This window comes from Rhodococcus sp. WMMA185, assembly GCF_001767395.1.
Lineage (GTDB): Bacteria > Actinomycetota > Actinomycetes > Mycobacteriales > Mycobacteriaceae > Rhodococcus_F.
In genome coordinates this window covers 518,539-1,441,284 of the sequence record NZ_CP017014.1, presented here as the reverse complement: position 1 = coordinate 1,441,284, position 922,746 = coordinate 518,539, and the positions used below count along the sequence as shown (strand labels likewise).

866 protein-coding genes, 4 tRNA genes, 1 other RNA gene, 13 pseudogenes and 1 riboswitch (2 of these 885 cut by a window edge) are annotated in these 922,746 nt (G+C 64.4%); of the genes and pseudogenes, 316 read left to right on the top strand and 568 right to left on the bottom strand.

What is annotated here, in order from left to right:
- Together BFN03_RS06515 and dut are read right to left on the bottom strand one after the other, a co-directional pair.
- A protein-coding gene (locus tag BFN03_RS06515) for a DUF3710 domain-containing protein (protein WP_070378332.1) crosses the window boundary here: on the bottom strand, positions 1 to 418 show its 5' portion. It extends 446 nt beyond the left edge of the window; the window shows 418 of its 864 coding nt (coding positions 1–418); it begins with the start codon at positions 416 to 418; its stop codon lies off the left edge, out of view.
- Between the two features lie 2 nt (positions 419 to 420).
- Positions 421 to 939: a dUTP diphosphatase gene (gene dut / locus BFN03_RS06510; RefSeq protein WP_198163402.1), complete on the bottom strand. Its 519-nt coding sequence runs from the start codon at positions 937 to 939 to the stop codon at positions 421 to 423.
- 35 nt (positions 940 to 974) lie between these two features.
- On the opposite strand from dut, the gene BFN03_RS06505 reads away from it, so the two are divergent.
- A complete protein-coding gene (locus BFN03_RS06505; protein WP_070378330.1) occupies positions 975 to 1,481 on the top strand; it encodes a DUF3093 domain-containing protein in 507 nt (168 codons plus the stop codon).
- A 64-nt stretch (positions 1,482 to 1,545) separates the two neighbouring features.
- Here the strand turns inward: BFN03_RS06505 and BFN03_RS06500 are convergent, their stop codons facing one another.
- Positions 1,546 to 1,848, bottom strand: coding sequence for a DUF4193 domain-containing protein (locus BFN03_RS06500; protein WP_070380678.1), 303 nt, complete (start codon positions 1,846 to 1,848; stop codon positions 1,546 to 1,548).
- 470 nt (positions 1,849 to 2,318) lie between these two features.
- Between BFN03_RS06500 and cei the strand changes: the two genes are divergently transcribed.
- Positions 2,319 to 3,005, top strand: a complete 687-nt coding sequence (gene cei, locus BFN03_RS06495) for an envelope integrity protein Cei (RefSeq protein WP_070378329.1) — start codon at positions 2,319 to 2,321, stop codon at positions 3,003 to 3,005.
- Positions 3,006 to 3,012: 7 nt separating this feature from the next.
- Here cei and BFN03_RS06490 read toward each other — a convergent pair whose 3' ends face one another.
- A complete protein-coding gene (locus BFN03_RS06490; RefSeq protein ID WP_070378328.1) occupies positions 3,013 to 3,915 on the bottom strand; it encodes an inositol monophosphatase family protein in 903 nt (300 codons plus the stop codon).
- Positions 3,916 to 4,095: 180 nt separating this feature from the next.
- Here BFN03_RS06490 and ppgK point away from each other — a divergent pair, with 180 nt between their 5' ends.
- Together ppgK and BFN03_RS06480 are read left to right on the top strand one after the other, a co-directional pair.
- Positions 4,096 to 4,848, top strand: coding sequence for a polyphosphate--glucose phosphotransferase (ppgK, locus tag BFN03_RS06485; RefSeq protein ID WP_070378327.1), 753 nt, complete (start codon positions 4,096 to 4,098; stop codon positions 4,846 to 4,848).
- Positions 4,849 to 4,970: 122 nt separating this feature from the next.
- Entirely contained in the window at positions 4,971 to 6,347 is a 1,377-nt protein-coding gene (locus tag BFN03_RS06480) for an RNA polymerase sigma factor (RefSeq protein ID WP_070378326.1), read from the top strand.
- 89 nt (positions 6,348 to 6,436) lie between these two features.
- On the opposite strand, the gene BFN03_RS06475 is transcribed toward BFN03_RS06480, so the two are convergent.
- The gene (locus BFN03_RS06475; RefSeq protein ID WP_070378325.1) at positions 6,437 to 7,615 is read right to left on the bottom strand and encodes a cation:proton antiporter; all 1,179 of its coding nucleotides are present in this window, start codon (positions 7,613 to 7,615) and stop codon (positions 6,437 to 6,439) included.
- A 7-nt stretch (positions 7,616 to 7,622) separates the two neighbouring features.
- Positions 7,623 to 8,105 carry a cation:proton antiporter regulatory subunit gene (locus tag BFN03_RS06470; protein ID WP_070378324.1) on the bottom strand — a complete coding sequence of 161 codons (483 nt, stop codon included), beginning with the start codon at positions 8,103 to 8,105 and terminating at the stop codon, positions 7,623 to 7,625.
- A gap of 372 nt (positions 8,106 to 8,477) precedes the next feature.
- On the opposite strand from BFN03_RS06470, the gene BFN03_RS06465 reads away from it, so the two are divergent.
- On the top strand, positions 8,478 to 8,672 hold the full coding sequence (locus tag BFN03_RS06465; protein ID WP_070378323.1) for a DUF7455 domain-containing protein: 195 nt from the start codon (positions 8,478 to 8,480) through the stop codon (positions 8,670 to 8,672).
- Between the two features lie 165 nt (positions 8,673 to 8,837).
- On the opposite strand, the gene BFN03_RS06460 is transcribed toward BFN03_RS06465, so the two are convergent.
- Positions 8,838 to 10,595 carry a DEAD/DEAH box helicase gene (locus BFN03_RS06460; RefSeq protein WP_070380677.1) on the bottom strand — a complete coding sequence of 586 codons (1,758 nt, stop codon included), beginning with the start codon at positions 10,593 to 10,595 and terminating at the stop codon, positions 8,838 to 8,840.
- A gap of 278 nt (positions 10,596 to 10,873) precedes the next feature.
- Here BFN03_RS06460 and BFN03_RS06455 point away from each other — a divergent pair, with 278 nt between their 5' ends.
- Entirely contained in the window at positions 10,874 to 12,094 is a 1,221-nt protein-coding gene (locus BFN03_RS06455) for a YihY/virulence factor BrkB family protein (protein WP_070380676.1), read from the top strand.
- Here the strand turns inward: BFN03_RS06455 and BFN03_RS06450 are convergent.
- Positions 12,067 to 12,303, bottom strand: coding sequence for a DUF3039 domain-containing protein (locus tag BFN03_RS06450; RefSeq protein WP_070378322.1), 237 nt, complete (start codon positions 12,301 to 12,303; stop codon positions 12,067 to 12,069). The two genes, BFN03_RS06455 and BFN03_RS06450, sit on opposite strands and share 28 nt — an antisense overlap.
- A gap of 59 nt (positions 12,304 to 12,362) precedes the next feature.
- Between BFN03_RS06450 and BFN03_RS06445 the strand changes: the two genes are divergently transcribed.
- From BFN03_RS06445 to BFN03_RS06435, 3 genes are all read left to right on the top strand, one after another.
- Entirely contained in the window at positions 12,363 to 12,716 is a 354-nt protein-coding gene (locus BFN03_RS06445; protein WP_070378321.1) for a DUF3099 domain-containing protein, read from the top strand.
- A 30-nt stretch (positions 12,717 to 12,746) separates the two neighbouring features.
- Positions 12,747 to 14,234 (top strand): DUF7782 domain-containing protein, encoded by a 1,488-nt coding sequence (locus BFN03_RS06440; protein ID WP_070378320.1) that lies wholly within the window; start codon positions 12,747 to 12,749, stop codon positions 14,232 to 14,234.
- 234 nt (positions 14,235 to 14,468) lie between these two features.
- A complete protein-coding gene (locus BFN03_RS06435) occupies positions 14,469 to 15,440 on the top strand; it encodes a sigma-70 family RNA polymerase sigma factor (protein ID WP_070378319.1) in 972 nt (323 codons plus the stop codon).
- Between the two features lie 103 nt (positions 15,441 to 15,543).
- On the opposite strand, the gene BFN03_RS06430 is transcribed toward BFN03_RS06435, so the two are convergent.
- Positions 15,544 to 18,261, bottom strand: a complete 2,718-nt coding sequence (locus BFN03_RS06430) for a bifunctional GNAT family N-acetyltransferase/acetate--CoA ligase family protein (protein WP_084385519.1) — start codon at positions 18,259 to 18,261, stop codon at positions 15,544 to 15,546.
- The gene (locus BFN03_RS06425) at positions 18,254 to 19,525 is read right to left on the bottom strand and encodes an acetoin utilization protein AcuC (protein WP_070378318.1); all 1,272 of its coding nucleotides are present in this window, start codon (positions 19,523 to 19,525) and stop codon (positions 18,254 to 18,256) included. Before BFN03_RS06425 ends, BFN03_RS06430 begins: the two co-directional genes overlap by 8 nt.
- Positions 19,526 to 19,656: 131 nt before the next feature.
- Between BFN03_RS06425 and BFN03_RS06420 the strand changes: the two genes are divergently transcribed.
- Both BFN03_RS06420 and galE read left to right on the top strand, forming a co-directional pair.
- Positions 19,657 to 20,349, top strand: coding sequence for a metal-dependent transcriptional regulator (locus BFN03_RS06420; RefSeq protein ID WP_070378317.1), 693 nt, complete (start codon positions 19,657 to 19,659; stop codon positions 20,347 to 20,349).
- A 3-nt stretch (positions 20,350 to 20,352) separates the two neighbouring features.
- On the top strand, positions 20,353 to 21,345 hold the full coding sequence (gene galE, locus BFN03_RS06415) for a UDP-glucose 4-epimerase GalE (RefSeq protein WP_070378316.1): 993 nt from the start codon (positions 20,353 to 20,355) through the stop codon (positions 21,343 to 21,345).
- Here galE and BFN03_RS20910 read toward each other — a convergent pair.
- From BFN03_RS20910 to BFN03_RS06405, 3 genes are all read right to left on the bottom strand, one after another.
- A complete protein-coding gene (locus BFN03_RS20910) occupies positions 21,336 to 21,908 on the bottom strand; it encodes a DUF4192 domain-containing protein (RefSeq protein WP_269748461.1) in 573 nt (190 codons plus the stop codon). The two genes, galE and BFN03_RS20910, sit on opposite strands and share 10 nt — an antisense overlap.
- Positions 21,872 to 22,498 carry a DUF4192 domain-containing protein gene (locus BFN03_RS20905; protein WP_269748458.1) on the bottom strand — a complete coding sequence of 209 codons (627 nt, stop codon included), beginning with the start codon at positions 22,496 to 22,498 and terminating at the stop codon, positions 21,872 to 21,874. The genes BFN03_RS20910 and BFN03_RS20905 overlap by 37 nt, the downstream gene beginning before the upstream one ends.
- Before the next feature lie 162 nt (positions 22,499 to 22,660).
- Positions 22,661 to 23,386 (bottom strand): sensor domain-containing protein, encoded by a 726-nt coding sequence (locus BFN03_RS06405; protein WP_070378315.1) that lies wholly within the window; start codon positions 23,384 to 23,386, stop codon positions 22,661 to 22,663.
- A gap of 290 nt (positions 23,387 to 23,676) precedes the next feature.
- Between BFN03_RS06405 and BFN03_RS06400 the strand changes: the two genes are divergently transcribed.
- The 5 genes from BFN03_RS06400 to BFN03_RS06380 all read left to right on the top strand — a co-directional run bounded on the left by BFN03_RS06400 (position 23,677) and on the right by BFN03_RS06380 (position 31,046).
- The gene (locus tag BFN03_RS06400) at positions 23,677 to 24,633 is read left to right on the top strand and encodes a proteasome assembly chaperone family protein (protein ID WP_070378314.1); all 957 of its coding nucleotides are present in this window, start codon (positions 23,677 to 23,679) and stop codon (positions 24,631 to 24,633) included.
- A 160-nt stretch (positions 24,634 to 24,793) separates the two neighbouring features.
- Positions 24,794 to 25,831, top strand: coding sequence for an alpha/beta fold hydrolase (locus BFN03_RS06395; RefSeq protein ID WP_070380674.1), 1,038 nt, complete (start codon positions 24,794 to 24,796; stop codon positions 25,829 to 25,831).
- Between the two features lie 89 nt (positions 25,832 to 25,920).
- Positions 25,921 to 28,425, top strand: a complete 2,505-nt coding sequence (locus tag BFN03_RS06390; protein ID WP_070378313.1) for a DEAD/DEAH box helicase — start codon at positions 25,921 to 25,923, stop codon at positions 28,423 to 28,425.
- Between the two features lie 129 nt (positions 28,426 to 28,554).
- On the top strand, positions 28,555 to 30,135 hold the full coding sequence (locus tag BFN03_RS06385; protein ID WP_070378312.1) for an FAD-binding oxidoreductase: 1,581 nt from the start codon (positions 28,555 to 28,557) through the stop codon (positions 30,133 to 30,135).
- Positions 30,132 to 31,046, top strand: a complete 915-nt coding sequence (locus BFN03_RS06380; protein ID WP_070378311.1) for a diacylglycerol kinase — start codon at positions 30,132 to 30,134, stop codon at positions 31,044 to 31,046. Before BFN03_RS06385 ends, BFN03_RS06380 begins: the two co-directional genes overlap by 4 nt.
- A gap of 38 nt (positions 31,047 to 31,084) precedes the next feature.
- Here the strand turns inward: BFN03_RS06380 and BFN03_RS06375 are convergent, their stop codons facing one another.
- Positions 31,085 to 31,516, bottom strand: a complete 432-nt coding sequence (locus BFN03_RS06375; protein ID WP_070378310.1) for a DUF5997 family protein — start codon at positions 31,514 to 31,516, stop codon at positions 31,085 to 31,087.
- A gap of 65 nt (positions 31,517 to 31,581) precedes the next feature.
- Between BFN03_RS06375 and BFN03_RS06370 the strand changes: the two genes are divergently transcribed.
- Positions 31,582 to 32,337: a LysR substrate-binding domain-containing protein gene (locus BFN03_RS06370; RefSeq protein WP_070378309.1), complete on the top strand. Its 756-nt coding sequence runs from the start codon at positions 31,582 to 31,584 to the stop codon at positions 32,335 to 32,337.
- Between the two features lie 22 nt (positions 32,338 to 32,359).
- On the opposite strand, the gene BFN03_RS06365 is transcribed toward BFN03_RS06370, so the two are convergent.
- The gene (locus BFN03_RS06365; protein WP_070378308.1) at positions 32,360 to 33,292 is read right to left on the bottom strand and encodes a hydrogen peroxide-inducible genes activator; all 933 of its coding nucleotides are present in this window, start codon (positions 33,290 to 33,292) and stop codon (positions 32,360 to 32,362) included.
- A 115-nt stretch (positions 33,293 to 33,407) separates the two neighbouring features.
- Between BFN03_RS06365 and BFN03_RS06360 the strand changes: the two genes are divergently transcribed.
- From BFN03_RS06360 to BFN03_RS06350, 3 genes are all read left to right on the top strand, one after another.
- Positions 33,408 to 33,995 carry a peroxiredoxin gene (locus tag BFN03_RS06360; RefSeq protein ID WP_070378307.1) on the top strand — a complete coding sequence of 196 codons (588 nt, stop codon included), beginning with the start codon at positions 33,408 to 33,410 and terminating at the stop codon, positions 33,993 to 33,995.
- Positions 33,996 to 33,998: 3 nt separating this feature from the next.
- A complete protein-coding gene (locus BFN03_RS06355) occupies positions 33,999 to 34,538 on the top strand; it encodes a carboxymuconolactone decarboxylase family protein (protein ID WP_070378306.1) in 540 nt (179 codons plus the stop codon).
- Between the two features lie 89 nt (positions 34,539 to 34,627).
- A complete protein-coding gene (locus BFN03_RS06350) occupies positions 34,628 to 35,311 on the top strand; it encodes a PhzF family phenazine biosynthesis protein (protein ID WP_070378305.1) in 684 nt (227 codons plus the stop codon).
- On the opposite strand, the gene BFN03_RS06345 is transcribed toward BFN03_RS06350, so the two are convergent.
- Complete coding sequence (locus BFN03_RS06345) at positions 35,297 to 36,028, bottom strand: hypothetical protein (RefSeq protein WP_070378304.1); 732 nt, start codon at positions 36,026 to 36,028, stop codon at positions 35,297 to 35,299. The two genes, BFN03_RS06350 and BFN03_RS06345, sit on opposite strands and share 15 nt — an antisense overlap.
- Before the next feature lie 17 nt (positions 36,029 to 36,045).
- Between BFN03_RS06345 and BFN03_RS20095 the strand changes: the two genes are divergently transcribed.
- Complete coding sequence (locus tag BFN03_RS20095; RefSeq protein ID WP_084385517.1) at positions 36,046 to 36,345, top strand: hypothetical protein; 300 nt, start codon at positions 36,046 to 36,048, stop codon at positions 36,343 to 36,345.
- Here BFN03_RS20095 and BFN03_RS06340 read toward each other — a convergent pair.
- On the bottom strand, positions 36,309 to 37,535 hold the full coding sequence (locus BFN03_RS06340) for an aminotransferase family protein (RefSeq protein WP_070378303.1): 1,227 nt from the start codon (positions 37,533 to 37,535) through the stop codon (positions 36,309 to 36,311). The two genes, BFN03_RS20095 and BFN03_RS06340, sit on opposite strands and share 37 nt — an antisense overlap.
- 84 nt (positions 37,536 to 37,619) lie before the next feature.
- Positions 37,620 to 38,984: an MFS transporter gene (locus tag BFN03_RS06335; protein ID WP_070378302.1), complete on the bottom strand. Its 1,365-nt coding sequence runs from the start codon at positions 38,982 to 38,984 to the stop codon at positions 37,620 to 37,622.
- Positions 38,985 to 39,338: 354 nt separating this feature from the next.
- Between BFN03_RS06335 and BFN03_RS06330 the strand changes: the two genes are divergently transcribed.
- Both BFN03_RS06330 and hrpA read left to right on the top strand, forming a co-directional pair.
- Positions 39,339 to 40,172, top strand: coding sequence for a hypothetical protein (locus BFN03_RS06330; protein WP_157109567.1), 834 nt, complete (start codon positions 39,339 to 39,341; stop codon positions 40,170 to 40,172).
- Positions 40,173 to 40,328: 156 nt separating this feature from the next.
- Positions 40,329 to 44,216: an ATP-dependent RNA helicase HrpA gene (hrpA, locus tag BFN03_RS06325; RefSeq protein ID WP_070378300.1), complete on the top strand. Its 3,888-nt coding sequence runs from the start codon at positions 40,329 to 40,331 to the stop codon at positions 44,214 to 44,216.
- Positions 44,217 to 44,230: 14 nt separating this feature from the next.
- Here the strand turns inward: hrpA and nrdR are convergent, their stop codons facing one another.
- From nrdR to BFN03_RS06315, 3 genes are all read right to left on the bottom strand, one after another.
- The gene (gene nrdR, locus BFN03_RS06320; protein WP_070380673.1) at positions 44,231 to 44,695 is read right to left on the bottom strand and encodes a transcriptional regulator NrdR; all 465 of its coding nucleotides are present in this window, start codon (positions 44,693 to 44,695) and stop codon (positions 44,231 to 44,233) included.
- Positions 44,696 to 44,768: 73 nt separating this feature from the next.
- On the bottom strand, positions 44,769 to 44,921 hold the full coding sequence (locus tag BFN03_RS20395) for a hypothetical protein (protein ID WP_157109566.1): 153 nt from the start codon (positions 44,919 to 44,921) through the stop codon (positions 44,769 to 44,771).
- Positions 44,902 to 45,303 carry a hypothetical protein gene (locus BFN03_RS06315; protein WP_070378299.1) on the bottom strand — a complete coding sequence of 134 codons (402 nt, stop codon included), beginning with the start codon at positions 45,301 to 45,303 and terminating at the stop codon, positions 44,902 to 44,904. Before BFN03_RS06315 ends, BFN03_RS20395 begins: the two co-directional genes overlap by 20 nt.
- 268 nt (positions 45,304 to 45,571) lie before the next feature.
- Between BFN03_RS06315 and lexA the strand changes: the two genes are divergently transcribed.
- Positions 45,572 to 46,303: a transcriptional repressor LexA gene (lexA, locus tag BFN03_RS06310; RefSeq protein WP_070378298.1), complete on the top strand. Its 732-nt coding sequence runs from the start codon at positions 45,572 to 45,574 to the stop codon at positions 46,301 to 46,303.
- An 86-nt stretch (positions 46,304 to 46,389) separates the two neighbouring features.
- On the opposite strand, the gene BFN03_RS06305 is transcribed toward lexA, so the two are convergent.
- From BFN03_RS06305 to ptsP, 3 genes are all read right to left on the bottom strand, one after another.
- Positions 46,390 to 47,532 carry an acyl-CoA dehydrogenase family protein gene (locus BFN03_RS06305; RefSeq protein ID WP_070378297.1) on the bottom strand — a complete coding sequence of 381 codons (1,143 nt, stop codon included), beginning with the start codon at positions 47,530 to 47,532 and terminating at the stop codon, positions 46,390 to 46,392.
- 95 nt (positions 47,533 to 47,627) lie between these two features.
- Positions 47,628 to 48,962: a uracil-xanthine permease family protein gene (locus BFN03_RS06300; RefSeq protein WP_442971866.1), complete on the bottom strand. Its 1,335-nt coding sequence runs from the start codon at positions 48,960 to 48,962 to the stop codon at positions 47,628 to 47,630.
- Between the two features lie 59 nt (positions 48,963 to 49,021).
- Positions 49,022 to 50,692 carry a phosphoenolpyruvate--protein phosphotransferase gene (ptsP, locus tag BFN03_RS06295; protein ID WP_070378296.1) on the bottom strand — a complete coding sequence of 557 codons (1,671 nt, stop codon included), beginning with the start codon at positions 50,690 to 50,692 and terminating at the stop codon, positions 49,022 to 49,024.
- 167 nt (positions 50,693 to 50,859) lie between these two features.
- Here ptsP and BFN03_RS06290 point away from each other — a divergent pair, with 167 nt between their 5' ends.
- The 5 genes from BFN03_RS06290 (at position 50,860) to BFN03_RS06270 (ending at position 55,775) form a co-directional block, all read left to right on the top strand.
- On the top strand, positions 50,860 to 51,627 hold the full coding sequence (locus BFN03_RS06290) for a DeoR/GlpR family DNA-binding transcription regulator (RefSeq protein ID WP_070378295.1): 768 nt from the start codon (positions 50,860 to 50,862) through the stop codon (positions 51,625 to 51,627).
- Complete coding sequence (locus BFN03_RS06285; protein ID WP_070378294.1) at positions 51,624 to 52,604, top strand: 1-phosphofructokinase family hexose kinase; 981 nt, start codon at positions 51,624 to 51,626, stop codon at positions 52,602 to 52,604. Before BFN03_RS06290 ends, BFN03_RS06285 begins: the two co-directional genes overlap by 4 nt.
- Positions 52,605 to 52,620: 16 nt before the next feature.
- Positions 52,621 to 54,666: a PTS fructose transporter subunit IIABC gene (locus BFN03_RS06280; protein WP_070378293.1), complete on the top strand. Its 2,046-nt coding sequence runs from the start codon at positions 52,621 to 52,623 to the stop codon at positions 54,664 to 54,666.
- Between the two features lie 68 nt (positions 54,667 to 54,734).
- Positions 54,735 to 54,992 carry an HPr family phosphocarrier protein gene (locus BFN03_RS06275; protein WP_070378292.1) on the top strand — a complete coding sequence of 86 codons (258 nt, stop codon included), beginning with the start codon at positions 54,735 to 54,737 and terminating at the stop codon, positions 54,990 to 54,992.
- 108 nt (positions 54,993 to 55,100) lie between these two features.
- A complete protein-coding gene (locus BFN03_RS06270; RefSeq protein WP_070378291.1) occupies positions 55,101 to 55,775 on the top strand; it encodes a cyclase family protein in 675 nt (224 codons plus the stop codon).
- Here BFN03_RS06270 and BFN03_RS06265 read toward each other — a convergent pair.
- From BFN03_RS06265 to BFN03_RS06245, 5 genes are all read right to left on the bottom strand, one after another.
- Entirely contained in the window at positions 55,764 to 56,888 is a 1,125-nt protein-coding gene (locus BFN03_RS06265; protein ID WP_070378290.1) for a hypothetical protein, read from the bottom strand. The genes BFN03_RS06270 and BFN03_RS06265 overlap by 12 nt on opposite strands.
- Positions 56,881 to 58,335 carry a GTPase HflX gene (gene hflX / locus BFN03_RS06260; RefSeq protein ID WP_070378289.1) on the bottom strand — a complete coding sequence of 485 codons (1,455 nt, stop codon included), beginning with the start codon at positions 58,333 to 58,335 and terminating at the stop codon, positions 56,881 to 56,883. The genes BFN03_RS06265 and hflX overlap by 8 nt, the downstream gene beginning before the upstream one ends.
- 83 nt (positions 58,336 to 58,418) lie before the next feature.
- Positions 58,419 to 59,288 carry a diaminopimelate epimerase gene (gene dapF / locus BFN03_RS06255; RefSeq protein WP_070378288.1) on the bottom strand — a complete coding sequence of 290 codons (870 nt, stop codon included), beginning with the start codon at positions 59,286 to 59,288 and terminating at the stop codon, positions 58,419 to 58,421.
- A 72-nt stretch (positions 59,289 to 59,360) separates the two neighbouring features.
- The gene (gene miaA, locus BFN03_RS06250) at positions 59,361 to 60,290 is read right to left on the bottom strand and encodes a tRNA (adenosine(37)-N6)-dimethylallyltransferase MiaA (protein ID WP_198163400.1); all 930 of its coding nucleotides are present in this window, start codon (positions 60,288 to 60,290) and stop codon (positions 59,361 to 59,363) included.
- The gene (locus BFN03_RS06245; protein ID WP_070378286.1) at positions 60,287 to 61,003 is read right to left on the bottom strand and encodes a hypothetical protein; all 717 of its coding nucleotides are present in this window, start codon (positions 61,001 to 61,003) and stop codon (positions 60,287 to 60,289) included. The genes miaA and BFN03_RS06245 overlap by 4 nt, the downstream gene beginning before the upstream one ends.
- A gap of 206 nt (positions 61,004 to 61,209) precedes the next feature.
- Here BFN03_RS06245 and BFN03_RS06240 point away from each other — a divergent pair, with 206 nt between their 5' ends.
- On the top strand, positions 61,210 to 62,589 hold the full coding sequence (locus BFN03_RS06240; protein ID WP_070380671.1) for a DUF349 domain-containing protein: 1,380 nt from the start codon (positions 61,210 to 61,212) through the stop codon (positions 62,587 to 62,589).
- Positions 62,590 to 62,628: 39 nt separating this feature from the next.
- Here the strand turns inward: BFN03_RS06240 and BFN03_RS06235 are convergent, their stop codons facing one another.
- Positions 62,629 to 63,243, bottom strand: coding sequence for an Rv2732c family membrane protein (locus tag BFN03_RS06235; protein WP_198163398.1), 615 nt, complete (start codon positions 63,241 to 63,243; stop codon positions 62,629 to 62,631).
- Positions 63,231 to 64,772 carry a tRNA (N6-isopentenyl adenosine(37)-C2)-methylthiotransferase MiaB gene (gene miaB, locus BFN03_RS06230; RefSeq protein WP_070378285.1) on the bottom strand — a complete coding sequence of 514 codons (1,542 nt, stop codon included), beginning with the start codon at positions 64,770 to 64,772 and terminating at the stop codon, positions 63,231 to 63,233. Before miaB ends, BFN03_RS06235 begins: the two co-directional genes overlap by 13 nt.
- 281 nt (positions 64,773 to 65,053) lie before the next feature.
- Between miaB and BFN03_RS06225 the strand changes: the two genes are divergently transcribed.
- The 5 genes from BFN03_RS06225 (at position 65,054) to BFN03_RS06205 (ending at position 69,510) form a co-directional block, all read left to right on the top strand.
- Positions 65,054 to 65,890, top strand: coding sequence for a glutamate ABC transporter substrate-binding protein (locus BFN03_RS06225; protein ID WP_070378284.1), 837 nt, complete (start codon positions 65,054 to 65,056; stop codon positions 65,888 to 65,890).
- A gap of 296 nt (positions 65,891 to 66,186) precedes the next feature.
- Complete coding sequence (locus BFN03_RS06220) at positions 66,187 to 66,915, top strand: amino acid ABC transporter ATP-binding protein (protein WP_084385744.1); 729 nt, start codon at positions 66,187 to 66,189, stop codon at positions 66,913 to 66,915.
- Between the two features lie 99 nt (positions 66,916 to 67,014).
- Positions 67,015 to 67,848, top strand: a complete 834-nt coding sequence (locus tag BFN03_RS06215; RefSeq protein WP_070378282.1) for a glutamate ABC transporter substrate-binding protein — start codon at positions 67,015 to 67,017, stop codon at positions 67,846 to 67,848.
- 88 nt (positions 67,849 to 67,936) lie between these two features.
- Entirely contained in the window at positions 67,937 to 68,617 is a 681-nt protein-coding gene (locus tag BFN03_RS06210) for an amino acid ABC transporter permease (protein ID WP_070378281.1), read from the top strand.
- Positions 68,614 to 69,510: an amino acid ABC transporter permease gene (locus BFN03_RS06205; protein ID WP_070378280.1), complete on the top strand. Its 897-nt coding sequence runs from the start codon at positions 68,614 to 68,616 to the stop codon at positions 69,508 to 69,510. The genes BFN03_RS06210 and BFN03_RS06205 overlap by 4 nt, the downstream gene beginning before the upstream one ends.
- 50 nt (positions 69,511 to 69,560) lie before the next feature.
- Here the strand turns inward: BFN03_RS06205 and recX are convergent, their stop codons facing one another.
- From recX to BFN03_RS20580, 7 genes and pseudogenes are all read right to left on the bottom strand, one after another.
- Complete coding sequence (gene recX / locus BFN03_RS06200) at positions 69,561 to 70,076, bottom strand: recombination regulator RecX (protein ID WP_070378279.1); 516 nt, start codon at positions 70,074 to 70,076, stop codon at positions 69,561 to 69,563.
- A gap of 8 nt (positions 70,077 to 70,084) precedes the next feature.
- Positions 70,085 to 71,128, bottom strand: a complete 1,044-nt coding sequence (recA, locus tag BFN03_RS06195) for a recombinase RecA (protein WP_070378278.1) — start codon at positions 71,126 to 71,128, stop codon at positions 70,085 to 70,087.
- A 171-nt stretch (positions 71,129 to 71,299) separates the two neighbouring features.
- Positions 71,300 to 71,494: a DUF3046 domain-containing protein gene (locus BFN03_RS20090; protein WP_084385516.1), complete on the bottom strand. Its 195-nt coding sequence runs from the start codon at positions 71,492 to 71,494 to the stop codon at positions 71,300 to 71,302.
- A gap of 49 nt (positions 71,495 to 71,543) precedes the next feature.
- Complete coding sequence (locus tag BFN03_RS06185) at positions 71,544 to 72,692, bottom strand: glycosyltransferase (protein WP_070378276.1); 1,149 nt, start codon at positions 72,690 to 72,692, stop codon at positions 71,544 to 71,546.
- Positions 72,693 to 72,734: 42 nt separating this feature from the next.
- Positions 72,735 to 74,279, bottom strand: coding sequence for a glycerol-3-phosphate dehydrogenase/oxidase (locus BFN03_RS06180; RefSeq protein ID WP_070378275.1), 1,545 nt, complete (start codon positions 74,277 to 74,279; stop codon positions 72,735 to 72,737).
- Positions 74,276 to 74,900 (bottom strand): annotated as a pseudogene (locus tag BFN03_RS06175) (TetR/AcrR family transcriptional regulator). Before BFN03_RS06175 ends, BFN03_RS06180 begins: the two are co-directional and overlap by 4 nt.
- A 522-nt stretch (positions 74,901 to 75,422) precedes the next feature.
- Entirely contained in the window at positions 75,423 to 75,593 is a 171-nt protein-coding gene (locus tag BFN03_RS20580; protein WP_198163397.1) for a hypothetical protein, read from the bottom strand.
- A 244-nt stretch (positions 75,594 to 75,837) separates the two neighbouring features.
- Here BFN03_RS20580 and BFN03_RS06170 point away from each other — a divergent pair, with 244 nt between their 5' ends.
- The 3 genes from BFN03_RS06170 to BFN03_RS06160 all read left to right on the top strand — a co-directional run bounded on the left by BFN03_RS06170 (position 75,838) and on the right by BFN03_RS06160 (position 77,821).
- A complete protein-coding gene (locus BFN03_RS06170) occupies positions 75,838 to 76,437 on the top strand; it encodes a biotin transporter BioY (RefSeq protein ID WP_070378273.1) in 600 nt (199 codons plus the stop codon).
- Between the two features lie 101 nt (positions 76,438 to 76,538).
- Positions 76,539 to 77,219: an energy-coupling factor ABC transporter ATP-binding protein gene (locus BFN03_RS06165; RefSeq protein WP_070378272.1), complete on the top strand. Its 681-nt coding sequence runs from the start codon at positions 76,539 to 76,541 to the stop codon at positions 77,217 to 77,219.
- Positions 77,216 to 77,821 (top strand): energy-coupling factor transporter transmembrane component T family protein, encoded by a 606-nt coding sequence (locus tag BFN03_RS06160; RefSeq protein WP_070378271.1) that lies wholly within the window; start codon positions 77,216 to 77,218, stop codon positions 77,819 to 77,821. The genes BFN03_RS06165 and BFN03_RS06160 overlap by 4 nt, the downstream gene beginning before the upstream one ends.
- Before the next feature lie 2 nt (positions 77,822 to 77,823).
- On the opposite strand, the gene pspM is transcribed toward BFN03_RS06160, so the two are convergent.
- The 5 genes from pspM to pgsA all read right to left on the bottom strand — a co-directional run bounded on the left by pspM (position 77,824) and on the right by pgsA (position 81,337).
- Positions 77,824 to 78,702 carry a phage shock envelope stress response protein PspM gene (gene pspM / locus BFN03_RS06155; protein WP_070378270.1) on the bottom strand — a complete coding sequence of 293 codons (879 nt, stop codon included), beginning with the start codon at positions 78,700 to 78,702 and terminating at the stop codon, positions 77,824 to 77,826.
- 16 nt (positions 78,703 to 78,718) lie between these two features.
- The gene (locus BFN03_RS06150; RefSeq protein ID WP_070378269.1) at positions 78,719 to 79,573 is read right to left on the bottom strand and encodes a PspA/IM30 family protein; all 855 of its coding nucleotides are present in this window, start codon (positions 79,571 to 79,573) and stop codon (positions 78,719 to 78,721) included.
- 158 nt (positions 79,574 to 79,731) lie between these two features.
- Positions 79,732 to 80,106: a helix-turn-helix domain-containing protein gene (locus tag BFN03_RS06145; protein WP_070378268.1), complete on the bottom strand. Its 375-nt coding sequence runs from the start codon at positions 80,104 to 80,106 to the stop codon at positions 79,732 to 79,734.
- 71 nt (positions 80,107 to 80,177) lie between these two features.
- Positions 80,178 to 80,678 carry a CinA family protein gene (locus BFN03_RS06140; RefSeq protein WP_070378267.1) on the bottom strand — a complete coding sequence of 167 codons (501 nt, stop codon included), beginning with the start codon at positions 80,676 to 80,678 and terminating at the stop codon, positions 80,178 to 80,180.
- Positions 80,675 to 81,337 (bottom strand): CDP-diacylglycerol--glycerol-3-phosphate 3-phosphatidyltransferase, encoded by a 663-nt coding sequence (gene pgsA / locus BFN03_RS06135; RefSeq protein ID WP_070378266.1) that lies wholly within the window; start codon positions 81,335 to 81,337, stop codon positions 80,675 to 80,677. Before pgsA ends, BFN03_RS06140 begins: the two co-directional genes overlap by 4 nt.
- A gap of 117 nt (positions 81,338 to 81,454) precedes the next feature.
- On the opposite strand from pgsA, the gene BFN03_RS06130 reads away from it, so the two are divergent.
- Positions 81,455 to 81,979, top strand: a complete 525-nt coding sequence (locus tag BFN03_RS06130; protein ID WP_070380669.1) for an amino-acid N-acetyltransferase — start codon at positions 81,455 to 81,457, stop codon at positions 81,977 to 81,979.
- A 44-nt stretch (positions 81,980 to 82,023) separates the two neighbouring features.
- The gene (locus tag BFN03_RS06125) at positions 82,024 to 82,308 is read left to right on the top strand and encodes a YciI family protein (RefSeq protein WP_070378265.1); all 285 of its coding nucleotides are present in this window, start codon (positions 82,024 to 82,026) and stop codon (positions 82,306 to 82,308) included.
- A 46-nt stretch (positions 82,309 to 82,354) separates the two neighbouring features.
- On the opposite strand, the gene BFN03_RS06120 is transcribed toward BFN03_RS06125, so the two are convergent.
- From BFN03_RS06120 to thyX, 6 genes are all read right to left on the bottom strand, one after another.
- Entirely contained in the window at positions 82,355 to 83,338 is a 984-nt protein-coding gene (locus BFN03_RS06120) for a TerC family protein (RefSeq protein ID WP_070378264.1), read from the bottom strand.
- A 209-nt stretch (positions 83,339 to 83,547) separates the two neighbouring features.
- Positions 83,548 to 86,190 carry a DNA translocase FtsK gene (locus BFN03_RS06115; protein ID WP_084385515.1) on the bottom strand — a complete coding sequence of 881 codons (2,643 nt, stop codon included), beginning with the start codon at positions 86,188 to 86,190 and terminating at the stop codon, positions 83,548 to 83,550.
- Between the two features lie 80 nt (positions 86,191 to 86,270).
- Positions 86,271 to 86,894: a TIGR03085 family metal-binding protein gene (locus BFN03_RS06110; protein ID WP_070378262.1), complete on the bottom strand. Its 624-nt coding sequence runs from the start codon at positions 86,892 to 86,894 to the stop codon at positions 86,271 to 86,273.
- Positions 86,895 to 86,918: 24 nt separating this feature from the next.
- On the bottom strand, positions 86,919 to 88,856 hold the full coding sequence (locus BFN03_RS06105) for a ribonuclease J (RefSeq protein WP_084385514.1): 1,938 nt from the start codon (positions 88,854 to 88,856) through the stop codon (positions 86,919 to 86,921).
- A complete protein-coding gene (gene dapA / locus BFN03_RS06100) occupies positions 88,853 to 89,761 on the bottom strand; it encodes a 4-hydroxy-tetrahydrodipicolinate synthase (RefSeq protein WP_070378260.1) in 909 nt (302 codons plus the stop codon). Before dapA ends, BFN03_RS06105 begins: the two co-directional genes overlap by 4 nt.
- Positions 89,762 to 89,805: 44 nt before the next feature.
- Positions 89,806 to 90,558 (bottom strand): FAD-dependent thymidylate synthase, encoded by a 753-nt coding sequence (gene thyX, locus BFN03_RS06095; protein ID WP_070378259.1) that lies wholly within the window; start codon positions 90,556 to 90,558, stop codon positions 89,806 to 89,808.
- Between the two features lie 205 nt (positions 90,559 to 90,763).
- On the opposite strand from thyX, the gene BFN03_RS06090 reads away from it, so the two are divergent.
- Both BFN03_RS06090 and BFN03_RS06085 read left to right on the top strand, forming a co-directional pair.
- Positions 90,764 to 91,255: a toxin-antitoxin system HicB family antitoxin gene (locus BFN03_RS06090; protein ID WP_070378258.1), complete on the top strand. Its 492-nt coding sequence runs from the start codon at positions 90,764 to 90,766 to the stop codon at positions 91,253 to 91,255.
- Between the two features lie 100 nt (positions 91,256 to 91,355).
- Positions 91,356 to 91,790 (top strand): SRPBCC family protein, encoded by a 435-nt coding sequence (locus tag BFN03_RS06085; protein ID WP_070378257.1) that lies wholly within the window; start codon positions 91,356 to 91,358, stop codon positions 91,788 to 91,790.
- A gap of 60 nt (positions 91,791 to 91,850) precedes the next feature.
- Here the strand turns inward: BFN03_RS06085 and BFN03_RS06080 are convergent, their stop codons facing one another.
- The 10 genes from BFN03_RS06080 to BFN03_RS06035 form a co-directional block, all read right to left on the bottom strand.
- Entirely contained in the window at positions 91,851 to 93,074 is a 1,224-nt protein-coding gene (locus BFN03_RS06080; protein ID WP_070380668.1) for a winged helix-turn-helix domain-containing protein, read from the bottom strand.
- A gap of 131 nt (positions 93,075 to 93,205) precedes the next feature.
- Entirely contained in the window at positions 93,206 to 93,658 is a 453-nt protein-coding gene (locus BFN03_RS06075) for a flavodoxin family protein (RefSeq protein WP_198163395.1), read from the bottom strand.
- 66 nt (positions 93,659 to 93,724) lie between these two features.
- Positions 93,725 to 94,204, bottom strand: a complete 480-nt coding sequence (locus BFN03_RS06070; RefSeq protein WP_070378256.1) for a hypothetical protein — start codon at positions 94,202 to 94,204, stop codon at positions 93,725 to 93,727.
- The gene (gene dapB, locus BFN03_RS06065) at positions 94,201 to 94,959 is read right to left on the bottom strand and encodes a 4-hydroxy-tetrahydrodipicolinate reductase (protein ID WP_070378255.1); all 759 of its coding nucleotides are present in this window, start codon (positions 94,957 to 94,959) and stop codon (positions 94,201 to 94,203) included. The genes BFN03_RS06070 and dapB overlap by 4 nt, the downstream gene beginning before the upstream one ends.
- Before the next feature lie 102 nt (positions 94,960 to 95,061).
- Positions 95,062 to 96,168 carry an alcohol dehydrogenase catalytic domain-containing protein gene (locus BFN03_RS06060; protein ID WP_070378254.1) on the bottom strand — a complete coding sequence of 369 codons (1,107 nt, stop codon included), beginning with the start codon at positions 96,166 to 96,168 and terminating at the stop codon, positions 95,062 to 95,064.
- A gap of 33 nt (positions 96,169 to 96,201) precedes the next feature.
- On the bottom strand, positions 96,202 to 97,548 hold the full coding sequence (locus tag BFN03_RS06055; protein ID WP_070378253.1) for a M16 family metallopeptidase: 1,347 nt from the start codon (positions 97,546 to 97,548) through the stop codon (positions 96,202 to 96,204).
- Between the two features lie 151 nt (positions 97,549 to 97,699).
- The gene (locus tag BFN03_RS06050; protein ID WP_070378252.1) at positions 97,700 to 99,163 is read right to left on the bottom strand and encodes an LCP family protein; all 1,464 of its coding nucleotides are present in this window, start codon (positions 99,161 to 99,163) and stop codon (positions 97,700 to 97,702) included.
- A gap of 461 nt (positions 99,164 to 99,624) precedes the next feature.
- Positions 99,625 to 101,892, bottom strand: a complete 2,268-nt coding sequence (locus BFN03_RS06045; protein ID WP_070378251.1) for a polyribonucleotide nucleotidyltransferase — start codon at positions 101,890 to 101,892, stop codon at positions 99,625 to 99,627.
- A 314-nt stretch (positions 101,893 to 102,206) separates the two neighbouring features.
- A complete protein-coding gene (rpsO, locus tag BFN03_RS06040) occupies positions 102,207 to 102,476 on the bottom strand; it encodes a 30S ribosomal protein S15 (RefSeq protein ID WP_070380666.1) in 270 nt (89 codons plus the stop codon).
- Between the two features lie 110 nt (positions 102,477 to 102,586).
- Positions 102,587 to 103,561, bottom strand: a complete 975-nt coding sequence (locus tag BFN03_RS06035) for a bifunctional riboflavin kinase/FAD synthetase (RefSeq protein WP_070378250.1) — start codon at positions 103,559 to 103,561, stop codon at positions 102,587 to 102,589.
- Between the two features lie 176 nt (positions 103,562 to 103,737).
- Between BFN03_RS06035 and BFN03_RS06030 the strand changes: the two genes are divergently transcribed.
- A complete protein-coding gene (locus BFN03_RS06030; RefSeq protein WP_157109564.1) occupies positions 103,738 to 104,451 on the top strand; it encodes a metal-dependent transcriptional regulator in 714 nt (237 codons plus the stop codon).
- Between the two features lie 4 nt (positions 104,452 to 104,455).
- Here BFN03_RS06030 and truB read toward each other — a convergent pair whose 3' ends face one another.
- The 10 genes from truB to rimP all read right to left on the bottom strand — a co-directional run bounded on the left by truB (position 104,456) and on the right by rimP (position 114,264).
- Complete coding sequence (gene truB / locus BFN03_RS06025; protein WP_070380665.1) at positions 104,456 to 105,373, bottom strand: tRNA pseudouridine(55) synthase TruB; 918 nt, start codon at positions 105,371 to 105,373, stop codon at positions 104,456 to 104,458.
- A 65-nt stretch (positions 105,374 to 105,438) separates the two neighbouring features.
- Positions 105,439 to 106,122, bottom strand: a complete 684-nt coding sequence (gene npt, locus BFN03_RS06020) for a 4'-phosphopantetheinyl transferase Npt (RefSeq protein WP_070378248.1) — start codon at positions 106,120 to 106,122, stop codon at positions 105,439 to 105,441.
- Positions 106,119 to 107,048 carry a metallophosphoesterase family protein gene (locus tag BFN03_RS06015; RefSeq protein ID WP_070380664.1) on the bottom strand — a complete coding sequence of 310 codons (930 nt, stop codon included), beginning with the start codon at positions 107,046 to 107,048 and terminating at the stop codon, positions 106,119 to 106,121. Before BFN03_RS06015 ends, npt begins: the two co-directional genes overlap by 4 nt.
- Before the next feature lie 129 nt (positions 107,049 to 107,177).
- On the bottom strand, positions 107,178 to 108,179 hold the full coding sequence (locus BFN03_RS06010) for a DHH family phosphoesterase (protein ID WP_070378247.1): 1,002 nt from the start codon (positions 108,177 to 108,179) through the stop codon (positions 107,178 to 107,180).
- 11 nt (positions 108,180 to 108,190) lie between these two features.
- Positions 108,191 to 108,673, bottom strand: a complete 483-nt coding sequence (gene rbfA, locus BFN03_RS06005) for a 30S ribosome-binding factor RbfA (protein ID WP_070378246.1) — start codon at positions 108,671 to 108,673, stop codon at positions 108,191 to 108,193.
- A 115-nt stretch (positions 108,674 to 108,788) separates the two neighbouring features.
- On the bottom strand, positions 108,789 to 109,079 hold the full coding sequence (locus BFN03_RS06000; protein WP_070380663.1) for a DUF503 domain-containing protein: 291 nt from the start codon (positions 109,077 to 109,079) through the stop codon (positions 108,789 to 108,791).
- A gap of 113 nt (positions 109,080 to 109,192) precedes the next feature.
- The gene (gene infB / locus BFN03_RS20085) at positions 109,193 to 112,162 is read right to left on the bottom strand and encodes a translation initiation factor IF-2 (RefSeq protein WP_084385513.1); all 2,970 of its coding nucleotides are present in this window, start codon (positions 112,160 to 112,162) and stop codon (positions 109,193 to 109,195) included.
- Between the two features lie 106 nt (positions 112,163 to 112,268).
- Positions 112,269 to 112,622 carry a YlxR family protein gene (locus BFN03_RS20080; protein ID WP_084385512.1) on the bottom strand — a complete coding sequence of 118 codons (354 nt, stop codon included), beginning with the start codon at positions 112,620 to 112,622 and terminating at the stop codon, positions 112,269 to 112,271.
- 44 nt (positions 112,623 to 112,666) lie between these two features.
- The gene (gene nusA, locus BFN03_RS05985) at positions 112,667 to 113,698 is read right to left on the bottom strand and encodes a transcription termination factor NusA (RefSeq protein WP_070378243.1); all 1,032 of its coding nucleotides are present in this window, start codon (positions 113,696 to 113,698) and stop codon (positions 112,667 to 112,669) included.
- Positions 113,695 to 114,264, bottom strand: coding sequence for a ribosome maturation factor RimP (gene rimP / locus BFN03_RS05980; protein ID WP_070378242.1), 570 nt, complete (start codon positions 114,262 to 114,264; stop codon positions 113,695 to 113,697). Before rimP ends, nusA begins: the two co-directional genes overlap by 4 nt.
- 205 nt (positions 114,265 to 114,469) lie before the next feature.
- Here rimP and BFN03_RS05975 point away from each other — a divergent pair, with 205 nt between their 5' ends.
- The 3 genes from BFN03_RS05975 (at position 114,470) to BFN03_RS05965 (ending at position 116,201) form a co-directional block, all read left to right on the top strand.
- Positions 114,470 to 115,003 (top strand): hypothetical protein, encoded by a 534-nt coding sequence (locus BFN03_RS05975; protein ID WP_070378241.1) that lies wholly within the window; start codon positions 114,470 to 114,472, stop codon positions 115,001 to 115,003.
- Entirely contained in the window at positions 115,000 to 115,443 is a 444-nt protein-coding gene (locus BFN03_RS05970) for a ferritin-like domain-containing protein (protein WP_070378240.1), read from the top strand. Before BFN03_RS05975 ends, BFN03_RS05970 begins: the two co-directional genes overlap by 4 nt.
- Positions 115,444 to 115,580: 137 nt before the next feature.
- A complete protein-coding gene (locus BFN03_RS05965) occupies positions 115,581 to 116,201 on the top strand; it encodes an FHA domain-containing protein (protein WP_070378239.1) in 621 nt (206 codons plus the stop codon).
- Between the two features lie 15 nt (positions 116,202 to 116,216).
- Here the strand turns inward: BFN03_RS05965 and BFN03_RS05960 are convergent, their stop codons facing one another.
- From BFN03_RS05960 to BFN03_RS05945, 4 genes are all read right to left on the bottom strand, one after another.
- Entirely contained in the window at positions 116,217 to 117,272 is a 1,056-nt protein-coding gene (locus BFN03_RS05960; RefSeq protein WP_084385511.1) for an alpha/beta fold hydrolase, read from the bottom strand.
- 246 nt (positions 117,273 to 117,518) lie between these two features.
- Positions 117,519 to 117,974 (bottom strand): Hsp20/alpha crystallin family protein, encoded by a 456-nt coding sequence (locus BFN03_RS05955; protein WP_070378238.1) that lies wholly within the window; start codon positions 117,972 to 117,974, stop codon positions 117,519 to 117,521.
- A 167-nt stretch (positions 117,975 to 118,141) separates the two neighbouring features.
- Positions 118,142 to 119,872, bottom strand: coding sequence for an acyl-CoA dehydrogenase family protein (locus tag BFN03_RS05950; protein ID WP_070378237.1), 1,731 nt, complete (start codon positions 119,870 to 119,872; stop codon positions 118,142 to 118,144).
- Between the two features lie 66 nt (positions 119,873 to 119,938).
- Positions 119,939 to 121,684 carry a proline--tRNA ligase gene (locus BFN03_RS05945; protein ID WP_070378236.1) on the bottom strand — a complete coding sequence of 582 codons (1,746 nt, stop codon included), beginning with the start codon at positions 121,682 to 121,684 and terminating at the stop codon, positions 119,939 to 119,941.
- A 72-nt stretch (positions 121,685 to 121,756) separates the two neighbouring features.
- On the opposite strand from BFN03_RS05945, the gene yaaA reads away from it, so the two are divergent.
- A complete protein-coding gene (gene yaaA, locus BFN03_RS05940) occupies positions 121,757 to 122,500 on the top strand; it encodes a peroxide stress protein YaaA (RefSeq protein WP_070378235.1) in 744 nt (247 codons plus the stop codon).
- Between the two features lie 15 nt (positions 122,501 to 122,515).
- Here the strand turns inward: yaaA and BFN03_RS05935 are convergent, their stop codons facing one another.
- The 8 genes from BFN03_RS05935 to mqo form a co-directional block, all read right to left on the bottom strand.
- Positions 122,516 to 124,027, bottom strand: a complete 1,512-nt coding sequence (locus BFN03_RS05935; RefSeq protein WP_070378234.1) for an MFS transporter — start codon at positions 124,025 to 124,027, stop codon at positions 122,516 to 122,518.
- Positions 124,028 to 124,038: 11 nt separating this feature from the next.
- Positions 124,039 to 125,265 (bottom strand): uroporphyrinogen-III C-methyltransferase, encoded by a 1,227-nt coding sequence (gene cobA / locus BFN03_RS05930; RefSeq protein WP_070380662.1) that lies wholly within the window; start codon positions 125,263 to 125,265, stop codon positions 124,039 to 124,041.
- A gap of 115 nt (positions 125,266 to 125,380) precedes the next feature.
- Complete coding sequence (locus tag BFN03_RS05925; protein WP_070378233.1) at positions 125,381 to 125,761, bottom strand: cobalamin biosynthesis protein; 381 nt, start codon at positions 125,759 to 125,761, stop codon at positions 125,381 to 125,383.
- A complete protein-coding gene (locus tag BFN03_RS05920) occupies positions 125,754 to 127,208 on the bottom strand; it encodes a cobyrinate a,c-diamide synthase (protein WP_070378232.1) in 1,455 nt (484 codons plus the stop codon). Before BFN03_RS05920 ends, BFN03_RS05925 begins: the two co-directional genes overlap by 8 nt.
- On the bottom strand, positions 127,202 to 127,816 hold the full coding sequence (cobO, locus tag BFN03_RS05915; RefSeq protein WP_070378231.1) for a cob(I)yrinic acid a,c-diamide adenosyltransferase: 615 nt from the start codon (positions 127,814 to 127,816) through the stop codon (positions 127,202 to 127,204). The genes BFN03_RS05920 and cobO overlap by 7 nt, the downstream gene beginning before the upstream one ends.
- A 32-nt stretch (positions 127,817 to 127,848) precedes the next feature.
- Positions 127,849 to 129,789 carry a magnesium chelatase subunit D family protein gene (locus BFN03_RS05910; protein WP_070380661.1) on the bottom strand — a complete coding sequence of 647 codons (1,941 nt, stop codon included), beginning with the start codon at positions 129,787 to 129,789 and terminating at the stop codon, positions 127,849 to 127,851.
- A gap of 206 nt (positions 129,790 to 129,995) precedes the next feature.
- Positions 129,996 to 130,529, bottom strand: a complete 534-nt coding sequence (locus tag BFN03_RS05905; RefSeq protein ID WP_070378230.1) for a GNAT family N-acetyltransferase — start codon at positions 130,527 to 130,529, stop codon at positions 129,996 to 129,998.
- 161 nt (positions 130,530 to 130,690) lie between these two features.
- The gene (gene mqo / locus BFN03_RS05900; protein WP_070378229.1) at positions 130,691 to 132,235 is read right to left on the bottom strand and encodes a malate dehydrogenase (quinone); all 1,545 of its coding nucleotides are present in this window, start codon (positions 132,233 to 132,235) and stop codon (positions 130,691 to 130,693) included.
- Between the two features lie 122 nt (positions 132,236 to 132,357).
- On the opposite strand from mqo, the gene BFN03_RS05895 reads away from it, so the two are divergent.
- The 3 genes from BFN03_RS05895 to BFN03_RS05885 are packed head-to-tail and all read left to right on the top strand — an operon-like array spanning position 132,358 to position 135,076.
- On the top strand, positions 132,358 to 133,368 hold the full coding sequence (locus BFN03_RS05895) for an alpha/beta hydrolase (RefSeq protein WP_070378228.1): 1,011 nt from the start codon (positions 132,358 to 132,360) through the stop codon (positions 133,366 to 133,368).
- A complete protein-coding gene (gene mtr, locus BFN03_RS05890; RefSeq protein ID WP_070378227.1) occupies positions 133,365 to 134,750 on the top strand; it encodes a mycothione reductase in 1,386 nt (461 codons plus the stop codon). The genes BFN03_RS05895 and mtr overlap by 4 nt, the downstream gene beginning before the upstream one ends.
- Positions 134,747 to 135,076: a YnfA family protein gene (locus tag BFN03_RS05885; RefSeq protein WP_070378226.1), complete on the top strand. Its 330-nt coding sequence runs from the start codon at positions 134,747 to 134,749 to the stop codon at positions 135,074 to 135,076. Before mtr ends, BFN03_RS05885 begins: the two co-directional genes overlap by 4 nt.
- A 24-nt stretch (positions 135,077 to 135,100) precedes the next feature.
- Here the strand turns inward: BFN03_RS05885 and BFN03_RS05880 are convergent, their stop codons facing one another.
- From BFN03_RS05880 to map (BFN03_RS05870), 3 genes are all read right to left on the bottom strand, one after another.
- A complete protein-coding gene (locus tag BFN03_RS05880) occupies positions 135,101 to 135,667 on the bottom strand; it encodes an alpha/beta fold hydrolase (protein WP_070378225.1) in 567 nt (188 codons plus the stop codon).
- 533 nt (positions 135,668 to 136,200) lie between these two features.
- Positions 136,201 to 137,739, bottom strand: coding sequence for a cobyric acid synthase (locus tag BFN03_RS05875; RefSeq protein ID WP_070378224.1), 1,539 nt, complete (start codon positions 137,737 to 137,739; stop codon positions 136,201 to 136,203).
- Positions 137,736 to 138,593: a type I methionyl aminopeptidase gene (gene map / locus BFN03_RS05870; protein ID WP_070378223.1), complete on the bottom strand. Its 858-nt coding sequence runs from the start codon at positions 138,591 to 138,593 to the stop codon at positions 137,736 to 137,738. The genes BFN03_RS05875 and map (BFN03_RS05870) overlap by 4 nt, the downstream gene beginning before the upstream one ends.
- A 272-nt stretch (positions 138,594 to 138,865) precedes the next feature.
- Between map (BFN03_RS05870) and BFN03_RS05860 the strand changes: the two genes are divergently transcribed.
- Positions 138,866 to 139,501, top strand: coding sequence for a hypothetical protein (locus tag BFN03_RS05860; protein WP_157109563.1), 636 nt, complete (start codon positions 138,866 to 138,868; stop codon positions 139,499 to 139,501).
- 12 nt (positions 139,502 to 139,513) lie between these two features.
- Here BFN03_RS05860 and BFN03_RS05855 read toward each other — a convergent pair whose 3' ends face one another.
- From BFN03_RS05855 to dxr, 6 genes are all read right to left on the bottom strand, one after another.
- On the bottom strand, positions 139,514 to 140,821 hold the full coding sequence (locus tag BFN03_RS05855; protein WP_070378220.1) for an NAD(P)/FAD-dependent oxidoreductase: 1,308 nt from the start codon (positions 140,819 to 140,821) through the stop codon (positions 139,514 to 139,516).
- Between the two features lie 304 nt (positions 140,822 to 141,125).
- A complete protein-coding gene (locus tag BFN03_RS05850) occupies positions 141,126 to 142,940 on the bottom strand; it encodes a penicillin-binding transpeptidase domain-containing protein (RefSeq protein ID WP_070378219.1) in 1,815 nt (604 codons plus the stop codon).
- Positions 142,941 to 143,027: 87 nt separating this feature from the next.
- Positions 143,028 to 143,864: a GNAT family N-acetyltransferase gene (locus tag BFN03_RS05845; protein WP_070378218.1), complete on the bottom strand. Its 837-nt coding sequence runs from the start codon at positions 143,862 to 143,864 to the stop codon at positions 143,028 to 143,030.
- 93 nt (positions 143,865 to 143,957) lie between these two features.
- Positions 143,958 to 145,115, bottom strand: a complete 1,158-nt coding sequence (gene ispG, locus BFN03_RS05840; protein ID WP_070378217.1) for a flavodoxin-dependent (E)-4-hydroxy-3-methylbut-2-enyl-diphosphate synthase — start codon at positions 145,113 to 145,115, stop codon at positions 143,958 to 143,960.
- Between the two features lie 40 nt (positions 145,116 to 145,155).
- Positions 145,156 to 146,373 carry a M50 family metallopeptidase gene (locus BFN03_RS05835; RefSeq protein WP_070378216.1) on the bottom strand — a complete coding sequence of 406 codons (1,218 nt, stop codon included), beginning with the start codon at positions 146,371 to 146,373 and terminating at the stop codon, positions 145,156 to 145,158.
- A gap of 6 nt (positions 146,374 to 146,379) precedes the next feature.
- On the bottom strand, positions 146,380 to 147,537 hold the full coding sequence (gene dxr, locus BFN03_RS05830) for a 1-deoxy-D-xylulose-5-phosphate reductoisomerase (RefSeq protein WP_070378215.1): 1,158 nt from the start codon (positions 147,535 to 147,537) through the stop codon (positions 146,380 to 146,382).
- Between the two features lie 120 nt (positions 147,538 to 147,657).
- On the opposite strand from dxr, the gene BFN03_RS05825 reads away from it, so the two are divergent.
- Positions 147,658 to 147,927 (top strand): DUF2631 domain-containing protein, encoded by a 270-nt coding sequence (locus tag BFN03_RS05825; protein ID WP_070378214.1) that lies wholly within the window; start codon positions 147,658 to 147,660, stop codon positions 147,925 to 147,927.
- 95 nt (positions 147,928 to 148,022) lie between these two features.
- Here BFN03_RS05825 and rlmN read toward each other — a convergent pair whose 3' ends face one another.
- The gene (rlmN, locus tag BFN03_RS05820; protein WP_070380660.1) at positions 148,023 to 149,132 is read right to left on the bottom strand and encodes a 23S rRNA (adenine(2503)-C(2))-methyltransferase RlmN; all 1,110 of its coding nucleotides are present in this window, start codon (positions 149,130 to 149,132) and stop codon (positions 148,023 to 148,025) included.
- Positions 149,133 to 149,330: 198 nt separating this feature from the next.
- On the opposite strand from rlmN, the gene BFN03_RS05815 reads away from it, so the two are divergent.
- Positions 149,331 to 150,203 carry an HpcH/HpaI aldolase/citrate lyase family protein gene (locus BFN03_RS05815; RefSeq protein ID WP_070380659.1) on the top strand — a complete coding sequence of 291 codons (873 nt, stop codon included), beginning with the start codon at positions 149,331 to 149,333 and terminating at the stop codon, positions 150,201 to 150,203.
- 7 nt (positions 150,204 to 150,210) lie between these two features.
- On the opposite strand, the gene BFN03_RS05810 is transcribed toward BFN03_RS05815, so the two are convergent.
- The 6 genes from BFN03_RS05810 to rpsB form a co-directional block, all read right to left on the bottom strand.
- Positions 150,211 to 150,912: a class I SAM-dependent methyltransferase gene (locus BFN03_RS05810; protein WP_070378213.1), complete on the bottom strand. Its 702-nt coding sequence runs from the start codon at positions 150,910 to 150,912 to the stop codon at positions 150,211 to 150,213.
- A gap of 9 nt (positions 150,913 to 150,921) precedes the next feature.
- Positions 150,922 to 151,788: a phosphatidate cytidylyltransferase gene (locus BFN03_RS05805; RefSeq protein WP_084385509.1), complete on the bottom strand. Its 867-nt coding sequence runs from the start codon at positions 151,786 to 151,788 to the stop codon at positions 150,922 to 150,924.
- An 88-nt stretch (positions 151,789 to 151,876) separates the two neighbouring features.
- Entirely contained in the window at positions 151,877 to 152,434 is a 558-nt protein-coding gene (gene frr, locus BFN03_RS05800) for a ribosome recycling factor (protein WP_070378212.1), read from the bottom strand.
- 109 nt (positions 152,435 to 152,543) lie between these two features.
- Positions 152,544 to 153,272, bottom strand: coding sequence for a UMP kinase (pyrH, locus tag BFN03_RS05795; RefSeq protein WP_070380657.1), 729 nt, complete (start codon positions 153,270 to 153,272; stop codon positions 152,544 to 152,546).
- A 194-nt stretch (positions 153,273 to 153,466) separates the two neighbouring features.
- Positions 153,467 to 154,294, bottom strand: a complete 828-nt coding sequence (gene tsf / locus BFN03_RS05790; protein ID WP_070378211.1) for a translation elongation factor Ts — start codon at positions 154,292 to 154,294, stop codon at positions 153,467 to 153,469.
- A gap of 112 nt (positions 154,295 to 154,406) precedes the next feature.
- Positions 154,407 to 155,276, bottom strand: a complete 870-nt coding sequence (gene rpsB / locus BFN03_RS05785; protein WP_070380656.1) for a 30S ribosomal protein S2 — start codon at positions 155,274 to 155,276, stop codon at positions 154,407 to 154,409.
- 352 nt (positions 155,277 to 155,628) lie between these two features.
- Between rpsB and BFN03_RS05780 the strand changes: the two genes are divergently transcribed.
- Positions 155,629 to 156,165 (top strand): M23 family metallopeptidase, encoded by a 537-nt coding sequence (locus BFN03_RS05780; RefSeq protein ID WP_157109562.1) that lies wholly within the window; start codon positions 155,629 to 155,631, stop codon positions 156,163 to 156,165.
- Positions 156,166 to 156,202: 37 nt separating this feature from the next.
- On the opposite strand, the gene BFN03_RS05775 is transcribed toward BFN03_RS05780, so the two are convergent.
- Together BFN03_RS05775 and BFN03_RS21000 are read right to left on the bottom strand one after the other, a co-directional pair.
- Positions 156,203 to 157,129 (bottom strand): tyrosine recombinase XerC, encoded by a 927-nt coding sequence (locus tag BFN03_RS05775; protein ID WP_070378210.1) that lies wholly within the window; start codon positions 157,127 to 157,129, stop codon positions 156,203 to 156,205.
- A 101-nt stretch (positions 157,130 to 157,230) separates the two neighbouring features.
- Positions 157,231 to 157,387 (bottom strand): annotated as a pseudogene (locus BFN03_RS21000) (TA system antitoxin ParD family protein); the annotation flags it as partial.
- Positions 157,388 to 157,708: 321 nt separating this feature from the next.
- On the opposite strand from BFN03_RS21000, the gene BFN03_RS05765 reads away from it, so the two are divergent.
- Entirely contained in the window at positions 157,709 to 158,935 is a 1,227-nt protein-coding gene (locus tag BFN03_RS05765) for a hypothetical protein (protein ID WP_070380654.1), read from the top strand.
- Positions 158,935 to 161,820, top strand: a complete 2,886-nt coding sequence (locus BFN03_RS05760) for an FtsW/RodA/SpoVE family cell cycle protein (protein WP_084385508.1) — start codon at positions 158,935 to 158,937, stop codon at positions 161,818 to 161,820. Before BFN03_RS05765 ends, BFN03_RS05760 begins: the two co-directional genes overlap by 1 nt.
- Before the next feature lie 150 nt (positions 161,821 to 161,970).
- Here BFN03_RS05760 and BFN03_RS05755 read toward each other — a convergent pair whose 3' ends face one another.
- From BFN03_RS05755 to BFN03_RS05745, 3 genes are all read right to left on the bottom strand, one after another.
- On the bottom strand, positions 161,971 to 162,960 hold the full coding sequence (locus tag BFN03_RS05755; protein WP_070378208.1) for a rod shape-determining protein: 990 nt from the start codon (positions 162,958 to 162,960) through the stop codon (positions 161,971 to 161,973).
- Positions 162,961 to 163,195: 235 nt separating this feature from the next.
- Positions 163,196 to 164,344 (bottom strand): sensor histidine kinase, encoded by a 1,149-nt coding sequence (locus BFN03_RS05750; protein ID WP_070378207.1) that lies wholly within the window; start codon positions 164,342 to 164,344, stop codon positions 163,196 to 163,198.
- Positions 164,341 to 165,135, bottom strand: a complete 795-nt coding sequence (locus BFN03_RS05745; protein WP_070378206.1) for a response regulator transcription factor — start codon at positions 165,133 to 165,135, stop codon at positions 164,341 to 164,343. The genes BFN03_RS05750 and BFN03_RS05745 overlap by 4 nt, the downstream gene beginning before the upstream one ends.
- Before the next feature lie 165 nt (positions 165,136 to 165,300).
- Here BFN03_RS05745 and BFN03_RS05740 point away from each other — a divergent pair, with 165 nt between their 5' ends.
- On the top strand, positions 165,301 to 165,579 hold the full coding sequence (locus tag BFN03_RS05740; protein WP_070378205.1) for an SHOCT domain-containing protein: 279 nt from the start codon (positions 165,301 to 165,303) through the stop codon (positions 165,577 to 165,579).
- Positions 165,580 to 165,664: 85 nt separating this feature from the next.
- Positions 165,665 to 167,242: a multicopper oxidase family protein gene (locus BFN03_RS05735; protein WP_070378204.1), complete on the top strand. Its 1,578-nt coding sequence runs from the start codon at positions 165,665 to 165,667 to the stop codon at positions 167,240 to 167,242.
- A gap of 284 nt (positions 167,243 to 167,526) precedes the next feature.
- Here BFN03_RS05735 and BFN03_RS05730 read toward each other — a convergent pair whose 3' ends face one another.
- The gene (locus BFN03_RS05730) at positions 167,527 to 167,952 is read right to left on the bottom strand and encodes a hypothetical protein (RefSeq protein WP_070378203.1); all 426 of its coding nucleotides are present in this window, start codon (positions 167,950 to 167,952) and stop codon (positions 167,527 to 167,529) included.
- Positions 167,949 to 168,701, bottom strand: a complete 753-nt coding sequence (locus BFN03_RS05725; RefSeq protein ID WP_442971865.1) for a helix-turn-helix transcriptional regulator — start codon at positions 168,699 to 168,701, stop codon at positions 167,949 to 167,951. The genes BFN03_RS05730 and BFN03_RS05725 overlap by 4 nt, the downstream gene beginning before the upstream one ends.
- A gap of 124 nt (positions 168,702 to 168,825) precedes the next feature.
- Here BFN03_RS05725 and BFN03_RS20770 point away from each other — a divergent pair, with 124 nt between their 5' ends.
- The 3 genes from BFN03_RS20770 to BFN03_RS05710 all read left to right on the top strand — a co-directional run bounded on the left by BFN03_RS20770 (position 168,826) and on the right by BFN03_RS05710 (position 170,718).
- Positions 168,826 to 169,212, top strand: a complete 387-nt coding sequence (locus tag BFN03_RS20770; protein WP_232320444.1) for a cupin domain-containing protein — start codon at positions 168,826 to 168,828, stop codon at positions 169,210 to 169,212.
- Positions 169,213 to 169,258: 46 nt separating this feature from the next.
- Positions 169,259 to 169,693: a pyridoxamine 5'-phosphate oxidase family protein gene (locus BFN03_RS05715; RefSeq protein ID WP_070378202.1), complete on the top strand. Its 435-nt coding sequence runs from the start codon at positions 169,259 to 169,261 to the stop codon at positions 169,691 to 169,693.
- Between the two features lie 77 nt (positions 169,694 to 169,770).
- On the top strand, positions 169,771 to 170,718 hold the full coding sequence (locus tag BFN03_RS05710) for a tellurite resistance/C4-dicarboxylate transporter family protein (protein ID WP_232320442.1): 948 nt from the start codon (positions 169,771 to 169,773) through the stop codon (positions 170,716 to 170,718).
- A 29-nt stretch (positions 170,719 to 170,747) separates the two neighbouring features.
- On the opposite strand, the gene narI is transcribed toward BFN03_RS05710, so the two are convergent.
- The 6 genes from narI to BFN03_RS05680 form a co-directional block, all read right to left on the bottom strand.
- Positions 170,748 to 171,479, bottom strand: coding sequence for a respiratory nitrate reductase subunit gamma (narI, locus tag BFN03_RS05705; RefSeq protein WP_070378200.1), 732 nt, complete (start codon positions 171,477 to 171,479; stop codon positions 170,748 to 170,750).
- A gap of 1 nt (position 171,480) precedes the next feature.
- A complete protein-coding gene (gene narJ / locus BFN03_RS05700) occupies positions 171,481 to 172,155 on the bottom strand; it encodes a nitrate reductase molybdenum cofactor assembly chaperone (RefSeq protein WP_442971876.1) in 675 nt (224 codons plus the stop codon).
- A 5-nt stretch (positions 172,156 to 172,160) separates the two neighbouring features.
- Complete coding sequence (gene narH / locus BFN03_RS05695; RefSeq protein ID WP_070378199.1) at positions 172,161 to 173,819, bottom strand: nitrate reductase subunit beta; 1,659 nt, start codon at positions 173,817 to 173,819, stop codon at positions 172,161 to 172,163.
- On the bottom strand, positions 173,819 to 177,499 hold the full coding sequence (locus BFN03_RS05690; RefSeq protein WP_070378198.1) for a nitrate reductase subunit alpha: 3,681 nt from the start codon (positions 177,497 to 177,499) through the stop codon (positions 173,819 to 173,821). The genes narH and BFN03_RS05690 overlap by 1 nt, the downstream gene beginning before the upstream one ends.
- Positions 177,500 to 177,617: 118 nt before the next feature.
- Complete coding sequence (locus BFN03_RS05685) at positions 177,618 to 178,856, bottom strand: dienelactone hydrolase family protein (RefSeq protein WP_070378197.1); 1,239 nt, start codon at positions 178,854 to 178,856, stop codon at positions 177,618 to 177,620.
- 51 nt (positions 178,857 to 178,907) lie between these two features.
- Positions 178,908 to 179,708: a helix-turn-helix domain-containing protein gene (locus tag BFN03_RS05680; protein ID WP_070378196.1), complete on the bottom strand. Its 801-nt coding sequence runs from the start codon at positions 179,706 to 179,708 to the stop codon at positions 178,908 to 178,910.
- An 86-nt stretch (positions 179,709 to 179,794) separates the two neighbouring features.
- Here BFN03_RS05680 and BFN03_RS05675 point away from each other — a divergent pair, with 86 nt between their 5' ends.
- Positions 179,795 to 180,325, top strand: a complete 531-nt coding sequence (locus BFN03_RS05675) for an SRPBCC family protein (protein WP_198163393.1) — start codon at positions 179,795 to 179,797, stop codon at positions 180,323 to 180,325.
- Here BFN03_RS05675 and dprA read toward each other — a convergent pair.
- Genes dprA through BFN03_RS05660 form a run of 3 tightly spaced genes read right to left on the bottom strand, consistent with a single transcriptional unit; the run spans position 180,316 to position 183,346 of the window.
- The gene (gene dprA, locus BFN03_RS05670; protein ID WP_070378194.1) at positions 180,316 to 181,485 is read right to left on the bottom strand and encodes a DNA-processing protein DprA; all 1,170 of its coding nucleotides are present in this window, start codon (positions 181,483 to 181,485) and stop codon (positions 180,316 to 180,318) included. The genes BFN03_RS05675 and dprA overlap by 10 nt on opposite strands.
- Entirely contained in the window at positions 181,482 to 182,990 is a 1,509-nt protein-coding gene (locus BFN03_RS05665) for a YifB family Mg chelatase-like AAA ATPase (RefSeq protein ID WP_070378193.1), read from the bottom strand. Before BFN03_RS05665 ends, dprA begins: the two co-directional genes overlap by 4 nt.
- Positions 182,990 to 183,346, bottom strand: coding sequence for a YraN family protein (locus BFN03_RS05660; RefSeq protein ID WP_070380649.1), 357 nt, complete (start codon positions 183,344 to 183,346; stop codon positions 182,990 to 182,992). The genes BFN03_RS05665 and BFN03_RS05660 overlap by 1 nt, the downstream gene beginning before the upstream one ends.
- A 326-nt stretch (positions 183,347 to 183,672) precedes the next feature.
- Between BFN03_RS05660 and BFN03_RS05655 the strand changes: the two genes are divergently transcribed.
- Positions 183,673 to 184,188: a hypothetical protein gene (locus tag BFN03_RS05655; protein ID WP_070378192.1), complete on the top strand. Its 516-nt coding sequence runs from the start codon at positions 183,673 to 183,675 to the stop codon at positions 184,186 to 184,188.
- 172 nt (positions 184,189 to 184,360) lie between these two features.
- Entirely contained in the window at positions 184,361 to 184,879 is a 519-nt protein-coding gene (locus BFN03_RS05650; RefSeq protein ID WP_070378191.1) for a hypothetical protein, read from the top strand.
- A gap of 157 nt (positions 184,880 to 185,036) precedes the next feature.
- On the opposite strand, the gene BFN03_RS05645 is transcribed toward BFN03_RS05650, so the two are convergent.
- The 6 genes from BFN03_RS05645 to BFN03_RS05620 form a co-directional block, all read right to left on the bottom strand.
- Positions 185,037 to 185,354 carry a DUF2469 domain-containing protein gene (locus BFN03_RS05645; RefSeq protein WP_005240496.1) on the bottom strand — a complete coding sequence of 106 codons (318 nt, stop codon included), beginning with the start codon at positions 185,352 to 185,354 and terminating at the stop codon, positions 185,037 to 185,039.
- A gap of 60 nt (positions 185,355 to 185,414) precedes the next feature.
- Positions 185,415 to 186,074, bottom strand: a complete 660-nt coding sequence (locus BFN03_RS05640; RefSeq protein WP_084385506.1) for a ribonuclease HII — start codon at positions 186,072 to 186,074, stop codon at positions 185,415 to 185,417.
- Positions 186,071 to 186,853 (bottom strand): signal peptidase I, encoded by a 783-nt coding sequence (lepB, locus tag BFN03_RS05635; protein ID WP_070378189.1) that lies wholly within the window; start codon positions 186,851 to 186,853, stop codon positions 186,071 to 186,073. The genes BFN03_RS05640 and lepB overlap by 4 nt, the downstream gene beginning before the upstream one ends.
- Before the next feature lie 81 nt (positions 186,854 to 186,934).
- A complete protein-coding gene (gene rplS / locus BFN03_RS05630; protein ID WP_070378188.1) occupies positions 186,935 to 187,276 on the bottom strand; it encodes a 50S ribosomal protein L19 in 342 nt (113 codons plus the stop codon).
- A 94-nt stretch (positions 187,277 to 187,370) separates the two neighbouring features.
- Positions 187,371 to 188,276: a hypothetical protein gene (locus tag BFN03_RS05625; protein ID WP_070380648.1), complete on the bottom strand. Its 906-nt coding sequence runs from the start codon at positions 188,274 to 188,276 to the stop codon at positions 187,371 to 187,373.
- Positions 188,277 to 188,375: 99 nt separating this feature from the next.
- The gene (locus BFN03_RS05620) at positions 188,376 to 190,667 is read right to left on the bottom strand and encodes a Tex family protein (RefSeq protein ID WP_070378187.1); all 2,292 of its coding nucleotides are present in this window, start codon (positions 190,665 to 190,667) and stop codon (positions 188,376 to 188,378) included.
- Between the two features lie 76 nt (positions 190,668 to 190,743).
- Here BFN03_RS05620 and BFN03_RS05615 point away from each other — a divergent pair, with 76 nt between their 5' ends.
- On the top strand, positions 190,744 to 191,730 hold the full coding sequence (locus BFN03_RS05615) for a serine hydrolase (RefSeq protein WP_070378186.1): 987 nt from the start codon (positions 190,744 to 190,746) through the stop codon (positions 191,728 to 191,730).
- A 1-nt stretch (position 191,731) separates the two neighbouring features.
- Here the strand turns inward: BFN03_RS05615 and trmD are convergent, their stop codons facing one another.
- From trmD to BFN03_RS05540, 15 genes are all read right to left on the bottom strand, one after another.
- A complete protein-coding gene (trmD, locus tag BFN03_RS05610; protein ID WP_070380647.1) occupies positions 191,732 to 192,424 on the bottom strand; it encodes a tRNA (guanosine(37)-N1)-methyltransferase TrmD in 693 nt (230 codons plus the stop codon).
- A 10-nt stretch (positions 192,425 to 192,434) separates the two neighbouring features.
- Positions 192,435 to 193,007 (bottom strand): ribosome maturation factor RimM, encoded by a 573-nt coding sequence (gene rimM, locus BFN03_RS05605; RefSeq protein ID WP_070378185.1) that lies wholly within the window; start codon positions 193,005 to 193,007, stop codon positions 192,435 to 192,437.
- A 13-nt stretch (positions 193,008 to 193,020) separates the two neighbouring features.
- Positions 193,021 to 193,263: an RNA-binding protein gene (locus tag BFN03_RS05600; RefSeq protein WP_005240479.1), complete on the bottom strand. Its 243-nt coding sequence runs from the start codon at positions 193,261 to 193,263 to the stop codon at positions 193,021 to 193,023.
- Positions 193,260 to 193,721 (bottom strand): 30S ribosomal protein S16, encoded by a 462-nt coding sequence (gene rpsP / locus BFN03_RS05595; protein ID WP_070378184.1) that lies wholly within the window; start codon positions 193,719 to 193,721, stop codon positions 193,260 to 193,262. Before rpsP ends, BFN03_RS05600 begins: the two co-directional genes overlap by 4 nt.
- Before the next feature lie 180 nt (positions 193,722 to 193,901).
- Entirely contained in the window at positions 193,902 to 194,987 is a 1,086-nt protein-coding gene (locus BFN03_RS05590; protein ID WP_070378183.1) for an amidohydrolase family protein, read from the bottom strand.
- 3 nt (positions 194,988 to 194,990) lie between these two features.
- Entirely contained in the window at positions 194,991 to 196,577 is a 1,587-nt protein-coding gene (ffh, locus tag BFN03_RS05585; RefSeq protein WP_070378182.1) for a signal recognition particle protein, read from the bottom strand.
- Between the two features lie 76 nt (positions 196,578 to 196,653).
- Entirely contained in the window at positions 196,654 to 199,206 is a 2,553-nt protein-coding gene (locus tag BFN03_RS05580) for a [protein-PII] uridylyltransferase (RefSeq protein WP_070378181.1), read from the bottom strand.
- Positions 199,196 to 199,534, bottom strand: a complete 339-nt coding sequence (locus BFN03_RS05575) for a P-II family nitrogen regulator (protein WP_070378180.1) — start codon at positions 199,532 to 199,534, stop codon at positions 199,196 to 199,198. The genes BFN03_RS05580 and BFN03_RS05575 overlap by 11 nt, the downstream gene beginning before the upstream one ends.
- 50 nt (positions 199,535 to 199,584) lie before the next feature.
- On the bottom strand, positions 199,585 to 200,898 hold the full coding sequence (locus BFN03_RS05570) for an ammonium transporter (RefSeq protein WP_198163391.1): 1,314 nt from the start codon (positions 200,896 to 200,898) through the stop codon (positions 199,585 to 199,587).
- 170 nt (positions 200,899 to 201,068) lie between these two features.
- Complete coding sequence (gene ftsY, locus BFN03_RS05565; RefSeq protein ID WP_198163389.1) at positions 201,069 to 202,517, bottom strand: signal recognition particle-docking protein FtsY; 1,449 nt, start codon at positions 202,515 to 202,517, stop codon at positions 201,069 to 201,071.
- Positions 202,518 to 202,565: 48 nt separating this feature from the next.
- Positions 202,566 to 204,005 (bottom strand): alanine/glycine:cation symporter family protein, encoded by a 1,440-nt coding sequence (locus BFN03_RS05560; protein WP_070378179.1) that lies wholly within the window; start codon positions 204,003 to 204,005, stop codon positions 202,566 to 202,568.
- Positions 204,006 to 204,097: 92 nt separating this feature from the next.
- Positions 204,098 to 207,703 carry a chromosome segregation protein SMC gene (gene smc / locus BFN03_RS05555; protein WP_070378178.1) on the bottom strand — a complete coding sequence of 1,202 codons (3,606 nt, stop codon included), beginning with the start codon at positions 207,701 to 207,703 and terminating at the stop codon, positions 204,098 to 204,100.
- A 22-nt stretch (positions 207,704 to 207,725) separates the two neighbouring features.
- Positions 207,726 to 207,986 (bottom strand): acylphosphatase, encoded by a 261-nt coding sequence (locus BFN03_RS05550; protein WP_070378177.1) that lies wholly within the window; start codon positions 207,984 to 207,986, stop codon positions 207,726 to 207,728.
- Positions 207,987 to 208,000: 14 nt separating this feature from the next.
- A complete protein-coding gene (locus BFN03_RS05545) occupies positions 208,001 to 208,978 on the bottom strand; it encodes a hypothetical protein (RefSeq protein ID WP_070378176.1) in 978 nt (325 codons plus the stop codon).
- Positions 208,978 to 209,418 (bottom strand): OsmC family protein, encoded by a 441-nt coding sequence (locus tag BFN03_RS05540; RefSeq protein ID WP_070378175.1) that lies wholly within the window; start codon positions 209,416 to 209,418, stop codon positions 208,978 to 208,980. The genes BFN03_RS05545 and BFN03_RS05540 overlap by 1 nt, the downstream gene beginning before the upstream one ends.
- Positions 209,419 to 209,572: 154 nt before the next feature.
- On the opposite strand from BFN03_RS05540, the gene BFN03_RS05535 reads away from it, so the two are divergent.
- Positions 209,573 to 210,298 carry a pyridoxamine 5'-phosphate oxidase family protein gene (locus BFN03_RS05535; RefSeq protein WP_070378174.1) on the top strand — a complete coding sequence of 242 codons (726 nt, stop codon included), beginning with the start codon at positions 209,573 to 209,575 and terminating at the stop codon, positions 210,296 to 210,298.
- On the opposite strand, the gene mutM is transcribed toward BFN03_RS05535, so the two are convergent.
- The 10 genes from mutM to BFN03_RS05490 all read right to left on the bottom strand — a co-directional run bounded on the left by mutM (position 210,231) and on the right by BFN03_RS05490 (position 222,265).
- On the bottom strand, positions 210,231 to 211,100 hold the full coding sequence (mutM, locus tag BFN03_RS05530; protein ID WP_070378173.1) for a bifunctional DNA-formamidopyrimidine glycosylase/DNA-(apurinic or apyrimidinic site) lyase: 870 nt from the start codon (positions 211,098 to 211,100) through the stop codon (positions 210,231 to 210,233). The genes BFN03_RS05535 and mutM overlap by 68 nt on opposite strands.
- A gap of 11 nt (positions 211,101 to 211,111) precedes the next feature.
- Entirely contained in the window at positions 211,112 to 211,870 is a 759-nt protein-coding gene (gene rnc, locus BFN03_RS05525; protein ID WP_070378172.1) for a ribonuclease III, read from the bottom strand.
- A 19-nt stretch (positions 211,871 to 211,889) separates the two neighbouring features.
- Positions 211,890 to 212,072 (bottom strand): 50S ribosomal protein L32, encoded by a 183-nt coding sequence (gene rpmF / locus BFN03_RS20070; RefSeq protein WP_084385505.1) that lies wholly within the window; start codon positions 212,070 to 212,072, stop codon positions 211,890 to 211,892.
- Positions 212,073 to 212,074: 2 nt separating this feature from the next.
- The gene (locus tag BFN03_RS05520) at positions 212,075 to 212,635 is read right to left on the bottom strand and encodes a YceD family protein (protein WP_070378171.1); all 561 of its coding nucleotides are present in this window, start codon (positions 212,633 to 212,635) and stop codon (positions 212,075 to 212,077) included.
- Positions 212,636 to 212,824: 189 nt separating this feature from the next.
- Complete coding sequence (locus tag BFN03_RS05515) at positions 212,825 to 213,598, bottom strand: DivIVA domain-containing protein (RefSeq protein ID WP_070378170.1); 774 nt, start codon at positions 213,596 to 213,598, stop codon at positions 212,825 to 212,827.
- Positions 213,599 to 213,733: 135 nt separating this feature from the next.
- Positions 213,734 to 214,228: a pantetheine-phosphate adenylyltransferase gene (coaD, locus tag BFN03_RS05510; RefSeq protein WP_070378169.1), complete on the bottom strand. Its 495-nt coding sequence runs from the start codon at positions 214,226 to 214,228 to the stop codon at positions 213,734 to 213,736.
- Positions 214,225 to 214,791: a 16S rRNA (guanine(966)-N(2))-methyltransferase RsmD gene (gene rsmD / locus BFN03_RS05505; RefSeq protein ID WP_070378168.1), complete on the bottom strand. Its 567-nt coding sequence runs from the start codon at positions 214,789 to 214,791 to the stop codon at positions 214,225 to 214,227. The genes coaD and rsmD overlap by 4 nt, the downstream gene beginning before the upstream one ends.
- Positions 214,788 to 218,192, bottom strand: coding sequence for a pyruvate carboxylase (locus BFN03_RS05500; protein WP_070378167.1), 3,405 nt, complete (start codon positions 218,190 to 218,192; stop codon positions 214,788 to 214,790). Before BFN03_RS05500 ends, rsmD begins: the two co-directional genes overlap by 4 nt.
- Positions 218,193 to 218,309: 117 nt before the next feature.
- Positions 218,310 to 220,565: an ATP-dependent DNA helicase RecG gene (gene recG, locus BFN03_RS05495; RefSeq protein ID WP_070378166.1), complete on the bottom strand. Its 2,256-nt coding sequence runs from the start codon at positions 220,563 to 220,565 to the stop codon at positions 218,310 to 218,312.
- A gap of 14 nt (positions 220,566 to 220,579) precedes the next feature.
- Positions 220,580 to 222,265 (bottom strand): DAK2 domain-containing protein, encoded by a 1,686-nt coding sequence (locus BFN03_RS05490; RefSeq protein WP_070380644.1) that lies wholly within the window; start codon positions 222,263 to 222,265, stop codon positions 220,580 to 220,582.
- Positions 222,266 to 222,500: 235 nt separating this feature from the next.
- Here BFN03_RS05490 and rpmB (BFN03_RS20065) point away from each other — a divergent pair, with 235 nt between their 5' ends.
- Positions 222,501 to 222,692: a 50S ribosomal protein L28 gene (rpmB, locus tag BFN03_RS20065; RefSeq protein WP_084385504.1), complete on the top strand. Its 192-nt coding sequence runs from the start codon at positions 222,501 to 222,503 to the stop codon at positions 222,690 to 222,692.
- A 337-nt stretch (positions 222,693 to 223,029) separates the two neighbouring features.
- Here rpmB (BFN03_RS20065) and BFN03_RS05485 read toward each other — a convergent pair whose 3' ends face one another.
- Complete coding sequence (locus BFN03_RS05485) at positions 223,030 to 224,280, bottom strand: RNA-guided endonuclease InsQ/TnpB family protein (protein WP_070380643.1); 1,251 nt, start codon at positions 224,278 to 224,280, stop codon at positions 223,030 to 223,032.
- Between BFN03_RS05485 and tnpA the strand changes: the two are divergent.
- The 3 genes and pseudogenes from tnpA to BFN03_RS05480 all read left to right on the top strand — a co-directional run bounded on the left by tnpA (position 224,272) and on the right by BFN03_RS05480 (position 225,906).
- Positions 224,272 to 224,720 (top strand): annotated as a pseudogene (tnpA, locus tag BFN03_RS20060) (IS200/IS605 family transposase). The gene BFN03_RS05485 and the pseudogene tnpA sit on opposite strands and share 9 nt — an antisense overlap.
- A 134-nt stretch (positions 224,721 to 224,854) precedes the next feature.
- Entirely contained in the window at positions 224,855 to 225,010 is a 156-nt protein-coding gene (locus BFN03_RS20575; RefSeq protein WP_198163387.1) for a YncE family protein, read from the top strand.
- A gap of 86 nt (positions 225,011 to 225,096) precedes the next feature.
- Positions 225,097 to 225,906 (top strand): enoyl-CoA hydratase/isomerase family protein, encoded by an 810-nt coding sequence (locus tag BFN03_RS05480; protein WP_070378165.1) that lies wholly within the window; start codon positions 225,097 to 225,099, stop codon positions 225,904 to 225,906.
- 3 nt (positions 225,907 to 225,909) lie between these two features.
- Here the strand turns inward: BFN03_RS05480 and BFN03_RS05475 are convergent, their stop codons facing one another.
- From BFN03_RS05475 to BFN03_RS05465, 3 genes are read right to left on the bottom strand one after another with little or no spacing between them, the layout of a single operon-like run.
- On the bottom strand, positions 225,910 to 226,584 hold the full coding sequence (locus tag BFN03_RS05475) for a uracil-DNA glycosylase (protein ID WP_070378164.1): 675 nt from the start codon (positions 226,582 to 226,584) through the stop codon (positions 225,910 to 225,912).
- Complete coding sequence (locus BFN03_RS05470) at positions 226,584 to 227,105, bottom strand: gamma carbonic anhydrase family protein (RefSeq protein ID WP_070378163.1); 522 nt, start codon at positions 227,103 to 227,105, stop codon at positions 226,584 to 226,586. The genes BFN03_RS05475 and BFN03_RS05470 overlap by 1 nt, the downstream gene beginning before the upstream one ends.
- Positions 227,106 to 227,114: 9 nt before the next feature.
- Positions 227,115 to 228,026: a thiamine-phosphate kinase gene (locus tag BFN03_RS05465; RefSeq protein WP_070378162.1), complete on the bottom strand. Its 912-nt coding sequence runs from the start codon at positions 228,024 to 228,026 to the stop codon at positions 227,115 to 227,117.
- Positions 228,027 to 228,280: 254 nt separating this feature from the next.
- Here BFN03_RS05465 and BFN03_RS05460 point away from each other — a divergent pair, with 254 nt between their 5' ends.
- The gene (locus BFN03_RS05460; protein ID WP_070378161.1) at positions 228,281 to 228,514 is read left to right on the top strand and encodes an Lrp/AsnC ligand binding domain-containing protein; all 234 of its coding nucleotides are present in this window, start codon (positions 228,281 to 228,283) and stop codon (positions 228,512 to 228,514) included.
- 2 nt (positions 228,515 to 228,516) lie between these two features.
- Positions 228,517 to 229,113, top strand: coding sequence for a DUF3515 domain-containing protein (locus BFN03_RS05455; protein ID WP_070378160.1), 597 nt, complete (start codon positions 228,517 to 228,519; stop codon positions 229,111 to 229,113).
- 22 nt (positions 229,114 to 229,135) lie between these two features.
- On the opposite strand, the gene BFN03_RS05450 is transcribed toward BFN03_RS05455, so the two are convergent.
- From BFN03_RS05450 to BFN03_RS05440, 3 genes are all read right to left on the bottom strand, one after another.
- Positions 229,136 to 230,242 (bottom strand): D-alanine--D-alanine ligase family protein, encoded by a 1,107-nt coding sequence (locus BFN03_RS05450; protein ID WP_070380642.1) that lies wholly within the window; start codon positions 230,240 to 230,242, stop codon positions 229,136 to 229,138.
- Positions 230,243 to 230,361: 119 nt separating this feature from the next.
- On the bottom strand, positions 230,362 to 231,486 hold the full coding sequence (locus BFN03_RS05445; RefSeq protein WP_070378159.1) for a cystathionine gamma-lyase: 1,125 nt from the start codon (positions 231,484 to 231,486) through the stop codon (positions 230,362 to 230,364).
- A 4-nt stretch (positions 231,487 to 231,490) separates the two neighbouring features.
- The gene (locus tag BFN03_RS05440; RefSeq protein ID WP_070378158.1) at positions 231,491 to 232,489 is read right to left on the bottom strand and encodes an NAD(P)H-dependent glycerol-3-phosphate dehydrogenase; all 999 of its coding nucleotides are present in this window, start codon (positions 232,487 to 232,489) and stop codon (positions 231,491 to 231,493) included.
- Positions 232,490 to 232,687: 198 nt separating this feature from the next.
- Between BFN03_RS05440 and cofC the strand changes: the two genes are divergently transcribed.
- The 3 genes from cofC (at position 232,688) to BFN03_RS05425 (ending at position 236,674) form a co-directional block, all read left to right on the top strand.
- Complete coding sequence (gene cofC, locus BFN03_RS05435) at positions 232,688 to 233,410, top strand: 2-phospho-L-lactate guanylyltransferase (protein WP_070380641.1); 723 nt, start codon at positions 232,688 to 232,690, stop codon at positions 233,408 to 233,410.
- A 68-nt stretch (positions 233,411 to 233,478) separates the two neighbouring features.
- Positions 233,479 to 235,704 (top strand): RNA degradosome polyphosphate kinase, encoded by a 2,226-nt coding sequence (locus BFN03_RS05430; protein WP_070380640.1) that lies wholly within the window; start codon positions 233,479 to 233,481, stop codon positions 235,702 to 235,704.
- A gap of 34 nt (positions 235,705 to 235,738) precedes the next feature.
- A complete protein-coding gene (locus BFN03_RS05425; protein WP_070378157.1) occupies positions 235,739 to 236,674 on the top strand; it encodes an NUDIX hydrolase in 936 nt (311 codons plus the stop codon).
- Between the two features lie 99 nt (positions 236,675 to 236,773).
- On the opposite strand, the gene BFN03_RS05420 is transcribed toward BFN03_RS05425, so the two are convergent.
- The 3 genes from BFN03_RS05420 to leuC form a co-directional block, all read right to left on the bottom strand.
- Complete coding sequence (locus BFN03_RS05420; RefSeq protein ID WP_070378156.1) at positions 236,774 to 237,457, bottom strand: HU family DNA-binding protein; 684 nt, start codon at positions 237,455 to 237,457, stop codon at positions 236,774 to 236,776.
- 156 nt (positions 237,458 to 237,613) lie between these two features.
- Positions 237,614 to 238,222 (bottom strand): 3-isopropylmalate dehydratase small subunit, encoded by a 609-nt coding sequence (leuD, locus tag BFN03_RS05415; protein ID WP_070378155.1) that lies wholly within the window; start codon positions 238,220 to 238,222, stop codon positions 237,614 to 237,616.
- Between the two features lie 27 nt (positions 238,223 to 238,249).
- The gene (gene leuC, locus BFN03_RS05410; RefSeq protein ID WP_070378154.1) at positions 238,250 to 239,671 is read right to left on the bottom strand and encodes a 3-isopropylmalate dehydratase large subunit; all 1,422 of its coding nucleotides are present in this window, start codon (positions 239,669 to 239,671) and stop codon (positions 238,250 to 238,252) included.
- Between the two features lie 134 nt (positions 239,672 to 239,805).
- Here leuC and BFN03_RS05405 point away from each other — a divergent pair, with 134 nt between their 5' ends.
- Positions 239,806 to 240,507: an IclR family transcriptional regulator gene (locus BFN03_RS05405; protein WP_070378153.1), complete on the top strand. Its 702-nt coding sequence runs from the start codon at positions 239,806 to 239,808 to the stop codon at positions 240,505 to 240,507.
- Between the two features lie 35 nt (positions 240,508 to 240,542).
- The gene (locus tag BFN03_RS05400; protein ID WP_070378152.1) at positions 240,543 to 241,061 is read left to right on the top strand and encodes a PPOX class F420-dependent oxidoreductase; all 519 of its coding nucleotides are present in this window, start codon (positions 240,543 to 240,545) and stop codon (positions 241,059 to 241,061) included.
- 95 nt (positions 241,062 to 241,156) lie between these two features.
- Here the strand turns inward: BFN03_RS05400 and BFN03_RS05395 are convergent.
- The 9 genes from BFN03_RS05395 to BFN03_RS05355 all read right to left on the bottom strand — a co-directional run bounded on the left by BFN03_RS05395 (position 241,157) and on the right by BFN03_RS05355 (position 250,342).
- Positions 241,157 to 241,229, bottom strand: a tRNA-Glu gene (locus BFN03_RS05395).
- A 76-nt stretch (positions 241,230 to 241,305) separates the two neighbouring features.
- Positions 241,306 to 241,377 (bottom strand) — tRNA-Gln (locus BFN03_RS05390).
- A 144-nt stretch (positions 241,378 to 241,521) separates the two neighbouring features.
- Positions 241,522 to 242,997, bottom strand: a complete 1,476-nt coding sequence (gene gltX / locus BFN03_RS05385; RefSeq protein ID WP_070378151.1) for a glutamate--tRNA ligase — start codon at positions 242,995 to 242,997, stop codon at positions 241,522 to 241,524.
- Positions 242,998 to 243,072: 75 nt separating this feature from the next.
- On the bottom strand, positions 243,073 to 243,846 hold the full coding sequence (locus BFN03_RS05380) for a fumarylacetoacetate hydrolase family protein (RefSeq protein ID WP_070378150.1): 774 nt from the start codon (positions 243,844 to 243,846) through the stop codon (positions 243,073 to 243,075).
- 106 nt (positions 243,847 to 243,952) lie between these two features.
- Complete coding sequence (locus tag BFN03_RS05375) at positions 243,953 to 244,963, bottom strand: 3-isopropylmalate dehydrogenase (RefSeq protein ID WP_070378149.1); 1,011 nt, start codon at positions 244,961 to 244,963, stop codon at positions 243,953 to 243,955.
- A 70-nt stretch (positions 244,964 to 245,033) separates the two neighbouring features.
- Positions 245,034 to 246,629: a phosphoglycerate dehydrogenase gene (serA, locus tag BFN03_RS05370; RefSeq protein WP_070378148.1), complete on the bottom strand. Its 1,596-nt coding sequence runs from the start codon at positions 246,627 to 246,629 to the stop codon at positions 245,034 to 245,036.
- A 221-nt stretch (positions 246,630 to 246,850) separates the two neighbouring features.
- Complete coding sequence (ilvC, locus tag BFN03_RS05365) at positions 246,851 to 247,852, bottom strand: ketol-acid reductoisomerase (RefSeq protein ID WP_198163477.1); 1,002 nt, start codon at positions 247,850 to 247,852, stop codon at positions 246,851 to 246,853.
- Positions 247,853 to 247,901: 49 nt separating this feature from the next.
- On the bottom strand, positions 247,902 to 248,405 hold the full coding sequence (gene ilvN / locus BFN03_RS05360; RefSeq protein WP_070378146.1) for an acetolactate synthase small subunit: 504 nt from the start codon (positions 248,403 to 248,405) through the stop codon (positions 247,902 to 247,904).
- On the bottom strand, positions 248,402 to 250,342 hold the full coding sequence (locus BFN03_RS05355; protein WP_070378145.1) for an acetolactate synthase large subunit: 1,941 nt from the start codon (positions 250,340 to 250,342) through the stop codon (positions 248,402 to 248,404). Before BFN03_RS05355 ends, ilvN begins: the two co-directional genes overlap by 4 nt.
- 266 nt (positions 250,343 to 250,608) lie before the next feature.
- On the opposite strand from BFN03_RS05355, the gene BFN03_RS05350 reads away from it, so the two are divergent.
- The 3 genes from BFN03_RS05350 (at position 250,609) to BFN03_RS05340 (ending at position 254,920) form a co-directional block, all read left to right on the top strand.
- Positions 250,609 to 251,103 (top strand): PH domain-containing protein, encoded by a 495-nt coding sequence (locus BFN03_RS05350; protein ID WP_070378144.1) that lies wholly within the window; start codon positions 250,609 to 250,611, stop codon positions 251,101 to 251,103.
- Positions 251,104 to 251,157: 54 nt separating this feature from the next.
- A complete protein-coding gene (gene ilvD / locus BFN03_RS05345) occupies positions 251,158 to 253,002 on the top strand; it encodes a dihydroxy-acid dehydratase (protein WP_070378143.1) in 1,845 nt (614 codons plus the stop codon).
- 382 nt (positions 253,003 to 253,384) lie between these two features.
- A complete protein-coding gene (locus tag BFN03_RS05340) occupies positions 253,385 to 254,920 on the top strand; it encodes an amino acid permease (RefSeq protein ID WP_070378142.1) in 1,536 nt (511 codons plus the stop codon).
- A gap of 87 nt (positions 254,921 to 255,007) precedes the next feature.
- On the opposite strand, the gene BFN03_RS05335 is transcribed toward BFN03_RS05340, so the two are convergent.
- A complete protein-coding gene (locus tag BFN03_RS05335) occupies positions 255,008 to 255,883 on the bottom strand; it encodes a DoxX family protein (RefSeq protein ID WP_070378141.1) in 876 nt (291 codons plus the stop codon).
- 100 nt (positions 255,884 to 255,983) lie between these two features.
- Here BFN03_RS05335 and BFN03_RS05330 point away from each other — a divergent pair, with 100 nt between their 5' ends.
- Positions 255,984 to 257,135 carry a PQQ-dependent sugar dehydrogenase gene (locus BFN03_RS05330; RefSeq protein ID WP_070378140.1) on the top strand — a complete coding sequence of 384 codons (1,152 nt, stop codon included), beginning with the start codon at positions 255,984 to 255,986 and terminating at the stop codon, positions 257,133 to 257,135.
- Positions 257,136 to 257,210: 75 nt separating this feature from the next.
- Here BFN03_RS05330 and gatB read toward each other — a convergent pair whose 3' ends face one another.
- The 4 genes from gatB to BFN03_RS05310 form a co-directional block, all read right to left on the bottom strand.
- Positions 257,211 to 258,722 (bottom strand): Asp-tRNA(Asn)/Glu-tRNA(Gln) amidotransferase subunit GatB, encoded by a 1,512-nt coding sequence (gene gatB, locus BFN03_RS05325; protein WP_070378139.1) that lies wholly within the window; start codon positions 258,720 to 258,722, stop codon positions 257,211 to 257,213.
- Between the two features lie 42 nt (positions 258,723 to 258,764).
- Entirely contained in the window at positions 258,765 to 259,796 is a 1,032-nt protein-coding gene (locus tag BFN03_RS05320) for an ATP-dependent 6-phosphofructokinase (RefSeq protein ID WP_070378138.1), read from the bottom strand.
- 95 nt (positions 259,797 to 259,891) lie between these two features.
- Positions 259,892 to 260,554, bottom strand: coding sequence for a response regulator (locus tag BFN03_RS05315; RefSeq protein ID WP_070378137.1), 663 nt, complete (start codon positions 260,552 to 260,554; stop codon positions 259,892 to 259,894).
- A 148-nt stretch (positions 260,555 to 260,702) separates the two neighbouring features.
- Complete coding sequence (locus BFN03_RS05310; RefSeq protein ID WP_070380639.1) at positions 260,703 to 261,857, bottom strand: sensor histidine kinase; 1,155 nt, start codon at positions 261,855 to 261,857, stop codon at positions 260,703 to 260,705.
- Between the two features lie 172 nt (positions 261,858 to 262,029).
- On the opposite strand from BFN03_RS05310, the gene BFN03_RS05305 reads away from it, so the two are divergent.
- Complete coding sequence (locus tag BFN03_RS05305) at positions 262,030 to 262,713, top strand: hypothetical protein (RefSeq protein ID WP_232320437.1); 684 nt, start codon at positions 262,030 to 262,032, stop codon at positions 262,711 to 262,713.
- The gene (locus BFN03_RS05300) at positions 262,710 to 264,182 is read left to right on the top strand and encodes an alpha/beta-hydrolase family protein (protein WP_070378135.1); all 1,473 of its coding nucleotides are present in this window, start codon (positions 262,710 to 262,712) and stop codon (positions 264,180 to 264,182) included. The genes BFN03_RS05305 and BFN03_RS05300 overlap by 4 nt, the downstream gene beginning before the upstream one ends.
- Here BFN03_RS05300 and gatA read toward each other — a convergent pair.
- Both gatA and gatC read right to left on the bottom strand, forming a co-directional pair.
- Entirely contained in the window at positions 264,179 to 265,660 is a 1,482-nt protein-coding gene (gatA, locus tag BFN03_RS05295) for an Asp-tRNA(Asn)/Glu-tRNA(Gln) amidotransferase subunit GatA (RefSeq protein ID WP_070378134.1), read from the bottom strand. The two genes, BFN03_RS05300 and gatA, sit on opposite strands and share 4 nt — an antisense overlap.
- A complete protein-coding gene (gene gatC, locus BFN03_RS05290; RefSeq protein WP_070378133.1) occupies positions 265,657 to 265,956 on the bottom strand; it encodes an Asp-tRNA(Asn)/Glu-tRNA(Gln) amidotransferase subunit GatC in 300 nt (99 codons plus the stop codon). Before gatC ends, gatA begins: the two co-directional genes overlap by 4 nt.
- Before the next feature lie 209 nt (positions 265,957 to 266,165).
- On the opposite strand from gatC, the gene BFN03_RS05285 reads away from it, so the two are divergent.
- On the top strand, positions 266,166 to 266,816 hold the full coding sequence (locus tag BFN03_RS05285) for an amino acid-binding protein (protein WP_070378132.1): 651 nt from the start codon (positions 266,166 to 266,168) through the stop codon (positions 266,814 to 266,816).
- Between the two features lie 22 nt (positions 266,817 to 266,838).
- Here the strand turns inward: BFN03_RS05285 and BFN03_RS05280 are convergent, their stop codons facing one another.
- The 9 genes from BFN03_RS05280 to BFN03_RS05240 all read right to left on the bottom strand — a co-directional run bounded on the left by BFN03_RS05280 (position 266,839) and on the right by BFN03_RS05240 (position 276,576).
- Positions 266,839 to 267,327: a GNAT family N-acetyltransferase gene (locus BFN03_RS05280; protein ID WP_070378131.1), complete on the bottom strand. Its 489-nt coding sequence runs from the start codon at positions 267,325 to 267,327 to the stop codon at positions 266,839 to 266,841.
- Between the two features lie 57 nt (positions 267,328 to 267,384).
- A complete protein-coding gene (gene ligA / locus BFN03_RS05275) occupies positions 267,385 to 269,475 on the bottom strand; it encodes an NAD-dependent DNA ligase LigA (RefSeq protein WP_070378130.1) in 2,091 nt (696 codons plus the stop codon).
- Between the two features lie 41 nt (positions 269,476 to 269,516).
- The gene (locus BFN03_RS05270) at positions 269,517 to 270,539 is read right to left on the bottom strand and encodes a methionine synthase (RefSeq protein ID WP_084385502.1); all 1,023 of its coding nucleotides are present in this window, start codon (positions 270,537 to 270,539) and stop codon (positions 269,517 to 269,519) included.
- Positions 270,536 to 271,630: a tRNA 2-thiouridine(34) synthase MnmA gene (gene mnmA / locus BFN03_RS05265; RefSeq protein ID WP_070378128.1), complete on the bottom strand. Its 1,095-nt coding sequence runs from the start codon at positions 271,628 to 271,630 to the stop codon at positions 270,536 to 270,538. The genes BFN03_RS05270 and mnmA overlap by 4 nt, the downstream gene beginning before the upstream one ends.
- Positions 271,630 to 272,850, bottom strand: coding sequence for a cysteine desulfurase family protein (locus BFN03_RS05260; RefSeq protein WP_070378127.1), 1,221 nt, complete (start codon positions 272,848 to 272,850; stop codon positions 271,630 to 271,632). The genes mnmA and BFN03_RS05260 overlap by 1 nt, the downstream gene beginning before the upstream one ends.
- Positions 272,851 to 272,867: 17 nt before the next feature.
- The gene (locus BFN03_RS05255) at positions 272,868 to 273,803 is read right to left on the bottom strand and encodes a lysophospholipid acyltransferase family protein (protein WP_442971864.1); all 936 of its coding nucleotides are present in this window, start codon (positions 273,801 to 273,803) and stop codon (positions 272,868 to 272,870) included.
- Positions 273,800 to 274,633 carry a GNAT family N-acetyltransferase gene (locus tag BFN03_RS05250; protein ID WP_070378126.1) on the bottom strand — a complete coding sequence of 278 codons (834 nt, stop codon included), beginning with the start codon at positions 274,631 to 274,633 and terminating at the stop codon, positions 273,800 to 273,802. Before BFN03_RS05250 ends, BFN03_RS05255 begins: the two co-directional genes overlap by 4 nt.
- 139 nt (positions 274,634 to 274,772) lie before the next feature.
- Entirely contained in the window at positions 274,773 to 275,729 is a 957-nt protein-coding gene (locus BFN03_RS05245) for an electron transfer flavoprotein subunit alpha/FixB family protein (RefSeq protein WP_070378125.1), read from the bottom strand.
- Between the two features lie 46 nt (positions 275,730 to 275,775).
- The gene (locus BFN03_RS05240; RefSeq protein WP_070378124.1) at positions 275,776 to 276,576 is read right to left on the bottom strand and encodes an electron transfer flavoprotein subunit beta/FixA family protein; all 801 of its coding nucleotides are present in this window, start codon (positions 276,574 to 276,576) and stop codon (positions 275,776 to 275,778) included.
- 241 nt (positions 276,577 to 276,817) lie between these two features.
- Here BFN03_RS05240 and BFN03_RS05235 point away from each other — a divergent pair, with 241 nt between their 5' ends.
- Genes BFN03_RS05235 through BFN03_RS05225 form a run of 3 tightly spaced genes read left to right on the top strand, consistent with a single transcriptional unit; the run spans position 276,818 to position 280,457 of the window.
- Positions 276,818 to 277,621 carry a class I SAM-dependent methyltransferase gene (locus BFN03_RS05235; RefSeq protein ID WP_070380637.1) on the top strand — a complete coding sequence of 268 codons (804 nt, stop codon included), beginning with the start codon at positions 276,818 to 276,820 and terminating at the stop codon, positions 277,619 to 277,621.
- Between the two features lie 47 nt (positions 277,622 to 277,668).
- Positions 277,669 to 279,216, top strand: coding sequence for a 1,4-alpha-glucan branching protein domain-containing protein (locus BFN03_RS05230; protein WP_070380636.1), 1,548 nt, complete (start codon positions 277,669 to 277,671; stop codon positions 279,214 to 279,216).
- Entirely contained in the window at positions 279,213 to 280,457 is a 1,245-nt protein-coding gene (locus tag BFN03_RS05225; RefSeq protein ID WP_070378123.1) for a glycosyltransferase family 4 protein, read from the top strand. The genes BFN03_RS05230 and BFN03_RS05225 overlap by 4 nt, the downstream gene beginning before the upstream one ends.
- Before the next feature lie 35 nt (positions 280,458 to 280,492).
- Here the strand turns inward: BFN03_RS05225 and BFN03_RS05220 are convergent, their stop codons facing one another.
- Complete coding sequence (locus BFN03_RS05220; RefSeq protein WP_070378122.1) at positions 280,493 to 281,236, bottom strand: acyltransferase; 744 nt, start codon at positions 281,234 to 281,236, stop codon at positions 280,493 to 280,495.
- 139 nt (positions 281,237 to 281,375) lie between these two features.
- On the opposite strand from BFN03_RS05220, the gene BFN03_RS05215 reads away from it, so the two are divergent.
- Entirely contained in the window at positions 281,376 to 282,683 is a 1,308-nt protein-coding gene (locus BFN03_RS05215) for an outer membrane protein assembly factor BamB family protein (RefSeq protein ID WP_070378121.1), read from the top strand.
- A gap of 10 nt (positions 282,684 to 282,693) precedes the next feature.
- On the opposite strand, the gene BFN03_RS05210 is transcribed toward BFN03_RS05215, so the two are convergent.
- From BFN03_RS05210 to BFN03_RS05190, 5 genes are all read right to left on the bottom strand, one after another.
- Complete coding sequence (locus BFN03_RS05210; RefSeq protein WP_070378120.1) at positions 282,694 to 283,854, bottom strand: THUMP-like domain-containing protein; 1,161 nt, start codon at positions 283,852 to 283,854, stop codon at positions 282,694 to 282,696.
- Position 283,855: 1 nt separating this feature from the next.
- Positions 283,856 to 284,827: a class I SAM-dependent methyltransferase gene (locus BFN03_RS05205; RefSeq protein WP_070378119.1), complete on the bottom strand. Its 972-nt coding sequence runs from the start codon at positions 284,825 to 284,827 to the stop codon at positions 283,856 to 283,858.
- A gap of 58 nt (positions 284,828 to 284,885) precedes the next feature.
- Positions 284,886 to 285,665, bottom strand: coding sequence for an enoyl-CoA hydratase/isomerase family protein (locus BFN03_RS05200; RefSeq protein ID WP_070378118.1), 780 nt, complete (start codon positions 285,663 to 285,665; stop codon positions 284,886 to 284,888).
- A gap of 10 nt (positions 285,666 to 285,675) precedes the next feature.
- Positions 285,676 to 286,539, bottom strand: a complete 864-nt coding sequence (locus BFN03_RS05195) for an NUDIX hydrolase (RefSeq protein WP_070378117.1) — start codon at positions 286,537 to 286,539, stop codon at positions 285,676 to 285,678.
- 71 nt (positions 286,540 to 286,610) lie between these two features.
- Positions 286,611 to 287,441, bottom strand: a complete 831-nt coding sequence (locus tag BFN03_RS05190) for an ABC transporter ATP-binding protein (protein WP_070378116.1) — start codon at positions 287,439 to 287,441, stop codon at positions 286,611 to 286,613.
- Between the two features lie 42 nt (positions 287,442 to 287,483).
- On the opposite strand from BFN03_RS05190, the gene glgX reads away from it, so the two are divergent.
- Positions 287,484 to 289,631, top strand: coding sequence for a glycogen debranching protein GlgX (glgX, locus tag BFN03_RS05185; protein ID WP_442971863.1), 2,148 nt, complete (start codon positions 287,484 to 287,486; stop codon positions 289,629 to 289,631).
- 71 nt (positions 289,632 to 289,702) lie between these two features.
- On the opposite strand, the pseudogene yczE reads toward glgX, so the two are convergent.
- The 4 genes and pseudogenes from yczE to ctaD all read right to left on the bottom strand — a co-directional run.
- A pseudogene (gene yczE, locus BFN03_RS20995) lies at positions 289,703 to 290,134 on the bottom strand (membrane protein YczE); the annotation flags it as partial.
- Positions 290,135 to 290,315: 181 nt separating this feature from the next.
- Complete coding sequence (locus BFN03_RS05180) at positions 290,316 to 291,095, bottom strand: aminoacyl-tRNA hydrolase (RefSeq protein ID WP_070378115.1); 780 nt, start codon at positions 291,093 to 291,095, stop codon at positions 290,316 to 290,318.
- Positions 291,092 to 292,312 carry a phosphoserine phosphatase SerB gene (gene serB / locus BFN03_RS05175; RefSeq protein WP_070378114.1) on the bottom strand — a complete coding sequence of 407 codons (1,221 nt, stop codon included), beginning with the start codon at positions 292,310 to 292,312 and terminating at the stop codon, positions 291,092 to 291,094. Before serB ends, BFN03_RS05180 begins: the two co-directional genes overlap by 4 nt.
- Before the next feature lie 106 nt (positions 292,313 to 292,418).
- Complete coding sequence (ctaD, locus tag BFN03_RS05170; protein ID WP_084385501.1) at positions 292,419 to 294,209, bottom strand: aa3-type cytochrome oxidase subunit I; 1,791 nt, start codon at positions 294,207 to 294,209, stop codon at positions 292,419 to 292,421.
- 328 nt (positions 294,210 to 294,537) lie between these two features.
- Here ctaD and BFN03_RS05165 point away from each other — a divergent pair, with 328 nt between their 5' ends.
- The 5 genes from BFN03_RS05165 to BFN03_RS05140 all read left to right on the top strand — a co-directional run bounded on the left by BFN03_RS05165 (position 294,538) and on the right by BFN03_RS05140 (position 298,807).
- A complete protein-coding gene (locus BFN03_RS05165; RefSeq protein WP_070378112.1) occupies positions 294,538 to 295,596 on the top strand; it encodes an iron-siderophore ABC transporter substrate-binding protein in 1,059 nt (352 codons plus the stop codon).
- A gap of 109 nt (positions 295,597 to 295,705) precedes the next feature.
- On the top strand, positions 295,706 to 296,128 hold the full coding sequence (locus tag BFN03_RS05160) for a hypothetical protein (protein ID WP_070378111.1): 423 nt from the start codon (positions 295,706 to 295,708) through the stop codon (positions 296,126 to 296,128).
- A 2-nt stretch (positions 296,129 to 296,130) separates the two neighbouring features.
- Positions 296,131 to 297,405, top strand: coding sequence for a putative T7SS-secreted protein (locus BFN03_RS05155; RefSeq protein WP_070378110.1), 1,275 nt, complete (start codon positions 296,131 to 296,133; stop codon positions 297,403 to 297,405).
- Positions 297,402 to 298,055 (top strand): hypothetical protein, encoded by a 654-nt coding sequence (locus BFN03_RS05150; protein WP_070378109.1) that lies wholly within the window; start codon positions 297,402 to 297,404, stop codon positions 298,053 to 298,055. Before BFN03_RS05155 ends, BFN03_RS05150 begins: the two co-directional genes overlap by 4 nt.
- Positions 298,056 to 298,303: 248 nt before the next feature.
- Positions 298,304 to 298,807, top strand: a complete 504-nt coding sequence (locus BFN03_RS05140; protein ID WP_070378107.1) for a hypothetical protein — start codon at positions 298,304 to 298,306, stop codon at positions 298,805 to 298,807.
- A gap of 98 nt (positions 298,808 to 298,905) precedes the next feature.
- Here the strand turns inward: BFN03_RS05140 and BFN03_RS05135 are convergent, their stop codons facing one another.
- From BFN03_RS05135 to BFN03_RS05115, 5 genes are all read right to left on the bottom strand, one after another.
- Positions 298,906 to 299,541 (bottom strand): cysteine hydrolase family protein, encoded by a 636-nt coding sequence (locus BFN03_RS05135; protein WP_070378106.1) that lies wholly within the window; start codon positions 299,539 to 299,541, stop codon positions 298,906 to 298,908.
- Between the two features lie 109 nt (positions 299,542 to 299,650).
- Complete coding sequence (nrdF, locus tag BFN03_RS05130) at positions 299,651 to 300,616, bottom strand: class 1b ribonucleoside-diphosphate reductase subunit beta (RefSeq protein WP_070378105.1); 966 nt, start codon at positions 300,614 to 300,616, stop codon at positions 299,651 to 299,653.
- 46 nt (positions 300,617 to 300,662) lie between these two features.
- The gene (gene nrdE, locus BFN03_RS05125; RefSeq protein WP_232320500.1) at positions 300,663 to 302,744 is read right to left on the bottom strand and encodes a class 1b ribonucleoside-diphosphate reductase subunit alpha; all 2,082 of its coding nucleotides are present in this window, start codon (positions 302,742 to 302,744) and stop codon (positions 300,663 to 300,665) included.
- A 59-nt stretch (positions 302,745 to 302,803) separates the two neighbouring features.
- The gene (nrdI, locus tag BFN03_RS05120) at positions 302,804 to 303,274 is read right to left on the bottom strand and encodes a class Ib ribonucleoside-diphosphate reductase assembly flavoprotein NrdI (RefSeq protein ID WP_070378103.1); all 471 of its coding nucleotides are present in this window, start codon (positions 303,272 to 303,274) and stop codon (positions 302,804 to 302,806) included.
- A gap of 88 nt (positions 303,275 to 303,362) precedes the next feature.
- Positions 303,363 to 303,596, bottom strand: a complete 234-nt coding sequence (locus BFN03_RS05115; protein WP_070378102.1) for a redoxin NrdH — start codon at positions 303,594 to 303,596, stop codon at positions 303,363 to 303,365.
- A 429-nt stretch (positions 303,597 to 304,025) separates the two neighbouring features.
- Here BFN03_RS05115 and BFN03_RS05110 point away from each other — a divergent pair, with 429 nt between their 5' ends.
- Positions 304,026 to 304,859, top strand: a complete 834-nt coding sequence (locus tag BFN03_RS05110; protein ID WP_070378101.1) for a siderophore-interacting protein — start codon at positions 304,026 to 304,028, stop codon at positions 304,857 to 304,859.
- A gap of 31 nt (positions 304,860 to 304,890) precedes the next feature.
- Here BFN03_RS05110 and rpsR read toward each other — a convergent pair whose 3' ends face one another.
- From rpsR to rpmB (BFN03_RS05095), 4 genes are read right to left on the bottom strand one after another with little or no spacing between them, the layout of a single operon-like run.
- On the bottom strand, positions 304,891 to 305,145 hold the full coding sequence (gene rpsR, locus BFN03_RS05105) for a 30S ribosomal protein S18 (protein ID WP_070378100.1): 255 nt from the start codon (positions 305,143 to 305,145) through the stop codon (positions 304,891 to 304,893).
- A gap of 10 nt (positions 305,146 to 305,155) precedes the next feature.
- Positions 305,156 to 305,461 (bottom strand): 30S ribosomal protein S14, encoded by a 306-nt coding sequence (rpsN, locus tag BFN03_RS05100; RefSeq protein WP_070378099.1) that lies wholly within the window; start codon positions 305,459 to 305,461, stop codon positions 305,156 to 305,158.
- Between the two features lie 4 nt (positions 305,462 to 305,465).
- The gene (gene rpmG, locus BFN03_RS20050; RefSeq protein ID WP_084385500.1) at positions 305,466 to 305,630 is read right to left on the bottom strand and encodes a 50S ribosomal protein L33; all 165 of its coding nucleotides are present in this window, start codon (positions 305,628 to 305,630) and stop codon (positions 305,466 to 305,468) included.
- 5 nt (positions 305,631 to 305,635) lie between these two features.
- On the bottom strand, positions 305,636 to 305,872 hold the full coding sequence (rpmB, locus tag BFN03_RS05095; RefSeq protein WP_070378098.1) for a 50S ribosomal protein L28: 237 nt from the start codon (positions 305,870 to 305,872) through the stop codon (positions 305,636 to 305,638).
- Positions 305,873 to 305,985: 113 nt separating this feature from the next.
- Here rpmB (BFN03_RS05095) and mrf point away from each other — a divergent pair, with 113 nt between their 5' ends.
- From mrf to rpmF (BFN03_RS20045), 3 genes are read left to right on the top strand one after another with little or no spacing between them, the layout of a single operon-like run.
- Positions 305,986 to 307,218, top strand: a complete 1,233-nt coding sequence (gene mrf / locus BFN03_RS05090) for a ribosome hibernation factor-recruiting GTPase MRF (RefSeq protein ID WP_442971862.1) — start codon at positions 305,986 to 305,988, stop codon at positions 307,216 to 307,218.
- Positions 307,215 to 307,484 carry a type B 50S ribosomal protein L31 gene (locus tag BFN03_RS05085; RefSeq protein WP_070378096.1) on the top strand — a complete coding sequence of 90 codons (270 nt, stop codon included), beginning with the start codon at positions 307,215 to 307,217 and terminating at the stop codon, positions 307,482 to 307,484. The genes mrf and BFN03_RS05085 overlap by 4 nt, the downstream gene beginning before the upstream one ends.
- Before the next feature lie 3 nt (positions 307,485 to 307,487).
- Positions 307,488 to 307,661 carry a 50S ribosomal protein L32 gene (rpmF, locus tag BFN03_RS20045; RefSeq protein ID WP_084385499.1) on the top strand — a complete coding sequence of 58 codons (174 nt, stop codon included), beginning with the start codon at positions 307,488 to 307,490 and terminating at the stop codon, positions 307,659 to 307,661.
- Positions 307,662 to 307,729: 68 nt separating this feature from the next.
- Here the strand turns inward: rpmF (BFN03_RS20045) and BFN03_RS05080 are convergent, their stop codons facing one another.
- Positions 307,730 to 308,293 carry an NAD(P)H-dependent oxidoreductase gene (locus BFN03_RS05080; RefSeq protein ID WP_070378095.1) on the bottom strand — a complete coding sequence of 188 codons (564 nt, stop codon included), beginning with the start codon at positions 308,291 to 308,293 and terminating at the stop codon, positions 307,730 to 307,732.
- 102 nt (positions 308,294 to 308,395) lie between these two features.
- Between BFN03_RS05080 and BFN03_RS05075 the strand changes: the two genes are divergently transcribed.
- Positions 308,396 to 308,998 (top strand): TetR/AcrR family transcriptional regulator, encoded by a 603-nt coding sequence (locus tag BFN03_RS05075; protein WP_070378094.1) that lies wholly within the window; start codon positions 308,396 to 308,398, stop codon positions 308,996 to 308,998.
- A 46-nt stretch (positions 308,999 to 309,044) separates the two neighbouring features.
- Complete coding sequence (locus tag BFN03_RS05070) at positions 309,045 to 309,815, top strand: META domain-containing protein (protein ID WP_070378093.1); 771 nt, start codon at positions 309,045 to 309,047, stop codon at positions 309,813 to 309,815.
- A 26-nt stretch (positions 309,816 to 309,841) separates the two neighbouring features.
- Here BFN03_RS05070 and BFN03_RS05065 read toward each other — a convergent pair whose 3' ends face one another.
- Both BFN03_RS05065 and BFN03_RS05060 read right to left on the bottom strand, forming a co-directional pair.
- Positions 309,842 to 310,393: a nucleosidase gene (locus BFN03_RS05065; protein ID WP_070378092.1), complete on the bottom strand. Its 552-nt coding sequence runs from the start codon at positions 310,391 to 310,393 to the stop codon at positions 309,842 to 309,844.
- Positions 310,394 to 310,600: 207 nt separating this feature from the next.
- Positions 310,601 to 311,155, bottom strand: coding sequence for a nucleosidase (locus BFN03_RS05060; protein ID WP_070378091.1), 555 nt, complete (start codon positions 311,153 to 311,155; stop codon positions 310,601 to 310,603).
- 50 nt (positions 311,156 to 311,205) lie between these two features.
- On the opposite strand from BFN03_RS05060, the gene nadE reads away from it, so the two are divergent.
- A complete protein-coding gene (nadE, locus tag BFN03_RS05055) occupies positions 311,206 to 312,045 on the top strand; it encodes an ammonia-dependent NAD(+) synthetase (protein ID WP_070378090.1) in 840 nt (279 codons plus the stop codon).
- A 4-nt stretch (positions 312,046 to 312,049) separates the two neighbouring features.
- Positions 312,050 to 312,826 (top strand): SDR family oxidoreductase, encoded by a 777-nt coding sequence (locus BFN03_RS05050; RefSeq protein WP_070378089.1) that lies wholly within the window; start codon positions 312,050 to 312,052, stop codon positions 312,824 to 312,826.
- Positions 312,827 to 312,833: 7 nt separating this feature from the next.
- Here BFN03_RS05050 and BFN03_RS05045 read toward each other — a convergent pair whose 3' ends face one another.
- Positions 312,834 to 313,082: a MoaD/ThiS family protein gene (locus BFN03_RS05045; protein ID WP_070380633.1), complete on the bottom strand. Its 249-nt coding sequence runs from the start codon at positions 313,080 to 313,082 to the stop codon at positions 312,834 to 312,836.
- 7 nt (positions 313,083 to 313,089) lie between these two features.
- A complete protein-coding gene (gene moaA / locus BFN03_RS05040) occupies positions 313,090 to 314,145 on the bottom strand; it encodes a GTP 3',8-cyclase MoaA (protein WP_070380634.1) in 1,056 nt (351 codons plus the stop codon).
- Between the two features lie 97 nt (positions 314,146 to 314,242).
- Between moaA and BFN03_RS05035 the strand changes: the two genes are divergently transcribed.
- The 4 genes from BFN03_RS05035 (at position 314,243) to BFN03_RS05020 (ending at position 318,463) form a co-directional block, all read left to right on the top strand.
- The gene (locus tag BFN03_RS05035; RefSeq protein WP_070378088.1) at positions 314,243 to 315,427 is read left to right on the top strand and encodes a molybdopterin molybdotransferase MoeA; all 1,185 of its coding nucleotides are present in this window, start codon (positions 314,243 to 314,245) and stop codon (positions 315,425 to 315,427) included.
- The gene (gene moaCB, locus BFN03_RS05030; RefSeq protein WP_070378087.1) at positions 315,424 to 316,398 is read left to right on the top strand and encodes a bifunctional molybdenum cofactor biosynthesis protein MoaC/MoaB; all 975 of its coding nucleotides are present in this window, start codon (positions 315,424 to 315,426) and stop codon (positions 316,396 to 316,398) included. The genes BFN03_RS05035 and moaCB overlap by 4 nt, the downstream gene beginning before the upstream one ends.
- On the top strand, positions 316,391 to 316,804 hold the full coding sequence (locus BFN03_RS05025; protein ID WP_070380632.1) for a molybdenum cofactor biosynthesis protein MoaE: 414 nt from the start codon (positions 316,391 to 316,393) through the stop codon (positions 316,802 to 316,804). The genes moaCB and BFN03_RS05025 overlap by 8 nt, the downstream gene beginning before the upstream one ends.
- Before the next feature lie 252 nt (positions 316,805 to 317,056).
- Positions 317,057 to 318,463, top strand: coding sequence for a DEAD/DEAH box helicase (locus tag BFN03_RS05020; RefSeq protein WP_070378086.1), 1,407 nt, complete (start codon positions 317,057 to 317,059; stop codon positions 318,461 to 318,463).
- On the opposite strand, the gene bluB is transcribed toward BFN03_RS05020, so the two are convergent.
- The 3 genes from bluB to BFN03_RS05005 all read right to left on the bottom strand — a co-directional run bounded on the left by bluB (position 318,460) and on the right by BFN03_RS05005 (position 321,064).
- Positions 318,460 to 319,119 carry a 5,6-dimethylbenzimidazole synthase gene (bluB, locus tag BFN03_RS05015; protein ID WP_070378085.1) on the bottom strand — a complete coding sequence of 220 codons (660 nt, stop codon included), beginning with the start codon at positions 319,117 to 319,119 and terminating at the stop codon, positions 318,460 to 318,462. The genes BFN03_RS05020 and bluB overlap by 4 nt on opposite strands.
- Entirely contained in the window at positions 319,116 to 320,153 is a 1,038-nt protein-coding gene (locus BFN03_RS05010) for a CobW family GTP-binding protein (protein ID WP_070378084.1), read from the bottom strand. The genes bluB and BFN03_RS05010 overlap by 4 nt, the downstream gene beginning before the upstream one ends.
- A 68-nt stretch (positions 320,154 to 320,221) precedes the next feature.
- Positions 320,222 to 321,064, bottom strand: a complete 843-nt coding sequence (locus BFN03_RS05005) for an alpha/beta fold hydrolase (RefSeq protein WP_070380631.1) — start codon at positions 321,062 to 321,064, stop codon at positions 320,222 to 320,224.
- A gap of 91 nt (positions 321,065 to 321,155) precedes the next feature.
- On the opposite strand from BFN03_RS05005, the gene BFN03_RS05000 reads away from it, so the two are divergent.
- Positions 321,156 to 321,599, top strand: coding sequence for a MarR family winged helix-turn-helix transcriptional regulator (locus BFN03_RS05000; protein WP_070380630.1), 444 nt, complete (start codon positions 321,156 to 321,158; stop codon positions 321,597 to 321,599).
- A gap of 293 nt (positions 321,600 to 321,892) precedes the next feature.
- Here the strand turns inward: BFN03_RS05000 and BFN03_RS04995 are convergent, their stop codons facing one another.
- From BFN03_RS04995 to BFN03_RS04975, 5 genes are all read right to left on the bottom strand, one after another.
- Positions 321,893 to 322,102, bottom strand: coding sequence for a hypothetical protein (locus BFN03_RS04995; RefSeq protein ID WP_070380629.1), 210 nt, complete (start codon positions 322,100 to 322,102; stop codon positions 321,893 to 321,895).
- 108 nt (positions 322,103 to 322,210) lie between these two features.
- Entirely contained in the window at positions 322,211 to 322,978 is a 768-nt protein-coding gene (locus tag BFN03_RS04990; protein ID WP_070378083.1) for an alpha/beta fold hydrolase, read from the bottom strand.
- 373 nt (positions 322,979 to 323,351) lie between these two features.
- Complete coding sequence (locus BFN03_RS04985; RefSeq protein WP_084385498.1) at positions 323,352 to 324,692, bottom strand: YVTN family beta-propeller repeat protein; 1,341 nt, start codon at positions 324,690 to 324,692, stop codon at positions 323,352 to 323,354.
- 255 nt (positions 324,693 to 324,947) lie between these two features.
- Complete coding sequence (locus BFN03_RS04980; protein WP_084385497.1) at positions 324,948 to 326,747, bottom strand: GMC family oxidoreductase N-terminal domain-containing protein; 1,800 nt, start codon at positions 326,745 to 326,747, stop codon at positions 324,948 to 324,950.
- A gap of 187 nt (positions 326,748 to 326,934) precedes the next feature.
- Positions 326,935 to 329,550, bottom strand: a complete 2,616-nt coding sequence (locus tag BFN03_RS04975) for a cation-translocating P-type ATPase (RefSeq protein ID WP_070378081.1) — start codon at positions 329,548 to 329,550, stop codon at positions 326,935 to 326,937.
- Positions 329,551 to 329,998: 448 nt separating this feature from the next.
- On the opposite strand from BFN03_RS04975, the pseudogene BFN03_RS04970 reads away from it, so the two are divergent.
- The 3 genes and pseudogenes from BFN03_RS04970 to BFN03_RS04960 form a co-directional block, all read left to right on the top strand.
- A pseudogene (locus BFN03_RS04970) lies at positions 329,999 to 330,232 on the top strand (YncE family protein); the annotation flags it as partial.
- A gap of 250 nt (positions 330,233 to 330,482) precedes the next feature.
- Positions 330,483 to 331,823 (top strand): YncE family protein, encoded by a 1,341-nt coding sequence (locus BFN03_RS04965; protein WP_084385496.1) that lies wholly within the window; start codon positions 330,483 to 330,485, stop codon positions 331,821 to 331,823.
- 296 nt (positions 331,824 to 332,119) lie between these two features.
- Positions 332,120 to 332,323 (top strand): annotated as a pseudogene (locus BFN03_RS04960) (transposase); the annotation flags it as partial.
- Here the strand turns inward: BFN03_RS04960 and BFN03_RS04955 are convergent.
- From BFN03_RS04955 to prfB, 16 genes are all read right to left on the bottom strand, one after another.
- The gene (locus BFN03_RS04955) at positions 332,320 to 332,628 is read right to left on the bottom strand and encodes an alkylmercury lyase (RefSeq protein ID WP_070380626.1); all 309 of its coding nucleotides are present in this window, start codon (positions 332,626 to 332,628) and stop codon (positions 332,320 to 332,322) included. The pseudogene BFN03_RS04960 and the gene BFN03_RS04955 sit on opposite strands and share 4 nt — an antisense overlap.
- Before the next feature lie 291 nt (positions 332,629 to 332,919).
- A tRNA-Ala gene (locus BFN03_RS04950) sits at positions 332,920 to 332,992 on the bottom strand.
- 162 nt (positions 332,993 to 333,154) lie between these two features.
- Positions 333,155 to 333,886, bottom strand: a complete 732-nt coding sequence (locus tag BFN03_RS04945; protein ID WP_070378078.1) for a DsbA family protein — start codon at positions 333,884 to 333,886, stop codon at positions 333,155 to 333,157.
- Positions 333,887 to 333,941: 55 nt separating this feature from the next.
- Complete coding sequence (locus tag BFN03_RS04940; protein WP_070380625.1) at positions 333,942 to 334,430, bottom strand: MauE/DoxX family redox-associated membrane protein; 489 nt, start codon at positions 334,428 to 334,430, stop codon at positions 333,942 to 333,944.
- A gap of 32 nt (positions 334,431 to 334,462) precedes the next feature.
- On the bottom strand, positions 334,463 to 335,680 hold the full coding sequence (locus tag BFN03_RS04935) for an MFS transporter (protein ID WP_070378077.1): 1,218 nt from the start codon (positions 335,678 to 335,680) through the stop codon (positions 334,463 to 334,465).
- Between the two features lie 63 nt (positions 335,681 to 335,743).
- Positions 335,744 to 337,375 carry a phosphoglucomutase (alpha-D-glucose-1,6-bisphosphate-dependent) gene (gene pgm / locus BFN03_RS04930; RefSeq protein WP_070378076.1) on the bottom strand — a complete coding sequence of 544 codons (1,632 nt, stop codon included), beginning with the start codon at positions 337,373 to 337,375 and terminating at the stop codon, positions 335,744 to 335,746.
- Positions 337,376 to 337,499: 124 nt separating this feature from the next.
- Positions 337,500 to 337,844: a fluoride efflux transporter CrcB gene (gene crcB / locus BFN03_RS04925; RefSeq protein WP_070378075.1), complete on the bottom strand. Its 345-nt coding sequence runs from the start codon at positions 337,842 to 337,844 to the stop codon at positions 337,500 to 337,502.
- On the bottom strand, positions 337,841 to 338,257 hold the full coding sequence (locus BFN03_RS04920) for a fluoride efflux transporter FluC (protein WP_070380624.1): 417 nt from the start codon (positions 338,255 to 338,257) through the stop codon (positions 337,841 to 337,843). The genes crcB and BFN03_RS04920 overlap by 4 nt, the downstream gene beginning before the upstream one ends.
- Before the next feature lie 407 nt (positions 338,258 to 338,664).
- Positions 338,665 to 339,036, bottom strand: a transfer-messenger RNA (tmRNA) gene (gene ssrA, locus BFN03_RS04915).
- 95 nt (positions 339,037 to 339,131) lie between these two features.
- Positions 339,132 to 339,986, bottom strand: a complete 855-nt coding sequence (locus BFN03_RS04910) for a DMT family transporter (protein WP_084385495.1) — start codon at positions 339,984 to 339,986, stop codon at positions 339,132 to 339,134.
- 8 nt (positions 339,987 to 339,994) lie between these two features.
- A complete protein-coding gene (gene smpB / locus BFN03_RS04905; RefSeq protein ID WP_070378073.1) occupies positions 339,995 to 340,468 on the bottom strand; it encodes an SsrA-binding protein SmpB in 474 nt (157 codons plus the stop codon).
- Between the two features lie 87 nt (positions 340,469 to 340,555).
- Entirely contained in the window at positions 340,556 to 341,461 is a 906-nt protein-coding gene (gene ftsX / locus BFN03_RS04900) for a permease-like cell division protein FtsX (RefSeq protein ID WP_070378072.1), read from the bottom strand.
- 67 nt (positions 341,462 to 341,528) lie between these two features.
- Positions 341,529 to 342,218, bottom strand: a complete 690-nt coding sequence (ftsE, locus tag BFN03_RS04895) for a cell division ATP-binding protein FtsE (protein WP_070378071.1) — start codon at positions 342,216 to 342,218, stop codon at positions 341,529 to 341,531.
- 57 nt (positions 342,219 to 342,275) lie between these two features.
- A complete protein-coding gene (locus BFN03_RS04890; RefSeq protein WP_070378070.1) occupies positions 342,276 to 342,704 on the bottom strand; it encodes a hypothetical protein in 429 nt (142 codons plus the stop codon).
- Positions 342,701 to 343,579, bottom strand: a complete 879-nt coding sequence (locus BFN03_RS04885; protein WP_070378069.1) for a mechanosensitive ion channel family protein — start codon at positions 343,577 to 343,579, stop codon at positions 342,701 to 342,703. The genes BFN03_RS04890 and BFN03_RS04885 overlap by 4 nt, the downstream gene beginning before the upstream one ends.
- Before the next feature lie 22 nt (positions 343,580 to 343,601).
- The gene (gene prfB, locus BFN03_RS04880) at positions 343,602 to 344,708 is read right to left on the bottom strand and encodes a peptide chain release factor 2 (protein WP_070378068.1); all 1,107 of its coding nucleotides are present in this window, start codon (positions 344,706 to 344,708) and stop codon (positions 343,602 to 343,604) included.
- A gap of 179 nt (positions 344,709 to 344,887) precedes the next feature.
- Between prfB and BFN03_RS04875 the strand changes: the two genes are divergently transcribed.
- The 4 genes from BFN03_RS04875 (at position 344,888) to BFN03_RS04860 (ending at position 349,013) form a co-directional block, all read left to right on the top strand.
- A complete protein-coding gene (locus BFN03_RS04875) occupies positions 344,888 to 345,382 on the top strand; it encodes a beta-class carbonic anhydrase (RefSeq protein WP_070378067.1) in 495 nt (164 codons plus the stop codon).
- A 35-nt stretch (positions 345,383 to 345,417) separates the two neighbouring features.
- Positions 345,418 to 346,206 carry a histidinol-phosphatase gene (gene hisN / locus BFN03_RS04870; RefSeq protein ID WP_070378066.1) on the top strand — a complete coding sequence of 263 codons (789 nt, stop codon included), beginning with the start codon at positions 345,418 to 345,420 and terminating at the stop codon, positions 346,204 to 346,206.
- A gap of 160 nt (positions 346,207 to 346,366) precedes the next feature.
- Positions 346,367 to 347,779, top strand: coding sequence for an acyl-CoA dehydrogenase family protein (locus BFN03_RS04865; RefSeq protein ID WP_070378065.1), 1,413 nt, complete (start codon positions 346,367 to 346,369; stop codon positions 347,777 to 347,779).
- A 28-nt stretch (positions 347,780 to 347,807) separates the two neighbouring features.
- Positions 347,808 to 349,013: an acyl-CoA dehydrogenase family protein gene (locus tag BFN03_RS04860; RefSeq protein ID WP_070380623.1), complete on the top strand. Its 1,206-nt coding sequence runs from the start codon at positions 347,808 to 347,810 to the stop codon at positions 349,011 to 349,013.
- Positions 349,014 to 349,092: 79 nt separating this feature from the next.
- On the opposite strand, the gene yidC is transcribed toward BFN03_RS04860, so the two are convergent.
- The 4 genes from yidC to BFN03_RS04840 form a co-directional block, all read right to left on the bottom strand.
- On the bottom strand, positions 349,093 to 350,022 hold the full coding sequence (gene yidC / locus BFN03_RS04855) for a membrane protein insertase YidC (protein WP_084385494.1): 930 nt from the start codon (positions 350,020 to 350,022) through the stop codon (positions 349,093 to 349,095).
- A gap of 122 nt (positions 350,023 to 350,144) precedes the next feature.
- Positions 350,145 to 350,468 carry a DUF6412 domain-containing protein gene (locus tag BFN03_RS04850; protein WP_070378064.1) on the bottom strand — a complete coding sequence of 108 codons (324 nt, stop codon included), beginning with the start codon at positions 350,466 to 350,468 and terminating at the stop codon, positions 350,145 to 350,147.
- A gap of 75 nt (positions 350,469 to 350,543) precedes the next feature.
- Positions 350,544 to 351,134 (bottom strand): hypothetical protein, encoded by a 591-nt coding sequence (locus BFN03_RS04845; RefSeq protein ID WP_070378063.1) that lies wholly within the window; start codon positions 351,132 to 351,134, stop codon positions 350,544 to 350,546.
- 108 nt (positions 351,135 to 351,242) lie between these two features.
- Positions 351,243 to 351,319 (bottom strand) — tRNA-Met (locus BFN03_RS04840).
- Positions 351,320 to 351,769: 450 nt separating this feature from the next.
- Between BFN03_RS04840 and BFN03_RS04835 the strand changes: the two are divergent.
- Positions 351,770 to 352,099, top strand: a pseudogene (locus tag BFN03_RS04835) (transglycosylase family protein); the annotation flags it as partial.
- Positions 352,100 to 352,422: 323 nt separating this feature from the next.
- Here the strand turns inward: BFN03_RS04835 and BFN03_RS04830 are convergent.
- Positions 352,423 to 355,356, bottom strand: coding sequence for a UPF0182 family protein (locus tag BFN03_RS04830; RefSeq protein ID WP_070380622.1), 2,934 nt, complete (start codon positions 355,354 to 355,356; stop codon positions 352,423 to 352,425).
- A gap of 160 nt (positions 355,357 to 355,516) precedes the next feature.
- Here BFN03_RS04830 and BFN03_RS04825 point away from each other — a divergent pair, with 160 nt between their 5' ends.
- Positions 355,517 to 356,119: a PPA1309 family protein gene (locus tag BFN03_RS04825; RefSeq protein ID WP_070380621.1), complete on the top strand. Its 603-nt coding sequence runs from the start codon at positions 355,517 to 355,519 to the stop codon at positions 356,117 to 356,119.
- A 19-nt stretch (positions 356,120 to 356,138) separates the two neighbouring features.
- Here the strand turns inward: BFN03_RS04825 and BFN03_RS04820 are convergent, their stop codons facing one another.
- Positions 356,139 to 357,161 carry a YlbL family protein gene (locus BFN03_RS04820; protein WP_070380620.1) on the bottom strand — a complete coding sequence of 341 codons (1,023 nt, stop codon included), beginning with the start codon at positions 357,159 to 357,161 and terminating at the stop codon, positions 356,139 to 356,141.
- A 106-nt stretch (positions 357,162 to 357,267) separates the two neighbouring features.
- On the opposite strand from BFN03_RS04820, the gene BFN03_RS04815 reads away from it, so the two are divergent.
- The 3 genes from BFN03_RS04815 to BFN03_RS04805 all read left to right on the top strand — a co-directional run bounded on the left by BFN03_RS04815 (position 357,268) and on the right by BFN03_RS04805 (position 361,057).
- Complete coding sequence (locus tag BFN03_RS04815; protein ID WP_070378061.1) at positions 357,268 to 358,710, top strand: zinc-dependent metalloprotease; 1,443 nt, start codon at positions 357,268 to 357,270, stop codon at positions 358,708 to 358,710.
- A gap of 120 nt (positions 358,711 to 358,830) precedes the next feature.
- On the top strand, positions 358,831 to 359,724 hold the full coding sequence (locus BFN03_RS04810) for a hypothetical protein (RefSeq protein ID WP_070378060.1): 894 nt from the start codon (positions 358,831 to 358,833) through the stop codon (positions 359,722 to 359,724).
- 7 nt (positions 359,725 to 359,731) lie between these two features.
- A complete protein-coding gene (locus BFN03_RS04805) occupies positions 359,732 to 361,057 on the top strand; it encodes an ABC1 kinase family protein (protein ID WP_070380619.1) in 1,326 nt (441 codons plus the stop codon).
- Between the two features lie 101 nt (positions 361,058 to 361,158).
- Here the strand turns inward: BFN03_RS04805 and BFN03_RS04800 are convergent, their stop codons facing one another.
- On the bottom strand, positions 361,159 to 361,500 hold the full coding sequence (locus BFN03_RS04800) for a WhiB family transcriptional regulator (protein WP_070378059.1): 342 nt from the start codon (positions 361,498 to 361,500) through the stop codon (positions 361,159 to 361,161).
- A gap of 444 nt (positions 361,501 to 361,944) precedes the next feature.
- Positions 361,945 to 364,083 carry an ATP-dependent DNA helicase UvrD2 gene (locus BFN03_RS04795; RefSeq protein WP_070378058.1) on the bottom strand — a complete coding sequence of 713 codons (2,139 nt, stop codon included), beginning with the start codon at positions 364,081 to 364,083 and terminating at the stop codon, positions 361,945 to 361,947.
- A 115-nt stretch (positions 364,084 to 364,198) separates the two neighbouring features.
- Between BFN03_RS04795 and BFN03_RS04790 the strand changes: the two genes are divergently transcribed.
- Positions 364,199 to 364,453 (top strand): mycoredoxin, encoded by a 255-nt coding sequence (locus BFN03_RS04790; RefSeq protein WP_070378057.1) that lies wholly within the window; start codon positions 364,199 to 364,201, stop codon positions 364,451 to 364,453.
- A 46-nt stretch (positions 364,454 to 364,499) separates the two neighbouring features.
- Here BFN03_RS04790 and nudC read toward each other — a convergent pair whose 3' ends face one another.
- Both nudC and BFN03_RS04780 read right to left on the bottom strand, forming a co-directional pair.
- The gene (gene nudC, locus BFN03_RS04785) at positions 364,500 to 365,411 is read right to left on the bottom strand and encodes an NAD(+) diphosphatase (protein WP_070378056.1); all 912 of its coding nucleotides are present in this window, start codon (positions 365,409 to 365,411) and stop codon (positions 364,500 to 364,502) included.
- Between the two features lie 20 nt (positions 365,412 to 365,431).
- Positions 365,432 to 366,499: a potassium channel family protein gene (locus BFN03_RS04780; protein WP_070378055.1), complete on the bottom strand. Its 1,068-nt coding sequence runs from the start codon at positions 366,497 to 366,499 to the stop codon at positions 365,432 to 365,434.
- Positions 366,500 to 366,656: 157 nt separating this feature from the next.
- Here BFN03_RS04780 and BFN03_RS04775 point away from each other — a divergent pair, with 157 nt between their 5' ends.
- Positions 366,657 to 367,055, top strand: a complete 399-nt coding sequence (locus BFN03_RS04775) for a DoxX family protein (protein ID WP_070380618.1) — start codon at positions 366,657 to 366,659, stop codon at positions 367,053 to 367,055.
- A 45-nt stretch (positions 367,056 to 367,100) separates the two neighbouring features.
- On the opposite strand, the gene BFN03_RS04770 is transcribed toward BFN03_RS04775, so the two are convergent.
- A complete protein-coding gene (locus tag BFN03_RS04770) occupies positions 367,101 to 370,415 on the bottom strand; it encodes an ATP-dependent helicase (protein WP_070378054.1) in 3,315 nt (1,104 codons plus the stop codon).
- On the bottom strand, positions 370,412 to 373,732 hold the full coding sequence (locus BFN03_RS04765; protein WP_070378053.1) for an ATP-dependent helicase: 3,321 nt from the start codon (positions 373,730 to 373,732) through the stop codon (positions 370,412 to 370,414). Before BFN03_RS04765 ends, BFN03_RS04770 begins: the two co-directional genes overlap by 4 nt.
- 38 nt (positions 373,733 to 373,770) lie before the next feature.
- Between BFN03_RS04765 and BFN03_RS04760 the strand changes: the two genes are divergently transcribed.
- Positions 373,771 to 374,556, top strand: coding sequence for an alpha/beta fold hydrolase (locus BFN03_RS04760; protein ID WP_070378052.1), 786 nt, complete (start codon positions 373,771 to 373,773; stop codon positions 374,554 to 374,556).
- Positions 374,556 to 374,861, top strand: a complete 306-nt coding sequence (locus tag BFN03_RS04755; RefSeq protein ID WP_070378051.1) for an MGMT family protein — start codon at positions 374,556 to 374,558, stop codon at positions 374,859 to 374,861. The genes BFN03_RS04760 and BFN03_RS04755 overlap by 1 nt, the downstream gene beginning before the upstream one ends.
- A gap of 10 nt (positions 374,862 to 374,871) precedes the next feature.
- Here the strand turns inward: BFN03_RS04755 and BFN03_RS04750 are convergent, their stop codons facing one another.
- Positions 374,872 to 376,122 carry a lipase family protein gene (locus BFN03_RS04750; RefSeq protein WP_070378050.1) on the bottom strand — a complete coding sequence of 417 codons (1,251 nt, stop codon included), beginning with the start codon at positions 376,120 to 376,122 and terminating at the stop codon, positions 374,872 to 374,874.
- A gap of 155 nt (positions 376,123 to 376,277) precedes the next feature.
- Between BFN03_RS04750 and BFN03_RS04745 the strand changes: the two genes are divergently transcribed.
- Positions 376,278 to 378,026, top strand: a complete 1,749-nt coding sequence (locus BFN03_RS04745) for an NTP transferase domain-containing protein (protein ID WP_070378049.1) — start codon at positions 376,278 to 376,280, stop codon at positions 378,024 to 378,026.
- A 20-nt stretch (positions 378,027 to 378,046) separates the two neighbouring features.
- Here BFN03_RS04745 and BFN03_RS04740 read toward each other — a convergent pair whose 3' ends face one another.
- From BFN03_RS04740 to BFN03_RS04720, 5 genes are all read right to left on the bottom strand, one after another.
- On the bottom strand, positions 378,047 to 378,820 hold the full coding sequence (locus BFN03_RS04740; protein WP_070378048.1) for a sirohydrochlorin chelatase: 774 nt from the start codon (positions 378,818 to 378,820) through the stop codon (positions 378,047 to 378,049).
- Positions 378,820 to 379,959, bottom strand: coding sequence for a uroporphyrinogen-III synthase (locus tag BFN03_RS04735; protein ID WP_070378047.1), 1,140 nt, complete (start codon positions 379,957 to 379,959; stop codon positions 378,820 to 378,822). Before BFN03_RS04735 ends, BFN03_RS04740 begins: the two co-directional genes overlap by 1 nt.
- Positions 379,956 to 380,372 carry a nitrite reductase small subunit NirD gene (gene nirD, locus BFN03_RS04730; protein ID WP_070378046.1) on the bottom strand — a complete coding sequence of 139 codons (417 nt, stop codon included), beginning with the start codon at positions 380,370 to 380,372 and terminating at the stop codon, positions 379,956 to 379,958. The genes BFN03_RS04735 and nirD overlap by 4 nt, the downstream gene beginning before the upstream one ends.
- An 84-nt stretch (positions 380,373 to 380,456) precedes the next feature.
- Complete coding sequence (gene nirB, locus BFN03_RS04725; RefSeq protein ID WP_070378045.1) at positions 380,457 to 382,967, bottom strand: nitrite reductase large subunit NirB; 2,511 nt, start codon at positions 382,965 to 382,967, stop codon at positions 380,457 to 380,459.
- A gap of 210 nt (positions 382,968 to 383,177) precedes the next feature.
- Positions 383,178 to 384,374 carry an MFS transporter gene (locus BFN03_RS04720; RefSeq protein ID WP_232320498.1) on the bottom strand — a complete coding sequence of 399 codons (1,197 nt, stop codon included), beginning with the start codon at positions 384,372 to 384,374 and terminating at the stop codon, positions 383,178 to 383,180.
- A gap of 68 nt (positions 384,375 to 384,442) precedes the next feature.
- Between BFN03_RS04720 and BFN03_RS04715 the strand changes: the two genes are divergently transcribed.
- Positions 384,443 to 385,108, top strand: a complete 666-nt coding sequence (locus BFN03_RS04715; protein WP_070378043.1) for a FadR/GntR family transcriptional regulator — start codon at positions 384,443 to 384,445, stop codon at positions 385,106 to 385,108.
- Positions 385,109 to 385,163: 55 nt separating this feature from the next.
- Here BFN03_RS04715 and BFN03_RS04710 read toward each other — a convergent pair whose 3' ends face one another.
- The 3 genes from BFN03_RS04710 to BFN03_RS04700 all read right to left on the bottom strand — a co-directional run bounded on the left by BFN03_RS04710 (position 385,164) and on the right by BFN03_RS04700 (position 388,459).
- Entirely contained in the window at positions 385,164 to 386,018 is an 855-nt protein-coding gene (locus BFN03_RS04710) for a TIGR02569 family protein (RefSeq protein ID WP_070380617.1), read from the bottom strand.
- A gap of 122 nt (positions 386,019 to 386,140) precedes the next feature.
- The gene (gene moeZ / locus BFN03_RS04705; RefSeq protein ID WP_070380616.1) at positions 386,141 to 387,325 is read right to left on the bottom strand and encodes an adenylyltransferase/sulfurtransferase MoeZ; all 1,185 of its coding nucleotides are present in this window, start codon (positions 387,323 to 387,325) and stop codon (positions 386,141 to 386,143) included.
- A 159-nt stretch (positions 387,326 to 387,484) separates the two neighbouring features.
- The gene (locus BFN03_RS04700; protein WP_442971875.1) at positions 387,485 to 388,459 is read right to left on the bottom strand and encodes a DUF3152 domain-containing protein; all 975 of its coding nucleotides are present in this window, start codon (positions 388,457 to 388,459) and stop codon (positions 387,485 to 387,487) included.
- Between the two features lie 429 nt (positions 388,460 to 388,888).
- Here BFN03_RS04700 and BFN03_RS04695 point away from each other — a divergent pair, with 429 nt between their 5' ends.
- Entirely contained in the window at positions 388,889 to 389,560 is a 672-nt protein-coding gene (locus BFN03_RS04695) for a TetR/AcrR family transcriptional regulator (RefSeq protein ID WP_070378041.1), read from the top strand.
- Between the two features lie 75 nt (positions 389,561 to 389,635).
- Here BFN03_RS04695 and BFN03_RS04690 read toward each other — a convergent pair whose 3' ends face one another.
- Positions 389,636 to 389,866 carry a DUF3107 domain-containing protein gene (locus BFN03_RS04690; protein WP_070378040.1) on the bottom strand — a complete coding sequence of 77 codons (231 nt, stop codon included), beginning with the start codon at positions 389,864 to 389,866 and terminating at the stop codon, positions 389,636 to 389,638.
- Between the two features lie 140 nt (positions 389,867 to 390,006).
- Positions 390,007 to 390,687 carry a ferritin-like fold-containing protein gene (locus BFN03_RS04685; protein ID WP_070378039.1) on the bottom strand — a complete coding sequence of 227 codons (681 nt, stop codon included), beginning with the start codon at positions 390,685 to 390,687 and terminating at the stop codon, positions 390,007 to 390,009.
- A 325-nt stretch (positions 390,688 to 391,012) separates the two neighbouring features.
- Here BFN03_RS04685 and BFN03_RS04680 point away from each other — a divergent pair, with 325 nt between their 5' ends.
- Genes BFN03_RS04680 through BFN03_RS04670 form a run of 3 tightly spaced genes read left to right on the top strand, consistent with a single transcriptional unit; the run spans position 391,013 to position 394,744 of the window.
- Positions 391,013 to 392,659, top strand: a complete 1,647-nt coding sequence (locus BFN03_RS04680) for a DEAD/DEAH box helicase (RefSeq protein WP_070378038.1) — start codon at positions 391,013 to 391,015, stop codon at positions 392,657 to 392,659.
- Positions 392,646 to 393,860: an Rv3212 family protein gene (locus BFN03_RS04675; protein WP_070378037.1), complete on the top strand. Its 1,215-nt coding sequence runs from the start codon at positions 392,646 to 392,648 to the stop codon at positions 393,858 to 393,860. Before BFN03_RS04680 ends, BFN03_RS04675 begins: the two co-directional genes overlap by 14 nt.
- A gap of 53 nt (positions 393,861 to 393,913) precedes the next feature.
- On the top strand, positions 393,914 to 394,744 hold the full coding sequence (locus BFN03_RS04670) for an SDR family oxidoreductase (protein WP_070378036.1): 831 nt from the start codon (positions 393,914 to 393,916) through the stop codon (positions 394,742 to 394,744).
- Here BFN03_RS04670 and BFN03_RS04665 read toward each other — a convergent pair.
- Entirely contained in the window at positions 394,716 to 395,513 is a 798-nt protein-coding gene (locus BFN03_RS04665) for a ParA family protein (protein WP_070378035.1), read from the bottom strand. The two genes, BFN03_RS04670 and BFN03_RS04665, sit on opposite strands and share 29 nt — an antisense overlap.
- A 103-nt stretch (positions 395,514 to 395,616) precedes the next feature.
- On the opposite strand from BFN03_RS04665, the gene BFN03_RS04660 reads away from it, so the two are divergent.
- Positions 395,617 to 396,210 carry an acid phosphatase gene (locus BFN03_RS04660; RefSeq protein WP_070378034.1) on the top strand — a complete coding sequence of 198 codons (594 nt, stop codon included), beginning with the start codon at positions 395,617 to 395,619 and terminating at the stop codon, positions 396,208 to 396,210.
- 160 nt (positions 396,211 to 396,370) lie between these two features.
- Positions 396,371 to 396,850, top strand: a complete 480-nt coding sequence (locus BFN03_RS04655; RefSeq protein WP_070378033.1) for a GNAT family N-acetyltransferase — start codon at positions 396,371 to 396,373, stop codon at positions 396,848 to 396,850.
- Here BFN03_RS04655 and BFN03_RS04650 read toward each other — a convergent pair.
- Positions 396,847 to 397,284, bottom strand: a complete 438-nt coding sequence (locus BFN03_RS04650; RefSeq protein ID WP_070378032.1) for a hypothetical protein — start codon at positions 397,282 to 397,284, stop codon at positions 396,847 to 396,849. The two genes, BFN03_RS04655 and BFN03_RS04650, sit on opposite strands and share 4 nt — an antisense overlap.
- A gap of 75 nt (positions 397,285 to 397,359) precedes the next feature.
- Here BFN03_RS04650 and BFN03_RS04645 point away from each other — a divergent pair, with 75 nt between their 5' ends.
- Positions 397,360 to 398,316 (top strand): diacylglycerol/lipid kinase family protein, encoded by a 957-nt coding sequence (locus BFN03_RS04645; RefSeq protein WP_070378031.1) that lies wholly within the window; start codon positions 397,360 to 397,362, stop codon positions 398,314 to 398,316.
- Positions 398,317 to 398,596: 280 nt separating this feature from the next.
- Complete coding sequence (locus BFN03_RS04640) at positions 398,597 to 398,851, top strand: WhiB family transcriptional regulator (protein ID WP_070378030.1); 255 nt, start codon at positions 398,597 to 398,599, stop codon at positions 398,849 to 398,851.
- Positions 398,852 to 398,937: 86 nt separating this feature from the next.
- Here the strand turns inward: BFN03_RS04640 and BFN03_RS04635 are convergent, their stop codons facing one another.
- Together BFN03_RS04635 and BFN03_RS04630 are read right to left on the bottom strand one after the other, a co-directional pair.
- On the bottom strand, positions 398,938 to 400,449 hold the full coding sequence (locus BFN03_RS04635; RefSeq protein ID WP_070378029.1) for a sensor histidine kinase: 1,512 nt from the start codon (positions 400,447 to 400,449) through the stop codon (positions 398,938 to 398,940).
- Positions 400,450 to 400,469: 20 nt separating this feature from the next.
- On the bottom strand, positions 400,470 to 400,685 hold the full coding sequence (locus tag BFN03_RS04630; RefSeq protein ID WP_070378028.1) for a biotin/lipoyl-binding carrier protein: 216 nt from the start codon (positions 400,683 to 400,685) through the stop codon (positions 400,470 to 400,472).
- A gap of 108 nt (positions 400,686 to 400,793) precedes the next feature.
- Here BFN03_RS04630 and BFN03_RS20990 point away from each other — a divergent pair, with 108 nt between their 5' ends.
- Positions 400,794 to 400,868, top strand: coding sequence for a 50S ribosomal protein bL37 (locus BFN03_RS20990; protein WP_022597109.1), 75 nt, complete (start codon positions 400,794 to 400,796; stop codon positions 400,866 to 400,868).
- Between the two features lie 70 nt (positions 400,869 to 400,938).
- Here BFN03_RS20990 and rsrA read toward each other — a convergent pair whose 3' ends face one another.
- Together rsrA and BFN03_RS04620 are read right to left on the bottom strand one after the other, a co-directional pair.
- Positions 400,939 to 401,220 (bottom strand): mycothiol system anti-sigma-R factor, encoded by a 282-nt coding sequence (gene rsrA, locus BFN03_RS04625; RefSeq protein ID WP_070378027.1) that lies wholly within the window; start codon positions 401,218 to 401,220, stop codon positions 400,939 to 400,941.
- Positions 401,217 to 401,867, bottom strand: a complete 651-nt coding sequence (locus BFN03_RS04620; protein WP_232320497.1) for a sigma-70 family RNA polymerase sigma factor — start codon at positions 401,865 to 401,867, stop codon at positions 401,217 to 401,219. Before BFN03_RS04620 ends, rsrA begins: the two co-directional genes overlap by 4 nt.
- Positions 401,868 to 402,045: 178 nt before the next feature.
- Here BFN03_RS04620 and ybaK point away from each other — a divergent pair, with 178 nt between their 5' ends.
- On the top strand, positions 402,046 to 402,552 hold the full coding sequence (ybaK, locus tag BFN03_RS04615; protein WP_070378026.1) for a Cys-tRNA(Pro) deacylase: 507 nt from the start codon (positions 402,046 to 402,048) through the stop codon (positions 402,550 to 402,552).
- A gap of 43 nt (positions 402,553 to 402,595) precedes the next feature.
- Here the strand turns inward: ybaK and BFN03_RS20765 are convergent, their stop codons facing one another.
- The 3 genes from BFN03_RS20765 to BFN03_RS04605 form a co-directional block, all read right to left on the bottom strand.
- The gene (locus BFN03_RS20765; protein WP_232320495.1) at positions 402,596 to 402,796 is read right to left on the bottom strand and encodes a transposase; all 201 of its coding nucleotides are present in this window, start codon (positions 402,794 to 402,796) and stop codon (positions 402,596 to 402,598) included.
- On the bottom strand, positions 402,699 to 403,844 hold the full coding sequence (locus tag BFN03_RS04610; protein ID WP_232320435.1) for a transposase: 1,146 nt from the start codon (positions 403,842 to 403,844) through the stop codon (positions 402,699 to 402,701). The genes BFN03_RS20765 and BFN03_RS04610 overlap by 98 nt, the downstream gene beginning before the upstream one ends.
- 135 nt (positions 403,845 to 403,979) lie before the next feature.
- Complete coding sequence (locus tag BFN03_RS04605) at positions 403,980 to 404,795, bottom strand: SOS response-associated peptidase (protein ID WP_070378025.1); 816 nt, start codon at positions 404,793 to 404,795, stop codon at positions 403,980 to 403,982.
- Positions 404,796 to 404,874: 79 nt separating this feature from the next.
- Here BFN03_RS04605 and aroA point away from each other — a divergent pair, with 79 nt between their 5' ends.
- Positions 404,875 to 406,191 carry a 3-phosphoshikimate 1-carboxyvinyltransferase gene (gene aroA, locus BFN03_RS04600; protein WP_070378024.1) on the top strand — a complete coding sequence of 439 codons (1,317 nt, stop codon included), beginning with the start codon at positions 404,875 to 404,877 and terminating at the stop codon, positions 406,189 to 406,191.
- On the top strand, positions 406,137 to 407,177 hold the full coding sequence (gene rsgA, locus BFN03_RS04595) for a ribosome small subunit-dependent GTPase A (protein WP_084385493.1): 1,041 nt from the start codon (positions 406,137 to 406,139) through the stop codon (positions 407,175 to 407,177). Before aroA ends, rsgA begins: the two co-directional genes overlap by 55 nt.
- Positions 407,178 to 407,206: 29 nt before the next feature.
- Here rsgA and BFN03_RS04590 read toward each other — a convergent pair whose 3' ends face one another.
- From BFN03_RS04590 to BFN03_RS04570, 5 genes are all read right to left on the bottom strand, one after another.
- Positions 407,207 to 408,445: a fatty acid desaturase family protein gene (locus tag BFN03_RS04590; RefSeq protein WP_070378022.1), complete on the bottom strand. Its 1,239-nt coding sequence runs from the start codon at positions 408,443 to 408,445 to the stop codon at positions 407,207 to 407,209.
- Positions 408,446 to 408,553: 108 nt separating this feature from the next.
- Complete coding sequence (locus BFN03_RS04585; RefSeq protein WP_070378021.1) at positions 408,554 to 409,804, bottom strand: fatty acid desaturase family protein; 1,251 nt, start codon at positions 409,802 to 409,804, stop codon at positions 408,554 to 408,556.
- Between the two features lie 61 nt (positions 409,805 to 409,865).
- Entirely contained in the window at positions 409,866 to 410,981 is a 1,116-nt protein-coding gene (locus BFN03_RS04580) for a ferredoxin reductase (protein WP_070378020.1), read from the bottom strand.
- 93 nt (positions 410,982 to 411,074) lie between these two features.
- Complete coding sequence (locus tag BFN03_RS04575; protein WP_070378019.1) at positions 411,075 to 411,587, bottom strand: DUF6912 family protein; 513 nt, start codon at positions 411,585 to 411,587, stop codon at positions 411,075 to 411,077.
- A gap of 30 nt (positions 411,588 to 411,617) precedes the next feature.
- A complete protein-coding gene (locus BFN03_RS04570) occupies positions 411,618 to 413,042 on the bottom strand; it encodes a WS/DGAT/MGAT family O-acyltransferase (protein WP_070378018.1) in 1,425 nt (474 codons plus the stop codon).
- A gap of 216 nt (positions 413,043 to 413,258) precedes the next feature.
- Here BFN03_RS04570 and BFN03_RS04565 point away from each other — a divergent pair, with 216 nt between their 5' ends.
- A complete protein-coding gene (locus BFN03_RS04565; protein ID WP_070378017.1) occupies positions 413,259 to 413,780 on the top strand; it encodes an Rv3235 family protein in 522 nt (173 codons plus the stop codon).
- Between the two features lie 16 nt (positions 413,781 to 413,796).
- Here the strand turns inward: BFN03_RS04565 and secA are convergent, their stop codons facing one another.
- From secA to BFN03_RS20030, 17 genes are all read right to left on the bottom strand, one after another.
- Positions 413,797 to 416,655: a preprotein translocase subunit SecA gene (secA, locus tag BFN03_RS04560; RefSeq protein WP_070380614.1), complete on the bottom strand. Its 2,859-nt coding sequence runs from the start codon at positions 416,653 to 416,655 to the stop codon at positions 413,797 to 413,799.
- Positions 416,656 to 416,808: 153 nt separating this feature from the next.
- Positions 416,809 to 417,483, bottom strand: a complete 675-nt coding sequence (gene hpf / locus BFN03_RS04555) for a ribosome hibernation-promoting factor, HPF/YfiA family (RefSeq protein ID WP_070378016.1) — start codon at positions 417,481 to 417,483, stop codon at positions 416,809 to 416,811.
- Between the two features lie 172 nt (positions 417,484 to 417,655).
- The gene (locus BFN03_RS04550; RefSeq protein WP_070378015.1) at positions 417,656 to 418,354 is read right to left on the bottom strand and encodes a ComF family protein; all 699 of its coding nucleotides are present in this window, start codon (positions 418,352 to 418,354) and stop codon (positions 417,656 to 417,658) included.
- A gap of 49 nt (positions 418,355 to 418,403) precedes the next feature.
- Positions 418,404 to 420,197, bottom strand: a complete 1,794-nt coding sequence (lpqB, locus tag BFN03_RS04545; protein WP_070378014.1) for an MtrAB system accessory lipoprotein LpqB — start codon at positions 420,195 to 420,197, stop codon at positions 418,404 to 418,406.
- Complete coding sequence (gene mtrB, locus BFN03_RS04540; RefSeq protein ID WP_070378013.1) at positions 420,194 to 422,035, bottom strand: MtrAB system histidine kinase MtrB; 1,842 nt, start codon at positions 422,033 to 422,035, stop codon at positions 420,194 to 420,196. Before mtrB ends, lpqB begins: the two co-directional genes overlap by 4 nt.
- On the bottom strand, positions 422,032 to 422,718 hold the full coding sequence (gene mtrA / locus BFN03_RS04535) for an MtrAB system response regulator MtrA (protein ID WP_198163474.1): 687 nt from the start codon (positions 422,716 to 422,718) through the stop codon (positions 422,032 to 422,034). Before mtrA ends, mtrB begins: the two co-directional genes overlap by 4 nt.
- A 37-nt stretch (positions 422,719 to 422,755) precedes the next feature.
- Complete coding sequence (locus BFN03_RS04530; RefSeq protein ID WP_070378011.1) at positions 422,756 to 423,415, bottom strand: dTMP kinase; 660 nt, start codon at positions 423,413 to 423,415, stop codon at positions 422,756 to 422,758.
- 117 nt (positions 423,416 to 423,532) lie between these two features.
- Entirely contained in the window at positions 423,533 to 425,017 is a 1,485-nt protein-coding gene (gene ahcY / locus BFN03_RS04525) for an adenosylhomocysteinase (RefSeq protein WP_070380613.1), read from the bottom strand.
- Between the two features lie 89 nt (positions 425,018 to 425,106).
- On the bottom strand, positions 425,107 to 425,727 hold the full coding sequence (locus tag BFN03_RS04520; RefSeq protein ID WP_070380612.1) for a TetR/AcrR family transcriptional regulator: 621 nt from the start codon (positions 425,725 to 425,727) through the stop codon (positions 425,107 to 425,109).
- A 139-nt stretch (positions 425,728 to 425,866) separates the two neighbouring features.
- Positions 425,867 to 426,049 carry a rubredoxin gene (locus BFN03_RS04515; protein ID WP_070378010.1) on the bottom strand — a complete coding sequence of 61 codons (183 nt, stop codon included), beginning with the start codon at positions 426,047 to 426,049 and terminating at the stop codon, positions 425,867 to 425,869.
- Positions 426,046 to 426,231, bottom strand: coding sequence for a rubredoxin (locus tag BFN03_RS20035; RefSeq protein WP_084385492.1), 186 nt, complete (start codon positions 426,229 to 426,231; stop codon positions 426,046 to 426,048). The genes BFN03_RS04515 and BFN03_RS20035 overlap by 4 nt, the downstream gene beginning before the upstream one ends.
- A complete protein-coding gene (locus BFN03_RS04510) occupies positions 426,228 to 427,463 on the bottom strand; it encodes an alkane 1-monooxygenase (RefSeq protein ID WP_070378009.1) in 1,236 nt (411 codons plus the stop codon). Before BFN03_RS04510 ends, BFN03_RS20035 begins: the two co-directional genes overlap by 4 nt.
- A gap of 174 nt (positions 427,464 to 427,637) precedes the next feature.
- Positions 427,638 to 429,152, bottom strand: coding sequence for an amino acid permease (locus tag BFN03_RS04505; protein WP_070378008.1), 1,515 nt, complete (start codon positions 429,150 to 429,152; stop codon positions 427,638 to 427,640).
- 68 nt (positions 429,153 to 429,220) lie between these two features.
- Positions 429,221 to 430,453 carry a mannose-6-phosphate isomerase, class I gene (gene manA, locus BFN03_RS04500; RefSeq protein WP_070378007.1) on the bottom strand — a complete coding sequence of 411 codons (1,233 nt, stop codon included), beginning with the start codon at positions 430,451 to 430,453 and terminating at the stop codon, positions 429,221 to 429,223.
- On the bottom strand, positions 430,453 to 431,529 hold the full coding sequence (locus tag BFN03_RS04495; RefSeq protein ID WP_070378006.1) for a tobH protein: 1,077 nt from the start codon (positions 431,527 to 431,529) through the stop codon (positions 430,453 to 430,455). The genes manA and BFN03_RS04495 overlap by 1 nt, the downstream gene beginning before the upstream one ends.
- Positions 431,530 to 431,657: 128 nt before the next feature.
- A complete protein-coding gene (locus BFN03_RS04490) occupies positions 431,658 to 433,025 on the bottom strand; it encodes a phosphomannomutase/phosphoglucomutase (protein WP_070378005.1) in 1,368 nt (455 codons plus the stop codon).
- Positions 433,026 to 433,171: 146 nt separating this feature from the next.
- On the bottom strand, positions 433,172 to 433,564 hold the full coding sequence (locus BFN03_RS20030) for a DUF3499 domain-containing protein (RefSeq protein WP_084385491.1): 393 nt from the start codon (positions 433,562 to 433,564) through the stop codon (positions 433,172 to 433,174).
- Positions 433,565 to 433,643: 79 nt separating this feature from the next.
- On the opposite strand from BFN03_RS20030, the gene BFN03_RS04480 reads away from it, so the two are divergent.
- Positions 433,644 to 434,135 carry a metallopeptidase family protein gene (locus BFN03_RS04480; protein ID WP_198163385.1) on the top strand — a complete coding sequence of 164 codons (492 nt, stop codon included), beginning with the start codon at positions 433,644 to 433,646 and terminating at the stop codon, positions 434,133 to 434,135.
- On the opposite strand, the gene BFN03_RS04475 is transcribed toward BFN03_RS04480, so the two are convergent.
- Positions 434,136 to 434,399 carry a WhiB family transcriptional regulator gene (locus tag BFN03_RS04475; protein ID WP_198163473.1) on the bottom strand — a complete coding sequence of 88 codons (264 nt, stop codon included), beginning with the start codon at positions 434,397 to 434,399 and terminating at the stop codon, positions 434,136 to 434,138.
- A 480-nt stretch (positions 434,400 to 434,879) separates the two neighbouring features.
- On the opposite strand from BFN03_RS04475, the gene cofD reads away from it, so the two are divergent.
- The 3 genes from cofD to BFN03_RS04460 are packed head-to-tail and all read left to right on the top strand — an operon-like array spanning position 434,880 to position 437,765.
- Complete coding sequence (gene cofD, locus BFN03_RS04470; RefSeq protein ID WP_070378002.1) at positions 434,880 to 435,845, top strand: 2-phospho-L-lactate transferase; 966 nt, start codon at positions 434,880 to 434,882, stop codon at positions 435,843 to 435,845.
- On the top strand, positions 435,842 to 437,206 hold the full coding sequence (locus tag BFN03_RS04465; RefSeq protein WP_070378001.1) for a coenzyme F420-0:L-glutamate ligase: 1,365 nt from the start codon (positions 435,842 to 435,844) through the stop codon (positions 437,204 to 437,206). Before cofD ends, BFN03_RS04465 begins: the two co-directional genes overlap by 4 nt.
- Before the next feature lie 10 nt (positions 437,207 to 437,216).
- Positions 437,217 to 437,765 carry an NUDIX hydrolase gene (locus BFN03_RS04460; protein ID WP_070378000.1) on the top strand — a complete coding sequence of 183 codons (549 nt, stop codon included), beginning with the start codon at positions 437,217 to 437,219 and terminating at the stop codon, positions 437,763 to 437,765.
- A gap of 24 nt (positions 437,766 to 437,789) precedes the next feature.
- Here BFN03_RS04460 and BFN03_RS04455 read toward each other — a convergent pair whose 3' ends face one another.
- The 3 genes from BFN03_RS04455 to rfbD are packed head-to-tail and all read right to left on the bottom strand — an operon-like array spanning position 437,790 to position 440,676.
- Positions 437,790 to 438,872: a sugar phosphate nucleotidyltransferase gene (locus tag BFN03_RS04455; RefSeq protein WP_070380610.1), complete on the bottom strand. Its 1,083-nt coding sequence runs from the start codon at positions 438,870 to 438,872 to the stop codon at positions 437,790 to 437,792.
- A 22-nt stretch (positions 438,873 to 438,894) separates the two neighbouring features.
- Positions 438,895 to 439,794 (bottom strand): glycosyltransferase family 2 protein, encoded by a 900-nt coding sequence (locus BFN03_RS04450; protein WP_070377999.1) that lies wholly within the window; start codon positions 439,792 to 439,794, stop codon positions 438,895 to 438,897.
- A gap of 33 nt (positions 439,795 to 439,827) precedes the next feature.
- Positions 439,828 to 440,676, bottom strand: a complete 849-nt coding sequence (rfbD, locus tag BFN03_RS04445) for a dTDP-4-dehydrorhamnose reductase (protein WP_070377998.1) — start codon at positions 440,674 to 440,676, stop codon at positions 439,828 to 439,830.
- Positions 440,677 to 440,782: 106 nt separating this feature from the next.
- Between rfbD and BFN03_RS04440 the strand changes: the two genes are divergently transcribed.
- Both BFN03_RS04440 and BFN03_RS04435 read left to right on the top strand, forming a co-directional pair.
- Positions 440,783 to 442,270, top strand: a complete 1,488-nt coding sequence (locus BFN03_RS04440) for an LCP family protein (protein ID WP_070377997.1) — start codon at positions 440,783 to 440,785, stop codon at positions 442,268 to 442,270.
- Between the two features lie 22 nt (positions 442,271 to 442,292).
- Complete coding sequence (locus BFN03_RS04435) at positions 442,293 to 443,012, top strand: TIGR03089 family protein (RefSeq protein WP_070377996.1); 720 nt, start codon at positions 442,293 to 442,295, stop codon at positions 443,010 to 443,012.
- Here the strand turns inward: BFN03_RS04435 and BFN03_RS04430 are convergent.
- From BFN03_RS04430 to BFN03_RS04420, 3 genes are read right to left on the bottom strand one after another with little or no spacing between them, the layout of a single operon-like run.
- Positions 442,997 to 443,377 (bottom strand): hypothetical protein, encoded by a 381-nt coding sequence (locus tag BFN03_RS04430; protein ID WP_084385490.1) that lies wholly within the window; start codon positions 443,375 to 443,377, stop codon positions 442,997 to 442,999. The two genes, BFN03_RS04435 and BFN03_RS04430, sit on opposite strands and share 16 nt — an antisense overlap.
- A 16-nt stretch (positions 443,378 to 443,393) precedes the next feature.
- On the bottom strand, positions 443,394 to 443,921 hold the full coding sequence (gene purE, locus BFN03_RS04425; protein WP_070377995.1) for a 5-(carboxyamino)imidazole ribonucleotide mutase: 528 nt from the start codon (positions 443,919 to 443,921) through the stop codon (positions 443,394 to 443,396).
- Entirely contained in the window at positions 443,905 to 445,164 is a 1,260-nt protein-coding gene (locus BFN03_RS04420) for a 5-(carboxyamino)imidazole ribonucleotide synthase (protein ID WP_070377994.1), read from the bottom strand. The genes purE and BFN03_RS04420 overlap by 17 nt, the downstream gene beginning before the upstream one ends.
- A 132-nt stretch (positions 445,165 to 445,296) precedes the next feature.
- Between BFN03_RS04420 and BFN03_RS04415 the strand changes: the two genes are divergently transcribed.
- Complete coding sequence (locus tag BFN03_RS04415) at positions 445,297 to 445,857, top strand: GtrA family protein (protein WP_157109558.1); 561 nt, start codon at positions 445,297 to 445,299, stop codon at positions 445,855 to 445,857.
- Between the two features lie 4 nt (positions 445,858 to 445,861).
- On the opposite strand, the gene BFN03_RS04410 is transcribed toward BFN03_RS04415, so the two are convergent.
- The 5 genes from BFN03_RS04410 to BFN03_RS04390 are packed head-to-tail and all read right to left on the bottom strand — an operon-like array spanning position 445,862 to position 449,920.
- Positions 445,862 to 447,199 (bottom strand): sensor histidine kinase, encoded by a 1,338-nt coding sequence (locus tag BFN03_RS04410; RefSeq protein ID WP_070377993.1) that lies wholly within the window; start codon positions 447,197 to 447,199, stop codon positions 445,862 to 445,864.
- Between the two features lie 8 nt (positions 447,200 to 447,207).
- Entirely contained in the window at positions 447,208 to 447,888 is a 681-nt protein-coding gene (locus tag BFN03_RS04405) for a response regulator transcription factor (protein ID WP_070380607.1), read from the bottom strand.
- A 39-nt stretch (positions 447,889 to 447,927) separates the two neighbouring features.
- On the bottom strand, positions 447,928 to 448,485 hold the full coding sequence (locus BFN03_RS04400) for a PH domain-containing protein (protein ID WP_070377992.1): 558 nt from the start codon (positions 448,483 to 448,485) through the stop codon (positions 447,928 to 447,930).
- Between the two features lie 12 nt (positions 448,486 to 448,497).
- Complete coding sequence (locus tag BFN03_RS04395) at positions 448,498 to 449,055, bottom strand: HdeD family acid-resistance protein (protein WP_070377991.1); 558 nt, start codon at positions 449,053 to 449,055, stop codon at positions 448,498 to 448,500.
- 25 nt (positions 449,056 to 449,080) lie between these two features.
- Positions 449,081 to 449,920: a biotin--[acetyl-CoA-carboxylase] ligase gene (locus tag BFN03_RS04390; RefSeq protein ID WP_070380606.1), complete on the bottom strand. Its 840-nt coding sequence runs from the start codon at positions 449,918 to 449,920 to the stop codon at positions 449,081 to 449,083.
- Between the two features lie 116 nt (positions 449,921 to 450,036).
- Between BFN03_RS04390 and BFN03_RS04385 the strand changes: the two genes are divergently transcribed.
- From BFN03_RS04385 to BFN03_RS04375, 3 genes are read left to right on the top strand one after another with little or no spacing between them, the layout of a single operon-like run.
- Positions 450,037 to 451,677, top strand: coding sequence for an acyl-CoA carboxylase subunit beta (locus BFN03_RS04385; protein ID WP_070377990.1), 1,641 nt, complete (start codon positions 450,037 to 450,039; stop codon positions 451,675 to 451,677).
- Positions 451,674 to 452,045 carry an acyl-CoA carboxylase subunit epsilon gene (locus BFN03_RS04380; RefSeq protein ID WP_070377989.1) on the top strand — a complete coding sequence of 124 codons (372 nt, stop codon included), beginning with the start codon at positions 451,674 to 451,676 and terminating at the stop codon, positions 452,043 to 452,045. Before BFN03_RS04385 ends, BFN03_RS04380 begins: the two co-directional genes overlap by 4 nt.
- Positions 452,046 to 452,079: 34 nt before the next feature.
- Complete coding sequence (locus BFN03_RS04375) at positions 452,080 to 452,724, top strand: Maf family protein (protein WP_070377988.1); 645 nt, start codon at positions 452,080 to 452,082, stop codon at positions 452,722 to 452,724.
- On the opposite strand, the gene BFN03_RS04370 is transcribed toward BFN03_RS04375, so the two are convergent.
- Positions 452,650 to 454,440 (bottom strand): MFS transporter, encoded by a 1,791-nt coding sequence (locus BFN03_RS04370; RefSeq protein WP_084385489.1) that lies wholly within the window; start codon positions 454,438 to 454,440, stop codon positions 452,650 to 452,652. The genes BFN03_RS04375 and BFN03_RS04370 overlap by 75 nt on opposite strands.
- Before the next feature lie 260 nt (positions 454,441 to 454,700).
- Here BFN03_RS04370 and BFN03_RS04365 point away from each other — a divergent pair, with 260 nt between their 5' ends.
- The 9 genes from BFN03_RS04365 (at position 454,701) to BFN03_RS04325 (ending at position 463,572) form a co-directional block, all read left to right on the top strand.
- On the top strand, positions 454,701 to 456,218 hold the full coding sequence (locus BFN03_RS04365) for a condensation domain-containing protein (RefSeq protein ID WP_070377987.1): 1,518 nt from the start codon (positions 454,701 to 454,703) through the stop codon (positions 456,216 to 456,218).
- 3 nt (positions 456,219 to 456,221) lie between these two features.
- On the top strand, positions 456,222 to 457,664 hold the full coding sequence (locus BFN03_RS04360) for a condensation domain-containing protein (protein ID WP_070377986.1): 1,443 nt from the start codon (positions 456,222 to 456,224) through the stop codon (positions 457,662 to 457,664).
- 137 nt (positions 457,665 to 457,801) lie between these two features.
- On the top strand, positions 457,802 to 458,701 hold the full coding sequence (locus BFN03_RS04355; protein WP_070377985.1) for a sulfurtransferase: 900 nt from the start codon (positions 457,802 to 457,804) through the stop codon (positions 458,699 to 458,701).
- A complete protein-coding gene (locus BFN03_RS04350) occupies positions 458,698 to 459,114 on the top strand; it encodes a SufE family protein (protein ID WP_070377984.1) in 417 nt (138 codons plus the stop codon). The genes BFN03_RS04355 and BFN03_RS04350 overlap by 4 nt, the downstream gene beginning before the upstream one ends.
- A 21-nt stretch (positions 459,115 to 459,135) precedes the next feature.
- Positions 459,136 to 460,512 carry a condensation domain-containing protein gene (locus BFN03_RS04345; RefSeq protein ID WP_070377983.1) on the top strand — a complete coding sequence of 459 codons (1,377 nt, stop codon included), beginning with the start codon at positions 459,136 to 459,138 and terminating at the stop codon, positions 460,510 to 460,512.
- 129 nt (positions 460,513 to 460,641) lie between these two features.
- Positions 460,642 to 462,429, top strand: coding sequence for an acetyl/propionyl/methylcrotonyl-CoA carboxylase subunit alpha (locus BFN03_RS04340; protein ID WP_070380605.1), 1,788 nt, complete (start codon positions 460,642 to 460,644; stop codon positions 462,427 to 462,429).
- 81 nt (positions 462,430 to 462,510) lie between these two features.
- Positions 462,511 to 462,897, top strand: coding sequence for a DUF1707 SHOCT-like domain-containing protein (locus BFN03_RS04335; RefSeq protein WP_070377982.1), 387 nt, complete (start codon positions 462,511 to 462,513; stop codon positions 462,895 to 462,897).
- A 1-nt stretch (position 462,898) separates the two neighbouring features.
- Positions 462,899 to 463,237, top strand: a complete 339-nt coding sequence (locus BFN03_RS04330) for a hypothetical protein (RefSeq protein WP_070377981.1) — start codon at positions 462,899 to 462,901, stop codon at positions 463,235 to 463,237.
- The gene (locus BFN03_RS04325; protein ID WP_070377980.1) at positions 463,234 to 463,572 is read left to right on the top strand and encodes a hypothetical protein; all 339 of its coding nucleotides are present in this window, start codon (positions 463,234 to 463,236) and stop codon (positions 463,570 to 463,572) included. The genes BFN03_RS04330 and BFN03_RS04325 overlap by 4 nt, the downstream gene beginning before the upstream one ends.
- Here BFN03_RS04325 and BFN03_RS04320 read toward each other — a convergent pair.
- The 3 genes from BFN03_RS04320 to BFN03_RS04310 all read right to left on the bottom strand — a co-directional run bounded on the left by BFN03_RS04320 (position 463,536) and on the right by BFN03_RS04310 (position 466,193).
- A complete protein-coding gene (locus BFN03_RS04320) occupies positions 463,536 to 464,324 on the bottom strand; it encodes a tyrosine-protein phosphatase (RefSeq protein WP_070377979.1) in 789 nt (262 codons plus the stop codon). The two genes, BFN03_RS04325 and BFN03_RS04320, sit on opposite strands and share 37 nt — an antisense overlap.
- Positions 464,321 to 465,664 carry an L-lysine 6-transaminase gene (gene lat / locus BFN03_RS04315; protein ID WP_070377978.1) on the bottom strand — a complete coding sequence of 448 codons (1,344 nt, stop codon included), beginning with the start codon at positions 465,662 to 465,664 and terminating at the stop codon, positions 464,321 to 464,323. The genes BFN03_RS04320 and lat overlap by 4 nt, the downstream gene beginning before the upstream one ends.
- Before the next feature lie 64 nt (positions 465,665 to 465,728).
- Entirely contained in the window at positions 465,729 to 466,193 is a 465-nt protein-coding gene (locus BFN03_RS04310) for an Lrp/AsnC family transcriptional regulator (RefSeq protein ID WP_070377977.1), read from the bottom strand.
- 84 nt (positions 466,194 to 466,277) lie between these two features.
- Here BFN03_RS04310 and amaB point away from each other — a divergent pair, with 84 nt between their 5' ends.
- Together amaB and BFN03_RS04300 are read left to right on the top strand one after the other, a co-directional pair.
- The gene (gene amaB, locus BFN03_RS04305; RefSeq protein ID WP_070377976.1) at positions 466,278 to 467,801 is read left to right on the top strand and encodes an L-piperidine-6-carboxylate dehydrogenase; all 1,524 of its coding nucleotides are present in this window, start codon (positions 466,278 to 466,280) and stop codon (positions 467,799 to 467,801) included.
- A gap of 30 nt (positions 467,802 to 467,831) precedes the next feature.
- Positions 467,832 to 468,836: an acyl-CoA dehydrogenase family protein gene (locus BFN03_RS04300; protein WP_084385488.1), complete on the top strand. Its 1,005-nt coding sequence runs from the start codon at positions 467,832 to 467,834 to the stop codon at positions 468,834 to 468,836.
- On the opposite strand, the gene BFN03_RS04295 is transcribed toward BFN03_RS04300, so the two are convergent.
- Together BFN03_RS04295 and BFN03_RS04290 are read right to left on the bottom strand one after the other, a co-directional pair.
- A complete protein-coding gene (locus BFN03_RS04295; RefSeq protein WP_070377975.1) occupies positions 468,833 to 469,369 on the bottom strand; it encodes a DUF1707 and DUF2154 domain-containing protein in 537 nt (178 codons plus the stop codon). The genes BFN03_RS04300 and BFN03_RS04295 overlap by 4 nt on opposite strands.
- A gap of 38 nt (positions 469,370 to 469,407) precedes the next feature.
- A complete protein-coding gene (locus tag BFN03_RS04290; protein ID WP_070377974.1) occupies positions 469,408 to 470,019 on the bottom strand; it encodes a TetR/AcrR family transcriptional regulator in 612 nt (203 codons plus the stop codon).
- A 66-nt stretch (positions 470,020 to 470,085) separates the two neighbouring features.
- On the opposite strand from BFN03_RS04290, the gene BFN03_RS04285 reads away from it, so the two are divergent.
- Both BFN03_RS04285 and BFN03_RS04280 read left to right on the top strand, forming a co-directional pair.
- Positions 470,086 to 471,042, top strand: coding sequence for an NAD-dependent epimerase/dehydratase family protein (locus tag BFN03_RS04285; protein WP_070377973.1), 957 nt, complete (start codon positions 470,086 to 470,088; stop codon positions 471,040 to 471,042).
- Positions 471,043 to 471,273: 231 nt separating this feature from the next.
- Positions 471,274 to 472,209: an SDR family oxidoreductase gene (locus BFN03_RS04280; protein ID WP_070380603.1), complete on the top strand. Its 936-nt coding sequence runs from the start codon at positions 471,274 to 471,276 to the stop codon at positions 472,207 to 472,209.
- 70 nt (positions 472,210 to 472,279) lie between these two features.
- On the opposite strand, the gene BFN03_RS04275 is transcribed toward BFN03_RS04280, so the two are convergent.
- Entirely contained in the window at positions 472,280 to 473,029 is a 750-nt protein-coding gene (locus BFN03_RS04275; RefSeq protein ID WP_157109557.1) for a hypothetical protein, read from the bottom strand.
- A 173-nt stretch (positions 473,030 to 473,202) separates the two neighbouring features.
- Positions 473,203 to 473,958 (bottom strand): hypothetical protein, encoded by a 756-nt coding sequence (locus BFN03_RS04270; protein ID WP_070377971.1) that lies wholly within the window; start codon positions 473,956 to 473,958, stop codon positions 473,203 to 473,205.
- 202 nt (positions 473,959 to 474,160) lie between these two features.
- Here BFN03_RS04270 and BFN03_RS04265 point away from each other — a divergent pair, with 202 nt between their 5' ends.
- From BFN03_RS04265 to BFN03_RS04250, 4 genes are all read left to right on the top strand, one after another.
- The gene (locus BFN03_RS04265) at positions 474,161 to 478,669 is read left to right on the top strand and encodes an ATP-dependent helicase (RefSeq protein ID WP_084385487.1); all 4,509 of its coding nucleotides are present in this window, start codon (positions 474,161 to 474,163) and stop codon (positions 478,667 to 478,669) included.
- A 1-nt stretch (position 478,670) separates the two neighbouring features.
- On the top strand, positions 478,671 to 479,426 hold the full coding sequence (locus BFN03_RS04260; protein WP_070377969.1) for a DNA-formamidopyrimidine glycosylase family protein: 756 nt from the start codon (positions 478,671 to 478,673) through the stop codon (positions 479,424 to 479,426).
- A gap of 107 nt (positions 479,427 to 479,533) precedes the next feature.
- Positions 479,534 to 479,809 carry an acyl-CoA dehydrogenase family protein gene (locus BFN03_RS04255; protein WP_070377968.1) on the top strand — a complete coding sequence of 92 codons (276 nt, stop codon included), beginning with the start codon at positions 479,534 to 479,536 and terminating at the stop codon, positions 479,807 to 479,809.
- Between the two features lie 362 nt (positions 479,810 to 480,171).
- A complete protein-coding gene (locus BFN03_RS04250) occupies positions 480,172 to 480,708 on the top strand; it encodes a hypothetical protein (RefSeq protein WP_070377967.1) in 537 nt (178 codons plus the stop codon).
- On the opposite strand, the gene BFN03_RS04245 is transcribed toward BFN03_RS04250, so the two are convergent.
- Positions 480,686 to 482,428 (bottom strand): glycerol-3-phosphate dehydrogenase/oxidase, encoded by a 1,743-nt coding sequence (locus BFN03_RS04245; RefSeq protein ID WP_070377966.1) that lies wholly within the window; start codon positions 482,426 to 482,428, stop codon positions 480,686 to 480,688. The two genes, BFN03_RS04250 and BFN03_RS04245, sit on opposite strands and share 23 nt — an antisense overlap.
- Positions 482,429 to 482,784: 356 nt before the next feature.
- Here BFN03_RS04245 and BFN03_RS04240 point away from each other — a divergent pair, with 356 nt between their 5' ends.
- Positions 482,785 to 483,174: a hypothetical protein gene (locus BFN03_RS04240; RefSeq protein WP_157109556.1), complete on the top strand. Its 390-nt coding sequence runs from the start codon at positions 482,785 to 482,787 to the stop codon at positions 483,172 to 483,174.
- A gap of 206 nt (positions 483,175 to 483,380) precedes the next feature.
- A pseudogene (locus BFN03_RS04235) lies at positions 483,381 to 484,706 on the top strand (aldehyde dehydrogenase family protein).
- On the opposite strand, the gene BFN03_RS04230 reads toward BFN03_RS04235, so the two are convergent.
- A complete protein-coding gene (locus tag BFN03_RS04230) occupies positions 484,676 to 486,079 on the bottom strand; it encodes an NAD(P)H-quinone dehydrogenase (RefSeq protein ID WP_070377964.1) in 1,404 nt (467 codons plus the stop codon). The pseudogene BFN03_RS04235 and the gene BFN03_RS04230 overlap by 31 nt on opposite strands.
- 115 nt (positions 486,080 to 486,194) lie before the next feature.
- Between BFN03_RS04230 and BFN03_RS04225 the strand changes: the two genes are divergently transcribed.
- On the top strand, positions 486,195 to 486,656 hold the full coding sequence (locus BFN03_RS04225) for a gamma-glutamylcyclotransferase (RefSeq protein WP_070377963.1): 462 nt from the start codon (positions 486,195 to 486,197) through the stop codon (positions 486,654 to 486,656).
- On the opposite strand, the gene BFN03_RS04220 is transcribed toward BFN03_RS04225, so the two are convergent.
- From BFN03_RS04220 to BFN03_RS04210, 3 genes are read right to left on the bottom strand one after another with little or no spacing between them, the layout of a single operon-like run.
- On the bottom strand, positions 486,653 to 487,816 hold the full coding sequence (locus tag BFN03_RS04220) for a M20 family metallopeptidase (RefSeq protein WP_070377962.1): 1,164 nt from the start codon (positions 487,814 to 487,816) through the stop codon (positions 486,653 to 486,655). The two genes, BFN03_RS04225 and BFN03_RS04220, sit on opposite strands and share 4 nt — an antisense overlap.
- A complete protein-coding gene (locus BFN03_RS04215; protein ID WP_070377961.1) occupies positions 487,813 to 488,973 on the bottom strand; it encodes a M20 family metallopeptidase in 1,161 nt (386 codons plus the stop codon). Before BFN03_RS04215 ends, BFN03_RS04220 begins: the two co-directional genes overlap by 4 nt.
- 12 nt (positions 488,974 to 488,985) lie before the next feature.
- Positions 488,986 to 489,684, bottom strand: coding sequence for an enoyl-CoA hydratase-related protein (locus BFN03_RS04210; protein ID WP_070377960.1), 699 nt, complete (start codon positions 489,682 to 489,684; stop codon positions 488,986 to 488,988).
- A 20-nt stretch (positions 489,685 to 489,704) separates the two neighbouring features.
- Here BFN03_RS04210 and BFN03_RS04205 point away from each other — a divergent pair, with 20 nt between their 5' ends.
- From BFN03_RS04205 to BFN03_RS04170, 7 genes are all read left to right on the top strand, one after another.
- The gene (locus BFN03_RS04205) at positions 489,705 to 490,487 is read left to right on the top strand and encodes a purine-nucleoside phosphorylase (protein WP_070380602.1); all 783 of its coding nucleotides are present in this window, start codon (positions 489,705 to 489,707) and stop codon (positions 490,485 to 490,487) included.
- A complete protein-coding gene (locus tag BFN03_RS04200; protein WP_070377959.1) occupies positions 490,484 to 492,073 on the top strand; it encodes a phospho-sugar mutase in 1,590 nt (529 codons plus the stop codon). Before BFN03_RS04205 ends, BFN03_RS04200 begins: the two co-directional genes overlap by 4 nt.
- 348 nt (positions 492,074 to 492,421) lie before the next feature.
- A complete protein-coding gene (locus tag BFN03_RS04195; RefSeq protein WP_070377958.1) occupies positions 492,422 to 493,099 on the top strand; it encodes a hypothetical protein in 678 nt (225 codons plus the stop codon).
- A 552-nt stretch (positions 493,100 to 493,651) separates the two neighbouring features.
- Entirely contained in the window at positions 493,652 to 494,185 is a 534-nt protein-coding gene (locus BFN03_RS20900; RefSeq protein ID WP_070377957.1) for a hypothetical protein, read from the top strand.
- Positions 494,186 to 494,596: 411 nt separating this feature from the next.
- Entirely contained in the window at positions 494,597 to 495,115 is a 519-nt protein-coding gene (locus BFN03_RS04185; RefSeq protein ID WP_070377956.1) for a hypothetical protein, read from the top strand.
- Between the two features lie 447 nt (positions 495,116 to 495,562).
- Positions 495,563 to 496,009, top strand: a complete 447-nt coding sequence (locus tag BFN03_RS04180) for a hypothetical protein (RefSeq protein ID WP_070377955.1) — start codon at positions 495,563 to 495,565, stop codon at positions 496,007 to 496,009.
- A 349-nt stretch (positions 496,010 to 496,358) separates the two neighbouring features.
- Positions 496,359 to 496,805 (top strand): hypothetical protein, encoded by a 447-nt coding sequence (locus BFN03_RS04170; RefSeq protein ID WP_070377953.1) that lies wholly within the window; start codon positions 496,359 to 496,361, stop codon positions 496,803 to 496,805.
- Between the two features lie 95 nt (positions 496,806 to 496,900).
- Here BFN03_RS04170 and upp read toward each other — a convergent pair whose 3' ends face one another.
- Positions 496,901 to 497,524 carry a uracil phosphoribosyltransferase gene (gene upp / locus BFN03_RS04165; protein WP_070377952.1) on the bottom strand — a complete coding sequence of 208 codons (624 nt, stop codon included), beginning with the start codon at positions 497,522 to 497,524 and terminating at the stop codon, positions 496,901 to 496,903.
- 135 nt (positions 497,525 to 497,659) lie between these two features.
- Here upp and BFN03_RS04160 point away from each other — a divergent pair, with 135 nt between their 5' ends.
- Both BFN03_RS04160 and BFN03_RS04155 read left to right on the top strand, forming a co-directional pair.
- Positions 497,660 to 497,989 carry a type VII secretion target gene (locus BFN03_RS04160; protein ID WP_070380601.1) on the top strand — a complete coding sequence of 110 codons (330 nt, stop codon included), beginning with the start codon at positions 497,660 to 497,662 and terminating at the stop codon, positions 497,987 to 497,989.
- Positions 497,986 to 499,146, top strand: coding sequence for a C40 family peptidase (locus BFN03_RS04155; protein ID WP_070377951.1), 1,161 nt, complete (start codon positions 497,986 to 497,988; stop codon positions 499,144 to 499,146). Before BFN03_RS04160 ends, BFN03_RS04155 begins: the two co-directional genes overlap by 4 nt.
- Before the next feature lie 154 nt (positions 499,147 to 499,300).
- On the opposite strand, the gene BFN03_RS04150 is transcribed toward BFN03_RS04155, so the two are convergent.
- On the bottom strand, positions 499,301 to 499,915 hold the full coding sequence (locus BFN03_RS04150; protein ID WP_070380600.1) for a DUF2510 domain-containing protein: 615 nt from the start codon (positions 499,913 to 499,915) through the stop codon (positions 499,301 to 499,303).
- Positions 499,916 to 500,859: 944 nt separating this feature from the next.
- On the opposite strand from BFN03_RS04150, the gene BFN03_RS04145 reads away from it, so the two are divergent.
- Genes BFN03_RS04145 through BFN03_RS04135 form a run of 3 tightly spaced genes read left to right on the top strand, consistent with a single transcriptional unit; the run spans position 500,860 to position 502,807 of the window.
- Positions 500,860 to 501,204 (top strand): hypothetical protein, encoded by a 345-nt coding sequence (locus BFN03_RS04145; RefSeq protein ID WP_070377950.1) that lies wholly within the window; start codon positions 500,860 to 500,862, stop codon positions 501,202 to 501,204.
- On the top strand, positions 501,201 to 501,506 hold the full coding sequence (locus BFN03_RS04140; protein ID WP_070377949.1) for a YbaB/EbfC family nucleoid-associated protein: 306 nt from the start codon (positions 501,201 to 501,203) through the stop codon (positions 501,504 to 501,506). Before BFN03_RS04145 ends, BFN03_RS04140 begins: the two co-directional genes overlap by 4 nt.
- A 47-nt stretch (positions 501,507 to 501,553) precedes the next feature.
- A complete protein-coding gene (locus tag BFN03_RS04135) occupies positions 501,554 to 502,807 on the top strand; it encodes a primosomal protein (protein WP_070377948.1) in 1,254 nt (417 codons plus the stop codon).
- A gap of 76 nt (positions 502,808 to 502,883) precedes the next feature.
- On the opposite strand, the gene BFN03_RS04130 is transcribed toward BFN03_RS04135, so the two are convergent.
- Genes BFN03_RS04130 through BFN03_RS04120 form a run of 3 tightly spaced genes read right to left on the bottom strand, consistent with a single transcriptional unit; the run spans position 502,884 to position 505,671 of the window.
- Complete coding sequence (locus BFN03_RS04130) at positions 502,884 to 503,969, bottom strand: adenosine deaminase (protein ID WP_070377947.1); 1,086 nt, start codon at positions 503,967 to 503,969, stop codon at positions 502,884 to 502,886.
- A 9-nt stretch (positions 503,970 to 503,978) separates the two neighbouring features.
- Complete coding sequence (locus BFN03_RS04125) at positions 503,979 to 505,274, bottom strand: thymidine phosphorylase (protein ID WP_070377946.1); 1,296 nt, start codon at positions 505,272 to 505,274, stop codon at positions 503,979 to 503,981.
- Complete coding sequence (locus tag BFN03_RS04120; protein ID WP_070377945.1) at positions 505,267 to 505,671, bottom strand: cytidine deaminase; 405 nt, start codon at positions 505,669 to 505,671, stop codon at positions 505,267 to 505,269. The genes BFN03_RS04125 and BFN03_RS04120 overlap by 8 nt, the downstream gene beginning before the upstream one ends.
- A 319-nt stretch (positions 505,672 to 505,990) precedes the next feature.
- On the opposite strand from BFN03_RS04120, the gene sdhC reads away from it, so the two are divergent.
- From sdhC to BFN03_RS04100, 4 genes are read left to right on the top strand one after another with little or no spacing between them, the layout of a single operon-like run.
- Complete coding sequence (sdhC, locus tag BFN03_RS04115) at positions 505,991 to 506,326, top strand: succinate dehydrogenase, cytochrome b556 subunit (RefSeq protein ID WP_070380599.1); 336 nt, start codon at positions 505,991 to 505,993, stop codon at positions 506,324 to 506,326.
- 2 nt (positions 506,327 to 506,328) lie between these two features.
- Positions 506,329 to 506,787, top strand: coding sequence for a succinate dehydrogenase hydrophobic membrane anchor subunit (locus BFN03_RS04110; protein WP_070377944.1), 459 nt, complete (start codon positions 506,329 to 506,331; stop codon positions 506,785 to 506,787).
- A gap of 15 nt (positions 506,788 to 506,802) precedes the next feature.
- Entirely contained in the window at positions 506,803 to 508,554 is a 1,752-nt protein-coding gene (gene sdhA, locus BFN03_RS04105; protein ID WP_070377943.1) for a succinate dehydrogenase flavoprotein subunit, read from the top strand.
- On the top strand, positions 508,554 to 509,333 hold the full coding sequence (locus tag BFN03_RS04100) for a succinate dehydrogenase iron-sulfur subunit (RefSeq protein WP_070377942.1): 780 nt from the start codon (positions 508,554 to 508,556) through the stop codon (positions 509,331 to 509,333). Before sdhA ends, BFN03_RS04100 begins: the two co-directional genes overlap by 1 nt.
- A gap of 53 nt (positions 509,334 to 509,386) precedes the next feature.
- Here the strand turns inward: BFN03_RS04100 and BFN03_RS04095 are convergent, their stop codons facing one another.
- Positions 509,387 to 510,409 (bottom strand): LacI family DNA-binding transcriptional regulator, encoded by a 1,023-nt coding sequence (locus BFN03_RS04095; RefSeq protein WP_070377941.1) that lies wholly within the window; start codon positions 510,407 to 510,409, stop codon positions 509,387 to 509,389.
- A 118-nt stretch (positions 510,410 to 510,527) separates the two neighbouring features.
- Between BFN03_RS04095 and BFN03_RS04090 the strand changes: the two genes are divergently transcribed.
- From BFN03_RS04090 to BFN03_RS04080, 3 genes are read left to right on the top strand one after another with little or no spacing between them, the layout of a single operon-like run.
- The gene (locus tag BFN03_RS04090) at positions 510,528 to 511,568 is read left to right on the top strand and encodes a Gfo/Idh/MocA family protein (protein WP_070377940.1); all 1,041 of its coding nucleotides are present in this window, start codon (positions 510,528 to 510,530) and stop codon (positions 511,566 to 511,568) included.
- Entirely contained in the window at positions 511,565 to 512,431 is an 867-nt protein-coding gene (locus BFN03_RS04085) for a TIM barrel protein (RefSeq protein WP_070377939.1), read from the top strand. Before BFN03_RS04090 ends, BFN03_RS04085 begins: the two co-directional genes overlap by 4 nt.
- A complete protein-coding gene (locus tag BFN03_RS04080; protein ID WP_198163379.1) occupies positions 512,419 to 513,429 on the top strand; it encodes a Gfo/Idh/MocA family protein in 1,011 nt (336 codons plus the stop codon). The genes BFN03_RS04085 and BFN03_RS04080 overlap by 13 nt, the downstream gene beginning before the upstream one ends.
- A 13-nt stretch (positions 513,430 to 513,442) precedes the next feature.
- On the opposite strand, the gene BFN03_RS04075 is transcribed toward BFN03_RS04080, so the two are convergent.
- From BFN03_RS04075 to BFN03_RS04060, 4 genes are all read right to left on the bottom strand, one after another.
- On the bottom strand, positions 513,443 to 514,255 hold the full coding sequence (locus BFN03_RS04075; RefSeq protein ID WP_070377938.1) for an ATP-binding cassette domain-containing protein: 813 nt from the start codon (positions 514,253 to 514,255) through the stop codon (positions 513,443 to 513,445).
- A gap of 3 nt (positions 514,256 to 514,258) precedes the next feature.
- Complete coding sequence (locus BFN03_RS04070; RefSeq protein WP_070377937.1) at positions 514,259 to 515,317, bottom strand: ABC transporter permease; 1,059 nt, start codon at positions 515,315 to 515,317, stop codon at positions 514,259 to 514,261.
- Between the two features lie 64 nt (positions 515,318 to 515,381).
- Positions 515,382 to 516,383, bottom strand: coding sequence for a sugar ABC transporter substrate-binding protein (locus tag BFN03_RS04065; protein WP_070377936.1), 1,002 nt, complete (start codon positions 516,381 to 516,383; stop codon positions 515,382 to 515,384).
- Between the two features lie 277 nt (positions 516,384 to 516,660).
- Positions 516,661 to 517,398 carry a GntR family transcriptional regulator gene (locus BFN03_RS04060; protein WP_070377935.1) on the bottom strand — a complete coding sequence of 246 codons (738 nt, stop codon included), beginning with the start codon at positions 517,396 to 517,398 and terminating at the stop codon, positions 516,661 to 516,663.
- A gap of 238 nt (positions 517,399 to 517,636) precedes the next feature.
- On the opposite strand from BFN03_RS04060, the gene iolC reads away from it, so the two are divergent.
- The 7 genes from iolC to BFN03_RS04025 all read left to right on the top strand — a co-directional run bounded on the left by iolC (position 517,637) and on the right by BFN03_RS04025 (position 526,145).
- Positions 517,637 to 518,626, top strand: a complete 990-nt coding sequence (gene iolC / locus BFN03_RS04055) for a 5-dehydro-2-deoxygluconokinase (RefSeq protein ID WP_070377934.1) — start codon at positions 517,637 to 517,639, stop codon at positions 518,624 to 518,626.
- Positions 518,619 to 519,518 (top strand): Cgl0159 family (beta/alpha)8-fold protein, encoded by a 900-nt coding sequence (locus BFN03_RS04050; protein WP_070377933.1) that lies wholly within the window; start codon positions 518,619 to 518,621, stop codon positions 519,516 to 519,518. The genes iolC and BFN03_RS04050 overlap by 8 nt, the downstream gene beginning before the upstream one ends.
- A gap of 18 nt (positions 519,519 to 519,536) precedes the next feature.
- Complete coding sequence (iolB, locus tag BFN03_RS04045; protein WP_070380597.1) at positions 519,537 to 520,409, top strand: 5-deoxy-glucuronate isomerase; 873 nt, start codon at positions 519,537 to 519,539, stop codon at positions 520,407 to 520,409.
- 30 nt (positions 520,410 to 520,439) lie between these two features.
- The gene (gene iolD, locus BFN03_RS04040; RefSeq protein WP_070377932.1) at positions 520,440 to 522,392 is read left to right on the top strand and encodes a 3D-(3,5/4)-trihydroxycyclohexane-1,2-dione acylhydrolase (decyclizing); all 1,953 of its coding nucleotides are present in this window, start codon (positions 520,440 to 520,442) and stop codon (positions 522,390 to 522,392) included.
- A 29-nt stretch (positions 522,393 to 522,421) separates the two neighbouring features.
- Positions 522,422 to 523,861 carry an MFS transporter gene (locus tag BFN03_RS04035; RefSeq protein WP_070377931.1) on the top strand — a complete coding sequence of 480 codons (1,440 nt, stop codon included), beginning with the start codon at positions 522,422 to 522,424 and terminating at the stop codon, positions 523,859 to 523,861.
- A complete protein-coding gene (locus tag BFN03_RS04030) occupies positions 523,858 to 524,718 on the top strand; it encodes an LLM class F420-dependent oxidoreductase (RefSeq protein ID WP_070377930.1) in 861 nt (286 codons plus the stop codon). Before BFN03_RS04035 ends, BFN03_RS04030 begins: the two co-directional genes overlap by 4 nt.
- 101 nt (positions 524,719 to 524,819) lie before the next feature.
- A complete protein-coding gene (locus BFN03_RS04025; RefSeq protein ID WP_070377929.1) occupies positions 524,820 to 526,145 on the top strand; it encodes a D-alanyl-D-alanine carboxypeptidase family protein in 1,326 nt (441 codons plus the stop codon).
- A gap of 59 nt (positions 526,146 to 526,204) precedes the next feature.
- Here BFN03_RS04025 and yhjD read toward each other — a convergent pair whose 3' ends face one another.
- The 5 genes from yhjD to BFN03_RS04000 form a co-directional block, all read right to left on the bottom strand.
- A complete protein-coding gene (gene yhjD, locus BFN03_RS04020; RefSeq protein WP_070377928.1) occupies positions 526,205 to 527,254 on the bottom strand; it encodes an inner membrane protein YhjD in 1,050 nt (349 codons plus the stop codon).
- 72 nt (positions 527,255 to 527,326) lie between these two features.
- Positions 527,327 to 528,361: a tryptophan--tRNA ligase gene (trpS, locus tag BFN03_RS04015; protein ID WP_070377927.1), complete on the bottom strand. Its 1,035-nt coding sequence runs from the start codon at positions 528,359 to 528,361 to the stop codon at positions 527,327 to 527,329.
- A 60-nt stretch (positions 528,362 to 528,421) separates the two neighbouring features.
- Positions 528,422 to 529,228 (bottom strand): exodeoxyribonuclease III, encoded by an 807-nt coding sequence (locus BFN03_RS04010; protein WP_070380596.1) that lies wholly within the window; start codon positions 529,226 to 529,228, stop codon positions 528,422 to 528,424.
- A 34-nt stretch (positions 529,229 to 529,262) separates the two neighbouring features.
- A complete protein-coding gene (locus BFN03_RS04005; RefSeq protein ID WP_084385485.1) occupies positions 529,263 to 530,486 on the bottom strand; it encodes an MFS transporter in 1,224 nt (407 codons plus the stop codon).
- Positions 530,487 to 530,662: 176 nt separating this feature from the next.
- Positions 530,663 to 531,886: an NADP-dependent isocitrate dehydrogenase gene (locus tag BFN03_RS04000; protein ID WP_070377926.1), complete on the bottom strand. Its 1,224-nt coding sequence runs from the start codon at positions 531,884 to 531,886 to the stop codon at positions 530,663 to 530,665.
- A gap of 417 nt (positions 531,887 to 532,303) precedes the next feature.
- A riboswitch (SAM riboswitch) is annotated at positions 532,304 to 532,425 on the top strand.
- A 109-nt stretch (positions 532,426 to 532,534) separates the two neighbouring features.
- Between BFN03_RS04000 and BFN03_RS03995 the strand changes: the two are divergent.
- Together BFN03_RS03995 and metX are read left to right on the top strand one after the other, a co-directional pair.
- Positions 532,535 to 533,821 (top strand): annotated as a pseudogene (locus BFN03_RS03995) (bifunctional o-acetylhomoserine/o-acetylserine sulfhydrylase); the annotation flags it as partial.
- Positions 533,818 to 534,942, top strand: coding sequence for a homoserine O-acetyltransferase MetX (metX, locus tag BFN03_RS03990; protein ID WP_070377924.1), 1,125 nt, complete (start codon positions 533,818 to 533,820; stop codon positions 534,940 to 534,942). The pseudogene BFN03_RS03995 and the gene metX, both read left to right, overlap by 4 nt.
- A 32-nt stretch (positions 534,943 to 534,974) precedes the next feature.
- On the opposite strand, the gene BFN03_RS03985 is transcribed toward metX, so the two are convergent.
- From BFN03_RS03985 to BFN03_RS03975, 3 genes are read right to left on the bottom strand one after another with little or no spacing between them, the layout of a single operon-like run.
- Entirely contained in the window at positions 534,975 to 535,259 is a 285-nt protein-coding gene (locus tag BFN03_RS03985) for a DUF3017 domain-containing protein (RefSeq protein ID WP_070377923.1), read from the bottom strand.
- 1 nt (position 535,260) lies between these two features.
- Entirely contained in the window at positions 535,261 to 536,121 is an 861-nt protein-coding gene (locus BFN03_RS03980) for a bifunctional methylenetetrahydrofolate dehydrogenase/methenyltetrahydrofolate cyclohydrolase (protein WP_198163377.1), read from the bottom strand.
- A gap of 33 nt (positions 536,122 to 536,154) precedes the next feature.
- Entirely contained in the window at positions 536,155 to 536,760 is a 606-nt protein-coding gene (locus BFN03_RS03975) for a pentapeptide repeat-containing protein (RefSeq protein ID WP_070377921.1), read from the bottom strand.
- A 302-nt stretch (positions 536,761 to 537,062) separates the two neighbouring features.
- On the opposite strand from BFN03_RS03975, the gene BFN03_RS03970 reads away from it, so the two are divergent.
- Entirely contained in the window at positions 537,063 to 537,371 is a 309-nt protein-coding gene (locus tag BFN03_RS03970) for a hypothetical protein (RefSeq protein ID WP_070377920.1), read from the top strand.
- 140 nt (positions 537,372 to 537,511) lie between these two features.
- On the opposite strand, the gene BFN03_RS20755 is transcribed toward BFN03_RS03970, so the two are convergent.
- Both BFN03_RS20755 and BFN03_RS03965 read right to left on the bottom strand, forming a co-directional pair.
- Positions 537,512 to 537,559, bottom strand: coding sequence for a hypothetical protein (locus BFN03_RS20755; RefSeq protein ID WP_084385734.1), 48 nt, complete (start codon positions 537,557 to 537,559; stop codon positions 537,512 to 537,514).
- 34 nt (positions 537,560 to 537,593) lie between these two features.
- Positions 537,594 to 537,878 (bottom strand): annotated as a pseudogene (locus BFN03_RS03965) (hypothetical protein); the annotation flags it as partial.
- A gap of 451 nt (positions 537,879 to 538,329) precedes the next feature.
- Between BFN03_RS03965 and BFN03_RS03960 the strand changes: the two are divergent.
- The 3 genes from BFN03_RS03960 (at position 538,330) to BFN03_RS03950 (ending at position 541,160) form a co-directional block, all read left to right on the top strand.
- Positions 538,330 to 538,707, top strand: a complete 378-nt coding sequence (locus BFN03_RS03960; RefSeq protein ID WP_070377918.1) for a hypothetical protein — start codon at positions 538,330 to 538,332, stop codon at positions 538,705 to 538,707.
- Between the two features lie 548 nt (positions 538,708 to 539,255).
- Entirely contained in the window at positions 539,256 to 540,383 is a 1,128-nt protein-coding gene (locus tag BFN03_RS03955) for a hypothetical protein (protein ID WP_070377917.1), read from the top strand.
- Positions 540,384 to 540,692: 309 nt separating this feature from the next.
- Complete coding sequence (locus tag BFN03_RS03950) at positions 540,693 to 541,160, top strand: tRNA (cytidine(34)-2'-O)-methyltransferase (RefSeq protein WP_070377916.1); 468 nt, start codon at positions 540,693 to 540,695, stop codon at positions 541,158 to 541,160.
- 5 nt (positions 541,161 to 541,165) lie between these two features.
- On the opposite strand, the gene BFN03_RS03945 is transcribed toward BFN03_RS03950, so the two are convergent.
- Positions 541,166 to 542,089, bottom strand: a complete 924-nt coding sequence (locus BFN03_RS03945; protein WP_070377915.1) for a LysR family transcriptional regulator — start codon at positions 542,087 to 542,089, stop codon at positions 541,166 to 541,168.
- A gap of 90 nt (positions 542,090 to 542,179) precedes the next feature.
- Here BFN03_RS03945 and BFN03_RS03940 point away from each other — a divergent pair, with 90 nt between their 5' ends.
- The gene (locus tag BFN03_RS03940) at positions 542,180 to 543,238 is read left to right on the top strand and encodes a TDT family transporter (RefSeq protein ID WP_070377914.1); all 1,059 of its coding nucleotides are present in this window, start codon (positions 542,180 to 542,182) and stop codon (positions 543,236 to 543,238) included.
- Between the two features lie 43 nt (positions 543,239 to 543,281).
- Here BFN03_RS03940 and BFN03_RS03935 read toward each other — a convergent pair whose 3' ends face one another.
- Genes BFN03_RS03935 through BFN03_RS03925 form a run of 3 tightly spaced genes read right to left on the bottom strand, consistent with a single transcriptional unit; the run spans position 543,282 to position 547,823 of the window.
- The gene (locus tag BFN03_RS03935) at positions 543,282 to 543,590 is read right to left on the bottom strand and encodes a rhodanese-like domain-containing protein (protein WP_070377913.1); all 309 of its coding nucleotides are present in this window, start codon (positions 543,588 to 543,590) and stop codon (positions 543,282 to 543,284) included.
- Positions 543,587 to 544,480 (bottom strand): DUF4349 domain-containing protein, encoded by an 894-nt coding sequence (locus BFN03_RS03930; protein WP_070377912.1) that lies wholly within the window; start codon positions 544,478 to 544,480, stop codon positions 543,587 to 543,589. The genes BFN03_RS03935 and BFN03_RS03930 overlap by 4 nt, the downstream gene beginning before the upstream one ends.
- Before the next feature lie 22 nt (positions 544,481 to 544,502).
- Entirely contained in the window at positions 544,503 to 547,823 is a 3,321-nt protein-coding gene (locus BFN03_RS03925; protein WP_070377911.1) for an error-prone DNA polymerase, read from the bottom strand.
- A 236-nt stretch (positions 547,824 to 548,059) separates the two neighbouring features.
- Between BFN03_RS03925 and BFN03_RS03920 the strand changes: the two genes are divergently transcribed.
- Together BFN03_RS03920 and BFN03_RS03915 are read left to right on the top strand one after the other, a co-directional pair.
- Positions 548,060 to 550,180 (top strand): MMPL family transporter, encoded by a 2,121-nt coding sequence (locus BFN03_RS03920; protein ID WP_070377910.1) that lies wholly within the window; start codon positions 548,060 to 548,062, stop codon positions 550,178 to 550,180.
- Between the two features lie 33 nt (positions 550,181 to 550,213).
- Positions 550,214 to 552,220: an SDR family oxidoreductase gene (locus tag BFN03_RS03915; RefSeq protein ID WP_070377909.1), complete on the top strand. Its 2,007-nt coding sequence runs from the start codon at positions 550,214 to 550,216 to the stop codon at positions 552,218 to 552,220.
- 10 nt (positions 552,221 to 552,230) lie between these two features.
- Here the strand turns inward: BFN03_RS03915 and BFN03_RS03910 are convergent, their stop codons facing one another.
- Together BFN03_RS03910 and BFN03_RS03905 are read right to left on the bottom strand one after the other, a co-directional pair.
- A complete protein-coding gene (locus BFN03_RS03910; RefSeq protein ID WP_070377908.1) occupies positions 552,231 to 553,109 on the bottom strand; it encodes a sucrase ferredoxin in 879 nt (292 codons plus the stop codon).
- Positions 553,110 to 553,138: 29 nt separating this feature from the next.
- Positions 553,139 to 553,648: a hypothetical protein gene (locus tag BFN03_RS03905; RefSeq protein ID WP_070380594.1), complete on the bottom strand. Its 510-nt coding sequence runs from the start codon at positions 553,646 to 553,648 to the stop codon at positions 553,139 to 553,141.
- 118 nt (positions 553,649 to 553,766) lie between these two features.
- Between BFN03_RS03905 and BFN03_RS03900 the strand changes: the two genes are divergently transcribed.
- Positions 553,767 to 554,573, top strand: a complete 807-nt coding sequence (locus tag BFN03_RS03900) for an alpha/beta hydrolase (RefSeq protein WP_070377907.1) — start codon at positions 553,767 to 553,769, stop codon at positions 554,571 to 554,573.
- A gap of 16 nt (positions 554,574 to 554,589) precedes the next feature.
- On the opposite strand, the gene BFN03_RS03895 is transcribed toward BFN03_RS03900, so the two are convergent.
- The 5 genes from BFN03_RS03895 to BFN03_RS03875 all read right to left on the bottom strand — a co-directional run bounded on the left by BFN03_RS03895 (position 554,590) and on the right by BFN03_RS03875 (position 559,410).
- Positions 554,590 to 555,588, bottom strand: a complete 999-nt coding sequence (locus BFN03_RS03895) for a R2-like ligand-binding oxidase (protein WP_070377906.1) — start codon at positions 555,586 to 555,588, stop codon at positions 554,590 to 554,592.
- A 151-nt stretch (positions 555,589 to 555,739) separates the two neighbouring features.
- Entirely contained in the window at positions 555,740 to 556,525 is a 786-nt protein-coding gene (locus tag BFN03_RS03890; protein ID WP_070377905.1) for an alpha/beta fold hydrolase, read from the bottom strand.
- A 42-nt stretch (positions 556,526 to 556,567) separates the two neighbouring features.
- Positions 556,568 to 556,942: a VOC family protein gene (locus tag BFN03_RS03885; RefSeq protein ID WP_070377904.1), complete on the bottom strand. Its 375-nt coding sequence runs from the start codon at positions 556,940 to 556,942 to the stop codon at positions 556,568 to 556,570.
- 57 nt (positions 556,943 to 556,999) lie between these two features.
- Positions 557,000 to 558,553 carry a DNA polymerase Y family protein gene (locus BFN03_RS03880; RefSeq protein WP_070377903.1) on the bottom strand — a complete coding sequence of 518 codons (1,554 nt, stop codon included), beginning with the start codon at positions 558,551 to 558,553 and terminating at the stop codon, positions 557,000 to 557,002.
- Positions 558,550 to 559,410: a hypothetical protein gene (locus BFN03_RS03875; RefSeq protein WP_070377902.1), complete on the bottom strand. Its 861-nt coding sequence runs from the start codon at positions 559,408 to 559,410 to the stop codon at positions 558,550 to 558,552. Before BFN03_RS03875 ends, BFN03_RS03880 begins: the two co-directional genes overlap by 4 nt.
- A 229-nt stretch (positions 559,411 to 559,639) precedes the next feature.
- Here BFN03_RS03875 and BFN03_RS03870 point away from each other — a divergent pair, with 229 nt between their 5' ends.
- A complete protein-coding gene (locus tag BFN03_RS03870; RefSeq protein ID WP_070377901.1) occupies positions 559,640 to 560,848 on the top strand; it encodes a serine/threonine-protein kinase in 1,209 nt (402 codons plus the stop codon).
- Between the two features lie 71 nt (positions 560,849 to 560,919).
- On the opposite strand, the gene BFN03_RS03865 is transcribed toward BFN03_RS03870, so the two are convergent.
- A complete protein-coding gene (locus tag BFN03_RS03865) occupies positions 560,920 to 561,579 on the bottom strand; it encodes a response regulator (protein ID WP_070377900.1) in 660 nt (219 codons plus the stop codon).
- Between the two features lie 79 nt (positions 561,580 to 561,658).
- Complete coding sequence (locus BFN03_RS03860) at positions 561,659 to 563,005, bottom strand: ATP-binding protein (protein WP_084385733.1); 1,347 nt, start codon at positions 563,003 to 563,005, stop codon at positions 561,659 to 561,661.
- A gap of 68 nt (positions 563,006 to 563,073) precedes the next feature.
- Here BFN03_RS03860 and BFN03_RS20985 point away from each other — a divergent pair.
- A pseudogene (locus BFN03_RS20985) lies at positions 563,074 to 563,307 on the top strand (PspC domain-containing protein); the annotation flags it as partial.
- A gap of 33 nt (positions 563,308 to 563,340) precedes the next feature.
- Here the strand turns inward: BFN03_RS20985 and BFN03_RS20980 are convergent.
- Positions 563,341 to 563,697 (bottom strand): pentapeptide repeat-containing protein, encoded by a 357-nt coding sequence (locus BFN03_RS20980; RefSeq protein WP_442971899.1) that lies wholly within the window; start codon positions 563,695 to 563,697, stop codon positions 563,341 to 563,343.
- A gap of 874 nt (positions 563,698 to 564,571) precedes the next feature.
- On the opposite strand from BFN03_RS20980, the gene BFN03_RS03850 reads away from it, so the two are divergent.
- Positions 564,572 to 564,802: a hypothetical protein gene (locus tag BFN03_RS03850; protein WP_070377897.1), complete on the top strand. Its 231-nt coding sequence runs from the start codon at positions 564,572 to 564,574 to the stop codon at positions 564,800 to 564,802.
- Positions 564,803 to 565,025: 223 nt separating this feature from the next.
- Entirely contained in the window at positions 565,026 to 565,760 is a 735-nt protein-coding gene (locus tag BFN03_RS03845; protein ID WP_070377896.1) for an SDR family oxidoreductase, read from the top strand.
- A 174-nt stretch (positions 565,761 to 565,934) separates the two neighbouring features.
- Here BFN03_RS03845 and guaA read toward each other — a convergent pair whose 3' ends face one another.
- Positions 565,935 to 567,506 (bottom strand): glutamine-hydrolyzing GMP synthase, encoded by a 1,572-nt coding sequence (gene guaA, locus BFN03_RS03840; RefSeq protein ID WP_070377895.1) that lies wholly within the window; start codon positions 567,504 to 567,506, stop codon positions 565,935 to 565,937.
- Positions 567,507 to 567,570: 64 nt separating this feature from the next.
- Complete coding sequence (locus BFN03_RS03835; protein WP_070377894.1) at positions 567,571 to 569,313, bottom strand: FAD-dependent oxidoreductase; 1,743 nt, start codon at positions 569,311 to 569,313, stop codon at positions 567,571 to 567,573.
- A 534-nt stretch (positions 569,314 to 569,847) separates the two neighbouring features.
- Here BFN03_RS03835 and BFN03_RS03830 point away from each other — a divergent pair.
- From BFN03_RS03830 to BFN03_RS03820, 3 genes are read left to right on the top strand one after another with little or no spacing between them, the layout of a single operon-like run.
- A complete protein-coding gene (locus BFN03_RS03830) occupies positions 569,848 to 571,482 on the top strand; it encodes an alkaline phosphatase D family protein (protein WP_198163471.1) in 1,635 nt (544 codons plus the stop codon).
- On the top strand, positions 571,479 to 572,768 hold the full coding sequence (locus BFN03_RS03825; protein WP_070377893.1) for an alkaline phosphatase family protein: 1,290 nt from the start codon (positions 571,479 to 571,481) through the stop codon (positions 572,766 to 572,768). Before BFN03_RS03830 ends, BFN03_RS03825 begins: the two co-directional genes overlap by 4 nt.
- Before the next feature lie 52 nt (positions 572,769 to 572,820).
- Positions 572,821 to 573,414 carry a CHAP domain-containing protein gene (locus tag BFN03_RS03820; RefSeq protein WP_070377892.1) on the top strand — a complete coding sequence of 198 codons (594 nt, stop codon included), beginning with the start codon at positions 572,821 to 572,823 and terminating at the stop codon, positions 573,412 to 573,414.
- Between the two features lie 79 nt (positions 573,415 to 573,493).
- Here the strand turns inward: BFN03_RS03820 and BFN03_RS03815 are convergent, their stop codons facing one another.
- The 5 genes from BFN03_RS03815 to guaB all read right to left on the bottom strand — a co-directional run bounded on the left by BFN03_RS03815 (position 573,494) and on the right by guaB (position 577,822).
- A complete protein-coding gene (locus BFN03_RS03815; protein ID WP_084385732.1) occupies positions 573,494 to 574,099 on the bottom strand; it encodes a DUF3558 domain-containing protein in 606 nt (201 codons plus the stop codon).
- On the bottom strand, positions 574,099 to 574,710 hold the full coding sequence (locus tag BFN03_RS03810) for a DUF3558 family protein (RefSeq protein ID WP_232320432.1): 612 nt from the start codon (positions 574,708 to 574,710) through the stop codon (positions 574,099 to 574,101). The genes BFN03_RS03815 and BFN03_RS03810 overlap by 1 nt, the downstream gene beginning before the upstream one ends.
- On the bottom strand, positions 574,707 to 575,024 hold the full coding sequence (locus BFN03_RS03805; RefSeq protein ID WP_070377891.1) for a hypothetical protein: 318 nt from the start codon (positions 575,022 to 575,024) through the stop codon (positions 574,707 to 574,709). The genes BFN03_RS03810 and BFN03_RS03805 overlap by 4 nt, the downstream gene beginning before the upstream one ends.
- Before the next feature lie 106 nt (positions 575,025 to 575,130).
- On the bottom strand, positions 575,131 to 576,267 hold the full coding sequence (locus BFN03_RS03800) for a GuaB3 family IMP dehydrogenase-related protein (protein WP_070377890.1): 1,137 nt from the start codon (positions 576,265 to 576,267) through the stop codon (positions 575,131 to 575,133).
- Positions 576,268 to 576,298: 31 nt separating this feature from the next.
- On the bottom strand, positions 576,299 to 577,822 hold the full coding sequence (gene guaB / locus BFN03_RS03795) for an IMP dehydrogenase (protein ID WP_070380590.1): 1,524 nt from the start codon (positions 577,820 to 577,822) through the stop codon (positions 576,299 to 576,301).
- A 242-nt stretch (positions 577,823 to 578,064) separates the two neighbouring features.
- Here guaB and BFN03_RS03790 point away from each other — a divergent pair, with 242 nt between their 5' ends.
- On the top strand, positions 578,065 to 578,469 hold the full coding sequence (locus BFN03_RS03790; protein WP_070377889.1) for a DUF5319 domain-containing protein: 405 nt from the start codon (positions 578,065 to 578,067) through the stop codon (positions 578,467 to 578,469).
- A gap of 86 nt (positions 578,470 to 578,555) precedes the next feature.
- Here BFN03_RS03790 and BFN03_RS03785 read toward each other — a convergent pair whose 3' ends face one another.
- From BFN03_RS03785 to BFN03_RS03775, 3 genes are all read right to left on the bottom strand, one after another.
- Positions 578,556 to 579,572 (bottom strand): anti-sigma-D factor RsdA, encoded by a 1,017-nt coding sequence (locus tag BFN03_RS03785; RefSeq protein WP_070377888.1) that lies wholly within the window; start codon positions 579,570 to 579,572, stop codon positions 578,556 to 578,558.
- Entirely contained in the window at positions 579,556 to 580,134 is a 579-nt protein-coding gene (locus BFN03_RS03780; RefSeq protein ID WP_070377887.1) for a sigma-70 family RNA polymerase sigma factor, read from the bottom strand. The genes BFN03_RS03785 and BFN03_RS03780 overlap by 17 nt, the downstream gene beginning before the upstream one ends.
- Before the next feature lie 154 nt (positions 580,135 to 580,288).
- Positions 580,289 to 581,125, bottom strand: coding sequence for a hypothetical protein (locus tag BFN03_RS03775; RefSeq protein ID WP_084385730.1), 837 nt, complete (start codon positions 581,123 to 581,125; stop codon positions 580,289 to 580,291).
- A gap of 586 nt (positions 581,126 to 581,711) precedes the next feature.
- Here BFN03_RS03775 and BFN03_RS03770 point away from each other — a divergent pair.
- Entirely contained in the window at positions 581,712 to 582,005 is a 294-nt protein-coding gene (locus BFN03_RS03770) for a WhiB family transcriptional regulator (protein ID WP_070377886.1), read from the top strand.
- An 88-nt stretch (positions 582,006 to 582,093) separates the two neighbouring features.
- Here BFN03_RS03770 and groL read toward each other — a convergent pair whose 3' ends face one another.
- Together groL and groES are read right to left on the bottom strand one after the other, a co-directional pair.
- Positions 582,094 to 583,704 (bottom strand): chaperonin GroEL, encoded by a 1,611-nt coding sequence (gene groL / locus BFN03_RS03765; protein ID WP_070377885.1) that lies wholly within the window; start codon positions 583,702 to 583,704, stop codon positions 582,094 to 582,096.
- A gap of 94 nt (positions 583,705 to 583,798) precedes the next feature.
- Entirely contained in the window at positions 583,799 to 584,098 is a 300-nt protein-coding gene (groES, locus tag BFN03_RS03760; protein WP_070377884.1) for a co-chaperone GroES, read from the bottom strand.
- Between the two features lie 395 nt (positions 584,099 to 584,493).
- Between groES and BFN03_RS03755 the strand changes: the two genes are divergently transcribed.
- Together BFN03_RS03755 and BFN03_RS03750 are read left to right on the top strand one after the other, a co-directional pair.
- Positions 584,494 to 586,212 (top strand): TIGR03767 family metallophosphoesterase, encoded by a 1,719-nt coding sequence (locus tag BFN03_RS03755; RefSeq protein ID WP_070380588.1) that lies wholly within the window; start codon positions 584,494 to 584,496, stop codon positions 586,210 to 586,212.
- Between the two features lie 109 nt (positions 586,213 to 586,321).
- Entirely contained in the window at positions 586,322 to 588,049 is a 1,728-nt protein-coding gene (locus BFN03_RS03750; protein ID WP_070377883.1) for a TIGR03767 family metallophosphoesterase, read from the top strand.
- Positions 588,050 to 588,112: 63 nt separating this feature from the next.
- On the opposite strand, the gene BFN03_RS03745 is transcribed toward BFN03_RS03750, so the two are convergent.
- Positions 588,113 to 588,649, bottom strand: coding sequence for a potassium channel family protein (locus BFN03_RS03745; RefSeq protein WP_070377882.1), 537 nt, complete (start codon positions 588,647 to 588,649; stop codon positions 588,113 to 588,115).
- A gap of 203 nt (positions 588,650 to 588,852) precedes the next feature.
- Here BFN03_RS03745 and BFN03_RS03740 point away from each other — a divergent pair, with 203 nt between their 5' ends.
- Positions 588,853 to 590,289 carry an Hsp70 family protein gene (locus tag BFN03_RS03740; RefSeq protein WP_084385484.1) on the top strand — a complete coding sequence of 479 codons (1,437 nt, stop codon included), beginning with the start codon at positions 588,853 to 588,855 and terminating at the stop codon, positions 590,287 to 590,289.
- Between the two features lie 6 nt (positions 590,290 to 590,295).
- Here BFN03_RS03740 and tsaD read toward each other — a convergent pair whose 3' ends face one another.
- From tsaD to BFN03_RS03710, 6 genes are read right to left on the bottom strand one after another with little or no spacing between them, the layout of a single operon-like run.
- A complete protein-coding gene (gene tsaD, locus BFN03_RS03735) occupies positions 590,296 to 591,333 on the bottom strand; it encodes a tRNA (adenosine(37)-N6)-threonylcarbamoyltransferase complex transferase subunit TsaD (RefSeq protein WP_070377880.1) in 1,038 nt (345 codons plus the stop codon).
- Complete coding sequence (gene rimI / locus BFN03_RS03730; RefSeq protein ID WP_070377879.1) at positions 591,330 to 591,809, bottom strand: ribosomal protein S18-alanine N-acetyltransferase; 480 nt, start codon at positions 591,807 to 591,809, stop codon at positions 591,330 to 591,332. The genes tsaD and rimI overlap by 4 nt, the downstream gene beginning before the upstream one ends.
- On the bottom strand, positions 591,806 to 592,465 hold the full coding sequence (tsaB, locus tag BFN03_RS03725) for a tRNA (adenosine(37)-N6)-threonylcarbamoyltransferase complex dimerization subunit type 1 TsaB (RefSeq protein WP_070377878.1): 660 nt from the start codon (positions 592,463 to 592,465) through the stop codon (positions 591,806 to 591,808). Before tsaB ends, rimI begins: the two co-directional genes overlap by 4 nt.
- Before the next feature lie 49 nt (positions 592,466 to 592,514).
- Positions 592,515 to 592,976: a tRNA (adenosine(37)-N6)-threonylcarbamoyltransferase complex ATPase subunit type 1 TsaE gene (tsaE, locus tag BFN03_RS03720; RefSeq protein ID WP_070380587.1), complete on the bottom strand. Its 462-nt coding sequence runs from the start codon at positions 592,974 to 592,976 to the stop codon at positions 592,515 to 592,517.
- Between the two features lie 35 nt (positions 592,977 to 593,011).
- Positions 593,012 to 594,217, bottom strand: a complete 1,206-nt coding sequence (gene alr, locus BFN03_RS03715; protein ID WP_070380586.1) for an alanine racemase — start codon at positions 594,215 to 594,217, stop codon at positions 593,012 to 593,014.
- 17 nt (positions 594,218 to 594,234) lie between these two features.
- Positions 594,235 to 595,716, bottom strand: coding sequence for an NAD(P)H-hydrate dehydratase (locus BFN03_RS03710; protein WP_070377877.1), 1,482 nt, complete (start codon positions 595,714 to 595,716; stop codon positions 594,235 to 594,237).
- A 53-nt stretch (positions 595,717 to 595,769) separates the two neighbouring features.
- Here BFN03_RS03710 and BFN03_RS03705 point away from each other — a divergent pair, with 53 nt between their 5' ends.
- Positions 595,770 to 596,144 (top strand): cupredoxin domain-containing protein, encoded by a 375-nt coding sequence (locus tag BFN03_RS03705; RefSeq protein ID WP_070377876.1) that lies wholly within the window; start codon positions 595,770 to 595,772, stop codon positions 596,142 to 596,144.
- Positions 596,145 to 596,201: 57 nt separating this feature from the next.
- Here the strand turns inward: BFN03_RS03705 and glmS are convergent, their stop codons facing one another.
- Positions 596,202 to 598,064, bottom strand: a complete 1,863-nt coding sequence (glmS, locus tag BFN03_RS03700) for a glutamine--fructose-6-phosphate transaminase (isomerizing) (RefSeq protein ID WP_070377875.1) — start codon at positions 598,062 to 598,064, stop codon at positions 596,202 to 596,204.
- A 168-nt stretch (positions 598,065 to 598,232) separates the two neighbouring features.
- On the opposite strand from glmS, the gene BFN03_RS03695 reads away from it, so the two are divergent.
- Positions 598,233 to 599,048, top strand: a complete 816-nt coding sequence (locus BFN03_RS03695; protein ID WP_070377874.1) for a poly(ethylene terephthalate) hydrolase family protein — start codon at positions 598,233 to 598,235, stop codon at positions 599,046 to 599,048.
- A gap of 164 nt (positions 599,049 to 599,212) precedes the next feature.
- Here the strand turns inward: BFN03_RS03695 and BFN03_RS03690 are convergent, their stop codons facing one another.
- The 8 genes from BFN03_RS03690 to ddaH form a co-directional block, all read right to left on the bottom strand.
- Positions 599,213 to 599,449 (bottom strand): hypothetical protein, encoded by a 237-nt coding sequence (locus tag BFN03_RS03690; protein WP_232320430.1) that lies wholly within the window; start codon positions 599,447 to 599,449, stop codon positions 599,213 to 599,215.
- Positions 599,446 to 601,479, bottom strand: a complete 2,034-nt coding sequence (locus BFN03_RS03685; RefSeq protein ID WP_070377873.1) for a hypothetical protein — start codon at positions 601,477 to 601,479, stop codon at positions 599,446 to 599,448. Before BFN03_RS03685 ends, BFN03_RS03690 begins: the two co-directional genes overlap by 4 nt.
- On the bottom strand, positions 601,476 to 601,784 hold the full coding sequence (locus BFN03_RS03680) for a type VII secretion target (RefSeq protein WP_070377872.1): 309 nt from the start codon (positions 601,782 to 601,784) through the stop codon (positions 601,476 to 601,478). The genes BFN03_RS03685 and BFN03_RS03680 overlap by 4 nt, the downstream gene beginning before the upstream one ends.
- A 96-nt stretch (positions 601,785 to 601,880) precedes the next feature.
- Positions 601,881 to 603,212 carry a phosphoglucosamine mutase gene (gene glmM, locus BFN03_RS03675; RefSeq protein WP_070377871.1) on the bottom strand — a complete coding sequence of 444 codons (1,332 nt, stop codon included), beginning with the start codon at positions 603,210 to 603,212 and terminating at the stop codon, positions 601,881 to 601,883.
- Between the two features lie 135 nt (positions 603,213 to 603,347).
- Positions 603,348 to 603,866 (bottom strand): 30S ribosomal protein S9, encoded by a 519-nt coding sequence (gene rpsI, locus BFN03_RS03670; RefSeq protein WP_084385483.1) that lies wholly within the window; start codon positions 603,864 to 603,866, stop codon positions 603,348 to 603,350.
- Entirely contained in the window at positions 603,863 to 604,306 is a 444-nt protein-coding gene (gene rplM / locus BFN03_RS03665; RefSeq protein WP_070377870.1) for a 50S ribosomal protein L13, read from the bottom strand. Before rplM ends, rpsI begins: the two co-directional genes overlap by 4 nt.
- A gap of 168 nt (positions 604,307 to 604,474) precedes the next feature.
- Positions 604,475 to 605,701 carry an ornithine--oxo-acid transaminase gene (rocD, locus tag BFN03_RS03660; protein WP_070377869.1) on the bottom strand — a complete coding sequence of 409 codons (1,227 nt, stop codon included), beginning with the start codon at positions 605,699 to 605,701 and terminating at the stop codon, positions 604,475 to 604,477.
- On the bottom strand, positions 605,698 to 606,654 hold the full coding sequence (gene ddaH, locus BFN03_RS03655; RefSeq protein ID WP_070377868.1) for a dimethylargininase: 957 nt from the start codon (positions 606,652 to 606,654) through the stop codon (positions 605,698 to 605,700). The genes rocD and ddaH overlap by 4 nt, the downstream gene beginning before the upstream one ends.
- An 80-nt stretch (positions 606,655 to 606,734) precedes the next feature.
- Between ddaH and BFN03_RS03650 the strand changes: the two genes are divergently transcribed.
- On the top strand, positions 606,735 to 607,187 hold the full coding sequence (locus BFN03_RS03650) for an Lrp/AsnC family transcriptional regulator (RefSeq protein WP_070377867.1): 453 nt from the start codon (positions 606,735 to 606,737) through the stop codon (positions 607,185 to 607,187).
- Positions 607,188 to 607,264: 77 nt separating this feature from the next.
- Here the strand turns inward: BFN03_RS03650 and BFN03_RS03645 are convergent, their stop codons facing one another.
- The 4 genes from BFN03_RS03645 to eccCa all read right to left on the bottom strand — a co-directional run bounded on the left by BFN03_RS03645 (position 607,265) and on the right by eccCa (position 613,500).
- Positions 607,265 to 607,543 carry a WXG100 family type VII secretion target gene (locus BFN03_RS03645; protein WP_070377866.1) on the bottom strand — a complete coding sequence of 93 codons (279 nt, stop codon included), beginning with the start codon at positions 607,541 to 607,543 and terminating at the stop codon, positions 607,265 to 607,267.
- 45 nt (positions 607,544 to 607,588) lie between these two features.
- On the bottom strand, positions 607,589 to 607,906 hold the full coding sequence (locus tag BFN03_RS03640) for a WXG100 family type VII secretion target (protein WP_070377865.1): 318 nt from the start codon (positions 607,904 to 607,906) through the stop codon (positions 607,589 to 607,591).
- Between the two features lie 135 nt (positions 607,907 to 608,041).
- A complete protein-coding gene (locus tag BFN03_RS03635; RefSeq protein ID WP_232320428.1) occupies positions 608,042 to 609,502 on the bottom strand; it encodes a type VII secretion-associated protein in 1,461 nt (486 codons plus the stop codon).
- Positions 609,499 to 613,500: a type VII secretion protein EccCa gene (gene eccCa, locus BFN03_RS03630; protein WP_070377864.1), complete on the bottom strand. Its 4,002-nt coding sequence runs from the start codon at positions 613,498 to 613,500 to the stop codon at positions 609,499 to 609,501. Before eccCa ends, BFN03_RS03635 begins: the two co-directional genes overlap by 4 nt.
- A gap of 319 nt (positions 613,501 to 613,819) precedes the next feature.
- Here eccCa and eccD point away from each other — a divergent pair, with 319 nt between their 5' ends.
- On the top strand, positions 613,820 to 615,289 hold the full coding sequence (gene eccD, locus BFN03_RS03625) for a type VII secretion integral membrane protein EccD (protein WP_070377863.1): 1,470 nt from the start codon (positions 613,820 to 613,822) through the stop codon (positions 615,287 to 615,289).
- A complete protein-coding gene (mycP, locus tag BFN03_RS03620; RefSeq protein ID WP_070377862.1) occupies positions 615,286 to 616,680 on the top strand; it encodes a type VII secretion-associated serine protease mycosin in 1,395 nt (464 codons plus the stop codon). The genes eccD and mycP overlap by 4 nt, the downstream gene beginning before the upstream one ends.
- Positions 616,681 to 616,753: 73 nt before the next feature.
- Here the strand turns inward: mycP and eccB are convergent, their stop codons facing one another.
- Entirely contained in the window at positions 616,754 to 618,232 is a 1,479-nt protein-coding gene (eccB, locus tag BFN03_RS03615) for a type VII secretion protein EccB (RefSeq protein WP_070377861.1), read from the bottom strand.
- Positions 618,233 to 618,341: 109 nt separating this feature from the next.
- Between eccB and eccE the strand changes: the two genes are divergently transcribed.
- Positions 618,342 to 619,994 (top strand): type VII secretion protein EccE, encoded by a 1,653-nt coding sequence (eccE, locus tag BFN03_RS03610; RefSeq protein WP_070377860.1) that lies wholly within the window; start codon positions 618,342 to 618,344, stop codon positions 619,992 to 619,994.
- Here eccE and BFN03_RS03605 read toward each other — a convergent pair.
- The 9 genes from BFN03_RS03605 to infA all read right to left on the bottom strand — a co-directional run bounded on the left by BFN03_RS03605 (position 619,991) and on the right by infA (position 625,362).
- Positions 619,991 to 620,557 carry an NADPH-dependent FMN reductase gene (locus BFN03_RS03605; protein ID WP_070377859.1) on the bottom strand — a complete coding sequence of 189 codons (567 nt, stop codon included), beginning with the start codon at positions 620,555 to 620,557 and terminating at the stop codon, positions 619,991 to 619,993. The two genes, eccE and BFN03_RS03605, sit on opposite strands and share 4 nt — an antisense overlap.
- Positions 620,558 to 620,620: 63 nt before the next feature.
- Positions 620,621 to 621,433, bottom strand: a complete 813-nt coding sequence (gene truA, locus BFN03_RS03600) for a tRNA pseudouridine(38-40) synthase TruA (protein WP_070377858.1) — start codon at positions 621,431 to 621,433, stop codon at positions 620,621 to 620,623.
- A gap of 86 nt (positions 621,434 to 621,519) precedes the next feature.
- Positions 621,520 to 622,098: a 50S ribosomal protein L17 gene (gene rplQ, locus BFN03_RS03595; protein ID WP_070377857.1), complete on the bottom strand. Its 579-nt coding sequence runs from the start codon at positions 622,096 to 622,098 to the stop codon at positions 621,520 to 621,522.
- 27 nt (positions 622,099 to 622,125) lie between these two features.
- Positions 622,126 to 623,187, bottom strand: coding sequence for a DNA-directed RNA polymerase subunit alpha (locus BFN03_RS03590; RefSeq protein ID WP_070377856.1), 1,062 nt, complete (start codon positions 623,185 to 623,187; stop codon positions 622,126 to 622,128).
- Positions 623,188 to 623,302: 115 nt separating this feature from the next.
- On the bottom strand, positions 623,303 to 623,908 hold the full coding sequence (rpsD, locus tag BFN03_RS03585) for a 30S ribosomal protein S4 (RefSeq protein ID WP_070377855.1): 606 nt from the start codon (positions 623,906 to 623,908) through the stop codon (positions 623,303 to 623,305).
- A gap of 22 nt (positions 623,909 to 623,930) precedes the next feature.
- Complete coding sequence (rpsK, locus tag BFN03_RS03580; RefSeq protein WP_005239680.1) at positions 623,931 to 624,344, bottom strand: 30S ribosomal protein S11; 414 nt, start codon at positions 624,342 to 624,344, stop codon at positions 623,931 to 623,933.
- Positions 624,344 to 624,718 (bottom strand): 30S ribosomal protein S13, encoded by a 375-nt coding sequence (gene rpsM / locus BFN03_RS03575; protein WP_005239677.1) that lies wholly within the window; start codon positions 624,716 to 624,718, stop codon positions 624,344 to 624,346. The genes rpsK and rpsM overlap by 1 nt, the downstream gene beginning before the upstream one ends.
- A 222-nt stretch (positions 624,719 to 624,940) precedes the next feature.
- Positions 624,941 to 625,054, bottom strand: coding sequence for a 50S ribosomal protein L36 (rpmJ, locus tag BFN03_RS03570; RefSeq protein WP_003938068.1), 114 nt, complete (start codon positions 625,052 to 625,054; stop codon positions 624,941 to 624,943).
- Positions 625,055 to 625,140: 86 nt separating this feature from the next.
- On the bottom strand, positions 625,141 to 625,362 hold the full coding sequence (infA, locus tag BFN03_RS03565; protein WP_003418601.1) for a translation initiation factor IF-1: 222 nt from the start codon (positions 625,360 to 625,362) through the stop codon (positions 625,141 to 625,143).
- A gap of 279 nt (positions 625,363 to 625,641) precedes the next feature.
- Here infA and dtd point away from each other — a divergent pair, with 279 nt between their 5' ends.
- The gene (gene dtd, locus BFN03_RS03560) at positions 625,642 to 626,079 is read left to right on the top strand and encodes a D-aminoacyl-tRNA deacylase (RefSeq protein ID WP_070377854.1); all 438 of its coding nucleotides are present in this window, start codon (positions 625,642 to 625,644) and stop codon (positions 626,077 to 626,079) included.
- A gap of 53 nt (positions 626,080 to 626,132) precedes the next feature.
- On the opposite strand, the gene map (BFN03_RS03555) is transcribed toward dtd, so the two are convergent.
- The 24 genes from map (BFN03_RS03555) to rpsJ all read right to left on the bottom strand — a co-directional run bounded on the left by map (BFN03_RS03555) (position 626,133) and on the right by rpsJ (position 638,798).
- Positions 626,133 to 626,930 (bottom strand): type I methionyl aminopeptidase, encoded by a 798-nt coding sequence (map, locus tag BFN03_RS03555; protein ID WP_070377853.1) that lies wholly within the window; start codon positions 626,928 to 626,930, stop codon positions 626,133 to 626,135.
- Positions 626,930 to 627,475 (bottom strand): adenylate kinase, encoded by a 546-nt coding sequence (locus BFN03_RS03550; RefSeq protein ID WP_070377852.1) that lies wholly within the window; start codon positions 627,473 to 627,475, stop codon positions 626,930 to 626,932. The genes map (BFN03_RS03555) and BFN03_RS03550 overlap by 1 nt, the downstream gene beginning before the upstream one ends.
- Positions 627,472 to 628,785: a preprotein translocase subunit SecY gene (secY, locus tag BFN03_RS03545; RefSeq protein ID WP_070377851.1), complete on the bottom strand. Its 1,314-nt coding sequence runs from the start codon at positions 628,783 to 628,785 to the stop codon at positions 627,472 to 627,474. The genes BFN03_RS03550 and secY overlap by 4 nt, the downstream gene beginning before the upstream one ends.
- A gap of 189 nt (positions 628,786 to 628,974) precedes the next feature.
- Positions 628,975 to 629,415, bottom strand: a complete 441-nt coding sequence (gene rplO, locus BFN03_RS03540; protein WP_070377850.1) for a 50S ribosomal protein L15 — start codon at positions 629,413 to 629,415, stop codon at positions 628,975 to 628,977.
- Between the two features lie 2 nt (positions 629,416 to 629,417).
- A complete protein-coding gene (gene rpmD, locus BFN03_RS03535; RefSeq protein ID WP_070377849.1) occupies positions 629,418 to 629,597 on the bottom strand; it encodes a 50S ribosomal protein L30 in 180 nt (59 codons plus the stop codon).
- Positions 629,597 to 630,247 carry a 30S ribosomal protein S5 gene (gene rpsE, locus BFN03_RS03530; protein WP_070377848.1) on the bottom strand — a complete coding sequence of 217 codons (651 nt, stop codon included), beginning with the start codon at positions 630,245 to 630,247 and terminating at the stop codon, positions 629,597 to 629,599. Before rpsE ends, rpmD begins: the two co-directional genes overlap by 1 nt.
- A gap of 55 nt (positions 630,248 to 630,302) precedes the next feature.
- Positions 630,303 to 630,710 (bottom strand): 50S ribosomal protein L18, encoded by a 408-nt coding sequence (rplR, locus tag BFN03_RS03525; protein ID WP_070377847.1) that lies wholly within the window; start codon positions 630,708 to 630,710, stop codon positions 630,303 to 630,305.
- 1 nt (position 630,711) lies between these two features.
- Entirely contained in the window at positions 630,712 to 631,251 is a 540-nt protein-coding gene (gene rplF / locus BFN03_RS03520) for a 50S ribosomal protein L6 (RefSeq protein WP_070377846.1), read from the bottom strand.
- A 14-nt stretch (positions 631,252 to 631,265) separates the two neighbouring features.
- Positions 631,266 to 631,664 (bottom strand): 30S ribosomal protein S8, encoded by a 399-nt coding sequence (gene rpsH / locus BFN03_RS03515; protein ID WP_005239657.1) that lies wholly within the window; start codon positions 631,662 to 631,664, stop codon positions 631,266 to 631,268.
- Between the two features lie 153 nt (positions 631,665 to 631,817).
- Entirely contained in the window at positions 631,818 to 632,003 is a 186-nt protein-coding gene (locus BFN03_RS03510; RefSeq protein WP_005239644.1) for a type Z 30S ribosomal protein S14, read from the bottom strand.
- A gap of 4 nt (positions 632,004 to 632,007) precedes the next feature.
- Positions 632,008 to 632,574: a 50S ribosomal protein L5 gene (gene rplE, locus BFN03_RS03505; RefSeq protein WP_070377845.1), complete on the bottom strand. Its 567-nt coding sequence runs from the start codon at positions 632,572 to 632,574 to the stop codon at positions 632,008 to 632,010.
- Between the two features lies 1 nt (position 632,575).
- Positions 632,576 to 632,893 carry a 50S ribosomal protein L24 gene (rplX, locus tag BFN03_RS03500; protein ID WP_070377844.1) on the bottom strand — a complete coding sequence of 106 codons (318 nt, stop codon included), beginning with the start codon at positions 632,891 to 632,893 and terminating at the stop codon, positions 632,576 to 632,578.
- Positions 632,893 to 633,261 (bottom strand): 50S ribosomal protein L14, encoded by a 369-nt coding sequence (gene rplN, locus BFN03_RS03495; RefSeq protein WP_070377843.1) that lies wholly within the window; start codon positions 633,259 to 633,261, stop codon positions 632,893 to 632,895. Before rplN ends, rplX begins: the two co-directional genes overlap by 1 nt.
- 239 nt (positions 633,262 to 633,500) lie before the next feature.
- Positions 633,501 to 633,782 (bottom strand): 30S ribosomal protein S17, encoded by a 282-nt coding sequence (gene rpsQ, locus BFN03_RS03490; protein WP_070377842.1) that lies wholly within the window; start codon positions 633,780 to 633,782, stop codon positions 633,501 to 633,503.
- Positions 633,779 to 634,015 carry a 50S ribosomal protein L29 gene (gene rpmC / locus BFN03_RS03485; RefSeq protein ID WP_070377841.1) on the bottom strand — a complete coding sequence of 79 codons (237 nt, stop codon included), beginning with the start codon at positions 634,013 to 634,015 and terminating at the stop codon, positions 633,779 to 633,781. The genes rpsQ and rpmC overlap by 4 nt, the downstream gene beginning before the upstream one ends.
- Positions 634,015 to 634,431, bottom strand: coding sequence for a 50S ribosomal protein L16 (gene rplP, locus BFN03_RS03480; protein ID WP_070377840.1), 417 nt, complete (start codon positions 634,429 to 634,431; stop codon positions 634,015 to 634,017). Before rplP ends, rpmC begins: the two co-directional genes overlap by 1 nt.
- Positions 634,432 to 634,434: 3 nt before the next feature.
- Entirely contained in the window at positions 634,435 to 635,241 is an 807-nt protein-coding gene (rpsC, locus tag BFN03_RS03475; protein WP_070377839.1) for a 30S ribosomal protein S3, read from the bottom strand.
- Positions 635,241 to 635,663 carry a 50S ribosomal protein L22 gene (rplV, locus tag BFN03_RS03470; protein WP_070377838.1) on the bottom strand — a complete coding sequence of 141 codons (423 nt, stop codon included), beginning with the start codon at positions 635,661 to 635,663 and terminating at the stop codon, positions 635,241 to 635,243. The genes rpsC and rplV overlap by 1 nt, the downstream gene beginning before the upstream one ends.
- On the bottom strand, positions 635,660 to 635,941 hold the full coding sequence (gene rpsS / locus BFN03_RS03465) for a 30S ribosomal protein S19 (protein ID WP_003940820.1): 282 nt from the start codon (positions 635,939 to 635,941) through the stop codon (positions 635,660 to 635,662). Before rpsS ends, rplV begins: the two co-directional genes overlap by 4 nt.
- 13 nt (positions 635,942 to 635,954) lie before the next feature.
- A complete protein-coding gene (gene rplB / locus BFN03_RS03460) occupies positions 635,955 to 636,791 on the bottom strand; it encodes a 50S ribosomal protein L2 (protein WP_070377837.1) in 837 nt (278 codons plus the stop codon).
- Positions 636,792 to 636,830: 39 nt separating this feature from the next.
- Positions 636,831 to 637,136 (bottom strand): 50S ribosomal protein L23, encoded by a 306-nt coding sequence (gene rplW / locus BFN03_RS03455; RefSeq protein ID WP_070377836.1) that lies wholly within the window; start codon positions 637,134 to 637,136, stop codon positions 636,831 to 636,833.
- On the bottom strand, positions 637,133 to 637,819 hold the full coding sequence (gene rplD / locus BFN03_RS03450; protein WP_070377835.1) for a 50S ribosomal protein L4: 687 nt from the start codon (positions 637,817 to 637,819) through the stop codon (positions 637,133 to 637,135). The genes rplW and rplD overlap by 4 nt, the downstream gene beginning before the upstream one ends.
- Positions 637,816 to 638,472: a 50S ribosomal protein L3 gene (gene rplC, locus BFN03_RS03445; RefSeq protein ID WP_070380582.1), complete on the bottom strand. Its 657-nt coding sequence runs from the start codon at positions 638,470 to 638,472 to the stop codon at positions 637,816 to 637,818. Before rplC ends, rplD begins: the two co-directional genes overlap by 4 nt.
- 20 nt (positions 638,473 to 638,492) lie before the next feature.
- Entirely contained in the window at positions 638,493 to 638,798 is a 306-nt protein-coding gene (gene rpsJ, locus BFN03_RS03440) for a 30S ribosomal protein S10 (RefSeq protein ID WP_003938093.1), read from the bottom strand.
- A gap of 534 nt (positions 638,799 to 639,332) precedes the next feature.
- Between rpsJ and BFN03_RS03435 the strand changes: the two genes are divergently transcribed.
- The 8 genes from BFN03_RS03435 (at position 639,333) to BFN03_RS03400 (ending at position 648,111) form a co-directional block, all read left to right on the top strand.
- Positions 639,333 to 640,301, top strand: coding sequence for an ATP-binding cassette domain-containing protein (locus tag BFN03_RS03435; protein WP_070377834.1), 969 nt, complete (start codon positions 639,333 to 639,335; stop codon positions 640,299 to 640,301).
- Entirely contained in the window at positions 640,298 to 641,113 is an 816-nt protein-coding gene (locus BFN03_RS03430; protein ID WP_070377833.1) for an ABC transporter permease, read from the top strand. Before BFN03_RS03435 ends, BFN03_RS03430 begins: the two co-directional genes overlap by 4 nt.
- The gene (locus tag BFN03_RS03425) at positions 641,110 to 641,958 is read left to right on the top strand and encodes an ABC transporter permease (protein ID WP_070377832.1); all 849 of its coding nucleotides are present in this window, start codon (positions 641,110 to 641,112) and stop codon (positions 641,956 to 641,958) included. Before BFN03_RS03430 ends, BFN03_RS03425 begins: the two co-directional genes overlap by 4 nt.
- Positions 641,959 to 642,244: 286 nt before the next feature.
- Positions 642,245 to 643,468 carry a TetR/AcrR family transcriptional regulator gene (locus BFN03_RS03420; protein ID WP_070377831.1) on the top strand — a complete coding sequence of 408 codons (1,224 nt, stop codon included), beginning with the start codon at positions 642,245 to 642,247 and terminating at the stop codon, positions 643,466 to 643,468.
- A 254-nt stretch (positions 643,469 to 643,722) separates the two neighbouring features.
- Entirely contained in the window at positions 643,723 to 644,157 is a 435-nt protein-coding gene (locus tag BFN03_RS03415) for a chorismate mutase family protein (RefSeq protein ID WP_070380581.1), read from the top strand.
- Positions 644,154 to 646,226: an aminodeoxychorismate synthase component I gene (gene pabB / locus BFN03_RS03410; protein WP_070377830.1), complete on the top strand. Its 2,073-nt coding sequence runs from the start codon at positions 644,154 to 644,156 to the stop codon at positions 646,224 to 646,226. The genes BFN03_RS03415 and pabB overlap by 4 nt, the downstream gene beginning before the upstream one ends.
- Positions 646,223 to 647,161 carry a prephenate dehydrogenase gene (locus BFN03_RS03405; protein ID WP_070377829.1) on the top strand — a complete coding sequence of 313 codons (939 nt, stop codon included), beginning with the start codon at positions 646,223 to 646,225 and terminating at the stop codon, positions 647,159 to 647,161. The genes pabB and BFN03_RS03405 overlap by 4 nt, the downstream gene beginning before the upstream one ends.
- On the top strand, positions 647,158 to 648,111 hold the full coding sequence (locus BFN03_RS03400) for an AurF N-oxygenase family protein (RefSeq protein WP_070377828.1): 954 nt from the start codon (positions 647,158 to 647,160) through the stop codon (positions 648,109 to 648,111). The genes BFN03_RS03405 and BFN03_RS03400 overlap by 4 nt, the downstream gene beginning before the upstream one ends.
- A gap of 9 nt (positions 648,112 to 648,120) precedes the next feature.
- Here BFN03_RS03400 and BFN03_RS03395 read toward each other — a convergent pair whose 3' ends face one another.
- The 4 genes from BFN03_RS03395 to BFN03_RS03380 form a co-directional block, all read right to left on the bottom strand.
- Positions 648,121 to 649,557, bottom strand: a complete 1,437-nt coding sequence (locus BFN03_RS03395) for an amidase (protein WP_070377827.1) — start codon at positions 649,555 to 649,557, stop codon at positions 648,121 to 648,123.
- Between the two features lie 205 nt (positions 649,558 to 649,762).
- Positions 649,763 to 650,533 carry a class I SAM-dependent methyltransferase gene (locus BFN03_RS03390; protein ID WP_232320424.1) on the bottom strand — a complete coding sequence of 257 codons (771 nt, stop codon included), beginning with the start codon at positions 650,531 to 650,533 and terminating at the stop codon, positions 649,763 to 649,765.
- A 166-nt stretch (positions 650,534 to 650,699) separates the two neighbouring features.
- A complete protein-coding gene (locus BFN03_RS03385; RefSeq protein WP_070377826.1) occupies positions 650,700 to 652,676 on the bottom strand; it encodes an acetoacetate--CoA ligase in 1,977 nt (658 codons plus the stop codon).
- 51 nt (positions 652,677 to 652,727) lie between these two features.
- On the bottom strand, positions 652,728 to 653,930 hold the full coding sequence (locus BFN03_RS03380; RefSeq protein WP_070377825.1) for an acetyl-CoA C-acetyltransferase: 1,203 nt from the start codon (positions 653,928 to 653,930) through the stop codon (positions 652,728 to 652,730).
- A gap of 294 nt (positions 653,931 to 654,224) precedes the next feature.
- Between BFN03_RS03380 and BFN03_RS03375 the strand changes: the two genes are divergently transcribed.
- Positions 654,225 to 654,656 carry a pyridoxamine 5'-phosphate oxidase family protein gene (locus BFN03_RS03375; RefSeq protein ID WP_070380579.1) on the top strand — a complete coding sequence of 144 codons (432 nt, stop codon included), beginning with the start codon at positions 654,225 to 654,227 and terminating at the stop codon, positions 654,654 to 654,656.
- Between the two features lie 65 nt (positions 654,657 to 654,721).
- Here BFN03_RS03375 and BFN03_RS03370 read toward each other — a convergent pair whose 3' ends face one another.
- Genes BFN03_RS03370 through BFN03_RS03350 form a run of 5 tightly spaced genes read right to left on the bottom strand, consistent with a single transcriptional unit; the run spans position 654,722 to position 660,829 of the window.
- The gene (locus BFN03_RS03370) at positions 654,722 to 655,555 is read right to left on the bottom strand and encodes an HpcH/HpaI aldolase/citrate lyase family protein (protein ID WP_070377824.1); all 834 of its coding nucleotides are present in this window, start codon (positions 655,553 to 655,555) and stop codon (positions 654,722 to 654,724) included.
- Complete coding sequence (locus BFN03_RS03365; RefSeq protein ID WP_070380577.1) at positions 655,552 to 656,025, bottom strand: MaoC family dehydratase; 474 nt, start codon at positions 656,023 to 656,025, stop codon at positions 655,552 to 655,554. Before BFN03_RS03365 ends, BFN03_RS03370 begins: the two co-directional genes overlap by 4 nt.
- Positions 656,026 to 656,033: 8 nt before the next feature.
- A complete protein-coding gene (locus BFN03_RS03360) occupies positions 656,034 to 657,227 on the bottom strand; it encodes an acyl-CoA dehydrogenase family protein (protein ID WP_070377823.1) in 1,194 nt (397 codons plus the stop codon).
- The gene (locus tag BFN03_RS03355) at positions 657,224 to 659,224 is read right to left on the bottom strand and encodes an acetyl/propionyl/methylcrotonyl-CoA carboxylase subunit alpha (RefSeq protein WP_070380578.1); all 2,001 of its coding nucleotides are present in this window, start codon (positions 659,222 to 659,224) and stop codon (positions 657,224 to 657,226) included. The genes BFN03_RS03360 and BFN03_RS03355 overlap by 4 nt, the downstream gene beginning before the upstream one ends.
- Positions 659,225 to 659,239: 15 nt before the next feature.
- The gene (locus tag BFN03_RS03350) at positions 659,240 to 660,829 is read right to left on the bottom strand and encodes a carboxyl transferase domain-containing protein (RefSeq protein ID WP_070377822.1); all 1,590 of its coding nucleotides are present in this window, start codon (positions 660,827 to 660,829) and stop codon (positions 659,240 to 659,242) included.
- Between the two features lie 113 nt (positions 660,830 to 660,942).
- Here BFN03_RS03350 and BFN03_RS03345 point away from each other — a divergent pair, with 113 nt between their 5' ends.
- Positions 660,943 to 661,626 (top strand): SACE_7040 family transcriptional regulator, encoded by a 684-nt coding sequence (locus BFN03_RS03345; RefSeq protein WP_442971861.1) that lies wholly within the window; start codon positions 660,943 to 660,945, stop codon positions 661,624 to 661,626.
- A 14-nt stretch (positions 661,627 to 661,640) separates the two neighbouring features.
- On the opposite strand, the gene BFN03_RS03340 is transcribed toward BFN03_RS03345, so the two are convergent.
- Positions 661,641 to 662,369, bottom strand: coding sequence for a GntR family transcriptional regulator (locus BFN03_RS03340; protein WP_198163373.1), 729 nt, complete (start codon positions 662,367 to 662,369; stop codon positions 661,641 to 661,643).
- A gap of 96 nt (positions 662,370 to 662,465) precedes the next feature.
- Here BFN03_RS03340 and BFN03_RS03335 point away from each other — a divergent pair, with 96 nt between their 5' ends.
- The 6 genes from BFN03_RS03335 to lhgO are packed head-to-tail and all read left to right on the top strand — an operon-like array spanning position 662,466 to position 670,946.
- Complete coding sequence (locus BFN03_RS03335) at positions 662,466 to 664,082, top strand: M24 family metallopeptidase (protein WP_070377820.1); 1,617 nt, start codon at positions 662,466 to 662,468, stop codon at positions 664,080 to 664,082.
- A 42-nt stretch (positions 664,083 to 664,124) separates the two neighbouring features.
- Positions 664,125 to 665,777: a thiamine pyrophosphate-dependent enzyme gene (locus BFN03_RS03330; protein ID WP_070377819.1), complete on the top strand. Its 1,653-nt coding sequence runs from the start codon at positions 664,125 to 664,127 to the stop codon at positions 665,775 to 665,777.
- Positions 665,774 to 667,108 carry an MFS transporter gene (locus BFN03_RS03325; protein ID WP_070377818.1) on the top strand — a complete coding sequence of 445 codons (1,335 nt, stop codon included), beginning with the start codon at positions 665,774 to 665,776 and terminating at the stop codon, positions 667,106 to 667,108. Before BFN03_RS03330 ends, BFN03_RS03325 begins: the two co-directional genes overlap by 4 nt.
- Positions 667,108 to 668,259: a Glu/Leu/Phe/Val family dehydrogenase gene (locus BFN03_RS03320; RefSeq protein WP_070377817.1), complete on the top strand. Its 1,152-nt coding sequence runs from the start codon at positions 667,108 to 667,110 to the stop codon at positions 668,257 to 668,259. The genes BFN03_RS03325 and BFN03_RS03320 overlap by 1 nt, the downstream gene beginning before the upstream one ends.
- Complete coding sequence (locus tag BFN03_RS03315; RefSeq protein WP_070377816.1) at positions 668,256 to 669,710, top strand: NAD-dependent succinate-semialdehyde dehydrogenase; 1,455 nt, start codon at positions 668,256 to 668,258, stop codon at positions 669,708 to 669,710. The genes BFN03_RS03320 and BFN03_RS03315 overlap by 4 nt, the downstream gene beginning before the upstream one ends.
- Before the next feature lie 15 nt (positions 669,711 to 669,725).
- The gene (lhgO, locus tag BFN03_RS03310) at positions 669,726 to 670,946 is read left to right on the top strand and encodes an L-2-hydroxyglutarate oxidase (protein WP_070377815.1); all 1,221 of its coding nucleotides are present in this window, start codon (positions 669,726 to 669,728) and stop codon (positions 670,944 to 670,946) included.
- A 37-nt stretch (positions 670,947 to 670,983) separates the two neighbouring features.
- On the opposite strand, the gene BFN03_RS03305 is transcribed toward lhgO, so the two are convergent.
- The 15 genes from BFN03_RS03305 to BFN03_RS03235 form a co-directional block, all read right to left on the bottom strand.
- Positions 670,984 to 671,253, bottom strand: coding sequence for a GlsB/YeaQ/YmgE family stress response membrane protein (locus BFN03_RS03305; RefSeq protein ID WP_084385479.1), 270 nt, complete (start codon positions 671,251 to 671,253; stop codon positions 670,984 to 670,986).
- A 121-nt stretch (positions 671,254 to 671,374) separates the two neighbouring features.
- The gene (locus tag BFN03_RS03300; protein ID WP_070377814.1) at positions 671,375 to 673,024 is read right to left on the bottom strand and encodes an AMP-binding protein; all 1,650 of its coding nucleotides are present in this window, start codon (positions 673,022 to 673,024) and stop codon (positions 671,375 to 671,377) included.
- 29 nt (positions 673,025 to 673,053) lie between these two features.
- Positions 673,054 to 674,352, bottom strand: a complete 1,299-nt coding sequence (locus BFN03_RS03295; RefSeq protein WP_232320422.1) for a haloacid dehalogenase-like hydrolase — start codon at positions 674,350 to 674,352, stop codon at positions 673,054 to 673,056.
- 87 nt (positions 674,353 to 674,439) lie between these two features.
- Complete coding sequence (eutC, locus tag BFN03_RS03290) at positions 674,440 to 675,207, bottom strand: ethanolamine ammonia-lyase subunit EutC (RefSeq protein WP_070377813.1); 768 nt, start codon at positions 675,205 to 675,207, stop codon at positions 674,440 to 674,442.
- Positions 675,200 to 676,615: an ethanolamine ammonia-lyase subunit EutB gene (locus BFN03_RS03285; RefSeq protein ID WP_070377812.1), complete on the bottom strand. Its 1,416-nt coding sequence runs from the start codon at positions 676,613 to 676,615 to the stop codon at positions 675,200 to 675,202. The genes eutC and BFN03_RS03285 overlap by 8 nt, the downstream gene beginning before the upstream one ends.
- Positions 676,612 to 678,066 (bottom strand): ethanolamine permease, encoded by a 1,455-nt coding sequence (gene eat, locus BFN03_RS03280; protein WP_070377811.1) that lies wholly within the window; start codon positions 678,064 to 678,066, stop codon positions 676,612 to 676,614. Before eat ends, BFN03_RS03285 begins: the two co-directional genes overlap by 4 nt.
- 131 nt (positions 678,067 to 678,197) lie before the next feature.
- Complete coding sequence (locus tag BFN03_RS03275) at positions 678,198 to 678,740, bottom strand: DUF779 domain-containing protein (RefSeq protein WP_070377810.1); 543 nt, start codon at positions 678,738 to 678,740, stop codon at positions 678,198 to 678,200.
- Entirely contained in the window at positions 678,740 to 680,263 is a 1,524-nt protein-coding gene (gene adh / locus BFN03_RS03270) for an aldehyde dehydrogenase (protein ID WP_070377809.1), read from the bottom strand. The genes BFN03_RS03275 and adh overlap by 1 nt, the downstream gene beginning before the upstream one ends.
- Positions 680,264 to 680,330: 67 nt before the next feature.
- Positions 680,331 to 681,638: a helix-turn-helix domain-containing protein gene (locus BFN03_RS03265; RefSeq protein ID WP_070377808.1), complete on the bottom strand. Its 1,308-nt coding sequence runs from the start codon at positions 681,636 to 681,638 to the stop codon at positions 680,331 to 680,333.
- A 58-nt stretch (positions 681,639 to 681,696) separates the two neighbouring features.
- Positions 681,697 to 683,178 carry a mycofactocin dehydrogenase MftG gene (gene mftG / locus BFN03_RS03260; RefSeq protein ID WP_070377807.1) on the bottom strand — a complete coding sequence of 494 codons (1,482 nt, stop codon included), beginning with the start codon at positions 683,176 to 683,178 and terminating at the stop codon, positions 681,697 to 681,699.
- Complete coding sequence (gene mftF / locus BFN03_RS03255) at positions 683,178 to 684,578, bottom strand: mycofactocin biosynthesis glycosyltransferase MftF (protein WP_070380573.1); 1,401 nt, start codon at positions 684,576 to 684,578, stop codon at positions 683,178 to 683,180. The genes mftG and mftF overlap by 1 nt, the downstream gene beginning before the upstream one ends.
- 130 nt (positions 684,579 to 684,708) lie before the next feature.
- Positions 684,709 to 685,431, bottom strand: coding sequence for a mycofactocin biosynthesis peptidyl-dipeptidase MftE (mftE, locus tag BFN03_RS03250; protein WP_070377806.1), 723 nt, complete (start codon positions 685,429 to 685,431; stop codon positions 684,709 to 684,711).
- Between the two features lie 36 nt (positions 685,432 to 685,467).
- A complete protein-coding gene (locus BFN03_RS03245) occupies positions 685,468 to 685,866 on the bottom strand; it encodes a hypothetical protein (RefSeq protein WP_070377805.1) in 399 nt (132 codons plus the stop codon).
- 1 nt (position 685,867) lies between these two features.
- On the bottom strand, positions 685,868 to 686,599 hold the full coding sequence (locus tag BFN03_RS03240; RefSeq protein ID WP_070377804.1) for a hypothetical protein: 732 nt from the start codon (positions 686,597 to 686,599) through the stop codon (positions 685,868 to 685,870).
- On the bottom strand, positions 686,596 to 686,910 hold the full coding sequence (locus BFN03_RS03235; protein ID WP_070377803.1) for a type VII secretion target: 315 nt from the start codon (positions 686,908 to 686,910) through the stop codon (positions 686,596 to 686,598). The genes BFN03_RS03240 and BFN03_RS03235 overlap by 4 nt, the downstream gene beginning before the upstream one ends.
- A gap of 452 nt (positions 686,911 to 687,362) precedes the next feature.
- Between BFN03_RS03235 and BFN03_RS03230 the strand changes: the two genes are divergently transcribed.
- Positions 687,363 to 687,671, top strand: a complete 309-nt coding sequence (locus BFN03_RS03230) for a hypothetical protein (RefSeq protein ID WP_070377802.1) — start codon at positions 687,363 to 687,365, stop codon at positions 687,669 to 687,671.
- Positions 687,672 to 687,767: 96 nt separating this feature from the next.
- Here the strand turns inward: BFN03_RS03230 and BFN03_RS03225 are convergent, their stop codons facing one another.
- The 8 genes from BFN03_RS03225 to mftA form a co-directional block, all read right to left on the bottom strand.
- Entirely contained in the window at positions 687,768 to 688,301 is a 534-nt protein-coding gene (locus tag BFN03_RS03225; RefSeq protein ID WP_070377801.1) for a hypothetical protein, read from the bottom strand.
- 110 nt (positions 688,302 to 688,411) lie between these two features.
- The gene (locus tag BFN03_RS03220; RefSeq protein ID WP_070377800.1) at positions 688,412 to 690,373 is read right to left on the bottom strand and encodes a mycofactocin system FadH/OYE family oxidoreductase 2; all 1,962 of its coding nucleotides are present in this window, start codon (positions 690,371 to 690,373) and stop codon (positions 688,412 to 688,414) included.
- Positions 690,370 to 691,182, bottom strand: a complete 813-nt coding sequence (locus tag BFN03_RS03215; RefSeq protein WP_070377799.1) for a mycofactocin-coupled SDR family oxidoreductase — start codon at positions 691,180 to 691,182, stop codon at positions 690,370 to 690,372. Before BFN03_RS03215 ends, BFN03_RS03220 begins: the two co-directional genes overlap by 4 nt.
- An 8-nt stretch (positions 691,183 to 691,190) precedes the next feature.
- Positions 691,191 to 693,161 (bottom strand): mycofactocin system FadH/OYE family oxidoreductase 1, encoded by a 1,971-nt coding sequence (locus tag BFN03_RS03210; RefSeq protein WP_070377798.1) that lies wholly within the window; start codon positions 693,159 to 693,161, stop codon positions 691,191 to 691,193.
- Positions 693,162 to 693,184: 23 nt separating this feature from the next.
- Positions 693,185 to 694,360: a pre-mycofactocin synthase MftD gene (gene mftD, locus BFN03_RS03205; RefSeq protein ID WP_070377797.1), complete on the bottom strand. Its 1,176-nt coding sequence runs from the start codon at positions 694,358 to 694,360 to the stop codon at positions 693,185 to 693,187.
- 28 nt (positions 694,361 to 694,388) lie between these two features.
- On the bottom strand, positions 694,389 to 695,612 hold the full coding sequence (gene mftC, locus BFN03_RS03200) for a mycofactocin radical SAM maturase (RefSeq protein ID WP_070377796.1): 1,224 nt from the start codon (positions 695,610 to 695,612) through the stop codon (positions 694,389 to 694,391).
- Between the two features lie 50 nt (positions 695,613 to 695,662).
- The gene (gene mftB / locus BFN03_RS03195; RefSeq protein WP_070377795.1) at positions 695,663 to 695,965 is read right to left on the bottom strand and encodes a mycofactocin biosynthesis chaperone MftB; all 303 of its coding nucleotides are present in this window, start codon (positions 695,963 to 695,965) and stop codon (positions 695,663 to 695,665) included.
- A gap of 2 nt (positions 695,966 to 695,967) precedes the next feature.
- Positions 695,968 to 696,063 carry a mycofactocin precursor MftA gene (mftA, locus tag BFN03_RS03190; protein WP_070377794.1) on the bottom strand — a complete coding sequence of 32 codons (96 nt, stop codon included), beginning with the start codon at positions 696,061 to 696,063 and terminating at the stop codon, positions 695,968 to 695,970.
- Positions 696,064 to 696,196: 133 nt separating this feature from the next.
- Between mftA and mftR the strand changes: the two genes are divergently transcribed.
- A complete protein-coding gene (mftR, locus tag BFN03_RS03185) occupies positions 696,197 to 696,805 on the top strand; it encodes a mycofactocin system transcriptional regulator (protein ID WP_070377793.1) in 609 nt (202 codons plus the stop codon).
- A 67-nt stretch (positions 696,806 to 696,872) separates the two neighbouring features.
- On the opposite strand, the gene BFN03_RS03180 is transcribed toward mftR, so the two are convergent.
- The 3 genes and pseudogenes from BFN03_RS03180 to BFN03_RS20750 form a co-directional block, all read right to left on the bottom strand.
- On the bottom strand, positions 696,873 to 698,501 hold the full coding sequence (locus BFN03_RS03180; protein ID WP_070377792.1) for an ABC transporter permease: 1,629 nt from the start codon (positions 698,499 to 698,501) through the stop codon (positions 696,873 to 696,875).
- The gene (locus BFN03_RS03175; RefSeq protein WP_070377791.1) at positions 698,501 to 699,433 is read right to left on the bottom strand and encodes an ABC transporter ATP-binding protein; all 933 of its coding nucleotides are present in this window, start codon (positions 699,431 to 699,433) and stop codon (positions 698,501 to 698,503) included. Before BFN03_RS03175 ends, BFN03_RS03180 begins: the two co-directional genes overlap by 1 nt.
- A gap of 192 nt (positions 699,434 to 699,625) precedes the next feature.
- A pseudogene (locus tag BFN03_RS20750) lies at positions 699,626 to 700,051 on the bottom strand (alpha/beta hydrolase fold domain-containing protein); the annotation flags it as partial.
- Positions 700,052 to 700,239: 188 nt separating this feature from the next.
- Between BFN03_RS20750 and BFN03_RS03165 the strand changes: the two are divergent.
- The 3 genes from BFN03_RS03165 (at position 700,240) to BFN03_RS03155 (ending at position 702,571) form a co-directional block, all read left to right on the top strand.
- Positions 700,240 to 701,295 carry a ferredoxin--NADP reductase gene (locus BFN03_RS03165; RefSeq protein ID WP_070377790.1) on the top strand — a complete coding sequence of 352 codons (1,056 nt, stop codon included), beginning with the start codon at positions 700,240 to 700,242 and terminating at the stop codon, positions 701,293 to 701,295.
- A gap of 167 nt (positions 701,296 to 701,462) precedes the next feature.
- Positions 701,463 to 701,828, top strand: a complete 366-nt coding sequence (locus tag BFN03_RS03160; RefSeq protein WP_070377789.1) for an SPW repeat protein — start codon at positions 701,463 to 701,465, stop codon at positions 701,826 to 701,828.
- Positions 701,829 to 701,917: 89 nt separating this feature from the next.
- Positions 701,918 to 702,571, top strand: coding sequence for a TetR/AcrR family transcriptional regulator (locus BFN03_RS03155; protein WP_070377788.1), 654 nt, complete (start codon positions 701,918 to 701,920; stop codon positions 702,569 to 702,571).
- Here the strand turns inward: BFN03_RS03155 and BFN03_RS03150 are convergent.
- From BFN03_RS03150 to BFN03_RS03125, 6 genes are all read right to left on the bottom strand, one after another.
- Positions 702,559 to 703,332 carry a glutamate racemase gene (locus tag BFN03_RS03150; protein ID WP_070377787.1) on the bottom strand — a complete coding sequence of 258 codons (774 nt, stop codon included), beginning with the start codon at positions 703,330 to 703,332 and terminating at the stop codon, positions 702,559 to 702,561. The genes BFN03_RS03155 and BFN03_RS03150 overlap by 13 nt on opposite strands.
- A 32-nt stretch (positions 703,333 to 703,364) precedes the next feature.
- Positions 703,365 to 704,546, bottom strand: a complete 1,182-nt coding sequence (locus tag BFN03_RS03145; RefSeq protein WP_232320420.1) for an NAD(P)/FAD-dependent oxidoreductase — start codon at positions 704,544 to 704,546, stop codon at positions 703,365 to 703,367.
- A gap of 111 nt (positions 704,547 to 704,657) precedes the next feature.
- The gene (locus BFN03_RS03140) at positions 704,658 to 707,189 is read right to left on the bottom strand and encodes an ABC transporter permease (protein WP_070377785.1); all 2,532 of its coding nucleotides are present in this window, start codon (positions 707,187 to 707,189) and stop codon (positions 704,658 to 704,660) included.
- A 4-nt stretch (positions 707,190 to 707,193) separates the two neighbouring features.
- A complete protein-coding gene (locus BFN03_RS03135) occupies positions 707,194 to 708,012 on the bottom strand; it encodes an ABC transporter ATP-binding protein (RefSeq protein ID WP_070377784.1) in 819 nt (272 codons plus the stop codon).
- Positions 708,013 to 708,189: 177 nt separating this feature from the next.
- Positions 708,190 to 710,721, bottom strand: a complete 2,532-nt coding sequence (locus tag BFN03_RS03130; RefSeq protein WP_070377783.1) for an ABC transporter permease — start codon at positions 710,719 to 710,721, stop codon at positions 708,190 to 708,192.
- Positions 710,722 to 710,726: 5 nt separating this feature from the next.
- Entirely contained in the window at positions 710,727 to 711,485 is a 759-nt protein-coding gene (locus BFN03_RS03125) for an ABC transporter ATP-binding protein (RefSeq protein WP_070377782.1), read from the bottom strand.
- Between the two features lie 284 nt (positions 711,486 to 711,769).
- Between BFN03_RS03125 and BFN03_RS03120 the strand changes: the two genes are divergently transcribed.
- Genes BFN03_RS03120 through BFN03_RS03110 form a run of 3 tightly spaced genes read left to right on the top strand, consistent with a single transcriptional unit; the run spans position 711,770 to position 714,378 of the window.
- Positions 711,770 to 713,329 (top strand): long-chain-fatty-acid--CoA ligase, encoded by a 1,560-nt coding sequence (locus BFN03_RS03120; protein ID WP_070377781.1) that lies wholly within the window; start codon positions 711,770 to 711,772, stop codon positions 713,327 to 713,329.
- Positions 713,326 to 713,724: a YchJ family protein gene (locus BFN03_RS03115; protein WP_070377780.1), complete on the top strand. Its 399-nt coding sequence runs from the start codon at positions 713,326 to 713,328 to the stop codon at positions 713,722 to 713,724. Before BFN03_RS03120 ends, BFN03_RS03115 begins: the two co-directional genes overlap by 4 nt.
- Positions 713,725 to 713,781: 57 nt before the next feature.
- Positions 713,782 to 714,378 (top strand): AMIN-like domain-containing (lipo)protein, encoded by a 597-nt coding sequence (locus tag BFN03_RS03110; RefSeq protein ID WP_070377779.1) that lies wholly within the window; start codon positions 713,782 to 713,784, stop codon positions 714,376 to 714,378.
- 39 nt (positions 714,379 to 714,417) lie between these two features.
- Here BFN03_RS03110 and BFN03_RS03105 read toward each other — a convergent pair whose 3' ends face one another.
- A complete protein-coding gene (locus tag BFN03_RS03105) occupies positions 714,418 to 716,184 on the bottom strand; it encodes a DEAD/DEAH box helicase (RefSeq protein WP_070377778.1) in 1,767 nt (588 codons plus the stop codon).
- A 152-nt stretch (positions 716,185 to 716,336) separates the two neighbouring features.
- Here BFN03_RS03105 and BFN03_RS03100 point away from each other — a divergent pair, with 152 nt between their 5' ends.
- From BFN03_RS03100 to BFN03_RS03085, 4 genes are all read left to right on the top strand, one after another.
- On the top strand, positions 716,337 to 717,167 hold the full coding sequence (locus tag BFN03_RS03100) for a carbon-nitrogen hydrolase family protein (protein ID WP_070380572.1): 831 nt from the start codon (positions 716,337 to 716,339) through the stop codon (positions 717,165 to 717,167).
- Positions 717,168 to 717,207: 40 nt separating this feature from the next.
- Positions 717,208 to 717,837 carry a phosphoribosyltransferase gene (locus BFN03_RS03095; protein ID WP_070377777.1) on the top strand — a complete coding sequence of 210 codons (630 nt, stop codon included), beginning with the start codon at positions 717,208 to 717,210 and terminating at the stop codon, positions 717,835 to 717,837.
- 100 nt (positions 717,838 to 717,937) lie between these two features.
- A complete protein-coding gene (locus BFN03_RS03090; RefSeq protein WP_070380571.1) occupies positions 717,938 to 718,642 on the top strand; it encodes a heme peroxidase in 705 nt (234 codons plus the stop codon).
- Positions 718,643 to 718,782: 140 nt separating this feature from the next.
- On the top strand, positions 718,783 to 720,570 hold the full coding sequence (locus tag BFN03_RS03085; protein WP_070377776.1) for an AMP-dependent synthetase/ligase: 1,788 nt from the start codon (positions 718,783 to 718,785) through the stop codon (positions 720,568 to 720,570).
- A 75-nt stretch (positions 720,571 to 720,645) separates the two neighbouring features.
- Here the strand turns inward: BFN03_RS03085 and BFN03_RS03080 are convergent, their stop codons facing one another.
- Both BFN03_RS03080 and BFN03_RS03075 read right to left on the bottom strand, forming a co-directional pair.
- Positions 720,646 to 721,341, bottom strand: coding sequence for a type 1 glutamine amidotransferase domain-containing protein (locus BFN03_RS03080; protein WP_070377775.1), 696 nt, complete (start codon positions 721,339 to 721,341; stop codon positions 720,646 to 720,648).
- Between the two features lie 49 nt (positions 721,342 to 721,390).
- Positions 721,391 to 722,023 carry an alpha/beta hydrolase gene (locus BFN03_RS03075; protein ID WP_070377774.1) on the bottom strand — a complete coding sequence of 211 codons (633 nt, stop codon included), beginning with the start codon at positions 722,021 to 722,023 and terminating at the stop codon, positions 721,391 to 721,393.
- Between the two features lie 45 nt (positions 722,024 to 722,068).
- Between BFN03_RS03075 and BFN03_RS03070 the strand changes: the two genes are divergently transcribed.
- Positions 722,069 to 725,548: a TM0106 family RecB-like putative nuclease gene (locus tag BFN03_RS03070; RefSeq protein WP_070377773.1), complete on the top strand. Its 3,480-nt coding sequence runs from the start codon at positions 722,069 to 722,071 to the stop codon at positions 725,546 to 725,548.
- Here BFN03_RS03070 and BFN03_RS03065 read toward each other — a convergent pair.
- Together BFN03_RS03065 and BFN03_RS03060 are read right to left on the bottom strand one after the other, a co-directional pair.
- Positions 725,518 to 726,696 carry an amino acid deaminase/aldolase gene (locus BFN03_RS03065; protein WP_070380570.1) on the bottom strand — a complete coding sequence of 393 codons (1,179 nt, stop codon included), beginning with the start codon at positions 726,694 to 726,696 and terminating at the stop codon, positions 725,518 to 725,520. The two genes, BFN03_RS03070 and BFN03_RS03065, sit on opposite strands and share 31 nt — an antisense overlap.
- Before the next feature lie 86 nt (positions 726,697 to 726,782).
- Positions 726,783 to 727,427 carry a TetR/AcrR family transcriptional regulator gene (locus tag BFN03_RS03060; RefSeq protein WP_070377772.1) on the bottom strand — a complete coding sequence of 215 codons (645 nt, stop codon included), beginning with the start codon at positions 727,425 to 727,427 and terminating at the stop codon, positions 726,783 to 726,785.
- A gap of 101 nt (positions 727,428 to 727,528) precedes the next feature.
- Between BFN03_RS03060 and BFN03_RS03055 the strand changes: the two genes are divergently transcribed.
- A complete protein-coding gene (locus BFN03_RS03055; RefSeq protein WP_070377771.1) occupies positions 727,529 to 728,845 on the top strand; it encodes a D-arabinono-1,4-lactone oxidase in 1,317 nt (438 codons plus the stop codon).
- A gap of 113 nt (positions 728,846 to 728,958) precedes the next feature.
- On the opposite strand, the gene BFN03_RS03050 is transcribed toward BFN03_RS03055, so the two are convergent.
- From BFN03_RS03050 to BFN03_RS03040, 3 genes are all read right to left on the bottom strand, one after another.
- Complete coding sequence (locus BFN03_RS03050) at positions 728,959 to 729,924, bottom strand: adenosine deaminase (protein ID WP_070377770.1); 966 nt, start codon at positions 729,922 to 729,924, stop codon at positions 728,959 to 728,961.
- A 26-nt stretch (positions 729,925 to 729,950) separates the two neighbouring features.
- Complete coding sequence (locus BFN03_RS03045) at positions 729,951 to 731,147, bottom strand: class I adenylate-forming enzyme family protein (RefSeq protein ID WP_070380569.1); 1,197 nt, start codon at positions 731,145 to 731,147, stop codon at positions 729,951 to 729,953.
- A 94-nt stretch (positions 731,148 to 731,241) separates the two neighbouring features.
- Positions 731,242 to 732,045: an enoyl-CoA hydratase/isomerase family protein gene (locus tag BFN03_RS03040; RefSeq protein ID WP_070377769.1), complete on the bottom strand. Its 804-nt coding sequence runs from the start codon at positions 732,043 to 732,045 to the stop codon at positions 731,242 to 731,244.
- On the opposite strand from BFN03_RS03040, the gene BFN03_RS03035 reads away from it, so the two are divergent.
- Positions 732,044 to 733,450 carry an FAD-binding oxidoreductase gene (locus BFN03_RS03035; protein WP_070377768.1) on the top strand — a complete coding sequence of 469 codons (1,407 nt, stop codon included), beginning with the start codon at positions 732,044 to 732,046 and terminating at the stop codon, positions 733,448 to 733,450. The two genes, BFN03_RS03040 and BFN03_RS03035, sit on opposite strands and share 2 nt — an antisense overlap.
- Here the strand turns inward: BFN03_RS03035 and BFN03_RS03030 are convergent.
- Positions 733,404 to 734,915 carry an MFS transporter gene (locus BFN03_RS03030; RefSeq protein WP_070377767.1) on the bottom strand — a complete coding sequence of 504 codons (1,512 nt, stop codon included), beginning with the start codon at positions 734,913 to 734,915 and terminating at the stop codon, positions 733,404 to 733,406. The genes BFN03_RS03035 and BFN03_RS03030 overlap by 47 nt on opposite strands.
- Positions 734,916 to 734,917: 2 nt before the next feature.
- The gene (locus BFN03_RS03025) at positions 734,918 to 735,541 is read right to left on the bottom strand and encodes a PadR family transcriptional regulator (protein ID WP_070377766.1); all 624 of its coding nucleotides are present in this window, start codon (positions 735,539 to 735,541) and stop codon (positions 734,918 to 734,920) included.
- A 95-nt stretch (positions 735,542 to 735,636) separates the two neighbouring features.
- Between BFN03_RS03025 and BFN03_RS03020 the strand changes: the two genes are divergently transcribed.
- Both BFN03_RS03020 and BFN03_RS03015 read left to right on the top strand, forming a co-directional pair.
- On the top strand, positions 735,637 to 736,344 hold the full coding sequence (locus BFN03_RS03020) for a GNAT family N-acetyltransferase (RefSeq protein WP_070377765.1): 708 nt from the start codon (positions 735,637 to 735,639) through the stop codon (positions 736,342 to 736,344).
- A gap of 32 nt (positions 736,345 to 736,376) precedes the next feature.
- Complete coding sequence (locus tag BFN03_RS03015; protein ID WP_070377764.1) at positions 736,377 to 737,414, top strand: glutathione S-transferase family protein; 1,038 nt, start codon at positions 736,377 to 736,379, stop codon at positions 737,412 to 737,414.
- A 21-nt stretch (positions 737,415 to 737,435) separates the two neighbouring features.
- Here BFN03_RS03015 and BFN03_RS03010 read toward each other — a convergent pair whose 3' ends face one another.
- The 5 genes from BFN03_RS03010 to BFN03_RS02990 all read right to left on the bottom strand — a co-directional run bounded on the left by BFN03_RS03010 (position 737,436) and on the right by BFN03_RS02990 (position 742,590).
- Positions 737,436 to 738,911, bottom strand: a complete 1,476-nt coding sequence (locus BFN03_RS03010; protein WP_070377763.1) for a mannitol dehydrogenase family protein — start codon at positions 738,909 to 738,911, stop codon at positions 737,436 to 737,438.
- A 58-nt stretch (positions 738,912 to 738,969) separates the two neighbouring features.
- On the bottom strand, positions 738,970 to 739,938 hold the full coding sequence (locus tag BFN03_RS03005) for an ABC transporter substrate-binding protein (RefSeq protein WP_070377762.1): 969 nt from the start codon (positions 739,936 to 739,938) through the stop codon (positions 738,970 to 738,972).
- A gap of 62 nt (positions 739,939 to 740,000) precedes the next feature.
- The gene (locus tag BFN03_RS03000) at positions 740,001 to 741,104 is read right to left on the bottom strand and encodes an ABC transporter permease (protein ID WP_070377761.1); all 1,104 of its coding nucleotides are present in this window, start codon (positions 741,102 to 741,104) and stop codon (positions 740,001 to 740,003) included.
- A 2-nt stretch (positions 741,105 to 741,106) separates the two neighbouring features.
- Positions 741,107 to 741,955 carry an ATP-binding cassette domain-containing protein gene (locus tag BFN03_RS02995; RefSeq protein ID WP_442971860.1) on the bottom strand — a complete coding sequence of 283 codons (849 nt, stop codon included), beginning with the start codon at positions 741,953 to 741,955 and terminating at the stop codon, positions 741,107 to 741,109.
- On the bottom strand, positions 741,952 to 742,590 hold the full coding sequence (locus BFN03_RS02990; protein ID WP_070377760.1) for a nucleoside/nucleotide kinase family protein: 639 nt from the start codon (positions 742,588 to 742,590) through the stop codon (positions 741,952 to 741,954). Before BFN03_RS02990 ends, BFN03_RS02995 begins: the two co-directional genes overlap by 4 nt.
- A 368-nt stretch (positions 742,591 to 742,958) precedes the next feature.
- On the opposite strand from BFN03_RS02990, the gene BFN03_RS02985 reads away from it, so the two are divergent.
- The 3 genes from BFN03_RS02985 (at position 742,959) to BFN03_RS02975 (ending at position 745,622) form a co-directional block, all read left to right on the top strand.
- On the top strand, positions 742,959 to 743,687 hold the full coding sequence (locus BFN03_RS02985; protein ID WP_070380567.1) for an SDR family oxidoreductase: 729 nt from the start codon (positions 742,959 to 742,961) through the stop codon (positions 743,685 to 743,687).
- A gap of 139 nt (positions 743,688 to 743,826) precedes the next feature.
- Positions 743,827 to 744,828 carry a LacI family DNA-binding transcriptional regulator gene (locus tag BFN03_RS02980; RefSeq protein ID WP_070380566.1) on the top strand — a complete coding sequence of 334 codons (1,002 nt, stop codon included), beginning with the start codon at positions 743,827 to 743,829 and terminating at the stop codon, positions 744,826 to 744,828.
- Between the two features lie 107 nt (positions 744,829 to 744,935).
- Positions 744,936 to 745,622: a hypothetical protein gene (locus BFN03_RS02975; protein WP_070377759.1), complete on the top strand. Its 687-nt coding sequence runs from the start codon at positions 744,936 to 744,938 to the stop codon at positions 745,620 to 745,622.
- Positions 745,623 to 745,660: 38 nt separating this feature from the next.
- On the opposite strand, the gene BFN03_RS02970 is transcribed toward BFN03_RS02975, so the two are convergent.
- The 3 genes from BFN03_RS02970 to BFN03_RS02960 all read right to left on the bottom strand — a co-directional run bounded on the left by BFN03_RS02970 (position 745,661) and on the right by BFN03_RS02960 (position 748,505).
- Positions 745,661 to 746,077, bottom strand: coding sequence for an arsenate reductase ArsC (locus BFN03_RS02970; protein WP_070377758.1), 417 nt, complete (start codon positions 746,075 to 746,077; stop codon positions 745,661 to 745,663).
- Between the two features lie 34 nt (positions 746,078 to 746,111).
- Complete coding sequence (locus tag BFN03_RS02965; protein ID WP_070377757.1) at positions 746,112 to 746,795, bottom strand: arsenate reductase/protein-tyrosine-phosphatase family protein; 684 nt, start codon at positions 746,793 to 746,795, stop codon at positions 746,112 to 746,114.
- 102 nt (positions 746,796 to 746,897) lie between these two features.
- On the bottom strand, positions 746,898 to 748,505 hold the full coding sequence (locus BFN03_RS02960) for an alkaline phosphatase D family protein (protein ID WP_198163467.1): 1,608 nt from the start codon (positions 748,503 to 748,505) through the stop codon (positions 746,898 to 746,900).
- A gap of 305 nt (positions 748,506 to 748,810) precedes the next feature.
- Here BFN03_RS02960 and BFN03_RS02955 point away from each other — a divergent pair, with 305 nt between their 5' ends.
- Positions 748,811 to 750,355 (top strand): flavin-containing monooxygenase, encoded by a 1,545-nt coding sequence (locus tag BFN03_RS02955; RefSeq protein ID WP_070377755.1) that lies wholly within the window; start codon positions 748,811 to 748,813, stop codon positions 750,353 to 750,355.
- Positions 750,356 to 750,365: 10 nt separating this feature from the next.
- Here the strand turns inward: BFN03_RS02955 and BFN03_RS02950 are convergent, their stop codons facing one another.
- The gene (locus BFN03_RS02950) at positions 750,366 to 751,067 is read right to left on the bottom strand and encodes a TIGR00266 family protein (RefSeq protein ID WP_070377754.1); all 702 of its coding nucleotides are present in this window, start codon (positions 751,065 to 751,067) and stop codon (positions 750,366 to 750,368) included.
- A gap of 249 nt (positions 751,068 to 751,316) precedes the next feature.
- On the opposite strand from BFN03_RS02950, the gene BFN03_RS02945 reads away from it, so the two are divergent.
- Complete coding sequence (locus tag BFN03_RS02945) at positions 751,317 to 753,647, top strand: heavy metal translocating P-type ATPase (protein ID WP_070380565.1); 2,331 nt, start codon at positions 751,317 to 751,319, stop codon at positions 753,645 to 753,647.
- Between the two features lie 77 nt (positions 753,648 to 753,724).
- On the opposite strand, the gene BFN03_RS02940 is transcribed toward BFN03_RS02945, so the two are convergent.
- Entirely contained in the window at positions 753,725 to 755,119 is a 1,395-nt protein-coding gene (locus BFN03_RS02940; RefSeq protein WP_070377753.1) for a glutamate decarboxylase, read from the bottom strand.
- Between the two features lie 125 nt (positions 755,120 to 755,244).
- On the opposite strand from BFN03_RS02940, the gene BFN03_RS02935 reads away from it, so the two are divergent.
- Both BFN03_RS02935 and BFN03_RS02930 read left to right on the top strand, forming a co-directional pair.
- Positions 755,245 to 756,339 carry an ABC transporter ATP-binding protein gene (locus tag BFN03_RS02935; RefSeq protein WP_070377752.1) on the top strand — a complete coding sequence of 365 codons (1,095 nt, stop codon included), beginning with the start codon at positions 755,245 to 755,247 and terminating at the stop codon, positions 756,337 to 756,339.
- On the top strand, positions 756,336 to 757,115 hold the full coding sequence (locus tag BFN03_RS02930) for an ABC transporter permease (protein ID WP_070377751.1): 780 nt from the start codon (positions 756,336 to 756,338) through the stop codon (positions 757,113 to 757,115). The genes BFN03_RS02935 and BFN03_RS02930 overlap by 4 nt, the downstream gene beginning before the upstream one ends.
- Before the next feature lie 56 nt (positions 757,116 to 757,171).
- Here the strand turns inward: BFN03_RS02930 and BFN03_RS02925 are convergent, their stop codons facing one another.
- The gene (locus BFN03_RS02925) at positions 757,172 to 757,843 is read right to left on the bottom strand and encodes a hypothetical protein (protein WP_070377750.1); all 672 of its coding nucleotides are present in this window, start codon (positions 757,841 to 757,843) and stop codon (positions 757,172 to 757,174) included.
- Positions 757,844 to 758,061: 218 nt separating this feature from the next.
- On the opposite strand from BFN03_RS02925, the gene BFN03_RS02920 reads away from it, so the two are divergent.
- From BFN03_RS02920 to BFN03_RS02905, 4 genes are all read left to right on the top strand, one after another.
- Complete coding sequence (locus BFN03_RS02920; RefSeq protein ID WP_232320418.1) at positions 758,062 to 758,958, top strand: FAD binding domain-containing protein; 897 nt, start codon at positions 758,062 to 758,064, stop codon at positions 758,956 to 758,958.
- A 2-nt stretch (positions 758,959 to 758,960) separates the two neighbouring features.
- A complete protein-coding gene (locus BFN03_RS02915) occupies positions 758,961 to 759,461 on the top strand; it encodes a (2Fe-2S)-binding protein (RefSeq protein ID WP_070377748.1) in 501 nt (166 codons plus the stop codon).
- Positions 759,458 to 761,791 carry a xanthine dehydrogenase family protein molybdopterin-binding subunit gene (locus BFN03_RS02910; protein WP_232320416.1) on the top strand — a complete coding sequence of 778 codons (2,334 nt, stop codon included), beginning with the start codon at positions 759,458 to 759,460 and terminating at the stop codon, positions 761,789 to 761,791. The genes BFN03_RS02915 and BFN03_RS02910 overlap by 4 nt, the downstream gene beginning before the upstream one ends.
- 525 nt (positions 761,792 to 762,316) lie before the next feature.
- Positions 762,317 to 766,129: a multifunctional oxoglutarate decarboxylase/oxoglutarate dehydrogenase thiamine pyrophosphate-binding subunit/dihydrolipoyllysine-residue succinyltransferase subunit gene (locus BFN03_RS02905; RefSeq protein ID WP_070377747.1), complete on the top strand. Its 3,813-nt coding sequence runs from the start codon at positions 762,317 to 762,319 to the stop codon at positions 766,127 to 766,129.
- Positions 766,130 to 766,228: 99 nt separating this feature from the next.
- Here the strand turns inward: BFN03_RS02905 and BFN03_RS02900 are convergent, their stop codons facing one another.
- The gene (locus tag BFN03_RS02900; RefSeq protein ID WP_070377746.1) at positions 766,229 to 766,879 is read right to left on the bottom strand and encodes a TetR/AcrR family transcriptional regulator; all 651 of its coding nucleotides are present in this window, start codon (positions 766,877 to 766,879) and stop codon (positions 766,229 to 766,231) included.
- Positions 766,880 to 766,948: 69 nt separating this feature from the next.
- On the opposite strand from BFN03_RS02900, the gene BFN03_RS02895 reads away from it, so the two are divergent.
- From BFN03_RS02895 to BFN03_RS02885, 3 genes are read left to right on the top strand one after another with little or no spacing between them, the layout of a single operon-like run.
- Positions 766,949 to 768,586 carry a flavin-containing monooxygenase gene (locus BFN03_RS02895; RefSeq protein ID WP_084385728.1) on the top strand — a complete coding sequence of 546 codons (1,638 nt, stop codon included), beginning with the start codon at positions 766,949 to 766,951 and terminating at the stop codon, positions 768,584 to 768,586.
- Positions 768,583 to 769,413 (top strand): SDR family NAD(P)-dependent oxidoreductase, encoded by an 831-nt coding sequence (locus BFN03_RS02890; RefSeq protein WP_070377745.1) that lies wholly within the window; start codon positions 768,583 to 768,585, stop codon positions 769,411 to 769,413. The genes BFN03_RS02895 and BFN03_RS02890 overlap by 4 nt, the downstream gene beginning before the upstream one ends.
- Before the next feature lie 7 nt (positions 769,414 to 769,420).
- Positions 769,421 to 770,341, top strand: coding sequence for an alpha/beta hydrolase (locus tag BFN03_RS02885; RefSeq protein WP_070377744.1), 921 nt, complete (start codon positions 769,421 to 769,423; stop codon positions 770,339 to 770,341).
- On the opposite strand, the gene BFN03_RS02880 is transcribed toward BFN03_RS02885, so the two are convergent.
- A complete protein-coding gene (locus BFN03_RS02880) occupies positions 770,300 to 771,214 on the bottom strand; it encodes an ABC transporter substrate-binding protein (RefSeq protein ID WP_232320414.1) in 915 nt (304 codons plus the stop codon). The genes BFN03_RS02885 and BFN03_RS02880 overlap by 42 nt on opposite strands.
- Positions 771,215 to 771,390: 176 nt before the next feature.
- Between BFN03_RS02880 and BFN03_RS02875 the strand changes: the two genes are divergently transcribed.
- From BFN03_RS02875 to BFN03_RS02860, 4 genes are read left to right on the top strand one after another with little or no spacing between them, the layout of a single operon-like run.
- Positions 771,391 to 772,362 (top strand): ABC transporter substrate-binding protein, encoded by a 972-nt coding sequence (locus tag BFN03_RS02875; protein WP_070377742.1) that lies wholly within the window; start codon positions 771,391 to 771,393, stop codon positions 772,360 to 772,362.
- Between the two features lie 10 nt (positions 772,363 to 772,372).
- Complete coding sequence (locus BFN03_RS02870) at positions 772,373 to 773,530, top strand: ABC transporter ATP-binding protein (protein ID WP_070377741.1); 1,158 nt, start codon at positions 772,373 to 772,375, stop codon at positions 773,528 to 773,530.
- A 4-nt stretch (positions 773,531 to 773,534) separates the two neighbouring features.
- The gene (locus BFN03_RS02865; RefSeq protein ID WP_070377740.1) at positions 773,535 to 774,233 is read left to right on the top strand and encodes an ABC transporter permease; all 699 of its coding nucleotides are present in this window, start codon (positions 773,535 to 773,537) and stop codon (positions 774,231 to 774,233) included.
- A complete protein-coding gene (locus BFN03_RS02860) occupies positions 774,230 to 774,934 on the top strand; it encodes an ABC transporter permease (protein ID WP_070377739.1) in 705 nt (234 codons plus the stop codon). Before BFN03_RS02865 ends, BFN03_RS02860 begins: the two co-directional genes overlap by 4 nt.
- Positions 774,935 to 775,016: 82 nt before the next feature.
- Here BFN03_RS02860 and BFN03_RS02855 read toward each other — a convergent pair whose 3' ends face one another.
- The 4 genes from BFN03_RS02855 to BFN03_RS02840 all read right to left on the bottom strand — a co-directional run bounded on the left by BFN03_RS02855 (position 775,017) and on the right by BFN03_RS02840 (position 778,461).
- On the bottom strand, positions 775,017 to 776,210 hold the full coding sequence (locus BFN03_RS02855; RefSeq protein WP_070377738.1) for an NAD(P)-dependent malic enzyme: 1,194 nt from the start codon (positions 776,208 to 776,210) through the stop codon (positions 775,017 to 775,019).
- 375 nt (positions 776,211 to 776,585) lie between these two features.
- On the bottom strand, positions 776,586 to 776,942 hold the full coding sequence (locus BFN03_RS02850; protein WP_070377737.1) for a hypothetical protein: 357 nt from the start codon (positions 776,940 to 776,942) through the stop codon (positions 776,586 to 776,588).
- Positions 776,939 to 777,793, bottom strand: coding sequence for a PHP domain-containing protein (locus BFN03_RS02845; RefSeq protein WP_070377736.1), 855 nt, complete (start codon positions 777,791 to 777,793; stop codon positions 776,939 to 776,941). Before BFN03_RS02845 ends, BFN03_RS02850 begins: the two co-directional genes overlap by 4 nt.
- Before the next feature lie 80 nt (positions 777,794 to 777,873).
- Positions 777,874 to 778,461, bottom strand: coding sequence for a suppressor of fused domain protein (locus tag BFN03_RS02840; RefSeq protein WP_198163369.1), 588 nt, complete (start codon positions 778,459 to 778,461; stop codon positions 777,874 to 777,876).
- Between the two features lie 166 nt (positions 778,462 to 778,627).
- On the opposite strand from BFN03_RS02840, the gene BFN03_RS02835 reads away from it, so the two are divergent.
- Entirely contained in the window at positions 778,628 to 780,094 is a 1,467-nt protein-coding gene (locus tag BFN03_RS02835) for an MFS transporter (protein WP_070377735.1), read from the top strand.
- A gap of 33 nt (positions 780,095 to 780,127) precedes the next feature.
- Here BFN03_RS02835 and BFN03_RS02830 read toward each other — a convergent pair whose 3' ends face one another.
- Both BFN03_RS02830 and BFN03_RS02825 read right to left on the bottom strand, forming a co-directional pair.
- A complete protein-coding gene (locus tag BFN03_RS02830) occupies positions 780,128 to 780,619 on the bottom strand; it encodes a general stress protein (protein ID WP_070377734.1) in 492 nt (163 codons plus the stop codon).
- A gap of 65 nt (positions 780,620 to 780,684) precedes the next feature.
- On the bottom strand, positions 780,685 to 781,647 hold the full coding sequence (locus tag BFN03_RS02825; RefSeq protein ID WP_070380562.1) for an HpcH/HpaI aldolase/citrate lyase family protein: 963 nt from the start codon (positions 781,645 to 781,647) through the stop codon (positions 780,685 to 780,687).
- 71 nt (positions 781,648 to 781,718) lie between these two features.
- Between BFN03_RS02825 and BFN03_RS02820 the strand changes: the two genes are divergently transcribed.
- From BFN03_RS02820 to BFN03_RS02800, 5 genes are all read left to right on the top strand, one after another.
- Positions 781,719 to 782,990 (top strand): magnesium transporter MgtE N-terminal domain-containing protein, encoded by a 1,272-nt coding sequence (locus tag BFN03_RS02820; protein WP_070377733.1) that lies wholly within the window; start codon positions 781,719 to 781,721, stop codon positions 782,988 to 782,990.
- The gene (locus BFN03_RS02815; protein WP_070377732.1) at positions 782,987 to 783,508 is read left to right on the top strand and encodes a DUF1003 domain-containing protein; all 522 of its coding nucleotides are present in this window, start codon (positions 782,987 to 782,989) and stop codon (positions 783,506 to 783,508) included. The genes BFN03_RS02820 and BFN03_RS02815 overlap by 4 nt, the downstream gene beginning before the upstream one ends.
- A gap of 138 nt (positions 783,509 to 783,646) precedes the next feature.
- Positions 783,647 to 784,759 (top strand): lytic transglycosylase domain-containing protein, encoded by a 1,113-nt coding sequence (locus tag BFN03_RS02810; RefSeq protein WP_198163367.1) that lies wholly within the window; start codon positions 783,647 to 783,649, stop codon positions 784,757 to 784,759.
- Positions 784,760 to 784,945: 186 nt separating this feature from the next.
- Positions 784,946 to 785,812: a lytic transglycosylase domain-containing protein gene (locus BFN03_RS02805; RefSeq protein WP_070377731.1), complete on the top strand. Its 867-nt coding sequence runs from the start codon at positions 784,946 to 784,948 to the stop codon at positions 785,810 to 785,812.
- Positions 785,813 to 785,835: 23 nt separating this feature from the next.
- On the top strand, positions 785,836 to 786,972 hold the full coding sequence (locus BFN03_RS02800) for an Mrp/NBP35 family ATP-binding protein (protein WP_070377730.1): 1,137 nt from the start codon (positions 785,836 to 785,838) through the stop codon (positions 786,970 to 786,972).
- Between the two features lie 26 nt (positions 786,973 to 786,998).
- Here BFN03_RS02800 and tatB read toward each other — a convergent pair whose 3' ends face one another.
- The 4 genes from tatB to sigE form a co-directional block, all read right to left on the bottom strand.
- Positions 786,999 to 787,427, bottom strand: a complete 429-nt coding sequence (tatB, locus tag BFN03_RS02795) for a Sec-independent protein translocase protein TatB (RefSeq protein ID WP_070377729.1) — start codon at positions 787,425 to 787,427, stop codon at positions 786,999 to 787,001.
- 75 nt (positions 787,428 to 787,502) lie between these two features.
- Complete coding sequence (locus BFN03_RS02790) at positions 787,503 to 789,023, bottom strand: trypsin-like peptidase domain-containing protein (RefSeq protein ID WP_070377728.1); 1,521 nt, start codon at positions 789,021 to 789,023, stop codon at positions 787,503 to 787,505.
- Between the two features lie 94 nt (positions 789,024 to 789,117).
- Positions 789,118 to 789,480, bottom strand: a complete 363-nt coding sequence (locus tag BFN03_RS02785; protein ID WP_070377727.1) for an anti-sigma factor family protein — start codon at positions 789,478 to 789,480, stop codon at positions 789,118 to 789,120.
- A 16-nt stretch (positions 789,481 to 789,496) separates the two neighbouring features.
- Positions 789,497 to 790,129, bottom strand: coding sequence for an RNA polymerase sigma factor SigE (gene sigE, locus BFN03_RS02780; RefSeq protein WP_070377726.1), 633 nt, complete (start codon positions 790,127 to 790,129; stop codon positions 789,497 to 789,499).
- Between the two features lie 284 nt (positions 790,130 to 790,413).
- Between sigE and BFN03_RS02775 the strand changes: the two genes are divergently transcribed.
- On the top strand, positions 790,414 to 791,052 hold the full coding sequence (locus BFN03_RS02775; protein ID WP_070380560.1) for an O-methyltransferase: 639 nt from the start codon (positions 790,414 to 790,416) through the stop codon (positions 791,050 to 791,052).
- An 11-nt stretch (positions 791,053 to 791,063) separates the two neighbouring features.
- On the opposite strand, the gene glgC is transcribed toward BFN03_RS02775, so the two are convergent.
- Positions 791,064 to 792,278 (bottom strand): glucose-1-phosphate adenylyltransferase, encoded by a 1,215-nt coding sequence (gene glgC / locus BFN03_RS02770; protein WP_084385477.1) that lies wholly within the window; start codon positions 792,276 to 792,278, stop codon positions 791,064 to 791,066.
- Positions 792,279 to 792,400: 122 nt separating this feature from the next.
- Between glgC and glgA the strand changes: the two genes are divergently transcribed.
- On the top strand, positions 792,401 to 793,570 hold the full coding sequence (gene glgA, locus BFN03_RS02765) for a glycogen synthase (protein ID WP_070377724.1): 1,170 nt from the start codon (positions 792,401 to 792,403) through the stop codon (positions 793,568 to 793,570).
- 26 nt (positions 793,571 to 793,596) lie between these two features.
- Here glgA and BFN03_RS02760 read toward each other — a convergent pair whose 3' ends face one another.
- The 10 genes from BFN03_RS02760 to dapE form a co-directional block, all read right to left on the bottom strand.
- Positions 793,597 to 794,439, bottom strand: a complete 843-nt coding sequence (locus BFN03_RS02760; protein WP_070377723.1) for a putative RNA methyltransferase — start codon at positions 794,437 to 794,439, stop codon at positions 793,597 to 793,599.
- 88 nt (positions 794,440 to 794,527) lie between these two features.
- A complete protein-coding gene (locus BFN03_RS02755; protein WP_070377722.1) occupies positions 794,528 to 794,695 on the bottom strand; it encodes a DUF3117 domain-containing protein in 168 nt (55 codons plus the stop codon).
- Positions 794,696 to 794,843: 148 nt separating this feature from the next.
- Positions 794,844 to 795,419, bottom strand: coding sequence for a DNA-3-methyladenine glycosylase I (locus BFN03_RS02750; protein ID WP_070377721.1), 576 nt, complete (start codon positions 795,417 to 795,419; stop codon positions 794,844 to 794,846).
- A complete protein-coding gene (locus tag BFN03_RS02745) occupies positions 795,416 to 795,727 on the bottom strand; it encodes a DivIVA domain-containing protein (RefSeq protein WP_070377720.1) in 312 nt (103 codons plus the stop codon). The genes BFN03_RS02750 and BFN03_RS02745 overlap by 4 nt, the downstream gene beginning before the upstream one ends.
- 58 nt (positions 795,728 to 795,785) lie before the next feature.
- Positions 795,786 to 796,739 carry a glucosyl-3-phosphoglycerate synthase gene (locus tag BFN03_RS02740; RefSeq protein ID WP_070377719.1) on the bottom strand — a complete coding sequence of 318 codons (954 nt, stop codon included), beginning with the start codon at positions 796,737 to 796,739 and terminating at the stop codon, positions 795,786 to 795,788.
- Positions 796,736 to 797,635, bottom strand: a complete 900-nt coding sequence (folP, locus tag BFN03_RS02735; protein WP_070377718.1) for a dihydropteroate synthase — start codon at positions 797,633 to 797,635, stop codon at positions 796,736 to 796,738. The genes BFN03_RS02740 and folP overlap by 4 nt, the downstream gene beginning before the upstream one ends.
- A gap of 126 nt (positions 797,636 to 797,761) precedes the next feature.
- Positions 797,762 to 799,537, bottom strand: coding sequence for a long-chain-acyl-CoA synthetase (locus BFN03_RS02730; RefSeq protein ID WP_070380559.1), 1,776 nt, complete (start codon positions 799,535 to 799,537; stop codon positions 797,762 to 797,764).
- An 84-nt stretch (positions 799,538 to 799,621) separates the two neighbouring features.
- Positions 799,622 to 800,182, bottom strand: coding sequence for a TIGR00730 family Rossman fold protein (locus tag BFN03_RS02725; protein ID WP_442971859.1), 561 nt, complete (start codon positions 800,180 to 800,182; stop codon positions 799,622 to 799,624).
- Entirely contained in the window at positions 800,179 to 800,979 is an 801-nt protein-coding gene (locus tag BFN03_RS02720) for a TIGR00730 family Rossman fold protein (RefSeq protein WP_070377716.1), read from the bottom strand. Before BFN03_RS02720 ends, BFN03_RS02725 begins: the two co-directional genes overlap by 4 nt.
- 17 nt (positions 800,980 to 800,996) lie before the next feature.
- Positions 800,997 to 802,082, bottom strand: a complete 1,086-nt coding sequence (gene dapE, locus BFN03_RS02715; protein ID WP_070377715.1) for a succinyl-diaminopimelate desuccinylase — start codon at positions 802,080 to 802,082, stop codon at positions 800,997 to 800,999.
- A gap of 195 nt (positions 802,083 to 802,277) precedes the next feature.
- Between dapE and dapD the strand changes: the two genes are divergently transcribed.
- The gene (gene dapD / locus BFN03_RS02710; RefSeq protein WP_070377714.1) at positions 802,278 to 803,231 is read left to right on the top strand and encodes a 2,3,4,5-tetrahydropyridine-2,6-dicarboxylate N-succinyltransferase; all 954 of its coding nucleotides are present in this window, start codon (positions 802,278 to 802,280) and stop codon (positions 803,229 to 803,231) included.
- 40 nt (positions 803,232 to 803,271) lie between these two features.
- A complete protein-coding gene (locus BFN03_RS02705) occupies positions 803,272 to 804,648 on the top strand; it encodes an amino acid permease (RefSeq protein WP_070377713.1) in 1,377 nt (458 codons plus the stop codon).
- 45 nt (positions 804,649 to 804,693) lie between these two features.
- Here the strand turns inward: BFN03_RS02705 and BFN03_RS02700 are convergent, their stop codons facing one another.
- The 13 genes from BFN03_RS02700 to BFN03_RS02640 all read right to left on the bottom strand — a co-directional run bounded on the left by BFN03_RS02700 (position 804,694) and on the right by BFN03_RS02640 (position 820,621).
- Positions 804,694 to 805,107 (bottom strand): DUF1622 domain-containing protein, encoded by a 414-nt coding sequence (locus BFN03_RS02700; RefSeq protein ID WP_070377712.1) that lies wholly within the window; start codon positions 805,105 to 805,107, stop codon positions 804,694 to 804,696.
- An 85-nt stretch (positions 805,108 to 805,192) separates the two neighbouring features.
- Entirely contained in the window at positions 805,193 to 805,855 is a 663-nt protein-coding gene (locus tag BFN03_RS02695; RefSeq protein WP_070377711.1) for a hypothetical protein, read from the bottom strand.
- 73 nt (positions 805,856 to 805,928) lie between these two features.
- Entirely contained in the window at positions 805,929 to 808,313 is a 2,385-nt protein-coding gene (locus BFN03_RS02690; RefSeq protein WP_070377710.1) for an arylsulfatase, read from the bottom strand.
- Positions 808,314 to 808,550: 237 nt separating this feature from the next.
- Complete coding sequence (locus BFN03_RS02685; RefSeq protein WP_070377709.1) at positions 808,551 to 809,807, bottom strand: PucR family transcriptional regulator; 1,257 nt, start codon at positions 809,805 to 809,807, stop codon at positions 808,551 to 808,553.
- 337 nt (positions 809,808 to 810,144) lie between these two features.
- Entirely contained in the window at positions 810,145 to 811,182 is a 1,038-nt protein-coding gene (locus tag BFN03_RS02680; protein ID WP_070377708.1) for an NADP-dependent oxidoreductase, read from the bottom strand.
- Between the two features lie 52 nt (positions 811,183 to 811,234).
- Positions 811,235 to 812,635 (bottom strand): acyl-CoA synthetase, encoded by a 1,401-nt coding sequence (locus BFN03_RS02675; RefSeq protein WP_070380558.1) that lies wholly within the window; start codon positions 812,633 to 812,635, stop codon positions 811,235 to 811,237.
- A gap of 12 nt (positions 812,636 to 812,647) precedes the next feature.
- Positions 812,648 to 813,307, bottom strand: a complete 660-nt coding sequence (locus BFN03_RS02670) for a rhomboid family intramembrane serine protease (protein ID WP_070377707.1) — start codon at positions 813,305 to 813,307, stop codon at positions 812,648 to 812,650.
- A gap of 56 nt (positions 813,308 to 813,363) precedes the next feature.
- Positions 813,364 to 814,338, bottom strand: coding sequence for a proline dehydrogenase family protein (locus tag BFN03_RS02665; RefSeq protein WP_070377706.1), 975 nt, complete (start codon positions 814,336 to 814,338; stop codon positions 813,364 to 813,366).
- Positions 814,335 to 815,975: an L-glutamate gamma-semialdehyde dehydrogenase gene (gene pruA / locus BFN03_RS02660; RefSeq protein ID WP_070377705.1), complete on the bottom strand. Its 1,641-nt coding sequence runs from the start codon at positions 815,973 to 815,975 to the stop codon at positions 814,335 to 814,337. Before pruA ends, BFN03_RS02665 begins: the two co-directional genes overlap by 4 nt.
- 198 nt (positions 815,976 to 816,173) lie before the next feature.
- Positions 816,174 to 817,274 carry a succinyldiaminopimelate transaminase gene (gene dapC, locus BFN03_RS02655; RefSeq protein WP_070377704.1) on the bottom strand — a complete coding sequence of 367 codons (1,101 nt, stop codon included), beginning with the start codon at positions 817,272 to 817,274 and terminating at the stop codon, positions 816,174 to 816,176.
- Positions 817,275 to 817,276: 2 nt separating this feature from the next.
- Positions 817,277 to 817,600: a ferredoxin gene (gene fdxA, locus BFN03_RS02650; RefSeq protein ID WP_070377703.1), complete on the bottom strand. Its 324-nt coding sequence runs from the start codon at positions 817,598 to 817,600 to the stop codon at positions 817,277 to 817,279.
- A 161-nt stretch (positions 817,601 to 817,761) separates the two neighbouring features.
- Positions 817,762 to 820,389: a bifunctional FO biosynthesis protein CofGH gene (locus tag BFN03_RS02645; protein WP_070377702.1), complete on the bottom strand. Its 2,628-nt coding sequence runs from the start codon at positions 820,387 to 820,389 to the stop codon at positions 817,762 to 817,764.
- A 46-nt stretch (positions 820,390 to 820,435) separates the two neighbouring features.
- Positions 820,436 to 820,621 carry a hypothetical protein gene (locus BFN03_RS02640; RefSeq protein WP_070377701.1) on the bottom strand — a complete coding sequence of 62 codons (186 nt, stop codon included), beginning with the start codon at positions 820,619 to 820,621 and terminating at the stop codon, positions 820,436 to 820,438.
- 85 nt (positions 820,622 to 820,706) lie between these two features.
- On the opposite strand from BFN03_RS02640, the gene BFN03_RS02635 reads away from it, so the two are divergent.
- Genes BFN03_RS02635 through BFN03_RS02625 form a run of 3 tightly spaced genes read left to right on the top strand, consistent with a single transcriptional unit; the run spans position 820,707 to position 823,467 of the window.
- Positions 820,707 to 821,207, top strand: coding sequence for a PH domain-containing protein (locus tag BFN03_RS02635; protein ID WP_070377700.1), 501 nt, complete (start codon positions 820,707 to 820,709; stop codon positions 821,205 to 821,207).
- Positions 821,204 to 822,745, top strand: coding sequence for a PH domain-containing protein (locus tag BFN03_RS02630; protein WP_070377699.1), 1,542 nt, complete (start codon positions 821,204 to 821,206; stop codon positions 822,743 to 822,745). Before BFN03_RS02635 ends, BFN03_RS02630 begins: the two co-directional genes overlap by 4 nt.
- On the top strand, positions 822,730 to 823,467 hold the full coding sequence (locus BFN03_RS02625) for a uracil-DNA glycosylase (RefSeq protein WP_070377698.1): 738 nt from the start codon (positions 822,730 to 822,732) through the stop codon (positions 823,465 to 823,467). Before BFN03_RS02630 ends, BFN03_RS02625 begins: the two co-directional genes overlap by 16 nt.
- A 76-nt stretch (positions 823,468 to 823,543) precedes the next feature.
- Here BFN03_RS02625 and BFN03_RS02620 read toward each other — a convergent pair whose 3' ends face one another.
- A complete protein-coding gene (locus tag BFN03_RS02620; protein WP_070380557.1) occupies positions 823,544 to 824,173 on the bottom strand; it encodes a histidine phosphatase family protein in 630 nt (209 codons plus the stop codon).
- A gap of 857 nt (positions 824,174 to 825,030) precedes the next feature.
- On the opposite strand from BFN03_RS02620, the gene BFN03_RS02610 reads away from it, so the two are divergent.
- Together BFN03_RS02610 and BFN03_RS02605 are read left to right on the top strand one after the other, a co-directional pair.
- Positions 825,031 to 825,264, top strand: a complete 234-nt coding sequence (locus BFN03_RS02610; RefSeq protein WP_070377696.1) for a hypothetical protein — start codon at positions 825,031 to 825,033, stop codon at positions 825,262 to 825,264.
- A 12-nt stretch (positions 825,265 to 825,276) separates the two neighbouring features.
- Positions 825,277 to 826,437 carry a hypothetical protein gene (locus BFN03_RS02605; RefSeq protein ID WP_070377695.1) on the top strand — a complete coding sequence of 387 codons (1,161 nt, stop codon included), beginning with the start codon at positions 825,277 to 825,279 and terminating at the stop codon, positions 826,435 to 826,437.
- A gap of 307 nt (positions 826,438 to 826,744) precedes the next feature.
- Here the strand turns inward: BFN03_RS02605 and BFN03_RS02600 are convergent, their stop codons facing one another.
- From BFN03_RS02600 to typA, 5 genes are all read right to left on the bottom strand, one after another.
- Positions 826,745 to 827,578 carry a uroporphyrinogen-III synthase gene (locus tag BFN03_RS02600; RefSeq protein ID WP_070377694.1) on the bottom strand — a complete coding sequence of 278 codons (834 nt, stop codon included), beginning with the start codon at positions 827,576 to 827,578 and terminating at the stop codon, positions 826,745 to 826,747.
- Positions 827,579 to 827,597: 19 nt separating this feature from the next.
- Positions 827,598 to 828,035 carry a hypothetical protein gene (locus tag BFN03_RS02595; protein ID WP_070377693.1) on the bottom strand — a complete coding sequence of 146 codons (438 nt, stop codon included), beginning with the start codon at positions 828,033 to 828,035 and terminating at the stop codon, positions 827,598 to 827,600.
- 64 nt (positions 828,036 to 828,099) lie between these two features.
- Positions 828,100 to 828,987: an N-acetyl-1-D-myo-inositol-2-amino-2-deoxy-alpha-D-glucopyranoside deacetylase gene (gene mshB, locus BFN03_RS02590; protein WP_070377692.1), complete on the bottom strand. Its 888-nt coding sequence runs from the start codon at positions 828,985 to 828,987 to the stop codon at positions 828,100 to 828,102.
- On the bottom strand, positions 828,984 to 830,831 hold the full coding sequence (locus BFN03_RS02585) for an ABC transporter family substrate-binding protein (protein ID WP_442971858.1): 1,848 nt from the start codon (positions 830,829 to 830,831) through the stop codon (positions 828,984 to 828,986). The genes mshB and BFN03_RS02585 overlap by 4 nt, the downstream gene beginning before the upstream one ends.
- Before the next feature lie 27 nt (positions 830,832 to 830,858).
- The gene (gene typA / locus BFN03_RS02580; protein ID WP_070377690.1) at positions 830,859 to 832,766 is read right to left on the bottom strand and encodes a translational GTPase TypA; all 1,908 of its coding nucleotides are present in this window, start codon (positions 832,764 to 832,766) and stop codon (positions 830,859 to 830,861) included.
- Positions 832,767 to 833,101: 335 nt separating this feature from the next.
- Between typA and BFN03_RS20565 the strand changes: the two genes are divergently transcribed.
- Positions 833,102 to 833,278: a hypothetical protein gene (locus BFN03_RS20565; protein WP_198163364.1), complete on the top strand. Its 177-nt coding sequence runs from the start codon at positions 833,102 to 833,104 to the stop codon at positions 833,276 to 833,278.
- An 18-nt stretch (positions 833,279 to 833,296) separates the two neighbouring features.
- On the opposite strand, the gene BFN03_RS02575 is transcribed toward BFN03_RS20565, so the two are convergent.
- Positions 833,297 to 833,719: a (deoxy)nucleoside triphosphate pyrophosphohydrolase gene (locus BFN03_RS02575; RefSeq protein WP_070377689.1), complete on the bottom strand. Its 423-nt coding sequence runs from the start codon at positions 833,717 to 833,719 to the stop codon at positions 833,297 to 833,299.
- Positions 833,720 to 833,735: 16 nt separating this feature from the next.
- Here BFN03_RS02575 and BFN03_RS02570 point away from each other — a divergent pair, with 16 nt between their 5' ends.
- Positions 833,736 to 834,020, top strand: coding sequence for a 4a-hydroxytetrahydrobiopterin dehydratase (locus tag BFN03_RS02570; protein WP_070377688.1), 285 nt, complete (start codon positions 833,736 to 833,738; stop codon positions 834,018 to 834,020).
- On the opposite strand, the gene BFN03_RS02565 is transcribed toward BFN03_RS02570, so the two are convergent.
- Positions 833,968 to 835,284 (bottom strand): mannosyltransferase, encoded by a 1,317-nt coding sequence (locus tag BFN03_RS02565; protein WP_070377687.1) that lies wholly within the window; start codon positions 835,282 to 835,284, stop codon positions 833,968 to 833,970. The two genes, BFN03_RS02570 and BFN03_RS02565, sit on opposite strands and share 53 nt — an antisense overlap.
- A gap of 324 nt (positions 835,285 to 835,608) precedes the next feature.
- Here BFN03_RS02565 and BFN03_RS02560 point away from each other — a divergent pair, with 324 nt between their 5' ends.
- Entirely contained in the window at positions 835,609 to 836,352 is a 744-nt protein-coding gene (locus BFN03_RS02560; protein WP_070377686.1) for an Rv1157c family protein, read from the top strand.
- Between the two features lie 119 nt (positions 836,353 to 836,471).
- On the top strand, positions 836,472 to 836,825 hold the full coding sequence (locus BFN03_RS20745) for a hypothetical protein (RefSeq protein WP_070380556.1): 354 nt from the start codon (positions 836,472 to 836,474) through the stop codon (positions 836,823 to 836,825).
- On the opposite strand, the gene BFN03_RS02550 is transcribed toward BFN03_RS20745, so the two are convergent.
- Complete coding sequence (locus BFN03_RS02550; protein WP_070377685.1) at positions 836,820 to 837,305, bottom strand: MarR family winged helix-turn-helix transcriptional regulator; 486 nt, start codon at positions 837,303 to 837,305, stop codon at positions 836,820 to 836,822. The genes BFN03_RS20745 and BFN03_RS02550 overlap by 6 nt on opposite strands.
- A gap of 143 nt (positions 837,306 to 837,448) precedes the next feature.
- Between BFN03_RS02550 and BFN03_RS02545 the strand changes: the two genes are divergently transcribed.
- Entirely contained in the window at positions 837,449 to 838,939 is a 1,491-nt protein-coding gene (locus tag BFN03_RS02545; protein WP_070377684.1) for an MFS transporter, read from the top strand.
- 257 nt (positions 838,940 to 839,196) lie between these two features.
- Positions 839,197 to 840,609 carry an amino acid permease gene (locus BFN03_RS02540; RefSeq protein WP_070377683.1) on the top strand — a complete coding sequence of 471 codons (1,413 nt, stop codon included), beginning with the start codon at positions 839,197 to 839,199 and terminating at the stop codon, positions 840,607 to 840,609.
- Positions 840,610 to 840,638: 29 nt separating this feature from the next.
- Here the strand turns inward: BFN03_RS02540 and BFN03_RS02535 are convergent, their stop codons facing one another.
- From BFN03_RS02535 to BFN03_RS02430, 22 genes are all read right to left on the bottom strand, one after another.
- Complete coding sequence (locus BFN03_RS02535) at positions 840,639 to 841,361, bottom strand: DUF1906 domain-containing protein (protein ID WP_070377682.1); 723 nt, start codon at positions 841,359 to 841,361, stop codon at positions 840,639 to 840,641.
- A 177-nt stretch (positions 841,362 to 841,538) separates the two neighbouring features.
- The gene (nuoN, locus tag BFN03_RS02530; RefSeq protein WP_070377681.1) at positions 841,539 to 843,206 is read right to left on the bottom strand and encodes an NADH-quinone oxidoreductase subunit NuoN; all 1,668 of its coding nucleotides are present in this window, start codon (positions 843,204 to 843,206) and stop codon (positions 841,539 to 841,541) included.
- Positions 843,203 to 844,777: an NADH-quinone oxidoreductase subunit M gene (locus tag BFN03_RS02525; protein WP_070380555.1), complete on the bottom strand. Its 1,575-nt coding sequence runs from the start codon at positions 844,775 to 844,777 to the stop codon at positions 843,203 to 843,205. The genes nuoN and BFN03_RS02525 overlap by 4 nt, the downstream gene beginning before the upstream one ends.
- Positions 844,774 to 846,696, bottom strand: coding sequence for an NADH-quinone oxidoreductase subunit L (nuoL, locus tag BFN03_RS02520; RefSeq protein ID WP_070377680.1), 1,923 nt, complete (start codon positions 846,694 to 846,696; stop codon positions 844,774 to 844,776). The genes BFN03_RS02525 and nuoL overlap by 4 nt, the downstream gene beginning before the upstream one ends.
- Before the next feature lie 71 nt (positions 846,697 to 846,767).
- Positions 846,768 to 847,067, bottom strand: coding sequence for an NADH-quinone oxidoreductase subunit NuoK (gene nuoK / locus BFN03_RS02515; RefSeq protein ID WP_070377679.1), 300 nt, complete (start codon positions 847,065 to 847,067; stop codon positions 846,768 to 846,770).
- Positions 847,064 to 847,879: an NADH-quinone oxidoreductase subunit J gene (locus BFN03_RS02510; protein ID WP_070377678.1), complete on the bottom strand. Its 816-nt coding sequence runs from the start codon at positions 847,877 to 847,879 to the stop codon at positions 847,064 to 847,066. The genes nuoK and BFN03_RS02510 overlap by 4 nt, the downstream gene beginning before the upstream one ends.
- Positions 847,879 to 848,499: an NADH-quinone oxidoreductase subunit NuoI gene (nuoI, locus tag BFN03_RS02505; protein WP_084385474.1), complete on the bottom strand. Its 621-nt coding sequence runs from the start codon at positions 848,497 to 848,499 to the stop codon at positions 847,879 to 847,881. The genes BFN03_RS02510 and nuoI overlap by 1 nt, the downstream gene beginning before the upstream one ends.
- A complete protein-coding gene (gene nuoH, locus BFN03_RS02500) occupies positions 848,492 to 849,853 on the bottom strand; it encodes an NADH-quinone oxidoreductase subunit NuoH (protein WP_070377677.1) in 1,362 nt (453 codons plus the stop codon). Before nuoH ends, nuoI begins: the two co-directional genes overlap by 8 nt.
- Positions 849,850 to 852,264, bottom strand: coding sequence for an NADH-quinone oxidoreductase subunit G (locus tag BFN03_RS02495; protein WP_157109552.1), 2,415 nt, complete (start codon positions 852,262 to 852,264; stop codon positions 849,850 to 849,852). Before BFN03_RS02495 ends, nuoH begins: the two co-directional genes overlap by 4 nt.
- Positions 852,265 to 852,278: 14 nt before the next feature.
- Positions 852,279 to 853,577: an NADH-quinone oxidoreductase subunit NuoF gene (gene nuoF, locus BFN03_RS02490; protein ID WP_070377675.1), complete on the bottom strand. Its 1,299-nt coding sequence runs from the start codon at positions 853,575 to 853,577 to the stop codon at positions 852,279 to 852,281.
- Position 853,578: 1 nt separating this feature from the next.
- The gene (gene nuoE, locus BFN03_RS02485) at positions 853,579 to 854,400 is read right to left on the bottom strand and encodes an NADH-quinone oxidoreductase subunit NuoE (RefSeq protein ID WP_442971898.1); all 822 of its coding nucleotides are present in this window, start codon (positions 854,398 to 854,400) and stop codon (positions 853,579 to 853,581) included.
- Positions 854,401 to 854,491: 91 nt separating this feature from the next.
- Entirely contained in the window at positions 854,492 to 855,808 is a 1,317-nt protein-coding gene (nuoD, locus tag BFN03_RS02480; protein ID WP_070377674.1) for an NADH dehydrogenase (quinone) subunit D, read from the bottom strand.
- Positions 855,808 to 856,497, bottom strand: a complete 690-nt coding sequence (locus BFN03_RS02475) for an NADH-quinone oxidoreductase subunit C (protein ID WP_070377673.1) — start codon at positions 856,495 to 856,497, stop codon at positions 855,808 to 855,810. The genes nuoD and BFN03_RS02475 overlap by 1 nt, the downstream gene beginning before the upstream one ends.
- 38 nt (positions 856,498 to 856,535) lie before the next feature.
- On the bottom strand, positions 856,536 to 857,090 hold the full coding sequence (locus tag BFN03_RS02470; RefSeq protein WP_070377672.1) for a NuoB/complex I 20 kDa subunit family protein: 555 nt from the start codon (positions 857,088 to 857,090) through the stop codon (positions 856,536 to 856,538).
- A gap of 49 nt (positions 857,091 to 857,139) precedes the next feature.
- Positions 857,140 to 857,499: an NADH-quinone oxidoreductase subunit A gene (locus BFN03_RS02465; RefSeq protein ID WP_070377671.1), complete on the bottom strand. Its 360-nt coding sequence runs from the start codon at positions 857,497 to 857,499 to the stop codon at positions 857,140 to 857,142.
- Between the two features lie 216 nt (positions 857,500 to 857,715).
- A complete protein-coding gene (locus BFN03_RS02460) occupies positions 857,716 to 858,138 on the bottom strand; it encodes an Rv3143 family two-component system response regulator (RefSeq protein WP_070380552.1) in 423 nt (140 codons plus the stop codon).
- 99 nt (positions 858,139 to 858,237) lie between these two features.
- Complete coding sequence (locus BFN03_RS02455; RefSeq protein ID WP_070377670.1) at positions 858,238 to 859,446, bottom strand: serine hydrolase domain-containing protein; 1,209 nt, start codon at positions 859,444 to 859,446, stop codon at positions 858,238 to 858,240.
- A gap of 165 nt (positions 859,447 to 859,611) precedes the next feature.
- Complete coding sequence (locus BFN03_RS02450; protein WP_070377669.1) at positions 859,612 to 860,511, bottom strand: restriction endonuclease; 900 nt, start codon at positions 860,509 to 860,511, stop codon at positions 859,612 to 859,614.
- Positions 860,512 to 860,553: 42 nt separating this feature from the next.
- Entirely contained in the window at positions 860,554 to 861,921 is a 1,368-nt protein-coding gene (locus BFN03_RS02445) for a chloride channel protein (RefSeq protein WP_070380551.1), read from the bottom strand.
- Positions 861,922 to 861,963: 42 nt separating this feature from the next.
- Positions 861,964 to 863,595, bottom strand: coding sequence for an amidohydrolase (locus BFN03_RS02440; protein ID WP_070377668.1), 1,632 nt, complete (start codon positions 863,593 to 863,595; stop codon positions 861,964 to 861,966).
- A 143-nt stretch (positions 863,596 to 863,738) separates the two neighbouring features.
- Positions 863,739 to 864,257 carry an OmpA family protein gene (locus tag BFN03_RS02435; protein ID WP_232320409.1) on the bottom strand — a complete coding sequence of 173 codons (519 nt, stop codon included), beginning with the start codon at positions 864,255 to 864,257 and terminating at the stop codon, positions 863,739 to 863,741.
- A gap of 95 nt (positions 864,258 to 864,352) precedes the next feature.
- The gene (locus BFN03_RS02430; RefSeq protein WP_070377667.1) at positions 864,353 to 865,123 is read right to left on the bottom strand and encodes a CPBP family intramembrane glutamic endopeptidase; all 771 of its coding nucleotides are present in this window, start codon (positions 865,121 to 865,123) and stop codon (positions 864,353 to 864,355) included.
- A gap of 172 nt (positions 865,124 to 865,295) precedes the next feature.
- Between BFN03_RS02430 and BFN03_RS02425 the strand changes: the two genes are divergently transcribed.
- A complete protein-coding gene (locus tag BFN03_RS02425; protein ID WP_070377666.1) occupies positions 865,296 to 866,993 on the top strand; it encodes a fumarate hydratase in 1,698 nt (565 codons plus the stop codon).
- A 37-nt stretch (positions 866,994 to 867,030) separates the two neighbouring features.
- On the opposite strand, the gene BFN03_RS02420 is transcribed toward BFN03_RS02425, so the two are convergent.
- Positions 867,031 to 867,774, bottom strand: coding sequence for an MBL fold metallo-hydrolase (locus BFN03_RS02420; protein WP_070377665.1), 744 nt, complete (start codon positions 867,772 to 867,774; stop codon positions 867,031 to 867,033).
- Positions 867,775 to 867,801: 27 nt separating this feature from the next.
- Positions 867,802 to 868,398, bottom strand: coding sequence for a TetR/AcrR family transcriptional regulator (locus BFN03_RS02415; protein ID WP_070377664.1), 597 nt, complete (start codon positions 868,396 to 868,398; stop codon positions 867,802 to 867,804).
- 42 nt (positions 868,399 to 868,440) lie between these two features.
- Between BFN03_RS02415 and zapE the strand changes: the two genes are divergently transcribed.
- Positions 868,441 to 869,475 carry a cell division protein ZapE gene (gene zapE, locus BFN03_RS02410; protein ID WP_070377663.1) on the top strand — a complete coding sequence of 345 codons (1,035 nt, stop codon included), beginning with the start codon at positions 868,441 to 868,443 and terminating at the stop codon, positions 869,473 to 869,475.
- Positions 869,476 to 869,511: 36 nt separating this feature from the next.
- Here zapE and BFN03_RS02405 read toward each other — a convergent pair whose 3' ends face one another.
- Positions 869,512 to 870,321: a class I SAM-dependent methyltransferase gene (locus BFN03_RS02405; protein WP_070377662.1), complete on the bottom strand. Its 810-nt coding sequence runs from the start codon at positions 870,319 to 870,321 to the stop codon at positions 869,512 to 869,514.
- A 90-nt stretch (positions 870,322 to 870,411) separates the two neighbouring features.
- A complete protein-coding gene (locus BFN03_RS02400) occupies positions 870,412 to 870,762 on the bottom strand; it encodes a hypothetical protein (RefSeq protein ID WP_070377661.1) in 351 nt (116 codons plus the stop codon).
- Positions 870,763 to 870,953: 191 nt separating this feature from the next.
- Here BFN03_RS02400 and BFN03_RS02395 point away from each other — a divergent pair, with 191 nt between their 5' ends.
- Positions 870,954 to 871,400 carry an SRPBCC family protein gene (locus BFN03_RS02395; RefSeq protein WP_070377660.1) on the top strand — a complete coding sequence of 149 codons (447 nt, stop codon included), beginning with the start codon at positions 870,954 to 870,956 and terminating at the stop codon, positions 871,398 to 871,400.
- On the opposite strand, the gene BFN03_RS02390 is transcribed toward BFN03_RS02395, so the two are convergent.
- The gene (locus tag BFN03_RS02390) at positions 871,401 to 871,970 is read right to left on the bottom strand and encodes a mismatch-specific DNA-glycosylase (protein WP_070377659.1); all 570 of its coding nucleotides are present in this window, start codon (positions 871,968 to 871,970) and stop codon (positions 871,401 to 871,403) included.
- Between the two features lie 69 nt (positions 871,971 to 872,039).
- Positions 872,040 to 873,968 (bottom strand): molecular chaperone HtpG, encoded by a 1,929-nt coding sequence (htpG, locus tag BFN03_RS02385; protein ID WP_070377658.1) that lies wholly within the window; start codon positions 873,966 to 873,968, stop codon positions 872,040 to 872,042.
- A 342-nt stretch (positions 873,969 to 874,310) separates the two neighbouring features.
- On the opposite strand from htpG, the gene BFN03_RS02380 reads away from it, so the two are divergent.
- Together BFN03_RS02380 and BFN03_RS02375 are read left to right on the top strand one after the other, a co-directional pair.
- A complete protein-coding gene (locus BFN03_RS02380; protein WP_070380549.1) occupies positions 874,311 to 876,341 on the top strand; it encodes an elongation factor G in 2,031 nt (676 codons plus the stop codon).
- A 74-nt stretch (positions 876,342 to 876,415) separates the two neighbouring features.
- Positions 876,416 to 877,291 (top strand): PE-PPE domain-containing protein, encoded by an 876-nt coding sequence (locus BFN03_RS02375; protein WP_070380548.1) that lies wholly within the window; start codon positions 876,416 to 876,418, stop codon positions 877,289 to 877,291.
- Positions 877,292 to 877,342: 51 nt separating this feature from the next.
- Here the strand turns inward: BFN03_RS02375 and BFN03_RS02370 are convergent, their stop codons facing one another.
- The 3 genes from BFN03_RS02370 to BFN03_RS02360 all read right to left on the bottom strand — a co-directional run bounded on the left by BFN03_RS02370 (position 877,343) and on the right by BFN03_RS02360 (position 880,164).
- A complete protein-coding gene (locus tag BFN03_RS02370) occupies positions 877,343 to 878,071 on the bottom strand; it encodes a CHRD domain-containing protein (RefSeq protein WP_070377657.1) in 729 nt (242 codons plus the stop codon).
- 275 nt (positions 878,072 to 878,346) lie between these two features.
- On the bottom strand, positions 878,347 to 879,354 hold the full coding sequence (locus BFN03_RS02365) for a zinc-dependent alcohol dehydrogenase family protein (RefSeq protein WP_070377656.1): 1,008 nt from the start codon (positions 879,352 to 879,354) through the stop codon (positions 878,347 to 878,349).
- A gap of 39 nt (positions 879,355 to 879,393) precedes the next feature.
- Positions 879,394 to 880,164 (bottom strand): glucose 1-dehydrogenase, encoded by a 771-nt coding sequence (locus BFN03_RS02360; protein WP_070377655.1) that lies wholly within the window; start codon positions 880,162 to 880,164, stop codon positions 879,394 to 879,396.
- A gap of 266 nt (positions 880,165 to 880,430) precedes the next feature.
- Between BFN03_RS02360 and oxc the strand changes: the two genes are divergently transcribed.
- Together oxc and BFN03_RS02350 are read left to right on the top strand one after the other, a co-directional pair.
- Entirely contained in the window at positions 880,431 to 882,119 is a 1,689-nt protein-coding gene (gene oxc / locus BFN03_RS02355; RefSeq protein ID WP_070377654.1) for an oxalyl-CoA decarboxylase, read from the top strand.
- Positions 882,116 to 883,300 carry a CaiB/BaiF CoA transferase family protein gene (locus BFN03_RS02350; protein ID WP_070377653.1) on the top strand — a complete coding sequence of 395 codons (1,185 nt, stop codon included), beginning with the start codon at positions 882,116 to 882,118 and terminating at the stop codon, positions 883,298 to 883,300. The genes oxc and BFN03_RS02350 overlap by 4 nt, the downstream gene beginning before the upstream one ends.
- Before the next feature lie 49 nt (positions 883,301 to 883,349).
- Here BFN03_RS02350 and BFN03_RS02345 read toward each other — a convergent pair whose 3' ends face one another.
- The 8 genes from BFN03_RS02345 to BFN03_RS02305 all read right to left on the bottom strand — a co-directional run bounded on the left by BFN03_RS02345 (position 883,350) and on the right by BFN03_RS02305 (position 891,410).
- Entirely contained in the window at positions 883,350 to 883,634 is a 285-nt protein-coding gene (locus tag BFN03_RS02345; protein WP_070377652.1) for a hypothetical protein, read from the bottom strand.
- A gap of 214 nt (positions 883,635 to 883,848) precedes the next feature.
- Positions 883,849 to 884,139 (bottom strand): hypothetical protein, encoded by a 291-nt coding sequence (locus BFN03_RS02340; RefSeq protein ID WP_070377651.1) that lies wholly within the window; start codon positions 884,137 to 884,139, stop codon positions 883,849 to 883,851.
- 229 nt (positions 884,140 to 884,368) lie between these two features.
- Positions 884,369 to 885,097 carry a heme peroxidase gene (locus BFN03_RS02335; protein ID WP_232320407.1) on the bottom strand — a complete coding sequence of 243 codons (729 nt, stop codon included), beginning with the start codon at positions 885,095 to 885,097 and terminating at the stop codon, positions 884,369 to 884,371.
- Between the two features lie 528 nt (positions 885,098 to 885,625).
- On the bottom strand, positions 885,626 to 886,081 hold the full coding sequence (locus BFN03_RS02330; RefSeq protein WP_070377649.1) for a hypothetical protein: 456 nt from the start codon (positions 886,079 to 886,081) through the stop codon (positions 885,626 to 885,628).
- 35 nt (positions 886,082 to 886,116) lie between these two features.
- Positions 886,117 to 886,368, bottom strand: coding sequence for a hypothetical protein (locus BFN03_RS02325; RefSeq protein ID WP_157109551.1), 252 nt, complete (start codon positions 886,366 to 886,368; stop codon positions 886,117 to 886,119).
- Between the two features lie 584 nt (positions 886,369 to 886,952).
- Complete coding sequence (locus BFN03_RS02320; protein WP_157109669.1) at positions 886,953 to 888,482, bottom strand: serine hydrolase; 1,530 nt, start codon at positions 888,480 to 888,482, stop codon at positions 886,953 to 886,955.
- 1,377 nt (positions 888,483 to 889,859) lie between these two features.
- Positions 889,860 to 890,939, bottom strand: a complete 1,080-nt coding sequence (gene ychF / locus BFN03_RS02310; protein WP_070377645.1) for a redox-regulated ATPase YchF — start codon at positions 890,937 to 890,939, stop codon at positions 889,860 to 889,862.
- 48 nt (positions 890,940 to 890,987) lie between these two features.
- Entirely contained in the window at positions 890,988 to 891,410 is a 423-nt protein-coding gene (locus BFN03_RS02305) for a CD225/dispanin family protein (protein WP_070380547.1), read from the bottom strand.
- 120 nt (positions 891,411 to 891,530) lie between these two features.
- On the opposite strand from BFN03_RS02305, the gene BFN03_RS02300 reads away from it, so the two are divergent.
- Both BFN03_RS02300 and BFN03_RS02295 read left to right on the top strand, forming a co-directional pair.
- Positions 891,531 to 893,108, top strand: coding sequence for an FMN-binding glutamate synthase family protein (locus BFN03_RS02300; RefSeq protein WP_070377644.1), 1,578 nt, complete (start codon positions 891,531 to 891,533; stop codon positions 893,106 to 893,108).
- A 162-nt stretch (positions 893,109 to 893,270) separates the two neighbouring features.
- Complete coding sequence (locus BFN03_RS02295) at positions 893,271 to 894,455, top strand: AI-2E family transporter (protein ID WP_084385727.1); 1,185 nt, start codon at positions 893,271 to 893,273, stop codon at positions 894,453 to 894,455.
- On the opposite strand, the gene BFN03_RS02290 is transcribed toward BFN03_RS02295, so the two are convergent.
- On the bottom strand, positions 894,402 to 897,383 hold the full coding sequence (locus tag BFN03_RS02290) for an AAA family ATPase (protein WP_070377643.1): 2,982 nt from the start codon (positions 897,381 to 897,383) through the stop codon (positions 894,402 to 894,404). The two genes, BFN03_RS02295 and BFN03_RS02290, sit on opposite strands and share 54 nt — an antisense overlap.
- Positions 897,380 to 898,564, bottom strand: a complete 1,185-nt coding sequence (locus BFN03_RS02285) for an exonuclease SbcCD subunit D (RefSeq protein WP_070377642.1) — start codon at positions 898,562 to 898,564, stop codon at positions 897,380 to 897,382. The genes BFN03_RS02290 and BFN03_RS02285 overlap by 4 nt, the downstream gene beginning before the upstream one ends.
- A gap of 100 nt (positions 898,565 to 898,664) precedes the next feature.
- On the opposite strand from BFN03_RS02285, the gene BFN03_RS02280 reads away from it, so the two are divergent.
- Positions 898,665 to 899,828: a DNA recombination protein RmuC gene (locus tag BFN03_RS02280; protein ID WP_070380546.1), complete on the top strand. Its 1,164-nt coding sequence runs from the start codon at positions 898,665 to 898,667 to the stop codon at positions 899,826 to 899,828.
- Between the two features lie 23 nt (positions 899,829 to 899,851).
- Positions 899,852 to 900,220, top strand: a pseudogene (locus BFN03_RS20930) (DUF6542 domain-containing protein); the annotation flags it as partial.
- Between the two features lie 55 nt (positions 900,221 to 900,275).
- Here the strand turns inward: BFN03_RS20930 and BFN03_RS20375 are convergent.
- Positions 900,276 to 900,641, bottom strand: coding sequence for a hypothetical protein (locus BFN03_RS20375; protein WP_070377641.1), 366 nt, complete (start codon positions 900,639 to 900,641; stop codon positions 900,276 to 900,278).
- A 165-nt stretch (positions 900,642 to 900,806) separates the two neighbouring features.
- A complete protein-coding gene (locus BFN03_RS02270) occupies positions 900,807 to 901,817 on the bottom strand; it encodes a 4-hydroxy-3-methylbut-2-enyl diphosphate reductase (RefSeq protein WP_070377640.1) in 1,011 nt (336 codons plus the stop codon).
- Between the two features lie 164 nt (positions 901,818 to 901,981).
- On the opposite strand from BFN03_RS02270, the gene BFN03_RS02265 reads away from it, so the two are divergent.
- The 3 genes from BFN03_RS02265 to BFN03_RS02255 are packed head-to-tail and all read left to right on the top strand — an operon-like array spanning position 901,982 to position 904,115.
- A complete protein-coding gene (locus tag BFN03_RS02265; protein ID WP_070377639.1) occupies positions 901,982 to 902,620 on the top strand; it encodes a lipid droplet-associated protein in 639 nt (212 codons plus the stop codon).
- A complete protein-coding gene (gene xseA / locus BFN03_RS02260; protein WP_070377638.1) occupies positions 902,617 to 903,870 on the top strand; it encodes an exodeoxyribonuclease VII large subunit in 1,254 nt (417 codons plus the stop codon). Before BFN03_RS02265 ends, xseA begins: the two co-directional genes overlap by 4 nt.
- A 5-nt stretch (positions 903,871 to 903,875) precedes the next feature.
- Positions 903,876 to 904,115 carry an exodeoxyribonuclease VII small subunit gene (locus tag BFN03_RS02255; RefSeq protein ID WP_070377637.1) on the top strand — a complete coding sequence of 80 codons (240 nt, stop codon included), beginning with the start codon at positions 903,876 to 903,878 and terminating at the stop codon, positions 904,113 to 904,115.
- A gap of 43 nt (positions 904,116 to 904,158) precedes the next feature.
- Here BFN03_RS02255 and BFN03_RS02250 read toward each other — a convergent pair whose 3' ends face one another.
- Entirely contained in the window at positions 904,159 to 904,728 is a 570-nt protein-coding gene (locus tag BFN03_RS02250) for a DUF4245 domain-containing protein (protein ID WP_070380545.1), read from the bottom strand.
- 222 nt (positions 904,729 to 904,950) lie between these two features.
- Between BFN03_RS02250 and glpX the strand changes: the two genes are divergently transcribed.
- Together glpX and BFN03_RS02240 are read left to right on the top strand one after the other, a co-directional pair.
- Positions 904,951 to 905,991, top strand: coding sequence for a class II fructose-bisphosphatase (gene glpX / locus BFN03_RS02245; RefSeq protein WP_070377636.1), 1,041 nt, complete (start codon positions 904,951 to 904,953; stop codon positions 905,989 to 905,991).
- Positions 905,992 to 906,117: 126 nt separating this feature from the next.
- A complete protein-coding gene (locus tag BFN03_RS02240) occupies positions 906,118 to 907,521 on the top strand; it encodes a class II fumarate hydratase (RefSeq protein WP_070377635.1) in 1,404 nt (467 codons plus the stop codon).
- A gap of 56 nt (positions 907,522 to 907,577) precedes the next feature.
- Here BFN03_RS02240 and BFN03_RS02235 read toward each other — a convergent pair whose 3' ends face one another.
- Entirely contained in the window at positions 907,578 to 908,435 is an 858-nt protein-coding gene (locus tag BFN03_RS02235; protein WP_070380544.1) for an acyl-ACP desaturase, read from the bottom strand.
- Between the two features lie 154 nt (positions 908,436 to 908,589).
- Here BFN03_RS02235 and BFN03_RS02230 point away from each other — a divergent pair, with 154 nt between their 5' ends.
- Entirely contained in the window at positions 908,590 to 910,194 is a 1,605-nt protein-coding gene (locus BFN03_RS02230; RefSeq protein ID WP_070377634.1) for a serine hydrolase, read from the top strand.
- Between the two features lie 27 nt (positions 910,195 to 910,221).
- Positions 910,222 to 910,659, top strand: coding sequence for a limonene-1,2-epoxide hydrolase family protein (locus tag BFN03_RS02225; protein WP_084385469.1), 438 nt, complete (start codon positions 910,222 to 910,224; stop codon positions 910,657 to 910,659).
- A gap of 92 nt (positions 910,660 to 910,751) precedes the next feature.
- On the opposite strand, the gene BFN03_RS02220 is transcribed toward BFN03_RS02225, so the two are convergent.
- The 7 genes from BFN03_RS02220 to BFN03_RS02190 form a co-directional block, all read right to left on the bottom strand.
- Positions 910,752 to 912,119: a PhoH family protein gene (locus BFN03_RS02220; RefSeq protein WP_198163362.1), complete on the bottom strand. Its 1,368-nt coding sequence runs from the start codon at positions 912,117 to 912,119 to the stop codon at positions 910,752 to 910,754.
- A gap of 260 nt (positions 912,120 to 912,379) precedes the next feature.
- Positions 912,380 to 913,168 carry an ESX secretion-associated protein EspG gene (locus BFN03_RS02215; protein ID WP_070377632.1) on the bottom strand — a complete coding sequence of 263 codons (789 nt, stop codon included), beginning with the start codon at positions 913,166 to 913,168 and terminating at the stop codon, positions 912,380 to 912,382.
- Positions 913,165 to 914,394, bottom strand: coding sequence for a hypothetical protein (locus tag BFN03_RS02210; RefSeq protein ID WP_070377631.1), 1,230 nt, complete (start codon positions 914,392 to 914,394; stop codon positions 913,165 to 913,167). The genes BFN03_RS02215 and BFN03_RS02210 overlap by 4 nt, the downstream gene beginning before the upstream one ends.
- A gap of 2 nt (positions 914,395 to 914,396) precedes the next feature.
- Positions 914,397 to 914,981, bottom strand: a complete 585-nt coding sequence (locus BFN03_RS02205; protein ID WP_232320405.1) for a DUF3558 domain-containing protein — start codon at positions 914,979 to 914,981, stop codon at positions 914,397 to 914,399.
- Entirely contained in the window at positions 914,978 to 915,313 is a 336-nt protein-coding gene (locus tag BFN03_RS02200) for a hypothetical protein (protein ID WP_157109550.1), read from the bottom strand. The genes BFN03_RS02205 and BFN03_RS02200 overlap by 4 nt, the downstream gene beginning before the upstream one ends.
- Positions 915,314 to 915,470: 157 nt before the next feature.
- Positions 915,471 to 916,766 carry a serine hydroxymethyltransferase gene (glyA, locus tag BFN03_RS02195; RefSeq protein ID WP_070377629.1) on the bottom strand — a complete coding sequence of 432 codons (1,296 nt, stop codon included), beginning with the start codon at positions 916,764 to 916,766 and terminating at the stop codon, positions 915,471 to 915,473.
- Between the two features lie 42 nt (positions 916,767 to 916,808).
- Positions 916,809 to 918,053 (bottom strand): DUF885 domain-containing protein, encoded by a 1,245-nt coding sequence (locus BFN03_RS02190; protein WP_070377628.1) that lies wholly within the window; start codon positions 918,051 to 918,053, stop codon positions 916,809 to 916,811.
- 168 nt (positions 918,054 to 918,221) lie between these two features.
- Here BFN03_RS02190 and coaA point away from each other — a divergent pair, with 168 nt between their 5' ends.
- Positions 918,222 to 919,154 (top strand): type I pantothenate kinase, encoded by a 933-nt coding sequence (gene coaA, locus BFN03_RS02185; protein ID WP_070377627.1) that lies wholly within the window; start codon positions 918,222 to 918,224, stop codon positions 919,152 to 919,154.
- A gap of 6 nt (positions 919,155 to 919,160) precedes the next feature.
- Here the strand turns inward: coaA and BFN03_RS02180 are convergent, their stop codons facing one another.
- The gene (locus tag BFN03_RS02180; RefSeq protein ID WP_070377626.1) at positions 919,161 to 919,928 is read right to left on the bottom strand and encodes an isoprenyl transferase; all 768 of its coding nucleotides are present in this window, start codon (positions 919,926 to 919,928) and stop codon (positions 919,161 to 919,163) included.
- 160 nt (positions 919,929 to 920,088) lie between these two features.
- On the opposite strand from BFN03_RS02180, the gene trhA reads away from it, so the two are divergent.
- Both trhA and BFN03_RS02170 read left to right on the top strand, forming a co-directional pair.
- On the top strand, positions 920,089 to 920,757 hold the full coding sequence (gene trhA / locus BFN03_RS02175) for a PAQR family membrane homeostasis protein TrhA (protein ID WP_070377625.1): 669 nt from the start codon (positions 920,089 to 920,091) through the stop codon (positions 920,755 to 920,757).
- 145 nt (positions 920,758 to 920,902) lie between these two features.
- Positions 920,903 to 921,376, top strand: a complete 474-nt coding sequence (locus BFN03_RS02170) for a hypothetical protein (RefSeq protein WP_070377624.1) — start codon at positions 920,903 to 920,905, stop codon at positions 921,374 to 921,376.
- A gap of 66 nt (positions 921,377 to 921,442) precedes the next feature.
- Here BFN03_RS02170 and BFN03_RS02165 read toward each other — a convergent pair whose 3' ends face one another.
- A protein-coding gene (locus BFN03_RS02165) for a thioredoxin domain-containing protein (protein ID WP_070377623.1) crosses the window boundary here: on the bottom strand, positions 921,443 to 922,746 show its 3' portion. Its footprint extends 712 nt past the window's final position; 1,304 of the gene's 2,016 nt are visible here — the last part of the coding sequence; the start codon falls outside the window, past its right edge; its stop codon occupies positions 921,443 to 921,445.

Genomic DNA, 922,746 nt, shown 5'->3' with positions numbered 1-922,746 from the left:
CGCTCACCGCCGCATTGTCGCCTCGCAGCGATTCGGCCAGGTCGCCCGCGACTTCCCTCCACTGACCCGGGGATTTCGGAGCGGCGTATGCCGCGACGGTGATTCGCCCGTGCTGTGTGACGAGGTGGACGGCCTGTGGTGAACCGTTGGGCGCCATCTCGACCTGTAACTGGGTGCCGGGCGGCATGGGGACGAGGACCGAACCCAAATCGAGGCGAGTACCGATCTCGCCGACGTTGACATCGTCGTCCGGATCCAGGTCTTCTATGTCGTAGGGGCCTCCATCGGCCTCGCCGACCTCGTCGTAGGCATCGAGCCCCGCCTCGGATTCCGTTTCACCAGTCTCGATTTCCGCCTCGGGTGCCGGTGCGGACGCGTCGGAGTCGTCCCTGGATTTCTTCTTCCGTCGTCTGATCATGTTCAGGCTCCTTCTCTATGGCCGAAGAGGCTCGCGTGGCCTCCGCTCGACCCGTGACCGTCACTGCCGCGAGTGGTGTCATCCAGGAAGTCCACCTCGACGAACGACACCAATTCCACTCGCTGCACGACCAGCTGCGCGATCCGGTCGCCCCGGCGGATTTCGATCGGGACATCGAGGTCGTGATTGATCAAGCACACCTTGATCTCGCCTCGGTATCCGGCGTCGATGGTTCCCGGCGTGTTGACCACGGACAGACCCGACTTGGCAGCCAGCCCAGACCGTGGATGGACCAGACCGACAGTGCCCATGGGCAGCGCGATCGCTACCCCTGTCCCGACGAGAACACGCCGCCCCGGCTCGATCGTGACATCGGTGGTGCTACAGAGATCGACACCTGCGTCACCGTCGTGGGCTCGCTGTGGAATCGGAACACCTGGATCTAGCCGCTGTATGGCAACGGGCGGAAGGGCAGGGGCGGCGCCGGCAGGGAGGCCGGGAGATAGGTCGCTCACATGCACAGAGCCTACTCGTGCACTACGACTATCCTAGTCGGGTGTCAGAAACGTCCCGGCCCGAAGCCGTACCCACCGAGAACACCCATTCCACGCTGTACTCCGAGCGCCTGTGGGTGCCGGTGTGGTGGTGGGCTGTGGGCTTGTTCGTCGCCGGACTACTGGCCGCGGAGGTGCACATGGGGGCGCCGGGTCTGCGTGCGTGGTTGCCGTACGTCCTACTACTTCCGCTCCCGGTCTGGGCATTGATCTCACTGAGCCGACTCAGGGTCGAGGTCGTCGACGAACCGAACGGTGTCCACCTGAGGGTCGGGCAGGCACATCTGCCCGTGAGCGTCATCTCACGGGTGGCAGAGGTGCCCGGTTCAGCCAAGAGTGCAGCGCTCGGCCGCCAGCTCGACCCTTCCGCCTTCGTTCAGCACCGCGTGTGGGTCAAGTCGATGGTCCTCATCGTTCTCGATGACCCGGAGGATCCGACCCCCTACTGGCTGGTGAGTACTCGGCGGCCGGCCGAGTTGCTGGCCGCCATCAACCGCGCCCGCCAATAGACAGCGCAAAGGGGCGCGAACTGTGATCAACCCACCACCGTTCGCGACTTGTCACCGTCGTCGCTCAGGCCGCGCAGTCCCTGCAAACCAGTACCCCGTCGGCATCGCTGGCGAGTCGGCTTCGGTGATGCACCAGGAAACAACTCGAGCACGTGAACTCGTCGTCCCGCTTGGGCACGACCCGCACCGAGAGTTCTTCCCCCGACAGATCCGCGCCGGGCAATTCGAACGATTCCGCGGTATCGGCCTCGTCGATGTCGACCACTGCCGATTGCGCCTCGTTGCGGCGCGCTTTCAATTCCTCCAGCGAATCTTCCGAAACCTCGTCGGATTCTGTTCGCCGCGGTGCGTCGTAGTCAGTTGCCATGTCGTTTCCCCTCGTTTTCGTTCCCTGTATCCCGGCCTGCGTTCGAGGTTCACCGCAATGGTGATCGACCTCCCACGCGCCACCCGTTCCGACGCAGATCACACACCACCAGCAAGCGATGCTGCGAGGTTCGATCAGTGCCGGAAGCAGGTCCCAAATCGTGATTTCAGCCTCATTTACCCACCCTCGTTCGATGCTCTCCAAACGACTCGGGCCGCCAGACACTAGCCGAACAAAACCCGAAACGTGTAACCGACCCGACGGATCGTGCAAATTGTCTGCTAATCGTCATCAACGCCACAGCAACCTGTGACATTCCACAGCCGGGGCGGGTTCGAGATGTAGGGGTGCCATGGATCTACAGTGGGTGCCGAACCTGCGCCACGAATGGGTGGCCGGGCACAGTATCGGTGCGCTGTTCGGGCGACAAGTTACGACGCGCAGTTCCGTAGGAGAGGTCGGGGCACACTGTGGTTTCACTCATCACCGACGGCAGTCCGCTCGATGACAAGGGACGCCCGTTCCGGCGCCGGCGAGCGATGCCGATGCTCGTGGTGTTCGCGGTTCTTGCACTCCTCGGCGCCGCACTGTGGACAAGCATCCTCACCGAGGACGAGGATTCGGCCACTACAGTCGCGTGCAATCCGCCTCCCCCGCCCACACAGCCTGCCGATAGCGCATCGACGCGGCCCACACTAGGCGAACAGGTCGACCCCTCGACGGTGCTGGATGTTGAACCCGCCACCCTCGCTGATGCGAAGGTGCGCGTGTTCAACGCAAACGGCGAGGCCGGTCAGGCGACGCAGGTGGCCGCCCAGTTGAGTGACTACGGGTTCGCAAGCGCCCCCGACGTCCAGGTCGGCAACGACCCGATTTATGTCGACCAGAACATGCAGTGCCACGGGCAGCTGAGGTTCGGACCGAGCGGCATCGCTGCGGCAAGTGCCCTGTATCTCGTTGTACCGTGCGCCGAACTCATCGAGGATTCGCGCACGGACGACACCGTCGATCTCGCTCTGGGGACCTACTTCCGCAATATCTCACCGAACCCTGACGCCGAAGAGGTGCTGCGGTCTCTGAAGGAGCCACCGCCCGGAATGCAGGCCCCTCCTCTCGACATAGACCTGCTCAATGCAGCTCGCACGGCCCACTGCTGATCGCAGGTCAGGTCTCCCGGATCGGGTCGTCAGCCCCGACCTCGGTGAACAATGCGTCCAGTTCGTCGGCGATCCCGGGGGCAGCGGCCACCACCAGGTCACCGTCCGCACTCGATGAGCGCGGGGAGGGAATGCGCACGCGAGCGCCTGCCTCGGTGGCGATGAGCGATCCAGCGGCCCAGTCCCATGGGCCCAACCCGTGTTCGAAGTACGCGTCGGCCCGGCCGGACGCGACCATGCACAGGTCGAGGGAAGCCGAGCCGATCCGGCGAATGTCCCGTACCCGGGGGAGGATTTCGCCGATGAGTGCACCCTGCGCTTTGCGCCGCGCGGTCCCGTACCCGAATCCGGTTGCCAGCAGAGCCATCGACACATCCGTGACCGGGTTGCACCGCAGGCCCCCTATCCGGCCCTCGACAGTGGTGAGTGTTGCCCCGTAGCCTCGTGCCGCCGCATACGTCGCCTGGGCTGCCACGTCGACCACGGCCCCGGCAACCGACACTCCGTCGATCTGCGCAGCCACAGAGACCGCGTATGTGGGCACTCCGTACAGAAAGTTCACCGTTCCGTCGATCGGATCGACCACCCATCGGAGTCCGGCGACGGAATCCCCCGCTCCGCCGGTCTCCTCACCGAGGATCGCATCGCCAGGCCGAAGAGTCGCGAGACGGTCGCGGATGAGTTGTTCGCTCTCGGTGTCGACCACCGTAACCGGATCGGTGGGGGTGCTCTTCGACGCTACGGAACTGCCGTGTGCCACCACTTTCCCTACGGTTCCGAACACCTCGGGGCGCCTTGACCTGACGTGAGCGGCCGCCTCCTGCGCCACTGCAACGGCGACGTCGCGTAGTCGTTGCGCCTCAGTGTCTCCGAAGCCCTGCGTGGTGTCTCGACTCCCTGCTGCGTCCACCCCCCCATCGGAACACACTTTCACTGCCTCACACCACCGCGGGGGTCGGCTTGCGCGCACGGGCGACCGAAGCCACTTCGACCCACTATTGTGACGAGAAAACCAGTGGCGCACGGGCGACTTTCGTCAGTCCGACACGGCCCAGCTCGACACGTACTTCGACACGGAGGAGCAGACGCGATGACCAACAGCGGGTTCGGTGTCGATGTAGGAGGCAGCGGCGTCAAGGGTGGCACAGTCGATCTCGAGAGCGGTGAGTTGATCGGAGACCGAATCAAACTCCCGACTCCCCGACCGTCCACACCGCACGCGGTCGCAGCGACGGTCGCCGAGATCGTCCGGATGGCGAAGTGGGATGGGCCAGTCGGTATCACGCTGCCGAGTGTGGTCACCAGCGGAGTCGCACGCTCCGCTGCGAATATCGACGAGAAGTGGATCGGAACGGACGCGTACGCCCTGTTCTACGATGCCCTCGGCGGTCGCCGGATCACAGTCCTCAACGACGCCGATGCCGCGGGGATCGCGGAGAACACTTACGGCGCGGGCAAGGATGCGAAGGGGGTAGTCATCCTGCTTACCTTCGGCACCGGCATCGGCTCGGCAATCCTCCACAACGGCGTCCTGCTACCCAACACCGAGCTCGGTCACATGGAAGTGCTGGGCAAGGATGCCGAGCACATAGCGGCATCCTCGGTAAAGGACGCCAAGGATTTGTCCTACAAGGAATGGGCTGCGGAGGTGTCCTACGTGCTGAGCCGGTTCGAAGACCTACTGTGGCCGGATCTGTTCATCGCAGGCGGCGGCATCAGTCGCAAACACAACAAGTGGATTCCTCATCTGACCAACAGGACACCCGTTGTACCTGCTGCGCTTCTCAATACGGCCGGGATAGTAGGCGCAGCTATTGCAGTCGACACGGGCATCGCTCCCTAACTATTTCGAATAGGTCGTTACAATGAAAGAGCCCGGCTGCGCGCCAGGCGAAACCAGTAGACCTCTCCGCCGGATGATCACTCTGGCGTGACGCCGCACGACACCGTCACGAAAGGGCGTACGTGGCAGCCACCGATACACGTCAGACTACTGATTCGACTTCGGAGTCAGGACCGGGAGCGCCAGTCACAGCGACAGCCGCCGGCGCCGCTCCGGCAACCGACAATGTTCCCGCCAAGAAGGCCGCAGCAAAGAAAGCTCCCGCCAAGAAGGCCGCAGCAAAGAAAGCTCCCGCCAAGAAGGCCGCAGCAAAGAAGGCTTCCACCAAGAAGGCCGCGCCGAGCAAGTCTGCAGATGGCGAGGACGGCCAGGACGAAGACTCCGTTGGCATAGAAGACATCGACATCACCGAGGGTGACTTGGCCGACGTCGAATCGGATGTCGTCGAGGTGGTCGCGGTCGGCTCGGACGACGAAACCGAGGAGCCGTCCGAGAAGGACAAGGCCTCCGGGGACTTCGTCTGGGACGAGGAAGAATCCGAGGCGCTGCGCCAGGCCCGCAAGGACGCCGAACTCACCGCGTCTGCGGACTCGGTACGCGCATACCTCAAGCAGATCGGCAAAGTTGCACTCCTCAACGCCGAAGAGGAGGTCGAACTCGCCAAGCGCATCGAGGCCGGGCTCTACGCGACCCAGATCATGCAGGAAGTCGCAGCATCCGGTGAGAAACTCCCCGCTGCCCAGCGCCGGGATATGAGTTGGATCTGCCGTGACGGAAACCGTGCCAAGAATCACCTACTCGAAGCCAACCTCCGCCTCGTCGTGTCACTGGCCAAGCGCTATACCGGACGGGGCATGGCCTTCCTCGACTTGATCCAGGAAGGCAATCTGGGCCTCATCCGCGCCGTCGAGAAGTTCGACTACACCAAGGGTTACAAGTTCTCGACCTACGCCACGTGGTGGATCCGTCAGGCCATCACCCGCGCCATGGCCGACCAGGCCCGCACCATTCGCATTCCGGTGCACATGGTGGAGGTCATCAACAAGCTCGGACGCATCCAGCGCGAACTGTTGCAGGATCTGGGCCGTGAACCCACGCCCGAAGAGCTCGCCAAGGAAATGGATATCACGCCCGAGAAGGTGCTCGAGATCCAGCAGTACGCGCGCGAGCCGATCTCGCTGGACCAAACCATCGGCGACGAAGGCGACAGCCAACTCGGCGACTTCATCGAGGACTCCGAAGCAGTCGTCGCGGTCGACGCCGTGTCCTTCACTTTGTTGCAAGATCAGTTGCAATCGGTGCTCGATACGCTCTCCGAGCGTGAAGCCGGCGTGGTGCGACTGCGCTTCGGCCTGACCGATGGACAGCCGCGTACCTTGGATGAGATCGGTCAGGTCTACGGAGTGACGCGTGAGCGCATCCGTCAGATCGAATCCAAGACCATGTCGAAACTCCGCCACCCGTCCCGGTCGCAGGTGCTACGCGACTACCTGGACTGACGCTCGCGCACAGACAAGGTTCAATGCCCCCGGGACTTTCCCGGGGGCATTGAACTTTTCCAGATCGAGAACGGGAAGCGGAACGACCCCTACGCGCTGGTGCGAACCCGAACCCGAACCCACGCGTTGGCCATCGGTTCGACGACCCGGGCTGCCACCGGGCCGATGATGGCCATGAGAAGGACATAGGCGGTGGCTAGGGCCGCGAGCCGTCCCTCGACCGCGCCTGCCGCTACAGCCAGGCCGGCGATCACGATGGAAAACTCTCCGCGGGCGATCAGTGCGGCGCCCGCTCTGGCTCGACCCAGCCGAGCGACACCTTGCTGCTTCGCCGCCCACATGCCCGTGGCCATCTTGGTGAGTGTCGTCACCACCGCCAGCAATATCGCCCAACCGAGCACCGGCGGGATTTCACCAGGATCGGTGTTGAGTCCGAACACGACGAAGAACATCGCTGCGAACAGGTCACGGAGAGGCTCGAGGACACGGCTGGCATTGTGGGCAGTCGATCCGGAGATCGCGATACCCAGAAGGAATGCCCCGACCGCCGCCGAAACCTGCAAGGCTGAGGCGATGCCTGCCACAAGCAGCGCAGCACCCAGAAGCTTCAACAACAACGTCTCGCTGTCGGGGCTGTCCAGTAGTGCGGAGACATACCGCCCGTAGCGCAGCGCAACGACGAGAACCACCGAAACAGCGATCAGAGAGATGCCCAAAGCCGTAAGACCGCCCAGGAAACTCACACCGGCGAGCAAAGTGGTCAGGATCGGCAAGTACACAGCCATCGCAAGATCCTCGAATACGAGAATCGAGAGCACGACCGGGGTTTCGCGGTTGCCCAGGCGACCGAGGTCGCTCAGCACCTTTGCGATGATTCCCGAGGAGGATATGTAGGTGACACCCGCCAGAACGAAAGCGCCGGTTGCACCCCACCCCAGCACCAGTGCCACGATCGCACCTGGTGCTGCGTTGAGGACGATATCCACCACACCTGCCATCCACGACCGGCGTAGTCCGGTGACGAGTTCGGATGCCGTGTACTCGAGTCCGAGTAGGAGCAGGAGCAGCACCACCCCGATCTCACTCGCCAGATGGCTGAATTCGTCGATGTCACCGAGTTGTAGGAACCCACCATTGCCGAAGCACAGTCCGCCGACCAGGTAGAACGGTATCGGCGACATACCGATCCGAGCTGCCAGACGGCCGAGCAACCCGAGCGCGAAAAATACCGCGCCCAGTTCGATGAGCGCGAGCGTAGTCGTATTCACAGGATTGTCAGCCGCCGACCAGGAGCTTGGCTGCCGCGGCCAGTCCTTCCGCCGTTCCGACGGCGACCAGCAGATCGCCGGATGTGAGCAAGAAGTCGGGGTTCGGTGACGGATTCACCTGGCCCGCTCGCATGACAGCGACGATCGAGACCCCTGTCCGCGTGCGCATGGCTGTGTCCCCGAGCGTCCGGCCGTCGAACCGGGAATCTTCGGTGATGTACAACTGCTTGGTCTGGATGCCGGGCAGGTCCCGGTGTTCCTCTTCCAGTTGGGATACCAACTGCGGAGCCCCCAACAGGTTGCTCAGCACGGCCGCCTCCTCGGTGCTCAACGGCAAGGAAGCTTCGCAGGCGTCAGGGTCATCGGGCTTCGACACGATCAGGTCGGTTCGGCCGTCGCGATGACTGATGACGCCGATACGGCGACCGGAAGCCAGTACGAAGTCCTTCCGCACCCCAATGCCCGGCAATGCCGTCACTTCAACGTTCATCCCTCCACGGTAGTCCCGGCCGCATGCGGAGCGGCGCAGACTCGCGGGTCGAGGCGGGCGGATTCTCCCTGGTAGGCGAGGAACGGACCATCGGCGCGGTCGAGGCAGTGACACGGTGAGACCAACCTCACGTGTGAGATGTGACCAGCCGGCGGGGAACTACGACCGTTCGGTCTGCTTCCGAATTCACGCTCTTCGGCGCGAATTCACAAACTTCCGCAAACTTTCTGTGGGATGTGCCACTGAGAAACACCGCCGGGAACAACGCGGAATCCCCCAACGTCTGACAGAGTGGATCCACCGCGCCATCCCCGACGCGGCGGACCAGGCCCCAGGCATTGCGCGCAAGCGGAATGCCAGTACGGAGGAGTCATGCCCGGAACACTGACCAGCCCCTCATTGACCGCAGCCGACCGGTGCGACCGGTGCGGTGCCGGAGCACGCGTTCGCGCAGTGCTTCCGGCGGGAGGCGAACTGCTCTTCTGCGGTCACCACGCCAATGAGCACGCAGATCGACTTCGCGAAATGAACGCCACGATCGAAACCGAAGCCGAGACAGCAATCTGACTCGTCAGCCCGGGTGACCCGTCCAAGGCTCACCTCTAACGGACAAGAGACCGGCGCGCGCACCGCACGCGCCGGTCTCTTCTGTCGGAACGGCTGTGGGACTCTGTCGGATCGACTGTGGGACTCTGTCGGAACGACTGTGGGCCGGAATCGATCGGGTACCAGTCACCACCTCCGCAGCGTGGAAATTCTCTCGGTCAGCTGCTCGACCGTAGCGATCGCTGTGGGAGGTCCACCACACACACGACGCAGCTCAGCGTGGATGGTGCCGTGTGACTTGCCCGTCTTGTGGTGCTGCATTGCAACGAGACTGTTCAGTTCCCGACGCAGCTGCGCGAGCTGGCCTGCGGCCGCGACCCGCTCGGCCACCTGCGGGACCTCGGTCGGCTCCGCCTGCGTGGCCTTCTGCTTGGCAAGCTGTTCGGACTGACGTTGACGTAGCAGGGCACGCATCTGATCGGCGTCGAGCAAACCAGGCAGGCCCAGGTAGTCGGCCTCCTCGTCGGACCCCGAAAAGGTAGCCGTTCCGAAGGAAGAGCCGTCGTAGATCACCTGGTCGAGCTCGGCATCGGCGCCCAGCGAAGTGAACGCCTTCTCTTCCTCTCCGAGTTCGTCCTTCTGCTTGTTCGCGTCGGCGAGGAGGTCGTCGTCGAACCCGTCCTTTTCCCTGTGCGGTTTGCCCAGCACGTGGTCGCGCTGAGCCTCGAGCTGGCTGGCGAGGTCGAGCAGCACTGGCACGGACGGAAGGAACACGCTCGCGGTCTCGCCCTTGCTGCGTGAGCGGACGAACCGCCCGATCGCCTGGGCGAAGTACAGCGGGGTGGACGCGCTGGTGGCGTACACACCTACCGCCAGCCGCGGAACGTCGACACCTTCCGACACCATACGAACGGCGACCATCCACTTCTGCGTGCTCGCACTGAACTCCGCAATCCGTTTCGATGCTGTCGGATCGTCCGAGAGCACCACCGCCGGCTCTTCCCCGGTGACTTCTGTGAGCGTTCTCGCGTAGGAGCGGGCCACAGTCTGATCTGTCGCAATCACCAGCCCGCCCGCGTCCGGCATGCCACCGGCCCTCAACTGACCGAGTCGCGTGTCGGCGGCGTGCAGAACCGCCGGAATCCACTCTCCTGCCGGATCCAGCGCCGTTCGCCACGCCCGCGCGGTTTGCTCCGCACTGAGCGGTTCGCCGAGGCGCGCGGAGAACTCCTCGCCCGCATTGTTTCGCCAGCGAGCCTCGCCCGAATATGCGAGGAACACCACTGGCCGAACGACTCCGTCCGCAAGAGCGTCGGAGTAGCCGTACGCGTAATCGGCCTTCGACCGCATCAACCCTTCGCGGTCGGGTTCGTAGGCCACGAACGGGATCGCGCTGTCGTCGCTGCGGAACGGCGTTCCGGTCAGCGCAAGACGGCGGGTGGCGTCGCCGAACGCTTCGCGGATGGCCTCGCCCCAGCTCTTTGCGTCACCACCGTGGTGGATCTCGTCAAGGATGACCAGCGTGCGCTTGCTCTCCGTCCGGACTCGGTGTTTGAACGGATGGGACGCAACCTGCGCATACGTCACCACCACACCTTGATAGTCGCTCGATGTTTGCCCGGTCGAATTCGAGAAGTACGAATCGAGCGCGATACCGCTGCGAGCCGCAGATTCAGCCCACTGATGTTTGAGGTGCTCGGTGGGGGCGACCACGGTCACCTGATCGACGGTGCGGTCACGCAACAATTCCGACGCGACACGCAACGCGAAGGTGGTCTTGCCCGCACCTGGCGTCGCGACCGCCAAGAAGTCTCGAGGTCCGGTGGACAGATACTTCGTCAAAGCACGACGCTGCCACGCGCGAAGGGGTCCCGAGGGCTTGGCCGGTTCCGTCTGCGCCAGATAAGCCTCGGTTCCTACAATTTGCGCCGCCGCGGCTTCCATTGTCGGCGCCGCCTCGGCTTCCGTTCTCGTCGCCATGTGGGAGCCCACGGTCTCAGCGCTCAAGGGTTGCCCTCCGATGCCATGGCACTGTTTGTTCGCACTCCTCGGTATTCGATCGACACTGCCGGACCAGACCCGAAGGCGCTGTCCGTCAATGAGGGTAGCGTCCGCACCCGACGCGAACCGCATTCGCAAGGCCGCCGGGATGGCGGATTCCCCGCGACACGGGTGCACCAGCGGTGGGCACCGGGCGTGTCGTCGTGGATGCTGGAAAGATCATGAGCAAATCCCCAGCGAGTTCACCGAAGCGCGCCCGTGGCAGACGCCACTTCGAGTGGCACCCGCTTCGTCGCACGCTGGCCGTGATCGGTCACACCCTGAAGAAGGCGTGGGACGACTCGATCTTCGGCAAGTCGGCCACGGCGGCGTTCTGGCAGACGCTCTCCCTGCCTCCCCTCCTGCTGGGCCTGCTGGGAATGCTCGGGTATGTCGGCGGGTGGTTTGGACCGGACACCCTCGACATCATTCAGTCCAAGATCATCACCTTCAGTGGAACGATCTTCAGCGACAGCGTCGTCGACCAGATCATCCGCCCGACGCTCAGCGACGTACTGGAACGGGGGCGGCTTCAGATCGTGTCACTGAGTTTCTTGTTGTCCCTGTGGGCAGGCTCGTCGGCCATCTCCACCTTCGTGGACTCCATCGTCGAAGCCCATGGCCAGCAGGAGGCGCGGCATCCGGTCTGGCAGCGCTTGTTCGCACTGCTGCTCTACGTCATGTTTCTGGTTCTCGCGGTCTTCACTCTGCCGCTCGTCGCACTCGGGCCGACGCTTGTGATCAAGGTCTTCCCCGAGGCGTGGCGCACGGTCGGGTCCGAAATAGTCGCCACGTTCTACTACCCCGGTGTGGGGCTGTTATTGATCATCGGCCTGACGACGCTCTACAAGGTCGCGCTCCCCAGGTCACTGCCCTGGCACCGACTGCTCGGCGGAGCACTCGTCGCCGGAGCCTTCTTCCTCGGAGCCAGCATCGGCCTTCGCTGGTACCTCACGTGGGTGACCGGCACCGGGTACACATACGGCGCCCTTGCCGCGCCGATCGCATTCCTGCTGTTCACCTTCTTCCTGGGCTTCGCGGTGGTCCTCGGCGCGGAGTTCAACGCCACGATCCAGGAGTTCTGGCCCGCCCGTGCGACCCGAATGACGCAGATGCGGGAGTGGCTCTCGGCGCAGACCGCCGAGAGTTCCCCGTCTGCGGGGCCGGTGACCATCCTCACCCGACGCATCACCACCGGCCCGATCAAGATCACCGGCGACCAGACGCCCTCGGACCGCGCCGGTACCTCCAACCGAGACGACCCGCCATCCGACGGCTCGCCATCGGACAACCCCCGACCCGACGACCCACGACCCGGCGACTCGATGAGCGAACCTCTCGAGCCGCCGGATGAATTGGCACGCCCAACGACTCCTCAGTCGCCCTTGCGCAACCCTTCGTAGATCTTCTTGCAATCGGGGCAGACGGGCGATCCAGGCTTCGCAGACTTGGTCACCGGAAACACTTCGCCGCACAGTGCGACGACGTGAGTGCCCATCACTGCGCTCTCGGCGATCTTGTCCTTCTTGACGTAATGAAAGAACTTCGGAGAGTCGTCATCGGTGGACCTGTCGGAGGTGACGTCGGGCCGTTCCTTGGTATCAGTGCTCACACCTCAATGATGCCGCACCCGCGTGTGCATTTGATGTCCGACCGTGCAACAGTGGACTCATGGCACGAAGTGCGGGTTTCGGTGAGTCGAACGAGGGCTCACCAAGCAATCCGATTCTCATTACCGAAGCGGCGCCGTCCCTCGAGGAGCAGCAGCGCGCACGCGTGCGCAAGTACCTGATCATCATGTCTTTCCGTTTCCCAGCACTGATTCTCGCGGCCGTGGCATACGGTATCTGGGCCAACGCGCTGATCTCGGTGGCAATCATCTTCCTGTCGATCCCGCTGCCGTGGATCGCCGTACTCATCGCGAACGATCGACCGCCGCGCAGCAAAGACGAGCCCAGTCGCTACGACCACCGTGAGTCGCGGACAAGCCTGCCCGCACCACCCCACCCCACGATCGAAGGCTGACACTGGGCCGGCGACTGCAACAATGCAGGAGTGAACCGTGACAAACTGCTGTCGATCTGTCCGGCCCTGCGCGAGGCCTTCATTCGCAACCGGTTCGACACGGACACCTTGCTCGAGGCACTCGGCCCTGAGGTGCAGGCGGCACTGAGCCGAGGCGAACCGGTCCCGGTTCGCCGGGCCAGCGCACGCTGCGGCGAACTCGGCACCCTGATCCGCTTGTTCCTCCTCACCGACGACTGCCCGACCGATGATGTTGCTGCCGCGCTTGCTCCCCTCACGATCGAGCAGACGGTTGCCGCGGGCCTGCTCGTCGCCGATGGCGACGTCGTGCGGGCCGCGCTCGACCTCCGTCCCATGGATACCGGCGGCGGCAACCGCTGGGTGGTATCTGATCTCGACGGCACGTTCCGCCCCTGCGAGAATTCGGCCGATCATGTGATCGGCGTCGGGCACGCATCGCTGTCCTTGCTACAGGCCACCCCGACCGCACCGGTCGGAACCCTGCTCGACGTCGGGACCGGATGCGGAATCCAGGCTTTGCACGGCGCTTCCTACGCCACCGCCGTCACCGCCACCGACGTGAATGTCCGTGCCGTCGACCTCGCGGCCGTCACCGCGGCCCTCAACCAAGAAGAGGTGGAACTGCTCACCGGGTCGTGGTTCGACCCGATCGAGGGCCGCACATTCGATCAGATCGTGGCCAATCCGCCTTTCGTCGTCAGCCACCCTCGGGTCGGTCACACGTATCGCGACTCCGGTCTCGACCTCGACGGAGCAAGTGAACTGATGATCTCCCGCGCTGTGGAACATCTCGCACCGGGAGGCACCGCCGCCATGCTGGCGTCCTGGATTCACGTGGCAGGCGAGGACTGGCGTTCCCGGGTGGCTTCATGGCTTCCGGCACACGGGGTCGATGCGTGGGTGGTGCAACGTGACCTCGCCGACCCCGCTCTGTATGTCGGCACGTGGATGCGCGATGGCGGTCTCGACACACGGGATCCGGCATCGGCGACCGTAGCCGAGGACTGGCTCGACCACCTTGCGAGCGCAAACGTCGAGGGTGTCGGCTTCGGATTCGTCTACCTGCGGCGGACCGACGCGCCGACTGACCTGATGGCGGAGGACCTCACCCATGGATTCAGCGACCCGCTCGGCACGGAAGCCCTCGCCTACTTCGATCGAGTGGCCTGGCTGCGCGAGCATGACGTGCTCACCGCACGCTTTCGCGTCGAGGAGAGCACCGCACTCGAAAGGGTTTTCCTGCCCGGCGACGAGGGATGGAACCAGGTCGTCGCCCGGTTGCATCGCGGAAGTGGCCCGGCGTGGCAGCACGAGGTAGACGACGTGGTGGCCTCACTCGTCGCAGGCATGATCAGCGGCGGCCTCGAATTGGGCGAGCTGATCGGACTCCTAGCGGCAGCCCACGACGTGGACGCCGAGGAGTTGGCGCAGTCCGCCGTGCCGCTCGTTCATTCACTCGTGCGGCACGGACTCGTGCTACCCGCCTCGCCAGCCTGACCTCACGCCTGGGTCCAGGGGGACGGCCGACCTTTCGTTCACCTCGCTTCCGCATCATCTGACGAAGCGGCCCCGGTTCCGGAACCGCCGTCCTCGTCCCCGTTCTCAGCAACTTCTCAGGAGTGAGTCGGGAACTTCGCAGGTCAAAGCAGTTTTGCGAATTGCCGCCTGGGAACTTATCCGGACCGTCGATGCGTTGATCCATATGAGACACCACCGACGAGGAGGCAAGTCATGACAAGCCCCAGCACCACTAGTCGTATTCGCCCCAGCGCCGCCGATCTGGACGCGCAGAGCCCCGCAGCGGACTTGGTTCGCGTCTACTTGAACGGAATCGGCCGGACCGCTCTGCTGACGGCCGCAGACGAGGTGGAACTGTCCAAGCGAATCGAGGCTGGGCTTTATGCCGCGCACATCTTGGAGACCGGGAAGCGCCTGTCTCCCGCCAAGAAGCGTGATCTCGCGACGATCGTCCGAGAAGGGCAGTCCGCGCGTGCACACCTCCTCGAAGCCAACCTGCGCCTCGTCGTGTCGCTTGCGAAGCGCTACACGGGCCGTGGCATGCCGCTGCTCGACCTCATCCAGGAAGGCAATTTGGGACTCATCCGCGCGATGGAGAAGTTCGACTACGCGAAGGGATTCAAGTTCTCGACGTATGCCACCTGGTGGATTCGTCAGGCGATCACTCGCGGCATGGCCGACCAGAGCCGGACGATCCGGCTGCCAGTGCACCTCGTTGAGCAGGTAAACAAGCTTGCTCGTATCAAGCGCGAACTGCACCAGCAACTCGGCCGCGAAGCCTCCGACGACGAACTGGCCGAGGAGTCGGGCATCCCGGCGCACAAGATCGCGGACCTCCTCGACCACAGCCGCGACCCGGTAAGCCTCGACATGCCAGTCGGAAACGACGAGGAGGCCCCCTTGGGTGACTTCATCGAGGACTCCGAGGCAACATCAGCGGAGAACGCGGTCATCGCCGGACTCCTGCACTCGGACGTGCGCACCGTGCTGGCCACCCTGGACGAGCGTGAGCAGCAGGTGATTCGCCTGCGGTACGGTCTCGACGACGGCCAGCCCCGCACTCTCGACCAGATCGGCAAACTCTTCGGGCTCTCCCGGGAACGTGTGCGCCAGATCGAGCGCGAGGTCATGGGCAAGCTGCGTCAGGGCGACCGCGCCGAGCGGCTTCGCTCCTACGCCAGCTGACACCTCCGCCTGCTGACACTCCAACAGCGCCGGGGCCGGTAGGAATTGCCGGCCTCGGCGCTGTCTTGTGCCGTCTCGAACTCCGCGTTCGGGTCCGATGCCGTCAGCGCAGCCTGCGGGGCCCCAGGTCCACCGGACTCGGTTCAGGCCCGATCCGCATGCGGGAGTCGGTGATCTGGACGCCCTCCGCCGAAGCGAGCACAGGTTCGCAGGTCATCTCCCGGACCTCCGGCAGGTCGTCGGCAAGCGCAGAGATCCGCTGCACGAGGTCGACCAGCGCCCCCTTGTTCACGGGTACCGCGCTGCGGTACCCGGAAAGCAGCGGCGCCGCCTTCGGCGCGTCAATGAGTTCCGCCGCGGCATCCTCGGTCAGCGGCAACAGTCGGTAGGCGCGGTCGCCGAGCAGATCCGAGATCACCCCTGCGAGGCCGAACGAGATGAGCGACCCGAACGACGGATCCTCCTGTACCCCCACCACACAACCGATTCCCTTGGTGGCCATCCGTTGCACGTGCAGCAGCGGTTCACCGGACGCGGCGGCAAGGTCGCGGTAGGCCCACCGAACCGGATCCGCCCCGGCCAGGTCCAATCGCACCCCACCGAGATCCGGGCGGTGCCGCCACTGCTCCCCCGTCGCCTTCACCGCGACCGGGAAGCCCAGTTCTTCGGCGGCACTCACGGCCTCGTCTTCGTTTGCAACCGAACGGAACTCCACCACCTCCACCCCGTAGCACTCGAGAAGTTGAGCGGACTCGACGTCCGACAACCACCGCCCGGATGAGGCTGCGAGCCAATCCCGGACCATCCCCTTCGCTCGATCCGGGTCGATCCCGTTAGGGCGCAGCACCTTCGAAGCCGGCTTGTTCTTCCATGCCGAGTACCGCCACGCTCGCGCCAACGCCAATGCCGCACGTTCCGGGCCCGGGTACGACGGCACCGATCCGCGGGTCGGATACCCGTCCCGATCCCGCACCGCCAACACATCCGGCACTCCTTCTGCGGCAAGGAACGTGGTCAGCACCGGCTTGTCGGCATCGAGGACCGACTCGCCCAGGGCCTGAGCAAACGGTTCCGCAGGCACCGCGACGGGCGGAGCGAACACGGCTATCACAGAGTCGACGTCGGGGGACGACAGTGCCGTGCTCACCGCCCGCGCGAACTCCTCGGGCCCAGCCTGTGGCCCCAGGTCCACCGGGTCTCCGACCTGCAGGCCCTCACTACGGGCGGCATCCACCGCCAGCACACCGAGCGCGGTAGAGTTCCCGACAACCGCAAGCCTGGGGCCCGAGGGCAGCGGCTGGTAACCGAAGAGCAGCGCACAGTCGAAGAGTTGGGAGATCGACCCCACCTGCACCACGCCAGCCTGCTCGAAGAGCGTTCGGACGATCGAGTCGTCCATCTCGACACTCGCCGACGCCAATGCTGGCGGAACGGCATGCCGCCCGCTCTTCACTGCGACGATGGGCTTGTTCCGGGCCACACGGCGGGCGATCCGCGAGAACTTGCGCGGATTTCCGAAACTCTCCAGATACAGCAACACCACTTCCGTGGCGGGATCCGAATCCCAGTACTGCAGGAGATCGTTGCCGGACACGTCGGCTCGATTTCCGGCGGAGACGAAGGAGGACAGTCCGATACGGCTGCGAGCGGCTTCGTCGAGGATAGCGATTCCGAGAGCACCGGATTGGCAAAAGAATCCGACGTTGCCCGGGCTCGGCAAGACTGGAGCGAGCGTCGCATTCAAAGACACATCCCGGTCGTTGTTCGCCACCCCTAGTGCGTTGGGGCCGATCAGACGCATCCCGTGCGCGCGGGCGGCGTGAACGAGACGGCGCTCGGACTGCTCGCCGTCCAGGCCCGCTTCACTGAACCCCGAAGACACTACGACGAGGGCCTTTACACCCTTGATCAGGCAGTCGTCCAGCACGGCGCTGATCGACTCGGCGGGAACGGCGACCACAGCGAGATCGACCTCGTCGGGAATGTCACGGACAGTCGGATATGCACGCACTCCACGCACCGAACGATGCTCGGCGTTGACCGGGTATACCGGGCCGGAGAACCCGGCCCCCAATAAGTTGCTCAGCACCGCGTTGCCGACCTTCGCGGTGTCGGTCGATGCACCGATCACCGCGACTGACCGTGGGGTGAGCACGTTGCGCATGCTGCGAGCCTCGGCCGCCCGTTCCCGGGAGTTGCGCACGGAAACCAACGCTTCGGTCGGGTCTATCGCGAACTCGAGCCTGAGCACTCCGCCGTCGAAGCTTCGGCTCACCTGGTAGCCGGCCTCCCGGAAGACTGTCACCATGCGCCGGTTCTCCGCGAGAACCTCGGCCACGAACATGGTGATCCCGTTCTCCGCCGCCGCGCCGGCCAGGTGCTCGAGAAGGACGGGTCCGAGCCCGCGTCCTTGATGGGCATCGGCAACAACGAATGCGACTTCCGCGGATCTGCCGTCCCCCTCCCCGACGAGCCTCTCGTAACGGCCGACTGCGATGATCTCGTCTCCGAGCACCACGACGAACGCCACCCGGTCGTGGTGATCGACCGTGGTGAAATGGACGATGTCGCGTTCGGGCATGGTCGGGTACGGCCCGAAATACCGAAGGTAGCGTGTGCGTTCGGAAAGCTTGGAGTGGAACGCAACCAGCTTGTCCGCATCCTCGGGAACAATCGGTCGCAATGCCACGGCGCCACCGTCCGACGCCAGCACATCTGCCTCCCAGTCCCGCGGATAATTGTGCGCGGCGTCCGGTATCCCTCCTGTGGTCCCGACGCCGTCTTCGGCCCCGGCCGCACCCCTACCGTCCGACTCAGTCACGGGGGTCCTCGGGGTCGAGACCGAGCAGGGGGAAGCAGGCGCGACGCGTGGCGACGACCGCGGAATCGATACGGTGAAGTGCCCGGTCGACAGCGGGGACTCCCGTTTCCGGGGCGCCGCCCGGACCGTCCCAAGGCAGGTAGTCCACCTCGCCGCCGTCACTCATGGTGTCCGGCAGGTTCACGTCAGGCATGAGTGAACGTACGCGCTCGCGCCAGGACTCGGGTACTGCACGACCGGGAGGCAACTCGACATCGAGTGCTGCCGCAATGAGATGGGTCCAGGCCCGCGGCACCACCCGGACGAGTCCGTACCCGCCCCCGCCCACAGCGAGCCAGCGCCCCTCTGCGTAGCGGTCTGCTAGATCGCGCATCGCCAGGAACGCTGCCCGCTGCCCGTCGACGGTCAGCGCGAGGTCGGCGAGCGGATCCTCACGATGACTGTCGACACCACACTGGCTGACGACGATCTGGGGGCGGAAAGCAGCGATCGCGCCCGGGACGACGGCGTGGAACCCTCTGAGCCACAGGGCATCACTCGTCCCGGGCAGAATGGGGAGGTTGATTGCCGTACCTTCTCCAGCACCTCCACCGACTTCGCTCGACCACCCCGTGTTGGGAAAAAGGGTTGCCGGATGCTGGTGCAGCGAGATCGTCAGGACCCGTGGATCGTCCGCGAACGCGTGCTGAACGCCGTCACCATGGTGCGCATCGACGTCGATATAGGCGACCCGGTCGAAGCCGTTGTCCAGCAGCCACGAGATCGCAATCGCGACATCGTTGTACACGCAGAAGCCGGACGCCCAGTCGGGCATCGCATGATGCATGCCTCCACCGATACTCACCGCCCTGCGCGTGCGGCCCGATGCGATCTCACGCGCCGCCGTCAGCGATCCGCCGGCGAGGATCGAGCTCGCTTCGTGCATCTCAGGGAAGACGGGATTGTCCTCTGTGCCGAGTCCATGCGGAGTATCCTGCCCGAGCACACCCGGGGTAGCCGAATGCCCGGCATGCTTGACGGCCTCGATGTAGCCCGGGGTGTGGATCCTCAACAAGTCCGCGTCCGAAGCCGCCTCGGGCCGTACCAGTTCGGCACCCTCCAAGAGCCCCAAACTGCGGGCGAGCGACATGGTCAGCTCCAGCCGGGTCGGGCTCATCGGGTGGTCCGCACTCCACCGATAGCGGAGATACTCCGGACTCCACACGACTGCCCGGTTCGATACCACTGCAGCCGAATCCTTCCGAGCGCCGAAAGACCGTGTCATGAACTCACGCTACTGGTCCGCCGCAGACGGTGCTAGCAGACCCGCAGAACTGCCTCCGACGCTACGAGACGCCGAACGCATGTATGGCAAGGACCGACCGGTAGAATCAACCAAGACGAAGGGGAGTGAGTGTGAAGGATCTGGTTGACACCACGGAGATGTATCTCCGGACGATCTACGACTTGGAAGAAGAGGGCGTTGTCCCTCTTCGAGCGCGTATTGCCGAACGACTCGAGCAGAGCGGCCCGACGGTCAGCCAGACCGTCGCTCGGATGGAGCGCGACGGTCTCCTCCAGGTCGCTGGTGACCGCCATCTGGAACTGACCGAAAAGGGCCGCGAGCTCGCGGTGTCTGTGATGCGTAAGCATCGCCTGGCGGAACGACTTCTCGTCGACATCATCGGGCTGCGGTGGGAAGAGGTTCACGCGGAGGCCTGCCGTTGGGAACACGTGATGAGCGAGGAAGTCGAGCGGCGTCTGGTGGAGGTGCTCAACAACCCCACGACTTCCCCGTACGGCAACCCGATTCCCGGGCTTGCCCAACTCGGTCTAGACCGTCCGATGGATCCACGCGAGAACCTCATCCGCCTCACGGAGATCCCGGCAGGTAGGCCGACAGCGGTCGTGGTCCGTCGCCTCGCCGAGTACATACAGTCCGATGCGGACGTCATAGGACAGCTGCGTGAGGCCGGCGTCGTTCCGGACGCCCGCGTCACCGTCGAAACCAAGCCGGGCTCGGTCATGATCACGGTTCCTGGCCACAGCGGATTCGACCTGCCGGAGGAGATGGCGCACGCCGTCCAGGTGAAGCAGGTTCAGGGATAGTTCATGAAGCTCCTGGTTACCGGCGGGGCCGGCTATGTCGGCAGCGTATGCAGCACCGTCCTGCTCGAAAGAGGACACGAGGTCGTCATCATCGATGACCTGTCCACGGGAAATGCCGACGCGGTGCCACTCGGCGCCGAATTCGTCGAGGGCGATGTGGCGGATGTGGTGGCAGACGTTCTCGGCACCGGCGGTACACCACGTTTCGACGGAGTGCTGCATTTTGCCGCGCAATCGCTCGTCGGCGAGTCGGTCGAACACCCGGAGAAGTACTGGCGCGGCAACGTCGTCACCACGCTCGAACTTCTGGAGGCACTGCGTCATTCGGGGACTCGGAACTTGGTGTTCTCGTCCACCGCCGCCACCTACGGCGAGCCGGAGCACTCGCCGATCACGGAGGCGGACCCCACCCGCCCCACCAACCCCTACGGGGCAACCAAGCTCGCTATCGACCATGCCATTACCTCGTACTCGGTGGCGCATTCACTCGCCGCGACCAGCCTCCGGTACTTCAATGTTGCTGGAGCGTACAAGTCGGCCGGCGAGAACCGTGTCGTCGAGACGCATCTGATTCCTCTCGTACTCCAGGTAGCCCTCGGACAGCGAGACAAGATCTCCGTCTTCGGAACCGACTGGCCCACCCCCGACGGAACAGCGATCCGCGACTACATCCATGTGCTCGATCTCGCCGAGGCGCACATCCTGGCACTCGAATCCTCCGTCGAGGGCCGGCACCGCATCTACAACCTCGGAAGCGGCACGGGATTCAGTGTGCGCGAGGTTATCTCGGCGTGCTCGCGCGTAACCGGACTGCCCATCGCTGTCGAAGACGCTCCACGCAGGGCCGGCGATCCTGCAGTCCTCGTGGCGTCCAGCGCTCGCGCGATTGCGGAACTCGGGTGGCGGCCCGAGCACACCGATCTCGACGAGATCGTCACGGACGCATGGTCGTACCTGCAAGAACTCGGCGACAGGTCGCACGCGGCTCAGCGATAACCAGTGGCCTCGATCGGCGGAGGTAGCCTCACTCCGATCTTCTTCGCACACTCGTAGCCGGTTATCGCCAAGTCTCGTACCGCGGCCGGTCGGAGCCCGGATTGAAGCGCACCGTCGAGCAACGTGGCCAGTACGTGGTCGGGATCCGAATCGAGTGCAGCACCGAGTGCGATGCCGGCCAGAGGCCCATCTCCCCGGACGTAGGCGCTGTATCCGAGCAGTACCGCGGCATTCGCGCGTTCCGGGTCAGGGAGGTTGCGGGCGAGCAGGATCCACAGTTGCTCGGCGTCGTCGGCACAGGCGCTGACGGCGAGCGCGAGAGCGCTGTCTCGTACCTTGACGTTGTCCAGCGCGAGCGCCAGCTCTGCAGTCTCCGAGGCGAGAAGTCCCTCCCCCGAGGACACCCGGACAACAGCCGACAGAATCGATTCGAGTTCGCGGCGGTCACTGCATTCCGGGGCGGCCGCCCGCTGGGCCAGTCCCCACTTCAAGGCGGCCGCTTCTCGGGCGTCGTCGATGAGCGTGGCTATCTCCATCCTTTCCTGTGCCGGTCCCGTTTCGATCGTTGCTTCGAGATCGTTGCGTGTGGAGCGGATCGCTCGACCCCTAGAACCTGCGCGACCGCGACATGGGATGAGTAGGGGTCGGTCTGCGCACCGTGAGCACGGCCTGGAAGCAGGCTCGACCATTCACAACCGTTGGCGATCTCTTCGGTCACGAGCGCATCGATGAGTTCGATCGGCGTGGTATCGAGGAGCTCTTCGAATTCCGCGACGATGGCGGCGAGTTCGGCACCCGAAGTAGTTCGGTGATCAGCGAAGCGGTCGTCGATCAGCAGCAGGAGAACACCGGCAGCGTTCTCCCGCTTGCACACTTCACTGAATTGCTTCAGAACGGCGGACATCGGCTCGGTCGGAGCTCCGCCGCCATCGAGGATGAGATCGTGCCTCATAACGGCGCCCACCGTCGAAGTGGGCCTGCCGGATAGGCACACGGCGACGATCGAGCGCTCGGGACGGAATCCCAGTAATGCAGGAACCGCAGCGAACAGATCTCCCGGATCGGACAACCGCACAGCGAACTGGTCCGGGGACCGTCCATCGATGGAGTTGTCGGAGAAATCGGAGCTGGAGGGAAAGGCAGGTGTCGTCATGCACCAGACTCTGACGGGGATCGCTATCGGGCACGGATGTACCACCAGGGACGACGTGTCGGGCTGTGGATGATCGATCCGTTGTGCACAACATCTCACCACGTACTCGAGGATTCGAAAACCGATCCCCGATCAGTCGGGGCTCTGTGTTAGCGCGCTATTTCAACCGTTGTGCACCTTCTGAACCGCCGCAGTAAACACCTGATCGAGCGCCGCAGTATCGGCCTTCGTATCGCCGAAAGACATGAAGGTAGCCGAGACACGCACATCGCCGACCTGGGCAATCAGCGTAACCATCGACTGAGTGATCGTGGCTCTTTCATTGCCGGACTTGACGGTTCGACGAAGAGCCAGAGTGTCATCCGCTCGGATCGGAGGCGGGGGCGTTATCTCGGTGACGACAACCGACTCGACTCCGCTGTCGGTCACGGTGACCCCACCGCACCTCTCCGTTTGCCGGGCAAGTTCATCCAGAGGTGAATCGGTCCTGGCCAGTTCGACCGAGATCGTCGACCGGCTCTCGTTGTCCGTGCCCACTGCCATGACGGTTCCATCGGGCCCGTAATCTTGTTCCGGCGGTTCACAATCGGATGGATCTACCACCGCCGTCAGCGGCACACCCGTCAGGTCGGGTGCCGCCATCGCTACGGCCTGCGCGGGTAACACGATCGCGTCGTAGCGGTTCGGGAAGTCGGCCGGGTCGAGCAGGAGTGCCGATAGAGCCTTACCGGATGGCGGGCCGTCCATGGGGTCGGCCGCCGACATCGCACTCGGCTTCGCGGTACCCGATATGACCGAGGTGCATCCGGCGAGGAGCGACGACGTCGCGGCAACCGAGGCCACCGAAATGCCAACCGCAGTCCGTGCCGATCTTCGCCGAGTACTCACTGCACACCCCCTGTCGTACATGCGATGCTCCGCCGGGAGCCTGTCGGCAACTCTGCCACGCCGGGACACCGTTAGCGGGCAGGTTGCGGTTCGAGTTATCGGTAATCCGCTTTCGGCAAGTGCGCAGCGTCGTCACCGACCGCCCGCGCGACAACACTCTTCCGCGGGAATTATCGGTCACCGCAGCATGTTGTCTGAGGGGGCAGAACCTCCTGGAACAACGTCCGACGTACCGGTGCCGAAGACGATGAGGGACACTGGAGGTAGGCACGAAGGAGAAGAGGTCTGTAATGGACGAACAGTCGAAGATGTACGAGCTGGAATTCCCGTCACCGCAGTTGTCTTCCGCGGACGGGCAGGGACCCGTATTGATCCACGGACTCGAGGGCTTCTCCGACGCAGGCCACGCAGTGAAGATCGCAACCAAGCACCTCATGGAGAGCCTCGAAAGCGAGCTGGTCGCCTCGTTCGCGGTGGACGAGCTCGTCGACTACCGCTCCCGGCGGCCCACCATGACGTTCAAGACCGATCACTTCTCGGATTACGACCAGCCCCAATTGAATCTGTACGCGCTCAAGGATGTTGCCGGCACCCCGTTCCTGCTCCTCGCCGGCATGGAACCCGACTTCCGGTGGGAGCGGTTCACCACCGCGGTGCGCTTGCTGGCGGAACAACTCGGTGTACGCCGGACCGTCGGGATCAGCGCCATTCCCATGGCCATTCCCCATACCCGCCCACTCGGTGTGACCGCGCATTCAACCGAGAAGGAATTGATCAAGGACCACCAGCGCTGGTCGGGTGAGTTGCAGGTGCCAGGAAGCGCCTCCTCACTGATCGAGTTGCGGATGGCCCAGCACGGGCACGAATCGATCGGATTCTCGGTGCATGTTCCCCACTACCTAGCCCAAACGGACTATCCCGGAGCAGCCGAGACCCTCCTCGAGAATGTGAGTGAGGTCACTCAACTGGATCTTCCCTTGACGGCTCTCGGCGAGGCCGCAGCGCGGACCCGGGAGCAAGTCGACGAACACATTGCCGGCAACGATGAGGTGCAAACCGTCGTCCAGGCGCTCGAACGGCAATACGACGCCTACGTAACGGCCCAGGAGCAGCAGTCCACGCTTCTGGCCAGCGACGCGGACCTGCCGAGTGGCGACGAAATCGGCGCAGAATTCGAACGGTTCCTGGCCGAGCAGTCCCGTGGGGAAGGAGACGATTCCGGCGCCGGTCGCGGTCTCGGCTCCTGAGCGCAATCTCGATTCCGGCTCCGCGGAGTGCCGCTGCCACATCAGGACGACGCGGTGGCGGCGGTCACTTGTTAAGTTAACGCTCGTGCACTAGCTTCAAGGCCCTCCGAAGTTGACGAAGGTGTCAACTCTCACGAAGTGCACGACCGTAGGAGGCGACATGAGCGGGACTCACAGTCGGAAGCTCAGGCCTGTCCCCGATACCGAGACACGGATGGTGTTCCGCACCATCCATGGCTATCGGCGCGCTTTCCGCGTTGCCGGGCAAGGTCCGGTGATCCTGCTGCTGCACGGAATCGGTGACAACTCGTCGACGTGGGCGGAAATCATCCCCCACCTCGCGAAGAATTACACGGTCATTGCGCCCGACTTGCTCGGTCACGGTCGGTCCGACAAACCGCGCGCCGACTATTCGGTGGCGGCATATGCGAACGGCATGCGCGATCTGCTGTCCGCGCTCGGAATCGATCACGCCACCGTAATCGGCCACTCGCTCGGCGGTGGGGTCGCGATGCAGTTCGCGTACCAATTCCCGCAAATGGTGGACCGGCTAGTACTGGTGTCGGCGGGTGGGGTCACGAAGGACGTCCACCCCCTGCTTCGCCTCTCGGCAGTCCCTGTCGTCAACGAAGCCTTGAAGTTGCTGCGCATTCCGGGCGCTATGCCAACGGTCCGACTGATCGGCAACGCTCTGAGTGAACTGCACCACACCCGTCTCCGCCCGGGTGCGCTCCTGCACGACACCCCTGATCTCCTTCGGGTCCTGTCCGGGCTCCCCGACCCGGACGCCTCTGCTGCATTCCTGCGCACGTTGCGCGCAGTGGTCGACTGGCGCGGTCAGGTGGTGACCATGCTCGACCGGAGTTATCTGACCGCGGACGTGCCTGTTCAGCTCATCTGGGGCGATCAGGACACGGTCATTCCAGTCGATCACGCACATCTCGCGCACGCGGCGATGTCCGGGTCACATCTCGACGTCTTCCAGGGCGCCGGGCACTTTCCCTTCCGAGACGATCCGATCCGGTTCCTGCGTACCGTCGAGAACTTCCTCGCGACCACACGACCACACGTGTCCGACGAGAACCGGCGGCGTCAACTGCTCGTAGACGGAGTCGTCGAGGACGCCATCAGCGGCAGCGAGTCCACCAGGATGGCCGTTCTCGACGCCATGGCGTGCGACGAACGAAGCGCCACCTGAAGACTGGCCTGGGAAGTCGCCGTGGCCGAACGGCGGAGGCGACAACGCGGCATTGTCACCGGCGTGAGATCTGCCGCTAGCCTGTAGCGGTGCTTCTCTCCGACCTCGTCCCCGATACCGCGGACCCCGATTCCGTTTTCGACGCCTTCAGTTCGTGGACGGAAGACCGCGGCCTGACGCTGTATCCGGCGCAGGAAGAGTCCGTCATGGAACTCGTGTCGGGTGCCAACGTGATCCTGGCCACCCCCACCGGCTCAGGCAAGTCGATGGTGGCGATCGGCGCGCACTTCTACGCGATGGCCGCCGGTAAGCGCACGTTCTACACTGCCCCAATAAAAGCCCTGGTCAGCGAGAAGTTCTTTGCGCTGTGCGAGGTTTTCGGGGCGGAGAACGTCGGCATGATGACCGGTGACGCTGCGGTCAACTCACAAGCACCCATCATCTGTGCAACAGCCGAGATCGTCGCGAACCTGGCACTGCGTGAGGGTGCCGATTCCGACATCGGCCAGGTCGTGATGGATGAGTTCCACTTCTACTCCGAGCCCGACCGCGGGTGGGCCTGGCAAGTTCCCCTCATCGAACTCCCCCGCGCGCAGTTCCTTCTCATGTCAGCAACGCTCGGCAACGTCGACTTCTTCTCGAAGGACCTCACACGGCGCACAGGTCGGTCGACGATCGTGGTAGCCGGCACCGAACGCCCCGTGCCGCTGATGTTCTCCTACGCGACGACTCCCGTGAGCGAGACGATCGAGGAACTGGTGACAACCAACCAGGCTCCCGTCTATGTCGTGCACTTCACGCAGGCCGCCGCCCTCGAACGAGCGCAGGCGCTCACCAGCGTCAACTTCTCCTCCCGCGACGAGAAGGAAGCGATCGCAAAGGCGATAGGGGGCTTCCGCTTCACCACCGGCTTCGGCAAGACGCTATCCCGGCTGGTGCGCCACGGCATCGGCGTCCACCACGCGGGAATGTTGCCGAAATACCGGCGCCTCATCGAGAAGCTCGCTCAGGACGGACTCCTCAAGGTCATCTGCGGCACCGACACCCTCGGCGTGGGGATCAACGTGCCGATCCGCACGGTCCTGCTGACAGGCCTGACGAAGTTCGACGGCACCCGGACTCGGCACCTACGTGCCCGGGAGTTCCACCAGATCGCCGGACGCGCCGGCCGCGCGGGCTACGACACTCTCGGTACGGTTGTCGTCCAGGCCCCCGAGCACGAGGTCGAGAATCTCCGCGCGCTCGCCAAGGCCGGAGACGATCCCAAGAAGCGCCGCAAGGTACAGCGCAAGAAGGCTCCGGAGGGATTCGTGTCCTGGGGCCAGGCCACGTTCGACCGACTCGTGGCCGCGTCGCCGGAGCCACTCGTCTCACGATTCTCCGTGTCGAATTCCATGTTGCTCAACGTGATCGCACGCCCGGGCAGTGCCTTCGAGTCCATGCGCCACCTCCTCGAAGACAACCATGAATCGCGGCCCGCCCAGCGCAAGCACATTCTCAAGGCAATCTCGCTGTACCGCGGGTTGATCGACGCCGGGGTTGTCCAACGCCTCGACGAACCCGACGCTGACGGTCGCATTGCCAGGCTCACCATGGAACTCCAGCGGGATTTCGCGCTGAACCAGCCATTGTCACCCTTCGCCCTAGCCGCACTCGAGCTCCTCGACTCCGGATCGGACTCGTATGTTCTCGATGTGGTGTCGGTGATCGAATCGACACTCGACGACCCACGCCAGGTCCTCATGGCGCAGCAGCATCTCGCCCGAGGCGAAGCGGTCGCGCAGATGAAGGCCGACGGGATCGAATACGAGGAGCGGATGGAGCTGCTCGAGGAAGTCACATGGCCCCAGCCTCTGGCCGACCTGCTGTTTCCCGCATTCGAAATGTACCGCGGAGGACATCCTTGGATCTCAGAGTTCGCGTTGTCGCCCAAATCGGTGGTGCGCGACATGGTCGAGCGGGCGATGACGTTCGCCGAACTCGTCAGTCACTACGGGCTGGCACGCTCCGAGGGTCTGGTACTGCGTTACCTCGCCGACGCATACCGCGCTCTGCGGCAGACGGTTCCCACCGAGTTCCGCACTGAGGAACTCGACGACCTCATCGAATGGCTCGGTGAGCTGATCCGGCAAGTCGACTCGAGCCTCCTCGACGAGTGGGAGCAGTTGACCGATCCAGGCATTGAATCCGATGACCAGCAGGTCGCCTTCGGTGCCGACGAACCCCGACCGATCTCGTCCAACACGCGCGCGTTCAAGGTGATGGTGCGCAATGCGATGTTCCGCCGCATCGAACTCGCTGCCCGCAAACGGTGGGATGCGCTCGCCGAACTCGGGGACGGCCTCGATTCCGATGACTGGGCCGACCTCATGGAGCTGTACTTCGACGAATACGACGAGATCGGCACCGGCCCGTCGGCCCGAGGACCCCTGCTCTTCCAGGTAACCGTCGAGCCGAAGCTGTGGCGCGTGCGACAGGTCCTCGACGACCCCGAGGGCGACCACGGCTGGGCCCTGCTCGGTGAGGTCAACCTCGCCGAGTCTGACGCAGCCGGTGAGGTGGTCTTCGACGAGTTCGAGGTGGCCGAGGGCTGAGTCCCGCACCTCGGAACTCATTCCTCGAAACTGCGTTACATTCAAGCGCCATATGTAACACTGCACCGCATGAGCAATGAGCAACTGGAAGATCGAGCAGGCCTGACCACCTTCCCGACCACACCCCCGATGCAGTGGGATGGCTGGGGCGCACCGGAAAAGCGCAAGGATCTCTCGGACGGAATGAAGGCAGTGCTGGGGCAGGCCCTCGGGGTCACGATTCGTCAGGCACCGGACCGTGTGGCCGCAGATGTGATCCTGACTCCGAGCGCGGTGTCCGAAGGGCAACTCGCGGCGCTGGCCGGGATTGTCGGAGAGAAATTCTGCAGCACCGAACACGACGATCGACTGCTGAGGGCGGGCGGCAAGAGCATATTCGACTTGCTGCGCCGTCGCAGCACGGAACCGCAGAACGCCCCCGACGTCATCGTTACCCCGGGCACCGAGGCCGAGGTCGCCGAGATCCTCCGATACTGCGCCGACAATTCCATCGCCGTCGTGCCCTTCAGCGGTGGCAGCAGCGCCGTGGGCGGACTGGACCCGGTGCGTGACAAGTTCGACGCGGTCCTCTCCCTGGACCTGCGACGGTTCGACTCGTTGATCGACCTCGACACCGATTCCGGCACCGCAACGCTGGGAGTCGGGCTGCCCGGTCCCAGAGTCGAGGAACTGCTTGGTGCACACGGTTTCTCGCTCGGGCACTTCCCGCAGAGCTTCATGTTCGCGACCATCGGCGGATTCGCCGCGACCCGCTCCTCGGGGCAGGCCTCCGCAGGCTACGGCCGGTTTGAAGACATGGTGCAGGGTCTGCGGGTGGTGACCCCCGCCGGCACCCTCGACACCGGGCGTGCGCCGGCGTCCGCCGCGGGTCCGGATCTCGGCGAATTGTTCGTCGGCTCGGAGGGAACGCTCGGCGTCATCACCCAGGTCCGTGTGCAGGTACATCCGGTTCCGGAGACCACAGTCCGTGAGGGCTGGAGCTTCCCCGATTTCGAGACCGGCGCGGCAGCACTGCGTGCACTCCGGCAGGCAGGCGCGGTCCCGACCGTGCTGCGCCTGTCCGACGAGGCCGAGACCGCCGTCAACCTCGCAACCCACGACAAGATCGGCGAAGAGGCCGTCACCGGCGGCTGCCTGGTGATCACCACGTTCGAGGGCACCAAAGAGCACACCACGAAGCGGGTTGCCGAGGCCCGCGCGGTCCTGCAGGCTCACGGCGCAACCTCGCTGGGCGACGAACCCGGAAGTAATTGGGAGCACGGCCGCTTCGACGCCCCCTACCTGCGGGACGCGCTACTCGATGCGGGCGTACTGTGCGAGACCCTCGAGACGGCCACCACCTGGGGCAACCTCGCGAATCTGCGTGCCTCGGTCACCGCTGCGTTGACCGAGTCGTTGTCCGCGCAGGGAACGCCGCCGTTGGTGCTGTGCCACATCTCGCACACCTATGGGACGGGTGCGTCGCTGTACTTCACCATCGTGTGCGCGCAGAACGACGACCCAATCGATCAGTGGGGCAAGGCCAAGGCCGCCGCGGGTGATGCGATCATCGCCGCCGGCGGAACGATCACGCACCACCACGCTGTCGGGGTCGACCACCGCCCGTGGTTGCGGGACGAGATCGGCGATCTCGGTGTCACGGTGCTGCGTGCGGTCAAGAACGCCGTTGATCCGGCGGGAATCCTCAACCCGGGCAAGTTGATTCCGTGAGCACCCAGAGGTCGATCGAGAAGGTCACCGTCCTGATCAACCCGCTTTCCGGGCACGGCAACGGCCCGAGCGTCGGCCGCAAGGCTGTCGCACGCCTGCGTGAGCGGGGAGTGTCCGTCACCGAGATCATCGGGACGGACGCCGATCATGCCCGCGAGCTGGCCCAGCGGGCTGTGGACGGCGGCGCCGACGCGCTCGTCGTGGTCGGCGGTGACGGTGCGATCAGCATCGGGTTGCAGGCGGCCGCCCAATCCGGGACGCCGATCGGGCTGATCCCGGCGGGGACCGGCAACGATCTCGCACGTGAGTTCGGCATCCCCGTAGACGATCCGGTTGCTGCGGCGGACGTGATCGTCGACGGCGAGGTGCAGGAATCCGACCTCGCTCGGATCACGCTCGACGACGGTTCGATCGTGTGGGTGGGCACCATCATTGCCAGCGGGTTCGATTCTCTTGTCGCGGATCGGGCCAACCGCCTGTCGTGGCCCAAGGGGCCCATGCGGTACAACCTGGCGATGCTCATCGAACTCACCCGGCTCGAGCCCCTGCGCTACGAGATCGAGTTGGACGAGGAGACGGTCCAGGTCGACGCCACACTCGTCGCGGTTGCCAACAGCCGTTGGTATGGCGGTGGGATGCAGATCTGCCCGAAGGCCGACACGACCGATGGTCTGCTCGACGTGACGGTCGTCGAGCACGGTCGCCGATCGAGGTTCGTCCGGCTGTTCCCGAGGGTGTACAAGGGCACCCACGTGGACCTACCCGATGTGCAGACTTACCGTTCGTGCAAGGTGCGTATGCAGTGCGAGGGCATCACCGCCTACGCGGACGGCGACCGCGTCGGGCCGCTTCCGGTGACGATCGAGGCGGTACCGTCTGCGCTGCACATCCTCAGTCGACCAGCGGCCTGAGCCACCGAGGATTCTCGGCCGGCTTCGATGAGGGCACGCTAGGTCGACGGCTTGAACGGCCCCGCGTTGCGCTGCGTGCGGTTGGACTGTTCGCGCTTGGTGGCCTGCTGCTCGCGAATCCTCTTCTCCTCCTTGCGAACCTCGACCAGGCCGGCGCGCTCGGCGACGAGCCAGTCGGGCTGGTCGGCCAGGAGCGCGTCGATCTGTGCGGTGGTGAGCGCCTCGGTGACGCCGCCGCGGGCGAGACCGGAGATGGACACGCCGAGCTTGGCGGCGACGACGTTCTTCGGGTGCGGACCTTCCCGCCGCAGCGTGGTGAGCCACTCCGGCGGGTTGGCCTGCCATTCGTTCAGGTCGTCGCGCGAGACCACACCGGCCTGAAACTCGGTGGGGGTGGCCTGGAGATATACGCCCAGCTTCTTCGCGGCGGTGGCCGGCTTCATCGTCTGGGGGGTCTTCTGCGACGTCATGCGTCAAGGGTAACGAGCAGCACTCGCACCGGTGACTCCCGGGAACCGGCGGGTAGCCTGACCGGGTGACCGAGGCGACCGAATCCCGACCGTTCCGGCTCGCGTACGTCCCCGGTGTCACCCCGGCGAAGTGGGTCCGCATCTGGGGCGAGCGAATCACCGATACCCCTCTCGAACTGGTACCGGTCGACGCCGCAGACGCTGCCGTGGCACTGCGCGAGCGCCGCGCCGACGTCGCGCTCCTGCGCCTGCCCGTCGACCGCGACGGCCTCAGCGTCATTCCGCTCTACGGGGAAGTTCCGGTCGTCGTGGTACCGAAAGACCACGTGTTCACTGCGGCCGAGGAGATCGCGCTCGCCGATCTCGCCGATGAACTCGTCCTCGACCCGCTCGATACCCCGCTGGTGTGGGACGAACTCCCGGGAAGGTCCGCGCTGGATCGTCCCGCGTCGACCGGGGACGCGATCGAACTGGTCGCCGCCGGCGTCGGCGTGGTGGTGGTACCGATGTCGCTAGCGCGCCTGCATCACCGCAAGGACCTCACCCATCTCCCCGTCGACGGCGGACCCGAGTCCCGGATCGCTTTGTCGTGGCCGGAGGATGCAACTACCGATCTCGTCGAGGAGTTCATCGGAATCGTGCGCGGGCGAACTGTGAACAGCTCCCGCGGCCGAAACCCTCACGAGACCCCGAAAACCAAAAACCCGAAGCCTCGCAAGCAGACCGAGGACGCGTCTGCCAAGTCGCGAACACAAGACTCTCGACGCAGCGGGGGAAAATCGGGTGCCAGGACCAAATCAGTCCGACGAAGGCGTCGGTGACCACTACGCCGTGCCCGGACGATCAGCCCTCGACAGCCACGACACCCGCCGGCGCCGCACTCCGAAGCAAGGCGGCCAGCTGCCGATACCCTTCGGCGCGGCCACTCGACGCCCGAAAGACCAGGCCGATCGTCCGCCCCGGTGCGGGTTCGGCGAACCGCGCGGTGGAAAGATCGGCCCGCCGGGTCTCGACTCCGACGGCCGAATTCGGCACCAGGGTCACGCCCAGCCCTCCGGCCACACACTGCACGACAGTCGCGAGCGAGGTCGCGCGCGTGTCCCCGGACAGCGGGTGCGCATCGACCGACCGGCACAGGTCCAGCGTCTGATCACGCAGGCAGTGCCCCTCGTCGAGGAGCAACAGGGGCAGTTCACCGAGCACGTCGAGAGGTAGGTCGTTCCGGTCGGCAAGCACATGATGCTTCGGCAGAACTACCACGAAATCTTCCTCGTACAAGGGGATCTCGACGAGCCCGGGTGCCTCCGACGGCAGCGCCAGCACTGCGACATCGATCGCGCCGGCGCGCAAGGACTCGAGTAGGCGAGCCGTCTGATCCTCGACGATTCGAGGCGAGGCGGCGGGCATTTGCTCACGTAACGCCGGTAACAGGGCCGGAAGGACGTATGGAGCGACCGTGGGTATGAGGCCTATCCGCAGTGGTCCGGCCGGTTGGTCCCCCGCACCCGCCGCGGTTGCGACGAAAGAGACCGCGGCGTCGAGAATCCCCTTGGCGTGCCCGAGTAGCCGTTCCCCGGCCGGCGTGACGAGGACGCGCCTGGTGCTGCGCTCGATGAGCTGCACGCCGAGCCCGTTCTCCAAAGTGGCGAGCGACTGCGACAGTGTGGGTTGACTCACATTCAAATGCGATGCCGCCGTGCCGAAATGGCGGTATTCGGCCACCGCGACGAACGCACGCAGCTGTGACAGCGTGGGCTGATAACTCCGATCCGACATGCCTATCAGTATAGATGTTTCAATTGGCTTTGCCTTTTGAAAATGTTTGTGCAGAATATTCGACGGCGCTCGCAATGTTCACAAGATGTTCACAAGTCAAGTAGGAGAACGAGATATGGCTCTGCTCACCATCGGTGACCAGTTTCCCGCGTACAACCTGAAGGCAGTCATCGGTGGCGACCTCTCCAAGGTCGACGCCCAGCAGCCCGACGACTACTTCACCACGATCACCAGCGACGACTACGCAGGCAAGTGGCGCGTCGTCTTCTTCTGGCCCAAGGACTTCACCTTCGTGTGCCCCACCGAGATCGCGGCGTTCGGCAAGTTGAACGACGAGTTCGCCGACCGTGACACCCAGGTGCTCGGTGCATCGGTCGACAACGAGTTCGTGCACTTCCAGTGGCGCGCACAGCACGAGGACCTCAAGACCCTGCCCTTCCCGATGCTCTCCGACCTGGGGCGTGAGCTGGCCGAGGCTACCGGTGTCCTCAATGCAGACGGTGTCGCGGACCGTGCCACCTTCATCGTCGACCCGAACAACGAGATCCAGTTCGTCTCGGTCACGGCCGGCTCCGTGGGCCGCAACGTCGACGAGGTACTGCGCGTCCTCGACGCCCTGCAGTCCGACGAACTGTGCGCCTGCAACTGGAAGAAGGGCGACCCGACGATCGACGCCGGCGAACTCCTGACGGCGAGCGTCTGAGTCATGACCGTAGAGAACCTCAAGAACTCCCTGCCCGAGTACGCCAAGGACCTCAAGCTCAACCTGAGTTCCCTCTCTCGCAGCACCGTCCTGAACGAGCAGCAGTTGTGGGGCACCCTCCTCGCCACGGCCGCCGCCACCAAGTCGGCGACCACCCTGAGGCAGATCGCCGACGAGGCCGCGGACATCCTGTCCGCCGAGGCCTACAACGCCGCTCTCGGTGCCGCATCCATCATGGGTATGAACAACGTCTTCTACCGCACCAAGGGTTACCTGGGCGGCAAGTACGACGACCTGCGCGCGGGCCTGCGGATGAACATCATCGGCAACCCGGGTGTAGACAAGGCCGACTTCGAGTTGTGGTCGCTCGCGGTGTCCGCGATCAACGGTTGCAACCACTGCCTCGAGGCCCACGAGAACACCCTCCGCCAGGAGGGGGTCGACCGTGAGGTGATCTTCGAAGCAATCCGTGCCGGCTCCATCGTCGCGGGTGTCGCGCAGGCTGTGGAGGCGAGCGAGACCCTCGCCACCGCGGGAGTCTGACGGGCAGTACTCTTCACCGCCGAACGGCCCCGCGTGCAGGATTGTCCGCACGCGGGGCCGTTCGGTCACTGAGGCGATAAGCTGCGATAATGCCCATCCACGTAGACGTCGTCCGGGTGTTCACCGACGAGCGGGGACACCACGGGAACCCGCTCGGGATCGTCGACGCGACCACCGTCGCCGCGGAAGACCGGCAATCCGTCGCCGCGAAGCTGAAATACAGCGAGACGATCTTCGTCGAGCTCCCCACCCCCGGCTCCGAGTACGCACGCGCACAGGTCTTCACTCACGCCACCGAACTACGTTTCTTCGCCGGCCATCCCACAGTGGGGCTCTCCTGGTGGTTGCACGAGCGCGGCACCCCGGTTCGAACGCTGGAGGTTCCGGCGGGTTCCGTCGCCACCCGACGTTCGGGAGCCCTCACGTGGGTTCGCGCAAAGCCCGACTGGGCACCGGAATTCTCCCTGTACCCGATGAACAGTGTGCGTGAGGTGGAGGCAGCCGATCCGAAGAAATTCGGTCCCGGCCGTCACTACCTGTGGGCGTGGACCGACAGGGTCGAGCATTCCATTCGATCTCGCATGTTCGCTCCGGAAGTCGGAACCATGGAGGACGAGGCGACCGGGGCAGCTGCCGTCCACATCACCGAACACCTACGCCACGCCCTGCTCATCGAGCAGGGCCGGGGATCCATATTGCACACGACCTACGACCCGGCCGGGTGGGTCGAAGTCGGCGGACTCGTCCGGGCCGAGAAGTCACGCGTCCTGTGAAGATGGTCGCCGGTCCCGCCCCGCAGCGAGATCGGCCTCGCCTAGAGTCACTTCGATCTCGCGGCCGAGTATCACCCCGGGAGCCAGAGGCAGCTTGTCCCCGCTCCAGAACCTACCGGGGTCGAACCAGTTGACACGACGCCGGCCTGTGATCAGCCCCATCGCCTCATATGTCTGCGCGACCACCTCTGCGCAGTAGGCGCTCTCGAGACCTGCACTCCCGAGACCTTCAGCACGCGCCGGTCGGCGCCCGACGCGGGGCAGGCGCCCCCCGAACCAACGTGACGCAAGCTTCGCAGTAGATGGGAAGGGGGTGCCGTCGAGTCTCGCGATGGTGCGCATCAATGCGTCTTCCTGCTGCCGGGTGACCGACTCGGCAAGTTGTCGAAGCCACGCCCGCTGCCCGTAGCGCACGCCCCACACCCGGACCGCCGCACGAAGATCATGAAGTTGCACACCACGCTGGAATCGGCCGGTCCACATGTCCTGCAACGAATGCCCGAGTTCGGCATGCCACATCAACGGCGGCAGATCCTCGAGCACCACCGACATTCCCACGTGATTGACCGGACTGTTGGTCAGGGTCTGGATGGCTCTGTCGGCCGCAGAGCGTCCGCGGAAGATCCAGATGTCACCGGTTCTGGTGACTTCTACGGCGCGCTCGAGATCGATACGCGAACCGCTGTGTCGTCCGTCCGTGTGCCGCGGGCCCTCCATGCCTCTAGCGTAGAAGGATGCGACCGCGCGGCAGACAATGGTGGAAACTCGTCGGGCTGGCTGGGTTTGTAGGTGTCGCCGCGACCGGTGTCGTTGCCGTGCGCGCGGACCGGCAGCGGAAGGCGTACACCGCTGATGAGGTCCGGGCACGGCTCCACGAGCGATACACCCGCGCATCCGCGGCGGACGACGGGAAAATGACCGAGTCGCCGCCGCAGACCTGGCGCAGCAGGCTCACCGGTGGCCTGCGCCGACTCCTTCGGTACGACGCCGCGAAGAATCAGCCCAGCGCCCGGCGGAACCCATCGGCGAGTTGAGCTACCTGATCGTCCGTCATCACGAACGACGGTGAGACCTGCATAGCACCCTGCCCTGCGGCGCGACCCGAAATTCCATGTTCCCGTAGTGTGTTCACGAACGGAAGTGCTTCGGCCGGATCCGCCAGCTGCACCGCTGCGACGGCACCGAGACCGCTACGCACCTCCTCGACCCGCGGATGATCGGCGAGGGGCGCCAGGTGCTCGTGCAGCGAGGCCTCGAGTCGCTTCGACTCCGAGAGCAGATTCTCACGTTCGATGATGTCGAGGTTGGCCAGAGCGGCAGCCGCGGCACCCGCGTGCCCGCCGTAGGTGTACCCGTGCCGCCACCACACCCCGCCGGCAAAGAACGGTTCCGCGACGCGGGGAGCGATGAATACTGCACCCATCGGGACGTACCCGGACGTCAAGCCCTTCGCCGTCGTCATCAGGTCTGGCTGAAGGTCGAATCGCGTAGATGCGAACCACTCACCGCCGATTCGCCCGAACCCGGTCACCACCTCGTCGACGACGAACAGGATGTCGTGCTCGCGGCAGATGTCGCGCACCTCGGCCAAATACCCCTCCGGCGGCAGGTAGATGCCGCCGGCACCGATGACAGGCTCGCAGAAGAAAGCGGCGATCTTGTCTGCCCCGATCCGCTCGATGAGTTCGAGCAGGCTTTTGGCATCGTTCCAGGCGACCGTTGCGGCGTCTGCCATCAACTCGCCGTATCCCTCCCGGTTGACCGGGATACCGGCAAGGGCGGTGCCCGCCACGTGCATGCCGTGGTATGCCTTCTGACGACCGACCACGATCGTCTTGCCCGGCTTGCCCATCTCGTGCCAGTAGCGGCGCGCGAGCTTGGCCGCCGTGTCCACGGAGTCCGAACCGCCGGAGGTGAAGAAGACCTTGCTGCCCGGCACGGGCGCGAGAGCGGCTAGGCGCTCGGCGAGCCTCACGGTGGTCTCCGGTGCGAAGTCGCCGAAGTTCGAGAAGTGCGCGACGGTCCGCAGCTGTTCCGCAACAGCATCTGCGATCTCCGAACGCCCGTGCCCAACATTGGTGAACCACAGGCCCGCAGTCGCATCGAGGTAGCGGTTGCCGTGGTCGTCCCAGATGTATGCGCCCTCACCGCGGGACACCACGAACGGACCCTTCTGCTCCACCGCGCCCATATCCGCGAATCCGTGCCACAGTGCCGACGCCATTCTCGTTTTCCCTTCGTGAAACCAACCCGTACCGACTATGCCACTGACGACGCGCGCACCGGTTTCCGGGTTCTTCGGCGGACCCTACCTGTGGGCAAAGGCTGTCGGATGGGCCTCGGTATCCACCCCGGGAATTCCCTTTCCGCGGATCGACGCTCCCGCCGTCTCGACGACGAAGAACAGGGCGACGAGCCCGATGACACAAGCACCCATCATGTAGAACGCGGGCATGAGCGTGTTGTGCGTCCAGTCGATGAGGAGTTCGTTGACGGCGGGAGCGGTGCCGCCGAACAGCGATGTCGACACGTTGTACGCGATGGCGAACCCTGCGAAGCGGACGTGGGTGGGGAACATCGCCGGAAAGGTGGCCGAAATGGTCGACAGTTGCAGTACATAGAGGGATCCGAGGATCGCGAACGCCAGTACCGCCCATCCGAAGCCCTGACGCATCAGCAGATACATCGGAGTCGCGAACACGAAAAGGCCGACGAGCGATACATACCAGAGTGGTTTGCGGCCCACTCGATCCGACAATGCCCCGGCAAACGGGATTGCTGACATCATGATGAGCTGCCCGACGATGAACAGCGTCAACGAGGCCTGAGAAGAGAGACCGATCTGGGTCTCGAGGTACGTCGGCATATACCCGAGCAATGTGTAGTTGGTGACATTGAGCGCGATCACGAGCCCAGCCAGCAGCAGCAACGGCTTCCAGTACCTGGTGACCAGATCCTTGAACTCGGTCGTGACCGCATCCTCGGTGGCACCCTTGTCGTCGAGTTCCCGGAACACCGGTGTCTCCTCGAGCTTGGTCCGCAGATACAGGCCGATGATGCCGAGAGGACCCGCAATAAGGAATGGCAGACGCCAGCCCCACGACTGCATGAATGCGTCGGTCGACACCAGTTCGACACCCAGCACCACGATCGCGCCGAGTGCGTACCCACCGAGCGTGCCGAACTCGAGGAAACTTCCGCAGAAGCCGCGCCTGCGGTCCGGGGAGTACTCCGCCATGAACGTGGCGGCCCCGCCGTACTCGCCACCGGTCGAGAAGCCCTGAATCATGCGCAACAGCACGAGCAGCACGGGCGCCCAGATTCCGATGGTGTCGTATCCCGGCAGGAGGCCGACACAGAACGTGGCAGCAGCCATCAGGAGGATCGTGAGAGCGAGCACCTGGCGGCGTCCCAACCGGTCTCCAAGGGGCCCCCAAACCAGCCCGCCGAGCGGGCGGACCAAGAAGGACACCGCGAACACCAACAGCGCGTACAGCGTGCCTGTGGTGGCGTCACCGGGGAAAAACGCCGCGGAAATGTATGAAACGGTGAACGCGTAGACCCCGTAGTCGAACCATTCGGTGGCGTTGCCCATCGCAGATGCCGCGATCGCCCTACGCAAAACTCCAGGTGGAACCGATTCTCGTGCGTCTGACGACGTCGACGGCACCATGTTCGGCCTCCTCGGATTGTGACGCGGACCTCCCCATACTTGCCGCAGTTCGCACAATCCGCACCCCGGGCGGCCGAGAAAGCGACCCGGCGGGCACACGATCCACCCCGATGCGGGCGACTGTTCGCCCGACTACCCACGCACGCCAGTACACAGACGTCCTAACGTCCGTCCGCATACGCGGCGGCGAGAGCGACGCCCCCGCTCAGACGGAACGGCGTGCAGGAGGTTTCCGCGATGTGCCAACCGTCACAACCCGGTTGAATCCTCTAGACAGCGATCCACTAGCGTACTCCGAGCCTGACCCAATGTCCGGATTGTCCGGTTCCCTGTCTGCTTGGAAGGAGCGACACATTGCAACCACACTCGGGGGAAGCACCGAGCACCCCGCCCCCAGCCAACCCGATGATGCCCCCCATCGGACCGCAGGTTCCATCGAAAGAGAAGAACACGCTGGGGCTGATCGGCCTGATCGTCGGCATCGTCGGACTCATCCTCGTATGCATCCCGGTGGTGCTCATCCTCGGGTGGGTGTTGCTCCCGATCGCCTTCATCCTCGGAATCGTCGGGGTGGCCCAGTCCGGAAAGGCCAAGGGCACAAGTATTGCCGCGATCGTCGTCTCGATTGTCGGGGCACTCGCCGGCATGATCGCAGCCTTCGTCTTCTTCGCGAGCGCTGTCGATGAGGCCCTCGACGACGCTCTCAATGAACTGGAGCTTTCGGCACCTGCCCCGGCAGTCAGCGGCGACAACGAAGGCAAGAGCGGTTCCGAAGCCGGTAGCAGGCAGAACCCACTTCCGATTGGCGAGACGGTAGCCAACGAAGACTGGGAGATCACGCTCGGCACTCCCCGAGAGGCGTGGGCCGAGATCGCAGCCGAAAACCAGTTCAACGACCCGCCCGAGGCGGGTATGGAGTTCTGGATGGTTCCGCTCACAGCCACCTACACGGGAGAGGACACCACACTTCCCTGGCTCGATATCACCGCAGAGTTCGTCGGCACGGACAACCGGACCTACGGGGATGAATGCGGAGTCCTCCCCAACGACCTCTTCGATATCGACGAGCTGTACCCAGGCGGCACCATCGAAGCGAACGTGTGCGCTGCGGTCCCCGCGGGTGCCGATGGACTGTGGTCTGTGTCTACCGGCCTTCTCGGTGAGCCGGTCTTCTTCGCAGCTCCCTAGCGGATTCGGCTGAAGCATAGCCACTCCCGCCACACATACCGGGTCGAGACCGCATCGCTCGACCCGGTACGTGGGCACTACAGGTCGTACTGGACCGAACCACACTTGCAGCCACATCGAAGCGCGACGAGCGGGTTTGGCTACGCTGTTGCCAGCATGTCCACCACATCACCGCGCCGATCGGAACTGAAGAAGAGCCTCGGCGAACTCACCCTTCGAGACGAGCACCGGCTTCGCCGACGGCTCGATCGTGCGCGCACACCCGAGGCACTTGCCGCGCTGTCGGACGAGATCGTCTCGGCGCGCACACGCCTGGCCCGCAAGCTTGCTGCAGCACCGGCCATCGAGTACCCCGATTCCCTTCCGGTGAGCCTGCGGCGCGACGACATCGCAGACGCGATCTCCAAGCACCAGGTGGTCATCGTCGCGGGCGAGACAGGGTCCGGCAAGACGACGCAGATCCCGAAGATCTGCCTCGAGTTGGGCCGCGGCGTGCGTGGGCTGATCGGCCACACCCAGCCCCGACGCCTCGCCGCCAGAACCGTCGCCGAGCGTATCGCCGAGGAACTTCACGAGGAACTGGGCGAGACCGTCGGATACACGGTGCGATTTACCGACCAGGTATCGGACGGGACCAGGGTCAAACTGATGACCGACGGCATCCTGCTCGCCGAGATTCAGCGCGACAAGATGTTGCGCCAGTACGACACGCTCATCATCGACGAAGCGCACGAACGCAGCCTCAACATCGACTTCATCATCGGCTACCTGGGACAGCTGCTCCCCCGCAGACCTGATCTCAAGGTGATCATCACATCTGCCACCATCGATCCCGAGCGATTCGCGCAGCACTTCGCTCGCGATGGGGTTCCCGCACCGATAATCGAGGTCTCGGGGCGAACATTCCCCGTCGAGATCCGGTACCGCCCGCTCACGGTGGACACGGGTGAGCAAACGTTCGACCGGGACCCGGTCGACGCTGTGTGCGAGGCCGTCGAAGAATTGTTCGCCGAGGGCGATGGCGACATCCTGGTCTTCCTGTCCGGCGAACGAGAGATCCGTGACACCGCCGACGCCCTGCGCGACCGGAAACTGCGGGGAACCGAGATCGTCCCCCTGTATGCGCGTCTGTCCGCCGCTGAGCAGCACAAGGTTTTCACGCCTCACACCGGGCGCAGGGTGGTGCTGTCGACGAACGTCGCCGAGACGTCCCTGACCGTGCCTGGGATCAGGTACGTCGTCGACCCCGGAACTGCCCGCATCTCCCGGTATTCGGTACGCACGAAAGTGCAACGCCTACCGATCGAACCGATCTCGCAGGCTTCCGCCCGCCAGCGCTCCGGGCGTTGCGGCCGTGTTGCCGACGGGATCTGCATCAGGCTCTACTCGGAAGAGGACTTCGAGTCCAGACCCGCGTTCACAGAGCCGGAGATCTTGCGCACCAATCTCGCTTCCGTCATCCTTCAGATGACGGCACTCGGCCTCGGCGACATCGCCGCATTCCCATTCGTCGCGCCACCCGACCCGCGGGCGGTCCGCGACGGTGTCGGTCTACTCCAGGAACTCGGAGCGATCGAGCACAAGACCAAGAGCGGACTGCCCGTCCTCACCACCGTCGGTCGGGAACTTGCTCGGATACCGGTCGATCCACGGATGGCCCGGATGCTCGTCGAGGCGCACCGGAACGGATGTCTGTCCGAGGTGCTCGTGATCGTATCTGCACTGTCCATACAAGACGTGCGAGAACGTCCAGCCGAGTTCACGCAGGCCGCGGACGAGAAGCACGCCCGGTTCAATGTGGAGAACTCCGACTTCCTCGCTTTCCTCGAGCTATGGAAATACCTTCGAGAGCAGCGGAACTCGCTGTCGTCCAACCAATTCCGCAAGATGTGCCGTAACGAATTCCTGCACTGGCTGCGTATCCGCGAATGGCAGGACCTGCACGGGCAACTCCGCCAGATCACCCACAGACTAGGTTGGGAGCCCAACACCACCCCCGCGACTCCCGCCGCGATCCACCAGTCCTTATTGGCAGGACTGCTGTCACACATCGGGCTGCGCGAGGGAGAGAAACGAGACTTCCTCGGTGCCCGTGGATCTCGGTTCGCGATCTTCCCCGGGTCGAGCTTGTTCAAGAAGCCGCCGCGGTGGGTGATGGCCGCGGAACTCGTCGAGACCTCACGTCTGTGGGCGCGGATGTCCGCCCGAATCGAACCCGAATGGGCCGAGAAGCTCGCCCCTCATCTCGTCAAACGCACCTACTCTGAACCGCACTGGTCGTCCAAGCGGGGTTCTGCCGCCGCCTGGGAACGGGTGACGCTGTACGGGATCCCCCTCGTCGCCCGACGTGCGGTCAACTACAGCACCATCGATCCCGAGGTATCCCGGGAACTGTTCATCCGCCACGCGTTGGTCCAGGGTGAGTGGCAAACTCACCACAAGTTCTTCCACGCCAATCGGGCGCTCCTCGAGGACGTCGAAGAACTCGAGCACCGCGCACGTAGGCGCGACATCGTCGTCGACGACGACGTCCTCTACGACTTCTACGATCAACGTGTCGGCTCGGAAGCGGTGTCCGCCCGCCATTTCGACTCCTGGTGGAAGGTGGCGCGGCGCACCACACCCGACCTGCTCACGTTCACCCAATCGACCGTCGTGAATGCCGAGTCCGCGGCAGTCCTCGGCGGCGACTACCCCGATGCCTGGCGTCAAGGCGACATGCAGTTCCCGCTCACCTACCAGTTCGAGCCCGGAGGCGAAGATGACGGCGTCACAGCGCGCATCCCGATCGCCCTGCTGTCGGGCCTGCGGCCGATCGGTTTCGACTGGCTGGTCCCCGGCATGAGAACCGAACTGGTTGCCGCGCTCATCAAGACGCTGCCCAAGACCCTTCGGCGACAAGTGGTTCCAGCTCCCGATTTCGCAAACGCCGCTCTGGTCGCCGTCACTCCGCGATCCGAACCACTCGTCACGGCGATGGCACGCGAGTTGTCGCGACTCGGAGCATGCCGCATCGACCCTGCGAACTTCGATCCCACTGCGCTACCCGACCACCTCCGCATGACCTTCCTCGTAGTCGACGAGAACGGGGCGGTCCTCGATCGGAGCAAAGACCTCGCCGCGCTACAGAGGTCACTCGCGCCTCAGGCGCAGGCGGAAGTAGCCAAGGCCGCCTCGAATTCGGAGCGGCCACCGGCACTCACCTGGACACCCGATACCCTCGGCTCACTCGAAACCACCGTGACCCGGGAAGTCGGCGGACAGAAGGTCATCGGTTACCCCGCCCTGGTCCCCGAGGGTGGCGGCGTCGCCGTGCGGGTGCTCAGCACCGCTGCAGCTCAACGTGCCGCCATGCTCGCCGGAACGCGAAAGCTGCTCCTCACCGCAGTCCCCACGCAGACCAAGACCGTGACGTCCGGTCTGAGCAATGCACAGCGACTCGCGCTGGGGCAGAACCCCGACGGCAGCCTCGACGCTCTGATCGAGGACTGCCGCAACGCAGTGGCGAATAAGTTGATCGCAGCGCACGGTGCGACGATTCGTACACCGCAGGAATTCGACACCCTGGTGACCAGAGCACGATCGGAAATGGCCCGCGGAGTGACGGCGCTGCTGCGAGCAGTGGTACCGATACTCGAGGCTGATCACCGCCTTGCGGTGGTCTTGGACCGCGCCCGCGGCGAGGCCGCGGACGACGTTCGACAGCAGCGAGAGTCCCTCCTCTTCCCCGGCTTCGTTGCCGACCTGGGCGCGGCCCGGCTCCGCGAGCTACCCCGGTATCTCGCCGCCGCGACCGCGCGCCTCGAGTCCCTGCCGGGTAGCGCAACCCGTGACACGAAGGGAATGGACATTCTCGATCGTGTGTATGCCCGGTACGAACGCCTACTTTCGGCGTTGCCGGAGGAGCGCCTCCACTCTGCCGAGCTCGATACGATCCACTGGATGATAGAAGAACTGCGGGTCAGCCTCTTCGCTCAGGCTCTCGGAACCCCGATCCCTGTCTCGGAGAAGCGAATCCTGAGCGCTATCGAGAAGGTGCGCTGACACACGGAATCAGGTCACTCCTCCTCGCTGGATTCCCTTTGTACGCGCAGTTCTTTGATCTCGCGGGCGAAGTCCTCCGCAGAGCTGAACGAGCGGTACACCGATGCGAAACGCAGGTACGCCACTTCGTCCAAATCCCTGAGCGGCCCCAGAATCGCCAGGCCGACCTCATTGCTCGGGATCTCGGCCGACCCTGACGCGCGGACGGTGTCCTCCACCTGTTGGGCAAGAAGATTCAGCGCATCATCGTCGACCTGACGCCCCTGGCAGGCGCGGCGCACACCCCGCACGACCTTTTCCCGACTGAACGGCTCGGTGACACCACTACGCTTCACAACCGATAGGACCGCGGTCTCGACGGTCGTGAACCGGCGACCACACTCGGGACACGACCGGCGCCGCCGAATGGCCTGTCCTTCGTCTGCTTCTCGCGAATCGACCACACGTGAATCCGGGTGCCGACAGAACGGGCAGTGCATGGCGAATCCTTCGTCGTAGCCGTCGTGGCCGCAACAGTTCGCCTCCCCCGGTGGCGAACCAACGAGCACGGGTTCACTCAACGGATGCACGATCTCGAAGCGACCAGACGAAGTGGTGGAACTGTCCGCGTCCGAGACTACCCGTCCGCTCGATGACACCGTCATGCAGCGTCGCGGCGATCACGACGTGGTCGACGCCGGAACGATCAGCCTCCTGTCTGAACATGAACTACCTCCGTCACGACCGCGCCCCCTGTCGTGCCCGTGGTGGCGACGGCGTCCGTAGTGGCGACGAGAGCCACCCCGAAGAGGCCGCACAGCACCCCCGCCGTGATCGCTACGGTCGCGAGCACCATCCGCCACCCGACCTCTGCCTCTGGACGCACATGCGCGGCGCAGGAGACGCCGACCCGGCCCGACCCATACGAAACAGAACCGGAAGCCGGACGCCGAAGGTCACCATCGCCGGCACGTCGCCGAAGCTCGGTCCTCGACCTCCCGTACGCCGCAGCGGTCCTCGGGCGACCACCACCCCGCACGTGCGCCATCCTGTGGGGTTCTGACTGCCGGTCGAGAAATGACTGCCGGTCGAGAACTGCGTTGCTCATACGTACCTCCGCTGCTCGTTTCCCTCACCAACCAACTGGGCTGCGATCCCGCCGGGCACTTACCCCTTTCAGGCCTTCGCTCATGCGTTCGAAAGAACACATGTTCGATTCTTACCATGGCGACCCGACAAAATCACCACATCTCCCGACCCGTGTCGAACAGATGTTTGAAACTCGGGCGAAAGCGGGATAGATTCGAGTCACCCGGCACAGCAGTCACACGCGACCCACACCTCGATCACCCACAGAAAGACGGAGGCACCCAGCGATGAGGGGCGACAGCACGAAAGACGGCTCGAGTACACGTGTAAGCGGTGGCTCCGCCGCCGGATTGACCGACCGGCAGCGCCGCGTCCTCGAGGTGATCCGTACGTCCGTGAATGATCGTGGCTACCCCCCGAGCATCCGGGAGATCGGCGACGCCGTGGGCCTGACGTCCACCTCCTCGGTCGCCCATCAGCTCCGCACTCTCGAACGCAAGGGCTTCCTCCGCCGCGACCCCAATCGTCCGCGTGCAGTCGACGTACGCGGCCTCGACGAGTCGGCAGCGGGCGTCGGGTCCGACTCGACCGTCAGGATCGATCCGGCTGCCGTCGTATCTTCCGCGGACGACGAATCACACCCCGAACCCACGTTCGTCCCCGTTCTCGGCCGCATCGCCGCGGGCGGTCCCATCCTGGCCGAGGAGGCTGTCGAGGACGTCTTTCCCCTCCCGCGGGAACTCGTGGGCCAGGGCTCGCTGTTCCTCTTGAAAGTGGTGGGAGAGTCCATGATCGATGCTGCAATCTGTGACGGCGATTGGGTCGTGGTCCGTCAGCAGAACGTGGCAGAGAACGGCGACATCGTCGCCGCGATGATCGACGGCGAGGCCACGGTCAAGACGTTCAAGCGCACGGGAAACGAGGTCTGGCTGATGCCACACAACCCGCTGTTCGAGCCGATTCCCGGTAACGACGCCGCGATCCTCGGCAAGGTGGTAACGGTCATGCGCAAGATCTAGCGAGGGCCCGGGTAAATCGAAGAGCCCTGCGGCATCGCCGCGGGGCTCTCGTGGACGAACAGCGAATGCGCGCTTGTGCAGAGCCGTCAGAGATTCAGACCCCGACCGATGATCTCCTTCATGATCTCGGTCGTGCCGCCATAGATGGTTTGCACGCGAGAATCCAAATATGCCTTGGCAATCGGGTATTCCTTCATGTAGCCGTAACCACCGTGCAGTTGCAAGCACCGGTCGATCAGCCGGACCTGCGCCTCGGTCGTCCACCACTTCGCCATCGCAGCGTCTTGCACCGACAGTTTCCCATCGCCCAGCATCTCGATGAACTTGTCGACGAGGACACGGACCGCTGTGGTCTCGGTGGCAAGTTCGGCGAGTACGAACCGGGTGTTCTGAAAGCTGCCGATCGACTTACCGAACGCCTTCCGGTCCCGGCAGTACTGAATGGTCATGTCCAGCGCCGATTCCATCGCCGCCGCGGCCACAACCGCGATCGACAACCTCTCTTGCGGAAGATTCTTCATCAAGTAGAGAAATCCCATTCCCTCCTCACCGAGGAGGTTGGCGGCGGGAACCCGGACATCGGTGAAGCTCAACTCGGCCGTGTCCTGTGCCTTCATCCCGATCTTGTCGAGATTGCGGCCGCGCTCGAAACCCGGCATGCCCCGCTCGACCACGAGGAGGCTGAATCCTTGCGAACCCTTGTCCGGGTCGGTACACGCGACGACGATCACGAGGTCCGCGTTGATTCCGTTTGTGATGAAAGTCTTCGATCCGTTGAGAACCCAATCGTCGCCATCACGCACCGCACGAGTCTTGATTCCCTGCAGATCACTACCGGTGCCGGGTTCGGTCATCGCGATTGCCGTGATCAATTCACCTGAGGCGAAGCCGGGCAGCCAGCGCCGCTTCTGCTCCTCATCGCACAGATCGAGCAGGTAGGGCGCCACGACGTCGTTGTGCAGCGTGAACCCGATGCCGCTGTATCCGCCGCGGGTGTTCTCCTCGGTGACAATCGCGTTGTACCGGAAGTCCTGTACTCCGCCGCCACCGAATTCCTCCGGCACCGCCATACCGAGGAAGCCTTGCTTACCGGCCTCCACCCATAGGCTGCGGTCGACGATGTTCTGCTCTTCCCACCTCGCATGGTTCGGCTCGGCATACTGTGCAAGAAACTGCTTGTACGACTGTCGAAACAACTCGTGTTCCGGTTCGAACAGGGTGCGCTCCACGCCGACTCCTCACGTCAACTGCCAGGGTACGTCTCGTTCGACCGTAGAGACGGCAGCCGCTGCGGGGCATGACCCAGGTGATCGGGTTTCGTGACTCATGCGTTCTTCCGTCTGGCTCCCTTGAACTTTGTGAGCGAACGCATCACGGGGTATGCAACCAGAATGCCCACCGACCCCCAAGCGATCCCACCGAGTTCCACCGACCCAATGGTCAATGTCAGGTTGCCTATGCCCGCGACGAGCGCTGTCGCGACCACGGTCAAGTTCACCGGATCGGTGAAGTCCACCTTCGCATCCATCCAGATCCGCACACCCAGAACGCCGATCAGTCCGTACAGCACGAGAGTCGCACCGCCGATCACGCCACTGGGGACGGTGAACACCAGCGCGCCGAATTTCGGCGAGAATGCCAGCACCACCGCGGTCGCGGCGGCAACCCAGTAGGCGGCGGTGGAATAGACGCGTGTTGCGGCCATGACACCGATGTTCTCCGCGTAGGTGGTGGTGCCGGAGCCGCCGCCGAATCCAGCGAGTGAGGTAGCCAGCCCATCCGCGACGAGCGCATCGCCGGCAACGTCGTCGAGCGGACGCCCGGTCAGCGCGGCCACCGCCTTCACGTGACCGACGTTCTCCGCGATCAACACAATGACCACGGGAAGTGTCAGGGCGATCACCGACCACTCGAATGTCGGCCCCTGCAGTTCGGGCACCCCGAACCAGTCCGCCTGCCGCAGTGCCGCTACGCGCTCTTCGGCGAGTCCGCCGTTCAAAGCCGCGAACACCCACCCGATAACCACGCCGACCAGGATGCTCAGACGCCCGAGCAGTCCCGGACCGATGACCGTCACGAGCAGGATCGAAAGAAGCGTCACACCGGCTATCAACGGCTGCGATTGAAACGAGTCCACCGCCACAGGCGCGAGATTGAGCCCGATCAGTGCAACGACGGCACCCGTAACGACGGGGGGCATACAGGCATCGATAACCCGTGATCCGGCGCGCTTCACCACCACGCCGACCAAGAGCAACAGCACACCGGCCGCCACCACGCCACCGAGTTGCGCTGCGGCGCCCGACCCTTGCGAAGCCGTAAGCGGTGCGATGAACGCGAACGAGGACCCGAGGTAGCTGGGGATTCGGCCTCGGGTGATCAGTAGGAACAGCGCCGTTCCGATACCGGAAAACAGCAGCGTGGTCGTGACCGGGAAACCCGTGATGGTCGGGACGAGCAGGGTGGCGCCGAACATGGCGATGACATGTTGCATCCCGATCCCGACGGTGCGGGGCCATGTCAACCGTTCGTCCGGCGCGACGACCTCGCCGTCGATGATCCTCCGACCGTCACCGTGAACCGTCCATCCGAAGGTTCGCGAGAATACCGAGGGTTCGGGCGTGCGGGGGCCATCGTCGCGAGTGATTCTGTTGGTCACAAGTCGGCAATAGTAAGCAGGCTCCCCGAGTCTCCGTAATTCGGTGCAGGTTTCGCCGACTAGCCCTCGAAGATCAGGGTCGCGGCGGCTCGCGCTTCCACGGGGTCGCTCGTCGCGAGGACCGCCTCCGCAGCACGCCGACACGTGTCCAACGTCACGGTGCCTAGCTTCGCCCCGACACCCGGCACTGCGGCAGCGGCGCACGATAATGACGTCGCACCCAGACCGACGAGCACACACGCGAGGAGTGGGTCCGCTGCGGCCTCGCCGCAGATTCCCACCGGCTTACCGGTTGCGCCACCGGCGTCTGCGGTGCGAGCCACGAGCGCGAGCACCGCAGGCTGCCAAGGGTCGGTGAATGACGCCAGCTCAGGGGACATTCTGTCGGCGGCCATCGTGTACTGCGCGAGGTCGTTCGTGCCGATTGACAGGAAGTCAACGTGCTCGAGAAGCCTGTCTGCGAGCAGTGCTGCCGCCGGAACCTCGATCATCACACCCGGCACCAGCCCGCGGGCCCGAACCTCTGTGGCGAAAGACGCGGCCTCGGCAGCGGTGGCGATCATCGGTGCCATCACCCACGGCTGCGATCGAGTCCGATTGGCCGCCAAAGCAATTGCATCGAGCTGTCTACTGAGGATTCCCGGGTTGTCGGCCGCGATTCGGATACCCCGAACACCGAGTGCCGGATTTTCCTCGTCCACTTGACGGACGAAGCGAAGTGGCTTGTCCGAACCTGCATCGAGCGTCCGGATCACAACCTTGCGCTCCGCGAACGCCTCGAGCACTTCGGCATAGATCTCGGCCTGCTCGTCGATGCCTGGCTCGGAATCGCGGTCCAGGAAACACAACTCGGTACGAAAGAGGCCGACACCCTCGGCGGCAGTCGTACTGGCCGACCGCGCACCCGCACCATCTTGGACATTGGCCAAGATCGATACGGACACACCGTCACTCGTTCGGCCCGGACCCTTCCAACCCTGGATGCGTGCCCGGTCGGCCCGGCTCTGCTCCACCGCTGAGCGAGCCTCTCCTGGGTCCGGTTCCACCACAAGTTCCCCGGCCTCACCATCGAGAAGTACGGTCGTACCGGCGGTGACGGACTCGAGGCCGTCCGCCGCTACGACGCAGGGGATCCCGAGCTGCCGAGCGATGATGGCTGTGTGGCTGGTCGGTCCACCGAGGACGGTGACAAGACCGACGATCATTTCAGGATCGAGACCCGCCGTGTCGGCAGGAGCCAGGTCTCGCGCGCAGAGGATCGACGGAGTCTCGGGCGTCGAGATGCCGGGCTCCGGGAGACCCAGGAGTTCCGAGAGGACCCGATCCCGAACGTCGCGAAGATCCGTTACGCGCTCTGCCATCAGCCCTCCCATCTTGGTGAACAAGACGACGAACTGCTCGGTTGCCTGGGCCGCCGCCTCCTCGGCGGGGGTTCCGTCCGCAATCAGCTTTTGTGCCGCGCCCAGCCAGCCGCGGTCCACCGCCATGGCGGCATTGGCCAGCAGTACCTCGGTGGCCGCGCCGGAGGCCGTGGACGCACGATCACGTAGCCGCTGCGCGACCACAGCAGCCGCCTCTTCGAAACGGAGCTTCTCACCGTCCCGCGACGACGCATCGATGCGCGGCAGCCCAGGCTCGAGCTCGGGTCTCGGAGAAGGCCAGATCACCGGCGCGTACGCGACACCAGGAACTACCGGTGTTCCTCGCACGGCTTCGCGGGTTTCGGTCATCGGATCCTCCTGACTGGCTCGCTTCTGCCTACGTGATGGAGATTACCCTCGCCCTTGACGTGCCAACATAAGTGGGCGTAAAACAACATGAAGCAACATTGTGGTGCGCCCGCCTCAGCTGATCGCATCACCGAAGGATTCATCGACAAGAGTTGGAAGGGAGACGCGTGTATCCGGAAGAACGCCGGCAGGAAGTCGCCACCATGATCTCCCAACGGGGACGCGTGTCGGTGGCGGACTTGGCCGACACTTTCGGCGTCACCACCGAGACCGTCCGCCGCGACCTCGCTCTTCTCGAGCGCCTCGGGCACGTCCGCCGAGTGCACGGCGGCGCCGTGCCTGCAACCACCCTCACTGTTACCGAACCAGGTTTGGTGGAGCGCGAGCACACTCGGGCGGAACAAAAAGACCGGATCGCCAAGCTCGCAGGCTCCTACCTTCCAGCATCTGGGGGCAGTGTCCTGCTCGACGCGGGAACCACCACGGGACGCATCATCAACGGCTTCCCCCCCGATCTCGATCTTTCGGTGATCACCAACTCGGTTCCGATCGCGGCTCGCCTCGCGGGGTTCAGTTCGATCAATCTCCACATGCTGGGCGGCCGCGTCCGGGGAACCACGCAGGCCACGGTCGGAGATGAGGCCCTTCGCATCCTCGACCTCCTTCGAGTCGATGTAGCGTTCATCGGCACCAACGCGCTGAGCGTCGAACACGGTCTGTCCACGCCCGATACCGAAGAGGCGGCGGTAAAGCGCGCGATGGTGCGCTCTGCCAACTGCGTGGTCGTCGTCGCCGACGCATCGAAAGTGGGTCGCGAACACCTCGTCAGCTTCGCGCCCATCCACAGCGTGGACATCCTCATAACCGATGACGAGATCAGTCCGACAGACCGCGCCAGCTTCCAAGACCGAGAGATCGAGGTGGTGATCGCATGATCGTTACCCTGACCGCCAATCCGAGCATCGACCGCACGGTCGATCTGGGTGGACGCCTCGAACGAGGGACGGTCCTGCGCGCAAGAGCGACCCGCAGCGAACCCGGCGGCAAAGGCGTGAACGTTGCGCGGGCACTCACGTCGGCAGGCATCGCGGCTATCGCGGTCGTGCCCGGCAACGAGGAGGATCCGCTGTTGGCAGCTCTGTCCGATCACAAGATCGAGCACATCGGCGTGGCGATGCCCGGTGCAGCCCGCACCAACATCACGATCACCGAACCGGATGGCACCACCACCAAGATCAACGAACCTGGCATCACGATGTCCGAGATATCCCTCGCAGATCTGCAGACCGAGATCATCGAGCACGGGTCCCGCGCGGATTGGGTCGTGCTGTCCGGTTCGCTACCCCCCGGTGTTCCCACCGACTGGTACGCGGCGCTCGTAGAGGAGCTTCGCTCGTCGCCGTGCCGCGTCGCCGTCGACACGTCGGATGCCCCTCTCCTCGCCCTCGCCAACCGATTTCCCGCGGCTGCCCCCAACCTGCTCAAACCCAACAGCGAGGAACTCGCCCAGGTGACCGGCGCCGACGCGGCACTACTCGAAAAGTCTGCGCTACGCGGAGACTGGGCGGTCACCGCACACGCCGGCCGGCAACTCGTGGACCGCGGGGCCGGAACAGTCCTCGCCACACTCGGTGCCGCCGGCGCGGTACTCGTGACGGAGGCCGGCGCCTGGTCCGCAACCTCACCACCGATCGTCGCCCGCAACACCGTGGGTGCAGGCGATGCATCCCTGGCTGGATACCTCGCGGCGCATGTCGGCGGCGGCGCGCCCGCGGACTGTCTCCGTTCAGCCGTCGCATACGGCACAGCGGCCGCGGCACTCCCCGGCACCGCGTTGCCGACACCCGCGTACGTCGATTTCGACACCGTCACTGTCACCGATCTCCACTCCCCCATCTCCGACCCGGCCTGAAACAAGAGGAAACACCATGTCCGACAACTCGCTACCCGACCTTCAAGCGGGTTCACGGATTATCAGCGAAGACCTGGTCTCCCTGGATTCCGACCTCGGGGCCTCCAAAGCCGAGGTGATCTTCGCACTCGCCAATCGTCTCGCGGACGCCGGACGTGCCACCGATGCGGTTACGCTCCACGAAGCCGCAATGGAACGTGAATCCCACTCGGCGACAGGCCTTCCAGGTGGAATTGCCATCCCTCACTGCCGCTCGGTGAGCGTTCGGTCAGCTTCCCTCGGATTCGCTCGGCTCGATCGGCGTGTCGACTTCGGGGCCCCTGACGGGACAGCCGACCTCGTATTCCTCATCGCGGCCCCCGAGGGTGCCGGCACCGAGCACATGAAGTTGCTCTCCTCACTCGCACGGGCACTGGTGCGCCCCGAATTCGTCGGCGCACTACGTGCTGCGAACACAGCGACCGATATCGTCACCCTGGTCGAGGGCGTTCTCTCGACCCCAGCGACACAGACTGCCGCACCCCCTTCCGAACGCGAACCGGCGCCAGAAGCGAATTCCGGATCAGCGGCACCGAAGCACATCGTCGCCGTCACGGCATGTCCCACAGGTATCGCCCATACCTACATGGCTGCCGACTCGCTCGTCGCAGCCGGCAAGCGTGCGGGTGTCACCGTCCACGTGGAGACCCAGGGTTCGGGCGGTAGCGCCCCGCTGGCGCCGAGGTTGATCGCCGGTGCGACCGCCGTCATCTTTGCCACCGACGTTCAAGTCAGGGGCAAGCACCGGTTCGCAGGCAAACCCGTGGTCACATCCGGGGTGAAACGTGCGATCAACGAACCCGACAGGATGATCAGCGAAGCGCTGCACGCGGGTTCGGACCAGTCGGCCGCGACTGTGGACGTCGACCGTCGCACGCCCGACCCGGAAGTGTCGGTCGGCACGACCGGATGGGGCACCCACCTACGGCAGGTGCTGCTCACCGGTGTCAGCTACATGATCCCGTTCGTCGCCGCCGGCGGCCTTCTCATCGCGCTCGGCTTCCTGATCGGCGGATACGAGATCTCCGAGCCCGCAACGGATATTGTCCTCAACAACTCCCTGGGCAACCTACCGGACGGTGGGCTCGCAACATACCTGGGCGCAGTGCTGTTCCAACTTGGGTCGTTGGCCTTCGAATTCCTGATCCCCGCCCTGGCCGGCTACATCGCATTCGCGATCGCAGACAGACCGGGTCTCGCACCAGGCTTCACGGCGGGTGCTGTAGCCGCGTTCGTGGGCGCGGGTTTCATCGGCGGACTCGTCGGTGGTCTGATCGCCGGCGCGGTGGCGTTGTGGCTCACCCGGATCGCGGTTCCCAGATGGCTGCGCAGTCTGATGCCGGTGGTCGTCATCCCATTGTTCGCGACTCTGATCGTCGGTGCACTGATGTTCCTGGTTCTGGGCCGTCCGCTGGCCGCGATCACCTCAGGCCTGACCGACTGGCTCAACGGACTGTCGGGTAGTTCGATTCTGTTCCTGGGCGTCGTTCTCGGGCTGATGATGTGCTTCGACCTCGGTGGCCCGGTAAACAAGGCGGCGTACGCGTTTGCGGTGGCCGGACTGAACGTCAACGACCCTGCGTCGCTTCGCATCATGGCCGCTGTGATGGCGGCGGGAATGGTACCGCCACTGGCGATGGCAGTCGCCTCGACGATTCTGCGTCCCAGCTTGTTCAGCGAGGCCGAGCGCGAGAATGGCAAGGCTGCGTGGCTGCTGGGCTCGGCGTTCATTTCCGAAGGTGCCATTCCATTCGCCGCAGCCGACCCCTTGCGCGTCATTCCTTCGATGATGGTTGGCGGTGCGGTGACCGGGTCACTGATCATGATGTTCGACGTCAGCCTCAGCGCGCCGCACGGCGGTTTCTTGGTGTTCTTCGCCGTCGGAAATCTGCTGTGGTTCGTCGTCGCGCTGGCCCTCGGTGTCCTCGTGGCAGCGCTGTGCGTCGTCGGCGCCAAGGAATTCATCAGGCCCAGCACCCCTGATGCCGAACTCGACCAGGGCAGAGTGGCAGTCGCAGTATGACATCGGTTCATCCACTCGACCTAGTTGTTTCCACCCGAATTACCACTACCCGAACAAGGAGAAATTGCATGCCCAGCACCACAGTTGCAGTAGGTTCGTCCATCGGCCTGCACGCCCGCCCCGCCGCAGTCATCGCCGAAGCAGTCGCGACCGCCGGAGTGCCCGTCACGCTCGCAGTTGCGGACGGCGAACCGGTAGACGCAGGGTCTGCCCTGCTCATCATGACGCTCGGTGCCTCCAAGGGCACCGATGTCACCGTCACCAGCGAAGATGCCGATACGGTCGAGAAGGTTGCGCAACTGGTGGCGACAGACCTCGACGCATGACAATGTTCCGGCGTCAGCAAATGCGCCGGAACGGCGGGTCGACGTAGTGCACACTACGAACAACTTCACTCAGCACTGACGTGTCGTCCGGACGACAGGAACAACACCATGCCTGTTCGCATCATCGACCTCAGCCAGCCCCTGACGCCCGGGATGTCGGTTTTCCCAGGAGATCCGGCCTTTTCCTTCGAGACCGTGACGACGATTCGGGCCGATGGGTTCCGTGTGTCCGCACTACACATGGGAACTCATAGCGGCACCCACGTGGATGCACCCGCACACCGCATCGAGGATGCCGCCACGATCGACGAGGTCGACCTGACCTTGTTCCATGGCCGTTCGCGAATCATTCGAGTGCCCGAGACGCGGAGGCAGCAACGCATCGGCCTCGATCGCGTCATCACGCAGCTCGACGGTCTGGTGGCGGGAGAGATCGTGATCTTTCAGACCGGCTGGTCCGAGCGCTTCAACACACCGGCGTATTTCGAGCACCCCTTCCTGGATGTCGAAATTGCCGACTACCTCGCCTCCCACCAGATTCGATCGGTCGGTGTCGATCTACCGAGCCCGGACTTCTCACCCACCGAAGCCCAATCGCGGGGCGATCTCGGCGCCGCACACCTCCCCTTCCACGAAGTCATTCTCGGCGCCGAGGGAGTCATCTTCGAGAACCTGGCGAACCTCGCCGCTGTGACGACCCCGAGTCCCTTGTTCTCGGCGTTCCCGATTCGCCTGGCGGGCCTCGACGGTGCCCCCGTTCGCGCTGTTGCCCTAGAGGGCTGACGACCGAACTCGGCGAAGGGCGACGTAACCGAGAACTGCCGTCAGCGCGACCCCGAGAAGGGCGGCGACACCGATCTCCCACCGTGTTCCGGAGGACTCGGCCGATTCATCATCGACAACGGTCCCGGCAGGTTGCGTGCCCTGCACCAGCGACACAGCACCGGGAAGCACCTGAATCGCGGGAATCGGCCCCTCGCGGGCTTCGGACGCGATCAGCAGATCCCCGCTCTCGGTGAACGCGACCGATTCACCCTGCGGTTGCTGCGGCACCCGCGCACGCACGACGGGACCCGATGCGAAGGCCGACAGCAGGTCACCGTCCGGTGCCGAGTAGAGGAACACGTCGGAGTAGTTCCGCACGGCGGCGACGGTCCCGTCCGCAGACACCGCCCCACCGGTGAACATCGTCGGTCGCAGCGAGGGCGCGGCGTTGCCACTCCCTTCGACCCCCTTGCCGCTGGTCTCCGAGGGGTCCAGCACCGCCACCTTCTCGAGCGGCGTGGGACCGGGTGTGGCCAGTCCGCCCACTCCCACGTCACCGACCGGCCTGTACACACTGCCCACCCCGAGAATCTCCTTCGTGACGATCAGCGGGGTGCCGTCGCGTTGGATCAAGAGCGTCTCGGCGTCATGCGGACCGTCCGGATACGTCAAACGGTGCAACTCTCCAACACCGGTGTCACGGTCCATTGCAATGAGTGCCACGGTTTCACGTCTACGCCCGTTGTCGCCGACATCGGCCAACCACAGGCGCCCGTCCGGTCCGAGGGCCATGTCTTCGACATCGTATGGATCGACGGGTAGAGGAAGCCAGCGCTGCACCACGCAGTCCGCGTCCATGACCGCGACGGCACGATCGGAACCGCTGTCACCGACCGCATACAGCAGTCCGGCGGCCGAGACGAGCCCGGACAGTTCCTCGAGTGACGACTCCGCCGGTGCGCCGACGTCGGAGTCGTCGGGTGTGCAGATCGGGGTGAATTCCGCCGCATCGACCAAGATACGGTCACGTAGGACCGGCTCCGCTGACCCGGTCGTACCCGTCACCAGTGATGCGCAACCCACGAGCGCGGCAACGGCGGCCGCCGCGGCCCACCGCCGGCGGTCAGGCACTGCCGGCGTACTGAACCAAGGCCGAGGCCAACGACTCGGGCACCCGCGCATGAACGCGTGTGCCGTCCTCCCCGTGGGAGGAGTCGAGAATTTGCCCGTCCGCGTGAATTCGGGACATGAGGTCGCCCCGGGTATACGGAAGCAGGACGCTGATCTCGATCTCCGGTCGGACCAGAACTTCGGAGAGATGCCCCCGCAACTCCGCGATGCCTTCGCCGGTCCGGGCGGAGACGAACGACGCGCCGGGCAACAGTCCGCGCAATTGGGTCAATGTGACCGGGTCCGCCGCATCGACCTTGTTCACCACGATGAGTTCGGGTGGCGCCGGTGCATCATTCTCACTGAGCACCTCAGTGATCACCTCGCGCACCGCCTTGATCTGATCCGTGGGCAGTGGATCGGAACCGTCGACGACGTGCAGCAGCAGGTCCGCGTCTGTGACTTCCTCGAGCGTCGACCTGAAGGCCTCGACCAATTGCGTGGGCAGGTGCCGCACGAAACCGACGGTGTCCGTCAGGGTGTACTCGCGCCCGTCATCCAGCACGGCACGGCGCGTAGTCGGATCGAGGGTGGCGAAGAGCGCGTTCTGCACAAGTACGCCGGATCCGGTCAACGCGTTGAGCAGGCTCGACTTACCGGCGTTCGTGTATCCGACGATCGCGATGGATGGCGCCTCACTGCGGAGTCGGCGGGTGCGCTTCGTGTCGCGGGCGGCCTTCATTCCTTTGATCTCGCGGCGCAGTTTTGCCATCCGCTCACGGATACGACGCCGGTCCGTTTCGATCTTGGTCTCACCAGGACCGCGCAGACCCACGCCACCGTTGCTGCCGGCACGACCGCCCGCCTGCCGGGACATCGACTCACCCCAGCCGCGCAGTCGCGGCAGCATGTACTCCATTTGCGCCAGAGTCACCTGCGCCTTGCCCTCTCTGGACGTGGCGTGTTGGGCGAAGATGTCGAGGATCAGCGCTGTCCGATCGATGACCTTGACCCTGACGACCTTCTCCAGGGCAGTCAACTGCGCAGGTGTGAGCTCACCGTCGCAGATCACGGTGTCGGCGCCAGTCGCGAGCACGACCTCGCGAAGTTCCTCGGCCTTGCCGGAACCGATGTAGGTGGCCGCGTCAGGTTTGTCACGCCGCTGGACAAGACCCTCGAGGACCTCCGATCCCGCAGTTTCGGCGAGTGCCGCAAGTTCGGCCATGCTGGATTCGGCTTGCGCCACGGTCCCCTGCGTCCAGACGCCGACCAGCACCACGCGTTCGAGGCGCAACTGCCGGTACTCGACCTCGGTGATATCGGTGAGCTCGGTCGAAAGCCCGGCGACCCTGCGCAATGCGCTGCGGTCCTCGAGTTGCATCTCGCCGACCGAAGGACTCCCGTCGTCGTAGGCGAGCTCGGCGAAGTCGAAGATCGGCGTTTCTTCTGTGCGATGTGATTTCGTCATACACCCTCATAATCCCACAAAACGTCCGGGGCATGATGATCACACGGAACGCCCAGAGCGCGCACGCGCATTTTGCGAAGCGATCAGGCGACGGCGTTCCACCAGCTGTCGGCGAGATCTCCTGATGCCACGAGTGTGGAGGGACCACGAAGGGTTGCCTGCCCATCGGACAGCGCCACGGTTACCTGACCACCGGGAATGCGGACATTCACCTCACCGGAGTCGGACCCGTCGAAGCGCAGCGCGGCTGTCGCGGCGGCTACCGTACCGGTGCCGCACGATCTCGTCTCGCCGACCCCGCGCTCGTGCACACGCATGTCGACGGCGCCGGCTTCGATTCGGGTGAGGATCTCCACGTTCACCCCGTGCGGGAAGAAGCCGGGATCGAATCCCGGGGCGGCCGTCAGGTCGAGTGCCGCGAGTGAGTCCGCTGTCAGATGTGGATCCACGCAAGCCAGATGCGGATTACCGACGTCTATGCCGATTCCGCTCAAGACCTTGCCGTCGATGGTCGCGGTGCTGGTACCCAGATCCCGGACGGCACCCATGCCCACGGTCACATCTCCGTCGGCGCCGTCTGTGGAATGCACGATCACCGGCCTACCGCCCGCCCGGCTACCGACCACGAACTCTTCACGTGCCTCGAAGCCCGCCGACCGAAGGTAGTGGGCGAAGACTCGAACACCGTTGCCGCACATCTCGGCAATCGATCCGTCCGCGTTGCGGTAGTCCATGAACCAGTCGTCCTCGGACACACCGCCGGGAAGCTCGGCGAGCACACCGGCCGTCACGAGTGCACCGGCCTTGGCCACGCGCAGGACCCCGTCAGCTCCGATCCCCCGTCGACGATCACACAACGCGGTCACCCGCGCAGCAGACAAGTCGATGCGGACCTCGAGATCGGGCAGGACCACGAAGTCGTTCTCGGTGCCGTGCCCCTTACTGAAGTCCATAAGCACCACTCTATCGAACGGCACCGAACAAACAGTTCGTCCACGCCTCCTTGCTATTTCGTCGCATATGGTTCATCGCTCTCCGAGCATCCGGATGTCGTCGAGTCCTCTGATCACGGTGTTAGCAATGTCGGGGTCGTTTCCGTCCACCCAACGGATGCGGCGATCCCGACGGAACCACGACCGCTGCCGACGCACGTACCGGCGAGTGCCGATGAAGGTGCGCTCCTGCGCCTCGTCGAGATCGTATTCGCCGTCGAACCACGCCAGGACCTGTGCGTAGCCGATCGCCCGAGGGGCAGTCACACCTTCTCGCAAGCCCACGTCGATCAGTCCCCGCACTTCATCGACGAGACCTCGCTCGAACATCAGTCGCGTGCGGAGCCGGAGCCTCTCGTCCAGTTCGGTGCTCTCGCGGTCGACGCCGATGATCCGTGTTCCCCATCGCGGCTCGCCGATGCGCGGCGCGGACGCCGCAAACGGCCGGCCAGTGATCTCCACGACCTCGAGCGCTCTGACCAGGCGCCTCCCGTCGGTCGGGAGGATCGATGCCGCAGCCTCGGGGTCGACACGGCTCAATTCTTCATGCACGGCCGCGACACCCCGCTGCGCGAGAAACGCCTCCCATCGCGCCCGTACGTCCGCGTCGGTGGCGGGGAAACTCCACTCGTCGAGCAGCGACTGGACATACATCATCGATCCGCCGACGATGATTGGCACGGCGCCGCGCTCTGTGATCTCCTCGACATCATGGGCCGCCGCCTGCTGATAATTGGCGACGGTGGCAGTCTGGGTCACGTCGAGCACGTCGAGTTGATGGTGCGGTATCCCGCGCCGCTCTGCGGGGGCGAGTTTTGCAGTGCCGATGTCCATTCCCCGGTACAACTGCATCGCGTCGATATTGACGATCTCACCGCGAAGGCGTTCGGCCAGATCCAGGGCGAGATCAGATTTACCGGTACCGGTGGGGCCGACGACGGCAACAGGCGCAGGCCGCGTCACGGGCGCCACTCCCCGACGTGGTAGCCCACCCCGTACGGGGCCGCGCTGTAGAACGTCCGGCATGAGGATGGTGGAACGCCGAACACACCGGCCAACACCTGCCAGGGAACGCGCCCGCCGATACCGAGTGACGCGCATTCCGAGGGTTCGAGCGCGAGCAGCGTGTCGCGGTCACCGATGTCCAGGGCCGTCTCGATCCTCGCCTGCACACCCCCCGCACGTGGGTCGAACGCACCGGGGGCCCGTGCATCGAGCGTGTTCGCGCCGTCCGCGACGATCATGAGGCCGCGGGGCTTGTGATCGTGGTCGAGGTAAGAACGCAGTTCGGCACCGTACTCGGCGCATTGCTCCGCCGACAGGTCGAACGCCAGTATCCGTGCATCGACGACGGCCGTGGGCGCGCACGTGCCCCGGATCCATCCGGCCGTGAGCGCAGCCAATGGTAGGTCCGGGTCTGGCTCGCGGGCCGAGCCAGGGCGCAGCGCGACCCGCACATCGACGCCGTACCCGCGATAGGTGCCTCGGACATCCGGCTCGATGTCGGCCGCCTCCGACGCCGCCCCGATCGCTACCCAATCGGTTGTGAGCGCGTACAGCGCCTCGGCGGCCGCAGCGACCGCATCTCGTAGAGGAGTCGCCTCTACAGCCGCCGGCCCTGACAGTTCGGGAACCAGAAGCGGCGGCGAAGGCACGAGGATTGCGGCGTTGAACACACCGTCACGCTAGCCGACCGCGCACAAGCGTCCGGCATGCGAATCGGGCATAGCAGCCGATCGGTTGCAAACCAGAGACCCACCGACCTGATTCAATAGCTCATAGGGCCCGTACCGGGTTGAATGGAAACCAGCACCCGTACCGGGTCGTATGGAGTCGATAATGCGTTCAGGCAGCCGTGACGCGCGGCAGAGATGAGGTACCGATGACCGACAGCAGCGACGCGCAGCCCGGCGTGGAGCCTGCCGCTCAGCAGCACGACACGCCGAAGCCCAGCGTCCCGAAACCGAGTGGGCCCGCCAAACCCGGTGTACCCAAGCCCCACCCCACCCCGACGCACGCCCTCTCCGCTCCTCCTGTCCCCGCCGAGAGCGATCCGAGCAAGTTCGGTCGCGTCGACGAAGACGGCACGGCCTGGGTCAAGACCGCGGACGGAGAACGGCAGATCGGCTCGTGGCAGGCCGGCGATGCTGCGGAGGGACTGGCACACTTCGGTCGGCGTTTCGATGATCTCGCGACGGAGGTGGCTCTGCTCGAAGCAAGGCTGAGTTCGGGCGCCGGCGACGCGAAGAAGACGAAGGCGGCAGCGGTCGCGATCGCCGAGTCACTTCCGACCGCCGCGGTGATCGGCGACATCGACTCACTCGCGGCGCGCCTCGATGTCATCATCGTGGAATCGGACGAGGCGGCGGCCCATGCCAAGCATGAGAAGGAACTGTCTCGAAAGGCCCACATCGAACGCAAGGAAGAACTGGCCGCCGAGGCCGAGAAGATCGGCGCCGAGTCGACGCAGTGGAAAGCTGCGGGCGACCGTCTACGAGAGATCCTGGACGAGTGGAAGACCATCCGCGGAATCGATCGCAAAATCGACGATGCGCTGTGGAAGCGGTATTCCAAGGCGCGGGAGGCGTTCAACCGGCGGCGCGGCGCGCACTTTGCCGAACTCGACCGTGAGCGTGCGGCTGCCAAGGCGAGGAAGGAAGAACTTGTCGTCCAGGCCGAGGCGCTATCGAGTTCGACCGATTGGGGTCCCACCGCGGGAGCGTTTCGCGATCTCCTCACCGAGTGGAAGGCGGCCGGTCGCGCTCCACGCGACGCAGACGACGCACTGTGGAAACGGTTCAAGACCGCCCAGGACGTGTTCTTCTCTGCCCGCAATGCGGCCTCCTCCGAGCGTGATGCCGAGTTCGAGGAGAACGCCGTGGCCAAAGAGGCGCTGCTGAAGAGCGCCCAGAACATCGATCCGTCCAAGGACATCGCCGCCGCGAGGGCCGCACTGCGTGACCTCCAGGAGAAGTGGGACGCCATCGGCAAAGTGCCTCGCGAGCGGATGCACGACCTCGAAGGCAAGCTTCGGGCCGTCGAGAAGCGGGTTCACGACGCCGCCGACGAGCAGTGGCGTCGCACCGACCCGGAGGCCATGGCACGCGCTGCGCAGTTCCGGGAACGCGTCGCGCAGTTCGAGGAACAGGCCGCCAAGGCCACGGCGGCGGGTAAGACGAAGGATGCCGAGACTGCACTCGCACAGGCCAAGCAGTGGCGTGAATGGGCCGAGGCTGCGGAGGAGGCCATCAGCGGTCACTAGCGCCACGTACCACGGGCCCGCAGCGGGTCGGGCTCGGCGTCAGCCGACGTTCCAATCGCCGCGCCGCTCCGCTTCCGCGGCTGCGGCGCGGCGTTCTTCTTCGGCCGCCATCTGGAGCGCGGTTCGTCCCCAGACCACCTTCAGCCAGTGGAACGTGAGCACGATGACGACGAGCCAACCGATGATCAGCCCTATTCCGGGACCGGAGGCAACGACTCCCGGTGGCGGTGTCTGCCGCGACCAGATGGCAAGCATCCCGAGCACGATGGACACAGCAGTGCCCGCGAGAGCGATCCAGGCCAGAATCCAACGGCGGGTGACCAGGGCCAACATCGACACGATCACTCCGAACACCACCGCGAACCCGACGAACAGACGCGACGGAAGTGCGATCGACTCGGCGCGCGCCTCGTTGCTGTTCACCAGCACCTCCCACCCGTTCGCGATGCCGGAATGCGGCAACGTCAACGAGCCCAGCAAGATCACGATTGCGACCGCGACCACCAGCGCACGCACGCCCGGGTCGATCTCACCGGCCACTTTCTTCTCGGCGGCGTCGAAGTCTTTTCGGTAATCCTCGATCGGATCGCTCTCGTTACTCGACTTCTCGCCGGGGGTCCGATCGAAGTCGTCCGCGGAGGTCATGCGTTGCATCCAATCTGAGCAGGTAGTTGTGCCGGGGCGCCGATCTTCGGTAGACCGAGTCCTACGCCGATCGGCGGGGTCTTCGGAGTGACGCCCCTATCGAAGGAGTCACCCGCGCGGGTTCGTCGATGTGTCAAGACCGGGGTATCGGCGACGAGGTGGTGAGGCGCCGCAGCGCTGACGACGATCGTGACGACGTCGCCGGGTCGAATGATTCCGTCGAGGTTTCCCTCCGGCCGGAAGTGGACGAGCCTGCCGTCTCGTGCGCGGCCGCTCATTCGGGCTGTCTCTGCGTTCTTCCGGCCCTCGCCGGCGGCGACGAGTAGTTCCACCTCGGCCCCGACGAACTTCCGGTTCTCCTCGAGGGAAATCTCCTCCTGCAACGCAATGAGACGGTCGTACCGTTCTTGAACGACGGCCTTCGGGACCTGCTCGTCCATCTCAGCTGCCGGGGTACCGGGCCGCTTGGAGTACTGGAACGTGAAGGCACTGGTAAATCGCGCCCGGCGGACGACGTCGAGAGTTTCCTGGAAGTCTTCCTCGGTCTCGCCTGGAAAGCCCACGATGATGTCGGTAGTTATCGCCGCGTGCGGCATCGCGGTGCGTACCTTGTCGATGATCCCGAGGAACCGCGACTTCCGGTAGGAGCGGCGCATCGCCTTCAATACTCGGTCCGAACCGGACTGCAGGGGCATGTGCAACTGCGGACACACGTTGGGGGTCGCGGCCATCGCCTCGATGACGTCGTCGGTGAACTCGGCTGGGTGCGGTGACGTGAAACGGACCCGCTCGAGCCCTTCGATGTCCCCGCACGCACGAAGCAGTGCGGCGAACGCACCGCGGTCTCGGGGTTGCTCCGGGTCGGCGAAGGACACCCCGTACGCGTTTACGTTCTGCCCGAGAAGGGTGACCTCGAGGACACCTTCTTTCACCAGTGCCTGGACCTCCGCCAGGATGTCGCCGGGGCGCCGGTCGATTTCCTTGCCGCGCAGTGCGGGCACGATGCAGAACGTGCACGTGTTGTTGCATCCCACGGAAATGGACACCCAACCCGCGTAAGCCGACTCCCGTTTGGCGGGCAAGGTGGAAGGAAATGCCTCGAGCGTGTCGAGGATCTCAACCTCTGCCCGCCGATTGTGGCGTGCTCGATCGAGGAGCACAGGAAGCGACCCGATGTTGTGGGTACCGAACACCACGTCGACCCACGGCGCCTTTTCTACGACGATGTCGCGGTCCTTCTGAGCCAAACAACCACCCACTGCGATCTGCATGTCGGGATTGCGTTCCTTCGCCGGTGCGAGATGACTCAGGTTGCCGTAGAGCTTGTTGTCGGCGTTCTCCCGGACCGCGCACGTGTTGAAGACCACGAGGTCGGGCACCTGTCCTGCGCCTGCCTTCGTGTAGCCCGCGTCTTCGAGCAGACCGGACAGCCGCTCGGAATCGTGCACATTCATCTGGCAGCCGTAGGTACGCACCTCGTAGCTGCGCTGATCATCACCGCGGCTGCGCGGAAAGGGGTTTTCGTCGATCGTGTCCACCTATACAAGGGTACGGCTCGCAACCGACCCACCTCGTCGCGGGCGAGCCGACTTCATCGACATCACCGTGGGTGCACCGTCCGTCGAAACCGGTTTCTGCCTCCGGCCGCCGGAGCATCGCCTCCAGCGGCTCGCTTCCGAGGAACAAATGCGTTACCCAGGAAAGATTTTCAGCCTGCGAAATTCAAGGATTCACCATGTGAAGTTGATGGCAAACCTGTGTAATCGAGCAGCGACTGTGCTAGACACTCCACACCTGTTGTTTCAAATGGAGGATCTGCATGAAGATCAATCGCTCGATTCGTATGGGGATCGGCGTCATGGCGATCGCCGTCGTCGCATCCGCATGCGGCGGTGCTGGTGAGCAGCGCAGCGCTCTACAGAGCGCGTCCGATGGCTCACTTGTCGTCGGCATCAAGTACGACCAGCCCGGGCTCGGGTTGCGCAACCCCGACGGGTCCTTCAGCGGCTTCGACGTCGAGGTCGCCAAGTACGTGGCCGACAAGCTGGGGGTTGCACCCGAGAACATCACGTTCAAGGAGTCCCCGTCGGCTCAGCGCGAGACGCTGATCGAGAACGGTGAAGTCGACTTCGTCGCCGCCACCTACTCGATCACCGATGCACGCAAGGAATCGGTCGACTTCGCCGGACCGTACTTCGTCGCCGGGCAGTCACTCCTGGTGAAGTCCGACAATGCGGACATCACCGGCCCCGAGTCGCTCAACGACGGTAAGAAGCTGTGCTCGGTTTCCGGCTCCACGCCTGCGCAGACGGTCAAGGACAAGTACGCGCATGACGTCCAGCTCCAGGAGTTCGACACGTACTCCGCATGTGTCGAGGCGCTGCGCAACGGCGCAGTCGACGCCGTGACCACCGACGACATCATCCTCGCCGGGTACGCCGCCCAATACCCGGGCGAACTGAAAGTTGTCGGCGAACCCTTCACCGAGGAGCGATACGGGATCGGCGTCGCGAAGGGCGATGCAGAGGCCCGGAGCCAGATCAACGACGCCATCGACGAGATGATCGCGGACGGCTCATGGGAGCGTGCGTTCAACGACACCGTCGGTGCATCGGGCTACCAGCTCCCGACGCCCCCGACCGTCGATCGGTACTGAGACCGTCGATCGGTAGCGAGCCACTCACGTGTCCGGGCCGGACGGTTCCCCTCGAGGGCGCCGCCCGGCCCGGATCCACAGCGGAATCGCTGGTCAGGAGATCAGATCATGCAACTGGCGGCCTTCGATGAATCGCCTCGTCACGGACGACATGATCTGATTAGGACACAAGTCCCACACGTCTCGGCCACTTTACCGGTCCAGGTAGAACGTCCTGCTGTCTAGACATACAATCATCAACTATGACGCATGCCGACGACGCGACGCCGACCCTACTCAAAGGCGAGGCACCGTCGATGATCTCGATGAAATCCGTAAACAAACACTACGGTGCCCTACACGTGCTGCAGGAGATCGACCTCGAGGTTCCTGCCGGACAGGTAGTGATCGTTCTCGGACCATCCGGATCCGGCAAGTCGACACTCTGCCGGACGATCAACCGCCTCGAGCCCATCGATTCCGGCACCATCGCAGTCGACGGCAAGGTGTTGCCCGCGGAGGGTAAGGCTCTGGCAGCCCTACGAGCCGACGTGGGGATGGTATTTCAGTCGTTCAACCTCTTCGCGCACAAGACGATCCTCGAGAACGTGATGCTCGCACCCATGAAGGTGCGGAAGAAGAGCAGCGCGGACGCGAAAACGACGGCCCTCGAGTTGCTCGAACGTGTCGGCATCGCCAACCAGGCGGACAAGTACCCGGCGCAATTGTCGGGTGGGCAGCAGCAAAGAGTTGCAATCGCACGTGCCCTCGCCATGAACCCCAAGGTCATGTTGTTCGACGAGCCCACATCAGCACTCGACCCGGAAATGGTCAACGAGGTATTGGACGTCATGACCTCGCTTGCCAAGGAAGGAATGACAATGCTTGTGGTCACGCACGAAATGGGCTTCGCCCGGAAGGCCGGCGACCGCGTACTCTTCATGGCCGATGGCCAGGTCGTAGAGGATACCGATCCCAACACCTTCTTCACCGCCCCGACCTCCGAACGGGCCAAGGACTTCCTCGGCAAAATTCTCAGTCATTGATCGCCTGAGCATCGTCCGCTGCTCGTGCCAGTCGATATAGGTGCTCTTCGCTTCCACTGTGCCAGACACTGAAGACCGGCATTCAACCGAAGGAGCAGAATGCAGATCCATCGCTCAGTTCGATTAGGAATCGGGGTCATGGCACTCGCCGTTGTTGCATCCGCGTGCGGCGGGAGTGGACCGAAGAGTGCCGTCGAGAGCGCGGCCGACGGACACCTCACCATCGGCATCAAGTACGACCAGCCCGGGCTCGGGCTGCGAAATCCTGATGGCTCCTTCACCGGCTTCGACGTCGAGGTCGCCAAGTATGTGGCCGACAAACTGGGTGTGTCACCCGAGAACATCACGTTCAAGGAGGCCCCGTCGGCTCAGCGCGAGACGCTGATCGAGAACGGCGAGGTCGACTACGTAGCTGCGACCTATTCGATTACCGATTCCCGCAAGCAGAAGGTCGACTTCGCGGGACCGTACTTCATAGCCGGACAGTCACTCCTGGTGCAGTCCGACAACACCGACATCACCGGCCCCACCTCGCTCAACGATGGTAAGAAGCTGTGCTCGGTTACCGGCTCTGCACCTGCGCAGACGGTCAAGGATCGGTACGCCCGGGACGTCCAGCTCCAGGAGTTCGACACGTACTCCGCATGCGTCGAGGCGCTACGCAACGGTGCAGTCGACGCCGTCACCACCGACGACATCATCCTCGCCGGGTACGCCGCGCGCTACCCGGGCGAACTGAAAGTTGTCGGCGAGCCCTTCACCGAGGAGCCGTATGGGATCGGCCTCGCTAAGACCGACGACGAGTCCCGTGCCAAGATCAACGATGCCATCGACGAGATGATCGCGGACGGCTCATGGGAACGTGCGTTCAACGACACCGTCGGCGCATCGGGCTACCAGATCCCTACGCCGCCGACCGTCGATCGGTACTGAGCCACTCACACATCCGGCCGGACGGTTCCCTCGGGGCCGCCCGGCCCGGTTCGAGACGAACCACCACCAGAGACCTGGGAGACGGTAAGTGTACTTACTGAGCAAATACGGCGATCAACTGATCAGCGCGTTCTGGACGACGGTGCAACTCACCGTGTTCTCGGCCGTCGGCGCACTGATCATCGGCACCGTTCTGGCCGGCATGAGGGTGTCGCCGATCCCAATTGCACGCGGTATCGGAGCTGCGTATGTAACCATCTTCCGCAACACTCCGCTGACGCTGATCGTCATCTTCGCCTCCTTCGGCCTCTTCCAAACGTTGGGCGTCAAGCTCGCCCCTGAAGAGTCGCCCACCTTCTTCGCACAAAACAACTTCAGACTGGCCGTGCTCGGACTCAGTGTCTATACAGCGGCCTTCGTGTGCGAATCGCTCCGTGCCGGGATCAACACCGTGCATTTCGGTCAGGCAGAGGCGGGCCGGTCACTGGGACTCACGTTCACCCAGAATCTGCGACTGATCGTGTTACCGCAGGCTTTCCGCGCCGTCACCGCACCGCTCGGTAGTGTTCTGATCGCCCTGACCAAGAACACGACGATCGCCTCGGTGATCGGCGTCGCGGAGGCGTCGCTTTTGATGAAGGAAATGATCGAGAACGAGGCCGCCATCTTCGTCATCGGTGGAATCTTCGCGCTCGGGTTCGTAATCCTGACCCTGCCGATGGGTCTTCTGTTCGGGTACCTGAGCAAGCGATTCGAGGTTGCACGATGAGTAATTCAGCCACCGTCCTTTACGACGCACCTGGACCGAAGGCCAAGAGGCTCTACCACCTGACTTCCGTCGTCGTCGTCGCTCTCATGGTGGGCGCCGGCTACCTCGTGTACACGGCACTCGACGACAAGGGCCAGCTGACATCCGAGAAATGGAGTCCGTTCATCGAGTCCACGTCGTGGACCACCTATCTCCTTCCCGGTATCCGCGGCACGCTCATCGCTGCCGCCGCGTCGATTCTGCTCGCGCTCATCTTCGGTGTGATCCTCGGCATCGGACGATTGTCGGATCACCGGCCGATACGCTGGATCGCCGGAGTGATCGTCGAATTGTTCCGCGCCATCCCGGTGCTGATCCTGATGATTTTCTCCTACCAACTGTTCGCGGCGTACAACGTGTTCCAATCGGCGTACCTCGCGCTCGCGGCGGTCATCGTGAGCCTGACGCTGTACAACGGCGCGGTTATCGCGGAGATCGTGCGGTCGGGCATCAACTCGCTCCCGAAGGGGCAGAGTGAGGCCGCGATGGCGCTGGGTATGCGCAAGAGCCAGATCATGGCGACGATCTTGCTGCCACAGGCAATCACGGCGATGCTGCCCGCGATCATCTCGCAAATGGTGGTGGCACTGAAGGACTCCGCCCTCGGTTACCTCATCGGGTATGTAGAGGTGGTGCGGTCGGGACAGCAGATCGGCGCCTACTACGGCAACTACCTTCCGTCCCTCATCGTCGTGGCCATCATCATGATCATCATCAACTCGACACTGACCGTAGTGGCGACCCGGGTGGAGAAGCGCTTACGAGCGGGCAAGAGAACCGCAGAGGCGGAAGCAAACCTTCCCGATCTTGCCGACGTGTCGGTTCCGGGTATGGACATCACAGACAAGAAGTAGGCACGGACACAGCGATCGGCCGGTACCGAACGGGTACCGGCCGATCGTGGTCAGGGCTCGTCAAACATGCCGTCGGCTTCCGCACCGGCGCGGTCGAGTTGTTCCTTGACCACCTCGAACGCCACGCTCTGGGGAAACCCGCGGCGCGCCAGCATGGATACCAACCTTCTCGCCGCCCGGTCACGGTCATCCACCGACATCGTGCGCAGCTTCTTCGCGACCAACTCCGAAGCCCGCTGCCGCTCATCGTCGACGTCGATCTGAGCGAGCGCCTCGGTGGCATCTTCTCGACCGATACCCTTGCGGCGCAATTCCATTGCAAGCGCACGCTTCCCCTTGCCGGAGTACGTGTGCCGCGAGCGCACCCACTGCCGGGCAAAGTCCGCGTCGTCGATCAGTCCGACCTCGCTCAACCGGTCGAGAACACGCTCGGTGACGTCTGCCGAGTAACCCTTCTGGGCCAGACGCTCGGCCAATTCCGCTCTGGTTCGAGCGCGATCAGTCAACAAACGTAGGCACAAGTCCTTGGCCTGCGTCTCCGATCCGCCGCCCACCGAAGGACGCACGCTGCACCCTAGAATTCGGCGGAGGCTGCGTCGTCTGCGGCAGCAGTGACGTCAGCACCGATTCCGAGCTTCTCCTTGATCTTCTTCTCGATCTCGTCCCTGATGTCGGTGTTCTCCAACAGGAACTTGCGGGCATTCTCCTTGCCCTGCCCCAATTGGTCGCCTTCATAGGTGTACCAGGAACCGGACTTGCGGATGAACCCTTGCTCGACCCCCATGTCGATCAGCGACGCTTCCTTGCTGATCCCCTGACCGTAGAGAATGTCGAACTCCGCCTGCTTGAACGGCGGGGCGACCTTGTTCTTGACCACCTTCACGCGGGTACGGTTGCCCACCGCGTCGGTGCCGTCCTTCAAGGTCTCGATGCGCCGAACATCCAGGCGCACAGACGAGTAGAACTTCAACGCCTTACCACCCGTGGTGGTCTCGGGGGAACCGAACATGACGCCGATCTTCTCGCGTAGCTGGTTGATGAAGATAGCCGTGGTGCCGGAGTTACTGAGGGCACCGGTCATCTTACGCAGCGCCTGACTCATCAGTCGTGCCTGCAGACCCACGTGACTGTCGCCCATCTCGCCTTCGATCTCGGCGCGCGGGACGAGAGCGGCGACCGAGTCCACCACGAGGATGTCGAGGGCACCGGAGCGGATCAGCATATCGGCAATCTCGAGTGCCTGCTCACCGGTGTCAGGCTGCGACACAAGCAAGGCGTCGGTATCAACACCGAGTTTCTTGGCGTAGTCCGGGTCGAGGGCGTGTTCGGCATCGATGAAGGCCGCGATACCGCCGTTCGCCTGGGCGTTGGCGACCGCATGCAACGCCACGGTGGTCTTACCCGATGATTCCGGGCCGTAGATCTCGATGACGCGTCCGCGGGGTAGCCCTCCGATACCGAGAGCGACGTCCAACGCGATGGAGCCGGTCGGGATGACAGCGACGGGTTGACGCACACCTTCGCCCAAGCGCATCACCGAGCCCTTGCCGAAGTTCTTGTCGATCTGCGCCAGCGCGAGGTCCAGCGCCTTGTCACGATCGGGTGCCTGTGGTGCCATCGTCGTCCCCATTCTCGAGTCTCATCAGCGATCTTGCAGTCAGGTTAGATCCGGGTACCGACAAGAACCGTGACCGCCGAACATCTCCAGCATAGGGGAACATGTGTTCGATTTGCGTATCGGGCCGTTCGACACGCCGGATTGGTTCCTTCGCTGCCCCGCGGTGAACCTCTATCGGCGCTGAGCCGGGACGTCGAACTCATTGCAGAGTTCTCGCCAGACCTCGCGAGGCTCCTGACCATCCTCGATGGCTTGGGCTGCGGTTTTACCGCCCAGGCCGAGCAGCACATGGTCGACGAGAAGTGCATCGCCGCGGATCTGCCCGAACTCTTCGCGGACGAGTTGATGAAATAGGGTCAGTCGCACACGCCCACGCTAGCCGAAACCACGTCGGCGAAACTGCCCGGCCACACCCTCACCGCAGTGCATCGCGGCACACCTCCAACGGATCCGCGACGCCCTCCACGCTCCGCGCGGCCCGTTGCGCGGCCTCGGCGTAGGAACCGCCGGCGAGCACCCGTTGAACTGCTTCGCACAGCGCATCCGCAGTCAGGGGACGCACCACCACGGCACTCCCCTGCCTGGCAGCCCGGTTCGCTAGCTCCCACTGGTCACCGCCACCGGGAATCACAACGGCCGGAACGCCCGCCAGCAATGCCTTGGCCAGCATGCCGTGCCCACCACCGCAGACAACCACGGAGGCTTCGCGCAGCATCGCGTCCTGGCGCCCGAGACCCGCTCGTGCCCATGCCGGAACGGTCGCCGGCGCTCCGTCGAGAAGCGACGCGATCACCCGGACGCGAGCCCCTTCGAGCCCGGTCAGCACCGTCTCGAGCATGCCCTCCGCACCCGTGAACGCCGTCGAGGGTGCGACCATGACGAGCGGATCGTCGCCATCCGGGGGAGGCAGTACCTCATTCGTGGGCTCCCACAGCAAGGGCCCCACCAGATGCGCTTCGGCGGGCCAGTCGGGTCTGGGCACCTCGAGCGCCGGAAGGGTCGCGATCAAGCGGCGCACCGGCCCCGGATCCTTCGCCGGCAATCCGACCCCGATACGCGCTTCGGAGCGTTGTCGCTCCCCCTTGCGGATCGACCGTCCCGTCGCCGCACGCATCAGCGCGTCCCGGAGTCGGCCCCGAACGCCTTCCCCGGGCGCGAGTCCACTTCCGATGGGCGGCAATCCCTTCGACGCCGAATACAGCGGGTGAGGAGACAGTTCGACCCACGGAATCCCGAGCCGCTCAGCGGCCATCCCCCCGCCCGCAGTGATGACGTCGGAAACCACGAGGTCCGGTCTCAGCGCGCGGAGGTCGGGCAACATCTGGGTGGAGATGTGCGCCGCCCGCGCGTGAATACGAGCACCGGCGTCGAGGTCGTCATCCGTCGAGCGAGGGGCGAGACCCCGTAGCAACTCCGCGGAGACTCCGGCCGCCCGGGCGGCCTGGACCCAGCGGTCACCTGTGAACAGGACCGGATCATCTCCGGCCTCGTTGAACGCCAGGCACAACGCAATGGCCGGGAAGGCATGTCCGGGATCGGGCCCGGCGACGACGGCGACTCGCACGACCCTCAGGGTGTCACAGTCTCTCTGGCACCCCCATCTGTGTCACCCCATTTCGAACGCCGAGGCGGCAACGCTCGAGGCACGCTCACGATCGGCAGGGACGAGTCCGATCCGCGTACGCCGGTCGAGGATGTCGTCGACGTCGAGCGCACCTTCGTGTGTTGCCGCGAACTCGAGCTCGGCGCGGCTCACATCCAGCCCCTCGGCGATCGGCGCCAGCATGTCCGGGGCAGCGGCGGCGAGCAACGCTGCTTCCGTTCCGTAGCGAGCCAGCAGTGTCGGCGGCGCAGCGACCTTCCGCAACGCCTCGGGTGCCGCGGCGCCCACCAGTGGGAGCGTCTTCGTCCGGCACGGACCTGCTTCCAGCCCGGACACTTTCACGGCCGCGTCGACCGCGTCCTCCGCCATCTTTCGATAGGTGGTCAGTTTGCCACCGACCACGCTGACGAGATCGGTGCCGGAACGGAGAATCGCGTGGTTGCGAGACAGGTCTGCGGTGGATCCGTCACCGGTATCGAGCAAGGGGCGCAATCCTGCGAACGTACCGAGGATGTCCGAGCGCTCGAGCGGCACTTCGAGCGCGGTGTTGACCGTGGCGAGAAGGAAGTCGATCTCCTGGTCCGATGCGGTCGGGACGTCCGGAACGGGTCCCGGCGCCGCCTCGTCAGTGAGTCCCAGGTAAACGCGGCCCAACTGTGCGGGCAGCGCGAAGACGAAACGATTGGTCTCGCCCGGGATGGGTACCGTCAGGGCTGCGGTCGGGTTGCCGAGCTTCTCGGCAGGAAGTACGAGATGGGTGCCACGGCTCGGCCGGAGTGTGATCTCGGGATCGATCTCCCCCGACCACACACCTGCTGCATTGACCACGGCGCGTGCTTTGATCGCCATCTCCGATCCGGTCAGTTCGTCGCGAAGCGTTGCCGACGTTCCGGTGACGTTGTAGGCGCCGGTGCGGGTGAGGATCTTGGCGCCGTGCAATGCGGCGGTACGAGCGATAGCGACGACGAGCCTCGAATCATCGATCAACTGTCCGTCGAACGCCAACAGGCCACCGCGCAGACCCTGACGCCGGACTGCGGGGGCCAGTTCGACCACCCGATCTGCCCGGACCGTTCGAGACCTCGGCAAGACCGTCGACGAGGTCCGCGCGCTCGCACGAAGGAAATCACCGGCGAGGAAACCCGCACGGACGAGGGACTTGCTGAACAAAGTCGTGGACTCAAGGACAGGGACGAGTTGTGGCAGCGCGCGGACGAGGTGGGGGGCCGTACGGGTCATCAGGATTCCGCGTTCGACCGCGCTCTCCCGGGCGATACCGACGTTGCCGGTTGCCAGGTAGCGCAGACCGCCGTGGGCGAGCTTCGAACTCCACCGGCTGGTCCCGAAGGCGAGGTCGTGCTTTTCTGCGAGGACGACGTTCAATCCCCGGGACGCCGCATCGAGCGCAACGCCGACGCCGGTGATTCCACCACCGATCACCAGTAGGTCGACTGTATCGCCGCTCGACAACTCGTCGAGTTCGCGCGCTCTGCGGGCGGCGTTGAGCGCCGACGAACTGTTGACGGACGGAGTGTTGGAGTTGTTCACCGATCTCCCCTAAGTTTGCGGGTGGTTGTCGGGTGCCAGGTAGGCCCCGATGGCATTGCGGACTTGTCGTGTGAGCGATCGGCCGGGGATTTCCTCCGCCACCATCGCCCCGGACTGGACCGCGGATTGGGCGATGAGCAGGACCATAACGGCGATATGGCGCGAGTCACCGGATCGTATCGACCCCTGCTGCTGACCCGCCGACACCGCGTGCGCGACTCGTTCGATGATCACCTTCTGGCTGGTGCCGAGTCGCTCGAGGATGTAGGGGGTGAAGAGTTCTTGATCCGATTGGAGAATCTTCACGAAGAGCGCGTGCTCGCGCATCTTGGTGGACACTTCGACCACAGCCTCAACCAACTGGCGATGAAGGGATTCATCCGACGAAAATGCAGGAATCGCGGCGGCGATCTCGCGAGTCAAGAGGTCGGTGACAACCGCCCTCGTGTCTGCCCAGCGCCGGTACACGGTCGGCCGGCTGACGCCCGCTCGACGAGCAACCTCAGCCAGAGTGGTGCGACGGAGCCCGAAATCGAGAATGCATGAGCGCGCGGCATCGAGAATCGCGTCCTCGACGCTCGGCGAGCCACCTTCGCGTGACACAACATTACGAATAGACATTGTGTGTAACACCGTAATGCATAGCGCACCGGAGAGCGCCGGGCCGACGCGCGAATCACAGCGAGGCGCCGTTCGGCACCGCCAGCGTTCGTTCGAGGAGCCCAGCTGTTCGGAGATCCGGAGAGGCGATGCGCCGAGAAGGTGAGCAGGCGGGATGCCTGGATATTGTCGGCGACCAACCATGAGCGCGAAGAGGGGTTTCGGATATTTACGGCGTTCCGTCCGCGGCAGAGTTAATTGCCGGACAGAATGCCGTGGGACCGTTCCATCTGCGCTGCTCTGCGGACTGCTGACCTGCGGCGCTTACCTGGCCCTTCCCGATCGGGAAGGGCCTTCCGAACTTCGATCGATTCGACCGGGCCCACACCCCGAGCCAGATCACTGGGTGTTGGGAAGCTGCCGCAGGCAGCCCCTCGCCCGGCCTGGGCGCGTGCCACTCGGGGCCGATCACCGCCTGTGGACCTCGCTGCATCACGCCTGCTGTTCGGCTCCATGGAGCTGAGGAAGGCTCCATGAGTTGATTCAGCGCACGCTCGACTTGTTTCCGGATCCGGTCATCGCCTTGAACAGTAGGTACAGACCGAACACCACGGCACCGACCAGAAGGATCGAGAACAGTGCCTTGGTGAGTGCACCGACGACGGCGAGCGCGAACCAGATCACCACGATCGCCAGCAGAATCTTCCAAAGCACGACTGCCTCCTCCTCATCTCCCCGATCAGATCCTCGCCTGACACGTCGTCGGCTCGAGTTATCGGGTGCTCACACCAGCCTTCCACGCCGGCTCGCGCAAAGCACGAGGCCACGGCAAAAATCAGGAAAAGATCAGGGTTCTCCCCCAGACCGTTTGACCCAGATGACCAGCCCGTGAAGTGATGCTTGTCTCCTGACGTAAACTCGGCGGGTTCAGCCAAGCACGAAGAGGAGCACCCCAACCGTGTCGTCGACATCCCCGCTCTCTGCACGCGGCCTTGCCCACGTCGCGGTCTTCGCGGCGTTGATCGTGGCGCTGGGCTTGCCCGGAACAATCAACATCGGCAGTTCCGGTGTCCCGATCACCTTGCAGACGCTGGGCGTCATGCTCGCCGGCGCACTACTCGGCCCCCGAAAAGGAGTGCTTGCGGTAGTGACCGTTGTAGCGCTGGGGCTCGTGCTCCCGGTGCTCGCAGGCGGGCGCACCACACTCACGTCGCTGGCCGGGCCCACAGCGGGATTCCTCATCGGGTGGATACCCGCAGCCGCCGTCATCGGCTGGCTGACGTTCCGGCTCCTGCCCCGCTACCGGGTCGTCCCCGGGATCGCGATCAACATCTTCGGCGGAATCGTCATCCTGTACGCCTTCGGCCTGGTCGGGCTGATGATGCGGGCGGACCTCACGCTGTGGCAGGCCGTTACGGCGAACGCCACATTCGTTCCGGGAGATGTGATCAAGGCGGTCATCGCCGCACTCGTGGCTTCGCAGGTCCATCGGGCCTACCCCGCACTGTCGAGTGACACTGCCAGCGCCTTTCGCACGGCCAAGGCCGAGATTCGCTAGGAGGTCGGCGGCAATGAGCGACCAGCGGCAATGGGTAGCGGGCGACCAGCGGCAATGGGTAGCGGGCGACCAGCGGCAATGGGTAGCGGGCAACCAGCGCGATGAGTGACATCCAGTTCCGCGGCGTCCGGCACGCCTACGGCGAGCGAACAGTTCTCGAGGATATCGACCTGACCCTCGACGAGCATCGAATCGGAATCGTCGGAGCGAACGGCGGGGGCAAGTCGACGCTGGCCCGCATGATCAACGGGCTTGTCGTACCGTCGGAAGGCACGGTGACCGTCGACGGCCTCGACACCGCCCGACGCGGCCGACAGGTGCGAAATAAGGTGGGCTTCGTCTTCACCGACCCCAACCATCAGATCATCATGCCCACGGTGGCCGAGGACGTCGGATTCTCCCTTCGCCGGACCTCCCTGAACAAGGCCGCCCGCGCCGATCGTGTCACCCGGGTACTCGAACAGTTCGGGCTTGCCGACCACGCGGACCATCCGACCCACCTGCTCTCTGGCGGGCAGAAGCAACTCCTCGCCCTTGCCGCGGTAATGGTCACCGAACCAGAGGTGCTGGTCGCCGACGAGCCGACCACCCTGCTCGATCTCCGCAATGCCCGCATCGTCGCCGAGAGATTCGAACAGCTGCCCCAGCAAGCGATCGTCGTGACCCACCACCTCGAGTTTCTCGACTCGTTCGACCGGGTGCTCGTTGTAGACGAAGGACGGGTCGCGGCGGACGGAGCACCGAGCACGTCGATCGATTTCTACCGGAATCTGGTTCGATGAGCAGCCTCGGGCTCTACCACCCCGGCAACACGGCCTTGCACCGACTCGGCGCCGGTCCGAAGGTCGTCGCCCTCGTCGCGGGCATCGTCGCCCTGACCGTCCTCGTCCGCGAGCCCTGGCATCTCGTGCCCGCTGCGCTGATTCTGGTGGGCGCGTACGCCGCTGCGCGGATTCCGATCCGCGCGGCGGCATCGCAGCTGCGCCCACTGCTGTGGATGCTGATCGTGATCGGCGTGTTCCAGGTGGTGTTCAGTGGATGGGTGCGCGCCGTCATCGTGTGCGGCACGATCCTACTGTCGGTGGCAGCCGCGGCCCTGCTCAGCCTGACGACTCGGGTCACCGACATGCTCGACGCAATCACGACCGCCGCGAGGCCGCTGCGCCGGCTCGGCGTGAACCCGGACCGCGTCGCGCTGGTGCTGGCCATGACCATCCGCTGCATTCCCCTGATGTCCGGAATCGTCCGGCGCGTCGAGGAGGCGCGGAAATCACGGGGACTCGGATTTTCCCTGCGGGCACTGGCTGTACCCGTGGTCGTGAGCACGCTGATGACAGCCGACGCCATGGGTGAAGCACTCGCCGCCCGCGGCGTCGACGACTGACGTCAGCGGTATCTGCGGACTATGTCGTCGATCTCACCGAGTGCCGCAGCCAGTCCGGAGAGTTTCTCCGTGGCCGACACGAGTTCGGCTTGCACGTGGGCTAGCCCACCGATATCACCAGTGGCGAGCCCACCGACATCACCAGCGGCGAGCCCAGCGACATCGCCTGGCGCTCTCGGAGCGGCGACTTCGGCGGCTGCGGCAACGAACTTCTCGAACTGTCCTACACCGTCATCGAGTTGCCCTGCCGCGGACTCGATTGCACGACTCAAGGACTCGGATGCCGCCCTGCCACCGCTTGTGGCATTCTCCATCGCGGTGATATCGACGGCCACCGCCTCGAGAACCTGCGCGGCGGAGCGGGCCGTCGAATCGATGTCCTCGATGCTCTCGGCATCAACCGCTCCCGCGCGTGAGAGCACGCCGAGTACGCCGTAGAGAGCTCGCTCACTACGCACGAGTCGTTCCATCGGCTCCCGGGCAACCGATGCCGGATCCGGAAGCGCACGACGTGCCGGAAGACCCGGGGGCAACGTCACCGAGTCGAGTCTGCGCCAACTGCCGACGGCGATCACCGCGGGAACCGCGAAAACCACTGCGCCCCCACCTGCCATGAGCATCGACCACTCCGGTGCGGATAGCAGGGCGAGACCTATGAGTCCGATGACGGATAGCCCCGACAAGACACCGAAGCGACGGGCGCGCCGCCGCGCCCGTCGCTTCTTTCGCAGTAAACGTTCCCGCGGATCACGCCACCGCAGAGCCGCATCCGCGACGGACTCCCCGGCCTCGCGAAGCGTGTGCGCCGCGCCTAGCAGCCCGGACGCGAAAGTGGCCGACCGGACCGTGCGTCCGGGTCGGCCGCCTCGGGTGGAACTCATACGATCACGTGTTCGACTACTGACCCGAGGTGCCGGTCTGCTCCGCAGAGGGGGTGCCGGTCTGTTCCGCGGTAGGTGGCTGCTTGTCGAGGGAGGACTTCGCCGGCGTCGCCGCCGAATCAGCGGCGCCGCTGGACGGCAACGCTTCGCCCTTCATCGAGGCGCGGATCTGTTCGAGACGGCTGTGACCGGCCATTTGGACACTCGCCTGCTGGACCTCCATCATTCGACCCGAGACCGAGTTCTGCGCCAGTTCGGCCGAGCCGAGCGCGTCCGCGTAACGGCGTTCGATCTTGTCGCGCACGGCATCGAGGCTGGGCGTGTTGCCCGGCGCGGCCAGTGTGCTGTCCATCGTCCGAAGAGACTCGCTGACGCGTTCCTGCATCTTGGCCTGCTCGAGTTGGCTGAGCAGCTTCGTACGTTCGGCGACTTTCGACTGCAAGGCCATAGCATTCTGCTCGACAGCCTTCTTCGCCTGCGCGGCGGCCTGGAGCGATTGATCGTGCAGCGCCTTGAGGTCTTCAACGCCCTGCTCTGCGGTGACAAGTTGCGCGGCGAACGCCTCCGCCGCGTTGGTGTACTGGACGGCCTTCTCGGTATCGCCCGCGGCCTGCGCCTGATCCGCCAGGTTGACGGCCTGCCGTGCGTTGGCGTTGAGCTTCTCGACCTCGTCGAGTTGGCGGCTGAGCTTCATTTCGAGTTGACGCTGGTTACCGATAACCGACGCAGCCTGCTGAGACAGGGCCTGGTGCTGACGCTGCGCATCCTCGATCGCCTGCTGAATCTGAACCTTGGGGTCAGCCTTCTCATCGATCTTGGAATTGAAAAGCGCCATCAGGTACTTCCATCCCTTGACGAAAGGATTAGCCATTGGTGTGATCCTGCCTCCATCTGTTTCGCCGCGCTGTGCGCGACCCGGTGCGCGACCGTCACGCACCGAAACAGGGGCTACGGGCCCCCTAACCGTCTGACCACCTAGTGAAGCACTCGGCTGTTAACAAGAAATCTATCGGTTCAGCGCGCGTGGTGCTACGCGGCAGCCAATGCCTGGGCCGGAGGTGCGGGGATGACCACCCTCGTGTCTCGGGCAATGCTCGTCGAACTCGTTCCCACGCCGGTGGGAGCCTCTGTGGCCGCGGCACGCTCGGTGTCCCCACCCTTGACCGAAGACCCATCGGTCATCGATTCGCTGACGTCGACCAGCACGTCGGAGAGCGGAACCTCGAGCGCCTCGCAAATGGCCGCCAGAAGTTCGCTCGAGGCTTCCTTGCGCCCCCGCTCGATCTCGGACAGATATCCGAGGCTCACACGAGCGCTGCTGCTGACCTCACGCAGGGTCCGGCTCTGTGAAACGCGCGTGCGCCGCAGACTGTCACCTATTGCCTCCCGCAATAGCAGCGCCATCTCGCTCCTCCTTCATCCGTCACCTGTCTCGCTTATCTCAACGCGCGAACAGGACCGATTGGTTCCCGACCTTATCCTGCGGACGATTCCTGCACACGACCGAGGAGTTCCGACACGGCAACAGAAACCGCGGACTTGCGAATCGTCCACCTGTCGCCAGCCAACCCGAACTCCCTCACCCAGGTTCCCGAGACCCCCGAAAGGCCGAGGAACACCGTTCCCACCCGGTGCCCGTCCTGTGTGTCCGGGCCCGCGACACCGGTCAACCCGATACCCCAGTCTGCGCCGCATTGCTGCCGCGCTCCCTCGGCGAGTGCACGCGCAGTAGACATCGCCACCGGGCCGTCCTGCGCCAGCTGCCCACGGTCGACTCCGCCGAGAGTCGATTTGAGATCAGTAGCGTAGACCACAAGCCCACCGCGGAGTACGGCGCTGGCTCCGGGAATCCCGGCAATGGTCGCGGCAAGCAATCCTGCGGTCAGCGATTCCGCGGTGGCTACGGTCTCCCCGCGCTCCGCGAGCACGGCGACCAGTTCACCGGCCCGAGTTCCCTCCGCCAGCGGGTCGGTCACGCTGCCGTACTCGCGTTCGCCTCAACTTTGTGCACCCCGGCCCACAAGCGCACCGCCTGCACGACGTAATCCAGCCCGGTCACCACCGTCAGCAGCACCGCGGCACCCATCAGAATCCAGCCGACCGTTTCGAACCCGCCCGACAGCGGCAGTAGATAGAAACCGATCGCAACCGACTGAACGAGCGTCTTGAGCTTGCCGCCGCGTCCGGCGGGAATGACCGCATGCCTCAGGACCGCGAACCTGAGCAGCGTGATGCCCAGTTCGCGTGCCGCGATTACCGCAGTCACCCACCACGGCAGGTCACCGAGGATCGACAGTCCTACCAGTGCCGCACCGATCAGCGCCTTGTCTGCTATCGGATCGGCGAGCTTGCCGAAATTGGTAACCAGGCCGTACTTGCGGGCGAGTTGTCCGTCTATCCGATCGGTAATGGCCGCGACCGCGAATACGCCGGCTGCAACCAGGCGCCAGGTGGTCGTATGGCCGTCGCCAACGAACAGCACCACCAAGAAGACCGGGACCAAGACGATCCGGAGGATCGTGAGAATGTTCGCAATATTCAGGAGCGGTACGGTCGACTCGCCCATCGGCTCGATGGGGTGATCCGGGGTCGCTACATCGTCCGTGGCCGTCCAGTCCTCGCGTTGCGCGCTCATCGGCACACCCCGGCATCGAACTGCGTCCCTACGAGGAGCGGGGAGTGGGGTGAATTCGTACGTCGTACCGGCACGTGCCCAAGAATATCGGTAAGGCCGTTGGCTAATGTGCACGACATGACCCCTCGGACGCCGAATACCGCCGACAACCAGTTGATCGTGCGGCGAGCACGAACCTCCGACGTTCCCGGGATCAAGCGGTTGATAGACATCTACGCCGGAAGAATCCTTCTCGAAAAGAACCTCGTCACCCTCTACGAATCCGTGCAAGAGTTCTGGGTAGCCGAGCAGGGCGACGCCCTTATCGGTTGTGGCGCAATGCATGTGCTATGGGCCGACCTCGGTGAAGTGCGCACGATCGCAGTCGATCCCGCTGCCAAGGGCCGGGGCGTGGGCCACTCCCTGGTCGCAAAGCTGATCGAGGTCGCGAGGCAACTCGACCTCCAGCGCCTGTTCGTCCTTACCTTCGAGGTCGACTTCTTCGGCAGCCACGGATTCGTCGAAATCGACGGCACCCCGGTAACGGCAGAGGTGTATGCCGAAATGTGCCGTTCTTACGACACCGGTGTCGCCGAGTTCCTCGACCTGAGTTATGTCAAGCCGAACACGCTCGGCAACACCCGAATGCTCCTCACCCTCTGATCTTCCCTAGTGTTCGAAAAAACCCCTCACCAGAGAGCAGGACCATGTCCCTTTTCGTAGTGGAGTACACCTACTCGGCCGACACGGCGGACGGGCGGGACACGCACCGCCCCGCCCACCGCAAATGGCTCGGCGATCTTGCAGAGCGGCGGACCGTCGTGTCGTCCGGGCCGTTCGCCGACGGCAGCGGGGCGTTCATCATCGTCGATGCCGCCGATGCCAAGACCGTAGAGCTGCTCTTCAGCCACGACCCCTTTGCGCGTAACGATCTCATCGCGACCAAACGGATCGTCGAGTGGATTCCGGTAATAGGCGAACTCAGCTCCTGAGTCACCCCTGCACCAGACCCCGTCTTGGAGTACTTCCCGCGGTGTCCTACCGGGCCGGCTCCGTGTTCCGTGTCTTGACCAGGCTGGCGACCGTGGTCACCACCAGCACGCCGATGATGACGACGAGCGACATTGCTGTCGACAACTCCGGCACCGCGACGCTCTCGCCGCCGTTCACGAAGCCCAGTGTGTTCTCGTGCAAAGCGTGCAGGAGTAGCTTGACGCCGATGAACGCGAGGATGACCGACAGACCGTAAGACAGATACACCAGGCGCTCGAGCAATCCACCGATCAGGAAGTACAACTGCCGAAGACCCATCAGCGCGAACGCGTTGGCAGTGAAGACCAGATACGGCTCCTGGGTGAGCCCGTAGATCGCGGGAATCGAGTCGAGCGCGAAAATGAGGTCGGTGAATCCGATTGCGATGAGCGCGAGCAACAACGGGGTCACCATGCGCTTGCCGTCTACCCGTGTGACGAGTTTGTCACCGTCATAGGTCTCGGTGGTGGGAAGGATCTTCTTTGCGAAGGAGATTATCTTGGTGTCGCGTTCTACCTCCGCCTCCTTCTCACGGCCGTGGTTACGAATCAGCGTGTACGCGGTGTAGATGAGGAAGGCACCGAAAAGGTAGAACACCCAACTGTATGCACTGATCGCGGCGGCACCGATCGCAATGAAGATCCCGCGCATCACAAGCGCCATCACGATACCGATCAGCAGCACCTTCTGCTGATATTCACGGGGCACAGCGAACGTTCCCATGATGATGACGAAGACGAACAGGTTATCGACCGACAGCGCCTTCTCCGTGACGTACCCGGCGAAATACTCCCCGGCGTAATCAGCGCCCCAGATCCAGATCACGAGAAGGCCGAAGAAGATGGCGAGGGCGATATACACAGTCGACCAGAATGCGGACTCTCGGAACGAAGGGGCATGGGGCGTGCGCACATGCGCGAAGAAGTCGAACACGAATAGTCCGAGGATCACCACACAGGTGATGACCCAGACGAGCGGTGACAGGTGCATGAAATATGACCTCCGGCGGACCTTGTCGGTACCGGAGGTCTCTCCCGCCGTGCCGGAGCAACAGTCCGGACGACCGACAGCGCCGGATCGGCAACGGTGCTGATCGTGTTGACGATGCTGTCGCAGAGGTGGGGATACTCCCCTCCAATTTGCCCACTATTGAACCACAACAACCGCGATTCACACATTTCGCGCACCGACGCAACGGCTCAGTCCTGGTCGGGCGGCGCCTCGTTCGGATCGCCGCCGCGAATCGACCACAGCAGTCCGTCCAGTTCATCGGGCTTGATCAGCACCTCACGTGCCTTGGATCCCTCACTGGGCCCCACCACTCCCCTGGTCTCCATCAGGTCCATCAAACGACCAGCCTTCGCGAAGCCCACCCGAAGCTTTCGCTGCAGCATCGATGTCGATCCGAACTGACTGGAAACGACGAGTTCCACCGCTTGCAACAACACGTCCATGTCGTCACCGATGTCGGGGTCGACGTCCTTCTTCTCGCCAACCTTGGCCGCGGTTACACCTTCGGTGTATTCCGGTTCGGCCTGGTTCTTCGTGAAGTCGACGACGGCCGCGATCTCCTCATCGGTGATGAATGCACCCTGCATGCGAGTCGGCTTACCCGCTCCCATCGGCAGGAACAGCCCGTCACCCTTACCGATCAACTTCTCGGCGCCGGGTTGGTCGAGGATGACCCGAGAGTCGGTAAGCGAGGACGTCGCGAATGCAAGCCGCGACGGCACGTTGGTCTTGATCAGACCGGTCACCACGTCGACCGACGGCCTCTGCGTGGCCAGAACCAGGTGAATGCCGGCGGCACGCGCCTTCTGGGTGATTCGCACGATCGCGTCCTCGACATCGCGGGGCGCAGTCATCATGAGGTCCGCGAGTTCGTCGACGATGGCGAGGATGTACGGGTAGGGCCGATACACGCGTTCGCTACCGAGCGGCGCAGTGATCTCGCCGGACCTTACCTTCGAATTGAAATCGTCGATGTGGCGCACCCGGTTGACCTGCATGTCCTGGTAGCGCTGTTCCATCTCCTCCACCAGCCAGGCCAGGGCAGCAGCAGCCTTCTTCGGCTGCGTGATGATCGGGGTGATGAGGTGCGGAATGCCCTCGTAGGGAGTTAATTCCACCATCTTAGGGTCGATGAGGATCATTCGGACTTCCTCGGGAGTCGCGCGGGAGAGGAGCGACACCAGCATCGAGTTGACGAAGCTCGACTTACCGGAACCGGTCGAACCTGCAACGAGCAGGTGCGGCATCTTCGAGAGATTCGCGCTGACGAAATCGCCCTCAATACCCTTACCGAGGCCAATGACCAGCGGGTGGTGGTCCTTGCGAGTGGATGGCGCGGTGAGCACATCCGCGAGGCGGACCACTTCCCTGTCGGAATTCGGCACCTCGATACCGACTGCCGACTTGCCCGGAATCGGCGCGAGCAGGCGTACGTTGTCGGTCGCAACCGCGTACGCGATGTTTCGGGCGAGCGCCGTAATCTTCTCGACCTTCACACCCGGCCCGAGTTCGACCTCGTAGCGGGTGACCGTCGGGCCACGGGTGAATCCGGTGACCGCAGCGTCGATCTTGAACTGCTCGAGGACCTCGGTGATCGCCTCGATCATCGCGTCGTTGGCGGAACTGCGCTTCTTCGGCGGATCGCCCTCGATGAGCAGCGAGGCGGGCGGCAGGATGTAGTCGCCGTCCACGACTCGATCCGTGACGAACTTCTCCACGTCCGATGACGTTTCGGCTTCGGGCTCCTGCTTGGTGGCAGCCGCGGGTGCGGCCTTGGCACGCGCCCGTCGCTTGGACGGAGCAGGAGCCGGGGCGGGTTCGCCGCCAGGCTCGTCGCCGAACAGCGGTAGCACCTCCGTCTTCGCGGTGGAGCTGACTTCGTATTCGTCCGTGGGATAGTTGTCGGCCGGAGCCCCCCTGCCACTGGTCTGGTAGTCGTCGACCGGGTAACCGTCGGCGTCGAACAGTGTGGGGTCGCCGTCCCCATCTGCGTACGGTCGGTCGTCATGGTGTCCGCCGTCGTAGTCGGCGTAGTACTCCTTGCCGAACGACGTCCCGAAGTACTCCTGCAACTTGCCCGGCACCTCGCGGATCGTCGTCCCGGTCAGCAGCAGGACACCGAACAGTCCGGCCATCAGCAACAACGGTGTAGCGAGCCACACGGTCACACCGTCGGTCAGCGGACCACCGGCCGCATAGCCGACGAAACCCGCTCCGCGTGCGCGACTCGCCGCATCCGTCGAGGCCCCGGATGCAATGTGCCAGAGTCCGAGCGCGGGCAGAGCCACCAGCAGCGAGCCGAGGACGAGCCTCGGGCGGATCTCCGGTTTGGGCTCGGTTCGCATGAGGATCACCGCGACAGCTACGCCGATCAGAGGAAGCACACCCGTGGCCCCACCGACGACGGCAGACACACCGGTTTCGATCCACTCGCCGACCGGGCCGCCCGCAGAAAACCACACCCTTCCCGCGACGACCGCGCTGATCGCGATGAGTCCTAGCGCGATTCCATCGCGCCGATGCCCGTGCTCGATCTCGGTGGCCTTGCCGACCGTGCGCGTGGTCGCGCCGACGCCTCTGGCCATCAATGACCAACCGGCACCGATCCCGCGCCCAAGCGACTTCAGGGGGCCGGAAGTGGAAGACTTCTTCGCCGCCGGCCGCCTGACGCTCTTACGGGAGCTTCCGCGCGGTGACGCGGACTTCCTCGGCGTGCTGACCGTCCGAGTCGTGCGTGATCTCGGCTTGGAGGACGTCGACCCCTTTCGCACGCCCGTCCTCGCCCTGGACGTCGTCGTGCTTGTACCCCGGGTGCTCGACTTTCCTGCCATGCCCCTCAGGTTAGTCGCTACGGCACCATCCGGACCATCCGCAACACCTATAACAAGAGGTGACCTGGCCCGCAATAGCGTCAGATGCCGCGATCGAGGGACATCACGGCCTCCACGTCGGTGGCCGACCCTTCGGCCTCGACCTGCACCTGGTCTCGGCCGAAGGCGTGCAGGGCGAGTTCCGCGGGCTCACCCCGTAAGATCACCCGACGCTCACCGGCCTTGCGGACAATGGCTTGCTCGCCGGATGGCCGCTCGAGCACTACGGACACCGGTGAGCGGCGGTAGCCCAGCCGCCCGACCTTGCGTGCCAGACCCCACAGCGTGTCCTGGCGTTCCCCGGTAAGCACCCGCGGCGTCCATCCGTCATGGGCACGACGAACGTCCTCGTGGTGGACGAACATCTCACCCGTGTTCACCTGGCTGTCCACCCAGTAGATCGGCGACCACATCGGCGGCCCGGATCTGACCTCGTCCAGCAACCGACTCCACGGTCGCGTGGCTGTCTGCTTCCGAACCCGCTCCAGGTACCCGGCGAGTCCACCGATGAAGAGGCCGGGGGCAGCATCGGGGCGTCGTTCACGCACGATGAGGTGGGCAGCGAGATCCCGATTCGTCCATTCCCCGCAGAGGGTCGGTGCGTCGGAACCGAATTCAGCCATGTCGTCGACAAGAGCGAGGCGTTCGTCCCTGGCGAAGGTCATGCCGATGAATCTACCGCGCCGAAACTATTGTCCATCGGACGCCGGCACCGCGATTACGTTGGGCACGATCATCGGCCTGCGGCGGTACTTCTCCGCAACCCATCTGCCGACGATGCGCCGGATCGCCTGCGCGATGCGATGCGCGTCGTTGACGCCTTCGGCGGCCAGTTGCGCCAGCTCCGCCTCGACCAATTGCGCCGCATCTTTCAGTGCGGTCGGATCGTCGGAGAATCCCCGCCCGGACACCTCGGGGGTACTGACCGCACGGCCAGTGTGATCATCGATGACCACATAGATCGCGATGAACCCGCCCTCGCCGAGAACCAATCGATCCGACAGCGTGGAGTCACCCACGTCACCGACCGACAGTCCGTCGACGTAGACATGCCCGACGGACACCTTTCCCACGATCTCGGCGAGACCGTCGACCATGTCGACCACGACACCGTCCTCCGCGAGCACGATCCGGTCCTCCGGCACTCCGGTGGCCTTGGCGAGAGCTGCATTGGCGCGCAGGTGACGCCATTCGCCGTGCACCGGCATCGCATTGGTGGGCCGAACAGCGTTGTACAGGTACAACAGTTCGCCCGCGGACGCGTGACCGGAGACATGCACCTTCGCGTTCTGCTGGGTGACGACTGTGGCGCCGCGTTTGGCGAGCCCGTTGACAACGGCGAATACCGAGTTCTCGTTGCCCGGGATGAGTGAGGACGCGAGGACGACGAGGTCATTGGCTCGGATGTTGATCTGCCGATGCTCGCCCCGTGCCATCCTCGACAGCGCCGAGAGCGGCTCTCCCTGCGAACCTGTAGAGATGAGGACGAGCCGATCGTCGGGCAGATTGGCCGCGGTGTCGATGTCGACGACAAGGCCGTCGGGAACACTCAGATATCCGAGATCCTGTGCGATCTGCATGTTCCGGACCATCGAGCGGCCGACGAACGCGACGCGGCGGTTGTAGCGGTGTGCCACATCGACAACCTGCTGAATGCGGTGGACGTGGCTGGCGAAGGACGCCACGATCACGCGCTGCCTTGCCTTGCCGATGACGTTGTCGAGCACTCCACCGATCTCGCGTTCGGGCGTCACGAATCCCGGCACTTCTGCATTGGTGGAGTCCACCAGAAACAGGTCCACGCCCTCGTCGCCGAGGCGCGAGAAGCCACCCAGGTCGGTGAGCCGGCCGTCGAGCGGAAGTTGGTCGAGCTTGATGTCACCGGTGTGCAGCGCGACTCCGGCATCGGTGCGGATGGCAACTGCGAGGGCATCCGGGATCGAGTGGTTGACGGCGAAGTACTCGCACTCGAACGGCCCGTGCTCGGTGCGCTGACCCTCGATCACCTCGACGAGGTTGGGTCGCTGGCGGTGTTCGCGGCACTTCGCCGCAACAAGCGCGAGCGTGAACTTCGAACCCACGACGGGCAGATCCGGCCGTAGGCGCAGCAGGAACGGCACGGCACCGATGTGGTCCTCGTGGCCGTGCGTGAGGATGACAGCCTCGACATCGGCCATCCGGTCCTCGATGTGGCGGAAGTCCGGGAGGATCAGGTCGACTCCCGGCTGCTGATCCTCCGGGAACAACACCCCGCAGTCGATGATGAGCAGTTTGCCTTGGTGCTCGAACACGGTCATGTTGCGGCCGATCTCGCCGATGCCGCCGAGCGCCACCACGCGAAGACCCTTGAACGGCGCCTTCGGCGGCAGACCGAGGCGTGCGGTCGGATCCGAGACGGCCGCCCCGGCGTTCTGCCGCTTGCTGGTCCGCCTACCGGACCGTGAGGGAGATTTGTCAGTGGGGCCGCCCTTCGCGGACGGAGCCTTCACCGGCGCGGATTTGGCCTGCGCCGACCTCGGGGCCGTGGGCTTATCTGCCACGATCGGAGCAGCCTCCGGCTGCGTGGGCGCGGGAGACGGGGGCCCTGCCTGACGGCTGGCGCTGCGGCGACGGGGAGGACGGGTCATGCGAGCACCCCCGCGGCGTGGAGATCGGCGGCGAGTAGGTCGATCTGATCGTGCGTGGGCGCCACCTGCGGGAGCCTGGGCTCCCCTACGTCGAGGCCGATCAACCGCAGACCGGCCTTCGATGCGCTGACACCACCGAGCCGGGCCACCGACCGGATCACGGGGGTCAGACTCAGGTTGATAGCACGTGCGCGCGCGATGTCACCGGCTTCGAAGGCAGTGTGCAATTCACGCAACCGAGCCGGTACGAGGTGTCCGATGACACTGACGAATCCGATGGCGCCCACCGCGAGCCATGGAAGGTTGAGCGGATCGTCACCCGAATAGAACTGGAGATCGGTGGTGCCGATCAACTCGGCACCGGCATTGAGGTCTCCCTTGGCGTCCTTGACCGCGACGATGCGCGGATGTTCCGCGAGGAGCCGGATCGTTTCCGTTTCTATGGGAACCACAGAGCGCGGTGGAATGTCGTAGAGCATGACCGGGAGATCGGTGGCATCGGCAACCGCGGTGAAATGCGCGTACAGCCCCGCCTGCGGTGGTCTCGAATAGTAGGGGGTGACGACGAGGAGGCCGTGCGCCCCCGCCCTGGCGGCGTCGCGAGCGAGCGCAACGCTGTGTGCGGTGTCGTTGCTGCCCGCGCCGGCGATCACCTTCGCGCGGTTGCCTACCGCATCGATGACCTCCCTGAGTAACTCGAGCTTCTCGTTCTCGGTAGTTGTCGGCGACTCACCTGTCGTGCCGGCGAGAACGAGGGCGTCGCACCCGTTGTCGACGAGGTGAGCCGCAAGACGGACACCTGCATCGACATCGAGCTTTCCGTCCGGCGTGAACGGCGTCACCATCGCGGTTGACACAGTGCCGAACGGGCGCTCGACGGGAGAAGCGGAATCACCGTAGGTCATGGTCAGAAGGCTACCTGGTACCTGTAGGGACTTTCGCACACCAGTCACGCATCTGACGAGAATGTACTCCGTGCCACTTCCGTTCCGTCACCCGCGACCACTATCTCGAAGTCGCCGAAGACATTCGGAGCGGACGACTGCAACTGTCTCAGACACTCGACCGCGACCCGGCGGATCTCGACGTCGGCGTGCTCGGTGGCGCGCATCGACACGAAGTGCCGCCACGCCCGGTAGTTGCCCGTGACCACGACCCGGGTCTCGGTTGCGTTGGGTAGGACCGCCCTCGCCGCCTGCCTCGCCTGTTTGTTGCGCAACGGAACACTGGATGTACCCGACAGTTTCGATTCGAGGGCTGCGAGCAGTTCAGCGTAGGCCGATCGACTGGCGTCGGTGGCCTCGGTGAAGAGCCGCTCTAGGTCTGGATCGCCCGCGATCGCGGGCGGGACGACCACCTTCGAGTCGTTCTCCCGCACGAACCGTTGCGACAGTTGCGAGTAGGAAAAGTGCCGGTGCCGGATCAGTTCGTGAGTGCACGACCTGGAAATGCCAGTGATGTAGAAGCTGACACTCCCGTGTTCGAGAACCGATTCGTGCCCGACCTCGAGCAGGTGGCGCAGGTATCCGGCGTTGGTCGCGGTACGGGGGTTGGGTTTGGACCAACTCTGGTAGCACGCGCGGCCCGCGAACTCGGCCAGCGCTTCACCACCATCGGCGTCGGTCTCCCACGGGACGTCTGCCGGCGGCAAGAACTCCGTCTTCGCGACGAGTTGCACCCTGAGCGGAACGGTCTGCGACACTGCCTCTGCTCCTCCTGCCCGACTCCCGAATCGGAGCCAATTCCCATGGATCGACCCTAGCTTCCGCCCTGCCCACCGAGCGCGCGCCACGGCGTCACCGGCACCACGGCATCACCGAAGGCGGCGAGACCTCCAGGCTGCGGACACCGATTATCGATAGCCGAGATTCCTTGACTGACGTCACTTATGACGTCACACTGACGTCATGAACCTCGACAACTATGTCTCCAAGCTACGAGACGACCTGACCTCGGCAGCCGCGCTGGGCGACGAGCAGACCCGGGCGACGGCAACGGCTCTCGCAGCCGCCGTCGAGTCCGCGACCCGCATGCTCCTGCTGTCCGCACTGACCGAATTCGCCGGCGAAGTGTCGAACGAACTGGGCAATCGCACCGTTGGTGTGCGATTGGACGGGACTGAGGTCGCCGTCGAGGTACACCGCAAAGCCGCCGAACCCGAACCCGAGCCCGAGCCCAGGAGCGATCGGACCTCGACGACCGACGACCTGGGTGCCGTCTTCGATGACGCCACCGGTGACATCAGTCGCGTCACCCTGCGCCTGATGGATCAGATCAAATCGAAGGCGGAAGAAGCCGCGTCCCAGAACGGCGTGTCACTCAATTCCTGGGTCTCGCAGGCGGTCAAAGGCGCCCTCGAAGACCAGATTCGCCGGAGCCGCGACCGCGACGACAGCTGAACGTGAGTACTCACTCCGCGCGTCAAGCGCAACGGTGATGTAATTACGTCGCATCAGCCACACGGTGAGAGTCGCCACTGGCTCGAAGGAGCGAGAAAATATGGCCGTTTCCGGCACCAAGGAATTCGAAATCAAGGCAGATCCGGCCACGGTAATGGCTGCGATCGCTGCTGTGGATCGCCTGCCCGAGTGGTCCTCCCCGCACAAGTCGGTCACGATCGAGAGCACGCACGAAGACGGCCGCCCCAACCGCGTCCGGATGCAAGTCTCGATCCTCGGCATCAACGACGAGCAGGTGGTCGAGTACACCTTCGGCGGTAACGACACGGTGTCGTGGCGTCTGGTCGAAAGTACTCAGCAGAACACGCAGGACGGCTCGTACGTCCTCACCGGCTCCGGTGCGGGCACGAAGGTGACCTTCGAGTTGACAATCGATCCGAAGATCCCACTGCCCGGGTTCCTCGTGAAGAAGGCGCAAAAGACCGCACTCGAGACCGCCAGCAAGGGCCTGACGAAGTTCATCGAGAGCATGTAGCCCCTTACCCTCCTCGCGGTCGTGCCGAGCAGCGCCCGAGCGATCGTGCTGAGCAGGCCCTCACGGCCGCGTCGCCTCGGCCGCGAGGAGGGCGGCGAGGTCACCTCGGTCGTCCACCTTGACCTCGTCAAGTCCCAACCACGCTGCCATCCTTCGTAGTTCGGGGAGAAGGGCGTCCACCACGCGCTCCGGGCGTTGACCGGGTTCCACGAAGGCGGACCGCACCTCGAGCACCTTCGACGGCCGATTCGCCGCGAGATCGACCCTCGCCACCAACTCGCCATCCATCAGGAACGGGAAAACGTAGTATCCGTGAACTCGCTTGTGGGCAGGGGTGTAGATCTCCAGGCGATAGCGGAAATCGAAGACCCGCTCCGTTCTGGGGCGACAGAAGACCAGCGGATCGAACGGACTCAGCAATACGGCCGCGTCCACCCGCCGGGGAACGCGAACATCGCGGTGACGGAATGCCGGTGCGTCCCAGCCGCGTACCCTCACCCGCTCGAGCACGCCGTCCTCGACGAGATCCTCGATGGCCGGTGCCGTCTCCGCCCTGGACAGGCGGTAGTAGTCGCGCAAGTCCGATTCGGTGGCCACACCCAGAGCCCGTGCAGATCGCTGTACGAGGCCGCGTATCGCATCCTCCATCGGAACCTGCTCGGCACGAACCGATTCCGGCAGAACACGCTCGATGAGGTCGTAGTGTCGAGTGAACGCAACCCGCTTGTCCACGGCGAGAGCACCCGAGGCGAACAACTGCTCGCACACCATCTTGGTCTCGCTGCGATCCCACCACGACCCCTTACGGCCGACCTGATCGACCTCGAGGTGCCTCTCCACGTCGCGGGCGCTGCAAGCGCCCACCGCGCCGATCACGTCCAGCACATCTGCTGCGAGAGTCGGATTGCGGTCGAGCACACGAGCCTCTCCCGCATGCCGCCCGCGCTGATATCTTTCCATGCGCCAACGCATCAGTGGCCAGTCCTCGATCGGAATGAATGCGGCCTCGTGCGCCCAGTACTCGGTCAGTAGGCGCGGCGATCGGGTGGTGTGCGACCAGGCAGCCGAGTCGACCAACCCGCGGTCGTACTCGCCTACACGGCTGAACAGCGGCATGTAGTGCGCACGCACCGCCACCGAGACGGAATCGATCTGGAACAGCCGTATCCGGCCGAGGACCGACCGGACATGCCGTCGCGTCGGCGTCGTGGCGGGCTCCTTGTCGGCGAAGCCCTGGGCCAAGAGCGCCGCTCTCCGTGCCGCGGCAGCAGTCATCTCACGCATGTTCGCAGCATGCCATCCGACACCGACAATGCCAGACGTACGACGCATCCCCTCGGCCTGTATCCGCTCGCCGTACTGTTCGTCAGCGACGGCCTCTGCCGCGTCTGACGACCGGATTGCTCTCGTGCGGATCAGTCCATCAGCCGCGCCGCCACGGTCGCGCCGAGCTCCCAACACGCTTCGAGATCGCCTTTGGTCGGCTTGCCCGACACAACCACGTAGTCGGCGACCTTCTCCCAACCGAGCCCGGTGGTGATCGACGTGACGCCCCTCTCCGCACCTTCGGTGCCTTCGTTGCCGTGGACGTAGAGCCCGAACGGTCGCCCGCGCGTGGAGTCGAGGCATGGGTAGTAGACGACATCGAACGCGTGCTTCAGAGCGCCGCTCATATACCCGAGGTTGGCCGGAGTACCGAGCAGATAGCCATCGGCCTCCAGTACGTCGGTAGGCGTGACCGCCAGCGCCGCACGGCGCACGACCTCAACACCCTCGATCTCTGGGTCCGTAGCGCCGGACACCGCGGCTTCGAACATGGCCTGCATGAACGGCGACGGTGTGTGATGGATGATCAGGAGCCGTTTCACGGCGCTGATCCCGGCACACACTGGACGACGAGTAGTGACTTCACACCCGCTAGCGTACGACCGCACTCAACTCCGAGCGCCGCCTTCGCGCTCGGCGCGTTCGAGTTCGACAGCTCGGCGCATCGTCTCGCGTGCGCGCCCACGATCGCCGGCGTAGTCGTAGGCGCGGGCGAGTCGGTACGAGTGCCGCCAATTGTCGGGATCCTCTTCCCATTCGGACTTGACCTGTTGGAACAAGGCGTCCGCGGCGTCACGCTCGATGCGACCGGAGGGCCGCCTCGGCAGATCGGTGACGTCCAATTCCAGCGACTCCTCCGCGATGCGGCGGGACAGATACTGATGCTGGAATCCGGCACGGAGCGTGGCGTAGACGATCCATGCACCCAGGACCGGAAGGATCAAGACGCCGATGCCCAGACCTACGGCGGCACCGCCGCCGTCCTGGATCAGCTCGATCCCCCGCTGACCGAGGAGGACGAAGTAGAACACCAAGGCCGCGACCAGAAGCCCGATCGTGACCACGGTTTTGGTCGATCCTTCCCTCACAGGTCGAGGAGGGGGTCGATTCCGACAGTCAGGCCCGGCCGCGAGCCGATCTTCCGCACCCCGAGCAGGACGCCGGGCGCGAAGGAATTGCGGTCCATCGAATCGTGACGGATGGTCAGCGTCTCCCCCAGGGTGCCGAAAATTACCTCCTGATGGGCGACGAGCCCGGCCAGTCGCACCGAATGCACGCGCACCCCGTCCACGTCTGCGCCGCGCGCCCCCTCGAGTTCGGTGGTTGTGGCATCGGGACTTTCGCCGACACCTGCCTTGCGCCGAGCCTCCGAGATGAGCGCGGCCGTGCGGTACGCAGTCCCGGACGGTGCATCCGCCTTGTTGGGATGATGCAGTTCGATGACCTCGACGGAGTCGAAGAACCGTGCCGCCGCCTCCGCGAAGCGCATCGACAGGACCGCGCCGATCGCGAAGTTGGGGGCGATCAGCACGCCGACATCGGGCCGCGCCGACAGCCACTTCCGCACCGTGTCGAGTCGGGCCTTATCGAACCCCGTGGTCCCCACAACCGCATGAATGCCGTTGGAGACGAGGAAATTCACGTTGTCCATCACCACATCGGGATGGGTGAAGTCGACGACCACCTGGGTGCCGGTCTCGACGAACGACTCCAACCGGTCGCCGCGGTCCACCTCGTTCACGAGTTCGAGATCGGGTGCCTGCCCCACCGCCTCGCAGATCGCTCGGCCAACCTTGCCCTTGGCCCCGAGAACCCCGACCCTGATGGGTACTGCTGCGCTCACTTCTCCACGCTCCGTCCAGTCGCAACCATTCGCCCCAAAAGCCTACGCAATTGCCAGTTGGCGCCCACAGGGCGTCCGTCTATCGGATCCAGCACTTCAGGGTCAGTCGAAAGAGATGATCTGGCGGATCGCGTTGCCGTCGGCAAGTTCGTCCATGCCCCGGTTGATGTCGTCGAGGGCAATGCGTGAAGAGATGAGTTTCTCCACCGGGAGCTTTCCGGAGCGCCAGAGTTCCTCATAGATCGGAATGTCTCTCGACGGAACCGCAGACCCGAGATAGCTGCCGCTGATCGTGCGGGACTCGGCCACCAACGCCAGTGGCGAGATCGATGAGAGCGCATCCGGCGACGGCAATCCAACGGTGATCGTCTTGCCGCCGGGAGCGGTTGCGCGGACAGCGGATTCGAATGCTCGTACACTTCCCACAGCCTCGATCACGATGGGTGCCCGCAAGCCCGACTCCTCTAGCTCGGCGGGTGTGTAGACGGAAGTCGCACCGAGTTCGCGTGCGACTTCGAGTTTCTCGGGAACGGAGTCGACGCCGATCACCTCCCCGGCGCCGCGTGAAACCGCGGTGAGGATCGCTGCCATGCCCACACCGCCGAGGCCGATGACCATGACCGCTCGTCCTTGAACGGGACCTGCCTCGTTGAGGACCGCGCCGCCGCCGGTGACAACTGCGCATCCGAGGACCGCTGCGACGTCTGCGGGGACGTCGTCTCCGACCGGTACGACCGACCGCCTGCTGACGACCGCGTGCGTCGCGAATGCGGACACTCCGAGATGATGACGCACGAGATCGTCGCCACGCCGCAGCCGTGACCCTCCGCCGAGTAGCGTTCCCTCGTTGTTCGCCTTGCTGCCGGCCGCGCACGGGATCTTGCCTTCGGTGGCACAACCTTCACACTCTCCGCAGCGAGGAAGGAACGTCATGACGACCCGCTGGCCGATCGTGAGGTCGTCGACACCGTCGCCGAGTGCCGCGATCCGCCCCGCCGCTTCGTGCCCGAGCAGCATCGGGACCGGTCGAACCCTGTTGCCGTCGACAACGGACAGATCCGAGTGGCACAGGCCGGCGGCCTCGATCCGGACGAGGATCTCGTCCGCACGTGGTTCCTCGAGGTCGAGTTCTGCGATCGATATGGGCGCGGACGCAGCGTAGGGGCGTGGTCTGCCGATCTCCTCGAGTACCGCTCCACGAATCTTCATCTCGTGCTCTCCCCCTTGCTCGGCGAATTCGCGTTACCGGACAATGCCACGTACCGAGGCGGGAAGGTCTCGCTTGCGCCGATACGGTCCGACCACGGCGGCCCCGAACGAACGTTTCAGGAGCAGCCTCGCGACGTCGCGAACCTCTTCTGGCGTGACAGCATCGATCTTGGCCAGAGTCTCGGTGATGCTGCGATGACTGCCGTAATTCAGTTCACTCCGGCCGATGCGATGCATCCGAGAGCCCGAATCCTCGAGTCCTAGGACCAGGCCGCCCCGCAATGATCCCTTGGCGCGTGCACACTCTGCGTCCGAGATTCCCTCGGAAGCGACATTGGACAGCACCTCACGAATGACCGCAGCAACTTCCCCGAGGTTCTCCGGCTGGCACCCAGCGTAGATGGAGAATGCCCCGGTGTCGGCGAAGGTATCGATGCTCGAGTACACCGAATACGCCAACCCCCGGATCTCTCGAACTTCTTGGAAGAGCCTTGAACTGAGTCCGCCCCCTACCGCCGTGTTGAGCACTGACAGCGCCCACCGGTGCGGCTCGTGGCGTCCGAACGCGCGCACCCCGAGCGCGAGGTGCACCTGTTCGCTGTCCCGGTTGGTCAGGCTGAGGGTCGGCTGGGTCCGTAGACGCAGCGTTCCGGCGCGGCGCGGCGCGGGTTCGGTCGCCGACTCGATGTGCCCGGCGAATGCGCGTCGCACCAACTCGACCGTCGACTCGTGCTCGACGTTCCCCGCGACGGCGACCACCATGCGCTGCGGCCTGTAGCGGCGACCGTGGAAGGAGTGAAGCTGGCTTCTCGTCATCGATTCGATGGACCCGACACTGCCGATCACCGGTCGACCGACGGGATGGTCGCCGTAGAGCGCGGTCAGGAAGGCGTCGCCGAGCAGGTCTTCCGGATCGTCGTCGCGCATCGCGATCTCTTCCAGAACCACCTGACGTTCGACGTCGACATCAGCGGCTAGACAACGGCCGCGCAGGACCACGTCACTGACCAGATCGATGGCGAGTCCGAGGTCGTCATCGAGCACGTGCGCGTAGAAACACGTGTGTTCCTTTGACGTGAACGCGTTGAGCTCTCCCCCGACGCCGTCCATTACCTGCGCAATGTCGAGGGCACTGCGCGACGGGGTGGCCTTGAACAGCAGATGTTCGAGGAAATGCGCGGCGCCGGCGACCGTGGGTTGTTCGTCGCGAGATCCGACACCGACCCAGATGCCCACAGAAGCGGATCTGACGCCTGGGACGTATTCGGTGACTACCCGGAGCCCGCCGGGAAGCACAGTGCGCCTGACCCCGGTGTCGGGTTCAGCCAAGTTGGGTGCTTGTGCGAGCAACGCAGCGCGATTGCGATCAGTCTTCGCCATGAAAGTGGTTCAGCAGTCCTCGGAAGCTGGGCGTCTTGCGAACGCCAAAACTCTACACTCGGCGTCCGACCATCGCTCACCAGACTCGTGGGTGCACCCGTGCACGAATCTGCGGCCTGGTCTCGGCCAGGGTGCACAACGAACTCTTAGATCAGTCGACGCACGGCACACCGTATCCGGTGATAACACCGCCCTGGTCAGGTGGGGGCGGAACATCTGCATCTGACGAGGACGTGAGCGGACTCGGCGCCGCCCCGGACTCTTGCCCACCCCGTGACTGCGCGGAAGATTCCGGCATGGTGAAGTCGGATCCGAGGACGACCCGAATACGGCCGGGCGAGACGTCCGAGTCGGGGGTCGCGGCCAGATCCAGCAGCGTGCCCACGGCCTCGGCGTCGGATTCGGCGCCGGATCCGTACGAGATCGAGGAAATCAGGCTCGGCCCGTTCTCGTCGTTCCCGACCTCTCCACGGGTGTATCCGTGGCTCCCCAGAACCGAAGACACTCTGCTCGCGAGACCATCCTCGGTACCGGCGTTGAAGACGTCGACGGTGCTCGACGGTTTCGCCGTGGTGCTCTGAGGCGCCGGCTCTTCTCCGAAGGCGGTGCGCACAATCGATTTGATCTCGACGGGGTCGACGATGTTCACGTCCTGTCCGTCGATCACGTCGTATCGCACCACAGGGAGGGTCTGGAACTCGACATCCCCCGCGATCTTCCCGACTTGCTGGGCGAAGTCGACGAGATCCCAGCCCGATGAGAACACGATATTCTCCTGCGCCGCCTCGACGAGGGCTCGGAGCTTGCCGATATTGGTGAACGTCCCGGTCTTCTCGAGCTCGTGCGCCACAGACACCAGGAAGGCCTGCTGACGGTGTGTGCGATCGAGATCACCGTTCTCGAGGCCGTGACGTTGACGAACGAACGCCAATGCTTGTGCCGCGTCGAGTCTTTGTTCGCCCGCGGGGAAGTTGGCACCGGAAAAGCTGTCGTGCACCGCGTGGTTGAGGCACACGTCCACTCCTCCGAGCGCATTGGTGAAGTCGTAGAACCCTGCCAGATTGACCTCGGCGAACCGATCGATCGGAACGCCGACAAGGTTCCGCACTGTTGCGAGGGTGGATGCGCGGCCCGCCTCGCGGCCCCTGGTCTCGAGAGTGGCCTTGTCGGTCACACCCTGGGCTCGCAAATCCTCTTCGACAGCAGCCTTCTTCAGCCCATAGGCCTCTTTGATCTTGACGTGGTCATTGCCCGGGATCCCGCTGACGGCGACGTAGTCGTCACGCGGAATCGAGAAGGCCGTGGGCCTCCCGCCATCCCCGGGTATGTGCACGAGGATCAAGGTGTTGGTGTTGTAGCCGCCGACACTGCTGTCGCCGGCGTGGAGTTGGTCGAGCACTTGTTGCGGCAGATCGTTTCCCTGCTGGTCCTTACGGGAGTCGAGTCCCATCAACAAGATGTTCGTCGAACCCCCGCTCGAGCTCGGTGCATCTGCGCCGAGGGCGTCCGATGTGGCGAACCCGCTCGCAAGATTCGATTGGCCCCACCACCCGACTCCGGTTGTGATGAGCAGCGCCGCCGACAGGGTCGCTACCGGTGCGCGCAACGCGGCCAACCGACCACGTCTCGGTGTGCGGCGATCACCTGCTTGTTCGAGGCGGGCAGTCCGGGTGTCGTGGACCCCCCGGGCACCCCCTCCGCCAGGACTGCGATTCGACTCCGCCCGAGATCGGCCTCTCTGCGGGCGCACGCTACGGTGCCACCGGCTGTCGTAACGGGGCCTGTTCCCGCAGGTTCGCCACTGGACCGAGCCACACCACACCGTCTGAGATCACACCATCGAATGTAACACCGGATGAACAAGTCAGCCGGTGTGGAAATTGGCCAGCAGCGTTCCTACCAGCTCTTTTCCAGCCGCGTGCTTTTCGATCGCACGTCCGGATGCCCGATCGCGCGGATCGGCGAGCAGGTCCGCACATATCTGTGCACACCGATCTCGGCAGATGAGCGAAAGAGACCGACGGCCCCGCACGAGAATCGCGCGGGGCCGCCTGTTCGTTGTTGGGAGGGGAACTACTACTCAGCAGTCACTTCTTCGGCCTGCTCGGCCGGAGCCGCGCCCTCTTCCTCGACAGGGACCAGTGAGATCTTGCCGCGGTTGTCGATGTCGGCAATCTCGACACGCAGCTTCGAGCCGACGCTCACGACGTCCTCGACCTTGGCGATGCGCTTGCCGCTACCCAACTTCGAGATGTGCACCAACCCGTCCCGACCCGGAAGGAGCGAGACGAACGCACCAAAGGCAGTGGTCTTGACAACCGTGCCGAGGAACCGCTCGCCCACCTTGGGCAGCTGCGGGTTGGCGATGGCGTTGATCTTGTCGATCGCGGCCTGCGCGGAAGGGCCATCAGAGGCACCGACGTAGACCGTGCCGTCGTCCTCGATGGAGATGTTGGCGCCGGTCTCCTCGGTGATCGAGTTGATCATCTTGCCCTTGGGGCCGATGACCTCACCGATCTTGTCGACGGGGACCTTGATCGCCGTCACCCGCGGCGCGAAGGGACTCATCTCGTCCGGGCTGTCGATGGCCTCTGCCATGACCTCGAGGATCGTCGCCCGAGCATCCTTGGCCTGTGAGAGCGCGCCGGCGAGCACCTGCGACGGAATTCCATCGAGCTTGGTGTCGAGCTGCAGTGCGGTGACGAAGTCCTTTGTTCCCGCGACCTTGAAGTCCATGTCGCCGAATGCATCCTCGGCGCCGAGGATGTCGGTCAATGCGACATAGCGGGTCTCGCCGTCGACCTGATCGGACACCAGGCCCATCGCGATGCCGGCGACCGGAGCCTTCAGCGGTACCCCAGCGTTGAGCAGCGCGAGCGTAGAAGCGCACACAGAGCCCATCGACGTCGAGCCGTTGGAGCTGAGGGCCTCCGAGACCTGGCGGATCGCATACGGGAACTCCTCGACGCTGGGCAGCACCGGCATCAGTGCCCGCTCAGCCAGCGCTCCGTGACCGATCTCACGGCGCTTCGGCGAACCGACGCGGCCCGTCTCACCGGTGGAGTAGGGCGGGAAGTTGTAGTGATGCATGTAGCGCTTGCTGGTTTCAGGGCCCAGCGAATCGACCTGCTGCGCCATCTTGACCATGTCGAGGGTGGTGACACCCAGGATCTGGGTTTCGCCGCGCTCGAACAGTGCCGACCCGTGTGCTCGCGGAACGAGGGCAACCTCCGCCGACAGTGAGCGGATGTCCGCGATGCCACGGCCGTCGATGCGGAACTGGTCCCTCAGGATGCGCTGCCGCACCAACTTCTTGGTCAGCGACCGGAACGCCGCGCCGATCTCCTTCTCCCGGCCCTCGAAGTTCGAGGCAACCTCCTCGAGGACCTCGACCTTGACCTCGTCGGTCTTGTCGTCGCGCTCCTGCTTGCCCGCGATCGTCAGAGCAGCGCTCAGCTTCTCGGCCGCGGCGGCCTCGACAGCTGCGAAGACATCGTCCTGATATGCCGGGAATACGGGGAACTCACCGGTGGGCTTCGCTGCCTTGGCTGCGAGCTGCTGCTGAGCGGTGCACAGGCGAGCGATGAACGGCTTGGCCGCTTCGAGGCCTTCCGCCACGATCGCCTCGGTGGGCGCCTGCGCTCCGCCATCGATCATGGAGATCACGTTGTCGGTGGCCTCTGCCTCGACCATCATGATCGCAACGTCGGCGCCGTCACCGCTGCCGGAAACGATACGACCGGCGACGACCATGTCGAAGACGGCGTTCTCGAGCTGCGAGGTGGTGGGAAATGCGACCCACTGGCCCGCCTTGTTCTCCTCCGATGTGATGAGCGCTACCCGCACACCGCCGACGGGGCCGGAGAAGGGCAGTCCGGCGATCTGCGTGGAGGCGGACGCGGCATTGATAGCGACCACGTCGTACAGGTCCTGCGGGTTCAGGCTCATCACCGTGACGACGACCTGGATCTCGTTGCGCAGACCGTCGACGAACGACGGGCGCAGCGGACGGTCGATCAGTCGGCAGGTGAGGATGGCGTCCGTGGAGGGACGGCCCTCGCGACGGAAGAACGAGCCGGGAATCCGGCCCGCTGCGTACATCCGCTCCTCGACATCCACGGTCAGCGGGAAGAAGTCGAAGTGTTCCTTGGGGTGTTTGCTGGCGCTCGTGGCGGACAGCAGCATGGTCTCGTCGTCCAGGTACGCAACGACAGCTCCGGCGGCCTGCTGTGCGAGGCGCCCGGTCTCGAAACGAATGGTGCGGGTACCGAAGGACCCGTTGTCGATCACGGCGGTGGATTCGTACACGCCCTCATCGACCTCTACTGCGGAATCTTGTGTCATCTCTTCTCTTCACTTCCCTCTCGTCTTCGCCGTACCCGCGCGGGCGTTCTCGCCCTCCTGGCGAGAACTGCGCACCTCGAGGAACATCCCCCTCTCAATATTCGGGATGCCGCTCTGCGGAGGCGGTCGTCGATCGAAGTCCCCCGGACCGGGTCCGGAAAACCACTACCGAAGACCGACACCACAAGCTCAGGTGCGTACGGTAGCGCTGCCCTCTGCAGCTCTACGCCGATAGCCAGCGAGGCCCAGTTTAGGCAAGGCCTCGCTGGCTATCGGAGTGATCAGCGATCGAACGATCGCCGTGTCTTCTTTACTCAGCGACGCAGTCCGAGGCGCTCGATCAGCGAGCGGTAACGCTCGATGTCGACCTTCTGGACGTACTTGAGCAGGCGACGACGTCGTCCGACCAGCAGCAGCAGGCCGCGGCGGGAGTGGTGGTCGTGCTTGTGCGTCTTGAGGTGTTCGGTGAGATCGACGATGCGCTTGGTGAGCATGGCCACCTGCGCCTCCGGCGAACCGGTGTCGGTCTCGTGCAGGCCGTACTCGCTCAGAACCTGCTTCTTCTGTTCGGTGGTCAGTGCCACTTGTTCACTCCTGGTGATGACGTTCGCGCGCATGGGTCGAAACTCGGCGAGGCCACCACGAACCGCAGCACACGCCAGCACGCCACTTTACCAGCCGAAACGCGGCGACTTTACCGCGCGTCACCCGCCGAGGTCAGGATCTGTCTCACGCGCTCGGCGTCTCTACCCATGGCAGCGACGAGATCGTCGACGGAATCGAACTTTTCCATGCCCCGCAGGCGCTCCACGAGGTCGACGGCAACGTGCTGCCCGTACAGGTCGGCCTCTCGGTCGAGGACGAACGCTTCAACCGTGCGCGTGCGCCCGGAGAACGTGGGGTTGGTTCCCACCGAGACAGCGGCCATGTACCGCTCTCCGGATGTCACCGTCCCCAGATCGACACCGTGCCCGAGCACCGTGAACCACGCCGCGTACACACCGTCCGCGGGAATCGCGGCGAACATCGGCGGCGCGACGTTGGCGGTGGGATAACCGAGTTGTCGTCCTCGCCCGTCTCCGTGGACGACAACACCCTCGACTCTGTGTGGGCGCCCCAGTGCTTCGGTCGCAGCAACCATGTCACCTGCGTCGACGCACGAACGAATGTAGGTGGACGAGAATGTGACCGCATGCTCGGCAACCAGTGTCACGCCATCGACCGCGAACCCGAACCGGCTGCCGATCTGGCGAAGGAGGTCGACGTTGCCGGCCGCCTTCTTCCCGAACGTGAAGTTCTCTCCCACTACGACCTCTGCCACGTGCAGACGCTCGACCAGGACCTCGTGGGCGTAGCGCTCCGGTGTCAGCTTCATGAATTCGGGGGTGAACGGCATGACACAGAAAACGTCTATGCCCAACTCTTCCGCGAGCTCTGCGCGGCGGGCGAGCGTCGTGAGCTGGGCGGGATGACTACCCGGACGAACGACCTCCATCGGGTGTGGATCGAAAGTCATGAGCACGCTGGGTATTTCACGTTGCCGAGCAGCCGCCACCGCTCGACTGATCAACTGGGCGTGACCTCGGTGCACGCCGTCGAACACACCGATCGTGAGTACACAACGCCCCCAGTCGGCAGGAACATCGTCGAGACCACGCCATCTCAGCACAACTCGCAGCCTACGTCGCCGCACTCCGACGCCCGTCCCCGGACCTGTTGTCGGCCGCGGTCGCGGCCCTCGAGTGGGCTGCGACCTCACACTTCCGGCTGCCGAGTTCCGTCCCGGCATGACGCAGCATGTGTGTCGATGTGTCCGATGGGTAGGACTTGCCTAAGCTCGTGGACGTGGCAGTAAACAGTAATGACCAGCGTGTGCCCGAGCCCTCCACATCCGAGACCGGGGCGCTCTCGGCGGTGGCGCAGGACTATCTCAAGGTCATCTGGACCATTCAGGAGTGGTCGCAGGAACGGGTATCCACAAAACTCCTCGCCGAGAAGATCGGAGTGTCCGCATCGACTGTTTCCGAGGCTATCCGGAAACTCTCCGACCAGGGTCTCGTCGATCACGCCCGCTACGGGTCCATCGCCCTGACAGAAGCGGGCCGAGTCTCCGCGGTCGGTATGGTCCGCAGACACCGCCTGATCGAGTCGTACCTCGTTCAGGAACTCGGGTACGGCTGGGACGAGGTACACGACGAAGCAGAGGTGCTCGAACACGCCGTCTCGGATCTCATGATCTCCCGAATGGATGCCAAACTCGGTTATCCCGAGCGCGACCCGCACGGCGACCCGATTCCTTCCGTGGACGGCTCTGTGCCCGCACCTGCAGCCCGGCAGTTGAGCGATTTCGCGAACGGCGAGAGCGGTCGTATCGCCCGAATCTCGGACTCGGACCCAGCTATGCTGCGCTATTTCGACTCGGTCGGGGTAGCACTGGACGTCACCGTCACAATGTTGGAGCGACGCGACTACGCGGGCACCGTATGCGTCCGGCTCGGCGCCGAGGGCGAGGCCGTAGACCTCGGAAACCCTGCGGCCCAGGCCATCTGGCTCGTCTGAGCAGCTACCTCAAGGTCGCGGGCCGCACCACCATGACGGAGCTGGCGCGTTTTCCTCGCTCCTGGAGCAGGGCGATCGTGTGCCCACGCGGGTCGATGGCGGCATAGACGCCTTTGATTCCGATCGGTTCGAGCCACCGGCCCTGACTTATCGATTCGGCCTCGTCCGCATCGATCTGCCGGTGCGGGAACGCGGTCTGCGCGGCGGCGTCGATGTCGAGGCTCACCCTCGGCTCCTTCGCCAGTTGCTCGAGGGTGCATGCGTGCTCGAGCGTGAAAGGTCCGACACGAGTTCGACGCAGTGAGGTCAGATGTCCGCCGACGCCTATCAGCGCAATACCGAGATCGCGCGCCAGCGCCCGCACATATGTCCCGGAGGAGCACTCCACCTCGACGTCGAGGTCGACGAACGTTCCCTCCGTACGCCTGGAGACGACATCGAACCGCGACACCGTGACCGGCCGGGCGTCGAGTTCGACCGCCTCGCCCGCTCGGATCAGCGCATGCGCTCGCCTTCCGTCCACCTTTATCGCACTGACACTCGAGGGAATCTGGCGGATGTCCCCGGTTTGCGCATCCACCGCGGCGGCGATCTCCTCGTCGGTCACGCCGGAGGCATCGGCTTCGGCGACGGTCTCGCCTTCAGCGTCGTCGGTGGTGGTGGCCTGCCCCAATCGGATCGTGGCGGTGTACGCCTTCGTTGTCAACGCAAGAAGCCCGAGCATCTTCGTTGCCCGCTCCACTCCCAGGAGCAGAACTCCGGTGGCCATCGGGTCGAGAGTGCCGGCGTGGCCGACCTTTCGGGTATCGAGCAGCTTCCGACATCGGGCCACCACGTCGTGGCTGGTGATTCCCGCGTCCTTGTCGACGATGAGCAGTCCGGCACCGACGAGACCGGAAGAGGGCTTTTCACGCGCAGACACGAGCAGAGATTCTGCCAGTCGGCCCTCCCCGCCCCACTGCAAGGTGCCGACGAAATCAGCAACGACTATGTTTCGACGATCGCGGTGATGATCAACCCGTCGGTGACCAGCCACCGTCCGTCGAAAGACGCCAACGGCGGCCCGGTAACGGTCTCTCCCGAGATGAGAAGATCCGAGTGGAACGTGCCCGTGCCGTCCCCCGAGTATTCGAAGGTGATGTGCGCGTCCTCGAACCCGAGCCATCGCTGCGTGAGCGGGAACCACGCTTTGTATGTGGCCTCCTTCGCACAGAACAGCAGCCTGTCGCGGTGTAGCCGGCCGCCGCCATCCGCACGCCACCGGTCAGACGCGTCGGTGTCCGACAGCCATGCGCGTTCGACCTCGAGGCTGATCGCGCCCAATACGCCGTCGGGCAGCGCCTCGTGTGGTTCGGCGTCGATTCCCAGGGACCGTACCTGCATCGAGTGGCCGAGCGCAGCTCCGCGATAGCCGTCGCAGTGAGTGAGGCTTCCGACCACCCCCCGCGGCCATATCGGGGAACCCTTGTCACCGCGCAGAATAGGGCCCGGTTCGACCCCCAGCTTCGCCATGGCCAGGCGAGCGCAATGCCGGGCGCTGGTGAACTCTCGACGCCGTTTCTCCACTGCCCTCCCGATCAGGGCCTCCTCCTGCGGATGTGGACGTAGCCCCGGCGGGTCCTCGAACAGCTCCGAGGCCACGACACCGGGCGGCAGGATCCTCTCGATCACAGGTTCCTCCTCGCCCGCATCTTCTCCACCGCCGCTTCCTGCTCGGGGGTTACCTTGAAGTGCCCTCCCCACTTGTTCAATGTTCCAGGCGGATACTCGGGCACGGGCAAGATCTGCCGCAGCAGCCTGTCGGGAAGACCCCGCCTCTGCCACTCCCTCGGGTAGCCCAGCGAAACCTCTTCGAAGCGGACTCCGTCGTAGTAGGTGGTACGCGGGATGTGCAGGTGCCCGTACACGGCACAGACGGCACCGTAACGCGTGTGCCAGTCTGCGGTCAGTTCGGTGCCACACCACAGCGAGAATTCCGGATACCACAGCACCCGAGTCGGCTCACGCACCAATGGAAAATGGTTGATCAGGACCGTTCGCGTCCCAGCGGGCAGAGCATCCAATCGTGCCCGAGTCGCCTCGACCCGGGCGCGACACCACGCATCCCGGGTTCCATACGGTTCGCTCGAGAGCAAGAATTCGTCGGTAGCCACCACGTTCGCCTCGCGGGCGATCGACAGACCCTCCTCTTTCGTCAGGGCGCCATCGGGCAAGAACGTGTAGTCGTACAACAAGAACATCGGGACCAGCGTGATCGGACCGTCTTCCGCATGCCACACCGGGAACGGGTCCTCGGGAGTGATGACGCCGATCTCGCGGCACATAGTGACGAGGTAGTCGTAGCGGGCAACGCCGTAGATCTGCACCGGATCCTTCGCCGTCGTCCACAGCTCGTGGTTGCCCGGAACCCAGATGACCTGGGCGAAGCGGCTGCGTAGGAGTTTCAACGCCCAGCGAATGTCGTCCGTTTTCTCCGACACGTCGCCCGCGACGATCAACCAGTCTTCGGGCGAATCCGGGTAGATGTCCTCGGTGATCGGCCGGTTTCCACGATGCCCCACATGGATGTCACTCACCGCCATCAATTTGGGTGTCACGCCAACCGCCCTTCCGATCATGTTCTCCACCCGGCCATCTCGATCCGTGCCATGACTGCAGATCGGCCCCGGCCTGCAGCCCCGTGGACAACCCGGGCGTCACCGCGGGACATCTGCCGAGAAGTCTCTTCAGCCGAGCGAATCGACCAACGACGTCACTATCTCACTGGATGTTCCCGTTGAGGTGTAACCGGCGGCGAACCGATGACCGCCGCCACCGAGATACCTGGCTACGCGAGAGACGTCCACGTCCGACTTCGACCGCAGCGACACACTCCAACTACCATCTGTAGCTTCCTTGAGGACTGCGGCTACTTCGGCTTCCGAGGTGGTCCGGACGATATCTATGACACTCTCGACCTCCTCGGAGCGGAGGTCCCCGATGTCGGCCTGCCGAATGACCGCGAAAACCAGTCCGCGTCCCCCTGCCGCTTCGGGCATGAGAGTCGCCGACGCGAGCACCTCCGAAAGCATGGGCAACCAGCCGAAGGGATGGGTGTCGAGGAGGCGCCGGGCGATACGAGCACCGTCGATGCCGGTGTCGAGAAGCCTTTCGGCGAGAGTGTGCGTGCCGGGCTGTACCCAGCGGAACGAACCGGTGTCCGTTACCAAGCCGGCATACAGACAGTGCGCGAGATCGGCGTCGATGTCCACGCCCCACAAGTCGAACATCTGTGCCACGACAGCAGTGGTCGACTCGGCCGAGTCATCGATCAGGTTCATGTTTCCGAACCGCGTGTTGGATCGATGGTGGTCGATCACCAGCGTCTCACCCGCGTTCTCCAGACGATCGGCGAGCTTGCCGAGACGCCCCGCGCTGCCGCAGTCCATGGTGACCAGCAGATCGACGTTGCGGCGCACCTGACTTGCCGGAACCAGCAGGTGGGTACCCGGAAACTCACGCATCGACTCGGGCAACTCGTCCGGTGCACCGAACGCGACCTGCACCGGGATTCCCTTGCGCTCGAGCACCAGCGCCAGGGCGAGCCCGCTCCCGATCGTGTCGGCATCCGGTTGGACATGGCACAGAATCGTTGCCGACGTTGCGTTCTCGAGACGGGCGATCGCCTGCGGCAACTGCACCTCGCGGTGACTCAACTCGGACGCCGACGTCTCCTGGATATTGGTCATGTCGGTCGGTATCAGTCCGCTCGGCGGGAACCGGACGGCGCGTCGACGTCGTCTCCGTCCTCGACCCGAGGCTCCTTGTACGGGTCCGGGTCTCCCGCCGGAGTCGCTCCGGCTGCCGCCCGCGCGACTTCCTCATCGGCGGCCCGGGCACGAGCGAGGAGTTCCTCCATGTGACGGGCCGTGTCGGGGACCGTGTCGGCGACAAACTTCAACGTCGGTGTGAACCTGACACCTGTGCCTGCACCCACTTTGGAGCGCAGAACCCCCTTCGCCTTCTCCAAACCGGCCGCCGCAGTCACTAGATCCGGTTCGGTATCGAGATCGGCTCCCATGACGGTGTAGTACACCGTGGCGTCGTGAAGGTCGGCGGTCACCTTCGTATCGGTAATGGTGACGAACTCGAGTCTGGGGTCCTTGATTTCGTGATCGATCGCGGTCGCGACGATGGTGCCGATACGTTTGGCGAGTTTGCGTGCCCGGGCGGGATCCACCATGACAATCAGACTCCTCTCCCTGGCCACTCGATGAAATGTGAAGTTACGTGTCCGGCTGTGTAGTTCATTCTGCACGTCGCATCGCACGTGGGGCGCGGCGGGCAAGGTGACCGGGTTAATCCTCGGGGCCGAAAATCCTTCGACGGACGGCAAGGAGTTGCAGTTCCGGCAACTCGGCGACGTGCCGTTCACATGTGTCGAGCACCTCGTGGATGTGATCGACCGCCGAACTCACCATCGACACGCCGAGCATCGACCGTCGGAACCTGTCCTGCTCCCCAGTCTCGGCAGCCGCAACACCGTAACGGCGCAGCTCGGCCAGAACCGGTTTGACCATTGCACGCTTCTCTTTCAGAGATCGCACGTCACCGAGCAAAATGTCGAGCTCGAGCGCACCGACGTACAAAAGTTCCTCCTTCGGGAGGTGTGCGCTTCCCCGGCCGATCGATCGGCCGGGGAAGCGCACACTTCGACGACACTTCCGCCTGAGACTAGTGGGCCACCTCAGACTAGTGGCGACTAGTCACGCGGCTTTTCCCGAAGCTCGTAGACCTCGATGACGTCGCCGACCTTGATATCGGAGTAGGTGAGCGTCAAACCGCACTCGTAGCCCTCGCGCACCTCGACCGCGTCGTCCTTCTCCCGCTTGAGCGAGGAAATGGTGACGGTCTCGGCAACCACCGTGCTGTCACGGAGCAGCCTGGCCTTCGCGTTGCGACGGACGATCCCCGAAGTGACGAGGCAACCAGCGATGTTGCCGACCTTGGAGGAACGGAACATCGCACGGATCTCCGCCTTGCCCAATTCGACCTCTTCGTAGATCGGCTTGAGCATGCCTTTGAGGGCCTTCTCGACCTCGTCGATAGCCTGGTAGATCACCGAGTAGTACCGGATGTCGACGCCCTCGCGGTTCGCCAACTCGGTCGCCTTGCCCTCGGCACGGACGTTGAACCCGATGATGATCGCGTTCGACGCAGCGGCCAGGTTGACGTTGGTCTCGGTGACCCCACCGACACCGCGGTCGATGACGCGCAACTGCACCTCGTCGTCGATCTCGATGCCGTGCAGGGCCTCCTCCAAGGCCTCGACGGTTCCCGAGTTGTCGCCCTTGAGGATGAGGTTGAGCTGTGACGTCTCCTTGAGAGCCGAATCCAGATCCTCGAGGCTGATGCGCTTACGACTCCTCGCAGCCAGTGCGTTGCGCTTGCGCGCATTGCGCCGGTCGGCGATCTGACGGGCGATTCGGTCTTCGTCGACCACAAGCAGGTTGTCGCCTGCTCCGGGAACCGACGTGAAGCCGACCACCTGGACCGGGCGGGAAGGCAGCGCCTCGAGGACGTCGTCGCCGTGCTCGTCGACCATGCGACGCACACGACCGTATGCGTCGCCGGCGACGATCGAGTCGCCGACCCGTAGCGTTCCGCGCTGGATCAGCACGGTCGCGACGGGACCGCGGCCACGGTCGAGGTGCGCCTCGATGGCCACACCCTGAGCATCCATGTCGGGATTCGCTCGCAGGTCCAGGGCTGCATCCGCTGTCAGCAGAACAGCTTCGAGGAGTGCGTCGATGTTGGTGCCCTGCTTCGCCGAGATGTCGACGAACATGGTGTCTCCGCCGTACTCCTCGGTGACCAGCCCGTACTCGGTGAGCTGCTGCCGGATCTTGGCCGGGTTGGCGCCCTCCTTGTCGATCTTGTTGACCGCCACCACGATCGGCACGTCGGCCGCTTGGGCGTGGTTGATCGCTTCCACCGTCTGCGGCATGACGCCGTCGTCGGCGGCGACGACCAGGATCGCGAGGTCGGTGGCCTTGGCACCGCGGGCACGCATGGCCGTAAAGGCTTCGTGACCGGGGGTGTCGATGAACGTCACGAGACGCTCGCTGCCGTCGAGCTCCGTGAGCACCTGGTAGGCACCGATGTGCTGGGTGATACCGCCCGCCTCGGCCTCGCGGACGTTGGCCTTGCGGATCGTATCGAGCAGCCTGGTCTTACCGTGGTCGACGTGGCCCATGACGGTGACCACCGGCGGGCGGGACTCGAGGTCCTCTTCGCCGCCCACGTCCTCGCCGTAGGTGAGATCGAAGCTGTCGAGCAGTTCCCGGTCTTCGTCCTCGGGGCTCACCACCTGGACGACGTAGTTCATCTCACTGCCGAGCAGCTCGAGTGTCTCGTCGTTGACCGACTGCGTCGCCGTCACCATCTCGCCGAGGTTGAACAGCGCCTGCACCAATGCTGCCGGATTCGCGTCGATCTTCTCCGCGAAGTCGGACAGGGAAGCACCGCGAGCTAGGCGAATGGTCTCGCCGTTGCCACGGGGCAACCGCACACCGCCGACAGCGGGCGCCTGCATCGAATCGTATTCCTGACGCTTCTGCCGCTTCGACTTGCGACCGCGGCGCGGGGCGCCACCGGGACGGCCGAATGCTCCGGCCGCGGCACCACGCTGGCCGGGGCGTCCACCGCCACCGGGACGACCGCGGAATCCACCTGCGGGAGCGCCGCCACCAGGGGCTCCAGCACCCGCACCGGGGGCACCGCCGCCGCGGTATCCACCGCCGCCCGGACGACCGCCGGGAGCTCCACCTGGACGACCGGAACGGCCGCCAGGGGCCGGGCGCGCCGACCTGGCCGGCATCGCGCCCGGGTTGGGGCGGGGAGGCATCGAGCCCGGGCTCGGACGGGGACCACCCTGACCCGGAGTCGGACGAGGACCACCCTGACCCGGAGTCGGACGAGGACCACCCTGACCCGGAGTCGGACGGGGACCACCCTGACCCGGAGTCGGACGAGGACCACCCTGACCCGGAGTCGGACGAGGACCACCCTGACCCGGAGCGGGGCGAGGGGCCGGGCGTTCGGCCGGGGCCGAGGAATACGGGTTGTTCCCGATGCGCGGAGGCTTCGGTCCCGGGCGTGGGCCACCAGGCTTGGCGCCCGTGGACGGAGGAGCCGAAGCGGCAGGGGGTGCGGGTTTCGGCGCTGCCGAGGGCGTGGGTGCCGCCGGGGGCGCGGGTTTTGCCGCAGTCGGAGGCGTGGGCGCCGCCGGGGGTGCGGGTTTCGCAGGCGTGGGACGACCGGGCTTGGGGGCACTCGAAGCCGGTGCCGCCGGAGTTGCAGCGCTCGCTGCAGGCGCAGCCGGAGCTTGCGCCTCAGATGTAGCCGCAGGAGTCGCGGGGGCAGCCGGTGTCCGCGGTGCGGGCTTGGGACCGGGCCGGGGTGCACCCGGCTTCGCGGAGGTAGCCCGGGCGCTCGGCGCGGCCGCACCCGGCTTGGCCGCCGGAGCGGCCGCTGAATCCGTCGACGTCTTCGATGCATCCGTCGACGTCTCCGACGGGAACGACTCCCTCAGACGACGCGCGACGGGCGCCTCCACGGTGGAGGACGCCGACTTGACGAACTCGCCCTGCTCCTTGAGCGTTGCGAGTAGTTCTTTACTTGTGACACCGAGTTCTTTGGCCAACTCGTGCACGCGGGCCTTGCCTGCCACTGCTCTCCTCACTGATGAGGCCGAGCAGGAGGCTCCCCCGAAGGGGGGTCCGCACGACCTCGGGTTATCTCCGATGGACGTTCATCGCTGGTGCTTCACGGTGTGCTCATGAGTGCTTGTGCCTGTTCTGTTCGAGAGGTACTGCTCTGGGTGTGTGCCCTGCCAGTATCCAATGATCGACGACTGACGTGTCGAGACTGCCGGATACCCGTAGTGCTCTGCCGAAGGCTCGGCGTCGTTCCGCGAGACTCAAGCAAGCCTGGTCGGGGTGCAACCACGCACCTCGTCCGGGAAGCCTGCGCCTCGGGTCCGGGGTGAGTACGTGGCCTTTCGGCCCGCTTTCACCTACCACGACCCTGAGTAGATCGACAGCCAGCGCGCGCTCTCTACATCCTATGCAAGTACGCACCGGCGAACCGGGGCGCACGCGCGCAGGATCGGGAAGCTCATGCTGAACCATTGACCACTGTACCGCCGACTCGCCCCGATCTCCGCATTCCCGACTCAATGGCTGGTCGCTGCGGGTCCGTCAGCCGCATCCGGGCCCGGAGCGGCGTCACTGCGAATGTCGATTCGCCATCCCGTCAAGCGCGCAGCAAGACGGGCATTTTGCCCCTCTTTGCCGATTGCCAGCGACAACTGGAAGTCCGGGACGACCACACGCGCAGCCCGCGCCTGAGCGTCCACGACAGTGACGGAGACCACCTTGGACGGCGACAGCGCGTTGGCGACGAACTGGGCTGGGTCATCGTCGAAGTCGATGATGTCGATCTTCTCACCGGCGAGTTCACTCATCACGTTGCGCACGCGTTGCCCCATCGGGCCGATGCAGGCACCCTTCGCATTCAACCCCTGAACTCGGGACTGAACCGCGATCTTCGACCGGTGCCCGGCCTCGCGGGCGACGGCGACAATCTCCACGGAACCGTCTGCGATTTCCGGGACCTCGAGCGCGAACAGCTTCCTGACGAGGTTCGGGTGGGTACGCGACAACGTGATCTGCGGTCCACGTTGGCCGCGGGCTACACCGACTACGTAGCACTTGAGCCGCTCGCCGTGCTCGTAGTTCTCACCGGGGACTTGTTCCGCCGGCGGTATCAGCCCTTCTGCCCCGGCCGCCTCGCTGCCGATCCGCACCACGACCATCCCGCGGGAGTTGGCCCGCGAGTCGCGCTGCACGACGCCACCGACGATCTCACCTTCGTGCGTGACGTATTCACCGAAGCTGCGTTCGTGCTCGGCGTCGCGTAGACGCTGGAGGATGACCTGACGGGCGGTGGTCGCGGCGATCCGCCCGAATCCTTCCGGAGTGTCGTCCCACTCCTCCCCGATCATGTTCCCCTCGGAGTCGACATCGTGCGCCATCACACGCACGACGCCACTCTTGGTATCCACATCGATCCTCGCATGCGCCTGATGCCCTTCGGTGTGCCGATAGGCAGTCAGCAGGGCCGTCTGAAGGGTCGAGATGACCGTCTCGATCGAGATGCCTTTGTCCGCCTCGATGGCGCGCAACTCCTTGATGTCGATATTCACTTGTCCAACTCCTCTACTTCTCCATCGTCCGACGCCTCTGTATCCGCGGGCGCCACGCGGCCCTCGGGAATTCCCCCGGCCAGCTCCAACTCTCGTGGATCGGGTTTCGAGAACTCCACCTGCACAACAGCTTTGTGAACGTCACGGATCTGGACACGGCGAATGTCGAGGCCCGTACGCGAACCGACTACCACCGATACCGATCCACCGTCGACCGCGCCGATCCGGCCCACCACCGTCTCGTGCGCGAGGTCGATGCGCGCCTTCCGGCCACGGGCCCTGCGCCAGTGCCGCTCGTGAGTTAGTGGTCGGTCGATGCCGGGAGAGGTGACCTCGAGCGTGTACGGGGACTCGCCGAAATCGGAGACCGAATCGAAGACTTCGGAAATTTCGTGACTCAACTTCGCGACCGCGTCAAGTTGGAGTCCGGAGTCGCTGTCCACCATGATCCGAACCGCGCTGTGCCGTCCCGCCAAAGTGACGGCGACATCCTCCACGTCGTAGCCTTGGCCTTGAACTAGATCGGAGATGAGCTCCGTCACCCTCTCCTTGGATGGAACCGGCATCGGGAAAGCTCCTCGTTCAATTGTCATCGGTGGGACGTCTGTCATGGGTGGGCGTCCAGGTCGGGCGACGCCATGCTGCGCGCGCAGCACTGAACGCCCGACCCGACCGGCTCGCGCATCTAAGAGTAACGCCGATTCAGTCCGCCCGTGACCAGCCCTGGTCCTCGATTCCCGGGATCGGGACCCGACCTGGCACCATAGAACGGTGCTCAAGCCCACCTCGACCCGGCCGCCGACCCTTGGTCCCATCGTATCCCGGCGCGCCGCTATCCGGTTCGCAGCAGCCTCCACCCTCGGTGTCGCGAGTCTCCCACTGCTGACGGGGTGCGCCTTCGGCGAGGACTCCAACGCGGAAGCCGATTCCCTCGCCGCCCAATCCCGGTTGGCCCGCCGCGATGCCGCAGGCGCGGCTGCGGCGATTGCGTTGGCCCCGGACCGTGCAACGGCACTGGAACTCGTCCGCGTTCAGCGCACTGCACACGCTGATGCCCTGGACGCCGAAATCGCAAGAGTTGCTGGTGTTTACGCCGACGGAAGCGTAACCACCACGTCGCTTCCCCCATCGACGACACCGACGGTGCCCGCGCCACCACCGAGCCTGGATCAGCTGCGTGCCGACCTCGCCGAATCGCAGCGCAGTGCGGCCGATTCGGTGCGGATGCTCACCGCGTACCGCGCCGGACTGTGTGCATCGATCAGCGCCGCGTGTGCGACCTACTTGGCGGTGCTACTTCCATGACCATGCCTACGGCGGCCGAGGGCCCGAGCCTGGCCGACGCCCTAGCCACAGAACACGCAGCGGTGTTCGCCTACGGAGTGGTCGCGGCATTCTCCGATCCGACCCGAGCGACGCAGGTGGCCGCCGATGCCGCCGCGCACCGGGCCCGTCGTGACTCGTTGACCGACACACTGACCGCAGCCGGGTTGACCGCCCCCGCCGCAGCAGCGGGCTACACCCTGCCGTTCCCCGTTGTCGATCCGATCACCGCCGCCCAGCTGGCTGCCCAGACCGAAGCAGACATCGCAGTCGCCTGGCGAGCCGTGGTCGAGCACGGTGAGACGGAGGACACCCGCTCGCTCGGCGTCGCGGCACTCACCGACGCGGCAATCAGAGAAGCCAACTGGCGCGTTGCGCTCGGCACCGACCCTGTCACGGACCCTTTTCCCGGCCAGCCCTGAACACGCTCGGTGCCCCGACAGGGAACCTCGTGCCCACACGATCGTGACGTCCACCGATCCGTCCTCGACGGACCATCACTCGTGACCTTGATGATCGGACAGGTAGCGGGGCACGATTGACCCAAGGGGGTATCGCCGTGGACCGAAGTGCAGAGTCTCGACTGAGCTATTCCGACCGGGAGGGTCACCACCACAGCGTGAGCCTTTCGCCCGCCTCCGCGCGAGTCACGATTGGGCGCTCCGCGGGGTCCGACTTGCTCCTGACCGATGATGACGAGGTCTCACGACTCCATGCCGTGCTCGAGTGTGTCGGCACTCACTGGACCATCCTCGACGACGGACTCTCTCGCAACGGCACGTTCGTAAACGGCGAACGACTCTCCGGACGTCGTCGGCTTCGACAGGGCGACAACATCCGAATCGGCGGAACCGTGATTCGATACCTCGAGTTCGGCGCCACGGGCGACGAGGCCACCCGGATGGGCATGGAGATACCCGATGTTCGATCACTGACCGACACTCAACGTGCGATCCTCACGGCACTGTGCCGGCCCTACAAACACGGCGCGGCCTTTGCGAATCCCGCCTCGAATCAGCAGATCGCGCAAGAACTCTTCCTCAGCGTCGACGCGATCAAGACCCATCTTCGAGCATTGTTCGCCAAGTTCGGTGTCGGCGACCTTCCGCAGAATCAGAAGCGGGTCAGCCTCGCCGAGCGGGCCATGCGCAGCGGAATCATCAATCAACGCGATCTGTGATCAAGCGACCTCCGGTCAGCCGACCGCCATCAAGTCTCGAGAGTCTGGTTCCTCCGAATCGACGGGCCCCGAATCGACAGGCCCCGAATCGACTGGCCCAGCATCGACGGAGCCGGGGTCGACGGGCACAGGGCCGATCACACCCGCGTCGCCGTGCGTGATCCGGTCGATGAGACCGATGATCGCGAGCGCAACTTCGGTGGCGCGTTCGAAGATCACCGAGTGTCCCGCTCCGTCGACGCTGACGAGTTCCGAAGCCGGAAGCATCGAGGCCATCGCGGCGGAATGTTCGAACGGCGTGAGCATGTCCACCGAACCACACAGGATCAGTGACGGGATGTCGGCAAGGGCGGCCAGGGAGTGGCGTTCGTCGAACCCGAGCAGGGATTCGAGAAAGCTCGACATGGTGACCACAGACGTGGTGTTGGCCATCGCTGCCACCAGCACCGAGAGACGAGGGTCGATGACACGATCGCGGGCACCTACCGCCCGAGCGAGGGCCGCGCAGACCGCGCGGCCCAACCTCTTCGATCCGTGCATCATCCGGGGCGCTCGCCGTACCGCGGTGCGGAAGAGCGACACCGCGGGACTACGCAGATGGCGACCGAGACCCACCTCCCCCAGATCACATGAAGCTGTGGAGATCAGAGCCATGCCCACGACGCGTGAACCGATGACGCTCGGAGTCTGCCGCGCGTACGAGAGCGTGGCCATCCCGCCCATGGAGTGCCCGACAAGAATGATCGGACCGTGGGGTGCGACCGCGTTCAGAACCGTCCCCAGGTCGCGGCCGAGTTGATCGATCGTGTAGGTGGCGGCCGGGGCTTCCCCAGACGCACCGTGCCCTCGGTGATCGTAGAAGACCATGCGAACATCGCCTCGCCAGAATCGGACCAACTGCCTGCGCAAGGCCCACCAGCTTTCCGTGCGCAGGCAGTGACCGTGGACGAACACTACCGTGGTTGCTGCGTCGGGCGAACCGAAGTCGCGAACCGCCAGCGGCACTCCGTCATCTGTCCAGACCGTGAGGCGGCGGCCACCATCGCCATGTGCAACCGAGATGTTCGACATCTTGTCCTCCTCGGTTTCCTCGCTGGTGGCCGGTGAACGATTCCTCGTTGCTCGTCAACCACCTTGCCGCGGAGAGAATGAAGCAACCAGGATCCCCGGTGGTGAACCATCACCCCAAAGGTGTTGCTGTTTCCACACCAAGGGTTGGGCGCCCAGCGCGGGTCGGAACCGAGAGCGGATACGAACACGCGTAGGCCCCCTCGAAGGGGGCCTACGCGTGTCTCGTCTACCGAATCAGCTCAGGCGTCAGGTCTTGTCCGACGGACCCGCCTCGATCGTCTGGTGCTCAGCGGGGCCGAGGCTCGAGACTTCGATGCGGCGCGGCTTTGCCCGTTCGGCGAGCGGAATCGTCACACTCAGCACACCGTTCTCGTACGACGCCGAGATGCGTGCCGAATCGATGCCTTCACCGAGCGAGAGCTGCCGACGGAAGGTTCCGCTGAACCGCTCCGAGGCAAGCCATTGCACGTTCTCCTCGGACTGCGCACTGCGGTGAGCTGTCAGAGTGAGAGTGCCGGCGTCGACACTGACGTCGACAGACCCCGGGTCCACCCCGGGCAAGTCGGCGAGCAAAACGTAGTGGTCATCGACCTTGTAGAGATCCAATGGCATGAACCGGGGCTGGCGAGACGTACCCAGCTGGGTGTCGAAGAGACTCTTCGTCATGGATTCGAGATCACTGAAGGGGTCGAAGCGAAGCACAGCAACACACCTCCCATTTCGGACGAGATGCCCGCCACCGCGACGGGCAGCCAAGGTTCTGTGCATCAAACAATTTAGCACTCGACACCAGAGAGTGCCAGCAATGGGGATCTACGAAACCGTAGCTCTTCGAGTTCCGATCCCAAGATCCCCATCGCCGCTGCGACTTACGGTCGCATCTCGTAGGCTCCCTCGTAGCCTTCTACCTGAGCCCACACTCGTGCGAACCGCTCACCATCGACGACCGGGCGCCGAATAGCTCCGAGCGCCCACTTCTGCTGCTCCTCGGTTGCGGACGGCTTTCCGTGCAGCGCAACGGCATAGCCGGAGAAATCGCGGATCTGGAAGTCGAAGATCTGGCCGATCAGGTCGCGATCGAGACCGGTGATCTCCGCCTGCTCGAGAATGAGGTGGCCGTACACCACGAGCGAGAACAAGTGTCCGAGGTCGAGCAGGAAGTCGAGGTCCTTCTGCTGGTCCGTGCTCGGCGGAGCCGTCACGAGAAGTTCGCGCAGCGCTATCGCCTGCTCGTAGAACCGCGCCACGTTCGGGATGTCGGAGTACTTTTCGTAGATCCCGGTCCAGTCGTGGAACTGGATCTTGCCCGCGCCCCGGGTCGGACCCTGCGCCCAGAAGAACTCGTCGTCGGCGGCGTCGGTCCTGGTGCCGATCTCGGGGTACTCGGCGGGGTTGAGCATGTAGTTCGGCATGAACTTGAGAATCAGGCCGACATTGACGTGCACGGTGCCCTCTAGCTTCGGCAATGTGCCGATCAACTGGGACGCCACACGGAAGTAGGTGTTCTTCTCGTAGCCCTTCGCCGCGACCACGTCGTGCATCAGGGCCACGACCTTCTCGCCCTCCGAGGTGACCTTCGCCTTGGTCATCGGGTTGAACAGCAGATACCGGCGGTCTTCGAGGCTCGCGCTGCGGAAGTAGTCGACCGCGCGGTCACTGAACAGCTTCATCCCGACCATGCGGCTGTAGGCGTCGACGAAGTTCGCGCGTACGTGCCCGAAGTCGGTGACCGGGTTCCCGTACAGAATCCTGCGCCGTGCATGCGTGATCGCCTCGTAGAACGCGTGCTCGGAGATACCGATCGAACCCGTGCTGAGGTTGAACTTGCCGACGTTGACGGTGTTCAGTGCAGCCTCGAACGCCGCGACACCGGTGTGCAAGATGTCTTCCTCGCGGACCGGGTAGTCCTCGAGCCGGAACGCACTGACATACATCTGGCCGTGAACAACGTTGTCGAGCAGGTGGTATGCCGGATGGGAACTGTCGGCAACGAAGAAGACGTAGCCCTCACTACCGTCGACGTCGGTGCGCCGCCCGAACACCGAGACCATTCCCGCGACGTTGCCGTTGCCGATGTAGTACTTGTCACCGGTTGCGGTGAAAGCAACGCCCGAGTCCGCTTCGCCCGGAGTCAGCAGCATGTCCGTCGAGTAGACGTCGGCGCCGTGTTCCTTCTCCGACAGCCCGAACGCGAGAACTCCGCCCTCATCGAGCAGTTTCGCGGCTCGTTCCTTGGCGGCGCGGTTCTCACTCATCCAGATCGGACCGAGACCGAGGATGGTCACCTGCCACGCATACCAGTACCCGAGTCCGTAGAACCCGAGGATCTCACTGAGCGCCGCATTGCGCGCAGCATCCCAGCGCTTGTTGGGATCACCATCGGCGAACTCAGCGGGCGTCAGGAAGTTCGCGAACAGCTTCTCCTTCTTCGAGAACTCGAGGAAGTCGGCAGGCCACACTGCCCCGAGGTCGTCTGCGAGCAGCTTCTCCTTGCCCCGCGCCTCGAACCATTCGATCAGCGCACGTAGTTGCCTGCGCGTCTCCGGATCGAACTGCTCTGGATCGTAGGAGTTCGGATCGAACAGCAGAGAGTTTGCCACAGCATGCCTTTCGTCGAGATATGTCAAGCCACGCTAGCAGTTCGGGCGAAACGCCTGCGTTCGGGCTTACCGTCTCGCGGTCTTGACGATCTCATCACACGCTGCATCGACGGCCACCTCTCGGCTCGTTCCCGTGAAACGGTCACGTACCTCCACCATGCCCTCGCTCCAACCGCGGCCGACGACCACCACGAGCGGGATACCGAGCAGTTCGGAATCCTTGAACTTCACTCCGGGCGAGGCCTTGCGGTCATCGAGGATGACCTCGAGGCCCGCCTCGTCGAGTGCGCTCGCAAGTCCCTCCGCGCCCGCGCGGGCGTTATCGTCCTTGTTGGCAATGACGACGTGGACGTCGGCCGGTGAAACCTCCGACGGCCAGCGAAGACCCTTGTCGTCGTGGTGCTGTTCCGCGATGACCGCAACGAGTCGGGACACGCCGACTCCGTAGGACCCCATCGTGGGACGAACGGGCTTGCCGTTCTCACCGAGGACGTCGACGCTGAAGACGTCGGTGTACTTACGCCCGAGCTGAAAGACGTGACCGATCTCGATGCCACGTGCGGCAACGAGAGCACCGGCGCCGTCAGGCGACGGGTCGCCTTCTCGCACCTCGGCGGCCTCGATGGTTCCGTCCGGCGTGAAATCGCGCCCAGCAACAAGGCCGACCACGTGTTTGCCCATCTCGTCGGCACCGGTGATCCAGCTGGTTCCATCGACGACCCGGGGGTCGACGAGATAGCGAACCCCGTTTTCCTGCAGCGCCTTCGGCCCGATGTAGCCCTTCACGAGGAAGGGGTTGGCTTCGAAATCGGCCTCGGTGAGCAGTTCGAACTCCGCGGGTTCGAGAGAGGCGCCGAGCCGCTTGTCGTCCACCTCGCGGTCACCGGGGATACCGATCCCGAGCAGTTCCCACTTGCCGCCGGGTTGCCGAGTCTTGACGATGACGTTCTTGAGTGTGTCAGCAGCCGTGACGGTTCGGTCGAGACCGGCGTCGTTGGCCCAGTCGACCAGAGTCGCGATCGTGGGAGTGCCCGGTGTGTCGTACACCTGCGCCGCGGCCTGGCTGTCGAAGGGAATGGGCTCGGGAGCAGGGGTTTTCACCGCTTCGACATTCGCGGCATATCCGGACTCGAGGCATCGGACATAAGTGTCCTCACCGATCTCGCTTTCAGCCAGGAATTCCTCGGAAGCGCTGCCACCCATTGCTCCGGATGTGGCAGACACGATCACATAGTCGATGCCGAGTCGGGTGAAGATCTTCTCGTAGGCGTCGCGATGGGCCTGGTACGACGCGGACAGCCCCTCGTCGGTGAGGTCGAAGGAGTAGGAATCTTTCATCACGAACTCACGGCCGCGCAGGATCCCTGCCCGAGGACGCTCCTCGTCGCGGTACTTCGTCTGCACCTGGTAGAGCGTGACCGGGAAATCCTTGTACGAGTTGTACTCGCCCTTGACTGTGAGGGCGAACAGCTCCTCGTGTGTGGGGCCGAGCAGGTAGTCGCCGCCCTTGCGGTCCTTCAGCCGAAACAGTCCGTCTCCGTACTCGGTCCACCGGTTGGATGCCTCGTACGGTTCCCGGGGAAGAAGAGCGGGCAGAGAAATCTCCTGGGCACCGATCGCGTTCATCTCTTCGCGCACCACCCGCTCGACCTCGCGCAGCACGCGCAGACCCAAGGGCAACCACGAGTACACACCGGGTGCGACCCTGCGCACGTAGCCGGCGCGGACCAGCAGCTTGTGGCTGGGAACCTCAGCGTCGGCGGGGTCGTCGCGCAAAGTGCGGAGGAACAGGTGGGACAGGCGGGTAATCACGGAAAGTCAGAATAGTCGCCGGGGTCCGGCTCGGTCCGCACTGCCTCACCGAGCGACGGTAGGGTTTCGTGCGTGCTGGTGATACTCCCTCCGTCCGAAACCAAGTCCGACGGCGGTTCCGACGCGCCCCTCGATCTGGGTGAGTTGTCCATGCCGGAGCTCACCGAAACACGCGAGACGCTGGTTGACGCGCTGGTCACGCTGGCTGCTGATGTGGAAGCTTCCCAGAGCGCGCTCGGCCTCGGCCCCACCCAGATGGACGAGATCGAGCGGAACGCCAAGCTGTGGCTCTCCCCCACCCGGCCGGCACTCGACCGCTACACGGGTGTCCTGTTCGATGCCCTCGACGCGAAGTCGTTCACCAGGGCCCAGAAGGCGAAGGCACACTCGCGACTCGCGATCGGCTCGGCCTTGTTCGGCGCCGTCCGCGCGGGGGACCCCATTCCCGCCTACCGCCTGTCCGGCGGGTCCAAGATCCCCGGGCTCGGCACCCTCCGGTCACTGTGGAAGCCGGAACTGAGCAGGGCGATCGCCGGGGAGGCAGACGGACTCGTCGTCGATCTCCGGTCGAGCGCATACCAGCAACTCGGTCCGGTCCCAGAAGCCGTGATTGCGACAGTGCTCACCGAAAAGCCCGATGGCACCCGCAGCGTCGTCAGCCATTTCAACAAGCATCACAAGGGGCTGCTGGCCCGCGCCCTCGCCGTCTCGCGGGCGGAACCGACGGACGTCCACGGCGTTGCACGCGTCGCGTCGAAGGCGGGATTGCGCGTCGAGGTGGCGGCCGAGAATGAGCTGATCATTCTCACCGCCTGACCGAGGCGCGGGCTCTTACGTCTGCTGCGCAGCCTGAGCCTGGGCGACCTGCTGCGGGGTGAAGCGGATGAACAATGCGGCTGCACCTGCGATCAGAGCGCAGCCTGCGCTGCCTACGAGCGCGAAGGTATACCCCTCTCCGAGGGCTTCGAGCTGAGCCGGGGTCAACTCGGCCACCTTCCCCGAGATACCGCCGAGCGCCAGTGTGCGCGAGGTGGCCATCGCACCGACAACCGCGAGAGCAAGGGGCCCGCCGAGGGTCTGCGCGACCTGGGCGATGGCGGCGATCGGACCGATCTCCGTCTCCGGCACGCCTGCAATCGCGCACAGCGGGAGGGGAACGACGGCAAGTCCGACGCCGAAACCGATTCCGATGATGGGCGGGAACAGGTCTGCGAGGTAGGTGGCCGAGTCGTCGAGTGTGGAACCGTAGAGCAGTCCGACGACCATGATCAGTGCGCCCGTGATCACCAGCCACCGGGGTTGAATTCGCACTGCGAGCCTGGAAGCGAGCGCCGCAGCAGCCCCCAGTCCGAACGCGAACGGAATGAAGCCCAGACCCGCCTCCAGGGGGCTGTAACCGAGGATGTCTTGGACGAACAACGCGACAAACGCCGCGACGGTGAACATCACCGCGCCCGCGAAGAAGATCGCCACCAAGGTCGCGACCCGATTCTTGTCTGCGAACAACGAGAACGGCAGCAGCGGGTTGTCGGCGGTGCGCTCCACGTAGAGAAACAGACCGAACAACATCAGGCCGCCAACCAGGGAACCGATCACGTACGGACTGGTCCAACCGAGTTCCGGGCCTTCAGTGAGCGCGAACACCACGCCGGTCGCCGCGATCGTTGCCAGCACCGCGCCCCGCACGTCAAGGGCAAGGCGCTCTCGCACGGTCTCCTCGAGTGCGATGACCGCGCAGATCACGATGGCCGCACCTATAGGCACGTTGATCAGGAAGATCAGACGCCAGGACACCTCGGTGAGCGCGCCGCCGATGACCAGACCGGCGATCGATCCGATTCCTGTCATGGCTGCGAAGATTGCAATGGCCTGGTTGCGTGCGGGCCCCGCAGCGAAGGTGGTTGCGACCAGTGCCAACGCCGTCGGTGATGCGACCGCCGCTCCGGCACCCTGGAGGAATCGGGCAGCGACCAGCATGAGCTCACCCATTGCCAGGCCGCACAGCAGCGACGCGACAGTGAAGAGCGCGACACCGAAGATGAACATCTTCTTCCGGCCGAAGGCGTCCCCGAGTCGGCCACCGAGCAGCATGAGACCGCCGAACGCCAGTGCATACGACGTGAGCACCCAGTTGCGGCCGCTGTCGCTGAGGCCCAGATCCTCCTGCAGAGGTGCGAGCGCCAGGTTCGCGACGGTGCCGTCGAGCACCACCATCATCTGAAGTCCACTGAGCACGATGATGGCCAGACCCATCACGCGGGTAGCTGCGGTGGGGGTCACTGGAATCTTCGGCGAAGCAACATCCGACGCTGATTCGGTTTCAGGTACTCGGGAGTCAGACACGGTCGATCACGTTACCCAGCGTCCACAGAAAACCCGGCGACCGGTCCGATCACCACGATGGCAGGCGGACGGATTTGCTCTTCTTTGACCCGAGCCGCGACGGTCTCGAGATCGGCGCGCAGCGTACGTTGTGTTCGCAATGTGCCCTCCTGAACGACCGTGACCGGTGTAGCGGCAGCACGCCCGCCCCGCATCAACGCCGTCGCGAAGGCCTCGATGCGCTCGACGGCCATCAACAACACAATGGTGCCCTTCAACCGGGCGAGCGCGGACCAGTCGACGAGGGAATCAGGATGGTCAGGTGCTACGTGGCCGCTGACGACGACGAACTCGTGAGTGACGCCTCGATGTGTCACCGGAATGCCTGCCGCAGACGGGACCGAAATCGCGCTGGTGATTCCGGGAACGACAGTCACCGGAACACCCGCCGCGGCACACGCCTCGACCTCCTCGTACCCCCGCCCGAAGACGTACGGATCGCCGCCTTTGAGGCGAACGACGAACTTTCCGGCCCTCGCGTTCTCGATGAGTGTGGCGTTGATCGCTTCCTGTGCCATCGCGCGACCGTACGGGATCTTCGCGGCGTCGATCACCTCGACGTCCGGTCCCAGTTCGGCGAGCAACTCCGGCGGTGCCAGGCGGTCCGCTACCACGACGTCCGCACGGGCGAGGAGACGCCGGCCACGCACCGTGATCAGGTCGGGATCGCCCGGTCCTCCACCGACGAGTGCGACGCCGGCCGCCGGCGGCTCGGCGGTGTCGGCGACTGTGCCCGACTGCAGACCCTCCACCAACGCTGTTCGCACAGACGCGGACCGCCTGTGGTCGCCTCCAGCCAGGACGCCGATACTCATGCCGTCGTATCGAGCGCTCGCCGGTGTGACCGCCGTGCCACGACGGGCATTGTCGGCCCGGACACAGAAGATCCGATTGCGCTCGGCCTCGGCGACGATCGCCGCATTGGTCTCGGGTTCGTCGGTGCAGGCGATGGCATACCAAGCTCCGTCGAGGTCGCCGTCTCGGAATTCGCGCAGTTCCAGCGTGATCTGCCCAGCCGTGGCCATTCCCTCGACCGCCGGCGTGACCGCGCGACTGATCAGATGAACGCGTGCGCCCGAGGCAACGAGCGTTCCGAGCCTGCGCTGCGCCACCGTTCCGCCGCCAACTACGACCACTCGGCGACCGGCCAGGTTGAGTCCGACCAGGTAGTTGGTCTCGTCTCCGGTGGCAGCAGGCACGCGCACTCCCCGTTCTCCTGAAAATTGTGCAACTGTCTTCTTCGAACCCAGTGTCGTTTCGAACCCGGTGTCCATTCGAACCCGGTGTCGTTTCGAACCCGGCGTCGTTTCGAGCCTATGGAACTCTACGGGCAGCCGCGACGGCGACGCCATTCCCTGACGACTTGGTCACGATCAGGGGCCCACCCCGCGCACCGAGCACAGCCGCCGCTTCCGCCACACTCGGCGATCCTGTCTCCGCACGCACCCGGTTCGACGGATTCGGAACCGTGACCCGGGCGAGATCTCCGGCACCGAATCCCAGGACCGGAATCCCCCACACCGCCGCAGCGCCCAGCACCGCGGGTTCGCTCGCCTTGCGGTCCAAAGTGCAGAAGCAACGAAGAGATGCGTCCGAATCCAACTTGGCGGAGGCCAGCAGCTGCCGGACCGCGGCGACGATATCGTCGCCGCCGGCCCCGGCACGGAACCCGATGCCGACGCAGATGTCAGCCACGAGCGGAGAACGCGCGCGCGGCGGCGACGAATCGGGCGATTGCCAACGGGTGACCCGCAGGGTGCGTGTGCAAGTAGGACGCATGCACACCGTCGCCCACGAACCCCTCGATGGCGGCCGGACCATCCCAAGGTCTCCAACCCCAGGCAGGAGCGAATCTTGTGTCCCCCGAGTCTCCCCCGGTCACCGAGTCTCGACCAGACACCGAGTCTCGACCAGACACCGAGTCGGCGACGGAGGTGCGATGAAACTCGTGACCGACCACCCGCTGTCCCGCGGTGAAAAGTGACGAATCCGTCAGTGCGACCGCGTCGCGATAGCCCAACGTCAGGCGCGCCCCGAACGATGCATCGACCCCGATCACCGAAGCCATCGCCTGGCCGTCCAGGTTGCGCGCAAGGTACAGCAGACCCGCACACTCCGCGTGGATCGGCGCTCCCGCGGCCGCACACTCTCGTATCTGCGTCAACAGTGCGGTGTTCTCGGCAAGCGTGGTCGCGTATTCCTCGGGGAACCCACCGGGAAGGACCACGCCGCACGTGCCTACCGGCAACTCGTCGTGCAACGGGTCGAACGTGACCACCTCTGCGCCTGCCGCATCGAGGAGTTCTCGATGTTCGGCGTACCCGAACGTGAAGGCCCGACCACCCGCCATCGCCACGAGCGGCCGACCGCCGGATGGAATCAATCCGACCTCTGCAGCGGGATCCCACGACGGACCGTCGACAGTCGAGGACGCGAGCGCACAGATCGCGGACAGATCGAGGTGGCCCGCGGCGAGGCGGGTCATCGCGTCGACAGCGTTCACCGCAGCGGCACCGTGTTCGACCGCCGGGATCAGACCGAGGTGACGGGACGGAACCTCGAGTTCGGCCATGCGCGGCACCACACCGAGCACCGGCAGCCCGACGCGCTCGCACGCCTGCCTCAGCACCTGCTCGTGCCGCGCACTCCCGACCCTGTTGAGAATCACACCGCCGATTCGCACCCCGGAGTCGTAAGTAGAGAAGCCGTGCAGCACTGCCGCCAGGCTCTGGCTGTGCCCTCGCGCGTCGACCACGAGCACCACGGGCGCACCGAGCAGCGACGCCACTTGGGCTGTCGAGCCCTCGGCCGAGGGTTCGACAGACCCCGCGTCGATCTTGCCGTCGAACAGTCCCATGACACCCTCGACCACCGCGATGTCACAACCGGAACTACCGTGACGAAACAGCGGGGCGATCCGCGATGTGCCCACCAACACCGGATCGAGGTTACGGCCGGGCCGCCGTGCGGCAAGCCCGTGATAGCCGGGGTCTATGTAGTCGGGGCCGACCTTGAACGGTGCCACCGCCCGGCCCGACTCACGCAGCGCTCCAATCAATCCTGTTGCAACAGTAGTCTTTCCACTTCCCGATGCCGGCGCCGCGATGACCACCGCCGGAGTTGCGTCGAGCGTGGTCACCACTCGATGCCTCGCTGGCCTTTTCGGCCTGCGTCCATCGGGTGAGTGATCTTGGTCATCTCCGTCACCAGATCCGCCGCCTCGATCAGTGCCTTCGGCGCGTCCCGACCCGTGATCACCACGTGCTGGTGTCCGGGGCGGTCCCGCAGCACCTCGACCACCTCGTCGACATCCACCCACCCCCACTTCAGCGGGTACGTGAACTCGTCGAGCACGTAGAAGCGGTGTTCCTCGGAGGCCAGCCGGCGGGCGATCTCGCGCCACCCGTCGGCGGCCGCGGCAGCGTGATCTTCCTCGCTGCCCCGTTTGCGCGTCCACGACCAGCCTTCACCCATCTTGTGCCACTGCACTGCGCCACCGACGCCGGTGTCCTCGTGCAGTTGCCCTAGGGCACGGAAAGCGGCTTCCTCCCCCACCTTCCACTTGGCGCTCTTGACGAATTGGAACACCCCGATGTCGAAGCCCTGGTTCCACGCGCGCAATGCCATGCCGAACGCCGCCGTCGACTTACCCTTCCCAGCTCCGGTGTGAACTGCGAGCACGGGCATGTTGCGACGCTGCCGTGTCGTCAGGCCGTCGTTCGGAACGTTCTCGGGAACACCCTTGGGCATGTCTCGCCTTCTCCTACCGAATCGCGTGTGGGTTACGCCGCGGCGCGGACGACACCCGCGACCTGCTGGGCAGACAGTTCACCGAGGCGGACGTATCCACCTCGCAACAAGCGGGCCAACTCCGAGGCGAGTCCGAGCCGGACCATACCCGTCTCGCAATCGACGACCACCGAGGCGACATCGCTCTCGGCGATCAGCCCCGCAGCCACCTTGGCCCGGTGCAACGCATCCTTGCCACCCGTCGCCCGCCCATCCGTCAGGGCGACGACGAGAGCCCGCCGCTGTGGATCGCGCAGACGCTCCCGCAGCACGACCTCCCTGGCACGCAGAAAACCTTCCGCCAGAGGTGATTTTCCACCCGTCTTCATTCCGCGCAGGCGGCGAACCGCGATATCGACGGACGAAGTCGGCGGCAGGACGAGTTCTGTCGAACGTCCGCGCACCGTGATCACGGCGACCTTGTCCCGGCGCTGGTAGGCATCACGTAGAAGTGAGACGACGGCGCCGGTTACCGCCGACAGCCGATCACGGGCGGCCATCGACCCCGACGCATCCACGACGAACACCACGAGATTGCCCTCACGGCCCTCGCGGATCGCACCGCGCAGATCAGCGGAGTCCAGGATCATCCGACCGGTGGTTCGACCACGGGCGATCTGTTGACCGGCCGCCGCGAAGAGCGTGCCCACCAGGTGGAGTCCGTGACCTTGATCCGGTGTGGAACGCACCGAGCGCCCACGGGAGGAACGCGAGCGGGAACGCCGGCCCGGTGCTCCTTCACCGACTCCGGGAACCTCGAGCAACTTGGTGGTGAACTGGGTGCCGGTCGGCCCGGCCGGACGCTCCGGCGGCCTTGGAGGCGTCGACCCGCCTCCCGGTCCGTCCGGGTCATCGGGATCGTCCGGGGCGCCGTCAGCTCCTCTCGAACCGTTCCGCCCAGCTTCGTTCGGCCCAGCTTCGTTCGGCTCGGCTCCCAATTCCTGCTCAGAGGGTTGCTCGGCGCCTGCCGAAGCCTCCTCGTCGGCCTGACGCAGCGCATCGTCGAGTTGTTCCTGGTCCAGGCCCGGTTCGTCGAACGGGTCGCGGCGGCGGCGATGCGGCAGAGTCAGTTCCGCAGCTACCCGGACATCGTCCGCTGTGACCGCCGGGGCGCCCCGCCAGGCGGCATGTGCCGTTGCGGTCCGGGCCAGCACCAGATCGGCCCGCATCCCGTCCACGTCGAATGAAGCACAAACAGAAGCGATTCGACGTAACTCGATCTCGTCGAGTTCGACCGCGTCCAGCCGATCGCGAGCCTCGAGAATGGCGGCCGCGAAAGCGGCATCCTCGGCGGCGTACCGCTGCGCGAAACTTGCAGGGTCCCGCTCGAAGTCGAGGCGTCGCCGGATCACTTCCATGCGCACGTCCACCTCTCGCGACGCCGCGACGTCGACGGCCAGTCCGAACCGGTCGAGCAGTTGTGGCCTCAATTCACCCTCTTCGGGGTTCATGGTGCCGACAAGCACGAAACGGGCAGGATGCGAGTGCGAGATGCCGTCACGCTCGACGTGGACTCGACCCATCGCCGCCGCGTCGAGAATCACGTCGACCAGGTGGTCGTGCAGGAGGTTGACCTCGTCGACGTAAAGAACCCCTTGGTGCGCTGCCGACAGGAGACCGGGTTGAAAGGCATGCTCCCCGTCCCGCAGGACCTTCTCGAGGTCAAGGGAGCCGACGACTCGATCCTCGGTCGCCCCGATCGGCAATTCGATCAGCCGCGCCGGTCGCGGCCCACCCTCGTCCTCGACTGCGGGCAGCAATGCGGTGAGGGCGCGGACCACAGTCGACTTCGCCGTGCCCTTCTCACCTCGAACCAGGACGCCGCCGATTCCGGGATGAATCGCACAGAGGACGAGTGCAAGTCGCAACTGTTCCTGACCGACGATCGCACTGAACGGAAACCCCCACGAGAAATCCGTTCGGCCCTGGTCGATTTCATGATCCGCGCGCACGTTGCATCCCTTCACGTCCCGGTGTCCTCGCCGGAAGCTTGACTGGTACGAACGCCGCGGCAATCTGGCTGGGAAACCCGTCCAGCTGCCGAGAGGCGCCAGATCAGGGATCCGTCACAGTGGCGGGACCGCGCCTGATTCGAACAGGACTTCCCCGCGGACGTTCATTCGCCGACCCTAGTCCGCGGTCACCGGCCCGCAGCCGATGGGTCTGCCGCGACGAACTCGCCTGCCGCCCCGGCGGCACCGCCGCGGTCACCAAAGGCGGCACCGCCGCCGCGGCACATCGGGACGTGCAAGATCCCATCCTCGACGAACCATTCACCGTCCTGCTTGAAACCGTGCCGCGCATACATGTCCTCGAGGTGGTTCTGCGCGTCGATCCGGCACAGCGCATCACCTACCTCGGCCAGCGCGGCACTCAGCAGACGCGTGGCGTGCCCCTGCCCCCGGGCATCATTGGCAGTACACACCCGCCCGATTCGGAACCACGTCTTGCCGTCTTCGTGCTCCTCGAGCAGGCGGAGGCTGCAAACGACCCGGCCGTCCTGCTCGAGCCAAAAGTGGCGGGTCGGAGCTAGAAGATCGCGGCCGTCGAGTTCCGGATAGGGGCACGCTTGCTCGACAACGAAAACCTCCACTCGAAGCTCGAGCAACCGGTAGAGCGTCTCGGTATCGAGATCGAGCGCCCACGAACGCTTCAACGCTGCAACTGCCGCCATGACAGGCAACTATCGCACACTGTGGCGAAGCGCACACACTTGCACTGTGGCGAAGCGCACACACTTGCACTGTGGCGAAGCGCACACACTTGCACTGTGGCGAAGCGCACACGCTTACACCGTGGTGAAGCACGCGGGCGCACACCCGTCGGACGAGGTCGTCAGAGAGCGACAGGCACGTCCTCTACATGGCTGGAGTCGAGTTGCAGCACCTTCGACGTCCAATCCCACACCTGAGAGAACAGTTCGGCGTCATTGCTGAGCTTGACACCCAAGGAAGGCACCATCTCCTGCAGCTTCGGTTTCCACGACGCGAACCGCGTCGGGAAGCACCGCTCGAGCACGTCGAGCATCGCGGGTACGGCCGTCGACGCCCCAGGGGAGGCTCCGAGCAGTCCGGCCAGGGTTCCGTCACTTGCACTGACCACCGCGGTACCGAATTCGAGAACGCCGCCCTTGCCTTTGGCCCGGCGGATCACCTGGACGCGCTGACCCGCAGTGATCAGTTCCCAATCCTTGCCGAGCGCCTTCGGGACGAATTCTCGAAGGGTTTCGATGCGTCCGGCCTCGGACATTGCGAGCTCGCTGATCAGGTACTTGACGAGGCCGAGTTCGGTCACACCCACGCCGAGCATCGACAGCAGGTTGTCCGGCTTCACCGAGCTAGGCAGATCGGTGAAGCGACCTTCTTTGAGGAACTTGGGCGACCAGCCCGCGTAGGGCCCGAACAGCAGTCCTGGCTTGTTGCCGATGATGCGAGTGTCGAGGTGCGGCACAGACATCGGGGGCGCGCCTACTGCGGCCTTGCCGTAGACCTTCGCACGGTGCTCGTCGATGAGTTCAGGATTGGTGCAGCGCAGGAAAGCACCGCTGACGGGGAAACCACCAAAGCCCTTCGCCTCAGCGATCCCCGACTTCTGCAGCAGGTGCAGTGCGCCGCCACCGGCACCGATGAACACGAACTTCGACCGCACGACCTTCTTGGCGCCTGTGCGCCGGTTGGTGACCTTCACCACCCAGCTGCCGTCGGACTGCTTCGTGAGATCGGTGACCTCGTGTCCGAAGTGGAGGACTCCGCCGGAGGCTCCGAGGTAGCTGAGGAGTTGCTTGGTAAGTGCACCGAAATCGACGTCGGTGCCGTCCTTGCTCCAGTTGAGCGCGATCGGGTCGCTGAAGTCGCGGCCCTTTGCCATCAACGGTAGGCGGCGAGCGAATTCATCGGGATCGTCGACGAACTCCATTCCCGCGAACAGCGGGTGATCGACCAAAGCGTCGTAGCGGGCCCGCAAGTACTTCGCATTGGCCTCGCCGTGCACAAAACTCACGTGTGGGACGGGGTTGATGAAATCCTTGGGCTCGGTCAACACGCCGGTCTCGACGCCGTGCGCCCAGAACTGCCGCGAGACTTGGAACTGCTCGTTCACGTTGACGGCCTTCGCCACGTCCACGCTGCCGTCAGCATTCTGCGGGGTGTAGTTGAGCTCACACAGCGCGGAATGGCCGGTACCGGCGTTGTTCCACGGATCGCTGCTCTCGGCGGCCGCTGCGTCGAGCCGCTCAAATGTGGTGATCGACCAGTCGGGCTGCACCTGGCGCAGTATCGCTCCCAGTGTCGCGCTCATGATGCCCGCACCTACAAGCACTACATCCGTTTTCGTCTCTACCGCATTCTCATCTGACACTGGAATATCGACTTCCTTGTCCATAGCCGTACGCACATACGCCTGTCGTGTTCCGCCGAACAGGTTACCCGTGCGTAGATGCAGGAATTACCTCCCCTTATTGTGCGCCTTCACGTGCCGTCGACGCGCGCATTAGATTGTGATTTGTGACTACATGGGCACCCGATGTTCTCGGGGACGGATATCAACAGCTGACCATTCCACTCGGTAGCGACCCCGACGGCGAGGGCGATGTGAAGGCGACGTTGATCCGCTATCAACCCGCGCAGGTGACGAAAAGGACCGGCCGTGCCGTGCTCTACGTCCACGGATTCACGGACTACTTCTTCCAGGAGCATCTCGCCGAGCACTTCGCCAAGCAGGGTTACGCGTTCTTCGCACTCGATCTTCGCAAGTGCGGCCGTTCACTCGAACCGGGACAGACGGCACACTTCGTGTCCGATCTCACGCTCTACGACAAGGAACTGAACGAAGCGTTGCGCGTGGTCCGTGACCAGACGGGCGGCGGGGAGGTTCTGTTGGTAGCGCACTCGACCGGCGGCCTGGTTCTTCCGCTGTGGCTCGACCGTCTGCAGCGGAAGGCCGGCGGCACGGCCAACCTCGGTATCAGCGGGGTGATCCTCAACAGCCCATGGTTCGACCTTCACGGGCCCTCATACCTGCGAAGCGTAGGCACGGTGGCCGTCGGCGCGGTAGGACGGGTCAAGCAAAAATCCGTCATTCCGAAGACGGGCCTCGACACCTACGGTGTGAGCCTGCACGTCGAGGGCAATGGAATCTGGAACTACAACCTGGAGTGGAAGCCGCTCGGAGGCTTCCCGATCACGTTCGGCTGGCTGCGCGCGGTGCGACGCGGGCACGCGAAGCTACACCGCGGACTCGATATCGGCGTCCCCGCCCTGATCCTGCGTTCGAAGGCGTCATACTTCGCCCCCCGTTACGATCCTGCGGTCGACACCGCCGACGCGGTCCTCGATGTCCGGCAGATCGCCCGGTGGGCCGGTTGTCTGGGCGACCGCACCACCATCGTGCCCATTCCCGGTGCCCGCCACGACGTCTTCCTCTCATCCGACGAACCCCGGGCGAAAGCGTTCGCCGAAGTGGATCTGTGGCTGGACTGGCTGCACGGCCACAACTCCGCGGAGGCGAACCTGTGACGCATTTCGATCTGGCGATCATCGGTTCGGGTTCTGGGAACTCGCTGCCCGACAACAGGTTCTCAGGTCAGAAGATTGCGATCGTGGAGGAGAGCACGTTCGGCGGGACGTGCCTGAACGTGGGTTGCATTCCCACCAAGATGTTCGTGTACGCCGCCGAGGTCGCCCGCGCGGTCACCGACGCCGGGAAATACGGTGTGGATGCGCGATTCGAGGGTGCGCGCTGGCCCGACATCGTCGATCGAGTCTTCGGCCGTATCGACCCGATCTCCGCCGGGGGTGAGCGTTACCGCGCCGAGGACAGCCCGAACACGACGCTGTTCCGCGGCCACGCGAAGTTTGTCGGTGACCGCACGATCGACACCGGAACCGGTCAAGTCGTCAGCGCCGATCAGGTGGTGATCGCGGCCGGCTCGCGGCCGATAATCCCGGAGGTGGTGCGTGAGTCGGGTGTGCCGTACTACACGAACGACGACATCATGCGGCTACCCGAATTACCCGAACGCCTGGTGATCATCGGCGCGGGCTTCATCGCTGCCGAGTTCGCGCACGTGTTCTCCGCCCTGGGCACACGAGTTTCGATCATCGCGCGTGGCGCTCACCTACTCCGGCACCTCGACGACGAAGTGTCTCGGCGTTTCACCGATCTGGCCGAGAAGAAGTGGGACGTGCACCTCGACCGCGCCGTCTCGGCCGTGCGCGGCGACGGAGACGGCGTCGCCGTCGAACTCGAGGGCGGCACCGTGATCTCCGGTGACGCGCTCCTCGTCGCCACCGGACGCCGAGCCAATGGAGACGTACTCGGGGCGGCAGCCGGCGGGATCGCGGTCGGCGAAGACGGACGTGTGGTGGTCGACGAGTTCCAGCGGACCACCGCCGCGGGAGTTTTCGCACTCGGAGACGTCTCGTCTGAGTACCAGCTCAAGCATGTCGCCAACCATGAGGCACGGGTGGTCCAGCACAATCTCCTGCAAGATGCGTGGGCGGATGGCGCGACACTACGCCGGTCCGACCATCGGTTCGTTCCCGCCGCCGTGTTCACGGACCCGCAGATCGCGTATGTCGGTCTCACCGAGCTGCAGGCTCGCGATGCCGGGTGGGACGTGGCGGTGAAGGTGCAGTCGTACAGCGACGTCGCCTACGGGTGGGCGATGGAGGACGACGGGGGATTCTGCAAGATCGTTGCCGAACGCGGCACCGGGCGTTTGCTGGGTGCCCACGTGATCGGCGCGCAGGCACCCACCGTGATTCAGCCGCTGATCCAGGCGATGAGCTTCGGCCTCTCGGCTCAGCAAATGGCTCGGGGGCAGTATTGGATCCACCCGGCTCTCCCCGAGGTGGTCGAGAATGCCCTTCTCGGTCTCGACCTATCGCTCCCATGACGGTCACCCGATCCGCCGTGCTGTTCGTGGTCGCGGCGCTGTTCGAGATCGGCGGTGCTTGGCTGGTCTGGCAGGGTGTGCGCGAACACAGGGGCTGGATCTGGATCGGCGCCGGTGTGGCGGCGTTGGGAGCGTACGGCTTCGTCGCGACGATGCAACCGGACGCCAATTTCGGCCGAATCCTTGCCGCGTACGGTGGGGTCTTCGTCGCAGGATCGCTTGTCTGGGGCATGGTGGCCGACGGGTTCCGCCCGGATCGATGGGATGTTGCCGGTGCGCTCATCTGCCTGCTGGGCATGGCAGTGATCATGTACGCACCACGCTGAGCGCCCTGCCCGGCATCGCGACGCCTACCAGGGGCTGGTGCGCAGAACGATTTCGGTGGCCAACTCCGCGGGTGCGAACTCCGGAATATTGGTGACGCCGTCGAGTTCGACCACGCGGAAGTCGGAGAAGACGAAACGCCCGCTCGCCTCCGCCTCGGACCGCCGATCGGGGCTACCCACCATCACGGTCGTGGGGAGTTCGACCGGCGGGCAGCCCGATCCGCGCACGTCCCCTTCCGAGTCGGGTGCCGCGGGATGACCACGATCGGCCACCACCAGGCTGGCGAAACGCCCGAACTGACGGGCGGCCAACGACCAGGCCAACTCGGCCCCTTCCCTGCTGCCTGCGAGGTTGACCCACCCCAATCGCAGTTCGTCGAGCAGGGTCATCACCGATTGCTCGTCGAGACCGGTGATGTCCTCGGGCACGATCGTGCGCAGATCCGAATTGTGGAGGCGCTCACAAACGCCGTCGTAGACACCCGCGCTGTCACCGGCTCCCGGCAACAGGAGGACACTGTGTTTGCTCATCGGCCCATCTATCCGAACCGTGCAGTTGCCCTCTGCCAGCGCCACGTGAGTCAGTTCCATGGCTAAGAAACCTACGCGATCAGCGACGGGTTGCGGTCGCACGGCCATTTCTGACGATGTGATCACTTTTCTTGCGCGTTGGCAACAGTTGAACACCGCTGCCGCCAGAATGACTCGATGTGCGCGTCTCGATCATCTGAGTTCGTTACGGGTAGTAAACGCCGACGGGATGTTGACACCTCAATCACTTTGGCCACCAATGCGATAGAGCCAACATTCGGTTCAGACTTTTTCCGCCTGAGGGGTTACGGATCGGCGAAGGCATGCGTACATTGTGCGAGGCACGTGCACGACCAACGCAACATCAACACAGGAGAATTGAGAGTTCATATGGGAAGTATCGAAGAAATCGTGAACAAGATCTTGGAATCTCTCGGATCTTCAGGAGGGGACGCGCAGTAGAGTCCTGCTCGAGTGAGAGTGAAACGGGAGTCCGCCCGCGAAACGGCCGGGCTCCCGTCTCACGCTAGGCCGAACGGCTGCAGAACCATCCGCGTCAAGTGCACATCTGGTTCGAACAGGACGTGCAATCCCTAGAGCGCCAGTTGCGATCGGATCACGGGCAACTCCTTCGGCGCACCCTTCCCGATCAGCGCTTCCAGTAGGTCCAGGTCCAGATTCTGTTCGACCAAATCCGCCAGCACGTCCAGTTGCGTGCTCCTGATCGCGGCCACATCCGTGTCCGGGGCGCTGACAAAGCCGATTCTCCCCGCGTGCTCGGCGAACTCGTCGAGCAGTAGTCGGCGGAATGGATCGGTTTCGAGGAGGCCATGCCAGTGGGTCCCGTAGACGGATCCGCGGACGCTTCCTTCTGCAACACCGTCACTGGTATGCAGCAATGGCTCATCGCCGGTGTGCCGCACCCGACCGTGGTGGATTTCGTACCCGGACAACGGAACTCCGTACGCTTCGCCACGAACCTGTGCGAGCACCTTGTCCGCCTCGAACTCGACCTCCAAATCGAGCAGCCCGAGACCGGTCACCGTGCCGCGGGTTGATTCGACGTTGTCGACGATGGCGGACCCCAGCATCTGATAGCCCCCGCAGATGCCCAGCACCGGCCCACCTCGTTTCGCATGCGCGACAATCGCATCCGCAATGCCGTTGCGGCGCAACCATTCCAGATCGCTTACGGTCGACTTGCTGCCCGGTACCACGATCAGGTCGGCATCCTGCAGACGCGCAGAATCGGTGACCCATCGCACCGAGACACCGGGCTCGCATGCGAGTGCCTCGACATCGGTCGAGTTGGAGATGCGAGGCAGCCGAACGGCCGCCACGCGTAGCCAATCGTCGCCGATCGGAGGCGCGGGACGTCCGACGACCCCGTCCCCTACGATGCTCAGTGAATCCTCCGCGTCCAGCCACAGGTCATCGGCGAAGGGAATGACGCCGAGCGTCGGCCTGCCTGTCATGGCAGTCAGTTGCTCGAGTCCGGGTGTCAGCAAGGAGAGCTCGCCGCGGAACTTGTTGATCACGAACCCTGCTATGAGGGCCTGATCCTGCGGTGACAGGACCGCTACTGTGCCGAACAGATGAGCCAGCACTCCCCCGCGGTCGATGTCGCCGACGACGATCGCCGGAATCTCGGCGGCACGCGCGAGACCGAGGTTGGCCAGATCGGTTGCGCGCAGATTGATCTCGGCCGGCGAACCTGCTCCCTCGCAGATCACCACGTCGAAATCGGCTCGCAACGTGCTCAATTCCTCGGCCACGACCGAACGCAAATGTTCACGGTGTTCGATGTAGTCGCGGGCGCCGACGGATGTCACCGCCCGTCCACGCACCACAAGTTGGGAGGTGCGGTCGCTTCCCGGTTTCAGCAGAACGGGGTTGAACCGCACACTGGGCTCGAGACCACAGGCCGCCGCCTGGAGCGCCTGAGCGCGCCCGATCTCACCGCCGTCCAAGGTGACGACGGAGTTGTTCGACATGTTCTGGGCCTTGAAGGGCGCTACCCGAACCCCTCGCCGCGCCAGCATCCGACACAGCCCCGCGACAAGCACGCTCTTGCCCGCGTCCGACGTAGTGCCGGCCACGAGCAAGGCGCCGTTCCAACGACCCGAACTCAAGGCAGGGTGAGGATCTCGCTGCCGGTATCCGTGACGACGATGGTGTGCTCGAACTGAGCCGTCCACTTGCGGTCCTTGGTGACAACGGTCCAGTCGTCGTCCCAGATCTCCCAGCCGATGTCGCCGAGGTTGATCATCGGTTCGATCGTGAACACCATGCCCGGTTCGATGACGGTGTCGACGTTGGGCTGGTCGTAGTGCAGGATCACCAGGCCGTTGTGGAAGGTCTCGCCGATGCCGTGGCCGGTGAAATCTTGTACGACGCCGTAACCGAAACGGTTGGCGTACGACTCGATGACGCGGCCGATCACGTTGAGCTCGCGGCCCGGCTTGACCGCCTTGATCGCACGCATCGTGGCTTCGCGGGTTCGCTCGACCAGCAGGCGGTTCTCCTCCGCAACGTCACCTGCGAGGAACGTGGCATTGGTGTCGCCGTGCACTCCACCGATGTACGCGGTGACGTCGATGTTGACGATGTCCCCGTCCTCGATCACCGTCGAGTCCGGGATACCGTGGCAGATGACCTCGTTGAGCGACGTGCAGCACGACTTGGGGAAACCCTTGTAGCCGAGCGTTGACGGGTAGGCGCCATGGTCGATCATGTACTCATGGGCGATGCGGTCCAGTTCGTCGGTGGTGACACCGGGCGCCACCGCCTTGCCGGCCTCCTGCAGGGCCTGCGCAGCAATCTTGCCCGCTACCCGCATTGCCTCGATGGTCTCGGGTGTCTGCACCCAAGGTTCGTTGCCTTCGTTCGCCGTGGGCTTCCACGCATACTCGGGACGCTCGATGCTCGTCGGGACGGCGAGGACCGGAGACACGGTTCCAGGGCTCAGTGCAGTGCGGACAGACATGGCTACCAGGTTAGACCCGGTCGCGGCCCGATTGTTCCCGGACCCGCCGACCGCGGCTCGGCGTCACTCCGGCAAGTTGCCCAGAAGGCGATCGAGCGACGCGAGACGAGGATGATTTCCTCCCCTCGGGCCGCCCCCGAGGACACGCCGATATTCTCCCCGAATGCCGGGGTCATCTCGCAATCGAGTTCATCATTGGAACCGAGAAGGAGTGTTCCCCGCGAGGCGGGAGTGATTGCACCGGCGACACCGACGCGAAAGAGATCAGTAGGATGCGTACGCACCCCGACGAGTCCCCACCCGACTCCGAGATCGACGGCCACTCGAACAGCGACCACTCGAACATGTACCCGGACATCGATCCGGCAGAGCACGGGCCGGTCGGCGGGCCAGTCAATGGGCCCATGCGCCGGATCAAGGTCCGCGACGGTATCCGGGTCGTGGCATTCACCGGCACCCTGCTCGGGCACATCACCAGTGAGCGACCGGACTCGCTGCACTGGACGGAACTGAGCATCTACCGGAAAGAGGACGGCCTGTTCATCGCCCATCGGGTCGGTGTCTCCTGTGTCGCGCACCGAGCCGACTGCTCCGCCATCGAAGGAAAGAACCTGCCCGCCGTCGCCGACATGAAGAGCGACGAGTTCGCGACCGAGGACCGTCGGCCGTGCCCGGTCTGCCGCCCGGACATCGCGTCCGAGGCGGCCGCGGACCCGGCCTCGATCCGCGGGGAAACCGACCGGCACTGGGTCGGGATCTGCAAGGACGCGTTCTCTCTGATCAGTGCGCTACACACCAATCGGCACGGGGTGCGCTCGCTCTCCGGGCTGGCCAGTGCCGCTCTCAGCCAGGCCGCCGAGCACGACGCCCAGATCGCCGCCGCCCTGAACACCGAGCTCGAGGTCTGAGGTGCGAGGCGGTCAGCCGAGTACCGTTCCCGATGATTCGGCATTGAGCTGTCGCTTTCGCGAAAACGACCCGAGGTCGACGGTGAGCCTTGTCGTACGCCCGATGTACTGGACCGGGTCGCGGTCGTGGTCGTGACCCGCCTCGACAGCTGTGATGATCTCGGCGAGGAACTCGCCAGCGAGTGGAGCATTCTTGAACTGATTGCCGCTGGTTCCGATCGCTACGTAGAACCCGTCTCGATCTGTCTTGTCGTAGATCGGAGTCCAATCCGACGCGACATCGTAAACGCCGGCGATGCCGCGGGGTTGAGCAGGCACGGTCAGGTCGGGGAACCGCCGGGCAGCCCGCATCACTTGGGACTCGAAGCGGTCTGCGGTTCTGTTGAGATCGGCCGTATCGGGATCGTCGATCCATTCGAGCGGGTCGCATGCAGGTTCGGTTCCGCCGATGAGGAACCCACCCCGAGTATCGGGCCGCGCGTAGATCCCCACATCCAGGTCGGCGATACACGGACCTGGCCGTCCTCCCGTGTCGAATCCAGTCGGAGCGCTGACGTGGTGAACTTCCTGGCGCAGGGGCGCAACGGCTACCGTGAAATCGGCTCCGACGTCCGCCATCGTGTTCAGGGCCCCCGACCAGGGCCCGGCTGCGTTGACCACGACCGATGAGTCGATGATGGTGCCGTCGTCGAGATGTAGGTGCCACAGACCGTCGGGGCTCTGATCGATCTCGACGATGGTCGCCCGATACTTGAAGGCAGCTCCGTGATCGGCGGCCGCTTGCGCCAGATTGGCGGCCGCGAGCTGGGGGTCGTCGACGAATCCGGCGTCGGGGGTGTAGAGAGCGCCCAGAGTGGCGGTGGCCTCCGCGAAGAATTCTTCGGAATGGACCGGCTTGGGTGGAAAGTAACGGCCGGGGTCGATTCCGGGTATGCGCTGGACCAGCTCTGCGCTGTCCCACTCCTCGTAAGGGATGTTCACATCCTGGTACAGCTTGATGGTGTGGTCCCGGGGAACCGTGTCGACATCGAGAAAGACCATTCCGGTCCTGTGAAACCGGGCGACTGCGACATCCTGATCCAACCCGAGGTAGCTTCGCCAATCGGCCCAGCATCGACTCGACTCCCAAGCGGTCACGACGCCGTCGAAAGTGGAGTAATTGAATCGGATGATGGCGCTCGATGCGCTGGTCGATCCGTAGCCCGGGCCGCCCGCCTTGTCGACCACCAGGACGTTGTTTCCCCGTTTTGCCAGTTGCAAAGCGATCGAACTGCCGATCACGCCTGCACCGACAACCACTGCGTCTGGACGTTCGTGCATGTCTCTCAACACCTTTCGAGAAGATCAGAGGTTCGTTGCCGCTCCTCGCAGATCTGGGCGACATTGCGCGATGACCCTGAACCAGTCTGCCCCAGATGAGACAGATCCGCACAAGCACGTCACTGCGTCACAGGCGTCTTGCGGCCCACAGCGACGCCGACAACCTGGAGAACGGTATTCATCTCCGCAATACAATCGAACCGCACTGTCTCACAATGCATTTGGAATACGGATACTGCGGCAGCGCACGACTCTCCAGCGGACTGGAGACGGCGAGATTACTTGCAACGCTTGATCGAGCGTGTCAATACCCCTCCGGCAGCGCCGCGAACATGTCACGAGTCACGGCAACAGCGTTGTCGGAGCTTCCCCCGCGCACCACCAGCGTTGCGAAGGCGAGATCGCCGCGGTAGCCGACGAACCAGGCGTGCGACCCACCCTCGACCTCGGCTTCGCCCGTCTTGCCGTACACCTCGCCCTGATCCCCGATTCTCCCGGCCGTGCCACTCGTGACCACGAGGCGCATCATCTCGCGGAGTCCGTCGACCATCTCAGGGCTGATCGGCGGAGGGTCTTCGTCGATCGACGTTTCCCGTCCGGCGATCAGCGACGGAACCGGCGTCGAGCCATTCGCTACGGTCGCCGCTGCCAAAGCCATACCGAATGGGCTGACCACGACCCTGCCCTGCCCGAAGCCGTCCTCTGTTCGCTGGACCAGATCGTCTGCTTCGGGCACCGAGCCCGTGTAGGTGGGCAAGCCCACGACCTCATAGTCGGCCCCGACTCCGAACTGTGAGGCCGCGACGGTCAGCGCATCCGACTGCATCTCACTCGCCAGTTTCGCGAACGAGGTGTTGCACGAACGGGCGAACGCCGTGGCCATCGGGACCGTCCCGAGCGCGAATTCGTTGTAGTTCGGCACGCTCCGGTCGCCGATCACGATGAGGCCGGGGCACGGAACCAATGTGTGAGGTGTCGCGAGGTCCGACGAGATCGCCGCTCCCGCGGTCACGATCTTGAACGTCGAGCCCGGGGGGTAGAGGCCCGTCAGGGCCACGGGTCCGTCTCTGTCGGCGGCCTCGTTCTGCGCCACGGCGAGGATGTCACCGGTCGAGGGAGCAATGACCACCATCATGGCCTGCTCGGGTCGGGCGTTGACCGCATTCTGCGCGGCAACCTGAATGGGCCGATCCAGGCTGATCGAGAACGACGGGACAGGCTTCGGCGGTGTCTCGGTGAGCACGGCGGTGTCGACGCCGTTCTGATTGACGGTGACCACTCTCCATCCGGCCTCACCGTCGACCTCATCGATCACCGTCTGCTTGACCCGGCCGATGAGATCGGGGGCGAACGTCCGATCGGTAGCCACCAGGTCGGCCTCGTCTGACACGGTCACACCGGGGATCGCGCCGAGCACACCCTCGACTCGGTCGTAGTCCTCGGATCTCAGCCGGGTGACGAGGTAGTCACCTTTCACCGCGGTTGCGGACTCCGCGATCGACTGCGCGGTGAGGGTGTTGTCGAACTCCGCCAGCGCCGACGTCAGCGACTGCGCGCTGCGGATCACATCGTCCGATTCCCTCGCATCGAACTTGACGCGATACACGACACCGGGCACGAGAACGTCCGATCCGGCGCGCTCGTTGACGCGGGCCCTGGGCGCCGCAACGGACCGCAGCGACATCGTCTGACGATCCCCTAGCCGCGGATGGACGTTGGTCGCACTCCAGCGCACGGCCCAGTCGCCGCCACGTCGGCCCATCTGGAGTTCGCCTGAATATGTCCACACCCGGTCTTTCGGCAGTTGCCATTCATAGGTGTACCCCACGGTGGCGGTGTCGCCGGTTACTCGGACGTGGGTGGTCTCCGCCTCGAGGGACTCGGCCTGCAACGACTCCCACGTCGACTCGAGCGTCTGCATCGCGTTGTCAGGGCGGTCCGAGAGGGCGGCGGCCCGCTCGGAATCGCGTTCGGCAAAGGCCGCCAGAAACGCTCGAGCGGCGGGCTCGGGACCACCCGGTCGGGGTGTGCATGCCGCGACGCCAATCATCAGCACAGCGACCCCGCCGAAGGCGATCGACCTGACGACGCGTGCGTGGGGAAAGAGACGAGGGTTCATCGCCGCTCATGCTATGTCGGCGACGGTCGTCGACACGGTAGGTCGAGCGCCATGTCAGTCCGCGCTACATCAATTCAACAGGTTTCATCAATCCAACAGAATTGTGGCGAACGTCCCCACCTGGCTGAAGCCGATGCGTGAATACGTGCTGCGGGCAATCGTGTTGAAGCTGTTGACGTACAAGCTGGCGACTCGGCCCTCGGCAATGACTGCCTGAGCTACTGTCGCCGTACCGGCCGCGCCGTGTCCGCGCCCCCGGTACATCGGATGTACCCAGACGCCCTGAATCTGCCCGACCCGGGAGGACACCGACCCCACCTCGGCCTTGAAGACCACCTGACCGTCCTCGAACCGGGCCCACGCCCGGCCGGCTGCGATGAGGTTCGCGACGCGGCGGCGGTAGCCACGACCATCGTCGTTTGCGCGGGGATCGACGCCGACCTCCTCGATGAACATCGCGACAGCGGCCGGAAGGTACTGGTCGAGTTCACGCATCCGCACCTGACGCACCAGGGGGTCGGGTCGGCACAGCGGTTCGCTCGCCAGGGCCAGCAGCGGCTGATCAGCGCGGACCTCACGGGCAGGCCCCCAGTCGAGTTCGAGCATCTCCCAGAGCGGCAGGGTCAACTCGGCACGCCCGACCAGGGACGAACACATGCGCGGTGTCCGACATGCGCGGTCTGCAAACGCCCGCATATCGTCCGTGCTTCCCCGCAGCGGTACGAAGTTCGCGCCGGAGAAACACAACGACTCGAGCGGCCCGCCACGACTCCACAACTCTCCGTGGATCATCCGAGGGTCGGTTCCGCCTTGCTCTACTCGCGCGGCGACCATGCACGTAGCGACAGGGTCGGAGTCGAGGACACGAAGCGCGAGCGCCGTGTCTCGACTGCTCAACTGTTTTGCACCAAGGAGCTTGAGCATCTACCCAACCTTGTCAGTTTGTCGTCGTGCCCACCAGGTTGCCACGAACTCGCCGAAAACGGGAGTCGTTTCGACGGTCACCGCGCACGCCCGTCAGCTGACCGTCACCACGGGTGATCCGGACGTCGAATCGCTGTCCATCTCCTCCGCTATCCGCATCGCTTCTTCAATCAGAGTCTCCACGATCTGCGCCTCGGGCACGGTCTTGATGACTTTGCCTTTGACGAAGATCTGTCCCTTGCCGTTCCCGGAGGCAACACCCAAATCAGCCTCCCGAGCCTCGCCAGGACCATTGACGACACACCCCATCACGGCCACGCGCAGCGGGATCTCCATGCCCTCGAGTCCGGCTGTGACCTCGTCCGCCAACTTGTACACATCGACCTGTGCGCGACCGCACGAGGGACACGACACGATCTCGAGCTTCCGCGGACGCAGGTTCAGCGACTGCAGGATTTGGGTGCCGACCTTCACCTCCTCGGCCGGCGGCGCGGACAAAGACACCCGGATCGTGTCACCGATGCCCTCGGCCAGCAGTGCGCCGAACGCGACAGCAGATTTGATGGTGCCCTGGAACGCCGGGCCGGCCTCGGTCACACCGAGGTGCAGCGGGTAGTCACACTGGGCGGCCAGCTGGCGGTAAGCCTCGACCATGATGACCGGGTCGTTGTGCTTGACCGAGATCTTGATGTCGCCGAAGCCGTGTTCCTCGAACAGGCTCGCCTCCCACAGTGCCGACTCCACGAGGGCCTCGGGCGTCGCCTTGCCGTATTTGCGCATCAGGCGCGGATCGAGCGAGCCTGCATTGACACCGATCCGGATCGGGATGCCTGCATCCCCGGCCGCTTTCGCGACCTCCTTGACCCGTCCGTCGAACTCCTTGATGTTGCCGGGATTCACACGAACGGCCGCACAGCCGGCGTCGATCGCGGCGAAGATGTAGCGCGGCTGGAAGTGAATGTCGGCGATGACCGGGATCTGGCTCTTCTTGGCGATCGTCGCGAGCGCGTCGGCATCCTCTTGGCGCGGGCAGGCGACACGCACGATGTCGCAGCCGGATGCGGTGAGCTCGGCGATCTGCTGCAGGGTGGCGTTGACGTCGTGGGTCTTGGTGGTGCACATCGACTGCACGGACACCGGGAAGTCACTGCCTACACCAACCCCACCAACCTGGAGTTGGCGGGTCTTGCGCCGGGGCGCGAGAACCGCGGCCGGGCCTTCCGGCATTCCTAGTCCGACCGGGCTGGTCACGTGAGGGCCTTCTTTCGTAGCTCGAGATCGAGTCTAGCTATCACTGGAAGAGCTGGATCGGGTTGACGATGTCGGCGGTCAGAGTCAGGAGCATGTAAGCACCGCCGACGACGATGAAAACGTAGGTGACGGGCAGCAGTTTCATGTAGTCGACGGGCTCACCGCTCGGCAGTCCCCGACGGTTGCGGAAGAAATCCCGGAAACGCTCGTACACCGCCACGGCCATGTGCCCGCCGTCGAGCGGGAGCAAAGGCAAGACGTTGAACATTCCGAGGAAGAAGTTGAGGCTCGCCAGCAGGAGGATGAACACCTCCCACAATCCGCGCTCCGCCACCTCGCCACCGATGACGCTGGCACCGACGACACTGATCGGAGTGTCCATGTCACGCTCCCCACCGGTCACGGACTGCCACAGATCCACAACCTTGCCGGGCAGCTGAACGAGGCGCTCCGCTGTCATCGTGAACATGTCACCCGTGAACGCGACCGAAGCCGGGATCGCCGCCAACGCGTTGTACTGAGTCGGGAGATAGTAGTCGGGTCCGACGCCGATCGCGCTGACCGTCTTCGACGACTTCTCACCGGTCTCCGGATCGATCACATACCGCTGCACCTCCTGCGGTACCACAGTGAATGTGAGGGTCTCGCCCCCGCGCTCGACCGTGTAGTCGACGGGCCCGGTCAGCTTCTGCGTCTCGGACACAACCTGCGCCCACGTATCGACCGGGGTGCCGCCCACGGAGGTGACTACATCGCCCCGCTCTAGGCCGGCTTGCTGGGCAGGACCTTCACCCGTGCACGAGGCGACCCGACCGTCCTCGGACTGGGTCGCGGGTGCGCAACTCATGTCGCCGAGCGCCGTCGCAGGCGGAGTGTTGAGGTTGGGCAGCCCCCACCCGACGGCAAGCACGAAAATCAGAACCAGACCGAGCGCGAAGTTCATGACGATGCCGCCCGACATCACGGCGAGCCGCTTCCAGGTTGCCTTCTTGTACATGGCCCGGTCTTCTTCGTCGGGCGCCAGCTCGTCCATCGCCGTCATTCCGGCGATGTCGCAAAAGCCCCCGAGCGGAAGCGCTTTGAGACCGTACTCCGTTTCCCCGCGCCGGAACGAGAAGATCTTGGGCCCGAACCCGATGAAATATCTACGCACCTTCATGCCGGCGGCTTTCGCCACCCACATGTGACCCGCTTCGTGAAGCGCGATCGACAGGGCGATCCCGAGGGCGAAGAGAACAACGCCCACTACGAAAATCATGCAGCTCTAGCCTTCCTGCTTCACGAGTTGACGTGCCCGCTCACGCGCCCAGCCGTCGGCGGCTAGAACATCTTCCACGTTAGCCGGTGGAACCGACCATTCATCCGCCTCCGAAAGCACCATCCCGACGGTGCGAACGATCGCCGGGAATCGGATGAGGCCGTCCAAGAATGCATGAGCCGCGACCTCGTTGGCGGCATTGTAGACGGCGGTGAGGCATCCGCCACCCTTGCCCGCGTCCCGTGCCAGGTCGACAGCGGGAAAGACGTTCGCGTCGAGCGGCTCGAAATCCCACGTCGACGCCGTCGTGAAGTCGCACGCCGCCGCTACTCCCGCCACCCGGTCCGGCCAGCCCAGCGCAAGTGCGATCGGCAACTTCATGTCCGGTGGGCTGGCCTGCGCCAGCGTGGAGCCGTCGATGAACGTGACCATCGAGTGCACGATGGACTGCGGGTGGACGGTGACGTCGATCCGGTCGTAGTCGATACCGAACAGCAGGTGAGTCTCGATCAACTCGAGTCCCTTGTTGACGAGCGTCGCGGAGTTGAGCGTATTCATCGGACCCATTGACCAGGTGGGATGGGCCAGCGCCCGTGTCGGGTCCACACTCTCGAGGTCTTCGGCGCTCCAGCCTCGGAACGGCCCGCCGGACGCGGTCAGTACGATCCTGTCCACCTCGTCCGCGCGCCCCCCACGCAAGCATTGCGCCAGCGCGGAGTGTTCGGAGTCCACGGGAACGATCTGACCCGGCGCCGCGGCAGCCGTCACGAGTGGTCCGCCCGCGACGAGGGACTCCTTGTTCGCCAGCGCGAGACTCGCCCCCGTCTCCAGTGCTGCCAGGGTCGGCTCGAGCCCCAGGGATCCGACAAGCGCGTTGAGGACGACGTCCGCCTCGGTGGTCCGCACCAGTTCCGTTGCCGCGTCCGGTCCGCTCAGCACACCCGGCAACTCCAGCGCGGCAGCAGCCCGAGGATCTGCGACTGCAACGGACGACACACCCGTGTCCCGAATCTGTTGCGCGAGCAGATCGACGTTTCCCCCTCCCGCGGACAGGCCGACAACTTCGAACTTGTCCGGGTTGGCGGCCACCACCTCCAACGCTTGGGTACCGATCGAACCGGTGCTGCCGAGCAGTAGGACACGAGTGGGCCTGGTTTCATCCACCCGCCCATTGTTCCTGATGGAACCGCAGCTAACTGCAACGGATGGCCCCGCTACATACGACGCACAGTCGTATGCCACGATATGTCGAGTAGCGCAACCGAATCTGCAGGAGGATCGATCGTGGCCGGTACCCAGTTGGAGCCCTCATCCAGCGACCCCATGACGGCCGCGCACGTCGACACCGCGGAGGTTCCGTCGGCGGCCTGGGGCTGGAGTGGCGAGGCTCCCAAGACGTTCCGATTCTTCGGATGGTTCTTCGCGGCCTTCCTGTTGACCATGATCATCGGCAACCACACCGGCCGGGTCGAGGACTGGTGGCTGGTCGGCAGCGCAGCGCTGCTGGTAGTCATCCTCGTCCGCGACATCGTCATTCGCCGCAAGCCTCGGTAGCTCCGAAGGGCGAGCCGGTTCCCAGACGAGCTCAGAACTGAGCCCCTGGCCCCGAATAGTCGGGACCAGGGGCTCGGTTCGTGTATTTGGCGAGTTCAACTCTCGGCCGCGAGTTGACCGCAGGCTGCGGCGATCTCCTGGCCGCGGGTGTCGCGCACCGTGCAGGACACGCCTTGGGCGAGCACGCGCCGGACGAACTCCTTCTCCACCGGCTTCGGGCTCGCGTCCCATTGGCTACCCGGTGTGGGGTTGAGCGGAATCAGATTCACATGCACCAAAGCGCCCAGGGCTTTGCGCAACTTCTTTCCCAGCAGATCTGCCCGCCACGGCTGATCATTGACATCTCGTATCAATGCGTACTCGATCGAGACCCGCCTGCCTGTCTTGTCCGCGTAATACCGGGCGGCCTCGAGAACCTCGGCCACCGGCCACCGGTTGTTGACCGGAACCAGAGTGTCCCTCAGTTCGTCGTCGGGTGTGTGCAGTGACACCGCCAACGTAACGCTGAGACCCTCGTCGGCGAGCTTGCGGATGGCGGGAGCCAACCCGACCGTCGACACCGTCACAGACCGCTGCGACAACCCGAGTCCGTCCGGGGCCGGCGAGGTGATGCGCCTGACAGCCGCTACAACGCGCTTGTAGTTGGCTAGTGGCTCGCCCATCCCCATGAAGACCACGTTCGACAACCTGCCCGGGCCGCCGGCCACCTCGCCGTCCCGCAGCGCGGCCGCCGCAGCCCGCACCTGGTCGACGATCTCGGCTGTCGACAGGTTGCGCTGCAGTCCGGCCTGGCCGGTTGCGCAGAAGGGGCAGGCCATGCCGCACCCTGCCTGGCTGGATATACACAGCGTCGCGCGGTCGGGGTAGCGCATGAGGACGCTTTCGAGCAGTGTTCCGTCGCACGCCCGCCACAGCGTCTTGCGCGTTTCCCCCCGGTCGCAGTCCACATGCCTGATCGGAGTCAACAGCGTCGGGAAGAGTGCGGAGCCGACCTGCCCTCGGACTGCCGCCGGAAGATCGGTCATCTTCTCGGGATCTGCCTCGAGACGCGCGTAGTACTGGCGGGCCAGTTGGTCTGCGCGGAAACCAGGCAGACCCAGCGATTCAACCGCCTCTCGCCGCTCGGAGGAGTCGAGGTCCGCGAGATGTCGAGAGGGCATCCCCCGCCGGGGAGCGTTGAACACGAGAGGAAGAGAAGCAACCATAGTCTCGCCATTGTCCCATTGCTTCGGCGGCGAACCTCGCACGGAGGTGTGGTAAGCCGACAAATGCGTCCGCAGTCGAGCGCAGCCAAACCGCACCAACTGACCGAACAGTAGTTTCTCGAGTGGATAGCAGGGGTACTCGGCGAGCATGATTGGTGTCGTGGACATCATTGAAGGGATACGACTGTGAAGGCCGACATGGAGACAGCCGACCCCCGGACAGCCGACCCCCAGGCCTCGTTGGCACCGCGCATCGCGGCCGAACAGGCAAGGTCCTGGCTACTGGTTCCGGGCGGAAGACCCGAGAACTTCGAGGCGGCTCAGTCCAGCGCCGCGGACGCGGTCATCCTCGACCTCGAGGATGCGGTCACTCCTGGCCGCAAACCGCAGGCCCGCACCGACGTGGTCGAGTGGCTCAGTGAACACGGTCGAGCGTGGGTACGCATCAACGACGCCACCACCCCGTACTGGGCCGAGGACCTGGATGCGCTCAGCGGTGTTCCCGGCCTCGAGGGCGTCATGCTCGCCAAGACCGAGAGCGGCATGCAGGTCGACGCCACAGCGGAAAGGCTGCGCGAAGGCACGAGGATTCTCGCCCTCATCGAATCCGCGGTAGGCCTCGAGGCTGCACCCGAAATTGCACGCACTGAGGCCACGTTCCGACTCGCATTCGGCAGTGGTGACTTCCGCCGCGACACGGGCATGGACGACTCACCTCTGGCAATGGCGTACCCGCGATCGAGGCTGGCGATCGCCAGCCGAGCGGCGCGCATCTGCGCCCCAATCGATGGCCCCACCCTCGGCACCGACGTAGACGCCCTGAGCAGGGCCGCGGCCCTGACCCTGTCGATGGGCATGACCGGAAAGCTGTGCATGACGATCGCGCAGACGGGGCCGGTCAATGATGCGCTGAGCCCGTCTCCCGCTGAGGCCAAGTGGGCGTCCGAGGTCATCGCAGACCTGGGAGAAGACGGATCTCGCGTTCGAGACGGCAGCGATGTACCCAAGCTCGCGAAGGCGAAGAAGATCAACGCGCTCGCGCGAATATTCGATATTGCCCCACGGTCGTAGGCGCCGATCAGGGTATTTCGAGGAGGGCTGACTTTCGTCGGCTGTGTACGCGGTAGCGCACGTCGAGCGACAAGCCCGGTGTCTGTGCGAACGCCCTCGCCGCCGTCCGCTTCGTGAATTCGATGCCGAGCACCCCGCGCAGCGATTCGCGGTCGGGGAACATCCACCGCGTATCCACTCGCGCAAGGTCGAAGCCTTGCGCCGCGAAGAATGCTTCAACGGACGCCGGACGGTATTGCGGAAGGTCCGCACACATCCATGCGCCGTACGGATGGGCGGTGGCGTCGAGATCTACCACCACCAGCACTCCCCCAGGCCGTAGGACGCGTAATGCCTCGCCAATGCCGGGGCCACACCCAGGACCGAAAAAGTAGGCGGTGCGGGCGTGCACGAGATCCACGCTCGCATCGGCGAGGGGGATCCGCTCCGCGGAGCCGTCCACCACTTGCACGTTCCGCATTCCGGCCACCCGCTGCCGGGCCAGGCCCACCAGCGGCGGGTGCGGTTCGACACCGATCACGGCGTGGGCGGATTCCGCGAAGACGGGTAGATGGAACCCCGATCCGCAGCCGACGTCGACGACGGTGTTGCCGGTCCAGTCGAAGACCGCTCGCAGATGCCGGAAAATCGCTCCGTCGACGTCCTGAGCTCGGTTCTCGACCTCGTACATTCCCGGCCAGTGCCAGATGTTCGGACTCGGGATCGTCACGACCCGGAATTAGACGAGGGCCGTCAACACGAGCCACGTCACGAACGCCGACGGCAGCAGCGAGTCGAGACGGTCCATGATGCCGCCGTGCCCGGGCAGAAGCGTGCCCATGTCCTTGATACCCAGTTCTCGCTTGACCTGAGATTCGATGAGATCTCCGATCGTTGCGGTGATCACCAGAGCGACACCGAGGAGCACACCGATCATCAGGTTCGCGTCGAGGATCAAGGTGACCGAAAGGATGCTGCCGATCACGCAGAACAGCAGCGACCCGAAGAATCCCTCCCACGACTTCTTGGGGCTGATCGCGGGGACCATCGGATGTTTGCCGAAGAGGACGCCCGCCGCGTAGCCGCCCACGTCGGAACAGACCACGGCGATCATCAGGCAGAAGACCCGACCGGCACCGTCTTCCTGTAGCACCATCAAAACCGCAAACGACGCCAGCAGCGGGATCCACGAGGCCACGAATACAGTGACCGCGGTATCTCGGAGGAAGTTCTGCGGCGTCGCTTTCAGGCCGCTCTCGAATAGGCGCCAGATCATGCAGACCAGCACCGTCCCCGCGAAAGCGCCGAGTACACCGACCGGACCGAAGGGCCACCCAAGCCACAGAATCGCCTGACCGCCGAGGAGAAGCGGAATCCGGGGCGCGCTGATGTCGGTCTCTTCTCGGAGCCGTTTGGTGACCTCCCACGTAGCGACGGCCATCGCAGCCGCAACTACGGCTATCCACACCAGCGGAACGTAGATAAGAACCACGATCAGGGAGACTCCGAGCCCGACCCCGACCGCGATCGCCGCGGGCAGGTTTCGCCCTGCCTTCGACTTCGGGCCGGCATTCGACTCCCGCGAGGGCTCGCCCTCCGGCTTCATCGAGGACTCGCCCTCTGATATGGGTCCGCGTGGGGTCCCGTGTTCTGCTGGCACGGTCACTGTCCCCGATCCACTCCTCGTTTCATGCCTAAACTTCAAGCAACTCGGCTTCCTTGTGCTTGACAAGTTCTTCGATCTGCCCGACATAGCGGGCGGTCGTCTTGTCGAGTTCCTTCTCGGCGCGCCCGACCTCGTCCTCGCCTGCTTCGCCTTCCTTCTGGATCCGCGAGAGCTCGTCCATCGCCTTGCGGCGCACGCTGCGGATCGACACCTTGGCGTCCTCGCCCTTGGACTTGGCCTGTTTCACCAACTCGCGTCGACGCTCCTCGGTGAGCTGGGGAACGGAGATGCGAATCAAGTTTCCGTCGTTGGTGGGGTTCACACCCAAGTCGGAGTTACGAATGGCAGTCTCGATCGGACCCAACTGCGCGGCCTCGTAGGGCTTGACCACTACGAGGCGCGCTTCAGGCACATTGATGCTCGCCAACTGGCTGATCGGGGTGAATGACCCGTAATAGTCGACTCCGATGCGGTTGAACATGCCCGGGTTCGCGCGGCCGGTCCGGATCGAGCCCAGGTCGTCCTTGGCCACGTTGACGGCCTTCTCCATCTTTTCCTCGGCCTCGAAGAGAGCTTCGTCAATCACAGCTGTTCCTCCATGTCGTTCTGCATCGATTCGTCACTGCCTCTGTTTCGAGAAAACCCGTTCTCGAGAACCCTGCTTCGAGAAATTGCCGTGTTAGCCGTGTTGCGCGTCATGACTTGACGAGCGTCCCGATCTTGTCACCGGACACTGCCCGAGCGATATTCCCCTCGGTCAGCAGATTGAACACCATGATCGGCATTTCGTTGTCCATGCACAGGCTGAAAGCGGTCGCATCAGCCACCTTGAGTCCCCGCTCGATCACTTCCCGGTGCGTGATCTGGCTGTACATCGTGGCGTCCGGATCGACGTTCGGGTCCGCGGTGAACACCCCGTCGACCGCCTTGGCCATCAGGACCACCTCTGCGCCGATTTCGAGAGCACGCTGCGCTGCCGTCGTGTCAGTCGAGAAGTAGGGCATTCCCATACCGGCGCCGAAGATCACGACTCGGCCCTTCTCCAGATGCCGCTGGGCTCGCAGCGGAATGTACGGCTCAGCAACCTGACCCATCGTGATCGCCGTCTGAACACGGCTGTCGATACCTTCCTTCTCCAGGAAGTCCTGCAGAGCAAGGCAATTCATCACGGTCCCGAGCATTCCCATGTAGTCGGAGCGCGCACGATCGAGTCCTCGCTGCTGCAGTTCCGCTCCACGGAAGAAGTTCCCGCCGCCGATGACGACTGCCACTTGAACACCAGAGCGCACCACTCCGGCGATCTGCTGCGCCACCCTTGTCACCACGTCGGGGTCGAGGCCGACCTTCCCACCACCGAACATTTCTCCGCCGAGCTTGAGAAGGACTCGCTGGAATCCCATACGCTCGCTGACTGGTTCGGTCATTACTCTCCTCAGTTCCACCGCACTCGCCTCTACAGCACTCGTCGACTCCTCGACAGGAGATGAGCGCACCGACTCACTGTGCTCTACACCCATACGAAACCGCCGTCTTCATCCTGCCTCATCGAGGCCACGACGGTATACGTAAACCCCGCCGGGCGAGCGCACTCGTCTGGCGGGGTCTACGACTCACACGACTAGCTCGAAGCACCGACCTCGAAGCGAACGAAGCGCTTGATGGTGACGCCGGCCTCGTCGAGGACTGCCTTGACGGGCTTCTTGGAGTCCTGCACAGAAGACTGCTCGAGCAGCACGACGTCCTTGAAGTAACCGGTGACACGGCCTTCGATGATCTTCGGCAGGGCCTGCTCCGGCTTGCCCTCGGAGCGGGCCGTCTCCTCGGCGATACGGCGCTCACCCGCGACGATGTCCTCGGGGACCTCGTCACGCGTGACGTACTTCGCCTTGAGGGCAGCGACCTGCATGGCAGCACCACGGGCTGCCTCGGCGGCCGTCTCGCCCTCGCCGGTGTACTCGACCAGAACGCCGACGGCGGGCGGGAGGTCAGCACTGCGCTTGTGCAGGTAAACCGCGACCTGTCCGTCGAAGGAAGCAATCCTGCTCAGTTCGAGCTTCTCACCGATCTTCGCGGACCGCTCCTGGACCACCTCGTCGACGGTCTTGCCGTCGAGCTCGAGTGCCTTGAGCGTCTCGATGTCGGCGGGCTTCGCGGCCGCGGCGACCGCCACGATCGACTCGGCGAGCTTCAGGAAGTCTTCATTCTTCGCAACGAAGTCCGTCTCGCAGTTGATCTCGAGCAGGACGCCGTCCCTGGAGACGACCAGGCCCTCGGCCGTGGTGCGCTCGGCGCGCTTGCCTACGTCCTTGGCACCCTTGATGCGCAGCTGCTCGACGGCCTTGTCGAAGTCGCCCTCAGCCTCGGCGAGAGCGTTCTTGCAGGCCATCATTCCGGAGCCGGTGAGCTCGCGGAGCCGCTTGACGTCAGCGGCGGTGTAGTTCGCCATGGTGAGCGAGCCTCCTCATATGTCTGTTCGGACTTAAGTCAGGGTAGTACTCGGGGCAGACCGGCAAACGGCCCTGACCACAGGATCTCTGGTCAGGGCCGTGTACAACGAATCAGGCCTCGGTCGAGGGGGCCTCTGCTGCAGGAGCGTCGCCCTCCGCTGCGGGAGCCTGGGCATCCTCTGCGGAGGCTACCTCTGCCGCGGGAGCTGCCTGCGACAACAGTTCCTGCTCCCACTCGGCGAGGGGCTCGCCTGCGCCTGCCTCGGGCTTCGCGTCCTTGTCGGCGCTCAGTCCGGCACGTGCCTGCACACCCTCGGCTACCGCAGACGCAACCACCTTGGTGAGCAGCGCGGCGCTGCGAATGGCGTCGTCGTTGCCCGGGATCGGGTAGTCGACGAGGTCAGGGTCGCAGTTGGTGTCCAGGATCGCGATGACCGGGATGTTCAGCTTGCGCGCCTCGGCAACCGCAAGGTGCTCCTTGTTGGTGTCGACAACCCACACGGCGGAAGGAACCTTGGACATGTCGCGGATACCACCGAGGGTGCGATCCAGCTTGGTCATCTCACGCGTGAGCATGAGGATTTCCTTCTTGGTGCGACCCTCGAATCCACCGGTCTGCTCCATCGCCTCGAGTTCCTTGAGGCGGAGCAGGCGCTTGTGGACAGTGGTGAAGTTGGTGAGCATGCCGCCGAGCCAACGCTGGTTGACGAAGGGCATACCGACGCGGGTGGCCTCGGCAGCGATGGATTCCTGGGCCTGCTTCTTGGTGCCGACGAAGAGGACGGTGCCACCGTGGGCAACAGTTTCCTTGACGAACTCGTACGCCTTGTCGATGTACGTCAGCGTCTGCTGCAAGTCGATGATGTAGATGCCGTTACGGTCGGTGAAAATGAATCGCTTCATCTTCGGGTTCCAGCGACGAGTCTGGTGACCGAAGTGCGTGCCGCTGTCGAGCAGCTGCTTCATTGTTACGACAGCCATGGCTGTGTATCTCTCTTTCATTGCCAGTTGACGCAGAACGTCGGTGACGCTCCGCCCTAGCACCCCTGAACCACCGGAACTCACATCGTGATGTGAGACCAGCCGATGGTCGATAACCTGCACGGGTGCGCGAAGTCGGACTGTGCGAGCACAGACCGCCTGATCAGTGTACGGCCTGCGGTTCAATAGGCCCCAACCGCACTCCTTCTTCACTCCACCGTCGGCACCCCGGCCAACCCACACTCGCGCCGCCGACGCGATAGCTCTGCGCAATCTGTGGACGGATCGGGGTCCATCCACAACTTCTTCCACTGCCGGTATCGAAGTCGCCGAATGGGACATCGTCGACGTCATGACGATGTGGGAAACACTCACCCGATCACTCGCAGCGGCAGCCACCGCCGCCACCGCCCTCGTCGGCGCGGTCGTTCTCTCCCCACCCGCACACCCAGCATCGACCACTGCTTTCGACTGGCCACTACACCCGCGGCCGACGGTGGTGCGGACGTACGACAACCCCGAACACGACTGGCTACCCGGGCATCGCGGAGTGGACCTGGCCGGAGCGCCCGACCGGGCCGTACTCTCGGCCGGCACCGGTGTGGTGGTGTTCGCGGGCACGGTCGCGGGCAAACCGGTGGTTTCGGTCGACCACCCGGGCGGCCTTCGCACCACGTACGAGCCCGTCACTGCCCGCGTCACTGCTGGGATGCGGGTCGGCCGCGGCACCGTGCTCGGCTACCTCGAACCCGGCCACCCGGGCTGCATCGCGCAGGTGACCGCCTGCCTGCACTGGGGAGTGCGCCGAGGTCGTGAGTACCTGAACCCGCTCGCCCTCGTCCGGGCCGTGCCGGTGCGACTCGAACCTGTCCGCACGCGCGGAGGCTGACGGACCGTCCATCCGAAGAACGCCACCGAACGCCGGCTCAGGCCCGCGGATGCGCCTGGTCGTGGACCGCGCGCAGCCTCTCGACGGAAACATGCGTGTAGAGCTGAGTGGTCGCAAGGCTCGCGTGCCCCAGCAACTCCTGAACCACCCTCAGGTCGGCGCCCCCTTCGAGTAGATGTGTGGCAGAGGTATGACGAAGTCCGTGTGGGCTGAGATCTGGGGCACCGGGAACGGCGGAGAGGACGTCGTGCACAACGGTGCGCGCTTGCCGCTGGTCCAGCCGCTTTCCTCGTCTGCCCAGCAGGAGAGCCTGTCCAGCGGCAGCTGTGGCGATTGCCGGGCGGCCGACGTGCAGCCACAGATCGAGCGCTTCGGCGGCAGGCTTGCCGTAGGGCACCGACCGCTCCTTGTCTCCCTTGCCCATTACACGCAAGAGCCTGCGTTCGCGGTCCACCGATTCGAGGTCGAGGCCGCACAGTTCACCTACCCGAATTCCCGTGGCATACAACAGTTCCACGATCAGACGATCGCGCAGGGCGATCGGATCCTGCTGTTGCGCACCGGATTCGGCGGCATCCATCACATCTGTCGCCTGCGACTGGCGTAGGACCACCGGGAGTTTCCGGTGAGACTTCGCCGCACCCAAACGGACTCCGGGGTCGACGAAGATTCGGCGCGTTCGCAGCAGCCAGGCGGTGAAGTTGCGCACCGACGATGTTCGCCGCGCGAGTGTCGTCCGAGCCGCACCCGCCGCCGCCTGGCCGGCGAGCCATGCCCTGAGTACCTCGATGTCGAGCTCACCGAGGTGGGCTCCGGGAGTTGTCGACAACCAGTGCTGCAAAAGCGACTTTGCATCGGCGACGTATGCCTTCACCGTGTGCTGCGAGCGGCCGCGTTCGAGCTCGAGATGCCGCGCGTACTCGCCGAGTACCCGCTCCAGCGGGTCCGGAAGGTCCGTGCTCATGCTGGTAACAGTTGCGTTGGACGGAAAATAAATCAAGCAGCGACGCCCGTGTCGCGGCCCTGTTCATCGAGCAGGACCGTTGCGCAGCCGTGCCCACGCGGTCGGCGCGCGACCCGGCGCTGATTCGACATCTCGCGACCCACCCTGACCCAGTGCTCGAGCTGCCGGCGTGCCGGGCGGTGCTCGCGCTCCCCTCGGCTGCCGCATGGTCGACGAGTCCTACGAAATCCGGGTGACCTTGTCGGCGGCGTTCGTCATGGCTCCCCTTCGGGCGAAGCTACAGAGACTACCGATGCGATTTGCTACATCGGCTGCGGGTGCCGTGCACCGATTGCTGCGCGGCCAGATCCTGGTTCAGCGAAAGGTTTTTGGCGGCGATGCGCGTGTCGGCTAGACATTGCCACACTTTTGCCTTTGCGATTTCTCCTCGCGATTGACCGAATCGGAGTTTAATAGTTCGAGCAGGCGCAAGGGTTTCGACGCAAGGGTTTCGACAGGAGCAAGCAAAAGCCCAGTCCACCGCCCACCCGCTTCGGTTCGGTGTCACCCGCGGGAGGCATGTCGTTTCGGGGATGCGCGATGAACGAAGCAGCCTTGGGGGTCCACGCGAGCAACAGCGAGCCCGCTGCGGACCGACCTGATCCACCTGAACTGATCGATGACGACTCGGGTGGCAGCCTTGACGCTGTCAGCCTCACGGCGCTTCTCGAGGTCGCGCGGCTGACGCCGCCGCAAGCTGCGCAGCTGGTTAGCGACTTGGCTGGCCAGCTCGAACTGGCGGGCGGCGCCGGTGGCTGCCGAACCGCCCCACTTGATGACACCGTGATGGTGTCCGACGGCGGGCGGCTCACAATCGACCGCGTCGGGATCGACTCGTCGTGCGCCGAGATCAACGATACGATCACGGTCCTGCTCCGCCGTATCGCGACCAACTGCCGGGGGCCGGAGTTCGGCAATCTTGTAATCGAATCGGTACCAGATGCAACGGATCTCGAGGATTTGGTGCGTCGAGTTGGTCTGGTAATCGCTCCCGAACTCGACCCTGCCGAGGAGCCCAGACGGAGGAGCCAGATCGGCGAACTCGTCAGGGCGGCGATGGATCGGCCCATTCCGGATGGTCGTGCGATGGAAGATCGGACCAACGTGCCTGCGGGGTCCCTCACGCCATCCACCGGCTGGTATCCGCCGGTCCGAAGCGCCTGGCACACTCGGCGGAGAAGGCCCTCATGGCGTCAGGGAACGCTCACCGTGCTCACGCTCGTTGTAGTCGTCGGGGCAGTCGTTTCGGGTCCCCGCGTATGGACGGAGCTGAACAAAGGTTGGAACACCGTCGTCAACCCAGTGGACTTCTCTGAGGAGAACACTCTCCGGCCGGTGTCCCCGCCGCCGGTCGTCCCGCCGGACCCGTCCATATCCGCGACGAATACCGACGGAGTCGAGCCGGCACCCGTCCAGACCGGAGCCCCTGCCAGCGCAGGCCAGATCACTGGTGTCACCGCGAGTTTCGCGGACGGATCGTGTAGCGCGGGACAGCCGTGCGCCATACGAGTGGACGTTCGCCTGGATCCGGCTGCGACCACCGACACGGTCGCCTGGAAGCTGAACGTCTACGACCGATGCACCGGCGAAGTACAGGCAGGCGGAGACATCACCGTGCGCACCGAGCCAGGCCGGGACGACGTGTACGGGTTGAGCAAGACCTTCCTGCCGCCCGGTTACGCCCTGGCCGTCGCTGCGGTCACGAGCGCCCCTGCAGTTGCTGCTTCGGAGCCGCTGTACGTGCCTGCCGAGAAAGTGACCTGCTGATGAGTAGCGGCGGCGTTCCCGTGGACGACGCTCCCGTGGACGACGTCCCCGTGCGGGGACAAGATCGGGAGTCCGATCCCTGGATTGTCACGGCGGCGGTCGTTCTCACCGTCCTAGGGCTTCTCAACTTGGTGTCGATCGGACTGACGTCGCAAGCGGTGCGCCACGCGATCTTTGCCGTCGTCGGCATCGGAGTGATGTTGCTCCTGTCGCGGATGCGGGTGAGCAAGCTGCGACGATTCGGGTGGGTGACCCTCGGGGTATCGGTCGCGATGCTGATGGCGGTGCCGTTCGTCGGGGTATCGGTCAAAGGTGCACAACGCTGGCTGGATTTCGGCCTGTTTTCCATTCAGCCCGCCGAAATCGCCAAGCTCGGTCTGGTCCTGGTGGCGGCGTCCATCCTGTCCGGTGGCTACACGTTCGGTCGGCTGATGACGATGCTGTTGATCGCGAGCGGCGTGATTGCCCTGGTCGCTCTCCAACCCGACCTGTCGAGTGCCGTGGTGTTGGCAGCGGTAGCGGCGTTGATGCTTGTCCTCGGCAGGGTGCCGATGTTGCCCCTTCTGCCGCTGTTCGGACTGGGAATCGCCGCGTTGCCCATCCTCGGTCTCTTCCTCCGCCCGTACCAACTCGAACGGATCCAGGTGTTCCTGTCGAGCGATGCCGACCCCAGCGGGTCGGGCTGGGCATCGCTTCAAGCCGACATCGCAATAGGCAGCGGTGGGCTGTGGGGCCTGGCGCTAGACCCCATGTACGACCTGAGAGCGCAATACCTTCCCGAATCGGAGCACGACCTTGCGTTCGCATCCGTCGTATACGGGTGGGGGCTGTTCGCCGGCATTGCAGTCGTGGCAGCCAGCTTGGTGATCACGTGGCGTGCCGCACTAGCTGCACGACGGGCACGCACTAAAGAAGCCGCGCTCGTGGCCGCGGGCATCGGCGGCTTGTTCGGGATCCACGCGGTCCTGTCGATCGGTGCGAGCCTGTCGCTACTGCCCCACACCGGGATGCCGCTCCCGATGTTCAGCTACGGCGGCACAGTCGCACTCGTCGGATTCGTTGCAATCGGGCTGGTGCTCGCGGTGCGCCGAGACGGGGTCGCCCGCCCGCTGTGGGCCCAGCCGTCCACACGTCGGCGACGGCCTCGGGGCATGACGGTGGGTACCGCTGCGGTCACCGCACTCCTCGTCGCGATGTCGGTGTTCGCCTGGCAGTTGCAGGGCGAGCGCGGTTCGGAACTGCGCGCGTTGAGCGATGAACAGATGACGCGCTGTATCCGTCTGCCTGCCGAGCGCGGTCAGATCCTCGACCGGAACGGCGTACCGTTGGCGACCAACGTTGCCGAATACACCATTTCGGTGGTCACCCGAATGTTCGAAGAGAACGACCCCGCCACGCTCGGTGAGCTGGGCGCGTTGCTCGGGACTTCTCAGGACGAGCTGACAAACACCCTGGGGGAACGCGGCGTAGGGGAAATGGAGACTGTCGTCGGCAGGGTCGCGCCCGATCAGGCTCGACAAATCATCGATGCGCAGATCCCAGGAGTCCTCATCGTCCCCTCCGGACGTCGGCACTATCCGTACGGGGATTCACTCGCCTCCGTCCTCGGATACGTCGGCATCGGCGATCCGCAGGACATGGAACGCTGGCCGCAGCTCGCACTCGGATCGCGGGTCGGCAGTGCGGGACTCGAGAAGCAATACGACGCCCTGCTGCGCGGCACCGATGGCAAGCAGTGCCTATACGTCGACCCGACTGGAAATGTGGTCGGTCCGGGAGAACGCGTTGATCCAGTGCCGGGTCACGACCTGCGACTGCACTTGGACATCGGATTGCAGAATGTGGCGACCGACGCACTCGCCCAGGCAGTCCGCGGCAGCGGGGGCGACCTCGGCGCTGCGGTGGTGATGGACGCGCGCACCGGCGCCATCCTGGCGCTCGCCAGCGTCCCCGGGTACGACAACAACGTGTACGGTCCTCCCGTCGATGCCGTCGCACTGGCCGCCCAAACGGAGGGGCCGGGGCCCAGTCGGATGCTCAACCACGCGTTCCAGACCGCCGCGCCACCCGGCTCGACATTCAAGATCGTTGTCGCCTCGGCGAACGCGGAGGATCAGGTCCTGGATCCGGATGAGGCGATCCCGACCGGTGCCGCTTTCACCTACGGCGGGCACACATTCGCGAATTGGCAGCCGATGGGCCCGAACAACCTGCTGCAAGCGATCCAGTGGTCGGACAACGTGTACTTCTACAAGCTCGCCCTACTCCTCGGTCCCGAGCGGATCGCCACGGTCGCAGACCAATTGGGTGTGGGTCGGCGCTCAGGGATCGATCTACCCGGCGAGTCCGCAGGATTCCTGGGGACACCTGAGTCGGTCGGCGACATCGGGGCGATTTGGTATCCCGGCTCGACGGTGTTGATGGGCATCGGGCAGGGCACAGTAACGGCAACCCCACTGCAAGTGGCGGGGTGGACGTCTGGCATCGCTACCGGAGCGATGGTCACTCCACAACTTGCCGGCGCGTACGGACCCGGGGAGGGCACGTCGATTCCGACCGCTGAGCCTCATCGGCTTCCCTTCGACGATCGGCTCGACCCGGTCCGCGCCGGCATGCGGGCTTCGGCCGCTGCCGGTACGGGCGGGCAGCTCGCCAGTCTGCCGATCACAGCCGGCTCCAAGACCGGAACGGCTGAGGATCCGTCGGCACCGGGCGATGGTCTCGACGCTTGGTTCTCCGCGGTCGTGCCCTTCGAGTCTCCCGAAATCGTCGTCACGGTAATGGTCCGTGGCGGGGGATTCGGTTCGGCGACATCAGGCCCCGTGGCCATGTCGATCCTCGAGCGCTACCTCGCGGAACGTCCGGCCCCGGCACCACCCCGGTAACTTCAGCGAGGCACCACCCCGGTAACTTCAGCGAGGCACCACCCCGGCGACATCGGCACAGCGCCACCTCGGTGACTTCAGCGAGGGAGCGCTTCAGCGACATCAGTGCGGCACCGCCCCAGCAGCATCAGCTAGGCACCGCCTCGGTGATCAGCCGCTGAAGGCGGCAACGATCTCTGGGTGATCCAGACATGCAGTAGCGCCCTCGGCGACGCACGTCAGTGGCCGCTCGGCGGTCTTCACCGGGAGGCCAAACGACTCTTCGAACAGTTGAGACAGTCCGCGGAGCATTGAACCGCCCCCGATCACCAGCACCCCTTCGGACATCACGTCACTGATCGCCTGCGGGGGAAGGTCCTCCAGGCAGGCGGTCAACGTCTGCACGATTCCTGTCGTGGTCGGCCGCAGCGCTTCCACGATCTCCCCTACGTCGAGCGAGAGCAGTCGTGCGCGGCCCGTGACCGCGTCGAGTCCCTCGACGACGAGCGATTCCCCGTCGGCAGTGTCGGGTGTGCCCATTTTGGCGCGCTCGGCGGTCAGCTCGCCGACGATGGTCTGGTGCTCTTCGCGCAGGTATTGGTGCAACGCCTCGGTGAGTTCCTCCCCCGCCAGTGGGCAACTGCGGTGCGAGATCACGCCACCGAAACAGATGGCGGTGACCTCCGAGGTGCCGCCGCCGATGTTCAAGATGAGATGAGTGCGAGGCTCGAGCGGATTGACACCGCACCCGAGAGCACCCGCCACCGGTTCCGGGATCAGACCGACCTTCCGTAGGCCTGCCTCATGCCCGACCTCGAGCAGTGCGCGACGCTCGAGTGGGGTGGCCCCGGCCGGAGCCGAGATGACGGCCTTGCGGCGCCGGCCATACCATCTGCGTGGGGCGGCCTGCTCGATGACGGCCGCAAGAAATGCTCGGGCCAACTCCAGATCCACGATGACGCCGTCGCGCATGGGCCGCACTTGCCTGATCCCTGTGGGTGTACGACCGATGAGCCTCCGAGCCTCCTTGCCGATCGCAAGGGCGCGGTGCGGATCCTTGTTCCGAACCAGCATGAAAGACGGTTCGTTCAGGACTATCCCGTCTTCGAGGGTCCCCACGACGGTGTTCGTGGTTCCGAGATCGATGCCAAGTCCGCGCACGCCAGCCTCCCGATTGGAATCGAACGAGATGGTCTACACGAGATGGTCTAGATGCTACGCATATCGGGGACTTTCATGGCCAGTTTCGCGAGGAAGGGCTCGGTGCGTTAGTCGTGCCCGGGGTCATGCCGGGGATGCGCCTGAGCGGTGACTTCGCATCCGCGACATGAGCCTTCACGGTGTTCTGGGAACGCAACCGAGCCCACTTCAAGTGCTCGCGGTCGGAGGCACTTCCTCATCTCTGATCCCGGTGCAGAGGAAAGGTGATGGTGAAGGTACTTCCCAGGCCAGGGCCATCGCTAGTCGCAGTGATGTGACCCTGCTGCGCCTCGACGAGCGCCTTGGCGATCGCAAGACCGATCCCAGCTCCTCCATGCTCTCGGTCGCGAGCCGCATCGACCCGATAAAACCTCTCGAACACGTACGGGAGGTGTTCTGCGGGGATTCCGTCGCCGCGGTCGGTCACCTCGATCGTGAGCACTCGGTGCCGCTGCCGCGCGGACACACTCACTCGGCCGCCTTGCGGGGTGTGTCGCAACGCGTTGTCGAGCAGGTTTCCCAGCACCTGCCCGAGCCTTATCGGGTCGGCAAGCAGCTGCGGAAGGCCCGCGGGAACATGTGAGGTGAGCGCCACTTCCTTTGCTGCGTAACGGTCGGCTGCGATCGCGACCGCGGTGGATATCAGCGCCTCGGGGTCCACCCATGCGAGTTCGATCGACGTTCGGCTCCCTTCCGCTCGAGACAGCGCGCTGACGTCGTCCGAGAATCGGGCGAGTCTACGGGTCTGAGCACGAAGCATCGCGAGCGTATCGGCGTCCAGAGTCTCGATACCGTCCTCGAGCGCCTCCATGTACGCCTCGAGCACCGAAACCGGCGTGCGAATCTCGTGGGCGAGGTCACCGAGCAGCTGACGGCGGGTAGATTCTACCGATTCCAGCCGGAGCGCCATCCGGTTGAACGCTTCGGCGAGGGCATTGAAATCCTCACCCAGACGGGGTGGAGAGACACGGATGCCATAGCAACCGTCAGCCACTGCTCGAGCGGCGGACGACACCTCCGTCACCGAGCGCTGTAGGCGCCGACTGACATACCAGGTCACCAAGAACGCGGCGAGGACGGCCACACCGATAGCCACCGCCAGGGAAATCGCGGTGGCGGAGTGGTATGCCTGCTCGACATGTAGCTGCTCGTTGGACGAGTCCGGTACTCCGGCGCGCTGCAGGTGCTCACGGAACAACGGGGGGCCGACCAATCCCGCGACCACCCACGAGGTCGCACCACCTGCGACCAGCACCATTGACTGTGCCAACAGCAGACGCATGCCCAGCCCAGGGCCGCTCACCCGGCGCGGGGCGAGAGCGTGCACTGAATGGGGCGCCGTCATTGCCCCGTGCCCATCCGGTACCCGATCCCGCGAATGGTGTTGACGTACCGGGACGCGGCCGGGTCATCGCCGAGTTTTCGGCGCAGGTGCCCGACATGAACGTCGACGAGGTGCTCGTTACCGACCCAGGACTCCCCCCACACCGCCTCGATCAACTGGCGCCGACTGAAGGCCATACCCGGCCGGGACGACAGTGCCGCCAGCACATCGAATTCGGTGCGTGTCAGCATCACCGGACGCTCGCCGAGATGAACCTCCCGCCCTGCGACATCGATGTGCAGCGCCCCGAACACCCGCGGCGGAGCCTCACTCGCAGGCGGCCCGGGTGATCCCGGCCTGGATGATCCCGGCTCAGGTGGCCGCGACACGCCTGCCGAACCGTTCCGGGGCCGGCGCAACATTGCCCGGATACGGGCAACCAATTCCCGCGGGCTGAATGGCTTGGTGATGTAGTCATCGGCGCCGACGGACAGACCGATGATTGTGTCCATCTCCGAGTCTCGGGCGGTCAACATGACCACGTACGCGTCGGAGAACGTCCGTAGCCCACGGCACACCTCGATTCCATCCATACCTGGCAGCCCGAGATCGAGGATCACGACGTCCGGATCGAACTCCCGGGCGCGCGCGAGCGCGTCCCCACCGTCGTAACACACCGCTACCTCGAAGTTCTCCCGTTCGAGGTAGCTCACGACGACCGCGGCGAGCGGGCGCTCGTCGTCCACCACCAACGCCCGATACTCGCAAGAACCCCTACGTGAGAGGCCGGGCATGTCATCCATGCTCTCCATCGTCACCCTCCATCGTTGCTGGTGCCCACTCGATCCTGTGCCGGCCACACTGGACCGGCCATATCTTCAGCGAATCTTCACAGAACCCTCATCGATTCATGTGGACCCGAGATCCACTCTGGACGGCAAGAAGTTCGAACCGGCGACAAGGCAAGGTGAGCAACCATGATGTGGAACGACGGGATCGGCTACGGATTGAGCTGGGGCGGCTGGGTGCTGATGGTCCTGGCGATGGTCGCGTTCTGGACATTGGTCATCGTCGCGGTGATGGCACTCTTTCGAAGCATCCGTGCGGACCGCAACCCCCCCTACGGGACCAACGACACCAGCAAACGTAGTGCGGACGCCATCCTCGACGAGCGCTTCGCACGCGGGGAGATCGACGTCGACGAGTACCGCATCCGCCGAGACCATCTGCGTTCCGCGCAAGAACACGACAGGTGACACCGCACTGGGAAGTGCGGTGTCACCTTGCCGCACGAGCGCCTGCCGGCGATACGGCCGGTAAGGCAGTGCAGGAAAGAATCTCATGGCCAGCTCATCCGCCCCGGGGTTCGGGGTCAACCGGCGCACCTTCCTCACCGCGGCGGCAGCGGGGTTAGGCAGCCTCGCCCTGGCCGCATGCACCCGCGACGCTTCCTCCGTCGACGCGCATCGGGTCGACGAGAACGCGGTCTCCTTCGCTGAGGAAGCCCGGCCCCACACCGGCCGCACCGTCAACGCCGCCCTGACCCCACACCGCGTCGAAATCGACATCGGCGGACCGACGGTTCGCACATTGGCCTATGGAAACAGCATTCCCGGTGCCGCGATCCGGGCCAACGTCGGCGACGAGGTCGAGGTCGCCCTGACCAACAGCCTCGACCATGAGACCTCGGTGCACTGGCACGGCATCGCACTACGAAACGACATGGACGGGGCCGCACCCGCCACCCCCAACGTGGACCCGGACCGAAGCTTCACCTACCGATTCTCGGTGCCGCATTCAGGAACCTACTGGGCACATCCGCACGTCGGGCTCGACACCGACTACGGCCTCTACCTGCCCTTCATCGTCGACGACCCGAAGGAACCCGGCAACTACGATGCCGAGTGGATCGTCGTACTCGACGACTGGACCGACGGAATCGGCGCAAGCCCGCAAGAGATTCTGTCGAACCTGCAATCGGGCGGAATGTACATGGGGAACATGCACGGTATGGGTGGCTCGGGTCGTGCGCCCGACTCAGGTCACGGGCCCGATCCCGGCAGCGCCCCCGGTTCCGCCGCCACGGAACCGGACGCGGTCGCTAGCAGTACCCTCCTCGGCGGTAAGCCCGGCGATGTCGACTACCCCTGTTATCTCGTCAATGGACGAATCCCGGCCGCCCCGACGACCTTCACCGCCAGACCCGGTCAACGTATACGTATCCGCATCATCAACGCCGGTGCCGACACCGCTTTCCGCGTCGCCCTCACCGGGCACCCCATGACCGTCACTCACACCGACGGTTTCCCGGTGTTGCCGGTCGACGTCGATGCGCTCATACTCGGCATGGGCGAACGCTTCGACGTCATCGTCACCGCCCAGGACGGCGTCTTCCCGCTAGTCGCATCAGCCGAAGGCAAGAACGGGCAGGGCCGTGCTTTGCTGCGCACCGCTGCCGGGTCGGATCCGGATCCCGAATTTGTGCCCGTCGAGTCGAGCGGCCGCGTCGGTACCGTCGATACCTTCGTGGCGACCGACGATGTCCTGCTGCCCAGAGGCCGGACCGATGTGAATCTTGCGGCAGATCTAGGCGGGGGGATGATGCGCTACACGTGGACCATCAATGGCCGCACCTACGACCAGACCGAGCCGCTGACCATTCGCCAGGGCCAACGGGCCCGACTGACCTTCACGAACCGGACCATGATGTGGCATCCGATGCACTTGCACGGGCACACCTTCCAGATCGTCAAGCCCGACGGCACCCCCGGCCCCCGCAAGGACACCGTCATCGTGCTTCCCATGCGCTCGCTCGCGGTGGACCTGCTCGCCGACAATCCTGGAGACTGGATGTTGCACTGCCACAATGGTTATCACCAAGATTCAGGAATGATGACGCGTCTCGACTATCTCAGTTGACTCGATCAGTTCACCGAGAGGAGGTGAGGATGATGGGCATGGACATGGGCATGGACATGGGGAACATGGACATGATGGGCATGTGTCACATGATGATGATGCACATGCAGCAGATGGGAATGATGCCACCAATGTGAACATGAACTCGCCGTGGTACATGATCCGATGCCACTTGCGTTCACCGACCCTGGCCACTCGCGGGAAAGCGATCGTCGGTCGCACCTGAGGTGCCGGCGAACCTCGGGTGGGCAGAGCCGAAGCGTGGGGCTACAAACTCCACACTTTCAAGCAGCGAGGAGTGCGACGCCCGTGGCGAGGAGGGCGAGGACTTTCACCACTTCCAGTGCGATGTAGGCGAAGTGGGCGCGCGAACGGGGCGCGTCCTCGCCGGCGAGAATCCGATCCGAACGCCGGGTCAGGATGGGACGGACCGCGACGAGTTGGGCGGCCAGCGCCCCGACGGCGACCAGTGCGGCGATGACGACCCGGGCGGGGACGTCGGCGACGACAACCACGATGATCAGCACGATCGCAAGGACCGATTCGATGGCGTTGAGGGCTCGGAAAACTAGCCGGCCGATTCCGAGTCCGATGCGCACCGTGACATCGGGCGCGCGGAACTTGAGCGGGGCCTCGACGAACGAGATGGCCAGCACCATGCCCAGCCACAAGAATGCCATCGCAGTGCCCACTGCTGGTGCGGCGGTCATCGTGAATCCTCCTTCTCCTGAGCGTCGGACGGGACCTCACGGGCCGCGTCAGCCGTGGCAGGAGCCAGATGCGCGAGGCAGAGATCCGGTTCGGCGAACGGATCGAGCCGCGTGACAGCGACCGGTGATCCGAGAGCCGACATCGCACCTTGCATGAGCCCGAGATGCAGGGAGCACACGATCTGGGAGCGAGTCTTCACGAGGTCGAGGAACGGGCAGTTCCGCAGACCGACTCTCAGCTCGCCGTTCGCGGTTCGTTGTTCGGGCGCAAATCCGAGTTCGGCGAGAAGTTCGGACAACGCGTCGACCGCGTCGGTGGCGGCGACCTCCGTCGCGGCCAGTGAACCGAGGAGTCCGCGACCCCACTCCCGCCCTGCCTCCATCGCCCGGGTACGGCCGCCGCGGCGCACGGCGAGATCTTCGGTCAGGATTTCGGCTAGCAGCAAGTAATTTCGTGGCCCGCAAGGGTCCATTCCCGACCGATATCGGAATCGAAACGGCGGACGTCCCCTACCAGTCGGTGCGACGGGCAACTGTTCGACCTGTCCGGCGTCGATCAACACGTCGAGATGGAACCGAACCGTATTCGGATGCACCCCGAGCAGTCTCGCGATCTCGGCGATGCTCAACGGTCCTGAAGCGGCTCGCAGAACCGCGAGGACCTCGTCGCGGCGGCCGGGCGAGCGCCCTGATCGGCCGTCACCAAGTCCGCCTTCGCTTCGAATCGCGGCAGTTTTCCCAGGTTGCACAGTACTCTTCCTCACCTCAGCCAGGAGCGATGCAGGCACCACAGGACGTCCGGCTCCTTGTAGACTCTAGCTGATTTTACACAATCAGTAGTTGTATAAACTGAGCCTCGAACAGGAGGTTCCGATGACCGAACAGTCGACGCCGACAGGCACCACCGGCGATCACAGCTACTCCGACGCACCCGTGGCAGGGATGTGGTCGCACCGCGACCTGCGCACCGTCGCCCCGATCGACCCGGCCAGACCGCGCTCGCATCGTGCACTCGTCGCCGAGGGCGCCCGGGTGGTGATCTTCGCTTTCGACGCCGGCCAGGAGTTGCGCGAGCACTCCGCCGCCTTCCCGATTCTGCTGCAGGCACTGTCGGGGCACCTCCGTGTGACCGCGGACGATCAGACCATCGATCTACAACCAGGCGGCCTGGTGCACATGACGACACGACTTCGCCACGCCGTCATCGCCATGGAACCCTCGACGCTGATGCTGACCATGCTGGATCCGAACGCCCGATGAAACCCGGACCAGTGACAACCGCAACTCATAAGTGCCATCATCGAGCATGACCACATCCGCGAACGACAGTCCGGGCGACCCCGTCACCGTACTCACGGCCGAGGAGAGCTGGGATCTTCTCGGCACCGAACAGTTGGGCCGGCTGGTTGTCAGCGCCGCTGGCCGCGTCGACGTATTCCCTGTCAACTATGTGACGCACGCAGGCAAGATCCTCTTCCGCACAGCCCAGGGCACCAAGCTCGTCGAGATCACCATCAACCGTGAGGTTGCATTCGAAGCCGACCACGTGGGCCCGGAATCCGGTTGGAGTGTTGTCGTGCACGGGATGGCTCGGCAACTCCAGACGTCCCAGGAGATCGCTGCGGCAGAAGAACTACCGTTGCACTCGTGGGTTCCGACTCCCAAATACGACTACGTGGAGATCACGCCCACCGAGATCAGTGGCCGACAACTACTCTTCGGACCCGATCCCGTTCGCTGAGCGCGCCCTGCATCCGCAGCGCGCGTGACGGAGGGCGCGGGGTCGCGCATCATGGGCAAGTGTTTCGAGAACGTCCGGTGAAATCGCCCGTTGCCCCCACCCTCGAGATCATCCCACCAGCCGCCGGGGCTGCAGCGATGTCCACCGGCATCGTGTCGGTGGCTTTGCATCTGACCGGATTCGAGGTCTTGTCTCGGCTGTGGTTCCTCGTCGGCATTCTCATCTGGTCGGTACTCGTCCTGGTCTTCGTGTCACGACTAGCGAAGAACGCCTCCCGCTGGGTACACGAGGCGGACACCCCACCGGCGCTGACGGGTGTAGCGGCGACGAGCGTCCTCGGCACCCGGTGTGTGCTGTTCGGGTGGGAACCGGTCGGAGCGGCAGCTCTGGTAATCGCAGCAATCGCGTGGGTCGTGTTGATGCCGGCGGTGGTGCGGCACTGGACCACGCCAACTGTCGGGGCACATTTCCTGCTGTGCGTTGCCACCCAGGGGCTCGCCGTGCTCGGATCAGCCCTGGCCACCGGAACGAGCATGCATTGGCTCGGCGTTCCAGCGTTGGGGATGTTCGTGCTCGGTCTCGGCTTCTATGTGATCGTGATCACCCGCTTCTCGTTCGATCAGTTGCGGGTCGGTGCAGGTGACCAGTGGGTGTTCGCCGGGGCGTTGGCCATCAGCGCTCTGGCTGCAGGCAAACTTGCCGGAAGCGCAGATGTGCTGGGCTGGCCTACCTCACTACACCGATCGCTGCAGATCGCCGGCGTCGTGCTTATCGGGCTCGACCTGGCCTGCTATGCACTACTGGTGGCATCTGAGGTGCGCTGGCCGCGGCTTCACTACGACGTTCGGCGGTGGTCGACAGCGTTCCCGATGGGAATGACATCGGCGGCATCGCTCACTGTGGCGGCCTCATCGTCGGCATGGGTCGCGCCTGTCGGCTCGGTGTTGGTATGGCCGGCAGTCGTGCTGTGCCTAATCTTGTTGGTGGCAACCTGGAGGCAGCTGCGTGTTGCAGCCAAGACCTGACTGCACCGATCCCTCGAGTCCTTCGAGCTTCACCACCCTCGCCTGCGCGGAGACGACCCGACAACCTCGCCCTCGCGAGCCACTGCGCGGCTTCGATAGACGATGTAGGGCCGAAACAGATAGGCCACCGGTGCGCTGAACGCATGCACCAGGCGCGTGAACGGCCACAGCGCGAACAGGACCAGAGCTATCCCGACGTGAATATGGAACGCCAGTGGCGCCTGGGCCATGAGATCGCCGCGCGGCTGCAGTATCCAGATCGACCTGAACCACGGCGACACCGTCTCGCGGTAGTTGCTCACCTCGCCGACGACACCTGCCCCGAGGAGTGTGGTCGTCAATCCCGCGATGATCGCGGACAGCAGTACCGCGTACATCAGCTTGTCATTCCAGGTGGTGGCGGTGAACACTGGGCCACGGGTGCGCCGCCGATACACCAGCAGAAGCGCCCCCACGAGCGTCGCGACACCCGCGATGGCGCCGAGCACCAGCGCCTGGAAGTGATAGGCCTCCTCGCTTATCCCGACGGCGTCCGTCCACGACTGCGGAATCACGAGTCCGATGACGTGTCCGACGATCACGACGAGGATGCCGAAGTGGAAGAGCGGGCTGCCGATGCGCAGCAACCGATGTTCGTAGAGTTGGGAAGAGCGGGTGGTCCAGCCGAATTTGTCGTACCGATACCGCCACCACGTGCCGATAGCGAAGATCGCCAGAGTTACATACGGAACTACGTTCCAGAACAATTCACCTGCGGACATCTCAGGTCATTCCTTCTCGGCGGGGCGGAACCGACAGTGTGAAGGGCCCGAGCCCTACGGCCTCGGCGGGCGGGCCTTCGGCGGCGAGGTGCCGGGCCCGCGCTACATCCTTGGCGGTAGCAGTGGGCAACGTGGAGCACACAGCGGCCAAGACGCCCGCGTATGCCGAGCGTGATTCGGCGAGAGCCGAGTGCAGCAGTTCGAGGGGAGCCCGGTACCGCCTCAGCAGCGCCTCGCCGGCAACCGCATCCACGATTGCAGCGAAGTCGAGCACCACTGCAAGATGATCAGCCAACTCGTCCGCCGGGGGTTCGGCACCGGACGAGCGATACACATCGGCGAAGGCCAGGATCTCGCGTCCCCGGTTGCGGGTATCGCCGGCGGTCCAGTACGTCAGATACAGCGTCGTACGCCGCCGCAGATCGAAGGTTTCGACGTACTGGGCTGCCGCGCTGTAGATCTCCGTCTCCTCCAGGAATCGGTGCGTCTCGCCGAGCAGAGTCGCAGCCTCGGGTGGTAGATGCCCGAGGATGTCGGCGACGATCTCGAGGCGCTTCTCCTGGTCCCCGTCCGGGTAGGCCAACAGCAGCGCGGCCGCGTGCCAGACCAGCCGATCGTTCCCCCGACCCAGGCGGCGGTGGCTTGAACGCGCAGGTGACAAGATTCCGGGAAGGATGCGGGTCACGGTCGATCCCTCCGCTGGGGAAACATTCCGGTGGGTGTTCCCTTGCCATCCCAGTTCAGCAGGTTCACCCGGGACGGGTCGCTGGCACCGGCCGATATCGCGTCGGTGGTCTGCCTTTCGCGCAGGGCGTGGAAGGTCTCGACGGCGACCGGAACTGGGCCACCGCTGGCTTCGCCGAAGGGCCCCGACTCGTGCATGCCGGGCCCGCCCTCGAAGTCGAGAGCACACTCGGTGGCCGTCTCCTCGAGGCGGTGCCCATCCGTGGCGTATGCGGTGGGGATCACGTACCGCTCTTCGTATTTCGCCAGTGCCAGCAGTCGGTACATTCGGTAGATCTCTTCCTCTGTCATCCCCACGGCCTGCGGGATGTGCGCCTGCGGTTCCCGACCGAGGTTGATGTCGCGCATGTACGAGCGCATCGCGGCGAGACGGCGCAGCACCCCGTCCACCACATCGGTGTCGCCCGCGGTGAACAACCCTGCCAAGTACTCCACTGGGATTCGCAACGAATCGAGGGCGCCGAACAGGTTGCCTACGTCCTCCCCGTCATGGCCGCCCCGGCTCACGGCGTCGACGACCGGCGAGAGCGGTGGTACGTACCAGACCATGGGCATCGTCCGGTACTCCGGATGCAGGGGAAGAGCCACCCGGTATTCCTTGATCAGGGCGTGGATGGGCGAACGCGCAGCGCCGTCGATCCAGTCCTCGGCAATACCTTCCGCGCGCGCTCCGGCGATGACATCGGGATCGTGGGGATCGAGCAGGGCGTCGAGTTGCGCCGGGTAGAGATCGGTGTCCCTCTCCGCCGATGCCGCAGCGAGCACCTTGTCCACGTCGTAGAAGACCAGCCCGATGTAGCGCAGTCGCCCGACACACGTCTCTGCGCATACGGTCGGCAGTCCCACCTCGATGCGCGGGTAGCAGAACGTGCACTTCTCCGCCTTGCCTGTCTTGTGGTTGAAGTACACCTTCTTGTAGGGACACCCCGAGACGCACATTCGCCAGCCGCGACATCTGTCCTGGTCGACGAGCACGATCCCGTCTTCGGACCGCTTGTACATCGCCCCCGACGGGCACGACGCCACGCACGACGGATTGAGACAGTGCTCGCAGATGCGGGGTAGGTAGAACATGAACGTCTCTTCGAGCTGAAGCTTCACCTTCTCGCCGACCTGCTCGAGGATGGGATCGCCGGCCAGGATCTCGGGCGAGCCTCCCAGGTCGTCGTCCCAGTTGGCCGACCACTTCACCTTCATCGGCTTCCCACTGATCACGCTGCGCGGCGGCGCCACCGGCATGCTGTCACCCAGTGGTGCGTTCGTCAGGTTCTCGTAGTCGTAGGTCCACGGCTCGTAGTAGTCGTCGATCGAAGGCATCTTGGGGTTGGAGAAGATCCGAGAGAGCTTCTTCAGCCGTCCACCGTCGCGCAGGCGCAGATTGCCATTCTTGCCCCGTACCCAACCTCCGTTCCACTTCGTCTGATCTTCGTAGGTACGCGGATAGCCCTGCCCCGGTCGCGTTTCCACGTTGTTGAACCACACGTACTCGGTTCCGGCGCGGTTGGTCCACGCCTGTTTGCACGTCACCGAACAGGTGTGGCAGCCGATGCACTTGTCGAGATTCATCACCATCGCAAGTTGCGCCATGACCCGCATCAGTAGGACACCTCCTGTGATCGACGCCGAACGACGGTCACCTCGTCCCGTTGATTCCCGGTGGGACCGAGATAGTTGAAGGCAAAAGACAATTGGGCGTATCCACCGGCCAGGTGCGTCGGCTTGATCAGCACCCTGGTCAGGGAGTTGTGGATGCCACCGCGCTTGCCCGTCTTCTCGGTGAGGGGCACGTCGATCGTGCGCTCCTGCGCGTGATAGACGTACACCACGCCGTCGGGCATCCGGTGCGATACGACAGCACGGGCGACGACGACGCCGTTGCGGTTCACCGCCTCGATCCAATCATTGTCCCGCACATCGATCTTCGCGGCGTCGTTCGGGCTCATCCACATGGTCGGACCTCCGCGTGAGAGCGACAACATGAACAGGTTGTCCTGATACTCGGAGTGGATCGACCATTTCGAATGCGGCGTCAGATAGCGGACTGTCAGCCCGATGCCTGCCCGACTCGTCCCGATGGTGGACTCTCCGAACAGCCTGGTGAGGTCGAGCGGCGGACGGTAGATCGGCAGCTGCTCCCCCAGTTCCTCGATCCAGCCATGGTCGAGGAAGAAGTGCATTCGCCCAGTGAGCGTGTGGAAAGGCACGAGTTCCTCGATGTTCATCGTGAACGGGGCGTATCGGCGGCCGCCGGTCTCGCTGCCGGACCATTCCGGGCTACTGATCACCGGCACCGGACGGGACTGTGTGTCCGCATAGGTGATTCGACGTTCCTCGCTGCCTTCAGCCAAGTGCGCCAGGGGTCTTCCGGTTCGATTCTCGAGTTGCTCGAAACCCTCGACCGCCAACCTGCCGTTGGAGGCACCCGACAGGGCGAGCAGGGTGTCACACATCTTCTCCGGCGTGTCCAGGGCCGGCCTACCGGCGGCCGCCCCCGAACTCATGACTCCGTGTTTGGCGGCGAGTTCCGTAACCTCCTGATCGGGGAACGTGGTCACCCCCTTGGTTGTCAGGCCCGCAGTCTCCACCAGAGGTCCCAGAGCAGCCCATTTCTCAGCTGTCGCCGGGTAGTCCCGCTCGACGACCGCCAATGGTCCCATCGTCTTGCCTGGGACGGGAACCTGACCTGCCGTTCTCCAATCATGTTCGACGCCACCGGGGTAGGCCATCGCGCCCGGTGTGTCGTGTTGCAATGCACCAAGCACGACATCACGTCGAACACCGAGGTGGTCCTTCGCCAGTGCGGAGAAGGATCGCGCAATCGCGGCGAATGCATCGAAATCCGACCGCGTCTCCCATGGCGGATCGATCGCCGGCGAGAACGCATTGATGTACGGGTGCATATCGGTGCTCGACAGGTCGGACTTCTCGTACCATGTCGCGGCCGGCAGGACCACGTCCGACAACAGGGTCGTCGACGTCATCCGGAAATCGATCGACATCAGCATGTCGAGTTTTCCCTCGGGCACCTCATCGGTCCATGACACGTCGTGGGGTCGCAGATCCTCACCTGCTTGCTCGGACTGCAGATTCGAGTCCGTTCCCAGCAGGTGCCGCAGGAAGTACTCGTTACCCTTGCTCGACGAACCCATCAGATTCGATCGCCACACGGACAACACCCGTGGCCAGTTCCGCGGGTTGTCGGGGTCGGTGACCGCAAGCTTCAGGCCCCCGCTACCGAGTTGCTCGGCAACATAGCCGATCACCTCTTTTCCCTGCGCGGCTGCCTCGTCGGCCAACTGAAGACTCGAGCGGTCGAACTGAGGGTAGAAGGGCGTCCACCCCATCGCCACCGCCGACGCCATCACGTCCATGGTGTGCCGATCTCGAAAGTGTCCGCGTCCGGTGGGGCTCGAGAGGGCGTCCGCCCGGTATCCGTCGTAGCGCCACTGGTCGGTGTGCGTGTACCAGTAAGAGGTGCCCGGCATCTGTCTCGCGGGCCGAGACCAGTCGGTTCCCATGGCCAGGGCCGTCCACCCGGTGATCGGACGCACCTTCTCCTGACCGACATAGTGCGCCCAGCCACCGCCGTTGCGGCCCATCGCACCGGTCAGCAAGAGCAGGCTGAGCACCGCCCGGTACGTCGCGTCACCGTGGAACCACTGGCAGATCCCGGCTCCCATGATGATCATCGAGCGCCCACCGGAATCCACGGAATTCTGCGCGAACTCTCGGGCAATGCGAACCACCTGTGCGGCGCTGACGCCGGTGATCGACTCTTGCCACGCCGGCGTGTACGGTGCGCTCGCGTCGTCGAAGCCCGAGGGCCATTCACCCGCAAGCCCCGGCCGAGCGACACCGTATTGCGCGAGCATCAGATCGAACACCGTGCAGACCCGGAACTTGCCCACCCGCCGCACCGGAACGCCGCGCACCAGCAATTCGCCATGCCCGCTGGGTGTGTCGAAACGCGGCAGATGCAGCAGCGCCGTCTCACCACCCTCTCCAGCCACCGTCAGCGCAGGGACGATACCGCCGAGATCGAGGTTCCACTTCCCCACACCCTTGTCGCCGAATCGGAATCCGAGGGATCCGCCAGGTGCCACAATCTCATCGGTCGCGCCGTCCACCAGCACCGGTTTGAACGCCGCATTCTCGGAAGATTCGCCGAGGTCGGCCGCGGTGAGATTCTTCCCCGGCACCACCCGGCCGTCCCGATTCTCCAGCGTGACGAGAAACGGCAGATCGGTGAACTGCCGCACGTAGTCGACGAAGAACGGTTCCCGCCTCTCCACGAAAAACTCCGAGAGGATCACGTGACCCATAGCCATCGCCATCGCGCCGTCCGTGCCCGCTGCACACGGCATCCATTCGTCGGCGAACTTGGTGTTGTCCGCGTAGTCGGGGCTGACCGACACGACCTTTGTCCCGCGGTAGCGCACCTCCGCCATCCAGTGGGCATCCGGAGTACGGGTGACTGGAACGTTGGAACCCCACATCATCAGGTACGACGCGTCCCACCAGTCACCGGACTCGGGGACGTCGGTCTGATCGCCGAACACCTGCGGCGATGCGACCGGCAGGTCGGCGTACCAGTCGTAGAACGAGGTCATGACACCGCCGAGCAGTTCGATGAACCGAGACCCGGCGGCGAACGACACCATCGACATAGCGGGGATCGGCGAGAACCCGGCGACGCGGTCGGGTCCGTACTCCTTGATCGTGTGGACGTGCGCGGCGGCGATCATCTCGGTCGCTTCGGCCCACGTCACCCGTACCAGTCCGCCCTTACCGCGGGCCTGCTGGTACCTGCGCCGACGCTCGGGGTCGGACTGGATGTCGGCCCAAGCGTCCACAGGGTCACCGAGCCGGTCCTTCGCCTCCCGGTACATCTCGACGAGAACCCCGCGCGCGTACGGATACCGAACCCGCGTCGGCGAGTACGTGTACCAGGAGAACGCCGCGCCGCGCGGACAACCGCGGGGTTCGTACTCGGGACGGTCGGGCCCCACCGACGGATAGTCGGTTTCCTGGGTCTCCCAGGTAATGATTCCGTCCTTGACGTAGATCTTCCACGAACACGATCCGGTGCAGTTCACACCGTGCGTTGACCGCACTACCTTGTCGTGGCTCCATCGATTCCGGTAGAAGACATCACCCTCGCGCCCGCCCTCCCGCGTGAGGGTGCGCAGATCGTCGGAGAACGTTCCCCGCGTGAAGAACCGCCCTCCTTTCAGGAGTGCCTCTTCCAGTGGGCTACCGGTGTGCGGGATGTTCATGCCAACCGCCTCCTAGGAGAAAAGCGCTTTCAGCCTAAGACCGCCCAACAGAATCTTCGAGCCGAAGACGATCCGGCCCGTGGCGACACCCGAGGAAGGCAGCGGCACGCAACCGCGGCTAGGTGACGGGCTTCGTTTCGCTGGCGGGCCAACCCGGCATGAGTTCGTTCGATGGCAGCGACTCGTCCATCAACTTGTGCGCCTGCGTGGCGCCGGTGACCGGAAGACCCTCGGGATCGAGTAGGCCGATCTGTACCAGAAGGCTGGCCTGATCCCAGTAGATGTGCTCGTTGTGCAACTTGTCGCCGCGCAATGTCACCACGGCGACCAGTGGAATTTCGACGTAACGTCCGGTCGGCGCAACGCCCGGCAGCATCCACTCGATCTCGCGGTCGTGGGTGAAGCAGAAGAGCATCTCGTCGACGACCCGGTCGGCGCCGACCGTACGAGAAATCGGGATGGTCTTGGTGTCAGCGGGTATGCCGGGGATGAAGTGATGCGCATAGAAGCGGGCGACATCTTTCCGGCCAACGCCGCCAGTCATCGTCGGAATGTGGTTGACGTAGGGTTCGTCGACCATGGTCGACATCGTTCCGGGCACATCGCGGGCCTCGAACTCGTAGTACGTGTGACTGTCCCACAGCGCCGAGAGGTCGTAACGCGGACCTATCGTCTCCCGCAGGACCGCGAGCGTCCGTGAATAGGCCAACCCCGCCGCAAGAGGGTCGTACACGTCCCGACCGTGGGTGGCGAATGCATGATCCACACCGGAATAGTCGTAGATTCGGACCAACTCGTTGCCTTCGAAGGCCGCCCGGATAGCAACGCGAGCGGCGTCGGGGCAGTACCTGTCGAGTTCGGCGAGGTGGAAGACCATGGGCACTTTCAGCAGGCCCGCCTCGTCCAGGTGATCTTGAACCCCTACACCGTAATAGCTTACTGCGCAGTCGATCTCCAGATGCAGGGCCGACAAGTACGCGAGTAATCCGCCGAGGCAGTATCCGATGGCTCCCACGCCGCCGACGTGGTCACCGCGGGCGCGGAGGGCACGCACCGTATCACCGATGTCCTCCACGACGAGATCGTCCTCCAGCTCGTCCCGAAGTGCCAGGCCACGCTCGAATCCCTGCTGGTCGTAGCCCAATTCGAGCCGCGGACCGGAGCGCCAGAACAGATCGGGCACCATCACCACGTACCCCTCTTCGGCGTACCGATCGGCCATGTCGCGCATATAGTCGTTGATCCCGAAGATCTCCTGGAGTAGCACCAGCCCCGGTCCCGAGCCCCGCGCGGGTAGAGACAGGTAGGCAGCGAACGACTCGCCGGACTGCTTGGTTACATCCACGTACTGACCCATGGCACTCACTTCACTCTCTGTTCTCGCTCATTGACTATGTTGTGCCGGTTGTCATTCGCGCGTCGATTGAGCCGTCACCGACTCTCGAAAGAAGCGCTCGGCGTCGCTGTCGAGGGGATACAACAACTCGACCCGAAGCTCTTCCAGCGTCACCGCGACCGTGGTGTCGAACCGGGCGGCCATCCCGATCATCCGAATCACCTGCCCGCCTATCCGAAACCATGGGCATACCACCAGCCCCTCAGCAGGCGGAGACGGACGGGGCAGACCCACGGTGGCCCGCTCGGCGAGCGCGGCAAGCTCACGCAGCCTGTCATCGAAAGGTCGTAGTGCAAGCTGCTGGCGCAACCTGTCGATGCCGGCCCAGGCGACCTGCGGCCAGTTGACGATCGCCTCTGCGGAGGCCGGGTCGGCGAAGTAGCGATAGGCAAGGTTGCTACCGACCAGCTCGTCGCCGAACAAGACAGCGCACGCTCGATTGGCGAGCAACACGTTCCAGTGTTCATCGACGACGACGGCCGGATAGGGCATGTGTGCGGTCAGCAGCTGGTTGATCGCGGCGCGAAACGGCGCCAAATCGGCATCCTCGAGCGCCACGTCCGGGTAGGCCGCGGGCAGTCCGGCGGCCTCTAGGAGCCGGTTCTGCTCGCGCAGCGGGATTCCGAGCACTTCGCCGAGCCGCAGCACCATCTGCTCGCTGGGCCGCGACCGACCCGTCTCCAGGAACGACACATGTCGCGATGTGGAGCCCACTTCCGCCGCCAATGCGAGCTGGCTGAGTCCGCGGTTGTCTCGCCATCGACGCAGCAGAGCACCGAAAGGGCTGGTGGTCCCAGGCTGCGCACGAATCATGATGCCAGCACTCCAGGTCCATGCCGAAGCGCCGATTCCCTGTTGGGGAATCGACTCGCCAGCGACGCGAGGCCATGCTCGAAAGCATGAAACTGTCCAACGATATTGAGATCGTAGCGCCCGCCGATGCTGTCTGGGACGTCATCGGCCGTCGGTTCGACAAGATCGGCGACTGGGCTACCGCCGTTCCCTCCTCCGTCGCTCTTCCAGGTTCGACGACCGCGGACGAGGCGCCGGTTGCGGGCCGCGTGTGTCAAACCGGCATCAGGATGGTCCCGAACGTAACGGAAGCGATCGTTGCCTACGACGACTCCACGCGAAGTCTGACCTACGAGGCCACGCAGAAACCGCGGTTCCTGTCCGTCGCGCGGAACCACTGGACGGTCACGCCTGTCGACGAGCGACGCAGCATGGTCAGCTACGACGCCGAAGTCACCACCCGCGGTGTGCTCGGGTTGCTGGCAGGCTGGTGGATGCTGATCACGCTTCGCCGCGCCGGTCGGCAGGTGCTTGCCGACCTGACGCACTACGTAGAGCACGGCGTGCCGTCGCCGCGCAAGCAAGCCCAACTCGAACGGGCAGCCCGACGGGGAAGACACCCGACGATTCACCGGTGAATCGACCATCCCGTGTCATCCGAGTTCACGAAGCCTTCCATCTCCAACAATGGCAACGCGGCTCGAACCTGCTCGACCTCAACCCCGGACAACTCCGACAACTCCCTGACTCCCCTCGACCCGACCGCAGGCAGCGCCTCGTACACCAACAACGCATCGCCCGACAGCGCGTCGAGATCGCGTACGGCCCCGCCGTCCTCGACCTCCCTCAGCTCGATCGGACCGGCCTCCTCCACGACGTCTGCGGCATTCGCCACCAGCCGCGCCTCACCCTCTCTGATCATTCGGTGGCACCCGGTCGACGAAGCGGATGTCACCGGCCCCGGCACTGCCATCACCGGCCGGCCCAGCCTGCGCGCCCAACTCGCCGTGTTCCTGGCACCACTGCGCCAACCCGCCTCCACCACGACAACACCGTCGGACAGACTCGCCACCAATCGATTCCGCGCGAGGAAGCGATGCTTCGCCGGTGCCGTCCCCGGCGCATACTCACTGATCACCACACCGTTCTGGGCGATCTGCCGCAGCAATCGGGCATGTCCGGCCGGGTAGGCCCGATCCACCCCGCAGGCCAGCACCGCCACCGTGAGACCTCCGACTCCCAGCGCTGCACGATGGGCGGCACCGTCGACCCCGAACGCCGCACCCGACACAACAGTCCACCCGTCGACAGCGAGGTCACCCGAAATCTCCGCGGTCACATGCTCGCCGTAACCGCTCGCCGCCCTCGTCCCCACGATCGAGATCGCCCGATCGGTGAGTTCGGCCACCGAACGTGAACCGAGCACCCACAACGCCAGCGGTGGTCCGTCGTCCCGTGACCGCGACAGACCGTCGAAACCGAGTAGCCGCCACCGCGGCCACTCGTCGTCGTCCGGTGTCACGAGTCGGCCACCCATTCCCGTCACGAGATCGAGATCGTGCGCCGCCGTATCCACGTGCGATCGGGCTACGGTCCTCTCCCCCAACACCTCCGAGAGATCGCGCTCGCGTACCGCCCGCGCAGCCTCCTCCGGCCCCACATCCTCGACGAGCCTCGAGAGCACTGGGCAAGGGCCCTGCACAACCTTCGACAGATACGCCCACGCCAGCAGACGTGGATCGTGCCCAGCAGAGCGGGTGCAGCTACCGCCGGCGCCGTTCCGACTCTCCACCGTCATTGAAAGCTCCGATCACGAAATCCCAACGCAGTCATGACCTGATCCGGACCCGGCATGTCCAGCCCCGCCAAATCGCTCACCGTCCAGGCCACTCTCAGTGCGCGATCTGCACCCCTCGCCGTAATGAGTCCCTTACGCAATGCACGCTCCACCGGAGCCAACGCCGGCCGTGACAACCGGAACTTCTGTCTCAGCGCCGGACCGGGCACCTCGGCGTTGGTGCGCCACCCGTACTCGCACCAGCGCGCACTGGCGGCGGCCCGCGCCTCAGCCACTCGGTGCCGGACCTGTTCCGTACTCTCGCCCACCTCATCGATGAACGCATCGGTCGCCACCGCCTGCATCCGAACCCGCAAATCCACCCGATCCATCAGCGGGCCCGACAGCTTGCCGAGATAACGGCGCCGTGCGGTCGGGGCGCAGACGCAGTCCGCCTCCCGCGGCGGCGCGCACGGGCACGGGTTGGCCGCGAGAATCAACTGGAATCGCGCCGGGTAGCGGGCGACCCCGTCCCGTCGCGCGATCCGCACCTCGCCATCCTCGAGCGGGGTTCGGAGCGCTTCGAGTACTTTGGTTCCGACCTCCGCGCATTCGTCGAGAAACAACACCCCGCGATGAGCGCGACTGACCGCGCCCGGCTTCGCCACCCCACTCCCACCACCGACAAGCGCGCTCACCGACGCTGTGTGGTGGGGTGCGATAAAGGGCGGCACGTCGACGAGAGGCCGCTCGGGAGGCAGGAGCCCCGCCACCGAGTGGATTGCCGTCACCTCCAATGATTCGCTCTCGGTGAGAGTCGGCAAGACTCCTGGAAGCCGTTGCGCCAGCATCGTCTTCCCGACGCCCGGTGGGCCGGTCAGCATCAGGTGGTGCGCCCCCGCCGCCGCCACCTCGATCGCCCAGCGGGCCTCGGCTTGTCCCACCACCTCACTCAGATTCCCACGCGTCGGTTGCGCAGTCCGTTGCACGGGCTCTGGATGCTCGAGCTCGTGTTCTTCTCGAAGCCAGCCGATCACCGCCTTCAGGTCATGCGCGCCGAGCACTTCGATGCCACCGACGAGACCCGCCTCCGGCAACGACTGCACCGGGACCACCACAGTCGCCCATCCGGCACCCTTTGCGGCCAGCACGGCGGGCAATATGCCTCGGACCGAGCGGAGTCGCCCGTCGAGGGCCAGTTCCCCGAGCAAGACGGTTTCGCGTAACCTCTGGCGTTTGATCTGTTTCGCCGCATCCAGTACGGCCGCAACCAGTGCCAGATCGTAGACCGATCCGACTTTCGGCAGCGTTGCCGGCGACAGTGCGAGTATCACCTTCGAATCCGGCCACTCCTCACCAGAATTCGCTGTCGCGGCACGAATCCGATCTCGTGCCTCCTGCAGCGCCGTGTCCGGAAGCCCCACTAGATGGACGGCGGGCAAGCCACGCCCGATGTCGGCCTCGATCTCCACGAGTTGGCCGTCGACCCCCGTCACCGCCACCGAATGCGCACGTCCGAGCGCCATCAGAAGGCGTCCCGCACGTGCTCGATCTGCGGCCTGGGACCGTGTCCGACCACGATCGCGACCACATCGAACCGAACGCGAGACCAATGCCGACCGCAGTCGCGCAGCCACTCCACCGCCAGCAGACGTATTCTCCGCTGCTTGGAGAACGTCACCGCCTCTGCCGGAGTTCCGAATCGCAATCCGCGGCGAGTCTTGACCTCGATGAAGACCAGCCAGTCCCCCTCTACCGCAATGAGATCGACTTCGCCGTATCGGGACCGCCAATTGCGATCGATGATCTCCATACCCGCCTCGGTGAGATACCGGGCGGCCAGATCCTCACCATGCGCTCCGAGCGCGAGATTGTGTGCCACGGCAACCCCCACCCTGTCCGAGGCGATCCGCCGATGCGAACCGCGCCTCGCACCACCGTGCCCCACCGGAGTTTTGGAGAAACTGCGCCAACTGGGCGAACGGATCGGGTTGTGTATGGGTCACACGTTGTGGACAACACGCCACAGTGGGGCAACGGTGAACCGTGGACTGAATCGACCCGAGTTCGGCGGAGTCTCCGACAGTCCCGGTCGATTCAGGCTCGGTGGGTCAGGCCGCCGGTAGGAGGCGTGAGGTGCGGGAATGTCGGGCGTTGTGGTAGAACCAGCGTGGCTTCGCATGTACCGAGGTCAGAAGGCGGTGGAGCATGGTGTGGGGTGATGTCGCGACCTGGATCGGTGCGATCGCAGCAGTGGCGGCGGCGGTCGTGGCGATCGTGCAGACACGGAAGGCGAGTCAGGCTGCGCAGGCGGCCAGCGCCGCCGAGACGCGGGCTGTCGACGCTGCCGAGCGCTCGGCCACCGCGGCGGACCGCTCCGCCAAGGCGCAGAGCCGACTCGCCACACTTGCGGAAGTGGACGCCCAGAAGCCGCCTTGGGCGCTTCAACACCGTGCGGGCGACACGTACGAAGTCATCAACGATGGGCCCACGCCGAAGTTCGGAGTGCGGGTTGAGGGCGAGCCGATCGCGCGCCTCGCTAGCCGAAACTCAGCAACAGTAGTGGATCGATTGGAGGCCGGTTCCTCGCTCGGATTCTGGGCTCTGGTGACGATGGGAACTGGGTCAATGCAAATCACTGTCCGCTGGCGTGACACGGAAGAGGGGGTGGAACGTGAGTGGTCACGTGAGCTGCCCTCTCGGCCACCTCGAGGACGCTCATAGCTACTCCGGCTTGACTTTACGTAGGAGCGGCCTATCGGCCGGGTCTGGCGACTGGTCGCGTGGACGCGCCCCGAAATCCGAGTGTGCCGCGCCGCCGACGCGTACCAACGGCTCGTCCAGTCGGGGTTCCCCTCTAGAAACCGTTGAATATGGTCACCTCTACAGTTGCGTCATGGAATTCAACTGGGGTGGCGAGATCTGGGGACTGATGCTGACGAGGCGTCCCTCCGACACACATTTTTCGGAGTCGAGCACTCAGGGGTGGAAGAGCCCGCTGGTGCGGGATGACGACAACACGCTCGTTACGCACGCCGAACTGTTCGACGGGACCAAGACGACCCAGGTGATTGTCGCCGCGTGCGCCGTGTGCGTCGCGCTGGGGGCCGGCGCGACGAAGGCAGCGCCGCACGTCATGAGCGGGCTGGTCAACCTCAAGTCGAAGCTACGCCGCCGGGGGGAGGACGCTACCGACGTCGCGACCCCCGTTCCCCTCACGGTTGTTGCGGAGGCCGAGCCAGCGTCGACCTTGGACCTCTCGGCCAAGGTGTGGCCGATCGATCGCAAGAGCGACCCGGTCGAGACCGAAGCCGCCCCGAATTCCCGGAACCACCTCAATCCGGCTGTGACTGCCTGCCTCCGCCGGGATTTCGGCTCCAATGACGCTGCCACAGCACCGGGTCGGCTTGCGTAGGGAAGCGAGAGTGGCCCTGCGGCCACAGACAGGCACAACCAACCAACATTGAAGAACCAGCCTGGCGTGAATCCGCCGATACTCCGGCCGGCAAGTGGCATAGGCGAACCCAAACTCACTTGATGGGTAAACACCCTACGTATGGGCGGCCGGAACTCTACGACAGACCGTTGTCCGGCAGCCGGAGATCAGGCTTGTCTAGCTCCTCGATGTTCACGTCCTTGAACGTGATGACTCGGACATACTTCACGAATCGGGCGGGGCGGTACATGTCCCACACCCAGGCATCGGACATACGCAGTTCGAAGTAGATCTCCCCGTCGGCGTTGTGCGGCAGCAGTTCCACAGAGTTGGCCAGGTAGAACCGGCGCTCGGTTTCCACGACGTAGGAGAACTGGCCGACGATGTCCCGATACTCGCGGTAGAGCGACAGCTCCATCTCTGTTTCGTACTTCTCGAGATCCTCGGCACTCATCGGTATCGGAACCCTCCCGCTCTGGTGTGAGTCTTCATCATCTCGCACTTTCTGCAGATGTTATCCACTCGGCCGAAGCAACGCCGCGACATTTGACCATGAACGGCGGTGCTCCGGGCACGGACCCAATTCCGCGAGCGCCGTCATGTGAGCAGTGGTGCCGTATCCCTTGTGAACCGCGAATCCGTATCCCGGGTGCGTATCGTCCATCGTCACCATCGCCCGGTCGCGGGAGACCTTCGCCAGTACACTCGCGGCCGCGATGCACGCGGCTGCCCCGTCACCGCCGACTACCGGCAGCGACGGAACCGGCAGTCCTGGAACCCGGAAGCCGTCTGTGAGGACGTAACCGGGTGCGGTCGAGAGCCCCGCGACCGCTCGGCGCATCCCCTCGATGTTGGCTACGTGCACACCCATGCGGTCGACCTCCCGGGCGGGAAACGACACCACGCTCCACGCCAGCGCAAGCCGAGTGATGACGGGGAAGAGTTCTTCACGCGTGCGTTCGGTGAGCTTCTTCGAATCGTCCATCCTGGCGAGCGCGGGACTGGGCTTGGCGGCCAGCACGCATGCCGCGACCACGAGTGGGCCTGCACACGCCCCGCGGCCTGCCTCGTCGACACCGGCCACCGGGCCGAGGCCGCTGCGAATCAGCGCGGACTCCATCGTCCGCAGACCGGACGACCTGCGAATGGTTACGCGTGGAGGCCAGGACGTCACTGTTCCTGAGGGTTGGGCGAACTGATCGTGCCCATACGGGAGGGCGGCAACACTATGAATACAGCTTTCCCGATTACGTTGTCGATCGGAATGGTGCCCTGCAGTTCGTCGCCGACGTGATACCTCGAGTCCGCGGAATTGCTGCGATTGTCCCCCATCATCCACAGGTTCCCCTCCGGCACCGTGACGGGACCGAAGCAGCGCGCGGACTTCAAGGCTGTGTCACAGGTCTGGGAGCCAGGAACGAAGGGGAAATCCATGACGACATACGGTTCGTCGAGTGGTTGACCGTCGACGAGGACGTTGCCCTCGTCGTCGCAGCATTCGACGGTCTGACCGCCGGTGGCGATCACACGCTTGACGAGGTCGTTCTCGTCCGGTGGGACGAGACCGACGAGGGAGCCGAGTTCCTGCATGCCACGGATCACCGTGTTGGAGGAACGAGTGGAAACGAAGTCCTGCGACCAGGACTCGGGACCGCGGAACACGATGACATCACCCGGCTGCGGGTCACCGAACCGGTAGCCGATCTTCTCGACGACGATGCGGTCACCGGTGCAACCCGGACACCCGTGCAGCGTCGGTTCCATCGATTCCGACGGAATGAGATACACGCGGGCGATGAACGTTTGCAGAAAGAAACTCAGAACGAGTGCGACCAGAATCAGGATCGGCAGCTCGCGGAGAAAGGAGCGGTTCTTCTTCTCGGACTTCGCGGTACCGTCGTCACCGTTCGGGGCGGCGGCAGACTCGCCGGTGGTCTCGGATTCCGACGACAATGCGAACTCCTTCGAAGAATCTGGTTTTGAGACAGATTAGCCCGACACCGCGCGTACGCGATGCCGGGCTCATCGGATAGGTCAGCGCTTTTCCTTGATCTTGGCGGCCTTGCCACGCAGATCGCGGAGGTAGTACAGCTTGGCGCGACGAACGTCACCGCGGGTGGCGACCTCGATCTTCGCCAGGTTGGGGCTGTGCACGGGGAAGGTGCGCTCGACGCCTACACCGAAAGAGACCTTCCGGACGGTGAAGGTCTCGCGGATACCACCGCCCTGGCGGCGAATCACGACGCCCTTGAAGACCTGCACACGCTCCTTCGAGCCCTCGATCACCTTGACGTGTACGTTCAGGGTGTCGCCCGGGCGGAAATCGGGAATGTCGTCGCGCAGGGACTTCTTGTCCAGGAAATCGAGAGTGTTCATCGGTGTTCCATCCTTGCATTCTCGCAGGAGCAGAGGAACCGAGCGGCACGCAAGGACCCGAAGGAGCCCGCTGCTCGTCTGGTTCGTGCTCTGATCAAGTAGTGCTGCCTGGTGCAGGCAACCCGTCCATTGTGCCAGACGCCACCAAACTCGACGAACCCGGCGGTGGGGCGGGATGCACTACCTGGTCGAGTTCGGCTTCCGCCGCCGCCTTCGCGTGCTCCGCGGCCTTCCTCACCTGTTCCGCACTCGGCGGACCTGCGATGAAATCCTGCACGAAGATCTTGGCCCTGATCACCGGCCGACGCCACTTACGCTCTCGCTCGAGAGCCCGCAGCATCCGCTTGGGCTTGTCCGTGTAGCGCCAACGGGCCCAAGGCGCACCCGGCCTGCTCAACCGGATTGCACCGACCAGCAGTATCGGGAAGACGAACAGGCCCAACAGGCCCGTCCATATCTTCCCCTTCGACAGCACCACCGCCGCGATCAGCAGATTGACCACGGACAGCACGGCGATACCGACTCGGACCCCGATCTCCGGGGAGTCGCGGAAGCTGGTGACATCCATCAACTCGAGTGGTCGGAACCCGAGCAGCAACAGACCCGTCACGGCAACTGCGACGAACACGGCGTCGACCGAGGCCCGACCTTCAGCCGACCAGTAGACGTCTTGCAGATAAAAGATCAACGCGAACTCGTCGAGCACGAGGGCCGCGCCGCCCCCGAAGAACGCGGCGAGGACCGCACCGGTCATCTGGGTGCCGTCCTCGTACACCGCGATCAGGGAGACCCCCGACACGAGCATGGCAACCACACCGAACACCACGTGGTGGACGTGGTGTCCGCCCGGCGTCACGTTGCCGGGCCACCACGAGACCTCGGCACGAATCATCCGCACGCTCACCCGGATGAAGAGAAACGTCCCAAGGAATCCGAGCAGGAAGAACAGCAGCGGCAAGCGCCCCTGTCCGATGATTTCGGTCTCCAGCCATTCGTGCATCGACATCGCCCATTTCAGTGAGGAACCATCGGCTCCATCAAAACGAAAATGCCTCTACACCGTCGGCTGTTTCGGCACGAAAGCGGCCGCGGCGCCGAATTACTTGCCGAAGCCCGCCTTTCGCAGGGCGTCGGCCATCGAACCGCCGGGAGCCTGCCGTGATTCGCGTCGCCCCTGCTGCGGCTTTCCACCGCGGCGCTCCCGTTTCGGGCCGCCGGCGGGGGCCTCGCTCTTGCGACCGCCCGCCGCGACCTCGTCGTCAAGCCGTAGGGTCAGCGAGATCCGCTGTCGGGCCTCATCGACCTCGAGAACCTTCACCTTCACCACGTCACCCGACTTCACGACGTCACGAGGATCCTTGACGAAGTTGCGGGACATCGCCGAAACGTGGACGAGGCCATCCTGATGGACGCCGACGTCGACGAACGCACCGAATGCCGCCACGTTGGTGACGACCCCCTCGAGCGTCATTCCCGGCTTCAGATGCGACACCTTCTCGATGCCCGCCGCGAACGTGGCCGTCTTGAACTCCGGGCGCGGGTCACGCCCGGGCTTCTCGAGCTCTCCGATGATGTCCGTGACCGTGGGCAGACCGAACCGGTCGTCGACGAAATCTGCAGGATTCAGACGGCGCAGAACAGCCGTGTTGCCGATGACCTCACGAACATCGGTACCGCTCGCAGAGACGATCCTGCGCACCACGGGATACGCCTCCGGGTGGACGCTCGATGCGTCGAGGGGGTCGTCGCCGGCTGGAATGCGGAGGAAGCCCGCACACTGCTCGAAGGCTTTGGGACCGAGCCTCGTGACGTCCTTGAGCCCTTGCCGGTTCCGGAACGGGCCGCTGCGGTCGCGGTGCGCGACGATGCTCTCGGCCAGCGACCCAGAGATACCGGATACGCGCGCAAGCAGCGGCGCGGACGCTGTGTTCACATCGACTCCGACTGCGTTCACCGCGTCCTCGACGACGGCGCCCAGCGACCGCGCGAGCAGCGTCTCCGATACGTCGTGCTGGTACTGGCCGACGCCGATCGATTTCGGATCGATCTTCACCAATTCCGCGAGGGGATCCTGCAGACGTCGGGCGATGGAAACAGCACCGCGAATCGACACATCGAGATCGGGCAACTCGGCTGATGCATAGGCAGACGCCGAATACACCGACGCTCCGGCCTCGGACACCACGATCTTCGTCAGGTTGGTCCTGCCCAACTTTGCGATGAGTTCGGTTGCCAGCGCGTCCGTCTCACGGGAGGCTGTGCCGTTCCCGATCGCGATGAGCTCGACACCGTGCCGGGCGACGAGGCCTGCGAGAGTGGCCAGGGAGGCGTCCCAATTGTTCTGTGGCTGATGAGGGTAGATGGTCTCGTGGGCCACCACCTTGCCTGTGGCGTCCACGACGGCAACCTTGGTGCCGGTCCGGAACCCGGGGTCGAGGCCCATCGTAGCGCGGGTACCGGCGGGTGCGGCCAATAGCAGGTCGCGCAGATTGGCTGCGAAGACGTCGACCGCATCCTTCTCCGCCGACTGGCGCAGTCGCATCCTGGTGTCGATACCCAGCTTGACCAGCAGCTTGGTACGCCACGCCCAGCGCACCGTGTCCAGCAACCAACGGTCGGCGGGCCGACCCCGATCAGCGATGGCGAAGCGTTCCGCGATGTGGCCCTCGTAGATCGTCGGCTCGCCCGGGACCGGCTCCTGTGACTCGGGTGCCAGGGTGAGGGTGAGCACCTCTTCCTTCTCCCCGCGCAGCACCGCGAGAATCCGGTGGGACGGAAGTTTGGTGAACGGCTCGGAGAACTCGAAGTAGTCCGCGAACTTCGCTCCTTCGGTCTCCTTGCCCTTACGGACCGCGGACACCAGCTGCCCGCGGGTCCACATCAGCTCGCGAAGCTCGCCCACCAGATCGGCGTCTTCCGCGAAACGCTCGACCAGGATGGCGCGCGCCCCCTCGAGTTGTTCCGCCGTGTACGAAGCGGGATCGATCGAAGGATCGGTGATCAGTGCATCGGCGACCGGCTCGTGGCCGGCTTCGCGCGCGATTTGCGCCTTCGTGCGGACTTTCGGCTTGAAAGGAAGATAGATGTCTTCGAGGCGCGCCTTCGTGTCGGCGGCCATGATCTGCCCCCGCAACTGATCGTCGAGCTTGCCCTGTGAGTCGATCGACTCGAGTACCGCTACCCGGCGCTCGTCGAGTTCCCGCAGGTATCGGAGCCGTTCCTCGAGTTGGCGGAGCTGGGCGTCGTCGAGCGCCCCGGTGACCTCCTTGCGGTAGCGGGCGATGAAAGGCACGGTCGCTCCGCCGTCGAGAAGGTCCACGGCGGCCGCGACCTGTCCTTCCCGAACGTCGAGTTCCTCGGCAATGCGCTGGTTGACGGTCCTGAGAATCACGGGAATGGACCCTACCGCTAGGCTGAAACCATGGCGGCGGCGGTGATGCCGTCACGGAGTTTCTCAGGAGAAATCTATGCCCAGGCCGACTTGGTTCCTGGCAGTCCTCGTCCTGCTCCTGGGCGCGGCACTCATCGGCACGATTCCCACAGACACGAACACGGTCGTCGCCGCTCCGACCCCCGAAGTTCCGACACCCGCAAGTAGTGTCGAGCACCTTTCCGGCAGGAACGTTCCCGCAGTTCCACCGATCACCGAACGCATGACCGCCGCCGTGGCAACGGCCGCCGACCGCGGCGCCGACGTCTCCATCGCCGTCCTCGACCGCGCCACGGGGAGCTACCTGGAATCGGGGGGTGACCAGCCGATCGAATCGGCATCACTGTCCAAACTGTTCATTGCGGCCCAGTTGTTCCACCTCGACGCGACCGGCGGGCGACCGCTCTCCGTGCACGACCACCTGCTGCTCGAGCCGATGCTCGAGTCCTCCGACGACAACGCCGCCAGCACGCTCTGGGCCGATCTCGGCGGCGGCAACATCGTTCCCGACGTGGCACAGCGCTACGGCCTCGTCGCCACCACCGCGCCCCGCGACGGCTCATGGTGGAACACCGAGACCACGGCCTCCGACCTGGTGAACTTCTACGTCGGCCTCCTCCACGACAGGGACGGAATCGGGCCCGAGCGCAGCGCCGAGTTCCTCGGCTACCTTCACTCGGCGACTCCGCTGGGGACCGACGGCTATGACCAGCGGTTCGGCATTCCCGACGGACTACCGGGTGAACATGCCGTCGGGGTGAAGCAGGGCTGGATGTGCTGCGTGGCGAGCAGGTGGATCCACCTGTCCACCGGGGTGATCGGCGAGGACAACCGCTACGTTCTGGCCGTTGCATCCAGGGAGAACATCACCTACGGCAACGGCCAACAGGGTTATCCCGATACGTCATACACAGATGCGTCGGGGGACGCCAGCGCCATACACGCCCGCGATACGGTGACCGACGTGGTGCGGACGCTCTTCCCAACCGGCTCGATAGACGATTGGTCGAGGATCCAAAACTAGCTCAGGGCAACAGGTCCGGGCGCCGTTCGGCGGTGCGCCGCAGCGCCTGCTCGCGGCGCCAGGCTGCCACCCTGGCGTGATCCCCCGACAACAACACCGGCGGTACGTCGAGTCCGCGCCATGTGGCGGGACGGGTGTAGCTCGGACCCTCCAAGAGACCGTCCGAGAACGAATCCTCCTGGTGCGATTGCTGATTGCCCAGGACACCCGGGATCAGCCGGACGACGGCTTCCGTCATCACCAGTACGGCCGCCTCGCCTCCGATGAGCACGTAGTCGCCGATGCTCACCTCTTCGACCCGCACGCGGCGGGCGGCGTCGTCGAAGACGCGTTGGTCGATTCCTTCGTAACGCCCGCAGGCGAAGACGATGTGCTTCTCCCCTGTCCAACGCTCGGCAGTGGACTGCGTGAAGGGGACCCCAGCGGGAGTGGGAACGACGAGAAGGGTGTCCGATTCGTCGTCACCGTCAGCCAGAACGTCATCGAGGGCCGGCCCCCACACGGTAGGTTTCATGACCATTCCGGGACCGCCGCCGTACGGCGAATCGTCCACTGCCTTGTGCACGTCGTGCGCCCAGTTCCGTAGGTCGTGTACCTCTACGGACAGCAACCCCTTATCGATTGCCTTGCCCAGCAGCGCTGTTCGCAACGGTTCGAGGTACTCGGGAAAGATGGTGACCACGTCGAGACGCATGCCTACCCTCTCACTTCCCATGGGCGGAGTCACGGATCCCATCGGCCGAATCACCGAAATCGGGGTCGAGCAACCCTTCCGGCGGGTCGATCTCGATGACGCCGCCGGTCACCGACACCGACGTGACGATCGCGGCGACGAAAGGAACGAGGAGCTCGCCGGACTGTTCGCCCGCGCGTCGGATCGAAAGCAATTCTCCTGCAGCCGAATGCAATACCTCGACGACGGTGCCCACCTCGGTTCCGTCCACGAGACGCACGGACAGACCCTCGAGTTCGTGGTCGTAGAACTCGTCGGGATCGTCCGACGGCTCGAGGTCCGCGCTGTCGATGACGAACAGCATGCCCCGCAGGGCATCTGCTCCCGTGCGATCGGAGACACCCTCGAGGCACAACAGAAGCCGCCCGGAATGTTCCCGGGCGGCTTCCACCGTGTAGGTACTCAGATTCTGCTCGCGCGGCTTTCGACCCCGCAGCACCGCACCGACGGCGAACCGCTTCTCGGGTTCGTCGGTACGAACCTCGACCACGACCTCACCCCTGATGCCGTGCGACTTCGCGACCCGGCCCACGACGAGCTCCACCGGAGGACGACCCCTATTGATCCGTGTCGACGACGTCGACCCGGATCCCGCGGCCACCGATGCCGGAGACCAGCGTGCGCAGGGCGGTCGCAGTGCGACCACCCCGTCCGATGACCTTGCCGAGATCGTCAGGATTGACATGGACCTCGACAGTGCGCCCCCGACGCCCGGTGATCAGCTCGACACGAACGTCGTCGGGATTGGCGACGATGCCACGAACGAGGTGCTCTACGGCATCGGCGACGACGGCACTCACTTCTGCGCAGCCTCCGCGTCCTCAGCAGCCGCTTCTGCGGGAGCCTCGGCGTCATCCTTGGCTTCCGCCTTGGCCTTCTTCTTCTTGGGGGTGACGGCCTCGGCAGCGGGCTCGTTCTCGGCCTGCGCGAGTGCGGCCTGGAACAGTTCGAGCTTGGTGGGCTGGGCTTCCTTGACGCGCAGGGTGCCCTCGGCACCGGGGAGACCCTTGAACTTCTGCCAGTCACCGGTGATCTTGAGGATTGCCTCGACAGGCTCGGTGGGCTGGGCTCCGACGCCGAGCCAGTACTGAGCGCGATCGGAATCGACCTCGATCAGCGAGGGCTCTTCCTTGGGGTGGTACTTGCCGATGGTCTCGATCGCACGACCGTTGCGACGGGTGCGGGAATCAGCAACGACGATGCGGTACTGAGGGTTCCGGATCTTGCCGAGCCGGGTGAGCTTGATCTTGACAGCCACTGCTGTACTTCTCCTTCGGGGCGCACACGAGTGCACCCACGTGTCACGTGCAATTCTGCGACGCGCAGGAATAGCGCGCCCGGTTTTGCCTCTTTCCTGTGACCGCCGCTCGGTGCGTAACCGGATGCGACGAACAGCCCCTTATTCTGCCAGACGAACACCGAGAGAGAAAAACGAAGGTCATCTGGTCTTCACGACCTGCCCTCGCAACACGACGACATCGGGCGCGGAGAGAACGTCACTGCTCGCACGGGGGTCGTTCCGGAAGACCAGCAGGTCCGCGGGTGCGCCTGCCTCGAGTCCTCGATGGCCGAGCCACGAACGGGCATTCCAGCACGCGGCACCGAGCGCCTCCGTCGGCGACAGCCCGACCGACTTCAGTTCCTCCACCTCGTCGGCGATCCGCCCATGGGCGATCGATCCGCCTGCGTCGGTGCCCGCATAGATGGGGATGCCCGCGTCCCGAGCCGCACCGATCGTGTCCTTGACTCGCGAGTGCAGGTCACGCATGTGGGAGGCGTAGATCGGGAACCGCTCGGCGGAGTCGGCGATCTGCGGGAACGTCGCGATGTTGATCATGGTCGGGACGAGCGCGGCGCCGTGGGTAGCCATCAGTCCGATCGTCTCGTCGGTGAGCCCGGTCCCGTGCTCGATGCAGTCGATTCCCGCCTCGAGCAGGCCCGGGAGTGCATCCTCGGCGAAAACGTGCGCGGTAACGCGAGCGCCTTCTCGATGTGCCGCCGCGATCGCCTCGACGAGGATATCGTCGCTCCACAGCGGGGCCAGATCGCCTGAGGAACGGTCGATCCAGTCACCGACCAGCTTGACCCAACCGTCACCGGCTCTGGCCTGCCGAACCACCTCGTCCGGCAGTTGCGCTTCGTCCTCGAGATCGACAGGAAGCCCGCGTATATACCTCTTGGGGGCGGCGATGTGCTGTCCGGCCCGGACGATGCGCGGCAGGTCGAGACGGTCGTCGACACACCGGGTGTCGACCGGAGAACCGGCGTCACGGATCAGCAGGACTCCGGCGTCGCGCTCGGTCTTCGCCTGGGCGATCAGTCCGTCGATACTCTCGCCGCCACCGCCACCGAACCGGATGCCGACGTGACAGTGCGCATCGACCAGCCCGGGAACAATCCATCCCGACTCACATACGGTCTCGGCCCCGGGAATCGGCTCGGCAGCGATGACACCCTGATCGACCCAATACTCGACCGGGCACTCCTCCGGCAGGCCGATCCCCCGAAAGTGCAGGGCCCCCACCGATTACTTCTTCGGCAGCTTCAGCTTGGACAAGTCGATGTCTTCGAGCCCGGGAGGCAATTCGTCAAGACCCTTGGGCATCTTCGACAGGTCCGGCATGCCGGCGGGCAGGCCACCGGGGGGCATACCCGGGAACCCTGCCGGCATTCCGCCCGGAAATCCTCCCCGGACCTTCGGTGGCGTCGGCCCCTTGCCGCCCTTCTTGCCCTTCTTGCCCTTCTTGCTGCGCTGGGGCTTGCGCGAACCCGGCATACCCATGCGCCCCGCCATCGCAGCCATCATCTTGCGGGCCTCGTAGAAGCGGTCGACGAGTTGATTGACGTCGGACACCTTCACGCCTGAACCGTTCGCTATCCGCAGCCGGCGGGAGGCGTTGATGATCTTCGGGTTCTCGCGTTCGGCGGGTGTCATGCCCCGGATGATGGCCTGTACGCGATCGAGTTGTTTCTCGTCGACATTCGCGAGGGCGTCCTTCATCTGGCCGGCACCGGGGAGCATCCCCAGGAGGTTGCCGATGGGCCCCATCTTGCGGACGGCCATCATCTGCTCGAGGAAGTCCTCGAGGGTGAGCTCACCTGCGCCGATCTTCTGGGCCGTCGCCTCGGCCTGCTTCTGGTCGAAGACCTGCTCGGCCTGCTCGATGAGGCTGAGCACGTCGCCCATACCCAGGATGCGACTGGCCATCCGGTCGGGGTGGAAAACGTCGAAATCTTCGAGCTTCTCACCCGTGGAGGCGAACAGGATGGGTTGGCCGGTGACCTCACGCACACTGAGCGCGGCGCCGCCCCGCGCGTCGCCGTCGAGCTTGGTGAGCACGACACCGGTGAACCCGACTCCTTCGCGGAACGCCTCGGCGGTGCTGACCGCGTCCTGACCGATCATCGCGTCGAGAACGAAGATCGTCTCGTCCGGGTTCACGGCGTCGCGGATTCCCGCGGCCTGCGCCATCAGATCGGCGTCGATTCCGAGACGGCCGGCGGTGTCGACGACGACCACGTCGAACTGCTTGTTGCGAGCCTCCTCGACACCGGCGCGCGCGACCTCCACCGGATCGGCAGCGCTGATGCCCAACTCGTTGTCGCCGCCGCCTACGGACGTGCCGGGATGCGGGGCGAACACCGTGGCCCCCGCACGCTCACCGACGATCTGCAGCTGGCCGACCGCACCGGGGCGCTGCAGGTCGCAGGCCACCAGCAACGGAGTGTGCCCCTGGTCGCGCAACCACTTGGCGAGCTTGCCGGCCAGGGTCGTCTTACCCGAACCCTGCAGACCGGCGAGCATGATGACCGTCGGCGGCGTCTTGGCGAGGGCCAATCGACGTGTCTCGCCACCGAGGATCCCGACGAGTTCCTCGTTGACGATCTTGACCACCTGCTGCGCAGGGTTGAGCGCCGCCGAGACCTCGACCCCCTTGGCGCGCTCCTTGATCTTGGCGATGAACGCTCGGACCACAGGAAGCGCGACGTCTGCCTCGAGCAGAGCCAACCGGATCTCACGGCACGTAGCATCGATGTCGGCACCGGAGAGGCGACCCTTGCCGCGCAGATCCTTGAGGGCTCCGGTCAACCTGTCGGAAAGGGATTCGAACACCGATTAGGCTCCTGAAGTCGTACGAGTGTGCGATGGACATTCTCGGGCACCAGCGTAGCCGCTTGCGCCCGGCGGATCACTGCACCCCACTGTCCCTCTCAGTCTCGGGCATCTCGGGCGGAACCACACCCAGAACCGCACGTTCGATCTCTTCTCTCTTCCGCCGAGTGTCACCGTCGCGCAGGGCGAGGCAGAACGAGTCGATCACCGACGACCCCAGGGTGCTCACGCGAGCCCAGAGGACGTCGGCATCGCACTGGTCGAATGCGTCGGCCAGACGCGAGAGCAGACCCGGCCGGTCCTCGGCCCGCAGTTCGAGGATGCTCTCACCCGCGGATGTGGTGTCGAACCAGATGACCCGCGGTGGCGCCTGTGCATACTGCACCGGAACCGCGGCCTCGCCGCCCTCCTCCACCGCTGCCGCCCGGCGGATTTCCCTTGCCTCCTCTTCCCTGGCGGTGAGCATGTCGAGCAGGTCCAACTCCCCCTCCAGTGCACGGATCAGCTCCTGCCGTAGCAAACCCGCCTGTGGCGGCGCTCCGAACTTCGGCGACACGACGAACGAGTCCACCGCAGACCCTTCCGCGCTGCCCACCGACGCCGTGTGAACCCGCAGCGAATTCAACGCGAGAACAGCTGCAGCCTTCGACAGCAGACCCTGTTGGTCGGGTGCTATGACGGTCACTACATAGGTGTTCGGACTGTCCGCAGGAAGCAACGTGACGTGAATACCGCCCGTCGCCGCCAGAGCGAGATGTTCCGGATCGAGCGGATCGGGTACGGGAAGATCCTCACCCGCAATGAGCAATCGGCATCGCCGCACGAGTTCCCCGATCAGGGAGGACTTCCAGTCGCCCCACATGCCCGGACCGGTGGCCAGCGAATCGGCCTCCGCCAGCGCTTGCAACAACTCCAAGAGCACTCCGTCGCCACCGAGCGTCTCCACCACCCGCGCCACGGTCTCGGGGTCCTCGATGTCGCGACGAGTCGCGGTGTGCGGCAACAGCAGATGATGCCGCACGGTCGCCGCCAGCAGGGCGATATCTGACGGCCACAGTCCGAGTCGCTTACCGATCTGCCTGGCCAGTTCGGCACCGACCACGCTGTGATCTCCGCCGCGCCCCTTGCCGATGTCGTGCAACAGGGCGGCCAGCATCAACAAGTCCGGCCGCGAGACCCTGGTCGTGAAACCGCTTGCACGGGCGGCGGTCTCGACCAGATGCCGATCGACCGTCCACGTATGCACGGAGTCCCGCGGGGGCAGGTCCCGTACGGCACCCCACTCGGGCAGCAACCTTCCCCATAGTCCGGTCCGATCGAGCGCTTCGATCGCCGCGATGGCACCGCTACCCGAGCCGAGCATCACCAGCAGGTCGTTCAGAGCTTCTTTCGGCCACGGCTCGCGCAGTTCCGGGGCGTTGTCGGCCAGACGATTCAGCGTGGACGCAGACATCGGCATGCCCGTCGTCGCGGATGCCGCCGCCACCCGCAGGACCAGGCCGGGGTCCTTCGCAGGTCGTGCGTCACGCGCCAACACCACCTCGCCGGCGTGCTCGACCACACCCTCGTCGAGAGGGCGCCGCACCGGAGGTCGACGAAGCCGGTCCAACCCGCGCCGCGGTAGGGCGTTTGCTGCCGTACGCACACCCACGTCCACCGAGTAGCTGATGGTGCGCGCGGCGTCGCTGAGCATGCGTGCGAGGTCGAAACGATCCCCGATCCGCAGTGCCGCCCCGATCTCGTCGGCGTCCTGGGCGTGTAGTTGATCGCGGGTGCGGCCGGCCACTCTGTGCAACTCGGTGCGGACGTCGAGGAGCCGACGATGCGCGAGGGCCAAACCCCCACCAGGCAACTCGGGGCCGAGCCCGGGCATCCCGTCGGTCAGCTGTGCGATGGACAGGGCATTGAGCAGCTGTACGTCCCGCAGCCCCCCACGACCGCTCTTCAGGTCGGGCTCGGCACGGTGAGCGACCTCACCGCTGCGTTCCCACCGCGACTTCGTCTGCGCGATGAGCTCGTCGAAGCGGTTGCGGATATCGGTGCGCCACTGCCTGCGAACCCCGCTGATGAGTAGGTTGGTCAGCTCGATGTCGCCGACGATGTGGCGTGCCTCGAGCATCCCTTGGGCCGCAATGATATCCGTGTCCGCCACGTGCAGTGCCTGAGTGACCGTGCGGACGCTGTGGTCGAGTTTGACGTGTGCGTCCCACAACGGGTACCAGAGCTGATCGGCCACCTGCGAGACGACCGCCGGATCCATCTCCTCATGTAGCAGAAGGAGATCGAGATCCGAGAACGGCAGCAACTCCCGCCTACCGAGCCCACCGACGGCGACGAGCGCGAAGCCGCTGTCGTGTCTGATACCGATCTCTGCGCCCTTCGTCGCCAACCAGTACTCGTGCAGGTCGGCGAAAGCATCGCGCAAGGCGGAAGCACCGAGCGGGTGTCTCTTGCCTGCAGGATTCGGCGAGTCCTGACCGGACTCGGAAACGCCGGTGAGTAGTTGCCGACGCGCGCGGGCGAGGTACGCCGCCTCGTTGGAGCCGCCAGACACGTCCGGTCCTGGCCCAGCCGCCGAGACGGTTGGACCAGGACCGGACTTGCCGAACCCGTTGGGGTCAGAGTGCATCCGCACCGCGTTCTCCGGTGCGAACCCGGATGACCGACTCTACCGGCGAAACCCAGACCTTGCCGTCACCGATCTTCCCGGTACGGGCGGCCTCGACGATCACCTCGACCACCTTGTCGACCGCCGCATCGTCCACGACGACCTCGACCCTGACCTTGGGTACGAAATCGACCGAGTACTCCGCTCCCCGGTACACCTCGGTGTGGCCCTTCTGCCGGCCGTAACCCTGAACCTCGCTGACGGTCATGCCGAGCACGCCCGCCTGCTCGAGTCCCGACTTCACGTCCTCGAGCGTGAACGGCTTGACAATTGCCGTGATCAGCTTCATTTCGTTGTCCCTTCCCAGACTCTGCGGTTCCCGGTGTCCACTCTCATTATTTACCGGCTGACGAGGCCGTCGTACGCGGTCTCCGCATGTTCACCCTCGTCGATGCCATCGGCCTCCGTTTCGGCAGAGACCCTCCAGCCCATCGGCTTGAGAGCGAGAGCGATGATCGCGGTCAGGATTCCGGTGAAGACGAGCGCAAACACTGCGATGACGGTCTGAACGACCAACTGCTTGTAGTCACCACCGTAGAACAGACCGGTCGAGGTTCCGAAGAAGCCGATCGCCACGGTGCCCCACAGTCCGGACACCAGGTGCACGCCCACCACGTCGAGAGAATCGTCGTAGCCGAACTTGAACTTCAGTCCGACCGCGAGTGCCGAGAGAATACCCGCGATCACGCCGACTACGAGCGATCCGACAGGACTCAGCGAGCCCGCGGCGGGTGTAATGGCGACGAGACCGGCGACAGCACCCGAAGCGGCACCGAGGCTGGTGGCGCGACCATCGCGAATCCGCTCGGTCAGCAGCCAGCCCAGGATTGCGGCGGCGGTCGCTGCAGTCGTGTTGACCCAGGCCAAGCCTGCGTTACCGTCGGCGGCGAACGCCGAACCCGCGTTGAATCCGAACCAGCCGAACCACAGCAGCGCAGCACCGAGCATCACGAAGGGCAGGTTGTGCGGGCGGTACGCGGTCTTGCCGAACCCGAGGCGCTTTCCGACGATCAATGCGAGAACGAAGGCCGCGATACCGGCGTTGATGTGCACGACGGTGCCGCCGGCGAAGTCGATCGGAGCGACCGCGGCGGTCAATCCGCCCTCACCGTCGTCGGTGGTGCCGAACATCATCGCTGCCAGGCCATTCTCCGAGTGCGACAGCAGGCCGCCACCCCAGACCATGTGGGCGAGCGGGAAGTACACAATGGTGACCCAGATGCCGGTGAACACCATCCAAGTGCTGAACTTCACACGCTCGGCGAGCGCACCGCTGATAAGCGCGGTGGTGATGATCGCGAACGTCACCTGGAAGGCCACGTCGATCACATTGGGGTAACCGAAGGCGCCGGCGATGAAGTTGCCGTCCGCATCGGTAATGGTGTCCTTCAACCCGAAGAACTCGAACGGATTCGCGAAGATTCCGCCGATGTCCTCGGTGCCGTAGGACATCGACCAGCCCCACAGCACGTACACAATAGCAACGACTGCCATTGCGCCGAATGACATCATCATCATGTTCAACACGGACTTGGACCGGGACATGCCGCCGTAGAAGAACGCCAGGCCGGGCGTCATCAATAGGACTAGGGACGCTGACATCAGCATCCACGCGGCATTGCCAGAGTTTGCCAACAATTCGTCGGGACTCACCACTACCTCCTGTTGCGCGCTGGGCCGCGCGCGGTCAGGAGTAGTTTGGTTTCGCAGTGTTTCGGATTTGCCACCGAACTGTTGCACGCACGTGAACGCAGCGGCGGGTTATGTTGCGTGCAGGTTTCACCAGAGGTTCCGGGAGGTCGGTTTCCACCTGTCGCTGGCTGTCAGCCGAGCAGCGCGTCGACGAACGCCTCCGGCTCGAACGGTGCGAGGTCGTCCGCGCCCTCACCGAGGCCGACCAGTTTCACCGGCACACCCAGCTCGTGCTGGACCTGGAAGACGATGCCGCCCTTGGCCGTGCCGTCGAGTTTGGTGAGCACCACACCCGTGATGTCGACGACCTCGGCGAATACGCGCGCCTGGGCCAGGCCGTTCTGGCCGATCGTCGCGTCGAGGACCAGCAGGACGTCGTCGACGGAGGCCTTCTTCTCGACCACCCGCTTGACCTTGCCGAGTTCGTCCATCAACCCCGTCTTGGTGTGCAGGCGGCCCGCGGTGTCGATCAGCACGACGTCGACGCCGCTGTCGATTCCCTTGGACACGGAGTCGAACGCGACGGCCGCCGGGTCCGCTGCTTCCTTGCCCCGGACCACTTCGGCGCCCACGCGCTCGGCCCACGTCTGAAGTTGATCCGCAGCAGCGGCGCGGAACGTGTCGGCGGCGCCGAGCAGCACCCGCCTGCCGTCCGCGACGAGAACGCGCGCGAGCTTGCCGGTTGTGGTGGTCTTGCCGGTGCCGTTCACCCCGACGACGAGCAGGACCGCCGGGGAGTCGTCGTGTGGGAGGGCCCGAATTGAACGATCGAGTTCAGGGCGCAACTCTGTGATCAGGACCTCGCGCAGCAACGCGCGGGCTTCGGCTTCGGTACGGACACCCCGCGACACCATCTGCTCTCGCAGCGACGTGACGATCTTGGTGGTGGTCGCTGTACCGAGATCGGCGATGAGGAGAGTGTCTTCCACCTCTTCCCAGGAGTCTTCGTCGAGGTCGCCGCCGCCCAGGAGCCCCAGCAGACTCTTGCCGACCGCGGACTGTGAACGGGACAGCCGCCCACGCAGGCGGTCGAGGCGCCCCTCCGTGGGAGCAATCTCGTCCAGAGCGGGGACGGGAGGAGCCGGTTCGGGTTCGGCCTCGACCTCGGGAACCACCTCGGGTGCGACGACAGGTTCGTAGGTGACCGGTTCCGCGGGGGCGGCAGGCTCTGGGGCCTCGACCTCGGGCGCCACAAACTCGGGCGCCACAGCCTCGGGCGCTGTGACCTCCGGCTCCGCCCCGACAGATGGCTTCGGTTCGACCTCCGGCTCCGCTTCTACCGGTGGCTTCGCCTCGACCGGTGGCGCCGGCACGACTGGAGGCTCGGGCTCGACCGGCTTCGGCGGCGCCGGCTCACGCGGCGGAGCTGTGGCGGTGGGCCCTTGGCTGAAGTTGAACCCGCCGCCCGCCTGATAGCCGCCAGACCGGTCCTTCTCGGGAGCACCGAGCTCCGGCTTCTCGGGCGCTTTCAGCGAGATCTGCCGACGTCGGTACAACACCGACCCGACGACGAGGGCGACGAGCAGTACGGCCAATACGGCCGCGAGGGCGATCCAGGCTCCAGTAGTCACATTGCCCATTGTTTCAGGCCTACGGACTTGGTCACCTGTCAGGCTTCGGCGAGAAGGTCAGCCGACCTCCACCGCCCTGCCATGCGTGTCGGAATCCTCCCACACCTGCACGCCACGTACCTCCGGCAAATCGGATCGATGGAATATCGGATCGATTCCCTGCGCCTTCTGACGCGAATAGTGCGCAAACAACGCGAACGCCACACCCCCGAGCGGCATCAGCGCCAAGAGGTTGACCGTGGCCATCACGCCCATGAAAAGATCGGCCATTTCCCACACGAGAGGAAGCGATCCCATGGCGCCGGCGAACACGCACACCACGACCAAAGCCCGGAAGAACTGCAGTACGCGTCGAGACTCGGTGAGGAACTCGATGTTGGCCTCACCGTAGTAGTAGTTGCCGATGACCGAGGTAAAGGCCAGGAAGAAAATGGCGATCGCGAGGAAGTGCACGGTCCAGCCACCCAGTTGGGCGGCCAGCGCGTTCTGGGTGAGTGAGGCTCCGGCCTTGGTTCCGTAGTCGGGGTCCGACAGCAAGATGATGAACGCCGTCATCGAGCAGACCAGCAGGGTGTCGAAGTAGACGCCGAGGCTCTGCACCAACCCCTGCTTGACGGGATGTGAAACTGCTGCGGTGGCACCGGCATTCGGCGCGGAACCCATTCCGGCCTCATTGGAGAACAGGCCGCGGCGGATGCCCTGGATGAACGCAGCCGCAAAACCACCGCTCACGGCTTCCCTGAAACCGAACGCATTCCCGACGATCAACTCGAACATCCGCGGAACCTCACTGATGTTGAGTGCGACGACCACCAGCGCCAGGACGATATATGCACCGGCGACCAGGGGCACCACGACCTCCGTGACACCTGAGATCCGGCGCACCCCGCCGAAGATCACGGCCGCGGTCAGCACCGCGACCAGCACCCCGATCAACGCCTCCCAGCCAAGGCCCTCCGACCCGATCGATGTCGAGGCCGCGTCGACGATCGAGTTGGATTGCACCGCGTTGAAGACGAAGCCGTAGGTGAGCGTGATGACGACCGCGAAAATCATCCCCATCCAACGGCGTCCCAACCCGTGCTGCATGTAATAGGCTGGACCGCCACGGAATCCGTCACGGTCGCGCACTTTGTACAGCTGCGCGAGGGTCGACTCCACGAACGCGGTCGCCGCACCGATGATCGCCATCACCCACATCCAGAAGACAGCCCCCGGCCCACCCACGCTGATTGCGACGCTGACCCCGACAATGTTGCCGGTACCGACGCGGGACCCGGCCGAGATCGAGAACGCACGAAATGACGAGATCCCCTTGGTGCCGTCGGGGAGCGTCTCGGCGCGCTCGGTGATCGAGCGCAGCATGTCGGGTATCAATCGGATCTGCACGAACCGCGAATGAACGGTGAAATACAGGCCGAAGCCTACGATCAATATGATCACGCCGTACCAGTAGATGTCGTTGACGCTCGTGACCGCATCCACAGCCGCATCCATTTGTCGATCATGGACCAAATGTCGTCCAACGACCAGACAGTACGAGAAAGTTGAACAGTTTCGAGACCGGGCCCCTGGGATGTGCCGGCCCGTCAGGCCTGCGCGACCGCCATGTCCTGGCCACGCAACCGCTGCGAGATGACTGTCGTGATGCCGTCGCCGCGCATGCTCACGCCGTAGAGCGCGTCAGCGACCTCCATCGTCGGCTTCTGGTGGGTGATGACGATCAGCTGGGATTTCTCCCGTAACTGTTCGAACAGGCCGATGAGACGACGCAGATTCGTGTCGTCGAGTGCCGCTTCCACCTCGTCCATGACGTAGAAGGGCGAAGGCCTGGCCCGGAAGATCGCGACCAGCATCGCCACTGCTGTCAGCGATTTCTCTCCGCCGGACAGCAGCGACAGCCGCTTGACCTTCTTGCCTGGCGGACGTGCCTCGACCTCGATACCCGTCGTCAGCATGTCGGACGGATCGGTGAGCACCAGCCTTCCTTCACCGCCTGGGAACAGCTTCGCGAACACCTGCCCGAATTCGCGTTCGACATCGGCGTATGCCTCGGTGAACACCTGAAGGATGCGTGCATCGACGTCCGCAACGACGCCGAGGAGGTCCTTACGTGCTGTCTTCACGTCCTCGAGTTGCGTCGAGAGGAAGTTGTAGCGCTCCTCGAGTGCGGCGAACTCCTCGAGAGCGAGCGGGTTGACCTTGCCCAGCGTTGCCAAGTCCTTCTCAGCACGCTTGGCACGCCGTTCCTGGGTGGCGCGATCGTAGGGAATGGGCGCCGGCATCGTGACCAGCTCGCCGCGTTCCTTGGCCTGCTCGTACTCTTGAATCTCCAACGGAGACGGTGGCAGCGCCACGTCGGGGCCGTATTCGGCGATCAGGTCGTCCAAGCCGATTCCGTACTGCTCGAGAATCGCCTCTTCGAGTTGTTCGATCCGCAGCGCGGCCTGGGCTCGGGCCAGCTCGTCACGGTGCACGGCATCGGTGAGCGACGCAAGTTGTCCGGTCAGCTGACGCACCCGCTCCTTGACCTCCTCGACCAGGGCCGCGCGTTCGGTACGAATACGAGCGAGTTCGTCGCGGTGGGCCATCGCGGCATCGACGACCTCACCGAGGTGATCGGCGACCCGCTGGCCCGACTCCGCGACCGCCGCCGCGACCGCCGCCGCGTTCTGACGAGCCTTCATCGCGCGTTCCGCGCGGATACGGGCGTCGCGTTCCACCTGGGCGGCGCGTCTCAACGAGTCCGCCTTGCCGCGGACCGATTCAGCCCGTTCCTCAGCGGTGCGCAGGGTCAACCGTGCTTCCATCTCCACGGCTCGGACTTCCGCAAGCGCCGCGGCGGCCACTTCACGATCGATGCTCGTCGAATCTGATCCACCCGACTCTGCGCCGATCGACGCCCCGTCCTGTTCGGCGATGCGAAGGCGCTCTTCGAGCTCGGCGAGCGCGGTCAGGGTCTCTTCGCGACCGCTCTCGGCTTTGTCCCGTTGGGCGATGAGACGCTCCGACTCAGCGTGCGCGGCCCGTGCCGCCTGACCGAGGCGGCCCAGCCGCTCGTAGATCGCCGACATCGCGGCGTCCGACTCGTGCAGCGCGGCCAGTGCCTGCTCTGCGCTCTCCTGGCGGGCGGCCTGCTCCGAGATGGCGCCCGACAGGGCCGCCGACAACTCTTCGGCGCGACGTTCCGCGCGGGCCAGCTCCTGCACCGAATTGTCCACCACCGCCTGGATCTCGAGGGTGCTGGGTTGACGATCCGATCCGCCACTCATCCAGCCTGCCCCGAGAAGGTCTCCCGCGCGGGTGACGGCACGTACCTGGGGCCGGTTCCGGACAACCTGGACGGCGTCGTCGAGGGAATCGACCACGACAACACCGCTCAGCAGAGCCGACAGCCCGGTTCGTAGCTCGGCCGGGCAATCGATGACGTCGACAGCCCACCGGGCACCCGGCTCGAGGTGCCCGCCGGCAGGCGGGGGCTGATCTGTCCCGATGACCAGTGACGCCCGACCATTGTCGCTCTGCTTCAGTGCAGTGACAGCGCCGCGAGCGGCGTCGAAGGACTCGGCGACGACAGCGTCGGCTGCGGACCCCATGGCAGCCGCGACGGCGGCCTCGTAGCCCTTCTCGACCGTGATGAGTTCACTGATCGGCCCCAGGATCCCGTCGGAGCGACGATTCTCGACAAGCCACCCGGGGCCATCCTTGCGCTCCAGGCTCATCGACAGCGCGTCGATTCGAGCTCGTAGCGACGCCACCTCCTGTCCGGCTACCTTCTCCTCGGCCTGGAGTTCGGTCACCCGCTCGGTGATCAGGCGCAGCGCCTCGACAGCGTTCTCGTGGTGAGAATCGAGTCCGAGTTCTCCGGCGTCGAGCTCGCCGATCTCTTCCTGGACCACCTCGAATTCGGATTGGGCAACGTCGCCGCGATGGCGCGCCTCCTCGATCGCTGCGGTCAGCCGGGCGACCTCGGCGTCAACCGAATCGCTGCGGCTCCGCAAGGTGTCGACCTGCCCCGACAATCGAGCGAGGCCCTCCCTGCGGTCGGCAATCGCCCGAACGGCCTCCATGTGAGCCCGTTCCGCCTCTGCTGCCGCTTGCTCGCCGTGCGCAAGCTGTTCCTTGGCGGCGTCGAGTGCCGCGCGCGCCATCTCGACCGCTTCGACGAGTTCTCTTTCCTCTGCGGCGATCCGCTCGGCGCGAGCCTCCATCTCGTCGGGATCCTGCCCGCGGCTGACCGTGGGCTCGGAATCGAGATGCCGTGCCCTCTCGCGCGCGATTCGAATCGTCGCGTTGACACGTTCGGCGAGTGCCGACAGCTGGAACCATGTCTGCGCGGCGGCCTCAGCTCCTGGTGTGAGCCTCGACAGTTCCTGTTCGTGACGTCCGAGTTCGAGATTGGCCTCGTCGAGTGCCTCGGTAACCAGATCGTGTTGCTCGCGGGCCAGCTTCTCGTCCTGTGCCTGGTTCGCGAACTCCTCGCGCCGGGCAACCAGGTCGTCGGCGGCCAGGCGGAGTTTCGCATCGCGGAGATCGGCCTGCACCGTTTGTGCGCGTCGAGCGACCTCGGCCTGACGCCCCAGCGGCTTGAGTTGGCGTCGCAATTCGGCGGTCAGATCGTTCAAGCGCGCCAGGTTGGCCTGCATCGCGTCGAGTTTGCGGACTGCCTTTTCCTTGCGTTTGCGGTGCTTGAGGACACCGGCAGCCTCTTCGATGAACGTGCGGCGATCCTCAGGCCGCGATTCCAGAATGGCTGCCAACCGACCCTGTCCGACGATGACGTGCATCTCCCGACCGATGCCGGAATCGCTGAGCAGCTCCTGCACGTCCATCAGCCGACACGAACTGCCGTTGATCTCGTATTCGCCGGCGCCGTCGCGGAACATTCGCCGAGTGATGGACACCTCGGAATAGTCGATCGGCAGGGCGCCGTCGGAGTTGTCGATGGTCAACGTCACTTCAGCGCGACCGAGGGGTGACCGCCCCGCGGTGCCGGCGAAGATGACGTCTTCCATCTTGCCCCCGCGCAGCGCCTTCGCGCCCTGCTCCCCCATGACCCAGGTGAGCGCGTCGACCACGTTGGACTTGCCAGACCCGTTCGGCCCCACCACACAGGTGATTCCCGGCTCGAACCGCAGAGTCGTTGCCGACGCAAAAGATTTGAATCCCTTAAGCGTCAGACTCTTCAGATGCATGGAAAACGACTTTACCGTCGGTTCACCGCTCGACGAACCCGGAAAGGTCCCCGCGCGCCGGATCCCACTGCTCGACGACGAGATCCACCGTCCCCGGCGTGTCTCCGGAACGCAGAGATGTCAGCAGTGTCTCCAACTTGTCGCGCGGCCCCTCCGCGACCACCAGCACTCTGCCGTCTTTCTGGTTGGCCGCGTACCCGACGAGTCCGAGCTCGAGTGCACGCGCACGCGTCCACCACCGAAATCCCACACCCTGAACGAACCCGTGCACCCATGCGGTCATTCTCTCCACGCGCGTCACGGCCGTTCGATCTGATAGATCGCGCCGGTGAAACTCGTGGCATAGAGCGCGTCCGGGTTCCAGCCCGGACCGGCGCCGAACCTCACAGAAGACACCAGGGGCAGCCCCGAGGCGATGTCGCAGCTCTCCCCCGTCGCGGGGTCGACGCGCACCACCTTGCCACCGACGTTGTATGCGACGTAGACGATCCCGTCCGGGCCGACGGTGAGGTCGTCGGCACCGTTCAGGGGACCGGAACCGGGCAACTCGATCGACACGACCTGACCGCCGAGATCGTCCTCGCGGAGGATATGCAACGCGGTCCTCGCGTCGAAAGTCGTCACCGTGTAGACGTTGCCGTCGTGAGCGGCCAGCCCGTTTACCGTGCCTAGATCGGTGCGCAGAACCTCGGGGATGTGGGGTGCCTGCGCCGGGATTCTTGTGATCCCCGCCCCGGAACCCAGATTCCGGGAGATGAGGATGTCTCCGTTACTCAGCCGGGCGAGGCCGTTGGGCATCACCAGCCCTCCTGCCACGGTGCGCGTGTCGCCCGTATCGAGACTCAGTGTGTCCACCGTCCCGTTGTCCAGACCCATGATCCCGGCAGTGAACGAGTTGCCCGTGGTGAAGTAGACGTCGTCGCCGTCTACTGCGATTCCGCCGGGCGCATCGACCTCGGGAATGATCGGGGTCACGGTTCCGTCGGGGCTGACCCCGTCCAGCGCTCCACCCCCGAGCAGATCAGACCGGGAGACCATCATGGTGCCCTTGCCGTCGAAAGCCAGGTTCTCGAGAACGCCTTGCCCGGACGTCACCTCCGATACCGTCCAGGTACTGCAGGGCACCGCCACTGAAGACATGGTCGGCACCGCCGATGAGGACACGGTCGGCTCCGCCACTGAAGGCATGGTCGGCTCCGCCGACGCCGGCTCGGCAAGCAGCACACCAGCACCAAGAGCGGCGCTTCCGACGAGCGCGGCGAACTCGCGCCGCATCAGGTGTCCGCCTCGACGGTCAGTGTCACCTTCGTACCCGCCTTCAGAGTTCGTCCCACGGTGCATACCTTGTCCACCGACCGTTCCACCAGTGCAACCAGCCTTTCCTGGGCCCCCGCGTCCAGCTCGCTGAGATCCAGCGTCATTACCTCGTCCAACTGCGGGTATACCTCATCCTCACGATCGGCGGCACCCGAAACCCGGATCGTGACGTCATAGTTGTCACCCAGGCGCCGCGACAGCGGAAAATCCGAACTCATTCCACTGCAGGCTGCGAGTGCGATCTTCAGGAGCTCCCCAGGTGTGAACACGCCGGCTACCCCCTCGGAACCGATCAGGACCTCGGCACCTCGTGAACTTCGACCGGTGTAGAGCCGGGTTCCGGTTCGCTCGACCCATAGCTCGGTGGCTGCCGTCGTATCAGAAGCTTGTTGTGCCATGAGCGCAATCCTGCCACCGGGCGCGACAGCGCCGGGTGGGTGGGCAGTGTCGACTGCGGCACGCCGAATGGGCAAAGCCGGTTCTCGCCTCGCTTTCAGCCGGGCCGTAAGGTGAACCGACCAACGACGCCGAGACGTATCGGGGAAATGCCAGATGGGCCAGTTCGGTAGTGCTGGAGAACGCCAACTTCAAAACGAGTACGGCACTGCGGATCGTGCCGAGAAGTTCTATTCGGATCAGATGCTCGACCACCTGAATCCGGCTATGATCAAGTTCGTCGGTCTTCAGGAGATGGCTTTCATCGCCACCGCCGACTCGTCCGGCGAGTGCGACAACAGTTTGCGCGCGGGGGTACCCGGATTCATCCACGTCATCGACCCGAAGACGATCGCGTACCCGGAGTACCGCGGTAACGGAGTCATGGCGAGCCTCGGCAACATCCTCGAGAATCCGCACGTCGGAATCATTCTCGTGGATTTCGTCCAAGACCTCATCGGGCTGCACATCAATGGTTCCGCCCGGATCGTCGAGGATGACGCCATGCGCGCCGAAGTGCCGGATCTCCCGCCGAATCACTCGAAGGGGCGCACCCCGGAACGATGGGTGGTTGTCGAGGTCGAGGAGGCATACATCCACTGCCGCAAGCACATTCCGAGGATGGTGCCTGCGCCGCTCGACCGCGAGTGGGGCACAGACGACGTCAAGCGCAAGGGCGGCGACTACTTCGATGCCAAGAAGACTGCGCGCCGTACCGCGCCTGAGGGAGAACCGCTCGCCGAAAAGACAACCGCGAGAGGCAAGCACGCGCGGGTCAGTTCGCCCGACTTCGACGCGCAGCCGGTTGGCACTTCGGGCAACTATAGGACGACCGGTTCATGAACTTCTCCCGGCGGATCGCCGTGCCACACCGTGAGCACGGACGATCTTGCCGGCCGTAGGCGGACAGCGAACGGTCGAAGTAGCCCGATTCGCCGTTGACGTTCACGTACAACGCATCGAAGGACGTGCCGCCTTGGGTCAACGCGTCGCGCATGACATCCTGTGCAGAAGTGAGCAATTCACGGATCTTGGGGCCGCCGATCCGGTCCGTCTTGCGGTTGCCGTGCAGTCGTGCGCGCCACAACGCCTCGTCTGCGTAGATGTTGCCGATCCCGGAAACCACGGTCTGATCGAGGAGCGCACGTTTGATTTCAGTGTGCTTGCTGCGCACCACCTTGGCGGTGGCTGGGAGGTCGAAACGCGGATCCAGCGGATCAAGCGCGATGTGGGCCACAGAGTCCGGGACGAGCGAACCGTGGACGTCGACCAGCGGTGCCAACGCCCAACCGCCGAAGGTCCGCTGGTCCACGAACCGGAGGTCGAGCCCGGAATCGAGTCGGGCCCGGATGCGCAGGTGCTTTTCCGTCGGCAGTTCCGGTGGCTGAACCAGCATCTGGCCGCTCATTCCGAGATGCACGACGAGAGCCACCGCGCTGGGCTCGAGAACCAGCCACAGGTACTTCCCCCGACGGTCCGCTCTCGTGATGCGTTCGCCGGTGATCTGCCCGGTGAGATCAGCGGCGCCGGGTAAATGGCGCCGGATCGCCCGTGGGTGCAGAATCTCGACGGACTCGATCGACGCCCCCACAATGTGGCGTTCGAGTCCGCGACGGACCACCTCGACTTCCGGTAGTTCAGGCACCGGCGCCTAGTTCAAGCACTGACGTCATCGTCGGCCGCGTCTGGTCCGGAATCGGACAACGCGCCCCACGCCGTGCTCGCGGCCTTTTGCTCCGCGTCTTTCTTGGATCTTCCGACTCCGACGCCGAGAGGCTTACCACCCACCAGAACGGTGGCAGTGAACTCTTTGTCGTGGTCCGGCCCGGTCGCGGTGATCTGATACGACGGGACGCCGACGCCACGCTCGGCAGTCAGCTCCTGCAAGCTCGTCTTCCAGTCCAGACCTGCACCGAGCCTCGGTGCGCGTTGGAGAAGGTCACTGAAGAGATCGAGCACGACTCGACGCGCCGTCTCGATACCGTGCTCGACATGGATGGCGCCGAGAATCGACTCCATCCCGTCGGCGAGAATGCTCGGCTTGTCGCGACCACCGGTCATCTCCTCACCCTTGCCGAGCAGGAGATGGGCACCGAGACCACCCTCGCCCAGGGTGCGGGCGACCCCTGCGAGTGCGTGCATGTTGACGATGCTTGCCCGGATCTTTGCGAGGTCACCCTCCGGCTTGTCCGGATGCGCAAAGTAGAGGCTTTCGGTAATGGTGACCCCGAGCACCGAGTCGCCGAGGAACTCGAGGCGCTCGTTAGTCGGCAGACCACCGTTCTCGTACGCATACGAGCGGTGAGTCAGTGCCAGAGTGAGCAGCGAAGGCTCGATATCTACGCCGAGGGCGGCGAGGAGGGAAGTATGGTCCTCCCCGCCGCCGGCGGGTGTATTGCTGACGTCGCTCGTCACGATGCCTCTGTGTGGAGAATCAAATGGCGGCAGTGACCTGGCGGCCCTTGTACGTACCGCAGGACGGGCACGCGACATGGGGCAGCGTCTTCTCACCGCAGCCGCGGTTCGGGCAGGTCACGAGGGTAGGCGCAGTGGTCTTCCACTGGCTGCGACGCGACCTCGTGTTGGACCGCGACATTCTGCGCTTGGGGACAGCCACTTCTACTTCTCCTCGGCTTCGGTGTTCACAAGATTCTTGCTGGGTCCTGAATCCACGCCAAATTTGGCCGCAAGGCCGGCCCAGCGAGGATCAAGTATGTCATGCCCATGACCAGATTCGGCAATCGCCAGGCGAACGCCGCATTCTGAGCACAATCCTTGGCAGTCGTCACTACAGAGTGGCCGAAACGGTAGAGCAAGGCCAACCGCGTCGATGATGAAGGGTTCGAGGTCGATCTTGTCATCCTCGACGTGATACACCTCGCCCTCCTCGGTCGTCTCCTCGGTAGCGCTGTCCGGGTAGGCGAACAGTTCCGTGAGTGCAAGGTCCACCGAGTCGGAGAACGGCTCGAGGCATCTCGAACATTCCCCTGCGGTGTCGGCTCGAAGAGAACCGGTGACCAGGACTCCCTCGGAGACCGCCTCCAGTCGGAGATCGAGCTCGATCTCCGCACCTTCCTCGATGGCGATCAGTTCCAGACCTATTCGCGCAGGTGCTGTCACCACCCGTTCCACGGTGCGCATCGAGCCAGGACGACGACCGAGCGAAATCGTGTCCAGCACGAAGTCCGCGTTCCTACGGGAACGCGATGAGCTGTGGCGATGGGATGACAACAGGCTTCACTCTCGAGATCAAGAAACGATAGGGGCAACCACCCAACGGTACGCAATCTACGCACCCGATCCAAATCGGATCGGGTGTCGCAGAGCCCTGGGATGCGTGCTGGTCTCGGGTTTTTCTCGGCGAATCCGTCAGCGACGACGCTCGGCCCGGTGATCGCCCAGGTCGTGACTGGAGGCGTAGTCGGGTACGCCAGAGCCCGTCCGCAGTTGCTGGCGACCCCGCCCGACCGATCGGATCGTGCCGTTGAGGAAGTCTTCGAACTCGGCGAGTTTCGTGTCGACGTAGAGGTCGCAATCCGATCGTAGGCGGTCCGATTCTGCGTGCGCCGAGTCGATCACCCTGGCCGATTCGGAATATGCGGTCTGAACGACTTCAGTCTGCGAGACGAGTCGTTCCTGCTCCGCGACCCCTTCTGCGACGGATCGCTCGTAGGATGCCTTGCCCGACTCGATCATGCGATCGGCTTCCGACCGGGCGCGGCCGGTCACCGACTCGTACTCACGCTGCCCCTGTGCAATGGAGGACTCCGCCTCGGCTCGCGCTTCGCTGACCAACTGCTCGGCATGTGCACGCGCCTCGGAAACCATCCGGTCGGCCTGAGCCTTCGCGTCCGCGAGAATGCGGTCCGCGTCGTCGCGAGCGCTCTCGATCGTGTCGCTCGCCTCGGTGTTCGCTTTGGAGATCGTGTTCTCCGCATTCGAACGCGCGTCCCCGACCAGTTTGTCCCTGTGGTCCAAGACATCCTGGGCATCGTCGAGTTCCCCAGGGATCGCATCCCGCACATCGTCGAGCAGTTCGAGAACGTCACCGCGTGGCACCACGCAGCCGGCGGTCATCGGTACGCCGCGTGCCTCCTCGACAATCGCGACAAGTTCGTCGAGCGCCTCGAATACTCGGTACACACGCAACCCCAATCGTCCATGACCCTCGGTGGATCGGCACAGCCTCCCCGACCCCCACTGGACCGGCGCGGCCTTCCTAGCAAGTCTGCCGGATCGGACGCCGCGGGTGCGTCGCGGCGTCCGGTGTGTCGGCGATCAGCCATTCTCCGCGGCGCGCTCGGCGATCCTGGCGAGAAGCCGGGCATGGACATTGCCCGGCAGCATCTCGGAGACGTCACCCCCGAATGTGGCCACTTCCTTGACCAGCGAACTCGACAGGTAGCTGTACGCGGGGTTGGTCGGGATGAAGAAGGTATCGACCCCGCTGAGCTTCTGATTCATCTGCGCCATCTGCAGTTCGTAGTCGAAGTCGTTCGCTCCGCGCAGGCCCTTGACGATCGCCGTAATTCCCTGCTGTTTGGCGTAATCCACCAGTAGGCCGTACCACGAGGAAACCCGCACGTTGGGCAGATCGCTGACGGCATCTTCGAGCATCGCGATGCGCTCGTCGACGGTGAACAGGCCGCGCTTGGCCGGGTTGACCATGACGGTGACGACAACCTCGTCGAACTGTGCGGCAGCCCTGCCGATCACATCGAGATGGCCGTTGGTCACGGGGTCGAAGGATCCGGGGCAGACGGCGCCAGTCATGAGTCCTGACCGTAGCAGGTTGCCAATTCGATCCGGGTCTCGCCGTACTTCTTGACTTTGGCGGGGGCAAACCCGTTGGGCCATGAGGTTTCCGGCGACCGAGACGAACGTTCGAGCACCACGATCGAGTCGTCCGCGACCCATCCATGTTCCAGCAGGTGCTCGAGCAGCACCGAAATCGCCTCTTCGTCCACAGCATAGGGCGGGTCCGCCATCACCAGGTCGTAGGTGCGGTCGGCGGGGCCGGCCAGTACCGAGGCGACCGAGGAACTGCGCACCTGAGCCCCCGGCAGGCCGACCACCTCCACGTTGCTTCTGATGATGCGCGCCGCCTTCGCATCGGACTCCACGAGCAAGGCGCGTTCGGCACCGCGTGAGAGCGCCTCGAGACCCAGCGCGCCCGATCCCGCGTACAGATCGAGAACCGCGGCGCCGTCGAAGTCCATCCGGCTGCCGAGCGCACTGAACAACGCCTCGCGAACTCGGTCCGAAGTGGGTCTGGTCCCGCTCGGCGGGACCGCCAGCCTGCGGCCGCCGGCCTGCCCCGCAATGATTCGAGTCATTCGCTTGCGGATTCGCTGGTGGACACGACGAGGAGCAAGTCGCCACCCTCGACCTGCACGACGTTACCGATGGCGACGCGGGAGACGGTGCCGCCCCGGGGTGCGGTAATTGCCGCCTCCATCTTCATCGCCTCGATCGTGGCAACAATGTCACCCGCTTTGATCTTCTGGCCCTCGGCGACGGCAAGTGTCACGACACCCGCGAACGGCGCCGGCACGTGGCCTGGATCGGTCTTGTCGGCCTTCTCCGCGGCCGGAATCTCACTCGACACGGAGCGGTCGCGTACCGATACCGGCCGCAACTGTCCGTTGAGGATGCACATGACGGTGCGGTACCCGCGCTCGTCAGGTTCGGAGATCGCCTCGAGCCCGATGAGCAATTCAACGCCCGGTGCCAGTCTGACGCGGTGTTCGTCTCCGCGGCGCAGGCCGTAGAAGAACTGGTTGGCGGACAGTTGCGAGGTGTCACCGAATTTGTCCCTGTGCTCGAGGAACTCTCGCGTCGGTCCTGGGAACAACAGCTGATTCAACGTCGCGCGACGCTCGACCGACCCCGAGGACAGCGCAATTTCCTCCGATTCGGACAGCGCGACCTCGGGCTTCGCGGCGCCTCGCCCCTCGAGTGCCTTGGAGCGCAGCGGCTCGGGCCAGCCGCCGGCCGGAGTGCCCAGTTCGCCGCGAAGGAACCCAACCACCGAATCGGGGATGTCGAACGCGGACGGATCCTGGGCGAACTCCTCGGCATCGACCCCTGATCCGACCATGTGCAGGGCGAGGTCACCGACCACCTTCGAAGACGGAGTGACCTTGACCAACCGGCCGAGCATGCGATCGGCCGCGGCGTATTGGGCCTCGATGTCCTCGAAACGGTCACCGAGGCCGAGGGCGACCGCCTGGGTACGCAGGTTCGACAGCTGACCACCCGGAATCTCGTGGGTGTAAACGCGGCCGGTCGGGGCGGGAAGCCCGGCCTCGAACGGCCTGTAGACCTTTCGCAACGCCTCCCAGTACGGCTCGAGGTCGCAGACCGCTTGCAGATCGAGGCCGGTGTCGTAGGCGGAATGCGCGGCCGCTGCCACGATCGCCGACAACGCCGGTTGGCTCGTGGTGCCGGCCAGCGCCGCGGAGGCGCCGTCCACAGCGTCCGCACCGGCGTGCCACGCAGCCAGATAGGTCGCCAGCTGTCCTCCAGGCGTGTCGTGAGTGTGCACGTGCACCGGCAGATCGAAGTTCTTGCGCAGCGCAGTTACCAGCGTGGTCGCGGCTGGAGCACGCAGCAGCCCTGCCATGTCCTTGATCGCGATGATGTGCGCACCAGCCTCGACGATCTCCTCGGCCAGGCGCAGGTAGTAGTCGAGGGTGTAGACGTCTTCCTTCGGATTCGACAGGTCGCCGGTGTAGGACATCGCGACCTCGGCCAGCGCGGTGCCGGTCTCGCGGACAGCGTCTATGGCCGGCCGCATCTGGCTGACGTTGTTGAGGGCGTCGAAGATGCGGAAGATATCGATACCACTGTTGGTAGCTTCCTCGACGAACGCCCGCGTCACCTTCTCCGGATACGGCGTGTACCCGACGGTGTTGCGCCCACGCAGCAGCATCTGCAGGCAGATATTGGGCACGGCCTCACGCAGAGCATCGAGTCGATACCACGGGTCCTCGTGCAGGAATCGCAGGGCGACGTCATAGGTGGCACCGCCCCACGCCTCGATCGACAGCAACTCGGGCGTCATTCGCGCGACATGTCCGGCGACCGCGAGCAGTCCGCTGGTACGCACCCGCGTCGCGAGCAGTGATTGGTGGGCATCGCGGAAGGTGGTGTCGGTGACCGCGACCGCCTTCTGCGCACGCAGCGCAGCCGCAAATCCTTCAGGTCCGAGAGCGAGAAGCTTTTGGCGGCTGCCGTCCGGTGGCGGCACGGCTAGGTCGATTTGGGGCAGCTTGTCCTGCGGGTACACCGCGGAGGGCCGCTCTCCGTGCGGTTTGTTGACCGTGACATCGGCGAGGTAGTTCAAGATCTTGGTTCCGCGATCCGCGGAACTGCGCAGCGTGAGCAGTTCGGGACGTTCCTCGATGAACGAAGTGGTGACGCGGCCGGCACCGAAGTCCGGGTCGTCGAGTACCGCCTGCAGGAACGGGATGTTCGTCGAGACGCCACGGATGCGGAACTCGGCAACCGCACGACGCGCCCTCGCGACGGCCGTCTCGAGGTCGAGGCCACGGCAGGTGAGCTTGACCAACATCGAGTCGAAGTAGGCACCAACCTCGGCGCCCAGGGTGGCACCCCCGTCGAGGCGGATTCCGGCGCCACCCGGGGACCGGTAGGCCGTGATTCGACCGGTGTCCGGCCGGAACCCGTTGGCCGGGTCCTCGGTGGTGATGCGGCACTGCAGGGCCGCCCCGCGCAGGGTGATCTTCTCCTGACTCAGGCCCAGGTCTTCGAGGCTCTCCCCCGCCGCGATCCGTAGCTGAGACTGCACCAGGTCGACATCGGTGACTTCCTCGGTGACGGTGTGTTCGACCTGGATGCGGGGGTTCATCTCGATGAACACGTGGTTGCCGCGCGCGTCGAGCAGGAACTCGACGGTGCCGGCGCAGGAGTAGTTGATCTCCTTCGCGAACGCCACCGCATCCGCGCAGATCTTGGCACGCAGCTCCTCCGGAAGGTTCGGTGCCGGCGCGAGTTCGATGACCTTCTGGTGCCTGCGCTGCAGTGAACAGTCCCGCTCGAACAGGTGAATGACGTTGCCTTGGCTGTCCGCGAGGATCTGCACCTCGATGTGACGCGGATCGACGACAGCCTGCTCGAGGAACACCGTCGGGTCACCGAACGCCGACTCCGCCTCACGTGAGGCAGCCTGGATAGATTCCTCGAGTTGCGCGCGATCGGCGACGCGGCGCATGCCACGTCCACCGCCGCCGGCGACGGCTTTGACGAAGAGCGGAAACTCCATGCTCTCGGCCGATGCCAGCAATTCGTCCACATCGGCAGACGGCTCCGACGACACCAGAACGGGAAGCCCCGCAGCTTTGGCGGCGGCGATCGCACGCGCCTTGTTGCCGGTGAGCTCGAGCACCTCGGGAGACGGGCCCACGAAGGTGATCCCGGCCGCGGCGCACGCGGCGGACAGGTCCGGGTTCTCCGAGAGGAAGCCGTAGCCGGGGTAGATGGCATCCGCACCGGCCTGCTCGGCCGCGGAAACGATCTCGTCGACGGAGAGGTACGCCCGAACCGGGTGTCCCTCCTCGCCTATCTGGTAGCTCTCGTCCGCCTTGAGCCGATGGACCGAGTTCCGATCTTCGTACGGAAACACGGCGACCGTTCCGGCACCCAGCTCATACGCGGCTCGGAAGGCGCGGATCGCAATTTCGCCACGGTTGGCGACCAGAACTTTGGAGAACATTGAAGAAAACTACCTTGCCTCGAGGGCGCCACGGAAACGCGTCCCACGATTCAAGAAACACGCTTCATCGGTACGCGGAAGTCCTGCGGGTGCAGATCCCCTTCGCATCCGCGACCGTCACGTCTTCTCCAGGTATTTGATGCGATCGGCGTCCAGGGCGGAGGTCATCATCGCCGAGAGTCCCGAGTGGTTCTCGAGATCGGGATCGTCCGCGATTACACTGCGGGCGAACTCGGACGCCGCCGCGATGACTTCCTCGTGACCGAGAAGCGACAACAACCGCAGTGTGGACGTCGTGCCCGACTGCGCCTCTCCGAGGATGTCGCCCTCTCGCCGGGTGGCCAGGTCGAGCTGTGCCAGTTCGAAACCGTCATTGGTCGAGGCGACATTCGACAGTCGTTCGTAGGCAGGGCTACCCGGGTTCATCGCGGTGACCAGAATGCACAACCCCTGGTGCTTGCCGCGGCCGACGCGGCCGCGTAACTGGTGGAGTTGACTCACACCGAAGCGATCCGCGTCGACGATCACCATGATCGTCGCGTTCGGCACATCGACGCCGACCTCGACGACGGTGGTGCACACGAGAACGTCGACATCTCCCGCCGTGAAATCTCGCATGACCGCGTCCTTCTCGTCCGAAGGGAGCCTGCCGTGGAGCAGCCCGACGCGTAGGTCGGGCATGATACGCCCGCTCAGTTCCTCGAACATCTCGACGACAGACTTCGTCTCGGGTTGCTTTTCACCGGATGCGTTCTCGCCGTTCCCATTCTCGCCGTCACCGATCCGCGAGCACACGACGTACGCCTGTCTCCCCTCGGCCACATCCTCGCGAATCCGATCCCACGCACGCCTCACCCACTGCGGTTTCTGGGACGCGGGTACCACGCTGCTCTTGATCGGTGAGCGGCCACTGGGCAGCTGGCGCAGGGTCGACACGTCGAGGTCGCCGAGTACGGTCATCGCGATGGTGCGCGGAATCGGAGTTGCCGTCATCACCAGCAGATGCGGGCTGAACCCCTTCCGAGCCCTGGTCCTCAACTCGTCGCGCTGCTCGACGCCGAAACGGTGCTGCTCGTCGACGACGACCATCGCCAGGTTGAAGAACTCGACCTTCTCCTGGATGAGTGCGTGCGTGCCGATGACGATGCCGGCATCACCGGTGACCGCCTCGTTCATCGCTGCCCGTTTGGCGGCGACCGGCATCGACCCAGTCAGAAGCGCCACCCGCGTCGCCTTTTCGTGCGTGCCGAGCTCCCCGGCGGTCGCGAGCGGGCCGAGCAACTCCCGTAGCGACCGGGCGTGCTGCACAGCGAGCACCTCGGTCGGAGCGAGCAGCACGCACTGATAGCCCGCGTCGACCACCTGGAGCATGGCGCGCAGGGCCACGATCGTTTTCCCCGAGCCCACCTCACCTTGCAGAAGCCTGCTCATCGGATGCGGTTGGGCGAGGTCGTTGGAGATCTCACCGGCCACAGCGTGCTGGCCGTCTGTCAACTGGAACGGGAGCATGTCTTCGAAGGCATCTGCGATTCCACCCGGAACCGGCAAGCACTGTGGCGCAACGCGATCGGCATTGTCGCGGCGACGCCGTGCGAGCACCAGTTGCAGTGCCGTCGCCTCGTCGAAGCGCAACCTGTCGCGGGCGTTCTCAACGTCCTCACGGGTGTCGGGCAGGTGCACCAACCGAAGCGCCTCGTCCAGACCGATCAGTGTCCGTTCACTGCGGATCCTCTCCGGCAGGGGGTCGTCGATGCGGTCGAGCTGGTCCAGAACCTGGCGGACGCACCTCATGATCGTCCAACTCTCGATGTCACGGGTAGCGGGATAGAGAGGTATGAGCGCGCGGTCGAAGACCGACAGGTCGACCCCCGACGAATCCTGCGAAGCCCGGGCAATGCCCGCAAGTTCACCGGCTCCGCGAATCCGTCCGACGTTCATCACGGAATCCTCGCTCCCCGCAGTCGGCTCGGGGAGGACCAGGTAGCTGGGGTGGGTGAGGCTCCACTTGCCCCGGAAGTACTTGACCGTCCCCGAAAACATCGCGCGCACGCCCGGCTTGATCACGTGCCCCACCCGCTGCGGGTTGAAGAAGGTCACATCGACGTTCTGCCTGTCGGTCGCCAGGACCACCTTGAGCATGCTGCCTTTTCGGCTCTTCATCTTCACGACAGCCGCGGAGGTCACTCGCGCGATGATCGTGATGTGCTCGCCCTCCGGTGGATCCTTCTCCGCAAGTTCCCGGCCCTGCGAGGCGTACCGGTGCGGGTAGTGCCGCAGCAGATCCTCGACGGAGCGGATGCCGAACGCCGTCTCGAGCGCATCAGCGGTCTTACGCCCCAGCAAGTGGTCGAGCCGGTCCGTGAGTGTGGCCATAGAATCTCTATCCCTCATTCCACCCCGAGTTGCAACAGGTCTCCAGGCTGTCCACCCTGGTAAACAATCACTTCGACGCCGGGGTGCCGTTGCGAGATGTGATCGGCCAGGTCTTCATCGAGCCCTGCCGGCGCCTCCGCCCCCATCAGTAGAGTCACCAGTTCCCCACCGGTACCGAGGACAAGGTCCGCGAGTCTTCGTCCGGCCGCGACGACGTCCGGTTCGATCACGATCACCTCATGGCCCATCAGGCCGATACCGTCACCGGGTTCGCAGGTGCCCACGTACGTGAGCGCGCGCTCGTGAGCGACCCGCAGCGATCCCCATCTGGTAGCGGCTGCCGCCTCCGACATCGCGAACGCATCATCCGCCGCCTCACGGCCGGAATCGTGCACTGCCAAGGCGGCAAGCCCCTGGACCATCGCAGACGTCGCGAGCAGCAGAACCTCATGTTCGGCGTCCCTCGCGGCGGCGCTGACCGCGACGAGTTCCTGGGCTGACAGCGCGCCGTTGGGGAGGACGAGAACCTCCCTGCGCCCCATCTGCCGGATGACGCCGAGTAGCTGGGCACGCGACACAGCGGCGTCATCACATCTGAGAACGGTGGCGCCCTCGCTCGCGAACAGTTCGGCTGCTCCGTCGCCGGCCGCGACGGCGACGATTCCGCGCTTGCCTCGAGCCGATGGGAGGCGGGCCCGCGAAGCGCGCAGTCTGTGATCCCGAGCGTCGACCAGGAAGCTGCTGATCCTGATCCCGTGTATTCGGCCTGCCGCGAGTCCTGCCTCCACAGCGGCCCCCGCGTCCATGCAATGCACGTGCACGGACCAGCCACCTCCACCATCGCTGACGATCACAACGGAATCGCCCAATTCGTTCAGATTGGCACGCAGGTCCGACATGCGGGACTCGTCGGAATCGGTCACGAGGTACATCACCTCGAAGTCCTGGTCGGAGTCGGCTCCGTCATGCCGATGCACACCCGCCTCGGACGGCGCGGGTCGCGTCGGAAGGGCGTCGACGGGTTCTCCTCCGTGCCCCGACGGTTCTCGGCGCGGAACGTGCAAGGCCATGGGGGCCCGCTCGGGCGGCGAACCGGTCACCGCCGTCACGAGGGCGTCGAGGATCACCACGAGTCCGAGGCCGCCGGCGTCGACGACCCCGGCGGCGCCCAGTACATCGAGTTGCGACGGGGTACGGGCAAGTGCCGTGACTGCCGCGTCCGCCGCGGCGTGGGCCGTGTCGGCAATCGGGGCGTCGTCCGCGAAGTCCGCGACCGCATTCGCAGCCGAGCGCAACACCGTGACTATGGTCCCCTCCACCACACTGCTCACTGCATCGGTGACCAAGTTCGTGGCCATGAGCAATCCGGTGCGCAGCGTTCGGGTGTCGATAGCGCCGGTGACGGCCGAGTCGGCGACTCCTCGCAGGACCTGAGACAGGATCGCTCCAGAATTTCCTCGCGCCCCTACGACCGCCCCCCGCGCCATGGCCACCGCTACCTGCCGGACCTCCCGCGTGCCGCGATCCATCCCCGCATACCGGTCGATGGCCTCGAGCGCCGAACGCATCGTGAACAGCAGATTGGTTCCTGTGTCCGCGTCCGGGATCGGAAAGACATTGAGGCTGTTTATCTCCTCGCAGCGTGCCTCGAGCCCCGCGACGGCCTTCCTCGCCCACGCCTCGAGAACACGACCGTCCATCAGGACCTCAGTGGCCACTGTCATCCTCTCCGCCCGCAGAATGAGTAAGGTGTCGCCAGACTAGTCGGGGATGCTGACGAGACCTGCCATCGCGGCCGTTCGCGGCCGGGTTTGGCCAATCCGCGTCCGAGGGGCTACGCTTGCACGGTTGCCTCCTACAGGGCGCGGCTGCTGCGCTGTGCCTTCATGAAGTCAGCAAATTTTACAGTTCACTATCTTGAAGGAGTTCGCGACTATGGCTGCCGTCTGCGACGTATGCGCCAAGGGGCCCGGTTTCGGTAAGTCGGTCTCGCACTCGCACCGGCGTACCAACCGTCGCTGGAACCCGAACATTCAGACTGTTCGTGCCGAGGTTGCCCCCGGAAACACCCGGAAGCTCAACGTCTGCACCTCCTGCCTGAAGGCCGGAAAGGTTACCAGGGGCTGACCCTCTGCTGCGTGTGATGCCACTGTGCCTCCGGCACTGATCGGCTTCTAACAGTCGCCGCAACACCCAACCATGGGAGTTGCGGCGACTTTGTCGTTCCAGCAGAGGTGGCGAGGAATCAGTGTCATAGGAATTTCGACGAGTCTTCCCCATTCCGCAGAAATTCTCGGGGGCGTTGTTTCGAAGTGTCCGCTCCGCCCGAACAGCATGCGGCAGCTCACTTCCGCCGCGATGTCAATGTGACTGAGCGGGACAGGCAAGGTTGATCAGTTCCTGTCAACTACTCAGCCCTGAAGGACTGAGCTTGCAGCTGTAACACCCCACTGGCTGTCAGGTGTCACGCCGCACCGGGGACCGTTGACTGGGCCCGGTAGTCTTCGGCGGCTCGATACGCGATGTTATGCGAGCCGACAATATCCGCGTGTTCAACGAAACCGCAGCCGAGACAACAGAACCGGTCCTGGTGGGGCCGGTTCTTCTTGTCGATATGACCACACCGGATACAACGGCGGCTGGTGTTCGCCGGATCCACCGACAACACCGGCACCCCCACCCTGGCGGCCTTATAGGAAATGAAGGCCCCGAGCTGCGCGAACGCCCAACTCGAGTGCGTGGCCCGTTGGGGCTTGCGAAACCGTACCCGTTCGCGGATGCCCGTAAGGTTCTCCAGGGCGATCCCGCGTCCGGTGCGTTCAGCCTCGGCCACAACCTTCTTGGATATCTGGTGGTTGACGTCGGCGGCGAACCGGGCTTCCCTCCGAGCCCGACGCCGCAACAACCGTTTAGCGGATTTGGTGTTCTTCTTCTGCAACGCCTGCCGCAGTTCCCGGTTGCGGGTGCGCCGGTCCTTCGTGCTGCCCCGTCCGGTCGGACCGTCCGGGGCGCCGTCCCCGTATTCGCGGAGCAGGTCGTCGCCGAGGGCCCGGTCGGAGGCGACGGCGATATTCACGATCCCCAAATCCACCCCGATCCACCCGTCCGGGGTGCGCAGATGCTCTCCCACCTCAACCGGGGGGTCGGGCAGCTCACAGGTGGCGATCAGATACGCGGTTGGCGTCCCTGTCCGGTCACGGTGTACGACGAGATCGGTTTCCCCCTTCCGGTAGTCGCGGAGCATCGCCACCTGGTCGGGGTGCCCGACGAACCGCAGGTTCTTCACCCGACCGTCGACCGTCCAGATCGACACGCTGCCCCCGCCCGTGTCGTTTGGGTCGTGTTGCCAGGACAGGCACCGGTCATCGAACGGTTGCGCCGCATCCGAGCGGAACCGGATCGGCGCGTTTTCCACCCGCTGCCGGCGCCGCGACCCTGCCGGCCCGTACCTGCCATTCCGCAGATTGGCCCGCAGGCTGGTGTACGAGTCCGCGACCTTGCGGATCACCGACTGCGCCACCTGGGCACCCAACCCACCATGCTCGCGGGCGGTGGCGTAGGTGATCGCCCGCAGATCACGTTTGCGGAACACCCGCTTCTCGTGCGCGATCCGGGCCACCAGGGTGGCGGTGTCGTTGCAGACGGCCAGGGTGCGCACCAACACGTCGAGTTGCTGGCTGTCGGCCAGCAACTTCACCCGCACCACCTGCTTCACACCCCGGACCGTAACAGTCACCTCCGACAAAACACCGGGAACCCAAACCGGGACGTGTGCAGGGGTCGTTCGGTCGTCTACAACCCGCATACACATGTGGTCTTCACTCCGAAGTGACGGCGCGGACCGTGCACCTATGAGCTGCTGGTCCGCTGCGAGGAGATCATGCTGCAGGGGTGAGGACTTCGAGACCGAACTGGTCGAGGGCAACGGCGAGGCCGACCACCTCCACTACCCGCGAAGGTCTCGCTGCCCACACTGGTGAACAACCTCTATGGCGTCTCGACCCGACGGCTGCGGCAAGAGTTCCCCGACCACATCCGTAAGTACCTGTGGGGTGCCCACTTCTGGCCGCCGTCCTACTGTGCAGGCTCGTGCGGGGAGCGCCACTGTCGAACGTCAAGGAATACATCGAGAACCAGAAACGCCCCGCACAGTGACGCGATTCCTCCCGGCCCTGAAGAACCGGGGTTCCTCGCTAGCTACCGCTGAAGCAGGAGAAAAATATGCACTGCTACACCGGTTTTCGCGCCTACCACCCGGTCGTGGCAGGGGGCCGGACGCAGTCTTCGGATTGACGACCATTCTTGCGATGTTGCTCAACAACGTGAACGCGGCAATTCCCGTCGGCGAGACCCCGACCGGGATAGCAATCACCCCGGACGGAGCCTGGGCCTATGTCACCAACAGACTTGACGGTTCGGTTTCGGTGATCGCCATCGACAGGTGAACCGGATCGCCGTGCTGTGCGATTCGAAACGGACACGGTACATCAGCGTGCGAAAAAGGCCTGACAGGCCCACGTAAAGTACAACCGTGACGACTCTCGAACAACTCAGCAAAGTCCGGATAGACGACAACGTTCTCCGCATCACGATCGCCACAGCTGAGAACGGAAACACCCTCGACGACGAGGGCCTCGAGCAGGGCACCCACGCGCTCGCCGCGGTCGGGGATCGCATCGGCAGTGTGCTCCTCGTCGGCGAGGGACCGAACTTCTGCGCCGGCGGCAACGTGAAGGCCTTCTCGTCCGCTCCGGTTCGCAGCGAGTACGTTGCCGGAGCTGCCCGCGTGTTGCACAACTTCGTCCGCGCACTCGACACCACCACCGTTCCGGTGATCGCCGGCGTACAGGGATGGGCGGCAGGCGCAGGCATGAGCCTCGTCTGCCTGGCAGACGTAGCGCTCGGCGGTCCCGGCACCAAGATGCGGGCGGCGTACCCCTCCATCGGCTTCACTCCGGATGGCGGCATTTCCTGGACGCTCCCCCGCATCATCGGTGATGCCCGAGCTCGCGAGATCCTGCTCACCGATTCCATCTTGAGCGGGGACGAAGCAGTCCGGTTGGGCATCCTCAGCCGTCTCGTCGGCGACGATGTCATTCAGGACGAGGCCTTTCGACTCGCCCGAATACTCGCCGCCGGACCGACGTCGTCATATTCGGGAACCAAGTCGCTGTTGCGCGCGTCGAGGGCACGCACACTCACCGAGCAACTGGACGCGGAGGCGGCGTCGATCACCGCCGCCGCGGACAGCCCGGCAGGCAGAGAAGGCGTCGACGCGTTCGTCGAGAAGCGGCGCGCTGATTTCACTTCCGTGAAGAAGGCCAGCGCGCAGGAGCTGTAGGAGCTACGGCAAGCGCCAGTCCACAGGTTCTGCGCCCAGGCTGCCGAGTAGTTCGTTCGCCCGGCTGAACGGCCGAGAACCGAAGAATCCCCGTCCGGCGGACAGCGGCGACGGATGCGCCGACTCGATGGTGGGGACATCGCCGAGCATTGGCTTCAGCGTGGATGCGTCCCTGCCCCACAGGATTGCGACGAGGGGTTCTGGGCGCGCCACGAGCGCGCTGATCGCCTGCTCGGTCACTGCCTCCCAGCCCTTCTTCCTATGCGAAGCCGGGAGTCCCGGCTGCACCGTGAGGACCCTGTTCAACAGCAGCACCCCCTGACGTGACCACGCAGTGAGGTCTCCGCTCAACGGCGTCTCGTAGCCGAGGTCCATGCTGTACTCGGTGAAGATATTGGCCAGACTGCGAGGTACCGGACGCACCTCTGGGGCCACCGAGAAACTGAGGCCTACGGCGTGCCCTGGCGTCGGGTACGGGTCCTGTCCCACGATCAGGATCTTGACCTCGGAGAACGGTTGAGCGAAGGCCCGCAGGATATTCTCTCCGGCAGGCAGATAACCACGCCCGTCCGCGATTTCCGCGCGCAAGAAATCGCCCATCTCCGTGATGCGCCCGGAAACCGGCGCGAGTGCGTCAGCCCACCCTGCTTCGACCAGGTCCTGCAACGGCGCCTTCATCAGTCGAGCCTGCGCAGAGCCTCGCGGTAATAGACCGCATTCGCCGCATACATTTTCACATTCATCTCGATATGTCCCTCCGGGACCTCGTAGTTCTCCCGGATCTTGGCGGGAATGCCCAGTGCCATTCTGCGTGCAGGCACCTGGAAGTTGAACGGAACGACAGCGCCTGCTCCCACCACGGAGCCTGCGCCGACGGTCGAACCGTTGAGCACAACCGAACCGGAAGCGATCAGGCAGTGATCGCCGATCGTGGAGCCCTCGACGTGCGCAGCGTGCCCCACCACGCAACCAGAGCCGATCACCGTCGGATCGATCGGCGTGCAATGGATCACGGCACCGTCCTGGATGTTCGTCCCGGCCCCGATCGTGATCGTGCCGTAGTCGGCGCGGAGCACGGCCTGGGGCCACACCGAGGCGCCCGCGCCCAGCGCAACACCGCCGATCACCACCGCGTCGGGATGGACGTAGGCGTCCGGGTGAATGTCGGGTTCGCGGTCCCCGAGCGCATAGATGGCCATGCGTGCAACCTATACCGAAAAACTCTGCCAGCCTCCAGCCCCCGGCCAGGTCTCACCGTCGACCTTGACGCCCGATCCGTCAGTCACCGTTCCGATCTCCGTCCAGCCCTCCGGCAGCGCAGCTCCGGCAGGGAAGGTCGCTGCGAAACCATGATCCTCCCCACCTGTCAGAACCCAGCCCCAGTGGTCGACGCCGATCGCGGCTGCCGCCGCCTCTACATCAGCGGGGACTGCGAGGTCGGCTCGGGCGAGGGATATTCCGACTCCCGAGCTTTCACAGATGTGACCGAGATCGGAGAGGAGTCCGTCGGAGATGTCGATCATGGAACGGGCACCTCCGGCGGCAGCCGCCCGAGCCGCCGCATACGGGGGCGTCGGGACGCGGTGTGCCGCGAGGAGCTCCGGGAAATCCGAAGAACCGGCAAGCAATAGGGCAAGACCAGCGGCCGATCGGCCGAGCGACCCTGCCAGTGCGACAACGTCTCCCGGCCGGGCCCCCGAACGCCGAATCGGGGCTTCGCCACCCAGATCCCCGATTGCGGTGACGGAAATCACCACTTGCCCGGCCTGCACCAGATCCCCGCCGACCACGCCCGCCCCGAGCTCCTCGGCCGCCTCACCGATGCCGGCCGAGATTTCGACTGCCACCTCGGCCGGCGTGTCCGGTGGCAGGCCTGCCGATACCAGGAAAGCCGTGGGCTGCGCTCCCATCGCGGCAATGTCGGCCGCGTTCTGTGCCACCGCCTTGCGACCCACGTCCCGGGGCGACGACCAGTCGAGTCGAAAGTGCCTGCCCTGCACGAGCATGTCGGTCGATACGACGACCCGACCGTCTGGGGCCCGAACCAGAGCCGCGTCATCGCCGGGGCCTACCAGAGTGGACTCCGGCTGCGCACGACCGGCCACAGCTCGCTCGATCATCGCGAATTCGCCGACGTCGGCAACTGTGGCCGGGGCGTTCGGGTCCGGGAAATTCGTCGGTGTGATGGTGTGCCTCCATGGGGGCGGTGGTGTCGGGGTGCCCGCTGTGACCGTGGGACCGGTCGCGCGATCGACGACTGCGGTACCTTCAAGCTGTTGCCGGGACTTTCCGGCGATCGAAGAGATCAGCGCCAGAGCACCCGCGACTCTACCGAGATCGCGGCGGCGCGGAGCAGGAAAGGGCCGGAACGAGGGTGCAAGCGTTCATCCTGATCCAAACCGAGGTCGGTAGGGCTGCGACTGTCGCATCCGAGATCGAGAAGATCACCGGAGTTCTCACCTCGGAAGACGTGGTCGGACCGTACGACGTCGTCGTCCGGGTCTGTGCCGACGAGGTTGATCCCGTCGTCCGGGAGATCCGTCGCGTCCCCGGGATCACCCGAATCCTCACCTGTGACATCCCCGAGAAATCTGCGAACAAGAACTGAGCATGCCCGACCTCGAACCAGACCAGAACACGCCCGCCGAAACGTCCGACACGGCACCAGTCGAACGTAGGAATCCAGCACTCATCGCGACGGCCGTAGCGCTTCCCGTGGCATTGGTGATCGGTATTATCGCCGCCGCGGTGATTGCCGGGCGAAGTCCGGCCCTGCAACCGGTGGCGCTGGGTCCGGTACCGGCACCGTCATCCAGATCCGCCGAATGCGACGCCCTCATGGCGGCGCTGCCCGACAAACTAGGCGACTACACCCGAGCCGAACTCGTCGAACCCGCACCCGAAGCCGCCGCAGCCTGGCAACCCGCCGAAGGAGAACCACTGGTCCTGCGGTGCGGTCTGGACCGTCCCGCCGAATTCGACCAGGCATCGGCCCTGCAGGTGATCAATGGAGTCCAGTGGTTCGAGATACCTGGCGAAAGCGCCGGAATCGACGCGAGCAGTTGGTTCGCCGTCGATCGGGGCGTGTACGTGGCGCTTACGGTTCCCAACGGGGTCGGCCCCACGCCGCTGCAGGACATTTCCGACGTGGTCGCCGAAACGCTGCCCGAACAACCTCTCGATCCAGCACCAGTGGTGATTCCCTGATCGCCGACCCGGCGGAGTTCCCCTAGCGAAGGCCTGTGCCGCGGGCAAGGGCGGTGTCGACCAGGGTGGACAGGAGTGTGGAGTAGTCGACGCCCGCCTCGCCCCACATGCGCGGGTACATCGAGATCGATGTGAACCCCGGCATCGTATTGATCTCGTTGATGACCGGGCCCTCGTCCGTCACGAAGAAGTCGACCCGTGCGAGGCCCTGGCAGTCGAGAGCGGTGAACGCGCGCACCGCGAGGTCACGGATCTCCTCACTGACCGAATCCTCGAGTTTCGCCGGGACGTCGAACTCGCACACATCGTCGAGGTACTTGCTGTCGAAATCGTAGAACGCCTCGTCATCGGCGGACGCTTCCGGCATGCGGATTTCGGCAACAACGCTTGCCCGCACCTCGCCGTCTGGGTATTCGAGAACTCCGCACTCGACTTCGCGCCCGTCGATCCCCGACTCGACGATCACCTTCGGATCGTGCAGTCGGGCGTGTGCGATGGCTTCGGAGAGAAGATCCCAATCAGCCACTCGGGTGATACCGATCGACGATCCACCACGGGCCGGCTTGACGAACACAGGCAGGCGCAGCTGCGACTTCTGATCGGCGGTCAGTGTGTCGGTTCCCGGGCGCAGGACCACCTGGAACCCAATGGGCAGGCCCTCGGCGGCGAGAAGCTTCTTGGTGAACTCCTTGTCCATGCCCGCGGCGCTCGCGAGTACACCGGGCCCGACGTACGGAATGCCGGCGAGTTCGAGCAGGCCCTGAATCGTGCCGTCCTCACCGTAGGCGCCGTGCAATACGGGAAAGACGACGTCAACCGAGGCCAGAATCTCGCCGGCCATTCCGTCATCGAGGGCTACGAGGTCGCCGGACCGCGTCGGATCGGCAGTAAGGGCCAGTGCAGACCCTTTGGGCTCGACACTGGGAAGCGCGCGACCGTGCATGGACAGCGCCTCGAGATCGGTGGGGCCGAGGGTCCACGAACCATCGGGTGTGATACCGATCGGCACCACGTCGTACCGCCGCGGATCGAGGTGCCCCAGGACACTTCCAGCCGACACACATGACACTGAGTGTTCGTTACTACGGCCACCGAAAATTACCGCTACCCGGGTGCGTGGTCTACTCACGAGACAAACCGTACCGCCGCCGTCATGCTCTCGCCGCATCCGCCTCGCCGCGGATCAGTTCGCCGAGCACACCGCAGGTCACCTCGTCCCGCCCGGGAGGCCCGTCTCAAAGGTGACTGTCACAACGCCGACAGCGCCCGCTCGACATCGGCGATCAAGTCGTCGGTGTCCTCGATTCCGCACGAGATCCGTGTGAACCCATCGGGCACCGGGTCACCCCACCGCGCCCGGCGGTCGGCCGTGGTGTGGATGCCGCCGAAACTCGTCGCGGACATGAGAAGTTCACTCCCCGCAACGAAGCGATGGAACCGATCTGCCGAGTCGAACTTCAAGCTCACCAGTCCACCGAACCTGTGCATCTGGGCACTGGCTACACCGTGCGAAGGATCGCCGGGCAGGCCCGGATACCGGACATCGAGCGCGGCCGGGTGCGATTCCAGCAGAGTCGCCAGAGCCATTGCATTGACGCACTGGCGCTCGAACCTCAGGCCCGCCGTACCGAGGCTCCGATGCGCGAGCCAAGTCTCGAACGGACCGAGGACCGTCCCGGACAACGCCCTCTCCCGGCCCATCCCGGTCAGCAGGTCGGCATCCGCCGCCGCGACGTATCCCATGAGAAGATCACTATGACCACTCAAAGCCTTTGTGCCGCTTGCTACTACCACATCCGCTCCAAGTTCGAGCGGTCTTTGGCCAAGGGGTGTGGCGGTGGTGTTGTCCACGACCAGAACGGCGCCTGCGTTCCGGCACAGCTCAGCCACGGCACGCAGGTCCACCACGTCGAGTGAAGGGTTGGCGGGTGTTTCGACTACGACAACGGTCGTTCCCGTTGCCGTGGCCAGCAGACCTGCGGCTACCTCATCTGCCATGTCCGAGGTTTTCAGCTCGTGCACGGTGATGCCCATGGGCTCGAGACGTTCCCGCGCGTAGGCCCGAACCTGGTAGTAGCCGTCCGCTGGTACCACCACCGTATCTCCGGCTGTGAGCAAACTGCGCAGTGCAACGGTCACGGCCGACATCCCGGAGCCGACCACAAGCGCACCGGCAGCTCCTTCGAGGACCGCGAGCGCCGATTCGAGGTCTCGCCAACCTGGATTCGAGGCCCGCGCATAGGTATCGGCCTCGGTGCCCTCGTCTGCACTCAACTGATAGGGCGCTGCGAATACCGGGCCCCTCTGCATCGGTGAACCGGGAACCTTTTCTGGCGCAACCGCGGTTACACAGCGAGTCGAATCACCAGCCACGATCTCACTCCGGCTTCGTGCGGCGGCCCAGCAACTGACCGATCGCGTCCTGCACGGCCAGTCCTTCGTGGCACACGCGGTGCACGGCGTCGGTCAGCGGCATTTCGACATCGTAGCTGGCTGCAAGAGCGCGGACCGACGAACAGGACTTGACACCCTCGGCAACCTGGCCGTTGGCGGCTGCTTGAGCGCTCTCGATCGATCCACCCTGGGCCAGACATTCACCGAACGATCGATTTCGCGACAGGGGCGACGTGCACGTGGCTACCAGATCACCCACTCCGGCAAGACCAGCGAGAGTGGCCGGGTTGGCACCCAACGCCACCCCCAAACGCGTGATCTCGGCGAGTCCGCGGGTGATGATCGTTGCAATCGTGTTCTCACCCAACCCCGTTCCCGACGCCATACCGCACGCGAGTGCGATGACGTTCTTGCAGGCACCGCCGATCTCACAGCCGACGACGTCCGAATTGGTGTACGGGCGGAAGTACCCGGTAGCCGAAGCCTTCTGCAGTTCGAGTGCCCGCATCGAATCGGTGCACGCAATGACCGTCGCCGCGGGCTGACCAAGCGCGATCTCCCGGGCGAGATTGGGCCCGGACAGGACGGCTATCCGGCCCGGGTCTGCACCGGTGACCTGACCGATGACCTGGCTCATCCGCATCAGGGTGCCGGTCTCGATGCCTTTCGCGAGGCTGAGCATGGTCGCATCCTCGGGGATCGCCGGGCTCCACAACTGCAAGTTCCCGCGCAACGACTGTGACGGCACCGCGAGGACGACGAAGTCGGCGCCGTCGAGAGCAACCTGGGCATCGTCGGTCGCCGTCAATGACGGAGGCAGAGTCACGCCGGGAAGGTAGTCGAGGTTCTCGTGCCGCGAGACGATGGACTCGGCAACCTCAGCGCGTCGCGACCACACGGTGACATCTGTCCCGGCATCCGCCAGAACCTTGGCAAATGCCGTTCCCCATGAACCGGCTCCCAATACCGCGGCCTTACTCACACAGCCCCCTCATGTTCATCACCCGATACTCGCCCCACAGTATTGTCGACAACGCCGCGAAGCGCTGTGCGGCGACTAAATCAGTCCGCCCTCGATTCGCGCGCACGGTACCGCCGCGGTGGGGCGCTCACGGCACCGCCGCGGTGGGGCGCTCACGGCACCGCCGCGGTCTGGCGAGCGGACTGGCAAAATGTTCTCATGAGCACTGCGACCCGTTCCGCAGCACAGCGCGCGCATGTACTGGTCGCCGTGAAGAAGCTTCACGCGGCCAAGACACGCCTGTCCGGAGTCTTCGATGCCTCCGACCGGAGCGATCTCGTGCTATCGATGCTGCACGACACCCTGGCCGTGGTGAGCGATGTCGATTCAGTCGCCGGAGTCACGGTGGTCACCCCGGACCTCGCGGTGGCCCGCCTTGCACGCAGCATTGGTGCGGGCGTCTACGCCGACCCGGTGCATGAGCTCACGAGTTACCGGCCGGAGGTCGCCGAGGCCGAACACAGCCTCAACGCGGCGCTGGCGGCGGCAGCAGAGCACATCCGTCGGTCGGAAAGGTTGGTGGACGTCGTCGCTTTGCAAGCCGACCTCCCCTCTTTGCGCGAGGGTGAGTTCGGCGAGGCGCTCGCCGCCGCGCGATTCGGTGGCAGATCCGTCGTCATTGATCATCACGGAACCGGAACTGCGGCGTTGTTCTCCTGCGACCCGTCGATTCCGCTCGATCCGCGATTCGGACCCGGTTCGGCCAGGCGGCACCTCGACTCGGGGGCACGCCCCCTCGAAGGCCATTGGCCCGGGCTTCGAACGGACGTCGATACAGCCGAAGACCTCGACGCGGCGCGCGCTCTCGGTGTCGGACCAGCCACGCGAGCAGCGCTCGAGGCCCTCGCACCCACTACACACTCGCACTGCAGAAACGGCTAGGCGATCCGGTTATGCGAAATTCTTCCCATCGATTGTCGGCGGCGGAATCCTCGAGGGATGATCGTGTGGTGAGCCATGGTGAAGCACTCGATCAACAGACCAACGTCAAAAGCGGGAACGGAACGCACGACGGTGGGATCGGAATGACCGAAGCCAACGTAGCGCCGAGTCAGACGACCATTCCGATGGCACCGCCCGCGGCGACGAGTGCCTTCGCGAAGGCACTGACCGATGGCCTCTCCGACGACCGCTACCTCAACCGCGAACTCAGTTGGCTGGACTTCAATTCACGTGTCCTCGCGCTGGCCGAGGATCCGTCGCTTCCGCTGCTCGAGAGGGCCAAGTTCCTCGCGATCTTCGCCTCCAATCTCGACGAGTTCTTCATGGTCCGGGTCGCGGGCCTCAAGCGCCGCGACGAGACCGGGCTGTCTGTACGTTCTGCCGACGGTCTCTCGCCTCGCGAACAACTCGCTCTCATCGCCACTCGCACCCAGGAGATCTCGGACAAGCACGCTCGCGTGTTCCTAGACGCGGTGCGTCCTGCTCTTGCCGCCGAGGGCATCTCCATCATCGGATGGTCCGATCTCACCGACGACGACCGCGCGCGATTGTCGGTTCACTTCCAGGAGCAGATCTTTCCGGTCCTCACCCCCCTCGCTGTCGACCACGCGCATCCGTTCCCGTATATCAGCGGCCTCAGCCTCAATCTCGCGGTGACCGTCAAAGATGCGGCCACCGGCGGAGAACACTTCGCGCGAGTAAAGGTTCCGGACAACGTCGGACGGTTCGTCCGCGTCCGCCGCGACGAAACGCCGCACTCCATCGACGCGTTCTTGCCGCTGGAAGAATTGATCTCTGCTCATCTCAACGTGCTGTTCCCCGGCATGGAAATCGTGGAACACCACGCATTTCGTATCACGCGCAACGCCGACTTCGAAGTTGAGGAAGACCGCGACGAGGATCTCCTGCAGGCATTGGAACGCGAACTCGCACGCCGCCGATTCGGTTCTCCGGTGCGGCTCGAGGTTGCCGACGACATGACCGACCACATGCTCGAACTTCTCCTGCGTGAGATGGATGTCGATCCCCGTGACGTCATCCAGGTTCCGGGACTTCTGGATCTGTCCAGCCTCTGGCAGGTGTACGCCGTCGACCGACCGGCCCTCAAAGACGCCCCGTTCGTTCCGGCCACACATCCCGCCTTCGGCGAGCGAGAAACACCCAAGAGCGTCTTCTCGACTCTCCGCGACGGTGACATACTCGTCCACCACCCCTACGACTCGTTTTCGACGAGCGTTCAACGCTTCATAGAACAAGCCGCTGCCGACCCCCAGGTTCTCGCGATAAAGCAGACCCTCTACCGGACTTCGGGCGACTCACCCATCGTCAACGCGCTCATCGATGCTGCCGAGGCAGGCAAGCAGGTCGTAGCCCTGGTCGAGATCAAAGCCAGGTTCGACGAGCAAGCCAACATCAAATGGGCTCGTAAACTCGAACATGCGGGCGTACACGTGGTTTACGGACTCGTAGGTCTCAAGACTCACTGCAAGACCTGCCTCGTCGTCCGACGAGAGGGGTCCACGATCCGACGTTACTGCCACATCGGAACGGGCAACTACAACCCGAAAACGGCTCGACTGTATGAAGATGTCGGTCTGCTCACAGCGGCCCCCGAGATCGGGGCCGATCTCACTGATTTGTTCAATTCACTCACCGGATACTCACGGAAGACGCACTACCGCAACCTTCTCGTGGCCCCAAACGGGATACGCAGGGGAATAATCCAGCGCATCGACGCGGAAATTGGGCATCACCTGCGAGGGGAGTCTTCCGGAATCCGCTTGAAGGCCAATGCCTTGGTCGACGAGCAGGTTATCGACGCCCTCTATCGCGCCTCCATGGCCGGTGTCTCCATCGAAATCGTCGTCCGCGGGATCTGCGCGCTGAAGCCGGGTGTTCCGGGCCTGAGCGAGAACATCTCGGTGCGATCGATTCTCGGACGATTCCTCGAACATTCGCGTGTGTTCCACTTCCTCGGTGCCGACGAATACTGGATCGGCAGCGCCGACATGATGCACCGCAATCTCGACCGCCGTGTGGAGGTCATGGCACAGGTCAAGGATCCTCGACTCACCAACCAGATAGGCGGAATCCTGGACTCGGCACTGGATCCGACCACGCGTTGCTGGGTGCTCCAACCCGACGGTCGCTGGGTCGCAGCGCCGGCGCGCGGGGAAGACGTTCGTGAGCACCAGGTGGCGATGATGCGGACTCGAACGGGTAGCGGATCCTGAACGCGGCGATTATGCGGCAGAAGGAAGGAACTCGTTGATAACTTCACCCGATCGACCGGTCAAGGCCAACATCTTTGCCGCGGGGGCACTCCTGTGGCGGAAATCTCCCCGCAACCCCGACGAGATAGAAGTTGCGATCATTCATCGACCCAAATACGAAGACTGGTCGTTTCCGAAGGGCAAACTGGACCCTGGTGAGACTGCCATCGTCGCGGCACTTCGCGAGGTCGAAGAAGAGACCGGAATTCGTGCGCGCCTCGGTCGCAATCTCGGTGCGCTGACGTATCCCATTCCGGGACATCGGCGGTTGAAGCGAGTCGAGTATTGGGCTGCCGAAGCCTGCGCCGGAACTTTCGTCCCCAATAACGAGGTGGACGAATTGTTGTGGCTGCCCGTGCCTGAAGTCGCCGATCAGCTGTCGTATCCGATGGACCGCAAAGTGCTGCGACGGTTCACCGCGCTACCTCCCGACACCGCCACCATGCTGTTGGTGCGCCATGCAAAGGCTGGGAGCAGAAAGCGATACCAAGGAGAGGACAACAACCGGCCGCTGGACTCGAATGGCCGAAAGCAGGCGGACGCGCTGGTGGCACAACTCGAGGCGTTCGGGGCTACCGGGGTTTTTTCGGCCGATCGAACGCGGTGCACGCAGACGGTGGAACCGCTGGCGCACGCTCTGGGCACGACCGTGCGGCTCGAACCCTCGATGTGCGAAGAGAGCTACGCATCCGACCCCGTAGCCACCCGTACACGAGCACGCAAGATCGCCGCTCTCGGTGGAGTCCAGGTGATCTGCAGTCAGGGTGGCGTCATTCCCGATCTACTGCAGTGGTGGGCCGACAGCGACGGAATATCGCTGCCCGCTGCGCGCAACAGGAAAGCGAGCACATGGGTGTTGTCTCTATCGGGAGGCAAACTAGTGCAAGCCGATCACATCGACAGTCCGCTACCCCCCACTCGCAAAGACTGAGCGAGACCGAACACCGATTCCAGAACGAGGCACGGATGGGTGCCGACCGTTATCGGTCGGCACCCATCCGTGTTCGAGAAGTCTCGCCCCGCGCTGGTATTACCTAGCGCGCTTCGACGCCTTCTTTGCTGCGGTCTTCTTTGCAGCGGTCTTGGTCGGCGCCTTCTTTGCTGCGGTCTTCTTTGCAGCGGTCTTGGTCGGCGCCTTCTTTGCTGCGGTCTTCTTTGCAGCGGTCTTGGTCGGCGCCTTCTTTGCTGCGGTCTTCTTTGCAGCGGTCTTGGTCGGCGCCTTCTTTGCTGCGGTCTTCTTTGCAGCGGTCTTCGCTGGCGCCTTCTTTGCTGCGGTCTTCTTTGCAGCGGTCTTCGCTGGCGCCTTCTTCGCCGCGGCCTTCTTCGCCGCCGCCTTCTTGGCCGCCGCCTTCTTGGCCGCCGCCTTCTTGGCCGCTGCCTTCGTGGCCGGCGCCGCCGCGCCCCGCTTTACTGCAGGACCGCTGGCCGGAAGCTTCTGGCCACCAGCGATAACCGCCTTGAATTGCGCACCTGGACGGAACGCGGGCACTGACGTCGGCTTGACCTTCACGGTCTCGCCTGTACGTGGATTACGTGCGACGCGTGCCGCGCGACGACGCTGCTCGAAGACACCGAAACCGGTAATGGTCACGCTGTCGCCGCGATACACCGCCCTCACGATGGTGTCCACGACATGTTCGACAGCATCTGTTGCCGTGCGCCTGTCCGACCCCAGTTTCTCGGTCAGAACATCGATGAGCTCTGCCTTATTCATTGAAATTCCTCCGCGGATTATGGTCCGCCATCGGACCGACTATGAACTACGGTAAACCTGAATGCGGCAAGAGTCTATGTGCCACGCCAATTCTCAAACAACGCGGCACTATTCTCAGGAACTCTTTGTCTGGCAGAGCGGGTCAGATTCTGGCTGTCACGCCCCCGGAGACGGCTCCGGAAGAGTCGCAGGTTTCCAAGAAGGCCTTGACTTTTCGAACTCAGAAATCGCCTCTACCTGCCGTAATGTCAATCCGATGTCGTCGAGACCCTCGAGGAGACGCCACCGTGTGTAGTCGTCAATGTTGAAGGGCACCACGGTGGTTCCGGCGGTCACCGTCTTGTTCTCGAGGTCCACAACCAATTCGAGACCCGGTTGCTCGTCCAACAGTTTCCAGAGCAGTTCGACTTCGGATTGATCCACCTGAGCAGCCAGCAGACCGGCCTTGCCCGCGTTGCCCCGAAAGATATCTGCGAAGCGCGACGCGATCACGACCCGAAAACCGAAGTCCGATAGCGCCCATACGGCGTGCTCCCGGGAGCTTCCCGTGCCGAAGTCCGGCCCCGCGACCAGGACACTGCCCTTGTCGTAGGGGGAAACGTTGAGAATGAACGTCGGATCGCCCCGCCACGCAGCGAAAAGCCCGTCCTCGAAACCCGTGCGGGTCACTCGTTTCAGATAGACCGCCGGAATGATCTGGTCCGTGTCGACATTGGATCGCCGTAGCGGAACGCCGATACCTTTGTGTGTGCTAAAGGATTCCATCGAAAATTCTCCCAAATTCCTTGACTACTAGGCCAGATCTGCCGGTGCTGCCAGTTTTCCGCGCACTGCCGTCGCGGCGGCAACTGGCGGAGAAACAAGGTGAGTCCTGCCACCCTTACCTTGACGGCCTTCGAAATTCCGGTTGGAGGTGGAGGCCGAACGTTCGCCAGGTGCAAGCTGGTCCGGGTTCATACCCAGGCACATCGAGCATCCCGCCTGCCGCCATTCGGCCCCGGCGGCGGTGAAGATCTCTCCCAGACCCTCGCTTTCGGCCTGCGCGCGAACACGCATGGAACCCGGGACGATCAACATCCGTACCCCGTCGGCGATGTGACGGCCGCGCAACACGTCGGCTACCGCCCGCAGATCCTCTATCCGGCCGTTGGTGCACGAACCCACGAAAACCGTGTCGATAGCGACCTCACGCAACGGAGTTCCGGCTTCGAGGCCCATGTAAGCCAGTGCCTTCTCGGCGCTGCTGCGTTCGCTCTCGTCGAGGATATCGGCCGGGTTCGGCACCGAACCGCCGAGCGGCAGCCCCTGTCCCGGATTCGTGCCCCACGTGACGAATGGCGTCAACGCACCGGCGTCTATGTGGACCTCCTTGTCGAACGACGCACCTTCATCGGTCTTCAGCCGCTCCCACGCCGCTACCGCGTCGTCCCAGTCCGATCCCTTCGGCGCGTGGGGACGTCCTTCGATGAATTGATAGGTGATCTCGTCGGGAGCGATCATGCCGGCGCGGGCGCCCGCCTCGATGGACATGTTGCAGATGGTCATCCGCGCTTCCATCGACATCTTGCGGATCGCCTCGCCGCGGTATTCGATTACGTGCCCCTGACCGCCTCCCGTGCCGATCTCCGCGATCACCGCCAAAATGAGATCTTTGCTCGTTACGCCTTCGGGCAGTTCACCGTCGACGGTGACCGCCATCGTTTTGAACGGACGCAACGAGAGCGTCTGCGTTGCCATGACGTGCTCGACCTCGCTGGTGCCGATACCCATTGCGAGCGCTCCGAAAGCACCGTGGGTGGAGGTGTGGCTGTCGCCGCATACCACTGTCATGCCCGGCTGAGTCAGTCCCAGCTGCGGACCCACCACGTGAACGATGCCCTGATCGATATTCCCCATCGGGTGCAACCGGACACCGAATTCCTCGCAGTTGCGCCGCAGTGTGTCCACCTGGGCCTTGGAAACCGGGTCTGCGATCGGCTGGTCGGTGTCGACAGTGGGGACGTTGTGGTCCTCGGTGGCGATCGTCAGATCCGGACGGCGCAACTGCCGTCCCGCCAACCGAAGTCCGTCGAATGCCTGTGGGCTCGTCACTTCGTGGACGAGATGCAAATCGATGTAGATGAGGTCGGGATCGTTGCCCTCACCTCGGACCACCACGTGGTCGTCCCACACCTTCTCTGCCAAGGTGCGTGCTTTCTCCGCCATTGTCTCCAACCTCTGTGTGTGTCAGCCTCGCACCGTGGGCACTTCGGGCCGCCGTGCGCTCGACGTCATTGCCTTCTCAGACTCGGACTCAATCCTGAATGAGGATGATACAATCCCATTATGCGAGAAATGGGTATCGATCTATGAGACAGCATAGCGGCATCGGGGTTCTTGACAAGGCGGTGGGCGTACTGCGGGCGGTGGCCGAGAAGCCCTGCAGCCTCACAGAACTGTGCTCGAGAACCGGACTCCCCCGGGCCACTGCCCACCGGCTGGCCGTCGGGCTCGAGGTCCATCGCCTTCTCACCCGGGACTCCGACGGCCTGTGGTGCCCCGGCCCCGGACTCGCCGAACTCGCCGCGACCGCCAACGATCCACTTGTCGCGGCGGCGGCCCTCGTACTCCCCCGTCTGCGCGAAATCACCGGTGAGAGCGTGCAGTTGTACCGCAGGGAAGGGATCCAGCGCGTCTGCGTGGCTTCAATGGAACCTCCCACAGGCCTTCGCGACACAGTTCTGGTCGGTGCACGGCTGACCATGAGTGCCGGTTCGGGCGCCAAGGTCCTGCTCGCCTGGGCCGACCCACAAACTCAGCGGGCCGTGCTCGCAGACGCGGCGTTCAGCGAGCGCACCCTGCTCGAGGTTCGCAGGCGTGGCTGGGCTCAGAGCGCTGCTGAACGGGAACCCGGGGTCGCCAGCGTGTCCGCACCCGTCCGGGATGCCTCCGGCGCTGTCGTCGCGGCGATCTCGGTATCCGGGCCCATCGACCGAATGGGAAAGCGACCCGGTGCCCGGTGGGCGGCCGATCTTCTCGCTGCAGCAGAAGCCTTGCACAAGAGACTCTGAACGCACGACCAGCACACTGTGAGAGAGAGAACTGAATGGGAACCAACCAACGGGCGCAGATCACGATGACGGATTCGGAGATCACCGAATTCGTGAACCGAAGTCGGATTGCCACCCTGGCAACGGTGGGCGCTGATGGCAGACCTCACCTGGTCGCCATGTGGTACGGCGTAGTCGACGGCGAGATCTTGTTCGAGACCAAGACCAAATCGCAGAAGGCTGTCAATTTGCGTCGCGACGACCGGGTCACCGTCATGATCGAGGACGGTGACACCTACGACACCCTGCGTGGAATCTCGATCGACGGCAGCGCGGAGGTCGTCGAGGACCCGGACGCGATGTTCGCCGCCGGAGTAAGCGTCTGGGAGCGCTATACCGGTCCGTACTCCGACGATCTCCGCCCTGCGATCGAACAGTTGCTTCACAACCGGGTGGTAGTACGGGTCGTTCCGCAGCGCATCAGGAGTTGGGATCACACGAAACTGGGCCTGCCCCCCATGCCCGTGGGCGGAAGCACGGCGGAGTTCTCGGCGCCGGCCGACGGGCGGGCCTGACACATCGATCGATATCCCGCCGATCGCATACCGACGATCACCGAAGACGGCAACGAAAAGGCACCCTCCAACTAGTTGGAGGGTGCCTTTTCTTGTAGCCCCGACGGGATTCGAACCCGCGCTACCGCCTTGAGAGGGCGGCGTCCTAGGCCGCTAGACGACGGGGCCAGGAACTGTGTTTCGCTTTGAAAGCTAAGCAAGCATAGCTCCCCGAAGTTCGTAGTCAAAATCGACCGAACTTTCGCTGGGGTACCAGGACTCGAACCTAGAATGGCGGTACCAGAAACCGCTGTGTTGCCAATTACACCATACCCCAATGGCCATTCCCGAACCGCTGAGCTTCTCAGGCTCCGCGGCCCGCCTCGGGCCGAAGAAGAGATTACCAGCCTACTGCCGGGATTCACCAAATCGAATGGTCACAGGCTGTTTTTTCACCATCTTCGACCCGAAGGGGAGGAGTCTAGGCCGCGATGGCAGCGCGTGCCGAACGCAGCCGAGCCAGCGATGTATCTCGCCCGAGCAACTCCATCGACTCGTACAACGGCGGGCTGATGTGCGAGCCGGTGATACCCACCCGAACCGGAGCGAATGCCTTGCGCGGCTTGAGGCCCAGTTCATCCACGAGAGCGGTCTTGAGTGCGCCTTCCAATGCGGCCGCATCCCACACCTTCAGGACGTCCAGAGAGGCGATTGCGGCATCGAGAACGGGTGCTGCGTCGGGACCGAGGTTCTTGGCTGCAGCAGCCGGATCGATCTCGAAGTCGGCCTCGTCGACGAACAGGAACTTCAGCAGTCCCCACGCGTCCGAGAGAACAACGATGCGGGTCTGGACCAACTCGGCGGCAGTCGCGAAGACGGTCTCGTCCAACGACTCCCCTAGGTGGCCCTGTGCCGTCAGGAAAGTGCGCAAGCGCGCCGTGAAATCAGCAGGTTCGAGCTTCCGGATCTGCTCGGCGTTGATCGCATCGGCCTTCTTCTGATCGAAGCGGGCCGGATTGGAATTGACCTTCGAGATATCGAAGGCCTCCACCATCTCGTCCAACGAGAACACGTCGTGGTCGTCGGAAATACCCCAGCCGAGCAATGCCAGGTAGTTCAACAAACCCTCTGGAATGAACCCTCTGTCGCGGTGGATGAAGAGGTCCGACTCGGGATCTCGCTTGGACAGTTTCTTGTTTCCTTGCCCCATCACGAACGGCAGATGGCCGAACTGTGGCGTGAAATCCGCCACCCCGATCCGCTGCAGAGCCTCGTAGAGGGCAAGCTGCCTCGGCGTGGACGACAGGAGGTCCTCACCCCGGAGCACGTGGGTGATCTTCATCAACGCATCATCGACCGGATTGACCAACGTGTAGAGCGGAATTCCGTTCCCTCGGGTGAGTGCGAAGTCCGGCACGGTACCCGCCTTGAATGTCGTCTCACCGCGCACCAGATCGACCCAGGCCAGGTCGTGATCGGGCATCCGCAGCCGCACAACGGGCTTGCGTCCTTCGCCGAGAAACGCCTGCCGCTGCTCGGCAGTCAGATCGCGGTCGAAATTGTCGTAGCCCAGCTTGGGATCGCGGCCGGCCGCCTTGTGCCGTTCCTCGACCTCCTCCGGCGTCGAAAAGGACTCGTACGCCTCACCCGCAGCGAGCAGTTTCGCCACGACATCCAGATGTAGGTCGCGTCGCTGCGACTGGCGGTAGGGCCCGTGCGGCCCATCGACCTCCGGGCCCTCGTCCCAGTTCAACCCGAGCCAACGGAGTGCGTCCACGATCGCCTGGTACGACTCCTCGCTGTCCCGGGCCGCGTCGGTGTCTTCGATGCGGAATACGAACGAGCCGCCGTTGTGTCGGGCAAACGCCCAGTTGAACAACGCCGTTCGTATGAGCCCCACATGCGGGGTTCCGGTGGGCGACGGGCAGAAACGGACACGAACTTCGCTTGTGGTCATGGCTCACTTGGGTCGACGCTGGAAAAGGACTCCCTACAGGCTAGTAGTCCGCCGCCGTTCGCGACACGACAGCCGTCAACGTTTGGCAACTACCGGGTTGGTGAGGGTGCCGATGCCGCCGAGAGTCACGCTCACACTCTGGCCGTCGACGATCGGACCGACTCCTTCCGGGGTGCCGGTGAGGATGACGTCACCCGGAAGCAGAGTCATGACCTCCGACACCCATTCGATGATTTTCGGAATGTCGTGCAGCAGAAGCGAGGTATTGCTGCGCTGCTTCACTTCTCCGTCCACCTCGGTGGTGATGTCGACATCGGAGGGGTCGAGCTGGGTTTCGATCCACGGTCCGAGCGGGCAGAACGTGTCGTGCCCCTTCGCCCTCGTCCACTGCCCGTCCTTGCGCTGCTGGTCACGCGCTGACACATCGTTTGCCGCCGTGTATCCCAACACGACGTCGAGTGCCTTCGCCGCGGGAACGTCCTTGCAGGGCCGTCCGATGACCACAGCGAGTTCACCCTCGTAGTGAACCTCGTCGGACGAGCTCGGTAGGACGATCGGAGCATCCGGTCCGACGATCGACGTATTCGGCTTGATGAATATCACCGGATCGGCGGGCGCTTCGCCACCCATCTCGGCCGCGTGGGCGGCGTAGTTCTTCCCTACGCAGACAACCTTGCTTGCCAGAATCGGGGCGAGCAGTCGTACATCGGCGAGCGGCCAGCTGCGCCCGGTGAAGGTGGGATTGCCGAAGGGATGCTCAGCTATCTCCTTCGCCGTCCGAGACTCACCTTCCCCTTCGATACTGACGAACGCAACACCATCGGGACTTGCCACTCGACCAAGACGCATATCGCCGAGTCTATCCGTCCGGCTCACGAAGGTCCGCGACGGTCAACGGGAGATACGGCCTCGAGAAGCACGAGGAGAAGCCCGGCACCACCAAAGCCGAATGGCGCTAGAGGGACGCGGTGATCCGGTCTCCGACCTCGGAAGTAACGATCTTCGAATCGCCGCGCGAAGCGAGATCCGCCTCGACGGCTGCTTCGATACGTGCCGCATCGCCATCCCGACCGAGATGGCGCAGAAGCAGGGCCCCGGACAAGATCGCTGCCGTGGGATCCGCAATCCCCTGGCCGGCGATATCCGGGGCGCTGCCGTGCACAGGCTCGAACATCGACGGGTTCTTGCCGGAGGCATCGATGTTTCCCGACGCGGCGAGTCCGATTCCTCCCGTGACCGCGCCCGCGAGATCGGTGATGATGTCTCCGAACAGGTTGTCGGTGACGATCACGTCGAAGCGCGAAGGGTCGGTGACCATATAGATGGTTGCCGCGTCGATGTGGCAGTAGGCCGTCTCCACATCCGGATACTCGGCCGACACGGTCTCGACGGCACGCGTCCAGATCGCACCCGCATGAGAGAGAACATTCGTCTTGTGGATCAGGGTGACGTGCTTCCGTCTCGTCTGGGCCAGCGCGAATGCGTACCGCACCACCCTTTCTGCCCCGAACCAGGTGTTGATCGACACCTCGGTCGCGATTTCGTGCGGGGTTCCCTTGCGAATCGTGCCTCCGTTGCCGGTGTACGGCCCTTCGGTCCCCTCACGAACAACCACGAAGTCGATGTCAGGATGACCCGCGAGCGGGGACTGCGACCCTGGATAGAGCTGCGAAGGGCGGAGATTCACGTGATGATCCAGTGCGAACCGCATGTTCAGCAACAGCCCGCGTTCGAGCACGCCCGGGGTGACCGACGGGTCACCGATGGCGCCCAACAGAATCGCGTCATGCCTGCGGATCGCCGCGAGATCGGCATCAGGGAGCAATTCCCCGGTGGCGTTGTAGCGCCGGGCACCGAGGTCGTACTCGGTGGTGTCGAGATCGGGAACCAGCTTTCGCAGCACCTTCAGAGCCTCGGCCGTGACCTCGGCACCGATGCCGTCGCCGGCAATCACCGCAAGTTTCATGACATCTCACTTCGAGTAGAGCTGTGCGCGTGCCCCGATACCGAGATGTCGTGGCACGCGCACAGTGGGACTAGGCCAGGTTGACGAGTTCGATCTTGCTGGCGCCGACTGCGGCGGAGATCGCGTCACGCACGTCGTCCGGTACTTCTCGGTCGACGCGGAGGAGGATGGTCGCACCTTCACCCTCGGCGTCCTGACTGAGCTGCGCTGCCTGGATGTCGATACCGGCGTTGCCGAGCTGCGTGCCGATCTTGCCCAACGCGCCGGGCTGATCGATGTAGTTGATGACCAGATTGAGGCCCTCTGCACGCAGTTCGAAGTTGCGGCCGTTGATGTTGACGATCTTCTCGACCTGCTGGGGGCCGGTCAACGTGCCCGCGACGTTGATGACGCTGCCATCTCCGAAAACTGCGCGCAGATCAACCACACTGCGGTGGTTGGGACTCTCGGCGGCCTTGGTGACCTCGGCGGTGATACCGCGCTCCTCCGCAAGCGCAGGCGCGTTGACGAACGTCACCGCATCCTCGATCACGGCGGAGAACACTCCACGAAGCGCCGAAAGGGCGAGTACCTCGACATCTTCGGACGCGAGCTCGCCGCGCACGTCAACCGAGAGGCTGACCGGCAGCTCACCCGAGAGCGCGCCGATGAGCACCCCCTGCTTGCGAACGATCTCGAGCCACGGGGCAACCTCCTCGCCCACTGCGCCACCAGACACGTTGACTGCGTCGGGAACGAACTCGCCTGCCAGGGCAAGCAATACGGACTTTGCGACGTCGGTTCCGGCGCGATCCTGCGCCTCACCTGTCGATGCACCGAGGTGCGGCGTCACGACGACCTCGGGCAGGTCGAACAGTGGGCTGTCGGTGCAGGGCTCGGTCTCGAACACGTCGAGACCGGCAGCGCGTACGTGGCCTGCCTTGATCGACTCGGCCAGCGCCGCCTCGTCGATCAGCCCACCACGAGCTGCATTGACGATCACGACACCCTTCTTCGTCTTCGCCAGATTCTCCGCACCGAGCAACCCCTTGGTCTCGTTGGTCTTCGGAAGGTGGACGGAGATCAGGTCTGCGCGCCCCAGCAGTTCGTCGAGCGAGACCAATTCGATTCCGAGTTGAGCGGCGCGTGCCGCCGATACGTAGGGGTCGTACGCGATGACGTGAGTCTCGAATGCGGCGAGACGCTGAGCAAACAGCTGGCCGATCCGGCCGAGGCCCACGACGCCGACGGTCTTGCCGAAGATCTCGACACCGTTGAACTTGCTGCGCTTCCACTCGCGATCGCGCAGGGTGGAGTCGGCGGCAGGGATCTGACGGGCGGTGGCGAGCATCAACGCGACCGCGTGCTCAGCAGCCGTGTGGATGTTGGATGTGGGGGCGTTGACCACCATGACACCGCGCTCGGTGGCGGCAGGGACGTCGACGTTGTCGAGGCCGACCCCCGCGCGGGCGACGATCTTCAGCTTGGTGCCGGCGGTCAGGACCTCGGCATCGACGGTGGTGGCGGAGCGGACGAGGATCGCGTCGGCCTCAGGGACGGCCTCGAGTAGGGCCGCTCGGTCGGGTCCGTCGACCCAACGCACCTCCACACCGTCGCCCAAGGCCTCGACGGTGGACGCCGCGAGCTTGTCGGCGATCAGAACAACAGGACGGCCTGGCTGGCTCACGTGCAAACTCCCTGAATCGGTGGGTGTGGGGGTGTCTCGACCACACATAGCTTAGTCCGCACTCACGGAGAACCGCAGCCTGGTCCCCATTACCACATCGCGAACACGGACGACACCAGAATCGAGCATGAAATGACTTCGGCCCAATGTCGCATCGGCACAACTCGAAAGAGACCAATGCGACATCGGGCCAGCGGGGCGAACCCGTAAAGCGGTATAGCCTAAGCGGTTTCGGTGATCGGGCGGTCGACCCAGCTCATCAGGTCGCGCAACTTCTTACCGGTGACCTCGATCGGGTGCTCGGCGTTCTCCTTGCGAAGAGCCTCGAGTTCCTTGTTGCCGTTCTCGACGTTCGCGACGAGACGCTTGGTGAACGCCCCCGACTGAATGTCAGCCAGGATCGCCTTCATCCGCTCCTTGGTGCCGGCGTCGATAACGCGCGGGCCGGACAGGTAGCCACCGAACTCCGCGGTGTCGGACACCGAGTAGTTCATGCGGGCAATGCCGCCCTCGTACATCAGGTCGACGATGAGCTTGAGCTCGTGCAGCACCTCGAAGTACGCCATTTCCGGGGCGTAGCCGGCCTCGACCATGACCTCGAAACCGGTCTTGACCAGTTCCTCGGTGCCACCGCACAGTACCGCCTGCTCACCGAAGAGGTCGGTCTCGGTCTCCTCCTTGAACGTCGTCTTGATGACGCCCGCCCGGGTGCCGCCGATCGCCTTGGCGTAGGAGAGTGCGAGTGCCTCACCCTCCCCCTTGGGGTCCTGGTCGATCGCAATCAGGGCGGGAACGCCCTTTCCGTCGACAAACTGACGGCGCACCAGGTGTCCGGGACCCTTCGGTGCGACCATGCCGATGGTGACGAATGCCGGCGGCTTGATCAGGTCGAAGTGGATGTTGAGCCCGTGGCCGAAGAACAGCGCGTCGCCGTCCTTCAGATTCGGCTCGATGTCGTTGCTGAAGATCGACGCCTGCGCCGTGTCCGGAGCGAGCAGCATGATCACGTCGGCCCACGCGGAGACCTCGGCGGGTGTACCGACGGTCAGGCCCTGCTCCTGCGCCTTCGGACGCGACTTCGAACCCGCGGCGAGTCCGACGCGCACATCGACGCCCGAGTCGCGCAAGCTCAGCGAGTGCGCGTGGCCCTGGCTCCCGTAGCCGATCACAGCAACCTTGCGGCCCTGGATGATCGACAGGTCCGCGTCGTCTTCGTAGAACATTTCAATTGCCACAGTTCAACCTCTTTCTAGGGGATCTCTATCAAAAGTACTAGCGAGTGGCGGTGATCGACTTCGGTCCCCGCCCGACCGCGACGACTCCGGACTGCACGATCTCCCTGATGCCGTACGGATCGAGCATCCGCAGCAATGCATCGAGCTTCGATCGGGTTCCAGTCGCCTCGATCGTGACCGACTCCGGGGAAACGTCGATTACCTTGGCACGGAATAGATTCACTGCTTCTATCACCTGCGTACGGACGCTGGCGTCGGCGCGCACCTTGATGAGTAGCAACTCGCGCGCCACGGAAGCCTCACCGTCTTGTTCGACGATCTTGATGACGTTCACAAGCTTGTTCAGTTGCTTGGTCACCTGCTCGAGTGGGAACTCGTCGACGGTCACCACGATGGTCATGCGCGAAACCTCGGGAAGCTCGGTTCCGCCGACCGCGAGCGATTCGATGTTGAATCCGCGGCGGGAGAACAGTCCGGCCACCCTGGCCAATACGCCCGGTTTGTCCTCGACGAGAACACTGAGGGTGTGGCTGGTGCTCACTGGTTTTCCTCCTCGGCCGCAGCCTCGCCCATGCGCTGCTCGCGCTCCATTGCTTCGTGAATGACGGCGGGCTCCGCTGCCGCCTCGTCGTCGTCGAACAGCGGCCGAATTCCACGGGCCGCCATGATCTCGTCGTTGCTGGTACCCGCAGCCACCATCGGCCACACCTGAGCGTCGGCTCCGACGATGAAGTCGATCACGACCGGCTTGTCGTTGATCGACTGCGCCTCACGGATGGCCGCCTCGACATCTTCCTCGCGCTCGACCCGAATACCGTGGCAGCCCAATGCTTCTGCCAGTTTGACGAAGTCCGGGACGCGCACCGCACCATGGGTGCCGAGATTGGTGTTCGAGTAGCGCTCCTGATAGAACAGCGTCTGCCACTGACGCACCATGCCGAGGTTGCCGTTGTTGATGAGGGCGACCTTGATCGGGACGCCCTCGACTGCGCAGGTTGCCAATTCCTGATTGGTCATCTGGAAGCAGCCGTCGCCGTCGATGGCCCACACCTCTGCATCCGGCTTGCCCATCTTGGCGCCCATTGCGGCCGGTATGGCGTAGCCCATCGTGCCCAAGCCGCCGGAGTTCAGCCACGTTCGCGGCTTCTCGTAATCGACGAACTGCGCGGCCCACATCTGGTGCTGACCGACACCGGCGCAGTAGATCGCGTCCGGCCCGGCGAGTTTGCCCACGGACTGGATCACGAATTCCGGCGACATCGATCCGTCGGAGGGACGGTCGTAGCTCAGTGGGTACGTCCTGCGGATCCCGTTCAGGTATGCCCACCATTCGGTGAGATCGAGCGTGGTTCCGGTGGCCTGATCGGCCCTGATCGCCTCGATCAGCTCGATGATGACCTCTTTGCAGTCGCCCACGATCGGGACGTCCGCGTACCGATTCTTCCCGATCTCCGCGGGGTCGATATCGGCGTGGATGACCTTGGCACCGGGAGCGAACGAGTCGAGTTGGCCGGTGACACGGTCGTCGAAGCGCGCACCGAGTGTGATCAGCAGGTCGCTACGCTGCAGAGCCGCCACGGCAGCGACTGTTCCGTGCATGCCCGGCATGCCGCAGTTCAGTGCGTGACTGTCAGGGAAGGCACCGCGCGCCATGAGCGTGGTGACCACCGGGATGCCGGTGAGCTCGGCGAGCTCGAGCAGTTCGAGGGACGATTCCGACTTGATCACACCGCCGCCCACGTAGAGCACCGGTTGCTTCGAATCGGCGATCAGGCGTGCGGCCTCACGAACCTGCTTGCCGTGGGGCTTCGTAACGGGACGGTATCCGGGCAGCCTCAACTCCGGCGGCCACGAAAAGGTGGTCTGTGCTTGGAGAACGTCCTTCGGGATGTCGACGAGCACCGCGCCTGGCCTGCCGCTCGAGGCAAGATAGAACGCCTCAGCGAGAATGCGCGGAATGTCCACGGCGTCGGTGATCAGGAAGTTGTGCTTGGTGATCGGCATCGTGATCCCGGAGATGTCGGCCTCCTGGAACGCATCGGTGCCGATCAGTCCACGGCCGACCTGACCGGTGATCGCCACCACCGGGACAGAGTCCATCTGCGCGTCGGCGAGCGGCGTCACCAGGTTGGTGGCACCCGGGCCGGACGTGGCCATGCAGACGCCGACCTTGCCCGTCGCCTGCGCGTACCCGGTGGCAGCGTGACCGCCTCCCTGCTCATGACGAACCAGCACGTGCCGGACCTTCGTCGAGTCGAAGAGTGGGTCGTAGAGAGGAAGAACGGCACCACCAGGAATGCCGAACACGGTTTCGACCTCGAGTTCCTCGAGAGCTCGCACTACGGACTGCGCGCCGGTAACCCGCTCGGGGGCGAGTTGCCGGCGGCTACCGGTCTGTGTCGCGGCGGCCACGGCGGTCGGGCTGGCTGGCCCCGACTTGCGCGGCGTGGGTTGAGGCCGTGCGGTTGGTGCGCTCACTGGGCAATCCTCTGATTCTGGCTCCGGACAACAAAAAACCCCCGTCAGCTGATGCTGTACGAGGGTGGCGCGTCGTTCTTTGGTGAGTTGAAGGAATCGACTCAGGCGACGACGCGCCGGCCGATTACGAGCAACTCATTCTGTTTCACGCGCTCGACGGTAGAGGCGCGAATGGTAACAGTCAACTTGGTGAGTCGGCCGTCCCAGAATGTAAGATACGTCGGCTGCAGTGCGAAGATGTAGAGGTGTCGACTTCACAGCAACCCGTGCCACCAGAACCATCATCCCATACAGCCAACCCTCCCAGTCAGATCATCCGAATTTCCCCGCTGGCATACCTTGGATGCGCCTTTCTGCTGTTCGCCGTGTCGTTTCCAGTCTTCGGCTGGCCTGCAGCGTTCGGTTGGCTCCTCATCGCGCCGATCATTGCGGTGGCCTGGGTCGCTCGGGTTCGCACCACCATCACCTCTGACGGACTCACTGTGCGTCGGCTGATCGGTAGCCGATCAGTGACGTGGTCTCAGATCACGGGGCTTCGCTTCCCTAAACGCGGTTGGGCGCGGGCGACGTTGGCTGACGGGAGCGAAGTCTCCCTACCTATGGTCACCTTCGATCGACTACCCCAGATCGCCGCCGCCAGCGGCGGACGCATCACCGACCCCTACGCGGCGGCGGCCGCGGCAGAATCTGTACACGAAGCCGACTCCGAATCGAACGGTGATCACCCGGCTGACGACGAGACGAACACCGACGAGCGATAACGCACGAGTAGCGTTTGCCCTCAACCTTCCGTACGCCGACCAAGGAATACACTCATGCCTCCGCTGAGATCCCGAACCACCACCGCCGGAAGAAATGCCGCGGGCGCCCGCGCCCTGTGGCGTGCCACCGGAATGACCGACTCCGACTTCGGAAAGCCGATCGTCGCGATCGCGAACTCCTACACACAGTTCGTTCCCGGCCACGTCCATCTCAAGAACGTCGGCGACATCGTCGCCGATTCCGTGCGCGCCGCTGGTGGCGTACCTCGAGAGTTCCACACGATTGCGGTCGACGACGGCATCGCGATGGGACACGGCGGCATGCTGTATTCCCTTCCCAGTCGCGAAATCATCGCCGACTCAGTCGAATACATGGTCAACGCACATACCGCCGATGCCCTCGTCTGTATCTCCAACTGCGACAAGATCACTCCCGGAATGCTCAATGCCGCAATGCGTTTGAACATTCCCACGGTGTTCGTCTCCGGCGGGCCGATGGAAGCGGGCAAGGCCGTGGTGGTAGGCGGCGTCGCACAGGCACCGACCGACCTGATCACCGCGATCTCGGCGAGCGCCAACGACGAGGTCGACGAGGAGGGGCTGTCCGAGGTCGAGCGCAGTGCATGCCCGACCTGCGGGTCGTGCTCGGGGATGTTCACCGCGAACTCGATGAACTGCCTTACCGAAGCGCTCGGCCTGGCGCTACCCGGAAACGGCTCCACGCTCGCTACCCATGAGGCCCGTCGAGCCCTGTTCACCCGCGCTGGTACCACCGTCGTCGAGGCGGCCCAGCGGTACTACAGGGACGATGACGACTCCGTCCTCCCTCGCAACATCGCGACACCAGCAGCGTTCCGAAACGCGATGGCGCTCGATGTCGCGATGGGCGGTTCCACCAATACTGTCCTGCACATCCTTGCAGCGGCGCAGGAAGGCGAGGTCCACGACTTCGATCTCGACAAGATCGATGAGATCAGCCGCAAGGTGCCTTGCCTGTCGAAGGTCTCGCCGAACTCCGACTACCACATGGAGGACGTACACCGCGCAGGCGGAATTCCCGCGATACTCGGTGAACTGCGCCGGGCCGGCCTGCTCGAGAGCAGCGTCTCCACCGTGCACACGAAGAGCTTCGACGAGTGGCTCGACACCTGGGACATCCGCTCCGGCAAGGCATCCGACGAGGCCGTCGAGCTCTTCCATGCCGCACCCGGCGGGGTACGCACCACCGAGCCATTCTCGACGAACAACCGGTGGTCGTCCCTCGATACGGACGCCGTCAGCGGGTGCATTCGAGACTTCGAGCACAAGCACACCGAGGAGGGCGGTCTGGCCGTGCTCAGCGGAAACATCGCCGTCGACGGTGCGGTGATCAAGACTGCCGGCATCGACGAGGACCTGTTCCACTTCCAGGGCCCGGCACGAGTCGTGGAATCTCAGGAAGAGGCGGTCTCGGTCATCCTCGGCAAGAAGATCGAGCCCGGCGAAGTCCTCGTCGTACGCTACGAGGGTCCCGCAGGCGGTCCGGGCATGCAGGAAATGCTGCACCCCACAGCCTTCTTGAAAGGCTCCGGCCTAGGAAAGAAGTGCGCGCTGGTCACCGACGGCCGCTTCTCCGGCGGTTCCTCGGGCCTGTCCATCGGCCATGTCTCCCCGGAGGCGGCCAGTGGCGGCGCGATCGGTCTGGTGGAAGACGGCGACCAAATTCTCATCGACGTCGCGACTCGTAAGCTCGAGCTCCTCGTCGACGACGCCGTCCTCGCAGAGCGCCGCGCCAAGATGGAGTCGTCCGAGCGTCCTTGGCAACCGCGCGATCGCGAACGCACAGTCACCACGGCCCTGCGCGCCTACGCCGCGCTGGCGACATCGGCCGACAAGGGCGCGGTACGTCAGGTTCCCTAGTCCCGTCCCACACCCGCACTTATAATCCGGGCTTCCGCCACCAATCCAGTGTCGCAGCCCCACCCAGCGGCACAGGCGCACCCAGCGGCACAGGCGCACGCACTCGCCGCTGGGTGGGCGGGCTCTGTCCAGAGTCCATTCACAAGTCACTTCGTCCGGATGGGACGCACCAAAAGCACTAGGAGGCTGATCAACTCGCTCAGCAGATACCGATTCAGTTCACCGCGAACTGAGCGAATCGATTAGTTCAGCCAATACTCCTTGTACACGGCAGTCGGTAGTGGTTCTCTCAGCATGCCGTTGAGACCACCATCACAACCATGGTTCACAAATCGCCTCCGGCGCGCGGGACCACCGACAGCGAGACATCTAGGAGCGACACATGCCCGGAGTCGGAATTTGGCGGACCAAATCCGTTGAGCAATCGATAGCGGACACCGACGAACCCGACACCCGACTCCGGAGGGAACTCACCGCGAAAGACCTCACGGTCTTCGGTGTCGCCGTGGTGATCGGCGCAGGAATCTTCACGCTCACCGCCCGAACCGCCGGTGATGTTGCGGGCCCTGCGATCTCACTGGCATTCATCCTGGCCGCGGTCGCATGTGGCCTGGCCGCACTCTGTTACGCCGAGTTCGCCTCCACCGTTCCCGTCGCCGGAAGCGCGTACACGTTCTCCTACGCCACCTTCGGAGAGTGTGTCGCCTGGATAATCGGCTGGGACCTCATCCTCGAATTCGCGCTCGCGGCAGCTGTGGTGTCGAAGGGCTGGTCTCTCTACCTCGGCAACGTGCTCGGCTTCAGCGGAAGCACCACAGCCCATATCGGGCCGGTCGACTTCGACTGGGGCTCTTTGATCCTCATCGGCGGCATCACTCTCGTACTTGCGATCGGAACCAAGGTTTCCTCGCGCGTGTCCGCGGTCATCACTGCCATCAAGATCGCCGTCGTCCTCCTCGTCATCGCTGTGGGCGCCTTCTACATCAACAAGGCAAACTACTCCCCGTACATTCCGCCGGCCGAGGGTTCCGAAAGCGGTGCAAGCGGGCTTCACCAGAGCCTGTTCTCGTTCCTGACCGGAGCCGAAGGCAGCACCTACGGCTGGTACGGCCTCCTCGCCGCAGCGAGCCTCGTCTTCTTCGCCTTCATCGGGTTCGATGTCGTGGCCACCACCGCCGAGGAGACCAAGAACCCACAGAAGGCTCTCCCCCGCGGCATTCTCGGCTCACTCGCGATCGTCACCGTTCTCTACGTCGCTGTGACGCTGGTACTCACCGGCATGGTGAAGTACACCGACCTGAGGTCCGGCAGCCCGCTCGTCGGCGACAGCAGTGCGACGCTTGCCACGGCGTTCGAGGCACACGGCATCACGTGGGCGCAGACCGCGATCAACCTCGGCGGGCTCGCCGGGCTCACCACCGTCGTCATGGTGATGCTGCTCGGTCAGACCCGAGTGCTGTTCGCCATGTCCCGAGACGGGCTCCTGCCCCGCGGTCTCGCCAAGACCGGTAAGAAGGGCACGCCGGTGCGGATCACGCTGATGGTCGGTGGCGTTGTCTCCGTTCTCGCCGCCTTCTTCCCGATGGGGACGCTCGAGGAGATGGTGAACATCGGCACACTCTTCGCCTTCGTCCTGGTCTGCATCGGCGTCGTCGTGCTCCGCCGCACACGCCCTGACCTCCCGCGCGGGTTCCGGGTTCCGCTGGTCCCGCTGTTTCCCATTCTGGCCGTGCTGGCCTGCGGATGGCTCATGCTGAACCTGTCAGTCGAGACCTGGATCCGATTCCTCGTGTGGATGGCCCTTGGTGTCGCCATCTACCTCTCCTACGGTCGACGCAACTCCGTCCTGGGTCGGCGCCTCGCCGCCGAACCCGATCTACACGAAGAGGAGAATGTTCCGGAACTCGTCCGGCGCTGAGCACACGGAACTGTGCCGAAGGAAGGCGACTCCGCCTCACTCTGATTCATCGAATGAGGCGGAGTGGTGACACGGTGCCACTGACGATCATATGAGCGGGTTGGCGCCATTGAGGAAGATCCAGACGCACACTCCGGCCGCGATACCCAGGATCAGAGTGACGAACGAACCGACGAACGGACGCGTGGCCCACCCCCTTCGGCCGTCCAGCGAGATGCGACCCGGCCCAGTGAGGATGATCACGCCCGCACACACACCAAGCAGCGTCTCGTACTCTGTGCCCGTCGGCGCGAAGTACTCGAGCCCCGGCTGGCCGACCTGCCGGAACGCCCACGCATTGATCATCACGGCAAGCACCGACGCGGCCGCGAGTGGAGTCACCAAGCCGAAGATCAGCAACGCACCGCCTGCGACCTCGGCGACAGCACCCAGAATCGAAAGAAGCTTCGCCTGTTGGAAACCTGAGCTCGCGAGGATCTCCTCGAAGCCGCCGAGCCCCGGACCGTCCCATAAACCGGTCAGCTTCTGCAGACCGTGAACCAGAATCGTGCCGCCCACCGCGAGACGCAGAACGAGCAGACCGAGGTCGAGCGTGCCGCGACCTATCTCGACGTCGTCCTCGTGGGGCCGCACCGAGGTGCCGGCGGTCGCGACCGGCGCCGTGGGCCTCACGCCGATCACCTGTGTCGGCTGGTCCGGCGTGCCGGACGCCCCCGTCGGGCGGTATGCGGGGATCTCCTCGGTGATGAAATCCGCGTCGAGTGAATCACCGGAGCCGAGTTCGTCGTCGGTGTGCGGGATGACCCGATCAGCGGACTCGGACGGCACCAAGGGAGCCGGAAAGCGTTCGGTGGGAAAGTCGTACGGACTCGCAACCTTGCCGTATCCGTCCGTGGCACCGTGATCTGTCCCGCCTTGGCCCACAGCACCATTCTCCGACGACTCGTTGGGGTCTTTCCGCATGTCAGTCACGCCGTTCAGCGTAGGTCGATCAGCACCGCAATCGGCGGTAAACCGAACCGGCGTGGCGGCAGGACCGCGCTCTTGACGTAACGTCTCCATCATGATGGTGGGTGGGTGTCGTCGGAAGGCCTCCGGCAGACCTGTGATGGCGATGTACATACTGTGCGTGACCGCGGTCATCGCCGCGGGATGCGCTCGATTCGACGATTCCGCTTCCTCACCGTTCACACCTGAACCGACCGGTTCGGTGGGCGGCGAAGTCGAACCGCGGAACCCGCCGCCCACCACCACGGAGGCCCCACCTCCGACCTCGCTGGGACCCTGCCAGGATCCCGACCCCAGTGTCGTTGCTACTTGCCTGGACACCACCGGTGGACTGGTTGTCCTCCCCGACGGGGCCACCGCGCTGGTCACCGAGCGTCGGACCGGGCGCATCATGCAAGTCGCGGAGGGGCAGACACCCGTCGAGGTCGCGCGAATAGACGTTGACGGCAGTTCCGACGGAGGCCTGCTCGACATCGCTCTGTCGCCGACTTTCGTCGAGGACAACCTGATCTACGCCTACGTCACGACGCCGACGGACAATCGGGTCGTGCGGATTGCACCCGGCGATTCCGCAAAAGAGATTCTCGGCGGGATCCCTCGGGGCGCGACCGGCAACGCCGGTTCACTCGAATTCTCTGGCAGCGACTTGATGGTCCTCACTGGCAATGCGGGCAGTCCCCAAGCGGCCGCCGACCCTGCTTCGCTCGCCGGGAAACTGTTGAAGGTCACGTCGTTGTCCCCGACAGCGACGTCGCCGGCGCCGCCGCCAGAGGTGATGCTGTCGGGCATCGGTGCTGCGGGGGGCGTGTGTGTCGACCCTGGGGTCGCGGTCTGGGTCACCGACCGCACCCCACTCGAAGACCGGTTGCAACGCGTCGGCCCCGACGGTTCGGCGCCGACGCCGACCTGGACATGGCCCGAACGTCCGGGTGTCGGCGGCTGCGTCGCTGCGGGTGACGTCGTCGCCGTGTCATTGAGTACAGGTCAGGGCATGTCTGTGCTCGCTGCGGATCCAGGTACGGGTGCCGTAACCACTGCACCCAGCGTCATCGCGCAGGACCGCTACGGCGCACTCGGCGGCGCCGCTCTCGGACCCGACGGCCTCATCTGGGCGAGCACGGTCAACAAGACCGTCGGCGATCCAGGCCCCAACGACGACCGTGTCATCAAGATGCCCCTGCCCTCCGGAGGCGGCGGATTCGACTGACGCCTCCGGTCACTGCTAGAGGGCCGTTCACCCGGTTGATCCGAGCGAACGGCCCCGGAAATCGAAGGACGGTTGCTAGCTGCAGGCCTCGACGACAAGTTCCTTGACGCGGGCAGGGTCGGCCTGGCCGCGGGTGGCCTTCATGACGTCGCCGACAATCTTGCCCGCGGCCGCAACTTTGCCTCCGCGGATCTTCTCGGCGATGTCCGGATTCGCCGCCAACGCCTCGTCGACGGCCGCCTTGAGCTTCGTGTCGTCACGTTCGACGACCAGTTCGGGTCGGTTCGCCACAACCTGCTCCGGATCACCCTCCCCGGCAAGGACGTAGTCCACCACCTGTCGGGCCATCTTGTTGTTCAGCTTCCCGCTGTCGATCATCGAGATCACCCGTGCGACCTGTGCAGGCGAGATCGGGAGCTCCGCAAGCTCGACGCCGCGGGTATTCGCCTGCTGCGCCAGGTACGACACCCACCACGATCGTGCCGCCTCCGGGGCTGCGCCGGCCTCGGTCGTGGCGATCACCAGATCGAGGGCTCCTGAGTTGACCAGATCACGCATGACCTCGTCCGAGATTCCCCAGTCGGCCTGAATCCGCGCTCGGCGGACCCACGGCAACTCGGGGAGGGTGGCCCGCAGTTCTTCCACCCACTCGGCACTCGGCGCTACCGGTTCGAGATCCGGCTCAGGGAAATAGCGGTAATCCTCAGCTGTCTCCTTGCGGCGACCCGGCGACGTGGTGCCGTCCGCCTCCTGGAAGTGCCGGGTCTCCTGGATCACCTGTCCACCGGCTTCGAGCACCGCGGCCTGGCGACGCATCTCGTACCGGACCGCCGCCTCGACGCTCTTGAGCGAGTTGACGTTCTTGGTCTCGGTTCGAGTGCCGAATTCGGAGGCTCCGATCGGCATCAACGAAACGTTGGAGTCGCAGCGCATCGAGCCTTGATCCATGCGGACGTCCGACACCTTCAGCGACTTCAGCAGATCGCGCAGCGCGGTGACGTAGGCGCGAGCCACCTCGGGAGCGCGCTCACCGGCGCCGGTGATCGTCTTGGTCACGATCTCGACCAGCGGCACACCGGCACGGTTGTAGTCGAGCAGCGAATGGCTGGCCCCGTGGATGCGCCCGGTCGCACCACCGACGTGCAACGACTTTCCGGTGTCCTCTTCCATGTGCGCGCGCTCGATCTCGACTCGCCACGTGGTGCCGTCGTCGAGCACGACGTCGAGGTAGCCGTCCGTGGCGATCGGCTCGTCGTACTGGGAGATCTGATAGTTCTTGGGCTGATCCGGATAGAAGTAGTTCTTCCGCGCGAACCGGCCCCAGGGTGTGATCGAGCAATTCAGCGCCAGCCCGATGCGGATAGCCGACTCTACGGCAGCCGCGTTCACGACCGGCATCGCCCCGGGAAGGCCCAGGCAGACCGGGCACACCTGCGTGTTGGGCTCGGCGCCGAACTCAGTGGGGCACGGACAGAACATCTTGGTACTGGTGCCGAGTTCCACGTGCACCTCCATACCGAGAACCGGCTCGTACTTGGCCAGCACATCGTTGTACTCGAGGAGGTCCGGAGCATCGACAGCAGTCATACCCGAGAGTTTATTCGGCCGGACTCTTCGTCGAAAACGCGGTCAGCCGAAGAATGCGGATACCTCGTCGTACCGCTCCCTCGGCACCGTCTTCAGCCGCCGAGTCGCGTCCGCGAGTGGGACGAGATCGACCGCCGTTCCGTGCAGGGCGACCATATTTCCGAAATCACCGCGATGAGCGGCATCGGTGGCACGCACCCCGAATCGGGTCGCCAGTACCCGGTCGAACGCGGTGGGGGTGCCCCCTCGCTGAACGTGCCCGAGAACGGTCGTCCGCACCTCCTTGCCGATGCGACGTTCGATCTCGTCTCCGAGTTGCTGAGCGACTCCGGTAAACCTCTTGTGACCGAACTCGTCGATACCGCCTTCGCGCAACGTCATCGACTCGGGGGTCGGGGCAGCACCTTCCGCGATAACGCAAATGAAGTGCGAATCGCCCCGCTGGAATCTCGCCTTGATGAGAGTGCACACCTTGGCGACGTCGAACGGGACCTCGGGCACGAGGGTGAGATGCGCGCCGGATGCAAGGCCCGAATTGAGGGCTATCCAGCCTGCGTGCCGGCCCATCACCTCCACGAGCATCACCCGCTGGTGTGATTCGGCGGTAGTGTGCAGGCGGTCAATGGCATCGGTGGCGGTGGCCAGGGCAGTGTCGAACCCGAACGTCACATCGGTGCAGTCGATGTCGTTGTCAATAGTCTTCGGCACGCCGATCACGGGCACCCCGCTCTCTGCGAGCCAACTCGCGGCAGTGAGCGTGCCCTCGCCCCCGATCGGGATGAGGACATCGATCCCGTTGTTGTCGAGTGTCTGCCGGATGTCGTCGAGACCAGCCCGAAGCTTGTCCGGGTTCACCCGCGCAGTGCCGAGGATTGTGCCGCCACGGGTGAGAATTCGGTCGGTTCGGTCGTCGTTGGCCAGCGCGACCTTCCGATCCTCGAGCAAGCCCCGCCATCCGTCCCGGAATCCCACCACCGAGCTGCGGTACCGACCGTCGGCGGTACGCACCACCGCCCTGATTACCGCGTTGAGTCCGGGGCAGTCGCCGCCGCCGGTAAGGATTCCGATCCGCATCCAGACACCCCTCGTCCTGTGATGATGTTTGATGCTGTCTTGTTCATCTTGCCGCCCACCGGCGTTTCGAGCACCCCGAGCCGCGAGAGGACACCTCAGCCGGGTGTGACGAGGCCGCTCTCGTAGGCGAGCACCACTGCCTGCGCGCGGTCTCGGAGATCGAGCTTCGACAGCACCTTGCCGACATGCGTCTTGACGGTCTGTTCGGCGACGAACAGCTTCTCCGCGATTTCGGTGTTCGACATGCCACAGGCGATGAGTTCGAGTACCTCGCGCTCACGCGGTGTGAGAGCGGAAATCGCGGTCGGTTTGCGACGCGCCGTGCTACGGCGACTGGTCACATCGGCGATCAACCGTCGGGTTACGGTCGGCGCGAGCAGCGCCTCCCCGTCCGCGACCACCCGGACGGCACGGATGAGTTCCTCGGCCGGCGCGTCCTTGAGCATGAATCCGCTGGCCCCGATACCCAACGCCTCATAGACATAGTCGTCTATGTCGAAGGTGGTAAGCATCAGCACCCGAACCGGCGGATCGAATCCCGCCGACAAGATGGCGCGGGCGGCGTCGAGCCCATTCATTTCCGGCATGCGGACATCCATCAACACGACGTCGGGACGCAGCCGCTTGACCTCACTCACCGCCACCGCGCCGTCCGGAGCGTCACCGATGACGCTGATATCGGGCTGCGAGGCAAGGAGGGCTCCAAAGCCCTGCCGGACCATAGCCTGGTCGTCGGCGATGAATACGGTAATCGACACCCGGCCAGCCTAAGCCGAACGGCCCGAACTCGGCACGTATCCGAATCTGCCGTGTTGCCGGGCTTCGGTCCTACCAGGGAGCTTGGGCAGTGAGAGTGATCGGATCGAGATTGCGAATGCCCCCACACTCGTTCGACCTCCAGCGGGCCTACACACCCGAGGCCGCGAACGTCGCCGTCACCTCGAAACCACCGTCTGCCCGCGGGCCTGCTGCGAACACGCCCCCGACGGCGTGCGCGCGTTCACGCATCCCGATGATCCCGTGTCCGCCTGACGATTCCGCGACAGAGTCGGCAGCGGTCTCCGGTGACGGAGCATTGACGACGGCAAGCGTCGCAGGACCCGAGTATGCGATGTCCACCTGCACTTGCGCACCGGGCGCGTGCCGTGCCGCGTTGGCCAGAGACTCCTGCAGAATCCGATACATCACGAGACCCACGGGCTCCGACACCCGGCTCGGCTCACCTTCGATGTTCCACACGACCGGGATGCCTGCACTACGGCTACCGTCGAGCAATTCACCGATCTGCTCGGCCCCTGGCTGCGGGGCGTGTTCGGCGAGTTGTCCGTCGCTGCGCAGCACACCGAGCAGCCCGCGCACCTCGTTGAGAGCCGCGCGGCCCGCCGATCCGATCGAGTCGAACTCGGCCCGGGTCTCGTCCGAGACGTCCTGGAGTCGGTAGGGCGCACTCTGGGCCTGCACGACAACCATCGACATGTGGTGCGCCACCACGTCGTGCAGATCGCGGGCAATCCGCGCCTTCTCCTCGAGAACCGTCCGCCGGGTCCGCTCGAGCTCGCTCAACTCCTCCTGCTGCGCGAGTTGCCTGCGCGAAAGTAGCAGCCAGCGGACGAGCAGTCCGAACGTGACGATCGCAGTGAGGCCGACCACCCAGCCGAGACCGTCGGATCCCGGGGTCGCGGCGAGGAACAACGGCACGGTAGAGATCCACGCCACGCCGACGATCGGCAGTGCCGCCTGCACACTCACCGCCGCAAGCAGTACCAGGATCACCAGGATATGCACCACCTGCAAGGAGAGACTGTTTCCGTCCTGGAGAGCGAAGGCGTGCGGAATCACCAGAGCCGCCACCGCTGAGACCGCCCAGCCCAGAGCCGGGTTGATCCGGATGAGGAGGAACGGGAACGCCGCAAGGGCCGCGACGAACGGCTGGATCGCAGGGGCGACCTGATGGGTCAGGTGCAGCGTCGGCCACGCCACAGCGAACAAAATCGCCGTGACCACGATTATTGCCACGTTCAACCATCGACCTGCAGTGGCTCTACGGGTGCGCGTCTTCATCTCCACACTGTTGACAGTAGAAAGTGTGGTCGCCACATGTCCTCACACTCAGGGTCGATGTCCAACTAGCCCCGAGGTATGAGATTCCCGCCTCCTGCCACCGTGACGCGAGGGATCGAACCGGACTTCAGTGTGATGTGGCCACGGAACCCGCATTCATAGCGTCGTCGTCATGCGAACGACGGGGACACGCAAAACCACCTGGACCGCGATGGCATTCGCCGCGGCAGCTCTTCTGACCACGACAGGATTCGCCGGCGCCGACACCGCGCGCGCTCCTCGGATCGAAAATGACGCCGCGGCAACAGCAGTACGCGCACTCACCTCACCCGAACATCGAACTCCACAATCTGTTACTGCTCCGCCGATTCCCCCGCACGGGATTCGCCCGAGCTCGATTCCCGCGGACTTCGACACCGTGATGGGGTACGCACCGATCCGAATCGGGGGAATGCTTGTGAACCCGAACGGCGAGTGCTCGTCACCAGTGCCGCTGCCGGCCGAGTTCGACACCCCCTGTATGGCACACGACCTCGGCTACGACCTCCTGCGCTACGCGTCACGATCCGGCGCCGAATTGGGGCCATGGGCGCGTAAGAGCCTCGACGCCCAACTCGACGAGCGAATGCACGCGGCGTGTGAGACCCGCGTCGCCGAGCAGGAGAGGATTCAGTGCTTCGTGATGGCGAACATCGCCACCACGGCGGTTGCCGGAAACAGTTGGCGCCAGGACTATTCGACGCCGATCCCCGAATCCGGGGCGAGCCTCGCACTCGCCGGCGGTTCGGTGGCGATCCTGGTCGGTGCGGCACGGATACTGCGCCGCCACCCACGCACCGCCGAGGTGGTCGCATGACCAGTGTTCTCACCGGCAGCGCACCGAGCACCACGCAGGTTCACTCGCGAGCTACGGCATTCTCGACACCTCGCGCGGATCCGAGGAGGATTGCGACCTCCGGACTCCCCCGCGCATCTTCCACGATCGCCGTCGCCGGCGCGATACTCGCATCGCTCGCGCCGTCACTTCTGCCCCGCACCGCCCCGACGCAAGCCGTGTTCAGCGGCACCATCGCGGCCGTCGTTCTCGGCATCGTCATCCTCGCCCGCCGGCTGGGACGGCACGTCCCACGGTGGCGTGACCGTCGTGCTCCGCGAGAGTCGATGCGGTTTCTGGCCCTGACCGGATCCATGGTCGCTGTGAGCTGGGCGATGATACTTGCCGATCACTGGCAAGACTCGCTGCGTACGGCCATGGGCATGCCGACGGTGGGGCCCGGGCATTGGATTCGCACGATCGTCTTTGCCACAGCGACATTTCTGATCCTCGTCGGTGTCGGCATCATCATCGCCGCGGTGGTCCGGCGTCTCGGCTGGATCGGCAGCGTCGCCGGCGCAATCGCCCTCGCGACGGGGCTCCAACTTGTCGCCGCACCGACATTGTGGGCCATGACATCTGGCTCCTACAGCGACGCCGACACCCTCGTCGACGTGTCGGTGCAAAGGCCGATGTCCGGCGAACTGTCCGGCAGTTCCGATTCCGCGATCACCTGGGAGTCGCTCGGACGGCAGGGGCGACGGTTCGTGGCCGCTGGAGAGCAGTCGCCGAGCATTCGTACCTACGTCGGCGTGAACTCTGCACCTGACGTCGAGTCCCGCGCCTCACTTGCGGTCTCGGAACTCGAACGGGCAGGGGGATTCGCACGCTCGGCAATCGTCGTTGCCGTCCCGACCGGTTCGGGGTGGATCGACGAGAATGCCGTCGACGGCTTCGAGGAGCGGTTCGATGGGGACGTTGCGATCGTCGGGATGCAGTACTCGTACCTGCCGAGTTGGATGGCCTTCATGTTCAACCGCTCCGCCGCAAACGAATCGGCAGCGGCGCTATTCGATGCGATTGCCGATCGGATCGAGAATCTGCCTGCGGACGGATTCCGCCCCATGCTCTACGTATACGGCCAGAGCCTCGGATCAGTCGGGGGCAGCGCCATTTTCGCGAGTTCGGGACAACGGGAACGACAGGTGTGCGCCGCTCTCTGGGCGGGGCCGCCCGCCCGGTCCGTCGAGGCGGGCGGTGCAACAGTCATTGCGAACACCTCGGATCCGGTGGTGTGGTGGTCGCCGGGTCTGGTACTGCGCCGCCCCGACCTGGCGTTCACGCACCGCGATGCGCCTGTACCCCAGTGGATTCCGGGAATCACATTCCTACAGACAAGTGTCGACCTGATATCCGCATTGAACGTTCCTGTCGGACACGGACATCGATACGGGACCGAGCAGGGCACAGCCTTACCCGACTGTGCCCAACCCGGAAGCCGATCGTTCTAGCTCGGCGCCCCGATGGGACCGCGAGCAGCCTCGTAAGCCGCGCCGACCCGATACAGCCGCTCGTCGGCCAACGCGGGGGCCATGATCTGCAAACCGACCGGCAGACCGTCGTCGGCGGAGAATCCCGAAGGAACCGACATTGCGCAGTGCCCCGCCAGGTTCGTCGGCAGTGTGCACAGGTCCGACAGGTACATCGCGAGCGGATCGTCCACCTTCTCCCCCAGCTTCCACGGGGTGAAGGGGCTGGTCGGCGAGACCAGGACGTCCACCTGCTCATAGGCGTTGTCGAAGTCTCGAGCGATGAGGGTCCGTACTTTGAGAGCCTGACCGTAGTACTCGTCGTAATAGCCCGACGACAACGCGTAGGTGCCGATCATGATGCGGCGCTTGACCTCCGGACCGAAGCCTGCGGCCCGCGTGGCGGCCATCACCTGGTCGGCACTCATGCCGCCGCCGTCGACCCGCAGCCCGTAACGCATCGCGTCGAAGCGGGCGAGGTTGGATGACACCTCGCTGGGCAGGATCAGATAATACGATGCCAGCGCGTATTCGAAGTTCGGGCACGACACCTCGACCACTTCGGCCCCGAGTTCGGTCAGCTGGGCGACGGCGGCGTCGAACGAGGCGATCACACCGGGCTGGTAGCTGTCGGAGTGCAGCTCCTTGACCACACCCACCTTCACGCCCTTCAGGTTCCCGCCCGCACCCTCACGCGCCGCAGCGACCACAGGGCGAACCGGGGTGTCGATGGACGTGGAGTCACGCGGGTCGTGACCGGCGATGACCTCGTGCAGCAATGCCGTGTCGAGGACCGTCCGGCCGCATGGGCCGCCCTGGTCGAGTGACGACGCGCACGCGACGAGACCGAACCGGGAGACCGTGCCGTAGGTCGGCTTGGCTCCGACGGTCGCGGTGACGGCGGCGGGCTGACGGATCGATCCGCCGGTATCGGTTCCGATCGCGAGCGGCGCCTGCCTGGATGCGAGCGCTGCCGCGCTGCCGCCGCCCGAGCCGCCGGGGATACGGGTGGTGTCCCACGGATTGCGTGTCGGGCCGTACGCGGAGTTCTCGGTGGACGAGCCCATCGCGAACTCGTCGAGGTTGGTCTTGCCGAGGATCGGGATTCCGGCGTCACGAAGTTTGCCGGTGAGCGTTGCGTCGTACGGGGCGATCCAGCCCTCGAGAATCTTCGAGGCGCACGTGGTGGGCATGTCGGTGGTGGTGAAGATGTCCTTGAGCGCCAGCGGGACCCCCGCCAGCGGCGAGGCCGGGTCGTCACCGGCAGCAAGGCTGGCGTCCACCTCCTTGGCGGAGACGAGGGCCTGCTCGCCCGCGACGTGCAAGAAGGCGCCGAGCTCGCCGTCGACTTCGGCGATCCGGTCGAGATGCGCCTGGGTGACCTCAACGGACGACACCTCGCGGCGGTGGATCTTCGACGCGAGATCTGCCGCGTCGAGAGTGGTCAGTTCGGCGCTCATTCGCCCTCTCCCAGGATCTGCGGTACGGCGAAGCGGTCCTGCTCCACAGCGGGAGCACCCGACAGTGCCTGCTCGGGAGTGAGGCCGGGAACGATCACGTCGGGGCGCGTCACGTTGGTGACCGCATTCGGATTCGCCATCGGCGTTACATCCTCGGCCGGTACTTCGGTGACCACCTTCACGTGGCTGAGAATCGAATCCAACTGGCCGGCGAACTCGTCGAGTTCGGCATCGGTCAGGGCGAGGCGAGACAGCCGCGCGAGGTGCGCGACCTCGTCACGGGAGATGGCAGGCACCGCGGGCCTCCTTCGGTTCAGACGTACACAATGACCGTCCCAGCCTAGAGCCTGGCTCGATCGGTCGTGCAGCCAGCGCCGTCGGCCCGGCGGTTGGCGACCCGAGCCGGGAGACCACATACCGGGCGAACGAACTCGAGTGCAAAGATGGTCGGTGACGGAGGGGTCGCGGGCACCCCCATGTCCATCTCGTAGCGAAAGGGAAGCACGTGTCGTACCTGCTTCGCGTCCAGCTTCCTGACCGACCCGGCAGCCTCGGCGCTCTGGCCGTTGCGCTGGGCTCGGTGGGTGCTGACATTCTGTCTCTCGACGTCGTGGAACGGGGTGCCGGATTTGCCGTTGACGATCTCGTGGTCGATGTCGAGCCGGGCGCCCTTCCCGACACTCTCATCTCGGCGGCCGAAGATCTGCCGGACGTCACTGTCGACTCCATCCGTCCCTACGCCGGAGTCCTCGACACTCACCGGGAACTCGAACTCATCGACGAAGTAGCCACCGCCACTGACGATCGTTTGCAGGTCCTCGTCGATGGCGCACCGCGCGTCTTTCGGGTCGGTTGGTCCATCGTGGCCGACCTCGGCCCCCACGGCGCATATCGCGTGGTCGGGAGCTCCGGAGCCCCGGAGACCCAGGCCACCGATATCCCGTGGATGCCGCTCGAGAAACCCACCGCGCTCGACGGCGAGAGCGACTGGGTACCGGCGTCGTGGCGCGACATGGACACCACTCTCGCAGCTGCTCCGCTCGGAACCACCGGCCGAGTGCTGATGCTCGGACGGCCTGGCGGACCGGAATTCCGCCCGTCCGAGATCGCCCGCCTGGGTTACCTCGCCGGCATCATCGCGACTGTCCTGATCTGACGAGCGCCCTTCCGGGCACGCCTCAGACGATCTCGTATTTCAGCACGGTCAACTTGACCCCTGGGACCGGTTCCCAGTCGCGTTCAGGCACCGGCACGAAGCCGGCTCGGTCGTATATTCGGCGGGCCGCGGCCATATCCGACATGGTGGACATCACTACTGCCTGGTCGCCCCGGTCATAGGCAGTTTCCAGCACGTCACGCACCAGGGCGGTGCCGACCCCGGCCCCGCGGGCATCGGACGACACCGCGAGCATCCGGAACTCGAGCTCACCCGGTTCGGCCACTTCGGCGTACGGCGAGTCGGGAGCCGCGATCGTCACCGATCCCACGATCTGGCCCTCCATAACGGCCACTCGGACGTCGGCCTTCTCTGCGCGCTCGGCCGTATCGCGAAGTTCGTCCGCGTACGGATCGTGTGCTTCCACGAACCCGCCGCCCACGTAGGCGATCACCGTGAGGTCGGAGACCTCCTCGTAGTCCTCCGGGATCGCATTCCGAATCTCTATCATGCCCAGAACTATGACAGGACAGCTCACAGGGCCCAAAATGCCGGCGTGAGGTTCCAGTCACATTTGCGGATCGGTGACCGCCTCCGGACCACCTGAGAGCAGTCTCCGAAAGCCCTCCTCGTCGAGGATCGGCACCCCGAGTTCGACGGCCTTGTCGTGCTTCGAACCCGGCGATTCCCCGACGACGACGAAAGCCGTCTTCTTCGATACCGAGCCCGCCGCCTTGCCGCCCCGGACGAGGATCGCCTCTTTCGCCGCGTCCCGCGAGAAGGTCTCCAGGGAACCTGTGACGACGATGGACAAGCCTTCGAGGTTGCGAGGAATCGATTCGTCGCGCTCGTCCTCCATGCGCACACCGGCCGCCGACCACTTCTCCACGATCTGCCTGTGCCAGTCGACTCCAAACCATTCGGCAATCGCCGCGGCAATCGTGCCGCCGACCCCGTCCACTGCTGCGAGTTCCTCGACGGAACTGCGGCGGATGCGCTCGAGCGAACCGAATTCTCCTGCCAGTGCCCGGGCCGCCGTCGGGCCGACGTGGCGGATCGACAGGGCGACCAGTACCCGCCACAGCGGCTTGTCCTTGGCGGATTCGAGGTTGTCGAGCAGTCTTCGGCCATTCGCCGACAACCCGCCGGCCTTGGTACGGAAGAGCGACGTTTTCAGCAGATCGTCCTCGGTGAGCGAGAACAGGTCGCCCTCGTCTCCGATTGCCCGCGCCTCGAGCAGGCTCGTGGCCGCCTCGTATCCGAGTACCTCGATGTCGAACGCCCCGCGACCGGCCACGTGGAACACGCGCTCTCGCAGTTGCGCGGGGCAGTATTGCTGATTGGGGCAGCGGATGTCCGCATCCCCCTCCTTGGCGGGGGCCAGCAGCGTATTGCACTCCGGGCAGTTCGTCGGCATCACGAACTCGCGCTCGTCACCGGTCCTGGCCTCGACCACCGGACCGAGGACCTCGGGAATCACGTCCCCCGCCTTGCGGATTACCACGGTGTCGCCGATGAGCACACCCTTGCGCTTGACCTCCGAGCCGTTGTGCAACGTGGCGAGCGAGACCGTGGACCCGGCGACCGTGACGGGTTTCATGTACGCGAAGGGGGTGACCCTGCCTGTGCGTCCCACATTCACCCGGATATCGAGCAAGGTTGTGGTCGCCTCCTCCGGAGGGTACTTGTAGGCGATCGCCCAGCGCGGCGCCCGCGACGTCGAGCCCAGCCGACGCTGCAGAGACATCTCGTCAACCTTCACCACCAGGCCGTCGATCTCGTGTTCCACGTCGTGGCGGTGCTCACCCCAGTACCGCACCTTCTCCAGGACGGCTGCTGCACCTGCGACACGCGCGGTGTGGGTGGACACCGGCAGACCCCACGCGGCGAGCGCGCTGTACGCGTCGAATTGCGAGACGGGTTCGAACCCGTCGGTCCGGCCGAGTCCGTGACAGATCATCCCGAGGCGGCGGCGAGCCGTAACGGCAGGATTCTTCTGGCGCAGCGACCCGGCGGCCGAGTTCCGGGGATTCGCGAACGGCGCCTTGCCTTCCTCGACGAGTGCTGCGTTGAGCGCCTCGAAGTCCTCGAGGCGGAAGAACACTTCACCTCGCACCTCGAGAAGTGCGGGTACCGGGTATTCGTCTGTGCCGGTGAGCCTTTCCGGTACATCGTCGATAGTCCGAGCGTTGAGCGTGACTTCTTCGCCCGTCCGGCCGTCGCCCCTCGTCGCGGCGCGCACCAGACTGCCGTTCTCGTAGACGAGATTGAGCGCAACACCATCGATCTTGACCTCGCACAGGTAGTGCAAGTCGGGCCCGGTCTCTTGTTCGACCCGGGCGATCCAACCCCGCAACTCGTCTTCGTCGAAGACGTTGTCGAGGCTGAGCATCCGCTCGAGGTGGTCGACGGAGCTGAAGTCGGTCGAGAAACCACCCCCGACAAGTTGTGTCGGCGAATCAGGCGTGCGCAGGTCCGGATACCGGTTCTCGAGATCGTTCAGTTCGCCGAGCAGCGCGTCGAACTCGCCGTCGGAGATGATGGGTGCGTCACGAACGTAATAGCGGAACTGGTGCCCACGCACCTCCTCTGCCAGCGTGTACCACTGCTCTCGTACGTCTGCGGGCGCCGGGGTGGGGGCTTCGGTCGATTCGCTCACACTCGAAGATTAGTCCGTCGGGGTGACACCGAACGCCGGACTCAGAGGGATTCCGGGTCATCGTTGAAGGCACGACTCACCTCTGCGCACAGCTTCAGTGCCTCACGGCTCCACGAATCGTCTGCGCCCGCGAGCCCACATGCCGGCATCACCGCGACCTGGTTCCGAAGGGTGGTGCGCGCAAACCCGAGCCTGTCGATCAACCTCACGGCAGGACCCGCGAGATCACGCCAGGTAGCCGGTACAGCGGGTGCCGATGTCGGGACGAGTCCCAGCGCGAGTTCCTTCCCCGAATCGAGCAACTCGCCGATACCGTCCAGGTCCGCGGAGGTCAACTGTGACATGTCCAGGCCCACACCTCGCACGCTGGTGCGGCGTAGAAGCTCCGCGGGCAGGCCCGGCGAGCAGCAGTGAACCATGGTGACGCCACCGGCTCCTGCGAGGGTCGCCTCGAGGACAGCGAGGGCCTCCGGTTCCGGCAGCGCCCGCACGGTTTCCAGTCGTGTACGGCCTGCCAGTGTGCCGGCCAGCACCGCAGGCAGGCGCGGCTCGTCGATCTGGATCAGCACCTGCGACCCGAGTCGCCGCGTGACCTCGGCCGCATGCCGCGCCAGACCCTCACCCAACGATTCGGCGAAGTCGTGAACCGCGCCCGAGTCGGTGAGCACGCGGCGACCGGTGCCGAGTTCCACCTCGGCCGCCAACGTGAGGGGGCCCACCGACTGCACCTTCACGACATGCTCGCCGACGCCGAGCCCCGCACTCTCCCAAGCCTCCTCGATCGCGTCGAGATCCTGGTTCAACAGGTCGATGGCACGTTTCGCAACGGACCCCCGACGAGACACCACCCGATACCCGGTCGTGGACGTGTCCACGTGGAGATCGACCAGCAGGGCGCCCGCACGCCCGATCATGTCTGCACCCAATCCGCGTGCAGGCAACTCGACCAGATGCGGAAGCTCTCCGAGTTCACCGAGGACGATCGTTGCCGATTCCCGGGCGTCGGTACCCGGCCACGAGCCGACACCGCTGACGGTACCTGCCAGCGAAATACCCTGCATCACTGCATGTTCGGACGAGCATCGGTACCCGAAATGGTACCGCTACCCAAGACGATATCGCCCGCCGGGTCGGGTCGATACAGCACGACGGCCTGCCCCTTCGCTACCCCGGTAAGCGGTTCGCGCAGCGAGATGGCGATACCGCCGTCCACCGACTCGGCCACCGCCTCGGCCAGTCCACCGTGCGCCCTAACCTGGACTGCGCACTCGATCGGTGTCTCCGGCGCTCTACCCGACGTCCACACTCCGCGCTCCGCCGTGATCGAATGCACTTCGAGGCTACGCGCGGAACCGACACGGACAGTGCCTGTTTCGGGCTCGATGGACGTGACATACCGCGGTTTCCCATCCGCTGCGGGGCCCTCGACACCGAGGCCCTTGCGCTGGCCGATCGTGAACCCGTGCACACCTTCGTGTTCGGCGAGCACCTCCCCCGAGTCAGCATCGACGACGCTCCCCGGACGGACTCCGATCCGCGCGCCGAGGAAAGCACGGGTGTCTCCGGAGGGAATGAAGCAGATGTCATGGCTGTCGGGCTTGTTCGCCACTGCGAGACCACGTTCGGCGGCCTCCTGCCGGATCTGTTCCTTCGGAGTGTCGCCCACCGGGAACATCGCCCGGGCCAGTTGCTCGGCCGTGAGTACACCCAGAACGTACGACTGATCCTTGTCCGCATCGACCGCTCTGCGTAGCACGCCGTCCTCGAGCTGCGCGTAGTGACCGGTCGCCACTGCATCGAACCCGAGAGCGATTGCCCGATCGGCCAATGCAGCGAACTTGATCTTCTCGTTGCACCGCAGGCACGGATTGGGGGTCTCGCCTGCAGCATACGACGCCACGAAGTCGTCGATTACGTCTTCCTTGAATCGGTCTGCAAAATCCCATACATAAAAAGGGATTCCGAGCACATCCGCGGCGCGCCTGGCATCGCCGGCGTCCTCCTTCGAGCAGCATCCCCGGGATCCGGTCCGCAACGTTCCCGGCTCGGCGGACAGCGCCAGATGCACACCCACCACGTCATGGCCGGCAGCAACAGCCCGTGCCGCTGCGACGGCGGAATCGACTCCGCCACTCATGGCAGCCAGTACTCGCATCAACGATTCCCTTCACGCACTCCGACATCGGCGAGCCCCGCAGCACGGGCCCGCTCCACAATCTGCGGCAACGCCGCAATCACCGCATCCACATCGGCGACAGTCGACGTGTGACCGAACGAGAACCTCAACGACCCCCGCGCAGCGACCGGATCCAGGCCCATCGCCGTCAGGACTCGACTCGGTCGTGCCACACCCGCTGTACACGCCGAACCCGTCGAACATTCGATGCCGGCCGCGTCGAGCAGCATAAGGAGCGAATCGCCCTCACAGCCGGGAAACGTGAAGTGCGCGTTGCCCGGAAGTCGCGCACTACCGGTCGGCCCGTTCAGCACCGCATCCGGAATGGCTGCGCCGATGCGGTCGATCAACCTGTCGCGCAACGCCGTCAGGCTCGCGGCGCGCGCGGCGAGGTCCCCCGTCGCATGACGTAGCGCCGCGGCCATACCGACGACCCCCGCTGTATCCGGCGTTCCCGACCGCACGTCACGTTCCTGACCCGTGCCATGAAGGAGTGGAGCACACGGCACCTGCCGTCCCAGAAAAAGCGCTCCGACGCCTTGAGGGCCACCGAATTTGTGCGCGGCGATACTGAGCGCCGACAACCCGCTAGCGGCGAAGTCGACGGGTAGGTGGGCCGCTGCCTGCACGGCGTCGCTGTGAAGGGGGACATCGAACTCGCTCGCTACCGCGGCGAGTTCACCGATCGGCATGATGGTGCCGACCTCGTTGTTGGCCCACATGATCGTGACCAGCGCTGTTTCGTGCCCGCTGACCTCGAGTTCGTCACGAAGCGTTTGTGGGGACACCCTTCCCCACTCATCGACCGGAAGCCACGTGACTTGCGCGCCCTCGTGTCTCTCGAGCCATTCCACGGCATCGAGAACGGCATGGTGCTCGACGGAACTGACCAGAATCCGCACCCGTGCGGGGTCGGCGGCACGCCTGGCCCAGAACATCCCCTTGACAGCAAGATTGTCACTCTCGGTCCCGCCTGAGGTGAAGATGATCTCGGAAGGCCGGGCGCCGAGGTCGGCGGCGATGGACTCACGAGCCTCCTCGACGCGACGGCGGGCTGCGCGCCCGGACCCGTGCAACGAGGATGCGTTTCCCACGGTCGAGAAGATGTCTGTCATCGCCTGGATGGCCTCGGGCACCATGGGCGTGGTGGCTGCGTGGTCCAGGTAGACGGGAAGAGCGGCGGTGCGGGCGGAGGTCATGGCTCGACCAGGATAGCTCAGGCGGTCAGCCGTTCCCCCGCCTCGATGCTCGAAGCGGCATCCGCGGCGATGGCAAGGGCGGCATACCGGCCCGGCCCGACGATGCCGCCTGCCGCCAAATCGACTGTCTCGGCGCCCCGAACCGATCGCTCGCAGCGCACTGTGAGGTCGCGTCTCGACTCGCCGGGGTGCTCGATCGGGCGAAGATCAACCTGCGCCACGAGGCCCCGTTGACGGATGATGCGCCGGATCGACGGTCCTATCGTCTCAACGCCCACGAAGCAAGGACTCGTCGTCAGCTCGCCGGTTCTGCCGACGTAGCGGATCGTCACCGGTTGAACCGGACACTCCGAATCGACAGCCGCCTGGAAGAGGGCGGGGCGGAACCCACCGGAAGCCCGTCCGCACCAGGTGGTGCCCTCAGGAAACGCAGCCACTCGGGCACCGGCCCGCAGCCTGTTTGCGGTGGCCTCGACGGTGCCCGGAAGCGCACGCAGGTCCGAACGGTCGATCGGGATCACCCGCATCCGGCGGGCGAGCGATCCCAGTACAGCCCAGTCGAGCAGATCGGCTCGCGCAACGAACTCGGTCGGGGCGAGGGCGCTGAGCACCAACACGTCGGTCCACGACACGTGACTGGACACCACCAACAACCCGCCCGTAGGCCTTCGCTCTCCGCGCCGATCGCGAATATCAAGGTGGATCCCCACGCATCGAAGCAGGACTTCCGCGTACCGGCGTTGCAGTACGGCGCGCCACGAGCGTGGCAAGAACCAACCAGCGGTCAGGAGCGGGGCCGCGGCCAGAGCACACCCCACGAGAAGCCAACGGCCGGCCGCCACAGGTGCCGATACTTCGGTGTCTCCGGCCGGAAGACAACGCGCTCCACAGGGACTGGAGGGCATCCATGCATGTTCCGCAGTGGCGACACTCCCATCCGTGACGGTGCTCACGCCGGTATTCCCGCCTCGAGCGTCGCGGACGCGGACTGCAGGCGCTCGAGATACCGCTCGTTGATGGTGCGCAGACCGTGCAGCGCCACGAAGTCGGCGACACCGAACTCGGCGTCGTGGGCCGGCTCACCGCAGATCCGCGCGCCGAGCCGCAAGTAGCCGCGCAGCAGCGGCGGTAGCACCGCCCGCGCGGGTGCGGGAATCTCGTCGAGGTTTACGCCCTCGACACGAACCGGGTGCTTCGGCACCACCCTCGCCGCGGGATCGTTCCCGTATCGGCTCAACAATAGGTCGCGAACTCCGCGCACGTTGGATCCGGCTACGGCGCCGGGAGTTTCGCGCATCGGCACCGACACGCAGCCCATCACCCACTCATAGCCGGTCAACTGCAGATAGTGAATGATGCCCGACCACATCAGGCTGAGTACGGACCCGGAGCGGTGACTGGGATCAACGCACGCACGGCCCATCTCGACCATGCGATTGCCGACGGGGTCGAGCGCGGAGATGTCGAATTCGGTCGCGGTGTAGTAGCCACCTGCCTCCACGGCTCCGTCCGGGGGGAGCATGCGGTAGCACCCGACGAATTCACCGGTGGCCTCGTGACGGACGAGGAGGTGATCGCAGAAGTCGTCGAACCGGTCGGCATCGAGCCCGTCGGACGAAGGCTGGAGACAGAATCCGGGCTCGGCGGTGAAGATGCGGTGGCGTAGGCGCTGGGCCGCGACGCGGTGTTGGCGGTCGGAAGAGACGACCAGCGAATATCGAGGGGCGGTTACAACGGTGTCGGCGGTTTCAATCGCTGCGCGAAGAACTGACGAAGTTGTCATGACGCAGGTCTATCAAGCACGGGCGGCACCACGGCAACGGCGAGGTGTCGTGCCGATGCAGTGCTGGTGAACAGTCCCGATATGCCGGTGGCCCCGCTCCCCTCCCGGGAAACAGGGCCACCGGCAACCTACCGGCTACTCAGCCCTTGTGGGCCTTGACCGCCTCGGTGAGCTGCGGCGCGACGTTGAACAGGTCGCCGACGATACCGAAGTCGGCGATCTCGAAGATCGGGGCTTCCTCGTCCTTGTTGACAGCGACGATGGTCTTCGACGTCTGCATGCCTGCGCGGTGCTGGATGGCGCCGGATATGCCGAGCGCGATGTACAGCTGCGGGGAGACCGTCTTGCCCGTCTGGCCGACCTGGAACTGGCCCGGGTAGTAACCCGAGTCGACTGCGGCACGCGAAGCACCGACGGCGGCACCGAGGGAATCGGCGAGCTCCTCGACGACGGAGAACTTGTCGGCGCTACCGACACCGCGACCACCGGAGACGACGACGCTCGCCTCGGTGAGCTCCGGCCGATCACCGCCGACGATCGGCTGACGCGACGTGATCTTGACGGCGCCCTCCTCCTGGCCGGGGACCTCGACGGTGACCTTCTCGCCCGCTCCCGCTTCGGGCTTCGCCTCGACGGCACCCGGGCGAACCGAGATGACGGGGACGTCGCCGTTGGCCTTCGCATCGACGGTGAAAGCGCCACCGAAGATGGAGTGCACAGCGCTGCCGTCGGCGTTGACGTCGACGACGTCGACGAGCAGGCCGGAGCCGATACGGGCGGCAAGACGTCCGGAGACCTCCTTGCCCTCGATGCTTGCTGCGGTAATCACTGCGGCCGGAGCGGTCGACTCGACGAGCGACGCGAGAACGTCGACCTTCGGGGTCACCAAGTAGTTCTCGATGTCGGCCGACTCCGCGACGTAGATCTTCGCCGCACCCGCGGCTGCGAGCCCCTCGGCCAGCTTGTCCGCGGTGCCGGCGGCACCGGTGACCACTGCGGCCGGCTCACCGAGCGCGCGAGCAGCGGTGATGAGTTCGGTGCTGACCTTCTTCAATGCACCCTCTGCGTGCTCGACGAGCACCAGTACTTCTGCCATGTCTAACTCTCCCTGTGTGTTTCTGCTGGTCCGTAGCGGTGCGCGATCAGATGATCTTCTGGCCGACGAGGTAGGCGGCGATCTTGCTGCCGCCATCGCCCTCGTCGACGACGCGCTCACCAGCGGTACGCGGGGGCTTGGGGGTGGACGAGGTGACGGTGGTTCCCGCGTTGGCGACACCGACGGTCTCCGGGTCGACGCCGAGTTCGGCGAGCGTGTACACGAGAACTTCCTTCTTCTTCGCGGCCATGATGCCCTTGAAGGAGGGGAAGCGGGGCTCGTTGATCTTCTCGGTGACACTGACGATGGCCGGCAGGTTCGCCTCGAGTCCGAAGACGCCTTCGTCGGTCTCGCGCTCACCGGTGACGACGCCGTCGGCAACCGTCAGCTTGCGCATCTGGGTGAGCTGCGGGATACCGAGGTACTCGGCGATGATCGCCGGGACCGCGCCGACACGTCCGTCGGTGGCCTCGTTGCCGGCGATGACCAGGTCGGCGGGCTCGTCGTTCTCGAAGGTGATCTGTCCGAGTGCGGCGGCCAAAGTCCAGGCGGTCTGCACCGCGTCGGAACCGTGCAGGGCGGGGTCGTTGATGTGCACTGCCTTGTCGGCACCCATGGACAGGGCCTTGCGGATGGCGTCGGTGGCGCGGTCCGGGCCCGCGCAGAGAACGGTCACCTCTCCGCCCTGAGCCTCCTTGATCAGCAGCGCTTCCTCGATGGCGCGCTCGTTGATCTCGTCGAGCACGGCATCGGCGGCCTCGCGGTCAAGCGTGTAGTCACCGTCGGTCAACTTGCGCTCGGACCACGTGTCCGGGACCTGCTTGATCAAAACAACGATGTTCGTCATGGGTCTTCGTCGACCTCCTGTGTGTTCTTGCGTGGTTATCGTGAAGCGCTCCGCGTGGGCCGAGCCCTCGCCGGCCGATCTCTCGCGCACGATTGCTGTGCAAAAGATTACCCCACGTTAAGTTACCGACCGGTAACATGCGGGAAAGCCTCGTTCACCTTAGCGGTCCGACCTGCGTTTCGCCGGTGTGATGTAGACCACCTTGGTGAACGATTTCGCCCGGGGCACTACCCTCCCACCGGTGAGCGAATCATTTGTCGGCGACCGCGAGGACGCACCGCTGCCCCCGCTCGGAAACGAGCAACTGCCCCTGACTGGTGAGCGAACCGTGCCGGGTATCCCCGAGGAGAACTACTGGTTCCGGCGGCACGAGGTGGTTTACCGCGATCTCCTTCCCCGCTGCGCGGGGCGCAGGATACTCGAGGCCGGGGCAGGAGAAGGCTACGGCGCCAACATGATTGCCGATGTGGCTGCGCACGTGACCGGTCTCGACTACGACGTCACCGCAGTCGAGCACATCCGGGCGCGGTACCCTCGCGTCGAGATGCTGCACGGCAACCTGGCTGAGCTTCCCCTCGCCGACGCCGCCGTCGATGTCGTCGTCAATTTCCAGGTCATCGAGCACCTGTGGGACCAGGCTCAATTCTTGCGCGAATGCTTCCGTGTGCTCGCTCCCGGCGGCGAGCTGCTTATCAGCACACCCAATCGCATCACCTTTTCGCCGGGCCGTGACACACCCCTCAATCCCTTCCATACCCGCGAACTCGACGCCGCCGAGCTGACCGCGCTCCTCGAGGAGGCTGGATTCACGGTCTCGCTCATGACCGGTGTCCATCACGGAGAGCGGCTGAAGTCTCTCGACGCCAAACACGGTGGTTCGTTCATCGGCGCCCAAATCGACCGCGCGCTTGCCGGGGAGCCCTGGCCAGAGGAGTTGGCCCGCGACGTCGAGGGCATCACCACCGACGACTTCGCACTGCTCGAGGACGATATCGACGCCAGCCTCGATCTGGTGGCCGTCGGCGTGAAGGGCACTGTTCGGTGACCGATTTCACCGATCGCACGGGCGAGGGCCAGGATCTGGAACCAGGTATGTTCTGCTTGGTTCTGCACTCACACCTGCCCTGGCTCGCCAACCACGGACGCTGGCCCGTGGGCGAGGAGTGGCTCTACCAATCATGGGCGGGGTCGTACCTTCCCCTCACCGCGATGCTGCGGCGACTTGCCGATGAGGGGCGAAGCCATCTACTGACTCTCGGCATCACGCCGGTCCTTGCCGCGCAACTCGATGATCCCCACTGCTTGGCGGGGATGCACCACTGGCTCGGGAACTGGCAGATCCGCGCACACGAGGCAGCGGGGATGCCCGACGAAGCGCACCGCGACCTCGGCGCGCGCGAGCACCGCGCCTCCGCTGCCGCACTCGCAGATTTCGAGTTGCGGTGGCGTCACGGCGGTTCTCCCGTCCTGCGAGACCTTCTCGACCGCGAGGCATTCGAACTGCTCGGAGGTCCCCTGGCCCATCCGTTCCAGCCGTTGCTCGATCCACGACTGCGCGCGTTCTCTCTGCGAGAAGGGCTCGCCGATGCCCACGCCCGATGGAACTACACTCCGACCGGAATCTGGGGACCCGAGTGCGGGTACACCCCGGGCATGGAGACCGGGTATGCGCAAGCCGGTGTCACCCACTTCATGGTCGACGGCCCGGCTCTGCGCGGTGACACCTCGCTCGGGCGCCCAGTCCGCGAATCGGACGTCGTCGCGTTCGGCCGTGATCTGCAGGTCAGTTATCGCGTGTGGTCGCCGAAATCGGGATACCCCGGCCACAGCTCGTACCGCGACTTCCACACCTACGACCACGCCACCGGACTCAAACCGGCACGGGTCACCGGCCGCCGGGTCGAATCGGCACAGAAGGCTCCCTACGACCCGGTCCTCGCGTCGGCGGCAGTCGATCGACACGTAGACGATTTCGTCGCCACCGTCAGACGGAGACTGCGTGAGGAATCCGAGCGCATCGGGCGGCCCGCGCTCGTCGTCGCGGCGTTCGATACCGAACTGTTCGGGCACTGGTGGCACGAGGGCCCGGAATGGCTCGAGAAGCTGCTGCGGGCACTGCCCGCCGCCGGCGTCCGAGTCGGCACCCTCGACGACGCCCGGCAAGAGGGCTTCGTCGGCCAGCCCGTTGCGCTCGAGAATTCTTCCTGGGGGTCCGGCAAGGACTGGCGGGTGTGGGCCGGCGACCAGGTCTCCGATCTCGTTCAGCTCAATTCCGAAGTGGTCAGGACGGCTATGGACACGGTCGACAAGGCTCGAGGGACCGCATCGGTGCCGGGTCGGCCCGAACTTCGCAACCGAGTCAACGATCAGCTATTGCGAGAGGCACTCATGACGGTGTCGAGCGACTGGGCCTTCATGGTCAGCAAGGATTCGGCGGCCGGATACGCACGCGACCGGGCCCACAAGCACGCTCATGCCACACGCGAGATCGCCGACGCCGTTTCATCCGGCAAGGATGCAGCCGCGTACCGGCTGGCCGAGGGGTGGAATCGGGCCGACGGACTGTTCCCGGGTCTCGATGCGCGTCGTCTACCTGCCGCCGAGTTCACTGCCGACGAAACCACCGGAGGACCCAAGTGAAGATCCTGATCGTGTCATGGGAGTACCCCCCGGTGGTGGTCGGCGGCCTCGGCCGTCATGTGCACCACCTCGCCGCCGAACTCGCTGCCGCCGGCCACGAAGTCGTGGTGCTGTCCCGCCGGCCTTCCGGCACTGACGCATCCACCCACCCGACGGTCACCCACATCGAGGAGGGGGTCCTCGTCGTCGCTGTCGCCGAAGATCCGGCGCACTTCGTGTTCGGTGAGGACATGCTGGCATGGACCCTGGCAATGGGGCATGCCATGGTGCGCGCGGGCGTCGCACTTCACAAGCCAGGCATCGGCGAGGGCTGGCAGCCGGACGTCGTGCATGCGCACGACTGGCTGGTCGCACATCCTGCCATCGCGCTGGCCGAATTCTACGACGTACCATTGGTTTCCACTTTGCATGCCACCGAAGCCGGCCGCCACAGCGGCTGGGTGTCCGGTCGGATCAACCGCCAGGTGCATTCGGTGGAGTGGTGGCTGGCCAACGAATCCGATGCGCTCATCACATGTTCGGCATCCATGCAGGACGAAGTGACCACCCTGTACGGGCCACAGTTGCCGCCGATCACGGTGATCCGCAACGGAATCGACCTCACCGCATGGAACTTTCGTGAACGTGCGCCACGCTCGGGGCCGCCGCGTCTGCTCTTTGTGGGGCGTCTCGAATACGAAAAGGGGATCCAAGACGCGATTGCCGCGCTCCCCCGTATTCGCCGCAGCCACCCGGGCACAACTCTGTCGATTGCCGGCGAGGGCACCCAGTTCGATTGGCTTCGGCAACTGGCCCGCACCCATCGAGTCGCGCGCTCGGTGAACTTTCTCGGCAACCTCGACCACATCGAACTGCTCGGCTGGCTGCACGGCGCCGACGCCATCGTCCTGCCCAGCCGGTACGAACCGTTCGGCATCATCGCGCTCGAAGCCGCCGCCGCCGGAACACCGCTGGTCGCGTCCACGGCGGGCGGCCTCGGCGAAGCGGTGGTCGACGGGGAGACGGGCATGTCGTTTCAGCCGGGCGACGTCGCCGGACTCACGTCCGCCGTGCGCGAAACCCTCGACGACCCGGCCGCGACGCAGCAGCGCGCCGTGGCCGCGCGTGACCGCCTCACCGCGGACTTCGACTGGCACAAGGTCGCCGACGAGACCGTTCAGGTCTACACGGCGGCGAAGCGCCGGGTCAGGCACCCACTAGCCAGGCCGGAGATTCCCGAGCGTCCGCTTCCCGGACGCTGACCCGTCGCGTCCGTTGCCGGACGCTGATCCCTCCCTCAGGTGTCCTTGGCGGCTTTCTTGCGTGCGATGTCCTCGAGTGCGGCAATGTACTTCGCCCGCTCGGCCGCCCCAGCCTCCCATTCCGCCTTGCGGTTCTTCACTGCCTTGGCGGGCGATCCGACAGCGATGCTGAAGTCCGGAATATCGCCCTTGACGACGGCGTGTGCGCCGAGAACACAACCGCGGCCCACCCTCGTATTTCGCAGGACAGTGACCTTCGCCGCAACCCAGTTGTCGGGACCGATGCGAACCGGACCTTTTACGATGCCCTGATCCTTGATCGGGACGTTCACGTCGTCCATGCGGTGATCGAAGTCGGTGATGTAGCACCAGTCTGCGACCAGTGTCGACGCACCGATCTCGATGTCGAGGTACGCGTTCACGACGTTGTCCTTGCCGAACACCACCTTGTCCCCGATACGCAGCGAACCCTCGTGACAGCGGATCGCATTGCCGTCGCCGATGTGCACCCAACGTCCGATCTCGAGCCGGGAGAGTTCGGGAGTCGAGTGGATCTCCACTCCCTTCCCCAGGAAGACCATTCCGCGCAGGATCACGTGCGGGTTCGCGAGCTTGAACTTTGCCAGCCGGTAGTACCGCGTCAGGTACCAGGGGGTATATGCCTTGTTCGCCAGCACCCACCGGAGCGAGGCGAGCGTAAGGAAGCGGGCCTGCTCGCTGTCGCCCTTGCGGGATCCCCGCCACCTCGTACGCAGGGGTGCGCCCCACATGGTTGTCATAGCCCGCCAGCCTACTTATCACCCCGCGGCCACACGCGCAGGTGTACCCGGAGTTCGAGTTCCCCGGGGTGCAACCACCGCGCGGACCGGCGAGGGCGATAGTCTCTGATCCGAGCGCCATCGAAGACGAGGAGATCAAATGCGGCGAGTCCTACGTTCGTCACTGCTGGCGCTGGCGACCACCTCGGCTGTCCTGATCAGCGCCTGTAGTAGTGGAACGCAGGTCGAAGACATCTTCTCGGCGGGGGGATGGCCCGGTATGCATTCCGATGCCCGCAATAGCGACACCAGCCCGGTCACCGGCTCCCGAGACATCTCCCTCGCCTGGACGCGCCCGATCGGTGGACCGGTGGCGAACTACGCATCAGTGGCCGCCAGCGGCCAGATTTTCCTCACGGCAAACACCGAGAAGGGCTGCAATCTCTTCTCCTTCCAGATGGAAAGCGGCCGGAAACGCTGGTGCCGCGAACTCGGGCCCGGCGTCAGGGCCTCCACACCCATCGTGGACGCCGCCGCCAACGTCTACGTCGGCGAGAACGGTGCCATCAACTCGTTCAACGAGTACGGCCAGCTGCGCTGGCGCACACCGGTGGTCGGGACACCGCTGTCAGCGCAGTTCACCGGAGACGGAAACGTCCTGTTCATCACTCAGCTCGGGCAGATCAACGTCGTGGACAGACAGACCGGGGAGAAGGTCGTGGCGCCGTACGACCTGATCCCACCGCCCTCGTTCACCGAGGGCGCGAACGTCGCCATCATTCCCGACGATCAGGGTCTCGACAGTTGCTTCTTCGGCTCTCCCGACTGCCCTGTAGCCAACATGCCTGCGATCGACCTCGAAACCGGCAAGTTCTACTTCACGTTCTTCCCACCAGATGCTCCGGAGGCGGAACTCGTGGCGATGAAGTACTCCGGTGGCGACAACCCGACGATCACACAGGAATGGTCCACCGACGCACTTCCGGGCGGGAGCGCATCGAGCCCGACTCTGTCCGGCGACAATTCGGTCGTCTACGCCAACGACAACGAGGGAAAACTGTGGGCCCTCGATACGGAGACCGGCGAGCCGAAGTGGAACTACGACATCGGATTCGCCTCAGCAGGCAGCTCCTCGGTGACCGCGGACGGTTTGATCATTCCGGCCGGCGGTGCGAGCGGCCACCTTCTCGCCCTGCAAGACGAGGGTGACCACGCCGAACTCCTCTGGGAACACAGCGATCTGCTGCAGTTGGGGGTTCCCGCACAGACCGTCGGTTCGACGGGCTACGCGGTGGTCCGCGAGGGCACAGACGGGCTGGCAATGGTCACATTCGACACACAGACCGGCGAGATCGTCGACCAGGACACTCTGCCCGGGGCGCTCGGATTCACGGTCGGTACGTCGATCGGACCCGAGGGTGAAGTGCTCACTCCAACCCTGATCGGGGAACTGTTCGTCTTCCGCTGACCCGCGGGTACTACACGGGCGGCGATTCGCAAATAAAGGCGACCCCGGCGCGCCCGATCCGCGTGATCACCACGCTGAGCGAACGACTTCCGCGCAGCTTCAATCGCGGCCGCAAGGCTGCGGGGTCGACGTCCACACCGCGCACGAGAATCTCCACGACGCCGCAGTCGCGGCGCGTCAGCTCCTGGCGCAGCGACTTCTCCGAATACTTGACGCGGTCGAGAATGCGAAACCCCCGCGCGCCCTCGGGAACGGAATCTCCTGTGAGGTATGCGATCCGGGGGTCCAGTTGCCACAGGCCATGCCGTGCCGCGTAGTGACGCACCAGGCCCGCGCGGACCACGGCACCGTCGGGATCGACGATCCATCGCCCCGGGGGGCGCTCGGGGATCTCGTCGGCTTCGGCATCGGTCACCGTCCACACCGAACCATTTGAGGCGAGCACGCTCGCCCTCCTGGTGACACCGGCCCCGGACAGTCCCGGCGACCACAGACACGCTTCACGCACACCACCGTCGAGCGAGACCACCTCTATTTCGCCGTCCCAGCCGAGCCGGTCGAAATCGAGACCCGGAGCGCATTTCACCGCCAGCTCACGGCCGGCGTACGCGTCGAGCAAGTCGGGCAGTGGTGGCTCGAGCGCCGCCGGATCGTACGTTCGCCTGCCACCGGATCGCCGCGCGGGATCGGCGAGCACGACGGTATCGCGGGTGCACGGGACAAGTGCGTCGGCTCGGAGAACGGTCGCCGCCGGAACATTGTGTCGAGCCATCAGGAGGCGGACCGGGTCGATATCGCTTCCGATCACGGTCGCGGCCGTTCGGGCAGCGGCATTGAGCTCCGCACCGATAGAGCAGGTGACGTCGTGGACGTTCCGGCCCCGAAGGCGCTGAGCGCGATGCGCGGCCACCGCGCCTGGCGTCGACTGCTGCAGTGCGTCGTCGGTGAAGAACCACCCCTCGGTGCCCGGTAGCTTGGCCGCGGCCTTGCGACGCAGCATCACCGTCTCCGCCAGCACCGCCGCGTTCGATCCGAAACGTCTACGCGCCCGACCGATATCGGCCAGGCGCGTAGACGCATTCAGTGCGCAGCCATCCACCTCCAAGAGAGCAGCTGCCCCGTCAGGGCTCTGCAGGAATCTCACATCCTCGGCGGTGAAGGCGTAGCCCAATTCAGTCGCCGGACTTCACACCGGTGATCATGACGTTGTAGAAGAACTTGCGTGGCACCACGTGGCGAAGAACCTTCTCGTCGACCCAACTGAGCGTCTTCCAGCCGTTGAAGGCGAACCTGCCCCAGCCCCAACCCAGCTTCTCGGACGGTACTGCAGCCTCGAACGTGCGGACCGGCCATCCGAGCAGAGCAGCCGCGAACTCTTCGGTTGCAGCGTGAACCTCAACTGCACCAGCAGATTTCGCGATGGACTCGAGATCGCTCGGATCGAACGTGTGCAGGTCGACAACCGCCTCGAGCGCCGCCGCACGCGAAGACTCGTCCAGCTCCGCCTGTGGGCGTCGCCAGTCCGAGAGGAAGGGCAGCTTCGTGATCCGCGTGGTGGTTTCCCAGGTTGCGCGACCGAGCCAGCGAGCGTAGAAGTTGCCGATCGTGGTGGGCTCGCCGGCGAACAGAAAGCGCCCGCCTGGCTTGAGGACACGCAGGACTTCGCGCAGCGACTGCTCCACATCCGGAATGTGATGTAGGACAGCGTGTCCCACGACAAGGTCGAAGGTGTTGTCGTCGTACGGGATGGTCTCGGCGTCGGCAACACGACCATCGACGGGCAGTCCCAGGCCCTCGGCGTTACGCAGCGCAACCTTGACCATGCCAGGAGACAGGTCGGTGACCGAACCGGTCTTCGCCACACCGCCCTGCATCAGGTTGAGCAGGAAGAATCCGGTACCGCAACCCAGTTCGAGCGCCCGCTCATAGGGCAGAGGCTGCTCACCCGCGACGGCGTCGAAACGCCCGCGCGCATAGTCGATGCACCTCTCGTCGTACGAGATCGACCACTTCTCGTCGTACGTTTCGGCTTCCCAGTCGTGATAGAGGACCTGGGCAAGCTTGGTGTCCTTCAGCGCCGCCTCTACCTCTTCGGCGGTGGCGTGCGGGTTTGGAGCTGGGTCGTCATGGGGGCTTGCAGTCATGCGGCAAATCCTACTCGGTAGTAATGTTGAACAGGTTCTAGTTTTCCGGGTCTCGAGACTACTCGCCGGTGAACTGAGCCTTACCTGGGCCGTTCTCCATGAACGATTCCATCCCGATCGTACGGTCCCTGGTAGCGAACAGCGAGGAAAACAGTTGCCGCTCGACCGCCAAGCCGCTGTTCAGGTCGACCTCGAGCCCACGGTCGATGGCGGCCTTTGCAGCAGCCAGAGCGCGACCGGCGCCTTTGGTGAACTGCGAGGCCCACTTGCGCGCCGCCTCGTACACATCGTCCGGTGCCACGATCTCGTCGATCAACCCGATCGCCAAGGCCTCCTCGGCGTCGACGAACCTGCCGGTGAACACCAGATCCTTGGCCTTCGAAGGCCCGATCAGCCGTGCCAGACGCTGAGTTCCACCGCCGCCGGGGATGATACCGAGCAGGATCTCAGGCACGCCGAGCTTGGCGTTGTCTCCCGCGATGCGCCGATCTGCCGATAGTGCGACCTCGAGACCGCCCCCGAGGGCATAGCCGGTGATGGCGGCGACGGTGGGTTTCGGGATCTCGGACACCGCCGCAAGGTCGGCCTGCAGATCCCCGATCACGTCGCTCATGCGGCCGAAATCCATCTCGGCCATCTCCTTGACGTCCGCACCGGCGGCGAAGACCTTCTCGCCGCCGTAGACGATGACGGCCTTGACGTCGGAGTTGACCGTCGCCTCCCGCACTGCCGCCCGCAACTCCTGTTGAACCTGACGATTCAGCGCGTTCATCGGGGGCCGCGCGAGCCGGATCGTGCCGATGCCTTCGGATACCTCGAGGGTGACGAACTCAGCCATGACGGAGAGGTTACTTGCCTGCCTTCGGCGCGGTTTCGCGGGCCGACCAGGGATGTGGGCCGGCTTGGTAATAGCCCTCCTGCCCCGGGAACTCGACCCGGATCGGTTCCTCGTCGGTGATCAGTGTCGGCAGGATGGCCGGGATCTCCGGTTCCGCGGCGAGCACCTCCGCGACCGACCCGAAGGCGCCCAGTGCCTCGAGCTGGCTCCAGGTAGGCGGCAGCAAAATGCTGCCACCCGCGCGCCAGCGCGCGAGAGCGTCGACCGGGCTCTGCCACACAACTTCCTCCGCCTCGGACGTCGCACCGTCGGCGACTTGACCCCTCGGGGCTGCCGCAACGAAGAAGCGGGTGTCGTATCGCCGCCGCTCACCGATCGGCGTGATCCAGTTGGCCCAGGGTCGCAAGAGATCGGCGCGCAGAACAAGGTTCTCTGCATCTAGGAAGTCGCTGAACGACAGTTCGCGCTTCTCGAGTCGAACACGCGCCTCGGTGTACTCCGACGTGTCCTCGACCACCGTATCCGTGCTCGGTCCGGCAAGGAGGACGCCGCACTCCTCGAATGTCTCTCGCACCGCGGCGCACACGAGAGCCTTCGCAAGTGCTGCATCGGTAGAGAACCGCTGCGCCCACCACTCGACGGACGGGCCTGCCCAGCGGAAGTCGGCGTGGGCATCCGAAGGATCGACCCCCCCGCCCGGAAACACCGTCATGCCACCGGCGAACGCCATCCCCTGGACGCGTCGCAGCAGGAACACCTCGATACCGGAAGTTCCGGCGCCGGCGGCGGCATCACGGATCAAGATGACCGTGGACGCGTCCTTCGCCGGCACCTCGGGGTGCACCCGGGGCGCTCGCTCGTGATTCGAGACCATGAATCTCGAACCTACGCCAGAGGTGACGGTCGTCTCCAACAGGCCCCGCTGTAACGGGGACCGCACAGCATTCAGGCTCGGCTGACTGCCGGAACGAGAGCGCGGCGAGCAAAGAATCGGCCGTCTACCTTGTCGAGGCTCATGGGTTGACCGAACGCCTCACTCAAGTTGTCGGCCGTGATGACCTCATCCAGTAATCCCTGCGAGACCACCCGTCCCTCGTTGAGCAGTAGCGCGTGGGTGAAGCCCGGCGGAATCTCCTCGACGTGGTGGGTGATGAGGATCGTGGCCGGAGCGTCCGGATCCGCTGCAAGGTCCGTCAGGCGTGCGACCAGTTCCTCGCGTCCGCCCAAGTCGAGGCCGGCGGCGGGTTCGTCGAGCAGCAACAATTCCGGGTCGGTCATCAGAGCACGGGCGATCAACACACGTTTGCGCTCACCTTCGGAGAGCGTGCCGTATGTGCGGGTGGCGAGATGGTCGACGCCGAGGCTTTCGAGCATTTCGAACGCGCGGCCGGTGTCCATGGCGTCGTAGCGCTCACGCCAGCGCCCGAGTACGGCATATCCGGCCGAGACGACGAGATCACTCACGACCTCGTCTCCGGGTACCCGATTGGCCAACGCCGACGAAGACAGTCCGATCCGCGGACGTAGTTCGCTGATGTCGACGCGGCCGAGTCGTTCACCGAGGACGTTGGCGCGACCACTGGTGGGATGCAGTTCGGCGGCCGCGATGCGCAGCAATGACGTCTTGCCCGCTCCGTTCGGTCCGAGCACAACCCACCGCTCGTCGAGTTCCACATTCCAGGTAACCGGGCCGACGAGCGTATTACCGCCGCGACTGAGATGAACATCTTCGAATTCGATGAGGAGATCGGGATCAGGTTCATGCACGCCACCCATCTTCCCGCACATCTTCCAAGCATTCACGGCAGGATCGGTTACGTGCCGTCTCACACCGATTCGCACGCCCGCGAGGACCCACCGGCCCCGCCGAGCCTGCGACTGCCCGGATCTCCGTTTCGCCTGGGAGCACAGGTGACCGATGAAGGTACGCGGTTCGCGGTCCACGCTCCGGATGCAGAACTGGTACAGGTGTGCCTGATTTCTCGAGCCGGAGAAGAGACCCGCATCGATCTGACGGAACGCACCTACGGCATCTGGCACGGTGTCGTCGCGGGCGTAGGCGCGGAGCAGGAGTACGGCTATCGGGCACACGGACCCTGGGATCCTACGAACGGTTTCCGATTCAATCCGGCGAAATTGCTGATCGATCCCTGGGCGAGGCGGATGACCGGCAAACTGGGCGACCACGAAGCTCTGGTCTCCCACACAGGCGACCCGTTCGGTGACCCCTCCCGCCGCGACAGCCTCGGGCACACGCCGCTGTCGGTGGTGACCGCCGAGACCACCCCGACATCCGGACCGCGGATCGAAAGACCGTGGGAGGAAACCGTTGTCTACGAACTACACGTGGGATCGTTCACTGCCCGTCACCCCGACGTGCCGTCCCGATACCGCGGCACATATCTCGGTCTCGCCGAGCCCGCCGTCATCGGTCATCTTGTCCGGCTCGGCGTGACCGCGGTCGAACTGCTGCCCGTCCAGGCGTACCTCACCGAGGCGACCGTGCGCTTACGCGGTATGCGCAACCATTGGGGTTATTCCACTGCTGGTTTCTTCGCCCCGCACCCCGGCTATGCGGTGGAACCGGGTGCAGAGATTGCGGAGTTCCGCTTCATGGTCGACGCACTACACGCCGCCGGAATCGAGGTAATTCTCGATGTCGTCTACAACCACACCTGTGAGCAGGACGTCGGTGGCATCAGTGTCAGCTGGCGCGGACTCGACGCCCCCGGCTACTACCTCCTCGACACCGCAGGGCGCGACATCGACCTCACCGGCTGCGGGAATACCATCGACGCGTACTCCCCGATCGCCGTCCGGATGATCGGAGACAGTTTGCGCTACTGGGCTCAGGACATGGGTGTCGACGGCTTCCGCTTCGATCTCGCCTCCGCCCTGGGGCGACCCGGTGGAGGGGACTTCGATCCTCGCGCCCCGGTCTTCTCCTCGATCACCCAGGATCCTGTCCTTTCGCGCTGCAAGTTGATTGCCGAACCGTGGGACGCCACTCCCCACGGCTACCACGTCGGTGACTTCGAAGCTCAGTGGTCCGAGTGGAACGATCAGTACCGCAATACCGTTCGCCGGTTTTGGAACGGCGACACCGGTGTGCGCGACCTCGCTTCGCGCATTGCGGGATCCGAGGATCTCTTCGCCGCACGGCGACCGTGGGCATCGATCAATTTCGTCACCGCGCACGACGGATTCACCGCCGCCGACCTCGTCTCGTACTCACGCAAACACAACGAGGCGAACGGCGACGGTGACCGGGACGGCGCCGATCACAACGACTCCGTCAACCACGGCGTGGAAGGACCGACCAAGGACCCGGCGATCATCGCCGCCCGTTCGCGGCACGTCCGAGCCCTGCTCGCCACGCTGACCCTGTCGACCGGAACCCCAATGCTCACCTCCGGCGACGAGTTCGGTCATACCCTGGGCGGAAACAACAACGCCTACTGCGTGCCGGAGCACACCGCGAGCGGGGATGCGTGGCCACTCGACTGGGACACCCGGGACGAGACTCTGACGGCGTTCGTGAGCCGCGCCCTCTTTCTCCGTCGCGCAGCCCCCGCCCTCCGTCAGCCGGAGTTCTTCTCGGGCAGACACACGCCCACCGGGCGTCCTGACCTCGTCTGGTTCGGTGCGGACGGTAGGGAGATGGATGATCACGGATGGCACGACGAGTCCCGCCGGACCCTTCAGGCGTGGATCGACGGATCCGATTGCCGCTCCCACACCGAGGACGGGTCGGCGCTCACCGACGACAGCCGGCTGCTCGTCTTCCACTCCGGCGGACCCGCCCACGTCACACTCGGGTGTCCTGAATGGTTCTACGGACTGTTGCTCACCGAGTTCGACTCGACGTCACCCGACGGCGCGCCGACTCCAGGCGGACCCATTTCGGGGGACTCGACGATCGCATTGTCCGGGCCGACGTTGCTCGTCTTCCGCGCCGTCGGGTAGATACTGCCGAATCGCATCATCAACTGGATCAGCGGGCCGATCCCGAAGGCGTAGACGAGTGTCCCCAGCCCGACCGTGCCGCCGAGCAGCCAGCCGACGGCGAGAACCGTGATCTCGATCGACGTGCGAATTGACCGCACCGACAGGCCGGTTCGTGCCACCAGTCCGGTCATGAGACCGTCTCTCGGCCCGGGCCCCATCCCGGCACCGATGTAGAGCGCTGTCGCGAGAGCGTTGAGGACCACTCCGGCGAGCATCATGGCGGTCCTCACCACCAGGGAGTCCGGGGGCTCGAGGAACGCGAGAGACACGTCCACCGAGACGCCGATCACCAACACATTGGCGATCGTGCCGAACCCCGGCTTCTGGCGGATGGGGATCCACAGCAGGAGGACTCCGACACCAGCCAGAACGATGACCGCTCCGATACTCAGCGGCGTACGACCCGCAACCCCCTGGTGGAACACATCCCAGGGGGACAAGCCCAGCCCCGCCGCGACCATGAGGGCCATCGAGAAGCCGTACAGCCACAGTCCACCGAACAGCGCGATCAAGCGTCGAGCAAGCATGAACGCCAGTGTCGTGCGCGAGCGCGGTGCGGCCCATAGCCAGAACGCAGGCACTGGACTGTGGACGGACTCCTATGCCTGCCTCAGCCACAAGCCGACCAGTCGCGAACCCAGATCAGGGGCAGGCGATGACGGTCATCGAACCGGGAGCCACCTCGGTGAAGCCCGCGTCGCGGACAGCGATCGCCCTACCCTGCGCAACCTCCAGCATCAGAGCCTGCCAGGATCGGGGGTCCGCGTCACGCACGGCACATCGATATCCGTCGGTCGCCCACCTGCGTGCCCGTTCGGTGCTCATTGCGCCCAAGAGCAGCATCGAAGCGTGACCGACCTGCGCGGCCGCCTTTCCCACCGTCATATCGAGAGCGGAGTTGGTCCACAGCACCGGAACACCGTCCGGAATCTCCCCGGGATCATCGTGATCGAAGTCGGTGCCCTCGACCTGCAGCTTCTTTATGCGGGGATCGAGTGCGCCGACCTGACCGGGCACCAGGACGCGTGCCTGCGCACCGCCACTGTCGACGGTGATCCCGTCCACTTCCTGCGCGGCCCGCCACCCCGCTCCGCGAGCCCTCCGGGACACCTTGCGCATGCGTGAGCTGACCCAGGCAAGGAAGTCCTCGTGCCAAGGTCCGGGCACACCTTCCTCGTCCACTCCGACACGGGGATCGAGACACAGCGCCGCCACCGCGGCGGCGGCGGCCTCGAGAAGCGCACTACGGGGCGGGGGCTCGGCCTTGGGAATGTGCAGCACGATCGGCATCGAGAGAATCCGCGCCGGATCATTCGGGTCGGGCCTGCCGCCGTATCCGGCCGCGAGAACAGCGTGACGGGCCTCCCACTGGCCGTCCACACCGGACCCATCGGGGAACGCATCGCAACGCGATTCGGTCATGACAGCGGAACTCGCCTGACCAGACCGTCCACCGCATCCGCAGCCTCGACCTCATTGCGAGTGACACCGAGTATGAACAGCACTGCGTCGAGGAAGGGATGCGATAGCGCAGTGTCCGCAACCTCCCGCAGCGCAGGCTTCGCGTTGAACGCGATTCCCAGACCTGCGGCGTTCAGCATGTCGATGTCGTTGGCACCGTCACCTACCGCCACAGTCTGATCCATCGGAACTCCGACCTGGCTCGCGAAGTCACGCAGCGCCGTGGCCTTCGCGGCTCGGTCGACTACGTCACCGACTACCCGTCCGGTGAGCTTGCCGTCCACGATCTCGAGCGTGTTGGCCTGCACGAAGTCGAGTTCGAGTTCGTGGGCCAAGCCCTCGATGACCTGCCGGAAGCCACCCGACACCACACCGCACCGAAAGCCCAGCCTGCGCAGCGTGCGGATAGTGGTCCGTGCCCCCGGCATCAGCTCGAGGCCATCGGCAACCTCATCGACGACGGAGGCGTCCAGGCCCGCAAGTGTGGCGACCCGCTGGTGCAATGATTCGGCGAAGTCGATCTCACCCCGCATCGCCGCGTCCGTTACCGCACGGACCTCGTCCTCCACACCCGCGCAGGCGGCGAGCATCTCGATGACCTCGCCCTGGACCAGGGTGGAATCGACGTCGAACACAATGAGCCGCTTGGCCCGACGAGCCAGTCCCCCGCGCTCGACAGCGATATCGACGTTCTCGCGAGCGGCCACCTCGGCCAACACGGTTCGCAGGCTCTTGTCGGCCTCAGCCGAGTCGGGAGCAGTGACGAGGAGTTCGAGACCGGTCACCGGGTAGTCGGCGACACCGCGGATGGAGTCGATGTTGACGCCGAGTGCGGCCATCTCACGTGCCACCGTGCGCATCGCACGAGCGGACACCGGACTGCCCAGGACGACCACTGCGTGGCTGGACAGCGGCCGCCGGCCCGGATTCGCCCCGATCTCTACGTCGACTGTCATCCCGACGGTGGCCATCGCCTCTTCGAGTTCCTCGTGTAGGGCCTCCCCGTCCTCGGGGCAGGCCACCAGGACTCCGAGGGTGAGACGGCCCCGTATCACCACTTGCTCCACGTCGAGGAGGCTCACGTTATGGCGGGACAGCGCCGCAAAGAGTACCGAGGTGACGCCGGGCCGGTCGGGCCCGGTCACCGTCACCAGAACAGTGGTGTCGACTGCACCCACCAAAGAACTCCGATCGTTTTTGCTCACAGGGCTGGTCCGCTACCTATTGTGCCAAGGGAAAGGCCCCGCCCAATGTTGGAGCGGGGCCTTCCGGGTCGTTCTCGGGTCAGCGGCCGGAGTCGGTTCCGCGCCCCTCTTCGTCGCCGGTAGTCAGCGACTCGGTGCGCTCCTTCTCGAGCACGGTGCTGGCCTGCTTACCACCGTGACCCGGGCCGACGTGCGCTTCTGCCTTCATCCGCTCGATCATGTGCGGGTAGTGCAGTTCGAACGCCGGGCGCTCGGAGCGGATACGCGGCAGCTCGGTGAAGTTGTGGCGCGGCGGCGGGCAACTGGTGGCCCACTCGAGGGAATTGCCGTAGCCCCACGGGTCGTCAACGGTCACCACCTGGCCGTACCGGTAGCTCTTGAAGACGTTCCAGATGAACGGCAGCGTGGAGGCGCCGAGGACGAACGCAAACACGGTCGAGAGCGAGTTCAGGAACGTGAAGCCGTCGGAGGGCAGGTAGTCGGCGTAGCGGCGCGGCATACCTTCATTGCCCAGCCAGTGCTGAACGAGGAACGTGCCGTGGAAACCGATGAAGGTCGTCCAGAAGTGCCACTTGGCCAGACGCTCGTCCATCATGCGGCCAGTCATCTTCGGGAACCAGAAGTAGATGCCCGCATAGGTAGCGAACACGACGGTGCCGAAGACCACGTAGTGGAAGTGAGCGACAACGAAGTAGGTGTCGGTGAGGTGGAAGTCGAGCGGCGGGCTCGCCAAGATGACACCGGACAGACCACCGAAGAGGAAGGTGACCAGGAAGCCGACCGAGAACAGCATCGGCGATTCGAACGTCAACTGGCCTTTCCACATGGTGCCGATCCAGTTGAAGATCTTCACACCCGTCGGCACGGCAATCAGGAACGTCATGAACGAGAAGTACGGCAGCAAGATGGCGCCGGTGGCGTACATGTGGTGTGCCCACACCGCGATCGACAGCGCCGCAATGGCGAGGGTTGCGTAGACCAGGCCGGTGTATCCGAACACGGGCTTACGGCTGAAGACCGGGAAGATCTCCGAGACGATGCCGAAGAACGGCAAGGCGATGATGTACACCTCTGGGTGGCCGAAGAACCAGAACAGGTGCTGCCACAGCAGCACGCCGCCAGTGGCCGGGTCGAAGATGTGGGCACCGAGATGCCGGTCGGCCCACAGACCGAAGAAAGCGGCGGTCAGCAGCGGGAACGCCAGCAGAATCAGGATGCTGGTGATGAAGATGTTCCACGTGAAGATCGGCATCCGGAACATCGTCATACCGGGGGCACGCAAGCAGATGACCGTGGTGATCATGTTGACACCACCGAGGATGGTGCCGAGGCCGGCGACGCCGAGGCCCAGGATCCACAGGTCGGCGCCCACGCCCGGAGAGTGCAGCGCGCTCGTCAGGGGTGTGTATGCGGTCCAGCCGAAGTCGGCCGCGCCACCTGGGGTGATGAATCCAGCGGTCGCGATGATCGCACCGAACAGGTACAACCAGTAGCTGAACGCGTTGAGTCGCGGAAACGCGACGTCGGGGGCACCGATCTGCAGAGGCAGGATGTAGTTGGCGAATCCGAACACGATCGGCGTCGCGTACATCAGCAGCATGATTGTGCCGTGCATGGTGAACAGCTGGTTGTACTGTTCGTTCGACAAGAACTGCATGCCTGGCACAGCGAGCTCGGCGCGCATCAGCAGGGCCATGACCCCGCCGATGAGGAAGAAGGCGATCGAGGTCGCCATGTACATGATTCCGAGCACCTTTGGGTCGGTGGTCGTAATCATCTTGTAGATATACGAGCCCTTGGGTCCCTGCCGCGGCGGGTAAGGCCTGGCTGCAGCTATCTCGGGGACTGGCTGGGGCGCTACGGCAGTCACTAATCCTCCTGAATGCGCGTCCGGCCTCGGCTGCGAGGCGAACGGTCTCTGGCTTGCGCTCATCGAATCGTAGACCGTGTGCTGCGAGGACGCCGACTCGGTCCTACCCAGTGTCGTACTTACCTGGGCTCAACGCGTGCGGGAATGTCCATGACCTGCAGTTATCCGCCCAAAGTACGCGGTGCACGGTGGGGTCCGGTGCATCGGGCGCGATCACCGAGAATCAGACCACCCGTTATCCGCTGCCGAGTGTCGGGCCGGATGCCTTCGGTACGGACAACCGCAGCAGTTAACCTGAACGCGCCCGCACACACAGGAAGCTGCTGAATTGCCCCTCGCCACAGTTTCGACGGCTCGACGCGCCTTCACCGGTCTCGTCGCCGTCACCGCCGTCGTGCTCGCCGGTTGTTCCCAGCCGTCCGACGACGCGAGCACGATCATCCGGACGACCACGAACATCGCAGGCGCCGGGGTGGTGGGAATCGATCGGGATACCACCGCCGCCTGCGCGACACCGACGCCGGTGGACGCCGCGCTCGACTCGAGCGGCACGCACCAAGTAGTGCACACCGCCGGTGAGAGTGAGGTGCCGTCCGATCCCCAACGCATCGTGGTGCTCGATACCGCAGCCCTGGACGCTGTGTGCTCGCTCGGGCTGTGGGAGCGTGTCGTCGGGGCCGCGGTCGGCGACGGGGACTCATCGCAACCCAACTATCTGGGCACCGGCATTGCGAACATTCCGAGCATCGGCCCGGCCGACAACCCGAACGTCGACCTGGTCGCGCAGGCAACCCCGGATCTGATTCTCGGATCGAGCCCTTCCGGGGACGACGCCTACGCCGAGTTCAGCGCAGTGGCACCGACCGTCTACGTCGGGTCGGATCCCGTGTTCTGGAAGACACAGTTCCTTCTAGCCGGCAACGCTCTCGGACGCGCCGACGCCGCCAGCGCGCAGCTCGAGCAATATCAGCAGGACGCGGCCCAACTCGGAGTCGATATCGACTCGTCCCAGACGCAAGCGTCGGTCGTGCGATTCGATACCGACAACCTCTACATCCAGGGCCCTGCGAGCTTCGCGGGTCAAGTACTCGCCGACGCGGGCGTGCGCCGACCGGCGTACCAAAATCTGGAGGGGTCGGCCACCGCTACCGTTCCCAGCGACGACCTCGACAAGGCGGAGGGCGATCTCATCTATGTCATCCTCGACGACCAAAGCAAGGCTCACGCCGAGGACGTCATGGACGGACAGGACTGGGAAAACCTCGGGGCAGCCGAAGACGGCCGAGTCTTCGCCGTCGATGACGCCATCTGGACCGGCAACGGACTCGTCGCGGCGCACGCAGTTCTCACCGACTTGAGGGACACGCTCAACGCATACGTCGGCTAGAACATTTCCGCTCTAGCTCTCGGACGACTACCTGCGGCTGCGAGCCACGACGTCTCCTGCCTGTCTCAACTGGCTGGTCGATGTTGTAGCGTGCCTTGGTCAACTGCGAATGGGGGAAGTCTTGCCGGGGGATCTGTATCTGGATGTCGAGGCGTTCGGTGGGCTGATCAGCACGCTGGACACCGCAGCCACCGAAATGACCGCGGCCAACAACAGGCTGGCCGACGCTGAGAGCAGCGATCTGGGCGGTTCAGATCTCGACCGGGCTGCCTCGAACTTCCGTGACCGGTGGAAGTACGGAATCGAACGGATCGCCAAGTCGACTGGGGCGATGGTCACCGGTCTAGAGGCCACGCGCGACCTCTACGCGGTTCACGAGCAACTCAACGCGGAAGCGCTTAATACGGTCAACAACTGCGTTCCCGACCCCGGGACTGCATCGACGAATACCGATGCGAACGCCGGCCCAGATTCCGGTCCGCCCCCGATGTCGAACCCAATACAGGGCTCGAGCCTGAATCTGGGGTTCTGACGATGACTCAACCATCGCCGTCGAATCCTCTGTCTGTGTGGGGCAACGGCACGATCGCCTCTCCCACGTACCCATGTCTGGGATTCGATCCGGCACCCGGCAACCCCGTCGTGGTCGGGCGTCTGTCATCCGAACTCGGCGAAGTGGCGACCAAACTCGAGGCTGCGAAGGACGCACTTCGCGGGACCGGCCATTCTTACGGCATCTGGCGAGGCGCGGCTGCCGAAGCATTTCGGAGTCAAGTCGGCGAGCTACCCGCCGAGCTCGACACCGCGGGTGAGGCAATGCGCAAGGCGAGCCGGGTGCTCGGGGATTGGAGCGACGACCTTTCCGCGTTCCAAAGGAACGGCCGAGAACTCGAAGACCTCGCCCGTGCGGCAAAGCGGAACCTGGACAACGCCCAAAACGACCCCGGCTTGCTCGAAGAGAATCGAACCTATACCGATTCGGCGCAACTCGCGGCGGCACAGTCTCGCCTCGACGCCGCACTTGACCGGCTCCGGCGTGCGCAAAGCGAACTCGACGCAATCATCGAGCGGGCCGAAGCACTGGCCCGGCGCCATCGCGAACTCGTCGAACTCGCCGCACGCGCCCTCAACGACGCCAGCCGCGACGCACCCGAAGAGGGCTTCTTCGAACGTCTCGGCAAAGCCCTCGACGCCATCGTCGATGGCATCGAAGACCTCGCGGCCGACATCTGGAAGTACATCCAAGACAACGCCGATGCGATCAACGAAATCTCGAACTTCCTATCCACCGCTAGTACGGTCCTCGGGGCTGCGGCCTTCATCACCTCAGGGATTCCGTTCGTAGGCGGTCCGCTGGCGACTCTCTCCTTGGGTCTGGGCGCTGCCGCACTCGCCGGTCACGCCCTCGCTAAGGCCGCCGGCGCCGACGTGACGTGGACCACCCTCGCCCTGGACGTCGTCGGCGTCGCGACGGGCGGGGCCGGCAAGTTCCTCGACGCTGGAGCCACAGGCGCGAAAGCCGCGGCTGAGGCTGCCAGGAGCGCAGGGGACATGGCGGAAGCGTCCACCTTCGCTGCACAGGCCACGAAATTGGATAAGTTGAGCGTCCAACTCTCAGGGGCTAGCCAAGTTCCTCTTCTGGGCGGTTCCACAGTGGTGCAGACGTTCGGCATCGAGGACGGTGTGACAAACATTTTTGAGGATGTCGACAAGTACCTCATACCCGATAGCCCTCCCACCGAGATGGTCGAAACCATGACGGGACTGGTCATCGATTCGATGATCTATGTTGCAGGTGACAAGTTGTGAGTATTTCGCTCAACCTGCCGCCTGGGTTCGCGCGAATCCCGATTGATGGCGATCTGGACGCCAGGATAGAAGCCGCGCAGTCGATCGCCGCGCTTGCCGATCGAGGATCCGCTGACCCCGCTACCGTCGCCGAGGCGGTACTCGCCACCGGCGACATGCTTCGAAGCAATGGCACGATCCTCGCAGGCCAACTCGCCCTCCCCGAGACTGACCCGAGCGTGCACGCCATGGTCACCCTTTCCACAAGACGACTCGGAGACGGAGGCCCCGAACTTCCCGATCTCGAGTCGAGGGTTGAATCAGCCCGTGCGATTGCCAAGGTTCTCTCTCACCAGAACCCGCACGCCACCGTCCAGTACCGCGATCTCGGCTGTGGCCCAGTGGTGTTGATTCTCCGAGCCGGTCACTTCCAGCTTCCCTCCGACGTGACCGTCACCGGTGAATCCATCGAGATCCCAACCGACACCTTCCAGGCGATCCTCCCCACACCGGATGGAAACAGTCTCCTCGTCTTCGACATGAGTACATCTGCCCGCGAGCACTGGCACCACTTTCTTCCGGTCGCGATGAGCATGGTCAATGGCATTCGAGTGGATGGCTCACCGAACCCAGCCGAACCGCTTCCACACCGGAACGAGGACCTCCGATGAACAATCAACATCACCCGCTCGCTGGTCTATTCGACGGCAGAGAGATCGTTATCACGTTCGGGGACATGGATGTCTCCCCTCAGCAATTGGCTGCCATCGCCTACGAGCGGGGCTATGTCTTTGCGTGGGGGAAGCGATATAGACACCACAGCTCGGACCGAACGTACTACCACTTCCGCCGGCTATTTCCAGCCAAGCTAGAACATGACAGGACAGAAACACATGCACCATAGGACCGTCCGGCTGACATGATGCAACCGATTCCGAGAACGCTCTATGGCCATGACCTCACCTTCGTTGGCATAAGCCTTGATGAGTGCACGAGTTGCCATGCCCAGGTCACCCACCTCTCTGCTGCACAGGCCGAAACCACATCGAATCCCTATGGGGTCGCGATACTGGTCGCAGGGATTGTTCTGTTGATCAGTTACTTTCTCGTATCCTCGTTTCGACTCGACCATCGTTTGCTGGCCTGGTGGGGCAAGACAAGGGCTCCCGATCCGGATGTTCAGGAAGCCCGATTCGCGTCACTGCTCGATGCAGGGAAACCAGTCGTCACCGTCGACCCGCGCAAGTACACCATCACCGTTGCCCGAATGAACGAAATCGCCAACAGAGTCGGCTACTACTACATGGGCGAACGCGGACACGCCTATGGAAGCACCCAGGTGACGTTCGAACAACTCCCCGGCCCTCCTCCACTACGGATTCCCAGCGCTCCGGAAGGATGGCGCCGATTCTTACACTCTTAGCGCCGCCGCCCAATGTCCCATCGGTGCAGTTCAATTGAGCCGATGTGACATTGGGTCACTCACTAACCCCCGGACCGCCGGCCCACGTGGACCAGCGATCATTCCTGGATCCACCGACAGATTTCGCTGCTCGACTTCACCCGTACGCCGATTCCGCGACATTCGTCGAGACCGCGATCGTAGGTGCGGGAGATGGCGTCACTTGCCATGACCACCTTGAAGTCTCGCTCTGTCGCCTCGTAGATACTCGTCCGTGGGCAGTTGGGAAAGTTCAGGCCGACAAAGACGAGCGAGTCCACCCGCAACTGTTCGAGGTGAGCGCTCAGACCGGTCTCGAAGAACGCCCCCCAGCGGGGCTTGAACATCAACCATTCGTTCGTGGCAACTTCCTGAAACTCACCACGCAGCAACCGTTCCGGATCCATCATTACATCTGGCGATGGCCTGAGTTCGACCGCGAGTTGACTGCCTTCGGTACCGGGAGCGGCGATCCCTGCGCTGTTCGCGACCAACTCACGACGGCAGAGTTCAGCGTTACTACCGTCCTTCTCGTAGAGGCGGACGACGTGCACGATCGGCTTCCCACTCTCGCGAAACGCGTGCACTACCTTCGCCATCGCCGGCAACAACGGTTCCGTGCCGTCGATGTATGCAGGGCCCTGCCTGCTCGCGAAATCCGTTTGCACATCAATCGTTATGAGTGCACACGATTCTCGATTGGGTTCGTCGTGCATTCGATCCTCCTGCGCAGGGCAATTCACCGGACGACCAACGATAGCCCAATGTCACACCAGTACAGTTGAACTGAACCGATGTGACATTGGGTCAAACCTCAGGCAGTGGCTAGAAGTCCCAGTCCTCGTCTTCGGTGTTGACTGCCTTGCCGATGACGTAGGAACTGCCCGAACCGGAGAAGAAGTCGTGGTTCTCGTCCGCGTTGGGCGAGAGCGCAGACAGGATCGCCGGGTTCACGTCCGTCTCGTCCTTCGGGAACAAGCCCTCGTAGCCGAGGTTCATCAACGCCTTGTTGGCGTTGTACCGCAGGAACTTCTTGACGTCCTCAGTGAGCCCGACCTCGTCGTAGAGGTCCTGGGTGTAGTCGACCTCGTTGTCGTAGAGCTCGAAGAGCAACTCGAAGGTGTAGTTCTTGAGCTCATCGCGCTCGGCCTGGGTAATCTGCTCGAGTCCCTTTTGGTACTTGTAGCCGATGTAGTACCCGTGGACCGCCTCGTCACGGATGATGAGGCGGATCAGGTCAGCGGTGTTCGTGAGCTTCGCCCGCGAAGACCAGTACATCGGCAGATAGAAGCCCGAGTAGAACAGGAAGCTCTCGAGCAGGGTGGACGCCACCTTACGCTTGAGCGGCTCGTCGCCCTGGTAGTAGTCCATGACGATTTCCGCCTTGCGCTGAAGGTTCCGATTCTCCTCGGACCAGCGGAAGGCGTCGTCGATCTCGCGGGTGGAACACAGCGTCGAGAAGATGGAACTGTAGCTCTTGGCGTGCACCGACTCCATGAAGGCGATGTTGGTGTACACCGCTTCTTCGTGCGGGGTGAGGGCATCGGGTATGAGGCTGACAGCACCCACGGTGCCCTGAATGGTGTCGAGGAGCGTAAGCCCCGTGAACACCCGCATCGTGAGCTGCTTCTCCTGTGCGGTGAGCGTGCCCCAGGACGGGATGTCGTTGGACACAGGCACCTTCTCGGGCAGCCAAAAGTTACCGACGAGACGGTCCCATACCTCGGCGTCCTTCTCGTCCTGGACGCGGTTCCAGTTGATCGCGGAAACGCGACTCACTAGCTTGACCATTTCAATCCTCACTTCGTTCGGCTGTGAGTGCGGGCGGGGAAACCACCTACAGCATGCAGGAGACGCAACCTTCGACCTCGGTCCCCTCGAGCGCCATCTGGCGCAAACGGATGTAGTACAGCGTCTTGATTCCCTTGCGCCACGCGTAGATCTGGGCTTTGTTGATGTCGCGGGTGGTGGCAGTGTCCTTGAAGAACAACGTCAGCGACAGCCCCTGGTCCACGTGCTGCGTCGCGGCGGCGTAGGTATCGATGATCTTCTCGTACCCGATCTCGTACGCATCCTGGTAGTACTCCAGGTTGTCGTTGGTCAGGTACGGCGCCGGGTAGTAGACGCGACCGATCTTGCCTTCCTTGCGGATCTCGATCTTCGACGCCACCGGATGAATGGAACTGGTGGAGTTGTTGATGTACGAGATCGACCCGGTGGGCGGGACGGCCTGCAGGTTCTGGTTGTAGATTCCGTACTTCTGCACCGACGCCTTCAGCTCGCGCCAGTCGTCCTGGGTCGGGATGTGCACACCGGCCTCGGCGAAGAGCGCTCGGACTCGTTCCGTTGCGGGCTCCCACACCTGATCGGTGTACTTGTCGAAGTACTCACCGGACGCATACTTCGACTGCGGAAAGCCCTTGAAGTGGGTTCCGCGTTCGATCGCGATCAGGTTCGACGCCCGAATCGCATGGAACACGACGGTGTAGAAGTAAATGTTCGTGAAGTCGATGCCCTCGTCGGAGCCGTAGAAGATCCGTTCGCGGGCGAGGTACCCGTGCAGGTTCATCTGCCCGAGGCCGATTGCATGAGAGTCGTTGTTGCCCTGCTCGATCGACGGTACGGAGTAGATGTGCGTCTGATCCGACACAGCCGTGAGCGCGCGAATCGACACCTCTATGGTGCGCGCGAAGTCCGGCGAATCCATCGTCTTCGCGATGTTCAGTGATCCCAGATTGCACGAGATATCCTTGCCGACCTTGTTGTAAGAGAGGTCGGCGTTGAACAAGGAAGGGGTGGAAACCTGCAGGATCTCCGAGCACAGGTTGGAGTGGGTGATCTTGCCCTCGATCGGGTTGGCACGGTTCACCGTGTCCTCGAACATGATGTACGGGTAGCCCGACTCGAACTGCAACTCGGCGATGGTCTGAAAGAATTCTCGCGCCTTGATCTTTGACTTGCGGATCCGCCTGTCGTCGACCATCTCGTAGTACTTCTCGGTGACATTGATGTCCGCGAACGGGACGCCATAGATGCGCTCGACGTCGTACGGCGAGAAGAGGTACATGTCCTCGTTCTTCTTCGCGAGTTCGAACGTGATGTCGGGAATCACCACACCGAGCGACAACGTCTTGATGCGGATCTTCTCGTCGGCGTTCTCGCGCTTGGTGTCGAGGAAGCGGTAGATGTCGGGGTGGTGGGCGTGTAGGTAGACCGCCCCGGCACCCTGGCGCGCACCGAGTTGGTTGGCGTACGAGAAGGAATCTTCGAGCAGCTTCATGATCGGGATGACGCCCGAACTCTGGTTCTCGATCTTCTTGATCGGAGCGCCGTGCTCACGAACATTGGTGAGCAGCAACGCGACTCCCCCGCCGCGCTTGGACAGCTGGAGGGCGGAATTGACCGAGCGGCCGATGGACTCCATGTTGTCTTCGATACGCAGCAGGAAGCAGGAGACGGGCTCGCCGCGCTGCTTCTTGCCGGAGTTGAGGAAGGTGGGAGTAGCCGGCTGGAACCGTCCGGCAATGATCTCGTCAACCAGTTTGACTGCCAGTTCCTCGTCACCCGCGGCGAGGGTCAGCGCAACCATGCAGACGCGGTCCTCGAACCGCTCGAGGTAGCGCTTGCCATCGAACGTCTTGAGCGTGTACGAGGTGTAGTACTTGAAGGCGCCGAGGAACGTCGGGAAGCGGAACTTCTTCGAGTACGCGTGCTCGATCAGCGACTTCACGAATGTGCGCGAGTACTGGTCGAGAACCTCGGGCTCGTAGTAGTTCTCCTCCACGAGGTAGTCGAGCTTCTCGTCCAGATTGTGGAAGAAGACAGTGTTCTGATTGACGTGCTGCAGGAAATACTGCCGGGCGGCCGCGACATCCTTGTCGAACTGGATCTCGCCGTTCGGGCCGTACAGGTTGAGCATCGCGTTGAGTGCGTGGTAATCAAGACCGCTCGTCGAATCTCCACCGTGCACGACTTGCTCTACGCTCCCCGCGTCGATGGTGTCTGTGATGGTCGGCGCCACTGCTGCTCCTCGTCTAAGTGATCCCAGAATTCACCCAGACCTGCCCTTACCCGTTCGACGTCCTCGGCTGTGCCCATGAGCTCGAAACGGTAGAGGTAGGGAACGTGGCATTTCTGAGAGATGATGTTTCCTGCAAAGCAATAGGATTCACCAAAGTTGGTGTTTCCTGCCGCGATCACTGCTCTGATCAGCGACCTGTTGTTCGGGTTGTTGAGAAATCGGATGACAGGCTTCGGGACGTAGCTCGTGTCCCGGCCTGTCGATGTCGTCCCGCCCCCGTACGTAGGGACGATCAACACATATGGTTCATGGACCTCGAAGGTGCCTTCGCGGTCGTGGATGGGTATGCGCGTCGCAGGCAGCCCGAGCCGCTGGACGAATCGGTGCGTGTTCCCCGAGGCGCTGGAGAAGTACACCAGCGATGTCATCGGTATTCCACCATCTGGACTAGTACTACTGGTTACTGCCGTGCTCGACCTCGGTTGCCTCGGCCTCGGACGGCGCGCTCGCCTCGCTTCAAGCAGCGTTGGACGAGAGGGACTTGATGCGGTCGGGACGGAAGCCCGACCAGTGCTCGTCACCCGCCACGATCACAGGCGCCTGCAGGTATCCCAGCGCCATGACGTAGTCGCGTGCCTCGGGGTCTCGAGTGATGTCGACGACGGAGTACTCGATGCCCTCCTTGTCGAGAGCACGGTAGGTGGCATTGCACTGAACGCAAGCGGGCTTGGTGTAGACGGTGATGCTCATAAGTCCCTCTTTCCACTGCCAAATGGAGCTGACGAAGTGTGTTCGGCGCACTGGGATTCCTGTACCCGAAGATTGCTTTACCCGAGATGTTGACACCCCCGCTGGAGATGCTCCCCCGAGCATTTTCCGTTGTGGTCTCCCAGTGCCCAAGACACTACACCTAGTGGCTGACAGAAACATCTAACCCGAGATGTTGTGAGTCACATTGATGAAATTCCCTGGTCGGGGTCCCGCGAATCGAGGATTCTCACGGTCACGTCGGCGTGTCGTACATCACATTTTCATAGTGATGCAGGTCACTTCCCTGACCCGGGCGAGTGCCGTGGGAGCTCAGGCAGACTACGCCATGCCGGCAGCCGTGATTGCATCGGCAACTCGAGCGAGAAGCACGCCGCCTGCGCGCCATGCGCGGCCGGGTAACTTGTCCGCATGCCCGATGCATCCCCCGACCCTCTCGAGTGGATGGCGCCCGTGGCGCGGTCGACGAAGCTGACGCCGAACATGCGGAGGATTACCCTCGCAGGCGGGGATCTGGGGCGATTCGAGTCCAGTGGGACGCCGGACGAGAGCCTTCTGCTCGCGTTCCCACCCGACGGCGCCGAGAAGCGCAGCTACACAGTGCGCCGCTGGGACGCGGACGCTTTGGAGATGGACATCGATTTCGCCGTTCATGCGGGAGGAACGGCGGCGCGCTGGGCGGCGAAGGCACGCCCGGGCGAGACGGTCGGATTCTCTACCGCCTCGGGTTGGTACGCCCCTCCTCACGACGCGAAATGGGAGCTCCTTCTCGCCGACATGACGGCCCTGCCTGCAGTCGGCCGGATCCTCGAGGAGATGCCGAGTTCGACCCGGGTACACGTGATCGCGGAAGTAACCACACCCGAGGACCAGCAAGATCTGGTCACCGACGCGGAGTTGACGGTGACCTGGCTGCACGGGACCGGCAACGGCATCGGAAACAGCCTGCTCGCCGAGGCGGCTCGATCCTGGTGGCGGCCGAATGAACCGGGCTACGTGTGGTTCGCGGGGGAGGCAAAGGTGTCGCGTGTGGTGCGACGCTGGCTGCGACACGACCTCGGGTGGCCAGCGGATCGCTACGACGTCATCGGGTACTGGCGCGAGAACAAGGAGCAATGGGAGGCAAGGTACGAGACGGTCCGCGAGCAAATCGAAGCCGCCACGAGCTCCGCTCTGGCAGCAGGTGACGACTTCGATTCAGTTCGGGATACCGTCGATGAGGCCCTCGATCGGGCTGGGCTCTAGCCGCGACGGCGCCCCGGCGATGATGTTGCGGCTATCTGTTGGTGAACGGAAGCAGCGCCATCTCACGGGCGTTCTTCACGGCGGTAGCGACCTGGCGCTGCTGCTGTGGGGTCAAACTCGTGACACGGCGGCTGCGGATCTTGCCGCGATCCGAGATGAACGTGCGCAGAAGGTTGATGTCCTTGTAATCGACGGTATCGATGCCGGCCGCGATAAGCGGGTTCTTCTTGGGGCGGCGCCCCTGTTCGTTTCCCGCCTTCTTCGAGGGTGCCCTCTTGGCTGCCACTACTCTTCCTTCACCAGCTCGACTTGTGTACGCCCGGCAGCTCCCCGCGGTGAGCCATCTCGCGCACTCGCACGCGGGAGAGACCAAACTTTCGTAGGTGGCCTCGTGGACGTCCGTCCGTGGCGTCTCGATTGCGTAGTCGTACCGGACTCGCGTCCCGGGGTAGCCGTGCCAGTCGAGACTGCGCTGCGGCGCGCTCCTCGGGTGTACTGCCCGGCCGTCGGATCGTCTCCTTCAACTCCGCCCGCAGCGAGGCGTACCGGGCGACGACTAGCTTCCGCTGCTCGTTCTTGGCAATCTTCGACTTCTTGGCCACGTGCTCAGCGCTCCTCTCGGAAGTCGACGTGCCGACGCAGCACCGGGTCGTATCGACGCAGCACCAAACGGTCAGGATCGTTGCGCCGGTTCTTCCGCGTGTAGTACCGGTAGCCGGTCCCCTCCGTCGAGACCAGTTTTACTAGAGGCCGAGTTTCGTTGCGTGCCATGACTTTTAAACCTTCTCTCCCTTGGCCCTCATACGTGCGACGACGGCCTCGATGCCGTCGCGGTCTATCGTCCGGATGCCCTTCGGGGTCAGACGCAGGGTGATCCGGCGACCCTCTCCCGGCAGGAAGTACGTCTTGGTTTGGATGTTCGGGTTCCAGCGCCGGGCGGTCCGGCGATGGGAGTGCGAGACCGATCGTCCGAAGCCGGGTCGTCTGCCGGTCACCTGGCAGTGAGCGGACACGGGTGCTCCTTTCCGGCCAGTTGGCCGATTAATGACAACGATTGTCGTTAGCCGGCAATCGAGTGTAGTGTCGGCAGTCGTTAATGACAATCATTTCCGAAAGGTGCTCGACTGTGGCTGTGAATCCGGAATCCCGCACGCCGCTGGTTGTGGTGAGCGGACGAAGTGGGCCGGTGCACGCGACGGCGCGGTCGTTCCTCGACGGGGACGCGTCCACCGTGGTTGTGCGGCACGATCTCGGCGATCTCGGTCAGGGCATCGTGCATCGGACCCTCACAGCAGGACCGGTGGATGCGCCGGAGGTGACCACCGAGGTCCTCGAATTGGCCCATGGCTGCGTGTCCTGCACGCTTCGCTACGACTTGCTGCCGCTGCTGCGGAGGCTGCACACGTGGAGTTCGGTCGACCGCATCGTTCTCGAACTCGACTCCGCGCTCGAACCGGAGGCCGTGTGCTGGGCCGTCGAACACGTGCCGGTGGTCGGAGTGGTCGGGCAGATCGACGGTCCCGCCAGCCGGGATATCCGCATCGAGGCAGTCGTGACCTGCCTCGATGCGGAGCTGTGGTGGGAAGATGTAACTGGCGACGAGGAGCTCGACGACGACCGGACAGTCGCTCAGGTCGCGGTAGGTCAGGCTGCGTTCGCCGACGCGCTCGTCGTCGACACTCGCACCACAGAGCCCTGGCTCGCCCACAAGGTGTCGGCGGTACTGGCAAGGCTCGCGCCCGGAGCGCCGACCTCTGACGTGCCCGACGGTCCTGCGCTGCTGTCACGCGTTGGCGCCGATGCCCGGCGCGGTCGCGTCGACGGAGTCCACTCGCCGCTGCTCCGGGGCCGCCCACCCCTCGACGCCGATCAAGGCGTCGCACTGGTCGAGTTCACCGCGCGGCGACCGTTCCACCCGGGACGATTGCACGAGGCGATCGACGTCCTGCTCGAGGGCGTCGTCACTGCCCGCGGCAGGCTCTGGCTCGCCACCCGGCCCGACATCGCGCTGTGGCTCGAATCCGCCGGTGAGGGACTGCGGGTGGCCGCCGCCGACCGTTGGCTCGCCGACATGACGGACGACGAATTGCGCGAGGTAGACGGCGAAAGGCGCGCGCTCGCCGCCCTGGGCTGGGACGAGCGCTTCGGCGACCGGGACACCTCGCTCGTCGTGCTGGTCCACGACGTCGAACCGGAGGCAATCACCACAGCGCTCAACTGGGCGCTGCTCACCGAGTATGAACTCGCCGACGAGCAGTCGTGGTCCACCTGGGACGACCCGTTCGGCCAGTTTCACACCGATCCCTGCGCCGAGGCGCCGCTCGGCGCCGCCGACAAGAACGGAGAAATCGCATCATGAAATCCGGCATCCACCCCGACTACCGACCCGTGGTCTTCCGGGACGCGACCACGGGCACCGCTTTCCTCACCAGGTCCACAGCGCGGACCGAACGAACCGTGGAATGGGAGGATGGCCACACCTATCCGCTCGTCGTCGCCGACATCACCAGCGCATCCCACCCGTTCTGGACCGGCGCCGACCGCATCGTCGACACCGAGGGCCGCGTCGAGAAGTTCGAGCGTCGCTACGGCCGTCGGCCCCGTCCCGCGACCACGGAGGGCTGAGCGATGGCGGTACCCAAAAGGCGCATGTCGCGCGCCAATACGCATAGCCGCCGCGCGCAATGGAAGGCGTCCGCGCCGGACCTGGTTACCGTCACTGTCGGCGGGCAGAAGTTTCGCGTCCCACGGCGGTTGGTACGCGGCATCCAACTCGGCGTGATCGATCCGTCGCGCTTGTGATCAGTACCGGCGGTGGTGCGACACGGTCGTCGACAGTCGCGCCACCGCCGGCGCCCTGCGGACGACCGTCAGGCGTCGACTAACTGCCTGGTGGCGTCCGCGAGGCTGATCACGACTCCCGCGACCTGCTCCGCAACCTCGAGGTTCTCCTTCGGGTGGCCGTCGGCGAACTTCTCACCGGTCCGGCCGATCGCAAGAGTGACGTCTTCGAGCACGTTTCCTCCGGCGATTCGGGCTGTTTTGCGAGTGTCCTCGTGCGCCCACCGGCCACCGTTGACGCTGGGCGAGGCGCTGATCACGGCGACCGGCTTGCCCTGGACGGCTCCGGAGCCATAGGGGCGGGAGATCCAGTCGATGGCGTTCTTCAGCACAGCCGGAACAGTCCCGTTGTACTCCGGCGTGACGAGCAACAGGGCATCTGCTCTGCCGGCGGCCTCACGCAGCGCCTCGACGGCCGGAATCGGCGCCGCACCGTCGATGTCCTCGTTGTAGAAGGGAACGTCACCGAGTCCGTCGAAGATGATCACCTCGACGCCTTCCGGCGCAACGGAGACGGCAGTTTCAGCGACCTGGCGGTTGACCGAGGCGGCACGAAGACTGCCGACGAGTGCGAGAACGGTGGTCTGTGACATGTGTACAACTCCTACTAGATGCGGCATCGGCGGATCGATGCCATTCATATCGCATAAACGGACCGCGGTCCACTTATATTCCATGAGCGATAGGATGGGCGAGTGACCAGCGAAACGCTTCTCCCTCAGCTCGGTGCCGACCCTCCCGAGCGAGGAGACGCCGCACGCAACCGGCGACTACTGCTCGACGCAGCCGCGCGCCTGGTCGCCGAACGGGGTGCCGACGCCGTCACGATGGACGCCGTCGCCTGCGAGGCCGGTGTGGGGAAAGGCACTGTGTTCAGGAGGTTCGGTAGCCGGTCAGGTCTCATGCAATCGCTGCTCGACCACACCGAAAAGGATCTGCAACAACGGTTCATGTTCGGCCCACCACCGCTCGGTCCCGGCGCCGACCCCGTGGATCGGCTGATCGCTTTCGGGCGCGCCCGAATCGAATTGGTCGAGGTTCAGGGGGAGGTGCAAAGGGCCGCGGAGACTTCCCCTGAAGTCCGGTTCGCGGTCCCGGCCCGTGCCGTCTCGATCGCACACGTGATCTCCCTGCTCCGTGCAGCGGGGGTGGATGGCGACCTCGACCTGCTCGCATGCTCGCTCCTCGCACCACTCGAGGCCAGCCTTGTCCTCCACCAGATGCGCGACCTAGGCATGTCGCCCGGGCGGATCGGCGACGGATGGGAAGATCTGGTCCGACGCGTCACTCGGTGCTGAACCGGAAACCACACAACTTGCCCGGCCCATGTCTAGCCTGAAAAGAATGCGTACCACCACCGCCGTTGTCTGCCTTATGGCCTTCGCATCCCTCGCCGCGTGCGGCGGGGGCGAACAGGCCGCACCGCCAGACCCGACGGGCCGAACCTTCGTTTCCACCTCCGTTGCGGGCGATCCGATTCCAGGGGGCGGGCCGCTCGTGCTCGGGTTCACCGACCCCGGGCGCATTTCGTTCGACGCCGGATGTAACCAGGGCAGCGCAGACGTCGACCTTACCGGCGGGAAGATCGTGACGGGCCCTCTCGTCATGACCGAGATGGCGTGCCTCGGCGAGGCCGCGGGCGCCGATGCGTGGATAGTAAATTTGCTTGATACACAACCGAATTGGAACCTCGACGGGGAAACCCTGACCCTGACCACCCCCACCGAATCCGTGACGCTGACCGATGAGCAGGTTGCGCGGCCGAACCTGCCCGTCGTCGGGACCACCTGGACGGTGACCGCGCTGATCGGTCCAGACGCGACCACGACGACCCCGGCACTGGACAGAGTAGAAGCTCGGTTGCTGATAGCGGATGATGGTTCCGCGTCCGGGTTCACCGGGTGCAACCAGATGGTCGGGACCGCGGACGTGCAGGAAACCACGATCACATTCGGGCCGTGGGCCACGACAAAGATGGCATGTGCGCCCGACGTAGCCGACGTCGAGCGTGCCGTACTCGCGGCATTGGACGGACAGACCGACTACACCGTCGAATCGGACACGTTGCGCCTGACCCGTGCTGACGGAATCGGGTTGATACTCGCTTCGGGCTGAGGGGCCTCGAACCAGGGCGGTGCCGACTAGAGCGCCGCGAGCCACTCCCCGAGCTCCCGAGCGCTCTCATCGATGAGTTCGGGCCAGGTCAACGCCGCCTCGTCTGCCTTGTCGGTGACGTGCTTGACCAGTCGGCACCGCGCACCGACCCGGTCGCAGGCAAAGGCGATGGCGAAGCCCTCCATGTCGACGAGATCGGCGCTCGCTGCAAGTACATCGCGCGCCGCAGGATCCGACACGAACAGGTCTCCAGTCGCGAGAACCGTGCCGTCGCCGTCCGGAATGTGAAGCGTGTCAACCACGTCGTGCCCGAACTTTCTCAGAACGTCTGCACTGAAGTCGTGGTTCAACACGATCGACGGTGTGAACAGACCCGAGCGGTGTTCGTGCAAACCTCCACAGGTGCCGATGTTGATGACGAGAGGCATGTCCGTCGGTGGGTACTTCCCGAGCTCGGCGGCCATAGCCACGGCGGCCGCGACCTTACCCATTCCTGTGATCAGGACCTTGAAATCGGACGGTATGTGCGCTGCCTCCTGCTCAGTAGCAGCCACCACAAGAATCTTGGATTGGCTCACTTTCGCGACTGTACTCTGTGCTCGGTAGGGCAGCTAGCTTCGTTTCCGTCCTACCGAAGCTACGAATGCGGACCCTCGGACAGCTTCGCGTCGAGCCCACTATCGGCGCGGCCGAACAAGCCCGAGTACGTGGATAATTCCTCGAAGGCGACCAGCAGTCATCGGATACGTTGCGTCAGAACCGGTCTGACACTGCGATCGGCACTGCTAGAGGGCCGCGAGCCACTTGCCGAGTTCCCGGAAACTGAGATCTGTTCGGTCGGGCCATTCTATTGCGTCGTCGTCTGCCTGGTCGGCAACGTGCCTGACCAGTCGGCACCGCGCGCCGAGCTGGGCACACGCATACGCGACGGCGTAGCCTTCCATATCGACGAGATCGGCTCTTGCGGCAAGCTCATCGCGCACCTCGGGGTCGTACAAGAACAGGTCTCCCGTTGCGAGAACCGAACCGTCACCGTCCGGAATGTGAAGCGTGTCTTCCGAATCACGTTTGGCGGCTTTTCTGGGGGCACCAACGTTGAAGTCGTGGTTCACCACAATCGATGGCGTGAACAGCCCGGCGCGGTGTGGATGCAAACTGCCGCAAGTGCCAATGTTGACGACGAGAGGCATGTTCCCCGGCTGATACTTGGCGAGAGCGAGAGCTACGGACGTAGCGGCCGACACCTTGCCCATCCCTGTGATCAGGGTGTCGAAATCCGGTGGAACATAGGCCGCTCCCTTCTCGACGGCAACAGCCACAAGAATGTCGGAACGCCTCATTGGCGCGACTGTACTCCGCGCTCGATATCGCTGCTAGCTACAGTCTTGTCATGGCGAATCTACGCGCGCAGATCCTCGAAGAGCTCGGTGCCCGGCCCACCATCGATCCGGCGGGCGAAATCCGCAAACGTGTGCAGTTCCTGAAGGACTACCTACTGTCCACTGGGGCCAAGGGATTCGTCCTCGGTATCAGTGGCGGGCAGGACAGCACCCTCACCGGTCGCCTCACTCAACTCGCGGCGACCGAGCTCCGCGACGAGGGGCACGACGCCGAGTTCGTGGCCGTTCGACTGCCCTACGGCACGCAGGCGGACGAATCGGACGCGCAGATCTCGCTGAAGTTCATCGAGCCCGACCGGTCGGTGGTCGTGAATGTCAAACCCGGGGCGGACGCCACCGCCAGGGAGTCATCGGAGGCATTGCGGGACATCCTCGGCGACGATGGGGAGCTGCGTGACTTCGTTCGCGGCAACATCAAGGCTCGTGAACGAATGGTGATCCAGTACTCGATCGCCGGCCAACTCGGCTACCTCGTGGTCGGTACGGACCACGCAGCCGAGGCGGTCACCGGGTTCTTCACCAAATTCGGAGACGGCGGCGTCGATGTCACCCCGCTCACCGGACTATCGAAACGACAGGGCGCCGCACTGCTCCGCGAACTCGGTGCACCCGAGAGCACGTGGAAGAAGGTTCCGACCGCTGACCTCGAAGACGACCGACCCGCCCTCCCCGACGAGGAGGCACTCGGTTTGACGTATTCGCAGATCGACGACTACCTCGAAGGCAAGGAGGTGTCGGACACGGTGGCGCGCAAGCTCGAGACGATGTTCTTGAACACCCGGCACAAACGCGCGGTCCCGGTAACACCGCTCGACACCTGGTGGCGGTGACGCCGTGGTGCAGGCACTCGTGGTGGGCGGCACCGGCCTCGCCGGCAGGCAGGCGGTCAAGGAGTTCCTCGCCCGCGGCCATTCGGTTCGAGTCCTTTCACGGCACGGAGGTGCGCCCGGAACCGCGATAGAGCACTTCCAGGGCGACCTCGTCACCGGCGAGGGGCTCGCAGAGGCCCTTGACGGCGTCGACGTCCTGGTCGACACCACCGATGGCAAGACCCGCGGCACCCGCTCCGTACTCGAGACGGGTGCAAAGAACCTGCTTGCGATGGCCGACGGTGCAGGGGTCGGACGCGCCGTCCTACTCTCCATCGTCAACGTCGACCAAGGCAGGTTCGCGTACTACCAGGCGAAGAGACAGCAAGAATTGGTGTACAAGACTTCGCCGATCGATACGTGGATCGTGCGGGCTACGCAATTCCATGACTTCATCCCCATGATCGCCGGGGCCGCGAGCTTGACCGGGGTCTTTCCCGCATTCACGAAGACCAGCTTCCAAACCATCGACACCAGGGATGTCGCCCACGCTCTAGTCGATGTCGCCCTGTCCACCGAAAGGGCGCCTGACGATCCGATCACCATCGGCGGCCCCGAGGTGCACACCGCCCATGAACTCGTCGCCAAGTGGAAGAGGGCGACGGGCAAGCGTGGTTTCGTCGCGAAGTTCCCACTACCGGGCACGTTGGGCAAGTTCCTGCGGGAGGGGCGTAATCTCGTTCCCGACAACCAGTTCGGAACGATCACGTTCGATCAGTGGCTGGCCGAGTCCGCTCGCTGACCGCTCCCTAGCCCCCGGCGAAGGGAGGCAGGACGTCCACCTGCGATCCCGCTGGACGGGTCAGATCGCGCGTCAACTCGGAACCCACGAGGAACGCGGCGACCTCGAGAACGCGCTCCATGTCGGGACCGTACCTGTCGAGCAGTGCGGATTTCACCTGGCCGAGATCCGCGGGCGCCGGGAACTCGATAGTTTCCTTGGTGCATCCCGCGGCATCGGCCGCCGCCGCGAAATACCGGACCGACACAGCCGTCACCGACTTCTCAACCACCTATCGCTCCCATGCTGCGTTGCGGCGGCGCAAAGCCGTCCGCGTTGATCCCATGACCCGCCCACTTGTTCCACATCGCGCCGCGCCACAACCGCGCCAACTCCTCGTCGTCGGCGCCGCCGCGCAGTGCCGCCCTGAGATCGATCTCGCGGTCGCTGAACAGGCACGACCGTACCGTCCCCTCGGCAGTGAGCCGGGTACGGTCGCAATCCGAGCAGAACGAGCGAGTGACGGATGCGATGACACCGACCGTCGCGGGACCGCCGTCCACCAGCCACTCCTCGGCCGGCGCCGAGGGGTCTTGTCTGCCATGTTCGGACAGTGTGAACCGTTCGCCGAGCACGGCCAGCAGGCGGTCGGCAGTCACCATGTTCTCGCGCGCCCATTCGTGGTCGGCATCGAGTGGCATCTCCTCGATGAAACGAAGCGCGACACCCTCATTCAGACACCACTCCAGGAGATCCGCTGCACCACCCAGCATTTCGGGCATCAGAACCGCATTGATCTTCAACGGCCCGAGACCCGCCTCGGCGGCGGCACGGATCCCGGCGATCACCGAGGGAAGCCGGTCCCGCCGTGTGAGTCTCGCGAAATGCTCGCGGTCGATAGAGTCAAGGGAGATGTTGATCCGAGACAGTCCTGCTTCTACGAGTTTGTGGGCGCGATGTTCCAGGCCGATGGCGTTGGTGGTCATTGCCAACGGCACGCCGGGAGCACGTTCGGCACATCCCGCGATCATCTGCTCGAGATCGGGGCGCATCAACGGTTCACCTCCGGTGAACCGCACCTCACGCACACCGAGTCGATGGACGGCGATATCGACCAGTCGCACGATTTCATCCGCGGTGAGGAGATTCTGCGTCGGTATGGCGGGTAACCCGTCCTCAGGCATGCAGTACGTGCAGCGCAGGGAGCACTTCTCGGTAATGGAGACGCGTAGGTCCCGTGCCACCCGCCCGAATCGATCGACGAGTTCGCCGACGTCAGGCCTGTCCTCGATCGACGCCGACGACGGCATCGTGGGAACACCCAACGCCACCGTCGTCACCGAGTTGCCCAAACCCTCCATCGGTCCAGTATGCCGTGACTGGGTTGTTGCTGTCCGATCGCCGCCTAGGATTAGTGACCATGCCCCGAGGAACATCATGACCGCACGCTCGGTCGAGGATCATCGCCGGCACGTCGCCGCACTCCTTGCCGCTCTCCAATCGCGATCCGCCGAAGACATTCCTCTCGGCGACGGGCTCGGTCGCGTCCTGGCCTCGGACGTACATTCGCCTGTCGATCTGCCGCTGTTCCGCAACTCTCAGATGGACGGATACGCGGTCGATGCGGCGTCCATCCGCGCCGTGCCCGTAGCTCTGCCGGTGCGCGGCGTGATCGCGGCCGGACCGGTGGATCCCGTCACCCACACCCCCGGCACGGCATACCGGATCATGACCGGTGCTCCCATCCCCGACGGGGCCGATGCCATCGTGCCCGTTGAGGACACCGAGACCGCGGACGGGGAGGTGCGCATCAATCGAGCACGAAGCGTCGGCGAGTTCGTGCGCGAGCGCGGTAGCGATGTGAAAGCGGGCACTCTTCTGCTTCCGGCCGGCGCAATCCTCGCGGCCCGGCACATCGCCGTGCTCGCCGCAGTCGGACTCCAACGGGTTCCGGTGCGCCCCCGTCCCCGTATCGCGGTCATCACCACCGGCGCCGAACTCGTCGATGCCGGAAGCACCCTGAGGCCGGGCGAGATTTTCGACTCCAACGGCATCGCGCTCGCGTCGAGTGCGCGCGCCAACGGCGCGGAGGTGGTCTCGATCTCCCGCAGCGGCGACGACCCGGCCGAGTTCCGCGCACTTCTCACCGAGGCAACCACCACGGCCGACCTCGTCCTTACCTCGGGCGGGGTGTCGATGGGCGATTTCGAGGTGGTGAAAGACACGCTCACCTCACTTGGCGCGGAGTTCGGTCACGTGGCAATGCAACCCGGCGGCCCGCAGGGCACCGCTGTGGTGGACGGCGTTCCAGTACTGAACTTTCCCGGCAACCCCGTCAGCGCACTCGTGTCGTTCGAGATCTTCGCGCGTCCCGAGATCCGCCGCGCGGCGGGACTCCCCCCGATAGAACCCGACGAGCTACCGCTCGCCGCGGCCATCACCTCTATTCCCGGCAAGCGGCAATTCTTGCGTGCCCGAAGCACCACCGCCGGAGTCGAACTCGTATCCGGCCCCGGCTCCCATCTCGTCGCCGCCATGGCATGGGCAGACGTCCTTGTCGACGTTCCCGCCGACGTTACCGCGCTCGACGCCGGTGACCTTGTGAAAGCGATTCCCCTATGAGCGATTTGACGCACCTCGACAACGAGGGCCGCGCCCGCATGGTCGACGTGAGCGAGAAGGCCGACACCACCCGAATCGCAGTGGCTGCAGGGCAGTTGGTCACCACCCCCGAGGTGATCGCACTGGTTCGAGCCGACAACCTTCCCAAGGCCGACGTTCTCGCAACGGCTCGGATCGCAGGTATCGCGGGGGCGAAGAAGACGTCCGAACTGATTCCGCTGTGTCACCAGCTGGCGTTGTCCTCGGTGAAGTTGGAGTTCGGTTTCACCGACACCGCGATCACCATCGAGGCCACAGCGAAGACGAAGGGCCCCACCGGCGTCGAGATGGAGGCTCTCACCGCGGTGGCTGTGGCCGGCTTGACCCTGCACGACATGATCAAGGCAGTCGATCCCGGCGCGACCCTGGACGGCGTCCGCCTGCTCACCAAGGAGGGCGGCAAACGCGGGCATTGGACACGCGAGGGTGGAGGTTCCGAAACCCCTTCGGCCTCAACTCGCTCTGCCGCAGTTCTGGTCGCCTCGACAGGCGGCGCCAAGGGAACGCGAGAAGACACGACCGGGCCGGTCATCGTCGCGTGGCTCGAGGAACGTGGCTTCACCGCTCGCGGCCCGCTCGTCTATGCCGACGCCGATATCGCCGCCGGTGTTGCCGACGCACTTTCGAACAGGCCGGCATTGATCATCAGCACCGGCGGTACCGGTATCTCGCCGACCGACGCCACTCCAGAGGCGACGCGGGCAGTACTCGACCGCGAACTTCCCGGCGTCGCGGACGCCATCCGAAACCGCGGAACAGCGGTGACCCCACACGCCTCGCTCAGCCGCGGACTCGCGGGGGTGGCGGACGGCACAGTCATCGTCAATCTCCCCGGTTCTCCAGGCGGGGTCAGGGACGGGTTGTCTGTGCTCGGTCCCATCATCGACCACCTTCTCGCCCAGGTTGCCGGTGGAGGCACGCACGATGAGTGAAATCCTCGCCCAGATCTCGGACCAGCCCCTCGATACCGCCGTCGTCGACGCCGCCGTGGCCGGACCTGAACACGGTGCCGTCGTGGTGTTCACCGGAGTTGTCCGCAATCATGATGGTGGGCACTCCGTTTCGGCACTCGAATACCAAGCTCACCCGAATGCCGAGCGCTTCCTCCGCACAGTCTGCGAAGAGGTGTCGGCCTCGACCGGACTACCGGTGGCCGCGATCCACCGAGTGGGATCTCTCACAATCGGCGACCTCGCGGTGGTTGCCGCTGTCGCCGCTCCCCACCGCGCCGAAGCCTTCTCGGCATGCGCCGAACTGGTGGAACGCATCAAACACGAGGTGCCCATCTGGAAGCGCCAGAGGTTCGCCGACGGTGCTTCGGAATGGGTCGGGCTGTGACCGCTGGGTCGGACAATCCGCCCACACCGGGTAGAGTCTCCACCACTAGATGACCAGAACGGCCATCCAGCGTCGTAGAACGCATTCAGTTCGGTAGTTTCCGAATCCTGCTGGATGTGCACCCACATCCGCTCTTCTTACGGCGAACAAGCGTGCCGACCGGCAACGCCGCCAATCTGTGCTCGAGCCCCGCGGAGACTTTCCGTATCAGGCCTTTCGGGCACACCCGAAGTGTGAGAAAGGCCTGACTACTTGTCCGACACGACTGCCCCCACAGCAACGTTCGCCGCCCTCGGAGTCCGCGAACCACTGGTAAGAGCCCTTGCTGCCAAAGAGATCACCTCCCCGTTCCCCATCCAGGTCGACACCCTTCCGGATACCCTCGCCGGGCGCGACGTGCTGGGCCGGGGGAAGACAGGAAGCGGTAAGACGCTCGCCTTCTCCATTCCGATGGTGTCCCGCCTCGCCGGTGAACTATCGGGCGGAAAGCGCCGCCCGGGGCGCCCGTTGGGCCTCGTTCTGGCACCCACTCGCGAACTCGCCACCCAGATCACGGCCACCCTCGAGCCTCTGGCCACCGCGTATGACTTGCGGGTCACCACCATCTTCGGTGGTGTCTCCCAAAATCGCCAGGTAAACGCTCTTCAGGCCGGCGTCGATATCGTCGTCGCCTGCCCCGGACGGCTCGAAGACCTTATGAAGCAGAAGTTCGTGAGTCTCGACGCCGTCGAGATCACGGTCCTCGACGAAGCCGACCACATGGCCGACCTCGGCTTCCTGCCTGTCGTGACTCGAATCCTCTCGGCCACCCCCCAGCAAGGGCAGCGTTTGCTGTTCTCCGCCACGTTGGACAACGGTGTGGACAAGCTGGTCAGGCGGTTCCTGAAGAACGAGGTACTGCACTCGGTCGACGAGGCGAACTCGCCCGTCGCGGCCATGACACACCACGTCTTCGACGTCGACGGCGTCGACGCCAAGCGCAAGCTGGTCGAGCGCCTGGCCTCCGGTACCGGTCGCCGGATCCTGTTCATGCGCACCAAGCACCAGGCCCGCAAGTTGGCTCGTCAGCTCACGGAGTCGGGAATCCCGTCGGTCGACCTGCACGGCAACCTGTCGCAGGCCGCCCGCGACCGCAACCTCGCGTCCTTCTCCTCCGGCGAGGCACGCGTACTGGTGGCAACAGATGTCGCGGCCCGGGGCGTCCACGTCGACGACGTGGAACTGGTCGTTCACGTCGATCCGCCCGCGGAACACAAGGCCTACCTTCACCGCTCCGGCCGCACCGCCCGCGCCGGCAGCGCCGGCGACGTCGTCACCGTCGTCCTGCCCGAGCAGCGTAGGGATCTTTCCGTCCTCATGCGCAAGGCCGCGATCAAGGCGACACCCATTCGTAGCACCGCGGATTCGGCACACGTTCTCGAGTTGGTCGGCGACATCGCCCCATATGTGGCCCCGGCCCCGGCCCCGAAGCCGGCTCCGGCCACCAACGGCGGCGGACGGGGTCGGCGGAGGGACGGCACCCAAGGTGGACGCGCGCACGGCCAAGGCGGTGGTGCTCGGCGATCCCGTTCGGGAGGAGCGGGGCGCACACGCACGAACTCTTCGGCCGGCGGCCGAACACGCACCGCCTCCGCAGGCGGTTCTCGCCGCCCGGCTTAGAACTTCTCGAGGTGGATGGCGTCGGCCAGTGGTCGGCGCCCCCTCCACCCGAAACGTTCTAGATCCGGGACCTGTTGGAACTCTGTGACATTACCCACGCAGAGCCAGGCGATCGGGCGCACCGGATCAGGGATTCCGAGCAGTTCCGCAAGATAGGACTCGTCGTAGAACGACACCCAACCGACGCCTACGTTCTCGGCCGCCGCAGCGAGCCAGAGATTCTGAATCGCCAGAACGGCCGAGAACAGCCCGGTGTCGTCGATCGTGTGTCTACCGAGGATATGTTCGCCGCCGCGACTGCGATCGTAGGTCACCACCACACCCATGCCGCTCTCGCGAATCCCTTCGATCTTGATGGGATCGAAGGTCTTCTTCTGATCTTCGGGCAGTGATTCGGCGAACCGGCTCCTGGCACCCGCCACGTGATCGGCGAAGTCGGCCAGTGTCCCGGTGTCGCGCACAACGATGAAGTCCCACGGCTGGGTGTTGCCGACGCTGGGGGCGCAGTGGCCGGCTCCCAGGATGCGCCGCAGGACGTCCTCGGCAATCGGCTTCCCGGTGAATTCGGCTCGTACGTCCCTGCGACGGCGGATCGCGTCGTAGACGGACAGGGTGGGTTCGGATGTCGATTCAGCAGTTCCCACAGACTCGGTCACGCCGTCACCGTATAGCGGTGAATGCCGAGCATGGCGCCGGGGTCGGTTTCCTCACCGTCCGACACGACACAACGCTCGAGCCTGCTGCGTACGTGCTCGGGTTCGATGTCCACGCCGATGAGGACCAGTCGAGTCGTGCGGTCTTCACCGGGCTCCCACCGCGTCGATGTGAACCGGATATGCGGGCCGACGGTCTGCACCTCGAATTTGCGTGACTGCCCGGGCACGGCGAAGTGCACGAACCCCTTGACGCGATAGATCCCGACCGGTCTCGTCTCGAGGAAATCGACCAGACGGCGTGGGTCGATCGGTGCAGAAGAATCGAAATCGACTGCCTCATAGGATGAATGCAGATGGTCGTGCCCATCACATTCGCCAGACTCATCGAGTAGCAGTTGGTCGAGGGTAAGTTGCTCCCCTGCCGAAGGTTCGCGGCCGGACTCGCGGTCGAACAGTAGCGTTGGCTCGATCCGCCCATGCGCGGTAGTCAGGACGGGTGCGCGGTCGTTGTAGCCGCGGGCCATCGCCTGCACGGCGGCACGGCGTCCATCGTCGATGCGATCGGTCTTGTTGAGGATTATCAGGTCGGCCAGCGTGACGTGTTTTCCGAGATCCGGGTGCTGCGCCGACATCTGTTCGAACTGCTCACCGTCGATCATCACGACGAGTCCGCCGTAGGCGACGTATGGATTCTCGCTCCCGAGCACGAGCCGAATCATGTTGCGTGGCTCGGCAAGTCCGCTGGCCTCCACGATGATCACATCGATCTGCGACGACGGATGGGCAAGACGGCCGAGCATCTCATCCATATCGCTCACATCCACGGCGCAACACATGCAGCCGTTGCTCAGCGACACCATGGAATCGACCTGCCCGGCGACCATCATCGAATCGATGTTCACCGCCCCGAAGTCGTTGACGATGACGCCGACCCTGACCCCACGGTTGTTGCGCAGCACGTGATTGAGCAACGTGGTCTTCCCCGAACCGAGGAATCCGGCGACGATGACGACGGGAATCCGCTTCTTCGCCAACGCCGTGACCTCCCTGGAACCTCGATGAGCTACCGGCCGTCCATCCTATAGCGCCCGTACTGCGCGAGTCAGCCGACGGCGCACAGAATGGCCGCGTCGACCGCGTGGGACGCGGCCATCGGCAGCGCATGGTGGGTGGTTCCGTTGATCGTCGTGACGGTTGCCGCAGGAACCGTCTTGCGCACGTTCTCGGCGACCCGCCCCACGTCGTGCGCCCGACTGTCTCCCGCCAGAACCACTGTGGTGTCGACCGTCAATCCTCCCAGCGCATCGGCACTCGGACGGCGCGGCACGACGAGTCTGGTCCGGCCGAAGGTTGCCGCCCCGAGCGCGGTGACGTCGAGCCAGCGTTCGTCCACTTCGGCGCCTGCAGCCTCCCAGCCGATCAGGTTCCGTTGCCGCTTCTCGGTGGGCCGAATCAACAACGGCACGGCGCGGAGCAAGTACTTCGGGCTCATTCCCGCAAAACAGGACGTCGGGTCCAGCAATACCAGGCCGTCGATGCGGCGGGCATCATGCAGCGCATACGCGAGCCCGATCATGGCGCCGTACGAGTGACCGACCACGGTCGCCGAAGCCGACCCGAAATGGTCGAGTATCGAATCCAGCCAAACGAACAAGTCGTCGACAGAACGCATCGGTGCACCGGCGTTCACGCTACGACCCACGTCGCCCATGACGTCGACCGCGTACACCCGGTGCCGTCGAGATAGCGCCCCAATGTTGTTCGCCCATACCGTCGACGTCGCGCCTCCCCCGGGCAGCAAGAGAATCGGCACTGCGGACTCCGGCCCGCAGACGTTGACGCGTGTCGACCCGAAGGGTGTCGGCACGTCCACCGCCGCCACGTCCGCGGGCCAGGCGTCGAGCAACGCGTCATAGGCCCGGAAGAAGTCGTCCGCTATCACAATCCAGCCCTCCCAAATTATCTCGATTATCGAGATACTAGACAGTCGAAGGAGGGCTCGCACTAGATTTCACAGCGTGGACCCAGACGAAGGAATGCAGACCGTGCACAGATTGCGCGCACTCGCGGTCGAGTTGAATCTGCTCGGTACCGAGTTCGCGCACATGCACGGGCTGCACACCACCGACCTCCGCGCCCTCATCTGCATTCTGGACACCGAACGCGCGGGCCTGGACGCGACGCCCGGCCTGCTCGGCAGTCAACTCGCCATCAACTCCGCGTCCGTCACCGCTCTTCTCGATCGAATGGAGAAGGCGGGTCTGATCCGGCGAACCCGGGACCCCGATGACCGCCGCAGGTCGTTGCTTGCCGTCACTCCCCGCGCCGTCGAAATCGGCCAAACGTTCTTCGGGCCTCTCATCGCCTCGACCATCGAGGTCCTCGACGGCTTCGACGCCGCCGAGAGAGACTCCATCTCGCGGTTTCTCGACGGCGTGAACCATGCAGTGGCGGTCGAACGCCGGGGCAGCGGTCAGTAAGACCCTTCAGCCCACAACATATTTGCGCGTCCATCAGCTGCCGCCACCAGCCGTAGGGCAGCTACACGGCGGGGTCCGAATCGTCGCGCCACATCGCCTGCAAAAGTGCGTGCGATGCCCGCCGTTGTTCGACGTCGGACAACTGCACACCTCCCATCCGACCAGGCACGAGTTCGCGGCAAGCTTGTGCCCGTTCGGGCATCGATCCGGGGCGGTTTCGGTTCTGGGAGCCACGCCCCAAACCTACGCATGTTCGAATATTTGTTCGATAACGCGCGGCGGCAAGCTACGAATCACATGTAATTTCCCGGCGACTGATCCTGTTGTCCATCGGCCCGCTCCACCAAGAACCAGCTCCCCGGGGCATAGATCAGCTCCTGGTCAGCACGGACGATGACCAGCGCCCCCGACTCGTGAATGCTGTAGGTGTCATCGTCTCCGAAGTCGGTAACCGCGAAATCCGTCAGTTGGTCGAATGATCGATGCGTCACGGTAAATGCCATGACGCCAGTGTCCCACCCGGACAACGCCTTGACCGTGAATGTATGAGAGAAACCTCCTACCCGCGTCGTCCGCGGATGGGAGGCCACTCACGGGGCTGGCGTCGATGGTCAATCGCGCTCCTTGACTTGGTTGATGCGGTCTGCGAGCCATTCGCAATAGGTGCGGGTGCTGCCGGGGTATCGCCGAAGGTGATAAGACGTGTGCTCGCCGTTGAGATACCCACGAACACCGGCGATCGCACGGCTGTACGCCCTCCACACGTGTGGGATGTTGCGCCAGTCCCGGATGGTCGCCTGCCATCGTCGCGTCCGGAGCCGGTCGAGCAGGTCCGCAACCCAAGCATGCGGGTCGGCGAGGGAGAAAGCGGCCGACTGGTCGGCGAAGGTACGCAATGGAGAGTTGGGTGGACAGCAGGTGATGGCGTCTGCGGGGTCAGCGCAGTGCCAGACCGGGAACACGGATCCGATGGGTCGTCGTCCTGCGATGCCCCAACCAGTTGCACCCGGGTTGACCGGGTTGCGCGGTGACCGCAGCGGGTCCGAGATCAGGCCGACACCGCGCACGTTCATTCCAGGAAGGTTGGTGCAGGCGATCTCCTCAGCGACATTGCCGACCAACGCCGCACCGGCCGAATAGCCCACGAGTATCACAGGGTTCGGGTCGTTCGCGACGGTGTCGAGCAGCAGCTCCCGGCCGGATCGCAGCGCCTCGTCGAACGAGATTCCATGCAGGTCAGGTACCGGCCCGTAGCTGGCCTCCCACTGCACGGCGTTGACACGGAACCGCCTCGGGTCCAGGAGCCGCGTCACGTTCGCCAGCATCGGAGACGGGAAGGGCTCACCAACGCCCCGGCAGGTGAGCACGGTAATGGTCATCGTTGACCGCGGTGAGGGTGGAACGTTCTGCGAGGTGCAGCGCCAGTCATCCAGCGCAGCGGCACGGCCGTCACCGCGCAAATCCAAGGAAGGCAGACCTTCCGAACAATTCATCCCCCTCACACCCGGCTGCTTCCGTCCGAGGCAACCTAGCATGTGACCGCGACAACATCGGGGAGCAAAGGTGGCAACGGTATTGGTTGCCACCTTTGCTCCCCAGACGCGACATCATGCGAACTGCACCAACGGTTGCGGAGGGCCTCGACGAAACGGTTCGCGTGGTTCTCCGATCAGCCTCGGACCCTTTGGATCCCGCCGCACGCGGCCCCCGAGTTCAGCGGCGACCGGGTTCGTCGAGACCCTTCGGTGTCTCCTACGATCCCGTGAAACCGAGCGAACCCGAGGACCCCGTCGGTGGGGTGTCGGTGATATCGAGGGCTACGGACAACTGAACGTCTCCGCCGATGCCGTTACCCGCGGAGATGAGGAATGCTGATGGCCCAACGGTCGTCGGGGTGCCGGACAGAACACCATCAGCACTGAGGGTCAATCCGTCGGGCAGGCTGCCGGCGATAACGGTGATGGTGGGGGCCGGCTGCCCGGTGAGGGTAAAGGCGTACTCGTAGGGTTGCCCGACGGCCCCGGCCGGCGGTGTGCCGGTCAGAGTCGGTTCCGTGTCGATCTCGAGGACCGACACCGAGCTGTCGTTCTGGTTGGTGACGTAGGCGCCGGTGCCATCGGGGGTGAACGCCACCGCGCGCGGACCGATACCAACGTCGAAGGTGGTGAAGGTGTTAGCCACGGTGTCGATCACTGACACGGTGTTGGCCAGATAATTGGTGACGTAGGCGCGGGTCCCGTCGGGGGTGATCGCCACCCCTTGCGGGGCTACCCCTTCCGGGTCGTCGCCAGCGTTGATGGTAATGGTGACGGTGTTGGTCGCGGTGTCGATTACCGACACCGAGTTGTCGCTGGAGTTGGTGACGTAGGCGTGAGTTCCGTCGGGGGTGATCGCCACCTCGACCGGACCGTCGCCAACGTCAATGATGCCGGCGATGTCGTTGGTCGTGGTGTCGATGACGAACACTGAGTCGCCGAACTGGTTGGCGATGTAGGCGCTGGTCCCGTCGGGGGTGATCGCCACCCCATACGGGCGGAGGTCGGCCTCGAAGCCGATCGTGTCGGTGACGGAGTTGGTGGCGGTGTCGATGACCGACACCGTGCTGTCGTGAAAGTTGGTGACGAAGGCGCGGGTTCCGTCGGGGGTGATCGCCACCCCATACGGGTCGCTGCCGACGCCGATGGTGGTGGTCTCGGTGTTGGTGGCGGTGTCGATCACCGACACCGTGCCGTCCGACCAGTTGGTGACGTAGGCGCCGGTGCCGTCGGGGGTGATCGCGATCCGGGACGGGACGCTGCCGACGTCGATGGTGCCGGTGACGGAGTTGGTGGCGGTGTCGATGACCGACACCGTGCCGTCGCCCTGGCTGGTGACGAAGGCGCGGGTTCCGTCGGTGGTGATCGCCACCCCGACCGGACTGGCACCGACCGGGATCGTGGTCTCGACGGTGTCCGCCTGCGCGGCCGGGCCGGCCGTGAGCATCAACCCCGCCGCGAGGATCGCGGCAAGGCCTGCGGTGCATCGTGGTCCGGTACGAGCCCGGACCCCAGGGCCAGCCCCACGGTGGGTCGTGTCGATGGTCTTGTGAGGCATCGCGATCGGACTCCTTCTGCCAATTGGTAGATGCGGACGGACACGACATCGCTGTCGGCGCAGCACCCGCAGGGCGCAAGACAGGAACCGAATCGTCACCGGCGCAGGTGCGGACTATACGGAACATTCAGACGAATGTCCGGATCGACACGACGTGCTGACCACGAGACACGCCGGGCTATGAACGCGCGCCCGAGGAGTGCTCAGCGGGCATCTACTCAGGCGGTCGCGTCATCAGACAATGTGGCGGTGCCGCTATCCGTGCCACCTCGAAGCCAAGATCTCGCCCGCCCTTTCAGCGACTGCCATGATTGTCCCCACGGGATGCGCCGCAGAAGGTACCGGCATGAGCGATGCATCGGCGACAGCGACGTTCTCCGTCCCACGCAGAATCAGGGTCTGGGGATCGACGCCGCCAGGACCTCCCGACAGCGGGGCCGTCCCGCCGTAGTGGTTGGTAATCATCCGGCTGAAATGGACATCGCTGACGGGCAACATGCTCGTGACGTACGTTCTGACATCGGCGAGGTCATCGGGATCGAGGTTTTCGTGGCTCGAACTCCCCGGTCCGAATGAAATCGATAGTGGCGGGTCGTTCTTGAAGAGCTGAATCATGTCGTGGACGGCGTGGGCCATGAGGTCGGCATCGTCGTTGCCATCGGGTGTGTCGGGCAGATAGATGTCCGGTTCACAGACATCTCCGCCGGCATCGAGCGCAACAATCCCGCGCGCCTTCGGGCAGAGCAACATCACGTGCGCCGAGAGTGTCCGCGGACCGTAATACGGTCCGTCCTTCGGCAACGGCCCTTGCGGATCGAGGAATATTTCGACGTCGGGAACGTCGGATTGGCGTCGATAGTTGAGAATCGACACGGGGAGGTACTGCGCATACGGACCGCGGCCGTTTTCGAGGTAGGCTTCCAAGTCGGCTTTGTTCGCAGCGTAGTTCGAGTAGTTGTAGGCCGAATAGGGAATGCTCCCGTCGTAGTTGTAGGCGACCATCGACATGACGTGGTCGTAGAGCCCGACACCGACTAGCTGATTGTCGATGCTGAATGCCCTCGATGGCCCCTCGGGGAAGATCTCGGATTCGCGGCCGGACGGCCCAACACCACTCGAGTAAAGGACTTTCGGCGTGATCAGCGCTCCGGCCGCCATGACGACGAATCCGTCACTCTTGAGATGCGCGGCACCGTCGGTCCCGGCAATGGTCTGGTCGAGTGCACCCCGATTTGTGTAATGGACAGCGAGCGCCTTACCCGAAGAGTCGAACTCAATGCTGTTCGCCTTGGTGAACTGCAGTATCTCGAGCCCCTCGGCCGCTACGCCCCCGGGGTCGATATCTGCGAAATCTTCGCTGATCGGGCCGGCACGCCTACCATCTGCAGATACGACGCACGGTCTGCCGTAGACACCCCCGTCGAACATGCGGCTCGTATCCCCTTCGGCCCAACCGGTTTGCTGATAGAGCGGATGAATGATCTGCGCGGGGCCGGTGTTGTACGCGACGCCATCGGTGGATGGCGTGTCCGTAACGTTGAACCTCTTCCGTACACGGTCGAAATAGACTTCGAGATCGGCCCAGCCCCACCCCGACGGCCACTCGGCGTCAAACTGTCGAGGTGGATTCGTCTGAAAGAGCATGCCGTTGAACTGCGAATTGCCACCGAGCCCGGTGTATTGAGCCGTAAACGGAGTGTCCGTAAGCTCGTACGGTTCGCCGCCCGGTAGAAACGCGAGGTTCGAATACTCGCCCGGCACATCGCATACGGTCAGATCCGTTCTGCCCTCAGGAACCCACTCGGGATAGTTCGTCCCGCCAATGAGCGCCGACGTCGGACCGCCGGCCTCGATGACCAGGATTCGCCGCTGCCCACCACCGGCCGACTGGAGCTTCGCCGCGACGATCGCTCCGGCGGTGCCGCCGCCGATGACGACCGCATCGTATTCACCATCCGCACGATTGACGCACCCGGCACTCAGACCGAGCAATCCGAGCGCGAGACCCGCCCTGCCTGCCCCCCTTAAGAATTCACGTCTCGAGACCTGTGACATACCATCTCCGATTCTTGACGGTGTCAGGCTTGGGTCAAGCTACTTCCGTAGCGTAAGCATAGGGCTGAAAGGTGTTGCCCGCGAGTGCTGACATCGGATCGACCGAGTTACCCGATTTATCCCTTTGCAGTGCGCAAAAGTGGTGCAGCCGAGGGGACCTGGCGACAGCCACCTTTCGACGCCGCGGTCAGCGACCAGCTCGTTGCCGCCCGCGCACCCTCTTGTACAGGTAGTCGGCGCCGAGCAGAGCGGGTATCCCTGCGGCCGCGATCGCCCAGCCTGTGATCGACGGCGGCGACTGGCCGAGCAGCGCAGCCAGCGGGCCGATCGTCAGCAGCAGCAGGAGGATCACGGACTCCACGGCCACCGCCCACAGCAGCAATGGGTTGGTCCGCCAGCCGAGTTGCCACACCGGCCGGGTCGCGCTGCGGCACGCGAAGGCGTTCGCGATCTGGCCGAAGATGATGGCAGTGAACGCCGAGCCGGACGCGGTCACCAGTGCCGCTCCGGTGGGCGGATTGGCACCGAGATGCCATCCCGACATCCAGAGCACCACGAGAAACGCGGTCATCGCGGCCGCTGCCTCGACCGGACCGAGTACCCCGAAGACACGGGTCAGGAGGTTGCGGTCGAGCAGGTGCCGACGCTCGGGGCGACGATCCATCACGCCCTTGCCCGGCGGCTCACCACCCAGGGCGAGTGCGGGCAACAGGTCGGTGACGATGTCGATGCACAGCACTTGCAGGACGCCGATCGCAAGCGGAATCCGACTGCCGGACAGAGCCCAGACCACGAAGGGCGTGAGTTCGGCGACGTTGGACGTGAGGTGGTAGGTGAGGAATCGTCGAATGTTGGCGTAGGTAGCGCGGCCCTGTTCGACGGCGGCGACGATCGTGGAGAAGTCGTCGTCGAGGAGCACGAGATCGGCCGCTTCCCGCGCGACGTCGGTGCCGCCGCGTCCCATTGCCACGCCGATGTCCGCCTCTCGCAGCGCGGGCCCGTCATTGACGCCGTCACCGGTCATCGCGACCACATGTCCGCGGGCCTGCAGGGCCCGTGCGACTGCGAGCTTCTGTTCCGGCGAGACCCTGCTGACGACCACGCCGTCCCGGTCGAGGAGATCGCCGAGATCGTCGTCGTGTTCGGGTAGATCGTCGCCCTCGACCACGAGCGCTTTCGATTCGTCGTCCACGAGGCCGATCTCGCGAGCAACGGCGACCGCCGTCGTAGGATGATCGCCGGTGAGCATGACGACCCTGATGTGCGCGCCCCGCGCCGCCGATAGTGCCGCAGCAACGGTGGGGCGGGGCGGGTCCTCGATACCGAACAGGCCGACGAGCGTCAGATTCTGCTCTACCCGGTCCGCGGAATCGGCTGTGCCGGAAAGATCTCGGGTGGCGGCCGCGAGTACACGCAAACCCCGGCCTGCCATGTCGTCGACGGCGCGGCGGGCCGCGTCGAGAACCGATGACCCGGGGGACGTGCACAGTGGCAGCACGGAATCCGGCGCGCCCTTGAGCATGAGGGTGCCGCCGATGATCGCCGACTCCCGACGCCGCTGCGGATCGAACGCGAACCGGCGATCTGGCCTAGCCCGGTCCAGGTCGCTGCGTCCCGCCGCGCGGCGGGCGAAGGCGTCGAGGGCAGCTTCCATCGGATCGCCGACAGCCGACCAGGCGCCGTTCTGGAACACGATGCCGCCCTGCGAGGCCGACACCGCCACCAGGCCCAGGTGCTGGGCCGCATCGACTGCCGAATCTTCGCCCTCGACACGGCCGCTGGGCTCGTAGCCCTCCCCGACCACGGTCAGCGAGCCCGCCGGGGTCCAGGCCTCGGTGACGGTCATCCGGTTCTGTGTGAGGGTGCCGGTCTTGTCGGTGCAGATCACCGTCGTGGACCCGAGATTCTCGACCGCCTCCAGGTGCCGCACGAGGGCTTGTCGGCGCGCCATGCGCTGAGCACCCATAGCCAGGGAAAGGGTCACCGTGGGGAGTAGCCCCTCCGGGACCAGCGCCACGGTGACGCCCAGGGCCAACACGAACCCGTCGTGGGCGGGTAGACCGATAAGCAGAGACAGCCCGAAGAATCCGCCACCGACGGCAGCCGCGAGAACGGCGATCGCACGCACGACGCGATGCAGTTCGGCGGCCAGGGGGCTCCGGGGTCGCCGCACGCCCGCGGTGAGGGCAGCGATCCCGGCAAGCCTGGTGTCCGAGGCCGTTGCGACCGCGACCGCCTCTCCCTGTCCACCGACCGCATAGGTGCCGGCCCACACCTGCTCGCCGGGCTTCTCGTATACCGGTTCACTCTCGCCGGTCAGGGTCGATTCGTCGACTGCAAGGGCATCGGTGACCGTCAGTGTGCCGTCGGCGGGAACCCGATCACCGCTGGCGATCACCATGACGTCGCCGACGACCACGTCGGCCGCGTCGATTGTGCGGAGTTCACCGCCACGCCGAACGGTCACCGTCGCCGGGAGCAGGTCGCGCAGCCGTTCCGACGCCTTCTCGGCGCGTTCCTCCTGGACGAATGCGAACAGGCCGTTCACCACGATCACCACGACGATCGCGACCGCCAGTTGCGGCATGTCGGCCACTAGCGCGAGTGCGGCGGCCACCCAGAGCATGAGCGCGAAGAAGTGGGTAAGTTCGGCCGCGAGTTTGCGCCATGCCGGCACCGGATGCGTCGTCGGTAGCAGGTTCGGGCCGTCGACGCGAAGCCGTTCGGCCGCCGCATCCGAAGTCAGCCCGGCCGAACCGGCGCTCACGGCCGCTCCGAGTTCGTCCGTCGACACTCGTGCCATCGTGCGCTCCAACTCGACTCGTCGGAAGAACGATCGCTCTACATCAAGCCTGCCGGTGTCGGGAGGTAGTGGGTAGGGAACTTAGTCCTCACGTCGACCACCAGCGATAGACCGCCGCCGTCGACGGCGAGAGATCAGGCGCCTGCTCCTCCGCCCACGCAGCGCCTTTGGGTCTCACCCCATCGACAGTCGGTCGCGCCGTTCCGGATGGGTGCCCTCTTGCCCAAACGTCTCCCGTATAGTCCCGGCGACGCAGGGAAGACCATCCGGTTTCTATTTCTTGCCCTGCGCGTAGAAGGAGTCTAGACGCGATGTCGCACACCATCATTGTTCCGCCTGGCCGCAGCGGTGACCTGGGCTCAAGGCCGCGCACCCGTCGCGGGCGCACTGCGGGGTTGGTCGCCGCTCTGGCGACGGGGCTGATGCTCGGAACCACCCCGACGGCAAACGCGCCTACATCACCAACAGCGACACGGTGTCGGTAGTCAACACCTTCACCAACCGGGTCACCGACACCATCTGGGGGGTCGGCGGCGACTATTCCGACGTGGCAATCACCCCGGGCGGCACCCGCGCCTACGTCACCCACAAAGCAAACGGGTTGGTGTCGGTGATCGCGATCGGTGACTCACCGTTGACCGGATCGCTCGGCAGCTTCGGTTCACTGGCATGGCCGTCCTGACCGACACGCTCCACCTCACGGACTTGGCCGTCCACCCGCCCGGGTGGATGGCCAAGTCGATTCCAGCAACACCCGGCCTTCCCCAGACAGTCGGGCGCGCCGATCCAGACGAGTGTCCATTTTGCCCGTATAGTCCCCGCAATGCAGGGAAGGTCGGGCGGTTTCACTCTGTCGGCGCCCTGCGTGTTGCGCCCGTCGAGATGTAGATACCCATCCGCATCTCCTCACTGGTCGAAGGAGCCTAGTCACGATGTCGCACACCATCATCGACCCGCGCTGCCGCGGGGGTAGCCCGCTTTCGGGGGCCCGCAGCCGACAGCAGCACAAGGCGGGGCTCGTCGCCGCTCTGGCGACGGGGCTGATGCTCACGACTGCCCCGGCCGCGCAGGCCGATACCGTCACCACCACGATCGACGTCGGCACCTACCCCACCGGTATAGCAATCACCTCCGACGGCGCCCGCGCCTACGTCATCAACGCGGGGGACGACACGGTGTCGGTGATCGACACCGGCTCCAACACCATCATCGGAGACCCCATCGCGGTCGGCAACAACCCGGGCGCGGTGGCGATCACCCCCGACGGCACCCGCGCCTACGTCACCAACGGTGCATCCGGCACAGTGTCGGTGATCGACGCCGCCACCGCCACCGTCATCGGAGACCCCATCGCGGTCGGCAACAACCCGGGCGCGGTGGCGATCACCCCCGACGGCACCCGCGCCTACGTCACCAACAACGGCGACGACGCGGTGGCGGTCATCGACACCAGCACCGACACCGTCATCGGCGATCCCATCCCCGTCGGAGATAGGCCAGTCGGGGTAGCGATCACCCCGAACGGCGACCGCGCCTACGTCACCAACAACGGTGACGACACGGTGTCGGTCATCGACACCGGCAGCGGCACCGTCATCGGCAACCCCATCGCGGTGGGCAATGATCCGGGCGCGCTGGCGATCACGCCGGACGGCACCCGCGCCTACGTCGGCAACCGGGACGATCATTCGGTGTCGGTCATCGACACCGGCACAGACACCGTCATCGGCGATCCCATCCCCGTCGACCCGTACCCATACGGGGTGGCGATCACTCCGGACGGCACCCGCGCCTATATCGCCAACAACGGCGGCGGCTCGGTTTCAATAATCGACACTGCCACAGACACCCGCATCGGCGACCAGATTCCCGTCGGCCCGTACACATACGGGGTGGCGATCACCTCGGATGGCACCCGCGCGTACGTCACCAACAACGGCGACAAGACGGTGTCGGTCATCGCGATCGAATGGGCACCGACACTGACCGTGACATTGCCGGCCGGTGCCGTCGGCCAGTCCTACGAGTACACGTTCACGGTGACCGGACAGCCGGTCGCCGCCACTTCCGTCACCGTAGGCGCCCTGCCCGACGGGCTGACTCTCAGCGACGACGGCGTTCTGTCCGGCACCCCCACCACCGCAGGGCAATTCAGGTTCACCGTCACCGCAACCAACGGCATCGGCGACGATGCTGTGCTGCCCGTCGTTCTCGACATCACCAACGCACCGTCAACCGGGCCCTTGGGATCGCTCGGGAACTGGGGATCGTAGAGACCGCGAAACTCCCCCTCCCGAGAGCTCGAGTTCCACGGATCGTCGCAACACCTGACCTGATCAGGAGTTGCGTTGTTCGAGATTCGCGCCAATCGAGAGAAGCCTCGAGGGGCGAGAAAGTTGGTCGCAGAACGGGCCATGCTGCGTGAGTTGCTCAACGAGGGCTATTCACTCCGCGGGTCCGTCAGGATCATCGGTGTGAACTACCGCACCGTGAAGCGATGGCGTGCTGGCGATGTTGGTTGGGGACACCGAGCAGGCTGGTAGGGCCGGGGCGCGATCTGAGTCGTGGTCCTACCAGCCCTTGCTGTCGTCTCGGTACCGAGAACACCAACGGGATACTGGGCCAGTACTTCCCGAAAGGCACGGACCTATCGATCCACGGCCCCGACGAGCTCGAACGCGTCGCCCACGAGCTCAACACCCGGCCCCGCAAGACCCTCGACTGGGATACCCCGGCCGAGCGCCTCGCCGAGCCTCTCGACAGCGGCGCCTAGCCTCTCGCCCGCAGCGCATCGGCCAGCTGTTCGGTGCTCGGTAGCCCGGCCAAACCGGCCTCGGTCGGGTAGATGCGGCACGCGAGTTCGGTCACCGGCTCCGCATCGTCGAACGCGTCGACACCGTCGACGAGGATCGTGGGTGAGCCTGCGAATGGTGATGCTGCCGCCTCCGCATCCGACGAGATCCGCTGATACACGATCTCGATGTCCGGATGCCCGATCGCAGTCGCCGCTGCCCGGACACGGTCGGCTGTCTCCCGCCAGTTCGGGCACCCGTCGAAATACAGAATCTCCACCTTCATGTCGACGATTCTGCCCCTCGAGCCACACGACGCCCTGCCGCGACCACGATCGGTCACGACAGGGCGATACAGTGCGTCGGTCATTCACCGTGTTGCGTCGACCCCTGGAATCCGCGGAGGGTAGGGGCGTTCTCCCGCCCCGGGGCCGGATCTCCAGCTCGATGCTGCCGACATCAGCCTGGAGTCGGCGCGGGTGTCATTCGGAGACAGACGATCAGTTGAACGCCGCAGTGTCGGCGCTCGAAATCGCGCAAAAAATAACGGCAAGTCGATGACCTGCCGTTACCTGAGTGGAGCTAAGGGGACTCGAACCCCTGACCCCCACACTGCCAGTGTGGTGCGCTACCAGCTGCGCCATAGCCCCGTATTCAGTTCTTTCGGGCTCGCAAGAGCACTTCCTGCGTGCTCGAAGAAAGTTACACCATCGCCGACCAGGCCAACAAATCGCCTGGTCAGAGACATCAAGCCCGTGCGTGGGTGATGAGCGCAGTAACCGCTCACCCCACGCACGGGCCAGCAAAACCTCCTACAGCTCTGCAACCCAGTTGGGGTTCCCGAGGGCGTCGATCAGGTTGCCGTCCTGGACCACTGCGGGCGTGCCCTGTGCGCCGCTCGCGGCGAGCGCCTGACGACCCGCCTCCGCGTCGATCGCGGCCTGCTCGACATTCGCACCCGAGCTGATGCACTGCACGGCAGCGTCGGACGCGCCGGCTTCGCGAGCCATCTGCGCGAGGTCCTCATTCGAATGGTCGGAGGTTCCGTTTTCCTGAGGCTGATTCGCCGGAGAGAAAAGCTCGGCATGGAACGCCGAGTAGGCGATTGCGTCTCCCGTGTCCGCGACGCACTGCGACGCGGCGACGGCCCGGGTGGAGTAGTCGCCGCTCGCCGAGAGTTGGTTGAGGAAGTTCAGGATGTGGTAGCGGACCGCGACTTTGCCTTCGTCGATGGCCTGTGCCAGTTCCTGGCCGTTCTGGTGCTCCAATTCGCCACAGTACGGGCACATCGGATCCTCGAACAGGTCGATGGTGGTTGCCGCGTCGGGGCGTCCGAGCAGCACGACTCCGTTGTCCTGCTTCGTCACCTGAACCTCGGAGTTCTGAACACCGCCGTAACCTTCGTTGCGTGGTTCGCTGCGACTGCTCTGCCAGAACACACCACCGATGACGAGCACGGCGATGATCGCCACCGCGAGCCCACCGAGGATGTAGGTGGAGCGACTGGACTCCGGCTGCGGATTGTATTTGTTCTTCGAGCTCACGTAGATGCAGTCCTTCGATGTCGGATGGTTACCGTCGGGTCGATTTGCTGTTTACCTACTCTGCCAGAACCCGCTGAGGCCTCACGGCGAGATTGGCCCGAGACCCGAGCCCCAACGCGAAGGGGGAACGTGGGAACACTGTCAGCCATATGGCCAGCGCAAGGAAACCGACGTCACGCAGGATCTCCATAGCATAGTCCCAGCCGTCCACGTCGGCCGCGCCACCGCCGCCGAAGCATCCACAGTCGATGGACAGTCCGCGCGCCCAAACCGAGATGATTACACCGATGAGGACCAGTAGGAGCACCGCAGACACCGACGCCGTGGCACGAACCGCAAGCCCGATCACCAGGAGCAGCCCCAGCCCGATCTCGAAGAACGGCAGCGTGTTTGCCACCGGGCGGACGAGTTCCTCGGGCAGCAGTTGGTAGGCGCGGACCGCGACGGCGGTCTGGGTTGGGTCGGCAACCTTGAGCGCACCGGACACGAGCCAGACGGCGGCCAGAGCCAGCCGCGCGACGAGGGAGGCAATGGGGATCCACACGCGAACGAGAGTACAGAAGATCCAACCCAAAGCTACTCGGCAGTCACTTTCGGCGCCGGCCTGTTCGGCACCAACAGCCAGCCCACAGCCGCGAGGAGCATGACCCCGCCGGTGACGGCGAATGCGGCTGCGTAGGACAGGTGCTCGGCGAGCAGACCCGCTCCGACCGGTCCGACGACGCCGCCGACGTCGGACACCATCTGGAAAGCCGCGAGCACTGGACCACCCCGTGACTTCGAGCCCACCACATCGGCGACCGCCGCCTGCTGGGCAGGACTCATCACACCGGACCCGACGCCTGCAATGCCCGACAACACCAGGAATACCAGCAGATTCTCGCTGAGGCCCAAGGACATTGTGCTGACACCACAGACCAGCAGTCCGAGCACGACAAACCGTTTACGCCCGTATGTGTCCGACAACCTCCCCGACACGATGAGCACCAGGGCGTTGCCCACTGCGAACACGGTGAGCGCGACACCGGCCAGACCGGCCTCACGCTGCATCGCCTCCACCACGAAGAGTGGGACCATCGCGACGCGCACCCCGAAGATCACACCACCGAATGCGAAATTCGATCCCAAGGCCGCGCGGTAGGTCGAGCTCCGGAGCGCTTCTCTCAAGGACATGGCGGGGCCACTGCTGGCCTGGCGAGCCGCCAGGTGGGATCCACGGAGGCTGACGAAGACCACCGCGGCCGCAATGACGAGAGCGATGGCGTAGATGATGAACGGAACGCGGAGACCGAACTCCACGAGCAACGCGCCGATGAGCGGCCCGCTGATCGAGCCCATCAGGAAGCTCGTCGCATACATCCCAGCCACCCGGCCACGCTTGTTCGGCGGTGCGATTCGAATGACGAGCCCCATCGCGGACACCGTGAACATCGTCGAGCCGATGCCGCCTATGGCCCGGAAGACCAGCAACTGCCAGTAGTCCCCCGCCACAGCGCACGCCGCCGTCGAGGCAGCGACAATCAGAAGGCCGGTGATATACACCGGCTGCTCCCCCAGCTTTTGCACCAGCCTGCCGCTGACGGGGGCGAACGCCAGACGCATGAACGCGAAGGACGAGATCACGACAGTGGCCGCTGCGACGCTGACGTTGAAGCTGAGGGCGAATTGGGGAAGCGCGGGCGCAACGATCCCGAACCCGAGCGCGATGACGAAACTGGCGGAAACCAGCACCCAGATTTCCGGGGGGATCCGCGGGTCCTGCTCGGCAGGCAGCCCGGCTGCACGTTTGTTCATAATTGAACCTGATATTAGATGCCCCGCGCGGTGGCACTCGGCCCTACGCGGATGTCGGGGGCGTCACTCGAGGACGTCGGCCACCAATTCCTTGGCCGCTTCCTGCACCTGCGCGAGATGCCCGGGGCCCTGGAAAGATTCGGCGTAGATCTTGTAGACGTCCTCGGTACCCGACGGCCGCGCCGCGAACCACGACGTCGCGGTGGTCACTTTCAGGCCACCGAGCGCGGCCCCGTTGCCCGGCGCACTCGTCAACGTTGCCGTGATCGGCTCCCCCGCGAGCTCTGAGGCGGAAACCTGTTCAGCAGAGAGCTTCCCGAGCACCGCTTTCTGCTCCCGGGTGGCGGGGGCATCGATGCGAGCATATGCAGGGCTGCCGAACCGTTCGGCTAGTTCCGCGTAGCGAACCGATGGTGTCTTGCCGGTCACCGCGGTCATCTCCGACGCGAGCAGAGCCATGATGATTCCGTCCTTGTCGGTGGTCCACACGCCACCGTCGCGGCGTAGGAAGGACGCTCCCGCACTTTCCTCACCGCCGAAACCGAGTGAGCCCTCGAGCATGCCGGGGACGAACCACTTGAACCCCACGGGCACCTCGAGGAGTTCGCGCCCCAGGCTCTCGACCACTCGGTCGATCATCGACGAGCTGACGAGCGTCTTGCCCACCTTGACCGCCGAACCCCATCCCGTGCGGTGCGAGAACAGGTAGTCGATGGCCACGGCGAGGTAGTGATTGGGGTTCATCAGTCCCGTATCGGGGGTGACGATCCCGTGCCGGTCCGCATCGGCATCATTGCCGGTCGCGATGTCGAACCGATCGCGGGCTCCGATCAGCGAGGCCATGGCAGCGGGCGACGAGCAGTCCATACGGATCTTGCCGTCCGTGTCGAGGGTCATGAACCGCCACGTGGGATCCACGAGTGGGTTGACGACCTCGAGATCGAGGCGGTGGGTGTCTGCGATCGCGCCCCAGTAGTCGACGCTCGCACCGCCCATAGGGTCGGCGCCGATCCTCACCCGTGCACTCCGAACGGCCTCGAGATCGAGGACACTGGGTAAATCGTCGACGTAGAAGCGGAGGAAATCGTACCGGCCGGCGCCCTTCAGTGCCCGTTCCGCGGAGATTCGGCGCACGCCTGCGAGATCACCTCGCAGCAACTCGTTCGCCCGGTCGGCGATGATCGTCGTCTCCTCGGAACCGGCAGGCCCCCCGTGTGGCGGGTTGTACTTGAATCCGCCGTCACGGGGTGGATTGTGTGAGGGTGTCACCACGATGCCGTCGGCCTTCGCCTCGGAGGCACCGCCGTTGTGGCGAAGGATCGCATGACTGACCGCGGGCGTCGGGGTGAACCGGTCCCGGGAATCGATCAGCACCGTCACGTCGTTGGCGGCGAGCACCTCGAGCGCAGACGTCCACGCCGGTTCCGACAGTGCGTGGGTGTCGCGAGCGAGGAAGAGCGGCCCGTCGATGCCCTGGGACGCCCGGTACTCGACGATCGCCTGGGTGGTGGCCAGAATGTGCGCCTCGTTGAACGCGCAATCCAGGCTCGAGCCACGATGGCCGGACGTTCCGAACACCACCTGCTGCGCGGGGTTCTCGGGGTCGGGTACGCGACTGTAGTACGCAGTCACCAAATGCGCGGTGTCAATCAGGTCCTCCGGCAGTGCCACCTGACCCGCCCTGTCGTGCGCCACGAGACCTCCTGCAAATCGACGGGAACCGAATTCGGCTATCACCCATCCTGCACCCCGTCAGCAGAGTGCGCCCAGTATGGGAGCGGTGGACTCGGCCCCTGCCGGCCCAGCGTGAGTCCGGCGCTTACGAGGTCAATCGGAACCCTAGCCAGGCGGCAGCCAAGCCGAAAACGACGCTTGCGACGACGTAGACAAGCGAGACGAGCGTGCGTCGGACACGGACGAGCCCAACCGATTCCACGGCGAAGGTGGAGTACGTGGTGAGTCCGCCGCAGAAGCCGGTGCCGAGCAGGGCGAAGGCGTAGGCAGGTATCGAAGGCCCCGACAACAGTCCCAGAATCAGACAACCGAGGATATTTACGACAAACGTGGCCATCGGAAAGCTGCGGTACGAGTGGACGTACCGGCCTGCGAAATACCGCATCACAGCACCGAGGCCGCCGCCGAGTGCGACGAGCAGGACACTCACGCGGGCGCCTTTCGTGCCGACCTGTGTCGATGTCCGGCGAGCATGCCCAGGCGCGCAGCCAGCAGAGCCGGGATCAAAGTGGCTGCCACGTAGACAGCAGCGGTCACCGGATGTTCCCCGACGGCATCGACCGCGAAGGTCGAGAACGTGGTGAATCCACCGAGCACACCGATTCCGAGAAACAGTCGCCATAGCCGATCAGGTCCGACCATCTCGGCCAGATACCCGAGCAACAGAGAACCGATGACATTGATGGCGAGAACGGTCCAGATTCCAGGCCACTGCTCTGCCAATGTGAATCTCGCGGCAGCCCCGAGCGCACCTCCCACGGCGACCACCGCCACGGGTTTCGTCTCGACCACCTTCGTTTCCCTTCGAGTCCTCGTCGCAGTCGCACGCTGCGGTTGATCCATCGTGGCACGCGCACACGAGAGATCCTGGGCGTGACACCTTTCGAAGGGCATCAGCACTGGTCGCTCTCCTTGCCGAGAGAGCCGGGACTCGGAGCAAAATCGGTTGCCCTCGAGGCAATTGCGCGCCGCCCTGCCCACTCACACGTGTCCCGCCAATATCGCGCGAATCCGATTTCGTGACGTACATCACAGCGCGCTACTCTTTGCTGCCAAATCGGTGGATATCTATGTCAGTTCGCTTGACGGCGAAACGGTCAATTCAGCTCGGTCATCGCAGAGTCAAACGCGCACCAGCCCAGTAGTTTTCGCTACGACCTCAGTGGGATCAGGGGCTCCCACCACCGATACGGCGTTCCGACGAAAAATGGCCCGGTCTTAGAGTCTGTTGCGACTCTCCGACCGGGCCTTTGTGGAGCTGCCGGGAATTGAACCCGGGTCCTCCGCAGCAAAGCTAGGGCTTCTCCGTGTGCAGTTTGCTATGCCTCTACTTGGATCTCCCGGTCTCGCAAACAAGCCAGGATGACGATCCCAGTCGCTGTTGGTTGTCCCGTTCGGCCCCGCGACCGAATCGAACGGTAAAGCCCTCTAGCTGATGCCAGTACCCGGGCCGAGGGCGAACCCGGACTGACAGACTCGCAGTCGCTACTTAGGCAGCAAGTGCGAAGTCGCGCTGAGTGTTCTCGGCGCTTATATATTTGCAGCGACGCTTACGGTGGTCTCTTGCCTGCACCGACACGCTTCCCCTACCTCAACGTACGCAGTCGAAACCGTTCAGCCCCGTACGCGCCCCACGAACTTCGCGGGGCCACTTAGTGTAACGCGAACCCGGACAAAGTTCATCCCGATTTTCGTCTCGTGTGTGACGGTTGTGGTTTCAGCTGGCCACGGCGATCATTCCAACAGAGGCCAGGGCAAGAAGCATGCCCGCCTGCTGCACCTTGCTCACCCGCTCACCGAGCATCACCATCGCCAGCAGTACCGTCGCGGCGGGATAGAGCGCGCCGATCACACTGACGAGCGACAGCAATCCGCCTTGGAAGGCATACAGCAACGCGGCGTTGGCGAGAACGTCGAGGAAACTCACATAAACGGCGAGCTTCAATGGTTCGCCGTGCGGCGCGGCGAAGTGTCCTGACGACAACGCTACGAGCCATACAACCGCTGTTGCCGAGGCACGCGACACGGCGAGAGGCCACAACCCACCATCGTCACCGATCTCGCTCAACGCTACGAATGCAAGTGCGAACGCGACTCCGGATCCAACGGTCAGGAGAGCAACCGTTCGGGTGAACGTCAATGCCCGCCTGCCTGCGACCTCGCCGGCAGTCTCGTCGGGTGATTCACGACTCACGAGGACAACGGCGGCGAGGGCCACGATGATCCCGGCGAACGCGATCAACCCGGGCCGTTCCCCGAGCGCCAAGCCGATGAGCACGGGAATCCCCGCCACGAGGACAGCTGTGAGCGGCGAGACTACCGACATCGGTCCCGACGCCAAGGCAAGGTAGAACCACCAGATCGCCACTCCCCCCGCGATTCCCGACGCGGCACCCCAGAGGAGGGAGGACGCGGTGAATGTCCCTCCGACGAAAGGGGCGATGGCGAGAACGATCAGCAACGACAGCGGATACGAGACGATGACGACGCGCAGAGCGGCAACTCTGCGGGATGCGACACCTCCGACGAAATCACTCACTCCGTAGCCGATCGCTGCCACCAGAGCGAGCAGGATGGAGATCAGCGCATGCCCTTGACCCGGCGTCCGAGTTCGCGGGTCACCTCACGCTCGGCCGTGCGCCGGGCCAGAGCCTGGCGCTTGTCATAGTCCTGCTTGCCCTTCGCGAGAGCGAGTTCCACCTTGACTTTGCCGTCGGAGAAGTACATCGACAGCGGCACGAGAGTCTGGTTGCCCTCACGTGTCTTGCCGACGAGGTGCTCGATCTCGCGCTTGTGCAACAGCAACTTCCGCGTGCGGCGCGGCGAGTGGTTGGTCCAGGTGCCCTGCGTGTATTCGGGAATATGCAAGGAGCGCAGCCAGACCTCGCCGTCGTCGACGGTTGCGAACGCATCGACCAGCGATGCCTTACCCTCGCGCAGGCTCTTCACCTCGGTGCCTACCAGAGCGATCCCGGCCTCGTAGACGTCGAGGATGGTGTAGTTGTGCCGCGCCTTGCGATTGGTTGCAATGACCTTGCGGCCCTTTTCCTTCACGTTCCGGGCCTTTCAGTCCGCGAGTTCGAAAGAACTATTCGAATGAACAGTCCGTACCCTCCAGCATAGGAGAGAGGGCAAACGAAATTACTCGCGCACATACAGGCGCAGCGTCACGTATGCAGTGACCGCCGCCATGCCCATGCCCGCCAGCAACAAGACAGGCGAAACGAAGAGCACATCGCTGTTGGAGATCCGGGCAAGGATGTTGGCTGAATACAGGTCCGAGAGCACGTCGTCGATGAACAGATTCTTCGCAGCGAACAACCCCGCGATCGCGAGCACGGCACCGACCAACGCGGCGACCACGGCCTCGAGCAGGAACGGCAACTGCGTATACCACCGGGTTGCACCCACGAGCCTCATGATGCCGACCTCGGTACGACGGGTGTAGGCAGCGATCTGAACCATGTTCGCGATCAAGAAAATCGCCGCCACGGCCTGAACGATCGCGATCGCGAACGCGCCGTTGCGCACACCACTCAGAACACTGAAAAGTCGCTCCACCAATTCGCGTTGATTGAGAACGCTCTCGACTCCCGGTCGCGTACCGAACTCCTCGTTGATCACTCCGAACCGCTCGGGATCACTGAGCTTGATCTTGAACGAGGCCGGGAAAGTGTCGGGGCTGACCAGCGCCGCGAGTTCCGGCTGATCCTTGAACACCCGCTCGGTGGCATCCTTCACCGCGTCATCGCGATTGAGGTACTGCACCGACACCACCGACGGTGTTTCTTCCAGATCCCTTCGCAGCGAGCTACAGATCTCACCCTGGCACCCGGGATCGGTCGTCGAGATGTCGTCGGTGAGGAAGATCTGAACCTCGACGCGGTCCAGGAAGATCTGCTGCGTCTTTCCAGCCATCTGCACCACCAGCAAGCCACTACCGAACAGGGCGAGGGAGATCGCGGTGGTGAGGATCATTGCGATGGTCATGGTGACGTTGCGGCGAAGTCCCGTGAAGACCTCGCTGAATATGAAACTGGCACGCATCGGGGAATCGGAGTCCTTCGTCGGAGGCTGGCGGACAGTGCTGAAATTTCGGAAAGCAGGCTGCTCGCTAGCGTCCCACTCCGTACACGCCCCGAGCCTCGTCGCGCACCACTCTGCCGAGGTCCAATTCCACCACGCGACGGCGCATCGAGTCGACGATGTGATGATCGTGTGTCGCCATCAAGACCGTGGTTCCGGTGCGGTTGATCCGTTCGAGCAGCAACATGATCTCCTGGCTCGTCTCCGGATCGAGGTTGCCGGTGGGCTCGTCGCACAGCAGCACGAGTGGCCGGTTCACAAATGCTCGCGCGATTGCGACACGCTGCTGCTCCCCTCCCGAGAGTTCCGTGGGCATTCGGTCCGCCTTACCCGACAATCCGACCATCTCGAGGACCTCGGGAACCGTTCGCCCGATCATGCTGCGCGGTTTGCCGATCACCTCGAGAGCGAAGGCCACGTTCTCGGACACGGTCTTCTTCTGCAGCAACCGGAAGTCTTGGAACACGCAGCCCATGCTCTGCCGCAGCTTCGGCACGCGCCGGGCGGAAAGCTTGTTGACGTGGAATCCCGCGATGTGAATGTCGCCGGACGTCGGCGATTCCTCCTTCAGAAGCAGTCGCATGAAGGTCGATTTTCCCGAGCCCGACGGCCCGATCAAGAAGACGAATTCGCCCTTGTCTACCTCGACGCTCGCCTTGTCCAAGGCCGGTCTCGTGGAGGTCTTGTACGACTTCGACACATTCTCGACGCTGATCACGAGGAGCAAGTCTAGACGTCAACCGAACAGCAAACCGTGTGGAATGTCACGCAAGCGTCACGGACCGCCCTCCGGCGGTGTCTCGGTTTCCATCGGACCGGAAGGCGAGGTCGGCGGGCCTGAGGGCGAGGTCGGCGCGAAGGGGTTGGGAATCCCGAACGGCAACGTCTGGGTCGGCTCGGGGGTCTCCTCCGGGGGCTGCGTCTCCGGTACGGACTCGGTGGTCGTTGGCATCTCGGTCGGTTGCGGGGGAAGCGTGTAAGTCGGCGTGGGCGCTTGCCCGGTGGGTACGACAGCGGGCACCACGGGTCCCTGGATGGGCTCGAGTGGGGTGGGGTTGAGATACGCGTGCAGGGAATACAGCGCGACCCAGAGAGTGCACAGAGCCAGTGTCGACGTCCGTACCCGCCCACCGAACAGTTTCGCGGGTACGAACGAGCCGTGCAGCAACCGGTCCAGCCCACGGCGGGGTTGGTCCTCGGTCATACCTGCACCCCGCCGGCACGCACGGTGTGTAGGTCCGGTTCCACGGCAATCCCCTGGTGACTCATGGCGGTCGCGATCCGCACACGCAAAGCGCGACCGACCTGGAACTGCTTGCCCGGCAGGGTTCGCGCCACTACGCGAATGCTGATCTCGTCGACGGCCAGGGTCTCGACCCCCATCACCGTCGGCTCGTCGATCAGCAGTTCCTTCAGTGCGCGGTCCGCGAATGCGTCGACACCGACCTGGTGAAGCACTTCGTTGACCTTGGCAATGTCCGATCTGGCCGGTACGGGAACATCGATCACCGCGCGCGCCCAGTCCTTCGACAGGTTGATCGCCTTCACGATCTGACCGTTGGGGACGATGATCACCTCACCGTCGGTGTTCCGCATCCGGGTGACGCGGAGCGTGACGTCCTCGATGACTCCCTCCGCGTCGTCGGAAGAACCCAGGACCGCGAGCCGAACCGTGTCACCGAACCCGTACTGGCGTTCGGTGACGATGAAGAACCCGGCCAGCATGTCCTGGACGACACGCTGGGCGCCGAATCCGAGGGCCGCACCGATCACGGTGGCCGGTGCCACCAGGCTCCCGAGAGGCAGGCCCAGCTGGTTCAGCACCCTTGCGGTTGCGATCACATAGATGATGGTGATGACCGCCCAGGTGATCACTTGCGCGACCGAGTGCCGGTGCTTGCTCGCCTCCGACCGGACGAGGGCGTCCCCCAGTTTGTAATTGTTGTCGATCCGCTCGGTGACTCTGCTGCCGCTCCAGCTGGCGAATCTGGCCAGCAAGAGGGCTCCGAGCACCGTCAGGGTCACTGCCAGCCCGGTCGATTTCAACCATTCGAGCAGATTCTCAGTCGGGACGAACATGGCCGCAGCCTTCTCCCCGGTACTAGGACACCTGGTTCTCGCGCATCCGCCAACGGATGCCCGATTCGAGGAAACCGTCGATATCTCCATCGAGGACCGACGAAGGGTTGTTGACCTCGTACTCGGTGCGCAGATCCTTCACCATCTGGTACGGGTGCAGCACATAGGACCGCATCTGATTACCCCAGGAGCTGCCGCCCTCGCCCTTGAGCGCGTCCATTTCGGCGCGCTCCTCCTTGCGCTTGACCTCGAGTAGTTTGGCCTGCAGAACGCGCATAGCCGACACCTTGTTCTGCAGCTGCGACTTCTCGTTCTGGCAGGTCACGACGATGCCGGTCGGGATGTGCGTCAGACGGACCGCGGAGTCGGTGGTGTTGACCGACTGGCCCCCGGGGCCCGACGATCGGTACACGTCGACGCGGACGTCGTTCTCGTTGACGTCGATGTGGTCGGTCGTCTCGACCACGGGCAGCACCTCGACCTCGGCAAACGACGTCTGGCGGCGACCCTGGTTGTCGAACGGACTGATGCGTACCAACCGGTGTGTGCCCATCTCGACGGACAATGTGCCGTAGCTGTAGGGCGCCTTGACCGCGAATGTCGCACTCTTGATGCCGGCCTCTTCCGCGTAGGAGGTGTCGTAGACCTCGACGCCGTAGCCGTGCTTCTCCGCCCATCGGATGTACATGCGCATCAGCATCTCGGCCCAGTCTGCGGCGTCCACGCCTCCCGCGCCCGAGCGAATGTTCACGAGCGCGTCGCGCTCGTCGTATTCACCGGACAGCATCGTCTTGACTTCCATCGCGGCGATGTCTTCCCGAAGGCTGCGGCGCTCCGCGTCGGCGTCCGCGACAGCATCGGGTCCTTCGTCCTCTGCGAGTTCGTAGAGGACGGGCATGTCGTCCAGTCGCGAGCGCAGCTCCTCGACACGACGCAACTCGGTCTGAGAATGCGACAGCTGACTGGTGACCTGCTGTGCATGTTCCTGGTCGTTCCAGAGGTCGGGGTCGGCCGCCTGGTGTTCGAGTTCGTTGATCCGGCGGCGCAACTCCTCCACGTCCACCACCGATTCGACGGTCCGAAGGGTCGTGTCGAGATCGTCCAGGTCTGCGGATACGTCGGGATGCACGGCCCAAGATTACCGGGTACCCACAGCTGCCCCGTAACCGCTGCTCCTGACCAACGTCCTGCCGTCCAGTCGCTGGTCGTGCCACGATGGCATGTAGGCGAACAGTCCATGTTTTGGCACTGAACGTTCCGGGCACTGAACGCGGATGCCCCCGCCGCCAACCACGGACGGAGTCGACAATGAGCGTGACCGATGAGTATCTGAAGAACAACGAGGCCTACGCGGCCGAATTCTCCGGCCCACTGCCACTTCCGCCGAGCAAACACGTCGCCGTCGTCGCCTGCATGGACGCGCGCCTGGACGTGTATCGGATGCTGGGGATGCACTTGGGTGAGGCCCACGTCATCCGGAACGCCGGCGGAGTGGTGACCTACGACGAGATACGGTCACTCGCGATCAGCCAACGACTGCTCGGAACCACCGAGATCATCCTGATACATCACACGGACTGCGGAATGCTCACCTTCACCGACGACGACTTCAAGCGTTCCATCCAGGACGAGGTCGGAATCAAGCCGGCATGGTCGGTGGAAGCCTTCTCTGATATCGCCGAGGACGTCCGGCAGTCGCTTCGCCGCATCGAATCGAGCCCCTTCATCAAGGCTACGACCTCTCTCCGCGGGTTCATCTTCGATGTCGCCACCGGAAGACTGGACGAGGTCAAGATCGACTGAGCTCACCGCGACGTGGCACGGTACGCTCTGCGAACGTGACCGACCTCCACGCCGACCTGCAACTCGCCCTCCGAATTACGGACGAAGCGGACGCGATCACCCTGGCCCGATTCGGAGCGCTCGATCTGTCGGTCGACGACAAGCCCGACCTCTCACCGGTCACCGATGCCGATCTTGCCGTGGAAAGAGCTGCCCGGGAGATTCTGGAGTCCGAGCGAGCGGACGACGCGATCCTGGGCGAGGAGTTCGGCGGCGACACTGTGGTCTCTGGGCGTCAGTGGGTCATCGATCCGATTGACGGCACCAAGAATTTCGTCCGTGGCGTGCCCGTGTGGGCGACCCTCGTCGCACTGCTCGAGGACGGCGTTCCCACGGTGGGCGTGGTGAGCGCACCGGCGCTTGCCCGCCGCTGGTGGGCCGCCTCGGGCGCCGGGGCCTGGAGCACGTTCAACAAGTCCGAACCCGGCCGCATCAGTGTGTCTGCCGTAGACAACTTGGATTCGGCCAGCCTGAGCTTCTCGAGTCTGTCGGGATGGAAGGACCGCGGAATCCGGGAGCAGTTCATCTCCCTCACCGACGACGTCTGGCGGGTCCGAGGATTCGGCGACTTCTTCTCGTACTGCCTGCTCGCCGAAGGTGCCGTCGACATAGCCGCCGAGCCGGAAGTGTCGCTGTGGGATCTCGCTCCTCTCGATGTGCTGGTTCGTGAGGCCGGTGGACGATTCACGAATCTCGCGGGTACCGACGGCCCCCACGGTGGCAGCGCGCTGGCTACCAACGGGTTGCTCCACGATGAAGCGTTGACACGACTGCGCTCGAACTGAGGGCGCAGCCCTGACCACTCGACTCGAGCCCCCAGCGGCAGGGCCGTGGACTCGAGTCCGTCCCGCAGGCACGCGCACTGGAACGTACTCAACGGTAGACACCCACCTTACTGCTGAGTAAGGTGGGTGTGGTCCACGTCCTAACACGGAGAAACCGCTGGTGATCATGAGCAAACAAGACACTGTTGCCTCCAAAGACAGCGCGAAACGCAAGCCCCGCGACACGTCCGCGGTCGGCCTGAATCCCGTCAGGCGGGACGCGATGGGTGCCGCAATGCGTGTGCTGACCAAGATCACCGGGTCCGACCTTGCCGAGAGGTACAACCTCCGTCAGACGATCGACCGGATGACCTACGAAGGAACCAAGACCGGGTTCAAGACCCTTGGCGCGGCGACCCGGGGCTTCAAGATGGTCGCTGGTGGCGGGGCACCGAAACGCCTCCCCGACAACCCAGCGGTGAATGCGGGTTACTTCGATCTCACGCCGACCGACGACCAGCAGATGATCGTCGAGACGGTGCGCGAGTTCGCCGCCGAGATTCTGCGGCCCGCCGGCCATGACGCGGACGCGGCTGCCGCGGCACCCGCGGACTTGGTGGACCGCGCCGCCGAACTGGGCATCACGGTCATCAACGTCCCCGAGGAACTCGACGGTGCCGCCAGTGAGCGCGGAGCCGTCACCAACTCACTCGTGGCCGAGGCCCTCGCACACGGCGACATGGGGCTCGCGCTTCCGATCCTCGCGCCGAGCGGGGTCGCGGTCGCACTCACCCAGTGGGGCACCGATTCCCAACAGAAGACGTATCTTCCGGCCTTCACCGGCGAGCACGTGCCGAACGCGGCCGTTGTCGTCAGCGAGCCCCGCGCACTGTTCGACCCATACGCATTGGAAACCAAGGCTGTTCGTTCCCCCAGCGGCTACAAACTCAACGGCGTGAAAAGCCTTGTTCCCGCGGCTGCCTCGTCGGAGTTGTTCGTCGTGGCGGCCGAATTGGAGGGCAAGCCTTCCTTCTTCATCGTCGAGTCCGATTCCAAGGGACTCGTTGTCGAAGCGGACCCGAGTATGGGCCTGCGCGCAGCCGGACTCGGCCGTCTCACGCTCACCGACGTCGCGGTGCCGGAGTCCGCTCTGCTCGGTGACGGTGATTCCGATATCCGGAAGGGCGAATACGCGGACGCCATCCGGCTCGCTCGTCTCGGTTGGGCTTCGCTTGCGGTGGGAACCGGTCAAGCAGTTCTGGATTACGTGATTCCGTATGTCAACGAGCGCGTCGCGTTCGGAGAGCCGATCAGCAACCGCCAAGCGGTCGCCTTCATGGTCGCAAACATCGGCATCGAACTCGACGGGCTGCGCCTGGTGACATTGCGCGGGGCCTCGCGTGCCGAACAGGGACTCTCCTTCGCCCGGGAATCGGCCCTCGCCCGCAAGCTCGCATCCGAGAAGGGCATGCAGATCGGTCTGGACGGCGTCCAGTTGCTCGGCGGCCACGGCTACACCAAGGAGCACCCCGTCGAGCGTTGGTACCGCGACCTTCGCGCCATCGGCGTCGCCGAGGGCATCGTCCTGATCTGAGTGGCCGGACCCAACTAAGGAACTTGTGATGATCAACCTCGAACTTCCCAAGAAACTCAAAGCCTCCGCGAACCAGGCCCACCAGGTCGCGGCACAGATCTTCCGGCCCATCTCCCGCAAGTACGACCTTGCGGAGCACGCCTACCCGAAAGAACTCGACACCATGGCCGCCATGGTCGAGGGACTCAACGATTCGGGCAAGGGCGCTGCCGGTGCCGCGCTCGGACGTGGCGACGAACCGAAGGTTATCGGAAACGTCAACGGCGGCAACATGTCCTCGCTGATGAACGTCATCGAGACCTGCTGGGGCGACGTGGGCCTCACGCTCTCCATCCCCTATCAGGGCCTGGGTAACTCCGCAATCGCAGCGGTCGCCACGGACGAGCAACTCGAGAGGTTCGGCAAGGTGTGGGCCTCGATGGCCATCACCGAGCCCGGCTTCGGTTCCGACTCCGCCGCCGTCACCACCACCGCCGTGCTCGACGGGGACGAGTACGTCCTCAACGGCGAGAAGATCTTCGTCACGGCCGGCGAGCGTTCCACCCACGTCGTCGTATGGGCGACGGTCGACAAGACCAAGGGTCGCGCCGCAATCAAGTCCTTCGTCGTACCCCGCGACGCTCCGGGTCTGAGTGTCGCCCGCCTCGAGCACAAGCTGGGCATCAAGTCGTCCGACACAGCGGTGCTGTTATTGCAGGACTGCCGAATTCCGAAGGACAACCTGCTCGGCACACCTGAGGTGAACGTCGAGAAGGGCTTTGGCGGCGTCATGCAGACGTTCGACAACACCCGCCCCATCGTCGCGGGTATGGCAATCGGCCTCGGTCGCGCCGCACTCGAGGAACTGCGAACCATCCTCACCGACGCCGGAGTCGAGATCTCCTACGACACTCCCGCCTACAACCAGCACGCCGCTGCAGCAGAGTTCCTCCAGCTCGAGGCCGACTGGGAGGCCAGCTACCTGCTCGCCCTGCGCGCAACCTGGATGGCGGACAACAAGAAGCCGAACTCGCTCGAAGCCTCCATGTCGAAGGCAAAGGCCGGCCGCACCGGAACCGCCGTCTCGCTGAAGGCAGTCGAACTCGCCGGGACCTTCGGATACTCCGAGCGTCCCCTGCTCGAGAAGTGGGCACGCGACTCGAAGATCCTCGACATCTTCGAGGGAACGCAGCAGATCCAGCAACTGATCGTGGCCCGCCGCCTGCTCGGGAAATCGTCGGCCGAGCTCAAGTAGCCTGCACCCGAGTAGCTTTCACCCAGGGATCCGCCCCCGCCGATTTCGATTCGACGGGGGACGGATCGCCTTCCCTCTCCTACCGCCTACGTTTCTTCTTCCGAGTTGCAGGCCGGGCTCCCGGTTTGGGGGTTGTCGGCGCACGCCTTTCGGCCTCCGCTACGTGCTTCGCGGATTCCTCCCGATCGATCCTGGCGAATACGAAGTGCTGTTGGCCGTAGGTCCAGATGTTGTTGCTGACCCAGTACAGCAGGATCGCAATCATGAGGAAGGGCCCACCGACGAGGACGCCGAGGGGAAAGACCCAGAGCATCAGCTTGTTCATAATGGCGGACTGTGGATTCGCGGCCGCCTCGGAACTCTGCCTCGCAATCGACGCCCGGGCGTTGAAATGCGTGGCGAGGCTTGCGATCACCATCAGCGGTAGCGCAACGGCGGCGATTGTGGATACTGCCGGAATCCCGCCGAACTGTGCGAAAGATGCCAGCGTGCTGTCCGGGCTGGTGATTGCGACCGAGATCGGTGCCCCGAACAGGCGAGCGCTCAGGAACGACTGCACGTCCGCAGCGCTGAAAACGTAGTTCGGGGTGTTTGCATTGACCTCTGGGGACATTCCGAGCTGCCCCAGCCCCGTTCCGGTCCGGTTGAACGATCGCAGGACGTGATAGAGACCGAGGAACACGGGGGCTTGAACCAGAGCAGGTAGGCATCCCATCAGTGGGTTGAATCCGTGCTCCTTCTGCAGTTTCTGCATTTCGGTTGCCTGCCGTTGCCGGTCGCCGGCGTACTTCTTCTGCAGCGCCTTGATCTGGGGTTGCAGCTGCTGCATCTGGAGGGTCGTGCGGACCTGCCGGATCGCTGGTCCGAGCAACAGGATTCGCAAGGTGAAGACCAGGAATACCACGGCCAGGGCCCAGGCGAAACCGTTGTCCGGCCCCAAGACCGACCCGAAGACTTTGTGCCAGAACCACAGAATTGCTGAAACAGGGTAGTAGATGACATCGAGCATTGAGCACCTCGTTGCTGCACGGCGCGATCACGCGGCATCGTGCGAAGTTTCACGCCCACCCCTTTGGGACGCGGGCGTGCGAATGGACAGGTCGACTCGGGAGCCCACGCAGCGAAGGGACGCTACGCGGCTGTGGGGACCTGCCCGGGTGCTCGGGGGCGTCGCGGACGACCGGGTGTATCCGGGGCGCTCTGCCGGCGGAACGCGCCCCGGAGTCTACGTTCCTCACCGTGCGGCCCGGAGACCGACGCGGTCAAAAGGTACAGCGGGGACCGGGATTCCGACCCCGTGACCGCTAGCAGAAGAAGGATCGCAACCGCTGCACCGACGGCCACAGTCGGTCCATTGCTCGTGAGCGTTGCCGTGATCACCAGCGTCAGGACAGCCACCCACGTCAGCTGAACAATGGTCAGCCCATGGGTGAGAACAGACCAGATCCGTTCCATACGATGCAGCTTACAGTCGTCGGTGCAACTGTTCGGATCGGGACGGTATCTCGGCGATCCGTAAACTCGTATGACCTAGCGATCTGGAAAGGCTTGCTCGGCGCTGCGGTCCACGATCCTCGCGTCGAGTTCCGGTGCACCGAGCACGGCCGCCGCCACGGCGTTGTCCCCTCCCAGGTAGGTCGCAGTGCTGTCGACGGAAGAACCGAGACACCAGCGTCGGTCCTCGGGCCACACGAACGAAGGATCAGTCCATTCCCGAGCGAACGTGGAGAACTCGGACACCGGGCCTGACCAAAGGTGATACCGCATCTGCTGATGCGGTATCAGAAGTATCCCTTCGCTGGGGATGTCATACGCCAGCCGGGTCGCGCGCCGTCCGAAGTACCCCCATCCCTCCCACACTGCGAAGTGGCAGATCTGGCCCTTCGTCAGATGCTCGAGGGCATCCACGAGCACGGCTGCCCGAACAACGCCAGACCCCTCGGTCGCCTCGACAAGCTCCGGATATTGCACACGCGTTCGGGGAATCTCCACGCACAGTGGATACCGGCGCGGCACCGCCGCTCCAACAGTGGATCTTTGATCGAGCTCATCAGCCAGCCACCGGCCGGCCTCGTCGGTCTCATCCCACTTCGGGTTCACCCGCCCCGCTCCGGTCCCCATCGCACAAGTGTGCCCCAACGCTGCGCGGGCATCGGCAGCACAATCGACCGGGCTACGGCCTCAGACAAAAAGAACCGGCGCCCTCGAGTAAGGGCACCGGTTCTTCGGTGGTAGCGGGGACAGGATTTGAACCTGCGACCTCTGGGTTATGAGCCCAGCGAGCTACCGAGCTGCTCCACCCCGCGTTGCGACAATGAAGTTACACGAACGAAGGAACCGATTGCAAATCCGCCGGAAAGTGTCTGGACGGCAACCTCTTTGAGCCTTCGAGCAATCACACGAATCACATCCGTTACCAAATGATGTGACCCTCGTCACACTTCCGCCAATCCGCCTCGACGCGCGTGTTCGGCAATGTAATGGACGACCTGCGAAAACGGGAATCAAGGTAGTCGGTATTTGTACGCCCGTTTCAGAAAATCGGACCGTGACCATTCTGTGATCGACACGTACGTTCGTGACCAGCCCGAAACCACCGGGCAACGCCGGCCCGCCGCAGCCTTACCTTGCCCCGCGGGATCCGGAATCCCCACACCTCGAGGGGCAAGGACGAGAACGGATCGATCGCCCGGACCGGCGCACCAGCCGATTCCCGCAGGCCTACCTCGTCGGCAAACGCGGAGAGGAAGCACCACATGACCAACATCAGCATCGTCAAGCGGACCATGGGCGCAGTCACGCTGGCCGGGGCACTTCTGGTTGTGCCGCTCGGTCTGAGCACCGGCACCGCCTCTGCCGCCTCCCACAACTGGGATGCCGTCGCAATGTGCGAGAGCAGCGGAAACTGGGCCGCAGACACGGGCAATGGTTTCAGGGGCGGTCTGCAGTTCACCGACAGCACCTGGGCCGAATTCGGTGGAACCGGGTCTGCGGCCAACGCGTCGCGCGAGGAGCAGATTCGGGTCGCCGAGAATGTCCTGGCAGGTCAGGGACCAGGCGCTTGGCCGGTGTGCGGGAAGTACCTCTGATCCGCAGAACAGTACTTGGAGGTGCCCTGCGTGCAGCACAACTGCACGCAGGGCACCTCTTCGTTTCCGCCACCTTTTCGCCCGACACCACTTCGAGACCTCATGAGAACCTTTTCGATATGAGCCGATCAACGAGTCGTCTTTGATTCCCATCGCATAACGGCGGCGCAACGAGAAGTCTCTCGAGTGCCGTCCAGCAGCCGCCGCCCGACTTGCTGCGACGACTGTCCCGGCAGATGACCGCCCGCCCATATGACGAGGCCCTGCCATCCGGTTCGGATGGCAGGGCCTCGTCATCTCTGTGTGTGACCGAGAAGCCCCTACCGCGGGATCGCCTCGTAGGCGTCCACCGCATTCTGGAGCCTGGCGAGCGCCGCACCGTAGGCGGCGAAATCACCACTTTGCTGGGCCGCGGTCAGCGCATCCAACGATGCGTTGAGTTCGTTGATGGCAGCGTCCGCGTCCGGCGCGGGAAGTGTCGCAGGCGGCGGTTCGGCCGCCGCCGGTTGCGGCGTCGCCTCACCCGTCTGCTCCCCGGCAAGTACGGCTTCATCGCTGGGCTCCGTGGCAACAGAACCAGTGCCTGCACCGAACACCTGACTGAGTGCTTCAGCCAACGTCGGCGCGTATCCGACCCGGATGCCGTTGGTGTCACTGAAGCTCACCAGGACCCGCGCAAGCTGCGGGAACGAGTTCGCAGAATTCCTCTGGGTGTACAGCGGCTCCACGTAGAGAATGCCGCCGTCGGCGATGGGTAGTGTGAGCAGGTTTCCGAATTGGATCCTGTTCGACTGCCTCAGCAGCGACAACTCACTGGCAACCCTCGAGTTGGAGGTCATCGCGTTCTGGGCCTGTTGCGGTCCCTGAGTCTGCGTGTCAGTCGGTAGCTGCAACACATTGAACTTGCCGTAGTTCTCCGGATCCGAGGCAACCGAAATGTACGCCGACAACAACTCGCGGTTGAAGCCCACCATGGGGCTCGTCAGACGGAACTCGGGTTGCGCCGTTTCCGTACCACCGACCAGGACGTAATAGGGAGGCTGATTGGCAGTCGTATCGATCGTGGGATCACTCGGAACCGACCAGAACGCGTTGTTCGTGAAGAACTCGTTCGGATCGTCCACGTGGTACTTGGCCAACATCTCCCGCTGAACCTTGAACAGATCTTCCGGGTAGCGGAAGTGTGCCTGCAGGTCTGCACTGACGTCGCTCTTCGGCTTGACGGTGTCGGGGAACACTCCCATCCATGCCTTCAGCACCGGATCGTTCTCGTCCACCTGGTACAGCGTCACGGTGCCGTCGTACGCGTCGACGGTGGCCTTGACCGAGTTCCGGATGTACGACACCTCCTTGCGCGGAATCAAGCGTCCGGTGTTCTGGTCGATGCTGTCCTCGACCAATCCGTCGAGCGAACTGCGCTGCGCGTAGGGATAGTCCTCGAGCGTCGTATAGGCGTCGACGATCCATTGGACCTTGCCGTCCACAACGGCCGGGTACACGGAGCCGTCGGTGGTCAGCCATGGTGCCACTTGCCGCACGCGGTCGCGGGGGTCACGGTTGTAGATGATCTTCGAGTCCGAGCCGATCGCACCGGAGAACAGAATGTTCCGCTCGGTGAATTTGGCGGCGAAGGCCAGTCGGTTGAACCAGTTACCGATCGGCACTCCACCGGAACCTGTGTAGGTGTAGTTGGAGTCGTCGGTGTCGTACTCTCGCGGAGCATCTCCCGGCGATCCCCCGACGATGGCGTAGTCGGGGTCGGACTGGGCGATCAACTCGCCGTAGTAGATCCGCGGGTTGTCCACTTGGAGGGCCGGGTCGGTGGGCTGCGAAAAGAGATCGCTCACGTTGTAGAGCGGGTAACCGCCGGTGTTGTCATCGTCTTCGCCCTCGGCTGCAGTCACCTGGTTGGCCTGTGCAGCGATGAACCCGTTGCCGTGGGTGTACACGGTATGGCGGTTGATCCAGTCGGTCTGGTTTCCGGTCAGGTTGGCCGGCGCGAGTTCGCGCGCAGCAACGACGTAGTCTCGCAGTTGACCGTCAGTCTCGTACCGATCGACGTTGAGCGTCGCGGGGAACCCGTAGAAGTTCTTCAACTGCTGCTGTGCGGTGAATGTGGGCGACAGGATGGCCGGGTCCAGCAAACGCGCGTTGGCGATCGTCGTCACGTCCGCGGGGACGTCCTGAGGCTGCTGAGTGCCGACACCCGGGTAGGCGGCGTAGTCGATGTTGTCTTCTGTGATCCCATACGCCTGCCGCGTCGCCTGGATGTTCCGCTCGATGTACGGGCTCTCCTTCTGGGCCGCGTTCGGCTTGACCGAGAACTGTTCCACCACCAGTGGCCACACCGCGCCCACCAGAACCGATGAGAGAACCAGAAGCGCCGTCGCCAGCGCCGGGATACGCAGGTCACGCATGAATATCGCGGCGAAGAAGGCAATCGCGCAGATCACCGCGATCGCCAGCAGAATCATCTTGGCCTGCAGCACCGCATTCATGTCGGTGAAGCTGCCGCCTGTAAACGTAGGTTCCTTCCTGCTACTCGACAGCAGTGAGTACCGATCGAACCAATAAGCGACAGCTTTGAGGAGAATGAACGTTCCCGCCAGCACGGCCAACTGGACACGCGCCGCGTTCGTAAGTGCGCCTCCCCGACCTGCCAATTTCAGCCCACCGAAGATGTAGTGCGTCACCAGGCTGGCGAAGAACGCGAGCAGAACCGCCACGAACAGCCAGTTGAGAACGAACCGGTAGAACGGCAGGTCGAAGGTGTAGAAACCGACGTCTAGTCCGAATTCCGGGTCGGTGACTCCGAACGTTCCGCCATTGAAGAACAGCTGGACCGTCACCCAACTGGACTGGGCGACCAAACCGGCGAACAGTCCGATGACGATGGGAATTGCCAGGCCGAACAGGCGCAGGCGCGACATCACGGTGGTGCGGTAGCGCGCCACGGGATCATTCGGCCCTGAGACCGGGACGAAGACCGGCCGCGACCGGTAGGCGAGCAGCAGCGCAAGCCAGATGATCAGGCCGACGACGGCAGCGACCACCAGGAAAATGACCACACGCGTGAGGAGAACCTTGGTGAAGACGCTGCGGAATCCCACTTCACCGAACCACAACCAGTCCGTATAGGTACTGATCAGGCGGGGACCTACCAGCAGTAGCACTGCGGCGACGAGCGCCAAAACCAGCAGCACACGACTGCGCTTGGACAACGATGGTAATCCTGCGGGGGGCCGCATGCCCACTAGCCACACTCCAAGAACTCGGCGACGCTCACACGCCGCGATCGACTGCCCGACAGTCTCCCACACCCCAACATCGAGTGCGTGACCGTTTCGTCCCACCCTACGTAACATCTGCGAGATGCGACCGTCGGTCCGGATTCCGGGGTGCGAAAATGAGGCTGTGAGTGAAGAAAATGTGAACGGTGAGACGAATGCACTAGCCCGGTGTGTGCGTGAGGTAGTCGAATTCGTCGATGCCGGAGGGTGGGATCAACCGCCCCAGATGTTCGCACTCGTCCCGACCGAACTGCTCGCCGCGGCCGAACCGAACCTTCTCGATCAGCTTCTCGACGGTTCCGAGCTGACCCCTGTGGAGCAGGACCCGTTTCCTGAGGACATCGACGGCGGGTCACGTGCGCTCGACGAATTCCTCGCCACCACCAGTTGGCCCGAGTCCGTCGTCGGCTGCGTACTTGTTCAGGAGATCGTCGTCCTCCCACCCGAAGCGGAGTCCGACCTCGACGACGCGCTCGCACCGCTGCTCTACGACCGTGACGCCGCAGACAACGCGGCCCGCGCCGCCGCCGAATCCCATCCGGACCGCAGGTCCGCCCGGTTGATCGCGGCCGTTCTGCGCGACGGGCCGTCGCTGTGCCTGATGCAATTGCGCCCTGACGACGACTCCGACCCCTACGCCGGAATCGAACTACTGACCTACGAGAACCTCGCTCCGAATCTCGTGGGCGCGCTACACGCCACCTTCGACGCGCCCGAAGACGACTGACCGTCGCAGCGCGGCCTGATCAGCACATCGGTGCGGAACCGCCCGTGTTGACTGCCTCGAGAGCGTCGACAGCTCCGTCGAGGTCGTCGACCTTCACTAACCGAAGTCCGTCCGGTGCACCCTGCCGAGCCTCGTCGCAGTTCCCCGCGGGGACGAGGAACGTCTCGGCGCCGGCCTCGCTCGCTGCGATCAACTTGTACTTGATGCCGCCGATCGGACCCACTTCCCCGTCGGAGTCGATGGTGCCCGTCCCGGCAACGAACTTGCCACCGTTGAGGTCCCCTGGGCTGAGTTTGTCGACCACGGCAAGGGCGAACATCAGTCCGGCCGAGGGACCCCCCACGTCGGCGAGATTGAACTCCACGGTGAACGGGACGTCGGGAACCTCCTCGGGGACGATTCCCAGATATCCCTCGGATTCGTCGTCCGGACGGGATCCGAGCACAACGGGCACCGTCGCCTCGGCGCCGTCCCGGATGACCACGATCGTCACCTCTGTACCCGGCTCCACAGCCGCGACGGCTCGCTGAACGCTCCCGACCGTCGAGACCGGCATGCCATTGACACTGACCAACTCATCGCCTGAACGCAGAACACCGATGGAGGGGCCGTCGTCGACGACCTGAGCGACGCGGAGGTTCACCGGTTCACCCAAGTAATGCAGTGCAGCGAGTTCGGCGCTGTCCTCCGACTGCTCGAAGTCGGCCTCGTTCTCTTGCTGGACCTCATCTTTCGACCTGTCCGGCGGATACACTTCCTCGCGAGGCACGATGCCTTGACGTCCACTCGCCCACAGCCCGAACGCCTCGAACACGTTGAGATCGTCGCGCACGGCGACGGTCGTCATGTTGAGATGGCCGGACGTCGGGTCCACATCCGTACCCTCGATGGCGACGACCTCCTCACCGCCCACTTCCCCGAGAGTGTTGAACGTGGGGCCCGGCCCCAGAGCCACGAATGGCACCTTGACCATCGTGCCGAGGAGGCCCAACAGCACGATCGGGGCCAGCGCAGCCAGAAGCGTCACGATCCGTCGATTCACCTGAACCAGCGTAGAGCGCGACCCGAATGCAGCGCCTATCGGCATGTTCGCCATCAGCGTGATACGGCAGGCACCTAGGGATGCCTACGCCTTGTAACGTTGGGGTATGAGCAATCCGCCGTTCGGCTTCTCCAACTCTGACGATCCCGACCGAGAAGAAAACACGGGAGGTCAGAGCGGGCAAGACCGTGACAAGAATTCGGGCGGTTCCGGCGACTTCGGATTCGGGGTGGGCGGGTCCCCCAGCGGCGGCTTCGATCAAGGCGGGTTCGATCCGGCGGCTCTCGGCCAGATGCTGACCCAGTTCGGCCAGATGTTGAGCGGAATGGGCTCGTCGATGGCGTCGGGTGAACAGAGTGGCCCCGTCAACTATGACCTCGCCAAGAAAATCGCTCGCCAGCAAATAGGTTCGGTGGCTCCCATCACCCAAGGCAATTCCGAGGCGATCGCCGAAGCGACGCGGCTGGCCGAGCTGTGGCTCGATGCCGCGACGACGTTGCCCGCCGGTGCGTCGAAGACGCTCGCGTGGACCCCCAACGACTGGATCGACAACACGCTCGACACCTGGAAGCGACTGTGTGATCCCGTCGCGGAGAAGGTGTCCGGTATGTGGGTGCAAGGTCTACCCGAAGAAGCGCGGCAAATGGCCGGGCCCATGCTCGGCATGATGAACCAGATGGGTGGTCTCGCGTTCGGCTCCCAACTCGGCCAGGCCCTGGGCCAGCTGTCGAAAGAAGTCCTCACCTCCACCGATATCGGACTCCCCCTCGGGCCTACCGGGACGGGAGCTCTGCTTCCGGCTGCCGTGGGGAGGTTCAGTAAGGGCCTCGAACAGCCCGACCGGGAGATCCTCGTCTTCCTGGCCGCCCGAGAAGCCGCCTACCAGCGCCTTTACAGCCATGTCCCGTGGCTGCGCCAACGCCTCCTCGCCACTGTCGAGGAGTACGCCCGCGGGATCACAATGGACTTCTCCGCCATCGAGGAGATGGCCAAGGGGCTCGATCCGTCGGCGCTCGGCGATCCCTCTCAGCTCGAGAACATCCTGCAGCAGGGTGCATTCGAACCGCAGACCACGCCGGAACAGAAGCAGGCCCTCGAGCGTCTCGAGACGCTGCTCGCCCTCATCGAGGGCTGGGTCGAGGTTGTTGTGGCGTTCGCGCTCAACGACCGACTCCCTGGCGTAGGGGCTCTCAGTGAGACACTGCGTCGTCGGCGCGCAACCGGCGGACCCGCCGAACAGACGTTCGCGACGCTGGTCGGACTCGAACTGCGACCCCGCAAGGTACGCGAGGCTGCGCAGTTGTGGAACCGGCTGACCTCCGATTCGACCATCGATTCGCGTGACAGTGTGTGGGCTCACCCCGACCTGCTGCCCGACTCCTCCGATCTCGACAACCCCGACACATTCGTCGATCGTGTGCTCGGAAAGGGTGCGGACGGCGGCAACTTCGACAATCCGATGGAGCAGCTCGAGGCAACGCTAGCGCGTGAACGCGCCGAAGAAGCCGAACGGTCCGGAGAGAATCCAGACGACGAACCTCAGTCCTGACCTGCGGATCGCGACATTCTCCCGGCAGCGGGTTATCTACAGGTCAGAGCACCTTTCCGCCTGTGGATAACTCGTCTGCAACGGCTTCTCGGTTAACCGAGCCGTGTCATCGTCTGCGGGGTGAGCTTCCAATACCCAGGCGCGGTCGGCGCCACCCTCGACCCTCGGCTCCCAGTGCTCGTCCGCCGCGACGGCCGGGTCCAACTCGGCTGGGATCCAGAGCATGCAGTGGTTCTCACACCACCGGCGGGTCTTCGCTCGGAACAGCTTCTCGCCGTACTCCGACTGCTCGACGGCAAGAATTCACGTCCGCACATCCTGTGGACCGCGGTGGGGCTCGGAATGACTGTCGCCGAAGTGACCAGACTTCTCGGCGATCTCGATAGAGCCGGACTCATGGCAGCCGGACGTTCGCCAACGAGTGCAGAACCCATCGCGATCCGGGTGCACGGGCGCGGTCCCCTGTCCGATGCGGTCTCGAAATCGCTGATCGACGGCGGGAATCGGGTCGTACGATCGTCCCGGTATTCCGCGGATGGCGATGTTGCGCGGTGGAACGCCGGGTGCGTCGTGCTCGCGGACGATCTGGTGGCAGAACCCCGCCTCGTCGCGGACCTCGTCCGGAACGGGATACCCCACCTCCAGGTTCGGCTACGCGACGGCCGCGGAGTGGTGGGCCCACTCGTGCTACCCGGCCACACCAGTTGTCTCCGGTGCGCCGACCTCCTTCGTGCCGGGTACGACGAGGACTGGCCGCACCTGTCCGCTCAACTGCTCGGGACCGTCGGACACGCAAGCCCGGCTGTGATCATGGCCACGACCGCCGTCGCGCTCGGTCAGCTCGAAGCCGTGCTGTCGGCCCCCCGAAGCGCTCCGCCGAGCAGTCTGGGCGCAACCCTCGAGATCGACCTCGCGGCCCACCGGCTGGTGACCCGACACTGGCCCAAACAGAACAGTTGCAGCTGCACCTATCTGGCACCCATCGCAGGCGACCCGAGCCGTCTTCCGTCATGATGGTGTGGTGTCCGATATCCCTCGCAGGAGTTCTGCCCGCACCGCCAAACTCGCGAGCATTCCATTGGGAATCGCGGGGCGTGCGGCCATGGGACTCGGCAGGAAACTGACCGGTGGCGACAAGGACGCCATCGACGCCCAGTTGAGCGCCAAAGCCGCCGAACAATTATTCGCCGTTCTCGGCGAGCTCAAGGGTGGCGCCATGAAGCTGGGGCAAGCCCTGAGCGTGATGGAAGCGGCGATCCCAGAGGAATTCGCCGAGCCGTATCGCGAGTCGCTCAACAAGCTTCAGGCACAAGCTCCTCCCCTACCCACGCGGGCGGTTCACAAGATGCTCGACCAGCAGTTGGGCACGAAGTGGCATGAACGCTTCGAATCGTTCGACGACACCCCGATCGCGTCAGCCAGCATCGGTCAGGTGCACCGCGGAGTGTGGTCGGACGGTCGCGAGGTCGCAGTCAAGGTTCAGTATCCCGGCGCAGACGAAGCCCTGCGAGCAGATCTCAAGACCCTCGGGCGCTTCGCCGGTCTATTCACGTCGGCGATGCCAGGGGTCGACGTTCGGCCCGTCATCGAGGAGTTCACCGCCCGGACCGAAGAGGAACTCGACTACCGAATCGAGGCGAACCATCAGCGCCAGTTCGCCAAGGTCTACGAAGGAGATCCACAGTTCGCGATCCCGCACGTCGTCGCCAGCGCACCGAAGGTAGTTGTGAGCGAGTGGATGTCGGCAAGACCCCTGTCGGACGTAATCGCCCGCGGAACGCCGGAGGAGCGCAACGCTGCGGGGGCCCTGCTCGCCGAGTTCCACTTCGCCTCCCCGGCCCGGGTAGGCCTGCTCCATTGCGACCCGCACCCGGGGAATTTCATGTTGCACAGCGACGGCCGTCTCGGTGTCATCGACTTCGGTGCCGCCGCGCCTTTCCCACACGGACTTCCGCCGGTCCTCGGAAAAATGGTCAGGCTGTCACTGCACGAGCAGTTCGACGAACTGACGGAGTTGCTGCACGCCAACGGGTTTGTTCTGCCGGGCAGAACGGTCACTGACGAGGAGATCGCAGAATACCTGCGCCCCTTGACCGATCCGATCCGATCCGAATCGTTCCACTTCACCCGTGCCTGGCTACAGAAGGCTGTGGGGCCTGCCACCTACGTCAACAGTCCCCAGTTCCGCACCGCCCGTGCACTGAGTCTGCCGCCCGAGTATCTGATGATTTTCCGGGTTCTCGTCGGCTCGGTCGGGATCTGCGCTCAGCTGGATGCGTGCGCGCCGTACATGGCGATCCTCACGCGCTGGCTCCCCGGGTTCGCAGACGATCCCGAGGATCGATAGCACCGTCTGTCCTCGCCGGAGCGAGCGAACGTCCGCTCGGCCGGCTCATGTGAGGTGCCGGCCGAGCGGACGGGGCGATTTCCTCCGCCACTTCCTGATTGCTAGGCGCAGACCAACGTCTGTGCCTTGCGTGGGCGTCCCCGTGAACGCTTGCGAGCGATCACGGAACCGTGCTCGAAGATCTCCCCACCCCAAACACCCCAAGGCTCGCCGCGATCGAGGGCCGCATCGAGGCAGCGGGAGCGGATCGGGCAGGGCGCGCAGAGCGCCTTGGCCTGTTCCAGCTGGGTGGGAGAGTCAGCGAACCACAGGTCCGGGTCGTCGGACCGGCACGGCAGGTCACCGCGTGCGGATGCAATCTGAACTAACCCGCTTGTGGCGGTAGAGGTTTCGGACACCCCGGTACATGTCACGGTGGACACGTCTTTCTCCTCTGCTGTCATTGAGACGGCTGTTCTCTTTGGTTCGATGAAGTACTTGCGAACCAGAGCCGAGGCTGCGAGCAAGAGGGCTCGAACTACAAAGGCCACGGTCCGCGATGCGGGTCCGTGGCCTTGGAAAGACTCCAGGGAGCTTTATCGAGGTATCGCTAGACAACCTCGATACACGGACTCGACTGTTTCTGCGGGACGACGACGCGCCGCTGACCAGCTGATCGCTGGTACCGCCTCCGCCACGTTCGTCCCCGAAAGCGGGCAGGCGACAGCGACTGTCATCTGATGTGCCTGATACTTGGTCATTTCACTGCCACCTCCACTTCGTCTAGATCCGATATCAACCGCACGGGTTCCCCGCGCACCGGAACCACAGTAGGCAATACGCCGGGACCGCACAACCTATTTTTGACCTGCGCCGATACCTGCCACCCGGATCGCGCGGGAAATGTCTCAGGAGTTCGTGTTGCTCTTGATCACCGCGAGAACCTCCGCGCCGTATTGCTCGAGCTTCTTCGCGCCGATCCCGGGGATCGCAACGAGTCCTCGATCGTCCTGGGGTCGTTGCTCGGCGAGGGCAGTCAATGTGTTGTCGGTGAAGATGATGTAGGCGGGCATCTTCATCTCCCGTGACTTCTCGCGGCGCCACGCCCGGAGGGATTCGAGGAGTTCTACATCTACGTCCGACGGGCACCCCTCACATCGCCCCAGCATGGTTGCGGTGGATCCGATCAGTGGCTTTCCGCACAAGCGGCACTGTGGCCGCTTCTTGTTGCTCTTGACGGGCACCGCGATCCGCGAGGCCGGAGAGTCGTCCGGAATGAGGCCGTGCAGGAACCGTGAGCGACGCCGGGACTTGCGACCACCCTCGTTGCGCGAGAGCGCCCAAGACATCTGCAGGTGCTCACGCGCCCGGGTGACACCGACGTACAGCAACCGGCGCTCCTCTTCGATCGCAGCATCATCGGGCGCCGAGTTCGCGTCGCCGAGCACGTGCGCGATGGGCAGGGTGCCGTCGGTGAGACCGACGAGGAACACCGCGTCCCATTCCAGCCCCTTCGCTGCGTGCAGTGAAGCGAGCGTTACGCCCTGTACGACGGGTGGGTGTCGCGCCTCCGCTCGCAGGCTCAACTCGCGTAGCAGCCCCTCGAGTGTGAGAGCCGGGTCCTGGACCAACTGCTCCTCGGTGAGGGCGACCAGCGCGGACAACGAGGACCAGCGCTCCCGGGCTTGCGCGCCCGCAGGTTCGGCGTCGGTAAGGCCGAGCGGTACCAGCACGGCGCGGACCAGTGTCACGAGGTCGGCCCCGACCGCATCCGGCAGGTCGTCCCGATCCGCGGCCCTGCGCAGCTCCGACATGGCCTGGCGCACCTCGGTCCTGGTGAAAAAGCCTTCGCCACCGCGAACTTGGTACGGGATACCGAGTCTCGTCAACGCCTGCTCGTGAACCTCCGACTGGGCGTTGATCCGGTAGAGGATCGCGATTTCCGCAGCCGGGGTACCCGAGGAGATGAGCTTCTTGATCTCGCCCGCCACCCCGGCGGCCTCCGCAGGCTCGTCATCGAACTCCGCGAAGCTCGGTTCCGGCCCCGAGGCACGTTGCCCGATCAGTTGCAATCGAGTGCCTGCGATCCGTCCCCGCGCCGCGCCGATGACCCGGTTCGCCATCGATACGACCTCGGGAGTGGAGCGGTAATCGCGCTCGAGGCGCACGACCGTCGCCTCTGGGAATCGGCGCGAGAAGTCCAACAGATAGCGCGGAGTGGCGCCGGTGAAAGAATAGATGGTCTGGTTTGCGTCGCCGACCACCGTCAGATCGTCTCGCTCCCCGAGCCAGGCATCGAGAACACGCTGCTGAAGTGGCGTGACATCCTGATACTCGTCGACGACGAAGCATCGGTAGCGGTCGCGGAACTCCTCGGCGACGGCCGAGTGCTCTTCGAGCGCTCCCGCCGTGTGAAGGAGGAGGTCGTCGAAGTCGAGGAGCATCCCGTCCTGGCTGCGAGCCTTGAGTTCTTCGTAGCCCTGGTACACGGCGGCGACCTTTGCCGCGTCTTCCGGTACTTCCCTGCGCATCCGCGCCACGGCTTGCTGATAGTCCTCGGGCGCCACGAGGGAAGCCTTGGCCCATTCGATCTCACTCGCCAAGTCCCGGACACTCTCCGTACTGGTGGACAAGCCCACGCGACCCGCGGCGGACGACACGACCGCGAACTTGCGGTCGAGCAGGTGCCATTGCATGTCGCCGATCACTTGCGGCCAGAAGTACCTCAGCTGCCGCAGTGCGGCGGCGTGGAAAGTCCGCGCCTGAACCTGGGTGCCACCATCACCCACCCCCAGGCTGCGAAGCCTGCCCCTCATCTCGCCTGCTGCTCGCGCCGTGAACGTCACCGCCAGCACCTGCCCCGCGGCGACATGGCCGCTCTCCACCAGGTGTGCGATGCGGCGGGTGATCGTCCGGGTCTTTCCGGTTCCCGCGCCCGCCAATACACAGACCGGCCCACGCGGTGCGAGCACAGCTGCGGATTGTTCAGGGTCGAGACCAGTATCCGTCACCTCTACGGGGGCTTTGGCCGACATGGCGTCCATCATGACAGGGGCACCCGACAGAGCATGCAGCGCACAGACAGACCACAGCAGAGGTTGGCTGCTGTGAGGAATGCCACGCGATGGGAACACATTACGTTTTCATGGTGTTATTAGCGCCGTGACTGCGACCGATACCCCTGACCTGACCATCTACTCCACAACGTGGTGCGGCTACTGCCGGCGTCTGAAGACGCAACTGGACGAGTCCGGCATCAGCTACGTGGAGATCGACATAGAAGACGATCCGGCGTCCGCTGATTTCGTTGGCAGCGTCAACGGCGGAAACCATGTCGTCCCGACAGTCAAGTTCGCCGATGGCAGCACCGCGACCAATCCTTCGCTCGCCCAGGTCAAAAAACTGCTCGGCGTCTAGGACGCCCGTGTTGCCTAGCGTCTAGGACGCCCGTGTTGCCTAGCGTCTAGGACGTCGCCGCTGATTGCACCCAGGATTCGATGATGCCCCGCGCGATGGAGATCGATCCCGGGAGCAACAGCGGGGCATCGCCATCCGACGCCCAATCGCCGAGTTCGAGAGCACTGCGCACCTCGTCTCTGCTGAACCAACGAGCCTCGGCGATCTCGCCGTCACTGAACGTGAACGAGACGTCGGGATCGCCGACCGCGGCGAACCCGATCATCACCGACCGTGGGAAGGGCCACGGCTGGCTTCCCAGATAGCGCACGTCCCGAACGTCGAGACCGACTTCTTCCTTGATCTCTCGGGCCACGCACGCCTCGAGGGACTCGCCGGCTTCGACGAATCCAGCCAGGAGCGAGTATCGCCTCGGGGGCCAGGTGGGTTGCCGAGCCAAAAGGACACGGTCGCCGTCGTCGTGGACGAGGCAGATGATCGCCGGATCGGTGCGGGGAAACTCCTCGTGTCCGGTACTCGTCGAGATTCGCGACCATCCCGACATCGTCGGCACCGAAACCGCGCCGTCGAGTGCGCTGAAGCCCGCACTGTCGTGCCAGTTCAGCATCGCGAGCGCGCTGGTGAGAAGACCCGCATCAGCATCATCGAGAACTCCACCCAGAGCCCGGAGATCCGCCAGTTCTCCGGTAAGGGCGGGTACCCGTACCGTCCACACATGCCGGTCCTCGCGGACCCCGAGGAAGACCGCTCCCGGCTCGGGTTCCAGGCCGAGTTCGGTGGCGTCCGAAAACACCAGGCTGTCATCACGTACCCGAACCTGCCCCCGGCGATTGACCCGCAGGAGAAGCGATTCCGCCCATCCCGCGCGCAAGGCCTCGGTGTCTGAACGCAATTCCTCGGCCCGGCCCAGGGCAGAGCGCGACAGGAGTGGGATCTCGTTCAACCGGAATGCGACCACCTGATCGACACTACTGCCGGTCAGTTAGCGACCCTTCGGATATACAGCAGGCGGTCGTTCTCCTCAACGGAGTCGACTTCTGCCGAGCCGACACGCACCAGTCGCCCGTCCCGGACGACACCGAGCACGATGTCGGACAAATGACGCGGAGAGCCGCCGATCTCGTCCCGTTCGACGGCGCGTTCGGCGATGGCGAATCCAGCCTCCGGGGTAAGGAGGTCCTCCATCATCTCGACCACACTGGGGGTAGTCGTGGCGATGCCGAGGAGTCGGCCGGCGGTCTCGGAGGACACGACGACCGAGTCGGCTCCGGACTGCCTCAGCAAATGGGTGTTCTCCGATTCCCGGATCGCCGCGACGATCTTCGCCTTCGGCGCGATCTCGCGCGCAGTCAGTGTCACGAGTACCGCTGTGTCGTCTCGGTTGGCCGCCACGATGATCGCCGCCGCATTCTGTGCGCCCGCCAGCCGCAGCACATCCGACTTGGTCGCGGATCCGTGGACTGTCACCAGCCCCTTTCCCGCAGCAGAATCGAGCACGGACTGATCCGTGTCCACCACAACGATCTCCGAGGGCGGAACGTCGTCACCGAGCATCGCGTCGATCGCGGTGCGCCCCTTGGTTCCGTAACCGATCACCACGGTGTGATTGCGCACGTGCTGCCTCCAGCGCTGGATCTTGAATGTCTGACGCGAGCTCTCCGTAAGTGCGGAGAGAGTCGTACCGACGAGGACGATGAGGAAGAAGATTCGAAGAGGTGTGATCAGTAGAACGTTGAGGAGCCTTGCGGACTCCGTGACAGGTGTGATGTCACCGTACCCGGTCGTCGACAACGACACCGTCGCGTAGTAGATGCAATCGAGTAGCGACAGTTCGCCACCCTGCGCGTCCTGATAGCCGTCTCGGTCGAGGTAAACGATCAAGACAGCCAACCCCAGCGCCGCCACGGCGTATCCCACCCGCCGATAGATCGCCCGGGCCGGGCTGGTCTGCAATTCCGGAATCCGGAGTACACCAACCAGCGCGAAGTCCGGCCGGTCGGTCAACGATTCCGACCTGCTCAATCTCTCACGCAGCCTACCGGCCATTTCTTTGTCCCCACGTTGTACAGAACTAAACCATCGGCTGGCAGCCTATCTCCGATTCGTCCGCCGACGACACGTCGGCGCCCGGGTGTCGCCAATCCCCGTGTCCGAACCCATGGCCGGGGTGTCGCCAACTGAGAAATTCATGCAAGCTGTCGGCATGCAACAAGACAGCCAAATACCACGGCCGAGCCAGAAGCCGGCACTGCGTCTCGCCGCACTCTTGCTAGGTGCGGGCACCATGCATTTCGCCAAGCCCACATTCTTCGACAACCTCGTCCCCAAGCAGCTACCGGGCGACGCCCGGACCTACACCAACGTGTCGGGGGTTGCCGAACTCGCTATCGGCACCGCGCTGCTCGTCCCGCGGACCCGCAGGCTTGGTGGCGGACTCGCCGCATTGCTGTTCGTCGCCGTCTTCCCCGCGAACATCAATATGGCAGTGGACTGGGTCGAGAGTCCCAAGACCACGAATGCACAGAAGGCCGTCGCACTGCTGCGCCTTCCCCTGCAGATTCCGTTGATCACCGAAGCGCTGAAGGTTCGCCGTCGCGCGTGAGCGCGCCATCGTGGCCGTCCCGTGCGAGCGCGACCACTTGCTGGATTATTTGCCGTCTTCGGCCCCGGCAGTGCGGATGAGACGCGCGAGGCCATCTGCATCGGGCAGGTCGTCCGGCGCAATCGTCCGGCCCGTGCGCACGTAGTGGAACGCGGCTCGCACCCGCTCCACGTCGGCGCCTGCCAGCTCGGCCCAGGCCAGTCGGTAGGCAGCCAGCTGCATCACCACGGCCTTCTCATTCGCCGTGCTCGGCTCCTTGCCGGTCTTCCAGTCGATCACCGTCCATCCACCGTCCGGGTCTTCGAACACCGCATCGATTCGCCCGCGCAACACTGTCCCGGCCAACGAGGTCTCGAACGGAACCTCGACGTCAACCGGGATACGCTCCGCCCAGGACGATTGCAGGAAGGCTTCCTGGAGGGTCACGAGATCGGAATCCGGTCCCGCCCCCGCGTCTGCGGCACCGGGCAACTCGTCTAGGTCCAGCAGTCGGGACGCCCCGAATCGGCGCTCCACCCAGGCATGGAAGGCGGTACCCCGACGGGCGAGCGGGTTGGGTGGATACGGCAGCGGACGCCGCAACCTGGCCGCCAGCGCGTCGGGATCGGCCTCGAGCTCGACCAACTGACTGACCGACAGCTGGCTTGGCAGCACAACCTCGGCGCGAGCGTTCATGCGTGCCTCTCTCTCCGCAAGGAGGGCATCTACATCGGCCGCCCAATTGTCAGGGTCGTCGGCCTCGCCTTCCTGGTCGGTCCCCCCGGCCCCCTTCAGCGCCTCCAAGACCAGTGCTGCACCTCGCTCGACAGATTCGCGCCGGAGGCCGAGTGGGTCCTGCGGCCACTGCGCCGACTTCGGCAGGCTGGTGAGCGGATTCCCTTCGTCTGGTCCGGGCGCCGGGGCCCATATGTCGACGACCCCGATTCCCTCGTGGGCCTCATCGGTCACCATGTCACGCAACTCAGCCAGGAAGTCCGACGGACCCTTCGGCTCGGTTCCCGACTCTGCCCAGTGGTGCCCGGAGGCGAACAGTACGCGTTCCGTCCTGGTGAGTGCTACGTAGAACAACCGCCGGTCCTCGTCGAGTTTGCGTGCTGCCAGCGCCGCCTTGTGCGCCTTCACCGAATCTTCGAGATCCCTACGGTCGTACACGTCCTCGAGTTCGAGCACTGGTACGCCGTCGTCCGACTCTCCCGGCCGGGCCCGGTCGCCGCGCAATGTCGGCGGCAGCTCGCCGAGCGCGCCGAGCCAGGTCCCCGAAGCAGTTCGCGACGGGAACACACCCGCGGTGAGGTGCGGGACCGCCACAACCTCCCACTCGAGCCCTTTCGCCGAGTGCACCGTAAGGACCTGGACGCGGTGTGGGTCCACTTCGACCTCTCCCGGTGCCAAACCCTTCTCGACAGATTCTGCGGCCGAAAGGAACGCCAGGAGCCCGGTCAGTGTGGCCGACGAACGAGCCGCGTAGCCGGAAACGACGTCAGCGAATGCGTCGAGATGCTCGCGCCCTGCACTTCCGGGTCCCGGCAATCCCGTCCGGGCCTGCGCTTCGATTCCGATACCGAGTACGCGCTCGACTTCGGCTACCAGTTCGGTGAGCGGCTGTCCGATCCGCTCACGCAGAGAGGCCAATTCGCCCGCCACTGCGGTTATCCGTGCATAGCCGACCGGCGAATAGCGTTCGGCGGGTCCGGGATCCGCCAGAGCATCCGCGAGCCCTGCTTGCTCGGCATGCTCACCGGGCAGGGCCACACCGACAGCATCGGCGAGAGCGGACGGATCGGTGACGGCACCGGTCGTGCCGTATCTGGCTCCGATGGCCAGTTCGGCCGCCCTTCGAGACAGCGCTACCAAGTCGGAAGCCCCGATCCTCCACCGCGCCCCAGTCAGCATGCGCACGGCGGCGCTACCCGCCATCGGGTCGGCGACTACCCGCAGCATTGCGATCACGTCGGCCACCTCGGGGGTATGCAGCAATCCACCGAGGCCGACCACCTCGACGGGCAATCCTCGGGAGCGAAGCACTTCCGCGACCGGTGCGGCATCCACGTTTCGGCGAATCAGTACGGCAGCGGTCGGCGGGTTTGCCCCCGATTCCGCCGCCTCCGCGTACTGCTCAGCGATCCGATCCGCGACCCATTCACGTTCCTGCACAACGTCGGTGGTCAGTGCCAGCCGGACGTCACCGGAGACCGCATCCGGTCGCGCTCGCAGCGTGCTGACCGGCACGCCCCGCTCACGCAGTGAGGCCGAGGCCATGTTGGCCAGGGCCAAGGCCTCCGGTGGATTGCGCCAGCTTGTGAGCAGTTCGAGCGTAGGCGCAGGTTCACCGCCGGACCGCGGGAAGTCCGTCGCAAACCGGGGAAGGTTGGCCGCCGATGCCCCTCGCCAGCCGTAGATGGACTGCATCGGGTCGCCGACTGCTGTGACAGCGAGATCGGCGTCGAGTCCGCCACCGAACAGCGAAGACAGCAGCACTCGTTGCGAGTGCCCCGTGTCTTGGTACTCGTCGAGCAGCACTGCCCGAAACCGGCGGCGCTCGGCCAGTCCCACCTCAGGATGGCTCGAAGCCACCCGCGCGGCCAGCGACATCTGGCTGCCGAAGTCGAGCGCACCCTCGCGGCGCAGCGTGTCCGCCAGACGAGCCACCAAGGGAAGCAATTCCACTCGCCGATGCTGAGTGTCGAGGATGTCGAGCAGTTCCTTACCGGGGCCGCCACGCTGACGCGGGCCTGCGGGCAGCGTGTGAACCAACTTGTCGAGTTCGGTGTGCGCCTGTCGCAGGTCGTCCGGTTCGACGAGGTGCTCGGCCAACTGTCCGGACAGCGCGAGCACGGCTTCAGTGACCGACGCCGGATTCCGGTCGGTGTCGAGATCGCCGTCCCACGAGCTCACCACCCGATACGCGAGCTGCCACAGTTCCGTTTCCGACAGCAGCGTGGCCGACGGCTCGATCGGCAACAGGAGACCGTGCTCGGACAACAGCCGCCCGGCGTACGAGTGGTAGGTGCTGACCTCCGGCTCGCCAGCGCGAATCCTGGACCTGAGATCACCGCTCGGGTCGACTCTGCGGAGCAGCTCCGAACCCGCCAGCCGGGCAAGGCGATTCCTGATCCTTCTGGTCAGCTGCTGCGCTGCCTTGCGGGTGAAGGTCAGGCCCAACACGGCACCCGGGTCTACGAGGCCGTTGGCCACCAACCACACGACGCGAGCCGCCATGGTCTCGGTTTTTCCCGCACCTGCCCCCGCGACGACGAGGGTCGGGCCGGGATCCGCACTGATGACCGCCTGCTGCTCGGGGGTCGGCGGGTGTTGGCCCAAGCCGATCGCCAGATCCACTGGATCGATGCGGATGTTCATTCCGACGTCACTTGCCTTCCCTCGTCGTGCGCCGGACAACTCGCCCGCACCGGACAGTGCCGGCAGCCGTCGTTGACCCTGGCGAGGAACTGCGGCCCTTTGGTGGCTGCTGCGGCCGCATGGATGACGTCGAGCCACATCTCGAGATCCTCGTCCGTCAGCGGCGCCTGCACCCGCTGGCTGGCACCCTCCTTCTTGCTCGGTTTGGCCACGAAGATCAGGCGCGCACCGCCCGGTTTCGACCTCGGCTCCCCCTTGATGGCACCCATGGCCGACGCCACCTGGTACGTCGCCAATTGAGCATGTTGTTGGGCCGCCTCCTTGGTCACAGGCGAGCGCGCGGTCTTGACGTCGACGATCACGGGTCTGCCCTCTGCGTCGCGCTCGAGCCGGTCGATGCGCCCACGAAGCCGAACCTTCGGGGCCCCTTCTTCGCGCGGTTCCAGGGGGCCGTCCACCTCGACCTCGACGCCGATCTCGGTGAGTTCGGGTCGCGTTCTTCCGAGCCACGCCGTGAACGTGGCGAGCATGTTCCGGGTGCGGTCGAGTTCGCGCCGCGAGTACCACTGAGACCCCAGATCGATAGAATCCCAAGCATTCTCGAGCGCTTGATCAACCTGGTCGACCGGAATGCGTCCGGCGAGAGCCTGCACGAGCGTATGCACCAGCGTTCCAGCCACGGCGTGGGTGTTGTCGCCGTCGGTGCCTCCGTGTCGTTCGAGCAGCCACCTCAGCGGACAGGTGTTGAGCAGGTCGACGGTGGACGGCGATAGGGAGACGGGCCCGTCCACCTCGTCCCACAACGCGGCGCTGCTGCTCGGCTCGGCCGTGCCGTACCACTGATCGGGATGTGCGCCCCGGACTCCGGCCTCGGCGAGTCGAGCGAGCTGACGTGCCGCGCGCCGTTGACGAGCGGGATCGGACTCCGCGAGAAGAGGATCGCAGACCACACCGCGCAACTCGGCGACGAGCGCAGGCAGAGCGAGGACTCGGACGGCCGGGCCATCGGTGTCGAACTGCTCCTCCTCCACCTCCGGGTCCTCGTCCCCGGTGAGCAGTTCGTCGACAAAACGGGAAGGGACGAGATCGGCGTCCCCACTTGCGGTGTCGACGGACGTGACCAGCAGGGACTGCCTGGCCCGGCTACACGCAACGAGGAACAGCCTGCGTTCCTCGGCCAGAAGCGGCGCCGTTCGCGACATGCGGTCCGCGGAGGCCGCACTTCCGTCGGACACCCCGCTGGTGAGGTCGATCAGGGCCTCCGTGCCAAGCAGGCTTCCCCGTCCTCTCATGTTCGGCCACAGCCCTTCCTGCACTCCCGCCACGGCGACCACGTCCCACTCACGACCAGCCGCCGAGTGGGCACTCAGTATCGACACCGCCTCGGCGGGGACAGCGGAAGCGCTACGCACACTGTTCGGAATCGCCTGCCCGCTGAGGTAGTCGACAAACCCCGAGAGTTGCGCACGCGGGAGACGATCCACGTATGCTGCCGCGGCATCGAAGAGCGCCACGACCGCGTCGAGATCCCGATCGGCCTGCGCGCCGATCGGGCCGCCCCTGGCCGAGGCCGCCGACCAACGGCGTTCGAGGCCGGTCGCCCGCCACGCCGCCCACAGAACCTCCTCGATTCCGCGGCCACGGTCCAACGGCACTTTCGCCTTGCGCAGCACGGACAGCACCCGGTTCAGGGGCGCAGCCTCGACATCGGTCAATTTGGCGGTAACTCTGCGGGTGCTGTCGGTCTCGCCGACCACCACGAGCCGGAGCAGTTCCGCAGAATCGCGGGTACCGCCGGCCGCCAGTTCCGCCCGTCGCAAACCCCGACGAAGACGCCTGAGCGCCACGGGTTCTGCACCGCCGATCGGCCCGGCGAGCAGAGCGAGTGCGTCTTCGCCCGTAAATTCTCGTCCCGACAGGGCGCGCAACACGAGCATCAGCCCCGACACCCCGTGCTGGCTGGCCAACGGCAACTCGGACGCCGCGGTTGTGACGGGAACTCCTGCGCCGAGGAGTGCGCGCCGCAGCGGGGCCAGCGCACGCGGTACCGAACGTACGATTACCGCCATCTCCGACCACGGCACACCGTCGAGAAGATGCGCGCGACGCAAGGTGTCGGCGATCAGCGCGGCTTCCTTCGCGACACTGCCCAGGACACGGACGGACGTTCTTCCGCCGTCGCGGGAGGGGGCCCAGGTCCGGTGCGGCAGATGGCCCGGAAGCCGAGAGTTGATCCGCGCCGCCGTCGCCGCGACATCCGCCGAACTACGGAAGTTCTCCGGCAGCACCACCTGGCGCGGATCCGCCTTGTCCGCCAGATCCGCGAGGAACGACGGGTCTGCGCCACGAAATCCGTAGATCGACTGGTCCGGGTCGCCTGCCACAACGGTCGTGTGAGTACCGGTGCCGATCAGTCGGACCAGTTCGGCGGCCTGAGGATCGAGATGCTGAGCGTCGTCGACGAGCAGGTGCCGTACGCGCGTCCTTTCCCTGTGCAACAGGTCGGGGTCGGTGGCGAACGCGGTCAGAGCAGCCCCGACGAGTTCGGCGGCATCGAGGGCAGGCGCCGTGGCCTCAGGCGCCTCCATGCCGACCGCGCCGCGCAGCAGCATGCCGTGCTCGTATCGGGCGGCAAACTTTCCCGCCGCAACCCATTCCGGCCGCTCGTGCCGACGGCCCAGCCTGATCAGGTCTTCCGGGCCGAGCCCACGCTCGCTCGAACGCAGCATCATGTCGCGGAGTTCATTGGCGAACCCACCCAACGCCAATGCGGGACGTAATCTCTCGGGCCACATCTGTCCGCCGTCCGCAATATCGCCGTGCAGCATCTCACGCAACACGGCGTCCTGCTCGGCGCCGGTGATGAGCCGCGGGGGCGGGTTCCCGTGAGCCGCCGCCTGCAGTCGCAGTACGGCGAAGGCATACGAGTGGACGGTTCGCACGAGCGGTTCCCGCGTCGCCCGTGGCCCGTGCTGTTCGTCGTGGCCGATGAGCGCGGACGTAACCTGCTCGCGCACCTGTTCGGCCGCTCTTCGCGACTGCGTCAACACCAGCACGGACTCGGGGTCTGCCCCACCGGCGATCCGATCGACCGCGAGGTCGACGAGTAGCGACGTCTTGCCTGTGCCCGGACCGCCGAGGACCTGCCAGGGACTCCAGCCCGGGTCCCACGGCGGTGCGGTGAAGATGTGTTGCGTGGACTCGTCCCAGGTCCGTGCCGGCGGACCGGGGGCGCGGCGATATACCAGCCTGGCATGAGGAGTCGACGTCGGGCGCGCTGTTTTAGTGGGCGAGGTGCGCGCCGCCGGTTTCGTCATGCAGGGCATTCCACCAGAACCTTCCGACATCCGGCATCATGGGTCACGTGTCAGCACTGCATACGCATCTGTTCGGTGCCCAGGACGGCCCGGAGATCCTTGCCCTGCACGGTCTCACCGGTCACGGCAGGCGGTGGGAGGCGATTGCCGACGGCCAATTGCCCGACGCTCGGTGGATCTCCCCCGACCTACGAGGTCACGGCCTGTCCACCTGGGCGCCGCCGTGGAACCTCGAGGCTCATGTTTCGAGCCTGATCGATACGCTCGACGCGCACGCGCACGGACCGGTTCTGGTGGTCGGGCATTCCTTCGGCGGCGCACTGGGGCTGCACCTGGCCCGCGCCGTGCCTGACCGGATCACCGGTCTCGTCCTGCTCGATCCGGCGATCGGACTCGATCCCGAACTGATGCGGACTGTTGCGGACCTCACCATCTCCTCCCCCGACTACACCGACGTCGACGAGGCCCGCTCAGAGAAGCTCGACGGGGCATGGGGTGAAGTACCACGCGACGCGCTCGAGATCGAGATCGCCGAACACCTCGTTCCCCTGGATAACGGAAGGGTCAACTGGCGGCTGTCCACTCCCGCCGTCGTCAGCGCGTGGGGCGAACTCGCGCGTGACCCCGTCCTACCGCCCGAGGACCTACCCACCGTTCTGGTACAGGCGTCGAAGGTGCAACCCCCGTACGTCACTCCTGCCTTTCGCCGTGCCCTCACTGAGCATCTCGGCGAAAATCTGACCGCTGTCGACATCGAATGCGATCACATGGTCGCGCAGGCCAGGCCGGACGATGTGGCGGCAATCATACGCAAACTGCTCTGATGGCCCAGACGACTGAGGAACAGGTCGAACGCGTGCGCGCACTCGTCGCGTCGATCCCCTCCGGTCGGGTGGTCACCTACGGCGACATCGCTGCGACTGCCGGGCTGTCGAGCCCCCGTACCGTCGGCTGGATCATGCGGACGGACTCCGCCGACCTCCCGTGGCACCGCGTGTTGAACGCATCGGGCCGTCCGCCTGCGCACCTCGCACGTCGTCAGATCGCCAGGCTCGAAGTCGAGGGAGTCCCGATCAGGGAAGGCCGCGTGGATCTCGCGGCGGCACGGCATCGATTCGACTACGGGTGAGCACCCGCGCTCAGCACGTGCTGGGCGCGGGTTCGCCGCGGAATCGGGCGTCTAGCCAGTCCAATGCCTGCGGCAGCCCGAGCGCCGCCGGTGTCAGGTGGTCCGGCGCCGGGGTGAGCAGCGTCTGAACCGGTGTGCCCGCGTCGCAGTAGCGACGCAACGTTGCGTCGATCGAGTCGACGGGAACGAGGTTGTCGGTGGGACTGTGCCAATTGAAGATGGGGACGGTGGGGACTCCCGGGTACAGTTCCAGGCTGTTCTCCTCCATCACCTTCCGCAGGTCCGGGTCCTCGAGGAAGTTCTCATTGTCGGTCACTTGCGCGGCGCTGCGGCCTGCTCCGAAGGCAATGATCTCGTAACTGCAGCTGTCGCCTAGCAACTGCTTCATCCGGAGACCCTCGTCGTTGAGTTGGCCGGTGACGTCGACACGAGCCGGGTACTCACGCTCGAGCCCCAACACAGCGGCCATCGCAAGGCCGAACGCGGGGTGCGGATCGCCGCCCAGGCCCTCCCCCATCTTCACCAGGTTCATCGGGGTTCCGCCCTCTGCGATGCCGACGATGTCGAGTTCGGGTGCGTATGTGGGCGCCAGCGCGGCTGCCCACGTCGTTGCCATACCGCCGCCGGAATACCCGGCCAGTCCGAACTTGCTGTTCGTTGCCTGCAACTCTGGAACTTGCTGCACGGCACGGATACCGTCGAGAGTGATCTGGCCACCGAGCTTGGCGGCGCCGTACGCCATCCGCGGGCCCAGATGGTCGGGCAACGCCACGGCCCACCCGCGCGCGAGCGCAACGTTGAGACCGACAGCTTCGCGAAGCTTCGAAGTCGGATCACTGGTGTACAGCGTGTTGGCGATCTTGCACTTGCTACCGAGCGCGTTGATGATGTGCTGGTAGGACAGCACCGGGCCGTCCGGCACATGGTTCGGAGGGCGTACGTAGGTGGTGTTCGCGACGATCGGCCTGTCCTGCGAGTCCGTGCTACGGAACGCGATTTCCCACACCGTGCTTCCGGGGAAGTAGGGAGTGTCCGGCAGTCGGCGAACCTCGAAGACGTGGCCTGGCGCGTAGTCGGCGATATTCGGCGGAGGCGCGTAGAAGGGGTCCGGATCGGGGGTGAGGAACCCCGCATCAGCACTGGGCGTTTGGTCCAGAGGCGGTTGCGCCCCTGACGTAGCCTCGCCGACGAGTGTCACAGCCAGTGCGAATACCGAGGCGAGTGCCGCGGAGCGAAAAGATCTACGAACCAATAAGGCCATACGTCCCCCACAATTCCACTATCAGATCAACGGACTCGACAATGCCAGAGCACCGGGGGGAGGATCCGTTGCTTTTCACGCAGCCAACCGAACCCCGACCGCCGTCGGTGCGTAGTCACTCTACAGCGACCACGGGCATGGGGCAGCATGAAAGAATGGAGTTGACAATACCCGTCCACGCGATCGTCCTCGCCGGCGGACGAGCAACGCGGATGGGCGGCGTGGACAAGCCGGCAATTGTCGTGGGCGGACGCCGGATGCTCGACACGGCGCTCGACGCTGTCAACGGTTGTCACCGCATCGTCGTGGTCGGACCTCCGCGCGGCGATGTCGGCCCGCCCGTCCTGCAGGCCCAGGAGAATCCGCCGGGATCCGGTCCGGTAGCCGGCGTGGCCGCCGGCCTCGCTGCGCTGGACGCGGAACCGTCGGATCGGGTGATTCTCCTCGCCTCGGATCTGCCATTCCTGAGCCCCGCGGTGGTCGAGACCCTCAGGGGCGCACTGGACGACACGGAAGCCGTCTTCGCGGTCGACGAAACGGGGCGACTGCAGTTCCTGCTGTCGGCGTGGCGGGTCGCGGCGTTGAACGACCGGATCCGCGCCCTCGGCTCCACCGTCAATCAGCCGATGAAGGCGCTCGTGCCGGACCAATTCGAAACCGTCATCCTGGACGGCATCACCGACTGTGATACCCCGGAAGACCTCGAACGAGCCCGCAGCGGCGTCACGGGGGCACCGGTCACCATCGGCGAGGCCAGGCGCGCAATCCTCGACATGGTTCCCCCGCTTGCACCGCGTGTCGCATCTCTCGGGGAATCACTCGGCGCCACGCTCGCCGAACCACTGGTCGCGGCCGAGTCGCTGCCCCGAATCTCGATGTCCGCGATGGACGGATACGCGGTCGCGGGCGACGGACCGTGGTTGCTACGCGACGACATCCGCTACGCAGGCGGCTCGGGGGAGCTCGAGCTCGAGGAGGGTGAGGCCGCACGAATCGCGACGGGTGCACATCTACCCAGCGGAGCAACCACCGTCGTCCGCGACGAATTCGCGGTCAGGACAGATACTCCCGACGGCAAACAACTACGCCGCCGAGAGGGCACCCCGATGCGGGACGATGTGCGGCGGCCCGGCGAGGACTGGCCGGTGGGGCATCGTCTCGCCGCGAAGGGAACGGCCGTCACGCCCGCACTCTCCTCTGTGGGCGCAAGCGCGGAAGCGACCTTCGCGGCCGTTCGGGGCCCCGTGCGTGCGCACGTTGTGCTGACCGGGGACGAGATTCGACGGGACGGCCCACTGCGCCCAGGACAGACCCGGGACGCGCTCGGTCCCGTTCTCCCCCAATTCCTCTCATGGTGCGGAATCCGTACCATCGCCGACACCCACCTGCGAGACACATCCGACAGCTTCGACGAACTGCTCAGTCAAGTGCATCGGCCCGACCTCATAGTGATCGCGGGTGCCACCGGTGGCGGCGCCGCCGACCAATTGCGGGGGGCACTCGACCGGGCTGCGGCCCGGATGGTGGTGAGCAGAGTGCAGTGCAGGCCCGGCGGCTCCCAACTGACTGCCCTGCTACCGGATGGGCGCGTAGTGCTCGGCCTGCCGGGAAACCCGTATGCCGCTGTCGCGACGCTTCTGACAACGGGTCCGGCCATCGTGGCTGCCTTGACCGGTCGCAGTCCGACCCCGATCCCGCTCGGTCGAATCGCGAACGCATCCGAGGTCAGCAGTGACACGGTGCGCATCCTGCCGGTCGTTCCGGAACCGGACGGAGCCTGGCGCGCCGACCCCGCCATCCGGACCGCCCATCTGGCCGGGGTCGTCGGCCGCGAAGCACTCGCGCTGGTTCCCGCAGGTGCAGCCGACGGGGAACTCGCCGAACTGGTGTGGCTACCGCGCTGATGGGTCCGCAGAACGCCCAATCAGCACTGGATTGACGTCCTCCCCGGCCTGAAGGCCGGGGATTCTCTACCGTGCCGCTCACGCGGCACCTCGACGGGTTCCTGCGTAGCGCCGCCGGACGCTGGGAGGCAGTTGCGGAAGCGGTCGGCCACCAGGGAAACGATCGCCGGGTCCACGCCGAGCGGTTCCGCGACTCCGTCGGCGCCGGCATCGGCGAGACGCTGATGAAACAGCCCATGCGCCAACAAATATGAGGCGACGAACACCCGCTTCTCCCCTCGAGCACGGAGTTCGGCGACGACATCCGGAACGCGCGGTTGCCCTGTGGCGACATACCCGATCCTGACCCGCGAGTTTGCGAGTTCGGACAGCATCGCCGCGGCGCGGCGCACGTCACGCAGTGCGCGCGGGTCGGACGACCCGGCAGCGGCGAGCACGATGGCGTCGCCGGGTTGCCACCCCGCCTCGACGAGTCGACGCAGCATGACATCCGCGAGGACCGGATCGGGTCCGAGCGCCCGACTCACGGACACCGCTCGGTGCCCGCTGTCTGCGACCTCCCGCGGAACGTCGGTATGGACGTGATAGCCGGAGGCCAGGAACGCCGGGACCACCACGGCTGGAGAGGATATGTCGCGCAGCACCTCGGAAGGAGACGGCCCGAGAACGTCCACGAAGGCCACCCGGGTGTGACACACATACGCGGAGACGGCGTCCGAGAGCCGGGCGATCATCTCCACCCCCCGTGGGCTGCGCGTTCCGTGTGCCACCAATACCAGTGCTGTCCCGGTCATTACAGTCCCTCCACGCGTGCATCGAAGTGGTCGACGGCCAACCGATATCCCCGCTTGACCACGGTCTGTATTGCTTTCGGTGCCTTAAGGGACGCGCGCAACCTCGCGACCGCCATCTCAACGGCGTGGGTGTCGCCGCCTCCGCCGGGCAGTGCCGCGAGCAGGTCCTCCCTCGGGACGACCCGCCCGGGCTGGGAACCGAGGGCGCGCATCAGCGACATCGCGGCGGGGGGGAGTTGCCTCGCCTCACCATCGACGACGACACATCCGCCACGAATGCTGAGCTCGTGGCCGGCGGCATGAATCGTGTCGGCCCGAGAGGGCAGTTCGTCTTCGATGTGCCGCGCCAGCGCGCCCAGGCGGGAGCGCTCCGGAAAGGTCACCGGTATTGCGAGTTCACGCAAGGGCCCGGCGCTGACCGATCCGACGCACGCCGCGAGGACACGATGCCGGAACGAGTGGAGCACCATCTCGATCATTCCGGTCTCCTCGGCTCGTTTCAGTAGCGTTGACGCTGCCGGCGCGCTGGTGAAGGTCACAGCGTCGAGTCCACCGGTCGCGACGAGCTCGATCATTCGGTCCATCGGGGCCCGGTCCTCGGACGGAGTCCACCCGTATACGGGGACGCCCACGACTTCGGCGCCCGCGCGGCGCAGCACGTCACAAGCATCCTCGACCCGGTCCGGGCCGGCAGCGGGCAACTGGATCGCGATACGTCGTCCCTCGACGCCCTCCGCGAGAAGGCGATCGAGCACCTCCGCACAGGACTCGGAATCCGGTGACCATTCCTCTTCCAGCCCGGCGGCCCTGATCGCCCCACCGACCTTGGGACCTCGGGCCAGCAGCCTGCTCGACCCGAGCGCCCGGCCCAGTTCCTCGGCCTGCCCCCAGCCTTCCGCAGCGGCCATCCAACCGCGAAAGCCGATTCCTGTCGTCGCGACAACGACATCCGGTGGGTCGGCAACGATCTCGCACGTCACGCGCTCGAGTTCGCGGTCATCGGCCGACGGGACGATGCGAATCGCCGGAGCGTGCACCACCGCCGCGCCACGCCGCGTCAACAAGGTCGCGAGCTCCTCCGCACGCCTGGACGCGGTGATCCCGACCGTGAATCCATCTAGGGACGTCACGGTGTTCACGCGCCCGTAGTGCGAACCTGGGCGCTGTGAATCTGAACGACGCCGGCCCACACCCGCACGTCATACACCGGTAGCCGAACATTCTCATCGTCGAGGCACCGACCGTCGACCAATGAAAACACCTGCTTGAGTAGCGGTGATGCGACGGTCGGCTCTCCCGCCCGGTCACCTACGAGCCCCCGGGACATCACCGCCGCTCGACCGAACGGGTCGATGTTGCCGACGGCGCGGAGGGATCCGTCCTCGAGCAGAAACAGTGCGGCCTGCTCCCCATCCCGCAGCAGCACCGCTACCCCCAAGCCGGGAATCAGCTGGCTGAGCGGGCACGCCGACGTCCATTCGAGTCGGCCCGACGTGACGCTGTCGCGCCTGGTTCCGCTGGAGCTGTGCACTTTCATGTCGACGACGGTCATTGAGGAGTCCTTCCCTCGCGAAATCGCGTATCCGTTGTGAAGACCATGGTTCGGGATGGGTGTTTCCTCGCCGTTAAGCAGGGATTACTCCCGTGTAGAAGTTGCGAATCCCGGCATTCCCATCAGAACCGGGACCTTCCGCACGCCGGTTTCATCGAACGCGACGGTCGGATCGGCCTCCTCCGGCGCGTTGACGAACGAGACGAATCGAGACAACTTCTCCGGGTCGTCGAGGACGCCCGCCCACTCGTCCACGTACCCGTCGACGTGCTTGGCCATCGCTGCTTCGAGTTCCGCGGCGATACCCAGACTGTCGTTGCAGACCACATCCTTTAGGTGGTCCAGGCCCCCTTCGAGAGACTCCACCCACGGTGCGGTCCGCTGCAACCGATCTGCGGTGCGGATGTAGAACATGAGATAGCGGTCGATGTATCGGACCAGTGTTTCGTCGTCCAGACCGCCAGCGAGTAGCTGTGCGTGCTTCGGCGATTGACCCCCGTTGCCTCCGACGTACAGGTTCCAACCGTTCTCGGTAGCGATGACGCCCACATCCTTGCCCCGGGCCTCCGCGCACTCGCGGGCACAGCCCGAGACCCCGAACTTCAGCTTGTGTGGCGAGCGCAGACCACGGTACCGATTCTCGAGGTCGACCGCCATGCCCACCGAATCCTGCACGCCGTACCGGCACCAAGTCGACCCGACACAGCTCTTCACGGTGCGCAGCGACTTTCCGTACGCCTGACCGGACTCCATGCCGGCATCGACGAGGCGCTTCCAGATGGCCGGCAACTGTTCGACGCGGGCGCCGAAGAGGTCGATGCGCTGACCGCCGGTCACCTTCGTGTACAGACCGAAGTCGCGGGCCACCTCACCGATGACGATGAGTTGCTCGGGGGTGCACTCACCGCCGGGCATGCGCGGCACCACCGAGTAGGTGCCGTTCTTCTGGATGTTGGCCAGGAAGTGGTCGTTCGTGTCCTGCAGGCTCGCCTGGTTGCGATGCAGGATGTGATCCGAGTCGGTGGACGCGAGGATCGACGCGACGACGGGTTTGCAGATGTCGCAGCCCGTTCCCTTGCCGTATTTGGCGATCAATGCGGAGAACGTTCGGGTGCCGGTGGCCTGGACGATCTCGAACAGCTCTGCGCGGGACTGCTCGAAGTGCTCGCACAGAGCCTTGGACATCACCACACCGGACGACGCCAGCAGCTGCTTGATCGTAGGGAGACAGCCGCCGCATGTCGTTCCCGCGTTGGTGCAGCTCTTGACCTGTGCGATGTCGCAGGCACCTTCGGCGATCGCCCCGCAGATCGCGCCCTTGGTGACGCCATTGCACGAGCACACCTCGGCATCGTCGGGCAACGAGCCGGCGCCGGGCTTCTCCCCCGCCGGCGAGATCAGCGCCGCGGGGTCACCCGGGAGTTCACGGCCCACCAGTGGCCGCAGCGACGCGTACGCGGACGCGTCCCCGACCAAGATTCCGCCGAGCAGCGTCTTCGCGTCATCGGAGACGACGAGCTTGGCGTAGGTACCCTTCGCGGCGTCGCTGAGCACGACCTCGAGCGCACCGGGCGCCTGCGCGTGGGCGTCGCCGAAACTGGCGACATCCACACCCATCAGCTTGAGCTTGGTCGACAAGTCGGCGCCCTGGAACTCTGCCTCACCGCCGAGTAGCCGATCCGCGACTATCTCCGCAGTGGTGTAGCCAGGGGCGACGAGTCCGTAACACTGACCCTCCACCGCAGCGCATTCGCCGACCGCGTAGATGTTCTCGTCCGATGTCCGGCAGCCGAGGTCGGTGACGATCCCACCGCGCTCGCCGACGTCGAGCCCGATGTCGCGGGCCAGCTGGTCCCTCGGACGCACGCCGGCGGAGAACACCAGCAGCGCGGCCTCGATCACCGAGCCATCCGAGAGTTCGACGCTCACGCCTTCGGGGCCTTCGGTGATCGAGGAGGTACCGACCCCGGTGTGGACGGTGAGACCCAGGTCGGTGACGAGGTTGGCCAGAAGCGCTCCTCCGCCCTCGTCCACCTGCAGCGGCATAAGGCGTGGCGCGAACTCAACGACGTGGGGCGTCATACCCATCAGCTTCAGCGCGTTGGCCGCCTCGAGACCGAGCAAGCCGCCGCCCACCACGACACCGGCGGCACCGGGACCGGCGGCCTCGGCGCGTGCCCGGATCCCATCGAGGTCGGCGAGGGTCCGATAGACGAAGCACTCGGGCCGGTCGTGGCCGGGGATCGGCGGCACGAAGGGGTACGAACCGGTGGCCATCACAAGAGCGTCGTAATCGAAGACCTCACCCGAGTCCGTCGTGACCGTGCGGAGCTCGCGATCGATCGAGGCCGCCCGACTGCCGATCCGGAGGTCGACGAATGCGTCACCCGGGTAGTCGTTGCCTGCGAGAGCGAGTTCCCGGTGGTCCCAGGAGCCGACGTAGGACGAGAGACCCACCCGGTCGTACGCCGGAATCGGCTCGTCACACAGCACAGTCACCGACCAATCGTTTGAATCGTCGCGCTCGCGCAGCGCCTCGACGAACCGGTGTCCGACCATTCCGTGCCCGATGACTACTGCTGACCTGCTACCCATGCCGTCACTCCTTCGTACCCGTCGGGTCGATGCCCAAGATCCCGGTCGCCATGAACGGCGCCATGCCCGACCAGATCGGTTGGGAATCAAAGGTAGAAAAGTGCTGTTGCGATGGTGCTGCGGCGGGTGACCACAGCGTCAATTGATCCTCACTCGACCGGCTGGGGCGATGTGAGGTTGCCGCAATGTTCCCTGAGCGCGGCTCACTTCCTAGGCGTGCCGCACGGCCACCTCAGGCTGGCTGGGGGCGGGCCAGCCGTCCTCGAGCATCCGTGGTTTACAAGCCTGATAGGCCGCGACGAGGAGGACCACCACGCCGACCGTCAGGAAACCGAACGACATCGCCCAACCTTCCGATGCTTCGTGAAACACGCCGAACAGCAGCGGACCGAGACAGGCGGCGGCGTAGCCCACACCCTGTGTGAACCCGGACAGCGTCGACGATCCGATGTCGCTGCGCGTGCGGAAGTTGATCAGCGCCAACGACATGGGGAACGTGCTGGGCCCGAGTCCGAGAAGCACGATCCAGAGGATCGGCGCGCTCATCGGGGCGAACAGCAACCCGCCGAAGGCCACGATGTAGCAGACGGCACATCCGACCACGATCGGGAACGGATTTTGCATTCGTGCGCACAGGGTGGGAGCGCCGAAAGCCGCGACCAGCCCCATGAACGAGAACAGTCCCACCATGGCACCGCCGAACGCGGCACTCGCGCCGGCGCGGCCGAGGATGTCGGGGATCCACGCGAACATCGAGTACGTGATCATCGAGGTCATTCCGAACATGCCGGCCATTCCCCACCCCAGCGGCGACTGCCAGGCACTACCGGGAGGCTGCTCCACCTGACCGCCAACAGGCTTTGCAACCTCCGAGAGCGCCCAACTGCGACGCCGGACACGGGTGAGAATCAACATCCAGGGCACCGCGGCGACGAAACCGAAGAGCGCCCAGACACCGATCGAGAAGCGCCACCCGAACCCCTCCGCGAGAGGGACCGCCACGAAGGCAGGGGCTATGGTGCCGATCTGGACGCCGACGATGTACACGGAACTCATCCGCGCAAGACGGTCGGAGAAGTAACGCTTCACCAGCGGCGGAATGACCACGTTGCCGATTCCCATCCCCGCGAGAGCGAGAGCCGACAGCGCCAGCAGCGACCACGTGTCGCTCATCAGAGCCCGGACGAGCATCCCCACTCCGGCCATCAACATCGCGGCCAGCGCGGTCGACTCCAACCCCCACCGCTTGACGATCAACGGCGTCCCCAGCCCGAACAGCGCAAACATCGCCGTCGGCACCATTCCGAATACTCCCACCACGGTCGGCGAGAACCCGATCTCCTCCCCCACCATGGAGGCCAACGGGGAGAACGAGGTGACCGCCAGCCTGAGGACGAGCGCCGACATCACGATCGCGCAGAAGACCAGAAGGCGACCGTGCTGAGGTTTCACGGCAGGAATCATAGGATGACAGGATGACTTTCGGAGGACCGGTCAAACGGGCAAGTCTCATCTCGCAGGTCACCGATCAGCTGCGTGACAACATTCACAGCGGCCGGTGGGCCGTCGGAGAGAAGATCCCCACCGAAACCGAACTCTCCGAACTGACCGGGACGGGTCGCAACACCGTTCGCGAGGCCGTCCAGGCACTCGTCCACGCCGGAATGCTCGAACGGCGACAGGGGTCGGGCACGTACGTGATCGCCACCTCCGATGTAGGAGGCACGCTCGGCAAGTACTTCTCGGCCGCCCATGAGCGCGATGTCACCGAACTACGCCAAGCACTCGATGTGACCGCCGCCGCGCTGGCCGCTCGGCGGCGCACACCGGACGACATCAAACGACTCGAAGAACTGTCCGAAGAGCGTCGCCGCCGCTGGACCGAATCCGATGCCGAGGCGGCGATCGCCGCCGATATCGCACTGCATCGCGCAGTCGTAGAAGCAAGCCACAACACCGTGTACCTCGAGTTCTACGACTCGCTGCTGCCCTCGATCGAGCAGACCGTGAATCGGCGCGTGCATACCAATGGCCGGGGATTTCACAACGAGCATTCACGCTTGATCGCCGCCGTCGTAGAGGGCGACGAACTCGGCGCCTCTCAGGCCGCGCGCGACCTGTTCACCGAGTTGTTGAGCTAGCAGGAAAGTCGATTGGAACGACCTCGACCTGGAACGACCTCGACTTGGAAAGACCTCAAAGAATCAGGCGCACCAAGTCTGCGGTACGGGCGAGTCCTGGGAACGCTTCGGCCGTGGACCTCGGGTGCAGCGCGTGGACGGCAAGCCTGAACAGAACGGCGCGCAACAGCATCTGCGGCCACTCCGGTAGATCGTCCCAGCGCGAAATGAGTGCTTCGTCGGCGCCGCCCCATGAGATGGCGTCCACGACGGCCACCGCCGCGGCCCACGGCGCCGGGCGCCAGTACGGAGTGATGTCGGTGATGCCGGGCGCAAGTGCACCGGAGAAGAGAACGGTGCCGAACAGGTCGCCGTGCACCAACTGGTCTGGGCTGGTGACAGATTTGCGCAGGGTCGCGAGACCGGTGATCAGCTCGAGGCTCTTGCGCCCATCGGACGACGGCAGCTCGAATTGGTCGGCGCCCGTCATGCCACGAAGTGGGGTCTTCTCCCAGGCTGCGCGGTCCGCGGCCACGAACACGTCGACCTCTTCCCCCGGTGCCCGCGGCGGTTGCGCCAGGAAGCGAGGACGTTCAAGCTTCGAGGTGGCCGCGTGGAGCCGACCCGACATCGACACGACCTCGTCGTGCCGCGGTTCCGGAGTGCCCTCGACGAATGTGTCGGCGCGCCACCCCGAAACAACGTAGCGGCCATCCGTGGAACGAACTGGCCGGGCGAGCCGCAACCCATCGACCTCCAGGGTCTCGCGAACCTTGGCCGACCACGCCGCGCGTGCGTGGTCGGCGACGGACGACAGGACTACGTCTCCACAGAGCCACCCGCCGTCCCAGTCCGCACCGAGTGCAATGGGCTCGACGTCCCGGAGGCCGAACGTGGAGCACACGTGAAGAGGTGGTTGGCCTGTGCTCACAACGCCAACGCTACCGCCGACCAACCCCGCCACCGTGGAAGACGCGCTGATCAGAAATCGGCAATCATACAGCGGCCGCATATCCGGCTACGCACCGGGCCCAACTCGCCGGGCTCGGCCACTCAGTACACCGGAAGGCTGGAATCCACCTGCTTCGCCCACGCCATGACGCCGCCCTGCAAATGCGTGGCGGTAGAGAAACCCGCCTCCTTCAGCGCCGCCAGCGCCTCGGCAGACCTCACACCTGTCTTGCAGTGCAGGACGATCTGTTTGTCCTGCGGAAGCTCGGACAGCGCTTCGCCCGACAGAATGCGGTCCTTGGGGATCAGTACCGCGCCCGGTAGGTGGACGATGTCCCACTCGACGGGCTCACGGACGTCGACCAGCTCGATGTCCGTGCCAGAGTCGAGAAGCTCGGCCAACTCCGTGGCAGTGATGGTCGATCCAACTGCCGCCGCTTGACCCTCCTCGGACACCACGCCACAGAATTCGTCGTAGTCGATCAGCTCGGTGATCGGTGTCCGCGCGGGGTCCCGTCGGAGGGTAATGGTGCGATAGGTCATATCGAGTGCGTCGTACACCATCAACCGGCCCAACAGGGATTCCCCGATTCCGGTGATCAACTTGACCGCTTCGGTTGCCATGATCGAGCCGATCGACGCGCACAACACACCGAGCACGCCCCCCTCGGCGCACGAGGGGACCATGCCAGGCGGTGGTGCCTCCGGGTACAGGTCGCGGTAGTTGAGTCCGCGACCATTCGGCGCGTCCTCCCAGAAGACGGACGTCTGACCCTCGAAGCGGTAGATCGAACCCCACACATAGGGCTTGTGCGCCAGCACTGCGGCATCGTTGACGAGATACCTGGTGGCGAAGTTGTCGGTTCCGTCGAGGATCAGATCGTACTGTCGGAACAACTCGACTGCATTGTCCGGTTCGAGGCGGAACTGGTGCAGCCGGACGTCGACAGCGTCATTGATTTCGAGGATCGAGTCGCGGGCGCTCTCGGCCTTGCTGCGACCCAGGTCCGAACGGCCGTGAATGACCTGCCGCTGCAGGTTCGACATGTCCACCTCGTCGAACTCGACGATGCCGATCGTGCCCACACCTGCGGCCGCGAGATAGAGAAGCGCCGGAGAGCCGAGACCACCGGCGCCGATCACAAGCACCTTCGCGTTCTTGAGTCGCTTCTGCCCCGCCATACCGACATCCGGAATAATCAGGTGCCTGCTGTACCTCGCGACCTCTTCCCGGGTGAGTTCGGCATCCGGTTCCACCAAAGGCGGTAGTGCCTGGGGGGTATTCACAGAACGGTCGAGCAGCACGGTCCACTCCTGACGATTGCGCGGCTTCCCACGTAGATGGCCTGTCCAGATGCCCTAGTTGTCTAGATGCCCTAGTTCCAACATCCTGCCGGAACCGATTCTTCCCGATCGAGCCATCCGCAGGGCCTGCTGCGTGGCCTGCTATCCGCGAGGGAACGGCCAGGGGTTGAAACGACAGGTGAGACCATTCATCGGTACGACGCCTTCGGGATCTAGTTCCGCGATGTCGTTGTTCGAAGTCCCGAAGGTCTGCTGCATCATCACCGGTGCCAGCCCGTTCTCTGTTTCACACGGCTGGTGAGCCTCGTAGCCGATGGCGTGACCGACCTCGTGGTTGATCTGATACTGGCGGTAGGAACCGATGTCGCCCTGGAAGTCGATCGCACCTCGCACCCAGCGAGGCTCGTTGAGCAGCACTCGGCCCATGCTGGGGTTGTAACAAGAGCCCTCGAGTTCGATGTCGTATCCGCACCCCTCGCGTACCGTCATCTGCGAGGTGAGCGAGATTCGAAAGTCTGGGTCGCCCTCGTCGACACGACGGAACGCGAAACGCGGATCCTTCGTCCAACTCTTCGGGTTCGCCAGTGTCTGATCAACCATCCGGCCGAAGGACTCGTCGCCACCGAACCCGGAGGTGTCGATCCCGTCCTCCACCTCAACTGTGTACGTGAAGTCTTGTTCGGTACCTTCGCCGACCTTCGGCCCGCTTCCCGGGACGATATGCCACGTACCGGCACCCTCGACCGTAAAGGGGCCGCCGGCGGGTAGCGCACCCGACGGCAGGTCGGCAGCGAAACTGCCATCGGCCTTGGGCGGGCTGTCGGTGACAGCAGAATCTTGCGCGTCGTGTGAGAGGTTGCCGAATCCCGGGGTACCGGTCTCGCCCAGCGACTCGTCGGTACCAGCGCCCCGGACCGCATCGACCACGACGAGGACGGTGACAATCAGCAGGATCGGAATCGCGTACGCCCGCCAGCCATACATCGAGACGAACCTGCCGATCCGGCTCTGCTTCCGAACATGCCGCACCGGACGAGGGTTCCGGGGTTTACCGAGATCGCGCCTCGTCGGATCCCATTGCGCGCGGAGTGGTTGACGCGCCTGCTCCTCAGCCACCGGCCAAGCGCGAGTCCGGACGTCACGGTAGTCGACACTGCGCGTATTTCGCCGGTCGACGCTGCGTGAATCACGCTGGCCGACACGGCGTGATCGCTCTTCATCCTCGAAATTCTCGGGAGCCCGGCCACCCACGGGTGGTCCTCCTCGGTCAATCACCCGACCAGAGTCTCACAGTTCGGCACCTCCTCGACCCAGCTCTCGATCGACAGATCATCCCGGCGTGTCACATCGACCCGGTTCGCAATGATTCGGCTACCCAGATCAACGGGCACGAACGATCGATACGGCACTCTAGTTACTGGTCAGGCAATACCCTGGACCTTGTGAACCTTGTGAGTCCGCCGTGATGAGTTACCTACGCGCGGGTATCGTTCACACAGTTACTACAGAATGTGACGTGATCAACTTGTGCAGATTGGAAGTGCTATGACTGAACTCGCGGATCGGACCAACTCCGATCGCGACGCCACCACCGGAAAGGGCGCCGGGGCACGTCGCAGCGCGCGTCTTCCCCGAGACGCCCGGCGACTTCAGCTACTGGCCGCTGCCAGCGAGGTTTTTGTCACGCGCGGGTATCACGCTGCCGGAATGGACGAGATCGCAGAATGTGCCGGAGTGAGCAAGCCTGTCTTGTACCAGCACTTCCCAGGCAAGCTCGAACTGTACGTCGCGGTGCTACAGAGTCACGTCGACAGCCTGATCTCAGGTGTCCGGCAGGCATTGCGCTCGACGACGGACAACAAGCAGCGCGTTCGCGCCGCCGTGCAGGCGTTCTTCGACTTCGTCGACAACGACACGCAAGGCTTCCGTCTCGTCTTCGAGTCAGACCTCATGGGTGAGTCACAGGTGCAGAGTCGTGTCGAGCACGCCACCGAGGCCTGCGTCGATGCCGTGTTCGACCTTGTCAGCCAAGACTCCGGGCTCGACCCCTACCGCGCCCGCATCCTCGCCGTGGGGCTCGTCGGCGCCAGCCAGTTCACCGCACGGTACTGGCTGGAGGCGTCGCGGCCGATTCCGAAAGAGGAAGCGGTCGACACCACCGTCACGCTCGCCTGGGGCGGGCTGTCTCGCGTTCCACTACAACCCGAGCAACGCTGAGCGAAGACGAGAAAGGGCCCGCAGCCGTCTGCATGGACTGCGGGCCCTTACCTTGCACTCACCTAGTGGCAGCACTCACGTTGTGGGAGCGAATCCAACCTTGCGACTATCGGACGGGCCGATCTCCACGTAGGCGATTTTGCTTGACTGAATGAGGTACTTGCGTCCTTTGTCATCCTGCAGAGACAGGATCCCGTCGCCGCTGCCGAGGGCACCCGAGACCAGTGCCTCGACCTCGTCCGGGGTCTGTTCGCTGCTGACGATGAGCTCACGCGGGCTGTCGATTACACCGATCTTGACCTCCACGGTCAACCTCCGAACTCTCTGAGAAACACCAGCTGTCCCGGCCAGGCTAATGCAGGGCTGTCTTCCGATGCGCGTCCGCGTGCTGTGCCCTGAGCGAACACGCCGGCGGTGCCGTCAGACGAGGCACGACGGCGGTGCCGTCAGACGAGGCCCAGCACTGCCATTCGTTCAGCGTGCATTTGCTGCATGCGATCGAACAGGGCCATGACGCCGTTGAGATCGCCGGACGCAGTGATGACGAGGTCGGTAAGTGCTTCGCGCTGAGCCAACACGAATTGAGCCTGGGTCACGGCCTCGCCGAGTAGACGCCGGCCCCACAGCATGAGGCGATCCTTGTCCCGCTTACTAGCCTTGATCGCCTGCCGGACTTCGTGCACAACGAACTCCGAGTGGCCAGTCTGTGAGAGCACCTCCTCGACCGTCTTCGCAGCCTCCGGAGGCAGTGAATGCCCGATCTCGCGATAGAAGTCCGCCGCAATCCCGTCTCCGACGTACGCCTTCACCAACGCCTCGAGCCACGTCGACGGGGTGGTGGACGCGTGGTAGTTGTCGAGGGCGCGGACGAACGGATCCATCGCCTCGTAGATGTCGAACCCGCGCTCGGTCAGTGCCTCCTCGAGCATCTCGAAGTGACCCATCTCGGCGGCTGCCATACTGGCAAGCGCCACCTTTCCCCGCAGTGTCCGGGCCATCTGAGCGTCCTCGGACAACCGGTAGAAAGCAGAGATCTCGCCGTACGCGAGAACAGCGAACAGTTCACTGACGCCGGGGTGATCAGAGGGAATGACGAGGTCGGAGGATGCGGGCGTGTTGGGCTCCATGCCGCCAGAGCCTAGCGTGTCGTGCGGTGACGTTTACCATGCTCAACCATGTGTGAGACGTCCTCCGGCTACAATGATCGTGGGTAACCACTCGTCAACACGTTCACGGTGACGGGGAACGTCGGTTCAGTGACGATCGCGGTCACGATCCGATCAGCGGTTCCCACCGATATTGTGCGCGCACCTGATCGAAGGTCCCAGCCGCGCCTCGCCGAAATCTGACGGTTTCTGTGCTGAGGCGGAGGCAGGAGCTACTCGGAAGAGGACATCGACGAGCGTCGACTGGGAAATCGGGCCGACCAGCGGCCCCGCCCTTACCTCGTGCGTGCGTGCAGCTACGAGGAAGGCCAGTCCCCTGAGCAAGATCACTATCGACCACGAAGATGACGCATCCGAGACCACGCTGTCTGCGCAACTCGACTCCACGCACGTCGCTCCCACCTTCGCCGAACTCGGAGTCGACGACGACATCGTCCGCGCCCTCGACGAGATCGGTATCGAGCGCACATTCGCAATCCAGGAATTGACACTGCCACTCGCCCTGGCCGGCGAGGACCTGATCGGTCAGGCACGTACGGGCATGGGCAAGACGTTCGGTTTCGGCGTTCCCTTGCTTCACCGCATTGCCACCGGAACGGCCGATACCGCTGCGCTCGACGGCACACCCCGCGCCCTGGTCATCGTCCCGACCCGCGAGCTGTGCCTCCAGGTGAGCAAGGACATCGAGAACGCGGCCAAGTACCTGAAGGGCGAGGTGAACAAGCTCGAGGTACTCGCCATCTACGGCGGCAGGCCCTACGAGACCCAGATCGCGACCCTGCAGAAGGGCGCCGATGTGGTCGTGGGTACGCCGGGTCGTCTGCTTGACCTGGCCAACCAGGGCCACCTGATCCTCGGCAAGGTCGAAGTTCTGGTTCTCGACGAGGCGGACGAAATGCTCGACCTCGGCTTCCTCCCCGATATCGAGCGCATTCTCGGGATGGTTCCGGACAAACGTCAGACGATGCTGTTCTCGGCCACCATGCCGGGCCCGATCATTACGCTCGCGCGAACATTCCTCAGTCAACCGACGCACATCCGCGCGGAGGAAGCCGAGTCGTCCGCCGTTCACGAACGGACCAGCCAGCACATCTATCGAGCCCACGCACTCGACAAGGCAGAAATGGTGGCCCGTGTCCTACAGGCGGACGGTCGCGGCGCGACAATGATCTTCACACGGACCAAGCGCACAGCCCAGAAAGTTGCCGACGAACTCGCCGAGCGCGGGTTCGCCGTCGGCTCGGTGCACGGCGACCTCAATCAGATTGCCCGCGAGAAGGCCCTGAAATCGTTCCGGTCGGGCAAGATCGACGTCCTCGTCGCGACCGACGTGGCAGCGCGCGGTATCGACATCGACGACGTCACCCACGTGATCAACTACCAATGCCCCGAGGACGAGAAGACCTACATTCACAGGATCGGCCGCACCGGTCGTGCTGGGCGTGCAGGGGTCGCGGTGACGCTGGTGGATTGGGACGACATCCCGCGCTGGAAACTGATCGACCAGGCGCTCGGCCTCGGCGTGCCCGAACCGGTCGAGACCTACTCGAGTTCGCCCCACCTGTACGAGGAATTGTCGATTCCCTCCGAGTCGACCGGCACCGTCAAGAAGGCGTCTCCGACGAAAGCGTCGACCGGTACAGGGGGCGAACGCACCGACCGCGCCGAACGTCCGGCACGCACACGCACGCGCACACGGCGCCGCACCCGGGGCGGCCGTCCCGTCGACCGCGCGAACGCCGAGTCCAAGTCGTCCGAACCGACCGCGCCCGAACAGACTGCGCCCGAACCAACTACACCCGAACCGACTGCTGCAAGCGCGGACGCCGATGGTGACCGTCCGTCCAAGCGCCGTCGGCGAAGGCGCACTCGGGCCTCCAAGGTCGGTGCCACGACGAACGCTTCGGCAGACGACCGCCGTGCTTGCACCTGAGCGGCGCACCCGAGCCGATCTCGTCATTGCCGCCGGTATCGCACTGGCGGTCCTGATCGCCTTCACCGTGGTGTGGCTGCGCAGTGATGCGCGCAAAACTACCTCGATCGCCGCCGCCGCCGAGCCTCCCGCGCTCGTCGCCGCCCAGGCGGTACCGCAGACATTGACGCCTGCCTGGGACGCGCCCAGTTCCGCCACGACCGCACCCCTTGTCGCGGGTGGTGCAGTCGTCACCGCGGAGGGTGGGGAGGTCGTGGGACGTGACGTCGTCTCCGGTACCGAGCTTTGGCGCTACCAGCGCGATCTCGCCCTCTGCGGCGTGACTGCCGCGTGGGAGAAGATCGTGGCCGTCTACCGTGACGACCGAGGGTGCTCCCAAGTCACCGAACTCGACGGCGGCACCGGTCGGCGTTTGGCCGCGCGGACCAGTGACGCCGATCCTGAAGTGACGCTGAAATCGGACGGAACGTACGTGTCCTCCCGCGGTGACAGCAGGCTGGAACTGTGGCGTTCAGATTTGGTGCGCACCGTCGAATACGGACGAGTCGACGCGCCCGTGAACCCTGGAAAACAGCCACGTAGCGGATGCACACTCATCGACGCCGACTCGAGCAGCAGCCGCTTGTCCGTCATCGAACGCTGCCCCGGCGAGGTTGCCGACAGACTGACGATCATGAATCCCGCACCCAAGGACAATCAGGAGCCTGAAGAATACGGCTCGCACGTCATGGCCGGATTGGGCGCCGGCGTCGAAGGCGCCCGCATCCTTGGCGTGTCCGACGAGACCACCGCCGTCTATCTCCCCGCGGGCAGTATCAACGGACCGCGGATCGGATGGTTCGACGGATCCGGCAACGCCGAATCAGAGTATGTGCTCCCAGTCCCGGTGAGCTCGAATCAGGCGATCGCGAAGAGCGGTTCGGTGGTCACCTGGTGGACCGGCACGAACGTGGTCGCCCTCGGTGCTGCGGACCTCGCCCCCCACTGGACTTTCCCCGGGGCCCTCGGACCCGGCACCGTGATGGCCGGGAACTTGTTGGTTCCAGTGGATTTCGGCATCGCCGTGCTCGATCTGTCAACCGGCGCGCTGATAAGAACGATCCCGGTGGAGCGGGACTCGAATGCGGGGCCGGTCACCACGACCGTTGCCGGCGACGTCATCCTCGAACAACGCGGCGACCGTGTCGTTGCGCTGAGCTGAGGGTCTCGCGAACTCCGCATTCCCACCCGCTATAGCGTGTTCTAATTCACGTCATGGCAACTTATGTGATCACCGGTGCGGCATCGGGCATCGGAGCGGCCAGTCGGCGCCGACTCGAGTCGGACGGCCACACGGTTATCGGCGTCGATATCGCACACACCGATGTGGTGGCAGACTTGTCGACCCCGGGTGGCAGGAGCGCTGCGGCGGCCGCAATCGACGAGGCTAGTGGGGGTGTCGTGCACGGCCTCGTCTGTTGCGCCGGGCTGGGTTCACTCTCCCGCGTGTCCGGCGGCACACTCGCCGCCGTCAACTTCTTCGGCGCGGTAGATCTGGCCATCGCATTGAAACCAGCCCTCGAACGTGCGCGTGGTGCGTCAGTAGTGGTGATTTCGTCGAGCAGTACCACGACGCAACCCGGGATCCCGAAGAACTTGGTAGCCGCCTGTCTCGACCACGACGAGCCCGAAGCCGTCCGCATCGGCGACGAGGTCACCGCGATCCCCGCTTACCCGGCGTCGAAGCTTGCGCTGGCCTGGTGGATCCGCCGAGAAGCGGTGCGCCCCGAATGGATCGGTAAGGGCATCCGCCTCAACGCGATCGCACCGGGCATGATCGACACCCCGATGACCAACAGCGCCGACCTCGACCCCGAACTGGCCAAGGCCCTGGACTTCTACCCGATTCCGCTAGGACGCCGTGGACGCCCGGACGAGATCGCAGCGCTCATCGCGTTCCTGCTCGGACCGGACTCGACACTGTTCTGCGGAAGCGTGGTCTTCGCAGACGGAGGTACGGACGCCCAACTACGCCAACAGGATTGGCCTGCCGAGTGGACTCCCACAACGGAAGAACTTACACGTCACTTCCAGGCGAAAACGTAGCGAGTTCCGATCCTGCCCAGTACTTGGCGAGATTCTCGGCCAAGTCCCGATATGCCAAGGCTCCCTTGTTCTTTCGCCCCATCAGAACGGTCGCACCGGACGCCGTCGCCTCTGCGAACCTCACCGTACGCGGTATCGGCGGCGCGAGCACCGGAAGATCGTAGCGGTCGGACACATCGGACAGGACGTCGCGGCTGTGCGTTGTCCGCGCGTCGTACAGCGTGGGGAGCGCTCCGAGCAGCACCAGATCGGGGTTGGTGATCTGCTGCACCTCACTCACCGTGCGGAGCAACTGTCCTACACCCCGGTGAGCAAGCGTCTCGCACTGTAGCGGCACCAGCACGGATTGCGCCGCCGTGAGTCCGTTCAATGTGAGCACACCCAGCGATGGCGGGCAGTCGATGATGACGGTGTCGTAGTCGTCCAGCAGAGGCTCCAGTGCCCGCTTGAGCGCGAACTCTCGACCGGGACGCATGAGCAGCACTGCCTCCGCACCCGCCAGGTCGATGGTCGCCGGTAGAAGAGACACCCCATCGTCGGTGTCGATCACCGCGTCCCTCGCCGCCAGGTCACCCGTCAACACCTCGTGGATCGAGTTTTCGACCCGGTCGGGGTTGTGCCCGAGAGAGAAGGTGAGGCATCCCTGAGGATCGAGATCCACCACCAGAACCCTCTGCCCCAGCGCCACCAGCGCTGCGCCGAGTGAAGCGACTGTGGTGGTCTTCGCGACCCCACCCTTCTGATTTGCCACTGCGAGAACCGTCGTCACGGGTCGATCCTTACGTACTTCGTCCCGACAGGCGAGCTAATCCGCGATTTCACTTCCGCAATTTCCAATTTCACTTCTTCGGTTTCACTGCCATGATGGATGGATGCCACCCAGTGATTCGCCGCGCGGCCGACGGATCGTGCTCCTCCGGCACGGCGAAACGGAGTGGGCGCGTTGGGGTAAGCACACCGGCCGCACCGACGTAACACTCACCGAAGCGGGCCGGTCGCAGGCGCGGGAAGCCGGCTCGGCGTTGAGCACTCTCGAGTTGCGCGACCCGCTCGTCATCACCAGTACCCGGCAGCGTGCCCGGGAAACAGCACGATTGGCGGGATTCACGATCCAGCGATCATGGGATGCGCTGGAAGAGTGGGACTACGGCATCTACGAAGGCATGACTACGCCCGAAATCAGGCAGCAGGTGCCGGACTGGACGGTGTGGACTCACCCCTGCCCACGGGGTGAACAGGCCGAGCAGATACACACCAGATGCGACCTCGTCCTGTCCGTCGCACAATCACAGCTTGCCGACCGGGACGTCATCCTGGTCGGGCACGGGCACTTCTCCCGCGCCCTCATCGCCCGATGGGCCGATTTGCCCGTTAGTGAGGGCCGGCGATTCGCGATGTCACCGGGAGCGTATTCGGTCCTCGGTTTCGAGCACGGCACGGAGCAATTGGTAAAACACAACATCTAGCTTTCTTCCCCGGGGCGCTTTCGCCCGTTCGTGGTGCACCCGGACTCTGTCGCGTCCGTAGCATCGGTATCCGAAAGACGATGCTGGCAACCCGGCAACTCCCCGAACACCCGGAAAACCAGCGATCGCCCAGCGTTCGGTCAGCAGAGGAAGTTGCCAGATGATCAGACGTGCAGTGCCCGAAGATGTCTCCGCGATCACCGACATGATCTATGAGCTCGCCGCGTATCAGAATGCTCGTGACGAGTGCAACGTCACCACCGACCAGATTCGAGACGCCCTGTTCGGCCCCCTACCATCCACTTTCGCGCACGTTGCAGTGGACGACGGCGGCCGGGTGGTTGGCATCGCGGTCTGGTTTCGGAACTTCTCGACATGGGACGGAACCCACGGCATCTACCTCGAAGACCTTTTCGTCAACCCCGCCGATCGTGGTTCCGGACACGGCAAGGCCCTACTCGCCACCCTGGCGAGGGAGTGCGTCGAGAACGGCTATACGCGGCTGTCTTGGTCGGTGATCAAGTGGAACACGGCGTCGATCGCGTTCTACGAATCCCTCGGCGCTTACCCGCAGGACGAGTGGATCACGTACCGGCTCACCGGGGACTCACTTGGTCTGCTCGCATCCGAGGTGAGCTAGCGGTTCGACGATTCGCCGTCCTCGGGGTCCCCGCCGTACTCGGCAGCCAACCACTTGGACGTGGGACTGCTGAACAAACAACCCAGCGCCGCGACCACCACAACGCCGAGGAGAATTCCGAAGAACGTCTGATGGGAATCGGTGAGGAGTGACCACGCTACGGGGAGCAGGAGCAACTGGGCGACAACCGCGATCGCCCGGCCCCAGCGCCTACCGAAGATCAGGGCGACGCCTGCCGCGAGCACGGCACCACCGAGAATCGCGAACCAAGCCGCTGTTCCGTAGCCACTACTGATGCTCTGGTCGTACCCGAGGAGTCCGCGTACCACCAACACAACGGCCACACCGACGGCCACCGCGCCCTCGAGTGACACCAGGGCACCCGCGACGCGGACAGTAATGGGCGTTGACTTACTCAGGGACGGCTTCGGCACGCGGCCAGCCTAGAACACGCCCGCGTCGGCAGACCCGGGGACGGTGACACCGGCCCACCGCTAGGCTTGCGTTTCGTGCGTGCCCTCCTGATCGTCAACCCCAATGCCACGTCGACGACCCCTGCGGGCCGCGACCTCCTTGCACACGCGCTCTCGAGTCGAGCGCAACTGACGGTGGAGCACACGACGCATCGGGGCCATGCAGCCGAACTTGCCGCGCAGGCTCGGGCGGACGGGCTGGGCCTGGTCATCGTTCACGGCGGCGACGGCACGGTGAACGAAGCGGTCAACGGCCTTCTCGGCTCCCCTGCGCCTCAGGCGACGAAGGCGGTGGCGCCGGGCCACGTACCCCCGATCGCAGTCGTACCCGGCGGATCCGCGAACGTCTTCGCACGTTCGCTCGGCATCTCACCCGATCCGGTGGACGCCACCAACCAGCTTATCGATCTCTTGACGCAGGGCGCCCAGCGAAGAATCGGCCTCGCGCACTGCGACAACCGTTGGTTCACTTTCAATGCCGGCGTGGGCCTGGACGCTCGAGTGTGCGAGGCGGTCGACGCTCGTCGCAGAGACGGACGTCCCGCCACACCCGCGCGATATGTCCGCACGGCCGTACGAACCTTCTTCCGGTGGAAGAACGCCGAGCCGACGCTGACTGTCGAGGTTCCCGATCGCGAACCAGTAGAGGGCGTTCACTACGCGTTCGTGTCGAACGCGAGTCCTTGGACCTATCTGAACGCTCGTCAGATCCATACGAATCCCGAAATCACATACGACACCGGCCTCGGCGTCTTCGCGATGAAATCAACAGCGATTTTCACGACGCTTCGGGTGGCCCGGCAGCTGCTGACCCCAGGCGCCCTCCCCAGCTCGAAGAAGCTGGTCCGCGTCAACGACGTTCCGTCAGTACGGATCACGGCGTCCGAGCCGATCGGGCTGCAGATGGACGGCGACTACATCGGTCTCCACGAGACCGTCGAGTTCGTTTCGGTGCCCGATGCGCTGGATGTGGTTGCGCCACCGCAACCCTGAGTAATACGTGAGAATCGCGTCAGCACCCTAGCGAGAACGTATCTGTTGGAGTAGAACAGATGACGCACCTCACAGTGCGGCCACGCTGAGTGAAGCGTTGCAGCCACGCCGAGTGAGCCTGCCCACGGTGCGGCGGATTTTTGTTGACATCCCGCCGGTTCGTGAAAGCATTCACAAGCAACGGTGCGTAGGCATTGGCCACGCGCAGATGAACTCACCAAGACGATGAATTCACCAACCAGCACGGTGCGCACGACGCACCCAGTTAAGGAGCAGAAGGATGGACTGGCGCCACGAGGCTATCTGCCGCGACGAAGACCCGGAGTTGTTCTTCCCTGTGGGAAACAGCGGGCCGGCTCTCGCGCAGATTGCTGATGCCAAGGTTGTCTGCAACCGCTGTCCTGTGACCGCCGATTGCCTCGCATGGGCCCTCGAGTCGGGCCAGGACGCCGGCGTGTGGGGTGGCATGAGTGAGGACGAGCGCCGCGCGCTCAAACGCCGCAACGCTCGTACGCGAGCACGCACCACCGTCTGATACAGCAGGAGTACGGGCCCGGCACCACATGGTGCCGGGCTTTTTTCTCGAACGCCGCGCCTCATCGACCAAACCTGTCGTTTACGTCACCGACCCGGATCTCGCACCGACCGGCGTCCCAGCGGCACCCGCAACACCGCATCCGTTCCACCCTCGACGCCCGGATGCAATCCGAGGGAACCGTTCAAATCCGCGGCCAGCAGTGTCCGGACGATCTGCAGGCCGAGTCGATCGGATCGTTCCAGGCTGAATCCCGGTGGAAGTCCCTTGCCGTCGTCATGGATGACGACATCGAGCCATCGGGCCGACCGCTTCGCCTGCATTGTCACCGTGCCGGGAACCCCCGGTTCGAAGCCATGCTCGATCGCGTTCTGCACGAGCTCGGTCAGCACCATCACAAGTGGGGTGGCGCGTTCGGCTGAGAACACCCCAAAACTGCCTTCGCGGCGAATCTTGATCGGCGTGCCCACCGTCGCGACGTCGGACAGGATGGGCACCAGCCGATCCACGACCTCGTCGAGGTTCACTTCCTCGTCCACCGACATCGACAGCGTGTCGTGCACGAGTGCGATCGATCTGACGCGGCGCACCGATTCACTCAACGCCTGACGCGCTTGCTCGTTGTCGGTGCGCCGAGCTTGCAGCCTCAGAAGCGCGGCGACTGTGTGCAGATTGTTCTTGACGCGATGGTGGATCTCGCGGATCGTCGCATCCTTGCTGAGCAGAGCCCGATCTCGCCTCTTGACCTCGGTGACGTCCCGCACCACCACTGCGGCGCCGACCCGTCGCCCACCTGGTTTCAGAGTGAGTGCGCGAAGCAGGACCGTTGCCCCCTTCGCCTCGATCTCCATGCGGCGTCCGGGTTTGTCCGCGATCGTGTCGCGGATGTACCCGGCTACCTCTTGTGACTCGAACGGGTCGGTGACCAGAGATCTGGTGGTCGCTGCCAGATTGCGACCTATCAGATCAGAGCTGAGGCCCATCCGGTGGTAGGCCGACAACGCGTTGGGACTCGCGTAAACCACGCGCCCCTCGGTGTCGAGACGAATGAACCCGTCTCCGGCGCGAGGACTCGAGTTCGTGTCCGAACGCGCTTCCGGCGTGGGGAAGGTGCCGTCGCTGATCATGTGGCAAAGGTCCGCCGCGCAGTCGAGATAGGCGACCTCGAGTGGGCTCTGTGCCCGCTGGGATGACAGGTTGGTGTCGCGGCTCAGGACCGCGATCACCTGCCCTGCCCAGCGCACCGGAACTGCCTCGCTGCTTGCCCCACGATCGGCGTGACCGCCGCCGCGCTCGGGGAAGATGACCCGCCCTTCGACCAGTGCCTGCAGCACCTGCGGATGTTCCGACTCCGACACGACCGTCCCGACGACGTCCTCGGGGAACGCGGTAGACGCGGTAGTGGGCCTGCAGTGCGCCACACAGATGACGGTGCCGGTGCTGTCGGTGACAGAGGAATCCGTTCCCACCCACAGCAGAACGTCCGCGAACGACAGATCCGCGAGTAGTTGCCACTCGCCGACGACGCGCTGGAGGTGGTCGACGGCTTCGCCGGGCAGATCGGTGTGTTCGGCGAGCAGATCACTCAGGGTGGACATCGCAGCCGGATCGAATCAGATCAGGAGATGACTGCGATCAGATCGCCCTGTTGGATCACGTCCCCGACCTTGACATCTATGGACGTAACCCGGCCCGGTTCTTCTGCGATGACCGGGATCTCCATCTTCATCGACTCCAGGATGACGAGAGTGTCGCCCTGCTTCACCTCGTCACCCGCGCTCACCACAACTTGGAACACCGTCGAAACCATTTCGGCGCGCACGTCCTCTGCCATCGTGATCCTTCACTCCCTGTTACCGACACTCGGCATCGACAAAACCCTGTTGCACAGCCACCCAACCACACGTGGAAGACTGTGGTGAATACGAAGGGAGATCTACTCATGGGTAAGCGTGGTCGCAAGAAGCGCAGCCGCAAGGGCAACGCCGCAAACCACGGCAAGCGTCCCAACGCCTGACGCGCCACAAACCGCACCAGGGGCCGGAAAGCATCAGTGCTTTCCGGCCCCTGGTCGCCTTTCTGACGACCTACGAATCAGTGTCGGTATCAGTGACTAGGATTGTCCGCCGCAGCTCGATGCTGAGCCGCTGACGCAGGCTCTCCGGCGCGGTCTCGCCACCGCACTTGCGGTTCACCAGGTTCTTGACCTTCTCCTCGATTCCGTAGGCTTCGAGGCAAGACCCACACTCGTCGAGATGCCACTGCAATCGCGCCCTCGTCGCCTCGTCGCATTCGCCATCGAGCATCAGCCACACGTCCGCGATGACAGCGGAGCAGTCGAGCTGCTGCGAATCGTCCTGCTCGCTCACTGAGATACCTCCTGCTCCGAACTCGTTGCCGCCGGCACGTCGGCACCGTCGCGATTGAACCCGCGATCACGCGCGACATCGGCAAGGAGTCCCCGCAGCTGCTTGCGTCCACGGTGCAAGCGCGACATCACGGTCCCGATGGGGGTTCCCATGATCTCGGCGATCTCCTTGTAGGGGAATCCCTCGACGTCTGCGTAGTAGACCGCCATCCTGAATTCGTCGGGCAGCTCCTGCAGCGCCTGCTTGATGTCGTCGTCGGGCAGCGCATCAAGGGCCTCGACCTCCGCTGACCGCAAACCGCGGGACGAGTGTTCCGCCGTTGCCGCCAACTGCCAGTCGGTGATCTCGTCGGTCGGATACTGCGCGGGCTGGCGTTGCTTCTTGCGATACGAATTGATGTAGGTGTTCGTCAAGATCCGGTACAGCCAGGCTTTCAGGTTCGTACCCTCTCGGAAGGAACGAAAAGCCGTGTATGCCTTCACGTACGTTTCCTGGACGAGATCCTCGGCATCCGCAGGATTCCGGGTCATTCGCAGCGCGGCACCGTACAGCTGATCCACGAGAGGTAGCGCATCCCTTTCGAAACGCGCGATCAACTCGCCGGGCGGCTCGGCTCGATCCGCCGTCGGACGGTCATGTTCCTGCACGCTGATCCCTTCGGTCGCCGTGGGCGTCAACGTTACCGCCAACTGGAGGCGCGATGTGGGCTCTGCTACCGAACACGTCACGATACCGGCCACTTCCCTTCGCTGATAGTTGTTCGTCTGCACCTACAACACACCTCCCTGCCCGAGTGTTCCCGATGCGGTGGCAGAGTGTCCGTCCATGGCAGGAACCGCCACCCCCGCGACGAAAATGCTCGATGTCCACAGAATCGACCACCGCTTGCACAGCTACGCGCATGATCCACGTGCCGAGTCGTTCGGCTCGGAGGCCGTCGATGCGCTGCGTGAGATCGGCGTCACCGCTCGTCAGGTGTTCAAGACTCTGGTGATCAAACTGGATTCGGGCGCACTCGCGGTTGCCGTGCTGCCGGTACCGGCGAAACTGTCGCTGAAGTCCGCTGCCGCCGCGCTGGGCGCGAGAAACGCGACGATGGCCGATCGGAAGGTGGCCGAACGCTCCACGGGGTACGTCTTCGGGGGCATCTCCCCGCTCGGACAACGTAAGACGCTACCGACCGTGATCGATGCTTCTGCGCTGGACTGGGAGCGAATTCTCTGTAGCGCGGGCCGGCGCGGACTCGAGATCGAACTCGCCCCGGCCGACCTCGTACGCCTCAGCGGCGCCACCGTCGCCGCGATCACAGCAGGGTCAACTACTCAGCCCTGAAGGGCTGAGCTTGCAGCTGTGACACCCGACTGGCTGTCGGGTGTCACGCCACGCCAGGGACCGTTGACTGGGCCCGGTAGTCCTCGGCGGCCCGATACGCAATGTTGTGCGAGCCGACAATATCCGCGTGTTCAACGAAACCGCAGTCAAGACAACAGAACCGGTCCTGGTGGGGCCGGTTCTTCTTCTCGATATGACCACACCGGATACAACGGCGGCTGGTGTTCGCCGGATCCACCGACAACACCGGCACCCCCACCCGGGCGGCCTTGTAGGAAATGAAGGCCCCGAGTTGCGCGAACGCCCAACTCGAGTGCGTGGCCCGTTGGGGCCCCACGAAACCGTACCCGCTCGCGGATGCCCGTGAGGTTCTCCAGGGCGATGCCGCGTCCGGTGCGTTCAGCCTCGGCCACAACCTTCTTGGATATCTGATGGTTGACGTCGGCGGCGAACCGGGCTTCCTTCCGAGCCCGCCGCCGCAACAGTCTCTTCGCCGACTTGGTGTTCTTCTTCTGCAGTGTGTACCGGAGTTCTCGGTTACGGGTACGACGATCCTTGGTGCTGCCCCGACCGGTCGGACCGTCCGGGGCACCGTCCCCGTAGGTGTCGATGAGGTGATCGCCAAGATTCCGGTCCGAGGCGACCGCGATGTTCACGATTCCCAGGTCCACCCCGATCCACCCGTCCGGGGTGTTCAGATGCTCCCCGGAGGCGACCGGGGGGTCGGGCAAGTCGCAGACGGCGATCAGGTACGCGGTCGGGTTCCCTTTCCGGTCGCGCTGTACGACGAGATCGGTTTCCCCCTTCCGGTAGTCACGGAGCATCGCCACCTGGTCGGGGTGCCCAACGAACCGCAGATTCTTCATCCGGCCGTCAACCGTCCAGATCGACACCGTGCCACCCCTACCGTCCTGGTCGTGCTGCCAGGACAGGCACCGGTCGTCGAACGGTTGCGCCGCGTCCGGGCGGAACCGGATCGGCGTGTTCTCCACCCGCGCCCGGCGGCGGGAGCCTTTCGGCCCGTATCTGCCGTTGCGGAGGTTGGCCCGCAGGGTGGTGTACGAGTCGGCGACCTTCCGGATCACCGACTGCGCCACCTGCGCACCCAACCCACCATGCCCGCGGGCGGTGGCGTAGGTGACCGCCCGCAGATCACGTTTGCGGAACACCCGCTTCTCGTGCGCGATGCGAGCCACCAGGGTGGCGGTGTCGTTGCAGACGGCCAGAGTGCGCAGCACAGCGTCGAGTTGCTGGGCATCAGCCAGTAACTTCACGCGCACCACCTGCTTCACACCCCGGACCGTAACAGCGACCACCGACACCAACCGAGAACCAAACTGCAACGTGCGCAGTGGCCGTTCAGCTACTCGTGCACCACCCACCACGTGACGCGATTCCTCCCCGCCCTGAAGGACCAGGGTTCCTCGCTACTCAGCGCTGATCTGATCTCCCACCTGCGACCCGCCTCCAGCTTCGGAAACCGGGTCGAGGAGTTGGGGTCCGTTGTTCTTCACAGAGTTCACGAGTGTGGACACCCTCCTCACGGTGATACCGGACATGGCGTCGGGTGAGGCTACGAGCAGGTCCGGCGACGCCGCGTGCTCTGGATCGAGCCACGCGGCCCACCGGTCACGAGGCATGACGAGCGGCATCCGATCGTGCACCTCCTCCAAATGGGCTGCCGAATCAACCGTGATGATGCTGCAGCTCAGCAGCGGAGGCGACTGATCAACCGACCGGTCGCGCCACACCGACCACAATCCCGCCATGTACAGCCGTGATCCGTCCTCCGGCGACATGTAGTACGGGATCTTCCTCGCCCTGCTCGACTTCTTCGCCGACGTACCGGTCTCGCCTTCGGTGATCTCGGTCTGCCACTCGTACCAGCCGTCCATCGGGACGAGGCACCGCTTGCGCGCGAAGGCGCTCCGGAACGAGGGCTTGGTGGCCACCGAATCGGCCCGCGCGTTGAACAACACCGGACCCTTGCCGAATTCCTCGGCCCACGACGGAACGAGACCCCACCGCATCCGCCGGATGCGCCGGGCACCGTGGCGGTCGACAACCGTCAGCACGGCAGTGGTGGGTGCGACGTTGTAGTCGGGCGTACTCGATTCCTCGCCCGCCTCGTCGATCGCACCGAGGCCCGCCTCGTCGATCGCACCGAGGCTGGCCTCGTCTATCGCACCGAGGTCGGCCGCCAGCGTTGCCGGGTCCGCAGTGGTTGCATATCTGCCGCACATGCCACCAGCGTGGCACGAACCACCGTCAGTTCGCCCCGACACCGCCCACCCCTGCGCTTCGCACGCTCGATAGGCGAAGATGGGAGCCGTGAGCCCGAGCCTGTGGAAAGCCCCCCGCGCCGAAGCGCCCGTCGTCGCGACGGTTGCCCTCCCCGGATCCAAATCCATCACCAATCGTGCGCTGATCCTTGCCGCACTCGCGAACGGTCCGTCAACCCTGAGCGGGGCACTCCGCAGCCGCGACACCGACCTGATGATCGACGCATTGCGCACGCTCGGCATCACCGTCGAAGCGGTAGGGGACGGTTCGACACTGCGGGTCACTCCCGGTTCACTCCGAGGCGGTGCAGTCGATTGCGGCCTGGCGGGGACAGTCATGCGCTTCCTGCCTCCCCTGGCCACACTCGCCGACGGCGCTGTCCGATTCGACGGTGACGAGCAAGCGCGATCCAGGCCGCTGGGAACGATCCTCGACGCCCTGCGCGGACTCGGAGCCCAGGTCGAAGGCGACACGCTCCCCTTCACCGTCCATGGAACCGGGTCGTTGCGTGGAGGGAGCGTCACGATCGACGCATCCGCGTCGTCCCAGTTCGTCTCGGGCCTGCTGCTGTCAGCGGCCGCTTTCGACGAGGGCGTCACCGTCCATCACGAAGGCAAGGCCATACCGTCCATGCCGCACATCGACATGACCGTAGAGATGCTGCGCCGGGCAGGGATCGAGGTATCGACACCGGCGACCGGCGGTGGCCCCGATACCTGGCGCGTCCGTCCGGGCACAACACGGGCCGTCGACTGGGTGATCGAGCCCGACCTGTCCAACGCCACCGCGTTCCTCGCAGCTGCCGCCGTGACGGGCGGTCGGGTCACAGTGCCGCTGTGGCCGGGCGACACGACCCAACCCGGCGACGCAATCCGCGACATCCTCGCCGCGATGGGCGCCGAAGTACACCTCGAGGGGTCGAACCTGACTGTGCGTGGTCCGAACAAGCTGGCCGGACTCGACATCGACCTTCACGACGTCGGTGAACTCACTCCCACCGTCGCCGCACTCGCCGCACTCGCCGATGGCCCGTCGAACCTACGTGGCATCGCGCACTTGCGCGGGCACGAGACCGACCGGCTGGCCGCACTCGCGCACGAGATCAACTCGCTCGGCGGGAATGCCACCGAAACCGAAGACGGGCTGTCGATCGTCCCCGCAGAACTACACGGCGGGACGTGGCGCTCCTACGCCGACCACCGAATGGCCACCGCAGGCGCCATCATCGGTCTGGCCGTCGACGGCGTCGAGATCGAAGACATCGGAACAACGGCCAAGACTTTGCCCGGGTTCGAGAACCTTTGGGCCACAATGCTGTCCGGAGTGACGGATACCGGGCGAAAGGTAACCTCCTGAGTCGCCGGCAGTACGACGAGTCCGACGTCCGGGTGCGCCCGGGTCGAGGAAGCCGCCCACGCACCAAGACGAGACCCGAGCATCTCACCGCGGAATCGGCAATGGTCGTGTCGGTCGACCGCGGGCGATGGGGTTGCGTTCTCGGCGGCGATCCGAACCGGTTGATCGTGACGATGCGTGCGCGCGAACTGGGGCGCACTCCGATCGTGGTGGGCGACGAGGTCAGCATCGTCGGTGACCTTTCCGGCAAGCCCGACACACTGGCCAGGATCGTGCGAGTGGCCGATCGCACCACCGTTCTGCGACGCACCGCGGACGACACCGACCCCTACGAGCGGATCGTCGTGGCCAACGCGCAACAGTTGCTGATCGTGGTAGCGCTCGCGGACCCGCCACCGCGAACCGGTTTCGTGGAGCGCGCGCTCGTCGCCGCCTATGTAGGCGGGCTGAGTCCCATCGTGTGCCTGACGAAGAGCGACCTCGAGTCGCCCGAGGAGTTCGCGAGCGCATTCGCCGATCTCGATCTTCCCGTCGTAGTGGCGGGCCGCGACGACCCGATCGACGAGGTGAGTTCGATGCTCGCGGGCCGGCTCACCGCGCTGATCGGCCACTCGGGCGTCGGCAAGTCGACGCTTGTCAATCGACTCGTGCCGAATGCTGATCGAGCGGTCGGAGAGGTCTCGGGCGTCGGCAAGGGACGCCACACATCCACCCAATCCGTGGCCCTGCCGCTTCCGACAGGCGGGTGGGTGATCGACACCCCGGGAATCAGGTCGTTCGGGCTAGCCCACATCTCTCCCGGGAACGTTGTTTCCGCCTTCTCTGATCTCGCCGCCGCGATCGAGGACTGTCCGAGAGGCTGCACTCACCTCGGCCCGCCAGCCGATCCCGAGTGTGCACTCGATGAACTCGAGGGCAAGTCGGCCAGACGGGTCGGCGCGGTCCGTCACCTCCTCACCGCAATCGCTTCGAACGAAGCTTGGTGAGGGGACGAACCGCGCCGTAGCAAGACCTCCTAGCGCGAGAACAGCGCGCGCAGCCCTCGACTCTTGCGGGTCCGCTTGATCGCGGCTTTCAGTCCCTGACGGTTCCCGGTGACGGGATCGATTGTCGCCGTGGTGTTTCCACCGAACTTACGCTCGGATGCCGTCTCAGGAGCGTCGTCCACCGTTGCCTTCAGGTACTTGTTCGGCAACGACAGCTTGGCGATCGTGCGCCATGACTTCGCGTACTGCAAGAGGAACGGCCCGGTCGTGTAGGGCAGGTCGTACTTGTCGCACAGCGCCCGCACCTTCACGGCGATCTCGGCGTACCGATTCGACGGCAGATCCGGGTAGATGTGGTGCTCGATCTGGTGGCTCAAGTTGCCCGTCATGAAGTGCATGACCGGGCCGCCCGTGATGTTGGCACTGCCGAGCATCTGACGCAGGTACCACTCGGCGCGCGTCTCGTTGTCGACATCCGACTTCGTGAACTTCTCGGCACCGTCCGGGAAGTGGCCACAGAAGATGACTGCGTTGGTCCACACGTTGCGGATGACGTTGGCGGTCATGTTCGCGGTCAACGTGGACTTCCACGACTTACCGGCCAGCGCCGGGAACACAACGTAGTCCTTCGCGACCTGCTTGCCGATCTTCTGTCCGACCTCACGCAACTTGCGCTTGGTTTCGTCCCGGTCATCTCGCCCCATCGCGACCTTGCCCAGTTCGAGATGCTGGATGGCCACGCCATACTGGAACATCAGCGCCAGCAGTGCGTTGTAGACCAGATTGCCGTAGTTGAACGGGCTCCAGCGCTGATCGCGGGTCACCCGAATCAGGCCGTATCCGACATCGTCGTCCATGCCAAGGACGTTCGTGTACTTGTGATGCAGGTAGTTGTGCGTCTGCTTCCAGTGCGCCGACGGGTCGGTGTTGTCCCACTCCCAGGTCGTCGAGTGGATTTCCGGATCGTTCATCCAGTCCCACTGGCCGTGCATCACATTGTGGCCGAGTTCCATGTTCTCGATGATCTTCGAGAGACCGAGCAAGCCTGTTCCGAGCAACCATGCCGGGCGCTTGCGGCTGGCAAACAAGACTGCCCGCCCGCTGATCTCGAGTCCACGCTGAAGTCGGATCGTGTTGCGTATGTAGCGGGCGTCGCGCTCCCCGCGCGACTCCTCGATTTCGCGGCGGATCGCATCCAGCTCACGTCCGAGTGCTTCGACATCGGCATCGGTGAGATGCGCGTATTCCTTGACATCGGCAATCGCCATGGAACCTCTTCCTCGCTGAGTCGACAAGTTCACACCAGGCCGGCACTGGATTCACCTACCGGGTCGTAACCTACGGTACCGTAGGCTACCTGAAGGCTTACGTGAGGGTCATCGCCGGCGACGACTGGCAATCTTTGCTTCTGCGCGGGCGCGCAGCGCCCACAGCAATCCCCGACGCTCCCCGGTAACCGGATCCGTACGCAATGTCTCGACCACGGCCGCACCCGCGTCTCGGAACTTGCGCTCCGACGACGTCTCGGGGGCGTCATCGGCCGTTGCCCGCAGAAACCTATCCGGCAGAGCGAGTTTGTGGATCGTGCGCAGCGCCAGCAAGTACTGTTTGGCCAAAGAACCGGTTGTGTACGGAAGGTCGTATTTCTCGCACAACGCCCGAACCTTCACCGCGATCTGCGGATACCGATTGCTCGGCAGATCAGGGAAAAGGTGGTGCTCGATCTGGTAGCTCAGATTTCCGGACATGAAACCCATGACCCTGCCGGAGTTGAAGTTGGCGCTCCCGAGCATCTGCCGCAAATACCACTCGTGGCGGGTCTCGTTCTCGTATTCCTCGACCGTGAACTTCTCGGCACCATCCGGGAAGTGGCCACAGAAAATCACCACGTACGCCCATAGGTTTCGGGTGAGGTTCGCCGTCGCATTGGCCAACAAAGTCGACTTCCACGCCGGGCCGGTCAGCGCCGGGAACAAGACGAAGTCCTTGCCGACCTGCCGAAAGACCTTGCGGGCGAAGTCCTTGTTGGCCTGAGAATTGAGCTGGCGACGGTCGGCGCCTTCGAGTTCCCTGGCGGAAGCGAGGTCGTGAAGAGCGATACCCCACTCGAAGGTGGCGGCCAAGATGACGTTCGCAATCGGTTGCAACAAGTTGATCGGTCGCCACGGCTCGTCACGGGTCATTCTGAGGATGCCGAATCCGACGTCCTCGTCCATTCCGACGATATTCGTGAACGTATGGTGCGAGTAGTTGTGGGCCCGCTTCCAGTGCTCGGACGGTCCTGTCTGATCCCACTCCCACGACACCGAGTGAATCTCCGGGTCGTTCATCCAGTCCCACTGGCCGTGCATCACATTGTGACCGAGCTCCATGTTCTCGACGATCTTCGAGACCGAGAGCATCGCAGTACCGATCAGCCACGCAGGCCGGTACTTGCTTCCGAACAACGCGAGCCTGCCACCGAGCTCGAGGAGCCTCTGAGCCCTGATCGTGCGTCGGATGTATCGGGCGTCACGAATTCCTCGTGAGTCCTCCACCTCGAGCCGGATACCATCGAGTTCACGCCCGAGCGACTCGATATCCGCGGCGGTGAGGTGCGCAAACTCTTTGATGTCGGTGATTGCCACCGTTCTCCTCCGTCTGATGAGAATGACGAGAATAGCGGAGTGAGGTGAACAGGCCCCTCACTCATGCGTCGAGCGTGCAGTCCCCTGCCGCAGCCGAGATACAGGTCTGGACTCGGTCACCCTCGGCGTGCTGCTTGCCGGACCTCAGGTCGACGGCGTGACCCGAAAGGATGGGCACGACACACGTCTGGCAGATGCCCATCCGGCAGCCGAACGGCATCAGCACCCCGGCCTTCTCGCCGGCCTCGAGGAGTGTGGTCGCACCGTCGATGGAGAGCGTCTTCTCGGTCTTGGCAAACGTCACCGTCCCACCTTGACCCGAAGTATCGGCACGGGAGACGGCGAACCGCTCGAGATGTAGATTGTCCTCGATATTCTCGTCGCGCCACAGCGTCTCGATTTCGTCGAGCATCGGCAGCGGGCCACAGGCCCACGTCTGCCGTTCACGCCAGTCCGGGCACACTTCGTCGAGTGAGGACAAAGCGAACTTTCCCTCGCTGCGGGTGAGCTGAATCTTGCAGCGGAAGTCTGCGTGCTCGTCGTGAAGGCGGTTGAGTTCGTCGGCAAACATCACGTCGGCATCTGTAGGCGCCGAATGCACATGGAAAACGTCAGGCAACTGTCCGCGCCGGTTCATCGTGCGCAGCATCGACATCACAGGTGTGATACCACTTCCCGCGGTGAGGAACAGGATTCGCTCCGGCGGTGGGTCGGGCAGTGCGAAGTTCCCGGTCGGGGTCGCGAGCCGAACGATGGTGCCGGAAGGCACTCCGTTGACGAGGTGACTCGACAGGAGCCCTTCAGGCATCGCCTTGACTGCGATGGAGATGAGCTTGTCATCCCAGTTCGGGGGCGAAGTAAGGGAGTACGAACGCCAATGCCAGCGTCCATCGACGTGCAATCCGATGCCGATGTACTGCCCCGGCACGTAGTCGAAGTTGAATCCCCAGCCGGGCTTGATGACGATCGTGGCCGAATCCGCCGTCTCGGCGCGAACCTCGACGATCTGGCCACGTAGTTCACGTGCCGACCACAACGGGTTGGCCAGGTGCAGGTAGTCGTCGGGAAGGAGTGGCGTCGTGAGCCGAGCAGCCGCACCGCGCAACCAATTGAGCTTGGACCTCGTGGCGGGCACAACCGCAGCTGCGGGTGCCTCTACCCAATTCTTCAGACCCATCCGACCTCCACCTGTTTAGTCACGACCTACGCTACCGCAAGGCCAATCCACTTACGGAGGCGTAGGTTACCTTGGAGTACGGGGTAGTCCGGGTCACAGCAATTCGAGCAGGAACGGAAGTTCCTGAGTGGCATACCACGCCAAGGCGTGGTCTTCGGCGTCACCCAGAACGAACTCGGCGTCCGAATCACCAAGGTCCGCCTCGTCAATCACCGATGCCGCTCGTTCGACGTCTCGCTCGGCCTCCTCGAGGTCAACGTGCACCGCTGCGACCTGCGCGATGGTGACAGGACCGGGCAACCGCACCACGGCATCGTCGAGGTCTGGCCGCGGGGTCACCTCTTCGACGTCGGCCGCGACCACGGCGCGTCGGAAGCGAACACCTTCTGCCCCGCCCTCGGCCACTCGACCTGCGATCAGTCGCAGCGAAGCCCTCGCCGCCTCGTCCATCGCGACTTCGGCCAGTTCCTCGTCGTCGCCGGACGAGTACGCCTCGCGCAGAGTTGCGGTAACCGCGAACGCAGTCCTGCTCATGGGATCGAACTCCTGATCTGCGACCAACCGCCCGAGAATCTCGATCGTCGCGGGGACGTAAATCCTCGTCATACGTCACCCGCTCTACATCCTGCGGACCACTCACCGACTGGCATCCAACAACTCCTCGAGTGATTCGTGTATCAGCGCCGCCACCACGTCCACATCGGCCATGGCGTCGCGGTCTGCATTCAAACCGTAGTAGACATCGCCGTCGTAGGAGGTCAACGCAATGCTCAAAGTCTGGTTCTTCTGCAAGGGCGCCACCGGATACATCTCCAGCATCCTCGCCCCCCCGACATACAGCGGCATCTGCGGACCCGGGGCGTTCGTGACCGTGAGATTGAACATCCACTGCGGGAAGGTACTTGCCGCCCGAGCACCCATGGCCTGCAAAGTGGCAGGCGCGAACCCGACCAAACGCATCAGCCGCTCCACAGGGACACGACGGCCCTGTATCGCCTGCGCCTCAGTAGCGTGGGCGATATGCGACAGACGTATCACCGGGTTCGGCTCCCCGACCGGTAGGTCGACGAGGAATGCAGACACTTCGCTCAGCGAATCCGCCGCCTTGTCGTGGATGTCCGCTTCGGCATCGCTCTCGAGATCTGCCGCATAGACCGACATCGGCACCGAGGTACGCACAGCAGTGGACTCCGTCACCGGCTCGCCTCGTGACAAGAGCCAGTTTCGCAACGCCCCGGTGATCACCGCGAGGATCACATCGTTCACCTCGCACCCATAGCGCGCGCGGATCTTCCGGTAATCTCCCAGTTCGGTCTTGGCGACGGCGAACCGCCGGTTGCGGGAAACAGCTGCGTTGAGGGGGGTCTCAGGCACCGGCTGCGCGGCAGCGCGTACCACGGAGGCAACCTTGCTCACTGCCCCCAAGGCGCCGCCTAAGGACGCGGACATGTCGCCGAGCGTAATCCGCAGTGATGCCAGCGCTTCGCCCGGACGCGACACCATCTCAGCCAGTGCGCCTGCTATCAGCGTCGATTCGCTGGGCGGACGGGCGGGCATCCACAGTTCCTCTAGCGCAGGCGGGCGCGTCGGCGCCGAATCGAAGATCACCTGACTGATGTCGAGCGCGCTCTCTCCGTCGACCAGAGAGGCATGGGACTTGGTGAAGATCGCGAAGCGATCGTTCGACAGACCCTCCACGAGGTACATCTCCCACAGCGGGCGAGTCTCGTCGAGCCGCCGCGAAGTGAGTCGCGCGACCAGCTCGTGCAACTGCTCATCCGAGCCCGGCTTCGGCAGCGCCGACCGCCGAATGTGGTACTCGATATCGAAGTCTCGGTCGTCCACCCATACCGGACGGGACAGCCCCAGTGCTACCTCCCGGACCTTTTGCCGGTATCGCGGCACGAGCCTGAGCCGCTCCTCGACGAGGCAGAGCAACTCCTCGTAAGACAACCCGCTCGACGGCTTCCGGAAGGTCGCGAGTGAACCCACGTGCATCGGCGTGTTGCTTGTCTCGAGGAAATAGAACGACGCGTCCTGCGTTGACAGTCTCGTCACCATCTCGAGCCCTACTCCTCTGGCATCCCTTCTCGATCCACATCGAGAAGCATCGCTGTCTCATCCTTATCTGCACCTGCCGGCACCTCACCGAAGTCCGAATTCGGTCCCAGCACGCACCAACCCTAGGTTCCGCTGCTCAATTCGGCTACACGACAGAGGGATCCATGACACCATGGCCGCACGACGGCCGTCTCATGCCGAAACCGGGGGGAAGAAATGAGTGAGTCCTACACGTTCCTGTCACGAGCGCCGCGGTTCGAACCGGCAGCCCAGGCGGTATCTGCACCTCCGCCGGCTGTATCCCGTTCCGCGCCTTCGACCGGACGGCACACGTTGGGCCGGGGGCGGTCTCGCCCCTCGCCGCACTCGGGTACGTCACCCCGACCGAGGCCGTCTGCGGGGCCGGGCAGCCCGCTTGCTCCGGACGCGCAGCGTTTCACGGAGCAGGCGTTCCGTCTCGTTCTCGAGGTGGTGGACCGGCGTCGGAACGTGCGACAGCTGCGCCCACTGTTGTCGCCGTCGCTCCTCGACGTCATTCGCGCACATGCTGTCGCCGACTCCCCTACCAGGCAACTCGGCGCCGCTACGCTCGTCCGGGTGCATCTGCGCGCGATCGAACCGTCCGCTTTCGAGGCCTTCGGTACCTACAGCAGGGGCCGCCGGATCTTTGTGATCGCTGCCCGTGTCGAACAGGTGCCCGACACGGGCTGGACCATCACCTCAATAGTCATCGGCTGATCAGGCGGCCGGAGCCTCAGCGCTTGCGCTTCGCCCGGGGTGCCTTCTTCCCCTTCGACTGCGCCCTGGCGGCCTCGCGGCGCTCACGCCGAGTGCCGCTGTCCACGGCGGTGTCGTCCGAACCGCGTCGACTGAGTTGAGCATTGCCGTCCTCGGCCGGCCCGGAATACGTGTATCCGCGCGTGTCGGCGTCAGGCAGCCCCCTGGCACGCAGCGCCGCTGGAGCCGCGGTGCCCTGGGCCTGCCGTGACGCTTCCTCTGTGGGCAGAGGACGCGCGGCTACTGGCGCAGATGTCGCGGTCGCCGCGGCAGATGACGCCGTGACGGTGATACCTGGAGCCGCCGCTTCCTGTGCCGGTGCTGCCTCGACCTGAAGGTTGAACAGGAATCCGACCGACTCCTCCTTCAGCCCCTCGAGCATTCCGCTGAACATGTCGAACCCCTCGCGCTGGTACTCCACGAGCGGATCCCGCTGTGCCATCGCCCTCAGGCCGATGCCCTCCTTGAGGTAGTCCATCTCGTAGAGGTGCTCGCGCCACTTGCGGTCGAGAACGCTCAACAGCACGCGCCGCTCGAGCTCACGCATCCCCCCCTCTCCGGCGACAGCATCGATCTCGGCTTCTCGGCGTGCGTATGCCGCATGCGCATCTTCGAGAAGGACCGCCCTCAGCTCGGAACTCGAGATGTCCTTCGTCGCGTCGTCGTCCTCCTCACCGATGAGTTCCTTGTAGTCCAGTTCGACGGGGTAGAGCGTCTTGAGCGCAGTCCACAGCTGTTCGAGATCCCAGTCCTCGACATAGCCCTCTGCGGTCGCGCCGTCGACGTAGGCGGTGACCACATCGGTGATCATCTTCTCGACCTGACCCTCCATATCCTTGCCTTCAAGGATCTGGCGGCGCTCGTTGTAGATGACCGTGCGCTGCTGGTTCATCACTTCGTCGTACTTGAGGACGTTCTTGCGGATCTCGAAGTTCTGCTGCTCGACCTGTGTCTGAGCGCTCTTGATGGCCCTCGAGACCATCTTCGCCTCGATGGGAACGTTGTCGGGCAGGCTCAGTCTCGTCATGATCGATTCGAGTGCCGCACCGTTGAACCGCCGCATCAACTCGTCGCCGAGCGAGAGATAGAACCGCGATTCACCCGGATCCCCCTGACGACCGGAACGACCGCGCAACTGGTTGTCGATGCGTCGTGACTCATGCCGCTCGGTGCCGAGAACGTACAGCCCGCCCGCTTCGCGGACCTGATCCGCATCGGCTTTCACGTCGGCCTTGACTTGCTCGAGGACCTCGTCCCATGCGGCCTCGTATTCCTCGGGGGTATGGACCGGGTCGAGACCCCGCTTGCGTAGCGCGATGTCGGCGATGATGTCGGGGTTACCACCGAGCACGACGTCGGTTCCACGGCCAGCCATGTTGGTCGCGACGGTGACCGCGCCCGACCTTCCCGCCTCGGCGATGATCGTGGCTTCCTGCTCGTGGAACTTCGCGTTCAGCACATTGTGCGCCACACCCCGCTTGGTGAACTGCTTCGACAGGTACTCCGACCGCTCGACACTGGTAGTACCGATCAGGACCGGCTGGCCTCGTCCGTGCCGCTCCACGACGTCATCGACCACCGCGTTGAACTTGGCTTCCTCGGTCTTGTAGATCAGGTCGCCTTGGTCGACGCGCACCATCGGGCGGTTGGTCGGGATCGGGATGACACCGAGGCTGTAGATCTGATGCAGCTCGGCGGCCTCGGTCTCGGCCGTACCCGTCATGCCCGACAATTTGTCGTAGAGGCGGAAGTAGTTCTGCAAGGTGATCGTCGCGAGGGTCTGGTTCTCGGCCTTGATCTCGACCCTTTCCTTGGCCTCGATCGCCTGATGCATGCCCTCGTTGTACCGGCGACCGGCGAGGATACGACCGGTGAACTCGTCGACGATGATCACCTCGCCGTCGCGGACGATGTAATCCTTGTCCCTGGTGTAGAGCTCCTTGGCCTTGATGGCGTTGTTCAGGTAGCTCACGAGCGGCGAGTTCGTCGCCTCGTACAGGTTCTCGATACCGAGTTGGTCCTCGACCAACTCGACGCCGGCCTCGTGCACACCGACCGTGCGCTTGCGGATGTCGACCTCGTAGTGCACATCCCGCTTCAGCAGCGGGGCGATGCGGGCGAACTCCGCGTACCACTTGCTGGATGCGTCGGCGGGCCCGGAGATGATGAGCGGTGTGCGCGCCTCGTCGATCAGGATGGAGTCGACCTCGTCGACCACGGCGAAGTTGTGACCGCGCTGGACGAGATCGTCCAGGGAGTGCGTCATGTTGTCGCGCAGGTAGTCGAACCCGAACTCGTTGTTCGTACCGTAGGTGATGTCGGCCGCATATGCTGCGCGACGCTCGGCAGGCGACATGCCTGACAGGATCACGCTGGTCTCTAGTCCGAGGAAACGGTGAACACGTCCCATCCACTCGGAGTCACGCTTTGCCAGGTAGTCGTTGACGGTGACCACATGCACGCCGTCACCCGAAATGGCGTTGAGATACGCGGGCAACACGCAGGTCAGGGTCTTTCCTTCACCCGTCTTCATTTCGGCGATGTTGCCGAAGTGGAGGGCGGCCCCACCCATGATCTGCACGTGGAAGTGCCTCTGGTCGATGACCCGCCAAGAGGCCTCTCGCGCGACCGCGAACGCTTCGGGCAGTAGCTCGTCGAGCGACTCACCGTCTCGGTACCGGGCGCGGAACTCGTCGGTCTTTGCGCGGAGCTGCTCATCCGATAGGTCCTCTACCTCGGACGACATCGAGGAAACGTGGTCGGCGATGTGCTTGAGTCGCTTAACCATGCGACCCTCACCAACACGGAGCAGCTTCGATAGCGATAGCGACGGCACAGTCTTGTTCGTCCTCAATCTTCGGCGGTGGATGAATGGGTTGCACACAAATCCGGCCGGAGGTCGAAGACCCCCGACCGGATCCATGGTAGGCGCTCTCGCTATCGAGGGAGTAGCCCGTCCATTCAGAGTGTCAAATCGTGTGTGGGAATGTCACGCCAGACGGATGATTCCATAGTCGAACGCGTGTCGCCGATAGACAACCGACGGCCTGTCCGACTCCTTGTCGTGGAACAAGAAGAAATCATGCCCGACCAGCTCCATCTCGTACAGTGCGTCGTCGACCGTCATCGGCGTCGCCTTGTGCTCTTTGGTGCGCACGACTCGACCTGGTGTGTATTCGTCCGGCTCCTGGCCGTCCAGGGAGATGTCTGGGCTGATTCCGAGGCTGTTGTCCGCTGCCAGCGCAGCGGTAGCCTCGGCGACCGAAACCGGGGTCTTTTCTCCGTAGTGGATCTTCTTCCGGTCCTTTGTGCGACGGAGCCTGCTCTCGAGCTTGGCGGTGACCGACTCGAATGCTGCGTAGAAGCTATCGGCGGACGCCTCGGCTCGGGCTACCGGCCCCTTGCCGCGGGCTGTGATTTCGACGCGTTGACAGCTCTTCATCTGGCGTCGATTGCGTTCGTGCTGAAGTTCCACATCGAAGTGGTAGATGGAAGGGTCGAAGCGCTCGAGCCGCGACAGCTTCTCCGAGACGTACACGCGGAAGTGGTCGGGTACCTCGACGTTGCGTCCTTTGACGACAATCTCAGCGTGGGCCGTACCTGTCTTTTGCGGTAGATCTGTAGTGCTGTCGTCGATGACCGAGGCTTGCGAAGGGGTCGTCACTCGTACCTCCCGATTACGGCCCCCGCCCTGCACTGGGCGGCGGCGAAGTTGAGCATTGCCAGGTGGGGACCCGCCTGGCACCAGGTTCGAAGTATCACCTCCTACCTGTGTTCTCGGGTGTGCTGGCGACGCTAGTCCGTAACTTGCGCCTGTGCCACTATTCAACAGCAATTCATCCCGCAGCCGCTATGACTACCGTCGCACTCACTCGAATGCCCGACCGCGACAACACCCTGATCGACTCCGTCGCGGTCGCTCCGGTCGTTGCCACATCGTCTAGCAATACCACCGACACTTTTTGCAGCCCTATGTAATTCGGATCCACACATCGGGCGAAGCGCGCACCCCGGCGAGTGAGCCGGATGCCGCCGCCGAGGTTTGCGCGCCGCTGATCGGCTGACAGCCCGACCGAATCGCGCACTCCGGCCCTCATCGCGAGCGCTGGGCACACCCGTCTGTATCCGACCGCCTCGACGGCTATGCGAGTGACCGGATCGCCACCCCGCGCCCGGGCAGTTCTGGCCCGGGTCGGAGCCGGCACAACGACAACCGGGGTCCTCTCGGACGCATCGAGTTCACCCCACTGCCGGAGGCGCGCAAGGGCACCGGAGACGGCGAATCCGAGCGGCCCGGCGAGATCACGGCGCCCTCGCTCCTTGGCCGCGATGACCGCGCGCCGACGAGGCCCCGAATAGCGGCCGAGGGCCCAAACGGGAACGCCGGGGTCAACCCGCGGACATACGAGCACGGGGTCATCGGCCAACTCCGCGGCGCAGCGGTCACACCACCGCGTCCCGGGGACCGCGCAGCCGCCACATTCAACTGGCAGCATCAAGTCCAACAGAGTCCGTGAGCCGGGCACAGAGCGCATTTGGGCAGTATCCGTGGCGACACCGACATCAAGCCCACGCCGCCATCTATCAGCCCGGTTGGATCGGAATTGCCTTTACACCCGTCAGTCCGGGTACCTCCCGCCAGTACCGGTCACCAGCCGGATCGTTGTTGTTCAGTTGAAAGACGGCCCGCGCGTCCGCGACGAACTCGGTGGTTGTCGATGCGTCAACCGCCACGACCGGGGTCGTGAGGTTACGACTGGGCAGCGCGTCCAAGCGCGAGCCGTCGACCGCCACCTGCACAACCGGCATCTCGGACGCCGAGCGAGCAACCACGATGGTGTCGCTGGTACTCCAGTCGAGCGAGACAGCAGGGCTGCCGAGCCCGTTGGCCACCGCGTGCGGATTGGTGAGGGAGTACTCGCCGTTCGGCAACTGCGTCACGATTGCGAGATACACCTTGCCATCGACGATGAGCGCAGCCCGCACACCGTCTCGGGACAGTCGCAACTCCGTAATCGTGGAACCGAGCGCTCTGATGGCGCCCGCATCGACGTCGACCACCGACGTCCGCCCGGTAGCGGGATCGCGCAGTACGCGAATGACCTTGTCGCCGTTCACTACCGCCCAGATCGCCGAACCCCCCGGTGCCCATGTCGGCCTGGTGATGGCGTCACCCTCGAGCACCATCGCCGCACCTTCCCCGTAAGTACCGACCATCAACGCGCTCGTGGGCTCGGGCTCGTCCAGCCCGGTATCAGCCACCGCTGCAACCATCCGCCCATCCTGTGACAGCGCGAGCGAACGCATATTGCCTGTGGAGCCGAAGTAGCCGGGCACCGGGGTGACACCCCCACCGGCGACACTCACCATCGAACCCTCGCGCAGGGCGTGCAGGCCCACCGCCGCACTCGAGGTCGCAAAGGGATTCATCGACGCAACGTCCGCGGTAGTCCAGCCGTTGGGGTACCGGTTGTCCAAGGGCTGACCGTCTGCAAGCAGGACATACGGTCCGGAGATCCCCGCATTGGCCAGGGTCCAGATCACTTGGGCTGCGAACAACTGCTTCGCCAGTTCGTCCTTGGCGCCCAATCCTGCGAAGTCGATCCGAATTCCACCGAGATTCAACCCCACGTGCACCGAACGCCCGTCCGCCTTCATTATCTGGCCGACGACCGACACGTCGCCGCCGAGTTCGTTGCGCACCGCCGACGACAAAGCTCCCTTCGGCCCGTCGATCAGCAGGTCTACGAGCTGCAGTGCCATCCGATCCTGCGGAGCCCACACCCAGCGTGGGTCCGGGACCACCATCGTTTCGCTCGGATCCAGGAAGTACAGCGACTTTCGCTGGTAGGAGTTCAGGAACTTCGCTCGGTCCAGGATCACACCGTCGGGCAACTCCGAGATCCGCCACTCACCATCATCTCGTGAGAGGCTGATTTCCGTCTGGAAGCTGCCGTCCATCGCGACATACTGCCCGCCGGGCTCGAGTTGTCCCACCTTGTTGGCGCGGATTGTGTAGGTCGCCCTGTCGGCAGTCCGTTCCTCGGGGAGTACATCGATCTTGTCGACGACGGTAACGCTTCCGGCGTCGTCCCAGCTCTCGGCTTCCGTCGGGGTGAGGAATTGGCGGGCGGCAAGGTGCTGATCGGACGGATCGGTAATAGCCTCGAAAAAGTCACGCAGCAGGAGATCAGGAGCACGGCCGGGCGCGGGGGCCACGACACTGGACCCGGGCGGATCGGTGTTGACCGTCCCGATCGCCTGCGGTGTCGAGGCATCTGGCAGGCTCGCGCATCCGCTCACCACCAAGAGCACGGCAATAGCAGCCGCAGCGAGCGCCGACCGCGCGCCGGTGACAGAGTTCCGGAGGGACATCATGCGTCCTGCTCCGGCAAAGTTGAGCGGTCGCGGTCGCCGACATGTGCCCGCTCACGCATTTCGGGGGCGGATTGGGGAGCATCTCCACCCGGTGGACCGTCGTCGGGCACGGGTAACGGGAGCACTTCGGGATTCGACCGTTCTTGAACATCTTCAGCGGTGGCCGGCTTCAGGGCCTCCACCGTCGCCGGCTTCGGGGCCTCCCCGGTTCCCGGCTTCAGGACCTCCCCCGTTCCCGGCTTCAGGGGCAGCGGACTCGATACGACCTTTCGCCCCCGAACCAGCGGCAGCGTCAAGCGGAAGCACGCACCCCTTCCGGGCTCGCCCCAGGCTTCGAGCCTGCCGTCGTGCAGGTTTGCGTCCTCCACACTGATTGCGAGCCCCAAGCCGGTGCCGCCCGAACGCCTCACGCGCGACGGATCGGACCGCCAGAACCGGTTGAACACCAACTTTTCCTCGCCCGGCCGAAGCCCCACGCCCTGATCGCGCACGATGAATGCAACCGCGCTGTCGTCGGCACGCACGCGCAACAACACCGGCTTGCCCTCTCCGTGGTCGATGGCGTTGGCCAGGAGATTCCGCAGAATCCGTTCCACCCGCCTCGGGTCGACCTCAGCCATCACCGGATCGTTCGGCAGGTCGACGATCAACTCGGTGCCGCTCTCCCGAGCAAGGTGGTGCACGGTCGAGAGCGCCGCCCGGACACACATTCGGACGTCGAGTTGCTCCGAGGCCAGTTCGGCCACGCCGGCGTCGTGCCTGCTGATCTCGAGGAGGTCGGCCAGCAGGCCCTCGAAACGGTCGAGTTCGGCAACCAGCAACTCCGACGACCTCCGAAGCACCGGGTCGAGGTCGTGGCTTCCGTCGTGAATCAGGTCTGCCGCCATCCGCACCGTAGTCAGCGGGGTACGTAGCTCATGACTCACGTCGGACGTGAACCGCTTCTGGAGATTGCCGAACTCCTCGAGTTGGGTGATCTGTTTGGACAGGCTCTCGGCCATTTCGTTGAACGACATCGCCAGCCGGGCCATGTCGTCCTCGCCGCGAACCGGCATTCGCTCCTTCAACCGGCCATCTGCGAAGCGCACAGCGATCCGCGAGGCCGATCGGATCGGCAGCACTACCTGACGGGCTACGAGGAGTGCGATTGCCGCGAGCAGCACGGCGAGCACCGCGCCACCGACCATCAGCGTACCGCGAACAAGCGCCAGGCTGCGGCCCTCGCTTGCCAACGGGAACACGAGATACAGCTCCAGCGTCGAGATAGCGGAGGCCGTGGGGCTTCCGACAATCAATGCAGGCCCCGAATAGCCGTCGGGGTCGTTCACCGTGGCGAACTGATAGCTGACCTGACCCGCCGCCACGAAATCGCGCAGCGATTGCGGGATCTGATCCGCCGGTCCGCTCGACGCCATCGGGCGAGTCCCCGCCGCGGGCACGATCAGCGCGGGATCAAAAGTGCCGGCCGAATCCGACGCCTGACCCGGGTCTGGCCCCCTGTTGGTCAGCGCGGCACTGGCCGTGTCGAGCTGGGTAGTCAGCGAACTACTGCCATCCGTGCCGGCCAGCTCAGCCTCGACGGTGCTGCGAGCGCGGTCCATCTCCTCGATCGCCGCATTGATCTTCGTTTCGAGCAAACGGTCGGTGATCTGGCTCGTTAACACGACGCCGAGCACGACGATGACGATGAGTGACAAAGTCAAAGTCGAGACGACAACCCTCAACTGCAGCGAACGACGCCATGTGTGCGCGAGAGTATTGCTCAGTGAGCGGCCCCACCGCAGGACCGGTGAAACGCGTCGATTGACGCGCCGCCGCCATCGGGAAACACCTGTCACGGCGGTCCGGCCTTATAGCCGACCCCCCTGACCGTCAAGACCACTTCTGGGTTCTCGGGGTCAGTCTCGACCTTGGCGCGCAGGCGCTGCACGTGCACGTTGACAAGTCGGGTGTCAGCTGCGTGTCGGTAGCCCCACACCTGCTCGAGCAGTACCTCGCGGGTGAACACCTGTCGCGGCTTGCGCGCGAGGGCCACCAAGAGATCGAATTCGAGGGGTGTGAGCGAAATCAGTTCGTCGCCTCGGCTCACCTTGTGCGCGGGAACGTCGATCACGAGGTCGGCGATGCTGAGCAATTCGGCGGGCTCGTCATCGGTCCGACGCAGTCGGGCCCTGACGCGCGCCACCAACTCCTTGGGCTTGAACGGCTTCATGATGTAGTCGTCGGCGCCGGACTCCAATCCGAGAACCACGTCTACGGTGTCCGTCTTCGCCGTCAACATCACGATGGGAACACCGGAATCTGCCCGCAGCACTCGGCACACATCGATGCCGTTCATTCCGGGCAACATCAGGTCCAGCAACACCAGGTCCGGGCGTGTCTCCCGGACCGCGGTCAACGCCTGCGTCCCGTCCCCGACCACATAGGGATCGAAACCTTCGCCGCGGAGCACGATGGTAAGCATCTCCGCGAGTGCGGTGTCATCGTCGACAACCAGAATCCTTGGCTTCATAGTCCCTATCGTTGCATCTTCGGACGCCGTAACTGCCCGTTCGCCATCACGGCGTGCCGTGTTCTTTATTCCAGAATGTCAGGTTTTCCGCGAGCGTGTCCGGATCGGTATCAGAAGAAAGCACCCACCAGGGGGAAATCCAGCTCGCCGCCGCCAGGTCCCGGTACATCTCTGCAGTCCGTTCCTGCAGCCCGCGGTCCCGCTCGTAGGCGTCGATCACTCTACTCGAGTCCGTCGATTCGCGTACCCGCGCTCGCTGCTGCGCAAGCGCCACCGGAACGTCCAGATACAGCTGCAGATCAGGGCGGGGCAGCGCGAACCGCTCGAATTCGAGTTCGGTCACCCACCGCACGAACTCCTCGTTGCCGCGTTGATGCAGCCTCGCTGCGCCGTATGCGGCGTTGGACGCCACATAGCGGTCGAGGAGGACTATGTCGTGTCCCGCGAGCAGATCGGCCAACTCGTCGACCGCGCCGGCGCGGTCCAACGCGAACAGCATCGCCATCGCGTGCGCAGAGTGAGCGAGATCTCCATGCGCACCCTTGAGCGCCTCGGATGCCACATCCGCGTGCACAGATCGGCCATAGCGCGGAAAATCCAGGGTTTCGACCCTCAGACCCCGGTCGACAAGGTGCTTCACCACCGCGTCCGCGAGTGTGCGCTTGCCCGCACCGTCGAGGCCTTCGAGCGTAATCAGTGTCCCCACGAAGTAGCACTGTATCCGCAGACCAGCCGGGTCCTACACGGAACCGGTCCCCCGACCTGCCCGGCGCGCGACCCGACACCGGCCACGCTCCACTCAGGTCGGGGGTCACAAACTCGCTCAGTACCGGTAGTGCTCAGGCTTGAACGGGCCCTCGACATCGACGCCGATATACTCCGCCTGTTCCTTGGTGAGCTTGGTGAGCGTGCCGCCGAGCGCGTCGACGTGAATCTTCGCGACCTTCTCGTCCAGATGCTTCGGAAGGCGGTACACCTCGTTGTCGTAGTTCTCGGGCTTGGTCCACAGTTCGATCTGTGCAATGACCTGGTTGGAGAAGCTGTTGCTCATCACGAACGAGGGATGGCCGGTGGCATTTCCCAAGTTCAGCAGGCGTCCCTCGGACAACACGATGATCGAGTGACCGTCGGCGAACCGGAACTCGTCGACCTGCGGCTTGATGTTGACCCGGGTGGCCTCGCCGGAATGCTCGAGTCCGGCCATGTCGATCTCATTGTCGAAGTGACCGATGTTGCCGAGGATGGCCTGGTGCTTCATCTGCTTCATGTGATCGAGGGAGATGATGTCCATGTTCCCGGTGGCCGTGATGACGATGTCGGCCCAGCCGATAGCCTGTTCGACCGTCTTGACCTCGAAGCCGTCCATCAGGGCCTGCAGTGCGTTGATCGGGTCGACCTCCGTGACCGTGACACGAGCGCCCTGGCCGCGAAGCGCCTCGGCGCAACCCTTGCCGACGTCGCCGTACCCGCAGACGAGGGCCGCCTTGCCACCGATCAGAGTGTCGGTACCGCGGTTGATGCCGTCGAGGAGCGAGTGGCGAGTGCCGTACTTGTTGTCGAACTTGCTCTTGGTGACCGAATCGTTGACGTTGATCGCAGGGAAGGCGAGATCACCGGCGGCCGCAACCTGGTACAGGCGCAGGACACCGGTGGTGGTCTCCTCCGTGACGCCCTGGACCGACTTCGCGATCGTGGTCCACTTGGTCTTGTCCGCCTCGAGCGATTGGCGCAGCAGGGCGAGGAAGACCTTGTACTCGTCGGAGTCGTGCTCGTCGTCGGTAGAGGGCACGACCCCGGCCCTCTCGAACTGGGCGCCCTTGAGAACGAGCATCGTCGCGTCGCCGCCGTCATCGAGGATCATGTTCGCGGGCTTGTCGGCGTCCGGCCAGGTGAGCATCTGTTCGGCGGCCCACCAGTACTCTTCGAGGGTTTCACCCTTCCACGCGAATACCGGGACACCCCGGGGTTCCTCGGGCGTTCCGTGCGGGCCGACGACGACCGCAGCTGCTGCGTGGTCCTGAGTGGAGAAAATGTTGCAGGAGGCCCAGCGAACCTCGGCTCCCAGCGCGATGAGCGTCTCGATGAGCACAGCCGTCTGGACGGTCATGTGCAGCGAGCCGGAAATCCGAGCGCCCGCGAGCGGCAGCACCTCGGAGTACTCGCGGCGAAGTGCCATCAGTCCCGGCATCTCGTGCTCGGCAAGCCGAATTTCCTTGCGGCCGAACTCCGCGAGCGAAAGATCCGCCACCGCGAAGTCGATCCCGTTGCGGCTCTCGGCCACGGGCGTGTGTGAACCTGAGGTCGTCATCTGCCTCTCCTGGTTGTCTGCTGTTTCGATCAAGGCTATCCGTACCGCGAATGTGGATGACACTCCCGTGGCGCTCGATCACCGAGCAGTCATCGGCGATCGATACCATCCGCCGCTTCGTCCAAGAACGGCCCCAGAAGGGCGCCGAGATCCTCAGCGACGTTGACCTCGGATTCCGGCGGCGTCGAGATGTAGTTCATCGCCAGCCGCACGATCGCGCGGCTGAGTATCCCCGCATCCGACGGGGTCGCCCGCACCCAGCCATTGACGAACACCTCTGAGAGTCTCTCGGACGCCCGCTCGATGATCGGCGCGCTCTCGGTCGTGATCAGCCGAAGAAGGTCGGGCTTCGCCTCACCTCGCAGCAGCGACTGCACCAGAGGATCGGAAAGACCTGCGGCGAAGAACGCCTTGAACCCTGCCGTCAGGGCGGCGCGACCGTCCCCGACGTTCGCCACCAGCGACTCTCCCACGAAATCGACGAGTTCGTCGGCCAGCCGGAGGGCGTACGCCTCCGCGAGGCCCTGCCGCGACTTGAACTCGTTGTAGAGCGTCTGCCGACTCACCCCGGCACCCGCCGCGACGTCGGCCATCGTGATGCTCGACCAGTCGTTGTCGAAGAGGAGGTCCCGCATCGCATCGAGTACGGACCGGCGCAGCAACAATCGCGTGGCCTCCTGATAGGGCACCCGGACACGCGGCGAAGTCATGGCACAGACAGTAGCGCCATCCGCCGCGTCCGCGCCCGACCGGCACACGGACACGGACACGGACACGGACACGGACACGGCGTGCACGATAGCGTCGAAATCAATTCGACTGCGCTATCAATTCAACTGCGCTATCAATTCAACTGCGTTCGACTTCGACCATGAAGAAGTCCGCTTTCGCAGCGCCACAATCCGGGCAGGTCCAATCGTCCGGGATGTCGGCCCAACGAGTCCCGGGTTCGATGCCGTCCTCCGGCCATCCCAGTTCCTCGTCGTATTCGAATCCACATTGAATGCACTGATAGAGCTTGTACTCGGTCATGGAGTTCCTCCTCCTGTCGGGAAGACCGGCTCGAAATCGGCCTTCTCCCGCACCGCGCAATCCGGGCAACACCAGCTCTCGGGCACCGATTTCCAGAGCGTGCCGGCCGGGAAACCTTCACGGGGTGCACCCACGGCCTCGTCGTAGACGTAGTCGCAGATCGGGCAGCGATACGCGCTCATTCCGGCGCCCCGTACTTCGCGAGCACCTTCTCACGCTTGGAAGGCGCGATGTTGACGCGCGTGATGTCGCCGTCATAGTGCGCGAGCACACGCGGATCCATCACCCTTCGCCACAACGGCGGAAAGTAGGAGAGCATGATCATGCTGCCGTAGCCACTCGGCAGGGTGGGAGCACCGTCCATGCTCCGCAGCGTCTGGTAGCGCCGAGTCGGATTCGCATGGTGATCACTGTGCCGCTGCAGATGGAACAGGAAGATGTTGGTAACGACATGGTCGCTGTTCCAGCTGTGTTCTGGGGTGCACCGCTCGTACCGGCCGCTCGCCGTCTTCTGCCTCTGCAGCCCGTAATGTTCGAGGTAGTTGACGGCTTCGAGGAGACAGAACCCGAACACTGCCTGGATCACCAGATACGGCATGATCCCGATTCCGAAGACCACAACGAGTGCGCCGAACAACACGACGGACATCAGCCAGGCGTTCAGAACGTCATTGTGAATCGTCCACGGACGCTTACCGAGACGCTCCAGACGGGCCTTCTCGAGCCGCCAGGACGAAGTGAGGCTGCCCCAAACGGTTCGCGGGAGAAACGCCCACAGGGTCTCTCCGAAACGCGCACTCGCGGGATCGGCCGGCGTCGCGACCCGGACGTGGTGGCCCCGATTGTGCTCGATATAGAAGTGCCCATAGAACGACTGCGCCAGAGCGACTTTCGAGAGCCACCGCTCGAGTCCATCCTTCTTGTGCCCGAGTTCGTGCGCGGTGTTGATCCCGATTCCCGCAACGCAGCCGATGGTGATGGCGAGCCCGATCTTGGAGACGACGCCGAGGCCGCCGTCGATTCCGAGCCAGCCCAGATCCGTTGCGGACCAGAGGTAGCAGGCCGTCACCAGACTGAGGATCTGAAGTGGTATGTAGGCGTACGTCAAGTATCGGTAGTACTTGTCGTTCTCGAGCCACTCCATCACCTCCTCAGGCGGATTGTCGCCGTCGGGTCCGAAGAAGACGTCGAGAAGCGGGAGCAGCACGTAGACCATGAGCGGTCCGATCCACCACCACACAGGCGCAACAGCGCCGATCCCGATCTGGTGGGACACCCACACCAAACCGATCGCGAGAAACACCGCTGTGGGCGGATTCAGACCGAGCGGCCACAGGTACCGCTTCCTGTCTTTCCACCGCCGGGCCGGCGCGGACGACTCCGGTTGCAGGTCCGTCGACAATTGTTCCTCCATCACATCAGTTCATGTGAGTAACCTCACCCTTGAATTGGACACTACCGCCTCCATCGTTCTCTGTTTGGACAAATAAAAATATTTGTAAAGCTGACCAAAGTGTCGGCGAAGACACCCCGCAACTCGAGGGTGCGGATGCTTCGCGGAAAGGACCGGAGTGCCGGGCGAGTGCGGTCAGGCCTCGTCGCGACTGCGCCCCTCCATCACGGAGTGCCGCCGGCTGTAGGTGAAGTAGATGACCATTCCGAGTGCCAACCACACCACGAATCTGATCCAGGTCTCGACGGACAGATTGAGCATCAACCACAGGCACGCAACGACCGCGAGAACCGGCACCAACGGCACCAACGGCACCCGGAATCCGCGAGGCAGGTCGGGGCGGGTGCGGCGCAGAATCACCACGCCGATCGACACAAGCGTGAACGCGAACAGCGTTCCGATGTTCACCATTTCCTCGAGGGTGCCGATAGGGAAGACACCCGCCAGCACGGCCATCACGACGCCGACGAGCACAGTGGTCCGGACAGGTGTGCCGCGCTTGCCGGTGGCTGCCAACCACCGCGGCAACAGACCATCCCGAGACATAGCAAAGATGATGCGGCTACCGCCGAAAAAGATAACGATCAGTCCAGTGGTCAAGCCTGCCAGCGCACCGTACGAAATCAGGTACTTCATCCAGGTGATTCCGCGGATGTCGAACGCAGTAGCCAAAGTAGATGTGTCTCCGGCCAATTCGCGATAGCTGACCATGCCCGTGACCACCAGCGTCACCGCCACGTACAGCACCGTGACGATGGCCAGTGAGCCGAGAATTCCTCGTGGCAGTGCTTTCTGCGGGTTCTTCGCTTCTTCGGCGGTAGTGGCCACGACATCGAAACCGAGAAACGCAAAGAACACCAGGCCGGCGGCCGCGAGCAGTCCGTACCAGCCGAACTGGCTGTTGCCCGCTCCGGTAAGGAAGGAAAACAAGGACTCGCTGACGCCCGCCGCCGAGCCGTCTTCTACAGGCGGCGGAATGAACGGGGAGTAGTTGGCCGGGATGATGTAGAAAGCGCCGACGACGACTACGACCACCACGACGGATATTTTGATCGTGGTGATGACCAACGCGACCCGTGAAGATAGTTTGGTACCCCTGATCAGTAGCACCGCGATGATCGCAGCAATCAAGATCGCGCCCCAGTCGACCTGGAACGAGTCGATCGTGATCCGCGCATCGAGTCCGATCACCTCGCCGAGATAGAGAGACCAGGCCTTTGCCACCACCGACGCCCCCAGTGCGAGCTCGAGCATGAGGTCCCAGCCGATGATCCAAGCAACAAGTTCACCGAACGTCGCGTACGAGAACGTGTAGGCACTCCCGGCCACTGGAACCGTCGAGGCGAACTCCGCGTAGCACAGTGCCGCCAGCAAACAAGTGATGGCGGCGAGGACGAACGCCAGCGACACCGCTGGACCCGCTATGTTTCCTGCCGTGGTCGCAGTGAGCGTGAAGATTCCGACTCCGACGATGAGGGCGACGCCGAGTACGGTGAGATCCCCTGCCGTCAGTTCCTTGCGGAGCTTGGTATCCGGTTTCTCGGTATCTCGAATCAACTGCTCGATCGACTTGGTGCGGAACAACCCGGTCGACCTTCCGCCGACCCCGCCCCCTTTGTTCTGCTCGCCCCCTTTGTCCTGGACGACCACTTCAGCCTCCTCGAGCGACAGTCGGCACTCCAGCTTATGCCTGGCCTGACCGGAGGAGATCTTCGAAGCTACGCGATCGGTGCGCCAACTCGTGCGCTGAACAATTGTGCGTGGTTCGTGATCGCCTTCACCTCGACCGCGGGATCTTCGGCAGCAATCCACGCTGCGTTGCCCTGGGAGAGTTCGAGAGAGTCGGACCCACAGTTCAACTCCACCGAACCGGCGGTGCACAGGAGGATCTGTGGACCTTCCGAATCCAGACGATGCTCCGCGGGACCGCTATGCGACAGGTCGATCCGCGCGAGCACGAACTCCGGCGCCGGTGTGGGGTACACGAATTCGCCGCTGCTCCCGATCTCTTCCGGCTCGACGACCGGGATGTCCACAGAGTCGAAGTCGAGAACGCGCAGCAGTTCCGGAACGTCCACGTGCTTGGGTGTCAGCCCCCCGCGCAGCACGTTGTCGGAGTTCGCCATGATCTCGACTGCCACGCCGTGTAGATAGGCGTGCAGGTTGCCCGCGTTCAAGTACAGGCCCTGACCGGGCTCGAGAGTGACCCGGTGCAACAACAGGGCAGCGAGCACTCCGGCGTCACCCGGATACACCTCACTGAGCTCGAGCGCGGTGCGGATTTCGGCTGCGAACTCCCCGTCCTTTGTGTTCGACAAGTAGTTGATGCACCCGTCGAGGACCCGCGGCATCAATGCGCCGAGCACAGGTTGCGGCAGCGTGATCCACGTGGTGAACAGCGCCCGTAACCCGTCAGAGTCGGGCTGTCCGGCGATCAGCGCGGCATACGGCTGCAATTCTGGAACCGCGATCGCTTCGAGAAGCTTGACGGTTCGTTCGGGATCCCGGAAGCCTGCGAGTGCCTGGAACCTGCTGAGCGCCACCACGAGTTCCGGTTTGTGGCTGGCATCCTTGTAGTTGCGGACAGGTGATTCGACCGGAATTCCTGCCTCGTTTTCCCGGCAGAACCCGTCGTGGGCTTGTTCCGCGCTGGGATGCGCCTGCAAAGACAGTGGCTCCTCCGACGCAAGCAGCTTCAGCAGAAACGGAAGTCGTTTGCCGAAGGCCTCCACACTTCGTCTACCGAGCTGGCGTTCAGGCTCAGCATCAACCAAATCCAGAAGCGACTGCGACCCCTTGTCTGTCACGATCTGAGCGGGGTCGCCCGGGTGGGCACCGAGCCACAGTTCCGCCTCCGGATGCGCAGTAGGAGCCGGAAGTCCACGCAACTGGGCAATCGCGGTTCGCGACCCCCACGCGTAAGACCGGAGCGCACCCTCGAGACAGTGCACTAGATACCACCGATCAGCTGGAGATACGCGGCCGTCATATCGAGCCGACCGACGAGAACCACCGCCTGCTCGAGTTCGGAACGCTCGGAAGTGAGCGGTACCTCGCCGGAGGAAACCGAGACCAAATCGACGTCGCCCAGGACCACAGTCTTGCGTTCGATGAGCACTCGGTCCTCCTCTGCCGACACGACGAACGTGCGCACCGGTGGGACGGGAGGAGGGCCGTCCAGTTCGGGATCGTGGAAGATCGGGTCATGCGACTCGATCGACTGGGATCGAAATGTTCCTGCCGCGGTCAGCACGTCAGACAATTCCGACACAGTCGCGACTCGCCCAGCATGCAGCAGAGCCTCGGCGCCGTGGCCTGCAATCTCGACCCCGCTCGCCGAGTCACCAGCGAGGACGATCCGCCGACCCAGCATGCGCGAAGCGAGCGACTTCGCCGGATTGTGGAATGTCTCATTGTCCGGCCTGTCCCGCAATGCCTCGTCGTCCGCAGCGGCGGCGAGTCGTTCGAGGTCGGGCACCTCGTTCTCCGGGCGTTCCGCACCAACTACCCGCAAGACCGCGAGCAGGACTGCGAAGTACCGCAGTAAGCCATGTCGCCTGAGCGCGGGAATCCGCGGTGCGAGCATTGCGACACGTCCAGCCGCAGCCGACCGAAGCGGACCCTCGTCCGGTGCAGCCACCACAACTTCGGCGCCGCGACGGACAGCCGCATCGACCGCCCGCACCAACCGAGGGTCACCGGCGTCGTCCCCGGCCACCACGACCACGTCGAGCGGGCCGACCCACATCGGGGTACCGGGCGCGCGGAGCAGCGGGAACCCGATCCGCTCAGCCAGTACGGCCGTGAGGAGGGCTGCACCACGACTCGCGCGGCCGGAACCGGTCACGACGACCACACTGCGTGGGCGTAGTCCCTTCAGGCGGTCGAGGACCCCTTCCTCGACCGCCGACCGGGTTGCCCGGATTTGTGCGCCCCCCGTCGCCGCGGAACGCAGAACCCCCTCGGTGTCGGCTGCGACGAGTGCATCTCCGTCGTCGAGATCGAGCAGGGGCGTCGGTGCTGTCATCACACCGCACCCTCTTTCTTTCTTTCAGTGCCGGCCATGTTCGGTGCCGGCCGCGTTCGGTGTAGTCCGTATTCGGTGTCGGCCATGTTCTCTTCAGCGCCGGAATCTCCTGCTACCAACTATGGCAGTCAAGCTCGGACGATACCCAATATCTCGGTAACGAGTGCATCTACGTCTTCGGTGGTACGCGCTTCCACATTTAGTCGCAGCAGAGGTTCGGTGTTCGAGGCCCGCAGGTTGAACCAGGCCGCATCTTCCATCTCCACAGTGACCCCGTCGAGTCGATCCACGTCGACGGTACGGTCGGCAAAGGCGGAGACCACGGCGGAGGTGCGATCGTTGGCGTCCTCGACAGTCGAGTTGATCTCCCCCGACGCCGCGTACCGCTGATACTTCGCCATCATCACCGACAGCGGCTGGTCTTGCTCACCCAACGCGGCCAGGACATGCAGCGCGGCGAGCATGCCCGAGTCTGCGCCCCAGAAGTCACGGAAGTAGTAGTGCGCAGAGTGTTCACCGCCGAAGATCGCGCCGGTCTCCGACATCTGCTGCTTGATGAATGAGTGCCCCACCCGCGTGCGCACCGGCTGCCCGCCCAGCTCGGTCACCAATTCCGGAACCGACCGTGAGGTGATGAGGTTGTAGATGACCGTCGCTCCGGGTTCCTTGGCAAGTTCACGTTCGGCCACGAGAGCCGTCACGGCGGACGGCGGCACCGGGTTTCCGAGTTCGTCGACCACGAAGCAACGGTCCGCGTCGCCGTCGAATGCAAGACCGATGTCGGCACCCGTCTCGCGCACATGTCGCTGCAAGTCCACGATGTTGGCCGGGTCCAGCGGATTGGCCTCGTGGTTGGGAAACGTGCCGTCGAGTTCGAAATAGAGCGGTTCGAGGTCCACTGGCATCGGCGCGAACACCGCTGGCACGGTGTGCCCGCCCATTCCGTTGCCTGCGTCGACGGCGACCCTCAGTCGACGCAGATCGGACAGATTCACCAAGCCTCGAACGAAGCTCGCATACTGCTCGAGGACGTCCTGTTCCGACACCGTGCCGGGGGCGCCGTCGTATTCGGGCACCCCATCGATGACCTCGGCGGCCACCGCACGCAGACCTGTCTCCTGACCTACCGGTTTGGCCCCGGCGCGACACAGCTTGATGCCGTTGTACTCCGCGGGGTTGTGGCTCGCCGTGAACATGGCGCCGGGGCAGTCGAACAATCCAGACGCGAAGTACAGCTGATCGGTGGATGCCAGGCCGATGAGGACGACATCGAGGCCCTGCGCGATGACACCGTCCGCGAAAGCTCGCGCCAACCCGGGAGAGGACGCACGCATGTCGTGGCCGATGACGACCTTCTCGGCGCCCTCCTGACGAACGAGTCGCGCGAATGCCCCACCGACGTCCTGTACGAACGCGGCATCGATGAGTTCACCGACAACACCCCGCACGTCGTAGGCCTTGATCGCGGCATGTACGGACTCGGCAGATCGCGCCACTTCTCTCATCTCTCCTTTTCGAGCACCAATGCTGGCGCAAGCCTAGTACCTAGGCTCCGCATGCCTGGGTTCCACATACTTGGGCGATACTCGAACGCCGGTGCTACAGAATGTCCCAACGGGGCCCACCGTGCAGTCGAAGATCCTCAATTGGCAGGGTCGGGAAGAACTCGCAGGTGGCCGCGACGACCGGTCCGTACCGGACTGGGGCGCGCGGTCGCACCGCGGTCCTCGCTCGCCGAGGTTGCTTCGCTGCGCCCGCGGTCGCCGAGGCCGGCTTCCCGCACGGCTTCCGCCAACGCAGTCAAATCGTCTTCATCCGGGGTGCTCGACGAAAATCCACCCTCGTATCGAACCAGTTCCCAACCTTTGGGCGCGGTGATCCGCGACGCATGCCTTTCGCAAAGATCCCACGAATGGGGTTCCTCGACCGTGGCAAGTGGTCCGACGACCGCGGTTGAGTCCGAGTAGACGTACGTAAGTGTGGCGACTGCAGGGTTCTTACACCCGGGTCGACAACACCTACGCAGAGATCTCACAGCTAGGGAGCCTAACCCCACCACGCCCGGACACCTACTCGGACACACCGAAAGCGCGTGGCTGTCGTAATGTCGGCTCATGTCCCGAGCACGACGCAGACGTCCTGTGACCACCCGATCCGTCGACCGACGGGGACGTGGAATTCGCGGATCCGTTTACCCTCCCGACGTACCCGCTCGTCGAAGCCGTGCAGAGAAGTTCGACCTCGTGGTTCTCGACGCCTTCGCGCCGATCGACGCACTCTGGCGCGAGGGTCTGACGAAACTCGACATTGCCGTGGACGAGGTGCCGAAGATTCACGCGCTTGATCCTGATTCGGTGAACTGGCCGGCCGAAGTCGTAGCGGACGGTCCCGTGCCGCTGTCACGGCTGATACCCGCTGGCGTCGATCGACACGGGGCCACGACGCGGGCTCGAATAGTACTTTTCCGGCGGCCGTTGGAACAGCGAGCCAAGGACACCGACGACCTCACGGATTTGGTGCACGAGGTGCTCGTGCAGCAGGTAAGCACTTACCTGCAGGTCGAACCCGAGGCAATCGACCCGGACATGCCGGGCGATGAGGACTGACTACACAATCCCCCGCTTCAGGCGCCGGCGCTCCCGCTCGGACATGCCTCCCCAGATGCCGAACCGCTCGTCATTGGACAGCGCATACTCGAGGCATTCGTCCCGCACCTCGCAGCCCAAGCAGATTCGCTTTGCTTCCCTGGTGGAGCCACCCTTCTCGGGGAAGAAGGCCTCGGGGTCGGTCTGCGCACACAGTGCGCGTTCCTGCCACTGGTCCTCGATGCTGTCGAACAATTCGTCGAAGCCGGTCACCAGGCTCAGCACCGGGCGGGTGTCTACCGGCTCTACCTCCTGGGCGACAAGTTCACGCACAGGAAGTTCAGTCACATTGCCTTCTTCATCATTGCCTTGTGGCACACAGACTTCTCGAGCATAGGCGCCACCTACGGCGCTTGCTTCGGAAATGGTCTGCGGTTCGTCGCTTACTGTGCTTGCGCGAGTCTCCGACTCGATCTGCTCATTGGGCATCGCTCCGCCTCCTCACCTGTGATAGCGCAGAAAATTTCGATTGATCATGTTCCCCGAACCGAACATTCCTGCCATTCGTTCGAAAAGAGATTCGAATCGAGTCCGCCGCAAGTGATCCCCACCCCCACAACGTCAGAATGACATATTTGTGATTAGACACGGCCAGCGTGTCGCGGTCAAGCGGAATGGAAAAAGTCGATTACTATTTGCGGCCCCGAAATCGCCATCGGGATGCAGCCCACAGCCAGCCTTCGGCCACCGCCTAGGCTTTCTACCGTGAAGGTGACTGTATTGGTTGGCGGCGTCGGCGGGGCCCGATTCCTGCAAGGAGTTCTCAAACTGCTCGGTACCGATGCGGTGCACCGCATCACAGCGGTCGTCAATGTCGGTGACGACGTCTGGATGCACGGCCTCCGGATCTGTCCCGACCTCGATACGTGCATGTACACCCTAGGTGGTGGCATCGACACCGAGCGCGGCTGGGGCCATGCGGGCGAAACATGGAGTGCCAAAGAAGAACTCGCCGCCTATGGCGCAAAGCCCGACTGGTTCGGGCTCGGTGACCGCGATATCGCCACGCATCTGATCAGGACGCAGATGCTTCGCACCGGCTATCCGCTGTCGGCGGTCACCGAGGCACTGTGCAACCGGTGGCAACCGGGCGTCACCCTGCTGCCCGTCACCGACGACCGCAGCGAAACTCACGTCGTGATCACAGATCCCGCGGACGGCGAACAGCGCGCGATCCACTTCCAGGAATGGTGGGTGCGCCACCGCGCCCAGGTGCCAACGCACAGCTTCGCGAACATCGGCGCCGAGCAGGCCGCGCCGGCACCCGGGGTGCTCGAGGCGATCGAGTCTGCCGACATCGTCCTACTCGCCCCGTCCAATCCCGTCGTCAGTATCGGCGCGATCCTGGCGATTCCCGGAATCCGTGGCGCGCTGCGCACAACTTCGGCGAAGGTCGTCGGGGTCTCGCCGATCATCGGCGGAAGACCGTTGCGCGGCATGGCCGACGAATGCCTGGAGGTCATCAGCGTCGAGACGTCCGCCGAGGCGATCGGCCGCTATTACGGGTCCCGCAGTGCAACCGGGATCCTCGATGGCTGGCTCGTCCACGAGACCGACACCGCGGAGGTTCCCGGCGTGACGGTGCGAAGTGTGCCCCTCATCATGACCGACCCCGGCGCAACGGCCGAGATGGTCCGCGCCGCTTTCGATATCGCGGAGGTTTCGCTGTGACTGAAGCCGCGCGTCCACATCCACTCGACCACGCACCCGGTCGCTCTATCGAGATACTGCCCGTCACGGGTCTGCCCGAGTTCCGGCCCGGCGACGATCTCGGAGCGGCGATCGTCGAAGCCGCTCCGTGGCTGCGGGACGGTGACGTCCTTGTTGTCACCAGCAAGGTCTTCTCGAAGGTCGAGGGCAGAATCGTGATCTCCCCCACCGACCCTGAAGAACGCGATGCCGCACGCCGTCGTCTCATCGATCAGGAGGCCGTCCGCGTCCTGGCACGAAAGGGGCGGACCCTCATCACCGAGAACCGCCTCGGGATCGTCCAGGCGGCGTCGGGCATCGACGGTTCGAATGTAGACGGCTCCGAACTGGCTCTGCTGCCTGAGGATCCGGATTCGAGCGCGCGCACGCTCCGTGACTCGATCGCCGCCGCGCTCGGCATCACAGTTTCGGTTGTAGTCACCGACACCATGGGGCGCGCATGGCGCAACGGCCAGATCGATGCCGCCATCGGCGCGGCAGGTCTTCCCGTCCTGCATGCGTACACAGGTGCACGCGACAGCCAAGGCAATGAACTACTCGTGACCGAGGTCGCGATCGCCGACGAGATCGCCGCAGCAGGTGACCTTGTGAAGGGCAAACTCGGTGGCGTGCCCGTCGCGGTGGTTCGTGGACTCGAACTCACCGATGACCAGTCGAGCGCACAGGATCTCATCCGTCGCGGACCCGAGGACCTGTTCTGGCTCGGCACTGCCGAGTCTCTGGAACGAGGCCGGTCCGAGGCGCTCCTGTTGAGGCGCTCGATCCGGCAGTTCTCCGACGAACGGGTGGACCCGGCTACGATTCGGACGTCGATCTCGGAAGCGCTCACAGCCCCCGCGCCGCATCACACTCGCCCCGTCCGCTTCGTATGGATCCGCACTCGTGACGTCCGTGACGAATTGCTGACCCGGATGCGCGAGCTGTGGTGCCGTGACCTGGCATCGGATGGCCTTGGTTCCGAGGCCATCGAGGCACGTGTGGCTCGCGGGAACATCCTTCTCGACGCGCCTGAGGTCATCATTCCGTTTTGCGTTCCCGACGGCGCCCACACCTACCCCGACTCGCGCAGGCAGGCCGCGGAGTCCACGATGTTCACGGTCGCTGTGGGCGCGGCAGTTCAGGGGCTTCTGGTCTCGTTGGCCACCAAGGGGGTCGGTAGCTGTTGGATCGGATCGACCATCTTCGCCGCTGACGTCGTCCGTGACGTGCTCGACCTGCCCGCCCCGTGGCAACCTCTCGGTGCCATCGCAATCGGGCATCCGCTCGACCCGCTCTCGCCTAGGGAGGCCGTCGATCCGGCCGATGCACTGATCGAAAGGTGACCACCGGGCAATGAGCGCCGAATCGCTGCACCGCTCCGCGATAGCTGCCCTCGTGGGCTGGAAGACCCTCGACGAGAACGACGAATCGCTGCGCCACACAATGCTGGCGTTTCTCGAATCGGCACCTCTCGGATGCCTGCGTGATCACGAACCCGGGCACATCACCGCGTCCTCCCTCGTTCTGGACGAGGGAGGGCGCCATGTGCTTCTCACCCTGCATCCGAAGGTCGGGCGTTGGATCCAGCTGGGCGGGCACTGTGAGCCTTCCGACGACACCGTCGTCGACGCCGCACTACGAGAGGCCCGCGAGGAGTCGGGAATCGCCGATCTACGGATCGATCCCGAACTGCTGTCCGCACACACGCACCCGATCACGTGCTCTCTCGGCCGGCCCACCCGGCATCTGGACCTCCGGTTCCTGGTCCGGGCACGCCGAAACTCACAAGTCGTGCGGAGTTCCGAATCGACGGACCTGCGCTGGTGGCCGGTGGAGGAACTACCGCCGCTGGCCGAGAAGGCGACGATCGATCGCCTCGTGTATCTCGCCGGATTGCGCTAGTACAGAAATCGCGCTCCTGCCGGGTCAGACGTCGGTACTGAACCTGACCCCGCCGTCCGGCAGTGTCACACCCGGCCACACCCGTGCGCCGCGGAGAAGTTCGCACCGGGCTCCGACGTCGGCTCCATCGCCGATTACGGCGTCGCGCACGAGCGCACGCGGCCCGATCCGCGCGCCGAACCCGATGATGGAACGTTCCACCGTGGCCCCGGCCTCGACCACCGCGCCATCGAACAGCACGGCACCGTCGAGACGTGCGCCGGCGCCCACTTCGGCGCCACGACCGACGACCGTTCCACCGATCACCAGCGCGCCCGGTGCGACGCCGGCACCCGAGTGAACGAGCGACTCGCCACGAGGCCCGTCGAGTGCCGGAGACGGGGCGATGCCACGGACCAGGTCCGCCGAACCGCGCACGAAGTCCTCGGGTGTGCCCATGTCGCGCCAATATGACGAGTCGACATAGCCGAAAAGGCGCGCGTCACGTGCCAGCAGCGAAGGAAATACCTCTCGTTCCACCGACACCGCGCGACCCTCGGGGATCTGCTCGATGATTTCACGCTTGAATACGTAGCATCCGGCGTTGATCTGATCGGTCGGCGGATCCTGGGTCTTCTCGAGGAATGCGGTGACCCGACCGTCCGAATCGGTAGGAACGCAGCCGAACGCTCGGGGGTCTTCAACCCGCACGAGATGCAGTGTGACGTCGGCGTCATGGGTCGTATGGGTGTCGAGGACGGCGCCGAGATCGGTGCCCCCGAGTACGTCGCCGTTGAAGACCATGGCATTGTCGCCGCGCAGCTTCGGCAACACGTTCCGGATTCCACCACCGGTGCCGAGCGGTTCGGTTTCGGTGACGTAGTCGATCTCGAGGCCGAGACCGGATCCGTCGCCGAAGTAGTCCTCGAAAACCTCAGCCTTGAAGGATGTTCCGAGCACAACGTGCTTGATCCCGGCCGCTTCGATACGTGCGAGCAGATGCTGGAGGAACGGAAGGCCCGCCGTGGGCAGCATGGGTTTGGGCGCCGACAACGTCAGTGGACGAAGCCTCGTCCCCTTGCCGCCGACCAACACCACCGCATCGGTCGCCTTCACTGCATCGGTCATTTTCACTGCGTCAGTCTTCTTCTCAGTTGCCATGATTCGTTCCCCCCGTGTTCCCGCTCCTGCGCCGTTCCCGAACCGCCGAAGCGACCGCGATCCTCGACCGCAGGGCCAACCCGATCCGAAGAGCCAATCTCAAAGGCGCCTGCCACCGATGGGGGTGTCGATCCGCCTGGAAGCGGTACGCGCTCTCGTGATGAGCGGGCAACATCAGTTCCGGGTGCTTGCCCGCCGCGTGCCCCTTGGCGTGGGTAACTTCCGCGGACGGCACGTAGACATTGAGCCACCCGGCTCGGCCCAGACGGTCGCCGAGATCGACGTCTTCCATGTACATGAAGTAGCGGGAGTCGAACCCATTCACCGAGTCGAAAGCCGCACGGCGCATCAGCAGACACGATCCCGAAAGCCACCCGACCGAGCGCTCGCTGACGCCTTCGTTCTCCTGGCGGTACGCTGCCGTCCACGGATTGGACGGCCACACCGTACCGAGAATGGCGTGCCCGGCGCCCGACACGAGGTCGGGCACCTGACGAGCCGACGGGTAGATGCTTCCGTCGGGCTCTCGAACGAGCGGCCCCAGCGCCCCGGCCCGCGGCCAACGCTCGGCCGCCGCGAGGAGAACGTCTATCGATCCAGGCGCCCAGCGAACATCCGGATTGGCGACGACGACGAACTCGATCTCGTCGTCGATCTCCGCCACCGCCCTGTTGATGGCGCCGCCGTAGCCGATGTTCCCGCCGGTTCGCAGCAGGCGCACGTGCTCGTTCGCCTCGTCCGCGGCCTCGGGAGCGCCGTCCGTCGACCCGTTGTCGGCAATGACGACCTGCGGATCTTCCTTCGTCGCGTCGGCGAGAGTGGCCAGGAAATGCTCCAGATGCTCGCCTGGCGAATAGGTCACCGTCACCACGGCCAGCTTCGAACTCACCGGAACAGCGTAGCCGCTACCGCCGCAGCCCCCTCACACCACCGCATCCAGGGCCGTATGCAATGCCTCTCGCCAGGTCCTGGGCGGAGTCAGACCGGCTCGCACCCACGAGTTGCCGGACAGGACCGAGAACGCAGGCCGCGGTGCCGGCCGGGGGAACTGGGCGCTCGTGCACGGGCGCACTCGATTCGGATCGGCGCCGACCTCTTCGAACACCGCGCGCGCGAGGTCGAACCAGCTGGCGACACCGGAATTCGTGGCGTGGAGGATCGGCGCCGCGACATCGCTGCGACAGGCCAATTCGAGCAACGCTCCGGCCAAGTCGCCCGCGTAAGTCGGCGAACCTACCTGATCGTCCACCACATCGACCGTGTCGCGTTCGCGCTCGAGCCGGAGCATTGTGGCGACGAAGTCGGAGCCGACGCCCGTGTAGACCCAGGCGGTGCGAACGACGTGCGCGGACGGAAGCGCGGCGTGAACAGCCCTTTCACCAGCCAATTTGGTGCGCCCGTAGACCGTCGCGGGACCTGTCGGCGCATCCACGTCATAGGGAGCGTCCGCGTCCCCGGAGAAAACGTAATCGGTGGAGACGTGAATCAGCCTGGCGCCCACACGGGCACACGTTCCCGCCAGAATCGAAGGCCCGGTCTCGTTGACCGCTCGGGCGGCTTCCTCGTCGGCCTCGGCGGCGTCCACCGCAGTGTAAGCAGCGCAGTTGATCACCACGGAACCACTTTCGACGTGCGCATCCACAGCGCCGCGGTCGGTGATGTCGAGCTCGCCCGAGCCCACGCCTCGGACTGCGATTCCAGCTTCCGCGGCGCGGCGGAGGAGTTGCCGACCCAACTGCCCATGCGCTCCAGTCACCAAGATGTTCCTCACAGGGTCAGTCTGGCACGCCGATCGATTCCTCCCTGTTCCACGCTGATCAACCATTAGCCTGGATTCTGTGTCACAGGAGCAACCTGAACCACACGAGTCCCGGAAGATGCCACGGCGACCGCTCCACATTGCTGTCACGGTGCTGTCTGTGCTCGCCCTCATCGTCACGGGATTCGCGTGGTGGGGCATCGATTCGCTCAGGAACAATCTGGCGATCGCGGCCGGACTCGAACTGGGTGGCGACTCCGACGGGGCCATCGACATTCTCATCGTAGGTACGGACAGCCGAACCGATGCGCATGGCAACCCGCTTTCCCAGGCCGAACTCGACTTGCTGCGGGCGGGTGAAGAGGTTGCCTCCAACACCGACACCATCGTCTTGATTCGCATCCCGGTCGACGGCAGTTCCGCGACCGCGATCTCGATCCCTCGCGATTCCTACGTGAAAGTTCCGGGCATCGGCATGTCCAAGATCAACGCAGCCTACGGCGCTACCAAGGAAACCAGGCGACTCGAACTCGTCGAGAACGGCGCCACCGCTGATGAAGCCGAGGAAAAGGCCACCAAGGCGGGCAGGGAGGCACTGATCACGTCCGTGGCAGACCTCACCGGCGTCACCGTCGACCGATACGCAGAGGTCGGGATGCTCGGATTCATCCTTCTCACCGACGCCGTCGGGGGCGTCGACGTCTGCCTCGAGAACCCGGTCGACGAACCTCTGTCGGGCGCCCACTTCCCCGCCGGGACACAGACGTTGACGGGAGCGGATGCACTGAGCTTCGTCCGGCAGCGCCACGGCCTACCGCGCGGCGACCACGACCGCATCGTGCGGCAGCAGGTATTCATGGCCTCGCTCGTGGACAAAGTGCTGTCCGGAAAGACGCTGCGCAACCCCCGCAAGCTCGACAACCTCACCACCGCGGTGGAGCGCTCGGTGGTATTGGACGACGACTGGGACATCATCGAATTCGCCACGCAACTACAGGATCTCGCGGGCGGTGACGTGCGGTTCGAGACCATCCCGGTCGCGGATCTCAACGACATGACCGACTACGGCGAGTCGGTCGTGAGGGTCAAGCCCAGGGAAGTGCAAGAGCACGTGGCCGCCCTCGTCGGTAGGGAGATCGAAGACCCGGAGGACTCGAAGACCTCCGAGCCATCCGACATAGACCCGTCCGCCGTCACCGTCGACGTTTCCAATGCCGGTGACGTGAGCGGCCTCGCGCGCGGCGTGGCCGATGCTCTGGACTCGATCGGCTACAAGCGGGGCGAAGTCGGCAACCACACCGGCGATTGGGTGAACGAGACCACCGTCTTCACCCGGTCCTCCGACGACGCTGCCGCAGAGGCCGTCGCCGCCGCACTCGGCGGCCTTCGTACCGATACCGATTCGACGCTGCCCAAAGGCTCCGTTCACGTGGTGCTGACGAGTGACTACCGGGGACCGTCCTCCGCGGAGTCCATCAACGACCGCTCCGACGAATCCGGCGACGATGGTCTCGAATCCGTATTCTCTTCTGGTACCGGTCCCACGCCAGTGCAACCCGGCCCACCCATCGACGCCGGCTCCGCCGGCCCACGCTGTGTCAATTGAATCGAGAAACGAAGCTGTGTCCATGAACCATGCGTCCCGCACCCTCACCGACGCCCTGTTGGACCCGATCCTGAAGGACGACCCGGCCGGCCCCCGTGTCACGTTCTACGACGACGCGACCGGCGAGCGGGTAGAACTCTCGGCCGTCACCCTGGCCAACTGGGCCGCGAAGACTGCCAACTTGCTCCGTGACGAGTTCGCCCTCGAGCCCGGTGCCCGGGTCGTGGTGCTGCTTCCCGCGCACTGGCAGACGGCCGCGGTGCTTCTCGGCGCGTGGTGGGCAGGCGCTGAAGTCGTGCTCGACCCTGATCTGGAAGCAGAAGTCGCACTTATCACGGGCCCGCGCCTCTCCGACGTCGAGGACGTGCCCGACGTCGCGGCACTCTCGCTCGACGCATTCGGCCGGCCCATAGCCGATCTCCCCCTCGGCATCACCGACTACGCCACCTCCGTCCGCGCCCACGGCGATCAGTTCCGGCCCACACTCGCCGGGCCCGCACTAGCAGGCAAGAGTGTCGACGAGGTGCTGGCCGCAGCACAGGCTTCCGCCGCTGCCCGTGGGATCAGCGGCGGCGATCGTGTGCTGTCCGAGTCGACGTGGGATTCTCCAGATGCGCTGATCGACGGCCTGATAGCGATTTTCGCCGCGGGGGCGTCGCTGGTCCAGGTGGCCAACCCCGACGCGGCCGCCCAGTCGAGGCGCGTCGATAGCGAGAAGATCACACTTCAGCTAGCGCGGTAGCCGCCATCGGCAAGTCCGGCTGCGATCTCGAACCTGTTGCGCGCACCGGGGTGTCGAAACTCCTCGAACAGGTACCGCAACGCGAAGGTCGCGCCGTAAGTGGCCCACTGGTCGGCATGGACCGCTTCGTGCCGCACGAGCGACCGCCCCGGCACCCGGCCGGTGAGAAACGCACCACCGATCGTCGTTCCGCTACGCGCATAGCCTCCGCACATCCCGCTGCACACGAAGATGCCGAACTCGTCGTCGAATGTGATGCGGGCACCCCACATCCGCGCATACACCAGCGCCAGGCGCGTAATCGCCGCGGACTGCGCACTGCCCCGAGACGCACGGATCAACCGAATACCTCGGTTGCGTTTCATATGCTCTAGGTGCCCGTCAGCCCATCAGTTTGTCGCGCAGGGCTTGGTCCTTGTCGTGGACCATCTTCTCGAGTCCATCTTGGAATTCGACCATTTGCCGCTGCAGAGCAGAATCCGAGGCGCCCAAGATCCGAGCAGCAAGCAGGCCCGCATTGCGGGCGCCCCCGATGGACACCGTGGCCACGGGAACTCCGGCGGGCATCTGCACGATCGAGAGCAACGAGTCCATACCGTCGAGGTACTTCAGTGGAACCGGCACACCGATGACGGGCAGCGGTGTAGCCGACGCGACCATTCCCGGCAGGTGAGCGGCACCGCCGGCGCCGGCGATGATCACTTGGATGCCGCGACCGGCTGCGGCCTTCGCATAGTCGAGCATCCGCTGCGGCGTACGGTGCGCCGAGACCACACCGACCTCGAAACGCACCCCGAATTCGGCGAGCGCCTCAGCTGCGGCTTCCATGGTGGGCCAGTCGGAATCGCTGCCCATGATGAGCCCGACCCGTGCGTTGCTTTGCGTTGCCGATTCACTCACCGTGCACATCCCATCCGTCGGTCCATTCAGCGTGCGAGAGCCACCGCGCGGCACGCTCGGCACGCTCGCGCACTCGCGCGACGTACTCCGGGTCATCGATCGAGCCGGCGCCGCCCACGATGTTCACGTGCCCGATCTTGCGATCCTTGCGCTCACCCTTGCCGTACAGGTGGACCTTCGCGTCGGGCATGCGGGCAAAGAGGTGGTGAACACGCTCGTCCATGCTCATCGCGGGGGCGGTGGGAGCTCCGAGAACATTCGCCATCACGGTAATCGGCGCGATCGGCGAGGTGTCTCCGAGTGGATAGTCCAGGACCGCGCGCAGATGTTGCTCGAACTGCGAGGTACGAGCGCCGTCCATCGTCCAGTGACCGGAGTTGTGCGGGCGCATCGCGAGTTCGTTGACGACGAGAGCGCCGTCGGCGGTCTCGAACAACTCGACGGCCATGGCGCCGACCACTCCGAGTTCGAATGCGATCCGTAGTGCGAGTTCCTCTGCGGCTTCGGCCACCGACTCGGGCAGCTGAGGGGCGGGAGCGAGAACCACCGCGCACTGCCCGTTACGCTGCACCGTCTCCACTACCGGCCAGGTGGCCCCTTGACCGAACGGCGAGCGGGCAACCATCGCGGACAGTTCCCGCCGCATCTCGACCTTCTCCTCCACCAGGAGGGGGACACCCTTGTCGAGTTGCTCGGCAACGATGTGCTCGGCTTCGTCGGCGTCGTCGGTGATCCATACGCCTCGACCGTCGTATCCACCTCGTGCAGCCTTGATCACCACCGGCCACCCGTGTTCGGCGCCGAACTTCACGACATCCTCCACCCAGGTCACCTCCGCGAAAGCAGGAATCGGAGCACCGAGTTCTCCCAGCTTTCGGCGCATTGCGAGCTTGTCCTGCGCGTAGATCAGCGCCTGCGGCGGGGGCTGCACATTCGCTCCCTCGGCAATCAGGACGTCGAGGTGCTCGGTCGGCACGTGCTCGTGGTCGAAGGTCACCGCGTGCGAACCAACCGCAGCCTTGCGGAGCGCGTCGAGGTCGGTGTGAGTCCCGAGTACGACGTCGGGGCTCACCTGCGCTGCGGGCTCGTCCGCGGTCCCCGAGAGCACGCGCAGGCTCTGGCCGAGGGCGATGGCCGCCTGATGGGTCATCCGCGCCAGCTGGCCACCACCGATCATCGTCACGACGGGCCGCCCAGAGGGCAGGTCCCTAGGTGGCGTGGGTCGCGGGGTCGAGTCAGAGTTGGCGGTCACGGGTTACCAGTTTGTCACGTCGGCGGCCATGTTCGATCGCCGAGGTGGTCGGTCGGCAAATTCTTCAAGAGCTTGTGATCTTCCTGCCGTCAATTGGTGTTATCGGCCCCGACTTTCGTAAGCTTGGGCGTTGTGTCATTCGTCGACGGCGTGCTCGCACGCGTTCCGCAGCCCTTCCGGGCTTTGGCGATGCAACATCACGAACTGATCAAGTTCGGGATCGTGGGCGGAACGACCCTGATTTTCGATCTCGCGATCTTCTACTCGCTGAGCCTGACAATCCTCGAAGAGAAGCCCGTCGTCGCCAAGGTCTTCTCGGGCGTTCTCGCCACGGTGCTGAGCTACATCCTCAACCGAGAATGGTCGTTCAAGCACCGAGGCGGACGCGAGCGCCACCACGAGGCGCTGCTGTTCTTCACGATCAGCGGGATCGGGGTCTTGATAGCCGCCGCACCCCTGTGGATCGCCAACAACGTGTTCGAGATCCGCGCCTCCCAGGAGAACCTGACCACGCTGTTGGTCGTCGACTTCGTTCTCAACTACATCATCGGGAACCTGATGCAGATGGTGTTCCGTTTCTGGGCGCTCCGCCGGTTCGCGTTCCCCGACGAGAATGTGCGCCTCATCGATCCTGATCTCGAGGACCCAGATCTCGACGACCGGCCCGCAGGGGAAGAGATCGGCCAGCCCTGAAGGTTCAGCGGGGCTCCCGCGTCTCGGTGACTCGGATCGGACTATTTTCCCGGGCCGTCGGAACGAAGATCGCAAACAGGGCCGGACGCCGACGCTGCAGTTCGAGCCTGCCACCATCGGCCTCGATGAGCGCGCGGGCCAACGCGAGGCCCACACCAGTCGAACCTGCGCCCGAGAAGCCGCGGTCGAAGATGTGCGGTGCCAGGTCGTTGTCGACGCCGGCCCCCTCGTCCAACACCTCGACACACACCATGCCCTCACGGGGCGACGGCGTTTCTGCGCCTGCACCCCGGTGCGGCTGGCCCTGGACCAGCCGCACCGATACGGTGCAGGTGCCCTCCCCGTGCTTCAAGGCGTTGTCGACAAGGACCGTAACGGCCTCACGCAGTCGGGATCCTGTGGCCGAAGCCATCACATTCGCATCGCCGAACAGCCGTAGCTCTCGGTCGGCGTCCTCGAATGGGCGCTTCCACTCCGCGATGACCGTGTCCAATTCCTTGATCACCGAGATCGGGGCCTCGGTGATGTCGCTGCGGGAGGAGCGGACGAGTTCGTCGATCGCCAGGGTCAGCCGGTCAACCTGCTCCATGGCCTCGGTCGCCTCGGCCGTTACTGCTGGATCCGGATGTACTGAGAGCTCATCGAGCCGTAGACGCACCGCCGTGAGCCGGCTTCGAAGCTGATGGGAGACGTCGGCGACAAGTGCTCGTTCACGCTGTAGACGCCCAGCCATCTCGACGGTCGCCGCGTCCAGTACGTCTGAGACACGGTCGAGTTCCGGGATGCCGTGACGTCTCGGAGCCGGCCGGAAATCGCCCTCGGCGAGTCGGGCCGCTCGGTTGGCGACGTCACGCAGCGGATCGGAGAGCCGTCTGGCCGTCGCGACCGCGACCGCCGCTCCTGCTGCGATCGATATGAACACCAGCCCCGCGACGGCACCGACCGCTTGGCGCTGCCGGGTGCGCATCCCGCTCGACGGCTCCTCGAGAATCAACGAACCGGACGTGCCGATCGTCCGAGATTCCATCAGGGGCGACTGCACCGACGGTTGACCGATCTCCAGTTGCGAGGTCCCGCCGTCTGGCGTCGGGTATACGACCACCAGGCGCCCCCCTGCGGGGGTCAAGAGGTGAAGGTCGTCCCAGAGGAGACTTCCTTCGGTGATGAATTCGGGCCCCCCATGGGCGACGATCTCCGTCGCCATCCGATTGAGCCGGACCTGCAGGTCGGTACGAGTGAAATCCTCGACCCATATCCAGGCCGTATAGATGAGTGGCACGCCGAGCAGGAGTGCCGTCAAGATCACGACCGCAAGGATCGACTGCAGAAGCCGGCGCCGCACTGAAGAACCTAGTCAGTGTTGATTCGGAAGCCGACACCACGAACCGTGGTGATGCGCCGCTTGGCGACGGGGCCCTCGTCACCGATTTTTCGGCGCAGCCATGACATGTGCATGTCGAGGGTCTTGGAGCCACGCAGATCCACACCACCCCATACCTCCGAGAGGATGGTGTCGCGGGAGACCACCTGCCCTGCGTGTTCGAGCAAAACCCGAAGCAACTCGTATTCCTTGTTCGCGAGTGAGATCTCCGTGCCGTTCACGAGAACACGGCGGGCCGCAGGCTCGAGTCGGATGCCACCTACCTCTACGACCGAGTCCTCGCTGCCGCTACGTCGGCGCAGCAGCGCACGCACACGGGCCATCAGTTCTGCCAGGCGGAAGGGCTTGCCCACGTAGTCGTCGGCGCCCGCGTCGAGTCCCACCACGAAATCGACTTCATCGGTGCGGGCCGTGAGCATGAGCACAGCAAGCTCAGAGCTATGCGCCCGCACTTGCCTGCACACCTCGAGGCCGTCGATTCCCGGCAGCCCGAGATCCAGGATCAGGAGGTCGTAGTCCCCTGCGAGTGCCTGCTCCAGCGCTGCCGGGCCGGTCTCCTCGATGGTGACGTCATACCCTTCCCTGCCCAATGCGCGCGACAATGGCGCGGCAATGGCTTCGTCGTCTTCGGCAAGCAATACAGCGGTCACCTCCACAGCCTACGGAGATGCGCGGGCTACTGTGTCCGATTATCGGTCTTTGCCGGTTTCGACCTCGCCTCGCAGGTCGTCGTAGTCGTGTTCGCGGTGGGGGTCTACAGCGTCAAATACCTGGTAATAGAGCAACGAGTGAACGCGCTGGATATTAGGTATGTCGTCGAACTCCAGGGGGTCGTCGGAGGATGAGACGATGACCAGCGTCCCGGTACGCAGCAGTCTGTCGAGCAGTCCGTGCCGGAACTGGACGTTGCTGATGCGTCCCATCGGAATATCGATTCCGACATGCGTGACCACGCCCTCGCGAACGAGCACGCGCCGGTCGGTGACGACGAAGTGCGTGGATTTCCATCTGAGAAATGGCGGCAGGGTGCGCCATGTGACGACGGCCAGCCACAGCACGAGGAGGACAACGCGAACCATGTTCAACGAGGAGTCGTCGAGTTCCTTTTCCGCGACTCCGGCCGCAAACCCCGCCGCAGCCGTCGCCGCCAACAAGATCAGGGCTGGGAGCAGCAGTATTTTCCAGTGCGGATGACTGTGAAGTAGAAGTTCCTCGTCCGAAGCGAGAGCGTCCTCGGGATATCCCATCGAGCGGTGAGCTTATCGCATGCGGCTGAGCACGATCGGGCTGATGGTGATGATGATGCCGTACAGCACCATCCACACGCCGACCACGATCACGAACACCCCGAGCGACAGTTCGGGCTGCAACAGCACGATGGCGCCCGCGACCACACTGATCACGCCGAGCGTGATGCTCAGGCCGCGATCCGCCGTCGAGCCCGAGGCGCCGTCGACGATGTCGAGCACACCCCGGAACACCCACCACGCACCTACCACGAGCGCGATGATCACGACGGTCTGCAGGGGACTCCGCAACACGAGGAACCCTACGAGTATTGCCAGGGCTCCGGATACGCCCACGAGCGTCCGCCTCGTTCCGCCGGCGTCGATGTCGGCAAAAGCACGGATGATCGAGGCGATGCCGAACGCAAAGAACTGAATTGCGATCAGCACGGCCAGCACGGTGAGGGTGACTTGCGGCCAGACGAGAACCGCGATACCGACGCCGAGGGTGAGCAGGCCGAGCGCTACGGTGAGACCGGTCAACGTGCGCCGGGCAGATATTTCAACCGACTCGGGAGTTGAGGTACTCATACCCCTCAGTGTCGCACCGCTCGATTCACACCGGGCGCAAATGCGTGATATCACCTGCGGAAACGGAGACCGGTTCGCCTTGACCGTCCGGCGTGATCACCAGGCGGCCCTCCCGATCGACGTCGGTTGCGACCCCGCTCAGTTCACGGCCACCGGGTAGTTCGACCCGTACGCGGCGGCCGAGAGTTCCACAGCGGGCGCGGTACGCCTCGGCGAGATCGGCAACATCCCAATTCGAGTCGTGCCACTGCTGCCAGCGGTGGGCGATCGCGCGCAAAACGGCACGCACCAGGGTGTCCCGGTCGCTGACCTCTGCGTCTTCGAGCACGAGGGACGTGGCATGTTCGACTGGAAGTTCCTCTCGCGTGAGGCTCACGTTGAGCCCGATCCCGACCACCACCTTGGGATCCGGCGTCGTCGTGGCGACCTCGGCGAGAATCCCGGCAACCTTACGGCCGTCGATCAGCACGTCGTTCGGCCACTTCATTTCGGCGGCTACCTTCGCGACATCACGTAGTGAGTCGACCACGGCGACACCTGTGAGCAGCGGCAGCCAGCCCATCGCACCCACGCTCATCCCGGGCATCGTCAGCAGCACCGAAACCGCGATTTGCGCCTGCGGCGGACTCACCCAGACCCGCGAGTGCCGACCGCGGCCGCTTCCCTGGAACTCCGCCAGCAACACGTGCCGGTCGCATTCCGATCGAGCTGCACGATCGAGAAGGTCGGCATTCGTGGACCCGGTCTCCTGCACGACATCCAGTCGCGCCCAGAACTTGCGCGGATCGCTGTCTTCGTCGCCGCGCACAAGTGCCGCGCGAAGATTGTCAGCACAGAGAGGGGGCCGGTTCAGGTCAGTCCACATCATCACAGCCTAGAACGCTCGCCGAAAGGTACTGGTCAGTAGCCGGGTCTGGTCGACCCGCCGCCTGACCACCTCCCTTGTCAGGGACTTGCCCGCTCTCGTTAAGCTGACCTGTCATGACCACTGTTCAGGAGCCGAGCGCGCCGGATTCGGCAACCGGGCCCGATATTCACACGACGGCGGGGAAGCTCGCCGACCTGCGTAATCGTCAGGCCGAGGCACTGTACCCGAGCGGAAAGGCCGCGGCCGACAAGGTTCACGCCAAGGGCAAGCTGACTGCCCGTGAGCGCATCACCGCTCTGCTCGACGAGGGCTCGTTCGTCGAGCTCGACGCCCTCGCCCGCCATCGCAGCGTCAACTTCGGCCTAGCTGACAATCGCCCCCTCGGTGACGGCGTCGTCACCGGCTACGGCACCATCGACGGCCGCAACGTCTGTGTGTTCTCCCAGGACGCGACGGTCTTCGGTGGCTCCCTCGGCGAGATCTACGGCGAGAAAATCGTCAAAGTCATGGACCTCGCAGTGAAGTCGGGCCGACCGCTGATCGGTATCAACGAGGGCGCCGGCGCCCGCATCCAGGAGGGCGTGGTCTCCCTGGGTCTGTACGGCGAGATCTTCCACCGCAACGTCCGCGCCTCCGGCGTGATCCCGCAGATCTCTCTGATCATGGGCCCTGCGGCCGGCGGCCACGTCTACTCCCCCGCCCTCACCGACTTCGTCGTCATGGTCGACCAGGCCTCCCAGATGTTCGTGACCGGTCCCGACGTCATCAAGACGGTCACCGGAGAAGACGTCACGATGGAGGATCTCGGTGGCGCACACACCCACATGGTGAAGTCCGGGGTTGCCCACTACGTCGCCTCCGACGAGCACGATGCCCTCGGCTACGTCAAGGACCTGCTGTCGTATCTTCCTTCGAACAACCAGGCCGCAGCCCCCCACATGCCCCCGTCCGACCCGATGACCGGTGGCATCGAAGATTCCCTCACTGCTGAAGACCTCGAACTCGACAGCCTGATCCCGGACTCCGCGAATCAGCCCTACGACATGCACGAGGTGATTCGCCGCATCCTCGACAACGACGAATTCCTCGAAGTACAGGCCGGACGAGCCGGCAACATCGTCGTCGGCTTCGGCCGTGTCGACGGCCGCTCCGTGGGTATCGTTGCCAACCAGCCCACTGTCTTCGCCGGATGTCTCGACATCGACGCCTCCGAGAAGGCCGCGCGCTTCGTGCGGACCTGCGACGCGTTCAACGTTCCCATCATCACCCTCGTCGACGTTCCCGGATTCCTGCCCGGAACAGATCAGGAATACGACGGCATCATTCGCCGTGGTGCGAAACTGCTTTACGCCTACGGTGAGGCCACCGTCGGCAAGATCACGGTCATCACCCGCAAGGCCTACGGCGGCGCCTACGACGTGATGGGCTCGAAGCACATGGGAGCCGACGTGAATCTGGCCTGGCCGACCGCCCAGATCGCCGTCATGGGCGCCTCTGGTGCTGTAGGGTTCGTCTACCGCAAACGCCTCATCGAAGCCGCCGAGAACGGCGAGGACGTTGACGCCCTCCGCTTGCAGCTGCAGCAGGAATACGAGGACACCCTGGTCAACCCGTACGTCGCAGCCGAGCGCGGCTACGTCGACGCCGTCATCCCCCCGTCCCACACCCGCGGACAGATCGTGGCTGCCCTGCGCCTGCTGGAACGCAAAATGGTCACACTTCCGCCCAAGAAGCATGGGAACATCCCACTATGACAGCCATCACCGAAGAACTCGGGACCCCCGAGACCGATTCGGACGCGGCGGACACCGTGGCGCAGTCAGTCGACGGTTTCGCAGCTGATGCAACCCAGGCCGACAGCGCACTCGTGGACCTGCCGAGCGGCAGCGAGAATGGTTCAGTGGACAGCGGCGAGACGTTTCTGAAGGTAGTCAAGGGCTCTCCTTCCCCCGAGGAGGTCGCGGCACTGGTCGCGGTGCTCTCGGCGATGGCCGCGTCCGGCAGCACCGATCCGGCTTCGAACCTCCCCCCGGAAAACTGGGGCGCCCCGACCTCGATGCACCGGGTCAGAATTCCGTTCTCGCCCTACTCGTTCACCAGCGTGCCGGCGCTGCGACCATGAAGCGCTGCGACGTGCCGGCACTGATCAGCAACCGGTGATTTCCTTCGTCCTCGCCTCTGCTTCCCCTGCGCGGCTGGCTGTGCTGCGTAGCGCAGGGGTCGAGCCGATCGTGCGTGTCTCGGGAGTCGACGAGGACGCGGTCATCGCGGCGCTCGGTACCGATGCGGCCCCCGAACACGTTGTCACCGAACTGGCCCGCGCCAAGGCCAAAGACGTACTTCCCGCCCTGGCGCGGGAGAAGATCTCGGATGCGGTGGTCGTCGGGTGCGACTCCATGCTGTTGATCGACGGATCACTGCAGGGCAAACCGCACAGTGTCGAGGTGGCGCGGGATCGCTGGTCGTCGATGGCCGGACGCAGTGCAACCCTGTTGACGGGACACAGTGTTCTTCGACTCGTGAACAACTCGGTGGTAGCCGATGTGCACGATCAGAGCGCGACCGTCGTCCACTTCGCGAATCCCGCCCACTCAGACCTCGAGGCGTATCTGGCGACCGGCGAACCCCTCCAGGTCGCGGGTGCGTTCACCATCGACAGCCTCGGTGGGTGGTTCGTCGACCGGATCGAGGGCGATCCCTCCAGTGTGATCGGGATCGGCCTACCCCTATTGCGGACCTTGCTCGAGCAAGTCGGAGTCGGTGTCGCCGATCTGTGGGCGGTATCGGACCGCGTCGACTGATTCGTCCTCGACCGATTCGTCCTCGACCGATGGGTTCCGGCGGGGCAACGTCAGCGATGCCACACCGATTGCGGCCGCAACCGCAGCGATGATCCAGAGAATCCTGCGTTCGGCCTGTAGGAACGCCTCACCGGCCGCGTTGCGTGTCGATTCCGTGGCGGCGACTACCGCCGAGTCCGCGATCAGTTGCCCCGACGCACCGAGCGCCGCCCCGCCAGATCCCAGGGAGCGGCATTCCTCAGGCACCTTCATCGGCGAGGTCGAGCCGAGTTGCTCGGTTGCACAACGCACGAACGTCTCCTCCGCGCGCGGAATCAGAGCGGACGGCACGCCGGCATCCGCGAGCTGAGCCGTCAATGCAGGCCTTTCCGCCTGGACCGCGGCCGTCGACTGGGATGCGACGAGGTTGAAGAACACGACGCCGATCACTGCGAGTCCGATCGAACTGCCCACCTGCTGGACGGTCGGAAGCAGGCCTGACACCGATCCGGCGTTCCGCGGCTCGACCGTCGCGAGGATCGCCGTCTGGAGCGGTGCGACAAACAATCCGAGACCCGCACCCCCCACGAACAGCGGTCCGGCAAGCACAGACCATCGTGGGTCGGTGCCCTCGTGCTGCAACAGAGCAGCCAGCACGATGAGGGAGCCGCCGAACAGAAGCATCCCCAGGGGCAGGACGAGGTTGCCGATGCGCCGATACACAATCGACGAAACCAACGCGGCGAGACCTGTCCCCAACGCCCATGGCAGCGTCATCACGCCCGCCCGCAACGCCGAGAAGCCAAATCCGAACTGCAGGGTCAAGGAGATGGTGAAGATCAACGACGTGAGGGTTCCGAAAAACACGAACGCGATCGCAGCTCCCAACGCGAAGGCGCGGTCGCTGAACAACTCGAGGCGCAGGACTGGGTCACCACCGCGGCGACCGAGCCGGTATTCGTAGACGACGAACCCGATCAGCACAGGCACCGAACAGACCAGCATCACCACCATCGGGGTGGGCCATCCACGCTCGCGCCCCTCGGCGAGTGGGAAGATGAGCAGGAACAGCCCCACCGCCGACAGGACGGCGCCGCCGAGGTCTAGTCGCCGGACTTCCTCCGGTTTCGCATCGACGAGGTGAAAGTACCCGAGTATCAGGGCGGCAATGCCGAGCGGAAGATTGACGAAGAAGATCAGCCGCCAACCCCAGTCGTAGAGATTCCACTCGATGAGAAGGCCACCGACCAACGGCCCGGAGATTGTGGCTAACCCGATGGTTGCTCCGTAGATGCCGAGGACGCGGGCATGGAGGCGTTTAGGGAACAGGCTCGAGATGATCGCGAACGTCTGGGCCGACATAGAGCCCGCCGCGAGACCTTGCAACACCCGGGCCAGGACGAGAGCCATGGGCGACTGAGCGAGCCCACAGAGCAGGGACGCAACTACGAACACGGCCAACGCGGTCAGAAAGACCCGGCGCCTGCCGAGCAGGTCTCCCAGCCGCGCCGCAGTGATCAGCGAACAGGCAAAGGACAACGTGTAGACGCTGACCATCAATAGCTGTGCAGAAACTGATGCGCCTAGATCGAACGCAATGCTGGGCAGGGCGACGTTGACGATGGTGGCGTCGAGCAGTTGCATGAACACCGCGGCAAGACTCGTCGCCAAGCCGAGCCACGGGACCCATTTTCCGAGTTCGCCGCTCACGGGCGCGTCACGCAGAGTTGCAGGCATCCGCACAGGTTAGCGGCAACCCGCAGTTGCGAAGGCGGGGGATGGATTACGAGCGCCGGAATATACAGTAGGCCGTCGGGCTGCACTCCTTCAGTCCCGAATACTTGACTGTGCCGAATCTAACCTGTACTCATTCTCACACCTTTACTTCTCTTTACTCCTACCGGCGAAGCGCTCGAAGCCTCATGCTGTTGCGTGAAGCCCAAGCCACACCTGACCGAACCCGCAAATATTGATATTCACACCCCGGGAGCCGATCGATGGACTTGAACTTGATCACCCATTGGATTCCAGAGTCTGGAAGGGTCGTCGAGTGGAGGGCCACCGACGCGAGCGCACGCGCGGCCGCAGAGGCCCCTGTCGATCCGGCACTGCCCACCACGATGCAGGAACGGCACCTGCGGCGGGCGCAACAGACTGCGAACAAGGGCGAGCCGCAGTCACCGTGGATCGGCATTGCGTTCGACTTCCCGGGCAGGCTCGACACCGAAGCCATGACGCGGACACTCGAGCGTTACATCCTGCGTCACGACACGCTGCACAGCTGGTTCTCGTTCGAGGACCCCGAGGCTGACCCGACAGACCCTTCCAATCGCATTCGGCGGCACGTGGTGCCCAGCGATGACATCGAGTTCGCCGCGCACGTGGGCGAGATCTTCGACTCGCCCGAGCAAGTCCGAGACCACGTCGCCGCGCGATTCGCGAACGACACGAGCGCGCTGGGCTGGCCTTCGTTCGTGTTCGGCGTCATCGAGCACTACGACACGACGCAACCCAGCGTCGCCGGCGACAGCTTCACCCTCTACCACGCGGTTGATCACGCACACAGCGACCTGCAGTCGCTGGTCTTGATGTTTGCCGAGACTCGGACGATCTACGAGGCCGAACTCGCCGGTACCGAACCCGAACTACCCGCCCCGGGAAGCTACGTCGAGTACAGCCGGCTCGAGCGTGAGAGAGCGGCCGCGCTGACCCTCGCCTCCCCCGAGGTGCAGGGCTGGATAGGCCATCTCTCCCGTAACGGTGGAACATTCCCGAGCTTTCCTCTTGATCTGGGCGCCTCAGATGCCCCCAAACCGGCCATCGGCAGCCGCTTCGACCTTGCCGACGCCGACGAGTGCGAGCGCTTCGGAGCCGTCTGCAAGGCGAATGGTTCCAACTTCATCGGAGGAATGTTCGCGGCCCTCGCCATCACCGAGCACGAACTCGTCGGACGCGAGCGATACATTGCGCTGTCGCCCGTCGGCACCCGCAACGACCCACGGTTCGAGTGGTCTCAGGGATGGTTCATCAATCTCATTCCGGTCGGATTCGAACTCAGCGACTCCACCACGTTCACCGACCTCGCCCAGCGCGCCCAGGAGGCCTACCACTCCGGCAAGTCGCTCGGCCAGGTATCGGTGCAGCAGGTGATCGAGACGGTCCTCGCGCACGGGGGCCGCAATGCGGTCGCGCAACCTACAACGCTGACGCCACCGCCGATCGTGTCGTACATCGACGGACGCAGACTGCCGCAAACCGAAGACTACGTATCCACCCGGGCAACCATGATCGTGGGCGGAAAGGCCACACAGATCGCATCGATCTGGATCAACCGCGTCCTCGAGGGCACGTGGATCGCGATCTCGCACCCCGACACAGAGGAGGCACACCGATCGGTCGCGACGTATGCCGACCAACTGAGAACGATCATCAAAACTGTTGCCCGCGATGGTGACTTTGCGTTGTCCTCCTCAAAACCGGCAAGCTTGACAGCCGCCAACGCCACAGGGGTTTAAGTAGTGCACGTCACATCTATCGATCGGTACATGCTCGAACCCGGCACGGTGACGGAATGGTCCGTCGCGCCCGGTGCGGTCTCTCGGTCCGTGATACCGCCGTCCTACAATCAACAGTTCCATCTCGACACCGCACGTACGCACGGCATGGGTCGAAGCGTCTGGATGGCAGCAGCTTTCGATCTGCCCGGTCAACTCGATCACAAAGCTCTCCGACAGGCGCTGGTGCACTTCATCCGACGCCACGACACACTGCAATCCGGTTTCGACGTGAGCGCGGACTACATGCAGCGCGTCGACCTCGACCCCGAAGACATCACCGTCTCTTCGTCCGAGCCCGTCACGACATCGTCGCCGGACGAACTTCGCGATCATCTGCGCTCACGCTTCACCCTGGCCTGCGATCCGCTGACCTTTCCCGCCTATCTGTTCGCCACCGTCGAGCGCGATTCGCATTACACCGTGATCAGTGCGTTCGACCACACGCTCGTCGACGGCTACTCGCTGGTCATCGCGTTGGGCGAACTTCGCCAGATCTACGAGAAACTGGTCATGCTCGGCGATTCCGCGGAGGTTACCGAGGAAGATCTGACCAGGGAGTTCGGCGATCCGGGAAGCTTCCTGCGGTACTGCGAACTCGAGGCCGACGCACCCGTAACCGCCCTCAGTGACCCACGTGTGCGCGAGTGGGCACGGTTCTACGAGCGCTGCGGCGGTACCGCACCGAGTTTCCCGATCGATCTTGGCGTCGAAGGGGGCCATCCGGCACCCCAGGGCGCCGACGTCCGTCCCCTCCTCGATGCCGCCGACACCGAGCGCTTCGAGGAAATATGCCTCGAGTCGGGCGGCAGTCTGTTCACCGGCGCGCTCACCGCGATGGGCATGGCCGTGCAGTCGATCAACGGTGTCTCCCGGATGCCGTTGCAGTTCCCATTGCATATCCGACAGGATCCTCAGTGGTCCAACGCGATCGGATGGCTCACGACCAGCGCACCGTTGACCGTCGAGTTGACGCCGGACGGTGACTTCCAGTCTTCACTCGCCCACACTCACGCCTCCTTCCGGACTGCTTTGACGCTCAAGGGAGTATCGATGGCTCAGGTACGTGAGGCACTCGGCGACGGGTACCGCAGAACCCGCACAGATGTATTCATGGTGTCCTACATCGACTACCGCAGGTTGCCCGGCACGGAAGATCACGTCGAGTTGAACGCTCACCACATCAGCAACGTGACGGTCGCCGACGATGCCCAGTTCTGGATCTCACGTACTCACCGGGGGCTCGCGCTGCGCTCGCGGTTCCCCGAGACCCCGACGGCGCGACTGGCGGTCACGGAGTTCCTCGTACGGTTGGAGCAGATCTTGCGAGAAATCTGCGAACAGGGCGTCACCCCGATCGCGGAACTCACCAATCAGCTGAACCTGGAGGGCACTCCGGTCGTGTAGTCTCCGGCTGCTACGCGGGCACCGGGCCAAGTGGCTCGATGCCCGCGGAGCGTGCGCGCGAACGCGGGTCGAATGAGGGCGCGGCGTCCGCATAGAATCATTACCGTCCGCACCACATCTGTACCAGGAGCCCACCCGTGCCCGTAGCACCCGATCCCACCAAGTCCTTTGCCGACTACGCCAACCCCGGTCGGCTCGTGTCGACAGAGTGGCTCTCCGCGAATCTGGGCGCGCCCGGCCTCAAGGTGGTGGAGTCGGACGAGGACGTGCTCCTCTACGATGTCGGGCACATTCCAGGTGCAGTGAAGATCGACTGGCACCTCGACCTCAATGACCCCGTGACCCGCGACTACATCAACGGCAAGCAGTTCGCCGACCTGATGAGCCGCAAGGGAATCAGCCGTGACGACACAGTCGTCATCTACGGCGACAAGAGCAACTGGTGGGCGGCGTACGCACTCTGGGTGTTCACCCTGTTCGGACACGAAGACGTCCGACTCCTCGACGGCGGCCGCGATGCCTGGATCGCCGAAGATCGGGCCACCGCGTTCGACGTTCCCGTGACAACCCCCACCGACTACCCGGTGGTCGAGCGCAACGACGCTCCCATCCGCGCCTTCAAGGACGACGTCCTCGCTCACCTCGGCAGGGGTCCGCTGATCGACGTGCGCTCACCCCAGGAGTACACCGGAGAACGCACCCACATGCCCGACTACCCGGAAGAGGGCGCTCTTCGCGGGGGTCACATTCCGAGCGCGCAGTCCATTCCGTGGGCCAAAGCCGCCGCCCCCGACAGCCGCTTCCGCTCACGCAGCGAGCTGAACGAGATCTACGGCGGGGTTTCCGCCGACGACGACATCGTCGCGTATTGCCGAATCGGTGAGCGTTCGAGCCACACCTGGTTCGTTCTCACCTATCTGCTCGGTTACCCGAACGTCCGCAACTACGACGGCTCGTGGACAGAGTGGGGCAACATGGTGCGCGTTCCCATCGTCAAGGGCGAGGAGCCCGGCGACGTTCCCGGCGCATCGTCATGACCGGACTGCCCGATTCCCTTGCCGAGATCGTCGATGATTTCGCTGCGGTCGACGGCTCCGACAAGCTACAGCTCCTTCTCGAGTTCAGCCGCGAATTGGCACCGCTCCCTGCCGAACTCGAGAAGGATGCGATGGAACCGGTACCCGAGTGCCAGTCCCCGCTCTTCATGTCGGTAGACGACTCCGATCCGGCGCACGTGCGACTGCACTTCAGCGCACCCCCGGAGGCGCCGACCACGCGGGGGTTCGCTTCGATCCTGCATCAGGGACTCGACGGACACAGTGCCGCAACAATTCTCGATGTTCCGGATGATTTCTACTCCGCACTCGGTCTCGCGGACGCCGTCAGTCCGCTGCGCCTGCGCGGCATGTCCGCAATGCTCGCGCGAATCAAACGCCATCTCCAAGACTAGTCAGGGTTCGACAACGCACTGATGGAATTCACTGAACTCGCCGACTATCCCGTCCCGGTCGGTGCGCTCACCGAATGGTTGCTCTGCGCCCAGTCCGACTGGGTGGACGATCCGCGGCCGGCCTCCTATGTCCACGAAGCACACCTTCGCCGGACCGCAAAGTCAGGTAGCCGAGAATCGTGGCTGGGCACCGCCTTCGAGATCCCGGGTGCCCTCGACGCCGACGCATTCCGGTCGGCCCTCGAGAAGTGGACCGACCGCCATGAAGTGCTGCGGTCGCACACGACCTTGGATGCAGAGACCGAGCTCGTGCGGCGATACACCGTGCCCCGTGGCGGCCTGCATGTCGGAGTCGTGAGCCACGGATACGACGCCGCGGGAGGAGACAACTTCGCGCACCTGCAGCAACTGTTCGACGAGTACGCCTCGCCGCACAGTTGGCCGTCGTACGTCTTCGCGACCCTCGAAATCGTCGAACGCGATCGATTCATCGTGTTCTTCGCAGCGGATCATTCGATCATCGACGGGTATTCGATCGTGCTGGTCGCCCACGAATTGTCCGCTCTGTACGAGGAGTCCGTTTCCGGCCGCACGGTCGATCTGTTCCCCGTCGGCAGCTACATAGATTTCGGTCACGAAGAGCGGGAGGCCTCCACCGATCCCGAGGCCGAGCGCAAGGCGCTCGACCTTTGGCGTTCCACCCTCGAGGAATCCGGACCGCCCGAGTTCCCGCTCGATATCGGTCCGCGCACCCAGCTCCCCCAGCAGAACCTCTCTGCCTGGATCCTCGACGCCGACCAGGCTGCCGCGTTCAACCGGGCATGCAGCGAAGCGGAGGTAGGCTTCTTTCCCGGCCTGCTCGCATGCCTCGGCCTAGCTGGCGTGGAAGTAGCTGGTCAGCAACGTTTCCGGACGATCACCCCGGTCCACACCAGGCGTGCTCCGCAATGGACATCCGCACTCGGATGGTTCGTCAGCCTGAGTCCGATCGACTTCGAGGTCCGATCCAGCGACTTCGGCGCAGTTGCACGTGAGGCGGACGCGAGCCTGTCCCGCACAAAACCGGTTTCGGTCGTACCGTTCGATCGCATTGGAAACGAACTGGGCACCCCCGCCAGGCCCCGCTTCGTCGTGTCGTACATGGATGTCAGGTTCGTACCGGAATCAGGGAGCTGGCCCCAACGCAACGCTCGGGCACTGCGGAGCAGGCAGTACACCCACGACGTCTACGCGTGGATCAACCGGACCCCCCAGGGAGTGAATCTCGCGGTCCGCTATCCCGGCAACGACATCGCTTCCGCGAATGTGCACACCTGGGTCGCGGCGCTCCGCCGACACCTGGATCAGGTTTCAACCAGCTACCTACCAGTAGGGTTTGGCAGCATCAGCCAGTCCTGATTGGAAAACGCGATCCGGTGACCGCGCGGATCGATTAAGTGCTTAGAATCCGTTGTGATCCCCAAACCGACCGCTGGCAATACTCCGGGAATCACCACGGAATCGGCCACGCGAACATCAGGAGGCTCAGTGCCCAGTCAAACCAGCACGCACATCACGAAGGTTCTCGTCGCGAACCGCGGTGAGATTGCAGTGCGGGTGATCCGGGCCGCCGCCGATGCCGGGCTCGCCAGCGTCGCCGTGTATGCCGAACCCGACGCGAACGCGCCATTCGTGCGCTTGGCCGACGAGGCATTCGCCCTGGGGGGCCAGACCTCCGCGGAATCCTATCTGGTGTTCGACAAGATCCTCGATGCCGCGCGCAAGTCCGGTGCCGACGCGATCCACCCTGGTTACGGCTTCCTTTCCGAGAACGCGGACTTCGCGCAGGCCGTTATCGATGCCGGCCTCAACTGGATCGGCCCCTCCCCTCAGTCCATCCGCGACCTCGGTGACAAAGTCACGGCCCGCCACATCGCCGAGAGAGCGAAGGCTCCGATGGCCGCAGGCACCAAGGAGCCGGTGGGCAGCGCCGACGAGGTTGTAGCCTTCGCGAAAGAGTTTGGTGTTCCCGTCGCCATCAAAGCCGCGTTCGGCGGCGGAGGCCGCGGGATGAAGGTCGCCCATACCATCGAAGAGATCCCCGAACTGTTCGACTCCGCCACCCGCGAAGCGGTCGCGGCGTTCGGACGCGGCGAGTGCTTCGTCGAGCAGTACCTGGACAAGGCTCGCCACGTAGAGGCCCAGGTCATCGCGGACAAGCACGGCAATGTGATCGTTGCAGGCACCCGCGACTGCTCCCTGCAACGCCGCTTCCAGAAGCTGGTCGAGGAGGCCCCGGCGCCCTTCCTGACCGACGAACAGCGAGCCCGCATCCACTCGAGCGCAAAGGCCATCTGCCGAGAGTCCGGCTATTACGGCGCCGGCACCGTCGAATACTTGGTGCAGGGCGACACCATCTCCTTCCTCGAGGTCAACACCCGCCTGCAGGTCGAGCATCCGGTCACCGAGGAGACCTCCGGCCTCGACCTGGTGCTCGAGCAATTCAAGATCGCCAACGGCGAGCGCCTCGACATCACCGAGGACCCCACCCCGCGTGGGCACTCATTCGAGTTCCGCATCAACGGTGAGGACGCCGGACGCGGGTTCCTGCCCGCCCCCGGCCCGGTCACCAAATTCGTCCCGCCCACCGGCCCCGGGGTCCGGATGGACTCCGGCGTCGAATCCGGCAGCGTGATCGGCGGGCAGTTCGACTCCATGCTGGCCAAACTGATCGTTTCGGGCGCCACCCGCGACCAGGCTCTTGCCCGCGCCCGCCGGGCCCTGGCCGAGTTCCACGTCGAGGGCTTGGCGACGGTGATCCCGTTCCACCGGGCCATCGTCGAGCACCCCGCGTTCATCGGCGACGGGAAGAGCTTCGACGTTTACACCAAGTGGATCGAGAACGACTGGGAAAACCACATCGAGCCCTTCACCGATGGTCAATCCGCCGACGAGGACGAGGCTCTTCCGAGGCAGAATGTGGTTGTCGAGGTCGGCGGCCGACGGGTCGAGGTCTCTCTGCCCGGGCAGTTCACCCTCGGCACGAGCGGTGGCGGCCAGGGTGCCGTTCGCAAGAAGCCGACGCCCCGTACCCGTGGTGGTGGGGCCGGCGGGGCCGCATCCGGTGACGCCGTCACCGCGCCCATGCAGGGCACCGTGGTCAAGGTTGCCGTCGAGGAAGGACAGGAAGTCGCCGAAGGCGACCTCATCGCCGTCCTCGAAGCGATGAAAATGGAAAACCCCGTCAACGCTCACAAGGCCGGGACCGTCACGGGCCTTACGGTCGAGCCCGGCGCTGCCATCACGCAGGGCACCGTTCTCGCGGAACTGAAGTAGCACACTCGGCGGCCACACTCGGAGGCTCTGTGGCGCTTGTCATTTTCGCCGGATGACAAGCGCCACAGTAGTCTGTCCGATATGTCTGATACTCCCGAGATCCGTATCGGCACTGCCGAACGCGAGCAGGCGCTGAAACGGCTGAGCGATCATTTGGCGGCGGGCCGTTTGACGGTCCCCGAGTTCGACGGACGCAGTCTCGCGGTGACGAACGCGACGACACGCGGCGAACTCGACCGTGTGTTCACCGACCTTCCCGAGACCACACCCGACACGCCCGCTAGGGCGGAAGCCCCCGGCACAGCCGCCGATCAGAACTGGCGTGGTGTCGTGATGTCGTTGACGCCGTTCCTCGCCCTCGTGCTGTTCTTCGTCGTCCCGATAGACAACAGCTGGTTGTTCTTCCTGATGATTCCCGCTGCGGGAGCGATCCTCTTCGGCACCCGCGACAACCGCACGGGTGGCTGACGTGGAGCCTGTCGAAATCAATGCCGGCGGCTGGTATCTGCGCGCACTACGCGCCGACGAGCGGGTGGACGATCGGCCCGCACTCACTGACGGCGGAATCGACGACGCCGAGTACGTAACGCGCCGCGCCGCACAGTGGTTGAGCGACGAGCACTATTCGTGGGCGATCTGTCAGCCCAATACCGGTGAGCTGCTAGCCGAGGTCGGACTCACACCGTCCGCTGAGTCGGCCAGGCTGTCGGGCTGGGCTCGCACTGGCCACCACGACGCACTGGAGGCCGGATCCGATGCCGTGCAACGCTTTGCGGAAGGCGCTCTGGGGTTGACGGTCCACAGATGAGGACACGATGGATTCCGGTGACGGCGCTCACCGTAGTGGCACTGGTCATGCTGCTTTCTCCGGCTTCGGCGACACCGTCGGGACCCGAACATGCCGACAAGGTCGTCCACGCACTCTTGTTCGCAGCCCTCGCGGTCGCCTCTAGGTATGCGCGCATGACGCCGCAGATTACGGTGCTCTGGCTCGCCGCGTTCGGTGCGATCACCGAAATACTGCAAGGAGTACTGCCGATCGGACGGCAGGGTTCGCTGTGGGACCTCTTCGCCGATGTCGTGGGTGTGGCGATCGGGTTGACCGCTCAGTCCGCAATCATGCGCTCGCGCAGCAGAGCCTGAACCCTCGAGTCGAGTCCGAGGCCGTCGCTGAAGTAGTTCTCGATGGTTCCGTGCCGTTCCCGCACAGCGGCCAAGGACACCTCCAGATACTGCCTCCGGACCCCGAGCACCGGTTCGAGCAACTCCCGGTCCCCACCGGCCTCGACGAAGGCTTCGAACACACCGGACAGTGCCGGGAGCAGCAATTCGTTGGTCAGCAAGTAGTCGTGAAAAACGTCCTCTTCGCTGACACCGAGAAGCAAAAGCAGCGCCGCCGTGGCCCACCCTGTTCGGTCCTTGCCCGTGGTGCAGTGCACGAGAACTGGTGTGTCGCCGGTCGATGCGAGACCCTCGAACAGTTCCCGGTACGACGACACCGCACTCGGCATCAGCACGAAGTCTCGGTAGCTGCCTTCGAAGTACTCGATGGCACGTCCGCCCCCGAGTTCACGCTCGGCGATCGTCGGATCGGTCATCACCTGGAGCAATTTCGCGGGGACAGACCGTATCCCCTTGTCGGCGAGCACGTCCAGCGCGACGGCGTGAGCCCCCTCGGGAAGTACGTCGGGCGCCGCCTCACGCTCGCTCGCGGTACGCAGGTCGTATACCGTCCGGATTCCGAGGTTGGCGAGCATGGCCATGTCTGAGTCCACGAGCCGACTCAGATCGGTCGAGCGGTAATAGACACCCGAGCGCACCTTCGCACCGTCTTGTGTTCGGATGCCACCGACGTCTCGAAGGTTGGGTACGGACGTGAGCGGAATCGGTGTCATGCGTCGACGGTACCGTCAAGCACACGAGCCAATGCATCCACCACGGCATCGAGGTCGGCCTCCGTCACCGTCAGGGGAGGCCGGAACCTGATCCCGCGCTTACCGGTCGGCAGAATCAGTACGTGTTCGCGCTCACGCAGTCGCGCAACCACACGGTCCCGTCTTTGCGCCGTCGGGAGCGTGATCGCACACATCAGGCCACGCCCTCTCGGCTCGGTGACGTCAGGATGGGAGAGTGAGAGTTCCCGCAGTCGCCGCAGGAGGTGAGCTCCGGTCAGCCTCGCCCGATCGACTAGTCGATCCTGCTCGATCACTTCGAGGATCCGCCGGGACCGAACCATATCGGTGAGGTTTCCACCCCAGGTGGAATTGATTCGCGAACTGACGGCAAAGACGTTGTCCGAGACCTCGTCGACGCGCCCGCCCGCCATGATTCCGCAGACCTGCGTCTTCTTGCCGAAGGCCACCACGTCGGGATGCACACCCATTTGTTGATAGGCCCACGCGGTGCCGGTCAGACCGCACCCGGTCTGCACCTCGTCGAACACGAACAGGGCGTCATTTTCGTGACACATGACTTCCATCGCCTGGAAGAACTCCGGACGGAAGTGATGGTCGCCACCCTCCCCCTGGATCGGCTCCGCAATGAAACATGCTATGTCCGCGGGGTTCTCGGCGAATGCGCGCCGCGCCTGATCGAGCGCGCGACGCTCGGCCTCTTCTACGTCTCGACCGTCGGCAAGGTAAGGAGCGTCGATGCGCGGCCAATCGAACTTGGGGAATCGGGCAACCTTGCCCGGTTCGGTGTTGGTAAGCGACATGGTGTAACCACTGCGCCCATGGAACGCCTCGGTCAGGTGGAGAACCTTCGTCCCGAGTGCCGGGTCGAGTCCCCGGCGTTCGTTGCGTCTGCTCTTCCAGTCAAAGGCAACCTTGAGCGCGTTCTCGACCGCAAGTGCGCCGCCGTCCACGAAGAAGAGGTGCGGCAATGCGGGATCCCCGAGAACACGAGCGAACGTCTCGACGAATCGCGCCATCGGGACGGTGTAGATGTCCGAGTTGCTCGGCTTGTTGATCGCCGCCGCCGCCAGTTCGCAGCGGAACGCATCGTCGCCGACGAGTTCGGGATGGTTCATCCCCAAAGCCGACGAGGCAAAGAACCCGAACATGTCCAGATAGGTCGTGCCGTCCCGCTGGTCGACAAGGCGCGTCCCGCGCGAACGTTCCAGGTCGAGCACCAGATCGAAACCGTCGACGAGGATATGTTCGCGCAGCAGGCCGAGCACTCGGCTCGCGGGGAGCCCGCCTTCACTTCCGGAGGGTCGAATTGCGGTACTCATACAGGAATATTACGTCAAACTTCCTGGCAAGCGCCCGACCTTCCACAAGATATACGGCAGAAGATCACTTTTCATAGAATGTTTGCAGGATGATAGTGCTGCGGGTGTGTACGTTGGCGGTGGCACGAATCTCCTGCAAGAGGTGTTCGAGCGCCAGCGGTGACGAGACGCGAACGAGCAGCACATAGCTCTCATCCCCTGCCACGGAGTGACACTCCTCGATTTCGGATAGGTGTTGCAAGCGAGCGGGCGCATCGTCGGGTTGCGACGGATCGAGAGGGGTGATGGCGACGAACGCAGAAAGGCCGCGCCCGAGCGCATCCGGATCGACCTTCGCGGAGTACCCGCGAATCACGTTCCGCGCCTCGAGCCTGCGCACCCTCGTCTGCACCGCGGAGATCGACAGCCCCGACTTGTCCGCCAGGGTCGCCAGGGTCGCCCGACCGTCTGCGACCAGTTCCCGCATCAGGACCCGATCGATGTCGTCGAGAGAGGGTTGTGTTGTGTCGCCGCGAGAAGATTCCACCACCAGCGCAGATTAACCCAGCCGCGGTGCATGATGGTTGAAACGTCGAAGCACCGCACCACCTCACCACACCCGAGAGAGGACATCATGGTGAACCTTCCCGCCCCCGAGGCTCTACGTCGACGCACCGAGGAAGCACTGGTCAGGTGTGGTGCCGACCTCGGCGACGCTGGAGGTGCGCTCGTCGCGCGCACACCGATCACCGGCACCGAATTGCGCACTGTCGCAACGAGCAGTGCGGACGACGTCGATCGAGCGATCACGGCGGCGCACGAAGCCTTCGTACGCTGGCGGGCGGTGCCCGCACCCCAGCGCGGCGCCGTCGTTCGCCGGCTAGGGCAGCTGCTTTCCGAGCACAAAGATGATCTGGCCGAGCTCGTCACCCTCGAAGCGGGCAAGATCCCGTCGGAGGCACTGGGCGAAGTGCAGGAGATGATCGACATCTGCGAGTTCGCGGTCGGACTGTCGCGTCAGCTGTACGGCAAGACGATGGCATCGGAGCGGCCCGGGCACCGTCTGATGGAGACCTGGCACCCGCTGGGGGTCGTCGGAGTGATCTCCGCGTTCAATTTCCCCGTCGCGGTGTGGTCCTGGAACACCGCCATAGCACTGGTGTGCGGCGACACGGTCGTCTGGAAGCCGTCCGACCAAACCCCGTTGACCGCCACAGCCTGCGACGCACTGCTCGCCCGGGCCGCTCGCGACGTCGGTGCGCCCGCCGGAATCCACGCACTGATCCAGGGTTCGGCGGATGTGGGTGAACAGCTCGTGGACGACCCGCGAGTCGCTCTCGTCAGCGCTACCGGATCGGTGCGCATGGGACGTACCGTGGGGCCGCGGGTTGCCGCCCGATTCGGCAAGTGCCTGCTCGAACTCGGAGGCAACAACGCCGCGATCGTTGCCCCGTCGGCCGACCTCGATCTCGCCATTCGGGGCATCGTCTTCTCGGCGGCGGGTACGGCAGGCCAGCGCTGCACGTCGCTGCGCCGGCTGATCGTGCACGATTCGGTCGCCGACGACGTGGTGGAACGCGTCGCTTCTGCATACAACCAGCTGAAGGTCGGAAACCCGTTCGAGGACGGTGTCCTTGTCGGCCCGCTGGTGAACAAGGTCGCCTACGACGCGATGCAGAGCGCCTTGGACAAGGCGCGGGCAGACGGCGGAACCGTGGTGTGCGGGGGTGAGCGCAACATCGAGTGCGGCGATGGCGGCTACTACGTCTCGCCGGCGTTGGTGCGCATGCCCGCACAGACGTCGGTGGTTCAGGAAGAGACCTTCGCCCCCATCCTCTACGTCCTCACCTACAACGATTTCGACGAAGCGATCGCACTGCACAACGCTGTGCCGCAAGGACTTTCGTCCGCTATCTTCACGACGGATCAGCGCGAAGCCGAGCGGTTCCTCTCCTCCGACGGTTCGGACTGCGGTATCGCGAACGTCAACATCGGCACTTCTGGCGCCGAAATCGGTGGCGCATTCGGCGGCGAGAAGGAGACCGGCGGCGGCCGTGAATCCGGTTCCGACGCATGGAAGGCCTATATGCGCCGGGCCACCAACACCGTCAACTACTCCGACGAACTACCGCTTGCCCAGGGTGTCGAGTTCACCTGACGGATCCGGCCGCGCGCTATCCTCGAGGAGGTGACGAACTGGACCGAGATGGCGCACGAGATCGCCGACAACATCCTTTTCCCGGTTGCCAACCGTGTCGACGCCGAAGGTCAGATCCCGGACAGCCATTTCGAGGCTCTCGCCGCGGGCGGCCTCTACGGTCTCGCCGTGGCCGACGAGGCCGATGTAACGCCGTCCGGACTCGTCGAGGTATACGAGACGCTCGGCGGTGGGTGCCTAGCCACGACCTTCACGTGGCTCCAGCATTTCGGTGCAGTCAAGGGGCTTTCCCGCTCTCCCAACTCGCAGTTGCGCGACCGGTATCTCGAGGGCCTGGTCGCCGGCACCACCCGCGCGGGTGTCTCGATGGCCGGCGCGATTCCGGTGCCACCGCTGCTGTGGGCCCGCCGTGTCGACGACGGATACGTGCTCGACGGGGTCTCGCCGTTCGTCACCGGGTGGGGCATCGTCGACGTGATCCAGGTGTCGGCGCGCGACAAGTCCGACGACTCCATCGTGAACGTGCTCATTCCCGCCAAGCCGCGCCGTGGCCTGACCGCGGAGTTCCTGCCGCTGATCGCTGCGCGCGGCTCCAACACCGTGCGTTTGCAGTTCGACGGGGTGGCTGTGTCCCGAGACCTCGTGAGCACCATCATCACCCCAGAGGAGTTCATGAACAGCCAACTATTGGCTTCCTGGAGAAATGCGTGCATGGCCATGGGCCTCACGCGCCGTGCCATCACCGAACTCGAGGCTCTCGGCGTCGATGCCGATCCGTACAGAGTGAAGGCGGCACGGGCGCGCCATGAGCTGGATGCGGCCCTCGATGGACGCGCGGATATGGCCGAAGCACGAGCACGCACATCGGAACTCGCCATCCGCACCGCATCGGCCCTGGTCACCGCAAAGGGCAGTTCGTCGCTCATCGCCGGGAACACGGCCGAACGCCTCATGCGCGAGGCCACGTTCACTCTGGTCGCATTCGGCCGACCAGCGATCAAGACGGCACTGCTCGAACGGCTCAGCCGCGACTAGCGGGTGCGCACCTGCAGGTCACCGAAGAGCGAGTACGACACGACCCGGATAATCGGCGCACCGGGACCAGGGGCTTGTGCACCGGCATCGAGTTCGCGGTCACCGAACAGATTGAACCCGGCCAAGTCGACGAACACGCCCTTCGGAACGATGACGGTGCTGTCCCCGAACACCGAGAAGAGGGTGATCGTAGAGACCCGAGCACCGATCACCGCCGTTCCGAGATTGAGCTTCACATCCCCGAACACGAGCATTACCAGCGTCTTCACGGCAAGTGACCAGCGACCGGAACGCTTGATGTCGCCGAAGATTCCGACAATGGTCGATTGAGGTTGCGATACCGGCGCCACTGGTGCATCAACGGGGGCCAACCCGCTCAGAACCTCGACACTGACGTCGCGTGACCACACGATCGCGGCCTGCTGCGAGTACTCCTCGAGGGTCAGCCGGCCATCTCCGACGGCCTTTTCGAGGCGGGCTTGTGCGGATTCACGGAGTCGATCGATTTCGTGGCTGTCTCGTGCGGCAGTCATAGCGAGACTGTAGCCGACCGTTCCACCGCGGGTGCCGCTTAGACACGGAGACCCGCCGTGCGGGCAAGCACGCCGACCACCCAGGTCTCGTATTCCTCTGGGCTCCAGCCCCGCTCGTCGATGAGCAGGATATGGGTCTCGGGGGTCAGCAGTGCCAGCCCCACGTCGATAGTCCGGTCGATGTCGAGGTGATCGACCTTGCCGGCGAGAGCGGTCGTCAGATGCCGGAGCACCATTTCGTGGTGCTCGCAGGTGCTCGCCCACAGTTGTGCGACTTCAGGATCCGCTCCAGCAGCGGCCCGCACCGCGAGCAATACAGGCGCTGCCCGATCGAGTATCAGCCGCGCACCGTGTACCTGAATGCGCAACTGGGTCAGTGGGTCCGGTTCCGAGAGCGCCTCGGCAACCCACGGTCTCGTCAGCGTCGGAGTCGGCTCGTCGTCGCCGGCAATGGAGACGTCGAGCAGGGCTTCGAGCACGCTGCGCTTGTTTCCGAACACGAAGTACACCGTCTGTACGGCAACGCTCGCCTCGGCGGCGATGGCCTTCATCGTGGTCGATGCATAGCCGGTCGTGGTGAACAGGGTGCGGGCGGCGGTCAGGATCTTCTGACGTGCCGGCGTCTTGTCGTCCTCACTGGGTGTTGCCACGTCCTGAAGTCTAACTCTAGAGTGACGCACTAGAGTATTACTCTAGTTCCCTGAAAGGCGGGCGGAATGACGGAATCGGTGTTGGTCCTCGGTGGATACGGCGCGGTCGGAAAGCACCTGGTCGAGAATCTGCGGGCGGCGGGGGTCGGGGCGCTGGCAGCGGGCCGCGACCCGGCGCGCGCGGACCGGGTGATCGACCTGACGGATCCCACCTCCTTGTCCACCGGGTTGGACGGGGTATCCGTGGTCGTGAACTGCTCTGGCACCGAGGACCCCGCCGTTGCTGCGACCGCAGCCGCGCGAGGGATCCCGTTCATGGACATCACCTCCACCTACGAGTACCTGCAGCACCTCGAGCAGGTAGATGGTCCGGTTCTGCTCGGTGTCGGAATCGCGCCCGGGCTGACCACCCTGCTCGCTGTCGAGGCAGCCCGCGGCGGCGGACCGGTGGATGTGGCGATCGGGTTCGGGGCAGGCGAGGGCGGCGGGCCGGCATCCACGGAGTTCACATACGGTCTGTTCGGCAAGCGTTTCACCGACCCGGACGGATCGCAGGTGCGGAACTACACCCGCCCCAAGAGTTTCGAGCTTCCCGCGCAAGCGAGATACCCGCGCTTCCCGTCACTGCGAGCGGACTTTGGTGATCAGCACCGGCTCACCGCCGACCTCGGGGTGCCGGTCCGCAGCTACCTGCGGCTCGACTCCCGGCTTGCCACGGTCGGGCTGGCCGCGCTTACATGGGTCCCGCGGCTCGCGGCGCTGCTGCCGGACGGTGACATGCCCGGCGGTGACGGCTGGGTAGTCGCGGCGCATGGCGGCTCCGGGCAATGCCACTGGGCCACCGGCCACGGCCAGTGCCGAGCGACGGCGGCCATCGTCGCGGAAATTGTGCAGCGGCTGCTGCGCGATCCGATCGAATCACCGATCTGGATACACGACTGGATCAAACTCGGCGATCTGCGCGAGCCCCTCGAGGATGCTGGTGTCGAGTTCGGAACCGGACTATCCGTGACGGCCGAGTAGGCGAGCCCGTTCGAGCTGGGACAAGGGCAACCCACTCCCAAGTCGCTCAATCGTGCTCGCAGGGCTCCCCCATAGTGAGCGGGTGCGGGTAGGGTTCAGGATCTTCTGCCGCGCCGCGTCGGCGTCTTGTAGCCCTCACTCGGTGGTCCTCACTCGCCGTTGTCACGTCCTGAAGCCGAGGTCTAGAATTCGCACCGGAGTTATCCTCTGGTGCGCTCGGAGGCGGTCGGGATGACGGAATCGGTGTTGGTCCTCGGTGGGTCCGGGGCAGCGGGAAAGCACCTGGTCAAAATACTGCGGGCAGCGGGCGTCGAAGCGCTGGCGGCGGGCCGGAACCGGGCGCGCGCGGACCGGGTGATCGACCTATCCGACCCCTCATCCCTGTCGGCCGGTTTGGACGGGGTGTCCGTAGTGGTGAACTGCTCCGGCATCGAGGATCCCACCGTGGCGGCGGCGGCCGCCACGCGAGGGATCGCGTTCACGGACATCGCCTCCGACTACAACTACTTCCAGCAACTCGAGCAAGTGGATGGCCCGATCCTGCTCTGCGCTGGGATCGCGCCCGGGCTGACCACCCTGCTCGCTGTCGAGGCAGCTCGGGGCGGTGGGCCAGTGGACGTGGTGATCGGGTTCGGGGCGGGCGAGCTGGGTGGGCCGGCATCCGCGGAGTTCTTCGACGGGCTGAGCGGCAAGAGCTTCACGGACCCGGACGGATCGCAGGTGCGGAACTACACCCGCCCCAAGCTTTTCAAGCTTCCCGCGCAGGCGGGATATGCGCGATTCCCGGCGCTGCGAACAGACTTCGGCGACCAGAACAAGCTCACCGCAGACCTCGGCGTCCCGGTACGCAGCTACCTACGACTCGACTCGCGACTTGCCACCGTCAAGCTGGCCGCGTTCACATTGATTCCGCGACTCGCGACGATAATCCCCGACATGCCCGGCGGTAGCGGCTGGGTTGTCGCGGCGTATGGCGACACTGGACAATGCCACTGGGCTGCAGGTCATGGCCTGTACCGGGCAACGGCGGTTCTCACCGCCGAGGTAGTGAAGCGTCTACTGGACAATCCGATCGAGTCACCGACCTGGATTCACGACTGGATCAAGCTAGACGATCTGCGGGAGCCCCTCGAGGCCGCCGGTGTCGAGTTCGGCACCGGAATATAGGCGACCCCGCTGTAGCCGAGAGGGGCACGCCGACACGAGGCGTGTCCCCTCTCGGACGGATAGACCTCTCCTATGACGAACCCAGCGATCCCGTCGAGCCCGGGATCGGGGCAACCCACTTCCACTCTGCGCAGTCGGCCGTGGTGAAGTCGGTGTCAGTCGGTTCGATGATCACCGCCGACGCCACCTGCTCGCCAGGGTTCGGCACGAATTCGGAACCTAGCTCGAAGTTCGGCCCTTCCCGTTCCCATGCACAGCCCTGGTCGATGATTCCCGGGTTCTGGTAGATCCCCGGCTCGACGTCACCGGCACTCGGGTCGAAACTGCCGTCGCCGGGAATGGTGGGCTTCCCAAGGCTGCCAGCCGACCCAGCCGATCCCGTCGAATGCGGCACGGGGGCGACCCACTTCCAGTCTGCGCAACCGAACGTGCTGAAGGTGGTGTCGGTGGGTTCAATGATCGCCGCACTTGCGAACTGAAAGGGGATATTGAGGAATTGAAACTCGTTCTCAAATGCGATCGCCGGTCCTGTGCGCCCCCAACTGCAGCCCTCGTCCGGCAGTCCGGGATTCTGGTAGATGCCCGGCTTGACGGTGCCGTCCAACCCGTTACCCACGTCGAAGAAACCACCGTTTCCCGGAATGGTGGGCTTCCCGAGGCTGCCCGACGACCCGAAGTCACCGAGGCTTCCAAACCCTCCAAGACTTCCGAACTCACCGGCGCTTCCGAACAATCCTTGGGCGGACGCGACCCCACCCGCGGTGGTAGCCAGTGTAAGGGCTGAGAGTGTTGCGATAATGCTCCTGATTCCGTTACGCACGTCGTCTTCTCCTAGATTGAGGATGAGACTTCCTGGACGCCAACGGTGAAACCGTACAGTCTCAATCCGCTGTCAGCCCGCAAGACACCGCACGTGTCGGAGCCGGGGATCGGACGGGCCGGGATGGAGCGCACCCAGCGAGGAGTGCCCCATCCCGGCCGTGCAGACCTCGGCTAGGACGAACCCAGCGACCCGGTCGAGCCCGGGACCGGGGCAACCCACTCCCACTCTGCGCAGTCGGTCGTGGTGAATTCGGTGTCGGTGGGTTCGATGATCACCGCCGACGCCACCTGTTGGCCGGGTGCTGGATCGAGTTCGTAACCTGTTTCGAAGTTCGGCCCTACTCGCTCCCACTCACAGCTCAGGTCAGTGATCCCGGGGTTCTGGTAGATACCCGGTTCGACCTCACCCGCACTCGGGTCGAAGGTGCCGTTGCCGGGAATGGTGGGCTTCTCGAAGCTGCCGGCCGATCCCGTCGACCCAGCCGACCGCGTCGACTGCGGCACCGGCGCAACCCACTTCCACTCTGCGCAGTCGTTCGTCTCGAATTCGGTGTCGGTGGGTTCGATGATCACCGCCGTTGCGAACTGGTACGGCGGCAGGGGGCTGGTGAATCTGGAAAATCCAAAGATCAGGGGGCTGGTGCGCTCCCATTGGCAGGTCACGTCCGGGAGGCCGGGGTTCTGATAGATGCCCGGTTTGACGGTGCCGTCGAACCCGTTGCCGACGGGGAAGGTGCCATCTCCGGGGATCGTGGGCTTCCCGAGACTGCCCAAAGACCCGAAGTCACCAAGACTTCCTAGGATTCCTGAACTTCCGACCTCACCGGCACTTCCGAACAATCCTTGGGCGGACGCGACCCCACCCGCGGCGGTAGCCAGTGTGAGGGCCGAGAGTGCTGCGACAATACTCCTGGTTCTGTTACGCACGTCGTCTTCTCCTAGGTTGAGGATGAGACTTCCTGGACGCCAACGGTAAGAACCGTACCGTCAGAGTTCGTCGACACTGCACAAGACACAGCGCGCGTCGGAAAAGGAAATCGGCACTCATCGACTCTGATCAGCGATTGGGGATTGGCAATTAGCGCCAATCGCGCAGGGATCTGTCACACCTCAGGGGCAGTATGGAGGAGTGAGCGATATCCTGGCCAGCTTCTCCGCCGCCACACGCGAGTGGTTCAATGGCGCGTTTCCCGCGCCGACGGACGCGCAACTGGGCGCGTGGGAATCTATCGCCAGCGGAAGCCACACTCTCGTCGTCGCACCCACCGGTTCGGGGAAGACCCTGTCCGCGTTCCTGTGGTCCCTCGACCAGCTCACCGCCACCGAGGAGAAGGACCGCAAGACCAAGGTTCTCTACGTCTCGCCATTGAAGGCCCTCGGTGTGGATGTCGAGCGCAACCTGCGGGCACCGCTCGTCGGCATCACCCAGACCGCGAAGCGCCTCGGACTCACACCTCCGGAAATCTCGGTGGGCGTGCGGTCCGGTGACACACCACCCGGCGGCCGACGCGCGCTGATCAAGAATCCGCCCGACATTCTCATCACCACGCCCGAATCACTCTTTCTCATGCTCACTTCCGCAGCACGCGAGACGCTGGCTCGGGTGGACACCGTCATCGTCGACGAGGTGCATGCCGTGGCGGGCACCAAGCGCGGTGCACATCTGGCTCTGTCGCTCGAGCGTCTCGATCGGCTTGTCGACACCCCCGCGCAGCGCATCGGGCTGTCCGCGACGGTGAGGCCCCACGACGAGGTGGCCCGGTTCCTGTCCGGATCGGCGCCCGTCCGCATCGTGGCACCGCCATCACCGAAAACGTTCGACCTCACGGTCCGGGTACCGGTCGAGGACATGACCGAGCTCGGCCTCGCCGAGCCCGCCGAGGGTTCGGCTTCGGCTACTCCGCAAGCGGGTTCGATCTGGCCGCATGTCGAAGAACAGATCGTCGACCTCGTCACCGCCCACCGTTCATCTATTGTCTTCGCCAATTCACGGCGCCTCGCCGAGCGGTTGACCGCTCGCCTCAACGAGATCTACGCCGAACGCGGCGGGAACGCCGTCGACAGGCACCCGAAGCCGGCCTCGCAGATCGGGATACCGTCGGACGTCAGTTTCGGCGCCGATCCCCTGTTGGCACGTGCCCACCACGGCTCGGTCAGCAAGGACCAACGGGCGTTGATCGAGGACGACCTCAAATCGGGCCGACTGCGCTGCGTGGTCGCGACAAGCAGTCTCGAACTCGGAATCGATATGGGTGCAGTCGATCTCGTGGTCCAAGTGGAGGCTCCGCCATCTGTGGCCAACGGCCTTCAGCGAGTCGGTCGCGCCGGACACCAGGTCGGCGAGATATCTCGCGGCGTCATATTCCCCAAACACCGCACCGATCTGGTGCACTGCGCGGTCACCGTCGAACGCATGGTGACGGGCAAGATCGAGGCACTCGCCGTCCCTGCCAATCCGCTGGATATCCTGGCGCAGCACACCGTGGCAGCTACCGCCCTCGAACCCCTTGATGTCGACGACTGGTTCGAGACGGTAAGGCGCAGCGGTTCGTTCGCGACCCTGCCACGGTCCGCCTTCGAGGCAACCCTCGATTTACTTGCCGGCCGGTACCCTTCCGACGAGTTCGCGGAACTCCGCCCCCGTCTCGTGTGGGACCGAGAGGCGAACACGCTCACCGGGCGTCCCGGTGCGCAGCGGCTTGCGGTGACGTCGGGTGGCGCAATCCCCGATCGGGGATTGTTCGCGGTGTACATGGTCGGCGAAAATACTTCTCGCGTGGGCGAACTGGACGAAGAGATGGTGTATGAGTCGCGTGTGGGCGACGTGTTCGCGCTCGGCGCCACCAGTTGGCGCATCGAGGAGATCACCTTCGACCGTGTGCTGGTCAGCCCCGCCTACGGACTGCCTGGACGGCTGCCGTTCTGGCACGGAGACACCCTCGGCAGACCGGCGGAACTCGGCGAGGCGCTGGGGCAGTTCCTGCGGGAGGTTTCGCTCGGGCACGAGACGGAGGTCCACGAGCGCTGCGGTACCGGGGGGCTCGACGAATATGCCACCAGCAACCTCGTTCAACTCGTTGCCGAACAGAAGACCGCGACGGGCCAGGTACCCACCGATCGCACGATGGTGGTAGAACGCTTCCGCGACGAGCTCGGCGACTGGCGGCTGATCCTGCACTCTCCGTACGGGCAACGAGTACATGCGCCTTGGGCTCTCGCAGTGAGCGCCCGGCTCGCCGAGCGGCACGGACTCGACGCCAACGCCAGCGCGTCTGACGACGGCATCATCGTACGACTTCCCGATACCGAGGACGCCCCTCCCGGTGCCGACCTGTTCGCCTTCGATCAAGAGGAGATCGAAGATGTCGTCAGCGAGCAGGTCGGCGGATCGGCCCTGTTCGCATCGCGGTTCCGGGAATGCGCAGCGCGCGCGCTGCTCCTGCCCCGCAGAACTCCCGGAAAGCGCGCGCCGTTATGGCAGCAGCGGCAGCGCTCGGCTCAACTCCTCGACGTGGCGCGGAAGTATCCGACCTTCCCGATCCTGCTCGAGACGGTCCGCGAGTGCCTCCAAGATGTGTACGACCTCCCGGCGCTGAAGGACCTGTTCGGCCGCCTACAGCGGCGCCAGATCCGCATCATCGAGGTGGAAACGCAGTCACCGTCCCCGTTCGCCGGCGCTCTGCTGTTCAACTACGTCGGCGAGTTCATGTATGAGGGCGACAGTCCCCTCGCCGAACGGCGTGCGGCGGCGCTGTCCCTCGATTCGACGCTCCTCGCCGAACTCCTCGGGCGGGTCGAACTGCGGGAGTTGCTCGACGCCGATGTCATCACCCAGACCGAGAAGGAACTGCAGCGACTCCTCCCCGAACGTAAGGCCCGCGACATCGAGGGGGTCGCAGATCTCCTCCGGATGCTCGGCCCACTCACAACGGCGGAGGTCGCCGAGCGCACCGGCGCAGATCCAGTCGCGTGGCTCGAGGAACTGGTCAGCGCCAAGCGAGCGCTGTCGGTGTCCTTCGCCGGAATCGACTGGTGGACAGCGATCGAGGACGCGCCGCGCCTGCGGGACGGCCTGGGTGTACCCGTGCCGATCGGCACCCCGGCGGCGTTCATCGAACCAGTCGACGATCCCCTCGGCGACCTGATCAGCCGCTACGCCCGCACCCACGGACCGTTCACTCTCGCTGATGCCGCCGCTCGGTTCGGCCTCGGTGCCGCGGTCGTCCGTGACGTCCTCCAGCGCTTCGCCCTCGACAAACGTGTGGTGGAAGGCGAATTCCGGCCCGCGGCAACAGGGAGCGAATGGTGCGACACTGAGGTCTTACGCCGCCTCCGTAGGCGTTCGCTCGCCGCGGCCAGGCAAGAAATCGAGCCCGTCAGCACCGCGGCCTTCGGCCGTTTCCTTCCGAGCTGGCAGCACGTGGGCGGCACGCTCCGAGGAATCGACGGGGTCGCCGCGGTCGTCGACCAGCTCGCCGGATTCCCGGTGCCGGCGTCCGCGCTCGAATCACTGGTCCTGCCGTCACGCGTGGCCGACTACTCCCCCGCCATGCTGGACGAGCTCACATCCACCGGTGAGGTGCTGTGGTCCGGCGCGGGCAACATCTCCCGCAAGGACGGATGGGTGTGCCTGCATCCCGCCGACTCGGCACCGCGTACTCTCGCGGCACCCGCGGAGATGGAGCTCTCGGATGTCCAGCAACGCATTCTCGAGACCCTGGCCGGCGGCGGGGCCTATTTCTTCCGGCAGCTGTCCGACACGCTCGACGGTATCGATGACAGCGCACTGGTGGCGGCGCTGTGGGAACTGGTGTGGCTCGGGCGAATAGGGAACGACACCCTTGCTCCACTGCGCGCCCTCCTCTCCGACACCTCCCGCACCACCACCAGCCATCGTTCGCCACGACGACCTCCCCGCGCCCGGGTGTACCGGAGCCTTGCGGTTCCGGTGAGAACTGCGCCGCCGACGGTCGGCGGTCGGTGGTCGATTCTGCCCGAGTCCGAACAGGATCCAACTCTGCATGCGAGCGCCACCGCCGAACTGCTGCTCGAACGGTACGGGGTGGTTACACGAGGATCGGTGATGTCGGAGAACGTGCGGGGCGGATTCGCGCTGATGTACAAGGTGCTCGGCACCTTCGAGGACAACGGACGTGCCCGCCGCGGGCACTTCGTCGACACCCTCGGTGGCGCACAGTTCTCGACCCCGCCAGTGGTTGACCGTCTGCGCAGCTACGCCGATTCCCTCGAAGCCAGGTACACCAGTCTTCCCGCCGTCACGCTGGCCGCGAGCGATCCCGCCAACCCCTACGGTGCGGCTTTGCCCTGGCCCAAGCGGGGCGACGATTCGGCCGGACACCGCCCAGGCCGCAAGGCGGGCGGACTAGTGGTTCTCCTGGAGGGCGAGCTAGTCCTGTTCGTGGAGCGAGGCGGGCGGACGGTGCTGACGTTCAGCGACAACCCAGGTGTGTTACGAACGGCGGCAACGGCTCTCGCTGGCATCGTCAAGCGAGGCGGGATCGACAAGATCGTCGTCGAGAAGGTCGACGGCCACACCATTCACGGTAGCGACTTCGCACCCGTACTCACCGAGGCCGGCTTCTCCCCCACCCCGCGCGGATTCCGGCTACGAGCCTGACATGCCCGAGGGTGACACCGTCTGGCGCACCGCCAACGCACTGCACAAAGCCCTTGCCGGGCACGTTCTCACCCGGTGCGACATCCGGGTCCCGCGGTACGCCGTGATCGATCTGTCCGGGCAGGAGATCGACGAGGTGGTCAGCCGGGGTAAACATCTGCTGATCCGTGTGGGCGACCACTCCATACACACCCACCTGAAGATGGAGGGCGCATGGCACATCTATGCGCCCGGCTCCCCCTGGCGGAGGCCCGGGCATCAGGCGCGGATCGTCCTCGCTACCGAACATCGAGTGGCCGTGGGATTCTCACTCGGCATCGCTGAAGTGCTCAACCGCGCCGGCGAGGACTCGGCAGTCGGGCACCTCGGCCCCGATCTCCTCGGTCCCGACTGGGATGCCGACACCGCGGTCGACAATCTACGCAAGGCCGACGAACAACCGATCGGCCTCGCCTTGGTCGACCAACGCAACCTCGCGGGCCTCGGCAACTTCTACCGCACCGAAGTGTGCTTTCTGCGCGGCGTCCATCCGTTCACTCCCGCGAGCGCGGTGGCCGACCTACCCGCGATGGTTCACCTCGCCCATCGGATGATCAACGCTGATAAGAACAGTCCCCACAGGCGACGTCCGTGGGTTTACGGGCGAGCTCGAAGGCCCTGCCGCCGATGCGGGACAGTGATCGAAGAGCACCACCTCGGCCTACAGCGCATCTGTTTCTGCACTTACTGCCAACGCAGTCCTGCCCGCACTTCTTGACCCCCTCACCGGCCAGTCTCCGAGCCTGCTCGGCCCGCGACCTCGCAACAGAGCCTGGACGGCGTCAAGGCCCGAAACGGTCCTGAGTTGCGGTCGAAGGCAAGGGCATGCAGCAAGCGCTGTCTGCGTTGGAGACAGGGCGGATCAACGTGGCGGCGCGGGCCATCGCCGAATTCCAGGCCATCCAACTGCAATTGGTGGAGATGGCAACCCGCGTGCAGAGTGCTCGGCTGTTGACCTTTTGGGCAGCGTCACGCCTGGACGCCGGAGATCGGGCCGACGGCGAAACCGGCATGGCCAAAGTAATGGCCTCCGAGACGGCGCTGTACTGCTCTCTGGAAGCGATGCGGATACACGGAGAACCACAATCGGCTAGCGGCTGATTTCCTCCCCCTGCAGTCACCGGTCCCACACGGACCGGGGTCGTGGTGAGCAACTCTTTGGCGAACTCGTCTCCGACACCCCTCGGCAGGTTCCCGAACGCTCCCACGCAGGTCTTTGATGCTATGTGCCCGGGCAAGAGAGCGCCTATCTCGGCCCTGTAGAGCCAGGCTCGGTCAATTCCCAGGAAACTCACAGAAACCCCCAACGATATTCACGGGTTGCACGTGAATACTCGATCACATGGAAGTCATCGCTGTTTCAACCCTCATCGTCATGGCGATCTCGAAGGTCGTCGCCGCCCACGCCCCGAAATCGCTGGTCCGCACCCACTGACGCACCGCCTGTGTAATGCTCTTCAGACATGGCGTGGGATCCTCCGAGTCTCTTCAACCGTCCAGCTGTCGGTGGCAAGGAATCACTTACTCCAGAGCATGCGGCAAGCCGCATCAGCGCCTACATCTACGGCAATATTCTGGTGCTGGCGGCCCTCATTCCCGTGACTCAATCACAGGAAACACTGGGTATCGCCATCGTGGTCGGCACAGCCCTGTCGACCTATCTCGCCCACACGTTCGCCGAGTCCGTCGGGCAGACACTCCGTCTGAACAGATCCCTGACGAGTACCGAACGTAGAAAAGAACTCCGCGACGGGCTACCGATCCTGACGTCCGCAGCCGTGCCGTGTGCAATCCTCGCGACCGCGTTCCTGGGTTGGCTCCAACCCACCACCGCACAGCTGATCGCCGAGATCGTGATAATCGTCCGTATCAGCTCGACCAGCTACGTCATCAGCCGACTACGCCGAGAGAAAGTGACTCTAGGTACCCATTGGGCAGCCATCACACTTGCGGTCATCGCAGCCGCCATCGTGGTGTTCAAGGTATTTCTGACACACTGACCGGCGGCTCGAGCAGTTCCACCCGCGACTCGGGGGCTGCGGCACGCAGCGCATCGGCGGACAGGTCATCAGGCTGGGTCTGCGACTTCACCTCCGCCTCTACGCGCGCCCGGTAGGTCCTCACCTCGCGGTCAACCGCGTCGCTGTCCCAGCCCAGGATCGGGGCCACCAGTTGCGCCACCTGCTCGGCGCAGTTCACACCTCGATGCGGGTACTCGATCGAGATCCTCGTCCGCCTGGCCAGAATGTCGTCGAGGTGCAGGGCTCCTTCTGCGACCGCCGCGTACACTGCCTCGACCTGCAGATAGGCCGGTGCATCGGTCAGCGGCTGCAGAAGTTCGGGTCTGCCGGCAGCCTGCTCGAGGACCTGGCTGATCAGCGAGCCGTAGCGGTTGAGCAGATGTTTGACTCGGTAGGGATGCAGACCGTAGGTGTCGCCGAGATGGACGGTCTGGTTCATCAGAGCGAAGTAGCCGTCCGCACCCACCAATCGCACCTTCTGCGTGATGGACGGCGCCACTCTGGCCGGGATGTCGTCCGCTGCGATGTCTACCGCATCCTTCGCCATGACGCGATAGGTGGTGTATTTTCCGCCTGCGATGGCGACCAAGCCTGGAGCGACGCGCGCGACGGCGTGTTCGCGTGAGAGCTTCGATGTCTCATCGCTCTCCCCCTCGAGCAACGGGCGAAGGCCCGCATAGACCCCGTCGATGTCCGCGTGGGTCAGCGAGGTGACCAGCACCTCGTTCACGCGACCGAGTATGTAGTCGATGTCAGCCTTGGTCGCAGCCGGATGTCCGAGATCGAGATTCCACTCCGTGTCGGTGGTCCCGATGATCCAATGAGTACCCCACGGAATCACGAACAGCACCGATTTCTCGGTGCGGAGGATGATCGCGGCGTCGCTGACGATTCGATCCCTCGGGACCACGATGTGCACACCCTTGGACGCGCGCACCCGGAATCTGCCACGCTGACGGGACAGCGACTGGATCTCGTCCGTCCATACCCCGGTCGCATTGATGACAACGTGGGCCTTGACCTCTGCGGTGCGCCCGTCCTCGGAGTCTCGCACTCGCACACCCGATACCCGATCCGACTCCCGCAGGAATCCGACTACCTGCGACGATGTCCGCACCACCGCCCCGAAATGTGCGGCCGTGCGGGCAACCGTCATGGTGTGCCGGGCGTCATCGACTACCGTGTCGAAGTACTCGATGCCACCGACCAGCGAATTGCGCTTGAGCCCAGGGGCCATGCGCAGCGCACCCGCTCGGGTCAGGTGTTTCTGCGCTGGAACCGATTTGGCCCCGCCCATCCGGTCGTAGAGGAAGATCCCCGCAGCCAGATAGGGCCGCTCCCAGATCCGGTGGGTAATCGGGAACAGGAACTTCAACGGCTTCACCAGGTGTGGCGCGAGGGTGGTCAGCGACAGTTCACGCTCTCGCAGTGCTTCACGCACCAACCCGAACTCGAGTTGCTCGAGGTAGCGCAGGCCGCCGTGGAACATCTTCGACGAGCGACTCGACGTTCCAGAGGCATAGTCTCGTGCCTCCACCAGTGCCACCTTGAGCCCGCGGGTGGCCGCATCGAGCGCCGCACCGGCACCGACCACGCCGCCCCCGATCACGACGACATCGAATTGCTCGATCTGCAACTGGTCCCACGCGGCATCGCGCTGCTCGGGACCGAGGAATTGCACACCTGGCTGATTGCTCAACGCGGACTCCTGTGAGATCGCAACGGGTTAACTTCAGGCTAGTAGCTTCCTGCGTGTGATTCAGTACATCGCATTATTGAATACTCCGCAGTAATCGCCGTTGAGTACTTCCGAGTAACGCGGTCAGCCGTGAGCATCGACGTTCACGCCGACGACTCTTCGGGCCCTTCATCGCCAACTTTGCCGTCGGCGCGGTGCCAGCGGACGGTTCACACCTACCGAATGGTACGAATCCGGCAAGGAATCGTCACCTCGATATCCCACGTGAGCCCGGACAAGTTCCTGCTACTTCCACTGCCCGAATGCTCGACACCGAACCCGTTGACAGCGTAGGCATCACGGCTACTCTCGAGGCCATGCGTATTCTCAACCCCGTAGTCATCGCTGCCGCAACGATCGCTGCAACGGCGATGCTCGCCCCCGCTGCCTTTGCCGCCTCCCCAATGGGATCCCTTGGTGGCGAGGCGATCCCATCTAATGCAGACGAGACCCTGGCGGTAGGTAGTGGAATAAGGCCCGGCACCTACACCACGACCGGCCTAGCGGAAGAAGCAGACCCAGGAACGTTCTGCCGCTGGCGAGTCATCGACGCCAACAACGCTATTCGAGATCAAGGCCAGACCGACTCGGAGCAAGACCAGCAGACTGTGACGATCAGGCCAACCGACACCTTCTTCGAGACCTTCCGCTGCGCGGCCTGGACGAGCCCCGGACTCTTCGGCTCACTCGGCGGCGGCATGAACTGATCGCTTCCATCGGTGCACTGAGTTCGGCGGCGTCTGTGTCGCCGACTTCAGTGCACCGAATGTCCGGATTTCTCTTCCACGCAGGGGTTCTGGAGCCATTCGTCCACGAGTAGGCTGACCCGCATCACCGACTCGAGCACTGAAGCGGCATCCCGGCACCAGTCGAGCACACCGGTACCAGTCGAGCATGCATGGAGATGTAAGCAATGGCTGCAGTAGCTGTCGAACTCAACGAAGAGCATCTGAACTTGGTAGACGGCCAATGGGTCTCTGCACGAAGTGAGGAATGGATCCCCGTCGAGAGCCCGCGGGATCGTCGGACGATCGCTCGCGTGCCTCGCGGCGGCGAGAAGGACATTTCGGATGCGGTCGATGCCGCCCGACGAGCGTTTCCCGACTGGCGGGACACCGCCCCTCGCGCACGCGGACGTCAGCTTCAGCAGATCGCCGACGCCCTCGAATCCTAGGTCGAGCGCATCGCCCGAATCATCTCATTGGAGAACGGAAACGCGCTGCGAACGCAGTCACGGGGCGAAGTGAGCTTCGCAATCGACGTGTTCCGGTACTTCGGATCGGTGGCCGGGGAGATCAAGGGCGAGACCATCCCGCTCGATGCCCGGGTGCTCGACTATTCGCGCCGAGAACCACGCGGAGTCGTCGGTGCAATCATTCCCTGGAACGCCCCGGTACAGCTTGCGTCCATGAAGATCGCCTCCGCGCTCGCTGCCGGAAACACGTTGGTACTCAATGCCGCCGAGGACGCGCGTCTCGCCGTTCTCGAGATGGCCGAGATCGCCGACAGGTTCCTCCCCCACGGCGTCCTGAACGTGATCGTCGGGTACGGCACCGAAGCCGGTGAAGCCCTGATCACGCATCCACACATAAGCAAGTTGTCGTTCACCGGGAGCACGGCAGTCGGTTCGCGGGTGATGTCCGCGGCATCCGAACGGATAGTGCCGGTTTCGCTCGAACTCGGCGGCAAGAACCCACAGATCGTCTACCCGGACGCCAACGAGGACTGGGTGACTCAGGGCACCATCACCGGCATGCGATTCGTCCGCCAGGGACAGTCCTGCACGGCTGGATCGAGGCTGTTCGTGCACGAGACCATTCTCGAGTCCTTCGTCGACAAGGTCGCCGCCCAGCTGGCCAAGCTGACGGTCGGCGACCCACTCGACGAAGAATCGGACATCGGCGCAATCGTCAGCAAGAAACAGTTCGACCGCGTCTGCGGCTATATCGACGATGGTCTTGCGCGCAGCGACACCACTGCCGTCACCGGCGGCATGCCGCCTACCCGCGGACCCCTGTCTCAGGGGTACTACGTCGAGCCCACCGTCATCGTCGGTGTGGAGAACGAGTGGCGCATCGCGCAGGAAGAGGTCTTCGGCCCGGTGATGTGCGTGATTCCGTGGCAGGACGAGGACGACGTCATCGGGATGGCGAACAGAGCTTCACCCAACGCAAGCACGTCTCGATCGACACCACCCGCTGAGGTCCATCAGCCCAGATCGTCGTGCCGCATCAGCTGACGGGCGGCCTCGGTGATCGATCCCGTCAGCGACGGGTACACCGAGAACGTCGCGGCCAGGTCGTTCACGGTGAGGTTGTTCTGCACCGCGATCGCAATCGGGAGGATCAACTCCGACCCGTTGGGGGCCACTACCACCCCGCCGATCACCACACCGGTAGCGGGACGGCAGAAGATCTTGACGAAGCCCCGGCGCAGCCCGGACATTTTCGCGCGCGGGTTGGTGTTGAGCGGGAGCATGACGGTCCGGGCCAGCACCTCGCCCTCGTCGATCGACGCCTGGCTGACGCCCACCGTGGCGATCTCGGGCCTGGTGAATACCGCCGACGCCACCGTCTTCAGCTTGATCGGGCTGACGCCTTCACCGAGGGCGTGGTACATGGCGATCCTGCCCTGCATCGCGGCGACGGAGGCCAGCGGAAGCAGGCCGGTGCAGTCTCCTGCGGCGTAAATCCCGGACACCGTCGTCCGCGACACGCGGTCGACGCGCAGATACCCGCCCTTGTCCAGTTCGAGTCCCACCTTCTCGAGCCCGAGGCCCCGCGTGTTCGGAACAGAACCGACCGTCATGAGGGCGTGGCTGCCCTCGACGGTCCTACCGTCCGCGAGGATGACGTTGATGCCGTCGTCGGTGCGCTTGACGAATTCGGCCCTGGCGTGTTTGACGAGGGTCACGCCCCGTTCGGCGAGGACGTCCTCGAGCACGAGGGCGGCGTCCGCATCCTCGTGGGGCAGGACGCGGTCGCGGCTGGATACGAGGGTTACCTTGACGCCCATCTCGGTGTAGGCGGACACGAACTCGGCGCCGGTCACCCCGGACCCGATGACGACGAGATGTGAGGGCAATTCCTCGAGATCATAAAGGTCACGCCAGGTGAGGATGCGCTCACCGTCCGGCTCCGCGCCCGGGATGATGCGTGGGCTGGCACCGGTCGCGACGAGCACGACATCCGCGTCGAGTGTCTTCTTCTCGCCGGTCGAGAGGGTGGCACACACCTGATGGGAAGCCATGCCGGGCCGCGGGTCGGTGATCTCGGCGGTGCCCGAGAGCAACTCGACGCCGACCGTCTGCAGGCGCGTACGGATATCGGAGGACTGCGCCTGTGCGAGGCTCTTCACACGTGCGTTGATCTTGGGCAAGGCAACCGTGGCCTGTGTCGGATCGAGAGCGATACCCAGGTCGGTCGCGCGGCGCATGTCGGTGCGGACACCAGTGGAAGCGATGAACGTCTTGGACGGCACGCAATCGAACAAGACGCAGGCGCCACCGACCCCGTCCGAATCGATCAGAGAGACGGAGGCGCCGTACTGCGCGGCCACCAGCGCTGCCTCGTATCCGGCAGGTCCGCCGCCAATGATCACGATTCGGGTCATCTGTCCTCCAATTCGACGCTCGACCGGGGTCTCCGGCGGGCTATTCGTGCAGATGCAGCACTTTTGTAACGCACCGCATGCAACAGATTACTAGTCAACGTTTAGGCTTGTCGTCGTGCCAATTTATGCCGCCTACGGGTCGAACATGGATCCGGAGCAGATGTTGCAACGCTGTCCGCACTCGCCGATGGCAGGAACGGGTTGGTTACACGGCTGGCGCCTGACCTTCAGCGGTGAGGACTTCGGCTGGGAGGGCGCCCTCGCCACCGTGGTCGAGGACCCCGATTCCAAGGTGTTCGTCGTCCTGTACGACGTGCCCGAGGAAGACGAGACGAGGCTCGACCGATGGGAGGGCTCCGAACTCGGCCTGCACCGCAAGATCCGTGTACGCGTGGATGTCGACGGCAGCTCCGAACTCGCCTGGCTGTACGTTCTCGACGCCTACGAGGGTGGCCTGCCGTCCGCGCGCTATCTCGGGGTGATGGCGGACGCCGCGGAGATCGCCGGCGCACCTGCCGACTACGTGCATGACCTGCGCACCCGCAACAGCCGTAACGTCGGACCCGGAAAGGACTAGGCCGGAGCGCTGGCGAGCACCAGGTTCGACAGCACCCGTACACCGACGCCGAGCGCCCGCTCGTCCAGGTCGAACGTGGGCTGGTGAATGTCGAACTGCTCGCCGTCCCCTGACCAGACACCTAGCCGGGCCATGGCTCCGGGAACCTTTTCGAGATACCAGGAGAAGTCCTCACCTCCGCCGGACTGCGGAGTGTCGGCTAGTGCGTCGGGGCCCACGGCGCGAATCGCGTCCTCGAACATGCGGGTCGACACCTCGTCGTTGACGACGGGAGGGACACCGCGACTGTAATTGAGCTGATAACTCACTCCGGTGGGCGCCAACAATCCGTGGACGATCTCGCGGACCAGTGGCTCGAGCATCTGCCACGTCTCGTGGTCGCCCGTTCGCACGGTGCCTGCCATCATGCCGGTCTGCGGGATGGCGTTGGGGGCCCGCCCGGCGCTGACGGCACCCCACACCATGACGGTGCCGGTGCGCGGGTCGATCCGTCGACTGAGCATTCCGGGCAATCCCGTGACGACGGTTCCGAGCGCGAACACCAGATCGGTGGTCAGGTGCGGACGCGATGTGTGTCCGCCCGGTGAGTCCAGAACCACCTCGATCGTGTCCGCCGCAGATGTGATCGCGCCGAGTCGGACCCCGACCCGTCCCACCTGAAGCCGCGGATCGCAGTGGAGAGCGAAGATCCGCGACACGCCCTCGAGCCACCCGGCCGCGACGACGTCGAGCGCGCCGCCGGGCATGACCTCCTCGGCGGGTTGGAATATGAGCCGAACACCCACCGGAAGGTCGGGAATCTCGCTCAGTGCCAGGCCGGTGCCGAGCAGGATGGCGGTGTGCGCATCGTGACCGCATGCGTGGGACACACCGGGCACCGTCGACGAGTATGTGGCACCGGTGAGTTCCTGGAGTGGAAGCGCATCCATATCGGCGCGCAACGCGATGCGTGGACCGCTCGATGGTCCGAGGTCACATGTAAGTCCTGTGCCACCGGGAAGCAGTTCGGGAGACAGACCGGCCGCAGCAAGTCGGGTCGCCACGAACTCCGTGGTCGCGTATTCATAGCGCGCCAATTCGGGGTTGGAGTGGATGTGCCGACGCCACTCCGACAGGTCGTCGGCGTGGGCGAGAATCCACTTGTCGACAGCCGCGTTCACCGGCGACCAACTCCTTCCAACAGCCGCTCCCTCTCCGTACCGTCCGTTGCCGCCCGTACCGCCGTGCGAGCCAGCGCGATCGCACCGTCGATTACGGCGCGATCAGCGGATTCCGTGATGCATGCCGCCGCAAACTCGGGTTGATGCGGCACCGCGCCCCCCGTCTCGATTCCGATGACCGGATGAATTCCGGGCAGAACGTTGGTGATGTTGCCCATGTCGGTGCTGCCCAGTGGGCGAGCACCCTCCTCTTCGCGCGGAATTGGTGCCCGTCCCATGTCGACGATCTGCTCTCGATAGGCGGCCACCAGCCACGGATCCGGAGTCAGTTCCGTATAGGTCGGCGATACCGTGCGGATCTCGTGCGTGCAGCCGGTGCCGAGCGCCCCCGCCGCGAAGCACGCCTGAGCTCGCTCGGTCAGTTCCGACAGCGCGGCCGTCGTCTCGGCACGCAGGTAGTAGTGCATCTCGGTGCGCGCGGGAACGATGTTGGGCGCGGTACCGCCGTCCGAGACGATCCCGTGCACCTGCTGCCCCGGCGACAGGTGCTGACGGAGAAGGCCGATGCCGACCTGGGTCAGCGTCGCCGCGTCCGCGGCGTTGCGCCCCAACTCCGGAAAGGCCGAGGCATGCGCTTCTCGGCCGGTGAACGTGACCGTGAAGTCGGCCAGAGCGAGCGATGTGGCCCCGGTGATGTCGTCCGGACCGGGATGCACCATCAGGGCCGCCGCGACGCCGTCGAAGACGCCCCGCTCGAGCATGGCGATCTTGCCGCCACCGCTCTCCTCTGCGGGAGTCCCGATCACCCGCACGGTGATCCCGAGCCGGTCTGCCACCGCGGCAAGCGCGACTCCCGCACCGACCGCGGACGCCGCGATGATGTTGTGCCCGCATGCGTGACCGATCTCCGGCAGTGCGTCGTACTCGGCACAGATGCCGATGACGAGATCGCCGCTGCCGAATTTCGCGTCGAACGCTGTCGGCAGCTCGGCCACCCCAGATACCACGTCGAACCCGTTGGTTTTCAGCAGCTCGGCGACCTTCGCGGCGCTCCGGAACTCCTCGAACGCGAGCTCCGGTTCGCTGTGGATCGAATGCGAAAGCGCGGTCAAGTCCGTTTCGATGGACCTGACCGCTGCCTCTATGTCCGCATTCACTTGCTCATTCTCTCACCCGAAACTGAAGTTGCTCTTGTCTGTCACCGTGGCGAGAGCCGCAAGGGCTTCGTGGTGGATGCCGCGCTTGATGCCCGCGAGGTTGTTGCCGCGGGTCGCCGTGAGTGCGGACGCCCTCGCCACGGCAGCCTCGAGAACACCTTCACCGTCCGCAATCTCGTCGACGATCCCGGCGGCGAGCGCGTCGGAGCCGCCATACCTGCGCCCGGTCGTCATCGCTTCCACCGCGGTCTGCTTGGGCATCCTGCCGTTCACGAGTGCCGACATCCCGATCGTGAACGGCATGTTCAGCGTCACCTCGGGCAGGCAGTAGAACCCGCGGTCTGCCCGCATCACCCGAAAGTCATGGGCCGTCGCCAACATGGCACCCGCACCGAAGCTGTGGCCCTGCACTGCCGCCACCGTGGCCATCGGAAAGGTCAGGAGCCGTCCGTAGATCGCGTTCACCCGGTCGAGGAATCCCGGCAGCGCGTCCGCATTGGAGAAGATCCAATTGGTGTCCAGGCCGTTGGTGTAGAACTTGCCGGTAGCGGTTGTGACCAGCGCGGCGGGTCCCTCATGCGCTTCGACTTCGTCCAACGCGGCATTGGTGGCGTCGATCCAGTCCGGATTGAAGCGGTTCTCGTTGTCCGTTTCGCCCTCGTTGCCGAGGTAGAGGATGAATACGTCGCCTTTGCGATCGAGATATGGCATGAGTGGAAGACTATCGCCTCATGGGAACGTCAGACGCCGCGGCCGCCGCGCTCGCCGCGCACACGAACTGCTCGGAACATCCGATCGCCGTCGTCCTCGGATCGGGATGGAACGCCGCCGCGGACCGGTTCGGGGAACCACTCGCCACGGTGTCGATGGATGATCTACCGGGATTCGCCCCGCCGTCCGCCGTCGGCCACGCCGGGACGATCCGTTCGGTGGACGTGGGTGGGCGGCGGGTCCTCGTCCTGCTCGGCCGGACCCATGCCTACGAGGGCCATCCGCTGTCGTCCGTCGTTCACCCGGTTCGCACTGCGATCGCAGCAGGCGCACACACCGTCATCCTGACCAACGCGGCGGGGGGCATCCGCGAGGGCTACGCCGTCGGCCAACCGGTCCTCATCAGTGATCACCTCAACCTCACGTCCCGGTCCCCGCTGGTCGGAGCTGAGTTCGTCGATCTCGTCGGAGCGTACGACCCCGAGCTGAGGGCCATCGCCCGCGAAATCGACGGCTCGCTCAGCGAAGGCGTCTACGCGGGACTGCCGGGCCCGCACTACGAGACCCCTGCCGAGATCCGCATGCTGCGCACGCTGGGCGCGGACCTGGTCGGCATGTCCACCGTCCACGAGACGATTGCCGCCCGCGCACTCGGTGCTCGTGTCTTGGGGATCTCGTTGGTCACCAACCTTGCCGCCGGCGTCACAGGCCAGCACCTGGACCACCAAGAGGTACTGGCTGCGGGCAAAGCCTCTGCAGACCGCATGGGCAGACTCCTGCGAGAACTCGTGGAGCGACTGTGAGCGATCCGATCGCGGACTGGATCGCCGCCGACCCCGACCCGGCTTCGAGAGCGGAACTCGCGACCCTGACCCCCGACGAACTCGCCGACCGTTTCACCGCACCACTGAGTTTCGGCACTGCAGGCCTGCGCGGCCCGGTGCGTGCTGGACCGAACGGCATGAACGTTGCCGTGGTGATCCGGACGACGGCCGGGCTGAGCACCTGGCTGAAGGGCCGCCATCCGGAAGGATCGACTGTGGTGGTCGGCCGCGACGCCCGGCACGGCTCGGAGAAGTTCGCGAGCGCTGCGGCAGAAGTCCTCGCCGCCGCCGGGTTCTCCGTGATCCTCCTCCCCCGCCCGCTCCCCACCCCGATCATCGCGTTCGCGGTGCGTAGGCTCGGAGCCGTCGCGGGCGTCCAGATCACCGCCTCACACAACCCCGCCGCCGACAACGGATACAAGGTCTACCTGGACGACGGCGCCCAGCTGGTCTCGCCGTGCGACCGGGAGATCGAGGCATCCATCGCGCGAGTCGGACCGGCCAATCTGGTACCCCGCGCGTCGGTCACACCGACCTCGGACGAACTCGTCGACCGCTATGTCGAACGTGTCGCGTCCCTTCCCAGAGGGAACTCCCGGACGCTGCGGATCGCGCTCACACCGCTGCACGGTGTCGGCGGCGACACCGCCGTGGCCGCGCTGAGGGCGGCCGGATTCACCGACATCCACACCGTGCAATCACAATTCCCACCGGACCCCGACTTTCCGACAGTCGAGTTCCCGAACCCCGAGGAGCCGGGGGCGTGCGACGCACTGCTTTCGCTCGCGGAAGAGATCGAGGCAGACCTCGCGCTGGCTCTCGATCCCGACGCCGACCGGTGCGCGGTCGGCGTCCGAGGCCCGGACGGCTGGCGAATGCTCCGCGGTGACGAGACCGGAGTACTGCTCGGCGAGCACGTCCTGGAGTCGGCACCACCAGACTCTCTGGTCGCGACGACGATCGTCTCGTCGGCACTGCTTGGAAAACTAGCGGCCGCTCGCGGTGCACGCTTCGCCCGAACGCTCACCGGATTCAAGTGGCTCGTCCGCGCGGGGGAAGGACTGGTATACGCCTACGAAGAGGCGATCGGATACTGCGCCGACCCGGAATCGGTGCGCGACAAGGACGGTATCTCCGCCGCCGTGCTGGTCGCCGACCTCGCCGCGACCAGGAAAGCCCAGGGGTCCACGCTGCTCGACAAGCTCGATGACTACGCGCTCGAGTTCGGGCTACATACCGGCGATCAGGTATCGCGGCGCGTCACCGACATCGCGGACATCGCCTCGATCATGGATCGCCTGCGGTCGAACTTGCCGACGGTGTTGGCCGAAGAACCCGTGGTGGCAACTGATCTGGTAAACGCGCATGTCCAGTCCCGGACCGATGCCGTCGTCCTCTCCGGCAACTCCGTCCGAATGGTCGTGCGTCCCTCTGGAACGGAGCCGAAGCTCAAGTGCTATCTCGAGGTCGTAGTCCCGGTTGCGGACCGATCGGCATTGCCCGCCGCACGCGAGATAGCTTCGAATCGACTGAACCTGTTGCGCGAGTTCGCCGAAGCGCTGTGACCGAAAGCCCTCAACGCGAACAGGACTGACTGTTCCGGCACCGATGAGGCCGCGACGATCGAAGCGCCCCGGTCAAGTCACTCGTCGATCATAATTGTGACGAGCCTCACAGCGATTGTCGTTATGCGAGCGCAATCGCATTTTCCGGTGCCGGCACACGTCGGCCACGGCCGGAAGTTGTCGTGTCGTTCTCCCACTCGAACGTAAGAACCGTGTTAACTTTCTTCTGGCACAACAGGAGCCAGTAATGCCTGTCGGGGGGATTCGATCACGCAATACGACCGGTACCGCCAGGTGTTGTCATGCCCGCACGCGTTCGTGTGCGGTGAGTCGAATGAAAGAGGATCGATGAAGAAGTCAGTTCGCACCACAGCTACAGCACTGCTCGCCGCACCTCTCGCCGCCGCCATGTTCGCGGCGCCCGCCAACGCAACCGGAAGTAGCTCGTCGGACCTGTTGGGCTCGTCGGGCGGAGACGAACTCGTCACGCTCAAGGCTGATGTTGATGGCAACGATGTCACTGTGAGCATCGTCAACGGATACGACCACAGGGTCAAGTGCAGCATGACCGCGACGAACGGCACCGAGGAAGAAGACTTCGGTGGCGAAGCCCCGGCCCCCAGGCTGGCCACCACGCCTTACACGTTCGAAGGCGTAGCCGACGGCGTCTACACCGCGCCCTGGACCTGCGAGGCATCTGGCGGCGAAGGCGGGCCGTGGGCTGGCGAGCTCACCATCACCGTAGGAGACGCTGACACGGGCAGCCTGGGCAGCGCGGATATTCTGGGCAGCGTGAAGGAGGCGTTCGGAAACCTGTTCGACAGCCTGGGTAGCACCGGCGACGACACCGGCGACGGCGACGCCGACAACGAAGGCGGTTCGCTGGAATCGATCTTCGGCAGCCTGGGAAGCACCGGCGACGACACCGGCGACGGCGACGCCGACAACGAAGGCGGTTCGCTGGAATCGATCTTCGGCAGCCTGGGTAGCACCGGCGACGACACCGGCGACGGCGGCGATAGCTGATCCAATACCGCGAAGGCCCCGCCGATTGGCGGGGCCTTCGTCGTATTGGGGAGTTCCGCGCGGAGCGGGCAACAGTCTGGTGGTCCATCCCAGAGTTGCCGGCGAAACGTGACCGGTTCTCGCGCAACGGCCTTCGGCCCATACCGTTTGCTAGACAACAAGCCCATCACGAACTCCGTCTGGACGTCACCGTCCCGATTCGGGTTCGCTCGGCAAGCCCAGCGCCAATGAGATAGGTGCTGAATCAGCTGAGCCTGTTACGCGGAATACCCTGCCAACCTCGCCCATCGCAAGGTCAGGGGCGTCATCGTCTTCCGTCCTGCACACACTGCGCACCTTCCAAAGCCAACGCGCATCGACTAACGATGTATCGCTACGTGAACGGATTTCTGTTTTCGCCCTACGAACGCGAATCCATGTTAATTTTTCTCCGGCACAACAGGAGCCAGAGATACCTGCCGGAGGGATTCGATCACGTAATACGCCCAATACCGCCAGGTGTTGTGATACCCGCACGCGTTCGTGTGCGGAGAGTCGAGTGAAAGAGGACCGATGAAGAAGTCAGTTCGCACTACTGCAACAGCACTACTCGCCGCACCTCTCATTGCCGTCGCGTTCGTGGCGCCGGCCAACGCCGAAGACGGCGGCGACACCGCAGGTTCGGTGGATACAATCCTCGGCAGCCTGGGTGGAGAAGCCGGTGACGGCGGTGACGGCGGCGACGGCGGAGCCGATGAGCCGGGCGCAGGCAGCCTGGAGGACATTCTCGGTGAACTGCTCGAGAACCTCGACCTCGGCAGCGGTGACGGCGGTGACGACGGTGACGGCGGCGACGGCGGAGCTGGCGGTGATGGCGGCGACGGCGGAGCCGATGAGCCGGGCGCAGGCAGCCTGGAGGACATTCTCGGTGAACTGCTCGAGAACCTCGACCTCGGCAGCGGTGACGGCGGTGACGGCGGCGATGGCGGCGACGGCGGAGCCGATGAGCCGGGCGCAGGCAGCCTGGAGGACATTCTCGGTGAACTGCTCGAGAACCTCGACCTCGGCAGCGGTGACGGCGGCGACGATGATGGCGGCGACGACTGAGAGAACTGAAACACGGCCAGTTGTAGTTCGCTAACTGAGCCCTGAACAACGAGGGCCCCGCCAGTCCGGCGGGGCCCTCGCCTCATTCAGAGCAACTTCTACTCGTACCGAATTCGGTCGAACCGACTGCGGGAGTTCACCATCCACGCTGTGATGAGTCCCACAGAAGGGTCCCTTTCTTCCGTGCAGCAGCACCTTCGGGTACCGCGGTAGCGGACTCCTTGTTCACATCCTTTTCGTCGGCTTTGTTCGCCCGGCGAGGCTCCACACTTCGGTGTTAGGTTCTCCCGGCACGCAAGACCAGCCGTATCCGCTGGGGTATCCAACCGGACTCTACGAGCGGGTAATCGCTTGGCGCTCTTGCGGTATCCGCACGCATCTGCATGCGGCCAGTTGAACGAAAGAGGATCAATGAAGAAGTCTGTTCGCGCCGCAGCAACGGCCATACTCGCCGCTCCCCTCATTGCCGCCGTGTTCGCAGCTCCGGCAAGCGCAGAGGAGCACGACCTGGTCACGCTCACGGCTGATCACGACGGTACGACCGTTACCGTCAACATCGTCAACGACCACAACAAGGATGTGACGTGCAGCTGGAACGCGGAGCACGAGTCAGCACCCGAGAACTCGTTCGGAATTGCCGACGAAAAGGTTAAGAAGAACAAGACTGAGACGTTCACCGAAGAGAACGTCGCCGAAGGTAGCTACACCCTCACCTGGAACTGCTCCCAGCGTGACAACAGTTGGGGAACAGGCGATGACGGCACGGCCGCGCCAACTGAGTTCACCATCGGCGACGACAATGATGGTGGGGGCACAGGCAGCTGGGGCTCCCTCAGTGACTTCGACTTCGGCAATCTGATCGGCAACCTTGATTTCCTCGGAAGCCTGGGCTCCGATAACCAGGACGACGGCTCCGCCGGACAAGAGTAGACAGCGGACAGCTCGGATTCCGGTAGCTGATCCAAGACGAGGAAGGCGCCGCCCATTGGCGGGGCCTTTCCTTGTTGGGGCAACTTCCGGTCGTGCCACCTCAGTAGTGGCCGATGACAAGACAGCGCCGATCAGATCGAAGACGCAATGCGCCGTCGGTGTTCGGATATGCGCAATCGTAGTTGTGACGAGGCTCACACTGATACCTATCCTGAGACGGCAGCACCACTTTCGGGCGCCGACGACGAATGCGTCGTTCACATCCCCGGCATCGCACCCTCTAGATAAGCGCGGTGTTGTCAACTACTGCTAAATTTGGCCTCGCACAACAGGCGTCGGCAACATCCGGCCGGGAATCCCACATGGACCCCTGGTTGATCGTGGCCACCCTGGCTGCACTACCGCCCACACGCAGAGACCTGCGGCCACTTGAACGAAAGAGGATCCATGAAGAAGTCTGTTCGCACCGGTCTGACGGCAGCGCTCGCCGCCCCTCTCGTTGCGGCAGTGTTTGCCGCACCAGCGAGTGCGGCACCCAATGACGTCAGGCTCTCTACTGTCCTCAACGACAACGACTTCTCCATCACTTTCGTCAACGACAGCCAGAGCCGGGTGGAGTGTGATTGGCTGGCAAGAAGCGCCACGTCTCGGTACCACAATGAGCACGTGATCGTCGAGGCCGGCAGTCAGTCCCCTATCTCGGTGTCAGGCGTCGCCGACGGCGACTACCGCGTCACCTGGCTTTGCACGGACAACGGTGGCAACCAGTGGGGAACGGAGGCCAATCCTCCGACAGACTCGCCGGAAGACTTCACTGTCGGGTCGGGCAACCCCGGCAACCCCGGCAACCCGGGTAACCCAGGCGGCATGGGTAGCTTGGGTTTCGGTCGCTAATCTTCCGGGCGCCATCAGCGCGGCGCCGAACTGGCCCCGCGCTGCCTGAACCCAGGAACGAGAAAATCACCCCGCGTCTGCCAGAGCTTTGACGAGCTGCTTCGCCGGGGCTGTTCCGCACGCGCAAAGGCGTTCTCGGACGCCGCGACGACGAACAGCCCGGTTGCGTCGGCGGCATCGAATCCGCCACGACGAACCCACACCATCGATGCCGGATTCACGGCGGCGACAGACGCCCGCAGGGTTCTGACCAGTTATTTCGGACGGACTCACGGCCCGTGCCACCCCTTTCTCCATAGCCCTGCCCGCACGCTGCCGCGTGCGTTCACACGAACCGAAAGGAAGATCTATGAAGAACTTTGCTCGCACCGGTGCAACCGCGGTACTTACTGCCCCCCTCCTCGCTGCCGTGTTCGCGGCGCCGGCCAGCGCAGACCCCAGCGACGTCACACTCTCGACTTCGGTCGACGGCAACGATGTCACCGTCAGTATCGTCAACAACACCCAATTCCAGTTGACGTGCAACTGGACCGCGGCGAGTGAGACGTCACCCCAGAACCAGTACACAGACGGCGGACTCGTCGGGGAGAACGGCAAGGTCTTCGACGCGCAGACCGTCGCAGATGGCAGCTACCTGGTCAACTGGGTGTGCGACAAGATGTTTGCCCCCGAGGAGCAGTGGGGTACCCCCGATTTCGCTGACTCTCCGACAACTGAGCCGGAAGAGTTCACTGTCGGGCAGCAACACGGCGGCTCAGGCAGTTTGGCCGACCTGTTGAAGCGCTTGTTCAGTTGATCCAGAGGCAACGAAGGCCCCGCCGGTCGGCGGGGCCTTCCCTCGTTGGCACAATGTTGTCAACTAGTGACAGGCCAGTCCCCGACCGGATCCCCTCAGCGTGGACCGAACTGACGATCTCCCGCGTCGCCGAGACCGGGCACGATGAAGGCGTCCTCGTCGAGTCGCTCGTCGACCGCAGCCGTGACAAACCGCACGGGAAGTCCCGATTCCGAAAGTGCAGCAACACCTTCGGGCGCAGCGACGACGCACACGGCAGTAACGTCCGTGGCACCTCGGGCGACGAGTAGCTCGATCGTGTGAATCATCGAACCGCCGGTCGCCAGCATCGGGTCCAGGACGTAGACCGGGATGTCCGAAAGGTCTTCAGGAAGCGACTCCATGTATGGCTTCGGAAGATAAGTCTGCTCGTCCCGGGCCATACCCACGAAACCGACGCGCGCGTTCGGTATCAGCATGCTTGCCGGCTCCACCATGCCAAGCCCCGCGCGCAGGACCGGGACGAGCAGGGGCGGATGGGCAAGCCGGACACCTTTAGTGGTGGTAATCGGTGTGACCACGTCGAATGTCTCGACCGGTGCTTCGCGCGTCGCCTCGTACACCAACATGTATGTCAGCCTTCGCAACGCCGCGCGAAACGTGGCATTGTCGCTGCGCTCATCGCGCATGGTGGTCAGGAGGGCCGCTGCGAGCGGGTGGTCGACGACGAGGGTATTCATGGGCGAAAGAATAGGGGCACGTTAGCGAAGACTCATAGGAGAGTGACGTTCTGTAAGACGTGGGTGGAACCGATTGGGGCTCGGCGACGTCCAATTAGGATGATGCGGGGATCAAATCCGACTGGGGGGATGACGATGCAGGACTTGACAGCGGACACCATGAGCATCAGCGATTTTTCCGCAACCACCGCTGTGATGTCGGCGCAGATGCAAGCGGCGGGGATCGGTATCGCGGCTACGGGGCCGTCGCTGCTCGGGCCGGTCTTCGGAGTGATCGGCGGCGAGTTTGTCGCAGCGTTCTCCGCCGCGCATGCCGCGCATCTGGCTTCGATCGAGAAGCTGTCCGGCGTGCTCGACGCGATCAGTGCCGTGGCCCTGGCGAACTGCGCCGACTACCAACGCGCCGACACCGCCACCGCGGCCGCACTCGCAGCGAACGCCGCCGGACTGGACGTCTGGTCGTGATTCCCCTTGATCAGCTCACCCGCCCGATAATCGACCTGCTCGGGGCATTAGGCACGGACATTCCCGCAACCGGTGGGCCTGCCGATACTCTGCGCGCGTCATCAGAAGTCATCGACGCCGTCCATGACACCGGACGGACCGCTATCAGCTCGATCCATGGCGCCTGGCAAGGCAGCGTCGGCACCGCCGCGATCACGAAGACCGAGGAGGCTCAGCGGTCCCTGATCGCGGTCTCCGACCGCGGCAACGAGTTGGCTGCCGTTGTGACCGAGGCCTCCGAGCTCGTGCGGACAGGCAGGCTGCGGCTCAGGGAGATTCTGCAGTCGTTCATGTCCCTTGCAGTCTCGGCAGGCCCGACCGTGGTCACCCCTTCCGGCCAAGCAATGATCATCGCGGCCGCTCTCGATCACCTCGAGCGAGCCGCCGCAGTCGTCGAGTCGGTGCGGGCCGAACTCCGCGAGCAGACCGGCGCGCTGATTGCCCTGGCGTCTGCGGAAGATGTTCCAAACGCACCGTCCGCGACCATGCCCGCTTGCACCGGGGCCGCGTCGGCCACAGCCGTTTCACCCGCAAGTTCCGGTGGGGCGAGCCGCGTAGCGGCGGGTATGACTCCTCCACAGGCCATGTCGCCGATGCTCGGCCTGATGAGGCCGGTGTCGAGCGTCCTGTCTCCGAGCGGGGGCGGGAGGTGGACGCACGCCGTCCACGGCACGTCCTGGGGTACCGCTCGCGGACCATCCTCGCCGGATTCCTCGTACAGCGGTGACGGCGTCGAAGTGACGTTGCCTGACGGCAGCACCGCGCTCGCCCCGACCAGGGAGGCAGCCGAAGCTGTCCGTAACGCGCTGTCGCAACAGGGCGTCCCCTACGTCTGGGGTGGAACGTCACCCGGCGTAGGACTCGATTGCAGCGGACTGACACAATGGGCGTACGGCGAAGCGGGCGTGAGCATTCCGCGCTTGGCGCAGGAGCAGAACGTCGGTATGGCTGTGAATCCGGGCGACCTCATGCCCGGTGACCTCGCCGTCTGGGACGGCCACGTGGCGATGGTGATCGGCAACGGCCTACTCGTGGAGGCCGGAGATCCCGTGCAGGTCGGCCCGATTCGTACCAGTACCACCGGAATGGCCTTCTACGGGTTCTATCGGCCGACCTGACGTTGCAAGCTACACGGAAGCGCCGTGGTTCTGGACCCTCTAGTGGTTCTGGCAGCCTCCAAGCTGGGCCGCCAGAACACCGCAGACATCGACCGGGTGGAACCGCACCCATTCCGTACCAGCGCTACGCGAGTGTGAAGTCAACTAACACTTGTCACGGCGCACCCCGACCGTAGGTGTACTCCCCGGTGTTCCAGTTCATGGTGGCGTGGTAGTTGAATCCGCTCATCGAGCCATCGCCGTTGTCCTTGGTCGCGGCAAAACACTGGAAGACCGTAGTCACCTCTGTGAGGTCGTCAGTAGAGCCTCCACCAACCGGTGAGCAGGATACGTCGAGCACCGGGCCGGTCATGAAGCCCTTCTCCACGTGCTCCTCTGCCATCTCCTGGACGCTGGACTCGATACCGGTCACCGCTCGCGCGCGCAATGCGCGTTCGTTCTCATCCTCAGCTTCCTGCGCGGCCCGCTCATTGGCAAGGCGCGCGGCCTCCTCATCCGCGGCAATCTGCGCTGCGAGGGCTACCGCCTCCTGCTCTGCTCGCACGCTCGCGTCGTGCGAAACCTTCCAGATCGTTCCACCACCCACGGCGACAAGACCCACTACTGCGATCGCGATGAGCACTTTCTTGGACGGCCTTTTGCGTGACACACTCGACGACTTCGTCTCGGGTTCCGGAATGTCCAGCCACTTGGTTCCGTCCCAGTAGCGTTGCCCGCCATCCGGCGCTGGGTACCACCCCGCGGGTACGGTATCGGGTTGTTCAGACAATGTTGAGCCTCTTTCTATCAGGCTGATAACTGCAGAACCATTCGACATGCGTCGAGGCTCTTATCCTTGATGAATCGAACCGATGACAAATCGGGTGAAGACACGAAATGCCCTGTCGTAGTGAAAGAATAGGATTCCATAGGATCGCATTCCTTCACAACGAAGGGGCATCTCGCAGATGCGAGTCTCTCATACCCACCGGATATCGCGTCGCAGTTCGAATATCCGAAATCTGTTGTCACTCGTACAGTACAAGTTGGTGAGGTGCTGCCCGGATCGACATCGCGCCGATCGCGAACCACCAAGCAGCGGCAAGCTGTGTTCCCAAAGTTGAGTCCTGCATCCAGCGAGAAGGAGCACGAGAGGAGGGAAAAGCGAGCATGGTCCGTTTCATGCGGCGCATACGACCATCCACCCCATCGGACCACAAGCTCAGCACCCGCCGACACGTCGAATATCACATCGAACACTATTCGGTTCTCAGGCTTCAGCGCTCTTCTCCCTCGGTGTTGCAAGCCCCCCGTAGCGGAGCTGTCCATCGAAGATCCAACGTGAACTTGGGTGGGGCGTCCGGGTAACCGTGCATGTCTTGACTCGATCCGTCCAACAGCACGGGAACCGATAACCAACAGCGCGCGTCCAACCACATATGGCCATCGATCCGAAATGCCCGCACCTCGAGGACGCCATCCGCTTGGAGCTGCAGTGTCACCGGGACTGGAAACCTCGACGGTCCGGGCCGGTCCGAGGCCTCAGCAGCCGTCCCTCCGAGTGCGGCGAGGAATTCGAGGAGAACGGCACACCTCGACTTTCGGCGCGAGCAATCCGGAGCCGGATCCAGTGGGTACAGTCCCCAGAAATCCAGCGATCCTTAAAGTGTCGTGACTCGTGTCTCTACGGCTTCTACCGACCAACCCCGTGAGACCAACCCAACGAGAGGAATCATGTTTCCGCCCACCCCGCCCTCGGCCGGAACGACGGCCGCAGTGACCAACCGCTCCGGCACGATCTCGGTCAAGACCACCGAGTACGGCCTTCCGGTCGAACTCCGCATCGATCCGCGCGAACTCCGCTACGGGGGGCAGCGCCTCGCCGACGAGATCCTGACGCTGTGCCGTCGGTCGGCAGCCGAGGCCGGGGCACGGCGCCGCGACGAACTCGCCTACGACGGCATGCCCGCCCAGCTGCTTGACAAACTCGGCCTTCCTACGCGGGCCGACGTAGCCGCGGCGCAGGTGATCGAAGACGTGGAAGAACCCACCCCGACCAGTTGGATGAGGCAAGTGTGAGCGAGCATGACATGGATGCGGTTGTCGGTCGAGCAACCGAAAAGGTGAACCTATTAGAAGAAGCCCTTTCCGGTCTCCAGTCGATCAAGGCGCGTGCGTCGAGTGAGTCCGACCAGGTCACCGCAGAGGTGGACGGGAACGGCAATCTGACGGGACTCTGGATGGACGATTCCATCTCCACCCTCGACGCCCGCACACTCGCGGCACTGATCACGAGCACGACTCACGAGGCCGCCCGCCTCGCCACCGAACAACGTGCGCAAGTCATGCGGGCACTTCAGGACGCCTTCAGCAAGGTGTAAGCCTGCCCTGGCTACTAGTTTCTGCGCCGTGTCGATAGGCTCGCGCCATGGCTGGAGACATCGTCCCTATCGAGCTCGGTCTCACCGACGGCGACCTCGTGACACTGTGGGCACCACTGTGGCGTGAAGGCGACGACGAGTGGGAAGCATTCCTAGGCCACGAAGACGACCTTTACGGGTTCGAATCAGTGGCGGAGTTAGCTGCCTTCATCCGCACGAACACCGACAACGATTTGGCCGAGCACCCCGCATGGAGCGTCGTGTCGGGGCTGTCCGCCGCCGAGCTCGAACCCGAGGAGAGCTTCTCCTTCGACCTGATCGGCGTTCCCGAGCTTGCCGCGAGCGACCCCGAGGACCTGATCGTCAGCAAACTCGAAGACACGCTCAACATGGTGCGCAACATCGGCGAGGTCTGCGACCTGGACCCGGTTACCAAGTTCTTCAACGCGAACCCCATTCTCGGCGCGCTCGCCGCAGGCGTCAGCGTGTTCGAGGGGCGCGAGGGCGAGGAGCGGTGGGGCCAGATCGGCACCGCCATCGCCAAGAGCTGGGACGAGGTGCTCGACGCCGTCGATGCCGTCGTGGCGACCCCCGAGGTGGACGCCGAGGCGGTAGCCGTAGCCGAGGCTGAATTGGTGGCAGCCGACGAGAACACCGTCGATGTGGACGACGTCGTCGAGGAAGCCGAAGACGACGCGGAATTCGTCTCCCTCGATGCCGACGAGGAAGAGGACGAGAGCGACGAGGAAGAGGATTCGTTCTGGAGCGAGGTGGGTGTCGACCCCATCAAGATCATCACCTCAGGAGAAACGTACTTCACCCTCCGCTGCTATCTGGGCGACGATCCGATCTTCCTCGGTCGTGAGGGGACGATATTCGTGTTCACCTCCGAGCGTGCGCTCGCCCGATTCCTGGCCGACAACCATGAGCACGCGCTCGCCAAGGTCAGCACGTACGAACAGATTCAGGTGGCGGCGGTCGACGGGTCACTCGAGGTCGAGGTCACCGACGGCAATGTCTACGTCCTGCCGGGCCTCGCCGACGACTTGGCCGCCGGGCCCAAATCGGTCGACCCCGACCAGCTCGATCTCGCCGTCGAGTTGTTCACCGATGCAGCCGGGTTCGCCGGCGACGAATCGGTGGAAGCCGCACTCGCCGTCTCCAATCCGCTCGGCTGGTACGTGTCGTTCGTCCTGGACCAGGACCCGACGCGGTTGGCGCCGAGCGCACCTTACGACACCGAAGCCGAGGCGTGGCGAGCACTCGAACGCGAGTTCGAGGCCCGCCTGCGGGAGGAATGAGCAGGCCCGCCTGCGGGAGGAATGAGCAGGCCCGCCTGCGGGAGGAATGAGCAGGCCCGCCTGCGTGGAACGAGAATCAGCCCACGAGGACGGCGAACCCCGGCTTGATGACCTCATCGATCAACTGAAGTCGCTGGTCGAAGGGGATGAACGCCGACTTCATGGCGTTGATGGTGAAGCGCTCGAGATCCGTCCAGCCGTATCCGAACGTGTCGACCAGTCGCAGCATCTCGCGGCTCATGCTGGTATCGCTCATCAGGCGGTTGTCGGTGTTCACGGTGACCCGGAAGCGCAGCCGGGCCAGCAGGTCGAACGGATGGTTCTCGAGCGCGTCGACCGCACCGGTCTGGACGTTGGAGCTCGGACACAGCTCCAAGGGAATCCTCTTGTCCCGCAGATAGTTCGCCAGCCTGCCCAGCACGGGGATGCCGTCTTCGCCGATATGAATGTCATCGGCGATGCGGACCCCGTGGCCGAGTCGATCCGTCCCACAGAATGCGATGGCCTCGTGGATGGAGGGCAGACCGAATGCCTCCCCCGCGTGGATGGTGAAGTGCGCGTTGCTTCCCCGCATGTACTCGAAGGCATCGAGATGGCGGCTGGGCGGATTTCCGGCTTCGGCCCCGGCGATGTCGAAACCGACGACGCCGCGGTCGCGGAACCGAACCGCCAGTTCCGCGATCTCCCGGGAGCGTGCCGCGTGCCTCATCGCGGTGAGGAGCACCCCGATCCGAATCCGCCGGCCATCGGATTCGGCCGCGGACTCACCCGCTCGAAAGCCGAGCAGGACCTGCTCGACGACCTCGTCCAGGGTGAGGCCCTCCTCGAGATGCAGCTCGGGCGCGAAGCGGATCTCTGCATAGATGACGCCGTCCTCGGCGAGATCCTCGGCGCACTCACGGGCTACCCGTTCGAGCCCGGCGGGTGTCTGCATGACGGCGACAGTGTGTACGAACGTCTCGAGATATCGCTCGAGCGAGCCACTGCCTGCGGCTTCCCGAAACCACTCCGCAAGTGCCGGCGCAGTTGTTGCGGGCAGCGCATCGTAGCCGGTGTCACGGGCGAGCTCGAGAACCGTCGCAGGCCTCAGACCCCCGTCGAGATGGTCGTGCAGCAACACCTTCGGCGCTCGGCGCAGGGCCGACAGATCCAGTGCGGTCATGCGTCGACGTTATCCCGACGGAATGTCGATCCGCTCGATGACGAGTGATTGATTTGCCGACGCCGCGCCCTCGGAAATGGTCCATGCGTCGGTAAGCGCGGCTTTCGCCGCCGCGAACTGTTCGGGTGTGTCGGTGTGGAGTGTGGCGAGGGGGGTTCCCGCGGATACCTCCTGCCCTGGCTTGGCGTGCCACTCCACACCTGCCCCAGCCTGCACTGAATCACCCTGACGGGTGCGTCCGGCGCCGAGGCGCCACGCGGCCACCCCCACCGCCATGGCGTCGAGCCCACACACCACACCGTCCGATTCGGACACCAGCACTTCGGTGTGCCGGGCCTGCGGCAACGGGGCCTCGGGGTCGCCGCCCTGGGCACCGATCATCTTCCGCCAGTGGTCCATGGCAGACCCATCCCTGAGCTTGTCGGCAGGGTCGATTCCGTCGATTCCGGCTGCATTCAACATTTCTCGTGCCAGCACGAGGGTGAGTTCCACAACATCGGACGGACCGCCTCCGGCGAGCACGTCGAGCGATTCCCGAACCTCGAGGGCGTTGCCCGCGGTGCGACCGAGAGGTGCGTCCATCGCGGTCAGCAGCGCCGTCGTCGCCACGCCGGCGTCGTTTCCGAGATCGACCATCGTCTGGGCGAGTTCCCGCGCGTCGTCGAACTTCTTCATGAACGCGCCCGATCCAACCTTGACGTCCAGCACGAGCGCACCGGTGCCCTCGGCGATCTTCTTGCTCATGATCGAGCTGGCTATCAACGGGATCGATTCGACCGTCCCGGTTACGTCGCGGAGCGCATACAACCGCCGATCAGCCGGCGCGAGGTCTGCTCCCGCCGCGCAGACCACGGCACCGACAGCGCGGTCGGACAGGATCTCGACCATCTCTGTGGTGTCGAGGTCGGCGCGCCAACCGGGGATCGACTCGAGTTTGTCGAGGGTCCCGCCGGTATGCCCGAGCCCCCGTCCCGACAGCTGAGGTACGGCCGCACCGCACGCGGCGACGAGCGGCGCGAGCGGGAGCGTGATCTTGTCGCCCACACCGCCCGTCGAGTGTTTGTCCACGGTGGGACGGCCGAGGTGGGTGAAATCCATGCGCCGGCCGGAGGAAATCATCGCGGTGGTCCAACAGCTCACCTCGGCGCGCGTCATCCCGCGGAAGTAGATCGCCATGGCCAGTGCCGACATCTGTTCGTCGGCCACGACCCCGCGGGTGAATGACTCGACGACCCAGTCGATCTCTGCGCCGGACAGTTCTCTGCCGTCCCGCTTGGCGGCGATGATCGACGCGGCATCATGCATGGCGGAGCCTTTCCTCCTCCTCCGGACCGAACGCATCCGGCAGCAGTTGCTCCATTCGACGCGGGCCCGCCTTGTGGTCGACGAGCAATCCGGGGCCGCCGTGCTCGAAGAGGATCTGGCGGCAGCGGCCACACGGTACGAGGATCTCGCCACCCTCACCACAGCAGGTGATTGCGACCAACCTTCCTCCGCCACCCGCCATGAAGTTACCGACAAGTACACACTCCGAGCACAGGCCCAGGCCGTGTGAGACATTTTCCACATTGCATCCGACGACGATTCGCCCATCGTCCACCAACGCCGCCGACCCCACCACAAATCCCGAGTACGGAGCGTAGGCCCGGCTCACCGCCCCACGCGCGTTGTCGCGCAACAATTTCCAATCGATCTCGACCATAGTTCTCCATCCAATCACGCGCACTGAATGGATGCAGAGATTCACTCTGGATCGCCGAGCCTGCAATGGACAGGCAAACCTAACTTTCTTCGCACCGGGCGGTACGAACTCGGAGGTGAATTAGTTCCCCCCTTTTGGTTGGGTTTAGAGTCACAGAAGTCGGTTCAGGATCACGTCGAGTCCCACGTTGAACGCAGAAGCTGCGCAGACTCGGCCCCGTCCACCAATGACCTTGGAGGCACAGCACTCGATGAGTACTACGACTGAAGCCGCTCCGGCCAAGGAGCGCACGCGGTCGCTTTACCGGGGCGACCCCGGAATGTGGTCCTGGGTACTACACCGGATCACGGGCGTATTGACGTTCTTCTTCCTTTTTGTGCACGTGCTCGATACCGCACTGGTGCGCGTGAACCCCGATACGTACGACAGCGTCATCGAGACCTATAAGAACCCGATCGTCGGCCTCATGGAAATCGCGCTCGTCGCCGCAGTGCTGTATCACGCACTGAACGGCGTGCGGGTGATGCTGGTGGATTTCTGGTCCAAGGGACCGCAGTACCAGCGCCTGATGCTCTGGGTAATCCTCGCGATCTGGTTCCTGGTGATGATTCCGGGGGCAGGCCGCATCTTCTACAACATGTTTGCGGGGCACTGACCATGACTGCATCTACCCACGGCCCCGAAGCCAAGACGCTGGGCAAGACCTACGACCGGCCCGCCAGCCTGGACAACCCGCGCTCCCCGCGCCGAGCCTCGAAAAACAACTTCGAGCTCTATGCCTGGCTGTTCATGCGATTCTCCGGGCTCGCGCTGATCTTCTTGGTGCTCGGCCACCTTTTCATCATGCTGATGCTCGACGACGGAGTGCAGCGCATCAACTTCGCATTCGTCGCCGGCCGCTGGTCCAGCCCGTTCTGGCAGGTCTGGGATCTGACAATGCTCTGGCTCGCCCAGTTGCACGGCGGAAACGGGCTCCGCACAGTCATCGCGGACTATGCCCGCAAGGACTCCACACGCTTCTGGCTCAACACGATCCTCGCTTTGTCGATGATCCTGATCATGGGCCTCGGCACGTACGTCATCTTCACATTCGACCCCAATATCTCGGCGAGCTAGGGGAGCACAGTTTTCATGCAGGAACACCGTTATGACGTGGTCATCGTCGGTGCCGGCGGTGCCGGTATGCGCGCAGCGATCGAAGCCGGTCCCCGCGCGCGCACCGCGGTACTGACCAAGCTCTACCCCACCCGCAGCCACACCGGCGCGGCTCAGGGCGGTATGTGCGCCGCGCTGGCGAACGTGGAGGAAGACAACTGGGAGTGGCACACCTTCGACACGGTCAAGGGCGGCGACTACCTCGCCGACCAGGACGCGGTCGAGATCATGGCCAAGGAAGCCATCGACGCCGTACTCGACCTCGAGAAGATGGGCCTGCCGTTCAACCGCACGCCCGAGGGAAAGATCGACCAGCGTCGTTTCGGTGGTCACACCCGCGATCACGGTAAGGCGCCGGTGCGCCGCGCATGCTACGCGGCGGACCGTACCGGCCACATGATCCTGCAGACCCTGTACCAGAACTGCGTAAAGCACGACGTCGAGTTCTTCAACGAGTTCTACGCTCTCGACATCGCGATCACCGAAACGGAGAACGGCCCCGTCGCGACGGGTGTCATCGCGTACGAGCTGGCGACCGGCGAGATTCACGTCTTCCACGCGAAGTCAATCGTGTTCGCCACGGGCGGCTCGGGCCGGATGTACAAGACGACGTCCAACGCCCACACCCTCACCGGCGACGGCATGGGCATCATTTTCCGCAAGGGTCTTCCGCTCGAGGACATGGAGTTCCACCAGTTCCACCCGACAGGGCTGGCAGGGCTCGGCATCCTCATCTCCGAGGCCGTTCGTGGTGAGGGCGGCATCCTCCGCAATGCCGACGGCGAGCGGTTCATGGAGCGTTATGCCCCGACCATCAAGGATCTCGCGCCCCGCGACATCGTCGCCCGGTCGATGGTGCTCGAGGTTCTCGAGGGGCGCGGAGCCGGCCCGAACAAGGACTACGTCTACATCGACGTCACCCACATCTCCGAAGAAGTCCTCGACGAGAAGCTCCCCGACATCATGGAGTTCTCCCGCACCTACCTCGGTGTGGACCCGGTCACCGAACCCGTTCCGGTGTACCCAACCTGCCACTATGTCATGGGCGGTATCCCGACCCGGATCAACGGCGAGGTCTTGCGCAACAACGACGAGATCGTGCAGGGGCTCTACGCCGCCGGTGAGTGCGCCTGCGTCTCGGTACACGGCGCGAACCGTCTCGGCACCAACTCGCTGCTCGACATCAACGTCTTCGGCCGTCGTGCCGGCATCGCCGCGGCCGAGCACGCGAACAGCACCGAGTTCGTGGACCTGCCGGAATCGCCCGCGACGATGGTCGAGGAGTGGATGGCCACGATCTTGTCGGAGCACGGCCACGAGCGCGTCGCGGACATCCGCACCGAGCTGCAACAGTCCATGGACAACAACGCCTCCGTGTTCCGCACCGAGGAGCGTCTGACCCAGGCACTGAAGGACGTTCGCGCGCTCAAGGAGCGCTACAACCACATCACGGTGCAAGACAAGGGCAAGCGCTACAACAGCGACCTTCTCGAGGCCGTCGAACTCGGATTCCTTCTCGAGATGGCGGAGGTGACCGTAGTCGGCGCGCTCAACCGCAAGGAATCGCGCGGCGGCCACGCACGCGAGGACTACCCGGACCGCAACGATGCCGAATACATGAAGCACACGATGGCCTACAAGGAGGGCGACGGCCTGCTCTCCGACATCCGTCTCGACTACAAGCCGGTGGTCCAGACCCGCTACGAGCCGATGGAGCGTAAGTACTGATGAGCGCACCTGTAGTCGACAAGAGCGAGAACACGGCGAGCCTTCCCCCGGTCCCCGAGGGCGCCGTCATGGTCACCCTCAAGATCGCACGGATGAATCCGGAGTCCGGCCAGGGTCAGTACTGGGACAGCTTCCAGGTTCCGGCCCTGCCGACCGACCGCATGCTGAACCTGCTCCTGTATGTGAAGGGCTACCTCGACGGCACCCTCACGTTCCGGCGTAGCTGCGCCCACGGAGTGTGCGGTTCGGACGCCATGCGGATCAACGGCGTGAACCGCCTGGCCTGCAAGATCCTCATGAAGGACATGCTGCCCAAGGACGGCAAGCCGGTCACGATCACCGTCGAGCCGATCAAGGGCCTGCCGGTGGAGAAGGACCTCGTCGTCGACATGGAACCGTTCTTCGACGCGTTCCGTGCCGTGAAGCCGTTCCTCATCACCAGTGGCAACGAGCCCACCCGCGAGCGCATCCAGAGCCAGCAAGACCGGGCACGTTTCGACGACACCACCAAGTGCATCCTGTGTGCGTGCTGCACGACGTCGTGCCCCGTGTACTGGAGCGACGGTAGCTACTTCGGTCCGGCAGCGATCGTGAACGCTCACCGGTTCATTTTCGACAGCCGCGACGAGGGGGCTTCCGAGCGCCTCGACATCCTCAACGACAAGGAGGGTGTGTGGCGCTGCCGCACCACGTTCAACTGCACCGACGCATGCCCCCGCGGCATCCAGGTGACCAAGGCAATCCAAGAGGTCAAGCGCGCACTGCTGTTCGCGCGGTAGACGTTTGTTGACAAGCAAGTGGCCCTCCCGTTCACGGGAGGGCCACTTGTTTGTCAGATGGGCGGCATGTTGAGCGGCGTCACGACCTGAACCGGCGACGGCGTGGAGGCGAAACGTGCACCCATGGCCCCGTGCTCGTTCATGACAACCTGGCACGCCTGACGAAGATCGGCCCGAAGATCATGGTAGAGAACCGCTGAGATCTTCCTTTCCCCCAGCAGTTTCCGATTGTCCTCGTCCAGATCATGCGCGATGAACACTGCGCACTCGCGGCCCACCGAATCGAACGCGTCCACCGTCGCCAGATTTCCGCCACCAATCGAGTACACGGCGCATATGTCCGGATCGGACTCGAGAGCGAGTCGAACCAATTGCCCGCTGGTCTCGTCCAGACCGTCACTGTTCGGGATGTCGATCAGGCGCCTGGGCGCGGCGCACATGCGGATGGCGGAGCGAAACCCCATCTCGCGCTCCTCCTCGTTGCGGAAGAACCCACTACTCATGCTGACCAGTACGGTGCCGCGACGATCGCCGAGCCATTGATCGATCAGATACGCCGCGGTGGCTCCGGCTGCACGATTGTCGATACCGATGTACGAGGCGCGGCGACTGCCAGGAACATCGGTTGCCAACGTGACCACTGGAATCTTGGCGCCGACCAATCTGTCGATCGCCGCTGACACCTCGGGGGTGTCGGGAGCCTTCATGATTACGCCGTGCGAACCCCGGCTACGGATCTTCTCGAGTGTCGACGTCATCGCATCCACCGACCCGGTTTCGCGGAAATGAAACCTCGATCGCACCACCGCTGGGGCAAGTGTGGGTAGTTCCCTCTCGAGCGCATCCCTGACTGCATCGGTGAACCTGACCGGCGCCTGCAGTACGACGTCGACGATGAACTTGCGCCCGACCAATTTGAGCTGCGTGCGTTGACGCTCGAGATCGGTGATCGCCTGCGCGACCTCGGCCCTGGTCCCCTCCCGCACCCCGGGTCGGTCGTTGAGCACCCGATCCACAGTGGCTTCGCTGAGGCCCGACTGCTGCGCAATCTCTCGTACCTTGAACCGGCGCGACACAAGTACCTCGCAATGATGGATATTTGATGGGTTTCAACTGTTGCTCGAGGTGTTCGTGAGAGCCAGACTAAACCCATGGATTCCCTAGGGACCAAAACATGATCGACGGTTTGCGCTGATGGGCGCTCGCATGGGAGTGATCGGCCTCGGCCGTATCGGGAGCTACCACGCCCGAAACCTGATCGGCATGGACGGAGTCGATGCGCTCGTCGTCACCGACGCCGACGCGAACCGAATCGGTGACGTGACAACCGAACTCGCCGTCGCAGCCGCCCCTGACCAGGACGCACTGTTCGAGTCGGGTGTGGACGCGGTACTCATCGCGGCGTCCTCCGGTTCGCATGCCGAGCTGATCGAGGCCGCGGTAAAGCGCGGTATCCCCACGTTCTGCGAGAAGCCGGTCGCCGAGTCCATCGAATCGTCGCTGCGAGTTCTGCGGGCGGTCGAGCAGACGACGGTACCCGTCCAGATCGGATTCCAACGACGCTTCGATCCGGCGTTCGTCGCCGCATACGATGCGGTTCGTGCCGGCGACGTGGGGTGGCTGCACACGCTGCGATCGACCACGCTCGATCCTGCTCCCCCGCCCGTGTCGTATATCGCCCAATCCGGCGGCATCTTCCGCGACTGCGCTATACACGACTTCGACATCGTCCGCTGGGTCAGTGGCCGTGAAGTGGTTTCAGTCTTCGCCACCGGCACCAACCAGGGCGATCCGGCGATCGCGGAAGCCGGCGACGTCGATACTGCCGCTGCGGTATTGACCCTCGACAGCGGCGCCCTCGCAGTTGTTTCGAACACCCGCTACAACGCGCGTGGCTACGACAGCAGACTCGAAGTCCTCGGGTCGATCGATTCCGTAGTTGCCGGGCTCGACGAGCGACTACCACTGCGCTCGGTCGATCCCGATGCACAGTTTCCGAGCGGTGTTCCGCACTCGTTCTTCATGGACCGTTTCGCCGACGCGTATCGCGTCGAACTCGAAACCTTCATCGAGGTAGCAGCCGGACGGCAGCCGTCCCCGTGTACCCTTGCCGACGCCGTCGAGTCCGCCTGGGTCGCCGAGGCGGCCGCGCTGTCCCTCGAGGAGGGGCGCCCGGTCACCATCTCCGAAGTCAAGGAACTGTTCGTTCAGACCGGAAATGAGGCTCGACCATGACTAGTCCCCGTATCGCCGGCGCACCCATCTCCTGGGGTGTCTGTGAGGTTCCAGGATGGGGATATCAACTTGACCCGTCGCAGGTGTTACGTGAGATGCGCGACGTCGGACTTACCGCCACCGAGATCGGCCCAGAGGGCTTCCTACCTACCGCCCCCACCGAGCTGGCCAAGGTCCTCGCCGGCCACCACCTGCGCGCCGTGGGCGGTTTCGCCCCCGTCCTGCTGCACGACAACGACCACGATCCGGTGCCCGACGTTTCGCCCGTCCTCGACGGCTTCGTCGCCGCGGGCGCCGAGGTGCTCGTACTCGCCGCCGCTACCGGTTCGGCAGGTTACGACTCCCGCCCGGAGATCGGCGAGCAGGAATGGAAAACGTTGCTGCACAATCTTGATCGGCTGGCCGACACTGCTGCGGAGCGCGGAATCAGGGCTGTGATCCACCCACACGTCGGCACCATGATCGAAGAGCGCGACGAAATTCTCCGAGTCCTCGACGGCTCGAGCATCCCGCTGTGCCTCGACACCGGCCACCTGCTGATCGGCGGCACCGACCCGGTTGAGCTGACACGACAGGCGCCCGACCGGATCGCACACGTACACCTCAAGGATGTCGACGAGGCCTTGGCCGCCCGGGTCCGCGCGGGCGAGATCACGTACACCGACGCCGTCAAGTCGGGCATCTTCCAGCCGCTCGGCAAGGGTGACATCGACATCCCGACGGTCACCCAAATCCTGCAAACGCAGGGATTCGACGGTTGGTACGTGCTCGAGCAAGACACCATTCTCACCGAAGCACCGTCGGACGAAGGACCGCTGAGCGACGTGCGCACGAGTGTCGCCTACTTGCGATGGGTGCTGTGATGGGCACCGAACTGCGGATCGGAATCCTGGGGGCGTCCAGCATCGGTGGAGACGCGATAGTCGAGCCCGCGAAGGCCACCGGACATCGACTGGTCGCAGTCGCCGCACGCGACCGCGAAAGGGCGCAAGTTTACGCGGAACGACACGGAATCGAGCGGACGGCCTCCACGTACGCGGATCTGGTTTCAGATCCGGAGATCGACGTCGTGTACAACGCGCTCCCCAACGGACTGCACGGACCTTGGAACATCGAGGCCGTGCGAGCCGGAAAGAACGTTCTCACGGAGAAGCCGTTCTCGAGCAACGCCGACGAAGCAGAGAAGGTCGTGGCAGAGGCGGCTGCCGCTGGTGTCACGGTGCTCGAGGGTATCCACTACATATTCCACCCGGTCAACCATCGTCTCTTCGGATTGGTTCGCAGCGGCGAAATCGGAGCCGTGACCGCGATCGAGACCGAGTTCCGCACCCCTGTGCCCCCACCGGGCGATCCCCGGTGGGAGTTGGCATTGGCAGGCGGATCGATGATGGACCTGGGCTGCTACGGCATCCACGCCGCGCGAATGCTCGCCGATGTGTACAGCGGCGCACCCCGCGTGGTGGGGACGCGAGTCGAGGAATACGCGCCGGGTGTCGATTCACGATTCGACGCGGACCTGGAGTACCCCTCCGGCGTTCGGGCAACTGTTGCCTCAACCATGCTCGCCGACCACCTCCATTTCACGTTCCGAGTGATCGGTACCGAAGGCGAAGTGCTGGTTCACAACTTTCTCCGCCCCCACGACGACGATCGAGTTTCCGTCAAAATCGGTGGCACCACGACGGTCGAACACCTGGGGACCAAGTCGTCCTACACCTTCCAGTTGGAAGCCCTGGCCGACCACCTAGCTGGTGTCGCGACACTCCCGATCGGTCCGGCGGACGCCGTCGCGAACATGAGGATGATCGACGAGGCCTACACCCACGCGGGTCTCGGCATTCGCCCAACCAGTTTTCTCTGACCGGTTCGTCCGGTCAGCGCCGAAGCTCGTGACTGAGAGTCTCGAGCTCGTCGCCACCGGCCATCTCCTTGGTCAGTTGTTCGAGGGAAATGTCCTCGTACTTGGCATCGAGCCTCTGGCGACCCCGATTGAGAAGCACGAAGTGATCCCCGACCATGTACGCGTGGTGCGGATTGTGCGTAATGAAGATGACTCCGAACCCCTGCTTCTTGGCGGCGGTGATGTAGCGCAACACCATTCCGGACTGCTTGACCCCCAACGCGGCGGTCGGCTCGTCGAGAATGAGGACACGGGCACCGAAGAAAATGGCACGAGCGATCGCGACGCACTGACGTTGTCCCCCAGAGAGGCTGCCGATCGGCGCATTGACATCCGGCAGGTCGATGCCCATCTTCGACAGTTCGGAGAGCGTGGTTGCTCGCATCGCATTGGCATCGAGCGATTTGATGATGCCGCCCTTGACCAACTCCTGCCCGAGGAAGAAGTTGCGCCACACCGGCATCAACGGCACCACAGCAAGATCCTGATACACCGTGGCGATGCCCTTGCCCAGGGCCTCCTTCGGCGACTTGAACGTCGTGGGTTCGCCGGCGATGAGTAGCTGGCCCTTGCTCTGCTGATGAAGGCCGGCAATGATCTTGATGAGTGTCGACTTGCCCGCGCCGTTGTCACCGAGCACGCCGGTGACCTCCCCCTCGCCAACCCTGAGGTTGATGCCCTCGAGCGCGATGATGTTCCCGTAGTGCTTGCCGACGTCCACGAGTTCGACCAGCGGCTCCTTGCCACCCGAGATGGAGTGAGCAGGAACTTCAACTCTGGTACTCATGCGTCACCTTTTCGCAGCGTAGTTGCGGAATGCGCTGTTGGCGATGACCGCAATCAGCAGCATGGCTCCGAGGAAGAACTTGAACCAGTCGGGATTCCAGCCCGCGTAGACGATGCCCTGATTGGTCATGCCGAAGATGAAGGCGCCGATGGCCGCGCCCACCGCGGTTCCATACCCACCGGTGAGCAAACAACCGCCGATGACCACCGCGATGATGTAGAGGAACTCGTTGCCCACACCCTGACCGGACTGCACGGTGTTGAAGGAGAACAGCAGGTGCATGCCGACGAACCAGGCGGCGAACCCCACCGTCATGAACAGCCCGATCTTGACTGCCTTCACCGGTACGCCAACTGCCCGGGCGCTGTCCTGGTTGCCACCGACGGCAAAGATCCAGTTTCCGATCTTGGTCTTGAACAAGACATATGAGGCGACAGCGGTGAACAGCAGCCACCATACGATCGTGATCTTGATGGAGACGTCGCCGATCGTGATGGTCGAGGCGAACACCTTCTGCGCGGAGTCGAATCCTTCCATGTCGGAGACGCTGGGCGTAGCCACATGCCCGCTGACGAGTCTGGTCACGGCGAGGTTGATTCCGGTCAGCATCAGGAACGAACCGAGGGTGATCAGAAAGCTGGGAATCTTCGTTCTCATGACGAGGTAGCCGTTGAAGAACCCGACGCCGAGAGAAATCACCAACGCGAATAGAACGCCGACCCACAGGTTGAGGTGGAGGTTGTAGGCGATCATGGAAGCGGCCAGCGACGACGTGGTGACGGCAACACCGGCCGAGAGGTCGAACTCTCCGCCGATCATCAGCAGCGCAACGCCGCACGCCATGATTCCGATCGTCGAGCTCGCATACAGCACCGTCGCGAACGAGTCCAGACTGCGGAACGGATCGGCGACGATGAGGAAGAACACGAAGATCGCGATCGCCCCGGCCACCGAACCCATCTCGGGGCGGATCAGCAGGCGCTGGAAGCGCTTCTGCTCCTTCACCCGTTCATCGGTGCCGACCTCGTGCGCCGATAGGTCGAGATCTTCCTGCGTGGACATGTCTTCCCTTCCGTGCTGGACGGGGATGGCGCGGGCTACCGAGGGCGCCGTCCGCGCACCCGAATCAGCGAGTTCCGTTCCTGGCGTACTCGGCGACCGAGTCGATATTCGTGCTGTCGATGAAGGCGGGGCCGGTTAGTGTCGGCATGCCACCACCGATGACATTGCCGTTGTTCAGGTACAGCCACAGTGAATCGACCGCAAGATAGCCTTGGAGAAATGGCTGCTGGTCGACAGCCCATTCGACTTCACCGGATCCAATCGCGTCGACGAGTTCCGCATTGGTGTCGAACGTGGCCACTCTTGCGTTGCTCCCTGCGTTGGCGACCGAGGTCACCGCAGTCAGCGCATACGGGGCGCCCATTGTGAGCACGTAGTCGATGCTCGGATCCTGCTGAAGCTTCGCAGTGATCGTCGATTCGACGGAGGGCATGTCCTCGCCGTTGACGTACAGAATCTTGGTATCTCCGTCGAACCCGTCGACCACCCCGGCGCATCGCGCTTCGTGTCCGACATTGCCCTGCTCGTGAATGACACACAGCGAATTCGTCGCGCCGTCCGCATTCAGACGTTGGCCCGCCGCCTCGCCGGAAATTTCCTCGTCTTGACCGAAGAACGCGGTGACGCCCATCTTCTTCCATTCATCCATGCCCGCATTCAAGGCCGTCACGGGGATGCCGTCGGCGACGGCATCCCTCACGGAGGGCGCCAGCGCTTCCGGTTTTGCCAGCGTGACCGCGATACCGTCGACCTCACTGTCGATCGCATTCTGGACCAGGCTGGCTTGATTGGGCGCCTCCGGGTCCGAGGAGTAGCGCAGCTCGATGTTGTCCTTCGCGGCCGCGGCCTCGGCGCCCTTACGGACCAGGTCCCAGAATGAGTCGCCGGCAACCTCGTGCGTAATCATCGCGACGGTGGCCCTGGGTGTGTCGGCGGTGCCCGTCTCCGTCTCCGCCTCGGAGGAGTTCGGTCGTCCCCCGGTGCTGGAACAGGCTGCCAGGCCCAGGACCACCACGGTGGAGCCGGCCAGTACGGTGAGACGCCTGCGGCCCGCGACAAACGACATGAACTACTTCCTCTCGGCAATGACCATTGACCAGCAGAATCAGTCGGTCATCGGTGACATGGAGAAGATGTAATACCCGCCACAGACGAATGTCAATAGTTTGTTCTGACATATGGATTCGATATCGGGACCGGGCGACTCGACTGTCACCGAACGAGCGTCGTAGAGCGTTGCCCTGGGGAGGCTTTGATGGCTTCCGGGGAAGTTTCGAGCACTGGCCGTTGGCAAGCTGTGGCGTACACCACACCACAGCATTCGGCACCGCAATGGTCGACCGCTAGCGGTCGACCACGGTGGTTTCGAAAAAGTAGCGTGAGGCGCGGTAGCAGTGTGTGCCGAACTCGACCGAGCTCCCCGAATCATCGAACGCGGTACGGCTCATCGTCAAAAGGGCTGCCCCCGGCTTCTCTTCGAGTAGCCCGGCCTCCTCGCGCGTTGCGCCGCGAGCGCCGATCCTCTGCCTCGCGACTCGGATGTGGATGCCGCGGGCTCGCAGAATCTGGTAGAGACCCTGAGTCTCGAGATCTGCCGGATCGGGCGCGATGTGCGCCGGAACGTGGTTGGTCATAACCGCCAGTGGCTCACCGTTGGTGCAGCGCAGGCGCCTGATGGTTGCTACTTCCGCGTCACCCTCGAGATTGAGTTCCGACGCGATCTGCGCATCGGGAACGCTCACCGTGTACTCGAGCAGTTTGGTGGTCGGCACCTGGCCGGCGCGAGCGAGATCGTCGAACAGGCTCGTGAGGTCTACCGGACGTTGAACCGGACTCTGAACGACCTGTGTCCCCACACCACGCTTGCGGACGAGCAGTCCCTTGTCGACCAGTTCCTGAATGGCGCGTCGTGTGGTCGGGCGCGAGAGGTTGACGCGTTTGGCCAGGGCGAGCTCGTTCTCGAATCGGTCACCGGGAGCGAGTTGACCGTCGAGAATCGCTTTCTCGATCGCTTGTGCCAACTGGAAATACAGCGGCACCGGGCTCGACCTATCCAACTCGACGGCGAGTGCTGATACCACAGTCAGCTCCGATCTTCGACCTAGCAAGCGAGGCCACTGGCGGTGCTAGTTCCAGTAGCGAATCCGAACACTAGCATTCACAGCACGCAGGTCATAATGTCAGGACAATTTATTGACATTCTCTGCGTTTTTGAGCACAGTTTCTTTGGCACGTCAGTTCCTGCGCAGTCCTCCTAGGTCCCGCGCATGCCCCGGGGCGGCGCAGGCCACCTACCATGACCTCTCTCGGGAGCCCGATTTGACAAGCACCAACGCCCACCAGCGCGGGCAGGGACTCGACGTGCTCGCGATCGGCCGGTGCGGAGTGGATCTATACCCACTTCAGACCGGCGTCGGACTCGCGGACGTCGAAACGTTCGGCAAATTCCTCGGCGGCAGCGCCGCCAACGTCGCCGTGGCCGCGGCACGCCTCGGACTGTCGAGTGCTCTGATCTCGGGTGTCGGTAACGACCCTTTCGGACAGTTCGTCAAGCGCGCACTGACCGACCTGGGAGTCGACGACCGATTCATCGTCACCGATTCCGCGTACCCGACACCGGTGACGTTCTGCGAGATCTTCCCCCCGGATAGCTTCCCGCTGTACTTCTACCGCAAACCTCACGCTCCTGACATGCAGATCACTGCTCAAAGCATCGACCTCGACGCTGTGCGCAACGCATCCCTGTATTGGTCGACAATGACCGGTCTGTCCGAAGAACCCAGCCGCAGCGCACACTTCGCTGCGTGGGAGGCTCGGGAACGCCGCTCACTGACTGTGCTCGATCTGGACTACCGGCCGATGTTCTGGTCTACACCGCAGGACGCGACCAAGCAGGTCCGGCGCGCCCTCGAACACGTGACGGTGGCTGTGGGCAACCGCGAGGAGTGCGAGATCGCGGTCGGTGAGACCAATCCGCACAAGGCGGCCGACGCCCTCTTGGACCTCGGTATCGAACTCGCCATCGTCAAGCAGGGCCCCCGAGGGGTGCTCGGTCGGACCCGGACGCAATCGATCACCGTTCTTCCCAATAGCGTCGACGTAGTCAACGGCCTGGGCGCAGGCGACAGCTTCGGCGGATCACTGTGTCACGGACTGCTGGCCGGTTGGCCACTCGAGAAGGTGTTGCGATACGCCAACGCCGCCGGCGCGATCGTCGCCTCGCGCCTCGAGTGCTCCACTGCGATGCCGACAGCCGAAGAAGTGCACGACTTGGCCGAGTCCACCGCAACGGAGGACGCGAATGTCTGACAGGCTCCGTACCCGGCCCCACGCCACCACATACGCCGAGCTGACGGAGATCCGCACAAACAACCCTCAGGTCATCGAACAGGCCTGGGCGTCGAGGATCCCTCGTGCCACCATTCGGGGGAACGGTCGCCTGATGATCGTCGCGGCCGACCACGCTGCGCGGGGAGCGCTGTCCGTCGGCGGCAACCCCACGGCCATGAACAGTCGCACCGATCTACTCGACCGCCTGCGGACAGCCCTCGCCAACCCCGGCGTCGACGGCGTCCTCGGCACCGCAGATGTTCTCGACGACCTACTGCTCCTCGGCGCGCTCGATGACAAGGTGGTCATCTCGTCGATGAACCGCGGCGGATTGGCCGGCGCCAGTTTTGAATTCGACGACGCGATGACCGGCTACGCAGCCGAGGGGATCTGCAGGTTCGGCATGAACGGCGGCAAGATGCTGCTACGCATCGCGCTCGGCGATCCCGGAACCTTGCCCACCCTGACCGCATGCGCCAGGGCGGTGGACGAACTGGCAGCAGCCGGGCGGATCGCGATGCTCGAGCCGTTCCTCTCGAGCCACGTCAAGGGCAAAGTAGTCAACGACCTCAGCCCTGATGCGGTCATCAAATCGGTTCATATCGCACAGGGCCTCGGCTCGACGTCCGCCTACACGTGGATGAAGCTTCCCGTAGTCGACGAGATGGAACGTGTCATGGACGCCACCACCCTGCCCACCCTCCTTCTCGGTGGCGACCCGCAGACAGTGCCCGACGAGACGTACACCAGGTGGGATCACGCCCTTCGATTGCCCTCGGTGCGAGGCTTGATCATCGGGCGCGCCCTCTTGTACCCGCCGAACGACGACGTGGCTACGGCGGTCGATACTGCAGTCAAGCTCGTACACTAGACGCCAGTGAGGAGCGAGATGTTCAGCAAGTACTACGTCCCCGCCGGATCGTCTGCAGACGGACGATTCACGACCGTTGTGACGCCGGAATCGGCGGGCTGGAGCGAGTCGAGCCTGTGGACTCTCGAACTCTCCCCGGGCGCGATGGTGGAGTTGGACTCGGGTGAGAACGAGATCATCGTGCTACCGCTGTCCGGCTCGGCCCTCGTCTCTTCGGACGGCACCGAGTTTCCCTTGAAGGGGCGGATCTCCGTATTCGACGGACCGAGCGACTTCGTATACATAGGACGCGATTCCCACTACTCGGTCACCAGCATCGGCGGTGGCAGGTTCGCTCTCTGCGGAGCCCGCGCAGGCGCAAAGCTCCCCAACAGGTACGGGCCGGCAGCTGACGTTCCGATCGAGCTTCGCGGCGCCGGCAATTGCAGCCGACAGGTCCACAACTTCGCCACCGCCGATACCTTCGCTGCCGACTCCATCATTGCGTGCGAGGTCATCACTCCTAGCGGGAACTGGTCGTCCTACCCGAGCCACAAACACGACGAGAACACCGAGGTCGAATCAGCACTCGAGGAGATCTACTATTTCGAGATCGACCGAAGCCCCACCCTGACCGAAGGATTCGGATACCACCGGGTGTACGGAACTCCCGAACGCCCCATCGAAGTGCTCGAGGAGGTCCGGTCCGGCGACGTCGTCCTGGTTCCGCACGGCTACCACGGCCCATCCATCGCGGCCCCCGGTCACCACATGTATTACCTGAACGTCATGGCCGGTCCCGGTGAAGCCAGGGCATGGAATATCTGCGACGATCCGGCACACACCTGGCTCCGCGGTAGCTGGGATCACCAGGACATCGACTCCCGACTGCCGCTGCGGTCCCACAACTGACTGCGGTCCCACAAACACACGGAGGTAGGCATGGCCCCCACCGACGCGACCGGCAATCGCACCGCCCGTGACGAACCGACCTTACGCCTCACCGTGTCTCAGGCGGTTGTCCGATTCCTTGCGAATCAATACACCGAACGAGACGGCCGGCGAACCCGACTGTTCGCCGGCTGTTTCGGAATATTCGGCCATGGCAACGTCGCCGGTTTGGGGCAAGCCCTGCTGCAGTCGGAGATCGAGGATCAGGGCGCCGGTCGCGAACCGACGCTCCCCTACGTGCTCGGTCGCAACGAACAGGCCATGGTTCATTCGGCCGTCGCGTACGCACGCATGAAGGACCGCCTGCAGACATGGGCCGTAACCTCGAGCGTCGGCCCCGGCGCGACCAACATGATCACGGGTGCGGCACTCGCCACCGTCAACCGCCTACCCGTACTCCTGCTTCCCGCGGACACGTTTGCCACTCGCGTCAGCACTCCGGTGCTCCAGGAGCTGGAGTTGCCGACGAGCGGCGACGTTACCGTCAACGATGCGTTCAAGCCTGTGTCACGGTACTTCGACCGAGTTTGGCGACCGGAGCAACTGCCCGGCGCTCTCCTTTCCGGCATGCGTGTGCTCACCGATCCCGTCGAGACCGGTGCTGTCACCATCGCCATTCCGCAGGACGTGCAGGCTGAGGCATTCGACTGGCCGCAGTCCTTCTTCGCGGAACGTGTCTGGCATGTCGCACGCCCGCTTCCCGAGCGATCGGCCATCGAGCGTGCAGCCGCGATTATTCGCTCCGCACGCAAACCCCTGATCGTCGCCGGTGGCGGCGTCATCTACAGCCATGCCACCGCGTCCCTTGCGACATTCTGCGCACAGACCGGCATCCCCGCCTCCCAGAGTCAGGCCGGCAAGGGCTCTCTCGTTCATGATCACCCGCAGTGCGTGGGCGCTATCGGATCCACCGGGACCACGGCCGCCAATGCACTCGCCACCGATGCCGACGTTGTGATCGGAATCGGCACTAGGTACAGCGATTTCACCACTGCATCTCGCACGGCGTTCACCAATCCCGATGTCCGCTTCGTCAACATCAACATCGCGTCATTCGACTCGGTGAAGCAGAGCGGCATGAGCGTGGTCGCCGATGCGCGCGAGGCTCTCGATGCCTTAACGCTTGCCCTACAGGACTACAAGGTCGACGAGTCTTACGCAGCCAGGATCGGCGAACTCGTGCAGCGTTGGAATTCGACCGTCGAATCCGTCTACAGGTCAGCCGATTCCGAGACCGGCGAGGCGCTCGATCAGAGTCGGATGATCGGCCTGGTGAACACGCTCTCAGATCCTCGCGATGTCGTGGTGTGCGCCGCCGGTTCTATGCCCGGTGACCTTCACAAGCTCTGGCGTGCGCGCGACTGGAAGGGCTACCACGTCGAATACGGATACTCCTGCATGGGATACGAAGTCGCCGGCGGGCTCGGTGTCGCGATGGCGTGCCCCGACAGAGACGTGTTCGTCATGGTCGGCGACGGGTCGTATCTGATGATGGCCGGCGAACTTGCGACCGCCGTGCAGGAACGCCTCAAGATCATCGTGATCCTGGTTCAGAACCACGGGTTCGCCTCGATCGGTTCGCTGTCCGAGTCGGTCGGTTCCCAGCGCTTCGGCACCCGGTACCGATACCGTTCGGACGACGGCCGCCTCGACGGCGACATTCTTCCCGTCGACCTGGCAGCCAATGCCGCCAGCCTCGGCGCCACCGTCGTTCGGGCGAATACCGCATCGGAGTTCGCGGACGCCGTCAAGGCAGCCAAGGCCAGCGAGACCACCACCGTCATCCACGTCGAGACTGATCCGTTGATCGGTGGCCCCGATAGCGAATCGTGGTGGGATGTACCAGTATCGGCCACCTCGGAACTCGAGTCGACCAAGAGCGCACGGGCGGTCTACGAATCCTGGAAGAGGATTCAGCGTTCCTACCTTCGACCCGCCGAGTAGCAGCTTCGGCGAGAAGGCGGATAGACGCTATGAAGAAGCAGCGACTTGCGTTGTTGGCGGTCTGTCTCGGCTTCTTCGTGATCTTGCTGGACTCGACGATCGTTGCGGTGGCCAACCCCGCGATCATGGCGAGCTTCGACACCGACGTCGGAAGCGTGGTGTGGGTGACCAGCGCCTATATGTTGGCGTTCGCGGTGCCGTTGCTCATCACGGGACGTCTGGGCGACCGATTCGGGCCGAAGAACATCTACCTTGTCGGTCTCGTGGTCTTCACCCTCTCATCGCTCTGGGCAGGACTGTCTGGCAGCATCGAAGTGCTGATCCTGGCACGAGTGTTTCAGGGTTTGGGTGCCGCGATGATGGCTCCACAAACCATGGCCGTCATCACCCGCATTTTTCCGCCGGACAAGCGGGGTAGTGCGATGGGATGGTGGGGTGCGGTCGCGGGCGTCGCGATGGCTATCGGTCCGGTTGCCGGCGGTGTACTCGAAGACAGCTTCGGATGGCAGTGGATCTTCTTCGTCAACGTCCCCATCGGTATCGCCACCATCGTTCTCTCGATCTCGTTCATCCCTGCATTCGAGACGCGCCTGCGCCGGTTCGACCTCTTTGGGGTGGTGCTCAGTGCCGTAGGCATGTTCCTCTTGATCTTCGGCCTGCAGGAAGGTCACACCTACGACTGGTCGGCCGCAGTGTGGCTGACGATCATCGCGGGCCTTGTCACGATGGGCTTCTTCTTCCGATACCAGGCCTCGACCAGCAACGATCCTCTGGTGCCGCTCGGCCTGTTCCGGGACAGGTACTTCACCGTATCCAACATCGGCATCGCAGCGTTGGGATGGACGATCACCTCGATGATGGTGCCGTTGATGTTCTACGCTCAGCTCGTCGGAGGGCTGTCACCTACGAGATCCGCTTTGCCGCTGCTGCCACTAGGGGTTCTGACAGCAGTTCTCGCACTGATCGTTGGTCGGTATCTCGACCGTCTGCAACCGCGCACACTTGCCGGACCTGGTTTGTTGTTGGTGGCGCTCGGGTTGGGTTGGCTCGCCCTGGTCATGAAGCCGGACTCGTCCGTTTGGGCGCTGACCATGCCGATGCTTGTGGTGGGGGTAGGCAACGGCCTCGCCTGGCCGGCAGTTGCAGGCAGCGCGACCAGGAACTTGCCGCCTCACCTCGCGGGCGCCGGGTCGGGGGTATTCAACACCACTCGCCAGGTTGCCGGCGTCATGGGTGTCGCGAGTATCGGCGCTTTGATGACGATGCGGCTGACGGCGAACGGTGTCCCAGAACGTACCGTTGCACTACCGCCAGATCTCAGGGACGGATTCGCTGCGGGGATGGCACAAAGCATGCTGCTGCCCGCAGCGGTCGCTCTGGCTGGGTTCCTCGCCGTGATGCGCCTGAGTTCATCCGCCGCTGGCGACACAAAGCTGGCAACCGCGGTGTCGAAGGAGGTCAAACCATGATGATCAGCGACAAGACTCCCGATCTGGGACGACTCGGCGCGTTCGAGCTCGACCATGCCTTCTCACCGGACATGGCCCGCGAATGCGAACAACTCGGCTATGGCACGCTCTGGCTCAGCGGCTCGCCGCCTGCGGACTTGAAGTCCTCCGAAGCCGTCCTCGAAGCCACCGAACGAGTAACGGTAGCAACCGGGATAACCAACATCTGCAACGCGCCGGCTGCTGAAGTCGCCAAGTCGTTTCACCGACTCGAAGCCCGGTTTCCGGGGAGGTTTCTGCTCGGACTCGGGGTCGGGCATCCGGAAGACTTCGGTCAGAAATACTCGGGGCCGTTCGAATCAATGACCCGGTATCTCGACGAACTCGATACGGCCGGTGTGCCCGTGTCACGGCGCATGCTGGCCGCATTGGGACCTCGGATGCTCAGGCTCTCCGCGGAAAGATCCTGTGGTGCACACCCGGCATTCGTCACCGCCCGGCACACCAGAGAAGCCCGCAAGATCATCGGCCCGGATTCGATCTTGGCGCCCGAACACAAAGTGCTGCTTGACACCGACCTCGAGACAGCCCGACAACTCGGACGTCAGGCATGCAAGATGTATCTGCATCTTCAGAACTACCGAACGAATCTGATGCGCCTCGGCTTTTCCCCGGAGGAACTCGACCACGGCGGCAGTGACCGCTTGATCGACGCCCTCGTCGTCTACGGCTCCACCGACTCCATCATCGCGCGCCTCGAAGAACACTTCACAGCGGGAGCGGATCACCTCACGATTCAACCGGTTTCAGCAGACCGAAACCCTATGCCGACATTCCGACTGGTCGCAGGCGCCTTCGGGGTCAACAAGAAGTCGTAGCCGCTACGCACTCGCCTGGGTTCACGCGGGTATTCATAAATTCTGTGTAACTGCAGCGCGCCGGTTCGGACCCTCGACGACGGTCCCCTAACGTCCTATCCATGATGTGGCGTCGAAAATCTGCAGTAGCCGTTACGGGAGTAGCTCTCTCCGCTGTCGCAGCGATGGGCGGAGTCTCGAGTGCCCAGCCGGCACCGCCACCGCCACCGGCACCCCTCGCCACGCCGAATACCGACAGCTGCCCGTTCGCCGTTGCGCCCGCACCCGCAATCGACCTGTCCGAGGTCCCCGCACCGGGCGACACCGTCCCCCCTCCCGTTCCGGTCCCCGCGAACCCAGTGGGCGGAGACAAGCTCGGCGGATGCGGCATCATCCTTCCGGAAGCCGCGCCGCCCCTGCCCGCGGACATCGTCGCCTCTGGTTGGGTGCTTGCCGACGCCGAGTCGGGCGACGTACTCGCGGCGAAGGATCCACACGGTCGCTATCGCCCCGCCAGCACCATCAAGCTTCTCCTGGCTCTTGTCGTTCTCGACGAACTCGATCTCGACACCGTCGTCACCGCCACCGCAGAAGACGCCAACATCGAGGGCAGCGCGGCCGGAATCGGCAAGGGCGGCATCTACACCAATCATCAGCTGATGCAAGGTCTGATCATGGCCTCGGGCAACGATGCGGCGCATGCCTTGGCACGCCAATTAGGTGGTGACGCAGCTGCCGTGTCGAAAATGAACGAACTCGCCGCGGATCTCGGGGCACTCGACACGCGCGCCGCCACACCCTCCGGCCTGGACGGGCCTGGCATGAGCAGTTCGCCCTACGATCAAGCCGTGATTTTCCAGGCAGCACTGCAGGATTCGACGTTGGCGAACCTGATCCGTACGGAATCCGCTGAGTTTCCAGGCTTCCCGAAGGATCCGACAATTCCTGGCGACGAGGATCGCCCAGGATTCATGTTGGCCAACGACAATCGGTTGCTCTACAACTACGATGGCGCTCTCGGCGGCAAGACCGGCTTCACCGATGACGCGCGCCACACATACGTCGGTGCCGCCGAGCGCGGCGGGCGGACCTTGCTGGTCACGCTGATGGGTGGGGAAGCGACGCCTATTCGCCCATGGGAACAGGCGGCTCGACTCCTCGACTACGGCTTCGCCCTGCCCGCATCGACATCGATCGGATCGTTGGACCAGGACGCGACGGATTACGCGGCACCCAGCCTGGCGCGCACTCCCTCACCGGCGGCGCCGGGATCTGTGTCAGCGGTCGGGCCGAACCCCGACAACGATTCCACCGCCATGAAGCGCATCGCGTTGGGGACGGTGGGCGGCGTGGTAGTAGTCGGACTCGTGCTCGGTGCGATCACACTGAATCGGCGTCGGCGCCAGCGCGTCCTCTTTCGGCGCCAGCGCTTCCCCTTCCGCCGCTAGCGCGAACGGTTTAGGCGCTAGTGCGAACTGTTTCAACGCTAGCGCGAACTGTATCAACGCTAGCGCGAACGTCGGCGCAACAGCCCCGAGAACCCCAGACCCGCGAGCGCGCCAGTCACGATCAGCGCCACCGCGCGGGAGGGTGACCGGTCGTCGACTACAACCCTCGGCGAAATAATCGCGGGATCAGGTGGCGGAACATGTGCCAGTTCGAGGCTCCCCTTGGACGTAGCGGCCCAGGCCGTGCAGAACAACAGCATGCGTGAGGTGGTGAACACGAACACCAGCAAACCGATGATGGGGCCGAAGGCCACACCAGCGGGACCGCCACTGACTATCGAAAGATACGCCGCGCCAACTTGTTTGAATATCTCGAACAAGATCGCAGCCATCGCGGCAGCCTTGGCGGCGCTGCGCAGCGTGACCGGCTCGCGCGGCAAACGGGCGATGACCCACAGGAACACCGCCCAGGTCAACACCAACGACAGGAGGGTGGACACTACCCGCAGCACGACTGCGGTCATTGCGCCGTCCTCTATGCCGAGCCACGTGACGACCCGAGGGGTAATCGATCCACTGCTGACCGCAGACATACCGAGCGACACGGTCAGTGCCAGACCCAGGCCCAGTAGCGCCCGAATGTCACCGAGCTTGGTCCGAACGAATCCCTTGGACTCTCGCTGGCTCTCCCACATCGCCGTGAGCCCGTCGCGGACCTTCGAGATCCACCGAAGTCCGGCGTACGAAGCAATGAGCAAACCGATTATTCCGACGCTTGCGCGCGAGTCGATGGCCGATGCGATCAGATCGTTGATCGTGTCGCCCAAGGTGCCGGGAATGCTCTCGGTGATCTGCCTCTGGATCGAGTCGAGGTACTCGGGATGCCCCGCCAAGACGAAACCGGCGACCGCGAAAGCGACCATGAGGATGGGAATCAACGACAAGATGCTGAAATACGTGATCCCACCCGCATGGGAGTCGCCCTGCTGCGACTGAAATCGTTCACCCGCGCGTACCAGATGGTCGAACCAGGGACGCGCGGCGCGCTGCTTCTCGAGAAGGCTCGGCTCGTCTGAAACCTCTGTTCTCGCCGCCTCGGTGTCGGCCACTGACGTCCCCTCTTGGTAGAAGCTCGTACGTCCTCTTGACGGCCCGAACCCCGGGAAGCGTCGACCCGGGGTTCACCCTTTCGGGGTCAAGAATCCGACCTTCTCATACACGGTGGCGAGAGTGCGGGAAGCGACTTCACGAGCACGGTGCGCGCCCGCAGCGATGATGCGGTCCAATTCCGCCTCATCAGCGAGGTAACCGTCGACTTCAGCCTTGAACGGGGTGACGAACTCCGTCAAGATTTCGGCGGTATCGGACTTGAGATCTCCGTATCCCTTGCCCTCGTATCCCGCGACCAAGGTGTCGATCGGAACACCCGAGAGTGCGGATTGGATGGTGAGCAGGTTACTGACCCCCGGCTTGGCCTGCGGGTCGTAGCGGATCTCCCGCTCGTTGTCGGTGACGGCAGACTTGATCTTCTTCGCCGACACCTTCGGGTCGTCGAGCAGATTGATCAACCCGGCCTGACTGGCTGCTGACTTGCTCATCTTCGACGTGGGATCTTGCAGGTCATAAATCTTGGACGTTCCCATGATGATGTGTGCCTCGGGAACCACGAACGTCTTGCCGAAGCGGGAGTTGAATCGGGTAGCGAGATCTCGCGCAAGCTCGACGTGCTGGCGCTGGTCCTCGCCCACCGGCACTCGCTGCGGTCGGTAGAGAAGGATGTCGGCAGCCTGGAGCACCGGGTAGGTGAACAGCCCCACGCTGGCATGCTCGCTACCTTGCCGCGTCGCCTTGTCCTTGAACTGTGTCATGCGGCCGGCCTCACCGAACCCGGTGATGCAGTTCAGCACCCACGCCAACTGCGCATGTTCGGGAACCTGACTCTGCACGAACAGGGTGGCGCGGTCAGGGTCGACACCAACCGCCAGCAACTGCGCCACCGCTGTCTTGGTGTACCGACGAAGCTTCTTCGGATCCTGCGCCACCGTGATGGCGTGCAGATCCGGAATGAAGTAGAAGGCGTCGAAGTCGTCCTGCAGCGAAACCCACTGCACTAGTGCGCCCAGGTAGTTTCCGAGGTGGAAGGATTCTGACGTCGGCTGGATGCCGGAGAGCACGCGAGGCTTTGTCGCGGGCTTCTGTTCTGCTGGGGTCGACATGGTTCCGATTTTGTCACGAGTGGAATTTGGGCGGATTGCGGCGGTGTCGTGGTCGGACCGCTACCGGTACGAGACGGTGACGGGCGCATGATCGGACCACCGCGCGTCGTAGGTCTCGGCGCGCTCGACGACGGCTGTGTCAGCACGCTCGGCGAACTCACGGGTCGCTACCTGGTAGTCGATGCGCCAGCCGGAATCGTTGTCGAACGCCTTACCCCTGTAAGACCACCACGAGTACGGGCCCGCGACGTGGGGATGCTGCGCCCGAACCACGTCGACCCATCCCGAACCGTCGGCGAACAAGACGTCCATCCATTCGCGCTCGTTCGGCAGAAATCCCGAAGACTTCTTGTTGGCCTTCCAGTTCTTCAGGTCCAGTTCGGTATGCGCGATGTTCCAGTCGCCGCAGACCACCACGTGCCTCTTCGCAGTCTCGGCCGCGGCCGCGATGGCAGCCAGGTGAGTGGCGAACGATTTCATGAACCGTTCCTTCTCCTCCTGCTTCGGCGTCAACGCCTCACCCGAAGGCAAGTACAAGCTGGCGACGGTCAGGTCGCCGAAGTCGGCCTCGATGTAGCGGCCCGCGTCCAGAAACTCCTCGTCGCCGTGACCTAGCCGCACGGCGTCGGCTGGTGTGCGGGACAAGACCGCGACCCCATTGCGTCCTTTCGCGGCAGGCTCTGCTGACACCAGGTGCCATCCGCCCGCCAGAGCAGGTGCGAGCGTCTCGGCCAACTGCTTGTCGGAGGCCCTCGTCTCCTGCAGACAGACGACGTCCGCGTCGGTCTGTTCGATCCACTCGGTCAGCCCCTTGCGGGCAGCTGCGCGGACGCCGTTGACATTGACGGTGGTGATGATGCGGGGCACGGCAAGCACGGTAGCGGTGGGTGTGGCCGCACGTCTACCGAGCCGCACCGACGCCGCGTCGTCGTTCCATCACGACCGCAGCAGCGAGGACGGTGAGCCCGCCCACGGCGAGCAACGCCCCCACGGCCGCGGGGGCCGTGTAGCCGTAACCGGCGGCGATCACCACACCGCCGATCCAGGCACCGAACGCGTTCGCGATGTTGAGCGCGGCGTGATTGAGGGACGCCGCGAGGGTCTGGGCGTCGGCCGCGACGTCCATCAGCCGCGTCTGCAGGCCAGGGACCATCGACATTCCCGCCGCGCCCACGCAGAAGACGAGCACGAGTGCGGTGTAGGGATTGTGGGAAGCTATCGCGAAAGCCCCGAGCGTCACCCCGAGCGCCGTCATCGAGACGAACAAACCGGGAATCAGTGCCCTGTCGGCGAGCAGGCCGCCGATCAGGTTGCCTGCAATCATTCCGACCCCGAAGATCATCAGCGCCAGCGGCACGAATGAGAGCGGCAGTCCGGAGACACCGGTGAGAGTGGTCGAGATGTACGTATAGACGGCGAACATGCCGCCGAAACCGATCATGCCGGTGATCAGCGTCATCCATACCTGTGTCCGGCGCAGCGCTCCGAGTTCCGTCAGCGGATTCGTCACATGCATGCCGCCAAGTGCCGGCACCCAGCGCCAGATTGCACCGATCGTAACCAGACCGATCGACGCAGCGAGAGCAAAGGCGCTGCGCCAGCCCAAGTTCTGCCCCAGCCAGGAAGCCAGCGGCACGCCGGCGACGTTGGCCACCGCAAGGCCCATCATGACGAGCCCCACCGCTCTGGCCCGCTGACCTCGTTCGGCCAAGTGCGCGGCCACGAGCGCAGCGACACCGAAGTAGGCACCGTGCGGAAGACCCGCAACGAACCGTGAGACCACCATCAACCCATAGTTCGGTGCCAGGACGGTGGCTGCGTTGCCGACTGTAAAGGCCGCCATCAGCGCGATGAGCAGCGACTTGCGCGGCACGCGCGCGGCCAAGGCCGCAATGAGCGGCGCACCTACCACCACACCGAGCGCATACGCCGAGATGACATGCCCCGCGGTCGGCTCGGTGATGCCAAGGCCCGACGCCATCTCGGGCAACAATCCCATCGCTACGAACTCGGTGGTGCCGATTCCGAAACCACCGAGCGCGAGGGCGAACATCGCGAGCGAACGTGTGGGCGGGCGGCGCGCGACAACGGTGCGCCCGGGATGGACGGGGGCGGAAGTGCTCATAGAAGAACTTTCAACTGGAAGCGAATTTCTCAAGAGGCCGTGGGGCGCGCCTCGCCGTGCAACACCCCCGAACCGAATTCTCTTCCCCGCCCCAACCGGCGCCGACATACGAAACGGGACGTTCGACTAGGTGGAACGTCCCGTTCGTGTCGCTACCGCTTGCAGTGCTATGCGACCTACTGCTCAGCGATGGCCTTCTGCAGGTTGATGTCCAGTGCGGCCAGGAACTCCTCGGTGGTCAGGTAGCCCTGGTCACCCCCGACCAGCATTGCGAGGTCCTTCGTCATCTGGCCGCCCTCGACGGTCTTGATGACCACGTCTTCGAGTTTCTGAGCGAAGCCGATGACCTCGGGTGTGTTGTCCAGCTTGCCGCGGTGCTCGAGGCCCCGCGTCCACGCGAAGATCGATGCGATGGGGTTCGTGGACGTCGGCTTGCCCTGCTGGTGCTGACGGTAGTGGCGGGTCACGGTCCCGTGAGCAGCCTCGGCCTCACAGGTCTTTCCGTCCGGGGTCAGCAGTACGGAGGTCATCAAACCGAGCGAGCCGAAGCCCTGTGCCACGGTGTCGGACTGCACGTCGCCGTCGTAGTTCTTGCAGGCCCAGACGTAGCCGCCCTCCCACTTGAGCGCCGCCGCAACCATGTCATCGATGAGGCGGTGCTCGTAGGTGAGGCCGGCCGCATCGAACTCCGGTTTGAACTCGGTCTCGTAGATCCGCTGGAAGATGTCCTTGAAGGCACCGTCATACGCCTTGAGGATGGTGTTCTTCGTCGACAGGTAGACCGGGTAGTTCTGCTGCAAGCCGTAGTTGAGAGACGCACGGGCGAAGTCCTCGATGGACTTCGTGAAGTTGTACATGCCCTGAACGACTCCACCCTTCTCGGGGAAGTTCACCAGTTCGTGCTCGATCGGCTCGCTGCCGTCCTCGGGTGTGTAGGTGATCATCACCTTGCCGGGGCCGGGAACCTTGAAGTCGGTGGCGCGGTACTGGTCACCGAAGGCATGGCGGCCGATGATGATCGGCTTGGTCCACCCCGGAACCAGTCGCGGAACGTTGGAGATGATGATCGGTGCACGGAAGATCGTGCCACCGAGAATGTTACGGATGGTGCCGTTGGGAGACCGCCACATCTTCTTGAGGCCGAATTCCTCGACGCGTGCCTCGTCCGGAGTGATGGTCGCGCACTTCACACCGACGCCGTGCTTCTTGATGGCATTGGCGGCATCGACGGTCACCTGGTCGTCGGTCTGGTCCCGGTACTCGACCCCGAGGTCGTAGTACTCGAGATTTACGTCCAAGTACGGGTGAATCAATTTGTCCTTGATGAACTGCCAGATGATGCGCGTCATCTCGTCGCCGTCGAGTTCGACGACGGTACCCTCAACCTTGATTTTGGACATGGGTGCTTCGCGTCCTCCTAGGAAGTTTTCCTGGTTACACGGTTGCGGGCACACTTCGTGAGTGAGTCCGCGAACGGTTCGCTTATCAAACGTAGACGGTTGGTGCGATCTCGGGGAGACCACACCCAAACAAGACAAGCGTACTGCTTTGCGTGAAGGTCACGACAAGCGCCCGTGGTCCACACCGGTTCGCCCGTGATGCGTTCAGGAACCTGGGCTCGAACCTGGGCCGCCACACCCCCGCGGAGAACGAGGCTGCGGAGAACGAGACGAATTGCACAATTTCAGGATCAGCGAGAGCCCTTCCTGATCAGCCGCCCTCTTTCTGCGCTGAACTCCTCGCGAGATCCCTGTTTCCCCGTGAGATGCCGGTGCCGTTTCGTATCATCCCGCCGTAGCAGGCTAAGATGGCCGCAAGGTCATGAGTACCAGCGCAAAGCCCCGGCTAGCTGGTCGGCAACCCTCCACCGCGGTGGGGTGCCCCGGGTGATGACCGGGTTTCCTGATCCATATAGACATTCGGGTAACAAGCGCAGGTCCGACATCGGGGGTTCATGATGTGTTGTTGTCGTTGATGAATCAGCCACGCCCTGTGCGCAAAGGAATTCAGCCCTTCATCGCGCCTCGTCGAAACACTGGAGTGAACATCACATGACAGAGAACTGGTCGTTCGAGACCAAGCAGATCCACGCCGGGCAGACGTCCGACGCCACCACCAAGGCGCGGGCACTACCGATCTACCAGACCACCGCGTACACCTTCGACAGCACCGACCACGCCGCGGCGCTGTTCGGGCTGGCCGAGCCTGGCAACATCTACACCCGCATCATGAACCCCACCCAAGACGCCGTCGAGCAACGCATCGCCGCCCTCGAAGGTGGCGTCGCCGCGCTGCTACTCGCATCGGGGCAGGCCGCGGAAACTCTCGCGATCCTCAATCTCACCGAAGCCGGCGACCACATCGTGTCCAGCCCCCGGCTGTACGGCGGGACGTACAACCTCTTCCATTACACGCTGCCGAAACTGGGCATCGAGGTCTCGTTCGTCGAGGACCCCGACGACCTCGAACAGTGGCGCGAGGCCATCCGTCCGAACACCAAGGCGTTTTACGGTGAGACCATCTCCAACCCCCGCAACGACGTCCTCGACATTTCCGGTATCTCTGAGGTCGGCCATGACAACGGGATCCCGCTGATCGTCGACAACACGGTAGCCACCCCCTATCTGATCCGCCCCCTCGAGCACGGTGCGGACATCGTGGTCCACTCGGCCACCAAATACCTCGGCGGCCACGGCACCGCCATCGCGGGCGTGATCGTCGATGGCGGCACCTTCGACTGGACCCAGGGCCGCCACACCGGCTTCACCACCCCCGACCCGAGCTACCACGGCGTCGTCTTCGCCGAACTCGGTGCACCGGCCTACGCACTCAAGGCCCGGGTCCAGTTGCTCCGCGATCTCGGCTCCGCGATCTCCCCGTTCAACGCCTTCCTCATCGCGCAGGGCATCGAGACACTGAGCCTGCGGATGGAGCGGCATGTCGCGAACGCGACCGCGGTCGCCGAGTTCCTCGAAGCCCGCCCCGAAGTGGTGTCCGTCGGGTATGCGGGGCTGCCGTCGTCGCCGTGGTACGAGCGCGCGAAGAAGCTCGCCCCGCACGGCGCCGGGGCAGTCGTCACCTTCGAACTCGCCGGCGGTGTCGAAGCGGGCAAGCAATTCGTCAACGCACTCACCCTGCACAGTCACGTCGCGAATATCGGCGACGTGCGCTCACTGGTGATCCACCCCGCATCAACCACTCACGCGCAGCTCACCCCGGAGGAGCAGCTGGCCAGCGGCGTGACTCCCGGCCTCGTGCGCCTCGCGGTCGGCATCGAGGGAATCGATGACATCCTCGCCGACCTCGAGACAGGACTGAAGGCGGTGACATCTTGACAGTTGGTGAATTGCAGATCCTGCCAGCCGTGGAAGGCCGTCTCGGCTATGTCGACATCGGCTCCCTAGAACTGGAGAGCGGTGCGGTCATCCCGTCCGTCACCCTCGCGGTGCAGCGGTGGGGCGTGTTGTCGCCGAACCGGGACAACCTAGTACTGGTCGAGCATGCCCTTACCGGCGATTCCCACGTGACCGGACCTGCCAACGAAGACCACCCTTCACCCGGATGGTGGAACGGCATGGTGGGCCCGGGAGCACCGATCGACACGAACGAATGGTGTGTAGTCGCCACCAACGTTCTCGGAGGTTGCCGCGGCTCCACCGGGCCAGGCTCGCTCGCCGAGGACGGCCAGCCATGGGGCGGACGTTTCCCGGAGATCTCCATACGGGATCAGGTCGCCGCGGAGAAGAAGCTCACCGATCTTCTCGGTATCGAGAAGTTGGCGTCGGTCATGGGTGGCTCGATGGGCGGCATGCGCGCCCTCGAGTGGGCGGTCAGCTATCCCGACCAGGTCGCCTCTGCTCTCGTCCTTGCAGTCGGCGCACGCTCGACCGCCGATCAGATCGGGACACAGTCCACCCAGATCGAGGCCATCATCAGCGACCCCGACTGGCAGGGCGGAAACTACTACGGCACCGGCAGAATCCCCCGGACCGGGTTGGGGATCGCCCGCCGTATCGCGCATCTCACCTACCGCACCGAAGGCGAACTCGATTCCCGATTCGCCAATTCGGCCCAGGACGGTGAGGATCCGCGACTCGGCGGACGGTACGCCGTTGAGAGCTACCTCCAGCATCAGGCCGACAAGCTCGTAGGCAGGTTCGACCCGGCCACGTACGTGCTTCTCACCGAAGCGATGAACCGGCACGACGTGGGCCGTGGGCGCGGTGGAGTAGCGGCGGCACTCGCCACGGTGACCGCGCCGGTGGTCGTGGGAGGCATCGACTCGGACCGCCTGTACCCGATTCGCTCGTTGGAGGCTTTGGCGAACGACCTCCCGACCTGTGATGGGCTGCGGGTGCTCGAGTCCAAGGACGGCCACGACGGATTCCTCACCGAAGCCGAAGCAGTGGCGAAACTGCTCGTCGAGACGATGGATCTCGCCCGGTCGGGGCGCTGAGGGCAGAGGGGTCGTGCGACCCGCTCGGACCCCTATCCGGTTCCGAGCGGGTCGATCGAGACCGCTAGCCAGACGATTGCGCCGCCGACCGCGGTGAGCGCACCGACGTCGAAGGGCTTGCTGCGCACCGCCAGCAGTCCGACACGTTCGGACGGCATCATCAAGCGGAAGACTGCCGCCAGCAGCGTGGCGGCGCCGAACACGAACGCTCCCCTGCGCCACCGGTCAGCCAGTACGAACACCACGGCCACGACGATCACGGCGAGGACCGCCAGCATCGGAAGGTTCCTCTTCAAGAACCCTCCCCAGCCTGTCATCTCAGCCGAGAGACGCTGCGACACGCTCGGCTCTCTCCACGATGTTGGTGAGCAGGAAGGCACGGGTGAGCGGGCCGACACCGCCGGGGTTCGGCGACAGGAAGCCCGCAACCTCGGCGACATCCGCCGCGATGTCTCCGCGCAGCCCCTCCTCGGTGCGGCTCACACCGACATCGAGCACCGCCGCACCAGGCTTGATCATGTCAGCAGTCACCAGGCCGGGGACCCCGGCGGCCGCGATCACGATGTCCGCACGCCGAACCTCTGCGGCGAGATCCCGAGTTCCGGTGTGGCACAGCGTAACCGTGGCGTTCTCACTACGCCGCGTGAACAGCAGGCCGATTGGTCGGCCAACAGTGACACCACGACCGATGACGACCACGTGGGCCCCCGCGATCGGCACCTCGTAGCGGCGGAGCAAGTGCAGGATTCCGCGGGGAGTGCACGGCAGCGGAGCCTGCTTGCCGAGCACGAGCCTGCCTAGGTTGACCGGGTGCAGACCATCCGCGTCCTTGCCGGGGTCGATGCGCTCGAGGGCCGCATTCTCGTCGAGTTGTTTCGGCAGGGGCAACTGCACGATGTAGCCGGTGCATTCAGGGTTCGCATTGAGTTCGTCGATGGTGGCATCGAGTTTCTCCTGCGTGATGTCGCCAGGCAGATCGCGGCGGATCGAGGTGATCCCGACCTTGGTGCAGTCGTTGTGCTTGCCGCGCACGTAGGCGGAAGACCCTGGGTCATCGCCCACCAGAACGGTACCGAGCCCGGGCGTGATGCCCTTGGCCTTCAGCGCAGACACCCGTACCGACAGGTCTTCGAATATCTCGTCGCGGGTCGCCTTGCCATCGAGGATCGTTGCAGTCACGTGCCCCATTCTCTCAGGTTCGCCGGACATGCGTCAGGTCGGTTCCACCACGAGTCCATGGGCCGCCGCATACGCGATGGCCTGGGTCAATTCGATCCGGGCCTTGTTCAGCGACGCAACCGTCCAGAGGTTGGCATCGACGTGGGCTCCACGCAGATCCGCCCCGTCGAGATTGGCGCCACCGGTGCGGGCGCCGAACAGATCCACCGAGCGCAGCACCGCCCCACTCAAATCCGCGCGTACGAGGTTGACCTCGCGGAACCGGCAGTCGGTGAAGTCGAGTCCGCGCAGGTCCGACCCGCCGAGCGACGCGAGCGCGAAATCGCACTCATCGAAGGTAGCTGGCCGCATCCGGCAGTCGTCGAATTCCGAGCCGAGAAAGCTGCAGCGCCGGAACACACTGTGCCACAGCGATGCTCGGGCGAAACTACACGATCGAAACGCAGTTCCCGCGTGATGTGACCCGCTGAGGTCGGCGCCGGTGAAGTCACACTCCGCGAAGACCACCGACTCGGTGCGGAGTTCGCTCAGATCGGCATCGCGGAAGTTGCACTTCATGTAACGCCGCCGCTGCCAGACCTGCGAAGGGAGGCATGCGTCGGCGTAGTCCTCACCCACGACATCTTCCACCGGGTTCATATGCCCATTATCCGCCTCGAAAGGTGCACGCCAAGAGATCACCGACCCAGCATCGTCGACCATTGTGTGCCTCGAGATTTTGCGGCCGCTTGCGTCGAGGAGCACAGGCGAATTAAAGGAAAATTAAAGGCAGATTCAACGCGGAGCATGGCGTGAGAGAAATGTGACCCGTCCACCACAACCGACAGTAATTGTCTTCCCCTAACGTTATTGTTTTGTTATCATTTTCTGCCATCCGCTCCTTTGGGCTGAACAACACCTGGTCGCCAGCTCGTGCGACCAACTCGAAACGAAAGAAAGCCATGAAGAAGTCCGTTCGCACCGCAGCAATTGCATTAGCCGTCTCTCCACTCATCGGGCTGGCCCTCGCGGCGCCGGCTAGTGCAGAAACCACATACGACTCGGGCGAGCCCGTCCCGATCGCGGATCTAGTCACGGGCAGCTTGGAACTCGGTAACCTCATGGTTGGCGTCGGGAATGCCGGCGTGGACTTCGGCAGCCTGGGCACCGGCTCCACCAAAGAGTCCACCGGCTCCGTCGGCTCCCTCGGGTCCACCGATGAGGGCTCAGGCTCCGGCTCGAGCACGGGCAGCCTCGGTTCCAGCGAGTGAACTTTGGGCAGCTGACCCGATGCCGGCCCCGCTAACGGCGGGGCCTTCGCTCGTTCAATCAGAAATCCATCCTCAGAGTATTGCCAACAGTTCGGCTCCGGATTGTCGCTAGCCGGTTCCGAGCGGGTCGATCGACACCGCTAGCCACGTTCGGACTGCATCATCAAGCGGAAGACTGCCGCCAGCAGCGTTGCGGCGCCGAATACGAACGCTCCCCTACGCCACCATGTCGGCGGTCACCAGCCCCGGGACTCCAGCGGCCGCGATCACGATGTCTGCACGCCGAAACTCCGCGGCGAGATCCCGAGTTCCGTTGTGACACAACGTAACCGTCGCGTTCTCACTACGCCGCGTGAAAAGCAGGCCGATTGGCCGGCCAACCGTGACACCACGACCGATGACGACCACGTGGGCCCCCGCGATCGGCACCTCGTTCGCATTGAGTTCGTCGATGGTGGCATCGAACTTCTCCCGCGTGATGTCGCCCGGCAGATCGCGGCGGATCGAGTCCATGGGCCGCCGCGTACGCACCCAACGACGCCGGCGAAGGCCGTTGGGCGCCGTCGGCAATCATCGAATTCCCAGCCGAGGAAGCTGCAGTGCCCGAACACACTGTGCCACAGCGATGCTCTGGTGAAGATGCACCTTCCGTTGGGTGCGTACACCCATGATCCGCCTCGAAAGATGGAGCCGAGAGATCGCGGACCCGTCCGGCAATATCGTCGATTATCGCGGATAATCGCGCGCCTCTGCATCTTGCGCCGCCTCCGTCGAGCCCTGTCGAGGGATCACATTTCCGAACCGACACACGGCATGCCGCAAGTGAAGTGCGACACGGGCCGACAGTAATTGAATCGTAATCACCTTCCCTGGTGTTAGTGTTCTCTGTCACTCGCACTCTTGGGCTGCAAATGCCTGTTCGCCATTTCGTGCGATCAACTCGAGACGAAAGAGGGCCATGAAGAAGTCAGTTCGCACCGCCGCAATCGCATTCGCCGTCTCCCCGCTCCTCGGGCTGGCCGTCGCGGCGCCGGCCAGCGCAGAACCCACGGCCAATCCCGTCCCCGTCGAGGATCTGATCGCGGGCAGCATGGAATTCGGTGAGCTGGTCGCTGACGTCATGAACGGCGGCGTCGACTTCGGCAGCCTGGGCACCGGCTCCACAGAAGACTCCACCGGGTCCGTCGGCTCCATCGGCGACTCCCTCGGCTCCACCGATGACGGCACCGGTGATGCCGATGACGACTCCGATGACGGCTCAGCGTCCGACTCCAGCGGCTCCGCTGATGACTCCGGCTCGAGCACGGGCACGGGCAGCCTGAGCTCCGAGAACTGAATCTTCGGCAACTGATCCGACGAAGGCCTCGCCAATTGGTGGGGCCTTCGTCATGCAATCCCGAACTCTCGGCCTCTCTAAGACTCAAGCGTTCTCAGGGAAGTGGAGCCGACTCCGCAGCGTACTGTCCCGCCGGTGTTCCGAGTGATGTTCCACGAGTCGGACAGCAGCCTCCACAAAACCTGAACAGCCCCCGGCGGTGGTACGAACACCGTCCGAAAGCCTGGGCTCACAACGGAGAGAACCCGTCATGCACCGTTCACACAGCATAGCCACGCCCACAAACGGATTCACCATCAGCTGTGAACAGAAAGCGCGTACCCCGAGCGGGTCGAACTTGGGGCCACTTCAGGTCCCGTCAAGTTCATCCGGGAGCTTATCGACGGCGTAGCCCGGGTCTCGGGCGATCCCTTCGCCGAAGTCTCGACCGCCGAGGGCGGGGCTACCGCCGCCCGTTCGAACCCGACACCCACGACATTTACCGCTCAGATCCCTCGGAGGCGCGGTTCGGGCTGCTGAATGTCGGCATCTTGTTCTATCGTGCGATCATGTCGAGCCAGCCTGGAGTACGGACGTATACGACGGAGGATTACATCGCACAGGCGAACGAGCTGACCGACTTGATGGGCGCCGACTGGCTGGCCGCGCACTCAGCCCGTCCTCATAGGGATACGCACGCTATCGCCTTGTGGCTAGAACAGTACAGGAACACCCCGCCTGAAGGGCTATCCCGTTCGCAGCAGCTGTTGCAGATCGGCGAACTAATGTTCAATATCCAGGCTCTTCGAGATGCGGGCACGCAAAACCTGGAGACTCGTATTGACGATCTGCGGCTGGACGATCCAGATCGAGTCTCGAGCGCCATACACGAGATTCGCGTGGCTGCCGAGTATGTGCAATCAGGGCGGCGAGTACTTTTCATCCCAGAGGCCAGTGTTCAGACGCCAGATCTACTGATAGATGATTGCTTGGAAGTTGAATGCAAACACAAAAGTAGGGCTAGCCAGCAAGACAAGAATCGATTCGAGTTGTATCGAATTCTCAGTCGGAAGCTACGCGCTGCATTTCCCGAACGCGTAACCCATTCAGCTCTACTTCTCGACGCAATATTTCACATTGAGCCACGCCGCGAATTCATCGACCGTATCGTGGCGACTGCCCGGGAAGGCTTGGGCCGACCTCAACCGTCCCAGTTCAGCGAAACTTCCGATAGCCTGTTCACGGCCAATTTTAGGATCCTTCCTGCGGGCAGCGGACCTACGGCACTCGCACTCCCTAGAGGTGATACCGAGTTTGATCTTAGGTCTACGGAAGCTATCGCTGTCGATCAGAATGGAACCCTTGGTCGATTCATCAACCTCAACGTGGGGTGCGAGGTACGTCAGGACCGTGTCAAAAGCATAATTCGATCTATAAAGTCAGCTGCTTCCCAATTTTCCGGGCGCTATCCGGCGATTGTTTCCGTCGACATCTCGGCTATTACCGCTAGCGGCAGGGGTGAATCGCTGGCTTACCTCCACGAGGGCATACTCGCTGCACTGAATAGCCGCACAACGATATCCAGGGTTGAATTGTCGACCACCCACTTCATTGAAGAAGGCGAAGGTCAGGCTTATTGCACGTCAATCGAGGTGATTGACAACCCCAAAGCGCGCTTACCCATCGGCGGGAGCTGAGATTCCTAGCCTGCTGTCAGATATTGGACATCCGTTTCATGAATGTCGTGCACAACATGTCGCGTGTTCCGCGATTTCTGCCAAGTAGGGAACGACGCTTGGAGCCGCCTCCGCGACTCCCACCCACATGTCGGGTGTCATTCAATCGGCCATCGCCTCCTCCCACCAAGCCTTCCTGCCCATCACGGGGGATGCAAGGCTCTCATGAGCCTTTGGATCTGTCCCCGGCGTTTCGAGCCGTGGTTACGCCAGCCAAGGGCAAGGCCGTTCTCCAGCAGTGCTGCCATGCCGGGCTTGTTAGAGTTCGTTGTGTTCAAGGTGATGTTCCACGAGCCCCGAATCCCACCCAACACCGGCAATGCCATCCGCTTGGTTGCAGGCTCCGGTTGCGAACTGCATCTGGTGGGCCCACTCGGCTTCGACCTGTCCGAGCCGAAACTCAGGCGTGCCGGGCTGGACTACCACGATCTGGCGTCGGTAACGGTGCACGACAACCTCGAGGCGGCGTGGGCGGCACTCGAACCGGCCCGGGTATTCGCGTTCACGGCGCACGCCACCGTGTCATACGCCGACATCGCCTACGAATCCGGTGACGTACTGCTCTTCGGGCCCGAACCCACGGGTTTGTCCGAGGAGGTGCTGGCCGATCCCCACGTGACCGAGCGACTACGCATCCCGATGCTGCCGGGTCGCCGCTCGCTGAACCTGTCCAACGCCGCGGCACTGGTGACCTACGAGGCGTGGCGTCAACACGGATTCCCCGGAGCCGAGGGGTAGTAAGCTCAGCTGGGAACCGCCGCCGATGATTTTTGCGACGCGGCACCGAGCGCGATGTCGAGGAAGTCACGCGCCGCGCCGCGCACCCCGCGCACCGGATCCCACACAGCCAACAGGCGACGGGGAAGCGTCAGTCCCTCCACCTCGACCGAGGCGAGCCGGCCGTCCGTCAGATCGGCGGACACCGCCAGCGACGACAGCACCGCGGGGGCATTGCCCGCCACCACCGCAGCCTTCACCGCCGTACAGGACGTCAACTCCAGCAATGGTGGGACGCAGTGCGGCACCGCATTCTCGAGCGTGGTGCGTGTCCCGGAACCGGACTCCCGCTGGATCATCGGCGTCGCGGCGAGTTCTGACAGGGGAATCGGCGACCGGCGAGCCCATTCATGCCCCGGCGGGACCACCACGACCAGGTGATCGCGGCCGATTTCGCGCGACTGTAGCCCCGTCGGAATGTCTGGGCCCTCGACGAAACCGAGATCCGAATCACCGGACAACACACGGCTGATCACCTCGGACGAATTGAGCAGACGCACATTCGTCACTACGTTCGGGTACTTGCGCCGCATGGCGACGGTCCAACTAGGGACGAGGTACTCAGCGATCGTCATGCTGGCCGCCACGGTCAGCCCGGCCTGCCGCTCACCGCGCAAGGCTGCGACTCCCGATGCCAACTCCTCCGCGGTCGCGAGGACGTGGCTCGCCCACTCGAGGATGAGTGCGCCCTCCGACGTGGGCCGCACCCCACCGGTTCCCCTGTTGAACACCTTGATGCCGAACTGACGCTCGGCCGAGCGCACGCGCGCGCTCACCGCCTGCTGACTGAGACCGTGTTCGCGCCCGGCCGCACCCATGCTTCCCAGTCGTTCGACGGAGAGCAGGACGTCCAGGGCGCTGAGTTCGGGGACTCGGGGAGAGAGCGGCACACCGCAAGGCTAGTCCCACAACCGCAATATGTGGGCACCCAACCACAAGACTTCTACCGGGGGCAACGATCCCCCGGAAGTCTCGTGCGCATGACTCCTAATTGGTTCGCAACAGTGATGGGAACGGGCATCATCGCGGTCGTCGCAGCAGCGTTGCCCGCCGAGATCTTCATGGCCCGGATCGCGTCGGAGCTCTTCTGGCTGATCGCGGTCGCATTGCTTATCGGGCTGACGGCCGCGCTGGCACGCCACTGGGCCCGCCGCCGCGAAGACGCGCTCGGAGATGTGCGCAGCCACGCGATGTTTCCGTTCTACGGTGCGGTGTCGATGGCCGTGCTCACGGTCGGCGCCGGCGCGGGCTCGGCGGGGCGTGCACTTCTCGGAAGTGCCGCCGTCGGCACCTCGGCCGTCTTGTGGACCATCGGCACGGTCATCGGACTGGCTACCTATTTCGTCATGGTGCGGCGGCTGACACGCCCGCATCAGGTGGCTCCGACTCCGTCCTGGCTCCTGCCTGTCGTACCGCCCATGGTTTCCGCCGCCGGCGGCGCCGCACTCGTTCGGCAGCTTCCTCAAGGCGCGCCCAAGGTTGCGATGCTTGTGATCTGCTACGCACTGTTCGCGCTCGCCCTGATCGCAGCCCTGAGCGTCGCCGTCGTCGTCGGCGGGCATCTTCTGAGCAACGGGCTTCCAGCTACCCCACTCATCCCCACCGTGTGGATCCCGCTCGGGGTGATCGGACAGTCCGTGGCGGCGACCAACCTGCTCGGTGCGGCCTCCGGGCTGGATTGGCTTCACACGTTCGGAGCGGTCTACGGGATCGCGATCGGAGCATTCGGCGTGATCGCTCTGATGACCGTCGTCGCGGTGACCGCCCGAGCATTCTTGCGGGGATTGAGTTTCACCCCCACCTGGTGGAGCTTCACTTTTCCCGTCGGCACATGCGCGCTGGGGGCGAACTCCCTTGGGGTTGCCCTGGGTTCGGCCATGATCGTCGAGGTGGGGGTGATTCTCTGGTGTGCGCTGCTCCTGATTTGGGGAACGGTGACATTTCACACGCTGCGGCACGGCGCTCGACTGATGGCGGACAGGTTCTCCTGGGAGGTATTCCGGTCCACTCACACAGGACGAATAGCTGACAGTGCGTAAGAGGTCGGCCTTCTCAGCCCCCAGCTTCCCAGACCACAGCTCCTCAGACTCCGGTCTCGACGGGACGTCCGGACTGCGACCACGCGGACGTCCCCCCGGCGACCGACACGGCGTTGATGCCCCGCGCATGCAGGTACCTCGCCACCTGCAGACTCCGACCGCCCACCGCACAGATCACATAGACGGTCTCGGCGTCCGGAATCTCGTCGACCCGCTCGACGAATTCGCTGAGGGGAATCGGGGTGACGCCCGGCACCCTCACCTGTTCGTACTCGTCGGCCTCGCGCACATCGATGACGTGGGCTCCCGAACCCAGCGCCCTCTCGAAGGTAGTCAGGTCGACCTCGATCATTCCTCTTCAGCCTCATCTCGTTCCGGCGCCTGGCCCGCAGCCGGGCTGGGTGCCTTCTTGGACTTCCGGCGGAGACGGTACGCGCCGTAGACCAGTAATACGATGACTATCGCGAAGCCGAGCCAGGGAATCAGCACTCCCACGACGACGATGCCACCCTGTATCGCGGACAGCACGGAGTTCCAGCCCGCAACCACACCCTCCCAGAAGTTGTCGGGACTGGCACCGGGTCGATCGGACTCCTCGGTGGTGACGTCGATCCACAGTGTGGCCAGTGCAACCTGTTCGTCGAGTAGTCGCTGCTGAGCGGTGAGGCTGTCGAGTTCACCCTGACGATCCGACAGCGCATTTTCCGCCTCGATCAAGTCCGCCGTGCTCGTCGCCGACGCAATGAGTTCCTGCAGCCGCGAGACGGATGCGGTGAGCGCGGCGATCCGTGCGTCGAGATCCTGCGACTGCATCGTGACGTCACTCCTGGTAACGCTGATGCTGGTGACCTCGCCCAGTTCCCTCAGATCGTCCAGCGCCCGGTCGAGCGCATCGGCGGGCACCCGGATGGTCAGGGAACTGCTCGCATCCTGATCATCGGAGCCCGGTTGTTCGGTGATCTGATCGACCCGCCCACCGAGCGAGTCGACCTCGTCGACGATCTGACGACCGACGGCCACCGGGTCGCCCGCAGTCATCGAGACCTGGCCCGTGACCGTCTCCCTACGTTCGGTGGGCGCCTGATCTTTCGCGGATGGTTGCTGTGGCACACCGATCCCCACCGAAACCGAACCCTCCGGAGTCGGCACCGGAGCTTCTTCGAGGGAGTCGCTGCCGGAACCGCCGCACCCGGCGAGAAATAGCGAAGCAATCGTGACCACCGACAGGACGTGTCTTTTCATGCCCGAATGTTAGGGCGCGATCTCACCGGAAGTCCCGGGATTTCGCGGACACCCGCAAATCCATCAACTGCAATCGATCCGCCACCACCGTCACAGCACCCTCCGCGTTCTGCACCACGCCGCGAACCAGCAATGCCGGCGCCGTGCCGGCGAGTTTGCGGTACCGGGCCCACAGACCCACCGAGCACACCACGTTGACCATCCCGGTCTCGTCCTCGAGGTTGATGAATGTGACGCCGGCTGCCGTTGCCGGCCGCTGCCGGTGCGTCACCGCTCCACCCACGAGGACCCGGTCTCCGTCGGGCACCTCCAGCAATCCCGCTGCCGGAACCACTCCGAGCGCATCGAGTTGCGGGCGCAGAAATTCAGTTGGATAGGTATCCGGCGAGACTCCTGTGGCCCACACGTCTGCCGCGGCCAGTTCGAGATCACTCATCCCCGGCAGGGTCGGCGCGCGGGTGGATGCGCCGATGCCCGGCAACCGGTCGCGGCGCTCCCCCGCCGCGGCACCCGCTGCCCACAGTGCCTCCCGACGCGAGATCCCGAAACTGTCGAGGGCCCCTGCGGTAGCCAACGATTCCGCTTGTGCCGTAGACAGTTCCACCCTTCCGGTGAGATCGAGGAATGACGTGAACGGCCCCCCTTCGGCACGGGATTCGACGATCCGCTCGGCCAGCGAGGTACCGATGTGCCGCACTTCCCCCAGCCCGAGACGTACCTCCGATCCATCGGCCTCGACGGTGGCATACGGGAGACTGGCGTTGATGTCGGCGCCGTGGACCCGCACTCCGTGCCTGCGGGCGTCGGCCACCAGCGACTGCGGTGAATAGAACCCCATCGGTTGCGCCCGAAGCAGTCCGGCACAGAACGCCGCCGGATGGTGCAGCTTGAACCACGAGGAATAGAACACCAGCGCCGCGAAACTCTGCGAATGACTTTCGGGGAAACCGAAGTTCGCGAAGGCGTACAGCTTCTCGTAGATCCGGTCGGCCACTTCTCCACCGATACCGTGCAGATCGCGCATGCCCTGATAGAGCCGTCCCTTCAACTGTTCCATCTTCTCGGGTGAACGCTTGGAGCCCATGGCGCGGCGGAGTCGGTCGGCCTCGGCGGGGCTGAAACCCGCGACATCGACCGCCATTTGCATCAATTGCTCCTGGAACAGCGGCACACCCAGCGTCCGCTTCAACGCCTTCTCCAGTGACGGATGGTCGTAGGTCACGGGCTCGAGCTTGTTGCGACGGCGGATGTAGGGGTGCACCGAACCACCCTGGATCGGACCGGGCCGGATGAGCGCCACCTCCACCACCAGATCGTAGAAGTTTCGTGGTTTCAACCTCGGTAGAGTGGCCATCTGCGCCCGCGACTCCACCTGAAAAACCCCGACCGAATCCGCCCGCTGCAGCATCTCGTAGACGGCCTCCTCCGACAGGTCCAACTGCGCCAGATCCACCACAATCCCTTTGTGTTCGGCCACCAGGTCGATCATGTAATGCAGGGCCGAGAGCATGCCGAGGCCCAGCATGTCGAACTTCACCAGCCCCACTGCCGCGCAGTCGTCCTTGTCCCACTGCAGCACGCTGCGATTCTCCATGCGCGCCCACTCCACCGGGCACACATCGGAGATGGGCCGGTCGCAGATCACCATGCCCCCGGAATGAATGCCGAGATGCCGCGGATACCCCTCGATCTGGGACGCCAGTTCGAGGACAGCTGGCGGAATATCGGAGTCCGTCGCTGCGCTCGCAGTGTTGACACCCCCCGTCGCTTCGCTCGCAGTGTCGACACCCCCCGTCGCTGCGCTCGCCAGGCTGTTGCCCCAACGGCTGACCTGCTTGCTCCACGCATCCTGCTGGCCCTGGGAAAATCCCAGTGCCCGGGCCATGTCCCGCACCGACGACCTTCCGCGATAGGTGATGACGTTCGCCACCTGGGCCGCATACCGGCGTCCGTACTTGGCGTAGACGTGCTGGATGGCCTCTTCCCGGCGATCCGATTCGATGTCGACATCGATGTCCGGTGGACCGTCACGCTCGGGCGAGAGGAAGCGTTCGAACAGAAGTTTGTTGCGCACGGGATCCACGTTGGTAATGCCGATGGCATAGCAGACGGCAGAATTGGCGGCGGAACCTCTTCCCTGACAAAGGATGTCGTTGTTCTTGCAGAACGACACGATGTCATGGACCACCAGGAAGTAGCCCGGGAAATCGAGCTCGGTGATGATGCTCAGCTCGTGCTCGAGCTGCCGGTAAGCTTCCGGCCGGTCTGCCGGCGCACCGTACCGGTGGCGGGCACCGTCCATCGTGAGCTGACGCAGCCAACTGGCCTCGGTGTGCCCGGCTGGGACGTCGAACGGTGGTAGCTGCGGCGCGATGAGCCGCAGGTCGAACGCACACTCGAGCCCGATCTCCGCCGCACCACGGACGGCTTCCGGGTACGCGGCGAAAAGATGTGCCATCTCCTCACCCGACCTGAGGTGCTCTCCGCCTGCCGGCGGAAGATGACCGGCCGCGTCGTCGAGGCTCTCTCGCGCGCGAACGGCAGCCATCGCCATAGCCAGTCGCCGGCGCGCAGGATCGGAGAAATGCGCCGCAGTGGAAGCTACGGTCCGAAGTCCGTGCCGGTGCGCGAGTTCGGCGAGGAAAGCGTTGCGCTCTGCGTCTTCCGGGATGCCGTGACAGGTCAGTTCGACCGTGACCCGATCGGCCCCGAATCGGTCGATCAACTCACGCAACCGGCCGGCCGCGGCTTCCGGGCCGCCCTCGGCCAGCGCCTGACGTACATGTCCCATCCGGCAGCCGGTCAGGATCTGCCAGTGCCCTCCCGCAGCCTCGGCGAGCTGGTCGACGTCATAGCGAAGCTTGCCCTTCTCCCCACCCGCGAGATGCGCCGCCGCGATCTCCCGGGAAAGCCGTCGATACCCTTCCTGGCCCCGGGCCAACACCAACAGGTGCCCGTCCTCCAAGGTCAGTTCGGAACCGAATACGGTGCGCATGCCCAGTTCCTTCGCCGCTTCCGCGAACCGGACCACACCGTAGAACCCGTCGTGATCGGTGAGCGCAATAGCCTCGAGGCCGAGCCGGACAGCCTCCTCCACCAACTCCTCCGGTGGCGAGGCTCCGTCGAGGAAACTGAACGCCGAATGTGCGTGCAGTTCGGCGTACGGCACCGCGGAACTGCCACGCTCCTGATTGCCTGGCCGATACTCCCCGCGCTTACGTGACCACGCGGGGCTGTCGCTGCCGTCGCCCGGATACAGCGATTCCGGGCTGACACGCCCCGGCCTGCCCGAGAGGACCCTCTCCATCTCGGACCACGTCGGCGGACCATTTCCCCAGCTCATATGACTGCATCCCTTCGTCCCGGGAAAAGACGCAATTGTCGAACGTATGTTCGATATATTTCAGTGTGTCATTCCGCCCAGGGGTCGGTCAATGCCGGTTTCGGGTGCGCACTTCTGCAGCGTCCATTCGGCGCTTCCGCTGCAGGTCTGCGCACTCGGGCAACTACCGCACCGAAGACCGGCGCTACAGTCGGCAGTCGCAATAGCCACCGACGAACCCGATCCGGAGATGCCGCATGACTCGCTGGGCCTCGACCGTTGTCTCGCGCAAGCGTTGGGTCCTGGCCCTCGCCGTGATGATCGTCCTGGTCAGCGGTGCGTGGGGCACGGGCGTCTTTGCGAAGCTCAGCTCGGGCGGTTTCATCGATCCCGGTAGCGAATCTGCCGAGGTGGCCCGAATAGTCGAGGACAATCTGGGCCCGCAGACACCGGACATCATCGTCATCTACTCCGCACCCGCCGGCGAGACCCTCGAAGACATCGGGCCACAGGTCACCGCAAGCCTCGACCAGTTCGCCGCCGACGTCCCGACGTTTTCGATCACGTCCTACTGGACCGCCCCGCCGGCGACGAAACAACTGATGGTGTCGAAGGACGGCACCAAGGCCACTGCTGCCATCACCGTCGATCCCGACGCCGGAATCACCCCGGCCAACTTCAACGATCTGCTGCCCAAACTCGAAATAGACGGTATCGACACGGAATTCGCCGGCAACTCGGTCGTCGGCGTGGCGTTCAACAACCGGTTGCAGCACGATCTCATACTGGCGGAGGCGATCGCGCTACCCATCACTCTCGTACTGCTGATCTTCATCTTCGGCGGGCTGGTCGCGGCGGCCGTTCCGGTGTTCGTCGGGCTGCTCTCGATCTTCAGCGCCCTGGCCACCCTGCGGCTGCTGACCCTGTTCACCGAGGTCAGTTCATTCGCCATCAATGTGGCCTCCCTTCTCGGTCTCGGGCTCGCCATCGACTACGGGCTGTTCATCGTCGGACGCTTCCGCGAAGAACTCGAATCCGGTTCCGATCCCGCCGAGGCGACCCGGCGCACGATCAACACGGCTGGCCGCACCATCCTGTTTTCCGGGCTACTTCTCGTGTGCGCCTTCTCCGGAATGCTCGTGTTCCCGCAGGACGTGATCAAATCCCTTGGTTTCGGCGCTATCGCCGCAGTCGCGAGTGCGGTTCTGCTGTCGCTGTCCGCAGTCCCAGCATTGCTCGCGATTCTCGGCCACCGGATCAATGCGCTGAGCTGGCGAGAGGGGGCGGCATTGCGCGGGGAATTGCGGGCACGCAAGTTCTGGGGATCGGTGGTGACGTCGGTGATGCGACGTCCGGCCGCGATAGCGGTGGGGATAGTTGCGGGGCTGCTGCTTTTTGCCTCCCCCCTGCTCAGCGCCTCGCTCGGCAGCGTCACCTACACGGCGCTACCCGCAAACGATCCAGCCCGCATTGCCACCGACACGTTGGCGACCGAGTTCCCCACCACCGGCAACGGCGCCACGCTCATCGTGCGCGGCATCGACGGTGTTGCACCGACCGCGTCCGACGGGGCGGCCGTCGCGCAGGCCGCCCGACAGGTGAACGGAATCGGTGAAGCCGTCGTCGTGGGGTCGAACAACCAACTGGTCGCGGTGCAGGCGGTCTACTCCGAAGGTGTCACCACGGACGACCAGAGCGCCGCTGTTCGCGACCTCCGCGCCATTCCCGCACCGAGCAGCACCGAGATCCTGGTAGGCGGTGGCCAGGCGACCGTCGACGACGGCAACGCCGCGATCGTCAGATGGCTTCCCGTCATGGTCACGATCATGGTCAGCTCCACCCTGATCCTGCTGTTCCTGGCGTTCGGTTCGGTGGTCTTGCCGATCAAGGCCGTGGCGATGGCGGGTCTGAGCCTCGCCGCGACATTCGGTGTGCTCACCTGGATCTTCGAACTCGGGCACGGCGCAAGTTTGCTGGGCGTCAGCACGGCACCACTCGAAGCGACATTCGTGGTCCTCATCCTCGCCGTCGTCTTCGGGCTGTCGACCGACTACGAGGTGTTTCTCATGTCCCGCATGGTCGAGGCGCACGCTGCGGGTGCAACCACCGAGGAATCGGTGCGCTTCGCCGCCCAGCGCACGGGACGGATCGTGACCGCGGCCGCTCTGCTCCTCGTCGTGGTGACCGGAGCGTTCACGATCTCCGGCCTGTCGATCATGAGGTTCCTGGGTGTAGGCATGATCGTTGCGCTCATCGTCGACGCGACGGTGATCCGCATGCTGCTCGTGCCGTCCCTGGTGAAACTGATGGGCGAGGTCAACTGGTGGGCTCCGACCTGGATGAAGAAGCTTCACGACAAGGTTGGCCTCGGCCATTAGTGAATTATCTTACTTTGGAGTAAAGATTAGAGGATGGCCACATATCTCGTTACCGGCGGAACCGGGTTCCTGGGTCGCCACGTGCTGCCCCGGATCCTCGACCGTGACGCCTCCGCCGAGATCCACGTCCTCGTCCGCCCCGCATCCGCCGCACGACTGCAGACTCTCGTCGACGCCATGCCCGGCGGCGACCGGGTGCACTCCCTGATCGGCGATCTCACCGAACCAGGCCTCGGGATCACGACGGCGCCCGCCGCCGACCACGTGCTGCACCTCGGAGCGATCTACGACCTCACGGTCGGCGACGAGCAGGCTGCCACGAATGTCGAGGGCACCCGTTCGGTGATTGCTCTGGCGCGGCAACTGGACGCCACCTTGCATCACGTCTCATCCATCGCCGTCGCGGGAGACTACGCCGGCCGGTTCACCGAACGAGATCTCGACCTCGGCCAGGGCTTTCCCACTGCGTATCACCGCACCAAGTTCGAAGCGGAGAAGCTGGTGCGCGAGGCAGAAGGACTGCGCTGGCGCATCTACCGCCCCTCCATGGTGGTCGGCAGTTCGGTCACGGGAGAGATGGACAAGATCGACGGACTGTACTTCCTGTTTCCCGCGATCGCGGCACTCGCGAAACTCCCGGAATCGCTGCCGGTGGCCGTCCCCCGGATCGGGTCGGTCAACCTGGTTCCGGTCGACTACGTGGCGGCGGCCATCGTGGAGTTGATGGCGGCGCCGCAGCGGGACGGTCACACCTTCCATCTCGTCAATCCGCGTCCTCAACCGGTCCGGGAGATCTACGGCGCGCTCGCCAAGGCCGCCGGCGCCCCCCACCCCGCGGCCAGCCTGCCCGGAGGACTCGTCCGCCCCTTCCTCACACCGGCAGCGAACTCCGTCCTCGACACCGGCCGGAAGCTGGCACTTCGGGGGCTGAAGATTCCACCGGTTCTCGCCGAGAACTCGAGCATGCCCGCGGTGTTCGCAAGCGACGACACCCAGGACGCATTGCGTGGCACGGGCATCCAGGTTCCAGACTTCGCGTCCTACACCGACAAGCTGTGGACGTACTGGACCGAGCACCTCGATCCGGACCGCGCGCGTCGTCCGCACCCCGACGGCCCTCTCATGCATAGGCACGTCGTCATCACGGGCGCCTCGTCCGGCATCGGGCGGAGCGCCGCGATCGCGACAGCTGGTGAAGGCGCAAGGGTGATCCTCCTCGCCCGGCGCGCTGAGGAACTGCAAGCAGTGGTGGCCGAGATCCGCGAGGAGGGCGGTGAGGCCTTCGGCTATCCCTGCGACATCACCGACGATGCGGCCGTGAAGCGCACCGTCGAGACCATTCTCGCCGAACACGATCACATCGACATGCTGGTCAACAATGCCGGACGATCGATCCGGCGCGGCCTCTACCGCTCGACGGACCGACTCCACGACTTCGAGCGCACGATGGCCGTCAACTACTTCGGCGCGGTGCGACTCGTCCTCGCGTTCCTGCCGCAGATGCGGGAACGGCGATTCGGCCACATAGTCAATGTCAGCAGCGCCGGCGTGCAGTTCGCGTCACCCCGATTCTCGGCCTACATCGCGAGCAAAGCGGCACTCGACGGCTTCACCGACGTTGCCGCCGCCGAAACACTTTCGGATGGAATCACATTCACCACCATCCATATGCCGTTGGTCAAGACACCGATGATCCAGCCGACGAGCCATTACAACGACAGCCCCAGCATGTCACCGGAAAGGGCGGCGGCGATGGTCGTCCGGGCGCTGATCGAACGGCCCAAGCGAATCGATGTTCCGGTCGGCACCCTCGGCGAGTTCGGCCAACTCTTCACCCCCGCCACCAAGGACCGCTTGATGCATCAGGTCTATCGCAGGTTCCCGGATTCGCAGGCGGCGAAGGGTGAAGCCACACCGACTCCGCCACGCTTCGAGGAGCACGCCGACGAGCCGGCAGGCATGCACCACGATGACAAGCCGTCCGTGTTGGGTCGTGCCGCACGCCAGATCGGAAGGCTGGTGCCCGGCGCCCACTGGTGATCACGCCGGTTCAAGGCGCCAGCGCGCGGACACTGGTGGCAACGACCGGACGAACCGGCTTCGGTGCTGCCGCGCAACTCGTCGGCCGAGGCGACAATTCTCGCTCTTCCACATCGACAGCCCAGCGACGCCCGTCCCTGTGGGCGACAACAGAATTCGGCTCGACTGTCAGCGCGTTCGGGGCTGCATCGATCAGCTCCCGGACGGCGAGCTCGGCGACCTGGCCCTTCGTGTCCCATGAGCTACGGCCCCGGAGGCCGGTCCTGGGTACCTCACCCCGAACCGCGGCGCGCACCACGTCGAGGCTCTGCTGCGCAGACAACCGACCGTAGGTGTAGCCGGTCGGCAGAAGAATCATCGAGGGCGCGAAGCGATGCCCTCCCGTGTGCGAGCACTCCCACACCGCGTCGCCGAACTCGGCAGCCAGTTCGGCGGCGACCGGGCGCCCCACCACGGCGCAGCACTGATCCCTTTTCCCATGCGCGCACACCAGGACGATGGGCTCCGCCACCGGGTCGCCGAGACCAGGCGGGGCGCCGGCAACCAGGCTGAAGTCCAGATCGAGGAGGTCGGCCGGAGTACCGATCTCGAGCCGCTCACACCAGGACCGCTCCGGGTGCGACTGCGCCAACAGCACCTGCCGCCGCTGCGGGGCTGCCGTGTTGCGACCCGGTCTGCGAATGAACATGATCCGCACCCCTGCAGCGGTGGCGCGGGCGTCGAGCTCTTGGGCGAGACCGGGCTCGAGTGCAGTGCCGTCGAGCACATCGCGCCCCCACGCGCCCGGAAACTCCAGGCACACCCAACCTCTCACATGCACGGCGGTGCCTGCCAATGGCTCGTCCCGCGCAGACAAGGCGGAGCAGGTGGCGGGGATGGGGTCGGTCATCAGACCATTGTGTCAGCCTCGACGATCTGTCATCCCCGCAGCTTTTTCGCCCAGACCCGCACGAATCCCTGGGAGAGGTAGCCGAGCGCGCCGAGCGCGAGCACCCATTTGGTCACGCTGACCGCCGTGGTGGCGCGCACCGTCGCATCGGTGATGTGATCTCGATGCGAGAGCAGATGCAGACCCACGACGTTCTCCACGTAGTCCCCTGCCGCGGAGATCACCGGCGCCACCGCCAGCACCGTCTGCGTCGTAGGCGACAGCGGGGTCAGTTCGGCCAGGCGCCTCGCGCCCGTACGCAACGCCACGGCGTAGATCGCGGGGTGCACGAAGTCCGGGTAGTAGTGGCTGCGGTAGCGGGCCAACTCGGCGTCGGACATCCCGTCCAGGATCGCCCGGTAGGAGCGGGCCGAGCGGGCGGTCTGGATCTCGCCGACCCGGGGTGCCACCGGACCCAACAACCGGGCGATGTTGACCTGCGAGATCACGAAAGTCGCAGACCAGGCGATGAGCTTTCGATCGAGCGGGGTGAGGGTCATGAGCTGATCCTGCCACTCTCCGGCCTCGATGCCGGGTACTTCTCCTGGACGCATCACCGGTGGGCGACGATGATTTCCTCGAGGCCCAGCAGATTCGAAAGAAGCGGAGAACCGAACCATGCCGAACATTCCCGTCGTCTTCATTCACGGGCTGTGGCTGCACGGCAGCAGCTGGGACCCGTGGGTCGAGCTCTTCCGCGAGAAGGGCTACGAGCCGCACAACCCCGGCTGGCCGGGAGACGGGCCCACCGTCGCCGAAACTCGTGCGAACCCCGGCCCGATCGGTGGCTGCGGGGTCGAGGAGGTTACCGAACATTTTGCGGGAGTGATTGCGGAACTGGGCGCCGTGCCAGTAGTCATCGGCCACTCGTTCGGGGGTCTCGTCGCACAGAAACTGCTGGGGCGCAAGCTCGCTGCTGCCGCGATCGCGATCGATCCTGCGCAGATGAAAGGGGTGCTCCGCCTGCCGCTCCCGCAACTGCTGGGGGTTCTTCCCATTGTGTCGAGAATCTCGAACTACCGTGGCACTCACATTCATACGAAGAACTCGTTCCACAGCATGTTCGGCAACGCCCTTCCTGTGGAGGAATCCGACGAGCTCTACGACCGCTACGTGATCCCGGCGCCCGGCAGGCCGCTCTTCGAAGCCGCCACTGCCAACTTCCTCCCGAACAGCCCCACCGCCGTCGATGTCTCCGCTGATCGCGGCCCCCTGCTCATCGTGGGTGGCGGCGAAGACAGGGCCGTGCCGGAGGCGAGTTCACGCAGCTCGTTCCGCCGATACCGGAAAGCGCCGACGGTCAACGAGTACAAGGTGTTCGACGACCGAGGCCACTCGCTGGTCATCGACCACGGGTGGCGTGAGGTCGCCGACTACATCTTGTCGTGGCTTGCGAAGAAGAACGTGGGCGCCGTCGTGGAGTGAGGCACCCACGAGCCCTTCAGTCCTGTGCCTCGGCCTCACTCGCGGCCACGGCGTCGGACAGCGCTTTGGCATCCTCCTCGCCGAAGCGCTCTTCGAGTGCCTCGGGTGAGTAGTCGAGGTCGATCTCCTGGATCGGACGTCCACGCGCCGACTCGATCGCCGAGAGTCGGCGCTGCGCCCTGTCTGCGGCGTAGTCGAGGAACTCCTGTTCGTCGAGCCCGTACGGCTGAACCTCGAACTGGTTGTTGACCCAGTCGATCATGCCCAACGCGAGCGGCATCAATTCCGCCATCCGCTCCTGGACCACATTCCAGTTGCTGTCGTCGGCCGCCACGTGCCGGCGGCACGTGAAAGTGCCCCAAGCCATGTGACGTCGTTCGTCGTCGCCGATCTTGCGGACGAGTTCCTGCATTCCGGGCATGATTCCCCGCGTCGTGCATACCTTCTGCCATGCGTAATAGCCGGTGAGCGCGAGGCTTCCCTCGATGACGTGGTTGTAGGTCACGCTTGCCCGCACCTGATTGGCCGGGCTGGGATCGGTCTCGAGCACGGCCAGCGATCCCGGCAGCTCCTCGTAGAACAGTTGCCGGTAGTACGGATTGTCGGCGACGAACGGGTGCAGGTCGTCCGTCAGGCCGACCGCATCCATCCACAACCGAAACACCTGGGTGTGCTTGGCTTCCTCGAAGCAGAACTGGGTCAGATACATTTCGTCGCCGAACCGTCCCTCGGCCGCCATGGCCTTCATGAAGGGTTGAATATCCTCCGTGACGGCCTCCTCGCCGGCGATGAACTGCGCGCACAGAAACGTGGAGCTGCGCTGCTGCTCACTGTTGAGCCCCTCCCAGTCCTCCGCTTCCTTGCTGAAATCGAGGTCGGTCGGGTTCCAGAACTTGGCATTGCCCTTCGCGAACAGTCGCAACGGAAAGGCATCCCAGTTGAGCCCGCCAGACCGGAGTGAACTGAACCCCTCCCTACCTGGCGCGTAGGGCCGTCCGGGGATGATTGTCGACATCGTGAGCCTTCTTTCCGACGTGCAGACACTCATCGAACGTCTGCCATTCAGTGCGCTCATGCTGCGGCGGCAACCATGATGTTTCCAGCCCCGCCTTTCCACCTACGCTAGTCCAGTCCGACGAGCCATGGTTTACATTTGCGGACTTTTGTCAGCGTGATTCGGGCGCCATCAGGAACGGAATCGTTACTCCTGCGAAGTCGTCGTAACGGTCGCGGTGAATGCTGTGTCCACCGGGAAATACCACGACACGACACTTGGGTATCGCCGCTACCGCCGACTCGAGCCTGTGGGGATCGACCATTCCGCCAGAACCACCGCGCAAGATCAGCGTCTCGGCCTCAATCTGTGACAACCTGTTCCACCACAACGGATTCGGACGACGGAACTGCTCGAGCGCGGAGGCCGTCATCGAACGATCGAAAGCGAATGCGGCGCGTGGGTGCCGGATCAGACTGGTGGTCGCGTGCCACAGTTCAGTGGGCGACGGAAGCTTGTGCGCGAAAATCTGCACCGGATCCCCGGGGCGCAAAGGAAGCGGGGCCTCCTCGATCGCCATCCGCCGAACCAGCGCGGGTCGGGCCTGCGCGGCGAGAGAGGCCGCATGCCCACCAAGTGAGTGGCCGACGAAGTCCACCCGGTCCATGTCGAGGTTGTCACACAGCTCGACGAGATCGGCACCGAAATCCTCGAACAGATACGACGCGGCCCGTGCGCTGCGACCGTGCCCGCGCAAGTCGAGGACGATGACACGTCGCCCACTGCCGATGAGGGCTCGGGCGAAGCGATCCCAGGTTCCGCCGTCACCGCCCATCCCGTGCACCAGGACGACGGGAACGGGATGGACGTCAGCAGAATTCGATGAAGGAAGGTCGTAGCTGTCCCAGTAGGCGATGTCGATGCCGGCTTGCGTCGAAGTGATCCTGCGCGTGTGCACGAGATCCCAGAGTAGTGGCGACGACGACCCGGCTATGAGTTATCAGGTCACCCCGTAGGGTCGCGTGATGATCTCCAGAAGGTGACCGGACGGGTCGTGGAAATAGACACCGCGTCCACCATCTCTGGTGTTGATGGCTCCCGGCTGCGTCTGCCGTGGGTCGGCCCAGTGGTCGAGACCTCGCTCGACGATTTGTCCGTAGATCCGATCGAAATCGTCCTCACCGACGAGGAAAGCGTAATGCTGCGACGGGAAATCATCGGCGTCCATGAAGTCCAGAGACACTCCGTTGTACAACTCCACGGCCAGGAAGTGCCCGAAGGGCATGGCGTCCGGCAGCCCGAACAAGGTGGTCAAGAACCTCGCCGACTCCTGTTTGTCCTTGGCGGCGACGATGGTGTGGTTGAAAGAGATCATTTTGCGCGGCCCCTTCCAGATAGGGAACGGTTCGGAATCACAGATGTTCCGTATTCCTTATTCATAGATCCCCTCCACCACCCAGTGCCCTTCTGTGCAGATCAGCAGCAGTGCCCGCGACTGTTCCAACAGCACCTGCGCCCTGGCTGCAGACCGAGCGGCAGGAGGGTCCCACCACCATTCGTCCACCGGCCACGGCCCGGCCCATCCACACACCGCCCACTCTCGGCTTCCCCACCGCAACCGTGCTGGAGAAGCGCTGAATACGCCACGCTCGGTAACTGTCACAGCCATACCCCGCTCGTCCGCCATCCACACCTGCGGGTTCGCCGTCGGCACCGCAGCAGGCGCCGGTTCCGGCAGCGCGCCCGGCCATGGCTCCGACGGATCGTTGCGAGGAATCAACTCATCTCCCAGCGGCAGAAGTGTGATGCGCTCCGCGGGTCCTCGCCCACCGCTGAGGACGCCCACCTGCACGGCGTCCCCACCGAGCAGCCCCTGCACTCGCACCAGTGACCGGCGGGCCCGCTCGTCCTGATCTCCGACCCCACCCCACAGTCCCAACTGCAGGGCGCCTGCTGCCACCACTTCCACCGGTTCGAGTCTCAGGACGGCGATCCCGGCGGTGGGTCGCTTCTCGCTACGCCCGGTCAGCCACCCATCCAGTTGCCACCGCACCCGGTCGGCGGTCGCCTCCGGGGTCAACGGTTCCGCGCACCTCCAGGTACGGCACAGTTGCTCGCCATTGCAGGTGATCGCCGATATCGACAGCCGGGTACAGGCCACCGCGGCGTCCGACAGCGCGCGGTGAAGTTTCTCCGCCAACGCGCGCCCCGCGAAGGCGGCGGCATCGACTCGTTCGATCACCGGATCGCAGTGCTCCTCCACGTCCAGGTCGGGAGGCAACGGCCTCGCCGACGGCGGGCGCTCCGGCTCACCACGCGCAACCCGGTGCGCCAGCACCGCATCGGTTCCGAACCGCGAAGCCACATCGCTCGCCGACAGCGCGGCGAAGGCACCGACGGTACGCAACCCGAGCCGATGCAACAGGTCGACCAGCTCGCCCCGGTGAGGCGCCGCGAGGCTCGGTTCGGCCGCAAGTTCCCGCATCGGAAGCGGCGCCAGAAAGTCCGCTCCCTCACCGGGCGGCACGAGTGCCGCTCTGCGCGCGGCGATCACGGCCGTGGACAGCTGATCCGCGATACCGACCTGGCATTCCACCCCCACCGTCGACACCTGATCCACCAACCGCTCCGCGGCAGTTTCCTCCGAACCGAAGTATCGGGCGACACCGCGGGCCGGGAGCACCACGAGACCCGAACGCAACACTTCGACACCAGGTGCTACCGCATCGACCGCAGAGGCCACTGGTTCGAACAACCGCGCATCGCGGTCGGGATCGGCTGTCACCACATACAACCGGGGACACCGCGCCTGGGACTCTCGCCGGCGCAGGCCACGACGCACCCCATCCGCCCTGGCCGTCGCAGAGCAGGCGACCACCCGGTTACCCGACGTCACCGCCACCGGATGAGTCGGCGAGAGGTCGGCCGACGCCGCGGCCGCAACCGCGGGCCAGTCGGGACACCACAACGCCAGCACCCGGCTCACAATCCCACCACCACCGTCGGCTCTGCGGGAAGACCTGCCTCGAGCGCGACCACCGGTTCCGAAGTACCCACCCACTGCACCCGCCCCTGCTCCGATCGCACGTCCAGCCTGGTGGTGCACGGCTGGAACGCCCGCCCCCTGGCACATACCACCAAGCTGAGGGCACGCAACCGCCCGCATCCCCGGTCCTGGGATCCATTGCCCAATCCCGTGTAACCGCGGACCTGGGCGTCGAGTCGCATCTCCACGCCATCCCAGTGACCATCCGTGACTACCAAGGTCGACCCCTTACTCCGCGCCCGAGCCACCACCGCGCGTGCCCTGGACGGCGCAACTGATGCCCCTCCCAGTCCGAGCACCACCAGGTCCATTCCGTCCAGTAGCACCGCAGCGATCTCTACCGGATCGGCGCCGGGGTCGGGGATCAATGCCAACCGTTCGAGCCTCGCCCCCATCTCGACCGCTGCCAGAATCCCGAGCCTGGGGTGCCCGATCACCGCGACATGGCCCCCGCCCGCGGTCACGGACGCGACCAGTCCCAGCAGAAGCGAGGCAGCACCCGACACCGCCACCACGGAACCGCGCGTCAGCCCACGTCGGGGAAGAAGCTCGGCCAGTGCTGTCGGAACAGGAAGCACCCCGACAGCGTCGGAGCCGGAAGCCCCGAAAGGCACTGAAGGCGCAGAAGTCGCAGATGCACCCATCACGCGAAACGAGTTCTCCCCCGGGAGTCGGGGGGCCATCGACTCGCCGCGGGCCGGAACAGCCGCCATCCGCCGTCTGAGGTAGTCCAGGCGCTCCTGCCGGGACAAGCCGGAGAGTTCCGACCGTTCGGAACGCCCTGGCTCACAGGCCATTTCTTCAGCCAAATTCGACACCCCCGACGCTCGGTATCAACAACGGTTGGCTACCACGGGGAAGGCGCGGCTCGAACAGGAACTAGTGCAAACAGTCACTAGTTCGAACATATTTTCGAACTAGTCCCAGTAAAGCCGGTCGGCGAAGGCTCGTCAAGTGAATCCCGAATCTTCGGGCCCGACCGTTAGCGAATTCGGCGCCTCTCCCATCTACTAACCTGAACTCGTGATGGAACAGCAGAGTGAAAGGGGCATCGGACCCGACTACCTGGTGGCCGGAAGGTACCGTTTGCAATCCAAACTCGGCGGCGGCGGAATGGGTGCGGTCTGGCTCGCGCGAGACACCCTCCTGCACCGCGATGTCGCTGTCAAGCAAGTCATCACGACGGCCGGACTCGCTCCCGACGAAGCGCAACGCCTACGTGAGAGCACCATGCGCGAAGGCCGCAACGCCGCCAAACTTGCCCACAATCACTCCATCGCGATGTACGACGTGGCGCTCGAAGCCGGAGAACCTTGGCTGGTCATGGAGTACTTGCCGTCACGCAGCCTGGCTCAGGCGATGAACATCGTCGAGACGCTGCCCCCGCTGGAGGTCGCACAGATCGGTGCACAGGTGGCCGATGCACTCGCGGCAGCCCACGCTGCCGGCATCGTGCACCGCGATATCAAGCCGGGCAACATCCTTGTTGCCGACCGTGGCCGGGAACTCGGCACCGTCAAGATCAGCGACTTCGGAATCGCACGCGCCAAGGGCGATTCCGCCGATTCCACGAACGGGGTCATCACCGGCACCCCCGCATACTTCTCCCCGGAGGTCGCGCGAGGCAAGGATCCCACCGAAGCCAGCGACGTCTTCTCCCTCGGGGCCGCGCTCTACACCGTTGTAGAGGGGCAACCGCCGTTCGGTATCGACTCCGACTCGGTCGCCCTCCTTCACCGGGTCGCGAGGGCCGAGATCTACCGTCCAGCGAAGGCCGGGCCACTGACCGACACGCTGCTGCACCTACTCGAACCCGACCCCGCTCGCCGACCCACGATGTCCGAGGCCAGGGACGAGCTAGCTCGTGTGGCGATGGCTGGGCCCGGAGACATCGCCCACCTCATAGGATCCCCCGTCTATTCCGCCGACGGCACGATTCCGGCATGGGCCCACCGTTCGACACCGTTGCCCGATTCACGCAAACGCAGCAAGTTGGTGAGTTCCACCCAGGCTGGGCTGCCCGCCGTGCAGCAAAGCACCCCGTTGACGAACGTGCAACGGCCGCTGAGCCGATTGCCGTGGCCGCCGAGACCAGCCAAGCCTGCCCCGGGTTCGCCTGCACCCAGCATCCGCGACCAGGTGGTCGCATGGGCGCCGATTGCCATGGGAGTGATGGTCGTGATCCTGATCCTGGCCGCACTCGTAGCCGTGATCGCCCTGTTGACCCAGCCCTGACGCCACGTGGGCGGATCAGTCGATCCGACGGTCTAGTGGCGGATCAGTCGATCCGACGGTCTAGTGGCGGATCAGTCGATCCGACGGCGGTGCGCCCATCTCGTGAGCGCATTTCGGTTGGACTGCTGCGTCTTCCGCAGCACGTTGGACGCGTGGGTTTCCACCGTCTTCACCGAAATCACCAGTTCTTCGGCGATCTCCCGGTACGTATAGCCACGGGCGAGTAGGCGCAGAACCTCCAACTCGCGCGGGGTCAGTGAATCGAGCTCCGGATCCAATTGCGGTTCGGGAGCATTCGAACGTCCGGTGAACGAGTCCAACACGAAACCCGCGAGTCGAGGACTGAACACGGCGTCACCACCGGCAACCCGGCGCACCCCGTCAGCCAGTTCGCCACCGGAGATCGACTTGGTCACATACCCACGGGCACCGGCCCGAATCACCGCGATCACGTCTTCGGCGGCGTCGGACACGCTCAAGGCCAGGCACACCGGGCCCGACTCGATACCCCGCAACACCGCGACACCGCCGCCGTCGGGCATGTGAACGTCGAGCAGCACGACATGCGGTGCGGTGGAGTTGATCCCGGCGACCGCCTCCGCGACGCCGTTGGCCTCCCCCACCACCTCCATATCGGCTTCCCTTCCGAGCTCGGCGCGGACACCCGACCGGAAAACGGCATGATCATCGACGAGAAAGACTCGATACGGCGGCGTTTGCGGCAAAGTCACTGCGGCTGTCCCTCGGTGTGGGCGTGAATGGTCAACCCACTCTAGGGGACGAACACGTGAATCCAGGACAACCCGCGTCCTACCCACGGCTGGCAGCGTCCGACTCCTCCGGTGCCGTGGCCCCAGGCCGCGACCGTCCACCCCTCGGCATGAAGATCCGCACCTCTGTTCCTTTCCCTGGTGACGAGCGCACGTCGACTTTCCCACCGCGACGCTCGATGCGCGCGCGGATCGACTTCGAGAGCCCCTGGCGATCGGTCGGCACCTCGTCGACGTCGAATCCGACACCGCGATCCCGGACGAATACACTCACCTGCTCTTGCTCGGCCTCGGCGAACAGATTGATATCCGTCTCGCCGGAGTGCTTGGCCGCGTTGACCAGAGCCTCTCTCGTCGCCCCGAGAACCGCGGTAAAGCTCTCCTTCGCCAGGCCTTCACCCGTTCCGTTACCGTCGAGACTCACGTCTCCTACGGTCACCGGTCGCACCGTCACGCCGTGCTGATCTTCGACCTCCCCGGAGATGATGCGCAGCGCCTCCGCGAGGCTCGCATGGTCGACGTCTCCCCCACTGAACAGCCACTTTCTCAACTCCCGCTCTTGGCCACGCGCGAGTCGGGCGACCTCCTGCGGATACTCGGCCCGCTTCTGGATGAGCGCAAGGGTCTGTAGAACCGAGTCGTGCAGATGCGAAGCGATCTCTTCGCGTTCTTCGTTGCGGATGCGGGCCGCCCGCTCGGCTCCCAGTGCACGCCACAGCCGCAGCCACAGAGGCACCGTCAACAGGCCCGCACCGACCAGGGTGACCAGCACGGCCAGCAACGACGACCGCAGCGCTTCGATGTCGACCTGCGCGAGAATCACCACGCCGAGACCGGACACGATCAGTGTCACGCCACCCACGACCCTCGCCCACGTGAGGACGGTAGGTCGCTGGGGCAGACCGATGACGGTGCGCGGTCCCTCCGAGTCGAACTCGCGCCACACCAGCGCAGCACCCACGGCGACCACGATGATCGGCCCGATCACCGAACCCACCCGGCCGCTGAACAACCACGACAACCCGGACGCGCCGGCCAAACCGATTGCGATCAGGCCGTACGCCCTCCGCCGATCGGCGGGGCTGGGCTTCTGCGTATCCGAACCCGCGGTTGTGAAGAGCCACAGCAACCCGTAGCCGACGATCCCCGCGCCGGCGAGCGCCGCGAGGCAGACGAACGCGATGCGAACCTTCAATACCTCGACACCGAGGTGATCAGCGATACCACCGGCCACACCGCCGACGATCCGGCCACCGGCCCGGCGCTCGAGCCGCGGCGTGGCGACACCTGGTGGCACGGGAGCCGTCACGGGGGCACCACCACTCCCGGCTATGTTCGACACAGGTTGCACTTCTCGATACTTGCATGATGGCGAGGCCGCGGACATCAGGGGCCAACCCTGACTTCCTGACGTGTCGCCGCCCGCATCCACTGCAAAGATCAGGGTAGTTCCCGATGTGCACAGACCCCGGCGACCGCAAATATAACCGTATGACCAATGGGAGCTTCCAAGAACAGCTACAGGATCTGTGGCGCACCCGGCCGGTACGACTGCCCCGCCGCGGCCACGTCGCAGGTGTCTGTGCGGGTATCGGATACCGCTACGGTGTCGACCCCGTACTGATACGAGTCGCCTTCGTCCTGGCCACCCTCTTCGGCGGTACCGGTGTGCTCCTGTATCTGGCGGGCTGGCTCACTCTTGCCAAGTCCGGTGACGCCGCGTCACCCGCGGAGTCCCTGATGGGACGCGGTCACAGTTCCGATTCGGGTACCAAGACAGTCGTGCTCCTCGTGGCATTGGCCATCGCACTGAGCACAGTCGGACCCATCGGAGTCGGTCTCGGCGGCTCCGGGCTCATCAGCATGATGCTGATGCTCGGCGGACTGTGGCTGCTCTATCAGCGACAGCCGACACCGCCGCCATTGCCGGCCGCAGTTTCGACTCCCGGCGGAGGCCTCGGGTATCCCGGGGCGGGCTTCCCACCCAACCAGTTCGGACCCGGTCAGTTCGGCCCCGGTCAGTTCGGAGCCGGTCAGCATGGAACCGGTCAATATGGACCCGGTCAGTTCGGCCCCCACCAGTTCGGAGCCGGTGCTTACGGTCCGAACACCACGATGCCCACCTCCTACACGCCATACACCCCTCCCGTCCCGGACGAGAGCGCAGCCGAGTCTGCTACCTCTGAAACTGCTGCCGCCGAATCGAATCCGGTCACGTTCGAGAAGACGCCGCCCTCGGATCCGCAGGTCGAGACACCTCCGGAACCCCCGACCCCGCTCGAACAGGGACCGCCCGCGTGGGACCCGCTCGGCGTGGCCCCATTCGCGTGGGACCTTCCTGAACCGGAGAAAGACACCGCTGACGAGCCGCCACCCGAACGCCGACGTTCACGGTTGACCACCACGGTGATCGGATTGGCGATTCTCGCCGCAGCCGCGGCGACCGCCGTATCGGCAGCCACCGGATCGGAGTGGCTGAACCCCAGTCGTATCGGCGCCATCGCGCTCGCCATCATCGCAGTCGGACTACTGATCGGCGGCTTCCTGCGCAGGGGCTACGGACTCCTCGTCTTCGCAGGCCCGCTGATCGGGTTCGTAGTCCTCGCATCGCTCGTCGGGTCGGTGGACTTCAACAGCGACGATGTGGGCGACCGAACCTGGGCTCCCGTGACCGCAGCCGGCATCCAGCCCGCCTATTCCGGCAAGTTCGGCAGCTTCACGCTCGACTTGAGAAACGTCACCCTCACCGAGGACAAGACGGTCGACGTCAGCGGAAGGTTCGGTGAGGTCGAGGTGATACTCCCGCCGGACATGGATGTCGAGAACCACTGCACGGTCGTGTTCGGCGACTCCAACTGCCTCGGTGACGGCATCGACGGCGGCGCCGACGGCATCGGCGGTCACATCTTGACCCTGAACGCAGATGTCAAATTCGGAGGCCTGGAGGTGCGTCGTGGCTGACACAAACGAGACTCGAGACAGCGACCGGACCCCAACGCGGAGAGGGCCGTCGGTGGTCATGCTCCTCTCTGGTCTGGCGGCGCTTTTCGTGAGCGGTTGGGCGCTTGCCGGTCAGTCCTTCGCGGTCACCCTGGAAGACAACATCGAATTTCGATGGGTGTTCGTGGCCATGGCAGTCCTGGTCGGCGTAGTGCTCGTGTTCACGCCGAGCCGACGCAAGTAGCCGTTCCAACGCCCGCCCCTTTCGAGGCCCCGGTCACCTGATGTGTGCTGGGGCCTGATCTCTGACGATGCTCGTCAGGAGTCGTCTCCCTAGGAAATGGTGCGCACCGGTGACGTACGACACGGTGTGTCACCTTTCTGCGCTCTGCCCCGTCCTTGTCCGTGAAGTGATCGTCGGTTGCCCGCGCAGTGTGGTGACGGGCACGTGAAAGGAGCTAGGGAGCATGAGACTTGCGGTAGTTGGTGGAACCGGGCTGGTCGGGTCGAAGGTCGTCGCGCGTGCGCGGGAGGCAGGTATCGAGACCGTCGTGATCGCCCGCTCCACCGGGGTCGACTTGATGACCGGTGACGGTCTCGATGCGGCGCTGGAAGGTTGCGATGCTGTCGTGGACGTGTCGAACAAGACAGTGATGCGAGCACGTCCGGCTGTCCGGTACTTCGGGCAAGCGGCAGCGAATCTCGTTGCGGCCGCAGAGCGTGCGGGCGTCGGTCATCTCGTGACGTTGTCGATCGTCGGGATAGACGCGATCGACTTCGGCTACTACCTGGGTAAGCGCGAACAAGAGGAATGCGTCCGCGCCGGTGCGGTTCCGTGGACCATCGTCCGTGCCACACACTTCTTCGAGTATCCCGAGCCGCTACTCGAGTCGAAGTCACGGGCCGTCGCCATTCCACGGATTCTGTGCCAGCCGGTCGCCGCCGACGACGTTGCGGAGTTTCTGGTGCGGACTTCGCAGCGCGATCCTGCATGGGGAACCGTCTCGATCGCCGGGCCGCGGCAGGAGCAGGTGGTCGACATGGCCCGTCGGATCGTCGCAGCACGCCATACTCGTCGACTGGTGGTACCGATCACTATGCCCGGGAAGGTGGGAAAAGCGATGGCTACGGGCGGCCTCATCCCACAAGGCGACTATCTGAGTACCACAACAACGTTCGATGACTACCTCGCCACCATCTGATCATGTCGCGCAGTGCCGAGCCCTTGCGGTACTGATGATTTGACGGGATCGCCCGAAGTGGGTCGGGCAACCGGCTCACTTTGGCGATGTAGTAGTTGTTCACCGGATCGGTTTCGATCTCCGCGTCGTCGCAGACCTGCTCCGCGTTGCGAGCGTTGTCTGTCACGCCCAGGTCTACTCCCACTCGATGGTGCCTGGCGGTTTGCTCGTAATGTCCAGAATGACGCGATTGACGTCGTGCACCTCGTTGGTGATCCGGGTGGAGATCCGCTCGAGAACGTCGTAGGGCAACCGTGTCCAGTCCGCGGTCATCGCGTCCTCGCTCGAAACGGGCCGAAGCACGATCGGGTGACCGTAAGTGCGACCGTCACCCTGCACGCCGACACTACGAACGTCGGCCAACAGCACCACCGGGCACTGCCAGATCTGACTGTCGAGCCCTGCGGCCGTCAACTCCTCGCGCGCAATGGAATCCGCGTGACGCAGGATCTCGAGTCGCTCCTGCGTAACCTCTCCGATAATGCGGATGCCGAGTCCGGGACCGGGGAACGGCTGTCGGCGCACGATCTCGTCGGGCAGACCCAGCTCGCGCCCCACGGCACGGACCTCGTCCTTGAACAGCAGTCGAAGCGGCTCGACGAGCTTGAACTGCAAGTCCTCCGGCAGTCCGCCCACGTTGTGATGGCTCTTGATGTTGGCGGTGCCCGTTCCACCGCCGGACTCTACGACGTCCGGATAGAGCGTGCCCTGGACCAGGAATTCGACCGCGTCACCGTGTGCGGCGTTCTCGCCCAACACATCGCTGACCGCACCCTCGAAGCTGCGGATGAACTCTCGGCCGATGATCTTGCGCTTGGTTTCCGGGTCGGACACTCCGGCCAGTTCGCCGATGAAGGTCTCGGCAGCGTCGACGGTGATCAGCTTGGCGCCGGTGGCGGCAACGAAGTCCTTTTCCACCTGCACCCGCTCACCTGCACGCATGAGGCCGTGATCGACGAACACACAAGTCAAGTTGTCGCCCACCGCCCGCTGCACGAGCGCCGCCGCGACCGCAGAGTCGACACCGCCGGAGAGTCCACAGATGGCCTTGCCGTCACCGACCTGTTCACGAACCTGCTCGACGAGTGCGTCGGCGATATTCGCCGGCGTCCAGGCGGCGGGAATTCCCGCTATCTCATGCAAGAACCGGCTCAGCACCTGCTGTCCGTGCGGCGAATGCAGGACCTCAGGGTGATACTGCACCCCCGCGAACTTGCGGGCCCGGTCCTCGAATGCGGCGACGGGCGCGCCCGCACTCGTGGCCGTCACCTCGAACCCCTCGGGCGCCTCGGTGACCGCGTCGCCGTGACTCATCCACACGGGCTGATTCGACGGCAGACCATCGTGCAGCAATCCGCCCCGTACCGACAATTCTGTTCGGCCGTATTCGCGGGTGCCGGTGTGCGCCACTGTTCCGCCGAGAGCGCCGGCCATGGCTTGAAATCCGTAGCAGATACCGAATACCGGCACTTTCAGGTCGAATAAGGCCGCGTCCAGCTGGGGCGCACCTTCCTCGTACACGCTCGACGGCCCGCCCGAGAGCACCACGGCGAGGGGATTTCTGGCCGCGATCTCCGCGACGGTCGCGGTGTGCGGAATCACCTCGGAGTAGACCTTGGCCTCGCGCACACGCCGGGCGATCAGCTGCGCATACTGCGCGCCGAAGTCGACGACGAGAACCGGTCTCTGCTGCTCGATATCTGTCACCGGGTCAGTCTAAGCCGCGCGGCACCACGACCCGCGCGGCCCCATGACCGGACCCGACCGGCGACTAGGCGACGCCGTGCTTGCTCTTCTTCGACGCTTTGGCACCACTGCGGATCTCGACGATCGGCAGTACCAGAGCAGCGGGAGCATCCGCTGGCACTACCGGCTTGACCGGCGCGACCGGGTTCAGGCGCCTGTACCCCTCGCCCTGCGCGGGACGCTGATCCTGCTCACCCTTGTTCGGCCACAGAGACGCCGCACGCTCGGCCTGCGCCGAAATGGTCAGGGACGGGTTGACGCCCAGATTCGCCGACACGGCGGCGCCGTCGACCACACTCAGCGTCGGGTATCCCCAAACGCGGTGGTACGGATCGATGACGCCCTTCGACGGCTCCGAGGAGATCGCGCAGCCACCAAGGAAGTGCGCGGTCAGCGGGATGTTGAACACATCTCCCCAGGTTCCACCCGCCTCGCCGTCGATCTTCTTCGCGATACGACGGGTGGCCTCGTTGCCCACCGGAATCCAGCTCGGGTTCGGCTCCCCGTGGCCCTGCTTGCTCGTGACCTTGCGCCGACCGAACAGGCCCTTCTTGGTGTAAGTCGTGATGGAGTTGTCGAGGTTCTGCATCACGAGCGCGATGATGGTGCGCTCGCTCCACTTGTAAGGAGTGAGCGCCCGCACCGCGGTCGGGTTCTTCGCCAGCTCCTTGAGGAACGTCAACCATCGCCTGCCGCCACCGTCGGTCAGCAAGGTCTGGAGCATGGCCATGGAGTTCGACCCCTTGCCGTACCGCACCGGCTCGACGTGGGTGTCGGACGTCGGGTGGAACGACGACGTGATGGCTACGCCCTTGGTCAGCTCGAGGGCAGGGTCCACCGTCTTCCTGGCGGCGCCGAGGATCGATTCGGAGTTGGTGCGGGTGAGCACACCGAGTTGGTCGGAGATCTTGGGCAATGCGCCCGAATCCTTCTGGTCGAACAACAGATGCTGCGTGCCCCACGTGCCTGCGGCGAGAACGACGTGGGCGGCGGTGTACGTCTTGCGGCCCCTTCGCTTGCGCGGGCCCGTGCGCCGGGTGCTGACGTGCCACGTCCCGTCGTAGGCCTCGCGCAGCCCCGTCACCGTTGTCATCGGGATGATCTCGGCGCCGGCCTTCTCGGCAAGCCCCAGGTAGTTCTTGAGCAGCGTGTTCTTTGCGCCGTGGCGGCACCCGGTCATGCACTCACCGCACTCGATGCAGCCGGTGCGGTCTGGCCCGACGCCGCCGAAATAGGGGTCGGACACGGTCTTGCCGGGCTCACCGAAGAAGACGCCCACCGGTGTCTGGATGAACGTCTCGCCGACCCCCATGTCTTCGGCTACCGACTTGATGATCTCGTCGGCGGGGGTCATGTGCGGGTTCTGCACCACGCCGAGCATCTTGCGGGCTTGCTCGTAGTACGGGGTGAGTTCGTCGTGCCAATCGGTGATGTGTGCCCACTGCTTGTCTTCGAAGAAGGGGGCAGGCGGCTTGTAGAGCGTGTTGGCGTAGTTGAGCGAGCCACCACCGACTCCCGCGCCGGCGAGGATCAGGCAGTCACGCAGAACGTGGACGCGCTGAATACCGAAGAATCCCAGGGCAGGTGCCCACAGGAACTTCTTGAGATCCCAACTCGTCTTGGCGAAGTCGGCGTCCGCATAGCGACGGCCAGCCTCGAGGATGCCGACCTTGTAGCCCTTTTCCACCAATCGGAGCGCGGTGACACTGCCACCGAATCCGGAACCGACGACGAGGACGTCGTAGTCCGTCGCGCGCTGCTTGCTCATCACTGGACCTCCAAGAGACCTGAACTATTACCCGCCAGTATGCACCGAGCGAATGTGACAGTTGCCACAAGGGCCATCTAATTAACCGTAACGCAAGGTATCAGAAACGGGTTCGGGTCGGGGACTCTCTGATGACGAACGGGTTCCACGAAGAGACGAGTGGTCGAAGAACTTGGCGCGCATTCTCCTTTCCGAAAGGTGAGCGCGAGGCCCAACCAAGCGCCCGAAATCCCAGCTCACCTAGCGGACGAGCGTCACCGCGACCACGCCGAGCGGTTCCGGCGCGGTGGTCCGATCGCCGATCTGATGCCGTTCGACTCGGCAGCAATGCGAGTGCCGGTTCACAAGATCGAGGGCGAGTCAGATGCGGCACCGAAGGTGAATTGCGAATCTCGACTAACCGAATTCGAGTTGAACACCTGTCGCGCAGGCCGAATCAGATTTGAATCACCGCTCAGGTTGTGCTGTGATCCCTCGGTGTTCGAGAACAACGAGATCACTGGAGTGAGCCGACGCGGTGTGTTGCGCGGCTCGATGGTGGTTGCCGCAGCGGGGTTGGCTGCAGCGGCTACGGGACGCGCTTCGGCGGGCACCCTGTCACCGGGATTCGCCCACGGCATCGCCTCCGGTGATCCCCTCCCCGACCGGGTGATCATCTGGACACGGGTTACTCCATCCGCCGACGCACTACCCGGCTCAGGTGTGGGGCCGAATGTTCAACTGTCCTGGCAGGTAGCAACCGATTCGGACTTCGCGAACGTCGTACGCAGCGGCACCGCCGGCGCCGGGTCGGACACCGACCACACCGTGAAGGTCGACGTCACCGGCCTGCGCCCGGGCACCTCGTACTTCTACCGGTTTACGGCGCTCGGTCAGACATCTCCGGTCGGGCGCACGCGTACCGCACCCGCAACCGATGCCGACCTCGAGCGGCTGAGATTCGGCGTCGTCTCGTGTTCGAACTGGGAGGGCGGCTACTTCGCGTCGTACCGCCACCTCGCCGATCGCGAAGACCTCGACGCGATCATCCACCTCGGCGACTACATCTACGAATACGGTCACGGCGGATACGGCGCCCGCAACGGTTCTGTTCGACTGCACGATCCGGCACACGACATCGTCTCGCTCGCCGACTACCGGATCCGGCACGCGCAGTACAAGACCGACCCCGACCTCATGGGCTTGCACGCCAAGGTTCCGTTCATCGCGACGTGGGACGACCACGAATCCGCCGACAACGCGTACGAGGCCGGCTCCCTGGACCACGATCCGGCCACCGATGGGGACTGGGCTACGCGTAGGGCCGCCTCTATGCAGGCCTACTTCGAGTGGATGCCGGTGCGCGTGAACGGAACGGGTAGCGACGCCGCGCTCTACCGCCGTTTCCAGTTCGGCAATCTCGCCGAACTCTCCATGCTCGACCTGCGTACCTACCGCGACGAGCAGGCCTCCACGGGTGCCGGGTGGCGCGATTCCAATTCCCCGGATCGAACGATTACCGGTCGCGCGCAGATGGATTGGCTGACCAGCGGTATCACCACCTCTTCGGCGCAGTGGAAGCTCGTCGGCAACCCGGTGATGATCTCCCCCTTGGTGTTCCCACCGCTCGATGAGCGCACCACGGGTGCGATCACCGAGATGGTCGGATTGCCCGACGCCGGCATCCCTTACAGCACCGACCAGTGGGACGGCTACACCGCCGACCGCCGCAGGCTTTTCGACGCGATCACCGAGAACGGGGTCGGCAACACCGTCTTCCTCACCGGTGACATCCACACCTCATGGGCGATCGACCTGCCGGTCAATGCCGCGGACTACCCGGGCGCCGGCACTGTCGGCACCGAGTTCATCGTCCCGTCGGTTACGTCCTCCAACGTCGACGAGATGCTCGGCGTTCCTCCACGCACCGCATCCATCGCCGTCGAAGAGGCCTTCAAGGGGATGAATCGGCATCTACGGTACGTCGAACTCGACTCCAACGGATACGGCGTGTTCGAGGTGAACAAACAAGGAGCGCAGATGGACTGGTTCTACGTCAGTGATGTGACCGACAAGCACGCCACCGTGCGGCACGCGATGAGCTACGGCGTCGCCGATGGCTCTCAGCAGGCCCGCCCGGTAGCGGGCCCGCTCGATCCTGCCGGCTACCGGCCGGGAGCGGGCGCATGAGCGGCACACTGACCCGGCGCGACGTGCTGATCGGCGGGACCGCGATCGCAGGAGGCGTCGCAGTCGCCGGATTGGCCGGCCAGGGTACGGCCGCAGCCCAGGCCCCCGGCATGGCGGTGCGCGACGACCTCGATGTGCATGTGCTCGTCGTCGACGGCATGCGCCCGGACGAACTGAATCCGTCCCTCACCCCAGCGCTTACCGGTCTCGCCGCTGACGGCACGCTGTACCCCGACGCGTCCTCGGTCATGATCGCGGAGACACTACCCAACCACGCCGCGATGATGACCGGCGTGCTGCCGTACCGCAACGGTATTCCCTCCAATACGATCTACGACCGCCAGATCGATGACACCAGAACCCTCGGCAGTGCAAGCGATCTGCAGGCCGCGACGGTGCTCGACCGCGTCCGCACCGAGCTGGGGCTGACCACCGCGAGCGTGCTCTCCAAGGACTACTTGCACGGGTTGTTCGGCAACCGGGCGTCGGTGGTCTGGGATCCGTTCCCGCTGCTGCCCGGCACCGAGCATGCGCCCGACAACTTCACGGTCGAGGCACTGATCCAGATCGTGGATGAGCATTCGCCTCGGCTGACGTTCACCAATCTCGGCGACGTCGACCGCGTGGGTCATCTCGACCTGTCGGGGCCCTCGACCCGCATCGCGCGCACCGCGGCCCTGCGCAACACGGACGGCCAGGTGCAGCGGTTCGTCGACTTCCTGCGCGCATCGGGCCGCTGGGAGCGCAGTGTGCTGATCGTACTCGCGGACCACTCGATGGACTGGTCTGTGCCGACCAACCTGATCGGTCTCGACCGCCCGCTCAACGCGGATCCCCTTCTCGCCGGCCAGATCCGGATTGCCGACAACGGCGGCGCCGACCTCATCTACTTCGTGGGCGACGATGCGCGGCGCAGCGAGGCAGTCGAGCGGATCAAGCAGATCGCAGCCGGAGTTCCGGGTGTCGAATCGGTGCGCACCCCCGCGGAACTCGATCTCGGTGACCTCGCCGGTGACGTTGTGGCGTTCTGCGCTCCGGGTTGGCGGTTCAGCGATCCGACACCCCTGTCGAACCCGATCCCCGGCAACCACGGCCACAACGTGACGTTGCCGATCCCGTTCTTTGTCACCGGTGGCCATCAGATGGTGGGTCGCGGCCTGCGCATCGACGACGTCCAGGCTCGCACCATAGACGTCGCACCGACCGTTGCAAGCATGTTCGGTCTTGGTGCACCCGAGGGTGGTTGGGACGGCGCCAGCAGGATCGAGGGTCTCGTCGTCGCCTGACGGCTCGAATTCCCCGATCCCGCGGCGATCGACTCCGATTACATTCGGATACATGAGCGCACAACCTGTCGCCCGCCGTCGCCGTCACGCACTCTGGATCACCACGGTGGTCGCGGTGCTGGCGGTGGCTGCGGGCGCCATGCTGTTGTGGGTGCCGTCGCGGTATCTGCCCTGGGACACAGCGCCGTTCCCCGACGTCGACCGGACTGCATTGACGACGACGCAGGCGCAGATCGTCGATTTGCTCGAGACTGAACACACCGCGCAACGCCCGGGCACCTTCTACTCGGACGGCGTCAGGGAGCCGTGGTGCGCGAACTTCGTCAGCTGGATCATGCGCGAGGCCGGTGATCCGCTGTCGAACCCGCACTCCGGGTCCTGGCGCATCCCCGGCGTCTACACGCTGCGGGAGTACTACGAGTCCGAGGGCCGGTACGAGCCGATCGGCAACGGCTATCGACCCAAGACCGGTGACGTGGTGCTGTACGACAACGAGTTTCGGCTCGGTCAACACACCAACTTCGTCGTTACTGTCGACGGCGACACCGCGACCACCGTCGGCGGCAACGAGCGCGGGAAAATTCGGGTGCATCACCTCGACTGGCAGTCGGATCGCGCAGTCATCGGGTTCGGTCGCCTCGACTAGGCTACCGCTAGTGGTGGCCCTGTAGAAGCGGTCAGTTTCGGCACGAGCACCATGAGTGCTGCCGAGGAGCGATGCAACATCACCGGCCGACGTCCTGCAACTCCCGCTCCCTCTCAGGCAAGTAACGGGCGATGATGCTCGCGGTCTCCTCGATCCCGACGCACCGCTCCTCCTCGTCCTGGTCCGACCGCGAGGGGAAGAAGAGTCGGGAGACACCCAAGATGCCGTAGCTGGTTTCCATGCTCACATCGCAAATGCCCTCGGTCGGTACCTCTAGCAGTGCGCGGCGCCCGTCGAGCATTATCGGCGTGGCGTAGTCCTTTGACTTCTCCTGCTGCTCGGCGAACGTGATGTTCGACGAGAACACACCCAGCCCGTACTTGCGTTGCGGGGTCCTGAACGAACAGATCAGGAAGGTGTGATAGTCGGCGGCGACAGCATCCTCATCCTTGGACTCCGGATCGTAACCCGCCTCCACCAACGCCTCATCCGGAATATCGAGACACGGATCGAACACCACCCACGGCCGATCCGACTGATCCACCTGACGCGGCACCCGAACGGTCGGAGAGAGCGGCGCGGGCTCCGACGCCGACGCAGCCTCCGGTGCCTCGACGGGAGACCCACAAGCGGTGAGGATCGATGCGAACACCAAGAGTGCGGCGACGGAGGTGCGACGCAGCATCACCGGCCGGCGTCCTGCAACTCCCGCTCCCTCTCAGGCAAATAGCGGGCGATGATGCTCGCGGTCTCCTCGATCCCGACGCATCGCTCCTCCTCGGTGTTCTGGTCCGACCGCGTAAGTTGAATGAGACGGGAAACGATCAGGATCCCGTAGCTGGTTTCCATGCTGATGGCGCAACTGATCGTGGATGACGTCTTGCGCAGTGCGCGACGCCCGTCGAACTCGATCGGCGTGGAATAGTCCTTCACCTTCTCCTGCTCCTCGGCGAAGGTGATATTCGCCGAGAACACACCCAGCCCGTACTGGCGTTGCGGGGTGTCGAAATTACAGATCAGGAACGTGTGATAGTCGGCGGCGACAGCATCCTCATCCTTGGACTCCGGATCGTAACCCGCCTCCACCAACGCCTCATCCGGAATATCGAGACACGGATCGAACACCACCCACGGCCGATCCGACTGATCCACCTGACGCGGCACCCGAACAGTCGGAGACGACGGTACGGTCTCCGACGCCGACGCAGCCTCCGGTTCAGCAGCAGGAGACCCACAAGCAGTCAGGATCGACGCGAACACCAAGAATGCGGCGACGGAGGTGCGGCGCAGCATCATCGGTCCACCTGCGGGTCGAGACTGTTCAGCACCCGGGCGAACTGCCCATCGGTGTCGGCGAAGGCCTCGCCGCCGGACGCGAACGCTTCCCGCATCGCCACGATGACGGCTTGATACTCTTTGAGTCGCTGGATAACCGTCTCCCCCTTGCGCTTGTACCCAGCCTCGAGTTGGTGTCCAATCCGGAAATCACCGAACCCGCTCACATTCTGAAGTCCGTTCGCTTCCCTGAGTGCATTGTCGATCGAATCCAGCATCTGATCGCAGACACGCACACACTGTTCGATCGCTTCCGGTTCGAGACGCAGCCCCATCAATCCCCCTCATCATGACCGCGACCCTCACGCCGCCCCGGGAATGGTACGCGGCCTCAACTGAAATCCGAACCGGAGGGCAATTGGCCTTTCACAAACGGCCACCTCAGGCGCGGACGGTCAGCCCGACCTTCTGGAACTCCTTGAGATCCGAGTATCCCGACTTGGCCATCGAGCGACGCAGGCCACCAACGAAGTTCAGGGAACCGAGGGGGTCGTCGGAAGGTCCGGTGAGGACTTTGTCGAGCGAGGGACGGTCGCCGAACGAGACCGGCAGCAACGCACCGCGAGGAACCGAAGGATGCGCAGCAACCGACGGCCAGAACCAACCGCCGCCCGGCGCCTCCTCGGCCACGGCCAGCGGTGCGCCGAGCACGGCAGCGTCCGCACCGCAGGCGATGGCCTTGGCGAGGTCGCCCGAAGACGCGATGTCGCCGTCGGCGATGACGTGGACGTAGCGACCGCCCGTCTCGTCCAGATAGTCCCGGCGGGCCGCGGCCGCATCCGCGATCGCCGTTGCCATAGGAACTCCGATACCGAGGACCTCACCGGTCGTCGTAGCCCCCTCCGTGGAGCCGTACCCGACGATGACACCCGCCGCGCCCGTGCGCATCAGGTGCAGCGCGGTCCGATGATCGCTCACCCCGCCCGCGACGACGGGGACATCGAGTTCGGAGATGAACGTCTTGAGGTTCAGCGGCTCGCTGTCGCCGTGGGCGACGTGTTCGGCGGAGATGATCGTGCCGTGCACGACCAGCAGGTCGATACCCGCCTCGAGCAGCAGTGGGGTGAGCGCTCGCGCGTTCTGCGGGCTGACGCGCACCGCGGTTGTGACGCCGGCCTCACGAACCTGGGCCACCGCAGCGGCGAGAAGACCCGGCTGCAGTGGTGCCGCGTGCAACTCCTGCAGCTTCTTGATCGGCACATCGACGTCACCCGAATCCGCCAGTGTGACCAGTTCGTCGAGCTTCGCCTCGACGTCGGCGTGCCGGCCCCACAGACCCTCACCGTTGATGACTCCGAGGCCACCGCGCTTGCCGAGTTCGATCGCGAACGACGGGGACACGATCGCGTCGGTGGGATGCGCCAGCACAGGGATGTCGAACCTGTATGCGTCGAGCTGCCAGGCTGTTGACACTTCCTTGGACGATCGCGTCCGCCGGGAGGGGACTATGTCGATGTCGTCCAGCTCATAGGTTCGTCGGGCCGTTCGGCCCATGCCGATCTCAACGAGGTCGCGCACACGCGTCCCTTTCTCGTGAATCGTGAGGTTGCTAGCGGGCGGTGTAGTTGGGAGCTTCGACCGTCATCGTGATGTCGTGCGGGTGGCTCTCCTTCAGGCCCGCAGCAGTGATCTGGACGAACTGCGCCTCCTGGAGTTCCTCGATCGAGGAAGCTCCCGTGTAGCCCATCGCCGCCCGCAAACCGCCTGTGAGCTGATGGGTGACCTGAGACAGTGGGCCACGGAACGCGACTCGGCCCTCGATACCCTCCGGGACGAGCTTGTCCTCGGAGAGCACATCGTCCTGGAAGTAGCGATCCTTGGAATACGACTTCCCCGCACCGCGGCTCTGCATGGCACCGAGGGAACCCATTCCGCGGTAGCTCTTGTACTGCTTGCCGTTCACCAGAATCAGCTCACCCGGCGACTCCGCCGTGCCCGCGAGCAGTGAACCGAGCATGGCTGTCGAAGCCCCCGCTGCAAGCGCCTTGGCGATGTCACCGGAGAACTGGAGTCCACCGTCCGCGATGACCGGCACACCGTGCGGCTTGGCCGCGGCAACCGCCTCGAGGATCGCGGTGATCTGCGGCGCACCGACACCGGCGATGACACGGGTCGTGCAGATCGAACCGGGGCCGACACCGACCTTGACGGCATCCACGCCGGCCTCGATGAGCGCACTCGCGCCGCCACGGGTCGCTACGTTGCCGCCGATGATCTGTACCCGCTCGTCGACCTCGGCCTTGAGCTTCGAGATCATGTCGAGCACACCGGCGGAGTGGCCGTGTGCGCTGTCGACCACGAGCACGTCGACCCCGGCGTCGGTGAGGGCCATCGCCCGGCTCCACGCCTCGTCGCCCACGCCCACGGCCGCACCCACCAGCAGCCGTCCGTCACGGTCCTTGGTGGCGTCCGGGTGCTGCTCGGTCTTCACGAAGTCCTTCACCGTGATGAGGCCGGTCAATTTGCCCTGCCCGTCCACGATCGGCAGCTTCTCGATCTTGTGGCGGCGGAGCAGCCCCAGAGCCACTTCCGCGGTAACGCCTTCCTGAGTGGTGATCAGGGGCGACTTCGTCATCACCTCGGATACCGGGCGGTTCTGATCGACCTCGAATCGCATGTCGCGGTTGGTGATGATGCCGACGAGCTGCCCGGAGTCGTCGGTGACCGGTAGTCCTGAGATTCGGAAACGTGCGCACTTGGCGTCGACGTCGGCGAGGGTGTCGGTCGGCTTACAGGTCACCGGATCCGTGACCATTCCCGCCTCGGACCGCTTGACCGTCTCCACCTGCCCGGCCTGGGCTTCTATCGACAGGTTGCGGTGCAGGACCCCCATTCCACCGGCACGGGCCATCGCGATGGCCATGCGGGCCTCGGTGACGGTGTCCATTGCAGAGCTGACGAGAGGAACCCGCAGTCGAATATCGCGCGTCAATTGGCTGGACGTATCGACCTGGCCCGGGATGACATTCGACGCCGCCGGCAGGAGCAGGACGTCGTCGTACGTAAGACCCAGCATCGCGACCTTGTTGGGGTCATCACCGCCGGTGTGCACATGTCCTGCGGAACTTGTCATGCGGTTGCGGCCCTCCATGGAGAGATAGATGCAGCGCCGGTGACGCCGTCTGCGGTCGGTCGGATCTTCGATCTGGCGCAAAGTTTCGGATTGCGGATACTGGGAAAGAACGGATCGACGATCCCGATTCCCGGCTCCAAACATCATGATATCGGCTCGATGTGATCGTCACAGAGCCTACCCACGCTGGGCGTACGCCGAACGGCTGGCGCAGACGGGGACAACCTGCGTACGGTGGTGCTGTGCGAGATCAATTGCCTCCAGGTCTGCCTCCGGACCCCTTCGCCGGAGACCCGGTCGACCCGTCCACCGCTCTCGACGCGATCGAACCAGGTCAGCCACTTGATCCTCACGAGCGCCTCGCCGTGGAGGAAGATTTGGCCGACCTCACCGTCTACGAGTCGCTGCTGGCTCATCGAGGGATCCGTGGTCTCGTCGTGTGCTGCGAGGACTGCCAGCAAGATCACTATCACGACTGGGACATGCTCCGCGCCAACCTCCTCCAACTGTTGGTCGACGGCACCGTACGCCCGCACGAGCCGGCATACGACCCGACTCCCGAGGCGTACGTCACTTGGGACTACTGCCGCGGCTACGCGGACGCCTCGATGAACGACGCGCTTCATGGGGACGGCCTCGACGCCTGACCTTATCGACCGACTGATACGACTGTGGCCCGACGCATTGAGCGTCGGGCCACAGTCGTATCAAGCCGAATTCCTCCCGGCGTCGACTACCCGCTGCCGGTGAAAGGAACGGTCGTTGGTGCGGTGGTGGGCTCCACTGACGAGGTTCCGTTCGAAGGCTGCCGAACCGGCGGTTCGATGCTCGTCTCCTCCGTCGGCGAAGGAGAAGGCGAAGGAGAAGGCGTGACCGTGACGATGGTGGAGTCCGGTGTCGTCGTCGGCGACATCGTGGGCGACGGCGACTGCCCCGGCGAACTGGCCGGTTCCCCGGGGCCCGCCGTCGGCGCAGCGCTGGTGGGGGACGCATCGGTAGTCGGCACCGTGGATTCCGGTGTCCCGGTGACTGAGGACGGCGGCTCGGTTGTCGCAGTCGGCTCATTCGTGGTGGTCGTGGCGGGGGGTGGTGTCGCTTCCGGTGTGGTGGGCGCAATCTCCTCAACCTCGGCGGCGAGCTTCGAACGCCACCCCTCGAGTTCGCTGCGCACATCCGGTTCGCGTACAGCACCAGCACGGTCTGCAGCGGTTGCCAGCATGTCCCTCGCGCGCGGGGCATCGCCCTCGGCGATCATCCGCTCGGCTTGCTCCAGTTGTGAGGTGGTGTCGATCCTCGCGACCGTAGAGTCTGCCTGCTGACTGAACACGACCGACTTGACGCTCCACAGCGGATCGCCCGGTTCGGCGTTGTAAGAGAAGATCGTGGCGCCGCCCATGACGACCGCGATCCCGGCGGCAGCCGCGGCGAGGGGTCGAAGCAGCCGGAGCCTTCCGAGGGCAGCGCTGCGTGCCGAGCGCGCCTCCGACGCCTCGACGGCCGCGATCACATCGTCGAGCGAAGGGTCGGTCGGCATCGGAGTCGCCCCGATGTCCGCGCGCCAATCGGCCAACAGGAGCGCAAGCTCGTATTGCTCCGGCGAATCCGTCGACACCGGGCCATCGGCAGCGATAGCGTCGATGAACGCATCATCGCGCCGAACAGCCGCTACGTCCACCGGCGCGTCGTCTCCGGGGAGATCGGCATTGGGATTGTTGCCGTCGCGCCCAGTACCCCTAGCCAAACCTCTCACCTGCCCTCGCTACTTCCTTCTTCAGTTTCGCAATGGCTCGGTGTTGAGCCACACGCACAGCTCCCGCAGTACTGCCCACGGCTGCGGCCGTCTCTTCCGCCGACATACCGACCACGAGGCGGAGAATCAGAATCTCCCGATGCTTGTCCGGCAGCGTGCTCAGCAGTTCGTTCATCTGTCTGCTCGCTTCCGAGTCCAGCGCCCTCTGTTCGGGTCCGTCGTCTTTGGCTACGACATCTGGTACTTCGGCGTACGGCTCCGACTTGTTACGTCCGGAGGTCCGATGCGCGTCAGCGACCTTGTGCGCGGCGATCCCATAGACGAACGCCATGAACGGCCGGCCCTGATCCTCGTAGCGAGGCAAGGCCGTCATCACGGCGAGACACACTTCTTGTGCCACGTCATCTGCCGAGAGTTGCCCCCTCTCCGCAGCACCGACCCTGGCTCTGCAGTAGCGCACAACCATGGGCCGAATTGTTTCCAGGACCAGAGCTAGAGCAGCCCGGTCGCCCTGCTTTGCAGCAGAGACGGCTGAGTCCAACTCCTCGCTCGTATTAGTCATCGTGGCTGAACGTCCTGGCGTTACAGTGGCACCACCCGATATGACGGGTGGGCTCCCGCGCTCAGCGGAACACCCCCAAGGGTAACGGTGCCTACCGAGCGGTATTGAACCGGATTCGGGCAAAATTCTCCCGGGAATCTGGCGGTCGGTAGCGTCAGATCCGGAAGCGTCCACCCCTCGCCCGGATAATCTCTTCGCACTCCAGACGAATCCCCTCCGCATGTGAATCATTCGACACACCACTGAGCAACATCGCAGCAGCCCACTTCAGAGGCATGAGGCCGTATTCGTCACACCTGCCGAGTACATCTGCTGCAAGCCGGACCGCGGGGCTCGAATCGGACATTCCGGTCATCGAGGCACTGCGCAACAGATCCGACTTGATGTGATGTCGAACCGACCCGGCAACTCGAGAAATTTCTGCCGCAGCATCGGCGTGGCGCCTGGCGCCCGCGAAGTCTCCGCCGGCCAGGGACAGTTCCGCACTCACCCAGTGATGCCGCACGCGCTGTCGCCACATCGCAAGACCCACACCACCGGTCAGCCGCGTACCGCAGCGATCGAGCAACCGCCAACCCAGTGCCAGCCGACCGCACCCCAGGGCGTCCGCCGCAAGTCCGGTGAGTGCGTCACACCGTGCTTCTCGCATGAGCGGGGTCTCCGCAGCACCCTCACGCCCCATCCCCGCCAGAGCCAGGGCCTTACCGTCGAATCCGGCCGCGATACTGTGCCAGCCGAGCTGCCTCAGGAGCGAGGCCTGTGTGCTCCAAGCCAACGAGGCCACGGAATCTTCCCCGGCGATGCCTGCCAGCGTCGCTAGTTCCGCGCGGGACCGGCTGTAATGCCCCTGCCCGCCCCACGCCACAGCTCGCATCCAGCGCTCTACAGGAACAGCGGACCCCGGGAGCTCGAGTTCGCCCGGGCGGGTACCGAACGCCGCGTCGGCCAGGGACTCGGTCATATCACGGCAGAGAATCGTCGGGTCAGGCACGGGCGACATCATCTCATCGTCCGGACGAGCGGAGCGAAGAACCTCGCCCGTGCGTAACCCGGCATTCCGCACCCATCGAACATCGCACGCATCGGTGTGAATTATCGTTCACAAAAATCAGAATGGCGGACAGAAAGGATGGAAAAAGATTCAACAAGTCGGTTTTTCGGGTCGCTATTCGGGATGGCGTCTATTTTCTTCGATTTGTAGAAATTTCAGATTTCCGCAACCGAAGCTTCTGTTTCGATTATCTGAACATTTGGTTGCGCACGCGGGCACCAATCCGCCCGGGCAGACAAACACTGCGCCTACCTGCATATTTCAGATGAACGTCGCGCAGCGTCCCGGCTTCGGTATCCGCAGTTTGCGCCTCACGAACGTCGAACATGATCACAGATTCATCGGGAAGTAAACATTCTTCAGGGTGATTTTCGGAATTCTCGATATGCAATTTCCCACTTCCCACCCTGTTGACGTGATTTCGCACACGGCCCTACTGTTAGCCATGAAAATGATTCGGTGGCTCGAACCTTCAGGGCGGCAGTGTGTTCGTCGCCTGAGGCGAGTTCGCAAGTAAGGAGCCCATATGCCTGCACCCGACGACCTTCCCGGCGCCAACGCGGATATCTGGGACTGGCAAATGCACGGACTGTGCCGTGGCGTCGACTCCTCGATGTTCTTCCACCCCGACGGCGAGCGGGGACGAGCACGTAAACAGCGAGAGAGGCGCGCCAAGGAGATGTGCAACCGCTGCCCCGTCCTTACCGAGTGTCGTGACCACGCGCTGAGAGTTTCAGAGCCGTACGGAATTTGGGGCGGCATGTCCGAGACCGAACGCGAGGGCCGCACCCGCCAACGCCGCCGGGGTATCGCCGCCTGACCACCCAGCCCAACTAGGCGATCTACCTCCTCCACAACGAGAAGGACCCCCCGCATGCTGATCCATGCGGGGGGTCCTTGCGGGGTGGCTAGTGGCTGTGCCCGTGACCGGCCGACTCTTCCTGCTCCTCCGGCATCTCGACCACTGCACTTTCGGTGGTGAGAATCATCCGCGCGACCGATGCCGCGTTGACCACTGCGGAACGGGTGACCTTGACCGGGTCGACGACACCGTCGGCGAGCAGGTCCCCGTAGGACAAAGTCGCGGCGTTGAACCCGTGGCCCTTGGGCAGCTCGGAAACCTTGCTGGTAACGACGGACCCGTCGAGGCCTGCATTGTTGGCGATCCAGAACAGCGGGGCCTGCAACGCCTCGCGGACGACCCTGACGCCTGTGGCTTCGTCGCCGGTCAGACCGAGGTCGCCGACCAACTCTGCGCCGGCCTGAACCACAGCTGAACCCCCGCCGGGGACGATGCCCTCTGCGACAGCGGCCTTGGCCGCGTTCACGGCATCCTCGACACGGAACTTCCTCTCCTTGAGGTCGGTCTCCGTTGCCGCGCCCACCTTGATGACGGCGACACCGCCGGCCAGCTTCGCCAGCCTCTCCTCGAGCTTCTCGCGGTCCCAGTCGGAGTCCGTGTTCTCGATCTCCCGACGTAGTTGCGCGACACGGCCCTCGATGTCGGCAGGGGTGCCCGCACCGTCGACAATCGTCGTCTCGTCCTTGCTGACCACGATGCGGCGCGCGCTACCGAGCAAGTCCAGCCCGGCGTCCCTCAGCGTCAGCCCCACATCCGAGTTGATGACCGTGCCGCCGGTGACGACGGCGAGGTCTTCGAGGAACGCCTTGCGGCGATCGCCGAAGAAGGGCGCCTTGACCGCGACGGCCTTGACGGTCTTCCGGATGGAGTTGACCACCAACGTTGAGAGCACCTCTCCCTCGACGTCCTCCGCGATGATCAGGAGCGGCTTGCCGCTCTCGGCAACCTTTTCGAGCAGCGGCAGGAAGTCAGGCAGCGAGCTGATCTTCTCGCGGTACAGCAGTACGAGAGCATCCTCATACACGGCCTTCTGTGCGTCGAGGTCCGTGACGAAGTACGGCGAGAGGAAGCCCTTGTCGAACTGAACACCCTCGGTGATCACGAGTTCGGTTGCGAGGGTAGAGGATTCCTCCACCGTGACGACGCCGTCGGAGCCGACGCGCGTGAGAGCCTCGCCGACCATCTCGCCGATCTCCTCGTCACGCGAAGACACGGTAGCGACCTGGGCGATGGACTTCTTGCCTTCGACCGGAGTGGCGGCTGCGAGCAACGTCTCGACGACCTTGTCGGCTGCAGCGCCGATTCCGACACCGAGCGCCATCGGGTTCGCACCCGCCGCAATGTTCTTCAGGCCGCCGCGCACGATGGCTTGCGCCAGCACGGTGGCCGTCGTCGTGCCGTCGCCCGCAACGTCATTCGTCTTGGTGGCGACGCTCTTGACCAGCTGCGCGCCGAGGTTCTCGAACGGGTCCTCGAGCTCGATCTCCCGTGCGATGCTCACACCGTCGTTGGTGACCGTGGGTCCACCGAACGCCTTGGCCAAAACTACGTGGCGGCCACGCGGACCCAAGGTCACCTTGACCGCGTCGGCAAGCTTGTCGACCCCGCGCTCGAGTGACCGGCGCGCGGTTTCGTTGAACTCAATCTGCTTGGACATATGTTCTGTCTTCTCCTGGATCTCAGGGGGTTACGCGCGTGAACGCACTCCGCCCCGGGATCCTGTGGGGACACCGGGGCGGATCACGTATGTCTTACTTGGAGACGACAGCCAGCACGTCGCGTGCCGACAGGATCAAGTACTCCTCACCGGCGTACTTGATCTCGGTTCCGCCGTACTTGGAGTAGATGACCGTGTCACCCTCCTTGACGTCGACCGGGATGCGATTGCCCTGCTCGTTGACGCGGCCTTCGCCGACTGCGACGACGGTGCCCTCCTGGGGCTTCTCCTTGGCCGTGTCGGGAATGACCAGGCCAGAGGCGGTCGTCGTCTCTGCCTCGTTGGCCTGGACGAGGATCTTGTCCTCGAGCGGCTTGATGTTCACGCTCGCCACGATGAGCCCTCCACTTTGGGGTATCTAGGTCCGAGGCCTTCCTCGGACTCTATGTTTGAGTGTTCCGTATACGGCACTTCACACGCCCCGTCGTCGCGGGTGCCGGAGCTCGATCGGCGCCACTTGGCACTCTATACGCGAGAGTGCCAACCCTCAAGGAGCAGGGTCCCGGTGTGGTCTCCGCCGGAACTGGAAACGGAACAAGGATCGGATCGAGGCGTGCGGCCGGAGAATTCGCGCACCTCGACAACCCGATGCCAGTACCGCGAGGTCTTTACTCGAGGCAGGTTCTTACGCGGGTTTCTGAATACTAGGTAAATCGGACATTAACGGTTGATGTAGCGTTGATCACAGAAAGCCTCGCTGTTTAACGATTCGTGACGTATGGTACCGGCGTGGCTGACATCACAAGACGTTCATTCCTGACATTTGCTGGGCTCGGTGCGGTAGGGGCAGTGGGATTGAGTACGCGCCCTTGGGGTTTGCAATACGCAGGCGCGCAACCGCTGCCCACCTCCGGCGCCGGTACCACGCTCGAGGCCGTGGCCCGCCCCAACGGTAGCTCCGGATACCGCAAGCTCATGGCGGGAGCCGGCTGGCCGAATATCGTCCGCGAGGAGCTCGTCTCAGCTCAGGCCGGGCGCGAAGGTCGGCGCACTGCCCTCGCCTCCTTCGTGCAATTAACTGACGTCCACATAGTCGATGCCCAGTCCCCCGCCCGCGTCGAATACCTCCACCCCCTCGAACCCTCGGCCTTCCGCCCCCAGGAGACGCTCACTGCTCAGGGCCTCGCCGCCCTGGTCAGGAGGGTCAACTCGCTCGCCTCCGGCCCGCACACCGGGCGCGCGTTCGACGCAGTCGTGACCACCGGAGACAACACCGACAACAAGGAAACCGTCGAACTGAACTGGTTCCTCACCGCCATGAACGGCGGCACCATCATCCCCAACACCGGCAAGGCCGAATACGAGGGTGTGCAGAACTCGGGTGCAGACCTGTACTGGAACCCTGGCTCGTCGATCCAGGACATGTACAAGAAGGCCGGGTTCCCTGAGCTGCCAGACTTTCTACCCGCCGCACTCACCTCGTTCTCGAGCCCCGGCCTGAACACCCCGTGGTACTGCGTGTTCGGCAATCACGACGATTCGGTACAGGGCACCCTCCCGAACGGCATCGGCCTGCTCGAAGACATGTACATCGGCTCGAAGAAGATGGAGGTGCCCACATCCGAGGAAACGAGTTCCCTGGGCTCCGCCTCCAGTACCGGTAGCGCAGGAGACGTGTTCAACGCACTGGCCGCGTTCACCTCGAAGCCGCGGGAGGTCACACCCGACCTGTCCCGGAAACCCTTCACGCCGGAAGAATTCATTGCGGCACACCTCGATCCGGCCAACGAAGGCCCGGGACCGAGAGGCCACGGTTTCGCGCCGGATGCCGGCCAGACCGGGATCGGCTATTACACCTTCGAGATCGCCCCTGGTGTCATCGGCATCAGCATGGACTCCACCAACCGTGCCGGCTTCATCGACGGCTCGCTCGGCGAGGCACAGTTCAAGTGGATCGAGCAAACCCTGAAGGACGGGAGCAGTCGCTATTTCGACTCGGACGGCTCACCGGTCTCGAATTCCGTCAATGACAGCTGGTTCATCCTGTTCAGCCACCACACCAGTGACACCATGGACAACCTCGAACCGGATCCGACCGACCCGCGCGAACGCCGGATACCCGGTGCCGAGTTGGTGGATCTGCTACACCGGTTCCCGAACGTGCTCGCGTGGGTCAACGGCCACACTCATGAGAACAGGATCACACCACAGCGAGGGGACAACCCGGAGCAGTCGTTCTGGGAGATCAACACCGCATCGCACATCGATTTCCCCCAACTCGGACGAATCATCGAGGTGGCCGACAACCAGGACGGCACGGTCTCCCTCCTCGCCACCCTGTTCGAGGCCGACAGCCCATATTCGGTCGACTACACCGACCTCTCACCCCTGGGGTTGGCATCGCTGTATCGGGAGTTTTCCTTCAACGACATTCACGCCAAGGTAGAACTCAAGACCGGCGGCGAGGGCGACCGCAACGTCGAACTGTTGCTCCCGTCAGGTCGTTGATGCCCATCACACCGGCCCCGGCTTCACTCCGGGCGATGTGGTGAGCGTCACTGCGTCGTGGATCACGGAATCGGCTTTCGGTCGACGATCCCTCGCGTAGTGTGCCCGCGTGGCTGATATCACTCGACGTTCATTCTTGACTTTCGCGGGGCTCGGAGCTGTGGGGGCGGTGGGATTCGGAACGCGCCCTTGGGGTTTGCAATACGCAGGCGCGGTACCGCTACCCACCTCCTCCGCCGCCGCCGGCACCACTCTCGAAGCGGTAGCCAGCCCCGACGGCAGCTCCGGATATCGCCGCCTCGTCGCGGGACCGGGCTGGGCGACGGTCATCCGCGAAGAACTTGCCGAGGCCAAGAGCGGCCGCGAGGACCGGCGCACCGCCCTCGCCTCCTTCGTGCAGATCACGGACGTTCACCTCATTGATACTCAGTCACCGCTGCGCTTCGAGTTCCTCGACTCCTACAACGGCGCCGCCTTCCGCCCCCAGGAGACGCTGACAGTCCAGGGCCTCACCGCCCTGGTCAAGCGAATCAATGCAATCGCATCCGGACCGCACACCCAGCGCAAGTTCGACGCGGTCGTGACCACCGGAGACAACACCGACAACAAGGAATTCGCCGAACTGGAGTGGTTCCTCACCGCCATGAACGGTGGCACCATCACCCCTAACACGGGCGATCCCGACACCTACGAAGGTGTGCAGGACTCGGGTGTGGATCTGTACTGGAACCCAGGAAAGTCGATCCAGGACAAGTACAAGAAGGCCGGATATCCCGACATTCCGGGACTGCTCGACGCCGCTATCGCCCCCTTCTACAGCCCGGGACTGAACACCCCGTGGTACTGCGTGTTCGGCAATCACGACGACACAGTGGTAGGCAGCATTCCGACAGGTGTCCCGCTGCTCGAGCGGATGTACACCGGTTCGTGGAAGTTCATGGAACCGGGATCAGCGGAACAGCTGGACGTCCTCGGCTCCGCCGCCGCCTCCGGCGACGCCGAGCTTGTGTTTGCCACCCTGTCCTCGTTCACCAAGGGGGCACAAAGGGTCACATCCGATCCCGCCCGCAAACCGTTCACGCCACGCGAGTTCATCGCCGAACACCTGAAACCGAAGCACAAAGGCCCAGGCCCCGTCGGCCACGGTTTCGCACCGGATGCGGACGAGACCGGGATCGGCTACTACACCTTCGAGATGGCCCCAGGCGTCGTCGGGATCGGAATGGACTCCACGAACCACGCCGGCTTCGCCGAAGGATCGCTCGGTGAAGAGCAGTTCAAGTGGCTCGAGGATACTTTGATCGCGGGCAGTAGCCGGTACTTCGATACCGACGGCTCACCTGTGTCGCGACAGGGCACCGACACCTGGTTCGTGCTGTTCAGCCACCACACGAGCAGCATGAACAATCTACGCAAGGACCCGACGAACCCGTCGGAGCGCCGAGTGCCCGGCGCCGAGGTGGTGGATCTGCTGCACAGGTTCCCGAACGTGCTCGCGTGGGTCAACGGACACAGCCACAGGAACAAGATCAGGCCCAAGGAGGGGGACACTCCGGGGCAGTCGTTCTGGGAGATCAATACGGCATCGCACATCGACTTCCCCCAACTCGGGCGGATCATCGAGGTGGCCGACAACGAGGACGGCACCATCTCGCTCTTCACCACCTTGTTCGAAGCCGACAGCCCGTATTCCGTCGACTACACCGATCTCTCGCCGACGGGGCTTGCGTCGCTGTACCGGGAATTCGCCTTCAACGACCCCAACGGCAATCCCTCCAAGGGGGGCAAGTCCCGGGACCAGAACGCCGAACTGTTGCTTGTCTCGGACCGTGGCTGAGCCGCTATTCGTCACAAACGACGAATAGCTCAGCTCCAGAAGCGGCGGCGCTTCCGCGGTTCGCTAGTGCCGTCGTCGGCTGGCCCAGCCGACGACGGCCACGACCAGTCGGATGCCCGCACCGATGAGAATCATGTTGCCGACGATCTGCACACTCACAATCGCTCTGGCCGCATCGGCCACCGCGACGATGTCGCCGAAACCCACGGTCGAGAACACCGTGAGTGAGAAGTACAGAGCCCCCATCCGCGTGAGGGGTTCGGAAAAGTATTCGGGATAGCGCTCGGATATCAGCAGGTAGGTCACCGAGAACCCGAGGAGGTAGACAGGCAGGATCACCGCAAGCGCCTCTACTCCTTGGAGCACCGGCGCCTCGGAGGACATGATTCGCTGGATCTGCCAGGCCCCGATCACGAGAACGACGAGGAGGCCGCCGATCAAGACCGCTAGGACAGACAGGTCGTCGATGGATGTCCAGGGCAGCACAAAATACGCTGCCAAGCAGACCGATACCAGCAGCAGCGGACGCATAACCGCGCGCCACAACAAAAGACGACGCTCGCGGTGGCTGAAGTTGCGAGCATCACTTGCGTGTCCCATACGATTCCTTTGGACAACTATGCAGGTGGTCCGGGCTATCGCCGGTAATCCTCGCCTCTGCAGGCGAGGTAGGTAAGCGAAGTCAGCACATTTTCTGTAACGTTCAGATAACAGTCGGCGATACAGAGGAAGGAATTCTCGGCTGAGGTGGACGCTCCGACAGAGACAGCAGGTCACGCGTCAGATATGCAAGGTGGTGTGTGATGGGTACGTCTTTGGGGATGTCGACCGGTGCGGCGGGCGTCGGTTCTGCCCTCGTGACCACATCACCGAACGGGGTACAGAACGTCGAGTTCCGATTCCTCTCCGCTGACCAGTCACATTCCGATCTCGGCGATCTGGTTCGCTCGTCCATCTCACTGATGACCACGCAGGTTCCCGCCGCCCTCGTCACCCCCGATGCGCTCGCTGTCGCCTACCGAACCTCCAAACAGGCCCACGCGATTCGCAACGCCGTCAGCAGGCAGCAGCACCGGGTGCATCTCGTTCCGGAGGCCGCCGCTGCGCTCGCATATCTGCGCTACACCGGCGAAGTAGCCCAGCACACCACCGTGGCCATCGCCGACTTCGGCGAATCCGGACTATCCGTCGTCCTGGTCGATCAGGTGACCGGCGCGGTACTGCACGCTGACCGCACAACTGATGTCAGTGGACGCAAGATAGACGACCTCATCTACGACCACGTCATGGGTAGCCTCCCGGCCGCGCATTCCTCGCGCCACCTGGACCGGCCCCTGCGCTCGGCTCGGTGCCGCGTCGCCAAGGAACAGCTGTCCTCGGAGCCGATCGCGCACATCGACCTCGATCTGCAGGGCATTCGCCCAGTCGAGATCAGCCGCACCACTCTCGACGAAATTTGCGCACCGGCCGTCGCGCTCGCGGTCAAGTTCATCCGCGCCACCATCGCCGACTCGCCGCACCCTCCCGAAGCGCTGGCCCTGATCGGCGGTGTGGCAAACATCCCCGCAATAAGAACTGGCGTCACCGACGCTTTCCCCATGCAGGTGATCGCGGTACCTGAACCCGACACCGCAACGGCAAAGGGGGCGGCGTTGCTCGCCGTTTCCTCGACCATCGACGAGTATCCCGCGAGCGGTTCGAACCGCTCGGTCTCGGTGTCAAAACTGTCCGGGGCAGTGGTCTGTGCGCTCGTGGCCGGTGCACTCGTACTCGGATTCGGTTGGTATGGGCTCACACCGCCCCGCTCTCCCAGCGTGTTCCCGGTGGGCACCGACAACGTGCAAGCCACCGAACAAGTCGCGACTACGACGGCCGCGCCCGCCTCAACCGCGATTCCGTCCAACGCGCCTTCGCCGACATCCGAACACTCGCCGACCAGAGTTGCCCGCAACATAGTCGAGCCAGACGACGGCAACGGCATAGCGGGGGGACTGGCTTCGACGTCCCATCCCACTACCAACGAACCGGCGTCGATCACCCCGACAGTGCTGCCCGCGGCCGAAGCCACCCCGGTGCTCCGCCAGTGGCCGCACATCCAATGGCCTGCGACTCCACCCATGTGGCCAATAGTTCCGGGAATTACCCGCAACGATGCCGACTCGGCACCTCTCGAGGCTACGCAAGATGCGCCCGCGGCGCTCCCCACCACGATGGTCGTCGCACCCAACGCGTTCAGGTGAGCGCGATCATCGCAGCACCTGACTGGTCGCCACGGACAACCCGGGGTCACTAGCCGCCGTGAGCTGTGAGGGTACGGCGCCGCCCGCGATCAGGTGTGCGCCGAGTGAAGCGATCATCACCCCATTGTCGGTGCACAGTCGCGGTTTTGGGATCCGCAATGTCAGTCCCGCTTCCACGCAACGCTGCTCAGCCAGCGCGCGAATGCGCGAATTCGCCGTGGCGCCGCCGCCGAGTACCAGAGTGTCCACCCCGACATCCCGCGCCGCGCGCACTGCTTTCATCGTCAGAACATCCGCGACGGCTTCCTGGAAGCTGGCCGCAATGTCCGGTACGGACCAGGACTCGCCTGCTCGCTGTTTGGACTCCACGTAGCGGGCGACGGCCGTCTTCAGCCCGGAGAACGAGAAGTCGTGCCGCGCATCCCTCGGTCCGGTCATACCCCGCGGAAACGAGATCGCATTCCGGTCGCCCGTTTGGGCCGCAGCATCGAGGGCAGGGCCACCTGGGAATCCGAGCCCGAGAAGCCGGGCCACCTTGTCGAAAGCCTCACCGGCAGCGTCGTCGACTGTTGTTCCCAACTCCACGATCGGCTCGGCGAGATCATTGACGTGTAGCAGATGAGTGTGGCCACCCGAGACGAGCAACGCCACACAGGGCGGCATCGGCCCGTGTTCGAGTGTGTCGACCGCAACGTGGCCGCCGAGATGATTCACCGCGTAGAACGGCACATTCCAGGCCGCCGCATACGCTTTGGCGGCCGCGACACCTACCAGCAAGGCCCCGGCGAGACCGGGACCGATGGTGACGGCGAGGGCGTCCGGCTTGGAAACCCGGGCAGCTTCGAGGGCTCGCCGCATCGTCGGGACGATCGCCTCGAGATGGGCGCGGGACGCGATCTCCGGCACGACCCCGCCGTAGCGAGCGTGCTGGTCGACACTGGATGCAACCTCGTCCGCGAGAAGCTCACAGCTGCCGTCACCGTTCCAGCGGACGATACCGACTCCGGTTTCGTCACAAGAGCTTTCGATTCCCATGACGATCATTGAGCCGGCTCCTCAGCTGATCCGGACCGACGCATCGTGAACGCATCGGCACCGCTCGGTTGGTAGTACTTTCTACGTGTCCCTACGATCTCGAAACCAACACGGCGGTACAGCGCGATCGCCGCATCATTGTCCGTTCGCACCTCCAGATATACCGGGCCACCTCGAGTGTCGGCTTTTCGGAGGAGCTCGTCCAGGAGGGCTCGGCCTACGCCCCGGCGTCGATACGCCGGATCCGTTCCGATCGTGTGGATCTCGGATTCGGGATGCATGCTGTTACCCAACAGTGCGATTCCCGCGTATCCCACGAGCTGACCGACGTCGTCGCGTGCCACCGCGTAATGCGAATGAGGGGCGGCGAGCTCCGCCCGGAAAGCGTCTGCGCTCCACGGTCCGTCGCCAGGGAAGAGGATTACCTCGAGCTCCGCACAACGTTCGGCATCCGAGACCGCCATCGGTTCGATACGGAACGTCATTTCTGCCGGTCCGCCAACTCGACCGCGTCGGGGCGCCGGAGGTAGAGCGGCACGAGTGGCCCAGGTTCCACGCCACCGAGCAGTGCGTCCGTAGCCACCGTGACAAGACCTGCGGGCGAAGGTGTTTCGACGGGTTCGACCGGAAGGTCGAACAGGTCGACGTGCGAGGGCGAACCCGCCACCACCTCGGACGGGCTCGGCTCGAGTTCGCTCGGCTTCACCACGGCGGGACCCTCCACCCGCTGCCTTGCCGAGTACCGCGCCCAGTACACCTCACGCCGGCGGGCATCGGTGACGACGAGCAGGTTTCGATCGCCGTCCACCTGAGCCGCGATCGCGTCGAGACTGCACACTCCGTGAACCGGAACACCCAGTGCGTCCGCGAAGGCAGCCGCCGTGGCCATCCCTACCCGCAGACCGGTGAACGGCCCCGGCCCCGTTCCGACCACGACCGCGTCGAGATCCTGCGCCACATGACCTGACTCGGCGAGGCATTCCATGATGTGTGGAGTGAGCACCTCCGCGTGCGCGCGCGCGTTGACCGTCACGTTCACCGCCAGGGTGTCCACCACACCTTCGGATGCGGAATCGCCCGAGACACGGACGACTCCCGCGGTCACGGCAGGCGTGGACGTGTCGATGGCGAGAACAAGCACGGTACTCGAGGGTACCCGTATGCCGGAGTCGGCCCCGACACCCGACCCTTCAGGAAATCCACTCCCAGTCGGCCGTCCGGACATCGGTCCCCGGTTCTCGGCGCAGGCGTACACGCAGGTGACGATCGGTCAACTGCTCGACAATTCCCTCTCCCCATTCGACCACCACCACCGCTGAGGCCAGGTCGGTGTCGAGGTCGAGGGCGTCGAGTTCGTCGAGTGCATGCGGCCCACTGTCACCCAATCGGTAGGCGTCCACATGCACCATGCCGACCGGTGTACCCCCGTCCGGCCGAGCCCCGGGCCGGTGTTCGCGAGCGATGACGAAAGTGGGGGACGTCACTCGTCCCAGCACCCCGAGCCCCGCTCCAATGCCCTTCGTCAGAGCGGTTTTCCCCGCACCGAGGGGTCCGTCGAGCACCACCAGATCACCCGCGACGAGTCCCCTCGCAAGCTGGCGTCCGAACTGCTCGGTGTCCTCCGACGTGGGCAACACCACTGTCCCGCTCATGGCGAGCCCGCCGTTATCCGGCGATACCGGACGACTCACGTCGACGTTCCGCCGATGTAGCTGCGCACGGTTCGTCCCCGCACCCCGGTCACCACCTCGTAGTGGATGGTGTCGAGTTCGTCTGCCCACGTCTGCGCGGTGGGTTCGCCGAGATCCCCGTTACCGAAGAAGATCGCGGTATCGCCTTCGCGGACCCCGCCGCCGTCGGGTCCGAGATCCACCACCACCTGGTCCATGCAGACGCGGCCGATACCGGGGCGGCGTGCCGAGCCGAGTTGGACCTCGAACCGGCCGCTGAGCGCGCGTGGAAGCCCGTCGGCGTATCCGAGCGGAAGCAGAGCCACCGTCGTGTCACGCGGTGCGACCCACGCATGCCCGTAGGACACGCCTTCGCCTGCCGCGACCTTCTTCACCAACGCCACCCGCGATCGCAGCGACATCGCCGGCCGCAATCCGTATTGACCGAGTTCTGGAACCGGAGACAATCCGTAGATCGCAATTCCCGGACGGACCATGTCGAATCGAAGGTCGGGCCGAGTCAGCGTGGCCGCAGAATTCGACAGATGGACCACCTCGGGGATCAGACCGTGACGCTTCGCGTCCCCAACCGCACTCACCAGTCGGTCACGCTGAGCATCGATAGTGGCGTGGTGCAGTTCGTCGGCGTGAGCGAGATGCGAGAAGATTCCGCGAAGTCGCACCGAGCCCTCTGCCTGTGCACGTGCAAGATCCACCAGGACCTGTTCCAATTCGTCCGGTGCCACGCCGTTGCGGTTCAGCCCCGTGTCTACTTTGATCGTCACGATCGCCGTCTCGCCCACTCTGTGCGCACCCGCAACCACTGCGGCGACATGTCGCGGCGAGGACACCCCCACCTCGATCCCGGCCAAGATCGCTGGGGCGAAATCGGCGTCGATTGTGTGCATCCAGGCGAGGATGGGCGCCTCGATTCCGGCCCGTCGTAGTACGAGCGCCTCCGACACCGTCGTCACCCCGAGTTCCGAGGCTCCGGCAGCCAGCGCCGCCTTCGCGACCGGCACGGCGCCATGGTTGTAGCCGTCGGCCTTCACGACGGCCATCACAGCGGCGTCACGCGCGCTCTCGCGCAATATCCGGACGTTGTGCGCGATCGCATCCAGATCCACCACGGCTTCGGCCTGCGGCGCCGACTTCGCCCTGGGATGGACGCCGCGGCCGGTATGGCTGCGCTCGCCCGACGACACTGTTTCAGCGAACCTCATGCGCTCGATCTTCTCATTCACGATAGATCCGACATTTTCTCGGGTGAGACCCCCGCACGCAGGATCCTGATCGATTCCCTGAGCTGCGCCAGCAGCACCAAGGCGGAGATCGGAGCGGCGGCCCGCCCACCCGATGGCCCCTCAGGATCCCCCCTAGCGGCCAGATTTGCGGCCAGTGAGTGCGCACGAGCGCCCATCGCTGCGGCGCGGTTCGGGGCGATGCCCGCCGCCATGAGCGATCCCACAATGCCGGAGAGTACATCCCCCGCGCCAGCGGTGGCCGACCACGAACCACCCGCTTCATTGACGAAAACGTCACCACCGGGTTCCGCGATCACCGTGGCCCTGCCCTTGAGGAGCACGTGTGCTCCCCAGTCGGCGGCGAGGGCACGCACCGACGCCGTCCGGTCCGGCCCTGGTTCCTTTCCCGTCAGCCGGGCGAACTCGCCCGAATGGGGTGTCAGCAACGTCGGCGCGGACCGGAGGCGCACCAGGTCGGGATCATCGGCGAGCAAGGTGAGTCCGTCCGCGTCGACGAGCACCGGAACGTCCGATTCGAGCACCGTCCGCAGCGTGCGACGACCTGCTTCGTCAGTACCCATGCCCGGTCCCACCACCCACGACTGGACGCGCCCCGCATCTGCAAGGTCCCTGGTCGCGATCACCTCCGGCGAGTACGCGAGTACCTCACGCGTACAGGGTCCGGCGTAGCGCACCAGCCCGGATGTCGCGGTGATCGCCGCACTTGTGCACAGGACACTCGCGCCGGGGTAACTCTCGCTCCCGGCAACCACGCCGACCACACCCTGCGAGTACTTGTCGTCCTCGGCCCCGGGGAACGGCCAGGCCGCACCCACTTCGGCGGGTTCGAGGGCGCTCATCCCGGCCGGACCGAGAGACAACCCGATGGGCACCAACTCCACTCGACCGCAGTGCGCCGCCCCCAGCGCATGTACCCGTTTGAGCGCACCGAACGATACGGTGACCGAGGCATGGACGGCGGGACCCTCTACGGCCCCGGTATCCGGGTCTACTCCGCTCGGTAGGTCCGCCGACACGATCGGAACCTCGATCCGGCGGACCAGATCAGCCGCGTCGGGACGCAACGGCCCCTTTCCGGAAATCCCCACGATCCCGTCGATCACGAGGTCGGGTAGCCCTAGGTCGTCTGCGGGATCGGCGATACGCCCCCCTACTGCTCTGAAGGCAGCCAACCCCGACTTGTGCGCCTTTTCCGGATTCAGCAACACGGCGGTGGCTGCGACGCCGCGCCGACGCAGCATCGCCCCGGCCCACAGTGCATCACCGCCGTTGTCGCCGGACCCCACCAATATGGTGACGGCGCGACCCGCGACCGCACCGGTCCGCACCCGCAGTTCCGACGCCACCACCCCGGCAAGTCCGTGCGCTGCGCGCCTCATCAGTGCACCCTCGGGAAGAGACGCCATCAGCGGCGCCTCTGCGGATCGAACCTCGTCAGCGGTGTAGTAGCCCCGCATGGGAACTCCTCATCGGTAAGGATCGGTACGGGGGTCAGACTACGCTCGAGGGCATGCTTGGAAGACGAAAGTCGTGGTTCGCCGGAGTAGTTGTCGCCGCCGGTATTTCAACTGCGGGCCTCGTCGCGGGCTGCAGCTCGGGCAATCAGGAGGTTGCCGACGTGCCGAGCGGCCCGGTCGTCGAGGTCAAGAACATGGCGTATACACCCGCAACACTCACGGTCGCGGTGGGAGAAACCGTCACGTGGAACTTCGATGACAGAGGCGTCACCCACGACGTGGTGGGAGTCGACGACGCGAGGAGCGTGCTGAGAAGCCCGCTGATGCAGACGGGCAGCTTCACCCACACATTCACGGAACCGGGCACCTACGAATACACGTGTTCTCTTCATCCGGACATGAGAGGCACCATCGTGGTCACTCCGTAGGCGCACCGACCAGGGGCGGCCGGTGCCGCCCCTGGTCGGGATTTTCGACCCGGGTACCTATTCGACGGTGACGGACTTCGCGAGGTTGCGCGGCTTGTCGACGTCGTAACCCCGGGTCTGCGCAACCTCGGCCGCGAAGACCTGCAACGGCACCGTCGACAGCAACGGTTGCAGCAGTGTCGGCGCCGCCGGGATCTCGATGAGGTGATCGGAGAACGGGCGCACGGCCTCGTCCCCTTCCTCTGCGATCACGACCGTCCGCGCGCCCCGCGCTTGAATCTCCCGGATGTTGCTGAGCAGCTTCGAGTGCAGCATCGCCCGACCCTTCGGCGACGGCATCACGACGATCACCGGTAGGCCGTCCTCGATCAGCGCGATGGGCCCGTGCTTGAGCTCACCTGCCGCGAACCCCTCGGCGTGCATGTACGCCAGCTCCTTGAGCTTGAGCGCACCCTCGAGCGCTACCGGATAGCCGACGTGCCGGCCCAGGAACAGCACCGTCGACGACGAAGCCAGTTCTCGCGCCAGATCACGCACCGGTTCGACCGTCCCGAGGACGCGGCTGACCAGATCGGGCATCGCCTCGAGGTCCGCGTACTCACGTGCAACCTCGTCGGGATACTTGGTGCCGCGTGCCTGGGCCAGCGCCAGACCGACCAGATAGTTCGCCGTGACCTGCGCAAGGAAGGCCTTGGTCGACGCGACACCGATCTCCGGACCCGCACGGGTGTAGAGGACGGCATCGGCTTCGCGCGGAATCTGGGCGCCGTTGGTGTTGCACACCGCCAGAACCCGCGCCTTCTGATCCTTCGCGTGGCGCACGGCCTCCAGTGTGTCTGCTGTCTCACCGGACTGAGAGATCGCGACGACCAGGGTGGACCGGTCCAGCACCGGGTCGCGGTAGCGGAACTCGCTGGCCAGTTCCACCTCAACGGGTAGGCGCGTCCAATGCTCGATCGCATACTTCGCGAGCAGACCCGAGTGGTAGGCGCTGCCGCAGGCGACGACGAAGACTTTGTCGACGTCGCGCAATTCCTGATCCGACAGCCGCTGCTCGTCGAGGACGATCCTCCCGTCCGCAAAGTGACCGAGCAGCGTGTCCGCGACCGCAGCCGGTTGCTCCTCGATCTCCTTGAGCATGAAGTAGTCGTGGCCGCCCTTCTCCGCAGCCGCGAGATCCCAGTCGATGCGGAACGGACGGCCCTGTGCCTCGGAACCGTCGAAGTTCAGAATCGAATACCCGTCGGCAGTGATCACCACAACCTGGTCCTGACCCAGTTCCACCGCGTCGCGAGTGTGCTCGATGAACGCCGCAACATCGGAACCGAGAAAAGTCTCGCCCTCGCCGACACCGATGACCAACGGTGTGGAGCGGCGCGCCGCGACGATTGTGTTCGGGTGGTCCGCGTGCGCAAACACGAGAGTGAACGCACCTTCGAGCCTGCGGAGCACATGCAGCGCGCTGGCAGCGAAGTCGCCGGCAGTCTCCCCCTCCGCGTATGCGCGGGCGACGAGGTGTACCGCGACCTCGGTGTCGGTATCGCTGCCGAACTCGACTCCGTCGCGTTCGAGTTCGGCCCGCAACGGAGCGAAGTTCTCGATGATGCCGTTGTGCACCACGGCGACCTTGCCGTTCGTATCACGGTGCGGGTGCGCATTCCGGTCGGTGGGCCGACCGTGCGTCGCCCATCGCGTATGGCCGATCCCCGTGCTACCGGTGAAGGTCGCGGGCCCGATCTCGTCGAGTTCAGCCTCGAGGTTCAACAGCCGACCGGCCTTCCGCTCGACCTTTATCCCACCGTTCCCATCGAGAACGGCGATTCCAGCCGAGTCGTATCCGCGGTATTCCATCCGTCGCAGAGCTTCCACCACAACAGGCAAAGCCTGCCGGTGACCGACGTATCCCACGATTCCGCACATGGTAGATCAGAGTACTGGGACCAGGGTCAGGCGCGAAGTCGAAGTGCGGGCCGCACCAGATGTTCCAGTGCGGGCCGCACCAGATGTTCCAGTGCGGGCCGCACCAGATGATCCTGAGGACCCCCATCGGCTCTCTCGGCGTCCAGCTCATCGGATAACGTTCTCCTCGTGGCGCCGAAATCCAAGACCCTGGCCCGTGAACTGTCCAAGCGGGGGCCGCACCGCGTGCTGCGGGGCGATCTTGCACTGGCCGGACAACCCGGAGTCGTTTACACGCCGGAATCAGGCTTCGACCTACCCGCCGTCGCGTTTGCGCACGGCTGGATGACCGGCGCCGACCACTATCGGAAGACGCTCGAGCACCTCGCTTCGTGGGGAATAGTCGTGGCAGCACCCAACAGTGAGCGCGGCCTGCTGCCTTCCCATCTGGGTCTGGCCACCGATCTGTCGGCCGCGCTCGACATCTGCGTCGGAGTGCGCCTCGGGCCCGGTCAGATCAGCGTGCACCCCGGTCGGCTGGCCCTCGCTGGTCACGGGATGGGCGCGGGAGCCGCCGTTCTCGCTGCCACACGTCGGAACGTGTCCGCGGTCGCCGCCCTCTTCCCTGCGCCAACCGCCCCCGAGGCCGAGAACTATGCGTCCGAGATCACAGCCCCCGGGCTCATCGTCGCCGGCACCGACATCGACACCATGAACAGCAACGCCAAGTCGCTCGCCGCGGCCTGGGGCGGCGAGCGGATCCTCCGCTCCGTCGACAACGCGTCGGATTCCGGTCTCATCGAAGGTCGCCGGCTGCTGTCCGCGCTCGGGGTCGGCCGCTCCGAGCGGTGGACCCAACACACCACGCGGGCCCTACTGACCGGCTTCCTGCTCTATCACCTTCTCGGAGACAAGAAGTACGAGATGTTCGCCGAGCAAGACGCCGAACTCCCCCACACGACGCTCGTCGACCCGCACGAAGACCACGCCGACGCCGGCCGGTAAGGCCTCGGTCCCCGCGGCTGAATTGGGGTCCGCAGACCCGACGGGCGCCACGCGATCACTAGACGCGCCGGACGACAGACCCCGTGGGCGTTGCTCGGGGCAATCTCGTCGACGATCCTGCCCATTCACCCAGATAATTCGCCCTGGCCGCGCAGGGCCTCCACTCACACCAGCCAACTACGCGGGTGGTAGAACTCGTCGTCCTCGACCAATTCGCCACTCGATGCCGCAGGCGTCGACATCGGTCCGGCCACGGATTCCGGTACACCGCAACCGGAGAGACGGAATTCCGCCGCCGCGTCGTCTCTTTCCCGGCGTTCGGCGATCTTCTGCCGAAACACCTCCAGGTCGGCTCTCATCTGCGCGCGGTACGCGCGCAACTGTGCGGCACGGTCACTCACAGGGGGCCCGCCTCGGCCAGTTGGGCACCGCTGTCGCCGGCGTCCGGGCCGTTCTCAGATCCGGGGGCCGGCAATGATTCCAATAGCGGCGCAGGCTCCGAAGCCTGGTCGGGGGCCGACTCGTGCAACGTCACGATCGGCGGTTGCGGCGCCTCCTCCGGTTGCGGTTCACAAACCACGGGAGACGATTCGAGCGCGGTCTCCGCAATCGGCCCGTCGCCTTCGCCCCCTCCGGGTCGGTGATTCTGCGAATCAACCGCAACGCCCGGCGCAGACTCGGAGGGATCCTCACCCACACCGTTTTCCGCCACGATCCTAGGCAGTCCGTCGGGTCCGACCTCGACGGCGAACCTAGACGTTCCGCCCTGCGCGTCAGTCATCTCGAGGTGGATGCCCTGATCGTCCTCGTCGATCGAGAGCGTCCACGATTTTCCGCCGAGGATCAGCTCGAGGGTCTTCTCGTGCGTTGTTCCAGCGGTGCGGTCATCGACCTCTTCTGCGCGGGAATCGCCGAATTCGTCACGGTGGTCCTCATCGTGCTTGCCGACAAGTCCCGACACGACATCGTCGATCAACGGGCGGATGATCGAACCGAGTTCGCCCAGGCCTGCTGCAAGTCCCTGTCCCACATCTGATTCACCGGAGGCGGGTGCAGTCCCGATACCGGGGAACACGCCGAGACCCGGGGCACCGCCCCAACCGGGGATACCACCCGGCGCTGGGGCGACGCTGGGGCCAGGCGACGCGACCGGCCCCGGTGCAGCGGACGCAGACGCGGCCGGCGCGGTCGGGGCAGCGGCAGAACCTCCGCCGCTACCGGGCTGCCCGACCTGTGCGGTTCCAGTATTCGCGCATCCCGGATCCGACGGTGCCACCAAGTGAGGCGGAGACGTAGCTGCTGCCCCAGCGTTCGGCACCGCGTCGCAGTCGGTCGACGCTCCCTGGTCAGCGGCGGCTGCGGGCCGGATTCCCCTTTGCGCCTCGACAGTTCGTGCCTCCGCGATCGCGCTGTCGTAGGCCGCGTGCACTGCTTCAGCACATTCCGCGCACGCTGCCGCAAATTCCTGTTGCTTCTCCTCGTACACATGCCGGAAGTTCCCGTCGAACCAGTCCTCGACGATTCTGGCCGCCCGGTGCACGACATCGTCGCGGTCGAGCAGACAGAGAGAGCTACCGCCACCGTCGATGCCGTCGAAATGGCGGAACTCGTCGCCCGCAAGCCCGGGGAACCAGTACGACGCGCCGGTGACGAGGTTGTCAGCGAGGGAGTAGTCACTATCGCGGACGGCTACACAGATGCCGGCAAGGACATCGATTTGGTCGGCGCTGCAACCACCCACGGTGGGCTGATGCAGTGACACCACCTTGTACGCCTTGGTCGTCACCGCAGCGCTCAACGTGAGATTGGCCTCTGTCAGAACCTCGACCAGACCTGCCAACCGGCCGAGATCCGCTTCGGCCTCCGCATTCCGTCGCTGCACCGTCTCCGCCGCCGCAGCAGCGGCGCTCCCGCTCCATCCAGACCGCAACGCCGTCAGGCATTCCTGGTGCTCGGCAAGTTCGGTGCGCCCCGCGCCGAGACCGCGATCGAGCGTGTCGACATCCCGCCCAAGTGAATGCAGTCGCATCCCCCGCTCGGCATCGAACCGGGCGTAATAGTCGGTGAGTTCGTTGCTCTCGTACCCCAGATTGGTCGCCGCGGGAAGGAACAGCTCGAAGAATTCGAGTCCGCGCGCTCCCAGATCGAGCATGTCGTCGGGCACGTTCAGGCAGTCTTGCCGAAGCCGCTCCCCCAACTCGAACCGCGACGCGTTCGCCTTCTGTGCATCCGTTCCGTCCTCGAGGAGCTTGATGAAGCGCTGATCGGCGAACGGCGCCCGATCGTGCTCACCTGATGCATATTCGTCCAGGTAGGGCTGCCACGAGGCCTGATCATCCATTCGGGCGGCCGCCCACGCCCGCACGAGTTGCACCTTGAACTCGCGGCCGAGATCTGGATCGTCGATCAATATCCTGGGATCGTCGCTCATCGGTGCACCTCGTCGACGTTCGCAGCGAAGTTCTCATCCGTTCGCTCGTACCGTCCCGCGGCTTCCTCGAGCGTGAGACCGGCCGACTCCGTTTCGGTAGCCCATTCCGCGAAGACAACTCTCACGGCACCGAGTGCGCCGCTCAGCGCGTCACCCTTCGCGGCATAGTCGCGTCCCGCAGCCGCACCGCCGAACTCGAGACGATCGAATTCGCTCGCCTGCTGTCTCAGCACCTCCGCGGATCGCGTCATCCGCGCGCCGGCATCGACCACCGCCGCGCCATCGACCTCGAGTCCATCGCTCATTGCCCCACCCTCCCTCGGCGACCTACTGCATTGGACGCGACAGCGCACCGATCGGTTCCCTTCGATCAGCGCCCCAGGTCGGTGCTTCGCGGCCGCTTACACGGAGGCGACGGTGCCCGCCAGGTCGTCGGCGAGCTTTCGCGCGACGTCGAGGTCTGCAGCCTCGACCATCACGCGTACGAGTTGTTCAGTGCCCGATGGGCGCAGCAGTACCCGGCCGTTCTCACCAAGGCTTCGTTCGGCTGCTTCCACCGCCTCGAGCACGACCGGGGATCCTGCGACGGCCTTCTTGTCGGCGACCTTGACGTTCACCAGGACCTGGGGAAGCGTCTTCATAGCCGAGGCGAGTTCCGCGATCGGCTGTCCGGTCTGCGCCATCCGTCCCATCAGCAGCAGCCCCGTCAAGACCCCGTCGCCGGTCGTGCCGAACGCGGGCAGCACCACGTGGCCCGACTGCTCCCCACCCAGACTGAAGCCACCGGATCGTAGTCCTTCGAGAACGTAGCGGTCGCCGACGGCGGTTGTGACCAGTGAGATCCCGGCCTCACGCATCGCAATGTGGAGGCCGAGATTGCTCATGACGGTCGCGACGAGGGTGTTGTCGACCAACTCCCCGGCGTCCCGCATTCCCAAAGCGAGCACGGTCATGATCGCGTCGCCGTCGATCAGGGAGCCGCTCGCATCGACGGCGAGGCATCGATCGGCGTCTCCGTCGTGCGCGAGTCCGAGATCCGCGCCATGATCGACGACCGCCTTCCGCAGGCCCTCGATGTGCGTGGACCCGCAGTTGTCATTGATGTTGAGTCCGTTGGGCTCGGCATTGATCGCAATTACTTCGGCTCCCGCCGCACGGTAGGCGGCAGGCGCCACAGCTGAGGCGGCGCCGTGCGCGCAGTCCACCACCACGGTCAGGCCCTCGAGGCTGCTACCCTGCGCTGCTGCCAGGTGCCGCAGGTACCTGTCGGCAGCGTTCGGTACCGCTCGAACCCGGCCGATGCCCGCACCCGTTGGTGCTCGTCGCGTCGCGGTCCCCGCGACGACCGCCTCGATCCGGTCCTCTACTTCGTCGTCGAGTTTGTGTCCTCCCTCCGCGAAAATCTTGATTCCGTTGTCCGGCATCGGATTGTGAGAGGCGGAGATCATCACGCCGAGGGCGCCGCCCAATTCGGCAGTCAGGAAGGCCACGGCAGGCGTCGGCAGAACTCCGACGTTCAGCACGTCCACCCCGGCTGATGTCAACCCCGCGATGACCGCGGCCTCGAGCATCTCACCGCTGGCCCGGGGATCACGGCCGACCACGGCTGTCCGGCGCCGTGACCCCGGTGCCAGGACCGTCGCGGCGGCCGAAGAAATCTGCAATGCCAACTCGGCGGTCAGCTCGGTATTCGCCAGACCGCGAACCCCGTCCGTCCCGAACAACCGACCCATAGACCAGACCCCTCGCATCTTGGAAACCACTACATCTCGGATAAAGCACGAGAGCAGGCGTCCGGTAACGATGGACGCCTGCTCTCTGGAAGCAGGTGCCGAGGCCAACCCCGTGGGGCGACCTCGGCCGGCACATCAGCGCTTCGAGTACTGAGATGCCTTGCGGGCCTTCTTCAGGCCGTACTTCTTACGCTCGACGGCGCGGGCGTCGCGCGTGAGGAACCCTGCGGTCTTGAGGGCGGGGCGGTCCTCCGGCGTGACCTCGATGAGGGCGCGGGCGATGGCGAGACGCAGGGCGCCGGCCTGTCCGGACGGTCCACCACCTTGCAGCAGGGCGATGATGTCGAAGGACTCGACGCGATCGACCGTGACCAGCGGAGCCTTGATCAGCTGCTGGTGCACCTTGTTCGGGAAGTAGTCCTCGAGGGTCCGGCCATTGAGCTTGAAATCTCCGGAACCGGGAATCAGACGGACGCGAACGACCGCCTCCTTGCGACGACCGACGGTCTGGATGGGGCGATCGATCACGATCGGGGCTTGCGGGGCAGCCGCAACCTCGACGTCCTCGGCGGACACGTACTCGTCCACCGCGACCTCGACGGTCTCGGTGATCTCTTCGGGGTTGGACACGTTCTGCTCCTCCGGCGCCGTCACTGGGCCACCTGCTTGATCTCGAATGGCACCGGCTGCTGCGCGGCGTGGGGGTGGTTCGGGCCCGCGTAGACCTTCAGCTTGCTGCTCATGGCGCGGCCCAGCTTGTTCTTGGGGAGCATGCCGACAATGGCCTTCTCCACGAGGCGATCGGGGTTCTTGTCGAGAACCTCACCGACCGAGCGGGACTTCAGACCACCGGGGTGTCCGGAGTGGTGGTAGAGGAACTTGCCTTCGCGCTTGTTGCCGCTGATGGCAACCTTCTCGGCGTTGATGATGACGACGAAGTCGCCGCCATCGATGTGCGGTGCATAGGTGGGCTTGTGCTTGCCGCGCAGCAAGTTGGCTGCCTGGACGGCAAGGCGGCCGAGCACCACGTCAGTGGCGTCGATGACGTGCCACGTGCGGGTCACATCTCCGGCCTTCGGGGTGTACGTAGACACAGAACTTCCTCGTCTTGTTCAATCCGCTGCTGGCCATTGCGCATCGTCGAAGCGATTCCCGGCGGCCAGTTGAGACCCGAGAACCGCCAGTCACCGCGTCACGAGGACGCGGCGACGCACGGCACGCCAACCGTGAACGATACCGGTCGTGCGACCACGGGGTCAAAATCAGCCTGCAAGCGCACCGGCCAACTGCTCGACCGCCCACGTCAGCTCGTCACGTTCGATCACCAGCGGCGGCGCTATGCGGATCGTTCCTTCGTGAGCATCCTTCGCGAGAACCCTTCGCGCGAGGAGTCGTTCACAGACCACCCGCGCGGACGGCATTCCGTCAGCGAGTTGCACACCCGCCCACAACCCGCGTCCTCGCACCTCAGATACATGATCGACAGGCAGTTGAGACAACATGCCGTGCAGATAGTCACCGAGCTCACGGCTTCGCTGCTGATACTCACCGGTCTCGAGCATCCTCACCACTTCGCTACCCACCGCGCAGGCGAGCGGGTTGCCGCCGAACGTGCTCCCATGCTGCCCCGGACGGATCACTTTCATCACCGACCAGTCGGCCACTACTGCCGAGACCGGCATCAGGCCACCTCCGAGCGCCTTGCCCAGGACGTAGACATCCGGCGTCACATCCTCGTGATCACACGCGAAGGTATCGCCCGTCCGCCCGAGACCACTCTGGATCTCGTCCGCGATCATCAAGATGCCGTGTCGGGTGCAGATGTCGCGCACCGCCGCCAGGTAGCCATCGGGCGGCACCAGAACACCCGCCTCACCCTGGATAGGTTCGAAGAGCACCGCCACGGTGTCGTCCGTGATCGCGGACTCGAGCGCCTCGGCGTCGCCGTATCGGACGGACCGGAATCCGGGCGGGTACGGCCCGAATCCGGTGTACGCATCGGGATCGGACGAGAATCCCACGAGGGCGATGGTGCGACCGTGGAAGTTCCCGGTGCACGTGATCACCTCGGCCCGGTCCGCCGGAACCTTCTTGACCTCGTAGCCCCACTTGCGGGCAAGTTTCAGCGCGGTCTCGACGGCCTCCGCGCCGGTGTTCATCGGTAGAACGGCCTCCTTGCGGCACAGTCGGCCCAAGTCTTCGCAGAAGGACGCGAACCGATCGTGCTGGAATGCGCGACTCGTCAGAGTCAGCCGGCCGAGTTGTTCCCGCGCCACCCGCAGAAGGCTCGGATGCGCGTGGCCGAAATTGAGTGCGGAGTATCCGGCGAGAACATCCAGGTAATCGACACCGTCGATTCCCTTCACCCACGATCCAGCGCCAGACTCGATCACGACGGGTAATGGGGCGTAGTTGTGCGCGCTGTGTTCATCAGCCCTGTTCAACTCCACCCGCGTGGCATCCGACACAGAAGCGAGACCGTCCTTCATTGCTTCTCACCCTCGCTTTCCTGTGTCCCCTTGCTTTCCTTCGTCGTGGGCCCGCGGTCGCGGAGCTCGCGGAATCCGCGCAGTTCCAATGTGCAGCATTTGATTCCGCCCCCCGATTTGAGGAACTCCGAATAGTCCAATTGCACGGGTTCGTATCCGCGAGCGGACAACTGCTGCGCAAGGTGCGTAGCCTGCACCGGCAGCACCACATTGGCGCCGTCACTGACCAGATTGAGCCCGAGCCACTCGGTGTCGGACTCGGCGGCGATGACCGCGTCGGGGTACATACGCTCGAGCATTGCGCGGCTCTCGGCGGAGAACGCCGCGGGCAAGTAGGCGATGGTGGACTCGTCGAGCACACCGAGCGCCGTATTGAGATGGTAGTAGCGAGGATTCACCAGTTCCAAGGTGATCACCGGGCGATCCAGGTGTGCCGACGCCTCGGCGTGCGACCTCGGGTCGGACCGGAAGCCGGTTCCGGCGAGAATCGTGTCACCGACCACCAGAAAGTCGCCCTCGCCCTCGTTCACGAATCGCGGTAATGCCGGCCGGATCAGCCCGTTACGCCGAAACCACTGAAACACGTACTCCGCCTCGGCGCGCCGTTCGGGGGATCGGTACCGGGCACCGAGAGCCACCCCATCGACGACAAGTCCGCTGTCGGTGACGAACACCATGTCGGGCAGATCCTGAACGGGATCGATCGTCAGGACTTCGTGCCCGAGTCGCCGGTAGGTATCCACGAGGGTGGACCACTGCGACATCGCACGATCGCGATCTACCGGTTCGTCAGGGTGCATCCACTCGTTGATGGCGTAGACGACATCGAAATACGTGGGCGGGCACATCAGGTAGCTCCGCGTACGAGCGTGCCGGACCTCGCGCGCGCCGACGTCCGGCTCCTGAGCACGCCCTTCGTGCGCGTGTTCTGACTCGATAGCAGTGGGCGCCATTTCCGCTCCCCTCGATCGACGTCATTGAGACCAGTATCCACTCCTCGGAAGACCTGAACAATGCGTTAGTATTGTCTCATATGAGTGGTTCGTTGCGTTTGGACAGCCAGGATCGGTTGATCGTTGCGCACCTGGAGCGCAACGCACGGTCCAGTTTCGCGGCAATCGGTGCAGAGGTAGGGCTATCCGCTCCCGCTGTGAAGCGCCGTGTGGATCGGTTGGTCGCCTCCGGAGTGATCACCGGATTCCATGCGGCGCTCGACGCCCGCGCGCTCGGCCACGATGTCGAGGCGTTCGTAGAGTTGCACTGCAGCGGACGTACCTCCGCGGCGGAGATCGCGCGGATCGTTTCCCGGCACCCCGAGGTCCTCGAGGCGTACACCGTCACCGGCGACGCCAACGCCCTGCTCCGCGTACGCACCACCGACACCGCTCATCTGGAAAGGACACTCGAGAATCTACGGTCCGAGCCAGCGGTGCTCCAGACCAAGAGCAGCATCGCCCTGAGCAGACTGATATCGCCTACAAGCTGATCGGGCCGTCACTTCCGGTAAGACACGAGTGCCCCGGCGGGTTGCTCCGCCGGGGCACTCGAGGTGGTTCGAGACAATCAGAGCCACGCAGTGGCGTTCCGGTCTTCTGCACTCTTCATGTCGATGGAGCCGTCTTCGACGACCTTCGCGATCGTGTTCAGAACCTGCAGAAGGTCGTTGTGGGAGCTGTCCCACCGCGCCTGGACCGCCTGGTAGTTCTCGCGGGCACCGCTCTCCCAGGTCTCGACGAGTCCGCGGACGTACCCCTGCAGCTCGTCGTGAGTCTCACGAAGCTTCGCCTCGTTCTGCCGGATATCGTTGGCCAGTTGCTGCAACTGCTCGAACGAATACTTCATTACCTGCTCCTGTTTGTGTGCGGATTGTTGCGAAGGCGAGCGTCGTCAGAGGTCGAGCGATCCCGAGGCGCCAGCCGCGTGGATTGCTTCCATGTTGGCCTGCTCGGCGGCGTCGTACCCCTTGCCGTTCTCACGAATCTTCGTCGCCGTCTCGTCGAGCGCCTGCTGCAGGCGGCGCGACGCGTCGCCGTACCGGACCATGAGTTGCGCAAATGCCGCCTGCGCGGATCCCTCCCACGACTCGCGCGAGGCTTCGCAGCGGTCCTTCAGACCGTTGATGGTTGCCTGCAGCTGAGCGTTCACGTCCTCGACGTGACCGGCCGCCGCCTGCATCTGGGCAACATCGGTAACAACTCCCGCCATTGTGACTCCTTCTGTCTCTCGGTGCGGCGGCCCCCACTGGACTGCCCGATCCACCGCTACACAAGATTGGACGCATCAGCCGCCCAATCGGTTCCACCACTGTGGAAGATTTCCTCGCGAAGAGAACATCGTCGATCACTCAGCGATGATCAGCGACCGCACGACCCCCTCGCATTCGCGTGAGATCGACTCCCAGTCCCCGGTCAGGAACTGACAACCGACGCTCACCTGTCGACCGCGTTCGACGAGCACGTGCCACGACACCGATGAACTCGCGTCCGGAAATTCGCCGTACGAGATTCCAGGCCGGCCTCCGAAGACGACGTCCCGTTCCACATCGCCGAACAGACCGGGACTGCCACGCTGCGCGATCTTCTCCGACAACGCCGCCGCGACTTCGTCGTAGCCGGTACCGCGCTGAACCACATTCTGCGTAACGATGATTCGCCTGTCCGCTCCGCCGTTGGGAATCAACTCAGCCCGCATACCTGAGGATGCCTCCGACGATGATTTCCGCTCCGACCATCCGTCCGGCAGCGTCACGCGAACACCGTCCAAATGGAGATCCCCCCTTCCCGCGTCCGGAGCGGTGGCGGCGGACGGCGCTCCGGTCGTGGGTGGCGTCGGTGCTTCCGATGCGGCACGCGAGTCCGCGGCCCGAACGGAATCACCCGTCCGATCCGTCTGCACGAAAGCGAACGCGAGTACCGCCCCGAGGACAACGGCCACCACCGCGACCACGGCAGCAAAGGCCGACCTCGGGTACCTTCGGCGGTCGCGGCCGGATCGCCGCAATGCAGGACCGAGCCAGTTCGATTGCGGCACAACCATGATCGGCGATCGCGCCAGTTCGTCTCGCATACCCGCTTCGAGTACGCGGGCGACCGCGTCCTCGGGAATGCAGCGGACCTGAACATTCGAGGCGAACCCGGCGAGCGCGGCATCGCGCATCGATTCCCAACTGGAAGGATCGCGGATGCCCGTCACGAGGACTCCATCCACCGGCCGATCGCCGCAGGCACGCTTGGCCAGTTTCACGATCTCTCGGGTCTGTTCGACGGGCGCCTCCTCGACGCACAGAGCCGAGTCGTGCTCACAGTGTTGGACCCGGTACTCGCCGGCCTCGCCGACCACGTAGCTGGCAGTCGCCCCCACGGCCCGGCATTCGAGCACCACCCATCGGCCGCCGGAGACCGCTGCACTCTGAGCAACCGCGACCGAGACGGGCACCAAGACGGTGGTGGACGCGACCCTGGCTCCGGCGCGGGACAGAGTGTCCCGCCGTGCGGACCCCCACTCCGTCGGATGGGACAGAACCGCCGTTTCGATCGGCAGTGACTCCCCGACATCGTCGATCCCGAAGCTCAGGACCGCGGCCAGAGCATCCGACACTGCAACGACACCACCATCGACATCGATGTACTCGTCGTCGACGAAGCAGAGTGGCGTCATCGCGTGATCGGACTCGACCGCGGCGAACACCGACACGGTTCCGTCGCTCTGCGCGCGAACCGTAGGAACCGTCGCCGATCTCGTCCCCCGGCCACTGCACCACATGCCCGACTCTGTGAGGTGAATCGCGACGACCGACGTCACTGCGGGGGCATCCACGCGAGTTGGACGAGGCCGCTACCGCCGCGGGTGACCAGCGTGCCCCGGCCGGGAGGCATGGCGCTCGGTCGCACCGTTCCGATGAGATTGCCTTCGTCGCGACTGCCGCTCATCACGAGACCCGCGGACACCAGGTCGCGCATCCGCGCGATCACGGGCTCGTACAGTGCACGCGCCGCACCTCCGGAACGGCGAGCAATGATCAGATGGAATCCGATATCCCTGGCATGCGGCAGGTATTCGACGATCGCGGCGACAGGGTTGCCGCTGGACGTCACGACGAGGTCGTAGTCGTCTATGACCACGAATATCTCCGGGCCGCTCCACCATGAGCGGTCGCGCAGTTGTTGCTGGCTCACGTCCGCGCTCGGCATACGGGATCGCAGCACGTTCGCGAGATCGTTCATGTTCGTCGTCAACAGGTCCGAGGAGGGAGCATAGGCGGCGAGGTGCTCGGACTCGACGACTCCGAGCATCGTGCGCCGGTAGTCGCCGACGATGATCTTCGCCTGCTTGCCGGTGTTCGACGCCATGATGCCTTCGCAGATGTTGCGCAGCAGTGTCGTCTTCCCGCACTCGCTGTCGCCGAACACCAGGAAGTGTGGTTGCTCGGCGAAGTTCAGGAACACGGGGGCAAGCTCGGCTTCGTCGAGACCGATGGGAACCTGCAGGCACTTGCGGGCGGGGTCGACGTATGACGGCCACGAGCCCGCTGCGCGAAGCACCTCGTCGCGTGCGATCTGTTCGGGCAGCATGCGCACGGCGGGCGCGTGCCTCCCTTGCGTTGCGTCGGCGATCGACGACACGGCGTGCGCCACACCGGACGCCAGGTCGGTCGGGTCGGAGCTCCCGTCGAATCTCGGCAAGCCGATGAGCAGGTGCAGGCCGTCCCGCGTCATGCCACGTCCAGGCCTGCCCTCGGGAACGAGTGACGCCGCCTTGCGGCCGAGGTCGGAGTCGGACGGATCGCCGAGACGCAGTTCGATCCGCATACCAAGCTGGTCCTTGAGCGCCGGCCTGATCTCACCCCAGCGTGAGGCTGTGAGCACAACGTGCACACCGTACGACAAACCCTGGGACGCAAGGTTGGTGATCTGCTGCTCGAGTGCCTCGAAGTCCTGGCGAACGCTGCCGTAGCCATCGATGACCAAGAAGACGTCCCCGAACGGATCCTGAGCAACACCAGCCGCCAGCGCACCGGTTTCGGGATCGGACGCACGTAGACGTCGGAACTCGGCCATCGACTCGACGCCGAGATCGCGGAAGCTCTCTTCACGCTGTCGCACGATGGAGCTCATCTCCGCGATGGTGCGGCGCACCCGGTCGACGTCGAGTCGGTTGGCAACAGAACCGACATGCGGGAGGTCTGCCAGTCCGGACAGAGTGCCGCCACCGAAATCGAGGCAGTAGAACTGCACCTGCTCGGCGGAGTGCGTGGCGGACAACGACATGATCAGCGTGCGCAGCGCGGTCGATTTGCCCGACTGCGGCCCGCCGACCACGGCCATGTTTCCGGTGGACCCGGAAAGGTCCACGATCAGCAGGTCGCGTCGCTGATCGTAGGGGCGGTCGATGATGCCGATGGGCGCACGCAGCGAACTGAGCGCGGGAACGGGTTCGGTGAGTGCGGACCTCGGAAGCATCTGGTCGAGAGTGGGCGCCTCGTCGAGCGGCGGGAGCCACACTTCGTGGGCCTTCGATCCGTGATTTCTGACCCGTTCCACCACAACGTCGATGGTGGTTCGCGTCTCGGCCGGTGTCTCCTCGAGGGCGAATGGCTGTGGTTCGTCTGGGATCTCGACGATGTCGACGGCAACGGGCGAGGCCGTGAAGATCTTGGGGCGCAGCTCTACCGTCGTTTCGCCCGAGCGTTGCACGCTCGGGATTCGTTCACCCTCATACGTGCCGGACACGTAGGAGGCTTGAAAGCGGACGATCTCCGCCGAATCACATTTGAGGTACCCGGCACCCGGTGCGGCCGGAAGGTGATAGGCGTCGGGAACGCCAAGGACGGTGCGTGATTCGTTGGCCGAGAACGTCTTGAGCCCGATTCGGTAGGAAAGGTGGCTGTCGAGCCCCCGCAACTTCCCCTCTTCGAGTCTCTGGCTCGCCAGGAGCAGGTGAATGTGCAGCGACCGGCCGAGGCGCCCGATGGCGACGAAGAGGTCCGCGAATTCAGGCTGCTGACTGAGCAGCTCGGAAAACTCGTCCACCACGATGAACAGGGCAGGCAGAGGATCGAGGTCTGCGCCGGCCTGCCGCGCCTTCTCGTACTCGGTGACATTGGCGAAGTTGCCTGACGCACGCAGAAGTTCCTGACGCCGATTCATCTCCCCGGCCAGTGCGTCCCGCATCCTGTCGACCATGGCCAGTTCCTCGGCCAGGTTGGTGATGACCGCTCCGACGTGAGGGGCGTCCTCGAGTCCGAGGAAGGTGGCACCACCTTTGAAGTCGACGAGGATGAGATTGAGCGCGTCGGGCGAATGCGTCGCGATGAGCCCGAGGACCAGTGTTCGCAGGAACTCGGACTTTCCCGATCCGGTGGCACCGATACACAGGCCGTGGGGGCCCATACCGTTTTCCGCCGACTCCTTGAGGTCGATCTCTACGGGTTGACCGTCGGCGCCCACACCGATCGGAACCCTGAGCCGATCTCGGCCCTGCCGGGGAAGCCACGCGTGCTCCGGGTTGAGCCGGCCGACATCGCCGACACCCAGCATCTGACTCCACGTCGCGGCGGGCTGATCGTCATCTCCCGCATCGACAGCCGTCTGCGATGCCGTTCGATACGGTGCGAGACGTCGGGCCAGGGTCTCCGCCTGATGCGCGCTGACCAGGTCCGCTGTCGCGAACATCTCTACGCCCGTCCCACTGCGGGCACCGATGGAGCCCTCCTCGGTCACCAACCGGAGTCCGCGTGTGGCGGTCAGGCGTGGGCAGAAACCGCTGATGTCGAGGACGGTCGCCGAGTCGATGCCACCGTCGGTGATCATTCCGGATTCGCCCTCGAGAATTCCGCCGTCCACCACAATCACGATCTGCGGCACACCCGGCGCAGCAGGAGCATTGCGCGAGAAGCGATTACGCACTGACAACTGAGGACCGAGCGCTGATTCGAGTTCGAGGATCGACCCGTAGATCATGCGAGATGAGCCGACGCCGTCGGAAGATTCCGGATGCTGCGCATGTGGCAGCCACTTGACCCAGTCCCACTCGCGCTCGGTGTCCGGCCCGCACACGACCGCAACCAGAAGGTTGTCCGGCCCGTGGAATGCGCACAACTGCATCAGCATGGACCGCAACATCGAACGCGCCGCAGCCCGCTCACCCTCGACCGAGATCGCGGCGAACCCGCGCAACGAAACTGCTGTGGGCAGATTCTGGACCACCGAATGCGCACGGACGAATCGGCGCAAGGACACCGCCGAAACTGGCTCGAGATCGTCGACCGGTCCGGTCTCCGGTGCTATCAGGCGGGTGGCGAGCCTTTGACTCCCTCTACCGACCCGCACATGGCAGTAGTCGGGATCGGTGGTACGGCGCTCCCACATACGTGCCGTGCCTGCGATCGTCCACAACAACCCGGGTTCGGGGTGGCTCCACTCGAGCGCTTTGCGCTGCTGCTCGCTGGTTTCGCTGACATCACGACGCAGTTGATCGAGATAGCGAAGGTAATCCTTCCGGTCTTCGTTGGCCTCGGAGGCTTTCGGGCCACCGCGCCCGCCACCGGCAAGCATGCCGAGCATCGACACCATCATCATGATGGGAAACAGCATCGACATCGGGTTCCGGGCCATCCCCGAGGTGAACATCAGTGCCACCATCCCGACCACGGCCACAACCATGACAAGTGGAAGGAGTTTGGTGACGAGGTTGCCCGGGACGAGGCGGGGTATCTCCGGAGGTGCTTGCAAGCTCACCTCACCACCCGGAATGCGCGGGATCTCGCGGCGCGCCTTGCGCACGAACCGAATGGTGCTCACTTGCCCAGTCCCCCCATAGCTAAACCGACCTGGACATCACAGCAAATCCGATCCCGGAGAGGTGGATGCCCGCTGTTGCTCGACCTGCAGTGCCATTGCTCGAGCCGCGGTGAAAGAGGCTAGCCGATCGCCGGTATCGCGCATAGTGGAGGTCCTTCGGTCGTCCCTGTTTCCCCGACGCCGAGTACTCACTGGTGACCACGATCGCCGTGACGTAGGGTTCCCGTGATCAAATCGCACGACGATCTGTGGACGATCGTCGATCACGTCTAGGCGGCGCAGCGGGGTTGTCGCGCCGGAAGAGTTGGGGGAATTAACAGTGTCCATCGCCCATGAACCGCGTGGGACCGCGTCGAACGTCCGTCCCAGCGCCGCCACCGACTTGTGCCGGATCACCGTGCTTTCGACACATTCGCAGGTCGACATGGCTGTGCCGTTCAGTGTGCCACTCGCCATCCTCATTCCCGGGATCGTCGACACCATCCGCAACCATCGCGGCACCAACGACTTCGACGATTCGCTCGAGCAGTACGAACCAAGCGAGTGGGTGCTCGCGAAGATCGGCCAGTCACCGCTGTCGACCACTCTGACCTTGCACGAGCACGGAATTCGCGACGGCGACCTGCTGATTCTGGAGAGTGTGCAGGCCAGCGCCCCACCGCCCCTGTTCGACGACATCATGTACAACGTCGCGATCGCCGACGCCGAAAAGGACCGGGAGTGGACCCGGGGCGCCGCACGGGTGGTCGGCTCCGTCGCTGCCGTGCTCGGGACTGTCGTCGCCTCATTCGCACTACTGTCGTCCGATTCCGCTGCGGCAGGACTCCTCGGAGCTGGGTGCGCTCTCCTGACGGCACTCCTCTTCCTGACTGCCGGGGCGGTCACCGGCCGCATCTATGCAGACGCGGCGAGCTCGGTAGTTCTCAGCGGGTGCGCTGTCCCGCTCGCATTCGCCGCGGGCATGCTCTTCGTGCCCGGCGACCTCGCCGCCCCGCACGCCCTCCTCGGGCTCGTGCTGGCGGGCACCACATCCGTTCTGGCACTCAGACTCGGTGGTGCCGGGCTGAGGCTGTTCACCGGACTGTCGGCGTTTTCCCTGTTCGGTTCCCTCGCCGCGCTCGTGGGCACGCTGACCGGCAACTCGGTGGCCGCGATCGGAGCGGGCGTCGCTGCGGCCGCTCTGATCGGCCTGGCCCTCTCAGCACGGGTGTCGATCCTGCTGGCGAAGCTTCCACTGCCGCCCGTCCCCGCGCCCGGTACGTCCGTCGATCCGTCCGAGGACGATCCCGACGACGAAGTGACCATGCCCTCGTTCGATTCCCTCGCGCAACGTGCGGCGCGTGCCCGCAAGTACCTCACCGGGCTGGTCGGTGCGATGACGGCGCTCGCCGTGGCTGGCGCGCTGATGGCCGCTCACACCGGTGCGGACGCCGGCATCTCATGGCCGGGTGTGTCACTCGCCGCGGCCACCGCAGCGACCCTGATGTTCCGAGGACGCACCTACAGCAGCGCGGAGCAGGCCGTCCCGCTGATCGCCGGTGGGGTCGCGATCCTGGCCCTGCTGCTCACCGCCGCGGCCGTTGCAGCGCCCGGCGCCGCCATCGCCGTGTTCGGGGTCGCGATCGCGTTCGCCGTCGGTGCGTTGGTACTGGGAATCCTCGCCCCCCGCCAGGAATTCTCGCCCGTCATGCGGCGCATCGCCGAACTGATCGACCTCGCGCTGATCGCGTCGATCATTCCCCTGGTGTGCTGGGTGACCGGCCTCTACTCGTTGATGCGTGGACTGTGAGGCGCCGGCCCGCCCACCTCGTCCTGGCCACAGCGGTACTGTCGATCGCCGCGGTCCTGGGTCAGGGCGGGGCTTCCGCCGTGGTTCCCGCCCCCATCGACCCAGGTCTCGTTCCCCCGCCGGACAACACACCGGTCGAGCAACGCCGACCGTGCAAAGGTGCTGCGAACGTAGCTGACGGCCCCGACGTCCCAGTTGCTCAGCGTGACCTCGACTTCGCATCGGTCTGGCCCATCACCCGCGGCGAGGGTCAGATCGTCGCGGTCATCGATACCGGCGTCTCGCCGCATCCGCGCCTGCCCGATCTGATCGACGGTGGCGATCTGGTGGCGAACGAGACGGGGACCACCGATTGCGACGCGCACGGCACGTTGGTCGCCGGTCTGATCGGCGCCAAGCAGGTTCCCGGTTCGGGGTTCTCCGGGGGCGCACCGGAATCCCGGATCCTCACCATCCGGCAAACGAGCAGTGCGTACAGCGCCAAAGGTCAGATCGACGAGATCGACAATGCGGGGAACTCGGTGGGCGGGTACGGAAACGTGGTGACGATGGCGGCGGCGATCCGGCAAGCTGCGGACGAGGGAGCCACCGTCATCAACATCTCCGAGGTTGCCTGCAAGACGGCCGCCGAAGGAATCGGCAGCGGAGACCGGTACCTGGGTTCCGCCGTCGAATACGCCGTCAGAGTGAAGGACGCGGTGGTCGTTGCCGCGGCAGGCAACCTCGATCCGAGCGGATGCAAGATCCAGAATCCCGCGGTGGACCCACTCCGGCCCGGCGCGAACCTGTGGGACTCCGTCAGTACGATCGCGACTCCCGCCTGGTACGACGACTACGTCCTCACCGTCGGATCCGTCGACCGGGACGGATCAGCGAGCGAGTTCAGTCTCGCCGGTCCGTGGGTCGACGTCGCCGCCCCGGGAAGCGGTATCACGTCGCTGCACCCCACAACCGATGCTCTGACGGACACCACGTACTCCGCACAGGGCGCCGCGCAGGCGGTGGACGGAACGAGTTTCGCAGCCCCCTACGTCTCGGCGACGGTCGCGCTTGTCCGATCGCGATTCCCGCAACTGTCCGCGCAGCAGGTCATGGCCCGGATCGAGGCAACGGCACACGCCCCGGCGGAAGGCTGGAATCCTTCCGTCGGCCACGGCATCATCGACCCGCTCGCCGCGGTCACCGCCGATATTCCGCTCGAGGGGGTTCCGCTCGCCGAGCCTCGCTCAGTCGAGATCGATGCGCTTCCGCCCACCACTCCCCCGGACCACCGGCCTCGTGACATCGCACTAGCGACTGCCGGGACCCTCAGCGCGCTGCTGGTACTCGGCGTCCTGGCATCGTTCCCGATCCGTCGACGGTTCCAATCCAAGGCCTCGGGGCGCGGCTGACCGCCGCTTCCCCTCGGCGCTGTTCGCCGTCGGCACCGACATCGTTGCCGACGGCGAACATATCTTTCCGTCTCTAGTTGGAGCCGGACGCGATCGGTGCGGGGCGGGGATCGGGGGCCACACCATCGTGCGCAACCAGTGCCGACGATTTCCCCAGCGACGGTCCCTGTGCCAGGAGCCCGAGGATCTGCCACGGCGCAAGGGGTTTCGTGCCTACCTGACCCAATGCCTCGGCGGCATCGTCGTCGGGAATACCGAACCTGACTCCCGTGTCCGCGACGAAGAATGTGCTGTCACGCCGCGTACTCGTCGGCTCTATCCCCGTGGATTGGAAGAAGCCACTCCTACCGGGTTGGACGTAGACGAAATCGGCGTTGTCACCAGCGTCGTCCGCCTGCGCCAGCCTGACCGGGCGAGCGGTATCCGGGATGGGGAGTGTACGACCCGCGAAGAGCGTCAGCTCGGCTGCGGGTCCACTCGAATCGGATCCATCCGCGCCGCGAAGGGGCTTCCAGGTAGCGCAACTGACTGGATTTTCCGATGCTGCGACAACCTCCGGCGCCGACTCCGGAAAATGTGCCACCTCGATCTGCTCCACCGACTTGATCCCCCTGATGGTGTCGGGTGTGACGCTGGGCATCTCCGTGTCGCCGTGCGAGTTCGAGAGGAAGATCAGGTTCGCGACGGCTGAGCTGATCTTTTGGATTCCGTCGTGCAGCACGACGTAGTACGAGGTCTCGGAAGGGAGCTTCGACTCGAAGACTGAGCCCACGACCTTGCCCTGCAATGCGAATCGCGGCTGATCACCTACGCCTGGGATGTCCGGAACCGCGAGTGGTGGCACCTCGGGAACGGCGTTGACAAGTCCCGCACTGACCGGCCGCGGCCGTGCCCCTTCCAGACCCAGCGCCCGAACGACCGCTGGATCGTTCAGATCGATCCTCGCGCGCTTGCCGTCATACAACAGGTATGAGACGTCGTTTGTCGAAACGAGCAGCCCTCGACTTCCGGCCAGGACCGAACCGTCCTCGACAACTTCTTTCTCACCGACGATGATCGATGTGGTGACGGAACGATTTCCGTCCGCAGCGATCGAATCGCACACAGTCCATGGGGTCTTCGCCGCGGGGTCCCCCGGGGGCAATGCGGACGGCGCTCCGGGAATCCCGACGAGCGCTCCACGCGGTCGCGATTCGATCTCGGATTCCTTCACGATCACCGGGTTCTCGGGCTTGCCGATGATCAACCGGGCTGACGCGAGGTTGAGCACGGGCCGAAGAGTGTCTCCCATCACCACGAACATTGCGCCCGAGTCCTTGCCGACGACGATCGAGGCGTTGCCGATCTTGTCCTGTGGGCGGAAGAGGGCGAGTGCCGCACACGCAGCGAGCCCGAGCGAGGCGATCACGACCCCCACGACGAGAGCGCGTGACTGAGCCCGCATGGGGTCGTGCAGCATCCGCACGTCACGACGAACCAGCGCATGCTCCATCCGCCTGACCAGAAAGCGATACCCGTTGACCTGCCACCGAGTGGTGGGCGTTGAAGCCATTGTTCCTCCCCCGTGCTGCGCTGCGCTCGAGGTGACACAGTACAGTTCCACCGAAAGTCTTCACGGCGGACGGTAGCGGTCTGCTGGTTCAGGTACAGGGGGAGGAACCGTGGACCGTTCGCGTGTCAGACGTCAGCCGTTGTCAGAACGGTTTTCGGCAAGCACCGTCATTGCCGCCCAGTTCATAGGCGTCGCAGGTGGCGTCGTAGCCTCGATGCTCGGACTGGTGTGGTGGGGCGCGCTTGCCGTCGTTACCCTCCTTGTTCTCGTCATGCTCGTACGGGTAGGGGGTCGGTCGAGCGTCGATTGGGTCCGGACGGGTTGGCGGTACTTGACCAAGACCGAGCAGGCGCCATCTCGAACCGTCAGCTTCCAGGCACCGACAGGTCTGTCCGTCGGGCTCCGGTGGGAGGGCGGAAGCGTCGTCGCCGTCGTCGAGGTCATTCCACCTGCAGGTAGCCTGACCCAGATCACCCGCGACGGATTTCGGCTGACGCACGAACTTCCCACCTATGCGCTCGCGGCATGTCTCGAGCAGCACGATATTTCACTGAGCGGAATCGATGTCGTAAGCCACGGCTATCGCGTCGCCTCGGGCACGCCCGCCACCGACGTGTACGACCGGCTGGTGGGCCCGCTACCGGCGACGGCAAACCGGATCGTGTGGCTCGCCCTGCGATTCGACGCCACAGAAAATGTCGAGGCAGTGGCCAGGCGCGGCGGCGGCGAGGAAGGCGCTTCCCGCGCCATCACTATCGCCGCGAGCCGTGTTGTTCGTACCCTCGCCGAATCCGGCTGCCGAGCCCGCATCCTCACTGCGCCGGAAGTCGACTCCGCCGCACTGCAGATCAGCGGAGGCGCTGACCCGAGGACGTTCACCGAAACCTGGGACCACGCACCGCTTCCGGGCGTCTGCAACACCGGCTACGGCGTCGACCCCTCGTATCTGAACAGGGACTTCCTTGCCAGGCTCTGGGTTCCCGCCAGCCTCGGTACGACGGTGACGATCCGGCTCCGGCCCAGCGAAATCGACGGGCAGGTCAAAATCGGCGCGGCCTGCCGGATGACGACGCGTACCCTTCCCGAACCGCTGACGATTCCCGGACTGATCTCGATGCAGGGCCGCCACCGGGACGGTCTGCTGTCCAACCTTCCCCTCGCGGTCTCCGATCTGGACGATGTGATGCCGCTGACCGACGTTCCCGTTGCCGACCTGCGCGCGCTTCAGTTGCCTCCCGCCGGCTGTGGCCAGCTCATCGGCTCCGATGACAACGGCCACGGAATCACCGCCCGCGTCGCGGGTCCGGGGGTGAACTTGGTCTACGTCGCGGGCGAGTTGTATCTTGCTCAGCAGCTGGTGTTTCGGGCCATCGCCACGGGGGCACGGGTGCTCATTCACACCGATCGCCCCGAGGCATGGGCGTCCTTGATCGACTCGATTGCAACGCCCGACCGCCTGCGCACCGCGGGACCCAACCGAGAGTCCGACAACCGGTTCAACACCGTGGTGTTCGACGGCGTCGCTGCGCTGCCGCCGCGGGCAGGCGTTACCGCGATCTACCTCTACGGTGATCCGAGCCAGTGGCCGAGTGCCGAACCCGACCTGTCCATCGTCCAGCCGAATGCGCTCGGTGACCGGATTCTCCTGTCCACCGGCGGGACCAGCATCGAATTGACGCTCGTCACCATATCTTCCGAGACCGCGTTCATCGGCCTGCCTCGAGTTGTAGACGAATACCAACCCGCCTACCGGTATCGCTAGCCGGGATAGGGATCTTTCGCTCGCTGAGCGCGGACGGACTCGGCCCACCACACCAGTTGAGCCAGCATGCGATTCGCAGAGTCGATCGCGGCACCGTCCGCGGTCTGCCCTTCTGCGTCGAATTGCTTTCGCACCTGGTGAAAACTCACGCCCTGCCGCACCGACACCATGTGCAGTTCGGCAACCACCTGACGCAACTGTTCGGTTGCCCGAAGCCCACCCGACAATCCTCCGTATGACACGAATCCGATCGGCTTCGAGCGCCATTCGTGTTTGACGCTGTCGAACGCTGTCTTCAGCGCGGCCGGATATCCGTGGTTGTACTCGGAAGTCACCGCCACGAACCCGTCGGCACGCGCGATCCGGTCCCGGAACCCATCGGTGACAGGGGAAGCGGCGAAATCCTGCGGGAGCGGAGTCTCCGCGAGATCGATCACTCCCACATCGATTCCCGGATAGGCGCGGGCGCGTTCGACAAACCAGCCGGCGACGACGGGGGCGATACGCCCCACTCTCGTGGATCCGATGATGATCTCGACCCGGACAGGTGCGACTGCGGTCATCGAAGACTCCTTCCCAGGGTCATCGTAGGGTCTCGTCACCGCTACCCGGTGGCGTTGATTCCCTCACTCGCCGCAACACCGTTCCGGCACCGTCCGAACATCTCGGGTGATCTGATTGCGCGCTTCCAGATCTGTATCGGCAGGGTAGTCGACGCGCACGAGCGACAACCCGTGGGCCGGCGCCACCAGGATCGAACTCGACCGTGACGTCTCGCGAAGCAGATCCTCGATCCACCTGACATCGCGGCGACCCTCCCCCACCGCGAGGACGGCGCCCACGAGACTGCGCACCATCGACCAGCAGAACGCGTCGGCACTGACGAAAGCCGTGAACAAGTCACCGTCGCGTTCCCAGTCGAATCGCTGCAGGTCACGAACAGTCGTCGCACCCTCCCGACGTTTGCAGAACGCGGCGAAATCGTGCAGACCCAACAGCTTTGCCGATGCCGTGCGCATCAGCTCGAGGTCGAGAACTTTCGGGTAGGACACAATGTCCCGGGCCCTGAGGGGATCCGCGCCATACACCGCGGTGGTCAACCGGTACTCGTAATGCCTGCGGGTCGCGGAGAATCGTGCGTCGAAGTGGTCCGGTGCGAAGGAGACCCGCTTGATACGTACGTCTTTCGGCAAGAAGCGTGCGAGCCTGCGGACCAACATGGAAGGGTCTTCCGGCAGCGCATCGACCGGGACGTCGACATGTGCAACCTGGCCGGTGGCGTGAACCCCGGCATCGGTGCGTCCCGCAACGGTGAGTTGCAGGGGGGTACGCAGGACAGCACCGAGTTTCTCCTCGATCTCCCCGCACACCGTGCGCAGGCCCGCCTGACGGGCCCACCCAGAAAAGTTTGTTCCGTCATAGGAGATGTCGAGCCGCAAGCGCCTGCTCTCATACGAAACGGGCCCGCCGTCCCTTGGTGGGACGACGGGCTCGTTCGATTCAGCGTCTGCCGAAGCCAAGTGGACTAGTCCTTCTTGGCCTCGTCGGCCTCGGGAGCGTCGGCCGCCGCGGCGGACTCGCCCTCGTTGGCCTCGACGACCGCATCGGCGTTGTCGGCCTCGGCGTCAGTCGCATCAGCCTCGACGACGGTCTCGGCGGAAGCGCTCTCCTCGGCGGCGGCAGCAGCGGCCGGCGCATCCTGCGATGCCTTCACGCGACGTGCGCGGTCGGCCTCGGAGGTGACGGTCTTCTCCTTGACGAGTTCGATGACTGCCATCGGAGCGTTGTCGCCCTTGCGGGGGACCGTCTTGATGATGCGGGTGTAGCCACCGTCCCGATCGGCGTAGAACGGGCCGATCTCCGCGAACAGGGTGTGCACGACATCCTTGTCGCGGATGACCCGCAGAACCTCGCGACGATCGGCCAGGGATCCACCCTTTGCCTTGGTCACGAGCTTCTCGGCATACGGGCGCAGAGCCTTTGCCTTGGCCTCCGTGGTGGTGATACGACCGTGCTCGAAGAGCGCGGTTGCCAGATTGGCGAAGATCGCCTTCTGGTGCGAAGCCGACCCGCCGAAGCGGGCACCCTTCTTGGGCTTGGGCATGATGTTCTCCTAGTAAGGGACCGTGAGCTAGAGCTGTTCGGTCTCGGCGTAGTCCTCGGTGCCCTCGGAGTCACCGAAGGAACCGGTGTCCGTGTCGCTCCACGTTCCGGTAGCGGCGTCATAGCCGGCAACCGTGCTGGGATCGAAGGACGCGGGGCTGTCCTTGAGGGCCAGGCCGAGCGAATGCAGCTTGACCTTCACCTCGTCGATGGACTTCTGTCCGAAGTTGCGGATGTCGAGCAGATCGGACTCGGTACGGCCGACAAGCTCACCGACGGTGTGAACACCTTCGCGCTTGAGGCAGTTGTAGGAACGGACGGTCAGGTCCAGATCCTCGATGGGCAGTCCGAACGAGGCGATGTGATCGGCCTCGGCAGGCGAGGGTCCGATCTCGATGCCTTCTGCTTCGACGTTCAGCTCACGGGCAAGGCCGAAGAGCTCAACCAGGGTCTTGCCTGCAGAAGCAAGCGCGTCCCGAGCGGTGATGGAGTTCTTCGTCTCCACATCGAGCACCAGCCGATCGAAGTCGGTGCGCTGCTCGACGCGGGTAGCTTCCACCTTGTAAGTGACCTTCAGCACCGGCGAGTAGATCGAGTCGACCGGGATCCGGCCGATCTCTGCGCCTGACGCCTTGTTCTGGACGGCAGGGACGTAGCCACGACCGCGCTCGACGACGAGCTCGATCTCCAGCTTCCCCTTGTCGTTCAGGGTGGCGATGTGCAAATCCGGATTGTTCAGAGTGACGCCGGCCGGGGGCACGATGTCGCCTGCGGTCACAGTGCCGGGGCCCTGCTTGCGGACGTACATGGTGACCGGCTCGTCCTCTTCGGAGCTCACGACGAGACCCTTGAGGTTCAGAATGATGTCGGTGACATCCTCCTTCACCCCGGGAACCGTGGTGAACTCGTGGAGAACCCCGTCGATGCGGATGCTGGTGACAGCAGCGCCGGGGATCGACGAGAGCAGCGTGCGCCGCAGCGAGTTGCCGAGGGTGTACCCGAAGCCTGGCTCGAGGGGCTCGATGACGAACTTCGAGCGGTTGTCAGCGATGACCTCTTCGGTCAACGTGGGTCGCTGAGAGATGAGCATTGATTTCCTCCTGTACGGACGCCCGCTATTTGACGCCCACGATGGGAAAGGCCTCAGGCCCGCGTGTGGCCGAGTAGCAAAGGAACTCCTCGACCACACGCGAGCACTGAATTGCCTACTTCGAGTAGTACTCGACGATCAGCTGTTCCTGCAGCGGAACGTCGATTTGCGCACGCTCGGGAAGCTGGTGAACCAGAATCCTGAGGCGTCCACCGATAACCTGCAGCCAACCCGGAACCGGGCGGTCACCCTGGGTCTCACGTGCGACCTGGAAGGGAAGCGTGGACAGTGACTTCTCCTTGACATCGATGATGTCGTACTGGGAGACCCGGTAGCTGGGGATGTCGACCTTCTTGTTGTTCACCAGAAGGTGGCCGTGGGTGACCAGCTGACGAGCCTGGCGGCGCGTCCGGGCCAGTCCGGCGCGGTAGACGACGTTGTCGAGACGCGACTCCAGGATGCGGAGCAGGTTTTCACCGGTCTTGCCGGGGCGGTTGTTCGCCTCCTTGTAGTACCGGCGGAACTGCTTCTCCATGACGCCATAGGTGAAGCGGGCCTTCTGCTTCTCCTGCAGCTGGAGCAGGTACTCGCTCTCCTTGATCCGCGCGCGGCCGTGCTGGCCCGGCGGGTAGGGACGGCGCTCGAACGCCTGGTCGCCTCCAACGAGGTCGACGCGCAGACGACGCGACTTGCGGGTAACGGGTCCGGTATAACGTGCCATTTTCTTCTACCTATCCTTCCCGCTAGACCCGGCGCCGCTTGGGCGGACGGCAGCCGTTGTGCGGCTGGGGGGTGACATCGGAGATGGTGCCGACCTCGAGGCCTGCAGCCTGAAGCGAGCGGATCGCGGTCTCACGTCCGGATCCGGGACCCTTGACGAAGACGTCGACCTTCTTGACACCGTGCTCCTGCGCCTTGCGAGCTGCGTTCTCGGCAGCGAGCTGAGCGGCGAACGGAGTCGACTTGCGCGACCCCTTGAAGCCGACGTGACCCGAGGACGCCCAGGAAATCACGTTCCCGGCGGGGTCCGTGATGGACACGATGGTGTTGTTGAATGTGCTCTTGATGTGAGCGGCACCGTGCGGGACGTTCTTCTTGTCCCTGCGACGCGCCTTCTGGGTCTTCTTGGGACCGGTGCTCCGTGACTTGGGGGGCATTACTTCGCCTTCTTCTTGCCGGCAATGGTGCGCTTCGGACCCTTGCGGGTGCGGGCGTTGGTCTTGGTGCGCTGACCACGCACGGGCAGTCCACGACGGTGGCGCAGGCCCTGGTAGCAGCCGATCTCAATCTTGCGCCGGATGTCGGCCTGGACCTCGCGGCGAAGGTCACCCTCAACCTTGAGCGACTCCTCGATGTACTCGCGGAGCTTGGCCAGATCCTCATCCGAGAGATCCTTGCTCCGCAGATCCGGGCTGACGCCGGTGGCGTCCAGGATCTCCTTGGAGCGGGTACGGCCGATGCCGTAGATGTATGTAAGTGCGATCTCCATCCGCTTTTCGCGGGGAAGATCGACACCTGCGAGACGTGCCATGGTGGCATTTCCTATCGGTGTGCGGAGGTCTGCTCCCAGTCCATCCCCTGTGCCTCTTCAAACGCCGCCGATCCCGGGACCGGAATTGCTTCAACTAACTCAGTGGGGCCCCGGCCTCCGTGCCGGGGGTGAACCAGTACCTGCTCGAGAGCCGTGAGTACTGGCTGGTGCTGGAAGGTCATCTTTTGCTTGTTGCCAAGCAGATCCTCGAAAAGCGGCGATCTAACCCTGACGCTGCTTGTGGCGCAGGTTCTCGCAGATCACCATGACCCGACCGTTACGACGGATCACCTTGCACTTTTCGCAGATCTTCTTGACGCTCGGCTGAACCTTCACGTCTTCTGATCTCCTGTTTTGTGGCAGCCCACTGCGAAGTTCCGCAGCGGGCATACTTCTCCCCGACCTGGTCGGCCGGGGAAGCTTTACTTGTACCGGTAAACGATGCGTCCACGCGACAAGTCGTAGGGTGAGAGCTCTACGACGACGCGATCTTCCGGGAGGATGCGAATGTAGTGCTGACGCATCTTTCCGCTGATGTGGGCGAGAACCTTGTGGCCGTTCTCGAGCTCAATGCGGAACATCGCATTGGGCAGCGGCTCGACTACTCGTCCCTCGACCTCGATGGCCCCATCCTTCTTAGCCATATCCTCCGCGATCCATGTGGTTTGACGTGCTTATTGCATCTGTTTCCGTTACCGTGGCGCCCGATGGGTTCTTCACCGACCGAGACTGTGAGAAATCCGGATCGAATCCAACACTAGGCACGCAGACAACCGGCACGCATAGCGCACCGCCAAACGATGTTACGGGAATTTGCTCACCAGGCCAAATGTGACTCGCGCAGGGTCCGCCTATCTCCCGACAATCGCCGACCTCGTCGGCATTCGCTCCATCCGACCCGACTCCTTCGAGGGATTGTGCATATGCGCGCTTTGGTACAGCGAGTAACCACCGCGTCGATCCGAGTCGGCGACTCCGAGGTCGCTCGGATCACGCCACGAGACGGTGGGCACGGGTTACTGGTCCTCGTCGGAGTCACCCATTCCGACGACGAGGCGAAGGCCGCGATGCTTGCGAAGAAGGTGTGGACGCTGCGGATCCTCGATGACGAGCAGTCCGCTGCCGACCAAGGCGCACCTCTGCTGGTCGCCAGTCAGTTCACGCTGATGGCCGATACACGCCGCGGTCGCCGCCCGACCTGGTCGGCCGCCGCCCCCGGACCGGTGGCCGAACCACTGGTGGGGGCGTTCACGGCGGCATTGCGGGAGTTGGGCGCGACGGTCGAGACCGGCGTATTCGGTGAACACATGGAGATCAGCCTGATCAACGACGGACCGGTGACCCTGCTGATCGAGGTGTAGGTTCGCAGGACGTAGGTTCGCACGACCAGGCGCCGGCCTTCTCCGGGCGAGGCCTACTCCGGGCGCAAAGTGAGAATGCGTGGGCCGTCCTCGGTGACCGCGACCGTATGCTCCCAATGCGCAGCGCGCGAGCCGTCGGAGGTGACGACCGTCCAATCATCGTCGAGAACGACGGTATCGGTGGTGCCGAGCGTCAACATGGGTTCGATCGCCAGAACCGAACCGACCACGAGCCGCGGACCCTTACCCGGACTTCCCTCGTTTGCGAGGAAGGGTTCCATGTGCATCTCCCGGCCGATACCGTGACCGCCGTAGCCTTCGACGATGCCGTATTTCCGATCGTGTGTGCGCTCTGCGGAACGGGTTCCCAGCTCTATCGCGTGCGAGACGTCGGTAAGGCGGCTATCCGGAACCATCGCTGCGATACCCGCCTCCATCGAGAGCCTGGTCGCTTCGCTGAGTTGCCGGTCCGCCTCGATGATCTCACCCACACCGAATGTCCACGCGGAGTCGCCGTGCCAGCCGTCGAGGATGGCACCGCAGTCGATGGAGACGAGATCTCCCTCGGCGAGAATGTCTTCTGCCGAGGGAATTCCGTGCACCACTCGATCGTTCACCGACGAGCAGATCGAACCCGTGAACCCGTGGTAACCCTTGAAGGACGGCACCGCGCCGGCGCCGCGGATGACCGACTCGGCCACCTCGTCGAGTTCGAGCGTGCTCACACCCGGCACAGCCGCAGCACGCACCGCTACCAGCGCCTCACCGACTATTGCACCGGCTGCTGCCATCGCGTCGAGCTCGCCCGAGGTTCGAAAAGGAACGACCTTGCGCTTACGCCCGAAGCCCATTACTTGCCCAGTGCTGCCAGCGCACGAGCGTTGACTTCGTCGACCTCACCGAGCGCGTCGACAGTGAGCAGTTCGTTCTTGTAGTAGTCGAGCAGCGGGGCCGTCTCGTCTCGATACACCCGGAGACGGTTGCGGATGACGTCCTCGGTGTCGTCGGTGCGGCCGCGGGCCAGCATCCGCTCGACCACGACGTCCTCGTCCACGACGAATGACAGGACGCCGTCGAGTTTGGTGTTCAGATCCGCCAGGATCGTGTCGAGAGCTCGAGCCTGGTTGATCGTCCGCGGGAAGCCGTCGAGAAGGAAGCCATTAGCCGAGTCCGGCTCGGCGACACGGGCCTTGACCATGTTGTTGGTGATCTCGCTGGGCACCAGATCCCCAGCGTCAAGGTACTTCTTCGCTTCGAGTCCTAGAGGGGTTGCCTGGCCGATGTTCGCACGGAACAGGTCGCCGGTCGAGATGTGGGGAACGCCGAGTTTCTCCGAGAGAATCGCGGCCTGGGTGCCCTTGCCGGCGCCTGGAGGACCGAGTAGGACAAGTCTCACTTGAGGAACCCTTCGTAGTTACGTTGCATCAATTGACTTTCGATCTGCTTGACCGTGTCCAGGGCGACGCTGACGAGAATCAGCACGGCCGCACCGCCGAAGATACTGGTCGCCGTCTGGCCTCCCGCTAGGAAGATCTGGGGCAGGACCGCGATGGAACCGAGGTAGATCGAGCCGGGAACGGTGATGCGGTTGAGTACGTAATTCAGATAGTCCGCAGTCGGGCGGCCCGGGCGGATACCGGGTATGAAGCCGCCGAACTTCTTCATCTCGTCGGCGCGCTCTTCCGGATTGAACGTGATCGCAACGTAGAAGAACACGAAAAACACGATCAGCCCGAAGTAGATGGCCATGTAGACCGGGTTGTTCGGATTCACCAGGTACTCGTTGATGATCCGTTGCCACCAACTGGGGTTCAGCGAACTCGTCGCTCCGGTTAGCTGCGCTATCAGGTTCGGCAGATACAGCAGCGAGGACGCGAAGATGACGGGGATGATGCCGGCCTGGTTGACCTTGAGCGGCAGGTACGTCGACGAACCGCCGTACATCTTGCGGCCGACCATGCGCTTGGCGTACTGCACCGGGATCCGCCGTTGGCCCTGCTCGACGAAGACGACACCCGCGATGATGGCGAGCGCGGCGACGCAGACGATCGTGAAGACCAGACCGCCGCGGCTGTCGAGGATGGCCTTGCCCTCGGACGGCAGGCGAGACGCGATTCCGGCGAAGATCAGCAGCGACATTCCGTTGCCGATGCCACGCTCGGTGATGAGCTCACCGAACCACATGACGAGGGCGGCACCGGCGGTCATCACGAGCACGATGATCACCAGACCGAAGACGCTGTCGTCCGCGAGGATCGGCTCCTGGCAGCCCTGCAGCAGCTGGCCGCGCGATGCGAGCGCCACGATGCCGGTGGCCTGGAGCACGGCCAGCGCAACCGCGAGGTACCGCGTGTACTGCGTCATCTTCGCCTGGCCGGACTGGCCTTCCTTCCGAAGTTCCTCGAACTTCGGAATGACGACCGTCAACAGCTGCACGATGATGCTGGCCGTGATGTAGGGCATGATGCCGATCGCGAACACCGACAGCTGGAGCAATGCGCCGCCGGAGAACAGGTTGATCAGCGAGTAGATGCCCGCCGTGTCACCGCCGGACAGCTGATCGATACACGCGCGCACGTTGCCGTAGTTCACGCCCGGAGAGGGCACCATGGCACCGATGCGATACAGCGCAACAAGCCCTAGCGCAATGAGGATCTTCCGCCTCAGGTCCGGGGTCCTGAGGGCCGAGACGAAGGCGGAAAGCAAAGATCCTCCTGGCACGACTGTAGGGAGACGAGCCATTGAAGACTTGTCTGTGGATGAACTCTAGAACTCTAACAGTGGCGACAACATACAAGTCCGGAGACCTGCTGCGGGCACCGGGGTGTGCAGCCGTAAATGGCCGCAGTACGCCGTGTGGCTGTACTGCGGCCATTTACCAGCAGCGGTGGTTGCTCACAGCTCGGTGGCGGTACCACCAGCAGCAGCGATCTTCTCCTTGGCGGAGCCCGTGAACTTGTTCACAGTTACCTGGACCGCAACGGTCAGTTCACCGTCGCCGAGAACCTTGACGAGCTGGTTCTTGCGAACGGCGCCCTTGGCAACGAGGTCCTCGACCGTGACCTGTCCGCCCTCGGGGAAGAGGCGGGCGATGTCACCAACGTTGACGACCTGGTACTCGGTACGGAACGGGCTGTTGAAGCCCTTGAGCTTGGGCAGACGCATGTGCAGCGGCATCTGTCCACCCTCGAAGGCGGCCGGCACGTTCTTACGAGCCTTGGTGCCCTTCGTGCCGCGGCCCGCGGTCTTACCCTTGGAACCTTCACCACGACCGACGCGAGTCTTCTCGGTCTTGGCTCCCGGCGCGGGACGCAGGTGATGCAGTTTGATGGTCATGGTTAGACCTCCTCAACTGTGACGAGGTGGCGCACCACGTTGATCAGACCACGGTTCTGCGCATTGTCCTCGCGGACAACCGACTGGCGGATACCCTTCAAGCCGAGGGTGCGCAGCGAATCCCGCTGGTTCTGCTTGGTACCGATGGTGCTCTTGATCTGAGTGACCTTGAGTTCGGCCATTACTTCACGCTCCCAGCCTGTGCACGCGCACGCAGCATGCCTGCGGGGGCAACGTCCTCGAGGGGAAGGCCACGACGCGCGGCGACTTCCTCGGGGCGCTGCAGGCCCTTGAGCGCAGCGACGGTCGCATGCACGACGTTGATGGCGTTGTCGCTACCGAGCGACTTCGACAGGATGTCGTTGATGCCGGCGCACTCGAGCACGGCACGCACCGCACCACCGGCGATCACACCGGTACCGGGGCTAGCCGGACGCAGCATGACGACGCCGGCCGCGGCCTCACCCTGGACGGGGTGTGTGATGGTGCTTCCGATCATCGGAACCCGGAAGAAGCTCTTGCGAGCCTCCTCGACGCCCTTCTGGATCGCCGCGGGAACTTCCTTGGCCTTGCCGTAGCCGACGCCGACCAATCCATTGCCGTCTCCCACGATCACCAGTGCGGTGAAGCTGAAGCGCCGACCACCCTTGACGACCTTGGACACACGATTGATCGTGACGACACGTTCGATGTGGTTCGACTTCTCTGCAGACTGTCCGCCGCGACGATCGTCGCGACCACCGCGACGGTCGCCGCCGCGGTTGTCCCCAGTGTTGGGACCATTCTGTCCGGCGGGTCCGCTTCCGCCGTCACGCCTCTGACGTCCCGGCATCAGGCTGTCCTTCCGTTCACGCAGGCCGAGCCTGCCATGTACTCGATCGTGGTCATCAGAACTTCAACCCGCCTTCGCGAGCCGCGTCCGCCAGGGCCGCGATGCGACCGTGGTAGCCGTGTCCACCGTGGTCGAAGACAACGGTCTCGACGCCGGCGGCCTTCGCACGCTCGGCGATCAACTGACCGACCTTCGCACTGAGCGTCTTCTTGTCTCCGTCCGCAGCCCGCAGGTCGGCTTCCGTGGTCGACGCCGCAGCCAAGGTGTGGCCTGCGAGGTCGTCCACCAACTGGACGTGGATGTGACGCGAAGACCGGTTGACGACCAAGCGGGGACGCTCGGGCGTACCGGAAATCTTCTTGCGGAGACGGAAGTGGCGACGCGCCTTCGACAGGCGACGCCTCGTGGACGCATCCTTGCCGAGCGGAACCCGCTTGGCTTTCTGGTTTGCAGTCTGGCTCATATCACTTACCCGTCTTTCCGACCTTGCGGCGGATCTGCTCACCCTCGTAACGCACGCCCTTGCCCTTGTACGGGTCCGGACGACGGAGACGGCGGATGTTAGCCGAGATCTGCCCGACCTTCTGCTTGTCGATGCCCGACACCGAGAACTTGGTGGGCGACTCGACCGCAAAGGTGATGCCCTCCGGGGCCTGGATCGGAACCGGGTGGCTGAATCCGAGCGAGAACTCGAGATCCTTGCCCTTCAGGGCGACGCGGTAGCCGACGCCGTGGATCTCCATCTTGGTGGTGTAACCCTCGGTGACACCGGTGACGAGATTCTGCACGAGCGTACGCGACAGACCGTGCAGCGCGCGGCTGCGACGTTCGTCGTCGGGACGCGTCACGCTCAGCGTGCCGTCCTCGTTCTTCGCAATGGCAATCGGCTCGGCGATCGTCAGGTCGAGCGTGCCCTTGGGTCCCTTGACCGTGACATCCTGGCCGTCGATCGAGACGTCGACGCCGCTGGGGACGGCGACGGGGATCTTTCCAATACGCGACATTGTGGTGGCCTCCCTTACCAGACGTAGGCGAGGACTTCCCCGCCCACTCCTTGATTGGCCGCCTGGCGGTCGGTGAGCAGGCCGGTGGACGTGGAGATGATCGCCACGCCGAGGCCGCCGAGAACCTTGGGCAGGTTGGTGGACTTCGCGTACACGCGCAGACCGGGCTTGGAGACACGACGCACGCCGGCAAGGCTGCGCTCACGGCTCGGCCCGTACTTCAGATCGACGATGAGGGTCTTGCCCACCTCGGCGTCTTCGGTGCGGTAGTCGGCGATGTAACCCTCACGCTTGAGGATCTCGGCGATGTTCGCCTTGATCTTCGAGTGGGGCAACTTCACCTCATCGTGGTACGCCGTGTTGGCGTTCCGCAGACGCGTCAAGAAGTCTGCGATGGGGTCGGTCATGGTCATGAGGTTGACCTCTACCTTTCTCACAACGGTTCCCTCTGCCGTATCCGGCGCAGGCCTATCGCGAAGTAGGTCTTACGTTTCCCGGTCCGAGGTTACGAGCCGGAAGTCTGTGGTGCGTGACGTCGCCACGGAAGAAGCGGCGACGTCACCAGCTCACCAGGAGCTCTTGTGAACGCCGGGCAACTCGCCGGCGTGAGCCATCTCGCGAACGCAGATTCGGCACAGGCCGAACTTGCGGAACACCGAGTGCGGACGGCCGCAGCGCTGGCAGCGAGTGTAGGCACGCACCGCGAACTTGGGCTTCTTGTTGGCCTTGTTGACCAATGCCTTCTTAGCCATTAGCTCAGTTCTCCTTGAACGGGAAGCCGAGGTGCTTGAGCAGAGCACGGCCTTCTTCGTTGTTGGTCGCGGTGGTCACCACGGTGATGTCCATGCCACGCGGGCGGTCGATCTTGTCCACGTCGATCTCGTGGAACATCGACTGCTCGTTCAGGCCGAACGTGTAGTTGCCGTTGCCGTCGAACTGGTTGCCCGACAGTCCGCGGAAGTCCCTGATACGAGGAAGCGCGACGGACACGAGACGGTCCAGGAACTCCCACATACGGTCGCCACGCAATGTGACGCGGGCACCGATCGGCATCCCCTCACGCAGCTTGAACTGCGCGATGGACTTGCGAGCCTTCCGGATCTCGGGCTTCTGACCGGTGATCAGAGAGAGATCGTTGACCGCACCGTTGATCAGCTTGGCGTCGCGGGCGGCGTCACCGACGCCCATGTTGACGACAACCTTGACGACGCCGGGGATCTGCATCACGTTGGCGTAGTCGAACTCTGTGTTCAGCGCAGCCTTGACCTCTTCGCGGTAGCGGGTCTTCAGGCGCGGCTGGATCTTGTTCTCAGTGGAGGTCATGTCAGATGTCCTTCCCGTTCTTCCGGGAAATCCGAACGCGCTTGCCGGACTCTTCGTCGGTCCGGTAGCCCACGCGGGTGGGGTTGCCGTCCGAGTCGACGACCGCGACGTTGGAAACGTGGATCGGGGCTTCCTGCGTAACGATGCCGCCGGAGGAAGCTCCGCGCTGGTTCGCGGAAACCGCGGTGTGCTTCTTGATGCGGTTCACGCCTTCGACGAGGACCTTGTTGGTCGCGGGGTAGGCCTGGATGACCTTGCCCTTCGCGCCCTTGTCCTTGCCGGCGATGACCAACACGGTGTCACCCTTGTGCACCTTCATCACAGCACCTCCGGGGCGAGCGAGACGATCTTCATGAACCTCTTGTCACGCAGCTCACGGCCGACGGGGCCGAAGATGCGGGTGCCACGGGGATCGTTGTCCGGCTTGATGAGGACGGCAGCGTTCTCGTCGAACTTGATGTACGACCCGTCCGGACGGCGACGTTCCTTGGTGGTACGGACGATGACGGCCTTGACGACCTCGCCCTTCTTGATGTTTCCACCCGGGATGGCGTCCTTGACGGTGGCGACGATGGTGTCACCGATCCCGGCGTAGCGGCGAGACGAACCGCCGAGAACGCGGATGCAGAGAATCTCCTTGGCACCCGTGTTGTCGGCGACGCGCAGCCGCGACTCCTGCTGAATCACTTACTTCTCCTTGACCTGGCTGTTTCCGACTCGAGCGATTGGCAAGCAACCACTCGTGTCATGCACGGCAGATTTCCGACCCGACGTGCGCGGTCTGTATCCGTACCCTCCGCGAGCACCACCCCGGCGGGCGAGATGAACTACGGAAGGGCCTCCCTGACGGGGAGCACAACGGTGGGGTTGCCCTGCGTCTTCCGCAAGGCAACCCCACCATCGTACTGGACACATTGCTCGGGTTCTTACTTGGCCTTCTCGAGGACCTCGACCAGACGCCAGTGCTTGGTCGCGGACAGCGGACGGGTCTCCATCAACTGCACGCGGTCACCGATGCCTGCGACGCCGTTCTCGTCGTGCGCCTTGACCTTGCTGGTGCGCCGGATGATCTTGCCGTAGAGCGGGTGCTTGACCCGGTCCTCGAGCTCGACCACGATCGTCTTCTCCATCTTGTCGGAGACGACGTACCCGACGCGAACCTTTCGGCTGTTGCGCTCTTGTGTGCTCACTGCTTTTTCCTCACTCATGCCGCGTCACCTGCGTCCGGGCCAACGGCCAGCCCGAGCTCACGCTCACGCAGAACGGTGTAGACGCGCGCGATCTCGTGGCGCACGGTACGAAGCCGACGGTTGTTGTCCATCTGACCCGTGGCCATCTGAAAACGAAGGTTGAACAGCTCTTCCTTCGACTCACGGAGCCGGGTGACCAACTCTTCCTCGGTGAGCTCGCGGAGCTCTGCGGCTGGGGTTCCAGTAGCCATCAGAACTGCTCCTCCCTTGTCACGATCCGGCACTTGCACGGAAGCTTGTGCATCGCGCGGCGCAGGGCCTCACGAGCAATCTCCTCGTTCGGGTAGCTCATCTCGAACATCACGCGACCAGGCTTGACGTTCGCGACCCACCACTCGGGCGAACCCTTACCGGAACCCATGCGGGTTTCGGCCGGCTTCTTGGTGAGGGGACGATCCGGGAAGATGTTGATCCAGATCTTGCCGCCACGCTTGATGTGCCGGGTCATGGCGATACGAGCGGACTCGATCTGCCGGTTGGTGATGTAGGCGGGCTCGAGAGCCTGGATGCCGTAATCACCGAAGGCCACCTGGGTTCCACCCTTGGCGGCACCCGAACGGCTCGGATGGTGCTGCTTGCGGTGCTTGACCCGCCGTGGGATCAACATGCGTCAGCCCTCCTTCTGTTCAGTCGTAGCGGGTGCATCGGCGGTGGCGGTCGCTGCGCGGCCTGCCTCGGTGCTGGTCGCGGTGGTGCCGGTGGCACCGGAGCGACGCGGACGGCTCGGACGCTCACGGCGAGGACGGTCGCCTGCGGGAGCAGCCACGTTGGCAGCCAGCTCACGCTTGCCGCCGACGATGTCGCCCTTGTAGATCCATACCTTCACGCCGATGCGGCCGAAGGTGGTCTTTGCCTCGTAGAGGCCGTAGTCGATGTCCGCACGAAGCGTGTGCAGCGGCACACGGCCTTCGCGGTAGAACTCCGACCGAGACATCTCGGCGCCGCCGAGACGACCGGAGCACTGAACGCGGATGCCCTTGACGTTGGGCTGACGCATGGCCGACTGGATGGCCTTGCGCATCGCGCGGCGGAAGGCAACGCGGTTCGAGAGCTGCTCGGCCACACCCTGTGCGACGAGCTGAGCCTCGGACTCGGCGTTCTTGACCTCGAGGATGTTCAGCTGGACCTGCTTGCCGGTCAGCTTCTCGAGCTCGGAACGGATGCGATCGGCTTCGGCGCCACGGCGACCGATGACGATGCCCGGGCGAGCGGTGTGGATGTCCACACGCACACGGTCACGGGTGCGCTCGATCTCGACCTTCGCGATGCCCGCCCGCTCCATGCCGGTGGCGAGGAGCCTACGGATCGCGACGTCTTCCTTGACGTACTCCGCGTACTGCTTGTCTGCGTACCAACGGGACTTCCAGTCGGTGGTGATACCCAAGCGGAAGCCATGCGGGTTGATTTTCTGGCCCACTACTGAGCCCCTCCCTTGGAGTTAGCCGAGCCCTTCCGGCGGTTACGGGTCGTTGTTTCGGCCTTCGGCAGGCTCTCCACGATCACGGTGATGTGACTGGTGCGCTTGCGAATGCGGAAAGCACGTCCCTGCGCACGCGGCTGGAACCGCTTGAGGGTCGCGCCCTCGTCCACGAACGCCGTGGCAACGACGAGCGTGCTCGGGTCGAGGTCGAGGTTGTTCTCGGCGTTGGCTGCTGCGGAGGCGATCACCTTGGCGACCGGCTCGCTCGCTGCCTGCGGCGCGAACTTCAGAATGTTCAGGGCGTCCTCAACCGAACGCCCGCGGACCAAGTCCACAACGCGACGCGCCTTCATCGGGGTTACGCGCACGTGGCGCGCCACCGCCTTGGCGGTCGGGTTGGCGGTTTCGGTGTTGCTCATCGCCTCTTCGCCTTCCGATCGTCCTTGATGTGACCCTTGAAAGTGCGGGTCGGTGCAAACTCTCCGAGCTTGTGCCCGACCATCGAGTCGGACACGAACACGGGGACATGCTTGCGGCCGTCGTGAACCGCAAACGTGTGGCCGATGAAATCCGGGATGATCGTGGAACGGCGGGACCAGGTCTTGATTACCTGCTTGGTTCCCTTCTCGTTCTGCACGTCCACCTTCGCGAGGAGGTGGTCATCGACGAACGGGCCTTTCTTGAGGCTGCGTGGCATCCTTCACTCCCTCCTAGCGCTTGTTCTTGCCGGTACGGCGACGACGGACTATGAGCTTGTCGCTCGCCTTGTTCTTGCGGGTGCGGCCCTCGGGCTTGCCCCACGGGCTGACCGGGTGGCGACCACCGGAGGTCTTGCCCTCACCACCACCGTGCGGGTGATCGACCGGGTTCATCACGACACCACGGACGGTCGGGCGCTTGCCCTTCCAGCGCATGCGGCCGGCCTTGCCCCAGTTGATGTTCGACTGCTCGGCGTTGCCGACCTCACCGATCGTGGCCCGGCAGCGAACGTCGACGCGACGAATCTCGCCGGAGGGCATACGCAGCGTGGCGTAAGCGCCTTCCTTGCCGAGCAGCTGAATGCTCGATCCCGCCGAACGGGCCATCTTGGCGCCGCCACCCGGTCGGAGTTCCACCGCGTGAACGGTGGTACCAGTCGGGATGTTGCGCAGGGGGAGGTTGTTGCCGGGCTTGATGTCGGCGCCTACACCTGACTCGACCGGTGCACCCTGGACCAGGCCCTTGGGGGCGATGATGTAGCGCTTCTCGCCGTCCGCGTAGTGGAGCAGGGCGATGCGCGCGGTGCGGTTGGGGTCGTACTCGATGTGGGCGACCTTCGCCGGCACGCCGTCCTTGTCGTTGCGACGGAAATCGATCAGCCGGTAGGCACGCTTGTGTCCGCCACCCTTGTGCCGGGTGGTGATACGACCGTGTGCGTTACGTCCGCCACGTCCGTGGAGGGGGCGAATCAGCGACTTCTCGGGGGTCGACCGAGTGATCTCGGCGAAGTCCGAGACACTCGAACCACGACGGCCCGGTGTAGTCGGCTTGTACTTACGGATTGCCATGAGTCTTCTCGTCCTCTATGTCTCGTCAAGTCCCGGCGCTTACGCGACCGGTCCTCCGAAGATCTCGATGGGCTTGCTGTCGGCCGAGAGGGTCACGAGCGCGCGCTTGGTGTTCTTGCGCTTGCCGTAGCCGAATCGGGTCCGCTTGCGCTTGCCCTGACGGTTGGCGGTGTTGACGCTGGTCACGGTGACGCCGAAAATCTTCTCGACGGCAATCTTGATCTGCGTCTTGTTCGAGTCCGGGTGCACCAGGAAGGTGTAGGTGCCTTCCTCGATCAGTCCATAGGACTTCTCGGAGATAACCGGAGCGAGCAGGATGTCGCGGGGATCGGCGATGGTGCTCACTTGCCCTCCTCCTTCTTGTCTTCCTGAACCGACTCGGCGGGCCCGTGAATGAACGCGCCCAGTGCCTCGACGCTGAACACGACGTCATCACTGTTGAGCACGTCGTAGGTGTTGAGCTGGTCGGGAGCAATGGGATGCACGCCGTCGAGGTTCTGCACGCTCTTCCACGCGGCGATGTCCTCGCGCCCGACGACGAGCAGGACCTTCTTGCGATCGGTGATCTCACCGAGGAAGGTGCGCGCAGTCTTCGTGGACGGAGTCTGACCGGCAACCAGTTCGGTGATCACGTGAATACGCTCGTTGCGTGCCCGGTCGGACAGGGCTCCGCGCAGCGCGGCCGCCTTCATCTTCTTCGGGGTCCGCTGGCTGTAGTCGCGCGGCTTCGGGCCATGGACGGTGCCACCGCCGGCAAACTGTGGTGCACGGGTCGAACCCTGCCGAGCGCGGCCCGTACCCTTCTGGCGATACGGCTTCTTGCCACCGCCGCGAACCTCGCCGCGGGTCTTGGTGGAGTGGGTTCCCTGACGTGCAGCAGCGAGCTGCGCGACGACAACCTGATGGAGAAGCGCGATGTTGGCAGGCGCGTCGAAGATCTCCGCGGGGAGATCGACGGTGCCGTTGGTCTTGCCGCCGACGACCTTGACGTCCAACGTCAGCTTGGTCGATGTCTCGGTGCTGGTCATGCTTTTGCACCACCCTTCACAGCGCTCTTGACGATCACGAGGCCGCCCTTGCGGCCGGGGATCGCACCCTTGATCAGCAGGAGGCCGTTCTCGGCGTCCACCTTGTGGACGGAGAGGTTCTGCGTCGTGATGCGGTCGTTGCCCATCCGGCCGGACATGCGCATGCCCTTGAACACGCGGCCCGGGGTGGCACAACCACCGATGGAACCGGGGCGACGGTGAACAGCCTGTGCACCGTGCGAAGCACCTTGGCCCGCGAAGCCGTGCCGCTTCATGGTTCCGGCGAAGCCCTTGCCCTTGCTGGTTCCGGTGACATCGACGTATGCGCCGTCGGCGAAGACCTCGGCGGTAAGTTCCTGGCCGACCTCGTACTCCGAGGTGTCGGCAACGCGGAGCTCCACAACGTGACGACGCGGGGTGACGCCAGCCTTGGCGAACTGACCCGACGTCGGCTTGTTCACCTTGCGCGGGTCGATGGCGCCGAACGCGAGCTGCACGGCGCTGTATCCGTCACGCTCTTCGGTGCGGATCTGGGTCACGACGTTCGGTCCGGCCTTCACGACGGTCACCGGGACGACCCGGTTGTTCTCGTCGAAGACCTGGGTCATGCCGAGCTTGGTGCCCAGGATTCCCTTGATCTTGTTATCAGTCATTGTTTTTGTCTCCGCCGCGCTCACTGAATGTTGACGTCGACGCTGGCCGGAAGATCGATACGCATCAGCGCGTCAACCGTCTTGGGCGTCGGGTCGAGGATGTCGATAAGCCGCTTGTGAGTACGCATCTCGAAGTGCTCGCGCGAGTCCTTGTACTTGTGCGGCGAGCGGATGACGCAGTACACGTTCTTTTCGGTCGGCAACGGCACGGGTCCAACGACACGGGCCCCGGTACGGGTCACCGTCTCGACGATCTTGCGCGCTGACGCATCGATCGCCTCATGGTCGTAGGCCTTGAGCCTGATGCGGATCTTCTGTCCCGCCACGCTTAGTGTCCTTTTCTTGCCGCGTTTCGTGGCCCTACCCGAGTCGGGTCGAACCACCTCGTCTGCACAGTCCGTTATCTGAGCCGCAACTGTCCGAACGCTAGGCAACCGGGACGCGCCCGATCCGCTGCCGCTGTTCATCTGTCATGGATCTCCGGTACACGCGGTCGGGCGTGTCGCCCTCTCGCTCATTTTCCGGCCCCGAAACTTTCAGCTCCCTGGGCCGAGAATGCGCACCGGATGCACTCCAATACGAGTGCCAGTTAAGGTACTGCTTCCGTCCTGCATGGGCCGCGCGCAGCTCGTTTCGATCCACATCGCGGCCTCTCACCCCATCTGTTTCGGGGCGCAAATGACCGCGTCCCAGACAAGGCAACCCGATCAGTATGCCGTACCGATCCACCAGACCACAAACCAGGCTCTCCTCCGCCGCTATACAACTCGGCGGCACTGGGGCGCCCAGCCCTGCTCATCAGGGGTGAAGGTGTTCTCAGTCCACCTTGACCACCGTCCCCGCGTGACATACTCGAGGACATGCCTGTGTCTGACACCGCCGTTCTCGTCGAGGGGATCGAGAAGTCCTTCGGTGACGTGGCAGCGCTGAGGGGTGTGAGCTTCGAGGTACCGCGCGGCACTGTGCTGGGAATTCTAGGCCCCAACGGCGCGGGGAAGACCACCACCGTCAATGTCTTGTCGACTCTGCTTCGACCAGATGCAGGTCGCGCCCAGGTTGCCGGCCACGATGTCGTCGAAAACCCCGCGGGCGTTCGTCGCAGCATCATGATGACCGGCCAGTATGCGGCCCTCGACGAGTCATTGACCGGACGAGAGAACATGGTGCTGTTCGGCCGACTGATGGGCCTGTCCAAGAGGTCCGCGAGATCGCGAGCCCAGGAACTGCTGACGCAGTTCGATTTGGTGGACGCAGGCGACCGCAGAGTGTCCGGCTATTCCGGCGGCATGCGGCGGCGCGTCGACATCGCTTGCGGCCTGGTGATCCGCCCCCAAGTGGTGTTCCTCGACGAACCGACCACAGGCCTCGACCCTCGCAGTCGCCAGGGCGTGTGGACGCTCGTGTCCGCGTTGAAGGAGCAGGGCATCACGGTCCTGCTCACGACCCAGTACCTCGAGGAGGCCGACCTCTTGAGCGACAACATCGTGGTCATCGACAAGGGCACCGTCATCGCCGAGGGTACGGCCGACGAACTGAAGGCCCGCACAGGCGGTAGTTACTGCGAGGTCGTCCCGGTCAGCCTCGACGACCTCGCCCGCATCCGGGACATCCTCGCGACCCTGTGCCCGCCGGGGCACATTCTCGAGGAAGGTACCGACAGGGTGTCGATTCCTGCGGAATTCGGCGCCCAGACGCTCACCGAGGTGCTGCGCCGCCTCGACCTCGCCGGGATCACGCTCGCCGACATCGCCTTGCGGCGGCCTTCACTCGACGACGTATTCCTCTCACTGACCGGAGAGGTCAGCGTCGACGAGAGCCTGCTCTCGTGACAGCACCCACACTGATCGAATTCCATCGTTCGGCCGAGGGAAGGCATAGGCGACCGCAGCCGACGCTCAGCCAGCAGTGGATTGCCCTGTCCAAACGGAACCTGCACACGATGTGGGGGACGGGCCAATTCTTCATCGCGGTACTGGCCCCGCTGGTCTTCACCGTCGGCTTCTACCTACCACTGCGCCTGGTCATGCAGTTCCAGGGCATCGATTACGCCCAGTTCGTCATGGCAATCATCGTTCTTCAGGCCATGGCATTCACGGCGATCTCGGCGGCCCACCGCGCGGCCACGGAGGCGTCGAATGGCATGAACGCCCGGTTCCAGACCATGCCGGTCGGGGCCGCGGTCCCACTGACCGCGCGTATGACCGCGTGCTTGGTGCACTCGTCTATCTCGCTCGTTGCGGCAATCGCCTACGGATACGTGATCGGCTTCCGTTTCTCCGGCGGACTGGGTTTGACGGCCGCGTTCTGCGCGCTCGCGATGTTGATCGGGTTCACCCTCACGACCGGCGCCGACGCTCTCGGAACCCTGACTCGAAGCCCTGAGGTCACCAGCCAGGCGTTGACGCTCCCGCAGTTGATCCTCGGCATGTTCTCCACCGGATTCGTGCCGGCGTCGCAGTTTCCCGAGTGGGCACAGGGCTTCGTCCGAAATCAGCCGATCTCGCAATTCGCCACGTCCATGCGCGCGATGACGGACGGAACGATCACCCTCGACCTGTTGACACCCACCCTGCTGTGGTGCGGCGGGCTGGCACTGGTCTTCGTTCCGTTGTCGATCTGGGCGAATGTGAGGCGCGGATGACTACCGAGTACCGATCCGAGACACCGGCAAGCGTGACATTTCCCGAGGTAGTCGAACCGCACGCGGAAAACTCTCTGGCCGCGCTCTACTCGCACAGCTTGTTGCAGACCAGACGACTGCTACTGCGCTGGATCCGGGACCCGTACACGATGATTCAGGCGATCGTGTACCCGGCGTTGATGTTGGTGATGTTCTGGGCCGTGCTGGGAATCTCCATCACCAGCGCGACCGGTGTCGACAGCATCTTCGGGACCGTTCCGATGATCACGCTCGTGGGTGCGATGTTCGGGTCCATCGCGGGTGGGTTGTCGTTGAAGAAGGAATGGCAGGACGGGCTCTTGAGCCGGTTCTGGGTTCTTCCGGTCCACCGGGCTTCAGGCCTTCTCAGCCGTCTGATGGCCGAATCCGTGCGGATCTTGATTACCACCGTGCTGATCATCACCGTCGGTTTCGCGCTCGGGTTCCGGTTCGACCAGGGCATACTCGCCGGCATCGCCCTGATGCTACTGCCGCTGCTGTTCGGCGTCAGTTTCGCGACGATGGTGACCGCGCTCGCCGTCAACGCGGCCAAGGCACCCCTGGTCGAGATCCTCTCCATATTGGCCACGCTCTTGTTGTTCTTCAACTCGGGGTTCGTCCCCACCGGGGCTTACCCCACATGGCTGCAGTCGTTCGTGGAGAATCAGCCGATGTCCTGCGCCATCGACGCGATGAAGGGCCTGTCGCTGGGCGGACCTGTCGCAGAACCTCTGCTCAAGACAATTGCGTGGTCAGCCGCCGGATTCTTGATCTTCGCCTATCCGGCCATTCGCGGGTATCGCAGAGCCGCCGGAACCCCGGGGTAGCAACAGTTCCTCGCAGACGAGTCGAGCTGCTCCCCGAGACCCTTCCGGAGATTACGCGGCACAGATGGGCACCTGCCGCCTGCGAATTTCGATTGACTTTTGTCGGCCGATTCGGCACGTTCCGAGTCCCCATTTTCGGTATTTCGCAGTTCACGTCGCTCTGCCGGACACCTCCCGATCTCGGGAAGGAGGCCGAGAACATGTTCAGGACGGAGCGAATCCTGTAGCTCGGTTAGGATGGGCGGCAACCTAATCGGCATGCAACAGCCGACTACCGGAGGTGACCATGACCCGGACCGGCACGGCAACCGAGACTCCGATCCGCCGTCGGCCGAAGAATCGCAAGGCACAAATTGCGAGGGTCGCGGCCGAAGCCTTCAACGAACGTGGCTATCACGCCGTCGGAGTTGACGAGATCGCAGCCACCCTAGGCATTTCGGGGCCAGCGCTCTACAGGCACTATCCCAGCAAGTACGCGCTGCTGGTGCACGCGGCCAACACGGCCGCGGATGCGCTGCAGGCTGCAGCCGACAGCGCGCTCGAGAGCGCGAACGGCAGCGACCCCCGAGATCGACTCGATCGTCTGATCGCCTCGCTCGTCGAGACGTCCATCGAGAACCGTAAAGTCGCTGGACTCTACCGCTGGGAAAGCAGGTACCTCGAGGGCGAGGATCACACGCGCATCCGCGACATCTTCGCCCACGTAACCCAGTCTCTGGCCGCGCCATTGCGTGAGCTCCGCCCGGAACTCCCAGCCGTCGACGCGACGACATTGAGTGCCTCGGCACTGAGCGTGATGGGCAGTATCAGTGCCCACCACACGACCCTCGCCATGCGCCGGCTCGATTCTCTGCTCAGGGCGGCGTGCGAATCCGTCCTCTTCACGACCCTCCCTCCTGCGGTCCCCAACGACTCGGCGAATGCCGCGGTCACAGCGCCCAGCACACACGGTTTCGCGGTGACGTCCAAGCGAGAGTTACTGATCAACGCGGCCGAGAAGATCTTCGACCGTCGCGGGTACCACGACTCGAGTATCGAGGAGATCGGTGCTGCCGCGGGTATCAATGCCTCCAGCGTGTATCGGCACTTCCCCAGTAAGGCAGACCTTCTGGCGGCTGTGTTCTACCGCGCGGGCGACCGTATGGCAGTCGCGACGTCCGCCGCGCTTGCCGCCACCGGTCCCGGCGATGCTCTCCGGGCCCTTGCGGAGTCCTATCTGGAATTGTCATTCCGGAACCCGGAAGTGCTCACGGTCTATTTTGCCGAAATCGGCAACCTACCGAAGAACGAACGCGCAAATCTGCGTCACGTCCAGCGGCGGCATATCGAGGAATGGGTCAACCTCCTGACCGCGGTGCGGCCCGAACTTACGGCACCGGAGGCGCGGTTTCTCGTTCACGCGGCTCTTGGTCTGGTCTTGGACATCGGTCGCCTGATGCGCTTCGACACCCGCGCTGAGTCGCGTGCTCGCCTCCATACACTGATGATGTCGGTGCTATTGGGCAATTGACCAAAGTGATCGACGAGCGAGACCACCGCTTGCGAGAACCGCTCCCGAAGATCGCGAAAAACGTGCCCTACCAGGCGAGGGCCTCCGAGTCACGAAACCGAAACGGCGACTTCCGGATAACAACCATCTGGCAAGTATCCATCCGATGCAAGACAGCCCACCCGGCGATCCTGGATACTGATGGAACGAACCATGAACAACACGCGTTGGTCGGTAGGAAAACTCTAACGGCCAATCGAGTGAGCGAGGCGACCATGCACTTCTCCCTTGGGCGACGGAACGGCGACGATTCCGGAGAGGAGCCAGAATCGCCCGCGGAGCACACGCTCGACACTCTGCGAACAGAACTCGACACCGTCGACGCGGCTCTCCTCGACGCGGTTCGCCAACGCCTTGAAGTGTGCTTGCGCATCGGTGAATTGAAGCGCCGCGAACACATCCCCCTGATGCAACCCGGCCGTATGGACTTTGTGCACGAGCGCGCACGCGAATACGCCGACCGCCACTCACTGTCCCCCGAGTTCTTCGATGCGCTCTACGACCTCCTCATCGCCGAAACATGCCGACTCGAGGACTTGGTAATCAATGCCGACGCACCTAGCCCGGACACGAACGGGCGAGACCACCGCGAGAACAGCCCCCGTACTCGACACGGCGCTGATTCCTCTGCCAATGCGGAGTCGCGATGAGTACCCGGACGCTGCTGGTCGACAACTACGACTCCTTTACCTACAACCTGTTCACACTGCTCGCAGAGGTGAACGGCGAGCCACCCACTGTCGTGCACAACGACGTGGAATGGGATTCGATCCCCTGGTCCGAGTTCGACAACATCGTCATCTCGCCCGGACCCGGACGGCCCGAGCGCCGGCGCGATTTCGGCATCAGTGCCCGGATCATCGCTGAGACCGAACTCCCCATACTCGGGGTGTGCCTCGGCCACCAGGGACTCTGCCAACTATTCGGGGGCAGCGTCGTCCTCGCACCCGAACCCATGCACGGACGGGTGTCCCTCGTCGACCACGATGGTTCCGAACTCTTCGCCGGAATCCCGTCACCGTTTCCCGCGGTTCGCTATCACTCGCTGATCGTCCGGGATCTACCGGACGACCTCGAAGCCACAGCCTGGACCGATGACGGACTGTTGATGGGCGTTCGACATCGGACTCGACCTCTGTTCGGCGTGCAGTTCCACCCTGAATCCATCAGCACCGCCTTCGGGCACGAGCTGCTCGCGAACTTCCGGGACCTGACACCGACGCATTCCGGCACACCGCAGCGCAGCACGATGCGCAAGATACCGATTCCCCGGGCGCCATATGTCATCCAGAAAGTGCGGGTCGACCACGAGGTCGACCCGCGCACCACCTTCGAGGACCTCTTCGCGGACGGGCCCAACGCGTTCTGGCTCGATGGCACTTCCGCATCCGAGCCAGACTCCCGCTTCACCATCATGGGCAACTGTTCAGGCCCCCGCGCGGAATACATCACGTACGACGTCAGTGAGTCGATCGTTCGGATTGCGCGCGAGGGGTTGCCCGTCGAACAGGTGCATGCGCCGTTCTTCGACTATCTCGAGCGACAGTTGCAGGCCCGATCGGTGCCAGGTCTTCCCGGCGTGCCGTTCAGCCTCGGCTACGTGGGATATCTCGGATACGAACTCAAGTCCGAGACCGGCGGCGGCGCGGTCCACGACTCGCCCACCCCGGACGCCGCGCTGGTGTTCGCCGATCGCGCGGTGATCATCGACCACAACGCCCAGCGCACCTACGCGCTGTGCCTGAGTGATCAACAAGATGACCCCGAACAGCACCGATGGCTCGATGAAATGGAGACGGCTCTACACAGACTGGCCGAACCGGACCATTCGTCAGGCACTGTGTCACCGATCAGGAAACCCGACTCCGCCGAGCTTTCTCTGCGTCACGAACACGACAAGTACCTCGAACACATCGTCTCCTCGCAAGAGGAGATCAGGGCCGGCGAGTCCTATGAGGTGTGCCTGACCAACATGGCGGGCGTGGACCAATCGATCGATCCCCTGCGCACGTTCGAACTACTGCGGTCCATCAGCCCCACCCCGTACAGCGCCTATCTCCAGTTCTCGGGGATGTCGGTACTCAGTGCCTCCCCCGAGCGGTTCCTGAAAATCCGTGCGGACCGGTCGGTCGAGTCCAAACCCATAAAGGGAACGAGACCCCGCGGCGTCACCCCCGCGAAGGACGCGGCACTACGGCAGGACCTGCTCGACAGCGAGAAGGATCGTGCCGAGAATCTGATGATCGTAGACCTGACCCGCAACGATCTGGCCCGAGTCTGCATCCCCGGTTCCGTTCACGTGCCCAAGCTCTTCGATGTCGAAACGTATGCCGCTGTTCATCAGCTCGTATCGACCGTGCGTGGAACTCTCAGTGCGGATGCCTCCGTCGTCGAGTGCGTCCGAGCCGCCTTTCCCGGTGGTTCGATGACCGGTGCCCCGAAGATCCGGACCATGGAGATCATCGATCGCCTCGAGTCGGGGGCGCGAGGCGTGTATTCAGGTTCGATCGGCTATTTCTCATTGAACGGTGCCGCCGACCTGTCGATCGTGATTCGCACCATCGTTGCCACCGACACGGAGGTGACCTTCGGCATCGGCGGTGCTATCACGGCGTTGTCCGATCCGGAATCGGAATTCGACGAGGCGATGATCAAGGCCGCCACCATGTTGCGAGCACTGGCGGTGACCGCGGACAGGCCGAACGAGATCGGGCAGTGAACGGCCCGGCCTCGTCTGCTCGAACCGTCGCCGTGATCGGCGGTTCCGGTGACGTAGGCAGGATGCTGGTGGACCGTCTGCGCGGCGATGGGCACACGGTTCGCACCATCGATGTCCGATTCACCGACCGGTCGGACGCCGACCAGGTGAAAGGTGATGTCACCGACCCTTCCCCAGAGGTCCGGTCGGTCATCGCGGGGGCAGACGCCGTGATCCTCGCGGTCCCCGAGGTCGTTGCCTTGGAATCGATCCCGACCGCCGTCGCACTGTTGGCTGACGGTGCTCTCCTCGTCGACACGCTGTCGGTGAAGTCGCGTTTCGACGCGGCGCTACGCGCGAGTGCACTGCGTAACAGCGCAGTAGGTATCAACCCGATGTTCGCGCCCTCGCTCGATCCGGCAGGTCGCCCGATCGCGGCGGTGACGTATCGGGATCTCGGCGATGTCGCCTGGTTCCTGTCGACGCTGTCCGGGTGGGGGTCGTCGGTCGTGCACCTGGACGCCGAGCACCACGACCGGCTCACAGCATCCACTCAAGCGTTGACCCACGCCGCGGTTCTCGGGTTCGGCCTCGCCCTCGCCGAACTCGGTGTGGACGGCGCCGAACTGGCCGAGGTAGGCGCTCCGCCCCATCTCGTGTCTCTCGCGCTTCTTGCCCGTGTCGGCAGCGGGGTACCGGAGGTGTACCGAGACATCCAGGTGGGCAATCCTTTCGCCGGCGAAGCCCGCCGCGCACTGATCACCGCTTTGACGGCCGTAGTCGACACCGTGGAGCACGGATCGGAGGACGACTTCGCCTCACTGATGTCGCGAGCGACATCGGCCCTCGGCGACCAGAAGGTACCCCTTGCCGAGCTGTGTGCCGATCTGTTCAGCGATAAACGCCTTCACCGCACAGCGCCCCGTTCGCGGGAAAGGAAAGGAGACTCGTCATGAGTCCTCAGCACTCGCTTCCGGAACACGACCCGACCGATCCGGTCGAGAGCGCCGTGATCACTCGGCTGGTCCGAAACTGGGGGCAGCGGGCCACCGTCAAGAAGCCGGAACCGGACCTCGACGAACTATTCGATCGCGACAAGCGGGACTACCCGAACGAGTTGCTGCCCTTTGCCGACCATGACCGGTTCCTCGGACTGACCGACGACCAGCAGGACCAGTTGCGGGCGTGGGCGTGGATCGCCTTCAACAAGAACGTCATGGACATCGAACAGTACGTCGTGAATCCCGGCTTCGATCTCGTTGCGCACGACGGTCTGGACACCGGACTCGGTGACACATTCGCCCTGGCCGTGCACCAAGCGATGGTGGATGAGCAGTACCACACGCTCATGCACTTGAATGCCAGTGCGGTCACCCGAAGACAGCGAGGGTGGGCCCTACCGAACGACGCCCTGCCCGATGTCATGACATTGCGCCGTCAGCGCGAGGTGGCGGCTGCCGACCCCGACTCCAGGCGAAAAGCGATCTCCCTCTTTGCATTCATGACGGTGGCCGAGGTCTCGATCAGCTCGTACCTCGACCTGATTTCGGAGAACGACGTCATACAACCGATCAATCGGGCGACGGTGCGACTGCACAACCGAGACGAATACTGCCATTCCTCGATCGCCGACGAGATCGCAGGCATCGTCTACGACACCCTCAGGCCCGACGAACGTCGCCACTTCCTGGACGGACTTGTCCATGCGATGAACGCATTCAGCAGCAACGACTACTCCACGTGGCGCACAATCGTCGAACTCATGGAACTCGAGGGCGGCCACGCGATGATCGACGACGCCGAGCACGACACCAGCCACTCGAAGCTGGTCCAAGACTTCAGCGGAATCCACAAGCTCTGCAGGAATCTCGGTGTGGCTGAAGAGATGTCGTTCCAGTGGACCTGACCCGGCCGATCACGAGGCAGGTTTCGGCATCGACAACTCATACACCGACACGGACGGTGGTCGGCGAAGATGCCAGTCGGTCGCACTCTGAAAGGCACTTCCCGCCTGAGCCAGGAGTAGCTCGTCGAGGTGGCGCGCCACGAGTTGAAAACCGATCGGCACGCCGGATTCGTCGAAGCCGCCCGGAAGCGTGATCGTCGGGTTGCCGGAGAAGTTGAACGGGGCGGTGTACCGGAAGACGGTCGGCAGATCGTCGGAGTCGTACAGCAACCGTGTAAAGCGATCGAGCGTCAAACCAGCCAAGGGCAAGACGGGAAGAACGAGTAGATCGACGTTCTCGAAGTGTCCCGCGAGCTTCCCGGCGAAAAGTCGCCTCTCGTTTTCGATGCGGGCGATATCCATACCCGACACCGCGTACCCGGAACCCAGGAGCTCCCGCATCCACTGACCGTATTCCGTGGACCTGGACGGAAACGTCTCTTCGTGCACAACTGCGGCCTCGGTCCCCGCGTAGGCGCCCCATCCGGCTGCCAGCCCCATTGTGGACGGCAGCGACACCTGACGAATGTCCGCGCCCAGGCTCTCCAACATTGCCAGCGCATCGCGCACGACCTTCACCACCGCGGGCTCGACACCGTCGAACGCGGCCTCTGGATCGAACCCGATCCGTATCCCTTGCATCTCGGGCGGACCCACGGAGTAGTCGGGTACCTCAGCCCTGACGGCGGTCGGGTCGTTCACGTCGGGACCGGCGATGGCTCGCAGCATGTGGTACGCATCCTCGGCGTTTCGCGCCATCGGTCCGACAGCGTCCAGCGACGGCGCCATCGCGAACACGCCATGGACGCTGACACGTCCCCATGTCGGCTTGATGCCGGTGACTGCGTTCATGTTGCACGGGTTGCGAATAGAGCCGCCCGTATCGCTTCCGAGGCTGGCCGTACACATTCCGGTCGCGGTGGCGACGGCAGAGCCGCTCGATGACGCCCCGGCCCAGAAACTCGAGTTCCACGGATTCACCACCGCAGGGAGGTCGGGATGGTACTCACCTCCAGCAGCCTCGGTCAGGTTCAGCTTCCCCAGCAGCACTGCTCCGGCACGGCGCAGTCGAGAAACCACCGTTGCGTCATAGCTGGGGACGAAGTCTCGGTGGATCGGCATACCAGCGGTGGTCCGAACGCCCTCCGTACAGACCAGATCCTTCACGGCAATCGGAACGCCGTGAAGGGGTCCCCGGTGTTCGCCGCGGGAGATCTCCTGCTCGGCCCGCCTCGCATCCGCGAGAGCGTTCTCCTCCATGACCGTCACGTAGGCGTTCAGGTCAGGGTCGAGCCGATCGATACGCTCCAGATGGGCTCGGGTCGCCTCCACAGGGGACAACACCCCGCTGTCAAAGTCCCGAGACAGATCGGAGATCGAGGCGTAGCACAAATCGACTTCCCCCACTACCTCACTATCGCGCACCCGGCGCAATCGGGGCAATACTCATGACACACCTGCAGTACGTCAGACGTGATCTCGCCCTGTGGAAATCGGAACTCCCTGCATCAGAAAGGTCTCGGTTCTATTGCTGTTGGACTTCCCGCCAACACCGCAGAGCTCATCCAAGGTCTCATGATCAATTGCAAGACAAATACTCTCAGCGCAACGGTCAATCCCGGATGCACTCCATGACCACTGCGGGTGGATAATTCAGATAGTCGTCCCAGTAGTCTCCCTCGTCGTCTGCCGTGGGCGCGGGTGACAGTTCGGGCATGTGCACCGTGAAATCACGGAAGCCTGCATCACGGAAGGCCGATTCGTAAGCGGCGATCGGAAGGTAGTAGTTCACGATCGCCAGGGAGGAATCATCCAGGATCGCCGTCAACGTGATCGGCGCTCCGTCAAAAACGGACTCGGCCAGCTCTATCTCGAATCCGTACTTGCGGTAGTTGGGCACCCGCTCAAACGAGTACAAGTCCGGATTGGTGGTGATGGTGACGAAGCGGCCTCCCGACTTCACGCGGCACGCCAGGCCACGACACATGCGCCCGAGTTCGTCTCGATCTTGCGCGTACATGAGCAGGTAGGCCGCGACCGCGACGTCGAAATCCTGCTGCGGCACAACCGAGCGGGCATCGGCAACGATATATTCGATGCCCAGCGGTTCCCGCTCCTCCTCTTCTCGTGCCAGGCCGATCATCTTTTCGGAGATGTCCAGCCCCACCATCGGGGAGGCACCAGCTCGGCGCAGAACTCGGGTGAAATCCCCGCACCCGCACGCGACGTCGAGAACCTTCCTGCCCTCCACGTCGCCGACGTGCTTCAGGAAGGAATACGCCTCGATTCGGGATCGGACGGGAAAGTCCTTGGTCTTCTCGTACTTCTCAGCGATGAGGCCTTGGTTGTAGTCGATGACCATGCCGCCCCCCATGATTCTCATGCGGCCGCGTCGGGCACACATCCAGCACAGTTTGCGACCGTCTACCCGAAGTTTACGCGCGGCGCGCTGTCACCGTCTCGATACCGGCAAAGCAGGTTCTCGCACCACTTGGAAGCACTTGCCCGCTCGAATGCCAGGCTCGAGCCATCCGTGGCGCCGATCGCTTTCACCGCCTGAACTGAACAAACCAGTCGAGCAGGTCGGGGTTGTCGACGGCACCGGCATCGACTGTGCGACGCACATCGGCACCCTGAAGGATCCTCTTGAGGGGAACTTCCAGCTTCTTGCCCGTACGCGTATGCGGTATACCGGGAGCGGCGATGATGTCGTCGGGCACATGGCGGGGCGACACCTGCTCGCGAATTGCTCCGCGAATCCGGTCTTTCAAGTCTTCGTCCAGTTCCGCGTCGCCCACGAGGACCACGAAGAGCGGCATCCAATACCCACCGTCCTCGAGATCCACACCGATCACCAACGCTTCTGCGATCTCCGGAATCTTCTCCACCACTTGGTAGATATCGGCGCTTCCCATTCGAATCCCATTGCGGTTCAGGGTGGAATCCGACCTGCCATGCATTTGGACAGTCCCCCGACCGGTGATCGTGATCCAGTCACCGTGCCGCCACACACCCGGAATGAAGTCGAAATATGCTTCTCGGTAACGCTTTCCGTCCGGGTCGTTCCAGAACGATACCGGCATCGACGGCATCGGTCCCGTGATGACGAGCTCGCCGACCTCGTCCCGGACCGGCCTGCCCGACTCGTCGAAGGCGTCGACCGCAGCCCCGAGGTATGGCGCCGACAACTCGCCCGGCCATACCGGGACAACCCGTGCTCCTCCGATGAACGCCGACACCACATCGGTCCCGCCGGTGATACTCACGACCGGAACGGAGCGACCGACATTCTCGGACAACCACAGTGACGATTCCGCAGGAAGGGTCGACCCCGTGACGCCGACAGCGCGGAGCGCACCGAGATCGTGCTCGCGCACGGGTACCACCCCGGCCTTGGCGCATGCGAGGATGTACGCCGGACTGGTCCCGACTACGGTCACGCCCAGCCGTGATACCAAGGACCACAACGCATCCGGAGCCGGAAACGACGGACTTCCGTCGTAGCAGACGATGGTGGACCCTACCAGCAGCCCCGCCGTCTGGAAGTTCCACATCATCCAACTCGGGCTCGTGTACCAGAACAGTGTGTCTTTGTGCCCGATATCGAACTGCAGAGCCATCGACTTCACGTGCTCGAGGAGCACACCGCCGTGACCGTGCACGATTCCCTTCGGCTTACCAGTGGTGCCCGAGGAGAAAACCACCCACAACGGATGGTCGAACGGGACGTCGGTGATCTCGAGCTCCGCGTCTCGGTCGGTCGCCTCGGTCCAGGATACGATGCCGTCGGCTGTCATTGCACCGTCGCCTGCCGCTGCACTGTCGACTGGCGCTGCACCGAGGTTCGGCGTCACCACGGTGAGGGCAAGGCTCGGCAACTCGTCTCGCAGGTGGGATACGGCATCGAGCCGATCGTGCGCCTTGCCTCCGAACCGGTAGCCGTCTGCGGTGATCAACGCCTTGGGCTCGAGTTGACCGAGGCGAGCGAGTGCGGCCGGCGCCGAGTAGTCCTGTCCACACGCCGCCCACACCGCCCCGAGCGAAGCCGTCGCAAGGAAGGCGATGACGGCTTCCGGAATGTTGGGAAGGTATCCGACGACGCGGTCGCCCACCCCGATGCCGTTCTCACGCAAAGTTGCGGCGAGGGCCGCGACCTGCGTCCGCAGCTCGTCCCATCCGATCGTCCGGTCCGGGGCCGCCTCACCCGCGTAGATGATCGCCGGCCCGTCGGCGCGTGCATTGCGGAAGACCTGGTCGACGTAATTGAGCGCGGCACCGGGAAACCAGACCGCTCCCGGCATGGAGTCGTCCGCCAGGGCGGGCCCGAATTCCGTTGCCGACCTGAGGTCGAAATAATCCCAAATGTCCTGCCAGAAAGCGGACGGGTCGGACACCGACCAATGCCACAGCGCCTGGTAGTCGTCAACGGTGACACCGTGGCGCCGAGACACGAACGCGGCGAAGTCGGTAATCGCCGCGTTGCGAACGTCAGCTTCAGTTGGCATCCATTGCGGTTCGGTGGCCATGGAACAAAATCCTTCCCGAGAGCGATCTGCTACTCCGCGCTCAATTGTCTGCTAGCTCTTGGGGACGCGCACAATGAGAGCGTCGCCCTGGCCACCGCCGCCGCACAGTGCCGCCACCCCGACGCCACCACCGCGACGCTGCAGCTCCATCGCCACGTGCAACGTGATCCGTGCCCCCGACATCCCCAGTGGATGCCCCATCGCGATCGCCCCGCCGTTGACGTTCACCCGCGCCGGATCCACACCCAGCTCGCGCGTCGACGCAATCCCCACAGCGGCGAAGGCCTCGTTGATCTCGATCAGGTCCAAGTCCCGCGGATCGATCCCCTCCCGCGCGCACGCCTTCTCGATCGCCCGCGCCGGCTGTAGCTGCAGCGACGAGTCCGGACCCGCCACCACGCCGTGTGGCCCGATCTCCGCCAACCACTCCAGCCCCAGCTCCTCCGCCTTCGCGCGGCTCATCACCACCACCGCAGCCGCACCGTCGGAGATCTGCGACGCACTGCCCGCGGTCACCGTTCCGTCTTTGGAGAATGCCGGGCGCAACTTCGCCAACGACTCCACCGACGTATCCGGGCGCACTCCCTCATCGGAAGAAACCATCACGGGCTCCCCTCGACGTTGCGGAACCGGCACGGGAACCACCTCGTCGTCGAACAAGCCGTCCTTCCACGCCCGCGCCGCATTCCGGTGCGACGCCGCCGCGAACTCGTCCTGCTCCTCCCGGGAAATCCCTTGACCCGACGCCTGATTCTTCGACTCCGTCAGAGCTCCCATCGCCTGATCGGTGAAAATGTCGTGCAACCCGTCGTAGGCCATATGATCCCGCATCGTCACATCCCCGTACTTGAAGCCTTCTCGCGACCGCTCCAGCATGTGCGGCGCCTGAGACATCGACTCCTGACCTCCGGCGACGACGATCTCGAACTCTCCTGCCCGAATCAATTGATCCGCCAGTGCAATCGCGGAACTCCCCGACAAGCACACCTTGTTGATCGTCAGAGCCGGCACCCCCATCGGGATTCCAGCAGCCACTGCCGCTTGCCTCGCCGGAATCTGACCCGCTCCAGCGGTAAGCACCTGCCCCATGATCACGTAGTCCACCTGATCCGGAGAAACTCCCGCCTTCTCCAACGCGCCCCGGATCGCCACCCCACCGAGATCCGACCCCGACATATTCTTCAGCGAGCCCAGCAAGCGCCCCATCGGCGTGCGGGCTCCAGCAACAATTACGGACGTCGTCTTGTCAGACATGTTTTCTCCCGATCGAATCGACTCTTGACCTAATTCTCCAACGCCGACCGTCGACGACAACCCGCAGGGTGAACCCGTGGAAGTTACTCATCCGTTTTCGGTCGCGACGACCCAGAGTTCGTCCTACAACCGATCGGGCAACGCGCGCACCGACCAGTGCTTCTGTGGGCCCCGGACGTCCTCGTCGTGGACGAACATCTCGGCAAGATCGCCGGACCTCGATTCGAACGGACGACGGTCCTGCGACGAGACGTACCGTGGGAGTCGACCGGACTCTCATGTGAGGAGCCACAAATGTCGACGATCACCATGACCGAACACGAACGCGAGCAGTTCCTCGCCGACGTACACGTGGGGGTGATCGCCGCGGAGCAAGTCGACCGGCCACCCCTCACAGTGCCGATCTGGTACGACTACTCCCCTGGCGGCGACGTGGTCGTGTGGACCAACCGCGGCACCGTCAAGGAACGACTCATTCGGGCAAACGGCAGGTTCAGCCTCTGTGCACAGCAGGAGGCGCCGCCGTACCGGTACGTCAGCGTGTCGGGGGCTGCCACGTTCGAGGACGCCGTCAACCCCGATGACGTCCTCCCACTCGTGCGCAGATATCTGCCCGAAACCGAGGCGCAGGCGTTCATCAGCGAGTCGTTCGACGACAAGGCCGTCCTGATCCGGATGCGACCCGAGCGGTGGTACACCGTCGACTACGGGAAGCTCGAGTCCTGAGCCTCACGGCGACCTCCGCATATGACGTCGAGGCCCGTTCGGCGCGCCACCTCTCGACCACCTCATCATCGACTCGCCCGGTCGGTATGCGGGCCGGACCGGCGTCGCAAAATCGACTCTGCGTGACGAAGCACCGGCGCATCCACCATCTGTCCCTCGAATGCGAAGACGCCCCGCTGAACGAGGGCCTCAGCAAGGACCCGGTTGGCCCAGTCGATATCCTCCTCGGAGGGCAGGTACGCGTCGCGGATCACCTCGATCTGAGTGGGATGGATACCCACCTTGGCGTCGAAACCAACCGCTACGGCATCGTCGGCCTCGGCGCGGAGCCCGTTCAGATCCTTGATGTCGAGGTAGACCGAGTCGAGGGCGTGTCGGTGGTACGCCTTGGCTGCCAGCAACGTCGACGACCGCACCGCCGTCGCGACGTCTCGGTAGCTGCCGTCTTCGCGGCGACTGGAGTTGCCGCCCATCGCGGCCACCAGGTCTTCCGCACCCCACATCACTGCGATGGTGCCGGCCGCCAGGGCGATCTCGCCGACCGCGAGCGCCCCGAGGGGCGACTCGACGAGCGCGATCACCTCCCGTGGCGCGAGCGAGAGCACCTGATCGGCCGACTCGCACTTGGCCAACATCAACCGGGTGTAGTGGGTGCCGTCGAGGGCCAGGAGGTCGAGTTCGTGGTCGTCGGTGCCCACCGGATTGACTCGCACCACCGTGCGATCCGGATCCAGCGGGGTATCGATGAGAGCGATCCGCGCGGCTTCCTTGTGTGCAGGCGCGACTCCGTCCTCGAGATCGAGGATCACCACGTCGGCCGCAGCGGCGGCCTTCGCGTAGCGCTCCGGGCGGTCGGCGGGGCAGAACAGCCAGGCCGGCCCGGGTAGCACCCAGCTCACGATGGCTTCTTCTGGACGAGCGTCTTGCGCACCGCGATCGCAACGACCTCACCGTTCTGGTTCCGGCCGGTGTGCTCGAGCGTGACGATGCCCTCTCCTGGCCGGCTCTTCGACTCTCGTTTGTCCGCGATCCGCGTCTCCGCGTAGAGCGTGTCGCCGTGGAACAGAGGCTTCGGGAAGCTGATCTCCGAGAAGCCCAGGTTCGCGACGATCGTCCCCTGTGTCAGCTGGGCCACCGACAAACCCACGAGGGTCGACAACGTGAACATCGAATTGACCAAGCGCTCGCCGAACTGGGTACCGGCGCTGTAGGCCGCGTCCAGATGCAACGCCTGGGTGTTCATCGTCTGGGTTGTGAACAGAACGTTGTCCGCCTCGGTGATCGTGCGTCCCGGGCGGTGCTCGTACACCGCGCCAAGCTCGAACTCGTCGAACCACAAGCCCCGCTGAACGATTCGGGTCGGCTCCATTTCTTCGCTCACAAGCCTGCCTCCCGCGCGATCAGCATCAGCTGCACTTCGGTGGTGCCCTCGCCGATCTCGAGGATCTTGCTGTCCCGGTAGTGCCGCGCCACCGGGTACTCGTTCATGAACCCGTAGCCGCCGTGGATCTGAGTGGCGTCACGAGCGTTGTCCATTGCCGCTTCGGACGCGACGAGCTTGGCGATCGCCGCCTGTTTCTTGAACGGCTTGCCCGCCAACATCAGTGCGGCGGCGTCGTAGTACGCCGTTCGCGCGGTGTGCGCCCGCGCCTCCATCCGGGCGATCTTGAACGCGATGGACTGGTTGTGCCCGATGGGACGTCCGAACGCCTCGCGTTCCTTCGCGTACTTGATGGATTCGTCGACACATCCCTGCGCCGCTCCCACACTGAGAGCCGCGATGGCGATGCGGCCCTCGTCGAGGATTCGCAGAAAGTTGGCATATCCCCGGCCGCGCTCACCGAGCAGGTTCTCCTCGGGAACCCGGACATCGGCAAAGGTGAGCGGATGGGTGTCGGAGGCGTTCCACCCGACCTTGTTGTACGCAGGTTCCGCGGTGAAGCCGGGAGTCGACGTCGGGACGAGGATGGTCGAGATCTCCTTCTTACCGCCCTCGTTCACACCGGTCACCGCGGTGACGGTGACGAGCTTGGTGATGTCCGTTCCGGAGTTGGTGATGAACTGCTTGCTGCCGTTGATGATCCACTCACCGCTCGATCCACCCCCCGTCGCTTCGCTCGCCCCGACCAGCTTCGCGGTGGTCTTCGTGCCGCCGGCATCGCTCCCCGCGCCCGGTTCGGTCAGTCCGAATGCCGCGAGCGCTTTGCCGCTGGTCAGCTGCGGCAACCACTCCTGCTTCTGCGCCTCGTTGCCGAAACGGAACACCGGCATTGCGCCGAGGGAAACGCCTGCCTCGAGGGTGATGGCCACGCTCTGGTCCACCTTGCCGAGTTCTTCGAGCGCCAGGCAGAGGGCGAAGTAGTCGCCGCCCATTCCGCCGTACTCTTCCGGGAACGGGAGCCCGAACAGGCCCATGTCCGCCATGCCCGACACGACCTCGTACGGAAAGGTGTGGTTTGCGTCGTGTTCCGCCGCAACCGGTGCCACCACGTTCTTGGCGAAGTCGGCGACGGTCTTGGCCAACTGCTGATACTCATCGGGCAACTGGCCGGTGGCAAGGAAATCGGTCATGACGCGTCTTCTTTCGTGTCGGTGTGCGGAATGACTCGTGCGAGAAGCTGGTCGACCACCACCTGATCGCCGGGCGTCACAAGTATGTCGACGACTCCGTCGATGGGCGCGGTGAGCGAATGCTCCATTTTCATGGCTTCGACCACGATCAGTGGCTGACCAGCGGTGACTGTAGCGTCAGGCTCGGCTCCCACTGCAATGACGGATCCTGGCATGGGACTGGTGATCTCGGCCTCGCCGGCGTGGACATCGCCGGTGCGGACGCTTTCCTCCCGTACCTCGCGAAGCATCGTCGTGCCCTCGGAACCTGCAAGCCAGATGTGCCCGTCGGACTGGGCAACCCGATAGGTCTGCCGGTGTCCATCGATCACCACTGACAACGTCGAACCGTCGAGTGAGGCCGTGAGCGGCAAGGTGTCCCCACCCTCGACCCGCACCGCGGCCTCAGACGGGCTGCCTGTGATGTGAACATGATCCGTTCGAGTGGGCGAGGCCAACCTGATGCTGGTGGGCGCCCGAAACCCGATACGCCATCCGCTCGGAACATCCCAGGGGTCGGCCGAGTGAGCGTCCGGCCAACGTTGCAGCCACCGGAATGCCGCGGCGGCGATCAGCGCGACATCGGGCGCCTCCGCCGCGACGAAGTCGGCGAGCCGCCGGTCGAGAAGTCCCGTGTCGAGACTCCCAGCCACGACGTCGGGATCGGCGAGCAGGAATCGCGCGAACTCGATATTGGTGACCACTCCGAGTACACCGGTACCGGCAAGCGCACGGTCCAGCTTCCGCAACGCAGCCGCACGATCGCCGGCATGCGCGATGACCTTCGCGAGCATCGGATCGTAGTCGCTGCCGACGACCGTTCCCGGCTGCAGGCCGGAATCGATGCGGACACCGGGACCGACGGGTTCGACCACGTCGCTGACGATGCCACCCGTGGGGAGGAACCCCCGGGCGGGATCCTCGGCGTAGACGCGGGCTTCGATGGCGTGACCAGTGAGAGTGATGTCGTCCTGAGTAAAGCCCAGACGCTCCCCCGCCGCCACCCGCACCTGCCACTCGACGAGGTCGCGCCCCGTCACGAGTTCGGTGACGGGATGCTCCACCTGAAGGCGGGTGTTCATCTCCATGAAGAAGAACTCGTCCGGCGCGTCTGCGGAGACGATGAACTCGACCGTTCCGGCACCGGAATAGTCGACGCTTCGGGCGGTGTTGCAGGCAGCCTCACCGATCCGGGCCCTGGTTGCCTCGTCGAGCAGCGGCGACGGAGCCTCCTCGATGACCTTCTGGTGACGACGCTGCAGGCTGCACTCGCGTTCGCCGAGGTGCACTACGTTTCCGTGCTTGTCCGCGAGGATCTGAACCTCGATGTGCCGGGGCCGCAACACGAATCGCTCGAGGAACAGCGTGTCGTCACCGAACGCGGACGCCGCCTCCCGCCGTGCGCTGAGCAACGCTTCGGCCAGCCCGGCCGGTTCCTCCACCAGGCGCATTCCCTTGCCGCCACCACCCGCGGACGGCTTGACGAGCACCGGATACCCGATGTCCTCGGCGGCTGAGATCAATTCTTCGTCGGAGAGACCGGGACGCGCTACTCCGGGGACGACGGGAACGTCGAACTTTGCCACCGCGTTCTTGGCGGTGATCTTGTCGCCCATCACCTCGATGGCGTGCGCCGAGGGGCCGAGGAATTCGATCGACGCGTCGGCACAGGCCGCGGCGAACTTCGCGTTCTCCGAAAGGAAACCGTATCCGGGATGGATCGCCTGAGCGCCGGTGGCCTGCGCTGCCGCGATCACCTTCTCGATGGCGAGATAGCTCTCGCGTGCTGCGGCCGGACCGAGTAGCACCGCGGTATCGGCCTCGCGCACGTGCCGCGCGTCTCGATCCGCCTCACTGAACACGGCGACGGAGCGAATTCCCATGGCCCGCAGCGTGCGGATGACGCGAACCGCGATCTCGCCGCGGTTCGCCACCAGGACAGTGTCTATCCGAGTCATGTCAGTCATGTCCGTTCACATCCGGAAGACGCCGTAGGAGACCGGCTCGATCGGCGCGTTCGCACACACCGAGAGGGCCAGTCCGAGAACAGTTCTGGTATCGGCTGGATCGATGATGCCGTCGTCCCACAGCCTGGCGGTCGAGTAGTACGGATTGCCCTGCGCCTCGTACTGCTCACGAATCGGCGCCTTGAACGCCTCTTCGTCCTGTGCAGACCAGGGGTTGCCCGCGCTGTCGAGTTGGTCGCTGCGCACCGTCGCGAGCACCGATGCCGCCTGCTCGCCACCCATCACGGAGATGCGGGCGTTCGGCCACATCCACAGGAAGCGCGGCGAATAGGCCCGCCCGCACATCGAGTAGTTGCCCGCACCGTACGAACCGCCGATCACGACGGTCAGTTTGGGCACACGAGCACACGCCACGGCCGTGACCATCTTGGCGCCGTGCTTGGCAATGCCACCCGCCTCGTAATCGCGGCCGACCATGAACCCGGCGATGTTCTGCAGGAACACCAGGGGAACACTGCGCTTGTCGCACAACTCGATGAAGTGTGCGCCCTTCATCGCCGACTCGGCGAAGAGCACTCCGTTGTTCGCGATGATCCCCACGGGATGTCCTTCGATGCGCGCGAACCCGGTGACGAGCGTCTTGCCGTACTCGGCCTTGAACTCATGGAACTCACCGCCGTCGACGATGCGGGTGACGACCTCGTGAACGTCATAGGGGGTGCGCGGATCGGTGGGGACCACGTCGTAGAGGTCGGTCTGCGGCGCCGGCGCAGGTGCGGGCGAGGCCACGTCCCACGGGCGCTGCGCACGCGGTCCGAGCGTCGCCACGATGTCGCGCACGATCATCAACGCATCTTGATCGTCTTCCGCAAGGTGGTCCGTCACGCCGGAGACCTTCGAGTGAAGGTCTCCGCCGCCGAGTTCCTCCGCCGTGACGACCTCCCCTGTCGCCGCCTTCACGAGGGGCGGGCCGCCGAGGAAGATGGTGCCCTGGTTGCGCACGATGACCGCCTCGTCGCTCATCGCCGGAACATAGGCGCCGCCGGCAGTGCAGGAACCGAGGACGGCCGCGATCTGCGCGATGCCTCTCGCACTCATGGTGGCCTGGTTGTAGAAGATGCGGCCGAAGTGTTCGCGGTCGGGAAACACCTCGTCTTGCCTCGGCAGGAACGCGCCGCCCGAGTCGACCAGATAGATGCACGGCAATTGGTTCTGCAGAGCGATCTCCTGCGCCCGCAAGTGCTTCTTCACCGTCATCGGATAGTAGGTGCCGCCCTTGACGGTCGCGTCGTTGGCGACGATGACGCATTCTCGCCCGGAAACCCGGCCGATGCCGGCGATGATGCCCGCGCCGGGACACTCGTCGTCGTAGAGTCCGTTCGCCGCGAGTGGGGCGATCTCGAGGAAGGGGCTGCCGGGATCGAGCAGGGTGTCGACCCGATCACGGGGCAGCAGCTTGCCCCTGCTGACGTGGCGCTCACGCGACTTCTCACTACCGCCCAGAGCCGCGGCGGCAAGCTTCGAGCGAAGCTCGTCCACCAGGTTGGTGTGCTCTGCCCGGTAGCCCTCTCGCACGGTGGTTCCGCCCAGTGCCATCCTGCCGCCTTCTCGTCTTGACGCCCGAACCTATTGAGTTAATACTCGATAACTGAAACTAAGATAACTGTGATTAACTGAGTTGTCCAGACCGCGGCCGAGGGAGAAATGCGATGACCACAGACGTCGACGGCACCGCAGCCCTGACCTCCACGACAGAGGCCGACGAAGTTCCCATCACGACACCTGACGACGCTGCGGGGCCGACACCGATCACTCGCAGGGAGCAGATGAAGGCCGATCGCCGCCGGCAGCTATTGGACGCCGCGGCACGCCTCATCGCTGAACGCGGCTTCCTCGGTGTCCGCCTCGAGGATCTCGGATCCGCGGTCGGCATCAGCGGCCCAGCCGTGTACCGGCACTTCCCCAACAAGGACGCCGTCCTGGTCGAACTGTTGGTGGGGATCAGCACACGACTGCTCGAGGGCGGCTCCGGCGTTGTCGCGAAGGCCCCGACCCCGGAGGACGCACTCGAGGGCCTGATCGACTTCCACCTCGACTTCGCGCTCGGCGAACCCGACCTGATTCGAATTCAGGACCGCGATCTCGAAAGCCTTCCGGCCGAGGCACGGCGAGAAGTCCGGCAAACGCAGCGCAAGTATGTAGAGGTGTGGGTGCAGGTGCTACTCGAAGTGGATCCGAGCCTTGACGAAACGGATGCCCGCACCAAGGCACACGCAACGTTCGGCCTCATCAATTCGACGCCCCACAGCGCAGACCCCAAGACACCGTCGCGGACGCGGAAGGTATTGCGCAGCATGGTGATCGCATGCCTGCGTTCCGCGAGCTCGCGCTGACCTCCGATCGCGGCCTATCCGCTTTCTGGCGTCTTCCCCCCGGCCGGACCCGAGCTGTTGCCGCCCAGAGCGCTCGGTGCGCCGTGAAGATGCGCGAAGTTCTCGATATGGACCTTCATCAGCTCGGCTGCCCGGTCCGCCTCTCCTCGGATGAAGGCCTCGACGATCGAGCGGTGCTCCTCCAACTCCTCGGCGCTGGTGTTGATTCTGTGCCACCCGCCCACGATGGCCAGGCACAAACGCTCCTCGTAGGTGGTCAGAATGCGGATCACTTCCTGGTTGCCGCAATCGGCAACCAGCTTCCGGTGCAGTGTCCGATTGATGGCGGCGAGGCCGTGTAGTGACCCCTCGGCCAATAGGACCTCGGCTCGTTCGATGAGGGACGTGAGCTCTTTGGCTCGGCTCTCGTCGGCTACCGCACTCGCTGAGCGGACCGCCTGCGACTCCAAGATCGCGCGGACTTCGTAGATGTCTCGAATCTCGTCGTCGGACAGCCGGCTGACGCGCCAGGTGCGGAAGGCGTCACTGGTGACGAGGCCGCTGTGCGCCAGAAGGCGCAAGGCTTCACGAATCGGTGTCTTTGACATGTCGAGCCGCTGAACGAGGTCCGCCTCGACCAACGCAGCCCCGGGGAGCAACTCGCCCTCGAGGATCGCCCGACGAATCTCTCGCAGGGCGCGATCTGCCAATGGAACACGACCCGTACCGGCCCGGGATGACTGTCCAACTAGTCCTGTCTGCATGACCGTCGACACTACGTTCTCCACTCCCGATGTTGACAGCATCACACTGCGTCCCTACCGTTCGATATATCACATCGTATACCGTTTGGAGTCGAAGTGCGTCTGGTATCCAATCTCGACCAACTCTGCGCGCGAGGGTTCGATGCGAGGACCGCGCTTCTCAGTCCGCGCCTCCGGCGTGACGCGCTCGGCATGACCACACCGCTGCTCGTCGAGGACGACGAGCAGCCGCCTACCTGGCTCGTTCGCCACCAGGAACGTGGCGCGATCGAGGTATCGACCCTGGCCGAGGCCAACGTGGTCTATCACGATCCGTACATGACGCTCAACGCTGAGCGTGATCGCGTCGAGCCCTCGCTCTCCGCCGCTGTCGAGAAACTGGCCGGTGGGCAGGCGGTCGAAGTCGATCCAGATCTGATCCTTGCCCGATTCGATGCGATCGCTGAGCGCGTCACACTGCGGATTCGGGAATCGGAGCCCTCAATTCGTGCCGTTGCCGAGGGAACCCACACGCTGGACACGCAGACCCTGGACACACAGACCGTCGAGCAGCGATTTCGAGAACTGCTGAACCAGATTCGTCCCGCAGCCCAGAAGCTGGTGGCTGCCTCGGAGGATCTGGCGCCGTTGGGCCCGTTGATGGATGAATGGACGTCCGACACCCGGTTCGCCGATCTCGAGGAGTTGTTGGCACAGCGCGGCGCTGACGCACTCCTCGCAACGTCACCGATAAACACCGAAGAGCTACTCGGAAAACCCTCGGCCACCTACGCCGGTGCGATATACGCGCGCAACTCGGGTGAGGTTCGGTTGTTCTCCGCGGATCCGCTACCGGCGCTACGGGCCAGCCGAGCCCGGAGGATCCTCGTCGAGGAGAACGACCTCCCGATCGGGATAGCCGCAGCTCTGCGATCCGAGGGGTTCACTCTCGACTACGGCTCCGATGCGATCGCGAAGTGGCGTGAACGCCGCGACTACCAGTACCTCCCCGCCTTGATCATCGTCACGGCAGCGAGCAGATACGCCCTCGATGAGGCGATCACTTGGGCGAGGGATCAGATCTCCACTCGGGCCGCGATCACCGAGCGCGACGTCCAGCACAAGTACCTGCAGTATGCCCGCAGATTCGCCAAATCCATTGGTGTCGAAGGGGTTATCAACGAGTTCTTCTCGAACTGTCATGCCGGGACTCGAACCCTGCATCCGTGTCTGGCGGCACCGTATGACCTCGATCTCGGTACGACGTCGCTGAAGCTCGATGCCGGGTTGGCTGTCGTCGTCGACGGAGTCACGCTTGCGACCTCGGACGTTGCGAGAACCTACCTCGGCAGTGACGAGGCGACCGGTGTCTACGAGGCCTTCCAGAAGATCGTTCGCGAGACGATCGCCGATCAGCTGCGTCCCGGTGTCGTGTTCGCGGACCTGCATGGACACGTCCTCGAACGCATTCGGTCGGAACGCAGCCTGCTCTCTTCGGCCGGTCTGTGGCCTTCGGGCATCGACCTCGACACCCGCTACGCGATGCGCAACGTCGGTCATCTGATGGGCAGGCAAGAGTCGTTCTCCTCCGAATTCCGGGTTGGTGAGGCCGAGCAACTGCGAATCGGTGACTACGGCGCATGCGAAATCCAATGGCCCTTCGGCAACCACGCCATCGGAGCCGAGGAGATGTGGATCCTCACCCCGACCGGCCCAATCCTTCTGACCAAATAGGAAGCGAATCCCCAGAAAATGGATAATCGACCCGGACCACGCATGGCCGGCCATGCTGTGGTCGAGCAACTCGTCGCGCACGGAGCCGACAAGGTCTACGCCGTGCCGGGCGAAAGCTACCTCGCCGTGTTGGACGGCCTCTACGAACACAACTCCTCGGTCGAGGTGATCATCACCAGACAAGAGGGAGGTGCCGCGTTGATGGCAGCGGCACACGGCCAACTGACCGGCAAGCCCGGAATCTGCATGGTCACCCGAGGACCAGGCGCCACCAATGCCAGCATCGGTGTGCACGTGGCGTCACAGGATGCGAGCCCGATGGTCCTGTTCATCGGGCAGGTGCCGCGTAGGAACAAGGGCAACCGCTCGTTCCAAGAGGTGGACTACTCGGCAATGTTCGGGACGATCGCCAAGGAAGTCATCGAGATCAACCAGGCCGACCGGACTCCCGAACTGGTGGCGCGGGCGATGAACACAGCAATATCCGGGGAGCCGGGCCCTGTGGTCGTGGTGCTTCCCGAGGACGTCCTCACCGACGAGACGACTGCGCCGATCCTCGAGCCTCCTGCTCCGATGCGGTCCTGGCCGCATCCGGCGGACATCGAGCGAGTCGTACAGATGCTGGGTAACGCCCGGTCGCCGGTCATCGTCGTGGGGCACACACGATGGACCTCCGAGGCATGCAACCGCCTGCGCCGATTCGCCGAAACCTCCGATATTCCCGTGGTTGCCGCAGTACGGTGCGCGGACGTCATCGACAACGACTCGGAAGCCTTCGTCGGCACTCTCGGCCTGCGCACAACACCGGGCCTGGCAGAGCAGCTCGAACGAGAAGCCGATCTCGTGATACTGCTCGGCACTCGCCCGGATGCGTTGACACTGAGCGAGTTCCCCACACTTCGCGACCCTGAACGACGCGCCAAGGTGGTGCACGTCTATCCCGATCCTGACTCGCTCGATCGCATCGTGGTCGCCGATGTCGCGATTCCTTCGCCACCAGAAGAGTTCTTGAATGCGCTGCCGCAGAAGATTCCTCCGACCGCGGAGCGGGCACGGTGGCGCGGTGTGCTTCGCGCACTGTGTGTGAACAATGACGCGCTGATCGAAATGTACAGCGCGGAGGACCCGGCTCCGGCCTTCATGGCGGTATTCAACAAACACATCGATACCAATGCCATCGTCTCAACAGGCGCAGGCAACTACACCGGATGGCCACAGCGTTTCCACCGCTTCTCCACGTACCCTTCGCTCGCGGGATCGCAGAGTGGTGCCATGGGCTACAGCATCCCAGCCGCGGTTGCCGCAGCATTGGCATTTCCCGATCGACGCGTCGTCGCGTTCGCCGGCGACGGTTGCTTCCTGATGAATGGCCAGGAACTGGCGACGGTGAGCCAGTATCGACTCGACGTCCTGGTGGTCGTTGTGAACAACAGCCGGTTCGGGACGATTCGTGACCACCAGGAAAGGCGCTTTCCTGGACGCGTGAGCGGCACCGGGCTCGCCAATCCCGACTTCGCCGCACTGGCACGCGCCTATGGCGGGGACGCACAGCAGGTACGCACACCGGAAGAATTCTCGATTGCGTTGGGCGAATTCGCCGACTCGACAGGGCTCCGACTGATCGAGATCCAGACAGAGACCGACGGCCGCGTCGACCGGCGTGCGCCCAGTCACGCACAAGGGAGCCGACAATGAGTGCATCCGTGGCCGGAGTGCAATCTCGACCGGGCCCGCAGCGATCGCCGAGCACGCCCCGCCGGGTGGCCGCCGGAGCTGCGATCGGCCAGGTCGTGGAGTGGTACGACTACGGAATCTACGGGTTTCTCGCCGTTCCGATCGCATACACGTTCTTCTCGTCCTCGGACCCGACGGCGGCGCTTCTGGCGACCTTCGCCGTCTTCGCAGTCCCGTTCGTCGCTCGCCCCTTCGGTGGCGTGTTGTGCGGGTACCTGGCCGACCGGATCGGCCGCCAGCGTGTCCTCGTCGGAGTGCTCTTGTTGATATCGCTGGCGACAGTCGGAATCGGCGTCCTGCCCGGGTACACCAGTATCGGGATCGCAGGGCCGATCATCTTGGTGCTGTTCCGCCTGATGCAAGGCCTGTCGGCTGGCGGGGAGGTGGTCAGTGCCATGTCGTTCGTCGCCGAGCACGCACCCCCTGGTCGCCGCGCATTCCTCATGTGCTGGGGCCAGTCCGGTGCATTCATCGCACTCTTCGCGGGCAACATCGCCGGCCTCACTCTCGCAGCGACCCTGACCGAAAACCAGATCAACGAGTGGGGCTGGCGAATCCCCTTCTTGCTCGCGCTTCCGCTCGCTCTCATCGGGCTCTACATGAGACGGCACCTCGACGAATCGCCCGCCTTCCGTGAGATCCAGGAGCAGCGTCGGGAAGAAAAGCCCGAGCCGCTGCGTGCAGCGCTCGCCGCGAAGACGACCCGTCGTGCCATCGTGCTCTGTGCAGCCCTCGCGTTGCTGAACAGCTCGGGCTACTACGCCCTGTTCACCTACATGCCGACCTATCTCATGGTCAACCTCGACTATTCGCAGCAGCAGGCCTTCGGCGCGACCGCCCTCGCAATCATGGTGATGCTGCTCGTGATCCCGATCGGCGCCATCACCTCGGATCGCATCGGCCGCCGGCCCGTCCTGCTGTTCTCGTCGATCCTCGTCATGATCATAGCTATTCCGTCGTTCGCGCTCCTGGACAAGGGAATTGGATTCCTGATCATAGGCCTGGTGGTGCTGGGAGTCACGTTCGCCGCATACACGGGCACCATTCACGCCGCGCTCGCAGAACTGTTCCCGACTCGAATTCGAGTGACCGCGTACGCAATTGGATACAACTTTTCCACCGCGGTGTTCGGTGGGGCAGCCCCGTTGATGTTGGTCTTCGCGATCGACCGCACCGGCATCAGCATGTTCCCCGCGTTCTACCTCATCGCCACCGCACTGGGCACCGCGATTGCCGCGTGGCGGATGAAGGAAACCAGCGAAATTTCTATGACCAAGGAAGTGAGCCAGTAATGCAAGACCTCTTCCCCGACATCGACGAATGGGGGCCGGAGAAGGTCGTCGTCGTTTCCGACGCCAAGACAGGGATGAAGGGTGTGTTGGTCATCGACAACTCCGCCCGAGGAATGGGAAAGGGCGGCACCCGAATGTCCCCGACCCTGACCGTGGGTGAGGTCGCCCGACTCGCCCGGGTCATGACTTGGAAATGGGCCACGAACGATCTGTTCTTCGGTGGCGCCAAGGCCGGTATTCTTGGCGATCCTGCAGGCCCGAACAAGGAAGCAGTGCTCCGTGCCTTCGCGCGCAAGCTCTCCAACGAAGTTCCGCGGGAGTACGTGTTCGGGCTCGACATGGGCCTGACCGAGAACGACGCCGCGATCATCCAGGACGAACTGGGCGACCGCGGAGCCGCGGTGGGTGTCCCCGCGGTCCTCGGCGGAATTCCCTACGACGAGTTGGGTGTGACAGGTCATGGTGTGGCCGAGGCCGCGATGACGATTCTCGACATCCACGACCTCGAGACGGCTCAGGCGTCGTTCGCAATTCAGGGTCTCGGCGCAGTCGGTGCCGCAACCGCTAAACGATTGGCTGAGGAAGGAGCCACCATCGTGGCGGTGTCGACTTCCAAGGGTGCGCTGCTCGATCCGGGCGGGCTCGACATCCCGGCACTGCTCGCGTTACGCGCCACCTACGGTGACGCGTGCGTAGAGCACTACGGCATCCCCACCTCACCGTTGGGCGCCGAGCTGACCACGAATGCCGACGTATTGATTCCGGCAGCAACTCAGGATGTTGTGGACGTCGACCTGGTGTCTGCGATCAAGGCCAGATTCATCGTCGAGGGCGCCAACCTCCCCATCTCGACCGACGCGCTCGACCTTCTGCACTCCCGAGATGTGCCTGTCGTTCCCGATTTCATCGCGAACTCCGGCGGAACCATCGCCGCCTCCTACAGCATGGATGCGCGGTACTCGCCCTTCCGCCCGGACCTGGCCGCAGTCTTCCGCACCACTTCCGAGAAGATCAGCGCAAACGTGCGGACCGTGGCGGAGAAATCCTCCGCGGAGCGGCTCACCCCACACCGTGCCGCACGAGCCCTCGCGCAGGATCGCGTGCGCCAGGCAATGCTGCTGCGGGCAGGCCGGGGACACGATCTGCGATGACTGCTGCCGTAGTACCCAGCGCGGAGTATCCCGAGATCGAAATGCTCCTCGACGGACAATCGCTGAGCTTGGGCGATGTCTCCTCTTCCGTCCCGATCATCAATCCGGCGGACGAATCAACCATTGCGTATCTCCCCGTAGCCGGACCCGAGCTGCTCGACCGCGCCGCCGCAGCATCAGCACAGGGATTCGAGGAGTGGAGGGCGGAGAACCCGAGGAACCGGGCTGCGGTATTGCTGCGGGCGGCGGACCTGCTCGAGGAAAGGCTCGATTCGATCAGCACCGCTCTGACGCTCGAGCAGGGAAAGCCGGTGCGCGAGGCAAAGGCCGAGTGGCAGGCCACGATCGACCTGTTCCGCTGGTTCGCGGAGGAAGGACGCCGGACATACGGCCGCGTCATCTCGGGTGTACTGCATGCGCGACACCTCGTCGTGAGCGAACCGGTGGGCCCTGTGGTGGCCCTGACACCGTGGAATGTCCCCGCGCTCGCCGCGGGGCGGAAGGTGGCGCCCGCGCTGGCGGCCGGATGTTCCGTCATCCTCAAGGGACCCTCGGAAACTCCCTCGGCGAGCTACGAAATCGTCAAGGCGCTGCACGAGGCGGGCGTCCCGCCACTGGCAGTCCAGGCTGTGTACGGCGAGGCGGCCCAAGTGTCCGAGCGCCTGATCGGCAGCAGCCACATCCGCAAGGTCTCCTTCACCGGCTCCACTCGGGTCGGCCGGATCATCGCCGGACTCGCGGCGCAGGGACTCAAGCGTTCCACCCTCGAACTCGGCGGCCACGCACCCGTGCTGGTCTTCCCCGACGTGGACGTCGAGGAGGCGGCGAGGAATGCAGCGCAGTGGAAGTTCCGCAACGCCGGGCAGATCTGCGTCTCGCCGACCAGATTCATCGTGCACGAAGACGTGCTCGAACGCTTCGTCGACGAGTTCGCGAAGACGGCCCGCGGTATCCGGCTCGGCAGTGGGCTCGACCCGGATACCGCCATGGGACCGCTGTTGTCGAACGATCGCGTACGGGCTGTGCAGAGCCTCGTGGACGATGCCGTCGCACATGGCGCCGAGATCGTCGCCGGCGGCAGGCGCGTCGACACGAAAGGCTTCTTCTTCGAGCCGACCGTAATCAAGAACATCGGCGACGGAGCCAGTATCCTGCAAGAAGAGCCGTTTGGGCCGGTCGCACCGGTGATTGGGTTCTCCACGTACGAGAATGCGGTCGAGCAAGCAAATTCGGTGAACGTCGGTCTGGCCGCGTTCGTGATCACCGACTCGGCACGCATCGCCCGTGCCGCAGCGGCGGACGTTCAGGCAGGCATCGTCGGTGTGAATGACTACAACTGCTCCCGTTGCGAAATCCCTTTCGGCGGTGTGAAAGACACGGGATGGGGTCAGGAGGGCGGCACTGAGGGGATCGAGCCGTATCTCGTCAAGAAGGCCATACTGAGCGTCTAGAGAGGGGACAGTTGAATGTCTATCACCAGGGTCGCGGTCGTCGGAGGCGGAATCGTCGGTCTGTCCGTTGCCCGTGAACTCGGCGCGCGACTTCCCAAATCAGCCGTAACGGTCTTCGAGAAGGAAGCCACCGTAGGAGCGCATCAGACCGGACACAACAGTGGTGTTGTGCACGCCGGCCTGTACTACGAGCCAGGCAGCCTCAAAGCCCAACTCTGTCGACGAGGCGTGGGCCTTCTCGAAGAGTTCGCCCTCACCTACGATGTCCGGTACGAAAAGTGCGGCAAGATCGTCGTGGCCCAGAACGAGGTCGAGAATCGGCGGCTGAGGGGGATTCACGAGCGGGCCGTCGCGAACGGAGTTCCCGGGGTCCGCCTGATCCGCGGATCGGAGATCCCGGAGATCGAGCCGCATGCTCGCGGGCTGGCCGCGCTGCACTCCCCCGAAACGGCCATCATCGACTACCCCGGAGTGACACGCGCTCTCGCCGAGGAGGTCGCCTGGGCAGGTGGGAGGATTCTCCTGCGCTCCGAAGTCAGCCGCGTCGAGGAGCGGTCCCGTGAAGTTGTAGTTCACGCGAATGGAGGCGCGGAGTCGTTCGATCTGGTGATCGCCTGCGCCGGACTGCAATCCGATCGCCTGGCAAGGAACTCGGGCGAGGCGGTCTTCCCGAAGATTGTTCCGTTCTTCGGCGACTATTTCCTGCTCTCACCGCAGAAGTCGGATCTGGTGAACGGGTTGATCTACCCCGTGCCAGATCCCAAGTATCCCTTCCTGGGAGTGCATCTGACCAAGACCCTCGATGGCAGCGTCGTCCTGGGCCCGAACGCCTTCCTGTCCCTCGGACGTGAGTCCTACCAGCGGGGCCTCATCTCGTTGAGGGACACGATCGATGCCTTGGGATTCCCCGGTTTCTGGCGCTTCGCAGCAAAGAACGTCCAGGCGGCGGTCCGGGAGACCCGCACCGCGCTGAGCACGCGAGCGTTCGTCGAGCAGGCACGCCAGTACGTCGCCGAGATCTCCGTTGCCGACGTCAGCCGTGGCCCTCGCGGCATCCGCGCACAGGCGATGAACAGCGACGGAAGCCTCGAGGACGACTTCAAGATCACAGGAACTGCGCGGGTCGTCCACGTTCGCAATGCCCCTTCACCGGGTGCAACATCGGCGCTTGCCATCGCCGAGCACATTGTGACAGAGGCGCTCAACCGCGTCGATGAAGGCGCCTCGACACCGTGACCAAGCCGGGCCTAGCTGCCAACAACGAGGGATTGGGCTAGGCGCGACTCTTACGGGTCATCGAGGTGTACCCGAGGACGAGAACGGCGGCGGCGGCGATGCTGATGATCCAGCGGATCCAGTCGATTCCACGTGTGTCGCCTTGGCCGAGGAGCCCGCCCCACACCCAGTACCCGATGAGCGCGCCTGCGACGCCGAGGACAACCGTGACGACCCAGCCCATCGCCTGTTTCCCGGGGACCACGAGACGGGCGAGTACCCCGATGACCGCGCCGAAAATGATGGTGGTGATGATCTGGCCGATCATTTCTCCGTCCTCTCAACGCATGTTCACGGTGCGAGCGGATGGTCACCGCTCCATTCGAACGTAATCACCCGGCGCCCCTTCGTGGTCGGCTTCGGCGAATCGTTGCCGAACGGTGCTCCCGTTACCACGGCTGGCCCGACCCCTCGATCAACCCGAGCGACTGCTCGCGCATTTCGACCTTGCGCACCTTGCCGGTCACCGTCATCGGGAACTCGTCGACCACGTGAACGTAACGCGGAATCTTGTAGTGAGCGAGCTTTCCGGTACAGAACTCACGGATTGCCGCTGCGTCCAGCGGGGTCGCACCATCCTTCATCCGGACCCACACCATGAGTTCTTCGCCGTACTTGGCGTCGGGCACACCGATGACTTGAGCGTCGAGGATGTCGGGGTGGGTGTAGAGGAATTCCTCGATCTCGCGGGGGTACACGTTCTCACCGCCGCGGATGACGATGTCCTTGATCCGCCCGGTGATTGCGACGTAGCCGTCGGAATCCATTACCCCGATGTCGCCGGTGTGCATCCACCGTCCGGCGTCGATGGACTCGGCGGTCTTCTCCGGGTCGTTCCAGTAGCCGAGCATTACCGAGTAGCCACGTGTGCACAGCTCCCCCGGTTCGCCGCGCGGCACCGTGAGACCGGTGTCCGGTTCGATGATCTTTACCTCGAGGTGCGGGCCCACCCGGCCGACAGTGGAGACTCGCTGGTCGATCGTGTCGTCGACCCGCGTCTGCAGTGACACCGGCGATGTCTCGGTCATGCCGTAGCAGATGGAGACCTCGGCCATCCCCATCTGCTCGATCACCTGCTTCATCACCTCTACCGGGCATGGCGATCCCGCCATGATGCCGGTACGCAGGCTCGAGAGGTCGAACTGCTCGAAGCTCGGATCGGCGAGTTCGGCGATGAACATCGTCGGCACGCCGTACAGCGAGGTGCACTTCTCGGTCTCGACTGCCTGCAGCGTCGCCCGAGGATCGAACGCTGCACCCGGGATGACCATGGTGGCTCCGTGGCTCGTGCATGCGAGGTTGCCCATCACCATGCCGAAGCAGTGATAGAACGGCACCGGAATGCACACCCTGTCGTTCTCGGTGTAGTGGCACAGCTCCCCGACGAAGTAGCCGTTGTTGAGGATGTTGTGATGACTGAGAGTCGCGCCCTTCGGGAAACCCGTTGTCCCCGAGGTATACTGGATGTTGATCGGATCGTCCGACGACAATGCTCGTTGCGCGGCCATCAGCACCGTCTGATCCGAGTCGTGCGCCGCCGCCCCGTCCGAACACAGGCGGTTCCAGTCATCGCTGCCCAACAGCACCACCATCTCGAGATCCGGGCAGTTGGGCCGGACCGTCTCGATGATCGACGCGTAGTCGGACGACTTGAACTCCGGTGCCGACACGAGTAGCCGAATCCCCGCCTGATCGAGGACATATCGCAATTCGTGTGTCCGATAGGCGGGATTGATGTTGACGAGGATCGCACCGATCTTGGCGGTTGCGTATTGGATCATGGTCCACTCCGGGCAATTCGGTGCCCAGATCCCCACCCGGTCGCCCTTCTCAATGCCTCTACTCAGCAACCCCACCGCGACAGCGTCGACATCACGAGCGAGTTCGGCGTATGTCCAGCGGCGACCCGACGGCCTGTCGACAAGCGCCTCGCGATCGGCATGGGCTGTCACCGTCCGATCGAAGTTGTCGCCGATGGTGTCGCCGAGCATAGGGGAGTCCCACACGCCCGAGGTGTAGCTGCGAAGCGGGGTTGTCATCGTCTGTCCTTTCCGAGCTGGATCAGAGCTCAGTAGATAGAGTCCACCTGGTCCTCGATCACCGAACCGTCAGCCCGGTGAACCGGACCCTCGGTGCCATTCGCGTCGACGAAGGCCGTGGACGAGCACGGGTACGGCTGCGGCGCTTGCGCGTTCGGCTCCAGGAACATCGGGTTGATCAACCACTTTCCGTCACTGTTGTCGTACGCCTTGCACATCAACTCGGGGTTGTTCCGATTGATGACCAGCCGAGCCCCGGTCGCGTCACCGAGGAACGTCACGTCGGTACCCGTATCGCCGGCGGCGAACACCTGGCGCTCCTCGGCGGGCAGAGGTGCGAACGCATCCGCGCCGGTCACACCGAACACCACCTGATTGACCTGGCACCGCTTGCCGTCGACAGTGGGAACCACACCGTCCTCGCCGTCGGGTACATCGCCACACCCCACCAGGTGTCGGGTGATGATCCCGTTGTCGATCACGGGGCGCACCCCCATCACTCGGTCCGGCTCGAATCCGAGTTCCTCAGCCCACACCCGCACGATCGGTTCGGCCGACGCGGAGATGATCCGCACATCGAAACCATTGACGCGAAGGGTGTCTATGAGATCCACCATCTGCGGGTAGTAGCGCACGGACGCGTCCACCCGGTGAGTGCCGACCGTCTGCTCGGCGCCCAACGTTGCCGCGAGGTTCTCGGTCCGCGCCGACCGCGCGAAATCGGTGATGTCCTGCACCGAATGACCGCCCATGATTTGAACGAACCACGCATATGAAGGGTCGTTTCGCCGATGGTCGTAGGCGCCGAATGCGGGCTCACCCGCGGCGGTCTCCCCCTCGAGGACGGCTAGGATCTCGTCCGCGCAATCGAGGTCGGTACCGGTCGGGAGTGGTTGGCCCGGTTCCACATCCCCGCCACACGCGGCGGAGAGAGCAGAGGCCGCCTCGGCCGTCATGTATCGGCTCGTGGCCGTCCAGTCCCGATCCGGGGGTTGGAGGATTTTGTCGTTCTTGATCATCCAGTACACAGTCGCGTAGCTGATGTCGTTCTTGACCACGGTGTTGTCCCAGTCGAACAACGCCAGCGGGGCACCCTCCGTCACATCGCCACTACCCCCACATTCGCCGTCGCGGGCGATCAATTGGTCGAGTTCCTGCCGGTTGTCTCCGTACCATTCGAGGTTCGAATCCAGCGATCGGCACGAACTTACCTCTGCGACCTGCGGTCCCGCCGCTTCCCCGCCGCCTGACGTGCATGCGGCGACCAGCAAACTGATAGAGAGCGAGAGCGAACCCATCCACATGGATCGGGCACTGGGCGACTTCATGACTGACCTCAATTCTTTACGCGCTGCCCACTTCACAACGCGTTGACCTACATTGGACCGAACAAGAGTGCGAGAGCCTCGAGCGGCTCACTCGAGGCTCACAACCTCACCGGGTGGCAACCGGTCCGAGCGGGAAGTGTCTTTGAGGTCGACACCCGACCGGCCCAGCCTCCGCGCTCCGGCGATGAGGCCCGCCACGACTCGGGCTGCGTGCTGGTAGCCGAGCCCCTCGGGGGGATGGATGTTGGAGACGCAGTTCCGATCGGCGTCGGTGCGCCCCGGCCGCGGCAGGTGAGTGAGATAGACGCCGACGCTGTCCGCTACAGACAGCCCCGGCCGCTCCCCGATCAGCAGGACGAGGGTTTGAATCCCCATCGCCTGTCCGATGTGGTCTCCGAGCGCGACCCTCGCTTGGGTTGCGATCACCGGTGGGGCCAGCGTGTAGATTCCGTCGAACTCCGTGACCAGGGCAGACAGGAGCGGAACCCCATGATCGTCGAGTGCCCGTGGCGACAGACCGTCTGCGAGAACGAAACCCACCTCCGCGTTGCCTGCTCGCACCACCGACAGATCGGCCGGTATGCGCCCCAGGTCGGGTCTGCGCAGGTACTCCCCCCGATCCGACGCACGGCTCGTAACCACTACCGGCCGTCCCAGGCCGACCGCTTCGACATGCTCGACCAATGTCTCCGAGTCCAGCGGTTGATGCACGGCATCTCGAGCCGCGGCGTGCGCCGAACGCAGCTCGAGCACACGCTCGGTCGGGAGTGCGTCTCCCGCCCGGCCGAGTCCGATGCGCGCCTGCGTCGTGGAGCGCAACTCATCCCAGAAGTCTTGCAGGGCCGGGTCACTCATGGCGCCCCGTCAGTGCCCGCAGCGGCGAGGCCGCGGCATCGACTGGCAGAACCCGGCCTTGTTCGTCGACCATGCCGAGCCGACGCATCCAGTCCTCGAACTCCGGAGCGGCCCGGAGTCCGAGCACCTCACGCGCGTAGAGGGCATCGTGGAAGGACAGACTCTGGTACCCGAGCATCACGTCGTCTGCGCCCGGGACTGTGATGACGAAGGCCGTGCCAGCCACCCCAAGCAAGGTGAGCAAGGTGTCCATGTCGTCCTGGTCCGCCTCCGCATGGTTGGTATAGCAGACGTCGACACCCATCGGCAGGCCCAGTAGCTTCCCGCAGAAGTGGTCTTCGAGTCCGGCCCGAATGATCTGCTTGCCGTCGAAGAGGTATTCCGGACCGATGAATCCCACGACCGTGTTGATCAACAACGGTTCCAGGTCACGGGCTACCGCGTACGCCCTCGCCTCGAGGGTTTGCTGGTCGACGGCGCGACCGTCCGTGCCGAGGTGTGCCCCCGCACTGAGCGCCGAACCCTGGCCGGTTTCGAGATACATGACGTTGTCCCCGACGGTTCCCCGCTTCAGCGAACGTCCGGCCGCGTTGGCCTCGCGGAGCAACGAGATATCCACGCCGAAACCGGAATTGGCCCCCTCAGTGCCAGCGATGGACTGGAAGACGAGATCGACCGGAGCACCCTCGGCGATCAGGCCCATCGTGGTGGTGACGTGCGACAGAACGCACGATTGCGCGGGAATGTCGAAGCGCTGGCGAATATCGTCGAGCAGGTGGAGCAACTCCGAGGTCGCATGCGGCGAGTCGGTCGCCGGGTTGATTCCGATCACGGCATCACCGCAGCCGAGCAGCAGCCCGTCGAGCGTGGCTGCCGCAATACCGCGAGGGTCGTCGGTCGGATGATTGGGTTGTAGGCGAGTTGCGAGGCGACCGGGCACGCCGAGCGTGGTTCGGAACCCGGACGTCACCGTCACTGCTCGCGCCACGGCGATCAGATCCTGGTTGCGCATGATCTTGCTGACCGCCGCCACCATCTCCGGTGTGAGAGCGGGAGCGACGCGGCGGAAGGTCTCCGCCGCGCCCTCCCCCGCCGCGACATCGAGCAACCAGTCGCGGAGCCCTCCCACTGTCAGATGCGAGATCTCGCCGAACGCCGCCCGGTCGTGCGAGTCGATGATCAGCCTCGTGACCTCGTCGTCCTCGTATGGAACGACGAGCTCGTTCAGGAAGGTGCCGAGTGGAACGTCGGCCAGCGCCCACTGCGCCGCAGCGCGTTCGGCGTCCGAGGATGCCGCACACCCAGCGAGTTCGTCACCGCTGCGCTGCGGTGTCGCCTTCGCCAGCAGGTCAACGAGACCGTCGAATGTGTACCCGACGCCTGCTACCCCGTGGCTGTAGACCGTCATTCCAATTCATCCTCCGCCTCTGCAAGAACAGCAAACTCCTCATCGGGCGAATTGGCAACGAGGTGGTGTCGGCTGTACAGGGCGAAGTACGCCATGAAAGCAGTGAAGGCGATCAGGGTCCACAGTGCCGCGACCGGATCGACCAGGAACGTTGCGATCACCGCGCCAGCCGCGATCACCAGCGCGAACGATGTGGTGGCGATGCCGCCCGGCGTACGATACGGGCGCTTCATCTGCGGCTCGCGCTTGCGAAGGACGATGTGGCTGACCATCATCAGGACATAGCTGACGGCGGCGCCGAACACTGCCATGTTCAGCAGCATGGCCCCTTCACCGGTGAGCGAGAGCACGAATCCGATCACGCCGGGAACGATCAGCGCGAGTGTCGGCGCCTTGCGCGAGTTGGTGATCGACAGATTCCTCGGAAGATAACCGGCACGCGAGAGCGCGAAGGTCTGCCGAGAGTAGGCGTACATGATCGAGAAGAAGCTCGCGACCAGGCCGGCCAGCCCGATGTAGTTGACCACCTTTGCAGCGGTTCCTCCGCCGAGCGCCTCTACCAACGGGTTCCCGGAGTCCGCCAGACCCGCAGCACCCATCGCCCCCGTTGCCAGGAACAGAACGGTGGCACCGGTCACGATGAGGATCAGCATGCTGATGATGATTCCGCGGGGAACGTTCTTCTCCGGCTCACGCGCCTCTTCCGCGGCGAGCGGGACGCCCTCGACGGCGAGGAAGAACCAGATGGCGAACGGCACGGCAGCCCAGATACCCAACACGCCGTAGGGCAGGAAGGTGGACGCCCCCACCGCATCGGTGGGGGCGATGTCGGTCAGGTTACCCACGTCGAACAGACCGATCGCCGCGACCGCGAAGATCACAAGACCCACGAGGGCGATCGCGGTGATGACGAACATGGCCTTGAGCGCCTCGCCCGCACCCGTCAGGTGAATCCCGATGAAAATGGCATAGACCGCCAGATACACCCACCAGCCGTCGGTGATGCCGAACAGGTTCAGTGATTCGACATAGGCTCCGATGAATGTCGCGATCGCCGCCGGCGCAATCGCATACTCGATGAGAATCGCTGTTCCGGTTGCGAACCCGCCCCACGGGCCGAGGGCACGCCTGGCGAAGGTGTAACCACCGCCCGCTGCGGGGAGTGCGGAAGACATCTCAGCCATGCCCAGGACCATCGCCAGGTACATGCCCGCGATGATGACGGCGGCAATGAGCAGGCCGCCGAATCCTCCATGAGCCAGGCCGTTGTTCCATCCGGCGAAATCACCGGAGATCACGTAGCTGACCCCGAGCCCAGCGAGCAGCACCCATCCCGCCGAACCCTTTCTCAGGGAACGCTTCTCCAGATAACTACTGTCTTCCGAGTGGAAGTCGGCACCGTCGTGGTGCCCTTCCACTCCGGTGCTCTGCGATGGTTTTACAAGTGACATTCATGTCCCTCTGCGTCGGCCGTTCGGTACGGCGTAGTTCTGCCGCACCGAACGCTAAGTTCGATTCGTACACGTCGCGTCAACAGAGGATGACGTCGATGTAAACCCCAAATCTGAATCCCTGCAGTATGTTACGAACTCGTGCGCGAGCCCGGCACCGGGCAGGCGTCGACTGCTTCGGCAACGACCTGTGGTTCGGATGAAGGTGCCGGCCGCACGCCCTGTTCCCATTTCTGCCCGACGATGACGTCCTCGGCGGCCAGTTGCGCATTCTCAGCGGGAGAGAACGCGCGGGCACGGCTGAGAAACCGCATGCCTTCCGGACTTTCGAGGCTGAACCCGGAACCGCGCCCCGGCACGACGTCGAGCACCAACTGAGTGTGCTTCCACAGCTCGAATTGCGTACCAGAAATCCACACCGGTACAGCATCGATGCCCTCGGGCCGAGTAGGCAGCGTCTCCCCGGCGCCTAGGCGCAGATCGAGGACACCGAGCAGCACATCCTGGTCGCCTACGATGAAATCGCCGTCGGGATAGCACATCGGCGCCGAACCGTCGCAGCACCCGCCCGACTGATGCATCATCAATGCTCCATGGATACCGCCGAGGCGGCGGAGAAGCTCCACCGCCGCGACGGTCGCCCTCAAGCGGCCAGGAGCCTGGGCTGTATCCATCAGAAGAAGCCTTGAGCCTTCGGCGTGTAGCTGACCAGGAGGTTCTTCGTCTGCTGGTAGTGCTCGAGCATCATCAGATGGTTCTCGCGGCCGATACCGGACTGCTTGTAACCACCGAACGCCGCGTGGGCGGGGTACTGGTGGTACGTGTTGGTCCATACCCGGCCAGCCTGGATGTCGCGACCCGCTCGATAGGCGACGCCGCCATCGCGCGACCAGACACCGGCGCCGAGACCGTACAGCGTGTCGTTGGCCATCTCGATGGCATGGTCGTAGTCCTTGAAAGAGGTGACCGAGACGACGGGGCCGAAGATCTCCTCCTGGAAGATGCGCATCTTGTTCTGTCCGGTGAAGATCGTCGGCTGCACGTAGTAGCCGCCGGACAGGTCGCCGCCGAGTTCTGCACGCTCACCACCGGTAATGACCTTGGCACCCTCACCCTTGCCGATCTCGATGTAGGAGAGGATCTTCTCGAGCTGGTCGTTGGACGCCTGGGCACCGATCATGGTGTCGGTATCGAGGGGATCTCCCTGACGCACGGCCTTGGTGCGGATGGCCGCCATCGCCAAGAACTCGTCGAAGATGTCCTCCTGGATCAGCGAACGCGACGGGCAGGTGCACACCTCACCCTGGTTGAGGGCGAACATGGTGAAGCCCTCGAGAGCCTTGTCCTGAAAGTCGTCGTTGGAAGACAACACGTCGGAGAAGAAGATGTTGGGACTCTTGCCGCCGAGCTCCAGGGTGACCGGGATCAGATTCTGCGATGCGTACTGCATGATGAGGCGGCCGGTGGTGGTCTCACCGGTGAACGCGATCTTCTTGATCCGCGGGCTCGACGCCAGCGGTTTGCCCGCCTCGACGCCGAATCCGTTGACAATATTCACCACACCCGGGGGCAGCAAGTCGCCGATGATCGAAATCAGATACAGGATCGACGCCGGGGTCTGCTCGGCCGGCTTGAGGACGACGGCGTTGCCCGCCGCAAGTGCAGGCGCGAGCTTCCACACGGCCATGAGAATCGGGAAGTTCCACGGGATGATCTGGCCGACGACACCGAGCGGCTCGTGGAAGTGGTACGCAACCGTGTCGGAGTCGATCTCGGAGAGCGCTCCTTCCTGTGCGCGGATCGCACCCGCGAAGTACCGGAAGTGGTCGATCGCCAACGGAATGTCGGCGTTCAGGGTCTCCCGAATCGGCTTGCCGTTGTCCCAGGACTCGGCCAGTGCAATCGACTCTAGATTCTCCTCGATGCGGTCGGCAATCTTGTTGAGAATGACGGACCGCTCGGCAACGGTGGTCTTGCCCCATCCCGGTGCGGCCGCATGCGCCGCGTCGAGGGCCAGCTCGATGTCCTCCGACGTCGAACGGGCAACCTCGCAGAAGGACTGCCCAGTGACCGGGGTCGGATTCTCGAAGTACTGCCCCTTGACCGGCGCGACCCACTGACCGCCGATCCAGTTGTCATAGCGCGGTTGAAAGGACATGAGGGCGTCGGGTGAACCCGGGCGGGCATACACGGTCATGGGTAACTCCCTGGTGTCGTGAGTTTTTCTGGTGTGACTCACAACACTACTGGCCGCACCGTTGCAACTACGTTGCGTACCGCCGATCGAACAGATCGATTCGGGCCTTGACCTGGGCATGAAGGGCTGAACGCGGGTCCAGGCCGGCCAGGTACGCTTCCCAGACCGCGTGGTCCTGCCTCCCGTGAACGGAGGTGGTCCACCTGGCCAGCAGGCGCTGATCGCCCTCACGCAGCAACGCCGCTTGTACGCGCGTCCGCAACTCGTCGCGAAGGTCCGCCACACCTGGCGCCTCCGATCCCGGCAGCACCGGGCCGGGGTAAGCCTCGAGTGCGGAAGCCAGTTGACCACGGTCGAGCGCGTCACGAACCTGGCGCACGTCCGACCCCAATTCAGTGAGCAAACGATAGGGTCGCGAACCGAGATTCGAGGAACCGAAAACCTTACGCAGCCGAGACATCTCGGCGCGAATGGTGACGGCGTCGAGTTCACCCTCGTCGAGCAGAACAGCCAGGCGTTCCGAACTGAGCCCCTCCGGATACTCGGCCAGGAGCAGGAGTATCTCGGCGTGGCGTTGTGAAAGCGGAACTCGCTCGCCGCGGCGTAGCAGACTCGGACGGCCCGAGCCGAGCACTTCCAACCGCAAGGCTGTGTCGGCCCGCGGGCTCGTCGAACTCAGCAGATGCAACCGCAATTCCGCCTCGGCAGCCGCGACAGTCGCCCTGATCAATGACAGCACCTCGGGCGCGGCCACCCGCGGCCCACCGGTGATGTCGATGGCGCCGACGATCCGTCCGGTAGCGGGGTCGTGAACGGGAGCCGCCGAACAACTCCAGTCGTGCGCTGATCGGATGAAGTGCTCCGCCCCGAATATCTGCACACAGTGGTCGAGCGCCAGCGCCGTGCCCGGCGCATTGGTTCCGACGGCGTCCTCACTCCAGTCACAGCCCTCGGCGAAGTTCATCCGCTGAGCACGATCCTTGGCCGAGGAATCACCCTCGACCCAGAGCAAGTGCCCCTTCTCGTCCGCGATGGCCACGAGCAGGCCGGTATCCGCAGCGTCCTCGACGAGTAGCTTTCGCACCACCGGTCGAATAATCGACATGGGATGCGCCGCGCGATACGAGGCGAGATCGGCACCCGACAGTTCAACCGATCGCGCCGCCCCGTCCGGATTCACCCCCTTGCGAGTGCTGCGGATCCACGAATCGAGGACGACCGATCGAACAGAGTTTCCGTCCTGATCATCGGCGGAACTTCGACTGTCGACGAACAACTGATGCGCCGAGGACACCCTGCGCGCGCGCTGCGCGACATCGTCCCCCGGGCGTAACGCAACCCAGGGATTACCCCGCTTCGGCAGCTCACTCTCCATCAAGATCCTCCACGGCGTATGTCGAACACAGAATTGCGGGTCACGCGGATATCGGTCTTCACCGTCTTGATTGGGTCAAGAAGGTGCTTATGCGCTCGGCGACCATGACGGCCGTGGCATGCGGCCCCCGGCTGGGAACGCTTGGGAACACCGAGGTGTCCGCGATCGTCAACCCCTCCACGCCGCGCACTTCACCGCGTTCGTCGACGACGGCGGATGCATCGTCACTTCCGCCCATTCTGCAACTTCCGCACAGGTGGTAGGACGTCTCCAGATGGGCGAGCATGCAGCGGTCCGACACCTCCTCGTACAGCGGAACTACGAGCCGGCTCAGCGCCGGGGAGTGCAGAAGATCCAATCCGATCGCCTGTCCTTGGCGCATCGCCCGGCGATCGGACTCCGACTGCGCATACCGGTATTCGATGCGGGGACGGTCGCCGCGGTCGGCCGATCTCAGCCGGATGTCACCCCGACCCTCCGGGACCATCAACCCGATCCCGAGAACCTGATCTTGCTGACCGGATCGCGGGACGAGAACCGCGGGCGGAGCCGTATACGGCCGGATCTCGATATCGGCCGTGTTCAAGACCGTCTCGATCGGTGGACTCGTGGTGTCGCGGCGCAACGATTCCCGAGGGCGATATGGCAGGGTCACTTGAGGATGGTCACTGAAATTGCTGCCCACCCCCGGCGAATCGAGAATGACGGAAATACCGTTGTCCATCAGGTGATCGGCCACACCAATTCCCGAGTGCATCAACAGAACAGGAGTCTCGACGGGACCGGCCGCCAGGACAACTCGCCCGGCGTGAACTATCCGCCGCACCCCTGCGGTCTCGACCTCGACTCCGACCACCCTGCTACCGGAGAACAGAATCCGCACGACGTCGGTATCGGACTCGACCGTCAGGTTGGGTCGATTCCACGCAGGCAACAGGTACGCCATCGCGGTGTCCAACCGCACGTCGCCGTCAATATTGAGCGGTACCGGACCGACACCGCCACCACCGGCGCCATTCTTGTCGGGCTCCTCCGGATACCCCCTCTCCAGGGCTGCGTCTAGGAATGCCTCGCTGATCTCGCTCAATCGGTCCGAACGCTGCCTACGTACCGGAATCGGCCCCGAACTGCCATGCCACGGTCCGCCGAAATCGATATCGCGTTCGAGTGCCCGGAACGCGGGAAGCACATTCTCGTACGACCACGCCTGCGGCCAACGGTCGAAATCCGCTCTTGTTCCCCGCACGAAGTAGACGCCGTTGACAGCACCGGAACCTCCCAGCACGCGGCCCCGTACCATCGTCGAGGCCACACCCGGAGTCAACTCGACACCGTAGACTTGCGCATAGTCGCTACCCGGACCGACCGGCAAGGCCCGATAATCCCGGACCCGGCGATCGTGCACCGCCCGATATCCTGGTCCGGACTCGACAAGCAGAACAGATCGTTCGGGATCCTCGCTGAGTCGAGCCGCCACGACGCATCCACTCGAACCGCCGCCCACGACCACGACATCAGCGCCGCGATTTGGCTCGACCACTACTGCTTCAACCGTGGCTTCAGCGCATCGAGGTCGCGAGCAACCAGCGCGCCTTTCCAGAGTCCGGCCCCGTAGGCGATGTCGTCGATCCGCTTGAACATCGTGTGCCGCAGCGGCCCCAGACCTCCGGGCTCACGGTGCGTAGCCCAATCGGCAACCCCTTCGGCGACCGCAACAGCAAGGGCGATGCGGCGAATCCGTTTCGACGCCAGCACAGCAAGGAGCGTGACCGGCCAGTAGTGGCGACACAACGCGGAGGCCAGCTGCCAAGCGCCACCCACGAAACCCTGTGCGGCGAGGATGGCGGCGATGCGTGTGGGCTGGTCGACCGCCCGGAACATCCGGCGAAGTCGCAGCACGGTCACGGCGACCGTGGCCCCGGCTCCGAGAAGACCCAGCCGCGTGCACGTGGCGGCCGCAACTACCGCGAAGAAGGTCCATGGCGACATCGACAGTGGAGCGACCTTGCCGGCGTGCCGTGCCGCGAGCGGAGCTGCACCCGTTCCGTAGAACATCTTGCGGTCGAACCATTTTCCGAACAACACGCGGTGGTCGTGCGCAACGTGAGCCACCGGCTCATAGCGCAACCGCCAACCGGATTCCTGCAGCCGCCAGCACAGGTCGACATCCTCGGCAACGTTCATGGACTCGTCGAAACCGTGGAACTCGTCGAGAACCTCGCGCCGGGCGATCATCGCGGCGCTCGGAACGTAGGACACCGCACTACCGGACTGAACCGCCGACTCCCTACGCCCGAGATCAAGTGAGGAACGGGCGTGCTCATAGCGCGCAAGAGTGCTCGCCTCGGGTTCGAGAGCCACAATTCTCGGGGCCACGAGCGCGACCGCCGGATCACTGAAGTGGCCGAGCATGACCTCGATCCAGCCCGTGCGTGGCAGGACGTCGGAATCGAGGAACGCCACGAACGGGGTCTCGGCGTGACGAAGTCCTGTATTTCGTGCTGCAGCTGGACCTTTCGCGGCCTCATGCCGCAGGACGGTGACTCTGCCGCCACACGTCTTCCCCGGCGTGGGGGCATCGATCGGGACGTCGGACCCGTCATCGACGACGATGACGTCGAGACCGCGGAGCGAGCCCAGGACCCGTTGCAGTCCGGACGCATTGTTCCTCACCGGGATGACTACGGTGACGTCACGGGGAGAAGGGGTGCTCATGGGACGAGGGTTCGCAACGCCCGAATCGAGAAGCCGGCGCGCAACTACCGCTGACTCCAAGTCGACCACCTCGAGGTAGCCGTCACCGATCATTGCCGCGGCCGTGGGTGCAAGCTTCAGCATCCGAGTCGGCGAACCTCCGATGAGTACTCGGCCTCCGGAGTATGCGCGGACCTTGGGGTCGATACGAATCCCGAATCCATCGGGGAGTCGAGCCTGACGCATCAGCTGATGGTATGCGGATGGAAGATTATTGGCAGCGCATGCCGGAAATTGATCGGCGGTGCGCCCCGAAAACTGGTGGTCAGGGAATCGGGCAAATCCATCCTCGGCAGCTCGAAGACGCCCGAACAGATCATGTGAGCCTCCCGTCTCGGCCCGGTTCCCACCGGAGCCTTCCATCTCGACCCGGTTCCCACCGGGCTAGTGCCTTGGTGACGCGTTCGACAAGTGCGCTGAAGAACTGTTCCCCCTCCGCGGCCGTGGCGCCAGTCGGGTCACCGAGCACTCCGTTGGCGGACACGGTGACCATACCGCCTTCGCGCAGTCTGGGTAGCAAGCTTGCGATAGGTTCTTTGTTTCCGGTCTCCGCACGCGACATCTTCACCCGGTCGGGCGAAAGGTGCAGCAACATGGACGTTTCCGTCCGGCCTGCGTGCGCGTCTGCGTTCGGGACCACACACGGGACCCAGGCGACATCGCGTCCCTCGTACCGCAACAAGGTAACAGCCTTGACCAGTGCGGGCCCGTTGCCGCCGTGCCCGTTGACGAACAGGACCCTCTCAGCCCACCGGCACGCCGACCTGCCGTACTCGACGAGAAGCGATTCCAGCGCCGACGAGCCCAGCGACACCGTTCCCGGGAAGGCCTCGTGCTCGCCGCTCGCGCCGTACGCAATGGCAGGAGCGTTGAGCACGCCCGGGAGAGCCCGCCCGACCGCCGACGCGATCGCGGTGTCGGTGTCGAGGGGAAGGTGTGGGCCGTGCTGCTCGAGCGAACCGACCGGGACGACCACGGTCGAGGTGCCGGGCTCGATGTCTGGCCACGCGGCGTCGGCGAGTTCTCCGAAGTCACACACGCGTCGATGGTAGGCGCCGGGTCACGTGGCGGGTGGCTACCAGTCCGAACTCAGGATCGAGCCGCGGTTCTGGAAGTACTCGTCGTCCTCGTCGTACTCCTCGGATTCGGGCCGACGGGCTCCAGCGAGAGTGGCCTCGTACTCCGCATCTATCCGACGACGCCCCTCGGCTGCCAGCGCCTCCTTCTCCTCGTCCGTCATCTGGGCTGCTTCGGCGACCGCAGCCTCGGCGAACGGCCGGAACACATCGGGAAAATTCGTCGTCGTCACCACGTCACGCAGGCTCTTCTGGCCGGCGAGAACCTCGAGCAACAGTCCGCGCATCGCTGGATCCGGGGATTTGTCGGCCAGCATCTGGACCGACTTCCGCAATTGGGCGGCCATTGCTGGATCGTCGCGCAACACGCCCAGCAGTGGTTCCTGGTTCGGCTGCACTTCACGCGCCTTCGAATTGATAGGCAGACGTCGGAAGCGCAGGCAGCGGTGTGTCTTTGACGGTCGCAAGGTGGCCTGAGATCAACCCGACGGTAGCTTGTGCGCCGGCCCAGGCGTAGTTCATGATTTCATGAATCTTGTCGACGATGTTCCACGCACTCTTTGCCGCAAGCAGGGCTGCTGCAAGGAACGCGACGGCTGCGGGGGCGCCTGCCCCTGACCCGCCAGCGAACAATGCTGCTGTGGCCTTGATGCCAACGATGACAAGCCAGTCGATGAGATCGCCTACCAAGTCCTTGATCGATTCCGACGCTTCGTACAATCCAAACGATGTCTGATCGAGTTGCTTGGCCATCTTGCGAATCACGGGACTCTGACTCTCGAGGACTTTGCCCAACTCTAGAAAGTAGCGTTCGGCCTCGTCGGCCGCCTCGCCCTTCCATGAGTTCATTGCCGAAGACTTAGCTGTCGAAAGTTCCTCGGCCATAGAGGTACTGAACTCCGCCAGGCCCTCAAGAGATTTGCCCGCGGTTTGTACTGCCTGCCAGTCACCGGCCAACCGGTCGGATATGAATGCCCATGGGTCGTTCGATCCGACCATCCCGCAGAACACCATGGCCTCTCCGACGAGGTAGGTCGGGCTTGTGAGCGAGCCGTCCAGTGCGTTCTCAAGGAGGTTTGGTACCGGGTCCTCCGCAACAGGCGTCGTCAGTGCCGAACTGGGCTCAGTCATGACAACCTGGCCATCACTGCGGCGAGCCTGGCGGCGTTTGCCGCTTCTTGCTCGCGATAGCTCGACGCGGCATCGGCAAGACTCTGAGCCGATCCTTCGGTCAACCGCCGGAGTGAATCACAGTTCTCGACGAGGACGTCACGCATGTCGTTAACCTGCGACAACACGAGCTGGAAGATCACACCGACATCGGACGCATCGAGCGTCAACCACTGCTCCACATGGTCGGCAGCTTGCACGCATTGGGCGGACAGTTCGTCCGTCCGGCGTGCAAAACCCTCCAGTGCTTCAGGATCTACGTTCAGATTCATTTCGCCCCCTCCTCGATGATCCGGATGAAGGTATCAGCCTGGCAATGATGCGAGCATGGCGCCTACACGGTCACCCGATTTGCCGAGGTGACAGCCGATGTCACATCATCAACCGCGTGCCCGAGCCATCCATCGCCTTCCCACTACGCCACGTCGCCGATCCCCCCACCAAGCTCCAACGGAAACACCAGCGTCAACTCGACGCCGAACTACCGTCGGTCTGCGTAATGCACGGCGCACCCGCAACATGGACGTTCAAGGCTTACCTGTCATCACTACCGCACTTTCCCTACGACGATCTCTCGTGGCCGCGCAAATGCCTCCACGACTTCCTCCGACCTGGCGCACGGCCGCAGCGTTCCAAGGAAAGAAGAGAGCGCAGAATCTGGGTACAGAAAACCCGGTGGGCGGCGTGCCCGTCATGTCGCCAGTACCGCTCGAATCGACGGGTTGTGAGCCTCGCATTGGGTGTCCCCGCGGCTCTCGTCATTACGGCACCCCTCATGCCACTGACCGATTGGATGCCGGAGGGCTCTCAGCCGTTGCTGCTCTTCCCCGGACTCATACTCGCTATAGCTGCGATCAAGAGCGTCTCCACCATCTGGGAGCTCACCCAAGCCGACATTCCCGAGGACGGCACCGAGTTGGTGATTCAAGACCCACATCCCGACTTCGCGCGTGAGGCAATCACCTTGGGGGCGAGGCAGCTGCCGGAGAGAGTGAGTCCGGTGGGGTGGTGGAAGAGGCGCGAGGCGCTGTAGTCGTCTGGGACGTGTCCCTAGCGAGTGCGCAGAACTGCAGGGAATGTGCGGCCAGTTCGCTGCAGAAGCGCGCACTGACCGCCCCCTACATGCGATCTAGCGGATGAGTGCGATTCCGATGCTCGGTCCGCCATCTTGGAGTTGGACAAGCGGACTGTTCAGCCACTTTTGTGGCGTCGTGTCGTAGGTCATCCGCTGAAAGATCTGGTTCGCGGCCGGGCGCATGTTGACCACGATGTCGCTCCGCTTGTCTCCGCTGACGACGTAGAAGTGGTCCGGTGCGACAGCGCCGACCGCGACGAACTTCGTTGTCGGCGAGGTCAGGGCGTCGACCTCGTATACGCGCCGGTATTCGGTGCCATAATAGGCGCCCATCTTCGATGCGTAGACGACCTCGACTTCACCGGCCTCGTAGATCGGCAATCCCGCGTTGCGGGCGGCGACGAGAGCATCGACGGGGAGCTTCGCCGATGCGGTACTCCCGCCATCCGAAACACTCGCCACGGCCGCGGTGATTGGCGCCAGTGGATTCGCGCTCGGTGCGGCGGACGCGGGCACCGCCGCACCTGCGGCTACTACCCCGGAAAAGGCCGTCACAGCGAGCACTTGCTGCAGCCTGTGCGTGTTCACGATGGTCCCCCTCTTGTCAGTCCGATTGTCAGTCCGATTGTCAGTCCGAGTGCGCAGAACTGTACAGAAGGTGCGAGTGGTGTCCTCCAGAAGTGCGCACTCGCAAGACCCTACAGCGACAGCCCAACCTTCTCGCCCTCGATGATGGCGGAGTGCGCACGGCGCGGCGCCAATGCGTCCCCGACGCGATGGACCTCGATACCACTGCCGGACAGCGCCTTCCAAAGCCCGTCCTCTGCCCGCTGGTGCGTGGAGGACACCACCCAGTCAGCGATGAACCGCGAAGAGCGGCCGGTCGGGTGGTGTAGAAGAGTGACCGCGATCCCGCCACCGTCGAGAGGCTCGGCACCTGTCGGCACCACGTCGGTCATCGCGGCGATGCCCTTGCAATGCGCGCGCCGGTTCCAGTCCTCGAAGTCCAGGGTGATACCGAGATCCTGCCCGACAATCATCCCCGGCGTGCAGATGGTGACCGCACATCCGGCGTCGGCCGCGAACTCCGCAACGGACGTTCCCTGATGGAAGCCGAGTTCATCGACCACAAGCACGGTTCCGGACGGGTGTGCACGACCCTCGAGAACGTCACGAACGTCTACGACCCGATCCAACACGCCCGCCCATCTCGGGCGCCGTGGACGCGCCCCGGTCGCGAGTACGACGACATCAGGACCGGCCGCTGCCAGAAACTCGGCCGTCGCCTCGGAGTCGGTCCTCATGTCTACCCCACACCGAACGCACTCCTCTTCCAGATCCAGCACCGAGTCGAGCAACTCTCGACGACCCGGAACGCCCGCAGCGGTGCGGATCTGCCCACCGACGGACCTTGCGCGTTCGAACAAGGTCACGTCGTGACCACGTTGCGCCGCCGTTGCGGCGGCCTTGAGACCAGCCGGTCCGCCTCCCACAACGAACACGCGCCTACCCCGAATCGTCGGTTCGGGCAGTAGCATCGACTCCTTGCCCGCGCGGGGATTTACGACGCAGCCGAGCCAACGCCCGAGTCCCATGCGCCCGATACATTCCTGGTTGCAGGCCAGGCACCTTCGGATGGACGTCTCATGCCCGGCCTGCGCCTTCGCGGCGAAGTCCGGGTCGGCGATCTGGCTGCGCACAACCCCGATCAGATCGCAGTGCCCTTCTGCAAGGGCCCGATCGGCCTGGCGAGGATCCTTGAAGCGTCCGACGCCCACCACCGGGAGGGAAACCCGTTGCCGGATGGCGCTCGGGATGAACAGTGCGTATCCCTGAGGAACGGCCATGGATGCCTCGATCATGTGGAGCGTCTCGGTGGCCATGCCGATGGAAGTGTTGATGTAGTCGACCCGGCCATCCGCCTCGACGAGAGCGGCTACCTCCGCCGCCTCGTCGAGTCGTACACCTCCGTCGAACAGATCCTCCCCGGCGAGCCTGACCCCGAATGCGCGCTGCGGGCCGATCGCTTCACGCACGGCCGCGACGACCTCGAGAAGGAACCGGGCCCGGTTGGCCAGTGATCCGCCGTAACAGTCGGTGCGAAGATTCGTCGCGGGGGCAAGAAAGCTTCGCACCAAGGAGGAGTGGGAGCACTGTAGTTCGATGCCGTCGAACCCGCCCTGTATGCAGTGCTCGGCGACCCGCGCGTATCCCCCTACGAGAGCGCGGATTTCCCTCTGGTCGAGCGCCTTGGGAACTTCACGGAACAGCGGATCAGGAACGGCGCTCGGCGCCAATAACGGAAGCCGGGAATACATGCTCGAGCCCTGCCCACCATTGTGGTTGATCTGCGCCAGGATCGGGACGTCGTACTCGTGAACGGCGTCAGTGATCCGTCGGTAGCCGGGGACCACCTCGGGCCGGTATCCGGCAATGACCTTCTCGTACGGCCAGTCTCCCCGATGAGTGGCGTGTTCTTCGGAGATGATCAGGCCCGCACCACCCTTCGCACGGGCGGCATAGTAGGCGGCATGCTGCTCGGTGGGCAGACCCTCGACCGCGTAGCCGGTGAGATGCGCCGAGAAGACCACCCGGTTGCGCAGGGTCAGAGGCCCCAGGCGCAACCGGGTGAACAGGTGACTGTATTCCGGGTCGCTCACACCTTGGTCGCACCCATGTCCACGGTGACCTGACTGCCGGTAACCATCCGCGAACCGTCGCCGGCCAGCCACACCGCCGCGTCCGCGATGTCGTCGGTCTCGGCCAACGGGTGGTCCGTGAGGATCGATGCCAAGCTCGACATGTACTGAGGATGCTTCTCGAAAGTCGCGAGGCCGCCCTGGTCGTTACCCATCGGGGTCTTCACTCCGTAGGGGTGAATCGAATTGACACGAATCCCGTATTCGCCCAGCTCCTTCGCCGCGGCCTGGGTCAGGCCGACGAGTCCGAACTTGGATGCTGCGTAGTTCGCCTGCCCTGGAATGGGTTTGATACCGGCCACGGAGCTGATCACGATGATCGATCCGCCGCGACCGCCTTCGATCATCGGTGGGACCGCGGCCTTGAGCGTCTTCCACGTGCCCGTGAGGTTCACGTCGATCAGCGTCTCCCACTGCTCGTCGGACATCTCCCAGAATCTGTTCCAGTTGCAGATCCCAGCATTTGCAATCACGATGTCGAGTCCACCGAACTGCTCGACCCCGCGATTCACGATGGCCCTCAGTTGCGCGCTGTCCCGTATGTCTGCCTGCTCGGCCAGAATCTTGCCACCCTCGGACTCGACCAGGCGTACTGTCTCCGCCAGATCGTCCGCAGTCGCCGGATCGTAGGTGTTGTACTCCGACACCGGCCCACAGATATCGATTGCGATGATCGCCGCGCCCTCGCGCGCCAACCGTACCGCGTGTGTTCGCCCCTGTCCGCGGGCGGCTCCGGTAATGAACGCGACCTTGCCGTCGAACTGTCCCATGCAATTTCCTATCTCTCGTTGGCGAGGGTGAACGGACTGTGTTCACACTCGGACCGCACGTTCGACGCCACGTTCAGCGCCGCGAGGCGGCCTTCCCTGATCGATTCGAGAAGTGTTCGCGGAGCCACGCAGTCGCCGACCCACACCGCGTCGGGACGGGAGGCGCCGAGCATGTCGTTCGGAAGACGATGCGAGCAGTCGACCAGCACCCCGCACGCCACTACCGTTTCCACATCGGTATACCGGTTCCGGATTCGCACACCCGCGTCGTCAATCGACACGATTCTGCTGTCGAGTCGGCGGGTGACCCCCACTCGCTGCAATCGGGCGTTGGCGTCCACCAGATCGCCGGTCATCCCAAGCCTCGAACCTACGACGGAGTCTTGCGTCACGATGCTCACTTCGCGCCCGCGCGCCGCGAGCCATTCCGCGACTCCCACTCCCGCCGGTCCGCCGACCGGATCGAAGACCACCACCGATCCCTCCCGTAGCGCCAGTCCGCCGAGGACCTCGGCAGCGTCGGCGCACTGAGTTCGCCCCGCAACCGGAAACGGCAGCGGGCGTGGTGTGCTGCCGGTGGCCAGGACCAACGTTGCACCCTCCTGTTCAGCGGCAGCGAGGTCAGCCTCGACCACTGTCGATCCAAGACGGAACTCGACTCCCAGACTGCGGCATTCCGATTCCAGCCAGTCGGCCAGCGGCTCGAGGTGGGGTGCCGCCGAGGCCACCACCCGCACCATTCCACCGGTGCGATCAGCGGAATCCACGACCGTAACGCGCCTACCGCTGCGGGCGAGTACACGCGCCGCCTCCAGGCCCGCCGGACCGGCACCCACGACCAGCACCACACATGGGTCGACGGTATCGGCGACGCTCTCGGCCGGATCGAGGGTCTCGTGTCCGCTCGTCGGGTTCCCGACGCAGGTCACGACTGGATTGCGGGGGTCGAGCACCTGGCACGTCTGGTTGCACAGGATGCACGGACGCGGTGTCTCGCCCAGTCGGATCTTGGCGACGAGGTCTGGGTCCGCGATCTGTGCCCGAGTCATCTCGACCATGTCGGCCACCCCCTCGTCGAGGGCAGTCTGAGCGGCGGACGATTCGATCACACTCCCTTGGAGTACGACCGGTACGGAGTCGGAGGCGGCCACTCGAATGTGTCGGCAGAGAACGGTGTTGAATGACGCCGGGCTGTGGAAGTCAGGCCTGTATTGACTTACCGACATCGGTCCGCCGCGCACCACCACGAGCAAATCGAGGAGGCCGGCCAACTCCCGTACATACCCCGCGGCGATCTCGGGGGTGATACCTGCCCACGGCGCCATCTCGTCGCAACTCAGTCGCAGCGACAGCACTCGACCCGGGCCCAATTCGGCACGGACGGCCTCGATCACCTCGCGCGCCAGACGCAGGGGCTGTGCCCCGTACTCGTCTTCTCGTAGGTTGGTCAGACCCGACAAAAACTGTCGGAGGAGGCTTCTCGGACCGGCGTCGAGTTCTACACCATCCACATCGGCGGAGACCGCGGCGGCGGTACCGGCCCGGAAGGCGTCCACCAGGACGGCGATCTCGGGCCGTTCCATCTGCATCGGCAACTCTCGCGAGATCACGTCGGCAACCGGTGACGGTCCCCACAGCACTGCCTGCGAAAAGGCGCTCGACCCCTGTAACCCGGTATGACCCAATCCGGCCAGCACCAGAGTGCCGTGCGGGCGACAGGCCGCGACCACGTCCTGCCAACCGTCGATGCACTCGGATGCGAGCGGGGCACGTTCATAGGGCCAGTCGGAGGCATGCACCGAGGCCACCTCGGTCACTATGGTGCCCGCACCACCGCGTGCACGCCGCTCGTAGTACGCAACGTGCCGCTGCGAGAGCCTTCTTCCCACACACAGATTGGTGACGTGGGGACCCATGAGAACTCTGGACGAAGCGCGGCGACCAGCCAAAGTGATCGGGCCTGTCAACTGTGCGGACATCGAGACCGTATCCCGGTCAGTCCTCAGATGCCCAGGGCCCGAGCGAACCCCGGCGGGATCACCACGTCGGCGGGGCTGAGGTCGTGGATGGACGCGTGCCCAAGACCCAGCAGGGCGGAGTCGATGCCCCCTCGCAGAATGTCGAGAACGTTCTCGACCCCGGCCTGCCCGTTCGCTGACAGTCCCCACAGGTAGGCCCGCCCGATCATGACCGCCCGCGCACCGAGGGCGAGGGCCTTCACAACGTCGCTGCCGCGGCGAATTCCGCCGTCGAGCAGGACCTCTACCTGGTCGCCGACGGCGTCCACGACGGCCGGAAGAGCGCGGATCGACGCCGGTGTGCCGTCGAGATTGTTGCCTCCGTGGTTGGACACCGAGATCGCGGTGACGCCGGCTTCGACGGCGCGCTTGGCGTCGTCGACCCTCATCACGCCCTTGAGCATGAACGGGCCGCCCCACTGCTCCCGCAGCCATGCTATGTCGTCCCAGGTGGGAAGCGGCGTCTGCATCCATTCGCCGTAGGCGCCGAAGAATGTCGGCGGATCCTGCCCGGGCTTGGCCAGGTTGGGTGTGGTCAGGTCGGGGATCTTGCGGGTCTTCAAGAACCCGTAGAGCCACTTCGGACGAGTGATGCCCTCGGGGGCGAACTTGATCATCGACTCGAGGTTCATCTTCTCGGGAATGGCCGGGCTACCCCAATCGCGCCCGTGGGAGAAGGACCAGTCGGTGGTGACGATCAGCGCGGTCGCACCAGCCTCCCGGGCGCGTTCGGTTCGCTGCAACATTTCGTAACGGCTTCCCACCCAGTACATCTGGAAGAACGTCTGTGGATTGGCCGCCGTCACCTCTTCGATGGGTCTACTCGCGAACGAACTCAGACCGATCGCCGTCCCCCGGGCCGCCGCAGCGCGGGCAACCGCGACCTCGCCATCAGGATGTACCGCCTGTACACCGGTCGGGGACATCACGACGGGCATCGAAATCGGCTGGCCCAGCACGGTCGTGGCCATCTCACGCTTGTCCGAGAGCCCTACGACGTGGGGCGCGAAACCCAACTCGGCGAACGCCGCAGTGTTGTCGTCGACGGTCACGCCCTTTTCGGAACCGGCGATCAGCGCCGAGTAGACCGACTTCGGCAGTCGCTTCTTCGCGCGACGCTGGGCCTCCGCCACAGTCTCGAAATACGAATTCCTACCCATCGAGTACCCCTCGCATCTGTCGAACGAACTATGCCTGTTCCATGCCCGCAAGCGGGTTCTCGTCACACATCTTGGCCGGCGGGCGCGTCATCAGCGTCAACGGAACCGGTGCCCGCGGTGTCCTTCGCTGACCGGTGCGGGAGTGGTCGACGCTGGACTTCGGGATCTCACCCGCGTCAGTCAACGCCGCTTCACCGTTTCCGATGACGCACTCCGGGTCCGGACCGTCCATCGGCAACCCGGTGAAGAACTTCGCGGCCATGCAGCCGCCACGGCAGGAGTCGTAGTGGTCGCACTTGCTGCACGCACCACCGGTCTGCGGCGAACGAAGCTCCCGGAACAGGTCCGAGTGCTGCCAGACTTTCTGGAAACCGCCGTCCGCCAGAATATTTCCGGCGAGGAATTTCTCGTGGATTGCGAACGGGCAGGCGTACACGTCGCCGATCGGATCGATCAGGCAGACCACGCGCCCGGCCCCGCACAGGTTGAGCCCCGGCAGAGCATCACCGTAGGCGGAGAGGTGAAAGAAGGAGTCGCCGGTGAGTACGCCTTCACCGTTGGCGACCAGCCAGTCGTACAACTGGCGTTGCTGTGTCTGGGTGGGGTGCAAGTCACCCCACACGTCCGCACCGCGGCCGGATGGACGCAACCGAGTGATGCGCAGGGTGGCACCGTATTTGTCGGCGAGCGCCTTGAAGTCGTCGAGCTGGGGCACGTTGTGCCGGGTCACGACAACCGAGATCTTCGCGTTCTCGAACCCGGCCTCGGCCAGGTTCTCGAGAGCTCGTACCGCCATCGCGAACGACCCTGGGCCGCGAACCGCGTCATTGACCTCGGCGGTGGCGCCGTCGAGGGATATCTGCACGTCGACGTAGTCACTGGCCGCGAGACGCTCGGCCACCTTCTTGTCGATCTTCACCCCGTTGGTGGAGAACTTGACGCCGACCTGGTGCGCGGTCGCGTAGTCCACCAGTTCCCAGAAGTCCGGGCGAACGGTCGGCTCCCCGCCGCCGATGTTGACGTAGAACACCTGCATGCGCTGCAGTTCGTCGATGATCGACTTGCACTGCGCGGTGCTGAGCTCATTCGGGTCGCGCCGCCCCGATGAGGACAGGCAGTGCACACACGACAGGTTGCACGCGTAGGTCAACTCCCAGGTGAGACAGATCGGGGCGTCGAGACCGAGTTCGAACTGGTCGACGAGGCGCCCGACCGGCTGGGAGGCCGAGGGCCTGTCGAGGATGGAGGTCATGGGCTAATTCCTCTGGTATGGAACGGAAAGGACTGCCGCGGCAGGGCCGGTCACACACGGATGATCATGTGTGACTCGGCCAGGGCGCCGAGTGCGCGCGCGTACTTCGGCGCGAGATCGTCCCCGATGCCCTGCGCTCGCAGCGCGGACCGGGCGTCAGCGTGCGATGGAAGGGCCTCGACCACCGCGACGATCGTGCGGTTCTTCAGAAACGAGAGTTTGCGGGTACCGAAGTGGTAGAGCAACGCCCCGAAGGGTTCGTGGCGCAGCGCCACTCGATGATGAAGTTTCCAGCCCACATCGAGATCGATTGCGGGCTTGCCGGTCGTTGAAGCCGGCGCCGGAGCGGACATGTTCAGTACACGCCGCACATGCCGTCGATCGAAACCTCTTCCACCAGAGATTCCTCGATCAAATCGGTTTCCAGTACCTCGTTGTCGTTGTCCGACATGATTTCCTCCTACTGTCCGAGTGATAGAGCAGAGAATCGATCCGTGTTCCCGGCCACGGAAGAGGCTCTCTGTGATTCGCCTCACCAATCTAATGGCATCGAGTGCAGAATGTACAGAGCGAAAGGATCAAAGGTGAGAAGTCGTCGAAAACCATCCAGCCGAATCGGCCGGCGTCCAGCAACGACGCAGGATCGGATCAGCACCGTCGGGATCGAGTTGTTCACTCAACAGGGATTCGACGAGACCAGCGTCGACCAGGTTGCGCAGGCGTGCGGCATAGCCCGGCGCACGCTGTTTCGCTATTTCCCGTCCAAGAACGCAATTCCCTGGGGTGACTTCGACTCGCATCTCGCCGAGATGCGTACCCAACTCGAGGAGCAACCCGAGGACATCTCGATAGCTGACACCCTGACCGCCGCACTCCTTCAGTTCAATTCGTTTCCGATCAGCGAGGAGGCCAACCACCGCAAACGAATGAGACTGATCCTCCGGGTACCTGCGCTGCAGGCGTATTCGGTAGTGATGTACGAGGGGTGGCGGGGTGTCATCTCGGAATATGTCGCCGACAGACTGGGTGCCGACCCGGCCGACCACATTCCGCGCACGGTCGGCAATCTTGTACTCGGCATCGCGATGTCGGCCTATGAGCAGTGGCTCGACGACGAATCGGTCGAACTTCGGCAACTACTCGCCACCGGGATGCACTTGCTCCGGGACGGATTGGGCGCACTCGGCGAATAGGAAACACTGCAAAGCCGACTCCGGACATCTCGTCCGACAGTTCGAGTCGGCCAGGGTCGGCAGGCGGCTAGATGACCAGATCACGCCGCCGGAACAGCGCGACACCGGTCGCCGCCACTGCGACTGCGATCGCCACCATCCACATCAACGGCGCGCCCGTCACATCAGCGGCGGGAACGGGCGGCACGTGACTGAACGGCGACAGGTTGCGTACGAAATCCGGCAATCCGAGTAGTGGACCGAGCAACCCGAACAGCAGGGACAATGCGAGCGCAGCCCAGGAAAGCCCGGACGCCCACAACGGGAGGCCCCCGAAGAGCAGAACGGCAATGGCGGCCACCACCAGGATTGCAGGCACGAAGACCAAGGACGCCACGGTCAAATCAGCCACATTGCCCGGCACATCCGATGTGACCAGACCGTAGGCGAGCCCCATCGCGGCCCCGGTGACTATTTGCAGTACGACCACACCGGCCACCACCACCGTTACGTGGGCAAACAGCCAGCGAGGGCGTCCGACCGCGGTCGCGAGAACGGGCTCGAGCCGACCCGCCGCCTCCTCTGTGCGCATCCGCAGCAGTGCCTGAACCGAATAGGCGCTTACCGCAATCGCCATTGTGCCGAAGATGGTCGAGAAGTAGGCGTCCACCATGTCGGACGTCCCCCCGAGTTTCCCCATCACCTCCGCCACCTGATCGCCCTCACCGAGGAAATCGTCGATCTGATCACCGACCGCGCCGTATACGAGTGCAATGAATCCGATGCCCACAGCCCACCAGAACAGAACACCCCGTTGGATCCGCCACGCAGATCCGAGCGGTGTCGGCAGGGACCGTGATGCACGGGCGGGCCCTCGCCGTGTTGCGACCAGGCCTGAGCCGAGATCTCGCCGCTCGGTGAGGAGGAACGCGAGACCCACTGCTGCGAGCGTGAATACGGCAGGAAAACAGAGCACCCACCAGGCATTGTCGTCGTAGGCGCGCATCTGTTCCGCCCATCCGATCGGCGACAGCCATGTGGCAAAGCCGCTGATTACCCGCGTGCCTCCCTCGACTACGGTTCCGGACATGTCGCCAACGGCGCGCAGCACGAAAGCCGCCGCCAGAGCCGCGCCCGCGAGTCCGTTGGCCGTTCGCGCTCCGTCCGTTACCTGCGAAGTAACCGCTGCGATTCCCGCAAAGGAAATACCCGCGCCGGCAATCCCGAGCCCGATCGCCAACGACCCGGCCGGGGGAAGTCCCTGTGCCATGAGGACCACCGCGCCGCCTACGGCAAGAACCGCGTTCGCCGCGATCGCAACGATCAGGGCAGCAGAGAGCATTGCCTTCCGCCCCACGACCGCGGCCCCGACCAACTCCGCTCTGCCCGTCTCCTCGTTTTGTCGGGTGTGGCGGACCACAAGCAAACTGCTCATCAGTGCGGCACCCAGCGAGAGCGGCATGACGATCTGGCTCGCAACCACAGCGCCGCCGCTGTAGCCGGAGATGAGTCCGTTGGTGGCTAGCGCAACTGGAGAGTTCGCTGTGGCGATGGCGATGCTCCGGAGACTCTCGTCGGTCGGGTAGAGCCCCAGAACACTCGAGGCCGAAATCGCCTGTAGAGCAATAAGGACGAGTAGCCAAACCGAAAGTTGTATCTGGTCGCGCCGTAACGCCAACCGCACCAGCCGAGTGGTTCCGGTGAATTGCGTTGCCATCACAGATCCCTCGACTCGGCGCGCCAGTGGTTCTCGTCTTCGCGTTCGAGTTCATCGCCGTAGTGCCGGAGAAATAGTTCCTCCAGGGTGGGCGGCTTCGAGGTGAGCGAAGTGATCCCGAAAGGCAACAGGTGGCTCATCACAGCGCCGAGTTCACTGGTCTCCACCTCGCAGCGCGCGTGTAGTCCGTCCACTCGTACATCGAATACGCCGGCAATCGAATCGAGTCCGGTCACGGGGCGCTCGGTCTCCGCGGTAACCGAGGTGCGGGTGAGGTGACGGAGTTCGGCCAACGTACCCGATTCGACGGTCCGCCCTTCCCTGATGATGCTCACACGATCACACAATGCCTCGACCTCGGCGAGGATGTGGCTCGAGAGCAGGACAGTCTTTCCCTCGTTCGAGGCCTCGCCGATACAGTCCCGAAAAACTGAATCCATCAGCGGATCCAGCCCCGACGTCGGTTCGTCCAAAACGTAGAGGTCGACGTTCGACGCGAACGCCGCCACGAGCGCCACCTTCTGCCGATTGCCTTTCGAGTAGGTGCGCGCCTTCTTCGTCGGATCGAGTTCGAATCGCTCGAGGAGATCACTGCGCCTGGACTCGTCGAGTCCGCCCCGCAGGCCCGATAGAAGGTCTATCGCCTCCCCACCGGTGAGGTTGGGCCAGAGATTCACATCCCCCGGCACGTAGGCGAGTCGCCGATGAAGCGAGACCGCGTCCTTCCACGGATCGCCGCCCAGCAGTCGGGTGTGACCCGAATCCGCCCGCAGCAGACCCAGCAGCACCCTGATGGTCGTCGACTTTCCGGAGCCGTTGGGACCAAGGAATCCGTGTACCTCGCCCGTATTCACTTCGAGGTCCAATCCGTCGAGAGCCCGTGTGGTCCCGAACGTCTTGACCAGCTTCTCCACCGAGATCGCAGCAGTCATGGATGGGACGGTACCCCGACAATCCGCTCTGCCCGCGCTAGTTCGTGCTCGAAGCCGAAATCGAGGCCTGGTAGCGCAGTCCTTGCCTCACCACAATGTGGAGACTACAAGGAACAGAGGCGGCGCACGCGGTCGGCGAGGCCCCGTCGGGACACGTCAGCACTCGGTGCCAATCTCGCCCCTCGCGTCCATCTCGCCCAGCAGCGCGGTCCAGCCGGTGACGTTGTCGTCGTAGGTCCATATGAAGGGCCATGTCAAGAACGGAAGCAGCTGTGGATCCGGTACCGACGTTCGATCGTCGAGCATCGGATAGATCAAGAGCTGCGCAGCGATCGCCGGGCCACTGCGATCCCGAGCCATCAGGCATACCCCCGCGGCAAGAGCGCCGCCGGCACTATCGCCCATCACCGCCAGCCGTGCAGGGTCGGCCCCCAACTCGCTCGCGTGTCCGGCCAGCCACTCCAGCGCCGCGTAGCAGTCTTCCACGGGGACCGGATGATGGGCACAGCGGACGCTTCGACGTACCCGCGCACGGTCTTCAGGTCGGCTGCGGCGGCGAACTGCGGCCCAAGCGCTTGTAGTACTCGAGGGTCGAATTGCAAGCTCATGGGATCCCACTCCAATGATGAATCGAACCGTGGGCCAGGTGCCGAGCGCAACGCTACCACCGAATCTCTTGCGCGCCGTGAGTCGATCGAGATGCCCCGGAGCCGACCACCTCTGGGCAAAAACTAGAACGTGTTCTATATTTGGGTTAGGCGTTCGAGCGTTCCGGCGCCGCGAAGCAGGAGAGGACGAACCCCACGATGACGACTGTCGAGGTGCCGCACAGCTCACGGTCGGTGATGCTCACCGTGTCGGGCGTGGTCGAAGAGACTCCCGACTCCCGATCGCTGATCTTCGACGTCCCGGCGGATCTTGCCGACAAGTTCACCTACAAGCCCGGACAGTTCCTCACCCTGCGAATTCCCAGTGACCGCACCGGTTCGGTTGCCCGTTGCTACTCGCTGGCCAGTTCACCGTTCACCGATGACGCACCGAAGGTGACGGTCAAGAGGACCGTCGACGGCTATGGATCCAACTGGCTCTGCGACAACGTCTCCGTCGGCGACACCCTCGAAGTCCTACCGCCGTCAGGCGTCTTCACCCCCAAGTCGCTGGGCCACGATTTCCTGTTGTTCGCTGCCGGAAGCGGGATCACGCCGGTGATCTCGATCCTCAAGTCCGCCCTCACCGAAGGGTCTGGCAAGGTCGTGCTCTTCTATGCCAACCGTGACGAGAAATCGGTCATCTTCAGCGAGGAGTTGCGCACCCTCGCAAGCCGATACCCGTCGCGACTGGTGACCATCCACTGGCTCGAGACGGTCCAGGGCCTGCCCGGCGTGGATCAACTCGCTTCCGCGGTCGCCCCCTACCTCGAGTACGAGGTATTCATGTGCGGCCCGACGCCATTCATGGACACCATTCACAAGGCACTCGCCGACGCCGGGATGCCACGCAGCCAGGTGCACGCCGAAGTGTTCAATTCACTGGCCGGCGATCCGTTCCGCGACGCCGAGGTCGTGGAGATCACGGCGGACGAGGCGGCCCACGCCGCCACCGTGGAAGTGGAACTCGACGGCGAGGTCCACAACCTGAATTGGCCACGCAAACAGACACTCGTCGACATCATGCTGGCGGAGGGAATCGACGTGCCCTACTCCTGCCAGGAAGGTGAGTGCGGATCCTGCGCCTGCACCATTCTCGAAGGGAAAGTCGAGATGGAGAACAGCGAGATCCTGGACCCAGAGGACATCGAGAACGGCTACATTCTGGGATGCCAGGCCCGGCCGGTCACCGACCATCTCAAGATCGAGTTCTAACAGAAATCGCAGTACACATAATCGATATCGACCGAGGTCACGAAAGATCACGAAATATATGCTGACCTGCGGTTCACGTTATGTGAATGCAACGGTCGAGGCATTGATCGGTCGGTCAATCAGGCGTGTACTTGAAGTGGAACCAATCCGCTTCAAGGAGGCTGGACATGAGATCGTGGAGTCGTGTGCAAGATGTTGCGGCGATCGTGATCGGAGGCTACGCGGCACTCTCGCCGCTGTGGCTCGACACCAACAACGCCGCGGTGTGGTCACTCGTCGTACTCGGTGTGCTCGTCGCGCTCTCCGGCCTAGTCCACATGGTCCGGCCGACGATGACCATGGCCGAGTACGCACTGGGCGTCTTCGGCGTGCTGCTGTTCATCTCCCCGTGGGTGATGAGCTTCAACGAGTTCGGGGGCGCGGCGTGGACCGCATGGGTCACCGGTGCGCTGGCGGTCGTCGTGGCCGTTACAGGGTTGCCGATGGCGAGTTCTCGGATGCACGGACAGGGAGGAGTGGCTGCCAGTCACTGATCCGTGAAGCATCACCAGCGAGAACGTCGATCTAGGGCGGGGCGCAGGCTTACGGCCTACGTCCCGCCGTTCAGGTCTGGAAAAAGCCCATGCCCGCAACCCATTCCGGAAAGTCCGCAAGCAACCGCCCGCGGAAAAGTCCACAGCGGCGCAACGCGAAGATCGACGGCGATGCCCGGGCCCGGATTCTCGACGCCGCCGAATCCCTGATTGCCGTAAAAGGATTCGACGCCACGTCCACGGCGTCGATCGCTTCCGCCGCACACGTCCCGAAAGGACTGGTGTTCTACTACTTCCCCGCCAAGACCGACATCCTGCTGGCGTTGCTCTCCGAAAGGCTTCCCACCGAACCGCTCGGTGATCTGGGCACCTTGGTCACACCTGGCGACCCCGCAGCCAGCCTGGTCAATCTCGACAGCGCATTGAATTTGCGCGATCGCCACTCGTCGGTGATGCGGGTGATCCTCTGGCGTGAGGCCGAGACTCACCCGGATGTTCGCGCGCACCTGAGACGGTTCCGCGACTACCTCAGCGATATCACCGAACGACTACTCCTGGCCAGTTCGCCTTATCCCGTGACGCCCGGGACGATTCGGGCGTGCGCGTCGGCATGGGTAGCCGCGATGTTCTCCTTGGCCGGCAACGACCGCCTGCACGATCTCGACGAACTGCCGCGGCGTCCCGGCGAAGAACTCGACAATGTCGCGCGCGTCGTGGCAGCCGGGATGGTTCAACTCGGCTGAGTGTTTCCTTCGGACAGCAACCGCCCGGCTGGGAAGACTTCAGCGCTCGGCGGCAGACGTCCCGGTCGGCCACTGAGCAGGACCTCGACTCTGCCCTTACCGGTACTCGGACGGCCGAGCGCGTCGATGCGACGAAGCGTCTGCGATGCCACCGCTTCGGCGCTGTCGAACAGTCGCACCCCGGTCGGGAGCTTCTCCGCGATCTCGTCAGCCATCAGCGGGTAGTGCGTACACCCAAGCACCACCCCTCCCACGTCCTCGGGTGTGCGTGCGACAGCCGAGACGATGGCCGCGGTGGCCGCCTCCCGTTCGCCGAGATCGATGGCATCGGCGAGGCCGTGGCACGCGACAGCCACCACAGAACTTCCGTTGCCGAAACGCTCGATGAGATCTGCCTGATATCGACTCGCAGTCGTCGCCTCGGTCGCCCACACCGCCACAGACTCACATGCCGCCGCAGCAGGTTTGATCGCGGGAACCGTACCGATGACCGGAACCTGCGGTCCGACGAATTCTCGGACATGCTCGAGCGCGGTGACACTCGCCGTGTTGCACGGCAGCACGATCACATCCGCACCACGGTCGAGCGTCAACTTCACGGTCGCGAGGACACGATCGATCACCCACCGCCCCGATTTCGGACCCCACGGGGCCCCGTCTGGGTCCAGAGCGAGAATCAGATCCAGGTCGGGTCTGCGCAAACGAAGCCGCGCCGACGTCGGCAGCATGCCGAGACCCGAGTCGATGAGCGCAACGATCACCCGACGAATCTATCGCGCCGACGTCCGCCCCTCTACGCGGACGCAGCTTCGAGGACCTCACCGATCGGGGTTCCGGCCGCGATCTTTCCGCGCATCTTCATGACCCCACCCGCCATTCCACCTCCGACGACACCCACCAGCTTCCCCTCGCGCTCGTAGTAGGCAAGGAACTTGCGACCGTCGTCCTTGATCACGTGTACCTCGTCGGTAGGTGCGACAGTGCCCAGCGCCTGAATCTTGATGTCGTACTGGTCGCTCCAGAAGTACGGCACCTGAGCCACGCGATTGTCGTCGCCGGTCCCGGTCAGCGCTCCGGCCAAAATCTTGGCCTGCTCGCCGGCGTTGCTCCAGTGCTCCACGCGCCTGCGATCGCCCACCTGCAACTGCCACGCCGCCACGTCGCCGACTGCCCAGATGTGTGGAACGGTCGTGCGCCCGACGCCGTCGCAGACCACGCCGTTGTCGAGTTCGACGCCCGAACCTTCGAGCCATTCGGTGACCGGCAGCGATCCGACGCCGATTGCCACGACATCGACCTGGACTTCACTGCCGTCACCGAGGACGGCCCCGGTAACTCGGTCGGTACCGCGCAGTGACGTCAGTCCCACACCGGATCGAAGTTCGACGCCCTCCGCACGGTGCAACCGGGCGACCAGACCCCCGATCTCCTCCCCCAGCACGGATGCCAAGGGCGCCGGCTGAGGTTCCACCAGCACCACGTCGAGTCCACCGGCCCGCATGCTCGCCGCCAGTTCGCAGCCTATGAAACCCGCGCCGACGATCAACGCGCGCTTGCCCTCGGCAAGATCGCCGCGCAGGGCGAGGCTCTCGTCGATCGAGCGCAGGACGTGGACCCCAGCCAGATCCTGCAGTCCCGGGATCCGGCGCGGCACAAGACCCGTCGCGACGACCAGTTCGTCATAGTCGAGTTGGGTGCGGTCGGCGAGGCACACGACGCGACGTTCGGCGTCGACGGACACGGCCTCGACACCGAGACGTAGCTCGATATTCTTCTCGTCGAAGAATTCACGCGGCTTGAGTGTGGTCTCGCTGCGCTCGCCGCGCAACACCTCCTTGGACAGTGGCGGCCGGTCGTAGGGCAGATGTGGCTCACCACCGACGAGAACCAACTCACCGTCATATCCGGCCCGCCGCAGTTCCTCGGCCGTGCGTAATCCAGCCAGGCCCGCGCCCACGATCACAATTCTCTGCACTATGCCGCACCGCCCCCATAGTCATCTCTTGTGCACCAGTCATACCAAAACCACCGCACCCCGCCGAGACTGGCCCGGCGGAGCGGCATGTGGAGTCGAGAATCAGCCGGATCAGGCATCGGCGATGGCCTCGAGCGGCCGGGTGCGGGCCGCACGGCTCGCAGGCCAGAGAGCGGCAAACACGCCGACCACACCGGACCCGAGAAGCATCGCAACCACCTGCCCCCACGGCACCGCCACCTGATCGAGCCCCTCTTCCTTCAAGGTGCTGACGAAGCCCCACCCGAACGCGATACCGAGTATCACTCCGACGCCGGCACCGAACACCGCGATGAGCATCGACTCCAGATAGATCGTGCGCCGCATCTGCGTCCGCTGCATCCCGACCGCGCGAAGCATGCCGATCTCACGACGTCGCTCCACCACCGACAACGCGAGCGTGTTGACGATACCGAGAATCGCGATCACGACCGCGAGGGCGAGAAGCCCGTACAGGATCGCCAGGATGGCGTCGATCTGCTGCCCCTGTGCTCCCTTGTACTCCTCCCGGTCCTGTACCTGGACGACGACGAACCGTTTGGTCGCCGACTCGAGTTCACCGCGTAGCTGCGCGAGATCGGTTCCCGGCTTCGCGTCGACCAGAACGAAGAGATCCGGAAGGGTGGCCGCCGGCATCACCTCGCGGTATACCTCGTCCGACACCATCCAGGGCCCCAGCAGTGGGTTGTCCGCGAAGACTCCGGTCACCTGGGTATTCACGACTTGGCCGTCCGCGCTGGTCATCGGCACGGTCGTGCCCACCGTCCAGCCCTTCTCGTCCGCGGTCGTCTGCGACACGATCATTTGGTTGCCGGTGAAGTTCGCGGACCCTTCGACGAGTCTGTAGTCGAGCACGCCCTCCGGTGGACCGTCCAGGGAGACGCCCTGCTCCTCCTCGCCGTCGACCGTCACTCGTACACCATGCACCGCGACCGCGCTCTGCACGTCGGCAAGGTTCCGCACCGCCGGTGCTACGCCGCTGGGAACTCCGATCTGTTGAGGTCCCGACAGCACGAAGTCGGCGCTCACACCGGCGTCCACCAGTTCGTTCACGCTGGCCTTCGCGGACGCACCGAACACACCGATGACCGAGACGAGCATTAACCCGAGGGTCAACGCGAATGCCGTTGCAGCGGTGCGACGCGGATTCCGGACCGCATTGGTGCGAGCGAGGTGCCCCACCGGACCGAACGGCTTCGCCAGCAGTGCACCGAGCGCCCCGACTACCGGTCGAGACAGCGCGGGAGCGGCGAATACCACGGCCAGGATCAGGCCGAGCGCCCCGAAGCCGACGACAACGGCTGCGCCCTTGCCCGAACCCTGGGAACCGATGACGAGTCCGACGACGCCGAGGGCGCCCAGCACAGCTCCCGCAACCGTGCGTACGTGCAGTGAATCTCCCGTGGAGGCGAACTCCTGTCGCATCGCCGCGACGGGGGGAACCATGGATGCGCGCTGGGCGGGTACGTACGCACTGATCGTCGTCACCACCACACCGACCACGAGAGCGATGAGAATCGTACGGGGGCCGACCTGCAATGGCCCGTCGGGCAAACCCACGTCGAACGAATTCAACAGTGCGCGCAGACCGTAGGCCAAGCCGACGCCCGCAGCGATACCGAGCACACTCCCGATCACCCCGACGACGAGGGCTTCGAAGACCACCGACCGACCCACCTGCTTGCGGCCGGCGCCGATCGCGCGCAGGAGCGCGAGTTCGCGCAACCGCTGCGCGACAATCATCGAGAACGTGTTGTAAATGATGAATGTGCCGACGAGCAGAGCGATCGCACCGAACGCGAGCAGGAAGTAGTTGAGAAAACTCAGCGCCTGTGTCACCTGCGCCTCGGTCTCCTCTCGCACCTCGTCCCCGGTCTGCACCTTGGCGTCGGGAAGTGCCATGGCGATCTCGTCGCGCAGCTGCGTCGGCGAGATTCCGGCCCCGGCGACATCGATGTAATCGACGTGCTCACCGTCGGTGAACAATTCACGTGCCTGTGAATCGACGAACGAAGCCCCGATGAATCCACCCGTGTCAGTGCCGGTGTCATAGATGCCGGAAACGGTGAAGTCGAGTACACCCCGTGCCGGTACGAGGACCTCCGTGGTGTCACCGACCGCGAGATTCGCCCGTTCGGCGGCAGCGACGTTGACGGCGATCTGGCCGGCCTCGGCAGGCGGGGATCCCTGGACGAAATCGTCTTGTTCGCCGATTGCCTGCCCCGGCGGCAGGTACGACTGGCCGATACTCGGTGCTCCGCCCGTTTGGACCGCCGCGCCATCGGAGTCGATCAGAACGATCTGCCCGCTGACAGCCGGTGCCACAGCGCGAACACCGGGAAGGCCGGAGATGGTGTCGACGTCAGTCAGCGGAACACCGCTGGAGTGGTGGTCTTCCGGCGAGACTCGGACGTCGACACCCTGCGCGGTGTTCTCGAAGATCGAGTCGAACGTCTTCTGGAGCGTGTCGGTGAAGACGAAGGAACCCGCGACGAACGCGGTGCCGAGAACGACGGACAGCACCGTCAACGCCAGCCGGACCTTGTGTGCCGCCAGGTTGCGCAAGGACACCTTGCGCATGGGAGCGCTCGAGGTTGACGCCATCCGCTCAGACCGCCGAGTCCGACGAGAGGGCATGTGCCCCGACCGATTCCGACGCACTCCTGTCGAGTCGTGGTTCCGATCCAGGCTCGTCAAGTCGTTTCATGGTGTCGAGAACCGAATCGGCTGTGGGCTCGAGGAGCTCGTCCACGATCTTGCCATCGGCGAGGAACACCACTCGGTCGGCGTACGCCGCAGCCCGCGGATCGTGGGTGACGATGACGACGGTCTGGTCGAACTCGTCGACTGCCGCCCGAAGAATCGACAACACCTCCCCGGAGGACTTCGAATCGAGATTGCCGGTGGGCTCGTCACCGAAGATGATTTCCGGCTGGCCCGCCAGAGCACGGGCGCACGCCACCCGCTGCTGCTGACCCCCGGACAGCTCTCCCGGACGGTGATCGAGGCGGTCCTTCAGTCCCAACCTGGTGAGCACGCTGTCGAGCCAGGCGGAGTCCGGCTTGCGGCCCGCGATGTCGAGCGGCAGCGTGATGTTCTCGAGCGCGGTCAGGGTGGGAACCAGGTTGAACGCCTGGAACACAAATCCGATTCGGTCACGCCGCAACTGTGTCATCTGCTTGTCCGTCAGCGCTGTCAACTCGGTGCCGCCGATGAGCACCGAACCCGAATCAGCCGAGTCGAGTCCTGCCAGGCAATGCATCAGCGTCGATTTCCCTGATCCGGACGGACCCATGATCGCGGTGAATTCACCCCGGGAGAAGTCCACCGACACAGCGCTGAGCGCGTGGACCTGGGTGTCGCCGGTGCCGTACGACTTCGACAATTCGACAGCTCGGGCAGCGACAGCAGGGGAATGCTTGCTCATGATCGCCTTTCTTCATTTCATCCGTCACGGTGGCCCGGCCCGCGGTAGCGGTCCGGGCTGGTTGCACGCGTGGCGTACTCCCCCATCTTCGCTGCACCCCCCGCCGGACCGCCATCAGGGGCCAACCTGATGGCGGTCCGGCGGCCGGAGACCGGCGATCTACGAGCTCGGCAGCCGTCAGAGATCGGCGATGGCTTCGAGCGGCCGGGTGCGGGCCGCACGGATCGCAGGCCAGAGAGCGGCAAACACGCCGACCACACCGGACCCGAGAAGCATCGCAACCACCTGCCCCCACGGCACCGCCACCTGATCGAGCCCCTCTTCCTTCAAGGTGCTGACGAAGCCCCACCCGAACGCGATGCCGAGTATCACTCCGACGCCGGCACCGAACACCGCGATGAGCATCGACTCCAGATAGATCGTGCGCCGCATCTGCGTCCGCTGCATCCCGACCGCGCGAAGCATGCCGATCTCACGACGTCGCTCCACCACCGACAACGCGAGCGTGTTGACGATACCGAGAATCGCGATCACGACCGCCAGCGCGAGAAGCCCGTACAGAACCCCCATGACGGTGTCGATCTGCTCGGCCTGCGCACCCTTGAACTCCTCGAGGTCCTGCACCTGAACGACGACGAACCGTTTGGTCGCCGACTCGAGTTCGCCGCGTAGCTGCGCGAGATCGGTTCCCGGCCTGGCATCGATCAGAACGAAGAGATCCGGAAGGGTAGCCGCCGGCATCGCCTCGCGGTACACCTCGTCCGAGACCATCCACGGCCCGACGATTTGGTTGTCCTCGAAGATCCCGATCACCTCGGGGGTCACGACCCTACCGTCCGCGCTGGTCATCGGCACGGTCGTGCCCACCGTCCAGCCCTTCTCGTCCGCGGTCGTCTGCGACACGGTCATGTGATTACCAGTGAGGTCCGCAGACCCTTCGACGAGCCGATAGTCGAGCACGCCTTCCAGTGAACCGTCGAACGACGCACCCTGCTCCTTCTCGCCGTCGATCGTCACTCGCACCGGTACCCGCGACGCAACCGAACTCTGCACGTCGGCGAGGTTTCGCACCGCAGCAGCTACGCCACTCGGTACTCCGATCTGAGCGGGTCCCGTCAACACGTAGTCCGCGGTCACACCGACGTCCACCAGCTTGTTCACACTGGCCTTGGCGGACGATCCGAACATGCCGATCACGGAGACGAGCATCAGCCCGAGAGTCAGCGCGAAAGCGGTCGCAGCGGTGCGGCGCGGGTTCCGCACCGCATTCGTGCGTGCCAAACGGCCCACCGGGCCGAACGGCTTCGCGAACACCGTGCCGAGTGCCCCGACCACAGGTCGAGACAAGGCGGGGGCCGCGAACAGCACCGCCAGGATCAATGCCAGCGCGCCCGCCCCGACGATCGTCGCAGCGGCACCCCCGGTGCCCTGTGCGCCTATGAGGAGGCCTGCCACACCGAGTACGGCGAGGGCCACGCCGGCGCTGGTCCGCACGTGCAGGGAATCTCGAGAGGAGGCGAACTCCTCACGCATCGCGGCCACCGGTGGGACCTTCGACGCCCGCCGTGCCGGTGCGTAGGCGCTGATCGTGGTCACCAGGACCCCTAGTACGAGCGTGACCACGACCGTGCGGGGCTCGAGCTGCAATGGTCCCTCGGGCAGACCGACGTCGAACGAGTTCAGCAGTGCCTGCAGACCGTAGGCGAGGCCGGTCCCCGCGAAGAGGCCGATGACACTCCCGATCACACCGATGACGAGGGCTTCGAGGACCACCGACCGGCCCACCTGCCTACGCCCGGCGCCGATCGCGCGCAGCAGTGCCAGCTCCCGCAGTCGCTGGGCGACGATCATCGAGAAGGTGTTGTAGATGATGAAGGTGCCGACCAGCAGCGCGATCGCACCGAACGCAAGCAGGAAGTAGTTGACGAACTCGAGGTCTTCCGTCACCACGGCTTTGGCTTCCGCGCGGACTTCGTCGCCGGTTTGCGCCTTCACGCCCGGTAGCGCCTGCGCGATCCGGTCCCGTAGCTCCGCTTGGGACACACCGTTGCCCGCGACGTCGATGTACTCGACGTGCTTCCCGTCGGTGAACAACTCGCGGGCCTGTGAGTCGACAAACGAAGCCCCGATGAATCCACCGGTGTGACTGCCGGGGTCGTAGATGCCGGAGACAGTGACGTCGATCATTCCCCGGGCAGGCACAAGCACCTTGGTGGTATCGCCGACCGCCAGCTGTGCCTGTTCGGCGGCGCCGGTGTTGACGGCGATCTGGCCGACCTGAGTAGGCGGGGACCCCTCGACATAGTTTTCGGGTTCGCCGATTGCCTGGCCCGGCGGCAGATACGACTGGCCGATACTCGGCGCCCCGGTCTGGACTGCGGCGCCATCCGAGCCGATCAGAACGATCTGTCCGCTCACGGCGGGGGCTACGGCCTGGACGCCCTCCACCCGGGTGAGGATGTCGAGGTCCGTCAGAGGAAGGCCACTCGAGTCTTCCTCGGCGCTCGATACCCGGACGTCGACACCCTGAGCCGTGGTCTCTGTGATCGAGTCGAAGGTTCTCTGGAGTGTGTCGGTGAAGACGAAGGAACCCGCGACGAACGCCGTCCCGAGCACCACCGACAACACGGTCAGCGCCAGCCGGACCTTGTGAGCCGCGAGATTCCGCAGCGACACCTTGCGCATCGGAGCGCTGGATGTGGTCGCCATGGCGATCAGACCGCCACGGCCGCGGTCGCGGGGGTATCGAGCCGCTTCATTCGATCGAGCACCGATTCGGCGGTCGGCTCGCGCATCTCGTCGACGATCTTGCCGTCGGCGAGGAACACCACTCGGTCGGCGTACGCCGCCGCGCGGGGGTCGTGGGTGACGATGACGACGGTCTGGTCGAACTCGTCGACCGCGGCGCGAAGGATCGACAGCACCTCGCCCGACGAGTGGGAGTCGAGGTTTCCGGTGGGTTCGTCACCGAAGATGATCTCCGGGCGGCCGGCGAGGGCGCGGGCGCACGCGACCCTTTGCTGTTGCCCGCCGGACAACTCACCCGGACGGTGGTCGAGGCGGTCCTGCAGCCCCAGCCTGGTGAGCACGCTGCCCAGCCACGCGGCGTCCGGCTTGCGGCCCGCGATGTCGAGCGGCAGCGTGATGTTCTCGAGCGCGGTCAGGGTCGGAACCAGGTTGAACGCCTGGAACACGAAACCGATCCGGTCACGGCGCAGTTGCGTCATCTGTTTGTCCGAGAGGGTGGTCAGCTCGGTGTCACCGATGAGCACAGACCCCGAACTTGCGGAGTCCAGCCCCGCGAGGCAGTGCATCAAGGTCGATTTCCCAGACCCCGAAGGGCCCATGATGGCGGTGAACTCCCCCCGAGCGAACTCGACGGATACCGTGGCCAACGCGCGGACTCGGGTGTCTCCCGTGCCGTAGGTCTTCGACAGCTCGACCGCACGGGCAGCAGTGGCATGCGTGCTCATGATCGCCTTTCGTCTTCTCTCGTGTTCCGTTGGGGTGCAGGCAAGACGCACGCATTTCACCTTGTCGTCATCTCCAACGAACCACCATCGGGAACCACCCCGGTTTTTCCCCCGGAAACACCCTGACCTTTCCCTGGCTGCACCCTCACAACCCCCACGCAGAACCTCGGGACAGAACGCGGCGAACCGACCTGGCGTCGCGAATCTTCTTCATAGGAAAACGGCTCGGAACGCCTTCTCTCGCACTAACCTCGTGTGACTGACGTCATACGAAAGGTAAGTGCATGCCAGACGCCGACACCATCATCTTCGATCGCGTCGCGCATTGGGCGCGAGTCCGGCCGGATCACATCGCTGTCCAGTTCCAGAACGTCGAATACACGTGGTCGCAATGGCACAACCGGATCCTGCGAATCGCGGGTGCCCTGGCGAAGGTAGGAATCGGCCCCGGTGACGCCGTCGCGTTCGTCGACAAGAACCATCTGTCCTGCCTCGAAGTCACCTACGCCGCCTCACTTCTGGGCGCCGCGAACGCGGTTCCGAACTGGCGCCTGGCCGACGACGAACTCGTCTACGTGCTCAATGATTCCCGTGCGCGAATACTGTTCGTGGGCCACGAATTTCTTCAGGATGTCACGCCGCTACGCGATCAACTCACCCATGTCGAGCGGATCATCGTCGTCGGTGGGGAACACGACGAGCTCGAGGAGTGGGTGGGGGAATCGGATCCCATCCAGGCTGAGCCCACCGTAACTGCAGATTCGACAGCGCTGATCCTCTACAGCTCCGGAACAACGGGCAGACCCAAGGGCGTGCAGATCACTCATCGCAACTTGATCGCCCACAGCGTAGCCGTTCTCGAGATCCTGCCGGCATGGCACGAAGACTGCCTCCTCATCGCGATGCCACTGTTCCATGTCGGCGGAACTTGCTACGCAATCATGGGAATTCACGCCGGTATCAGAAGCCACTTCACGCGGGAGGCAGACGCGCCGTCCCTGTTCGCCGCTCTCGCGGCAGGGGCGAATATGGCATTCCTCGTCCCACCGGTAATCGCCGGGGTCCTCGCCGGGGGCGAACAGGCCATCGCTGCGTTCGGTGCACTCGATCGCATCATTTACGGCGCCGCACCCATGCCCCTTCCACTGCTGCGCAGCGCTCTCGCTGCCTGGCCGAAGACGGAATTCGTTCAGGTCTACGGGATGACCGAGTTGGCGGGCGTCGTCACCGCCCTGTCACCGGAAACGCATCGCGACAAGGTGCATGAATCGAGGATGGCGTCGGCAGGACGCCCCATTCCCGGCGTCGAGATGCGCATCGTCGACCCGGCAACCGGCCGGGACGTTCCCCCGGGTGAACCCGGGGAACTGTGGTGGCGGACAGAGCAACGTACGCCCGGCTATCTGGGCAAGCCCGAGGCGACCGCAGAAACCATCACCGCCGAGGGCTGGTTGCGCAGCGGGGACATAGGCCGCGTCGACGACGAAGGTTTCGTGTTCATCGAGGATCGCCTCAAGGACATGATCATCACAGGCGGTGAGAACGTCTACTCCCCCGAAATCGAGCGCGTGCTCGTCGAGCATCCGGCGGTGGCCGAGGTAGCAGTGATCGGTGTTCCCGACAACCACTGGGGCGAGACGGTGAAGGCGATCGTGGTGCCGGTAGCCGGAACGGAGATCGAGCCGGACGAGCTGATCCAGTACGCCCGCCAGTACCTCGCGAAGTTCAAGTGCCCGACGACCATCGACGTAGTCGACCTTCTGCCACGCAACCCCACCGGCAAGATCCTCAAGCGCGACCTGCGCGCGCCCTACTGGGAGGACCGAACCCGCAACCTGGTGTGAATTCCATCCATACTGGGACGGTGATGGTTCGATGCCCCTGCCAGCTCGGTGAGTCATACGATAACTGTTGCGGGCGATATCACCGCGGAGAGGCGAAGGCGCCCACCGCAGAGCGACTCATGCGCTCACGGTTCAGCGCCTTCGCCCTCCTCGATGTCGCCTATCTGTCGAGAACGTGGCATCCGAGCACGCGGCCGGCAAATCTCGAACTCGACCCCGGGCGACGCTGGACCCGCCTCGACATTCTGGGAACCTGCGCCGGCGGACTTTTCGACACCACCGGCACCGTCGAGTTCCGCGCGCACTACGAAGAAAACGGACGTCGTGGATCGCAGCGCGAGAACAGCCGATTCGTTCGTGAGAACGGCGACTGGCTATACGTCGACGGGTCTTAGGGCGCCACATACCGAACTCCTACATCTGTAGATCGTCCCCGGTTTAGCATCACACTCATGAGTAACCACCGGATCGTTCCCCTCTCCGTGTTCGCTGCCTGCACACTGGCCCTGAGCCTCACCGCATGCTCTGAGTCGAACTCCGCGAGCAGCATCGCCGCCTCGTCGCCGGTCGCGATGCCCTCAGGCAGCGCCACGGAACCCGATACGGAAATCCCGGTTGACGCCTCGGCCAAATCGTCACCGGCCTCCGACTCGGCCAGGCTTACCGTCACCGACATGAGAGTGGGAAAGCACGAGGGGTATGACCGCGTGGTGTACGAACTCGGCGGGATGGGAACCCCTGGATGGCGGGTCGAATATGTCGACACCGCTATCTCGAACGGCAGCGGCGACGAGATCACCTTGCCCGGCAACGGCATCCTGCAGGTCCTGATCGATGGTTCGGCGTACCCATTCGACAGCGGCGTCGAAGGATATTCAGGACCGGACCCGCTTCCCGGAGTTCCGGGCGGCTCGGTGACCGAAGTCAGGGGTGCGCTCGTATTCGAAGGCGTCACTCAGTCGTTCATCGGGGTTACCGAGTCCGACCGACCCTTCTCTGTCTCGGCCCTGTCCATGCCGCCCCGGGTCGTCGTCGACATCGCGAACTAGCGCTTCCCGTCTCGTCCCGACCGAGCCGGCGCGGAACTATCAGCGTGGGTTACGCCTGCCGTCCCGGTCGCGCTGAAACTTGCCGCCACCGCGATTGTCACGGCCGACGCGACCGGGCCTTCCCGGGGGCGGACCGGTATCGGGCTGCAGTTGGATCAGAACCCCGGAGATGCGGGTGCGACGGAGCGCCTCCAACGTCTCGCGGGACAGGTGGGCCGGTAGCTCCACCAGGCTGTGGTCGGGTCGGATACTGATGTGCCCGAAATCGCTACGCCGTAGGCCACCCTCGTTGGCGATGGCGCCGACGATTGCACCCGGGACCACACGATGCCGCTTCCCGACCGCGATCCGGTAGGTGGCGAGTTCCTGCCCCGCCGATCCGTGCGACCGCCCCTCCGCTCCGCGGGATCGCGCCGGCGGGCCGTCGTCGAATCTCCGCTGGGGGCGCTCACGCCGCGGCGGGGGCGGCGGTTCCGGCGCCATGAGGAACGCCTCACCGTCACGGGACTGAACTGCCAGTGCCGCAGCGATGTCGGCGAGCGGCACGTCGTGCTCCTGCTCGTAGTCCTCGATCATCTTGCGGAACAACGCCAGATTGTCGGAGGTGAGGCTCTCGGTGATCGAATCGCCGAACTTGGCCACACGTTGCGCATTGACGTCGTCGACGCTCGGCAGCTGCATCTCGGCCAGGGGCTGACGGGTGGCCTTCTCGATCGCCCTGAGCAAATGCCGTTCGCGGGGCGCCACGAACAGCAACGCCTGGCCCGCCCGTCCGGCTCGACCGGTGCGGCCGATCCGGTGCACGTACGACTCGGTGTCGTGCGGGATGTCGTAGTTGACGACGTGGGAGATGCGGTCGACATCCAGACCGCGTGCGGCTACGTCCGTGGCCACCAAGATGTCGATCACGCCGCTCTTGAGCTGGCCGATGGTCCGCTCACGCTGGGCCTGCACGATGTCGCCGTTGATGGCCGCGGCCGAGAACCCTCGCGACCGCAGCCGCTCGGCGAGATCTTCGGTGGCCTGTTTCGTGCGCACGAAGATGATCATGGCCTCGAAATCCTCGACCTCGAGAACTCGAGTAAGGGCATCGAGCTTGCGCTGGTGCGCCACCTGGACGTACCGCTGCGAAATATTGGACGCCGTAGACGTCTTGGACTTCACCGTGATCTCGACCGGGTCGTGCAGGTACTGCTTCGAGATCTTGCGGATGGCCCCCGGCATCGTCGCCGAGAAAAGAGCAACCTGCTTGTGCTCCGGGGTATCCGAGAGGATGCGCTCGACATCCTCCTGGAATCCCATCTTCAGCATTTCGTCGGCCTCGTCGAGGACCAGGTACGAAAGCTTGGTCAGATCGAGCGTGCCCTTCTCCAAGTGGTCGATCACACGACCGGGCGTACCGACCACGATGTGGGCGCCGCGCCGCAGACCCGACAACTGGACGCCATAACTCTGACCGCCGTAGATGGGCAGGATATGGACGCCCGGAATGTGGGCCGAGTACTTGCCGAACGCCTCCGCAACCTGGAGAGCCAGCTCCCGTGTCGGTGCGAGGACAAGTGCCTGCGGCGACTTCTGGGCGAGGTCGATCCTGGACAGGATCGGCACCGCGAAGGCGGCCGTCTTTCCGGTGCCGGTCTGCGCCAGTCCGACGACGTCGTTTCCTTCGAGAAGCGGCGGAATGGTGGCGGCCTGGATCGGCGAGGGCGACTCGTAGCCCACATCAGACAGAGCCTTCAACACCCGATCGTCAATGTCGAGGTCGGCAAAATTGGGGGGTTCGGGGTCACGCTCGCTATCACTCATTGACCAGCAGTTTAGTCCACGTTTCGGAGTGCCCACGCCACGAGCACCTTCTACGTGCACCGATACCGTGACCTGCACCGAACACGCATCTGACGATGGCGCGGACTGGCGTATCCACGTCGCCGGCGCCTTCGTCGCCTAGCGTGGACGGCATGGTCGATGTCGCCGTCATGCAGTTCGCTCCCGGTCAGGACAAGCCGGAGAACCTTCGCACCCTCACCACTCTGGTCACCGAGGCAGCCGCGCGCGGAGCGAAGGTGGCGGTGGCGCCGGAGTACGCGATGTTCACGGCGCCGAGAACGGACGAGCGGATCGTGGAATCGTCCGAGAGCCTGGACGGGGAATTCGTCTCCGGTCTCAGGGCGATCGCCTCGAAAGTCGGCGTGCACCTGGTGGCAGGAATCAACGAACACCTGCCCGGGGACGATCGGATTTCCAACACTCTGGTCGCCTTCGGACCGGATGGCGACCTCGCCGCTACGTACCGGAAGCTCCACCTGTACGACGCATTCGGCTACAAGGAATCCGATGTGATCCGCGCCGGCGAAATCGTCGCCCCCGAGACCTTCGAGGTCGACGGCCTGACCTTCGGACTGCAGACGTGCTACGACCTGCGATTCCCCGAGGTCACCCGCCGCATCGTCGACGCGGGCGCCGACGTGCTGCTCCTGCCGGCGCAATGGGTCCCCGGTCCGCTGAAGGAAGACCACTGGTCCACCCTCGTCCGAGCGCGTGCGATCGAGAACACCATCTACGTCGTCGCCGCCGACCAGAGCGCCCGAACCGGGGCTGGCGCCAGCATGATCGTCGATCCGATGGGGGTGATCCTCGCGTCGCTCGGCGAACGGGTAGGCACCGCAGTCGCGACCGTCTGCGCAGAACGCATCGCCGAGGTTCGCGAGAAGAACCCCGCGCTTGCACTGCGCCGGTTCACCGTTGCGGAGATGAGTTCGGTCCTGCCGACACGCCAGTGTCGGGAGTAGCGTCGAAGACGAGGCGTCCTCCCCGATCACGGAGCGTTCGATGCAGTACACCAGTCGTGCCGATGCCGGCCGCAAGCTGGCCGGTGCACTGGAACATCTGCGCGGTACCGACCCGGTCGTACTGGGCTTGCCCCGCGGAGGGGTTCCCGTCGCATTCGAGATAGCCGCCGCTCTGTCGGCCCCACTCGACGTTGTGCTCGTCCGCAAACTGGGTGTCCCCTGGCAACCGGAACTCGCCATGGGCGCCATCGGCGAAGGCAATGCCCGAGTAATCAACGATGACGTTCTGCGTCTCACCCGGACCAGCAAGGCCGCACTCGAGAAGGTGGAGGCCGAAGAGCGCCGCGAACTCCAGCGCCGCACCCAACTCCTCCGCGGGAGCAAGAAGCGAACCCCGTTGAAGGGCCGCACCGTCGTGCTCGTGGACGATGGCATGGCCACTGGCGCGACCATGGCTGTGGCCTGCCAGTCGGTGCGAAAGCTCGGCGCAACGCGGGTTGTGGTCGCCGTTCCGGTGGCTGCGCCGGAAGCGATCCACCGTGTGCTCGTGACCGCCGACGAAGTGGTCTGCCCATACACCCCGGTTGATCTCGGCGGCGTCGGCAACGCCTACGACGACTTCCATCAGCTGACAGACGGCGAGGTTACGGACCTGCTGGGCCTCCACTGACGATTCTTCCTAAACAAATCTTCAATTCCAGTGCAACGTTTCCGAAGGCGGTGTCGATACATCGGTCACATCACCGAAGAGTCAACCCTTGGAGGATCGTGTGACCGTCTCCGCCGATACCCTCGAAGCCGTCGTAGCCGCCTGTCGCGATCGGTTGGGCGACCCATCCGAATGGGTCACGCCTGCCGCCTATCGGCACAGCCTCGCCCTCTGCATCATCGAATCGGTCCAGTCGAGTGCCGGATACAGCGCTGTAGCCGTGGTCGACCGCTATCTGGCCTACCGGCAGGCTCGACTCGATAGGCCCATCACCGACGGCGCTCGCGATCTTCTCCGTACGTTCGAGGAAGTGGGAAGCTCCGACCAATGGGCGGGCAAGGTCGGTTCCTACAAGCGACGCTATAGCGCGACCGGAGTGCAGATCGAGGCACGGCACATCCAGCAGGCCGCCGAGCGACTGCATCAGCTACGCATCGACAACATCGACGACCTCCTCGATGCGGCGCGCGACGAGGCTGCGATGGAACAAATCCACAACGCGTGGATCGATGTCTGCGGCGAGAACAGTGACGTCACCTGGACGCACTTCCTCATGCTCGCCGGGATACCTGGGGTCCGCCCGACCCGAGTGGCGGAGGTCTTCGTCAGCGGGGCACTCGGCATCTCGGAGGCCACCGATCCACGGCGCGCAGAGGAGCTCCTCGAGGCCACCGCTGCCGAACTCTCAGTCGATCCGGACCAGTTGGGTTGCGCGATCAGTCGCTGGCTCTCGGCCAACTCACATCGCTTCGCTGAGGTAGCTTGAGTCACGACGGCCCCTAAGGGTTAGACTAGTCTCCGCTGGTCAGGACGAAAACGTGCATATCGGACAGGGCCCGAGCTGCAAATCTGGGGCAAATGTGATCAAATGCACATCCGTCATGTCATTTCAGTGGAGGGGTCACAGTGCGCGAATTTTCGGTACCGCAGTCGTTCTCAATTCCGGAGGGCGCGTCCATGGCCGACACGGTCTTCCGTCACGCTAAGGAGGACCCGAAGTTCATTCCATTCAAGCGGCCGCGTAACGGTGGCTGGGTAGACGTCACCGCCGCCGAGTTCGCGGAACAGGTCTCTGCGGTCGCAAAGGGTCTCATCGCCTCGGGCATCGAACTCGGTGATCGAGTCGCGATCCTCTCTGCGACCCGCTACGAATGGGCCGTCATCGACTACGCCATTTGGACCGCAGGCGGCTGCACCGTCGCTATCTATGAGACGTCCGCACCTGATCAGGCGAAATGGATCCTCGAAGACTCCGGCACGTCACTTCTGGTCGTAGAGAAAGCCGAGCATGCCGCAGCCTTGAAGGTCGTAACAGACGAGGCGCCGGATCTGCGTGAGGTCTTCCAGATCGAGGACGGCGCGATCGAGGAATTGTCCAAGCGTGGCCAGGACGTCACCGACGAGCAACTGCACGAGCGCCGAAACAAGGTGAACGGTTCCTCCGCAGCAACCCTCATCTACACGTCCGGCACAACTGGCCGCCCCAAGGGGGTGCAGTTGACGCACTCCAACTTCTACGCGGAGTCGGCAGCCGTACGTCTGGCGCTAGAGGAATCGTTCCTCCAGGACAGGCGGACGCTAATGTTCCTGCCGCTTGCGCACGTCTTCGCACGGGCCATCTCTTTCGGCGCGTTCGACGCCAAGGTCACCGTCGGACACACATCCGACATTTCGACACTGGTCGATCAGTTCGCCGTGTTCAAACCACACTTCATCCTGTCGGTGCCACGCGTGTTCGAGAAGGTCTACAACTCTGCCAAGCAGAAGGCCTACGACGGCGGCAAGGGCGGCATCTTCGAGAAGGCGTCAGCCACGGCCATCGCGTACAGCGAAGCGCTGGAGAATGGCGGGCCCGGACTGGGACTCAAGCTCAAGCACTTCGTGTTCGACAAGCTCGTCTACTCGAAGCTGCGCGCCGCGCTCGGGGGCGAATGCGATACGGCGGTTTCCGGTGGCGCCGCACTCGGCGCGCGCCTAGGCCACTTCTTCCGCGGTATCGGCGTACCGGTCTACGAGGGCTACGGCCTGACCGAGACCAGCGCCGCGATCTCGGTGAACACCCCTAGCGCACAGAAGGTGGGCACCGTCGGCAAGCCGATCTCAGGCCACGCTGCCAAGATCGCCGAGGACGGCGAACTGCTTCTCAAGGGACCCGTCGTGTTCGGCGGGTACTGGCACAACCCTGAGGCGACCGCGGATTCGATCCAGGACGGCTGGTTCCACAGCGGTGACCTCGGCTCTATCGACGAAGACGGCTACGTCTCGATCACCGGACGCAAGAAGGAAATCATCGTCACCGCCGGCGGGAAGAATGTGGCACCAGCCGTCCTCGAGGACGCCCTGCGCGCTCACCCACTGATCAGCCAGTGCCTGGTGGTCGGTGACGGCAAACCCTTCATCGGCGCCCTCATCACCTTGGATGCCGAAACCCTGCCCGGGTGGCTTGAACGCCACGAGCTGGCCGCAGACACTTCTGTGTCCGACCTGATCAAGAACCCCGACCTGATCGCCGAGATCGACCAGGCCGTTGCAGAGGGCAACAAGAAGGTCTCCAACCCCGAGCAGATCAAGAAGTACCGAATCCTCGAGGTCGACTTCACGCAGGAGACCGGCGAGCTCACGCCCACCCTGAAGCTGAAGAGGAACGTCATCCACAAGGAGCACGGCGCGGCCATCGAGGCCATTTACGCGTAGCGGACCACCCCCTCCACGCCTTTGCACCTTCCCGGCGGCCTCGCCGCCGCCGGGAAGGTGCACGTGTCTGTAGCCCTAGAGGTCGGCCACGATGCGTTCGGCCAGCGGCCGTGACGACGCAGGATTCTGGCCGGTGTAGAGCTTACGATCGACGACCACGTGCGGCGCCCAAGCAGCAACCGCATCGAATGCCGCCCCCTGTTCACGCAAACGGTCTTCGAGAAGCCAGGAGGCCCTCTCCGCGAAACCGGCTTGTGTCTCCTCTTCGTTGGTGAACGCGGTGAGCGCGAACCCGTCGAAGAGCCACGAACCGTCGGCTTTCTTGGCTGGCAACAGTGCCGCGGGAGCGTGGCAGACCGCAGAGATCACCTTCTCCGCATCGAAGAACTCGACGAGCAGATCGCCGAACGATTCGGACACCGCGAGGTCTTCCATCGGACCGTGACCGCCCGGCACGAACAGCAAATCGAAGTCCTTGACGTCTGCGTCCTCGAGGACAGCGGGTGAATCGAGACGCGGTTTCAGCCGGGCCAGGTAGTCCGTCAACTCTTCGACGCGCTCCGCGCTACCGTTGACCTCCGTTGCCAGGCTCGCCTGATCGACCACCGGCGCCTTGCCTCGCGGAGTCGCGATCACGATGTCGTACCCCGCCTCCTCGAATACACGGTGGGCCTCGACGAGTTCCTCCGCCCAGTAACCGGTCGGGTGGGCCGTGCCATCGGCCAATGTCCAGTGGTCAGCTGCGGTGACGACGAACAGCACTCGTGTCATGGGAGCTCCTTCAGTTCAGCGATGCGACCCATGGTGCAACGCGGGAGGGCTAGTGGTATTCCCCTGTCGCGGAATCGAGGACGAAGTCGCAGACCGCCTCCGTCACCGCGGTGTGGACCTTCTCGTGAAGCAGGTCGTGCCCGGCATGGTCGAACTCACGGAGTTCGAGGTTGGCGATCTCCGCTGCCCAAGCCCGGACGGGGTCGACCGGTGCGATCCGATCATCTACGCCGTGGACCGCGAGTAGCGGCATCCCGAGCGCCCTCAGCGCATCGGCCGTCTGCGCAGCGGCCACGATCCTGGGCGTCCCGCACAAAATTGCCGATCGAAACCCCACACTGCCTTCGAGGAGTAGTTCCGTCGCAACCGCAGCTCCCAGCGAATGCCCCATGAGCACGAGCGGGAGGTCCGGCGCGTAGTCCGCAGCAAGGCACGTCAGCAGTACCGCATCCTTCGCCATATCAGGCACCGGCCTTGGGTGATCTCCCTCCGACAGACCGTGCCCAGCCTGGTCGAGTCCCCACACTTCGACTCCCGTCGCGGTCACTCCACGCGCAAACCGATGATAGTGACCTGTGTGCTGCCCCAGTCCGTGGAGAAACACCAACTGCGCGACCGGTCGCCCCACCGCGGTCCAGTGTCGGTAGTGAACCTGTCCAGAATGGCTGTCGAAGAATGGCATATCCAACATTCTCGACCTGTCGCACCGCGATGGCACAATCCCACTGTGTTCCTCCTCGATGACACCATCGTCTACAGCGCAAGCGACCTCGCGGCGGCCTCCACCTGCGAATTCGCATTGCTTCGCGAACTCGACGCGAAGCTCGGACTCGTCGGCGCGCAGACACCCGGCGAATCCCCCGATCCGATGCTGCGGCGCACGTCCGAACTCGGCGACGCCCACGAACGTCGCCGACTCGAACGATTTCGCGCAGAATACGGCGACGGCGTAGTCATCATGGACCGTCCCGAGTTCACCAAACGCGGCCTCTTCGACGCGAACCTCGCCACTGTCGAGGCTGTCCGGTCCGGCGCCGACGTCGTGTATCAGGGGACTTTCTTCGACGGCCGGTTCCTCGGTTTCTGCGATTTCTTGGTGCGCGACGGCGACGAGTACGCCGTGTACGACACCAAACTGTCGCGCCACGCCACGGTCTCGGCATTGCTCCAGCTGGCTGCGTACGCGGACGCCCTGGACAGCAACGGAATACCGACGTCACCGTCGATCCATCTGCTGCTCGGCGACGACAGCGATTCCGCGCACTCGCTCGGCGACATCTCCCCGGTGTACGCGGCGCGACGGTCCGCTCTCGAACGGATACTCGAGGAGCACCGCAACGAGAAGTCCGTCGCGGAGTGGGGCGATCCCCGTTACACGGCCTGCGGCCGGTGCGACACCTGCACTCCGGAGGTGGAGCGCAGCCGCGACCTCCTACTCGTCGCCGGGATGCGGTCGACGCAGCGGACCCGACTCATCGCGGCCGGAATCCACACCCTCGACGCACTCGCCGCTCACACCGGCGGCGTCAAGGGCTTTCCCGACAGCAGCCTCGAATCTCTTCGCGCACAGGCGGCATTGCAGCTTCGGCAAGAATCTTCGGGAACCCCCGAGTTCGTGGTGCACTCGCCGAAGGGGTTGGGCGGGCTTCCGAAGCCCGGCGCCGGCGATATCTTCTTCGACTTCGAGGGCGACCCGCTGTGGGCCGAGAACGGTTCCACGGACTGGGGTCTGGAATATCTCTTCGGTGTAGTCGAGGACGCCGACGACCACACCGTGTTCCGACCGTTCTGGGCGCACAACCGCGCCGAGGAGCGCCAGGCTCTCGTCAGTTTCCTCGACTACGTCGCCGAGCGGCGTCGACGGTACCCCGACATGCACGTCTACCACTACGCCGCGTACGAGAAGTCGGCCCTGCTGCGCCTGGCGGGGCGGCACGGCGTGGGGGAAGAGGCCGTCGACTCCCTGCTCCGCGACAACGTTCTGGTGGATCTGTATCCGATTGTGCGCGCGAGCCTACGGATCGGTGAGCGCTCCTACAGCATCAAGAAGCTCGAGCCCCTGTACATGCCGGAACAGCCGCGCGACGGCGACGTCACCAACGCCGCTGCCTCGGTGGTCGCCTATGCCGACTACTGCGAACTCCGCGACAACGGACGCGCGGAGGAGGCCCGCGCTCTCTTGGAGGGCATCGCCGAATACAACCGGTATGACTGCGATTCCACGCTGAAACTGCGCGACTGGTTGGTCGCACAGAACAAGAAACACAAGGTCGGCTTCCGCGCACCTGATGATGCGCCCACCGTGGTATCGGAGGAATTGACCCCGGCAGAAGCAGCGCTGCGCGAGTTCGCGGGACCCGGACCGAGTGAGCACCGGGACCACGACCGGCAGGCTGCCGCCCTCATGGCTGCGGCAGTCGGGTATCACCGACGCGAGCGAAAGCCCTTCTGGTGGGCGCACTTCGATCGGCTCGACGCGACGAGCGACCTGTCCGACATCCGAGACGTACTGGTAGTCGAATCGGCCGTCGTCGAGAAGGACTGGCACAAGAGCACCCCCCGCCAGCGTAAGTTTCGCCGCCGCCTCGAACTCACCGGTCGCTTCGGGACCGGGAGCACTGTCTCACCGAAGACCGCGATGTATGCGCTGTACGGCGATCCTGTCCCCGAATCGGTCGCCGGCGATGACCCGAACCGACGCGGTGCATGCCCCGTAACCGTTCTCGAAGTGCGGAAAGACCGCCAACGTCGCGACGTCGTGACGGTCGAGGAACTCCTGAACGGCGACGAGTACGGACAGCTTCCGATGGCGATCACACCGGGACCACCGATCACCACAGATCGTATCGAATCCGCAATAGCGGCAGCAGCAGAAGACATGTGCTCAGCACAGCCGCAGTTCCCACGTTGCCCATCGGTGGACATCCTCCGCAGATCCGATCCCCGGACCAGGAGCGGCAACCCTCTCCCCACGGTCGAAGGGACCGACTATGCCGGGGCAATCATCGCGGCACTGCTCGACCTGGACCGCTCCTACGTCGCCGTGCAGGGGCCGCCCGGCACCGGCAAGACCTACACCGGCGCCAGGGTGATCAAATCCCTGGTCGAGGTTCACCACTGGCGGATCGGTGTCGTCGCGCAGTCCCATTCGGTGATCGAGAACATGCTCGGCGGTGTCGTCAAGGCCGGACTATCTTCCGACCTCGTCGGGAAGAAGGGGAAGGACGGACAGCATCGGGCCGCGACGTGGACCGATATCAGCGCCGGCGGCTACACCAGCTTCATCGACGAAGCCGAGAAGACGGGGTGCGTACTCGGCGGAACCGCCTGGGACTTCGCGAACACCGATCGCGTGCCACCGGGCAGTCTCGACCTCCTCGTCATCGATGAGGCCGGACAGTTCGCCCTAGCCAACACGATCGCCGTCGGCGGCGCGGCCCGCAATCTGCTTCTCCTCGGCGACCCCCAGCAACTCCCGCAGGTCAGTCAGGGCACCCACCCCGAACCTGTGGACGCGTCGGCCCTGGGCTGGCTGGCTGAGGGCCACGGGGCGCTCCCGCCGAGCAGAGGGTACTTCCTCGAACAGACATGGCGAATGCATCCACAGTTGTGCGCACCCGTCTCCGCGTTGTCATACGAGGGCAAGCTGCACTCGAAGGAGTCGGCCACTGCTGCGCGAAGACTCGATGGATTAGACGCGGGCGTGCATACCGTGCTCGTGGGCCACCAGGGCAACGCCACCTTCTCGCCCGAGGAATCTCGGGAAGTAGTCAACCGGGTCGAAAAGCTGCTCGGCTCCCTCTGGAGTGATCCCAGCGAGTTCGAGGGAAGCCGCCCACTCGACGAGTCCGACATCTTGGTAGTGGCTCCCTACAACGCGCAAGTCGGACTGATAGAACACGACCTCGCTGCGGTCGGGCTCGAAAAGGTCGAGGTCGGGACAGTCGACAAGTTCCAGGGCCGGGAAGCCGCGGTCGTGATCATCTCGATGACTGCCTCCGCGATCGAGGACGTTCCGCGCGGCATGTCGTTCTTACTCTCGCGAAATCGGACGAATGTTGCTGTCTCGCGAGGCAAGTGGGCTGCGATCATCGTCCGTTCGGAATCTCTGACGGAGTACATGCCGACCACACCCGAGGGTCTGGCCGAACTCGGGGCCTTCATGCGGCTGACCGGTCAGCCGAAGCAATGGCCTTCGCCGCGATAGGTGGGTACGGCGGTGCGAGATCCGTCCGCGTCCACGATATGCACCTCGGCGAATCGTTCGCACAGCTCGCCCGCTTTGGCGTGCCGAAACCACACCCGGTCGCCGATTCCGAGAGTTGCTGCCGCCCTGCCGGTGACGGGGGTCTGCACTTCGCCCGCGCCCTCGTTGCGCAAGAGCTTCAGACCCGACGGCCACATCGGCTTGGGTACACGGGTTCCTCCCGCCGGACCGGAGGCGATGTAGCCGCCACCGAACAGGGTCGCAATGTTTGGCGCCGGCCTCCGCGCCGTTGCCAGCGCGAAGTAGAGGGCCGGGTGCGGGCGAAACGCCCGGTAGTCGTCGAATAGCGTCGGAACGTACAGGCCGGAGCCGGCCGTGACCTCGGTGACGACCGGGTCTGCGGAACTGATTTCGAGCGAACCGGTGCCACCACTGTTGACAATCTCGAGCACCCCGACCTCGGACTGCACGGCGTTCACTACGGCACTGCGCCGGGTCGCAAGCTCCTTCGCCGACGCCTTCTTCATCCAACCGACCGGCCGACTCGAGTCCGGCAGTCCCGCGATCTGCGCCTCGTAGAACATGACGCCGACGACGGCGAACCCCATCTTGTCGGCGCGCTTCGCAAATGCCGCGACTTCCGCCGGTTCGCGCAGTGGCGACCGTCGGACACCGATATGAATGGGGCCCAAGCGCAACGACGCATCGACGTCAATGCACAACCGGGCGCGCAAAGTTGTGGTGCCGGCAGCGTCGAGAACGAAGTCGAGTTGATCTTCGCTGTCGACCATCAACGTGATCCGTTCCAGCAGGTCGGGATCGGCGGATAGTTCCGCGAGGGCCCCCCGGTCGGAGGTCGGGTAACCCATCAGAACGTCGCTCGCGCCGTGTCGTGCGAGCCAGATCGCCTCGCGCAACGAGTACGCCATGATCCCGTGGAAGCCGTCTGCGCCGGTTAGCTTCTCGCCCAAGCAAACCTGGAGCACCGCGCGACACCGGACGGACTTGCTGGCGACGCGGACGGGAGTGCCGCCCGCCCGCCGAACGAGATCCGCCGCATTGGCGCGCAACGTTGGCAGGTCCAGCGCCGCCAACGGCGGGTCCACCTCCGTAGTCGAGGCGATGAGACGGTCGAGCGTGGGAGTCACAGTTCGTCCAATCGTTTCTGTCGGGTCGTGGCGCCAGTCAACCATCGAGCTGGACGCTTGTCTAGATCAGGGTTGCAGACGACCGATCACTGCAGTTCGACGGCCTTCGCCGCGATCGCGAGCACCGTCTCGTCCAGTGCGACCCTCATCGCCTCGTCGTCCCTGTCGACCAGCCACCGAAGCACCACGCCGTCCACGCAAGCCAGCCCGAAACGGGCGATACCCTCGACCGGACTCCCCCAGCGCACTCCAGACATCTCCGCACACGCCGAGAGGAACTCGATGGCTTCGCCGTCCATTCTCCGGTACTGCTGGCCCGCGATGTCTGGGGAACCGTCACTGGCCGTTGCGCGATGCCGCAACGCCTGTGCGGTTATCTCGTACGTCAGCAGCTGCCGATCCGGTGTTTCCTCGATCGTCGGAACCATCCTGCCTATCCCGATCTTCAGGAGTTCACGTAGCCCAGCGATTCCGCGCAACTCCGGCGCGTGCTTCACCTCACCGAACGCCTGGCGCATCGACTCGCTCAGCTGCACAACCAGACTCTCGCCCATCGCGGCAAGAAGTTCCTCTTTGCTCTCGAAACAGTAGTGCACAACACCGAGGGAGACACCCGCCTCCTCCGCCACCGCACGCACGGTGACCGACGCGACGCCACGGCGCTCCGCGATGGTCAACGCGGACTCGACAAGTTGGGCACGACGTTCATCCGCAGGAAGCCTAGTCAGCATGCCTCGATGGTAGAACCTGACAACCGTCCATGAGCGCGCGACACGAACTCAACTGACCCCCCACTATTGCTTGGACGCTCGTCCAGGTTCATGATGGTCGCATGACACAGGACACATGGCGCAACTGGGCGGGCACCGAGACGGCGTCCCCACAGCACTTTGCAACTCCGCGGTCGGTGGAGGAACTGAGTGCTCTGATCTCCGGAGCCGCACGGCAGGGACGGCACGTCAAGGCTGTCGGAGCCGGACATTCGTTCACCGGGGTCGCGGTCACCGATGGCATCCTCGTAAGCCTCGACGCCCTCACCGGGATCGACTCCGTGACACCCAATGAGTCGGGCGGCGCACTCGTCACCGTCTTCGCCGGCACTCGACTTCGCGACATGAACGAACAGCTCTGGCAACACGGCCTCGCCGCGATCAATCTCGGCGACATCGACGTACAGTCCTTTGCGGGCGCGCTGTCCACCGGAACCCACGGCACCGGAGCTCAATTCGGGGGTCTCGCCACCCAGGTCCGTGCGCTGCAGATCGTACTGCCAGACGGTTCGGTGGCCGATTGCTCCCCAACGCAGAACCCCGAACTGTTCGAGGCAGGCCGTCTGGGACTCGGCGCGATCGGCGTCATCACGAAGGTCACGATCGAGTGTGTTCCCAAGTACATGTTGCACGCCGTCGAGGCTCCCGAGTCACTCGATGCCACACTGGACCGACTCGACCACGACCGCAGCACCATCGACCATTTCGAGTTCTACTGGTTCCCTCATACCCGCCGCGTACTGACCAAGCGCAACACCCGACTGCCCGGCGACACTCCGGCGTCGCCGATTCACCCGGTACGCGCGTTCATCGACGACGAACTGCTCTCCAACGTCGTGTTCGAGGGCGTCAATCGGATCGCCTCCCTCGCACCCTCGACGATCCCGAGCATCAATCGTCTCTCCTCCCGCGCCTTGAGCGCGCGCGAGTTCACCGATCGAAGCTACCGGGTCTTCGCATCGGAGCGGCGTGTGAGGTTCAAGGAGATGGAGTACGCCATTCCCGCTGACGCACTTCCGGAGACACTCGCGGAAATCGACCGTTGGGTGGAGAGGTCGGATTTCACGGTGGCGTTTCCGGTCGAGGTCCGGTTCGCCGCCGCCGACGACGTGTGGCTCTCCACGGCGAACGGACGTGATACCGCGTACATCGCGGTCCACCAGTACCACCGTCGGGAACACGAACGGTACTTCTCCGCGGTCGAGTCCATCGCCCGGGAAGTGGACGGTCGGCCGCACTGGGGCAAGATGCACGGCCGCACCGCCGACGACTTGCGTCCCACGTATTCGAACTTCGACGAGTTCGTCGCCGTGCGGGACAAGTATGACCCGGAACGGATGTTCGACAACGCGTACCTGCAGCAGGTCTTCGGGCGCTGACGGCCTCCGGGTGACTGCGCGGTTGCGGCCGAACGACCCACAGCAGTTCTGCCTGGGTCGTTCGGCCGTACCCGTCTCGTAGGTATCGGTCTGCGATCAGGAAAGCCCGATCGTCAGCCGCGCAGGAGTTCCGCCTTTCGCGCATCACTCGCGAACGAGGCCTTGATCGAGTTGCGCGCCAGGGTTTCCCGCTCATCATCCGTCAGACCGAGCTGGTCCCGCAGTTGGATGAAGTTGTCGTCCACGTATCCGCCGAAGTACGCCGGGTCGTCGGAATTGACTGTCACCAGCAGCCCGGCTTCCAGCATGGTTCGCAGCGGGTGATCGGCGAGGGAGTCGACAGCGCACAACCTCACGTTCGACGACGGGCACACAGTCAGCGGCACTTCCTCGTCCACCAATCTAGCTACCAGGTCGGGGTCCTCGAGCGCCCGGATCCCGTGGTCGATACGCTCGGCACCGAGGAGATCGAGCGCCTGCCAGATGTATTCCGGCGGGCCCTCCTCACCCGCATGGGCCATGACGTGTAGTCCCTCGGAACGCGCGCGAGCGAAGACGTCCTCGAACAACGAGGGAGGGTAGCCGACCTCTGCCGAATCCAGGCCCAGACCGATGATGGGAGCCTGCAATCGGATGACCTCCGAAAACACTTCTTCCGCCTCGTGCACCGGAAGGTCTCGGACGATCGCCGCGATGGCACCACTGCTGAGCCCGAACTCGCGCTCGCTGGAGGCCACGGCGTCCATGATCCCGTCGAGCACCTCTGGCAGCGCGACGCCACGGTTGACGTGCGCCTGCGGGTTGAAGAAGAACTCGGCGTGCGCCACCCCCGCGGCCGATGCCCTGGCGAAGTATGCACGAGTGAGGTCGGCGAAATCCTGAGATGTCCTCAGCACCTGCATGTTGGCGTAGTAGAGGTCGAGGAACGATTGCAGATCAGTGAACTTGTAGCGTGAACGGAGATCATCCAGGTCCCTGTAGGGCAACTGGACAGAATTTCGTTCGGCCATCTCGAAGATCATCTCGGGTTCGAGCGATCCTTCGATGTGCAGGTGCAACTCGGCAAGGGGGGAGCTCACAGGTGGTAACCGTCCTTTCGCACCACCTAGGGGGCGATGTCGCCGAAGACAATACGGACGAAGCCGTTGCCGTCGATGCGCGCGGTATCGCCAGTGTGAAACCAGCCACTGGTAAAGCGCTTCGCGGTGGCCTCGGGACGGTTCCAGTACCCCCGCATCACGCCCGGTCCGCGGCAGAGCAATTCACCGTACCCATCGGCGGCATCGGGGCCGAAGAGGGCCACCTCCATACCGCCGAAGGCGATTCCCACACTCCCTGCATGCGTGAGCGCACACTCGTCGGGCAGCGCCAGGCCCGAGCCACAGGTTTCGGTCATTCCCCAGCAGAGAAAGTGCTTCGCATCAGGGAACGTCCGACGCAGCAGCCGCGCCTGATCGGCGGGCAGGCCGGAGCCTCTGTAGTCGATCCAGCGCACCGAGCCGCGAACGAATCTCGTCGCCCTCGCGTCCTCGGCGGCTCGCACGAGAACGTCGGGTGCGGCGGTGAGCACATCTGCTCCGGTCCCTCGCCACGACGCCGCATCGCGGTTCGTCGTCAGCAAGGCCGTTCCACCGACAACCAGCGTCGAGAGAAGTTCTATCAGCGATCCGATCGCGTGCAGTTCGGGATCCACCAGCAGATTGCGCAACCCCTCGGAGCCGAACCCGCGGGCATGAACCACGGATTCGATGGTCGACAAGAGATTCTCGTTGCTGAGTTCGACACCCCTGAGAGAGCCCGAAGAATCGGGAGCGTACGACAGCAACACCAGTTCCTCCGGGCCGGCACCGTCGTCTATGTACGAGATTCCTTCCGGCAGATCACCGTCGAGGGTCAGCACCGACGCACTATCTTCGATCACCTTTCCTGTCTGGGTGTCGTCGAGCGCCGGGCTGACCCCGACAGGCACACCACCGGCGAGTAGCACTCCGACAAACGCCTCCACCCAGCGCAGTCCCACCGGTTGCCTGACGGCGACCCGGTCGCCGATCTCGACGCCCCTCTCCTTCAACCCGCCCGCCACCCGTGCCGCCGAGGTCCACAATTGCGAGAACGTGAGCGCGCGACCGTCGTCCTCCTCGACGGCCACACGGCCCGCGTAACGGTGCACGGCAACGTCGAGCAGTTCTGTGAGCGAGGGATTGAGCCCGCAGTACCTGAGGATGCCGTCGCGAGCGCGGACCACCCTGTCATCACGGAAGAAGAGCCGGTTACACGGGTACTCGACGAGCGACGACGGCATCTGCACCTCCGCTGACAACACTGCTGCGCGAGAAGAAACGGTGGCTCAACTATATGAGATGTAGGTCACAGTTTTCGGGAAGTCTGCGGGAGGGTCAGCGCCCCTGGTAGGTCGCCTTTCCCGGACCGACGTCGAGGAAACTACGGACCGCACCGCGGAGGTCTTCGGTCGCGAACAACGCGCCAGACACCTCGGAGGTAATCGAGTCGGCGTGCGCGACTCCACCCGACCGCCACGCGGAGATGATCTGCTTCGTGGCGTCGTGGGCACACGTCGGTCCGTCCGCGAGTCGTGCGGCGAGTGCACGTGCTTCGGAGTCGACGTCGTCGTGGACAGCGTTGACCACACCCCAACTCTGCAGTGTCGTGGCGTCATAGAGGTCGCCGGTCATGACCAGTTCGCGGGCGCGGCCGGATCCCGCCCGCTCGGCCAAGCGCTGCGGACCGCCCATTGACGGCGTAAGGCCCACGACGTTCTCGACGAGGCCGAACTTTGCATTCGGAGAGGCGAGGATGATGTCGCAGGCGAGCGCGATCTCGAACGCTGCGGTCAGGGTCAAACCGTGCGCTGCGTAGACGACGGGGCACGGCAGCGCCTCGAGCGGATGGCAGATCCCGGCGAACAACTCCTGCCATAGATCTGCCGCCTGCTCCGCGGCCAGCCCGGCGAAGATATGCACGTCCACCCCGGCCGACACCACTTTCCCCTCGGCACGCAGCAGCACCGCCCTCGGCGGATTCTCCGCGAGTCCCGCGACATCCGACCGCAGAGCGTCGAACATCGACTGGTCGAAGAGATTCAGCTGCCCGTGGGCGAAGGTCAGGACCGCAACTTCGGCGCCGGCATCGGTACGGACACGCTCGAGTCGGGTGGGATGTGTGGCGGCGGAGTCAGTCATGTCGCCAGAGTGCCACATCGAGCACGCCTACGATCGAAGTGTGGACTCGCTGGGCACGGCCTTGGCCGACGTCGTCGGCGAAAGGTTCGTGAGCTCGGACCCCGACGTGCTGGCCGCTCGCGCCACAGACCTCACAGGTCGCTACAGCGGGCGGGCGAGCGCACTCGTTCGACCGGCGAACACCGCGGAAGTCTCTGCGGTCCTGAACGTCTGCCGTGGCGCAGGGGTGAAGGTCACCGTGCAGGGCGGTCGCACCGGCCTCGAGGCCGGCACGGTCCCGGAGCACGACGACGTGCTGCTGTCCACCGAGCGGTTGGACGCTGTCGGCAAAGTCGACCGCGAGGAGCGACTGATCACCGCCGGCGCCGGCGTCACCCTGTCTGCACTGCAGAAGACCGTGGCCGACGCCGGGTTACTGTTCGGTGTCGATATCGCCTCCCGGGACTCCGCGACGATCGGCGGGATGGTGTCGACCGACGCGGGCGGGTTGCACACCGTGCGATACGGGCACATGTCGGCTCAGGTGCGCGGTCTGGAAGTGGTACTTCCCGACGGCGCGATCGTCCGGCGCCGCATGCGGGCGAATGCCGAGAACTGCGGATACGACATGCCCGCACTGTGGGCGGGCGGCGAGGGCACACTCGGAGTAATCACAGCCGTCGATCTCGCGCTCCGCCCAGCCCCCTCGCATCGCGTCACCGCTCTCGCGGGCTTCGCGCACCTGCCGCGGCTCATCGACGCCGTGCGCATGCTTCGGCGTCTCGACGACGTGGATGCAGTCGAGATGCTCGACGGCCGCGGCCTCGAATTGGCGCACTCACAGCTGGGCTTGGCGGTTCCCACGGAACTGCCGTGGTATCTGCTGGTGGAATTGGCCGGTACGTCAGACCGCACCGAGGAGTTGGGTGAGGCTCTGCAACGCTGCGATCCGGACGGCGAACCCGCCGTCGGCATCGATCCTGTGGGCCGTGCACGAGTGTGGGCGACCCGCGAAGCCTTCGCCGAAGTGGTCGGATTGTTCGGTGCCCCGGTCAAGTTCGACGCCGCACTCCCTCTCGATGCTGTCGCGGCCTTCGTCGAGGACGCCGTCGCGCTGGTGTCGGACCGAGCACCAGACGCCATCCCGGTGCTGTTCGGCCACATCGCCGACGGAAACGTGCACCTCAACGTGCTCGGCTGCCCCGACGAGTCCGTGCTGTATCGCACTGTGACGGAGTTGATCCGAGATCATGGAGGTGTGATCGCCTCCGAGCACGGCGTCGGCGCGCACAAGCGGAACTACCTCGACTTCGCCCGGAGCACCGAGGACATCACCGCAATGTGGGCCGTCAAGCGTGCCTTCGATCCCGACGACTACCTCAACCCTGCAGTGATGTTTCCCGACTGGGTGCGACGTCCGCGCTGACCTCTCGGTCGCTCTGACGAACCGGCCGGGCGAAGCACACCGAGGCGACGAATCCGATGAGCAGGATGGCCGCCGGCAGCCACACCGACTGAGACATGGCATTGCTGAACGGCTCCAGGACGAACGCGGGCAGTTCGCCCACACCCTCTTCCGGGCGTCCACCGGTCAACCCCTGGGCGGACAGGCGTGCGGTGATGAGAGCGCCGATCGCGGCGCTACCGAGCACCGCACCGACCTGACGGGTGGTGTTGTAGACGCCGGCGCCGGCACCCGCCTGATGGGGCGGCAGATTGTGGGTGGCGGTCGCTGCGACCGGCGACCAGATGCACGCGTTCGCCAGGCCGATCAACCCGATGGGCAGCAACAGTTCCCAGATCGCGACGTCGGGCGACATGACCGTGGCAAGCCAACCCAGTGCGACGGCGAACAACAGAAAGCCCGTGCCCGCGATGTACCTCGGGTGGGTCCTGTCCACGAGCCTGCCGACGAACGGCGCCAAGACTCCGGTGAGAACGGCCATCGGCACCAGCAACAGCGCCGATGCGGTCGGCGACAATCCGCGCACCGCCTGGGCATAGAACATCAGCGGAAGCACCATCGCGGTGACCGCGAAACCCATCGAGGTGATGGCCACGTTGGCCAGGGAGAAATTCCGGTCGCGGAACAGCCCCAACGGAAGCAGCGGCTCGTTCTTGTTCCAGGACTGGTACCAGACGAAGGTTCCGAGAAGAATCAGCCCGGCGGCGATCGAAGCAAATACGGCCGTCGACCAGTCCAGAGTGCTACCTTCCTGGATTCCGAACACCAGAAAGAACATGCCGAGAGCACTGAGGACGACACCGGGGATGTCGAACTTGTGCCGGTGCGTCTCGAGCGACGGAACCAACCGCCACGCAAGAACGAACGCGACTACACCGACCGGCACGTTGACGAAGAAGATCCATTCCCAGCCGAGGTTGTCGACGAGCACCCCACCCGCAATCGGTCCGACCAGTGTGGCTACCCCGGCAACCGCGCCCCACAGGCCCATCGCCGTACCACGGCGGTCGGGCGGGAAGGTACGGGTGATGACCGCCATCGTCTGTGGCGTCATCATCGAGGCGCCGAGTCCCTGAAACACGCGGGCGACGATGAGCATGGTGACGGTGCCCGACAGACCACACCACAGCGACGCTGCAGTGAACAGAACGAGCCCGACCATGTAGATGTTCTTCGGTCCGAATCTATCGCCCAAGCGGCCGGTCACCAGCAAGGGAACCGCGTACGCCAGCAGGTAGGCACTCGTGACCCACACGACGTTGTTGATGTCGGCTTGCAGTGTGTCCATGATCGCGGGGTTTGCCACGGCCACGATGGTGCTGTCGACAAGGATCATGAAGAAGCCGATGACCAGGGCCCACAGGGCGGGCCACGGATTGGTCTGCTGGGGTGGTGAGACGTCGGGTGCCGTGCGCTGGTTATTCACTATCAGTCCTTGTCAGCACCGGATCGTGGCCGGCGCGAGCGTTCGAGTCGGTCGAGGAGTTCCGGTGTGAGCCAGGGCAAATCACCGCATTCGATCTCCTTCACCAACGAACTGAGCCATTGGCGTTCGGCGCCCGCGAGGGTGAGGAGGTACTCGTCGCCCAGGAGGAAGATCCTGGGGACCTCGGCGGAATCGGCTTGCGCGGCCACGGTCTCGAGATCGGCGATCGCCTTCTCGAGATGGCCGAGGCGCTCGCGTAGCAACTCCACCACGGTGGCGGCGTCGACATTGTGCGCCTCCGCCAGCGCCAGGGGGAACTGCGGGAAATCACTTCCCAGAGTGGCGAGCATTTCGCTGACGCGATTCACCAGTGCCTTCCGACCCGCATCCGTGATTTCGTACATGGTGCGCTCCGGACGATTACCCTCCCGGTCGGTACCGGCCGCACGCACCAGTCCGTCGCCCTCGAGTCTGCTCACGGTGTGGTAGAGCGAGCCCGGCCGGATCTTCACCACACGTGCACGCCGTGCGGTGGCGAGTTGGCACATCTCGTACGGGTGCATTGCCCGTTCACACAACAGACCGAGGACGGTGACGCCTAGTGGAGTGAGGGTCACACACACCACCTCCCCAAATACTCCTTGTCGAATACTCTAGTTTGAATACTCCAGATGGAACATACAGCTCCGGCTGGAAACGAACAAGGCGTTACCGTGAGCGTGTGGACTCCCATCACCTCGACATCATCGGGCTCGCCTGGTCCCGCGAACTGGGGCTGCCCGATGACGCGCTGACTACCCGGCGGCAAGGCAGGCGCGCGATCCGCATCGACGACGAGGCAGACAGCATCCGCTTCGTCCGTCTCGGCGAGGCCTCGGCACTGGTAGGCCCCCGATGGGCAATCGACCGCGCCGACGTCCACACGCCGGCTGAGTTGACCGAACCCGCGATCCTGCTCGCGCTCACCCAGGACCGGTCCGGTCGCTGTGTGGGCCCGATGACGCTCTCCTTCGGCACCGAATATCAGGAACCGGTGCCCGACCGGCCACTGGTCTCCTACCAACGAGACCACGTCCGGCAGGTCGAGGCGGCGTGCCCACCCGACGACGTAGCCGAAGCCCAACTAGATTCCCGTGAAAGGCAATTCACGATCCTCGACGAAACAGAGCGCCCAATGTCCTCGGCCGGCTACACCGAGTTTCAGGGCTTCCTCGCCGACATCGGAGTACTGACGGCTCCGGTGTTTCGTCGCCGGGGCCTCGGTGCGCAGATCACGGGCATCGCCACCGACGATGCACTCGATAGCGGACTGATCGCCCAATACCGTTCACCGCGAAACAATCTGGCCGCACGCACACTCGCCACCCACGTGGGATATCGAGAACTCGGAACCTACGCAGAGGTCACGATCTCTCGAAGTACGCTGTAGGGCATCATCCACATACGGGGAACGAGTCGACCATGTCACAGCGAACGGAAGATCAGAACTCCACCAAGGGCGCCTACGTGGAAGCCGGTGCCGAATTCAAGCGAGACTCCCGCTACATTCCTACGCGCATCACTGCGGACGGACGCGACGGCTACCCCGTCGAACCCGGTCGTTATCGACTGGTGGTCGCCCGCGCATGTCCATGGGCCAACCGCGCCGTCATCGTCCGCAGACTCCTCGGACTCGAGGACGCGTTGTCGATGGGTCTGTGCGGTCCCACTCACGACAAGCGCAGCTGGAGCTTCGATCTCGACCCGGACGGACTCGATCCGGTGCTGAAGATTCCGCGAATTCAGGACGCCTACTTCGCACGCTTCCCCGACTACCCACGCGGTATCACTGTGCCGGCGATCGTCGACGTGCCCACGGGGCAGGTGGTCACCAACGATTTCCCTCAAATCACCCTCGACCTGTCGAGCGAGTGGACCCAGTACCATCGCGACGGCGCGCCCGACCTCTACCCCGACAGCCTGCGGGACGAGATCGACGAGGTGGCCGACCTCGTATTCCGTGACGTGAACAACGGCGTCTACCGATGTGGGTTCGCAGGATCCCAGGAAGCGTACGAGTCCGCGTACGACAGCCTGTTCGCACGGCTGGACTGGCTCGAGGATCGGCTCACCGATCGCCGGTTCCTCGTGGGCGACACGATCACCGAAGCTGACGTGCGCCTGTTCACTACCCTGGTGCGTTTCGACGCCGTGTATCACGGTCATTTCAAGTGCAATCGGAACAAGCTGAACGAGATGCCGGCGCTGTGGGGCTATGCTCGCGACCTCTTCCAGACACCGGGATTCGGCGACACGATCGACTTCGTTCAGATCAAGCAGCACTACTACATCGTCCACACCGACATCAATCCCACCCGCATCGTGCCGAAAGGACCTGAACTGTCCGGGTGGCGGGAGCCGCACGGGCGCGAGCAACTCGGTGGCAGGCCGTTCGGGGACGGCACCCCGCCGCCCCCACCGAAGCCTGACGAGGCGGTGCCCGCGGGCCACAGTGCGTAGGGCAGAGCTACCCCGAGACGGTCATGGGTTGGGACCGGCGGTCGCGGTGACCAATCGGGCAGCGGTACGCGGGCCCTGCTCGAGCAGTGACTGTTTGGCAGCACGGTAGGCGGCATTCAAGGGGGCGCTGGTGACGAGGTCACCGAAGATGGTGCGATTCCCGAGAAACGCGCCGGGTTGGTCCCGATCCTGACGGGCAAGTTCGCGCAACTCGTCGGCGTGACCGTCGATCAGAGGCACACCCAGGTCTTCACTGTCGACGACAGTGCACCAGGCAGCGAGGACGAGGGCAATGTGATCGACCGACCCTCCCCGCTCGAGTTGCTCGCGGGCAACCGGTAGCACGAACTTCGGAATCCGGTCCGAGGCGTTGACCACCTGGCGAGCAAGAGTGTCGCGAATGCTGTCGCCGGCGAATCGCTTCCGCAGTTGAACGCAGTATCGAGCGAGGTCGATTCCGGGAACGCGCCTCAGAGTGGGGGTCGCCTCCCTGTGCATGTATGACACTACGAATGCGTCCAGATCGGGGTCGGCAAAGACGTCGTGAACGTAGGTGTATCCGGCCAGGATTCCGAGGTAGCTCATGACCTGATGCGATGCGTTGAGCAGTCGCAGCTTCATCAACTCGTAGGGTTCCACGTCGTCGACCATTTGCACACCCACCTGCTCGAAGGGTGGCCGGCCGAGGGTGAAGTGGTCCTCGAGGACCCACTGCTCGAACGACTCGGATTGAACGGGCCACTGGTCTTCGACGCCGAAGGTCGCCGCGACGGTAGCGATGGTCTCGGTCGTGGTGACCGGGGTAATCCGATCAACCATCGAACTGGGAAACGCAACGGTATCGCTGATCCAGGCAGCCAGGGTGGGATCCTTGCGCTCGGCAAATGCCGTTACCGCGGCGCGGGCGACGGCCCCGTTGTGCTCGAGGTTGTCACACGACACGACCGTGAACGGCGGGATTCCGAGACTGCGGCGGCGAGCCAGCGCTGCGGTGAGAAATCCGAGCACACTGCGCGGCACGCCTTCGTCGTCGAGATCGTGAAGAGTGTCGGGATCGTGAGGGTCGAACTGGCCGGTCGCGTCATTGATGCTGTAGCCACCCTCGGTGATGGTGAGGGAAACGATGCGCGTGGTGGGCGCAGCGAGGCGGTTCAGCACTGCCTCGGGATCGTCCGGGGCATAGAGGAACTCGGCGATCGAGTCGATGACACGCGCGTGGGCGGTGCCGTCGGTGTCTCGGGTGACGAGCGTGTACAAGTTGTCCTGGCTCGCGAGGACACCGCGCATCCGCGTGTCACCGGCCATCACTCCGACCCCGCAAATTCCCCAATCGGTGTGGCCCGCGGCCAATATCCGGTCGACGTACATCGCCTCGTGCGACCGGTGAAAATTTCCGACACCGAAATGCACGATTCCGATCCGTACGTCTTCCCGACGGGCCGGCGTCTCGACAGAAGCGGGAAACCTAGCGAGCGCGCTGCGACTCAGACCGGTCATGGCCGCCTTTGGAATTCGCTCAGACTTCACGAATGACACCACCACAATCGCTACAGAGTCAGCATGCGGACCTGTACACCCACTCCGCACCGTCGGTGTCAAGGTTGTCTGCGGTGATCACCCGGAAACCGGTCTGGATGTCGGAGGTAACCGGATTCCCGTCGAGCGCGTTCATGGCTTGTTGCACACCGTCCTTGCCGATCGTGGCTGGTTCCTGAGCGATGAGCGCCTGCACCGTGCCGTCGCGCAGTTGGTTGACCTGAGCCGGGCCCGCATCGAAGCCGACGAGCTTGACCTGATCCTGCGCATTGGCCTGACGGATACCGGTGGCGGTGCCCTCGGAGGCGAAGAGGTTGGTGGCAAAGACACCGACGATGTCGGGGTCCCGAGACAGCGCCGCGGTCATCAGCCTAGCCGCCTCGGCCGGATCGTTGTGGCTGTACTGCACGCCAAGATATTCGAAATCCGGGTCCTGCGCGACCGCTTGCTCGAAGCCCTCCGTTCGCGCGTTGGTGGTGGAAACGCCTGGATAGAGGTCCATGGCGAGAACCTTTCCACCCTCCGGATTCATCTGCTTGATCGCGTGGAATGCCTCGGCGCCACCACCGACGTTGTCCGATGCGACATGGGACACGGCGACGGACGGATCGTCGAGGGTAGCGTCGACGAGCACAACCTCGATACCTTGCCTTGCCGCCGCGTCGATAGGCGCCTGCATAGCCGTGGCATCGGTAGGCGCAATGAGTATGGCGTCAGGACGGGAGGCAACCACCGAATCGAGAACCGTCTTCTGCAGGGAGGGGTCGAACTGGGTAGGCCCCTGGGTGTTGACGGCGACGCCTTCGGCCGCGGCCTCTTGTTCGATGGCGCACTGCATGCTGATGTAGAACTCGTCGCCTGCCACACCCTGGACGAAAGCGATCTCCTTGGTATCGCTTCCCCCCGCACCGGAGCACGCGGACAACACCAGCGCGCCCGCGCCACCGATGGCGAATATCGTGGCGACCCTGCGAGACTTCTTCGACATTGTTTACACACTCCTGTGGGACGTAGGTGAGAATTGTTGTATCCGTGCATCTGTCGGGTTCACTACGGACTTCGGGACCATAGTTTGCGCAGGGAAGAGAGTTTCGACGCCTCCGGTCGACCGCGCGAAGCGGCGGCGCGGCGGCGTTGGTCTATGTAGACTGCGGCGATCAGAACCGCACCGACGGCGACTTGCTGCCAGAACGGCTGGACACCGATGATGACGAATCCGTTCTGCAGGACCGCGGGAATGAAGAGTCCCACCACCGTCCCGAAAATCGTGCCGATGCCGCCGAAGAGACTGGTGCCACCGAGCACGACGGCGGCGATCACGTTCAGGTTCGTCTCGGACTGCCCCGCAATTGCGGTGGTGCCGTACTGCGCCAGCGACAGGATCCCGGCCAAACCGGCAAGGGTTCCCGACAGTGCGTAGACCTGGATCAATTGCCGGTCTACCTTGACGCCGACACGTCGTGCGGATTCCTCATTCGACCCTATCGCGTAGGTGTAGAGGCCGAACTTCGTGCGGTGCAGGATGATAGAGAAAGCGATGATCAAAACCAGAGCGATCACCGAGATGACCGGGATAGAGGTGGCGGGTAGGTTTCCGTAGCCAACGGTGTCGATGAGGACGGGAGGAACGTCACGAATGTCCACACCGCCGGTGAATACCTGCGCCAGACCGAGTGCGCCGCCCAGGGTTCCGAGCGTCACGATCAGCGGTGGAACCTTTGCCTTGGCAACCAGAAACCCGTTGAGGGCACCCCACGCCATACCGGCAAGGATCGCGACGATGATCCCGACGATGGCCGTGCCCCACCCTTCCCCGCCAATTGCTTGCATCGTCTTGGCGGCGACGACGCCGGAAAAGACGAGGACAGACCCGATCGACAGGTCGATACCGGCTGTCACGATCACGAAGGTCATGCCGATACCGAGGATCGCCAGAATCGACACGTTCTGGATGATCAGCCGGATGTTGCCCCATGCGAGGAATGATTCCGGTGCCATTGCACCGAACACAGCACAGATCAGCAACAGCACCAACAGGATCTGGAAGATCGGAATCCGCAGCAATTTACCGGGGGTCCACCTGGCACCGGATGATTCTCCTTCCGGTTCACCGGTCGGCAGCGAGGTTGTAGGGTTCGCGGTTCGAGTGGACATGGCTACGCTGCTCCGTCGGTTACGCCGGTCATCGCACCGACAAGTTCTTCCATGGAAGTGTTCTTGGCTTCATAGGTGGCCACACGTCGCCCCTGGCGCAGCACCTGGACCCGATCCGCCACTTCGATCACGTGCGGCATCGAGTGACTGATCAAGACCACCGCGACGCCATTGAAGGCGATCCGCCGGATTGTTTCGAGGACATTCTGTGTCTGCACGACCCCGAGTGCCGCCGTGGGCTCGTCGAGGAAGACCACACCTTTTGCCCACGCCACAGCGCGCGCGATCGCGATCGCCTGTTGCTGGCCACCCGACATGACTCCGACCGGATCGGTCAAAGTAGGCACCGTCGCCCTCAGGTCGTCGAGAGCTTTGCGAGATTTCTCTCTCATGGTTTTGGTATCAAGGAACCCGAGACGGCCGGGCAATCCCTTCGCTGGCAGTTCACGGCCGAGAAACATGTTCTGCGCGGCATTGAGATGCGGCGCAAGCGCAAGATCCTGATATACGGTCTCGATTCCCAATTCGCTTGCAGCGTTGGGGTTTTTGAGATCTACATGCACTCCCGAGAAGAGGATCTCCCCCGAGTCGAGACTCAGGTTTCCCGACATCGCCTTGACGAGCGTCGACTTGCCTGCGCCGTTGTCACCGATCAGGGCGACGACCTCACCGGGATAGATCTCGAAATCGGCGCCGTCCAGAGCCCTTACGTGCCCGAAACTGCGGGATAACGCTCGTGCTTCCAAGATCGGCACGGTGGTGGGCGCAGCATTCATCGCGGATACTCCTTGCTCGTGTGCTTCGGTCGCGGCCCCCTCGACATTTCCGTTCTGCGTGGATGCGCCGCTCACCACGAGCTGTCCTCGTGGGAGAGGTCGTCGAGTACTTCGACCACCAGATCGGCGCGCGCACGCATCGCTTCGACGAGATCGGCATTGCGCAGATCCACCTCGCGTACCCATTCGCGGGCCTGAGCGAGGGTTTTCCCGAACGCCTGATGCCGCCCGATCAACCGGCCTTCCCGCACGCGGTGGGGGACATCGAGGAACCACACCTCGTCCAATACCGGGTGAACACGTTCCCAACCGCCGCTGCCGGTCAGTAGATAATTTCCCTCCGTCACGACCAAGGGAACACCGGTGTAGACCGCAACCGCGCTTCCGATGGGCTCCTCGAGCCCACGATCGAACGTGGGGGCGTATATCACGGGAGACTGCTGATGTCGTAGTCGTTTCAGCAGTGCGACATATCCGTCGACATCGAAAGTGTCGGGTGCACCCTTTCGGTCCCTGCGTCCGAGACGGAGCAACTCATCGTTTGCCAGGTGAAATCCGTCCATACCGACAAGCGCAGCCTGCTCCCCCAGTGATGCAACGAGCGCCCTGGACAGCGTGGACTTCCCGGCGCCGGGGGAACCTGTGATCCCGAGTAGTCGCCGCTGCCCACCCGCGATCATGGTGCGGGCACGATCCGCGAGTTCGTCCATAGTCGCCGCGAGAACGATTGGTCCATGTGCATATCCGCAAGCCGTCGCACTCACCACAGGAGCCACAGAATCGTTGTGCCCTTCGGTGCGTTCTCGAAATCGGGCGCGTGAAGCTTGCTGAAACATAACCGGTGGTCCTGTCGCTGACACCTCGTGGACATCAATGGCATCCAGTGTGACCTACACAACTCCCGTTGTCACTACCTGCGGGCAAATTGATGTCATCGGTGACATAGAAAATCTACGCAAGACCATGACATCGATGACATTGCCGCTATGATGGGCATCCGATCGCGGTCAAACATCGCGAAACCGATCGATATTCTCCGATCGACTGTTCGGTATGAACCTGAGAGAGAGTGATCTTGGTGGCCGACTTCACCGGCAAGTCCATCTTGGTAACCGGCGCGAGCGGGGGCATCGGTGCAGCGACGGTGCGCCTGTTGGTATCCCAAGGCGCACAGGTCTTCGCCTCCGGTAGGTCCGTGGAGGCACTGACGAAGCTCCGGGAAGAAACCGGGGCGCACCCGCTGCCGTTCGACCTCGCCTCCGAAGACAGCATCCGCGACGCTCTCCGTGGGCTCGAACTCTGGGGCGTGGTCAACTGCGGCGGTTTCGGCGGCGAGATCGCTACCCCACAGGACACCGATATCGCGGTCTTCGACAAGGCGATCAGCGTCAACGCTCGTGGTGCGCTGCTGGTCATCAAGTATGCGGCACCCTCGATGGTGGCGAAGGGCAAGGGTGGTGCGATCGTCAACGTCTCGAGCCAGGCCGCCCTCGTCGCCCTCCCCGGCCACATTTCCTACGGCTCGTCGAAGGCCGCACTCGACAACATCACCCGAGTCTCCGCCCTGGAACTGGGCAAGTACAACATCCGCGTCAACAGCGTCAACCCCACCGTAGTGATGACGGAAATGTCCGCCTCATACTGGGGACAGCCCGAAATCGAGAAGCCGTATCTCGAGCAGATGCCACTCGGACGGTGGGCTACCGAAGACGAGATCGCGGCACCGATCGGCTTCCTGCTCAGCGACGCCGCTTCCATGATCTCCGGCGTCTGCCTGCCGGTCGACGGCGGATACACCTGCCGCTGATCGGACGCGGCAAGACGGTGTGGCACGCCGTGTGGCAGGCCTGCATCTGGCAAGATCGTTTGGCCGACAATGATTTACCGGTTGCGCGAACTCAGATTGTGCACCGCAGGAAAGATCCCAACCAAGCGAAGGCGCGATGATGACCACGATGCAAGATGTTGCGGAGCTGGCGAACGTCAGCGCGAAGACGGTCTCCCGCGTCTACAACGACGATCCTCACGTGAGTCCGGATACGCGAGCGCGCGTCATGGCAGCACTCGAATCGCTGAACTACGTTCCCAACACGATGGCCACCACCTTTCGCACTGGCCGCCCCGCAGCCATCGGACTCGCCGTTCCCGATATCGCCGACCCGTTCTTCGCCGCGATCGCACACGCCGTCGAAACCAGTGCACACAAAAGGGATATGGCGGTCATCATGACGAGTTTGGGCGACGACCGAGCGCAAGAACGCCCAATTGTCGAGTCGCTGCTGCGTCGTCGGCTGAGCGGGCTGATCTTGGCCCCGACCGGATCCGACCACGGCTACCTCAAACGATGGACCACGCAAGTACCGACCGTGTTCGTCGACCGCGCGACGAAAGGGGTCCCCTCGGACAGCTTCGTCCACGCCGACCACGACGGAGCCGTCATGGCGACCGAACATCAACTGAAGTTGGGGCACCGGCGCGTCGCCTTCGTCGGGGATACCGAGTCGATTCCGACCACCAGGAACCGACTGCTCGGGTACCGACACGCCCTAGACGCCCGGAACATCCCCCAAGACGAGGAACTGATCGTGATGGGGGCAGGGACCCGAGAAGGCGCCGGCAAAATTCTCGAGATGCTGATGTCCCTCGCCTCTCCCCCGACCGCCCTGTTCCTGTCGAATGCCCGAATCTCGATGGCGAGCATCCCCGCAATACAGCAACTGAACCTGCACGATCTCTCCACCATCGGATTCGGCGACTTCCCCATGGCTGACGCCCTGTCCCCACCATTTACGGTTATCGACCAGAGCCCCGCCGACCTCGGACGCCAGGCGATGGATCGAGTCCTCCACCGCATCGACCATCCACGCCGCCGCTACCGCCGAAACAACGTACTTCCCGTTCGACTCATCGAACGAGGATCGTGCTTTCCTCCAGTACATCGAGAGTGAGTGCGCCCGGCCGAATCAGCTTGTAGGCCGACCTCGAATCGGACAAATGTGGCGCTCGCCTACAGTTGGTCCCAGAGCGCGAGGTACGCAGAAAGTGGGGGTCGACGATGATTGGCAATGGTGGATCGGTCGAGAAGGCACTGGTCTCGGTCCTCGACAGCGGAAGTCGCCTTCAGGCCCCTGCGGTGGCCAAGTACGTCGAGTGGGTCCGCCGCTCACATCCCGGCGAATCGCCGGCGCAGATCGTCGAGCGTATGGAGAAGATGTTCCTGCTCGCGGTAACGGGTAGTGGCAGCGCCGTGGGCGCCGCCGCCGCCGTACCGGGTGTCGGTACGGTTGCATCCGTCGCGGCGGTGGGTGCGGAAACAGCGTTCTTCCTGGAGGCAGCCGCTCTACTCACCCTCGCGGTGGCATCTGTGCACGGCGTCTCCGCCGCCGACCATCAGCAACGGCGGGCACTCGTTCTCACGGTGGCCCTTGGCGAATCAGGCATGGAGATCGTCCAGAAAGCGACAGGCGTGACGGCAAAGAACTGGACGAGCGCCATCACCAACCGTGTTCCCGGCTCCACGATGATCGGCATGAACAACACCTTGGTGCGCAAGTTCATCACCAGGTACGCAGCCCGGCGCAGCGCACTGATCCTCGGCAAACTCGTGCCCGCCGGCATCGGTGCCGCCATCGGCGGCGCGGGCAACCGGGCCATCGGCAGGGGCCTGATAGACAACGCACGCGAAGCCTTCGGTCCGGCCCCCGCACACTGGCCGGACCAGCTTCCCGCAGCTCGAGCTTGATCGCCCACCAGGACGGCCCGCCCTCGGGATGAACCGGTTCAGTGGGCGGCGGTCTGCGAAGTCAACTCGGCGATCAACGCCTCTACCTTGACCTTGATCTGGTCGCGGATCGGACGGACCGCATCGATTCCCTGGCCCGCCGGATCATCGAGCACCCAGTCGCGGTAGCTCTTACCGGGGAAGACCGGGCAAGTGTCGCCGCAGCCCATGGTGATCACCACGTCGGAAGCCAACACCGCGTCGACGGTGAGAACCTTCGGATTCTCCGCGGAGATGTCGATGCCGACCTCAGCCATCGCCTCGACCGCGGCCGGGTTAACCTGGCCTGCCGGCGCGGACCCGGCGGATCGTACCTCGATTCGATCCCCGGCGAGCGCGGAGAGGAACCCGGCGGCCATCTGAGAACGGCCCGCGTTGTGGACGCAGACGAACAGCACCTTCGGTGTGGTGGACATGCACGACCCTTTCGATGCGGTCAGAGGTGGGCGGTCAATCAGTGGTGGGGACGAGTTGGCCGAGCAGATCGCGCACCTTGGAATCGATGTCGTCGCGAATTCGGCGGACCTGCTCGAGCGGCTGTCCATACGGGTCGTCGGTAGCCCAGTCCAGATAGCGCTTGCCGGGGTAGACCGGGCACGCTTCCCCGCAGCCCATAGACACCACGATGTCGGCGGCTGCCACGACGTCGTCGGTGAGCGGCTTGGGAAACTCTGAGCCGAGGTCGATCCCGAACTCACCCATCGCCTCGATGACGGCCGGCTCGATGGCATCGATCGGTGCCGATCCCGCGGAGCGGGGGTGAACCCGCCCGAGGGCGTAGTGGGCGAGCAACGCGGCGGCCATCTGGGAGCGGCCGGAGTTGTGGACGCAGACGAACAGCACCTCAGGCGCAGTCTTGGGCACCGCCCCCTGCGACTGCGCGAGCGCGGTGAGCCGATCGGCGGCGAACCGTCCGGCGAGCGTCGGCAGGTGGGTGTGGACCTTCGCGACCAGCCTCAGCGCGGTGTAGGACTCGAAGACGTACCGCTCGACTGTTTGCGGAGAGAACACCCCTGTGTACTTGGTGGCCAGATCCGCGGCCGTCCGGGACAGCACCGCCTCCGGCATCAACAGTTCGGGCTGGGAACGGTGATCGTGGGCGCTCAGTACCTCGTTGAACGACTGATCGGACATCAGGACTCCTTGGACGATCCGCGGCGGCGGGTGAACGCGAGGGTAGAGGTGTGCTCGTACCCCAGCCGTGTGAAAGGTCCGAGCAGGTAGCCACCCACAACACTAGCGCGGAAGCGGGGTCGCAACCGGGTGAGCGTGCGCGGTGCCGTCGGCGACCCGGTAGCTCATCGCGTGCCGAACCGTGGCGCGCGGATCCTTGGGGTCGCTGATGTAGAACCAGTCCATCTGCGCCCCTTGCTTGTTCACCTCAAACACACCGTAGCCGTGAGAGTCGAGTTCGACGTAGCGTATGTGGCGGTTGATCGATTTGATCGCCGCCTCGACTGCGACGGTGGCGGTCCGCGGAGGAACGCCGAGTATGTCGTCGATATTGACCGAGGTCACCGACGGCACCACCAGCTCGGTGCCGACGGTGCCGGCGCCCGGGTAGTCCCCAGCGTTCAGCGGCAGGTCGCACGCCCAGGAGGTATGGATGTCACCGGTGAGGAAGACGGTGTTGCGGACCCCGTTTGCGGCGATGGCATCGAAGAGTCTGCGGCGGTCGGCGCTGTAGCCGTCCCACTGATCGGTGTTGTAGGGGATTCCGGCGTCGGGTAACCCGACCGTGTCGGTGATCGCTCCCATCGTGCGGGGGTCGAGCGGCGGGAGCATGACCGGCGAGATCATCACCGAGTTGCCGACGATCTTCCACTGCGCGGGCGATGTGACGATTCCGCTGGTCAGCCAATCCATCTGCGCACGTCCGGTGATCGACCTGTCGGAGGAGTCGATATTGCGCCACCCGGCGCCCGTCGTCGCCTGCTTGTCGCGGTAGGTGCGCAGGTCGAGCATGGACAGTTCGGCGAGGTTCCCGAACCGGAACCGGCGGTAGAGCGCGGCGTCGCCGACAGTGCCACCCACGCGCACCGGCATCCACTCGAAGTAGGCCTGCATCGAAGCAGCCTTGCGCGCGCCCCAATCCCCCTCCGTGGCCGGATCGTGGTTGTCGGCGCCGCCGACGTACGCGTTGTCGGCAGACTCGTGGTCGTCCCATGTGGCGATGAACGGCACCTTGGCGTGCAACCCCATGAGATCCGGGTCTGTCTTGTACTGCGCGTGCCGGATCCGGTAGTCGGCAAGCGAGACGATCTCGTGCTCCGGATCGTGCAGTCGGACAGAACCGTTCCGCGCGCCGAAGACGTTGCGGCCGTATTCGTAGAGGTAGTCGCCGAGATGGACGATCGCGTCGAGGTCGTCGCGATCGGCGAGGTGGCGGTACGACGCGAAATAGCCGGCCTCCCAGTTCGAGCACGAGACGTCACCGAACCGTATGCGCTCGACGTCCGAGTCGGCCGGGGGTGCGGTGCGGGTGCGTCCTGTCGGAGACGTCTGTCCGAACGCTGTGAACCGGTAGAAGTACTCGGTGCCCGCGCGCAGGCCGGTGACGTCGACCTTCACCGTGTGGTCGGTGTCCGGGCCGGTGTCCGCCACGCCGCTGCGCACGACGTTCACGAAGGCCGGATCGGCCGCCACCTGCCAAGACACCAAAATCTTCTGCCCCACGCCCGACCCCGGTAGCGCGTCGGCAGAGGGGGTGGCCCGGGTCCAGATGATCACCCGGTCAGGGAGGGGATCACCGGACGCGACACCGTGAACGAACCCCGGCACCGCAGACTCGGCCGAGGCCCGTCCCGCTGTCGCGGCAACCAACCCCACTCCAGCCAGAACCATCGAGCCACGCAGTACGCCGCGCCGGCTCACTCCCGTGCTCTCGTTGTTTTCCAACACCTAAGGATCACAACACAACTCGGGCGGATGGTCGGCCCGATTTGGCGGAGTTCTCGAATGTTCACCCGATGTTCGATTTGTGAATAATTTCGGTACACCGCCTGAATCCCGGCCCGGTGGACGACTCCGCAGAACAACCACTCCGTGCGTCGCAACGAGAATCTGTTCGAAGTCGCTCTCGCCGAATCGCCCGAAAGGGATATCGTGCAGGCAGACGAGGTTTACAAGCACGCGCACCGGAGGATTCGATGAGCCCCGAACGCCCCGCAAGACCGTCCGAGACCCGCACGGCCCAGACCACACATGTCGACGTCCTCATCGTCGGAGCCGGGCTGTCCGGGATCGGGGTCGCGGCACGCCTGCGCCGGGAACACCCGCAGCGGTCGTTGCTGATCCTCGAATCCCGCGCGGCCTCAGGCGGCACCTGGGACCTGTTCCGTTACCCGGGCATCCGCTCCGATTCGGATGTGCAGACCTACGGGTACGACTTCAAGCCGTGGAAAGGCCGGAAGGCTCTTGCGCCAGCCGCCGACATCCTCAGCTATATCCGCGAGACTGCTCGCGAGTACGGCATAGATGATCGTATTCGATACCACCACAAGGTAATTCGGGCCGACTGGTCACCCTCGGACGCACTCTGGACAATTACCGCTCGCATCGGCGACAGTGGCGAAACAGCGACGTTCACTGCGAGTTGGTTCTTCTGCGCCGCCGGCTACTACAACTACGACAAGGGCTACACCCCCGAGTTTCCAGGCGAGGACCGGTTCAGCGGACAGATCGTGCATCCCCAGCACTGGCCCGAGGACCTGGACTACGTCGGCAAACGGGTCGTCGTCATCGGGTCAGGCTCGACCGCCGTCACGCTGATCCCCGCAATGGCCGACGCGACCGAACACGTCACGATGCTCCAGCGTTCGCCCACGTACATCATTCCGCTGCCCGCCGAGGATGCGCTCTACGGCGTGTTCCGTCGCCTCCTCGGCGACGAACGCGGGTACCGGCTCACCCGCAAGAAGAACATCGCGCAGAACGTCTGGGTCTACAAGCTGTGCCGCCGCTTCCCGCGGCAGGCACGGGCCGTCATCCGATGGCTCAACAAGCGCATGCTGCCAGCCGGCTTCGACGTCGACACCCACTTCAACCCCCGGTACGCCCCGTGGGATCAGCGCCTGTGCGTCGTCCCGGGCGGTGACCTGTTCAAGACGATCCGTAAGGGAAAGGCCTCGGTGGTCACCGACACAATCGAGACGTTCACCGAGACCGGAATCGCGCTCACCTCCGGCAAGCACCTCGACGCCGACATCATCGTTACTGCGACCGGACTCGACCTGCTGGCGCTCGGCGGCGTCGACCTGAGCATCGACGGTGAACCCGTCGACCTCACGAAACGACTGGCGTTCAAGGGAACGATGCTCTCCGACATCCCGAACTTCTCGTTTGCCGTCGGCTATGTCAACGCCCCTTGGACGCTCAAGGTCAACCTCGTCGCCGACTTCCTGTGCCGGTTGCTGACCGAGATGGATCGCCGCGGCGCTACGGTCGCGGTGGCCGAGAACGACCGGCCCGACATGCCGACCCAGCCGCTGCTCGACTTCGCCGCCGGGTACATCCAGCGGTCCGCGCACCTGTGGCCGCAGGCCGGCACCGAGGATCCGTGGAACTTGCAGATGGACTACTACAGGGACGTCGTCGTGCTGCGAGACACCCCGATCGACGACGGGACTCTGACATTCTCGAAGGCAGAGCCGGCGCCGACGTCACCCCAGGGCGACCTCGTCGAGCCCGACTGACCGAGTTCGTTCAGTCGTCGCCTCCGCCGATTCTGCTGCTGCCGCGGTTCGACGGCATCCTGGCACTCAACCACTTGACCAGGTCCGTCGTGTTGCGGGTCTGCAGCCAGACGCGCCCCGGTCCGGCGAACTCGGTGACGAGCCCCTCGCCGCCGAGAAGCGTCGACTTCCATCCGCCAGCCTTTCGTACGGTGTACTGGACGGTCTCGTCGAACGCTACGACGTGGCCGGTGTCGAGCGTTATCGTCTCCCCCGGTGCGAGCGTCACCGACCGGATGGCGCCGTAGCTGGACAGCAGCATCTGTCCACTGCCGCTGCACCGCAACAGCACGAGACCCGCACCGCTGAAGAACCCCTTGCTGCCGCCCCACTTCGCATCGACGTCGACGGTCGCGTCCGATGCGATCCAGCAACCGGACTGAACCAGCAACGCGCCCCCGGCGTCGATGCTGGTCTCGGCCAGATCACCCGGGAGCGGCCCGGCGACGCCCACGACGCCCCCGTTTTGGCTGGTGAAGTCGTTGACGAAGAAGCTCGACCCACCCAGGACACGACGGAGCCCCTTCATGAATCCGCCGCGCGTCGACGTACTGGTCGAGACGTCGCCCCGCATCATCGCCATCGCCCCGGCCTCTACTCTGACGGATCCTCCTGGCGGAATGGCGATCTCGGCGAACGCGAACGCAGGCCCACTGCTGATCTCTGTCTTCACAATTTCCTCTCGACAACCGCCGGTATCGGGTCGAGCACCCGTGTCAGATCCGGAGTTGTCAGCTAGTGGCGCAGCGTCACTACGCACCGGTCGAATAGGACAAATCGAAGATAGCTGCTCACACGGTCTTCTCGGTGTGGTGCGACATGGGCGTGTTGAAGAAGAACTGCGACGTGCAGAACGGATCCCTCGGACACGGTAACGTCAGTTGAGGTCCACAACGACAGGTTGGTAAGTGGCGGGGTGATTGTGAGGTCCAACATTCAATCCCGGTGGCTCGGGCGTCTGCGCCGCTCGGGGGAGCCCGCGTTCCTGGTAGTCACAGCCCTGGCGCTCGTGGCCGGCGGGGTCGCGTGGCTCGGCGGCGCGCACGACGTCGCCGACGCCTCCTGGATAGCCGGCACGGTCGTCGCGATCGTGCCCGCTACCTGGTGGGTGGTCGACGCGTTGCGACACCGACGCGTCGGAGTCGACCTCATCGCCGTCCTGTCCCTGATCGGCACGCTCCTGGTCGGGGAGTACCTCGCGGGAGCGCTGATCGCCGTCATGCTGGCAACAGGCCAGGCCCTCGACGCCGCTGCAGGCCGGCGCGCCACCAAAGATCTGCGATCACTGCTCGACCGCGCTCCCCGCACCGCGCGCAAACGGATCGACGACGGCGTGGAAACCGTTCCCCTCGAGAGCATCACCGTCGGCGATGCACTCGTCGTAGGCGGTGGCGAAGTGGTGCCGGTCGACGGCTGGGTCACTTCCGAGTTGGCCGTGCTCGACGAATCCGCCCTCACCGGCGAGCCACTCGCTGTGTCGCGGCGACGCGGTGAGGCGGTGCGCAGCGGCATCGTCAATGCCGGTCCGGTCTTCGAGATGCAGGCCCGCGCCACCGCGGAGGACAGTACTTACGCCGGTATCGTGCGACTGGCGCAGGACGCCGCGGCCGAGAGCGCTCCCGTCGTGCGGGTCGCAGACCGCATCGCCGGCTGGTTCCTGCCGCTCGCACTAGCGGTGTCCGGTGCCGCTTGGCTTCTCAGCGGTTCGGCGACCCGCGCGGTGGCCGTGCTCGTCGTCGCCACGCCGTGCCCACTGCTGCTCGCCGTCCCCGTGGCGATCGTGTCGGGGCTCTCCCGCGCATCCCGCCTCGGTGTCGTCATCCGCAACGGTAGTTCTCTCGAGAATCTCGGACACGCAACAACATTGGTGATGGACAAGACCGGTACCCTCACCACCGGCCGACCCACCGGTGCCGAGGTACTCACCGCCCCCGACGGCGATGCCACCGAGGTGTTGCGGCTGGCCGCGTCGGCCGATCAACTCTCCCCGCACGTGCTCGCCGACGCCATAGTGCAGGAAGCGAGGATCCGGGGACTCGAGCTGTCGCTGCCCACCGAGGCGAACGAGGAAGCAGGAACCGGCGTCACCGCCACCGTCGACGGCCGAAGGGTCACCGTCGGCACCCTGGATCTGCCCGTCGACGCACCGGGGTGGGCGCGGTCCGCAAAGGGGCGAGCCGCACTCGACGGCGCCGCGATCGCCTGGGTCACCGTCGACGGTGTGCTCACCGGTGCGATCTTGTTGGCCGATCCGGTGCGCCGTGACGCGTTCCGAACCGTTCGCCGCCTCCGCTCGGCCGGGCTGAACCGGCTGGTCATGCTCACTGGCGACCGGCGCGCGCCCGCCGAAGAGATCGGGTCTGCCCTCGGTCTCGACGCTGTGTACGCCGAGCAGACCCCGGCCGCCAAGGTGGCCGGCGTGCGTACCGAGCGCGAGCGTGCTGTCACGGTGATGGTCGGCGACGGCGTCAACGACGCACCCGCGCTCGCGGCCGCGACCGTCGGCGTCGCAATGGGCGCCCGGGGGTCGACGGCGACCTCCGAGGCGGCGGACGTCGTTCTCACGACCGACCGCCTCGACCCCCTGGCGGATGCGATGGCGATCGCCCGCCGCTCGCGCCGCATCGCCGTGCAGAGCGCGGCCGTCGGGATGGGACTGTCGTTGGTGGCCATGGGCTTTGCCGCGTTCGGATTGCTGCCGCCCGCGGCCGGCGCACTGCTGCAGGAGGGGATCGACGTCGCGGTGATCCTCAACGCGCTGCGCGCCCTGCGCGGTCGGGAGATTCGGGTGCCGGTGGAAACCGCCGCGATGTTGCATCGGTTCTCCGCCGAACACGACGAACTACGGGACCAGCTCTCGATCCTGCGCGACACTGCGGGGCTTCTTGCATCCGGTGACCTCGCTGCGACGCACGATGCCCTGCGCCGCGTCGATACTTTCCTCTTCGACACCCTCCTACCGCATGAGGAGGCCGAGGACCGCGAACTCTATCCAGCGCTGGCGACGCCGCTCGGCAACCCGGAGGCCACGGCGACGATGAGCAGGATGCACGCCGAGATCGACCGACTCGCCCGGCGCCTGCGCACCCACCTCGTGCGCGCCGACGCGGCCGGCGGGATCTCCGAGGACCAGATCGACGACCTGCTGGCGTGCCTGTACGGCCTGCACGCGGTGCTGCGTCTGCACTTCGTGCAGGAGGAGGAGAACTACTTCACCCTCGCGCCCGCAACTGATGTCACGCCGAACAGCTGACGCCTGGACTCTGTCGTTCTCGAACGCAGAGGCGGCGTCGATGCAAACACCACCGCGATGACTACCGACGCCAAGGCTCAGTGAGCGAAGTGCCTTTGCGTCGAATGTCCGCCATTTTTTCGTTGCAATTCGGCGCAGGCTGCTTCAATGGCCTCGCACACCATCGTTCCGAGGTCGGCACTGAACCCCTCGCGAACAACGATGCGTAGCACCGCCACGTCCTCGGCGTCGGCGGGCATCGTGTAGGCGGGTACCTGCCACCCTCTCGCCCGCAACTCGTGTGACACGTCGAAGACGGTGAATCCGGGGTCCCCCACTATTTCGAACGTCACTACCGGAATCTCGGAACCATCGCTGATCAAGGAGAAGTGTTCGATCTCGGAGATCCGCTGACCCACTCTGAGTGCCGTGGAGCGCAGGGTTTCCATGATTGCCCGGTAACCGGCGCGGCCGAGACGCAGGAAGTTGTAATACTGCCCCACCACCTGGTTGCCGGGGCGAGAAAAGTTCAGGGTGAACGTCGGCATGTCGCCGCCGAGGTAGTTGACCCGGAACACCAGCCCCTCGGGTAGGTGTTCGTTTCCGCGCCACACCACAAACCCGATGCCCGGGTAGGTCAACCCGTACTTGTGCCCGCTGACGTTGATCGAGACGACTCGACGAACCCTGAAGTCCCACAACAATTCCGGGTATAAGAACGGAACGACGAATCCGCCGCTGGCGGCGTCTACATGGATCGGGACGTCGGGACCGCCGGAAGCGGCGAGTTCGTCGAGGCTTTCCGCGATGTCGGCCACCGGCTCGAGTTCCCCGGTGTAGGTGGTGCCCACGATCGCGACCACTCCGATGGTGTTTTCGTCAACCGCCTCGCGGACCTGCTCGGGGGTGATCACGTAGCGACCCTTCTCCATCGGCAGATACTTGGGTTCGACGTCGAAGTACCGGCAGAACTTCTCCCACACCACTTGGACGTTGCTGCCGAGCACGAGATTGGGGCGCGAGGTGTCCTTTCCTTCCTCTTCTCGCCGCGCTCGCCACCGCCACTTGAGCGCCAGACCGCCGAGCATGACGGCCTCGCTGGAGCCGATGGTGGAGACGCCGACGGCACTGGCCGGGTCCGTGGGCGACAGATCGGGCGCGTGGAACAGATCGGCCACCATCGACACGCACCGCGACTCGATCGCGGCGGTGGCCGGATACTCGTCCTTGTCGATCATGTTCTTGTCGAACGTCTCGGCCATAAGTTTGTCGGCCTCGGGGTCCATCCAGGTGGTGACGAACGTGGCCAGATTCAGGCGGGAACTGCCATCGAGCATCAACTCGTCGTGGATGAAGCGATAGGTTGCCTCTGGATCGGCCGCCCGTTCCGGCAGTCGCAGCGTCGGGAAGGGGTCGATCGACATGCGTCCCGTGTAGGCCGGAGCGAGGACGTCTCGTCCACGATCACGGTGGTGATGATGGCTCTTGCTCATCTAGATCCCCAATCGAGTGACAGCGTGCGCGGCGGGCAACCTACCGGACGTCATGGGTCGAAGATCGTCGTCGTCGGCCCAGTAGTCTCGAAACCGATTCCAATCGATTGTGTCAGGGGGACGGATTGACCACTGCAATCCCGGGAAGTTTCGCGGCACCGATCGAGGTGCGCGGGCTGTCGAAGATTTTCAAGAACGTTCAGGCGGTCTCCGATCTGAGCTTCTCGGTGCCTCAGGGCTCGATTACAGGGTTGCTCGGCCCCAACGGTTCCGGCAAGACCACGACGCTGCGGATGATCCTGGGGCTGGTCCGGCCGACGTCGGGAACGTCCACCGTGATGGGACTGCCGATTATCGAGCTCGCCGATCCCGCCCGAACCGTCGGCGCCGTCCTCGGCTCTCAGGGCCTGCATCCGGGCCGCACCGCCCTCGACCACCTGACCGTGTACGCGGCCGCGATTGGCGTTCCTCAGGCACGGGCACTAGAGGTGCTCTCGGTCGTCGGCCTTGCGGACGCGGCGCGGCGAAAGGCAAGGGAATTCTCCCCGGGCATGCGGCAGCGACTCGCCCTGGCGACTGCTCTGCTCGGCGATCCGCAGATCCTCGTCCTCGACGAACCGGCCAATGGGCTCGACCCCGACTCGGTCGCCTGGCTTCGCGAATTCCTTCAGGGTTTCGCCGCATCCGGACGCACCGCCTTGATCTCGGGCCACAACGTGCGGGAAGTAGAACAGGCCGTAGACGACCTCGTGATCGTCAGCCGCGGCGTACTCGTGTACCAGGGGCGCATGGACGAGCTGCGCAAGTCGCAGCAGAGCCGCCTGCTGGTCGCATGCTCCAACCCGCCCGCGCTGGCGATGGCACTGGCTGCGAACGGCGTGGCCGATACTCGGTCGATGGCGGACGGGCGGCTGGCGGTCGCCGGTGCCGGTGAGGATCTCGTCCGGACGGTCGCCGACCGAACCGGCGTTGCGATCTTCGGCACCGTCGGTGATCAGATCGATCTCGAGCAACTGTTCCTCTCGATGACCGCAGGCCACTACGTGGCCGGGGCGAGCGCGGCTGCGCCATCGGGTTACGGCCCCCCTCAGATGCACGCACCCCAGGCTTACCCACCGCAGCCTTGGCATGGCCCGCCGGCATACACGCCACCGCCCGGCCACGCCCCACCCCACCACGGCCCACACCACCAGGGCCCAATGCCCGGAGGTCCGCGATGACAGCACTGCTTACTGCGGAGTTCCGCAAAGTCACCACACTGAGATTCTGGTGGATGCTCGGTCTCGCACCTCTGATCGTCGGAATGTTCGGGGGCGCGATCACGCTTCCCGCGACGGGCGCGTTCGCGAACGAATTGGAGACCGATTCGCTCCACCCCAACACCGCTGCGGCCCTCCTCGGGCTGGGGGTCGCACTCGCCCTCACCGTGCTGTTCGCAGCGCTCTTCGGGGCGATAAACGTGGGAACGGAGTTCCGCTACAAGACGCTGACCACCACGTTCCTCACGGCACGCGGTCGGGACGGTGTCATCGGAGCCAAGCTAGCCGTCACCGCGGCGTTCGGGTTCCTATACGGCCTCGTCGTGGCGGTGGCCAGCGTCGCCCTGCTACTGACGTTCGGGGGCGAGAGCTTCGAAATGAGCGGAACCCTGCTGGCCATGCTGAGCGTTGCTCTGGTCAGTGCAGCGCTGTGGGCACTTATCGGCGGCAGCGTCTCGATGCTCACCGGCTCTTCCGTGTGGGCCTGCGTCATCCTCTTGGCCTGGTACATCGTCGGCGAAGTGGCCCTCCGATCGATTCTCAGCGGAGTCGAGCTCGGTTCGATCGGAGGATTCCTCCCGGTGTCGGCCACACTCGGCACGATCGCCAATGCTGCTGCGGGCAACGAACTCGACGCGCTGCCTCTCTGGCCGGCCGCACCCCTCACGCTTCTGCTCTGGACCGTGGCCTTCGTCGCGGGCGGTTGGGCGCTCACCCGGCAACGCGACATCAACTGACGTCACGAGGCCAGGGAGGGCGACGAGGCCGGCGCCAGTACGAGTCAGTAGCGGTCTTACTCCACCAATCTCCAAGTGCCGCAGCCTCTAGAGGTGAATTCACCGTCGGTTGGTGCGATGGTGACCGTCACCGAAGGTGGAACCGAGACGGAGTTGTTGTCGATGATGTTGCCGTTGGCGTCGGAGCGCTCCCAGTAGCAATCCCGGGCAGGCCCTTCAGTTCGGTACGTGCCAGGCGCCAGATAGTAGCTCCCCCACGGCGTCTTCTCCAGCCCGTTGCCGATGAGCCGCTTGCCGCCACTGAACGTCGTTTGCCGAACCTCACCGGCCATGGCTTGGTCCAGAATCGGCTGCTGATCGGGGCACAGGATGGGGACCATGGTGATGATCCGGGGGCCGATTCCGGTCTGAGCCAACACTCCGTAGCTGGTAGCGAAGTCATACGGGTCCAGATCCCCGGAGCGCAAATCATCGCAAGTGTCAGTATCCCAGTCCCAAGACGAGCCGTATTCGCGCCCAGGCTCGAATTCGATTCCGGCCGCAGTAAGTGCACTGGCGTACTCCGAGTACAACGCTTGCTCGGCACTCACATTCGTTGTCGTCGCTGCGGTCGAGGTGGGGCTGGTTGTCGAGGAGGATGTGGTGTTCGCTGACTCTTCGGTCGGCGGGCTTCCGCACGCGGTAGCCAGCGCGCCTGCCGCGGCCAGAACGAGAACACGCTTGATCATCCGCCATACCGTACTCTCACGTCCTCATCACGGCTGACCTTGTTCCGGCGCATCTTCCGTCGAATACCGCCACAAGGAACAAGGAGTACCGCCACAAGGAACAAGAAGGTTTCTAGGAATCACGAACCCACGTCTCGAGGGTGAACCCAAGCCCCGAGGGTCATCAATCGCTCGAGACCTTCTCACTCGCCCTGCGCCGTCTGCGGGAGTAGTACTGGATGGGAACCCACCGCGAGCGGAGAGCACCGGACATCATGGATTTCCTGCGACCAGAAGCTTGGGAAGACGCCCTGACCGTCATGGTCGAACGTCCCAGCACCGTACCCATCCAGGGCGGCACCAGCGTCATGGTCGGGTTGAACTTGGACCTGAATCGACCGACGGCGCTGCTGGACCTCAATCCGGTCACCGAACTGACCAGGTGGGAGCAACTGGAGAACGGAACGCTGCGGGTCGGGGCGGGGGTGCCGTATGCGCGACTGATCTCGGAACTCGGCGACCGACTACCTGCACTCGCCCAGGCCGCCCGGACCATCGGCTCGAGCCAGATCCGCAACCGCGGTACCGTCGGCGGAAATCTCGGTGCGGCCTCCGGTGACACCCATGCGCCGCTGCTGGCGATGGGCGCCGTGATCGAAGTCGAATCGTCTGCCCGCGGCGCGCGAATGATCCCGGCCACCGAGTTTTTCCTGGGCGCGAAGCGGAACGCGCTCGCCCCCGATGAGCTCATCCGCGCTTTCCATGTTGCGCCGGCCTCCGGCCCGCAGTACTTCTCCAAGATCGGTAAGCGGAACGCGATGGTGGCGGCAACATGTTCCTTCTCGATTGCTCTGTTCCCGGGGGAGCGCCGCGTCGGCACGGGGCTCGGATCGGCCGCCCCCAGCCCACGCCGCGCCCTTGCGGCCGAGGACTTCCTGGCCGCCGAACTCGATTGGGACGGTGCGCTCGACGGCGCGGTCGCCCGCACGTTCGGCAATCTGGTTGCCGAGGCTGCCGACCCAGTCGACGATGTTCGAGCCACGGCGCAATACCGCAGGCACGCTCTCTCAGTCATCGCCAGAAGAGCTCTCACCTGGGCTTGGCAAGACCATGCGAACAACGGGAAGGCAGCCTGAACATGCGTGTGACATGCACAGTCAACGGCAAGCAGCAGGTGGTAGACGATGTGTGGGAAGGCGAGAGCCTCCTCTACCTCCTCCGCGAACGAGTAGGGCTTCCGGGCTCGAAAAACGCCTGCGAGCAGGGCGCATGCGGGTCGTGCACGGTCTATCTCGACGACCTTCCGACATGCGCCTGCCTGGTGGCCGCGGGTCAGGTCCAAGGACGCGAAATTCGCACAGTGGAAGGGCTCGCTGATGGCGACCAGCTCGGTCCGATTCAGGAGGCATTCGTCGAATGTGGCGCCATCCAGTGTGGGTTCTGCACCCCGGGCATGGTGATGCAGGCACATGACCTACTCGAACGAGTGGACAATCCGTCCGATACGCAAATTCGTGAGGCCCTCGCCGGCAATCTGTGCCGCTGCACTGGCTACGAAAAGATCCTCGACGCGGTGCGCCTCGCCGCCTCACGGAGAGCGGGGTCGATCGCCACCTCACCGAGGCCGGTGTCACTGTGACCACGCCATTGCAGACACCGAAACCATCGCGGACACCGGGAGAAATCGTCGCGCCGGGTCAGGGAGGGGTCGGTGATAGCCCACTACGGCCGGACGGGTCGCTGAAGGTCAAAGGAGAGTTCGCCTTCTCGTCAGACCTCTCGATCGACGGAATGCTTTGGGGTGCAACCCTTCGCAGCCCACACCCGCGGGCAAGAATCTTGTCCGTGCAGATCGGTGAGGCTCTCGCCACTGCCGGCGTGGAGGCAGTCCTCACTCACGAGGATGTCCCGGGGCGAAAGTGCTTCGGTATGAGCAGTCCGCAAGACCAACCGGTACTTGCGTTCGAAGAGGTCAGGTATCAGGGCGAACCGATCGCCCTCGTCGCTGCCGACCACCCGGAGACGGCGCGGCGAGCGATGGAGAAGATCGTCGTCGACTACGAGGTGCTCGAACCGCTTGTCGATGTACGCCGCGCAGCATTGGACCCCAGTTATCCGAAAGTTCAAGAGCTCGGCGGCTTGGTTCGCCATCAGCCGGTCCGCGTCGGCGATGTCGCTTCCGCTCGGGCGGCGGCGGACGTGGTGGTCAGCGGCGAGTTCGCTACCGGGAGCCAGGATCCCGCGTTCCTCGGGCCGGAGTCCGGACTGGCGATTCCGAACGAGGACGGCGGCGTCGATCTGTACGTCGCCACGCAGTGGATACACAAGGATCTCGAACAGATCGCACCGTGCCTCGACTTGCCGCAGGAGAAGATCCGGATGACTCTTGCCGGTGTCGGCGGGGCGTTCGGCGGTCGCGAGGATCTCTCGATGGAGATCCACGCGGCAATGCTGGCGCTACACACCGGCAAGCCGGTCAAGATCGTGTACAGCCGCTACGAGTCATTCTTCGGCCACGTACACCGGCACCCGGCCCAGATGCGCTATGAGTACGGGGCGACGCGCGAAGGGAAGCTGCTCTTCGCCGACACGGAACTCATTTTCGACGGTGGTGCCTATACGTCGGCCACTCAGGGCATCGTCGGTACCGCCGCCTCTCTCGCCGTCGGCCCGTACGTGATTCCCAATATCGAGATCGATTCGTACGGTGTCTACACCAACAATCCTCCGTGTGGAGCGATGCGCGGTTTCGGCGCCCTGCAGGCGTGCTTCGCGTACGAGTCGATGATGGACAAGGTGGCCGAGGCCTGTGGGATCAGCCGGGTCGAAGTGCGCCGGATCAATGCGATCAAACAGGGCTCAGCACTGGCCACAGGGCAGGTGATCGAGGCGGCCACTCCGCTCGCCGAGATGATCACGCGGGCCGAAGCGTTGCCGATGCCTGCCCCGCCCGATACCACCGACATGTGGAGCCTTCCTGGATGTGCCTCGCAGACCACCCACGGTGAGGGTGTGGTGCGAGGCGTCGGCTACGGGGTCGGCATCAAGAACTTCTGCTCCTCCGAGTCCCGCGACGACTACTCCACGGCCCGAGTCAGACTCGAGGTCATAGGCGGCGAGGCCACCGCGCTGGTGCACACCGCCGCCGCCGAAGTGGGCCAGGGTCTGGTGACGCTGCAGACGCAGATCGCCCGTACCGAACTGGGCGTCACCCGAGTCACCATCCACCCTGCCGACAACCGAGTCGGCAGTGCCGGATCGACTTCAGCGTCGCGCCAGTCGTACATCACCGGAGGTGCGGTGAAGGCAGCCTGCGAAGCGGTACGCGACGTCGTCTTCGCTCTGACAAGAATCCATCTGGGCCGGGTCGTCGAAGACTTGAGCCTGGTCGGGGGAAAGATCGAGTCGGCCTCGGAAGGTACGATCGCCGCCCTCGAGGACGTTCTCGGCGACCGAGTCATCGAGCAGACTCGGGAGTTTCACCACCGGGCCACCAGCGGCATGGACCCGGCAACCGGGCAGGGCGCCGTTCACACTCAGCACGGGTTGTGCGTACACCGCGCGGTCGTCGACGTCGATGTCGAGCTCGGCCTGGTCAAGGTTGTCGAGATGGCCGCCGTGCAGGATGTGGGCAAAGTCCTCAACCGGTTGGCACTGGAAGGCCAGATCCACGGCGGGTCGGCCCAGGGCCTCGGGCTGGCGGTGATGGAGGAGATCGTCATCAAGGACGGGCTGGTACAGAACCCGTCGTTCGCCGACTACCTCATTCCCACGATCGTAGACATGCCACCGATGCGCCTCGAGATCGTCGAGAGCCCGGACCCGCTAGCTCCGTACGGGCTCCGCGGAGCCGGCGAACCCCCCACGTTGTCTTCCATACCCGCGATCGTCGCTGCGATCAGAGACGCCACCGGCTTGGAACTCCCCCGGGTGCCCGTGCGACCCGAACACATTGCCGGTTGCGGTTGACGGGTGTTCTGCTCCGTCACCTCCGTCGCGGAAGTGGGATGCGTCACCCGTAGGCAAGGGTTGGCCGGTGCATTGGGAAGTGTGTGGCACCGCCGGCGCATCGTGCCGATCCTGGCGGCAACGGACCGACGAGCAGACCCCCGATTCGGCCATCTAGCAGGTAGTCCTCGAAACGAGCGACCCGACTTGCCGTCATACTTCTGTTATGTTGGCGGTGTCATGGCACGTTGCCGTGACCTATTCGACAACCAAACGGCGTCAACTGGGGACCGGTGGTCCAGACCGGATTCCGTACCTCGTTGAGCTATGAGGACAACCGCTCTCGTGCGTTGCGAGATGCGGCGGAGACAGTAGCGGGGAATAATCGCGGGGCGAGAACCGTCATCGATGGTAACCCCATCGAAAAGCCGTGGGACGGTCAACACGTGTTCGTCGGGTTAAGTACGCGTAACACGCGGGGGCTACTCTCATGTTATATAGGCACTCTGATCGGGTACCGAAATAGAAACGAGGCGAATACCTGCCGTGAGCAGCAGCTCTACATCCCAGTTCGGACAGAACCAATGGCTGGTTGACGAGATGTACCAGCGCTTCCAGGACGACCCGTCGTCCGTGGACGCCAGCTGGCACGAATTCCTGACAGATTATTCTCCCGAGACTGCCTCGAAGGCCGGCGCGGCCAACGGACACGGAACCGCCGAAGCCGCCGCAACCGCTGCCCCCTCGGCCTCGACTTCGACCCCCCAGGCCTCCGCACCGAAGACCGCACCTGCGCCCCAAACCAAGCAGGCAAACGGTGCCGCGCCGAAGAGCGCGTCTCCCAAGGCTGCGTCTCCCAAGGCTGCGTCTCCCAAGGCCCCCAAGGCCGCTCCGAAGAGTGCCCCGGCACCGAAGACCGTCAAGGACACGAAGGCATCCGCCCCTGCCGCCGAGGCTCCTGCCAAGCCCGAGTCGAAAGTTCTCCGCGGCGCGGCTGCTGCCGTCGCGAAGAACATGTCGGCATCGCTCGAGATTCCGACTGCAACGAGCGTGCGCGCCATTCCCGCGAAGCTGATGGCGGACAACCGCATTGTCATCAACAATCACCTCGCCCGTACCCGTGGCGGCAAGATCTCGTTCACCCACCTTCTCGGGTACGCGATCGTGCAGGCCGTCAAGGTATTCCCGAACATGAACCGCCACTTCGCCGAGATCGACGGCAAGCCGAACGTGGTCACCCCCGAACACACCAACCTCGGCCTGGCTATCGACCTGCCCGGCAAGAACGGCAGCCGGTCCCTCGTCGTCGCGGCGATCAAGAAGACCGACACGTTCAACTTCACGCAGTTCTACAGCGCCTACGAGGACATCGTTCGTCGTGCGCGTGACGGCAAGCTCACGGCCGAAGACTTCGCGGGTGTCACGATCTCGCTCACCAACCCCGGTGGGATCGGCACCGTGCACTCGGTGCCGCGCCTGATGAACGGCCAGGGCGCCATCATCGGTGCCGGCGCGATGGAGTACCCCGCGGAGTTCCAGGGTGCGAGCGACGAGCGCATCGCCGAGATGGGCGTCGGCAAGCTCATGACCCTCACCTCGACGTACGACCACCGCATCATTCAGGGCGCCGAGTCCGGCGATTTCCTCCGGACCATTCACAACCTGCTGATCAGCGACGAGTTCTACGACGAGATCTTCCACTCCCTGCGTATTCCGTACGAGCCGGTCCGCTGGCGGCGGGACGTACCGGAGGGCGCAGTCGACAAGAGCACTCGTGTTCTGGAGTTGATCGCCGCGTACCGCAACCGCGGTCACCTGATGGCCGACACGGACCCACTCCAGTTCGTCAAGGACAAGTTCCGCAGCCATCCGGATCTCGACGTCACCACGCACGACCTGACGCTCTGGGACCTCGACCGCGAGTTCAAAGTCGGCGGCTTCCACGGCAAGTCCAAGATGAAGCTGCGCGATGTCCTCAGCGTGCTGCGTGACGCGTACTGCCGCCACATCGGTGTCGAGTACACGCACATCCTCGAGCCGGAACAGCAGCAGTGGCTGCAGGACCGGGTCGAGGCACACCACGTCAAGCCGACGGTCGCCCAACAGAAGTACATCCTGAGCAAGCTCAACGCGGCCGAGGCCTTCGAGACGTTCCTGCAGACCAAGTACGTCGGCCAGAAGCGATTCTCGCTCGAGGGTGCCGAGTCCGTTATCCCGATGATGGACGCCGTTATCGATCAGGCCGCCGAGCACGCGCTCGACGAGGTCGTGATCGGCATGCCGCACCGTGGTCGCCTGAACGTTCTGGCGAACATCGTCGGCAAGCCGTACTCCAAGATCTTCACCGAGTTCGAGGGCAACATGAACCCGGCGGCCGCTCACGGCTCCGGCGACGTGAAGTATCACCTCGGCGCCGAGGGCACGTACATCCAGATGTTCGGTGACAACGACATCACCGTTTCCCTCACCGCCAATCCCTCACACCTCGAGGCGGTCGACCCCGTCCTCGAGGGGTTGGTCCGCGCCAAGCAGGACATCCTCGACAAGGGCGAGGACGGCTTCACCGTCCTTCCGCTGATGCTGCACGGAGATGCCGCGTTCGCCGGTCAGGGCGTGGTTGCCGAAACGTTGAACCTGGCACTGCTGCGTGGCTACCGGACCGGTGGCACCGTGCACATCGTGGTCAACAACCAGGTGGGCTTCACCACCGCCCCTGAACACTCCCGGTCCTCCGAGTACTGCACCGACGTGGCGAAAATGATCGGCGCGCCGATCTTCCACGTCAACGGCGACGACCCCGAGGCCTGCGTGTGGGTTGCCCAGCTGGCCGTCGACTTCCGCGAGAAGTTCCAGAAGGACGTCGTCATCGACATGATCTGCTACCGCCGCCGCGGTCACAACGAGGGCGACGACCCCTCGATGACGCAACCGGCGATGTATGACGTCATCGACACCAAGCGCAGTGTCCGCAAGAGCTACACCGAATCCCTGATCGGCCGCGGCGACATCTCGCTGAAGGAAGCCGAAGACGCCCTACGCGACTACCAGGGTCAACTCGAGCGGGTGTTCAACGAGGTCCGCGAACTCGAGAAGTACGCACCCGGCCCCAGCTCGTCGGTCGAGTTGGACCAGCCGCTGCCGACCAAGCTGAAGACGTCCGTCGACGTCTCGGTTCTGGAGCGGATCGGGGACGCTTTCGTCGACCTTCCCGAAGGGTTCACGGTGCATCCGCGCGTCAAGCCCGTCATCGAGAAGCGGCGGGAAATGGCACGCGAAGGCAAGATCGACTGGGCGTTCGCAGAACTGCTCGCCTTCGGTTCACTTGTCGACCAGGGCAAGATCGTTCGCCTGTCCGGCCAGGACTCGAGGCGCGGCACCTTCACCCAACGCCACTCGGTGCTCATCGATCGCAAGACCGGTGCGGAATACACTCCTCTGCAGAACCTGGGCAGCGAGAACCCCGGCAAGTTCATGGTCTACGACTCCGCCCTCAGCGAGTTTGCGGCCGTCGGCTTCGAATACGGCTACGCCGTGGGTAATCCGGATGCACTGGTGCTCTGGGAGGCCCAGTTCGGCGACTTCGTCAACGGTGCGCAGTCGATCATCGACGAATTCATCTCCTCAGGTGAAGCCAAGTGGGGACAGCTTTCCGACGTCGTGCTGCTGCTGCCGCACGGCCATGAGGGTCAAGGCCCCGACCATACGTCCGGTCGCATCGAACGCTTCTTGCAGCTGTGTGCCGAGAGTTCGATGACGGTCGCGGTGCCGTCCACACCGGCGAGCTACTTCCACCTGCTGCGGCGTCACTCGCTCGACGGAATCCGTCGCCCGCTGGTCGTTTTCACACCGAAGTCGATGCTGCGCAACAAGGCTGCTGTCTCGGAGGTCGAAGACTTCACCACCGGCAAGTTCCGCTCGGTGTTCGAGGAACCGGCGTACGAGGACGGCGCCGCCGACCGCGCCAAGGTCCGCCGCGTTCTCCTCGTGAGCGGAAAGCTGTACTGGGAACTGCTGGCGAGAAAGCACAAGGACAACCGCGAGGACATCGCGATCGTTCGCATCGAACAGTTGTACCCGGTTCCGAGCCGTCGCCTGCGCGCGACGCTCGACCGCTACCCGAATGCCACCGAATTCAGATGGGTTCAGGAGGAGCCGGCCAACCAGGGCGCGTGGCCGTTCTTCGGTCTGGCGCTGCCCGAGTTGCTGCCCGACAAATTGGCCGGGATCAAGCGCATCTCGCGTCGTTCGATGTCGGCGCCGTCGTCGGGCTCGAGCAAGGTGCACGCGGTGGAGCAGCAAGAGATCATCGATGAGGCGTTCAGCGAAAGAGGTGAAACCACTCGCGCGTTCAGTGATTGAGCGCGCAACCGCTGAAACGTTCAGCTGAGTCTGCACGAAGGCCGGGCCGGTTCTCTCGAGGGAGTGAACCGGCCCGGCTTTCGCCGTCCCTGGTGAGTACTAGTTCGCGGTAGCTGACAGCAGGGTGGCAGCCATCTCGGGTGCTGCCGCGACGGCGAGCGCGGGAAGAGCCTGGGCGGCGATGTCGATCAGTTCGTCGCGGGACAGTTGAGCGTTGGGCAACGGGTTGTGCAACCAGGTGATGGTGACCTCCTCCACGTAGGCGATCCACCCTCGCACCGAGAGCGCGACCGCGGGGGTCGGCTCGATGCCGAGCGCCCTGAGTTGGTCGAGAACCCGCTCGCACATCACCACGCGGGTCTGCTCGAAGATCTCCCGCATGTCCGGGTCACCATTGGCCGTTCCCCGCGACAGCGAAACGTAGCATGCGCGATTCTCGCTGGCATAGTCGATGAAGGACGACAACACCGACCGCAGGACCCGAATCGGATCGCCGGTTTCCTCGACGGCCGGATCGGCGGCCGTGTAGTCGAGCATCTCGTCGCTTGCATGCCGGACGATCGCGAGGTGGAAGTCATGCTTGGAAGCGAAGTAGTGGAACAGCAGGCCGGGTGACACCCCCGCCTGATCCGCGATGTCCTCGACTGAGATCTGCTCGATGGGTCGTTCCGCCAGCATCTTCTCGCCGAGATCGATCAATTGCGCGCGCCGTTGCTCCGGGCTGAGACGGGTCCGCTTCACAACTGTCATGACACTAGACTACTAAACATAAGTCAATAGCTATTGACCGAAAATCAATAGCGTCTTATTGTGGCGATCATGAGTCTCCCAGACACAGACACTTACGAGCCCACCGCCGATGCCCGCCACGTCGACACCCTGATCATCGGCAGCGGGTTCTCCGGCCTCGGCGCGGCGATCAAGCTGACCCAGGCAGGCAAGACCGACTTCCTCGTGCTCGAACGCGGCAGCGACGTCGGGGGTACCTGGCGGGACAACACGTATCCGGGTGCAGCGTGCGATGTCCCCTCCCAGTTGTACTCGTACTCGTTCGCCCTGAACCCGAACTGGACGCGGTCGTTCTCGCCGCAACCCGAGATCCAGAAGTACATCCAGTCGGTGTCCAGGAAGTTCAAGGTGCTCGACAAGCACCTTTTCAACTGCGATGTGAAGTCTGCCCGCTGGAACGATGCGACCACACGATGGGAAGTCAGCACCACCAAGGGAAACTTCTCCGCCAAGATCGTCGTCTCCGCGGTCGGTACATTGTGCGAACCGTCCCTGCCTGACATCGAGGGCATAGAAGGATTCGAGGGCGAGATCTTCCATTCCGCCCGCTGGAATCACGACGCCGACCTCACCGGTAAGCGCGTTGCCGTCATCGGCACGGGCGCTTCCGCCATCCAGATCATCCCGGAAATCGGCAAGAAGGTGTCACACCTCGACGTGTACCAGCGCACAGCGCCGTGGATCCTGCCCCGCGCAGACCGCGAGTACACGACGCTGGAGCGCGCCGCATTCAAGTACGTCCCGGGGTTCCAGCGGCTCTACCGCACGGGTGTCTACTTGTTGCGGGAGACGCAGGTCTTCGGGCTGACGAAGGCTCCGGTGTTCATGAAGCCCCTGGAACTCTCGGCCGAGCTCCACCTGCGCAGCCAGATCAAGGACAAGGCCCTTCGGGAGAAAGTGGCACCGAACTTCCAGCTCGGCTGCAAGCGCATTCTGATCTCCAACAACTACTACCCGACCCTCGCTCAGGACAACGTCGACCTCGTGACCGACGGCATCGAGAAGGTCACCGCCAACTCGGTCGTGTCCAAGGACGGCACCGTCCGCGAGGTAGACGCGATCGTCGTCGCCACCGGATTCCACGTCACCGACTCCCCCACCTTCGAAACCATCTTCGGCAAGGACGGCCGATCACTCGCTCAGGTCTTCGACGACGCAGGACAGCGGGCCTACAAAGGCGCTGCCATTGCGAACTTCCCGAACATGTTCTTCCTCACGGGCCCCAACACGGGTCTGGGCCACAGCTCGATGGTCTACATGATCGAATCGCAGCTGAACTACCTGGTCGACGCACTGCGGAAGCTGGACAAGCACGACATCGGCAAGATCGAGGTCCGCGAGGACATCCTGGACCGCTACAACGCGGACATTCAGAAAAGGTTGTCGAACAGCGTCTGGAACACCGGCGGCTGCGCGAGCTGGTACCTCGACAAGCACGGCAACAACACCACGCTGTGGCCGGGCTTCACCTTCCAGTTCCGCAACGAGACCCAACGTTTCGACCTCGCGGCATATGACAGCGTTGCTACAGCCGATCTACCCGTGCCCGCGCCCGTACCCGCACCCACGAACGGGAAGGTCAAAGCGAAAAGGAAGAGGAAGCCCGCGAACTCTGCAGCCAAACCGGCACAGTCCGATCCTGACGGTGTGAAAGCCACGACGTCGTGAGTGAGTTCGCAGGCAAGGTCGTGGTCATCACCGGTGCCGGATCCGGCATCGGGAGGGCCCTGGCACTGAATTTAGCGGGACAGGGCGCCAAACTTGCCATCTCTGATGTGGACGCGGCCGGTCTCGCCGAAACCGCACGCCGAGTGACAGCGCTGGGAGCTGACGTCAAGTCCGATCACCTGGACGTCACCGAACGCGACGCGGTGCTGGCGTATGCAGACGAAGTACGTAGCCACTTCGGCAGGGTCAACCAGGTCTACAACAACGCCGGCGTCGCGTACAACGGCGACTTCGAGAAGTCCGAGTTCAAGGACATCGAGAAGATCATGGACGTGGACTTCTGGGGAGTGGTCAACGGCACCAAGGCTTTCCTGCCGCACCTGATCGCGTCGGGCGATGGCCACGTCGTAAACATCTCGAGCCTGTTCGGCCTACTGGCCATGCCGAAGCAAAGTGCCTACAACTCGGCGAAGTTTGCTGTTCGCGGCTTCACCGAGGCACTGCGACAGGAGATGATGATCGCAAAGCACCCCGTCAAGGTCACGTGTGTGCATCCCGGCGGAGTCAAGACCGCAATCGCCCGCAATGCCACGGTAGGGCCGGGCGAGGACCGGGAAGCCTCCGCTGCATACTTCGACCAAAGGCTCGCACGAACCACGGCGGAAGATGCGGCGAAGATCATCGTCAACGGCGTCCGCAAGGGAAAGCCCCGCGTTCTGGTCGGCGCGGATGCGAAGTTGCTCGACGCATTGGTGCGATTGATCGGACCCAACTATCAGCGTGTGGTCGCGACCGTCGTCGGACGCGTTCTGCCCAAGTCGAACTGAGGTATTGATGAGCTTGCACCTACCACTTCCGGTCGTCGCGGCCGCTCTGCGGCCCTTCTACCGACTGAGCCTCAATGCGAGGCTTCCGTATGACGTTCAGAGGGGGCTCCTCGAACTCGGCGCTCCGCTGCAGCGGCTCCCAGCCGGTGCCGTCGTCCGCAAAACCTCACTGGCCGGCCGCCCCGCAGAGCGAATCACAGTGGGCGCCACCGAACGCCAGACCGCGGTCCTCTATCTGCACGGTGGGGCCTACACGATCGGATCACCGGCAACGCACCGCTCACTGGCCGCCCACCTCGCCGAAGAATCCGGAGCTGCGGTCTACACCCTCGACTACCGGTTGGCACCGGAGCATCCGTTCCCCGCGGGCCTCGAGGACGCGGTGGCGGCGTTCATGGAACTGAACACCGAACACGGCTACAAGACAGAGCAAATAGCTGTAGCGGGTGACTCTGCGGGCGGCGGACTCGCCATTGCCACTGCACGGCGGCTGATCGATCGGCACGGCGTGACCCCCGCCGCGCTGGGGCTGATCTCACCATGGGTCGATCCAAACCGGCGCGACCTTCCCGCCGACCGCGACCTCGTCGTCAACAAGGCATGGTCGTTTGACGCGGCCGAGAAGTATCTCGGTGGCGGAGACCCGAACGACCCCGGCTATGCGCCGATCCTCGGGGACCTGTCGGGGTTGCCACCCACACTGATTCACATCGGCGTGCAGGAAGTGCTCTACCCGCAGGTCATGGAATTCGTCGACAAACTGAAGCAGTCCAACGTCGAAGTCGCGCTCACCGAGTACGCCCGCCTCTGGCACGTCGCCCACCTTCAGGCATCCTTGCTCCGGGAGGCTGCCGACGCGGTTGCCGAACTAGGCGACTTTCTCCGGTCACAGATGCGCGTCGAGCCACGCGCGCGCCACGCCGACTGAATCTGCACCGCCGCGGACCTGGCCGATCATGTCGGCCAGGTCCGCTGTCGTCAACTCACCCGCCACCACGTTCATCGCCTTCACCTGTGATTCATCGAGGCTTCCGGTTCGGTACAGCGGCACCACGTTCTGCGCGGTGAACACGTGGTCAGGGTCGGACAGCAGAACGAGATCTGCGCCGGCGACGTCGGGAGACGCGGTGGTCACGCCGGCCACCCGGACGGATCCGTCGGCAGGGGCCGGGTCGGTGAGTTCGGCGACGGCCGCCGCATCATCGGTGGCCGCGCGAGTCTGGGCAAACGCGCATCCGCTCAGGTCTGCCAGGGCATCGGCCTCGAAGCTCGGCGCGAGCACGACCGTGGCTGTGCTACACAAGGGAATGAGACCGTCGACGGTGGTGAGGGCCAGCCGGTCGGAGATTTCCGGCGTGATCGCCAACACCGATTCGTCCTCGGCGAGTGCGAAATCGGATACCGAAAGCCCTTGCGGCAGAGACCTACTCAATGCCACGAAGACGTCGTCCTGCTCGGTCTCGGTCGACCTGGGATCGTAGTATCGAAGCAACTCGCCCGTAAGTTCCGGCACCACAGTCACATCCCCGGCGTCGAGTGCACCGAGGTAGGCGGTGCGGTCACCGAGACCGGGATCGGTGCTGACCGAGGCTCCCGTCGAACGCAGCGCACCCGCATAGATTTCCGCGAGGATCCGGCTCTCCGCACTGTCACCGGCCCCTACCACGATGTGACTCACCGACCCGGCGGACCCGTCGGAATCGGCACGATCGACCGCGCAGGAGGCTGCCGCACCCATCAGCAGCAAAGCCGAGGCGGAGACAACCGCCCGCGACAACATCGGCGGGCGGTGTCGTCGCACCGCCCGCGATCCTTCGTTGCGTGTGTGTGCCACGTCGAGCCTTTCTCGAGAATCGGGTCGAAGAAACCTCTGCTGCGTCCACCCCCATCGTTACACTGGCCAATCGATGGCGCGTACACGCGTCCACCCGGTCTCTGTCAGCACGTCCGGCACCGGTCGATGCGGAAAGGACGCTCGTGCGCACCTCACGAACTCCGTCAGGATTCACCCGCCGCGCAGTAGGTGGCATCGCTCTCGCAACGGTCGCCGTCGTGTCGCTCGCGGCATGCGGAGGCGGATCCGATCCGCTCTCCGCCGGCGGCGATGGTTCCGGCGACAGCCCCGAGTCGATCATCGTGGGATCGGCGAACTTCCCCGAATCCGAAACGGTTGCGAACATCTACACCGAGGCACTACGCGCCAACGGCTTCGACGTGACCACGAGGTTCAACATAGGAACCCGTGAGGCCTATATTCCTGCGCTGAAGGATGGGTCGATCGATGTCATTCCCGACTACACGGGAAACCTCCTCCAGTATCTCGATCCTTCCTCGACGGCGACGAGCGCTGCCGACGTCGACGCGGCGCTTCCCGCCGCACTGGGGCCGGAACTCACAACCACCACCCCCGCCCCGGCCGAGGACAAGGACGCGGTGGTCGTCACGGAGGAGACGGCGCAGCGCTGGAACCTGACGTCCATCGCGGATCTCGCCGAGCACTCGAGCGAGGTGATATTCGGTGCGCCCGCGGAGTTCCAGGAGCGGCCCGGTGGCCTGCCGGGGCTGAAGTCCAAGTACGGGCTCGACATCGCGGCCGACAACTTCGTCCCGATCGCCGACAGCGGTGGCCCGGCTACGGTCGGTGCCCTCGCTTCGGGTCAGGTCACGGCGGCAAACATCTTCACGACGTCGCCGGCAATCGAGCAGAACGGCTTCGTGGTGCTCGAGGACCCACAGAACAACTTCGCCGCACAGAACGTTGTGCCAGTGATACGCACCACGAAGTCATCCGACAAACTGACCGAGGTACTCGACGCGGTATCGGCAAAGCTGACTACCGAAGGGCTTCTGTCGCTCAACGATGCCGTCTCCGGTGACGCGAAGACCGAACCGGCTGCGGCGGCGAAGCAGTGGGTCACCGACCAGGGGCTCGACATACCGGTCTCGTAAGGGACGTGCCGTGATCACTTTCTCGTCAGTCACCAAGCAGTATCCGGACGGCACGACGGCAGTCGACAACCTCGACCTGCTGATCGAATCCGGGTCGTTCACGGTCTTCGTCGGACCGTCGGGCTGCGGCAAGACCACGTCCATGCGGATGATCAACCGGATGATCTTCCCTACCGAGGGAGCAATCACAGTCGGCGGACGCAACATCGCTGATACAGATGCGGTCGAGCTTCGCCTCGGTATCGGCTACGTCATCCAGAGCGGAGGACTGTTGCCGCACCGCACGGTTGTCGACAACGTCGCCACTGTGCCGGTGTTGAAGGGTGACTCGCGCCGAAGTGCCCGCAAGGCGGCACTGGCGGTGCTCGAACGAGTAGGCCTCGACCCCGCGCTGGCATCCCGCTATCCCGGGCAACTCTCGGGCGGGCAGCAGCAGCGCGTGGGAGTCGCTCGGGCGCTGGCCGCCGATCCGCCGATCCTGCTGATGGACGAACCATTCAGTGCCGTCGATCCCGTTGTCCGCGAAGACCTGCAGGCAGAGATGCAGCGTCTGCAAGCCGAGATGCACAAGACCATCGTGTTCGTCACCCACGACATCGACGAGGCCGTCAAACTCGGCGACCGGTTGGCGGTCTTCGGACCAGGCGGCCGACTCCAGCAGTACGACACCCCTGAGACGGTCCTGTCCGCGCCGGCCACCGATTTCGTCTCCTCGTTCGTAGGACGGGACCGCGGCTATCGTGGCCTCTCCTTCCGTGCTGCCGATCAGGTTCCGCTGCACGCTATTCGGACCGCGACCGAGAACGAATTGCCCGGGCTGACGCTCCCGCACGGTGAATGGGTTCTGGTCGTGACCGAAACGGGAGTTCCGCGGGGGTGGATCGACATCACCGGCGTAGAGAAGGCACGCGCCGGCCACCCGGTCCCCGAATGCACTGCGGCGGGCGGATCACTCTTCACGCCGGACGCCGATCTACGGCAGGCGTTGGACGCGGCGATCTCGTCTCCTTCGGGAATCGGGGTGGCTATCGACGCCGACGGCACGGTGGCGGGCGGCATACTCGGAGTCGATGTGATCGCGAAGCTGGCCGAGCAGCGGGCGAACGAAGGCAGCATGAGGAGCCGGCTCTACCTCGCTTCCGAAGCGACGAGCCCGGACCGGCCCTGACCCGATGAGATGGCTTCTCGAGAACTTCTCCGTCGTCGTCGACCTGACACAGACTCACCTGTATCTCGCTCTGGTGCCACTTCTGGTCGGGCTTGTCATCGCCGTACCGGTGGGGAGCGCGATCCGGGGAGTGCCATGGCTGCGCAAGATCACGCTGATCGCTGCCGGCGTTGCGTTCACCATCCCCTCGCTGGCGCTGTTCGTGACGATCCCCTCCATTGTCGGACTGCAGATCCTGGACCCGCTCAACGTTGTGATCGCCCTGACGATCTATTCCACCGCCCTGCTCGTCCGTGCTGTACCCGAGGCCCTCGACTCGGTTCCCGCCGACGTCGTCGACTCCGCGACAGCGATGGGATTCAGCCGCGTTCGCCGAGCACTGACTGTCGACTTGCCCCTCTCGATACCCGTTCTCGTCGCGAGTGTGCGGGTGGTGGCCGTGACCAACATCTCGCTGGTATCGGTGGGCTCGGTGATCGGAATCGGTGGTCTCGGCACCCTGTTCACCCAGGGCTACCAACGTGACTACCCAGACCAGATCCTGGCAGGAATCATCGCCATCGTTGCGCTCGCCCTGACGTTCGACCTGCTCCTGTTCCTACTGGGCCGGGTTCTGACGCCGTGGACCCGTAGGCAGAAGGTCCAGCGGCCGCCGACAGGCGCGCGGCAATCGACCGTACCGATGGCCGAGGAGGCTTCATGAGCATCCTCGGCGGCGCATGGGACTACGTCGCCGACCCGTCCAACTGGCAGGGCAGCACGGGAATCGGTGCCCGCATCCTCGAACACCTCTGGTACAGCTTTCTGGCGGTGGCGCTCTCGGTGACGATAGCGGTTCCGATCGGCCTGCTCATCGGTCATCTACGCAAGGGCGACGTGGTCGTCGTGGGTTTGGTCAACGCACTCCGCTCGCTACCGACGCTCGGCCTACTGACGTTTCTGGTACTCCTACTCGGGCTGGGGCTGGTCCCGCCGATCCTGGCTCTCGTCATCCTCGGAATCCCACCCGTACTGGCGGGCACCTATTCGGGTGTCGCGAACGTCGACTGGACGGTCGTGGATGCCGCCCGGGCAATGGGCTTGACCGAACGGCAAGTCCTCACCCGCGTCGAGGTGCCGAATGCGCTGCCGCTCATGCTCGGCGGACTCCGTAACGCCACGCTGCAGATCATCGCAACCGCGACGGTGGCCGCCTACGTCAATCTCGGCGGCCTCGGTCGCTTCATCTTCGACGGGCTCGCCGTGCGCGATTACGACCGAGTACTCGTCGGCGCCCTTCTCGTAACGATTCTGGCGCTGATCGTGGACGGCCTGCTCTCGCTCACTGTGTGGGCGTCCGTTCCCGGCACGGGCCGACTTCGGCGCAACCCGAGCGCCGACCAGATCGCCGAACGTGCACCGTGAACAAGCCCCTGCACAACGACAAACACCCCGAAGCCGAAACCTTGGGTGCGGGTTTCGGATCGGGGTGCTTGCCGGATTCTCGCTAGCCGGCGACGCCTTCTGCGTGAGCGACACCGGCGACTGCCTCCGCGACAGCGGGGGCGACGCGAGGATCGAGCGGGCTGGGAACGATCTTGTCTACAGCCAGCTCGTCGCCGACTACCGAGAGGATTGCCTCGGCGGCGGCAAGCTTCATGCCTTCGGTGATACGGCGGGCGCCGGCATCGAGCGCTCCGCGGAACACGCCGGGGAAGGCGAGCACATTGTTGATCTGGTTCGGGAAGTCACTGCGTCCCGTGGCGACGATCGCCGCATGCTTGCGTGCGATGTCTGGGTGAATCTCCGGATCGGGGTTCGACAACGCGAACACGATCGAATCCTTCGCCATCGTCGCGATGATTTCTTCAGGCACCGTGCCCGCAGACACACCCAGGAACACGTCTGCGCCGTCGAGGGCCTCGACGATGCCACCACGGCGGCCCGAGGGGTTGGTCCGGGCCGCCAAGTCGACCTTGACCTCACTGAGGTCGTCGCGGTCCCCGGAGACGATGCCCTTCGAGTCGAGAACCGTCACGTCGTTGATGCCGGCGGCGAGCAAAATGTTCGCACAGGCGACACCTGCGGCGCCGGCACCGGAGATGACCACCCGCAACGTGTGGAGAGCGCGGTCCTGAACCTTGACCGCACCCTTGAGGGCGGCGAGAACAACGATCGCGGTGCCGTGCTGATCGTCATGCATGACCGGGCAGTCGAGCGCTTCGATCACGCGATTCTCGATCTCGAAGCAGCGCGGCGCCGAAATATCCTCGAGGTTGACGGCCCCGAAGCTCGGGCGCAACCGGATCAGGGTCTCGACAATCTCGTCGGGATCCTTGGTATCGAGCACCAACGGGATCGAATCCAGGTCCGCGAACTTCTTGAACAGCGCGGACTTGCCCTCCATCACGGGAAGTGACGCCCGGGCTCCGATATCGCCCAGGCCGAGTACTGCGGATCCGTCCGACACGACGACGACGAGGCGGTTGGTCCACGTGTACCGATTCGCAAGCGTTTCATCAGCGGCAATGGCGCGGCTGACCTGTGCGACGCCGGGCGTGTATGCGATGGACAGTGCGCGCTGCGAATCGAGGGCGGCCGTGGTCTGGACCGAGAGCTTTCCCCCGACGTGGCCGGCGAAGATCTCCTCGTCGGTCAGCTCGACCTTCTGCGGTGTGGTGGGTTCGGACACGATGGACACGATGGCACTCCTGCTAAGTCAAGGCTCACTCGGGGCCGGGTTACTGAGTAGTAACCACGTGGATATCACCGAACCACGTGATCAATACACGAACGACAACTGATGATGACGCTTCCAGAATGCGCGATCACGAACGGCGCAAAATTTCCGAGAGCGTCATGGCACCGGGCGGGTGAGCCCTGGCAACACTGCCATAATCCCCGCCGAAGGGCGGTGGCGCCGACGTCGGAGTATGACAAGTTTGGCATGAGTGGCAACGCGCAATCAAATTTCCCGGGAAGTGGAGAGTGTCACATTTTCGGCCACTTCACCCATGGAAACCGATTCCCGGTGGTCACTGCGCCAACCGGTTTCGCTTCCAGGCCCGGACAGGCGTCAACCCCACCACTGTGTGTAGAGGAGAAGAGCCGCGATCGCGAAGACGGTCGTGGACGCCGTCACCGCCACCATTCCTTCGCGACGATCCGCAATCCGCTGGGCAACAATCGATAAAACAGCGGCGACGAGGTGCGCCGCCGCGGATGCGGCTCCCGGACCCGGCACACCCCTCTCGCCGCTGACATAGGCGGAAGCGATTACGATGAGAAGCAGCAGCACGACTCCGGCCGCGACGGCTCCGCTGAACGCCCGCATCGCCCGGACCACGAGCGAGCTGCGTCGAGGCTGGGCGGCCGGGCCGTAGTCGCCGTACCCGCCGGAGGCGTAGGGCCCTTCGGACTGGTGTGCACTCATGCCGAAATCACCTGCACTCCTGATGCTTTCGATACGAGCTTGTCGAATTCTTCGGCACTCGTCGAGAATTCACCCAGCCTTGCCCCCTTGTTCGCCCCGTGATAGTCCGAGGAACCGGTGACGACCAGGCCGAGTTCTCCTGCTAGTTCCTGCAGAAGCCGCATGTCGGACTCCGAATGGTCGGGGTGGTGCACTTCGAGCCCGTGCAGACCTGCACCGGCCAGATCACGGATGTGCTCGAGCGATACCAATCGCCCCCTCATGCGCGCGCGTCCGTGGGCCAGGACGCTCACTCCCCCTGCCCCGGCCACGAGCTGCACCGCCTCGTCGAGGGGTGTGTCCGACTTTTCGACGAAGTACCGACCACCCGGCGCCAGCAGGTCGACGAAAGCCTCGCCGACGCTGCTGACTACCCCGGCGCGCATCAGCGCCATGGCCAGGTGTGGACGGCCGACGGCAGGTCCAGCCTCGGCAAGTACCTCGTCGGCGTCGATCGGAAGACCGTCCTTCATCATCCGTTCGGCCATGGCCCGAATCCTGACGATCCGCTCGTTGCGCAGCCGTTCCCGTTCCCTGGCGAACGCCGCGTGGGCCGGGTCGAACAGGTAGGCAAGCAGATGCACCGCGACGGGGCGCCCGTCTTCTCCCCGGCCTTCGCAGGACATTTCCATCCCCCGGACCAATGTGAGCCCGGTGGGCAGCGCGGCGACCGCTTCCGACCAGCCTGCGGTGGTGTCGTGATCGGTGAGCGCCATCACGTCCAGGCCCGCCGCTTCGGCAGCACGCACCAGATCCTCAGGGCTGTCCGTTCCGTCGGAGGCCGTCGAATGGGTGTGGAGATCGATCAGCACCGGTCCAGTCTCTCAGTTGCCGAGCGCCGGTCCGAGCGCTCGCCCTTGGAACTTCGGCGTGTCGCGTTGTTGCCGCGCCCTCAGAACGAGGCGGCAGCGCGATTCGGGTCGCACACGTCGATACCGGCCTCCGTCCACGCCTCGCGCAGCGCATCCGCACCGCGCAGTCGCACCCACGCCGCCTCGTTTCCGGTCAGCGGTGTGACGGCGAGGAATCGCACCGCCTCGGCCGGCTCCGGCAGAGAGAGGTCTGCGACCGCCGACCCCCCGAGCAAGACCGCGGTGAATGGTGCGTCCTTCCACAAGGGCTCCCCCAGATCGAGCAGCGCATCCTCGACAAGCACGACGCCTTCCACCGACGGCGCAGCCGCCAGGATCGCCAGCGTGCGCGCGACACCCGAGGCCACCCCGGTGCCCCCGCGCAGCGTGAGGACGAGCTCGGCGCGCGGTCCTCGCACCGGGTCGGCCATCAGCTCGCCCGGGTCGCCCATCGGGTGCCGGGAACAGCCCACAGTCGCGTACCGCACCAGCCCGTCGTCGTCTGGGCCGAACCGAAGCACACCGAGGGGTTCTACACCCAGAAACGTCACCGACGCTTCCGTCGGTTCTGGTCCTCCGACCTGCTCGATCAGGTGCGCGCGAACGGAGGCCACAACACTGTCAGTCACCCGGCCATCAAACCACCGAACACCCTGATCCACCTCTCGGGCCTCTCGGGCCGTGCTTTGTTGGTCCGCCCCAGTACCGTGATGAGTTCACCGACGTTCAGAACCACTGCAGGAGGACTCGTTGGTCATCGGATCGAGACCCGCAACCAGAGGCCTTCTTCCGGTCATGTGCTTCGTCGTGATGATCGTCGCTGTTCTCCAGACTCTGGTGGTACCGATCGTCGGGACCATCGGAGCACAGCTCGGAGTCGGCCCGGCGGCAGTGGGCTGGCTACTCACCGCGAATCTCCTCGCCGCCGCCACCGCGACACCCGTCCTGGGCCGCCTCGCGGACCTACGCGGCAAACGTCCGGTGCTGCTCGGCGTGCTCGCTGTCGTGCTCGTGGGGTCGGTCATCGGTGCGCTCTCGACGTCGGTCGGTGTGCTGATCTTCGCCCGCGTCCTCCAGGGCGTGTCCTTCGCACTGTTCCCCATCAGCATCGCGGTCCTGCGTGACGAACTCCCCTCGGCGAAGCTGCCCGGGTCAATGGGAATCTTGTCCGGCACGCTCGGGTTCGGAGGGTGCTTCGGCATCGTCCTTGCCGGAGTGCTCGTCTCCGGCGGAGCCGACTTCCATCGGGTCTTCTGGCTTTCCGCAGCCATCACCGCTGTCGGGCTCGTGCTGGCCTGGTTCGCCATTCCTCGACGTCCCCGCCGCGGCGCCGGTTCCATCGACTGGATCGGCGCCCTCGCCCTCGCCCTCGGCCTCGTTCTCGTTCTGCTGCCGCTTTCCGAAGGCGGCAGCTGGGGCTGGCTCTCGCCCGTCACGATCGGCAGTGGCCTCGCCGGAATACTGGTTCTCATCGGCTGGTTCCGCTACGAACGCAAAACCACCGATCCGCTCGTCGCACCCCGATTGCTCACCAGCCCTCCGGTGCTGGTCACCCACCTTGCCGCACTATTCGTCGGTATGTCGCTGTTCGTGATGTTTCTGGGCAGCTCGTATTTCGTGCAAACCCCGCGCGAACTCGCGGGATACGGATTCGGGGCTACGGTACTCGAGGCCGCGGTCGTGTATCTGCTCCCGGGTGCGGTCAGCGGGGTCATCGCGTCGATCCTCAGCGGAAGACTGATCCACCGCTTCGGTTCCCGTATGGTGCTCATCTCCGCGAGCGTCCTCGGCGTTGCCGGCTTCACGCTGTTCATCGCGGCCCACGACCGCACCTGGGAGGTGATCACCGCAATCCTGCTGGTCAACACGTACATCAGTCTGGCTTACGCCGCACTGCCGTCGCTCCTGGTCGCGGAGGTTCCCCAGGAAGACACCGGCGTCGCGAACAGCATCAACTCCATCGCCCGATCCGTGGGCAGTTCGTTCGCAAGTGCCATGCTGGCGACCCTCCTCGCCGGCATCACCCTTCCCGGAACCGATATCCCGACCGAATTCGCGTACGTGATCGCTTTCGGCGTCGGCGCGGCGGCGGCCGCACTCGCCGGCCTACTCCCACTCTTCGGCACCCGCCTGATCCGCACGCCGTCCGGCGAGGAAGAAGACGAGGTCCACGCGACCGCTCTCGCCGCCGAGTGGGGCACCGTCGGCGGTCTCGGCGGCGCGAACACGACCCCGGCAGGCGAACAGCGAACTACCCCGTAGTGCTGCAGATCACAGCACTCGTAGCGCTGCAGATCACAACGCCAGCCTGGCGAGCATGTCCCGGGCCCTCTCCGCCGACTTCGGCTGACACAGCACGTCGTAACGTCCTGCGACGAGTTGCATCGTGGACGCGAAGTCACGAGTCCCCCGCGTTGCCGCGTACGGGATCGAGGTGGAGATCAGCCCGAAAATGATGCCGCCGACGATGCCGACTACCAGTGGCGCCAGGAACCCGCCTGTCACGATGCCCAGCAACAAACCGAAGAACACGCCGAGCCATGCGCCCGAAACAATGCCTCCACCAATAACTTTCGCCCAGCTGAGACGCCCCAGGACGCGCTCGACTTGCATGAGGTTCACACCTACAATGGTGACGTCCTCAACCGAGAACTCTTGATCGGAGAGATAATCGACGGCGCGCTGCGCCTCCGCGTAGGTGGGGTACGAACCGATGGGCCAGCCCGTGGGGGGTTCCGGCAGGGCCCCACGCCGCGCCCCGCTGGACTGTCCGAGTGGATTCGTCATCGTAGCCTGATCTCCTCGTGTAATTCTTGCCAGGATCGATCCTGTAACCATTCTGCCTGCCGCCGCTAGCCCTCGTCAGTCGGTACGAATTCCGTCGTCCGCGTCATACCCGCAGCGCGTCCCTTGGCGGAGATCACGAGGGCCATCTTCCTACTCGCCTCGTCGATCATCTCGTCACCGAGCATCACCGCACCGCGGCCGCCGCCGGCCTCGGAAGTATGGAACTCGTACGCGTCCAGAATCAGTTCAGCCCGGTCGTAGTCGTCCTGACGGGGGCTGAACACTTCGTTGGCGGCCTCGATCTGAGTGGGATGCAGCACCCACTTTCCATCGAAGCCGAGTGCTGCGGTGCGTTTGGCGGAGCGCCGGAATGCCTCGACGTCGCGGATCTGAAGATAGGGACCGTCGATGGCCTGCACTCCGTGCGCGCGGGCAGCCAACAGGATCGTCATCAAGATGTGGTGGTACGCATCACCGCGGTCGTACCCGTCCGGTTGCTCACCGACGACAAGGGTGCGCATGTTGATACTCGCCATGAAATCGGCCGGCCCGAACACCAAGGTCTGCACGCGCGCGCTTGCCGTTGCGATCGCGTCGATGTTGGTGAGCCCTATCGCATTTTCTATCTGGGGCTCGATACCGATCCGTCCGACCTCGAGTCCGTTTGCCTTCTCGAGTTGGCTCAACAACAGGTCGAGCGCCTGAACGTGGCTGGCGTCCGGCACTTTTGGCAGGAGGATCGCATCGAGATGGGCACCGGCGCGACCGACGACCTCGACGACGTCGGCGTACGTCCACTCCGTGGTCCAGTCGTTGACCCGAACAACCCTGATCTGGTCTCCCCATCCGTCCTCGGCGAGGGCCTCGGCAACCGCGGTGCGGGCTTTCCGCTTGGCGAGCGGCGCCACCGCGTCCTCGAGATCGAGAAAGATCTCGTCCGCGGGGAGTCCCTTCGCCTTGTCGATCATCTTGCGGCTGCTGCCCGGAACGGCGAGAACCGATCGCCGTGGACGGTACACAGAATTCATGTCGACCATCCTTACGTTTTCACAGGGTTTCGATTGCGGGAAAGACCATCCAAGGAATTAGCCTGACAATCATGGCAGCTGCGAACAAGGTTTTTGCAGCCAGGCTTGCCGGCCTGGTGGTGCTCGGCCCCGACGGCGAGTCGATCGGCCGGGTACGGGACGTAGTGCTCACCGTTCGCGTCGGCCGTCAGCAACCCCGGGTACTCGGGCTGGTCATCGAATTGTTCACGCGCAAACGCATCTTCGTTCCGATGTTGCGCGTCACCGCGATCGAACCGGGCTCGGTCACGCTGATGACGGGCAACGTCAGTCTGCGACGGTTCACTCAGCGCCCAGGCGAGGTGCTCGCGCTCGCGCAGGTGCTCGATTCCCGCGTGCGGGTTGACGACCCGGAACTGGAGGAATTGAGCGGGGCCGAGGCCATCGTGGTCGATCTGGGTATCGAACTCACCCGAAGCCGTGACTGGGTCGTCTCGAAAGTTGCCGTGCGCAGACATCGGGGACGCCTCGGCAGGCGGGCGCAGATACACATCGTGGACTGGCAGCACGTCCAGGGGCTCACTCAAACTGATCTGGCCATGCCGGGGCAGGGCGTCGCGGCCCTGTTACTGCAGTACGAGGGGATGCGCCCGGCCGATGTGGCCAACGCGATGCGCGAACTGCCCGACAAGCGGAAGCACGAAGTCGCGGTCGCCCTCGACGATGAACGGCTCGCCGACGTGGTCCAGGAACTTCCCGCCGACGACCAGACCCATCTACTCATGCGCCTCGGGGTGGAGCGAGCCGCAGACGTCCTCGAGGCCATGGACCCCGACGATGCCGCCGACCTCCTCGGCAAACTACCCGAACCCGAGGCCGAGTCACTGTTGCAGTTGATGGACCCGCAGGACTCCGAGCCGGTCCGCAGGCTTCTCGAGCACTCGCCCGACACGGCAGGTGGCCTGATGACACCCGAGCCGATTGTGCTGACCGCCTCGACAACCGTGGCAGAGGCGCTGGCGCGTGCCCGAAACCCGGACGAAACCCCGGCGCTGGCCAGCATGGTCTTTGTCGTCCGGCCACCGACCGCGACCCCGACCGGCCGCTACCTTGGGTGCGTGCACCTGCAGAAATTGCTGCGTGAACCGCCGGCGAGCCTGGTCGGCGGAATCCTTGACACCGCCTTGCCCCGACTCGCACCGGACGACTCGCTCACGGCCGTGACCCGGTACTTCGCCACCTACAACCTGGTGTGCGGTCCGGTCGTCGACGACGAGAACCATCTCATCGGCGCGGTCACGGTCGATGACGTCCTGGACCATCTCCTTCCCGAGGACTGGCGAGAAGAGGAAATCGACCTATGACCGAGAAGGCATCCCGCGCTGCGGCCCGAAGTCTCGCCGATCGGCAGCGCCTCGACACCCCCCGGGGAACCCGTCGCTTCCGACTGACCTACGACGTGGAGACAGTTGGTCGGATCAGCGAGAACTTCGCTCGATTCCTCGGCACCGGTCGCTACCTGATGATCCAGACGATCGTCGTCGCCGTGTGGGTGGCCATCAACGTCTTTGCGGTCCGGCTGCAGTGGGATCCGTACCCGTTCATCCTTCTGAATCTGGCCTTCTCCACCCAGGCCGCCTATGCGGCCCCGTTGATTCTTCTGGCCCAGAACCGACAGGAAAACCGCGACCGCGTATCCCTGGAGGAAGACCGCTCGCGAGCCGAGCAGACGAAAGCGGACACCGAGTTCCTCGCGCGCGAACTCGCTGCCCTGCGCATCGCGGTCGGCGAGGTCGCCACCCGCGACTATCTGCGGCGCGAACTCGACGAGATCAGAGTTTTGCTGGCCGACGAGAACGACGTCCGCACCAGGCGCCAATGAGCCTGAGCGGAGTCCAGCAAAACTTCGGCAGCGGCAATCACGGATAGGTAACGTCACCCACATCTTCTCGAATGTGTGACGTATGCGGCGAAGAGCGCCGCGGGGGGTGGTCGAGTGCGGATTCGTGGACCGTTGTTGATGTCTGCCCTCGCGGTGGGCGCGGTTGCCACTCTCGGTTCTTCATCCGGCGGTTCCTCGATCTACGGCTCGGCGGCGAGCCCGGTCTTCGCAAGCTCCCCGTCGGGGAGCGGCGCCATCACGCCGGCCGCGCTCGCCACCGCAAGACAGATCACAAACATCGCGTCGTCGAGACTGCTGCCACCGGAACCGCGAGTCGTTCGGTCGCAGCGCGCGGCACCTCCACCCCCGGAGCCACTCGCGACAAGCGCTGTCTCGGCCACCTCACGGTTCAGCTCGGGGCTCATCGCCGCACCCGTGATCCTGAGCGCGCTCGGGATACCCGAGATCGAACTCAACGCCTACCGGGCCGCCGAACTCGTGATGATGGCAGAGACTCCGAGATGCGGCCTTCCCTGGCACCTTCTCGCGGGCATAGGACGCATCGAATCGGGCCACGCGGGCGGCGGGCGAACCGACTCCATCGGAACCACGCTCACCCCGATCCTCGGTCCTCTTCTCGACGGACGAGTTGCCGGAAACATGGTCATCCGCGACACCGATGGTGGTGCCATGGACGGCGATTCGGTGCATGATCGCGCCGTCGGGCCGATGCAGTTCATTCCATCCACGTGGGCCAAGTACGCTTCGGACGGCAACGCCGATGGCGTGGCCGATCCCAACAACGTATTCGACTCTTCGCTCGCGGCAGGCCGGTACCTGTGCTCGGGCGGCATTGACCTCAGCGATCCGCATCAAGAGGCTGCTGCGGTGCTCCGCTACAACAACTCGGCCGCCTACGTGTCAGACGTCATCACCTGGTCGAACGCCTACAAGAGGGGCGAAATCCCCACGCCTGGCCAGCTCGCGGGTTCAACCCCCCGGCCACCCAGCCAGCTCGCCGACACTGCCGGAGACGAATCGGATCCGGCCGACGATCTCGACACGACCCCCACTCCAGAGTCTCCCGCCCCCGACATGCCCTTACCTGTGCCTGCCGATCCCAGGCTGCCGGGGATCCCCGGACTGCCCCAGTTGCCATGCCTGATCTTCTGCCCGCCGCCCGAACCCGCGCCCAGCTCCCCGGGGCTGGGCGCACCAGCGCCGGCGCCCGTCCCCTCAGCTCCGCGATAGCGCCTCGCCGGCTGCGGCTGTCCGCACGCAGGACAGACCCGGTCGCATCACTCCGGAAGATGGAGCCGTCACCTCACGCGCGCCCATATTGATCACGGTTGAATAACAAATGTATATCGAATCGGGTAGCCTCTGAACCGGTCAGTTGGTCGGAACACCCCGGACGGGGTCGCAGGAGGCAATCGAATGGGTCGGCACAGCAAGAAGACGAAATCCCGATTGCGCCTCAGATGGTCCATCTCGCTCCTGTGGCTCGTGCCGGTCGGACTCGTCGCCACCGCTACCGCGTCCGGCGTTGCACCGGAGTTCCCGATCCGCTCCAAAAGTTCCGTGCCCGGGTCTGCACAATCCGCCCAGCACCCCGCCGCCCAGCACCCCGCTGAGGCTGCGGGGAGCGAGTCTGGCGCCGAATCCGTATCCGCAGTGGCGCAGACCCCGGCTCCGATCGCGCCGACACCAGTGCAGGCCACTCCACCACTGCCGCCGAGCGTCGCCCAGCATGCGCTCGGCATACCGCCCGTCAACGTCGCGGCCTACCAGAACGCGGAGCGCGTGCTCGCGTCCGAGCAACCCGATTGCAACATGCATTGGACACTCGTCGCTGGAATCGGGCGCGTGGAGTCCACCCATGCCTACGACGGCAAGACCGACGACAACGGCAATATGCTCATTCCCGTCCTCGGCCCGGTCCTCGACGGTTCGCTCGCAGGCAGCAACGTCATTTCCGACACCGACGGCGGCGCCCTGGACGGCAACCCCTACTACGACCGAGCGGTCGGACCGACGCAGTTCCTGCCCGAGACCTGGACCCGCTACGCCGCCGACGGCAATGGCGACGGCGTCTCAGATCCACAGAACCTGTTCGACTCCGCCCTCACCACTGGCAACTACCTGTGTGATGGCGGGTTGGATGTTCGCGATCCGCGTCAGGCCGCGAAGGCCGTGTACCGCTACAACAACTCGGCGGCCTACGTGGCGAACGTGCTCGCGTGGTCCGCCGGATACTCAACTGGCATCATTCCCGCGGCGTCGGACCTGCCGAGAATCCATTGAGCGCGCATCCTTACCATTGAGGCATGTCAGTTCTGAGCGAATCCGCTGTACGTAGCGCATTGGCGCGCGTCCAGGATCCCGAGATCCGGAAACCGATCACCGAGCTCGGGATGGTCAAGAGCGTCGATATCGCCGACGACGACAGCATCGACATCGCCATCTACCTGACCACAGCGGGCTGCCCGATGCGGACCGAGATCACCGACCGCGTCACCAAAGCCGTGGCCGACGTTCCCGGAGCGGGTGCCATCCGCGTCGAGCTCGACGTGATGAGCGACGAACAGCGCACCGAACTCCGCAAGTCCCTGCGCGGCGACTCGGCCGAACCGGTGATCCCTTTCGCTCAACCCGGCTCGTTGACCCGTGTGTACGCTGTTGCGTCCGGCAAGGGCGGTGTCGGTAAGTCGAGCGTCACCGTCAATGTCGCCGCCGCACTGGCCTCCCGCGGGCTGTCGGTCGGCGTGCTCGACGCGGACATCTACGGGCACTCCGTACCTCGCATGCTCGGCACCGACGCCAAGCCCACGCAGGTGGAACGGATGATCATGCCTCCTGTCGGACACGATGTGAAATTGATCTCGATAGCCCAGTTCACCCAGGGCAATACGCCCGTTGTGTGGCGCGGCCCGATGCTTCACCGAGCACTGCAACAGTTCCTCGCCGATGTCTTCTGGGGCGATCTCGACATCCTGCTGCTCGATCTGCCCCCCGGCACCGGCGACGTCGCGATCTCCGTCGCACAACTGATCCCGGGCGCCGAGATCCTCGTCGTCACCACCCCGCAGCAAGCAGCGGCCGAGGTAGCTGAGCGGGCGGGTGCCATCGCACTGCAGACCCGTCAGCGCATCGTCGGTGTGGTGGAGAACATGTCGTGGATGGACCTGCCGGATGGCACCCGGATGGACGTCTTCGGCTCCGGTGGCGGGCAAGACGTCGCCGACCGCCTCACGAAGGCTGTGGGCGCCAAGGTGCCACTGCTCGGCCAGATCCCGCTCGAGAAAGAGGTCCGCGAGGGCGGGGACGGTGGAGTTCCGATCGTCCTCGGGCACCCGGACTCTCCGGCCGCGACGGCATTGCGTGAGGTTGCGGACAAACTGGCCGTGCGCAAACGCGGACTCGCCGGGATGTCGCTGGGGATCGACACCACGCGCCACCTCTGAGGCCTGGGCGCGCCACCAGCTCTTGTCTATGTGGCGTCGAGGTCGATCGGGGGACGCTCACCCGCCGCCAGAGGCTTGTTCTTCGGAGGAATAGGAGCGGAAGGGTCGGCGCTCACGGCCTTGGTTCCGGGAATATTGTGGGCCGTGCGGGGACTTTGTTTGTCGAAGTTCCCGGTCAGGATCGAATCGTCGCCGTCGAGAAGATGCTTGGTGATGACCGAACGCGGCGACATCCCACGCAGCTGATTGAGATCTGCCAGCGGCTTGCGGAGATCGTCGAATTCCGGGCCGAGCTCGTCCTTGAGTTGCTGGCTGGCACCGTTTGCATAATCACGGACCTGCCTGAGTGATTTCGTCACCCACGTGACCGCACCCGGAAGCCGCTCCGGTCCCAAGATGACCAGAGCTGCGACGAGGAGGACCATGAGCTCGCCCCAACCAATATTGCCGAACACGTGGTCAGCCTACTGCGCCGGAAGGGTTCGTGCCCAGGAGTAAAAGCGATCTTGGTCTCACAGCAGTATCTCGTTTCAGTCGGAAACCGGGGTTACTTGGACATCGACGGTTCTGCCTTCTCGAATCAACTGAACCGTGACGGGCTCGCCGATCTTCTGCATATTGACCGCTACGACGAGTTCGTCTGCGCTGGTGACCACGCGGTCGCCGACCTTGACGATCACGTCGTTCTCGACGATTCCTGCCCGAGCGGCCGGGCTGTCGGTGTGCACGTTGGCCACCTGGGCGCCGCTGGTGGTGTCGTTTACCACGGTACGGGCGTTGACTCCGATGTCCGGGTGGTGCATCCGCCCATCCCGGATGAGGGCCTGTGCGACGGTCGTGACGTCGTCGATGGGAATGGCGAAGCCGAGGCCGACCGATCCACCCGTCTCGCTGAGCATGGCCGTGTTGATGCCGATCACCCGGCCCGAGTCATCGACGAGCGCGCCTCCGGAGTTGCCGTGGTTGATGGCGGCGTCGGTTTGCACGGCGTCGATCACGGCGTTGGTGTCGGAACCCTCACCCGACAGTCGAAGCGGCCGGTGCAGGGCGCTGACAATTCCGCGGGTGACAGTCTTGCTGAGCCCGAGCGGTGATCCGACGGCGACGACATCCTCGCCCACCTGCACATCGCTGGACTTACCGAGTTGCGCCACCGTCAAGTTGTTGGCGGAGACCTTGAGTACCGCTAGGTCCGTCTTGGGGTCGCGCCCGACGATCTGCGCATCCACCTTGTTCCCATCCGAGAAGATCACCTGAATCTTGCCGCGGTCGGGCGCTGCGGCCGCCGAGGAGATGACGTGATTGTTGGTGACGATGTACCCGGCACCGTCGATGACGACACCCGAACCGGTACTCCCCTGATCACCGATCGCCACCTGAATGGAAACCACGGACGGCAGGACGGCATCGGCGACCTGCGCGACCGCGGACTGCCCGAGTTCCTCGCCGCCGCCCTGGACGAGCGTGACGCTCCGGCTGGTCAATGAGCTGCGATCGGCGGTGATCATGGCGGCGAGGAGACCACCGAAGAGGCCGATGGCCAACGCTATTGCACCCAGGACGGCAAGTGCCTTCGGCGCGACCTTGCCGCCGAACAGGACTTCTCGCGCGCTGATCGCGGGAGCGGCCGGCAGCGAACGTTCCTCCGCGTGCAATGCCGGGGAGCCGAGCTCTACACCCGCAGTGGGATCGCGCCAGGGGTCGGCGGGAGGCGCGGTGTCCCCGCGCGGGGCGTCCCCGCCGCTCGGATCGCGTCCTATCGTGTCGGTTTCACCCTCGGGCCTGCCGAATGCCTCAGCGAGCACGGGGTCAGGTGGACCGATCTGGACTCGAGGTTCGTCGGCGTGTCGAACATCCGGCGGAGCGAAGGAACCAGTGACGCCGCCGGGGCGGCCGAATACACGACTGGACTCTTCCTCGATCTGCGGCCTGTAAACGGGTCGCGGATCCAAGCGGGGTGCGTTGTCGGGGCGCAGCGAGCCTGAGGTTTCCTCTGCAGGCGCATCCGACCCAGCCGCACCGGAACCCGCATTCTTGTCATCAGCCGTCACGCCGCCGTGTCCCCCTCATGTGCGTCGGTCACACGCCCCAGTATCACCGATGGCTCGGCAAACGCGAATACCGCCGCCCCCGCCCGGGACGGCTTCAACGGCGCCGACGCCGAGACCAGAGCCGACCCGTGATCGAATACGGGCTCGTGAACGGCTGTTCGAAGGCACTGCCGCCCAATGGAGACTTGTCGGCTGTATCGCTCTGATTGCAGGTGGGAATCTGGCTCAGCAGGCCCAGAAGGCTCGACGGCATCGCGACGTCACCTCCGCCGCGCAATGCACGGCGTGCCTGCTGCTGGGCATCGACCTCGAACGCACAGTCCGGGCAGATCGACAAGTGGTTGGCTGCGCGAAGATACGCGGACATACCGAGTTCACCGTCGACGTAGGCGGCAATCGCCTCACTCGCCAAGTGCTCGGTCGAGCCAAACTGACGAGATACGTGCCCCTGCGTCATTCGTCCCTCCTGACAACTACCCGATCCCGACCTGATCGGAGTCAACCCTTCCGTTCACCGCGAGATGATCACGCAGGGCCTGCCTGCCACGGTGGATCCGGCTACGTACCGTTCCGAGTTTCACATCCAGTGTGGCACCGATCTCCTCATATGACAGACCTTCGATGTCACACAGCACGACTGCGGCGCGGAACTCCGGGGCCAACGAGTCCAGGGCCGCCTGCAGATCCGCGTCGAGGCGGGCGTCGTGGTAGATCTCCTCAGGGTTCGGACGATCGGACGGCACCCGATCGTAATCTTCGGGCAGTGCTTCCATCCGGATCCGGTTCCGTCGACGGACCATGTCGAGGAACAGATTGGTGGTTATGCGGTGCAACCAGCCCTCGAATGTCCCGGGCTGGTACTCGGACAGGGAACGGAACACCCGGATGAACGTGTCCTGAGTGAGGTCCTCGGCGTCTTGGGCGTTGCCCGACAACCGGTAGGCCAGTCGGTAGACCCGGTCGCCGTGCTCACGGACCAGCTCGTCCCAGGACGGCATCGACGACTCCTCGCCGGTAGCATCGAACACGGCTGTTCCAGTCAGCTCGGCGTTCGAAGCCTGCTGATCGGTATTGTTCTCGGCTGAGGTCATCGGGTGGTTGTTCATTGGAATCAAATGGATCCTTCTACTCAGGACCGCAGATCACAGGACGTTGTGTGAGCGTGTAACGCCCCGGGTCCGGGATTTGTTCCCGGAGCCTCGGAATCTTGCTCCGTCACCGCGATCTCCCCGCCAGGCGGTCTTCGGATCTGGCGTCCGACATACTCTGTCCCATTGCCATATGTATGGCGTATGAACAAGCTGAGACGCTCCTGAGAATCCGGGAGAAGTGGTCACAGCACTATCGCCCTGCGCGCCTCGCGAACCTGATGACGAGACCCGATAACCTCATGAGCGTGCAAACAAACGCCGAACGGATACTCACCCACGCCGAAAGAGCTGTCGGCGAAGACGAGGCCCTCGGTGCAGCCAGGGAAAGGGCAGATGATCTCGGTGCCGCGCCGGTACCGCCCGCAGTCGGTGCTGCTCTCGCCTTGTTCGCCCGAATGCTGGACGCCAAGACAGTGGTCGAGATCGGTACCGGTGCAGGTGTGAGCAGCTTGTGGCTGCTCCGCGGAATGCGCGAAGACGGCGTCCTCACAACCATCGACAGCGAGCCGGAGCACCAGAGGGCGGCAAAGCAGTCGTTCCGGGTCAACGACATCGCCGCCGCGCGAACCCGGCTCATCAACGGCCGGGCACTCGATGTGTTGCCACGACTCGCCGACGGGGCATATGACCTCGTCTTCGTGGACGGCGCGCCCGTCGACCACCCGCACTACGTGCGCGAGGGGGTCCGGCTTCTGCGCCCAGGCGGCGTCATCGTGCTGCACAACGCCCTGCACGGAGGTCGCGTGGTGGATCCGAGCATGCGCGACGCCGCGACAGTGGCAGTCCGCGAGGCAGCCAAGGCTCTCGCCGGGGACGAGCAGTTGATACGAGTGTTCCTGCCGATCGGCGACGGCATGCTCTGCGCATCGAAGCTCTGAGTGTCCGATCTCTAGATCCACACACCCTTGCCGATGGCGACGACGCCGCCGTTGCTGATGGCGAAGCGCTGCTTGTCTCGCTCGAGATCCACGCCGATGATCTCACCGTCGCCGACGACCACGTTCTTGTCGAGAATGGCGCGACGCACGACCGCGCCCTTCCCCACGCGCACACCAGGCATGAGGACACTGCCCTCGACGGTTGCCCCGTCATCGACCATGACATTGGAACTGAGCACGGAATTACGCACAGTCGCCGCGGACAGGATGCTGCCGGACCCGACCACAGATTCCTGAGCGAGTCCGCCCTTCACGAACTTGGCGGGCGCGAGGTTCTCCGTCGCACCGCGGATCGGCCAGCGGCGGTTGTACAGGTTGAATATCGGATGGACCGAGACGAGATCCATATGGGCGTCGTAGAACGCGTCGAGCGTTCCCACGTCGCGCCAGTACCCGCGGTCGCGATCGGTGGCGCCCGGGACGACGTTGTCCTTGAAGTCGTATACCGACGCGACGCCCGCCTCGACAAGCGCGGGAATGATGTCACCGCCCATGTCGTGATCGGAGTCGGAGTTCTCGGAATCGGCCCGTATCGCATCGACGAGCACCTTGGTGGTGAACACGTAGTTACCCATGGACGCGAACGTCACATTGGGATCGTCAGGGGTGCCCGGCGGATGGGCCGGCTTCTCGAGAAACTGGACGATGCGGCCGGACTCGTCGCTGTCGATACACCCGAACGCAAACGCCTCGCTGCGCGGCACCCGGATGCCCGCCACCGTCACGCCGGCACCCGAATCGATGTGGTGCTGAACCATTTGCTCGGGGTCCATCCGGTACACGTGGTCGGCACCGAACACGACGATGTACTCGGGGTCCTCGTCATAGACGAGGTTCAGCGACTGCAGAATCGCGTCGGCACTGCCGGTATACCAACGCGGTCCGAGACGCTGCTGCGCGGGAACCGGAGTGATGTACTCCCCCGCGAACCCGGACAGACGCCACGTCTGGGAGATATGGCGGTCCAGTGAGTGCGACTTGTACTGGGTCAGAACGCACAGGCGGAGATACCCCGCATTGACCAAATTGCTGAGCACGAAATCGATCAAGCGGTAGGCACCCCCGAAAGGTACCGCGGGCTTCGCTCTGTCCGCCGTGAGCGGATAGAGACGTTTGCCCTCGCCGCCGGCGAGCACGATTCCAAGCACATGTGGCTGGCTCCTCACCCTGTCAACCTATCCGGCGGCCACCTCCCTCGCCAGCAAAGCACCGTGTCGGTGTTGCCCCGAGGGCCACGAAGAGTTCGCGAGCGGTGGCAGGAAGCGGCCCGAGCGGTAACGTTGAACGAGTGCGGGTGGCAATGATGACCAAGGAGTATCCACCGGAGATATACGGTGGTGCTGGGGTGCACGTCACCGAACTCGTTGCTCAGTTGCGGCAGCTGTGCGAAGTGGATGTGCACTGCATGGGCGCTCCCCGTACCGGCGCCGCGGTACATGTACCAGATCCGGCAGTGGCCGGTGCCAATCCCGCGCTCGCGACGTTGTCCGCCCAGTTGCGCATGGCCGATGCCTCGGCCGGGTCCGACGTCGTGCACTCGCACACCTGGTACACCGGCCTGGCCGGTCATCTGGCATCCGCGCTGTACGACGTGCCCCACGTCCTCACCGCACACTCCCTCGAACCACGCAGACCCTGGAAAGCCGAGCAACTCGGCGGTGGCTACCGCATCTCCTCATGGTCCGAACGCAACGCGATGGAGCACGCCGACGCCGTGATCGCCGTGAGCGAGGGGATGCGCCTCGACGTCCTCGACGCGTATCCGTTCATCGACCCGCGTCGAGTTCACGTGGTACGCAACGGAATCGATACATCCGTATGGCATGCCGGGGTCGCCGCCGAAGAGTTGTCCGCCCTGACGAGAATCGGTATCGATCCAGGCAATCCGGTCGTGACATTCGTCGGGCGCATCACCCGCCAAAAGGGCGTCGGCCACCTGATCGCCGCCGCACACCATTTCTCGCCGGACATTCAGCTGGTCCTGTGCGCGGGCGCCCCCGACACCCCCGAGATCGCCGCCGAGACCGAGAGTGCTGTCGCCGCCCTGGCCGCACATCGCGGCAACGTGTTCTGGGTACGGGAAATGCTCCCAACCGAGCAGGTGCGGGAACTCCTTTCGGCCGCAACTATTTTCGTCTGCCCGTCAGTGTACGAACCGTTGGGCATCGTGAATCTCGAGGCCATGGCCTGCGAAACCGCGGTCGTGGCGTCCGACGTCGGCGGCATTCCCGAAGTGGTGTGCGATGGCGTCACCGGCCGTCTGGTGCACTACGACTCCTATGAACCCGAAGCATTCGAACTTGCTCTGGCCGAAGCGGTCAACGAAATCGCGTCCGACGCCGCTGCCGCCGCTGCCATGGGCCGAGCCGGGCGTGCGCGAGCGATCAGCGACTTCTCCTGGGCGGCGATCGCACGGCAAACACTCGACGTCTACCAAGACGCACTGGCCCGGCGCTGAGCGTCCCTCGACGGCGAGACGTTCGGTCAGAGCCGGGTGTAGGTGGCCACCGTCGCCGATGCCGTAACCGGATACCGAGGTGGCAACGCCGCAATCGACGCCGCGAGACCGTCCGGAGTGAGATGTCGCGCTGAGGGACCCATCCCGACCAGACGCGTCACGTCCAGATGCGACAACGGCATCTGGTACTCCACTACCGCGTGAGCAGTGCGATCGAACCGCCCTGACATCGCCGCCCCTAGGCGTTCGACCTTTCGGTCGTCCACACGAACCATGCCTAACAGTTCCACCAACTCCCCAAGGTGCCGAACCGTGGGGGTGAGTACCACCAGGGAGCCGTTCTCGGCCAGCACGCGGTGCGCCTCCTCCGCGTTGCGCGGTGCAAACACGCACAGCACATGGCTGAGTATGTGGTCGCGAACCGGGAGGGACTGCCACGCGTCTGAAACCACCGCTCCCGCGCGAGGATGCGCCCTCGCGAGCCTGCGAGCCGCGTACTTCGACACGTCGAGTCCGATTCCGCGACCCGACGGGACAGCATCGAGAACCCTGGCCAGATAGTGCCCCGTGCCCGCGCCGATCTCCAATATCCGGAGGTCGTCATCCTCCTTGGAACCCGACACCACCGCGTCGGCTACAGCGTCCATCAAGGGGTCGAAGCTGCCGCCGCCGAGGAAGTCCGCGCGCGCGGCAATCATCTCGGGGCTGTCTCCGTCGAACTTGCCGCCCGCCCCGGTCATCAGGCTCACATAGCCCTGACGGGCCACGTCGAAGCTGTGGCCCGCATCGCAACAGACCGCACCCTCGTCCAATTCCACGCGCGCCCGGCACTGCGGACAGGCCAGCAGGTCGATCACGTCGGACAGCACGACTATTCCTCTCGGTATCGAAACACGAAGAAAGGCCCCGCGCCGTCAACGGCGACGGGGCCTGTCCCGCGAAGTCCTCCGTACTCGACTAGCCGGTGACGCCCTTGAGCTCTTCGCCGAGTACAGCAGCTTCCTCTGGGGTGAGTTCGACAACCAGACGTCCACCACCCTCGAGGGGAACCCGCATGACGATTCCTCGTCCCTCTTTGGTTGCTTCGAGGGGACCGTCCCCGGTCCGAGGCTTCATGGCCGCCATCCTCTGCTCCCTCCAGATCTGCGCTGCTACTTGCGCCTCGACAAATGTTGGCACCTCGCCATCATTCGGCGAGGCTTGTGCTGTCCATTCTTCCCTATGAACCGGAGTATCGGTAACCTGAGTCACGAATAGTGAGGTCCACGCCAGGTCAGCGAGTGGTCGGCACCCAGCAGTCGGCCACGTGGTCGTCGACCATCCCAGTCGCCTGCATGAGCGCATAAGCAGTAGTCGGCCCCACGAACTTGAAACCTCGGCGCTTCAATTCCTTCGCCATGGCCGTGGACTCCCCGGTCACGGCCGGCACATCGCTCATGGCCGCAAGCCTGGTCGGGCGTGGCGGAGGAGCGAACGACCACAGCAGGGTGTCGAGGTCGGTATCCGACAGGTCCAGAATCGCCCTCGCGTTGCTGACCGCAGCCTCAATTTTCGCCCTGTTCCGAACGATCGCGGCATCGCCGAGCAGTCGCTCCACGTCTGCTTCCGTGTACCTCGCGACGGCGTCCGGATCGAACCGGTCGAACGCGGTACGGAACGCTGCGCGTTTGCGCAGGATCGTGATCCACGACAGTCCCGACTGGAATGCTTCGAGGCACAACCGTTCGTACAACTCGTTACGACCGTGCACGGGACGACCCCACTCGTCGTCGTGATAGTCCCGGTACAGCCGAGAACCGTCGGTATCCACGGCCCACCCGCACCTCACACGATCCTCGACTCCCGTCACGGCGCGTTTCCCGGACGGTCGAGTCGGCTCTGCATCTCCTCCAACTGCTCACGCAGCGAATCGATTTCGTGGCCGAGCTGCGACAGTGCCCAATCGACCTCGCTCGCCTTGTATCCACGTAGGGTCTGCTGGAATCGCAACGCGTCGACGTCGGCACCCGTCACCCCCTCGGCGGGTAGGGCGGTGAGCGTGGTGCCCGGCGGTAGCGGTTCGAGTTCCTCGGAACGGCCGAAGACCGCGCTGGCGGCAAGAAACAACATCGCAGCGACCAACGCCATGACGAGCAGATAGAGCAGAGCTGTCACCATGCCCCGATCCTGTCACGGGGCTCCGACAGGGTCGAGAAGACCCGATACCGAGGCCCGGTCAGCGGAGCACGGTATTCATCGGCGGGCGGTCGGCGAGAGCGACCTCCGTCGTCGTCGGTACGAAGGAGTCACCGTCCACCAAGAACTGGGTAAGCCCCGCGCCAGAGTCCCGTACACCGCAGCGACGCATCATCGTGCCGATGATCTGCCTGCTCATCACCCCGAGTTCGGACAGCGGACGGTTGCGGTGCTTGCGGACTCCGAGGTTGACCTGACCGATCGCGCCGAGCCCGAGGCGGTGGTAGGTATCGAGCAACAGTCCGATCTCCACGCCGTAACCGGGAGCAAAAGGAATCGATGACAACAACTCCCGGGTGCCCGCGTACTCGCCGCCCAGAGGCTGTAGCACGCTGGTCAACTCGGGCCTCAGCGAGGCCAGCATAGGGCGCGCCACCAGTTCGGTAACGCGCCCGCCGCCGTTGGCGTCCTCGGTGCCACCGAGTCGGAGCGGACGACGATAGTAACCCTTCACGAGGTGGATACCGTCGGCGGTGAGCAGCGGTCCGAGGAGCTTCGGGACGAACGCCGGATCCGGGTTGATCAGATCGGCGTCGACGAACGCGATCAGGTCGCCGGTACACGCGGCGACCGATCGCCACAACGCCTCGCCCTTGCCGAGTACCGGCGCGAAGCTCGGTACCGCCTGCTCCCGGCTGATCACGGTCGCGCCCGCCGCTCGGGCACGTTCGGCCGTCAGATCCGTCGAACCGGAGTCGAGCACAATCAGCTCGTCTACAAGACCCCCGAGCAACGGGTAGATACTGTCAACCACCCCGGCAACCGTGTCCTCCTCGTCGAGCGCGGGCAGGACCACCGACACCGTCCGTCCAGCTTTCGCAGCCTCGAGTTCGGCGATGCTCCACGAAGGGTGATCCCAGCTGTTCGCCGTGGCCCACGTGAGCGGAGTCCGCTCGTCTGCCAACATCGTGTGCCCCACGTGTGCTCCCGTCATGCCAGCCCCCGCACGGTACGCAGCGGTGGGCGCTTGCCTTGAATCGCGGCCACCATATCCACTACCCGACGCGTAGAGGCAACCTCGTGTACGCGGAAGACGCGCGCGCCTCCGGCTGCGGCCATTGCCGTCGCTGCCAATGTTCCCTCCAAGCGCTCGACGAGATCTACACCCAGAGTCTCCCCGACGAAGTCCTTGTTGCTCAGAGCCATGAGCACCGGCCATCCGGTATTTACGAGATCTTCCACTCGACGCAACAACTCGAGCCCGTGATGGGTGTTCTTGCCGAAATCGTGGGTTGGATCGATGAGGATCGAGTCGGCAGGCACCCCCAAGCGGGCGGCGTTTTCCGCGGCCGACACCACGTCCTCGAGGACGGCGGCGACGATATCGGGGTAGCGCACCCGGAACGGGCGGGTGCGGGGGACGGCTCCGCCGGTGTGCGAGCAGACGATGCCCGCGCCGGTTTCGGCGGCCACCTCGACCAGCGCCGGGTCGGCACCCGCCCACGTGTCGTTGATCAGATCTGCGCCCTCGGCCCGCGCCAGCCGGGCCACGTCGCTGCGCCAGGTATCGACGCTGATGAGCAGCTCTGGGTATCGCTCGCGGATCGCTGCCACGAACGGCACCACCCGCCGGGTCTCCTCGGCCGCGTCGACGACGTCACCGGGTCCAGCTTTCACACCGCCGATGTCGACGAGGTCGGCGCCCTCCTCCACCGCACGCTCGACTGCCGCCATCGCCGCGGAATCGGTGAACGTGGCACCGCGGTCGTAGAACGAATCGGGTGTCCGGTTCACGATGGCCATCACAAGCGCATGATCGACTGCCACCGGTCGGCCACAGAGCGTTGGCGACGGGCAGTCGAGTTCAGGCGGTACGCGTTCTTCGGCCATGCTCCCAATATTGACACGCGGCGGTATCCCGAACCCCGGCCACCGCCGAGCGCGACATCGTCCCTCGTCGGTCACCGCTGGGTTGTCGGTCACCACTGGGCTGTCGGTCAACACTGGGCGCCCGCATCATCCTTTCGGCAGCGACCCCTTCGCTACTTCTTCGACGTAGCCCTCGTACGACTGCCGGTAGCCTTCTGCGCGCCCGGACAGCACGTGCAACGTCTCGACGTTCTCGACGTCGTAACCCTCCTTGCGTAGTTCCACTTTTAGACTCTTGAACGTCGATGTCTTTTCCAACGAGGCGACGATACGGACGAACAGCGGCACCGCGTACGACGGCAGCCGGTGGAACAGGAGCGCCGCCACATCCACACCGTCGAACGCCTCGTCAGCGTGCAACTTCACTGCGGCCATTCCAGCGCGACCGTCAGCCCCGGGGATCTCGACTCCGTAGACAACGGCGTCCTCGACCGCGGGATGCGCGAGAAGAGCGCCCTCGACCTCGGTGGTCGCCACGTTCTCCCCCTTCCAACGGAAGGTATCGCCGAGCCTGTCGACGAATGCGACGTGTGACCACCCCTGACGGCGGACCAGGTCTCCTGTGTCGAACCAGCAGTCACCGTCCTCGAAGGCGTCGCGGACGAGCTTCTTGTCGGTGGCCTCGGCATCGGTGTACCCGTCGAACGGCGTGCGGTCGGTCACCTTCGACAGCAGCAACCCGACCTCACCGGTTCGTACCTTCCGAAGCCTGCCGTCGGAATATCGCCTGGGCGAACCGTCCTCCTCGTCGTATTCGACCACCGCGTGCGGCAGAGGGCAAAGCCCTGCCGTCTTGTCGACGTTGAGGGCATTGACGAACGCGATGTTGCATTCACTGGCGCCGTAGAACTCGGCCACCCGGGAGATCCCGAAACGGGTGGTGAACTCGGACCAAATCTCCGGACGGAGCCCGTTCCCGACCATCACCCGTACCGAATTCTCGCGATCGTGGGGGCTCTCAGGCTGATTCAACAGGTAGCGGCACAACTCACCGATATAGGTGAATGCGGTCGCCTGGTTCCGTTCCACGTCCTCCCAGAACTTGGACGCCGAAAACTGCTTGCCCAGAGCGAATGTCGCACCCGCTCCCAGCACAGCTGACAATGACACCGTCAGTGCGTTGTTGTGATAGAGCGGCAGGCAGCAGTAGAGGGCGTCGCCCGACCGCAACCGGACGCCCATGCCGCCGAGTCCGGCCATGCTCTTGAGCCACCGGTAGTGACTCATCCTGCTGGCCTTGGGTAATCCCGTGGTGCCGGAGGTGAAAATGTAGAAAGCGCTCTCCCGGGCCTGGATCTGCTCGCACACCTCGGGGTTGTCGGTCTGGGCAGTCTGCGCGAGTTGCTCCAGATCTTGGTAGTACCGCACCGGGGGCGAGTCGAGAGGAGTATCGAGCGAGTCCATCGCCTCACCACATTCCTCGGACACCACGAGCACCTTGCTGTCGAGCAGCGAAATACTGTGCGCAAGCACGTCTCCGCGTTGGTTGTGATTCAGCATGCCCGCAGCCGCTCCGAGTTTGACCGCAGCGAGGGCGATGAGCAGTGTCTCGGGTGAGTTCTTGCCCAGGATCCCGACGACATCCCCCCGCGACACACCGAGATCGGCAAGCACGTGCGCGTAGCGGTTCACGCGAACGTTGGCGGCCCGGTAGCTCAGCGACTTGCCTTCGAATCTCAAGAACGTGCGTCGCGGATGCGCGGCGGCCACGTTCTGGAAGACGAGGCCGATCGATTCCCTCGCCTCCGGAGTGCGGATCAGTCCTCGGACCCCCTTCGCCATGCTGGGCAGTTCTGGAATCATGGCCGGCAACCGCCGGGCGATGTCGACCAAGCTGATCGTCGAACGTGCTTCGGAACGCATGACATCCCCCTGAAGAACCACTGTATGAGTCAGGTCACCCTACTGCACGGCAGTGCGAGACGCCACGATCCGGCCCCGCGTGCCTCAAGGCATACAGGCGTCGAGCGCGGACTCGACGTCAGTCCGGATGAGCAGCCTGTCGAGCGCTCGCTGCGACACGAACCCTCTGCCCTGGATTTCTTCGAGCCAGTTCAGCAGGCCGTCGTAGTGCCCCTGCGGATCGAGGAGGACGACGGGCTTCTTGTGTATCCCCAGATACCCTGCGGTCCAAGTCTCGAAGACTTCTTCGAGGGTGCCGATACCCCCGGGGAGCGCAATGAACGCGTCGGCCCTGTCCTCCATGATCTGCTCACGCTCGCGCAAGGTGTCCGTGACCACCAGTTCGTCGGCTTCGACATCGGCGATCTCCAAGTGCACCAGAACCTTCGGGATGACGCCAACAGTCCGCGCACCCGTCGCGCGAGCGGCCCGGGCCACCGCTCCCATCATCGAGATGTTGCCGCCGCCGGAAACCAGTTGCCAACCGCGCCTACCTATCTCGGTTCCTACCTCGCCTGCCAGTTCCAGAAACCACTTGTCCACCGGTCCGGACGCACAATAAACACACACCGAAAATGGTTGCTGCGATGCATCTTCCGAATTCACCACTTCTCCTCCGTGCCCGTCAGTATGGCTTCGTCGATGCCCTGCTGGGCTTTGACGACGATCTGAACAGCTTCTTCGACATCGTCTGTGACGTGAAGCAGATCGACGTCCTCTCGAGAGATGTTGCCACTGAACTCGAGGGTGTCTCGAATCCAGTCGAGGAGCGGAGCCCAGTATTGCCCGCCGATCAAAATGATCGGAAATCGGGTGACCTTGCGCGTCTGCACCAGCGTCAGGGCCTCGAACAATTCGTCGAGTGTTCCGAACCCGCCAGGTAGGCAGACAAACGCCTGCGAATACTTCACGAACATCGTCTTGCGGGCGAAGAAGTACCGGAAATGGATGCCGAGGTCGACCCAATCGTTGAGGCGCTCCTCGAACGGCAATTCGATGCCAAGGCCGATGGAGTAGCCACCGGATTCGCTCGCGCCGCGGTTGGCGGCCTCCATGATTCCAGGCCCACCCCCGGTGATGACGGCGAACCCGGCCTCGGCCAGGCTCGCGCCGAGCGCCCTGCCCGCTGCGTAATCCGGGTGGTCGACCGGAGTGCGTGCGGAACCGAAGACCGCGACCGCCCGCGGGACCTCCGCGAGTGCACCGAATCCTTCGATGAACTCGCTCTGGATTCGCAGAACACGCCAGGGGTCCGTGTGCACCCAGTCGGTTGGATCACGCTGGTCGAGCAACCGTTCGTCGGTGGTACCGGCCTCGTCCTTGCGCGCACGCCTCAGCTGCACCGGACCCCGGTGCTTCACAGATGAAGACTTCCGTTCGTCGGACTTCTTCTCCGATACCATTACCCCAGGTTATCGGGTCACAGGGGTTGTGAAGGCGTGGTCAGGTAGGAACGCAGAACCGTCGTCACGTCGGCGATCTGCGCGACGGGGACGCGCTCATCGCGCTTGTGCGCCAGGTTCGGATCCCCGGGGCCGTAATTGACGGCTGCTATACCGAGAGCCGAGAACCGCGAGACGTCCGTCCACCCGTACTTCGCCCGGAACTGTCCGCCCGCTGCGTCGATCAACGCCGCCGCGGCCGGATCGCTCAAACCGGGCATAGCGCCCGGCGAAAGGTCCGTCACCTCGAAACCCAAGTCGAGCCCGGCGAAGACGTCCCGCACATGATCGACGGCCTGCTCAGCGCTGCGGTCGGGCGCGAAGCGGAAGTTGACATCCATCTCCGCCTCATCCGGAACGACGTTGCCGGCGACGCCTCCAGAGATCCGGACCGCGGAAAGGCCTTCGCGGTACACGCAGCCGTCGATATCCACCGAGCGTGCCGTGTATTCGGACAGCCGCTGCAAAACCGGAGCCAATCGGTGCACAGCGTTGTCGCCCAGCCAAGACCTTGCGGAATGCGCACGGGTGCCTCGCGCGGTCAGCGTGACACGCAGGGTGCCCTGGCAACCCGCCTCGATGAATCCGTCCGTCGGTTCCCCTAGGATCGCGACGTCGGCACTGAGCCACTCAGGGTTCTCACGTTCAATTCTTCCGAGCCCGTTGTGGACGGCGGCGATCTCCTCACAGTCGTAGAACACCAGCGTCAGGTCATGTGCAGGGTTCTCGACGGTGGCCGCGAGATGAAGGAACACCGCGTCACCCGACTTCATATCGACCGTCCCGCAGCCGTGCAGGATGCCGCCCTCACGGCGGGAGGGCACGTTGTCGGCGATCGGAACCGTGTCGAGATGCCCGGCCAGTATCACCCGGCTCGGCATTCCTCGGTCGGTTCGAGCAAGCACAGCATTGCCGTTGCGAATGATCTCGAAACCGGTGGTCTGCTCCCGCAGCGCGGACTCGACAGCATCGGCGATCGCCGACTCGTCGCGCGAGACACTCGGGATATCCACCAGCGCAGCCGTAAGCTCAACGGGATCGGCCCGCAGGTTCAGGTCACTCATCGGTGGCACCGAACGGAAGTTCGTGATCGGTGAATCGACCGAATTGCGGAATTCGCATCCTCCCGCCCCTTCCCCATGTGTTGGTGCGACGCACATCGTCACGCACCCTGCCTCGAGCCCCCAGGAGTCTCATGGGCCACGCACCGACGACCGCCGGAAACGGCAAATCCTGGTGACACAGTAGCCTGTCTTGTCGTGAGCACACAGGGAGCATCCGCAGTAGGCATCGCCAATGTGACCGTCGACGGCACGGTCCTCGACACCTGGTTCCCGGCGCCGGAGTTGGGCAGCTTCGACGGCGTCGGCACCGTCCGGATCGAGGGTGGTGACATTCCCTCGGATCTGGCACTGCTCGCCGGGCCCGATGAGGCGCGTGAGGTGGAACAGGTCGCCGTTCGCACCACCATCACCGACCTTTCTCAACCACCGGTCGATGTCCACGACGCATACCTGCGCCTGCATCTGCTCTCGCACCGACTCGTGACCCCACATTCCATCAACCTCGACGGACTCTTCGGCCTGTTGCCCAACGTCGTGTGGACCAACTTCGGGCCGTGTGCGGTGGAAGGTTTCGAGAGGGTACGTTCGCGCCTCCGTATCCGCGGCGCGGTTACCGTGCTCAGCGTCGACAAGTTCCCTCGGATGGTCGACTATGTCGTGCCGTCCGGCGTCCGTATCGCCGACGCGGACCGCGTGCGCCTCGGCGCCCACCTCGCCAGCGGCACCACGGTGATGCACGAGGGCTTCGTCAACTTCAACGCCGGCACCCTCGGCACCTCCATGGTCGAGGGCCGTATCTCCGCGGGCGTCGTCGTGGACGACGGGTCCGACGTGGGCGGCGGCGCCTCGATCATGGGCACCCTTTCCGGTGGCGGCAAGGAGACGATCTCCGTCGGCAAGCGCTGCCTCCTTGGCGCCAATTCCGGTCTCGGCATTTCGCTGGGCGACGACTGCGTCCTCGAGGCCGGCTTGTACGTGACCGCAGGCACCAAGGTGACCGGTCCGGACGGCACCGTGGTCAAGGCCAAGGAACTCAACGGACAATCGAATTTGCTCTTGCGCCGCAACTCGGTATCGGGCACAGTCGAGGTCGTTCCGAGGAAAGGAACTGGAGTGAAGCTCAATACCGTTCTGCACGCGAACGACTGACATCATGGACACCGCACCCGATCCCGTAGGCGCTACACGAATGTCAGAGACCCCGACCGAGTCGAACGACAGACTGGGCAGCGGACTGAAGGTCCGACATCTCACGATGATGGGCCTCGGGTCCGCTATCGGCGCCGGGCTGTTCCTGGGGTCGGGTGTCGGTATCGCCGCCGCAGGGCCTGCAATCCTCATCTCCTATGTTCTCGCAGGCATCATTGTCGTCTTCGTGATGCGAATGCTCGGCGAGATGGGAAGTGCGGTCCCCGCCAGTGGATCCTTCTCGCACTACGCGCGTATCGGCATCGGCGACTGGGCCGGATTCGTCATGGGCTGGCTGTACTGGTTCATGCTGATCATGGTGCTCGGCGCCGAGATCACCGGCGCCTCGGCCATCGTGACCGGGTGGCTACCCGATGTACCGCAGTGGACCGTCGCACTTGTCTTCGTGGTCCTCTTCGCCGTGATCAATCTGGCGAAGGTCAGCAACTTCGGTGAGTTCGAGTTTTGGTTCGCCGCAATCAAAGTCGCCGTGATCGTCGGGTTCCTGGTGATCGGTGTGTTGCTGGTGTTCGGGCTGCTCCCGGATACCGAGCCGGTCGGTACAACGAATCTTCTCGGCAACGGCGGGTTCATTCCCGAAGGCTTCGCCGGCATCGCCGCTGGACTGCTGGTGGTGGCATTCGCCTTCGGCGGCATCGAGATCGTGACCATCGCGGCCGCCGAGTCCAAAGATCCCGAGCGCTCTATCGGATTTGCCGTGCGCAGCGTCGTGTGGCGTATCAGCGTGTTCTACGTCGGCTCGATCTCGATCATGGTCCTGGTCCTCCCGTGGGCCACCGCGGACGAGGGAAGCGGGCCGTTCGTCGCCGTCCTCAACCAGGCACACCTGCCGTACGTGGCCGGGTTCATGGAACTGGTCGTCGTGATCGCGCTGCTTTCGGCGTTCAACGCCCAGGTCTACGGCACGTCCCGGATGGCGTACTCGTTGTCCCGCCGGGGCGACGGCCCGGCATTCATGACTCACATCTCGAAGGCCGGGGTACCGCTGTACGCGGTGTTGCTGTCGGTGTTCTTCGGGTTGGTCAGCGTGTTCCTCAATTGGTGGCTGCCCGACCAGCTTCTGACGATCCTTCTGAACGCCGTCGGCTCCGCACTTCTGTTCATCTGGGTCTTCATCATCGTCTCGCACCTACGGCTTCGTCCCCGCCTCGAGCGAGAGGGGAAGCTGCACCTGCGAATGTGGCTGTTCCCCTGGCTCAGCTACTTGACGCTCGCGATGCTCGGCGGTTTCGTCGTAATCATGCTCACCGACTCCGATGCCCGAGCACAGTTGTTCGCCACAACGGTCCTGTTCGTGATCATTTCAGCATTGGGATTCTTGAACAGGCGCCTGCGCCGCTCACCCGCAACTGTGTGACCGCTTCTCCGATGTGACCTCCTCTCCGATCTGGGCCGTTGAATCTCAGCGGCCCGGATTCGGCTCAGGCGGGAGTGGTTTCCGGGCCGCGCGAGCGAGCACCTGCGGCCCGGTGACCAATGCCTTCTTCCACGGTGCAACGCCCTCGATCTCGATCTGGATGGACAGGCTCAGCACGGTCCGGATCAGCACGATCACGCCCAGGACAGCCGCATCCGTCAGCGAAGGGGTAGACGTGACGGTCTTGACGATGTCGGCCGCCACAAGCAGTTCGAGCCCGAGCAGAATCGCTCCCCCCAGAGACTCGCGCAGAGTCTTGAATGCCTGAGCACCATCACTCGTGCGCTTCCAGGCGCGACCGGCGAGGACGAACGCAAACACGAAACCCAGAACCATCGACGCAACACCGAGTACTTCGAACGATTGTGTCGCCACTTCGAAGAATCTGACTGTATCCATGGTGAGAGTTCCTATCCGGGAGGATGTCGATGCGAAGACCTTTCCCTCAGACACCTGATGAGCAAATCCGGTCGCCCACGTCCCGTCAGCCTTGTAGTCGCCATTCCCGCCGGCGAACGGCCAAGATGTAGATGCTGATCAGCAACACCCAGGCAGGAAACACCAGCGTCACCCACAGGCTCAGACTCACGACCAGCAGCAACGTCAATGCGACGACATACGTTGTCACCGCGAGCCACCGGGGCATCAGTCCAGTACGAAGCCAGATCGTTCCCAGCGAAATCATAAACACCCCGGCCATACGTACCGCGTAGACATTGTTGATCTGCAGCATCACCTCCCGGCCGAACTGCACGATCATGTCCTGGGGAATATCCGAGTGCCGACCGATCGCCAAGACTCCGCCGGCGACCGCCATCGAGACGAATACGCTGGCAAGGAACAGCAGTCCGCTGCCCAGGAACACTGTCGAGAAGAATCGGTCCTCGAGTTGCCCGAAACGGTCGCGCACGACTCCGATGAACCACAGGAACGCTATTCCCGCAAAGGGAGCGATCACCAGCGCGGCGCTAATTCTCGATACATCGTCTCCCGCCCAGGTCGGCTCGGCCTGCGGGTCTTCGGGCAGCGCTATGCGCAACAAGATCAAGCTGGTCGCGAACAGTACAGCGAAGAGAATGCCGGCGACCGCAGCAGACCGGGGGGTCGTCAACTGGCGGAATTGCACCTCGCCCGCGTCGCCCGTCACGGCTCACCCCCTCCCCGCGCGATAGCGGCGGCCGGGCGCGGTCGTTTACGACAATGCCTCGATACCGGAACCGCTACTCACGCGAGAGCATAGCAACCGCTTCACGTTCGAGGTCGACAAATGGTTCGCCACTGACGTCGATGACCACTCGTTTCAGATGGCCGCCGATGAACGTCCAAGGCGCGTCGCCGGGGTAGTCATCAGTGACAGCGTCGGCGCCGCCACGGCCTACCGTGAGTCCGGCACCGGCAAGACCGAACGGACCGGGCTGGGTCCTGATCACGCCCTCGCCGACCTTGCGGTCACCGTAATAGAGTGCCAGGGTCCCACGCGCGGTACCCGGCGGATCCTCGCCCTCCTTGTCGAATGATGCCGCCAGTATGAGGTTTTGGCCGGTCGGCAAATCCTCTGTTGCGATGATCGTCTGCTGCTCGATGCCCAGAAAGTTGTAGACGTAGTGCAGTCGGTCGTCCTTGACGTAGAGCGTATGCCCCCCGAACCGTCCCCCCTGCGCGAACAGAACCCCGGATGGACCCTCTTCGAGAAGGTAATCGAGTGCACTGCGTCCGGGAACATCGACGAGCGCACCGATCGAGTAGGCACGGTTACGGACGCTGACCGCAACAGATTCCGGAACCGGTGCGCCGCCCGGACGGTAGACATAGCGATTCCGCGGAGCCACCTGCTGCGGGCGAGGCGCGGTGAGAATCTCGACCGGCGCGCGGTCGTCGAGCGGGAATGCCTGGTTCGCGCCGGCCTCGTGAAACCACAGTCCGACGAGCTCTGCCAGCTTGCCGGGTTCCTCGGCAGCGAGGTTGTGCAGTTCGGCGCGGTCGACATCGGTGTGGTAGAGCTCCCATTCGTCGTCGGAGAAGTTACTCCACCCGCTGAGCGTGGGGTGAGTGGTGACGGCCTTCCAGCCCTCGTGCCAGATACCCCTGCTCCCGAGCATCGAGTAGAACTGCGTGTGCTTGGCCGTCGGGATGGTGGCTGCGTCGAAGCTGTAACGCATGCTCACGCCCTGCAACGGACGCTGGGTGTAGCCCTTCACCGTCTCCGGAAGTTCGATGCCGAGGCAGTCGAGAAGAGTCGGAACCAGGTCTACGGCATGGTGGTACTGGTCGCGGGTCTCACCCCGGGCCTCGATGCCGGCGGGCCAGGAGATGACACACGGATCACAGGTGCCGCCGTTGAATGTGTATCGCTTCCACAACTTGAAGGGGGTGCAAAAGGCCATCGCCCACCCGTTCGGATAGTGGTTGTACGTCGTTGTACTGCCCAGTTCGTCCAACTGCGAGAGATTTTCCTCGAGGTCGTCTGGGACACCGTTGAACATCTTGTTCTCATTGACCGAACCGTTCGGCCCGCCCTCGCCACTGGCGCCGTTGTCGGCGACGACGACGATGATGGTGTTGTCGAGTTGCTCGATGTCTTCGAGATAGGACAGGAGGCGACCGATTTGGTCGTCGCAGTGCGAGAGGAATCCCGCGTACACCTCGGCCATACGCGCGAAGAGGCGTTTCTCGTCCTCGGAGAGAGTGTCCCAGGGTCGGGTGAAATCCAGTGGCGGGAAGGGCTGACCATCCGGGCCGCTGCGGGTGTCGAATGTTCCGATCGGGTTGAGCGGGGGTAGCTCGGTGTTCTCGGGGACCAGGCCCATTTCCTTCTGCCTGGCCAGGATCTGCTCGCGCATCACCTCATAGCCCTCGTCGAACTTGCCCCGGTACCGGTCCGACCATTCGCTGGGCACCTGATGTGGGGCGTGCGCGCACCCCGGAGAGTAGTACAGAAACACCGGACGGTTCGGGGCAATAGCTTTCACGTCCCCGAGGTATTCGAGGGCCTTGTCTGTGATGTCGACGCCGAAGTGATAGCCCTCCTCCGGAGTCGAGGGCTGCTCCACGGGGTGGTTGTCGTGAATGAGGTCGGGGTACCACTGATTGGTCTCCCCACCGAGAAAGCCGTAGAAACGCTCGAAGCCGCGCCCGACCGGCCAATTACGCTTGCTCGAGGCAAGATTCATCTCGTCCTGGGCGCACAGATGCCACTTGCCGACCATCGCCGTGCTGAATCCGTGATCCACCAGGATCTCGGCGAGTGTGGCACATTCGGGTGGGACGTGCCCGTTCGAGCCGGGGAAACCCGTGGAGGCCTCGCTGATGCAGCCCATGCCGTTGGTCGTGTGGTTTCGGCCGGTGAGCAGGCAGGATCGGGTCGGTGAGCACAGCGCCGTAGTGTGCCACTGCCCGTAGCGCAATCCATTCGAGGCGATCCGATCGATGTTGGGGGTCTCGATCGGTCCGCCGTAGCAACTGAGTGCACCGAAACCCACGTCGTCGAGCACGATGTAGAGAATGTTCGGCGAACCTGGTGCGGCCTTCGGCTGCTCGTACGGCCCCCAGTCCGGAATCGAATCACGAATATCGAGATTGGCGACACCTCTGAATGACATGGACATGACCTCGCTCCTCCGACGGGTTCCACCTCACCTTCCACCAAAGCACGAACGCCTGATGATTGGCTAGTGCCGCGGGAGGACCGATCCGACGGGGCGAATACATGCAACGCCACAACGGACGGACATCGGCAACAGAATCATTTCGATAGCGAAACAACGTTTCTTGCTGTGTCGGAACGAGTTTCGCATCGCTTGCAACGATTGCTCGGTGTCGCGAAGGCAGAGACGCGCTCGAAGCTACATCTGGTGGCGGTGTCGCGCTCGCTCGAGTCGCCGGGCCGTCAGCGCAGCCTGGAGTTGCCGCAGGCCAGATGGTCGTGTCGGATCGAACCCGGTCAGTTGCGCCACCCGCTTGAGCCGATAGTCGACCGTGTTCGCGTGAACATGCAGTTGCCTGGACGTTCGCTGGCGATTCAGGTCGTTGCCGATATGCGCCTCGAGGGTCTCGACGAGTTCTGGCGAGCCGTCGAGGGGAGCGAGCAGGCTCGCCAAATGCTTTCTTCCCGAACCCTCCCGGGTGATCTGGTATTCGAGCGCAAGATCTTCCATCCGATACAGGCCAGGTGGCTTGGCCAAATGCCGCGCCAGGGTGAGGAGTTCTTGCACCTCGTCTGCTGCCGACGGTATGCGATCGATCCGAGCCGGGGCCACCGCGGCTACCACATCCGACTCGGCGGCTTCGGCAATCCTGCGCACGACGTTGCGTAGTTCATCGTCCGATAGCCGCCCGTCGAGAAGGACGGTCCCGCCCTCCGCCCCCATCAATGCAAGCGGGGCGCCACCGCACGCATCCGAGACCGCAGCCTGCATCCGGCGTGTCCGGCGGCGCACCGCCACCGATTCGTGCATCTGGGAGGTCGCATCCTCACGATCCAGAGGCACCGACAGCGCCATCACCGCATAGTTCTCCACCAGTTCGATACCGGACTGGCGCGCCAGCGAGACCGGGTTGCGGCCATTGAGCAGCGTGGTGACCATATTCTGCGCAGCCGAGTTCCGGTCACTCGTCAGCGCTTCGACCTCGGCCATGTAGCTGGATGTGGCTGCAACTGTCACGCTCTCGACCAGACTCAACAGCAGAATCGAACCCGCCACGACATCTGCGAGATCCTCCGCCTTCGCCTTCGACACCACCAGGTCCCAACCCATACGGATTCCCTCGTGGTAGACGCGCAGCACCGATTTCAGGGGCACCCCCTCCCGTGCCCATTGAGCTGCGATGGTCCGCAACGGATCCAACTCGTCGTCGCGAATCTCGGTACGGGTGTCGAGCATCTTGATTCCGAGTTGAAGGCAGTGCGTCGTCACCTCGTTGACGTCGCTCTCTGACTCCTTCCCCGGCCCCGGAACCTCGACAGATCCTGGCGATGCGATCTCGGATGCGTACGAAGAAACCAGGTGCCTTGCGAGGGAACCGTAGTTCCGCAACGGCTGAGACGCCGGCCGACCTGCCACCCTTATTGCTGATCCGTACCCCGAATTGTGATCGGCCACAGACGATCCCCTTTCGCTGTATGGCAACTAACAGTTCCCAGCGCCAATTCGAGCCGCCGAAGGCTACGCATACGAGGAACTCCGACGTCGGAAAACGCGCCCCTGATCCACACCCCGCTACGAATCCCGGCACCGTCGATATTGCGGGACCATCACATTGTGGGAACACAAAGATACAGCGGTCTCGCGTATTCGGATAGGTCGACGCGCTGAGAAAAATGACCGCCACCCATCTCGCATAACGCAAACCGACCCTGCGGTCCGGATGTTCGAGACGTTCAATGCCCGGGCGGGGCATACCCGCGTCGACCGGTCGCGTGCAACGCTATGTCCGGTGTCAGCTCTCCTCGGCGACCCGCACCAGCATCTTGCCGAAGTTCTTGCCCTCCAGCAGGCCTATGAAAGCCGTTGGCGCATTTTCGATTCCGTCGACAAAGTCCTCGCGATAGGCGAATCGTCCTTCTCTGATCCACCCAGACACGTCGCGCAGGAAGTCGCCGTACATGGATTCGAATTCGGACACGATGAATCCCCGGATGGTCAGACTCTTGACCAGTACTCGGCTCAAGAACCCGGGCAACCGGTCGGGCCCCTCGGGAGCTGTGGCATCGTTGTAGTGCGCAATCAGTCCACACACGGGAACCCGCGCGTACTGGTTCAGTAGAGGCAGCACCGCTTCGGCCACCTCGCCGCCGACGTTCTCGAAGTAGACGTCGATGCCGTCCGGGACCGCGGTGCGCAATTGCTCGACGAAGTCAGGGGCCTTGTGATCGACCGCCGCGTCGAAGCCGAGTTCGTCGCGCAGGTACGCGCACTTCTCCGGACCGCCTGCGATTCCGACTGCCCGGGCGCCCTTCCGCTTCGCTATTTGCCCCACCGCCGAGCCGACCGGACCAGTGGCGGCCGCGACCACCACGGTCTCGCCTTCCTGTGGCTGCCCGATCTTCAACAGCCCGGAGTACGCGGTGAAGCCCGGCATGCCCAAGACACCGAGGGAGGTCGACAACGGCGCCACCGCCGGGTCGAGTTTGCGCAGGTGCGCGCCGTCGACCACCGCATGCGACTGCCATCCCGCGGAGGCGAGGACGTAGTCACCGGACTCGAATCCCTGATGCCGCGAGTTGATGACTTGCCCGACCGTGCCGCCCACCATCACCTCGCCGATCTCGACCGGGTCGGCATACGATTCGGCACTGCTCATCCGCCCTCGCATGTACGGATCGAGCGACAGATAGATGATGCGGATCAACACCTCGCCATCGGTCAGCTCGGGTAAGTTCACCGCCTCGAGCCGAAAGTTGTCGGTGGTGGGGGCGCCGTCAGGTCGCGATGCGAGGACGATCTGGGTGCTTTGAACAATGCTCTCGACACTCACTGTGTGCCTGCCAATCCGTCTCGGGGCGGTATCGCACGCCACCTTACCGATTTCACAGAAGTCGCTGCTTCTGCACCTTTCCCAGTTCATTGCGGGGCAATGACTCCACCAGTCGGATCTCGCGAGGCCGCTTGTGTACCGACAGTTCAGAAGCCACGTACTCGATCAACTCTGGTTCCGAGACGTTCTCCCCCACCACGAAGGCGACGATTCGCTGGCCGAGGTCGGGGTCCGGCACTCCGACCACGGCCGCTTCCCGCACACCCTGGTGGCAGAGTAGGCACGCCTCCACCTCACCGGCGCCGATCCGGAATCCTCCCGACTTGATCAGATCCGTCGAAGCGCGCCCGACGATGCGGTGGAACCCGTCCGGGTCGATGACGGCGACGTCTCCGGTTTTGAAGTAGCCGTCTTCCGTGAACGATGCGGCGGTCGCTTCGGGACGCCCGAGATACCCATCGAAGAACATCGACCCTCGAACCTGCAGTTCGCCGATCGATTCTCCGTCGTGGGGAACGTCGCCGCCGTGCTCGTCTCGCAGCCGGGTCTCGATGCCGCGGAGCGGCATACCGACCGAGCCCGGGCGGCGCTCACCGTCCGCTCTGGTGCTGATCGTCAGCATCGTCTCACTCATGCCGTACCGATCTATCGGTGCGAGACCGGTCAACTCCCGAATCTTCTCGAATACCGGCAAGGGCAGCGGCGCACTGCCCGACACAAGCAGTCGCGCGCTCGAGAGCGCGCGCGCCGACTCGGGATCGTCGGCGACCCGGCTCCACACCGTCGGAACACCGAAGTACATCGTTCCGCCGGCGGCAGCGTACGCCGCGGGGGTGGGCTTGACGGTATGAATGAGACGGCTGCCGATTCGTAGCGGACCCAATACACCGAGGACCAATCCGTGCAGGTGGAACAGCGGAAGACCTTGGACCAGCGTATCGTCGCTGGTCCACTGCCATGCCTCCGCAAGTGCGTCGAGATTGGCTGCGATGGCCTTCCTACTGAGCAAGACCCCCTTGGGCGGACCCGTCGTGCCGGATGTGTAGAGCACGAACGCGACGGACGAATCGGGTGGCTCCGGGTAGCTGTGCCAGGACCGAGCATGTACACGGACTGGAACGACAGGCAGGCCTTGCGGATCCGCGGGCACCTCGCCGAGCCACGCCTGCGCACCGGAGTCTCGCAGAATGTGGCCCATCTCGGCGGGGCCGGAATCGGGGGGAACCGGGACCGCCGTCACCCCCGCGATGAGACAGCCGACCACGGCGAGAACGGTGGTGACGCTGGGGGTCGCGAGGATCGCCACACGATCGGCGCGAGAGATGCGTTCGGCTACCGAGGTGGCCGCACCGAGCACGTCACCGCGCGACAGTGTCGTGTCACCGATCCGGACTGCGTCGGGAATGTCGTCGCCCTGGGCGACGGCCAGCGGATTGAGAGATCTCAGCAGCACAGTCACAGCTTGTCACAAAGACCGATAGGGGCCACCCGAGTAGACCGGTGGCGGACTCACCGTGGTCAGTGCCGCACCGAGTAGCGTCCCGGTCAGAACGGCGAGTCCGTGGGCATCGCCAACCGCTATCAGTAGGACACCGGCCAGCACGATCCCGCCGCTTGCAGCGAGCGCGCTCCACTGCTTCGACTGCATCACCACCAGACCGGCAACAGACGCGGCCAGGGCGAGAGTGGCGCCCAGGTTCCCGGCACCGGTTGAGGGGAAGAGGAACGCGGTGAACAGGCCGAATATGATCTGGCCGGCCACGAACAACAAAACGGCTCTGAAACCACCCCAGACTCGGACGCATATCGGTGCCACCCAGGCGAGAACCGCGAGACCCGCCACGGCTGCGACCGGTCCGCCGCCCTGCACTGCCACCGACGTGAGGATCCGCCACCACTGATCGTCTCGGATCAGGTTCGGATCCCGCTCGAGGGCGTCGAGAATGGCGGGGAAGATCAGCTGCACCAGCGACGGCACAGCGACCACCAACCACAGCACCACCGCGGTACGAGGTGGACGAGCGAATAGCGTCTCGCCGAGCCTGGTCCGACCCGATAGCGAAGAGAGCAGGATGACCACCGCGAAAAGGACCAAACTGGTCCAGCCCTCACCGGAAGTGGTCACCGAGAAACTCTACAACGGTCTGGATCCGGTTGATTGCGGCGGAGGAGGAGGCCCGGTCAGTCCCGAGACGCTACCGAGCGGAGGAAGAACCGCAGGTTCGAGGGCCGCTCTGCCAATCGACGCATGAAGTACGGGTACCACTGATGCCCGTACGGTATGTACACCCGAACCTGCTTGCCCTGGCTGGCCAGACGACGTTGCTCGACGTCCCGGATCCCGAACAGCATCTGGTGCTCATACGCGTCTACCGCGCGGGACGTGCGTGCAACCAAGGGAGCAACCGCGGCCACGATCGCGGGATCGTGCGAGGCCACCATCGGGTAACCGGCGCCAGTCATCAGGATCTCGAGACACCGCTGGTATGACGCGTCCACCTCGGCGTGGTTCTTGAACGCCACGGACTCCGGTTCGCTGTACGCACCCTTGCAGAGCCTGATCCGTGAACCCGGCCCGGCCAGGTCGAGGCAGTCGTCCTCGGTACGTCGCAGATACGCCTGCAAGACCGCTCCCAGCCACGGAAAGTCACTACGGAGCTCACGGACGATCGCCAGGGTCGAATCGGTGGTGGTGTGGTCTTCCGCATCAACGGTGACCCAGATTCCGGCGGCCTCGGCGGCGGCGCAGATCGCTCGAGCGTTCTCGGTGGCGACCCGGCGACCGTCGCCGGCAAGTGCCAATCCGAGCGCTGACAACTTCAGCGACACTTCGAGTCGTCGAACACCCGGCCCCGATGCCGCCTCCGGCAGCGCTCCGAGATCGGCGACGAGTTTCAGATACTCGTCGACCATGGCCTGCGCCCCGGCCGCATCACGGGTGTCTTCACCGAGGAAATCGATCGAGACCGACCGACCCGATGCGAGGACCTCGCGGACACACTCCACCGCCGCTTCCCGGCTCTCGCCGGCCACGAACCGGTCGACGAGCTTCCGCGTAATCGGCGCGTGCGTAACGGCCCGCTTCACACTGCTCGACCGGGCCGCGGCGAGGATTGCGGGACGGAGCGGGTTCGCCAGGACCGTCGGTGCTCTCATTCCTGCCCCATGTGCGGGTACCGATGATCGGTCGCCGGAACGAACGTCTCCTTGATGGTGCGTGCGGAGACCCACCTGAGGAGGTTTATCTTGGAACCGGCCTTGTCGTTGGTACCGGACGCGCGGGCACCGCCGAACGGTTGCTGCCCCACGACAGCACCGGTGGGCTTGTCATTGACGTAGAAGTTCCCAGCCGTGAACCGGAGCTCCGACATGGCTAGGTCGATAGCGCTGCGGTCATCGGCGATGACCGCACCGGTCAGCGCATACGGAGCCGCAGAGTCGACCGCGGAGAGCACGTCCGCGAACGCGTTCGGCACCGAGTCGTCGTAGACGTGCACCGTAAGGATCGGCCCGAAATACTCGGTGGTCATTGCTTCCGCTGCGGGGTCCTCGGCCAGGAGCACGGTAGGACGGACGAACCAACCGACGCCGTCGTCGTATTTGCCGCCAACCGCAACTTCAACCCCTGCTGTACCCCGCGCCCGTTCGATGGCCGCGACGTTCTTCTCATATGCCCGCCGGTCGATGAGCGCTCCTCCGAAATTCCCGAAGTCCGTCACATCGCCGTAGGCGAGCGCGTCGACCTCCGCTGCGAACGTGTCATGCATCTTCCGCCACAACGACTTGGGGATGTACGCGCGCGACGCGGCCGAGCACTTCTGGCCCTGATATTCGAAGGCGCCCCGAATCAGCGCCGTCCGCAGCACCGACTCGTTCGCCGAGGCGTGTGCAACCACGAAGTCCTTTCCGCCTGTCTCTCCCACCAACCGGGGATAGCCTTGGTACTTACCGATATTCGCGCCTACCTCGCTCCATAGATGCTGGAATGTCCGGGTCGAACCCGTGAAGTGGATACCGGCGAGGCGCGGATCGCTCAGCAGAACGTCCGACACCGCCTGCCCATCTCCGGTGAGGAGGTTGATCACCCCGGGGGGCATTCCCGCTGCCTCGAGCAGTTTCATGGTCCAGTACGCGGCGACCGTCTGCGTAGGTGACGGTTTCCAGATCACCGTGTTACCCATCAGCGCCGGGGAGGTCGGCAGATTGCCCGCGATCGCACTGAAATTGAACGGCGTGATCGCATAGACGAAACCCTCGAGTGGCCGATACTCGAGCCTGTTCCACACACCGGGTGAGGAGATCGGCTGATCTGCGAGGATCTGCCGCGCGAAATGAACGTTGAAGCGCCAAAAGTCGATCAGCTCACACGGCGCGTCGATCTCGGCTTGCTGGATCGACTTCGACTGCCCCAGCATCGTCGCGGCGGCCAGCGTCTCGCGCCACGGCCCGGACAACAGATCAGCGGCGCGCAAGATGATGGCCGCTCGGTCGTCGAACGAAAGCGCCCGCCATTGCGGTGCAGCAGCCGTGGCCGCCTCGATCGCAGCCGAGGCATCATCGTGCGTTGCATTGCGCAACGTGCCGAGCACCGCAGAGTGCCGGTGCGGTTGCACAACATCGACGCTGTCGCCGTCACCGTGACGGTGCTTCCCACCGATCACGTGCGGAATGTCGACGGGATTCGTGGCGATGTCGACAAGCGCGGACCGCACTCGGGAACGCTCGGGACTGCCCGGCGCGTACGTGTGGACCGGCTCGTTGGTAGGACTCGGAACCTCGGTGATGGCGTCCATGCTGTCTGCCTCCTGCCCTCAGATCGTGAGGAACTGCGACCGGGAACCAGACCCGGGCGGGAAGACCCGCGCACAGGGCTTGGTGCGACCCGCGCACAGGGCTTGGGGCGACCCGCCCGTGAGGAACCCTGTGCCCAGATTAGCGCTGCACTCGGGTTCCGACCCGGTTTCGACTCGCCGGACGAGTGGGCAGTTCGGTCAGCCCAGCCGCTCGGCCGCGGCCGCGATCCGTTCGTCTGTGGCAGTGAGAGCGATGCGGACGTGAGCGCGACCGGCGGGACCGTAGAACTCGCCGGGCGCGACGAGGATTCCACGATCGGCGAACCAATCGACTGTGTCCCTGCAGGCTTGTCCTCGAGTCGCCCACAGATACAAACCGGCCTCGGAATTGTCGACGGAGAATCCGGCACCCCGAACAGCTGCGAGAAGAATCTCGCGGCGTCGGCGATAGCGCTCACGCTGCTCGTTCTCGTGGGCATCGTCAGTGAGCGCCGCGGTCATCGCCGACTGGATCGGTAGCGGAACCATCATGCCCGCGTGCTTGCGCACCTCGAGAAGTTCGGCCACCAACGCCGGATCGCCGGTGACGAAGCCCGCACGATAGCTCGCGAGATTGGACGTCTTCGACAGCGAGTGCACCGCAAGCAACCCGGTCAGGTCGCCGTCGTTCACGCGTGGGTCGAGGATCGACAGCGCCTCGCCTTCCCAGGTCAACCCCAGATAGCATTCGTCGGCCACCACGATCGCGCCACGACCGCGCGCCCAATCGACCACCTTACGAAGATGCTCGAGGCCGAGCACCTTGCCAGTGGGATTCGATGGCGAATTCACAAAGACCAGCGACGCACCCTCGGGTCCGAGTCGGTTGAGTCCGTCAGCCCGAAGAACTCTGGCACCGGCCAGCAGAGCGCCGACCTCGTAAGTGGGGTAAGCCAACTCCGGAATGACCACGAGGTCATCGCTCCCGAGTCCGAGGAGGCTCGGCAGCCCGGCGATGAGTTCCTTGGTGCCGATCACCGGCAACACCGCCGCCGGATCGATGCCGGTGATTCCGTAGCGGCGCTGCAGCGCCGAGGTCGCCGCACGCCGCAGATCGGCCGTCCCGTGCGTCGTCGGATAGCCCGGAACAGCGGCCACCGCAGCCAGCGCGTCCTGGATGATCGGTGCGACAGGATCGACCGGGGTACCGACCGACAGGTTGACGATACCGCCCGGGTGCGCGAGGGCCTTGGCCTTCGCCGACTCGAGCGAGTCCCAGGGAAAATCAGGTAGAACGCCGGCTACCGGTATACGGGCCACATCTAGTCCTCACCCATCGGAGGCAGAGCCTTGATGAACGGCGGGTCGTAGTCGACCTTACCCAGTTTGGCCGCGCCGCCGGGAGAACCGAGGTCGTCGAAGAAGTCGACGTTCGCGGCGATGTAGGCGTTCCACTCTTCGGGGACGTCGTCTTCGTAGAAGATGGCTTCGACGGGGCAAACGGGTTCACACGCGCCGCAGTCCACGCATTCGTCGGGATGGATGTAGAGCATCCGCCCGCCCTCGTAGATGCAGTCGACAGGGCATTCCTCGATGCATGCCTTGTCCAGGACATCCACACAAGGTTCCGCAATCGTGTAGGGCACTGCAGGCCTCCCAGCCTTTCTGACGCAAATAGTACGGGGTACGGGCACTTGTTTCCGCCCGAGAGACACTACTATTGCGTTCCCTCCTGACCCCCGGCGGTAGGGGTCAGGAGAGCGCGCTGTCTCTCTGTACGGAAGGTGGGTGCCGCCAACCCACCCGCTCAGCCGATCGGTGTCCTTTCCGCGACCCGTGCGTATGTCGTGGTTCGCTCGGCCGCGGGGCGTCCGACCCCCTCGGCGATGGCCCGCAGTTCCTGGATCGTCTTTTCCGATCCGTACTGGGAGCCGGCCATGCGGGAGATGGTCTCTTCCATCAAAGTGCCGCCGAGGTCGTTGGCTCCGCCCTGCAGCATCACCTGAGTACCGGTGACGCCGAGTTTGACCCAGCTGGTCTGGATGTTCGATATCCTGCCGTGCAACATGATCCGAGCCAGCGCATGGACGGCGCGATTGTCCCGGTTGGTCGGACCGGGACGCGAGGCGCCCGCAAGATACAGAGGCGAACTCTGATGCACGAACGGCAGCGGAACGAACTCGGTGAATCCGCCTGTCTTGTCTTGGATTCCGCACAGAACCCGAAGATGCCCGACCCAATGTTTGGGATTGTCGACGTGGCCGTACATCATGGTCGAACTCGACCGCAGTCCCACCTCGTGCGCCGTGGTCACCACGTCGACCCAGGTTGCGGTGGGCAGTTTGCCCTTGGTGAGTATCCAACGCACCTCGTCGTCGAGGATCTCCGCCGCCGTGCCGGGAATCGTGTCGAGGCCGGCCTCACGCAGTTCGGTCAGCCACTCGCGCACGCTCTGCCCGCTCCGGGAGGCGCCGTTGACGATCTCCATCGGACTGAACGCATGAACGTGCATCGACGGCACTCGTTCCTTGACCGCTCGTACCAGATCTGCGTACCCGGTGACCGGAAGTTCCGGGTCGATACCGCCCTGCATGCACACTTCGGTAGCACCCGCGACATGCGCCTCCCAGGCCCTGTCCCCCACGTCCTTCATCGACAGTGTGAAGGCGTCCGCGTCGCCCTTGCGCTGCGCGAACGCGCAAAAACGGCAACCTGTGTAGCAGATGTTGGTGAAGTTGATGTTCCGGTTCACCACGTAGGTGACCTCGTCGCCGATTACGTCTGCGCGGAGTTGATCGGCGAGCGCCACCATAGCCTCGAGTCCGGGCCCGTCCGCCGTTGCCAGGGCGAGATACTCGTCGTCGGTACACCCTGCCGGATCCCGCTCCGCGCTCCGTAGGGCCGCGAGGACATCGGTATCCACCCGCGCCGGACCGCTGAGCTCGAGCACCTGCTCCCTGACCGTCTCCCAGTCACCGAACGCGCTGCCGAGGTCGCTGCGCGTCACGGTGTTACGGCCGTCGGTGTCGATTTCGGTGTTCAGATCCACCCGGCCTGTCGACTCCCACGACTCGTCCGGTTCCTGCCACGGCAGCCCCACCGGCATGGCGTCCGGCCTCGCCAATCCGGTGTGTGGGTCAGCAAGAGCCTGCACGTGCCCTGTGACGCGCGGGTCGATCCACGGCGAGCCGGCCAGTACGAACTGCGGCTGCGCAGCGGTGCGCTCGGTGAGCTCGAACCCGCCCTCGGCGGTGATCTCGGCCAGGGTGTCCAGGTTCGGCCACGGACGTTCCGGGTTGACGTGGTCAGGGGTCAGCGGCGACACACCGCCCCAGTCGTCGACACCCGCACCCAGCAATGCCAGGCATTCGGTGTTCGACACCAGGTTCGGCGGTGATTGGATCCGCATTCCCGGCCCCAGCAGGAGCCGTGCCACGGCGATGGTCGCGAGGAACTCCTCGAGTCCGGCGTCCGGTGAATCCCGCATCGCGGTGTCCGGCTTGGCCAGGAAGTTCTGCACGATCACTTCCTGAACATGCCCGAATGCCTTGTGTGACTTCCGAATCGCCATTATCGATTCCGCACGTTCGCGTATGGTCTCCCCGATGCCGACCAGAATGCCCGTCGTGAACGGCACGCTCAATCGACCCGCGTCGGTCAGGGTGCGCAACCGCACCGCGGGATCCTTGTCCGGGCTGCCGTAATGACACTCGCCCTTGTCGGTGAACAACCGCTCGGACGTGGTCTCGAGCATCATCCCCATCGACGGCGCGACCGGTTTGAGCCGGGAAATCTCCTCCCAGCTCATCACACCGGGGTTCAGGTGGGGCAGCAGTCCGGTCTCCTCGAGGACGCGGATCGACATGGCCCGCAAGTAGTCGAGCGTCGAATCGTAGCCGCGCTCGTCGAGCCACTGCTTGGCGTCGGGCCACCTGCCCTCGGGGCGATCACCGAGGGTGAAGAGGGCTTCCTTACAGCCCAGTTCGGCACCTCGACGAGCAATGTCGAGCACCTCGTCCGGCTCGAGATACGCTCCGCGACCCTCTGCTCGCAACTTGCCCGGCACCGTCACGAAGGTGCAGTAGTGGCACTTGTCCCGACACAGCCGGGTCAGCGGGATGAACACCTTGCGCGAATACGTGACCGACTTCGGACGCCCTGCCTCGAGAAGTCCCGCATCGCGGACCTTCCCGGCGGACGAACACAGATCCTCCAGGTCTGTGCCGCGAGCTTGCAGCAGAATCGTCGCTTCGTCCACGTTCAGGGTGGCACCGTCGCGGGCTCGCCGCAGTGCCCGCCGCATGGCTGAGGAGGAAGGTGCCACTTGCTGTTCCGACGCGCCGGACGGGGTTGCCACCCGGACACCCGGCATCGGGAGCATCGTGGGTGGGCCGGCTTCTTCAGGCGAATTGGTCACCCAGCGATCATGCGCCATCGATGATGCTCACTGCCACCCACCATGCCTTTGGCGGCAGATCGTTCTATTCTCTGGGGTATTCCTCATCGTCCGGAACCACTCGGCTCTGCTCCGCCGCATCCGCTTCGTTCACTTCCAGCGACGACTCGTCTCCCACCTGATCGGGGACGTCCTCGCCGATGGTGAGATTCTGTTCCACGCGGTCGGCCTCGGGAACCTCCGATGAATCGGCCGCATCAAATGACGTCATTGCTGGGCTCCTTATTGCTGCGGGGGGCTCTTCCTACGATAGGACGGTTCTCGACAGAATGTCCGTGTGCGACCAAAGTAAAGGCATGACCAAGCCCAGCATCGTCACTATGGCGGAACCGGCGTGGCGGCCCGACCCCAGAGCCAAACAGCTGTGGGCGATCAATGCCGCCCTGATGTGGCTCCCGGTATTCATGGTGCAAGCGCTGGCGCTCGTCTTCCACTGGTGGGCCGCCTGGATCCACCTCACCGTTCTCGCAGTCACGCTCGTGTTCGCGGTCGTCCACATAGCCGTCGTCCCGTTCTGGCGGTATCGCGTGCATCGGTGGGAGATCAGCGACACCGCCGTCTACACCCGCACCGGATGGTTCACCCAGGAGCGCCGGATCGCTCCCATCTCGCGGGTGCAGACCGTCGACACCGAACGCGGACCCATCGACCGCATGCTGGGATTGGCGACCGTGACCGTCACCACCGCGTCGTCCGCGGGAGCTGTCACGATCTCGGCCCTCGATCAGGACACAGCAGACCGCACCGTAGCAAGGCTCACCGAGATCGCGGGAACGAATGTCGGTGACGCCACGTGAGCCAGACACCCGAACCCGGCGTCGCGCCCCCGATAGACGAGGGCGAGGCGGCTATCGCGGCAGAGCAGGGGCAACCGTGGCTCCGCCTCGACAAGCGGATGTTGCTCGTGCACCCCATCAACGAGATCGTCACACTTGCGCCCCTGGTGCTGATCTCACTGGTGATCGGCAGCCAGAGCGGAAACTACCAGTGGGTCCTGGTCGCGATCGTGGTCTTCCTCGTATATGGCGTCTCGCGCTGGTTCACCACGAGCTACCGCATCGGTCCGGTCCACGTTCAGCTACGCCAGGGGCTCTTCCGCAAGCGGCTTCTATCCATTCCCCGCAACAGAATTCGGTCCGTCGATGTGAAAGCGGGGATCTTGCATCGCCTACTCGGGCTGTCGGTCGTCCGGATCGGCACCGGCCAGCAAGTTGGATCCAAACCCGACGCAGCGAAGTTCGAGCTCAACGCCCTCTCCTCCCATCTGGTTCCCGACCTGCGCGCAGCACTGCTCGCGCGCCAACCGATCGCCTCCACCGAGCGGGCCGCGGTGGAGCGTGAGCCGGCGGCAAACGAAATCGGGCACTGGAACCCGGGTTGGGTCCGCTACGCACCGTTCTCGGCGACCGGAGTGGTGACGATCGCGGCCATCGCAGGCCTGGCAATCCAATACGGGGTCGTCGACACTTTCGCGCGATCGACAACCATCTCCGACGGAATCGAATCCGCGGAACGGTTCGGGATCGTGGTTGCCGTCGCCCTGGGCGTTCTCGTCCTCCTGATCGTGGCGAGCGCACTGGCCAGCGTGCGATACCTTGTCACCTACGGCAACATGAAGCTCACCGACAACGGCCGCACCCTCCATGTCAGTCACGGCCTTCTCGAAACCCGCCAGACCACACTGGACCGTCGACGCCTGCGCGGTACGACCCTCGGGGAACCGCTCCTCCTCCGGCTCGCGGGCGGCGCCCGCCTCGACGCCATCATGACCGGCGTGCCCGCCGAGAAACGGGAGTCCTCCCTGCTGCTCCCCCAGGCACCGCGTGCGGAAGCCGAGCGGGTCATGGCTGCCGTCATTCACGACACCCGCCAAGTCGCGGCCCCACTCACCAAGCACGGCCCGGCTGCGCAGCGCCGCCGATACATGCGTGGGCTGGTCCCCGCCGAACTCGCTCTCGTAGCGGCCCTACTCGTACAGGCCTCGGGACATGCAGTCCCCGCGCTCGCGTGGTCGGCGATAGTCGTACTCGCTATCGGCGGGGCCGCGCTGGCGTGGGACCGGTATCGCGGACTCGGTCACGCGGTGCTCCCGGGCTGGCTGATCACCCGCAGTGGTTCGCTCGACCGCGCCAGGCACAGCCTCGAGTCCGACGGCATCATCGGGTGGACGGTCCGTCAGACGTTCTTCCAACGCAGGGCGGGGGTCGCCACGGTCATCGCCGCGACACCGGCGGGTACCGGCAAATACGAGGTGATCGACATTCCCGCCGAGCAGGCATGGTCGCTCGTCGAGTCGGCGACGCCCGGCGGAGGTGACGTGTGGGCACACCGCTGACCGATATCGACAGTCTCGACGCCGAACTGATCGAATGCCGAGTCTGCCCCCGCCTCGTCGAGTGGCGTGAGAAGATCGCCCAGGACAAGCGTGCTTCGTTCCGAGACGAAACATACTGGGGCCGACCGGTTCCGGGGTTCGGGCCACCTGATGCACCCCTGCTGATCGTCGGGCTCGCCCCCGCCGCACACGGCGCGAACCGGACGGGGCGCATGTTCACCGGCGACCGCAGCGGCGACTTCCTCTACGCCGCACTCCACGCCGTGGGCCTGGCGAGTCAGCCGACTGCGACGCACCGCGGCGACGGCCTCGAACTGTTCGGTGTCCGCATCACGTCTCCGGTGCATTGTGCGCCGCCCGCGAACAAGCCGACGCCGGCCGAACGTGCGAATTGCAGGCACTGGCTGGACTCCGAGCTGAAGATCCTTCAGCCAAGCCTCCGATCGGTGGTCGTGCTCGGCAGCTTCGGTTGGCAGGCACTGCTTCCCGTCCTCGACGACGCCGGGTGGCAGATTCCGAAACCTCGTCCCACGTTCGGGCACGGAGCGCACATCGAACTCCCTCATCCGGGTGATCCGGGCGCCGAAGATCCACTTCATGTGTTCGGTTGCTACCACGTCAGCCAGCAGAACACCTTCACCGGCCGGCTCACACCCGCCATGCTCGAGGCCGTCCTCGCCGACGCCGCACACACCGCCGGGCTCGGGCCGGGCCAACATTAAACCCCCGGCTCGATTCGCCCCGAAGTGCCAGTCACGCGAGCGCACTGTAATCACGCTCGTCGTCGTTGCCCACTGGCTACGAGTCGAGATGGCGACTATCACTCAGACTGATGACCTGGCGGTTGCGGAAGAAGTCATCTTCGCGCAGCGTGGTGATGCTGCCAGGGGGCGCCCGAAAGTTGACGTAACCAAGCGCTCCTATCGGCATCCTGATCCAGGATGCCACCACAAAGGTTAAGGCGAACCCGTGGGTCACGATGATCTGATGTTCGCAAGGCCGCTGCAAGATCTCGTCCATCGCCTGGTAGAAGCGCTGCGCGAACACTGCCTTGGTCTCGGCGCCCGACAAACCCTCATCGTGCCCCATCCGATCCCCAATCGCTGGCGGCGGGACGAATCGTTGATCCAGCCACTCCTGCGGTCTTCCGTCTGCGTCCCCATATGACTTCTCTCGCAGTCTGCTATCCAGGATCGGTTTCACGCCGAACGGGTTGGCCATTTCCGTGGCTGCCCGTTCCGCCCGCTGCAAGTCTGAGGAAATCACCTCAACCTGGGCCTGGTCGGGGATTCTGGCCCGCAGCGCCTCGGCGATGGAGACCGCCGCGCGGATGCCGTCATGCGTGAGTTGTGAATCATGCCACCCGCCAACGACTCCCTCGACATGATGCGCCGCCTCAGGATGAGCGACGACGTACAGATTGCGCACCTGTGCGTTCCTCTCTTGCCGGTAGGGCCCTAACAACAGTGTGGACGTGTCACAAGTGTGGCCTATCGACGGTTCTCGTCTTGTTCAGTCCTGGTTGCCGATCGTCCTACAGGACAGCCCCACACCATCACCTCCTGGCGCTGGGGACTGGTGGAGGGGGACCCACAGGACAAAAGGGCATGTGTACTCATGGCGGTAGCGCGGAACTCAGAATCGAGAACCGGTCACCTGCTCTGGATTGCTGCAGCTTTGGGGCACATTTGTGTGATGGGACCAGAGGCAGGGCGGGTGCACCCGAAGTGGGAAGAGACCGACGAGGCGGGCCGGTGGTTGATTGATGAACTCGATCAAAGATCCAGTGTTGGAGCGGTAGTGCCGCGCCGGTATCGGCTGTGCCTGGAGATTCCCCGAACGCGTGTGCAATATCCGGAGCTTGTCGAACCGACCGAGGAAACAGGGATTGTTCGGGCACCCATACTCGTGGATGCCCTCGAGTACCTGACAAAGGGCCAGATCTGCCACTTTGCAGTGTGGGAGGGATGGGCGGATTTTGGGCGACGTTCCTCGACTTCGCGTGCGACCCGGCTGGCGTTTGATATCCCCAGCGAGGGGATACTTCTTTTACCACATGAGCTGCGTTATCACCTTTGGTCAGGCCCGCTGTCCGAGTTCTCCACGTTTACTCCGGAAGGGATTGTTCCTTCGTTCGTGTGGCCCGAGGACCGGCGCTGGTGTCTTGGGTCTTGGGTCGACAGCACTGCGACCTACCTGGGAGGGGACAACGCCGTGGCGGAGGCCATTCTCGGTGCACCGGAACTCGACGCGAGGATCGTGGACCGCAGCGCTGAGCAGGCTAGGTGATAGCAAACTTGCCGATCGCCGAGCTGAGACTGCTTGCCGGGCCCGAGCGCGATGAGATATTCAGTCGGCTCATCGAAGCGGAGGGTCCCGCGCTCGCTAACGCCCAGGAGCAGTTCGGCGCGCCACTACCGGTGTTCGCGCTGTACCCGGTGTCCGCCCGCCCGGCCGCCGGTACCGGCGGCCGGGTGTGCGATCGCCCGGGTCTGCGCATCAACGTCACAGGTCGCTGACATGATTGCGGTATGGCACGAAACCGCGGGTCGCGGAAGAAGCACCCCCAAGGAACAACTTCCGACAAGCCGCTCGCGAAGGAACTGTTCCCAGAGCTGAATGCGACGTTCTACACCGCCGACCCCGCGGGCTTCCTGCGGCTACGGATCGAGGCGCTGTCGCTGATGGCTCTGTCTCGGGAGCAACTCCGGGAGGTCTACGCGGCTGAACGTCGAATTGGATCCCTCGGTATGACCCCGAGCAATCCGCCCGATGACGATGAACGAGAGCGATACATCGCCACCGAGGCCGAGATGATCATCCATCACGCCGTCGAGATGATCCTGCGCATGTTCTTCGCCCATGTGGAGGCACCGGACTGCCCTTGGCTCGACATGGCGTCCTCGACGAGCTTCGCGGACTTCAAGAGAAAGGTCGACAAGGCCCTCACTCACGGCTTCGACAGAGACGACATCGCGATCGTCTTCTTCGGCGGGGAGAACCCACGAGATGCGGCTATCCGTGCCACCGACGAAGAGTTCCAGGACGCCGTCGAGGCCGTGCGACAGCTTCTGCTCTACAGCGCACACCTACTGCTCAGCGAATCGTTCCTCTACAACGCCGCCAAGCACGGACTCACCACCGTGCAGCTGGACGACAGCACAAAGATGACGTTAGAGACTGAAGTCGACGAAATCCAGATCCATGCGGGCCGGATGCTCACCTACCTCCACAAGCCGGCAACACCGAATGCCCCGAAGGACGACCCGAAGTGGCACATCAGCATGACCGGCGCCCAGCCCGACCAGGACCTGGCGGTGGCGACGATGATCTACCACGGGCTCCAGAATCTCTGGCAGGTCGCCCGCCGCAGGTACACCGCACAGAGTGGACAGGTCATTCTCTTCACCACGGAGAGGGTTGAGAGCTGCATCTACGCGCCAATCACCCACTCGCAGAACATCATCAGAACCATAACAATGGAGCTGACGAAGAAGAACCGCGATGGGAGCCTGACCGGAATCGGCTTCAACCTGATCGGCAACCACGTGCCGAAAGGCTGGCAAAACCCACAAGATGCCCACGATTCCCGCACTGTCGAGCTGCCCGTCAGACAACGCGACAAGAAGATCGACTACGACGCACGCAGGTGGCTGCTTCCGTTCTCGCCCAAGAACTCATCGCGGGCCTAGCTGTTGCGCGTCATCAACGGCGCCTGCTAGGTCAGCTCCTCGGCATTCCACCAGCAGGACCGCTACCACTCGTCGCACACGACCTCAACCCGATGTCTGGCTCGGCCAACTCGACCGAGGTCGCGAACATTTCCTGAACGCCGCGAGGTCGCCGGCGATGGTCGCGGCATCGTGCGGATAGAAAGGATGGTGCCTATGTCTACTTCCCAATTCGGATCACTCAAGGGAGGAGACGCCTGCATTCAACCACTGGATGAGCCGATCGAGGTTCGCCAGCTCAACCTCTCGGTGGAGCTACACGTGCAGTTCACCGCCGCTTCGACAGTTCCTCGATGATGTACTTGGCCATGCTGCCGAGTCGCGAACGGCCAGGTTGCATGGTGTCGACGCCGAGGACGGTCAGCGGTGCGGCGGTGACGGGACCGACACAGACAGGCGCTACCGGACCGCGGAATGCGTCCAGAAGTGGAGCGACGAGATCCGCGTCCTTGGCGGTGCAGAGCAGCGAGGACACAGCGGGCGCACTGGTGAAGGTGACGGCGTCGGTTCCACCCGCGATGACATGGTCGACCAAGGCCCTCATCGGGCCCTGGTCGTGCGGCCTGATCCACCGGTACACCGACAGCGCGGTCGTCTCGGCCCCGGCATCGGCCAGGCTGACGCTGAGGTCGATCGTCGGCTCCCATTCGGTGATGGTGCCGTGCAATTGCACCGCCACTCGCAGGCCGTCGACACCCTCGGCGACCAGGTGCTCGTAGACCCCCTCGGACGACTCTGTCTCCGGCGACCACTCCTCACGCAACCCGACGCCACGGACGGCGCCCTTCGCCTTGGGACCCCGCGTGATGATTCGGACCGACCGCAGGGCGGCGAGCAGCGCATCTTCCTGACCCCACGCCCTCGCCGCGTCCAGCCAACCCCGGAATCCGACGGCGGTACTGACCACCAGTAGATCCGGTGGCGACGCGATCACCGCCGACGTGCGTGACCGCAACTCGGAGTCGTCGACAAGTGGCAACACATGAATGGCCGGGGTGTGGGTGACGCGGGCACCGTGTCGCTCGAGGAGCGTGATGAACTCGGCGGCCCGCCGTTCGGCGGTGACGGCGATGGTCAGTCCGGACAGTTCGTCGTTCGACATTCCCCTAGTGTGACGGGTTCTATCGCCTTCCGCCTACACCACCCGCCGTCGTGGGAACCGATCTTGCGACAGCATTCGCCACGCTGACTTTCCACAGGTAGGCCAGCGACGGAATCACTGCTCCAGCCACGAGCAGCAGCGTCCACACCGATACGAGCACGAGCGCGTCGCCGCCCGGCCCTCCGAACATGCAGAACAGGAAGCCGAGCGCCCATCCCACGAGTGGCAGAGCACCCAGTCCGACTCGTCCGGTCGTGGATCGAGCCGCGATCACCAAGGCCAGGTTGACCACAGCGGCGACGAGGATGCTGATCGGAAACGGCGTCGACCCGAGATACAACGGCAGGAAGAGAACCGAGAGGATGGCGCACAGAAAGCCGTCGAATACCAGCAGTGCCAGAGTGAGCCTCCCCAGAACATCGAGCTGTCCGGGTGGCGCAGTGGCGACGGAGGTCATGCCTCCATAGTGGAGCAATCGACCCGCCCCTCCCCCGGCAGGGTCGACGAATGGCTCTGCCGGTCTATCCAGCATCCTCGCCGACACCGGCGAAGAGGTCGCATTCGCGTCCGGTCTCGTCGCGTTCCCCGAGCAAACCACGCGCAAGCACGAAGTGCTCGACGCCGAGCAACGGCCGCACGATGCGATTCGAGAGCATGTACTCGGCACCGCCGGGGGCCACAGCCACCTGGGTGGCGTGCGCCTCGAGCGCGGCCCTCTTCGCGTCGAGCACGCCACGCACGTCGATGGCCGTCGTGACGTCGGCATCGGGCACACTCGGCAATTCACCGGGTTCGGGCAATCGCCACCCTTCGGGAATCTCCCCGATCCGGCAGATCCCGTATTCGAGGGCGCTCGCCTCGGTCACCGTCCAGTACAGTTTGGCGACCTCCCACGGCTCACCGCAGTCGGGGTAGCGCGTCGTTCCCGCCGCCTCGACGGCTGCCGCGGTGATCTCGTGGGCCCGGATGTGGTCGGGGTGCCCGTATCCGCCGACGGCATCGTAGGTGACCACTACCTGCGGACGCAGTTCCCTGATGACCGCGACCACTGCGGCGATCGCTGCGTCCCTGTCCGCGTTGACGAACGCTCGTGGGTTGGCGGCCGCCTTGGTTCCCGCCATGCCGGAATCACGGAAGTGCCCCGCTCCCAGCAGAAACCGCGGCGGCTGCGCACCGAGACGGGACAGTGCGGCCTGCAGCTCACCGATCCGGAACCCGCCGAGTTGATCCGCGGCGGCGACGCGCAATTGCGCCCAGCGCTCGCCGATCACCTCACCTTCCTCGCCGAGGGTGCATGTCAGAACATGAACCTCGGCACCCTCGGCCGCGTAACGCGCGATTGTTCCCCCAGTCGTGAGGCTTTCATCGTCGGGATGGGCGTGGACCAGCAGAAGTCGTCGTTCGCTCATTCGTTGATAATGCTCCAGTTCTGTGCGTCGCTGAAGATTCCCACGGGCACCGCGCCGGACAAGGACACTCCCGCGACGCCAGGACCTGCCGCAACCAGCGTACGGTCCTGCATGATCGGCAACACCGCGGCAAGATCCCACAGTCGGGAATCGGCATCGGCGAGAGCCGCTGGAACATCACCTGATCCGCGCAGCGCCGCGTCTATCGCCGGCTGAAGGGCCGGATCGCACACACCCGACAGGTTCAGCGGCGCCTCGGCCGCCATCCACGACTCGAGCTCGAGATCGCTCGATTCCGCGTTCGGGTGCGCCCCCTCGATCTCCACGGACGGGCAGCTGTGCCGAGAAGCAAGTGCCGTTGCCGGGTCGGAGCCGGCACGCGACCACCCCACGATTGCGCCGATTTCGCCGTTCGTCAGCGCCTGCCCGTAGAGTTCCTCCGCAGGTAGGTATTTCACTGTGGCGACGATTCCGGCGTCGCGCAACTGGTCTGCCGCAGTGTTGGCCACCGCGTTCGCGGTGCCGTCGCCAACGAGCGTTCCGATGACGAGTGCCAGCGGAACACCGTCCCGAAGAAGCCGCGGCGGGAGAACGATTCCGTCGGGATTAGCTGTTTCCGTAGGCATTTCGGCAACGTAACCGGACTCCGCCAGTTGAGCGAGCACCTGCTCGCGGCTCGGTCGCGACGGGGCCGTGTCTGTGTATTCGGGATCGGAAGGGGCGTAGACCTGGGACCGCGCGGGCACCGCTGACGCCTGGCTTCCCGCGCCGACGATCGCAAGCGAATCGGTATCGAGCAATTGGAGCAAGCTTCGGCGGACCCGCACGTCGGCGAGTTCGGGCACCCGGCCGTTCAGGGTGAGGTCGAGGCCGCGAGGCTGGAACGACCAATCGGTCCGCACCGTCGGGATCGCGTCGAGTTGCGCAGAAACGTTTGTGCCACCATGGATCTGGACTATTTGTGCATCGTTCTTGCGCATCGCCGCAGCGAGTTGGGATGGCGATCCGTCCCGCCGCATCAGGATCTGGTCGGGTGCCGCCGGTTGGTCCCAGAACCGGTCATTGCGCTCGAGTAGAATTTCGTCACGGCCACGGTCGATCGATTTGATTCGAAAGTGCCCACCCGAGACGGTGATGTTCTCTGACAATCCCGTCTCGAAGCCGCCCGGCGAGTCCTTGATGAGGTGGGATGGGAGAAGGTCGGTGAACAGCTCGCGCCAAGCCGGGTACGGAGCCGTCATCACCACATCGACCGTCTTGCCTCCACCGGACGACCTGACGTCTTCGATCAATTCGTAGCCGGCGGCATCGACCACACCCGGGACGTTGATCATTTGCTGCCACAGGTAGTGAAAGTCCTCGGCCGCAATGGGGGCACCGTCTGACCATTGCGCCGCGTTCCGCAACTGGTAGGTGATGGTGAACGGCTCGGTCGACGTCACGTCCGCGGAAATCAGGAGCGAGGTGTCGGAAACCCAGTTGCTGACACCCGGACGCTCGGGGTCCGGCACCGGCCGAAACGGGCTCGGCAACACCAACGCGCTCACCGCGGCGTTGGCCGGAGACTGATCCGACAGCAGGTGCGGGTTGAATCCGTTCCCCACATCGTCGATCGCCACGACGATGGGGCGCCTCTCCACGGGCGACACCGTCGGGCTGAGGCTGCCTGTGCTCTCCACCGGTGGGGGCGGATCGGCCGTGCAGGACACCAGTAGCATCGTCGACAATGCCAGCAGCGTCGCGGTCACTCCCCGACCGTTCCGACGGGTCGAGTGATTCCCGAAGAGGCGGGGCCTCCGGCTCCGAACCACCTCAGATCCTGCGAGTCGACCGCCTACAGCCACCGCGCCGCCTTTCCTCTCGAGCTTCCGTTACAGAGCCGCCTTGTCACGGGCCTTCGTGCGCGAACGCTCGCGGGCACGATCCGTCGCCGACAGGTGCACCTTTCGCACGCGCACGGCCTCGGGGGTGACCTCGACGCATTCGTCGCCGGCGCAGAACTCCATCGCACCTTCGAGATCGAGCTTGATGGGCTTGGCCAGCGTTTCCATCACGTCTGCGGACGATTGCCGCATGTTGGTCAGCTTCTTCTCCCGGGTGACGTTGATGTCGAGGTCTTCTTGGCGCGGATTGATACCCACGACCATGCCCTCGTACGTGTCGGCACCGGGTTCGACGAAGAACGTTCCGCGGTCGGCAAGCTGGATCATCGCGAACGGGGTGACCGAACCAGTGCGGTCCGACACGAGCGAGCCGGTGTGACGGGCACGGATTTCGCCGGCCCACGGTGCGTAAGCGTGAAACACGGCATTGGCGATGCCGGTTCCGCGGGTTTCAGTGAGGAAGTCGGTACGAAAGCCGATGAGCCCGCGCGACGGGACGATGAACTCCATCCGAATCCAGCCCGCACCGTGATTCGTCATCTGGACCATCTTGCCCTTGCGGCCCGCCAGCAACTGAGTAATGGCACCCAGGTATTCCTCGGGGGAGTCGATGGTGAGCTCCTCGAAGGGCTCGTGCACCTTGCCGTCTACCTGACGGGTGACCACCTGCGGTTTGCCCACGGTCAGCTCGAAGCCCTCGCGGCGCATCTGTTCGACCAGGATGGCGAGCGCAAGCTCACCGCGCCCCTGCACCTCCCAGGCATCTGGCCGACCGATGTCGAGAACCTTGAGGGAGACGTTTCCCACGAGTTCCTGGTCGAGGCGGGACTTCACCATGCGGGCCGTCAGCTTGTGTCCACTGACCCTGCCGACCAGCGGCGACGTGTTGGTGCCGATGGTCACCGAGATGGCGGGCTGGTCAACCGTGATCCGCGGCAGCGGAACCGGGTTCTCGAGGTCGGCGAGGGTGTCACCGATCATGATGTCGGCGAAACCCGCAACGGCGACGATGTCGCCGGCGACCGCCTTCTCAGCGGGCTGACGCTCGACACCGACCGTGGCGAGTAGCTCGGTGATCTTCGCCTTGGTGACGACGGGCTCGCCATCCACTTCGCGACACCAGGCCACGGTCTGTCCCTTGGTCAGTTCACCGTTGTGGACGCGGACCAGCGCCAATCGACCGAGGAAAGCCGAAGCGTCGAGGTTGGTGACATGGGCCTGCAGCAGGGCATCGACGTTGCCCTTGGGAGCCGGCACATGCTCCATGAGCACGTCGAACAGGTCGTCGAGGTTCTCAGCATCCGGCGCCTGACCGTTCTCGGGCTGGGCCTTCGACGCCTTGCCTTCCCTGCCGGAGGCGTACAGAACGGGGAGATCCAGCGCGAGTTCGGCAGCTTCTGCAGCCTCGTCGTCGAGGTCTGAAGCCAGGTCGAGCAGCAGGTCGTGACTCTCTGAAACGACCTCGTCGATGCGGGCGTCGGGGCGATCCGTCTTGTTGACGACGAGGATCACAGGCAATGAAGCGGCGAGTGCCTTGCGGAGGACGAAGCGGGTCTGGGGCAGCGGACCCTCGGAGGCGTCGACGAGTAGAACGACACCGTCGACCATCGACAGCCCGCGCTCGACCTCGCCGCCGAAGTCGGCGTGGCCGGGGGTATCGATGACATTGATGACCGTGACACTGCCGTCGCCGTGATGCCTGTGGACGGCAGTGTTCTTCGCGAGGATGGTGATGCCCTTCTCGCGTTCGAGGTCGCCGGAGTCCATGACACGATCGACCAGTTCGGCGCGCTCCTCGAAGGCCCCCGATTGACGCAGCATCGCGTCGACGAGGGTGGTTTTGCCGTGGTCGACGTGTGCGACGATGGCAACGTTGCGGAAGCTGGTGATGGTCACGCGGTGGCTCTCCTGGCTGAGTTGATTCGGCCACGCGAAAGTTCCCTCGCACGGCGTTCCTGCGGCCGCACTGTCATCTCGACTCGAGAATCTTCGTCGAGGCGATGGAAAAAAGCCTGTTACGGGCATCGCGGCCAGGTGAATACTACCCGCATAGGGCGCTCCTTCACGCATCGCCGACTACGCGCGAACTTCACCACCAGCGTAAAGTGACATGCGCCACGCCGAATTCGACGGCGTGGCGAGGCACGTCGAGGTCGGAGCAGAGGGAATCTCGACTCGAACTGAACCGATGAATCCGACCGGTCAGCCGAATCAGAAAGGCCGAGCCGAGTATGGGCAAGGTGAAGGCCGGCAAGGTATCGGGTCTCACTCCCAAGAAGAAGTGTTGCCGCAAGAAGACGCGCTGTATCCGATGCCCTGTGGTGATCATGCGGATGAAGAAGCTCGAGAATGAGGGCGCATCCAAGAAGGAACTGAAGAAGGGGTTGAAGAAGGCTCGCGCCGCCTGAGAGGAAGCGGCCGGAAGATCAGCTCGAGCCGGCCAGGTGGCGCACCAGATGGGGAACCCAGCCGCGATCATTGCCGACGAGATCGATGCCACCCAGTTCGCGAGCATCCACCCACCGAAGCGCTGCGTGGTCGAGCGCCGTCGGGGTCCCCGATATCAACTTCACCCGGTAGGCGCGAAGCACTCGCCCGTCGGGTAGTGGCACGTCCTCGCCGATCCTCTCGCCGACCGACACCTCCACCCCGAGTTCCTCCCGCATCTCCCGGCGCAGCGCGTCGCGGGCCGCCTCCCCGGCCTCAGCCTTCCCTCCGGGCAGTTCCCACAGTCCGGCAAGTTCCGGGGGTCGGGTCCGCTGGGCGAGCAGCAACCGGCCGTCGACGATGATCGCGGCGGCGACCACTTCAGCTGCTTCGAGATCGGGCCTTGCACGTTGCGCTGACATCGCACCATCATGGGTTATGGCTGAGTTGCTGTCAGACGGACGCATAGACGCCGCGCTCACAGGATTGCCCGGGTGGCGACGAACCGGCGATTCCCTCGCCCGCACCATCGAGTCGCCGAGCTTCCCCGAAGCTATCGAACTCGTCCGAAAGGTCGCCGAGGCAGCCGAAGCTGCAAACCACCATCCCGACATCGACATCCGGTGGCGCAAAGTCACCTACACCCTGTCCACGCATTCCGCCGGAGGGCTCACACAACTGGATCTGGATCTTGCCGCTCGGATCGACGCACTGGCGCGATGATGGCGGCGCCCGCTCGGGCCTCACGTTTGGTGCGGCGCCCGGCGTAGACCATCCAGGCGTAGACACCGAAGGCGCCGACGACGTTCACGGTGCCCAGCCAGGAGAGCACCCCGGGCCGGGAAATCTCCCAGATGGAGGGCTGGAGAAAACTGAGGACCCAGGGAGCGCCGACGAGGGTGGTCAACAACCAATAGCCCGCGAGGACGCGGCTTCCGAGCATCGCGCCGTAAGGTCCGTGCAGCAACCAAATCAGCATCGGGATCACCCACACCCAATGGTGCGACCACGAGATCGGTGAGACGAGTAGGCCCAGCAACTCGACGATGACGAGGGTGCCGAGCCGATCGTCTGAGGCGATCGCCCGCCAGGCGAGGAATGCGAGGACGCCCGTGAGCGCGACGGCCACCAACCAGACCGCGCCAGTCTCCACGTCGTACCCCAGCAGTCGGGACAGCGCGCCACGCAGGGACTGATTCCATACCGAACCGACTGGACCGATCCGATCGGCATCGCCGAGAAGGTCGGCGAAGTACACCCGCGCTTCCGCCCCGATCAGCAGGTAGCTGACTCCGACCGTCCCGGCGAACGCGACACCCGAGAAGGCCGCAGCTTTCCACCGGCGCTGCATCAGAAAGTAGAGGCCCGTTATGGCTGGGGTCAGTTTGATCCCGGCCGCGGCACCGACGAGCAGACCGGACAACCACCACCGCGCACTCCGGATCGCAGTCATCACGATCAGCGCCAGGAATACGTTTATCTGCCCGTAGTCGAGCGTAGTGCGCACTGGCTCCAGCCAGACGCCGACGGTCGTCCACAGCACGGCAACCGCGCGCCAGTGCGGTCCACGCGCGGCGTCACCAAGCACCAGAGACAAACTCATTCGCACCAGCGCGTACAACGCGAGGATGGTGAGCAGTTGCCACCCGACTCCGACCACCGGGAACGGCAGAAAATGTAGGGGAAAGAAGATGAGCGCGGCAAACGGCGGGTAGGTGAACGGCAACGGAAAGTCCGGTGTCACTTCCGAATACGTGAAGGAGTAGAGACTGCCACCGCGCAATGACTCGGAACCGTCGACGTAGACGTGCAAGTCGACGAGGTTCATCCCATTCGGACTCAACAATGTCCAGGCCAGGCGACCGAGTACCGACAACGCGAGAAGCGCGGGTGCATAGCGCAACAATGCGTTCAGCGCAGAGGACGGTCGGTCGGACACTGGTTGGTCGGACACAGTCTGGCGCTCTCCCGTGAGGTGTGTGGATATATCTCAGCCGATCCCGGAACGGTCTCGCACAGCCTAAACCGCCGCCTTGACGCTCTGTCGGCATCCATCACTGCACGTAACAGTTGCATCAACATTCACACTATTCACAACTGTCACAAGCTATTGTCACCGGAGCATCATCGTCGGAACCTGTATGCAATACACTCCCACCGGGGTGCCGCAGCTACCGGTAGATCGAATTCGTGAGCTGCACTACCCAAGGGCCGCCGCAACAGGGTGGTCACATAAGCCGTCAGACGTGGAATGGGTTGTAGTCCACGCTGTTATGACAAGGATGGGGACACAGTGCTTCGAACCCAAGGTATGAGGAGGGCAGCGACTGCCCTGACACTTGCCACAGCAGCCGCGATGGCACTGCCCGCGCATGCGGTTGCGCTTCCGACGTTGCCTCCCGTGCCCGAAGGCATCCCCGCAGAGACGCTCGCGTCCTTCGCACCCGCGATCATCGGCGCAGCCGCAGGTACCGGAGATCCCGCCGCAGAGCCACAGGACGAACTGCTGGAACAAGCCCGCAACATCCTCGAATCTGCCAATCTCCCTCCGGAGATCTCATCCACCCTCGAGAGCGTCATCACCTTCCTTGACGGTAGCGGTGGGGGCGGTCCGGACATCCCGATGGAGAACGCCCCGGTCATTGCACAGTTCCTCTACCCGACCGTCGGCCAGAACTGCATCGGCGAAGGCTCGGACTCCGTGGGCACCGCGCTCGCGGTCCCGGGTCCTGCCGAGCTCCCCCCGCCCGGCCCCGGACCCGGCCAGGCCGGCTTCGTGTTCACCGCGCTCGGAACGGCCCCGGTTGCTGCCGAACAGGTTGAACCACTCACTGTGTCGTGGGTCAACGTCGACAACCAGCGGCGCGAAACCCAGACCCTCACCGACGAGGCAAGGATCAACCCGGACGGGCCCGCAACGCTGTCGGTCATCGCGGACACCGGCCCCGGCCGCGTCCTCGCGGTCATCTCGGGTGGATTGACCACACAGCCCGAGGATGCCGCGCCGATCAGCTGCACCTTCCTCCCGACCGTCGGAATGTTCCAGGTCGCGTAAGAATCGGCCACAAGCTCGAAACTAAGAGAAAGTAAGGGCCCCGGAATTCCGGGGCCCTTCTTTCGTATTTTCTTCTCGCTTCACTGTTTGCCCGGCGCGCCCCCGTGGTAGACGGTGGAATGTCCTCGATACAGCACACTCGGTCTTATTCACTGCGATCACAGCACGCCCCGCGATCGATTCTCTCGATCCGCTCAGAAGGGTCGATTCTCTCGATCGGGTCGGTCGGGTCCATTCTGTCCATTGGCAGTATCGGCTCGGTGCTCTCTATCGGGTCAGTCGGCTCCTTCGGCTCCGCCCTGAGTGCAATGTCGTTCGCCAGTCTCGGGTCCGCTTTGTCGGGCCTGTCACGATGGTCAATGTTGTCGTGGCGTGGCTTGCACGACTCGCCTCAGGATGATCACCCACGACTTACAGTCATCGCCGAGGAACCTGATCTCACACGGGATTCCACCGCACACGTTCAGTCATGACCCGATTCGATCAGCGGGTCCGTCCGCCCGCGGCCAACTGCGGCCCTCGAGCCGTTCGATCCCTGCGTTGAACGTCATGAGCAGCCGACACAACTCGCCGCGATCATGATCACTCCACTCGGCTACGACGCGTTCGACGCCTGCACGACCCAAGCGTCGGTCGGCGTGCAGTTGCTCGAGCCCGAGCGCGGTCGCTTCGATCTTGCGCGCAATTCCTCCTGCCGGATCGAGCACGCGCTTGACGAGGCCCAGGCGCAGCAGGGCACCGACTTGCCGGTTGATCGTCGATATGTCGAGACCAAACGCCTCTGAGAGTTGCTTCAAACTCAGTGGATGTTCGAGTTCGAGTCGACCGAGAAGTAAGTAGGCAGACCTGTCGAGCACGAAACCCTCGCGCTTGGCATGGACGTAATGCCTGGACAAGAGCGTCAACTCGTTTTCGATTCGGGTCGTCACGGCGTCGCGATCAGACACTGCCACCTCCAGTTACTCCCTGCGCTCTGCTCAAGTGTGCAATTGTGCGCTATACACATTATGTGTAGTGTGCACATTCTGGTCCAGCAACAACTTTCAGCACTACCTGCCGCCCGAAGTGATCGCCGCAGCATCCGGGGAGTGACCGCATGATCTCTGCACGCACGGACACCGCCGACACCGTACGAGCACCCGGGCTCGTCCTGGCAGTGCTTTCACTGTGCGGGATCGTGGTTGCGCTGATGCAGACCCTTGTCGTCCCCATCGTTCCCCTCCTCCCCCACCTGTTGGACTCCAACCCCGTCGACACTTCCTGGGTCGTGACGGCCACACTCCTCGCCGGCGCCGTCACCACGCCGATCAGTGGCCGACTCGGCGACATGTTCGGCAAGCGCCGCATCCTGGTCGGCAGCCTCACGTTGCTCGTCCTCGGATCGCTGGTGTGCGCGTCGACGAGTTCCCTGATACCGATGATTATGGGGCGGGCGCTGCAGGGCGCAGCCGTCGGAGCCATCCCACTCGGCATCGCCATCCTGCGCGACATGCTTCCACCCAAGAAGGTTGTCGGCGCGATGGCTGTCATGAGCGCAACTATGGGCGTCGGTGGGGCCGTCGGACTACCGATCGCCGCCGCGATCGCCCAGTACGCGAACTGGCACATGTTGTTCGTGGCCTCGGCCATCCTCGGCACCGCCTGCATTTCCCTGACCCTGCTCGTCATACCGGAGTCGCCGGTGCGGCAACCCGGACGGTTCGACTTCATCGGCGCTCTGGGGCTCAGTCTCGTCCTGATCACGCTGCTGTTGCCCATCACGAAGGGTGGAACCTGGGGTTGGTCGAGTTCACTCACATTGGGTCTGTTCGCGATCTCACTTGTGAGCCTGCTCGGCTGGGGGCTGTTCGAACTCCGAGCCGCGGCACCTCTTGTGAACCTCAGAGTGAGCGCCCGCCCGCAGGTCCTGTTCACAAACTTCGCCTCTATAGCAGTCGGGTTCGCGATGTATGGAACCTCACTCGCCTTCCCGCAATTGCTGATGGCTCCCGAGTCCACCGGATATGGCTTCGGACTGTCCATGATTTCTGCGGGTCTAGCTCTCGCACCCGGCGGGTTGGTGATGATGGCGCTGTCACCGGTCTCCGCACGCATCTCGGCGTGGCGTGGACCTAGAGTCACGCTGATGGTCGGTGCGGTTGTGATCGGGAGTGGCTACACGATCGCCTATTCGACGGTCTCCACCATCTGGCAGGTGGTACTCGCTGCGATGATGGTGGGTGCCGGTATCGGCTTGTCGTACTCCGCCATGCCGGCATTGATCATGGGCGCAGTCCCCATCACCGAATCAGCCGCCGCCAACGGACTGAATTCGCTGATGCGTTCGATCGGCACCTCCACGTCCGCGGCCGTCGTCAGCGTGATCTTGGCCGGGATGACAGTCACCGTGAGCAACGCGGTGATCCCGTCAGTCGACGCTTTCCGCGCAACGTTCCTGGTGTCGATAGTCGCCTCGGCGGTCACATTGACCTTGGCCTGGCTGATCCCGACACCCCGCCGCGACTCACGACGATCCGTTGATGAACAGCTCCGTGAACAAAGCCGAGCCGATCGTGTACAGAAAGTTGATGACCAGGTCCATGGTTGAATCCTCCGGGTTCGAATGGGTTGCGACCTACAGCAGTAATCGCGGCGGCCGCGGGCAGCGTTTCAGATTCGGCTGATCTCCTGCAAATGCGCAGGCAAGCGATGCAAAAATCCCCTTCGTCCACCTTCGAGGCGAACGCCCGGTCCAACGCTTGCGCGCATGTATATACAGGACTAGACATGATCGCGGACGCATAACTCGACACGGCGCGAACGGCCTGTCGGCCGATCCACCAGCACAGCCCAGGGAGATCGACCGTGAAAGACTCCGCCGCGATCCCCACTCGGGGAATATTGACTCGAGGTCTGACGACACGCCACATCAGGTTCATCGCGCTGGGTTCCGCGATCGGGACCGGCCTGTTCTATGGATCGGCGGAGGCCATCAACCGCGCAGGACCATCGGTGCTGTTGGCATATCTGATAGGCGGCGCGGCGATATACATCGTGCTCCGCGCGCTCGGTGAGATGACCGTGAGAAACCCCGTATCGGGTTCGTTCGGCGAGTACGCGAGCCGTCATCTGGGTCCACGAGCCGGATTCATGACCGGCTGGACGTATACCTTCGAGATGCTCGTGGTGTGTCTCGCCGATGTGACCGCCTTCGGCATCTATATGGGGTTCTGGTTCCCCGATGTTCCGCGGTGGATCTGGGTCCTGTCGATAGTGTTCTTCATCGGTGCCATCAACCTGCTTCACGTCAAGGTGTTCGGTGAGGTGGAGTTCTGGTTGTCCCTGGTCAAGATCGTCGCAATCGTCGCGATGATCTTCGGAGGAGCAGCGATCCTAATCTTCGGATTCGGAATCCACGACACCGGCGCAGGTGTCGGCAATCTGGTGTCGAACGGCGGATTCTTCGCAACCGGCCTCGGCGGCTTCATCAGCTGTTTCGCGATCGTCATGTTCGCTTTCGGTGGCACCGAGATCATTGGCATCACGGCCGGTGAGGCAAGAGACCCGGACCGCACGATCCCACGCGCGATCAACTCGGTGCCCGTGCGAATCATCCTCTTCTACGTGCTCACCCTCGCCGTGATCATGGCCATCAACCCGTGGCAGTCGATAGGGACCGAGGGCAGCCCGTTCGTGCAGATCTTTCAGGGCCTCGGAATAGGCCCGGCGGCGGCGGTACTGAACGTCGTGGTCATCACTGCGGCACTGTCCGCGATCAACAGCGACGTCTTCGGCGCCGGTCGGATGATGTTCGGCATGGCCCAGCGCGGCCAGGCACCTGCGATCATGAAGCAGGTTTCCCGCAACGGTGTGCCATGGATGACCGTGGTCATCATGATGCTCACACTGCTGGTCGGGGTGCTTCTGAACTACCTGATCCCCGACAGGGTGTTCCTCGTCATCGCGTCGATCGCTACGTTCGCCACGATCTTCGTCTGGCTCATGATTCTGGCATCGCACTACCGTTCACGGCGGCGGATGGATCCGGCCGAAGTCGCAGCGCTGAAGTTCCCGGTGCCGTTCTGGCCGTACGGGCCGCTGATCACGATGGCCTTCTTGGTGTTCGTCATGGCGGTAATCGCCTTCGACGCCGACACCCGCGTGGCGCTGATCGTCGGAGCCGTGTGGCTGGCCCTGCTCGCCGTTGCCTACCGCCTGTGGGTACGGCCCGTGCCGGCACCCAACGAGGCCACACTGGCGGACCAGACTTCCCGATAAGGCGGAGGTAATCGGTAATCGGCCAGGTATCACCACTGCCCGTAGTCGGGCTGAAGGATGTTGTTCCGGTCGATGCCGATTCCGTCCACACTGCGCTTGTCGATCTCGAACTGGTGCAGGTGCGCCCGTGGGTGCACGTATCCCACTGGCGTGCCCCAATTGTGTTGCCAGTACCACGATCCGAGGCCGGCGAGCATTGCCAGATCCAGCGTTCCTGAGTTGGCGTAGATTCCGGTATTGGCCTTGCCCACCACCGACTGCCACCCTACGAGGTAAGGAGCGATCTGCGTGACGAAGTCGAGGATCGTGGGATTGTCGTCGATGGACGCATAGATCGGACGATCCTCCGGACCTCCTGCGGCAAGATGCAATTCGAGTCCGCGGGCGGCGTGGCGTTTGCCTGCCTCACACCCACCACGCCAATCGGCCGTCGCGCCCTTGCCGTACTGGTAACACGACACCACCGAAAGCCCGGCGTTGCGCAACGCCTGCGCCTCGTCGGCTCGCATCGGCTTGCCCATCATCCATTCAGCACCGGGACGCCGATCGGATACATAGCGGATGGCGCCGTCGTATCCGGCTTCGCGAATCGAGGCTGCGGACGGCACGCCCGCCGAATAGTCGATCAGGGTGCCGAAGCTGCGGGCCTGCGCAACGCCGACTGAGGTCGTGGTGGATGAGAGCGCCGTAATTCCGGCGACTGCCGATCCCGCTGCCACGTACCGGAACATGTCCCGTCGGGAAATCTGCACTGCGGCCCCCTATCGAATTCACCACGCACCTCGGCGTGTCTCCGACGTTCGGCTTTGCTCAGTCGATATGTTGTCCTGCTGCATTCCACCACATTCACACGGATCCCGCAGGCCGCTTAGGTCACATTCGCCACACAGGACACTCGAAAACCAGAGATTGCCCGAGGAGTGCTGTGGTCAGTGGAAGAACACCGCTGCGTGGTCCGCCAGATCCAGCACCGATTGCGGCAAGATGCCGAGCACCACAGTCACCAAGACCCCTAGTGCAATGGCGGCGGACGTCAACAGACTGGGGACCACGACTGTCGGGGAATCGCTCTCCGGTTCCGTGAAGAACATCAGCACGATGACCCGCACGTAGAAGAATGCCGCGATTGCACTGCTGATTACACCGACGATGACCAGTGGCGCGGCGCCTCCCGCGAGCGCGGCCTGAAAGACCGCGAATTTGGCGACGAAACCACTGGTCAGGGGAATTCCCGCAAACGCGAGCAGAAACAGGGCGAAGACCGACCCGAGCAGCGGGGACTGCCTACCCAGCCCGGCCCACCGGGACAGGTCCGTCACCTCGCCTCTGCTGTCTCGCACCAGTGTCACAACTGCGAACGCACCGAGCGTGCTGAACCCGTATACGAACAGGTAGAACATCGTGGACGACAAACCCTCGCGGTTGGCCGCGATCAATCCGGTGAGGATGAATCCGGCGTGCGTGATCGACGAGTACGCGAGCATGCGTTTGACGTCGGTCTGGGTGACCGCCAGGATCGCACCGACCACCATGGTGAGAATGGCGACGGCCCACAGCACGGGCCGCCAATCCGAGTGAAGATCCGGTACGGCAACGTAGAAGATGCGCAGCATCGCCCCAACCGCGGCGACCTTTGTGGCAGCCGCCATGAACGCCGTGATCGGGGTGGGCGCACCCTGATAGACGTCAGGGATCCAGGAGTGGAACGGCACCGCGCCGATCTTGAACAGCAGGCCCACCGTCAGGAGAGCGGTACCGATCACCGCCAACGTCTTGTCATCTCCACCGCGAGCGAGCGCGTCGGCGATGCGCGGCAACTCCACCGTGCCCGCGGACCCATACAGCAACGCCACACCGAACAGGAAGAAGGCCGATGAGAACGCCCCGAGCAGGAAGTACTTCATCGCCGCTTCCTGGGACAGCAGACGGCGGCGGCGGGCCAACCCACACAGCAGATACAAAGGGAGCGAAAGAACTTCGAGCGCCACAAACATGGTGAGAAGATCGTTCGAGGCAGGGAACAGCAGCATCCCACCAATCGCGAACAGCGTAAGAGGATAGACCTCAGTGTGTCCGGGAGCGGCCTTCGTGGCCTCTCTCTCGGCGGCACTGCCGGGGACGGCGAAGGCCTGGGGCGTGAAGGCGTCGGTCCGACCTTCCCCAACATTGGCTGCTGTCGCAGCGCCGACGCTCGCCGTCGCGACGGTGGCACCTACCGCATCCGTATCCGCGGTCACAGCGACAACCCCGCTGTCGACACTCCGCTCCGCGATGAGCAGGATCGCAGGGATCGAAACCAGCAGGATCGTTCCCTGGAGGAACAGGGTCGGGCCGTCGATGGCCACCGCACCCGCAACAGCCGAGTCCCTGGTGCCCGCGAGTAGGACGACAGCCACGAACGCGGCTGCCAGGCCGCCGAGAGCGAGAACGAGGTGGCTCGCGTAGCGGGTCCGGCGGGGAAGGAACGCTTCTACGAGCACACCGACGACGGCCACACCGAAGACGATGAGCATGGGTGAGAGTTGGCCGTATTCGATGTCCGGCGCGCGCAACGTCCCTGCTTGGGCGAGAGTTGCCACGTGATCGGAGGGACTCATCTGTGTGTACCTCCCTGTTGGCCCTGCTCTGCAACGATCGGTGGTGGGTCTTGCTCACCGACGGTGACCAGGACATGGTCGACCGCGGGGGTGATGACATCCAACGCCGGCTTGGGGTAGACGCCGAGAACGAGCAGGAAGACGATGAGCGGAGCCACCACCGCCACCTCGCGGCGTACCAGGTCACCGACCCGTTCGTTGCCCTCCTTGACCGGTCCGCCCATCATGCGCTGGTACAGCCACAGCACGTAGATCGCGGCGAGGACGAGCGCGAGGGTCGCCACCACGGCGGCGACCTGATACCGCGAGTACGTCCCGATGAGGACGAGGAACTCGCTGATGAACGGCGCCAATCCCGGCAGCGACAAGGTGGCGAGGCCTGCGATGAGGAAGGCCCCGGCCATTACCGGCGCGACCTTCTGCACCCCGCCGTAGTCGGCGATGAGACGGGTACCCCGCCTCGAGACCAAGAATCCCGCCACCAGGAACAGCGCTGCAGTCGAGATGCCGTGGTTGACCATGTACAGCGTCGACCCGGCTTGGCCTTGGCTTGTCATCGCGAAGATGCCGAGAATGATGAACCCGAAGTGCGAGATCGACGTGTAGGCGATCAGGCGCATCACGTCGGTCTGGCCGATGGCGAGTATCGCACCGTAGACAATCCCGATTACCGCCAGCGCCGCGATGAACGGTGCGAAATAGGTCGATGCATCCGGGAACATCTGCAGGGCGTAGCGCAGCATGGCGAAGGTGCCGACCTTGTCGACTACGGCCATCATGAGCACCGCGCTGGCCGGCGTGGATTCCACGGCTGCACCCGGCAGCCATGTATGGAACGGCCACAGTGGCGCCTTGACCGCGAATGCGAACATGAACCCGAGGAACAATGCCTTGAGCACGCCGGGATCCGCGTCCAGGCCTTCGGCGACGATCGTCCGGAAATCGAAGGTTCCACTCCCGAAGGCGCCGCCCTGATCGGCCGTCACCACGTACAGGCCGATGACCGCCGCCAGCATGATCAGGCCACCGAACAGGTTGTACAGCAAGAACTTCACCGCGGCATACGACCGCCCGGCCCCGCCGAAGCCACCGATGAGGAAGTACATCGGGATGAGCATGGCTTCGAAGAAGACGTAGAAGAGCAGAACGTCGAGGGCGATGAACGACATCAGCACCATCGACTCGACCATCAGCATCAGCGCCACATACGTATGGACTCTGCGCCGCCGCTGGTAGTCGGGCGCCGATTCGCCGTCCTTCCAGCCGGCCAGCATCAGCAGCGGCACCAGTACCGCGGTGAGGAGCACCAGGACGAGTGCAATGCCGTCGAGGCCCAGGGTGTATCTGGTACCGAACGCCGGAATCCAGGCGTGCGACTCGACGAACTGGTACTGCTCGCCGGTCGGGTCGAACCGAATCGCCAAGACGACCGCCAGGCACAGGACGACCAGGGACACCCCCACCGCAAGCGATTTCGCGAGCGTGCGCCTGTCGACGGGCACCGCCAGGACGACGCCGGCACCGACGAGGGGCAGTGCCCACAGGACGCTCAACCACGGGAAGCCGCTCACCACAGTGCCACCAACATCATCGCGATCAGGAGGGCCGCGCCCAAGAACATGAAGAGCGCGTAGGACCTGACGAACCCGGTCTGTGATCGGCGGAATTTCGTCGATATGCCGCCGATGAGTGCGGCGAATCCATTGACGACACCGTCGACGCCGCGATCCTCGACGGTGACCAGAGTGCGAGTCAGCTCCTGGCCCGGACGCATGAACGCCGCCTCGTTGAACGCGTCGCCGTACAGGTCGTTCCGGGCGGCCACGGTGAGCGGGGTGACCGACACCGGGGCGATCTCGGGGATCGGCTTGCGTGCGTACTGCCGGTAGGCCACCGCGATGCCGACGAGTACCACCACCAACGTCATCCCGGTGATAGCCCACACCGGAAGTGGTAGCTCGCCATGATGAGTACCCACTACAGGTTCGAGCCAGTTCTCCAGCGCGGAGCCGAGACTGAGCAAGCCGCCGGCGGCCACGGAACCGACCGCCAGAATGATCATCGGCCACGTCATCACACCGGGTGATTCGTGCGGGTCGGCAACGTGGACATCTCCTGACGCTTCGCTCGCATCAGAAACCCAGCGGGGGCGTCCGAAAAAGGTCATCAGCATCACCCTGGTCATGTAGAACGCGGTAATTCCCGCGCCGAGCAGAGTCACCGTTCCGAGGACCACTCCCTCGAACCCCTCCGTGGCGAACGCCGCTTCGATGATTTTGTCTTTGGAGAAGAATCCGGAAAACGGTGGAATGCCAATGATGGCAAGGTATCCCAGTCCGAAAGTCACGAAGGTGATCGGCATGAGAGTGCGCAGGCCACCGTAGTGACGCATATTCACCTCGTCGTTCATCCCGTGCATCACCGAGCCCGCACCGAGAAACAGTCCGGCCTTGAAGAAGCCGTGGGTGAGCAGCAGCATGATCGCGAATGCGTACCCGGCCGGGCCGAGACCCGCGGCCAACACCATGTAGCCGATCTGGCTCATAGTGGAAGCCGCCAGTGCCTTCTTGATGTCGTCCTTCGCGCAGCCGATGATCGCGCCGAACAGCAGCGTGACGCCGCCGACTATCACCACTGCGAGTTGAGCGTTCGGCGCCGAGTCGAATATCGGATTGGACCGGACGATCAGGTACACGCCGGCCGTGACCATGGTCGCGGCGTGGATGAGCGCCGACACCGGAGTCGGGCCCTCCATCGCGTCGCCGAGCCAGGACTGCAGCGGAACCTGCGCCGATTTGCCACAGGCTGCGAGCAGCAGCGCGAGGCCGATTGCGGTGAGCGCTCCCTCCCCGGCTCCTTCGGCACCTGTGAAGACGTCCGCGAATTCGACCGAGCCGAAGGTGGAGAACATGACCATCATGGCGACGACCAAGCCCATGTCGCCGACACGGTTGACGATGAACGCCTTCTTTGCAGCGGTCGCGGCGGAAGGCTTGTACTGCCAGAATCCGATGAGCAGGTACGAGGCAAGGCCAACGCCCTCCCAACCCACATACAGGCCGAGGAAGTTGTCTGCCAGAACCAGCAGCAACATCGCCCCGAGGAACAGGTTCAGGTAGGCGAAGAACCGGCGCCGATCCGGATCGTGCGCCATGTATCCGACAGAGTAAATGTGGATCAGTGATCCGACGCCCGTGATCAGCAGGACGAAACACATGGACAGCTGGTCGAGTTGCAGACCGAAGTTCACCTGTAGGTCCGCGACCGGAACCCAGCTGAACAGTCGCTGGTGTGCCACCCGCTCCGCGGCATCCTGGCCGAGCATGTCGACGAAGAGGATCGAGCCCAACACAAACGAAGCCAATGCGGTTGTGCACCCGAGGATATGGCCCCAGGAATCGCTGCGCCGCCCCGCCAACAGCAACACGGCGGCACCGAGAAGCGGAAGGGTCGGCAAGAGCCATATGGACGACGCGAGAATCCCGTTCATGGCGTACCACCGATCGGGGAATCGCTTTCAGGCAAAGTCAGCTGCTCGACAAAGTGTGTCATCTGGACCCGTCAGTTCTTGAGGAGGTTGGCGTCGTCGACGGAAGCCGAACGGCGGGAACGGAAGATGGTCATGATGATCGCTAGTCCGACGACGACCTCAGCCGCCGCAACCACCATGGTGAAGAAGGCGAACACCTGCCCGTCAAGATTGCCGTGCATGCGGGCGAACGTCACGAACGCCAAATTCGACGCATTGAGCATCAACTCGATGCACATGAACACGATGATGGCGTTGCGCCGCATCAAGACTCCGGCCGCACCGATCGTGAACAGCAGCGCCGCGAGGTACAGGTAGTTCTCCGGATTCATCGTGGGCCTTCCTCACCGGAGTCCTCGGTGTCAGGAGCCGAGCCATCCGCGGGGCCGAGCGCGGGCGGTGGGCCCGCGCGCCGCTCGAGCGACCGGCTGACCGAGAGTTCGGAGAACGACCCGTCCGGCAGCAACGCCGGTATGTCGACCGCATTGTGCCGTGCGTAGACACCGGGACTCGGTAGCGGTGTGACGCGGCCTCCCTCACGGAACCGCTCCTCGGACAACTCCCGTTGGTCCTTTCTCCGCTCGAAGCGTTCTCGGTGCGCAAGCACCATCGCCCCGATGGTCGCGGTGATCAGCAACGCGCCGGTGAGTTCGAACGCCCACACATACCGGATGAAGATGAGCTCGGCCAAGCCTTGGACGTTTCCCCCTGCGTTGGCCTGGCCCAGCCCTTCGAATACTGCGACCGAAGCCCTTCCGAGACCGGCGATCAGGAGGATTCCGAATCCCAGTCCCACCAAGATCGCGGCCACCCGCTGACCGCGCAGATTCTCCACCAGAGATTCCGAAGAGTCGACTCCGATGAGCATGAGTACGAACAGGAACAGCATCATGACCGCGCCGGTGTAGACGACGATCTGCACGACACCGAGGAAGAGTGCGCCCTGCGCGATATAGAAGACCGCGAGGATGATCATGGTCGTGGCCAGAAAGATCGCCGAGTAGACGGCCTTGGTGGCGCTCACCACCCCGAGTGCGCCGATGACGGCGAGGGTCCCGAGAATCCAGAATTGCACCCCCTCACCCGTCGAGGTCTCCGTAAGGGGCTGCGCCACCACCTGGGCCGCAGACGTCATCGCGTTCATCACGCCGACTCTCCTTCTCCCCGCGACTCGGTTTCTTCAGGTTCCGCATTCACATCCTTGGGGCGCCCGGCAGATTGCGCGTCCGCATCCTTGGGGCGCTCCGCAGGCTGCGCGCCTGTACCCACTGCCCCGCGGTAGTAGTCCTCAGCCGTGGTTCCTGGGGCCATCGGGTGCGGCGAATCGACCATGCCGGGCTCGAGTGGGGCGAGCAGTTGATCCTTCTCGTAGATCAAGCCCGCCCTGTTGTCGTCCGCCATCTCGTATTCGTTGGTCATCGTCAACGCCCGGGTCGGGCACGCCTCGATACACAAACCGCACCCGATGCAGCGCAGATAGTTGATCTGGTAGACGCGGCCGTACCGTTCCCCTGGCGAGTAGCGTTCCTCGTCGGTGTTGTCTGCGCCCTCCACGTAGATGGCGTCGGCCGGGCACGCCCACGCGCACAGCTCACACCCGATGCACTTCTCGAGCCCATCCGCATACCGGTTGAGCTGGTGCCGGCCGTGGTACCGTTCCGCGGTCGGCACCTTCTCCTCGGGGTAGAACTCGGTGTTCGGCTTCTTGAACATCGTCTTCAAGGTCACGCCGAAACCTGCTATGGGACCGAGGAATTTACGCATCGCTGTCCTCCCGTGTCGATCCGATGGGGCGCGGGTCGCGCGTGCTTGAAGCTGAAACGGGTGTGCGGCGGAACGTCGGCAGCGTCTGGCCCGGCATGGGAGGCACCGGGAACCCACCGGCCATGGGGTCGAACGGTTCGAGAGTTTCCGGCGACGTTTGAGAGCGCGGCTCAGACTCGACACGTTCGCCGGGCCCCTCGATGCGGCTCCGACGCAGGCGGTTCCACAACAGCGCCAGTACGACCAAGGCGACGATCAACCCCGCGAGAACCAGGGCGATCGAAGAAACCTCGTAGCCCTCGTTGCGGAAAGCACGGACCGTCGCGACGACCATGACCCACACCAGGGCGAACGGGATGAGAATCTTCCACCCGAGACCCATGAACTGGTCGTACCGCAGCCGGGGCAAGGTGGCTCGCAGCCAGACGAATACGAACAAGAACGCCCAAACCTTGAGCGTGAACCACAACACCGGCCACCAACCGGAGTTGGCGCCTTCCCACAGGCTCAACGGGAAGGGGGCGCGCCAGCCGCCGAAGAACAAGGTGGTCGCGAGCGCCGAGACCGTCACCATGTTCACGTATTCGGCGAGCATGAACATCGCGAAGCTCAGCGAGGAGTATTCCGTGTGGAAGCCGCCGACCAGTTCCCCCTCAGCCTCGGGAAGGTCGAACGGGGCCCGATTGGTCTCCCCGACCATGGAAATGGCATAGATGAGGAACGATGGCAGCAGCAGCAACACGTACCAGGTACTCTCCTGGGCCGCGACGATCCCCGAAGTGGACATGGTCCCCGCATACACGAATACGGCCGCAAAAGTCAGGCCCATCGCGATCTCGTACGAGATCACCTGCGCCGTCGAGCGCAGGCCTCCGAGCAGCGGGTAAGTGGAACCCGACGCCCAGCCGGCCAGGACGATGCCGTAGACGCCGATCGAGGTGGCCGCGAGAACGTAGAGGACCGCTACCGGCAGGTCGGTCAATTGAAGCGCGGTGCGGTGGCCGAAGATCGATACTTCGGGGCCGAAGGGGATCACGGCGAAGGCCATGAACGCCGGCACCGCCGCAATGATCGGCGCGAGGATGTAGATCGGCTTGTCCACCCCTTTGGGGACAATGCCTTCCTTCAATGCGAGTTTGATGCCGTCGGCCAGACTTTGCAGCATCCCCCGGGGCCCAACCCGGTTGGGGCCGACCCGCATCTGCATCCAGGCCATGATCTTGCGCTCGGCGAGGATAGTCACCAGCGGGGTCAGTATGAGGAAGATGAAGATGGCCAGGGCCTTGCCCAGCACGAGCCACCACGGATCGTGACCGAAAAGCGTGGGGTCGGGGTAGATGCCTTCGGCAGTCATTGGGAACCTCCCGAAGTGACGACGTCGGAATCCGTCGCACGGCGGATGCGCACGACACTGCCCGCCGTGGTGGCCAACTGCCGGTACACCGCGGAACTGGGCGAGTTCATCGGCAGCCACACCACCTGATCCGGCAGGTCGGTGACTGCCAACGGCAATGTGACCGTTCCCCGTTCTGAAACGACGGTCACCAAATTCCCTTCAGCGGCACCGATCTCCGCGGCCGCCCTCGCAGACAGCCGCACGACCGGGGTGCGCGCCGTGCCAGCCAGGTACGGTTCACCGTCCTGCAACCGACCCGCGTCGAGCAGCATCCGCCAGGTCGACAGCACCACCTCGCCGGGACCGGGGACCCGTTGTGGCCGCTGCGGGTGGCGCGGTGGAGCCGGGAAGTCACCATCCCATGCCCCGAGCCGGTCGAGTTCGCGCCGCGCGTTAACGGCGTCGGGAAGGCCGAGCGCTACGCCCATCTCACCCGCGAGCGCGTGTAGCACTCGCTGGTCCGGCATCGCACCCGTGTCTCGAAGGGCGGTGTCGAAATCGCGTGTGCGACCTTCCCAGTCGAGGAAGGTACCCGGTTTTTCCATCACCGGCGCCACAGGGAAGACGACGTCCGCACGATCGGTGATCGCACTACGACGTAACTCCAGACTCACAACGAATCCGGCGGCCTCGACGGCTGCGAGTGCAGCCTGTGGGTCTGGGAGATCGTCGACCTCGACGCCGCCGAACACCAGCGCTTCGAGGGTCTTTGCCTGCGCAGCCTCGAGGATGCCCTCGACATCGCGGCCGATGGTGTCCGGCAAGTTCTCGAGGTTCCAGACCGCAGCGACCTGCCGCCTCGCCTCCGGGTTGTCGACGGGCCGGCCACCGGGCAGAAGGTTCGGCAGGGCACCGGCTTCGAGCGCACCCCGTTCACCCGCCCGCCGCGGCACCCAGGCCAACCGAGCCCCGGTGTCGTCGGCCAATCGCACAGCTGCGGAGAGCGCCCCGGGGATGGCGGCGAGTCGCTCACCGACCATGATCACCGCACCCGGTTTCCGCAACAGCTCGGTGATTCCCGGGTCGGTGCTTGCGATGCGGATCGCGTCGAGGATTCCGGGTTCGGCACCCGGTGTGGCCTTCAGCAATCTGCCCGACATCTTCTCCAAACCGCGAGAGGCGTAGGGGGCGATCGAGTACACCGGCAGCGCCCTTCCTCGCGCCGCCTTGCGCAGCCGAAGGAAAACGATCGGCGACTCCTCCTCCGGCTCGAACCCGGCGAGCAGGACGACAGGTGCCTCGTCGAGGTCTTCATATGTGACAGCGAGTCGCTGCCCCGCCACGCGTGCGGCCAAGAACTCGGCTTCCTCGACGGAATGGGATCGAATCCGGAAATCGATATCGTTGGTGCCGAGTGCGATTCGCGCAAACTTCGCATAAGCGTATGCATCCTGCCACGTCGACCGCCCCCCGACGAGGACTCCGGCGTTGCCCTGGGAGGCGGTCAGCCCGCGTGCAGCGACGGCCAAAGCCTCGGACCAGGATGCAGGCGACAAGGTACCGTCTTCGCCGCGGACCAAGGGCGAGGTGATGCGGTCGGGTTCAGTGGCGTAGGCGAACGCCCACCGCCCCTTGTCGCAGTTCCATTCCTCGTTGACCTCGGGATCGTCGCCGGCCAGGCGGCGCAACACCTTGCCCCGTCGGTGGTCGGTGCGCTGAGCGCACCCACTCGCGCAATGCTCGCAAACGCTGGGACTCGAGATCAGGTCGAACGGACGGGCGCGGAACCGGTAGGCCGTTCCCGTCAACGCACCCACTGGGCAGATCTGCACAGTGTTGCCCGAGAAGTACGACTCGAACGGTTCCTTTGCGTAGATGCCGACCTGCTGAAGCGCTCCGCGCTCCTGGAGGTCGATGAAGGGGTCGCCCGCGATCTGCTCCGAGAATCGGGTGCAGCGGGCGCAGAGAACGCATCGCTCACGATCGAGGAGAACCTCCGTGGAAAGCGGAATCGGCTTGGGAAACGTGCGCTTGACCCCGCCGAACCGCGAGTCGGCCCGGCCGTTGGACATTGCCTGATTCTGCAGCGGGCACTCGCCACCCTTGTCACATACGGGGCAGTCCAGCGGATGGTTGATCAGCAGCAACTCCATCACGCCCTTCTGCGCCTTGTCTGCCACAGGTGAGGTGAGCTGAGTCCGCACGACCATGCCCTCGGTGACGGTGGTGGTGCAGGAAGCAAGCGGCTTGCGCTGTCCTTCGACATCGACCAGACACTGCCGACAGGCTCCGACAGGATCGAGCAGTGGGTGGTCGCAGAACCGCGGGATCTGGATTCCGATCGACTCTGCCGCGCGAATTACCAACGTACCCTTGGGAACACCGACCTCGATACCATCGATAGTGATATTGACGATTTCTTCACTCACGGGCGACTCGGCTTTCACGCGTGCACCCCCGCCATGAGGGTGGACTGATGCGGATCGAACGGGCAGCCGCCCTGCTCGAAATGTGCGAGGTATTCGTCACGGAAGTACTCGATGGAGGACATGATCGGGCTGGCCGCACCGTCACCGAGCGCGCAGAACGCCCTGCCGAGAATGTTGTCCGAGATGTCGAGCAGCTTCTCGAGATCCTCCTCGGTGCCGTCCCCTCGCTCGAGACGCCGCAGGATTTGCACCAGCCAGTAGGTACCTTCCCTGCAAGGCGTGCACTTGCCGCAGGATTCGTGCGCGTAGAACTCGGTCCAGCGCAGCACTGCGCGTACCACGCAAGTCGTGTCGTCGAATATCTGCAATGCCTTGGTGCCCAACATTGATCCGGCTGCTCCGACGCCTTCGTAGTCGAGTGCAACATCGAGATGGGCATCGGTGAATATCGGCGTCGACGAGCCGCCGGGGGTCCAGAATTTCAGTCGGTGCCCGGCACGGACGCCCCCTGCGTATTCGAGCAACTCGCGCAGCGTGATCCCCAGTGGCGCCTCGTATTGTCCTGGGCTGGTTACATGCCCGGACAGGGAATAGAGCGTGAACCCGGGCGACTTGTCACTACCCATGGACCGGAACCACTCGACACCGTTCACGATGATCGAGGGCACGCTGGCGATCGACTCGACGTTATTGACGACCGTCGGCGATGAATACAACCCGGCGACCGCTGGGAACGGCGGCCTGAGCCTCGGCTGGCCGCGGCGCCCCTCCAACGAGTCGAGCAGCGCTGTCTCCTCACCGCAGATATATGCGCCGGCACCGGCATGAACCACCAACTCGAGGTCGTAACCGGTGCCCAGGATGTCCTTGCCGAGGTAGCCGGCCGCATAGGCCTCGACGACGGCAGCCTGCAGCCGCCGTAGCACCGGGACCACCTCGCCGCGCAGGTAGATGAACGCGTGGCCGGCGCGGATGGCATACGCCGCGATGATGATGCCCTCCACCAGGGTGTGGGGCGTGGCCAGCATCAGCGGAATGTCCTTGCATGTGCCGGGCTCGGACTCGTCGGCGTTCACCACCAGGTAGTGCGGTTTGTCATCGCCCTGCGGGATGAACGACCACTTCATCCCGGTCGGGAAGCCCGCACCGCCGCGGCCGCGTAGTCCCGCGTCCTTGATGGTGGAGATCACCTCGTCCGGGTCCATGCGCAGCGCCTTCTGCGCGCCCTCGTACCCGCCGTGTCCACGATAGGTGTCGAGGGTCCAGGAGGTGGAATCGTCCCAGTATCGGCTGAGGACAGGGGTCAGTGGCATGTCAGTTCCCCTTGCGTCCGTTGTCGGCGGGTGGTGGTGCTTCCGCGGTGGTAGCAGCCTCTACTTCCGAAGGGTCCGGCGCCGTCATACCCAACTCCCGTGCGACGCGCAGGCCGGCCAGAGTAGGTGCGCCCGCGATCCCGCCCTCGACCGCTCCGGGGCGTTCATCGGGAAACCCTGCCAGGATGCGGGCGGTCTGACGGAACGTGCAGAGCGTCTCTCCTCTGCTCGGAGTAACCGCCTCACCCGAACGCAGATCGTCCACCAGCGAACTCGCCGACTCCGGCGTCTGGTTGTCGAAGAACTCCCAATTCACCATCACGACCGGGGCGTAATCACAGGCCGCGTTGCACTCGATGTGGTCGAGCGTGATCTTGCCGTCTTCGGAGGTTCCGCCCGGGGCTAGATCGAGGTGCTCTTCCAGTGCGGCGAGGATTGCATCGCCGCCCATGATCGCGCACAGCGTATTGGTGCAGACGCCTACGTAGTACTCCCCCGTCGGTTCACGGCGGTACATCGAATAGAATGTGGCCACCGCAGCCACCTCGGCACCGGTGAGTCCGAGCGTGGTGGCACAGAATTCGATACCGGCCGGGGTGATGTACCCGTCTTCCGCCTGTACGAGATGTAGCAACGGCAACAAGGCGGATCGGGAATCCGGATAGCGCTCGACGATCGATGCCGCGTCGGCTTCGAGCCTCGTCTGCACATCCGGCGGATACTCCTCGCGGGCACCCGGCCGGACCAGTTGCGTCTCCTCCTCCGGCCTGGGGCCGAACTCTATGAACACAGGATCTCTGCTCGCTGCACCCACGGGTGTCACAGCCAGGCCGTGTGTCGCTGCCTCGTCACTCATTCGCTGCGCTCCCTTTCCCTCCACGCGAGACCCAACCGCTTGGTCGAGAGGACCCTGTTCATCGGTCGACACCGCCCATCACGGGATCGATGCTCGCGACAGCTGCGATCACGTCGGCGATCATCCCGCCCTCGCAGGTTGCGGCCACCGACTGGAGATTGGTGAAAGACGGGTCGCGGAAATGCACCCGATACGGTCGGGTACCCCCGTCACTGACCATGTGGACACCGAGCTCGCCTCGCGGTGATTCCACAGCGGTGTAGACCTGCCCTGGGGGAACCCTGAAGCCCTCGGTCACCAACTTGAAATGGTGGATCAGAGATTCCATCGACGAGCCCATGATCTTCGCGACGTGTTCGGGTGAGTTACCCAGGCCGTCTGGGCCAAGTTTCAAGTCCGCCGGCCAGGCGATCTTCTTGTCCTCTGCCATTACCGGGCCGGGCCGCAACCGATCGAGGCACTGCTCGACGATCTTCAGCGATTCCTTCATTTCGTCGACCCGGATCAGGTAACGGCCGTAGGAGTCGCATGTGTCGGCAGTGCTGACCTCGAATTCGTAGTTCTCATACCCGCAGTACGGTTGCGACTTGCGCAGATCGTGCGGCAGACCCGTGGCGCGCAGCATCGGTCCGGTGACTCCGAGAGCCATGCACCCGGTGAGATCGAGGTACCCGATGCCCTCAGTGCGCCCCTTCCAGATGCGATTGTCGTTGAGAAGGTTCTCCATGTCCCGCAGCCGCTCCGGCATCAACGTCAGCAGTTCACGCACCTTTTCGACCGCTCCCGGCGGCAGGTCCTGAGAGAGTCCACCGGGCCTGATGTACGCGTGGTTCATGCGGAGCCCGGTGATCATCTCGAACACGTCGAGAACCAATTCGCGCTCACGGAATCCGAAGAGCATCGCACTGACCGCGCCCAGTTCCATGCCGCCGGTGGCGAGGGCTACCAGGTGCGAGGAGATGCGATTGAGTTCCATGAGCATGACCCGGATGACGTTGGCCCGCTCCGGGACCTGCTCGGTGATGTCGAGCAGTTTCTCGACGCCCAGGCAATAGGCCGCCTCGTTGAAGAACGGCGACAAATAGTCCATACGGGTCACGAAGGTGACACCCTGCGTCCAGTTTCGGTATTCGAGATTCTTCTCGATTCCGGTGTGCAGGTAGCCGATCCCGCACCGGGCTTCGGTTACGGTTTCGCCCTCGATCTCCAGGATCAACCGCAGAACACCGTGCGTCGACGGATGCTGCGGGCCCATGTTGACGACGATCCGTTCCTCACGGGACTCCGAATCCGCGTCTCCCGAGGCCGTCTTCACCGCATCGACGACCTCATCCCAGTCTTGACCGGAAACGGTGTAGACGGTGTCTTCGCTCATCACTTGTACCCCCGGCGTTCGTCGGGTGGCGGAATCTCCGCGCCCTTGTACTCGACGGGGATTCCGCCGAGCGGGTAGTCCTTGCGCTGCGGATGGCCGGACCAGTCGTCGGGCATCTGGATGCGGGTCAGCGCCGGATGCCCGTCGAAAACGATGCCGAAGAAGTCGTACGTCTCCCGCTCGTGCCAGTCGTTCGTCGGGTATATCTCGCTCAGCGAAGGAATGTGTGGATCGGCGTCCGGGACCGCAACCTCGAGCAGTATGCGACGGTTGTGCGTGATCGACAGAAGCGGGTATACGGCGTGTAATTCGCGACCCGCGTCCTGCGGGTAGTGCACCCCGCTGACGCCCAGGCACATCTCGAAACGCAGATCGGGCTCGTCGCGCACGGTACGAGCGACCTGCCGCAGATACTCTCGGCGCACACCGAAGGTGATCTCTCCGCGGAAGACGACGACCTTCTCGATCGCCTCCTCGAAGGCCACGCCCGCCTCGGCCAACGCCGCATGAAGGCCGTCCGCGACGTCGTCGAAGTATCCGCCGTAAGGACGTGGCGTACTTCCCGGTAGCAGGACGGGGCGAACGAGACCCCCGTATCCGGAGGTGTCACCTGTGCCCTGCACACCGAACAGTCCACGGCGTACGTCGATCTGTTCGGGGACACCACTCAATCCGCTTTCGGTCGGCACTACTTCGTCCCGGGATGGCTCACCCGCCCCCGAGCCACTCAACGGAGGAGACCTTTCATCTCGATCGTGGGAGTCGCCGCCAGTGCCGCCTGCTCTACTGCACGCGCCACCTCTTCGCGGTGGACACCGAGAGGCATCTCCTGGATCTTCTCGTGCAACGTGAGGATCGCGTTCAGCAACATCTCGGGGCGCGGAGGACACCCTGGCAGGTAGATATCGACGGGTACCACGTGGTCGACGCCCTGCACGATTGCGTAGTTGTTGAACATGCCGCCGGACGACGCACAGACACCCATAGCAAGCACCCACTTCGGCTCGACCATCTGGTCGTAGATCTGCCGCAGAACGGGGGCCATTTTCTGACTGACTCTGCCTGCGACGATCATCAGATCAGCCTGTCTCGGCGAGGCGCGGAACGCCTCCATGCCGAAGCGGGCGAGATCGTAGCGTCCACCCGCGGTCGCCATCATCTCGATCGCGCAGCAGGCGAGCCCGAAACTTGCCGGCCACAATGAGCCCTTACGGAAGTAGCCCGCGAGCGACTCGACCGTGGTCAACAGGAAGCCACTCGGCAGCTTCTCCTCGATGCCCATATCCGACTTTTCCCTTCCGACTTCCCTTTTGGATCGCTTTCGAGACCGATCAATCCCAGCTGAGACCGCCACGTCGCCACTCGTATGCGTAGGCGACGGAGACGTTGAAGATGAACAGGGCCATGGCAACCAAACCGAAGACACCGAGCGCGTCGAAATGCACGGCCCATGGGTAAAGGAACACGATCTCGATATCGAAGATGATGAACAGCATGGCGGTCATGTAGTACTTCACCGGGAAACGGGCTGAGCCGATGCCGTGCGGCGCCGGCTCGATACCGCATTCGTAAGCTTCGAGCTTGGCGCTGTTGTAGCGCTTGGGGCCGACGATTCTCGATATGACTACGGAGAAGACCGCGAACGCTACCGCGACCGCTCCGAGCACGAGAATCGGCACATACACATTCATGCCAACCCCAACTCCCCTCTTCACGAGTTGCCGCCCGATTCCGGACTGTCGTTTCCGAAGCTACGCTCTTGTGAGTTATCGCACAGCGTACAAGGCTTGTCGTCAAGCCCGGCGGGTTTGAGCGAGCGAGTTACGACAGATCTCGCAGAACGGAATCCCTATGCGGCACAGGATGTTGGTCGGCTCGTCAACGGGCCGGAATTGGCTCCGAAAAACCTAGGCAGGCAGTCGGGTGCGCAGGAGCGCTATGACCGCTTCCGACAATTCGAGCGGATCGATCGGGTGCGGCACCGCCGCCTCGGCGCGCGACCAAGAGGCCAGCCAGGCGTCGTCGGGGCGCCCGGTGAGGACAAGAATCGGAGGACACCGGTCGATCTCGTCCTTCAACTGCTTGGCGATCCCCATTCCGCCGGCCGGTACTGCTTCCCCATCCAGAATGGCGAGATCGATGCCGCCCGCATCCATCTGCGCGATCACGACCGCAGCGGTCGCTACCTCGACGTACTCCAACTCCGGCAGGTCTGGGTGCGGACGCTTTCCCAACGCCAGGATGACCTTCTCACGGGTGTTCGCGTCGTCGCTGTAGACGAGGACACGCAGCCGATCGGGACGGGTCTTATCAGCGGTCGCGTCGGTCACGGACTCGATGCTACCGGTCTGACGACCTCGAGACCTGCGGCACGCGGTGACCGAGATCGGAAGATCCAACCCGAATCGAAACGCCAAGAATGCGCTCGGCTACAACCTCTCGGCAATCGCGAGTGCGGTTGAGCCGAGCCTGGGCAGCCGGAAGTCCGCGAAGGGTGTCAGCATGTTACCGAGCCGGTTCGTGACGAAGGCGACCGACAGCCCCGTATCCGGATCCGCGAAGGCACCGGATCCTCCTAACCCATAGTGCCCAAACGTATTCCGAGGTTGCCTTCTCCGGGCTACCATCCCCGCGTGATACCCGAGACGCCAATTCATCGGGATGCCCAGCACGTAGTCTCGCGCGGTCGTTTGCACCTCGCTCACCTGCGCCACCACCTCCGGCCGGAGGAACTCGCTGCCGCCGACTGTGCCGCGGTTCGCCAACGCTCCGTACATCCTGGCCAGGGCCCGGGCGTTGAAAACCCCATTCCATCCCGGCATAACGCTGTCGTGGATCGCGGGGTTGCGGACGAGGAGATCGAATCCGGCAGGCATGCCGGCATCCGCCACGTCGCGCAACCCGGGCAATCGCGACATTGCGAACGAAGTGGCCGCCCACGGGACCCCGAAGGGGTTGATACGTGGGAAAGTCTTCGCGATCCGGCCACGTTCACCAACGGGCACCTCGTACCAGAATTCCTTCACCCCGAGTGGTTCGGCGATCTCGGTGCGCACGAGGTCGGTAAACGGCATGCCTGATGCCCGGGAAGTCAGTTCGGCAACGAGCGCACCGAACGTCACCGCGTGATATCCGGGCGCTTTCAGCCTGCGCGGATCCGGTTCGGCAGCCGCTAGGGCCGCGCTGACCAGGGAATGGTCCATCAGACTCAGCGGACCGGGAACGAGCCCACGAACTCGGTGCAGCCCGGCACGATGCGACAGCAGTTCACGGACGGTGATGGCTTCTTTGCCCGCCGCAGCGAACAACGGCCAGTAATGCGCTACCGGCAGGTCGTAATCGATGATGCCTCGATCCGCGAGACGGTGCAGCACGGTGGACGCAACACCCTTGCCCGTAGAGAACGTGAGGGTGACGGTGTCTTCCTTCCACCGGGTCTCGCGGCTCGACCAGCCCGCCCACACGTCCACGACCGGTTCTCCGTGCAGGTATACGGCCAGCGCGCCGCCGCCCTGACGGGTGTCGTGGAAGAGTGCAAAGAACTGATCGACGAGCATCCCGAACCGGCGGTCCACCAGCATTCTCGCCGGAGCCCGTACGGTACGGCCCATCAACGGCCACGGCGTCGTGGTAGTCATAGCGACTCCTCTCGCCGTCCTTCACGTGAATGCGATACACGTTTAACATCCTGTTTACACACTTCAGGACGGTCGCGCCCGTCGCTCTGGGCCTGCGTGATCGCTTCGTGCCCATACCGCAACGGGAAAGTATGCCCCGACCAGCGGTTTGAGGCCTACTCTCGATTATTTGGGTTCTAGAGAGTTGAAGTACTCCAACCTGACCTCGACATCCTCGACGAGCCTCGTAGTGGTCTGGATTCCCAGCGAATGCTCCTTCAGCAAGTCACACAACCGGTCGCCGTCGATGAGATCGATCGGCGGCGCGCCATCCCTCTTCGACTCGGTCCGGGCGTCACCGGTGAATGTGCCGGTGGTGATCAGCAGACCCTTCTCGCCGCGGCCCGCCATCGCTCCACGGAAATCGCGCACCGCTCCGGCGCCGACACTGCCGCGCTCGCGCTTGCACTGAAAGAACACCGGGAAGCTGAGCAGGGAGAGCTGGTACACCCCGAGCCCCTCGACGTCCCCATCACCCCCGCGCGCGGTAACGGACGCACTCGAGAATCCCGCCTCCCGCAGCAACCGTTGGGTCAACCGCTCGAACGCCGGCGGCGACATCTTCAGAACGGTGTCGAGCAGGAGGTCCTTCCAATCCGCATCGTTCTCGGCCTCGGCGATGTTCGCATCCGGTTCGTCGCTTCGACGTGAAGCAGCCTTCGCCGACTTGCGGGCCGCATTCCGCTTGCGGTTCTCCGCGGAGAACTCGGCGTGCAGGGGGCGGATCTCGCTCTCGGTCACCTCTCGCCCCTTCTCCGTCACGCTCCACACTCCGCGCCGACTGTTGGTCAGCAGGCCCATCCCCTTCAGATACGTCCGGGCCCAGGCCAACCGGTACTCGATTTCCGTGCTGGGACCGTCGCCGTGCAGAACCGACTGCACGTCGGACGAAAGACCTTCGCGCTCAACGACCGCACTGTCGAGTTCCTCGTTCGACGCCGAGCCACCGAGAGCAATGGCGGCCTGAAGCGCCGGCCACAAGAGGTCAACGTACTGGGGAACATGAACGGTCATGACCACAAGCATGCCGGAATCGCCCGAGTCGCCCGCACACGGACCCCGATCCGTTCATCCCGCCCCGCCCTGCCGCCGTAGGGCTTCTTCACGGTTCTCGACCTGAGAGCGGTAGATGGTCTTCCCCGACCGGCGCACGATGAGGTAGGCGATTCCCACCGCAATCATCCCGGGCACGAGCACGCCGATGCTGCCGGTCATCTCTGCCACCATCAGCATCACCGCCAATGGGGCGCGGGCGATGCTGCCGAAGCAGGCCATCATTCCGACGATGACGAACGGCGCCGGACTGTCCGGAATGCCCGGGGCCCAGGGTTCGAGCACGCGCCACACCGCAGCACCCGTGAACGCACCGATCACCAATCCGGGTCCGAAGATACCCCCGGACCCACCTGAACCGATCGACAGCGAGGTCGCCAGAATCTTCGCGAGCGGCAGTACCAACACCACCCACAACGGGATCGCCTCGAGGTCGATGCGCGACATCGACTGCTGGATCCAGCCGTACCCACTGCCCAACACCTCCGGCAGCACCAGCGCCAACAGTCCGACCAGCAAACCGCCGACCGCGGGTTTGAGGATCCGACTTCCCGGAAGCAGGCGAGTGAGATCTACCGTCGTATAGAAGGTTCCGCTGTAGAGAAGTCCGACCAAACCACCGAGGACGCCGATCAGGGCAAACCAGACCAACTCGAGTGGTGCGACGAAGACGTACTCCTCCGCGGCGGTCCCGAACAGAGGTCCGAAGCCGACCAAGCGGCCGAACACCGCATAACTGACTATCGACGTGACAAATGCTGGGATCAGAACGTCGAAATCGAAGTCCTCCCGGTACGGGATCGTGCAACACAACACAGCGCCCCCGAGTGGGGCACCGAAGATTGCACCTATGCCCGAGCCGATTCCGACCGCCACGGCGATCCTGCCGTCCCGCGGTGACAGGTCGAGCCGACGAGCCAGCAACGACCCGAAGCCGGCCGAGATCTGGGCCGTCGGACCCTCGCGGCCGCCGGACCCACCTGACCCGATGGTCACCGCCGAAGCCACGATTTTGACGAGAACGACACGCACACGGATCATTCGGGGATCGCGATGAACGGCGTCGATTGCCGCATCGGTGCCGTGACCCTCGGCTTCCGGAGCGAGCTTGAACACGAGGATCCCCGAGACCAGACCGCCCAAGCACACCACGAGCGGGATCGCCCAGGGCCGCTCGAATCCCCTGCTTTCGCTCAAACCACCGTCGCCCGCTGCGGTCGGTGGTTGGTAGCCCCCCAGCTCCACGAGCAATAGTCGAGTAGCCTCCGCCAAGGCGAAGTAGAACGCGGTCGCTCCCAGACCCGCTATCACCCCGATGGCCGCGCCCAGAACGATCCATTTACGCAGGTAGGTTGCGTTGTTGATCCAGGTTCTCGCGGACATCTCGATCTTTCGCGCAGACCGCGATCCTGCCACCACCGCCGATCACCCGAGTTTTCCGAAAACCGTCTGGCCCTCCATGATCGTGGCGAGGACGTTCAGATCAGCAATCTCGTCTGGGTCCACGAAGAGCGGATTCGACGACAGTACAACGAAATCGGCGTGCATACCCGGCTTGATCGCCCCGATGACATCATCACTGTGCAGATGCCAAGCCGAGTTGATCGTCTCCGCGCGGAGAGCCTCCATGACGGAGATCCGCTCCTCGGGTCCGAGTACGCGTCCCGACCGAGTACGGCGTGTGACGGCGTCGGCGATGTTGCGTAGCGGGTTGGCCGGGGTGACCGGGGCGTCGTTGTGGAACGAGATACGCTGCCCCGCGGCAATTGCGGAAGCAGCTGCCGCCCAGGATGATCCACGCTCCGGACCGAACAAGTCGTCGACGAGAACGTCTCCCCAGTAGTAGAGGTGGTCGACGAACATGCTGCACGTGACGCCGAGTTCGGCCGCACGACGGAACTGGTCCGGGGTCATGGCCCCGACGTGCTCGAGCCGCAACCGGTGGTCCTCGCGCGGTGCCTCCGCGAGCATTCGCTCCCAGGCGTCGAGCACGACGGTGACCGCATCGTCTCCGTTCGTGTGAGCGGAGATCTGCCAGCCTTTCTCGAAGTACGGTTGGCTGATCTCGAGAACCTCGTCCTCGGTGTAGTTCGCCTTGCCGCGGGTCCCGGCGAGGCCCATCGCGCGCGTGGCGTCCGAATCGATGTACGGAAAGCTGGTGGCCGCGTTACCTACCCAGGGCGAACCATCCGCCCATATCTTGATGCCTACCTGCCGGACCAGGTCGTTGCCCACACCCGGAGACACCTCGGTGGAATGCTCCGGGTTCGACATCTCGTACAGACGAAGGCGGGTGGTGAGCGCGCCCGATCTCGAGAACGCGGTCAAGGCGGTCCGGAAGTTCGGGTCGAACGCCATCTCGCTGGTCGTGGTGACACCGGCGGCGTTCAATCGCGCACATTCCGCCGACAGCAGTTCGGGGAGCCGAGCGATGCCCCCGGCAAGTAGCTTTGCGGCTACCGCCATCACCGCGGGCGCCTCGAAGGCCGAGCCGTCGAGTTCACCGGTTTTGTCCCGGCCGAAGCTGCCCCCCTCGGGATCCGGCGTGTCACGGGTCAACCCAGCCTCCCGCGCGGCCACGTCGTTGAAGAAGGCAACGTGCCCGCTGTTGTGCAAGATCACCAGCGAGCTGTCCGGGCCGACAGAATTGAGCCACTCGCGGGTCGGTTCCGGTAGACCCCTCTGCAACAGGGGGTCCCAGCCGTTGAGGACGGCGCCGTCGGGATGGTCGTCGACGGCCTTGTGCACGGCCGCTACAACTTCTTCCGCATCGGCGATGGTGACCGGCCTGATGTCCACTACCGGTTCGCCGAGAAGCAGTGAAGAGTTGAGCGGGTGCCCGTGCGCTTCTACGAATCCGGGTAGCACGCAGGCTCGTCCGAGGTCGACGGTGACCGTGGTAGGCCCTATCAGGGGAATTACCGCAGCGTCGTCGCCGACAGCCGCGATCCGCCCGTCGCGCACCGCAACGGCCTGAGCGTGAGGCCGGTTGTCATCCATGGTGACCACGTCACCGAAAAGCACCAGATCGGCAGTCTTGTCAGACTTCTTGCCCATCAGTGCACCCTCCCGTCGGACCGGGCGAGGACGACCCCCAACGCGCCGGCAGCGAGTGTCGACCGTGATTTCACACTACAACTACTTAGCAGGCGAAATGTGCGAATAGCGCGTATGTAATACACGTCGGCCCGACGGTTCGATCAGTTCTCTGACACCGTGATCTCGGCCTGATCGACGTTGACGTCTCCGCCTGGATTCGCGGTTCCCTCCGTGGAGATCCGGTCCTTGTCTATCCCCTGAGCTTCGAGCGCGCTGGCGACGGAATCGGCACGTTCCTCTGCCAATTGTTGCGCAGCAGCCTCGTCGGACATGTCTGCATATGCCTCGATCTCGATTGCTGCATCACTCGTCTTCAGCGCTACCGCGATGGCCGTGAGCGTCACATTGGAGACCGGGTTCAATTCCGAACTGTCGGCTTCGAACTGGATCGGCACAGACGAGATCGCCGCATTGATGGCATTCTGGGTAGCCTCGATCGCCGCGTTCACCGCGGACGTCGCCGTAGCTCTGATACTGGTAGCCGCGCCCTCCAACGGGCCGGGCTCCGACATCGTGGTGGTTACCGGAGTTTCATCCGAATCCTCGCTGGAACAGCCGGCTACCCCGGCAAGCGCAATGGCAGCCACTGCGCCGCCGCTGACGATCGTCTTGCGAATCATCTCGATTCCCCTCGCGGTCGATATCGTCCGGAATGCCTACCCTTCGTGAGGATAGACCGGGTGCCCCGGACGCAAGGGCGAATCGACCGCCCCGTTCAAGCGATGGTCGTGTGCCACACAATGGCCGCGGCGAGCGCACCCGCGCCATTCAGCGCCCAATGCAGCGCAATCGGCGCGATCAGGCTGCCGCTGCGGCGGCGCAGCCAGGTGAACACCATTCCCGCACCCGCAGTGGCGACCACCGCCGCCGCAATGCCGAGAATCTGCCCGATCACACCGCCGCCGAGAATGCTCGACAGTCCCTTGTTTCCTGAGGTCAGCCCCAGCGACGACGCGATGTGCCACAGACCGAACATGAGCGATCCCGCGGCGAAGACTCCGCGTGCACTGCACACACGGTCCAGCGTGCCGTGGAGCACACCACGGAATGCCAGTTCCTCGGGGATCACGGTCTGCAGTGGGATGACGATCATCGAGGCGACGAGCGCACCGGAGAGAGTCGCGTACCGGTCGGCCATGAAGAAGGGGCGAGTCAGCGGCAACGCCGCTCCGATCGCGACAACGGAGATCACCAGGCCCATCGCACCGAGGGCGTACAGCGAACCCCGGCGCCAGTGTCTCGGGGAAAGCCCCAACTCGGCCCAGCCGAGCCCTCGGCGGCGCGTCAGGACGAGCAGCACGACAGCGGCGATCGGCACCGTCGCGATGCTGGCCCACGCGGTGGTGAAGTGTGCGATCAGATTCGTGCCCACCAGGACGACCACGACGATCGCGATATCCAGATAGGCGTGCAGCCTCGGCCGCCCCGCCCGACCCCCCGTTGACTGTGTGTATATGGCCCCCGCGGAGTTGGATTCGATAGTCATACGTGCGGCCGGTCTCCTTCGAATTGCATCCGGAGAGTGTACGGATTTACCGGCTCCGACCTGTATGAGCTTTCCCACTCTGTGTGGACCGACGCACCCTCGACACGCGGGGCCCCATCGCCGCGGCTAGCCTGAGTGCGAACTTCAGACCACCCGCTGTCCAGGAGATAGAATGGCCGACTTCGTGTACGAGGACCTGCTGCCGATCGGTGAGGACCGCACCGAGTATCGGTTGCTGACCACCGAGGGGGTATCGACCGTCACCGGACCGGACGGCCGTACCTTCCTGTCCGTCGAACCCGAAGCGCTGCGCCTGCTCACCGAGACCGCTCTCCACGACATCTCGCACTACCTGCGCAGCGATCATCTGAAGCAGCTCGCAAGCATTCTCGACGATCCGGAAGCGTCGAACAACGACAAGTTCGTCGCGCTGGATCTACTCAAGAACGCCAACATCGCCGCCGCGGGTGTCCTGCCCATGTGCCAGGACACCGGTACCGCGATCGTGATGGGCAAGCGTGGCCAGCACGTTCTCACCCCGGGTGACGACGAGAAGGCGATCGCGCGGGGCGTCTACGACGCCTACACCCGGCTCAACCTGCGGTATTCCCAGAATGCGCCGATCACGATGTGGGACGAGAAGAACACCGGAAGCAATCTCCCGGCACAGATCGAGCTCTACGCCGACACCGCAGCCGGCCACGAGAACGCCTACAAGTTCCTCTACATGGCCAAGGGCGGTGGCAGCGCGAACAAGTCCTACCTGTTCCAGGAAACCAAGGCGATCCTGAACCCCGACGGCATGATGCGTTTCCTCGAAGAGAAGATTCGCGCCCTCGGCACAGCGGCCTGCCCGCCGTACCATCTCGCGATCGTGGTCGGCGGTACCTCGGCCGAGTTCGCGCTCAAGACGGCCAAGTACGCGTCCGCGCACTACCTCGACGAGCTCCCCAACGAGGGTGCGATCACCGGCCGGGGCTTCCGTGACCTCGAGCTCGAGGAGAAAGTCCTCGAGCTCACCCGCAAGATCGGGATCGGTGCCCAGTTCGGCGGCAAGTACTTCTGCCACGACGTCCGCGTCATCCGTCTTCCGCGTCACGGCGCTTCCCTCCCTGTGGCACTCGCCGTATCGTGCTCGGCGGACAGGCAGGCCAAGGCGAAAATCACCCCCGAGGGCGTCTTCCTCGAGCAACTCGAGTTCAACCCCGGCCAGTTCCTCCCCGAGGTCACCGACGCCCAACTCGATGCCGAGACCGACGGCGTCTCCGGCACGGGCAAGGGTGCCGCCGTCAAGATCGACCTCACCAAGCCGATGCCGCAGATCCTCGCCGAGTTGTCGAAGCATCCAGTCAAGACCCGGCTGTCGCTGACCGGTCCACTGGTCGTCGCCCGCGACATCGCCCACGCCAAGATCAAAGAACGCCTCGACGCCGGCGAGGAGATGCCGCAGTACCTCAAGGACCACCCGGTGTACTACGCCGGGCCGGCCAAGACGCCCGACGGCATGGCATCCGGTTCCTTCGGTCCCACCACGGCCGGCCGGATGGACTCCTACGTGGAACAGTTCCAGGCTGCGGGAGGGTCGATGGTGATGCTCGCCAAGGGCAACCGCTCCAAGCAGGTCACCGACGCGTGCAAGTCGTACGGCGGTTTCTACCTCGGATCCATCGGCGGCCCCGCGGCACGTCTGGCCCTCGACTGCATCAAGAAGGTCGAGGTGATCGAGTATGAGGAACTGGGCATGGAAGCGGTCTGGAAGATCGAGGTCGAGGACTTCCCCGCGTTCATCGTGGTCGACGACAAGGGAGAGGACTTCTTCGCCCACACCGGTGAGGTCACGTTGACCGTCGGAAAGCGCCCCGGCCTATAACAACTGAACGGATCTCATACATCCGGCGACGCGGCACTCATCGACTTCGCCCACGAGCTTGTTCGACGGCCGCAGAGATGTGCATGGACACCACGGGACCGTGACCCGGCACAATGGTCTCCGCGTTGAGAACTGCGAGGTGATCCAGGGCGGCGACGGTGTCCTGCTTCCCATGGTCGAAGACCTGAGGGAGCAGTTGCGGACCATCGACTTTCGACAGCGCATGCGCTGTGACCAGCGCATCGCCGGTGATGACCACACCGTGTTGGGGAAGGTGATACGCGCTGTGCCCCGAGGTGTGCCCGTGGGTAGCCACCGGGACCGGAGCACCGGGCAGGTCGAGCGGGCCGCTCGAGCCGAACGCCTGGGCGTCGTCGATAGAAAGTGACCGGGTTGCACCGACGCGGGCGATGCGTAGGAGCCAGGGCAGCACGCCGTGCTTGTGCAGCATCGGGATGAAATCCTTGCCTTTTGCCTGCTCGAGATAATCCCTTCGCGCATGGGCGACTTCGGTTGGGTCCGTGAACACCGGAGTTCGGTAGCGTTCATGGAAGCTGACGATCGCGCCCATGTGATCGATGTGCGCGTGGGTGAGCAGCATGCCCTGCACATCTTCTGGGCTTCGACCGAGCGAGTTGATTGCGTATTCCACGGCGCTGACGTCACCGGGATAGCCGCCGTCGATCAAGGTCAGGGCGTCGCCGTCCCGCAGAATCACTACGTTCACGTCGGTCCCGGAAGCACGGAACACATTGGGTGCTACTTCGTCCGCGATTGTCACGGTTCAACTCTATGCATCTCGCAGGATCTATCGGCTCGCTACGAGTGCGTCGATCCACAGGTGAAGGGAAGTCCGCAGTGTCTCGGTTTCATCGGCGAGAGAAGCGTCCGCGCCCAGCTTCCTTGCCCCGAAAGCGAAGTCGAAAACCAGCCCCTCGAGCAAGGTGATGAGATCACGCGCGGCAGCCGAGGGGTCAGATGCACCCAGAGAATCCATCAGTACCGTCGCTGCCGAGAGCGAGAACAGGCACGATGCCAGCCCCTCTTGTAGCTCGTCATCGCCCGCTGCATCGGTCATCAGCGCATACCGCGCGAGTACGTCTCTACGACGTTCCACCATGAGCGCTTCGAGTTGGGACACGATCAGGCTCGCCGCTTCCCGGGTCGTCTTCGGAGGGGCGGATGGCGCGGCGTCGCGGAACTGCTCTCTCGACCGGCAAGTCAGGTGTGCGATGGCAGCGGATACCAGGGCGCGGCGGGTGCGGTAGTAGTACGAGGTCGAACCCCGCGGCAGGCCGAGACGTGCGTCGACTCTCTGGTGCGTAAGCGCGTGATTGCCGCCCTCGGCGGCGAGATCCAACGCAGCACCGCATATGAGGTCACGGCGTGAACGACGGTGAGACATATCTCGATCCTCCCAAGCCTCTACGATAGTAGAGTTTTGCCCATGCGTTGGAGTCGTCGAGCTTCACGATCAAGCCGCCCCTTACAGCTGGATCCCGCTGTATTCGTTACGGCAGCGGAAGAACTGGGATTCACGCTCGATGATGCGCAACGGCAGGCGATAGATGCCCTCGCGACTACCGATCGGAACCTGTACCTGTGGGGGCCATCGGGTCGGGGCAAGAGCTGGTTGATGGCTGCCTACTTTGCTGCACTGCCGACCGACAGGAAGGGGCGGATTCATTTCCACGAGTTCTTCCGCGACCTTCACCTGGCTATCCGGCGGCACGGCAACGACCTCGCTGCGGCCCTGGAGGATCTCCTCGGTGCGCTGGATGTCGTGTGCTTCGACGAATTCCACATTCACGATCCCGCGGACGGCAAATTCATCGCCCGGCTGCTGCCCGCGCTGCTCGACCGGGAGATCCGGGTCATCTTGACCTCGAACTACCAACCACAATCCTTGCTGCCCAACCCGCTCTTCCACGACGACTTCGTGCCCACCATCGAGTTGATCGAGCAGAATCTGACTATCGTCTGCGTCAACGGCCCCGTCGACTACCGCACCATCTCCAACCACGAGGCCGGGTTCGCCGCCGGTTTGTGGGTCAGCCCCGGATCCCCAGAACAGGTCCATCATCTCGGTCTCAATCCACCGAATTCAGACGAACGCACGATACTCGCGCCGGCCGGGCACCCCGTGCATGTCCGCCGCGCAGCGGACGATTGGCTGTGGATCGAATTCCCCGACCTGTGTGGGAGGACCACCGCACCGATCGACTATCTCGCACTCGCCCGAGACTTCCAGAAGTGGGTGATCAGCAACGTACCTGACCTCGACACGGCCGGACGCGAACCAGCGCAGCGGTTCGTCAACGTCATCGACGTCCTCTACGACCGCGATGTGACTCCCGTGTTTCTTGCAACCACGCCCCTCGACGTCCTCACCAACGGCGCGCAACTCCCCGTCGACATCGAACGAATCAAGAGCCGCCTCGGTCAACTAGGCCGAATCGAATCCGACAAGGCCGAGTTCTAGGGGGCGCGCGGCAATTCACCCCATCCTCGACCCCGCCTACACTCGGCAGAGGATTTCGGTGTGGAGCAGAGCGAACCAGCCGTCGCGCTCACGCACCCACGAATGCCATCCTGCCGCAATGTGTTCCAGATCGGCTCGAGTGGCGAACCCTAGTTCGATTGCGCGGTCGGCGGTGGTCGAGTGGAGAACGCGATCGGCCCAGGATCCGCCCCACCACGCGCGATCGGAGTCCGATGAAAAGCACCACGTGCTCGCTGTGGTCGCGAAGTCGGCGAGACCGGCCTCCTGTGCCCATGCCCGAAGACGCCGCCCGGCATCGGGTTCACCCCCGTTCGCCCGCGCGGTGTCCTTGTACAGCGCCAGCCACCGGTCGAGTTCCGGCGTCTCCGGATACCAGGTGAACGTGCCGTAGTCAGCGTCCCGGGCGGCGACGATTCCCCCCGGCTTGCAGACACGCTTCATCTCGCGCAGTGCCTGCACCGGATCGCTGACATGCTGCAGCACCTGGTGTGCATGCACGACGTCGAAGGTGTCGTCGGGGAAGTCGAGTGCGTGAACGTCCGACACAGACGTCTTCGTGTTCACGACACCACGTTTCGCGAATTCGGCGCGTGCCAGGTTCAGCGCCTCGTCATTCACCTCGACGGCGGTGACCACCCCGGGAGCTACGAGCTCCGCAAGATCTGCGGTAATGGTCCCCGGACCGCAACCGACGTCGAGCAGCGTCATTCCTGGGTCCAAGTGCGGCAACAGGTACCCGGCAGAGTTCTCCGCCGTACGCCACCGATGGTTGCGTAGCACCGACTCGTGATGACCGTGCGTGTAGACCCTCTCCCCGTTTCCCATATTCGCCAGGTTAACCACCTGTACCGGATTATGGGATAGGAATCTCACATAGCGAGATCACATACGGTCCGGGTCGGATGGAATCTTCGCTCAGGTCCAGAGCGCCGCAACCAGAACGGTGACGATGGACAGCCCGCCGACCACATGCGCCACGTTCGGGTTCTCGGACCCCTTCTTCTGCTTGCTTCGGAAGATCTCGGCCAGCGCAAGAATCACGAGCGACAGTACGAGCTTCACACCGATCTTGATGTGGTTGTAGTCCTTGTCGAGTGCACCCTCGCCGAGGCCGACGAGAATGAGTCCGGTCACGAATTGGGCTCGCGCACCCCACACCATCACCTCGGAGATCCGCGGCGCGGAGAGTACGGCGAAGTAGCCACCGACGAGAGCGGCCATACCGAGAAGATGGCTGACGAAAACAAGGTTGTACAGGACTGTCATGCCCACAGCTTAGAGGCCGGACTCAGCCGCTCTGCAGCGGGAACCAATTGTGACGATTGAGTGGTTTGTTCGGTTTGGATAGGCTGGTAAACGGCTGTAGGTACTTTCGGTGCCGACAGCCATGCCACCGAAATCCTCGTCACAGACCACGCGGCTGAACGCTCACCACAACAACAAAATAGGAGTGTGTGATGCCCGACTTCACGATCAATCGCCAGATTCAGGCTCCCATCGAGAAGGTGTGGAGCGTACTCAACGACTTCGGGAACATCGCCCGGTGGAACCCCGGGGTGAAGAACTCCGAACTGACATCGGACGGGCCGGTGAGCGAGGGGACGACCCGGCATTGCGATCTCGCACCCCTCGGCGGCGTCGACGAACGAATCGACACCTACATCCCGAACGAACGCATGACGGTGAACCTCTACGAGACGTTCAAACTGCCGATCTCCGGCGGCGTAGCCGATTTCAACATCGCACCGCACGACGACGGCACGGAATTGACTCTCCACTACAGCTACACGCCAAACCTGTTGGGGCGTCTAGCGAAGGGTTCCACTGACAAGCAGTTGCGCAAAGGTATCGGTGGCTTGGCCGACGCCCTGCAGGAAGAGAGTGAACGCAGCCCCGCCGGCTGATCAGCCAGACACTATCCCCGCCTCGATCGCCGCCTCTCGATAGGAAGCGGCCAAGGTGGCGACGGTTTCGTGCGCGTTCAGCCCGCTCGGGTTGGGCACCACCCACAGCTCCGCGCCCTCGAAGCCGCGCGGCTGCTTTCCCTTTTTTGCTTTCCGGTTCCCCAAAGCGGTGCGATAGGCAGTGACGCCCGCAATCGCAACGACCCGAGGAGCGTTGTCACGCACCACGACTCGAAGCCGATCGGCGCCTGCCGTCAACTCCTGGGCCGTCAACTCGTCGGCCTTCGACGTGGCGCGCGGCACCAGATTGGTGATTCCGACACCGCGCTCGACCAGATAGCTTCGATCCGCATCCGACATGCCGTCCGTCGGGTCGATCGGGCGCCCGATGATCCCGGCGGCCAGCAGTGCCGGATAGAACCGGTTGCCCGGCCGGGCGAAATGCGCCCCGGTCGCGGCCGTCCACAATCCCGGGTTGATTCCGACGAACAGCAGGCGGCAGGCCGGCCCGATGAGGTCTGGGACCTCAGCGCCTCGGAAAGACTCCAACTCCGCGCGGGTGAAACTCACAGCCGACCCGCCTCCGCATTCCCCTGTCCGACGAAACCCGTTCTCCCCCGACCAAGCGAGGAAGCGAATCTACACCGTCCGGGCCAGGCGGTTGGCGAGCATCGAGGTGAAGTGCGCGGGGTCTGCGAGTTCACCGCCCTCGGCGAGCAATGCCATGCCGTAGAGGAGTTCGGCGGTCTCGCCCAGCGAAGCGTCGTCGCTACGTTCGCTCTGAGCATCCCGCAACCCGGTTACCAAGGGGTGAGTTGGGTTCAGTTCGAGGATGCGCTTCGTAACAGGTACCGGCTGCCCTGACGCCCGGTACATCTTCTCGAGCGTCGGCGACATACTGAAGTCGTCGCCGACTATGCAAGCCGGCGACGTAGTCAGCCGAGAAGACAGCCGCACCTCTTTGACCTGTTCATCCAGCGTCTCGGTCATCCAGGTGAGCAGGCCGGCGAAATCCTTCTCCTGCTCTTCCCGCTCGGACTCGTGTGCCTTCTTGTCTTCCTCGGTATCGAGATCGACCTCGCCCTTGGCGATCGACTGGAACGACTTGCCTTCGAATTCCGGAACGGAGCCGACCCACATCTCGTCCACCGGGTCGGTGAGGAGCAGTACCTCGTAGCCCTTCGCCCGGAAGGCTTCCATGTGCGGCGAACCTTCGAGCAACTGCCGGGATTCGCCGGTCGCGTAGAAGATCTGCTCTTGACCGTCCTTCATCCGCGAGACGTAGTCCTCCAGTGAGGTCAGCTCGTCCTCGCTGTGTGTGGACGCGAACAACGAGACGTCCAGCAGCATGTCCCGATTGTCGGTGTCCGACATCAGGCCTTCCTTGAGCGCGCGACCGAACTCCGCCCAGAACGTCTTGTAGTCGTCGACACGCTCCGCCTTCAGGTCCTTGATGGTGGTGAGAACCTTCTTGGTGAGCCTGCGGCGGATCGCCCGGATCTGCCGATCCTGCTGAAGGATCTCACGAGAGACGTTGAGCGAGAGGTCCTGTGCGTCAACCACACCCTTGACGAAGCGCAGGTACTCGGGCATCAACTGGTCGCAGTCGTCCATGATGAAGACTCGCTTGACGTACAGCTGGATGCCGGTCTTCCGATCTCGCATGAACAGGTCGAACGGCGCGTGCGACGGAATGAACAGCAGCGCCTGGAACTCGAACGTGCCCTCCGCCTTCATGGGAATGACCTCGAGTGGGTCGTCCCAGGCGTGGGCGATGTGCTTGTAGAACTCCTTGTACTCGTCCTCGGAGACGTCGTCCTTCGAGCGGGCCCACAACGCCTTCATCGAGTTGATCGTCTCTGACGTGATGGTGACCTCGTCCTCGCCGTCGCCCTCGGCCGGGACCTTGCGCTCGACGTCCATGCGGATCGGCCAGGCGATGAAGTCGGAGTATCGCTTGACGAGTTCCTTGATCTTCCATTCCAACGTGTAGTCGGGCAGATGATCTTCGGTGTCCTCGGGCTTGAGATGCAGTGTGACCGAAGTGCCCTGCGGCGCGTCGTCGACCGCTTCGATCGTGTACGTCGCCTCGCCGCTCGACTCCCAGCGCGTGGCTCCGCTCTCTCCGGCCTTGCGCGTCAGCAGAGTCACTTTGTCTGCGACCATGAACGTCGAGTAGAAGCCGATGCCGAACTGTCCGATCAGCTCCTCGGACGTGGCGGCGTCCTTCGCTTCCCGCAATTTCTGGCGCAGGTCTGCCGTGCCGGACTTGGCAAGCGTGCCGATGAGGTCGACTACCTCGTCGTGGGTCATGCCGATGCCGTTGTCGCGGACGGTGAGTGTGCGGTTCTCCTTGTCCACCTCGATCTGGATGTGCAGATCCGAGGTGTCGACGTCGAGATCCTTGTTACGGAAGGCTTCCAGCCGCAACTTGTCCAACGCATCCGAAGAATTGGAGATGAGCTCCCGAAGAAACGAGTCCTTGTTGGAGTACACCGAGTGGATCATGAGGTCCAGGATTTGGCGAGTCTCCGCCTGGAACTCCAGTTGTTCGATATTCGTGCTCACTTCGATTCCCTTCGACAGCAGAACCCTCTACACCTGATTTGGCCTACACCTGATTTGGCTGTGCCAGATTCGTCGTTCAAATGATAACCCGCTGCTCCGAAGCGCGATCTTCGGTAACCCGGCGATCAGCTACCGCCGAGCAATCCAAGCAGCCGGCCCTTCGTCGGCATGTGTTGCCGTGCAAGCACCTTCCAGACGATGCCGTCCGAGCGCGATAGGCCGAGTACGGGGATCCGCCCTCGCCAACCCGACGCCGTGATCGCGAAGTCGCACGCCCTACGGCGTCCCCAACCGGTATCGTCGGGAGGGACCCATACGACAGTCCCGTGGTAAGGGGTGGCCGTGACGATCGAAAGCGATCTGATCCGCAATATCGCTTTGGTAGGGCATCAGGGCAACGGCAAGACGAGCCTCGCAGAGGCAATGCTTTTCCGCGCCGGTGTCATCACCCGCCCCGGACGCGTGGAGAACGGCACCACCGCACTCGACACCCAACCGGAAGAGCACGACCACACCCAGTCGCTGACGCTCGGTCTGGCGTCCTTTTCCTGGGGCGACCATCGGATCAATCTCCTCGACCCGCCCGGCTACGCCGATTTCGTCGGCGACGCAATGACGGCACTTCGTGTCGCGGACGTCGCCGTGTTCGTGATCGACGGTGTCAGTGGACTACAGGTCAGCGACGAACTGCTGTGGCAGGCAGCCACCGAACGATCGATCCCCCGGATCCTCTTCGTCAACAAGTTGGACAAGGAGCGCGCGTCTTTCGACACTGTTCTCGCCGAGATCCGCGAACGGTTCGGCTCCGGAGTCGAAGCGATAGACATGCCTATCGGCGAAGCATCGGCCTTCTCTGGGGTCGCCGATCTGCTGACCGAACACGTCATCTTGTACAACGCGGGTTCGGCGACCACGAGCGACGAGCTCCCGGCCGACATCGCCGACCGCGAGCACGAGCAGCATGAGCATCTCGTGGAAGACGTGGTCGAGATCGAGGACGATCTGCTCTCCAAGTACCTCGATGGGGAAGACATCGGGGTCGCGGAACTCGAGCGCGCACTCCGAGTGGGCTTTCTCGACGGCTCACTGTGGCCGGTGCTCTGCGGGTCGGCCGTCGACGCCATCGCCGTCGATCACCTGCTCGACTTCGTGTGCCGGATCGCCCCTGCGCCGACCGAGGGCCCCGGCGTCGAAGTCCTCGGCAACGGCCGGCCAGGCGAGGTGCGTTGCGATCCGTCGGGTGATCCACTGGCGTACGTCTTCAAGACGCAAACCGATGAATACGTCGGCCAGGTTGCGTTGATGAAAATTGTTTCCGGCACCGTACACGCCGACGACGTCTTGGTGAATCAGCGAACCGCAGTGAAGGAGCGCCTACACAATCTGCTTCACGTCCTCGGTAGCAAACACACCACGATCGACTCTGCTGTGGCGGGCGATATCGTCGGGGCGATCAAGCTGACCGACGTCGCAACTGGTGACACCCTGGCGCCGATCGGATCCTCGCTCACCGTGCCGCCGGCCGAACACGCAGCGCCTGTATACGGCATCGCTGTTGCCGCCGAGAGTGCAGGTGACGAGGACAAGCTGTCTACCGCTCTGGCCGAACTCGTCAGCGACGACCCGACCCTCGAAGTAACCCGCGACAACGAAACCCATCAGACGGTGGTCCGGGGAGCCGGGGACATCCAGGTGCAGGTGGCCCTGGCACGACTACAGCGGCGATACGGGATCACCCTTCGGACCGAACCGGTGAAGATCGCGTACCGCGAGACGCTACTCGGATCCGCCGAAGCGGAGGGCCGGCACAAGAAGCAGTCCGGCGGTCACGGCCAGTTCGGAGTGGCAAAGGTCCGCTTCGAACCCCTTCCCAGGGACGAGGGCTTCGAGTTCTTCGACGAGACTCGCGGCGGGGTGATCCCCAAGTCCCTCGTCTCGGCGGTCGGCAAGGGTATCGCCGACTCCATGGGACGCGGGGGGCGGCACGGGTTCCCGCTCGTAGACTTGCGAGCCACCGTTCTCGACGGAAAACACCACTCGGTCGATTCCGATGACTTCAGCTTCAGGATGGCCGGGGCGCTCGCCCTCCGTGCGGCAATCGACAAGGTCGGCACCCTCGTCCTCGAACCCGTCGACCGTCTCGAAGTGACGGTGCCGGCAGCCGCCCAGGGCGATGTCATGGCAGATCTCGGGCGCCGGCGGGGCCAGATCGAAGGCACGGAACCGGCTCGCGACGGCGAGATCACCGTGATCGCCTCCGTTCCGACGAGCGAGATCACCGACTACTCTGTTGCGCTCCGATCCATGACCCACGGGCGCGGCCGTCTCACATTGAGCTTCAAGTGCTACCAGGAGCGACCGGAACCGCGCTGACTAGACACCGATTGACAGGGAGTTCTCAGGTTCGACCGATCGTTTACTTATCCTCGATCGGCAGGATGTTCCTCATGCCTGACGTGACCGTTCTTGCAGTCGGTGGCACCGGAGAGTCCTACCCCGATGACAACCGCACGCATGTGTGCGGAATGCTACGCAAAGTTACCGACGCACTCGATGGCCGTTTCACATCACGCTGGATCGGCTATCCGGCGTCATACGGACCGGTCGCTGCGGGCGGGCTGAGCTATCGCCATAGCACCGAGGCCGGCGCGCGTAAGTTGATCGACACCATCGAGAGCACGCCCGGATTGATCATGCTGATCGGCTATTCACAGGGCTGCACCGTGATCCGTGAGGTGCTGGGCAAAATAGCCACCGGCGAGATCCGCAAAGGCAACGTCTGCGCCGCGGGCCTGATCTCCGACCCCGAGCAGCCCGAGGGAGTCGTTCCAGGCTGCTGTGGGCGGGGCGTCGCGGGCGAAGGAGCACCGCTGTCGGACGCGATCCCTGTCCTCTGGATCGCGGACCCGAGCGACATGATCTGCAACGCCAGCGACGACAGCTACGTACGCGACATCGCCGACCTCACCCGGTGGATGTCGTTTCGAACGCATCGAGTATGGCTCGCGCAGACCTGGAAACTCCTCCATCACAACAGCTTCCAAAATGCTGACAAGACGAGAATCAGCCCGAAGCAATGGCGTACCGACATCAACCGGCTCCGGATAGCGATGGTCGAGATACTCGGCTATCTGCCGCCACGGCTCGCCTGGCGCGGCATAAACATCGTCAACTCACGGGGCGGACGACATGTCGCCTACGCCAGCGAACCGCTCGATGCGAGTGGTTTGACCGGGTGCGAGATCCTGGCCCAGTGGCTGCAGGTACAGGCGACGTTCACGCCACCGGTACGCGTCCTACCACCGCTACGCCTGGCAATGTAGTCCCGATCGGCCGGGCTCACGCCCTGCCTGGCTTCTACCCCGGCCTGGCTTCTACTCTGTGACGTCCCCGCACAGGATCGGGGCGAACAGCATCGTCGGGGTTCCGTTGTCGGCGATTTGATCCGACGCACCCATGTGCACATTCACGTACCAGCCCGTTGCGGGCGGGGGCGAATCGACGTCGTCGATGGTTGTGGTGGAAGTTGCCGAACCTGATTCATCGGCCTGTAGGTCCGGTACCGGATACACCACGTCCCCCTGTGCTGCGCACGACCCGGAGTGGACATGCACCGCATGGGTGCTGTCGGGCTGCAGACCGGTCACGTCAACTTCGACGCCGAGGGTGCGATCATCGCTGTTGTAGTTCAGCGTGGCCGTGCCTCGAGGAGTCTGGCCCTCGAGCGGCGGGGTCTGCATGTCCAGGTCCGCAGGGCCCGCCGACGTCGTGTCCGCGGGAATGTCCGCGCAAGAGATCGGGGTGAAGCTCACGTCTGTCGGAGCGCCGAGTTCCGCCGACGGAGCGAGATGAATATTCAGGTACGACTCGGTCGGGATTCCCTCCGGCACCGGGTCGCTGACGACAGTTTGCTGAACCGCCCCGTCGGCGTCCGCGGATATGTCCGGAAATGGCACCGAGGGCGGCTGGGTCTGGTTGGCGCAGGTCCCTGGGTGAATGTGCATCGCATGACTGCTGTTCGGCGTGAAGCCGTGCATGTCGATCGTCGCGGTGATCTCCATGGTGTCCGGATCCCAGCTCAGCGAGGCTGTTCCGGTCGGCATGTCATCGAGCGTGATCGTCGACGAGGCGGCTTGCGCTGCCGGGCTCGTGGCGGGCGAAGTGGTGGATTCCTCCGAGGTGGACGAACTAGAACAGGCGCCTAGAACGAGCACACTCGCAGCGGCAAAACATGCACCGGCACTTCGTAACATCTCGAGTCTCCCTGAAGTGGGCCAAGAAGTGACTGCCGTCTCGAACGCTAGGCCTGCTGGAGGAGAACTGTCAACCCACGACCCGACCCCTATACCAACGATTGCACGACAAGTGAATTAAGAATCTATGACGCGACGACGAGCTTGCCGAAATGCCGACCGGACTGCTGGTGGCGCAGCGCATCGGCCAAGCGATCGTAGGGGTATTTCGAATCGATGACGGGTCTGACCGCGAGGCCCTCGAGCCCAGCCACCATCTCCTCTTGATGTTCTTTGCTCCCGACCAACAGACCCTCGATGGTGACTTGCTTGGTCAGCAGCGGTGTGAAATCGACGGTGGACGACGCCCCCGACATGATGCCCAGCGCGGCGATCCTTCCGCCAACCTTCACAGCCGCGAGAGATTGATCGAAGGTCGCCGGCCCCCCGATGTCGAGCACGTGATCAACTCCGTTCCCTGCCAGGCGGAACACCTCGAGTCCCCAGTCTGGATTTTCCCGATAGTTCACGGCGAGGTCGACGCCGAGGCCGACGAGTTTGTCGATTTTGTCCGGTGAAGAGGACGTGCCGACGACGTGGGCTCCCACCGCCCTGGCGAGTTGGATAGCGAACAGCGACACCGTACTCGAACCGGGAACGAGCACGGTCTGACCCGGCCTGAGCGCTGCCGTTGAGAAAAGCGCTCGCCACGCAGACAGTCCCGCCGTCGGCAGGGTCGCAGCCTCGGCGTATGAGTAATCTTGCGGGATCAGGGTCAGCGCGGCGGCCGGCATCGTGACAAACCGGCGGGCGTACCCGTCCACGCCGTCGCCCGGCGAGTTCGCAAACCCGTCGACAGTGGGCTTCCCGTGCTGCCAATGCGGCAAATACGTCGTCATTACGCGGTCGGCGAGGCTGAACTGGGACTCTCCGTCGCCGATCGCAACAACCTCACCCGCCGCATCCGAGAGGAGGATTCGCGGGGAATCCGTCGTGATCGCGCCGCTCGCGACAAGGACGTCGTGGTGGTTCAGGGAGTTGGCATGAACCTCGATCGTGACTTCACCTGGTTGCGGGTCGGGCGCATCGATTTCGCGGGTGACGAGGTTGTCGAGACCGCCGGGCGGTACTACGTAGATTGCTGAGGATCGCATGTCGGCACAGCTATCGTTGTTTATCTAGATGTTTCGGCTTCAGAGCAGTGCCGCTTTGAAGCCGCCGTCAAGGATCAGGCTGCTGCCGTTGCACCACGACGACTGGTCACTGGCGAAGAACACCGCCGCAGCAGCTACCTCCTCTGTGCGCCCGTAACGCGTCTGCTTCGCGGAGACCAGGTCATCGAACCCACCGGCCTCGAGGCCGAGCGCTTCCTCGAAGGCCGGCTGATGGGTCTTGACGAGGTCGGTGTCGATGAACCCGGGGAGCAGCGCGTTGGCGCGGATGTTCTGGAAACGGAGTTCGGCAGAAAGAGTTTCAGTGAGGTTCCGTACCGCGGCCTTCGCGGCGGCGTAGCTTCCGATGAGGGCCGATCCGGCAGTCGACGAGATCGAGGAAATGGTCACGATCGACCCACCACCGGATTTCAACATTTCGGGCAGGGCGTGACGAATGGTCAGAAACACCCCGTCGAGGTCGACCGACATCACCTTTCTCCACTCCTCGAAGGAGGTCTGCACCAGCGGCTTGGTCGTGGCGATACCCGCGTTCGGAACTACCACGTGCAGACCACCGAACTCGGCGACCGTACGCTCGACAAGATTCAGTACCTGTTTCTCGTCGGTTACGTCGGCTGTGACCGCGATGGATCCATCGATCGACGACGAAACCTCCTTTGCCGCATCACTATTGATGTCCGTGACCACAACGCGCGCGCCCTCTGCGCCGTAGGCTCGGGCGATCGCGGCACCGATACCAGCACCGGCCCCGGTGACGATGGCTACCTTGTCGGCAAGCAGACCAACCATGTGCTTTCTCCTGCGGTGAGTGCGGTTGATGGGCCTCCCCGATGAGTGACGGTGACCACAAGGTCCGCAACGCACTCAACTCTAGTTTTTCTTTGACAACTGTCAAGAAAAATAGGGGCAGGTGTCAAGATTCTTGGCGCTATCCGGGCATGTCCGACTTTTCGGTCAGGCCTGGCTGCAGGGGCTGACCTGCACTGCCGCGCAGGGGGATACTCGGGGAAGATCGCCGCCCGCGGGCGGAGTCCAGCCGTCTCGAGGATGTACTCATGACCGAGCCCGAGTCCGAGCCCGTCGACGGGAACACCCTCGTCGTCGATGCGCTCACCGCCAACGGCGTCTCGACGATCTACGGGGTCGTCGGAATTCCGGTCACCGATCTCGCCCGCGCGGCCCAAGCTCGGGGCATGCGCTACCTAGGGTTCCGCAACGAGCAAGCCGCCGGGCATGCGGCAGCAGCCGCGGGCTATCTCACCGGTCGCCCCGGCATCTGCCTGACGGTGTCGGCGCCGGGCTTCCTCAACGGGCTGGTGGCGCTCGCGAACGCGACAGCCAACTGCTTTCCCATGATCCAGATCAGCGGATCGAGCGACCGCGCGATCGTCGACCTCGAGCAGGGCGACTACGAAGAACTCGACCAGCTGGCCGCCGCGCGTCCGTTCGCGAAGGCCGCGTACCGCGTCGACTCCCCCGAACTGATCGGTGTTGGCGTGGGCCGAGCGATCCGAGCCGCCATCTCCGGGCGCCCCGGCGGCGTGTACCTCGATCTGCCCGCCAAAGTCCTGGCCGCCTCTGCCGCAACCACGACCCGCCCCCCGATCGTCGATCCTTCGCCACGCCAGATCCCGGCACCCGAATCGATCGACCGCGCGGTCTCCCTGCTCGAGCAGGCTCGGCGCCCGCTGATCGTCCTCGGAAAGGGGGCGGCATACGCGCGCGCCGACACCGTGATCCGCGACTTCGTGGAGGCGACGGGTGCACCGTTCTTGCCCATGTCGATGGCGAAAGGACTGCTGCCCGACGACCATCCCCAGTCGGCGGCGGCGGCGCGATCGACGGTGCTGGCCGACGCCGACGTCGTCGTCCTGATCGGTGCACGCCTGAACTGGCTGCTCGAGCACGGCCGACCGCCGCGATGGTCCCCGAATGCGCGTTTCGTCCAACTCGACATCTGCGCAACCGAATTCGACAGCAATCGCCCGATCGAGGCACCGGTCCTCGGAGACATCGCCTCGTCCGCGGCCGCACTGCTCGCAGCGATCCGTCGGAGCCGTGTCGCCCCGGCGCCGGAATGGCGGGAGCGGATCGACGCGAAAAAGCGCGCAAGTATCGAGAGAATGGACGCGCAACTGCACGCCGACGTGCACCCGATGAACTTCGCCGTCGCGCTGCGGGCGATCCGGGACGTCCTCGACGATCACCGTGATGCCATCGTCGTCAGCGAGGGTGCGAACACCCTGGACAGCGCGCGCAACATCATTCCGATTTACTCACCCCGGCACCGACTCGACGCCGGTACGTGGGGTGTGATGGGTGTCGGCCTCGGATACGCGATCGCTGCTGCCGCGGAGACGGGTGCGCCCGTCGTCGCGATCGAAGGAGACAGCGCCTTCGGTTTCAGCGGCATGGAGATCGAGACAATCTGCAGGTACAAGCTGCCGGTCGTCGTGATCGTGTTCAACAACGGTGGGGTGTATCGGGGCGACGAGGCCAACGCCTACTCCGACGACCCGGCACCGACAGTGTTGCTGCACTCGAGTCGGTACGACGTGCTCATCGAGGCATTCGGCGGTGTCGGGTACCGCGCCGAGACGCCCGGCGAGGTGGCGGCGGCACTCCGAAAGGCACTCGCGAGCGCGGCCCCGGCGCTGATCGACTGTGCGATAGACCCAGCCGCCGGCACCGAGAGCGGCCACCTGCAGAAGCTGAATCGACCGGTACGCGAGGAGGAGCTATGACTGATTACGACGCCGACGGATACCTTGATCCCACCAAACCTCGAGCACTCGAGGGGATTACGGTCGTCGACTTCAGCCGGGTGCTCGCCGGGCCGACCTGCACCAGAATGCTCGCTGACGCGGGCGCCCGAGTCATCAAGATCGAACGACCAGGCGTCGGCGACGACACCCGCCAGATGGGCCCGTTCGGCGACGACGGCAGCTCCGAGTACTACCGTCTGGCGAATGTCGGTAAGGAGAGCATCGCGGTAGACCTGAAGGATCCGGACGACATGGAACTGGTGCGGTCGATGATCAAGCACGCCGACGTGGTGGTCGAGAACTTCCGGCCCGGAGTGATGGCCGGGCTCGGTCTTGCACCTGACGACCTCGTCGCGCAGCATCCCCGGCTGATCGTGTGCTCGATCTCCGGGTTCGGCCAGTACGGCCCGATGCGTCAGGAACCGGCCTACGACACGGTTGTCCAAGCCCTGTCGGGAATCATGGACGGCACCGGTTGGCCGGATGGTCTCCCGACGAGGGTCGGCACGTCGATTGCGGATATCGCCGGCGGGATCATGGGCTACAGCGGCGTCGTGACCGCCCTCGTCGCGAGGGAACGTACCGGCCGCGGGACCACCGTCGACATCGCGATGCTCGACAGCACCTTTGTCTTGATGCAACAGTGCCTGATGGACGTACTCGGACGCCGCGTGCGCCCGACGCGGCTGGGCAACCGGCACCCGTTCATGTACCCGTTCGACACGTTCGAATGTAGCGATCGACCGATCGCGATCGCCGTCGGCAACGACCATCTGTTCGAAATCTTGTGCAATGCACTGGGTCTGACGCATCTTCCGGCCGACGCACTGTTCGCCGCCAACGTCGACCGGTGTGCCAACCATGTCGAACTGAAGACCGCGATGGAGGAAGTGCTGCGCACCGACACCTGCGAAAGCTGGCACGGCCGTCTGGTCGATGCGGGTGTGCCCGTCGGAATGGTCCTCAACATCGAGGACACCTGCAAACTCGACCAGATCACGGCACGTGACATGATCAAGAACGTGGGCGGGTTCGACGTTCCGGGAACACCGCTCAAGTTCGGCACGTGGGATTCGGTGGGCACAACGATTCCTTCCCCGGACCTGGACGACTGCGGGGAAAAACTCCGGCGGGAGTTCGCGCCGCGGGGCGATGCCTGACGCGGGGCGCAGCCCGAGTGATCAGGCGCTGAACCAGTAGGCCATCACCTCACCCCATACCACCTGGAGCGCAATCGAACAGCAGACAGATCACCAGCGTGGGGACGCCTACGGAGCCAGCGAACGAGCCGGCTGCAAACCATTCGAGCGAGCCGGGGATGGGTACCTCGTCGTCTTCGCCGGTGTCGACGACCGGTGCCGCCGTCGTCACGCGGGCCACCGCCTGGATGCTGTTCTCCGACGGCGCAGCGTTCGCCACGGTGACACCAAACCCACCACCGACGAGCCCGACAGTGGCAGCAACAATCAACGGCTGCCGAATGGAACGAATCACAAAATCCTCCTGAAGTTGGCCAGAAGTCGACTCGGTGGAGCCTGACGCGAATCAGTAACCCCCCGTGCCGAACTCGGGTTTATCGACACCCCGACGCACACAAGCTAACACGTTCACTAGGACACACAAGCGGTCTCGGGCATGGTGCGGCCACGCCATCATCGTCGGGCCGCGACCGCCCAAACCCCCAAGAAACGCGAGGGTTGGCCTTCGATCAGCTGAGCACGTCGCTGAACTCGATCAGAGTCAAGGGGAGGCCTACGGAGCCGCCGAGCACGCCACCTACCAACGAGCCGAGCGCAAACGACCCGAAGTCGAGCGAGCCAAGGGTCGGTAGCTCGTCGTCTTCGCCGGTGTCGGCGACCGGTGCCGCCGTCGTCACGCGGGCCACCGCCTGGATGCTGGTCTCGGACGGCGCAGCGTTCGCCACGGTGACACCAAACCCACCACCGACGAGCCCGACAGTGGCAGCAACAATCAACGGCTGCCGAATGGAACGAATCACAAAATCCTCCTGAAGTTGGCCAGAAGTCGACTCGGTGGAGCCTGACGCGAATCAGTAACCCCCCGTGCCGAACTCGGGTCTATCGACACCCCGACGCACACAAGCTAACACGTTCACTAGGACACACAAGCGGTCTCGGGCATACCGCGTCCACGCCGAGGTCACGACATGAGGCGTCTCGAGAACGCCGGAATCTTCTACGGGGCAAGAACTCAGATCACTTCGCGCATCACTCGTCGTCATCAAGCACTATGTCATCTTTGGCGTCGGGCTGCCTCATAACCGGTCGACCCGACCCATATCTCCAAATCGCATGATCGAGATCGGTCGCATTGACGCTCAGCAAGCCTGCGGCGTCGCGTACCAAGCCAGCAGCACGTTCCGGCGACAGATCGGACACCCCGACCGCATCAGAGACGAACCGCACGACCATACGATCGGCCTTCGCGCCGGGTAAGCCCGCGAGCATCAGGGCGTATTCCCAAGTAATGCCCGATGATTGAGCCTCTACGGAGGTCCACAGCTTCTTCGTGACACGCCTACGCTCGTCGTTTCCCGGCTCCCTCGCGCCATGTTGACGCAGATCTGCGGCTGTCCGTACACCGGCATCGTGGAGCTTTTGCGCTACCTCCTGAATAACAGCCGCCTTCAAGGAAGCACCAGCGCGTGTGGATGCGGGCTTCTGATTGCCGATGCGTTTCGCCCAGCCTGATACGCCGCCGTAATCCTCGAATGACGTCAGCAGTTCCGGCGTTCCGTCCGAGCTTGCCGCTCCATTACGCGATGCTCGGTACCGCTTCACGACATTGACAACGCTGTTGTAATGCGAGCCTGTCGATTGAATCGAATCGATGATGCACAGTGCCAAACCATCGTTGTAGCGATCAGGTCGGAACCACAAAGCGCGGTCACCGAGAACATCGCATGCTTGGGCCAACTTCGTTGTGTCTTGATCCACGATTCCCCCATCGAGATGCGGACATGTCGTACGCAGGTTTTAGCCCTGCCCACCAATGCGAGGAAATTGTCTCGCATGCCGCACTTGTACGCGATCGAATTGAACGCTCCGATGAGGCGCAGAACCCGCGGCGCCGCAGACGAGTTGTTCCGAGCCTTGGCGTGCCTTTGCTTGCCTTTGCGGATTCTCTGCGGACGGAGGGGTGTAAACGGCGAGGTCAATCATGTTGTCGGCGTCGGCTAGATGATCGACCGCGCGCTTTGCGGGTTGCCCCTGCAAAGTAGCCGACCTACTCGGTTTGAGAGTTCGGGGAAGGAACACGCCAGGGCAGCTCGTCAGGTCGTTTTCCGGGCTGTTTTGGGGTGTGTTTCGATCGAACACCCCTTTATCCGCGCGCGCCCCTTGGCCTCAGGGGGAAGAGAGCCAGTGACCGGACGGAGTGGTGTCGGCCGAAACTTGTAGTGATTGCAACCCCACCCCTACAAAGGCCCGGGAGCGAAATACTCACGGGGCCTTCGTGGTCTCGAGTCAGCTGTCGAAGATCGATTCCAGCAGCTGGCTGACGAAAAAGTTCACGCTGCCGAAGGTTCGATCTTCGAAGGAGATCTCGAAGGCCTTGGCCGTGCCCACGAATGTCCCCCAACGCTCGCCGCCATCGGAAGCCTCACAAGACCAATCGATGGTGTGGTCCCCGCGCACCTCTGCGGTAACCCTCGCACTATCCACGCTGCCGGGTTCGACATCCATGATCACGTCGAGAAACATAAGGTCTCCCGAATGGCCGGATATAGGCGGGGCTGTGGACGCTCTGCAGTCGATCTTCGACTCGCTGTTGTTGGTGATGGTCACGATCATGTCCTTGCCCTCGGTTGTCGCCGAGAGGGTGACGTCCTCCGGCGCCGCCTGGGCAGGTGCCGCGAACACGGCGGCCAGGAGCGGGGCGGCCAGCAGTGCGGATGCTGCGGTGCGAACAGATTTCTTCAACGGGTTCCTCTTTCGTCCAGTGATGTTCCGCGAGGCTAACCCACCTCTGCACCCATGGGCGCGAACGACACTCCGGTTGCTCGGCGAGCCTTCACCTTCGCTAACTTCTCCGCAAAGTACTGGCTGTCTTTCAAGAGCCGATTCTGCCGAGCCAGCCCGAGTGCGACATCGACCTCATCGTCGCGGAGGTCGCCCCGCTCCAAACCGGTATCAATGAAAGCGATCAGCTGGGCGACGGCATCCTGCTCGATGCTGTACCCCAATCGCCGACGAGCGTCTTCATCCAAGCCGGCGGTGTACCGGTCAACCAGCCCATCCAGCAGCGATTGGCGACTCCTTATGCATCGAGAGACCTCAAATCGATAGTGGCGCCTGTTATCTGATCAACAGATTGCTTGTTGACTGATTCGGCGCGCACGGTATACGCCCCTCGTAACGCGGGGCAAATCGGGTGGCGTCACAACTCTGGTGTCTCTGGATCGAAGTTGATATCACCAAGCCGACGCTCCGAGATACCCCGAGGCCTGTACGGGAACTACTATCCTGCGCAACTGGATTGGTTTCGGCAAGGTAAGCCTGACCGGTTTGGTATGACTTTCCCTGTGTGGTATCAAACCGGCATGAAACCAAAGAACTTCGCCCGGATCGTCGGCGCACTGATCCTGTTCGGTGGAGGAACAGCAAGCCCCTGCAAAGTAGCCGACCTACTCGGTTTGGGAGTTCGGGGAAGGAACACGCCAGGGCAGCTCGTCAGGTCGTTTTCCGAGCCCCGTGAACCCGCCAGGAAGCAACATCTCGAGCTAGCCGGGGATAGGTCTACCTGAGATTTCCAGGTGCAGAGACCCTTTTGGGCCCTGTTCTGCTGTCGAGTTCACGGTGCACCCCTGGTGAATGTGCCGAGCCCGTTCGCATTGAAGAACTCGAGCACCAGGGTGTCGCCAATGAAGGAGGCCTTGGAAACCATGCCGGTTGGGCCACCCTTACGGGCGGGGGCGAAGGTGAATTCGTCACCGGCCTGGTAACTCAGCGGGAAGACTAGGCCTTCGGGGCCCATCGTTAGAATCAGAGCGCCTTCGCGTTCGGTGACTTGTGCCGCACCGAAGTACTCGTTGGCGTACGAGCCAACATACGTCGCCAGGGGCGATGGTATCGGTGCAGTCGGCACCTGGTCGGTCAACGCATCTTCCGGATCGGGCATCGGCGGAAATTCCTTCTCGTACAGCCCCACCCAATCTTGGCGAACCTCACCAAACTGGACCAACTCGGCGAACTCGGAGGTGAGCGTCTCCGGGACGCCGATCGGTGCGGCATTGGTGAGCGCGACGATTGCGACATCAGCCGACGGGATCGCGACGAAGCTCGTCGCCGCCCCGGACGCAAATGCCCCCGAATGACTGAGAATGATGCGCCCGGCCGGGCTGATGTCGATGTCGAACCCGTAACCGTAGAAACCCGCGCGGGCGTCGGGGGAGGTCGGCGCCGAAGAGACGTTCTGCGGCGAGATCGCTGGTAAAAGCGATTCGGCGGGAATCAACTGCCGTCCGTCGGCCTCACCGTTGGCCAGCAGCATCTTCAACCATGCTGTGAGATCGTTTACGGACGAACTGACGCCCCCGGCGGGCGACTGGGGGTCCGGATCCCGCTCCGCCTGCGCGACATACGTTCCGTCGATCTTCATGTGGCCTACGGCACGGTTTTCGCGCGCTGCGTAGTCCGCATAGCGGGAGCTGGTGGTCGACATGCCTAGCGGCTCGTAGAGTGCCTGCTGCGACAGGGTCGCCCAATCGGTGCCCGACGCGTTCGCCACGGCCTCGGCAGCCGCCGTGAGGCCGAAGTTGGTGTACGCGTATGAGTTCCGGAACGGGTTGATCGGGAGCAGACGCAACCGCTCGAGGATCTGTTGCCGGTCGTAGCCCAGACCCTCGAGTATGTCGCCGGCGTGACCGGGGAGCCCGGAGCGATGTGCGTACAGGTCGCCGACGGTGACGTTCTCGGTCGTATCCGGGTCGGCGAGCGAGAACCCGGGCACCTTCTCGGCGACTGGGGTGCCCCAGTCGACGATCCCCTTTCCGACCTGATGCGCGACGACGGTCGCACCGATCGGTTTCGATAGGGATGCCAACTGGAATACCGTGTCGGCGGTCACCTTCTCCGAAGATCCGACCTCGCGGACTCCGAACCCTTTCGCGTACACGGTCGCTCCAGCGTGCACGACGGCGACGGCCATACCCGGGATACCGGAGGAATCCATCAGTTCCTCGACTCGCCGATCGAGTTGGGCGACAGCATCCGCGACCGCACCCTCGGGAAGCGGAACACCCGCGACCTGAGCGGGATTGACCGGCGTTGGAGTCGCGGACGTGCGCGGTATGTCCTCTACGGTCGAGGTGCATCCGGCCATCAGAGTAGCGGCAGCGAAGACCGCTGCAAGCGGTGAGTATCGGCGGAGAGCGTGCACATCGGACCTTTCTCGTTACCTCGCCCTGAGCCCCACTACACGTGGAACCGGAATTCAGTGCTGGGCGTTTGTTGAAGCTGACAGTTGTTGAGAAATGCACTCTATCTGCATGTTCCACCGTTCGGATTGCTGGCTGGGTATGGGGCGAATCTGATCTACTGCGTGCTCTCTGCGTACCGAGAGGAACATCCGGCGCCCCTGAGGTCGATCATGATATCGACGTCAGCAAGATGATGGCTCAAAACGTGGGCACGATGACCACGCAGACCCCTACGCCGAATACCGCCGAATACCGATCGGCTTCGGCCAGGTGTCCACGGTATGAGCGCCGTTTTTCGTCCAAGAACGGGCTGTTTTGGGCCCTGTTTCGACCGAACACCCCTATGTCCGCATGCGCGGGCGCGACCCCCTCAGCCCGGGAGAGAGAAGCAGGGACCGGGCGGAGTGGTCGTCCTGGTGAACTGCAGCGATTTCGAACCCCTACCCCTGGAGGGCGCACGCACTGTGGACACCCCTGGTCTGAGTCCGACTCATAGACCACTCGGTTAGTCCTCAGGGATTGGGAAGCAGGGCATCGGGAAGGGGGTCTCGACGCTCATCCCATAAAAGGTAAGGGCATATCCCGCGACGGACCCCCCAAAGAGGAGGGGACTCAAGATTGACCCCAGTGACCCCAGTGACTCCACTGACTCCATTGGCGACTCCAGTGACCCCATGAGCACATCCATCGACTCAAATGCGCTGGTCGAGCCCGTTGAACCGGTGGGCGAGCTCTGGTCGGGGCAGGAACCGTCAGGACCGTCCTGATCGTCGCTGACCTGGATAACCATAGGGTCGACGGTGACGTTCCCACCGTCTGCCGCGCTGGCCGGCGTCGCGAACGCGGCAGCGAGGAGCGGGGCGGCAACCACTGCCGTCACAGTGGCACGAACTGACTTCTTCAACGGTTCCTCTTTCGTCGGTGATGTTGAGACTGGCCGGGAAGTGATGGTTCTATGCGTCGAGAACCTCGCAAATCAGACTTTCTTCCCAGAGGGACAATAACGACGATTGGGTCCCCTGCCTACACGCGAGCCGGATTCCGGCGGTTTCCCAGGAGCCGGATTGGACTATTCAAGGAGACTAACCAGCGCCGACGGGGCATGTTCCTCTGGATCAAAGGCCAGGGCGCGGACCATACCTTGCTTAGCGAGGGCGCAGCTCCGGGTTTGTCACCACTGTTCGCTCAGCGACCCGCGCATCGGGCTGACGGCGGCATTCCGTGAGCACTACCCTCCGCAGCCTTACCGAGAGCCAAGAATAAGCAGTTGACCAGGGCCTCTACACGTTGAACCGGAACTCCACCACGTCGCCGTCAGCCATGATGTAGTCCTTGCCCTCCATGCGTACCTTGCCCGCCGCCTTGGCGGCGGCCATCGAGCCGGCATCGACGAGGTCGCCGAAGGACACGATCTCGGCCTTGATGAAGCCGCGCTCGAAGTCGGTGTGGATGACGCCGGCGGCCTGCGGGGCGGTATCGCCCTTGTGGATGGTCCAGGCCCGGGCTTCCTTGGGGCCTGCGGTCAGGTAGGTCTGCAGCCCGAGGGTGTGGAAGCCGGTACGGGCAAGGGCGTGCAGCCCGGGCTCGCTCTGACCGATCGAGTCGAGCATCTCCTGCCGGTCCTCCTCGTCGAGCTCGAGTAGCTCTTGCTCGACCTTCGCATCGAGGAACACCGCATCCGCGGGGGCCACGGAGGCCCGAAGCTCGGCGACCTTCGCCTCGTCGGTGAGGACCGACTCGTCGGCGTTGAAGACGTAGAGGAACGGCTTGGTGGTGAGCAGGCTCAGCTCCCGCAGCAACCCGAAGTCCAGCTTGTCCTTCGCGCTGAACAGGGTCTTACCCTCGTTGAGAACCTCCTGCGCCTTCAATGCCTCGTCGTGCGTGGGCTTGAGTTCTTTGTTCTTCTTCGCTTCCTTCTCGAGCCGCGGAAGCGCCTTCTCCAGCGTCTGCATATCGGCGATGACGAGCTCTGTCTCGATCACCTCGATGTCGGACGCCGGGTCCACGCGACCGTCGACGTGCACGACGTCGTCGTCATTGAACACGCGAACTACCTGGCAGATCGCGTCGGCCTCTCGAATGTTGGCCAGGAACTTGTTGCCCAGGCCCGCCCCCTCGGAAGCGCCCTTGACGATGCCGGCGATGTCGACGAACGACACCGTTGCAGGCAGGATGCGCGCAGAGCTGAATATGTCGGCGAGCTTGGACAGCCGCGGATCGGGCAGTTCGACCAGTCCGACGTTGGGTTCGATGGTCGCGAACGGGTAGTTCGCGGCCAGCACGTCGTTGTTGGTCAGAGCGTTGAACAAGGTGGACTTGCCGACGTTGGGCAGTCCGACGATTCCGAGGGTAAGGCTCACGGTCGTTGGATTCTACGGCGTCCGGATCGAATCACCGACCGTCGGTGGTCACAAGCTCGTGGTATTCAAACTCGAGGTGTCGCCAGTTGCGATCACGACGGCGATCAGGACCACGTAGAAGACCACGAACAGGATCATCAGCGCCGCAAAGATCCAGAGTGCGATCTTGCCGAGGGACTTGGCCCGTTCCGATGCATAGTGAGCGCCCTGGTAGTCGCCCATCGCCCACCGGGGGTACACCTCGTGAACGTGGTTGAACGCCGAGAACGCGAGGGGCCAGAAGAAGACCACTGCGGCCACGGCCCATCCTGCGTTCGACGGCGGCAGCGGCGGCGGGCCGTACTGGCCCGGATACGGCTGCTGCGGCGGTTGCTGCTGGGTCTGGTACTGGAAGCCGGACGAACCCGTGTCGTCAGGTTTCGGCATTCCCTGGTCGCTCGGCCATTGCGGATTACTAGTCGGTTCTGACATCAATTCCCCCATTCGCGGCAACGGAACTTGCGTTCACTATTTCATCCCCTCCCGGAAGCCCTGGAAGTGACTCTGCCGGAGCACGCACCAACACCTGCCTGCAGGTCTTAGTCTCAGGAGGTGACCCGCTGGTTGATCGTCCTCGTGATATGGATCCTCGGGCTCGGCGCTGCGGCCTTGACTGTCGGTCTGGCGCGCGCCTGGTGGTTCGTCGCAGCCGTCCTGCTCACGCTGGCCGTAGTGGGGACGCGGGATCTGCTGCAACGCAGGCACAGCCTCCTGCGGAACTATCCGATACTCGGGCACGCCCGCTTCCTCCTCGAGAAGATACGGCCCGAGATTCAGCAGTACTTCATCGAATCATCAACTGATGGAACTCCCTTCGATCGAGAGACCCGAGACCTCGTCTACTCACGCGCCAAAGGCACTCTTGCGGAGGAGCCGTTCGGCACCGAGCGGGACGTGCACGCGATCGGCTACGAGTTCATGACCCACTCTCTACGCGCAAGGACGGCGCCGTCGGAACCGCCCAGGGTACGGCTCGGCGGTCCAGACTGCCTGCGTCCCTATGACATCGCTCTCTTGAACGTGTCTGCGATGAGTTTCGGGGCACTGTCGGGCAACGCCATCGAAGCGCTCAACGCAGGGGCGGCACGGGGCGGGTTCGCCCACGACACCGGCGAGGGCGCCATCAGCCCGTACCACCGCAAGCACGGTGGAGACCTGATTTGGGAGATCGGGTCCGCCTACTTCGGCTGCCGCACTCGCGATGGCCGTTTCGACGCCTCCGCCTTCGCCGAACTAGCGAGAGGCGAGCAGGTGAAGGCCATTTCGATCAAACTCTCCCAGGGTGCGAAACCGGGACTCGGCGGCATACTGCCCGGGGCGAAGGTGTCGCGCGAAATTGCGGAGACGCGGGGGCTACCCCTCGGGGAGACGGTGGTCTCGCCGCCCGCCCACACCGCGTTCAGAACCCCGAACGAGTTGGTCGACTTCATCATCGAGCTTCGAGCGCTGTCGGGTGGCAAGCCGGTGGGGTTCAAATTGTGTGTCGGTTCCCGCGTCGAATTCCTCGCAATCTGCAAAGCCATGCGCAGGCGCGACGTCACCGCCGATTTCGTGATTGTCGACGGTTCCGAGGGTGGGACCGGGGCCGGTCCAGTGGAATTCGAGGACAACATGGGGATGCCTCTCACCGAGGGGCTGATGCTGGTACACAACGCGCTCACCGGGACGGGGCTGCGCGATCGCATCAAGATCGGCGCCTCAGGCAAGGTCGCAAGTGCCGCAGACATCGTCAAGCGGATCATCCAGGGCGCCGACTTCACAATGTCCGCGCGGGCCATGATGTTCGCTGTCGGGTGCATTCAGGCGCAGATCTGCCACACCAACCGCTGCCCGGTCGGGGTCACCACGCAAGACCCGGAGCGGACCCGAGCACTCGACGTCCCCGACAAAGCCGCACGCGTGTTCCGGTTCCAGAAATCGACAGTCGCCAGCGCCCAGCAGATGGTGGCATCGATGGGCCTCGACAGCTTCGATCAGCTGACACCGGACATGCTCAACCGCCGGGTCGACGGTGTCACCACCGAAACCTATGCTGAACTCTACGAGTGGCTGATGCCGGGTGAACTTCTCGACGACCCACCCGCAAGCTGGTTGAGTGACTGGATCGACGCCGATTCAGCTCACTTCTGACGGCACGACCTCCCCGATCACCGACGCCGCTATCAGTACGATCTGGTGTGCAGGCATTGTCTGCACAGCAGGCTGACGACGCCTGCACAAAGAGGAGGACTATCTGTGGCGGAACGCGGATCCGTGAAACCGGACCGGGGGCACCTCATCGGGGTCGGCGCGATGTGGTTGGCCAAATGGTCTCTGGTTCTGGCAGCAATCGCACTGGGCGCCGTGTTGCTCGGCTGGGTCATCGCGAAGCTGTGGGTGATCGTTCTTCCCGTGGCCTTGGCCATCGTCGTATGCACCGTGTTGTGGCCGCCGACCAGGGCGATGACGAAACGGAACGTCCCCCCGGCGCTCGCTGCCGCGACGACGCTCGTGGTGTTCATCGCGGTCGTCGCCGGAATCGTCGCGGGCATCGTGCCATCGGTCGTCAACCAAGCACCTGAACTAGCCAACCGAGCCACCGAGGGCATCAATACGATCCAGGACTGGCTGAGAGGTCCCCCGATCAACCTGCAGGACGAGCAGATCAACGAGGGCATCCACCTAGTCATCACGAAGGTTCAGGAGAGTGGAACCGCCATCGCGTCCGGTGTGTTCACCGGAGTCAGCACCGCCGGATCGCTCCTGATCACCCTCGGCCTCGTGCTCGTCCTGTCGTTCTTCTTCATCAAGGATGGCCCCCGGTTCCTTCCCTGGCTGCACTCCGTGACCGGTGGGCGCGCGGGATACCACCTCGAAGCGGTGCTCAGCCGAATGTGGAATACGCTCGGCGGGTTCATCCGAACTCAGGCACTGGTCAGCCTGATCGACGCCGTGTTCATCGGCGCAGGACTACTGATCCTCGGTGTGCCGCTCGCACCGGTCCTGGCGATCCTGACATTCATCGGTGGCTTCATCCCGATCGTCGGTGCGTTCGTCGCGGGTGCTCTCGCCGTGCTCGTTGCGCTGGTGGCCAACGGCCTGACAACAGCCATAATCGTGTTGATCATCATCATCGCGGTGCAGCAGATCGAGGGCAACGTGCTGCAGCCGGTGTTGCAGAGCAAGAGCATGAAACTCCATGCGGTCGTGGTGTTGCTCTCCGTCGCGGCGGGCGGTTCCGTATTCGGAATCATCGGTGCCTTCCTTGCGGTCCCCACCGCAGCCGTGATCGCCGTAATGCTTCGCTACATCGGCGAACAGATCGACCTGCGTAGCGAGGAGCGCAACATCGACGACACCCTTGCCATCGACGAAGATCTCGAAGAGGCCGAGCGAGAGGGTGTCACGGTCGACGAATCCGTCTCCGGCGAGAACTCACCGGCGTCAGCCGGCGACCACCTCCAGGGTGGAGCCGGATCGTCCGCGAATCACGTGTAGTCGGTTCGGGATTCGCTGACGCATCTCATCGACGTGACTGACGATTCCGACCACACGGCCACCGGCTCGAAGTTCGTCGAGCACACCCATGACCGAATCGAGGGTGTCGGAATCGAGAGTGCCGAATCCTTCGTCGATGAACATCGTGTCGAGCACGACGCCTCCGGACTCCGCGGCGACCACATCGGCGAGGCCGAGCGCCAACGACAATGACGCCAGGAACGACTCCCCACCGGAGAGAGTCTTGGCCGACCGCACCACCCCTGTGTAGTCGTCGCGGATGTCGAGCCCCAGGCCTCCACGTCGGCCCCGCGGCCCGGCTTCGTCGCTGTGCACGAATTCATATCGCCCAGCGGACATTCGGCCTAAGCGTGCGGACGCCGAAACCGCCACCTCTTCCAACCGCGCCGCCAGCACATAGGACCGCAGCGACATTCGTCGGGAATTCTGACCACGACCTGCGATCACCTCGGCGAGCGCGGCCAGCTCCTCGTGGGCAGCCTGCTTCGGGGCCATCGCCTCGGCAGCCTCGTCGAGCTGCCTGACGAATCGTTCGAGGTCGAGTAGCCGGCGCTCGGCATCAGCTGCCGCTGCGACGGCAGCGTTCACCGACTCCGTCGCGACATCGTGCGCGTGTTGGACGGGAGACAATTCCACGGGTTCGACGCCCGAGACGGCAAGCACATCCGGATCATCGAGCACTCTCCGGGCGCCGACCTCCGCGTCGCGAGCCGCCGAGAGAACTGCCTCGATCTCACCTTGCCGAGCCGTTGTTCTCACTGCAGACAGGGCTTCGTCGATGTCCCCGAAATCTGCACTCTCAGCGAGCGCTTTCGCCTTTGCGGTGAGTTCACCGGCGGAAACCTCCGCCGAAACACCCGCATCACGTGCGTCGAGAAGACGTGAAGCCGTCTCGGCAAGCTCCTCGAGCCGCACGCGGCGAGCTTCCACACTCGGATCCTCGCCTGCGGCCGCTTTCACTCGGATTTCGATCTCGTCCAATTGCGCCGCAGTCGCTGCGAGCTTCTCGTCCACGGTTGCCGCGTCTGCGCCCAGTTCCCTGAGGCGTTCGTGCAGCTGGCTCTCACGATCCCGAAGGTCTCCGAGTGACTTGGCCCGCGCCCCTACCTCGTTGGAGAGTACGGTCGCCTCTTGCACCTTCCTGTCGGCTTCGGTGTGTGCCTGTGCGAGCTGGTCCACGTCACCGTCACCACAGCGCTGAATCAGCACCTCGATCTCACGCTCGACCACGGCCAGCTCGTCCCGCGTGGCGGTCAACGCGACCGCCGCACGCTGCTCCTCGCCTAGTGCCTCGTCCTCTTCCGATTTGGTGACGGATAGTTCAGACGGCTCGGCCGGACGCGGATGCTCGAGCGATCCGCACACCACGCAGGGCTCACCGTCCTCGAGGTTGCCCGCCAGTTCCGCTGCCATCCCGACGATTCGACGCTGCAGCAGGTCGAGCCAGCTTCCGCGCGCGTCCTGATGCGACTGCCGGGCGTCGAGCACCGCCTGCTCGAGCCGATCACGCTCGAGCCGGCGCGGCCGAAGATCTGCTGCAGCCGAGGCGGCATCGGCCGCACGGTCTCGGACGTCCACGAGGGCGGGCAGAGCGGCAGCGGCCTTCTGCGCCGACTCGAGCTCCCTCTCCGCTACCTGCAGCGCGAGAGGCAGCTGCTCGCGTTCCTGCGACAGCGCCTCACCAGCGCCGGTGAGTTCGACTCTCCGTTCCCGCAGGCGATCGAGTTCGACGGAGAGGCGTGCGGCGGCGGCGGACTCGACAAGGGCGGCGTCGAGACGCACGACCTCGTCTCGCCAGGAACGGATCTTCGACCGGATACGCTCTCGATCGGAAGACGCCGGTGGCCAGGGCAATTCGGCCACAAGGTCGTGACCACCCATTCTCGAACCAAGGTCCTCGGCGATCACCTCTGCCCTCTGCAGAGCGCTGGCCGACTTGGTCCGAGCATCCTCAGCTTCCCGCGCCACGGCTGCCACCGGTTCGGCGCGGCGCGCATCGGCCAACTCGGCGGCGAGGACGGAGCGCTCGCCTGCCCCTGCCGCGTGGGCGGCAAGTTCCTCCTCCGCCCGGCGTCGACGGTTCTGCAGTTCGAGAATCCGGCGGGCCTCGGCCAGTGCGTCACCGGCCGACTTCGCGTCAGCTTTGGCCCTCTCCAGGTCATTCGAGGCGGCTTCATGGACCTCACGGGCCTGATTCCCGAGCTTGTGGGCCCAGATCACGGGATCGGCGTCGGCGCCCGCCTCGATTCCCGCTGCTGTCGCGACCTTCGCGATCAGGACCTCGATGCCCCTCTGATGTTCGTCCAAATCCTGGGCGCTCGTGCGCCTGCGGTTGAGGAACCACTCTTCCACCGTCTGGAAACGGGTGGTGTCGAACAACCTCTCCAGAAGCTGACCGCGGTCCTCGTTGTCGGCGCGCAGGAACCTCGCGAACTCACCCTGCGGCAGCAGGACCACCTGGAAGAACTGATCGGCGCTCATGCCCATCAGCCGCCCGACTTCCTCGGCGATGTCGGGGATGCGGGACAGGTCTTCGCCGCGACCGTCGAGCCAGCTGAGCGTGGCCTTCGCGTTCTCCTTGATCGTTCCCGACCCCCGGCGCTTCAGGCGCTCGAACTCGGGGCTGCGCACGATTCGCAGATGCCGACCGGCAATCGTGGCCTCGAGTGTCACCGTCGGAACCGAGCCGGCGGGCGCATGGTCGGAGAGGAGCCGCTTACCTTCCTTTCGTGCCCCGGGAACGGTGCCGTAGAGCGCGAAGGCCACCGCATCGAGAACAGTGGTCTTACCCGCGCCGGTGTGACCGTGCAGAAGGAACAGACCATCGGCGCCGAGACGATCGAAGTCGACTTCCACCGATCCGGCGAACGGCCCGAAGGCTTCGATCTCGAGTCGGTGCAGTTTCATGCGGTCTGCTCCATTGCACCAACTTCGGCGGTGCGCTCCCCTGCCCGGTCTGCGAATCCGAGTGCGGCTTCCACCAACCTCACCTCACCCGGCGACGGATCGCTGCGTACATCAGCCAGGAAGCTGCGCGTGATCTGCAAATCGCTGCGCCCACGAATCTTGTCTCGGTACCGGAGAGTCTCACTGCCCTCCGGGCGTTGCCACTCGAGATGGACGGCGAAGGGGAATCGGGTCTGCAGCGCGCGCATGGCGTCGATCGGACGCTCTGGGTCCGTGAGGACGGCTGACACGTAGCAATCCTCGGCGTCTTGGTATTCGTCGTTCTCCAGCAGCTCACGCACCGTGCCCGTCAGTTGTCGCAATCCGCGGACCACCGGCAACGCGACACGCTCGACGGCTCGCAGTCCGTCTGCGTCCATCTCCACGATGAAGACCGCCTTGTCGTGGGTCCGCTCTCCGAACGAGTACGGCAGCGGTGAACCGGAGTACCGAATGTTCTCGGCGAGAGTCTGAGGCGAATGGAGGTGGCCGAGCGCCACGTAGTCGACTCCCTCGAACGCCGAAGCCGGAACCGTCTCGACACCACCGACCGAGATGGACCGCTCCGATCCCGTGGGCTCGGCACCCACGACGAACGCGTGCGCGAGCAGCACAGACCTGGTTCGAGCAAGGGTCTGACGCCGGACATCGAGATCGGCGCGAACACGGCCCATCGCGGCATCGAGGATCTCGGCGTGCGACCGGGCGGACGGCACCCCGAGTCGATCGCGGGTGATCTCCGGTTCCAGGTAGGGAATGCCGTAGAACGCGACCGGACCGTACTCGTCCTCGAGAATCACAGGTGAGCCGATACCTGCGACCGTCGTCATCAGATGCAGGCCGCCGGCACGGGAGAATGCCGCGCCGGCACCCAACCTGGCAGCAGAGTCGTGATTGCCGGAGGTCGCGACGATGACCGCGCCGGCGTCTCGGATCGCTTCCAATCCGCGGTTGCATACGGTGACGGCATCAGCGCTGGGGATCGAACGGTCGTAGACGTCTCCAGGAACGACGACGACGTCGACACTGCGCTCGGCGACGACGGCGGCGATGGCATCGAGCGCACAGGCCTGGTCGGCGAGCAGATCCACCCCGTGGAACGTGCGTCCGATGTGCCAGTCCGAAGTGTGCAGGATCCTCATACCCCGAGACCGTAGAGCACCACGGTGACATCCTCGAAACTTCCACCGCACGGCGCCGAATCGATTCCACTTGTCGGTGGCTTGGTGCACCATCTTCCTCATGAATGCACTCGCTGCACTCGGCATGCTCCTCGCGCTGGCCGCGGGCACTGCCCTCGGGTGGTTGCTGCACGCAGCACGCAGTGGTGACCGGGCCGCGCGAGCCGAAGCCCAACTGGCTGCACTGCGGGAGAACGAAACCCTACTGCGGCAATCGTTGACTGCTGCCAGTGAAGACTCTGCGCGACGCCACTCGGGCGCGATCGGCGATCAAGTCTCTCGCCTGGTCGGACCCCTGCAGGAGGCGGTCGGCGCGTTGGCTCGGCAGGTCGATCACGTCGAACGCAATCGCGTCCACGCCTATGCCGGACTCACCGAGCAGGTCGAGGGCATGTACCGGGCCTCACAGACGCTGTCCACACAAACCAGTCAACTCGTCACCGCGCTTCGCGCGCCGCAGGTCCGCGGCAAGTGGGGCGAGATCCAACTCGAGCGCGTGGTGGAGTTGGCCGGAATGGTCCGGCACTGCGACTTCGACACACAGGTCAGCAGGGAGGGTGTCCGTCCCGACCTTCTCGTGTATTTGGCGGGAGGCAAGCAGATCGTGGTCGACGCGAAGGTCCCGTTCGCGGCCTTCCTCGACGCCGCGCAGGCAGAAGATCCGAGTGCACAGGCAAAGCACCTCACCCGCCACGCCCGGCAACTGCGCACCCACGTCGACCAGTTGGCCGACAAGGCGTACTGGGAGTCCTTCGACCCGACGCCGGAGTTCGTGGTCCTGTTCGTTCCTGGCGACCCGTTCCTGGACGCGGCGCTGACCACCGACTCCGGACTCCTCGAGTACGCCTTCGAACGGAACGTAATCCTGGCCACACCCACCACACTGATCGCGTTGCTACGGACCATCGCACACACGTGGCGTCAGGAATCCTTGTCGCAGGACGCTGCGAAGATTCACCAACTCGGCCGCGAGCTGTACTCGAGATTGGGAATCGTCGGTTCGCACCTCGACCGATTGGGCTCACAACTCGGCAAGGCAGTGGACTCGTTCAACCTCACCGTCGCCTCGATGGAGTCCCGAGTAACAGTCACCGCCCGTAAGCTGCACGACCTCGAGATCTTCGACGGCGATTTACCCGAGGTCGAGCCCGTGGACTCCTGGCCGCGACGCACAAACCTCGAGGATCTGTCACCCTCGAACGGACACGCCAACGAGGCCATTTAGCAAGTTGCGGTTACTGTCATTGTGTGTCTGCAACGCAACGTGCTCGCTCTGGGGTGCCACTCGACAGTAGGTCGGTCATCCCAACGATCCCGGGACTCCCCTGGTGGGGCGTCGTTCTCCTGGCCGTCGGAGTCACTTTTGCCGGACTCGCCGTGGATGCGACTCGAGGCACCGAACTCACGGCGGCGTTCTCCGCGTTCTACTTCCTCGGCTGCATTCTCGCCGTGCTCGCCGCGGGGAATCGGGCGCTGTTCACCGCGATCGTCCAGCCGCCGCTGATCCTGTTCGTCGCTGTACCGCTAGGTCAGAGCCTGATTGCAGGAGAAAGCAGCACGGCTCTGAAGGATTTGGCGATCAACGTTGTATATCCGCTGATCAACCGGTTTCCGCTGATGCTCGGGACCACCGTTGTCGCGCTCGTGATCGGCGGGATTCGATTGGTTCTGCTCAAACAACGCCGCGCTGTACGCACACACAAGTCGACGCGACGACCTGAGCGAACGGCTCGGGCAGCCCGGGCGCGAACCGCGGGCGAGGAAACGTGGCAGGCTCCCCCGCGAAGGGCAAGGGAAGCGGGCGCACCGCCGCGCCCCCGCCCCTCCCCACGACGTGACGCCGCACCTCAGCATCCGCGTCAGTCTCCTCGACAGGGACCAGGCCACCCTCCGCGGCGGGGGCAACCACCGCGACAGCAACAACCGCCGCGGCAGCAACAACCCCAACACCAGGGGCAACCACAACCTCGCCGGTCGTCGTATGCAGGTGGCCGTGCTGCACCACCTCCAACCGTCGACCGACCCGCACAGGCGCCATCCCAGTGGATCCAACCGCGCCCGACACCTCGACCGCAGAGCGGCAACACCGAGGTCCCCGCGCATCCGATCCCGCGGGTGCGCTACCGAAGCAGCGGCGAGCCGCCGTACGGGACGGAGCACCCGCGCTAGAGGTGTGTGCCGGTTCGATCAGGATTCGCGGCGCTCAGGTCCTCGCGGCACGAAGCTCACGCGGTAGCGCGAAGACGAGCGTCTCGTTGGCGGTGGTGACCGATTGCACGTTGTGGAATCCGTGCTCGTCCAGCAGGTCGATCACGCCGCGCACAAGAATCTCCGGGACCGAGGCACCCGAGGTGATTCCGATCGTTTCCACCCCGTCGAGCCAGGCAGGGTCAATTTCGCGTGCGTAGTCGACGAGGTACGCTGCCTTCGCCCCAGCGCCCAGTGCAACCTCGACGAGGCGAACTGAGTTCGAGGAGTTCCGGGAGCCGACCACGATCACCAGATCACACTCGGGTGCCATGGCCTTCACTGCCACCTGGCGGTTTTGCGTGGCGTAGCAGATGTCGTCACTCGGCGGATCCTGCAAGTGCGGGAACCGCTCACGCAGTCGTGCCACTGTCTGCATCGTCTCGTCCACGCTCAACGTGGTCTGCGACAACCAGATGACCTTCGTTTCGTCACGGACGGTGATCGCATCGACCGAGTCGGGGCCATCGACCAATTGGACGTGATCGGGAGCCTCGCCTGCGGTACCTTCCACCTCCTCGTGGCCTTCGTGACCGATGAGGAGAATGTCGTAGTCGTCGCGGGCGAAGCGCTTGGCTTCCTGGTGAACCTTGGTCACCAGCGGACACGTGGCGTCGATGGTGCGGAGACTGCGGGCAGCAGCCGATTCGTGCACCGCAGGCGACACACCGTGGGCTGAGAACACGAGCAGCGAGCCCTCTGGTACCTCGTCCGTCTCGTCGACGAAAATCACACCCTGATCGGTGAGCGTCTCGACAACGTGCCGGTTGTGCACGATCTCCTTGCGAACGTAGATCGGCGCTCCGTGCTTCTCCAACGCCTTCTCGACCGTCTCGACTGCGCGATCGACCCCGGCACAGTAGCCGCGAGGTTCCGCGAGCAGAACCCGCTTCTCACCATCGGCACGCGACGCTCCCGAACCTGCCGAACGTGTAATACCCACATCGAGTGGAACAGCCGAAGACATGGCTTCAGACTACTGGGCACCCCCGTCCGCTACGCCACCGCCGGCCCGAGGCGGCGAACCGTGTGTGCTATTGGGCGGACTCGAGCCGACGCAACTGTGCGGCCTCGGCGAAGCTCTGGGCACGTCGGCTACCAAATCCTGGCGCCGTAAGGCAGGATTTGGGGATGATTCGTCCCCCTTTCGTGGCGCGTGTCGCCGCCGGAATCGCCGTGACGGCCGTCGAAGAGGCAAGAAGACTGCCCACCACCGCTGCAACGCTGCCCATGACCGCGCTCAGCCAGGTATTGCAGACCACAATGCGGGTCCAGCAGTCGATCACCGCCCTCGCTATCAAAGGTGACCAGGCTTTCGCCTTGATCAATTGGACCCACGACGATGAACAGCCGGAGTGGGCCGTCTTCGACGAGGACACCAATCCAGATACACCCGCCCCGGGCGCGTCCGACAACCGCTCGGCCGGGGCGGGCCGATTCGCCCTGTACTCGCTGAACCCTCAGGACGAGAGCACGGTCGAGGAGACCTCCACCTCGAAGTCTGCTCCCGCTGCCAGCAACGGCTCCACGCGAAAGACGAAGAGTAAGTCCGGCAAGAAGTCCGCCCCAGCCACTCCCCCGGTGTCCGAACCGGAGATCGCCGCTCACCTCGATTACGGTTCACTGACCCTCGCGCAGCTGCGTGCCCGGCTGCGCACCCTCTCCGTCGAGGACCTCACGGCACTGCTGGATTACGAGAACGCCACCCGGGCGCGGGCACCGTTTCAGACCATGCTTACCAATCGCATCACAACCGCCAAGACCAAGTGACCTCCGCCCAGCCCGGCGCAGCCAGTGTGGGCCCCAGTACCGCCGAGCATCCTTGGCCCGTCCGAACCGTGTCGGCCAAGGTCGCCCAGTGGATCGATCGACTCGGAAGCGTCTGGGTCGAAGGCCAGATAACCCAGATCAATGCCCGCCCAGGCACCCGGACGGCATTTCTGGTCCTGCGGGATCCCTCCGTCGACATGTCACTGTCGGTGACCTGCTCTCCTCGACTGCTGGAGAGCTCACCTGTTCCGCTCACCGAGGGCAGTCGCGTAGTGATGTTCGGCAAGTTGTCGTTCTACACCGGCCGTGGGTCGGTGTCACTGCGTGTGACCGAGATCCGAGCGGTCGGGATCGGTGAACTCCTGGCCCGGATCGAGCGCTTGCGGGCGCTGCTTGCCGCCGAGGGGTTGTTCGACCCCCGGCTCAAGCGCCCGCTGCCGTTCCTGCCCGGCACCGTCGGGCTGATCACCGGTCGTGCCAGCGCCGCCGAGCACGATGTCCTCAGCGTGGCTCGGCGGCGCTGGCCGGCCGTGAAGTTTGAAGTGCGCAACACCCCTGTGCAAGGTGCGACGGCCGTCCCACAGATCCTCGACGCGTTGAAGGAACTCGACGCGGACCCTCAGGTCGATGTGATCATCCTCGCCCGCGGCGGCGGCAGCGTGGAGGACCTGTTGCCGTTCTCCGATGAGACGCTCTGCCGCGCCATCGTCGCCGCCACGACTCCGGTGGTCAGCGCGATCGGGCACGAGCCGGACAGCCCGCTCAGCGATCACGTGGCCGACCTGCGTGCGGCTACGCCGACGGATGCCGCGAAACGCGTGGTACCGGACGCCGTCGCCGAACTGGCACTGGTCGGTGAACTACGGACCCGGAGCGCAGCGGCATTGCGCAACTGGGTCCAGCGTGAGTCGCACCTGATCACCCAGCTTCGCAGTCGGCCGGTACTCGCCGACCCCCTGAGCTCGATCGACCAAAGGTCCGACGAGGTCGAACGGCTACGCGATGCCGCACGACGCGACATCAATCGCGCGATCACCGCGGAGAGTACGACGATCGAGCATCTCCGTGCACGGCTCACAACCCTCGGTCCGGCAGCGACACTGGCCCGCGGGTATTCGGTGGTGCAGCGAATCGTGGCGGGCGGCGACCCCGCAGTGCTGCGGTCCGTCGACGACGCCCCGCCGGGCACCCAAATTCGTGTTCGAGTCGCTGACGGCGCACTCCGCGCCGCAGTGATGGGAAAGGACTGATAGCGATGAGTGAGTCCACCGGAAACGACACCGACATAGCCGAACTCGGCTATGAGGCGGCGCGCGACGAACTCGTCGACGTGGTCAAACTGCTCGAGCAGGGTGGCCTCGACCTCGACGCCTCTCTCGCCCTGTGGGAGCGGGGCGAAGCCCTGGCCAAGAGGTGCGAGGAGCACCTCGCCGGAGCACGCAAACGCGTCGAGACGGCGCTCTCACACGCTGAAGAAGCCGAAGAAGAGGAGTGACGCCGACGCGGCGTCAGAGTGCGGGAGTCGACGTCGCCGGGTCTCAGGGCGCGAGAACCGGCGCGTCTGCCACTGCGGTCGCCAATTGCCGGAAATCCTCTTCGGACGCGCTGCCGGTCAGCAGGATCCGGACGTCGCCGAGGTCTGAGACCCAGATCGGCTCGACACCCTCGCCGCCGTACACGATCCAGTTGTAGCCCGCGACATCCTCGGTTCCGGTCGCCGTGCGTGGGCCGCCGGCCACGAACGACACCAGCGCGGTCTCGGTCGCGTCGCTCTGGGTGAGCTGGATGTAGCGCCCGGCTGGAGTGATGAATCCGACGGTGCTCGAGTCCCCACCTTCGTCTCCGCTGACGACGCTGCGGCTTCCCGAGTTGGGCGTCCACCCCTCCGGGATCACCGGCTCACGCACCGGGAACGACAGGTCCTCGGCGTCATAATTCAGCGCCGCGTTCATGTCGAAACTCGGGATCGGACCGCTCGTCGGTCCGCCCGGGCTGAACGTGCACTGGCTGGCGATAGCTGCGATCAGCACACAGAACAAGACAAGGGGAACGAGCGACCACACCATGTCGCGGTTGTTGTGCAGAATGCGCGGTTTATCTGATGCCACAAGCACAGTATCCAGGGTCAGTGCGTAAACGGCGATTCTCGGGCCCATAGGACGCACACGAGCAGCGCACATCACACTTCTTCCGGGGACCTTGTTGCGAAAGTGATCAGGTCATTCTGGGATGATGGGCAGGAAAGACCACCCGATTCCCGGTGTCCGCGAGGCCACCGATACCGCGTCGACGCACCGGGTCGACCGTGACCGCCCCAGGAGGCACTGCCCATGACGGCTAGCACCACTTCGAGTCACCGCGAGGCCCCGGACCGAAATCTTGCCCTCGAACTGGTCCGGGTTACCGAGGCAGGTGCTCTGGCCGCAGGTCGCTGGGTCGGTCGGGGCGACAAGGAGGGCGGCGACGGCGCCGCCGTCGACGCCATGCGCCAACTCGTCCACACAGTATCGATGCGCGGCATCGTCGTCATCGGTGAAGGGGAGAAGGACGAGGCCCCAATGCTGTTCAACGGCGAAGACGTAGGCAACGGCGACGGTCCCGAGTGCGACTTCGCCGTCGATCCTGTCGACGGCACCACCTTGATGTCGAAGGGAATGCCCAACGCCATCTCCGTCCTCGCGGTTGCCGAACGCGGCGCGATGTTCGACCCGTCCGCCGTGTTCTACATGGAGAAGATCGCTGTCGGGCCCGAGGCCGCCGACGTCATCGACATCACCGCACCGGTCGCCGAGAACATCAAGCGCGTCGCGAAGGTTCGTAAGGCCTCGGTCTCCGACGTGACGGTGTGCATCCTCGACCGGCCCCGGCACGCACAACTCATCCAGGATGTCCGCGACACGGGCGCCCGCATCCGCCTGATCTCAGACGGGGACGTCGCCGGCGCGATCGCCGCCGCCCGCCCAGAATCGGGCACCGACATCCTGATCGGTACCGGCGGCACCCCTGAGGGCATCATCGCCGCCGCCGCAATGCGCTGCATGGGTGGTTCGCTGCAGGGCAGGTTGGCCCCGATCGACGACGCCGAACGGCAGAAGGCCATCGACGCCGGTCACGACCTGGACCGTGTCCTGACCACAGAAGACCTGGTGTCGGGTGAGAACGTCTTTTTCTGCGCAACCGGTGTCACCGATGGCGACCTGCTCCGCGGCGTCCGCTACTACGGCGGCGGCGCATCGACCCAGTCGATCGTGATGCGTTCGAAGTCGGGCACGGTCCGCATGATCGACGCCTACCACCGTCTCGAAAAGCTGCGCGAATACTCATCCGTGGATTTCGACGGCGAGGATGGTGCTGTTCCGCCGACGTTCTAGGCCGCTCTGCTCCCGTGTGCCTCCTCCCGCCCGCCCCGGCTCTTGTCCCACCGGGCTCTTGTCCGACGCAGGAAAGGCACACGGGAGCGGCCCCATCATCGCCTCGGAAGTGGCAATGTTTGACCCATGACCGAGAGCAGCGAGCAGCAGTATCGGATCGAGCACGACACCATGGGCGAGGTGCGGGTGCCTGCGAACGCACTGTGGCGCGCTCAGACCCAGCGCGCCGTCGAGAACTTCCCGATCAGCGGCCGAGGACTGGAACGTGCCCAGATTCGCGCGATGGGGCTGCTGAAGGCGGCCTGCGCGCGGGTCAACAAGGATATGGGTCTCCTCGAGGCAGAGAAGGCGGACGCCATCATCGTCGCTGCCGGTGAGATCGCCGAAGGCCGACACGACGACCAGTTCCCCATCGACGTCTTCCAGACCGGCTCGGGCACCAGTTCCAATATGAACGCCAACGAGGTGATCGCCTCCATCGCCGCCGCTTCCGGTGTCTCGGTTCACCCCAACGACGACGTCAACATGTCGCAGTCGTCCAACGACACCTTCCCCACCGCGACACACGTCGCCGCGACCGAGTCTGCGGTGAAGGATCTGCTTCCCGCCCTCGATCATCTGCGATTGGCCCTGCTCGACAAATCGGCCGAATGGAAGACCGTCGTGAAGTCCGGCCGAACGCACCTCATGGATGCCGTACCGGTGACCCTCGGCCAGGAGTTCGGCGGCTACGCCCGCCAGGTGGAGGCCGGAATCGAACGCGTGGTGGCCTGCCTTCCCCGGCTCGGTGAGCTGCCCATCGGCGGCACCGCGGTCGGGACGGGCCTCAACGCCCCGGACGGCTTCGGCCGCAAGGTAGTGGCCGAACTGGTCGAAGCGACGGGCCTCGAGGAGTTGACGTCGGCGAAAAACAGCTTCGAGGCGCAGGCGGCCCGGGACGGACTGGTGGAGGCGTCCGGCGCTCTCCGCACGATCGCGGTGTCTCTCACCAAAATCGCCAACGACATCCGCTGGATGGGTTCGGGTCCTCTCACTGGACTCGGCGAGATCGCGCTCCCCGACCTGCAGCCGGGAAGCTCGATCATGCCCGGCAAGGTCAATCCGGTACTCCCCGAAGCGATCACGCAGGTCGCCGCCCAGGTGGTCGGCAACGATGCGGCCATCGCATGGGGCGGCGCCGCAGGCGCGTTCGAGTTGAACGTCTACATCCCGATGATGGCCCGGAACCTGTTGGAGTCGTTCACACTGCTGACGAATGTGTCGCGGCTGTTCGCCGACCGATGCGTCACCGGTCTCGTCGCCAATACCGAGCACCTGAAGACCCTTGCCGAGTCGTCACCGTCAATCGTGACGCCGTTGAACTCTGCGATCGGGTACGAGGAGGCCGCCGCCGTCGCCAAGCAAGCGCTCCGGGAGAAGAAGACCATCCGCGAGACCGTCGTGGATCGCGGCTTGGTCGGGGATGCGCTCAGCGAGGAAGAACTCGACAGACGTCTCGACGTGCTGGCCATGGCCAAGGTGAAGGACTGACAGCCGGCATCAGGAACTTGGGCTCGAGTGGCTCGACCCTCGTCGGGCGAAGGTCGCTACAGAAGTGCGGACAGTTCCTCTCTGGCCTTGTCGCCTTCCGGACCCAAGTCGGTGCGGGTAGCCATATTCCATGACCGCAGCATCGGGGTGAACACTTTCTCCCCTTGCGCCGCAGGGTCGTAGATTCCGGCCTCCGCGAGCACCGCAGTGCTGTCGGCTCCCCCGGGGAGCACTACCCGCGGCACATCGAACGCCGCGATTCGCGACGCTACCGCCCGTGCAGTCTGGTCCGGCACCAGTTCGAAGGCCGCATCCACGAGGTTCCGGTAGAAGAGCGACTGCAAATCGTCATCTGCGGCAAGCCGCTCGGCGATCACCGCCACCAGTGGGTCCTCCCCGAGTGCTGCGGTGTTGTGGTGCCGCACCGCGGCCGCCTTCTCCTCGAACGCCGAATTCACGAGCATCTCGATCAGATGCATCGGCGGCATTGCGTAGCCTCGCAACATCTCGTCCATTCGCGCACGCTCGAGGGCAACCGGGTCGACTGCCCGCGTCACCATCAGGTAGTTCCGAATCACGATGGAGTGCCGGTTCTCCTCCGCGGTCCAACGGCCTACCCATCGCCACCACGGGCCGACGAGAGCAAGGTGCTTGCCGACCTCGCGGTGGTATGCGGGCAGGTTGTCTGCGATGAGCACCCCGACCGTCAGCGCGAGCGACTCGACGTCACTGAGGGAGGATTGGTCTGCCGACCAATCAATTCCACCGATGAACGCGTAGTTCTTGCCCTGACCCCAGGGAACCAGATCATGTGGCTGCCAAACGTCAGCCTCGGCGATGTGGCGCTTGAAGTTTTCCTCGACGGCCGGGACCAGCTCATGAAGCAACTGCGAGTCACTCTTGTCAATCGCCATCGGAACACCGTAGCGCCGATATGGATATTCAGGGTGCGTAGCCGCGAAATCAATGGAAAACGACACCGTCATCGTGGCAAAACGGCGTGGTCGTCGACCTGCGGTCGATAGCCTGAAAACAACGACTTTCCGAGCCCGCGCGGAGGAGCGCCAGATGCGTAGACACAGGAGCCTGGCGACACTCCTCACGCTCGTGCTCGGCGGATCGCTCGTCGCAGGCTGCACCTCCGACACAAGCGACGCCTCATTCGCCCGTACCTCTGACGTGAACTCCCCCATGGCGTCCACTGACCTGGTAAACCCTGCCACCGTGGCGGGTGTCGACATTCCCCAGGGCCAGATCGATGATGCCGTAGGGCGCCTCGATGAACTGGCGAGAGAGTTGATGGACAGTTCGGGCCTCCCTGGCATGGCGGTGGCCGTCGTCCACGACGGACAGACCGTCTACGCCAAGGGCTTCGGAGTGCGCGAGGTCGGAACCGATCAGAAGGTGGACGCCGACACCGTCTTCCAGCTGGCGTCGCTATCGAAACCGGTCGGGGCGACCGTCGTCGCCCGCCAGGTGGGAGCCGGAATAATCGATTGGGACACTCCGGTCTCCTCCGCGCTGCCCGATTTCTCGTTGGCCGACCCGTGGGTGACCGAACACGTCACGGTGGGTGATCTGTATTCGCACCGGTCGGGCCTGCCCGACCACGTCGGCGACAAACTGGAGGACCTCGGCTACAACCGACAGCAGATACTCGACAAGCTCCGCCTCGAACCACTGAGCCCGTTCCGAATAAGCTATGCGTACACCAACTTCGGTCTCACCGCGGCGGCCGAGGCTGTCGCAGCTGCGTCGGGGACTGACTGGGCCACGCTCTCCGAGCAGGCGATCTACCAACCGTTGGGGATGACCTCCACCAGTTCCCGGTATGCCGACTATCAGGTCGAGGACGACCGCGCCACCGCCCATCAACTGATCAACGGGATATACGTTCCCGCTGAGCGTGACCCCGACGCCCAGTCACCAGCCGGCGGAGTGAGCTCGTCAGCCAACGACATCAGCAAGTGGATGGCGATGCTCTTGGCCGACGGGTCGTTCGACGACAGGCAGATCGTCGACCAGGACGCACTTCTGCCCGCCGTCAGTCCTCAGGTCGTCTCCGTGCCACCGCGTTCCCCGGATGCTCGCCCCGGGATGTACGGATACGGATTCAACGTGTCAACGACACCGGCTGGGCGCGTATCCCTCAGCCACTCGGGCGCGTTCCAGCTCGGCGTGGCGGCGAACTTTGTCGCGATACCGTCTGCGGACGTCGCCATCGTCGCGTTGACCAACGGTACCCCCGTCGGTATCCCGGAGACCCTGACCGCCGAATTCGCCGACCTCGTCCAATTCGGTGCGATCCGTGAAGACTGGCGGTCGCTGTACGCCGAGGCCTTCGCGTCGATGCGCGCCCCGGAAGGAAGTCTTGTGGCCAGGGATGCACCCACCAACCCCGCTCCCGCGCAGCCACTTCACACCTACACCGGCGTCTACGACAACGACTACTGGGGTCCAGCAGTCATCAGCGAAGACGGCGACGCACTCTCGCTCCAACTCGGCCCCGCCGGTCAATCATTTCCGCTGACGCACTGGAGCGGCGACGAGTTCACGTTCATGCTGAGCAACGAGAATGCCCCGCCCGGCACGATCTCGAAAGCCACCTTCGCAGGCGACGGCATCACATTGGAGTACTACAACACCCACGGCCAGGGGACCTTCGTTCGCTGAGCCAATCACAATGGCAAGGGAGAAGTTATGAATGCGAATGCGAACTCGGACAAGCCAACCGACACAACCACGCCGGGCACGACGGATGTCGAGGTGGTGCGGTCCTTCCTTGCCGCACTCGCCGACGGCGACCCGGCGGCCGCCAAGCAATACCTCGACCGGGACATCGTGTGGCACAACGTGTCCCTACCCAAGGTGCACGGGATCGATCGCGTCATGCGAGTGCTCGAGAGAATGGCCGGACCGGGTGTCGGATTCGAAGTGCGGCTGCACCACATCGCCGGCGACGGTACAGCCGTTCTCACCGAACGCACCGACATCCTCATCTACAAGAAGATTCGGAGCGAGTTCTGGGTCTGCGGCACGTTCGAGATGAAGGACGGCAAGATCGTAGTCTGGCGCGACTACTTCAGTTTCCGCGACATGCTGTGGGGAACCATCAAGGGAATACTCCGCATAGTGTGACTTTCGGCCTCTCTCGATTCCGCCGAATGTCACATCGGTTCAGCCTGATTGGACCCGTGTGACATTCGGCGGAGTACCCTGCCTCTTTTCTCCTACGGCGTCGGCCCGAACTCTTCGAGCATCTCCGTGACGAGAGCGGCGACCGGTGAGCGCTCGCTGCGCAGCAGGGTGATGTGCGCAAACAGCGGATGCCCCTTGAGTTTCTCGATCACCGCAGCCACGCCGTCGTGCCTCCCGACCCGCAAGTTGTCGCGCTGAGCGACGTCGTGCGTGAGGACCACCCGCGAACCGGTTCCCAACCTGGACAGAACCGTGAGCAGCACGTTTCGTTCCAGCGACTGCGCCTCATCGACGATCACAAACGAATCGTGCAGGGATCGTCCACGAATGTGCGTGAGCGGCAAGACTTCCAGCATCCCCCGGCTGATCACCTCGTCCATCACCTCGGGACTGGCAAGTCCGTCGAGAGTGTCGAAGACTGCCTGTGCCCACGGGCCCATTTTCTCGCTCTCGCTGCCCGGAAGGTAGCCGAGTTCCTGACCACCGACGGCATAGAGGGGGCGGAAGACGACGACCTTTCGCTGCGTGCGACGTTCGAGGACCGCCTCCAGCCCTGCGGTCAACGCCAGCGCCGACTTGCCGGTACCGGCCTTGCCACCGAGCGAGACGATGCCGACACTGTCATCGAGAAGAATGTCGAGAGCGACACGCTGTTCGGCCGAACGTCCGTGCAGACCGAACGCTTCACGCTCGCCTCGCACCAACTGCACCCGCTTGTCGGCGTTCACCCGCCCCAGCGCGCTCGACGATCCGCCCAGCAGTCGAATACCCGTATGGCACGGAAGCTCTCGCGCCTCCTCCAAGTCGACGACACCCTCCGAGAAGAGTTCGTCGATCGACGACGACGTCACCTCCATCTCGGTCATACCGGTCCAGCCGGATGCTATGACGTCGTGGGCGTGATACTCGTCGGCGGACAGCCCCACCGCACCGGCCTTCACACGCAGCGGGATGTCCTTACTGACAAGAACTACGTCGTTCCCCTCGGCCTGAAGGTTCAGGGCGCAGGCCAGAATCCTGGAATCGTTACTGTCCGTGCGAAATCCGACCGGAAGAACCAATGGGTCGGAATGGTTCAACTCGACCTGAAGGGTGCCACCGTCGGTCCCGATCGGCACAGGTTGGTCGAGTCTGCCGTGCTCGACCCGCAGGTCGTCGAGCATGCGCAGCGCTTCTCTCGCGAACCACCCCAGCTCGTGGTGGTGCCGCTTTCCTTCGAGTTCGCTGATTACCACAAGGGGAAGCACCACGTGGTGCTCGGCGAACCTGGTGACAGCCCAAGGGTCCGACAGTAGTACAGATGTGTCCAACACGAATACATGAACGACCGAATCCGAGGGATTTTCGGAAGCTGTGGACGAATACCCGCTTCGGGCTGACACGGAGCGTGAAGCAGTCACGTGAGGCTCCTAGGCCTGCGTGGCGCCACGCAGACTCGGTTCGCTGGACCGGTCCGTCCCTGGTGTGTCAGTCCACACAGGGGCCGGGCGCCGGCCCCCTCGCACTGAGTCTTTCAGCCACGATCAGGACCTCCCGTACAAGCAACTTCCCCGCTGCCTGTTACCCCAAGACCGTACTGCCAATCACACCGGACTGCGATACGAGTGGCGGGCGTGTCGGCGAAGATTGTGTTACGTCTGCGTACTCCTGCGACGGAAGGTTAACTCGAGACTCGACGGCTACCGATCTCATCTTGGACGAGTGCGGTACGGATGCGTTCCTCGAGACGGTTGGCGATGACCTCAGTGGTCGCCGATCGCAACCGGACCAGATGGTCCGTGTAGTACAGGTATCGTCCGTCGTCAGCTATGTCGAACCAGGTCGTGGACTCGAGAATCGAATCGTGAGCGCCCTGCCACGGCCCGTGCAGGCAGATGTACCCCGCGCGCGTGCGGCGAGCCAGGATGCGCTTGAGAAGGGGGGCTCCGGAGGCGTTGGCGTTGTGGAGAACGCCGGTGCGAGCCGGGTCGGGGCGCAGGTCGTCGGGGTGCACATCGATCGAGGCAGTGCGTCCGGCTCCGACCTCCGGGATTTCTCGGAGCAGGTCGTCCACGAACCGCCGGATGTCGGGTGTTCGCGACCCGAGCCGGACGTGCACACGTAGGTCGCCGGTTCCCGGCGCGGAGCTCAGGTCGCCGATTTTCCTCGAGGAGGGCAGTTGATCGACAACGACGGCGACTCGGCCGCGCACGGCACCGCGCCGTAGCACTGGAGCGTCGCCCGGTGAATAGACGCTGACCGGTACCTCGGGGTAGCGAAGGACCGTGATGGCATCGCGGAGCTGAGGGTCGAGCTGCTCGTTGCGCCATCGCTCGAGCTGCTGCCGTTCGGCGTGCAGTTCGCTCTCGACACGTGCGTCACAGCGGTGCTCGAAGGGATGCGGCATCGTGTCGAGATCCGTCGCCTCCCACAAGTGCATGAATTGCGCGGAGGACAGTTGCCAGTTCATGCTCCGATCACCGGGGGCGCCACTGCGCCGATATCGCCGATCAGCTCGTTGCCGTTGTCCATGTTGATTAGGTAGCTCGGCGTCTCGTGTTCCGTATCTTCGTTCTTGCCTGCCCCGGCGCCCGGTGCACCCATCGGCATAGCCATTCCCATGCCGGGACGTGCCATGCTCGGCTTGGCGGAGACGGCTCCGGCGCCTGTTCCGGCGGCGGCTCCCGCCGCGGCTCCGGCGGCCATACCGGGCGGAATTGCGCCGGGAACCAGGGCGCCACCCTGGCTTTCGTTCGCCCTGTCGTTTCCTCTCCGGGGAGCACTGCCGCCGACACCGCCGATTCCGCCTGTGCTGCCGCCGTTGGCGTTGGCTCCGCTCTGCGGGCTGTGCGCGTTCGCCGAGGTCGTCGACGTGGGTGAGTTCGCCCCACCCTGGCTACCGGGTGCTGCTCCTTGCGGCGAGCCCTCCGCGGCGGCGGCCTGCGTGTTCGCGGCACCATCCTCTTCGGCCGCAGCAGACTCGCCTTCTCCTAGCGGGCCCGAACCCTCGGCCCCGACCCCGGTCGTGCCGTCGGTACCGCTCCAGCCACCCCCTCCATCGCCCTGGACTCCGGCGATCGGCGGTGGGGGCACGATGGAGGGCACGTTGGTGCCGGCGTCGATGAAGCTCGGCTTGTAGATCCGCTCGAGGATCTGCGCGGCCTCACGCCGCTGGTTCTCTTGCTCCGCCTTCGCAGCGACGGCATCCGCGCCGCTGATCAGCAGCTGCAGTGGAAGCGCATCCGACAGCAGGCTTTGTACCGGCGGTTTCACATCGCTCGCCGCGCTGCCCGCCTGCCGAAGTTTGACACCAATCGTTTGAAGCGACGCGTTGGTATCACCAACCGGGTCCATCAAACGGTCGACCGCGGCGGCCGCGGCGTCGGCGGCGTTGCCCTCCCACCCCGAACTGATGATGTTCTTCAGGCTGAACAGCCCCCAACCGATATCGAATTCCCTTGCCACGGAAAGGACCCTGCCCGCAAGGTCCTCGATCTGTCCGGCATCGAGCGAGGAGACCTTGCCGAGCATCTCCTCGCGACTCATCCCGTCGAAGACGTCCGGGTCGGAGACGTAGGGAGGGTCGCGTTCCTCATCGATGTGTCTGCCCAGTTGCTCGAGAGTGGCATCAAGACGTTTACGCTCAACGGCCCCAGCGCCGTCGTCTGGTGCCAGCAAGCCGTTGATGTCGCTCATGTCTACGTCCCCTCAGGTAGATAACGGGCGATGATGCTCGCGGTCTCCTCAATCCCTACGCATCGCTCCTCCTCCAGGTTCTGGTCCGACCGAGTGAGTTGGATATTGCGAGAGACGATCAGGATGCCGTACCCGGTCTCCATGCTCACCCCGCAAATGGACCTGGCTGGCACCTTACGTAGCGCGCGGCGACCGTCGAGCACGATCGGTGTGGAGTAGTCTTTCACCTTCTCCTGCTCCTCGGCGAAAGTGATGTTCGAGGAGTACACGTTCAACCCGTACTGGCGTTGCGGCGTGTCGAACCCACAGATCAGGAACGTGTGATAATCGGCCTCGACGACATCTTCGTCCTTGGACTGCGGGTCGTAGCCCGCCTCTACCAGTGCCTCATCCGGAATATCGAGGCACGGATCGAACACCACTAACGGCCGATCCGATTGATCCACATAACGCGGAACCCGAGTCGTAGGAGTCGGCGACGCAGTGTCCGACGCCACCGCCGCCTCGGGTGATTCCGGCGCACCACAACCCGAGACGACCGTGGCGAGCGCCAGCAGCGCGCCCACTGATGCGCGGCGCAGACTCACTGGTCCACCCCACCCTCGAGGCTTCTCAGCGCCCGGGCGAACTGTCCGTCGGTGTCTGCGAACGCCTCGCCGCCGGCCGCGAACGCCTCCCGCATTGCCGCGATGACCGCTTGGTACTCCTCGAGCCTCTGGACGACCGTCTCTCCCTTACGCCGGTACCCCTCGGCGAGCTGTTGACCGATTCGGAAGTCGCCAAAACCGCCGACGTCTTGAAGTCTGTTCGCTTCCTGGAGCGCGTTGTCGATCGACTCGAGCATCTGGTCGCAGACGCGCACGCACTGATCGATCGCTTCCGGTTCGAGGCGCAGCGCCATCGGTCCCCCCTTCGTCATCGACCGTGTGTCACCGACCGTCGTCGACGTGACCCCACGGCCGCTCGCGGAATGGTACTTCGCCGGGCTCCACACGCTCGTTGCAGGGGTGGCTGCGCAACAACCACCACCGGCAACGACATTCGAGCGTCAGCAGCGACGCACCCGCTGCAATCCCCTAGATCAGCCGCCAGTCCTCGAGGCCCTCGTACAGCGGGGTGTCAGCGGCCAGCTTGGAGACGCGGGCCTTCAACGACTCGATGTCGGACGATCCGGCGAGCGCGGTGCCGATGATGTCGGCGACCTCGGTGAACTGCTCGTCACCGAAACCGCGCGACGCGAGCGCGGCGGTGCCGATTCGCAGGCCGGAGGTGACCATCGGCGGGCGCGGGTCGAACGGTACGGCGTTGCGGTTGACCGTGATGCCGACCTCATGGAGGAGATCCTCGGCCTGCTGGCCGTCGAGTTGCGAGTTGCGCAGGTCGACGAGCACCAAGTGCACATCGGTGCCACCGGTCAGGACGCTCACACCCTTGCCGGCCACGTCGGAACCGGTCAGGCGCTCGGCGAGGATCTTCGCACCGGACAGCGTGCGCTGCTGACGGTCCTTGAACTCCGCGGTGCCCGCGATCTTGAGGGACACGGCCTTGGCGGCGATGGCGTGCATCAGGGGGCCACCCTGCTGGCCGGGGAATACGGCAGAGTTGAGCTTCTTCGCCCATTCCTGCTTGGCCAGGATCAGACCGGAACGAGGTCCGCCCAGAGTCTTGTGCACGGTGCTCGACACGACATCGGCGTACGGCACCGGTGAGGGGTGGAGTCCCGCCGCCACCAGACCCGCGAAATGCGCCATGTCGACCCACAGGTACGCGCCCACTTCGTCCGCGATGGAGCGGAACGCCTCGAAGTCCTGGTGCCGCGGGTATGCCGACCAGCCCGCAACGATCACCTTCGGCCGAGACGCGACCGCGATCTTGCGGACCTCGTCCATGTCGATGCGGTTGTCTTCCTTGCTGACCCCGTACGACTCGACGTCATACAGCTTGCCCGAGAAGTTCAGCTTCATCCCGTGCGTCAGGTGTCCGCCGTGCGCGAGGTCGAGGCCGAGGAGCTTCTCGCCCGGGTTCATCAGTGCCATCAGGACCGCTGCGTTGGCCTGCGCGCCGGAGTGCGGCTGAACGTTGGCGAAATCTGCACCGAACAGTTCCTTGGCACGGGTGCGGGCAAGATCCTCGACGATGTCGACGTGCTCACAACCGCCGTAGTAGCGACGTCCGGGGTATCCCTCGGCGTACTTGTTGGTGAGAACGCTGCCCTGCGCCTGCAGAACCGCGCGGGGAACGAAGTTCTCCGACGCGATCATCTCGAGCGTGTCTCGCTGACGGGCTAACTCCCCTGCCATGGCCTCGGCGACTTCGGGGTCGAGTTCGGCAAGAGGAGCCGTGTTGACGTCGGTACCGGGCACAGCGGTCATCGAGGAATCTCCAAGCTGGATGCGGAAACGAATACTGCCAGTCTACGAAGGACTGGCGATCGCATCCCACCCGCCCGCAGTCAGCGGCAGCTCTCGGTCGCGCAGGACGCTGGGGACGAGTGGTTCGTCGAGCAGACGACGGAAGCGCTCCGATCGCTCCGCGCCGATCGGCACCTCCTCCAGCCAGCCGCCGAGGAGTCGGTACCCCTCGACATACGTGCTCGTGTACGCCCGCCACAGGGGTGAGGACAGGAACCGCAACGACTGCCGGGCCCGGTCCGGGGTCGACAGGGTCCACCGCTGAAGGAATGCCGCGACGTCGTCGTGGCTTCGACCCTCGTCGTGCAGCATCATCGCCGCGTCCTGCCGCACGCCGAGCAACTGACCGGACGCCGCCGAGATGCGCTGGGCCCGCTCGCCGTCGAACCGCAGGCCTAGATCGGCGTAGATCTCCTGCGCCCACAAACCCCAGTCGCGTCCGACGATCGATTCGAGCGCGAGGTCGGCAAGCCCCTCGGCCATCAGGCACTGCGGGGTGTTGACGAGGAACAGCGTCTGCTCGAGCTGTCCCGCCCCCACGAGCCCCGCCTCCTTTCGACAGTGCTCGGTGTGGTGGCCGGGATACGACTCGTGCGCGATCAGCCGTGGCAGGTTCGCCATGTGCTGCTCGAGATCGGAGTTGATCGCGACCCTCGAACGGTAGTCGCCGAGGTAGTAGTTGAAACCCGACCAGGGCTTGTCGCCCACCACCTCGTACTCGACCACCTCCGAATCGGGCAACATATAGCGCTGACGTACGAGATCGCGCAGTGCGCTCGAGAATGCGTCGACGCACTCCTGCAGACGGTCTGCCGGAATGCGATCGGAGGCCCGGTGTGCCTGCATGCGCTCGGCGAGCGGTCCGGTTCCGGGAAGGACGGCATCAATCTTGCGGTGCGCCTCCCGGTAGTGGTCTTCGTCACCGCGCTCGATATGGACGTCGAAATACGCCTCGACCTCGTCGACGAAGCCGATGTCGGCGCCCGCGAACTTGTGCCCTGAGCATTCGAGTGCGCGGAGATGGACATCGAGGAACCTGGACCTGTCCTCGGCCAGACCCACCGAGGGCAGCTCGGCACGCAGGCTCGACGCCGTACGCGCGAGATCACGCGGATCGGGCCGTGGCGCGTTCTCCACCTGCCTGCGCAACGCCGGATCGCCGGTGTAGGCGTCGACGAATCCTTCCTCTAGTCGGTCGAAACCCAACCCGATCAGCAGGTATTCACGGACAAACGAAGCGGATTCCATGCAGAATGACCTTAGTCCAGGCGCATCGGCCCGACCCGCCGACAGCGCTACCGCCGAGACCAAGCACAATCCGACTATGGAACCGCTACTCTCCAGCGCATCGACGAAGGAAGAGATTCTGGGCAAAAACCGCTCACTCCCCATCGCACTCGCGTGTGAGCGGAACTGATGGCACGGTCGAGCGAGCCCAGTCCGTACGTGGAGTTCGACCGGAAGCAGTGGCGCACACTGCGCAAGTCGACGCCCCTCGTACTGACCGAGGAAGAGCTGTACGGCCTGCGCGGTCTCGGCGAGCAGATCGACCTCGAGGAAGTAGCTGAGGTCTACCTCCCGTTGTCGCGTCTGATCCACCTACAGGTGGCCGCGCGACAACGCCTCTTCGCCGCAACGGCGACCTTTCTCGGTGAGAAGCACCCCGATCAACAGGTGCCGTTCGTGATCGGTGTCGCAGGCAGCGTCGCGGTGGGCAAGTCCACCACCGCTCGTGTTCTCCAGGCTCTTCTCGCCCGTTGGGACCATCACCCGCGTGTCGATCTGGTGACCACAGACGGCTTCCTCTACCCGACCGCGGAACTCAATCGCCGCGGGATCATGCACCGAAAGGGCTTTCCCGAAAGCTACGACCGCCGCAAACTGCTGCGGTTCGTCACGGAGGTGAAGTCGGGGGCCGAGGAAGTAGCCGCGCCCGTCTATTCACACATCTCCTACGACATCATCCCCGGCCAGTACCACCGGGTCCGCCAACCGGACATCCTGATCATCGAAGGTCTGAACGTCCTGCAAACCGGTCCGCGCCTGATGGTGTCGGATTTGTTCGACTTCTCGATCTACGTGGACGCTCGCATCGAGGACATCGAGTCCTGGTACATCCAGCGCTTTCTCGCGCTACGCAAGACATCGTTCTCCGACCCGGACGCACACTTCCACCACTACGCAGGTCTGTCCGACCGGGATGCGACCGTTGCCGCGCAGGAGATATGGCACAGCATCAACCGACCGAATCTGGTGGAGAACATTCTGCCGACGCGCCCGCGAGCCACCTTGGTGCTGCGCAAGGACGCCGACCACTCGATCAACCGACTCCGCCTGCGCAAGCTGTAAGTGCGGTCAGGCGCCGAACCTACGGTGCCGGGCGGCGTAGTCGCGTAGTGCGCGGAGGAAGTCGACTCGGCGAAACTCGGGCCAGTACGCCTCCGTGAACCAGATCTCGGAGTAGGCGCTCTGCCACAGCAGGAACCCCGACAGCCGCTGTTCCCCCGACGTTCGGATGACGAGGTCGGGATCCGGTTGCCCGGAGGTGTAGAGGTGACCGCCGATACCGTCGACAGTGATCGATTTCACAAGGTCGTCGCCCGACAGTCCGGCGGACAGCTTCTCGCTCAGCAGCGACTGCACGGCGTCGGCGATCTCCTGGCGACCGCCGTACCCGATCGCGACGTTCACATGGGTGCCGGTGCGGCCCGCAGTTTGCTCGGCGGCGTCACGCAACCGACGGGACTGATCAGCAGGGAGCAGGTCGGGCGCACCGACGATCTGCACGCTCCAGTTCTTGTCCGGTCCCGAGATCTCCTCGACGACGTCCGTGATGATCTCGAGCAACGTGTCGAGTTCGTCCGGAGCGCGGCGCAGATTCTCGGTGGACAGCAGGTAGATGGTGGCGAGTTCGATGCCGGCTGCGTCGCACCAGCTCAGTAGCTCAGCGATCTTGAGTGCGCCCATCCGATGGCCGTGGCTGACATCGGTGAAACCGTTCTCCCGAGCCCAACGACGATTGCCGTCGCACATCACGGCTACGTGCCGAGGGTGCTGCATACCGTCGAGTCGCTTCAACAATCGGCGCTCGTAGATGCTGTACAGCAGTCCTCGCGCACTCACCCGGAGATCACCATGACACGCAAGCCTACGCCGCGTCGTGTGGTCCTCGGCGATGGCCGTCACACCAACCGCGGCTTCCTGATACTGGCGGGTACGCTCTCACCACAAGCGAACCTACGGCTGCGTAGGTTCATGCCACACAAGCGACAAGAGGTGTTCTGTGACTGCGCTCGACCTCGACGAACTGCCCGTCAAACCCCGCCTGCGGGGGTGGATCCACTTGTGGGCATTCGGCGTCTCCGTGGTCGCGGGACTCGTCCTCGTCGCACTCTCCGGCGTCCGGGTGTCCGGTCAGGCAGCTCTCGCCACTGCCGTCTACATCCTGACGGTGTGGGGCGTATTCGGTGTGAGCGCGACCTATCACCGCATCCACTGGAACACCCTCGCGGGCCGCATCTGGATGAAACGCGCGGACCATTCGATGATCTTCCTGTTCATCGCGGGGAGTTACACCCCTTTCGGAATGCTGGCACTTCCGCCGGACACGGGCCGGACACTGCTGATCGTCGTCTGGGCGGGTGCTCTGGCCGGGGTTGCGCTGAAGATGCTGTGGCCCACCGCACCGCGATGGGTAGGGGTTCCTCTCTACCTCATCCTCGGCTGGGCGATCGTCCCGGTAGTTCCTGAACTGACGCACGAGGTCGGGCTACTCCCGATGGTGCTGCTGCTCATCGGCGGCCTCCTGTACTCGGGCGGCGCCATTCTCTACGCCACCAAGTGGCCCAACCCCTGGCCACGCACGTTCGGTCACCACGAGTTCTTCCACGCGGCAACGGTGATCGCGGCCATGTCTCACTACGTGGCCGTCTGGTTGGTCGTCTTTCGATAGCGTGGCGATTGCACGCTCTGCCATCCACCGGGTCCGAAAGTGGGGCTAGCATGAATCGCGTCCGTAACAATGCTGTTCGCGAATCGAGCAAAGAGCCCCATTCCCGTCCACAGGACTCTCGTTCCCGTCCCCAAAAAGAGACACCATGTCCGCATTCCGAGCAGTCCGCATCGCCTTTGCCGCAGCTACTCTCATCGCCACCGCACTGACTGGGGGAATCGCCGGTGCGGCCCCGCTCACCGGTGACAGCGTTCCCGACTACTACTTCTACATCCCCCAGAGCGACGACGGGCCGCTCCTGTTGGCCATAGCAACAGACGCGTCACAGGTCTCGCGCGTCACCGACCTCGTCGCCGCCGATCAATCGAATCCCGGCGTGGACGGGTTCGTCACTCCGGAAATCGAGTACTACACCATAGGACCGGTCGGCCCTGACGGCCCACCGTGCACCTGGCATCTCTACACCGTGACCACCAGCGGCGAGTTCATCGAACACAGTTCGGGTGAAATTCAAGCGGGGATTGGTGGCTCGGTACCAATGGGTCCAGCCTTCGACGACCCCTACCACAATGACCTGTTCCAGGTCGACAACTGCGCCACTTGGGTCCGCTGGGAGTAGAGCTCTACGGACCTGAAGAGCTGCAGTGTGACTCGGGACATTTCACCCATCACGCTGATAGCCGAGCTAGCGGCTCAACGCGTCGGCGAGATCTCCTACCGTCGAGACCGGACGGTCGCACACGAACCCACGACACACATACGCCGCCGAGACCCCACCGACCAGCGGCCGATCGGCGAGCAGAGGTGACGAGCCGGTTGGGCCACCAACCACGACGGCACCACCCGGGGCGAGGCGTCGCGCCTCGTCGAGCAGGCCGGAATCGCCGTCGGTGGCCACCGCGACCTGGATCGGTCCGCGCACCGACGCCTCTGCGACGGCCAGCCAGTGTCCGGCCGATCGAGGTGCGCGTTGGAGCAGGAGCGACGCCCGCTCGATCGACGCGGCGGCCGCTGCCGCATACCGGCCCGATACCTCTGCATCCGCGACCGCAGCCCCCGTCAGCAATGCTTCGGCAAAACAGGAAGCCCCCGACGGCGTAGCCCCGTCGACGGGGTCACGGGGGCGAGTGACCAACACCTCGGCATCGTCCGCCGTGTCGAACCAGCTGCCCGGTCGCTCATCGTCGGCGAAGTGGATCAGGGCACGATCGAGCAGCATCTGCGCACTCGTCAACCACTTGGTGTCGCCGGTCGCCTGGAACAGCGCGAGAAGCCCGGTGGCGAGACAGGCATAGTCTTCGAGAACTCCCGCAGCCTCACCGACCGCCGATCCGAGCGACGCCCTCTGCAGACGCCCGTCTACGACGTGCAGGTCCAGCAACACCCGTGCGCACTCGGCGGCGGCCGCGACCCACTCCGACCTGCCGAGTCCGGCCCCGGCCTCCGCCAGTGCCGTGATGGCAAGCCCGTTCCAGGCCGTGACTACCTTGTCGTCACGTTCCGGCTGCGGCCGGGTCTCGCGGTGGGTGCGCAGCTCCCGCCTGACGCGGGACCAGCGACCCCAGTCATCCGGGTCTACGAGAAGTTGCAAGACCGACGTGTTCGCCTCGAACGTGCCCACAGAACCGACCGCGAACAGTTCCGACGCCCAGGCGCCGTCCTCCGGTCCGAGGACTTCGACGAGCTGTTCCGGCGTCCACACATAGGTGAGCCCCTCGACACCCTCGGTGTCGGCGTCGAGGGCGGAGGCGAACGCCCCGCTCGCGGTGCGCAGGTCGCGCAGCATGAACTCGGCGGTCTCCTCGGCGACGCGGAGGGCCAGCTCCGAACCCGTGCGCCGACCGAGATGCGCGTAGACACGCAGCAGTTGAGCGTTGTCGTAGAGCATCTTCTCGAAGTGCGGCACAACCCACTCGGCGTCGACCGAATAGCGGGCGAACCCGCCGCCGAGCTGATCGTAGATTCCCCCTCGGGCCATCGCCGCCGCCG

Coding starts and splice junctions, on each gene's coding strand:
- BFN03_RS02235 (WP_070380544.1), bottom strand. CDS start 908,435: ATGGCGATTGACAAGAGTGACTCGCAGTTGCTTCATGAGCTGGTCCCG.
- BFN03_RS02290 (WP_070377643.1), bottom strand. CDS start 897,383: ATGAAACTGCACCGACTCGAGATCGAAGCCTTCGGGCCGTTCGCCGGA.
- BFN03_RS04325 (WP_070377980.1), top strand. CDS start 463,234: ATGAGGACACGATGGATTCCGGTGACGGCGCTCACCGTAGTGGCACTG.
- BFN03_RS06285 (WP_070378294.1), top strand. CDS start 51,624: ATGATCGTTACCCTGACCGCCAATCCGAGCATCGACCGCACGGTCGAT.
- BFN03_RS03680 (WP_070377872.1), bottom strand. CDS start 601,784: ATGAGCGATGGACTCGAGGTCGATGGCGCGGCGGTGGTCGATGCCGGC.
- adh (WP_070377809.1), bottom strand. CDS start 680,263: ATGACCGTGTATGCCCGCCCGGGTTCACCCGACGCCCTCATGTCCTTT.
- BFN03_RS02465 (WP_070377671.1), bottom strand. CDS start 857,499: ATGAATGTGTATGTGCCGATTCTCGTGCTCGGAGCGGTCGCGGTAGCG.
- BFN03_RS04510 (WP_070378009.1), bottom strand. CDS start 427,463: ATGGAGGAACAATTGTCGACGGACCTGCAACCGGAGTCGTCCGCGCCG.
- BFN03_RS02375 (WP_070380548.1), top strand. CDS start 876,416: ATGCCTGACGTGACCGTTCTTGCAGTCGGTGGCACCGGAGAGTCCTAC.
- BFN03_RS06365 (WP_070378308.1), bottom strand. CDS start 33,292: ATGTCGGATCGGAGTTATCAGCCCACGCTGTCACAGCTGCGTGCGTTC.
- ptsP (WP_070378296.1), bottom strand. CDS start 50,692: ATGACCGAAACCCGCGAAGCCGTGCGAGGAACACCGGTAGTTCCTGGT.
- rpmC (WP_070377841.1), bottom strand. CDS start 634,015: ATGGCTACTGGAACCCCAGCCGCAGAGCTCCGCGAGCTCACCGAGGAA.
- BFN03_RS05380 (WP_070378150.1), bottom strand. CDS start 243,846: ATGCGTCTTGGTCGAGTGGCAAGTCCCGATGGTGTTGCGTTCGTCAGT.
- BFN03_RS04195 (WP_070377958.1), top strand. CDS start 492,422: ATGAAGAAGTCAGTTCGCACCACAGCTACAGCACTGCTCGCCGCACCT.
- BFN03_RS03770 (WP_070377886.1), top strand. CDS start 581,712: ATGCCTGCACCCGACGACCTTCCCGGCGCCAACGCGGATATCTGGGAC.
- BFN03_RS02295 (WP_084385727.1), top strand. CDS start 893,271: ATGTGGTTGGCCAAATGGTCTCTGGTTCTGGCAGCAATCGCACTGGGC.
- BFN03_RS02925 (WP_070377750.1), bottom strand. CDS start 757,843: ATGATCAAGCGTGTTCTCGTTCTGGCCGCGGCAGGCGCGCTGGCTACC.
- BFN03_RS03925 (WP_070377911.1), bottom strand. CDS start 547,823: ATGAGCTGGGGAAATGGTCCGCCGACGTGGTCCGAGATGGAGAGGGTC.
- BFN03_RS05200 (WP_070378118.1), bottom strand. CDS start 285,665: ATGGCTGAGTTCGTCACCCTCGAGGTATCCGAAGGCATCGGCACGATC.
- BFN03_RS05195 (WP_070378117.1), bottom strand. CDS start 286,539: ATGGTCTCGAATCACGAGCGAGCGCCCCGGGTGCACCCCGAGGTGCCG.
- rpmF (WP_084385499.1), top strand. CDS start 307,488: ATGGCGGTACCCAAAAGGCGCATGTCGCGCGCCAATACGCATAGCCGC.
- BFN03_RS04750 (WP_070378050.1), bottom strand. CDS start 376,122: ATGGCCTTATTGGTTCGTAGATCTTTTCGCTCCGCGGCACTCGCCTCG.
- lexA (WP_070378298.1), top strand. CDS start 45,572: ATGAGGGGCGACAGCACGAAAGACGGCTCGAGTACACGTGTAAGCGGT.
- folP (WP_070377718.1), bottom strand. CDS start 797,635: ATGGCCGAAGAACGCGTACCGCCTGAACTCGACTGCCCGTCGCCAACG.
- BFN03_RS02700 (WP_070377712.1), bottom strand. CDS start 805,107: ATGGATACAGTCAGATTCTTCGAAGTGGCGACACAATCGTTCGAAGTA.
- BFN03_RS02720 (WP_070377716.1), bottom strand. CDS start 800,979: ATGGTATCGGAGAAGAAGTCCGACGAACGGAAGTCTTCATCTGTGAAG.
- nuoD (WP_070377674.1), bottom strand. CDS start 855,808: ATGAGCGAAGACACCGTCTACACCGTTTCCGGTCAAGACTGGGATGAG.
- BFN03_RS05745 (WP_070378206.1), bottom strand. CDS start 165,135: ATGGAGAGCATGGATGACATGCCCGGCCTCTCACGTAGGGGTTCTTGC.
- BFN03_RS05970 (WP_070378240.1), top strand. CDS start 115,000: ATGACCATGCCTACGGCGGCCGAGGGCCCGAGCCTGGCCGACGCCCTA.
- BFN03_RS03740 (WP_084385484.1), top strand. CDS start 588,853: ATGGGTACGTCTTTGGGGATGTCGACCGGTGCGGCGGGCGTCGGTTCT.
- BFN03_RS02545 (WP_070377684.1), top strand. CDS start 837,449: ATGATCTCTGCACGCACGGACACCGCCGACACCGTACGAGCACCCGGG.
- BFN03_RS04400 (WP_070377992.1), bottom strand. CDS start 448,485: ATGGGATATCCCGAGGACGCTCTCGCTTCGGACGAGGAACTTCTACTT.
- BFN03_RS06400 (WP_070378314.1), top strand. CDS start 23,677: ATGGACGAACAGTCGAAGATGTACGAGCTGGAATTCCCGTCACCGCAG.
- BFN03_RS20080 (WP_084385512.1), bottom strand. CDS start 112,622: ATGGTTCAGCATGAGCTTCCCGATCCTGCGCGCGTGCGCCCCGGTTCG.
- BFN03_RS06340 (WP_070378303.1), bottom strand. CDS start 37,535: ATGGCGTCGGCACTGTGGCACGGATTCGCGGATATGGGCGCGGTGGAG.
- BFN03_RS06315 (WP_070378299.1), bottom strand. CDS start 45,303: ATGAGCAACGCAGTTCTCGACCGGCAGTCATTTCTCGACCGGCAGTCA.
- BFN03_RS04170 (WP_070377953.1), top strand. CDS start 496,359: ATGAAGAACTTTGCTCGCACCGGTGCAACCGCGGTACTTACTGCCCCC.
- BFN03_RS05085 (WP_070378096.1), top strand. CDS start 307,215: ATGAAATCCGGCATCCACCCCGACTACCGACCCGTGGTCTTCCGGGAC.
- coaA (WP_070377627.1), top strand. CDS start 918,222: ATGGCACGGTCGAGCGAGCCCAGTCCGTACGTGGAGTTCGACCGGAAG.
- BFN03_RS03295 (WP_232320422.1), bottom strand. CDS start 674,352: ATGAAGTCGCCCAGTGCCCGATCCATGTGGATGGGTTCGCTCTCGCTC.
- BFN03_RS05070 (WP_070378093.1), top strand. CDS start 309,045: ATGCGTACCACCACCGCCGTTGTCTGCCTTATGGCCTTCGCATCCCTC.
- BFN03_RS03285 (WP_070377812.1), bottom strand. CDS start 676,615: ATGACGGTCTACAGCCACGGGGTAGCAGGCGTCGGGTACACATTCGAC.
- BFN03_RS04080 (WP_198163379.1), top strand. CDS start 512,419: ATGGGTGCTGTGATGGGCACCGAACTGCGGATCGGAATCCTGGGGGCG.
- sdhA (WP_070377943.1), top strand. CDS start 506,803: ATGCAGGAACACCGTTATGACGTGGTCATCGTCGGTGCCGGCGGTGCC.
- iolB (WP_070380597.1), top strand. CDS start 519,537: ATGTTCAGCAAGTACTACGTCCCCGCCGGATCGTCTGCAGACGGACGA.
- rplE (WP_070377845.1), bottom strand. CDS start 632,574: ATGACCTCCACTGAGAACAAGATCCAGCCGCGCCTGAAGACCCGCTAC.
- BFN03_RS02775 (WP_070380560.1), top strand. CDS start 790,414: ATGAGCGTGCAAACAAACGCCGAACGGATACTCACCCACGCCGAAAGA.
- BFN03_RS03125 (WP_070377782.1), bottom strand. CDS start 711,485: ATGAGCACGCATGCCACTGCTGCCCGTGCGGTCGAGCTGTCGAAGACC.
- pyrH (WP_070380657.1), bottom strand. CDS start 153,272: ATGACCGAACCAGTCAGCGAGCGTATGGGATTCCAGCGAGTCCTTCTC.
- BFN03_RS02575 (WP_070377689.1), bottom strand. CDS start 833,719: ATGTCAGCGCAACGTGCAAGGCCCGATCTCGAAGCAGCTGAAGTGGTC.
- BFN03_RS06115 (WP_084385515.1), bottom strand. CDS start 86,190: ATGGCAGGAAAGTCGAGCACCCGGGGTACAAGCACGACGACGTCCAGG.
- coaD (WP_070378169.1), bottom strand. CDS start 214,228: ATGACTGGCGCCGTCTGCCCCGGATCCTTCGACCCCGTGACCAACGGC.
- rpsS (WP_003940820.1), bottom strand. CDS start 635,941: ATGCCACGCAGCCTCAAGAAAGGCCCGTTCGTCGATGACCACCTCCTC.
- BFN03_RS03055 (WP_070377771.1), top strand. CDS start 727,529: ATGACACAGGACACATGGCGCAACTGGGCGGGCACCGAGACGGCGTCC.
- BFN03_RS02270 (WP_070377640.1), bottom strand. CDS start 901,817: ATGTCTTCGGCTGTTCCACTCGATGTGGGTATTACACGTTCGGCAGGT.
- BFN03_RS04255 (WP_070377968.1), top strand. CDS start 479,534: ATGCAGCAAGCGCTGTCTGCGTTGGAGACAGGGCGGATCAACGTGGCG.
- BFN03_RS04025 (WP_070377929.1), top strand. CDS start 524,820: ATGATGTGGCGTCGAAAATCTGCAGTAGCCGTTACGGGAGTAGCTCTC.
- BFN03_RS05455 (WP_070378160.1), top strand. CDS start 228,517: ATGCCCGACCTCGAACCAGACCAGAACACGCCCGCCGAAACGTCCGAC.
- BFN03_RS03080 (WP_070377775.1), bottom strand. CDS start 721,341: ATGACACGAGTGCTGTTCGTCGTCACCGCAGCTGACCACTGGACATTG.
- BFN03_RS02900 (WP_070377746.1), bottom strand. CDS start 766,879: ATGACAGTTGTGAAGCGGACCCGTCTCAGCCCGGAGCAACGGCGCGCG.
- BFN03_RS04380 (WP_070377989.1), top strand. CDS start 451,674: ATGACAGCCATCACCGAAGAACTCGGGACCCCCGAGACCGATTCGGAC.
- BFN03_RS05375 (WP_070378149.1), bottom strand. CDS start 244,963: ATGAAACTTGCGGTGATTGCCGGCGACGGCATCGGTGCCGAGGTCACG.
- BFN03_RS02690 (WP_070377710.1), bottom strand. CDS start 808,313: ATGTCCATGTCATTCAGAGGTGTCGCCAATCTCGATATTCGTGATTCG.
- BFN03_RS03710 (WP_070377877.1), bottom strand. CDS start 595,716: ATGCGGGGCTACTACACCGCTGACGAGGTTCGATCCGCAGAGGCGCCG.
- BFN03_RS05280 (WP_070378131.1), bottom strand. CDS start 267,327: ATGATAGAGATTCGGAATGCGATCCCGGAGGACTACGAGGAGGTCTCC.
- BFN03_RS04655 (WP_070378033.1), top strand. CDS start 396,371: ATGATCAGACGTGCAGTGCCCGAAGATGTCTCCGCGATCACCGACATG.
- BFN03_RS04435 (WP_070377996.1), top strand. CDS start 442,293: ATGAACCATGCGTCCCGCACCCTCACCGACGCCCTGTTGGACCCGATC.
- BFN03_RS03650 (WP_070377867.1), top strand. CDS start 606,735: ATGAGTGGTTCGTTGCGTTTGGACAGCCAGGATCGGTTGATCGTTGCG.
- BFN03_RS05330 (WP_070378140.1), top strand. CDS start 255,984: ATGATGGTGGGTGGGTGTCGTCGGAAGGCCTCCGGCAGACCTGTGATG.
- BFN03_RS06120 (WP_070378264.1), bottom strand. CDS start 83,338: ATGCACCTGTCACCGCTCGTCTGGGTCATCACCTGTGTGGTGATCCTC.
- BFN03_RS02405 (WP_070377662.1), bottom strand. CDS start 870,321: ATGGGAAACGGGGAGAGGGTCTACACGCACGGTCATCACGAGTCGGTG.
- BFN03_RS03685 (WP_070377873.1), bottom strand. CDS start 601,479: ATGAGCGACGATCCCAGGATATTGATCGACGATCCAGATCTCGGCCGC.
- BFN03_RS06435 (WP_070378319.1), top strand. CDS start 14,469: ATGACAAGCCCCAGCACCACTAGTCGTATTCGCCCCAGCGCCGCCGAT.
- BFN03_RS04185 (WP_070377956.1), top strand. CDS start 494,597: ATGAAGAAGTCTGTTCGCGCCGCAGCAACGGCCATACTCGCCGCTCCC.
- BFN03_RS04695 (WP_070378041.1), top strand. CDS start 388,889: ATGACTGAACTCGCGGATCGGACCAACTCCGATCGCGACGCCACCACC.
- mftA (WP_070377794.1), bottom strand. CDS start 696,063: ATGTCGGACAACGACAACGAGGTACTGGAAACCGATTTGATCGAGGAA.
- rpsD (WP_070377855.1), bottom strand. CDS start 623,908: ATGGCACGTTATACCGGACCCGTTACCCGCAAGTCGCGTCGTCTGCGC.
- BFN03_RS03215 (WP_070377799.1), bottom strand. CDS start 691,182: ATGGGACAGTTCGACGGCAAGGTCGCGTTCATTACCGGAGCCGCCCGC.
- BFN03_RS06350 (WP_070378305.1), top strand. CDS start 34,628: ATGCCCATCCACGTAGACGTCGTCCGGGTGTTCACCGACGAGCGGGGA.
- BFN03_RS02215 (WP_070377632.1), bottom strand. CDS start 913,168: ATGAACTGGCAACTGTCCTCCGCGCAATTCATGCACTTGTGGGAGGCG.
- BFN03_RS03705 (WP_070377876.1), top strand. CDS start 595,770: ATGCTTGGAAGACGAAAGTCGTGGTTCGCCGGAGTAGTTGTCGCCGCC.
- BFN03_RS05775 (WP_070378210.1), bottom strand. CDS start 157,129: ATGAGCACGGACCTTCCGGACCCGCTGGAGCGGGTACTCGGCGAGTAC.
- BFN03_RS04815 (WP_070378061.1), top strand. CDS start 357,268: ATGAGCAATCCGCCGTTCGGCTTCTCCAACTCTGACGATCCCGACCGA.
- BFN03_RS03140 (WP_070377785.1), bottom strand. CDS start 707,189: ATGGCGTCAACCTCGAGCGCTCCCATGCGCAAGGTGTCCTTGCGCAAC.
- BFN03_RS04935 (WP_070378077.1), bottom strand. CDS start 335,680: ATGAACAAACGTGCAGCCGGGCTGCCTGCCGAGCAGGACCCGCGGATC.
- BFN03_RS02635 (WP_070377700.1), top strand. CDS start 820,707: ATGACCAAGCCCAGCATCGTCACTATGGCGGAACCGGCGTGGCGGCCC.
- BFN03_RS06385 (WP_070378312.1), top strand. CDS start 28,555: ATGCAGTGGGATGGCTGGGGCGCACCGGAAAAGCGCAAGGATCTCTCG.
- BFN03_RS20375 (WP_070377641.1), bottom strand. CDS start 900,641: ATGGCGCCTGTGCGGGTCGGTCGACGGTTGGAGGTGGTGCAGCACGGC.
- BFN03_RS05060 (WP_070378091.1), bottom strand. CDS start 311,155: ATGAGGCGTTCCGACATTCTTGTGGCTGTTGCCGTCGAGAAGGGAGCG.
- BFN03_RS04090 (WP_070377940.1), top strand. CDS start 510,528: ATGGGCGCTCGCATGGGAGTGATCGGCCTCGGCCGTATCGGGAGCTAC.
- BFN03_RS03010 (WP_070377763.1), bottom strand. CDS start 738,911: ATGACCGGTCTGAGTCGCAGCGCGCTCGCTAGGTTTCCCGCTTCTGTC.
- BFN03_RS05835 (WP_070378216.1), bottom strand. CDS start 146,373: ATGATTTTCGTAGTGGGCGTTGTTCTCTTCGCCCTCGGGATCGCCCTG.
- BFN03_RS06425 (WP_070378318.1), bottom strand. CDS start 19,525: ATGACACGGTCTTTCGGCGCTCGGAAGGATTCGGCTGCAGTGGTATCG.
- yidC (WP_084385494.1), bottom strand. CDS start 350,022: ATGCTCGATGTCATCTACTACCCTGTTTCAGCAATTCTGTGGTTCTGG.
- BFN03_RS03375 (WP_070380579.1), top strand. CDS start 654,225: ATGTCGACGATCACCATGACCGAACACGAACGCGAGCAGTTCCTCGCC.
- BFN03_RS06465 (WP_070378323.1), top strand. CDS start 8,478: ATGCCCGGAACACTGACCAGCCCCTCATTGACCGCAGCCGACCGGTGC.
- BFN03_RS06090 (WP_070378258.1), top strand. CDS start 90,764: ATGAACCTCGACAACTATGTCTCCAAGCTACGAGACGACCTGACCTCG.
- zapE (WP_070377663.1), top strand. CDS start 868,441: ATGCGTTGGAGTCGTCGAGCTTCACGATCAAGCCGCCCCTTACAGCTG.
- nuoI (WP_084385474.1), bottom strand. CDS start 848,499: ATGCGTAAATTCCTCGGTCCCATAGCAGGTTTCGGCGTGACCTTGAAG.
- BFN03_RS02470 (WP_070377672.1), bottom strand. CDS start 857,090: ATGGGCATCGAGGAGAAGCTGCCGAGTGGCTTCCTGTTGACCACGGTC.
- BFN03_RS03315 (WP_070377816.1), top strand. CDS start 668,256: ATGACTGCTGCCGTAGTACCCAGCGCGGAGTATCCCGAGATCGAAATG.
- BFN03_RS02200 (WP_157109550.1), bottom strand. CDS start 915,313: ATGACGAAGGGGGGACCGATGGCGCTGCGCCTCGAACCGGAAGCGATC.
- BFN03_RS02815 (WP_070377732.1), top strand. CDS start 782,987: ATGACCGAGAAGGCATCCCGCGCTGCGGCCCGAAGTCTCGCCGATCGG.
- cobO (WP_070378231.1), bottom strand. CDS start 127,816: ATGCCCAAGGGTGTTCCCGAGAACGTTCCGAACGACGGCCTGACGACA.
- BFN03_RS05000 (WP_070380630.1), top strand. CDS start 321,156: ATGCAGACCGTGCACAGATTGCGCGCACTCGCGGTCGAGTTGAATCTG.
- BFN03_RS04635 (WP_070378029.1), bottom strand. CDS start 400,449: ATGTCCACCCTGAGTGATCTGCTCGCCGAACACACCGATCTGCCCGGC.
- BFN03_RS03905 (WP_070380594.1), bottom strand. CDS start 553,648: ATGACCCTCACCCCGCTCGATCGAAAGCTCATCGCCTGGTCTGCGACT.
- BFN03_RS02960 (WP_198163467.1), bottom strand. CDS start 748,505: ATGGTTCTGGCTGGAGTGGGGTTGGTTGCCGCGACAGCGGGACGGGCC.
- BFN03_RS04715 (WP_070378043.1), top strand. CDS start 384,443: ATGACTTTCGGAGGACCGGTCAAACGGGCAAGTCTCATCTCGCAGGTC.
- BFN03_RS05815 (WP_070380659.1), top strand. CDS start 149,331: ATGGAGACAGCCGACCCCCGGACAGCCGACCCCCAGGCCTCGTTGGCA.
- BFN03_RS06345 (WP_070378304.1), bottom strand. CDS start 36,028: ATGGAGGGCCCGCGGCACACGGACGGACGACACAGCGGTTCGCGTATC.
- alr (WP_070380586.1), bottom strand. CDS start 594,217: ATGAGGTTCGCTGAAACAGTGTCGTCGGGCGAGCGCAGCCATACCGGC.
- BFN03_RS05690 (WP_070378198.1), bottom strand. CDS start 177,499: ATGAACATCCCGCACACCGGTAGCCCACTGGAAGAGGCACTCCTGAAA.
- BFN03_RS04035 (WP_070377931.1), top strand. CDS start 522,422: ATGAAGAAGCAGCGACTTGCGTTGTTGGCGGTCTGTCTCGGCTTCTTC.
- BFN03_RS04320 (WP_070377979.1), bottom strand. CDS start 464,324: ATGACACCGATTCCGCTCACGTCCGTACCCAACCTTCGAGACGTCGGT.
- BFN03_RS05885 (WP_070378226.1), top strand. CDS start 134,747: ATGACGGTCACCCGATCCGCCGTGCTGTTCGTGGTCGCGGCGCTGTTC.
- BFN03_RS05550 (WP_070378177.1), bottom strand. CDS start 207,986: ATGACCGCATGGGTGCACGGGTTCGTTCAGGGTGTGGGATTTCGGTGG.
- BFN03_RS02425 (WP_070377666.1), top strand. CDS start 865,296: ATGGCCGACTTCGTGTACGAGGACCTGCTGCCGATCGGTGAGGACCGC.
- BFN03_RS04605 (WP_070378025.1), bottom strand. CDS start 404,795: ATGTGCGGCAGATATGCAACCACTGCGGACCCGGCAACGCTGGCGGCC.
- BFN03_RS06150 (WP_070378269.1), bottom strand. CDS start 79,573: ATGGCTAATCCTTTCGTCAAGGGATGGAAGTACCTGATGGCGCTTTTC.
- BFN03_RS05625 (WP_070380648.1), bottom strand. CDS start 188,276: ATGCACGAATGGCTGGAGACCGAAATCATCGGACAGGGGCGCTTGCCG.
- BFN03_RS05560 (WP_070378179.1), bottom strand. CDS start 204,005: ATGGATGCGGCTGTGGATGCGGTCACGAGCGTCAACGACATCTACTGG.
- sigE (WP_070377726.1), bottom strand. CDS start 790,129: ATGAACAACCACCCGATGACCTCAGCCGAGAACAATACCGATCAGCAG.
- BFN03_RS03510 (WP_005239644.1), bottom strand. CDS start 632,003: ATGGCTAAGAAGGCATTGGTCAACAAGGCCAACAAGAAGCCCAAGTTC.
- BFN03_RS04630 (WP_070378028.1), bottom strand. CDS start 400,685: ATGGCAGAGGACGTGCGCGCCGAAATGGTTTCGACGGTGTTCCAAGTT.
- nrdI (WP_070378103.1), bottom strand. CDS start 303,274: ATGACATCGCTGGTGTACTTCTCCAGCGCCTCGGGGAACACGCACCGA.
- BFN03_RS06455 (WP_070380676.1), top strand. CDS start 10,874: ATGAGCAAATCCCCAGCGAGTTCACCGAAGCGCGCCCGTGGCAGACGC.
- rpsM (WP_005239677.1), bottom strand. CDS start 624,718: ATGGCACGTCTCGCAGGTGTCGATCTTCCCCGCGAAAAGCGGATGGAG.
- rplV (WP_070377838.1), bottom strand. CDS start 635,663: ATGAGCAACACCGAAACCGCCAACCCGACCGCCAAGGCGGTGGCGCGC.
- groL (WP_070377885.1), bottom strand. CDS start 583,704: ATGTCCAAGCAGATTGAGTTCAACGAAACCGCGCGCCGGTCACTCGAG.
- tsf (WP_070378211.1), bottom strand. CDS start 154,294: ATGGCGAACTACACCGCCGCTGACGTCAAGCGGCTCCGCGAGCTCACC.
- BFN03_RS03180 (WP_070377792.1), bottom strand. CDS start 698,501: ATGGCAACGCAATTCACCGGAACCACTCGGCTGGTGCGGTTGGCGTTA.
- BFN03_RS04230 (WP_070377964.1), bottom strand. CDS start 486,079: ATGACCCGAATCGTGATCATTGGCGGCGGACCTGCCGGATACGAGGCA.
- BFN03_RS03845 (WP_070377896.1), top strand. CDS start 565,026: ATGAGACTTGCGGTAGTTGGTGGAACCGGGCTGGTCGGGTCGAAGGTC.
- BFN03_RS20035 (WP_084385492.1), bottom strand. CDS start 426,231: ATGAGCGCGTATCGCTGCCCGATCTGCGACTACGTCTACGACGAGGCC.
- BFN03_RS05805 (WP_084385509.1), bottom strand. CDS start 151,788: ATGAAGCCGGAGGGCGAGCCCTCGCGGGAGTCGAATGCCGGCCCGAAG.
- BFN03_RS20395 (WP_157109566.1), bottom strand. CDS start 44,921: ATGTTCAGACAGGAGGCTGATCGTTCCGGCGTCGACCACGTCGTGATC.
- BFN03_RS05400 (WP_070378152.1), top strand. CDS start 240,543: ATGGGAACCAACCAACGGGCGCAGATCACGATGACGGATTCGGAGATC.
- BFN03_RS03920 (WP_070377910.1), top strand. CDS start 548,060: ATGACTCGCTGGGCCTCGACCGTTGTCTCGCGCAAGCGTTGGGTCCTG.
- trpS (WP_070377927.1), bottom strand. CDS start 528,361: ATGTCGACCCCAGCAGAACAGAAGCCCGCGACAAAGCCTCGCGTGCTC.
- nadE (WP_070378090.1), top strand. CDS start 311,206: ATGGCGAATCTACGCGCGCAGATCCTCGAAGAGCTCGGTGCCCGGCCC.
- BFN03_RS03075 (WP_070377774.1), bottom strand. CDS start 722,023: ATGCCATTCTTCGACAGCCATTCTGGACAGGTTCACTACCGACACTGG.
- BFN03_RS02430 (WP_070377667.1), bottom strand. CDS start 865,123: ATGACTATCGAATCCAACTCCGCGGGGGCCATATACACACAGTCAACG.
- infA (WP_003418601.1), bottom strand. CDS start 625,362: ATGGCTAAGAAGGATGGGGCCATCGAGGTCGAGGGACGAGTAGTCGAG.
- mqo (WP_070378229.1), bottom strand. CDS start 132,235: ATGGACAAGGAAGTCGATATTCCAGTGTCAGATGAGAATGCGGTAGAG.
- BFN03_RS04350 (WP_070377984.1), top strand. CDS start 458,698: ATGACCGGACTGCCCGATTCCCTTGCCGAGATCGTCGATGATTTCGCT.
- BFN03_RS04180 (WP_070377955.1), top strand. CDS start 495,563: ATGAAGAAGTCTGTTCGCACCGGTCTGACGGCAGCGCTCGCCGCCCCT.
- BFN03_RS03320 (WP_070377817.1), top strand. CDS start 667,108: ATGCAAGACCTCTTCCCCGACATCGACGAATGGGGGCCGGAGAAGGTC.
- pruA (WP_070377705.1), bottom strand. CDS start 815,975: ATGGACGCCATCACCGAGGTTCCGAGTCCTACCAACGAGCCGGTCCAC.
- rplQ (WP_070377857.1), bottom strand. CDS start 622,098: ATGCCCAAGCCCAAGAAGGGTGCCCGCTTCGGCGGGTCGGCTTCGCAC.
- BFN03_RS05035 (WP_070378088.1), top strand. CDS start 314,243: ATGACCGCACGCTCGGTCGAGGATCATCGCCGGCACGTCGCCGCACTC.
- BFN03_RS02970 (WP_070377758.1), bottom strand. CDS start 746,077: ATGTCCACCACACCGAAGGTGCTGTTCGTCTGCGTCCACAACGCGGGC.
- BFN03_RS04995 (WP_070380629.1), bottom strand. CDS start 322,102: ATGGCATTTACCGTGACGCATCGATCATTCGACCAACTGACGGATTTC.
- eutC (WP_070377813.1), bottom strand. CDS start 675,207: ATGAGTGACCCGGCCCTGCAAGACTTCTGGGATGAGTTGCGCTCCACG.
- dapA (WP_070378260.1), bottom strand. CDS start 89,761: ATGACCTACGGTGATTCCGCTTCTCCCGTCGAGCGCCCGTTCGGCACT.
- nuoL (WP_070377680.1), bottom strand. CDS start 846,696: ATGAACGGGATTCTCGCGTCGTCCATATGGCTCTTGCCGACCCTTCCG.
- BFN03_RS04795 (WP_070378058.1), bottom strand. CDS start 364,083: ATGATGGACGCCATGTCGGCCAAAGCCCCCGTAGAGGTGACGGATACT.
- BFN03_RS02810 (WP_198163367.1), top strand. CDS start 783,647: ATGTCTGCCCTCGCGGTGGGCGCGGTTGCCACTCTCGGTTCTTCATCC.
- BFN03_RS02570 (WP_070377688.1), top strand. CDS start 833,736: ATGGCTGAGTTGCTGTCAGACGGACGCATAGACGCCGCGCTCACAGGA.
- recA (WP_070378278.1), bottom strand. CDS start 71,128: ATGGCACCACAGGCACCCGATCGTGACAAGGCGCTGGACCTCGCGCTG.
- BFN03_RS06125 (WP_070378265.1), top strand. CDS start 82,024: ATGTCCCTTTTCGTAGTGGAGTACACCTACTCGGCCGACACGGCGGAC.
- ybaK (WP_070378026.1), top strand. CDS start 402,046: ATGGCAGGAACCGCCACCCCCGCGACGAAAATGCTCGATGTCCACAGA.
- BFN03_RS02990 (WP_070377760.1), bottom strand. CDS start 742,590: ATGGACGAACTCGCGGATCGTGCCCGCACCATGATCGCGGGTGGGCAG.
- BFN03_RS02510 (WP_070377678.1), bottom strand. CDS start 847,879: ATGAACGCGATGACGTCTGCGGCCCAGGTGGTGGCGCAGCCCCTTACG.
- BFN03_RS06395 (WP_070380674.1), top strand. CDS start 24,794: ATGAGCGGGACTCACAGTCGGAAGCTCAGGCCTGTCCCCGATACCGAG.
- dtd (WP_070377854.1), top strand. CDS start 625,642: ATGCGCGCTTTGGTACAGCGAGTAACCACCGCGTCGATCCGAGTCGGC.
- BFN03_RS03425 (WP_070377832.1), top strand. CDS start 641,110: ATGACTACCGAGTACCGATCCGAGACACCGGCAAGCGTGACATTTCCC.
- BFN03_RS04890 (WP_070378070.1), bottom strand. CDS start 342,704: ATGACCGAGGACCAACCCCGCCGTGGGCTGGACCGGTTGCTGCACGGC.
- BFN03_RS04000 (WP_070377926.1), bottom strand. CDS start 531,886: ATGTCCAAAATCAAGGTTGAGGGTACCGTCGTCGAACTCGACGGCGAC.
- BFN03_RS04745 (WP_070378049.1), top strand. CDS start 376,278: ATGGAGTTGACAATACCCGTCCACGCGATCGTCCTCGCCGGCGGACGA.
- BFN03_RS02280 (WP_070380546.1), top strand. CDS start 898,665: ATGAATGCACTCGCTGCACTCGGCATGCTCCTCGCGCTGGCCGCGGGC.
- recG (WP_070378166.1), bottom strand. CDS start 220,565: ATGGCCACACTCACGGACCGGCTCGACCACTTGCTGGGGCGTAAGACC.
- BFN03_RS02360 (WP_070377655.1), bottom strand. CDS start 880,164: ATGGTTGGTCTGCTTGCCGACAAGGTAGCCATCGTCACCGGGGCCGGT.
- BFN03_RS05960 (WP_084385511.1), bottom strand. CDS start 117,272: ATGTCGAACATCTCGGTTGCACATGGCGATGGTGGCCGCCGCCTCACG.
- BFN03_RS06460 (WP_070380677.1), bottom strand. CDS start 10,595: ATGGAAGCCGCGGCGGCGCAAATTGTAGGAACCGAGGCTTATCTGGCG.
- BFN03_RS03805 (WP_070377891.1), bottom strand. CDS start 575,024: ATGGGGCTGCGTCTCGAACCGGAAGCGATCGAACAGTGTGTGCGTGTC.
- BFN03_RS04550 (WP_070378015.1), bottom strand. CDS start 418,354: ATGCGCTCTGTGCCCGGCTCACGGACTCTGTTGGACTTGATGCTGCCA.
- BFN03_RS05245 (WP_070378125.1), bottom strand. CDS start 275,729: ATGGCAGAAGTACTGGTGCTCGTCGAGCACGCAGAGGGTGCATTGAAG.
- BFN03_RS04580 (WP_070378020.1), bottom strand. CDS start 410,981: ATGGGTCTGAAGAATTGGGTAGAGGCACCCGCAGCTGCGGTTGTGCCC.
- BFN03_RS04005 (WP_084385485.1), bottom strand. CDS start 530,486: ATGAGCACTTCCGCCCCCGTCCATCCCGGGCGCACCGTTGTCGCGCGC.
- iolD (WP_070377932.1), top strand. CDS start 520,440: ATGGCCCCCACCGACGCGACCGGCAATCGCACCGCCCGTGACGAACCG.
- BFN03_RS05320 (WP_070378138.1), bottom strand. CDS start 259,796: ATGCGGATCGGAATCCTTACCGGCGGCGGCGACTGCCCCGGACTCAAC.
- BFN03_RS02705 (WP_070377713.1), top strand. CDS start 803,272: ATGTCAGAGACCCCGACCGAGTCGAACGACAGACTGGGCAGCGGACTG.
- BFN03_RS02605 (WP_070377695.1), top strand. CDS start 825,277: ATGGCACGAAACCGCGGGTCGCGGAAGAAGCACCCCCAAGGAACAACT.
- BFN03_RS06165 (WP_070378272.1), top strand. CDS start 76,539: ATGAGTGACATCCAGTTCCGCGGCGTCCGGCACGCCTACGGCGAGCGA.
- BFN03_RS20745 (WP_070380556.1), top strand. CDS start 836,472: ATGTCCTCGATACAGCACACTCGGTCTTATTCACTGCGATCACAGCAC.
- BFN03_RS02895 (WP_084385728.1), top strand. CDS start 766,949: ATGAGTCTCCCAGACACAGACACTTACGAGCCCACCGCCGATGCCCGC.
- BFN03_RS04590 (WP_070378022.1), bottom strand. CDS start 408,445: ATGGCGATTGCCGATGTCAAGGAATACGCGCATCTCACCGATGCCGAT.
- BFN03_RS04640 (WP_070378030.1), top strand. CDS start 398,597: ATGGACTGGCGCCACGAGGCTATCTGCCGCGACGAAGACCCGGAGTTG.
- BFN03_RS04285 (WP_070377973.1), top strand. CDS start 470,086: ATGACGGAATCGGTGTTGGTCCTCGGTGGATACGGCGCGGTCGGAAAG.
- BFN03_RS04985 (WP_084385498.1), bottom strand. CDS start 324,692: ATGCCTCACAAGACCATCGACACGACCCACCGTGGGGCTGGCCCTGGG.
- BFN03_RS05860 (WP_157109563.1), top strand. CDS start 138,866: ATGCGTACGCACCCCGACGAGTCCCCACCCGACTCCGAGATCGACGGC.
- BFN03_RS05220 (WP_070378122.1), bottom strand. CDS start 281,236: ATGACAACCATGTGGGGCGCACCCCTGCGTACGAGGTGGCGGGGATCC.
- BFN03_RS06045 (WP_070378251.1), bottom strand. CDS start 101,892: ATGACACAAGATTCCGCAGTAGAGGTCGATGAGGGCGTGTACGAATCC.
- BFN03_RS03930 (WP_070377912.1), bottom strand. CDS start 544,480: ATGAAAAGACACGTCCTGTCGGTGGTCACGATTGCTTCGCTATTTCTC.
- BFN03_RS02940 (WP_070377753.1), bottom strand. CDS start 755,119: ATGAGCAAGAGCCATCATCACCACCGTGATCGTGGACGAGACGTCCTC.
- BFN03_RS04030 (WP_070377930.1), top strand. CDS start 523,858: ATGATGATCAGCGACAAGACTCCCGATCTGGGACGACTCGGCGCGTTC.
- BFN03_RS02445 (WP_070380551.1), bottom strand. CDS start 861,921: ATGTCCGCGAGAACCTGGATCAACAACGCAACCTACCTGCGTAAATGG.
- BFN03_RS05490 (WP_070380644.1), bottom strand. CDS start 222,265: ATGGACGGTCGTGTTCTCGAGGCGTGGGCGAGGAAGGCCGTCGCGGGG.
- BFN03_RS03640 (WP_070377865.1), bottom strand. CDS start 607,906: ATGGCGGGAGTTGTTACCGATGTTGCCCAGATGCAGGCGGCGGCCGGT.
- BFN03_RS04570 (WP_070378018.1), bottom strand. CDS start 413,042: ATGGTGACGAGACTGTCAACGCAGGACGCGTCGTTCTATTTCCTCGAG.
- BFN03_RS03970 (WP_070377920.1), top strand. CDS start 537,063: ATGAAGAAGTCCGTTCGCACCGCAGCAATTGCATTAGCCGTCTCTCCA.
- BFN03_RS04770 (WP_070378054.1), bottom strand. CDS start 370,415: ATGAACATCCGCATCGATCCAGTGGATCTGGCGATCGGCTTGGGCCAA.
- BFN03_RS20565 (WP_198163364.1), top strand. CDS start 833,102: ATGGGCAAGGTGAAGGCCGGCAAGGTATCGGGTCTCACTCCCAAGAAG.
- hrpA (WP_070378300.1), top strand. CDS start 40,329: ATGTCCACCACATCACCGCGCCGATCGGAACTGAAGAAGAGCCTCGGC.
- BFN03_RS03435 (WP_070377834.1), top strand. CDS start 639,333: ATGCCTGTGTCTGACACCGCCGTTCTCGTCGAGGGGATCGAGAAGTCC.
- nuoK (WP_070377679.1), bottom strand. CDS start 847,067: ATGAATCCGGAGAACTACCTGTACCTCGCGGCGCTGCTGTTCACGATC.
- BFN03_RS03235 (WP_070377803.1), bottom strand. CDS start 686,910: ATGAATCTGAACGTAGATCCTGAAGCACTGGAGGGTTTTGCACGCCGG.
- dapF (WP_070378288.1), bottom strand. CDS start 59,288: ATGGACTTCAGTAAGGGGCACGGCACCGAGAACGACTTCGTGGTCCTG.
- BFN03_RS02980 (WP_070380566.1), top strand. CDS start 743,827: ATGACCACGATGCAAGATGTTGCGGAGCTGGCGAACGTCAGCGCGAAG.
- BFN03_RS04430 (WP_084385490.1), bottom strand. CDS start 443,377: ATGAAACGCAACCGAGGTATTCGGTTGATCCGTGCGTCTCGGGGCAGT.
- purE (WP_070377995.1), bottom strand. CDS start 443,921: ATGTGCACGGTGAGTGAATCGGCAACGCAAAGCAACGCACGGGTCGGG.
- BFN03_RS03045 (WP_070380569.1), bottom strand. CDS start 731,147: ATGCCGTCGTCGCTCGTCGAGTACCCGTGTAACCGGCTCTTCTTCCGT.
- BFN03_RS02865 (WP_070377740.1), top strand. CDS start 773,535: ATGAGATGGCTTCTCGAGAACTTCTCCGTCGTCGTCGACCTGACACAG.
- BFN03_RS04345 (WP_070377983.1), top strand. CDS start 459,136: ATGGAATTCACTGAACTCGCCGACTATCCCGTCCCGGTCGGTGCGCTC.
- BFN03_RS02255 (WP_070377637.1), top strand. CDS start 903,876: ATGAGTGAGTCCACCGGAAACGACACCGACATAGCCGAACTCGGCTAT.
- BFN03_RS06335 (WP_070378302.1), bottom strand. CDS start 38,984: ATGGTGCCGTCGACGTCGTCAGACGCACGAGAATCGGTTCCACCTGGA.
- BFN03_RS02450 (WP_070377669.1), bottom strand. CDS start 860,511: ATGCTTGTGGTCATGACCGTTCATGTTCCCCAGTACGTTGACCTCTTG.
- BFN03_RS05470 (WP_070378163.1), bottom strand. CDS start 227,105: ATGGCCATCTATGCGCTCGGGGACCGCGAACCCGACATTCACCCGGAC.
- BFN03_RS04145 (WP_070377950.1), top strand. CDS start 500,860: ATGTTTCCGCCCACCCCGCCCTCGGCCGGAACGACGGCCGCAGTGACC.
- BFN03_RS05645 (WP_005240496.1), bottom strand. CDS start 185,354: ATGAGTGCCGAGGATCTCGAGAAGTACGAAACAGAGATGGAGCTGTCG.
- nrdE (WP_232320500.1), bottom strand. CDS start 302,744: ATGCTCAACCTGTACGGCCCGAACGGCGAGATCCAGTTCGACAAGGAT.
- BFN03_RS05260 (WP_070378127.1), bottom strand. CDS start 272,850: ATGACCTCCGCCCGCACCGCCGCTCTTCCCGTCTACCTGGACCACGCA.
- BFN03_RS06225 (WP_070378284.1), top strand. CDS start 65,054: ATGAAGATCAATCGCTCGATTCGTATGGGGATCGGCGTCATGGCGATC.
- BFN03_RS05845 (WP_070378218.1), bottom strand. CDS start 143,864: ATGCTCAAGCTCCTTGGTGCAAAACAGTTGAGCAGTCGAGACACGGCG.
- BFN03_RS02440 (WP_070377668.1), bottom strand. CDS start 863,595: ATGGGCAAGAAGTCTGACAAGACTGCCGATCTGGTGCTTTTCGGTGAC.
- BFN03_RS04755 (WP_070378051.1), top strand. CDS start 374,556: ATGGCCCAGACGACTGAGGAACAGGTCGAACGCGTGCGCGCACTCGTC.
- BFN03_RS04335 (WP_070377982.1), top strand. CDS start 462,511: ATGTCTGATACTCCCGAGATCCGTATCGGCACTGCCGAACGCGAGCAG.
- BFN03_RS02285 (WP_070377642.1), bottom strand. CDS start 898,564: ATGAGGATCCTGCACACTTCGGACTGGCACATCGGACGCACGTTCCAC.
- BFN03_RS03035 (WP_070377768.1), top strand. CDS start 732,044: ATGTCGCCAGAGTGCCACATCGAGCACGCCTACGATCGAAGTGTGGAC.
- BFN03_RS02365 (WP_070377656.1), bottom strand. CDS start 879,354: ATGCGATCCTCAGCAATCTACGTAGTACCGCCCGGCGGTCTCGACAAC.
- BFN03_RS20905 (WP_269748458.1), bottom strand. CDS start 22,498: ATGACGACACCTGCCTTTCCCTCCAGCTCCGATTTCTCCGACAACTCC.
- rplO (WP_070377850.1), bottom strand. CDS start 629,415: ATGACCATCAAACTGCATCACCTGCGTCCCGCGCCGGGAGCCAAGACC.
- BFN03_RS04920 (WP_070380624.1), bottom strand. CDS start 338,257: ATGGATCAACCGCAGCGTGCGACTGCGACGAGGACTCGAAGGGAAACG.
- lat (WP_070377978.1), bottom strand. CDS start 465,664: ATGAGTACCGCAATTCGACCCTCCGGAAGTGAAGGCGGGCTCCCCGCG.
- BFN03_RS02930 (WP_070377751.1), top strand. CDS start 756,336: ATGACAGCACTGCTTACTGCGGAGTTCCGCAAAGTCACCACACTGAGA.
- BFN03_RS05135 (WP_070378106.1), bottom strand. CDS start 299,541: ATGCACGACGAACCCAATCGAGAATCGTGTGCACTCATAACGATTGAT.
- BFN03_RS05475 (WP_070378164.1), bottom strand. CDS start 226,584: ATGAAGGCGCCGTTGCAGGACCTGGTCGAAGCAGGGTGGGCTGACGCA.
- BFN03_RS04780 (WP_070378055.1), bottom strand. CDS start 366,499: ATGGCCGGTAGGCTGCGTGAGAGATTGAGCAGGTCGGAATCGTTGACC.
- BFN03_RS04370 (WP_084385489.1), bottom strand. CDS start 454,440: ATGCCTGCAACTCTGCGTGACGCGCCCGTGAGCGGCGAACTCGGAAAA.
- BFN03_RS05115 (WP_070378102.1), bottom strand. CDS start 303,596: ATGAGCATCACCGTCTACACCAAGCCCGCTTGCGTTCAGTGCAATGCC.
- BFN03_RS04075 (WP_070377938.1), bottom strand. CDS start 514,255: ATGAGTACCAGAGTTGAAGTTCCTGCTCACTCCATCTCGGGTGGCAAG.
- BFN03_RS05205 (WP_070378119.1), bottom strand. CDS start 284,827: ATGACTGCAAGCCCCCATGACGACCCAGCTCCAAACCCGCACGCCACC.
- ddaH (WP_070377868.1), bottom strand. CDS start 606,654: ATGGCGCCCACTGCTATCGAGTCAGAACACGCGCACGAAGGGCGTGCT.
- BFN03_RS02560 (WP_070377686.1), top strand. CDS start 835,609: ATGAGGAGGGCAGCGACTGCCCTGACACTTGCCACAGCAGCCGCGATG.
- BFN03_RS05855 (WP_070378220.1), bottom strand. CDS start 140,821: ATGCACGAACGTCCAGACGCAGTGGTTGTCGGTGCAGGCGTGATCGGC.
- BFN03_RS04495 (WP_070378006.1), bottom strand. CDS start 431,529: ATGACAGCACCGACGCCCCTGCTCGATCTCGACGACGGAGATGCACTC.
- BFN03_RS04395 (WP_070377991.1), bottom strand. CDS start 449,055: ATGAGTACCTCAACTCCCGAGTCGGTTGAAATATCTGCCCGGCGCACG.
- BFN03_RS05250 (WP_070378126.1), bottom strand. CDS start 274,633: ATGACAACTTCGTCAGTTCTTCGCGCAGCGATTGAAACCGCCGACACC.
- BFN03_RS06280 (WP_070378293.1), top strand. CDS start 52,621: ATGTCCGACAACTCGCTACCCGACCTTCAAGCGGGTTCACGGATTATC.
- BFN03_RS04720 (WP_232320498.1), bottom strand. CDS start 384,374: ATGTCGGCGCTCGTCCTCAGGCTGGCGGTCACCTCGTTCTCCCCGTTG.
- BFN03_RS05765 (WP_070380654.1), top strand. CDS start 157,709: ATGAACGAAGCAGCCTTGGGGGTCCACGCGAGCAACAGCGAGCCCGCT.
- BFN03_RS06220 (WP_084385744.1), top strand. CDS start 66,187: ATGATCTCGATGAAATCCGTAAACAAACACTACGGTGCCCTACACGTG.
- BFN03_RS02395 (WP_070377660.1), top strand. CDS start 870,954: ATGCCCGACTTCACGATCAATCGCCAGATTCAGGCTCCCATCGAGAAG.
- BFN03_RS04480 (WP_198163385.1), top strand. CDS start 433,644: ATGTCCCGAGCACGACGCAGACGTCCTGTGACCACCCGATCCGTCGAC.
- BFN03_RS04975 (WP_070378081.1), bottom strand. CDS start 329,550: ATGGCACGAGTGTCGACGGACGAACTCGGAGCGGCCGTGAGCGCCGGT.
- BFN03_RS04860 (WP_070380623.1), top strand. CDS start 347,808: ATGATCAACCTCGAACTTCCCAAGAAACTCAAAGCCTCCGCGAACCAG.
- BFN03_RS05675 (WP_198163393.1), top strand. CDS start 179,795: ATGAAACTGTCCAACGATATTGAGATCGTAGCGCCCGCCGATGCTGTC.
- BFN03_RS03135 (WP_070377784.1), bottom strand. CDS start 708,012: ATGAGCAAGCATTCCCCTGCTGTCGCTGCCCGAGCTGTCGAATTGTCG.
- lpqB (WP_070378014.1), bottom strand. CDS start 420,197: ATGATGTCCCTCCGGAACTCTGTCACCGGCGCGCGGTCGGCGCTCGCT.
- BFN03_RS02640 (WP_070377701.1), bottom strand. CDS start 820,621: ATGACGTCATTTGATGCGGCCGATTCATCGGAGGTTCCCGAGGCCGAC.
- BFN03_RS20770 (WP_232320444.1), top strand. CDS start 168,826: ATGACCGAACAGTCGACGCCGACAGGCACCACCGGCGATCACAGCTAC.
- BFN03_RS03860 (WP_084385733.1), bottom strand. CDS start 563,005: ATGTCCGCGGCCTCGCCATCATGCAAGTATCGAGAAGTGCAACCTGTG.
- nrdR (WP_070380673.1), bottom strand. CDS start 44,695: ATGCACTGCCCGTTCTGTCGGCACCCGGATTCACGTGTGGTCGATTCG.
- BFN03_RS05305 (WP_232320437.1), top strand. CDS start 262,030: ATGCGAACGACGGGGACACGCAAAACCACCTGGACCGCGATGGCATTC.
- guaB (WP_070380590.1), bottom strand. CDS start 577,822: ATGACAAGTTCCGCAGGACATGTGCACACCGGCGGTGATGACCCCAAC.
- BFN03_RS06060 (WP_070378254.1), bottom strand. CDS start 96,168: ATGAAGATTCGTGGAGCGGTACTCGAGGAGATCGGCAGACCACGCCCC.
- cofC (WP_070380641.1), top strand. CDS start 232,688: ATGAGCACTGCGACCCGTTCCGCAGCACAGCGCGCGCATGTACTGGTC.
- BFN03_RS03960 (WP_070377918.1), top strand. CDS start 538,330: ATGAAGAAGTCAGTTCGCACCGCCGCAATCGCATTCGCCGTCTCCCCG.
- glmS (WP_070377875.1), bottom strand. CDS start 598,064: ATGTGCGGAATCGTGGGATACGTCGGTCACCGGCAGGCTTTGCCTGTT.
- BFN03_RS03305 (WP_084385479.1), bottom strand. CDS start 671,253: ATGATCGGCCAGATCATCACCACCATCATTTTCGGCGCGGTCATCGGG.
- BFN03_RS03975 (WP_070377921.1), bottom strand. CDS start 536,760: ATGAACCCGGTGGAAGATGTCGTGGGTGAGGACTACGCCGACGCATGC.
- BFN03_RS03100 (WP_070380572.1), top strand. CDS start 716,337: ATGGTCGATGTCGCCGTCATGCAGTTCGCTCCCGGTCAGGACAAGCCG.
- BFN03_RS04980 (WP_084385497.1), bottom strand. CDS start 326,747: ATGTCACAGGTCTCGAGACGTGAATTCTTAAGGGGGGCAGGCAGGGCG.
- BFN03_RS05760 (WP_084385508.1), top strand. CDS start 158,935: ATGAGTAGCGGCGGCGTTCCCGTGGACGACGCTCCCGTGGACGACGTC.
- BFN03_RS03275 (WP_070377810.1), bottom strand. CDS start 678,740: ATGGATACAGCCCAGGCTCCTGGCCGCTTGAGGGCGACCGTCGCGGCG.
- BFN03_RS03910 (WP_070377908.1), bottom strand. CDS start 553,109: ATGACCGACCCCATCCCCGCCACCTGCTCCGCCTTGTCTGCGCGGGAC.
- BFN03_RS04365 (WP_070377987.1), top strand. CDS start 454,701: ATGGACTTGAACTTGATCACCCATTGGATTCCAGAGTCTGGAAGGGTC.
- rpmB (WP_084385504.1), top strand. CDS start 222,501: ATGGCTGCCGTCTGCGACGTATGCGCCAAGGGGCCCGGTTTCGGTAAG.
- BFN03_RS02645 (WP_070377702.1), bottom strand. CDS start 820,389: ATGGCGCATGATCGCTGGGTGACCAATTCGCCTGAAGAAGCCGGCCCA.
- BFN03_RS05140 (WP_070378107.1), top strand. CDS start 298,304: ATGATGCAACCGATTCCGAGAACGCTCTATGGCCATGACCTCACCTTC.
- BFN03_RS05180 (WP_070378115.1), bottom strand. CDS start 291,095: ATGACCGAATCGCGTTGCGATGCGTTCCCCGATGGGTCCGGTGTGGAC.
- BFN03_RS02210 (WP_070377631.1), bottom strand. CDS start 914,394: ATGAGCGACATCAACGGCTTGCTGGCACCAGACGACGGCGCTGGGGCC.
- smc (WP_070378178.1), bottom strand. CDS start 207,703: ATGCATCTGAAGAGTCTGACGCTTAAGGGATTCAAATCTTTTGCGTCG.
- BFN03_RS06145 (WP_070378268.1), bottom strand. CDS start 80,106: ATGGCGCTGCTATTGCGGGAGGCAATAGGTGACAGTCTGCGGCGCACG.
- BFN03_RS04660 (WP_070378034.1), top strand. CDS start 395,617: ATGCCACCCAGTGATTCGCCGCGCGGCCGACGGATCGTGCTCCTCCGG.
- BFN03_RS03210 (WP_070377798.1), bottom strand. CDS start 693,161: ATGTCCGCACAGTTGACAGGCCCGATCACTTTGGCTGGTCGCCGCGCT.
- BFN03_RS02860 (WP_070377739.1), top strand. CDS start 774,230: ATGAGCATCCTCGGCGGCGCATGGGACTACGTCGCCGACCCGTCCAAC.
- BFN03_RS06130 (WP_070380669.1), top strand. CDS start 81,455: ATGACCCCTCGGACGCCGAATACCGCCGACAACCAGTTGATCGTGCGG.
- BFN03_RS04670 (WP_070378036.1), top strand. CDS start 393,914: ATGGCAACTTATGTGATCACCGGTGCGGCATCGGGCATCGGAGCGGCC.
- BFN03_RS04205 (WP_070380602.1), top strand. CDS start 489,705: ATGGGAACGTCAGACGCCGCGGCCGCCGCGCTCGCCGCGCACACGAAC.
- BFN03_RS02415 (WP_070377664.1), bottom strand. CDS start 868,398: ATGTCTCACCGTCGTTCACGCCGTGACCTCATATGCGGTGCTGCGTTG.
- BFN03_RS20900 (WP_070377957.1), top strand. CDS start 493,652: ATGAAGAAGTCAGTTCGCACTACTGCAACAGCACTACTCGCCGCACCT.
- BFN03_RS02305 (WP_070380547.1), bottom strand. CDS start 891,410: ATGTCAGAACCGACTAGTAATCCGCAATGGCCGAGCGACCAGGGAATG.
- nuoF (WP_070377675.1), bottom strand. CDS start 853,577: ATGCCACTGACCCCTGTCCTCAGCCGATACTGGGACGATTCCACCTCC.
- BFN03_RS06360 (WP_070378307.1), top strand. CDS start 33,408: ATGGCTCTGCTCACCATCGGTGACCAGTTTCCCGCGTACAACCTGAAG.
- BFN03_RS05190 (WP_070378116.1), bottom strand. CDS start 287,441: ATGGGTGGCGTGCATGAACCTGATCCCGATCTCCTCATCGAATTCGAA.
- BFN03_RS03240 (WP_070377804.1), bottom strand. CDS start 686,599: ATGACTGAGCCCAGTTCGGCACTGACGACGCCTGTTGCGGAGGACCCG.
- BFN03_RS04135 (WP_070377948.1), top strand. CDS start 501,554: ATGGCTGGAGACATCGTCCCTATCGAGCTCGGTCTCACCGACGGCGAC.
- BFN03_RS05650 (WP_070378191.1), top strand. CDS start 184,361: ATGGAATTCAACTGGGGTGGCGAGATCTGGGGACTGATGCTGACGAGG.
- ilvC (WP_198163477.1), bottom strand. CDS start 247,852: ATGTTCTACGAAGACGACGCGGACCTGTCGATCATCCAGGGCCGCAAG.
- BFN03_RS04875 (WP_070378067.1), top strand. CDS start 344,888: ATGAGCGTGACCGATGAGTATCTGAAGAACAACGAGGCCTACGCGGCC.
- BFN03_RS03645 (WP_070377866.1), bottom strand. CDS start 607,543: ATGAAGTATTCGTTCGAGCAGTTGCAGCAACTGGCCAACGATATCCGG.
- BFN03_RS05685 (WP_070378197.1), bottom strand. CDS start 178,856: ATGGGTCAGTACGTGGATGTAACCAAGCAGTCCGGCGAGTCGTTCGCT.
- moaCB (WP_070378087.1), top strand. CDS start 315,424: ATGAGCGATTTGACGCACCTCGACAACGAGGGCCGCGCCCGCATGGTC.
- ahcY (WP_070380613.1), bottom strand. CDS start 425,017: ATGACGACCTCAGGTTCACACACGCCCGTGGCCGAGAGCCGCAACGGG.
- BFN03_RS04565 (WP_070378017.1), top strand. CDS start 413,259: ATGAGTGAGTCCTACACGTTCCTGTCACGAGCGCCGCGGTTCGAACCG.
- narI (WP_070378200.1), bottom strand. CDS start 171,479: ATGTCCGCAGGTGAATTGTTCTGGAACGTAGTTCCGTATGTAACTCTG.
- BFN03_RS06160 (WP_070378271.1), top strand. CDS start 77,216: ATGAGCAGCCTCGGGCTCTACCACCCCGGCAACACGGCCTTGCACCGA.
- BFN03_RS04800 (WP_070378059.1), bottom strand. CDS start 361,500: ATGACAGCAGAGGAGAAAGACGTGTCCACCGTGACATGTACCGGGGTG.
- BFN03_RS06240 (WP_070380671.1), top strand. CDS start 61,210: ATGACCGACAGCAGCGACGCGCAGCCCGGCGTGGAGCCTGCCGCTCAG.
- BFN03_RS02755 (WP_070377722.1), bottom strand. CDS start 794,695: ATGGCGGCCATGAAGCCTCGGACCGGGGACGGTCCCCTCGAAGCAACC.
- BFN03_RS03325 (WP_070377818.1), top strand. CDS start 665,774: ATGAGTGCATCCGTGGCCGGAGTGCAATCTCGACCGGGCCCGCAGCGA.
- gatA (WP_070378134.1), bottom strand. CDS start 265,660: ATGAGCGCCGAACTGACCACTCTCGACGCGGCAGATCTCGCGTCGAAG.
- BFN03_RS02350 (WP_070377653.1), top strand. CDS start 882,116: ATGACTGATTACGACGCCGACGGATACCTTGATCCCACCAAACCTCGA.
- eat (WP_070377811.1), bottom strand. CDS start 678,066: ATGTCACTTGTAAAACCATCGCAGAGCACCGGAGTGGAAGGGCACCAC.
- BFN03_RS03400 (WP_070377828.1), top strand. CDS start 647,158: ATGAGTCCTCAGCACTCGCTTCCGGAACACGACCCGACCGATCCGGTC.
- BFN03_RS03900 (WP_070377907.1), top strand. CDS start 553,767: ATGCCGAACATTCCCGTCGTCTTCATTCACGGGCTGTGGCTGCACGGC.
- BFN03_RS02265 (WP_070377639.1), top strand. CDS start 901,982: ATGATTCGTCCCCCTTTCGTGGCGCGTGTCGCCGCCGGAATCGCCGTG.
- BFN03_RS03940 (WP_070377914.1), top strand. CDS start 542,180: ATGACTCCTAATTGGTTCGCAACAGTGATGGGAACGGGCATCATCGCG.
- BFN03_RS03780 (WP_070377887.1), bottom strand. CDS start 580,134: ATGACTAATACGAGCGAGGAGTTGGACTCAGCCGTCTCTGCTGCAAAG.
- BFN03_RS04990 (WP_070378083.1), bottom strand. CDS start 322,978: ATGACCATTACCGTGCTCACCTGCCGGGGCGTTGGTGAGCCCTTCCCG.
- nuoH (WP_070377677.1), bottom strand. CDS start 849,853: ATGACTGCCGAAGGCATCTACCCCGACCCCACGCTTTTCGGTCACGAT.
- galE (WP_070378316.1), top strand. CDS start 20,353: ATGAAGCTCCTGGTTACCGGCGGGGCCGGCTATGTCGGCAGCGTATGC.
- BFN03_RS03915 (WP_070377909.1), top strand. CDS start 550,214: ATGGCCACATATCTCGTTACCGGCGGAACCGGGTTCCTGGGTCGCCAC.
- BFN03_RS03590 (WP_070377856.1), bottom strand. CDS start 623,187: ATGCTCATCTCTCAGCGACCCACGTTGACCGAAGAGGTCATCGCTGAC.
- BFN03_RS02820 (WP_070377733.1), top strand. CDS start 781,719: ATGGCAGCTGCGAACAAGGTTTTTGCAGCCAGGCTTGCCGGCCTGGTG.
- BFN03_RS06375 (WP_070378310.1), bottom strand. CDS start 31,516: ATGACGTCGCAGAAGACCCCCCAGACGATGAAGCCGGCCACCGCCGCG.
- BFN03_RS05780 (WP_157109562.1), top strand. CDS start 155,629: ATGACGATGTGGGAAACACTCACCCGATCACTCGCAGCGGCAGCCACC.
- BFN03_RS03160 (WP_070377789.1), top strand. CDS start 701,463: ATGAGATCGTGGAGTCGTGTGCAAGATGTTGCGGCGATCGTGATCGGA.
- BFN03_RS02740 (WP_070377719.1), bottom strand. CDS start 796,739: ATGACGGGAGCACACGTGGGGCACACGATGTTGGCAGACGAGCGGACT.
- BFN03_RS04085 (WP_070377939.1), top strand. CDS start 511,565: ATGACTAGTCCCCGTATCGCCGGCGCACCCATCTCCTGGGGTGTCTGT.
- BFN03_RS05335 (WP_070378141.1), bottom strand. CDS start 255,883: ATGCGGAAAGACCCCAACGAGTCGTCGGAGAATGGTGCTGTGGGCCAA.
- BFN03_RS03345 (WP_442971861.1), top strand. CDS start 660,943: ATGACCACAGACGTCGACGGCACCGCAGCCCTGACCTCCACGACAGAG.
- BFN03_RS04885 (WP_070378069.1), bottom strand. CDS start 343,579: ATGTTCGTCCCGACTGAGAATCTGCTCGAATGGTTGAAATCGACCGGG.
- BFN03_RS05240 (WP_070378124.1), bottom strand. CDS start 276,576: ATGACGAACATCGTTGTTTTGATCAAGCAGGTCCCGGACACGTGGTCC.
- BFN03_RS02835 (WP_070377735.1), top strand. CDS start 778,628: ATGTGCTTCGTCGTGATGATCGTCGCTGTTCTCCAGACTCTGGTGGTA.
- BFN03_RS03110 (WP_070377779.1), top strand. CDS start 713,782: ATGAGTAACCACCGGATCGTTCCCCTCTCCGTGTTCGCTGCCTGCACA.
- BFN03_RS03830 (WP_198163471.1), top strand. CDS start 569,848: ATGGTGGTTGCCGCAGCGGGGTTGGCTGCAGCGGCTACGGGACGCGCT.
- rplS (WP_070378188.1), bottom strand. CDS start 187,276: ATGAACACTCTCGATTTCCTGGACAAGAAGTCCCTGCGCGACGACATT.
- BFN03_RS05405 (WP_070378153.1), top strand. CDS start 239,806: ATGAGACAGCATAGCGGCATCGGGGTTCTTGACAAGGCGGTGGGCGTA.
- pabB (WP_070377830.1), top strand. CDS start 644,154: ATGAGTACCCGGACGCTGCTGGTCGACAACTACGACTCCTTTACCTAC.
- ilvD (WP_070378143.1), top strand. CDS start 251,158: ATGCCTCCGCTGAGATCCCGAACCACCACCGCCGGAAGAAATGCCGCG.
- map (WP_070377853.1), bottom strand. CDS start 626,930: ATGGGCTTCGGGCGTAAGCGCAAGGTCGTTCCTTTTCGAACCTCGGGC.
- BFN03_RS05310 (WP_070380639.1), bottom strand. CDS start 261,857: ATGAAGACGCGCACCCGTAGAGCCACTGCAGGTCGATGGTTGAACGTG.
- ftsX (WP_070378072.1), bottom strand. CDS start 341,461: ATGCGTGCCAGTTTCATATTCAGCGAGGTCTTCACGGGACTTCGCCGC.
- BFN03_RS04260 (WP_070377969.1), top strand. CDS start 478,671: ATGCCCGAGGGTGACACCGTCTGGCGCACCGCCAACGCACTGCACAAA.
- rpsQ (WP_070377842.1), bottom strand. CDS start 633,782: ATGAGTGAGGAAAAAGCAGTGAGCACACAAGAGCGCAACAGCCGAAAG.
- BFN03_RS03380 (WP_070377825.1), bottom strand. CDS start 653,930: ATGTCTGACAAGACGACGTCCGTAATTGTTGCTGGAGCCCGCACGCCG.
- BFN03_RS06500 (WP_070380678.1), bottom strand. CDS start 1,848: ATGGCAACTGACTACGACGCACCGCGGCGAACAGAATCCGACGAGGTT.
- BFN03_RS05665 (WP_070378193.1), bottom strand. CDS start 182,990: ATGGCGCTCGGACGTGCGCATTCGGTGGCGGTGACGGGGGTCGACGGC.
- BFN03_RS04515 (WP_070378010.1), bottom strand. CDS start 426,049: ATGACCGAGTACAAGCTCTATCAGTGCATTCAATGTGGATTCGAATAC.
- BFN03_RS03955 (WP_070377917.1), top strand. CDS start 539,256: ATGTCGAGCCAGCCTGGAGTACGGACGTATACGACGGAGGATTACATC.
- rplC (WP_070380582.1), bottom strand. CDS start 638,472: ATGACTGATAACAAGATCAAGGGAATCCTGGGCACCAAGCTCGGCATG.
- BFN03_RS05300 (WP_070378135.1), top strand. CDS start 262,710: ATGACCAGTGTTCTCACCGGCAGCGCACCGAGCACCACGCAGGTTCAC.
- BFN03_RS04070 (WP_070377937.1), bottom strand. CDS start 515,317: ATGTCCACGCAGGAAGATCTCGACCTATCGGCGCACGAGGTCGGCACC.
- BFN03_RS02830 (WP_070377734.1), bottom strand. CDS start 780,619: ATGACGAATCCACTCGGACAGTCCAGCGGGGCGCGGCGTGGGGCCCTG.
- BFN03_RS05420 (WP_070378156.1), bottom strand. CDS start 237,457: ATGAATAAGGCAGAGCTCATCGATGTTCTGACCGAGAAACTGGGGTCG.
- BFN03_RS02800 (WP_070377730.1), top strand. CDS start 785,836: ATGTCAGTTCTGAGCGAATCCGCTGTACGTAGCGCATTGGCGCGCGTC.
- BFN03_RS04210 (WP_070377960.1), bottom strand. CDS start 489,684: ATGCCATATCTCGATCGCAAAGGCGACGTATTCATCCTCTACCTCGGC.
- BFN03_RS02975 (WP_070377759.1), top strand. CDS start 744,936: ATGATTGGCAATGGTGGATCGGTCGAGAAGGCACTGGTCTCGGTCCTC.
- BFN03_RS05160 (WP_070378111.1), top strand. CDS start 295,706: ATGGGGGAAGTCTTGCCGGGGGATCTGTATCTGGATGTCGAGGCGTTC.
- narH (WP_070378199.1), bottom strand. CDS start 173,819: ATGCGGGTCATGGCGCAACTTGCGATGGTGATGAATCTCGACAAGTGC.
- BFN03_RS03300 (WP_070377814.1), bottom strand. CDS start 673,024: ATGACAACCCCGCTTCGCAGCTACACCTCGGGCGTGTGGGACTCCCCT.
- rplD (WP_070377835.1), bottom strand. CDS start 637,819: ATGACCAGCACCGAGACATCGACCAAGCTGACGTTGGACGTCAAGGTC.
- BFN03_RS04250 (WP_070377967.1), top strand. CDS start 480,172: ATGGCGTGGGATCCTCCGAGTCTCTTCAACCGTCCAGCTGTCGGTGGC.
- BFN03_RS05545 (WP_070378176.1), bottom strand. CDS start 208,978: ATGCGGCGCGAGTTCGCCGCGCTCGTCGGAAGCGCCGCTCTTGGTGCT.
- BFN03_RS06110 (WP_070378262.1), bottom strand. CDS start 86,894: ATGACCTTCGCCAGGGACGAACGCCTCGCTCTTGTCGACGACATGGCT.
- BFN03_RS04845 (WP_070378063.1), bottom strand. CDS start 351,134: ATGGGGACCGGAGCGGGGCGGGTGAACCCGAAGTGGGATGAGACCGAC.
- BFN03_RS04110 (WP_070377944.1), top strand. CDS start 506,329: ATGACTGCATCTACCCACGGCCCCGAAGCCAAGACGCTGGGCAAGACC.
- pspM (WP_070378270.1), bottom strand. CDS start 78,702: ATGAGTTCCACCCGAGGCGGCCGACCCGGACGCACGGTCCGGTCGGCC.
- mnmA (WP_070378128.1), bottom strand. CDS start 271,630: ATGCGAGTACTGGCTGCCATGAGTGGCGGAGTCGATTCCGCCGTCGCA.
- nuoN (WP_070377681.1), bottom strand. CDS start 843,206: ATGAGTCCCTCCGATCACGTGGCAACTCTCGCCCAAGCAGGGACGTTG.
- BFN03_RS02595 (WP_070377693.1), bottom strand. CDS start 828,035: ATGACCTCCGTCGCCACTGCGCCACCCGGACAGCTCGATGTTCTGGGG.
- mshB (WP_070377692.1), bottom strand. CDS start 828,987: ATGAGCGAACGACGACTTCTGCTGGTCCACGCCCATCCCGACGATGAA.
- BFN03_RS03870 (WP_070377901.1), top strand. CDS start 559,640: ATGGAACAGCAGAGTGAAAGGGGCATCGGACCCGACTACCTGGTGGCC.
- BFN03_RS04390 (WP_070380606.1), bottom strand. CDS start 449,920: ATGTGGACTGACCTGAACCGGCCCCCTCTCTGTGCTGACAATCTTCGC.
- BFN03_RS05880 (WP_070378225.1), bottom strand. CDS start 135,667: ATGGAACTGACTCACGTGGCGCTGGCAGAGGGCAACTGCACGGTTCGG.
- BFN03_RS03415 (WP_070380581.1), top strand. CDS start 643,723: ATGCACTTCTCCCTTGGGCGACGGAACGGCGACGATTCCGGAGAGGAG.
- BFN03_RS03355 (WP_070380578.1), bottom strand. CDS start 659,224: ATGACTCGGATAGACACTGTCCTGGTGGCGAACCGCGGCGAGATCGCG.
- BFN03_RS04440 (WP_070377997.1), top strand. CDS start 440,783: ATGCCACGGCGACCGCTCCACATTGCTGTCACGGTGCTGTCTGTGCTC.
- BFN03_RS03040 (WP_070377769.1), bottom strand. CDS start 732,045: ATGACTGACTCCGCCGCCACACATCCCACCCGACTCGAGCGTGTCCGT.
- BFN03_RS03820 (WP_070377892.1), top strand. CDS start 572,821: ATGAGCGCACAACCTGTCGCCCGCCGTCGCCGTCACGCACTCTGGATC.
- BFN03_RS03895 (WP_070377906.1), bottom strand. CDS start 555,588: ATGTCGACAATCATCCCCGGACGGCCCTACGCGCCAGGTAGGGAGGGG.
- rplF (WP_070377846.1), bottom strand. CDS start 631,251: ATGTCGCGTATTGGAAAGATCCCCGTCGCCGTCCCCAGCGGCGTCGAC.
- BFN03_RS02370 (WP_070377657.1), bottom strand. CDS start 878,071: ATGCCGACCGGAACAGCCTCGCTGAGCTGGGATCCGGACACCATGGAG.
- rbfA (WP_070378246.1), bottom strand. CDS start 108,673: ATGGTGGATCCCGCCCGGGCACGCAAACTCGCCAAACGTATCGGCACC.
- BFN03_RS03155 (WP_070377788.1), top strand. CDS start 701,918: ATGCCCGCAACCCATTCCGGAAAGTCCGCAAGCAACCGCCCGCGGAAA.
- BFN03_RS06445 (WP_070378321.1), top strand. CDS start 12,363: ATGGCACGAAGTGCGGGTTTCGGTGAGTCGAACGAGGGCTCACCAAGC.
- rimI (WP_070377879.1), bottom strand. CDS start 591,809: ATGACGTTCCGTATCGAACCGATGGCGGTCTCGGATGCCGAACGTTGT.
- BFN03_RS04050 (WP_070377933.1), top strand. CDS start 518,619: ATGTCTGACAGGCTCCGTACCCGGCCCCACGCCACCACATACGCCGAG.
- BFN03_RS02320 (WP_157109669.1), bottom strand. CDS start 888,482: ATGGCCGGATGCACCTCGACCGTAGAGGACATACCGCGCACGTCCGCG.
- BFN03_RS05215 (WP_070378121.1), top strand. CDS start 281,376: ATGCGGCGAGTCCTACGTTCGTCACTGCTGGCGCTGGCGACCACCTCG.
- BFN03_RS03385 (WP_070377826.1), bottom strand. CDS start 652,676: ATGGCCACCGAACCGCAATGGATGCCAACTGAAGCTGACGTTCGCAAC.
- BFN03_RS06205 (WP_070378280.1), top strand. CDS start 68,614: ATGAGTAATTCAGCCACCGTCCTTTACGACGCACCTGGACCGAAGGCC.
- BFN03_RS02805 (WP_070377731.1), top strand. CDS start 784,946: ATGGGTCGGCACAGCAAGAAGACGAAATCCCGATTGCGCCTCAGATGG.
- BFN03_RS03825 (WP_070377893.1), top strand. CDS start 571,479: ATGAGCGGCACACTGACCCGGCGCGACGTGCTGATCGGCGGGACCGCG.
- BFN03_RS06470 (WP_070378324.1), bottom strand. CDS start 8,105: ATGAACGTTGAAGTGACGGCATTGCCGGGCATTGGGGTGCGGAAGGAC.
- BFN03_RS06235 (WP_198163398.1), bottom strand. CDS start 63,243: ATGCAACGCATGACCTCCGCGGACGACTTCGATCGGACCCCCGGCGAG.
- BFN03_RS04455 (WP_070380610.1), bottom strand. CDS start 438,872: ATGACCGATGCAGTGAAGGCGACCGATGCGGTGGTGTTGGTCGGCGGC.
- BFN03_RS03875 (WP_070377902.1), bottom strand. CDS start 559,410: ATGGCCTGTGAGCCAGGGCGTTCCGAACGGTCGGAACTCTCCGGCTTG.
- BFN03_RS03000 (WP_070377761.1), bottom strand. CDS start 741,104: ATGTCCACTCGAACCGCGAACCCTACAACCTCGCTGCCGACCGGTGAA.
- BFN03_RS02170 (WP_070377624.1), top strand. CDS start 920,903: ATGTCCGCATTCCGAGCAGTCCGCATCGCCTTTGCCGCAGCTACTCTC.
- BFN03_RS05230 (WP_070380636.1), top strand. CDS start 277,669: ATGTTCTGCTTGGTTCTGCACTCACACCTGCCCTGGCTCGCCAACCAC.
- rpsB (WP_070380656.1), bottom strand. CDS start 155,276: ATGGCTGTCGTAACAATGAAGCAGCTGCTCGACAGCGGCACGCACTTC.
- BFN03_RS05680 (WP_070378196.1), bottom strand. CDS start 179,708: ATGATTCGTGCGCAGCCTGGGACCACCAGCCCTTTCGGTGCTCTGCTG.
- mftF (WP_070380573.1), bottom strand. CDS start 684,578: ATGCGTCAGGCTCGACTCCCCGATGGATTCGGGATTCGTATCGACCCC.
- rpmG (WP_084385500.1), bottom strand. CDS start 305,630: ATGGCACGCAACGAAACTCGGCCTCTAGTAAAACTGGTCTCGACGGAG.
- glpX (WP_070377636.1), top strand. CDS start 904,951: ATGACGGCTAGCACCACTTCGAGTCACCGCGAGGCCCCGGACCGAAAT.
- BFN03_RS03745 (WP_070377882.1), bottom strand. CDS start 588,649: ATGGGACACGCAAGTGATGCTCGCAACTTCAGCCACCGCGAGCGTCGT.
- BFN03_RS05615 (WP_070378186.1), top strand. CDS start 190,744: ATGCCCAGGCCGACTTGGTTCCTGGCAGTCCTCGTCCTGCTCCTGGGC.
- BFN03_RS05500 (WP_070378167.1), bottom strand. CDS start 218,192: ATGTTCTCCAAAGTTCTGGTCGCCAACCGTGGCGAAATTGCGATCCGC.
- BFN03_RS06055 (WP_070378253.1), bottom strand. CDS start 97,548: ATGGCGAAGACTGATCGCAATCGCGCTGCGTTGCTCGCACAAGCACCC.
- BFN03_RS05715 (WP_070378202.1), top strand. CDS start 169,259: ATGACCACATCCGCGAACGACAGTCCGGGCGACCCCGTCACCGTACTC.
- BFN03_RS02230 (WP_070377634.1), top strand. CDS start 908,590: ATGCGTAGACACAGGAGCCTGGCGACACTCCTCACGCTCGTGCTCGGC.
- BFN03_RS03420 (WP_070377831.1), top strand. CDS start 642,245: ATGACCCGGACCGGCACGGCAACCGAGACTCCGATCCGCCGTCGGCCG.
- BFN03_RS04100 (WP_070377942.1), top strand. CDS start 508,554: ATGAGCGCACCTGTAGTCGACAAGAGCGAGAACACGGCGAGCCTTCCC.
- BFN03_RS03330 (WP_070377819.1), top strand. CDS start 664,125: ATGGCCGGCCATGCTGTGGTCGAGCAACTCGTCGCGCACGGAGCCGAC.
- rpmD (WP_070377849.1), bottom strand. CDS start 629,597: ATGGCCGAACTCAAGGTCACTCAGATCAAGAGCACCATCGGTACCAAG.
- dapE (WP_070377715.1), bottom strand. CDS start 802,082: ATGAGTGACCTGAACCTGCGGGCCGATCCCGTTGAGCTTACGGCTGCG.
- upp (WP_070377952.1), bottom strand. CDS start 497,524: ATGAATACCCTCGTCGTCGACCACCCGCTCGCAGCGGCCCTCCTGACC.
- trmD (WP_070380647.1), bottom strand. CDS start 192,424: ATGCGTCTCGACGTGGTCACCATCTTTCCCGAGTACCTCGAACCGTTG.
- BFN03_RS04850 (WP_070378064.1), bottom strand. CDS start 350,468: ATGGAACGGATCTGGTCTGTTCTCACCCATGGGCTGACCATTGTTCAG.
- BFN03_RS03095 (WP_070377777.1), top strand. CDS start 717,208: ATGCAGTACACCAGTCGTGCCGATGCCGGCCGCAAGCTGGCCGGTGCA.
- BFN03_RS03015 (WP_070377764.1), top strand. CDS start 736,377: ATGTCACAGCGAACGGAAGATCAGAACTCCACCAAGGGCGCCTACGTG.
- BFN03_RS04965 (WP_084385496.1), top strand. CDS start 330,483: ATGTCGCACACCATCATCGACCCGCGCTGCCGCGGGGGTAGCCCGCTT.
- BFN03_RS06215 (WP_070378282.1), top strand. CDS start 67,015: ATGCAGATCCATCGCTCAGTTCGATTAGGAATCGGGGTCATGGCACTC.
- rpsH (WP_005239657.1), bottom strand. CDS start 631,664: ATGACCATGACCGACCCCATCGCAGACTTCTTGACGCGTCTGCGGAAC.
- BFN03_RS04130 (WP_070377947.1), bottom strand. CDS start 503,969: ATGACCGCACTGGATCTGTCGGCCCTGCGCCGAGCGCCGAAGGTGTTG.
- aroA (WP_070378024.1), top strand. CDS start 404,875: ATGGGAGCCGTGAGCCCGAGCCTGTGGAAAGCCCCCCGCGCCGAAGCG.
- tsaD (WP_070377880.1), bottom strand. CDS start 591,333: ATGATCGTCATGGGAATCGAAAGCTCTTGTGACGAAACCGGAGTCGGT.
- BFN03_RS04240 (WP_157109556.1), top strand. CDS start 482,785: ATGCGTATTCTCAACCCCGTAGTCATCGCTGCCGCAACGATCGCTGCA.
- rlmN (WP_070380660.1), bottom strand. CDS start 149,132: ATGGTTGCTTCTCTTCCTCTCGTGTTCAACGCTCCCCGGCGGGGGATG.
- gltX (WP_070378151.1), bottom strand. CDS start 242,997: ATGACCACAAGCGAAGTTCGTGTCCGTTTCTGCCCGTCGCCCACCGGA.
- BFN03_RS02955 (WP_070377755.1), top strand. CDS start 748,811: ATGAGCCCCGAACGCCCCGCAAGACCGTCCGAGACCCGCACGGCCCAG.
- BFN03_RS03130 (WP_070377783.1), bottom strand. CDS start 710,721: ATGGCGACCACATCCAGCGCTCCGATGCGCAAGGTGTCGCTGCGGAAT.
- BFN03_RS05110 (WP_070378101.1), top strand. CDS start 304,026: ATGCCCGATGCATCCCCCGACCCTCTCGAGTGGATGGCGCCCGTGGCG.
- BFN03_RS04760 (WP_070378052.1), top strand. CDS start 373,771: ATGGGTCACGTGTCAGCACTGCATACGCATCTGTTCGGTGCCCAGGAC.
- map (WP_070378223.1), bottom strand. CDS start 138,593: ATGTCTGTCCGCACTGCACTGAGCCCTGGAACCGTGTCTCCGGTCCTC.
- BFN03_RS06355 (WP_070378306.1), top strand. CDS start 33,999: ATGACCGTAGAGAACCTCAAGAACTCCCTGCCCGAGTACGCCAAGGAC.
- BFN03_RS03810 (WP_232320432.1), bottom strand. CDS start 574,710: ATGATGCTGCGCCGCACCTCCGTCGCCGCATTCTTGGTGTTCGCGTCG.
- BFN03_RS02665 (WP_070377706.1), bottom strand. CDS start 814,338: ATGAGAGCACCGACGGTCCTGGCGAACCCGCTCCGTCCCGCAATCCTC.
- BFN03_RS03605 (WP_070377859.1), bottom strand. CDS start 620,557: ATGACCGCAGTCGCACCTGTCCGGGTCGAGATCATCATCGGATCCACG.
- BFN03_RS03005 (WP_070377762.1), bottom strand. CDS start 739,938: ATGTCGAAGAAGTCTCGCAGGGTCGCCACGATATTCGCCATCGGTGGC.
- BFN03_RS02920 (WP_232320418.1), top strand. CDS start 758,062: ATGGGAACCCACCGCGAGCGGAGAGCACCGGACATCATGGATTTCCTG.
- BFN03_RS05155 (WP_070378110.1), top strand. CDS start 296,131: ATGACTCAACCATCGCCGTCGAATCCTCTGTCTGTGTGGGGCAACGGC.
- BFN03_RS06085 (WP_070378257.1), top strand. CDS start 91,356: ATGGCCGTTTCCGGCACCAAGGAATTCGAAATCAAGGCAGATCCGGCC.
- BFN03_RS02435 (WP_232320409.1), bottom strand. CDS start 864,257: ATGATTCGCAAGACGATCGTCAGCGGCGGCGCAGTGGCTGCCATTGCG.
- BFN03_RS06275 (WP_070378292.1), top strand. CDS start 54,735: ATGCCCAGCACCACAGTTGCAGTAGGTTCGTCCATCGGCCTGCACGCC.
- BFN03_RS03885 (WP_070377904.1), bottom strand. CDS start 556,942: ATGATCTCTTTCAACCACACCATCGTCGCCGCCAAGGACAAACAGGAG.
- BFN03_RS03365 (WP_070380577.1), bottom strand. CDS start 656,025: ATGGAGCCGACCCGAATCGTTCAGCGGGGCTTGTGGTTCGACGAGTTC.
- BFN03_RS05025 (WP_070380632.1), top strand. CDS start 316,391: ATGAGTGAAATCCTCGCCCAGATCTCGGACCAGCCCCTCGATACCGCC.
- BFN03_RS03935 (WP_070377913.1), bottom strand. CDS start 543,590: ATGATCGAGGTCGACCTGACTACCTTCGAGAGGGCGCTGGGTTCGGGA.
- BFN03_RS03390 (WP_232320424.1), bottom strand. CDS start 650,533: ATGAGAATCATGGGGGGCGGCATGGTCATCGACTACAACCAAGGCCTC.
- BFN03_RS03350 (WP_070377822.1), bottom strand. CDS start 660,829: ATGGCACTGGGCGGAACCACCGTGCGAGAGGGCTACCGGGCAGAGCAC.
- BFN03_RS04520 (WP_070380612.1), bottom strand. CDS start 425,727: ATGACTTCGCCGCGTGTCCGGGTGCCCTATCAGGAGGCCACGCGATTG.
- mftC (WP_070377796.1), bottom strand. CDS start 695,612: ATGACCTCCATCCTCGACAGGCCCTCGGCCTCCCAGCCGGTCGGGCGC.
- BFN03_RS02885 (WP_070377744.1), top strand. CDS start 769,421: ATGAGCTTGCACCTACCACTTCCGGTCGTCGCGGCCGCTCTGCGGCCC.
- BFN03_RS04125 (WP_070377946.1), bottom strand. CDS start 505,274: ATGCATGATGCCGCGTCGATCATCGCCGCCAAGCGGGACGGCAGAGAA.
- BFN03_RS05340 (WP_070378142.1), top strand. CDS start 253,385: ATGCCCGGAGTCGGAATTTGGCGGACCAAATCCGTTGAGCAATCGATA.
- BFN03_RS04385 (WP_070377990.1), top strand. CDS start 450,037: ATGACCACTGTTCAGGAGCCGAGCGCGCCGGATTCGGCAACCGGGCCC.
- BFN03_RS05535 (WP_070378174.1), top strand. CDS start 209,573: ATGGGCCAGTTCGGTAGTGCTGGAGAACGCCAACTTCAAAACGAGTAC.
- pgsA (WP_070378266.1), bottom strand. CDS start 81,337: ATGAGCGCGCAACGCGAGGACTGGACGGCCACGGACGATGTAGCGACC.
- BFN03_RS03815 (WP_084385732.1), bottom strand. CDS start 574,099: ATGCTGCGTCGCACCTCCGTCGCCGCACTCTTGGTGTTCGCATCGATC.
- BFN03_RS02400 (WP_070377661.1), bottom strand. CDS start 870,762: ATGACAGTCCTGTACAACCTTGTTTTCGTCAGCCATCTTCTCGGTATG.
- BFN03_RS03340 (WP_198163373.1), bottom strand. CDS start 662,369: ATGCAGACAGGACTAGTTGGACAGTCATCCCGGGCCGGTACGGGTCGT.
- oxc (WP_070377654.1), top strand. CDS start 880,431: ATGACCGAGCCCGAGTCCGAGCCCGTCGACGGGAACACCCTCGTCGTC.
- BFN03_RS02190 (WP_070377628.1), bottom strand. CDS start 918,053: ATGGAATCCGCTTCGTTTGTCCGTGAATACCTGCTGATCGGGTTGGGT.
- BFN03_RS04295 (WP_070377975.1), bottom strand. CDS start 469,369: ATGACTGCCGCACGAGACAGCCACGAAATCGATCGACTCCGTGAATCC.
- ftsY (WP_198163389.1), bottom strand. CDS start 202,517: ATGGGCAATGTGACTACTGGAGCCTGGATCGCCCTCGCGGCCGTATTG.
- BFN03_RS05465 (WP_070378162.1), bottom strand. CDS start 228,026: ATGATCGAGCGAGCTGTGGCCGGTCGTGCGCAGCCGGAGTCCACTCTG.
- BFN03_RS03060 (WP_070377772.1), bottom strand. CDS start 727,427: ATGCTGACTAGGCTTCCTGCGGATGAACGTCGTGCCCAACTTGTCGAG.
- BFN03_RS02455 (WP_070377670.1), bottom strand. CDS start 859,446: ATGACTACCACGACGCCGTGGCCGTTGATGGGCCGTACCGTACGGGCT.
- BFN03_RS03105 (WP_070377778.1), bottom strand. CDS start 716,184: ATGAGTGATAGCGAGCGTGACCCCGAACCCCCCAATTTTGCCGACCTC.
- glyA (WP_070377629.1), bottom strand. CDS start 916,766: ATGACCGCTGTGCCCGGTACCGACGTCAACACGGCTCCTCTTGCCGAA.
- BFN03_RS20095 (WP_084385517.1), top strand. CDS start 36,046: ATGCGACCGCGCGGCAGACAATGGTGGAAACTCGTCGGGCTGGCTGGG.
- rplP (WP_070377840.1), bottom strand. CDS start 634,431: ATGTTGATCCCACGGCGGGTCAAGCACCGCAAGCAGCACCATCCGAGC.
- lhgO (WP_070377815.1), top strand. CDS start 669,726: ATGTCTATCACCAGGGTCGCGGTCGTCGGAGGCGGAATCGTCGGTCTG.
- amaB (WP_070377976.1), top strand. CDS start 466,278: ATGGTGAACCTTCCCGCCCCCGAGGCTCTACGTCGACGCACCGAGGAA.
- BFN03_RS05750 (WP_070378207.1), bottom strand. CDS start 164,344: ATGACGGCGCCCCATTCAGTGCACGCTCTCGCCCCGCGCCGGGTGAGC.
- BFN03_RS06010 (WP_070378247.1), bottom strand. CDS start 108,179: ATGACCAATATCCAGGAGACGTCGGCGTCCGAGTTGAGTCACCGCGAG.
- BFN03_RS03265 (WP_070377808.1), bottom strand. CDS start 681,638: ATGGAGAGTGAGCTGCCGAAGCGGGGTAATCCCTGGGTTGCGTTACGC.
- rpsE (WP_070377848.1), bottom strand. CDS start 630,247: ATGCCGGGACGTCAGAGGCGTGACGGCGGAAGCGGACCCGCCGGACAG.
- BFN03_RS03360 (WP_070377823.1), bottom strand. CDS start 657,227: ATGACCGATTTCCTTGCCACCGGCCAGTTGCCCGATGAGTATCAGCAG.
- glmM (WP_070377871.1), bottom strand. CDS start 603,212: ATGGGTCGGTTGTTCGGGACGGACGGGGTTCGCGGTCTGGCGAATACC.
- BFN03_RS04280 (WP_070380603.1), top strand. CDS start 471,274: ATGACGGAATCGGTGTTGGTCCTCGGTGGGTCCGGGGCAGCGGGAAAG.
- rpsK (WP_005239680.1), bottom strand. CDS start 624,344: ATGCCCCCCAAGTCACGGAGCACCGGTCCCAAGAAGACCCAGAAGGCG.
- BFN03_RS05730 (WP_070378203.1), bottom strand. CDS start 167,952: ATGACCGCCGCACCAGCAGTGGGCACTGCGATGGCATTCTTGTGGCTG.
- BFN03_RS04685 (WP_070378039.1), bottom strand. CDS start 390,687: ATGGAGCCCAACACGCCCGCATCCTCCGACCTCGTCATTCCCTCTGAT.
- BFN03_RS06080 (WP_070380668.1), bottom strand. CDS start 93,074: ATGCGTGAGATGACTGCTGCCGCGGCACGGAGAGCGGCGCTCTTGGCC.
- BFN03_RS02850 (WP_070377737.1), bottom strand. CDS start 776,942: ATGAGTGCACACCAGTCCGAAGGGCCCTACGCCTCCGGCGGGTACGGC.
- BFN03_RS04460 (WP_070378000.1), top strand. CDS start 437,217: ATGAGCGCCGAATCGCTGCACCGCTCCGCGATAGCTGCCCTCGTGGGC.
- BFN03_RS02745 (WP_070377720.1), bottom strand. CDS start 795,727: ATGGTGACAGCTCTGCTCTATCTGCTCGTCATGGCGTTGGTCGCTGCG.
- BFN03_RS04065 (WP_070377936.1), bottom strand. CDS start 516,383: ATGTCGTTTGTCGCGGGCCGCAGGCGTCTCACCGTACTGGCCGGCTCC.
- ppgK (WP_070378327.1), top strand. CDS start 4,096: ATGACCAACAGCGGGTTCGGTGTCGATGTAGGAGGCAGCGGCGTCAAG.
- BFN03_RS04160 (WP_070380601.1), top strand. CDS start 497,660: ATGCAGGACTTGACAGCGGACACCATGAGCATCAGCGATTTTTCCGCA.
- BFN03_RS03175 (WP_070377791.1), bottom strand. CDS start 699,433: ATGACTGCTGCGATCTCGGTGGAGAAGCTGGTCAAGACGTTCGGGACC.
- BFN03_RS05655 (WP_070378192.1), top strand. CDS start 183,673: ATGGTGTGGGGTGATGTCGCGACCTGGATCGGTGCGATCGCAGCAGTG.
- BFN03_RS02965 (WP_070377757.1), bottom strand. CDS start 746,795: ATGTCCGATCAGTCGTTCAACGAGGTACTGAGCGCCCACGATCACCGT.
- gatB (WP_070378139.1), bottom strand. CDS start 258,722: ATGACTGCTGTCGATGCTCCGGACCTCCTCGAGTACAACGATGTGCTG.
- rsmD (WP_070378168.1), bottom strand. CDS start 214,791: ATGACTCGAATCATTGCGGGGCAGGCCGGCGGCCGCAGGCTGGCGGTC.
- nrdF (WP_070378105.1), bottom strand. CDS start 300,616: ATGGTCAAGCTAGTGAGTCGCGTTTCCGCGATCAACTGGAACCGCGTC.
- BFN03_RS05580 (WP_070378181.1), bottom strand. CDS start 199,206: ATGCACTCTGACCCCAACGGGTTCGGCAAGTCCGGTCCTGGTCCAACC.
- BFN03_RS02825 (WP_070380562.1), bottom strand. CDS start 781,647: ATGAATTCTGTGTACCGTCCACGGCGATCGGTTCTCGCCGTTCCGGGC.
- rplR (WP_070377847.1), bottom strand. CDS start 630,710: ATGAGCCAGACTGCAAACCAGAAAGCCAAGCGGGTTCCGCTCGGCAAG.
- BFN03_RS03120 (WP_070377781.1), top strand. CDS start 711,770: ATGCCAGACGCCGACACCATCATCTTCGATCGCGTCGCGCATTGGGCG.
- BFN03_RS03835 (WP_070377894.1), bottom strand. CDS start 569,313: ATGAGCAAGCAGCGCGCGACGGACTACGACGTCCTCGTCGTCGGTTCC.
- BFN03_RS03165 (WP_070377790.1), top strand. CDS start 700,240: ATGACGACTGTCGAGGTGCCGCACAGCTCACGGTCGGTGATGCTCACC.
- BFN03_RS02225 (WP_084385469.1), top strand. CDS start 910,222: ATGAATGCGAATGCGAACTCGGACAAGCCAACCGACACAACCACGCCG.
- BFN03_RS04740 (WP_070378048.1), bottom strand. CDS start 378,820: ATGACCGGGACAGCACTGGTATTGGTGGCACACGGAACGCGCAGCCCA.
- tsaE (WP_070380587.1), bottom strand. CDS start 592,976: ATGAGCGGGACAGTGGTGTTGCCCACGTCGGAGGACACCGAGCAGTTC.
- rplX (WP_070377844.1), bottom strand. CDS start 632,893: ATGAAGGTGCACAAGGGTGACACCGTGTTGGTCATCGCCGGCAAGGAC.
- BFN03_RS04120 (WP_070377945.1), bottom strand. CDS start 505,671: ATGGTCGAGATCGATTGGAAATTGTTGCGCGACAACGCGCGTGGGGCG.
- mftB (WP_070377795.1), bottom strand. CDS start 695,965: ATGTCCGCTCCGGCGCCGGCTTCAACGACCGGCAAGCCCGCAATCGAT.
- BFN03_RS05080 (WP_070378095.1), bottom strand. CDS start 308,293: ATGTCACAGACCACCGTTCTCGCACTCGTCGGCAGTCTTCGTGCCGCC.
- nirD (WP_070378046.1), bottom strand. CDS start 380,372: ATGACCGTCGTCGACATGAAAGTGCACAGCTCCAGCGGAACCAGGCGC.
- BFN03_RS04765 (WP_070378053.1), bottom strand. CDS start 373,732: ATGACGAAACCGGCGGCGCGCACCTCGCCCACTAAAACAGCGCGCCCG.
- BFN03_RS04775 (WP_070380618.1), top strand. CDS start 366,657: ATGCAACAAGACAGCCAAATACCACGGCCGAGCCAGAAGCCGGCACTG.
- mftD (WP_070377797.1), bottom strand. CDS start 694,360: ATGGGTAGGAATTCGTATTTCGAGACTGTGGCGGAGGCCCAGCGTCGC.
- BFN03_RS02785 (WP_070377727.1), bottom strand. CDS start 789,480: ATGACGCAGGGGCACGTATCTCGTCAGTTTGGCTCGACCGAGCACTTG.
- leuD (WP_070378155.1), bottom strand. CDS start 238,222: ATGGAATCCTTTAGCACACACAAAGGTATCGGCGTTCCGCTACGGCGA.
- BFN03_RS04955 (WP_070380626.1), bottom strand. CDS start 332,628: ATGAAGGTGGAGATTCTGTATTTCGACGGGTGCCCGAACTGGCGGGAG.
- hflX (WP_070378289.1), bottom strand. CDS start 58,335: ATGACGAAATCACATCGCACAGAAGAAACGCCGATCTTCGACTTCGCC.
- BFN03_RS03985 (WP_070377923.1), bottom strand. CDS start 535,259: ATGACAGGCTGGGGAGGGTTCTTGAAGAGGAACCTTCCGATGCTGGCG.
- BFN03_RS02730 (WP_070380559.1), bottom strand. CDS start 799,537: ATGCGTTCCGAAGCACGTTCGACGATCAGCTTGGTCGACATCGCCCGG.
- rocD (WP_070377869.1), bottom strand. CDS start 605,701: ATGAAGGACGGTCTCGCTTCTGTGTCGGATGCCACGCGGGTGGAGTTG.
- BFN03_RS04575 (WP_070378019.1), bottom strand. CDS start 411,587: ATGACGAGGATTTACGTCCCCGCGACGATCGAGATTCTCGGGCGGTTG.
- BFN03_RS02240 (WP_070377635.1), top strand. CDS start 906,118: ATGACCGAGAGCAGCGAGCAGCAGTATCGGATCGAGCACGACACCATG.
- eccB (WP_070377861.1), bottom strand. CDS start 618,232: ATGGCTTCAACGCCCACCACTCGGTGGCAGGTCAACGGGTATCGCTTT.
- rimP (WP_070378242.1), bottom strand. CDS start 114,264: ATGCCGGTTCCATCCAAGGAGAGGGTGACGGAGCTCATCTCCGATCTA.
- BFN03_RS06270 (WP_070378291.1), top strand. CDS start 55,101: ATGCCTGTTCGCATCATCGACCTCAGCCAGCCCCTGACGCCCGGGATG.
- BFN03_RS05905 (WP_070378230.1), bottom strand. CDS start 130,529: ATGGCGGCAGTTGCAGCGTTGAAGCGTTCGTGGGCGCTCGATCTCGAT.
- BFN03_RS05540 (WP_070378175.1), bottom strand. CDS start 209,418: ATGGCACAACAAGCTTCTGATACGACGGCAGCCACCGAGCTATGGGTC.
- BFN03_RS05740 (WP_070378205.1), top strand. CDS start 165,301: ATGATGTGGAACGACGGGATCGGCTACGGATTGAGCTGGGGCGGCTGG.
- BFN03_RS06105 (WP_084385514.1), bottom strand. CDS start 88,856: ATGACCCGTCCTCCCCGTCGCCGCAGCGCCAGCCGTCAGGCAGGGCCC.
- BFN03_RS05575 (WP_070378180.1), bottom strand. CDS start 199,534: ATGAAGCTGATCACGGCAATTGTCAAGCCGTTCACGCTCGAGGACGTG.
- BFN03_RS05735 (WP_070378204.1), top strand. CDS start 165,665: ATGGCCAGCTCATCCGCCCCGGGGTTCGGGGTCAACCGGCGCACCTTC.
- rplB (WP_070377837.1), bottom strand. CDS start 636,791: ATGGCAATCCGTAAGTACAAGCCGACTACACCGGGCCGTCGTGGTTCG.
- sdhC (WP_070380599.1), top strand. CDS start 505,991: ATGTGGTCCTGGGTACTACACCGGATCACGGGCGTATTGACGTTCTTC.
- BFN03_RS02600 (WP_070377694.1), bottom strand. CDS start 827,578: ATGTCGAACGACGAACTGTCCGGACTGACCATCGCCGTCACCGCCGAA.
- BFN03_RS05850 (WP_070378219.1), bottom strand. CDS start 142,940: ATGAACCCTCGTCTCTTTCCCCACGCACGCGTCGTCAGGTCGATCGCC.
- BFN03_RS02915 (WP_070377748.1), top strand. CDS start 758,961: ATGCGTGTGACATGCACAGTCAACGGCAAGCAGCAGGTGGTAGACGAT.
- nirB (WP_070378045.1), bottom strand. CDS start 382,967: ATGGGTAGCAGGTCAGCAGTAGTCATCGGGCACGGAATGGTCGGACAC.
- dprA (WP_070378194.1), bottom strand. CDS start 181,485: ATGACGGTGGAGAGTCGGAACGGCGCCGGCGGTAGCTGCACCCGCTCT.